At 38.0% G+C, this 922,746-nt stretch carries 776 protein-coding genes, 5 tRNA genes, 3 rRNA genes and 3 pseudogenes (1 of these 787 cut by a window edge); 340 read left to right on the top strand and 447 right to left on the bottom strand.

The genetic code is table 11. The annotated features are described in order from the left end of the window. The 7 genes and pseudogenes from AC3ITD_RS21545 to AC3ITD_RS21515 all read left to right on the top strand — a co-directional run. A pseudogene (locus AC3ITD_RS21545) lies at positions 1–361 on the top strand (DUF1016 N-terminal domain-containing protein) (its annotated part extends 74 nt beyond the left edge of the window); the annotation flags it as partial. Beyond that, the gene (locus AC3ITD_RS21540; protein ID WP_489366725.1) at positions 359–952 is read left to right on the top strand and encodes a PDDEXK nuclease domain-containing protein; all 594 of its coding nucleotides are present in this window, start codon (positions 359–361) and stop codon (positions 950–952) included. The pseudogene AC3ITD_RS21545 and the gene AC3ITD_RS21540, both read left to right, overlap by 3 nt. Before the next feature lie 705 nt (positions 953–1,657). Beyond that, entirely contained in the window at positions 1,658–1,996 is a 339-nt protein-coding gene (locus AC3ITD_RS21535) for a hypothetical protein (protein WP_489362741.1), read from the top strand. Positions 1,997–2,034: 38 nt separating this feature from the next. Next, positions 2,035–2,718 carry an ATPase gene (locus AC3ITD_RS21530; RefSeq protein WP_489362740.1) on the top strand — a complete coding sequence of 228 codons (684 nt, stop codon included), beginning with the start codon at positions 2,035–2,037 and terminating at the stop codon, positions 2,716–2,718. A 65-nt stretch (positions 2,719–2,783) separates the two neighbouring features. Beyond that, positions 2,784–3,095, top strand: a complete 312-nt coding sequence (locus AC3ITD_RS21525) for a hypothetical protein (protein ID WP_489362739.1) — start codon at positions 2,784–2,786, stop codon at positions 3,093–3,095. Further along, positions 3,053–3,397, top strand: coding sequence for a type I restriction endonuclease (locus AC3ITD_RS21520; RefSeq protein WP_489366724.1), 345 nt, complete (start codon positions 3,053–3,055; stop codon positions 3,395–3,397). Before AC3ITD_RS21525 ends, AC3ITD_RS21520 begins: the two co-directional genes overlap by 43 nt. A 177-nt stretch (positions 3,398–3,574) precedes the next feature. Beyond that, positions 3,575–4,597 carry a S41 family peptidase gene (locus AC3ITD_RS21515; protein ID WP_489362738.1) on the top strand — a complete coding sequence of 341 codons (1,023 nt, stop codon included), beginning with the start codon at positions 3,575–3,577 and terminating at the stop codon, positions 4,595–4,597. 1,159 nt (positions 4,598–5,756) lie between these two features. Here AC3ITD_RS21515 and AC3ITD_RS21510 read toward each other — a convergent pair. From AC3ITD_RS21510 to AC3ITD_RS21490, 5 genes are all read right to left on the bottom strand, one after another. Continuing rightward, positions 5,757–6,017: a DUF6922 domain-containing protein gene (locus AC3ITD_RS21510; protein WP_489362737.1), complete on the bottom strand. Its 261-nt coding sequence runs from the start codon at positions 6,015–6,017 to the stop codon at positions 5,757–5,759. A gap of 119 nt (positions 6,018–6,136) precedes the next feature. Beyond that, positions 6,137–8,431, bottom strand: coding sequence for an ATP-binding protein (locus AC3ITD_RS21505; protein WP_489362736.1), 2,295 nt, complete (start codon positions 8,429–8,431; stop codon positions 6,137–6,139). 813 nt (positions 8,432–9,244) lie between these two features. Further along, on the bottom strand, positions 9,245–9,967 hold the full coding sequence (locus tag AC3ITD_RS21500) for a hypothetical protein (RefSeq protein ID WP_489362735.1): 723 nt from the start codon (positions 9,965–9,967) through the stop codon (positions 9,245–9,247). A gap of 2 nt (positions 9,968–9,969) precedes the next feature. Then, complete coding sequence (locus AC3ITD_RS21495; RefSeq protein ID WP_489362734.1) at positions 9,970–11,361, bottom strand: glycosyl hydrolase family 95 catalytic domain-containing protein; 1,392 nt, start codon at positions 11,359–11,361, stop codon at positions 9,970–9,972. After that, a complete protein-coding gene (locus tag AC3ITD_RS21490) occupies positions 11,271–11,675 on the bottom strand; it encodes a hypothetical protein (protein ID WP_489362733.1) in 405 nt (134 codons plus the stop codon). The genes AC3ITD_RS21495 and AC3ITD_RS21490 overlap by 91 nt, the downstream gene beginning before the upstream one ends. A 321-nt stretch (positions 11,676–11,996) precedes the next feature. On the opposite strand from AC3ITD_RS21490, the gene AC3ITD_RS21485 reads away from it, so the two are divergent. Together AC3ITD_RS21485 and AC3ITD_RS21480 are read left to right on the top strand one after the other, a co-directional pair. Further along, on the top strand, positions 11,997–12,170 hold the full coding sequence (locus tag AC3ITD_RS21485; protein ID WP_489362732.1) for a hypothetical protein: 174 nt from the start codon (positions 11,997–11,999) through the stop codon (positions 12,168–12,170). Between the two features lie 5 nt (positions 12,171–12,175). Beyond that, positions 12,176–12,817, top strand: coding sequence for a hypothetical protein (locus AC3ITD_RS21480; RefSeq protein WP_489362731.1), 642 nt, complete (start codon positions 12,176–12,178; stop codon positions 12,815–12,817). Between the two features lie 364 nt (positions 12,818–13,181). On the opposite strand, the gene AC3ITD_RS21475 is transcribed toward AC3ITD_RS21480, so the two are convergent. Further along, positions 13,182–14,357 carry a serine hydrolase domain-containing protein gene (locus AC3ITD_RS21475; protein WP_489362730.1) on the bottom strand — a complete coding sequence of 392 codons (1,176 nt, stop codon included), beginning with the start codon at positions 14,355–14,357 and terminating at the stop codon, positions 13,182–13,184. 254 nt (positions 14,358–14,611) lie between these two features. Next, positions 14,612–15,832, bottom strand: coding sequence for an alpha/beta hydrolase-fold protein (locus AC3ITD_RS21470; protein ID WP_489362729.1), 1,221 nt, complete (start codon positions 15,830–15,832; stop codon positions 14,612–14,614). Positions 15,833–16,287: 455 nt separating this feature from the next. Here AC3ITD_RS21470 and AC3ITD_RS21465 point away from each other — a divergent pair, with 455 nt between their 5' ends. The 7 genes from AC3ITD_RS21465 to AC3ITD_RS21435 all read left to right on the top strand — a co-directional run bounded on the left by AC3ITD_RS21465 (position 16,288) and on the right by AC3ITD_RS21435 (position 23,325). Then, on the top strand, positions 16,288–18,678 hold the full coding sequence (locus AC3ITD_RS21465; RefSeq protein ID WP_489362728.1) for an ABC transporter permease: 2,391 nt from the start codon (positions 16,288–16,290) through the stop codon (positions 18,676–18,678). 369 nt (positions 18,679–19,047) lie between these two features. Beyond that, on the top strand, positions 19,048–19,986 hold the full coding sequence (locus AC3ITD_RS21460) for a hypothetical protein (RefSeq protein ID WP_489362727.1): 939 nt from the start codon (positions 19,048–19,050) through the stop codon (positions 19,984–19,986). Between the two features lie 384 nt (positions 19,987–20,370). Continuing rightward, positions 20,371–20,820: a hypothetical protein gene (locus tag AC3ITD_RS21455; RefSeq protein ID WP_489362726.1), complete on the top strand. Its 450-nt coding sequence runs from the start codon at positions 20,371–20,373 to the stop codon at positions 20,818–20,820. A gap of 35 nt (positions 20,821–20,855) precedes the next feature. Next, positions 20,856–21,134 carry an IS66 family insertion sequence element accessory protein TnpA gene (tnpA, locus tag AC3ITD_RS21450; RefSeq protein WP_489362725.1) on the top strand — a complete coding sequence of 93 codons (279 nt, stop codon included), beginning with the start codon at positions 20,856–20,858 and terminating at the stop codon, positions 21,132–21,134. A gap of 2 nt (positions 21,135–21,136) precedes the next feature. Then, positions 21,137–21,475 (top strand): IS66 family insertion sequence element accessory protein TnpB, encoded by a 339-nt coding sequence (tnpB, locus tag AC3ITD_RS21445; protein WP_489362724.1) that lies wholly within the window; start codon positions 21,137–21,139, stop codon positions 21,473–21,475. Positions 21,476–21,525: 50 nt separating this feature from the next. Next, positions 21,526–23,124: an IS66 family transposase gene (gene tnpC / locus AC3ITD_RS21440; protein WP_489366722.1), complete on the top strand. Its 1,599-nt coding sequence runs from the start codon at positions 21,526–21,528 to the stop codon at positions 23,122–23,124. 6 nt (positions 23,125–23,130) lie between these two features. After that, positions 23,131–23,325 (top strand): hypothetical protein, encoded by a 195-nt coding sequence (locus tag AC3ITD_RS21435; protein ID WP_489362723.1) that lies wholly within the window; start codon positions 23,131–23,133, stop codon positions 23,323–23,325. 744 nt (positions 23,326–24,069) lie between these two features. Here AC3ITD_RS21435 and AC3ITD_RS21430 read toward each other — a convergent pair. Both AC3ITD_RS21430 and AC3ITD_RS21425 read right to left on the bottom strand, forming a co-directional pair. Then, on the bottom strand, positions 24,070–24,432 hold the full coding sequence (locus tag AC3ITD_RS21430; RefSeq protein ID WP_489362722.1) for an SdpI family protein: 363 nt from the start codon (positions 24,430–24,432) through the stop codon (positions 24,070–24,072). Between the two features lie 62 nt (positions 24,433–24,494). Next, on the bottom strand, positions 24,495–24,692 hold the full coding sequence (locus AC3ITD_RS21425) for a hypothetical protein (protein WP_489362721.1): 198 nt from the start codon (positions 24,690–24,692) through the stop codon (positions 24,495–24,497). Positions 24,693–25,108: 416 nt separating this feature from the next. On the opposite strand from AC3ITD_RS21425, the gene AC3ITD_RS21420 reads away from it, so the two are divergent. Both AC3ITD_RS21420 and AC3ITD_RS21415 read left to right on the top strand, forming a co-directional pair. Next, the gene (locus AC3ITD_RS21420) at positions 25,109–25,735 is read left to right on the top strand and encodes a DUF4369 domain-containing protein (RefSeq protein ID WP_489362720.1); all 627 of its coding nucleotides are present in this window, start codon (positions 25,109–25,111) and stop codon (positions 25,733–25,735) included. A 105-nt stretch (positions 25,736–25,840) separates the two neighbouring features. Continuing rightward, a complete protein-coding gene (locus tag AC3ITD_RS21415; RefSeq protein WP_489362719.1) occupies positions 25,841–26,299 on the top strand; it encodes a TlpA family protein disulfide reductase in 459 nt (152 codons plus the stop codon). A 170-nt stretch (positions 26,300–26,469) separates the two neighbouring features. Here the strand turns inward: AC3ITD_RS21415 and AC3ITD_RS21410 are convergent, their stop codons facing one another. Beyond that, complete coding sequence (locus AC3ITD_RS21410) at positions 26,470–26,862, bottom strand: hypothetical protein (RefSeq protein ID WP_489362718.1); 393 nt, start codon at positions 26,860–26,862, stop codon at positions 26,470–26,472. Positions 26,863–28,230: 1,368 nt separating this feature from the next. Between AC3ITD_RS21410 and AC3ITD_RS21405 the strand changes: the two genes are divergently transcribed. Continuing rightward, on the top strand, positions 28,231–28,830 hold the full coding sequence (locus tag AC3ITD_RS21405) for a hypothetical protein (protein ID WP_489362717.1): 600 nt from the start codon (positions 28,231–28,233) through the stop codon (positions 28,828–28,830). Positions 28,831–28,948: 118 nt separating this feature from the next. Here the strand turns inward: AC3ITD_RS21405 and AC3ITD_RS21400 are convergent, their stop codons facing one another. Further along, positions 28,949–29,836 (bottom strand): DUF2268 domain-containing putative Zn-dependent protease, encoded by an 888-nt coding sequence (locus tag AC3ITD_RS21400; RefSeq protein ID WP_489362716.1) that lies wholly within the window; start codon positions 29,834–29,836, stop codon positions 28,949–28,951. 427 nt (positions 29,837–30,263) lie between these two features. On the opposite strand from AC3ITD_RS21400, the gene AC3ITD_RS21395 reads away from it, so the two are divergent. From AC3ITD_RS21395 to AC3ITD_RS21380, 4 genes are all read left to right on the top strand, one after another. After that, positions 30,264–31,190, top strand: a complete 927-nt coding sequence (locus AC3ITD_RS21395; protein WP_489362715.1) for an AraC family transcriptional regulator — start codon at positions 30,264–30,266, stop codon at positions 31,188–31,190. Between the two features lie 20 nt (positions 31,191–31,210). Then, entirely contained in the window at positions 31,211–32,398 is a 1,188-nt protein-coding gene (locus tag AC3ITD_RS21390; protein WP_489362714.1) for an FAD-dependent monooxygenase, read from the top strand. Positions 32,399–33,001: 603 nt separating this feature from the next. Beyond that, positions 33,002–33,973, top strand: a complete 972-nt coding sequence (locus AC3ITD_RS21385; protein ID WP_265801940.1) for an aldo/keto reductase — start codon at positions 33,002–33,004, stop codon at positions 33,971–33,973. Further along, on the top strand, positions 33,974–34,810 hold the full coding sequence (locus AC3ITD_RS21380; RefSeq protein ID WP_265801941.1) for a helix-turn-helix domain-containing protein: 837 nt from the start codon (positions 33,974–33,976) through the stop codon (positions 34,808–34,810). Between the two features lie 351 nt (positions 34,811–35,161). Here the strand turns inward: AC3ITD_RS21380 and AC3ITD_RS21375 are convergent, their stop codons facing one another. Beyond that, on the bottom strand, positions 35,162–36,157 hold the full coding sequence (locus AC3ITD_RS21375; RefSeq protein ID WP_265801885.1) for a S41 family peptidase: 996 nt from the start codon (positions 36,155–36,157) through the stop codon (positions 35,162–35,164). A gap of 370 nt (positions 36,158–36,527) precedes the next feature. Between AC3ITD_RS21375 and AC3ITD_RS21370 the strand changes: the two genes are divergently transcribed. Continuing rightward, on the top strand, positions 36,528–36,989 hold the full coding sequence (locus AC3ITD_RS21370) for a nuclear transport factor 2 family protein (RefSeq protein ID WP_489362713.1): 462 nt from the start codon (positions 36,528–36,530) through the stop codon (positions 36,987–36,989). 196 nt (positions 36,990–37,185) lie between these two features. Here the strand turns inward: AC3ITD_RS21370 and AC3ITD_RS21365 are convergent, their stop codons facing one another. Then, entirely contained in the window at positions 37,186–39,828 is a 2,643-nt protein-coding gene (locus AC3ITD_RS21365) for an outer membrane beta-barrel protein (RefSeq protein WP_489362712.1), read from the bottom strand. A gap of 1,128 nt (positions 39,829–40,956) precedes the next feature. Here AC3ITD_RS21365 and AC3ITD_RS21360 point away from each other — a divergent pair. From AC3ITD_RS21360 to AC3ITD_RS21350, 3 genes are all read left to right on the top strand, one after another. Then, positions 40,957–42,510 (top strand): sensor histidine kinase, encoded by a 1,554-nt coding sequence (locus tag AC3ITD_RS21360; protein WP_489362711.1) that lies wholly within the window; start codon positions 40,957–40,959, stop codon positions 42,508–42,510. Further along, positions 42,503–42,862, top strand: coding sequence for a response regulator (locus AC3ITD_RS21355; protein WP_489362710.1), 360 nt, complete (start codon positions 42,503–42,505; stop codon positions 42,860–42,862). Before AC3ITD_RS21360 ends, AC3ITD_RS21355 begins: the two co-directional genes overlap by 8 nt. Positions 42,863–43,217: 355 nt before the next feature. Continuing rightward, positions 43,218–44,753: an alpha-amylase gene (locus tag AC3ITD_RS21350; RefSeq protein WP_489366720.1), complete on the top strand. Its 1,536-nt coding sequence runs from the start codon at positions 43,218–43,220 to the stop codon at positions 44,751–44,753. A gap of 53 nt (positions 44,754–44,806) precedes the next feature. Here the strand turns inward: AC3ITD_RS21350 and AC3ITD_RS21345 are convergent, their stop codons facing one another. After that, positions 44,807–45,880: a PAS domain-containing sensor histidine kinase gene (locus AC3ITD_RS21345; protein WP_489362709.1), complete on the bottom strand. Its 1,074-nt coding sequence runs from the start codon at positions 45,878–45,880 to the stop codon at positions 44,807–44,809. Between the two features lie 183 nt (positions 45,881–46,063). Here AC3ITD_RS21345 and AC3ITD_RS21340 point away from each other — a divergent pair, with 183 nt between their 5' ends. From AC3ITD_RS21340 to AC3ITD_RS21330, 3 genes are all read left to right on the top strand, one after another. Continuing rightward, positions 46,064–47,926: an ATP-binding protein gene (locus AC3ITD_RS21340; protein ID WP_489362708.1), complete on the top strand. Its 1,863-nt coding sequence runs from the start codon at positions 46,064–46,066 to the stop codon at positions 47,924–47,926. Positions 47,927–48,195: 269 nt separating this feature from the next. Then, complete coding sequence (locus tag AC3ITD_RS21335) at positions 48,196–48,999, top strand: alpha/beta fold hydrolase (RefSeq protein ID WP_489362707.1); 804 nt, start codon at positions 48,196–48,198, stop codon at positions 48,997–48,999. Positions 49,000–49,642: 643 nt separating this feature from the next. Further along, positions 49,643–50,968 (top strand): serine hydrolase domain-containing protein, encoded by a 1,326-nt coding sequence (locus tag AC3ITD_RS21330; RefSeq protein ID WP_489362706.1) that lies wholly within the window; start codon positions 49,643–49,645, stop codon positions 50,966–50,968. A 315-nt stretch (positions 50,969–51,283) separates the two neighbouring features. Here the strand turns inward: AC3ITD_RS21330 and AC3ITD_RS21325 are convergent, their stop codons facing one another. Next, positions 51,284–51,799, bottom strand: a complete 516-nt coding sequence (locus AC3ITD_RS21325) for a S41 family peptidase (protein WP_489362705.1) — start codon at positions 51,797–51,799, stop codon at positions 51,284–51,286. A 620-nt stretch (positions 51,800–52,419) separates the two neighbouring features. Between AC3ITD_RS21325 and AC3ITD_RS21320 the strand changes: the two genes are divergently transcribed. The 10 genes from AC3ITD_RS21320 to AC3ITD_RS21275 all read left to right on the top strand — a co-directional run bounded on the left by AC3ITD_RS21320 (position 52,420) and on the right by AC3ITD_RS21275 (position 61,194). After that, positions 52,420–52,662: a hypothetical protein gene (locus AC3ITD_RS21320; RefSeq protein ID WP_489362704.1), complete on the top strand. Its 243-nt coding sequence runs from the start codon at positions 52,420–52,422 to the stop codon at positions 52,660–52,662. Between the two features lie 784 nt (positions 52,663–53,446). Then, entirely contained in the window at positions 53,447–55,858 is a 2,412-nt protein-coding gene (locus AC3ITD_RS21315; protein ID WP_489362703.1) for a TonB-dependent receptor, read from the top strand. 28 nt (positions 55,859–55,886) lie between these two features. After that, positions 55,887–56,594, top strand: a complete 708-nt coding sequence (locus tag AC3ITD_RS21310; protein ID WP_489362702.1) for a DUF4625 domain-containing protein — start codon at positions 55,887–55,889, stop codon at positions 56,592–56,594. Positions 56,595–56,719: 125 nt separating this feature from the next. Beyond that, entirely contained in the window at positions 56,720–57,193 is a 474-nt protein-coding gene (locus AC3ITD_RS21305; protein WP_489362701.1) for a DUF4625 domain-containing protein, read from the top strand. Positions 57,194–57,222: 29 nt separating this feature from the next. After that, entirely contained in the window at positions 57,223–58,140 is a 918-nt protein-coding gene (locus AC3ITD_RS21300; protein ID WP_489362700.1) for a DUF4625 domain-containing protein, read from the top strand. 79 nt (positions 58,141–58,219) lie between these two features. After that, positions 58,220–58,450 carry a hypothetical protein gene (locus AC3ITD_RS21295; RefSeq protein ID WP_489362699.1) on the top strand — a complete coding sequence of 77 codons (231 nt, stop codon included), beginning with the start codon at positions 58,220–58,222 and terminating at the stop codon, positions 58,448–58,450. Continuing rightward, positions 58,375–58,857 (top strand): TlpA family protein disulfide reductase, encoded by a 483-nt coding sequence (locus tag AC3ITD_RS21290; protein ID WP_489366718.1) that lies wholly within the window; start codon positions 58,375–58,377, stop codon positions 58,855–58,857. The genes AC3ITD_RS21295 and AC3ITD_RS21290 overlap by 76 nt, the downstream gene beginning before the upstream one ends. A 105-nt stretch (positions 58,858–58,962) precedes the next feature. Next, positions 58,963–59,883, top strand: a complete 921-nt coding sequence (locus AC3ITD_RS21285) for a DUF4625 domain-containing protein (RefSeq protein WP_489362698.1) — start codon at positions 58,963–58,965, stop codon at positions 59,881–59,883. A gap of 396 nt (positions 59,884–60,279) precedes the next feature. After that, positions 60,280–60,735 carry an Xre family toxin-antitoxin system antitoxin gene (locus AC3ITD_RS21280; RefSeq protein WP_489362697.1) on the top strand — a complete coding sequence of 152 codons (456 nt, stop codon included), beginning with the start codon at positions 60,280–60,282 and terminating at the stop codon, positions 60,733–60,735. Beyond that, complete coding sequence (locus AC3ITD_RS21275; RefSeq protein ID WP_489362696.1) at positions 60,736–61,194, top strand: RES family NAD+ phosphorylase; 459 nt, start codon at positions 60,736–60,738, stop codon at positions 61,192–61,194. Positions 61,195–61,566: 372 nt separating this feature from the next. On the opposite strand, the gene AC3ITD_RS21270 is transcribed toward AC3ITD_RS21275, so the two are convergent. From AC3ITD_RS21270 to AC3ITD_RS21245, 6 genes are all read right to left on the bottom strand, one after another. Next, positions 61,567–63,222, bottom strand: coding sequence for a DUF4932 domain-containing protein (locus tag AC3ITD_RS21270; protein WP_489362695.1), 1,656 nt, complete (start codon positions 63,220–63,222; stop codon positions 61,567–61,569). 311 nt (positions 63,223–63,533) lie between these two features. Next, positions 63,534–64,553, bottom strand: coding sequence for a gliding motility protein GldB-related protein (locus AC3ITD_RS21265; protein ID WP_489362694.1), 1,020 nt, complete (start codon positions 64,551–64,553; stop codon positions 63,534–63,536). Between the two features lie 1,031 nt (positions 64,554–65,584). After that, complete coding sequence (locus AC3ITD_RS21260; protein ID WP_489362693.1) at positions 65,585–67,810, bottom strand: S41 family peptidase; 2,226 nt, start codon at positions 67,808–67,810, stop codon at positions 65,585–65,587. A 52-nt stretch (positions 67,811–67,862) separates the two neighbouring features. After that, positions 67,863–68,558, bottom strand: a complete 696-nt coding sequence (locus AC3ITD_RS21255) for a hypothetical protein (protein ID WP_489362692.1) — start codon at positions 68,556–68,558, stop codon at positions 67,863–67,865. A 15-nt stretch (positions 68,559–68,573) separates the two neighbouring features. Beyond that, the gene (locus AC3ITD_RS21250; RefSeq protein ID WP_489362691.1) at positions 68,574–69,230 is read right to left on the bottom strand and encodes a YceI family protein; all 657 of its coding nucleotides are present in this window, start codon (positions 69,228–69,230) and stop codon (positions 68,574–68,576) included. 76 nt (positions 69,231–69,306) lie between these two features. Further along, complete coding sequence (locus AC3ITD_RS21245; protein WP_489362690.1) at positions 69,307–70,608, bottom strand: serine hydrolase domain-containing protein; 1,302 nt, start codon at positions 70,606–70,608, stop codon at positions 69,307–69,309. A 512-nt stretch (positions 70,609–71,120) separates the two neighbouring features. On the opposite strand from AC3ITD_RS21245, the gene AC3ITD_RS21240 reads away from it, so the two are divergent. From AC3ITD_RS21240 to arsB, 7 genes are all read left to right on the top strand, one after another. After that, the gene (locus tag AC3ITD_RS21240; protein ID WP_489362689.1) at positions 71,121–72,014 is read left to right on the top strand and encodes a winged helix-turn-helix domain-containing protein; all 894 of its coding nucleotides are present in this window, start codon (positions 71,121–71,123) and stop codon (positions 72,012–72,014) included. Positions 72,015–72,395: 381 nt separating this feature from the next. Beyond that, positions 72,396–73,106: a hypothetical protein gene (locus AC3ITD_RS21235; protein ID WP_489362688.1), complete on the top strand. Its 711-nt coding sequence runs from the start codon at positions 72,396–72,398 to the stop codon at positions 73,104–73,106. A gap of 192 nt (positions 73,107–73,298) precedes the next feature. Then, the gene (locus tag AC3ITD_RS21230) at positions 73,299–73,628 is read left to right on the top strand and encodes an ArsR/SmtB family transcription factor (RefSeq protein ID WP_489362687.1); all 330 of its coding nucleotides are present in this window, start codon (positions 73,299–73,301) and stop codon (positions 73,626–73,628) included. A 50-nt stretch (positions 73,629–73,678) separates the two neighbouring features. After that, positions 73,679–74,149 (top strand): DUF6428 family protein, encoded by a 471-nt coding sequence (locus AC3ITD_RS21225; RefSeq protein WP_489362686.1) that lies wholly within the window; start codon positions 73,679–73,681, stop codon positions 74,147–74,149. A gap of 10 nt (positions 74,150–74,159) precedes the next feature. Beyond that, complete coding sequence (locus tag AC3ITD_RS21220; protein WP_489362685.1) at positions 74,160–74,645, top strand: GNAT family N-acetyltransferase; 486 nt, start codon at positions 74,160–74,162, stop codon at positions 74,643–74,645. A gap of 6 nt (positions 74,646–74,651) precedes the next feature. Continuing rightward, positions 74,652–75,077, top strand: a complete 426-nt coding sequence (locus tag AC3ITD_RS21215) for an arsenate reductase ArsC (RefSeq protein WP_489362684.1) — start codon at positions 74,652–74,654, stop codon at positions 75,075–75,077. Next, on the top strand, positions 75,077–76,162 hold the full coding sequence (gene arsB / locus AC3ITD_RS21210) for an ACR3 family arsenite efflux transporter (protein ID WP_489362683.1): 1,086 nt from the start codon (positions 75,077–75,079) through the stop codon (positions 76,160–76,162). The genes AC3ITD_RS21215 and arsB overlap by 1 nt, the downstream gene beginning before the upstream one ends. Before the next feature lie 449 nt (positions 76,163–76,611). Here the strand turns inward: arsB and AC3ITD_RS21205 are convergent, their stop codons facing one another. The 4 genes from AC3ITD_RS21205 to AC3ITD_RS21190 form a co-directional block, all read right to left on the bottom strand. Then, positions 76,612–77,628 (bottom strand): 2-hydroxyacid dehydrogenase, encoded by a 1,017-nt coding sequence (locus AC3ITD_RS21205; protein WP_489362682.1) that lies wholly within the window; start codon positions 77,626–77,628, stop codon positions 76,612–76,614. 505 nt (positions 77,629–78,133) lie between these two features. Beyond that, positions 78,134–81,364 (bottom strand): error-prone DNA polymerase, encoded by a 3,231-nt coding sequence (locus AC3ITD_RS21200; RefSeq protein WP_489362681.1) that lies wholly within the window; start codon positions 81,362–81,364, stop codon positions 78,134–78,136. A 12-nt stretch (positions 81,365–81,376) separates the two neighbouring features. Further along, positions 81,377–82,885, bottom strand: coding sequence for a Y-family DNA polymerase (locus AC3ITD_RS21195; RefSeq protein WP_489362680.1), 1,509 nt, complete (start codon positions 82,883–82,885; stop codon positions 81,377–81,379). Between the two features lie 5 nt (positions 82,886–82,890). Continuing rightward, complete coding sequence (locus AC3ITD_RS21190; RefSeq protein WP_489362679.1) at positions 82,891–83,628, bottom strand: ImuA family protein; 738 nt, start codon at positions 83,626–83,628, stop codon at positions 82,891–82,893. Between the two features lie 722 nt (positions 83,629–84,350). Between AC3ITD_RS21190 and AC3ITD_RS21185 the strand changes: the two genes are divergently transcribed. Together AC3ITD_RS21185 and AC3ITD_RS21180 are read left to right on the top strand one after the other, a co-directional pair. Continuing rightward, positions 84,351–85,166: an SDR family oxidoreductase gene (locus AC3ITD_RS21185; RefSeq protein WP_489362678.1), complete on the top strand. Its 816-nt coding sequence runs from the start codon at positions 84,351–84,353 to the stop codon at positions 85,164–85,166. Positions 85,167–85,403: 237 nt separating this feature from the next. Continuing rightward, positions 85,404–86,156, top strand: coding sequence for a helix-turn-helix domain-containing protein (locus AC3ITD_RS21180; RefSeq protein WP_489362677.1), 753 nt, complete (start codon positions 85,404–85,406; stop codon positions 86,154–86,156). Between the two features lie 90 nt (positions 86,157–86,246). On the opposite strand, the gene AC3ITD_RS21175 is transcribed toward AC3ITD_RS21180, so the two are convergent. Both AC3ITD_RS21175 and AC3ITD_RS21170 read right to left on the bottom strand, forming a co-directional pair. Beyond that, the gene (locus AC3ITD_RS21175; protein WP_489362676.1) at positions 86,247–86,525 is read right to left on the bottom strand and encodes a helix-turn-helix domain-containing protein; all 279 of its coding nucleotides are present in this window, start codon (positions 86,523–86,525) and stop codon (positions 86,247–86,249) included. Positions 86,526–86,643: 118 nt separating this feature from the next. After that, on the bottom strand, positions 86,644–86,865 hold the full coding sequence (locus AC3ITD_RS21170; RefSeq protein WP_489362675.1) for a hypothetical protein: 222 nt from the start codon (positions 86,863–86,865) through the stop codon (positions 86,644–86,646). A gap of 507 nt (positions 86,866–87,372) precedes the next feature. Here AC3ITD_RS21170 and AC3ITD_RS21165 point away from each other — a divergent pair. The 3 genes from AC3ITD_RS21165 (at position 87,373) to AC3ITD_RS21155 (ending at position 89,477) form a co-directional block, all read left to right on the top strand. After that, entirely contained in the window at positions 87,373–88,299 is a 927-nt protein-coding gene (locus AC3ITD_RS21165; protein ID WP_489362674.1) for a hypothetical protein, read from the top strand. A gap of 110 nt (positions 88,300–88,409) precedes the next feature. After that, positions 88,410–88,865, top strand: coding sequence for a cyclic nucleotide-binding domain-containing protein (locus AC3ITD_RS21160; protein WP_489362673.1), 456 nt, complete (start codon positions 88,410–88,412; stop codon positions 88,863–88,865). 45 nt (positions 88,866–88,910) lie between these two features. After that, the gene (locus tag AC3ITD_RS21155; RefSeq protein WP_489362672.1) at positions 88,911–89,477 is read left to right on the top strand and encodes a Crp/Fnr family transcriptional regulator; all 567 of its coding nucleotides are present in this window, start codon (positions 88,911–88,913) and stop codon (positions 89,475–89,477) included. A gap of 22 nt (positions 89,478–89,499) precedes the next feature. Here the strand turns inward: AC3ITD_RS21155 and AC3ITD_RS21150 are convergent, their stop codons facing one another. Both AC3ITD_RS21150 and AC3ITD_RS21145 read right to left on the bottom strand, forming a co-directional pair. Then, positions 89,500–90,657: a PepSY-associated TM helix domain-containing protein gene (locus AC3ITD_RS21150; protein ID WP_489362671.1), complete on the bottom strand. Its 1,158-nt coding sequence runs from the start codon at positions 90,655–90,657 to the stop codon at positions 89,500–89,502. After that, a complete protein-coding gene (locus AC3ITD_RS21145) occupies positions 90,657–93,125 on the bottom strand; it encodes a TonB-dependent siderophore receptor (RefSeq protein ID WP_489362670.1) in 2,469 nt (822 codons plus the stop codon). The genes AC3ITD_RS21150 and AC3ITD_RS21145 overlap by 1 nt, the downstream gene beginning before the upstream one ends. A 232-nt stretch (positions 93,126–93,357) precedes the next feature. On the opposite strand from AC3ITD_RS21145, the gene AC3ITD_RS21140 reads away from it, so the two are divergent. Together AC3ITD_RS21140 and AC3ITD_RS21135 are read left to right on the top strand one after the other, a co-directional pair. Further along, the gene (locus AC3ITD_RS21140) at positions 93,358–93,834 is read left to right on the top strand and encodes a MauE/DoxX family redox-associated membrane protein (protein WP_489362669.1); all 477 of its coding nucleotides are present in this window, start codon (positions 93,358–93,360) and stop codon (positions 93,832–93,834) included. A gap of 103 nt (positions 93,835–93,937) precedes the next feature. Further along, positions 93,938–94,312, top strand: coding sequence for a hypothetical protein (locus AC3ITD_RS21135; protein WP_489362668.1), 375 nt, complete (start codon positions 93,938–93,940; stop codon positions 94,310–94,312). A 140-nt stretch (positions 94,313–94,452) separates the two neighbouring features. On the opposite strand, the gene AC3ITD_RS21130 is transcribed toward AC3ITD_RS21135, so the two are convergent. From AC3ITD_RS21130 to AC3ITD_RS21120, 3 genes are read right to left on the bottom strand one after another with little or no spacing between them, the layout of a single operon-like run. Next, positions 94,453–95,820 (bottom strand): RagB/SusD family nutrient uptake outer membrane protein, encoded by a 1,368-nt coding sequence (locus tag AC3ITD_RS21130; protein WP_489362667.1) that lies wholly within the window; start codon positions 95,818–95,820, stop codon positions 94,453–94,455. An 11-nt stretch (positions 95,821–95,831) separates the two neighbouring features. Continuing rightward, positions 95,832–99,059: a SusC/RagA family TonB-linked outer membrane protein gene (locus AC3ITD_RS21125; protein WP_489362666.1), complete on the bottom strand. Its 3,228-nt coding sequence runs from the start codon at positions 99,057–99,059 to the stop codon at positions 95,832–95,834. A gap of 1 nt (position 99,060) precedes the next feature. After that, on the bottom strand, positions 99,061–99,804 hold the full coding sequence (locus AC3ITD_RS21120; protein WP_489362665.1) for a TlpA family protein disulfide reductase: 744 nt from the start codon (positions 99,802–99,804) through the stop codon (positions 99,061–99,063). Between the two features lie 643 nt (positions 99,805–100,447). Here AC3ITD_RS21120 and AC3ITD_RS21115 point away from each other — a divergent pair. The 3 genes from AC3ITD_RS21115 (at position 100,448) to AC3ITD_RS21105 (ending at position 102,959) form a co-directional block, all read left to right on the top strand. After that, complete coding sequence (locus tag AC3ITD_RS21115; protein ID WP_489362664.1) at positions 100,448–100,822, top strand: helix-turn-helix domain-containing protein; 375 nt, start codon at positions 100,448–100,450, stop codon at positions 100,820–100,822. Positions 100,823–100,879: 57 nt separating this feature from the next. Then, positions 100,880–101,617, top strand: coding sequence for a LytR/AlgR family response regulator transcription factor (locus AC3ITD_RS21110; protein ID WP_489362663.1), 738 nt, complete (start codon positions 100,880–100,882; stop codon positions 101,615–101,617). Between the two features lie 253 nt (positions 101,618–101,870). Next, positions 101,871–102,959 (top strand): sensor histidine kinase, encoded by a 1,089-nt coding sequence (locus AC3ITD_RS21105; RefSeq protein WP_489362662.1) that lies wholly within the window; start codon positions 101,871–101,873, stop codon positions 102,957–102,959. Positions 102,960–102,984: 25 nt separating this feature from the next. Here the strand turns inward: AC3ITD_RS21105 and AC3ITD_RS21100 are convergent, their stop codons facing one another. From AC3ITD_RS21100 to AC3ITD_RS21090, 3 genes are all read right to left on the bottom strand, one after another. Beyond that, entirely contained in the window at positions 102,985–103,263 is a 279-nt protein-coding gene (locus AC3ITD_RS21100) for a hypothetical protein (protein WP_489362661.1), read from the bottom strand. A gap of 300 nt (positions 103,264–103,563) precedes the next feature. Further along, on the bottom strand, positions 103,564–104,706 hold the full coding sequence (locus AC3ITD_RS21095; RefSeq protein ID WP_489362660.1) for a PepSY-associated TM helix domain-containing protein: 1,143 nt from the start codon (positions 104,704–104,706) through the stop codon (positions 103,564–103,566). A 26-nt stretch (positions 104,707–104,732) separates the two neighbouring features. After that, positions 104,733–107,123, bottom strand: a complete 2,391-nt coding sequence (locus tag AC3ITD_RS21090) for a TonB-dependent receptor (protein ID WP_489362659.1) — start codon at positions 107,121–107,123, stop codon at positions 104,733–104,735. Positions 107,124–107,585: 462 nt separating this feature from the next. Between AC3ITD_RS21090 and AC3ITD_RS21085 the strand changes: the two genes are divergently transcribed. Next, a complete protein-coding gene (locus tag AC3ITD_RS21085) occupies positions 107,586–108,614 on the top strand; it encodes an SDR family NAD(P)-dependent oxidoreductase (protein WP_489362658.1) in 1,029 nt (342 codons plus the stop codon). 32 nt (positions 108,615–108,646) lie between these two features. Then, entirely contained in the window at positions 108,647–109,465 is an 819-nt protein-coding gene (locus AC3ITD_RS21080; RefSeq protein ID WP_489362657.1) for a helix-turn-helix domain-containing protein, read from the top strand. Between the two features lie 328 nt (positions 109,466–109,793). Here AC3ITD_RS21080 and rrf read toward each other — a convergent pair. The 5 genes from rrf to AC3ITD_RS21055 all read right to left on the bottom strand — a co-directional run bounded on the left by rrf (position 109,794) and on the right by AC3ITD_RS21055 (position 115,142). Further along, a 5S ribosomal RNA gene (gene rrf, locus AC3ITD_RS21075) occupies positions 109,794–109,905 on the bottom strand. 137 nt (positions 109,906–110,042) lie between these two features. After that, positions 110,043–112,919 (bottom strand): 23S ribosomal RNA (locus tag AC3ITD_RS21070). 361 nt (positions 112,920–113,280) lie between these two features. Further along, a tRNA-Ala gene (locus AC3ITD_RS21065) sits at positions 113,281–113,354 on the bottom strand. A 13-nt stretch (positions 113,355–113,367) separates the two neighbouring features. Then, positions 113,368–113,442 (bottom strand) — tRNA-Ile (locus AC3ITD_RS21060). Between the two features lie 180 nt (positions 113,443–113,622). Further along, positions 113,623–115,142 (bottom strand): 16S ribosomal RNA (locus AC3ITD_RS21055). The 16S, 23S and 5S rRNA genes sit together here with 2 tRNA genes alongside, the layout of an rRNA operon. Before the next feature lie 967 nt (positions 115,143–116,109). Here AC3ITD_RS21055 and AC3ITD_RS21050 point away from each other — a divergent pair. Then, on the top strand, positions 116,110–117,483 hold the full coding sequence (locus AC3ITD_RS21050) for a hypothetical protein (RefSeq protein ID WP_489362656.1): 1,374 nt from the start codon (positions 116,110–116,112) through the stop codon (positions 117,481–117,483). Positions 117,484–117,716: 233 nt separating this feature from the next. Here the strand turns inward: AC3ITD_RS21050 and glyA are convergent, their stop codons facing one another. Both glyA and AC3ITD_RS21040 read right to left on the bottom strand, forming a co-directional pair. Continuing rightward, entirely contained in the window at positions 117,717–118,988 is a 1,272-nt protein-coding gene (glyA, locus tag AC3ITD_RS21045) for a serine hydroxymethyltransferase (protein ID WP_489362655.1), read from the bottom strand. A gap of 198 nt (positions 118,989–119,186) precedes the next feature. Then, positions 119,187–119,930, bottom strand: a complete 744-nt coding sequence (locus tag AC3ITD_RS21040) for a segregation and condensation protein A (protein ID WP_489362654.1) — start codon at positions 119,928–119,930, stop codon at positions 119,187–119,189. Between the two features lie 543 nt (positions 119,931–120,473). Between AC3ITD_RS21040 and dxs the strand changes: the two genes are divergently transcribed. Next, on the top strand, positions 120,474–122,402 hold the full coding sequence (gene dxs, locus AC3ITD_RS21035) for a 1-deoxy-D-xylulose-5-phosphate synthase (protein WP_489362653.1): 1,929 nt from the start codon (positions 120,474–120,476) through the stop codon (positions 122,400–122,402). 201 nt (positions 122,403–122,603) lie between these two features. Here dxs and AC3ITD_RS21030 read toward each other — a convergent pair whose 3' ends face one another. The 4 genes from AC3ITD_RS21030 to AC3ITD_RS21015 are packed head-to-tail and all read right to left on the bottom strand — an operon-like array spanning position 122,604 to position 125,858. Further along, positions 122,604–123,746: a ThiF family adenylyltransferase gene (locus AC3ITD_RS21030; protein WP_489362652.1), complete on the bottom strand. Its 1,143-nt coding sequence runs from the start codon at positions 123,744–123,746 to the stop codon at positions 122,604–122,606. A 1-nt stretch (position 123,747) separates the two neighbouring features. Beyond that, on the bottom strand, positions 123,748–124,035 hold the full coding sequence (locus tag AC3ITD_RS21025; RefSeq protein ID WP_489362651.1) for a MoaD/ThiS family protein: 288 nt from the start codon (positions 124,033–124,035) through the stop codon (positions 123,748–123,750). A gap of 1 nt (position 124,036) precedes the next feature. Beyond that, a complete protein-coding gene (locus tag AC3ITD_RS21020; protein ID WP_489362650.1) occupies positions 124,037–124,450 on the bottom strand; it encodes a M67 family metallopeptidase in 414 nt (137 codons plus the stop codon). Further along, a complete protein-coding gene (locus tag AC3ITD_RS21015) occupies positions 124,431–125,858 on the bottom strand; it encodes a polysaccharide biosynthesis protein (protein WP_489362649.1) in 1,428 nt (475 codons plus the stop codon). Before AC3ITD_RS21015 ends, AC3ITD_RS21020 begins: the two co-directional genes overlap by 20 nt. Before the next feature lie 632 nt (positions 125,859–126,490). On the opposite strand from AC3ITD_RS21015, the gene AC3ITD_RS21010 reads away from it, so the two are divergent. From AC3ITD_RS21010 to AC3ITD_RS20995, 4 genes are all read left to right on the top strand, one after another. Continuing rightward, on the top strand, positions 126,491–127,483 hold the full coding sequence (locus tag AC3ITD_RS21010; RefSeq protein ID WP_489362648.1) for a UDP-glucuronic acid decarboxylase family protein: 993 nt from the start codon (positions 126,491–126,493) through the stop codon (positions 127,481–127,483). A 353-nt stretch (positions 127,484–127,836) separates the two neighbouring features. Then, on the top strand, positions 127,837–128,577 hold the full coding sequence (locus AC3ITD_RS21005; protein WP_489362647.1) for a WecB/TagA/CpsF family glycosyltransferase: 741 nt from the start codon (positions 127,837–127,839) through the stop codon (positions 128,575–128,577). Positions 128,578–128,579: 2 nt separating this feature from the next. Further along, positions 128,580–129,581 (top strand): Gfo/Idh/MocA family protein, encoded by a 1,002-nt coding sequence (locus AC3ITD_RS21000; protein ID WP_489362646.1) that lies wholly within the window; start codon positions 128,580–128,582, stop codon positions 129,579–129,581. A gap of 5 nt (positions 129,582–129,586) precedes the next feature. Then, positions 129,587–130,474 (top strand): aldo-keto reductase family protein, encoded by an 888-nt coding sequence (locus AC3ITD_RS20995; protein ID WP_489362645.1) that lies wholly within the window; start codon positions 129,587–129,589, stop codon positions 130,472–130,474. Positions 130,475–130,554: 80 nt separating this feature from the next. Here AC3ITD_RS20995 and AC3ITD_RS20990 read toward each other — a convergent pair whose 3' ends face one another. From AC3ITD_RS20990 to AC3ITD_RS20940, 11 genes are all read right to left on the bottom strand, one after another. After that, the gene (locus AC3ITD_RS20990; protein ID WP_489362644.1) at positions 130,555–134,892 is read right to left on the bottom strand and encodes a T9SS type A sorting domain-containing protein; all 4,338 of its coding nucleotides are present in this window, start codon (positions 134,890–134,892) and stop codon (positions 130,555–130,557) included. 220 nt (positions 134,893–135,112) lie between these two features. Beyond that, positions 135,113–136,102 carry a glycosyltransferase family 4 protein gene (locus AC3ITD_RS20985; protein ID WP_489362643.1) on the bottom strand — a complete coding sequence of 330 codons (990 nt, stop codon included), beginning with the start codon at positions 136,100–136,102 and terminating at the stop codon, positions 135,113–135,115. A gap of 152 nt (positions 136,103–136,254) precedes the next feature. Next, the gene (locus tag AC3ITD_RS20980; protein WP_489362642.1) at positions 136,255–137,385 is read right to left on the bottom strand and encodes a glycosyltransferase; all 1,131 of its coding nucleotides are present in this window, start codon (positions 137,383–137,385) and stop codon (positions 136,255–136,257) included. A 6-nt stretch (positions 137,386–137,391) separates the two neighbouring features. Beyond that, positions 137,392–138,249, bottom strand: a complete 858-nt coding sequence (locus tag AC3ITD_RS20975; RefSeq protein ID WP_489362641.1) for a glycosyltransferase family 2 protein — start codon at positions 138,247–138,249, stop codon at positions 137,392–137,394. Beyond that, complete coding sequence (locus AC3ITD_RS20970; RefSeq protein WP_489362640.1) at positions 138,246–139,724, bottom strand: O-antigen ligase family protein; 1,479 nt, start codon at positions 139,722–139,724, stop codon at positions 138,246–138,248. The genes AC3ITD_RS20975 and AC3ITD_RS20970 overlap by 4 nt, the downstream gene beginning before the upstream one ends. Before the next feature lie 2 nt (positions 139,725–139,726). Continuing rightward, positions 139,727–140,950 carry a glycosyltransferase gene (locus tag AC3ITD_RS20965; protein ID WP_489362639.1) on the bottom strand — a complete coding sequence of 408 codons (1,224 nt, stop codon included), beginning with the start codon at positions 140,948–140,950 and terminating at the stop codon, positions 139,727–139,729. After that, entirely contained in the window at positions 140,950–141,894 is a 945-nt protein-coding gene (locus AC3ITD_RS20960) for a hypothetical protein (RefSeq protein WP_489362638.1), read from the bottom strand. Before AC3ITD_RS20960 ends, AC3ITD_RS20965 begins: the two co-directional genes overlap by 1 nt. A 7-nt stretch (positions 141,895–141,901) precedes the next feature. Next, positions 141,902–143,173 carry a lipopolysaccharide biosynthesis protein gene (locus AC3ITD_RS20955; protein ID WP_489362637.1) on the bottom strand — a complete coding sequence of 424 codons (1,272 nt, stop codon included), beginning with the start codon at positions 143,171–143,173 and terminating at the stop codon, positions 141,902–141,904. Positions 143,174–143,204: 31 nt separating this feature from the next. After that, entirely contained in the window at positions 143,205–144,134 is a 930-nt protein-coding gene (locus tag AC3ITD_RS20950) for a glycosyltransferase (RefSeq protein ID WP_489362636.1), read from the bottom strand. 45 nt (positions 144,135–144,179) lie between these two features. Then, positions 144,180–146,564, bottom strand: a complete 2,385-nt coding sequence (locus AC3ITD_RS20945; RefSeq protein ID WP_489362635.1) for a GumC family protein — start codon at positions 146,562–146,564, stop codon at positions 144,180–144,182. A 6-nt stretch (positions 146,565–146,570) separates the two neighbouring features. Beyond that, on the bottom strand, positions 146,571–147,323 hold the full coding sequence (locus AC3ITD_RS20940) for a polysaccharide biosynthesis/export family protein (protein WP_265797539.1): 753 nt from the start codon (positions 147,321–147,323) through the stop codon (positions 146,571–146,573). 626 nt (positions 147,324–147,949) lie between these two features. On the opposite strand from AC3ITD_RS20940, the gene AC3ITD_RS20935 reads away from it, so the two are divergent. The 6 genes from AC3ITD_RS20935 (at position 147,950) to AC3ITD_RS20910 (ending at position 155,599) form a co-directional block, all read left to right on the top strand. Then, complete coding sequence (locus AC3ITD_RS20935) at positions 147,950–149,053, top strand: glycosyltransferase (RefSeq protein WP_489362634.1); 1,104 nt, start codon at positions 147,950–147,952, stop codon at positions 149,051–149,053. Between the two features lie 858 nt (positions 149,054–149,911). Continuing rightward, on the top strand, positions 149,912–150,730 hold the full coding sequence (gene rfbF, locus AC3ITD_RS20930; RefSeq protein ID WP_489362633.1) for a glucose-1-phosphate cytidylyltransferase: 819 nt from the start codon (positions 149,912–149,914) through the stop codon (positions 150,728–150,730). A gap of 24 nt (positions 150,731–150,754) precedes the next feature. Beyond that, positions 150,755–151,840, top strand: coding sequence for an NAD-dependent epimerase/dehydratase family protein (locus AC3ITD_RS20925; protein WP_489362632.1), 1,086 nt, complete (start codon positions 150,755–150,757; stop codon positions 151,838–151,840). A gap of 12 nt (positions 151,841–151,852) precedes the next feature. Next, complete coding sequence (gene rfbC, locus AC3ITD_RS20920) at positions 151,853–152,404, top strand: dTDP-4-dehydrorhamnose 3,5-epimerase (RefSeq protein ID WP_489362631.1); 552 nt, start codon at positions 151,853–151,855, stop codon at positions 152,402–152,404. 20 nt (positions 152,405–152,424) lie between these two features. Next, positions 152,425–153,789, top strand: coding sequence for an NAD(P)H-dependent oxidoreductase (locus AC3ITD_RS20915; RefSeq protein WP_489362630.1), 1,365 nt, complete (start codon positions 152,425–152,427; stop codon positions 153,787–153,789). 919 nt (positions 153,790–154,708) lie between these two features. Further along, complete coding sequence (locus tag AC3ITD_RS20910; protein ID WP_489362629.1) at positions 154,709–155,599, top strand: beta-1,6-N-acetylglucosaminyltransferase; 891 nt, start codon at positions 154,709–154,711, stop codon at positions 155,597–155,599. 332 nt (positions 155,600–155,931) lie between these two features. Here AC3ITD_RS20910 and AC3ITD_RS20905 read toward each other — a convergent pair. Together AC3ITD_RS20905 and AC3ITD_RS20900 are read right to left on the bottom strand one after the other, a co-directional pair. Beyond that, positions 155,932–156,057 (bottom strand): annotated as a pseudogene (locus AC3ITD_RS20905) (UDP-galactopyranose mutase); the annotation flags it as partial. A 691-nt stretch (positions 156,058–156,748) separates the two neighbouring features. Continuing rightward, positions 156,749–157,369 (bottom strand): sigma-70 family RNA polymerase sigma factor, encoded by a 621-nt coding sequence (locus tag AC3ITD_RS20900; protein WP_489366716.1) that lies wholly within the window; start codon positions 157,367–157,369, stop codon positions 156,749–156,751. A gap of 211 nt (positions 157,370–157,580) precedes the next feature. Between AC3ITD_RS20900 and AC3ITD_RS20895 the strand changes: the two genes are divergently transcribed. Continuing rightward, positions 157,581–158,339 (top strand): WecB/TagA/CpsF family glycosyltransferase, encoded by a 759-nt coding sequence (locus tag AC3ITD_RS20895; RefSeq protein ID WP_489362628.1) that lies wholly within the window; start codon positions 157,581–157,583, stop codon positions 158,337–158,339. Positions 158,340–158,377: 38 nt separating this feature from the next. Here AC3ITD_RS20895 and AC3ITD_RS20890 read toward each other — a convergent pair whose 3' ends face one another. The 9 genes from AC3ITD_RS20890 to AC3ITD_RS20850 all read right to left on the bottom strand — a co-directional run bounded on the left by AC3ITD_RS20890 (position 158,378) and on the right by AC3ITD_RS20850 (position 169,133). Continuing rightward, complete coding sequence (locus tag AC3ITD_RS20890) at positions 158,378–159,544, bottom strand: glycosyltransferase family 4 protein (protein WP_489362627.1); 1,167 nt, start codon at positions 159,542–159,544, stop codon at positions 158,378–158,380. Beyond that, the gene (locus tag AC3ITD_RS20885; protein ID WP_265797527.1) at positions 159,544–160,470 is read right to left on the bottom strand and encodes a glycosyltransferase; all 927 of its coding nucleotides are present in this window, start codon (positions 160,468–160,470) and stop codon (positions 159,544–159,546) included. Before AC3ITD_RS20885 ends, AC3ITD_RS20890 begins: the two co-directional genes overlap by 1 nt. A gap of 2 nt (positions 160,471–160,472) precedes the next feature. Next, the gene (locus AC3ITD_RS20880; RefSeq protein ID WP_489362626.1) at positions 160,473–161,321 is read right to left on the bottom strand and encodes a glycosyltransferase family 2 protein; all 849 of its coding nucleotides are present in this window, start codon (positions 161,319–161,321) and stop codon (positions 160,473–160,475) included. A 3-nt stretch (positions 161,322–161,324) separates the two neighbouring features. Next, positions 161,325–162,173 carry a hypothetical protein gene (locus AC3ITD_RS20875; RefSeq protein ID WP_489362625.1) on the bottom strand — a complete coding sequence of 283 codons (849 nt, stop codon included), beginning with the start codon at positions 162,171–162,173 and terminating at the stop codon, positions 161,325–161,327. A 201-nt stretch (positions 162,174–162,374) separates the two neighbouring features. Beyond that, complete coding sequence (locus AC3ITD_RS20870; RefSeq protein ID WP_489362624.1) at positions 162,375–163,601, bottom strand: O-antigen ligase family protein; 1,227 nt, start codon at positions 163,599–163,601, stop codon at positions 162,375–162,377. Positions 163,602–163,678: 77 nt separating this feature from the next. After that, entirely contained in the window at positions 163,679–164,422 is a 744-nt protein-coding gene (locus AC3ITD_RS20865) for a glycosyltransferase (RefSeq protein ID WP_489362623.1), read from the bottom strand. Positions 164,423–164,444: 22 nt separating this feature from the next. Then, complete coding sequence (locus tag AC3ITD_RS20860) at positions 164,445–165,992, bottom strand: MATE family efflux transporter (RefSeq protein ID WP_489362622.1); 1,548 nt, start codon at positions 165,990–165,992, stop codon at positions 164,445–164,447. A 12-nt stretch (positions 165,993–166,004) separates the two neighbouring features. Beyond that, positions 166,005–168,317: a GumC family protein gene (locus AC3ITD_RS20855; RefSeq protein ID WP_489362621.1), complete on the bottom strand. Its 2,313-nt coding sequence runs from the start codon at positions 168,315–168,317 to the stop codon at positions 166,005–166,007. A gap of 6 nt (positions 168,318–168,323) precedes the next feature. Continuing rightward, positions 168,324–169,133 carry a polysaccharide biosynthesis/export family protein gene (locus AC3ITD_RS20850; RefSeq protein ID WP_489362620.1) on the bottom strand — a complete coding sequence of 270 codons (810 nt, stop codon included), beginning with the start codon at positions 169,131–169,133 and terminating at the stop codon, positions 168,324–168,326. A 201-nt stretch (positions 169,134–169,334) separates the two neighbouring features. Here AC3ITD_RS20850 and AC3ITD_RS20845 point away from each other — a divergent pair, with 201 nt between their 5' ends. The 3 genes from AC3ITD_RS20845 (at position 169,335) to AC3ITD_RS20835 (ending at position 172,021) form a co-directional block, all read left to right on the top strand. Next, the gene (locus AC3ITD_RS20845) at positions 169,335–170,888 is read left to right on the top strand and encodes a right-handed parallel beta-helix repeat-containing protein (RefSeq protein ID WP_489362619.1); all 1,554 of its coding nucleotides are present in this window, start codon (positions 169,335–169,337) and stop codon (positions 170,886–170,888) included. Positions 170,889–171,027: 139 nt separating this feature from the next. Then, a complete protein-coding gene (locus AC3ITD_RS20840; RefSeq protein WP_489362618.1) occupies positions 171,028–171,489 on the top strand; it encodes an OmpA family protein in 462 nt (153 codons plus the stop codon). A 208-nt stretch (positions 171,490–171,697) separates the two neighbouring features. Next, complete coding sequence (locus AC3ITD_RS20835) at positions 171,698–172,021, top strand: hypothetical protein (protein ID WP_489362617.1); 324 nt, start codon at positions 171,698–171,700, stop codon at positions 172,019–172,021. Between the two features lie 322 nt (positions 172,022–172,343). Here the strand turns inward: AC3ITD_RS20835 and AC3ITD_RS20830 are convergent, their stop codons facing one another. Together AC3ITD_RS20830 and AC3ITD_RS20825 are read right to left on the bottom strand one after the other, a co-directional pair. Further along, a complete protein-coding gene (locus AC3ITD_RS20830) occupies positions 172,344–173,750 on the bottom strand; it encodes an exopolysaccharide biosynthesis polyprenyl glycosylphosphotransferase (protein ID WP_489362616.1) in 1,407 nt (468 codons plus the stop codon). A 131-nt stretch (positions 173,751–173,881) separates the two neighbouring features. Next, positions 173,882–174,532 (bottom strand): response regulator, encoded by a 651-nt coding sequence (locus AC3ITD_RS20825; protein ID WP_265797515.1) that lies wholly within the window; start codon positions 174,530–174,532, stop codon positions 173,882–173,884. Between the two features lie 1,039 nt (positions 174,533–175,571). Between AC3ITD_RS20825 and AC3ITD_RS20820 the strand changes: the two genes are divergently transcribed. Next, positions 175,572–176,393 (top strand): sensor histidine kinase, encoded by an 822-nt coding sequence (locus tag AC3ITD_RS20820; RefSeq protein ID WP_489362615.1) that lies wholly within the window; start codon positions 175,572–175,574, stop codon positions 176,391–176,393. A gap of 24 nt (positions 176,394–176,417) precedes the next feature. Here the strand turns inward: AC3ITD_RS20820 and AC3ITD_RS20815 are convergent, their stop codons facing one another. The 3 genes from AC3ITD_RS20815 to AC3ITD_RS20805 all read right to left on the bottom strand — a co-directional run bounded on the left by AC3ITD_RS20815 (position 176,418) and on the right by AC3ITD_RS20805 (position 180,887). Continuing rightward, positions 176,418–176,975: a serine O-acetyltransferase gene (locus AC3ITD_RS20815; RefSeq protein ID WP_265797513.1), complete on the bottom strand. Its 558-nt coding sequence runs from the start codon at positions 176,973–176,975 to the stop codon at positions 176,418–176,420. Next, a complete protein-coding gene (locus AC3ITD_RS20810) occupies positions 176,965–178,116 on the bottom strand; it encodes a DUF1972 domain-containing protein (RefSeq protein WP_489362614.1) in 1,152 nt (383 codons plus the stop codon). The genes AC3ITD_RS20815 and AC3ITD_RS20810 overlap by 11 nt, the downstream gene beginning before the upstream one ends. A gap of 413 nt (positions 178,117–178,529) precedes the next feature. Further along, positions 178,530–180,887, bottom strand: a complete 2,358-nt coding sequence (locus AC3ITD_RS20805) for a response regulator (protein WP_489362613.1) — start codon at positions 180,885–180,887, stop codon at positions 178,530–178,532. Between the two features lie 544 nt (positions 180,888–181,431). Here AC3ITD_RS20805 and AC3ITD_RS20800 point away from each other — a divergent pair. The 3 genes from AC3ITD_RS20800 to AC3ITD_RS20790 all read left to right on the top strand — a co-directional run bounded on the left by AC3ITD_RS20800 (position 181,432) and on the right by AC3ITD_RS20790 (position 187,589). Next, positions 181,432–181,836 (top strand): response regulator, encoded by a 405-nt coding sequence (locus AC3ITD_RS20800; protein WP_265797510.1) that lies wholly within the window; start codon positions 181,432–181,434, stop codon positions 181,834–181,836. After that, positions 181,836–183,032, top strand: a complete 1,197-nt coding sequence (locus tag AC3ITD_RS20795) for a sugar transferase (protein WP_489362612.1) — start codon at positions 181,836–181,838, stop codon at positions 183,030–183,032. Before AC3ITD_RS20800 ends, AC3ITD_RS20795 begins: the two co-directional genes overlap by 1 nt. A gap of 234 nt (positions 183,033–183,266) precedes the next feature. Continuing rightward, a complete protein-coding gene (locus tag AC3ITD_RS20790) occupies positions 183,267–187,589 on the top strand; it encodes a PAS domain S-box protein (protein ID WP_489362611.1) in 4,323 nt (1,440 codons plus the stop codon). A 90-nt stretch (positions 187,590–187,679) separates the two neighbouring features. Here AC3ITD_RS20790 and AC3ITD_RS20785 read toward each other — a convergent pair whose 3' ends face one another. From AC3ITD_RS20785 to AC3ITD_RS20765, 5 genes are all read right to left on the bottom strand, one after another. Continuing rightward, positions 187,680–189,083 carry a gliding motility protein RemB gene (locus tag AC3ITD_RS20785; RefSeq protein WP_489362610.1) on the bottom strand — a complete coding sequence of 468 codons (1,404 nt, stop codon included), beginning with the start codon at positions 189,081–189,083 and terminating at the stop codon, positions 187,680–187,682. 208 nt (positions 189,084–189,291) lie between these two features. Then, positions 189,292–191,232 carry a polysaccharide biosynthesis protein gene (locus tag AC3ITD_RS20780; protein ID WP_489362609.1) on the bottom strand — a complete coding sequence of 647 codons (1,941 nt, stop codon included), beginning with the start codon at positions 191,230–191,232 and terminating at the stop codon, positions 189,292–189,294. Positions 191,233–191,331: 99 nt separating this feature from the next. Continuing rightward, a complete protein-coding gene (locus AC3ITD_RS20775; protein ID WP_489362608.1) occupies positions 191,332–192,240 on the bottom strand; it encodes a nucleotidyltransferase family protein in 909 nt (302 codons plus the stop codon). Positions 192,241–192,841: 601 nt separating this feature from the next. Next, complete coding sequence (locus AC3ITD_RS20770; protein ID WP_489362607.1) at positions 192,842–194,170, bottom strand: undecaprenyl-phosphate glucose phosphotransferase; 1,329 nt, start codon at positions 194,168–194,170, stop codon at positions 192,842–192,844. 260 nt (positions 194,171–194,430) lie between these two features. Continuing rightward, positions 194,431–195,825, bottom strand: coding sequence for a UDP-glucose 6-dehydrogenase (locus AC3ITD_RS20765; RefSeq protein WP_489362606.1), 1,395 nt, complete (start codon positions 195,823–195,825; stop codon positions 194,431–194,433). A gap of 288 nt (positions 195,826–196,113) precedes the next feature. Here AC3ITD_RS20765 and gmd point away from each other — a divergent pair, with 288 nt between their 5' ends. From gmd to AC3ITD_RS20740, 5 genes are all read left to right on the top strand, one after another. Next, complete coding sequence (gene gmd, locus AC3ITD_RS20760) at positions 196,114–197,226, top strand: GDP-mannose 4,6-dehydratase (protein WP_489362605.1); 1,113 nt, start codon at positions 196,114–196,116, stop codon at positions 197,224–197,226. Between the two features lie 5 nt (positions 197,227–197,231). After that, complete coding sequence (gene fcl, locus AC3ITD_RS20755; protein WP_489362604.1) at positions 197,232–198,164, top strand: GDP-L-fucose synthase; 933 nt, start codon at positions 197,232–197,234, stop codon at positions 198,162–198,164. Positions 198,165–198,195: 31 nt separating this feature from the next. After that, positions 198,196–199,248 (top strand): mannose-1-phosphate guanylyltransferase, encoded by a 1,053-nt coding sequence (locus AC3ITD_RS20750; RefSeq protein WP_489362603.1) that lies wholly within the window; start codon positions 198,196–198,198, stop codon positions 199,246–199,248. Between the two features lie 632 nt (positions 199,249–199,880). Next, complete coding sequence (locus AC3ITD_RS20745) at positions 199,881–200,906, top strand: acyltransferase (protein ID WP_489362602.1); 1,026 nt, start codon at positions 199,881–199,883, stop codon at positions 200,904–200,906. A gap of 846 nt (positions 200,907–201,752) precedes the next feature. Further along, positions 201,753–202,880: an acyltransferase family protein gene (locus tag AC3ITD_RS20740; protein WP_489362601.1), complete on the top strand. Its 1,128-nt coding sequence runs from the start codon at positions 201,753–201,755 to the stop codon at positions 202,878–202,880. 100 nt (positions 202,881–202,980) lie between these two features. Here AC3ITD_RS20740 and AC3ITD_RS20735 read toward each other — a convergent pair whose 3' ends face one another. The 31 genes from AC3ITD_RS20735 to AC3ITD_RS20585 form a co-directional block, all read right to left on the bottom strand. Then, positions 202,981–203,403: a hypothetical protein gene (locus AC3ITD_RS20735; protein ID WP_489362600.1), complete on the bottom strand. Its 423-nt coding sequence runs from the start codon at positions 203,401–203,403 to the stop codon at positions 202,981–202,983. A gap of 1,033 nt (positions 203,404–204,436) precedes the next feature. Next, a complete protein-coding gene (locus AC3ITD_RS20730) occupies positions 204,437–205,651 on the bottom strand; it encodes a WcaI family glycosyltransferase (protein WP_489362599.1) in 1,215 nt (404 codons plus the stop codon). After that, the gene (locus AC3ITD_RS20725; RefSeq protein ID WP_489362598.1) at positions 205,651–206,481 is read right to left on the bottom strand and encodes a glycosyltransferase family 2 protein; all 831 of its coding nucleotides are present in this window, start codon (positions 206,479–206,481) and stop codon (positions 205,651–205,653) included. The genes AC3ITD_RS20730 and AC3ITD_RS20725 overlap by 1 nt, the downstream gene beginning before the upstream one ends. 40 nt (positions 206,482–206,521) lie before the next feature. Next, the gene (locus tag AC3ITD_RS20720; RefSeq protein ID WP_489362597.1) at positions 206,522–207,079 is read right to left on the bottom strand and encodes an LbetaH domain-containing protein; all 558 of its coding nucleotides are present in this window, start codon (positions 207,077–207,079) and stop codon (positions 206,522–206,524) included. 2 nt (positions 207,080–207,081) lie between these two features. Beyond that, positions 207,082–208,245, bottom strand: coding sequence for a glycosyltransferase (locus AC3ITD_RS20715; RefSeq protein ID WP_489362596.1), 1,164 nt, complete (start codon positions 208,243–208,245; stop codon positions 207,082–207,084). A gap of 9 nt (positions 208,246–208,254) precedes the next feature. Next, complete coding sequence (locus AC3ITD_RS20710) at positions 208,255–209,208, bottom strand: glycosyltransferase family 2 protein (RefSeq protein ID WP_489362595.1); 954 nt, start codon at positions 209,206–209,208, stop codon at positions 208,255–208,257. Further along, positions 209,205–210,137 carry a glycosyltransferase gene (locus tag AC3ITD_RS20705; RefSeq protein WP_489362594.1) on the bottom strand — a complete coding sequence of 311 codons (933 nt, stop codon included), beginning with the start codon at positions 210,135–210,137 and terminating at the stop codon, positions 209,205–209,207. The genes AC3ITD_RS20710 and AC3ITD_RS20705 overlap by 4 nt, the downstream gene beginning before the upstream one ends. Positions 210,138–210,213: 76 nt before the next feature. Further along, complete coding sequence (locus tag AC3ITD_RS20700; protein WP_489362593.1) at positions 210,214–211,365, bottom strand: O-antigen ligase family protein; 1,152 nt, start codon at positions 211,363–211,365, stop codon at positions 210,214–210,216. Then, complete coding sequence (locus tag AC3ITD_RS20695) at positions 211,349–212,404, bottom strand: glycosyltransferase family 4 protein (protein WP_489362592.1); 1,056 nt, start codon at positions 212,402–212,404, stop codon at positions 211,349–211,351. The genes AC3ITD_RS20700 and AC3ITD_RS20695 overlap by 17 nt, the downstream gene beginning before the upstream one ends. Before the next feature lie 31 nt (positions 212,405–212,435). After that, entirely contained in the window at positions 212,436–213,530 is a 1,095-nt protein-coding gene (locus tag AC3ITD_RS20690; RefSeq protein WP_489362591.1) for a polysaccharide pyruvyl transferase family protein, read from the bottom strand. 1 nt (position 213,531) lies between these two features. Next, on the bottom strand, positions 213,532–214,569 hold the full coding sequence (locus AC3ITD_RS20685; protein ID WP_489362590.1) for a nitroreductase family protein: 1,038 nt from the start codon (positions 214,567–214,569) through the stop codon (positions 213,532–213,534). Then, positions 214,541–216,067: a lipopolysaccharide biosynthesis protein gene (locus tag AC3ITD_RS20680; RefSeq protein ID WP_489362589.1), complete on the bottom strand. Its 1,527-nt coding sequence runs from the start codon at positions 216,065–216,067 to the stop codon at positions 214,541–214,543. Before AC3ITD_RS20680 ends, AC3ITD_RS20685 begins: the two co-directional genes overlap by 29 nt. A 175-nt stretch (positions 216,068–216,242) precedes the next feature. Next, positions 216,243–218,588 (bottom strand): GumC family protein, encoded by a 2,346-nt coding sequence (locus AC3ITD_RS20675; protein ID WP_489362588.1) that lies wholly within the window; start codon positions 218,586–218,588, stop codon positions 216,243–216,245. A 26-nt stretch (positions 218,589–218,614) separates the two neighbouring features. Then, a complete protein-coding gene (locus tag AC3ITD_RS20670; RefSeq protein ID WP_489362587.1) occupies positions 218,615–219,412 on the bottom strand; it encodes a polysaccharide biosynthesis/export family protein in 798 nt (265 codons plus the stop codon). A 338-nt stretch (positions 219,413–219,750) separates the two neighbouring features. Further along, positions 219,751–220,458 carry a tyrosine-protein phosphatase gene (locus AC3ITD_RS20665; protein ID WP_489362586.1) on the bottom strand — a complete coding sequence of 236 codons (708 nt, stop codon included), beginning with the start codon at positions 220,456–220,458 and terminating at the stop codon, positions 219,751–219,753. 104 nt (positions 220,459–220,562) lie between these two features. After that, a complete protein-coding gene (locus tag AC3ITD_RS20660) occupies positions 220,563–220,991 on the bottom strand; it encodes a hypothetical protein (protein ID WP_489362585.1) in 429 nt (142 codons plus the stop codon). A gap of 227 nt (positions 220,992–221,218) precedes the next feature. Next, entirely contained in the window at positions 221,219–222,796 is a 1,578-nt protein-coding gene (locus AC3ITD_RS20655; protein ID WP_489362584.1) for a capsule assembly Wzi family protein, read from the bottom strand. Between the two features lie 68 nt (positions 222,797–222,864). After that, the gene (locus AC3ITD_RS20650) at positions 222,865–224,451 is read right to left on the bottom strand and encodes a capsule assembly Wzi family protein (RefSeq protein ID WP_489362583.1); all 1,587 of its coding nucleotides are present in this window, start codon (positions 224,449–224,451) and stop codon (positions 222,865–222,867) included. 183 nt (positions 224,452–224,634) lie between these two features. After that, positions 224,635–225,612, bottom strand: coding sequence for an MraY family glycosyltransferase (locus AC3ITD_RS20645; protein WP_489362582.1), 978 nt, complete (start codon positions 225,610–225,612; stop codon positions 224,635–224,637). A gap of 136 nt (positions 225,613–225,748) precedes the next feature. Further along, positions 225,749–226,579 carry a glycosyltransferase gene (locus tag AC3ITD_RS20640; protein ID WP_489362581.1) on the bottom strand — a complete coding sequence of 277 codons (831 nt, stop codon included), beginning with the start codon at positions 226,577–226,579 and terminating at the stop codon, positions 225,749–225,751. After that, on the bottom strand, positions 226,579–227,658 hold the full coding sequence (locus AC3ITD_RS20635) for a glycosyltransferase family 4 protein (RefSeq protein WP_489362580.1): 1,080 nt from the start codon (positions 227,656–227,658) through the stop codon (positions 226,579–226,581). The genes AC3ITD_RS20640 and AC3ITD_RS20635 overlap by 1 nt, the downstream gene beginning before the upstream one ends. Then, a complete protein-coding gene (locus tag AC3ITD_RS20630; RefSeq protein ID WP_489362579.1) occupies positions 227,655–228,743 on the bottom strand; it encodes a glycosyltransferase family 4 protein in 1,089 nt (362 codons plus the stop codon). Before AC3ITD_RS20630 ends, AC3ITD_RS20635 begins: the two co-directional genes overlap by 4 nt. After that, on the bottom strand, positions 228,740–229,813 hold the full coding sequence (locus tag AC3ITD_RS20625; protein WP_489362578.1) for a glycosyltransferase family 4 protein: 1,074 nt from the start codon (positions 229,811–229,813) through the stop codon (positions 228,740–228,742). The genes AC3ITD_RS20630 and AC3ITD_RS20625 overlap by 4 nt, the downstream gene beginning before the upstream one ends. Before the next feature lie 62 nt (positions 229,814–229,875). After that, complete coding sequence (locus AC3ITD_RS20620) at positions 229,876–230,586, bottom strand: glycosyltransferase family 2 protein (protein WP_489362577.1); 711 nt, start codon at positions 230,584–230,586, stop codon at positions 229,876–229,878. Next, on the bottom strand, positions 230,573–232,069 hold the full coding sequence (locus AC3ITD_RS20615; protein WP_489362576.1) for an MATE family efflux transporter: 1,497 nt from the start codon (positions 232,067–232,069) through the stop codon (positions 230,573–230,575). Before AC3ITD_RS20615 ends, AC3ITD_RS20620 begins: the two co-directional genes overlap by 14 nt. Before the next feature lie 199 nt (positions 232,070–232,268). Continuing rightward, positions 232,269–233,114, bottom strand: a complete 846-nt coding sequence (locus AC3ITD_RS20610; protein ID WP_489362575.1) for a glycosyltransferase family 2 protein — start codon at positions 233,112–233,114, stop codon at positions 232,269–232,271. Further along, on the bottom strand, positions 233,111–234,043 hold the full coding sequence (locus tag AC3ITD_RS20605) for an NAD-dependent epimerase/dehydratase family protein (RefSeq protein ID WP_489362574.1): 933 nt from the start codon (positions 234,041–234,043) through the stop codon (positions 233,111–233,113). The genes AC3ITD_RS20610 and AC3ITD_RS20605 overlap by 4 nt, the downstream gene beginning before the upstream one ends. Before the next feature lie 46 nt (positions 234,044–234,089). After that, a complete protein-coding gene (locus AC3ITD_RS20600; RefSeq protein ID WP_489362573.1) occupies positions 234,090–234,995 on the bottom strand; it encodes an NAD-dependent epimerase/dehydratase family protein in 906 nt (301 codons plus the stop codon). 1,208 nt (positions 234,996–236,203) lie between these two features. After that, positions 236,204–237,295 (bottom strand): glycosyltransferase family 2 protein, encoded by a 1,092-nt coding sequence (locus tag AC3ITD_RS20595; protein ID WP_489362572.1) that lies wholly within the window; start codon positions 237,293–237,295, stop codon positions 236,204–236,206. Positions 237,296–237,375: 80 nt separating this feature from the next. Further along, a complete protein-coding gene (locus tag AC3ITD_RS20590) occupies positions 237,376–238,338 on the bottom strand; it encodes a glycosyltransferase family 2 protein (RefSeq protein ID WP_489362571.1) in 963 nt (320 codons plus the stop codon). Positions 238,339–238,845: 507 nt separating this feature from the next. Next, entirely contained in the window at positions 238,846–239,634 is a 789-nt protein-coding gene (locus tag AC3ITD_RS20585; RefSeq protein WP_489362570.1) for a glycosyltransferase, read from the bottom strand. Between the two features lie 160 nt (positions 239,635–239,794). Between AC3ITD_RS20585 and AC3ITD_RS20580 the strand changes: the two genes are divergently transcribed. Beyond that, on the top strand, positions 239,795–240,766 hold the full coding sequence (locus AC3ITD_RS20580; protein WP_489362569.1) for a WaaS/CpsH family glycosyltransferase: 972 nt from the start codon (positions 239,795–239,797) through the stop codon (positions 240,764–240,766). Here the strand turns inward: AC3ITD_RS20580 and AC3ITD_RS20575 are convergent. Continuing rightward, the gene (locus tag AC3ITD_RS20575; RefSeq protein ID WP_489362568.1) at positions 240,763–241,560 is read right to left on the bottom strand and encodes a glycosyltransferase family 2 protein; all 798 of its coding nucleotides are present in this window, start codon (positions 241,558–241,560) and stop codon (positions 240,763–240,765) included. The genes AC3ITD_RS20580 and AC3ITD_RS20575 overlap by 4 nt on opposite strands. Before the next feature lie 163 nt (positions 241,561–241,723). Continuing rightward, entirely contained in the window at positions 241,724–242,530 is an 807-nt protein-coding gene (locus tag AC3ITD_RS20570; protein WP_489362567.1) for a glycosyltransferase family 2 protein, read from the bottom strand. Between the two features lie 72 nt (positions 242,531–242,602). On the opposite strand from AC3ITD_RS20570, the gene AC3ITD_RS20565 reads away from it, so the two are divergent. The 6 genes from AC3ITD_RS20565 to galE all read left to right on the top strand — a co-directional run bounded on the left by AC3ITD_RS20565 (position 242,603) and on the right by galE (position 249,020). Further along, on the top strand, positions 242,603–243,550 hold the full coding sequence (locus AC3ITD_RS20565) for a hypothetical protein (RefSeq protein ID WP_489362566.1): 948 nt from the start codon (positions 242,603–242,605) through the stop codon (positions 243,548–243,550). Positions 243,551–243,553: 3 nt separating this feature from the next. Next, positions 243,554–244,885 (top strand): flippase, encoded by a 1,332-nt coding sequence (locus tag AC3ITD_RS20560; protein ID WP_489362565.1) that lies wholly within the window; start codon positions 243,554–243,556, stop codon positions 244,883–244,885. A gap of 1 nt (position 244,886) precedes the next feature. Next, entirely contained in the window at positions 244,887–245,699 is an 813-nt protein-coding gene (locus AC3ITD_RS20555; protein ID WP_489362564.1) for an alpha-1,2-fucosyltransferase, read from the top strand. Continuing rightward, positions 245,681–246,904 carry a glycosyltransferase gene (locus tag AC3ITD_RS20550; protein WP_489366714.1) on the top strand — a complete coding sequence of 408 codons (1,224 nt, stop codon included), beginning with the start codon at positions 245,681–245,683 and terminating at the stop codon, positions 246,902–246,904. The genes AC3ITD_RS20555 and AC3ITD_RS20550 overlap by 19 nt, the downstream gene beginning before the upstream one ends. A 102-nt stretch (positions 246,905–247,006) precedes the next feature. After that, positions 247,007–247,996, top strand: coding sequence for a UDP-glucuronic acid decarboxylase family protein (locus AC3ITD_RS20545; protein ID WP_265797474.1), 990 nt, complete (start codon positions 247,007–247,009; stop codon positions 247,994–247,996). 1 nt (position 247,997) lies between these two features. Continuing rightward, entirely contained in the window at positions 247,998–249,020 is a 1,023-nt protein-coding gene (gene galE, locus AC3ITD_RS20540) for a UDP-glucose 4-epimerase GalE (RefSeq protein ID WP_489362563.1), read from the top strand. A gap of 187 nt (positions 249,021–249,207) precedes the next feature. On the opposite strand, the gene AC3ITD_RS20535 is transcribed toward galE, so the two are convergent. The 6 genes from AC3ITD_RS20535 to AC3ITD_RS20510 form a co-directional block, all read right to left on the bottom strand. After that, positions 249,208–250,428 (bottom strand): glycosyltransferase family protein, encoded by a 1,221-nt coding sequence (locus AC3ITD_RS20535; RefSeq protein WP_489362562.1) that lies wholly within the window; start codon positions 250,426–250,428, stop codon positions 249,208–249,210. A gap of 15 nt (positions 250,429–250,443) precedes the next feature. Continuing rightward, entirely contained in the window at positions 250,444–251,610 is a 1,167-nt protein-coding gene (locus AC3ITD_RS20530; RefSeq protein ID WP_489362561.1) for an acyltransferase family protein, read from the bottom strand. Positions 251,611–251,698: 88 nt separating this feature from the next. Next, a complete protein-coding gene (locus tag AC3ITD_RS20525; RefSeq protein ID WP_489362560.1) occupies positions 251,699–253,129 on the bottom strand; it encodes an O-antigen ligase family protein in 1,431 nt (476 codons plus the stop codon). Between the two features lie 3 nt (positions 253,130–253,132). Beyond that, positions 253,133–254,314 (bottom strand): glycosyltransferase, encoded by a 1,182-nt coding sequence (locus AC3ITD_RS20520; protein ID WP_489362559.1) that lies wholly within the window; start codon positions 254,312–254,314, stop codon positions 253,133–253,135. Between the two features lie 7 nt (positions 254,315–254,321). Beyond that, complete coding sequence (locus tag AC3ITD_RS20515; protein WP_489362558.1) at positions 254,322–256,478, bottom strand: exopolysaccharide transport family protein; 2,157 nt, start codon at positions 256,476–256,478, stop codon at positions 254,322–254,324. Beyond that, on the bottom strand, positions 256,478–257,179 hold the full coding sequence (locus tag AC3ITD_RS20510; protein ID WP_489362557.1) for a TolC family protein: 702 nt from the start codon (positions 257,177–257,179) through the stop codon (positions 256,478–256,480). Before AC3ITD_RS20510 ends, AC3ITD_RS20515 begins: the two co-directional genes overlap by 1 nt. An 85-nt stretch (positions 257,180–257,264) precedes the next feature. Between AC3ITD_RS20510 and AC3ITD_RS20505 the strand changes: the two genes are divergently transcribed. The 4 genes from AC3ITD_RS20505 (at position 257,265) to AC3ITD_RS20490 (ending at position 264,870) form a co-directional block, all read left to right on the top strand. Next, positions 257,265–257,903, top strand: coding sequence for an acyltransferase (locus AC3ITD_RS20505; protein ID WP_489362556.1), 639 nt, complete (start codon positions 257,265–257,267; stop codon positions 257,901–257,903). A 294-nt stretch (positions 257,904–258,197) separates the two neighbouring features. Beyond that, on the top strand, positions 258,198–261,809 hold the full coding sequence (locus AC3ITD_RS20500) for an Ig-like domain-containing protein (RefSeq protein WP_489362555.1): 3,612 nt from the start codon (positions 258,198–258,200) through the stop codon (positions 261,807–261,809). A 1-nt stretch (position 261,810) separates the two neighbouring features. Then, on the top strand, positions 261,811–262,731 hold the full coding sequence (locus AC3ITD_RS20495) for a PorP/SprF family type IX secretion system membrane protein (protein ID WP_489362554.1): 921 nt from the start codon (positions 261,811–261,813) through the stop codon (positions 262,729–262,731). 3 nt (positions 262,732–262,734) lie between these two features. Further along, positions 262,735–264,870 (top strand): OmpA family protein, encoded by a 2,136-nt coding sequence (locus AC3ITD_RS20490; protein ID WP_489362553.1) that lies wholly within the window; start codon positions 262,735–262,737, stop codon positions 264,868–264,870. Positions 264,871–265,056: 186 nt separating this feature from the next. On the opposite strand, the gene AC3ITD_RS20485 is transcribed toward AC3ITD_RS20490, so the two are convergent. The 31 genes from AC3ITD_RS20485 to AC3ITD_RS20335 all read right to left on the bottom strand — a co-directional run bounded on the left by AC3ITD_RS20485 (position 265,057) and on the right by AC3ITD_RS20335 (position 302,949). Beyond that, positions 265,057–266,934 carry a T9SS type B sorting domain-containing protein gene (locus AC3ITD_RS20485; RefSeq protein WP_489362552.1) on the bottom strand — a complete coding sequence of 626 codons (1,878 nt, stop codon included), beginning with the start codon at positions 266,932–266,934 and terminating at the stop codon, positions 265,057–265,059. A gap of 511 nt (positions 266,935–267,445) precedes the next feature. Further along, the gene (locus AC3ITD_RS20480) at positions 267,446–268,558 is read right to left on the bottom strand and encodes a glycosyltransferase (protein WP_489362551.1); all 1,113 of its coding nucleotides are present in this window, start codon (positions 268,556–268,558) and stop codon (positions 267,446–267,448) included. Continuing rightward, positions 268,536–269,609: a glycosyltransferase family 4 protein gene (locus AC3ITD_RS20475; RefSeq protein WP_489362550.1), complete on the bottom strand. Its 1,074-nt coding sequence runs from the start codon at positions 269,607–269,609 to the stop codon at positions 268,536–268,538. The genes AC3ITD_RS20480 and AC3ITD_RS20475 overlap by 23 nt, the downstream gene beginning before the upstream one ends. Beyond that, positions 269,606–270,766 carry a hypothetical protein gene (locus tag AC3ITD_RS20470; protein WP_489362549.1) on the bottom strand — a complete coding sequence of 387 codons (1,161 nt, stop codon included), beginning with the start codon at positions 270,764–270,766 and terminating at the stop codon, positions 269,606–269,608. Before AC3ITD_RS20470 ends, AC3ITD_RS20475 begins: the two co-directional genes overlap by 4 nt. A gap of 29 nt (positions 270,767–270,795) precedes the next feature. Beyond that, positions 270,796–271,878, bottom strand: a complete 1,083-nt coding sequence (locus tag AC3ITD_RS20465) for an EpsG family protein (protein WP_489362548.1) — start codon at positions 271,876–271,878, stop codon at positions 270,796–270,798. 85 nt (positions 271,879–271,963) lie between these two features. Beyond that, positions 271,964–273,463 (bottom strand): lipopolysaccharide biosynthesis protein, encoded by a 1,500-nt coding sequence (locus AC3ITD_RS20460; protein WP_489362547.1) that lies wholly within the window; start codon positions 273,461–273,463, stop codon positions 271,964–271,966. 79 nt (positions 273,464–273,542) lie between these two features. Continuing rightward, on the bottom strand, positions 273,543–274,841 hold the full coding sequence (locus tag AC3ITD_RS20455) for a hypothetical protein (protein ID WP_489362546.1): 1,299 nt from the start codon (positions 274,839–274,841) through the stop codon (positions 273,543–273,545). Further along, the gene (locus AC3ITD_RS20450) at positions 274,841–276,025 is read right to left on the bottom strand and encodes a glycosyltransferase (protein WP_489362545.1); all 1,185 of its coding nucleotides are present in this window, start codon (positions 276,023–276,025) and stop codon (positions 274,841–274,843) included. The genes AC3ITD_RS20455 and AC3ITD_RS20450 overlap by 1 nt, the downstream gene beginning before the upstream one ends. Beyond that, a complete protein-coding gene (locus AC3ITD_RS20445; protein WP_489362544.1) occupies positions 276,015–276,536 on the bottom strand; it encodes an acyltransferase in 522 nt (173 codons plus the stop codon). Before AC3ITD_RS20445 ends, AC3ITD_RS20450 begins: the two co-directional genes overlap by 11 nt. Before the next feature lie 112 nt (positions 276,537–276,648). Beyond that, entirely contained in the window at positions 276,649–277,683 is a 1,035-nt protein-coding gene (locus AC3ITD_RS20440; RefSeq protein WP_489362543.1) for a hypothetical protein, read from the bottom strand. Continuing rightward, positions 277,677–278,774 carry a UDP-galactopyranose mutase gene (gene glf / locus AC3ITD_RS20435; RefSeq protein WP_489362542.1) on the bottom strand — a complete coding sequence of 366 codons (1,098 nt, stop codon included), beginning with the start codon at positions 278,772–278,774 and terminating at the stop codon, positions 277,677–277,679. The genes AC3ITD_RS20440 and glf overlap by 7 nt, the downstream gene beginning before the upstream one ends. Positions 278,775–278,844: 70 nt before the next feature. After that, positions 278,845–279,954 carry a lipopolysaccharide biosynthesis protein gene (locus tag AC3ITD_RS20430; RefSeq protein ID WP_489362541.1) on the bottom strand — a complete coding sequence of 370 codons (1,110 nt, stop codon included), beginning with the start codon at positions 279,952–279,954 and terminating at the stop codon, positions 278,845–278,847. Between the two features lie 54 nt (positions 279,955–280,008). Further along, on the bottom strand, positions 280,009–282,474 hold the full coding sequence (locus AC3ITD_RS20425; RefSeq protein ID WP_489362535.1) for an SLBB domain-containing protein: 2,466 nt from the start codon (positions 282,472–282,474) through the stop codon (positions 280,009–280,011). Positions 282,475–283,153: 679 nt separating this feature from the next. Next, positions 283,154–284,239, bottom strand: coding sequence for a sugar transferase (locus AC3ITD_RS20420; RefSeq protein WP_489362532.1), 1,086 nt, complete (start codon positions 284,237–284,239; stop codon positions 283,154–283,156). Beyond that, positions 284,226–284,609 (bottom strand): response regulator, encoded by a 384-nt coding sequence (locus AC3ITD_RS20415; protein WP_489362530.1) that lies wholly within the window; start codon positions 284,607–284,609, stop codon positions 284,226–284,228. Before AC3ITD_RS20415 ends, AC3ITD_RS20420 begins: the two co-directional genes overlap by 14 nt. A gap of 405 nt (positions 284,610–285,014) precedes the next feature. After that, positions 285,015–286,292 carry a nucleotide sugar dehydrogenase gene (locus AC3ITD_RS20410; protein ID WP_489362528.1) on the bottom strand — a complete coding sequence of 426 codons (1,278 nt, stop codon included), beginning with the start codon at positions 286,290–286,292 and terminating at the stop codon, positions 285,015–285,017. A gap of 52 nt (positions 286,293–286,344) precedes the next feature. Beyond that, positions 286,345–287,211 (bottom strand): glucose-1-phosphate thymidylyltransferase RfbA, encoded by an 867-nt coding sequence (gene rfbA, locus AC3ITD_RS20405; protein ID WP_489362526.1) that lies wholly within the window; start codon positions 287,209–287,211, stop codon positions 286,345–286,347. Between the two features lie 67 nt (positions 287,212–287,278). Beyond that, positions 287,279–288,151, bottom strand: a complete 873-nt coding sequence (gene rfbD / locus AC3ITD_RS20400) for a dTDP-4-dehydrorhamnose reductase (RefSeq protein ID WP_489362524.1) — start codon at positions 288,149–288,151, stop codon at positions 287,279–287,281. Beyond that, on the bottom strand, positions 288,144–288,692 hold the full coding sequence (gene rfbC / locus AC3ITD_RS20395) for a dTDP-4-dehydrorhamnose 3,5-epimerase (protein WP_489362522.1): 549 nt from the start codon (positions 288,690–288,692) through the stop codon (positions 288,144–288,146). The genes rfbD and rfbC (AC3ITD_RS20395) overlap by 8 nt, the downstream gene beginning before the upstream one ends. Next, on the bottom strand, positions 288,692–289,744 hold the full coding sequence (rfbB, locus tag AC3ITD_RS20390) for a dTDP-glucose 4,6-dehydratase (RefSeq protein ID WP_489362520.1): 1,053 nt from the start codon (positions 289,742–289,744) through the stop codon (positions 288,692–288,694). Before rfbB ends, rfbC (AC3ITD_RS20395) begins: the two co-directional genes overlap by 1 nt. A 167-nt stretch (positions 289,745–289,911) precedes the next feature. Beyond that, positions 289,912–290,475, bottom strand: a complete 564-nt coding sequence (locus AC3ITD_RS20385; protein ID WP_265797566.1) for a DUF3109 family protein — start codon at positions 290,473–290,475, stop codon at positions 289,912–289,914. Between the two features lie 2 nt (positions 290,476–290,477). Further along, positions 290,478–291,251 carry a DUF3108 domain-containing protein gene (locus AC3ITD_RS20380; protein ID WP_489362518.1) on the bottom strand — a complete coding sequence of 258 codons (774 nt, stop codon included), beginning with the start codon at positions 291,249–291,251 and terminating at the stop codon, positions 290,478–290,480. An 87-nt stretch (positions 291,252–291,338) separates the two neighbouring features. Beyond that, complete coding sequence (locus tag AC3ITD_RS20375; protein WP_265797436.1) at positions 291,339–291,854, bottom strand: DUF2480 family protein; 516 nt, start codon at positions 291,852–291,854, stop codon at positions 291,339–291,341. Positions 291,855–291,920: 66 nt separating this feature from the next. After that, positions 291,921–294,008, bottom strand: a complete 2,088-nt coding sequence (locus tag AC3ITD_RS20370) for a peptidylprolyl isomerase (protein WP_489362516.1) — start codon at positions 294,006–294,008, stop codon at positions 291,921–291,923. A gap of 236 nt (positions 294,009–294,244) precedes the next feature. Continuing rightward, the gene (locus AC3ITD_RS20365) at positions 294,245–294,817 is read right to left on the bottom strand and encodes an LptA/OstA family protein (RefSeq protein WP_265797434.1); all 573 of its coding nucleotides are present in this window, start codon (positions 294,815–294,817) and stop codon (positions 294,245–294,247) included. Next, complete coding sequence (gene bamG, locus AC3ITD_RS20360; protein ID WP_265797433.1) at positions 294,817–296,109, bottom strand: BamG family beta-barrel-assembly machinery protein; 1,293 nt, start codon at positions 296,107–296,109, stop codon at positions 294,817–294,819. Before bamG ends, AC3ITD_RS20365 begins: the two co-directional genes overlap by 1 nt. A gap of 1 nt (position 296,110) precedes the next feature. After that, the gene (locus AC3ITD_RS20355; RefSeq protein ID WP_265797432.1) at positions 296,111–296,845 is read right to left on the bottom strand and encodes a type III pantothenate kinase; all 735 of its coding nucleotides are present in this window, start codon (positions 296,843–296,845) and stop codon (positions 296,111–296,113) included. A gap of 144 nt (positions 296,846–296,989) precedes the next feature. Beyond that, the gene (locus AC3ITD_RS20350; protein WP_489362512.1) at positions 296,990–297,970 is read right to left on the bottom strand and encodes a DUF6427 family protein; all 981 of its coding nucleotides are present in this window, start codon (positions 297,968–297,970) and stop codon (positions 296,990–296,992) included. Positions 297,971–298,114: 144 nt separating this feature from the next. Further along, a complete protein-coding gene (locus tag AC3ITD_RS20345) occupies positions 298,115–299,104 on the bottom strand; it encodes a glycosyltransferase family protein (RefSeq protein ID WP_489362510.1) in 990 nt (329 codons plus the stop codon). A gap of 20 nt (positions 299,105–299,124) precedes the next feature. Then, positions 299,125–299,979, bottom strand: a complete 855-nt coding sequence (locus AC3ITD_RS20340) for a UDP-2,3-diacylglucosamine diphosphatase (RefSeq protein WP_489362508.1) — start codon at positions 299,977–299,979, stop codon at positions 299,125–299,127. Between the two features lie 459 nt (positions 299,980–300,438). Then, positions 300,439–302,949, bottom strand: coding sequence for a YfhO family protein (locus AC3ITD_RS20335; protein WP_489362506.1), 2,511 nt, complete (start codon positions 302,947–302,949; stop codon positions 300,439–300,441). A 129-nt stretch (positions 302,950–303,078) separates the two neighbouring features. Here AC3ITD_RS20335 and AC3ITD_RS20330 point away from each other — a divergent pair, with 129 nt between their 5' ends. The 5 genes from AC3ITD_RS20330 (at position 303,079) to AC3ITD_RS20310 (ending at position 307,129) form a co-directional block, all read left to right on the top strand. Beyond that, positions 303,079–304,161, top strand: coding sequence for an alginate lyase family protein (locus tag AC3ITD_RS20330; protein WP_489362504.1), 1,083 nt, complete (start codon positions 303,079–303,081; stop codon positions 304,159–304,161). A gap of 47 nt (positions 304,162–304,208) precedes the next feature. Beyond that, entirely contained in the window at positions 304,209–304,733 is a 525-nt protein-coding gene (locus AC3ITD_RS20325) for a GbsR/MarR family transcriptional regulator (RefSeq protein WP_489362502.1), read from the top strand. Between the two features lie 103 nt (positions 304,734–304,836). Beyond that, complete coding sequence (locus AC3ITD_RS20320; protein ID WP_489362500.1) at positions 304,837–305,652, top strand: thiol-disulfide oxidoreductase DCC family protein; 816 nt, start codon at positions 304,837–304,839, stop codon at positions 305,650–305,652. A gap of 5 nt (positions 305,653–305,657) precedes the next feature. Then, complete coding sequence (locus AC3ITD_RS20315; protein WP_489362498.1) at positions 305,658–306,584, top strand: TIGR01777 family oxidoreductase; 927 nt, start codon at positions 305,658–305,660, stop codon at positions 306,582–306,584. Between the two features lie 68 nt (positions 306,585–306,652). After that, on the top strand, positions 306,653–307,129 hold the full coding sequence (locus tag AC3ITD_RS20310) for an SRPBCC family protein (protein ID WP_489362496.1): 477 nt from the start codon (positions 306,653–306,655) through the stop codon (positions 307,127–307,129). Between the two features lie 111 nt (positions 307,130–307,240). On the opposite strand, the gene AC3ITD_RS20305 is transcribed toward AC3ITD_RS20310, so the two are convergent. From AC3ITD_RS20305 to AC3ITD_RS20285, 5 genes are all read right to left on the bottom strand, one after another. Next, on the bottom strand, positions 307,241–307,498 hold the full coding sequence (locus tag AC3ITD_RS20305; protein ID WP_056850827.1) for a DUF4834 family protein: 258 nt from the start codon (positions 307,496–307,498) through the stop codon (positions 307,241–307,243). 114 nt (positions 307,499–307,612) lie between these two features. Continuing rightward, complete coding sequence (locus tag AC3ITD_RS20300; protein WP_489362494.1) at positions 307,613–307,810, bottom strand: YwbE family protein; 198 nt, start codon at positions 307,808–307,810, stop codon at positions 307,613–307,615. A gap of 54 nt (positions 307,811–307,864) precedes the next feature. Further along, positions 307,865–309,907: an excinuclease ABC subunit UvrB gene (uvrB, locus tag AC3ITD_RS20295; protein WP_489362492.1), complete on the bottom strand. Its 2,043-nt coding sequence runs from the start codon at positions 309,905–309,907 to the stop codon at positions 307,865–307,867. A 339-nt stretch (positions 309,908–310,246) separates the two neighbouring features. After that, on the bottom strand, positions 310,247–312,619 hold the full coding sequence (locus AC3ITD_RS20290; protein WP_265797420.1) for a M1 family metallopeptidase: 2,373 nt from the start codon (positions 312,617–312,619) through the stop codon (positions 310,247–310,249). Positions 312,620–312,633: 14 nt separating this feature from the next. After that, entirely contained in the window at positions 312,634–313,218 is a 585-nt protein-coding gene (locus AC3ITD_RS20285) for a HupE/UreJ family protein (RefSeq protein ID WP_265797418.1), read from the bottom strand. Positions 313,219–313,459: 241 nt separating this feature from the next. Between AC3ITD_RS20285 and AC3ITD_RS20280 the strand changes: the two genes are divergently transcribed. Then, positions 313,460–313,966 (top strand): DUF6702 family protein, encoded by a 507-nt coding sequence (locus tag AC3ITD_RS20280; protein ID WP_265797417.1) that lies wholly within the window; start codon positions 313,460–313,462, stop codon positions 313,964–313,966. A 133-nt stretch (positions 313,967–314,099) separates the two neighbouring features. Next, positions 314,100–315,356, top strand: a complete 1,257-nt coding sequence (locus AC3ITD_RS20275) for a DUF7033 domain-containing protein (protein ID WP_489362489.1) — start codon at positions 314,100–314,102, stop codon at positions 315,354–315,356. A gap of 8 nt (positions 315,357–315,364) precedes the next feature. On the opposite strand, the gene AC3ITD_RS20270 is transcribed toward AC3ITD_RS20275, so the two are convergent. Continuing rightward, entirely contained in the window at positions 315,365–317,296 is a 1,932-nt protein-coding gene (locus AC3ITD_RS20270) for a glycoside hydrolase family 172 protein (protein ID WP_489362487.1), read from the bottom strand. Positions 317,297–317,483: 187 nt separating this feature from the next. Here AC3ITD_RS20270 and upp point away from each other — a divergent pair, with 187 nt between their 5' ends. The 10 genes from upp (at position 317,484) to AC3ITD_RS20220 (ending at position 325,778) form a co-directional block, all read left to right on the top strand. Next, a complete protein-coding gene (gene upp, locus AC3ITD_RS20265) occupies positions 317,484–318,131 on the top strand; it encodes a uracil phosphoribosyltransferase (RefSeq protein WP_489362485.1) in 648 nt (215 codons plus the stop codon). 41 nt (positions 318,132–318,172) lie between these two features. Then, the gene (locus tag AC3ITD_RS20260) at positions 318,173–318,499 is read left to right on the top strand and encodes a low molecular weight protein tyrosine phosphatase family protein (RefSeq protein WP_489362483.1); all 327 of its coding nucleotides are present in this window, start codon (positions 318,173–318,175) and stop codon (positions 318,497–318,499) included. 27 nt (positions 318,500–318,526) lie between these two features. Continuing rightward, a complete protein-coding gene (locus AC3ITD_RS20255) occupies positions 318,527–319,216 on the top strand; it encodes a YjjG family noncanonical pyrimidine nucleotidase (RefSeq protein ID WP_489362481.1) in 690 nt (229 codons plus the stop codon). Between the two features lie 21 nt (positions 319,217–319,237). Next, positions 319,238–319,756: a DUF1569 domain-containing protein gene (locus AC3ITD_RS20250; RefSeq protein ID WP_489362479.1), complete on the top strand. Its 519-nt coding sequence runs from the start codon at positions 319,238–319,240 to the stop codon at positions 319,754–319,756. A 37-nt stretch (positions 319,757–319,793) separates the two neighbouring features. Next, entirely contained in the window at positions 319,794–320,426 is a 633-nt protein-coding gene (locus tag AC3ITD_RS20245) for a hypothetical protein (protein ID WP_489362477.1), read from the top strand. A 96-nt stretch (positions 320,427–320,522) separates the two neighbouring features. Then, a complete protein-coding gene (locus AC3ITD_RS20240; RefSeq protein ID WP_489362475.1) occupies positions 320,523–321,842 on the top strand; it encodes a flippase in 1,320 nt (439 codons plus the stop codon). Next, a complete protein-coding gene (locus tag AC3ITD_RS20235; RefSeq protein WP_489362473.1) occupies positions 321,839–322,486 on the top strand; it encodes a class I SAM-dependent methyltransferase in 648 nt (215 codons plus the stop codon). Before AC3ITD_RS20240 ends, AC3ITD_RS20235 begins: the two co-directional genes overlap by 4 nt. A gap of 11 nt (positions 322,487–322,497) precedes the next feature. Continuing rightward, positions 322,498–323,259, top strand: coding sequence for a class I SAM-dependent methyltransferase (locus tag AC3ITD_RS20230; RefSeq protein ID WP_489362471.1), 762 nt, complete (start codon positions 322,498–322,500; stop codon positions 323,257–323,259). A gap of 110 nt (positions 323,260–323,369) precedes the next feature. Then, the gene (locus AC3ITD_RS20225) at positions 323,370–324,284 is read left to right on the top strand and encodes a glycosyltransferase (protein ID WP_489362469.1); all 915 of its coding nucleotides are present in this window, start codon (positions 323,370–323,372) and stop codon (positions 324,282–324,284) included. A 42-nt stretch (positions 324,285–324,326) separates the two neighbouring features. After that, positions 324,327–325,778 (top strand): alpha-L-fucosidase, encoded by a 1,452-nt coding sequence (locus AC3ITD_RS20220; protein WP_489362467.1) that lies wholly within the window; start codon positions 324,327–324,329, stop codon positions 325,776–325,778. On the opposite strand, the gene AC3ITD_RS20215 is transcribed toward AC3ITD_RS20220, so the two are convergent. After that, the gene (locus AC3ITD_RS20215; RefSeq protein WP_489362465.1) at positions 325,773–326,525 is read right to left on the bottom strand and encodes a class I SAM-dependent methyltransferase; all 753 of its coding nucleotides are present in this window, start codon (positions 326,523–326,525) and stop codon (positions 325,773–325,775) included. The two genes, AC3ITD_RS20220 and AC3ITD_RS20215, sit on opposite strands and share 6 nt — an antisense overlap. Before the next feature lie 138 nt (positions 326,526–326,663). Further along, positions 326,664–329,852 carry a S41 family peptidase gene (locus AC3ITD_RS20210; RefSeq protein WP_489362463.1) on the bottom strand — a complete coding sequence of 1,063 codons (3,189 nt, stop codon included), beginning with the start codon at positions 329,850–329,852 and terminating at the stop codon, positions 326,664–326,666. A gap of 74 nt (positions 329,853–329,926) precedes the next feature. On the opposite strand from AC3ITD_RS20210, the gene AC3ITD_RS20205 reads away from it, so the two are divergent. From AC3ITD_RS20205 to AC3ITD_RS20180, 6 genes are all read left to right on the top strand, one after another. Then, positions 329,927–331,207: a glycosyltransferase gene (locus AC3ITD_RS20205; RefSeq protein WP_489362461.1), complete on the top strand. Its 1,281-nt coding sequence runs from the start codon at positions 329,927–329,929 to the stop codon at positions 331,205–331,207. 1 nt (position 331,208) lies between these two features. Next, complete coding sequence (locus tag AC3ITD_RS20200; RefSeq protein WP_489362459.1) at positions 331,209–332,300, top strand: PDDEXK nuclease domain-containing protein; 1,092 nt, start codon at positions 331,209–331,211, stop codon at positions 332,298–332,300. Positions 332,301–332,302: 2 nt separating this feature from the next. After that, positions 332,303–333,049, top strand: a complete 747-nt coding sequence (locus AC3ITD_RS20195; protein WP_489362457.1) for a glycosyltransferase family 2 protein — start codon at positions 332,303–332,305, stop codon at positions 333,047–333,049. Between the two features lie 3 nt (positions 333,050–333,052). Then, on the top strand, positions 333,053–333,376 hold the full coding sequence (locus AC3ITD_RS20190; RefSeq protein WP_489362455.1) for a hypothetical protein: 324 nt from the start codon (positions 333,053–333,055) through the stop codon (positions 333,374–333,376). After that, complete coding sequence (locus tag AC3ITD_RS20185; RefSeq protein ID WP_489362453.1) at positions 333,354–333,743, top strand: hypothetical protein; 390 nt, start codon at positions 333,354–333,356, stop codon at positions 333,741–333,743. The genes AC3ITD_RS20190 and AC3ITD_RS20185 overlap by 23 nt, the downstream gene beginning before the upstream one ends. A gap of 71 nt (positions 333,744–333,814) precedes the next feature. Then, on the top strand, positions 333,815–334,375 hold the full coding sequence (locus AC3ITD_RS20180) for a type 1 glutamine amidotransferase domain-containing protein (protein ID WP_489362451.1): 561 nt from the start codon (positions 333,815–333,817) through the stop codon (positions 334,373–334,375). 63 nt (positions 334,376–334,438) lie between these two features. Here AC3ITD_RS20180 and AC3ITD_RS20175 read toward each other — a convergent pair whose 3' ends face one another. The 6 genes from AC3ITD_RS20175 to AC3ITD_RS20150 form a co-directional block, all read right to left on the bottom strand. Continuing rightward, complete coding sequence (locus AC3ITD_RS20175) at positions 334,439–335,482, bottom strand: hypothetical protein (protein WP_489362449.1); 1,044 nt, start codon at positions 335,480–335,482, stop codon at positions 334,439–334,441. 125 nt (positions 335,483–335,607) lie between these two features. Next, entirely contained in the window at positions 335,608–336,792 is a 1,185-nt protein-coding gene (locus AC3ITD_RS20170; RefSeq protein WP_489362447.1) for a serine hydrolase domain-containing protein, read from the bottom strand. A 31-nt stretch (positions 336,793–336,823) separates the two neighbouring features. Beyond that, the gene (locus tag AC3ITD_RS20165) at positions 336,824–337,741 is read right to left on the bottom strand and encodes a lysophospholipid acyltransferase family protein (protein WP_489362445.1); all 918 of its coding nucleotides are present in this window, start codon (positions 337,739–337,741) and stop codon (positions 336,824–336,826) included. A 79-nt stretch (positions 337,742–337,820) separates the two neighbouring features. Then, on the bottom strand, positions 337,821–338,810 hold the full coding sequence (locus tag AC3ITD_RS20160; RefSeq protein ID WP_265797392.1) for a lysophospholipid acyltransferase family protein: 990 nt from the start codon (positions 338,808–338,810) through the stop codon (positions 337,821–337,823). A gap of 310 nt (positions 338,811–339,120) precedes the next feature. Continuing rightward, positions 339,121–340,917 (bottom strand): translational GTPase TypA, encoded by a 1,797-nt coding sequence (gene typA, locus AC3ITD_RS20155; protein WP_056850801.1) that lies wholly within the window; start codon positions 340,915–340,917, stop codon positions 339,121–339,123. A gap of 255 nt (positions 340,918–341,172) precedes the next feature. Next, positions 341,173–341,622 (bottom strand): VOC family protein, encoded by a 450-nt coding sequence (locus AC3ITD_RS20150; RefSeq protein ID WP_489362442.1) that lies wholly within the window; start codon positions 341,620–341,622, stop codon positions 341,173–341,175. 117 nt (positions 341,623–341,739) lie between these two features. On the opposite strand from AC3ITD_RS20150, the gene AC3ITD_RS20145 reads away from it, so the two are divergent. Beyond that, positions 341,740–342,417 carry a TIGR02117 family protein gene (locus AC3ITD_RS20145; protein ID WP_265797390.1) on the top strand — a complete coding sequence of 226 codons (678 nt, stop codon included), beginning with the start codon at positions 341,740–341,742 and terminating at the stop codon, positions 342,415–342,417. Between the two features lie 4 nt (positions 342,418–342,421). Here the strand turns inward: AC3ITD_RS20145 and AC3ITD_RS20140 are convergent, their stop codons facing one another. Further along, positions 342,422–343,231: an alpha/beta hydrolase gene (locus AC3ITD_RS20140; RefSeq protein WP_489362440.1), complete on the bottom strand. Its 810-nt coding sequence runs from the start codon at positions 343,229–343,231 to the stop codon at positions 342,422–342,424. Between the two features lie 168 nt (positions 343,232–343,399). Here AC3ITD_RS20140 and AC3ITD_RS20135 point away from each other — a divergent pair, with 168 nt between their 5' ends. The 10 genes from AC3ITD_RS20135 (at position 343,400) to AC3ITD_RS20090 (ending at position 354,684) form a co-directional block, all read left to right on the top strand. Continuing rightward, positions 343,400–344,107, top strand: coding sequence for an esterase family protein (locus AC3ITD_RS20135; RefSeq protein WP_265797388.1), 708 nt, complete (start codon positions 343,400–343,402; stop codon positions 344,105–344,107). 78 nt (positions 344,108–344,185) lie between these two features. Continuing rightward, positions 344,186–345,289, top strand: coding sequence for a hypothetical protein (locus AC3ITD_RS20130; protein WP_489362437.1), 1,104 nt, complete (start codon positions 344,186–344,188; stop codon positions 345,287–345,289). A 29-nt stretch (positions 345,290–345,318) separates the two neighbouring features. Next, positions 345,319–346,419 (top strand): carboxylate-amine ligase, encoded by a 1,101-nt coding sequence (locus AC3ITD_RS20125; protein ID WP_056850795.1) that lies wholly within the window; start codon positions 345,319–345,321, stop codon positions 346,417–346,419. A gap of 7 nt (positions 346,420–346,426) precedes the next feature. Further along, positions 346,427–347,254: a type 1 glutamine amidotransferase gene (locus AC3ITD_RS20120; protein ID WP_489362435.1), complete on the top strand. Its 828-nt coding sequence runs from the start codon at positions 346,427–346,429 to the stop codon at positions 347,252–347,254. 122 nt (positions 347,255–347,376) lie between these two features. Beyond that, positions 347,377–348,564 carry a hypothetical protein gene (locus AC3ITD_RS20115; protein WP_489362433.1) on the top strand — a complete coding sequence of 396 codons (1,188 nt, stop codon included), beginning with the start codon at positions 347,377–347,379 and terminating at the stop codon, positions 348,562–348,564. Positions 348,565–348,617: 53 nt separating this feature from the next. Next, the gene (locus tag AC3ITD_RS20110; RefSeq protein WP_082455068.1) at positions 348,618–348,776 is read left to right on the top strand and encodes a FeoB-associated Cys-rich membrane protein; all 159 of its coding nucleotides are present in this window, start codon (positions 348,618–348,620) and stop codon (positions 348,774–348,776) included. Positions 348,777–348,787: 11 nt separating this feature from the next. Next, positions 348,788–349,378 carry a Crp/Fnr family transcriptional regulator gene (locus AC3ITD_RS20105; RefSeq protein ID WP_265797383.1) on the top strand — a complete coding sequence of 197 codons (591 nt, stop codon included), beginning with the start codon at positions 348,788–348,790 and terminating at the stop codon, positions 349,376–349,378. Between the two features lie 195 nt (positions 349,379–349,573). Then, positions 349,574–350,104, top strand: a complete 531-nt coding sequence (locus AC3ITD_RS20100; RefSeq protein WP_265797382.1) for a YceI family protein — start codon at positions 349,574–349,576, stop codon at positions 350,102–350,104. Positions 350,105–350,171: 67 nt separating this feature from the next. Next, positions 350,172–351,041 carry a pirin family protein gene (locus AC3ITD_RS20095; protein WP_489362430.1) on the top strand — a complete coding sequence of 290 codons (870 nt, stop codon included), beginning with the start codon at positions 350,172–350,174 and terminating at the stop codon, positions 351,039–351,041. Positions 351,042–351,279: 238 nt separating this feature from the next. Further along, positions 351,280–354,684 (top strand): trifunctional glycoside hydrolase family 18/polysaccharide deacetylase/glycosyltransferase family 2 protein, encoded by a 3,405-nt coding sequence (locus AC3ITD_RS20090; RefSeq protein WP_489362428.1) that lies wholly within the window; start codon positions 351,280–351,282, stop codon positions 354,682–354,684. 638 nt (positions 354,685–355,322) lie between these two features. On the opposite strand, the gene ispF is transcribed toward AC3ITD_RS20090, so the two are convergent. The 3 genes from ispF to AC3ITD_RS20075 form a co-directional block, all read right to left on the bottom strand. Then, positions 355,323–355,802 (bottom strand): 2-C-methyl-D-erythritol 2,4-cyclodiphosphate synthase, encoded by a 480-nt coding sequence (ispF, locus tag AC3ITD_RS20085; RefSeq protein ID WP_489362426.1) that lies wholly within the window; start codon positions 355,800–355,802, stop codon positions 355,323–355,325. Positions 355,803–355,851: 49 nt separating this feature from the next. Beyond that, on the bottom strand, positions 355,852–357,039 hold the full coding sequence (porV, locus tag AC3ITD_RS20080) for a type IX secretion system outer membrane channel protein PorV (protein ID WP_489362424.1): 1,188 nt from the start codon (positions 357,037–357,039) through the stop codon (positions 355,852–355,854). Positions 357,040–357,392: 353 nt separating this feature from the next. Further along, on the bottom strand, positions 357,393–357,650 hold the full coding sequence (locus tag AC3ITD_RS20075) for a hypothetical protein (protein WP_489362422.1): 258 nt from the start codon (positions 357,648–357,650) through the stop codon (positions 357,393–357,395). A 250-nt stretch (positions 357,651–357,900) separates the two neighbouring features. Between AC3ITD_RS20075 and AC3ITD_RS20070 the strand changes: the two genes are divergently transcribed. Next, on the top strand, positions 357,901–359,577 hold the full coding sequence (locus AC3ITD_RS20070) for an SUMF1/EgtB/PvdO family nonheme iron enzyme (protein ID WP_265797377.1): 1,677 nt from the start codon (positions 357,901–357,903) through the stop codon (positions 359,575–359,577). A 57-nt stretch (positions 359,578–359,634) separates the two neighbouring features. Here AC3ITD_RS20070 and AC3ITD_RS20065 read toward each other — a convergent pair whose 3' ends face one another. The 30 genes from AC3ITD_RS20065 to AC3ITD_RS19920 form a co-directional block, all read right to left on the bottom strand. After that, positions 359,635–360,135, bottom strand: coding sequence for an acyl-CoA carboxylase biotin carboxyl carrier protein subunit (locus AC3ITD_RS20065; protein WP_489362420.1), 501 nt, complete (start codon positions 360,133–360,135; stop codon positions 359,635–359,637). 4 nt (positions 360,136–360,139) lie between these two features. Then, positions 360,140–360,859 carry a DUF4159 domain-containing protein gene (locus AC3ITD_RS20060; protein WP_489362418.1) on the bottom strand — a complete coding sequence of 240 codons (720 nt, stop codon included), beginning with the start codon at positions 360,857–360,859 and terminating at the stop codon, positions 360,140–360,142. Further along, positions 360,856–361,560: a 16S rRNA (uracil(1498)-N(3))-methyltransferase gene (locus AC3ITD_RS20055; protein WP_489362416.1), complete on the bottom strand. Its 705-nt coding sequence runs from the start codon at positions 361,558–361,560 to the stop codon at positions 360,856–360,858. The genes AC3ITD_RS20060 and AC3ITD_RS20055 overlap by 4 nt, the downstream gene beginning before the upstream one ends. Before the next feature lie 8 nt (positions 361,561–361,568). Then, entirely contained in the window at positions 361,569–362,993 is a 1,425-nt protein-coding gene (locus AC3ITD_RS20050) for a hemolysin family protein (RefSeq protein ID WP_489362414.1), read from the bottom strand. Beyond that, entirely contained in the window at positions 362,993–363,544 is a 552-nt protein-coding gene (locus tag AC3ITD_RS20045; RefSeq protein WP_265797372.1) for an inorganic diphosphatase, read from the bottom strand. Before AC3ITD_RS20045 ends, AC3ITD_RS20050 begins: the two co-directional genes overlap by 1 nt. Positions 363,545–363,551: 7 nt before the next feature. Then, on the bottom strand, positions 363,552–364,202 hold the full coding sequence (locus AC3ITD_RS20040) for a DedA family protein (protein ID WP_265797371.1): 651 nt from the start codon (positions 364,200–364,202) through the stop codon (positions 363,552–363,554). A gap of 48 nt (positions 364,203–364,250) precedes the next feature. Further along, a complete protein-coding gene (locus tag AC3ITD_RS20035; RefSeq protein WP_489362411.1) occupies positions 364,251–365,624 on the bottom strand; it encodes an NADH-quinone oxidoreductase subunit N in 1,374 nt (457 codons plus the stop codon). Between the two features lie 3 nt (positions 365,625–365,627). After that, positions 365,628–367,109: a complex I subunit 4 family protein gene (locus tag AC3ITD_RS20030; RefSeq protein WP_489362409.1), complete on the bottom strand. Its 1,482-nt coding sequence runs from the start codon at positions 367,107–367,109 to the stop codon at positions 365,628–365,630. A gap of 20 nt (positions 367,110–367,129) precedes the next feature. After that, the gene (gene nuoL, locus AC3ITD_RS20025; protein ID WP_489362407.1) at positions 367,130–369,031 is read right to left on the bottom strand and encodes an NADH-quinone oxidoreductase subunit L; all 1,902 of its coding nucleotides are present in this window, start codon (positions 369,029–369,031) and stop codon (positions 367,130–367,132) included. Between the two features lie 13 nt (positions 369,032–369,044). Further along, positions 369,045–369,374 (bottom strand): NADH-quinone oxidoreductase subunit NuoK, encoded by a 330-nt coding sequence (gene nuoK / locus AC3ITD_RS20020; RefSeq protein WP_010601897.1) that lies wholly within the window; start codon positions 369,372–369,374, stop codon positions 369,045–369,047. Then, positions 369,374–369,877 carry an NADH-quinone oxidoreductase subunit J family protein gene (locus tag AC3ITD_RS20015; RefSeq protein ID WP_056850777.1) on the bottom strand — a complete coding sequence of 168 codons (504 nt, stop codon included), beginning with the start codon at positions 369,875–369,877 and terminating at the stop codon, positions 369,374–369,376. The genes nuoK and AC3ITD_RS20015 overlap by 1 nt, the downstream gene beginning before the upstream one ends. A 110-nt stretch (positions 369,878–369,987) precedes the next feature. Beyond that, complete coding sequence (locus AC3ITD_RS20010) at positions 369,988–370,491, bottom strand: NuoI/complex I 23 kDa subunit family protein (RefSeq protein WP_010601899.1); 504 nt, start codon at positions 370,489–370,491, stop codon at positions 369,988–369,990. Positions 370,492–370,493: 2 nt separating this feature from the next. Next, the gene (gene nuoH, locus AC3ITD_RS20005) at positions 370,494–371,531 is read right to left on the bottom strand and encodes an NADH-quinone oxidoreductase subunit NuoH (RefSeq protein WP_265797367.1); all 1,038 of its coding nucleotides are present in this window, start codon (positions 371,529–371,531) and stop codon (positions 370,494–370,496) included. Beyond that, positions 371,531–372,541: an NADH-quinone oxidoreductase subunit G gene (locus AC3ITD_RS20000; protein ID WP_056850775.1), complete on the bottom strand. Its 1,011-nt coding sequence runs from the start codon at positions 372,539–372,541 to the stop codon at positions 371,531–371,533. The genes nuoH and AC3ITD_RS20000 overlap by 1 nt, the downstream gene beginning before the upstream one ends. A gap of 167 nt (positions 372,542–372,708) precedes the next feature. Next, positions 372,709–374,076 carry an NADH-quinone oxidoreductase subunit NuoF gene (gene nuoF, locus AC3ITD_RS19995; RefSeq protein ID WP_489362403.1) on the bottom strand — a complete coding sequence of 456 codons (1,368 nt, stop codon included), beginning with the start codon at positions 374,074–374,076 and terminating at the stop codon, positions 372,709–372,711. Between the two features lie 81 nt (positions 374,077–374,157). Beyond that, a complete protein-coding gene (locus AC3ITD_RS19990; protein WP_265797364.1) occupies positions 374,158–374,670 on the bottom strand; it encodes an NADH-quinone oxidoreductase subunit NuoE family protein in 513 nt (170 codons plus the stop codon). Continuing rightward, positions 374,663–375,877 carry an NADH-quinone oxidoreductase subunit D gene (locus AC3ITD_RS19985; protein WP_489362401.1) on the bottom strand — a complete coding sequence of 405 codons (1,215 nt, stop codon included), beginning with the start codon at positions 375,875–375,877 and terminating at the stop codon, positions 374,663–374,665. Before AC3ITD_RS19985 ends, AC3ITD_RS19990 begins: the two co-directional genes overlap by 8 nt. A 5-nt stretch (positions 375,878–375,882) precedes the next feature. Then, the gene (locus AC3ITD_RS19980; protein ID WP_489362399.1) at positions 375,883–376,383 is read right to left on the bottom strand and encodes an NADH-quinone oxidoreductase subunit C; all 501 of its coding nucleotides are present in this window, start codon (positions 376,381–376,383) and stop codon (positions 375,883–375,885) included. After that, positions 376,383–376,925, bottom strand: coding sequence for an NADH-quinone oxidoreductase subunit B (locus AC3ITD_RS19975; protein ID WP_039472971.1), 543 nt, complete (start codon positions 376,923–376,925; stop codon positions 376,383–376,385). The genes AC3ITD_RS19980 and AC3ITD_RS19975 overlap by 1 nt, the downstream gene beginning before the upstream one ends. A gap of 223 nt (positions 376,926–377,148) precedes the next feature. Further along, positions 377,149–377,520 (bottom strand): NADH-quinone oxidoreductase subunit A, encoded by a 372-nt coding sequence (locus AC3ITD_RS19970; protein ID WP_265797361.1) that lies wholly within the window; start codon positions 377,518–377,520, stop codon positions 377,149–377,151. An 82-nt stretch (positions 377,521–377,602) separates the two neighbouring features. After that, entirely contained in the window at positions 377,603–379,324 is a 1,722-nt protein-coding gene (locus AC3ITD_RS19965; RefSeq protein ID WP_489362396.1) for a tetratricopeptide repeat protein, read from the bottom strand. Between the two features lie 114 nt (positions 379,325–379,438). Then, positions 379,439–380,341 carry a PstS family phosphate ABC transporter substrate-binding protein gene (locus tag AC3ITD_RS19960; protein ID WP_489362394.1) on the bottom strand — a complete coding sequence of 301 codons (903 nt, stop codon included), beginning with the start codon at positions 380,339–380,341 and terminating at the stop codon, positions 379,439–379,441. A 5-nt stretch (positions 380,342–380,346) separates the two neighbouring features. Then, complete coding sequence (locus AC3ITD_RS19955; protein WP_489362392.1) at positions 380,347–380,574, bottom strand: hypothetical protein; 228 nt, start codon at positions 380,572–380,574, stop codon at positions 380,347–380,349. A 7-nt stretch (positions 380,575–380,581) separates the two neighbouring features. Beyond that, positions 380,582–381,403: an energy transducer TonB gene (locus AC3ITD_RS19950; protein ID WP_489362390.1), complete on the bottom strand. Its 822-nt coding sequence runs from the start codon at positions 381,401–381,403 to the stop codon at positions 380,582–380,584. Positions 381,404–381,421: 18 nt separating this feature from the next. Continuing rightward, positions 381,422–381,928 carry an ExbD/TolR family protein gene (locus AC3ITD_RS19945; protein WP_056850765.1) on the bottom strand — a complete coding sequence of 169 codons (507 nt, stop codon included), beginning with the start codon at positions 381,926–381,928 and terminating at the stop codon, positions 381,422–381,424. A gap of 3 nt (positions 381,929–381,931) precedes the next feature. Beyond that, on the bottom strand, positions 381,932–382,546 hold the full coding sequence (locus tag AC3ITD_RS19940; protein ID WP_489362388.1) for a biopolymer transporter ExbD: 615 nt from the start codon (positions 382,544–382,546) through the stop codon (positions 381,932–381,934). A gap of 74 nt (positions 382,547–382,620) precedes the next feature. Beyond that, on the bottom strand, positions 382,621–383,451 hold the full coding sequence (locus tag AC3ITD_RS19935) for a MotA/TolQ/ExbB proton channel family protein (protein WP_265797355.1): 831 nt from the start codon (positions 383,449–383,451) through the stop codon (positions 382,621–382,623). A gap of 297 nt (positions 383,452–383,748) precedes the next feature. Further along, entirely contained in the window at positions 383,749–385,344 is a 1,596-nt protein-coding gene (gene pckA / locus AC3ITD_RS19930; RefSeq protein WP_489362385.1) for a phosphoenolpyruvate carboxykinase (ATP), read from the bottom strand. Between the two features lie 301 nt (positions 385,345–385,645). Beyond that, entirely contained in the window at positions 385,646–385,996 is a 351-nt protein-coding gene (locus AC3ITD_RS19925) for a translation initiation factor (RefSeq protein ID WP_265797353.1), read from the bottom strand. A 37-nt stretch (positions 385,997–386,033) separates the two neighbouring features. Continuing rightward, positions 386,034–386,915 carry a diacylglycerol/lipid kinase family protein gene (locus AC3ITD_RS19920; RefSeq protein ID WP_265797352.1) on the bottom strand — a complete coding sequence of 294 codons (882 nt, stop codon included), beginning with the start codon at positions 386,913–386,915 and terminating at the stop codon, positions 386,034–386,036. 225 nt (positions 386,916–387,140) lie between these two features. On the opposite strand from AC3ITD_RS19920, the gene metK reads away from it, so the two are divergent. After that, positions 387,141–388,427, top strand: a complete 1,287-nt coding sequence (gene metK / locus AC3ITD_RS19915; protein ID WP_489362382.1) for a methionine adenosyltransferase — start codon at positions 387,141–387,143, stop codon at positions 388,425–388,427. A 66-nt stretch (positions 388,428–388,493) separates the two neighbouring features. Here the strand turns inward: metK and AC3ITD_RS19910 are convergent, their stop codons facing one another. Then, a complete protein-coding gene (locus AC3ITD_RS19910) occupies positions 388,494–389,024 on the bottom strand; it encodes an ExbD/TolR family protein (RefSeq protein ID WP_489362380.1) in 531 nt (176 codons plus the stop codon). A 93-nt stretch (positions 389,025–389,117) separates the two neighbouring features. Continuing rightward, the gene (locus AC3ITD_RS19905; protein ID WP_489362378.1) at positions 389,118–389,648 is read right to left on the bottom strand and encodes a superoxide dismutase family protein; all 531 of its coding nucleotides are present in this window, start codon (positions 389,646–389,648) and stop codon (positions 389,118–389,120) included. A gap of 119 nt (positions 389,649–389,767) precedes the next feature. Between AC3ITD_RS19905 and AC3ITD_RS19900 the strand changes: the two genes are divergently transcribed. The 4 genes from AC3ITD_RS19900 (at position 389,768) to infC (ending at position 392,252) form a co-directional block, all read left to right on the top strand. Further along, on the top strand, positions 389,768–390,115 hold the full coding sequence (locus AC3ITD_RS19900) for a hypothetical protein (RefSeq protein WP_265797348.1): 348 nt from the start codon (positions 389,768–389,770) through the stop codon (positions 390,113–390,115). A gap of 128 nt (positions 390,116–390,243) precedes the next feature. Continuing rightward, the gene (locus AC3ITD_RS19895) at positions 390,244–391,098 is read left to right on the top strand and encodes an EamA family transporter (RefSeq protein ID WP_489362376.1); all 855 of its coding nucleotides are present in this window, start codon (positions 390,244–390,246) and stop codon (positions 391,096–391,098) included. A gap of 154 nt (positions 391,099–391,252) precedes the next feature. After that, positions 391,253–391,558: a hypothetical protein gene (locus AC3ITD_RS19890; RefSeq protein ID WP_265797346.1), complete on the top strand. Its 306-nt coding sequence runs from the start codon at positions 391,253–391,255 to the stop codon at positions 391,556–391,558. A 124-nt stretch (positions 391,559–391,682) separates the two neighbouring features. Beyond that, a complete protein-coding gene (infC, locus tag AC3ITD_RS19885) occupies positions 391,683–392,252 on the top strand; it encodes a translation initiation factor IF-3 (RefSeq protein ID WP_056850750.1) in 570 nt (189 codons plus the stop codon). Between the two features lie 69 nt (positions 392,253–392,321). Here infC and AC3ITD_RS19880 read toward each other — a convergent pair. The 4 genes from AC3ITD_RS19880 to AC3ITD_RS19865 form a co-directional block, all read right to left on the bottom strand. Continuing rightward, positions 392,322–392,395 (bottom strand) — tRNA-Asp (locus AC3ITD_RS19880). 197 nt (positions 392,396–392,592) lie between these two features. Then, positions 392,593–392,666, bottom strand: a tRNA-Asp gene (locus AC3ITD_RS19875). 103 nt (positions 392,667–392,769) lie between these two features. Beyond that, positions 392,770–393,843 (bottom strand): peptide chain release factor 1, encoded by a 1,074-nt coding sequence (gene prfA, locus AC3ITD_RS19870; protein WP_265797345.1) that lies wholly within the window; start codon positions 393,841–393,843, stop codon positions 392,770–392,772. Between the two features lie 416 nt (positions 393,844–394,259). Beyond that, positions 394,260–395,000 (bottom strand): UDP-2,3-diacylglucosamine diphosphatase, encoded by a 741-nt coding sequence (locus AC3ITD_RS19865; protein ID WP_265797342.1) that lies wholly within the window; start codon positions 394,998–395,000, stop codon positions 394,260–394,262. Positions 395,001–395,248: 248 nt separating this feature from the next. Between AC3ITD_RS19865 and AC3ITD_RS19860 the strand changes: the two genes are divergently transcribed. Continuing rightward, a complete protein-coding gene (locus tag AC3ITD_RS19860) occupies positions 395,249–397,288 on the top strand; it encodes a prolyl oligopeptidase family serine peptidase (RefSeq protein WP_265797341.1) in 2,040 nt (679 codons plus the stop codon). A 45-nt stretch (positions 397,289–397,333) separates the two neighbouring features. Here AC3ITD_RS19860 and AC3ITD_RS19855 read toward each other — a convergent pair whose 3' ends face one another. Next, positions 397,334–398,017 carry a hypothetical protein gene (locus AC3ITD_RS19855; RefSeq protein WP_489362372.1) on the bottom strand — a complete coding sequence of 228 codons (684 nt, stop codon included), beginning with the start codon at positions 398,015–398,017 and terminating at the stop codon, positions 397,334–397,336. 231 nt (positions 398,018–398,248) lie between these two features. Between AC3ITD_RS19855 and AC3ITD_RS19850 the strand changes: the two genes are divergently transcribed. Further along, entirely contained in the window at positions 398,249–399,259 is a 1,011-nt protein-coding gene (locus AC3ITD_RS19850) for an NAD(P)/FAD-dependent oxidoreductase (RefSeq protein WP_056850743.1), read from the top strand. A 69-nt stretch (positions 399,260–399,328) separates the two neighbouring features. Then, a complete protein-coding gene (locus AC3ITD_RS19845; protein WP_265797339.1) occupies positions 399,329–399,655 on the top strand; it encodes a 2Fe-2S iron-sulfur cluster-binding protein in 327 nt (108 codons plus the stop codon). Between the two features lie 168 nt (positions 399,656–399,823). Here the strand turns inward: AC3ITD_RS19845 and AC3ITD_RS19840 are convergent, their stop codons facing one another. From AC3ITD_RS19840 to AC3ITD_RS19810, 7 genes are all read right to left on the bottom strand, one after another. Continuing rightward, a complete protein-coding gene (locus AC3ITD_RS19840) occupies positions 399,824–401,311 on the bottom strand; it encodes a RagB/SusD family nutrient uptake outer membrane protein (protein ID WP_265797338.1) in 1,488 nt (495 codons plus the stop codon). Between the two features lie 18 nt (positions 401,312–401,329). Continuing rightward, on the bottom strand, positions 401,330–404,515 hold the full coding sequence (locus AC3ITD_RS19835; RefSeq protein ID WP_489362369.1) for a SusC/RagA family TonB-linked outer membrane protein: 3,186 nt from the start codon (positions 404,513–404,515) through the stop codon (positions 401,330–401,332). Positions 404,516–404,907: 392 nt separating this feature from the next. Next, entirely contained in the window at positions 404,908–407,508 is a 2,601-nt protein-coding gene (locus tag AC3ITD_RS19830; RefSeq protein WP_489362367.1) for a glycoside hydrolase family 2 protein, read from the bottom strand. Positions 407,509–407,709: 201 nt separating this feature from the next. Continuing rightward, complete coding sequence (locus tag AC3ITD_RS19825; RefSeq protein ID WP_489362365.1) at positions 407,710–409,968, bottom strand: GH92 family glycosyl hydrolase; 2,259 nt, start codon at positions 409,966–409,968, stop codon at positions 407,710–407,712. 161 nt (positions 409,969–410,129) lie between these two features. After that, complete coding sequence (locus AC3ITD_RS19820; protein ID WP_489362363.1) at positions 410,130–411,455, bottom strand: alpha-L-fucosidase; 1,326 nt, start codon at positions 411,453–411,455, stop codon at positions 410,130–410,132. Between the two features lie 34 nt (positions 411,456–411,489). Beyond that, entirely contained in the window at positions 411,490–413,181 is a 1,692-nt protein-coding gene (locus AC3ITD_RS19815) for a S41 family peptidase (protein ID WP_489362361.1), read from the bottom strand. A 137-nt stretch (positions 413,182–413,318) separates the two neighbouring features. Next, complete coding sequence (locus AC3ITD_RS19810; RefSeq protein WP_265797332.1) at positions 413,319–413,600, bottom strand: hypothetical protein; 282 nt, start codon at positions 413,598–413,600, stop codon at positions 413,319–413,321. A 105-nt stretch (positions 413,601–413,705) separates the two neighbouring features. Between AC3ITD_RS19810 and AC3ITD_RS19805 the strand changes: the two genes are divergently transcribed. After that, a complete protein-coding gene (locus tag AC3ITD_RS19805; protein ID WP_265797331.1) occupies positions 413,706–414,308 on the top strand; it encodes a porin family protein in 603 nt (200 codons plus the stop codon). 161 nt (positions 414,309–414,469) lie between these two features. Beyond that, the gene (locus AC3ITD_RS19800) at positions 414,470–416,305 is read left to right on the top strand and encodes an outer membrane protein assembly factor BamB family protein (protein ID WP_489362359.1); all 1,836 of its coding nucleotides are present in this window, start codon (positions 414,470–414,472) and stop codon (positions 416,303–416,305) included. A 77-nt stretch (positions 416,306–416,382) separates the two neighbouring features. On the opposite strand, the gene AC3ITD_RS19795 is transcribed toward AC3ITD_RS19800, so the two are convergent. From AC3ITD_RS19795 to AC3ITD_RS19775, 5 genes are all read right to left on the bottom strand, one after another. Next, positions 416,383–418,227 (bottom strand): RagB/SusD family nutrient uptake outer membrane protein, encoded by a 1,845-nt coding sequence (locus AC3ITD_RS19795; RefSeq protein WP_489362357.1) that lies wholly within the window; start codon positions 418,225–418,227, stop codon positions 416,383–416,385. Positions 418,228–418,237: 10 nt separating this feature from the next. After that, positions 418,238–421,705, bottom strand: a complete 3,468-nt coding sequence (locus AC3ITD_RS19790) for a SusC/RagA family TonB-linked outer membrane protein (protein WP_489362355.1) — start codon at positions 421,703–421,705, stop codon at positions 418,238–418,240. Between the two features lie 254 nt (positions 421,706–421,959). Next, positions 421,960–422,757 carry a DUF4397 domain-containing protein gene (locus tag AC3ITD_RS19785; RefSeq protein ID WP_489362353.1) on the bottom strand — a complete coding sequence of 266 codons (798 nt, stop codon included), beginning with the start codon at positions 422,755–422,757 and terminating at the stop codon, positions 421,960–421,962. Positions 422,758–422,780: 23 nt separating this feature from the next. After that, on the bottom strand, positions 422,781–424,391 hold the full coding sequence (locus AC3ITD_RS19780; protein ID WP_489362351.1) for a SusD/RagB family nutrient-binding outer membrane lipoprotein: 1,611 nt from the start codon (positions 424,389–424,391) through the stop codon (positions 422,781–422,783). An 8-nt stretch (positions 424,392–424,399) separates the two neighbouring features. Further along, entirely contained in the window at positions 424,400–427,483 is a 3,084-nt protein-coding gene (locus AC3ITD_RS19775; RefSeq protein ID WP_265797325.1) for a SusC/RagA family TonB-linked outer membrane protein, read from the bottom strand. A gap of 235 nt (positions 427,484–427,718) precedes the next feature. Here AC3ITD_RS19775 and AC3ITD_RS19770 point away from each other — a divergent pair, with 235 nt between their 5' ends. Then, positions 427,719–428,465, top strand: a complete 747-nt coding sequence (locus tag AC3ITD_RS19770) for a DeoR/GlpR family DNA-binding transcription regulator (RefSeq protein WP_489362348.1) — start codon at positions 427,719–427,721, stop codon at positions 428,463–428,465. 212 nt (positions 428,466–428,677) lie between these two features. Here the strand turns inward: AC3ITD_RS19770 and AC3ITD_RS19765 are convergent, their stop codons facing one another. The 3 genes from AC3ITD_RS19765 to AC3ITD_RS19755 form a co-directional block, all read right to left on the bottom strand. Then, positions 428,678–429,976, bottom strand: a complete 1,299-nt coding sequence (locus AC3ITD_RS19765; RefSeq protein WP_489362346.1) for a RagB/SusD family nutrient uptake outer membrane protein — start codon at positions 429,974–429,976, stop codon at positions 428,678–428,680. Positions 429,977–429,993: 17 nt separating this feature from the next. Further along, entirely contained in the window at positions 429,994–433,143 is a 3,150-nt protein-coding gene (locus AC3ITD_RS19760) for a SusC/RagA family TonB-linked outer membrane protein (protein WP_489362344.1), read from the bottom strand. 87 nt (positions 433,144–433,230) lie between these two features. Next, complete coding sequence (locus tag AC3ITD_RS19755) at positions 433,231–434,427, bottom strand: anhydro-N-acetylmuramic acid kinase (RefSeq protein ID WP_489362342.1); 1,197 nt, start codon at positions 434,425–434,427, stop codon at positions 433,231–433,233. Between the two features lie 139 nt (positions 434,428–434,566). Between AC3ITD_RS19755 and nagB the strand changes: the two genes are divergently transcribed. Next, a complete protein-coding gene (nagB, locus tag AC3ITD_RS19750) occupies positions 434,567–436,492 on the top strand; it encodes a glucosamine-6-phosphate deaminase (protein ID WP_489362340.1) in 1,926 nt (641 codons plus the stop codon). A gap of 185 nt (positions 436,493–436,677) precedes the next feature. Here the strand turns inward: nagB and AC3ITD_RS19745 are convergent, their stop codons facing one another. Next, positions 436,678–438,318 carry a glycoside hydrolase family 43 protein gene (locus AC3ITD_RS19745; protein WP_489362338.1) on the bottom strand — a complete coding sequence of 547 codons (1,641 nt, stop codon included), beginning with the start codon at positions 438,316–438,318 and terminating at the stop codon, positions 436,678–436,680. Positions 438,319–438,453: 135 nt separating this feature from the next. Here AC3ITD_RS19745 and AC3ITD_RS19740 point away from each other — a divergent pair, with 135 nt between their 5' ends. Beyond that, positions 438,454–440,070, top strand: coding sequence for a GH35 family beta-galactosidase (locus AC3ITD_RS19740; protein WP_489362336.1), 1,617 nt, complete (start codon positions 438,454–438,456; stop codon positions 440,068–440,070). Continuing rightward, on the top strand, positions 440,070–441,989 hold the full coding sequence (locus tag AC3ITD_RS19735) for a sialate O-acetylesterase (protein WP_489362334.1): 1,920 nt from the start codon (positions 440,070–440,072) through the stop codon (positions 441,987–441,989). Before AC3ITD_RS19740 ends, AC3ITD_RS19735 begins: the two co-directional genes overlap by 1 nt. A 58-nt stretch (positions 441,990–442,047) precedes the next feature. On the opposite strand, the gene AC3ITD_RS19730 is transcribed toward AC3ITD_RS19735, so the two are convergent. Genes AC3ITD_RS19730 through AC3ITD_RS19720 form a run of 3 tightly spaced genes read right to left on the bottom strand, consistent with a single transcriptional unit; the run spans position 442,048 to position 448,646 of the window. Beyond that, the gene (locus AC3ITD_RS19730; protein ID WP_265797316.1) at positions 442,048–443,703 is read right to left on the bottom strand and encodes an endo-1,4-beta-xylanase; all 1,656 of its coding nucleotides are present in this window, start codon (positions 443,701–443,703) and stop codon (positions 442,048–442,050) included. A 23-nt stretch (positions 443,704–443,726) separates the two neighbouring features. Next, positions 443,727–445,535, bottom strand: coding sequence for a RagB/SusD family nutrient uptake outer membrane protein (locus tag AC3ITD_RS19725; RefSeq protein WP_489362332.1), 1,809 nt, complete (start codon positions 445,533–445,535; stop codon positions 443,727–443,729). Between the two features lie 27 nt (positions 445,536–445,562). Next, positions 445,563–448,646 (bottom strand): SusC/RagA family TonB-linked outer membrane protein, encoded by a 3,084-nt coding sequence (locus tag AC3ITD_RS19720; protein WP_489362330.1) that lies wholly within the window; start codon positions 448,644–448,646, stop codon positions 445,563–445,565. Between the two features lie 249 nt (positions 448,647–448,895). On the opposite strand from AC3ITD_RS19720, the gene uxuA reads away from it, so the two are divergent. Next, positions 448,896–450,065, top strand: coding sequence for a mannonate dehydratase (gene uxuA / locus AC3ITD_RS19715; RefSeq protein ID WP_489362328.1), 1,170 nt, complete (start codon positions 448,896–448,898; stop codon positions 450,063–450,065). A gap of 1 nt (position 450,066) precedes the next feature. On the opposite strand, the gene AC3ITD_RS19710 is transcribed toward uxuA, so the two are convergent. The 7 genes from AC3ITD_RS19710 to AC3ITD_RS19680 all read right to left on the bottom strand — a co-directional run bounded on the left by AC3ITD_RS19710 (position 450,067) and on the right by AC3ITD_RS19680 (position 460,582). Next, entirely contained in the window at positions 450,067–451,089 is a 1,023-nt protein-coding gene (locus AC3ITD_RS19710) for a LacI family DNA-binding transcriptional regulator (RefSeq protein ID WP_489362326.1), read from the bottom strand. Between the two features lie 71 nt (positions 451,090–451,160). Further along, entirely contained in the window at positions 451,161–452,321 is a 1,161-nt protein-coding gene (locus AC3ITD_RS19705) for an acyltransferase family protein (protein ID WP_489362324.1), read from the bottom strand. A gap of 376 nt (positions 452,322–452,697) precedes the next feature. After that, a complete protein-coding gene (locus tag AC3ITD_RS19700; protein ID WP_489362322.1) occupies positions 452,698–453,798 on the bottom strand; it encodes a glycoside hydrolase family 43 protein in 1,101 nt (366 codons plus the stop codon). 25 nt (positions 453,799–453,823) lie between these two features. Continuing rightward, a complete protein-coding gene (locus tag AC3ITD_RS19695) occupies positions 453,824–456,688 on the bottom strand; it encodes a glycosyl hydrolase 115 family protein (RefSeq protein ID WP_489362320.1) in 2,865 nt (954 codons plus the stop codon). Position 456,689: 1 nt separating this feature from the next. Then, the gene (locus AC3ITD_RS19690; protein WP_489362318.1) at positions 456,690–457,814 is read right to left on the bottom strand and encodes an endo-1,4-beta-xylanase; all 1,125 of its coding nucleotides are present in this window, start codon (positions 457,812–457,814) and stop codon (positions 456,690–456,692) included. A gap of 72 nt (positions 457,815–457,886) precedes the next feature. Next, on the bottom strand, positions 457,887–458,918 hold the full coding sequence (locus AC3ITD_RS19685; protein WP_489362316.1) for a LacI family DNA-binding transcriptional regulator: 1,032 nt from the start codon (positions 458,916–458,918) through the stop codon (positions 457,887–457,889). Positions 458,919–459,037: 119 nt separating this feature from the next. Beyond that, positions 459,038–460,582 (bottom strand): glycoside hydrolase family 10-like protein, encoded by a 1,545-nt coding sequence (locus AC3ITD_RS19680; RefSeq protein ID WP_265797306.1) that lies wholly within the window; start codon positions 460,580–460,582, stop codon positions 459,038–459,040. A gap of 206 nt (positions 460,583–460,788) precedes the next feature. Between AC3ITD_RS19680 and AC3ITD_RS19675 the strand changes: the two genes are divergently transcribed. Beyond that, on the top strand, positions 460,789–461,691 hold the full coding sequence (locus AC3ITD_RS19675; protein WP_489362313.1) for a hypothetical protein: 903 nt from the start codon (positions 460,789–460,791) through the stop codon (positions 461,689–461,691). Between the two features lie 13 nt (positions 461,692–461,704). On the opposite strand, the gene AC3ITD_RS19670 is transcribed toward AC3ITD_RS19675, so the two are convergent. From AC3ITD_RS19670 to AC3ITD_RS19655, 4 genes are all read right to left on the bottom strand, one after another. After that, a complete protein-coding gene (locus AC3ITD_RS19670; protein WP_489362311.1) occupies positions 461,705–465,433 on the bottom strand; it encodes a sensor histidine kinase in 3,729 nt (1,242 codons plus the stop codon). Between the two features lie 89 nt (positions 465,434–465,522). Continuing rightward, positions 465,523–466,404 (bottom strand): ACP S-malonyltransferase, encoded by an 882-nt coding sequence (gene fabD / locus AC3ITD_RS19665; protein WP_489362309.1) that lies wholly within the window; start codon positions 466,402–466,404, stop codon positions 465,523–465,525. Positions 466,405–466,490: 86 nt separating this feature from the next. Next, positions 466,491–467,126 (bottom strand): GTP cyclohydrolase I FolE, encoded by a 636-nt coding sequence (gene folE / locus AC3ITD_RS19660; protein ID WP_265797302.1) that lies wholly within the window; start codon positions 467,124–467,126, stop codon positions 466,491–466,493. Between the two features lie 14 nt (positions 467,127–467,140). Next, a complete protein-coding gene (locus AC3ITD_RS19655; protein ID WP_489362306.1) occupies positions 467,141–467,551 on the bottom strand; it encodes a 6-pyruvoyl trahydropterin synthase family protein in 411 nt (136 codons plus the stop codon). Positions 467,552–467,653: 102 nt separating this feature from the next. On the opposite strand from AC3ITD_RS19655, the gene mqnB reads away from it, so the two are divergent. Both mqnB and AC3ITD_RS19645 read left to right on the top strand, forming a co-directional pair. Then, a complete protein-coding gene (gene mqnB, locus AC3ITD_RS19650) occupies positions 467,654–468,280 on the top strand; it encodes a futalosine hydrolase (protein ID WP_265797300.1) in 627 nt (208 codons plus the stop codon). Positions 468,281–468,321: 41 nt separating this feature from the next. Next, the gene (locus AC3ITD_RS19645) at positions 468,322–469,167 is read left to right on the top strand and encodes a menaquinone biosynthesis family protein (protein ID WP_489362303.1); all 846 of its coding nucleotides are present in this window, start codon (positions 468,322–468,324) and stop codon (positions 469,165–469,167) included. A gap of 186 nt (positions 469,168–469,353) precedes the next feature. On the opposite strand, the gene AC3ITD_RS19640 is transcribed toward AC3ITD_RS19645, so the two are convergent. The 3 genes from AC3ITD_RS19640 to AC3ITD_RS19630 form a co-directional block, all read right to left on the bottom strand. Next, positions 469,354–470,049, bottom strand: a complete 696-nt coding sequence (locus tag AC3ITD_RS19640) for a response regulator transcription factor (protein ID WP_265797298.1) — start codon at positions 470,047–470,049, stop codon at positions 469,354–469,356. 151 nt (positions 470,050–470,200) lie between these two features. Further along, a complete protein-coding gene (locus tag AC3ITD_RS19635) occupies positions 470,201–472,030 on the bottom strand; it encodes a sensor histidine kinase (protein WP_489362301.1) in 1,830 nt (609 codons plus the stop codon). Positions 472,031–472,247: 217 nt separating this feature from the next. After that, positions 472,248–472,616 (bottom strand): DUF3127 domain-containing protein, encoded by a 369-nt coding sequence (locus AC3ITD_RS19630; protein ID WP_116168680.1) that lies wholly within the window; start codon positions 472,614–472,616, stop codon positions 472,248–472,250. A gap of 71 nt (positions 472,617–472,687) precedes the next feature. On the opposite strand from AC3ITD_RS19630, the gene AC3ITD_RS19625 reads away from it, so the two are divergent. The 26 genes from AC3ITD_RS19625 (at position 472,688) to AC3ITD_RS19500 (ending at position 500,489) form a co-directional block, all read left to right on the top strand. Next, positions 472,688–473,878 carry a THUMP domain-containing class I SAM-dependent RNA methyltransferase gene (locus tag AC3ITD_RS19625; protein WP_489366712.1) on the top strand — a complete coding sequence of 397 codons (1,191 nt, stop codon included), beginning with the start codon at positions 472,688–472,690 and terminating at the stop codon, positions 473,876–473,878. 450 nt (positions 473,879–474,328) lie between these two features. Next, positions 474,329–474,610 (top strand): helix-turn-helix domain-containing protein, encoded by a 282-nt coding sequence (locus AC3ITD_RS19620; protein ID WP_265797296.1) that lies wholly within the window; start codon positions 474,329–474,331, stop codon positions 474,608–474,610. Positions 474,611–474,680: 70 nt separating this feature from the next. Further along, complete coding sequence (locus AC3ITD_RS19615) at positions 474,681–475,325, top strand: HD domain-containing protein (protein WP_489362298.1); 645 nt, start codon at positions 474,681–474,683, stop codon at positions 475,323–475,325. Positions 475,326–475,412: 87 nt separating this feature from the next. Continuing rightward, positions 475,413–475,742: a hypothetical protein gene (locus AC3ITD_RS19610; protein WP_489362296.1), complete on the top strand. Its 330-nt coding sequence runs from the start codon at positions 475,413–475,415 to the stop codon at positions 475,740–475,742. 250 nt (positions 475,743–475,992) lie between these two features. Then, positions 475,993–477,252, top strand: a complete 1,260-nt coding sequence (locus AC3ITD_RS19605) for a putative DNA modification/repair radical SAM protein (RefSeq protein ID WP_265797294.1) — start codon at positions 475,993–475,995, stop codon at positions 477,250–477,252. Next, positions 477,252–478,016 carry a TIGR03915 family putative DNA repair protein gene (locus AC3ITD_RS19600; protein WP_265797293.1) on the top strand — a complete coding sequence of 255 codons (765 nt, stop codon included), beginning with the start codon at positions 477,252–477,254 and terminating at the stop codon, positions 478,014–478,016. Before AC3ITD_RS19605 ends, AC3ITD_RS19600 begins: the two co-directional genes overlap by 1 nt. A 34-nt stretch (positions 478,017–478,050) precedes the next feature. Continuing rightward, on the top strand, positions 478,051–479,076 hold the full coding sequence (locus tag AC3ITD_RS19595) for a sensor histidine kinase (RefSeq protein ID WP_056850708.1): 1,026 nt from the start codon (positions 478,051–478,053) through the stop codon (positions 479,074–479,076). 139 nt (positions 479,077–479,215) lie between these two features. Then, the gene (gene miaB, locus AC3ITD_RS19590) at positions 479,216–480,631 is read left to right on the top strand and encodes a tRNA (N6-isopentenyl adenosine(37)-C2)-methylthiotransferase MiaB (RefSeq protein WP_265797292.1); all 1,416 of its coding nucleotides are present in this window, start codon (positions 479,216–479,218) and stop codon (positions 480,629–480,631) included. A gap of 177 nt (positions 480,632–480,808) precedes the next feature. Beyond that, a complete protein-coding gene (locus tag AC3ITD_RS19585) occupies positions 480,809–482,062 on the top strand; it encodes a sigma 54-interacting transcriptional regulator (protein ID WP_489362293.1) in 1,254 nt (417 codons plus the stop codon). A 31-nt stretch (positions 482,063–482,093) separates the two neighbouring features. Continuing rightward, a complete protein-coding gene (locus tag AC3ITD_RS19580) occupies positions 482,094–482,600 on the top strand; it encodes an LptE family protein (RefSeq protein WP_489362291.1) in 507 nt (168 codons plus the stop codon). Positions 482,601–482,671: 71 nt separating this feature from the next. Beyond that, a complete protein-coding gene (locus tag AC3ITD_RS19575) occupies positions 482,672–483,706 on the top strand; it encodes a DUF8458 domain-containing protein (RefSeq protein WP_489362289.1) in 1,035 nt (344 codons plus the stop codon). Between the two features lie 14 nt (positions 483,707–483,720). Further along, positions 483,721–484,077, top strand: a complete 357-nt coding sequence (gene secG / locus AC3ITD_RS19570; RefSeq protein WP_265797288.1) for a preprotein translocase subunit SecG — start codon at positions 483,721–483,723, stop codon at positions 484,075–484,077. Positions 484,078–484,213: 136 nt separating this feature from the next. Further along, the gene (locus AC3ITD_RS19565; protein ID WP_489362287.1) at positions 484,214–484,765 is read left to right on the top strand and encodes an RNA polymerase sigma factor; all 552 of its coding nucleotides are present in this window, start codon (positions 484,214–484,216) and stop codon (positions 484,763–484,765) included. An 11-nt stretch (positions 484,766–484,776) separates the two neighbouring features. Then, positions 484,777–485,121 carry a hypothetical protein gene (locus tag AC3ITD_RS19560; protein ID WP_489362285.1) on the top strand — a complete coding sequence of 115 codons (345 nt, stop codon included), beginning with the start codon at positions 484,777–484,779 and terminating at the stop codon, positions 485,119–485,121. 210 nt (positions 485,122–485,331) lie between these two features. Next, on the top strand, positions 485,332–485,598 hold the full coding sequence (locus AC3ITD_RS19555) for a hypothetical protein (RefSeq protein WP_265797285.1): 267 nt from the start codon (positions 485,332–485,334) through the stop codon (positions 485,596–485,598). A gap of 3 nt (positions 485,599–485,601) precedes the next feature. Continuing rightward, entirely contained in the window at positions 485,602–485,826 is a 225-nt protein-coding gene (locus AC3ITD_RS19550) for a hypothetical protein (RefSeq protein ID WP_265797284.1), read from the top strand. 4 nt (positions 485,827–485,830) lie between these two features. After that, entirely contained in the window at positions 485,831–486,214 is a 384-nt protein-coding gene (locus AC3ITD_RS19545; protein ID WP_489362282.1) for a hypothetical protein, read from the top strand. Positions 486,215–486,233: 19 nt separating this feature from the next. Next, the gene (locus AC3ITD_RS19540) at positions 486,234–486,671 is read left to right on the top strand and encodes an Hsp20/alpha crystallin family protein (RefSeq protein ID WP_489362280.1); all 438 of its coding nucleotides are present in this window, start codon (positions 486,234–486,236) and stop codon (positions 486,669–486,671) included. 176 nt (positions 486,672–486,847) lie between these two features. After that, complete coding sequence (locus AC3ITD_RS19535) at positions 486,848–487,609, top strand: DUF4197 domain-containing protein (RefSeq protein ID WP_489362278.1); 762 nt, start codon at positions 486,848–486,850, stop codon at positions 487,607–487,609. Positions 487,610–487,695: 86 nt separating this feature from the next. After that, positions 487,696–488,631 (top strand): hypothetical protein, encoded by a 936-nt coding sequence (locus AC3ITD_RS19530; protein WP_489362276.1) that lies wholly within the window; start codon positions 487,696–487,698, stop codon positions 488,629–488,631. Between the two features lie 206 nt (positions 488,632–488,837). Continuing rightward, positions 488,838–490,214, top strand: a complete 1,377-nt coding sequence (locus tag AC3ITD_RS19525; protein ID WP_489362274.1) for a phosphatase PAP2 family protein — start codon at positions 488,838–488,840, stop codon at positions 490,212–490,214. A 344-nt stretch (positions 490,215–490,558) separates the two neighbouring features. Further along, a complete protein-coding gene (locus tag AC3ITD_RS19520; protein WP_056850692.1) occupies positions 490,559–490,849 on the top strand; it encodes a co-chaperone GroES in 291 nt (96 codons plus the stop codon). A gap of 84 nt (positions 490,850–490,933) precedes the next feature. Next, the gene (gene groL / locus AC3ITD_RS19515) at positions 490,934–492,568 is read left to right on the top strand and encodes a chaperonin GroEL (RefSeq protein ID WP_265797278.1); all 1,635 of its coding nucleotides are present in this window, start codon (positions 490,934–490,936) and stop codon (positions 492,566–492,568) included. Between the two features lie 303 nt (positions 492,569–492,871). Further along, on the top strand, positions 492,872–498,787 hold the full coding sequence (locus AC3ITD_RS19510; RefSeq protein WP_489362271.1) for a PKD domain-containing protein: 5,916 nt from the start codon (positions 492,872–492,874) through the stop codon (positions 498,785–498,787). Next, positions 498,784–499,806: a PorP/SprF family type IX secretion system membrane protein gene (locus AC3ITD_RS19505; protein ID WP_265797276.1), complete on the top strand. Its 1,023-nt coding sequence runs from the start codon at positions 498,784–498,786 to the stop codon at positions 499,804–499,806. The genes AC3ITD_RS19510 and AC3ITD_RS19505 overlap by 4 nt, the downstream gene beginning before the upstream one ends. Before the next feature lie 23 nt (positions 499,807–499,829). Then, positions 499,830–500,489, top strand: coding sequence for an MgtC/SapB family protein (locus AC3ITD_RS19500; RefSeq protein ID WP_265797275.1), 660 nt, complete (start codon positions 499,830–499,832; stop codon positions 500,487–500,489). On the opposite strand, the gene AC3ITD_RS19495 is transcribed toward AC3ITD_RS19500, so the two are convergent. Continuing rightward, the gene (locus AC3ITD_RS19495; protein WP_489362268.1) at positions 500,486–500,779 is read right to left on the bottom strand and encodes an energy transducer TonB; all 294 of its coding nucleotides are present in this window, start codon (positions 500,777–500,779) and stop codon (positions 500,486–500,488) included. The genes AC3ITD_RS19500 and AC3ITD_RS19495 overlap by 4 nt on opposite strands. A gap of 50 nt (positions 500,780–500,829) precedes the next feature. After that, positions 500,830–501,384 carry a toxin-antitoxin system YwqK family antitoxin gene (locus tag AC3ITD_RS19490; protein WP_489362266.1) on the bottom strand — a complete coding sequence of 185 codons (555 nt, stop codon included), beginning with the start codon at positions 501,382–501,384 and terminating at the stop codon, positions 500,830–500,832. A gap of 222 nt (positions 501,385–501,606) precedes the next feature. Here AC3ITD_RS19490 and AC3ITD_RS19485 point away from each other — a divergent pair, with 222 nt between their 5' ends. Beyond that, entirely contained in the window at positions 501,607–503,034 is a 1,428-nt protein-coding gene (locus AC3ITD_RS19485) for an L-serine ammonia-lyase (RefSeq protein WP_489362264.1), read from the top strand. Positions 503,035–503,234: 200 nt separating this feature from the next. Here the strand turns inward: AC3ITD_RS19485 and AC3ITD_RS19480 are convergent, their stop codons facing one another. Next, complete coding sequence (locus AC3ITD_RS19480; protein ID WP_489362262.1) at positions 503,235–504,146, bottom strand: AEC family transporter; 912 nt, start codon at positions 504,144–504,146, stop codon at positions 503,235–503,237. Between the two features lie 65 nt (positions 504,147–504,211). Continuing rightward, the gene (locus tag AC3ITD_RS19475) at positions 504,212–505,447 is read right to left on the bottom strand and encodes a DEAD/DEAH box helicase (protein WP_265797271.1); all 1,236 of its coding nucleotides are present in this window, start codon (positions 505,445–505,447) and stop codon (positions 504,212–504,214) included. Between the two features lie 526 nt (positions 505,448–505,973). Here AC3ITD_RS19475 and AC3ITD_RS19470 point away from each other — a divergent pair. Continuing rightward, entirely contained in the window at positions 505,974–506,552 is a 579-nt protein-coding gene (locus tag AC3ITD_RS19470; RefSeq protein WP_489362260.1) for an RNA polymerase sigma factor, read from the top strand. Then, positions 506,545–507,837, top strand: coding sequence for a carboxypeptidase-like regulatory domain-containing protein (locus AC3ITD_RS19465; protein ID WP_489362258.1), 1,293 nt, complete (start codon positions 506,545–506,547; stop codon positions 507,835–507,837). The genes AC3ITD_RS19470 and AC3ITD_RS19465 overlap by 8 nt, the downstream gene beginning before the upstream one ends. Before the next feature lie 211 nt (positions 507,838–508,048). Here the strand turns inward: AC3ITD_RS19465 and AC3ITD_RS19460 are convergent, their stop codons facing one another. Then, positions 508,049–509,059, bottom strand: a complete 1,011-nt coding sequence (locus AC3ITD_RS19460) for an inorganic phosphate transporter (RefSeq protein ID WP_056850681.1) — start codon at positions 509,057–509,059, stop codon at positions 508,049–508,051. Positions 509,060–509,071: 12 nt separating this feature from the next. Next, the gene (locus AC3ITD_RS19455; protein WP_489362256.1) at positions 509,072–509,713 is read right to left on the bottom strand and encodes a DUF47 domain-containing protein; all 642 of its coding nucleotides are present in this window, start codon (positions 509,711–509,713) and stop codon (positions 509,072–509,074) included. Between the two features lie 362 nt (positions 509,714–510,075). On the opposite strand from AC3ITD_RS19455, the gene AC3ITD_RS19450 reads away from it, so the two are divergent. The 4 genes from AC3ITD_RS19450 to AC3ITD_RS19435 all read left to right on the top strand — a co-directional run bounded on the left by AC3ITD_RS19450 (position 510,076) and on the right by AC3ITD_RS19435 (position 515,334). Then, complete coding sequence (locus AC3ITD_RS19450) at positions 510,076–511,863, top strand: AsmA family protein (RefSeq protein WP_489362254.1); 1,788 nt, start codon at positions 510,076–510,078, stop codon at positions 511,861–511,863. 62 nt (positions 511,864–511,925) lie between these two features. Beyond that, positions 511,926–513,761: a hypothetical protein gene (locus AC3ITD_RS19445; protein ID WP_489362252.1), complete on the top strand. Its 1,836-nt coding sequence runs from the start codon at positions 511,926–511,928 to the stop codon at positions 513,759–513,761. Between the two features lie 59 nt (positions 513,762–513,820). Continuing rightward, on the top strand, positions 513,821–514,375 hold the full coding sequence (locus AC3ITD_RS19440; protein WP_265797266.1) for a LemA family protein: 555 nt from the start codon (positions 513,821–513,823) through the stop codon (positions 514,373–514,375). Continuing rightward, entirely contained in the window at positions 514,375–515,334 is a 960-nt protein-coding gene (locus AC3ITD_RS19435) for a DUF3137 domain-containing protein (protein WP_489362250.1), read from the top strand. Before AC3ITD_RS19440 ends, AC3ITD_RS19435 begins: the two co-directional genes overlap by 1 nt. On the opposite strand, the gene AC3ITD_RS19430 is transcribed toward AC3ITD_RS19435, so the two are convergent. The 8 genes from AC3ITD_RS19430 to gltX all read right to left on the bottom strand — a co-directional run bounded on the left by AC3ITD_RS19430 (position 515,331) and on the right by gltX (position 524,990). Beyond that, positions 515,331–515,696 (bottom strand): response regulator, encoded by a 366-nt coding sequence (locus AC3ITD_RS19430; protein ID WP_265797264.1) that lies wholly within the window; start codon positions 515,694–515,696, stop codon positions 515,331–515,333. The genes AC3ITD_RS19435 and AC3ITD_RS19430 overlap by 4 nt on opposite strands. 26 nt (positions 515,697–515,722) lie before the next feature. Then, positions 515,723–516,307, bottom strand: a complete 585-nt coding sequence (locus AC3ITD_RS19425; RefSeq protein WP_489362247.1) for a chemotaxis protein CheB — start codon at positions 516,305–516,307, stop codon at positions 515,723–515,725. Further along, the gene (locus AC3ITD_RS19420; RefSeq protein ID WP_489362245.1) at positions 516,292–517,110 is read right to left on the bottom strand and encodes a CheR family methyltransferase; all 819 of its coding nucleotides are present in this window, start codon (positions 517,108–517,110) and stop codon (positions 516,292–516,294) included. Before AC3ITD_RS19420 ends, AC3ITD_RS19425 begins: the two co-directional genes overlap by 16 nt. Further along, on the bottom strand, positions 517,111–517,482 hold the full coding sequence (locus tag AC3ITD_RS19415) for a response regulator (RefSeq protein WP_265797261.1): 372 nt from the start codon (positions 517,480–517,482) through the stop codon (positions 517,111–517,113). Positions 517,483–517,499: 17 nt separating this feature from the next. Further along, positions 517,500–521,081, bottom strand: coding sequence for a response regulator (locus tag AC3ITD_RS19410; protein ID WP_489362242.1), 3,582 nt, complete (start codon positions 521,079–521,081; stop codon positions 517,500–517,502). Positions 521,082–521,098: 17 nt separating this feature from the next. Then, positions 521,099–522,232, bottom strand: a complete 1,134-nt coding sequence (locus AC3ITD_RS19405; RefSeq protein WP_265797259.1) for an ATP-binding response regulator — start codon at positions 522,230–522,232, stop codon at positions 521,099–521,101. A 262-nt stretch (positions 522,233–522,494) separates the two neighbouring features. Then, entirely contained in the window at positions 522,495–523,331 is an 837-nt protein-coding gene (gene ypfJ / locus AC3ITD_RS19400; protein ID WP_265797258.1) for a KPN_02809 family neutral zinc metallopeptidase, read from the bottom strand. Positions 523,332–523,481: 150 nt separating this feature from the next. Next, positions 523,482–524,990 (bottom strand): glutamate--tRNA ligase, encoded by a 1,509-nt coding sequence (gene gltX / locus AC3ITD_RS19395; protein WP_265797257.1) that lies wholly within the window; start codon positions 524,988–524,990, stop codon positions 523,482–523,484. Positions 524,991–525,126: 136 nt separating this feature from the next. On the opposite strand from gltX, the gene AC3ITD_RS19390 reads away from it, so the two are divergent. Genes AC3ITD_RS19390 through AC3ITD_RS19380 form a run of 3 tightly spaced genes read left to right on the top strand, consistent with a single transcriptional unit; the run spans position 525,127 to position 527,234 of the window. Continuing rightward, on the top strand, positions 525,127–526,332 hold the full coding sequence (locus AC3ITD_RS19390; protein WP_265797256.1) for a sensor histidine kinase: 1,206 nt from the start codon (positions 525,127–525,129) through the stop codon (positions 526,330–526,332). Further along, on the top strand, positions 526,313–526,822 hold the full coding sequence (locus tag AC3ITD_RS19385; protein WP_265797255.1) for a DinB family protein: 510 nt from the start codon (positions 526,313–526,315) through the stop codon (positions 526,820–526,822). The genes AC3ITD_RS19390 and AC3ITD_RS19385 overlap by 20 nt, the downstream gene beginning before the upstream one ends. Further along, positions 526,809–527,234, top strand: a complete 426-nt coding sequence (locus tag AC3ITD_RS19380; RefSeq protein ID WP_489362239.1) for a hotdog fold thioesterase — start codon at positions 526,809–526,811, stop codon at positions 527,232–527,234. Before AC3ITD_RS19385 ends, AC3ITD_RS19380 begins: the two co-directional genes overlap by 14 nt. 263 nt (positions 527,235–527,497) lie before the next feature. Here the strand turns inward: AC3ITD_RS19380 and AC3ITD_RS19375 are convergent, their stop codons facing one another. Next, positions 527,498–527,863, bottom strand: coding sequence for a DUF6249 domain-containing protein (locus AC3ITD_RS19375; RefSeq protein WP_489362237.1), 366 nt, complete (start codon positions 527,861–527,863; stop codon positions 527,498–527,500). Between the two features lie 135 nt (positions 527,864–527,998). Between AC3ITD_RS19375 and AC3ITD_RS19370 the strand changes: the two genes are divergently transcribed. From AC3ITD_RS19370 to AC3ITD_RS19355, 4 genes are all read left to right on the top strand, one after another. Further along, positions 527,999–528,565, top strand: coding sequence for a Crp/Fnr family transcriptional regulator (locus AC3ITD_RS19370; RefSeq protein ID WP_489362235.1), 567 nt, complete (start codon positions 527,999–528,001; stop codon positions 528,563–528,565). 72 nt (positions 528,566–528,637) lie between these two features. Beyond that, entirely contained in the window at positions 528,638–528,958 is a 321-nt protein-coding gene (locus AC3ITD_RS19365; protein ID WP_489362233.1) for a DMT family transporter, read from the top strand. A gap of 302 nt (positions 528,959–529,260) precedes the next feature. Then, positions 529,261–529,866, top strand: a complete 606-nt coding sequence (locus AC3ITD_RS19360; RefSeq protein WP_489362231.1) for an RNA polymerase sigma factor — start codon at positions 529,261–529,263, stop codon at positions 529,864–529,866. Then, positions 529,863–530,345: a hypothetical protein gene (locus tag AC3ITD_RS19355; protein ID WP_489362229.1), complete on the top strand. Its 483-nt coding sequence runs from the start codon at positions 529,863–529,865 to the stop codon at positions 530,343–530,345. The genes AC3ITD_RS19360 and AC3ITD_RS19355 overlap by 4 nt, the downstream gene beginning before the upstream one ends. 74 nt (positions 530,346–530,419) lie before the next feature. On the opposite strand, the gene AC3ITD_RS19350 is transcribed toward AC3ITD_RS19355, so the two are convergent. From AC3ITD_RS19350 to AC3ITD_RS19325, 6 genes are all read right to left on the bottom strand, one after another. Beyond that, complete coding sequence (locus AC3ITD_RS19350) at positions 530,420–530,947, bottom strand: RBBP9/YdeN family alpha/beta hydrolase (RefSeq protein WP_489362227.1); 528 nt, start codon at positions 530,945–530,947, stop codon at positions 530,420–530,422. Between the two features lie 93 nt (positions 530,948–531,040). Further along, complete coding sequence (locus AC3ITD_RS19345) at positions 531,041–531,232, bottom strand: cold-shock protein (protein ID WP_025141747.1); 192 nt, start codon at positions 531,230–531,232, stop codon at positions 531,041–531,043. A gap of 104 nt (positions 531,233–531,336) precedes the next feature. Continuing rightward, complete coding sequence (locus AC3ITD_RS19340; protein WP_265797248.1) at positions 531,337–532,179, bottom strand: hypothetical protein; 843 nt, start codon at positions 532,177–532,179, stop codon at positions 531,337–531,339. Between the two features lie 100 nt (positions 532,180–532,279). Continuing rightward, positions 532,280–533,146, bottom strand: a complete 867-nt coding sequence (locus AC3ITD_RS19335) for a phosphodiester glycosidase family protein (RefSeq protein ID WP_489362224.1) — start codon at positions 533,144–533,146, stop codon at positions 532,280–532,282. A 156-nt stretch (positions 533,147–533,302) separates the two neighbouring features. After that, entirely contained in the window at positions 533,303–535,813 is a 2,511-nt protein-coding gene (locus tag AC3ITD_RS19330; RefSeq protein WP_265797246.1) for a zinc-dependent metalloprotease, read from the bottom strand. Between the two features lie 93 nt (positions 535,814–535,906). Then, on the bottom strand, positions 535,907–537,154 hold the full coding sequence (locus AC3ITD_RS19325; RefSeq protein WP_489362222.1) for a pepsin/retropepsin-like aspartic protease family protein: 1,248 nt from the start codon (positions 537,152–537,154) through the stop codon (positions 535,907–535,909). Between the two features lie 51 nt (positions 537,155–537,205). Between AC3ITD_RS19325 and AC3ITD_RS19320 the strand changes: the two genes are divergently transcribed. The 4 genes from AC3ITD_RS19320 to AC3ITD_RS19305 all read left to right on the top strand — a co-directional run bounded on the left by AC3ITD_RS19320 (position 537,206) and on the right by AC3ITD_RS19305 (position 541,228). Further along, positions 537,206–538,534, top strand: a complete 1,329-nt coding sequence (locus tag AC3ITD_RS19320) for a D-alanyl-D-alanine carboxypeptidase/D-alanyl-D-alanine-endopeptidase (RefSeq protein WP_489362220.1) — start codon at positions 537,206–537,208, stop codon at positions 538,532–538,534. Between the two features lie 62 nt (positions 538,535–538,596). Beyond that, a complete protein-coding gene (locus AC3ITD_RS19315; RefSeq protein ID WP_489362218.1) occupies positions 538,597–539,634 on the top strand; it encodes a glycosyl hydrolase family 18 protein in 1,038 nt (345 codons plus the stop codon). Continuing rightward, entirely contained in the window at positions 539,631–540,674 is a 1,044-nt protein-coding gene (locus AC3ITD_RS19310) for an aminotransferase class I/II-fold pyridoxal phosphate-dependent enzyme (protein ID WP_489362216.1), read from the top strand. Before AC3ITD_RS19315 ends, AC3ITD_RS19310 begins: the two co-directional genes overlap by 4 nt. A gap of 53 nt (positions 540,675–540,727) precedes the next feature. Further along, positions 540,728–541,228, top strand: a complete 501-nt coding sequence (locus AC3ITD_RS19305; protein ID WP_489362214.1) for a phosphoglycerate mutase family protein — start codon at positions 540,728–540,730, stop codon at positions 541,226–541,228. A 98-nt stretch (positions 541,229–541,326) separates the two neighbouring features. Here AC3ITD_RS19305 and AC3ITD_RS19300 read toward each other — a convergent pair whose 3' ends face one another. The 4 genes from AC3ITD_RS19300 to porX all read right to left on the bottom strand — a co-directional run bounded on the left by AC3ITD_RS19300 (position 541,327) and on the right by porX (position 545,398). Beyond that, entirely contained in the window at positions 541,327–542,004 is a 678-nt protein-coding gene (locus tag AC3ITD_RS19300) for a M15 family metallopeptidase (RefSeq protein ID WP_489362212.1), read from the bottom strand. A gap of 49 nt (positions 542,005–542,053) precedes the next feature. Then, the gene (locus AC3ITD_RS19295) at positions 542,054–543,280 is read right to left on the bottom strand and encodes an alanine dehydrogenase (protein ID WP_056850650.1); all 1,227 of its coding nucleotides are present in this window, start codon (positions 543,278–543,280) and stop codon (positions 542,054–542,056) included. A gap of 72 nt (positions 543,281–543,352) precedes the next feature. Further along, on the bottom strand, positions 543,353–543,769 hold the full coding sequence (gene tsaE / locus AC3ITD_RS19290) for a tRNA (adenosine(37)-N6)-threonylcarbamoyltransferase complex ATPase subunit type 1 TsaE (protein ID WP_265797238.1): 417 nt from the start codon (positions 543,767–543,769) through the stop codon (positions 543,353–543,355). A gap of 75 nt (positions 543,770–543,844) precedes the next feature. After that, positions 543,845–545,398, bottom strand: a complete 1,554-nt coding sequence (porX, locus tag AC3ITD_RS19285; protein WP_265797237.1) for a T9SS response regulator signal transducer PorX — start codon at positions 545,396–545,398, stop codon at positions 543,845–543,847. Positions 545,399–545,509: 111 nt separating this feature from the next. Between porX and AC3ITD_RS19280 the strand changes: the two genes are divergently transcribed. From AC3ITD_RS19280 to AC3ITD_RS19255, 6 genes are all read left to right on the top strand, one after another. After that, a complete protein-coding gene (locus AC3ITD_RS19280; protein ID WP_489362209.1) occupies positions 545,510–546,733 on the top strand; it encodes an HD domain-containing protein in 1,224 nt (407 codons plus the stop codon). Positions 546,734–546,855: 122 nt separating this feature from the next. Further along, positions 546,856–547,932 carry a UDP-3-O-(3-hydroxymyristoyl)glucosamine N-acyltransferase gene (gene lpxD / locus AC3ITD_RS19275; protein ID WP_265797235.1) on the top strand — a complete coding sequence of 359 codons (1,077 nt, stop codon included), beginning with the start codon at positions 546,856–546,858 and terminating at the stop codon, positions 547,930–547,932. Then, positions 547,922–549,334 (top strand): bifunctional UDP-3-O-[3-hydroxymyristoyl] N-acetylglucosamine deacetylase/3-hydroxyacyl-ACP dehydratase, encoded by a 1,413-nt coding sequence (locus tag AC3ITD_RS19270; protein WP_265797234.1) that lies wholly within the window; start codon positions 547,922–547,924, stop codon positions 549,332–549,334. Before lpxD ends, AC3ITD_RS19270 begins: the two co-directional genes overlap by 11 nt. Beyond that, positions 549,334–550,119 carry an acyl-ACP--UDP-N-acetylglucosamine O-acyltransferase gene (gene lpxA, locus AC3ITD_RS19265; protein ID WP_029274294.1) on the top strand — a complete coding sequence of 262 codons (786 nt, stop codon included), beginning with the start codon at positions 549,334–549,336 and terminating at the stop codon, positions 550,117–550,119. Before AC3ITD_RS19270 ends, lpxA begins: the two co-directional genes overlap by 1 nt. A gap of 38 nt (positions 550,120–550,157) precedes the next feature. Beyond that, complete coding sequence (locus AC3ITD_RS19260; protein WP_489362205.1) at positions 550,158–550,619, top strand: GNAT family N-acetyltransferase; 462 nt, start codon at positions 550,158–550,160, stop codon at positions 550,617–550,619. Positions 550,620–550,640: 21 nt separating this feature from the next. Next, a complete protein-coding gene (locus tag AC3ITD_RS19255; protein WP_489362203.1) occupies positions 550,641–551,255 on the top strand; it encodes an ABC transporter ATP-binding protein in 615 nt (204 codons plus the stop codon). A 53-nt stretch (positions 551,256–551,308) separates the two neighbouring features. Here AC3ITD_RS19255 and AC3ITD_RS19250 read toward each other — a convergent pair whose 3' ends face one another. Further along, on the bottom strand, positions 551,309–551,476 hold the full coding sequence (locus tag AC3ITD_RS19250; protein ID WP_265797231.1) for a hypothetical protein: 168 nt from the start codon (positions 551,474–551,476) through the stop codon (positions 551,309–551,311). Between the two features lie 307 nt (positions 551,477–551,783). On the opposite strand from AC3ITD_RS19250, the gene efp (AC3ITD_RS19245) reads away from it, so the two are divergent. The 4 genes from efp (AC3ITD_RS19245) to AC3ITD_RS19230 all read left to right on the top strand — a co-directional run bounded on the left by efp (AC3ITD_RS19245) (position 551,784) and on the right by AC3ITD_RS19230 (position 554,195). Continuing rightward, on the top strand, positions 551,784–552,344 hold the full coding sequence (gene efp / locus AC3ITD_RS19245; protein ID WP_265797230.1) for an elongation factor P: 561 nt from the start codon (positions 551,784–551,786) through the stop codon (positions 552,342–552,344). A 128-nt stretch (positions 552,345–552,472) separates the two neighbouring features. Then, a complete protein-coding gene (efp, locus tag AC3ITD_RS19240; RefSeq protein WP_056850640.1) occupies positions 552,473–553,033 on the top strand; it encodes an elongation factor P in 561 nt (186 codons plus the stop codon). Positions 553,034–553,466: 433 nt separating this feature from the next. Then, entirely contained in the window at positions 553,467–554,027 is a 561-nt protein-coding gene (locus AC3ITD_RS19235; RefSeq protein WP_265797229.1) for a 5-formyltetrahydrofolate cyclo-ligase, read from the top strand. Between the two features lie 9 nt (positions 554,028–554,036). Beyond that, positions 554,037–554,195, top strand: coding sequence for a hypothetical protein (locus AC3ITD_RS19230; protein WP_265797228.1), 159 nt, complete (start codon positions 554,037–554,039; stop codon positions 554,193–554,195). Positions 554,196–554,564: 369 nt separating this feature from the next. Here AC3ITD_RS19230 and AC3ITD_RS19225 read toward each other — a convergent pair whose 3' ends face one another. Beyond that, complete coding sequence (locus AC3ITD_RS19225; protein ID WP_265797227.1) at positions 554,565–555,332, bottom strand: exodeoxyribonuclease III; 768 nt, start codon at positions 555,330–555,332, stop codon at positions 554,565–554,567. Beyond that, positions 555,332–556,060 (bottom strand): peptidylprolyl isomerase, encoded by a 729-nt coding sequence (locus AC3ITD_RS19220; RefSeq protein ID WP_489362199.1) that lies wholly within the window; start codon positions 556,058–556,060, stop codon positions 555,332–555,334. The genes AC3ITD_RS19225 and AC3ITD_RS19220 overlap by 1 nt, the downstream gene beginning before the upstream one ends. A 93-nt stretch (positions 556,061–556,153) precedes the next feature. Here AC3ITD_RS19220 and AC3ITD_RS19215 point away from each other — a divergent pair, with 93 nt between their 5' ends. The 5 genes from AC3ITD_RS19215 to ygiD all read left to right on the top strand — a co-directional run bounded on the left by AC3ITD_RS19215 (position 556,154) and on the right by ygiD (position 559,734). Further along, positions 556,154–556,558, top strand: coding sequence for an HYC_CC_PP family protein (locus tag AC3ITD_RS19215; RefSeq protein ID WP_489362197.1), 405 nt, complete (start codon positions 556,154–556,156; stop codon positions 556,556–556,558). 130 nt (positions 556,559–556,688) lie between these two features. After that, positions 556,689–557,225: a heavy-metal-associated domain-containing protein gene (locus tag AC3ITD_RS19210; protein ID WP_489362195.1), complete on the top strand. Its 537-nt coding sequence runs from the start codon at positions 556,689–556,691 to the stop codon at positions 557,223–557,225. Position 557,226: 1 nt separating this feature from the next. Continuing rightward, a complete protein-coding gene (locus tag AC3ITD_RS19205; protein WP_489362193.1) occupies positions 557,227–558,042 on the top strand; it encodes a hypothetical protein in 816 nt (271 codons plus the stop codon). Positions 558,043–558,125: 83 nt separating this feature from the next. Continuing rightward, positions 558,126–558,629 (top strand): DUF3347 domain-containing protein, encoded by a 504-nt coding sequence (locus AC3ITD_RS19200; RefSeq protein ID WP_489362191.1) that lies wholly within the window; start codon positions 558,126–558,128, stop codon positions 558,627–558,629. Between the two features lie 280 nt (positions 558,630–558,909). Continuing rightward, entirely contained in the window at positions 558,910–559,734 is an 825-nt protein-coding gene (gene ygiD, locus AC3ITD_RS19195; RefSeq protein WP_489362189.1) for a 4,5-DOPA-extradiol-dioxygenase, read from the top strand. Between the two features lie 165 nt (positions 559,735–559,899). Here ygiD and AC3ITD_RS19190 read toward each other — a convergent pair whose 3' ends face one another. Further along, positions 559,900–560,436 (bottom strand): YfiT family bacillithiol transferase, encoded by a 537-nt coding sequence (locus AC3ITD_RS19190; protein WP_489362187.1) that lies wholly within the window; start codon positions 560,434–560,436, stop codon positions 559,900–559,902. A 140-nt stretch (positions 560,437–560,576) separates the two neighbouring features. Between AC3ITD_RS19190 and AC3ITD_RS19185 the strand changes: the two genes are divergently transcribed. The 5 genes from AC3ITD_RS19185 to AC3ITD_RS19165 all read left to right on the top strand — a co-directional run bounded on the left by AC3ITD_RS19185 (position 560,577) and on the right by AC3ITD_RS19165 (position 566,162). Beyond that, a complete protein-coding gene (locus AC3ITD_RS19185) occupies positions 560,577–561,764 on the top strand; it encodes a hypothetical protein (RefSeq protein ID WP_489362185.1) in 1,188 nt (395 codons plus the stop codon). A 272-nt stretch (positions 561,765–562,036) separates the two neighbouring features. Beyond that, positions 562,037–564,424 carry a S9 family peptidase gene (locus AC3ITD_RS19180; protein WP_489362183.1) on the top strand — a complete coding sequence of 796 codons (2,388 nt, stop codon included), beginning with the start codon at positions 562,037–562,039 and terminating at the stop codon, positions 564,422–564,424. Positions 564,425–564,958: 534 nt separating this feature from the next. After that, positions 564,959–565,591 (top strand): peroxiredoxin, encoded by a 633-nt coding sequence (locus AC3ITD_RS19175; protein ID WP_025141704.1) that lies wholly within the window; start codon positions 564,959–564,961, stop codon positions 565,589–565,591. Between the two features lie 14 nt (positions 565,592–565,605). Continuing rightward, complete coding sequence (locus AC3ITD_RS19170; protein ID WP_489362180.1) at positions 565,606–565,914, top strand: thioredoxin family protein; 309 nt, start codon at positions 565,606–565,608, stop codon at positions 565,912–565,914. After that, positions 565,914–566,162: a DUF6952 family protein gene (locus tag AC3ITD_RS19165; protein ID WP_265797217.1), complete on the top strand. Its 249-nt coding sequence runs from the start codon at positions 565,914–565,916 to the stop codon at positions 566,160–566,162. The genes AC3ITD_RS19170 and AC3ITD_RS19165 overlap by 1 nt, the downstream gene beginning before the upstream one ends. A 384-nt stretch (positions 566,163–566,546) precedes the next feature. Here the strand turns inward: AC3ITD_RS19165 and AC3ITD_RS19160 are convergent, their stop codons facing one another. The 5 genes from AC3ITD_RS19160 to AC3ITD_RS19140 form a co-directional block, all read right to left on the bottom strand. Continuing rightward, complete coding sequence (locus tag AC3ITD_RS19160; RefSeq protein WP_489362177.1) at positions 566,547–569,132, bottom strand: phosphoenolpyruvate carboxylase; 2,586 nt, start codon at positions 569,130–569,132, stop codon at positions 566,547–566,549. 262 nt (positions 569,133–569,394) lie between these two features. Further along, the gene (locus AC3ITD_RS19155; protein WP_489362175.1) at positions 569,395–570,942 is read right to left on the bottom strand and encodes a DHA2 family efflux MFS transporter permease subunit; all 1,548 of its coding nucleotides are present in this window, start codon (positions 570,940–570,942) and stop codon (positions 569,395–569,397) included. Positions 570,943–570,949: 7 nt separating this feature from the next. After that, entirely contained in the window at positions 570,950–571,987 is a 1,038-nt protein-coding gene (locus AC3ITD_RS19150) for an HlyD family secretion protein (protein WP_265797214.1), read from the bottom strand. 8 nt (positions 571,988–571,995) lie between these two features. Further along, complete coding sequence (locus tag AC3ITD_RS19145) at positions 571,996–573,315, bottom strand: TolC family protein (RefSeq protein ID WP_056850623.1); 1,320 nt, start codon at positions 573,313–573,315, stop codon at positions 571,996–571,998. Then, on the bottom strand, positions 573,312–573,938 hold the full coding sequence (locus AC3ITD_RS19140; protein ID WP_265797212.1) for a TetR/AcrR family transcriptional regulator: 627 nt from the start codon (positions 573,936–573,938) through the stop codon (positions 573,312–573,314). Before AC3ITD_RS19140 ends, AC3ITD_RS19145 begins: the two co-directional genes overlap by 4 nt. A 134-nt stretch (positions 573,939–574,072) precedes the next feature. Between AC3ITD_RS19140 and AC3ITD_RS19135 the strand changes: the two genes are divergently transcribed. The 3 genes from AC3ITD_RS19135 (at position 574,073) to AC3ITD_RS19125 (ending at position 577,423) form a co-directional block, all read left to right on the top strand. After that, a complete protein-coding gene (locus AC3ITD_RS19135) occupies positions 574,073–576,544 on the top strand; it encodes a bifunctional glycoside hydrolase family 9 protein/polysaccharide deacetylase (RefSeq protein ID WP_489362172.1) in 2,472 nt (823 codons plus the stop codon). Between the two features lie 74 nt (positions 576,545–576,618). Then, on the top strand, positions 576,619–576,804 hold the full coding sequence (locus AC3ITD_RS19130) for a hypothetical protein (protein ID WP_489362170.1): 186 nt from the start codon (positions 576,619–576,621) through the stop codon (positions 576,802–576,804). Between the two features lie 55 nt (positions 576,805–576,859). Next, entirely contained in the window at positions 576,860–577,423 is a 564-nt protein-coding gene (locus tag AC3ITD_RS19125; protein ID WP_489362168.1) for a DUF2911 domain-containing protein, read from the top strand. A gap of 73 nt (positions 577,424–577,496) precedes the next feature. Here AC3ITD_RS19125 and AC3ITD_RS19120 read toward each other — a convergent pair whose 3' ends face one another. The 10 genes from AC3ITD_RS19120 to AC3ITD_RS19075 all read right to left on the bottom strand — a co-directional run bounded on the left by AC3ITD_RS19120 (position 577,497) and on the right by AC3ITD_RS19075 (position 592,701). Then, positions 577,497–577,955: a hypothetical protein gene (locus AC3ITD_RS19120; protein ID WP_489362166.1), complete on the bottom strand. Its 459-nt coding sequence runs from the start codon at positions 577,953–577,955 to the stop codon at positions 577,497–577,499. A gap of 648 nt (positions 577,956–578,603) precedes the next feature. Further along, complete coding sequence (locus AC3ITD_RS19115) at positions 578,604–578,750, bottom strand: hypothetical protein (protein WP_489362164.1); 147 nt, start codon at positions 578,748–578,750, stop codon at positions 578,604–578,606. Positions 578,751–578,771: 21 nt separating this feature from the next. Further along, complete coding sequence (locus AC3ITD_RS19110; protein WP_489362162.1) at positions 578,772–580,229, bottom strand: RagB/SusD family nutrient uptake outer membrane protein; 1,458 nt, start codon at positions 580,227–580,229, stop codon at positions 578,772–578,774. Between the two features lie 10 nt (positions 580,230–580,239). Then, positions 580,240–583,341, bottom strand: a complete 3,102-nt coding sequence (locus tag AC3ITD_RS19105; protein ID WP_489362160.1) for a SusC/RagA family TonB-linked outer membrane protein — start codon at positions 583,339–583,341, stop codon at positions 580,240–580,242. Positions 583,342–583,635: 294 nt separating this feature from the next. Beyond that, positions 583,636–584,502: a helix-turn-helix transcriptional regulator gene (locus AC3ITD_RS19100; RefSeq protein WP_489362158.1), complete on the bottom strand. Its 867-nt coding sequence runs from the start codon at positions 584,500–584,502 to the stop codon at positions 583,636–583,638. A gap of 10 nt (positions 584,503–584,512) precedes the next feature. Then, a complete protein-coding gene (locus AC3ITD_RS19095; RefSeq protein ID WP_489362156.1) occupies positions 584,513–584,878 on the bottom strand; it encodes a VOC family protein in 366 nt (121 codons plus the stop codon). A 194-nt stretch (positions 584,879–585,072) separates the two neighbouring features. After that, positions 585,073–585,699, bottom strand: coding sequence for a response regulator (locus tag AC3ITD_RS19090; RefSeq protein WP_489362154.1), 627 nt, complete (start codon positions 585,697–585,699; stop codon positions 585,073–585,075). 36 nt (positions 585,700–585,735) lie between these two features. Further along, positions 585,736–588,711 carry a ligand-binding sensor domain-containing protein gene (locus AC3ITD_RS19085; RefSeq protein WP_489362152.1) on the bottom strand — a complete coding sequence of 992 codons (2,976 nt, stop codon included), beginning with the start codon at positions 588,709–588,711 and terminating at the stop codon, positions 585,736–585,738. Beyond that, the gene (locus AC3ITD_RS19080; protein WP_489362150.1) at positions 588,708–591,077 is read right to left on the bottom strand and encodes a phosphocholine-specific phospholipase C; all 2,370 of its coding nucleotides are present in this window, start codon (positions 591,075–591,077) and stop codon (positions 588,708–588,710) included. The genes AC3ITD_RS19085 and AC3ITD_RS19080 overlap by 4 nt, the downstream gene beginning before the upstream one ends. A gap of 121 nt (positions 591,078–591,198) precedes the next feature. Beyond that, positions 591,199–592,701 carry a glycerophosphodiester phosphodiesterase family protein gene (locus tag AC3ITD_RS19075; RefSeq protein WP_489362148.1) on the bottom strand — a complete coding sequence of 501 codons (1,503 nt, stop codon included), beginning with the start codon at positions 592,699–592,701 and terminating at the stop codon, positions 591,199–591,201. A 432-nt stretch (positions 592,702–593,133) separates the two neighbouring features. On the opposite strand from AC3ITD_RS19075, the gene AC3ITD_RS19070 reads away from it, so the two are divergent. Continuing rightward, the gene (locus tag AC3ITD_RS19070; RefSeq protein WP_489362146.1) at positions 593,134–596,451 is read left to right on the top strand and encodes a DUF4175 family protein; all 3,318 of its coding nucleotides are present in this window, start codon (positions 593,134–593,136) and stop codon (positions 596,449–596,451) included. Positions 596,452–596,594: 143 nt separating this feature from the next. Beyond that, positions 596,595–597,032 carry an rRNA maturation RNase YbeY gene (ybeY, locus tag AC3ITD_RS19065; protein WP_265797206.1) on the top strand — a complete coding sequence of 146 codons (438 nt, stop codon included), beginning with the start codon at positions 596,595–596,597 and terminating at the stop codon, positions 597,030–597,032. On the opposite strand, the gene AC3ITD_RS19060 is transcribed toward ybeY, so the two are convergent. Beyond that, positions 597,019–597,267, bottom strand: coding sequence for a hypothetical protein (locus AC3ITD_RS19060; protein WP_489362144.1), 249 nt, complete (start codon positions 597,265–597,267; stop codon positions 597,019–597,021). The two genes, ybeY and AC3ITD_RS19060, sit on opposite strands and share 14 nt — an antisense overlap. Before the next feature lie 89 nt (positions 597,268–597,356). Continuing rightward, a complete protein-coding gene (locus tag AC3ITD_RS19055) occupies positions 597,357–597,515 on the bottom strand; it encodes a hypothetical protein (protein WP_489362142.1) in 159 nt (52 codons plus the stop codon). 672 nt (positions 597,516–598,187) lie between these two features. Here AC3ITD_RS19055 and AC3ITD_RS19050 point away from each other — a divergent pair. The 3 genes from AC3ITD_RS19050 (at position 598,188) to AC3ITD_RS19040 (ending at position 603,837) form a co-directional block, all read left to right on the top strand. Next, positions 598,188–600,050 carry an ABC-F family ATP-binding cassette domain-containing protein gene (locus AC3ITD_RS19050; RefSeq protein ID WP_489362140.1) on the top strand — a complete coding sequence of 621 codons (1,863 nt, stop codon included), beginning with the start codon at positions 598,188–598,190 and terminating at the stop codon, positions 600,048–600,050. Between the two features lie 158 nt (positions 600,051–600,208). Continuing rightward, positions 600,209–602,071, top strand: a complete 1,863-nt coding sequence (gene mnmG, locus AC3ITD_RS19045; RefSeq protein ID WP_489362138.1) for a tRNA uridine-5-carboxymethylaminomethyl(34) synthesis enzyme MnmG — start codon at positions 600,209–600,211, stop codon at positions 602,069–602,071. A 122-nt stretch (positions 602,072–602,193) separates the two neighbouring features. Then, positions 602,194–603,837: an Ig-like domain-containing protein gene (locus AC3ITD_RS19040; RefSeq protein ID WP_489362136.1), complete on the top strand. Its 1,644-nt coding sequence runs from the start codon at positions 602,194–602,196 to the stop codon at positions 603,835–603,837. Here the strand turns inward: AC3ITD_RS19040 and AC3ITD_RS19035 are convergent, their stop codons facing one another. Beyond that, positions 603,838–604,353 (bottom strand): gamma carbonic anhydrase family protein, encoded by a 516-nt coding sequence (locus AC3ITD_RS19035; protein WP_265797200.1) that lies wholly within the window; start codon positions 604,351–604,353, stop codon positions 603,838–603,840. A gap of 100 nt (positions 604,354–604,453) precedes the next feature. Then, positions 604,454–606,040 (bottom strand): L-aspartate oxidase, encoded by a 1,587-nt coding sequence (nadB, locus tag AC3ITD_RS19030; protein WP_489362134.1) that lies wholly within the window; start codon positions 606,038–606,040, stop codon positions 604,454–604,456. A gap of 449 nt (positions 606,041–606,489) precedes the next feature. Between nadB and nadA the strand changes: the two genes are divergently transcribed. From nadA to AC3ITD_RS19000, 6 genes are all read left to right on the top strand, one after another. Continuing rightward, a complete protein-coding gene (gene nadA / locus AC3ITD_RS19025; protein ID WP_489362132.1) occupies positions 606,490–607,488 on the top strand; it encodes a quinolinate synthase NadA in 999 nt (332 codons plus the stop codon). A gap of 80 nt (positions 607,489–607,568) precedes the next feature. Next, complete coding sequence (locus tag AC3ITD_RS19020; RefSeq protein WP_265797197.1) at positions 607,569–608,807, top strand: dicarboxylate/amino acid:cation symporter; 1,239 nt, start codon at positions 607,569–607,571, stop codon at positions 608,805–608,807. Between the two features lie 119 nt (positions 608,808–608,926). Further along, the gene (gene thiL / locus AC3ITD_RS19015; RefSeq protein ID WP_265797196.1) at positions 608,927–609,967 is read left to right on the top strand and encodes a thiamine-phosphate kinase; all 1,041 of its coding nucleotides are present in this window, start codon (positions 608,927–608,929) and stop codon (positions 609,965–609,967) included. A gap of 99 nt (positions 609,968–610,066) precedes the next feature. Beyond that, the gene (locus AC3ITD_RS19010) at positions 610,067–610,453 is read left to right on the top strand and encodes a DUF1016 N-terminal domain-containing protein (protein ID WP_489362129.1); all 387 of its coding nucleotides are present in this window, start codon (positions 610,067–610,069) and stop codon (positions 610,451–610,453) included. A 147-nt stretch (positions 610,454–610,600) separates the two neighbouring features. Then, a complete protein-coding gene (locus AC3ITD_RS19005) occupies positions 610,601–610,888 on the top strand; it encodes a PDDEXK nuclease domain-containing protein (protein ID WP_489362127.1) in 288 nt (95 codons plus the stop codon). A gap of 145 nt (positions 610,889–611,033) precedes the next feature. Beyond that, on the top strand, positions 611,034–611,774 hold the full coding sequence (locus AC3ITD_RS19000) for a trypsin-like serine protease (RefSeq protein WP_265797192.1): 741 nt from the start codon (positions 611,034–611,036) through the stop codon (positions 611,772–611,774). 43 nt (positions 611,775–611,817) lie between these two features. Here the strand turns inward: AC3ITD_RS19000 and AC3ITD_RS18995 are convergent, their stop codons facing one another. Further along, positions 611,818–613,194, bottom strand: a complete 1,377-nt coding sequence (locus tag AC3ITD_RS18995) for a DNA recombination protein RmuC (RefSeq protein ID WP_265797563.1) — start codon at positions 613,192–613,194, stop codon at positions 611,818–611,820. A gap of 222 nt (positions 613,195–613,416) precedes the next feature. Here AC3ITD_RS18995 and purU point away from each other — a divergent pair, with 222 nt between their 5' ends. Both purU and AC3ITD_RS18985 read left to right on the top strand, forming a co-directional pair. Then, positions 613,417–614,256: a formyltetrahydrofolate deformylase gene (purU, locus tag AC3ITD_RS18990; RefSeq protein WP_265797191.1), complete on the top strand. Its 840-nt coding sequence runs from the start codon at positions 613,417–613,419 to the stop codon at positions 614,254–614,256. Positions 614,257–614,273: 17 nt separating this feature from the next. Continuing rightward, the gene (locus AC3ITD_RS18985; RefSeq protein ID WP_489362124.1) at positions 614,274–615,113 is read left to right on the top strand and encodes a hypothetical protein; all 840 of its coding nucleotides are present in this window, start codon (positions 614,274–614,276) and stop codon (positions 615,111–615,113) included. Here the strand turns inward: AC3ITD_RS18985 and AC3ITD_RS18980 are convergent. After that, positions 615,110–616,249, bottom strand: coding sequence for an NAD(P)/FAD-dependent oxidoreductase (locus tag AC3ITD_RS18980; RefSeq protein ID WP_489362122.1), 1,140 nt, complete (start codon positions 616,247–616,249; stop codon positions 615,110–615,112). The two genes, AC3ITD_RS18985 and AC3ITD_RS18980, sit on opposite strands and share 4 nt — an antisense overlap. A gap of 85 nt (positions 616,250–616,334) precedes the next feature. Here AC3ITD_RS18980 and AC3ITD_RS18975 point away from each other — a divergent pair, with 85 nt between their 5' ends. Then, positions 616,335–617,030: a zinc metallopeptidase gene (locus tag AC3ITD_RS18975; RefSeq protein ID WP_056850603.1), complete on the top strand. Its 696-nt coding sequence runs from the start codon at positions 616,335–616,337 to the stop codon at positions 617,028–617,030. 246 nt (positions 617,031–617,276) lie between these two features. On the opposite strand, the gene apaG is transcribed toward AC3ITD_RS18975, so the two are convergent. Then, entirely contained in the window at positions 617,277–617,663 is a 387-nt protein-coding gene (apaG, locus tag AC3ITD_RS18970; protein ID WP_056850602.1) for a Co2+/Mg2+ efflux protein ApaG, read from the bottom strand. Positions 617,664–617,697: 34 nt separating this feature from the next. After that, positions 617,698–618,705, bottom strand: coding sequence for a tRNA dihydrouridine synthase DusB (dusB, locus tag AC3ITD_RS18965; RefSeq protein ID WP_265797188.1), 1,008 nt, complete (start codon positions 618,703–618,705; stop codon positions 617,698–617,700). 45 nt (positions 618,706–618,750) lie between these two features. On the opposite strand from dusB, the gene AC3ITD_RS18960 reads away from it, so the two are divergent. The 3 genes from AC3ITD_RS18960 to AC3ITD_RS18950 are packed head-to-tail and all read left to right on the top strand — an operon-like array spanning position 618,751 to position 620,722. Then, positions 618,751–619,677: a CPBP family intramembrane glutamic endopeptidase gene (locus AC3ITD_RS18960; RefSeq protein WP_489362119.1), complete on the top strand. Its 927-nt coding sequence runs from the start codon at positions 618,751–618,753 to the stop codon at positions 619,675–619,677. After that, positions 619,658–619,864, top strand: a complete 207-nt coding sequence (locus AC3ITD_RS18955; RefSeq protein ID WP_056850599.1) for a putative signal transducing protein — start codon at positions 619,658–619,660, stop codon at positions 619,862–619,864. Before AC3ITD_RS18960 ends, AC3ITD_RS18955 begins: the two co-directional genes overlap by 20 nt. 48 nt (positions 619,865–619,912) lie before the next feature. Next, positions 619,913–620,722 (top strand): phosphatidate cytidylyltransferase, encoded by an 810-nt coding sequence (locus AC3ITD_RS18950; RefSeq protein WP_265797186.1) that lies wholly within the window; start codon positions 619,913–619,915, stop codon positions 620,720–620,722. Between the two features lie 279 nt (positions 620,723–621,001). Here AC3ITD_RS18950 and AC3ITD_RS18945 read toward each other — a convergent pair whose 3' ends face one another. Beyond that, a complete protein-coding gene (locus AC3ITD_RS18945; RefSeq protein ID WP_489362116.1) occupies positions 621,002–621,661 on the bottom strand; it encodes a class I SAM-dependent methyltransferase in 660 nt (219 codons plus the stop codon). 43 nt (positions 621,662–621,704) lie between these two features. Further along, the gene (locus AC3ITD_RS18940; protein ID WP_265797184.1) at positions 621,705–622,091 is read right to left on the bottom strand and encodes an acyl-CoA thioesterase; all 387 of its coding nucleotides are present in this window, start codon (positions 622,089–622,091) and stop codon (positions 621,705–621,707) included. Positions 622,092–622,218: 127 nt separating this feature from the next. Between AC3ITD_RS18940 and AC3ITD_RS18935 the strand changes: the two genes are divergently transcribed. Continuing rightward, on the top strand, positions 622,219–624,909 hold the full coding sequence (locus AC3ITD_RS18935; protein ID WP_489362114.1) for a M14 family metallopeptidase: 2,691 nt from the start codon (positions 622,219–622,221) through the stop codon (positions 624,907–624,909). A 61-nt stretch (positions 624,910–624,970) separates the two neighbouring features. On the opposite strand, the gene AC3ITD_RS18930 is transcribed toward AC3ITD_RS18935, so the two are convergent. Then, positions 624,971–625,069, bottom strand: a complete 99-nt coding sequence (locus AC3ITD_RS18930; protein WP_489366709.1) for an IS3 family transposase — start codon at positions 625,067–625,069, stop codon at positions 624,971–624,973. A 165-nt stretch (positions 625,070–625,234) separates the two neighbouring features. Continuing rightward, positions 625,235–625,384, bottom strand: coding sequence for a hypothetical protein (locus tag AC3ITD_RS18925; protein WP_489362112.1), 150 nt, complete (start codon positions 625,382–625,384; stop codon positions 625,235–625,237). 339 nt (positions 625,385–625,723) lie between these two features. Between AC3ITD_RS18925 and AC3ITD_RS18920 the strand changes: the two genes are divergently transcribed. Beyond that, positions 625,724–626,440, top strand: a complete 717-nt coding sequence (locus AC3ITD_RS18920; protein ID WP_489362110.1) for a DsbA family oxidoreductase — start codon at positions 625,724–625,726, stop codon at positions 626,438–626,440. Between the two features lie 131 nt (positions 626,441–626,571). Here AC3ITD_RS18920 and AC3ITD_RS18915 read toward each other — a convergent pair whose 3' ends face one another. Both AC3ITD_RS18915 and mfd read right to left on the bottom strand, forming a co-directional pair. Beyond that, a complete protein-coding gene (locus AC3ITD_RS18915) occupies positions 626,572–626,790 on the bottom strand; it encodes a DUF3820 family protein (protein ID WP_265797180.1) in 219 nt (72 codons plus the stop codon). A 160-nt stretch (positions 626,791–626,950) separates the two neighbouring features. Further along, positions 626,951–630,289: a transcription-repair coupling factor gene (gene mfd / locus AC3ITD_RS18910; RefSeq protein ID WP_265797179.1), complete on the bottom strand. Its 3,339-nt coding sequence runs from the start codon at positions 630,287–630,289 to the stop codon at positions 626,951–626,953. A 183-nt stretch (positions 630,290–630,472) separates the two neighbouring features. Here mfd and AC3ITD_RS18905 point away from each other — a divergent pair, with 183 nt between their 5' ends. From AC3ITD_RS18905 to AC3ITD_RS18890, 4 genes are all read left to right on the top strand, one after another. Beyond that, a complete protein-coding gene (locus AC3ITD_RS18905) occupies positions 630,473–630,775 on the top strand; it encodes a DUF2752 domain-containing protein (RefSeq protein ID WP_489362107.1) in 303 nt (100 codons plus the stop codon). Between the two features lie 5 nt (positions 630,776–630,780). Continuing rightward, a complete protein-coding gene (locus AC3ITD_RS18900; RefSeq protein ID WP_265797177.1) occupies positions 630,781–631,152 on the top strand; it encodes a TM2 domain-containing protein in 372 nt (123 codons plus the stop codon). Positions 631,153–631,543: 391 nt separating this feature from the next. Continuing rightward, the gene (locus tag AC3ITD_RS18895; RefSeq protein ID WP_489362104.1) at positions 631,544–632,641 is read left to right on the top strand and encodes a Nif3-like dinuclear metal center hexameric protein; all 1,098 of its coding nucleotides are present in this window, start codon (positions 631,544–631,546) and stop codon (positions 632,639–632,641) included. 111 nt (positions 632,642–632,752) lie between these two features. Further along, a complete protein-coding gene (locus AC3ITD_RS18890; RefSeq protein WP_489362102.1) occupies positions 632,753–633,961 on the top strand; it encodes a tyrosine-type recombinase/integrase in 1,209 nt (402 codons plus the stop codon). A 42-nt stretch (positions 633,962–634,003) separates the two neighbouring features. On the opposite strand, the gene AC3ITD_RS18885 is transcribed toward AC3ITD_RS18890, so the two are convergent. Further along, positions 634,004–634,465, bottom strand: a complete 462-nt coding sequence (locus AC3ITD_RS18885) for a JAB domain-containing protein (protein WP_489362100.1) — start codon at positions 634,463–634,465, stop codon at positions 634,004–634,006. 248 nt (positions 634,466–634,713) lie between these two features. Between AC3ITD_RS18885 and AC3ITD_RS18880 the strand changes: the two genes are divergently transcribed. Together AC3ITD_RS18880 and AC3ITD_RS18875 are read left to right on the top strand one after the other, a co-directional pair. Continuing rightward, on the top strand, positions 634,714–635,874 hold the full coding sequence (locus tag AC3ITD_RS18880) for a DNA-methyltransferase (RefSeq protein ID WP_489362098.1): 1,161 nt from the start codon (positions 634,714–634,716) through the stop codon (positions 635,872–635,874). After that, a complete protein-coding gene (locus AC3ITD_RS18875) occupies positions 635,871–636,818 on the top strand; it encodes a CfrBI family restriction endonuclease (RefSeq protein WP_489362096.1) in 948 nt (315 codons plus the stop codon). Before AC3ITD_RS18880 ends, AC3ITD_RS18875 begins: the two co-directional genes overlap by 4 nt. Positions 636,819–636,862: 44 nt before the next feature. On the opposite strand, the gene AC3ITD_RS18870 is transcribed toward AC3ITD_RS18875, so the two are convergent. From AC3ITD_RS18870 to AC3ITD_RS18850, 5 genes are all read right to left on the bottom strand, one after another. After that, complete coding sequence (locus AC3ITD_RS18870; protein WP_489362094.1) at positions 636,863–637,381, bottom strand: hypothetical protein; 519 nt, start codon at positions 637,379–637,381, stop codon at positions 636,863–636,865. Between the two features lie 26 nt (positions 637,382–637,407). Further along, a complete protein-coding gene (locus tag AC3ITD_RS18865) occupies positions 637,408–639,354 on the bottom strand; it encodes an ATP-dependent nuclease (RefSeq protein ID WP_489362092.1) in 1,947 nt (648 codons plus the stop codon). Positions 639,355–639,503: 149 nt separating this feature from the next. After that, on the bottom strand, positions 639,504–640,208 hold the full coding sequence (locus AC3ITD_RS18860) for an SOS response-associated peptidase (RefSeq protein WP_489362090.1): 705 nt from the start codon (positions 640,206–640,208) through the stop codon (positions 639,504–639,506). 146 nt (positions 640,209–640,354) lie between these two features. Next, positions 640,355–641,599: a Y-family DNA polymerase gene (locus tag AC3ITD_RS18855; RefSeq protein WP_489362088.1), complete on the bottom strand. Its 1,245-nt coding sequence runs from the start codon at positions 641,597–641,599 to the stop codon at positions 640,355–640,357. Next, a complete protein-coding gene (locus tag AC3ITD_RS18850; protein ID WP_489362086.1) occupies positions 641,577–642,023 on the bottom strand; it encodes a LexA family protein in 447 nt (148 codons plus the stop codon). The genes AC3ITD_RS18855 and AC3ITD_RS18850 overlap by 23 nt, the downstream gene beginning before the upstream one ends. A 125-nt stretch (positions 642,024–642,148) precedes the next feature. Here AC3ITD_RS18850 and AC3ITD_RS18845 point away from each other — a divergent pair, with 125 nt between their 5' ends. Next, positions 642,149–642,820, top strand: coding sequence for a heavy metal-binding domain-containing protein (locus AC3ITD_RS18845; RefSeq protein WP_489362084.1), 672 nt, complete (start codon positions 642,149–642,151; stop codon positions 642,818–642,820). Between the two features lie 148 nt (positions 642,821–642,968). Here AC3ITD_RS18845 and AC3ITD_RS18840 read toward each other — a convergent pair whose 3' ends face one another. The 8 genes from AC3ITD_RS18840 to AC3ITD_RS18805 all read right to left on the bottom strand — a co-directional run bounded on the left by AC3ITD_RS18840 (position 642,969) and on the right by AC3ITD_RS18805 (position 649,777). Beyond that, positions 642,969–643,730: a hypothetical protein gene (locus AC3ITD_RS18840; protein WP_489362082.1), complete on the bottom strand. Its 762-nt coding sequence runs from the start codon at positions 643,728–643,730 to the stop codon at positions 642,969–642,971. 26 nt (positions 643,731–643,756) lie between these two features. Continuing rightward, positions 643,757–644,392, bottom strand: a complete 636-nt coding sequence (locus AC3ITD_RS18835; RefSeq protein WP_489362080.1) for a hypothetical protein — start codon at positions 644,390–644,392, stop codon at positions 643,757–643,759. Positions 644,393–644,680: 288 nt separating this feature from the next. Then, entirely contained in the window at positions 644,681–644,959 is a 279-nt protein-coding gene (locus tag AC3ITD_RS18830) for a hypothetical protein (protein ID WP_489362078.1), read from the bottom strand. Beyond that, positions 644,960–645,313, bottom strand: coding sequence for a hypothetical protein (locus AC3ITD_RS18825; protein WP_489362076.1), 354 nt, complete (start codon positions 645,311–645,313; stop codon positions 644,960–644,962). Positions 645,314–645,643: 330 nt separating this feature from the next. Next, positions 645,644–647,302, bottom strand: coding sequence for an ATP-dependent nuclease (locus AC3ITD_RS18820; protein WP_489362074.1), 1,659 nt, complete (start codon positions 647,300–647,302; stop codon positions 645,644–645,646). 574 nt (positions 647,303–647,876) lie between these two features. Continuing rightward, a complete protein-coding gene (locus AC3ITD_RS18815; protein WP_489362072.1) occupies positions 647,877–648,725 on the bottom strand; it encodes a hypothetical protein in 849 nt (282 codons plus the stop codon). Between the two features lie 78 nt (positions 648,726–648,803). Beyond that, positions 648,804–649,289 carry a hypothetical protein gene (locus tag AC3ITD_RS18810; RefSeq protein WP_489362070.1) on the bottom strand — a complete coding sequence of 162 codons (486 nt, stop codon included), beginning with the start codon at positions 649,287–649,289 and terminating at the stop codon, positions 648,804–648,806. A gap of 164 nt (positions 649,290–649,453) precedes the next feature. Further along, complete coding sequence (locus AC3ITD_RS18805; protein ID WP_489362068.1) at positions 649,454–649,777, bottom strand: hypothetical protein; 324 nt, start codon at positions 649,775–649,777, stop codon at positions 649,454–649,456. A gap of 102 nt (positions 649,778–649,879) precedes the next feature. Between AC3ITD_RS18805 and AC3ITD_RS18800 the strand changes: the two genes are divergently transcribed. Beyond that, a complete protein-coding gene (locus tag AC3ITD_RS18800) occupies positions 649,880–650,128 on the top strand; it encodes a helix-turn-helix domain-containing protein (RefSeq protein ID WP_489362066.1) in 249 nt (82 codons plus the stop codon). A gap of 92 nt (positions 650,129–650,220) precedes the next feature. Here AC3ITD_RS18800 and AC3ITD_RS18795 read toward each other — a convergent pair whose 3' ends face one another. Next, positions 650,221–650,736, bottom strand: coding sequence for a hypothetical protein (locus tag AC3ITD_RS18795; RefSeq protein ID WP_489362064.1), 516 nt, complete (start codon positions 650,734–650,736; stop codon positions 650,221–650,223). Between the two features lie 566 nt (positions 650,737–651,302). Beyond that, positions 651,303–653,132: a hypothetical protein gene (locus tag AC3ITD_RS18790; protein ID WP_489362062.1), complete on the bottom strand. Its 1,830-nt coding sequence runs from the start codon at positions 653,130–653,132 to the stop codon at positions 651,303–651,305. Between the two features lie 454 nt (positions 653,133–653,586). Here AC3ITD_RS18790 and AC3ITD_RS18785 point away from each other — a divergent pair, with 454 nt between their 5' ends. From AC3ITD_RS18785 to AC3ITD_RS18770, 4 genes are all read left to right on the top strand, one after another. Continuing rightward, on the top strand, positions 653,587–654,162 hold the full coding sequence (locus tag AC3ITD_RS18785) for a hypothetical protein (RefSeq protein ID WP_489362060.1): 576 nt from the start codon (positions 653,587–653,589) through the stop codon (positions 654,160–654,162). A gap of 162 nt (positions 654,163–654,324) precedes the next feature. Next, complete coding sequence (locus AC3ITD_RS18780) at positions 654,325–654,693, top strand: hypothetical protein (protein ID WP_489362058.1); 369 nt, start codon at positions 654,325–654,327, stop codon at positions 654,691–654,693. A gap of 158 nt (positions 654,694–654,851) precedes the next feature. Continuing rightward, positions 654,852–655,595 (top strand): zinc ribbon domain-containing protein, encoded by a 744-nt coding sequence (locus AC3ITD_RS18775; RefSeq protein WP_056850571.1) that lies wholly within the window; start codon positions 654,852–654,854, stop codon positions 655,593–655,595. A gap of 152 nt (positions 655,596–655,747) precedes the next feature. Further along, positions 655,748–657,232 (top strand): tetratricopeptide repeat protein, encoded by a 1,485-nt coding sequence (locus AC3ITD_RS18770; RefSeq protein WP_489362056.1) that lies wholly within the window; start codon positions 655,748–655,750, stop codon positions 657,230–657,232. Here the strand turns inward: AC3ITD_RS18770 and AC3ITD_RS18765 are convergent. The 4 genes from AC3ITD_RS18765 to rsfS form a co-directional block, all read right to left on the bottom strand. After that, positions 657,229–658,308, bottom strand: coding sequence for a 3-oxoacyl-ACP synthase III family protein (locus tag AC3ITD_RS18765; RefSeq protein WP_489362054.1), 1,080 nt, complete (start codon positions 658,306–658,308; stop codon positions 657,229–657,231). The genes AC3ITD_RS18770 and AC3ITD_RS18765 overlap by 4 nt on opposite strands. Before the next feature lie 71 nt (positions 658,309–658,379). After that, entirely contained in the window at positions 658,380–659,024 is a 645-nt protein-coding gene (locus AC3ITD_RS18760) for a LutC/YkgG family protein (RefSeq protein ID WP_265797173.1), read from the bottom strand. Between the two features lie 155 nt (positions 659,025–659,179). Next, positions 659,180–661,285: an ATP-dependent zinc metalloprotease FtsH gene (gene ftsH / locus AC3ITD_RS18755; RefSeq protein ID WP_489362052.1), complete on the bottom strand. Its 2,106-nt coding sequence runs from the start codon at positions 661,283–661,285 to the stop codon at positions 659,180–659,182. Positions 661,286–661,312: 27 nt separating this feature from the next. Continuing rightward, a complete protein-coding gene (gene rsfS, locus AC3ITD_RS18750; RefSeq protein WP_056850566.1) occupies positions 661,313–661,687 on the bottom strand; it encodes a ribosome silencing factor in 375 nt (124 codons plus the stop codon). A gap of 44 nt (positions 661,688–661,731) precedes the next feature. On the opposite strand from rsfS, the gene AC3ITD_RS18745 reads away from it, so the two are divergent. The 4 genes from AC3ITD_RS18745 to pfkA all read left to right on the top strand — a co-directional run bounded on the left by AC3ITD_RS18745 (position 661,732) and on the right by pfkA (position 665,787). After that, positions 661,732–662,508, top strand: coding sequence for a biotin--[acetyl-CoA-carboxylase] ligase (locus AC3ITD_RS18745; protein ID WP_489362049.1), 777 nt, complete (start codon positions 661,732–661,734; stop codon positions 662,506–662,508). 7 nt (positions 662,509–662,515) lie between these two features. After that, a complete protein-coding gene (locus AC3ITD_RS18740; RefSeq protein WP_489362047.1) occupies positions 662,516–662,965 on the top strand; it encodes a protein-disulfide reductase DsbD domain-containing protein in 450 nt (149 codons plus the stop codon). A gap of 142 nt (positions 662,966–663,107) precedes the next feature. Beyond that, positions 663,108–664,799 carry a protein-disulfide reductase DsbD family protein gene (locus tag AC3ITD_RS18735; protein ID WP_489362045.1) on the top strand — a complete coding sequence of 564 codons (1,692 nt, stop codon included), beginning with the start codon at positions 663,108–663,110 and terminating at the stop codon, positions 664,797–664,799. A 4-nt stretch (positions 664,800–664,803) separates the two neighbouring features. Further along, positions 664,804–665,787, top strand: coding sequence for a 6-phosphofructokinase (gene pfkA / locus AC3ITD_RS18730; protein WP_489362043.1), 984 nt, complete (start codon positions 664,804–664,806; stop codon positions 665,785–665,787). A gap of 80 nt (positions 665,788–665,867) precedes the next feature. Here the strand turns inward: pfkA and AC3ITD_RS18725 are convergent, their stop codons facing one another. Beyond that, the gene (locus AC3ITD_RS18725) at positions 665,868–666,191 is read right to left on the bottom strand and encodes a heavy metal-binding domain-containing protein (RefSeq protein WP_265797167.1); all 324 of its coding nucleotides are present in this window, start codon (positions 666,189–666,191) and stop codon (positions 665,868–665,870) included. Between the two features lie 256 nt (positions 666,192–666,447). Between AC3ITD_RS18725 and AC3ITD_RS18720 the strand changes: the two genes are divergently transcribed. Next, positions 666,448–669,537, top strand: a complete 3,090-nt coding sequence (locus tag AC3ITD_RS18720) for a DUF2135 domain-containing protein (protein ID WP_489362041.1) — start codon at positions 666,448–666,450, stop codon at positions 669,535–669,537. A 203-nt stretch (positions 669,538–669,740) separates the two neighbouring features. On the opposite strand, the gene AC3ITD_RS18715 is transcribed toward AC3ITD_RS18720, so the two are convergent. Further along, positions 669,741–670,262, bottom strand: a complete 522-nt coding sequence (locus AC3ITD_RS18715; RefSeq protein ID WP_265797165.1) for a 5' nucleotidase, NT5C type — start codon at positions 670,260–670,262, stop codon at positions 669,741–669,743. Between the two features lie 143 nt (positions 670,263–670,405). Between AC3ITD_RS18715 and AC3ITD_RS18710 the strand changes: the two genes are divergently transcribed. From AC3ITD_RS18710 to AC3ITD_RS18685, 6 genes are all read left to right on the top strand, one after another. Continuing rightward, positions 670,406–670,960, top strand: coding sequence for a 30S ribosomal protein S16 (locus AC3ITD_RS18710; protein WP_265797164.1), 555 nt, complete (start codon positions 670,406–670,408; stop codon positions 670,958–670,960). Between the two features lie 207 nt (positions 670,961–671,167). Beyond that, positions 671,168–671,695: a ribosome maturation factor RimM gene (gene rimM / locus AC3ITD_RS18705; RefSeq protein ID WP_265797163.1), complete on the top strand. Its 528-nt coding sequence runs from the start codon at positions 671,168–671,170 to the stop codon at positions 671,693–671,695. A gap of 42 nt (positions 671,696–671,737) precedes the next feature. Then, positions 671,738–672,352 carry a hypothetical protein gene (locus AC3ITD_RS18700; RefSeq protein WP_489362038.1) on the top strand — a complete coding sequence of 205 codons (615 nt, stop codon included), beginning with the start codon at positions 671,738–671,740 and terminating at the stop codon, positions 672,350–672,352. Positions 672,353–672,527: 175 nt separating this feature from the next. Then, positions 672,528–673,202, top strand: a complete 675-nt coding sequence (gene trmD / locus AC3ITD_RS18695; protein WP_056850557.1) for a tRNA (guanosine(37)-N1)-methyltransferase TrmD — start codon at positions 672,528–672,530, stop codon at positions 673,200–673,202. Positions 673,203–673,339: 137 nt separating this feature from the next. Next, a complete protein-coding gene (gene rplS / locus AC3ITD_RS18690) occupies positions 673,340–673,687 on the top strand; it encodes a 50S ribosomal protein L19 (protein ID WP_056850556.1) in 348 nt (115 codons plus the stop codon). Between the two features lie 72 nt (positions 673,688–673,759). Continuing rightward, on the top strand, positions 673,760–674,932 hold the full coding sequence (locus AC3ITD_RS18685; protein WP_489362035.1) for a mechanosensitive ion channel family protein: 1,173 nt from the start codon (positions 673,760–673,762) through the stop codon (positions 674,930–674,932). A gap of 87 nt (positions 674,933–675,019) precedes the next feature. On the opposite strand, the gene AC3ITD_RS18680 is transcribed toward AC3ITD_RS18685, so the two are convergent. From AC3ITD_RS18680 to AC3ITD_RS18670, 3 genes are all read right to left on the bottom strand, one after another. Next, positions 675,020–675,679: a phosphatidylserine decarboxylase family protein gene (locus AC3ITD_RS18680; protein ID WP_265797160.1), complete on the bottom strand. Its 660-nt coding sequence runs from the start codon at positions 675,677–675,679 to the stop codon at positions 675,020–675,022. A gap of 54 nt (positions 675,680–675,733) precedes the next feature. After that, the gene (gene hpt, locus AC3ITD_RS18675; protein ID WP_056850553.1) at positions 675,734–676,276 is read right to left on the bottom strand and encodes a hypoxanthine phosphoribosyltransferase; all 543 of its coding nucleotides are present in this window, start codon (positions 676,274–676,276) and stop codon (positions 675,734–675,736) included. Positions 676,277–676,404: 128 nt separating this feature from the next. Next, positions 676,405–678,552 carry a transglycosylase domain-containing protein gene (locus AC3ITD_RS18670; RefSeq protein ID WP_489362032.1) on the bottom strand — a complete coding sequence of 716 codons (2,148 nt, stop codon included), beginning with the start codon at positions 678,550–678,552 and terminating at the stop codon, positions 676,405–676,407. 131 nt (positions 678,553–678,683) lie between these two features. Here AC3ITD_RS18670 and AC3ITD_RS18665 point away from each other — a divergent pair, with 131 nt between their 5' ends. From AC3ITD_RS18665 to AC3ITD_RS18655, 3 genes are read left to right on the top strand one after another with little or no spacing between them, the layout of a single operon-like run. Further along, entirely contained in the window at positions 678,684–679,760 is a 1,077-nt protein-coding gene (locus AC3ITD_RS18665) for an Mrp/NBP35 family ATP-binding protein (protein ID WP_489362030.1), read from the top strand. Positions 679,761–679,794: 34 nt separating this feature from the next. Beyond that, positions 679,795–680,040, top strand: coding sequence for a NifU family protein (locus AC3ITD_RS18660; protein WP_056850550.1), 246 nt, complete (start codon positions 679,795–679,797; stop codon positions 680,038–680,040). A 52-nt stretch (positions 680,041–680,092) separates the two neighbouring features. Beyond that, a complete protein-coding gene (locus tag AC3ITD_RS18655) occupies positions 680,093–680,731 on the top strand; it encodes a peptidase associated/transthyretin-like domain-containing protein (protein WP_056850549.1) in 639 nt (212 codons plus the stop codon). 101 nt (positions 680,732–680,832) lie between these two features. On the opposite strand, the gene def is transcribed toward AC3ITD_RS18655, so the two are convergent. The 4 genes from def to AC3ITD_RS18635 all read right to left on the bottom strand — a co-directional run bounded on the left by def (position 680,833) and on the right by AC3ITD_RS18635 (position 685,441). After that, positions 680,833–681,393, bottom strand: a complete 561-nt coding sequence (gene def, locus AC3ITD_RS18650) for a peptide deformylase (RefSeq protein WP_265797155.1) — start codon at positions 681,391–681,393, stop codon at positions 680,833–680,835. Positions 681,394–681,547: 154 nt separating this feature from the next. Continuing rightward, positions 681,548–682,780, bottom strand: a complete 1,233-nt coding sequence (locus AC3ITD_RS18645; RefSeq protein ID WP_265797154.1) for a M16 family metallopeptidase — start codon at positions 682,778–682,780, stop codon at positions 681,548–681,550. 26 nt (positions 682,781–682,806) lie between these two features. After that, entirely contained in the window at positions 682,807–683,259 is a 453-nt protein-coding gene (locus AC3ITD_RS18640; protein WP_489362026.1) for a hypothetical protein, read from the bottom strand. 103 nt (positions 683,260–683,362) lie between these two features. Then, positions 683,363–685,441 (bottom strand): S9 family peptidase, encoded by a 2,079-nt coding sequence (locus tag AC3ITD_RS18635; RefSeq protein WP_489362024.1) that lies wholly within the window; start codon positions 685,439–685,441, stop codon positions 683,363–683,365. A gap of 418 nt (positions 685,442–685,859) precedes the next feature. Between AC3ITD_RS18635 and proB the strand changes: the two genes are divergently transcribed. Continuing rightward, positions 685,860–686,939, top strand: coding sequence for a glutamate 5-kinase (proB, locus tag AC3ITD_RS18630; protein ID WP_489362022.1), 1,080 nt, complete (start codon positions 685,860–685,862; stop codon positions 686,937–686,939). A 119-nt stretch (positions 686,940–687,058) separates the two neighbouring features. After that, on the top strand, positions 687,059–688,306 hold the full coding sequence (locus tag AC3ITD_RS18625; protein ID WP_489362020.1) for a glutamate-5-semialdehyde dehydrogenase: 1,248 nt from the start codon (positions 687,059–687,061) through the stop codon (positions 688,304–688,306). A 45-nt stretch (positions 688,307–688,351) separates the two neighbouring features. Here the strand turns inward: AC3ITD_RS18625 and AC3ITD_RS18620 are convergent, their stop codons facing one another. Together AC3ITD_RS18620 and AC3ITD_RS18615 are read right to left on the bottom strand one after the other, a co-directional pair. After that, positions 688,352–689,734, bottom strand: coding sequence for an MBL fold metallo-hydrolase RNA specificity domain-containing protein (locus AC3ITD_RS18620; RefSeq protein ID WP_489362018.1), 1,383 nt, complete (start codon positions 689,732–689,734; stop codon positions 688,352–688,354). 79 nt (positions 689,735–689,813) lie between these two features. Next, a complete protein-coding gene (locus tag AC3ITD_RS18615) occupies positions 689,814–690,161 on the bottom strand; it encodes a hypothetical protein (protein WP_489362016.1) in 348 nt (115 codons plus the stop codon). A gap of 280 nt (positions 690,162–690,441) precedes the next feature. Between AC3ITD_RS18615 and AC3ITD_RS18610 the strand changes: the two genes are divergently transcribed. Further along, positions 690,442–690,699: a hypothetical protein gene (locus tag AC3ITD_RS18610; protein WP_265797147.1), complete on the top strand. Its 258-nt coding sequence runs from the start codon at positions 690,442–690,444 to the stop codon at positions 690,697–690,699. Positions 690,700–690,758: 59 nt separating this feature from the next. On the opposite strand, the gene AC3ITD_RS18605 is transcribed toward AC3ITD_RS18610, so the two are convergent. The 10 genes from AC3ITD_RS18605 to AC3ITD_RS18560 form a co-directional block, all read right to left on the bottom strand. Further along, on the bottom strand, positions 690,759–691,439 hold the full coding sequence (locus tag AC3ITD_RS18605; RefSeq protein WP_489362014.1) for a type 1 glutamine amidotransferase domain-containing protein: 681 nt from the start codon (positions 691,437–691,439) through the stop codon (positions 690,759–690,761). A gap of 82 nt (positions 691,440–691,521) precedes the next feature. Then, positions 691,522–692,091 (bottom strand): Crp/Fnr family transcriptional regulator, encoded by a 570-nt coding sequence (locus tag AC3ITD_RS18600; RefSeq protein WP_265797145.1) that lies wholly within the window; start codon positions 692,089–692,091, stop codon positions 691,522–691,524. Positions 692,092–692,163: 72 nt separating this feature from the next. Continuing rightward, a complete protein-coding gene (locus tag AC3ITD_RS18595) occupies positions 692,164–692,535 on the bottom strand; it encodes a hypothetical protein (protein ID WP_265797144.1) in 372 nt (123 codons plus the stop codon). Between the two features lie 437 nt (positions 692,536–692,972). After that, the gene (locus AC3ITD_RS18590; RefSeq protein ID WP_265797143.1) at positions 692,973–693,644 is read right to left on the bottom strand and encodes a SanA/YdcF family protein; all 672 of its coding nucleotides are present in this window, start codon (positions 693,642–693,644) and stop codon (positions 692,973–692,975) included. Positions 693,645–693,951: 307 nt separating this feature from the next. Beyond that, positions 693,952–694,761, bottom strand: coding sequence for a hypothetical protein (locus tag AC3ITD_RS18585; RefSeq protein ID WP_265797142.1), 810 nt, complete (start codon positions 694,759–694,761; stop codon positions 693,952–693,954). A 31-nt stretch (positions 694,762–694,792) separates the two neighbouring features. Beyond that, positions 694,793–695,536: a PA3715 family protein gene (locus AC3ITD_RS18580; RefSeq protein WP_489362010.1), complete on the bottom strand. Its 744-nt coding sequence runs from the start codon at positions 695,534–695,536 to the stop codon at positions 694,793–694,795. A 12-nt stretch (positions 695,537–695,548) separates the two neighbouring features. Continuing rightward, a complete protein-coding gene (locus AC3ITD_RS18575) occupies positions 695,549–697,486 on the bottom strand; it encodes a WG repeat-containing protein (RefSeq protein WP_489362008.1) in 1,938 nt (645 codons plus the stop codon). A gap of 147 nt (positions 697,487–697,633) precedes the next feature. Next, positions 697,634–699,586 carry a sensor histidine kinase gene (locus AC3ITD_RS18570; protein WP_489362006.1) on the bottom strand — a complete coding sequence of 651 codons (1,953 nt, stop codon included), beginning with the start codon at positions 699,584–699,586 and terminating at the stop codon, positions 697,634–697,636. A 269-nt stretch (positions 699,587–699,855) separates the two neighbouring features. Then, the gene (locus AC3ITD_RS18565) at positions 699,856–700,791 is read right to left on the bottom strand and encodes a hypothetical protein (RefSeq protein WP_265797138.1); all 936 of its coding nucleotides are present in this window, start codon (positions 700,789–700,791) and stop codon (positions 699,856–699,858) included. Between the two features lie 137 nt (positions 700,792–700,928). Further along, entirely contained in the window at positions 700,929–701,132 is a 204-nt protein-coding gene (locus AC3ITD_RS18560; protein WP_265797137.1) for a hypothetical protein, read from the bottom strand. 260 nt (positions 701,133–701,392) lie between these two features. On the opposite strand from AC3ITD_RS18560, the gene AC3ITD_RS18555 reads away from it, so the two are divergent. Beyond that, complete coding sequence (locus tag AC3ITD_RS18555; protein ID WP_489362003.1) at positions 701,393–701,638, top strand: hypothetical protein; 246 nt, start codon at positions 701,393–701,395, stop codon at positions 701,636–701,638. Between the two features lie 7 nt (positions 701,639–701,645). On the opposite strand, the gene AC3ITD_RS18550 is transcribed toward AC3ITD_RS18555, so the two are convergent. From AC3ITD_RS18550 to AC3ITD_RS18530, 5 genes are all read right to left on the bottom strand, one after another. Beyond that, positions 701,646–702,455, bottom strand: a complete 810-nt coding sequence (locus tag AC3ITD_RS18550) for a hypothetical protein (RefSeq protein WP_489362001.1) — start codon at positions 702,453–702,455, stop codon at positions 701,646–701,648. A gap of 33 nt (positions 702,456–702,488) precedes the next feature. After that, positions 702,489–703,334: a hypothetical protein gene (locus tag AC3ITD_RS18545; RefSeq protein ID WP_489361999.1), complete on the bottom strand. Its 846-nt coding sequence runs from the start codon at positions 703,332–703,334 to the stop codon at positions 702,489–702,491. A gap of 24 nt (positions 703,335–703,358) precedes the next feature. Then, positions 703,359–703,859 (bottom strand): hypothetical protein, encoded by a 501-nt coding sequence (locus AC3ITD_RS18540; protein ID WP_489361997.1) that lies wholly within the window; start codon positions 703,857–703,859, stop codon positions 703,359–703,361. 185 nt (positions 703,860–704,044) lie between these two features. Then, entirely contained in the window at positions 704,045–704,464 is a 420-nt protein-coding gene (locus AC3ITD_RS18535) for a VOC family protein (RefSeq protein ID WP_489361995.1), read from the bottom strand. A 73-nt stretch (positions 704,465–704,537) separates the two neighbouring features. Beyond that, positions 704,538–704,960 (bottom strand): winged helix-turn-helix transcriptional regulator, encoded by a 423-nt coding sequence (locus AC3ITD_RS18530; RefSeq protein ID WP_489361993.1) that lies wholly within the window; start codon positions 704,958–704,960, stop codon positions 704,538–704,540. An 89-nt stretch (positions 704,961–705,049) separates the two neighbouring features. Between AC3ITD_RS18530 and AC3ITD_RS18525 the strand changes: the two genes are divergently transcribed. Further along, positions 705,050–705,817 (top strand): SDR family oxidoreductase, encoded by a 768-nt coding sequence (locus AC3ITD_RS18525; protein WP_265797130.1) that lies wholly within the window; start codon positions 705,050–705,052, stop codon positions 705,815–705,817. Positions 705,818–705,832: 15 nt separating this feature from the next. Beyond that, positions 705,833–706,834, top strand: a complete 1,002-nt coding sequence (locus AC3ITD_RS18520) for an NADP-dependent oxidoreductase (protein WP_489361990.1) — start codon at positions 705,833–705,835, stop codon at positions 706,832–706,834. 33 nt (positions 706,835–706,867) lie between these two features. On the opposite strand, the gene AC3ITD_RS18515 is transcribed toward AC3ITD_RS18520, so the two are convergent. The 9 genes and pseudogenes from AC3ITD_RS18515 to ffh form a co-directional block, all read right to left on the bottom strand. Next, positions 706,868–708,097, bottom strand: coding sequence for a PQQ-binding-like beta-propeller repeat protein (locus AC3ITD_RS18515; protein WP_489361988.1), 1,230 nt, complete (start codon positions 708,095–708,097; stop codon positions 706,868–706,870). A 32-nt stretch (positions 708,098–708,129) separates the two neighbouring features. Next, on the bottom strand, positions 708,130–708,774 hold the full coding sequence (locus AC3ITD_RS18510) for a hypothetical protein (protein WP_489361986.1): 645 nt from the start codon (positions 708,772–708,774) through the stop codon (positions 708,130–708,132). Positions 708,775–709,098: 324 nt separating this feature from the next. After that, positions 709,099–709,761, bottom strand: coding sequence for a hypothetical protein (locus AC3ITD_RS18505; RefSeq protein WP_489361984.1), 663 nt, complete (start codon positions 709,759–709,761; stop codon positions 709,099–709,101). A gap of 10 nt (positions 709,762–709,771) precedes the next feature. Continuing rightward, positions 709,772–711,571: a tetratricopeptide repeat protein gene (locus AC3ITD_RS18500; RefSeq protein ID WP_489361982.1), complete on the bottom strand. Its 1,800-nt coding sequence runs from the start codon at positions 711,569–711,571 to the stop codon at positions 709,772–709,774. Between the two features lie 158 nt (positions 711,572–711,729). Next, complete coding sequence (locus AC3ITD_RS18495) at positions 711,730–712,773, bottom strand: MBL fold metallo-hydrolase (RefSeq protein ID WP_489361980.1); 1,044 nt, start codon at positions 712,771–712,773, stop codon at positions 711,730–711,732. A gap of 114 nt (positions 712,774–712,887) precedes the next feature. After that, on the bottom strand, positions 712,888–713,640 hold the full coding sequence (locus AC3ITD_RS18490) for a LytR/AlgR family response regulator transcription factor (RefSeq protein WP_489361978.1): 753 nt from the start codon (positions 713,638–713,640) through the stop codon (positions 712,888–712,890). Between the two features lie 90 nt (positions 713,641–713,730). Then, positions 713,731–713,931: pseudogene (locus tag AC3ITD_RS18485) on the bottom strand (GxxExxY protein); the annotation flags it as partial. Between the two features lie 334 nt (positions 713,932–714,265). Continuing rightward, positions 714,266–714,373, bottom strand: coding sequence for a magnesium chelatase subunit ChlI family protein (locus tag AC3ITD_RS18480; protein ID WP_489361976.1), 108 nt, complete (start codon positions 714,371–714,373; stop codon positions 714,266–714,268). Positions 714,374–714,714: 341 nt separating this feature from the next. Then, entirely contained in the window at positions 714,715–716,055 is a 1,341-nt protein-coding gene (gene ffh / locus AC3ITD_RS18475; RefSeq protein WP_265797121.1) for a signal recognition particle protein, read from the bottom strand. A gap of 439 nt (positions 716,056–716,494) precedes the next feature. Between ffh and AC3ITD_RS18470 the strand changes: the two genes are divergently transcribed. Further along, positions 716,495–718,921 carry a DUF5916 domain-containing protein gene (locus AC3ITD_RS18470; RefSeq protein WP_489361974.1) on the top strand — a complete coding sequence of 809 codons (2,427 nt, stop codon included), beginning with the start codon at positions 716,495–716,497 and terminating at the stop codon, positions 718,919–718,921. A gap of 4 nt (positions 718,922–718,925) precedes the next feature. On the opposite strand, the gene AC3ITD_RS18465 is transcribed toward AC3ITD_RS18470, so the two are convergent. After that, complete coding sequence (locus AC3ITD_RS18465) at positions 718,926–719,966, bottom strand: helix-turn-helix transcriptional regulator (protein WP_489361972.1); 1,041 nt, start codon at positions 719,964–719,966, stop codon at positions 718,926–718,928. 47 nt (positions 719,967–720,013) lie between these two features. On the opposite strand from AC3ITD_RS18465, the gene AC3ITD_RS18460 reads away from it, so the two are divergent. Beyond that, positions 720,014–720,745 (top strand): siderophore-interacting protein, encoded by a 732-nt coding sequence (locus AC3ITD_RS18460; RefSeq protein ID WP_265797118.1) that lies wholly within the window; start codon positions 720,014–720,016, stop codon positions 720,743–720,745. On the opposite strand, the gene AC3ITD_RS18455 is transcribed toward AC3ITD_RS18460, so the two are convergent. The 7 genes from AC3ITD_RS18455 to ruvX form a co-directional block, all read right to left on the bottom strand. Continuing rightward, positions 720,746–721,747, bottom strand: coding sequence for a DUF3078 domain-containing protein (locus AC3ITD_RS18455; protein WP_265797117.1), 1,002 nt, complete (start codon positions 721,745–721,747; stop codon positions 720,746–720,748). Between the two features lie 96 nt (positions 721,748–721,843). Next, complete coding sequence (locus AC3ITD_RS18450; protein WP_489361969.1) at positions 721,844–722,164, bottom strand: hypothetical protein; 321 nt, start codon at positions 722,162–722,164, stop codon at positions 721,844–721,846. Continuing rightward, the gene (locus AC3ITD_RS18445) at positions 722,161–722,913 is read right to left on the bottom strand and encodes a hypothetical protein (protein ID WP_265797115.1); all 753 of its coding nucleotides are present in this window, start codon (positions 722,911–722,913) and stop codon (positions 722,161–722,163) included. The genes AC3ITD_RS18450 and AC3ITD_RS18445 overlap by 4 nt, the downstream gene beginning before the upstream one ends. A gap of 48 nt (positions 722,914–722,961) precedes the next feature. Continuing rightward, entirely contained in the window at positions 722,962–723,804 is an 843-nt protein-coding gene (locus AC3ITD_RS18440; protein ID WP_265797114.1) for a glucosaminidase domain-containing protein, read from the bottom strand. A gap of 63 nt (positions 723,805–723,867) precedes the next feature. Next, positions 723,868–724,539 (bottom strand): glucosaminidase domain-containing protein, encoded by a 672-nt coding sequence (locus tag AC3ITD_RS18435; RefSeq protein ID WP_265797113.1) that lies wholly within the window; start codon positions 724,537–724,539, stop codon positions 723,868–723,870. A gap of 165 nt (positions 724,540–724,704) precedes the next feature. Beyond that, positions 724,705–725,340 carry an O-methyltransferase gene (locus AC3ITD_RS18430; protein ID WP_489361966.1) on the bottom strand — a complete coding sequence of 212 codons (636 nt, stop codon included), beginning with the start codon at positions 725,338–725,340 and terminating at the stop codon, positions 724,705–724,707. Positions 725,341–725,348: 8 nt separating this feature from the next. Next, the gene (gene ruvX, locus AC3ITD_RS18425; protein ID WP_489366707.1) at positions 725,349–725,765 is read right to left on the bottom strand and encodes a Holliday junction resolvase RuvX; all 417 of its coding nucleotides are present in this window, start codon (positions 725,763–725,765) and stop codon (positions 725,349–725,351) included. 311 nt (positions 725,766–726,076) lie between these two features. On the opposite strand from ruvX, the gene AC3ITD_RS18420 reads away from it, so the two are divergent. Genes AC3ITD_RS18420 through AC3ITD_RS18410 form a run of 3 tightly spaced genes read left to right on the top strand, consistent with a single transcriptional unit; the run spans position 726,077 to position 729,206 of the window. Further along, on the top strand, positions 726,077–727,225 hold the full coding sequence (locus AC3ITD_RS18420; protein ID WP_265797110.1) for a DNA polymerase III subunit: 1,149 nt from the start codon (positions 726,077–726,079) through the stop codon (positions 727,223–727,225). Between the two features lie 3 nt (positions 727,226–727,228). Further along, positions 727,229–728,749 carry a regulatory iron-sulfur-containing complex subunit RicT gene (gene ricT / locus AC3ITD_RS18415; RefSeq protein WP_489361963.1) on the top strand — a complete coding sequence of 507 codons (1,521 nt, stop codon included), beginning with the start codon at positions 727,229–727,231 and terminating at the stop codon, positions 728,747–728,749. Next, positions 728,718–729,206: a gliding motility lipoprotein GldH gene (locus AC3ITD_RS18410; protein WP_489361961.1), complete on the top strand. Its 489-nt coding sequence runs from the start codon at positions 728,718–728,720 to the stop codon at positions 729,204–729,206. The genes ricT and AC3ITD_RS18410 overlap by 32 nt, the downstream gene beginning before the upstream one ends. 190 nt (positions 729,207–729,396) lie before the next feature. On the opposite strand, the gene AC3ITD_RS18405 is transcribed toward AC3ITD_RS18410, so the two are convergent. Next, positions 729,397–730,698 carry a UDP-N-acetylmuramoyl-tripeptide--D-alanyl-D-alanine ligase gene (locus AC3ITD_RS18405; protein WP_489361959.1) on the bottom strand — a complete coding sequence of 434 codons (1,302 nt, stop codon included), beginning with the start codon at positions 730,696–730,698 and terminating at the stop codon, positions 729,397–729,399. Between the two features lie 87 nt (positions 730,699–730,785). Here AC3ITD_RS18405 and AC3ITD_RS18400 point away from each other — a divergent pair, with 87 nt between their 5' ends. The 9 genes from AC3ITD_RS18400 to AC3ITD_RS18360 all read left to right on the top strand — a co-directional run bounded on the left by AC3ITD_RS18400 (position 730,786) and on the right by AC3ITD_RS18360 (position 750,890). Then, positions 730,786–733,281, top strand: coding sequence for a M14 family metallopeptidase (locus tag AC3ITD_RS18400; protein ID WP_489361957.1), 2,496 nt, complete (start codon positions 730,786–730,788; stop codon positions 733,279–733,281). A 198-nt stretch (positions 733,282–733,479) separates the two neighbouring features. Beyond that, entirely contained in the window at positions 733,480–736,620 is a 3,141-nt protein-coding gene (locus tag AC3ITD_RS18395; RefSeq protein ID WP_489361955.1) for a SusC/RagA family TonB-linked outer membrane protein, read from the top strand. Positions 736,621–736,631: 11 nt separating this feature from the next. Next, a complete protein-coding gene (locus AC3ITD_RS18390; protein WP_489361953.1) occupies positions 736,632–738,227 on the top strand; it encodes a SusD/RagB family nutrient-binding outer membrane lipoprotein in 1,596 nt (531 codons plus the stop codon). 13 nt (positions 738,228–738,240) lie between these two features. Next, positions 738,241–739,173 (top strand): DUF1735 domain-containing protein, encoded by a 933-nt coding sequence (locus AC3ITD_RS18385; RefSeq protein ID WP_489361951.1) that lies wholly within the window; start codon positions 738,241–738,243, stop codon positions 739,171–739,173. Positions 739,174–739,267: 94 nt separating this feature from the next. Beyond that, positions 739,268–739,972, top strand: a complete 705-nt coding sequence (locus AC3ITD_RS18380) for a hypothetical protein (RefSeq protein WP_489361949.1) — start codon at positions 739,268–739,270, stop codon at positions 739,970–739,972. Positions 739,973–740,763: 791 nt separating this feature from the next. Further along, positions 740,764–743,922, top strand: coding sequence for a SusC/RagA family TonB-linked outer membrane protein (locus AC3ITD_RS18375; RefSeq protein ID WP_489361947.1), 3,159 nt, complete (start codon positions 740,764–740,766; stop codon positions 743,920–743,922). A 17-nt stretch (positions 743,923–743,939) separates the two neighbouring features. Continuing rightward, on the top strand, positions 743,940–745,430 hold the full coding sequence (locus AC3ITD_RS18370) for a RagB/SusD family nutrient uptake outer membrane protein (RefSeq protein ID WP_489361945.1): 1,491 nt from the start codon (positions 743,940–743,942) through the stop codon (positions 745,428–745,430). A gap of 685 nt (positions 745,431–746,115) precedes the next feature. Beyond that, entirely contained in the window at positions 746,116–749,223 is a 3,108-nt protein-coding gene (locus tag AC3ITD_RS18365; protein ID WP_489361943.1) for a SusC/RagA family TonB-linked outer membrane protein, read from the top strand. A gap of 29 nt (positions 749,224–749,252) precedes the next feature. Beyond that, positions 749,253–750,890: a RagB/SusD family nutrient uptake outer membrane protein gene (locus AC3ITD_RS18360; RefSeq protein WP_489361941.1), complete on the top strand. Its 1,638-nt coding sequence runs from the start codon at positions 749,253–749,255 to the stop codon at positions 750,888–750,890. An 83-nt stretch (positions 750,891–750,973) separates the two neighbouring features. Here AC3ITD_RS18360 and AC3ITD_RS18355 read toward each other — a convergent pair whose 3' ends face one another. Together AC3ITD_RS18355 and AC3ITD_RS18350 are read right to left on the bottom strand one after the other, a co-directional pair. Further along, positions 750,974–751,381 (bottom strand): DoxX family protein, encoded by a 408-nt coding sequence (locus AC3ITD_RS18355; protein WP_489361939.1) that lies wholly within the window; start codon positions 751,379–751,381, stop codon positions 750,974–750,976. Position 751,382: 1 nt separating this feature from the next. Next, entirely contained in the window at positions 751,383–752,282 is a 900-nt protein-coding gene (locus AC3ITD_RS18350) for a S66 peptidase family protein (protein WP_489361937.1), read from the bottom strand. Between the two features lie 40 nt (positions 752,283–752,322). On the opposite strand from AC3ITD_RS18350, the gene metG reads away from it, so the two are divergent. Both metG and AC3ITD_RS18340 read left to right on the top strand, forming a co-directional pair. Then, positions 752,323–754,431, top strand: a complete 2,109-nt coding sequence (gene metG / locus AC3ITD_RS18345; protein WP_489361935.1) for a methionine--tRNA ligase — start codon at positions 752,323–752,325, stop codon at positions 754,429–754,431. A 236-nt stretch (positions 754,432–754,667) separates the two neighbouring features. Beyond that, the gene (locus AC3ITD_RS18340) at positions 754,668–755,270 is read left to right on the top strand and encodes an FMN-dependent NADH-azoreductase (protein ID WP_489361933.1); all 603 of its coding nucleotides are present in this window, start codon (positions 754,668–754,670) and stop codon (positions 755,268–755,270) included. A gap of 117 nt (positions 755,271–755,387) precedes the next feature. Here AC3ITD_RS18340 and AC3ITD_RS18335 read toward each other — a convergent pair whose 3' ends face one another. The 3 genes from AC3ITD_RS18335 to AC3ITD_RS18325 form a co-directional block, all read right to left on the bottom strand. Beyond that, positions 755,388–756,539, bottom strand: coding sequence for a ligand-binding sensor domain-containing protein (locus AC3ITD_RS18335; protein ID WP_489361931.1), 1,152 nt, complete (start codon positions 756,537–756,539; stop codon positions 755,388–755,390). A gap of 15 nt (positions 756,540–756,554) precedes the next feature. Then, a complete protein-coding gene (locus AC3ITD_RS18330; RefSeq protein WP_489361929.1) occupies positions 756,555–757,358 on the bottom strand; it encodes a carboxylesterase family protein in 804 nt (267 codons plus the stop codon). Positions 757,359–757,804: 446 nt separating this feature from the next. Then, positions 757,805–758,197: a VOC family protein gene (locus AC3ITD_RS18325; RefSeq protein WP_489361927.1), complete on the bottom strand. Its 393-nt coding sequence runs from the start codon at positions 758,195–758,197 to the stop codon at positions 757,805–757,807. A gap of 138 nt (positions 758,198–758,335) precedes the next feature. Here AC3ITD_RS18325 and AC3ITD_RS18320 point away from each other — a divergent pair. From AC3ITD_RS18320 to AC3ITD_RS18300, 5 genes are all read left to right on the top strand, one after another. Beyond that, positions 758,336–758,407 (top strand) — tRNA-Arg (locus AC3ITD_RS18320). 312 nt (positions 758,408–758,719) lie between these two features. Further along, positions 758,720–759,991: a site-specific integrase gene (locus AC3ITD_RS18315; protein ID WP_489361925.1), complete on the top strand. Its 1,272-nt coding sequence runs from the start codon at positions 758,720–758,722 to the stop codon at positions 759,989–759,991. Positions 759,992–760,814: 823 nt separating this feature from the next. Continuing rightward, complete coding sequence (locus tag AC3ITD_RS18310; RefSeq protein WP_131539509.1) at positions 760,815–761,438, top strand: DUF6088 family protein; 624 nt, start codon at positions 760,815–760,817, stop codon at positions 761,436–761,438. Next, positions 761,422–762,423 carry a nucleotidyl transferase AbiEii/AbiGii toxin family protein gene (locus tag AC3ITD_RS18305; protein WP_489361923.1) on the top strand — a complete coding sequence of 334 codons (1,002 nt, stop codon included), beginning with the start codon at positions 761,422–761,424 and terminating at the stop codon, positions 762,421–762,423. Before AC3ITD_RS18310 ends, AC3ITD_RS18305 begins: the two co-directional genes overlap by 17 nt. A 353-nt stretch (positions 762,424–762,776) precedes the next feature. After that, entirely contained in the window at positions 762,777–763,523 is a 747-nt protein-coding gene (locus tag AC3ITD_RS18300; protein ID WP_489361921.1) for a metallophosphoesterase, read from the top strand. 127 nt (positions 763,524–763,650) lie between these two features. Here the strand turns inward: AC3ITD_RS18300 and AC3ITD_RS18295 are convergent, their stop codons facing one another. Continuing rightward, a complete protein-coding gene (locus AC3ITD_RS18295) occupies positions 763,651–764,217 on the bottom strand; it encodes a DUF6088 family protein (protein ID WP_489361919.1) in 567 nt (188 codons plus the stop codon). Between the two features lie 656 nt (positions 764,218–764,873). On the opposite strand from AC3ITD_RS18295, the gene AC3ITD_RS18290 reads away from it, so the two are divergent. Then, positions 764,874–765,485 carry a GIN domain-containing protein gene (locus tag AC3ITD_RS18290; RefSeq protein WP_489361917.1) on the top strand — a complete coding sequence of 204 codons (612 nt, stop codon included), beginning with the start codon at positions 764,874–764,876 and terminating at the stop codon, positions 765,483–765,485. Between the two features lie 84 nt (positions 765,486–765,569). On the opposite strand, the gene AC3ITD_RS18285 is transcribed toward AC3ITD_RS18290, so the two are convergent. From AC3ITD_RS18285 to AC3ITD_RS18245, 9 genes are all read right to left on the bottom strand, one after another. Continuing rightward, on the bottom strand, positions 765,570–766,382 hold the full coding sequence (locus tag AC3ITD_RS18285; RefSeq protein WP_489361915.1) for an HNH endonuclease: 813 nt from the start codon (positions 766,380–766,382) through the stop codon (positions 765,570–765,572). Between the two features lie 199 nt (positions 766,383–766,581). After that, a complete protein-coding gene (locus tag AC3ITD_RS18280; RefSeq protein WP_489361913.1) occupies positions 766,582–769,323 on the bottom strand; it encodes a hypothetical protein in 2,742 nt (913 codons plus the stop codon). A 323-nt stretch (positions 769,324–769,646) separates the two neighbouring features. Next, the gene (locus AC3ITD_RS18275; protein ID WP_489361911.1) at positions 769,647–770,015 is read right to left on the bottom strand and encodes an ASCH domain-containing protein; all 369 of its coding nucleotides are present in this window, start codon (positions 770,013–770,015) and stop codon (positions 769,647–769,649) included. Further along, positions 770,012–771,544, bottom strand: a complete 1,533-nt coding sequence (locus AC3ITD_RS18270) for a PIN domain-containing protein (protein ID WP_489361909.1) — start codon at positions 771,542–771,544, stop codon at positions 770,012–770,014. The genes AC3ITD_RS18275 and AC3ITD_RS18270 overlap by 4 nt, the downstream gene beginning before the upstream one ends. Further along, positions 771,541–772,074 carry an ATP-binding protein gene (locus AC3ITD_RS18265; protein WP_489361907.1) on the bottom strand — a complete coding sequence of 178 codons (534 nt, stop codon included), beginning with the start codon at positions 772,072–772,074 and terminating at the stop codon, positions 771,541–771,543. Before AC3ITD_RS18265 ends, AC3ITD_RS18270 begins: the two co-directional genes overlap by 4 nt. Next, entirely contained in the window at positions 772,067–772,906 is an 840-nt protein-coding gene (locus tag AC3ITD_RS18260; protein WP_489361905.1) for an HNH endonuclease, read from the bottom strand. The genes AC3ITD_RS18265 and AC3ITD_RS18260 overlap by 8 nt, the downstream gene beginning before the upstream one ends. A 149-nt stretch (positions 772,907–773,055) precedes the next feature. Continuing rightward, complete coding sequence (locus AC3ITD_RS18255) at positions 773,056–774,153, bottom strand: FRG domain-containing protein (protein ID WP_489361903.1); 1,098 nt, start codon at positions 774,151–774,153, stop codon at positions 773,056–773,058. A gap of 208 nt (positions 774,154–774,361) precedes the next feature. Next, complete coding sequence (locus tag AC3ITD_RS18250) at positions 774,362–776,578, bottom strand: AAA family ATPase (RefSeq protein ID WP_489361901.1); 2,217 nt, start codon at positions 776,576–776,578, stop codon at positions 774,362–774,364. 482 nt (positions 776,579–777,060) lie between these two features. Beyond that, positions 777,061–778,032: a hypothetical protein gene (locus AC3ITD_RS18245; RefSeq protein WP_489361899.1), complete on the bottom strand. Its 972-nt coding sequence runs from the start codon at positions 778,030–778,032 to the stop codon at positions 777,061–777,063. A gap of 437 nt (positions 778,033–778,469) precedes the next feature. Here AC3ITD_RS18245 and AC3ITD_RS18240 point away from each other — a divergent pair, with 437 nt between their 5' ends. The 4 genes from AC3ITD_RS18240 (at position 778,470) to AC3ITD_RS18225 (ending at position 781,933) form a co-directional block, all read left to right on the top strand. Beyond that, complete coding sequence (locus AC3ITD_RS18240) at positions 778,470–779,225, top strand: hypothetical protein (RefSeq protein ID WP_489361897.1); 756 nt, start codon at positions 778,470–778,472, stop codon at positions 779,223–779,225. A 147-nt stretch (positions 779,226–779,372) separates the two neighbouring features. Continuing rightward, on the top strand, positions 779,373–779,690 hold the full coding sequence (locus tag AC3ITD_RS18235; RefSeq protein WP_489361895.1) for a helix-turn-helix domain-containing protein: 318 nt from the start codon (positions 779,373–779,375) through the stop codon (positions 779,688–779,690). A gap of 681 nt (positions 779,691–780,371) precedes the next feature. After that, positions 780,372–780,956 (top strand): BfmA/BtgA family mobilization protein, encoded by a 585-nt coding sequence (locus AC3ITD_RS18230; protein ID WP_489361893.1) that lies wholly within the window; start codon positions 780,372–780,374, stop codon positions 780,954–780,956. Positions 780,957–780,958: 2 nt separating this feature from the next. After that, positions 780,959–781,933 (top strand): DUF5712 family protein, encoded by a 975-nt coding sequence (locus AC3ITD_RS18225; RefSeq protein WP_489361891.1) that lies wholly within the window; start codon positions 780,959–780,961, stop codon positions 781,931–781,933. 193 nt (positions 781,934–782,126) lie between these two features. On the opposite strand, the gene AC3ITD_RS18220 is transcribed toward AC3ITD_RS18225, so the two are convergent. Beyond that, the gene (locus AC3ITD_RS18220; RefSeq protein WP_489361889.1) at positions 782,127–782,333 is read right to left on the bottom strand and encodes an SH3 domain-containing protein; all 207 of its coding nucleotides are present in this window, start codon (positions 782,331–782,333) and stop codon (positions 782,127–782,129) included. A 381-nt stretch (positions 782,334–782,714) separates the two neighbouring features. Next, on the bottom strand, positions 782,715–783,266 hold the full coding sequence (locus tag AC3ITD_RS18215; protein WP_489361887.1) for a hypothetical protein: 552 nt from the start codon (positions 783,264–783,266) through the stop codon (positions 782,715–782,717). Positions 783,267–783,376: 110 nt separating this feature from the next. On the opposite strand from AC3ITD_RS18215, the gene AC3ITD_RS18210 reads away from it, so the two are divergent. After that, on the top strand, positions 783,377–783,691 hold the full coding sequence (locus AC3ITD_RS18210) for a DUF3892 domain-containing protein (protein WP_489361885.1): 315 nt from the start codon (positions 783,377–783,379) through the stop codon (positions 783,689–783,691). 414 nt (positions 783,692–784,105) lie between these two features. On the opposite strand, the gene AC3ITD_RS18205 is transcribed toward AC3ITD_RS18210, so the two are convergent. Beyond that, positions 784,106–784,945 carry a LytR/AlgR family response regulator transcription factor gene (locus tag AC3ITD_RS18205; protein ID WP_489361883.1) on the bottom strand — a complete coding sequence of 280 codons (840 nt, stop codon included), beginning with the start codon at positions 784,943–784,945 and terminating at the stop codon, positions 784,106–784,108. Between the two features lie 184 nt (positions 784,946–785,129). Between AC3ITD_RS18205 and AC3ITD_RS18200 the strand changes: the two genes are divergently transcribed. Continuing rightward, positions 785,130–785,486: a hypothetical protein gene (locus tag AC3ITD_RS18200; RefSeq protein ID WP_489361881.1), complete on the top strand. Its 357-nt coding sequence runs from the start codon at positions 785,130–785,132 to the stop codon at positions 785,484–785,486. Between the two features lie 621 nt (positions 785,487–786,107). Continuing rightward, the gene (locus tag AC3ITD_RS18195; protein WP_441900827.1) at positions 786,108–786,461 is read left to right on the top strand and encodes a hypothetical protein; all 354 of its coding nucleotides are present in this window, start codon (positions 786,108–786,110) and stop codon (positions 786,459–786,461) included. Between the two features lie 35 nt (positions 786,462–786,496). Here AC3ITD_RS18195 and AC3ITD_RS18190 read toward each other — a convergent pair whose 3' ends face one another. The 3 genes from AC3ITD_RS18190 to AC3ITD_RS18180 are packed head-to-tail and all read right to left on the bottom strand — an operon-like array spanning position 786,497 to position 792,720. After that, on the bottom strand, positions 786,497–787,885 hold the full coding sequence (locus AC3ITD_RS18190; protein ID WP_489361878.1) for a RagB/SusD family nutrient uptake outer membrane protein: 1,389 nt from the start codon (positions 787,883–787,885) through the stop codon (positions 786,497–786,499). Between the two features lie 23 nt (positions 787,886–787,908). After that, positions 787,909–791,118 carry a SusC/RagA family TonB-linked outer membrane protein gene (locus AC3ITD_RS18185; RefSeq protein ID WP_489361876.1) on the bottom strand — a complete coding sequence of 1,070 codons (3,210 nt, stop codon included), beginning with the start codon at positions 791,116–791,118 and terminating at the stop codon, positions 787,909–787,911. Between the two features lie 3 nt (positions 791,119–791,121). After that, complete coding sequence (locus AC3ITD_RS18180; protein WP_489361874.1) at positions 791,122–792,720, bottom strand: TlpA family protein disulfide reductase; 1,599 nt, start codon at positions 792,718–792,720, stop codon at positions 791,122–791,124. A 935-nt stretch (positions 792,721–793,655) separates the two neighbouring features. On the opposite strand from AC3ITD_RS18180, the gene AC3ITD_RS18175 reads away from it, so the two are divergent. Beyond that, the gene (locus AC3ITD_RS18175) at positions 793,656–794,039 is read left to right on the top strand and encodes a hypothetical protein (RefSeq protein ID WP_489361872.1); all 384 of its coding nucleotides are present in this window, start codon (positions 793,656–793,658) and stop codon (positions 794,037–794,039) included. Positions 794,040–794,412: 373 nt separating this feature from the next. Here AC3ITD_RS18175 and AC3ITD_RS18170 read toward each other — a convergent pair whose 3' ends face one another. The 3 genes from AC3ITD_RS18170 to AC3ITD_RS18160 are packed head-to-tail and all read right to left on the bottom strand — an operon-like array spanning position 794,413 to position 795,146. Beyond that, a complete protein-coding gene (locus tag AC3ITD_RS18170; RefSeq protein WP_489361870.1) occupies positions 794,413–794,637 on the bottom strand; it encodes a hypothetical protein in 225 nt (74 codons plus the stop codon). 11 nt (positions 794,638–794,648) lie between these two features. Further along, positions 794,649–794,906, bottom strand: coding sequence for a DUF1883 domain-containing protein (locus AC3ITD_RS18165; RefSeq protein ID WP_489361868.1), 258 nt, complete (start codon positions 794,904–794,906; stop codon positions 794,649–794,651). Between the two features lie 12 nt (positions 794,907–794,918). Beyond that, a complete protein-coding gene (locus tag AC3ITD_RS18160) occupies positions 794,919–795,146 on the bottom strand; it encodes a DUF2188 domain-containing protein (RefSeq protein WP_489361866.1) in 228 nt (75 codons plus the stop codon). 109 nt (positions 795,147–795,255) lie between these two features. Between AC3ITD_RS18160 and AC3ITD_RS18155 the strand changes: the two genes are divergently transcribed. Further along, positions 795,256–796,242 carry a helix-turn-helix transcriptional regulator gene (locus AC3ITD_RS18155; protein ID WP_489361864.1) on the top strand — a complete coding sequence of 329 codons (987 nt, stop codon included), beginning with the start codon at positions 795,256–795,258 and terminating at the stop codon, positions 796,240–796,242. On the opposite strand, the gene AC3ITD_RS18150 is transcribed toward AC3ITD_RS18155, so the two are convergent. The 5 genes from AC3ITD_RS18150 to AC3ITD_RS18130 all read right to left on the bottom strand — a co-directional run bounded on the left by AC3ITD_RS18150 (position 796,187) and on the right by AC3ITD_RS18130 (position 803,409). Further along, complete coding sequence (locus AC3ITD_RS18150) at positions 796,187–798,172, bottom strand: DUF2779 domain-containing protein (protein ID WP_489361862.1); 1,986 nt, start codon at positions 798,170–798,172, stop codon at positions 796,187–796,189. The two genes, AC3ITD_RS18155 and AC3ITD_RS18150, sit on opposite strands and share 56 nt — an antisense overlap. Positions 798,173–798,315: 143 nt before the next feature. Next, entirely contained in the window at positions 798,316–798,675 is a 360-nt protein-coding gene (locus tag AC3ITD_RS18145; protein ID WP_489361860.1) for a transposase, read from the bottom strand. A gap of 552 nt (positions 798,676–799,227) precedes the next feature. After that, positions 799,228–802,356 (bottom strand): P-loop NTPase fold protein, encoded by a 3,129-nt coding sequence (locus tag AC3ITD_RS18140; protein WP_489361858.1) that lies wholly within the window; start codon positions 802,354–802,356, stop codon positions 799,228–799,230. Positions 802,357–802,484: 128 nt separating this feature from the next. After that, complete coding sequence (locus AC3ITD_RS18135; protein ID WP_489361856.1) at positions 802,485–803,144, bottom strand: hypothetical protein; 660 nt, start codon at positions 803,142–803,144, stop codon at positions 802,485–802,487. 100 nt (positions 803,145–803,244) lie between these two features. Further along, entirely contained in the window at positions 803,245–803,409 is a 165-nt protein-coding gene (locus AC3ITD_RS18130; RefSeq protein ID WP_489361854.1) for a hypothetical protein, read from the bottom strand. 288 nt (positions 803,410–803,697) lie between these two features. Between AC3ITD_RS18130 and AC3ITD_RS18125 the strand changes: the two genes are divergently transcribed. Next, positions 803,698–804,153, top strand: a complete 456-nt coding sequence (locus AC3ITD_RS18125; RefSeq protein WP_489361852.1) for a hypothetical protein — start codon at positions 803,698–803,700, stop codon at positions 804,151–804,153. 286 nt (positions 804,154–804,439) lie between these two features. On the opposite strand, the gene AC3ITD_RS18120 is transcribed toward AC3ITD_RS18125, so the two are convergent. The 3 genes from AC3ITD_RS18120 to AC3ITD_RS18110 all read right to left on the bottom strand — a co-directional run bounded on the left by AC3ITD_RS18120 (position 804,440) and on the right by AC3ITD_RS18110 (position 808,187). After that, complete coding sequence (locus tag AC3ITD_RS18120; RefSeq protein ID WP_489361850.1) at positions 804,440–804,967, bottom strand: hypothetical protein; 528 nt, start codon at positions 804,965–804,967, stop codon at positions 804,440–804,442. Positions 804,968–804,976: 9 nt separating this feature from the next. Next, positions 804,977–805,432: a hypothetical protein gene (locus tag AC3ITD_RS18115; RefSeq protein ID WP_489361848.1), complete on the bottom strand. Its 456-nt coding sequence runs from the start codon at positions 805,430–805,432 to the stop codon at positions 804,977–804,979. A gap of 235 nt (positions 805,433–805,667) precedes the next feature. Next, on the bottom strand, positions 805,668–808,187 hold the full coding sequence (locus AC3ITD_RS18110; protein WP_489361846.1) for a KAP family P-loop NTPase fold protein: 2,520 nt from the start codon (positions 808,185–808,187) through the stop codon (positions 805,668–805,670). A gap of 485 nt (positions 808,188–808,672) precedes the next feature. Here AC3ITD_RS18110 and AC3ITD_RS18105 point away from each other — a divergent pair, with 485 nt between their 5' ends. From AC3ITD_RS18105 to AC3ITD_RS18085, 5 genes are all read left to right on the top strand, one after another. Next, entirely contained in the window at positions 808,673–810,178 is a 1,506-nt protein-coding gene (locus AC3ITD_RS18105) for an RES family NAD+ phosphorylase (RefSeq protein WP_489361844.1), read from the top strand. A gap of 267 nt (positions 810,179–810,445) precedes the next feature. Beyond that, positions 810,446–811,288 (top strand): sce7726 family protein, encoded by an 843-nt coding sequence (locus AC3ITD_RS18100; RefSeq protein ID WP_489361842.1) that lies wholly within the window; start codon positions 810,446–810,448, stop codon positions 811,286–811,288. Between the two features lie 8 nt (positions 811,289–811,296). Further along, on the top strand, positions 811,297–812,235 hold the full coding sequence (locus tag AC3ITD_RS18095; RefSeq protein WP_489361840.1) for a sce7725 family protein: 939 nt from the start codon (positions 811,297–811,299) through the stop codon (positions 812,233–812,235). A 41-nt stretch (positions 812,236–812,276) separates the two neighbouring features. Then, positions 812,277–813,308, top strand: coding sequence for an RES family NAD+ phosphorylase (locus tag AC3ITD_RS18090; RefSeq protein WP_489361838.1), 1,032 nt, complete (start codon positions 812,277–812,279; stop codon positions 813,306–813,308). Beyond that, entirely contained in the window at positions 813,295–813,921 is a 627-nt protein-coding gene (locus tag AC3ITD_RS18085; RefSeq protein WP_489361836.1) for a hypothetical protein, read from the top strand. The genes AC3ITD_RS18090 and AC3ITD_RS18085 overlap by 14 nt, the downstream gene beginning before the upstream one ends. A gap of 344 nt (positions 813,922–814,265) precedes the next feature. Here AC3ITD_RS18085 and AC3ITD_RS18080 read toward each other — a convergent pair whose 3' ends face one another. Beyond that, positions 814,266–814,493 (bottom strand): hypothetical protein, encoded by a 228-nt coding sequence (locus AC3ITD_RS18080; protein ID WP_489361834.1) that lies wholly within the window; start codon positions 814,491–814,493, stop codon positions 814,266–814,268. A gap of 596 nt (positions 814,494–815,089) precedes the next feature. On the opposite strand from AC3ITD_RS18080, the gene AC3ITD_RS18075 reads away from it, so the two are divergent. Then, positions 815,090–815,854 carry a metallophosphoesterase gene (locus AC3ITD_RS18075; protein ID WP_489361832.1) on the top strand — a complete coding sequence of 255 codons (765 nt, stop codon included), beginning with the start codon at positions 815,090–815,092 and terminating at the stop codon, positions 815,852–815,854. A 192-nt stretch (positions 815,855–816,046) separates the two neighbouring features. Here the strand turns inward: AC3ITD_RS18075 and AC3ITD_RS18070 are convergent, their stop codons facing one another. After that, positions 816,047–817,396 carry an ATP-binding protein gene (locus AC3ITD_RS18070; protein WP_489361830.1) on the bottom strand — a complete coding sequence of 450 codons (1,350 nt, stop codon included), beginning with the start codon at positions 817,394–817,396 and terminating at the stop codon, positions 816,047–816,049. A gap of 425 nt (positions 817,397–817,821) precedes the next feature. On the opposite strand from AC3ITD_RS18070, the gene AC3ITD_RS18065 reads away from it, so the two are divergent. The 4 genes from AC3ITD_RS18065 (at position 817,822) to AC3ITD_RS18050 (ending at position 821,537) form a co-directional block, all read left to right on the top strand. Beyond that, a complete protein-coding gene (locus AC3ITD_RS18065) occupies positions 817,822–818,487 on the top strand; it encodes a DUF6904 family protein (RefSeq protein WP_265797053.1) in 666 nt (221 codons plus the stop codon). Between the two features lie 19 nt (positions 818,488–818,506). Beyond that, entirely contained in the window at positions 818,507–818,866 is a 360-nt protein-coding gene (locus tag AC3ITD_RS18060; protein WP_489361828.1) for a UPF0158 family protein, read from the top strand. Between the two features lie 223 nt (positions 818,867–819,089). Continuing rightward, complete coding sequence (locus AC3ITD_RS18055) at positions 819,090–819,842, top strand: hypothetical protein (protein WP_265797051.1); 753 nt, start codon at positions 819,090–819,092, stop codon at positions 819,840–819,842. 12 nt (positions 819,843–819,854) lie between these two features. Then, complete coding sequence (locus tag AC3ITD_RS18050) at positions 819,855–821,537, top strand: SWIM zinc finger family protein (protein ID WP_489361826.1); 1,683 nt, start codon at positions 819,855–819,857, stop codon at positions 821,535–821,537. A gap of 78 nt (positions 821,538–821,615) precedes the next feature. Here AC3ITD_RS18050 and AC3ITD_RS18045 read toward each other — a convergent pair whose 3' ends face one another. Further along, the gene (locus AC3ITD_RS18045; RefSeq protein WP_489361823.1) at positions 821,616–823,049 is read right to left on the bottom strand and encodes an AAA family ATPase; all 1,434 of its coding nucleotides are present in this window, start codon (positions 823,047–823,049) and stop codon (positions 821,616–821,618) included. Between the two features lie 605 nt (positions 823,050–823,654). On the opposite strand from AC3ITD_RS18045, the gene AC3ITD_RS18040 reads away from it, so the two are divergent. Together AC3ITD_RS18040 and AC3ITD_RS18035 are read left to right on the top strand one after the other, a co-directional pair. After that, on the top strand, positions 823,655–824,419 hold the full coding sequence (locus AC3ITD_RS18040) for a metallophosphoesterase (RefSeq protein WP_489361821.1): 765 nt from the start codon (positions 823,655–823,657) through the stop codon (positions 824,417–824,419). Between the two features lie 114 nt (positions 824,420–824,533). After that, positions 824,534–826,231: a hypothetical protein gene (locus tag AC3ITD_RS18035; RefSeq protein WP_489361819.1), complete on the top strand. Its 1,698-nt coding sequence runs from the start codon at positions 824,534–824,536 to the stop codon at positions 826,229–826,231. Between the two features lie 456 nt (positions 826,232–826,687). Here AC3ITD_RS18035 and AC3ITD_RS18030 read toward each other — a convergent pair whose 3' ends face one another. After that, complete coding sequence (locus AC3ITD_RS18030; RefSeq protein ID WP_489361817.1) at positions 826,688–828,121, bottom strand: AAA family ATPase; 1,434 nt, start codon at positions 828,119–828,121, stop codon at positions 826,688–826,690. 694 nt (positions 828,122–828,815) lie between these two features. On the opposite strand from AC3ITD_RS18030, the gene AC3ITD_RS18025 reads away from it, so the two are divergent. Beyond that, positions 828,816–832,205: a T9SS type B sorting domain-containing protein gene (locus AC3ITD_RS18025; protein ID WP_489361815.1), complete on the top strand. Its 3,390-nt coding sequence runs from the start codon at positions 828,816–828,818 to the stop codon at positions 832,203–832,205. 668 nt (positions 832,206–832,873) lie between these two features. Here the strand turns inward: AC3ITD_RS18025 and AC3ITD_RS18020 are convergent. The 13 genes from AC3ITD_RS18020 to AC3ITD_RS17960 all read right to left on the bottom strand — a co-directional run bounded on the left by AC3ITD_RS18020 (position 832,874) and on the right by AC3ITD_RS17960 (position 847,267). Continuing rightward, a complete protein-coding gene (locus AC3ITD_RS18020) occupies positions 832,874–833,572 on the bottom strand; it encodes a sulfite exporter TauE/SafE family protein (protein ID WP_489361813.1) in 699 nt (232 codons plus the stop codon). Next, positions 833,569–834,000 carry a FixH family protein gene (locus AC3ITD_RS18015; protein ID WP_489361811.1) on the bottom strand — a complete coding sequence of 144 codons (432 nt, stop codon included), beginning with the start codon at positions 833,998–834,000 and terminating at the stop codon, positions 833,569–833,571. Before AC3ITD_RS18015 ends, AC3ITD_RS18020 begins: the two co-directional genes overlap by 4 nt. Before the next feature lie 45 nt (positions 834,001–834,045). Next, positions 834,046–835,404: a cytochrome c oxidase accessory protein CcoG gene (gene ccoG / locus AC3ITD_RS18010; RefSeq protein ID WP_489361809.1), complete on the bottom strand. Its 1,359-nt coding sequence runs from the start codon at positions 835,402–835,404 to the stop codon at positions 834,046–834,048. Beyond that, a complete protein-coding gene (locus tag AC3ITD_RS18005; protein WP_489361807.1) occupies positions 835,388–836,353 on the bottom strand; it encodes a cbb3-type cytochrome c oxidase N-terminal domain-containing protein in 966 nt (321 codons plus the stop codon). Before AC3ITD_RS18005 ends, ccoG begins: the two co-directional genes overlap by 17 nt. Continuing rightward, the gene (locus AC3ITD_RS18000) at positions 836,340–836,522 is read right to left on the bottom strand and encodes a hypothetical protein (protein WP_265797043.1); all 183 of its coding nucleotides are present in this window, start codon (positions 836,520–836,522) and stop codon (positions 836,340–836,342) included. Before AC3ITD_RS18000 ends, AC3ITD_RS18005 begins: the two co-directional genes overlap by 14 nt. A gap of 4 nt (positions 836,523–836,526) precedes the next feature. Next, positions 836,527–838,668, bottom strand: a complete 2,142-nt coding sequence (gene ccoN, locus AC3ITD_RS17995) for a cytochrome-c oxidase, cbb3-type subunit I (RefSeq protein WP_489361805.1) — start codon at positions 838,666–838,668, stop codon at positions 836,527–836,529. A 71-nt stretch (positions 838,669–838,739) separates the two neighbouring features. Continuing rightward, positions 838,740–838,919, bottom strand: coding sequence for a cbb3-type cytochrome oxidase assembly protein CcoS (ccoS, locus tag AC3ITD_RS17990; protein ID WP_265797041.1), 180 nt, complete (start codon positions 838,917–838,919; stop codon positions 838,740–838,742). Further along, positions 838,916–841,300, bottom strand: a complete 2,385-nt coding sequence (locus AC3ITD_RS17985) for a heavy metal translocating P-type ATPase (RefSeq protein ID WP_489361802.1) — start codon at positions 841,298–841,300, stop codon at positions 838,916–838,918. Before AC3ITD_RS17985 ends, ccoS begins: the two co-directional genes overlap by 4 nt. Positions 841,301–841,311: 11 nt before the next feature. Next, the gene (gene hemN, locus AC3ITD_RS17980) at positions 841,312–842,655 is read right to left on the bottom strand and encodes an oxygen-independent coproporphyrinogen III oxidase (protein WP_489361800.1); all 1,344 of its coding nucleotides are present in this window, start codon (positions 842,653–842,655) and stop codon (positions 841,312–841,314) included. Continuing rightward, positions 842,655–843,083, bottom strand: a complete 429-nt coding sequence (locus AC3ITD_RS17975; protein WP_265797038.1) for a Rossmann-fold NAD(P)-binding domain-containing protein — start codon at positions 843,081–843,083, stop codon at positions 842,655–842,657. Before AC3ITD_RS17975 ends, hemN begins: the two co-directional genes overlap by 1 nt. 106 nt (positions 843,084–843,189) lie before the next feature. Continuing rightward, a complete protein-coding gene (locus AC3ITD_RS17970) occupies positions 843,190–844,221 on the bottom strand; it encodes a response regulator (RefSeq protein WP_265797037.1) in 1,032 nt (343 codons plus the stop codon). Positions 844,222–844,238: 17 nt separating this feature from the next. Continuing rightward, positions 844,239–845,429 (bottom strand): PAS domain-containing sensor histidine kinase, encoded by a 1,191-nt coding sequence (locus AC3ITD_RS17965; protein ID WP_265797036.1) that lies wholly within the window; start codon positions 845,427–845,429, stop codon positions 844,239–844,241. 56 nt (positions 845,430–845,485) lie between these two features. Then, the gene (locus AC3ITD_RS17960; protein WP_489361797.1) at positions 845,486–847,267 is read right to left on the bottom strand and encodes a hypothetical protein; all 1,782 of its coding nucleotides are present in this window, start codon (positions 847,265–847,267) and stop codon (positions 845,486–845,488) included. Between the two features lie 422 nt (positions 847,268–847,689). Here AC3ITD_RS17960 and AC3ITD_RS17955 point away from each other — a divergent pair, with 422 nt between their 5' ends. Continuing rightward, positions 847,690–848,535 carry a PRC-barrel domain-containing protein gene (locus AC3ITD_RS17955; RefSeq protein ID WP_489361795.1) on the top strand — a complete coding sequence of 282 codons (846 nt, stop codon included), beginning with the start codon at positions 847,690–847,692 and terminating at the stop codon, positions 848,533–848,535. A 188-nt stretch (positions 848,536–848,723) separates the two neighbouring features. Here the strand turns inward: AC3ITD_RS17955 and AC3ITD_RS17950 are convergent, their stop codons facing one another. Then, positions 848,724–849,254: an NAD(P)H-dependent oxidoreductase gene (locus AC3ITD_RS17950; RefSeq protein WP_489361793.1), complete on the bottom strand. Its 531-nt coding sequence runs from the start codon at positions 849,252–849,254 to the stop codon at positions 848,724–848,726. 94 nt (positions 849,255–849,348) lie between these two features. Between AC3ITD_RS17950 and AC3ITD_RS17945 the strand changes: the two genes are divergently transcribed. Beyond that, the gene (locus AC3ITD_RS17945) at positions 849,349–849,717 is read left to right on the top strand and encodes a winged helix-turn-helix transcriptional regulator (RefSeq protein WP_489361791.1); all 369 of its coding nucleotides are present in this window, start codon (positions 849,349–849,351) and stop codon (positions 849,715–849,717) included. Between the two features lie 551 nt (positions 849,718–850,268). Here AC3ITD_RS17945 and AC3ITD_RS17940 read toward each other — a convergent pair. Further along, entirely contained in the window at positions 850,269–850,754 is a 486-nt protein-coding gene (locus AC3ITD_RS17940; protein ID WP_265797031.1) for a glycosyl-4,4'-diaponeurosporenoate acyltransferase CrtO family protein, read from the bottom strand. Positions 850,755–851,204: 450 nt separating this feature from the next. Between AC3ITD_RS17940 and AC3ITD_RS17935 the strand changes: the two genes are divergently transcribed. The 3 genes from AC3ITD_RS17935 to AC3ITD_RS17925 all read left to right on the top strand — a co-directional run bounded on the left by AC3ITD_RS17935 (position 851,205) and on the right by AC3ITD_RS17925 (position 854,045). Next, a complete protein-coding gene (locus AC3ITD_RS17935; protein ID WP_489361788.1) occupies positions 851,205–851,816 on the top strand; it encodes a GIN domain-containing protein in 612 nt (203 codons plus the stop codon). Positions 851,817–852,088: 272 nt separating this feature from the next. Then, positions 852,089–853,093: an aldo/keto reductase gene (locus AC3ITD_RS17930; protein WP_489361786.1), complete on the top strand. Its 1,005-nt coding sequence runs from the start codon at positions 852,089–852,091 to the stop codon at positions 853,091–853,093. A 61-nt stretch (positions 853,094–853,154) separates the two neighbouring features. Next, a complete protein-coding gene (locus AC3ITD_RS17925; protein WP_489361784.1) occupies positions 853,155–854,045 on the top strand; it encodes a helix-turn-helix domain-containing protein in 891 nt (296 codons plus the stop codon). Positions 854,046–854,052: 7 nt separating this feature from the next. Here AC3ITD_RS17925 and AC3ITD_RS17920 read toward each other — a convergent pair whose 3' ends face one another. Beyond that, positions 854,053–854,310 carry a hypothetical protein gene (locus tag AC3ITD_RS17920; protein ID WP_265797027.1) on the bottom strand — a complete coding sequence of 86 codons (258 nt, stop codon included), beginning with the start codon at positions 854,308–854,310 and terminating at the stop codon, positions 854,053–854,055. Positions 854,311–854,567: 257 nt separating this feature from the next. On the opposite strand from AC3ITD_RS17920, the gene AC3ITD_RS17915 reads away from it, so the two are divergent. Then, entirely contained in the window at positions 854,568–855,872 is a 1,305-nt protein-coding gene (locus AC3ITD_RS17915; protein ID WP_265797026.1) for a paraquat-inducible protein A, read from the top strand. Positions 855,873–855,884: 12 nt separating this feature from the next. After that, positions 855,885–857,219 (top strand): paraquat-inducible protein A, encoded by a 1,335-nt coding sequence (locus AC3ITD_RS17910; RefSeq protein WP_489361781.1) that lies wholly within the window; start codon positions 855,885–855,887, stop codon positions 857,217–857,219. A 49-nt stretch (positions 857,220–857,268) separates the two neighbouring features. On the opposite strand, the gene AC3ITD_RS17905 is transcribed toward AC3ITD_RS17910, so the two are convergent. The 5 genes from AC3ITD_RS17905 to AC3ITD_RS17885 all read right to left on the bottom strand — a co-directional run bounded on the left by AC3ITD_RS17905 (position 857,269) and on the right by AC3ITD_RS17885 (position 862,918). After that, a complete protein-coding gene (locus tag AC3ITD_RS17905; protein ID WP_489361779.1) occupies positions 857,269–859,707 on the bottom strand; it encodes an outer membrane beta-barrel family protein in 2,439 nt (812 codons plus the stop codon). 153 nt (positions 859,708–859,860) lie between these two features. After that, on the bottom strand, positions 859,861–860,586 hold the full coding sequence (locus AC3ITD_RS17900; RefSeq protein ID WP_489361777.1) for a hypothetical protein: 726 nt from the start codon (positions 860,584–860,586) through the stop codon (positions 859,861–859,863). Between the two features lie 56 nt (positions 860,587–860,642). After that, positions 860,643–861,560: a DUF4097 family beta strand repeat-containing protein gene (locus AC3ITD_RS17895; protein ID WP_489361775.1), complete on the bottom strand. Its 918-nt coding sequence runs from the start codon at positions 861,558–861,560 to the stop codon at positions 860,643–860,645. Positions 861,561–861,579: 19 nt separating this feature from the next. Further along, entirely contained in the window at positions 861,580–862,368 is a 789-nt protein-coding gene (locus AC3ITD_RS17890) for a hypothetical protein (RefSeq protein WP_489361773.1), read from the bottom strand. Beyond that, positions 862,361–862,918 (bottom strand): RNA polymerase sigma factor, encoded by a 558-nt coding sequence (locus AC3ITD_RS17885; RefSeq protein ID WP_463484707.1) that lies wholly within the window; start codon positions 862,916–862,918, stop codon positions 862,361–862,363. The genes AC3ITD_RS17890 and AC3ITD_RS17885 overlap by 8 nt, the downstream gene beginning before the upstream one ends. Positions 862,919–863,249: 331 nt before the next feature. Between AC3ITD_RS17885 and AC3ITD_RS17880 the strand changes: the two genes are divergently transcribed. From AC3ITD_RS17880 to AC3ITD_RS17870, 3 genes are read left to right on the top strand one after another with little or no spacing between them, the layout of a single operon-like run. Further along, entirely contained in the window at positions 863,250–866,558 is a 3,309-nt protein-coding gene (locus AC3ITD_RS17880) for a SusC/RagA family TonB-linked outer membrane protein (RefSeq protein ID WP_489361770.1), read from the top strand. Between the two features lie 25 nt (positions 866,559–866,583). Beyond that, positions 866,584–868,362, top strand: a complete 1,779-nt coding sequence (locus AC3ITD_RS17875) for a RagB/SusD family nutrient uptake outer membrane protein (RefSeq protein ID WP_489361768.1) — start codon at positions 866,584–866,586, stop codon at positions 868,360–868,362. 16 nt (positions 868,363–868,378) lie between these two features. After that, on the top strand, positions 868,379–869,218 hold the full coding sequence (locus tag AC3ITD_RS17870) for an endonuclease/exonuclease/phosphatase family protein (RefSeq protein WP_489361766.1): 840 nt from the start codon (positions 868,379–868,381) through the stop codon (positions 869,216–869,218). A 79-nt stretch (positions 869,219–869,297) separates the two neighbouring features. Here the strand turns inward: AC3ITD_RS17870 and AC3ITD_RS17865 are convergent, their stop codons facing one another. From AC3ITD_RS17865 to AC3ITD_RS17815, 11 genes are all read right to left on the bottom strand, one after another. Next, positions 869,298–869,552 (bottom strand): hypothetical protein, encoded by a 255-nt coding sequence (locus tag AC3ITD_RS17865; RefSeq protein ID WP_489361764.1) that lies wholly within the window; start codon positions 869,550–869,552, stop codon positions 869,298–869,300. A 63-nt stretch (positions 869,553–869,615) separates the two neighbouring features. Continuing rightward, complete coding sequence (locus tag AC3ITD_RS17860; protein WP_489361762.1) at positions 869,616–870,056, bottom strand: pyridoxamine 5'-phosphate oxidase family protein; 441 nt, start codon at positions 870,054–870,056, stop codon at positions 869,616–869,618. A 66-nt stretch (positions 870,057–870,122) separates the two neighbouring features. Next, the gene (locus tag AC3ITD_RS17855) at positions 870,123–870,641 is read right to left on the bottom strand and encodes a thermonuclease family protein (protein WP_489361760.1); all 519 of its coding nucleotides are present in this window, start codon (positions 870,639–870,641) and stop codon (positions 870,123–870,125) included. Continuing rightward, a complete protein-coding gene (locus tag AC3ITD_RS17850) occupies positions 870,629–870,838 on the bottom strand; it encodes a hypothetical protein (protein WP_489361758.1) in 210 nt (69 codons plus the stop codon). The genes AC3ITD_RS17855 and AC3ITD_RS17850 overlap by 13 nt, the downstream gene beginning before the upstream one ends. 9 nt (positions 870,839–870,847) lie before the next feature. Further along, positions 870,848–871,177, bottom strand: a complete 330-nt coding sequence (locus AC3ITD_RS17845; protein WP_489361756.1) for a DUF6804 family protein — start codon at positions 871,175–871,177, stop codon at positions 870,848–870,850. Positions 871,178–871,179: 2 nt separating this feature from the next. Further along, complete coding sequence (locus tag AC3ITD_RS17840) at positions 871,180–872,139, bottom strand: DUF4407 domain-containing protein (RefSeq protein WP_489361754.1); 960 nt, start codon at positions 872,137–872,139, stop codon at positions 871,180–871,182. Then, positions 872,136–872,705, bottom strand: a complete 570-nt coding sequence (locus AC3ITD_RS17835) for a hypothetical protein (RefSeq protein WP_489361752.1) — start codon at positions 872,703–872,705, stop codon at positions 872,136–872,138. The genes AC3ITD_RS17840 and AC3ITD_RS17835 overlap by 4 nt, the downstream gene beginning before the upstream one ends. 461 nt (positions 872,706–873,166) lie before the next feature. Further along, complete coding sequence (locus tag AC3ITD_RS17830) at positions 873,167–874,228, bottom strand: type I restriction endonuclease (protein ID WP_489361750.1); 1,062 nt, start codon at positions 874,226–874,228, stop codon at positions 873,167–873,169. Positions 874,229–874,469: 241 nt separating this feature from the next. After that, positions 874,470–875,135, bottom strand: coding sequence for a response regulator (locus AC3ITD_RS17825; RefSeq protein ID WP_489361748.1), 666 nt, complete (start codon positions 875,133–875,135; stop codon positions 874,470–874,472). 12 nt (positions 875,136–875,147) lie between these two features. Beyond that, positions 875,148–876,809, bottom strand: coding sequence for a tetratricopeptide repeat-containing sensor histidine kinase (locus AC3ITD_RS17820; RefSeq protein ID WP_489361746.1), 1,662 nt, complete (start codon positions 876,807–876,809; stop codon positions 875,148–875,150). A 65-nt stretch (positions 876,810–876,874) separates the two neighbouring features. After that, positions 876,875–877,075, bottom strand: a complete 201-nt coding sequence (locus tag AC3ITD_RS17815; RefSeq protein ID WP_489361744.1) for a hypothetical protein — start codon at positions 877,073–877,075, stop codon at positions 876,875–876,877. Between the two features lie 386 nt (positions 877,076–877,461). Here AC3ITD_RS17815 and AC3ITD_RS17810 point away from each other — a divergent pair, with 386 nt between their 5' ends. Beyond that, on the top strand, positions 877,462–878,334 hold the full coding sequence (locus AC3ITD_RS17810; RefSeq protein WP_489361742.1) for a hypothetical protein: 873 nt from the start codon (positions 877,462–877,464) through the stop codon (positions 878,332–878,334). Between the two features lie 66 nt (positions 878,335–878,400). On the opposite strand, the gene AC3ITD_RS17805 is transcribed toward AC3ITD_RS17810, so the two are convergent. The 3 genes from AC3ITD_RS17805 to AC3ITD_RS17795 form a co-directional block, all read right to left on the bottom strand. Further along, a complete protein-coding gene (locus tag AC3ITD_RS17805; protein WP_489361740.1) occupies positions 878,401–879,684 on the bottom strand; it encodes an ATP-binding protein in 1,284 nt (427 codons plus the stop codon). Between the two features lie 75 nt (positions 879,685–879,759). Continuing rightward, positions 879,760–880,704 (bottom strand): chitosanase, encoded by a 945-nt coding sequence (locus tag AC3ITD_RS17800; protein ID WP_489361738.1) that lies wholly within the window; start codon positions 880,702–880,704, stop codon positions 879,760–879,762. A 70-nt stretch (positions 880,705–880,774) separates the two neighbouring features. Then, positions 880,775–881,896 (bottom strand): T6SS phospholipase effector Tle1-like catalytic domain-containing protein, encoded by a 1,122-nt coding sequence (locus AC3ITD_RS17795; protein WP_489361736.1) that lies wholly within the window; start codon positions 881,894–881,896, stop codon positions 880,775–880,777. A gap of 461 nt (positions 881,897–882,357) precedes the next feature. Between AC3ITD_RS17795 and AC3ITD_RS17790 the strand changes: the two genes are divergently transcribed. Further along, positions 882,358–883,953 (top strand): ABC-F family ATP-binding cassette domain-containing protein, encoded by a 1,596-nt coding sequence (locus AC3ITD_RS17790; protein ID WP_489361734.1) that lies wholly within the window; start codon positions 882,358–882,360, stop codon positions 883,951–883,953. A gap of 174 nt (positions 883,954–884,127) precedes the next feature. Here the strand turns inward: AC3ITD_RS17790 and AC3ITD_RS17785 are convergent, their stop codons facing one another. The 3 genes from AC3ITD_RS17785 to AC3ITD_RS17775 all read right to left on the bottom strand — a co-directional run bounded on the left by AC3ITD_RS17785 (position 884,128) and on the right by AC3ITD_RS17775 (position 886,298). Continuing rightward, positions 884,128–885,207, bottom strand: a complete 1,080-nt coding sequence (locus AC3ITD_RS17785; protein ID WP_489361732.1) for an acyltransferase family protein — start codon at positions 885,205–885,207, stop codon at positions 884,128–884,130. 155 nt (positions 885,208–885,362) lie between these two features. Beyond that, positions 885,363–885,785, bottom strand: a complete 423-nt coding sequence (locus AC3ITD_RS17780; RefSeq protein ID WP_489361730.1) for a VOC family protein — start codon at positions 885,783–885,785, stop codon at positions 885,363–885,365. 78 nt (positions 885,786–885,863) lie between these two features. Further along, the gene (locus AC3ITD_RS17775; protein ID WP_265797000.1) at positions 885,864–886,298 is read right to left on the bottom strand and encodes an ester cyclase; all 435 of its coding nucleotides are present in this window, start codon (positions 886,296–886,298) and stop codon (positions 885,864–885,866) included. 196 nt (positions 886,299–886,494) lie between these two features. Here AC3ITD_RS17775 and AC3ITD_RS17770 point away from each other — a divergent pair, with 196 nt between their 5' ends. Further along, positions 886,495–887,313 (top strand): endonuclease/exonuclease/phosphatase family protein, encoded by an 819-nt coding sequence (locus AC3ITD_RS17770; protein WP_489361727.1) that lies wholly within the window; start codon positions 886,495–886,497, stop codon positions 887,311–887,313. Positions 887,314–887,334: 21 nt separating this feature from the next. Further along, a complete protein-coding gene (locus tag AC3ITD_RS17765) occupies positions 887,335–888,723 on the top strand; it encodes a Gfo/Idh/MocA family protein (protein ID WP_489361725.1) in 1,389 nt (462 codons plus the stop codon). A 97-nt stretch (positions 888,724–888,820) separates the two neighbouring features. Here the strand turns inward: AC3ITD_RS17765 and AC3ITD_RS17760 are convergent, their stop codons facing one another. Both AC3ITD_RS17760 and AC3ITD_RS17755 read right to left on the bottom strand, forming a co-directional pair. Further along, complete coding sequence (locus tag AC3ITD_RS17760; protein WP_489366705.1) at positions 888,821–890,053, bottom strand: IS4 family transposase; 1,233 nt, start codon at positions 890,051–890,053, stop codon at positions 888,821–888,823. A 193-nt stretch (positions 890,054–890,246) separates the two neighbouring features. Next, complete coding sequence (locus tag AC3ITD_RS17755) at positions 890,247–891,113, bottom strand: aldose 1-epimerase family protein (RefSeq protein WP_489361723.1); 867 nt, start codon at positions 891,111–891,113, stop codon at positions 890,247–890,249. A 154-nt stretch (positions 891,114–891,267) separates the two neighbouring features. On the opposite strand from AC3ITD_RS17755, the gene AC3ITD_RS17750 reads away from it, so the two are divergent. Beyond that, entirely contained in the window at positions 891,268–891,591 is a 324-nt protein-coding gene (locus AC3ITD_RS17750; RefSeq protein WP_056849347.1) for a nuclear transport factor 2-like protein, read from the top strand. Positions 891,592–891,675: 84 nt separating this feature from the next. Here the strand turns inward: AC3ITD_RS17750 and pepT are convergent, their stop codons facing one another. Next, positions 891,676–892,929: a peptidase T gene (pepT, locus tag AC3ITD_RS17745; RefSeq protein ID WP_489361720.1), complete on the bottom strand. Its 1,254-nt coding sequence runs from the start codon at positions 892,927–892,929 to the stop codon at positions 891,676–891,678. Positions 892,930–892,988: 59 nt separating this feature from the next. Here pepT and AC3ITD_RS17740 point away from each other — a divergent pair, with 59 nt between their 5' ends. Genes AC3ITD_RS17740 through AC3ITD_RS17730 form a run of 3 tightly spaced genes read left to right on the top strand, consistent with a single transcriptional unit; the run spans position 892,989 to position 896,113 of the window. After that, a complete protein-coding gene (locus AC3ITD_RS17740; protein WP_489361718.1) occupies positions 892,989–893,738 on the top strand; it encodes a hypothetical protein in 750 nt (249 codons plus the stop codon). Positions 893,739–893,748: 10 nt separating this feature from the next. Beyond that, entirely contained in the window at positions 893,749–895,488 is a 1,740-nt protein-coding gene (locus tag AC3ITD_RS17735) for a M14 family metallopeptidase (protein WP_489361716.1), read from the top strand. Positions 895,489–895,492: 4 nt separating this feature from the next. Further along, entirely contained in the window at positions 895,493–896,113 is a 621-nt protein-coding gene (locus tag AC3ITD_RS17730) for a rhomboid family intramembrane serine protease (protein ID WP_056849351.1), read from the top strand. Here the strand turns inward: AC3ITD_RS17730 and AC3ITD_RS17725 are convergent, their stop codons facing one another. Both AC3ITD_RS17725 and AC3ITD_RS17720 read right to left on the bottom strand, forming a co-directional pair. Next, the gene (locus AC3ITD_RS17725; RefSeq protein WP_489361714.1) at positions 896,114–897,079 is read right to left on the bottom strand and encodes a hypothetical protein; all 966 of its coding nucleotides are present in this window, start codon (positions 897,077–897,079) and stop codon (positions 896,114–896,116) included. It lies immediately after the preceding gene. Between the two features lie 242 nt (positions 897,080–897,321). Beyond that, complete coding sequence (locus AC3ITD_RS17720) at positions 897,322–898,458, bottom strand: hypothetical protein (RefSeq protein ID WP_489361712.1); 1,137 nt, start codon at positions 898,456–898,458, stop codon at positions 897,322–897,324. A gap of 80 nt (positions 898,459–898,538) precedes the next feature. On the opposite strand from AC3ITD_RS17720, the gene AC3ITD_RS17715 reads away from it, so the two are divergent. After that, positions 898,539–899,570 (top strand): dipeptide epimerase, encoded by a 1,032-nt coding sequence (locus AC3ITD_RS17715; protein ID WP_489361710.1) that lies wholly within the window; start codon positions 898,539–898,541, stop codon positions 899,568–899,570. Here AC3ITD_RS17715 and AC3ITD_RS17710 read toward each other — a convergent pair. After that, positions 899,548–899,745: a DUF6358 family protein gene (locus tag AC3ITD_RS17710; RefSeq protein WP_056849219.1), complete on the bottom strand. Its 198-nt coding sequence runs from the start codon at positions 899,743–899,745 to the stop codon at positions 899,548–899,550. The genes AC3ITD_RS17715 and AC3ITD_RS17710 overlap by 23 nt on opposite strands. Positions 899,746–899,870: 125 nt before the next feature. Next, positions 899,871–900,188, bottom strand: a complete 318-nt coding sequence (locus AC3ITD_RS17705; RefSeq protein ID WP_056848082.1) for a rhodanese-like domain-containing protein — start codon at positions 900,186–900,188, stop codon at positions 899,871–899,873. A 125-nt stretch (positions 900,189–900,313) separates the two neighbouring features. On the opposite strand from AC3ITD_RS17705, the gene AC3ITD_RS17700 reads away from it, so the two are divergent. The 3 genes from AC3ITD_RS17700 to AC3ITD_RS17690 all read left to right on the top strand — a co-directional run bounded on the left by AC3ITD_RS17700 (position 900,314) and on the right by AC3ITD_RS17690 (position 904,726). Then, positions 900,314–901,438 (top strand): DUF4407 domain-containing protein, encoded by a 1,125-nt coding sequence (locus tag AC3ITD_RS17700; RefSeq protein ID WP_489361707.1) that lies wholly within the window; start codon positions 900,314–900,316, stop codon positions 901,436–901,438. 137 nt (positions 901,439–901,575) lie between these two features. Continuing rightward, positions 901,576–903,414, top strand: a complete 1,839-nt coding sequence (locus AC3ITD_RS17695) for a M61 family metallopeptidase (RefSeq protein WP_489361705.1) — start codon at positions 901,576–901,578, stop codon at positions 903,412–903,414. A gap of 4 nt (positions 903,415–903,418) precedes the next feature. Next, positions 903,419–904,726, top strand: coding sequence for a M20/M25/M40 family metallo-hydrolase (locus AC3ITD_RS17690; RefSeq protein WP_265799616.1), 1,308 nt, complete (start codon positions 903,419–903,421; stop codon positions 904,724–904,726). Between the two features lie 119 nt (positions 904,727–904,845). Here AC3ITD_RS17690 and AC3ITD_RS17685 read toward each other — a convergent pair whose 3' ends face one another. The 6 genes from AC3ITD_RS17685 to AC3ITD_RS17660 all read right to left on the bottom strand — a co-directional run bounded on the left by AC3ITD_RS17685 (position 904,846) and on the right by AC3ITD_RS17660 (position 911,533). After that, positions 904,846–905,340: a GNAT family N-acetyltransferase gene (locus AC3ITD_RS17685; protein WP_489361702.1), complete on the bottom strand. Its 495-nt coding sequence runs from the start codon at positions 905,338–905,340 to the stop codon at positions 904,846–904,848. Continuing rightward, complete coding sequence (locus tag AC3ITD_RS17680) at positions 905,337–905,897, bottom strand: thiamine pyrophosphokinase (protein WP_489361700.1); 561 nt, start codon at positions 905,895–905,897, stop codon at positions 905,337–905,339. The genes AC3ITD_RS17685 and AC3ITD_RS17680 overlap by 4 nt, the downstream gene beginning before the upstream one ends. Before the next feature lie 80 nt (positions 905,898–905,977). Next, positions 905,978–907,264 carry a hypothetical protein gene (locus tag AC3ITD_RS17675; RefSeq protein WP_489361698.1) on the bottom strand — a complete coding sequence of 429 codons (1,287 nt, stop codon included), beginning with the start codon at positions 907,262–907,264 and terminating at the stop codon, positions 905,978–905,980. 73 nt (positions 907,265–907,337) lie between these two features. After that, entirely contained in the window at positions 907,338–907,970 is a 633-nt protein-coding gene (locus AC3ITD_RS17670; protein WP_265799620.1) for a thiamine phosphate synthase, read from the bottom strand. 84 nt (positions 907,971–908,054) lie between these two features. Beyond that, the gene (locus tag AC3ITD_RS17665; protein WP_489361695.1) at positions 908,055–910,427 is read right to left on the bottom strand and encodes a TonB-dependent receptor; all 2,373 of its coding nucleotides are present in this window, start codon (positions 910,425–910,427) and stop codon (positions 908,055–908,057) included. A 575-nt stretch (positions 910,428–911,002) separates the two neighbouring features. Then, positions 911,003–911,533 (bottom strand): AAA family ATPase, encoded by a 531-nt coding sequence (locus AC3ITD_RS17660; RefSeq protein WP_489361693.1) that lies wholly within the window; start codon positions 911,531–911,533, stop codon positions 911,003–911,005. Positions 911,534–912,000: 467 nt separating this feature from the next. On the opposite strand from AC3ITD_RS17660, the gene AC3ITD_RS17655 reads away from it, so the two are divergent. Together AC3ITD_RS17655 and carB are read left to right on the top strand one after the other, a co-directional pair. Beyond that, a complete protein-coding gene (locus AC3ITD_RS17655; RefSeq protein WP_265799623.1) occupies positions 912,001–912,318 on the top strand; it encodes a carboxypeptidase regulatory-like domain-containing protein in 318 nt (105 codons plus the stop codon). 215 nt (positions 912,319–912,533) lie between these two features. Further along, a complete protein-coding gene (carB, locus tag AC3ITD_RS17650; RefSeq protein WP_489361690.1) occupies positions 912,534–915,371 on the top strand; it encodes a carbamoyl-phosphate synthase large subunit in 2,838 nt (945 codons plus the stop codon). A 59-nt stretch (positions 915,372–915,430) separates the two neighbouring features. Here carB and AC3ITD_RS17645 read toward each other — a convergent pair whose 3' ends face one another. Beyond that, positions 915,431–917,668 (bottom strand): S41 family peptidase, encoded by a 2,238-nt coding sequence (locus AC3ITD_RS17645; RefSeq protein WP_489361688.1) that lies wholly within the window; start codon positions 917,666–917,668, stop codon positions 915,431–915,433. A gap of 218 nt (positions 917,669–917,886) precedes the next feature. Between AC3ITD_RS17645 and AC3ITD_RS17640 the strand changes: the two genes are divergently transcribed. From AC3ITD_RS17640 to AC3ITD_RS17620, 5 genes are all read left to right on the top strand, one after another. Next, entirely contained in the window at positions 917,887–918,444 is a 558-nt protein-coding gene (locus tag AC3ITD_RS17640; protein WP_265799626.1) for an RNA polymerase sigma factor, read from the top strand. After that, positions 918,437–918,982: a hypothetical protein gene (locus AC3ITD_RS17635; RefSeq protein WP_265799627.1), complete on the top strand. Its 546-nt coding sequence runs from the start codon at positions 918,437–918,439 to the stop codon at positions 918,980–918,982. The genes AC3ITD_RS17640 and AC3ITD_RS17635 overlap by 8 nt, the downstream gene beginning before the upstream one ends. Positions 918,983–919,136: 154 nt before the next feature. After that, the gene (locus AC3ITD_RS17630) at positions 919,137–920,423 is read left to right on the top strand and encodes a hypothetical protein (RefSeq protein ID WP_489361685.1); all 1,287 of its coding nucleotides are present in this window, start codon (positions 919,137–919,139) and stop codon (positions 920,421–920,423) included. Positions 920,424–920,755: 332 nt separating this feature from the next. Next, on the top strand, positions 920,756–920,857 hold the full coding sequence (locus AC3ITD_RS17625) for a TlpA family protein disulfide reductase (protein WP_489361683.1): 102 nt from the start codon (positions 920,756–920,758) through the stop codon (positions 920,855–920,857). A 379-nt stretch (positions 920,858–921,236) separates the two neighbouring features. Then, positions 921,237–921,842, top strand: coding sequence for a Pr6Pr family membrane protein (locus AC3ITD_RS17620; RefSeq protein ID WP_265799629.1), 606 nt, complete (start codon positions 921,237–921,239; stop codon positions 921,840–921,842). Here AC3ITD_RS17620 and AC3ITD_RS17615 read toward each other — a convergent pair. Then, on the bottom strand, positions 921,839–922,729 hold the full coding sequence (locus tag AC3ITD_RS17615; protein WP_265799630.1) for a bestrophin family protein: 891 nt from the start codon (positions 922,727–922,729) through the stop codon (positions 921,839–921,841). The two genes, AC3ITD_RS17620 and AC3ITD_RS17615, sit on opposite strands and share 4 nt — an antisense overlap. Positions 922,730–922,746 lie beyond the last annotated feature (17 nt).

Raw genomic sequence — 922,746 nt, 5'->3', positions numbered from 1 at the left:
TCGCCAACGGCTAGCCACTACTATCAACGCTGAAATATGTGAAATGCATTGGCAAATAGGCAAGCGTATAAAAGAAGATGTACTGTATAACGATCGAGCAGAATACGGGAAACAGATTGTAAAAAAATTAACAGAATAATTTGGCAAAGAGTGGAGTATCTCTAAACTCCAACACTGTGTACGCGCTGCGTACACTTTTACCGAAGATGATATTCTATACGCCGTGCGTCCACAATTAAGTTGGACGCATCTTCGCTCATTAATGAGTATTGAGGACCCATTGAAGCGCCAGTTCTATGTGGAAATGACTCGGATTGAGAATTGGGACGCCCGGACACTCGATCAAAAAGTCGATGCAATGCTATTTGAACGCACAGCGCTTAGCAAAAAGCCAGAGGAGCTAATCAAACAGGAACTACAAAAGATAAAATCTACTAATTCTCTAACACCCGATGTTGTTTTTAGAAGTAGTTATTTTTTAGATGCCATCGGTTTATCAGAAACCTATTCTGAAAAAGATTTAGAGGACGCAATTCTTTTAAATCTTCAAACGTTTTTAAAAGAAACGGGAAATGATTTTGCTTTTCTCGATCGTCAAAAAAGAATAACAATAGATGCAACAGATTATTTTATCGACCTTCTATTTTATCATAGAGGATTACGTAGATTAGTTGCCATAGAGCTGAAACTCGGAAAATTCAAACGAGAAGATGAAGGACAAATGCTATTGTACTTGCGTTATCTAAATCAAAACGAGCGTAAGGAAGGCGAAGAATCTCCTATTGGTTTGGTATTATGCAGCGAAGGAAATACAGAACATATAGAATATCTTATGCTTGAAGATTCAAACATAAAGGTAGCGCAATATTACACGCAACTACCGGATAAAAATCTATTGAGTGAAAAACTGAACAAAGCTATCGCAATCGCAAGAGAACATCATCAAAAGTAATATAAACACAACCATATGCAATTGCCTATCATTGCAGACCTCAAACTCCGCCTTTACTACAGAAACTGCGTTATGAGCTTTATTTTTTGCGGAAAAGTCACCTTGTTTTCAAAGTAATTGACATTCATCGTAAATGTAGGTTCATATTTGCCAATGGCCTTAGGCTCCATCGTCCTGCCCACCAAACTAAAATCCTTGGAATGATAAAACTTAAAAGAAGTTTTGACAGGGCTACCCTCTTTAACATTCTGGGATAGATATGCCAGCCCTGATGTATAACTCCCTTCAGATATAGTACCGCTTCTGTTTTACTGGTTCTTTTTTTTTCAGATAAGACCAGACAACAGTTCTTTCAGGAAAAGTTGAAAATAAAGAATATTCAAGCCTGGACCCAATTTGAATTGAATGACGATAAATATGAGAGCGTTATTGAAAATGCTAAAGCAGCCTTATTTAACAGAAAAGTTTCTAAAACTCAATTATCAGAAGCCGCTTTTGATTCTTTAGCTGATTTAGAATTACACCTTTTTAATCGGAGATAAATGACCAGGTTTAAGGTTAAAAGAGATAGCGTAAAGTATCTGTTTGTATAATAGTAAATAGTGCGAGATTTAGCGATAATCTCGCACTATTTACTATTTAACTAAAGAAATCAATTCCAATTAAATTGTAATTGTTATATTTGAATAAGGGAGAATTTGAGTTATGGCAACAATAGTAAATAAAAAATCAAAAGGGGTAACTGCAAGTGTTACCAGTACAAAACGTAAAAAACTATCAATTAAAAAAACTGATGTTGTTGTTTCTAAGCGCCTTTCTAATTCAGAAGAGCGTGTATTGGTTTCAATTGCAGCTAAAAAAGCTTCTTCTCGTGCAGTTCGCATATCTAAAGCTTTACAACTTCCTATACAATACATTTTGAATGGTAAATTAGTCGAAAAATCTTCAAACGGTGAGTTAAAAGAACTCAAAAAGATAGTGCGTTTAAAAAGTAATATCGATCTTAAAAAAGGCGTTAAAATATGTCTAAAACCAAGAGGTTAAGAATATTCTCGGGGCCAAATGGCTCGGGTAAATCTACTTTGTTTACTGATATTGCCAATCAATTTAATGCAGGCCATTTTATTAACTCCGACGAAATCGAGAAAGAAATCCGCTCCTTAGGCTATATCAATTTGGAGAAATTTGGACTTAAACTTACCCAAAACCATTTTGAAAAATTTCTAGAAGAACCTAATGCTGTAACCTTATTAGATAAAGCCAAAACAGAGGGACATCCTATTGATATAGAAATAAGGGAGAACGTAATCTTAGATAAGTCTAAAAATACCCATAGTTATGAAGCTTCGCTAATTACCTCCTTTATCCGAAAATATTTGCAGCAAAAGGGCATTTCGTATTCATTTGAAACAGTGATGAGCCATGTTTCTAAGCTTGATGAAATAAAAGCAGCCGCTAAAATTGGATATAAAACTTACCTGTATTTTGTCTGCTTAGATGACCCTGAATTAAATATTTCCAGAGTTAATAATAGGGTAGAAAAAGGAGGGCATATGGTTCCTGAAGATAAAATTATAGGTAGATACCATCGAACATTAGAAAATTTATTGCCAGCAATTTCTTTAACAGATAAAGCCTATTTATTTGATAATTCTGGTAATGCTATGATTTTGATTGCTGAAGTAAACAATGGACAAATTGTAGTACTTGTTGATCAAAATAAACTTCCAAATTGGTTTATTCAATATATTGTAAACAAGTTATAAATTAAAATCACGAATATAGGGGTAAGAATGACTAAATTCCTAATTATTCACCCCTAAATAAATTAATGACTGCTCAACCTCAACAATTATTAAAAAACAACTTGATCATCCAATTGGTTGGTTTGGGTTACGAATGCGTCATACTTCGTGAGGAGAAAGATGTTATTACTAATTTTAAGCATCAGTTAGAAAAACACAATCAAGTTTCGCTTAGCGATGCAGAGATTAATCAAATCCTCATTTACATTAATAAAGGAAACACTTTTGAGCGAGCTAAAACTTTGCGCTCGCGTATTCCTTATGTAAATGCATTGGGCGAAAATAAAACCATTCAATTAATCGATCAAAAAAATGGTGTAAAAACGAGTTTCAGGTAGCCAATCAAATTTCTATTAAGGGAAGTTATGATAACCGCTACGGTGTAACCATTCTAATAAACGGTTTGCCTCTAGTGCAAATAGAATTGAAGGGCAGAGGTTTGGAGCTTAAGGAAGCTTTTAATCAAATTAATCGGTATCAAAAACATTCTTACGGTACGGGTTTTAGCCTATTTCAGTTTATCCAATTGTTTGTAATTAGTAATGGCGGTAACACCAAATATTATTGCAATGGTCGGGTAAAAGATCGTGCCTTCAAACAAAAGTATTCCTCCCTATTTATATCTTTCTTTCAGCTGTAAGTTTACATGCACTAAATACGGCAAAGAGAAAAATGTCTCAAAAAAGGAAGGTATGCATCCCCTCTTGTATATCTCTCGTTCAGTTGTAAGTTTAAATGCAACCGGTACGGCAAAGAAAAAAAATTAAAAAAAATTAATTGAATGCAACCTCAAATGGCTAATTTTCATCTCAATTTTATGAAACGAATTTTAGCAGTAATTATATTTTTGACGCCTTGGATAGTAAAAGCTCAAAATGATAAATCATTGATGGCCGATAGCGTAAGAGCTTACTTAGATAGCAGCTTAAATATAATTAGAAAGCACTCCTTAAATACTAAAGTAAATTGGAATGATTTACGGTCAAATGTGTATGCTAAAGCTATTGGAGCAAAGCGGTATGAAGATGTTCTACATCTATATCCTTATATATTCGAGCAAATTGATGATCATCACGGCAGTTTAAAATTTAGAGAAAAAACATATAGTTGGAATAAAAAGGCAGCTAATCCTGTAAACAATATTATAGCCACCGCTACAAAAAAATATCAATCCGTTCATGCAGAAAAGATTACTAAAGATATTGCCTACATTTTAATTCCTGGAAACAACGATTTTAGAGGAAAGCAAATGGATAGCATCGCTAAAGAAATTAAAAATGCACTATCTAAAGTCAATGACAAGAATATCAAAGGATGGGTTATTGATTTGAGAGTAAACACTGGAGGCAATATGTATCCAATGATCGCGGGTTTAAGCGATTTAATAGGAGAAGGAAAAGTTGGTGGATTTCTCACCTCCACATACGAGCCTGATGGATCCTGGATTATTAAGAATGGCACTTTTTATGTCGACTCAGTTAAAGTTTCACCTATAAAATATAGTGGCTATCCGGTAAGTAAAGATATACCTGTCGCAATTTTGATCAGTGGAAATACCGCAAGTTCTGGTGAAATGACCGCAATCTCATTCATTGGCCGAACGAAATCTGTTATTATTGGCGAGCAAAGTGGCGGTTATACGACGAGTAATCTAGGCTTTAAATTAAATGAGTATTCAGGACTCAATTTAGCTGTAGATTATGCGGCAGATCGTAATGGAAAAATCTATCCAAAGTATCTTGAACCAGATTTGAAAGTTGTTAATGGTGATAACTTCGAAAACCTGAATGATGATTTAAAAATCAAAAAAGCATTAATTTGGCTCAGAAAGAATAAATAGTTCATAATTGTCTCAAAAAAAGAAAGTATTCATCCCCTACTGCTTATCTTTCAGCTGAAAGTTTAATTGCACAAATTGCGGCAAAGAAAAAAATTGTCTCAACAAACGAAGCTCTGTTTTTTGATGCATTAGTAGGAAATTAACCAATTTCTATTGCCCGGTGTGCAAGAAAAACAAAAACAATATACATATGTATTAGCATATTGATGAATTTATGAATCTTCGTATGCTTCAATTACAGTAATATTGGTATGTTATTATAAGTTTAAATGAACTGTCCAATTAAAAGAGTTAAATGTATTAGCTTATTATTTTATGATATTGAAAATAATCGGGTACCTGTTTTACGTAATGGTATTTACTTATTGTTACTTTTTTTTAAACAGAAGACTTAAAACTAGATGGATTCTGATCGGGTACCCTCTATTTTTTGTAGCTAGTATATATCCCGTTAAATTGTGGTTCGATTACATTCGGGAAATTTATAGCGTGGCATTCGCTGATACCTGGCTTAAAATTATACTGATGTCTTTAGCTGGTTTTACACTTTTTAATTTCATATATGGTATATAGTAAACCTAATGATAAATACCCAAGTCAATTTCAATCAAAAATATGGAAAGCCTCATTTGAATCCTGTCCAGTTTATAATTGAAAATGCAAGTACAATCAAAGGTAGTTACCATCTGTTTTTTTATTCCGGTGGAGGTTTGCTTATCGCTATAGCCTTTTGGAAGTATTAAATAAAAGTAACTATAAATCAGAGCAAAATTTACAGATAATAGAATTAATGGTATGCTATTAAATTTATTTCAGAACAGAATGTTTTTTCAACTGGGCTAGACATGTTTTAATAACCGAATGAATGTTTCGTTTTTTCACCGCTTATTAATCTTAACCAAGCGCTGTATTGCGCTTGTTAAAAGATAACAGTGATTACCAAAACGTTATTATCATAAGTCGCACTGAAAATCAGCTGGTTAAGCAAAAAAAGTATATAGATTTTAATAACGATCTACTTTCGATAAAACATTCTGCGTCCCAGTAAAAGAATTAGAGCAGTTCCTCCAACCAACCGCATTTCTGAAAATTCATGCGTATTCATCAGTTTTAGTAAACTTACCTTAAGCAGTTCGTTAACGGTATTCCACTTCAGCATCTACTTTGTATTAAGTGTTTCCATGATATGGATGTGGTTATTCTTTACCCCACTACGTCCAGTTACAGATTTTATTTTATTTCTACCGTAAAAATCAAGTAGCGTCTTTTTTTCAATATCATTTCCCCGCTCAAAGATTCTTTTGATAATTGATACAGATTGCTTTTCCCAATCAATTTTGTTGATATCGGTATCCCAAAATAAAATCTTCCTAAAGTTATTTAAATCCGGAGTTGGTCCCGGAGACTTCTCCTTTTCCATCTTAATATTATAATAAGCCTGTAATAAAAGCATAGTTCCTTCATCCAGACAAAGAGCCCTATCTATCTTTAACGATACTAATTTAAAGCTGACGTCCCACTTTTTGTATATCCTAAGATTTAATTGTTGTGTATAACAGTGACTATTGGTAAAGCATAGTTACGGGTTTTGGGGCAGTTTTGATTGGGGTATTGGATAGTTGTGCAAAAGAAAAAAAAAGTTGACCCTTCACCCAGAATACTTTCTACCCATATTTTTCCATGATGCCTGCTCATAATTCGTTTTACGATGGCAAGCCCGACTCCGCTTCCATCAATTCCTTTATTCCGGGGATCTACACGCTCGAAAAGATCAAATACGCGTAAAAGATTATGCGTGCTGATTCCTATCCCATGGTCCTTTATACTATAACAGATGGAATTGCCCGTTTCCTGACCCTCGATATAAATCACTGCAGGCTTTCCCCCCTTGCTATATTTGATGGCGTTGCCAATCAGGTTGGTAAATACCTGATTGATCATGAGCTCTTCGCCGTAAAGGACGGGCATATTTCCCAGGGTAATTTTTAGTACCTTATCATAATGGATCAGCCTCATGTCGTTGATGATACCAATAATCATTTTTTCAACATCCACAGGTTGGAATCTGATCTCATGTCTGCCGACTTTTGAATAGTTCAGTACCTCGGTAATCATATCATTTATTTTGTCAGTGACCTGAATTATCTTACCTGATATTTGATCCCTATTTTCCTGGCTGGTGGAATCTTTTGCCAGAACCTGAGCGTACATTCTGATAACCGCAATTGGATTTTTCAGATCGTGTGAAATGGTGTAACTGAATTTATCAAGTTCATCGTAGGCGACCTTCAATCTCTGGTTAAGTTCCTGCATGGCACGGGCCTTCAAACCGAGCGTGTAAGTGATTTCATCTCTCAGATTTCTTATGGAATTGATCTCCTCGGCACTCCATTGATCCGATCTACCTTCTATTGCCTCCTTCCAGGTTTTGAAAGACAGGCGCGGAGAAATATGCAAAGCCCCATCTTCATTTTCAGTGACCGATTTTTCCGGATTTCCTGCCCAACGAATTGAAAGTGCCTTCTCTGGTTTGAACCACACAATGAAATCTCTCCACTCGCGATCAAGTGCTAAAACGACCATACCGCTGGCAAACTTTCTGTATTCCAGTGCAGGTGGAAATACTGAAGATAAAGCATCTGTACGGAACAGGGATCTGGAGCTTTTGTCGGTGATCCAGTTGCGTAGCAATTTGAACTGGCGCTCATCCGGAGTGATCCCAAGGCGAATTTCCTGGTGATCGAGGACAAGTATCGCTCCGTTGGCCTTGACCACATTGAGCAGGTTCACTTTGTTTTCTGTCAGTGCCTGCACGACCGTTTCCTGGTGCATCAGCTGATTAGCCAGTTTTTCAAGATCTTTGCCATAAGATCGGTGGAGTTTCTGGTCTTCGTCTTTCTTGCGAAACTCAAGTCCGGATGAAAGTATCTGCCCAATCATCTTCGCTGATTTCCGGGAGCTGTAATCAATGGATTTTTGGGTATAGTTATGACAGGCAATCAGTCCCCAAAGTTCTTTTTTATGTATCAGGGAAATACTAAAACTCGAAGATACACCCATGTTTTTAAGATATTGAATGTGCATGGGTGATACTGCTCTAAGTTCTGAACAGGTAAGATCCAGGGTATCCATCATGCCTTTCCGGGCAATCAATGGCGAAGATTCAGCGTACACATCAGCAATTAGCCGGGTGAGGTTCCGTTTGTACAGTTCCCTTGCCTGGAGAGGAATGTCTGATGCAGGAAAGTGCAGGCCCAGCCATGATGTGAGCTTCCTGTTCTTGGATTCTGCAACGACTTCGCCATGTCCATCCTTTGCAAAACGGTAAACCATTACCCTGTCGAAACCCGTAATCTCCCGAACTTCTGATGCCGCATTTTTTAATAGCTTTGTTAAGCTGTTGAAAATCAGCATTCCTGACAGGACACGTTCAGTGATAGGGGGCATCTTGACCGATGAATAAGAAGTCAATGGCTCAAATTCGAGCAAAATATAATTTTCATCACTGGAGATGATCAGGTTATAGGGTTTGGTAAAAATGATAACCTCATAGGGATTGTTGGTAGCAAACCCTCTCGTGCTACTTCCCATAATCAATAGCTGGGTGAGAAAACTCTGGTGCGAAACATTATCGATAATAATTTCCAGGTCACTCAATGACTTTCCTAAAAGGTCTTGTGCATAGACGTTAAGAAAATCTTTAACATTCTCGCTGCAGAAACATATGGTATGTTCGAAATCAATTGCAATTAAAAACCCATGGGATTGTACGCGTCCGGGTATATGTATGGGCTCTGTGTCACAATTGCTAAGGTTGACCTGGAATTCTGACATCGTATGTTTGGTTTGGTAATACCGAACCTACACATATAAAACGGTATCAACTATTTAAATTACTGATAATAACTATTTTCGAAATTAACGTTCCAGGAATTTCTTATAATTCTGCTAAGTCGAGTACCAATTTTATCAAAACGATCTACATGGAGCCACTAATAAACGGTGGATAGTTGTTAGGCCAAGAATCCTATACCAAAGATTTATTAAAAAAGAACATCTAATTCCCAAGTTCAAACTTAATTCTCATTTTCAGAGACTGCCCGGAAAATTGAGATTTATTAGTAAAATAATTGTCTCAAAAAACGAAGATAATGGAGTACCTTAATTTGAGGTACGTATATTTATGGTAAAACAGTTTATTATGTAGCCCTATTGTTTAAGTTTGGAGCATCTAGAATTCTTGTATGTGTAAGAATGTTGTCCTCTTATTTGAATGAATTATATTCTTCCATCGTTCTTTTTTTGAATTTTTGCCAGATAATTTTCCAGTGAGTCTAATTTGTTGTCGCAAATTTTCGGTATTGGTCAACCTTATCAAAATGCAGGTGTTAAATCTGCCAAGTTATTAAAAAACGGTAAGCTTATTACTTATCCCGGATTTCCTCACGGCATGCCGACTACACACGCAGCAACAATTAATAAAGACCTACTGGATTTTGTTCAGTCTTAAATGATTATAACATTGACCTGAAGTGCTTAAATGGAGGTGGCAAATTAGTTTGAAACTATAAACATCGATTATAGTTAGGGTAGATACTGTTGAAGTATTTGCCCTATTTATCTTAAAGACCATTTGATAAACATCTGTTAATATGGATGGAAGATGATTTTCTGACCGACCTTAGTTTTCAATTTAAAGGTTGTGCCGGTAAAATTTTTCCTTGCTCCTCCTAGAAGGTAAGTGCATTTTGCCCAAGGTAGCTTAATGTTCAGATTACCTCCCTTTTCACTAAAAATTTCTATGTACTGTACGCTTCCGTTCTTCTGAGTTGCAGAAACCAGGAAAGCGCCAACGGTTCGAAGCTGACTAAAACTGGCATCTTTATTTTGTGGCCAGTTTGGAAATAACCTAATAATGCCATCATAACCTTGTACTAAGCATTCATTGATCACTGCTGGCAAGGCAAAATTCTCAAACCAAATACCCATCCTTGCCATATAAGCATAGTCAGAACCATCGTTATACCGCCCACCAATTTGCGTAACCATATCAGTTGCTGTTCCGTTTGGTAATAGCGAATAATTCACTTCTCTCTTGAATTTTTCAAGATCCAACATTCCAATCCTCGCCGCCTGAAAATTCTTAAATACCAGATCATTTCCGCCTTCTGTTTGCTGGTTTAAATAGGTATTTTGTAATAAAGTACGCTGTCCTTTGTCACTGCCAAGACCCATGTCTTCCCCCGGAAATACATGGAACAGTGCATTTGGAACATTATAAACAACCTGAGCATGTTCGCCGGGAACAGAAACCAATACCTGTCCATATTGTGCAGATTTTGCCGTAGGGTATTCAGGAAAGGCAGCCAATATTAAATCAATTTGTTGAAGTAATTGCGCCTCTTCCTGCGCTGTGTCAGTATTTTGCTCATCGTTTTAAAAGCTTTAAAAATAAATTTCGTCAAGCTTAAATCAACTGAACTATCATAATTATATTTAAATCCAGGCTGCAAGCCATAAAGCTCAGGTGGTACTGAAGGAAAAATATGATACTTATCGTCCGTCCAGCGTTTACCTCCATGGGCATCTGTACGCATCATATAAGCCGTAAGAAATTCAACCGCTGCCTTGATAGGTCCATAAGCCCTATTTCTTAAAAAATGCTCGTCCTTTGAATATTGATAATGCCACCATAATCCTTGCACTGTCCATGGCGTTTCGCTTACCTCCCAGCCCCAGTCGGGTATAGGATATGGATTCATACTCATTTCAACGGGAAAGGCCGAGTGTGGAAAATAGGCTCCGGGCAAGTTGTAGTATTTTTTAGCCCATTTCCTGCTCACTGGCATAAGTGATTCTACTAGATCTACATAAGCCAAATTCTTTTCTATATGATTACTGGAAAAAGTAAGCCAGAAAGGTTGTTGTGTATTATAATTCATGTGGTAATCACCATGCCAGGCCGTGCCAATATTGTTGTAGCTCCAATTAGCAAATAAACCCGGACAGTTTACACCCGGCTTTGTAGCACAATTAAAAAAATAAAGATTTCTATACCATAAACTTTCCAGTAAAGGATCATCCAACTTAACCGATGATTTACTCCAATAAACCTTCCAAATTTCCAAACTGTTTGAAAGCGCATATTTAAGTAAGTTTGAAGTTGGCATCATGGGTTTCGATGGTAGGCGACTTACTGCTGTATCTAAGCCTTCTCTCAGGCTTATGCATGCAATAAAGTTTTTCTGGTTTGATAACCCTGCTTCCAGCTGATGCATCTCCTCCAGATGGCCACTCCAATTCATTCGCTTCTGCTTTGTAAGGACTCCATTAGTAGCAAAAGTTAAACTAAATGCCTTATTGCGATTTGATTTGACATTAGTTTTCTGATCCTGAGGTTCTAGCTGAGGCAAGATTTGCCGAAACTGCATAAAACCTAAAGGTAATTGTTCTTCAAGCTGATAGCTTGGGAAATCTGAAGGGGTAGATGCATCCGGAACAATTTTCACTCTATCAAAAACGTTTTTATGAGGATTACCATTTTCATTTACCAACTCCATCCAAAGCTGATCACTAGTCATATCTGTAAACAAATTTAAATACAATACCCCATTTTTCTTTGTAAGTAATTTTACACGGCACACTCCGTTGGAAATATTCAGTTCATGTCCAATTAGCTGTAAATCGCGGCTATTGAAACCAAGTATAACCGATCCACACGGGAAAGGGCGGGGATACTCTTTACCATAATTTTCGCCAGCCATCGCATTATATTCTCTGTACCAGGGATAGATTGAAATGTGCCAAGTTTTTCTTTGTTATTTTCTGCGATTCTGATATCCCAAACATTGTTGTGGCCAAATCGAAATACAATAGCATCGGGACGAGTGTTAACTACAACGCCCATTCCTCCATTCCCTAGTAAAGCACCACTAAAAAAATCAGGTTCTGGCTTGTTAGTACTTAACTTATGTTTTTGGGCAATTTCAAACCCTACAGTTTTCTTTGTTTGCGAGATAACCGGCAAGAAACTTATCGTGAAAAAAAATAATAGTCCAGATTTAATGTATTTTGTCATTCTTCTCATAAAATTAGCCTTGGCTAGTAAAAGTACCTTGTGAAAAGTATTTGAGGAATGGCATATCCGATTATTTTGATGGATTATTTTATGTTTATGAAAACAACTGACTGTAAATTAACGGGGCCAGTTATGATTGTTAGAATAAATGCTCTTAACACATATTCACCTCTCATCTTTAAAAACGGGCGATTTTTGGGTCAAAGAATGCTGTTCTGTAAATTTTGTCTTAAAAAACGAACATAATTTAAATGTTCTAGTTACTAAATAACTGTAACTCTATTAAAAATATTAGTATATTTGATCATAAATTCTATCCTGATGAGCGACAAAGACATTCAACATCTAATTGAGCTTGCTGAAAAAAAACAACAGGAAGCTAAGAAAATGACTAAAACCGAGGCGATCCGTTCTTTAAACGACGCTGGAATTCTAACTAAAAAAGGCGATTTCAAAGGTGCTTACAGACCATTAAATCACACAGTTTCTAAGTAATTTCAATGTATGATCTTCGGCCTAATACCATCATTGGCTTTCATGGCTGTGAGCTATCCGTCCGCAATAAACTTGTAAACAGTCCGAACCAGATCGAAATCAGTAGTAAGCCTTATGATTGGCTAGGAAATGGATTTTATTTTTGGGAGAATAATTATACTAGGGCGTTGCAATGGGCGACGGATAAGGCGGACAAAGGAGAACTAACCACACCGGCCGTTGTCGGTGCGGTATTACAGTTGGGGAACTGTTGTGACTTTTTGGATTCAAAATATACCGAGATGGTGGCTGCTTTCTATCGAGCTATGTCAGAGGAATATAGTAGCGCTGGTAAATCGTTGCCAGTAAACTTGGATGCAAAAGAAGATGAAAACCAAGACAAATTGGTTCGTCTTCTGGATTGTGCTGCAATTGAGTATATGCATAAGTCAGTTACAACATCTTACTTTGCAGATATAGATGCACGTAACCATAGTGCATGGAAAATCTTTGATTCTGTGCGAGGCGCATTTTCAGAGGGAGGACCAGCTTTTCCTGGAGCGAAGATTGAAATGAAAAGTCACATTCAAATCTGTATTCGTAATTTGAATTGTATCAAGGGTTTTTTCATTCCTCGAGAAGAAATGAGCTTTCCGATTCGCCCATGATCTGCACTTTCTTTACCGAGCTTTTCTGAAAGGAGAGAATACTTCTCCTTATGAATATATCTCACAAAAGGAAAGTATCCTCCCACCCTACTTATATCTTTCTTTCAGCTGTAAGTTTACTTGAACCAAATACGGCAAATAGAGAAATGTCTCAAAAAACGAATATTAATTTGCTATTATAAATTACCATTTACTCATTATCAAAAACTAAAAATTAAATTTGATTAATGAAATGAGTTTATGATAAAACAGGAAAAAAGCGGAGTACTTTAGGACAGTAGTTGGCGACACTGCTTACTATAATATTCTCAAGCCCTACCTTCCGAAACTTATTAAAAAAGTAGGAATTAATAACAATAAGTCATCATTTCATTAGGGCAATTTTAATCTTATCGCTTAAAAGGGATATATTGTCTTGACTAAGGTTATCATTGACAAGTATCATGAGCCCCACTTTATGGTCGGGATAGGCAACACAAAGTGTGCTAAATCCAAGACCTGTTTTGCCACTATGGTAAACAAAGCGTTTTCCTTCATTATTGCCAATCATCCAACTTAAGCCTACACCCGTACTGTCTGTTTGCTTATAAGTTTCCTTGTGTGATAATCTTATAGCAGGGTCGGTTTCTTCAACATTTGCTATTAAATATTTAAGCATATCTGCCATTGTTGAATTCATACTTGGCCCACCAGGATAAAACAGGTTAGTATTAATCTCATTTGTTTTATTATTTGTGAGATCACACCATTGTACAGGACGCGATGCATCTTTATAGCCCTGAATAAAACGGTTTAGTTGATCCACAGGAATTTTTGTTCTTGTATCGTAAAGGCCTAGATGATTTTTGAGATAATTTGTAACTAACAGCTCATACGGTTGATGATATATGCGTTCAAGTAAGAGAATAAGGATTGTCATGGCGTTGCCGTTATATTCGTACTTGGTACCGGGCAAGGTGTCAAGCTTGAATTTATGCATATCCTTCATTAAAGTATCTTGATTAAACTTGGCAAAGAAATCAAGCTGTTTAGGAAGACTTATATTCTTTATGCTATCCATAGTTTTTCCCGAAAAATTTCTGGATGACTTAGGTAGACCAGACGTATGATTAGCTATGTCAATCAATCTTATGGGGCGACCTTCGTTTTGTAAATTAGGATACTTTCCTGGGAGATATTTACGGATGTCGTCTTGTAAGTTTGCTCTTTTATCTATTACAGCTTGTGCAAGCATAATTCCAATAAATGTCTTAGCTACAGAACCTAAATTAAATAACTGATTTACTTTAATTAGTTGGCCTTTTCCTTTCGTTGATTCACCATAGCAGTACATTGAACTGCGTCCATCATTATAAATAGCGATTGAAAGTCCAACCGTACCTGGATTAGTCATATAGTCTGTTGCAGCTACCTGGACAGCGCTATCCAATATGTTTTTGAGTGGATTATCTGTAAGCAATTTTTCTGTTTGAGACCAGCACGGAATAGAGATTAAACAAAGCATTATAGCTCTAAATATTAAAAGGTATCTTTTATTCATAATAAACATTTACACTATGATGTATACCATAGTACCTTGTTACATAAAAAGTAGTTTTTCTTTTTACGCACTTGAAAATTATCATTTAACGGTCGATTTTTGATAGGGCTTAAAGATTTCCTGTTAATTAGTGCCTCACAAAACGAAAGTAAATTATTAGCAATTGAAAATTGATCTTATTGGCCTTTATGATATTCAAAATTTCTATCCCAATGGTGAAATTTAACTACTTATTATTTGATTTGGTAGGAGGATTAATGTTTAATCAACAATTCGAGTCTTGACATCTCTGATTTAAACTTATTCGATCTTTCTTTATAATCTTCATTCTTAACATCCAAATTATCGAGTGCCCTTTGGAGTGATCTTCGGGCATCAGAATATTTTTTTGACTTTTCTTCTGCCATGCTTAAATCAGCATTAAAGTCGCTATCTTCTGGATTTAGACCGACCGCTTTCTTTAGATATGGCAAAGCTAACTCGTACTTTTTTGCAGTAAATAATTCCTTACCGATATTGTTTTGAATTCTGTCCTCAGTTGGGTCTTCATTGAAGCCATATAACGCATCCATCGAAGCCCTTCTTCTTTCATAATATTTGATCGGATCTGTAACCCTGCCTGAAAATAGTTCCCGGTACCAGGCTGAAATATTCCAGCGCTGAAACAGGAAATTCATTGAGCCAAGCATTGAATACAATGGCGTCAGGTTATGTGATCGGCCAGGTAGGTCAATAAACTTAAAATCAAAATTTGCATTACGTTGTCTATGAAAGATTTCAATGAGTTTCTGAGAACCCGCCTTAAAAGCCTTTTCATTTACACCCTCTGTTCCTGATGCCCAGCAAAAATAAGTGTGCTTTTTTAGATCACTTTTTAATGTATTTTCAAGATTAGCAAACAAGATACTATCCCTATCTAACTGGAGAGCTGGGCTTACGGCCACGATGCCATTAAAGAAAGAAGGATCTTTTGTAAAGCTATTCAGAAGAAAAAGACCTCCCAACGAGTGTCCGATTGCTATTTTTAATGGCTGTGTTCGATATTTTTTTTCTAGTGTCGGGGTCAATTCCTCTTTGATGAACTTGAAAAATTTATCTCCATTTACTTTTTCACTATTTGGCAAAGAGCTAATTGCATATAAAGGACCAAAATCAAGTGCCCGGTTTCTTTGTAAAATTCCCACGATTATACAGGGAGGCATTTCCCCAAACCGGGTCAATTGGTCAACATCAGCTAATATCAGGTTTTTTAAATAGTCTTCATCGCCATCAAAAAGAAACAATAGCGGATATCGATTTAAAGTCTTATCGTAATCTTTCGGAAGGCTAACCCAATATTTCCTGCCGGTGGGAATAAGTTTTGGTGGCATTTCATTCATTTCAGGCACTGAATAGGTCATAAGTTCCTGGGCAATCGCATTACTAAGATAAATCTGAAGTGAAACAATAATAATTAATGATCGGAAAATTTGCATGTGTTGTTACGAAAGATTTGAATGTTTATAATATTCTGTTCCAAAACTAATGTCCATTGATTATGATTATGTTAACCAACAAACAATTTTGAAAGTTATGAAAGTCCTCGAAAGTGTTTGAGAACAACAAAGATTTTTTAGCTATTTCGGAAGAATTAATCATCGGAACCGGTCAATATTTGATAGGTCAAATAATCGGCAATCTATGTTTTGTCTCAAAAAACGAAGATATTAGAACCCATGCTTGTACAATATTCTTTGCGCTGTAAATGGATACTAGGAATTGAAACAAAAATTTTCTTTCATAGTAAAATACCTATGTTCACAATCGTACAGTTTTGTTCGTTTACGGACATTGCATTAGATGCACACTAGATGTTTTGAGCTCACCAGTAAGTTTAAACAGCGAAAAAACAACTGGCATGATGAATGGTGATTAATTCGAAAATTGCTCAATGTTTGAATTAAATCTTAAAATTGCTCTAAGAAATCTATACAGCAATAAGTTATATACTTGCGTAAATATACTTGGTCTAACCATTGGAATGACCGGTTGCATTTTAATATTTACGTTTATAAAATTTCAGCAGAGTTATGACAGGCATTTTAATAACGGAGACCGGATTTATAGATTTGTTACGGATTGGAAATACAATAATTTTGATGATTATTCTTCAGGTGTGCCCTTCCCTTTTGCACCTGCTGCTCAGGCAGAATTAGCAGGGATTGAAAAAATCGCAAGAATTTCACGAAACAGCGGAGTTATAATCGTAAAAGATGGAGAAGGAACAATTAAATATAAGGCAAATCGAGAACTATATTTCGTCGAGCCGGCGCTGTTCGACATACTGCAGGTTAACTGGGTTTCGGGAAAATCCAACAATGTTCTTTCAGCACCAAACACCGTAGTACTGTCTGAAAAAACTTCAAAATTACTTTTTGGTTCTGCTAAAGAGGCCGAGAATAAAATCGTGACGCTCTGGAACTCTGTACCGTTAAGGGTTGTTGGCATATTTAAAGACATTCCAAGCAGCAGTAGCGTTCCAATGGAGATTATGGCAAGCTTTTCCACCTTCTGGGGAAATAAAAACCAAGACTGGGAAAGCGTGAGTTCCTATAATCAATGCTTTGCCCTACTGAGCAAAGATGCTTCAGTTACAACTTTTAATCAGTCCTTGAAAAAGTTTAGTAACAAATATTTACAGCAAAAAAAATTACCAGGACAACAGCAATATAAATTGCAGGCACTAAAGGACATCCATTTTAGCCAACAGTATAGCAATTTTGCAGATACATCTGTGACCCGAAATGATGTTTACGGACTTGGGCTAATTGCGATTTTTTTAATAACTTCCGCATGTATCAATTTTATAAATCTTGCGACCGCTCAATCTGTAAATCGGGGGAAAGAGGTTGGGGTAAGAAAAGTGATGGGTGCAATGAGGCCGCAACTGGTTATTCAGTTTCTTACTGAAACAATACTTATTACAGCAAGCTCAATGACTATAGCATGCATATTCTCAGAGCTGGCACTTTCTCCGCTAACTTCTTTTTTAAAAGTTCCAATATCTTCAGCGCTATCTTTGAATGTAGAAATGGCTGGTTTCCTATTCATATTGCTTATTGTAGTAAGCGCCCTCGCAGGATTTTATCCTGCATTAATACTCTCTGGCTTAAATCCCGTGTCAGCACTTAAAAACAGAATTAGAATTCAAACAGGAATTATAAGTTTTAGAACGCTGCTGATTGTAGCTCAGTTCGCTGTTACTGTGATACTGATTATTGGAACATTGATGGTGATAAGACAGATGAACTACATGAGAGAAAAACCATTAGGTTTTGAGAAAGACCATATCATGCTAATTAATTTTCCAGGTGATAGTGCCAGTTTGAGCCATCAACAGCTTTTTCGGAATAAGATATCGCAGGTAAAAGGCATAAAAATGCTAAGCTTCTTCGCAAGACCCCCATTATCAGGTTTAATGAACACCACAAATTTTTACATCGACGGTCGAGAGAACAAAGATTTCGAGGTGAGGCTAAGCATGAGTGATGAACATTATTTTGATTTATTCGCATTAGAATTTATAGCTGGAAAAGTATATGGCAAAAGCGATACCGCAAATGCCTATGTTACAAATGAAACATTTATTAAAAAAATTGGGATTTCTGACCCTCGATTGGCATTGGGGAAAATAATATCACAAAACGAGAGGACAGGGCCAATCGTTGGAATTGTAAAGGATTTCAATGATCAATCACTAAAAGAGCAAATATCGCCAATGATATTCTACCAGGAAAAACGGCAATACTACAGTATGGGCATAAAGCTTGACCAATCACAAATCCAAAACACCAAAAAAGAGATTGAGGCAATATGGACGAATATGTTTCCCAATGAAATTTACAATGCGAAATTTATAGATGATGATATCCAACAATACTATGAATCAGAACGGATTACTGGGATCCTGCTAACAACATTTGGTGCTTTGATCATGTTCATTGCATTTATTGGGTTATTTGGATTAGTCTCCTTCATAGCTGCACAACGATCCCGTGAAGTAGCTATTAGAAAAATACTAGGCGCTTCGAATTTAGAATTAGTAACAATGTTAAACGGTTCGTTTATTAAGCTGGTATTAATTGCAAATGTAATTGCCTGGCCGCTTGCATATGTATTAGTAAGTAAGTGGCTTGCAAATTTTGCATACCGGAGTTCAATTAGCATTTGGCCTTTTGTATTTGCGGTGACAGCATCTTTGCTAATTACGCTAATTATAGTCACCCTCCGATCCTATCGTGTCGCCAATGCAAATGCGGTAAGTGTTTTAAAATATGAGTAAGGGTAACATCTCATAATAGGATTTGCTTAATACATTCAAAATAGTCAAATATTTCACGTGTCAGGAATAGTTAAGAGAAGTGGCTAACTAGATCTTGTTTTGCCAGCCCACTAAAAAAATTCATAGCCCCTTGCGGTTAATCATATTAATAAGTGGTTAGCTTGAATTATAATTGGAGTATAATGGTTTAGCCTCATACCCTGCTAAAGTGATCAATACTCTATGCACCTCTTACAGAGGTAAATTGTCGAGACTATTATGACAGAAAGTGTCTCAATTACTAAGCATTAAAATTTTTAACTATAATCACTCGAGTGGCATAATCCCTAAAATTTTGTCTTTCTTCAAATTCTTTATAGATTCGAGACCATGTTTCAAAAATTCCTTTTACCATCTTTTTTATCCTTAATATTTACAATACATGCTGGTGTATCGTACGGGCAAGAAATATTGTCAATCAAAACTGACCCAAGAGTTGAGGCACTTAGTATATTTTATACATTGGCAACCGCCGATACCCTCGACACAAAGCCAACACCATCCACCTATTATCGCGATGTGAAAGCCTATTTTAAAAAGTACAACGATGACCCTTCCTTAAATTGGTATAGGAAACTAAAAAATTGGGACGGACCTGACATGGCGTCGTTAGGTCTTTTTTTATCAAAACGTTATCCCTTTAAATTAATCGTTAAACCTGAAATCACTTATATTAGAAATGCTCCTTTGGATAGCTTTCTATTGCAATTTAATAAATTCTATAAAAGTTGCCAGGTAGAAAGATTCATCAAAGAAAATCATTCAGTTTACGAACGCGTTAATAAAAATGGTATATCATATATCAAGAACAGCGGAATTCTAAACACTGTAGATTCTTTTTATAGATCCAAACAAAAGGGCCAATACGTCATTTATACTGATATTTTGTGCAACCATGGAAGCAATGCAATACCCTCGAGCAATAAAATCTTTAATGATAATATCATGGTTAAGGCAGGATATATCGAAGATAGATCCAAGAAGCTAACGGATGATAGCTTAGTCAACTTTGAGCCAGCAGTAAATGTGGTTGCTCATGAGTCGAGCCATATTTATCTAAGAAATTTTGTAAAAAAGTATCATGCCCGACTATATAAGATCAAAAATAGTTTCTTAACAACAACTAAGGGAAAGAGATTAGCTGATGAGCAATGGGAAAATGAGGTAGATGAACTTCTAGTAAGGGCTTTTGTAGCAAAAATACTTGCAATAAAAATATGGAAAGGAGAGTGGCGAGGAGGAGATTTCCAATCAGGCAAAGCATTTTAGATTGGCAAAAGATTTGTATTTATTTATGGATAGATATACCGAGGATGGCAATAATTATGAAAGCATAGAGGATTTTTATCCTGAATTAATTTATTTTCTAGAAGCCAAAGACAGTACATAACATTCTCTCACTTCACAACTCGTAGACTGGCGGAAGGGTAGAAAATCGACCTTCTATGAGTTTTCAAAATTGTCTCAAAAAACGAAAAGTTTAATTAATGGTTTAGTAAATATTAACTAATCATTTTATTTATCACAATAACATCATGTTATAACGCTAATCGGCTGAAAACCAACTAGCCCAAAAAGTTATTAAAACTTTATCGTTTGGTACCTGTTTTACAAATAGCCATAGCAGTTATGGTATAATTTACAAAACATTATATGAAAAAAATTTTTATCTCGAGCTTATTTTCTTTCGCATTATTTGCTGGTGTAGCTAACGCACAAATTCAAAAAGGCAACGTAATGGTTGGTGGAAATTTGACTAATATTAACCTTGGTCTTGACGATCCAAAAATTTTCAGCGTGGATATTACGCCAAAAGCTGCTTGGTTTATACAAGATAACCTTGCTTTGGGTGGTTATGTAAACTTCGGCCTGGAAACTGCTAAAAACTCGAATACAACAACCAGTTACGGTGTTGGCGCATTAGGTCGTTATTACGCTGGATCAGACGTGGAAGTTCTACGTCATGGTCGTTTCTTTGCTGAAGCAACTGCTGGTATTGGTGGTGTTAACGTAAGCAAGGGTGGTGGAAATACTAACGGCTTAAACTTAAGTGTTGGTCCCGGTTTTGCCGTAAGCAGCCTACCAATTACATCTTTTAAATAACTTTCACGATGTTTTTCTTTGCATAAAAGAAATATATGAGAACATCAGAAGAAAAAATGTTAGCAGTTGAGGCTTGGCGCACCAGTGGGCTTAGCCAGAATGAATACTGCAAGACCCTTGGAGTCAAACGTACCACTTTTGCCAACTGGGTATCGTGCAATAGACGAAAAAAAGCTGTTCCCAATTTTGTTAGAGTTACCATCCCTCCAGTTACAATTTCGACAGCTGTAGAGGTTGTTTACCCAAACGGAGTAATTATCAAGGCACCCGGCAATGAACTGAAAATGCTATCGCATTTAATAAAGCTGTACTAGCTATGTTTTCATTGAGTTCTTCCCATATTTATCACCTCTATAAGCCCGGCTGTGACATGCGCAAAAGTTTTGACGGCCTCTGCGGGCTGGTTAGTTCCGAGCTGGGCAGCTCCCCTACAAGTGGGGATGTGTTCATTTTTCTTAATAAAAGTGGCACACGCATCAAGCTTCTCCACTGGGAGCATGGAGGGTTTGTACTGTATTATAAAAGACTTGAAAGTGGTACTTTTCGCCGTCCCACCAAAGATGGTAATCTTATATCCTGGAGCGATCTTGTTCTGATGGTTGAAGGTATACACGTGGTGAGGAGTATAACAAAAAAACGGTATTCATTAGTCTAAAAACACACTTTTTACTTGCCCAAGCCATGGCTTTTTTGTATTTTTATGGTATGGAAACGGCACTGGAAAACTTATCAAAGGAAGATCTTTTAAAGATCATTTCCGCCCGTGACCAGATTATTTCCGAGCATAAAAAAGTTATTCAGAATCATGAGAAAGTTATTCAGGACCATGAAAAGATTATGCTCAATAATGAAACTGCCATTCTTGAAAATCACAGTACTATCTCGGCGCTCGGTGAGCAGGTAGACTACCTGAAAGCACAGGTTGCCATGTACAAACGCATGCAGTTCGGACAGAAGCGTGAACGCTTTGAGGGTGATCCAAACCAGGCAATGCTTCCCTTTGAAACTCCTGTTCAGGTGACCCTGTTACAGCAGGAAGAGGTCAAACAAAAGATAGAATATGTGCGCAAACGCCCCAATCACCATGGACGTGCAAAGTTACCATCCCACCTTCCCGTAGAAGAGATTGAGATCCATCCACAGGGTGATCTTACAGAAATGGTGTGTATTGGGAAAGAAATTACCGAGGAACTGGAATGTGAACCGGCACGCTTTTTCATAAAGCGTTATATCCGCTACAAATACGCGAAAAAAAACGGGGATGGGGTAAGTATTGCAGAACTGCCCGAGCGTGTCATAGATAAGGGAATACCGGGAGCAGGTTTGCTGGCCTCCATACTTACCGACAAGTATATCGACCACCTTCCCCTTTACCGGCAGAAGCAGCGCTTCGCCAGGGAGAATATCCAGATCCCTTCTTCCACAATCGAAGGCTGGACAAAACAGGCACTCGAAAAACTTGAACCACTATATGATCAGCTCGTCTTCGACACAAAAACAAAGGGATATCTACAAGTCGATGAAACCCCGATAAGGGTAATGGATAGTGACAAAAAAGGCGCTTGCCATCAAGGTTATTACTGGGTCTACCATTCTCCCTTGGATGGAACCGTATTATTTGATTACAGTCCTACCCGTGGGAGTAGTGCGCCTGTACCAATCCTGGGCAGCTTCAAGGGCTACCTCCAGACTGATGGCTATGCGGTATACCAAAAATATGCACAAAGCAAAGATATCATACACCTGGCCTGCTGGGCCCATGCCCGACGTGAGTTTGAAAAAGCACTTGATAATGATAAACCAAGAGCTGAAAAAGCCTTGTTGATGATCCAGAAGCTTTATGCTGTGGAACGAAAAATCAGAGAACAAGGTTTATCTGCAGATCAGGCAAAAGAACTCCGCCTGGAGAAATCATTACCAATGTTGAATGATATCGGCAAATGGATCTTTGAAGAAATCAAGATAACATTGCCCAAAAGCCAGATTGGAAAGGCAATGGCCTATGCTTATGCAAGATGGGATGCCTTAAGTGCATACCTTTATGATGGCAGCCTTCAAATCGACAATAACCTGGTAGAAAATGCAATAAGACCGGTGAGCCTGGGCAGGAAAAACTATCTCTTTGCAGGAAGCCACCAAGCGGCGCAAAGATCAGCAATGATCTATTCTTTCTTTGCGATCTGCAAAAAACATGAGGTTAATCCCTACAAGTGGCTTAAATACACGCTGGAAAATATTATGTCCATAAACCACAAGAAAATTAAAGACCTGTATCCACAGAACTTTAAAAATATAAATGGTTAATTAGATATGTACTTTATAGGCTGCATACGTTTTGCCTATTTTATTACGCCAAATATTGGTTTAGAAACTTTGTTAAAATACAATGGATTGATAGGATTTGGTAGTGCTACTACACAAAATAATTTAAACCTATCTTTTGGTTTTCAAATCTATCTTCCTGGTCAGCGTACTGCAAACAAGGTTAAAGGTGATGTAAAATAATTAAAAGTCAGGTATTGATGGAGCCAACATTTTATAAAAATGTTGGCTCTTTTTATTTGACAGAAATTTTCTACTTAATAATTATCAATCACTTACTGTATATCTTTCTTTCGATGTATGTTTACTTTATCTGTTACGGCAAAGAGAAAAATTGTCTCACAAAATTACGCCAATGGATTACATAAATTTCGATACAACCTTGGTCCCATAAATCACTTACATTTCCTTAACCTAGCTGATGCAAATCTTTTGATTGTTTACTTTTTAAATTTATTTTCAAAAACAATACAAAAGATAAATAGTCTCAAAAAACGAAAATATTTTCTAAATTTAAGATTATTAAATCCTGACTTGCATGAAAAATCTCATGAAATCAAAATTATCCCAGTTACTAATATTCATGCTTATCTACTTAGTGTCATGGTTGCTCTTAAAATTCACATGGGAGAGATATCAATTAAATAGCGGTTTAAAATACATTTCATTATTTGCTGCTGCCATTTCAGTAATTCTCACGCCCAGAACAAAGATTATAAAGGGCCAATCTGGAGATCGAATTCAAGTTACTGCTATTTGGTTAAAAGAAGCGAAACATATCAGCTTAAAATGAGGGAATAATGATAGCCAACATTCACTAATTGCTCAAATATTTATGCACTGTTCGTCCATTAACGCAAAAAAAAAGGATCTAAGCAGCAACCAAATCAGTGCATCTTTTAGTGAGTGGGTAACGTCAAGTGCAGTTTATGTATTTCTTCGATGTCCGTCTTTATCAAACATTTTGTTGAGATGTTTTTCTGTCGCTACAATAAGTACAATAACAAACAAAACCAAGAGTCCAACGGATATACCTGTACCAATTGCTCCCATATCAGGAAACATAAGTGTTAGAAGCCCAATATTTGTCAGACTCATACCTCCAACAATCATTAGTCTTGCCGAAAATTTATTAGCAACTACCAATGTGTCAAGGTTACGCATTGAAGAAGAAGTCCTGTAACCGTATATCGAATTGATTTTTTTTGGTGGAAGGATTTTAAATAATAAACCAACTACAAAAAAAAGTAGTCCCACGGTTAATGTTAAGAAAGTTAATGATTTGTCCATGAGTTCAGATTATCAAATGTAGTTATTGTTAATATCTGCATTAAACCGTTTGTAATATTAATTTAGTAGCCGTCGATCGGTTGAAAGGGATTAAGCATTTCAAATAGGAAACGGGAGTGCAGGTGCACTTCATCGAACTTTCGTTCCAGTAAATTGAAAATGTTAAAATTGTCTTCTTCATTGAGTTTTTGAAAACGCATGTCGACAATTTCCACCCGTTCCAATAAGTTCACGATTGGCCGCGAGAAGATCTCTTCCATTTGAGAGGGCAAGTATGTATAGATTATATTTTTTGAAGTTGCAAAAAAAATACACGAATCTGAAATATATTGATTTAAAAAAGGTCTCAAAACATGAAAGTAATCATCTCCTTTTGTATAGCTTTCTTTTACCTATAACTTTACTTGCACTAATTACGGCAAAGAGAAAAATCTCAATAAACGAATATTATACTTACGAAAAAATGTAAACCACGTTTAGCACTTATTTTCAATCGCGGTACTGAATATCCGCTTGGACACAGGGAGCTTACATTTGCACTGATCCAAGTTGTCCAAGTTGCCGGAATCAAGGAAGACCTCCAGATTCACCTGGAGCAAGTGGAAACGCGATATAATTCCATAAGATATTTTATTTAGAATATCTTATATTTATATTTTAGCCTAAAATATAATAGATGAAGTATTTATGTTTTCTATGCATCTACAATTTATTTGCCATTGGAATGAGTTTTTCTCAAATTAAAAAGGATGTAAATTTTTTGATCTCTGGCGAAATTGCGGGGAGAGATTCAGGTATGTTAGTATTATCATATTTAGACAAGTACCAAAAATATTCTGTTGATACTGCTAAGATAAAAGATGGTAAGTTTAACTTTAGTATGGCAATTTCTGAACCAACAATGGCATATCTAATTGGCAAAACGACTAGTAGTTCAATGGAGGATCCCAACAGAACAATTATCTTTTTAGAACCAAATAATCTAGATATCCATTTAACTGAAAGTCAATTTAACAATGTTGTTGTGAAGGGCTCAAAAACTCAGGCAGAATATGAAAATCTAAATAATATTCAGCTTCCATATCGTAATAGGCGTCGATCAATTTTGAAAAGTTTGGATAGTGTCGAGAATCTTATAAATGTTAGTGGCTCAACAGATAATCTCACAACAAGATTGAGTTTATTAAAAAATGAATGGAGTAAAAACTCCAATAACCTTATAAATGGAGAATTTCAGTTTATTTTCAAAAATCCAAATTCTGTCATAAGCGCTTTTTTGATGAACTCACTGATTATCAGGTAATTATTGTCTGTAGATTCTGCGATTAAAATTCTGGCATCTTTATCGCCTATTGTTCGATCCAGTACAATTGGTAAGCAAACTCAGTCAGCTATTGACAAAAAACTTATGCTTGTAACTGGAAATGATGCTCCGAAGTTTCGTGCAAAGGATATTGATGGAAACATCATTGCAAGCGAGGATTATAAAGGAAAAAACTTCATCCTTCTAGATTTTTGGGCCTCTTGGTGCAGTCCATGTCATGATCAGGCTCCTTATCTAAACAAACTGTACGATAAATACAGGCAAGGGGGATTAGAAATTATTGGTATTTCTGCGGACCAGAACAGAGAGATATGGAAAAAAGCTATATCTAAGGATAAAACTGAAAGATGGGTTCATCTATTAATGAGTGAAGAAATAGTCCCCTCTGGTGTGGAAAAAATGACTAAGAGATTTGCTGTGGGTTCTTATCCACTATTGCTATTAATTGATAAAAAAGGAACCATTGTTTACATGGACAATGGATTTGGTGGAGAAGAGCAATTTAACACACTTGATGCACTCCTTTCCAAATCAAAAGATTGAGGATTCAATTTATTTAATTAAAACTTATATAGGGATCTTTTGGATTGACAATTAAATTTTTAAACTTTTCTAAAAGTTAAATGAAGCCTACGCTTATAGAACAAGGGTGATTGTCTACCTTCAATATCTATTGAGGATTTAGGTGCTGGTTTTGACATATTTCCAATTTACTAATCATACTCCACATAACCTGTTGCATCCTCAAATTTTAGCGCCACCTTTTCATTTGTATTTTTCTTGATCAATGTCATCCCATTTGAGTTCTTATTCTTAATCAGGGAATCGCCGATCGAAACTTTATCTTTAAAAAACTCGATAGGTATATAATTATAAATTTTTCCATCAATTGTGACGGATGAAACCTGATTCCGACCATAAGTCAAATTAGTAATGATACCCCTAAATTGATAACCGTTTATTCGTTGGGAGCTTTTAAAGTAAATGAATGTGCCTGAAACGAAGAAGAAGAGGCAGGTATAGATTGAAAATTTCCTCCAGCGTGTGTTGTAGCACAATAATATGAAAAGTAATGGAAACAATAGTAACGGAAGTGCATTAAGCATATTTAAAAATATTCTGAGGATAGAAAAAGGATCACATCACTTATAGAGGAAATCCTCTAGCTGGGTAAACAAAGCCATATTTTAGGGAGCGGAAGAACACGCAAGTGAACTACTAAAATCCAGAAACCCAACCACATACTAAGTTCGCTTCAAAAGTAGAAAATTACCTACACTAATTACGGCAAAAAAAATGTCTCAAAAAACGAAGGGATTATCTTCTGCTATTTTTCTTTATGCTATAAATGTTAGCCCATTTAAATATTCTAGCGGTGAATTAGTAATAAAGTTTACTAATTCTTCTTTTTATTAATTACCTTTTGTTCAGATTCCCCGCTTTTTCTACGTTCTTTTTTTAAATATCTTGCTTTCCAAGAGTGGTTTCCAAGGTATAATTGCCAACAAAAACAATAAAAAAGTGAAACGTAGCCGATATCTATCACGAGATAACCCGTCAGGAAAATAAAAGTAATCAAAGTTATCATTATAGATCAAGGTTATTCTTGATCCGACCGGGTACTTAGAACATTCGCCGTTTGCAAGTCGAACAAAATAAGTTTTTCTACTATAGGATATCCGGACAGAAGACGTCCCTTTGGAATTTCTGCAATCCTGATTGATAACTTTGACAAAAGCTAATTTGCCAAACTTTTCAAGTTTTGAATTTTGGAAATAAAAAAAACTCACATACAGACACGCTAAAAAACTCAGCAACCCTAATGTTTTTTGGTGTTTATAATAATAGCTCATTTTTTCATTGAGAATCCTCCCCGCATCATTGATCCGATTTAAATGATAGCTTTTTTGACATCCAAAAATACCTAAAAAATCAATTTTTTGCAAAGCCTCAGCGCCAAATGAGCTATAGGCATCGTTTCCGGTTTTTACTCCAACTAGGACTATGGGATAATCGGCATTTTCTAATTTATTCCCAGTAAATAGCCGAATATCCCCCCCCTGTCTGGTAACTTTCTTTCGATCTTTAACATTATTTAATAATAATTAAACAGTGTTAAACATTATTTTGATAATGTAAAATATTATTTACTAACGATACTGGGTCCGTCAAAATATTTGTAGGTGATTCTGTAAGTGAAATTGAGTGTAACGATTGAGTTTAATACTGTTGTGTTACACTTAAGCGTATAGGAACAAACAACTGTATGAAGTGAATTTTATCAAATACTCATCTCAATTCCTACCAAAAAACGGTGGATTTTTGATAGGTGGAGGGATTTATAATTATATTTTATCGTCTCAAAAAACGAAACTTTTAAAAAAATCAGATAAGCTATCTCTTAGTAAATATTATGATGTATTATCTTTACTATAGTTTTATGGAATTGATAGCTAATTAACATCTACAATGGTATGGATATTAAATTAGGCTCTTTTTTTTTGATAATGGTAGCCATTGTTAATAATGGCTTTGCGTCAATTCGTATACATGATGAATATAATCCTATTACATCTGATAACTCAGATTTTAAATCCATTAAAAATATTGATGATTATCTGTATTGGGAATGCATCTATAATCCAAGCATATTAACAACCTGGAGATCTGGACAGCAAACCATAGCTCAATCTGGAGATATGAATTACTCTAAATATGCAAAAAAGACATTTAGTTCTGTAGGTTTTTTTTCTGCCTGTGGTCCAGGTTTTTGTTCTTACTATATTGTCGCCGTCAAAAAAGATAAATCAATCAAACTGATAAATACACCAAACGACTTTCGACAATTTATTGGAAAAATTGATAATGTAGAGGAGGCAAAATTACTAGTTAGAAATGCCGGGTACATTTTTTCTACCGCGCTTAAGTATATGGCCGTATATAAGCACTCAGCAGATAGATATATTTTTAAGTTATATGACTTCGGTCTTCAATCGTGTTTGCCCCCAGTGCAAACGGAACCAAAATCAATCACTATTGCGGTTAACGAAATGGCATCTATCTCAAGGTTCTAACGTTTTCAGAGGAAAGCAATCTACATCGTAAGCTTTCACCTTAATTTGATGTTCATATTACATTGTTTTGTATCATAAAACGAACAATTGGTTTAACCAAAAATTGCACACACTTTTTTTATCTAAACTTTAACGCATATCCGCTTTCATCTAGGAACTTTCTAAAGTCTACTATGTGAAGGATATCTGAAATAGCTTTTTTCTTATCTGATGCCTTGTTGTAATAGGATTCCGTAATTTTATATCCAATCCAATAACCTAGATCAGGGGGATAACCATTTTTAGGTTTATAGTTATACATCCAATCATGGCTATCCTGCCTATCATCCATGATTTCCTTGAACTCCAACCATAATTTAGCTTCATTAGCATTTCCATAACTATGTGTCTGTTTATTTGGCCCTCCACCGGATATAAGTTCTCCTATGAAATCAGCACTACCTTCATTAATACAAGCAGCCAGTAGATCTAGGCTTTTCTTGGGAACACTATCCTGTTGATAGTGGATGAGTTCATGGGCAACCATAGAGGGAACTGCTGCTGATTGAATCATTTCGGCTCCTATAATTAAGCCTTTTGGATTAGAGTGTCCTCCAGAATTAAATCTACCAACCACAAAATATACATTGGGATAGACTGCTTTAGGATAAAGATATTTTAACGCCATGAATGCTGCCCTGCATTGCTTCTCATTGTCCAACATTCTTAGGCTGTTCAGCCTGGCTTTCTCATAGTCATTCTTCCGTTCGCGAACTGTAGTGAGCAGAGACGCAGCATTTTCTATTCTGCCTTTTGTAAATGCTTGCACACCAGCGGAACCCTGTTTTAAATAGATATGTTCAAAAGGGTTAATCTGTGGCTCTGCATCAATCTTATCAAATGCTTCCCAAAAGTTAGTTATATCCCTTGTTACAAATGATGCCCTAAGCGGATCAGAAACAGGCTGCGCAGAGGAAAAATTGAAAAGAGTTATAATGGTAAAAATTGTTAATAGAGCATTTTTCATATTAATCGAGTAAATCAAAGATAAGGTGACATAAACCTAAAATAGGTATTCAATAATCAATAAGCAAAAAGCTATTTAAATATAGCCATACCATCATTAAACAGCGGATTTTTTATATGCCAAGAATTGTTAATGAATTTTTGTCTCACAAAACGAAGGAATTCATCTCCTACTACCTTATATTTTTTTTTCAGCTGTACATTCCATCGCAACAATTACCGCAAAGAGAAAAATCGTTTTTCAAAACGAAGATATTTAATCCCCTATAATCATTTTCTGTTAGCTGACTATTACTCTAACTGCGTCATAAAATCTATTATTCTTCCCATCCCTTAACTTTTATCAGGTTTATAATACGCCATTAATCCACCTTTTACAGTATTTTGTCGGACAAAAGGAGCTTATTAATGCATTACCTTTGATATAAATGGAATCGAAAGTGATAGTTAGTAAAGAAATACATCTATTTGAATTTGCCAAAAGCTATTCTGGATTAGTTATTACACCAATGCTACCTTCTTTCGTCCCAATCGAAGATACTGCAACAGCATTTGATCCACACCGTCATGATTCCTATGGACTATTCTTATTAAAATCTGGTGAAATGACTATGTTAGTGGAAGAAGATGAGGTTATTATGCGAAATTCTTCATTATTGCTAGTCCAGCCTGGTCAAGTGCATCAATGTATACGTTCGGTCAATATTGATGGCTGGGTAATGTTTTTCGATGGAAAAAACTTAGACACTAAAGCACGTTCCATCAATGAGCAGAGCGTTGTAGAAATCCTATTATTTGAGTTAAATCCTGATGAGTTGCTGATAACCGAGCAACTACTGCAATCCATCTTTCAAGCATTTGAAAATAAGACTCCAGGACCAATGCAAACTCAGATCATGCATTCTCTTACCAACGCACTGTTTTACCACGCTACAAAAATTAATTTATTAAGGAAATCAACCACAAAAAATTATGCTTCCAGACCAGCGCAAATCGTTCATGAATTTAAAGCGCTGACTAAGTCCAACTTCAGAAGTTTAAAGAAGCCAAGAGATTATGCAACACTGATGCATATTTCAGTAAGTCATTTAAATGATACCATTAAAGCAAATACAGGTTATTCATCGACACATTTTATTAAACAGGAGGTAATCGGTGAGGCACAGAGACAATTAAGGTATAGTTCAAAATTAATCAAAGAGATTGCCAGTGATTTAGGCTTCAGTGATCATAAATACTTTATCCGACTATTTTCACAAGCTGTCGGTCAATCACCAGCAGTATTCCGGAATACCATAACAACTTCACAAGTACAAATACAAAATAGTTTTCTCTCTAAAGCGCCTTCAACGTAAAATTTACATACTCACCATATATGAAAAAAACAATTCTGGTTACCGGCGCAAGCATCGCTGGACCAACTCTAGCCTATTGGCTTAATCAATATGGCTTTACAGTAACTATTGTAGAGCGAGCACCTGAACTCAGGTTAGGTGGTCAAAATATTGACGTTAAAGGGCCTGCAAAGATTATTGCCGAAAGAATGGGGATAGAAAAGATTATTCGTGAAAAAAATACTACAGAGACTGGATTAAGATGGGTGAACACTAAAAATGAAACACAGGCAGAATTTCCTAAAGAAAGCGCTTTAAGCATGACTCAGGAATTAGAGATCCTTAGGGGAGATCTTGTTAAAATTCTATATGATCATACTAAACGCGATGTAGAATATCGTTTTAATGAATATATTACAAAGTTGAATCAAAGTGAAACCTGTGTCAATGTTACATTTTCTAATGGGAAGACTGAAAGTTTTAATTTGTTAATTGCTGCTGAAGGAATTGGTTCTTATACCAGAAAACTTTCGTTTCCCAAGGAACCTAAGTTTAAGTATTTAGGATTGTATACTGCCTATATTACAATTAAAAAGGCGATTACAGACAGCAGTTGGGCACGTTGGTGTAATGCTAAAAATGGAATTGTCTTTCTAATACGTCCGGATAACTACGGCACTACCAGAGCTTCGATTACTTTTACAGCAAAAGAAGAAGAATATAAAAACCTGTCATTTGAAGAACAAAAATCTGCACTAATTGAAAGAATCCAGGGCAGTGGCTGGGAGACAGAACGTCTTATAGAAGAAATAAAGGAAACAAAAGATCTTTACTTCGATAGGATAAGCCAGGTGAAAGCAGCAAAGTGGAGCGAAGGAAGGGTTGCTATTGTAGGAGATGCAGCTTATTGCGCCACACCAATTGCAGGAAAAGGTACAGATCTTGCTATGTCTGGGGCTTACATATTAGCAGGAGAACTATCTGTCGCCAATACATATCAGGAAGCATTTAAGGCCTATGAAGAAAAGATGCGACCATACGTTGAAAAATGCCAACAACTACCACCCGGGATACCAGGATTAGTTTATCCTAAATCAAAAATAGGAGTTGGTATTCTAAATGGACTTGTTTCCCTTATTGGCAGTAAACCAGGGCAAAAATTTATAGGGCTTTTTGCTGGTAAACAGAAAGAGGCTCCGCAAGAGATCGATCTACCTACTTATAGATGATAAATCTCTGGTACATTTATGACATTCACTGATATAGATTAAGATTATAAAGAAAAGGGGCCATGATCTGTGATCTTCGTCAATCTTATCTAAATTAACGCTCTCACCTACTATAGCGTTTAAACATTTGATTAGTATTCACGATACAAAATACTTCAGTAGTTTTATTACCTATTTAACGTTTCCACCAATAACGTGAGTGTCTCACAAAATGAACAGAAAAGGATAATTAATACGCATAGAAAAATCTGAGATGTCGCTTTTCAAGTTAAACAATTAAACTCTATTTATCTTCACATTGATAAATTGGTGTGAAATTGTATCTTCTTGCTGAGATTATGTATATACTAATGATTGATTATCTCATCATCACAAGTCTGGCGAAGTGGTTTCAAATCGATTTTTCCTATAACATCCTCAATCTCTTTTAGAGAGTTTAGAAATGATACGTCTTATGCACAATTTTCTCATATGACTGGAAGCTTGACGTATATTAAATTGATAAAATTTTCATACCGATAGCATCGAAGTATGAGCCATATAAGCAAAATAATTGAGCTGTGTAGGCAATTTTATTTTCCTCCTGTGCCTGATATTTGTGTTATGAAAAACATCAATCAAATTCAATTAGGCCAAAATGGTCCTTTCGTATCTAGTCTTGGGCTGGGTTGCATGCGAATGTCTTCAATCTGGGGAGGAGCTACTCCAGATGAGAAGGAAAGTATTGCCACTATTACTGAGGCGTTGGATCTTGGCATCAACTTCTTAAATACCGGCGATTTTTATGGCGCTGGCCACAACGAAATGCTCATCGGAAAAGCGATAAAAGGGAGAAGAGATGATGCCTTTATTAGTGTCAAGTTCGGAGCGATTTTCCATAACGGTCAATGGCTAGGCCTTGAGCTCAAGCCAAATTCAATTAAAAACTTTATCAATTACTCACTTACCAGACTTGGCATCGAAACCATTGACCTCTATCAACCTAGCCGGATGGATGATAGCGTGCCGGTAGAGGATATTATCGGAACGGTGGCTGAACTGGTTAAAGAGGGAAAAGTCCGTCACATTGGCGTATCCGAAATAACCGCCGAGCAGCTGCATAAAGCCAACGATGTTCATCCGATAAGTGCACTGGAAATCGGCTATTCATTAGCGGATAGGAAAATAGAAAATGAATTGCTCCCAGCAGCCAGAGATTTAGGGGTCCCAGTTGTCGCTTTTGCAAACACTTCGGAAGGTTTATTGAGCGGGGGATTAAGCGCACCACTTAGTGATAAGGATTACCGTCAACATTTCTCCAGATTTCAAGAAGGGAACCTTATAAATAATCTTCAAAAAATTGAAATATTGAAAGATTTGGCGTCTGCGAAGGGATTTACCCCCACACAACTAGCGATCGCCTGGGTAAGACAGCAGGACCAACATATCATGCCCTTAGTGAGTATGAGTAAACGATCTCGCCTGGCTGAAAATATCGCAGCAATGGAAATCGAGTTCAGTGAAGAAGAAATGAACACATTAAATACTACTTTTGCAATAGGCGCCATTAAGGGGGGTACATATTTAGCGCGATAAATGGAAAGTCCAGCAGAAATTCTTCCGGGTGTAATTTTTTACTCATATCTCTCTACGCAAAGGAGACAGAAAGCATGTTTCTGGAATCACCATACCTTGATACTGCAGGTTTCCGGTGTATTCACACTGGAAACATCTGCACAAAGCATTTCCATGGGGGCGGGGGAAATGCTACTGATTGGCAAAAACCAATTGGGCACCCTCACCAAGACACCGGGGGAGAACGGAAGCTATGAGACCATTGTAATATCACTTCAAGAAGAATTAATGCGCAAGATTGCATTGGAAGAAAAGATTAAATCCCAGGGCAAATACATCGGAAGGCCAAACCTGCTGATTCCCTTTAATGAATTTTTGCAGGGCTATTTTCAATCCATCGTTCCTTATGCAAGAAGTTCAGGGGCCTCCATGACCGACGAGATGGGGATTTTAAAAGTAAAAGAAGGCATCAAATTATTGTTGCTGGCGCTTCCTGCATTACAGAATTTTTTGTTTGATTACGCAGAACCTCACAAAATTGATCTGGAAAAGTTCATGCTTAATAATTTTCATTTTAATGTCCCAATAGAAAAATTCGCTCAGCTAACCGGCAGGAGCCTAGCGGGATTTAAAAGGGATTTTCAAAAAGCTTTTGATCTTCCACCTCGACAATGGCTGCTATCCAAACGATTAGATGCAGCAAAATTTTTGATTGAAAATAAGCATCAAAAACCTACAGCTATCTATTTGGATTTGGGTTTTGAAAGCCTTTCGCATTTTTCTCATTCTTTTAAAAAGAAGTTTGGGTTAATGCCAAGTCAACTCAATAAGTATTTTGATCGCTCCAAAGAAGAGTAAATCAGTAACGTAAAAAGTTAATCATGCTTTCATTCCATCTGGGAAGTAAGAGCCTACTTTTCTCAGTAAAAAGAAAATTAAAAAACACCTAATTACCCAAGAAATAATACTTATCAGGCTTAAAACCTAGTATGGGACAGTCCAGGCCATTAGAAATAATAACCACAAAAGTCTCAAAAAAGGAATGTTTTTCAATGCATGATTTGCGTAGTTTAAAAGCAACTTGATAGTTTTAAGTTTTTATTGTCTTTGATAATCATCACCTAAAAACTACCTCAAATGATACGATGTATAAACTCCAAAAGTTGCCAATTCTAAATTATATCATTATGATAACAGTGGATGTCTATGCTACTTCTGGTCAATATATCGGTATGCTGCTGAAAGATAAGATTGGTTGGTCTCATTTTTATCCAAAGATTTTTTTATCATAATATTTGGTACTATTCCTTCACCTACTTTAGCATATTCTTTCCCTTCTCGGTTTATAGTATTGCCTATTGATAATGCGATAAAGGCTCCGTCCGCTAACTTGTATTCTTGGTTTCCTGAGGTCAGTCCCTGTGTATTTTCTCCAATAATCACTGCCCTTTTTTGTCCTACAAAAGCAGCGGTGATAAATTCTGCAGAGCTCCCTGTTTTTTTTGATACCAATATAGCTACAGGCCTTTTAATCTTTTTTGGTTGTTTTTCTGTAATTATAAAATATTGGCTTGCTTTTTTTCCTTCGTAAAACTTATAATTTTTGTAATTAAAATATTCTATTTTACCCTCAGCATCCTTAATGCCTACTACATTTGCTTCATCAAGAAATGGAGCAACTGCAGCGTACATTGGATAAAGCATACCTCCAAAATTTTCTCGTAAATCTATAATCCAGCCTTTTGGTGTTTGTTGGTGTAGGAGGTTAACCTGTCTATAAAATTCGTTTAAATACTCGTTCCAATCATCATTATTGAAAGATCCGATATCTGGCAAATTGATGTAGGCATATTTATTGGCCTTCATTTCACTTTTAATCACTGGGAAGGATTGCCCAGTAGCTCTGTAACCAAGGGTATATGCTCGAACTTTTTCTGGTTCATAAAAATTGGAGTGTGAATCATTCAATGCATTTAAAGCTTCCTTAATAATTGGATAGGTGTCTCTAATGTTTTTTGCCTTTATAACACCGCTTAATGCTTTGCGCTGTACTGCATTCCAATCTATTTTTGCTTTGTTTACTGATTTTGTCTGCATTATCTTTAATGCATCCATTAGATAGTTTTTGATGCTGTCTGCTTGTGCGAAAGAACGATTGACAACAGATAGCATAATAAAAATCGCAACCAACAGGGATTTCTTCATAGAAATAAGGATTTGTTAAAAATAATGATTTAAGATTGCAAGATTAACTAACTATTCTTAAACTTTAACTTTTAGTAATAAAGTTGCATAAATAATTTGTTTAGGATAAAAAGGGTGGCTGAGAACTTCATTCGTTTTTGAACGAATATCTATAAATCGCAATTTACCTCTCTATCCTAGCAAACGGTCGATTTCATCCACTAAACACCTTTAGTCAAACTAATAAATATGATGTATATTTACTCTACGCGAGGATTGACACTATGATTATCCTTTTTAAAATATCATTAGAGATTTGGTGCTTTCGTGATCGTATACACCTATTAGTTAGCGGTCGGCCTATAGTTGAAACTTTAAGAATAAGAGAAACATGAAGAAAATATTGACGCTTTTTATAATAATCTTGATTTTTAGTGCTTGCAGCAATAAAAAAGAAAAATCTATGGCAATATCAGATAACGAAAAATTAGTAAAACAGTATTTTGAGCATTTCAATAATCATGATTGGACTAAGTTATCCAAAATGTATGCTGACATTTCGGAGTTTAAAGATCCATCTTTAGGGCAGGGAATTGTAAAACAAACTAGACAGCAAATAATTGCGAAGTATTCTGAACTTAATAAGATATTTCCAGATCTGCATGACCAGATTATTCAAATCTATGCGTCTGGAGGTAAACATATGATTGTCGAGTTCGTCTCAACCGGCACAAGTCCAGAAAATTCTAAATTTGAGTTACCAATCTGTACTATCTTTACAATTGAAAATGGATTAATTACAAAAGACTTTTCTTATTTCGATAATTTTGAGGAAGAACCAACTGATAAATAATTCTGACTAAGCAGTCTATCCGCCGAAAAGCATATGTGAAGTAAAGTGGGATTCGAGATGGAACCTGGGCTTTATATCGGCTCTTTAAATTTATAATCACCAATTATGAAAATTAAAAGATCATAATATAGATAGAGGAGTGAATCTGAAGAAATAAGTTATTCCCCTACATTTTTTCCTCCATGAACTTGCCTGGTCAACTTCCAAAGTTTCGAACTCTGAAGATCAGGGAAAACATGAAGTATCTGCCCAAACGGTTGACTTGCCTGTCAACGATAACATTGTCAAAAACATCCCTCGAGATTCCCGCGTTTTGATTGAACAGATCAAATCCCTCCACCCTAATTGCTGCAGCATTATTTTTCAAAAATCTATATTCGGTATAAAGACGAAGCAGTGTTGGATTTCGGACCGATCCATTGTCATAGCCCATGTTAATCTGTTTGCTGAAATCATATCCCAAAGTGAGGTCATCGAACAGAAAAGTGCGTCCTTCCACGCCATATTCAAACCGTTGGGTTCTTCTCTCAGGAAATAAGTCTGTAGAATAATGAGTAATATTCTGGGAATAAGAAGCTTCGGCTTCCAGGTTAACCACATTTTCTATATCCACCCGCAACTCCACTTCCTGTTGCCAGTTGAAGTTTTCCGCTTCAACTCGGGTATCGTCCGTGAATGAAACATTATTATTAAGCTGGCCTGAACCGGAAAGTCCCAGACTCAGTTTTCGTCCAGGTAAAAGCGGCTGGCTGATGTCATAATCACCACGAAGACTATAATAGCCATCAGTATTGATATAGCTGGTCTGCTGATAAACACTTCCTGGCAAACGTTTTTTAGTGGAAACAATTCTATCATCAATCCGTTCATACCGTAGATTTGCCAAAACCACTTTCCCAGCATTCCAATCTGCCTGCTTATAATGCATATCTATACCATGAATGAATTCGGGCAATAGTTCAGGATTACCTGTGACGATGTTCTGCAGATCTGAATTATCGCTGATGGGCTGTAACTGAAGAAAACTGGGTTGATTGCTCCGGCCCCGATAGTTGAGTTCCAAAGAACGTTGCTGAGAGAATTTATAGCTAATGCGCATCGAAGGGATAAAGTTGAAAGTTTGGTTTATCGTATTTATTTTTCTGCTCAGATTCTCTCCTTTAAGGGTAACAGGCTGAGCACTCAGTCCAACCGTATACTTTAACTTATCGCCAATATGCCGGAAATTTAGACCGAACCTATTGGTGGTAAACTCATAGTCATATAAGTTACTTAACTCACTATTGAAGCTAGGGATTCCCTGATTGACATCAAATACTTCGCGCGAGTTTTTATTGGCAGAGTGGTTATAGCTATAATTTATCTCAGCAAAATTATGCTTCCCTAACGGTTCCATATAAGATGTCCCGATATTGAACTGCAAATTAGTAGCGTTTTGCCCGTTAATCTGATTTTGAACAAGGGTATCTATATTAGTCTTATCAGTATTTATATATCTGTTATCGATATCTCTGCTGTTTTCATCATTCGAATAGGCAATATTGCTCCAGCCGGTAACACTTCTACCAGGCTTATTAAATTTGTGGTTATAAAAGACGTTGGTTCGAATATTGATATTTTGTCCACTGCTAAGTGATGAGCCAAAGCGGTCAGTGGATAGAGAATCCTGACGGGTCAGGGAGCTACTGAAATTGTTTCCTGAATTTTTTTCGAATGAAAGATTAGGGGAGATTTTAAGATAGTTAGACGTATCAATTTTGTATTCTATATTCCCCCCGAGCGAATGGCGGTTGTTGCTGACCGTATTATCACTCCTGGCATCTTCCACGCGACTGGTGGCATTCAGTAAACTATCCTGTAAAAAACTTTGGGTAAAGGTGGAACTGATGGTTGAATTTTTGGTGTCATCAAAATTGTAGCTTAAATCTGCTGAGAGCTTTTTGCTAAATTCATTTTTATAATTCAGCCCTAATTTATTTCGCGTGGTAATACCATCTCCACCTCCGCCCCTTACGTTTGCATTTGCAAGGGTCGCATCAAGCGAGAGTTGACGCTCACCTTTCATGCTATTTCCACGCAGGTTAAAGTTATATCTTTCGAGATTCCCTACACCTGCAGCAGCACGAGCAAAATAACCTTTCTTTTTATCCTCCTGGATGGTTAAGTTGAGCACTTTTTCAGGTTCGCCGGATTTGATACCGGTAAGACGGGCTTGGTCCCCATAATCATCAATGAACTGCAGGTTTTTAATGATATCAGCGGGTAGATTTTTAATCGCTGTGGCCACATCCGTTCCGAAAAAATCCTTACCATTTACCCTGATTTTAGTCACTGGAGTACCTTGGCTGGTTACATTGCCATCCTTATCAACCTCTATCCCAGGCAATCTTTTGAGCATCTCATCGACACCATCCCCTTCCCTTACAGGAAACGCACCTGCATTAAAACTCACCGTATCCTCCGAAATTTTAACCGGCGGAGTTCCGGAGATAACTACTGCATCCAAAGTATTTGACAAAGCCTTGAGTTCAATGAACGGAATTGATAGTTCTTTACCTCTTTTAAAATCGAATGAACCTTTGTAGGAACTATATCCAATAAAATCCGCTGTGAGCATGAAGGGTTTTCCTGATCGTTTGCTAAACAAAAAGTTTCCATCAGGATCAGTGGAAGCCGCGGTACTGTCTTTGCTATCATAAATCCTCACCACTGCTCCCGGCAACCCTACTCCTGAGGTATCTACTACTTTTCCTTTAACCGTAAAATCCTGTGCCAGCACTTCAGTTTTCAACCCCATCCAAAAGGCTACAAGCAAAACTGCCTGAAGTAATTTTCTCATTATTATATTTGTGTGTGGGCTAAAAATACAGGGTAAAGAAAATGATCCCAAATGCGTAATGTATTTTTTACCTCAATTCCCCTTTCGGTATTAAGCATTATCGGAAGTTTTTAGCTGCAGAACATCCCATAATCTTATATAGAGCGGATCTTAGGCTGATAACGGAAGATAGATCCTTCGAAATGTATCAATCTTGATGTATTGACCATCCATATCCGAATTATTTGTGCGACCGAGACTGAAAGGTCATTTTCAAAAAAAACAGTGGACAACAAGATAAATCAACATTGAGTTTTTTGATGGCAAGAGATACTTAAAGCAAAGGGAGATGCTCGAAAGCTCACTTATGCTGGACTTTACAAAAGTCTTTTTCGATACAGATTTTGTCTGATAGTTATAATATATATACGGATTGTCTTGTCCGGAATTAGGTTTACAATTTTGAGCACATAAAACTCAATAAAAGATGAAAATTGTAAAGCATTATTCGGACGATTTCAAGCGCGAGGTTGTTCAAGATTACCTAAGTTCTGATGATCTTAAGGTAAATGAATGTGGCTGAAACCAAGAAGAAGAGGCAAGTATAGATTGAAAGTTTCCTCCAGCGCGTGTTGTAGCACAATAATATGAACAGTAATGGAAACAATAGTAACGGAAGTGCTTTAAGAATATTCTAAGGATAGAAAGAAAGGATCACTTCGCTTATAGCGGAAATCCTCTAGCTAGGTCAACAAAGCCATATTTTGGGAAGCCGAAAAACACGCAAGTTAACTTAACTACTAAAAATCTTTAAACCCAACCACATACTAAGTTCGCTTCAAAAGTAGAAAATTACCTACACTGATTACGTCAAAAAGAAAACTGTCTCAAAAAACGAAGGTATCCTAACCCTACTTTATATTTTTTTCTCGTTTAAGTTTAGTGCACCAATCAAGGCAAAAAAAATAGACTTATATTATCTGAGTCTGGTTTTTCAGAAATGGTAATATATTTTATCATACACTTCCTAAAAAAAGAATAGCTGCAAGGGAATTAATAACCAAAAAGCTCAGTCAAATTTGTATATCAAAACATTTCTATAACACCACTGTTAATGGTTATAGACTACATAATTATAATTGCCAAGTTTTGAGTATAAACCATGCATCTGATCTTCCCATATCAGGGAATGACCCCGCAAACATTAAACTTTTAAAGTCCGCACTTGACTCATCAATTTCCGGCATCATCATCACTGATAATACCCAGTTCGATAACCCGATCATATACTGCAATAAGGCTTTCGAAGTGCTCTCAGGGTACTTACGTGAAGAAGTGATCGGCCGGAACTGCCGCTTCCTCCAGGGAAACGAACGCAATCAGCAGGCAAGAGAGGATATCAGAAAAGCCGTTACCGAAGGTGAGTCTATCACTGTAGAATTGCGTAACTACCGAAAGGGAGGGGAACTGTTTTGGAATGAGCTTTACATTTCACCAATATTGGGGGAAGCTGGACAGGTGACGCATTTCATCGGCGTACAGAACGATATTACCAGAAGAAAAAATGCAGAAGAAAACCTTCAACATGAACGTGAGCAGGTAGAGCTAAAAATAGAAAAAAGAACACGGGAGTTGAATGAAAACAGGGAATATTTGGATAGCATCATCCAAACTATCCGTCAGGGGCTCATAGTTTTAGATCCTGAGTACAAAGTTATATCGGCCAATGATTTCTTTTTGAAGACCTTCAAGGTAGAAAATAGAGATACCATCGGCCGTTCTTTATATGATCTTGGTAATGGTCAATGGGATATCAAACAGCTCAGGGTTTTGTTGGAACAAATACTCCCCACTAATAATCCCGTTCTGGATTTTGAGGTTGACCACGAATTTCCACATATTGGACGAAAACTCATGCTGCTTAATGCGCATAGAATTGAAATAGAAGGCAGTTTTAAGGATAGAATATTAATAGCAATAGAGGATATTACCCAAATTCGCGCTTCAGAAAACAGGAAGGATGATTTCCTGTCCGTATCCAGCCATGAACTCAAAACTCCACTAACTACCATAAAGGGTTATAACCAGACAATATTAAGATTATTACCTGCTGACATTAATCCAAAAATACCGATGATGGTTAATAAATCTGGCAAACAAATCGACCGGCTACAAAACATTATCACAAGCTTACTGGAAATGTCAAGGATACAATCTGGAAAATTGGTACTTGATGCAGACTCAATTGATATGAATATCCTCATTAAAGAAATGCTTGAAGAAGCACAAGAGGGAAATCCAGAGCATATCCTAATCTTTGAAGGACAGACTAACCATACGATACCGGCAGATGAATCACAGATATCCCAGGTGCTAAAGAATCTGATAACCAATGCCATTAAATATTCCCCTGATTCGAGGAAAATCAAATTGATGCTTACTGAAGTGAGTAATTATATAAAGGTCTCCATAACGGACTATGGATTTGGCATCAGTCAGGAAGATCAGAAAATGATTTTCGATAGGTTTTTCAGGGTTTCAACCATCCAGAAACATTTCCCTGGAATGGGCATAGGACTATACATATGTGCCCAGATAATCAAGCAACATGGTGGAACCCTATGGGTAGACAGTGAGCCAGGAAAAGGGGCAACATTTAGTTTTACGCTACCAATAAAGGCAAAGGAGAGTGGTGATGAGTAAAAGACTTCTTATTTGTGATGATGATAGGGATATAGTTGAGATGTTGGAAATTGTGCTCGATGAAAGCGGCTTTGAAATTATCACTGAAACTGACAGTAAAAGGGTATTGGAATTAATTTCAAATACAAGGCCGCAACTGGTTTTAATGGATCTATGGATGCCAGTTATATCCGGCGATCAGATATTGAAGCGTATGCGGGAGGATAAAAATATTTCATCCATCCCGGTAGTGATCATGTCGGCCGCTCAGGACGGTAAGGAAGTTGCCTTAAAAGCGGGCGCAAACGGATATATCCCAAAACCTTTCGATATTGATAAACTTTTAAAGCGCGTCAATGAATTTATAAGTTAAATCTGCTCGATACGGAAATTAGAACTTGTCTGCATATAGGTTAAATCTTTTTAGCGTGTCGGTATGCTCTATATCCAGTCTGCTACAGGCTGTAGCAATCAGGAATTTGATTTCGGATATGTTGGTGATATGCTCATCCCAGCCTCCCATCTCAGCAATAGGTTATTTCGGCAAAAAAAGGTTATTACGTTTATAGACACTTATTGAATATTTGGTTTGATCATGGGCAAGCAAACTTAAATGTTGGCAGCCCAGTTGGCTCACCACCCTTGAGTGCTATGCTAAATTGTTTTGGGGTTTTTTCTTAAGAGAATTAAAATTTCTTACAACTAACCATAATAACCTTCAAACAATTATGGATGGTTCACAGTTGATATGCTTAACAAAAATTAATCTTAAAAAACATATGGAAAACCATACGATGCTGCAGTACTTTGAATGGTACTATCCAAAGGACGGAAGTTTATGGAAAAAAGTAAAAGATGATGCCAGCAGGTTAAAAGCCATGGGCATCGATGCAGTATGGCTTCCACCAGCTCACAAGGGCATGGAAGGCGAATCCTCAACCGGTTATGATTCCTATGATCTTTACGACTTAGGCGAATTTGATCAGAAGGGAAGCATCCGTACCAAGTACGGAACCAAACAGGATTACATTGATGCAGTACACGCAGCTCGCGAGGCTGGCATCCAGGTTTATTCAGATATTGTCCTCAATCACCTGGGGGGCGCAGACGACCATGAGCCGGTTACCGTGCGAAAAGTGAATCCGGATAACCGGAATGAGTTCATTTCTGAACCATTCGAAATTGATGCATACACCGTTTTTAACTACCCTGGCCGAGAAGGTAAATATTCCCAGTTTAAATGGGACTTTCAATGTTTCACAGGCGTAGATTACGATGCCAGAACGGAAGAGTCCGCTGTTTATAGCATCCAAAACGAATATGGAAGCGGTTGGGAGAATGTGCTGGACACTGAAAACGGGAATTATGATTACCTGATGCTCACTGACATCGATTTCAGAAACCCACACGTGAGGGAAGAGTTAAAAAAATGGGGCGAGTGGTTTTATCATACCGCAGAAATGGACGGTTTCCGTCTGGATGCAATCAAGCACATGCCTGCTGAATTTTTCAATGAGTGGCTGGACCACATGCGTTCAGTGACGGGCAAGGAATTATTTACGGTCGGCGAATACTGGTCACCGGGTGATCTTCAATCCATGCTCGATTATATCAACGCAACCGGGAGACGCATGTCGTTATTCGATGCCTGCCTTCAGGCGAACTTTTCACGCGCCTCAAAGGAAGGAGAAAACTTTGATCTGACTACTATTCTTCAGGGCACCCTTGTAGAGGCCTTACCTGAGCTTGCTGTTACACTGGTAGAAAATCACGATACCCAGCCCCTTCAGTCCCTGGAGCAAACGGTAGAACCCTGGTTTAGGGCGCATGCCTATGCCGTTATACTGCTTCGGGAAGCTGGATACCCTTGCGTATTCTACTCGGATGTATATGGTTCGAGTTATACCGATAAAGGTACAGATGGATTCGACCATGAAGTTACCATGGAACCTCTACCACAATTAGAGGTGCTTTTGAATTTAAGAAAAGACAAAGCCTACGGTGAACAAAGAGATTATTTAGATCACCCAAGCTGCATTGGTTGGACCAGATCAGGGGATGACGGCCATCAAAATTCAGGAATCGCAGTGATTTTATCAAACGGCTCGGCGGGAACCAAAAGGATGGAAGTCGGCGTTCATTTTGCAGGGAGCGTATTTCGTGATTACCTATCACATCATCAGGGAGAGGTCACTATCGGCGAAGATGGCTGGGCAGAGTTTTACTGTGAGGCCGGGTCAGTATCCGTATGGGCAAAAGCCTAAGCTTAGAACAATGAAATGTCAGTGAATAAATTTTACTGACATTTCACCTATATCTAAAGTGGCAGATTAAAACGGGCCACCGTTCCTTTACCAGCAGGGTTAGTTTCTATCCGAATCGCACCGCCATGTTGGGCAATAATCTCTGAACAAAGAAATAAACCTATTCCGCTGCCGGATGCAATTGTGCTCGCATTTTCCACGCGGTAGAACTTTTCAAAAACTTTTGTCTGTTCGGTTTCGGATATGCCTATACCATAGTCAATGACCAAAACCTGAATATTCGTATGGTCACCGGAGATTTCGATCTGAATTTTGGATTCACCTGGAGAATACTTAATTGCATTATTGATCAGGTTTGTCAGGACCTGTGCGATTCGGTATCTATCCGCAGTAACCTTGAGAATATCTGTTTTTGTAGCCAGGCTGATTTCAAAATCGCCACTGGTGAGACTGGCATTGGCAATGACCTCTAGTGTCAGTTCCTCAAGATTAACAGTTTCCTTTTTCAGGATCATCTCAGTCTGGTGATATAACTTGTTATTGATCATATCATCCATAAGTCGCTCGACCTTCCCGCTCGCAGTAATTGCCCTTTCCGCAATAAGCTGATGCTTGGTGTCTCCAATTTTAACAATGAATTTGTGCAGTAATTGCAAGTACCCTTTCACAACTGACAAGGGTGATTTAAGTTCATGGGTAGTAATATTCAGGATTTCATCACGCAAAATTTCTGCACCCTTTTTCTCGGTTATATCAATGGTTGTACCTACTATGCGAACTGGTTTTAAATCCTCGAAAATCACCGTCCCCCTTACCTGCAGCCAATGGATATTGTTACCGGTATGCCTGACACGGACTTCGAAATCATAGGTAGGTGTTTCAGGATTCATAGCCTGCCTCAGCCCTTCCTCCCTTCGCCACCGGTCCTCAGGTAATATGGAATCTATAATCGTTTGCTCAGCAATGACCTGATCTGGTGTTAATCGGAAGTTTATCCTGTTCTGGTCAGTACATTCAATCAGTTTGGTTTTAAGATCAAGTTCCCAGAAGCCGAGCTTAACCTGGGCAAGGGCTATAGCCAGGTGTTCCTCAGAAATCCTGGCAGAATTAAAAAAGTTTTTTGGCAATGATTTTAGCTATTTATTTTAGCAAAGTTAAGCATTGATCCATAAACTGCAAATCTAAGAATCCCGGAAAACTCAGATGAGTTCAAACATTTGGGCTAAGGGGGGGGTTAGATAATTAATAGAACAAGAATAGTCAATTTATATATCAAAAACTTTACTTAAAACAATATAATCCGGTTACCGATGGAAGATAATATTTCAGCTGAGCTTAAACATTCACTCAATTTAGTGCCCAGTTGTTTAATGATCATTTCTCCAAGCATGTCGATTTCCATGGTCAACGATTATTTTGCGGATTGCTTGAAGATCGATAAGGATACCATTGTCAATATGGATTTAGCGCCTGGTCTAAAACTCATCCTGAATAGTTCGCCAGATCTCATTCAGGGCTATGCACTTGATCTGGAACAATGGTTTAGAACAAATTTTGATAGGCTTTCCCTGAGCGCTGTAAAGGATGCTTTCAAATCAGAGTTTGAGGGAGTGTCTTATAACATGATATCTACAGATAAAAGTCAAGGGGCAATCATTTTAAACTTCGGTATTGGCAGCATAGCCTGTAAAAAGGCGATGGTTTCGGAGCGTGAGATGACGCTTCAGAACATGACAGATGATTCAGAAGTATTGATCAGTATGGTAGATGAATATGGAAACATTGAATTCCGCAACCTTGCCTGGGAAAAGTTTATGGGAGAAAGAATCCCTTCGCAGGGCAGATTCCATTGGGAGGAACTAGTCCATGGGGATGACCTGGAGCCCTTTCATAATCAGCTTTACAATGCGATTTCAACCAGGGCTTCATTTTCAGCAGAGCTCAGGATAAAGGATCGAAACAATCTGTATAGATGGTTAAAAATTAAAGGTTCACCAAGACTAAATAGTTATCAGCGTTTTTTAGGATATGTCTGCACCGGTATAGAAATAAGCGAAACTAAAAATCAGTTGCTGGAGCTTACCAGGCTAAATGAGGCGCTCATCATCTCTAATACTGAAATCGCTGCCCGGAAAGAAGAACTTCAATCTGCATTGGATGCAGCTGAAATGGGAAGTTGCAGTCTTGACATCGCTACCTTGAAAGCAAAAATGTCCCAAGAATACCGCAATCATTACGGTTTGCCGTTACAGGGAGACATTGACTGGCAAATGGTAATGCAGGCAGTAGAACCGGAATACCGTGATGAAGTAAATCAGGTACTCTATGATGCGGCTGAACATGGAACCGCGGTTGATAGCACCTACCCTATCCGCCACCTGATATCTGGCCAGCGGAAATGGATGCGGGTAGTTGGGAAGGTGAGCAAAGATAAAACAGGAAAACCTCAATCAATATATGCTGTTGTGATGGACGTAACTGGAGCTATTCAGGAAGAGCACATGAAGAATAAGTTTATAGAAATGGTCAGTCACGAGCTTAAAACACCACTAACTTCAATCGGCGGATTTATACAGCTGTTAGCATACAAACATGATCTTGGTCAACAGGTTGATGCCGCAAATATTTCTAAAAAGGTCCACCATCAGCTATCAAAAATGGGCCGGATGATCGAAGGATTTTTGAATATCTCCAGGATAGAGTCTAGCGAAATGAAGATCGAGAAGAGAGAATTTAATTTTTGTGATCTCATTGATGAACTCAATGAGGAGTTTATCAATGAGATCTCAACCCATCGCATTTCCACTACAAAATTTGAAAGTCTTATGGTAAATGGGGATAGGGATAGAATTGGAATGGTTATACATAATCTGATCAGCAACGCTATAAAGTATTCTCCTTCCGGATCTCCAATTCAGATAGAATTCCGGGTCGAAGACAGTAATTTGATATTTAGCGTGAAAGATCAGGGTATAGGCATCATACCGGGCGAGGAAGAAAAACTCTTTAAGCCCTATTTTAGAAGCAAAAACCAGCGCATTCATACGGTATCGGGTTTCGGTATCGGCCTATTCATCTGCGCAAAGATCATAAAATTACATGATGGAGTGATATGGGCAGAAAGCAAACCAGGTGAAACAGGTAGTAATTTTAGTTTTTCTATCCCACATTGATTTGACTATTGGATCACCGTTATAAGGTATGCAAACTATTAAGCCATGGGAAGCGGTAATATTTTCCGTGAGAATGTCTTGAAGGAACACTCCCATCTACCTGCAAAAATAACTTCCCCTTAACTGTAAACTTCATAGTTTAATTTCAAGTCTATAAAAAAGTCTCAATAAACGAATAATTCGTCCAAATATAAGAATCTGAAATTATAGATGTACTTTCAGTACGTACTAGTGCTGCGCGCTAAAATATACATCAAGATACTGCCACAATGAAAACCTACATTATAGCGACACTAATATTATTTCCAAACTTTAATAAAAGCTATGCTCAGACAATTGATACCCTTATTGAGGTAGGTACCTGTAGTCTTCACATCAAAGTAATTAAAGGTAATGCAAAAACTATTTTATTTGAATCAGGTGGAGCGCTTGGTGCCAGTCAATGGGACATAATCTCAACCCGGGCGCATAATATTCTAAACGCTACAGTGATAACCTACGATCGCCAGGGTTCTGGCAAGAGTGATATCGATACAAATCAATACAACATTTTAAACGAAGTAAAATCGCTTGAATTTGCACTGACAAAATTAGGTTATGGAAATTCTGATATGCTCTTGGTCAGTCATTCATTGGGTGCTTTTTATTCTATGCTATACGCAAATAGAAATCCTCATCTAATAAAGGGTATTATGATGTTTGATCCCAGGATAGCCTCAAGAGCAGACATGAGGTTTGCCAGGCAGGTTTACAAGAAGCTGGATCGCAAACAGTTTAAGAAGGAAGAATCATGGCTCTATTATGTTTTAGCTGCAATGGAAAGTAATAGTAATATTGTTCGAAAAATCTCGCTAGAAGAAACAATACCAATATTAGATGTAATGGCAGAATTTGGACCGTTTGATTCAAAGCAGGAAAATGAAAGATTTCAACTCTCTCAAAAAGATTTTGTTAAAAGAAAGCAGAATGCAACGTTACTATATCTAAAAGGCACTTCCCACAATATACCTCAAGATAAACCAGAAGTTGTAATAAATGAGATTGTGAAATTTTATAAGTATCACTTAAATTGATTGATGAATTGATTTAGTGCATTTTCTGTTATAATCTTCATCAATCATAACACTTTAATTACAGCATCAAAGTAATTTTGTCTCAACAAACGAAGATTTAGATTTAACGTTAAATATTTGGGCTACAATCAATTTAGGATGGAAACAACTGATAAATAGTTCTGACCAACAAGTCTATCCGCTGAAAAAGCATATGTAAATTAAGCCGGGATTCATGTTGAGCATTATCATCATTTCCCTTTTAGACGGCAAAGCAATCTACTGTAATACATCCTAAAATTAAGTACATCATCAAAATCCATTCATTTTAATTTTCTGAACATCTATCTTACTTTAAAAAAATGTAAGCTATTAATCTACTATAAAACTGCTCCGTTAAGTGATTTTCATACAATGCGGTTTTTATTATGCCTCGTCGGTTTTAAAACCAATAGGACAATTGGATTAAAATGACACCTGGATAATCAGCGACTTGGTCCATTCAGATTATCGGTATCTCGGCTTTAGTATTTACAAATTATTAATTTGATGTGTTTTTAAGGTTACTGGTCTTGAATAAGTGCTTGTGAAACGTTACATTGCTACGCAAATGAATATTCAACTCTATATTTTTCCTCCATTCCATTGGATATATGGTATAAAAATGAAGTGTAAAAACCTTACTCCTATTCTTACATTTCTCATTACTACTATTTTTTATAATACACAGGCCCAAGACATTCACATTGCCAAACTGGATAGCTTTTTAAATGCAGTTTCTTCGAATAATCAGGTAATGGGAAGTGTAATGATTACGAAACATGGAAAGTTAATTTATGAGAAGATTATCGGCTTTAGCCAGATCGAGGGAGACAAAAAAAATCCCGCAACGTTACAAACTCAATACCGAATTGGTTCTATTTCCAAGAGCTTTACCGCAGTAATGATATTCCAGCTGATTGATGAAAATAAAATTTCTTTAGACACAAAACTCTCCAGGTTTTTTCCAAATATGCCTAATGCAAATCGAATTACCATTGAACATTTGCTTACCCATACTAGCGGCCTTTCAGACCATGTGAACGAAAACATCGAATGGATTACTGAGCCACATACCAAAGCAGAACTGCTTGACAAAATTGCTCAGGTAAAACCGCATTTCGAGCCTGGAGCTAAACAGCAGTATTCAAACGGTGGCTTCTTGTTGCTTGGATATATAGTAGAAAAGATCACGAACAAAACCTACCAAGCAGCACTGAAACAAAGAATTATCAATAAGATTGGCCTGAAAAACACAATTGCAGCAACAAGAAATAATAGTTTATCACTCGAAGCAAGACCTTACTCGTTTCAAGGATCTTGGGTTCCGGTTAAAGAAATCTATTTCCCAAACGTGGTAGGTGTGGGGGATATCTTGTCTACACCCCAAGATTTGTCGATATTTATAAACTCGCTTGTATCGGGAAAATTAGTTAGCAGCAATAGCTACAATCACATGAAGGCGTTTAAAGGTAATAACATATTCGGGATGGGTCTTTTAAAATCCCCGTTTTATGAAAAAACGTTAATAGGCCACAATGGTGGAACTTACGGAAGTTATAGTGTATTATATACAAATCTTGAAGACGGTGCTACCTTTGCCATCACCACCAATGGCATGAATTTCGGTTTAAATGATTTATTCTTGGTACTGCTTAAAGCATATTATAATAAGCCCTACCAAATTCCCCTACAGCTTAAAGAAGAGGACCTTGATGAATTGCTTGGCAATTATGAAAGCAAAGAAAAGCCCTTAAAAATCTTAATCACTAAATCAGGTTCAGTCTTGGTTGCCCAGGCTACGGGTCAGCCGGCTTTCTCACTTGATGCAGTAAACAAAGACAATTTTAAGCGTGAGCAGTATGATGTTGAGTTGAGATTTAATCGTGCCAAAGGTGAAATGATTTTAGTCCAGGACGGTAAAAATTATAAGTATGTACTGGTCATGTAGGATCAGCAGATTTGTTTAAGTATGCTAAAAGAATGGACAAACTCCAGTTGGAAAGCATAAAAGATCATAGAACAAGAAAAATTAAACCCATCGCAAAGTGTTGATTATTGATCGGTAGATAAAGCACCTGATATAAAATGCTGTCTTAAACGAAACTTTTTCTATGCCCTGTTTTTTTCAAAATCGTTTCTCAAACGCTAAAAATCTTGAAAGATGTTCTAAGAATTTAACGTTTTATTTCATGAAAGCAAAATGGGGTCTAGCGATACATGCTCTAAGCAGCTTAATTTTTACACACACTATCAAACTGAAGGCTTATTTCCCTTCTCTGATATATTTCATAGCTCTTTGCAGATGTGCATCTTCTACTCCAACCAAATCTTTGGCAGAGGCTTTAAAATAAATATCAGGTTTGATGCCAACACGCTGGGTTTGTCGTCCATCTGGATAAAAAATACCATTTCCAGTGAAGCTGAAATGATAGCCTCCGGGCAGAGTCAACCTTTTAACATCACCATCAGCACCCGCCGTTTGACTACCGATAATGGTTGCATTGGCGTTGAACTGACGTAGCATCATAGTAAACCACTCGCCCATGCTTTGAGTATTTTCGTCTGTTAAAATTACTATTTTGCCTGAATACAAATCTCCTATAGGTTTTGTGACATCCTTCGAAACGTACATATAGTTTTCAATAGCTTCCCTATGTATAAAGGTTCCCGGGTCTTTCAGGTCTGCAGCATAATAACGGGCAAATGCAAATGGAGCTTTACCCAATACCAATGGCAAATAGTAACCAAACAAACCCAGTGACTGAGGATACTTTCTCATGTCAAAAATAAGCGCTTTTTTACTGTTCAGTTCAGTTGATAATCTTGCAAGGTCTTTGTTTTTTGGAAGGTCTTTATCAAAGAAATTACCAGCCCTGAACAAAGTGATATCATCACCAATATTTTCTATACCTCTGATTTTTTTCTCTTTAGCCCGTTTTTGCAGAATATCATTTTCAAGACTAAGTGGAAAAAGCAGTTGCTAAGCAACATCATGAATATTCAATGAAATCAATCCATATTTTGGTCTCAGACTGAACAACAATTATAGCGGGAAAAACATTCTATCTGTTTATCTTTTGTTTTATTCAATTTTATTATCAATTTATCGCTATAAGGTAAATGCAACTTTGTTGTTTTTATTTGTTCGATAACAATTTATGTTTTACATTTGAAAAGTTTGGTTGATTAATGATTGAGCAGAGAAGAGTGGTTACTTTCCTGCTTATATATTGAATTCTGATTGGCGAAATAGCATGATTTTAAGGTTAGCAGTCGGGTCGTCAGCGCTTAAATACTAAAGACGGATAAAACACTACTATTCTACAGGAATGTCTGAAGGTTGGAATGAAAGTATTGAATAACTGATGATAGTACATATGTCCGAAACATAATAATGAGATGAACGATTTAATTCTCAAAGACATGCTGCAAGCAAGAGGACTAAGGGCGACTGCTTCCAGGATTTTGTTGCTGAACCTTTTCAACACTGATCATATTGCACTTATGCATAGTGAAATTCGTTCTCATTTGCAAAATAAGGTAGACCGGGTAAGTGTTTACCGAATTGTTGCTATTTTGATAGCACATAAGATTCTCATAGGTTTTGTTGATAATGGGGGCAACGAATCGTTTATCCTTTAACCGCTACAAAGAAGTGGCAGAAGAAATTGTTCCACTGGTAAAATGTGAAAATTGTCATCGGGTTTCACAGCTTCCCTCACTGCCTTTTGACTATGAAATAATTCTTAAACAAAACAAACTGAGAAAACAGCCTATCTTCCACGGATTATGCAGACATTGTCAGGTTTAATTAAAAATTAAGCACTATCATATTCTGTATATAAACTGTTACAAAGTTAAATGCTAAACCCCATAAAGAAGTGAGAATTTTAATGCAGCTTTGTAACAAAATGAAAAAGCAATTGGTTTCTTCTCACACCAAAACGCATCGGTTCCTGTCGATGCTTCTTGTGATGCTTTTTCTTTCAATCTCGATTTTACAGCTTGCGCATACCCACCGGGCACTTTCTTCTGAAAAGGAAAATATTACCTCGGATTCAGTGTCCGCAATAGAAAAGTGCGAAATATGTGATTTCATCATCCACAAACAAAGCAAGCATCTTCCAGCGTATTTTTCGCCATACATGAACGTTCTTTCACCCGTTGAAATAACCTATAACTGCAATTCCTGTATCTGCAATTACGAATTTACCCTTCAGGGCTTTACCAACAAGGGTCCACCCATCTTTCACTCCTAACCTACTCTATTCAGCGATCTAAGTAGATAGCTTTGTTCATTGCACGCATTTTTAGTTGCTAAAAATGTGTCTTTCTTTTTTTATTTTTTCATCCGGCTGTGCTGCTGCGCCTATTGTAGCGCATTAAGCCAAATAACGCCTACCGATAAGTGTCTGTTTTTACTAGCATGCAAAAGTTTATTTGCGTATTTATTCTCTTTATTGCATTGTTTTCCGATGCCTTTGGGCAAAACTTTAACCTGGAGGGGCTGATAAGTGATGAACACCATCAGCCAATTTCCGGCGTGGCGGTATCCGTTCCTGGAAGTAACAAAATCGTCTTCACTGATCAAGATGGCCATTTCTTGGTGGAAAGCCTTGAAAGCGGGAAAACAACGCTGAGATTCGCAAGATTGGGTTATACCACTATCGAGAATACCTACAGTATCTATACTTCCATGAAGATCAATGTAACCCTGACTGCTGAGGTTAAACAATTAAAAGAAGTGACTATAGAAGATGATCGTATGGAGCAGCGAAATAAATCCGAATCACTGAACATTCAAACGGTAGATGCGGCTTTTATTCAGCGGAATCTGGGCGGAAGCCTAATGAAAACACTGGAACGCCTTCCCGGAATAAAAACAATCGGCATTGGTTCCGGTCAATCCAAACCCCTGATACGCGGGTTAGGCTTTAACAGAGTGGTGGTGGTAGATAAAGGTGTCAAACACGAGGGCCAGCAGTGGGGCGCCGATCATGGACTCGAGATTGATCAGTTCGCTGCTGATCAGGTGGAACTGATCAAAGGTGCCGCATCCTTTATCTACGGTTCGGATGCCATTGCAGGCGCAATTGCGATAAACCCTGCGCCTATCCCGATGCCTAATTCCATTGGTGGATCTATTGATCTCATTGGCAAAACCAACAATAATCTTTTGGGAACCTCGGTAAATTTTTATGCAAGAAACAAGCACTGGTTTTTAGACTCCAGGTTTACCTATCAGGACTATGGCGATTACCGGGTACCAACTGATGAGGTTTATGTATACGATTACCAGGTGAAACTAAAGGATAATTTCCTGCGCAATACTGCCGGCAGGGAAACCGGTACCCATTTAAATATTGGATATGTAAACGAGCGCTTCCGATCCGTATTTTATCTCAGCAACACCTTCAGCAATAGTGGTTTTTTTGCCAATGCACATGGGCTTGAGCCCAGAAACGTCGATGCGGTGATGCATGACGCGTCATCCAAGGATATATTGCGTCCAAGTCAGAAAGTGAATCATTTTAAAATTATCAACCGAAGCGTTCTGGAAGATGGTAATCATAGATTTGAAGGCGAACTTGGCTATCAGCGAAATTTAAGAAAGGAATTCAGTGACTACGTAAACCATGGCTACATGCCACCGGTCTATCCATCCTTCATGACTATTCCCTCTGACCTTGAACGGGAATTTGATAAGGTGGTTTATTCGGCAAACTTGCGAGACAGGATAACCATTGGAAAACATGAGTTAAGTTTGGGGCTGAACGGCGAACATCAGAACAACGGCATCAACGGATATACATTTCTGGTGCCTGCTTTTAATCAGTATTCAGTCGGATCATTTGTATATGATAAATACAGGCTTAACGATAAAATACTTCTTCATGCAGCGCTGCGATATGATCACAGCCGGATCAGGATGTTCAGCTATACCGACTGGTTCCCCTCCACCATCACCAGCGGCGAAGTAGCAAGAGAAGAGTACGTAGTGCGCTCTTCGGATCTCAAAAGGCAATTCAACAGTCTGGTCTGGTCAGTAGGTGCAAACTATAACCTTGATCGCTTTTCCTTAAAAGCAAATATTGGTAAAAGCTTCCGTATGCCAATTGCAAAGGAGCTTGGTGCGAACGGCGTGAACTACCATTACTTCAGTTTTGAGAAAGGAGATCCATCGCTTGCCCCCGAACAGTCCTATCAGGCCGACCTGAGCCTGGAATGGAAAGCTGAGCGCTGGTCAATATTACTGAGTCCTTTTTACAATTATTTTTCAAATTATATCTACCTGAATCCTACTTCGGGCCACGATACAAATTACGGTGCCGGAAACCAGATCTTCCAGTATGCCCAAAGCAAAGTGGTGCGATACGGAGCAGAACTGCAGTTCAAAATCAAATTCCTTAAAACTTTAAACGCAGAAGTCCTGGGAGAGTATCTTTCCGCCGAGCAGCGTTCGGGTGACAAGGCAGGATACACCTTGCCTTTTTCTCCGCCTGCTTCAGCGTTATTCAACCTGACCTGGTCGCCGGTACTGAAAAACAGACCGGAAGGAACCTATTTCTCAATTGATTGCCGGGTAACCAGTCCACAGAACAATATCGTTCCCCCGGAGAAGAAGACACCGGGCTATCAGCTCATCAACCTACAGGCAGGCACTACGGTGAAATTTTACAATCAAAGCCTGATGTTCAGCCTGCAGGCACAGAATGTACTCAACACACGGTACCTCAATCATACCAGTTTCTACCGGCTGATAGCGCTGCCTGAAATGGGACGAAATATCGTATTATCTATAAAACTACCTTTCAGCAACATCAAAAACAAACCTTAAATATCCAATAACATTAAAAATTCAAATCATGAAAACAACGAAAACCCTTTTATTATTTTTTCTTTTTGCCATCACCTTTACTGCCTGTAAAAAGGATGAGCAGATGCCCCAGGCACCAATGATATCAGCGCTTGAGGTGGGTACCGGCAACAGCAAGATCGCCCATCCTGGAAATGACCTGCATATTGAGGCCCAGATCAGTGCACCAGCCAATATCAAAGATGTTGTGCTTGAAATCCATCCGGAGTCCGGAAACGGCTGGAATGTCAGCACTACCTACACCGAAGGATTTGCGGGGCTTAAAAATGCAGAATTCCATAAGCACATCGATGTACCTGCTGATGCCAAGGTGGGCGCCCACCATGGCCACCTGAAAGTTACCGACCAGAATGGACAGGTTAGCGAAATCGAGTTCGACCTTCAGGTAACCGAAGATCCAAATCTTGCAAAAGTGACAGGTTTCGAAGTCGGACTTAATACCGCCGGAAATGACCTGCATGTAGAAGCGTCTGTTACTGCGCCAAACAAAATAGCTAAACTGGTATTGGAAGTACACGGTAATGGCTGGGAAAAAGAAGTGAGTTATGAAGATGCAGCGGTGGTAGGAAAGACTAGCTACAACCTGCACAAACATCTTGACGTGGCAGCAGCTCCCAAGGGCCATTATCATGTTCACCTAAAGGTCATTGACCAGAGTGGCAAAGAAGTGGAATTCGAGGAGCATTTCGATAAATAGTTTAAAATAGTCGTCAAACTACGATAAGCTCGGGCATTTATTAACAGAATATATTTTTAAATCTACACCCTTTAACAGCTATAAATCCCGCCATCCGGCATGGCTTATAGCCTAACTTTTATCCTATGAAAAAAGCGATTTTTTATTTTTCCATCTTAACGGTGATATGCCTGTCCGCCTGTAAAAAGGAGACTGAAAATGAAATTGATACCGAGTATCCAACAATTGATGTAACCGCGGCCAATGCGTTTCCCAAACAGTGTGGTACGGTGAACCGTGGCGAAACCTTTACTTTTAGGGCACTGCTCAACGACAATACCGCACTTGGTTCGCTAAGCCTTGACATTCACCACAACTTTGATCACCATACCCACAGTACCGAAGTGGAAACCTGCTCAATGGAACCCATTAAAGTTCCGGTCAAGCCATTTCTGCTCATCAAAAGCTTTCCAATTCCTGCTGAACAAAGATCGTTTCTGATGGAACAACAGATCACCATACCAACGGATATTGATCCCGGAGATTATCACTTTATGATCCGACTGACTGACAAGGAAGGATGGCAAACGATCAAAGGACTTAGCATTAAAATCAATTAACCAACTGCATTTCTAAAAAATTCCATTACATGAAAATTAAAAACCTGATACTGTCCCTGGCATTCATCACAGCCAGTATCTCTGCCTGTAAAAAAGAAGGCTCGGAGCCAGAGGCATTAAAGCCAACTGCCGAGAATGTAGAGATTGGTACGGCCAATAATAAAAGGGCGCTTAGGGGCCGCGATTTCCATTTCAACGCAGATATTCTGGCAGCCAGTAAAATAAAAGACGTCAAACTCGTCATCTCCCAAAAAGCCGGACACAACTATGCTTCAAGTTTTAAGTTTGAGCTTTCGTGGCCGGAATATATTGGCGTAAAAAACACAAACGTTCACAAGCATTTTACCATTCCAGCGACTGGGCCGGAAGGAACCTATGATTTTGCAGTAATCGTTCAGGATGATAATGGAACTCAACTGGAGATCAAAGAAGATCTCATCATCCTGGATCCGGCGAATCTCCCGGTTGACCCGAAGATTGGAAGAGATTTTGTTTCCAGAAACGGCACACTGATTTATTATACCGACGTTTTTGAAGAGAAAGAACTTATTTTTAAAAAGGGCGACGAGATGAGCCTCCATGCCCAGGTGAGCGAAATCAAGGATGACGGCATTCTTTACTCGGTCCTGATTAAAAGGAAGGCGAACTATTATCCTGAAAGTATAGATAAGCTGGATCTAAGCAAAGTTATTGTGGTGACCAAAGCCGAGCACAAAGGGCTTGGTAATGCAGGAAAGGTATCCACACTCAAACTTGTTAACGGAGTTTATGGAGGAGAAACCATCACGGTCGGTGCAGCGATGGACAATAATGAACCCTCTGCTAATGCAATTACCGGAGAGAAAGCCTGGGAATCCGGTCAGTACCAGTGGGTAATCCTTTACAAAAACACGACGCACAATATCAGCGTATTCAAGAGTGTTCCAATTACTATCAATTACAATTAGTAAGAAACTTTACCAGCTACCCTGCTATGGAGAATCAGCTTTTCCGGCAGGGTCGCTTCAGAATCCAAAAGGATATTATATGAAAAGACGGTACTTATACATACAATCAATTGCATCTTTTTCGCTTCCCGCCATTTGTTTTATGATATGCTTAACTTGTGGAAATGTGGCGTTTGCACAACGAAATGCTTATGAAGAAGCGCTTTCCAGATTTACAGGAGCGCATAATACGATATTGAGAAACCCGGTGCGCTTGATGGGGTACAGTCCCCTGATTTCTCCGCTGAGACTATCGATGGAAGGTCAGTAGGCTTAGCCTCGCTCAAGGGAAAGGTGGTAGTCTTGAATTTTTGGTTTATTGCCTGTAAACCATGTAAACTTGAGGTTAATCCACTGAATGAAATCGTCGAAAAATATAAAAACAAAGACATCGTGTTCTTATCCATTGCCCGCGAAAAGCAGGAAGATCTCTTGCAATACCTTGCAGCCAACAAGTTTGATTTTCAAACAATTGCCGATCCAAAGGCTTTCCTCGCAGGAGATGTTTTTCACGTAATGGGTTATCCAACAACAATGGTCATTGACCGCGCCGGCAAGATCAGGTCTTATAGTTTAGGGGGAAAAATTGATGAAGACGCCGTCCGTGCAGATTTTAAAAGAAAGCTGATCCCTGTAATCGATGAGTATCTCAGCAAAAAAAAAGAAATAGCCCCCTAACGAAAGCATTTATTATAATGCATGTATTTAACGGAGATCCTGATTTACGTTTTACTTCAAATTTGAAATCCATATCTATTAAAAACAAAAACATATATTTTTATTATGAAACCTATTAAAACACTACTACTTATATTATTCGCAGCCCTGGTTTTCACTGCCTGTAAAAAAGACAGACCAGAAGAGGAACTTCCTTTGCCTACGATAACAGATCTGGAAATCGGGTCAGGCAATAACGGGCAGGGCATCATCGGCAGAGACTTCCATTTGGACATGGATGTAACTGCCGGGGATAAAATCAACACCGTTCAAGTCCTTATCAGCCAAAAGAAAGGCGTTACCTATCCGTCAAACTGGTCCTTTGAGCTGACATGGACAGAATTTAAAGGGGTCCGAAATACCAATGTTCATAAACACTTCACCATCCCCAAAGAAGCCGCTGCAGGTGAATATGATTTCACAATCAAAGTCACTGATGAGAACGGAACGCTACTGGAAGAAAAGCACCCAATTAACCTGGTCACAGCGGAAAGTCTTCCCGTTAATCCACAAATGTATTCACTGATGCTGGAAAAAATGGACAAGGGTTTTGTCTATGTTCTCAACAGGGGATTTATGCTTGGGGATGATAAAGGGTATTCAAAAAATGAAAAACTAAGAGCTTATGTGGATATCAGCAAGGTAAAGGGCGATGGAATCATGTACAACATTCTGGTTAAAAAAAATGCCGGGCACCTTCCGGAATCCGTTGATAAAATTGATTTTTCAAAAGTAATCGTAACGGACATGAGGGAACATGCCGGAGTAACTGCTACAAATACTTTTACCAACTATGTGGGCCTTCCAAATTTCAGTCCAAAAGAATTCCAGATAGGCGCTTTAGCGGACAATAACACTCCATCCAGTGCCATTGGTAGAGAAAAAGCATGGGCAAATGATGAATATTATTTTGGTGTAGTCTATACCAATAAAACTTATAACATGAGCGCATACTATTATATCCCGTTAACCATTAAAGGATTTTAGGTTACAATAATTTGCGGGAAAATTGATTTAGATATTCACTTTACCCAGAATAATAATGTAATACAAAAAATCAATAAATGTTGTTACTTAAACAAATCTTGATTATCTAGAAGTAGGTGTTTAATTGAATGACGCAAAATCAAAAACATTACATAATTGCTGGTACGCAACCTACTATAATTGAGATTTGGCCAGCAATTAACAAACAATTTGGCGAAGAGGATTTCAGTATTTGGATTATAAAAAATTCAGCCTCAGTTTCAGCATGACGAATTAGGTTTTTTTTAGTCTCAAAAAACGAACGAAATAAGCCAATCAATCCAATTCAATGTCATAAACAATTTAAAAATTGGATTTTGCGACAAAAATATTTATTTTTAATAAAAATGTCGTAACATGGATTTGATTAACAAAAAAATATACAAGCCAAGAATTAGTGATCTACTGGGCGGGGCATTATCGCTAGCTATTCCGATAAAAAATTATTACGACCTTATCTTACTCTCAAGGGCGGGCATAAGTAAGGCTTCGGCGGAATCAGTAATCAGTTTTACAGGAATGTCCAAAAAAAGCTTCGTGGAAGATATATTGAATTTATCAATAAAAACGCTTGAAAGAAAACAAGCTGACGATAAACTTGATATAAGAACATCATCCCTTGTAATCGAAGTTGCAAGGGTTCTGGAGCATGCTTATCAAGTATTTGACGATAAGGAAAAAGTTCAAAGATGGCTTTCTAAACCCAACAATGCACTTCACGGCGAAACCCCCTTATCTCTTTTTTCCACACCAACAGGAATAGGTATGATCGAAGATGTCTTGACACGCATAGAGGAAGGAGTCTACTCATAGATGCATGTCTACAGAATTGTAAAATCCGAAAAAAGGATTAAAGACTTGTCCGGAATGGGGGCCTTCCGAGCAGGTGGGCGATGGAATGATAAAGGAACTTACGTACTTTACACCTCCGAAAACTCATCCTTGGCATTTTTGGAAAACCTTGTGCATTTTGATATGGAGGAAATTCCACAGGATTTATATATTATAGAAATGAGTGTTACCAACGAAGATTTGATATATCTAATTCCCGACTCAAACTATCCAAAAGATTGGCTAAATACCGATAATTTAGCATGTAAAATATTAGGAGATCAACTATTTTCCGAACATAAATTATTGGGAATTAAGGTTAAGTCGGCAGTCAATCGATCGGAATATAATATACTTTTGGATCCTCTATTCCCCGGATATAATGATCTTGTTAAAATAATTGATGTAATTAAAATACCTGTTGACCGACGTCTAATCTAAAATATATTTTATTACAGTGTATTTTTTACGCAAAAAAAAAAGAAATTATTAATACCTAAATATACAGATATTTCAGAGTAGAACATTAGTTGAAGTGAGAAAAAAGTTTATTAAAAAATTGGCATTTTATGTGCTAATTAATTTTATATCATAAATGATGCGTCTCAAAAAAGGAACATTTTTACTTGATGATTTTTAATAAAAACACATCATTAAAAACCGCAAGACCAAATAGATCAGTAAAATAAGTTTTTGATAATTGGTATGACAGGAAAATATTGCTCTGCATTTATCAATTAAAGCAACATTACAGGCCAATTAAATTATCAACTCACCATAGGTAAATAGATTTAACGCTAAAAATTAATTCTGCTATTTTGCAAACCAAATCTCGCCCAGGCGTCTAAATGTACTTTGCTTTATCGTAATTTTGTTATTAAAGATATGGTAGTTACCGGCCCCGTTCGGGATCTCATTAAAATCGATCACATCTATTGGGCTTTGTCCCGTATATATAGCCATTACCTTTTCGTTATTTAAGGGATTAACCCATCCTATTAACATTCCATACCCGGTACCTTCGTAGATGTTCTCACCAATAATGCGATCATCTTCGATCAAAAGCGGAATTTGTTCAAAATACTTTTGTAAAAACTTATTCCCTTTCGGAGTACCCCAAACAGAAAGATTATACCCAGAAAGATCCATTTTTAGTGCTGTTGTATCAGCCACCACTTTCGCCTCATTAAATGCGGGGAACCTGTTTCTAAATTTTTTAATAAAATCCTTTAATTTCTGGTCTGCCTTTTGGTCCGCTTCATTGCTTGAAGTAATAAACAAAATGTCCTTTTGGTCATAAATGGCATCAATTACCGGCATCATGCTGACATCAGGTTTTTTAATGTTCTTTGCTTCCGCGATCCAAATATCAATGTCACTCTTCTTCACATTCTTCAATGCGTTGATAATTTCCGGGATAAAACTCTCCAGAGTAGGATATTGCTGACGTTCTTTTTCATAACGTTTAAGCGCTTCAAGTAAGGGATGAAGGTATATCCAGTTCATACCATATTGGCGGCGGACATAATTTAGTTCAGCAGCATTTTCACCAAACTTCAGTGCAGCCATACGGCAGGCGATGGCTTCTGTTAGATGTTCTTTCACTACCGAATGCCAGGAATGGTAGGCTTGTGCTTTCATTGATTCTTTTATAGGATTCCACATCCATTCAAACTGGTCAAACTGCGCTTCATATTTTTCAATGGCAGGATTGGCGAAAGAATGCGCAAACTCATGCCATAAAAGACGATACAAAGCAGAAATATCAAAAGTGGGCACCCTAATAGCCGATTTCTCCGGTGCTATCACAGCATACAATTCTGCGCCGCTTTTTTTATACATACGCGGGCCAAAATTTCCCCAGCCCAAGAAGTTGAGAATCACATTAAATTTAATATTATTGCCATTATCGCTTCCACAATATTTTATAAGGCGCTGCTTCTCATTAAAATCAGGCAGGTTGTAGGTCAGTGTCGCCAATGATATCTGGAAAAAATCGATGTTACTATTAAAAAACCCTATATAATTTGATTTCTTAGCAAAATCTTTCATAAGGATTCTCAAAGAGTCGATAGCAGAATTTTTAGCTTCAGGAACATCAATATCTTTACGCCACTCCAAGTCGTTGGTCAAATGAAGCATTGCCCAAATTGGTGCATCGATGGAATCGAAAAGCTTGCCATAAAGATTACTATGTTTTAAATAGGCAAACAGAGGGTGGTTTTTATGTTTGGCAAAACTAGTCAGGATCTTTTGCTTGTAATCCAACTCAATAAAATTCACAAGTGGGGTTCCACCCAGGACTTCTATTGTATGAAACAGCTCTATACGCGGATCCACACTAAAACTTACGCCATTTAAAACCAGCCTGCATTCCTGAAAATTTTTCTTGTTAAAGGTTGATTGAGTAAAGCCTTGTAAATTGGTTAGGCATAAGATTGATAATAAGATGAGTACTATTTTTCGCATAAAATTGTATTGAGCTTGTGTCCTGTATTTTTTCTGTCTCTCAAACTGGCATAGCCATTCAACTTCCAATAGCCATACCATTGTTTTTTGCTTGATTATTGCTATTTTAGGCATGCATGGTCTAAAAAGATTATTAATTATTGAATATTTAACTGCTCAGTAGATCAAAGGATTTGGATTCTAGTGGATTTCGACTTCGCTAAAAGGTGCTTATTTTTCTATAGATAAATAGCTCTCTGTCCAAAAAGGGTAATTTAATGGCGATTGTGGTTTCCGTATTTATAGGGTTAAGTTAAGAAAACGTCGTCAACTTAGTTTTGGCTGAGTTGGTCTGCATATCCGCTGCCTTTATAGATCTCATCACTTGTTAATTTATATATCTCTTTCCATGAATCTTTGCCATGATTTTTTACATAAGCTTCAATTATTCTAAATCCGAGCCAATAAAAAAGAGTCTTGGGAGCATCCGGGAATAATTTGAACTTATTATTATTTAGTAGTGGATTTTCTGCTTTTTCATCAAAATATATCTTAACCTTTTGGAATATCTCGTTTTCATGTAAAAGGTACCATCGCCATTCGGCCTCAGACATGTTCTCAACCGCTTCATATTTCGGAATAGTTCCATCAAAAAACGCCCAGGTAAAATAACAGGCAAAGCCCTCGTCAATTGTTTGTGCTAATGCAGTTTGATGTTTGGGGTCTTTCATTCTATTTGGTTCATAAGCCAGGTGATTGAGTTCATGTGGTATGCCTTTATTGATCGTGTAACCAAGATCATTATTTTCATAATTCAACTCAAGTGCAAATTGCTCTGCACTACACCCGCCAAAACCGATGCCCTGAACAGGGGTAAACAATATACTAATGATCGCTGTGGGTTTGTAGCCAACCATTTTGTTGAACTTTGTTAAATTTACCTTTAGAACGGAATCTAAATTCATTGCCAATAGCGCTTTAGCCTTAGTGTCAAAAAGAGATCTGTTTTCCGGATACAGCGTTTTATTCCATTTTATCATTCCAGTGGAATTATTAAACTTGGATGCATTATCTGGTCCAAAGATTATCCCATAACAACTGTCCCATAACTGCTTGTGTGGAAGGTAAACATTTTGTAGAATCATTGTGCTATCAAATTTGCCAACTTCACGATGAGCCAAAATTTGGCTTTTAAACAAGTTGTGTATTGTTATGCCCTCCACTTTAATACTATCGGAAACCATATTCAGGCTATCCTGTAACGACAATGGTTTGGAATGGACCGACCTTTGTGATGAACACGAAATTAAAAGTGTAAAACCAGCAAACAAGACCAGTATATAACTCTTCATAAATGTAAATTTATAAAGGGTGATCATTTAGTATGCCAATGTTTTGACTGTTCTCAAAATCTGTAATAAACACACAATTGTTATTTATAAAGAGTCTATTGTTCATTATTGAACACCAAATGTTCGATATTGAACGAACAAATGAGATACGAATGTCTTAACATTTGCCAAAATGTATCATAATTCCGATAAACTGATTAATTTACAATTATAAATACGTCATTTCTGAAAACGAAGATCTAAAGCACTATTAAATTTGAACAGTTACCGTCTGTTCTCTATCTAAAATTTTAGTTGACAAATAAGGTTGTAAATATGTAAATAACTCTAGTAGGTTTCGCCATTCGCCTTCCTCAGCTAAGAAACAGTGTAGCAGGTTTCACAAAAAAATCACTTATTAACTTTACTTCGTCGCTTTTTTATCCTGACATCTAACAAAAAGACATTATTCTTTTTCCAGTTTTTACAATTAATCGTCTACAGATTCCTAGAAAAAATTTTTTAATACCCTACAAAATTCGGTAATGTGTCCGATTACGTTTGCCTTAAAAGGTGGCACATGCCTAAAATTCTCTTAAGCTTTTATTAGCTTGTCTCAAAAAACGAAGCTATCAATCCCACTAGCGCATATTTTTCTTCGCTATAAGTTTATTGCACCAATCAGGGCAAAGAGAAAAGAAATCTCACAAAAAAAAGGTATGATCCCCTACTGTATGTTTTTCTTTCAGCTGTAAGTTAAATGCAGCGATACAGTAAAGAAAAAAAATTGTAAACATCGGACATTTAATTTGTTAATATATTTTATCATTTACTCATTATCAAAAACTAAAGATTTGATTTGATTAATGGAATGAGTTTATGATAATAAATGAAAAAAACGGAGTTCAGCAGGATCATAGCACGCGGCTCAGCAAACTCTAATATCCTAAAGTCCAAAGTCTCTAAACATTATCATATATTGAGGGTTATCTTATACATTAGTACACCAACATATTTACTTTTTAGCTTGATTGAATTGGTATCTATGGAAATTAGCTTTTAGTCAAGATATTAATAGCTTTCTCTAGTAATTCGTCTTTTCTATCTATTACTCCTTTTATTGTAGGTTTTATAATATTATCTATTTTCACACCTACGCCTTGGGTCGGAGAATTATCTGGGTAGAATATACCTCTGCTTGATATCCCAGTGGTAATGCCACCTGGAAGGACAATAGTGGATAACTCTCCATCTGCACCTGCTGTTTGGCTTCCAATTACGCTAACGTTTGGTGAACTCTGGAATGCCATGGTAGTAAACTCTCCCTGGCTTTGAGTATCAGAGTTGACAATTACAACCACCTTTCCGTTATAACATTCATCTTTTTTTTGAGAACCATTGGATGCTGAATCTGTGAAGAGGAAAGTGCCTGGATTTGAATAGTCTACCAATGAAATCTTTGCAAATAAATTTTTGCCAGACTTAATATAGTTCACAAAGGTGTAGGGCATAAAGTCATTTGGATACTCTCTTAAGTCGACGATTATACCTCGGGTTTTTGTAAACATTTTTTTCATCTGTGGCAACTCCGAATTTTGATATTTTCCTGCATTAACATAGCCAAGCTGTTCATTAATTAAATAATATGCGCCTTTTTCTTTTTGTGCGGGCGCTCTATAAGTCGATTTTCCCTTGAGCGTTTGTACGTTTAGTTTAATTACCTTTCCGTCTCGTTTAACCACAAACTGCATTTCGTCGTCGTTACTTCTCATCAGGTAATTCCATGGCAAATCTCTCAATTGAGTTTCATAATTGGATGCCGGAGTGATGGGCAGATACCTTTTTACGAGTTTTTCGATACTTTCTCCGTTAATAGACACAATAATGTCTCCTATTTTAACCCGTTCTTGAATACCTAAACTATCGGTACGGTATCCGCTTACGATCAACTTGTCTTCGACAAAATCGGCTCGAAAGGGGACACGATATTTACCCTTGATTGATTCCAAGGTTGGATAATTATTAAAGATGTTTGCATGGGTATCCTTAATTGTAGCTATCAGCCTTAATGTTGCAAGTGTATATTGCTCGGCATTCTCAGCAGCTACAAATTTCGGAATGAAATCTTTGAGAACTTGGTTCCAGTGGTATTCTGTAATGTCTCTGTAGGGTGAATAGTAATTTATGATAGACCAATATCGAAATAACGCAAGTAGCCTATATCCCGCGTCGGGAAATACCATCTCATCATAGCTTTTTTCGTTGACAAATTGCGGGTAACCTAGGCTTGGATCTTTTTTAATCCAATAATTCTCTTTACCGTCGTTGCTTTGTTGGATATTCCTAAGTTTGTATGTTAAGCTCTGTGATAGTTTTTTCCCCGTAAACAGATCTCCATAGTCTGGGACTATTAACGCTTTTGAAGACGAAGGCATTTTACAGTCATCACACTTTCTCACCTTCGGTAGGGAGTCTAAATAAGCCTCTAAAGAATTACTAAGTTCGATAACATTCTTGCATTTAAGCGCATTAGATACCATTTCAAATAGCTCGGCGTCCCAGTTTACATCCCCGCTACCAGCATATGCGTGGTGATACTTTAAAAATCCCCACATCTGTCCAACTATCGCCAAATTGGCTATATTGTTTGCATTTATTTTTATGTCATTTATTCTGGATCCATTCCGATATGAAGTATCGACCTGAGCTTTTTTTTGCGGTATTCGTCTTAAACCACTTAGGGGTTTTCCATCTTTATAAAGCTGGAAATTATCGAACCAGACTTTGCCTACCCCATCTAGAATGCCTCCATAAGCTATCCGCCTTATTTTTTTGGAGTAATTGAGTTTGATACTATACTCTGCCCAATCATACGTGCCTGCACTCTTCTTATCAACCAATGTCGGGAGGGTATCAACTCCATCAACTTTTAACCAAATTCCTGCATACCCATTTTGAACTACATCCATTTTCATATAGCCCCTCAATTCAATCGTACCTTCTTCTCTGCTTAGCGTATCATTTGCGTCAAAGGAAAAATAGTTTCCTACTTCTTGCGGGGTATTATAATCAATGGAATTCTCGATTGATAAGCTATATTTTCCTTCATATCTGATACCCGAATCTAATTTGATATTGTCGTAATTAGGTGCCTGAAACCACCATCCGTTGGGAAGTGAAATGGTCTGATCTACCGATTCAAATCCGCTGTTGTTATCCGGCGATTCATTCCAACCAGACAGAAAAATAAGAAAAACAAGTAAGAAATAATTTGGCATATTTTTATATTTTTTTAGTGGAAGAAATTGATTGTAAGCTGGCATCAATTTACTATTGTATCACAAAATTTTTCAAATTAATACTTCCACACTGAATTTCTTTATCGTCTGATTTAGTGTTACTCTTTGATCCATCAATTTTTATCTTATAATAAAGATTTTGCCCTTTTAGGCTAAGTCCCGTTCGCATGGTACCATGCGCTCCCTCAACCAGGCTGAGCATCACTATGTAAAAACCATTCGATTTTTTTGGACTTATAGTTCTTTTCAACGAAGATGATTTGTGAATACTCTTGTCAAAGAAAGTCTTTAAGTTTGTCAGACCGAATAGGTACAAGGGTTCTTTATCAACTGTCATCGTGTCGGGAGGAATCAATATTTTAAAGTATTTACCAGGTAAAGACGGAATGGCATATGAATCTACCGGAAAGGCAATCTGTAACTCTAAAGGTTTATCTGTTTCATTAATAATTCGAGTCCAAAATACAGCATAGCTATATACCTTACCATCAGGGTCAGTGTATTTCATTCCACCTTTTGGACCACTGTTTTGTATAATTAGGCTTAACCCATTAGTGTCACTATACACATACTTAGTGTGAATATATTTTTCATTTGCTCCTGAGACTGTGGTAAGGTCTTTGGTTTCGGACTGGATATTTGCTTTCTTAAGATCTGTTTTGTTTTGTCCACAGGAAGTGAAAAAAGCAGATATCATTAACAAAGTATATATGTGTACATATTTCATGATTATTTATGAATTTCAATTAATCCTATTTTGTGCTACAATTTTGATGTGGAATTCAATGGAATCTGACATAGTCTGATTAGCTAAATTATCATAGAACTTTGCTGATTTATAACGGACATCCCATTTTGTTCGATCAATGACCAGCTTGGCATTCACTTTTATAGTTCCATCCATAACTTCCATTTTGATAGGAAAAGTAACAGGATGTGTGATTCCTTTAATTGTTAAGTTTGCAGTAACCTTTTTATCCTCATCATTTACTGAAGTAACCTTTTTAATTGAAATAGTTGGAAAGGGAAATCTCTTTACATCAAAAAAATCAGGGTCTTTTAAGTGGTTAACTAGCTTATTATCAACTCCATGTTTTTTATCTTCAATTGTATTCATGTCAACTTCAACCGTACCTCCGACGAGTTGACCCTTTTCAATCATCAATTCGCCTTTTGATATATAAACGTATCCGGTTTGAGTGTTTAAGCCATTTAGGTTTGAACCTTTCCATTGTACAACACTTTCTTTCGTATCTATCATCAAATATTTTTCGTTACCAATGTGCAAGGATAAGCGGCTTACTCTTACCTTATTTTCCTTTTTTATAGGTTCACGACAACTGAATGCCAATGAAGCAATAATTAGAATTAAGTAGTTAATTGATATCTTTTTATTCATAGTTTAAGAATTATTTGTTTGGTAACTAATTATTAGGTAGTCTTAAAATCAGCCTTAATTAGGTGAAGATTAACATCTACTTAACTTTTATTAGTTTTTCATTTCTGGAACCATTATGATATCCCAGTTCAATAACTTTGCCTGCTGCATCCTTTATGAATGTAATGCCAACAGGATTTTCTTTGGAAAAAAAGTCTTTTTCAGCGCTGGCGAATAATTCAAATCCATCCCAACCGGGCTCTGAGTAAAAAAACCGTCCATTAACAAAGCCGATTTTGATATAAAATTTATCATCTACCTTAAACTTATATTCTCCCATATAGCTTTCTAAGATATTTTTTGAAACAGTAATGATCTTGGGTCTCTTTAGTGGATTGTAAAAACCTTTCCAGTCATAAACAGTTGCAACACTATTTATTATTTCGTTTAAAATAGCTCCATTATCGGTATTTGCCATCACCACTACACCATTCCCGCCTTCCATACTACCATAATATTCACTAACAAAACCTTCATCTGAACCAGAATGTTCAAAGTAAGTGTTTTCGCCTCGTTTATAAATGAAAACGCCCAACGCTGCTGATTTGTCAATAAATGGCGTGAGCCTTAATCTAGTCATATCTTGTGAAAGCACTTTGCTAGATCTTCCGGCTAATGCCAACTGTGTTTCAATGATGTAATTCGCCAGATCTGTTGGATTTGTCCATAATCCAGCAGCAGCTTGTTCCGGGTAAATATGATACTTTCCTTTTACCTCCTTACCATTAGCATAATATCCCGAGGCCAAAAGTTTTTGTTTACTTTGTGGCGCGGGCTGAGTATAAAAACTATTTTTCATACCCATGGGCTTTAATACATTTTGCCACATAAACTTATCATAAGTTTTCTTTGTGATGTCTTGTACTACGAGTTGAGAAATCATAGTTCCCCCACCAGAGTATTGACCTTTCAATCCAGGTTCAAATATGGAACGGACGGCAACCGTGTTAGCGGGTCTTTCCCCGTTAAGTATTTGTATTAATGTAGGAATAGTGTCTCCTCTTTCATAGCCGGGAAAGCCATGTACACCTAAACCTGCGGTATGGCTAAGCAGGTTTGCGAGCGTTATTTTTTTGCTTTTAGATAATGAATCATATGGAAACTTCCATGTTGTTAGATAATCGTTGACATCAGAATAGATATCCAGTTTTTTATCCTGTACCATTTTTAAAACACCAACGCCATTTAGCGATTTACTTACTGAACCTGCTTGAAATAAAGTACTTGTAGTAGCACGTCGTTGTTCAGCACTATCAGCCCAACCATATGCCTTTACCCATTCTATTTTATAGTCTTTAATAATTGCAATACTAACACCCTTGACATTATAAAAATTCATTCTTTCCATCAGGGTATGATTCGGATCGCCTTCAATGCTTATGGGAAGTCCTAGATTGTTTTCTATTGCTCTTATTCTTATCTCTATTTTAGGGGAATATTTATTTTCCTGGGCATAAAGTATGGTGAAGAATCCTTGACAAAGGAAAATTAGAACGAAAGTGTATAGGTATTTCATTATAGGTAGTATTCTATTTTCGTTAACTATTTTAAAATGCTTAATTTAATATTCCATTGTCATCGGCCGTGACGACAGAATTAGAATTAATTTCGGTGGCATTCTCGTATTTGAATATTACCACTATTAAACCCAAAAAAAATCTTAGCAGAACTGTTATTTAGGTGTATTGAGTGCTGTTTTAATGGCTGTGTTTTTGGAACCTTTGATTTATGGATATTTTTGTTTTCATACGCTATCAAAATTGATTCAGCAAATCTACTTTGATATTTGCCAGCTTGAGAGATTTGAATTGTAAATAAAAATGTAAACTTTGTAAATAAAAACTTAACATTATGCTCAATAGCCAAAATTTCCTGTCTGGGAAAGGCAAGTACCTTGTTGGATCAATACTGCTTCTATTTATTTCTGCAATCTGCGCATCTTTCAATTTAGCTGATAGTGACGACTTCGATATTGCAAGACGAGAAGTCTTACTCCGCAGGATCGGACATGAATTACTTTTGCAGTCGGGCGACAGTACATCAAGGGTTCTACCGGTAAAAAGAATTGCTGATAAAGAGTACCAGATCAGTTTTGAAAATGAGTTAACCTTTCAAGCAGATACCTTGGTAAATACTACTCAACGCCTTTTATCAAAAGATCCGTTTGCAACTGATTATGTTGTTAATATTATGGATATTGGCAAGTCAGGGGTAGTCTTTGGATTTGCTACATCAAAAAATAAAAAAGATGATATTGTAGCCTGTATAGGAAGGAATCAACCTAAAGCTAATTACCTTATTAACATTAAATTTAAACCGACAGGCATAAATACAATAGAGAATAAAGTTCTGCTCAGCGGTTTGCCTCTTTTAGCATTTTTTGGTTTTATATTTTTGAGATCTGGTAAGCATGGTAAATCGCTGCCGGACATTCCCAATACTAGCACAATCACTTTGGGTTCAGCGTTGTTCGACGCAAAGAACCGTAGGCTAATTTTTAATGGAAACACAATAGACTTGACGGTAACTGAAACCCGTGTGCTTCTCATGTTCGCCTTATCTCCTAATGAGACTATAGAGAGAACCCGGTTGCAAAAAGAGATATGGGAGGACGAAGGCATCATTGTCGGGCGCAGTCTGGATATGTTTATATCCAAGCTTAGAAAAAAATTGGAGCTCGACTCGAACATAAAAATTGTTGTTATACGCGGAAAAGGATATAGGCTTGAAATAAACTTGAAATAATATTCCTAATAAGTGCAGATTAAGAGGCGGGTCAAATTTCTTCAGCTGGAAATTAATCGATGTAATGTTAATGAAGCAATCTATTTCTATATAGTTACTGCTGATGTATAAGATTTCAATTAAACGCAAGTTTTGGTAATCGCTTATCACTATTTCCTATCTATGTTGACATTTTCTTGCTAGATGAAAAACCAATTGGCTTAAGATTGATTTAGAAACAAAGACAAAAGTTAGCTTGATATTTTTTATCATTAAACAGTCGATTCTTAGATAGATACTTCCGTTTTACCAAATAGAGAGGGTATAGTCAGTGATGTAGTTGTGTTGCATAATTGGGATGTCAATTAAAATAAATTAGCTTTGTCTAACCTTACTAGATTCATGCTTGAAGATCTGCCGTTCTATCTAATCATTGCTTTTGGTCTGACCACATTTGTGGCTGTAGGAATGATTGTGCTTTTAATAAAAACATCATCAAAATCAATGAGGAGAGAGTCAGTTCGTAGAATTATTTTTGCGATATCACTTTTCCTTATCATCCAGGCGTTATTAAGTTTCATGGGAATTTATAAAAATTACCCTGATTCAATACCTCCCAAGATCATTCTCTTCGCAGTTATTCCGGCATTATTTGCCATTGTTTTGATCTTCAACACCCGAAAAGGCAAACTGTTTATAGACTGCTTATCTATGCAGATGCTCACTTATATTCATCTTATCAGAGTTCCGGTTGAGCTAGTCCTTTATGGGTTATTTCTTAACGGTGCCATTCCTGAACTAATGACATTTGAAGGGCGCAATATGGATATTCTCGCAGGGATTACCGCGCCAATTGTCGGTTTTTTCGGTGTCTCAAAAAGTAAAATGGGAAAGACTTCTTTATTGGTTTGGAACTTTGTCTGCCTTGGGCTGTTGCTCAATATCGTAATTAATGCTATACTTTCGGCACCGTCTCCATTTCAGCAATTTGGTTTTGATCAACCAAATGTTGCCATCTTGAATTTCCCCTTCAGCTGGCTGCCAGCATTCATTGTTCCCCTGGTTTTGTTTGCTCATCTTGCCGCAATCAGAAAATTATTCAATCATAGTTAGACCCATTTAGTTATAATTAAACGGTGGATTTTTGATAGGTTGAGGGATTTATAATTATATTTTATCGTCTCAAAAAACGAACATTACGAATCAATTAAATCACTAACTAGAGAATAATAAAATAACTTATAAGGTATATTGGAAATAGTTTGCACTATATGATTATATATCGTAATATTGCAATACATAGTTATGGGACTTACAAGAACAGAAATATTCAGCACTGAACAGAACCAATTGGCAACGTTATTAAAAGCGTTAGCCCACCCAGCCCGTATCGCAATTTTACAAAGGATCCTTGCTTCTAATACCTGCATATGTGGCGACCTGGTAGAAGAACTTGGTCTTGCCCAAGCCACAATATCCCAACATTTAAAAGAATTAAAGACAGCTGGAATTATTCAGGGTACCATTGAGGGGGTGAGTGTTTGTTATTGTATCAATCCGATAACCTGGAAATTAATAGAGACCCAAATCGGCGCTTTTTTAGGTGCTTATAAACAAGAAGCTGACTGCTGTTAGTTTTTTTTAAATTAAATCAATCGTTAAATTGCAATATTAAATATACTGTTATGAAACTATCAGAAATTAAAGAAATCCTGGCTACAAGAGAAAGTGTTAATTTTAAACTTGAGAACGGGCAGGTTGTGCCTGAACACTTCCATGTTACCGAAGTTGGTGTAATCACTAAAGATTTTATTGACTGTGGTGGTACGGTACGCCATGAGAAAGTAGCAAATTTCCAGCTTTGGGATGCCAATGACTTTGAGCACCGTTTGAAAGCAGCAAAATTATTGAATATTATTTCCTTATCTGAGCAGATTATCGGTATGGAAGATCTGGATATTGAAGTTGAATACCAATCTGAAACCATTGGTAAATATGACCTGGCTTTTGATGGGGATAAATTTGTTTTAACCTCAAAAACGACTGCTTGCCTTGCCATGGACAAATGCGGCATTCCGGTTAAAAAACAAAAATTGGAAATGGTAAACTTGGCAGGTGATGCAAATGCGTGTACTCCAGGTGGTGGCTGCTGCTAAATAAAAGAACATGGGGATTAGAAATTTAGTTCCTTCAGATTGGGAGCAGGTAAAATCTATTTATGAAAAGGGAATTGCGACTGGCAATGCCACTTTTCAAACCTCTGCCCCAACCTTTGAGGAATGGGACGATTCACATTTAAAAACTTGTCGCTTTGTTGATGATCAGGATGGTGTTATACATGGATGGGCAGCGTTAACCCCTGTTTCTTCCAGATGCGTTTATGCGGGGGTTGCAGAAGTGAGTGTATATGTTGATCCGCAATTCAGTGGAAAAGGTATTGGATCTGGTCTGCTAAATGAATTGGTCAAAGCAAGTGAACGGGAAGGCATCTGGACTTTGCAGGCTGGAATTTTTCCGGAAAATGCATCAAGCTTAAAAATCCATGAAAAAGCTGGTTTCAAGACTCTTGGTGTCAGGGAAAAGATTGGAAAACAACATGGCACTTGGCGGGATACCGTACTATTAGAAAGAAGAAGTCAAACTATAATATGAAGAAAATTGAAAAACATATTAGTCCTGTGTACAGGAAATAGCTGCAGAAGCCAGCTTGCTGAAGGTTATCTGCGTCATTATGCAGATGGTAAAGCCAATATTTATAGTGCAGGGATTGAAACCCATGGTGTAAACCCAAAAGCGGTGCAGGTAATGGCAGAAGACCACATTGATATTTCATCCCATACTTCCAACCACGTGGATGAATACCTATCTATTCCTTTTGATGCAGTGATTACCGTATGTGACAATGCAAACGAAGCCTGTCCTTATTTCCCAGGCACGGTAGAACGTTTTCACCAGAACTTTCCGGATCCTGCAAAAGCGACTGGAACTGCGGATGAAGTCATGAACGAATTTAGAAGGGTAAGAGACCTGATCAAGATTTATTCTGCTGACTTTATCAGCGAACATATAAGCCAAAAGATTTAATGAGTGCAAATAATTGTGTCCCTGTGGCCGAAAGAAAGAAACTTGGTTTCCTTGACAGGTATTTAACTTTATGGATATTCATTGCCATGGCGCTGGGAGTGAGCATAGGTTATTTCGTTCCTTCATCTTCGGGATTTATTAATTCCTTTTCAAGTGGCACTACAAATATCCCTTTAGCTATTGGACTGATCCTGATGATGTATCCTCCGCTTGCCAAGGTGAGTTATGAAAAAATGGGAGAAGTATTCAAAGACACCAAAGTATTGAGCGTTTCGCTAATACTAAACTGGGTAGTCGGACCTTTACTAATGTTTTTTTTGGCCATCATTTTCTTAAAAGACTATCCGGAATATATGGTGGGACTGATCCTGATCGGACTTGCCAGGTGTATTGCCATGGTGGTGGTCTGGAATGAACTTGCCGAAGGAAACAGGGAATATGCAGCGGGACTAATTGCATTGAACAGCATTTTCCAGGTCTTGTTATACAGTGTATTTGCCTATATTTTTATTACGGTATTGCCGCCTTATTTTGGATTGAAAGGCCTGGAAGTCAATATTACCATTGGCGAAATTGCTAAAAGCGTGGCGATTTATCTAGGGTTACCTTTTACGCTTGGAATCATTTCAAGATATGCACTGATCAGTCTTAAGGGAAAAGAATGGCTTAATAATGTCTTCGTACCTATGATTTCGCCCATTACCCTTATTGCTTTACTTTTCACGATTGTGATCATGTTCAGTTTAAAAGGAGAGTTGATTGTACACATCCCGATGGATGTAGTTAGAATTGCCATCCCACTGGTCATTTATTTTTCCATCATGTTTGTCATGAGTTTTTTTGCAGGACGTTATTTTGGGGCAGATTACTCCAAGAGCGCTTCTATCGCATTTACGGCAACCGGGAACAATTTTGAACTCGCTATTGCAGTAGCCATTGGCGTATTTGGGATCAATTCAGGTCAGGCATTTGCCGGAGTGATCGGACCTTTAGTAGAAGTCCCTGCACTGATCGCCCTGGTGAACCTTGCTTTTTACTTCAGGAAAAAATATTATCTTTTTAATTCTGTAAATTCAAGAAAATAATGAATATTATACTTTTTCATGAATGAAGGGCTTAAATTATTACATATAAATAGCGAGTTGTCTCAAAAAACGAATTGTTTTTGAGTCTTTTTGTTAATAAGTTACATCTTTTAACAATGCTATCGATAAAATAAGATTTAGCCATTCTATCAACCCCACGACATAATGTGCCTCATAATTTTGCAAACTGGTTACCTGTGGTTCAACCCAGTGTACATTCCTGTCGAGATTTCATAAAATAATATTTCATTCCCATTAATTGGAAAACATTAGCTTAATTATATGAAATATCGCAAGGGAAAATTCCTGCCCCAGAACACCCATGAAAACTCGAATAGTAAATTAATGAGGATTTCATTTTTATATAATCATCATCTGTAGTAAATGATGATGACCTAACCTGTAGTCTAATTAACATTGTAATTCATTAGGCGATTGCAGCTGAGAAGTCATGGTTTAATTTCATTGATCATATTTTTTCCAGCGACAAATGCATCTGCATTCAAAAAAGTTGTCTCTGCGATTTGCTGCATTGCCTCACGAGTAAAAAAGCCCTGATGTGAGGTAATAAGTACGTTTGGAAATGATATCAATCTGGCAATCAGATCATCCTGAATTACCTCCCCCGAAAGGTCTTGGAAGAAAAGCGCAGCTTCCTGTTCATAGACATCCAGGCCAAGATAACCTAACTGACCAGACTTCAATGAATTGATTACTGCTGCTGTATCTACCAGGGCTCCCCTACTCGTATTGATTAACATTGCCCCTTTTGTGAAATATTTTAACGTGTTTTCATTAATCATATGGAATGACTCATCTGTTAGCGGGCAGTGCAACGATACCATTTCAGCATCGCTCAATGCTTCACGTAAATCCATATATTCCAGACCGTCTGCCACAAGCTCAGCATCTGGATAGGGATCATAGGCAGAAATCCTGCAGCCAAATCCTTTGAGAATTTTATATAACGCTTTCCCGATATTACCCGTTCCAATAAGGGCAACCTTAGCGCCGTGCATATTGAACCCCATTAAAGATTCCAGGGAGAAGTTTCCTTCCCTGACTCTGTTATATGCCTTGTGGGTTTTACGGTTAAGGGTCAGCATCATTGCCAGGGTGTGCTCCGCTACAGCCTCAGGTGAATAGGCCGGAACCCGGAGGATTTTTATACCCACCTCCTCCGCAAAGTCAAGGTCCACGTTGTTAAATCCGGCACAACGGAGAAGTATCACCTTAATCCCGTATTCAGCAAGCGACGAGAGAACTTCGGCATCAGCCCTGTCATTAACGAAAAGACAAACAGCTTGAAAGCCTTGCGCCATTGGCGCACTGTCAAGATTCAATGTCTGTTCAAAAAAGACAAGCTGATGCGAGGTGTTGTATTTTTCTAAAAATTCCTGATCATACTTGCAGGTGCTAAAAACAGCGATTTTCATGATGCCTATAGTTTTCGGTAAGGTAGTCATAATAAGCGTGATACTTTTGTTTATTAACTAGTCCGCTTCGCAAAATGTGCAGCTCCAAGGCACTAAAAATTACCCTGTTAATTTTTAACTTCATTTACCATAATTTAAAATGAATCAAAGAACTTTTAAAGTCGAGTACCAACCCACCATCCTATTCCAATCTGGTGTCGTTATGGTAATATGTAAATGATTCTACGAGCAGAAATCAAGAATTGAATCCTGTGTGCAAAAAATTTATTGACGCCTTGACACCTACCAAATTTAAAAAGATTTCCTTTTAAGTTATTGTCTCAAAAAACGAAGGCTATGTACCATTTTACTATTTATTTCAATTATAAATGCACTTTGGCAATTCCAGTAAACAAACGTATAATGAAACGAAGATTGAAATTATACATAAATAACTGATCAACAATATACCTAGATCCAATTTATTGGAAGCAAGTTTGCAATCTAATTATTCAGATATAAAAGCTTGCTTAATTTCTGCTTATGATGAAATCTCTTATTTGAAATTCCTTCCACCATGGAAAGCTTTTTTAGGCGCTTCATTCCTTACCTGGGCCCGCTTATTCTGCGAGGGATAGGGCGCAGTCTTTTCATCGCCTCTCGCCAAAGTCAATACCGGCAATTCATCCACTTCACGCTGTACCAACTTGCCCAGCATTTTTGTAAAATCGAAACACTTACTAACGATTACATGCACCACATTCCCCTCACGCTGCAAACGCCCTTCTACCATTAGAAGTCTCGAATGCAAAATTTCCTTGCGGTAGGTTTCGAACAATTTTTCAAAAACCACCAGATTCGAATATCCCGTTTCATCCTCAATGGTGATAAAACAAACACCACCTGCAGTTCCGGGGCGCTGGCGCACCAGGACCAGTCCAGCAACTTTCACCAGTTGCCCATCTGTAGAATCGTTGTTGATATGATTGCAACTGCGGATATTTAGCATATCCAGTTGCGGCCGCACAAAACTCACCGGATGTGCCTTTAGCGAGAGGCCGACTGTTGCGTAATCCTGAACGACATGTTCTCCTTTTCCCATAAGGGGTAACTCTACCTGCATTTCAAGTACGCTTTCAGAAGCCTGTCCCTTGAACAGTTCGACGGGCATATCCTTTAAGGCCGAAATTTCCCAAAGTGCCTTACGCCGATCCATTCCCATGGAACGAAAAGCATCAGCATCGGCCAGTCTTTCAAGCGCTGCAATAGATATTCCCGCATCGCGAAGCGCAGTGATGCTTTTATATTTATCACCGCGTGCGTTGATCAAAATCTCTATCTCATCAACCCGAATACCACTGATTTGACGGAATCCCAGACGCAGGGCATGATATTTTCCCGATTTTTCTTCGAGTTTATTATCCCACAACGAATGGTTTACATCCACTTCACGTACTTCAACGGTATGCTTTTGGGCATCAATGACAATTTGCGCGGGCTGGTAAAAACCCATAGGCATACTGTTCAAAAGCGCTGTAGCAAAAACATCGGGATAGTAGTGTTTTAGCCAGCAGGATACATAGACCAGTAGCGCAAAACTTGCCGCATGGGATTCCGGAAAACCATAACTTCCAAATCCTTCCAGTTGCCTGAATATCCGCTTTGCAAATTCCAGTGTATACCCTTTGGCCATCATTCCATCGATAAGCTTCTGCTCATATTGATTCACTAATCCCTTGAACTTAAATGTTGCCATGCTACGGCGCAATCCATCTGCCTCAGCGGGCGTGAACCCAGCTGCAACAATTGCTATTTTCATCGCCTGTTCCTGGAAGAGCGGTACCCCCAGAGTTCTCCCCAAAATCTCTTCTAGTTCGGGTGAAGGATAATCTACAGGTTCTTCTCCATTTCGCCTGCGCAGATAGGGATGCACCATATCTCCCTGTATTGGTCCTGGGCGGACGATTGCCACCTCGATTACCAGATCATAAAACTCCCTTGGCTTTAGCCTTGGCAGCATCGACATTTGCGCCCGGCTTTCAATCTGAAATACGCCCAAAGTATCAGCCAGACAGATCATATCATAAACATCAGGATCATCCTGGGGAATATTGGCCAAAGTAAACTGTTTTCCGTAATGATCCCGGCAAAGATCAAAAGCCTTGCGTATACAGGTGAGCATCCCTAGCGCCAGCACATCCACCTTTAAAAATCCCAGCGCATCGATATCATCCTTGTTCCACTCGATATTGGTGCGATCCTCCATCCGGGCATTTAAAATTGGGCACAGATCTGTAAGCTTTCCTTGGGTAACTACAAATCCCCCGGTATGCTGACCCAGCTGCCGGGGAAAGCCTATCATCTGCGAGGTAAGCTCTAACGTTTTTTTAAGATGCGGGTCGTTTGGATTTAACCCCTGTTCGGTAACCCTTTTACCATCGAACCATTCATCGGTAAATTCCCAAATGGAACTTGACAATCGATTAATAGTATCAACGGAGAGTCCCATTGCTTTTCCCACATCACGGATTGCACCTTTCTGATGCTGCTGGGTAACCGTTGCGACGATTGCCGCCCGGTCACGGCCGTATTTGTTATAGATATACTGGATGATTTCTTCCCGGCGCTCATGCTCAAAATCCACATCTATATCCGGGGGCTCGTTCCTGGCCGGAGAAATAAAGCGTTCAAAAAGCAGGTCAAATTTCATCGGGTTAACTGAAGTAATTCCCAGCACAAAACAGATGGCCGAATTAGCCGCAGAACCTCGTCCTTGGCAAAGGATTCCCCGTGACCTGGCCTCACGCACGATATCTTCAACAAAAAGGAAATAATTCGCATAATCCATCTGCTTCACAAATTCCATCTCATGGTGGATCATCTTGATCACTTTCTCTGGGATCTTTTCACCGTAAAACTCTTGCGCTCCTTTCCAAGTGAGGTATTCCAGTTCTTCCAGTGGCGAGCGGCCACTTTTATTGATCTCTTCGGGATAAACATATTTGAGCTCATCCAGAGAAAAATTACAAGCCTCGGCTATCAGCATCGTATTTTTGATAGCGCTTGGATATTTTCTGAACAAACGCTCCATCTCTGCCACCTCTTTCATATAGCGCTCGGCATTCTGGTGCAAGCGAAACCCAGCTTCCTGGATGGTGCATTTTTCCCTAACGCAGGTAAGCACATCCTGCAATTCCCTGCGCAAAGGCGAATGGTAATGGATATCACCTGTTGCCACCACCGGGATTCCATAAACCTTGGAAAGCTGGGAAGTGCGGAAAATCAGCTTATCATCATTTCCCATATAGGACCTGGTTGCCGCAAGGTACAACTGACCGCCTAATGCTTCGCGGTATTCCGCCAGTGCAGCTACAAAACCGGGGTCATACTCAAACCTGCGATTGAGCTCACCGGGCATCACCAGGTTAAAAATGATCCCCTTGCTATGAGCGTAAACATCTGCCCTGGAAATATGGCATGAACCTTTTTCCGCTCGCATATTGCCAAGAGTCAGCAGCGCGGATAATCTGCAGTATGCTTCCTTGTCAGTAGGATATGCAAGCAGACTAGGCCCATCCAATAAATCCAGCCTGCATGCGGGGATCAACTTTACGTTTTTTTCCCTGCATGCTGCATGTGCACGAACGATTCCCGCAAGCGTATTTCTATCGGTAATAGCTATTTTCTGATACCCAAAAATCTCAGCCTGTTCAACCAGCTCATGGGCGTGCGATGCTCCTCGCAAGAAGCTGAAATTTGAAGTAACCTGTAATTCACTGTATCCCATAACCCCTCTCCTCTATGCAAAAAATCCATGTATAAACCATTTGTACTTTTGTTCGCCGCCATAGTGCCCTAAGCGAAACAGCCAATAGCGGCCGCCCCGCTCATCCTCTACCTGGTAATAATCCCTATGCTCACCCTGATCCAGCCACCATTCGCGCTCGATGCGCTCAGGTCCATCGGCCTTTGCCACCACATGCCGCACGCCTTTATAAATAAAAAACTTTGGCGGGTGATCTGGAATGATAGCCATTACCTCAATTGGCACTGGAGTCTTGAGCAGTTCAGTAGGCCTGGGCTTATCGATCCGCCAACTGGCCTGCGGTTTTTCTGTTACCGAAACAGCCCTTAGTACCGATCTCTCCGGCCAATATTTTGTTGCCGGAAGGTAGCGGTGGATTACCTGAAATCCTACTTTCCCTGCAACACGGTCCAACAATCGGATTACGCTTTTATCATCAAGCCCGGGGGTAGATGTCCACATTTCCTCCTGAGGCACTTCCACATCATCCACCTTTGGGGCATCCAGAACAAAAAGCTCAATGCCCAGGGCAGGGCGGATCTGATCCACTTTAAGCTGAAAAAGCTTGAACAAATGACTTGCGTTATGGGTAGCCCCACCGGTACCGATAGTCACCTGTACCACTTTTCCATCGATCCGGTAGCCCGTGAGCACGCCAGTCCGCAATCCTTTTCCCTCCGACTGCATCCGCTTACATAAACTTTCGAGCAATTTATTAATAGCGATTTCAATTCCGACCTTGGTTTTTATAGGCTCCAAACAGGCCAGCCTTTCGCTAAATGCAACGGGAACCTGCAAGGGAACCAGGACCTCATTCTCTGTTCCGATCGCCTGTGCCAACCGTAACAGAAAATCCTCGCCAAAACGCCTGCGCAAGACCGACCTGGGCATCCCGATAAAGCTCTTAATCTGGTAAAACCCCAGTTTTCTAAGCTTTGCAAGCGTCTGCTCTTCCAGCCTAAGCGCGTCAGGTGGAAGATTTAGCAATGCCTCCACCTGTTCACCAGCAGGAATTAATGGAGTAATCTTGCCGTAATGCGAAACCGCCCAGGCAGCTCCCGGAGTATCGGCAATGCCCAACCTTACGGTATATCCCTTACTTTTTAGTCTAGCAAATATCTCTTTTAAATATCCTCGCTCTCCGCCCCAGAGATGCGTGCATCCAGAAACGTCGAGCAACAGAGCGTCCATTCCAAACTCATCGATGGCAACTATCGGTGAATAGCGAATGCACCACTCGCCAAGGCCGCGCAACAGATTTCTCGGACGGCCAGGCTTATCATCCAGTACCTCAAGTCCCGGGCATATTGCCTTAGCATCAGCTGCACGCATTCCGACCTCTATTCCAAAACCAAATGCCAATGGACTAACGGCTGTGATCATCATTCGGCCATGATCGGGCGCGGAGAAAACAAAGGGAACCTCAGAAAGCTCAGGCCTGCGAATAATCTGCCAGTCAGCCAGTAGCTGGCGAAACCATATGGAAACAAAACGCCTTTGCATGATATCTACCCAATTTGCCTGCGCTCCAGATCAGACCAAACTGTTTGTTTTTCAGTTTTCTTGACTTCCTTAAATTTTTCTCCTGCCCACTCCAGCACAAAACTTCCAGGATTGCCATTGCGCACCTTTAGCAGCTCTACCTTCCAGCGGGGAAATCCCAGCCCTGGCATTCCATCATGGCTTTCACTTGGCAACGGACTGATTTTCCATCTTGCGGTAGCTACCGTGCTTGCTGCTTTATTCCCGTCTTTGCGTAAGATGAATCCCGTAACTCCACTGGACTCTACGGCAAGCTGCAACCTGCGCGATTCGATAAGGCTGACCTTATTTAATTCTGCTACCACCGCAGCGAGCCCTTCGCATTTAAGCGCTTCTTCTGCAATCCATAGCACATCCCTTTCGCTCTGCACATCCATAAAGATGATGCGCTCGGGCTCTACGTTGAATAGGCTAAGCGAGGCTGGGAATAATCTGCGTGAGGTACTAACCCACACGCATGCCGCACTGTTTTCCATTAGTACTGCCAGCAGGCCAGCAATAAATCCGTCGCTTGCCGCGGCATCTTCGGGGGCTATGGTTATAAATTCGTGGATGGCCTTTTTGGGGAATACACCGCCGGGAAAAGAATCTTCGATTCCACCAAGGCCTATGCGTTCAGCCTTGCCCGAGGACGAGGGCTTAAAGCCCTGCCACAACAGGATATCCTGTTGCAGCTTTTGAAACAATTCCTTTTTAGCATCCATGATTGAAACAATTTAAATACTATTATTTTTAGTACAATAAAATTCAACAACAAACATAAAGCTAAAATTGTTAGTAAATAGTGAAATGTGGAAAAGATTGTGTTTTTGGTGGATAAGTTGATCGCCGAGGCAAGTTTTGATTTCCATGAAAATCGAACTGATTATGTCAAAAAAATCGCCATATCAAGATGGAAATTACATATACCTCTGAAGAAAAAACATCAGCATCCCTGAACAGGAAAAATAAATAGAATGAAAATTCACACTTTGGACACCACCAGAATCTTTCAGGAGTCCTTAAAGATAATCCCACGAGTTAAAACTACAAAAGTTGCATTTTCATTTGTATCATTCATAATCATCCAGACCTGATCTAGGATATTAAAGGATTTTGTGGTACCAAGATCTGCATCCACCATAACACCAGTAAATGCTATTTGCTTAAATTCGACATTTTCTTTGCGGCCTCCGATTAGCCTCCCTTCGATTGGATAGGATTTAAAGTAGGCCTCCACTCCAGCGGCTTTTCCTGGTGTAGCTTATTTTGAAATGCGCTCATGTAGTTTCCAAATGAAACTCAGGCGCCAGAAGTACCTCTTTTACGGCTATCCTTTTCACTTTTGGCACAAAGTTCAGCAAAAACAATACAAATTTACTCAATTCGTCTTATCTGCCATCACTTCGTTAATTCGACCTTTATATTATAATTTAAAATCAAAAAAATGAGAAGGACAATCTTAATAACAGGAGCAAGCAGTGGGTTAGGAAAAGAGACAGCAAAACTATTTCAGCAGAAAGGTTGGAACGTTATTGCCACCATGCGTAAACCAGAGAGTGAAACTGAATTAAATCTCCTGGAAAATGTTATGGTAGCCAGGCTGGACGTCTTGGATTTAAATTCTATTGAAACCGCGGTAAATAAGGGGATCGAAACATTTGGAAAAATTGATGTACTACTTAATAATGCGGGTTATGGTGCCTATGGTCCTCTAGAATCCTTTGCTAGAGAGAAAATCATCCGTCAGTTTGATACAAATGTGATTGGCCTTTTAGATGTCACCAAAGCATTGCTACCACATTTTCGCGGAAATAGAAGCGGCACGATCATTAATATTTCTTCTATTGGAGGCAAAATGGCATTTCCGTTGGGAGCGCTGTACCACGGAACCAAATTTGCTGTGGAAGGTATTTCTGAATCCCTGAAATACGAAGTTTCAGAATTTGGAGGTAAAGTAAAGATTATTGAGCCAGGTGCTATTACTACTGACTTTACGGGGCGTTCCCTTGATTTTAGCAACAATGAATCTTACACAGAATACCAACCCTTTATCGAAAAAATCATGTCAGCTATGCAGTCCTTGTTTCAACATGCTTCATCCGCAAGTGTGGTTGCTAATGTAATTTACCAAGCAGCCACCGATGATACTGCGCAATTGAGATACATAGCAGGCGAAGATGCGGAATTTATGATCGGAAATCTTAAGCAGAGTGACGATGAAACTTTTGAGGCAGGAATAAAAGCCCAATTTGGAATTTAATCCCTTTAACCCGATTACTGGAACCATTGCATTGTAATGGTTTCAATAATCAGCATATTTACAAAAAAACCTATGGTGAGGAGTAAAATTATTCATTTACAAACGATCTCAGAGATGTTTTTACTTTTCGGGCTGGCTCACGATATCCATCATCCTTTAGTTGGTGTGGTAGACTTTAGTAAAGTGGATCAGCAGATAGACTGTGAAATAAAATTGTCTGCAGATTATTACTGCATCATGTTTAAGAACTATCCTGATAATAAAATCAAGTACGGGCGGAAAATCATTGATTTTCAGGACGGTAGTCTAATCTGCATGGCACCCAATCAGATTATCGAAATTGACAATAATGATCAAGCGTCCGAAAACATAATGGGTTGGGGATTATTTTTTCATCCTGATCTAATCCGGGCAACGTCCTTAAATGATAAAATGAAGGAATACAGCTTTTTTTCCTATCAAACTTCGGAAGCACTTCATTTGTCCGAAAAGGAAAAACGTGTATTATATGACTGCGTATCCAAAATTAACACTGAATTGGAAGAAAACATAGACGTGCATAGCCAAAGTATAATAGTTTCCACAATTGAATTATTGCTCAATTATTGCAGCCGTTTTTACGGGCGGCAATTTATAACAAGGAGGAGTTCCAATAATTCAGTGCTCGTTCAGTTTGAGAAAATTCTCACCAATTATTACTCCCAGGAAAATAAGCAGGAAAAGGGCTTGCCTACTGTAAAATATTTATCCGAACAGGTGAATTTATCACCTGGATATTTAAGTGACTTACTTAAAAAAGAAACTGGTAAAAATACTCAGGACCATATTCATCTATATTTAATTGAGGAAGCTAAAAACAAGCTGATAGGTACAAATAAATCTGTTAGTGAGATCGCATATGAGTTAGGCTTTGACTATCCTCAATACTTTAATAAACTTTTCAAGCAAAAAACAGGGCAAACTCCTGTCGAATTCAGGAATATGAATTGATGCCGGCAATTAAGAAAGAAATAATCAAAAACAAAAGGAAGTATGAGGCCTACAATATCATCAACTACTAACTAAGACATTACTCATAAATCAAACTCTTCCCCTCCTTTTACTTTCCTTAAATTCCGATAAAAGTTCACTCTTATAAAACTTATCCCCTCCGGGAAGCTTCATTGGCTTCAGCCTACCCTGTCTAACCATGCGTTTATAAGTACTCTCACTAATCCCAAGGTAATCCATAACCTCCTGCCGGTTCATTTGCTGATCCTCATCAAAAACAAGGTTACCGTGGAATTTGCTGTTGTAAACCAGCACCAAAATCTGATATATCTTAGACAAGATATCCAGAAGAGCATCCATCCTATTCATAGGTCAAATAGTTAATGTTAACATTTAAGTCTAATTCGTCAATGACATTTCCAAAGCGGAACATGGGGTATTTATGATCCTACTTCATAGAATATTGAAATTCTCAACAATCAAAATTTTACAGCAATAGAATTTCGGTTTGGTTTCCTAAGAATAATATCTCTTCCATTTTAGAAGAGAAATTCAATTGGTTTACCAATAATTTCAAACGAGCTATATCCTTTTCGATAATGTTTAGTGTGGATAAAAACCTGGTCAGTTCACTGATTGGTTCTCGTTTTACGGCCAGCAGTTTTGCGGTCATTTCTAAATAAAGCTGTTCAGAAGTTTGGATCAACATAGAGAAAGGATTTAGGTAAAAAGTTGGTTGACTGAACCTGCGATAATGCTACAGGAACTTTCGCAAGTTGTGCCAATTCGCACTCTAAATCAAGTTAACTATCAGTTGCATAATTGATCAACCCCCTTTGAATAGATTATTAGCAGATAAATCTTCGAGACAATATTCGTTAAATTTTACTTTTGAGAATACGTTCGTTGGCATAATCAAACTATTCGTGTAACTACCACAGGCCTCGGTATAAAAATCTCTTTGAGAGGTGAATTCAGTCATAAATTGTGCTAAAAATCAGCTATGAATTACCAATTTATTTTTTTCGAGGAACATCTTACTATCCTGCAAACGAAAAAAACTTTTGCAAAAAATTTTGCAATGGAGTCAAAAAAAAATCTGGAAAGAGAACATTCCCGACTGATCAGAGCCTTCAGAGATGTGGCCATTGAACTAAATAACCATGAAAAGTCAAAAGCATATTTCAATTTTCACCAACAAAACTTAACCCTTTTAATGGATAAGACCAGTAGCGAAAAAACGCTCAGGAAAAAAGATCCGGACCACAAGATTATCATAAGTACTCTGGAAGCATTGCTGGATATAATGGAAGAATTACTAACCTGGATGAAACAAATCTTTCCGGAGATCTTCAATTATAAAGGCAGAATCCCGATAAAAATGAAAGAGTCAGAAACTTCCGAAATTAAGGATGATTTAGGTTTAATAGTTGGAGAATTTGCAAATAAGAAATTGGATTCTAACCTGATGCAAGTCACAAGATCGATTTTGGATGTCAGTCAGATAATCAGTTTTATAGATCTGGAATTTTGGAAAGAATCGTGCTATAAAATTCATCAAGATATTGTCTTGCTTGATTCGGTTGATGAGTTTTGCATGATAAAAATTTTCATTGGGCTTGGAATAAATCATCCTGACTTATTTCTTTACACCAAAGGGTATATTGCAAAAGAGATTGAGAATAAGACAACTTTAGGCGAAAAAATCTCAGCAGTCTGTTTTTACAGAAAAGAGATAAGGGTTTTATATAGAGAAACCCAAATGCTCCAGTTTACAAGAAAACCCGATATTCAGCGCACTATAAAAAAATTCCTTCGAGAAGAACTCCTTTTACTCAGGGCTATGGAATTTGTGAATCACGAAGTTGAGGAAGCAGGGATTATGAACGCCAACTATAAAGTTTCCTTTTCAGTTAAACAGCTGGCCTTTTTCGTCCACCTTCAGATGGAGACCGGTATAATAATATGGCAAAGGGCAAAATTTGCGCACCAATATATTGCAAGGCACTTTAGCACGGTGGAACGCGATTCAATATCTGAAAAAAGTGCTAGAAACGCTCACTATAATCATGCTAGTGAAGATATTAAGAAAGTGATTGCAAAGCTCAGTGAAATGCTCGCATTAGCTCAAGAAAGATATTGAAATTGTAAGAATACTGCGAATCTCGCACTTTGATGAGGGGTTGCAAGACGATAAAATTTCTGCAACTTGACAAAGTTTCCAAATAGCCGTTCTTTACCCCTAAAAAGATTATGGACGTCGAAAACTACTCAAAGAAACTAAACGCATTTCACTCACTCTCGCCTGGACTCAAAGCATACATCTCAACAATAGCCCAAAAAACCGCATATAAGGGTGGCCAGACAGTGTTCCTGAAACGAGAAGATAATAATTTTTATCCCCTGATTGAAAGCGGGTCATTGAGGCTAATGGCAATCGACAAAGATAGTGATGAAGAAATTGTTATCCGAACCTATAATGCTGATGAATTCCTGTATCATTTTCCAAACGTTATGCCAATGTCAAGATTTGAACTTTATGTAGAGTTTTTGGAGGATTCTTATTTGGTAGCGTTTAGCGAAAAGCATTATTCGAACCTCATGAAATTATTCCCTGATGCGTACCTCTTGAATTTATCATATACCGCCTGGCATTTGAACATATTGCTGGAACTTCTTCTCGGCAACAATAAACTTCCTGACGTGTAAACACATATTTGACACAGCTTAAAATTTACCCTAAATCATATTCAAATGAAACGACTCATCGAAAAACTGCAAAGTCTTCAAAATGCAAGCGAACCTCTTATAAGCCAACTGGTCGAAATCTCTGTTCAGAAAACTTTCAATAAAGGTTTACTTATTAGCACACCAGATCATTCATACCCAGAACTTTATTTTATCGAAGAAGGTCTGGCAAGAGGATATTTTATTTTCGAGGGGAAAGAAAATACATCGTGGATATTACAGACTGGGTTTATTTTCCCGACTACGTCGTTTTTTTCATTCAGTCAAACAAATGAGTACATAAATTTCTTAAAGGACAGTTCCGGCTATTCAATAAGTCTAACCCAGTGGAGTGAACTTGCCAGGGCAAATCCGAAATTTCTAATAATACTTCTGGAAATCTATGAGGAACAATATCAGGAAGTTACACAGAGAGAACAAATGCTGAGGATCAGACATGCGGAAACAAGATTTCTTTATTTTCAGGACATGCATCCAGAATTAATTAATCTTCCCATTCATAAGATTCTGGCTTCCCTACTCGCAATCGAATCAAAATATCTCTTCAAAATAAAAAGGAAATATCGTAGATAAAATAGGCTATCTCAAGCCTGGGTTATGATTTTGTCTTCTTCCTTCTTTTTCCAAGCCAGATCAGAAAGCCGGAAATCGGTAGTGAAGCGCAGATTAAGGCGGCAAAAAAGGCCAATAGTTGCGTACCCAAACCATATATCCTACCTGTGTGTAGCGGAAGATTCGAATTTCTCCATTTCATGCCCAGCGTTTTTTTTGAATGTGGTAAGACATCAATTATTTTCCCCGTTCTTCCATCGTAAAAATAATAACTAACACCCCGCCAACCATCTGCATTACTTTCAATACTGACAAAAGAGGTTGATACCTTGTTAATTTCCGTTGGGATCCCGATGCCAATCTCCGACCAATCACCTTGAAGCCTTTTCACAAGATCATAATGGATGAGATCAATTTTGTTCAGTGTCGAATCGCTCTCATTTATTACTGGTAGTGTCCGAGCAAAACCGGCTTTGCCGTTATCTCCCAAAAGCTTGTAAATACCGGTTTCCCACCATTTGAAGGACCATACCAGACCTGTAATGGCAATAAGCATCGCAACAGGCAGCACATAAAAGCCTAGTGAATTGTGAAGATCGTAATTTACGCGCTTCCACTTCGCGTTCCATTTGATCGTTATACTTTTTTTAAACTGTTTATAGTTTTTGGGCAACCAAAGGACGAAACCGCTAATGAGCATGAAGAGAAAAAGCAAAATACAAGTGCCCACGATAATACTTCCGACCGGCTTGACCAATAACAACTGTCTGTGCAGTTGTTCTACAATGTTAAAGAATTCATAACGGATATCGATTACCCGCAGGACCTTTCCATTATACTGATTTACATAAACGTCATCCTGATATTCAAATTGACTAAAATACCAGAGGTTGATCTTATCTTTCCTGTTGACTTTAAACCCGGAAAATATATAACTTTTGTTATCTGCTGAAATTTTTACATTCGAGAGTACTTTACCAGGCCCGACCGCCTTCTGGGCAATGGCAAGCAATTTAGAAACCGGCCTTGGCTGGCCAGTTTTCTGAACGTATACAATATCCCGGTGGACGGCATTAAATATCTCCTCATTGAATACATAAACGCATCCTGTTAGGGAGACAATCAAAACAACAAATCCTGTTACCAGCCCTATCCAAAGATGGAGCCATCCGGTAATCTTTTTAAATTTACTTTTGGCCATTAAAATGAGTATCCAACTGTTAGCATGTAGTTTTCAGGCTGTCCTGGAAATAAACGCAGATAATCGTATCCTCCAACCCAATGCTTTTTATTGCCGATGTTATTTGCATTTAACTGAAGCTGTAGTTTGCCAATATTATAGAACAGTCCTGCATTGAAAAGAGTGAACGATGGTATAGTAATCTGTTCTTCCGGAGAAAACTTAGGATCATAAATCAAATTTCTTTTATCCATGTAATTTATGCCCAGGGCGATGCCAAAACCTTTTGCGACACCATCGATGAAGTTGTAGCGTGTCCATAAATTAGCAGTGTTTTTTGGAGCGTTAGGTTTTTGAATTTCCACCTCGCCTGCATTACCGCTTTCCAGTATTTTTGCCCTATTGTATGAATATGATGCAATTACATTCCAGTTAGGCATAATTTTCCCAATGACATCAAACTCAACGCCTCTTGACTGCTCATCCCCTATCTGTCTCAATACATCAACTACTCCAGGCGTTGCATACAGCGCTCCGGTCTGCTTAACCTGATAAACCGCTGCAGTAATACTTAACTGATCTTTGAACCAGCTGGTTTTTGTACCAAATTCTATCATATTGCTTTTCAAAGGATCAAAAGGCCCTCCCACATTTGGATTTGATATGGTCGCTGAAGTCTGCGGATTATAGCCTTCAACATAACTTCCGTAAAAATTGATATTCGAATTAATTGTGTATACTGCACCTAAACGTGGTAGCCAGGCATGAGAATTCGCCTTTGCCTCTGTTGGAGTTTTATAGTTGGCAAAATCGGTATAATATTCATAACGGACACCAAGTAAAACCTGCAGCCCACCGATTTTTATCTGATCCTGCACATATCCTGAATTCAGATAATAATAGGCCGGCGCTACCACTGACTGTGCAAAGAAAAGTTTACTGTCATCCTGCATCCTTTGGGAAGACAACGGGTCATTCAGGTTGAAGTGGGGAACATTTGGCACAGGGTTTCCGGCCGCGTCCAGCAGATATCTGCTTTTGTTTGCTGGAACGTAGTTAGCAATTGAACCGTTGTTCGCTGCATTTCTGTATCCGCTTGCAGTCATCTGGGAACCACCTACAGGGGTCTTTTCACTTCCGAAATCGTAACCTGCTACTATTTTATGTGATAAAAGACCGGTTGTAGGGGTGTAATTTATGTAACCTGAAAAGTTATCGATAAACCGTTTGCGCTTTCTGATCTGTACATTCATTCCGGCAAGATTATTAATTGCGACGCCGTTACCATCAACACCATATGCGTTGGAGGTACGATGTTCATTTAGATCTTCTGAATAACCTGTCTTAAGGTATGAGGCATTCAGGCTCAATACATCGCTAATTTTATGTGTAATTGAAAGCGTTGCATTATAGGTTAGCTCGTTAAGGTAATCATTTGTAGTGTTTAACGATAAAGATTGTGGCGTAGAGTTTAGATCAAAGCTGCCAAAAATCGGTTGTCCCCTATCAAGTCTGCTCTTGGAATCTGTATATACCAGATCAAAGTTGATCCTCGTTTTTTCAGATGGGACAAAAGTAAGTGAAGGGGCAATTACGAAATTCCTGTCGAACATTAAATCCCTGAAGGTTTCCGCATTTTCATAGCCAACATTTACTCGGTAAAGTAAGGTACTGTCCTTTGATGCCGGCCCGGTGAAATCGGCAAGCCCCCGAAAAGTATTGAAGCTACCCAGGGTCATACTGATAGATCTTCTGGTTTCATCAAGAGGCTTTTTGGTTACGCGGTTTACCACACCACCCGGACTTGCGTTTCCGAAAAGTGCCGAAGATGGACCTTTCAATACTTCTACCCTTTCCAGGTAATTGGCAAGTGACTGTTTCCAAAAACCGGTACTTGTTCTTAAGCCGTTCAATAACTGCGTATTGCTCTGACCGTTCACACGAAAGCCACGGATGGTTAAGTCATCATAAAAACTGAACTGGTTTACCCCGCTAAAGTTCTTTACCACCTCACCTACACGCATCAGACCCTGATCGGCGATCAGTTCTTTACTGGCATATGAAACAGATTGAGGAATATCCTTGAGTTCGTTTTCAATCTTACCGATAAAGGTTGCTTTGGTTTTGTAGGCTTTTTCTTTACGCCCTGTAATTTCTACCTGCTGAAGATCTGAATTTGACTCGACCAAAACGATATTTTCATTTGTATCTCCATCAATTTGGACTGTTTTGACAGACTGCTTGTAGCCGATAAAATTAAAGTGTAAAGTCAACTTACCCCTGTTTACCTGAAAGCGGTAAAAACCCTTATTGTTTGTTGAAGTGGTAAGTTTTGTATTAACAACAGCGATGGTAGCACCAGGAAGAGGGTTTCCCTGATTATCGCGCACATAACCCTGCAGATTAACACTCTGTTGAGCCGAGGCCGTGTGTTCAAGGCACAGAAAGAAAAATAGACATAGCGCAACTTGGGTAAAAATTATTTTCATAAATTATAATCAATTATTATTTAGACTCATTAAGAATAAGACGCAAACATAACACTTTGCTTTATCATTTCATAAAATAGCATGGTACAGGGGAGAAATCAGTCAAAATGTATCATTTTTTGATCTGTCAAGGGGTGTAAAAAGAGCAAAAATTGCCGAATTCGGGTAGTAAATATTATTTCTATTGTTTAGAACTTTAATCTACAATCAGATGGGTTTTAATGAACAAAACATGGAAAATAGTTATTCAAATAAATGGGCGCATTTAAGTTATAAAGGATTGGTATTACATTTAAATACTATTGGAATATTCCTGCTAACACTGCTATGGTCTTATGCAGCTTTTGCAAAGCTCGCTGATCTAAAACTTTACCAGCTCCAGATGAAGGAGCAACCCTTTCCTTATTCAATACAGCAGTTACTGACTTATCTTGTCCCAATTCTTGAGCTAACCGCTGCTACGCTGCTTATTTTTAATAAACACAAATGGGGGCTTTGGCTTTCCTTAACTTTGATATTAGGGTTTACGACATACATCACAATGATCCTGACCCATGTTTTTCCAATCGTCCCCTGCAGTTGCGGTGGCCTTATCTCTAAGATGAACTGGGAAACCCATCTCTACTTTAATATGCTTTTGTTTTTTATAAATATGGGTTGTCTTATTACAATCAGCAGACAGGAAAGGAGGTTAAGCGGCAAAGAATAAAAATAAATTATAAAAAAATTAACGCAATCAACCTTGGCATGGTGCCTAAACCTCAAATAAACTTTTTCGCTTGTTTTTTCAAAGTAAAAAGCATCCTTAAATTATGTATACAATACTAAAAAAAGTAAGCAGAGGCCTAGTGGCCGCGGCTTTAGGATTAACAATTGTGATTGCCGGATCGGCATTTAAAGGAAACAGTGGTAAAAAGGATCCACAAAAATTCAGATATGCAGGTTCGACCTATGGGGAGGGTGCAGTGGAAGATTTAAGTAACTGGATTCATGATAATAGTGCTCCAGAATGTGATCCGGGAGACGAACGACCATGTACCATCACTGTTGATCCTAGTTATGTGAACCCAAACGGAACGTTAAAATCCACTTTGAACTTGAATGCTTCTTTGTCGCCAACCTCGAGCGATTACATAGTAGCTGGAAGTTCCGATAATTCAATGGAAATCGTTAACCGCGCTCAATAGTTTAATTTCAACATTTGTTTAATTGCGAGTCGAATTGAATGATTGACTAATACTGCATTAAAGTTAAACAAATGCGAAATGACCGTGCAAAAAAAACACACAGTAACTGCAGGGAGTTTGACACTCCCTACAGTTTTTATTTAATTTTGCTGCATACCGGATATCTCGATTATATCCGTTGGTAAAGGCAAGGCATAAAATGATGAATTCGCGGGCAGTGTTACGACCTTCCCATTGACAATCCTTGTTAAATTTAAATTTGCAGCTTCCTTATTATATCGTTTTATATCATAAAAGCGCAGGCCTCTCATAAGCAATTCCTTTCTCCGCTCAAGCCTTATTTGATTCAGTGCATCTGTACGATCTAAGGCTGTTAGTGGCTGAAACACAACAGATTTTTTCCATCGTGTTTTCAAAAGGGCATTTAGGTCGCTCATTCCGCCGTCAATATCATTAAGATAAGCTTTACACTCCGCACTGATCAAATATAATTCGTCGGTCGCAATACCTGAGAAAAACTGATTGACGTTTGCAGTATAATTGCCTTTAAACTGCTGGTATGGTGCCGCAAGTCGGAAGTAGGCTGTTTTTCGCAGATCATTAACATTATAGCTGTCATAAAGAACCGTGTCTATCCTTGCACGGGAAATTGTATGAATGCCAAACCCGCTTGATAATTCTGTATACCAAATGGTTTCCTTATTAAACTTTTTAAATGGTGTATTTCCAGCTAGGGAGGCAACGTCAGGATCTCCATTAAAATCCATTAGCTTATTGTTTAAAGCTAGTGCCCCTGTGACGTATTTCAAGGCAATATCGTATTGGTGCATGCTGAGATAGCATCTGGCCAAAAGTGCTCCGGCTGCACCCTTCGATGGCCTCATTACATGCTGCGGGTAATCTGGAAGTAATTCGAGTGCGGTGGTCGCATCTTTAATTATTTGCTGATAGCAATCGAATACAGAAGCTCTGACAGATGGAATGTTGAAGTCAGATTCCAGTCGCAGCGGAATTCCAAGATCTTTACCCGAAGAGGCTTCATCATAGGCGAGTCCAAACTGACCAGTTAGCATTAAAAAATAATAAGCCCGGTAAAAATGGGCACTTCCCTTTGCGTTATCCCATTGGGAACTGTTGGACGTATTCCGTTCGAGATTTTGCAATAGCTCCAGGCAAAGGTTGCTATTGTAAATAGCAAGATAGCCAAAACTCCAGTCATTTTGGTATCGGTAAGGAGTCGGTTTCCAGGTGTATATATCCTGGGCAATAGTTGTGATAGCCGTATAGCTTGCGGGCGGAAGAAAGTAATCATCACTTGAGGATTCTCCATATGATGGAGTTTTTAGATTCATATAGTTAACGTCGTCCATTAGCCCCTGCGCATCGCTGAGAGTTTTGGGAATTACCAGCCTCATATCAGATTTTTCTGCAAGATATTTTTTACAACCCGGGAGAATTGCAGTTGAATACGCCAATATCATTAAGATTAAAACATTTAATTTTTTCATGATTGTTTTTTTTAAAAGGAGGCGCGTAGGCCAAAAGTTAACTGAGTGGTTGGAGGAATGAAATTGACGTAGTCCGGATCTATATCAAATGAATTGGCTCGCCAGATCACGCCGAGATTCTGGGCTCCGGCTGAAACTTCCAGATTGCGAAACGGGAATTTCCACTGGACGGTACTTATTTGGTATCCCAGTTTCACATAATCTACTCTTAAATGGCTACCAGAAATTACATTGATAGCAGAAAATTCGTAGAAACCATCTCTGCTACTGTTGACTGGATAGGTAAATGCCGGAACATTTGTTATTGCCTCATCACCTGGTTTCTGCCAGCGTTGCTCGAAATCGGCATGTCCTATGCCATTGCTCACCAATTGATAACTTGAGAAAGTCGGTTTGGTAACTTTGTAGCCGAGTTTGTAATTTAAATTTATTGAAAGGTTGAAGCTACCGAGTCTGAAGGTATTGATCAGCGAACCAAAATAAGTTGGACTGGCTGATCCCAGGTATTCAATATTGTCACCTGTCTTTGTACCCTCATTCAAAATTGCAGTGTAGTCTGTACTCAAAACACCATTCACATAACCCTGAGGATTACCCTTACTGTCCAAGCCGCCCCATTTGTATGCGCCAATTGAATAAAGAGGATATCCTTCCAGCGGAGTTATCGCTTTGCCATTGGTCAAAATGCCAACTAGACTGTTACCTGTTTTACGTAAATATCTTTTTGTTTTGCTTATATTGTAACTGAAATAAAAATCCGTATCCCAAGAGAAGTTCGCAGTCCTAAAATTCCTGGAATGCAAATCTAGATCGATGCCATAACCTTTCATATCAGCGATATTTCGGACTATTTCGTCATTCCCGCCCCAAGCGGTGTAGTCATAAACTGTCTTTCCGTAAAGGTCGGTTCCGGTTTTTGTATACCATGCAACCGAGCCATTCATTCTGTTGTGTTTCATTTCAAAGTCTAGCTTAACATTGAACTGCGCTAACTGTTCCCATCTCAGGCTTGGGTTACCAATCGTATTAATTCTTGTGAAGGGGAGTCCTGTAATCGCTTGAGTCGCATAACTTGCGATCGATGACGCAGTTCTGCTTAAATCCACATTACCACTGTAACCATACGTCGTTTTTATCGATAGAACCGGAAGCCAGTCAATATCATAAAATCCCTCCTCGGAAATTTTCCATCCAATGCCTGCTGACCATAGTGGTTTCCATTTATCGTTGGTGCTGGCTCCAAAAATATTTGAACCGTCTCGTCTGGCACTAGCAGAAAAAGTATAACGTCCCTTATAACTATAGGCCAGGTTCGCGTATTGACTTATAAAGCGATAGGCTGATTTGGTAAGTATTCCTCTACCCCCAATTTGCCCACTACTGCGTGAAGGAAATACGGTATAAATTCCTACTTCATCCACATAGTTAGAAAATAAAGGATCTTCCTGATACCCTAGACGCCTTATAGAATTACCAGAACTATTGACAGCGCGTGCTTCTGCGCCCAGTATCGCCGAAATACTGTGAAAACCAAAAGTCTTGTTATAATTAGCCTGCAATCTTCCTGTTTGGGAATTGATATTCGTATTGGTGTTAGACAAAATTCCGCCACGAGGAACAATGTAGGTTACCACATTGGTATTATAGTTAAATTGACTAAAAGAATTAACAAGATCCCTTGCCGCGTAGCTTTGTGCATCTGAAGTTGCTTGATCCCCGGAATTTTGCCTTTGATACTGATAGCTCAATTGCAATCCGATACCATCCGTCAATTTATAATTCAGAGATGCGTTGGCATATAATTCCTCGGAATGGCGTTCAGTATAATTATGCTCATATTCTTCAGTAGGGTAATATTTCCAGTCTAAAAGTCTTCCCTTTGCTAGAGTATCAGTGTATGCCCGGCGATACACCGTGGAAAGTCCATTTGGATCACTAAAATCAACGTAGGTTGGAAAACGGGTTCCTATGTTTAGCGAACCGTAAGACGGTCGACCAGATTTTCCAACTGCATCGGTAAAATATACATTGGTTTGAAGGTTGAGTTTTTCCAGTATCTTAAAGTCATTCGCAAGGTGCAGGTTCAAACGATTGGATGTTTCATAATTCTGCCCCTTTGTCCTATCATATGCGGCGGACAATAAATAACTGTTGCGCACGCCACCTCCTTTTATGCTAATGCTATATTGCTGTGTCAGTGCCCGTGTGTAAAAGTTGTCCAGATATGATTTTCTGGTATCATTTTGCATTAGTGACTGGACCTGAGCATTGGCATCGCCTTGCGAAATTTTCCCATTTCTTTGAGACAACAGTATTTCAACTACCGGAGTTAACGCAGACCAAGGACTTGTTGTAATGCGATCATTAAAAAATCCCGCGTCGAAAAGCTGTTTTTCTACGGCAACATAATCCTCATTTTTCATAGTGGGCAATTTTTCAAGCTTCGGCAAACCTTGATACAGATAATTCGCATTAAAAGATATTTGAGTTGACTGGTTGAGCTTTCCTTTTTTCGTAGTTATTACGATTACGCCATTACCTGCCCTGGCGCCCCAAATTGATGCTGCGGATGCATCCTTTAAAATTGTAATATTCTCTACGTCATTTGGATTAATATTGTTGTAGTCACCCTCATAGATAAATCCATCGAGGACGATCAAAGGATCGAGAGGACCATTGATTGTTCCCAACCCGCGTATATTTATATTTGTTGTGCTTTGAGGATTTGTATTGGATTTACCCACCTGAAGCAAAAGACCGCTACTTTGACCAATGATTCTATCCAGTATGCTTGTTCCCGAGCGAACATTGATAGTTTTTTCATCAATTACCGAAACCGCCCCGTTGATTTCATTTGGTTTTACCGTCTGATAACCAGTCTGTATCAATACCTCTTGCAATTGCTGCACTTCCTCTGTCATCTTGATCAGCATGAAGGATACTGGACTTTCAAAAACCCGAGAGACAGTTTTAAATCCGGTAGCAGTGAAACGAATGGTATCTCCTATTTTGACATTTTTGATATTGAAAATTCCCTCTCTATCCGTTAGAGTTACTCCGCCCTTAAAACGAACAGAAACGATAATAACCTTACCATCAAGATCAGTCACTTTTCCGCGAACCTCTTGCATATCCTGCCCTAACGCTGTGAGAGCAGAAAGTGTAATAATTAATAATGCGGCAACAATCAGCAAAAGATTCCATTTCATTTTTCTTGAATTAAATTGTTCTATTCTCATCCTACTCAATTTTGTTTTTTATGTTTAGGGTTAAACCTGCTATTAGAAGTTTAATGTTTGGCACTGTAATCTGGTCAGGTCCGGTTATCGCTTTGATACGACCGTCAGAACCGATCCAGATATAATGCGGCATACTTTTTATTGGAAATGTCGCCCTAAGTTTTTCTGTACTCTGTACGATGGGCAATCTAAATCCCGATATTTTGGCATTCTGCTTATTTAAAAGATCGACAAGAATTGCTCCGGTGTCATTGACGTAAGCATTCACAAGAAATATTTGCAGATTTTTATTGAATTGTTTTTGCAATGAATCCATCATTGGAAAATGCTTTAGACAGGCTGTGCAATATGTAGCCCAAAAATCAAGAATGACAGCTTTTCCCCTGAGCTGCGAAAAGTGAATAGCGGTATCCGAATAATTAAGAATTTTTGAAAATCGTGTATGGCTAATTTTGTCCCCGACCATTAATTTCTTTTCAGAATTTTTTTCCTGTGCCTGACAGGTAACAGCGACAAAAAACAAAAGAACCAGCGGATAGCTTTTGCGCTTTAGCCACTCAAAGGCTATTTCCTTTTTCGAAAGTGACGCCATGACGCTAATTGTTGTGTTTAGCTCACAAGGGCATTGAAAAGGAATACTTTTACTTAAGAGGCTATGTGAAAATTTTGAGAAAGGTCTGAAAATATAATGCCTAAAAAAAAGCCACGGCAGTGCCATAGCGATAAATAATATCGTTTTTTTCATTGTTTGTTGGTTTAAGTTAGTTGATCGGAAAATTACATGAGGAATCTCAAATACTGAAGAGAACTAAGGCAGGCGCATTATTAAAGAACCTATTTTCTATCATTAACCATAGGGTTGACCTGCCTTAGCCTGGCATCTTATTCAGGAGAACAGATAACCAGGCTAATTAGGATGATAAATGTCCATCCGAGAGTATAAAAAACAGAGATTTGAGGACCTAAAAAGTAGGCCAGAAAATAGCATGTTTTGCTGCAATTTAAAGAAATGATGATTTCAAATGCTTTCATGGCTAATCTGTGTTAACCGAAAGTCAAACGGAAAAGGGCCGCCTTTACGCTTTATTTGAAGTGAAGGTGTAGGACCACCACCGCCTTGCAGCGGCCGAACTCAAATAAAGCAGGCGACCCAAATCCGTATGCTATACAAAGATAGCATAGGAATTGAGTTTTACCTACCTCTCGTGTTCGAACGTCCTACTTTTCACCACAAGTTCTTTCAGTAATTACTCAATCCAAATTATTGGAAGTTATATTCTGTCGTTTTTCTATATCGTTAATTTTGTTAAAGCTAAGATACAAAATATTAACCAAATCCACAAGTGGAGTTGACTTAAATCATCAAAATCAGTCACTTGCAGATGTAAATGGTAGCAGCTGAAGACGACTTAATTTTTGTTGAAATCTCTCAATTAGATTTTATGTTGATTGAAAGAGTTAGGGCCTTGAGAAGTGCCAGTAAAATGACTCAACTTCAGTTAACTCAGAAGATGAAATTATCTGATGGGTTTATTTCAAAAGTAGAAACTCTTACAGAACGTGCCAAATACAGCATAAGGCATATACAATTGTTAGCGAGCGCTCTCAATTGCACAATACAAGATATCCTCCCCTTAGAGCAACCAAAGTATGACATGGTTATTTTAACTTTAAGGAGAACAAACAAAATTAACAAGGATGGTTCCCTGTCACAAAAGAAAATTACTGAAGTGATTAAAATCGAACCAAAGGAAAAAAGTTAATTTGGATATGCAAAGCAGTTGAGGAATCATTTTTGAGATTACCTTAAACTTTGACATATGGAACAACTTCGTTGCGTCGTGATCGACGATGAAAAACACTCAATCTCTATTCTATCAGATTACATTGAGACAAATCCCAACCTAAAATTAGTCAAGACTTTTCTTGATCCCCTAATTGCACTATCCGAAATCAGTATCAGAGACAAAATAGACTTTATTTTTTTGGATATAGATATGCCAGAAATTACCGGCATTGAACTTGCAAAAAAATTAGTCAATCGCGCTCGATTTATTGTCTTTACTACAGCATTTACAAAATATGCAATAGAAGCTTTTGAGGTAAATGCATCCCGTTATCTGGTTAAGCCGATCTCAAAACCAAAATTTATAAAATCGGTTTGGGACATTTTAGATGCAGAAAGAAAAAAAATTGAAGGGATACGGATTGCTCAAAAAAAATATTTCTACGTCAGCATCGGCGAGAGAGGACAGAAACTTAAGATAAAGAAATCCAAAATATTATTCTTCGAAAGCTTGAAAAACTACATGAAAATTGTCACTGAGGATGAGGACTACACCGTCTATTTGACAATGAAGGAAGTTGAAAAGGAGTTTTGGGGCACACTGTTCTACAGAGTTCACCGCAGTTACTTCGTAAATGAAGAAAGAGTTGAAAAAATAGCTGGGAACACATTAAAGCTTGGAGCACACATCATTCCGATGGGCAACAACTATAAGCAAGGTTTTATTGAATTTTCTGAGAATAAAACATTAAGATCCGGCCGGAAGTCTTAAGGATTCAAATGTGAAAACAAAGTTCAACGATGGTTAATCAGCGTTTCATTGGAAATAATAATGATGCTGGATGTAGTCGGATCAGTTTCGGACTTTCGAATTGTTTGCTGCGATCTAAAAACAAATACTGTTTTTTTGACCAGTTTTTTAGGGTTCTGTTTCATGTTTTTATTTTGAAACTAGAGCCATTATTTAGCGTAAAAAAAGTTTTTACACCGCGATAAAATGAGGTTACACCAAGAGCAATTATAGCATGACAAAGAAAATTTTCGAATGGGGAAAAGCGCAGCGCTTGCACCTTATTGGATGGGCAATATTCATAACATTAGAAATTGGACTGGTCGGACTTTCAGTGGGCTTTTTTGGAAAAGCTCTGAATTATGCCCTCCATTATATTCTTAATATTATTCTATTTTATACGAATGCACATTTTGTGCTTAAGAGGAGTTTTACAAAGGCTGAACCCTGGACAAGGGTAATTATCTTAATGATAATTCAGGTCGGTTTATATGTTTTTTTCAGGTCTTATCTTAATTACGCACTGGAAGGAAGTCATAAAGGGTTTAGCATCCCAACTATTATTACTAATCATAAGAGTTTTTTTCAATCTCTCTGGAGAGGTTTGTTTTTTATCGTTCTTTCCTGCTTTTACTTTTTGTTTTTGAGGTTCAAAGAGGAACGTTTAAAAAGAGAACAGTCAGAAAGAATGCAACATATAAACGATTTGAAAAACAAAGAGATGCAAAATGAATTGAATGTTGCGAAGTATGAATATTTGCGAGCCCAAATCAATCCACACCTATTGTTTAACACATTGAGTTTTTTATATGATAGCGTTCGAAAATTTAATGAGGACGCTGGAGAAGCAGTTCTCAAGTTAGCTGAATTAATGCGGTTTAGTCTTGAAACCAAAGAATCACCAGAAGAATTTCCCAGGCTGGCGGAGGAATTGCATCAGGTTGGTAACCTCATATCCCTAAATAAAATAAGAAAAGACAAAGAACAGTATATCAATCTTTTTTACCCTGAAGAAATTAAGAATTTTCGCTTTATACCACTGGTCATAATCACTTTGTTAGAAAACATGCTAAAGCATGGAAATTTACAAAAGCCACACCAACCTGGTTTATTAGATATTAAATTGAGTAAAAACGAACTGTCAATAAGTACTTCCAATTTAATCAACACCAGGATTCACCATTCAGGTTTTAATAAAGGAATGGAGAATATTGAAAAGCGATTAGGTTTGGCTTATGGCGATAAATTTTTATTATCCTACGGAAAAAGGGATGATATTTATTTTGATGTCAGTTTAATCTTAAAAATCTATCCAGCAGTGTAAATCTTTGACATGTTATATTATTTTGTTAGTTGAATTTCGATCCAAACCTGGCAATGGTCACTGGTTCCCTGCCAGCCTCGGACATGTTGTCGACTCTGCCGTAAATCAGCTTGTCTAACAAATCGGAGACAGGAGAAAATGATCCACTGACAGGCAAAATGGTTAAGGGGAAAAAGTGAAATTGGAGCACCTGAGCGTAAAAATGGCTATAACCCTTATTTAGGTTATCGGGCACATTGATCGAGGAGTATATGCGCTGCTTCACCGAAAAATTCATTTCTTTTGCAGCCACCGGAAAACCCATGTGCGCCAGGTATACGTTGATACCGAATGTTTTCCGACGTACTCTTTCCCGCCATATTCGCCCCTGTAAGAAACATGAGATTTTCTTTCGATGAAATCCCTATGGAGTTCCTTACTGCGTACTCTATTCCGGGATGCCAGATTTCCTCTGCTACAAAAACTTGTTCCTTTGAGGCCAGAGGTTTTTAAGATTAACTCATATCCACTAAACCTTACAAGTAGATATACATAGATTTTCATAGCCAAAAACCTCAACGATAGCGCTTTGCAGGATGGCCGGTTTTAACATTTAAGATAAGTCTCAATCAGTTTTGCTTGCTTTCCTTTTAGATTTTTTTTGGCCAATGGATTTATTATACCACATGAAAAATCCCGTCACCGGCATAGCGGCGCAAATCAGACAAATCAATATGGCAAGGATTTTTGTTGGAATACCTGCAAAAGCTCCAGTGTGCAGGTCATAATTCATACTCCGGAACTTTTCTCCACCAATGACATTCCGGTCATTATAGTGCAAAAGCAATTTCGCAGTGGTCCGGTCAAAATAATACCATTCGAAAAAATGCGTCCTGTTTTCTGCAAGACGAACCTGGACATCCAAAGGATCAGTGCTTTTTTCGCGGAATCTAATTGAAAATACATCTGCACTGTGGTGCTTTTTCAATAGAGAGGCCAACACCTTATTGGTCGGTTCTGCAGGATAACCATCGCTTGGCACAGATTTAGGAATCTCTTTTTTCTGTATGTTCTTTGCGCCGTTTGCCAAAAACTGCATGGAATTATCTGCCCAGGAAAAAGCAAATACAAGACCTGTCAAAGAGACGATCAGGGCGGGAAGGAGAACATAAAATCCAAAGACATTATGAAAATCATAATTCAGGCGTTTCAGACCTACGCCCCTTTTTAACATCAGGCCTTTCTTGAAACCCTTGAGCGTAAATTTTCTTGGAAACCACAGTACCAGCCCGCTGATAAGCAAAATAGTAAAACAGAGGACTGATATCCCGGTAATCATCGTCCCAATTTTATCCCCCAACAGTAGGTTCATGTGAAGATTAAGAATGAGCTGAAAGAATTCATACTTGGTATTTTCTATATAGATCACTTCACCAGTATAGGGATTTACAAATACCCGATAGTAGTAATCATATTGTTTCCAGTAACCAAATGCATTTTTGTTTGCTGATGAGGCCCGAAAAACCCAGGTCCTGCTATTTCCCGGATAAACTTCTGCACGGGAAATCTTGACACCAGGCTTTAGCACTTTTTGTGCATTTTTACGCAACTGAGTAAAGGGTAAAAATTCCCTCGCGGTATTTCCATCAACATAATACCTGTCGTGGTAGAAAAACAATTTTAGCTCATCCGAAAAAACATTGATGCATCCGGTTAGACTCACAATCAAAACGACAAGCCCCGTTACGAGGCCTATCCACTTATGCATCCAAAAAAAAACTTTTCGAAACATGATTAAAAATTATACGAAAGATTAAGGGACAGTGTTGCTCCATTTCCCCGGACATACTCCGCATCAATCGCCCGGTACTGACTTACCACCGGATAATACGAGGTGTTCAGTAAATTTTCTATACCTAGACCTGCCGACCATTTGCTATTGAGCCTGTATGCTGCAGAAAGATTTAATATGCTAACTTCTTTAACCTCCCCTTCGCTGTTGGCAAAAAGCCCGTTAGCTCGTACATCGAAACGGTCACGACTTCCGGTATATACCCAGAAGAGCTTCAAATCAAGGGCTGATGAAGGACGATATGTTAAATAAGCCGTTGCCTTGGGTGGGGCAATACGTAAACCATTCATATAAACTTTAGTTCCGTTGGCCTGTTCCGCCTTACCTTCAACATACGAATAGCTGCCCCCCAGAATCCATTTTGTACTAAGATTTAAATCTGCAGTGATCTCATATCCTTTTATTTTCTCTGGTTCGCGTTGGGGTACTAGAAAGCCACCCATATCAACAAGGTTTGCCCCAAGCCTAGAGGTACTGATAAAGTAAGCTGCCGTCAGGTTAAGTATACCAATTCTGCTGCTGAAACCTGCTTCATAATTATTGGTAATGATGGGATCGGTGGCAATGCTTTCCAGTGTACTGCTGGTTGCTGTACGAAGGATTCTGCCGAGTTCATTGATGGCGAAGCCTTGAGAAAAACTTACAAACGGATTGAAGAGATCATATTTGTTATATCTAAGTCCGGCATTAAAAGTTGTCGCATTGTACGGAATTTCGCCACCTGTAACCGCAATGCTTCCCTGCCCGTTAGGACCACGGGCAATGGTATTGAAATCTTTAACCTTAACCCGGGCATTTTCATAACGGATACCCGCTTTAAGAATAAAGTTTGTCAGGATGTCGAATTTCATCTGGGCATAAGGTGCAACGTTTAGCATATTCATATCCGGGATATAAACTCTTCCGTCGGTAAGGACCTGATTGGTCCGGTCATGCAGCACATCCAGTCCATAAGTAATTTCCCCAGTTCCCAAGTCCCCTGCTTTCCAGGGTGTATTTAAAGTCAATCGAACGCCTTTTTTGAAAGATTGGATTTTTGTTTGTCCCGGCCCGTACCAGGCTGTTCCCTGAGCAACATAGCGGTTCATGGATACAAAACCATTATAATATGCGGAAAGATCAAGTGTAGTTGCTAACGGCAGCGCATCATTGTGATAAGAAACCAGTGCATTATGGTTATAAGGTGTACCTGCAGGATCACCCGGATCAATTCCTTTCTGTCCAACCGAAGGGCTAATACCATACTTACCAACTAGATTAACATAGTCTGAATTTTGGACGCTTCTGAAAAGATTATATGAGCCGACAAATTCGCTATTGTTATTTGGCTTATAAGCTACTTTGATAAATGCATTATACAGGGAATTTTCGCCCAGGCCGTCGGGCTGTGCATTCACGTTTCCTTCTGCGTCTTTGAGTACGCCTGTATAGTTATAAGTCCCGTTCACTACATATGAAAACTTGTTCAGGGTTCCGGAAAAGGTTTGAGAAAAACGGTAACCCAGCGTGTTGGAAGGGTGGGCAACATTGCCGTTCATCCCTATGCTGGTTGTTCCGCTAATGCTTTTATCCGCGGCCGGTTTTTTGGTTATGAAATTGATAATCCCCCCTGCAGAGCCGTTTCCGTAAATAGAGGTTGCCCCTTTGATTACTTCCACCCTTTCGATCACTGAGGGGTCAAGTGTGCGGATATCGCGGCTACCGTTCATCAATGGAGTGGATTGGGGTATTCCGTCTATCAGTACCAAAACCTGACGACCACGTAGCGTTTGACCGGCATTTGTCGCTTTATTATTTGAAGTCCCCAAACCTGGTACAGTATTGCCCAGTATGGCTGTTATCGATGGATTAACATTTGATTGCTCCCTGACATCGCGGGCATTAAGTATGGTCACTGAAGAGGGTACATCCTTTAGGTTTTCAGGCCTGCGGCCCGCGGTAACGGTGACCTCATTTAGGGCATCTTCTGACTGCATGTTGAAAATCAAATCAGCAGATAAATCCTTCGTAACCGAAACCTCCTTAGTTAAAGATTTAAATCCAATGATGCTAACGGTTATCTGGATCTTGGCTGGTGAGATGTTATCGATTTGAAATCTGCCTGAAGCGTCCGTGCTGGTACTCTGGTTTCCACGGACCCTCACAGTGGCAAATGGGAGCCCTTTGCCTTCAGTGTCCAACACCTGCCCTTTTACGGACACTTTTGGGCCATTTGGGATTTGAGCCAATACCGGATGAAAAAAGAACGACACCGCAGTAAGAAGAACCAGGCAAACCCACCCCCTTGCAAATGTTAAAAGCCTGAAGGACTGAGTTAAAAATTTATTGAACATGATCTTGTGATATAAAGAGGAACTTTTATTTTCGGCAAATATATTCTTATTTAGACTTATTACAAACAATCTTTGAAATTCCTGAAAGCCGTATCTTCTAACTTTAGGGACTTTGAATAGAGTTGAGAAGAAAATTGAAGAGTGATGGGTTATTTGGCGATAAACAAAAACGGTTTATTTAAGCTCTAAATAAAAATTTCGTTATGAAGTTTCCAGCCATTGATACAAATCCTATGCACCTTGGTTATTTTAACATACCGTTCGTATTTCGCTATGGATTACTCCTTTAATTTTGTCAAAATTTTGGAAGACGAAAAGGAATCCGATTTTCAGCGATAAAGCATTTCAAATCCAAAACCCATAAAAAATTGACCTGATAAACAAAGTAAATTGACACGCTGAACAAAACCCGTCTTTTCTAAACTGACTAAATTTGTCCTATCAGATTTAATCAAAAACAAAATGAAAAAGAACGAAAAGAACAATTATCAAGGCGTATTACAACACCCAGTGGGTTCAGGATTTAGCGCTGCTTCAACAGCAACAGAGATTATTAAGGGAATAGACCTTACAGGAAAGATCGCCATCGTAACCGGGGGCAACACCGGTATTGGTCTTGAGACCACAAAAGTACTGGCAGCAGCAGGTGCAACCGTAATTGTACCGGCACGGGATATTGAAAAAGCAAGGAAAAATCTCGAAGGTATTCCAAACGCAGAAATCGAAATAATGGATCTTTCAAAACCCGAAACCATTGATGCCTTTGCAGAAAAATTCCTGGCATCAGGCAGGCCGCTGCACTTACTCATCAACAATGCGGGAATCATGTGGGTGCCATTAAAAAGGGACAGTCGTGGTTTCGAATCTCAATTATCGACCAACTACTTTGGACAGTTCCAGTTAGTTGCTAGGTTGTGGCCGGCTTTAAAAAATGCTAATGGCGCACGGGTAATCAATGTTTCATCCCTGGGACACCACATGGCACCATTTGATTTCGACGATCCCAATTTTGAGCACCGGGAATACCAGACACTGCTTGGTTATGGACAGTCAAAAACTGCCAGCAACCTCTTTGCACTGGAACTTGACAATCGCGGAAAAACACATCAGGTAAGAGCCTACTCCTTACATCCAGGGTCGATCGCGGGAACGGAACTTGCCAGGGATGGCGATATGGATCTTTTCAAACAGTTGGGCTTTTTCGATGAAAACGGGAACATTCGCCCGGAAATACTGGTCAACCTGAAAACCATTTCACAGGGTGCTGCTACTTCGATATGGGTAGCCACCAGTCCACTGCTTAACCACATTGGCGGCGTCTACTGCGAGGATGCCGATATCGCAGCGTTACTAACTGAAAAGCCCCTTGAGAAAACGAACGCTAAAATACATCAAAGTGGTGTACAGCCGTATTCCCTGGACGAAGCTAATGCAAAACGGCTCTGGAAGCTAACTGAGGAAATGACAGGCATTAGATTCGAAGTAAACTAATAAAGCGAGTTAAAACCAATAACTTTATCATCATGGAGCATATATCCAAATACCTGACTAAGGACATCAAGCTTTCCAGCTACGAAGACAAGCTGTTCAAATCAGACCTGATGTTCGATGACCATATGCTAGTATGGTTCATCTCGGGAGAAACCAAGATTATACAGGCAGAATCTACCTTCAGTTTCAAGACAGGAGATATTTTCCTGATCCCCAGAAACGAACTGGCCACCATCATCAACTATCCGAAAAACGGATCACCACATAAGACCGTTGTAATGCACTTGTCCACTGAAAGGCTAAAAAAGTTTTATGAAAAAAACGAACATAAAAAGAACACACAGCCCCGGCAGAAAATTTACCATTTCAGCAACCACCCGCTATTGGAAAGTTGCCTGGCATCACTGATCCCTTATTTTGATGTGGAAAGTGAATTCCCCGAAAACCTAGCTACCCTTAAAATCGAAGAAGCGATAAACATCCTACGTCTTATCGAGCCAAGTGTGGACGGTATCCTTGCGAACTTTGATGTTCCAGGCAAGATTGATCTCATTGATTTTATGCAGCGCAACTTTATGTTCAACATGTCCCTTGAAAAATTAGGCTACCTGACAGGACGAAGCTTATCAACCTTCAACAGGGACTTTAAAAAACTGTTCAATACTACGCCACAGACGTGGCTGACAGAAAAAAGGCTGGAACTCGCTTATTACCACCTTGCCCAGAAAAAGAAAAAACCAACTGAAATCTATCTGGAAGTAGGTTTTGAAGACCTCTCGCATTTCTCCTTCAGTTTTAAAAAGAAATACGGAATTTCTCCCAATAAGCTCAACTGTTCGAAACACAATTAACATTTGTAGACAAAGGGACATCGTGAATACATACCCCCCGGAACTGCAAACTGATTTAAGGGTATTGAAACGGGTAAGAACCCCGTTTTATCCCCTGCTGAGTTGAATTGACGATAACCCTTGACCCAATAAGAAAAAACGTAAGGAAAAAAATTGAGTTGATCAGCATATTCTAGCTGGCTAAGCGTGCCGGCCATCCAGCCCTCAACACCCTTGTCTTAAGCTAACATTCCCACTACAGTGTCAGTCTTATGAGGGGCTCTTAAACGAGGAAACCCCATCAGCTGTTGCTGATGGGGTTCTCGTTAATGCCCTTTTGGGCTTTAAGATTTGGCACCGACCTACTCTCCCACGTGTTACCGCAGTACCATCGGCTCTGGTGGGCTTAACTTCTCTGTTCGGAATGGGAAGAGGTGGACACCACCGATATAGGCACCTAAATGTTTTTAAATAAGTCTTGAGTTTTAAGTATTGGGTTTTACGTTCTTGAACGTACCACCCACACCTTATCACCTACAACCTAAATGACATATTATTGAAAGAAGTTATCTTAGAAGAACAAACAACAGTCTGTTTGCTTTGAAAGCTTCGGATGATTAGTACTACTCGACTGTGCTGTCGCCAGCTTTACATCTGTAGCCTATCAACGTAGTAGTCTTCTACGGTCCTATATGGAATTCTCATCTCGTGGCTAGTTTCGCACTTAGATGCTTTCAGCGCTTATCTATTCCCAGCGTAGCTACTCTGCAATGCCCCTGGCGGAACAACAGATTCACTAGAGGCTAGTCCAACCCGGTCCTCTCGTACTAAGGTCAGCCCCACTCAAAATTCCTACGCCCACAACAGATAGGGACCGAACTGTCTCGCGACGTTCTGAACCCAGCTCGCGTGCCACTTTAATCGGCGAACAGCCGAACCCTTGGGACCTTCTCCAGCCCCAGGATGTGACGAGCCGACATCGAGGTGCCAAACCTCCCCGTCGATATGAGCTCTTGGGGGAGATCAGCCTGTTATCCCCAGCGTACCTTTTATCCTTTGAGCGATGGCCCTTCCATGCAGAACCACCGGATCACTATATCCGTCTTTCGACCCTGATCGACCTGTATGTCTCACAGTCAAGCAAGCTTATGCTATTGCACTCCGCGTACGGTTACCAAGCGTACTGAGCTTACCTTTGAAAGCCTCCGTTACCTTTTTGGAGGCGACCACCCCAGTCAAACTACCCATCAAACAATGTCTCCCGCTTAGCGGGATTAGACACCGAATACAGAAAGGGTGGTATTTCAACGTTGGCTCCACGACGCCTAGCGACGCCGCTTCAAAGCCTCCCACCTATCCTACACATCCTGTATCCAATGTCAATGTTAAATTGTAGTGAAGGTGCATGGGGTCTTTCCGTCCCGTTGCGGGTACCCGGCGTCTTCACCGGGACCACAATTTCACCGAGCTCATGGCTGAGACAGCGCCCAGATCGTTACACCATTCGTGCAGGTCGGAACTTACCCGACAAGGAATTTCGCTACCTTAGGACCGTTATAGTTACGGCCGCCGTTTACTGGGGCTTCGATTCAATGCTTCTCCTTGCGGATGACATCCCCTCTTAACCTTCCAGCACCGGGCAGGTGTCAGGCCTTATACCTCATCTTTCGATTTTGCAAAGCCATGTGTTTTTGTTAAACAGTCGCCTGGGCCTTTTCACTGCGGCTGACATTGCTGCCAGCGCCCCTTCTCCCGAAGTTACAGGGCCATTTTGCCGAGTTCCTTAGCCATGATTCACTCGAGCACCTTAGAATCCTCTTCCCGGATACCTGTGTCGGTTTGCGGTACGGGTTTTTATAACCTGAAGCTTAGCGGTTTTTCTTGGAAGTCTGATTACCTGCGCTATCCACTCACCCGAAGGCTTGCGGTACTATCGACTTTCAGCTAGATCGGCGGATTTGCCTACCGTTCCATTACCTACTGTCTTTAACGATCTATTCCGTCAGATCGCGGCAGTGTCACTACTCCGTCCCCACATCGCAGTTATAAAAAGTACTGGAATATTAACCAGTTGTCCATCGAATTTCCCCTTCGGGTTCTCCTTAGGTCCCGACTGACCCTGATCCGATTAGCGTTGATCAGGAAACCTTATCCTTTCGGTGGGCGGGTTTCTCTCCCGCCTTATCGTTACTTATGCCTACATTTGCTTTTCTAGAAGCTCCAGCACCCATTACCAGATACCTTCGCTGCCGCTAGAATGCTCCCCTACCGATATATTTCAATCCCATAGCTTCGGTGTACAATTTAATGCCCGTTTATTATCCATGCCCGATCGCTCGACTAGTGAGCTGTTACGCACTCTTTAAATGAATGGCTGCTTCCAAGCCAACATCCTAGCTGTCTGTGCAATCGGACCTCGTTAGTTCAACTTAACTGTAACTTGGGGACCTTAGCTGATGGTCTGGGTTCTTTCCCTCTCGGCGCGTGACCTTAGCACCCCGCGCCTCACTGCAGATCATATTTCATAGCATTCGGAGTTTGTCTGGATTTGGTAGGATTTGACTCCCCCGCACCCAATCAGTAGCTCTACCTCTATGAAACTTAATATCCACGCTGTTCCTAAAAACATTTCGGGGAGTACGAGCTATTTCCCAGTTTGATTAGCCTTTCACCCCTACCCACAGATCATCCGGAAACTTTTCAACGTTTATCGGTTCGGTCCTCCAGTACGTGTTACCGCACCTTCAACCTGTCCATGGGTAGATCACAAGGTTTCGCGTCTACCCCCTCTGACTATACGCCCTGTTCAGACTCGCTTTCGCTTCGGATCCGTGCCTGAAGCACTTAACCTTGCCAGAGAGGAGTAACTCGTAGGCTCATTATGCAAAAGGCACGCCGTCACACCACTTGGATGCTCCGACCGCTTGTAAGTACACGGTTTCAGGTTCTATTTCACTCCCCTGTTCGGGGTTCTTTTCACCTTTCCCTCACGGTACTGGTTCACTATCGGTCTCTCAGGAGTATTTAGCCTTACCGGATGGTGCCGGCAGATTCCCACAAGGCGTCTCCGACCTCGCGGTACTCAGGATACTGCTAGACTAGCATTCTATACGTGTACCGGGCTATCACCGTGTATCGCTGGGCTTCCCATCCCATTCCACTTCTGTTTGCTAATGCCACGTTGCAGTCCTACAACCCCACCTATGCCGTAACATGGATGGTTTGGGCTCTTTCCCTTTCGCTCGCCACTACTCAGGAAATCATTGTTATTTTCTCTTCCTCTGCTTACTTAGATGTTTCAGTTCGGCAGGTTTGCTCATTATATGTGACTGGTCTTCAACCAGCCGGGTTGCCCCATTCGGAAATCTTCGGATCAATTCCTATTTGCAAATACCCGAAGCTTATCGCAGCTTATCACGTCCTTCATCGCCTCTGAGAGCCAAGGCATCCCCCGTGTACTCTTTATTACTTTCTTCTACTCATATGCCTTTTGCGCCATATGGTATGCTTTTTTTGCTCTTGTTATGATGTCTCATGCTTATCGGTCCCTTGCGGTTCCTTTAAGCGAGCACAAACACAACAGTCGCCTATTGTTGTTTGCTCTTCTTTTTTAACTTCTTCCAATATGTCAAAGAACTTTACTGAGGCTGAAGGTCGAAGGTATAAAGGTAGAGGGTTTCATTGTCCCCTGCCTAAGCTCCGTTTCAGCTTCGTTAGTCAAAAACCGCGGTCTCGAACCGTTTCATATACCTTCAATATATGTGCCCCATGGCGTTTCTTTTTTCTTTCAATCTGTCAATGATGACCACCGATCCCGGTGATGTGTTTTCTTAATGTGGAGAATAACGGAGTCGAACCGTTGACCTCCTGCGTGCAAGGCAGGCGCTCTAGCCAGCTGAGCTAATCCCCCAGGATTATTAAAGTAGTCCCGTCCAGATTTGAACTGGAGACCCCTACATTATCAGTGTAGTGCTCTAACCAGGCTGAGCTACGGGACTGTCTGTTAGGTTGCTTATAGTTGCGGGTTAGTATATTACCGCTACCGCTTCCTTTGCTTACCTAGCTTTCGTTCCGATGACCCTATCGTTAAGGACAACCGTCATTTCTTCTGGGTGTTTCTTCTTTTTTCTCTTTTTTGAAATATCATGTTGCGCAGTGAGTAGTCAACTCCACTCCAGAAAGGAGGTATTCCAGCCGCACCTTCCGGTACGGCTACCTTGTTACGACTTAGCCCCAGTTATCGGTTTTACCCTAGGACGCTCCTTTCGGTTACATACTTTAGGTACCCCCAACTTCCATGGCTTGACGGGCGGTGTGTACAAGGCCCGGGAACGTATTCACCGCGTCATTGCTGATACGCGATTACTAGCGAATCCAACTTCATGGGGTCGAGTTGCAGACCCCAATCCGAACTGTGAATGGCTTTGTGAGATTCGCATCATATTGCTATGTAGCTGCCCTCTGTACCATCCATTGTAGCACGTGTGTAGCCCCGGACGTAAGGGCCATGATGACTTGACGTCGTCCCCTCCTTCCTCTCTGTTTGCACAGGCAGTCTGTTTAGAGTCCCCACCTTAACGTGCTGGCAACTAAACATAGGGGTTGCGCTCGTTGCGGGACTTAACCCAACACCTCACGGCACGAGCTGACGACAGCCATGCAGCACCTAGTTTCGTGTGATTGCTCACTGATCCATCTCTGGATCATTCACTAACTTTCAAGCCCGGGTAAGGTTCCTCGCGTATCATCGAATTAAACCACATGCTCCTCCGCTTGTGCGGGCCCCCGTCAATTCCTTTGAGTTTCACTCTTGCGAGCGTACTCCCCAGGTGGAACACTTAACGCTTTCGCTTAGCCGCTGACTGTGTATCGCCAACAGCGAGTGTTCATCGTTTAGGGCGTGGACTACCAGGGTATCTAATCCTGTTTGATCCCCACGCTTTCGTGCCTCAGCGTCAATAAGACCATAGTAAGCTGCCTTCGCAATCGGTGTTCTGAGACATATCTATGCATTTCACCGCTACTTGTCTCATTCCGCCTACCTCTAGTCCATTCAAGCCCATCAGTATCAAGGGCACTGCGATAGTTGAGCTACCGTCTTTCACCCCTGACTTAACAGGCCGCCTACGCACCCTTTAAACCCAATAAATCCGGATAACGCTTGGATCCTCCGTATTACCGCGGCTGCTGGCACGGAGTTAGCCGATCCTTATTCCTTCGGTACATTCAGCTAGATACACGTATCTAGGTTTATTCCCGAATAAAAGCAGTTTACAACCCATAGGGCAGTCTTCCTGCACGCGGCATGGCTGGTTCAGAGTTGCCTCCATTGACCAATATTCCTTACTGCTGCCTCCCGTAGGAGTCTGGTCCGTGTCTCAGTACCAGTGTGGGGGGCCATCCTCTCAGATCCCCTAGTCATCGTCGCCTTGGTGGGCCGTTACCCCGCCAACTAGCTAATGACACGCATGCCCATCTCCATCCCATAAATGTTTGATCATTGGATAATGCCATCCTGTGATTTTATGCGGTATTAATCCGGATTTCTCCGGGCTATCCCCCAGATGAAGGTAGGTTGCATACGCGTTACGCACCCGTGCGCCGGTCTCAAAGAAGCAAGCCTCTTCTACCCCTCGACTTGCATGTATTAGGCCTGCCGCTAGCGTTCATCCTGAGCCAGGATCAAACTCTCCATTGTAAAATGTGTTGTAAGATTCTGACCAGTTTTAACTATCGTTAAAAATAGTCTTCTTTTGTTTTGTCCGTTGGACATTGACTTTAAAATGTAATAAGGAACTCTGTACTTGAATTCGTACTTCATTACCCCACTACGCATCATTGACATCTCTTTTAAGAACTTATCGACTATCGCCTCACGGCATGTCTTTATATATCGTCTCGCTTCAGTTGGGCGTGAGTCTTGATCGTCTCTCCCCTGTTTCCGCTCGTCTCAATCTTTTTGTTTCCCGTCTTCCGCGACATCCGCCGCTCGACTTTTTCTAACCCTTCCTTTCGGTTGGGAGTGCAAAGGTAGAAAACTTTTTCGAACTTCCAAATAAAATAATTTTTATTTTTTCGTCCCCCGTTTTCTTTCTGCTTTTCAATTCTCCGCTCTTTCAGGCGGCTTCCCGTTTCTTCCGAACCGGGCTGCAAAGGTAGCGATCTTTTTCTTTTCCGCAAATTTATTTTAAAGTAAATTTTTGGCCTTTTCCACTCTCATCTATCAACCAACCGGCTTTTCAATGCAACCGTTTCCTCCGAAGCGGGATGCAAAAGTAGAAAAAAATCCGCTCCCAACAAACCTATAATCAAAGAATCGAAACAGATTTTTATAAAACACTGACCGTCAGATCAAAAAAATAACATATTAAGTCAAACATCTTAACCACTTGTATGTTTAAGCGCTCATCAAGCCCTTATAATATTATAAATATTAATAAGCAATCCTTTTAAAAGCGCTGCTAAAAGAGGAATTTTTATCTTATCCTATTATAAACATATGGTCACTTAATAACGCATACTATAAAAGAGGATATTAAAAACGAATACTGAGATTGACTTCTCAATCAGCACCAGGTTTCTCAAAAATCGAATAAAACACGCCGCGATAAGACAATTACATAAAAGTCAGAACTAAAAATTAAAAAAATATCTAAGTTTGATTGATGGGAAAAATCACTTACTTGGTCATCATAATACTCACCCTTGCTGCATGCAGGAAAGACGAGCGAATTACAGCGGATTCAAACGTAACCCTTGATTTTTCTGAACAAAATATTTCTTTTGATACGGTATTCACCTCGGTTTCGTCAACTTTTAAAAATGTCAAAATCAGAAATAGGAACGGTAAAGCCGTCAATATCTCTGAAATCAGGCTGGCAAACGGAGACACCTCTGCATTTAACATCAATATTAATGGAGAGCGCACAAATAATAAAAATAATATTGTGATCAATGCGGGGGATTCAATCAGTATTCTCATTAAAGTCAGCATAGATCCGAATAGCAAGATTCAACCCTTTCTAGTTGAAGATTCGATTTTACTAAATACCAATGGCAGCAGACAATCTATAAAGCTACTCGCCTATGGTCAGAATGCCGTCTTCATTCACAATCCATCTATTGAGGTAAATACTACCTGGACTGAAGGATTGCCCTATATAATTAGTGGGACAGCAACTGTAAAGAATGGTATCTCTCTTACCCTTATGCCTGGTACAAGGCTTTACTTTCATAAAGATGCAAGGCTAAATGTTGAAGGCAGCTTAATAGTTAATGGTTTGTTGGATAGGCCTATCATTTTTTCAGGAGACCGCCTGGAAAGAATTTATTCCAGTGAACCGGGCCAATGGAATGGAATATTGATAGAAAAAACAGGATCTGCTATAATTAAACATGCCAGGATAATGAACGCCATTGTTGGAATAACCTCGGACTCCCTATCAACCAATACCAGTCCTAAACTGCTTATCAGTAATAGCATTATTAAAAACATGCAGGTAGCTGCCTATATAGGACATCACTCGGAGTTGATTGCATTCAACAATCTATTATATAATTGCGGGAATTACCTGATTTACGGGATTGGTGGCGGTAATTTCAATTTAAAGCAGAATACATTTGTAGGCTTTAATTCAAATTTTGCCCGTAAAACTGCTGCAGTAACCTTATCAGACTTCATCTCCGGGAGATCCTATAACAATCTCAATTTGAATCTAACCAATAATATCATTTGGGGATCATTAGAAAATGAGTTGGATATACAAAACAAATCTAGTGCTGTTGTCAGTTCAACGATCTACAATAATCTTATAAAATCATCGCAGCGAAATTATGCCAGTAGTGGCAATCTGCTAAATGATGATCCAAAATTCATCTCAGAGGGAATGGAGAATTTTCAACTGCAAGATAATAGTCCTCTATTAAGGAGGGGATATGATCTTCGGTCTGATGCGTTTTATGGAAATTACTTAAGCTTGGATTTGGCCAATATGCCGCGTCTGTTTCCATCGACTTTGGGATGTTTTGAAAAAAAATGATTTTTTTCCTTTTGCTAAAACAAATTCTGTATTACGCGGTTTATATATTTGAGAGCGTTAATTTAGATGGTAAGGGTCGATATTTCTTCAAAAGAATATCGGCCCTTTACTTTTTAAACACTTTAATTTTATATGCTCAAAACTTAGCATTTGTGAAAAAATTTAGATCTGTAAAATAAAAGCAGCCTCAAATTAATGAAGCTGCTTTTAGGTATCAAGTCAGAAAAATGTTTTTATCTGTAAAGTGGAAACGCACTAACCAAATTTACAACTTCAGCTTTAACTGCATTGATATTCATCTCATCATCAGGATTGGTTAACACCTGGTCGATGAGATCAACAATTTTTTCCATTTCAGCCTCCTTTAATCCACGAGTGGTAATGGCAGCTGTACCAACACGAATGCCTGAGGTTACGAACGGTGATTTATCATCGAAAGGAACCATATTTTTATTCACGGTGATCTCTGCTCTTTCCAAGGCATTCTCAGCAGCTTTGCCGGTGATGTTTTTATTTCTCAGATCGATAAGCATCAAGTGATTATCTGTACCCCCTGAAATAATTCCATATCCTTTGGCCACAAAAGCCTTAGCCATAGCCTGGGCATTAGTAGCAACCTGTTTAATGTAAGTATCGTATTCATCGGTTAGTGCCTCACCAAATGCAATTGCCTTAGCGGCAATAATATGCTCCAAAGGACCACCCTGTGTTCCGGGAAAAACAGCCATATCAAGTAAATTACTCATTAACCGAATATCTCCTTTTGGCGTTTTCAATCCCCATGGATTTTCAAAATCCTGCCCCATCATGATCATACCACCTCGCGGACCTCGAAGGGTTTTATGCGTCGTGGTGGTCACAATATGGCAGTGAGGAAGCGGGTTAGCTAGCAATCCCTTTGCAATCAGTCCAGCGGGGTGTGAAATGTCTGCCAATACTAAAGCACCGATTTTATCTGCTATTGAACGGATGAAAGCATAATCCCATTCACGTGAATATGCAGATGCGCCACAAATGATTAATTTTGGTCTTTCTGCCAAGGCAACTTCTTCCAGCTTTTTATAATCAATTAAGCCGGTCTCTTTATCTACTCCATAAAAAAATGGTTGGTACAGTTTACCAGAGAAGTTAACAGCAGAACCATGTGTTAGGTGCCCACCATGCGAAAGGTCAAACCCCAATATTTTATCCCCCGGTTTCAACACTGCCAGCATAACAGCCGCATTCGCCTGTGCACCTGAGTGGGGCTGAACATTAACCCACGATGCACCGAACAATTTCTTTGCTCTATCAATTGCTATCTGTTCAACGACATCTACAACTTGGCATCCGCCGTAGTAACGTTTGCCTGGTAGTCCTTCAGCATACTTGTTGGTAAGTACAGAACCAGCAGCTTCCATCACTTGCTTGCTTACAAAGTTTTCAGATGCGATAAGTTCTAATCCGTGCTCTTGACGGTCAAGTTCTTTATCAATAAGTTCAAAAATCTGGGTATCGCGTTTCATCCTTATATAGGTTTGGTATTTTTCTGCAAAAGTAACAAATTAATTTTTAAGGCAGTAACCCAATCAGGGGAAATTAAGTGCTCAACCGAGGATGATTCATCATGAATTACCGATTCTCTAAACGTTAAGAACGAGGTCAATTCTAAATGATTGCAAATCTACTGTCCTCGGGCCTAAAGCGAGTGGTAAACAATCAGGTTAGCTAAGTGATTTTACCTCAAAATTATTGAAACCGCTACCAATGGTAATTTTCACTATTTGCTGCTGAAGCATCTCCAAAATTGCAAGAAAATTATAGACAAAATGCACTTTGTTTTCTGAATTTTTAAGCACTATCGCAAAGTCGATCTGCTTATTGATCTCCAAAAGGTTTGAGATAAAATATTTTTGCTGCTCAATGGTATATGGATACTGGATAACAGTATGCTTAACTTCTTCCACCCGCAAGCTATATTTTTCGACTGTCCGGTGGTAAACAGTGAGCAACTTATACAAATCAAGCGACAGTAGCTCATCCTGATGAGAAGAAGATGCTGCCACTAAAATCAGATCCTGTTCGATATTCCCCCTCCTTTCCTGTAACATTCTGCTATGCTCTAGGACTTTCATTTCTTCGGCAGCTGATTTGAACTGTTTATACGCAATCAGCCTAGCAATCAAATCTTGCTCGGAACTAATTTCATTACCTGCATCATCTATTTCGATCCGAGGCAACAACATTCTAGACTTAATGCGCATCAAGCTAGCCGCTATGAGAATAAACTCACTGGCTACCTCCACATTCAGAGCAAACAACTGATGAATGTAAGACAAAAAGTCATTCGTGATTTTTGAGATCTCGATGTCATGAATACTCAATTCATCACGTTCGATAAAGAATAAAAGTAAATCAAAGGGACCTTCGAATACAGGAAGTTTGATCTTAAAATTATCTGTTTGCATTGATACAAAAATACCAAATAGCAGCTGGATATTTTAGTTTAAATAGCGACTGAACGCAGCGGTTAAAATGAACTGCTTAAAATATAAATGGTTTGCCTTGAATCTAGATGAAATAAATACTCTCTTAGATTATTGACTACAGACTTTCTGATTTTAACCACTCTTCCTTGGGAATTGTATTCATCAGCGATATTATCTCCAATCTTAATCCTGTTTAATTTAATTACTGGTGTTGAGTGCGTTATATTTTGCATGATGTTTCTTTTTTTTACTAAGTTGAATATTATTTGACATGTATTAAATTTTAGTAGACCAGAGTAAATACCCTGTCGAAGAACGTATGGCAAATGTAGATAATAATTACAATAATCGCAAGACATGTATTTTTAATAATACATCACTACAATCAGCTTGTTTTGATTATTCTTAAATAATCTTTATTCGAAACCTCGGTCGACAGGCCCTAATTGGTTGATGACGATTTTTCTTTTGTATTAGAACAAAAATCCCTTACTTTGTATCTTGTTTTTTACCCAAATCTGAATGCAAGTTAAAGCTGGCCCCCTATTATCTAAAATCAACTATCCTGCTGATTTAAAGCAACATAACGAGTCTGACTTAGAACAAATAAGCCAAGAATTGAGGCAATATATCATTGATATTGTGAGCGTAAACGGTGGCCATTTTGGGTCCAGCCTAGGTGTTGTAGAGCTGACGGTTGCATTACATTATGCCCTGAATACTCCCTACGATAAATTAGTATGGGATGTAGGGCATCAGGCTTATGGCCACAAGATACTCACGGGCAGAAGAGATTTGTTCCATACCAACCGCATATACAAAGGCATAAGCGGTTTTCCGAAAATCTCCGAAAGTGAGTATGACACATTTGGCGTAGGTCACTCATCCACCTCGATTTCGGCTGCGTTGGGCATGGCGGTTGCCTCTCAACTAAAAGGGGAAAAAGACAGGCAGCACGTGGCAGTTATTGGCGACGGCGCATTAACAGCAGGATTGGCCTTTGAAGGACTCAATCATGCAGGGATTGAAAATAGCAATGTGCTGGTGATCCTTAATGACAACTGTATGTCAATCGATCCTAACGTTGGGGCTTTAAAAGAATATCTGACAAGTATTACCATATCAAAATCTTACAATCGTTTCCGTGACGATATTTCCAATGTTTTGGCAGGGCTTTCTAAACTTGGTCCTAATGCACATAAATATGTCAAGAAAATTGAGAAAAGTATAAAAGGAACGCTTTTAAAGCAAAGCAATTTGTTTGAAGCGCTAAATTTTAGGTATTTCGGTCCCGTTGACGGACATGACGTGAAACGCTTAGCACAAACCATAAAAGATTTATCAGCGATACCCGGCCCAAAATTATTACACTGTGTAACCGTTAAGGGAAAAGGATTTGCACTTGCTGAAAAAGATCAAACCATTTGGCATGCGCCGGGGCTTTTCGATAAAATAACTGGAGAGATCAAGAAAAGTATTCCAATTAAACCTCAGGCTCCGAAATATCAAGATGTTTTCGGCCACACAATGGTAGAATTAGCGAAGTCGAATGCAAAAATTGTTGGCATCACTCCGGCCATGCCGTCTGGGTCATCATTGAATATCATGATGAAAGCAATGCCAAAGCGTGCTTTCGATGTGGGCATCGCGGAACAACACGCAGTAACATTTTCTGCCGGTTTAGCCGCGCAGGGTTTAGTTCCGTTTTGCAATATATATTCTAGTTTTATGCAACGGGCTTACGATCAGGTAATTCATGACGTAGCTATTCAAAAGCTCAATGTTGTGTTTTGTTTGGACAGGGCCGGCTTAGCGGGAGCAGATGGGGCTACACATCATGGTGCGTACGACATTCCCTATATGAGATGTATTCCAAATATGATCATATCCTCACCGATGAATGAGGAAGAGTTGAGAAACCTGATGTATACCGCGCAGCAGGAAAACATGGGGCCATTCGTGATCAGATACCCCCGTGGAAATGGCGTAATGCCAGATTGGAAAAGGCCTTTCAGGGCTTTGGAAATTGGGAAAGGGAGAAAAATTTGTGACGGAGATGATGTAGCGTTGCTGACTATTGGTCATGTTGGAAATTTCGCTGTAGAGGCACGTAATGAACTAAACAGTGAGGGCATTTATCCAGCACATTACGATTTGCGATTCGTAAAACCTTTGGACCAAGAACTTTTGCACGAGGTTTTTAGCCGGTATAAGCATGTCATCACTGTTGAAGATGGCGCATTGCCAGGAGGAATAGGGTCAGCAGTACTTGAATTCATGGCTGACAATGGTTATAACTCAAAAGTGATACGTTTGGGTATTCCTGATCAGTTCATCGAGCACGGCGAACAGGCGGAACTATGGGCAGAATGTGGTTATGACAAAGCTTCAATCATCAACACGGTAAGATCGGTTGGGTTTAAAAGAATCACAGATAGCATGGTTGGTTAATATCTGTAGGAGATGATAAGCAAACGGATTCCATTCGTAGCAGGCTTAACTGCTGGGCTGCGAATCAATCCAGATCATCCAGCAGCTATCTGATAATGATCAGGCCGGGCGTTCTTAAAGCTTGTTCGTTCGAAAAAATTAGTCAAACCATACGCTCAAAAACTTTAGTAATCCAAACCCCTTTGATGAAACCAGAACTACCTAATAAATAGGCAGATCCAACTCCATTTCTCTTATATAACCTATGATTCCGCCTTCCAGACTATATAGATTGTTCATACTGTAGCGTTCCTCCAGAAGTCTGATGGCCGATTTACTCCGGCCGCCCATTTTACATAAAACGACAACTCGCGCATCGCTGGAAATTTTTTCCCGGTTATCCAAGATGGTGGAAAGTGGTATTAACTCACCGCCGATGTTGACAAATTCATACTCCGAGAATTCCCTGACATCGACAAGCTGTACATCTAATCCCTGCTTTTGCCAGTTTACTAACTCAATAGGTGTTATTTCTTTGATTTTCTTTTCAATAGCAGAAACGCCACAAAATTCCTCATAATCAATTAGTCCGCCTTTGAGGATTGAATCGTTGGTAATATTTTTTTTGATGTTATAGGTCATTGATTCAAAGCTCAGGGCATTGAATGTATAGAACTTTCCGCTCAGAACATCCCCCACCTCTGCGATCACTTTGATTACCTCAAGGGCCTGCATGCTTCCTATTATTCCTGGCAAAACACCTAATACCCCCGCCTCCGAACAATTTTGGACGGTGCTCGGGTCTGGAGGAATCGGAAAGAGATCACGGTAATTTGGGCCGCGGCTGCCATCACCATTTAAATAATTAAATACAGAAACCTGACCTTCAAACTGATAAATGGAAGCATAAACATTTACTTTGTTGAGAATAACACAGGCATCATTAACAAGATACCGAGTTGGGAAATTATCGGTTCCATCTGCAATGACATCATAATCTGCTAATACTTCCAAAGCGTTTTCAGAGTTGAGTTTGATATCATGCACCTTAATATTAATGTATGGATTTAGTGCTCTTAACCTGCGCATCGCTTCAACAGCTTTTGATTTACCCACCGCATTAATATCGAAAATCACCTGACGCTGCAAATTGCTATCTTCGACAACGTCACAGTCTAATATTCCGATGGTACCTATTCCAGCTGCCGCTAGATATAGTAAAACCGGACTGCCCAAGCCGCCAGCGCCAACGACCAGTACCTTAGATCCAGATAGCTTTTCCTGAGCCGCTAATCCGAAGTCCGGAATAATAATGTGCCTGTTATACCGGGAATATTCCTGAGGAGAAAAATTGATCTGTTTCATATCATTCTCCCTTATAATTGCCTCCTGCGATAGCAGGAACTATACTTATAATTGAGAATTCACTCACATCAGTTTGAAGATTATTTAAACTTTTAATATCATCCTGGCCAACAAAGACATTCACAAATGAACGAACTCCTCCTGCCCCATCCAGCAAATGCTTTCTTATTTCAGGAAAGGTGGATACTAGATTAGTGATGATTCCGGAGATATTTGCGCCCGGTATTGATATTTTGGACTGGTTGTTTGTATATTTTCTTAATGGTGTTGGAATAAGTATTGTAGCCATATTAATTAATTTTTATTTTGATCTCTGTTAATTGTTGTTCATCTTCTTTCAACACCCACGCCCGCATTTCCCTTAGTCCTTCCCGACCTACTGAAACGATTATATTCACAAAATTCGGCATGGCAAAATCCAGGTCTTCCCGGGAAGGGACTGCAGGCTGGTTGGGGTGAGAATGAAATACTCCTAATAGCAGTACATTATTCTTCTCAGCAAAATCTTCAGCTGATAAATAGTCTGCATCACTGATTCTAAATGACTCGCTTTTATTTTCAAAGGAATTGTTTTTCACTTCCTTTGCCAGGCGAATAGCATTTTTGTCACCCCAGAAAAAACCGCAGCATTCCTTTGGAAATTCATTGATTGCAATTAACCCTATTGCACTGGCAGCACTACTTTTAATGTGTATTGAGTTCATATTTGGAACCGCCGATTATCTTTTCTACTAATTTGTATTCTTCTGTACCGATCAGGGTATGGGTTAAAAGGTTAATAATTTCCCTAAAATTATCATCATGTATTTCGTCCAAATCCGGATGATTCGGATCAAGACCCCATTTCAAAATGTTTAGCGTATCATGCGAGTCAACATTTTTCAAGGAATCTGCAACGCAAGTCTTCAGGGTTTGCAGCAACCATTTTCTCGCAGCTGATTCATTTTCGCTCCACTTAAATTCAGCAAGGCGAGTGAGCAGTAGCTGTTTGCTTACAGGCAATATTCCGGAAATGATAATATCTTCTTCATCATTTACCTTTTTACCCCGATTTTCATATACGTTAATCAGTAAGTTGAGTTCATGCGGTTCTGCCCAATCTAACTGTCCCCTGAAAAATCCTTCTCTATACCCCAAGGGATTACCTTTAAAGGTCACGGGTATCTGTTTCCGATTTTTTAATATATTATATAGGGCGACTTCGAGACTTTCTACCGGCCACTCCAGGTTCTTGACGATCAAAAAAACCGATTTATCCGGCTGTGCATGAATAAGGGCATTCAGCATTAAGCAGGAAGCCTCTGACACATTTTGAGCAGTAACATATTTACCCGGGCTGTGAATGGAAAAATGGTCAGCATTATCTACATCTTTGAATTCAATATTCATCAAACTGTTATCCAAAATATGCGTAAAGCGGACCATTGAATACAGTACGTGGCTATTCTTAGAATGGGCATCTAATAGGAACTCACAAAGTTTCTTGGTTGCTGCATATACCTCTGATGTGAAATACCTGCTTGCTTTACCGGTAGAAGAAAATACGCATTGCTTTACAGAAAATGTCTCCTCACATGCCCTCACTACATTTAAAGTACCAAATACATTATCCATTATCGCCTCAACTACATTGTTCTCAGCATAACCCGGGCTCCTCTGTGCAGCGGTGTGGAATACGAAGTTTGGATGGTAATGATCAAAACAGGATTTTAAACTTAGCTCATCGCAAATGTTACCCTCAATAAAAACTAACCTATCATCATGCATCAAGGGATTATCAAAGGGTTTTTTATCGAAAACAATTACAGATTCAATGTCGAATCTAAGCAACATCTCTACCAGGCAGGAGCCCACGCATCCGGATCCACCGGTGACCAGACAAATCTGGCCTGAAAGCTTTTCGTTTAATTTATCCTCTTGAATGCTTAAAATTCTATCCTGGGTAGATAAAAAAGGATCAGCATCCAATCTACCGGTTGCCTGATAAGCTTCAATGAGCTCAGTGGTAAGCAAAGTTAGCGCATCAAAAGATTCTGGATTTTTGTAATCCGGTGACAACTGCCATATTCGATCATAAAGAACACCTATCGCTTCATTATCACTATAATTCATATCACTAGATCATTAGGAGTTGTCAAGGTAAATAATGAGCTACTGCCGATAATTTACTTTTAGCTAAGGTATCCTTTAACTGATCTTCAGCCAATAGCCCTTTACTACTAAGCATCATTGGATCTTAATAAAACCGGTATGGGAAGCCGTTTATTTACAGTAACACGCCTAAGTTCTCATAGGGAACGATCACTACATGAATTATCATGACACTTGGGAGAATACCTGGCTATTTAAAGTGTATAAGAGATTATTTTTGATGGCTTAATCCGGTGTTATTTAGCCACTAATACCTTAAGAATGCCGGTTTGAATCTTGTTTGGAAAATGCAGCAGCATACAAGTTCATAAACATTGGCCTTAAAGGGCCATTGCCAATCCTATTAAATTGGTGATAATTTGTATCATCATATTAAAGGGGAATTTGAGGATTTATCATCTAAAAAGGCCACAACAGCTAAATGATTTAAACTGAAAGCTGAACTAGATTTAATATACCATGGGGAATGTTTGTCTCCCCAACAGAAACGAGCTAAAGAAACTCACTTCAAAGGAAAAATTATTTCAAAACCCATTATAGTTTCCCTTGCTTGATAAACATTTGATCATAAGATAAACAAAAACGCTATACTAATGACACGTAAAAGAATTTTAATTACCGGTGCCGCAGGATTTCTTGGATCACATCTCTGTGACCGCTTCATTCGAGAAAATTATCATGTATTGGCAATGGATAATCTGATCACAGGAGATCTTTCAAATATTGAACATCTTTTCCAACTTGAGAACTTTGAGTTTTATAACCATGATGTTTCCAAATTCGTTCACGTATCCGGTCATTTAGACTATATCCTGCATTTCGCATCTCCTGCCAGTCCAATCGATTATCTAAAAATACCTATCCAGACCCTTAAAGTGGGATCATTGGGTACCCATAATTTATTGGGTCTTGCCAAAGCAAAAAAAGCCAGAATGTTAATCGCCTCAACATCAGAGGTGTATGGAGACCCTAATGTAAATCCACAGCCTGAAGAATATTGGGGAAATGTAAATCCTGTAGGTCCAAGAGGAGTCTATGATGAGGCCAAGAGATTTCAGGAAGCGATCACCATGGCGTATCACACTTTTCATGGCGTTGAAACCAGAATTGTTAGAATTTTCAACACCTATGGACCGAGAATGCGTTTGAATGACGGCCGTGTTCTGCCCGCATTTATCGGTCAGGCATTAAGGGGTGAGGATTTGACCATATTCGGTGACGGTAGCCAAACCCGTTCTTTCTGTTTTGTAGATGATTTGATCGAAGGCATCTATCGTTTGTTGATGAGTGATTATTCCTTGCCCATGAATATTGGTAACCCGGACGAGATCACCATTCGCCAATTTTGTGAGGAGATTATACAATTGACGGGAACTTCTCAAAAGATTGTCTACCAGGACCTACCTCAGGATGATCCAAAGCAACGCAGACCGGATATTACAAAAGCAAAGTCCCTTTTAAACTGGGAACCAAAGGTGAATCGCAGGGAGGGTTTAAGGATCACCTATGACTATTTCAAATCATTGCCGAAAGAAAATCTGGAAAAAACCGAACATAAAGACTTTGCGCGCTACAACACCATTTAAGTAAGCATAGATCTTCCAGGAGCGGTTGTTTTAATTGACTGATCAGCCTTTTTTTTTCGGGCGTACCCAATTATGCGTATCCTATGTCAACCTTAATGACAAAAAGCTTTTTTACGAAAGGTAGGCCTTGAGCATTGTGCGCCTATGACTCTGGAGAATCAAAATAGAATTGCAATAAAACAGGCCAAAACACCAGAAATGAGTTATTTAGAAAAGCGCAAAGTTAAAATTATCAAATCATAGCCCTATGGGGCTATTGTGCTACGGAGTAAATATTTAGACTTTAGTGGACGAAATAACAGGACTAGTTGCCTAGCTAAAAAACGCAAATCAAAGAGAATCTTAAAAGAGAAATGAACAACCAGCTATTTGTAGACGTAATGAATTTCAAGGTTTTCTCCGACGACCTGAATACTATTGCAATCGGTGGTGATAAGTGTCGGACCATTAACACCATAAGCCCTAACTCATATGGACTATCCCTTAAGGATGACATTTTTAATCAGGCGTTAAAGAAAACGGACTATCTGGTTTTAGATGGTGTTTATTTCGCCTTTGCCTCATTGATGCTGAAAGGAAAAAATATCAAAAAAAATCAAGGCCCTGATGTTTTTTACCACTTTATGGACCGAATGAGTAAAAAAGGGGGAAAAGTATTTTTCTTAGGCTCAAGTGAACAGACCTTACAAAAAATCGAACACAAAGTAAAACAAGATTATACCAATATCCAGGCAGAGAGCTATTCCCCTCCATTTAAAGACACTTTCTCTAAGGAAGATAATCAGGCCATGCTAAATGCTATAAACAAATTTAAGCCCGATATTCTGTTTGTAGGCATGACCTGTCCTAAACAGGAAAAATGGGCTACCCAGTTCAGGGATGATATTGATGCAGGACTTGTGATTAGCATTGGAAATGTGTTTGACTGGTTTGCCGGAACTCAAAAAGCCATCCACCCCTTCTGGTTTAAGATAAGAATGGCTTGGCTTATACGAATATTTCAGAGACCTGAAATATTCCGCAGGAACATTAGAAACCAAATGACTTTTTTCGGTCACGTGGTATTGATTTTTTTAAAATTAAAGAAAATATAAAGATGATAAAAGTTGCATTAGTAGGGGCTGGAAAAATGGGCGTATCCCATTTATCTATATTAGGAGCCCATCCAGACGTAGAAATGGTTGGTGTGTGTGACACATCAAAAATAGTGACCAATTTTTTAGAGCGCTATTCTAAAATGGATTGCTATGCTGATTTCACTAAAATGCTCGACAAAGCAAAGCCGGATGCTGTTTTTGTGGCCGTACCAACTAAGTTCCACCACCAGATCATCAAAATTGCTTTGGAAAGAAACATCCATGTTTTTGCAGAAAAGCCATTTTGCCTGAATACGGACGAAGGGAAAGAACTTGTTGATCTGGCAGCTAAAAAGAGCCTGGTTAATCAGGTGGGCTACCACAACAAATTTGTGGGCACATTTAAGGAAGTTAAAAGAATCATCAAATCAGGCATGTTAGGTGACGTGTATCACTTCGTTGCCGAATCATATGGCCCGGTTGTTACCAAGCCTAAGCAAAGTTCATGGCGGTCTAAGCCTGAAGAAGGCGGTGGATGTTTAATGGATTACGCATCACATGTAATTGATTTGGTGAATGATATTATTTCTCCAATTACCCAAGTAAAAGGTGCTACACTGAAATCGATTTATTCCAATACCGTTGAAGATGCTGTTTATTCGGTGATGAACACCACAGATAATGTAAGTGGTATTCTTTCGGTTAACTGGAGTGAAGAAACTTACCGCAAAATGTCTACGACTGTAACTATCCTTGGATCTAAAGGAAAAATCATTTCTGATGCTAACGAAATGAAGTTATATCTAAAAGATGAAACAAAAGATTATACTAAGGGCTGGAATGTGAAATACATCACAGACCTCACCGATCAGGTAAACTTCAATTTGAGAGGTGAAGAATATTCCGCACAGATTGACTATTTCGTAGATGCGGTATTAAAAAGAAAACCCAACAACGTAAATACGTTTCAGCAAGCTATGCAAACTGATAAAGTGATTGAATTAATTAAACAACATAGATAAACATCATGATGGACAGAATACTTTTTGGCGACAATCAATTTTTCGCCGTCAACCATATTTCAGATGAAAAATCACGGGCGCAATCCATTCAGTTTAAAACTGATGAGGCGATCATGAAAACCTTAAATAATGCAAAGGATGTGGGGTTGAACACCTTTATGTGTACTACCCACGACAGGATTGTGGCAATTTGTGATATCATCAGAAAAAATCCGGATGAATACTCGGATTACAAAATTTTTCCGTGTATGCCATATGCCCACAAATACGCAAATGCAGTGACTGAACTGGGGATCTCTGGGACAATAAAACAATATGTTCCCGGTAATGTGTTTGGATCGATACTTAAAGGAGGAATGGCAATTATTTCGAAAGATTATATCTCCCTTATCGAGTTAATGATTGATGCTGAAATGAAAATGTTCAAAGGAATTAATACTCCTGTTATATTTTTACAGAACGTGATCACAGATCTTTTATTGGGACTAAACTGTGAGGAGGTGCTGGTCGCTTTCTGCTCTCACATCAAGAAAAAATATAATGCAGAGCCTGGTTTTATCACGATGAATCTTCCAAAACTGCACGAAGTGTTAACAAGAAATGGAATTGAAAATCCTATTATCTGTAGCTCTATTAATAAAGTTGGCTTTAGAATGTCAGGCAGCATTGAAGCATATGAAGAGGTATTAAGAACAAAAAAGGGAAGATTTATTGCAATGCAGGTCCTGGCTGGCGGTGCTATTCCACCTGAGGAGGCAATTGAGTATATCTGCGGACTACCCAATATTGAATCAATTCTATTCGGTGCCTCATCGCAAAAAAATATTGAAAGCACCATGTCCTACATCCATGCTTTTGATGAAAAGCAATTAACTACTGCTATGGCAAGCTGATTTAGGAGTTAAGCTACCGTAATCCAGTGGTAAATTGAAAAAGGGGCTTCACGGCCCTTTTTTAACTAATCAAGAAAGCATTAATCTATTTTGATTAATTTTTGAGTTAATTTAGTGGCCCCGTCATTAAAAAACAACACAAACGTCCCAGCAGGCAGACTGGAAAGATCTATTTCGCTTGAATTACTCCCTCTGGCCACATTGATTTTTTTTACCCGTTGACCATTGACAGAGAAAATGTCAATAGAACCGTTATTGTTTACCTCCGGGTGCTTTACGCTTAAAAGTGTTCTTACAGGGTTGGGGTACAACACTAAACCCGTTACTGCAGGTAAAGAACTGCTCTTAAATGGGGCGCTACTGATTACCGTGCTTTCAATTTGCTCTATGCCGCTCACTATTTTAAAGCGCCAGTAACCTGATGGACGAGCAATATCGCCTACCATGATTGGGGATTGATAAGGCTTGAATGGACCATTATTCTCACTATAAAGTATATCAAAAGGAAACTGATCATGCTCAGCGGATAATGTATTTGCTAAATCGTCCACCACAATTTTTGGAGGAAGAATTTCTTTTCGGACTATAGCAGCTGGGCTGAAGGCTACAGCACGCTCATTAACATTTCCTACTATGTCCGCCGGGTTGGGAACCTGATTTGCAGCCATGGCCTTAGCACCGTCACTTTTGGCGCTAACAGCGGCCGCTACTGTTACACTGCTATTGAATATCGGACTGTTTACGACCGAACTTTCACCGCGATTGCCAGAAGCTTTAACCTTGAACTTCCAATACCCAGCAGCCCTGGCAATATTGCCCACGTTAATTTTACCTGTATAGCTTTGGAAGCTGCCATTGTTAACACTGAATATAATGTCCGAAGCGTATTGATCATGATTCGCCATTAATGTATTTGCGGTGTCATCAGCGGAAATCAACGGTGGTTTTGCCGTGGGGGCGATGCTAAAAGCGGGGCTGTTGATTACAGGACTTTCGATACGGTTGCTTGCAGCTTTTATCTTGAACTTCCAATAACCGGCTGCCCTGGCAACATTGCCTACACTGATTTTACCGGTGTAGCTTTGAAAGCTTCCATTGTTTACACTGAACACAATTTCAGAAGAATATTGACTGTGGGCGGCAATTAGGGTGTTTGCATGATCATCAGCGGAAAGCACAGGTGCGCTTGATGTCAGTTTTGCACTGAAGGCGGGGCTTGGAACCACAGCACTCTCGCTGCGGTTCCAAGCCGCTCGGAGCTTAAACTTCCAATACCCAACTGGCCGGGCAATGGTACCCACATTTACTATTGCAGTGTAAGGTTTGAATGCCCCGTTGTTCACGCTCATCATGATGTCCGCTGGATAGGTGCTATGCGTGGCAGATAAAGTGCTGGTAGCATCATTCTTCATTAGTAAAGGTGAACTCGGGGTTATGACTGCTGCAAAGGCGGGACTATTAATCACCGAACTCTCGCTTCGGTTGGTCGCAGATCTGATTTTGAATTTCCAGTAGCCGGCTGCTCTGGTGACGTTTCCTACAGCGATCGTACCGGTATAGCTCTGAAAGCTTCCGTTGTTTACACTCCATACAATCTCAGAAGAAAGTAAATCATGGGTGGCCGTGAGCGTATTGGAGTTGTCATCAGCAGTAAGAACAGGGGCCTTTGGTATGGTCTTTACTGTAAAGGCAGGACTTGATGCTACAGCACTTTCATTTCTGGTCGTGGCAGATTTAATTTTGAACTTCCAATAGCCCGCATTTCGAGCGACATTGCCGACCTTTATAGTATCCGTATACGCCTTGAACGCTGCCCCATTTTCACTAACCATAATCTCACTCTGATATTGGCTGTGGGTACTGATTAATAAGTCGGTCTGGTCATTAGCTTTAACAGCGGGGGCTGCTGGGGTAGTTTTAGCTGATGTGCGCATTAGAATTACTGAGGCGTAGGGCTTAATGGAGATACTACCCGAATATGAGACATTTCTAGCATCAATGTATGCCGCATCCAACTTTACAACTTTCGCCACATCACTTGCATTGTACTCAAATCTGATAAAGTCATCAGGATTGGTGATGGTCACATCAGCTTCAGAGAATTCGATATCATCCAACCAATAAACCAGGTTTTCGTTATCCGACTGAATAGTGATGCAGGTATTGGGTTCGGAGGTAGGAAATGAAAAGACACATTCATAAGCGGTCACCGCACCAGTAAGTTTGACTGTACTCACCGTTGATATTGTTGCATGAGGCGCATTCCATTGCCTTAAAAAAGCTTTAATATTTGCATCCTTACTGCCAGCAGCCTTAAATCGCAATACATAGTGTTTGGCCGCATCTACCGCTCCAACGTTAATCAAAAGATAAGACCTGGCGCTACTGGTAAGCTTCAGCGAACCTTGTGCCCCCAGTTTATTGGTATTGTCTAACAGGGCCGAAGTGCTACCATCTCCATAAAACATGGTACCTGCGATATCAGCGGTAAATTTACCATTTAGAAACCTGTTAGTCCCAATCGCTTTGTTAAGAATGAAAGTAGGAAAAGTCAGCGGGGATTTCTTGGAATTTTTATCTTGACTGAACTGTGTTGCCCAGTTTGAGACATCGAGATTCATTTCAAGATACGAGGGGCTATGAATGAACTGTTGAGTGTGGATAACTTTATTATCATCAAATGGTCTTAGATAATAATTATTATCCAAGGAACCTATTCTGCTGATATCATTGGTTTTTGAGATCAGTTTGGATGCCCACTGGTTGGTATGTTTTGCAAAAAAAATGTTTTCTGAAACCGAAATGTTTGCAATAGCGTATCCAAGATTGTCGTGACCGGTTCCAAAAGCAGCACCGCAATTGAATACCGTATTTTGAGTGATGGAATTATTTCTGGCATTGTGAATAAAAATGCCGTTGTCAGAAATGGTGCTGATGGTGTTATTTGATACGTTGACTCCAGTTACATTATCATCAAGATAAATACCAACTACGGTCCCGTTTTCGGCGATAGTTCCTTCCTTCACTCCAATTCCATTGGTGATGATGTTATTTACGATAGAACGGTTTGTAAAATTCGTATTAACCACACCTGTAAAAGTATAAATCCCACCACCGTCATCTTTGATGGAACAAAAATGATCTACAAAATTATTTTTAACATGCGTGTTTTCCCCGCCAAAATAAATTCCAACATAGCCAGTATTGGTTATACTGTTGTGATCAATCAGGGTATTATTTGCTGTGGCGTAAATAGCCATCCCGTTATGATCACCGCTTTTCCCCATACCTGAAAATGGCATTGTTTTATCAATCTTATTGCCTTTGATCACAGCACCGGTACAACGATCGGTTAAATCAACTGCATTGTTCAGAGAACCTGTAATAATGCAGTTTTCAATGGTCAGGTTTTTAATATCGGATGCATCAATCGCCGAGTTGCCACTAAAATCAATGCGGCAGTTTTTTATGGTAAAATTAGTTCCAGCTGCAAGCGAAAATGCATTTGCATTTGCCCCTTTGAAATTGATGTTTTCAAATAAAATCTGGGACCTAGCCCCCTCAGCAGTGCTGGCAGTTACGATATTATCAATCGTGCTCACCTCTACCTTATAAGAGGAGGGAATACTGGCTCCAAAATAAACATACACTTTTTTGTTTACCGGATTATAATACCATTCCCCAAAGCGGTCGAGTGTACGTTGATCATTCTGGATAAAATATCCATAATTATTATTGGGCGTATAGGGACTCGACGCGCGGTCATAAACCAGGGTCGAACCCGTATGAGCAGTTATAGCATGTCTATCCAAAATCCAGTTCATCTTCCGGATGACCACTTCTGCCCCTTTCCAGTTTACAGCAGCGCCGAGCTCGTTATCAGTAATGGAATTATCAGTTTTGGATTTGATCTTGAGGTAACCTTTGTTGGCGGCATCGCTGTTGGGATATCTACCCAGTTCCTGCACTGCATTATTGATCAGCAGTATGTTCACCGAAACGGCTGAGAGTGTACTGATACTCTCATATACTCCGTTTCCTATGGATTTCCACTGTGTGATCGTCGTCATTGCACTGATCGTGGGGTTACTTCCGATCCCGAAAGCGTTGAAACTTATTCCGGAGGTTTTTAAAAGTATTGAGCCCTGAAAGACCTCATTTCTCTTAAACGATATCACATCCCCGGCTTTTAAGCTTGGAAAAAACGCATTGAGCTTCGCAATACTTTTCCAGGGAGTCGCCGGGTTTTGCGCATCTGCTGCCGATCTGCTATCATTTCCGGAAACTGAGGAAAAGTAATAGGTGCTTGCGTTACAAACGTTTAAAAAGAAAATTAAAAATGCAGTTATTGGTATTTTAATACCCGGTAATATTCTGTAATGAAAATTTCGAAAATGATCTAGGAGACTTTGAATCATTTAAAATAGCTAATTTGTTTGTTCTCTGTTAAAGTAGTAAATTTTAATCTTATGAACAATCAGATTTTGAGTTTATTATCTATAACAGCTAAATTGTTTGGAATTAAACAAAAATAGACATTAAAATGACGAAATGCTAATGTTTTTACATAAAAGGTTGAAAATTTGCATCTTACGACACACTTTTTAGGAATTGTAAGACAAATAATACATTTTTTCCCTAGACATGAACAGTTTTTCCTGCAGCTTTCCCGATTATTTCCGAGATTTTTTCCTCAAAAGTGTTTAAAGTAAATAACGATTTAAATCTTTCCCTTCCCTTATCTCCCATGACCGGGCCGGCAGTTGGATTATTTACAAAAAACTTAATTTTTTGAGCGAGCTGAACAGGATTATTTTTTGGAATTAGAAATCCTGTCTGATTATCTTCTATAACATCAGGGATACCGCCTTCACTTGTTGATATAATCGGTAGTCCGTGCTGCATCGCCTCCAGATTCACTAGACCGAAAGTTTCATAGTGATAATATGTAGGAAAAATAAAGGCGTCAGCCTCATTAAAGAATGCCAGTTTTTCATCTCCATATTTAGGGCCATGCGCGAAAACACAATCAGAAAGATCGTTTTGTCTTACATAGTCTTCAAATTCTTGTGGAGTGATATCTGTCCATCCTCCTACAAAATTACAGGTAAAGGGAATATTTTCTTTTTTTAACAATACGCAGGCCTCAAGCAATACGTATACCCCCTTCTCAATCATCATATTGGATAGATAAAGCAAGGATATCTTTTGATTAACAGCGGAGGATTTACGCATTGGATTAACTAAACGGGGATCCGAGGTTGGTATTCCATAAGGGCAGTAATGTATCTGGGCTTCATCTACGTACTTAGCGACATCAGGATATAAGTACTTGGAGAGCAAAATTGATTGGGTGTTTTTAAAGGCAAAACGATATAGTGCATCGTTAAGATTATTTTGTTTTGCCATCGAGACGCCTTTATTATGAAAATGATAAAGGATTTTTTTATTTGCCAGCTTGAGTAAAGCGACAACAATAAGGTCTTTATAAAACGCAGGCCCGTTGGCCGTTAAGGATACATAACACAAATCATACTTTTTTGAGGCAATAAGTTTTACCACCTTGGCTAAAATACCAACAAATTTGAAAGCCTTTTTTATACTCCCTTTGCCGGTTTGTGCCAGCACTGTGTTTGTCGACAGGCTAACATAATCAGTAGTATGGTCTGAATTGATCAGTTGACTGTTTTTGATGTAGGTATTCGCTATGGCTGCGCCATGAATTGGTGGTGGTAAATGCAGGATAAACAATACATTCAACTTTTTATTTTCGAGCGGTTTCATATTCGGGCAGTTATAGGTTGTGAAGAAATTGAATTACTCGTACCATTCAAAGCAAAGTGAACGGCATCCTTTAACCCTTTTGCAGCTTGGTTATGGTTATAGGTAGATACCATGGCAATCGAATTAGTAGAAAATTTAGTGTAAAGATCCTTATTGAGTAAAAGTTTAAGGATATGTTCAACCCAGACATCAACTGAGTTGGGAAGAATATATCCGTTGAAATCATGTATGATCAAATCTTCGGCCGCTCCAGCATCTAAAGAAGTAATCACAGGAGTACCACTTGCACACGCCTCATTGGCAACGATACCCCATTCATCGTGTTTGGTTGTAAACAAAAATAATTTTGCTTTACCATAATAGCTCGGGAGGTCCTTTTGATTGAGAAAGCCTGGGAATTCATATTCCACATTATTGGCAGTAAGTTTTTCAAGCATCTGTTCTCGCAGATCACCATCTCCGATGATCAGCGCTTTGAATCCTGAAATCCGCTTGCTTAGCTCCACTGCAATCTCAGCAAAAAACAGCGGAAGCTTTCTATCGATAATCTGGCCTGAGAACATGACAGTAAACTCTCGAAGATCCTTCGGTGTGTTTTGAAATTGTGAATTATCGACACATAGGCAACTTTTAAATATCTTATCATTGCTCACCCCGTAACTCTTATATAAGTCTTCAGTTCCTTTTCCCGGCGCCATAAACGAAGAGGTAAAGCGATAGACGAACTTTCTGAGTGATTTTTGAACAAAAGAAATTCCTTTCTCAGATCTAAAAGTTCCATCATTGTAAACGATGATTTTTCTTCCATTCAGCAAACACCAAATCACCCCATAAAGCATTGTCGGTTTAAAGGCTGTAATGATTAATACGTCGGGATTGAGTTTTTTCAATAATTGCCAAACATTTGGATTATTATGCCTGAACGTCTTAGCCGTTTCTGTAAGGAAATGCATGTTGTAATTGCCATAATCCAACACCCACTTTCTATTAGGTTCCAGTTTTGCACAATAAACCACGTCGTAGGAAAACTGAGGATTCTGGTGAATCAGCTCATGCATCCGCTCCCTGTATGGACCTGGCACCTGAGTTAAATAGGCTATTTTGATTTTATTTTCTTTAACATTCATGTGTAATCAATTAACAACTTTGAATTTATCCCAGATGACAGGAAACAATGTCTTTAACCATAATTTTGCAAAAGCAAGAGGCAATGAGGCTGGAAAAAATTTCCGCGTGAAATAAAGGTATTCCTTGTATGCAAGTCCCTTAGGACTCTTTAAAAATTTTACTCTTTCAGCAAGGGTGCTGTGCTGGGATTTCCAGCTATTGCCGTGGTCATCCTCGCAACTACCCAGAACTCCTGGTGCAACATATACTTTGAACTTGCTTCGCTTAGCGGTCAGCGTATAATCATAATCTGCTATTCCATGGGTATACTTTTTGGACAGAATACCAATTTTTTCAACTACTTCACGGGGGACCAGCATAATATTGGCATTGCCCAGGTCACATTCCATCGATCTGTTTTCGTCGAAAACAGTTTCATAACCGATACCAAATTTGGAGATCAGCCTTTTGCCACCGTAAGAAATCTTTGTACCGCTTACCTCGCGAGTACTACCCACTATAATCGAACCTTTCCCCAATTCATCTCTAAGCTCCTGGTAGGCAGCGATCATGGTGGAAAGGGCATTTTTTTCAAGAATGGTATCATCATTCAACAGAAAATAAAAATCGAAATCATCCTTTACTGCCTCACTCCATGACTTTCTCATACCACCGGCCCAAAACAACTGCCCATCACCTTGAAAGATATTTGCTTGCGGAAAAATTTTTAGCACATCGGCAACAGTACTATCTGATGAATTATCATCGGTTAGATAAATCTGCAGTGTGGCATTATCAACCGATGTTTGATTTTTCAGGCTTTCCAGGCTTATAACCGTTTTGTCCCGTCTATTAAAGGTTGTTAATAATACGGCTATGTTCATAATTTACTTGTTTGAGCTGAAGGGTAAACACTGATGGGCTTCGACAATAGATAGATCAAAGAGTTATAAAATCCCAACAGGATTAAGGTCACCATGAAATAATTGGAATCACGTATAAACTGAATTTTAAACTGATTAATCATCAAAAACAAAAAAAGCAGATTAAATCCCAGAAGAAGATCGACTAAATAATTATTATAGGATTTGAGTTTAAAATACAGCAAGAATCCCCGGATGATGGAGGAGAAAAACAGAAATAGTAAAACAAAGGCACCAAGGTAACCCCATAATACCACAGCACTCATGTACAAGTTGTGATAATCCGGGATACCATCAGTACGGGCCTTATCAAAATGGGCCGTAATATACTGGTCTCTTTTTGTAAAATACCCATCTCCGAAAAAGCCACCCGATCGTTCTATTTTCTTAAAACCATATTCAAAGATATCTCCCCTGTTCATATCCTTGCCACTCATAATGCTTTTTAAGGAAAGGCTGTTCATGTTCACCTGTTCACTTCGCTTTGAAAAAACCTCTACATCAAAAAAATTATAGGAATCATTAACAATAAACAGTAACACCACACCCACCACTCCTAATCCGATATTCACTACACTGATCCGCTTTCCAAGAAATAAAATCGCCATCACAATTAAAACCGGAAGCAATAAAATGGAAGATCTGGTTCCTGATAAAACAATTGCAAACAATCCTAAAAAAGAAACCAAAATAGTGAAGAAAAAAAACCAGATACTTACCTTTTTAAACGAACCGCTCAATATCCCTGGCAGGGATAAGGCAATCACAGAAATAGAATATTCTGCGTAAAACTCAAAGTTACCTAATGTTCCTGCAGACCGGGGGATATCCAGCTCCCAGACGATATCTTCGCCCAGATTCGGAAAAAATTCATAGGGTGAATGGAAAAAATTGTACCTCTGATTTAATGCATTGGCAAACATATATATAAAAAAGATTCCGATAATCTGGACGATCTTAACATAATGGCTTTCATCGAGCCTGATTTTCGAGCAATAAAATAATAGAAAAAAGAAGTTAAAAAAGGTAATGGAAGAGCTGATTAGAAGTCCTGTTGGTGTATTGCTGTTTGCAAGACTCAGCACCTCAACAATGCATAATACAACAATCATAAAAATTGTCGGTTTATTAAAACTCGTCTCAGCAAAAAATGACTTGCCATGAATGAACAGATGTGCAATCAAGGCAATCGTCGCCGCCAGGTTAAATGCCCCGCCTATCTCATAACCATAATTGAAATGATTACAGATGAAAAGCTGCATTAGAAAAGAAAAATAATTTTTCTGATGAAGGGAGATATAAAATAAAAAGATAATCGAGAGCAGCGCCAATATCGTTACTGGAAGCGAATAAATAGAATAGGTAAAGGGCCCGATAACTACAGCAGCGGCTATCTTCAGAAGGATTGATAAGGTATCATTTAACTTTATTCTCATCTCTATTTATTCATTTCTTGATAGATTCTGTGATAATGATTGGCCTGAACCTTCAGATTATACTTTTCACCAATCTTTTTTGCTATTCCCTCTCTATTGAATTGTGCCAGGTTATTTGCACAAACCATCAGCGCATCCCGCAAACTCTCCAGCGTCAAATCCTCTGCTAAATACCCGTTCACTCCATTCTCAATTAAATCCTGCAGGCCACCAATTTTGAATCCTACAACTGGCGTTCCTACCGCCAGACTTTCCAGCATTACATTTGGCAGGTTATCTTCCCGGCTTGGCAACAGGTAGATGTCAGCAGCACTGTAAACCTGACTAATCTCTGATTCTGACTTGATACTCCCTAAATACCTGATATTTGGATTCTTCTCCTTACTTGGAATATTTCCAACTGCTATAAACTCAAATTTCGAGTTAATTGCCGGATCATTTACCAGCTGGGTTACAAAATCAAACCCTTTACGAAAACTTCTGATAGTCTCGGAGATGAAGAGTACTGTGATCTTGTCTAGAGACAAATTCATTGTTCTCTTAATGGGATCACCAGCGCTATATTTGAAGATGGACTGATCTATCCCGTTTGGAATCACCACATTGTTGAAGCGGGCGAGATTCTCTGAATGCAACGCCTCCTGCTGTATCCATTTTGAGGGTGAGACAATGGTCATATCAGCATCCCTTAGATGAGATAAGCCCAACTTTTTACATTGGTATTGTTCACCATCAATCTGATCCAAATGCCGGTTTCTCAAGCTATCCCCCTTATAGTGAAATCCCCCTTGAAAAGCATTCATATCATGCTGGGTCCAAACAATGGGCTTCTTTAATAAATTGAAAAACGTACTATAGTCCAAGAAATTTGGTACCCAGTGTAAATTGATGACATCGCTTTCTTGCACCAGCTCATGACTGGCCAAATGAGAATAGGAAGTTTTCGCAAAGGAGAAAAACTCAAAATGACCAGTAAAATTTCTATAGTTATTATCGTTTTTATGTTCAAGGGTTTGGGGAAACCCTAATTTTTTCAAAATTCTAATCAATAATAAACCAATACGATTTCCTTTTGGAAATTCGAAAATATCCCTTTCATTTCCGGAATTTCTATTCAAAACAAGCATCTTGCTTTGAACGCCTATTTCCAGCAGCCCTTTATGCAGACGGACTGCGGCTGTTCCTGCCCCTCCCCCATCAGAATAACATATGTGCAAAATCTTCATTACTTTACTTCCTTTGCTTTTAATGATTTATACATAAGCTTACCGATCGTCTGATCATAGAAAAGCTTGATTGGACTCCTGCCTTCTAAAAAAAACGTGCGACCATGGTAGGCATCAAAGTCATTCTCAAAGCGGAGGCCATCAGGTCCCATAGGCTCTCCGATAAACTCAGTGCGATCCCGGTGATGTGCACTGGTCGCCGAACTGAAGTGTTCACCCACATCACCAATATTGGTAATGAGGTTATTTACCGGGGTAATGCATAATCCATTGTTTTTGAATATGGCAAATTGCCACTGGTAATCCCATGTGTGTTTTGCCTGTTGATGGTAAACATCATTAAACATATATTCCCATCTTTTAATCAATGGAAAGTAGTTATCCAGTATTTTATTGAGCGCTTCAGTCTGGCTAAATTCAGGCCATGCTTTAATCTGAAAATCATAGCTTTCCCAAGCGCGCTTCCACGTTGCCCAGCCCCAGATATGTCCGTATCGACTAAAAAAATAATTTTTATCACCCTTGATTTGAAACTCTTCATTCCATCTGGTGCCTGCAATATGCATCACCCTTTGATCATCCTGATATTTCTCAAGCAATTGATCACAGAATGGAAAGAAAGATTGTGAGGGAAGGCAATCATCTTCCAGGATGATTAATCTATCTGTTGTTTCAAAAGCCCAATTTATTGCGCCCGAAACCCCAGCCCCACATCCTTGATTGGCTGTATTGAATTTCTTTATCACCTCACAATCCCAATCTATATCGTCAAATAAACTCCTGGTCTCATTGATCATTGGACTGTCCGTCGCATATTTTTCTTGCCTTGGTCCATCAGAAAAGACATAGAGCTTTTCGGGCTTATAATCCCTTATTGCCTCGAAAACATGTTTGGTGGTATCAGGCCTGCTGAAAGTGATTAGCAATATTGGAGTCTTTGCCATAATTTACTTATTGATTCAATAATACTGGTTTAAAGTTCCTAAACTTCTTTACGATAAAAATGCCCTGCAGAATGATCAGGAATAAATAGGATACCACAGATGCAAGCGCCACGCCGACCTGTTTAAAATAGATGCTTCCAATAAAATATGCCACAATACAAAATGCTGCTGTAGTTCCATTGATAAACAAGTGTAGCTTTGTAGCTTGAAGCGCATTGATAATGGCATCGAATATTGAAAATATAATCATCAGACCGCTGGTGATCACAAGAATATTTGCATAAAATACGGCTCCCGGATACCTGCCGTCAGTTAAGAAATTAATGGCCATCGGTGAGATTATCCAAAAGGTGATGATGCTTAATATGACTATAACGACCAGCAGTAGGGAAGTATTCTTGAGCTGGGTTACGTTTTTCTGACTCGCATATTTGTAGATATTGGGCTCAAAGGTTTGAAAAAACGGAAACAACGCGGTATATACATAAGTAGAGATACCCTTGCCGATATTGTATAATCCCATTTCTTTCGGGGCGCCCAGTCTTTCCAAAACGATATTATCAAACCCAATGATGGGTATATAGAGTAAGGAGGCAGGAAGCAGCGGCAGAATCACCTTTAAAGCACTTCTTAAGATCTTCCTGTCAATATGAAAGCTCAGACCTTTATAGATATGAATCAAAGAAAGCAGACAAAAGGCTACCTCTATGATTAAAAGACCTAGCATTCTTCCTGCTAGATTCATGTCCATTTCAATAATTAAATAAAGTCCCAGAAATGTCGAGAGAATCCTGTATCCTGATACAATGAAAAAATAGGAAAGCGGTTTTCCGCCCAGCCTATAGTTGATCTGCAGAAAATTTTTGTACACCCCAATCGATCCGGCGACAAAAGTCAATAGCGCAAATGGATACAAGGGAACCTGTGAATTTGACAATTTTAAGAAAAGCACTACCCCCGCGTAAACCAGGGGAAGAAATACAATGTTCCACAGCACTAAGGCTGAAGTCAGAGTTACCAAAACCTTTTTCCTATCCTGCTCTGCGTAATAAACAGACATGTAATAGGTGGTAAAAGAAAGACTAAAGAAAATATTTATAAATCCTACCAATGAGGTGTAGTAACCAAAATAACCAAACTCTTCAGCCGTTAGATACTTGGCAAATAAGGGAGAGGTAAATATCGAAACGCTAAAATTAACAATAGGAACAAGCAGATATACACCGGTAGTCCGTAATTTTGATTGAATTTCGGCTCTTTTGAATGTGTCGAATTTCAATGCACTTTTTAAATTTATCATAGACCCTGTCCTACCCATGCGCCATTAGTGAATCTATCGCAGCGAACCGATCAAGGGGATTGGTAAACAAGGATTTCATCAGATCATCTCCAGATAGTTGTTCACCGGAGTGCTTTTTATGTAGCGCGATAATGGTTTCAACATAATTTTCACGATCCTTGTTCAATTTCAACAGGGTCTTTTCCCTTATATATTTTGGATCGATCTGCCGCTGAATCATATTTTCCACACCTATTTTAATTGCCCTGGGATTATCATCCACAATTGCAGTGTACTCAGGATCATAATATTCAGATCTGCCGCCAGTGCTTTTGGTACTGACCACAGGAATCCCAGAGAGCATATACTCCAAACTTGCTAACATTGGACCCTCCTCTTTTGAAAGACATAATCCCACCCGTGATTCATTGAAAAGCCTGTTTTTTTCTGATACATTTTTCCAGTTTCTATTGAAATCCGCATGTTTCATTTCGGGATAGGCAGCATAGAGGTCGTTTTCTCTCTCACCTGCCCCTTGGGTATAGGTTAAGATATATAAATTCTCAATTTCTCGCGCCAGGCCAATTCTCTTGAAAGGAATAATCTGCGCGGCATAAATAGCGTCGAACCGCTTTTCCACATTTTCAACGAAATAATCCTTGTCATTAAGATATACATAGATTGGACACTTCATCCCAGGAATTTGAAAAATGTTCCGATAGCGATCCTCAGATGAAGAATTGCACATCATAATGGGTTGCACACCCAATTTCTTAAGCTTCCTGAAAAATAGTTTCTTCTCAACCATCTTATAAAGTTTTGCATGGTTCCATGTCAAATGGACGAATGCAATCAAATCTTCGCTGTTTTTATTTTTAGCGAGCTGCTCCAGGGCTTCATAATCCTGAATACCTATAATCTGGGGATGTTCACTTAATTTATATGCGCCTTTAAATAACATGATCTTACTTGAGTTTGGTTTACTAATTTTTTAAGGACTTTCGGCTTAAAACCTATTTCTAAAATCACTAAAAACTTGGGACACAATACTCTTTTTAGCATTGCTATAATAGGATTCATCATAACTGTATCCATAACCGTGTTTTACTCTTTCAATTGAATTGAACACTACATATGGGTTTCTCAGGTGATTTTCCTCCTTCAGCGATTTGAGAAAATCCATTTCTGATTTGCCGGTAAATCCTTGTCTAACGACATAAAGCGTTACGTCAACTAGATTTGAAAGTAATATTGCATCCGGCACCAAATGAACCGGTGGACTGTCAATAATCACATCATCATAGACTGCAGCCAGTTTTGTGATCAAATCCTTTAACTGCTTGGTTTCAAGCAGTTCCGATGGGTTATCTACGATCTGTCCACAAGGGATAACGTCTAAGAATTTGTTAATGCCACTATTTTGTATAATCTCATCAACACTGGCATTGTTATTTAAATAATCTGTTACGCCTTTTTTCTCATTCGATAACCCAAAATACTTCGCGATTTTAGGTTTTCTCATATCAAGCTCAAGAACAACAGTTCTTTTCTGCGCAAGGGAAAGCGTTGCAGCAAGATTTACAGTCGTAAAACTCTTACCCTCCTTTGATACACTGGAGGTTACCAAAGTTACCCTGCCAGTCTCTTTCCTATTATGCAGGTAATATAATTTAATCCTTAATGCCCTGAGCTGCTCACTGACCGCATTAACGGTAGTCCTGTTAATGGCAATGGGATCCTTTCCCCCCTGATAGGGAATCTCTCCAACAATTTTAACATCAGCAATTTTGGTAATGTCTTCTGCAACCAGAATTTTATCTGACAATGCATTTCGTCCGTAGATCAATCCTACCGGCATTGCAACCATAAATACCAATGACAACAGAAAAACAAAAGGTTTTTTGTTTTTTGGCGTCTCCGCATAAGCATCATCCACAATTCTACTATTGGAGAGATTGGAAGCGTATTTTACTGCGGCTTCCTCTCTTTTTTGAAGGAGATAGGTGTAAGTATTTTCCTTACTTAACTGTTGCCTTTTGATGTTTAACAACTGACGCTCTTCTGTAGGGATATCCCGAATAGAGGCTTCAAATTGATTGTTATATGACTGAAGTTTATTCCTGGCACTAAGCAAATTTTGTTTGATGTTTCTTACACTTTCTTGGATAACGCCTTTGGTTGTTTTGAGCTGCCTGTTGATGGGGTCAAATTCAGGATTTGTTTCAGGCATATTTGCGGCCATCTTATCATGTTCAAGTTGAATCACACTCAAGCGTTCAACAGCGCTAGACAGGGTCGCATCATTTATTCCGATTGTTGATGGAATCTTATTTCCCTCACGGGATGAATTTACATACTGCTCAACTCCATTGATCACATTCAGCTGAAGGTTGATTTCATTCAGCTTCGAATCGTTGGCCTGGAGATTTTGCAAACTGATCTCAGACTGGGAACTGATATCGGTTAAACCTTTACTGCTCTTAAAACCTTCTATACCTTTTTCTGCTGTAGAAAGTTCGTTTGTAAGCGAGGCCAACCGTTGGTCTAAAAACTCAAGCGTTTGCTTTAGCTCAGAGTTCTTACCCGTCGTTGCTGCAGAATAATAATTTGCGATGACAGCATTGAGAATATCTTTTCCCCTCTGCTCATTCACATCAGATACAGCTAAGTCAATAGATGTTCCAAGTTTGCTGGACAGGCTTGCCTCTATTCCCTTTTGCAAATCCAAGGCTTTGGTCCCAGGATCTGTAAGAGAAATGACAAGTGTTTTGCCCTTGGATGCTTTTAACTTTTGAGTTGGAACGAGTTTCCAGTTGCCAAATTTATCGTGATATTCCTGGTGAAATGAAAGGGCAGTTGACTTTCCATCCTTTGAAATTAGTTCAAAATGATTATTATCAATCAATTTAATCTTTATACCTTGATTGTTGAGATTGCCCTTAACACTCGTCATCACGAATTTAACCGGACTCTCCAGATACATATCCGTAGAGGTCAATGCATCATTTTTCGTAATTAATCCCTCTTTCTGGTAATAGGTTACCCAAAGCTGGAGGTCATCCACAATTCTGCTGAGCAGCTGCTTTGATTTTAAAACCTTGATTTCGTTTTCAATGAGATCAGGAGAGTTGGAGATACCAATTTCATCCAGCAGGTCATTCTTTCCACTACTCTGTTTGCTGTTATCCTTTACAATGATCGTTGCTTTAACATCATAGACTGGTTTATACCTTTTCAGATAAATGAAGGCAAGACCAATAGTGAGCAGGATTGAAATTAAAAACAACGGCCAGTGAAAAATATATCTATTTAATACAACCTTCCAGTTTTCGGTTTTTTTTGATCGTTCACCCAACATCATTGGTGCGAACTGGGCTTGTTGTGTACTCATAATTGCCTACCTGTATATATTAGAGAGAACAATGGCTATAATAGAGAGTCCGGACAAAACAAGCGTAGCTGTTCTATATCCCCGGTCGACGGTTGCGTATTTTGTACGATCTGGCTGCACGTATATTTCATCGTTGTTCCGGACATAATAATATGGTGATTCGAAAACCTTTTTTGAGGTCAGGTCGATGGGAATAAACTGTCTTTTTCCATCTTCCTCCCGCACCAAAATGATGCTTTTTCTCATCGCTGTGATATTTAAATCACCCGCTAAACTCAAAGCCTGGGTAATGGTGGTTCGTTCGTTCTGCAGGGTATAGACGTTCGGTCGCTCCACATCGCCATATACACTTACCTTAAAATTAAGGATACGAACATTGACTACCGGATCATTATAGAACTTTAAAAGTGCGACATTCATCTTTTCCTGAAGCTCAGTGGTTGTCAGCCCTTCGACTTTTAATGTTCCAATTACAGGGAGATGAACATTACCCTTGGTATCTACCTGATAACCTGGAATAGCATTTTGTTGATTATTAGGCTCATAACTGAAAATGGATGACGACTCTGGGGTTCTGCTACTCACCTTAATCGCTAAGATGTCGTTCGGTCTAATGGTCAATGGGGAATAATTTTTTACCTGATCGACGGTCGGCCCATTTCTTTCAAGATCTTGATAGTAGGGGATGTTTTTATATGATCCGCAAGAGCTCATGAGTAAAATCATGGCGGAAATCAATAAGAAATAATACTTATTCATAAATTAGGAGTTATAAATGTGAAAGATGTTTGGTGCATAAAAATCACCGTTACGAAAGTCCATCATTGGCGTTGTAAAATCAATAGCCCCAAAGGGCTATGATTACAATTTAGAGCAAAAAAGTATTATAAATACTACACCAAACCACACATTAGAACGGCATTAGAAAGTGTGATTTATTTATAGAAGAATTCGTTTTCAGACCCCAAATCGAAGTTCATAAGGTCGCTATTATTCTTCTAGGACACATTAAGGCCACATATTGGTCGTAGATGACTTTGCGACGCTCCACAATTTAACCTTCCTCTATAAAATCAAAAAATAACTCACCCTGGAAAATCGTTTTCTTGCCAAAAGGTTGACTGTATCAGCTTAATCGCATAGAATCCTTGCGGGCAAGATTGGTTTACTATATATTTGTCCTATTGAAACTTGAGAATTGAAAACACTTATTTCGTTGCAAAAAAATAAATGTTTTAATATATAACCTAAATGATCCTGCGCTTTCTCTTGAAAAAAATACGCTCATTCTCCAAACGTTAACTCAACCAAATCTCTGATGAAAAATATTTTAGCGGCTTTACCACCCCTTATACCAGGCAATGCTTATCTCCGATTTTGATGTTATGAAAATTTTATACTATCATCGTTTTTTAAAAAGCACAGAAACGAACGCGCTACCGGGTCACTTCTTCAATGGTGTATTGGGGATGGAAGAATTCGGTATAAAGGTTTCTTATCTTGAAAATTCTTATTTGGGAAATAGAATAATTTTAGCCATTAAGGTTGCTATACAAGTTATTTTCCAAAGTGAATCATTCGATTTGATTTACGGAAGCACTCCATATGGTCTTGAACTTGTGGTATTACTCAGAAGTCTGGGATTGTTTCGAAAACCTATTGTAGTGTGGCACCACAGGGCGATCAAGCCTGCCAGCAAACCACTAATCAATCGATTACTTAAACTATATTACAGTGGCTTTGATAAAATCCCGATGTTTACCACTAAACACATCGAAGAAAGCCAGCGTGCAAACCTGATAGAAAAAAACAAAATGATGCAGATACAATGGGGTCCGGATGCAGAGTATTTTGATCAGATTATGATGGGTAAGGAAAAGCCCCTTAATACTACCTTTTGTTCTACAGGAAGAGAAAATCGTGATTTCCCTACCCTTATTAGTGCTTTCTCCAAGTTGCCTCAAAGCAACCTAATAATATATACTACCAAAGTTCACGGAAAGATGAACAATGAAAAATTATTGATGGATTATGCCAAGCGGTATCCGAACGTAGATTTCACCCTAGTTGACACCAAAAACTCCAATAAGTTTCTGGCAAATGAAGTTTACAACAGCCTATGCGCAGTAGTATCCTGTAATGAGCACAACTATACCGTTGGCCTGACTTCCTTAGTGGAGGCAATGGCGCTCAAAACCGCAATTATAACCTCAGATAATCCTTACTTTCCATTTGATGTAGAGAAAGAGGGCTTTGGCATTAAAGTTAAATATAATGACGTGGAAGGATGGACCAAAGCGATCAATTACCTGACAGAAAACCCGGAAATCGCAAAAGAAATGGGATTGAAAGGCAGAAAGTTTGTGGATGAGAAATACAATCTATTGCTTTTAACTTCCAGTATAGCCAGAAGTTTCTTCCAAGTTTTAGGCCAACCATTGCCAGCTGGCTTAAAAGCGGCTGAGAAATCAACCTTACAGGCAAGCTAAGTGCATTTAATAAAAAAAATCCTAGCATGATCAACCAATGAGTAAAAGCAATGACGGGGTCACGCATACAAATTTTCTCCATTTCTAGCTCGCTATGAGCAACATTCATTAGTGCTACTTCATTCAGCTAGTCTCCAAAGACAACTCAACATGTTGATAAACATTTTCTGCAACGGAAGGCGTTAGTTAATAGGTCTCTACTAATAAGTCGAGGTGTCTTTTTCCATCATGCAGCCTGACCTCATTAGTTAACACAGCCCTCTTATCCAGGAAAAATACGCAGGGCAGATTCAACATCATGAGCAGCACGCTGAGAACGCCTTTTGTTTTGCAGGCCAACAGCTACCACCGACCACTAATATCCCGATCATAAACGCACTGCTCACTTAGCAAAAAGGATCTATTTTATTACCCCATACCTATCAGTTAATTTCATGTGCCCATTATTTTGGTTTAAAGAAATTAGCCAAACGAAAATAAAAATATTCCCAGAAAAATTACGGCCATAAAAGTTTTTAATCGCCGCTCGATGATAAATTAAACGTCATCTACTATGGGTTGCCGAAATCTTGTTAAGCGCTCAATGAAGGGTATTAATGCGCTTGTTTTTCTGTCACATTCTAGTATTAAAGGGCTATTGTCTTGGCCCTAACGTTGGCATAATTTAGTACTATGTTCTAAAACCCAATAATTACCCTCTAGGGTATTGCAAGAAGTTTTAAGAACGCAAAGCAATACAAGCACAAACTTAATAATCCACCTAAACCCAGAACTAACCAAATAAAGAATGCCTGTGATTTTAAGAGAAAATAAATGGTAGGGAATTCAAAGTAGCAGTTAAAAAATCAAGTATAAAGTATGAAAGCAGTAATTATGGCGGGTGGATTCGGAACCCGTATCAGCGAAGAGAGTGGTGTTAAACCCAAGCCCATGGTGGAAATTGGTGGAATGCCCATTTTATGGCATATCATGAAAATATATTCATGCCATGGCATAAATGACTTTATTGTTTGTTGTGGTTACAAAGGCCATGTCATCAAAGAATATTTCGCAAATTATTGCCTTAACAATTCAGATGTAACCTTCAACATGAAAACCAATTCCATGGAAGTCCATAAAAATGCGACAGAACCGTGGAAAGTGACATTGGTAAATACTGGCCACAACTCGATGACTGGGGGCAGATTAAAAAGAGTAGAAAAATACCTAGACAACGAAACTTTTTGCATGACCTACGGCGATGGGTTAAGTGATGTAGATATTACTCAATCCATCAACACACATAGAAAAAACGGCAAATATGCCACGCTGACTGCTGTTCAGCAACCAGGAAGATTCGGAGTATTCAACTTACCTGAGGGTGAAGATCTGGTCGGATCATTTCAGGAAAAACCAAATGGTTCAGAAATGCCCTGGATCAATGGTGGCTTTTTTGTACTGGAACCAGAAATCTTTGATTACATCGAGGATGACAATTCGGTATGGGAAAAAGAAGCCATGGAAAATCTGGCAAAGGATGGTCAGCTAGCCGCCTATAAACACACTGGATTCTGGCAACCGATGGATACCCTTCGTGATCGAACAGTTTTGGAAGATCTTTGGCAACAAGGAATTGCGCCATGGCATTGGGAATCCCTAATGCATAAAATTGCTTCCACTGAAATCAGCGCATTATAGAAACCCTTATCCAAGCAAATAAAAATGAAAATACTTATAACCGGAAACATGGGCTACATCGGCCCGGAAGTCATCACCCTGCTGCGTAAAAATCACCCAAAGGCTATATTAATCGGCTATGATATGGGCTATTTTGCATCCTCACTTACAAACGCAGCGTTTTTTCCAGAGAGTCAATTGGATCAACAAATTTTTGGAGATGTAAGGTACTTGGGTGCTGAGCTTCTCGATGGGATAGATAAGGTAATTTACCTGGCCGCGATTTCCAATGATGCTATGGGTAATCGCTATGAGGAAGTGACCTATGATATCAACTATAAAGCTGCCATCAAAATAGCCACGGTTGCGAAAGCTGCTGGCGCAAATGCATTTGTATTTGCCTCAAGCTGCAGCATGTATGGGAAGGCTGATGGTCCTGCAAAAACTGAAACTTCCGAGCTTAATCCACTCACCGCATATGCAAAATCTAAAGTTTACGCAGAACGTGACCTGGAAGATCTGGCAAGCGATGAATTTACTATCACTTGTTTAAGATTTGCAACCGCGTGCGGAATGAGTTCAAGGCTTAGACTTGATTTAGTTTTAAACGATTTTGTTGCCGGGGCGGTAAGTTCTGGGAAAATAAAAATCTTAAGCGATGGTAGCCCATGGAGACCTCTGATTCATATTAAGGATATGGCCAGAGCAATTAATTGGGCAATCGAGAGAAAAAAAGATTGTGGAGGTGAATTCCTGGCTGTGAATGCAGGCAGCCGTAGATGGAATTACCAGGTTGTGGATCTGGCCAATGCAGTAGCACTAGCCATCCCTGGCGTGGAAATCGATATCAATAAAAATGCCACACCAGATGAAAGATCATACAAAGTAGATTTTTCTCTGTTTGAACAACTGGCACCAGAGGCTCAACCCCTTTGCAATCTAGAGGACACCATCATGGAGATCTACAACGGGCTGGTCAGTATGGAATTCGACAACGTTAATTTTCATAACTCCCCGTTTATGAGGTTGAGAATATTAAATGCATTGCAGGAAAAGAATCACCTAAGTGAAGATTTGCAATGGAATTTTAAATCTGTCAAAGTCGCAGAAAGCGAAGCGGTAAACATTTAATCAAAGATCCAGATGGAATTTATAGAAACAAAGCTGAAAGGCGCATATATCATAGACATTAAACCCATAACCGATGAACGCGGTTTTTTTTCCAGATCATACTGCAGCGATGAGTTTAATGAATATAAGCTAAACACAAATGCTGTTCAGAACAATATCAGCTTCAACGAAAAAAAAGGTACCCTCAGAGGAATGCACATGCAGAAGGCTCCTTTTGAAGAGACGAAATTAGTTCGTTGCACAAGGGGATCCATTTATGATGTGATTGTGGACATGAGAGACGGATCCGACACCTACAAGCAGTGGATTGGCGTTGAGCTGACAGCGGATAACTACAGAATGTTATATGTCCCCGAAGGATTTGCACACGGCTTTATCACCCTTGAAGATCGTACTGACGTTTCATACCAGGTCACCCAATTTTACACACCGGGATTTGAGCAATGTTTCCGTTGGGACGATCCATCCTTTGATATCCAGTGGCCGATTGAACCTGTTGTAATTTCAACCAAAGACCAAGCACATCGGTTAATAAACGACGGTATTGGTGAACCAAATATTTGATAATACTAAAATTAATTTTTATGATAATTGTTGATAATGCGCTGGCAAAGCTGGCGGCCCAAAATAAATCCATCAAAGTTGGCATCGTGGGTGCAGGCTTTATGGGCAGGGGTATAGCGCTTCAGATTTGTAAATATGTTCCAGGAATGGAATTGGTTGCCATTTCAAATCGAAACATAGAAAAAGCAAAATACGCCTATAACCAATCAGGCGTAGAAGAATGCGTGGAAGTAAACAGCACCGAGCAGCTGGACAAAAATATCCTCAATGGCGTGTATAGCATTACTACGGATCCGACGCTACTATGTAAGTCTGCCGGTATTGATGCCATTATAGAAGTTACCGGTGCCGTCGAGGCTTCTGCCAGAGTGGTACTCTGCGCAATAGAAAATAAGAAACATGTTATATTAATGAACGCTGAACTCGACGGTACAGTCGGGCCGATCTTAAAAGCATATGCGGATAAGGCAGGTGTAATTCTGACCAATGCAGATGGCGATCAACCTGGCGTGATGATGAACTTATATCGATTTGTCAAAGGTCTGGGCGTGAAACCAGTACTTGTCGGGAATGTTAAAGGCTTACATGATCCCTATAGAAATCCCCAAACACAAAAAGAATTTGCCGAAAAATGGGGACAAAACCCTGTCATGGTTACCTCTTTTGCAGATGGAAGCAAGATTTCCTTCGAACAGGCTATTCTGGCAAATGGTACGGGCATGAGAGTGGCAAAACGGGGCATGATCGGACCGACAGTTCCATCAGGAACACATCTAAAAGATGTATTGGATAAATATCCCCTCGAAGAACTTACAAAAGGACCAGGAATAGTAGATTACGTTGTGGGTGCAGAACCATCTCCAGGGGTATTCGTAGTTGGCACCCATGATGACCCAATTCAACAGCATTACCTTAATTTGTACAAATTAGGCGAGGGACCGCTTTATTTATTCTACACTCCTTATCATTTGTGCCATTTTGAAGTGCCACAGACGGTTGCCAGGGCGGTATTATTTAAAGATGCAGCATTGACTCCTTTAGATAAACCATATGTCGAGGTCGTTACCGCAGCAAAGGTGGATCTAAAAACTGGTGATATTTTAGATGGAATTGGAGAATTTATGAGCTATGGCTTATGTGAGAATGCGGACACTACTGCACTTGAAAATTTACTTCCATTAGGGGTTGCGGAAAACTGTATTTTGAAACGGAATGTTGCAAAGGATCAAGTGCTCACCTATGATGATGTAATTCTACCTCAAGGGCGATTAATAGATAAGTTACGAAAAGAGCAAAATGAACACTTTAAAATGCCAACTCATCAACAGGCTACAAAGGTTAAGTCAAATCCTATAGTAGGTGCAATCTTAAAATTTATAATCTAAAAATAGGGGGCTGCATTATAGTGCAGTCTCCTATTGTTAAGACCCGAACAATAAAAAGTTAGTAGTAACAATGAATAACCAAGACGTTATTTATTTGGAAGTTGAGTGATAAATATATCGGGCCAAGAATTTAATCATATCCATCTTTGATTAATACTGAAACTTACTTATAATTACTATTGATACTAGGTTAAGGCTTAATAAAGTTAACAATTATTTGGTTTTGATCCCATGGCAAACTGCAACATAGCTTAGAATATTTCCCGTTTCCCATAAACGAAGCCACTTATGTTTAATTCTCTTTTAAAATTCATTACATGTTAAACTTTAATATTTCATCTTCCTTGTATATCTGGACAAATGGTATATCGAGTCTAAAACCTTAAATGACAAAAAAAGACAAACAATCAAAATATGTGAAATTATGTAAATGTAATTATACATAAATCATAATTAATACAACCTTTAAGACTAAACTTTAATTTAATATCTTAAAAATTTTACCTTTAGTTGTTGATATTAAATCACGGGACGATTTATACTAGTTAACAATTATAATGCATTATTGCATAATGTCTGGATGGACGTAATATACCGAAAGCTATGCGATGCATGGCTTTTGATATTTATATCAAATAAGCTGAGATATCTAAATTTAACCGATAAAAATTTCAGTGTTGTTTTTCGTGCGGCCGCGTTGGAAAGTGTTTATGTTCCGTTCGCTTATTTGCTCGGTGTTGTTCATTGTTTTTTTTCAAAAAGTGCTTTAGTCTATCAATTCCTTACTAATAACAAATCCAGTTTAGACCTATAAATTAGAACTTATATATTTATATACACAAATTTAGAAATCGTTTTCATGCGAAAATAGTTCAAAGTAGTACATTTTAGAATTCAGAAGGATTGATTTGATAAACCTATGGAAAAAGCTTACTTAATAATGGCTCATAAATCACCTGGCCAACTCTACAGATTAATTGACAGATTAAATGACAACCAGTCTTATTTTTTTATTCACATCTATATCCATTCTGATCTGGGACAATTTGGTATCCTAAAGCGATTTGGAGAGCGGGTTATTTTTTTAGAACGATTCGACTCCACTTGGGGAAAACTAGGTTTGACGTTGCCTTTGCTTTCCGGGCTACAAACCATCAAAGATTTTGGCTTGAAGTTCGATAGGATTATCCTTTTAAGCGGGCAAGATTATCCTATTAAGAGCAACATAGAAATTAATAATTTTTTCAAAACCTCACCCTACTCTGTTTTCATAAACCATATTCCACTACCAAATATTGAAAAATGGCCTGGAAGGGATCGTGGCGGATTATATCGGGTAGATAAATATTATTTTGGAGGTGAAAAGACTCAACTACTCTGCTCAAGGGCGCTAAATATGCTCGCTAATTTTTTGCCTTTTCTGCGCAGAAAGATACCTAATCAAATGAAACCATATATTGGGCAAACATGGATAATCTTAGATATGTATGCGTTAAATTACATTATTGATTTCAATCAGAAAAACCCTGAATACCTTAAATTTCACAGACATACCTTTGTTGCTGACGAACTTGTTGTACCTATGATCATCGGAAACAGCAACGATACAGAGCTAATCAAACGCATTAAAAATACAGAGCTCCGTTTTACCATATGGGATACTCCACAAGACGCACATCCAAAAGTATTACGTAAATCTGATTTTGAAAGAATTAAATGTTCCGAGGAAATATTTGCAAGAAAATTTGATGAGGCAATAGATAGTGAAATACTTGATATGATTGATAAAGAACTTTTGCACAAGCACTGATATTTTACCACACCTCCATTCCCGGTCGCTGAATTCCTATCCAAAGCTGGTGGGAGATGGAGGACTGAAAGGTTTACTTAAACCACCACTTTGAGATACTTCTAAATCCTTCATAATATTTGATATACAGACAAGTACTGAGCTACTACACTGGTCCCTGTTTTAGTATTTGTAGGTCGCAGGTCTGCCAACAAAATAGGTATTAGATAAGACTTCGAAGCTCTTGATATCGGTCATAAAGAAGTGACTTATCGGGTTTTAGAGTTGATAATATGGATCACAGTTTGCTACAGGATACTCATACACGACTGGTTTTTTTTGCTCCTGCCCTGTCAGATTTTAAATCCTGTGACCCTAGTAAAATCGTAGTCGTTTGGATAATTCACCGTAGCGGTCTGCTGAAATTTTTCCACCTTCAGAGTATCAAACTTAAAATTAATCGATCTACAAGTAAGCTTCCCAAACTGAAATCAAAATATTCATCTTCCGGTCCAGTGAAATAAGTTTTTTATATGATATTATTTATAATATCATAAGGATCCAACCCGACTGCTTTTTGGTATCATTTTTTTTTTGTAACGCTCCCTTCCCACACTATTGACTACGACATCTTCCGAGGTTCGGATATCCCTTATGTTTCTGACTTGGTCTCAAAAAAATCCACAATCTCATTATTATTTAACTTCATTCATACGAAAAATTGATTGTATTCATATTGATCGGGATAGGAAAAGTGACCATCCAGATTAGCGAGAACCTTATGCTGATAGTGTCTCCATTTGGCAACTTTGACTGGTGTTCGAAAACCTCTGCACTGTTGGTGTGGAAAATATGGGCACCATATTCATGAACCATGATAACCCGCTTCATCATAATGATTATAGGCATTACCTATGTGATTTCGCATGTTAATTATCAATACTTTTACATTAGCGCTCGCAGCAAGTCGCTCTGCAAAGGACGCTGCCAGCGAAACTAGCACCGACGATTAAAAAGTAATACATTTTTAGTTAAAATTGATACTATAACCAAAGAAAGATTCTAATTTTTCACCATCAAGCCCGCTGTGTGAGTTTTTTCATCCGACGAGTCATCTTCGTCAATGCTAAAAATGTAAAATATCAAAATGAAATCCACTAGCTTCAGCCTTCAATTGAAACAAAGTCTAAGTTTTTTGATCGATTTTCTGATTCGGGTTTTTACTGTCCCCAAGGGCAAATTCAAAACCTTTGCAACCTCATCCTGTGTAAACTGTTTAAAATAAAACAAATCGATTATTTTTCTTTCCTCTGCATTTAATTTAGCAATCAACTGCTTAACACCTATTTTCTCAATGTTAAAGCTGCTACTATAATTTGCCCCAAACTCAAATTCTAAAGCATCGAGCGATTGATTGAGTTTGCTGTTTCGAGTACTTTTCAGTCTTACATAATCAATAGCTAAATTTTTTGCTACCGTTTTGCTCCAAGTCAAAAGGTGTGCTTTCTGATAGCTATACGTATGAATACAACCATTCATTTTGACAAATGTATCATGTAAAATATCCTCGGCAGTTTCCTGATGGGGAACAATCTTGAGTATTGAAAACATTAAATCAGCTGAATGATCTCTGTATAGTCCATTGAGTATTTCGACATGACTTTCCGGTTTTGTTTCAAGTAGCATGGGACTTGCGGATGAATGACAGTTTCTACTGACATTTCCATTACAATAAGTCATAAGCATATATGGGGTTAATTTAGTGTAATTTACCTTATAAAAATTTTTCACCAAGGTGACGAAGGTGAGATCACAAATTGAAAAACCGAAAAGAAATAGACCTAAATATCTCTACGTTATTCTCCTAAGTTGTAAACGTACAGTTACGAAATAAATTTAAAAAAAAATAACCAGAACTAAAACCCTGCACTTAAAAAAAGCGTATATTATACTAAGAAATCAGATGTCCCGGTGATTTTTTTAAGAAAGGTTTAGAATCGCTATGGGAAATTTTTTCAATTTAAACGAAACTGGTATCAACTATGATCTCTATACTGGAGAACTGGCAGAACTTTCGTTAAACTCCAAGATTGTTATTAATACAATTAATCAGTATTCTTACTGCATGGCAGAGGAAGATCCCGAATTTAAAGAGGCGTTAACTAGCTCAGACATACTGCTCCCTGATGGTGATGGAGTTGTTCTTGCTGAACGAATTCTTTCTGGAAAAAAAATCAAAAAGATCTCAGGTACTGATCTTCATCAACATATGCTTAAAACCCTGAATGAGAAGGGAGGCCGTTGCTTTTATCTTGGTTCAAGCGAAAGTACTTTACAGAAGATAAAAAATAAGGTCTCATTAGAATTTCCAAAAATTAAGGTGGAGTATTATTCTCCCCCTTTTAAGGCTATATTTAGTATGGAGGACAATCGAGCGATGATTAAAGCGGTGAACTTATTTGCTCCCGACGTACTTTTCATTGGATTGACTGCTCCAAAACAGGAAAAATGGTCTCAATTATGCAAGGACCAGATACACGCTAAAGCAATATGTTCCATTGGAGCTGTATTTGATTTTTATTCCGAGACTATTAAACGGCCAAATGAACGATTAGTTCGGAATAAGATGGAATGGATGGGCAGACTGCTGAGTAATCCCTCAAGAATGTGGAAACGATATATCTATTATGGACCTATCTATATGTTCTATATAATAAAACTAAAGTTATACAGGAAATATCATAAAGTATTGTCGAAATAGTCAATACAACATATGTATTTCGAAATAAATCTTAAGAACTATAACTGTGATGAGTGGTTGCTTATCGCGTCCTTGTAAATAGCGATGAGCAAATTGTAATTGATTTCTGGCGTGTTGGCCTTCTCGTAAGCCTTTCTGGCATTATACCTATATTCTGCTTTGATAGTAGTTGGAAGATTATTGTAACACGTAACCTTTTTCAACAAATCCTGCGCATTCCCTGGCTCGAAAGTCAATCCTGTTTTTCCATCCTCAACTATTGTTTTGATATTACCAAGATCTGATGCAATCACGGGAACAGATCTGGAGTAGGCTTCAATCAGAACCATTCCAAATGTCTCATACCATTGCGATGGAAATACTAGTGCCAACGCACCATTGAGTTGCTCTTTAACCACATGCTGGGGTTGCTGTCCCAAATATGTGATATTTTTATGAATGGAACACTGGGAAATTACCTCGTCTGAAAATTCGCCCGAGCCGATTATCCTTAGCTTTATCGAAGTCGCGGAAAATGCCTTCAATAATGTTTCGACACCTTTTTCCTTACTTAAACGGCCGACAAACAGAAAATATGATCCTTCTTCAACTACAGCAGTGCTAGTTGAAGGCGAAAAATTCGGTTTTACTACGAATTTTTGATGATAATTTTTAAAATGAGAATTGAGGAAAAGGGATTTGGAATGTTCTCCGAGAACAATGAACTTACTGATTTTATCAAAGGTTTTAATTTTATGTTGAAGATAATTAGATGCACCCAATAAGAACGTCAGGAGTCTTGAGTTGCGATAAACGCCTAACTTTATTGCTTTCCACGGGACTTTTGTTTTCAACGAATCCAGAAAAAGTTCTCCGTCAAAATATAATGTTCCAGAAGGACACAGAAAACGGTAATTGTGCAAGGTAGCCACAATAGGCACTCCCATTTTGTGAGCACCATGAATAACTGAGGTAGATGCTGCAAAGTGTAGATTGTGTATGTGAATCAGATCAGGCCTTATACTTTTTATTTTTTCCTTGATTATCAAATAAGAAAAGAAATTGAAAGGAGAAAATAAGATTTTAGCAAGAGTATTGCCCTCATTTTTAAACTCAACTAAGTCTACCTGGTGGCCATTTCTGCGCAATAGTTCCATCTCATTCTTAACAACAGTATCCTCTCCTCCAGGAACCTTATAAAAGGTATGAACAAAAATGATTTTCATTAATTCGCCTTTTTAATACCGTTTGTAAGCTTTAAAAAATCATTTCGCAATTTTCTCACAACAAGTGTTCCAAAGGCATAAGGCGCTTTTATTTGAGATTCCAATTCTGGCAAAACTAAATCGGCAGGAACAAAACTAAATTTTCTTTGTGTGCCATCGTCGATTGGGGTTATCAGGTAATTAATTCCTGAGGTATTTGTCGACTGTTCATCGAACCCAATATTACTCACCTTAGAAAGAGTTGGATAAATAACCTTCAACCGATTTTCAGCCACATGTGTCTGCATTTGAATGTCCCAGGTCGATATTTCACCACTTATTTGTTTTTTCAGCATTCGCATTAAATCATGTCCCTCAGCGTTTAATCTTCGTTTGAAGCCTGGTGAGGTATTGATTAATTTAGCGAGTTCAGCCTCCTCCCATATCACATTAGTAAAACGATCTCCCCATCCTCCCCATCCATATGAACAAAAACGTTTATAAACAATTGAATCATAATCATAGCCTCGAGTCTTGATAGGAAAAACATAAGCAGTCACACAAAACACTGATTTATCCTCCTGATAGAACTTAAGTGCATCAGTTAAAAATTTGATGTAGTTAGGGCTGACAATTAGGTCGTCTTCTACGATAATGAATTTCTCATAATTTTCTGACAAATATGTTAACCCAGTTCTAAAATTGGGGCCAGTGCTTAAATTTCGGTCTCGGTAGTGCTTTATTATTGATTTAAACCCTGTCAAACTATCGATGTAAGCTCTCACCTCATCAATTGGAGCCACATCGCTTTCACGTTTTGGCCCATCGCTAAAAAAAATAATATCCATGCTTTCACATTCTGGATTTTTTAACAGCGCATCAATACAGCTCTTCAATTTGCTAACCCGATTGTAGCAAAACACCCCGATAATAATTGAACTTTTCATACTTATACTTTCTTTAATTTTTGCCAGAACTCCGGGAAAATGGTCCTAAACCATAATTTAAATAAAACTGCTGTTTTATGTGATGGAAAATGAGTATTGATAAAACCCATGTATTCGGTGTAAGCCAGGCCCTTGGGGCTCTTAAGAAACCTAATTCTTTGCCTGAAATTTCTTTTTATTTTCCCTTGTTCATTTAAGTTATCATCTGTGCAAAGCCCCTGAATGCCAGGCACGACAACTACATCAAAGCCGGACTTTTTAGCCCTCAAGGTATAATCAAAATCTGCTATGCTGTGAGTGAATTTATCTGAAAGAATTCCAATTTTTTCGACAATTTGTCTTGGAACCAGCATTATATTAGCATTAGCCAAATCACATTGACAATACTCCGTTTCACTAAAAATATTATCATAGGAAACCTTTTTAGGATCACGGAGCTTATGTCCTCCGTAAGAAATCACCTGCTTTAGAAGATCAATTGTGCTGCCGATCACGATGGCTTCTTTTGACCTTCTTTCAACACGATGATACTTTAATAAATTGGAAATACAATCGTCATTTATTACAGTATCATCATTTAACAAAAGATAGAAATCAGGATTACTTTCCAGTGCTTTCGCCCATGAGTTCCTCATACCTCCGGCCCAGAATAAGGCCCCAGAACCTTTAAGCAGATTCACCTGCGGATAAGCATAAGCAATTGCCTGAGCAGTCCCATCAGATGAATTGTCGTCAGTTAAAAACACATTAATGTTCACCCCATGCAATGATTTCTGTGCAAAAAGATTTTCCAAACAGATTAATGTCTTTTGCTTTCTGTTGAAAGTTGCTAGCAATACAGCTATTTCCATATGTTAACTTGCTTGTGTATGTTTTTTTAACCGCTTTGATACCGCCCTGTAATAACTGAACAAATAGTACCTGAGAAAAGATAAAGTATTAAGTTCTGGAATGCCCAGTAAAGTTTTTACTTTTCCCAGATATGAATCATTTGAGATGCCCAAACCATACTGTGATTCTTTAAGAATAAGATCTTGATAAAGTGCAGATAAGCCATAGGTCTTTTCAGCGGGTAAGTGCCAAATCGCTACATCAAGATCTGTCTTTTCAACATTTCTGTAAAATACCGGGTTTGTCCAGATTCGTTTCAAAAAGGTTTTATCTTCACTTGCTTTGAAATTATTCTTAAAATAAAGATAACTGAGTGTTTGTGCTTCTTCATTGAATTTCGGAAGATTTTCTCGATGCCTTCTTAGGAGTTCAGGCCAAAGCTGCTGAAAATCAGAAAAAATTGTATTAATATTCCTAACACTTGCTAAAAAAAATTCACCTAGATGATAACCTGGAATATGGTCTATTTGCTCTCCAAGCAAATCTTCATAGAGCAATTTCATATCTTTCCTGCTCAGCCCGTGAATCACCAAATCGGTCGTACACCCATCCTCAAAGGAAACAAATCCATCTGGCTTAGCATGAGAAAACAGGGATTCAACTCCTTTAGTGAATATGCAGTCAGAATCCAATATTAAATATTGATCCGCTGGATTTTTATTATTTTCTACAATGTATTCGAGAATCGAAAATTCATAAAATTGATTCTGAAACATGTTAAAGTAACCTTTCGGTGTTTTATATTTAAATTCAGTATAAATAATTTCCACATCGAGATCAGATAATGCTTTTAAGACTTCTCTACCATCCAATTGCGGAATGACTTTAGTATTGCTAAAGAGCACATGTTTTTGCGACTTGTTAAACCTTTTACTGGTTGCAAAAAATAACAAAATGCATCTCCAATAAATATCTTGATGGCGCTTTCCGGATGATTTTTCTCCTGTCTGTGGATAAATGCTCTCTTCGCCAACGGCATCTGTACATATCCAGGTGCATATATAATCCATAATTTAATCAGTTAAGTATTTTTGATGTTGTTGAATATCAATATTGATAGGCCTTTTAGCTCGATTTTCTGAAAATTTGTCTTCTCTACATTTACTTAGATAATAGAGACACAGTCCAACATTTCCCCAGAAAACCAATGGAAGCACGTAACTAAATGAAAATATTAACCCAGCTAGCGAAAACGCAATCAATATGATTGCCTTTTCACTGAGTTTTTTTGAAAAAGCATAAACAGCCAAATAAAGCAAGTAAAAATATTTTAATAATAATCCAAAGAAACCATGATAAAACAGCATTTCCATATAGCCTTCATGAAAATGTTGTCCACTCTTAGCGGGCCACCAATCTACAAGCGGATTTTTCATTTCGAATCCCTCGAAGGTCAAACCAAAAACTGGTTTTTCTAAAACCATTGGAAAATAAACCCGCCTTTGGTCGGCTCTAAATTTACCGGTACCATCTTCACGGGCCGGATCGAGTATTTCACTGAATCTTTCACCAAAAAAATCAATCAAACCGGGCGATATATTGGAAATAACGAAAGTTGTTAGGCCAAGGACAATGATGGCCACAAGAAAAATTCTTGTCACTTTTGGGATTGAAATTATTCCATTTCGTAATGCCATAAATAAATAAATACCCATCCCGAAGAGGCTGCTTGCCCAGACTGACCGATGCTGATGAATGACAATAGCAATGATGCAAAAAACAAAAAGCAATAACGAAGTTTTTTTTCCCTTTACCAGAAACTGATTAAAGTACCAAAGCAAGGGTATAATCAGCATAAAGATCGAACGTGCATGAATGATTCTGCTATCACCAGAAAAAGGTCCGTAATCATCCATTGTTACAGCTTCCAAGCTAAATGAAAAATCACGCCCATACACAGCCATGAATACCACGTAAAGCACTATATAAAACTGGGCAACGATTTCAAGAACGTCCAGATCAAGTGTTCTGGAAATCGCTTTGATAAAAACAATAAACGCTACAGGAAACAAGATAGTGAAAAGAGTAAGCTGCTGAAATATGGTCCCGTAATCGAGCATAGACTCGAATATGAGTTTAATGACAACAAAGAACATTAAACCGAGGTATACTTGCTCATCGAGCATTAGACTTCTAAACTTAAAAAGCAGAAAGGCAAAAATAACAAGACTTAAAACTTTTTCATACATCAGAATAATACTTGAATTAGGTAGAACTAACCATGAAAAAGTATTTTCCATCAAGAAATATGTAAAAAAAAGCAATAAAATTTCTTTTACATCAAATTCATATTTGGATATTCTGATGACAGCACTCATTAAAATATTCGCTTAACTCTTCTAATAACTTTAGGAAAGATATGTGTTACCTGTAATGCATTCAATAACTGATTAAGCATTACCGTTCTCACGCTACCTCTTTCATCATCCCAGCGGATCGGGCGTTCACCTTTAAGATACATACTTTGAAATATATCTTCTTTTTCAGGAATAATGGCACGATAAATCTCTGCTTTTTTGTCAACCAATTCTTTATTGATGTACCCTAAATGTTTCAAACGAAAATCAGTATTTCTTTTTAACCCACTGATTCCCTTTACGTTTGGAGAATCGATGATTAGATCCTGAAAATAACCTTTTGGATTCTCGCGCCACATCAGTCTATCATGACCGGCAGAATAGTTCAATCTATACCACGAACCCGCGAAATGTTTCCTATCTATAAAATGAAACCTCCTAAAGGCATACTTGTTAATGAATTTGCTACGCATAAGTTTGTCGAAATGTGCTCGCGTAAGGTGTGGCTCAAAAATTTCGTCAATATCTATCCATAAACACCAGTCAGGTTTGCGGAGACGAACATGATCATAGAGTAGGTTTTTATCTCTTCCCTCATTATATCCCTCCGTTCTGATGATATCTACAACCTTGGGATGAGCTTTCAGAATTTCATATGTTCCATCCGTAGATCCATTATCCAGTACCACAATTTCGTCTGCGATGTTCTCGAAACATTCCAGCCATTCCTGGGCGAAGAAGATACCGTCCTTGACGCGTAGCATTATAACAAATTTAGCCATATTGTTAAGATTTGTTTGAAAGTGCTTTTTTTACTTGTTGTTTTGAAAAAAATGTTGAAACTCTATCTTGGATCGCTTCTTTGAATTCCCTATCTATTTTTAAAATTAAAATCACAAAAAGAGCGGTAAAACAGAAGCCATTCAAAAGAATGCTGATAATTCTCATATTTACGGGTATAACTAACGAAAAACCGTAATAGAGAACTGAACCGAAAACTCCTGCAAAAGCAATTATTACGAACCATTTTTTGAGCATCGCTTTAACGAAATCCCAATCCAGATAACCAAGTTTGTTAAGGCGATGGCTAAAGAAAATAAAATCAAACGTAAAACTAATTCCGACCATCACGCTCAACAATCCAATTAACCCATAAAATTTCCCTGCGAAATAATAAAGTACACCCATCACCACGCCTTTGCAAATCACGATGAAACTATTCATCTTGATATCACCGAGAGCATAAGCCATGTTTGACATAAAATATCCAATAAGTGTGAAGAAAAAAGTAGCGATCAGCAAATTCACTACCAGACTTCCTGCATATTTGCCTTCACCTGTCCACAGAATAATTAAATTACCGTAGTTAAAAAGAAACCCAAATCCAATGAAAATTGCTGCAAAGGAATAATATTTGAACTGCGTATAAATTAATTTTTTTATTCCTTGATGGTTGCCTTTGCCATTTTCGTGGGATATGAGTGGCATTAGTGCTACTGAATGACGACCAACAAGTGATTGACTCATAGAAATTGGCCGCTTATTTATTTCAAAGATAGTGATCATCGATGGCGCAATAAACCTTGCTAAAACCAACATATCTAGACTCGCAGAAAATCCTCCAATAATTCTAGAGAATGATGTAAAAGAAAAGATCTTGACAAATTGCTTGAGGTGTGCAATATTATAGGAAATCACTAACAAGTCTCGCTTCAACTGCTTCTTTAAAGATATAATATTGTAAATGTTAATGTAGAAAGACCGACAAAGATTTGCAAATGCGATGGATATAACACCATAACCCAAATAAAGTAGTATGACATTTGCAAACAAAAATACAAAGTTAGCTGACAACGAACTGATGGCAACCTGAGCGGAGTTCTGAAGACCCTGATTGATTCCAGAGAGACTAAATGATACTAAGGACATGCCTGTAGCCACGATTGAAATTAACAGGGCAACCTGTAGTCCTTCGTATTGAGAAACATCTTTGTTAATAATTTTCCCGATCAGAAAATAAAATAGAATTCCGGCAAGAATAGAAAACAATAGAATAAACATCGATGTGATAATTCCAGAGCCAATGGTCTTATTTATTTCCTCATTGTTTTTTTGTCCGCGCAAGAGTGCAATTTTCTGTTGCAAAACATCGCCTACACCAGGATCGGCTAGTGTCATCCAAGCCAATATGTTCCCGGTAGCCAGCCAAAGACCTAAAGTAGCAGAATCAATTTTATGCAGATATAAAGGCAATAGAATCAAGGCATTGAAAATATTGGTTATCACATAGCCATATTGAAAAATAAAGTTCCATTTTAATAATTCTTTATTCACGAGCGCTTATTATTAATCAATTAATTTTTGGGTATAAACCTCACCGTACACCATTCCTGTTCCGTATCCATACCCGTAATTATTTTTTCCATAGCCTCTGCGTGCTACACCATTAAAGACAATCGCGGGGTTGGGAAGGTTATTTAACTTAATATTTTCATCCAAACGTTCCACAAATACCTTAGGGGTGTAAGCATGTCTAACTACAAAAAGTGTGGCATCACAAAGCGGAGCTAAAATGTAAGCATCAGATACCGGGCCAACGGGAGGCACATCAACAATAATAAAATCATAATGCTCATCGAGGTAGTCCAATAATTGCTCTGCGCGGCCATTGAGAATCAATTCTGCAGGATCTGCAGGAAGTCTACCGGTTAATAAGATAGAAAGATTTTCATTAATCGGTGATGGCTGAATAATATCTTCAGCCAAGGCTGAACCTTCTAAATATTCAGAGATCCCTAAATTCTGTTTCATATTTAGTTTCCGGTGAAGCGTCGGGTGATTTAGGTCAAAATCCAGGAGGGCTACTTTTTTTCCTGTCATAGCTAAGGTCACTGCAAGGTTGGACGCTACGAAACTTTTCCCTTCACCTGATATTGCAGAGGTAACCATTACGCGCTTATTTTTTTTACCAATTCCGAGAAAATGAAGCGTTGTTCTCAAACTCCTGAACTGCTCGGCAATCAAGGTACGTTGCTGAGAACCAATTACGATATTATTTTTGCCAATATTAATGCTAATCTCGGCGATAATTGGCAAGCTTGTCAACGCAGCAATGTCTCGTTGAAACATCACATTTCTACGCAGTCCTTCTTTAACCGAAATAAAAGCGATACCTAAAATCCCTGCACCAAAAAGAGATGCCAAATAAATCATTTTCTTTTTCGGACTCACAGGAAGGCCAGAGGATTCCGCAGCACTCACTATTTTGCTATCTGAACCATTAACGATATAAGATAAAGCAGTCTCTTCTTTCTTCTGAAGCAAAAATGTGTAGATACCGTTTTTAATTTGCTGCTGACGATTCATATCCACCAATGTCCGCTCTGTCTGAGGCATCGATTTTAAAGCAGAAGAGTAATTACCGGTTGTTCCTGCTAAATTGTTACGACTTGCCGTCAAGCTATTTCTTTGATTGCGCAAATTTTGCAAAATCTGTGGTTTTATTTTATTGATCTGATCCACAAAAGACACCACCATTGGATTGTTCTCTCCAGTTGTTTTCCTTAAACCCTCTGCATTCAACTGAAGTTCGTAAATATCTTTCACCATTTGAGATAATCCAGGATCATTAATCCCTGCAGTAGAGGGTACGATCCCCCCTGTTAAATCTCTTGACTTTACATAATTTTCTACCTGATTAAGCACAGAAAGTTGCATATTGATTTCCCCAACCTTCTGGTCATTAACACTTACGTTCTCCAAATATAATTTACCTTGAACCCCAACATCAATTGCGCTATTTTGAACTCTATAGTTTTGTAATTTTGTCTCGATATCCAACAACTCCTTTTCTACTGACATTAATCTTTTATCAATAAACTCTTGAGTGTTGGCTGCAAGCAAATTATGCTGATCTACCATCGAAGCGCTATAAACATTCAGCATATCATTTAAAATATCTTCGCTCCTTTTAGGATCGATATCTGAGAGAGAAACGTCCAATATTGTAGATAATTTATTGGCTTCTTCAATTTTAATATTTTCCTGGATCGACGAAACAATCTTTTTAGGATGTGTTAGGGCAAAGCTGTATTCACCCTCCAGATCATTTTTATAAGCTGGGTTCAGCCTAAACATAATCGTTCCATAAGGCATCCTCAACCACCTATCAAATGGGTAATTCTTCTCATTTATCACAACCCTTTCTCCTACAATCCTGAACTCAGTCCGTTCAAGTGGTGTTAATGCATTTGGATCCTTAACCATTATTTTCAGAGGTGCATTTTTATAAAGCACAACCCTAGCAATTCCTCTTTTTTGAAAAATTGTCGTGTATAGGCCCAAATTTTCTACCACCTTATAAACAATGGGACTTGATGCAATCACTTCACGCTCATTATCAACAGTTTGCTTAGTTGTCAACCCTGAAATAACTTTATCTTCTGACTTGTTATCCGCAGCACCTTCCCGTTCATTAATCTGAATCCGAGCATTAGCCTGGTAGACTGACGGGGTAATCTGGAGGTAGATAAATGAGCCTGTTATCGCAATAATGAATAGCAATAGAAACATTGGCCAATAGGGTAGCAATCTGAAGATCATAAATCCTCTTGATTGACCTGTGGGTTTAATCTCTTCTGATTTTCCTATAATTTTCATACAATTCTATCTAAATATGCGATCTATAATTATGGCTCCGAATGACAATGCGCTCAATAATATTGGAATTAGCGTAGAACTTCGCGTAGAACTGGCAGCTTTCGCTTTATTTGCCTCGACATAAACGATATCGTTCGACTTTAAATAATAGTAATCTGAGGTGAATATTTCACTTGAATTTAAATTAAGCCGTTTAATTTTCTTAACACCATCCTCTTCCCTAATGACCATCACATTTTCCTTTCTACCGTAAATTGTTATATCACCGGCCAAACCGAGTGCCTCAAGAAGAGATATCTTCTCATTAGGAACATTCACCACAGATGGATGACCAACCTCTCCTAATACAGAGACCCTGAAATTCAACTGTCTCACTATTACGATAGGATCAACAAGCAGCTTTTTACTCAGAAGATCAGCTGTAATTTTTTCTCGGAGTTGCGCAGTTGTCATGCCTGAGATCTTCATCGGTCCAAGCACCGGAAACTGTATTTTCCCATCCTCACCAACTAAATACCCTGGCGACTGCAGGTTCGCTCCCGTAACACTACTGGTACTCACATAAGCATTATTAGGTTTATTAAACACTTCTGTCGCAGCTGGGTTCAAACTGGTAACCGCGATGCTTAAGATATCATTTGCCTGAATTACATTTTTACTGGGAAGATTATTAGCTTCTAGTATGGCGTCCTGCTGATTGCTGAAATAGACCGTATTCTTATTAGCCGCACAAGAACTGATTAGGGCTAATAAACCAATCACAGCAAAAAAGCCATAAAAATCCCTTTTCGGGAAAAAATCAAAAATTTTGATCATAAAAATAAATTTTATTAACTACATTGTAAACAGACAGTTATACAGCATTTTATACTTGAATATAAAACTCGTCATCCGGGACATGACTCTGTCTAATATATCTATACGTTTTTTTTATCGCTACGGTTTTAGCAGAGAAAAAAAAATGAATAAATTCATTTAATTTAAAACCGACCCGATGTCAAACCCAAAAAAAACAAGATGAATAGTTTCAAATTTCTAGCAATAGCATCGTTAGCATTTCTTTCATGCACAAAAAATTCATTAATTGTGCAAACTCAAAATAGGCTCGATGATCATTTAAAGTTCAGCACATACGGCATAGAATCCAATGGACTAACAGATGTGACCCAAGACTTGCAGAAACTTTTAGATACCTCATCTATTATTTATTTAAAAGCCGGTGTCTATACTATTAGTAATACGCTAAATATTAAATCTAATACAAAGCTAATAGGTGAAAAAGGCACCATTATCAAAGGCGGAAAAGACATGACTGGCACACTTTTGGAGTTCGGAAGATACATATTTGCCGAACGTGCAAATAACACAACTATCCAACAAATCACTTTCAGACAATCAGAAAGCAGCTATTCATACCGAGAATGGAACAATGCCTGTATTTTTTTACTCAATTGCAAGACATTCAATGTAGAATCGTGCTTCTTTGATTTTCATTTAAGTTATCAAACCTTAGGCCAAGAAGCGGTGTGGGTATCTGGCTCTGAGGCGCATGGAAACACCATCCAAAGTAACGAAATAAACACATTAGGTATACGATATGCAGAAAATGGAGCCGATGGTACACTTGTAAAAAACAATGTATTAAACAAATCATATTCAAATGCATTGAGCGCTAGCGGTAATCATAAAACAGATTTAATCGTGGGATGTCGAATCCTAAATAACAAGATTTTCGATGCTGGGCGAATGGGCATTGAAGATTGGGGAAATACTGATGGTAGTATTATTGAGGGAAATCTTATTACTGGCACAGGAAAGGATAGCAAGCAAGCAATAGACGGGATAGCACTATCTGCAGTTGGAATAAATTCTTCTGTCCTAAATAATACCATTAGTGATAGCCAAATTTATGCAATTGAAGTTAGGGGCAACTATGGTTCCATTGTTAAGGAAAACAAAATATTTGCAAATCCTAATTCAACAGCTGTGATTCTTAACTATACCTTCACTAAACCTTCAGACAAACTTCCATTAGCTAGAGTAGAAAATAATAATATTAAAGAATCTAAAATCGGTGTCCATATTTTTGGCGACTATGAATCACATGTACTAATTTATAAAAATTCATTTCAGAACATCGACGATAAAGCAATAAGTATTGAATCTGGAGCAAGAAAGTATATTATTGATTTAAGAGCGAATCATTACACGTTTAACAAGCCAAATCAACGGGATCGATTTGCACTATTTTCTTACACCCACTTTCGACCTGGTGTTGCTGATCAAGTTATAAAGTCATTACGAGATACCATAACCTTTACATCCTCTTCAAATGGTGGAGCCGGAGTGGATTTTGGTTTTGTAATTCGTACCGACAGAGCCAGTATTGATCAATTAACTGTACGGGCAAATAATGTGAAAAACAGCAGTAAAGTTCCCGTCAATGCATTTACTGCTCTTGGAGGAAGACCAATTTCCGTAGTACTTAGAAATAGCGATGTTAAAGGTGGACGTGTAGATTTAGGTGGGTTTAAAGACATTAAGCTTTCCAATAACACTTTTTCGCAATAAGTTTCACAACTTAAAGTATTTTTATACATAATTTCTCTAGCTCGTTTTACAGTTATACAACCTAAAGTTTTACATCATAACATTCTGATAATCATTGTATAAATTAGCATTCGATTTATAAACTTTTAATTCAAATGCTATGAAAACAAAAATCATTATCCAACTTGCCGTTTTGTTCATTTTCTTAAACGTTAAGGCGAACGGAGACCACGAGACAAAAACAAAAAATACGACTAAGGCAGCAAAAGCCGTAGCAATTTCTGAGCTTACTAAAAACCTGGAGTACGATTTCGATGGACCAGCAGTTAGAAATGCTTATTATCAGAAATTAGATCAGCTAGCAAAAGCAGTAATTGACGGGGATTATGCTGTTTCTTTAAAGGGCCATGCAGATGGGATCGGCGCATACAAATATAATTGGGTTCTTTCTGATACAAGAGCTATCAACGTAAAAAAATACCTGATTTCCAAAGGTGTTAAGGAAAATAGAATTATAACCACTCCTTTTGGCAGCACACTTCCAATAGCTTCAAACAAAACCGCTACTGGTCGACAAAAAAACAGAAGAGTAGAAATTGATTTAAAGAAAATTGCCGGTTAGCATCGCTTATTAGTTATGGGAAGACAGTCTATCTTTTCCCATAACTAATTCCTTTGCCTTAAAATAAAAACCTAAAAACTTCTTTTTTATGTAAGAATTCGTTCACACCAAATAAATAAGAGTAGTTTTATAATATTAGTTTTTACTTTCTGTATTAGTATTAATACATTTGCTTAGCGAGCATTTAGCAAGCTACAAATGAATCGATATGTCCCAATTTATTCTTTGCATCGCTATTAATAATACTAATGCAGAAAAACAAAGTCAACTAAACACCGCGTTGTACAACCGAAAAATTTATCGCGTAATTAATGTTGGAAACGAGTGGAAGGATCTACCCCAAGGAACTTATGTGCACTATTCAGAACTGACCTGTAGTGATATTGAGCTTTTAGCAATCGCTGCGTTAAATGAAATTGGGATTCATAATAACCCGCCAGATAGAAACTTCGAAATTATTACAGCCCAGGCGCCAATAACAGTTAGCGACTTAAAACTAAATATTGACCCCAGCAAAAGACATGTTTTATAATTGACTTATTGGAATTTTATTTCTCCCTAAGGCTGGTAATCAACTAATTCCATCTTATTCCTTGTCTGCACGATTGAATGATACTGATTTTTACACATTTGATATCGGCTTGTATTGCAAGCAAAGAGTTAAAAGATGCCCTAAGAATAGATCCAGAAACCCTTGAAAGTTGTCGCAACAATTCTGATCAACAATCGATTAAAAACTAATTTGAAGCTGATGGATATAAAGTTGATGCTGATGAAGTATTAACCTCCAAAAAAGCAATACAATGTAAATACTTGATGCTTAAACACAGGGTTCTTAGTTATAAATAATCAGATCAGAAGGCATTTTCTTCTCCACTCACTGCATTGGTTATTGTCTTAAATATAATTTTAACATCTTTTAGCAAACTCCAGCTCTCCATGTAGGATATATCATGCGCTACACGCCCTAACATTTGTGATTCCTCCTTGGTCTGACCGCGGAAACCGTTTACCTGTGCCTGTCCTGTAATACCTGGTTTCAAGAAATGACGCGTCATGTAACCATCGATCGTGTAACGATACTGTTCAGTGTGCTTTACCATATGAGGCCTTGGTCCGACAACACTCATTTGTCCAAATAGCACATTGAAAAACTGAGGTAACTCATCGATACTAGTCTTACGGATAAAAGATCCTATTTTGGTTACTCTTGGATCATCCTTACTCGCTTGCCTGGTATTGCTGTCTTCATTAAGACGCATGCTCCTGAATTTGAAGCAATAGAAAGATTCATTATCTTTTCCTGAGCGCAGTTGCTTAAAAATGGGATTGCCTTTCGATTCTAATAATATCAGAATTACTATTAAGGGAAAAAGCCAAGAGAGCAGAAACACTATCACCAATAGACTAAAAATTATGTCAAAGCCGCGCTTAAGTATCCTATTTCGAAGTTTCGTCAGTGGTTCCATCCTATTGACAAGAATCGGGATACCGTCATAGTACCTACTCAGTTTATAGTTTGCCTTACTGAAAGCCTCCAGGTCGCGTTGATATTGTAGGTACGAGGTTACGAATCTGATACGAACGCAATGTTGCTCAGCTAATTTTAACACCTGGTCAAGCGCCCGGCTTTGTGATGGAAAAACCGTCGAGTAAACCTCATCTAACTCATGCTCTATCGCGTACTTAATTGAACTATGCAATTTATCAACAGGTTGCTCATCAACTAATTCAACTTCATTTAAATCCCTGAATGAACCTGCGAAACTAATCGAAAGTCGATTTTGTAGAAAGAACTTTTCTAAACGATTGCCAAGCGCATCGTCACCGATGATAGCAATTTTTCGTTTATGCAAATCCATTTTCAGGAAATAACGATCCGCAATGTCTACAAACAAGCGAATGGAAATTAACAACAATAATTCTAAGGCAAAAAAATAGAATAACGGCTCTGTAACAGAAAATTTAAACGAGAATAGTTTACTGACGAGAATAAAAATGACAATTTGAAAAAAAAATGCTAATATTATTTTCTTGTACCTGGTATCGCTATTTTGCACATTTGAAAATGTATATAATCTAGCAATCAATGCAGAGATCATATAACAAATATTAATAAGAATCAATAAATTGAATCCCCCGCTGGGGTATGTAAACTTTAACAATCTCAGAAAGTAAATGACTGCAAATAAGCAATTGATTGTAAGCGCATCCAACAGCACCAGAAAGGTAATTAGGATTAAAGCATGTCTGCTTTTCATATGACGGAGTCGTTAACTTATATTAAATAAATAAAGGTTAGTTTTACATAACGTCTTTTAAAGTTATGAATTTTTCGATGAAGAACAAACGTTAGACATTTGATGATCAACTACATAACAGAAAAATCAAATTAACTGAATCTCGGCAGTGATGAATTTACGCGGTATTGATTGAATTTGTTTAACGCCTCTACTTTATTTTGAACATGTAAACGTTTGTAAATATTCTTACAATGATTTTTAACCGTGTTTGGACTAATGCAGAGCTGATCAGATATCTCCTTGTAGAGCAGTCCCTTGCTCAGCAGTGAAAGAACTTCTAATTCCCGCTCTGATAGTCCAAATGCGTCAGGATTACTGTGTTTAGCATTTAGCAAACTAATTACTTTTTTAGCAATATACGGGCTCATTGGTGCTCCACCTTCATAAAGCTCAGTAATCGCAGAATAGATTTCCTGAATACTTGATCCTTTTAAAATGTATCCGGATGCACCAGCTTGTAATGCATTGAATATATTTTCATCGTTTTGGTAGCTGGTACACATCAAAAACTGAGTGTAACTTAGCTTAGACTTGGCCTGGTTAACAAATTCAATCCCAGATTTATCCTCTAGTTTTATATCTACCAGAGCGATATCCGGTTCATCTAAATGTATTTTAGATAATGCTTCTTCAGCGGATGCGTAAACGCCTTTAACAGTAAAAATTTTGTTGACCTGAATTGCTCTGACAAGCAAATCGCGATACAAAGGGTGGTCTTCAACAATAGAAATTGTAATCATATTAAAATCTGTTTTTATTGGTCAACAACCTCAAACGAACAAAGGCAGGAGTAATGTTTATCTTACCTATGTATTTTCGATTTTCGACATTCATGAGAGCCTTTAGTATGAGGTTAAAAATTTATTTCGTTTGTAAATTGATGGATTTCTTTGTCTTGAAACAATAGCCCCTTAGGGCCACACGTATCCTTTATAAATGATCAATCAATGATAATATTTACTTGGGCTCAAACTCCCAGGGTCTTTAAATTTCACAGTTTATTTGGCTTTAGTAAGTTTTATACTACAATTTACGAGCCATTTTGTGTTAAAAAAATCAACTAAAGTAATAGCAGGTGTTATTTCCCTACACGCCTTGGCGTTTTATTTCTAATGGACAAATTGAAATAAATGCTAACAATAAGACAGAATACCTTAATGTAAATTTGATCAATTATATTATCCAATCGGATAATAACTTAATCGGATCATTTGACACCTAGGCTTTCAAAAAAATATCTGAAATTGTTATTGCCAAAACAGCCAAGTTGAATTACTACCCTAAAAAAATTGGAGAACATATCCTGTCTATTCATTTATTATTTGTTTTTTTTTGAAACAGGCATCAGTTTTGTAAGCAAACGCTTCGGGTTATTGCTTTCCATTATTTATTAGCGAGTAGCATTGACGGTAAAAATAAAGAACGATTACCTTAAGGAAAATAATTGACATTTATCAATAAAATTTACTTTGTCGGTTTTTGCTCATACTTAAATTGTTTAATGTGTCTATATTGCTTAATTCTCATATATTTAATACTACTATAATAAGTCACAACTGTGATATGAAAAAAAATACTTCTATTAACTGTAATCTTCAATGGCCGCAAGATAGGGGTAATCAATAAAGTGACAAAAAAAAGGCATGTAGTTTTAAATCAACCTATTATAGAATTATTTGAACGGAAAGCAATGAAATAATACGACATGAAACAAAGGCGAATACGACAAAAAATACAACCAAATTTATCCATTTTTGTATTATTAATATTACAACTTACATGAGCATTTTAGCATTATTAAATAGTGTTGGTTTTGTCCTAGACACAGAAAACTTTAGTATATTATACGACCACTGGCCGTTCATCCTTTCTCTTATTATTTTCCTTCCGTTATTAACGATAGTGATTTTTAGAAAAAATAAATTTTTCTTGAGGTATAAAAATGAGTATTTGCTGGAGAGTCAAGCCATAAAAATAGAAAGACAAAGGATCAGTGCAGAACTACATGACGAGCTGGGTTCAGGATTGTCCGCAATCAAATTATTTGCAGAATTAGCAACGCAAAAACATTCCGATATAGTTGAATTTAAAGAACTAAATGAGATGATAAAGGAAATTTCGTTAAAGATAAATGACATTATATGGACAACAAGCACTGAAAATGACCAACTTGATAGCGTTATATTTTACATGGAGGAGCAATTATCAAAGCTTTTCAAACATTCCGCTATCATTTTTAAGTCAAAAATGCCAGAAGTAATTCCATTTTTGAAAATAAGGAGTGAAAGCAGAAGAAATTTCTATTTGTTGGCAAAAGAGATTGGTCACAACACATTAAAACATTCAAAGGCCACCAAAGTATCTATGGAACTGAATATAAATGATGAAACAATATCCCTTATTATCAAAGATAATGGAAAAGGATTTGATCCTGTGGGCAAAAGTAAGGTTGGTATGGGTTTATCAAATATGAACTCTCGAGTGAAAAGACTCAATGGACAGCTCACTATTGAAAACTATAAAGGCACAAAGATCACCGTCAGCTTCCCAATTGCAGACAATTTCTATCAACAATTGGATGAGACAAAAAAAGGTGGATGAAGTACCAGTATAAAGCCCTATTTTTTATTTCACTACTCCTTCCAATTCCAGCGAAGTCTTAACTAGTGGATATTTGTAGATCATTTTTATTACTACAGCGGGGTTTCCCCCAATAACACTATAACTATCTACGTTTTTGGTTACTACTGCTCCCGCACCAATGATAACATGATTACCGATGTACACTGGCCCAATAATTATCGCATTCACCCCAATATAGACGTGATTGCCAATCACCGGAGAGACTAGGGTCGATCCATCTTCCAGATCTTTGCAACCTATCGTTGTTAAATGGCTTATTGTACAATTCGAACCGATTCGAGTCGTCTTATCAATCACAGTACCAAATCCATTTTCCAGCTTGAAGTTACTGCCGATGATGGCCTTGGGATGAATTTCAATGTTAAATATCCAACCAAGTATGAATTTGTAAATCAAAATATACCAGCAGAAAACAATTTTTAACAGATCATAACGGTAAACTAAAGCTGCACATCTAAAACAGACCATTACAATCCTACCCTTAACGTTATTTTGATTGACCTTCCAGTCCTGGAAGATATGACTTCTATTAACACTCATCTATCTGGTATAATGGTAAAACTTCCTCATGATTAACTTTAAACTTAACTAGAGGAAATAAAGAGGCAAAATGCTGCCTATATTTGTTGATCACTGTAGGCCAATTGTGGTTTTCATAAATTTTATCAAGATTTCTTAAGATCATCTCTTTGTAATTTATCTTTTTAACCTTTCCTGAAATAAGATGTCCGGCAACATCTCTCGAATAGCTAAAGTACAACGCATCATCGCCAAGAATGCTACGGTTAGATTCGTTATCAAGTGCGCAGATTGCGCAACCTGCAGCCATCGCCTCTAATAGCAGATGCATTGAGCCGTCACTACGGTTACCACAAAAATAAAGATCCGAGTAGTACCTGAGTTGGTTCAACCTCTCCGGTTCATAAAAACTTCCCAAGAATTTAACTTGCCGATGATGACTATACTTTTGTTTTAAATTTTCAGCAAAATCCCCTGAACAATTTCCGACAATGACAAATGGTTTCTTGGAGCCAGAGGAAACCACACCATCTAATATGGTCTCTAGATCACAATCAGCATCTAAACTTCCAACATATAAATTATAATGGAAAGGTATTAGCTGATGATCAGATAAACTATCATCAGTACTTGCTGAGAAAGGCTCTATCCCCTGAGGAATGAGCGTTACTTCCTTTTTGTAACGGCCTTGCAAATTTTTGGTTATAAAAACCGAGTCGGATATCAGCGAATGACTATATCTCACCGCTAACCATTCCGCAATTTGAAGAATTTTGGAGGTTACAATGCCGTAACGTCCCCGCTTCCACTCTAAGGAATAGATATTTGTAACCAGTAGGGTTTGCTTCGGCAACATCCACGACCAGATTGAACTTGAGGGCCCAAACTGCATGATCAAGTCAAATTGGTGATGTCTTAAATTTCTATAACAGTTCAAATCGTATAGTAATTTGCCGATGGCACCCAAATTGTATTCAGGATCATGAATATGGATTAATTTGATCCCTTTCCAATTTGATCCCTGAAAGGAATGATTATGAGAACAATATACATGTACCTCATGACCACTTTGCACAAGCCCAAGAGCAATAAACTGAGCTGCTTTCTCAAATCCCCGGCAAAGATCAGGAATCCCTTTTGTTCCAACAATGGCAATTTTCATGATCTTTCGGCCTAAATTAAGTTGACAAACAGCAATTCAATGATGAAGAATAAGTGATGTTTTTACAACAATAAAATTACTCCGATAGCGATCTGCTAACAATAGCCCTTAAATACTAGTTTTATCAGTGATGAAGAAAAATGAGATATGGGCAAAATACCATCAGTTTGAATTGATTACTGACTCACCAAATCCATCAAAAAAGAGTTTCATCCAGAAAAAAAAATGACAAGTTCCTTCCGAGCGAAAATAATCGGCTATACAATTAATAGTCCTTTTATCCTTAAAATAAATCTCTTCGATTCTGAACTCTAGATTTAACTCAAGTTATACATCTACATTCGCTAAAAGAGGCTATCTATGTGAAATCAATACTATAAGCAAAGCAAATATATTTTCTTCTTAGGGAGCTTTTAGGCTGTTCTCCTATTGATTTCCATGTTCAATTCAATAACCACTTTATTGACAGTATCTATAACAAGATTTACCAAAGCAGAAAGCTCTTCCAATGGGGTGTCGGAATGGCTCAAGGTTTCTATATCTCTGACGGTACGCTGAATCGTAATAATTCCAAGATTGTCAATAGTAGACTTGAGCTTATGTGCAATCTGAGATAAATTATCAAAGTCCTTTCTGGCCAGCGCCTCAGCTAAATCGCTTGTAGCGATTGGCATTTGTTTGCAAAATAGCTCCATCATTTTAGTAACGAAGTCCTGCCGCCCTTTACTAATCTCCAATAACCCTTCTAGACTGTACAAGGGCTGATCTATTATTGGCTGTTCCACAGAATAAGGTCTATCTTTTATCCACTGATCGATCAACAAGATAAAAGTATCTTCCTTAATGGGTTTAGTGATATAATCATCCATTCCTGCTGACAGACATTTCTCCCGCTCTCCACTGACTGCCGACGCGGTCAAGGCAATGATAGGTCCTGCATATCCTAAATTACGCAGTCTGCCGGTTGTTTCATACCCGTTTAATACCGGCATTTGAATATCCATGAGTATAACGTCAAAATTTCCTTCTTGGGTCATCTCAATTGCTGATTCGCCGCTTTCCGCAGCCATCACCTGGGCTCCATAATTTAACAAAATGGTTGCTGCCACCAATCTATTCATCTCATTGTCATCAACAATGAGTACTTTTCTATTAAGCAGCAAGTCCTCATCGATTGATATAGGAACTTCATTTCGAATATCACTTTCCAATCCTTTTTCGAGTTTGAGTATAAATGATATGGTCGAGCCAATGCCTTTTTCGCTCTCTACGTTGAAACGACCGCCCATTTGTCCAATCAATTTCTTTGATATACTCATTCCAAGACCCGTTCCTCCGTATTTCCTGGATACAGATTCAAATTCCTGGGTAAAGTTATCAAATAGATGTTCTACAAAAGCAGGGTCCATCCCAATCCCCGTATCACTCACAATCACCTCAATTTCTTGATAAGAGCCCTCATCGCTCAACAACCGAGCTTCCAAACTAACACTTCCTTTTTCAGTGAATTTCACTGCATTACTCAAAAGGTTCAAAATCACCTGATTTATCCTGTAAGGATCTCCGATGAGAATGCCAGCAATACTTCGATCCACTTCCTTGGAAATCATAGCAAGTCCCTTTTTCTCACCTTTATGCATTACAAATTTCATCACCTCATGAAGTAAGTCCTGCAAACTAAATCCTATATATTCCAAATTTAATTGCCCTGCGTCAATCTTTGAGAGATCTAAAATATCATCGATAATAACAAGAAGACTTTTTGATGCAGATTGGATCGTTTGCAAACAATACTTCTGTTCTGGTGTCAAAACTGTTTTAGATAGTTCATTGGCCATGCTCATAATTGCATTCATAGGTGTTCGAATCTCATGACTCATGTTTGCCAGAAACAATTCCTTTGAGCTTGCGGACTTCTCTGCTTCCTTCTTTGCATTTATTAACTCATGCTGTTCTACTTTATGGTCTGTGATATCTATGATAATTGCGATATAACCAATGATTTCTTTTTGTGTATTATAGTTTATGGTCTGATTGACAACGCACCATTTTTTATTTCCTCCCCTATCCTTAAATTCAAGTTGAAAATTATTAAGGGGTCTTTCTTTACCCTCGATGTAATGTGCAGATAGATACTCCTCTCCAAAGAAATCAGTCACGTGCTTGCCCTTCATGGCGTTGGGCTCATATCCTACCAGATTACCAAGACTCCTGTTTACATATAACAACTCGTTATTGCTATCAAGTTCCATTAACCCTAAACCCATAGTGGCAACGGTATCCCGATATTTAATATTAGTATCAACTTGGGCTTTTTCTGACATTCTTTGTTTGCTAATATCCGCTATGTAGCCCAGAAACACCTGTTGACCATCGAGAGGATTAATTGCATTTGCTATCCCTATATTATAGTACAGCATGGTTCCGTCTTTCAAAGGGTATTGCGACTCAATATAGGGGAGCCCCTGCTTTGATTGTTGCTGTTGATAAAGCAATGTGAGCTGTTTCAATCTCTTGTAAAAATGATTTAGCTGAGATGAATTAGTGTGTACTGAAAATAGATTACTAATTTCTGGACTTAAATATCGAAGCGTAATATTACCCTCGATATCATGCTGATATTCGAAGAACACAGATGGCGCATAATGCATTATGCTTTTGGAATGCCTATAGGCACCTTCATTGATTAACTCCCTTGGACCATGAAGTCCTGACTGAGATTCTTTTTCTAAATCCAGAGATAATTCCTCTAATATATTAATAGTATGCATATTGTGATATCAATAGTATATGTTTGATTGAGTTTTTTGCTAGGTTAACAGAAAACAGCAGGAGCTTTCTAACATTAATTAACTCTATTCTTCAATCAACAGTGTCCTCGTTTTTTTATCTCCTTAACAATAGTCTAGCCAGTTACAATTTGCAGAGATAAGTGTTTTCTTTTAAATATTGATCCAAAAAGCAACCAAACCTTATAGGTTATTATAAGCCGTTCGAAAACCTGATATTTCTTGAAAGGGAAGCAACGAATTCACTGCTTAAAAATACATTAAGTAATGATACATATACAAATTTTGTCGAATGATTTTTTGACAATCATATTAAATCTACCAATAACAGACAATCTACACATACATTTTTCACTCCTTTTCAGAATATCATTTATTTTCGCTATAAATTTCCTTATTATTGTATTATAAATTATTTAAATAATTTGGTTTCATTTATAGTCCCGATTACACTAACTTCTCTCCAAAGCATGTTCACATTCTACCGAATTCATCACCTTATGTTTATAAATTACAAATCTCCTCGATGAGCATACAAAATAAGCAGAAGATCCACATTTTAGTTATTGAAGATGACGAATTTATGCAGGCGATACTTGAGGAAATTCTTCAGACCAACTATCGCATCGATATCAAATCAGACGGAATGAGTGCACTTAATCACTTACAGTCTGGTCATCTACCTGATTTGATTATTTCTGATCTAAACACCCCAAATATGAGCGGCCTTGAATTAATTGAGCAGATGAAGGCGAGTGATTTTTTCCACTCTCTACCTATCATTATTCTTTCCGGAGAGGAGAGCTCTGACAAAAGAATCAAATGCTTGGAAGCGGGAGCAGATGATTTTCTATTAAAGCCTTTCAATCCAGCTGAACTGGAAGCTAGAATAAAGGGGATATTGAGAAGAGTTGGAAAAGGGATAAACTAATGGATGCTGCTATTCAAACGAACTCAGCAATTACCGTGGTGGCTATTGTTGGGTTTTCAGATGATTTAAATTCATATTTTCAGCAATTAAATTTCCATGGTGCCGAGGTCATCTGTTTCGAAAACGGAATGAGGCTGCTAGAAAAGTGGAGTAATGAGTCTTTAGATATTCGTGCAATCATATCCCACAGTGAAATCTTGTCTACTGGTGGTCTATCCCTGATAGAAACAATTAGAAATAGAAACATAGAAGAAGTTCCGTTCTTTTTGGTTGTGAATTATTTTAATGCAAATTTAAGATTACTCGCTTTATCAGGTGGGCTAACTGATGTATTCAAATTGCCTCTAGACGGCTATAAAATTGAAAAGAGGGTTAACTTCAACATAGCAAACTGGACCGCGCTTAGATCCAGCGTGAATAACAGTTTGGTTCGGCTTAAGCCAATTGGCTGGGTTAAGCGAAGTTTCGATATCTTTTTTGCGGGACTTGCAATAATTATGCTTTCTCCTGTCTTGATCATTATATCCATATTGATCAGATTAGAATCTAAAGGACCTATATTCTACTATTCCCCTAGGGCGGGCACTGGTTTTAAAATTTTCCCTTTCTATAAATTTAGGTCAATGTATGTCAATGCCGACGCTCGGATTAAAGAGCTTAAGCACCTAAATCAATATGACATTGATGCTCAAAACAGTACCAATGTTGCAGCTCAGGTAGATTTATGCAATAACTGCAGTTCATCAGGTAAATGCCAATATCCTTTATATGCAGATGGCGTTCAATGGTGTGAAAAAGATACAGCCTTCAGAGAAAATAAGCAGGGTAAGTCAGCATTCTTCAAAATCATGAATGATCCCAGAATTACTAGAGTCGGAAATTTCATAAGAAACACCAGCATCGATGAACTTCCTCAGCTCTGGAATGTGATTAGGGGGGATATGAGCATCGTTGGCAATAGACCACTTCCACTTTATGAGGCAGAAAAGCTAACTACAGATAAATACGTATTACGTTTTGCAGCTCCTGCAGGAATCACTGGCCTATGGCAGGTTGAAAAAAGAGGCAAGGGTAATATGAGCGAAGAGGAGCGGTTATTACTGGATAATACTTATGCGAAAAACCAAAGTTTTGCAAATGATCTCAAATTAATCTTGAAAACTATCCCTGCATTATTTCAAAAAGAAAATGTCTGAACCACTATAGTTCTTCATCATTGCAAAACGCAATTATAGTTCAAAATTTTCCTGTAGAAATTAAAATTTTTCGTAAGTTTCTTTATATTTATAACAAAGAGTTATTGTTGCGATAAGTCGCGATTCATTCTTATATATCTATACTAATTAATCCGATTCGAGAGGCTTAGAGTTCTTATGACTTCTTACTTATTACGAAGTTAAGCCTGTACAAAAACCATACAACCAATAAATATGCAACAAAGAGAAGAGGAAAGATTAGCAGCGTTATATGATTATGAGATTATCAATACCAGTCCTGAACGCGATTTTGACCGGATAACAGAAATTGCATCAATTATTTGTGGTTGCGAAATCTCTCTTATCTCATTTGTAGAGACCAATCGGTTGTGGTATAAATCCGCTAATGGACTGGTCATTGAGGAACTTCCACGCGGAGCAGCTATCTGTGAACATACTGTTTTAGGAACGGATTTATTTATTGTAGAGGATCTTTCCAAGGATGAACGTTTTAAAACTCATCCGGATGTTACTGACGGGTTGAAAGTACGCTTTTATGCGGGTTATCCCATCATCGATCCGCAAGGTTTTACTCTTGGGTCCATATGCGTGGCCGATACATCTCCGAAACAGCTTGGTTCTCAACAACGCCATGCATTGGCGCTGTTGGCTGAGGAAGCAATGGAACTCATCATGGAAAGAAAGAAAAGGGAGGAGTATAAAAACTTCAGCACACTATTTGAAGAAACAGATGACCTGATCTGTATTTTGGGAAGCGATGGAAGATTTAAAAAGGCTAATCCTGGATTTATCAAACGATTGGGTTGGAATGAAATAACACTGAAGACAAAGTCTTATTTTGATCTGGTACACCCTGAAGATATTGAGTCTGCGAAATCGTATTGGGATAATTTTTTGTATGGAAAGGAATTTGATGTTATCAGTTTCCGAATACTTACTGCAAGCGGAAAATATAGATCCATTCAATGGTCGACAACTGCCGACAAAAATAAAAAGAATCTTTTCGCTATAGGAAGGGATATCACAGATGAATCAGAAAAAAACCGCTTACTAACCCTCAGCGAGCAAAAGTTCAAGGTATTCTTTGAAAATTCGCAGGGATTGATGTGTATCCACAATTTAAATGGCGATTTACTATCACTTAATACGTCTGGGGCGAGAATTCTTGGCTACGATATTGCCGAGCTAAAAGGGAAAAATCTTCGGGATATTATCCCAGAGGAACGTCATAACAACCTTGATCTTTATCTGAAGGAAGTGTTTGAACAAGGTCATTCCAAGGGACTAATGATTGTCAGAAAAAAATCTGGTGAACAAAGAATCTGGCTCTATTCAAATGTCCTGCAAGAAGATGAGAGTAATGAATTTTATGTAATCGGCAACGCGGTGGACATCACAGACCAAAAGAAATTAGAAACTGACCTCACGCATACCAGAAATTTACTTGAGGAGACGAGTAGACTTGCCAAGATAGGCGGATGGGAGTACAAGATTAATGAACAAGAATTGATATGGACAAATGTCACTAAGGAAATCCATGGTTTAAGCCCGGATTATGTTCCGCAACTCTCCACTGCGATGGACTTTTACAAGGAAGGTGAAAGTAGGGACAAGGTCAGTAGTGCTGTGAGGAAATGTATCGAAGAAGGTATAGAGTGGGATCATGAACTGGAAATTATCAATAGTTTTGGGGAAGAACTTTGGGTAAGGGCAAAAGGAAACCGAGAAATATCTGAACTTGGAAACACCAGAATCTATGGAACCCTTCAGAATATAGATGAGCAAAAGCGTGCTCAGCTAGAGCTAATTGAATCTAAAAAACTTTTAGATGATGTATTGTCTGCATCCTCTCAGGTGAGTATCATCGCTACTGATAATGATGGCATTATCACTTTGTTTAACACAGGAGCTGAAAACTTACTGGGTTACACTGCTGCTGAAATGGTTGGCTTGAAAAGTCCGGAAATTATACACGATAAGTCGGAAATCCTAGCCATATGTGATGATGTTTTGGAAGAAAACGGCAATAGAAATGATAAATTTCGCTTGTTTCAAATTTGCGCTGATACAGAAGAGAAGGAAAGGCCTTTTACATACATTACAAAAGAAGGGGTTCGGTTAAGGGTTTCGTTATCAATTACCTCTATCAAAGATACTGATGGCCATATAATTGGCCATCTTGGTGTGGCTACGGATATTACTGAAAAGGAAATGGCCGAAAAAGCTTTGGCGATTGAGAAAGCTACATTACTTGCATTCATTAATAACGCACCTGCCTCTGTAGCTATGTTGGATGCTAACATGCACTTCTTAGCCGCAAGTCAGAGATGGATGAATACATATATCAAAACCTTGGACAATGTTGATGGACTCTCCTATTATGAAGTGTTCCCGAATCTTGATAAAGGCAGAATTGAAAATCATCAGAAAGTCTTAAAAGGTGATGTGATTAAAAAAGACGAGGATATTTTCGTCGATCCCATTACCAAGGTGCCCCATCACATTTCATGGGAGATGCGTCCTTGGCATGACTTAGAAGGCGCTATAGGAGGAATGATGATTGTCACTCAGGATATCTCTCAGGCTGTTAAACACAGGGAGGAATTAACTGTAGCCAAGCTGCGTGCGGATTATGCTAATGCTGCAAAGTCAGACTTCCTTGCCAACATGAGCCATGAAATCAGGACGCCCTTGAATGGTGTAATCGGTTTCACTGATCTGGTTTTAAAAACGGAATTGACAGACATCCAAAAACAATATTTATTTATTGTAAACCAATCCGCAAATACATTGCTCACCATTATAAATGACATTCTGGATTTCTCCAAAATCGAGGCTGGAAAATTTGAACTTGATGTAGAAAAATGTGATTTATTTGAAATCGCCTCACAGGCAACTGATATCACCACTTATCAAATCCAATCCAGAAACCTGGAGATGCTATTAAACCTTCACACCGAATTGCCCCGTTTTATATTCGCGGATGGATTGCGTTTAAAACAGGTACTTATCAATCTCTTAGGCAATGCTTCTAAATTCACTCATTCTGGAGAAATAGAACTTAAGATAGAATTACTTACCAAAGGTGATGAGCAAGATAGATTTCGTTTTAGTGTAAGAGATACCGGCATCGGAATCCCATTGAGCAAACAAGACAAAATCTTTAGCGCATTTGCGCAGGAGGATTCATCTACAACTAAAAAATATGGCGGAACAGGACTTGGATTAACGATATCTAATAAGTTACTTAACATGATGGACAGTCGTCTTGAGCTGATAAGTGAACCTGGCGTTGGTAGTACCTTCTTCTTTGACATTTCGTTAAAATCTGAAGCCGGCCCTGCGATAGAGTATATGGGGATCGAATCGATCAACAATGTATTGATTGTGGATGACAATGACAATAACAGGATTATCTTAAAAGATATGCTCCTGCTAAAAAATATCAATGTCACAGAAGCTAAAGGAGGTTTTCAGGCCCTACAGTTTTTGGCTGAAGGCAATGAGTATGATGTTATCTTGATGGATTATCACATGCCGTTTATGGACGGTTTAGAAACCGTTGCTAAAATCAGGCAAAGTTTTTCAGATCCCAATCAAAAGTCGCCCATAATTCTTCTTCACAGCTCATCTGATGATGGAACATTAATCGCAGCCTGCAGAGATCTGGGCATTCAAAGCAGGCTCAGTAAACCGATTAAAATTGACGATCTGTATCAAGCGCTAGCTAAACTGAACGAGGTTTCTCCAGACAATACCATTCAAACTACCATCAATTCTGAAGAAGTCACAACGCTAAATCACAATTACACGTTTTTAATTGTTGAAGATAATGAGGTGAATAGATTCCTGGCAAGAGCATTAATTGAAAAAATTCATCCAAATTCAAAAATTTTAGAGGCGGAAAACGGAATCATGGGTCTAGAGGTTTTTAAAAAAGAAGTTCCTGATTTTGTGTTCATGGATATTCAAATGCCTGAAATGAACGGATATGAATGCGCAAAACAAATCAGACTACTCGAAAACGACTATCGCACCCCTATAATTGCGCTTACTGCTGCAAACATCATGCGGGAGAAGGAAAAAAGCATCGAAGCGGGTATGGATGACTTCATCACAAAACCCGTGCTTGAGGAAAATATTGATGATATTCTGAAGAAATGGCTACCCAAAGCTTCAAAAAGCCCTACAGCTGAAGAAGTAATACATTTTGATAAGTCGAAACTAGACTTCTATTTAGATAAAGATGAGAGTAAGCTTAAGAAGATTATTTTAATCACTATTAAGCAATTAGAACAGGCACTTGCCCAGCTCGAAGAAAATGGCTGGCAAAATGATCCGGAAAAAGTGAATGCTTTTGCGCATAAACTTTATGGAATGTCCATCTCTGCAGGGTTGGTAAACATTGCTGAAATTACAAACAGGCTACAAAAGATACACTCCGAAGATTTGATTGATCATAGCGAGCTTTTGGTTAATTTAAAAGTCGGAATAAAAACTATAATCCCAATTCTAAAATCGAGATATGATGTTTAATGGATACCGCAAAATAACGACCATAAAATAAAAGCAAACTCTAGAAAGCTCCACCCTTTAAAAACACTAGAATGTATTGACATGTAATACTTAGAAGTCGTGGTAGATATTTCTAAAACTGCTTCTAAGCCCAAAGGTAATCAGGTGAGAGTTATTAATCCCTAAATCATTACTCTCGCGTCGTAAAGCTCCGGCTACCTCAAGCCTTAGATTATACTTTGGGTTTATCAAATAAGCTACCTGAAGACGAGTATAATATAGATTCGTCTTAATACCCTGTCCAACATGGCTACCGTAGTCAAGTGAGCGGCTCTCATAACTTTTGAAAATATCCTTACCATAATTGCTGCCCACAGCATCTAAACCATACCTGGAATATATCGCTTGTCCCTGAAAATCAAAACGTTTATAACTGTAATTCATCATCCCGAGAAACTCCCTGAAGTTTGCGCCATAAGGGTGGGCTAATGGCTGATTGTAGTTTGAGTAATTAGATACACGATCAAAATGAGCATAAGTATAGGGACGTGCGGAATTAAACTCCGCCAGATAATTTAAACCTGAGATATTCAATAAATCTGAACCTCGAAGCCCAATTTGTACTGCGAATTTATTTGCCCAATATCCATTGCCAGCAAAAAATTCTTTTGCCGTGAATTCATCAAACATAAATTGGCCATATAATGCGGTTTTTTTGAGAACTTCATACTTTACGTTCAAACCAATCCGCATTTTATCTGGAGAGGTGGTGTTGGTGCTCTCCACAGGCCTTAAGAAGATAAACGGATGGATATAATTGAAATCAAATCCTCTTTTACCTTCTACTTCCGCATCAGCCCAGGTCACTGCTTGAAAGAATCCAACGGAAACTTTGTTTGACACATTCCAGTCTAAGTAATGAGCTGCCATCCATTTACCTCTATCACCTAGCCTTCTTCCTGTGGCAAGTTTTGGCGCACCCGGATCAAGCATATATGCAAAAATGGTTTGGTATTGCACAGCGCCTAAGGTTGCCCTTAGACGAAAAAACGAATAATTAGAAGAGACATCGGATAGTAGCATAGATCGATATCCGTCACCTATAAAGTTTTTATCATATCCCAGCGCGAAATTAAGATACTTATTTGGGGTAAATGACAAAAGTGCTGTCACATAAGACCAATCTTGTGTATCATCACCAAGTTTACCTGACCCCTGCCCCGGCACAACTTGATTCTCTTTTACAAATTGATTGACGTAATTTGCAAATTTAGCCTGATTTTCAAAGCCATTCAGATAAAAAGAAAATTGCCTGCCGACATTTCCCCCAACCTGGAACCCCCTAGTGTTTAACCATGTGCTTCTACCGTCATATAGGTCTCTTCCGATTTGAAAATCAGGTAGAAAATCAGCATAAATACGATAATCATCCCCCTTAAATTCAAGCAAATGTTCATTAAATAATTTTCTGTGAACCCAACTGCCTCTATTTAGCGTATCAACGCCTATCTTCATGAGGGAGTCGTATGTTGAGCTTAACTTCGAATCATCAGCATAAACACTCTTAATGGCAGAGTGAAATTTGGCTTGCTGATCGTAAATCTGTCTATTAAATTTTTGATAGAATTGGTAATCATATGGTATATTCACATTTGGTGTGGATTGACCATACGAACGTGTGATGGAAAGGGTAAGTAAAACCCCAAAAAGAAATTTTCGCATACTATTTATTGATCAGATGATCCAGATCTTCAAAGACAGAATTCATACTCTTGAATTCTGGAACCATCGATTTCATATTTTTTACTACCTGTATATCATCATCTTTCTTTGCTGAACTGATTAATTCGGAAATGTTTTCCATCACCTGATCAAATACATACTCCCTCACTTTTCCTATCATGATCTTCTCATGGTGAGTAGGCATCGTATTTTCATTGTCGTTTAGCAATTCCTCATAGAGCTTCTCCCCAGGCCGTAATCCAGAGAACTCCACTTTAATATCAACATTAGGCTCAAGGCCAGCAAGTTTGATCATTTTTTTTGCTAGATCGACAATCCTTACCGATTTACCCATATCGAAAATAAATATCTCACCACCATTACCCATGCAACCAGCTTCCAATACCAGACGGCAAGCCTCGGGTATAGTCATAAAATATCTTGTGATATCCGGATGGGTGACAGTTACCGGGCCGCCTTTTTCTATTTGTTGCTTGAAACGTGGTATAACTGAGCCATTTGAACCCAATACATTACCAAATCTAGTTGTTATAAACTTCGTACCGGGTCTGTTATCAAGGCGGTTAATATAACTTAAACCGTTACTAAAGATAAAGTCTTTTTTTGCCAGTGAATTATTTAAAGACTGAACGTAAATCTCAGCGATTCTCTTCGAGGCCCCCATAATATTAGTTGGATTTACGGCCTTATCAGTTGAAATCATCACAAATTTCTGTACACCATATTTCACAGCCTTGTCTGCTATTATTTTTGTACCTAGTACATTCGCTTTTATAGCCTCTGCCGGGTTGTCTTCCATTAATGGTACATGCTTATAGGCGGCGGCATGATAGACATAGTCCGGCCTATAGCTATTGAACAATTTATCCATTCGCTGTTCATCTCTAACATCACCAACGAAAGCTTGGTAATTTTTTGTCCGATCATTCTCATCGAGCTCTAGGTAAAGATCATGAAGCGCAGTTTCTGATTGATCGCACAGAATAATTAAACCCACATCAAATTTTGAAAGTTGCCTAACAATTTCGCTACCTATTGATCCTGCAGCTCCGGTGATGAGGATTCTTTTTTTATTGAGCATTTTGCCGATTCCATCGATATCAATGTTGATTGGTTTGCGATTCAGCAGGTCTTCGATATTAAGCTTTTGTATCTGTGCAGGCTGTAATTTACCATTGGTCCATACATCCGCAGGAGGAATGTTCAATATTTTTATATCGTGTTCTAGACACAGATCTACAATAGCGTCTCTTTTTTCGGACGGTATCGTGTAGGATGCAAAGATGATTTCATCTATTTCGTGCTTGGCTATAAGATCGGATAGAAACCTAGCATCGATAATGCCTACTCCATCTATGGCTTTTCCTACCTTTCGCTGATCATCATCCACGAATGCGACAATATATTTATTTACTTTATCATCGTGATCAAATGTCCTTTTAGTCGCTAAACCGGCCTCCCCAGCTCCATATATAATTACTTTCTTTTTATCGAGCTTAAGGTTTTTGATATATAAAAAAAAGTACTTGATACAGATACGATAAGTTATCAGAAAAAGGAAACTAAATAAGCCAGCAGTTACCAATATCGTATTGGGAATAATCGGTCTTGTGAAAAAACTGATTGAAACCAGATTGATCAAAAAGTAAATAGCAGTGTAAATCACCACAGAGCCCAGGATTCGAAATGAATCTTGCGCACTGGTATATCTGATAATGCCTGAATAACTTTTCATAATTCCAAAGACAATGCTACAAACAACGAGCATTAACAGTAGATTTCTGGAGAGTTCAGGAATATTTACGACAGTAAGGTTAAGATTGAATTTTAAAATGTAAGAAAAAACTAACGCAACAGAGCAGCAAATAAGATCGAGGCAAAAAATGACCCAGCGTGGAACGATATTGATTTGAGTAAACAATTTTAATAGGCTAAGTTTGTAACTTTAGTGATGGATGTCAATTATCCGGCCAAATATTAAAAGACCTCAATTTAAATTGAGGTCTTTACGGATAATTTTCTACTTCCAAAGATTTTTCGGATAAACTTCTTTCGATGTCAATTCGGCAAGCTGACTCTTTACGATATCCGCGTCTTCTTTAAAAGTGACCCCGAACCATTGGGCTTCTGTCTTGACCAAACTCACAACTCCAGCACCGGTATTAATAAGGGCATCGACAACTTCTGGTATAAGAAATTCGGATTTTATGTCTCCATCATGCCTATCAAGAAAATCATAGTATCTCTGCTCGCTCCAATCAACAAACTCAGGAGTAAAACAGAAGAAATTCATACTCACGGGCGTTTGTAAATCCATTTCAATCTCCTCATCACCGTCTACCCTGATAGCTAGATTCGCTTTTTTGTAGATTTCTTTTCTTTCTGTGATGGCTGTAATGAAATTTTCTTCGTTAACATTTATTTCTCCACGGGTTACGGCACCATGATCACTCAGCGTATTTTTTAATTGATAACCCAAACATGCATATTTTCCGTTGTCTACGGACTGCGTTAAAAAGGCGTATGCCTTTTCGAAAGCATCCAGTCCATAAAAATCATCAGCATTTATTACAGCGAATGGCGCATCAAGAACATCCTTGCAACACAAAAGCGCATGCTGGGTACCATATGGCTTAACCCTACCTTCAGGCAAAGCCCTACCACCCCGAAATTTATCCAGACTCTGATAGACGTACTCTAGCTTAATTCTACCCGCTAACTTTGGCTCAATAGCAGCCTTGAAAGATGTTGAAAATTCTTCCCGGATGATAAAAATCACTTTATCAAAGCCAGATTTTATCGCATCATAAATGGAATATTCCATAATGGTCTCCCCAGATGGCCCAAAAGATTCTGTTTGCTTGGACCCGCCATATCTGCTGGCCATACCCGCAGCTAAAATTACTAAAGTTGGTTTTAAGTTATTCATAAGTTGATTATAAGCGTATATTAATTATACAGAGAATGATTAATTGATTTTAATTCAAAATTAACGACTAAATTTCAGATTTATTTGCTACATATTGTTCCACTTAACAAATAATTAATGAAAAATTAACAATTTACACACAAACCTAGCCCACACCTTAATAATTATCCTGGTTTATTTTAAATTCAGCTCTTTTTTCTAATAAACAATCGTTAAAATACTCATTTTACCGCAAAAAAGGTATCTTTACTCACGAACATTAGCCAAGAAACACCTTAAATTCTGATCATTATGAATCCTTCATCGACACTAGCTGAGAAAAAGAAATGTTCCAAGTGCAATTCTCCTATGGAGCGTATACCCAGAAGTAAGATTTTGAAATCATTGCTACCATGGCTACCAATTAAACATTTCATTTGCTACAGGTGCAAAAAAAAGATATACAGCTTTATAGGTGAATCTTAATGGCATTATTAATAAATATCAGCCTAGTTTTTTTACTAAATTAAAGACCTCATAAGCCGATAACAATTTTTAAAAGATTATCCACAATAAATATTTAAGTAATCTAAAAGGACAGCTTTTAAAATCAAGACCAATATCAATAGGCATTATCTTCTCCACGAAATACATTTATTACCGTCATGAAAATAATTTTGACATCGAGCATGGAGGTCCAGTTTTCCAGATAAAAAATATCAAATTTGACTCTATTTTCCATCGCATCATCCTGCTTGGTTTCCCCTCTAAAGCCGTTAACTTGGGCCCATCCGGTGATACCAGGTTTTAAGAAATGCCGAACCATAAACTGACTAATAATTTGTTTGTATTCTTCTGTATGCTTCAACATGTGCGGCCTAGGACCAACAACACTCATAGATCCAAAGAAGACATTAAAAAATTGAGGCATTTCGTCTAGACTAGTCCTTCTTAGGAAATGTCCGATTTTCGTAATTCGATCATCATCTTTCGTTGCTTGCTTGCTATCGCTGTCCTTGTTGATCTTCATACTCCTGAACTTCCAGCACCAAAACGGCTCATCATTACGACCACTTCTTAACTGTTTGAATAATACTGGACCAGGGCTTTGGATTTTAATCAAAATTGCAATAATCGGGTAAAGCCAGCTCATCACAAAAACAATTACAAAGAAACTAAATATTACGTCGAAAGCCCTTTTTTTAAATCTGTTACCCATCACCTCTAACGGCTCGTTTCTGAGCGTGATCATAGGAAACTCGCCACCAACATAAGAAATTGTATAAGGTGCAGCTAGAGCGCCGCCTATATCAGGCACAAATTTAAGCCTAACGCATTGTTGATCCGCCACAGAAACCAGTCTGCTAACATCATTCATACGATTTGGCGCTATCGCGACGTATATCTCCTTGACTCCTGCTTCAACGGCCAACTCAAGCTTAGCTGAAATTCCATCATCACCATTTATAGAGTCGTAGATGTCATCATCATTTCCAACAAAGCCGATAAAATCAAGGCTCCTATGTTTGGCTATATATTCTGCCAACCTAATGGCGGTTCCATTAGAACCTAAAATCGCTACTTTTTTTGCTGCTTTAAACTTATTTAAAACTACATATTGTATGTACGTTCCAACAAACCTATTTACAATAAAAGATATGACCAGTAAGACATAAAAGACAATTAAAAAGGCTCTTGAGAAACCATGCTCTGCAGAGAACAACAGATAGGAAAGATACAATACAAAATGTACAGAAAGCGTTCGATAAGTGCCTCTATATATCCGCTCTAATTTCCTAGCACCATAAGATGAATATAAGCCAAAAATAGCAGAGGCAAATAGCCATATAAGATTATATACTACTACATGATGCCTATCCATCTCGTTATGAACTTCCTTCCCGAAAACAGGTGTAAGTTGGAATGCAGCAAAATATACTACATTTAGCATAATGAGATCCGTTACAGGCAGAATATACTTAAGCAGATATAGATAGCGAGTCGGAGACGTCATAATTTAAATACAGAGTAGACAAGACAAATATACAAAAAAGCCAATAAATAGAGCCAAAAGTAGTAAGATTAACATTTAGGTAATATTACGCGATTTTCAGATCTTGTATAATACCTATTCTATTAACTCTATCTATTCTATGAAAGGAGTGAGCTAACGATTATTCGATTGCCCACTCCTCTTAAAATGAAAGTAAGCTAGACACCAATTCCAGCAACCTGAAATCCTATAGCTTTGAGTGAATTGTGATCCAAAAGATTTCTACCATCAAATATTTTTGCAGGTTTCAACATCCCATCATATATACGCTTCCAGTCATACTCTCTAAACTCATCCCACTCTGTCAAAACAGCGATAGCATGCGCGCCCTTACAAGCCTCATATGGATCAATAAAAACTTTTATACCACTTTTATTTTCGTCAGCACTTCTGGTGTCCAAGTACTGCAAATCGTGATAAATTTGTTCTTCTTGTACTTTAGGATCGTAAACCTGAATAAATGCTTGCTCGTTTAACAGCTCATCTGCAACATAGATTGCAGCTGATTCCCTGGTATCATTAGTGTCTTTCTTGAATGCCCATCCCAAGAATGCAATTTTTTTTCCTGAAACAGTATTATAAAGGTTCCTAACGATGTTTAGTGCAAATCTCTTTCTTTGGTGATTATTCATTATAATAACCTGCTCCCAATAATCCGCAACTTCCTGCAATCCAAAGGAGCGGGAAATATAAACCAAATTTAAGATGTCTTTTTGAAAACACGAACCACCAAACCCTACAGATGCTTTTAGGAACTTAGGACCTATTCGGCTATCTGTTCCAATAGCTCTGGATACTTCGTTAATATTTGCTTCAGTCTTCTCACAAAGTTCTGAGATCGCATTTACGGAAGAAATACGCTGCGCTAGAAAAGCATTGGCAACCAATTTTGAAAGTTCAGAAGACCATACATTAGTCGTTAAGATCCGCTCTCTAGGAATCCAATTAGCATAAATATCTACAAGTGATTGAATTGCTTGCTGACCCTCTTCAGTATCATCGCCCCCAATAAGCACTCTATCAGGAGATAAAAGATCTTCAACAGCCGTACCCTCTGCTAAAAACTCCGGATTTGACAATACTTGAAATTTTACGCCACTTCCGGTATTATGAAGAATATCACGGACAGCCTCAGCAGTCCGAACTGGTAGCGTTGATTTTTCCACAATTATTTTATCCGAGGTAGACACCCTCGCTATTTGTCTTGCACATAACTCGATCCACTTCAAATCAGCACCCATCCCTTTACCTGATCCGTATGTTTTAGTGGGCGTATTTACAGAGATGAAAACCATCTCTGCCTCGGCGATTGCTTTATCCACGTCCGTGGAAAAGAATAAATTTCTTCCTCTTGCCTCGGCAACCACCTCACTCAATCCAGGTTCATAAACGGGAATGTTGTTTACATCCTCATCATTCCAGGCTGCTATTCTTGCCTCATTCAAATCAACAATAGTTACTTTGATATCTGGACACTGTTTAGCTACAACTGCCATTGTAGGACCTCCAACATATCCTGCCCCTATGCAGCAAATGCTTGTAATTTTCTTCATTTAATACGTAATTAGATTAGAGTGGTAATTTATTAAATATTGTCGTAAAGGTAATTTCTTTTTTTAAAGGTTAAATATTTTTTTGCAAAAAAGCAACTCAACAGTTGGTCTAGATTAAGATTTTCAAATGAAATGAATATATTTACAGCGTTAATCCATTAAATATGGCTCTAAGCAAACAAACAATGATTGGATTTTCATTTAAACTCTGTTTATTATACTTATAAGATAAAATCTATATTAAATTTTTGTTAATCTTCTGAAAATTCTAAAAAAAAATTTAAATAAATGAAAAAAGCGCTTATTACAGGAATTACTGGCCAGGACGGATCCTATTTAGCAGATCTATTACTTAAAAAAGGGTATGAAGTTCACGGTATCAAAAGACGTAGTTCTCTATTCAACACCGATCGAATTGATCACCTGTATCAAGACCCTCACGAAAGTAATGTCCGCTTTGTATTGCATTATGGCGACTTGAGTGATTCGACGAATCTTATTCGTATTATACAACAGGTTCAACCAGATGAAATCTATAATCTAGGCGCTATGAGCCATGTGCAGGTTAGTTTTGAAACGCCAGAATATACTGCAAATGCTGATGGAATTGGAACACTAAGGATCTTGGAAGCTATACGTATCCTAGGTTTGGTTGAAAAAACAAAAGTTTATCAGGCCTCAACTTCTGAACTTTACGGGTTGGTTCAAGCAGTACCACAATCTGAAACTACTCCGTTTTATCCCCGTTCTCCATATGCGGTGGCGAAAATGTATGCTTACTGGATTACAGTAAATTATAGAGAGGCTTATGGAATCTATGCGTGCAATGGTATTTTATTCAACCATGAGAGCCCATTAAGGGGCGAGACATTTGTTACCCGCAAAATTACCAGAGGAACTGCAAAAATAGCACTTGGTATGCAAGATAAATTGTATTTAGGAAACCTAGATGCTCGCAGAGACTGGGGACACGCGAAAGACTACGTAGAAGCTATGTGGTTAATCTTGCAACAAGAAAAGCCTGAAGACTTTGTTATTGCAACGGGCGTGACTACAACAGTACGGGATTTCATTAAAATGGCCTTTACTGAGGTTGGCATAGAGGTAGAATTTAAAGGCGAAGGTGTAGAAGAAAAAGGTTACGTGGTTTCTTGCAGTAAACAAGAATTTCAAGTTGAAGTTGGAAAAGAAGTTGTAGCGGTAGATGCCCGTTATTTCCGTCCTACAGAAGTGGAATTATTGATTGGTGATCCAACAAAGTGCAAAGAGAAACTAAATTGGACGCCGAAATATGATCTAGCAGGATTGGTTAATGACATGATGAATGCAGATGTTCAACACTTTCAAAAGGAAAAAATGTTGAAAGAAGCAGGTTATTCAGTTAAAAATCAATTCGAATAAGAACCATGGAGCAATCAGCAAAAATTTACGTCGCGGGGCACAACGGAATGGTTGGCTCTGCGATCGTTAGGAAATTAAAAGCCGAAGGTTTTACTAACATCATCACGCGTTCCTCGAAAGAATTAGATTTAAGAGACCAACAAGCAGTGCAGTCGTTTTTTGAATTGGAGAAACCGAATTACGTTTTTCTAGCCGCTGCCAAGGTTGGTGGTATTTTAGCCAACAACATTTACCGAGCAGATTTTCTTTATGAAAACTTGATGATTCAGAACAATGTGATTCACTCTGCTTACTTACACAATGTTTCCAAATTAATGTTCTTGGGGTCGTCATGTATTTACCCTAAGCTGGCTCCTCAGCCACTTAAGGAAGAGTACTTGCTGACTGGTGAACTGGAACCTACTAATGAGCCCTATGCCATCGCAAAGATTGCAGGAATTAAATTGTGTGATGCATATCGTTCTCAGTATGGTTGTAATTACATTTCGGTAATGCCCACTAATTTATATGGCCCAAACGACAATTACGATCTAAATAATTCTCATGTTTTACCGGCACTGATTAGAAAAGTAATTACTGCGAAGAACAACAACGAAGATACTGTTACTATTTGGGGAACCGGAACTCCAAAAAGAGAATTTCTGTATGTGGATGATTTGGCAGAGGCCTGCTTTTATTTGATGGAAAGCTATAATGAACCAGGCTTAGTTAACATAGGCGTTGGGGAAGATGTTTCTATCTTAGAATTAGCGCGATTGGTAGTTAAGATAGTTGGTTTTGAAGGAGAGATAGTTACCGATTCCTCTAAACCCGATGGCACTCCTAGAAAATTAATGGATGTTGGCAAACTCAATGCTCAAGGCTGGAAAGCAAAGACTTCTTTAGAGGAAGGAATTATCAAAGTGTATAATGAAGTAAAAGATCTAAACTGGAACTAGTTTCATGAATTCGAACAATTATGTATTGATAATGGCCGGAGGCGTAGGCAGCCGTTTCTGGCCAAAAAGCCGAAACCATTTTCCTAAACAGTTTTTGGATATCTTAGGTATTGGTAAATCCCTATTACAATTAACTTACGAACGCTTTTTGAAGCTATGTCCGAAAGATAATATTTTTATTGTAACGAACAGCCAATATGAAGAGATCATCCTCCAACAAATTGAAAATATCAGCTCAAAGCAGTTGATATGTGAGCCAAGCCGAAATAATACTGCTCCATGTATAGCATACGCCTCGTTTAAATTGAATGCACTAAATCCGAATGCAAACATCGTTGTGGCTCCCTCTGATCATTTTATCTTATATGAGGATATTTTTATTAATAAAATAGAACAAGCCCTTAAATATACCGAGCAAAATCAAGCATTGGTGACATTAGGAATTACTCCAATTAGGCCTGATACAGGCTATGGTTATATTAAGTATGAAACTGCTAGCCAGGATGGAGTACATAAGGTTATCCAATTCAAGGAAAAACCAAATCTTGAAAATGCTCAAAAATTTATAAAGGAAGGTAATTACGTATGGAATGCAGGTATTTTTATCTGGAAAGTAAGCTCCATTTTAAGTGCGTTAGAGAAATATTCAGAAGAAATCTATTTACTATTTAAGAAAGGAGAAGGAGATTATAACACACCTGTGGAGGATAAATTCATTGAGGTCAATTACCCGAATTCTCCGAATATTTCTATAGACTATGCGATTATGGAACAAGCTGAAAATGTGTATACCATTCCTGCAGAATTTGGCTGGTCTGATTTAGGGACTTGGGCTTCATTATATGAATCTGCACCTAAAGATAAAGAGCAGAATGTAATAGCAGCGAAGCAGATAAATGTAAGCGGTACTACTAATAGTATTATTCATATAAGCAACTACAAATTAGCAGTAATTAGAGGGTTGGATAACTTTATAGTTGTTGATGACGGAAATGCTTTACTCATTTACCCTAAGGCAGAGGAGCAAGAAATTAAGGGAGTTGTAAAAAAAATGGAACAATTATTTGGAGATAATTTCACGTGATCTAAATGTTTAAGAAGGGTTTGCAGTCCTAATGAATCTATATAAGTTGAACTGTTAAAATTAGGTATTGAAAGTAAAATTTCCCTATCTGATTAGTAGAGTGTTTGCTATAAGGCGCCGAAGTACATTTTAAAACCAGTTTATTGGTAATCACTTTACATGTGGCATAGTATGGTTTATACCTAATATTATAGCTTATCGTGGCAGGCTGATATTCAATTCGTTAATTTTATACTTAAGTGCTATTTAGTTCTTGAAACGCAGCAAAACATCCACATTAAATTCTCCATTGAACTTGCAGATTTGCGTTAATGTCTAAATTGTGGCTTTTACTAAAATCAAAATTGTTAACCGATCAATTGTTTCAATGGATAGAGTGAGCCGGCTATGGAAAACGTTATACGTTAAGAACACTTTTTGGTGTGGTAACTAAAAAGGTATGAAAAATGAGATGGCTTGCGCTATGCCTTTGCTTTCTATCTGACACTAATTTAATTGAATATAAATTCCCATAAGTAGACAACAAGTTCAATTTATAATATATCCTTTTAAACAAAGTATTTTGGATTTTATAGAATTATTATAATCACTAAGCTAAACAATCCGGCATTCCCAAAAAACTTAAATTTAATATGACTAAGCAGCGAGATTTTACTTTTGACATACTACGTGCGATAGCTATAATCTGCGTTATCTTTATACATGTAAACGGCCTCGGCTATTCGGACAGAAATCATAACTTAGGTACTGATCTTGGAATAATCGGTAGACAAATCTGCAATTTTGCTGTCCCTTTATTCTTGTTTATATCAGGATATTTCATGGCTAACAAACATGTCTTTGATCTTCCTTCTTATTGTAATTTTTTAAAAAAGCAGATTCCGAGGGTTTTGATCCCTTTTATAATTTGGAGTATTATTTATAGCCTTATCTCTATTCTTCAAGGAAAAGACACAATATCTATTCTCAAAAACTTTTTAACTTTCCAGGCATCTGGACCTTTCTATTATATACTCCTAATAATACAGTACTATCTTTTATCACCTATCTTAAGCCTAATGTCAAATTCGCGATTGGGAGTACTATCCTCAATGCTAATTAGTTTTGCTTCATGCCTATTTATCCAGTTTTTGGTTTACATAAAAGGAGTCCATCTTCCCCTATTTATTTATGCTGGAAACTTTGCAACCTGGATCATGTTTCCTGTTTTTGGAATGCACATCTATAAAAACAACATAGCTATCAAAAAAAATATTCTGATTATTATAACACTTACACTACTTACGGCCTCGGTTCTAACAACATTTTTATTAATCAAGAACTTTAATAATGTCGCAACTTCTGTATCTGCGGTAAAAGTATCTTCATTTTTATATTCGATTTCGATTATTTTAGTATTGTTTGTATTTAGAAAAAGTTTAAAATCTAATTGGCCATTAGTACAAATTGGGGAGTTATCATTCGGAATATATTTCGTCCATATGATGTATATAATAATAGTGTTTAAGATTTGGGGTATGGTTACCTCTTCTCAAAACTTTGGTAATTTTCCTTCTCAAGTTATCATAACTATTTTAGTTCTGTTTATCAGCCATTTTACTGGAGTATGTTTTCGTAAGATTTTTCCTTCCACTGCTTCTAAGTTGTTAGGATTTTAGTTATTTATACTATTCCTGGCAGGAATTTATTAGTCAATTGTTATCCTAACTTAGTTAGTGAGGATAAACCGCAGTGAGTAGAAAATCTAGTGTTAGATTTTTTATGCCTCCGTTACCTAGCTTCTAGAAACAGGCAATTGGATCTTAATTATAAGCACTATCTGACTAATATATCTGATAAAATCGATGCACTTGATTGTTCATCCATAATTAAGCTCCGTTTTCGTCGCCCAACCATCGATAACAGTACAAAGCAGCAGATCCTGGCATTATTGCGTGGAGATAGATTTGAGCATTATGACTCGTCCTCGAATTACTGTCGTTGTTAGTTATATAATGAAAATACTTTCCACAATCGTTATGAAGTGGTAGCACATAACTAAATAAAAACCGCATGTGTAGGCTATGGAGAGCTCCTACATATTATGATAACAAAGACACTCTTCCTAGAGAGATAGAACAGTCCCATGTTTTTGCGAACAAGCTGTTAAATGTAAGCAGGTCCATGCCAGGCGCTCGATAGTTACCGAACGGAAAAACCTATTCCTCCATTTAGTGAACCTGTGATAGCTCATAAGCTTGTTTAAATAATAGTTCTTGAATCCGTTGTTTGTTAGGTTTATTAAAAGAAAGAGGTGTGACAAACCTTTTGGTGATACGCACCTAAAGGTAAACCATGTATTTATTCTTGCCAATTTTTGACATCCTTTATTACAAAAATACTGCATTCTCCGTTGCTAACTATGTACATTACTGTTAGTGAAAATTCAATACATCTGAAATGTGCATTGTTAGCTTATTATTCGTTTGTAGAATAAATGTTTTTCATTAGCTTTAAAAAAAATTATGGCTACACAACGCTTTAACTATATCGACGGGTTACGTGGCATAGCTATATTGGGAGTAATCCTTACTCATGCAGAAAGCATAACATCACTAAAGGGAATCGGAAAATACCTTTTACAAATTGGTGGTATGGGAGTTCAATTATTTTTCGTTATTAGTGCATTTACTATATTTTATTCGCTTTCAAAAACAGATGGCACAGAGCATCAATATAGAAACTTTTACATTAGAAGACTATTTAGAATTGTACCCATTTATTGGATCGGTATAATACTATATACTTCCGTTTATGGCCTAAATTCAAGAGGTTGGCTTGATGGCCCTGAATTGTGGCATTTCCCTTTTCACATTTTCTTAATAAATACTTTTCATCCATTGACATCTAGCTCAGTGGTTCCAGGTGGATGGTCAATAAGTGTTGAAGTCATGTTCTATCTGTTAGTTCCTCTGCTATATAAATATTTTTATACAAATAAAAGATTGGCTATCTTAATGATAATTTCACTTTTGATACTGCCAGTTATGAACTTTTATTTTAGGAAATTCTTGCTGGACCATACATTGCTTCAAATGGATAGGGTAACAATAGAATTATTTACTTACAGGTGGATACCAAGTCAACTTGCATGTTTCGGATTTGGTGTTATTCTTTTTAAAATTTATCGAGATGGCAGCTATAAGGATTATGTTTCTAACAAAATAACGAATTTTTTACTAATAGTAATAATGACAGTCCTTCTAATAGTTATAAGGGCTGTTCATATTTCTTTACCACAGCCACATCATATTTATGCATTTTGTTTTATGGTGATTGCGCTACTTCTATCCGTTCATCCATGGAAATTATATATAAATACATTTACTATATTCATGGGGAAGATAAGTTATTCTGGTTATTTAATTCACTTCCTTATTCTTAAACAGATTACACTTTGGATCGAAACCCATGCACCGAGTGTCACTCGAGATCCCTTGATCTACTTTTTAACTGTTAGCATCACTGGCCTTGCAATCACAATTCCCTTAGCGTATTTGAGTTATAGATACATAGAGCTTAATGCAGTGTCGCTAGGAAGGATTTTGATAGAAAAATTAAATTTAAGAAGGGGACAACAGCTCCCAGAATAGAGTCTATATTTTACTTAGTGAACATCTGGTAGGAAGATAATGGATTAATTGCTTATCTGTCCTCTCACAGCTTTATGTGCAGTCCGTTATGCAGTGATTGCTAGAAATAACTTCGTTTGATACGTCGTTTTTCAATAGTAATAGTTAGCGAATCAATTCCGTTGCAAAAGCGATCTATGTTTTTGATATTGAGTAATTTTAGCCTCTTTAATCCACATTTCCAAGTGTTCGCAGCAGAGGAATAATCTCTTTGCGGTTCAGTCTTTGGAATATTGTACTTGTTTCTGACAGAACGCACAAAATTGAAGGCGGTCTTTGGGCTAACAGGTGGGAAATTAACATCGTGCTCCTTCAACCAGTCGTGCATCTGGGCTGCAGAGGTAGATGAATAAAGGATAAGCTTTTCCCGAACGAACTCCTCATAGGCATCAAGGGGACATTTTCTTCCAAGTGGCGCTTCTAGCTTTTGAAGATAAGTTTCCTCACTCAAAAGCAATAGACGTTTAGCGGTACGCCAGTCCATAACCAGGTGCTCGGCAGTCTTCTGAATGAAAAACCTGCTCTTTCCATTTGGTGAACTTCATGATAGATCATAAGTTTGTTAAAATAATAGTTCATTGATGAATCCCTTGTATTTTGTGGTGAAAGACAAAGGTGTTCTAATCTTTTGGGCTTTGCCCCAAAAGATGAACTATGTACTTATTCTTGCCGATTTCTAGACATAATTCTTGCCAATTCCTTTATAGCCTTTGTTACGAAAAATCCTGTATTTTTAATTACCAATCACAACAAGTACTGCTACTCAAGGGGATGCAATAATTTAGAGAAGCATCAACCCTTGTTTGGAAATCTCAACAAGTATCTGCGGTAAATACAGTGAAGTCCTTCTGGAATAAGGTTTGGTAATATCGTTACATCGTTCTGAAAATATTGACTTGAGCGTGCTTTTCTGATCTTTGGGTGAACAGCAGGACTATGGAATCTTATATTTCTGATTGGTATATTCGATCTTCCAGTTATAATAGAATAATGCTGGCGAAATTTCGGTTAAGTATATAAGGTAAAATAAGCTGAAGTATCGGTTTTCAGCGCTTTGAGATACTAGGAAAGAAAGTTGTAAAGCAAGTTTATTTATCGATAAGTATAATGGTTAATAAGTCCCTAACAATAAATATTCGGTTTTTCGGATCGCATTTAAATTCGCGAAGAACCATTCTTTATTACCAACTAAATAACCCTATGATCTGGCTAGAGTATGTACTGATAAAGCTGTCCAATAACCCAACTCAGCCAATTCAAAAGTATTTACCACATAACTGGAAAAAATTTCAAACAGTGGAACCTAAAAACTAAACAAACTTGGCTGCAAAAATAGCTTGAAACCAGGGTTGCAGTCCTATAAATCTAATATGTTCCGTATTGCTAGCTTACCTTCCATCTAGGAATAAGCATTTTCTATCGATCTGTTCTTGTTTTAATCCAATTGAATATACAGTTAGCTAATATCTCCGATAGAAAGCCATTTGCTCATTCCTTAGCTATCAGTTTAGATGCTTTTAAACTAGATCATTGAATATCTTAGCTAAGATATTTTTTTTATTGAGATAATTTTCGGCATAAGTTCTAGCATTAACTCTCAAACTATCCATGTTGTTTTCAGTTATAGACAAAATAGCCTGTGCAAGCAGTTCATCGTTTTCCGGTTTTATTACGACACCCATTTCATGCTGCTTGACAACGTTACTCAATGTAGTACCAATGTTGGCTGTTACTAGCGCAAGTCCGCCAACTGACAAGATGGTTGTCAACTTAGACGGCATAACTAAATCACTTGCGTCTCCCTTTTGCAACACCAGATGGACATCTGCCATATTTAGAAATTTGTTGAATACTGCATTTCGCTGTAAAGGGAAAAAATGCACATTCGTTAATTGCTCAACAGTTGCCATCTCTATTAACTTCTCTTTGTATGGCCCAGTCCCGCAAATTACAAATTGGATATGTTTGTGATTAATGAGACTCTTAGCGATTCGAATAAGGGCATCTAAGCCTTGCTTCTCGCCTATGCTCCCTGAGTATAGAATGATTTTTTGAGTCACATCAAATCCCCACTCACTCTTTAGTAATTCTCTATTGGGTAAAGGACCGAAATTAACAGTATCTACCCAATTAGGGAAAAATAATATGTTTTTACTTACCTTGGCTTTAATACGTTTTATCATACCATCTGAAATAGTGCTCACATAATTTACTCTTCTTAATATAAAACGCTCAAGCGAAAATAACACTGGAAACAAACTTGGAGGTAGCATCTTTAATTCCTTTGATGCATCTACTTGTAAATCCTGAATATGATATAAAATTTTTCCGCCTTTGAAAAACCTATAAAACAAAGCCAAAAAGCCTAAGTGGAAAGGAGGAGCAACAGCAAATATAATATCATATCGTTTCTTAAACAGCAATCGCGTTACTACTAAAAAAGAGGAAATGAAAAAACTAGCTTCGTGCAGCAGCCTTTTAAATCCAGAAGGTTGTTCTGGTATATACATGGGGCAGCGGTAGACGACAAGATTACCACCATGAAAAATCTCCCTTTTATAAAAGTTACCCTTATATGGCGCTTGGACTTTCCAATATGGATAGTATGGGAAACTAGTTACCATTGTAGTGTGATGATTGTGGGCAGCCATCCAGTTAATCATCTCACCACTATATTTACCGATTCCTGTTAATTCTGGAAAACAATTAATACCTAAAACTAGTATCCTCATTATTTAATAAACTTTGTATTTGCAGTAAGCTCTTTTGTCCTTAAAACAATAAAGTATTCGTAAATCGATTGTAGTGTGGCATATGTAATCCCAGCACCGCCATCTAAAAATGCTCTACGCCAAATCACCATGTACAACCATTTGATAACTGGGCGTCCAGGCATCTTATAAAACAAGCCTTTCTGATGATAGCGTTTTTCTGTGAAATCTTTACTGAAAAATGCTTTTGATAACGAAAAGGATTTACCTTCACCCATATCCGTTAACCTCATTCTGGCTTCCATATCGGCATAACTTAAATGCCGCTGGATCCAAAAACGAATGCCCTTGCTAAAGGGATAATGATCTAAAAACCCTTTTAGTTTAGATGTAGGACCATTAGGAATAGATATGGGATTGACCAAGCGCTCATATCTCATTTTAGTCGGTTGAAAAAATCGTAGGTAAAATGGGGAAATCTGTGCATGTTCCAACCAGATGCCATCCCATGAAAAATCTCTTCTTTGTATTTCATATGCAACGACGTCGTCGACAACCAAACTTGCGGCAAAAACTGCATTCTTCAACTCATCTGATACACGCTCATCTGCATCAATATATAACACCCACTTATATTTAAATGGTATATTTGCTAAACCCCAATTTTGGTGCGATGCCCAGTTTTCAAAAACTCGTTGAGTGACTTTTGCACCAGACTTAACCGCTAGTTCAACTGTGCCATCATCACTAAAGGAATCGAATACATGAATATCATCACACCAAGCTACTGAGGCCAAGCAACCAGGCAGATCCTGCTTTTCGTTTTTTGTAAGGATTAGTATAGAAACCATGTTTTAAATATTGATAATGATTTAATAGAATTTTTATTATTCAAGAGTTCTTAGCAATTACTCTTTCCTTTATTGGCTTACACGGATGACCTGCACAGACCGCCCACTTTGGCATGTCTTTAGTAACTACAGCTCGAGCGCCTATGACCGCGCCTTCACCTATAACAACGCCAGGATGTACGAAAGCTTCAGCAGCTATCCATGCCAAACTTCCTATGGTTATTGGCGCCGTAATGAGCGGATGACCTTTTTTTGTATAGTCGTGCGAACCTGAACATAAGAAAGCCCTCTGTGATATTATAGCTCTATATCCAATAATAATTTTCCCTTGAGAATACAAATCTACCCCGTTTGCAACACCGCACTCATCTCCCAATTCCAGATTCCATGGAGCCCAGATTTTCACTGCTGGATACACATGTACCCCCTTTCCTACCTTGGCACCAAAAAGACGTAATAAAAAAGAGCGCCACGCATGGAAAGGACGTGGTGAAAAACGAAATAAAAGAACATAAGCAAGTCCCCATGCTACCCTTCCTAACTTATTTTTTAGCGTAAATGATGATCCAGTATAAGTGTCTGTATTTATATGACTCATGATTAAAGTTTTTCTAATGCCGCTATAAAGTTCTTAGCTGCAGTTTCAGGCAAATAATTATTAACGTAGGCCAGCTTACCATTTTGACTTAATTCAGTAAATTTTGTACTTTCACAAGCTAATATCTTAGTTAAGACTGACTGCGTACCCTCTATGTCATCTTTGAAAATAAAGCCGGAATTAGTATCTCTTATGATGTTATATATATTAACCTTATCAGTGATAGCCACAGGCTTACCACAGGCAATCGCTTCGACGACGGCAATTCCAAAATTTTCCTGATGGCTAGGTAAAATAAACATTTCACAACCGTAAATTGCCCCCCATTTTGCATCTCCAGTTATCATCCCCGTAAATTTTATAGAAGGATAATCTTTGGCTAAGTGAACCATGCGTTGAGCAAAGTCTGATTCTATTGGGCCGGCGATAACCAGTCGAGGCATGTCTGGATTTTCATCATTTAGCTTTATATATGAATTAATAAGGAGGTCAACACCTTTTTTTGAATGTAGGCGACTCAAAAATAACCAATATGGTTTAACATTACCGCCAACTATACTTTGGAAAGCAAAGTGCATATCCGGAGATTCTACGGGTGGCATTAATACGCCCAAACCAACATTAAATTCTCTTTTAGGTTTGTAACCCTTGAAAGTTTCCCTTGCGAGTAAAAGTTCTTGCTCACATGTGAACAAGACCGCATCTGCTGAATTGATAGCATTTTTCTCAGTAAGATGCCAGATTAGCATATTTCTGATCGCTTTCATTTTTCTACCTTTATCTTTTTGAAAATAAGGATCTAACATACCGTGGGGCATAACGGAAACTCTTATTGCCAATTTTAATGTGAATCTTAATTTTCTTACAGCCCGATACGTAGCATAATTATGATACTGCCAGATTCCATGCACAATAATATGGTTATACTTCTTGATATTCGACATAAGCCACCTAGTAACCAAAGAATTATACTGAAATCCTGTTACACCTGTACCGACTTTGTGAATAGTAAATGAATCTTTTAGCCCATATTGATCATCTTCATCATCCATACATAATACTTCATGTAAAGAAAAATTGTTATCAAATATTATATTTCTGACCGCTTGAGAAACACCACCTTTTTTGGGATCCATACTTGCAACTATGTGTAGGACTTTAAGCATATATATGGTTTATTTACGTTTAACTTTATTTATTAAATAGCTCAAACTATCAAATCCAATTATTTTACCTAAAAAATTAAAGAAAGAAGATCTTCCGAAAATTGGCCTATAGCCGAGTAACTTAATCTTGCCTTTAATCTCCGTGGCCAACTCTTCGAAATTACACCAAGAAATTAAGTAGAGAATATTTGAGTAGAACAAGGCGATTGCTTTCGTATCGGCTACCACATATTCACCCTTAAGAAGTCTGTATGAATAACTATCTATAGACCTAAGAAATTGTTTATAGCTTGTTTCTGTCCAACTAGAAGCTAGGGAGCCATTTCTCTGACGATAATAAGAAATTGCTGTGTCACAAAACTTGACGCCATCTGATTCTAACAATAATCTGAAAAATATTTCGCCATCCTGATTACGCATAATGTCTAAATTCCATCCTCCTGATTTAATGTAAAGATCACGACTTATCATCCAAGCAGAAACCTGAGAGTATTGCCAGTATTTAGCCATGTCATATATCATAAGTTTCCCGCTACTATATGATTGATTAATTTTATGCTTTAAGCTCCAGCTTTCACTTATATTAGATTCAAACAAACGATATTCCGAAGTAATTATCTTGTTCTGACCATACTTCTCAAAACAAGCAACTTTGTCTAAAAGATAATTTGGCGATATCAGATCATCTGAATCCAAGAACAAAAGATAGATACCTTTAGATTTTTCAAAGCCGAAAATTCTAGCGGCGTTTGACCCTTTTTGGGGATTCTGATAAAGGTAAATATGCTTGTACTTGCTAAGAAATTCATTGACGACATCGATACTATTATCTGTCGAATGATCATCTATAACTATTAGCTCAACATTTTGATAGGATTGGTTTATAAGTGACAATAGTGTTTCCGAAATAAACTTACCGGAATTATAACATGGAATAATTACAGAGACTAGGGGCTTATTCATAATGTTAATTTAGCTGTAGATACCATTTTTTCAACCGTAAGTTCCGAGGAAGAAAGTAGAGCGTTACTTCTAAATCGTTTGAAATCTCCATCAGAAAGAGTCTGCAACTTTTCGATCAAAGAAGGTATATCTTTGAAAATAATAGAATTAAACCCATTGCTTAAATACGCATACTCAACACATTGTGCTATCCTCTCAGATCTTTCTAAAGTAAAAACTGGAACACCTCGCTTTAAGGCTTCTACTATAGACAGACCAACCCAACCCGGTTGGAAGTATACGTCACTTACATAAAACAGGTCAGATTTAAGCTGGTTATCAAAAACAGACCCAAAATCATAAACATGTTTGTAATTAGAAAAATCAGGTTTTTCAGGGCCGTCGCCGATTATTACGAATCCAAATTTCTGCGGATCAGATTTTTTTATAGCTTCAAGTAATAAGTCAACTCTTCTATAAGCATTGTTAAATCTAGCACAATAGATAATCACAGTATTTTGAGAAATTTTAAACCTTTCCTTTAATTTGATTTTATCAGAAGAACTTGGCATATGTTCAATTGACACACTATTACCTAATGAAACAATTTCTTTATGTGGAAAATAAGAGCTCCAGTAACTCTTTTCAGCATCAGTATAGACCCATACTGCATCAGACAGATATACCAAAAATTTTTTAACTAAATGCGGGCGTCTAACCTCTTTTAGATAGTTGGGGATTGATATTCCATGTCCCCAGATAATAATTTTTTTATTACTAATCAGTTTGTTGAGAAAAAGAACTATCCATACTGGTATTAAAATCATATTGAAAGGCAATACTATAGTTTCATACTTTTTCTTAAAAAAATTAAAAGGATTAAAGAAGACAAACGGACCTAACTTAAAGGATTTCGTTGTAATTGTTTCTAAATCGTCAGCACCCTTCAATTGAATCGAATTAGAGCTGTAATTCGAATATGTAAAAATATCCAAGTTCTTTTCAGAGTTCAACAATAAAAAAAAATCATTTCTGTAAAATGGGATATGTGGTTGGATTATCGCTATCATACGTTTTATTTGAAAAAGAAAGTAAAAACATTAAGAAAAAAATTTGCACGCCTACAGTATCTAAGAAATACCCTTCAAAAAGAGAAGAAACTAAAATCCATACTATTGATGACTTAAAAAGATTTTGATAAGGGCTACTCTTTTGAAGAAAGGTATTATTTGCAAGAGTAAAAAAAGACATATAGAAGAATAATGCACCAAAAAATCCTGCCGAAGTAATTACAAATAAAAATCCATTACTAGTTGCGCCGCTTTTGCCCATTCCCAAAAGCCCTAGATTCATAATTATGTCCCACATTTGCCCCCATGTACCCTCTCTATTATTTCCTCTACCTTCAAAATCCAAATCCTGTATTGAAAAGTTAAGGAAGAAAAAAAGAACTATACCTACTCCACCAAAAATTAATATGAATTTTAAAAAATGGTTTTTAGTTGAAAAGAATACATATGAAGTTATGAATAATATAAAGCTTAGCAGTGCATTTCTCGATCCTGACAACAGCATTACAATAAATGAAATTACAAATAGAAGTAAAAATAATTTCATTTTGCCTGAATTAACTAAGTAAAAAACCGACAAGAATGCAGAAATGGAGCTGATAAGGCCGATGAAGTTCGGATGAGAGGTAAGCCCAAATAATCTGCCTTTCCACATCACTGAGCCAATCCCTAAGAAAAAAATGGCACAATTTAATGCCACAAAAATAACTATTCCCGCATATAGACTTAAAAGAACTGCTTCCATAGACATACTCTTAGAACCAAATCCTAATGAGTTGCTAAAAAACAACGCAATTATATATACAGTAATTATTTTAGCAATCGGCTCAATTTGTAACCCCTTTAGATATAAATCTGAAACATAAACGAATACATAGAATATAAAATAAAAAAATATTAATCTATTTTTTATAAATAATCCATTGAAATTTGTAATTACCTTATAGACTAACAATAATATTCCACTGGGCAACGCCAATCTTTGAATAACCTCAATAAATTTAGGTACAGAATAGGACACGGCCTCGGGTGAAGCATACCTAAATGAGGCTAGGAAAAAGATTAGTGCAATAATATAATCAATCTTTAGCTCAGTAATTCTGATCATCTTTTAAGCACTCCTTATACATTTTTTGTGTTTCACTTGCCATATAATTCCAATCGTAAGATGCTATAGATTGATAGTTGGCCGTTCCAAACTCGTCAAACTTATCTTTCGTTAATATAGAAAGCCTTTCTATCATCTCGGTGAGTTCGTGTTCTTTAGAATAAAGAAATTCGTTACTGAGGAATTCAGGCATACTACCAATGTTGGTTGCGATACAACACTTTCTATAAGACATCCCTAAAAATAAAGATCCTGATGTTAAAATATCTCTATAAGGATAAACCATAACATCTGATATATCCAAAAAAGAAGCTATTTCATTATCTTCTATAAAGCCTCTTCTTAATGTAATCCTTGAATCATTATCTATAAAATCTTTTAAGAATATATAATCGTTTTCATCACTCACCTTTCCAGCTACAATAAGCTTTATCTTCTTGGATTTTGAATTTTTAAAACTCTTTATTAATTCAAAAACACCCTTATATGGCCGGATATATCCTAGAAACATAAAAACTACGTCGGTTTCTGAGATACCGAATTCATCCCGGAGCTTACTTGAAGCAAGAGGATTACTCTGATATGCATTGACGTAGTTAGCGTGCTTTATTAAATGCATTTTATTTATATCTGCACCATATTGAAGTACTAATTGACTTTTCGTATACTCATTGTGTACACTAAAAGCGTCCACTAAATGTATGAACTTCTTGACTATAAATTTTTCGAGCCGTGAAAACTTATTACTGTGACTTACCAAATTATGGACCGTCCAAACAATCTTTTTATTTTTACTAAAGATCCTTAACCAAATAAGAAAAAAAGTTGATTTTACAATCGAAAAAACGTAACTATCACTTAAATAATAGGGTTCAATCCAATGGAAATGAATGATATCAGCCTCCGTAACTCTCTTGTCATAAAGAGATTTTGTTTTTGCATTGACTAATTTAACCTCAATGTTTAGTTTTGCTAATGCGCCCTCTAATTCTGTCTGATAGGGATTGCTTTTATAGTACGGAGCGAAACAAACTTTCATAATATATTATTTATACTTCCAAAGTTTTTTACTAATTCTTGAGAGCATTCTCGAGAAAGCTGATCGACTCTTCCTTGTGAATTGCTAATTTTGCATCAATTTTTTCCCAATCAACTTTTTTATTTAATAACGCCATATAGTTGTTCTCGTTAAATTTATCATGTATATGATCCTCTAAATCCAATAAGCTGAGAATACTCTTTATTCTTTCGTTCATACCGCTAGCCTTTCCTGTATTTGGCAATACGATAAAATTTGTATGGCAGATTAAACAAAATATAACGCCATGGAAAGAAGTTGTAACTACAAATTTTGAATCCTTAATATAATCTACCCAACTTTCTATAGTCGGTAATAGTCCGCCGGAACTATCATTATTAGCAGAAGCATGTTGAACAGAAAATCCTGGAATCTGATTTGAGAAGCTGATAAACATTTCTTTATCTTGAACATCACTATTCCCCAAAGTGTATATAAAGATCTGCGATTTTTCTTCTTTCTTTTTTAATGATAGAAGCTCACACCACTCTTCTAACTTCAAGAGCAACGTTGGATCAAGTACAAACTTTGCATCTGGTCTTCCAAGGTCATTACAAATCTTTACCCCACTATTCTCCCTTACGCCTATAAAATCAATGTTATCAATATTTTCTTTAAACAAGATTTGATCTTGGCGATCTAAAGTTGCATGCCCAAAACTAGCGGCGTAAGCAATTCTAATTATATTTTCATCCCCAAACCCTAATAAAAACGCTTCCGCTGGAACCAATATCTTGTTGTTCCAAACTTGGTCACTCCCAACATAATATACATCGGCTTTGGGAGGATTGGTCTTTAAATCTGCTAAACTAAAATAATTATCATCGCCGAAAATTATTCGCCGACGCTTAAAACTTTCAAATTGTCTAAGGTGATCAAAATTTCTCTTTTTAACAATTGACTTAACAATGGCTAGCAAAGTCTTCAAATAAACCTTAACTCCGGTTCCTCTATCTAATCTTCGATGAAATTTAACCAGATAAGGATCATGCCCCATTTTTTTTAACACTTCCTGGGACGCAAACAATTGTAAAATTTGTCCATAATTGTTTAGCGACTCCCAGAATGTCATTATTCCTATCTTCATATTACAGTTTTTGAAATATTTCGTTTACTGATCTCCTTTTTGATAGTGTTGCTCTAAAATTATCTTTAGTTACACCAATAGGAATGATACAAATCACCTTTTCATTTTCGGCGATTCCTGAAACTTCAGACATTCGGATATCATCTTTAACTTCTTTTCCCCAATTTCCAGGGCAGTGAGCTATTTTATAAAAATGCAAAGAATATAACAAGTTCATTAGGAAAATACCTCCGTCAACGTACAATTGATTTCTTTCGCCTATAGTATAATAGAAATTTCGATCATTTACTAAGATTAATAATTGAGTGATCGAATCTTCGTATCCTCTAAATCCCTTTTGTATAGCCAGAATCTGATTTACTTTAACTTTATCTTCTATTAGGTACACTTTTGAAGCTTGTCTGTTACAAACTGAAGGTGAGGTTGTCGCTAATTCAACTGCACGTTTTACATCAGCAATTGGTACATATTCTCCAGTAAAATTTCTCAAACTTTTCCTAGACCTAGCGAATGTTTCAAAATTTTCATAATTATTCTTATAAAATTCCTCTTTATTAAAGTCAATAATTGCATGAAAGTTATCCTTATGATCGTCACCCAAAATTTCTAAGTATTTTTTATATTGAGACAACGTAAAGTATGATGAGATGTCTAGGCTAAGTTCTTGGTGTATTTCATAATATTTGCACATAACTTGATAAGCATGCAATATTTGTCCATTTGAACTATTAATAGTTATTAGTTCTGAATTGAGGTAATTATGCAATCTTTCAACTCTTTCTTTTGCAAACTTAGGCTTCATCTTTTCAAAAAGCATTCCCTTCTCAACTGCATGATAATCTAAAATTATTAATGCTTCAAGCTTCTTAATGTTATTTTGATGAAAAACAGTAGAATGTTTATAGAATAACTTCATATCAGAACTATAATTTTTCCTCAATTTCCTGGCATTTACTAATCTCCACCGAAACGACTTTATAGCTGATAAATTCCTGGCACCAATTAAGGCACTAAGAATGCTTTTTACCTTTTCTTTCATAGACAAATTTTAATAATGTAGCCTTTTCACTTTTCGTTGTTCCGAAAAAATAAAAAGATAACGTAGTTAGTACACAAACAAAAACAGAGTTTATAATTAGAGTCACTAGGTCAGACGACTCAAGATAACTATTGAATATTACTAACACCATTACAGATATCATGGTTGTAATTGAAATTGGTAATACTACGTTAATCATAAATTGTCTAACATCGAGTTGGATTAAATTTCTCATAAATATCAGCCTAACAATAAAACTTATAATTGATATTGCTACGGAAATATAAAAGATAGTCTCTGGTTGAGCCCCAAACTTTAATGACAAATAAGATAAAGGCAATATAAGAAAGATAAAGGATCCTAAGATTATTTGATACCATTTCACTTTCCCAGAAGCTTGTACCGCTTTTTTTAATGGGCCCGAAAGGCTTTCAATAATCATCTCAACTAAGCAAAGCTTAATAAAAATCTCTGTGTAATTTGGGACAGAAGTTAACCACAGATTAAGTATTCCCTTGGTATTTAAAAAGATGGGACAAACGAGAACAAATACAAGAAAGTAGGAATACTTGCAACTGGCGAAAACTATTCTAAAAAACTTATCCTTTTCACCGCTAGCATAAGTTTTGATAATTTGCGGGGTCAAAGCCATTTGAAAGTTACCAACAAACTGATTAATTGCATTTTGGAATTGAATCATTATTCCATAAGCAGCATTTAAAAGCGTTCCGAAAAACAGATTCAGCAAAATATTAACGCCTTGGCCTTTCGCGACGAACGCAATACTTCCGAAGAGATTCCATCCAGAAAAAGACAATATGTTCAACATGTATGTCTTATCGTAATACCATTTGAAGCGGCTTTCTCTAAATTTTTTCCAACAATATAATTTATATAACGTGCTTATTATAAGTGACACCACAACTACTAAAACCGCGTATGTTTTTAGCTTATCGTACGATGACCATTGCAATAGGAAAATAATTAACAATTTTAAAACAACCTCTAAAAATCCAATAGTAGCAAAAACCCCCATCTTTTCTCTGACGATTATTAGTGCATTGAATGGAACTTGAACTATACCTATCAAGCCGGCAATTACCGAGAAATGATATACAAAGTTTGCAGAACCTATTCTATCTGAAGGAATGTTCAATTTGTAGTTTACGAAATATAAACCTATCGTTTCTGCTAAAATGAGTACAAAGAAAGCAATCAAGATATGAACAATTAAAGTAATATTAAACGTCTTAACTAAATTGCTTTCATCGTTTTTACCGATATCAGTTGCTAAATACCTTTGTGTCCCTGATGCCATCGCAGAATTTAAAAATCCAAAAAGAGCAACAACCCCACCTACCACGGTATAAATACCATAATCATGAATCCCCAATACCTCCAGTATCACCCTTGAAGCATAGAGATTAACAGCCATAGCCAGGCCCATTCTGAGATATAAGAATAGAGTGTTTTTAGCTATTTTTTTACCTGAACTCACAAGCGATTAATTGTTGTATTTAAACTTTGCTTCATAACTAATTATTTTATTTTTTTCATTCCTTCACAAAACGATAGCTCAACAAGTAGTCTAACTATTTCTGGGGAATTAATAAATGTTGTGTTAGATCGATACATTAAGATGTCTTGGCAGATAGAGATAGTTATTTCTCTTCTTATTTACGTTTAGTGAACTTATGCCACCACCTATCGCCTTTATTTTCAACTCCATATTCACCATAACCATAACCATAACCGTACCCATAGCCATAACCATAACTGCTATATGAGCCCTTAGATTTGACGTCATTAACAATAAATTGTATTGATTTAATCTTGTTTTGCATAACCAAATCGTTCGGTAATCTCAATTGTTCTTTGTAGGTATAATCCTGTCTAACCAAATACAAACACAAATCTGAGTATCTAGACAAAAGTTGCGCGTCGGTAACCATACCAACGGGGGGGGCATCCATCAATATGTAGTCATACCTGTTATTTAAATCATCCATAAGTTCTTTTGTTCGAGCATGAACTAATAACTCAGAGGGATTTGGGGGGATTGCTCCAGCTTGTATCAAATCTACATTTTTGTCTGCGCCTGACGGCATTATTATCTCGTTCACTGTCGTTTCTGGACGGACAATATAATGGGAAAATCCCTTTCCAGCTGCTAATCCCAATTTTGATGTAATTGAAGGCTTTCGTAAGTCTAATTCCATAAGTAGTACCTTTTTATCTAATAAGGCAAGAGATAGAGCAAGATTTAGTGCAACGTAAGACTTTCCTTCGCCAGACATTGAGGAAGTGAACAATATTCTTTTACCACCCTGTAAAGAAAATTCTATATTGGTTCTCATTGCCCTAAACTGCTCGGCAATGGCAGACCTTGACGCTTTCGTAACAATAATTTGTGACGCTTCCATTGAATGTGAGACAGCACCAAGAACAGGCAAATCTGAATACTCTTTTATATCAGACAAGCTTTGCACTTTGACATTTAATAATTCCTTGAAATATAAGATTACTGAAGGAATTAGCAAACCCAAGACTAATGCGAATAGATAAATTAAACTTGATTTTGGTGAAAGCGGTAAAGACTTAACTTTAGGGGAATCAATTATCTTAGAATTAGCAACAGTCGCAGTTCGCCCTATCGCAGTCTCCTCCCATTTTTCTTGCAAAAATATATATTGAGCTTGCTTGATAGATTGAATTCGAGCCAAATCAAAATAGCCGCGTTCAATAGTTGGAACATTTAAAATCTGTCCATTCATTTGATTTGAGAGTCGTTCTTGTCCTTGTTTTAATAATGTTATTTGTCTGCGAGTAGATGCCAAATTTTGCAATATATCTTCGTGTAATCCTTCTATCTGCTGATCAAGATTTTTTACTACGGGATTATCAACCGTATTAGCTAACAACAATCTCTGTCGTTGTAAGATCAATTCATTATATTTTGATACTAGCTGGTTAAATGTAACGTCTCCAGGAATTATAGAAGAAGGCAATACTCTAGGATTGGATTTGTCAGCAAGGAAACCTTCCAATGCATCTAACGCAAGTTTTTGATTCTCAAGTTCAGCTATACTTTTACTGAATTGTGAAGAATTTTCAAGCAGTAGATTAGACTGAGCATCAAGATTTGTTAGGCGATTTGATTTTTTATATCCTGAAATATTATCCTCTACTTTACTTAGCTCTTGCGTAATTTTGGTAAGTCGTTGAGAAATAAAGGATAATGTAGAATCAGCAATGACATTTTTATCTTCCAAGTTTCTTTGTACGTACCTATTTATTAAAGAATGCAAATAACGTTCGCCTTGCTTAGGCAAAGTTGTTTGGAAGGTTAAATCTATAGTTGAAACCTTTTCATTGGTCACTTGAGCACTAAATTGCCCAAGATAGCTTCTAGCAGCCTGCCTAATTGGACTAACCTTTACTATATAGCTTTCTTGAGGAACACCTTTGAATTTATTATTCATTGTTATCATAAGTGTCCCGATGTCAGATAATGTAAATGGCTTGTTGACGTCCACTTTTATAATTTTATCATTATAATCAATCTCTAAAGCTTTGTCTCTCTTATTTATACTAAACGATGTCGAAACTTTTATACTATCCAATGGTGAAATTATGGCAATATCGTATGGTATTTCTTCAACAGGTGCCTTATTAAAAGACTCTTCATAGAATGAGATATAAGCATGATCTTCCAGAACCATTTCTGCCATCAAATCAGCCGTCTTAAGAACCTCTACCTCATTTTCAACAGAACTTTTTGCATTAATCATTCCCGACAATTCCCCTAATGCAGCCGAGCCGAGTTCTCCACCCTTTTTTGTATCAGAAACCAATAATTTGGCTTCGACTAAGTAAACTGGTATAGAAAATTTCAAATAAACAAAAGCGCATGCTATTGTGAGCACAATACTTAAAAGAAACCAGTACCAATGTTTTATTAGCTTTCCCAGAAAATTTAAAAAAATTTCTTTATCTCCTTTTATTGATTTATTGGTCATAAATGTTTACCTGTCTTGATTTGTTATTAAAGTACTCTTGCGATTATTAATGTAATAATCGAAACGGCTGATGTGATAAGCGAAATCGTTTGCATTCGTGATGTATTAGTTTGTGCAACCCTCGATTTCGCTGGTTCGATATATAAAACATCACCTTGTTTTAAATGAAAATATGGAGAATTCAACAACTTCGAGTCATTAAGATTTAACCTTACAAATTTATTTTTACCATCTTCCTCTCTAATTAACAATACATTTTCTCTCTTCCCGTAAATCGTAACATCTCCTGCTAATCCCAAAGCATCTAATATTGATACTTTCTCGTTTGGCACTGTATACGTCGCTGGTCGTGCTACTTCACCTAAAACAGTAATTTTGTAATTTGCAAACCTAACTTGAATTGAAGGATCTAAATAGAACTTTTTAGCAAGGCTTTCAATGGAATTACGAGCTTCAAAAGTTGTTAAGCCTGCTACCTTTACCCTTCCCAATAGATTTAATTGAACAGAACCACTTTTATCAACCACATACCCCTCTATATTATTCTGTTGCGCCCCAAAGGTTGCTATATTAGACATAGTCTGATTAACCGCTTGAGTAGAGGTTGGATCTATAGTTGTGACTTGAATATTTAGGATATCATCAATCTGAATTTTTGGCTCTACAAATTTAGCGGCAAAACGCTCAACTAACAATGAATCAGAAGAAAGATCATTAAAGTAAACTACCTTTTGTGATACAGTACAACTATCAACAAAGATTGCTAAACTAAAAGCTAATACTACGATTGTAAAAGTTTTCAAATTATATATGTATTTTTTCATGTGAATACTAGTTTGTGGCCTATGTGTTAACTAAAAATTTAGCAAATTTATTTGACGACTGTTTTAATTGTACGTGGCCAACTGATATAAGAATACTAATTATCAATAAGACATAAGAAATATTCTTGAACATTTGGCAGCAGATTATCTACAAGATCAAAATATAAACATCATTTTAAATATTGGACACTTAATATCAACGTCTTCAATATATCTTGGTATAAGATCAAGATTCCAATGACGTTTTCTTTATATGCGTATCAGACTCCTATTTGTAATTTACGACCATCGGCAAACTTACCATTTTAAATATATTAACCATAATCAATAAAATATATTTAATTAAAAGAGCCAAATAACTTATTATTTTCGAACGGGTAGTACCCAATTTTTGTATGTAAATAACCATTTTCTATAACTTCCGCTAATGCTTTTAAATGTTTATCATTGTGTAAATCTGTTCCCGCGAGATTGTACATCTTATTTTCCAATAGATATTCTGCTGTCCTCTTAACCTCCCTCCCGTAATATCCTGTAACTGAAAGCAAGTTTAATTGAAACAGAACCCCCATATTTTTAAGACGAAGAAATTTTTTGTTAGAATCATGATAAAATGTATATCTCTCTGGGTGGGCTAAAATTACCTTGTATCCTTTAATTTGAAGCTCAAAAATAATTTGTTCAACATTCGGGGTTTCATTTAAATAAGACATTTCAACTAAGATATAATTACCTGGCAAAGTCATATGCTCAACAGAATCAATGAAATTTTCATCTAACATATACTCAGCTGCTGCAGCAATTTCCACATCCACATTTGCTTTTCTCAACGCTTCTATTGTCTCTTTCAGTGCAGGGATGATCGTTTCCGCTGAATTTGGATATAATTCTGTGAAAATATGTGGCGTACAGATAAATTTTCTGAAACCCAATTGATGCAATTTCGTAATTAGTTTGACGGATTGATCAATATTAGGCGACCCATCATCAATTCCTGGTAAAAGATGGGAGTGTATATCAACACCGAGCCAATCGATATTATTCACAATTGGCTTCTTTTTTCTAAAAATTGAGAACATGAATACCTTCGGATTTACTATAAAAATAACATAAAAATTTGATTAAATTCATTATCGGCTTTTGCAAGAATTTACATTGATGATCCCGGTTTCATGTTGTTGCGCACTGCTTTAGTATCTCCCTTTTTCAACGAAGATGTAGCTCTTGACTGCAAACTATCACATAAAGCTACCATAGTGATGAGTTGTAGGCTGTTTAATGAAAATATGTTTGATTGAAAGGCGCCTTTGATGTTAGTCCCTGTCAGATTTACCGCGTCCTTAATATTATACAAAGACTGTAACATAATTAGAATACTACTGGAAGATATCACTTTAAAAAAATGAAAAATAGAAATCAACTTATCGCAAGCAAGTTCGCTCAATGCTTTGATATACCAAACTGATACTTCGACAGTTTTAGCTCCATCGTCAATCCCGCGAAGCAAATCCATGTCAATGTATAACCAACTTGATTCTTTGACTTTTTCTCGTCTTTTCTTAAAAATAGAAAGCATCATTTAATGATTGTGCCTGAGCATAGGCGATAATTAGGTTTTCTTAGTGTATAAATTACAATAACTAAACCTGGCACTAAAATAGAAAAAAAAATGCTGACCCACACAACTTATGGCTATTAAATTTAAAAAATAACTATATTAACATTTATTTAATGGAATTTTAACGTCCTAAGCCCAAAAAATATTTAAGAATGGATACAAACTGTGTTTTACTATACCCGAGATTACTAAAAATTATAAAGAACTCCCACTCTAAAAGAAAAATTGTTAGCACTTTCGTTAAGATATTGATAATTTCCGGAATGAATATAACTTATTTTAGTATTGAATACTAGTTTTTTATAGTTCCAATCAAATTGCCCACCAAAAACAAGGTCTCTCCAGTATTCTTTCTCTCCATCCACTACTTTAGCCAAAGCCACATTTTGATTAACGTGATCGAATCGCAATCCGATCTTTCTTAATCCCTGCACCCAACTTAGCTCGAAAGTTTGCTGATTGCCTTCCGGTCCCACCGCAGCGCCAAGAATTTCACCTTTGTTGGTGTATCCTGCAGCAACATAGTGGAGGTACCAATTAGGCTGATTTCGCAAGGTACCTGTGTTAGCTCCTTGCATTTGCGTAAGCTCTACGCCTAGTTGCAGATAGGTATCTTTCTGCAAGAGTGGCACAAGTTTTCGAAAACCCGCAGTATAGGCGCGTGAACTTTCCGGTTCGAGCATAAAATCTCGCGCATTATAAGAAAAATCATTTCTGCCAAACTGAAAATAAACTTCTGCCTTTGCTTCTGGCATTACCCATCTTGCGTAAGCAGAAAAGTATTGGTCTTGGTTTACCTCCTCTTCAATAATAGTCTCAGTCTCGTTTACAACGGTAATGCCCTTTTTAAGCGTGGCTGAAAAAATAGGAAAATACCCTTTGAATGATCTTTCCATATCCTTACGGTATACATAAAAAGACCTATCTATCCCAAAATACAAGTTGGGAATCCATTTTGGCTGATAGGTTAGCATGATCGCATTAAGATATCGCCAGTCTTGAGATTTAGCCCTATAACCAGGACCTTTGAGCTCATAACCGGAACCATCAAGTCTTCCTGCAATCACCTGCCCTTCAATCGACCCGATGAAAGTCCGAAAGGGTCGAGAGGTATTCAAAGTCAGGTGCTTGAACCCAGCTGCATTATTGCTCATTAGCAACGAATTATGTACACCAGGCCCCCACCATAAATTTTCAGTGGAAAGGCCAATAGATACCGGATCAAAAGTCAAACGTACACTACTTTGACCCCAATTCACTTTAGTATAACTTCCATCGCCGTAACGTTCAGGCAAATCAATTCGATTGTAAAAACCGGCATAAGTAGCGCCTGATTCACTTAAGGCCCTATAATCTTTGTTTTGTGCAAATACGAGTTCAGGGCGCAGCTGTATGCTTAAAGGACCAATCTTCGCAAACACGCCTGCTGACAGCTGCGTCTGATATCCCCTGGACGGAATCATCGAACCATCATTGCTGCCAAACGGATGATGTGTATTATATTGATTCGTCCAGACTACCGGTAAGGCATAGGCGGCTATTTGACCGCTTTCGGATTGGTATAGTTTTTTTCTGAAAAAGGATTGAGAAATCCCGGCTATTGTACTATCTCCGCTAAAAATACTATTGTTCAGATTTAAAGGCCTTAGCATGAAAGAAGTACCTGAGCTGTCTTTGCCTAAGAGTTGCTGCCTTCTTAACATATCTTCGATACCAGGCAATAACCCGCCGACAGGAATCGTTTGAGCGGAAAGTTTTCCGATCATAAACCAGCTTAATACCAAGCAAAAGATTGCCCGTGGCTTTAAAAGAATGATATTCATGCGCATTGAAATCACAGGTTATACATTAGGCCAATTTTGGCACGAAAATTATTTACATCTGTTTTTGGAATGTCCCAGAAGAACCCGCCATCATTGATCTGCTGCCATTGATAATTTAGAGACCTTAAATAACCCAAATCGGCATTAACCATTATTCTATTAAAATTCCAGGCGAAGTTTGCTTTTAAGCCAATATCAACCCAGTGCCTGCGGATATCACCCACAGGAGGACCAGCAGTATAGAAAAAGTCATTGTTGTTCACAATACGCTCAACTCCTAATCCAATCTGCTTTACGCCTTTGACCCAAGTCAGGTCTAAACTCTGCATGCTACTACCTGGGCCTATACCAGCGCCAATGACTTGACCCCTATTGGTATACCCATGCATGATTTTGGGATCTGTGTACCAAGAAGGCTTTACGCTTACCCCTCTGGACCTGGGAACCTCCATCTGGGTGAATTCTATCCCTACCTGAATAAATTGATCTTCTGCCCTAAGTGGGACCAACTTTGTAAACCCGGCCACGTAGGCGTTAGATGCTAATTTTTTACCGCTAGCATCTTCAAGATGTTTATTTTTCCCAACCTGAAAATAAACTTCAGCATGGCTTTCAGGTAATAGAAAGCGGCCAAACCATGAAGAAAATGAAATGGCACTGTCAGATTCATTATGATATGCTACTGCAGTTCTATCAACACCAAGATACAAACCTGGAATCCACTTTGGTTGATAGCTAAATACAAACCCGGATATTGAACGCCATTGATCAGGTTTATTTAGAAAAGAATTCACACTGGATGGCGAAGAAGGTAACGATACATTGGAGTTCTCCAGACGACCAGCAATAATTTGAGCTTCGATCTTTCCTACCTTTATATCTACTGGTCTGGTGGTATTTAAAGTAAGGTGTTTAAAACCTGGCGCATTGTTGCTCATCAGCAATGAATTTTTCCTGCCAGGTCCCCACCATAAATTTTCTGTGGAGAGTCCAAAGGAAATAGGGTCAAAATTGAGCCTGATGCTACTTTGACCCCAGCTTGCCTTGTTATAACCACCACCATCAAATTTTGATGGCAAATCTATCCTGTTGTAAACCAGGTTAGGATATGCATAATACAAATGGTTATCTACCGTTTCTAACTTCTCAAAATCATCATTGGCAGCATAAACAAACTCAGGTCGCAATTGGATGCTCAACGGACCCGCTTTAAAATATACCCCTGCAGAGATCATTGCCTGATAGCCTTTAGCCTGAATCATAGCATTATCATTTATGCCGTATGGATGGTGCGAGTTGTATTGTTGTTGCAAAACAATAGGAAGGGCAACAAAAGAAATTTTTCCACTAGCGTTCTGATAACGTAATCTACTGAATTCATCACCTGACGGTAAGACTATTGGTCTGATCATATAAGAGAAACCAGTGCTATCGGTTCCCAATAATTGCTTACGTCTATAGTAATCCAGAAAGTTTTCTAATAAATCAAGGCTTAAAGTTTGGGCTTGAATCTCCTGGCTTAAAGAAATCAGCGCCAGTACACCTAAAAAGAGTCGTAATTTGGAAAGCTTCGACTTCATCTGCAGATAATTTTTCATTAATAATTATTAATCTATTAAAAATTGGTCTTACTACGGGCTGTAAAAAGGTGTAAATCTGCCTAAATTAAGGTATTGAACAAATATACAATTTAATTGGATTGTGTTCTTAAGGAAAATAAGTTCACCCCGCAGCTTAGTCGATGGAAAAGCAACAAAAAACTCAGAATATCTCACTTTGAATTAAGATGAAGGCTTCAATAATCTTTTGCTCCCTTCTTGCCAGAACCGTAATCCAATAAACAAGACTGAAATAAAAACTGTCGCTAAAATGGCAAGACCAAGGTTATCGTTCAAGAAAAAAAACAATAGACAATTGATCGTTAACTGAAGCAGGAAATACAAGGAAGATACTTTTAAATGCGGCCACTTTTTCTCGTTTGCAAGAAACTGATAATAATGGCTGCGATGCGGCTGCATAATATTTTCTTTCCTGATTAAGCGAAAAATAATGGTGGTTGCAGTATCCAGGCCATACACGAGCAGCAGTAAAATATAGCTTAGATTTGATGTGGCCAGCATCAACCTGCCGATTAGGAATACCAACATAAAGGCAATACTCACACTGCCTACATCACCGGCAAAACATTTCGCCCTTGTTCTAAAATTAAAAAAATTAAATATCAGCAAAGCCATTGCTATCACAATTAAAAGCGAAGGATCTGCAAATGAAATGACATACGTATTGATGTAGTATAAACTTATCACAGTCAGCAAACTATAAGATCCGGTGAGGCCGTTAATACCATCCATAAAATTATAAGCATTAATGATGGCCACTATCAGCACAAAGACTATTAAAATGCCATACACAGGGATGATCTTAAAAAATTGCAAGGCAAATCCCAACATTAAAACAGCTGTAAACTGAAATAACATTCTAATTTTGCTATCCAGGGTAAGGATATCATCCAAAAAACTAATCAGACTGATAATCAATAAACCGATCAAAAACCATGGGGCCTCAAAGCCAAAAAAAATGAATTGAAACAGGCAGGCAATTGGAAAAATAATCCCTCCCCCCCGAACAGTGACTAAACTATGGGAACTTCTATTATTTGGTATATCTAGAATCTGATATTTATTTGCTAGCTTAAAATAAACAAGCATGGAGAGCACCAGACCGATAAAAACAATCAAGTAATTATAATAAATGGACATTAAAATGATTAAAATGACCTCAAAGATAAATTTATTACGCTAGGTATTAAAAAATAGAACCTGATTATTTATAGGGTATACATTTGCCCTACCATAATAAGCACAATAAGATTCTTGTAGTTTAAGGGAACCCGGGCTAATCTTTCTTCCTTAGGAAATTCTTGTATAGCCATAGAACAACTGGCAAAGGCAATAATCTGACGACAGGCTTGGCTAAGATCGCTTTAGACAATTCCCAATGACTGATATATTTTAATTGATTGGCATAAAGGAGAAAACTGATTTCCTTTTTCAGATAATGCCAGCCCCTCCTGCGTTTTATATTTTCACGTCTATTTCCAATTCTAAAATAAATGAGATTATCCTGAATATTATAAAATTCATTGCCCTTTAGGAGCATTCTGATATACAGCATATAGTCCTCAAAAAGCAGAATGTCTCCTTGATAATTTCCAGCTTCAATAACTGCCTGTTTTCTGAAAACAATAGAGGGGTGATTGAGTGGATTTCGATGCTTAGCATAGCGGAGTAAAGGTATCCCGCATTCTGGAAGCTGCTTATAGATCTTTAAATCGCCTGGAACGATATCAAACTCCTCAACATTTGATCCCACAACTGAAATTGATTCATGAGTCCTGAGAAAATCGATCTGTTTTTCAAACCGGTTATAAAGGGCAATATCATCCGAATCCATTCTGGCAACGAGCTCATATTTACAGTTAAGAACGCCAGTCTTTAAAGCGTTCCCTAGACCCTGATTAACAGGAAGTCTGATCACTTTAAATAAAGAAGGGTGCAAGGAAGTAAAATGGCTCACCACAGTTTCGAGTTCAACGCTTACCGGACCATCGATCACCAGCACAATTTCAGAAGGGGGAAGAGACTGATCGATAATGCTGGCCAGTGCCTTATTAAAATGGCCAGGCTGCTCTTTATGATAAACGGATATCAATACACTAAACTGCATTAGGGTTGTTGTATTAATTTTTTAATTAGATTTTTCCATTCTTCGCCGACCTGGCTAAGCTGATAATGATAGCTGGTTTCCTTCCCCTTAAGGCCCAATCGACTCCTTAACTCATGGAACTCAATTAACATCAAAATTTTCTCTGCCAGTTGCCTTGCATTTCCAGCCTGGACCAGGCTCCCATTTTTGTTATCGATAATCAGTTCATTCACTCCACTTATATTAAAACTCACGCAGCATATGCCTTGACTCATCGCCTCTAACAATACAAGGGGAAAGCCTTCAAATCTGGATGAAAGTACGAAAATAGCAGCGCCTTTAAGCGCTTCGCTCACGTTACTAGTCTCTCCAGGCAGCGAAACAACTTGGTCAAGCTGGGCTTTTTTCGTCCGTAGAGTTAACTCATCCCTGCATTCCCCTTCCCCATAAATGATCAATTTCCAATTTGGATACAGTTCATTGACCAGCTTAAAAGAATTAATCAAAGTATCAAAACCTTTCTGGTATGTCAACCTGCCTATTGCCATAATAGTCCGATCAGCATCACAGGTATGCTGATCTGGAATCTTTTCAATAAAATTAGGTATGCGATAAACTCTAGGCAGGAAATTATTATAATAAAGATAATCTGATTTAGTAAGTACGACCAGGGCATTTAGTTTTTTGAATAACAACCTTCTTAAAAAACCATGTATGGGATTAACCGCATCATGATTTACATGTTCACAACCAACTTTAATTGTGTTTTTGGTTTTAGTTAAGCTTAAACTTGCAGATAGGTATCCGCCTTCCGCAAATACGATGTTAAAATGATGATTAGCTAGAAATTCATTTAAGGGTTCGATGAGTTGGTAATACCAATGGAGTTTGCTTAAACCCTTACTTGGGTATGCCCTCATATTTAATGAACTTATTTCTACAAGATCATGGATCTGATAAAAGGAAACTCCAACAAATGGTAGACAGTTTAAAATGGTGACCTGATATCCGGATTCCTGCAGGTAAGAGCTTAACTGTGCTACGATCTTTTGTACACCACCGGCTGTGCTGATCTGGGGAATGATGAAAAGCAGTTTCATAATCTGCTGCCCTCTCTTAAAAACAGATCCAAGTGCAACTTGGCGGAGCACATCCAATCTGAGAATTTGCTGACTTGCTTATCTTGCCGGATTTTAAGCAAAGCCAGGTCGTCATTGCCTAAGTTGAGTAATGCTTGTTTAACTTCTTCATAGTCATCAGGATTTACCAATACTCCAGCGTCCCCTACCACCTCCGGCAAAGCATCACGATCTGATGAAATGATTGGGATGTTAAACTGCATCGCCTCTAAGATGGGTAATCCAAATCCTTCATGATGGGATAAAAATAAAAAGGCTGAAGCATTGGAATACAGGGAAGCTTTTTCTTCCTCTGTTATCATTCCAGTAAATATGATATATTCATTGCCATGCTTTTCAATAAGATCTGCATCTGTTACCCCACTTATTACCAAAACTTTACCAATGCTTCCAGATTTAAATAGGTTAATGTAAGCGGGTAGATTCTTATGTTTTGAACTACCAGTCAAGGTATAGATATAATCCTTAGCCTGCAGCTTTAATTTTTTTAAAATGTGAGTTTCCTTGCTGTGCACTAATGGATGGATATGATTATAGATTTGTGTGGATCCGCTTTTTAATTGTTTAAAAATCTGCGCTTCGGTATACTTGGAAATGGATATGATGCGATTAATTCTTGTTAGACCCCACTTCAATGAGAAGCCCCTGTATTGATCTGCAACTAAACTTTTCAATGAATTAAAATTTTGTAAATCAGATAAGGCAAATTTACGATTTAATGAAACCAAATCATGTATGGTCAAAATCAGTTTGATGTTCTTTTTTAAAAATAAAGGACCTGAATTTGATGGATACCACAATAGATCGAGGCGATCTATCTTAGCCTGACGGGGAAGGTAGAATTGCTCGAACAGGATCAGGCTCTGACAATTAATTACAACAATTTTGAAGTTGGAAGGAAGTTCAACGGCTATTTGATGATCGACATATAGATAGTATGTGTTGATTTTGTCCAAGATGGCCAATTGAAGAATAACACTTTTTAGATAGTAACCTATTCCCCTTACGCTACTTATAGCAGATCTGTAATCCACACCTATTCTCATTTCTGCAATTGTTTAAATAAAGAGACCCATAATCTCAAAATATGGCCAGACTGATATTCCCTGGAGGTAAGTCTTCCCCCTTTAGATATTTTTTCTCTTAAAGGCAAGTTATTGATCAAAGATAGAATTGCTTCCCCGAGTTTATCAATATCCCCAGAAGGACTAACCAATAAGCCATTTTCTTTATTAGAGATGATGTTCCTGGGCCCATGATCACAGTCAAAAGCGATGCATGGAACCCCGCACTCCATGGCCTCTATCAGCACCATACCAAAACCTTCTCTTCTAGAGGGAAGAACGTAAATTGATGAGGATAGATAGACCTGTTTAATATCAGCAGTGTTGCCTATCAAATGAATTCGTGAAGTCAATCCTGCCTCCTGAATTTGCCTGATTAAGGAGATACCTTTACTTCCTGAACCTATTATCTTCAAATTCCAGTCCGTTTGGCTTGCAATTTTTTTAAACGATGAGATCAAAAGGTCGAATCCTTTTTCATACTCCAATGCGCCAACTGAAATGATCGTTTGCTGGGTTAAATCTGTCACCTTTTCTGTTACGAAGGATAATATGTTTGGTATAACTGCAACTTTAGGAAAGTGTACCAAGTAAGATTTCTCATCGCTTTTGGTGAGGCAGACGACTGCATCCATAAATATGAAAAACGTCTTTCTAATAAGTCTCCACTTTAGGCTTGCCGCCTCATAATTAGAATGCTCCCAGGCAATGTATTTGCTCTTTTTATCTCTAAAACTCAAAACGCCTAACAGAGATGAACAATAAGTGCCCACACCAATCCATATATCCGAATCCAATTTCTTTATCAGCGATGCAAATCCCTTTATTTCTCTGTATTTCGATTTGACTTTACTTATATCGGGCGCTGAAATGGTATTGATATAATGTTGCTCTATGCGTGGGTCAACATAAAAGAATGGGGTCTTATTTTGATTATAAAGCGAAACTATATGTACCTGATGGCTAGCCTGCAAGGCGTTAGCCAGTAAAGCAGTAGCGCGTTCACCCCCACGGGTCAGGGAAATATCACTAATCAGAAAACTAATTTTCATTCGCAAACATTTGATAGAATATTCAACCAGGTTCACCTAGCCATAAGCAATCCCTAAAGTCCTCAGTGTCTTAATTTAAGCTTGAAGTAATTGGTTAATATAATTTTTTTAAAATTACTGATTAAATTATGCTTTCGCTGAACAGCCAAAGTTTCTTTCGCAGCAATAAAAGAAGAAGAAATCCCGCCTGACCTAAAGCTGGCTATCGGTTGGGCTAAAAAGAAAAAAGTAAACCCTTGTTCCAAAACCCTGAGCATGAAATCATAATCACCAGCTGCCTTGTATTGTGTATCAAAAATTAGCTTATCATAAACTCGTCTACGAAGAAAACAGGTCGGATGTTCTATCATTCCTTTTCTTAAAAACCCAAAGTGGTGACCAATCACTTTTGTTAAATTTCCTCCAGTATCAACGCATTTTAAAAGACCATGAAATACGTCATAACTGGGATTTTTATGATAGGCATCAACTATCAGTTTAACAGCATTTGGCTCATACCAGTCATCACTATTCAGTATCCCGATCAATTCCCCAGAAACCAATGCAATCCCTTTGTTCATGGCATGATAAATCCCGTTATCTGACTCAGATATAACGATGATTTTATCTTTATACTTCTCAACAATCTCGAGCGTACCGTCGGTTGATTGATTGTCTATTATAATATATTCAATATTATCATAGCTTTGGGCCAATACACTTTGTATCGCTTTCTCAATATAGGCCACTCCATTGTAAACTACGGTTATAACAGAAACTTTAGTAGGCTGCATAATCTGTTTTTTTTCGTCTCATCAAAGTATAGAACACATCCATTAAAAATTCATTCTTATAGATGAGTGCTATGAGAATAATTCCATGAAGTGTGCCGAAAAACATTGATAAATAAAAACTGGAGTAAAATAGGGACAGACCGGCACAAATCATCGGAAACAAAATACTAACCAAGTAAATGATTGAATCTTTGGAATTAAAAAATGCAAATGAAGCAGATAAAGTTGATTCAAAGCTTAAAATCAGATAGACAGAAGGGATTGCCATGGCTAGCGCGGTAGGAAAAAGCACCAATAGCATGCTTGGAGCTTGCCCCAGCAAAACAAATAGTAAAATGTTGAGGCCAGTGGAAAGAGCCTGCGCAATTAAAAGAAATGATAGCTGCCCCTTAGCCAACCTGATAGCATAAGCGGGCGTGGACAACACATTAAACATATAACCGAACACCAGATACCCCAGCATCAGCTGAAATTCGAAGATGTTAATCTTGTGAAAAAAATAACCTAAAGAGAAGCTGGCGCTAATAAGTACTCCAAAAAGTATGCTACAAAGTAACATGGCACCCCTGAAAGACTTCTGATAGATGGATGAAATGGTGTCGGTTTCTTTGAGGCTTTTAGTAACAAAAGGCACAATAACCTGTATGGCATTTACCATTAATGTTCTCAACTGACCAACAACCCGATTGACTAAATCAAATGTACCCACCGCGCTTAGTCCGAAATACCGGTTTAAAAAATATTTTGTCGCCGGTTCAAATAAAATATTGAGAATAGATATATATTGAAACTTACTTCCATAGGTATAAAAAATACGGAGATGATGTAAGCTTATCATCCGGTAGTGAAATTTAAAAGAATTGACACGTACCAATGCTATGGCTGAAAATACAAACACTAAAAATGACTGCAGTAACTGCGCTATAAATAGTCCCTTTAGTTGATACCCATGGATAAGCAAGACTGCACTCACACAAAAGAAAATAGATGATACCATTAAAATTTTGTTCTTAAGCGGTATTTTTTGTAATCCGTCAAGCGCCGATAAGAAGACCGAACTTAGGAAATTTATAAAAAAACAGCATAGCGCTAAATAAAAAAGATGAATAAGCTCGAGAGTTAGTCTAGTCTCACCGAGCATCAGATGCAATAGTCTTTTATCAAATATCAGGGCGAGTATTGTAAGGATGGCTGCCAATAAAAAATTAAAAAATAAGCCATTAGCCACTAATTGGTTAACCTGGTTGGATTGACCACTGGTTTGATAGGTAGGAATATACTTAATCAAAGAGCCGGCAACCCCTGTCCCTAAAAATGAAATCACCATCGGAAGTGCAGTAATTATTGACCAAAGGCCGAGCTGTTCACGCCCCAGCTTGGAAATGACTATCACATATATACCGATATATGCAATAGCGGCCACAATGATTTGTAAAACAGAAAAAAAACCGCTTTTAACGATCGCATTTTTATTTGTATTCAAATTACTTCATTTTAATGTTGATTTGCCTGCCGAATAAGAATCAATTTTGCTAAAATTAAATATTTTTGTTCAAATCCTGTCTCATCAAGCTTAAGGCTTATAGACACTACAGATGCTGGGCGAGTTTGATCTGGCAAATTAATTTTATCTCAAGAAGCTAAAATCACACTAGCCCCCACAAAAAAGTTAAACTTTAAGACTATAGATGATTGTAGAAATTTGGCGTTTCCATTCCATCTTTAAGCTTGAGATATGCATTTAATATAGGAACATAAAAATATCCCTTCTTTTTTTCATAAACCTTGTCCCATTTGAGATTAAAAAAATCCTGATTTGACTTGGCGTATTTGACATTAACCAGATCCACATCTTTACCGTAAGAATACTTTTTAGGGAGTTCTACCACATTAAATATTTCCCTGATTTTAAAATCTGTTAAAGGTAGCTTAGCCATTGAAAGCCTTGCCTCATAGTCTTCATCTTCATTCCCAATTGCAGGGAATCTCTCATCAAACCAACCCACCCTGCGCAAAACGGATTTAGAAATCAAATAGTGGCTCCAACTTCGGTTAATTAATGCAATTTCCGACCCTAATATTTTGCTTGCGTGAAATGCTTTGGCGAACCAAGGCGATAACTTGAGATCATCATTTAGCATTAGAACTTTTTCAGCATCCGCATTGATGACACATAAGTTCCATAGTTTGGATAAACTTTGGGGCCGCTCGAAAGTGACGAGTTTTACGTTTGGATATTGGTCTAAAAAGGCTTTCGCTTTTTTAATGTATCGGTGTTGCTCTTCCAGCTCATAGTGCCCGTTAAGCAGTACAACTAGTTGCGTATCAGGAAAGCAATAATGGAGTTGCTTTATCAAGGGCTTGAAATAAGATTCAAACCTGTTGATGTAGGTTGTTATCCCAATAGAAAAGCTAGATTGCCGCTCTAGCTGGCTTGTAGGTTTATTTAGAAAATACCAAGAGAAAGAAATTAATTTCCAGTAGAAATGATAAGCAATCAACTTAAGTGGTTTATAAATCATTTTCATTCTATCTCAAACTTATCAAGCACCTTCTCTGGATTCCAACCAAGAGTCTTTCGAGCTTTTGAATCATCAAAAGTTAAAGTTGAAGATAGCTTTTCAAATTTATATGCATTCACCGGAGAAATAAATTTAAGTTTATTGGCCAAAATTTTCACCAACCGGTAAAGCCACTTAGGTAAACTCCTCGGCCTTCTTTTTCCCAGTTGATCTGCGATCAAATCAGCTATTTCTTGGAATGATGGATGATAACCATCGGTAAGATTATATGTTCCTCCTACCTGTAAACTTGACGGAATCATCCGGGCGACATCAGCCGCCATTACAATACTTTTTCTAACTACCTCTTTTGTAATGTTAAAATAGTAACCTTGTTTAATACCATCGATCATTAATTTTAAATTACCTGGAGGATTTTTCCCTGCTAATAAAGGTAGCCTTAAAATTAAACAGGATATATGCCTTTCTTCGCACCAATTACGTATCAGCTGTTCAGCTTTTATTTTACTCCGGCCGTATGGGTATTTCGATAATAGTGGCGCATCTTCACTAACTGACAGCCCTTCATTTAGACCATAAACAGAAACAGAACTCAGAAAAACAAAGCTTTTAGGTAACCTTGGTGCCTGTTCTAATGCCTTTAACAGATTCTCAGTGCCCTTTACATTAACCTCATAAAAAGCTGCCTCTTCTTCTACTGTTCTGGGGAAACTGTGCGCCTTTCCTGCGCAATGAACGACCACTTCAAACTCATCTTTTAAACTAGGTATACCAACCGAAATATCAAAGCTATAATGATTATGCTCGCTAATACCCAGGCTATGTACATCATAGTTCTGTGCAGTTAAAGATTCACTGATATGTTTTCCCAAATAACCATTACCTCCTGTGATTAGACATTTCGATATTTGGCTTGTTTGGTTTAACTTCGTCATGCTATACTTAATTATGAGATACTTTCTGAAAGTCGTGTTGCTTTTCTTATCTATGATTTTGTAGAGACCTGGCCGTTTCCAGGAGCCCGTCCCTAGCTGCTAATGGCAAATTGACTTTAAGCACACTGGTAATTTTTTGATTGCTAACTACATAATTCTCTGTTAATTTCCCCAATCGTTCTGAATTCAAAGGTAATTTCAGAATACTGCCAAGCCTTGCAATTGCCGAAATTATTTGTTTTGGAAGCTTTAGAAATGAGGGCTTCTTACCCATTGATTTCGCTAAAATCCCAACGACCTCTACAGTAGATAACGCGTCGTCATCCGCGACATTGTATATCCCAGAGGGGATTTTATGCTGATGAATAATTTCATTGATAACAAAACAAAGATTTGTAACTGTTAAAAATGACCGCCTGTTCTCAAAGGCAACCAGTGGATAAGGTATACCTTTTTTTACAAACTGATACAACAAATTCAGATTCCCCTTATTTCCAGCACCATGGATCATTGATGGTCTAAGAATATAGAAGCTTTTGCCTGGCGGTAGTAGTTGTGCTTGTATATAGGCTTCAGCCATCAATTTTGATTTCCCATAATCCGTAATGGGAGATGGGATTACATCTTCCTGCAATATACCATCTACACTATCGGCCGCAGCTTTAACAGAGCTAATAAAAATAAATTTTTTAGCATCGGATTTTAAAAATGCGTCATATAGTTTTTTAGTTAACTCAAAATTCACAGTATAATATTCACTCGAATCTGACGTCTGCTTTAAATCATGAGCTTTACCAGCTAAATGAACGATCGCCTGAATATCCTTCGAAAATATAAAATCACCGGACATGTCCTGACGTCCTAAAGCGTAAGTTTTCACATCCTTCTTATTCAAGAAAGGAACTAAATTCTGGCCGACAAACCCAGTTGCCCCGGTAACACTAACATTCATTTTTTATTCTTTACAATGGCACAAAATTGGCTTAGGTAGCTAAAAAACAATAAGAGCCAAACTTCAGACCATTCTTTAAAGATTCATTATTGTATTTTTCCCAACGCTAATCTGAAAGTACTTACTAAAGAAAATAGAGAATTAATAACTATACAGGTCTCTATTAGCTCAATTGGCGCCAAATGATTCAAAGGTACACATCACTACCAGTAATTTAAGGATATTTTTTGGATTTATTTAACGATTTTATGACCCATATGGAATTTTACAGACGAATATATAATTTCATTTCCATCGGTATCCCTCAATAAAAACTTATAATTTTCAGAAGAAAATTTGGTTACTAAAGAGTGATATTACTAGTGAAAATCTTAGGCATTCGAGGAATTAATTATGGCGTATGATGTCTTCATTCAATGTTAACGCCCTTTTATAGAGCTAAAAATTTTCGCGTGGAGAAGATCATGAATTTGTTTTTGGAGTGCTCAGACCGCATGATAGGGGATTGTTGATACCGTTAGATGCCCAGCATTGAAAAAATTCAACGCTGTGGAAGAAGACATCTGTCCGAAAACTAAGAAAAAGGCTAAAACTTTGTAAGATAATACGGGAGATTCACCGAGTAAAGAGGCTGGCACCAGCAAAAGTATTAAAGGAGAATAAAGCTAAATCTTAATAACAACTTGATATCCTAAAATTCTGTTAAAAAAAGATAAGTAAAGAAATCGAAGACTTGCAAAAAAATAAACTAGCACATTGATAACTAGCAGCATTGGATTCCAGGCGGTTTAGATCATTTGGGATGGTTACCCCTAAAAGCCAAACTTTTGAGATAGAAACAATGTGACGATGATTACTCTTTGTCCGATGAAATCCATACATACCGGTTTGTAACGCATTTAGGGCACCAGTATACCCTAATAGGTAAAAGTCCAAAGAAGATTTTAAATAATTTAGCCCGTGGAACCTGATAGTGAAATGTGCTGCCACATTTTCTGCATTTGTAGTCCTGATAGCTCATAAATATTTGGTCATAATAATTGTAATAGAAATCCTCATCAAAGAATAAGCCAAAGTATGCATTATCACCATTTGGTGTAGGGTTTATTTACAAAGCAGTCTAAAGATGGGATTAACATATAGCCGCAACACACTCGCAACCTATTGTTTACGCAGAAAGAAGAGAAATTTATTAAGCAGCCATAAAATTATTTCCTGATTGATTTTTCCCATATCACTGATTGCCTACCCATGAAAAACCTCCAGCCTCCCGCAAGGATTGCATAGTTCATTAGACAAAAATAATAGGGAACAAACAAAATTTTAAATCTCACTTTTTTGTGCTCCATCCACATACCGATGATAGCCAACAGGTAGAATAGACCCTGAAGAAAAAATAACAAAAGATAAAAATTCTCACTACCTGCTATAATAAGATAAAGATTAACAAAGAAAGCAAGTAGTAAGGCCAATGGGGTGATTGTCCACCTCAAGACTCTATGACTAATATACTGAAAGGTCAATAAGGGATCTTGAAAAGGAATCAATAAAGATCCTAACCAGATAATAGACTGAAATCCACCAGCAGCTATCCTCACCTTCCTTTTGAGTTCTTCAGATATATTTGCTGAAGAGGTTTCTTGTGCATAGGCCTTTGGCTCGTACTTGATTTGGCAACCCTTTGCAGTAATCCCCATGGATATCATAAAATCATCGAGTATACTATTCTTGGGAACAGGTGAGTATAAAGAAGTCCTGATACTGAAAAGTTCCCCAGCAGCACCCACAACGGAATGAAGCTCAGAATCCAATGACTTCAATTTCGATTCATATTTCCAATAAATGCCTTCTCCTGCTGTGGCATCAGCATGTTGGTCGACAAAGATTTTTTTCTCACCAGCGACACCTCCAACATTACTATCGGCATAATGCTTACATAGCTGAATTAAAGAATCCTCATGAAGATAGGTATTAGCATCTGTAAAGACTACTACAGAAGTTTTAACATGCTCCATCGCACGATGGACGGCCGCAATCTTTCCACTTCTTTGTGAAGAGTGCAATAAGGTGATCTGAGCATATTGCCCTACCATAAATGGGGTTTGATCGGTTGAACCATCCGTTACAAAAATAAGTTCTAATCTTCCAGATGGATATTTGAGCTTTAAGGTATCCTTGATTTTTTCAACTATAAAATCCTCCTCATTATAAGCTGCGACAATCAATGTACAGCTGGGCAACTGATCATAAGCGTATTCAAGCCTGGGTTTCTTGAAAAATATTCGCTTGATCTTAACCATTATAAAAATCACTATACCGTAGCCGATATAGGTGTAAAAAATAATAACTAAGCAAATTATTAAGATAGCGTGCATATGAGTTAAGATTGAGTAGAAAGCATCTTACTACTGTGCGTAAAATTCCATCCAATGGCTCGGAGCATGGCTCGGATTTTATCAAAACGGCCTTTCAAAAGATATTCCAATAAATTTCGTGGAAACACAACAAAAGCAAAATATAGAGAAAACAGACAAAAATGCATCAAACCGGTATGTCTTCTCATCACTAAAATTCTGTTACGGGTCATGTAATAATTCTTTAGCGCACTATCTGTGCCCACAGAAATAGATTCTTTATGAAAAATCTTGACGTGACTATTCACCCTTATCTTATATCCATTTTCGCGAAACCGCAAACACCAGTCAAATTCCTCATAGTAGAGAAAGAAGCCCTCCTCCATCAATCCTACTTTATCTATTGCTACTCTGGAAACCATCATTGCCGCTCCATGTGCAAATGCAGTAGCATAGATTTGGTTATCAAACTGCCCCTTATCTATTTCGTATTGCCCAATACACTTATTTCTCGCAGTGATGGGGTGCAGTTCAGTGTATCCCAAATATTGGATAAGCTCCTTTTGGTCGAAGTAATTTATCTTCGGGCATACTATACCTGTGTCAGGAAAATCTTCAAAAGTAATAAGTAACTTCTCGATTAGTCCAATGGTGAATTCGGTATCATTATTAACCAGGAAAACAAAATCACCATTAGACGCCTGGATCCCGAGGTTATTACCACCGGCAAAACCAAGATTTATTTCTGAGCTTAAAAAAATCACCTCAGGATACTTAGCAGTCCATCTGTCAGTTGGATTCACTTTACTTCCATTATCCACTATGATAATCTCTAAGTTTGGATAGGTATTGGTTTCAAATATTGATTGGAGAAGAGCCTCAGTGACCAAAGGTTGGTTATAGTTCACGCTGATGATGGAAACCTTTTTTTCTGTCCCTGCCTGACTTTTGATAACATTCTTTTCTCTCAATTTTTTAACGTATTTCATGTATTATCAGACTAAGCTGCTGCAGCAGCTAACACCTCAGTAGTAACCTAAACGAACTCCAGATCTGTTTTGCTATAAATTTGCTGTAAACTTATGTTAAAATAATAAGCAAATATTGAGGAAATATAGACAAAATTTCAAAAGTTCCATGACTAAAAGTTTCAATAACACTTCTAAGTATAAGATTTGAATTTAAACATACAAACCTTGAAAAATTAAGTGTACAAAGTACACTAAGAGGCCTTGTTTTTCAATATTTCTTGTACCTTTGTAGCTCAAGGGGTGAGAGCCTTGTATCAATCTAAAGATTGAGAGCGTTAATTAAGAGGGTTACATCAGGAGTGTTGTAACCCTCTATTTTTCAATAAACATTTATTACGCATACAACAACCATAGTAGCACTATATGCGCTTTACACATTATCGTATTTCATCCTAAAAAAGGCTAGATCCAGAAAGAATGCTAAGCGCAACATAACGGACACTCAAAAACTCACTCAGCACCCAGTTATCCCCGTTTGAATTTTTTGGCTATATGGAGATCATAGTTATATTTAACTTGCCGATATACCAACCGCACTAGAGACATTATCCAATTGTTACTCTGTTTCCAATCGGATCTCTGCACCGTACTTGGTTCAGCGGAAGAGTTTTCTTGGATGAATAAGCTCTTATAGTCGTCGAAAAAAATCGCCTTTCCCTTATTTTGAATAAAGGATAAACACATTTGGTACTCGGTTTTATCTGACTTGATTCCTTCAGTATACTTCCCAAAACGCTCAAAAAAATTGTGCCTTCGCAAGTGTGGGTGATCGCTATAATTATATATTTTATTTTTATCCAGAAAATATGGTTTGTAGACCATCTTCGAATACCCATTTTTATAGGGGCTCAAATAGGGATATGGAGCGTAGGCATAAAAGCGTGCGATATCAATATCTTTCTCTTCCTCTAATATCGTAACTGCATCTAGAAAATGACCTAAAAATTGGTCTGTTGGTATGAAATCTTCCTGAACATATAGGGTATATGGGCTATTCACTGCCGACTGCCCTTTATTCAAATTATTACCTAATCCCTTGTTTACAGGTGTTGAGACCAAGGTGAACCCATACTTTCTCTTCAGTTCCAGAAGTTTTTGAGAATGCACCTTATTGCTAGCATCATCGGAAACTATGATTTCATAGAAAGTTATATTTAGTGTTTCAAAAGATGTCAATAGCCGCTCTAGTGAGCTAGTTCTATTATAGTGAGTGATTAATAGTGCTATAGTACTAAAGTGGTGCCCTGTATTCATCAAAAACTTTTAACTTATATTTAACAATTGAAGATATCCAATGATATTCTGCTAAACTAACAATAAAAAACTATTGTTACATTCGATAAACCAACGCTAGAATAATTAACTTAGGATCTTGGTTTTTTTTTCAAATATACCGCAGCAGATAGATAAAAGAATGAACTCTCTTGAAGAAAAAATGAATGGTAAACGCATCCTTTTTATTGGCGTCAAATTTTATCACTATACCGAAGAAGTCATAAAGAAAATGGAATCATTTGGTGCAGAAGTGACCTTTTTCTATGAAAGGGACATCTCACTGAAGTACGCACTCGCCAAAAATTTCTACCCGAAATACGCCAATAAGATTCAGGATAGACATTACATGGAAGTTATCAGAAAGATTGGACCGCTCACTTTCGACTATTTGTTTGTAATAGGCGGCTACAAGATGGAAGAATGGTTTGTAAAAACCCTAAAAGAAAGATTACCTGATCTTAAAACCATCCTTTATCAGTGGGACAGCATTTATAACTGGGAATGCGACTATCGCCACATGATCCCATGGTTTGATGTGACCAAAACCTTTGACTATAAGGATTCGGAAACGCTTCATCTGGAAAACCTGCCTACTTTTCACACCGATGAATTTAAAGTAGTCTCCACAGAAATTCCAAAGTTTGATCTTTTTTTTGTTGGCGGATATTCTCACGTAAGATATGAATTCGTAAAAAAATTGATCCGTTACTGCAAAACACATAAAATTACACTCAAAGTCCATCTTGCCATCAGCATCAAGTTTTTTTTAAAAGAAAAACTATCTGGCAAAGCGCTCGATGCCAGTATACTCTCCTTTAGTAAACTGGATCAAGAGGAATACTACAGATTATTTAATCAGGCCAATATTATCATAGACTACACCAATCCGTCCCAGACAGGAATCACCACCCGATCTCTCGACGCACTAGGTGCCGGCAAAAAACTGTTAACCACAAATGAATATATTGTTCGTGAGCCAGGGTTTAACTCCGAGCAGATCAATATATTCGACCCACATGAAATCCATATTGATAAAGATTTCCTGACACTAAAAACCTTTCCTCATCAAAATTATTCTATTGAAAGGTGGCTAGATGCGGTGTTCGATTAGCCTACCTTTTTAACAGGATACATTAAATAGTCCTTATGAAACTTGAGGGTCTTATATTGCAAATAGACCCCTCGCATAGCACGGATAAACAGATTCTGACTTAGCCGCCAATCTTTTCTAAATGAAGCGGTACTTGGCTCTTGTAAATTATTGAGCTGGAGAAAAAGCGAACTTATTTCAGGATAAAAAATACCTTTTCCGCCGTTTTTCAGAAAGGCCAGACACATATTGTATTCGGTCATATCCATATTGATTCCTTCCTTGTAGCGGCCAAACTTCTCAAAGAAATTACGCCGTCTTAAATGTGGGTGATCGCTATAGACATAAAACTTCAAGTATCCGGGATAATAGAGTTTGAAATCCATCAGGCGGTATCCCTTTTCGAAAGGTTTACTGTAAGGATACCGGACATAGCCATAAAAGCGGGCAATATCCAAATCATCATGGTTATCCATAAGAGATAATGCATCGATAAAATGTTCAGCAAATGATTCAGTTGGCACGAAATCCTCCTGTATATACAGGGTATAGTCTTTAGTTGCCAAATCCTGCCCTTTGTTTATATTGTTGCCCAGCCCCCTATTTATTGGCGTTGTAACAAGCTTGAAACCATATTCACTTTCCATCTGCTGTAATTTGGAAAGGTGCTCTGGCTTGCTACAATCGTCAGAAACAATTATCTCCCCAAAAGCAATGTCCAGTTCCAGAAGCTTGTTTAGTAATCTTAATAAAGAGGATGATCTGTTGTAATGGGTAATCAACAAAGAAACATTCTCGAAATTATTTTTTGACATATTGATTGATGATTTTGGAAATAACTATTTATTGATTTCTGAAAAAATGTTCTAGCGGTTAACTATATATTAATTATCAGCTTTTAGCGTACCCCGACCAATTCTAAAAAAGTAATGCAGTTTACAAAGCCTGATCATTGTGTATACCAATTAAACAATCCTATCATCTTTTCAGGATCACGCGCTTTAGTCTTTTGATTGTTCCAGTAAGGACACCACCGTCCATTTGAATTCTACGGTCAGTAGTCCATACCATGGCTTTTGGATTTTTAACTAAATTTAATCGGCCAAAACCTGAATTTCTTAGCTTAACCGCCAGCCAGCCGTCCTCATTTGTCCCTTCTGGGTGATCAAAACCATCAACCTCTAAGCCCTGAAGACGCCTGAATCCCGAGTTAAATCCATATACATTGACGGCCTCATCTTTAATCTTCTTATTGATCCACCTCGAGAATTCGGCCAGATATTCATAAAAAAAATAAAAAGTACGCCCTGTGGAAGTAGTGGGAATATGTGCAAATCTTCCATAAGTCAGCGCCACAGATGAATCCTCCAGTGGCTTGATCATAAGTTCAATCCAATCCTTGGGGTATATACTGTCCGCATCTGCATTGAGTACATATCTACCCTTGGCAACAGATAGCCCCAAATTCCGGGTAACAGTTATACCCTGTATAGGCTGAAACACACAGATAACGCCACATGCTTTAGCCAGTTCAGCGGTCCGATCAATCGAATTATTATCCACCACGATAATCTCTATTGACCGTCGCGTAAGATTTGAACACAATGAATACAAAGTGGGAACAATGTTCTGCTCTTCGTTATAGGCAGGAATAACGATACTCACTTCGGGCTCATTGCCCGATATCCTGGCATATTCCATCAAAGTAGATGCGATCATTTGTTCCTCAGATAAGCTTTTATCGATAATGCTGGATATTGCGGCTGGAATTTTTAGGGGTCGCATCAAATCAATTTTATACCGTAAAGTTATAAAATATACCCTATATTTATCCTTAACTACGTATTTAACTTTTGCATGTTAAACAAACTTTTCCTAAAATCCTTAAGTCTCTTTATTACAATAAGATATCCGAAAGCGCCTAAAGCCTACCGCTATTTTTATCGTGATACTTACATCTGCCAGCTTCGGCAATTGAAGTATATCATCAAAGATTACATTATTAAAAAGCCTTATAAAAGCATCAGTTTTAGTGGAGAATTTACCCCTGATCTAGCCTTTGCATTGCCATTTGCATACTGGCACTATAAAAATGGAACGCTACTCCATACAGAGGGCGCGAAATACACCCAGGAGCTATACTTTTTTTCACCAGACCATTCCGAAGTTTACCCTACAAGAACAACTGAAGGCAACTATAATTTCGAAACCCCGAGAATTCTCTATAGTCAGGATTACAACATGTCCAAATGGATTCCCGTTCCCCTGAAGGAGACCTATAGAAATCTCATTTATACTTTTGATAAACCAATACTAATTGTTGCCAACCGCTACAATATGGAATGGGACGGACCACCGGTAAGCTTTCTAAGTATAGAATATTTAGAAAAGATTTTCCTTCAATATCAGGATAAATATCAGATCATCTACAATAGACCTAGGCCTGAGAATATCACCAATGACAACAGTGATATTTACGACCTTAATGAATACGACTGGATTGAGCAACAGTTTCCCAAGGTGATCCTAATGGAAAACCTTTTTAAAGAAAACAAGGCCAAAGCCAAAAACTTCAATCATCTTCAAATGATGGTTTACGCAAATAGCGATCACTTCTTATCCACACATGGAGGAACCGGGGCGCTGGCCAGTTATTTTGGAGGTACAAATATTATCCTTTCTAAAAAAGGAGGGGAGCATCATTTCCACTGCTTTAGCAAACTGTACCCTAAGTTATCAGGTGCGAATGTATTGCATGCCCGCACCGAGCAAGAGGCAATGGATTTTTTACAAAAACATTTTTAATAAATGAGTAAACACAAAGACCAATACTGGCTCAGGTCTGGAATTATCAACGTTCTGCAGAACTTTTCAAGCACGCTGTTTGGGATGTTGATGTTTATTCTCTTAGTCCGGTTGCTTAACAAAAACGATTATGGCGTTTGGGGTATCTATGGTCAGACAGTAATTATTTTAGAGATCGTGCGAAGTGGTTTGATCCAAAACGCGCTCATTAAGTTCATGGCAGGCTCAGACCCTAAAGATCATTCGAGCATCTTTTCCGCCTCAGTGGTCATCAGCGGTGGAATGACATTAATCTGTATCATATTGAATTATGCATTCGCGCCTTATATTGCAGGGCTTTTAAAGGCACCACAATTGGAATCCATGCTTTACATGTATAATTTTGTGTTCCTGTTTTCAGGCGTGCTGACCTTATTCAACTGCATTGAACAGGCCCATCTGAAGTACAATGGCATTTTTGTAAGCGGATTACTAAGACAGGCGGTTCCCTGCCTTTTTGTTTGCATTGTATTTTTTTTCAAAATAGACATTGGCCTGATGAGCCTGGTCTATGTTCAGATCTTGGCAGTAATTATAAGTGTCATTACCTCATGGTTTTACGTCAAAAAGTTTATTCACTTTAGTTTTGTATTCAGCAAAGAATGGATCACCAAGATATTCAACTATGGAAAATATGCATTTGCAACTTCCCTTAGCTCTATACTTTCGGGAACGATCGATCAATGGATGTTAAGCGGAATGATATCCCCTGCCGCATCCGGTTCTTTTAATATTGCGGTCCGGGTCACCAATTTGATCGATATCCCAACTAATGCTGTTGCAACGATCGTCTTTCCCCAAAGTGCAAAAAGAATTGAAACAGAAGGAAAGCCGGCAATCAAGTATCTCTATGAGAAATCAGTGGGGACAATCCTGGCCATGGTCATTCCGGTAATCATATTCATATACATATTCGATACTTATATCATCAATTTGCTTGCTGGCGCGAAATATGCGGACACCGTTCCCATTCTTAATATCACACTGCTTTACTGTGTTTTGGGGCCTTTTGGCAGGCAATTTGGGGTCATTATCGATTCTATTGGGAAAACCCGCATCACTTTTATTATCGTTATTGTAAATACAATCGTAATTTTAGTGCTCAATTATTTCTTAATCAGGCGCTACGGAACAATCGGAGCCGCATATGCCACCCTGGCTGCAAATATCTTTGGATTTACCATCGCGCAGATTGTTCTATACAAGGAACTTCGCGTGAATCCGCTGAATGCGTTTGTATATGCCTATAAGTTTTATCCGGAATTCATCAGAAAATATATCCTAAAAAAGCACTAACATGATCGGAGTGAAATTTATCGGGAGATTGGGCAATCAAATATTCCAATATGCTTTCTTTCAGTATCTGAAAACAAACAATCCAGCAAAAACGTTTTTTTTTGTTAATCCCCATCATGGCTATCTAACAAAGTATTTTGATCTGGATACATTTCAAAGTCTGACTTTAGCTTCAAAGGCCTATTCCCTTTATGCAAGGTCATTACCTAAATTATTTACCTTTAAAGAGCATTACATAGAGAGCATACAGGTTCCCAAGGATGTCCAAGTTAAAGACTGGACGATTTACAAAGGTTTTTTCCAGACCGATTTTTTTGTGAAACGTATTCGAGGCGATTTTAATATTAAAATCAAAAAAGAGTTTACAGACAGATTCCATGCTAGTTTCGGTGAAATATTCACCAACCATAAAACCCTTACCGTACACATCAGGCGTACCGATTACCTTAAATATGGCAAAAGAGACATTTCTCTTCCAATCGAGTATTTCAAAGAGAGGCTTGATGCCATAGAGAATATTGACCAATACAAAGTTTTCTTTGTAAGCGATGACATCGAATACGTAAAAGCGTTTTTCAAAGAAAAGCCAAATTATATCTATTCGAACAATGATGAGATAACAGACTTTCAAATCATACAACATTCTGATATCGCTATTATCTCCAATAGCAGTTTTGCCTGGTGGGCAGCATACCTCTCTGCGAAAAAAAATACCGTATATGGACCGAAAAACTGGTTAGGGTTCCGGATTGGTAAAGAACACCCTAAGCGGGTAATGACTGATCGTTTTACTTGGTGCGAGGTTTTATCATGAGAGTACTACACATCACCGCATATATCACTGGAGGAGCTGGAATCGCGGTCAAAAGGCTGCATGAGGCCCTTTTAGAAAAGGGGATAGATTCAAAGATTCTTTGCCTTTTTGCATTGCATGAAAATCTCACGCCGGAGATCTACCAAATACATCAAACCAGAAGTTTTACCAGCCGGGTACTTAGCAAACTCAAATTAGATAAAAACAGTAGGCTGACTAAAGGTCTCCAGGGCGATTATGAAGCTTTCACATTCCCATATTCTCCTTATCAGGTTCATTTGCATCCTTTGGTTAGTCAGGCGGATATTATTCACTTGCACTGGATTGCTGATTTTGTAGACATCCCGTCCTTTTTCTCGGCGGTGAAAAAACCTATGGTCTGGACAGCACATGACCTTAACCCTATTTTAGGAGGATTCCATTATGAACAAGACGCGATACGTAACCCTTCTTTTTCAAGCGCAGAGGAAAGCTTAAAAAGGGATAAGCACAGCGCTATCAAAGCATCAGGTATTCATTTTATTGGCAGTAGCCAGTTGACAGTAGATAAAATTAAGGCGTATTTACCTGCAGTCGCCTCCACCAAAATCCCCTGTATACTTGATACGGTGAATTTCATACCCATTGATAAACAGATTGCAAAAAAGGCGCTGAATATCAATGATCGCGTAATTCTGCTTGGAACCGGTGCGGACGATTTAGGCAACTACCGAAAAGGTTACTGGCTCCTGCAGAAAGCGATTGAGAAGTTAACTGAAGCGGAAAAAAAACGGGTTAAAATTATATCATTTGGTGCCTCTAAATCAAATCAAGGGGGTAGTGGTAATCCGGAACATTTAAGGTTTCAACCTATACATGATAAACGAATTCATTCACTTGTTTATTCTGCAATGGATTATTTTATCATTCCCTCCACTGAGGAAACCTTTGGGCTCACCGGCACAGAGGCGCTACTCTGCAACACTCCACTAATTTCCTCAAGAACCGGCGGAATGATTGACTACATCACTGAGGGGAAAAATGGCTTTCTTTTTGATCCAATGGATGCAGATAGGTTAGTGGAAAAGATTAAAATGGCAATCACCGCTTATGATCAGTCCCCTACCGCTGATGCGAGGAGCTCCATTTTGGAATGGTATAAAAAAGAAGCGCCACTAGAGAAACATATAGCGCTTTATGAAAATATTTTATCTGGAAATGACTAACATGAGAAAATAAATTACCAACTCCAACAACATTGCTGATTTTTTCAGTAAAATATCGGATCTTGGGGTAATGTTCAAAAAATAAAAATCAGAATATTAAAAATGGCTAGAAAAAGAGTTTTAATAACCGGTGCAGCCGGATTTTTAGGATCACACTTATGCGACCGCTTCATAAAGGAAGATTTCCATGTGATTGGGATGGACAACTTAATTACTGGCGACATTGCCAATATTGAACATCTCTTCAAGTTAGAGAATTTCGAGTTCTACAACCATGATGTCTCCAAGTTCGTGCACATACCCGGTCAATTGGATTACATCCTTCATTTTGCCTCACCAGCGAGCCCGATCGATTATCTTAAAATCCCAATACAGACCCTCAAAGTAGGATCTTTAGGTACTCATAATCTTCTTGGCCTTGCAAAAAACAAAAATGCCAGGATGCTGATTGCTTCCACATCGGAAGTCTACGGTGATCCAAACGTCAATCCTCAACCAGAGGAATATTGGGGGAATGTAAACCCTGTTGGACCCAGAGGGGTTTATGATGAAGCCAAACGTTTTCAGGAAGCGATCACCATGGCCTACCATACCTTTCATGATGTAGAAACCCGCATTGTTAGGATTTTTAATACCTATGGCCCAAGAATGCGTCTCAATGACGGACGTGTTTTACCTGCATTTATTGGCCAGGCACTAAGGGGTGAGGACTTAACGGTTTTTGGTGATGGAAGCCAAACACGTTCATTCTGTTATGTGGATGATCTGATTGAGGGGATTTACAGACTTCTTATGAGTGATTACGCGCAGCCAGTTAATGTGGGGAACCCAGATGAGATCACTATTAAAGAGTTTTGTGAGGAGATTATTAAGCTTACCGGAACTTCACAAAAAATTGTATACAAGGATCTCCCGCAAGATGACCCTAAACAAAGAAGGCCAGATATCACCAAAGCAAAAGCGATCTTGCAATGGGAGCCTAAAGTTGGACGCGCCGAGGGATTGAAAATTACCTACGAGTATTTCAAGTCGTTACCACAAGAGGCCTTGGAGAAGATCGAGCACAAGGATTTTACAACTTACAACCGTTAATATGGCAAAAATATTAGTAACCGGAGGAACAGGGTATATTGGTTCCCACACGGTATTGGAACTTGACAAAGCCGGCTATGAGGTAATCATAGTGGATAACCTTTCCAACTCCGATATCAAAATCCTCACACAACTCCATGCCATTTCAGGGAAATGGTTTGAGTTTGTACAAATGGATCTTCAGGATGAGCATGCAGTTCAGCAATTTGCAGAGGAAAATAGAGATATAACTGGAATTATTCATTTCGCAGCATACAAAGCAGTGGGTGAATCGGTAGAGAAGCCGTTAAAATATTATAAGAATAATTTTTACTCTCTAATCAATCTTTTGGTCTCATTCAATAACAGAATGGACTTTGTTTTCTCCTCATCATGCACCGTCTATGGGCAGCCTGATCACCTGCCAGTAACAGAGTCCGCGCCTGTTAAAAAGGCAGAATCTCCATATGGCAATACCAAACAGATTGCTGAAGAGATTTTAAGTGAAACCACTGCAGTTAACGCTGAGTTAAGCGTCATCGCACTACGGTACTTCAATCCCGTAGGCGCCCACGAAACGGCGCTGATCGGCGAACTGCCTAACGGAGTTCCAGCTAATCTCATACCCTTCATCACTCAGTCTGCCATAGGGAAGCGGGGGCCGATTACGGTTTATGGAAATGATTATCAAACGCCAGATGGCTCCGCTATCAGGGATTATATTCACGTAGTTGATCTGGCAAAGGCACATGTTAAGGCACTCAAACGCCTGGAAGAAAAAAAAGCTGATCGCAATTATGAAGTATTCAATATCGGAACAGGAAAAGGAACATCGGTATTGGAAATCATTGCTGCATTTGAGGAGGTGACGGGAGAAAAGCTTGATTACAAGATCGGGCCAAGAAGAGCAGGCGACGTGATGCAGGTATACGGTGATGTTCAAAAGTCAAATGAAGATTTAGGCTGGAGAGCAGAACTTGATATTAAGGAAATGATGCGTTCGGCCTGGGAGTGGGAAAAATACATTAAAGCCAACCCATTCTAGTTGATCGAAATACAGCAGCTGGCGAAAATAATTTATTATTAATAACTGAATGATAGGATAGATTCCTATCATTCAGTTATTGAGTTATCGATACCTTGACTAAAAGTAATGCTAATAGATAAGTTTAAAAACAAAAAAAACAGTTCTGAATTTACCTGCATCAGAAAAAGATATATTAGCCTTTAATTTAGACTTTAGCAGTCAGCTTCGATTGATAAAAATCATACAATAGCGATCCAAGTTGCTGAATCCGCGTTTCCCATGTATTTTCAGCAGCGATTTTGAGTCTTGCCTTTTTAGCATCCTTATGATCATGGGCTATAAAAAAATCAAGTGCATCGCCAAACCTTTTTACCTCATTTGCATAAACTACAGCATCGCCAGTAAATTCAGCTAGATCCGGGTTAAATTCAGTAGCAACCACAGGCTTACCTGCGCCAAGATACTCGAAAAGCTTCAATGGAAAAATGGTCTTACTCACATCATCCTCCTTGAATGGAATAATCGCCACATCAAACCCTTTGATTACCGCAGGCATATCCTGATAATCAAGTCTGCCTGTAAAAAAAACATTCTTAGGATCTTTAAAACCTGCAGGTACGAACTCTTCTGATACCGGCCCGACGAACACAAAGCTTTTTTCACCATGTAGCTTAATCAGCTTGGTCAACAATGGAAAATCCATTCTTCTTTCGATATGCCCAAAATAGCCAATGATGGGATGAGGAATATTGTCCAGTGCGGAATGTACAGCCAAGTTTTCATCGAGAGTCTTTGCGCTGTGGCTAAGGTCCGCAGCATTGGCTATAAAGAAAGTGTTGTCATTGAGCAATAACTTTTCTCTGTAGAGTTGTTTACTGGTGCACACCACAAGATCAGAAGTTCTGGCCAAAATCACTTCCGAGACTTCACCGTGCCTTTTATCATAATCAATAATCAGTGGATCCACACATTGATAAACACTTAAGGTAGCGCCTATTCTGCTTGCGATGGTCGGATAATGAAAGTTAAATGAATTAATGAAAATGAAATCTGATACCTTTCTTGACTTCAGCAAGCGGCTGATTTTTGAGGCAATCCGGCGCTCATTCCATTTTAAAAAAAATCTATATAACTTCCCCTCGGGCAAAAAATTCAACGATAGCACAGGTGAGGGAATCATTACTTTGAGCCGGTCCACCGAAGTATCAATCAACTGGATATTGTGCTCAGAGAAATGCGCCTTACGCCGGTCGTGCCCGGGAGTACCTTTCTCTTTTAAACAATCTTTAAAAGTATATGGGTAATCCACATATATTACATCATTATCTTTGGCCAGAAATTTTGCTGTTGTAAAACTTGTGGATTCATAGATACCGTCGAATTTTGCAGCGCCAAGAATAACTATAGTGGTATTTTTTAATTTCATTTTTTCCTCCTATAATCAATTCTTAAACAATGCTGAGATCTTTCTGGAGAATACCTGTGGCCAGCCCTTATCCATAAAGGGCTTTTCAAATAGCAAAAAGAAAAATCCACTTAATATAAGTGTTATGGGTATAAACAGTACTAACTGTATCATTAAATTGATCGTATAGTCCTGCGTAAAGATAAGATTTTTGGTTAGGCGGATAAAAAACTCAGAGAACGGGAGATGAATGAGGTATATGGTATAACACATCCCACCAATAGACATGATCCACCTGTTGGTAATAAAACGGTTGACATAATTGCCTTTGAAAACCGAGATAAAAAACAAAAACAAAGAGACTAACACGGCGATCCTGCTCATGAGTTCATAATTCCAGCTCCAGAAGTAAAGCAGTGAAGCCAAAGAAATCAAAGCGAGGAGATCATACCAGGTACTCTTAGAGATGACCTTCCATTCAGTGAGGTAAATATCTGCAAGGATAAATCCCAATAGAAAGTAATGCAAATGGCCCAATATGCTAAAGCTATAGGGATTTAGATATAATTTAAGATATTGTTGGGCTAGCACTAGCGATGCCATTAACAGTAAATGGAGTGAACGCCTTAAAATCTTGTTTTTAACGAAAAAGAACAGATAAGCCAAAACAGGTGCAAGAATATAGAATTGAACCTCGATCTCCAATGTCCAGGTAGGTGGGTTAAACGGAGACCAGGTATTGTATATAATGGCATGGGTATAGGTGATATTGGCCAGATAATGCGGGAGGTATTCCATGAATGACTGGTTTTTCTGGATTATAAAAACAATAAAGAAGATGGTCATCCATATGATATACGGGGGCTCAAGTCTAGTTAGTCTTCTCCAAAAATAGGTGCCAATATTCACCTTATGGCTGTCCCTCAAGCGGTGTGATGCAAACGGCAGGGCAAGAACAAAGCCACTGATCACAAAAAATATATAAACACCCAAGAACCCCCTGTGAGCCAAAAAATTCGAGAAGTTATCTTCAATAGGTGTATTAAAAGTAACAGGGGTATTTCTTTCAAATCTCTCGGCAAGATGCTGTATTAAAACCGGAACAATAGCTACAAACCGCAGACCATCGATCTCTTTAATCAACTTACCTCCAGAGGTAACCCGGGTAAGGCGTGCAGGTATTGACTGTATAAATTGATTCATATCTATTTTTTACTCTTTTTATATCCGCTGATAAAGCCAAGGACCAAAAACAACAACGCTGGGAGTGCGACTATCTCAAAAGGCATATTTATCTCTCTTTAAGTGCTAATGGGGAATCAAACATCGGCGAGATCAAAACAAAGGACCATGACATATACATGATCACAGATGAAGGAAAACCATTCATCACTTCATTCCCGTAACTACAAAAGAAAATCCCAGCTGTACCAGAAGTTAACGCCAGGCACTTCACCCGAAGCGCCGGATCACGTAAATTCCAGACGATCCCGCAGCACTTGCCAATCATAAATAAAATCAGAGAAAACCATATCGTAAGTCCCACAACCCCGTACATGACCCATATTTTAACCCAATAACTGTCGGGCGGAATCATGGAGAGATATTTATCTGAATTGTAGGTAATCCCGTTAATGCCTATACTTCCAACACCAGCACCAAATGGCTTGTTCGCCATCAGGGTTTTTAAGGTGGCTTGATTGATCAGTCTTGCATTTAATGAATCATTGTCTGGATCTAAAGCGGTCCTCAGCCTAACCAGGAGATAGTTTGCATTCCCTATCGTGGTATACTTCAAAAAACTATAAAATCCAATCCCAAATACCAAGCCTACCAGCAGTATTTTGAAGTTTTTACTTAGGATCATGGCAAAAATGACGGCTACCACAAGTGCGAATAAGGCTCCCCTGGTTCCCGATATTAGCATTCCATAAACAAAAAACATCCCAACGATAACTAATAGTATTCTTTTCCATCTTTTAAACGGACCTAAGGCGAGTATAAAGGAAATGGCGGCCATTGCAGCCTGAGAGGCGCCGAATTGCCCTGCATCAGTATAAAAAGAAAACACACGCAGGATTCCAAAGTTTATATGGGTGGTTGCACCACCATTATCCAGCCACATTTGTTCTCCGGCCGAAACCCCAATATGGTATTGCTTCATGCCATAAAGGGTTCCCAAGAAGGATAAGGTGAAAATAATGGTAAAGAAAAGATCCATATCCTTTCGGCCCCTGAAAAGCAAAAAACCAATAGGCGCGATCAGCAACCAGTTAAACGAAGTGAAACGGACCTCATTAAGCCATCCTAACAAACTCGCCCCTTCCGGATTCACCAGTTCAAATAAATTAACACCAAACCATATAGCAGCGATAATGACATGGTCATTTTTCAGGTGCTTCCACTCTATCTTTTTATGGTTATAAAGTAGCGAAAGCCAGGTGACCCCGAGCAAAATCTCCATCAGCGGTCCAAAGGGTAAACCCGTGTTTTTCAGTAGCCCGGCAATGATAAAACAATAGGCGAGATAGACAAAAAAGCCAACCCGGGGATTGGAAAAAAGTGCCATCGCAAATACCACGGCGCCCACCGAGAGCAAGATAAAGAATATGGCAAAGTATTCATACGAGATGGTCAAAACCGCCGAAAACAATGAAAAAGAAAATACAATCAGCAAGATCGTTAGCGTTCTTTTGGTAGCTGGTGAAATTGTATAGCGCATCACTTATGTTTTGTCTTCAATATTGTGTTTGGTTGCAACATTGGCCTTTTGAGAAAAAATAGATTTGCCCAATGATATGAACTGATAAAAAACGAATACTGGGATGTATAGAAGCGCACTTAAAATACGTGGGTCGGTTGATTTTTTTAAAATCGGAATAAAAAAGCTGATCAGATAAATCACAAGAGCCCCAGCTAATAGTAATGATACGGTATTGCTGACGAATAGATTAACAATGATCAGCAAGACTGAAGCAGATAAAAAAATAAATAATGGTGGCCTAAGCAAAGTTATACCAAATATGACTTGGTTGAAATTAAACTTCGCTATGCCCAAAACAAATATTTTAAACCCATAACTAAAGTATTTGAACCATGTGGCTATCCAACGGGCCCGTTGATTTACCAGCTGGGTGGTATGTGCGGTCTTTTGGTCATAAACCTGGGCATCTTTGGCAAAAGCAATACGGTATCCTTCGCTGACCAGAGCAGCCTGAAGGACTTTATCAAAGCCTGCGCCCTGCATATTAATGCCAGCTAGCATCCTTTTATATAATGAGGCCGAAAATGCCATTCCCGAGCCAGAAAGTGTTGCCGAGGATCCCAAATCAAACATGACCTCTCCGTCAAAATAGTGATAATAAATGTCCCGGGCCGCATCAAGCCGGGCGATAGTCGTGTCCAGGTTTTTTGCCAACCTAATCCCCTGAACAGCCTGGAAGCCCGCTGAAAATAGATTATTCAGGTTTTGTATCAAGTCTGCGTCGGCCAGGTTATCGCTGTCCATGATGAGTATTAGATCATGGTTTCTTTCAAAATGATCGATGGCAAATCTATGTGAGGCCACATTACTGGCCAATACCGTTTCAGGATAAAGAACCGTTACACGAGGATCCGAAAAATGTAGCGCAGCAGTGGGTTTGCAATTATCAGCAACTATATAGATTTGTAGGCGCTCATAACTCATTGCCAGCAGAGATTCTACTGCTGTTGGGATCATACCTACTTCCTCAAAGGCCGTTACAATTATACCATAATCAGGCAGAAAGGTGTTGTGGGGATAGGACTGTTTCTTTTTTGCTTTGATAGCCCTTAAAAAAAGCAACAGCATGGGGTGAATGAGATAGAAGCCGATAAATCCTGCTACACTATTTAATACCCAAATCGCCACAACATGCAAAACCATAACGCTATCAAACTTTAAAAAACTCCATCTCCTTTGAATCTGGCTCTGTCCGGTTCATGATCCATCCTTTTAACAGGCCATTTTCCTTTAACAGTTCAACATACGACTTCTCTTCTTCACTTATGGTGGATCCACCATTGAATACTGGGATAATATTGCTGGAAAAGGAGATCCATTCCCTGCTTAAACTGCTAGAACTTACCGATGGCAGATCGACAATGACTAAGCTGAATATGTCTTTAGCCACTTCCAATTGCGCTGCGATTTTTTCAGCAGAAGCAATCTCGAGTAAAGAGCGTTCGAAACCTCGGTTTTTCAGTATCGAAATCCCCTCAAAAGCACTCAGGTTCTCTAGCGATACCTTGCCTGATAAAAAATCTTCCACAAATATTTCGCTACGGTCTTCTTTGCCCAAATCAGGATGTTCGAAATTACCATCAATGATCAAGACTTTCCGGTTTGTCTTGGCCCATGCTACTGCGATACCTTTTGAAACAAAAGTTTTCCCGTCCCCGTTTCTCAAACTGGTTATCACAATCAGATTATCATCTATGACCGCTTCCAGTTCATAACGTATCGATCGCAATCCCTGTGCAAAGGAAGGAAATTTATCGCCTGAATCCCAAAGGTCTGGTAGCTTCCCACTGTCTTCTCCCCTTCTATAAACGGTACCAAGCACCGGTACTCCTGTCGATTTTGCCAGTGTCTTGGGATCTGAAATACTTGAATTGGTGATGAACAAGATGAACAGCACCGAGAGACACAGAATTTCACTCACTATCACACTGAGCACGATCAGTAATAGTTTTTTGGAAGGCTGGGCTAATCCGCCCACGCCCCGCTGGACGATGTTCATTCGCGATTCAATACTGGATTCCAGACTACTTTGGTTGTATTTATTTAAAATATCCAGGTATTCTTTACTGGCGATATCCACATTCATCTCCAGGGTCTGTACTTCTGCTTCCTGCGGAACCAGATTTCCGAATTCCTTATTTAAAGAATTCAGTTTATTTTCAAGAGAATTGATTCCGTACCTGGAAAGATCCATTTGGATCTCTAGATTGATCTTTTGATTGATGAGCTCTTGCTTGGCGTTTAGTGGATTGTTGATATATTGATCCGAAGATTTACTGATTTGTTCACTTAGCTTGTTTCGCAGTGAGTCGTAGCTGTCTTTGTATTTTTGGTCCAAATCATTTTTGAGGTATAATTCATAAAGACTGTTTAGCTCGGATTTGGTCTCCACTAATCCTTGATTAACCTTTGATAGCCTTGACTCAATATAGCTGCGTTCGGATGGATTAAACTTGGCATCTATTTCATTTAACGCTCCTGCATAAGATGCAGTTTTTTCGATGGCTTCTTGTTTTTTAGTATCGTATTGTAAGATCAGCGAGTATAACTGACTGGATTGCTCAGTGAGGTTAAGCACCTTGTTTCTGATTTTATAATCCTTAAGACGAGCCATTCTTGTGGCCAGCGAATCGGATTTTTCGGTAAGCATCTCCCGCAGCAGGCTATTTACTTTATTCTGACCTGATTTGGTTTGAGAAACATAGCTTTTGATAAATTCCTCAGAGACGGTATTTACAACAAAAGCAGCTAACTCGGGTCCTTCTGCCTCATACTGGACATTGATGAAATCACTTTCTCCCAACCGGTATACAGACAGTTTGCCTTTTAAAGCGTCAGCATCATAGTTCATCGAACTGATTACCCGAGCTAAACCTTCTTCATCAGGTATAGAAACATCAAGTTCAAGCCTCTTGGCATATCTGTCCCGGTATACCGCTAAAGCATGGGTAATGGCCCCTTGGTTAAGGGTTTCTACAAGATCACTTTTGGGCTTAAAAGGTTTTGGAGCGGACAGGTCATGGATAATCAACTGATAAGACACCTGGTTGAGCACCCGCTTCATCCGGAACATTTCCATTAAATTGCTGAACTGCTGGCGCACCTGCTCACCCTGGATTGCCTCCACGATCATTGCCTGTTGTTGTGTTTCATTCACCAGACCAGTCGAAATCTGTGCCTGGGAAAGGTATGAGCTTTTTAGATTACGGACAAAAAAAGCCGTGATAAGTCCGGTAATAATTGGAATAATGATCAACGCCAGGCGATAACGTCTGATCAATTTAAAAAATTTGTATCCTTCAGTCATTATTTTATCTCTTCTAGCTTTTTGACTGTCAATTCTTCCAAAGATATTTTGGCATTAAGATAATTTGCCTCCATTTGAAGCTTAGCTTGAAGGGCATCATTCAATGCATTTGAGGCGGCATTATAGTCTGCAAAAGTAATTTCAGCTTTCTGATATTTCAGCTTAGCGCTCTCAAAATTGCCTTGGGCACTAACCAGCATGTCATTTACCGGCGCGAGTGATTTCTGATACTGCAATAGCGTAATATATCTGGTTTTTACCTGTGCTTCCAGCTGCAGGTAGTATTCGTTTTCCGTGAACTGCGCAATCTTGACCTGTTCTTTCGCTTTTTTAATTTGACTGGGTTTGGTTAAAAGAGATCCTGGATTAATAGAGATACCAAATTGATATCCGGTAAGCAGATCCGCAGTCTGTACATCCACTATTGTATTTGCTGTACCTTGATTGGAACGTGCCACATACTGAAATGAGAAGGGCTCAAACCAGGATAGTTTGGTTCCGCTCAAATCACTTTTGGCAATATTGACCTGATTGCTCAATATATTCACCCTAGGGTAATTTGCTTTGGCAGCGGCCACTAACTTTTCCATGTAAAGATAGGACACCTCTGTTAAAATACTTTCCTGAGCGAGAACGCTATTTGGTTTAGAAAAAGCACATATCATCAGCACCAGCAGGAGCTTAAACTGGTTTTTAATCATAAAAGATTCTTGTAAAGGGCCAAATATATGCTTATGATTTAAATAATGCTAATATTGTATTTGCAATTAGATCTTCAATCAAGTAATGAAATCACTCTTAAAAGTAGTAAAACAAAATCAAAGACTAAAAAAAATTATCCATTGGATTTTGATTCCCTCCGGTGAGGCCCGTCCCCGGTTATGGGTGAGCCTTTTTATTAATCCTTTTTTTCATAAAAGAGGAAAGAATAGCCGCATAAGATCAAGGACCCGGATGGATGTACTGCCCTTTAATGCATTCGAAATAGGAGAAAGTTCTGTGATCGAGGATTTCTGCACGATTAATAACGGCGTAGGAGATGTGAAGATTGGAAAGGAAACACTCATCGGCATGAGTAATGTCATCATTGGTCCTGTCCAAATCGGAAATGAGGTTATCCTCGCTCAGAATGTTGTTATCAGTGGTTTAAACCATGAATATGAAAATATAAACCTTTCTATATCCAAGCAACCGGTAAAAACTGCTCCAATCATAATCAATGATGGATGTTGGATTGCAGCAAATGTCGTTATAACTTCCGGTGTAACTATAGGGGAGCACGTCGTTATCGCCGCGGGTTCAGTAGTCACAAAAGATATCCCTTCATTTAGTGTCGCCGCAGGGAATCCCGCAAAGGTCATCAAACAATATAATGCTGCGGAGAAAAAATGGATAAGAATGAATAAAACGGTTGAACGCAATTAAATTTTGTCACTTATCATTTGAGAAACGGAAAGGACTACTTCGAAAGGCTACATTTAGGTACCTGTCATTTTAGCTGCAGGGCTCATAGCTAAAAAGCAAATCGGATTTGAACACTGAAAATCGGCTAATGTAATCAGAAGATAACTGGATGTAAAAAATGGCTAAAACGAATAATATTCCTAAATATTGTGAATTAGTTTGAGAAAAATCAAAAAATTAATTCATGAAGGCAATATATTGATTGCGAGATCTTAACTTTGCAAATTATAGCTTATAAAACGCTAAACAAACTTTATGATAAAATTGTTACGCATCTCACTGCTCATCGCATTATGTTTGCATTTAAGCCAAACCTGCGATGCACAGTTTCCTTATGTGGAAAGTTTTCGAAACTCAACCGCTCAAGGCATCATATTCGGAGGTTCCCCTTCCGCTTTTTTAACTGCCGGAGGTAGTTCTTATGATGTAAGTACAAGCTCCCATTTGGGAACCCCGATTGATCCTAACGGAAACGGCTACCTAAGACTTACCAGTAATATACAGAATCAAAAGGGTTACGTGGTTAATAGCACGAACTTTCCATCAGTTAACGGACTGTCTATTAATTTTGAATATTATATCTATGGGGGAAATGGAGCTGACGGGATCAGCCTTTTCCTTTTTGATGCCAATGCTAGCCCTTTTGTTATTGGAGGCTTCGGTGGTTCTCTGGGCTATGCACAAATTACTACCACTACCCCAATTTCCCCTGGTGTGAGTAACGGTTATTTAGCTATTGGACTTGATGAATACGGAAATTTTTCCAACCCAACTGAAGGCAGGCAAGGTGGCACTGGATTTAAGCCAGGATCTGTAACCCTTAGAGGTAAAGGAAATGGGGCGGGATTAACTGCAGGCAATTACAGCTACCTCACCTCTCAACAAACCAGTAATCTTGGGTTTCCCTTAGTAGGCGATGGTGGTCAGCGTCAACCAGATTCCACTAATAATGGTTACAGGCGAGTAAACATGGAACTTGCTCCAAATCCAAATGGTGGGTATAACATCACCGTAAATATTACCCGAGGCGGCTCATCCCCGGTGACGACTAAAGTAATAGACAACTATTATTACGCAGAAATCGCACCTGCTAACTTAAGATATGGTTTTGCCTCCTCAACTGGTTTTCAAACCAATTATCATGAAATCAGGCAAATTACGATACAACCACATACAGATCGGGGACTCACGCCACCTGTTGCAAAGAATGATCAGCTGACTTTGTGCCAGGGGAAGGAGGCGCTAATTGATTTGACGCTCAATGACACGACCAAAAATGAGGGATCTACGCTTAATCGGGGATCAATTGATTTAGATCCTAATGTCATTGGAATACAGAAAAACTATACTGTTGCGGGTAAAGGTTCTTTTACAATGAATTCCCAGGGTATTTTACAGTTTATACCAGAGCCAAGTTTTACCGGACCGGTGAACGCAACTTATACGATTGCTGATTCATTCGGCATCACCTCCAATCAGGCTAGCATAACCCTTAATTACGTATCAGCGCCCGTTCAAGCCGATGCCGGGCAGGACCAAACCATAAACATTTCCACTGCTGGGACGAATTATGTGCTTAGGGGCAATAATCCAGGTAACAATTCAGGAAAATGGAGTCAGGTTTCGGGTCCAACTACCATCACTATTTCAAATTTCACACAACCAGATGCCACTGTTACCAATCTTGTTGGCGGAACATATGTATTTAAATGGGAATTAACCTCTCCGGGGGGGTGTACTTTATTTGATGAAGTGCAGCTCATTGTCAACCATATACCCGTAGCTGTAAATGATAGTGTCACGACCAATAAAGATACCAGTGTGCCAATTTCGATATTGGCAAATGATAGAGATGCTGATGGAAATTTTACAATCAACCCTGCCAGCATAGTGATTAAAGGCCAGCCGATGCATGGAACCCTGGTTATAGATCCCTTGACAGGAATCATAAATTATCGCCCAACTGCCAATTACAGTGGTTATGACTCATTTGTTTATACCGTAAAGGATAACTACGGAGCAGAATCTAACACCGCTATTGTAACCATAGCTATCAACATTAAACCAGTTGGCGTTCCTGATATAGCCAATACCTCTTCCAATCAGCCGGTAGTGATAAATGTTTTAGATAACGACCCTGGAAGAATCGGCGCAGTGGTAATAAAAAAGACCGACCCGGGTAATGGTACAATCACCTTAAACAGTGACGGATCAGTAAACTACCAGCCCAATCCGGGATTTAGCGGGAAGGACAATTTCACCTACATCTTGCAAAACAAGGATGGCTTACAGTCAGATCCAGTAAACGTAGTTGTTAACGTAAAGCCAATTGGTTTAGAGGATGCCATTACAACCTTGGCCAATACTCCTGTATCCATACCCGTGAAAGATAACGACCTTTCAAAAAATGGCACAGCGGTCACGATACAAAATGTACCCTTGAATGGCAATGTAGCCATTCAACCAAACGGGCTCCCATTATACACTCCTAAAGATGGTTTCTCTGGCAAGGATAATTTTACCTATATCCTGCAAACCGCTGACGGATTGTCATCAGACCCAATAACTGTTGTGGTGTCGGTAAAACCTTTGGGTTCGAATGACACCTATTCAACCCCTTTTAATGTACCTGTTGCGATTCCGGTGAAGGATAATGATTTAAGCAAGGACAATACAAGCATCATTTGGACCACCACCCCAAGTAACGGCACGGTGGCAACCGACCCAAGTACCGGCATTATTCGATACATTCCAAACGCAGGATTCTCAGGACAAGATGCGTTCACCTATATCCTTAGCACTTCGGACGGCATAAGGTCTGATGTGATACAGGTACTCGTAACGGTAAGGGACCGGATAGTAGTTGTTGCGCCTAACGTTAGCATTGAGACGCCGGTTGCCGGACCAAAATCGATTGATATACCCATTCCTTCAGGTGGGAAGATCAACATCATCACCCCGCCTCAACATGGAACAATAACATTTGACCCTGTCACTGGAAAACCAATTTACACACCTAATCCAGGATATTCAGGACCGGATGAATTTGCTTATGTCATTATAGATAAGGATGGAAATAGCTCGACGCCAGGAAAAGTTAATATTTCCGTATATGCCCCAGCTAAAATTGGCCTGGCTAAACGCGTGGTAGGCCAACCCGTAAAAAACACAGACGGCAGCTTCAACCTCATTTACGCATTCTCACTATCAAATTTAGGGGATGTGGGAATAAACGACTTAAGTTTAATAGATGACCTCTCTGCAACATTTAAAGGAAACTCCGTGGTGATCGACGGAATAAATGCTACAGGTGGGTTACTGATAAACAACAACTACAACGGGAGTTCTGATAAAAACCTCTTGAGATCTGGCAATACCTTGGCAAAGTTGTCCTCTGGAACTGTTGAGTTACAGATCAGGGTCATGCTGGATAAAACTGATGGGATTTTTAACAACACCGCAGTCGCAGAAGGGAATTCAGCTGTGGATAATAGCAGGATTTCAGACCAATCAACTGATGGATTGAAGCCTGATCCATTAACTATCGGGGATGTGTCACCAGCGATCCCTACCACTATCAATCTGAAAAAAGATGACTTATTTGTACCAGGAGGTTTCTCTCCTAACAATGATGGAATCAATGATTATTTTGTAATAGCAAATACTGATGGCAAGAGAATAAACCTAGATGTATTCAACCGTTGGGGCAATCTGATCTACAGGTCCAGTTCATATCAAAATGATTGGAATGGCCGGACTACGGAAGGCATTCACGTTGGGGATGAAGTTCCAGCAGGCACATATTACTACATAATAACACTAGACGGTGCCGACAAGCGAGTTGGCTATATCACAATCAACCGATAACATGAAAAAATATATAATATTAGTCATTCTTTCCATTTTTTCTACGATGAGCTGGGCACAGCAGGATGCGATGTATACCCAATACATGTTCAACACCCTTGCCATTAACCCAGCTTATGCCGGAAGCCGTAATGTCATTTCCGCCACTGCACTGTACAGAAATCAATGGACAGGAATTGATGGCGCTCCAAGGACGGGAACATTAACTGTAGATGCTCCCATTATGAATAAAAGATTAGGGATAGGTTTCCAGGTTTTTAGTGATAAATTAGGTGTTACACAAACCACAGGAGGCTCTGCCGCACTCGCTTACCGGATCCGTTTAGAGAAAGGGAGTTTAGCATTTGGCATACAAACAAGCATGAGTCACTTCAATGCACGGTATAGTTCTATATCTTTAGGTGGTAACCAAAGTTTTGATCCTGCTTTTGCAAATGATGCAAGTAAAGTGCTTTTCAATGTAGGTACAGGGGTGTACTATAATTCAGATAAATTTTATCTTGGCCTTTCTGCGCAGGATTTATTAACAAATAAGCTGAATAATAGCGGCAATGGAGATGCGCTACAGGCTAGCCAGGTACCACATCTATTCCTTACTGCGGGGTATGTTTTTCCCTTATCATCGGATTTTAAGCTCAAACCTTCATTTCTAATTAAAGGGGTTAAAGGTGCACCTATTGAGGCAGACCTGAATGCAAGTTTATGGATCAAAGATGTATTAGCCATTGGCGCTGGATATCGTTCGAGTGCTGACATTGCTGCCCTTCTGGAAGTTCAAGCAACTCCTCAACTGCGTTTTGGCTATAGCTACGACAGGAGTACTACCCAACTTCGGAATTTTAACTCCGGCAGCCATGAAATTATGCTTAGATATGAGTTTGGGTTTGAGCGAAACAAAATAATATCACCAAGATTTTTTTAGACTATGCTTTATAACAAAAAATTAACGCATCTTTTTTGCCTTTTATTACTCTGCTGCTTTTTTTCCAGTTTGCAAGCGCAGGAAAATGTTTCCAAACAACTTCTGACCAGTGCAAGGAAGAACTTTGATGCTTTAGAATATACTTATGCAATTGTGAAGCTTCAAAAATTTTTATCCAAGGACTCTATGAATGTGGAAGCACAGGAAATGCTAGCGATTAGCTATAGAAAAACAAAAAATTATCCGGGAACACTTAAAAGCTATAGTTGGCTTACTTCCAGAGCCTCCATCAAAAATGATTGGGTACTATATTATGCAGAAAGTCTTGCAAATAATGAGCAATATGAGCAGTCTGAAAGATGGTACAGAAGATTTCTCTCATTATCTCCTGGCGATAAACGTGCAGCCGCATTTACCTCAACGAATTTAAAAAGTATTGCTAAAACCTCAACCAACTGGTCAATCGGCTTTTTAAACATCAATAGTCAGGCCGCTGAATACAGCCCAGCATTTTACAAACAAGGACTACTTTTCAGCAGTAATAGACAAGCATCAACGTTAACCAAAAATACCTTTAGGTGGGACAATACACCCTTTACCCAACTTTACCAAGTATCAGATCTTAAAGCGCTTAAGGTTATCAATCCAGATAGTCTCATCAACAGCAGAAAATCCTCATATCCGCAAAAAATAAGATACAATGATGATGACACCGGGCCGACAAGTAATGATAGCCCCATTTTATCTGCTTACAGTAGTAGTATCGAGCGGGATACCCTCGGTCTATTGGAGGGGCAGGAGAAGTTTGTGAAAAAGATCGGTGGACGATTAGAAAATAAATATCACAACGCATCAGCCGCTGTTTTTCCGGATGGATCAATCATTTACACCAGGAACAACTATAATAACGGGAAGACAACGAAGAGTTCTGATGGCATTGTCAAGCTTAAATTATACACCATTTTTGGACCTAATTTAAATTCAGTAAAAGAATTTCCTTACAATGGGGATGAATTCTCTACAGGACACCCAGCATTGAGTGCAGATGGAAATATCCTTGTGTTTTCATCTGATCGTCCGGGTGGATATGGCGGAACTGACTTGTATTATAGTGTTAAATCAGGACAGGGAGAATGGACCAAGCCAATTAATCTTGGTAAAAATATCAATTCTGAGGGCAATGAAATGTTTCCCTATCTTGATAAAGCAGGCCACCTGTATTATTCTTCAACAGGATTTGCTGGATTTGGTGGATTGGATCTTTTCTATGTACCAATGAAGGATATGAAACCTACAGGAAAGCCGGCAAACATGGGCCAAGGAATGAATTCCTCAGGTGATGATTTCGGGCTTATTATCACTCCGGACGAAAAGAAGGGGTATTTCAGCTCAAATAGAAGGGGGAATGACGATATATACGAGTTCCAAAGATCAGATTACAAAATTACAATCGAAGGCGTAATTACTGATGCCAAGACCAGAATTCCACTTGCAGGAAGTAGGCTCCTTATGCGTCATCTCGACGGCATCGATACCATTCGAACCGATAACAACGGTAGATATAAAAGAGATTTGCCATTGGAAACCGACTATGAAGTGACCGCGCAAAAGCTGGGGTATGTTCAAGGGATTCATTTTACCAGTTCTGTAGGCATCCAAAAAGACTCCGTAATAAAGTTAGATATCCAGCTGAACAGGACCGAAAATGCACAGCAATACGTACTTAATCATTGTGATTCCCTTAAAAAGGTCTATGCAGTAAAAAATATATACTATGACCTCGACAGATCAGAAATAAGAAGTGATGCGAGGCCCGCTTTGGAGGAACTTGCCAGCTTAATGCGGACATATCCTGACATTAAAATCATTACTTCCAGCCACTGCGATAGCCGTGCCTCGGAACAATATAACAGGAATCTGTCCCTTCGCAGGGGCGAATCAGCAAAAGCATTTTTAATATCAAAAGGAATCAGGGCAGAGAGAATTAGAGTAGAGTATTACGGTAAAACACGATTGGTAAACCGCTGCTATGATGGAATTAATTGCTCAGAGGAAAATCAACAGCTTAATAGAAGAACTGAGTTTGATGTCATTCTTTCCGGTGTTAACATCACGCAGCAGAATTGTGCTGATCAATAATGATGTAGCAAATCACTATAGTCAAAGTAAACACTAATCTTAATATGATCTCAAAGGCAATGTGCGCTTCGCATATTGCTTTTTTGCGAACACGCATTTCTTACTGCTCGATAAGCGGTTAAGTGATGCGAACAGACACGTCTCTAGTTAGACCATTGAGCGTAGAGTGACGCTAAAAGATAAATTCTATCTAAGTAGATTTATCCAACCAGAGAGCGTTCCAAATTCATCGCTTAAGTAAACTGTATAGTAGTATACTGCCGAAGGAAGCTCTCTACTTTTAAATTTCCCGTCCCATGGCTTAAAAGGGCCAATACTTTGATAAACCAGCTGACCATTTCTATTGACAACTTTAACGATTGCTTTTGGAAATCCATAGGCAACAGGGATTTCCCAGAGATCGTTTATACCGTCCCCATTTGGGGAAAAAGAATTCGGAATAACAATATTTGGCGAAACATGAATCAAAACATCATTGCTAACAATCGAACATCCAAATTTAGGCACAGCTGTTAAAACGTATCTCATTGTAATTGGAGGAGTGGAAACGGGGGTTAATGATGTAGGATCGTCCAGATAATCTGATGGCGTCCAATAGAAACGCTCAACCTCACCGCTTATCTTACCATTTAACTTTGTAGATTGTCCAGCAAGAATTTTCACATCACTTCCGGCATCAACAATTAGTTTTTTAATGACGGAAATCTTGATTTCAGCGTATTCGGTGCAACCCCCATTGGATACCGCAACTGTGTAAACCGTAGTTTGATTAGGAGATGCAGTTGGATTTGCTGAGCGAGGATCGGAAAGTCCCTCAATCGGCGTCCAACTATAGGTGGTACCACCAGAAGCTATTAATTTGACCGAATCACCCTCGCAAATTGTTGAATCTTTTAGGTTCGTTACAACTTGTATGGGGTCAAAAACTAAAACAGTAGTGGTTGCAGTTGTTGTACAACCATTTGTATTAACTGTCAGGATATAATCACCAGCCATCTCTTTTGTGGCATTTACAAGGGTCGGGCTCCGTTCTGAAGAAGAAAAATTTGGGCCTGTCCAGAGATAAGATCCTGCTTCTCCTGCATCTAAACGAATGGTTCCACCTACGCAGACAGGACCTGAATTTGTAGCATTCGCCGCCCCGTTGACAGTAATGGTGAAGGTAGATGAAGCTGCTCTGCAGGAAGGAGAGTTTATATTGTCCCCCTCTGCGGTGAGTAGACGATATTTATAAATGCCCGCCTTTGAATCATTATTAAAAATGGCGTTATATACCATACTGCTTTCACCAACTAAATCGCTCCAGCCATCACCTGTGTTCAATTGCCATTGATATCTTGGGTCTGAATAAAAATTTTGGGGAACATTCGCCTCCAATCGATAACTTGCATTTTGCCCTTCGCACACGTTAGCACTTGCCATTTCCACATTGTCTATCTTTTGGGTAATGATCGGCCCGCAAGCACGAATGCTAATATCATCTAGGGCAAAGTCGTTTCCAATTCCACCAACGCCTAAATTGATAATTTTAAGCACAAGTTCTGTATCATTCCCAACTGTAAATGTGGTGGAATACCGAAGCCATTCAGGGATTGGACCATCTGGAATCTCATTCGTATTATATGACTTTAGAACTTGTCCGGCTTTAGTTTCAACCTGAAAGATAAGGTTTGGTTTTATTCCCGAATAGTTTATAAGATTTGCAATCCATGCTTCAAATTCATATGTTGTTCCGGGGCACAGTGGCGACAGCATCTTTTGAAATATGATACCAGGATTAATGGATGAGTTTATAATCATCATGTAACCATCAGGATCATCTGGAGTGTGATTAGACATTTGATGCCAACCATTATCGGGATACATCCCGATTGTATTTTTAGCAACGGTATACTCACCATCCTTTGGTTCTGCAGTGACAAACTCATAAGTTGCACCGCTCCCAATTGACGATCCGAAATAAGAAGTTCCCCGACCAAAATCTAGCTTAATTACAGGCTCACCTAACGACCCGACGCACTGTTGTCCAAAGACTTTTAAGCTGCATACTATTAAAAGCAGCATTAACAATATATTATTATTCCGCATTGATTGAGAGGAGCGTTCAACAAAGATGTGAATAATTAGGGGATAAATTAAAATTTAAACGATTAAGTGATAGCTTCGCTAAAACAATTTCAACGAATAATTATTTAATAGCTGACTATCAGAAGGTTGGGTAGAAACACTTAAATAGACCGAAAGGCTTGTAATCTCGAACAGCACCAGATCAATATATCTCCAGCATCCCCGGCACCATAAGCGAGACAATTCAACAATAGCTTTTCAGTAACACAATGAACTTCCATAGTATTTCACATAAAGTATTCGTATAATACTTTCGCATTGATGTCTAACCCGCCCATGTATTAAGATATAAACACTTGATCTAGAAGATGTGACCTTAAAGCGCACTTAAATTTTATCACCGCTGATTGGGGTGAAGATATTCCCCATTGTCTCATTTGACATCTATTCCTCTATAAAAACTGAGCAAATTCTATCCTAACTAATAGCAATATCAAAACGAATTTCTTCAAGATTGATAAAGCTTAAGATAGGACAAGGTCATTTGATCTCTACCAAATTCTTTAGATCTTGCAATAGCGTTACGAGAAAATTTTTCGTATAAATCTCTATCCCCAATTAATTTTTGGATTGCTGCTCTGAGTTTCTCAGTACTTCTTGGTTCTACGGTTAGCCCAGTCACCCCATTTAGTGAAACAAAGGGAACGCCAGAGGCAAGATTTGTATTGATAACTGGTAGACCATTCGCCATTGCTTCCAGCTGAACTACTCCAAAAGCTTCTGCTTCATTAATAGATGGCAATATAAATAAGTCAGAATTTTGATAAATTTCAGACACTTCTTTGTCAGATAAATCCATTTTGAAAGATACGCGTTCATCCATATTCAATAATTTGGTTTTCTTAATCAATGTATCTCTATCTTCGCCATTACCAACAATAGTCAGATCTACTTCTAATCCTTGCACAGCATCAAGTAAATAGCTAAGTCCTTTATAAGCTCTTAATTTTCCAACGAATAGTAACTTAAACCTTCTCTCGTCTGGAAACAACCTTGGCGCGAGATGTGACATGCTAATTGCAGGATCAAAGCTAAGTGGAATGACCCTAACTTTATCTTTATAAAAAGGTAAAATTTCGGATGAATCAGCTAATTGAGGTGAAGTTACTACAATATATGTCGCTAAATCCAACAATTGCTGAATTATTGGATTATAAAACTTACTTATCCAGCTCCATCTTGAATTGTTAATATTCGCATGCCAGGTTATAATGAATTCTTTGTTCTTTAATAACTGCTTATTTTTTAATAGTGCAATTTCCATATTTGGAAAAGGATAGTGGTGGTGAACTATATCGGCATCCGAAATGAGGTTTGATAAAATAGGGTAAGACAAAGAGAGAGGCTGACTTTTGATTATAAAAGGTGTAAATTCTTTTATAGACTGAACTCTTCCCTTTAAAACATCAGTTCTTTTAAATAATGGTTTATGACTATTGGCATATATAGTAAACTGGAAATCTGTAGTGGAGGCAATTACACCGTCCACAATATTTTTAGCTACAGATTCCATTCCACCTTTTGAAGGTTCGTAATATTTAATCGTTTGAAGAACTTTCATGAGATATTTTTTTTATAAGTTCAATTACTTTTGTTCCAGATGTAGTCCAACTAAATTCATTCGCTCTTGCAAAACCTGACTTCGACAAACGTATTCGTAATTCAGTATTGTTGATGACTTCATTTAAGCCATTTCTTATACTTCTAACATCATTAGGATCTATATAATAAGCTGCATCCTGACAAACTTCTCTTAGAGGAGCGATATCAGAAACAATAATAGGACATTTATTTATCATCGCCTCTAAGGGCGGGACCCCAAATCCCTCATAGAGTGATGGGTAAATAAATACTTCGGCTCCAGAGTACAACTCCATCAATTCATTATCAGAAACATATCCTAAAAATTTCAGTCTCTCATTATTATTTTCTTTTAAGTTAATATTGAAATGTGAAGCACCCTTACCTACTAAATACAGGTAGTAATTATCAAACAAATCACTCTCAAAAGCTTCGATTAGCTTCTGATGGTTTTTTCTAGGGTCTAATGACGAGACTGCCAATATATATTTCTTAGCCGTATCGGATGTGGCTTGAATTGAATCGTGATTATTTTTTAAATTTTGTGATATAGAATTATAAACTACCGTGATTTTTTCAGAAGGAACTTTTAAAAATTTCTGAATCTCGGATTTAGAAAAATTACTAACGGTAATAATTGCTTTAGATTTCTTTGCAACAATTGGAGTAAGACACCCATAAAATAACCTATATGAAAACGAGAACCATTTTGGTTCTACATAAAATGATAAATCGTGTATAGTGATTATTTGATTATCATAAAACAATGGTCCTAAGCCCGAAAAGTTTATTAATAGCGGCTTCCCAACAGATTTTAAATATTTTGGCAGATCTACTTGCTCCCATAAATGAGATTGATACTTACCAATACTTAGACAAGTAAAATTGTTTTCAATTTCAATTTTTTGGTTTTTGGGAATAAGCAAAGTGTACTCTACATCCATTTCCTGAAACACTTTGCAAAGTTCAAAAGCAAATCTTGCCACACCTGTAATTTTTTGGGTTAAAAACCTACCATTGATATATATCATAAATTAAAATTCACTTTAAGTTGATCAAAAAGGTCTTTAGCTATTACCTCACTTGACAAAATTTGCTTAGCCTTACTTAAATTGTTTACTTGAGAAAGGTATCTAACATTATCATGATGTTTGATAAGTATCGAGATCTGATCCCTCATTTCAGTAACACTATCAAAAAGAAAGCCGATATCACCTAACTTGTCAAAGTAGTATTGGAAGAAATCATTTCTCAACGCTAAAATTGGTTTCTCAAACTTTATTGCGTCAAAGAATGCCCCACTTGCACAGAGTTTATAAAACTCATTATCGTAGAAAAACAGACTATAATCCAAACTAGATATTTTTTCCTCAAAGTTTTCTTGTGACTCTAGCTTATTGATTGAAGAGACCTTAACAAATGGGTTGATAAATTTTTTCAAATCAGGTAAAAGCCGTCCTACGTGACTGAACGACACAGTTTGTGCTAGAATTTCTGCTCTGAAATATTCGGCTAAGGAAAATAATTTTTCTGTGTTCTTGTTTAAACTCCCAATACCAATGGTGCCAAAATTTATGGAACCTTGGGTAATTTTTTCAGGTTTACCAATTTCATGATATGTATAAGGGTGATCAATACTAATTATTTTTATCGGCGTGATATAATTATATTCCAGAAAGTTTTTTCTTATAACGTCTCCAAATACTAAATATTTAAAATTCGAATCAGTATGTATTCTGAAACTTAATCGAAGAAATAAACCCAAAAATCGAAGCTTAAATGATTTGGTTTTTCTTAAAAACTCTAACTCACCATGTAGTGCTGTAACCAGCGGTACATTATCATATTTCTTTCGTACAAGTTTGAGAAAAAAACTTGAAATTGGGAATGTAGATGAAAGATATACCAACTTAACTTTGTTCTTTTTAGCTGCGCTTAAAATTTTCCAAAAATAGAATGTTTCAAGTATCACCTTAAAGAACCATGTTTGCCAACCCTTATCTATAACTTTAATTGAAGAAAAGCTTAATCCTTTGATTTTAATTAATTCATTGCTAATAATGTTAAAATGTTTTTTTGAACAAAATAGGGTTACTTCAGAATCAGCGCTACTGAGAATTTTAAGCATAGAAGAATTTAAAGCAGAGTGAGCTTCATTATTTTTATTTAATTCTAGATAATATATCATCAGTTTTAAAAAAATTAGATTTGTTTCTATCAAAAAATAGTCTTAAAGGGTGCGAATTCATCTTTATAGGGACCGTTAAGTAGTTGCCACATTCGTAGAAATAAATAAATAAATAATAACAACAACGCAAAGACTCTTAACACTTTAATGTCAATAGTTTTAAAGAAATAAGCGACAAGTATTATTTGAAAAATGTCGAACGCATATGAAAAGCGAACGAAAACTAATGATATTGATATAGAGCTAAAGTATATAATAGCCCCAAACCAATACAAATTTAGATATCCACGAAATTGAGGAAACCGTTCAATGATACGATCATACAAATAAAAAGATGTGAATAGGATAAGAAATTTATTTGCAAACCCCCTAATGATAATTTTCAATAATCCTAAGTCTGCATTATTGTCTTCGTTATATTCTTGACTTAGATATACCTCTAATTTTGCTTGTATAATATTACCAACTCCCCCACTAAATAGCTCTAAAAGTTTAGTTAAAACAACTGAGAAACTGATTGACAAAACTAATATCACCGCCATCTTTAGTCGTGATACCTTCGCATTATAAACCCACCAAGCTAAAAAAAAGATTAAACTTGTCCTATGAAATGCGCTTGCTAAAATCACCAATAAAATGAAGGGTACAATTTTTTTCTTCTCAATAAAAGTGACGGAATACATCAGTATGGCAATTGAAATCCATTGCCTCACAAATAAAATATTGGCAAATTGAATTGACCATAAAAATAATAGAGAAATAATTGGATATGGACTTAATTTTCGGATACCTAAAGTTTGAAAGAGAAACAACAAGAATCCCAAAACAATTAGAAGAATGGTGTAACTATCAGAAAATGTAAAAACTAATCTATTGAGCAAGGAAAATCCCCATTCAAAACCATCATCTTTGAATGGAATTTCTCTTATAGCGTTAAAATACTCGTAATAATTTTTCCAATCAGTTCCAGTTTCCCATCTAATAAAAGAAAGGATATATAAACAGACAGAATATGTTAGAAAAAACCAGCCAGTGATGGTTCTGTCCAAATTCTGAGCTTCTATGAAGGCTGAAATACAAAGTATGATAAATATAAGAATATAGAAACTCATTGTTATTGAATTAATTTTCGGGGAAAACCCCATTTCCTAAATAGCCTCCTTATTCAATACTGTTCCCTATAAAATAAAGCAAGTTTTATTTCAGAATGATAGATTTCATGCGATCTATTATTAGAACAATTTCACTGCTTACCTTGAATCGATAAACTACATAGAAATACAGAATTGTTGTAAGAAAAATTTTAGCTAAAAACATGACAGGTGATAGTCCTAGTACCGAATCAATCATATAGCATATAATTACTATAACTGGCATAATAACCATAACAATTAAAATCTTAGATGTATATGGCGTGATTCCGATTTTAACTTTCGCTACGCCTAATTGGAATAGTACAGAAATGATTACACAAACCGTTATTGAAGAAGCAGCTCCAATTATGCCATAGTTTTTCGTTAGAAGATATCCAGCGACGATACTCACAACTGATATGATTATTGAACCAAACAAAGTATAAAAATACCATTTTGATATAGTAATTAATTGCCCAATAGATCCAATGGAGATATCAATTAATCTTCCTACACTTAAAATCAAAAATATATACTTCCCAGACTTATACAATTCCCCGTTAGGAATATAATTATAAACGATATCAAGGTTTGTCCAAATGACAATGAAGACATATAACGCTAATACAAAGCCAAAAATAGAATTAGTCACAATTAATTCCTTTAAAGTGTTAATGTCCCCAACTGCGTAGCTTTTCGCAATCCTAGGAAATGATATATTTAAAACCGCAGAATATGGCACCAAAAGCAGTGTTACAAAATATGTAGCTGTAGAATAATAAGCTAAATTTGATAGGTCTGTAAATTTACCAACAAAGAAAATATCAATTTTCGATAATAAAAAAAAGGTTAAATTGCTTAAACAGAGAAATAGAAAGAACTTAACAAAATCTTTTAAGAGATTATTTTTCCGTAAAAAATCTAGGCTTGGTGTAACATCTATTTTAAAGTTTTTAAGTCTTAAAATATAAAAAAATACGATCACTGTACTCAAAACATAACCAATCGAAACTACAATAAGGACAAGCTCAAAGCGTCTTGTATAAACGAAAAGAAGTACAGAGAAGATATTGAAAAGTTTTAGAATAATATTCTTAAAAAAATTTATAAATGTAATATTACCTAACATCGCAGAATATGCTTCGAAAACAAAAAAATATGCATTGCATACCACTAAAGGAATAAGAAATAGCAAATATTTGATTATAATATCCAGGTTTTTCTTTGAAGATATTAATTGTGCTACTTCAGCTTTATAGAGACTTAAAATCACACTAAAAACAGTCAAAACTATTAATGGGCAAATAAATACTAGAAAATCGAATCCTTTAACGATTGCTAATTCTCCATGAACTCTATGGTAATACTTATTTATTAAGGTAGGTAATCCAAAATGAAAGTATATTGCCGCTATAGCCGAATATTCAAGAAGTAGGCGTAGTAGACCATTATACTCTGTAGGGAAATATTTCGGCGTTAGATAAAGAGTAAAGAAAGCGCCTAAGAGTATGCCTACATAGTTTATGCCTGAAGTTTTTAAACTTTCTTTAATAATTGAACTCAATAGTCTTTATTTTAATGTAAATAATGTTTGAATTGAATAAAAAGTGCTAAGCTGAGGAAAGTTTCCCTCGATTTCTCATTTATTTGATATTGTTATCGTCAAATTTTTTGCTGATCAAATGAATTTGGGTTTCGAAACGACTGTATGGCCTTAATAACTTTATTATTAATAAATATCTTTCGAAACCCAAAATTTTATATAAAAATCTAGTTAATTTATTAAATATGACTAATTTCCCATCTACGCCTTGAAGATTATTTTTTGTTACCTTATCTAAATTTATCGAAGATCTTTTTATCATTTTCGAATGTTTGAGGCGCTGGTAAAATGTATTATCATCTGTTGAGAATGGGTTAACAATATTTTCACCCTTAATTATCAATGACCTATATATTCTCCGGTGAAATTCAATTATAGAAGTGTCATTATCAAAAGTATTATAAGAATATTTCATATCTATATAACGCTCGAACTCCTGACGCTTATTCAATATTGCTGCCGAGTAAATATCAGTGAGCAAATTGATATCTTCATATAACTTTAATCCATCAATGTTTTTTTGTGCAACTTTTCCACTCATTAAGGATTTATAATCATAACCAGAGAAATGCACAAAAGTAATTGGATATGAGTCATTTTCTTCATTTTCATCCCTGTAAGAAGCAAAAAGTATTTCGTTCTTTGTATAAATTTTTCTTTCATAAAAATTCCAGGGAGCTAAGTTAAGCCCTAAATGTCTAGTGATTAACAATTCATCACTATCAAAATAAGCGGGTAAGAAATCCATCCATTTTTGATCGGTAAAACAGTTTTCATAAGGATCTATGAAACAATTATTAACCAACTTATTCCTCCACCATAGTAACATTCGTTTTGAAACGGAGTTGTTTTTAATTGCACAAAAACCCAAATTGAAAATCCCGTTCCCCAAGAAATCAATATCGGGTAGGTCCCCTAAGTAATTCTCCGTGATTTTGGAAAGATGAGGTGTTAAAACGATAGAGTGTTTATTTAACATATCAAGAACTATATCTATACTGTTATATATATATATATCCGGATCTAAATAAATAATTTTTTCATAACTTGTATTTTCGCATAAATACAAAAAAGCCGAAGGCTTTATTGATGTACAAAATTCCGTCAAATTATATTTAAAACTCATGTCAGTCCATCTACTATTGCTAATATCTAGAGTGTCTTTGGCAATAATGACATTTTCAGGAAGCGAGTATTTTTCTATATCACCTGAAAACTCATCAGCTACAAATATTAAAAAATCGGTATTTTTATTGTGTTTTTCTAAAGATTCTTGCAGAATTTTTGCTAAACCGATATAATTTTTAGCACAGATAGTAAATATTATATTTTTATTCATTATTTAGCATAATTAAGTTTCTTTAGTACAGGTGTATCGGAAAGCCTCTCGATGTTTTTATCCCATAAGAAATTTTCTTTGCATAATTTTATAGATTCGTTATATGCGGTTTGAAAATCAATTTTGTTTGTAAAAACTTCTTTAGTTAAAAAATCTCTTAGTTGATAATCTGAATTTATGTCAATAATTTTACCTACCCTGCCGTTATCAGTAACGTCAGCAGAACTGCTGACGCAAGTCGTTATAATAAAACATCCAAACCGTAATGCTTCTGGAAATACGTTAGGAAATCCTTCTTTATGAGAGGTAAGAAGAAAGACTTTGCTCCTATTATAATATGACCACAAATCCTCTTTTGAATATTTTGGTCCAACAAATATTACGCTATCGGATAAACCAGAATTATTTCTATAAAAAGTTTCGATATTTGCCTTAAATGATGGTTCGATATTTCCAACAAATATAACTTTCCAATCTCCTATACCCAGTCCTGAAAGCGAATTTAGAATCATCTCATGATTTTTGACTTCATCTCCAATGCGAGCAACTATAAGTATAATATTCTCCTTCTGAGAGAAAGGATATACCTCTACTTTGAGCTCAATTCGTGTTTCTTCATCAAAGCCATTTGGCAGCAGAAACACTTTATCACTCATACCTTTACCGAAAAGACCCATTTTTATTAGGTTAAATGTTTCCTTTGTTTCGCAAGTAAGTAAATCAACATTGTTATACAATTTTTTCTTTAAATATGATTTTATACTTTGTTTCCGAAAGTTCCTATCGACGTCTAATTGATAATCTGCTGGATTCATATCTCCCTTTATCAAACAGACGCCGTTCCCATTTAATAATTTATAAATCAGGGCTAGCAATAGATTACGAGGATTCAACCAAACTAGAAAAAGCAAATCTATTTTTTTTGCGTTACGAACAACATACAAAATTGTATGTCTCTCCTTCCATATAGAAAATTCAAATTCACTGTCCGATGTAATAGGAATCAGATTCGAATCTCTATAAACTTTTGGATAATGATTGTTCTCCTTATTCCGAGGGTAAACAAAATTAAATCTCGCTGAGAGTTTCTTTGCAAGTATTAATGGCGCTAAAAAAAAGTCTTTATTTAAAATACTTTCGTCAAGATAAAAAAGTGATGTAACTACTGGCTTATTAAACTTCATTGGATAACTTATTTTCTCTTATTACCTTTGCTGGCACACCTCCCACGACCGAATAAGCTGGTACATCTTTAGTAACTACACTATTTGCACCTATTACTGCCCCTTCACCAATATGGATTCCAGGCATAATTGCCACTCCTTCGCCAATCCAAACATTTCTTTCGATAACGATTTTTCCTTTTGATACCAACCTTCTATGGATTGGGGCTAAGAGTAGATCTTCCATGTCAGTGTTGCCATGCGAATGATCCGATATAAAAACTTTACTAGCAATCAATACATTATCACCTATTTCAATCGAATAGATGCAACCTATGTGACAATCATCATTTATACCAACAAAGTCACCTATTTTAAGATAAGGCGAATATTTGAATTGACGATATTGCTCATATGTTTCAAGTCTCACATTTTTACCAATGACAACATTTCTACCAATAGATATGTTTTTACCACCGATAATCGTGATAGGGTAGCCTATTATGCTGCCTAATTGAAAATTCTTGAACATATTAGAAACATAACCAGCGTATAGGTATCTAAATAGTCTGTTATATATCCCTATTGGATAGTTTGAAATAAGATATGACAATTTTCCAAGCCAGTATAAACATGCTTTCATTCTATTTTATATTAAAGATCAATTTCGCTTGCGATTCAAACTGATTTTTCTCACGCAAAATTTGAGCCCTATAAAAGTCAAAATCTTTAGTATGGCTTTCGTAATCAGCCATTAAAGTATTAATCATTTGTATAATGGAATCAACTGAACTATCAGATTGTTCAAATTTGTATTTATTGATTATTGGAACATCTTCAAAATATCGCGCAGATCCTTTTATACCTGTAATAACACAGCATCCATTTAGAGCAGCTTCTCTTGGAAGCCTATCTTTTCCCGGATGGTAGCCGAAATCGATATACAACTTACTTTCAGCGAAAACTTTAACCAACTGCTCACGAGACATATTTTGAAGAGGTATCCACTCATAGTCGGGTAGTCTTTTTATAATCTTTTCCGTAAACTCTAAGCCTTTTTTAGGATTATAAAGAATAGTATTACTGGACTTAATTAATGGAGATCCAGAGTAAAAGTCGGTATTAATGTAATCACTTAAGGGTACTGTAAGCTTAAATGCATTATTGATCAGGAAGTTTTGAGCGTATTCGGACTGGTATGCATTAATAGCGTCAATCTCACTCAACCATTTAATTGATATTAAATTTTTAAAAAGGTTTTTCCTTCTAAAAATTAGCTGGTAAAGTCTATATGAAAAAACTTTAAATCCAAAAAAGAAATCAAACCTAACTATATCCGATAACTTAAGATGCTCACCTCCAAATAAAAAAAAGTTATCGACACTAAGCCACCACAAAAGGATCTGAGCCCTATTTATTGACTTTAATCGGTCGAAAACAGCTTCGTAGAAGACTACAACGTTGTCATTTAAATCTTCAACTAACAAGGCCATTTTAATATTATAATCCTTGTAAGCATCCGGTATATTTGGGATACCAGAACCATAATAGACTATAAATGCATTTAAATGATTTCTATTCAGAAGATCCACTAGTTGATGAAGTAATTCTGCACCTCCTGTAACTACACCAGCCGGACAATACACGAATATTTTTGTTCTTTCGGTAATATTTAACATTTTTTGCTCAATGTTAATGAAGATGCTATAACTTGATGCATATCATAATATTTATATTCTGCCAACCTTCCTCCAAACAACACATTCTTTTCCCCTTCCGACAATAACTTGTATTTTTGGAATAAGTGATTATTATGGCTATCATTTATCGGGTAATAAGCTTCCCTTCCTTCAGAATAAGCCATTGGATACTCTTTGGTAATCACAGTTCTGGCTTGTTTTCCAAACTCAAAATGTTTATGCTCTAATATTCTTGTGTAAGGTATCTCAGAATCAGTATAATTGATAACAGCATTGCCTTGATAATTCTCAGTTTCTAAAATCTCATGTTCAAACCTCAAACTTCTATATTCTAACTGTCCGTATTGATAATTATAAAACTCATCAATTTTACCTGTAAATACTGTAACATCTGCTAGATTGATCAATTCTTCTTTCTGTTCGAAGAAATCAATGTTTAATCTTGTTTCAATTCCTTCCAGCAATCCATCTATCAATTTATTATAGCCGCCAATAGGTATCCCTTGATACTTATCGTTGAAATAGTTGTTATCGTAGGTGAATCGAACCGGCAACCTTTTTATTATGAATGAAGGTAATTCTGTCGCTTTTCTACCCCACTGTTTTTCAGTATATCCTTTAATCAATTTCTCGTAAATATCTGTACCCACAATGGATAAAGCTTGTTCCTCTAAATTCTTCGGCGATTCAATGTTCAACTGTTCAACCTGATCCTTTATTTTATCCCTAGCGGCCTGAGGAGTTTTAACCCCCCACAATTGATAAAATGTATTCATATTGAATGGTAAATTATAGACCTCATCTTTATAAAAAGCAACTGGAGCGTTTGTATATCTATTAAACTCAACAATAGAATTAACATAATCCCATATACTCTTATCATTGGTATGAAAAATGTGAGCACCATATTTGTGAACATTTATCCCTTCAATATTCTCGCAATAAACATTCCCACCTAAATGTGCCCTTTTATCTATTACAAGACACTTTTTTCCTTTTTTTTTCATCTCATGAGCAAAAACAGAACCGAAAAGTCCTGCTCCAACTATTAGATAATCATATTCTGCCATAAACTTCTTTATCAATTTAAACCATTACTTGGTTGGATCATTTGTAAAATTATTAAAAGGAATTATGAATTTATTTCGTCAAAAATTCTGTAATTAGCTTCTTAAACACTAGGGCTATAACTATTAAAATATTAAATATTGCAAAACCTACAATTAATCCTTTGATCTTTCCAACCTTATCCACCGGGAGGGGATAAATAGGTTCGTCAATTACCTCAAGTAATGGCGCTTCTTTCATTAATGCTAATTTTGACATCTCTAAATTTTGAACTAAGGAGCTTAAAATAGCTTTATTAGTTTCAGCTGAAAATTGTGCACGTTGTGAGGGTACTATTCTTTGAACCTGTCTTGTCGGGTTCAGATTAGGAGTGGCGTCTGAAACAGCTGCAGATGTGTAAATTGCACCATTCATTACCGCTCGTACGGAATCTGTCTTACGCTGCATAATTTGAACATTCTGTAAGGATTTTTTTGTTTTTGTTTTAACATAAAAATCGTTTACATTTTTAACCAACGCTTCATTAAAGGCTTTTGCAAACACCTCGTCTCTGGCCCTTACATCTACTTTAATAATACTTAATTTTTTATCTGGTTTGCCCACACTAAGATAGTTCCTTGCAATATCAGTAATGATCTGATTAATGATACTATCCCTTGTCCTGTTTGACTTGAAATATGCTTGATCACCAGATAAACTGTCACTCTGAAAATTTAATTTCAAAAGTTCAGGCTTGTCAAGCCACTGTCGTCTTAACCCATTATACTGTATATATCGATCAATCAAAGTGTGTTTTTGATCATTGACATCCATCGCTGTTAATAAAGTTTGTTGCAGCATTTTCCTCGACCTGTAAAGTTCTAATATATTATCACCTTGAAAAATACCTCCCCCATTGCTCCCCAGATCAACACCCGCCATGGAAGCTAAGCCTGCCAGATTTCCCAAACCATTCCCACCTTTTTCATCTTCTAAAACAAAAGTAGTTGTGGCAGTATATACCGCCTGTTTTGTTACTGCATAGTAATAACCTAATGCTCCGCCTATAACACCAAAACCAAAAATAATTAACCACTTGGACAAAAGGTAATTCAACCATTCCTTTATTCCAAAAACAAATTCCTTCAAAGAAACCACATCGTTATGGGTATTCATCTTTTGCTGTTGACTTTCTTTAGTCATTATTATTGATTTCATTAATAACTCCCCTCCAAACTTAGGATGAAAAGAGTTCAGTTATCTTAATAAACTTACAATTATTGCCCCTAATGAGGCAACGGCCGTGCCTATACCTATCCAGCTTTGCGCAGTCATTCTCTCTCTATCTGCACGCTTAGGAACCAAAATTTCAGCACCCTGCTTTATTTTTGGATAATTACTAAAAAACAAAAAACCGCCTACTGCTGCTGCTGATCCATTCGCATATTTGACATAAACTCCTGACTTGCGAGCATTGCTAGTAAAACCACCAGCACCATTAATATATTGCCTCAAACTTTTGCCTGGAAGAAATACTATACTATTAGGATTTAAGACCTCACCAGTAACCTTAACTGTTTGTAGGGCGCGGGGTATACGAATCACGTCACCATCTTCTACAATAAGATCATATTTAGATAAAGTATCCTTCAGTATTTTAACCAAGTTAATACCAACCAGATCACTCTGAATAAGCTTCTGCTCAACATCAACTGAAACGGTATCCTTAACACCTGATTCCTGTGCTCTTTTTAGATTCAAAAACTTTTTGTTTTCTTCTTCTTGGTTATTAATTACATTTTTATCAGCAGGATTGACCTTTTCTGCTCCCGGTCTTTTCAATGAAGCGCCATCTGGATAGGCGAATGGAGTTAACCCACCTGCTCGTTTAATAATTTCAGAAATATGCTCATCTTTCCTGGTGATAGTATAGGTGCCTGGATATAAAATCTCTCCTTCTAATTTTACTTGCCTTTGAACCGCGTAACCTTCCGAACTGCGAACACTAATGATATCGAAGGGTTTTAATACAAAAGAATTATCGGTTAACTTTAAATCCCGATCTACGTCTACAATAAAAACTTCCGCTGTGCGAGCCGACGTTGTAGTTGCATCACTATTTTTCACTCTCCTTGAGATTTCGATTCTATTGGGCGTGGCACCCTCTTTGAAGCCCCCAGCCAACTGAATAACAGATTCTAAAGTCATATCATCTGCATATTCAAATGTAGAAGGCGTTCTGACTTCACCCTGGATACTTACTTTATATTCATCACGCAAATCAAATAATGATGATATCGTTATTTTGTCTTCGCGCTGTAAGAGAATATCATTTTGTGTTCCTGCTATGATTTTTGCTACATCAAATGAAATCAGCGATTGTGAGTTATCTGGATTTAAGCGGTTAATATAACCCCTATTTAAAAATGCATCTTCTGTTAAGCCATCTGATTTATTAATTAAGCCACGCAATGTCAAGCCTTTATCCAATTCATAAATGCCAGGCCGAAAAACAGAGCCAATAATTTCGACACGATTAGCAAAACGGTCCAAGATGGCCTCTACCACAAACTTGTCGCCATTCTTAGGTGAGTAGGTAGAAAACTCGGAAGATGATATATCTGAGATCTTACGTTCCCGATCTGTGTTCTGGAAAGCCTTAATTTTAGCAGTATAAGCTTGTGTATTAAAACCTCCCGCAAAATTAATGACGTCTTGCAAAGTTTCATTTTTAACCACTTCAAAGAGTGCGCTCCGCTTTACCTCGCCTAAAATTTCTACGCGTTTATCGAAAACCGGGACATTGATCACGTCTTGATCTTGTAAACGTATATTGCTTTTTTGAATACCTTTTAAAAGGAAATCGTAAACATCGATTGTGGCAATGACCCTATTATTTCTAATTAACTGAATATTACGAAACGAGCCATTTTCAGATGGGCCTCCAGATGCATAAAGAGCATTATAAACAGTTGATAATGAAGATAGTGTGTATGTTCCAGCCTTAGTTAACTCACCTGTCATCGTGATGTTAATACTCCTGATATTTCCTAGATTAACAGCAACATTAGTTCTCCCAGACCTTAATGATGGATAAGTTGACGATAATGCTGATCTGATTTTAGACGTAGCTTGTTCTATAGTTAACCCCCCGACCGAAATTCTACCAACGTATTGTAAACTAATTATTCCGTCTGCAGTAACAGCTAGGTTATAACTCGCTTCATTGTCCCCATTCAGATCTATTAATAGGCGGTCATCTGGTCCGATAACATAATTTTTTGGTGTAGCAATTCTTAAGTTCGGTTCAAAAGTAATACTTCCGTTCTTAAATAACTCGGCACCAAAGATTTTGGGGAATATTTGTTCATCTATTACTTTTTTCTCAATATCTATTTCATCTAAATTCGATACCTTATTCATTTCGGGACCAGTTCTTGTCGTGGTTGTATCTGCTTGGTTAGCTGAACTTGCCCCTTGCTTTTTCACCTTTGCCACCCTTAATTTCAGTTTCTGAACTTCATCGGCCTTCATACCCTGTGCAGTAGCCATCTGTTCAATCTGTGCTTCAGAATACCCTATCGACTCCGCTCTTTTAATCATCTGCAAAATTTGTGCATCAGATAAATCATCAACTTTCACGTTCGAATAATTCTGGGCAAGTAGGGTAGTTGAAAAAGTTAAAAAAATGAACGTTGAGATTAGTATTATACTTTTTTTCATAGCCTGAAAAGCTTCTTTTTTTATTTTGGATAAGGTCTACTTTACTTACTTTGTAATCCTATGATAAAATGGAAATCATGTTATTGTAACGCTCTAATTCAAAGTTCAAACTTTTGATTCTGGTCCTGATATAGTGATCGACTCGATCCATGCGGAACAAAAGGAAACAACTTTAAACATCATCATGTTAAAATCTTTTTTAACACTAACCCCCTTAGTAAGCTTTTCTGCCCTATAACGCGAGACTTCATCAATTTTTTCCACGGATTTTTAGCTTGCAAACATACATAAATATTTATTATGTAGTGCCACTATCAGGAATATACAAAGAATATATTACCACTTAAAAAGCAATGATTTTAAAAAAATCATCATAACTGATGAAAGATTAATGGAGTTATACAGAAGCACAAATGCTGCTTTTCCTATCTATCGTGATTTAAATCTGAAGAGTCTTGCAATAATCACCCTTAGCTCAATATGAGCAAAACTATTTGTGTTGTTTGTGTCCTTATCTTTAGTTTCAGAATGATAAAAACAGAAAAATAATTTTTTGGAATGGCTTATTCGGCATCGTATTCGGGAATTTTGCTCCTAGTCATCTGGACATAATCGTTCCAACATATAGAATAAAATAAGTACAAGCTATTTCAAGAGGTAAGTTCGCATCTAAAATTAATTAAACCTTTTCCTTTTGAATCATTGCTGGCAAGGTTGATAAAATAATTTTAAGATCTAAACGTAGAGAGTAATTTTTCGCATAAAAATTATCGAGTTTTTTTCTTTCCCTTTCTGACATCTCTTTTTTTCCTCGTCTGCTCACTTGCCATAACCCGGTGAGTCCTGCAGGCGCTAAGAATCGCACAGCCCATTCATCCGAAGTAAGATGCATAGCCTCATAGAGTGGAAGTGGACGGTTTCCAACCAGTGACATATCTCCACGTATAACATTAAATAACTGAGGGAGCTCATCTAAACTATATTTCCTTATAAAGCTACCTACTCTGGTGACTCTAGGATCATTCTGAATTTTGTTAAAGATTGGACTCACCCCGTCATTTGTTTTGTATTGGTTAGCGTTGGAAAGATTGATAAGATCTAAGCCGCTATGGTGCTTCATGGAACGAAATTTAAAGAAATCAAATATCTTATATCTAGCCCCTACACGTTTGCTCCTATAAATGATCGGTCCCCTCGATTCAATAGATATAGCCATTGCAATAAGTACAAATACTGGAGCGGTTAACAATAGAATGAAAAGACATACTAATAAATCAAAAAATCGCTTCTTTAGTGGAAATCTTTTGCCAAAATCCTGCGTTTCCAAAACAGAACTGCTAAGCCGCGGCTTGATTGATCTAAATTTTATCAGAAACAAAATTCGGTCCCTCAAGTTCTCGACCGGAATGGGCGCTGTATAATGATCCCCGATGTGATAAGACCTGGCTAAACTTGTTAATCTATTATTTGGAAACGGAGATAGGAATATTATAATAATCTGGCTAAGCAAGGTGTTGCGTTTAAGTTTTTCAACGAAAGCTAAAGTCAGTTCAACATCATCAACTTCAATAACTATAGCATCGGGAAGCGTGATCAGTGTTTGCCTGGAGATGTATTCTTCCAACCCACCAAAATCGCTTATAAACTTGATCTCAAAATTATCATTTAAAATAGGAAGGATTTCATCCGAAAGATTATCTCCCGAGTAAACAACATGTATGGATTCTTTGCTATTTACCTGTGATTTTGCATCAGTTAAGTTCATATTTATTAAAAGCCCCACTTATAGCCAAATTCAATTCCTCAGGATTAAATGGTTTAGCTACATAAGCAACAATAGACTGATTTGATGCACTCATATTAGATTCTAAACCCTGCGTTCCAGAAAGAATAATTACCGGAACTTTATTATATAGGCCACTAATTTTGAGATTGTTTACTAATTCCAGACCGTTCATATAAGGCATATCATATTCAGCAATAATTAGATCTGGAAGATTACCATGCTGTATCCATTGCAATGCTTCCAGGGAACCACTTTCTAATCGCAGTTGATATTTATCTTTTAATAAAGCTTGTAATAGGTTGAGCATATGAATTTCCCTATCGACAATGAGTATTTGCTTGCTGTTCATAAAATAACATTATTAGCAAAAATACCATAATCTTGTATAATAAAAAATACAAATAGTTTTTATAATGCAATATTTTGACTTATATCAACACGTTTATTTAAGTTTGGGGGCAATGTTCACTAACTAAAATTTCCATTGAATATCTTCACCCAAAAAAAGTGTTAGGCAAAAACGACAGTTTTGAAAAAAAAAACGCTGTGAGAGTTGAGATAAAAGTCAATATTAAATTGATAGCGTCCTAAATACGGCATTCTGAAGCTAAGTAGATTAACTGCAACTGTATTTGCCTCCCTATTACGGATATGGTGTATAGTCGCAAGTTTCGTCTTCTTTTATTATTGAGAGAACATCGCCTCCTGGAGGAAAACTGAATTTCGAAGTAAAAGAAAACAATAAGGGTAATTACTAGAGTCGTCCGCTAACGTAGTTTCGATCAATAAACGATTTGGTATCAAAAACGACCGCACCGTTATTCTTAAATTTATAGTAATCTAAATCCAGAAATTGTTGATGAGAAACAGCGATGATTACAGCATCATAATTATAATCTATAACAGGAACGAGCTTAAAACCATACTCTGATAAGACAGCATCGGTATTTGCCCAGGGATCAAAAACCTCAACTTGCATTCCAAATGAGATGAGTTCTCTATAGATATCAATCGCGCGCGTGTTCCGCGTATCCGGGCAGTTTTCTTTGAATGCAAATCCGAGTATTAACACACGAGCATTTTCAATGCTTTTTTTCTCTGCAATCATCAACTTCACAACCTTATTTGCTACAAAAATGCCCATATTATCATTTACCCTTCTTCCTGATAAAATGACTTCCGGTATATAACCTAAAGATTCAGACTTATGAGCCAAATAATATGGATCCACACCAATACAATGACCACCAACCAGCCCGGGTCTAAAATTTAAAAAATTCCACTTCGTCGAAGCTGCTTCAAGTACATCGGAGGTGTCGATGCCCATTCGATCAAAAATAAGTGCCATTTCATTTACGAAAGAAATATTCACATCACGCTGGGCATTCTCTATTGCTTTGGCTGCTTCAGCAACTTTTATATTAGGTGCCAAATGTGTCCCTGCAGTAATTATAGACCTATACAATTGATCTACAACTAAAGCAATTTCTGGATTGGAGCCGGAAGTGATCTTTTTTATTTTAGTAATGGTATTGACTTTATCACCAGGATTAATCCTCTCGGGACTATAGCCGCAATAAAACTCCTTATTATAGCCAAGTCCCGAAACGCTTTCCAGCACCGGAACACAATCCTCCTCGGTACATCCGGGATAAACGGTTGATTCGTAAATGACCAAATCATCCTTTTTTAGGATGGATCCCACCATCTTGGTAGCTGCGATGAGTTGAGATAAATCCGGACGCTTTAACTTATCAATTGGTGTTGGCACTGTCACTATAAATACCGTACATGCACTAATCTGCGAAAGGTCTGATGTGATTTCCAGACCCAAATCGCCGACACTTCTTAATACCGTTTGAAGATCTGGGAGATTAGTCTCATTGGTTCGATCGATGAGGTCTTTTAACTCATTAATGCGATTAACATCAGGATCGAAGCCTATTACCTTGTATTTTTTTGCAAATTCTACAGCTAAGGGAAGGCCCACATAACCAAGACCAAGTACCGCTATCTGCATATTTGTATTCATTTTTTTAAATTTTCAAGACACGTCGATTGGCACGCAGTGTTCAGCATAATAACTATTTAGCTGTTATTTGTTTCAATAAATAAGCTCCATAACCACTCTTGACAAGAGGTGTTGCAATTTCCCGAAGCTGATCTGAGTTAATAAAACCCATTCGGTACGCGATCTCTTCAATACATCCAATTTTAAGTCCCTGGCGCTCCTCAATGATCTGAACAAATTGTCCAGCCTGCATCAAAGAGGTAAAGGTTCCTGTATCTAACCATGCCGTCCCGCGACTCAACACGCCTACTTTAAGCTTCCCTCTTTCCAGGTATATTTTATTGATATCGGTTATCTCATATTCTCCACGCGGCGACGGTTTGATATTCTCCGCAATTTCAACAACCTCGTTATCGTAGAAATACAAGCCTGGCACTGCATAGTCTGATTTTGGGAACTCGGGTTTCTCTTCAATTGAAATGGCATTTTTAGCCCCATCAAATTCAACTACACCATAGCGCTCCGGATCAGAAACTTGGTAGGCGAAAACAACACCTCCATCGGGATTAGCGCTAGATTGTAGTAGTTTGGCCATGCCATCTCCATAGAATATGTTATCTCCTAATACCAAAGCTACTTTATCAGCTCCAATAAACTCTTTTCCTATCACAAATGCCTGGGCCAACCCGTTAGGTTCTGCCTGAACGGCATAACTAAATTTACATCCTAATCTACTTCCATCACCCAAAAGTTTTTCGAATTGTGGAAGATCATGTGGCGTAGAAATAATCAAAATTTCCTTAATACCCGCAAGCATCAGCGTGGATAGGGGGTAATAGATCATTGGTTTATCATATACGGGCATCATTTGCTTACTACAAGCCAGTGTCAAAGGGTGCAAGCGAGTTCCGCTTCCTCCTGCCAAGATTATACCTTTCATAGGTTTTGAAATTAATTGTATTAGATATTTTAACCGCGTGGAATTCCACTAACCCGTTATATTTTCCTTAATTTGAAATTTTTTCTTCCTTTAATTTATTGATGCAAGCGATTAAGCTATCTCTCCAATAAGGAGGCCGAATATTAAAAGTATTTTTAATTTTGGATTTATCCATGACCGAGAAAGCTGGCCTAATTGCCTTAGTTGGATATGCGGATCCTGGAATGGGATTGACTTTAACCCTTGTTTCGCTGATTTCGAAAATTGCCTTTGCGAAATCATACCACGAGGTCACTCCCTCATTGCTAAAGTGATAGACTCCATAAGCAGCAGATCTTGAATCTATAATATCAAAAATTGCATTGGCCAGGTCTATAGCATAAGTTGGCGTACCGACCTGATCGGCAATAACGCCCAATTCCTCTCTTTCCGAGCCCAATTTTAGCATCGTCTTGACGAAGTTGTTGGCATACTCTGAATATAACCAACTTGTACGAATGATGAAATGCTCATTTAATAAAGCAACCACCGCTTTTTCGCCATCTAATTTGGTTTTCCCATAAACGTTGATCGGCAAAGCCTCGTCCGTTTCATTTAATAATTTAACAACATTACCTTCAAATACAAAATCAGTAGAAACATGTATTAATATTGCGCTATTCAAGGCACACGCGCGCGCTAAATTAGCGGCACCTGTTTCATTGACAGCTTTTGCCAGCTCCACTTCTTCTTCGGCTTTATCTACTGCGGTATAAGCAGCACAATTGATGACGAAGGCTGGTTTTTCTTTCTGCAATAATGCGCCAAGTCCAACGGAATCTAAAATATTAGCTTCTGTTTCTGGTGGGAGAACAATATCTATGATGCCTCTAGAAATGGCGACTGCATTCAGACATTGGCCGAGTTGGCCACCAGCGCCAATGATTAATATTTTACCCATGGATTAATTCAACGAAAGGTCTCAATAATAGGTCTTTATCTGATACTGATACCCGATCAGTTGGAATTTGCCAATCAATACTCAAATCAGTATCATTGTAAATCACACCGGTTTCGGAAGACTTGTTAAAATAGTTATCGCATTTATACAAAAACTCAGCTGTTTCACTCAATACGGAAAACCCATGCACAAAGCCTCTTGGAATATAAAGCTGTAATTTATTTTCTGCACTTAATCTTACCGCCACATGTTGTCCATAGGTTGGTGAGCCGGGGCGCGCATCAACGGCAACATCCAAAACCTCTCCTTTTGTCACTCTAACAAGCTTCGCCTGCGCAAAGGCACCTGTCTGAGCATGTAGTCCCCGGATGACTCCATAAGACGAGTAAGATTGATTATCCTGAACGAATGCGCCAGATAGCCCGGTCTTTTCTTCAAATATTTCCTTATTGAAACTTTCAAAAAAATAACCTCTGGCGTCCTCAAAAACTCTAGGCTTTATAATTAAGCAGTCTTTTATTCCTGTCTGTTGAATTTCCATTATTTATTTTCGTACTGCTTCTGGTAATAAGACTGATAATTTCCAGAGGTCACATTATTTAACCACTCTTCATTCTGGAGATACCAGTCTACTGTTTTGGCCAGGCCTTCCTCGAATTTCAAACTCGGTACCCAGTCCAACTGTTTTTGCAATTTACTTGAATCAATTGCGTAGCGCAAATCATGACCGGCCCGATCGGTAACATAAGTAATGAGCTTAGCAGACTCACCTGCTGCTCTGCCAAGTTTTTGGTCCATAATTTCACATAAAAGATGAATCAGATCAATATTTTTCCATTCATTATGTCCACCAATATTGTAAGTATCACCCGTTTTCGACTGGTGGAAAATTACATCAATCGCACGTGCATGATCCTCAACCCATAACCAGTCCCTAACGTTTTCACCTTTCCCATAAACCGGAACAGGTTTATTATTCTTGATATTGTTAATGGCTAGAGGAATCAATTTTTCAGGAAAATGATGCGATCCATAATTGTTAGAACAGTTAGAGATCACGCAATCCATTCCATAGGTGTCATGGTAAGCCCTCACGAAATGATCAGAGCTTGCTTTAGATGCCGAGTAAGGGCTATGTGGGTCATATGAAGTGGTTTCGGTAAACATACCTTCCTCACCCAGTGCCCCGTAAACCTCATCTGTACTCACATGATAAAACCGCTTTTTATCATAACTCCCTTTCCAGTTCTCGCGGGCAGCGTTCAAAAGATTAACTGTCCCGATTACATTGGTCATCACAAATGCAGTAGGGTCCGCAATCGAACGATCCACATGACTCTCAGCCGCAAGGTGTATAACTGCATCAAAATCCTCCTGCTTAAACAATTCACTCATCGCTGGGGCATCCGTAATGTCCATTTTAACAAAACGGTAATTGTCCTTGTCTTCAATATCACCGAGATTCGCTAAATTGCCAGCGTAGGTCAATGCGTCTAAGTTTACAATTTCATAGTCTGGATAAGTGTTAACGAATCGGCGAACTACGTGAGAGCCAATAAAGCCTGCCCCACCGGTAATTAATATTTTTTTCACAATGTAATTGGATTTCCTTTGCTAAAATAGGATTGTTATTGTAAATAACCAAGCTTAACCATAAAAGACACAAACAGCAGAACCATAGAAGCAGCCGATTTTTTGTCCTCGAATTTCGGTAAGCTGTTACGGCTTTAATCAAGACAATAATGATAATGCTTGATAAATTAAAGGGAGGTTACGGCGTTTTCAAGTTCCTGATACCACTCTGCACCATATTTACGGATAAGTGGGCCTTTGAGAAAACTATATACAGGAACTTTCAGCTCCCTTCCAAAGGTACAAGCATCGTGACAAATATGCCAACGATCATAATTCAATACTTCAAATTCAGGATATTTTGTAATCCGGATCGGATACAGGTGACAGGATATAGGCTTTTGCCATTCCACTAGTCCCTGTTCATAGGCTTTTTCAATTGCACATTTTGTGATGCCGCCTTCAAATAAAACATAAGCACATTCTTTATTTTTATCCACGCATGGTGTAGTAAGATCTCCGTCCTCATCCACCACATAGACGCCTTGTTCTTCAATTGCTTTTATCCCTTTTTCATTTAACAAATGCTTGATTTTGGGATAAATCTCCGAAAGAACAGCTGTCTCCTCGTGATCTAAGGGAGCACCCGAATCTCCCTCCACACAACAAATCCCTTTACATTTGCTTAGGTTACACACAAAGTTTTCCTTTAAAATATCTTCGTGCACCAGCACTTGTTCCACTTCTATCATCATTATTCTTTTGCTAACGCATATTTTAGCCCTGCGGCTGATTTCAATTCCATCGTGACAGCTCCAACCAATATCTCCACCTGCGCTTTCACTGGCACCCGGTTTCCATCATCAGTCACCCACAGATACAAACGGCTGTCCTTTTTAAAGATGCGACCGGGTTTGATCGAAGGGCTGAATTTTAAACACCGAATATTCCCTAACTTGGTTTTTATGGTCTCTTTTCCCACATACTCAATCTCCAATGCGGATACTTCGTCCTGGAGAAAATAATTGAGTTTGAAGCTATCACCCGCTTTAAGCTTTGTGATGTCAAGGCTTCTTGCAAAATAATAGGCAGATACCAGATCAAATGTCTGAGTGGTTGGGGTAGTAAACGTCCCCCTATTGGAAACAACCTTTCTGGCCTCCTGATTAAACCGGGCTTTGTCCTGCCTTTTGTAACTCGCTTCCCTAATGTTTTCTTGATAAAAATACGGTAGCAAATCCTTTTTATCTATGTAGGAATCATAGTGATCCCTTATCTTATAAAAGACATCAAAAGTACCTGAAGTCTGCGCATCAACCGTAAGCTTATAAGTAGGCTTATTGTCAAATACTAAATCTGAATTGGTTACCTTTATGGTCGCCTCGGCGGCGGTTATAAAACCGTAGCGCAATCTATACTGCAAGATTTCGCCGTTTTGAAAAACAGGGTCCTTTTTCAACGGCAGCTCCTGTCCCTGGAGCATTAAGCTACCAAGTACCATCGTCAGCATTAGCATTATCTTTTTCATTTGCTTGTGTGTTTCATATGTGTGTAGTCTGCAGCCATTAAAACGTTTGTAAACTATACGAAATATATGCAAAAAGCAAACCAAACTTTAATCTTTCCTTTTGTATACAGGAACTGTTGAACATGGCTCTCCGAACATGATACTCTTCACCACAGGGGTAAGCAAATTCGTTATTTCTACATAGGCAGAAACCGGAACATCAATATCTCCGCAACCTTTAACCACTACACGTTCATTCGCATATTCTTGTGGGTTAATTTTGGCCAGTGCTTTAGTAAACAATACCGCATCCAGCGTTTCCAAACCACCAAAAACTACCTCATTGGCATAAGGCTGAAGCTTGTTGGCTAAAAGCATATACGCCCAGGTAGGTACTATGGCATCTGCCGAACAGATGATCCCTACATTCTTATCTTGATATTGGGACCAATCATGTTCCTTAATAAATGCCCTGAAATCCTTCTCCCTTAGCATCAATCCATGAAAAAGATTATCCTTGATATCATAAATCACTCTTTCTCCTTTATGATAAAAATCTTCCAGATTTAAAGTAATTAAACCGCTACCAGCTACTTTGTTGACGATATTTTCTTGAATTTCCATAGCTTTTAAATAAAAAAACCATCCCCACTCATAGCGGGGACGGTTTCAAATTTACGGAATTTCTAATTAATAGAATTTCACACGATTGTCTTTTATAGTAGCTTGATCAATTAAAGCCTGGAAAGCAGCCTGTCCAGAACGTTGTCCTAAGCTTAAAAGCATACTTTCTTTTTGTTTAAACATGTTTGCAATCGGCGCTGGATTAGTAAATCCATCCACAACGAAAACATAAACACCACGCTCGCCAGCTACTGGAGTAGAAACTTTACCTGGCTGAGCACCAAATACACTACCCACCAATTTATTTTCTTGAGCAACACCTGGAATAACAGGATTTGCGAAAACAATATTTTGAACTGGATTAACCGGGGCACCAACTTTAGATGCAATTTGATCTAAACTTGCTTTACCAGCAGCATTCAATTTATCTTTAAGCATTTTAGCTTTAACTTCATTTAAAACTAGAGGCTGGATTTCTTTTTTAACTGCCTCTAATGGAAGAATACCTTTAGGGTTAACAGCGGTTAAACGAGCCACCACATATTCATTGGTCATGGTGTAAATTTCAGGCAAAACATCACCTTTATCTGCAGCATAAGCATCTTGAATTAATTTACGTGGATTATCTAAACCAGCGGCGAAACCCTGAGTTGCACTGATTTTATCGGCAACTGCTACTTTCAGACCTTTCTCTTGTGCATATTTAGCAAAATCTTTGCCTTTGACATCGTTTAAAAAATTGCTTGCTGCTTTGTAAGCCGCTTGCTGGGTTTTGCTACTTGCGCCTAAAGTTTTCTCAATATAAGCCAACTTGGCCACTTTCGAATTACCCATCTGTCTTTCGATGCTCATGATATGGTAACCGAACTGTGATTTAACCACTTTCAGATCGCCAGCCTTACCATCGAATGCAGCATTCTCAAACTCCGCAACCATTTGTCCACGGGTAAAAGCAGGTAAAGAACCCCCTTGATCTTTCGAACCATCAACACTATAGGTCTTGGCTAACTCCGCGAAGTTGCCGCCTTTGGCAATTAAGCCTTTTAAGGAATCAGCTAATTTGATCGCTTTGTCTTCACCACCAACTTTTGCCGGATCAATTAAAATGTGTTTTACTTTAACCGAATCTGGAGAGAAACGCGTATCAATCACTTTTACTAATTTATAAGAATTTCCAGTTAATGCCGGGCCGTAATAACTTCCTGCTGGCAAAGCAAATACCACTGAATCTAAAGCTGCATCACCGAGTTTACCTTTCGATAGATAAGTGTAAGGAACCTTAACATCAGAGTTGATTGCGGCGAAAAGTGAATCATTTTTCGATGTCCTGAAATCAGCTGCAATTTTTTCAACCTGTGCCTTTACTGCTGCAGAATCTGCTGCAGTTGGGCGGATGCTGAAAGACACATAATCAAATGAACGAGATTCCTGTGGATTATTAAAACGAGCTTTGTTCTCATCGTAATAAGCAGAGTAATCCGCGTCAGTCAATTTCACCGAAGCATCAGCAATGGTGCTGTAATCCAAACCCACATATTTAAAGTTAGCCAGTTTGTTGCGGTTGGTATATTCGTCTGTAGCTTCCAATGAAGTTACATAAACAGAATTACGGATTAAGTTAGAATATTTAGCCTGTAAAGACTGTTCTTTAATTTGCTGCTGCAACATGTTTGATTGCTGCAAAGCCTGTGCATCTTTTGATTTTAAGAAATTCATCAAAGTAGCACGATCGATTTGACCTGTTTGAGGATTTGAAAAGTATTGTTTTATGATTGGGCTAGGATTTTGGCCTTGCAATAAGTCAAACAACTCATCTTCAGAAACCGTTAAACCCAAACGCTCATATTCTTTGTTCAATAATACGCCCGCCAGTTCAGCATTCCAGGCCTGATCAACAGCCATAGCCGTCATTTGAGGATTTAAACTTCCACCGAATTGTTGTTTGTATTGATTTAAACTCTGATCTACCTTTGGTTGAAAATCATCAATACTGATATCATTCCCATCAACCGTACCCACTACTTTTTGATTTGCCGACCAAAAAGGCTTACCCACGTTAATTGCATCGCCTACTAAAAATGCAACAATTGCAAAACCGATAGCGAAGACTAAGATATAGCCAGCACGGTTACGCAAAAATGTCATTAATCCCATATTGTACTTTATAAATTTATTTAGTTTTTTTTAAGAGGGCGCAAGATACAAATTTGCCTTAAAAAAGGAAACACAAAATTTTATTTATCAAGTGTTTAATTTTTAAGCAAATAGAACCGTTAAAATTGTATAATAAGTGAGGGATTTAACGAGAGAACTAACGAAAGTCAGGATACGGCAACGCAGATTAATCGATTGACAAACGATCATTCTCTCATTGAAAATTCAATCATGATTTAGGGCGCTATGCCTTCTTTCATATTTAAATCGCCACTTCCAGTTTCCATTGAATAGGTACTGAAATCTTGAGGAGCTTCAAAGTTGATACCGTTGCCTTCGCTACCGTCGGCGCCCTTCACATAAACGCGTTGTGTAGAATAGAAAATTTTCTTGATTTCGTCCCAAATCAACTCTTGGGAAGAAAAGGTATCGCCCTTGCTATTTTTAACGACTACGTTTTTTCTGAACTCCGTCTTTTTATCCTGATCCTTGCGAATGGCGTAATCACAAATCAGGTTTCCATCAATGGTTCCGTTTGGATTGAAAAAGTCGATATTTACCCCTTTGGGCATTTCCTGATAAATTGCACCTTCAGATGGGGTAACCTTGTCCATGATTGGCGCATTTCCTTTGGCTTTTACCCGGGCTGAGTCGCTGTACACCACTTCTACGCCAAGAGTTCTATCTCTGGAAAACGTAATTTTATTGATGGCAACGGGATTTGCTTTTTTCAGGTCGTCATCTCCACAGGAAGCCAAAAAAAATGGCAACCCCAGCATAAAACCAAAGAAAAAAGTTTGCGGTTTCATTAATCAACTCTGTATCTACGGAACCAGGTATCGTTAAGTGTAAATCCTAAATGAAAGTTAATGAATTTTTCTTTTACAAGGTTATTGCTTACCGTTCCCCGCTGACCAACTTCTGTTGTGAAGTTAATTTTGTAGAACGCCGAACCTGCGTTTGCACTCGGCAATGGAAATCCAAATCCCAACGAAGCGCCCATTTGTTTAATATCCTGATTGTTAATTTGAATGTAGGTTTTATCGTAATTCACGCCTAAACGATAATCAATACGTTTCATATAACTATTATATGAGGTTGCATCTGGCGTCCACTGGCCACCCAGTGATGCACCCCAGCTATCCTGTAAGCCAGAATTTACATTGTTGATACTGGTTGCAGCCCATTTGCTCATTCTAAAGTCGGCACCAATTAACCATTTATCACTTTGTTTAATGGAGATACCGAAATTGTGCGTTAATGGTAAAGTCAAGTTTGATTTCCCGTTATCTACCGAATTTAAAGTATCAAGTGCAGTACTTTCATTACCAGCAGCGTCTCTGGTGTATTGGGTAGCAAAAAATGTTTGGTTAGAATTTAATTTACCCGAGTTACTTCCTGAGTAGCCCAAGGTTACTGATGTTCTTTTGCCAACATTAAAATCATATTGAATACCATATGAAACATTTAAGCCTCCTACGCTATTTTTATTTTGGAGTTTTGCATTAATTGCTCCTGCAAGCGCATATTCAGTTGCTCTGGTTGTTTGAAGATTACCAAAAATGTACTCCGCATTGGCTCCAATTCTTAAGTGATCTCCAATACGATACCCATAACCGATATAGGCTTTTGACAAACCACCCTCACCCTCATAAAGTTGATCTACGCTTGTGGTATCAATTTTCACGGTATTTCTGTATGAATAACCTAAATCAGAATAAGGAAGAATTCCAAAACTCAATGCTGATCTTCTACTTACCGGAATGGCGAATGCCAGGTGGCTGAAAGTAGCATTGAAACTGGTTTCACTTAGGTTGTTACGGGTTAAGCTGGTTAAGCCGGCACTCATTCCTACATCGATAGTAGTTAAAGTAATGGCCGAATACGATGCAGGATTTTGCATGTTAATGTTATTAAATCCTGTAATGGAATTTACTGCAGTAGAAATACCACCCATTGCCCTTAACTGTGGCAACAATGAACCCTTGATATTTCCAAGTCCATATCTTGAATACGGAGATGAAGTGGTAACCTGCGCTTGAGCACTTAAACCACAAACTAGAACGAGTATGGCTGCAATATAATTGATTCTTTTGTACATTTTAATCTGCAATAGCTTCATTTAATCCTTTTAATACGATATAGGGATCTTGTATAATTTGAGGCGCAAAGATGCTGTTTTGTAATTGCTTATACAAAAAATTAGCATCACCACCTGTTATAATCACCTTTAAAGCACTTTCTTTTATGTTGTTTAAGGCAATAAAGCCTTCAATTTCATTTATAATTCCTTGCAAAACACCATTTTTTATGGCCGATTGCGTATCCTTACCTGCCGGTATAGATTCGGCTGCACTCCATTCAATCAGAGGTAACCTGCCCGTATACTCATGTACAGCTTTAAAACGCATGGTTATCCCGGGGCTTATACTTCCGCCAAAATATTCTTTTTTGCTGGTGAGCAGATCATAAGTGATACAGGTTCCGGCATCAACCACCAGGCAAGCATTTTTGGCAAATAAACTATTTGCGCCTAAAATTCCTGCCCATCTATCTAAGCCAAGGGTTATCGGCGTTTCATATTTATTAGTAACGCCCTTAGTTAATGATGCAGAAAACCGAACGTAAAGAGTGTGCTTTTTTAGATATTCCTCCAGCGCTCCAATCTCCTGATTTACACTGCTGATGATTGACTTCTTAGGCGAAAACTTGTCGATTAGCTGACCAAGATCTAAAATACCCAGCTTCGCTAACCGTTGATGATGAACGATTTCTTTTCCTGCAAAAACAGCCACCTTCGCCGATGAATTACCTATATCAATGCTTAAACTATGCATGTATGTATTTTAACACGAAAATTTTGTTTGATACAATACTTATCTTAATCAAGGGAATACAATCCAAAAAGCATTAATCGCAAAATCCTGCCACAAAGCTATCAATCTTTGTTAAGTTTTGATCTAGTATTTTGTTAAAAAAGGTTAAACAAAAAGAAAGTATTGTATGGATAGGACAAATAAAACAAAGAGCGTTTCGTAAAACCAACGCTTTTTCGCATTGCTAAAATAGTAAGCCAGCAATACTGATCCAGGAGGTACGCAGAGCAGAAAATGCCAGATCCGGAAGTTTGGTTTTAAATAGAAACTGGCACCTGCCACAATGAACATAAAAAAGAGCAATTGAAATCCTTTACGTGTACTGATAAAACTTCTGAAAAAGTTTTCACGCAGTTGCAGAGATGCCAGAACGATAATGATAGCGACCGGAATAAGCACCAGATAATCGTTATAGTTCACCTGAAAAACAGAAGGAAACTTATTGCCCAAAGGTTTCCAAATCTGGTAAAAAGAGGATAGGTTATCCCGCCAGTAATAAAATACAGCAAGGAAGAAAAACACGGTGATAAATCCAACAAGGCCGGCAATCCACTCGCGCCAATCAAAAGATCTAAAAAGCAAAAGCGCTAAAAAAATCATCAGTAACATGGCCATGAAGGGAAAATAGATCAATGTTCCAACGCCAATAATCATTCCGATATCGAAAACGGTGGTGATAGAGTTTGCGCTCTTGCCCAATTTTAAAAACTTATCAATTACCCAGATCAATAAAAAATTACTGATCAACGCAGGACTTAAAATCATAAAGGGCATGAATAAGCTCATGCCGGTGATATACATTAATGCCGGCAGGAAACTTGGTTTGGCCAACAAATTGTGGTTATTGATAACACTGTTGAAGATCAAGGCCTGCGAGAAAACGATTGCTGCAGCAAAAAAAATGTTAGCAGAAGCGGAAAATGCATTATCTACATCAATGTTGATCAACAATCTGGCAAAAGGCTCCAAAAAATCGAAATTCAGCTGACTTGGCGTCTCATAAAAAATGGCAATACGCATAAAAAATGTGTAAGCCAATAGAAACAAGAGGTTAATAGGACTTAACTGTCGAAACTGATTAATCATGCCTTTTTAAAGAGTAGGCAAAGTAAAGATAAAAAGCTGAAAGGACAAAGAGCAAGCGTGAAAGAGCAGGGAACAATGAATAAGGAACAAGAAGCAAAGTTTAGTCCGACTGGGACTTAAACACTACCAACCCCACATAAAAAACTACACCCTTGCATATTTTTTCACCATATCATCAATAATTTTTTCCGTTTCATCAGGGAAATTGAATTCATGCTTCTGTGGATTATTGACCCAATCTTTAACAATGGGCAACCAATTTCTTGTACTTCCCCAGATTACAGGCAATCCAAATTGTTTGAGCGCATAGGCATTACATTGTTGCTCAAACTGAAAACGCATGGGGGCTACGAGTAATTTTTTCTTTAAATAAAGCGCCTCCGCTGGTCCCTCGAAACCTCCACCGGTAAATAAACCTTCGCAAGTAGCCAGACTCTTATTAAACTTTTCATTGTTTACGGGCTGTACAGAAACGTTTTCATGAGTGTAAGCTTCCTTGCTATGTTTAGAGAAAACTTCCCATTTCACCTGGGGAATTTGTGAAAATAACTTAACCAACCTTTTATCATCAACCGCTGGCAAGTAGACGGTATAATGGCCAAGGTTCTCGCTTCTCATTGCCCTAATTTCAGCCCTGATTACCGGGGTGTGAATAAAGGTATCGTATCGATCGAAGTGAAATCCAATGTGATACTTAGTTGGTGCATAACGACTCAAGATTAACTTTCCCCAATCCAGTGTTCTCGGCCGCGGTACTTTCTTCGATTTAAAGGCCGCCTGGTGACTAAGCGAAACACAGTCAATTCCTTGCAGCTTACAAGCCCAGGCACTTACCGGCTCGAAGTCGTTCACAATCAGATCATACTCTTTCAACGGCAATTGTTTCATGTCTTTCCTAAAACGAAAAAGATTCATGCTTAACCAGGTAGCAAAATGATCTACACCACCTTTTTTTCCAAAAATGAAACTGAAGCCATGTAATTGATATTTCACCGGCTGACTGAGCTTAACATCTGCCTGTGTACCGCTCACTAAAATATCGAGTTCGCCATATTTTTGAAGCAATGGAATAATTTCCCTCGCCCTGCTAATGTGACCGTTTCCTGTTCCCTGAATTGCGTAAAGTATTTTCATTTATGCCCGAATATCTAAAATTATTGAGCAATTTCATATTTAATATGTTGTAAAAGTATGTTTACATCAAGTTTACTTTTTAAATCTTCTGCATCTGATAAGATCCCCTCATCCAATTCTTCTTTGATAAAATCTAGATGATTGTATTTAAAAATGCTCCAGTTTTGATCTTGATACTCCAACGCAGTTAAACTTTCTACCCAGTCGCCACTGTTCAGATACGTTACCCCGCCATCTTCAGTTGTGATATTTCTTTTTTCTGCCTGATGGATATGTCCACATACCACATAATTGTATCCTTTCTCGATGGCTAATTCGGCAGCAGTTTGTTCAAAGCTATTAATGAACTTCACAGCATCTTTAAACTTGGCTTTAATCTTCTTAGAGAAACTCATTTTCTCACGGCCAAAAGCGGTGAGGATCCAATTTACGAAGCTGTTGATCAAAATCAGTGTATCATATCCAACAGCCCCCATCTTCGCCAACCATTTGGAATGTTGCATCGTTACATCGAAAACATCTCCATGGAAAAACCAGGCTTTCTTACCATCAATCTCTAAAATTAATTTATTCTGAAGGTGAAAGCTTCCCATATCCATCCCATCAAACTTCCTTAGCATTTCATCGTGATTTCCGGTTAAATAATACACCTGAACACCTTCAGATACAAATTTCATCAGTTTTCGGATCACCTTCATATGCGATTCGGGCCAATAGCTTTTACTAAACTGCCAGATATCGATGATGTCGCCGTTTAGGATGAGGGTTTTAGGTTTAATGCTCTTCAAATATTTGAGAAGCTCTTTAGCATGACAGCCGTAGGTGCCCAAATGTACATCGGAAATGACGACTACATCAATGGTTCTTTTATCCATAACGGGAAAATTTAGGGGAGAAGAATTTATTACCGCCTGAATTAAGCAGTTTAAAAATATTGAAGACTATTTTACCACTCTTCTTCCTCATCAAGTTTAACCTCAAAAGGACTAAAGAAATAAAGTACAATAATTAACAAGCAAACGGCGAAGAATGACTCTAGCATATCATCTGATTTTACATTACAAATGTAAGATACTGTTTATCAAGCAAATGTTACCAGACTGTTAAATTTTTCTTCGAAATGATAAAGGATGCAAAAAGTGCAGTCAAGATTGCATAAATAGTATTGCTAAAAGATAAAAGAGGCGATACCTTGGGGGGATAAGTCTTCAAAAAACATAAAAGTCACCTAATGAACAAAGCCTTGCGCTTATATTCATCAGATGACTTTCTGTCTTTTGAGCGCCTGCTTTAAACAGGCTTTTAATTCAGTTAATCGAATTATAAATAATCCGTTAGCCTTTAACTGCCTTCTTTTTATTCTTATTTTCTGAGTAAAACCCGAAGCCCAAACCAGCAAGCAATAAAATTGATCCTGCCAATGAAATATTTTCTCCTAGATAGTAAGAAGTTGGGTGAAAGATAAATTCCAGTTTATGATTTCCACCTTCAAGTTGAGCAGCCCGGAGAATATAATCGGCCCTAAAATAAGGCTTTTCAACCCCATCGATATACATTTTCCAGCCTTTGTTGTAGTAAATCTCAGAGAAAACGGCAATCACATCTTTCGCTGAAGAGTATTCATAAGTTAAGTGATCAGGTGTATAATTGGTCAATTTAATAAAACCTTCTACACCTGTACCCAAACGTTTGGTATCGATTAACGATTTATACTGTTCATCAACAATCGCCTCTTTTTTTGCATCGAAGCTGCTGATGGCTTTCATCTCTTCATCGGCATTTTTAGCATATTGAACACTCTGTACAAACCATGCATTACCCGCAGCCGTAGCATTACGCTGCATCTTATACGATCCGTTTTGCGGATCCTGGGTGATGATGTATTTAGTATTCAACATATCCAAAACATCTTGATTGATACTTTTTGTTAACTGATGATCAACCAGTTCCTGAAAACGTTTTAACCTAGCGGAGTGGAAACCTCCAACAGTTTTATGGAAAAACGAGGTTTCAGCACTTTTAAATGGATCGCCCAGCGATAAATCAAAAACCCTGAAATTTGGGTCCTTATCAGCAGAAATAAAGTTGTCTACATCACGTGGTTGATAATGATTCTCGAGATCTGATTTAGCCACAAAGTTTTGATTGTTTAAATAGCGGCGATCAACCTGCCATAAATCAACCAGGATAACTACTGCCAACAAGCCAAACGCCAGTTGCATGTTCATCTTTTTAGTGATAAATGCCCAGGTTAAGCCAAAGCCAATAGCGATGAAAAGCAAAGTACGTAAAGCATCAGCGCGGGCCAGGCTCACGCGGTCTTCTTTTACCGCTGCCAATATTTGAGCAGTAAGTGAACTATTATTTTGTGTGATCTGATTTAACCAGGTTGTTAATTGTGCTTGGGTTGAGCTGGTGAAGCTGAAAAATACAGTCGGGGCTATTGCAACCAAAAGTGCAAAACCACCGGTAATGCCTGCAGACCAGGTAAGGCGCTGAACCAGATATTTTTGGTCATACTTTCCATCTTGTGCTTCTTTAATTGCCAGTATGGCCAACAGCGGAACCAATAATCCTACAACAGCCAAGATAGACTCTACTGCTCTGAATTTGTTATAGCCAGGCAGGTAATCAAAGAAAAGATCAGAAATTAATGGAAGATTTTGCCCAAACGAAAGGAATAACAACAAAATACTGGTTCCCAATATCCACCATTTCCAACGGTGTTTTACAATAAACAAGCCAAATACAAAAAGGAAGCAAATAATCGCTCCAAAATAATAGGGACCAGAAGTACCCGGTTTATCACCCCAATAATTTGAACCTGCATTTTGAGCTATTGCATTTAATGCTTTCTCGGTATCCTGACCATATATTGGACCTAAAACATTTGATACCGTTCCATCTTGCAAGATCTTTATAAATTTACCCTCAGGATTTAATTGTCCTCCGCTGGCGCCGCCATATAGATTAGGGATTAAAAAGGTGAAACTCTCGCCCACACCCTGGCTCCATTGGTAAGCATATTCTTTGTCTAAACCGTTTGCTGGCTCCGATTTATCGGTCGTTAAATTTGATTTTCCACGAATGGTTTCTTTACCATATTCATAAGTCGTCCAAAGCGTACCTGCGTTAACCATAACTGCTAAGATAATTCCCGCAGCTGCCCAACCAATTGATTTACCAAAAGTGGGCAATTGTTTGGCTTTATAGGCGTGATATAATTCAATGCAAGCCAGAATAAACAAGGCTATAAAAAGATAATACGTCATTTGGATATGGTTGGAACGGATTTCCAATGCCATGAATAGCGCCAATAAACTCGCCCCAACTAAATATCTTCCCCTTAAAACCAGGATGATTGAGGCTAAGATTGGCGCAAAGAAACCGATGGCCAAAGCTTTATTACTGTGCCCGGCTGCAATTATGATAAAGTTATAGGAAGTAAATGCGAATGCAATCGCTCCTGCGGCAGCAAGCCAGGGATTAATTTTGAGAACGCAGAAGAGTAAATAAGCGCCCAACAAATATAAAATCACTGTACCCACAGGATCAGGGAATACACCTTTAATTACATCGATGCCGTAAGTAGTGATGTTTAACGGGTATTGAACCCATATTTGATAAGCCGGCATCCCTCCAAACATCTGGTTAGTCCAAAGCGGACCTTTTCCAGTTGCAGCCTTCACATCCATAATTTCTTTCTGCATGGCTTTTGCCTGCAAAACATCGCCTTGTTGTGGCGCTTTTCCCTGCAAAACAGGACTGAAGTAGGCAAAGGTAATGACTACAAAAAATGCAATAATGGCGAGGTGGATGCCATTTTTATTAAACCAGTTATTCATTAAGGTTTGTTTAAGTTTAAACGAACGTCAAAAATAAAAATTTGGGCGGGATAAAAAAGGAATTAATTAAATGTGAGTGGAATAAAAATTTAGTTTTGTATTATCAATTTATATTTCAACCCTTTTATTATGAGAAAGTTTGTGATTACAGTACTGATTTTAGTGGCTTCATTTTCAGGTTTTACACAAATTGTCAGCCTTAATCAAAAGGAGATATCAACTTTGAAGTTGGAAAATTCATCAACGGAGAAGAATAAAAAGCTTTACCGTAGTTTTGAAAAACTGGCTTCTTCTTTTCTTTTCGATCAACCGAATCCAATTGATACGATCAGGACTGAAGGTTTATTAAAAGGAAACCCTAAAAAGATAAAAACTCAGCAAGCATTGGCCGATATGAATAAAATGTATACGCTTGCTCTGCAATATCGGCTTACTGGAAATAAACAATATTTAGATAAATCTTTGTCCTTGTTAATCGCATGGGCAAAAATCAACCGGCCAAATGGTAACCCAATAGATGATACCAATTTGGATAAAGCGGTTGAAGCCTATGATTTAATCAGAAATTTGATCGGCGGTAAAGACAAGGCACTAATCGAAAAATGGCTAAAGGAAACCGCTCTGGCAGAGATCAACAGCAAGCGAATGCAAACCGGAAGAGGCACGGCTATCAATAACTGGAATGCACACCGATTAAAGGTGGTGGGTGAAATCGGCTATGCCCTAAACGACAAGGGATTGATCGACTGGACAATTGAAAAATTAAAGCAGCATATCAATATCAATTTGTATGCTGACGGTACCAGTTTAGATTTTAAAGAACGTGATGCCATGCACTATCATATTTATGACCTGGAACCGATGCTCGAGCTAGCCATTATGATTGATCGGGCAAAAGGCGAAAATTTTTACACCTATCAATCTGGCGCCGGCTCGTCGATACAGAAAAGTGTCGATTGGTTAATTCCGTATATGAAAGGCGAAAAGCAGCATGAGGAATATGTGCATACAACGGTTAAGTTCGATCGGGATAGAGCGAAAAACAATGAACCGGGCTTTGCCCCCGGCACCCTATTTGAGCCTAAGCTTGCCTTGCCGGTTTTGCGCCTCTCTGTCTATTTTGATCGAGGTCAAACCGATTTGCTAAATACCTTAGATGAGAATGCTAGTTTCCAGCAACTAATAGACCAAATTAAAAGAGAATCCAAATAACAGCTTTCAGAAAAAATAAACTTTCAATAATTTTTGAAACTTTAAAAATGTTGTTATATTTGTTTATGGAATTAGCAGCAGCAAAATTAAAATTCATTGAAGCATGGGGTAAGTTGGGATCTGAATGGGGCATTAACCGTACAATGGCCCAGGTGCATGCTTTATTACTAATCTCTCCTGAAGCATTAACTACAGAAGAGATTATGGAAATTTTGAGTATCTCCAGGGGAAATGCAAATATGACCTTGAGGGATTTAATTGGATGGGGATTGATTGAAAAGCAGCATAAAGCCGGCGAACGAAAGGAATATTTTTTTGCAGATAAAGATGTTTGGAACATTGCCAGGCAAGTAGCTAAGGAGAGAAAAAAGAGAGAATTAGAGCCTGTACTGAAAGTATTAAATGAGCTTTCATCTGTTCAGGGTGATGATAAAGATCCGGAATATAAAACGTTTAAAAAATCAATTACAGATATTAATAAGCTTGCCGGAAATGTAGATAAAACATTGGAAACCATGCTAAAAGCTGAAGAAAACTGGTTCTGGGGATCTGTTTTAAAGGTTTTTAAATAGTCCCAACTCCCACCCTCCATGAAGTGGAGGAGCTTAAAGCCCAAGTGGCTTTATTTTTTAATCCAATCTTTCATTTCTTACTGAAAGTTTAAAATATAAAACAATGAAAGCACTAGACAACCACCTCATTTTATTTGATGAAGAATGCCCAATGTGCCACCTCTATACCAAGGGATTTGTTAAAGCTGGTATGTTGGAATTAAACGGAAGAGTAGCCTATCAGCATATGCCGGCACATGTTTGTCCGCTGGTTGACAGGCAACGGGCAGCCAATGAAATTGCATTGGTTAATACGGAAAATGGCGAAGTAACTTATGGTATAATTAGTTTATTTAAAATCATTGGACACGCCATGCCGGTATTTAAGCCGCTATTTGCATTTGGACCATTCCTTTTCATTATGGCTAAGCTTTACGCTTTGGTTTCCTACAACAGAAAAGTCATTATTCCTGCAAATACCAAATTCAATAGCGTTCAACCCTCCTTTAAACTTCGCTATCGTATTGCTTACCTCCTATTGACCTGGTTTGTAACGGCATACATTTTAACTTCTTATGCACATTTATTAAGCAAGTATGTTCCACTGGGAAGTGCTTATAGGGAGTATTTTATTTGTGGCGGACAAATATTGTTTCAGGGGATAATTATTAGTTTTTATCGCAAAGAGAAGCTTTGGGATTATTTAGGCAATATGATGACGATCTCTTTTGCCGGCTCACTTCTGTTAACTTTAGGTTTGCTTGCCCATCAGCTTTTTAATGTCCATCCGGCATTGTATGTTTTATACTTTTTATTTGTAGCGGGTTTAATGTTTTTAGAACATATTCGAAGAAATAAACTTTTGCAACTGGGTTGGATAATAAGTGTTACCTGGGCAGTTTATCGCCTAATTATTTTGGGTTTAATTTTTAACTTATAGCCGTCATGATTTACAATAAAATAGTATTAGCTGGTGGAAATGGGTATTTGGGGGGCTTGTTAGCCAAGCACTTTAGTAGCTTAGCAAACGAAGTGATTATTTTGAGTAGAAAACAAAAAGCGCAAAATGGAAATGTAAGAACAATTTTATGGGATGGGAAAACCGAAAGTGAATGGACCAAGGCTATTGAGGATGCTGATTTATTGGTAAACCTGTGCGGGAAGAACGTCAACTGCAGGTACACTAAACAAAATCAGCAGGAAATAATAAATTCAAGGGTTATTCCTACCCGCTTGTTGAGTAATGTAATACAGACTTTGCTAAATCCACCTAAGCTCTGGATCAATATTACCTCCGCTACTATTTATCGCCATGCCGAAGATCGCCCACAGGATGAGTATACAGGAGAAATTGGCTACGGTTTTTCTATTGATGTATGTAAAGCCTGGGAAAGTTGTTTCTTCGAAACAGAAACCCCTCGAACAAGAAAGATAGCGCTAAGAATGGGAATTGTATTAGGCCGCAGCGACGGCGCATTTCCAAGATTGCTTAACCTGGTAAAACTTGGTTTGGGCGGCAAACAAGGTGATGGTCATCAATTTGTGAATTGGGTACATGAACAAGATGCAATTCACAGTATCCAATGGTTACTTAAAAACGAAGCCATTAACGGCGTAGTGAATTGCACTTCTCCAGACGCCGTCACAAATAACATGCTAATGAAAACCATTAGAAAAACCTATGGAATTCCGTTTGGTTTACCAACGCCTGCTTGGTTGTTGAGCATTGGTGCAGCAATTATTGGCACCGAAACCGAATTAATTTTAAAAAGCAGGTGGGTTAAACCAGCTGTATTACTTGATAATGGATTTGAATTTCAGTATCGAAAAATTGAAGATGCTGTACATGATATTGTAAGTTTAAGAATTTAAATACGCTCCACGGGTAATTAAGATTCAAATAAATCCAAGCCAAAAATAAAAATGGGAGTAAAAAGAAGATGCCTACCGTCATACTAAAAACCATAATAGCGGCGCCGATGCAAAGATGTTTCGATTTGGCCAGAAGCATTGATCTTCATGTACACTCCATGAAGTTTTCAAAAGAAAAAGCGATTGCTGGCCGAAAATCTGGATTGATTGACCTACATGAGACCGTTACCTGGAAAGCAAGACACTTTGGGATAAATTTCACCATGACTAGCAAAGTCACCACTATGGAAAGCCCCGTTTGCTTTATTGATGAAATGATAAAAGGTCCATTTAAAAAGCTACACCATCAACATTTGTTCACATCAATACAGGACGTGACAGAAATGACCGATATTTTTGAATTTAATGCTCCTGCCGGAATTTTCGGGTTGATTGTAGAGCAGTTGTTTCTAAAAGAATATATGGTCGATTTACTGAGGAAGAGGAATTTGATGATCAAAGCTGCAGCGGAGAATGGGCTATTTCAAGACCTAAGCATAGATTAAAGGGATAGACTGGAACTTTAATAAGCCACCAGTAACTAGTCTATCTTTTGAAGGAATACATCGTTGTAGGTAAAGCTAAAAAAAGTCCTGATTTTCATCAGGACTTGAATACTATTTAACTTCTTCGTAATCTACAAAGTCGCCGAGTTTATCCGTTTTACTTTGATCGGGTTTAGGCGGCATATAATCTATAGATATTGCCCCTTCCGGTTTCGATCTTCGCTGTTGTTGCTGCTGCCCCTGTCCGCTTGCTTGTTGTTGCATTTTGCTGGCCAGGTTATTAAACAGCATCGGCAATATCAATCGAATCAACATTCTGATGATCCAAAGAACTAATATTGCGATGAATATAAATTTAATAAATGCCATTCTTTAATTTAGTGTTGTTACAAATATAGACGTACCAAAATTTATTTTGTTACTTCTTAATTCTTTAATTGCATTCCCATTACAAAATAAAAGGCAAAAATATGGAAGAAAGTTTTATTTTCCTACGATTTCTGCCACTCTGCCAACCTGCCCATCTTCCAACCTCACTTTGATTCCACGTGAGTGAAAAGCAGCTGAGGTAAGTAGTGTTTGGACCACCCCATAAGTAATATTTCCTGAGCGCTGATCCTTTTTCAAGATGATACCAACTTCTAAGCCGGGATAAATATCTTTTCTGTTCTGACCGTTCATTTGCTTCAAAATTCTGAATAAATTTCGATTTTTAGCAATATGGAAGTAAAAACGTTACTTAGCAAACTTTTCGTTATACATTTTTTCCAGGGCAAACATTTCATCACGCAATTTTGCAGCCTGTAAAAAGTCCATATCTTTTGCGGCTTTCTGCATGTCCTTTTTGGTATTATCTATCGCTTTTTGCAATTCAGCTTTACCCATATATTGTACAATTGGATCGGCTGCAATGCTGATTTCCGCATTTTCTACATAAGCTCTGGCTTTATTATCACTGGCTTTCTGAGAGAAATCAAGTACTGAGGTCTGCTCTAAAATCGCTTCCCGAGATTTACCAACTGTTTTAGGGGTAATGCCATGCTCGAGATTGTAAGCAATTTGAATATCGCGACGGCGGTTGGTTTCAGAAATTGTTTTTTCCATGCTCTCGGTAATTCCGTCTGCATACATAATTACCCTGCCCCGATCGTTACGAGCGGCCCGTCCAATGGTTTGAATGAGTGATTTCTCTGAACGTAAAAAGCCTTCTTTATCTGCATCCAAAATGGCCACCAAAGTTACCTCCGGTAAATCAAGTCCTTCACGCAGCAAGTTAATTCCCACCAAAACATCAAATTCCCCTAAACGTAAACCACGAAGAATTTCTACCCTTTCTAAAGTTTTTATCTCTGAGTGGATGTACCTTGTTTTAATATTCAAACGATCCAGATATTTAGTCAATTCTTCAGCCATACGTTTGGTTAAAGTTGTCACCAAAATACGTCCGCCATCTTTTATGGTTAAGTCGATTTCATCAAGCAAATCATCTACCTGATTAATTGCAGGCCTGATTTCGATCACCGGATCAAGTAAACCCGTTGGACGAATCACTTGCTCTACCACCACACCTTCCGATTTCTCCAATTCATATTCCGCAGGCGTTGCGCTTACGTATATAGTTTGCGGTGCCAAAGCCTCGAACTCGTTAAAATTTAGCGGTCTGTTATCCAGCGCAGCTGGCAAACGAAATCCATACTCCACAAGGGATAATTTCCGAGATCTGTCGCCACCATACATGGCCCTGATCTGCGGCACCGTAACGTGACTTTCATCAATTACCATCAGATAATCATCTGGAAAATAATCTAACAGGCAGAAAGGGCGCATTCCAGGCTGGCGACCATCGAAGAAACGTGAATAGTTTTCAATTCCTGAGCAATAACCCAACTCCTTCATCATTTCGATATCGAAGTTGGTGCGTTCTTCCAATCTTTTGGCTTCTAACAAATGCCTGTCGGCGATCAACTGGTTCTTGCGGATTTCCAGCTCTTCCTGTATTCCCCAGATGGATTGATTAAACCGATCTTTTGGTGTAACGAAGAGATTGGCCGGGTAAATGGCCATATCTTCCAACTTTTCCAATGTTTTACCCGATACCGGATCGATAGCAGAAAGTTCTTCAATATCATCGCCGAAAAAAGAAATGCGATAGGCATGATCTAAATATGCCGGGTAAATATCTACGGTATCACCTTTAACCCTAAAAGTTCCCCGTTTAAACTCGGTGGTGGTGCGAGAATATAAGATTTCTACCAAACTATGTAAAAAAGCATTTCTAGAAATCCTTAAACCCACCCCAAAGCGGAAAACCATCCGGGAAAAGTCTTCGGGGTTTCCCATACCGTAAATGCAGGAAATAGAAGAAACCACAATAATATCTCTTCGACCGCTCATTAAAGACGATGTAGTGCGCAAACGGAGTTTTTCAATCTCTTCATTAATGCTTAAGTCTTTTTCAATATAGGTATTGCTCGAAGCGATAAAAGCCTCTGGTTGATAGTAATCGTAATAGGAAACGAAATAATTAACCGAGTTCTCAGGAAAAAAATTCTTGAACTCGCCATAAAGCTGCGCTGCCAAAGTTTTGTTATGACTTAAGATTAGCGTGGGCTTTTGAGTTTGCTCAATTACGTTGGCTATGGTAAATGTTTTTCCGGAGCCTGTAACACCTAATAATGTTTGATAATGTTCGTTGGCGTTTACACCATCAACCAATTGCTTAATGGCATTTGGCTGATCTCCGGTAGGTTTATATTCTGAAGTAATGTTAAATTTCATTGTTAACCAAATTTAGTCAAAATTGGTGTGATAAGCAATTTTGATGATCTCTCTTCCTCGTGTAAAACCTAAAAAAAGTAAGGGGATTAGGAATTAAAGGGTAAACAGGAAACAGGCAGAAAAGTTAGAAATAGTTGGAATAAAATGAAGAGATTCCAACCGTAGTTCAAAACGATTTAACAGCATTGACTTTTTAGTTAATAATTTATTAACCCTACCTCATCGAGTTTAAATCAGCATCAACCTAGTAAATCGAAAGTTGAACTTTTGATATACTAGGTAAAAAAAATCCTCGCTGAAATTATTCAACGAGGATTTTTAATCAAAACAGTAAAATATCTATTTACTTCCTGCCACTTTCATTGGGTTTGAGCCAACCGACTGGCCTCTAACCGCAGTTGCAGCTTTCATTTTAAATGCTCTGAATTTACTTTCTTTTGCTTTGCCGCCCCAAGCGTTATTACTTGTATCAATATCGGCTGTTTCACGTAATGGATCAACTAAAATTGATGCGACTTCTTTATCCTTAACATAAAACTTAGATGTCTTCAACTCATTGTGTCTCCAGATTTGGGCAGGAATACGATCAATTTCCTTGGTTCCATCTTTGTACGTGAATTCTACAATAATGGGCATAACTAAACCGCCCTTATTGCTAAAACTCAGTTCGTACAAAAATTTATTGGCGTACTTGGCCTGATCTGCTTCCGGGACCACTTCGTAAGGCATTGCCATCTCTTGTTTTGTTGTTGCAGTCGTATCAACTGTAACCATACCCCTATCATATTTATAATAGAAATCTTGTGCGCCTGTGTTTTTATCAACGTAAAAATTAATTTTCTTATCCTCACGGTTTCTGATTTTGGAAATATCTTCGAAAGCGTTTAAAGCAGGTTTATCTACTTTAACCATTCTGGATCTTGCAGCAGGTACCTCTTTTGGAAAATCAGCTTTCGCAAATTTCACGCTATCCAAAGAGATATCGCAAGGATCTGTTCCGTAAAACCAACCTCTCCAAAACCAGTCTAAATCTTCGCCGCTGGCATCTTCCATTGTACGAAACAAATCGGCAGGTTCAGGATGTTTAAATGCCCATCTTCTGGAATATTCTTTGAAAGCATAGTCAAATAACTCTCTTCCCATAATGGTTTCGCGAAGGATATTTAAACCTGTTGCCGGCTTTGAGTAAGCATTTGGACCAAAGCGAACAATATTTTCAGAGTTAGTCATAATTGGTTCCAATTCATCTTTCGGCAATTTCATGTAATCAACAATAGTATAAGCCGGGCCTTTTTTGCTCGGAAATTTATTATCCCAAAGTTCTTCCGTTAAGTATTCAACAAATGAATTTAAACCTTCATCCATCCAGGTCCACTGGCGCTCATCACTGTTTACAATCATTGGGAAAAAGTTATGCCCAACCTCGTGGATAATTACGCCCAGCATCCCATTTTTGGTGCTTTCGCTATACGTTCCATCTGCATCGGTACGGCCATAATTGAAACATATCATCGGATATTCCATTCCGTTCGCAGCTTCAATACTTTGTGCTACCGGGTAAGGATATGGGATGGTAAAATCAGAATAAGTTTTAATAGTGTGCGCTACAGCTCTGGTTGAAAACTTACTGTATAAATTGTAAGCTTCCTTACCATAAAAACTCATGCACATTACGGTATTGTTGTTGGCCTCGATTTTTTGCGGCATCGCATCCCAAACAAATTTCCGGGAGGAAGTCCATGCGAAATCACGAACGTTGTTGGCATTGAATACCCAGGTTTTCTTCGCAGTGGATTTTTTAGCTTCAGCAGCTTTTGCTTCAGCTAAAGTTTGGATTTCTACCGGAGCTGTAGCTGTTTTGGCGGTGTTGTATCTGCTTAACTGGGTTGGAGTTAACACTGCGCTGTAGTTGATACATTCACCAGTTGATCCAACTAGGTGATCGGCAGGAACGGTCATTTGTACTTTAAAATCGCCAAAAGTTAAGGCAAACTCACCTCTACCTGTAAACTGGTGGTTTTGCCAACCCTGAAAATCGCTGTACACACATAAACGAGGATACCACTGGGTCATGGTGAAAAGATAATTTCCATCTGCCGGGAAAAATTCATACCCACCTCTGCCGCCAACGCTCATCCTATCGGTGATTTTATAATTCCAATTGATATTGAAAATATACTTCTGTCCGGTTTTCAAGGCTACAGGCAAATCAACCCTCATCATGGTTTTATTCACCGTGTATTTCAAAGTCTTCCCTGTTGCATCTGTCAATTTGGTAATGTTGATACCGTTGCCATTATCGCCCTTGGCACTCAACTGATCAAGTGTTTGCGTAGTTCCGCCGGCTGGCATTTTCGTTGCATCCTGGTAATTTGCACTTTTCGAGGTACTGTGTTCGTTTTCATCCAGCTGCAACCAAATATAAGTTAAAGGATCTGGAGAATTATTGGTATAGGTAATGGTTTCAGAACCCGTTAACATCAGGTTCTTTTCATCCAATTCGCACTTAATGTTATAATCGGCCCTTTGTTGCCAATACTTTACGCCCGGCGCACCACTTGCTGTACGCTGCTCATTTGGGGTAGGCAAAATAGTGCCCAACTGCTCAAACTTATTTCCATGGTTGCTACCAGGATTGTTCTGAATGTTTTGAGCCATAGCCGCGCTACCAGAAATAAGAAGCAGGCCTGTTAATGTAAACAATTTATTCATGATCTTTTCTAATGCTAAAAGGGTATTCTTTCTATAGCCATTTTTAAAGCCAGGCTAAACACGGCTGCCGAAATAAACAAAACCCAGCTGAAGCGCCTGATTCTGGTGTAATTAAAAATAATAAATGTAATCAATAAGATTATCAAAACCATGAAAACCTGCCCTGCTTCTAAACCAACATTAAAGCCGAACAAGCCCCAGCCTAGATTTTGGTCTTTCGCAAGCATCATTCTGATGGAGTTTGCAAAACCCATCCCATGTACCAAACCAAAACCCAGCGCCAAAAAATAATTTATCTTGATCGATTTTAAGGAAAAGTTCTTTCTAGATAAGTTACTCACAGCAGTGATGACAATAGTGCAGGGAATTAAAAATTCCACCCATTTGCTATCAAAACGAATGATATCGAGCACACTCAAAAGTAAAGTTAGAGAATGCCCTATTGTAAATGCGGTTACCAAAATCAATACTTGCTTTAGATTAGTGTAGCTGTAAATTGCAACCAGTGCCAATATAAACAGCTGGTGATCCAAAGCATCCGCACTGATGATATGGCTCCAACCTAATTTAAAGTAGAAAATAAAATCTTGTAACGGCATGAATAACTAGATAACCTACGGGATGTGATAGTTTTAAAGCTTAAAATTAAGGTAATAATTCTAAAAAGCTGTCTTTTTCAAAAAACAACGGATAAGTTTACCTAAAATGTTACCGACATCGGGGTTAATAGAGGAATAGATGTCCATTTTGATAAAATTTCGAAGGGAGAGGATCAAGTCCCACATTGAATCACAACATCGTAGTGATAAATTTGTAAATTCGCATTCCATTGATTCAATCATGAGTAAGATAAAATTCTTTTTTGCCATTCTTATATGCGGTTACGTTTGCCTTGCCCTTAATGTGAAACATCCATTACATGTAAGCACAACTGAGTTAAACTACAATCAGCAGGAAAAAGCGATTGAGGTAAGCTGCAGAATTTTTACTGATGATTTTGAATCAATATTGGCCAAAAACTACAAGCAGAAAATAGACTTAGCTAACCCTTTAATTAAAGGTAAAATGGATGAGGTAATTGAAAAATACATCATTTCCCACCTGCAAATTAAGGCCAATGGAAAGCAGATTAACATGCGTTATCTAGGCTTTGAAATCGACCATGAAGCCACCAACATCTACCTGGAAGCAGAAAAAGTTAACACTTTTAAGTCCGTAGAAGTCAGCAATATTATCTTATACGATTTGTTTGATGATCAGATGAGTATCGTTCATATTGTGAAAGGCAAAACCAGAAAAAGCACCAAGATTTTGTATCCAGACAAAAAGTTTACGACAAACTTTTGAGGGTAATTTTGTATTAAAATATTAAATTTCTGTTAAAATGCACTATTTTTAGCATCCCGTTAACATCAAAATCATACCCGCGGGAAGAATTATTTATAACCTTAGTTTAAACATTGCGCTGTTAAAATAAGTTATGCATTTAATCATCTTCTCATCTGTTTTAACCCCCCGGATAAAATACATTTTCAATTTTATCTTTAAGGAAATACTCAAAGCCGAAATAGAATTCACCGGAAACAGTCAATATTTTTTACAGAGCCAACACGTTAAAATCAGTTATGGAGAACAACCATTGGGAGACGAGATTTTTTTTAAAAGCACTTCCATTCTTTTCTCCAACAAGGTCAATGAACTAAATATTAAAACAACCACTTTTGGGGAATACCAGGTGCCATTTCCGGTAGAAAGTTCTACACTTCCTTTTGATGTTTTCGCTGCATCTTTTTTTATTGTAACCAGATATGAGGAATATCTTCATCAGCAAAAAACCGATAAGGAATTTAAGTCAGTAAATAGCTACCAATATAAATGGAAGATTTTAGACCGACCCATTATCGATGAATGGGCACTGCTAATTAAAAATTTTATCCGCACAAAACATCCCACGATAAATTTCGTAGATAAAAATTTTAGTAGCCAGCCTTGTATAAACTTTAGCATTACACCAAATGCCCCTGAGGGTTTTTTAAGGAAGACCCGGTTTATATTTAGCACTGTATTCAGCAAAGACAACAGTTATTTAAGTTCAAAATTGGATCAATTAACAGGCCTTGGTATTAACAATGAAACGGCTTTAACTGCGCTTGAAAAAACAATTGAGAAGCAAAAAATCAACCCCGTATTTTTTATAAGCTTTCCAAAAGTAGCGATTGAATACATTCAGGCAAATGAAGTCTCCCAAATGCTAACTAACAAAAGCGTTGGCTTATTACGACCCTGTGCAAGTGATAAGGAAAAAATAGATGAAATTAAAAATGGCATATCTAAGCTAAAAAAGATTTTACCCCATCAAATCACTTTAAGCAGTCAGCAATTCGAAACTTTAAAATTCCCGATGTGCTACCTTAACCTACTTAATTCTGGCATTACCACAGATTATTCCATGGGTTATCCAAACATTTCGGGTTTTAGGGCAGGAACTTGTACACCATTTAACTGGTATGATCTGCAACTGGAAAAGGTGACAGCCCTATTGGTTAAGTCTTATTGTCTAAACGACTCGGCTCTAATAGATATGAGCTTTGATAATATTAACAAAACACTAAAAGAATATATCGATGCGGTAAAATTCGTTAATGGCCAGTTTGTAAGCAACTGGGAATTACCTCATATTTCAAATCATTTGAAATATAAAAAACTGCAAGCTGCTTTTAATGAAATGAACAGCTAAGCAAGGCATTAATTTTTTGTTTTTACTAAAATCAGTCTGTCAATATTTAGCCGGTTTCGCTCTTTATCGTTTTTGAAATGAAGCGTTAGGGTATTTTGAAATTCACTGATTTCAACATCGCATAAAAACATTTTCTTTTTGGTTTCTTTTTGGCTGTTGTAAAAGGAAATGGGTTGGCTTACCTGTGTTTGCCGTTGCCAGAAAGTAATCTCCGCACCATCGGGAGCAGTTTCAACATCGGCAAAAAGTTTATAGTTCCCATCGGGAATTTCCTGTAAATCAATTCTGATCTGTGCCCCAGTTGTAGAAATAAAATTATTTCCATTGATAGTGGCTTGTCCGTTAAAACTAAAGTTCATCAATTGTGGATACACCATCATCGTATCCGGAAGATAAACCAACGTATTTTCATTGGTGGGTTTAGCTGATTTCGAAATGGCTTTTTCGGCATAATAAAATGCTACCGATGTATAGTCGACGGGCTTATTATTTTGCTCCGGACCATGTTCAATGGTGTGAAGAATACTTTTTTTGAAGGGCATTTTATCTGTTAAAAACAGGCGGTAGCCGCCTGTTCGGCTGAAGGGCAAGGAATAATCCAGCGAACCATGTAGTGGCAGACTCATTTTCCGGTCCCAACGATCGAGCAAAGCATACCAACCTCCATTGAAATAATCCTCAGAACCAGTTCCATGCAAGGTCATTTTCCCATCAATCGAGGTATAATCGTCTCCTTCAAAAAATAGCGTCATTCCTGGATTTAAACCTTGCGCCTGCAAAATCGTGGCTACGTAGTGTCCTCTACCCTCTCCCTGCAAAAAAACATGTGGTTTACCCATTGCTGCATTCTTATCGTGGTTCCAATGAGTGTAAAGTTTCCCTTCCGTATTTGAGTTGCGCGGAATGGGCGCATAATACCATTTTGCCTTGATTCTTAGCGGTTCTTCCCTTTCAGTCGAGGTGGCTCTCCGGTAGATTACTTCCAGCTTCGCATTTTTATCAAAAGGCATAGGAAAATAATTGTAGTTGATGTTTTTGGCGGTGCCTGCTAACAGACTTTGCATAGATACGCGACCAAAAGCATAGCCAAAAAAATCCGCCAGTGGCATATAAACTGCAGGCTGGCTTTCATCATCCCAGGTGATTTTAATATCGATAAGTTTGCTCAATCCTTCAAACTGTTGGGCATTTTCCATTTCGAAACCAACAAAGCGCCCCGGTTTATCTACTTTTAATAACGTAGTGCTCTCACCTGGATTCAGGACTTTTTCCACTGCAAATGCTTGGGCGTTTGCTACAGAAAGAGTCTGCCCTCTGATATCTGCCCAAGTTTTAGAAATTTTCTCCAAAGCCGTTTTCTCATCAGCAGATAAAGCTGGATTAAATGTTTTAACAACAGCTGCCTTACCGAAATTGCGATACTGGATTTGATAAAACTCAAGTTTCTTCCCTCTAAAAACTACCTTACATCCATTTTTGTATGGAATTGGAAAGTAGCAAAAATAGCCTCCAATCTGGTTGCCACACAGGGGAAGATTAAAGGGCGAAACTTTGCCAGAAAACAGGTCTGCAAACCGGATTGAATAAGACGGCTTTTTACCTCCGTCAAAATAAAAATCGAGCGTATCATTAGTGGGCGTTGGTGTCCAGATCCGATTGATGACCCCCGCACCTTTATCTTCAAAAACAACCGAACTTCCGTCTGCAGTTTTTCTAATAAAGGAATACTTCCCGCTAAAACCATCATCGTTATTCCCTGTTGTATCATAAGATGAAAATTGCTTTACCACCGCATCGGTATATTGAGGCAGATCAGAAAGATTAATCATCGCTCCAAGCTCAGATTGAATGTTGATGATTTTTCGCTGGGCAAAAACGCGAACGAAAGATAGAATTATAAAAGTAAGGGTAAAAATTTTACAAAGCTTAGCTAAATTCATAGACTGAGGTTAAGAAAATATTTGGTTAGCACAACACTAATACGTTTTAGTGATACGATAACTAAATTAAAAATTATTCTCTGGCTAAGAAATATAAAATGCCAGTTTACTCATTAGCCATAAAGATGTTACCCATTTACCAATCAAAAACAATAAATTAGCCATACCCTTACCCAAAACCTGCAAAATGACAACTTTCGATTTAAGCAAGACAAAATCCATAGCAAACACGTTCATCTCCGAACTTCGTGATGAAAATATTCAAAAAGATTCGATGCGTTTTAGAAAAAACCTCGAACGTATTGGAGAGTTCTTCGCCTATGAAATTAGTAAATCGATGAAATATGTGACTAAAGATGTTACGACGCCTTTAGGGGTTTCGCAATGTGAAGTTTTAGAGCAGCAACCTGTTCTGGCTACCATTTTAAGGGCGGGCTTACCCTTGCAGCAAGGGCTATTAAACATCTTTGATAAATCGGAATGTTGCTTCATTTCTGCTTATAGAAAAGTTAAAAAAAGCGGCGACTTCGTGATCCAAATGGATTATATCTCTAGCCCGGATCTGGATGGCAAAATATTAATTATGGCCGACCCTATGCTGGCCACCGGACAAAGCATGGTGATGTGCTGTAAAGAATTAATGAATAGATATCAAATTGCCGAGCTACACATTGTAGCCGCTATTGCCAGTACAGAGGGCGTAATTCATGTAAAAGCCAATCTACCAAAGGCTAAACTTTGGCTGGGTGCCGTTGATGAGGAAATGACCAGCAAATCTTACATTGTTCCAGGCCTAGGCGATGCCGGAGATTTGGCTTACGGAGAGAAAGTATGATCAAGATGTGGATCTTGTAAAAAAGTAACAGAGATAAAAAAATGAACGTTCTTTTTGTTTGCAGTAGAAATAAGTGGCGAAGTGCAACGGCTGAGACAATTGTTAAAAACTACAGTCAACACCAGATTCGCTCTGCAGGCACTGCACCATCTGCCCGGATCAAATTAAACCCACGCCATATATCGTGGGCAGATCTCATCTTCGTAATGGAAAAAAAACATAAACAAATAATAGCGGAAAAGTTTAATGAGGAGATTGTAAACAAGCGGATTATCATTCTGGATATTCCAGATGATTATCAGTACATGGATGAGCAATTAATTGAAGAATTACGCACTAAAACGCAAGGCTATCTATTATTAACATAGATGATCTACTTTTGTAAAAATATTTTAATGAAAAAACATATCTTTTTCGACCTCGATCATACCATCTGGGATTTTGATCGGAATGCCGAAGAAACCCTGAACGAACTCTACCATACCCATAAATTACAGGAACTGGGCTTACAATCGTGCTCCGATTTCATTTTAAAATATACGGAGAACAACCATCAGCTTTGGGCAGATTATCACCTTGGAAAAATTACCAAAGAATTTTTACGGGCAGAACGTTTCAGCAAAACCTTTATTCAATTAGGTATTCACCCCGATTCGGTACCGAACCAATTTGAAGATGATTACGTCAGTATTTCTCCAACCAAGACGAATCTCTTTGAGGCTGCTGAAGAAGTTTTGGCTTATTTACAGCAAAAATACTCTTTGCATATTATTTCAAATGGATTTAAGGAAACGACATTGACCAAAATGGATTTATCCAATTTAAATCCTTATTTCGAAAACGTAATTATTTCTGAAGATGTGGGCGTTAATAAACCAAACCCACAAATTTTTGAATATGCACTGGATAAAGCCAAAGCAACAAAGGCAGAGAGCATCATGATCGGAGATAGTTTGGAAGCAGATGTTTATGGTGCATTAAATTTTGGTATCGAAGCTATTTTCTTCAATCCCTTAGAAAAGGAAAAACCTGCCGATGTAGCCAAACAAATTACTCATCTGAAAGAATTAATGCTGCTTTTCTAATTGTTATTTTATCTTTATTAAATGACAAGCTCGAAAGTGAATACATCAATACATAAAATTGTGAATGCTTACAAAAACAAGCTATCACATTATGATGAAGAAGTTTTTCAGGTAACCCCACCCATAAATGGTTGGAGTTATAGCGAAGTGTATTCACATATATTCGATGCCAGCTTATTATCGCTAATTGCCTTAGAGAATAGTGCCCAAGGCAAAGGTGAAAAGGAAGCGACTCATTTTGCAGTTAAGGTTATTTTATTTCTTGGCGCCTTCCCTCCGTCGCAAAAATATAAAGTACCTAAGCGGTTGATAGCCCGAGTAAAAAAAATAACTAAAGCCGAAGCTTTAGACTTCATTCTTGAATTTGAGGAATCGCTAACGAAAATTTATCCGCTAGTTGCAACAGCCGATAGAACGATCAAAACCAAACATCCTCGTTTAGGATATTTAAACGCAAAACAATGGCTTCGTTTTATCGAAATTCATCTCAAGCACCATTTAAAACAGTTGGTTAGAATTGAGGAGGGTTTTAAACGATAAAAATAATTGTGCATATTTGATTAAACGGATAAGTTTTATGAAACACTTATTTTATTTCTTTGCTTTAGCGATTTTATCTTCGTGCAATAGCGAAAAAAAAGAAGAGAAAAACGCAGTTTTTGCTACCCCTGGTGGGCTGGAAGGATTGCAGAAGGGTACCAATACTAACATGGCTAAAGCGCAGACCATAGGCAAAACATTAATATTTAATCCTAAACATGGCGAGCCAGGCCATACCTGTGATTTGGCAGAAGGCGCACCGTTGAATCAAGCCGCAACTACACCAGCTCAAAAACCCGCCGCGCAAACACAGCCCATTGCAGTTAACCTACCAGCAACATCTACGGAAACCAGCAGTGGAAAAAACTTAAATCCTAAACATGGTGAACCAGGGCACAGATGCGATATTGCCGTTGGTGCGCCATTAGATTCGAAACCAGTTCAAACAGCACAAGCACCTACGGGCAAACCAGTGGTTTCCCAAACTATAAATACCAAAGCGGCCAAAGGAATGAATCCTCCCCATGGCCAACCGAACCACCGATGTGATATTGCAGTTGGTGCACCATTGACTTCTGAAGGGGTTCAGCCGGCAACGACAGTGACCACACCTCCAACTACTATTGCACCAGCAACTGTAAAAACTGCTGAAAACCAGACCGGGGGCTAAACTAATCAAAAACATGGTGAAGCAGCCCACTGATGCGATATTGCAGTGGTGCACCATTCAGTTGATTAACGCACATTTTTTTACATCTTTGCGCCAATGAAATTACCAGCCCTAAAAGGTTTTGATGAAGAAGCATTTAATAAGTATTTAAAAAATACAGGGTGGTTGATGTTTGGCCGCATCCTGAGTATGATTGTTGGCTTTGTGGTAGCCAGATTTTTGGGACCGATTTCATTTGGAGATTTAAGCTTTGCCGATGCTTTTACGGCAATTGCTGCTGCAATTGGAGCGTTAGGGTTGGACACCTTCGTGATTCGGGAGATTATAAATGATCCCAGCAAAAAAGATGAAATACTGGGAACTTCATTATTATTAAGGTTAACAGTTAATTTACTCTTGATCCCTGTTTCAATAGGTTTGTATTTATTGTTCCATCATCTTTCCGATAAGCCTGGAGAACCCTTAACCTATGTAGTGGCGTTGCTTTCATTTGCAGCTTTCTTTAAATCTTTCAACGTAATTGATTCTTATTTTCAATCGCAGGTGCAATCAAAATATGTTGTTCAGGTCCAAAATATTTGCGTAATCGCTTCTGCTGTTTTCAAAATTATCCTCGTGTATTTGAAGGTGCCGGTAATTTGGTTTGCCTGGGCACTCGTTTTCGATGGTTTTATCCTGGCATTAGGGCTAACGATCAGGTATCATTCCAAAGGATTTAGCATCTTTAAATGGCATTTTAAAAAAGAACGGGCGAAATCCTTATTGAAACAATCAGCACCTTTAATATTATCAGCGGTAATGGTTTCTATTTACATGAAGATCGATCAGGTCATGTTAAAAAGTGAAGGAAGTGCCGCGGTTGGGATATATAGTGCTGCTGCAAAAATTAGTGAAGCCTGGTATTTCATTCCAGTTGCGATTGTAACTTCAGTCTTTCCGGCATTAATTCATGCCAGGAAAACCGATCATGCCCGATATATTAAAAGACTGCAAAACTTGTATGATTTACTAGTGGCAATAAGCTTACCTGTGGCACTAATAATCACCTTCAGCTCCACTATCATTATCGATATTATTTATGACAATCGCTTTGCAGGAGCAGAAAATATGTTGCCCATCCATATCTGGTCAGGCGTGTTTGTTTTCTTAGGTAGTGCCAGCTCACAATTTCTTCTTGCTGAAGGATTTACCAAAATTTCCTTTTACCGAACTGCAGTTGGTGCAATAATAAATATACTTCTTAATCTCTGGCTAATCCCGCTATATGCAGGCGTTGGTGCATCTATTGCAACATTAATTGCATGTGCAAGCTCCGCATTTTATCTTTTACTTATCCCTAAAACCCGTCAGCAAGGAATAATGATGTTAAAATCGTTATTTTTGATCACAGCATTTCAAAAAATATTAAAACGTTGAGCACTTTAAAAGCACTTTCTACATTAATTGCAAAACCTAACAGGCTAAAAGCATTATTATCATACGGACATAAAGGTTATTTGAACAGCATTGGCTGGTTCACCGCCTTTGATAAAAAACAAGCGGTTGATGGGAACGGCAAAGCCCTTCCGTGGGTAACTTATTCTTTTATCGATTTTATTAACGAACGGCTCAATAAATCTCAACATATTTTCGAATATGGTTCTGGAAATTCTACTATTTTCTACGCAGAGAAAGCCGGATCTGTCACCTCTGTTGAGCATGATAAAGGCTGGTTTGATAAGGTAAAAGGAACAAGTCCGGCAAACGCAGAAATGATCTTTTGCGAGCTCCAACGCGATGGAGAATACGCAAAAAAGGCAGCGTTGTTAGGTAAAAAATTCGATATCATTATTGTTGATGGTCGCGACCGCGTACGATGCTGCAGATACAGCTTAGAGGCTCTAACCCCAACGGGCGTGATTGTTTTAGATGATAGCGAACGTGAATTTTATGATGATGCACGTACTTTTTTAAAAGGACAAGGCTTTAAGGAACTTAGTTTCAGTGGAATTTCTCCGGGATTTTTCTATGAGAAAGCAACATCGGTTTTTTATAAAACCGACAACTGTCTGGGCATTTAATCCTCAATGTTATGTTAAGCGAAGAAGTTAAAACAGCCTACGATAATTTTTATACCAATAGTGATGTAGCCTGGCGCATGCTTGGTGCTAAATATAAGGCAAAAAATATTGTTGATGTTTGTGAAGGAATCAGGCCGAAAAATGTTTTGGAGGTTGGTGCTGGCGATGGGAGTATCTTACATTTTCTAAATGATTGGAACTTCGCGCCGGAACTTTATGCCTTGGAAATTGCTCAAAGTGGTGTCGATATCATTAAGGATAGAAAATTATCTCGTTTAAAGGAAGCGCGGACTTTCGATGGGTACAAAATTCCCTACGAAGATGATAGCTTCGATTTAATTATTCTCGCACACGTTTTGGAGCATGTGGAACATGAGCGCATCCTTCTTCGCGAACTAAAACGGGTAGCGAAGTATATTGTAGTAGAAGTACCAAAAGATTACCGTTTTGGTGTAGATAACCGCATGAAACACTTTTTGGATTATGGACACATTAATATGTACACGCCAACCTCATTGAGGTTTTTATTGCAAAGCGAGGGATTGGAAATTCTGGAAGATAAGGTTTCGATGACTGCGCCAGAAACTGTAAAATTTAATGAATTCATCAATAGGAAAGCGCCTAAAACCTTTACAAAAAATCTAAAAATCGAACTGGAGTACAAGATTAAAAAAACTTTAGGGAATTTGCTGGGAAGAAAAAAACAAGAACAATTTGCAAACGCCTATACCGTTTTAACGCAGAAATCAGATTCTAATCTGCATATTTTCTAATTAGTAAACCTCATGAGCTCGTCATCCGGAATTTATTTCAGGATCTTAAAATAGCGATGCTGAAATAAATTCAGCAGGACGTATCGGATAGATGATGAAAAAATAAATCAATGCAAAACCTCGCCCCTATAGCCCTTTTTGTTTACAATCGTCCGCAACATACCGAACGAACAATAAAATTTCTGCAGAAAAATAATCTGGCGAGAGAGAGTAGGTTATTTATTTTTTCTGATGGAGCAAAAACATCAAACGAAGAAGAAAATGTTGCAGAAGTAAGAGCCATTATCAATAGAGTTGATGGTTTTAAATCTGTAAAAGTATTTGAGCGGAAAGAAAATGCTGGTTTAGCAAACTCTGTTATAGAGGGGGTAACCAAACTGATCAAGGATTATGATCAGGCAATTGTTCTGGAAGATGATTTGGTTACCTCACCACATACTTTAAGCTATTTTAACGATGCGCTAAATCGCTATCGCGATGAAGTAAAGGTAATGCATATCGGCGCTTACATGTATCCATTGAAAGCAGAGGGTTTACCACAGTCATTTTTTTACAGAGCCGCCACCAGCTGGGGATGGGCAACCTGGGGAAGAGCATGGAAGAATTTCGAGCCGAACATTGAAACGCTAATCAAACAATTTGATAAGAAGAAAAAATCGGCCTTTTCCATAGAAAATAAAATGAATTTCTGGAAGCAGATGCTCGAATTTAAAAAAGGCAAAAACAACAGCTGGGCCATTCGCTGGTATGCCTCTATATTTTTGAAAGGCGGCTTAACACTAAACCCCTCCCAGTCTCTGGTCAATAATATTGGGCATGACGGAACCGGTGTACACTCTGGAATCAACGATATTTATAACGTGGTAATCAACCCAAAACCCATTACTGAATTTCCAGAGGTAATAGAAGAAGATAAAAAAGCCTATCAAATCATCAAAAGCTTTCTATCTACCAGAAAAGGAAATATGGTTTTGAGGGTGAAACGTTTTGTAAGAGAAAAGTTAGCGCAATATTTTACTAAATAATCAAATTTATTCTTAGTAATTTGGCTTCCCGAAGCTAATAATATGAGAATAACATCCCTGTTTTTACTATTCCTTTCAATAACTACCTATGCTCAAAATGCGCCAGAACCTTATGGCGCCCTTCCTTCAAAAAGGCAGCTTGGCTGGCATGATGTAGAGGTGTATGGCTTAATTCATTTCACACCTACTACCTTTGAGAATAAAGAATGGGGGTTTGGTGATGCGGACCCAAAAACCTTTAATCCGGCTAATTTCGACGCTGAACAAATTGTTGCCGCAGCTAAAGCAGCTGGACTAAAAGGAATTATTCTGGTAGCTAAGCACCACGATGGTTTCGCTTTGTGGCCAACCAAAACAACAAATTATAATATTACTAAAAGTCCGTTTCGAAATGGAAAGGGAGATCTGGTAAGAGAAGTGGAGCAGGCGGCACGAAAAGCTGGCTTAAAATTCGGCATTTATTGCTCGCCCTGGGACAGGAATAATCCGCTTTATGGCACCAATAAATATTTAGCAATCTATCAGGCGCAGCTTAAGGAACTATACGGCAACTACGGAGAATTATTTATGAGCTGGCACGACGGTGCAAATGGTGGTGATGGTTATTATGGCGGAACCCGAGAAAAACGGTCTATTGATAACACGACCTATTATGACTGGACAAATACCTGGGCGATTACCAGAAAAATGCAACCTATGGCCAATATCTTTAGTGATATCGGACTTGACATCAGGTGGGTGGGAAACGAAGATGGGCATGCCGCGGAGACCAGTTGGGCTACTTTTACGCCCATGCCACCGAAAGGAAAAAATGTTGCAGTACCTGGTCAGGCAAATTATCCTGAGAGTCCGGAGGGAATAAGAAACGGCAAATTTTGGATGCCTGCAGAATGTGATGTTCCTTTGCGAAAAGGCTGGTTCTATCATCCTACCGAAAAACCAAAAACTCCTGAAATGCTTTTCGACCTGTATCTAAAAAGCGTGGGACGAGGCGCCGGCTTGGATTTAGGCTTAGCGCCAGACACACGGGGGCAGCTACACGATGATGATGTGTTAGCACTAAAAACGTTTGGGGAAATGGTTAAAAAAACGTTCTCAAATAACTTTGCCAAAAATGCAAGCATAACGGCCAATAATACGCGGGGAAAAAGTTATCCCATAAATAAGTTGGTGGATAATGATAAACAAACTTATTGGGCCACAACAGACAATATCCATACTGCAAGTTTGGAGATTAATTTGAAATCGGCAAAAACATTTGATATTGTCAGCCTACAAGAATATATCCCGCTTGGGCAAAGAGTAGAAGCTTATAATATTGAGATATTGGAGAATAACAGCTGGAAAAAAATTTATGATGGAACCAGTATTGGCGCGAAAAGGTTAATCAAATTGGATCAGCCTGTAACTACAAACAAAGTAAAAATCAACATTACTCAATCTCCGGTTTGTATTACCTTGAGCGAAATCGGATTGTATAAAAAAAGTTTATAAAGGTTTTTTTGCCTGCAAAATAATGTAGGGCGATAAGGCCTGGCTTTCAAAAGGAATAATTTTAGTAAAAACTTTACCGCTTAACCATACAGCTTTTTTGAAAAGCTTAACTCCGGCAGATTTCTGACTTTCGTTTTCGAGCCAAACACTAAACCTGCCAAAGTAGCCTGATTTAACTTCGTTCATCCCTGCTTTTTCGCAAATGGATTTTAGAAATTCAGGGTTCATGCTATCGATGTTATGTTTATCGTAATTTTCTTTATCGAAGTTTTTTTGGAACCAGCCATTTACCGCTTTAAAGTTTGGAAGAGTGATAAAAAGTGTTCCGCCTGGCTTTACGAAGGCAATATGGCGGTTTATAATATCAGCAGTATCGTTAAAATGCTCAATTAAACCACAACTCAACACTAAATCATATCGCTGATCTGGGTGATAATTGAATAAGTCGGTTTCTATAATATGAATATCTTTTTCTTTCAAGCCATTTTTTTCCAACAAATCGACTACCACTGGCGGATGAATAAAATAATCCAACAGCGTTACCTCTAGCTTAAGATATTTCTTCAAAAAAACGGCATAATAACCTGGAAAGCCGCCAAGTTCAATAGCTGTTTTAACATTATTGTGAGCAACAATTTCTCCGAGCTGGCGATGGAATACATAATTTGCTGGAATTTGGACTGCAAGTCCTTTTTTACTTTCCCAATAATTTACCCAAAAATTTCTGTCGGTTAATAAATTCGCCATATTTTAAAATAATTCCAAAGGCCAAAGAAACGGAAAAGAAAAGTGATTGGAAAGGTAAATTAATAAAATGTGAGGTACTGGACCGTTTAATTGCCAAGGTATTTAAACCAAAAAACAATCCAGTAACTCACAGCTAGCTTACTTCAAATCTTTCAAAATCTCCGCAACAGCTTTTTCCAACTGCGGATCTTTGTCAGCCAATCGATCTTCGAAGGTGTTTTTTACGAAGATATCTGGCTTAACACCTTCGCTTTCGAGGTTCTTGCCATCCATCGTATAACATCCCCATGAAGGTAAACGGTAAGATGATCCATCAACCAAACTTTTAGCTGAAGTAAAAATAATCCAACGGTAGGTTTCGGTTCCAATGATTTTACCCAATTTCAATTGCTTGAAGCCAGCAGCAGTCATTTCTGCATCGCTTAGCGATTGTTCATTTATCAGCAGTACAATAGGTTTTGCTGCCGGACCGAAGTTACTTTGCGGTGCCAATTTGCCACCACGGTATTTCCACTGCAAATACGGACGTTGAGAAAGAAACTTCAACACTTCATCATGTACATTCCCCCCTGTATTATAACGTAAATCTAAAATGATGGCATCTTTATTTTCTTCCTGAGCGACCATATCCAAAAGGAAAGTTTCCAATTCACCGCCGCTCATATTTTTCATGTAGGAATAGGCAATGCGATTATTCCCCCATTTATCTACATTCTTACGGTTGTTCGAGATCCACTCATCGTAAAGATTTCCACGTAAAGTTCCGGCACTTTCAGGATGGATGTTTACATAAATCTGTTTGCCTTTTCTCTCAAAGGTCAAAGTCATCTCTTTATCCAATGATGGCTTGCTGAAGTAGTAATCGCGATCAATATTTTCATCCACCTTAATGCCATTTACCTCGGTTAAAATATCTCCTGGTAAAATATTGGTTCCTGTACGTGCAGCATTGCTTTTTGCTGCAACCCGCTCTACTTTCAAAGGGTTTTCATTGTCGAAAATAATCCCGGTTTCGTTAGTGGTATAAGTTAAATTCTTTCTCTCCTCGGCACCTGCACTGTTAAAGCCCATGTGCGATGAATTTAATTCGCCCAGCATATCGTTCAGTAAAATCCTCAAATCGCTGCGGTTATTTACATAGGGAAGATAAGCCGCATAGCGGGTTTTCATCTTATCCCAATCCACACCGTGGAATTTTTCATCATAGAAATTTTCATCTAAACCCACCCAGGTTTCGTAAAACATCTGGTTAAATTCAGCATTTAGGTTCCTTGTAAATTTATAGCCATGATCGATCTTATCAAGCTTATTTCCTTCTAACGTATATTTATTGATCACGCCTCTGGAAAGCACAAAAAACTTATCTCCGGCTTGAACCATTGAATAATCACCCCCATCCGCAACTTTTTCCGTTTTATTCGCTTCAAAAGGTTCAATAGTTGTTCTGTAAATACCAGGTGCGCCACCCTCATGATTCGATGAATAAAAAACGTAGGTTTTATCGCCCTTAGCATAAGCATCTGTACCAAACTGACCTCCAAAAGCAGGACCAACCAGTTCAATTCTGTCCAAAATATCTTGCGTATTGATGGTAATTACAGCTGCCGGTTTAGGCGTTGGCTTTACTTCAGTTTTCTTTTTAGCGGTATCTGCCTTTCCTTTTTTGGTTTTGGGTTCAACAATTGCTGGCTTAACCTCGGCAGGTTTGGTTTCCTTAAATAAATCATCAAATTTATCCGAACGGTAAGGCTCATCGTAATTGTTCAAAGCCATGCGGTAAATGTGCGCATTCGACATCCCTGTTGGATAAGAGGGTTTCGTGCGGGCACTGGTGAAGAAAATGTATTTGCCATCTGGCGACCATGAAGGGCCGGTTTCTGTTACGCCCGTATTGGTGAGGCTGATTGTCTTATTGTTTTTTAAGTGATGAACGATGATATCCTGCTCAAAATTTCGATAGACGGTAAATAAAACATATTCATCATTTGGAGAAAAACTTGGCGCTGAATTTTGAAAAGCCCAAAACTCATCGGTTACCAGGGTTTTGCTATCAAAAGTTTTCAAGTCCATTAACCTCAACTCGTTTCTCCCACTTAAGTAAACCGCCATCGTTTTGGCTTTATTTAGGGTGATATCTCTATTGTTCGCTTTATCTTTTGTAAGTTGTTTAATCGTCCCTTTTCCATCGCCGGTAATGGTAAACCAGTTTTGAAAACCATTTGCTGTTTGACTAAAAAGAATAGTTTTATTATCAGCAAGCCACTTACATTCCATAGCCCTTTCGCCGCTATTGGTAATTTTCCTAACGAACTTGCCATCAACATCACTTACAAAAACTTCACCGCGAGAAATAAAGGCGATTTTTTTTCCATCTGTTGAGGCATCAAAAGCAGAGATATTTGCCCGCACATCATATTCTTGCTCTTTACTCAATACCTGATTTCTTGATGTACTGATGCTTACTTTTTCTGTTTTCTTAGCAGCAACATCATAGGTGTAGAGCTGATAATCTTTCTCAAAGACTACAATCGTTCCGTTTGCAGCAACAAATGGACGCTTAATAGAAGTTTCGAATTTTGTTAAGCCTGTTTTCTGTCCGCCAATAAAGGTGTAAAGATTATATTCTTCATTACCTTCATCAGATACGAAAAATACGTTGCCTGTCCGATCAACGCTGGTCCAAAAATCTTTTCCGATGTAATCGGTATAGCGCTTATAAGTTTTGGTTTTAGGATTGTAAGATTGAATATCAGGATTGTAAGCGCCTTTATAATGCTTGCGGTTAGGAAATCGCATACTTTCCCAGGTATCATTAAAAAACAATTCTCCCGTAGGCGACTCTGCAATATGGTGCGTAGTGTTGAAATAGTTATTGAATAAACGTGTTGCCGTACCGCCATTAATACCAACCTTATAGCTGGAAAAAGAATTGTATCTACCTGAAGTGAAGTAGATTGTTTTTGAATCCCAACTCCAGTTATCCACTTCATCAGATGCATCATTAAAGGTAATTTGTTTAATCTCGCCACCATTTATTGGCATCAAATAAACATCATTATTTCCAAATTGGTTGGAAGAAAACGCCAGCCATTTCCCATCAGGAGAAACTTTTGGATTGATCTCCTCTCCTTGCATGGCTGTAATCCGGTCGGCAACCCCACCTTTTACCGGCACTTTCCAAATGTCGCCATCATAACTGAATACTATGGTTTGCGCATCGGGCGTTAAAGCTGGATAAGATGCAAAATACGTTTGATTTTGGGCAAATGAATGGCAAGGTAAGAAAAACGCCATTGCTGTGAGCGATTTTAATAGGGATTTGATCATGATTTTGTTAGTTTGGCTTTGGTTGGATGAAATTACACAACAGATTTTATATTCGTAAACAATAAAATGTATTTTTGATTGATTTGAAAGTTGTACACCTAAATACTTATGATGGGAATGGCGGAGCTGGCAGAGCCTGTTTACGCTTAAGCGATGCACTAAAAGCCAGCGGAATTGATTCAAAGGTTTTGGTTTACTATAAGTTTGGGCAGAATCCAAAAATTGATACCTTCAGCAAAACACCGATTCAGAAAGCGATGGCCGTTTATAACATCTTATCAGAGAGATATTATGCAAAATGGTTAAGTAAATCGGTTAAAACCCCTTTTAGTTTACAGTGGTTTGGTAAATCTATTAAAAACCATCCTGATGTTAAAAATGCAGATATTATTCATTTGCATTGGATAAACCACGGTTTTCTTACGCCTAAGTTTTTAGCAGAGCTTGATGAATTGGAAAAACCAATCGTTTGGACTTTTCACGACAGCAATGCTTTTACAGGCGGTTGCCATGTAAGGTATGGCTGTGAAAATTTTCATCAGCAATGCGGAAACTGCCCTATTTTGAAGATAAGTGGCGACAATGATATCTCTCATAAAACCTGGTTGCGCAAACAGAAAGCTTACGGCGAATTAAACTTCCATATTATAGCGCCCAGCAACTGGATGGCAAAATCTGTAAAGTTTAGCAGCTTGTTGGGTACCCGGAAAACTTCAGTGATACCGAACACCATCGAAACGAATGTGTTCAAGCCTTATGTAAAATCGGAGGCAAAAAAAATATTGAAAATTAACCCTGATAAATTTGTATTAATGAGTGGTTTTATGCCCTCAAAAAACGACAAACATAAAGGAACGCCTTATTTAATCGAGGCGCTCGAAATTTTATCCCGGCGCACAGGCATTCAAAAATCAAATATCGAACTTGTTATTTTTGGAAATAAGGAGAACGCAGAAATGCCTGAGTTCCCATTCAAAACGACTTTCCTTGGCACCATTAATAAAGATGATCATTTGGCCAAATGTTATTCAGCCGCTGATGCTTTCATCACGCCATCTTTGGAAGATAATTTACCCAATACGGTGATGGAAAGTTTGGCCTGTGCCACGCCAGTAATCGCTTTTACTACAGGCGGCATCCCAGATATGGTAAAGCACATGCAAAACGGATACCTGGCCGAATATGAAAATGCAGAAGATTTAGCCAATGGCATCGAGTGGTTGTATCATCGCCCAAATAAAGAAGAGATACAAAAGGCTGCAAGGTTAAGCATATTATCTGATTTCTCTGAAGAGGTAATTGCAGCTGAACACATTCACTTGTATGAAACCCTGATCAATTTACAGCCGAAATAATATGGAACTCGCTGAAAGCCATCTTGGTAATATTAAGGCCTTGAAATCGGCAATTCTGCAGAGTCGTTACAGGGCAGCGGCTCTTGTTAATAAAGAACTTCTATCCCTTTATTTTGCGGTAGGTAAATTTATTTCCCAAAAAATTGAAGAGGAAAAATGGGGTGTAAAAGTTATCGAAAATCTATCAGCTGATTTACAAGTTGAGTTGCCAGGTTTAAGAGGTTTTTACGCAACCAATATGAAACGAATGAGACTCTTTTTTGAGTCGTGGCAAGAACAAACTGTAATTAGACCGACAGTGTCGGCCAAATTACAAATTATTGATTTAGAGGAGGTTAAATTTAGACCAACAGTGTCGGCCCAATTAGAAAAATCATTTTTTGGGCTAAGTTTTTCACACCATTTAGAAATCATACAAGGCACTCAAAAAATAGAGGAGAGAATCTTTTATATTCAAAAAACAGCCTCAGAATTTTGGAGTCTAAGCACATTGAAAAATCATTTAAACAACCAAACTTTTCAAAAAACTGGCAGCTTACCCAATAATTTCTTAAAAACAATTACCAATGATGAAGCTAGGCAAAAAGCCTTGCGATCATTTAAAGATGAGTACCTATTAGATTTCATTAATATCGAAGATAATGATGAGAAAGATGAACGGGTTTTAGAAAGCGAAATCGTTCAAAATATCAAGAAATTCTTAATGTCATTGGGATCAGACTTTGCTTTTATTGGCAATCAATATCGGTTAATTATAGAAGATGAAGAATACTTTTTAGACCTTCTATTTTTTAATCGGCGTTTACAATGTTTGGTGGTTTTTGAGCTGAAAACCGGCAAATTTAAGCCAGAATATATGGGCAAAATGAATTTTTATTTATCAACTTTAGATGAATATGTAAAGCAACCTCACGAACAACCATCAATTGGAATTATTCTCTGTAAAGAAAAGAAAAATAAGATTGTAGAGTTTTCTTTTAGAGATTTTAATAAGGCAATGGGTGTTTCTACCTATAAAACCAGTCATGTCTTACCGGCAGCATACAAAGGCGTTTTGCCAGATGTTGAAACCCTTAAAAAATTAATGGACTAACAATGCCAAAACTAACTGTCATCACCATCGTATACAATAACGTCCGGGATATTGAGCGAACAATCAACTCTGTGCTTAATCAAACCTATACACAAATAGAATACATTATTATCGATGGTAAATCTACAGACGGCACATTAGCAATTGTTGAAAAATACAAAAGCAATATTTCTAAAATCGTTTCAGAACCTGACAAAGGGATTTATGATGCGATGAATAAAGGACTGGCTTTGGCTACAGGAGATTATGTTTTGTTTATGAATTCGGGCGATGAAATATATGATGAGCAAACTGTAGAGGATGTTTTTGCTTCCGCCCAAGGTGCTGATATTTATTATGGCGAAACGGAAATGTATAATGATAATTGGGAAAGCCTGGGACGACGAAGGCATGAGGCACCGGAAAAATTCGACTGGACGAGCTTTAAATATGGAATGAACATCAGCCATCAGGCTATTTATATTCGCCGGAACATTATAGCCCCCTATGATTTAGCTTACAAATACAGCTCAGATATCGATTGGATTATTAAGGCTGCCAAAAAAGCTTCAAGCATTGTGAATGTTCATCGCTATGTGGCCAAATATTTGGTTGGCGGAATGAGTAAGAAGAAACACCGTGAAAGCTTGAAGGAGCGGTTTAAGATCTTTACCAAATATTATGGGTTAATCCCAAATATTTTTAATCACTTGATTATTGCAGGTAATTTGGCTTTTTATTTTCTTAAGCATAGAAGAACGAATGATTAGCATATGAATGAAGAACTTAAAGAGCTCCTCAATTATTATGAAGAGGAAAAAGCATTACTAGATTCATTAATTAAGGAAGATCTTATTGATTATGATTATAAGTCTGCTGGGTTACATTCTAAGGTTCTTTTTAAAATCGAAAATCAAACAAGATTACTAAAATCATTAATAGACCCACTGGCGGATGAAAAAAAGAGACTAAGTAGTCAAATCGAATTTTTCTTAACACAAGCCGATCTAAGTGAATCTAATGACTATAGGATATTTATGCTTGCACAAATTGATAAAAAACTCGACAAGTTACATGAACACAAACCTATATTTTAATGATGGACAAGAATTTGACGATGTCATTTTTGACCTGGTTGAAAAACGGGTCAAAGGTTTCACTTTCCGCTTAAAAGAATCAGCAAATCTCTATTTGGATTTCTCTATTAAAAATAGTTATTTAAGGATAAAGTTAACTCCATTTTCAAAGCTTCGTGATTATCTTAGCGTAGATAAATCAGAGATTGTCAATTTAAAGCAGATTGGATTCAGGAAAAATAAATCTAAGAAATACCTTCGGTACAAATATCCTTTAGTGCAATTTAAAGATTCGATTTTTATAAAAACAATCGTTAGCCGAGTTATATATGAAGTATTTTTCTATCACGATTTGGATGCCGTAACAACCTTAGAAATTAAAGGTTAATCATAAATTCAAAAAACAAAAATTCCCATAAAGCTGTATTTAATACATCACCTATTAAAAACAGAAAGATTATGGGACAATTAAGTAACCGCACAATAGCTGTACTTTCAGAAAGCGGATTTGAAGAAGTTGAATTAACCGAGCCAGTAAAAAGGTTAAAAGAAGAGGGGGCAACCGTTCACATCATCTCCTCTAAAAGTGGAAAAATTAAAGCATGGGATCAGGATCACTGGTCGATAGAAGTCGATGTAGATAAGACGATCTCGGAGGCAAATGCTGATGATTACAATGGCCTGCTTTTACCAGGTGGTGTAATTAACCCAGATGAATTGCGTGTAAATGAAGATGCAATTGCCTTCGTTAAATCATTTTTTTCAGCTGGAAAACCTGTTGCAGCCATCTGCCATGGTCCACAAACATTAATTAATGCTGATGTTGTGGAAGGCAGAAAATTAACATCAGTTAAAAATATTTCGCAGGATTTAATAAACGCTGGAGCACTTTGGAGCGACGAAGAAGTGGTTGTAGACCAAGGTTTGGTGACCAGTAGAACCCCGAAAGATTTGCCTGCATTCAACGATAAAATTGTAGAGGAATTTGCCGATGGCGTACACGAAGGGCAACACGCCTAAATGTTTTGGACGCTCTTTCTAGATTCACTCAAAAAACGGTTGGCAATTTGTCAACCGTTTTATTTATAACTTAACCTGCCGGATGATATTTTTGATATTCAATTCAATAATATCCGTCATGTTTTTGCACATCAAATAATTCGTGTCCTTAAAATATTCGCTCATGCTTTGTTTCAAAATGGCAATATTTTCTGGCGTAGTTAACTCTTCCTTGTTCGAAACATCACGCAGATCAGTCAAGCGATGGCGCTCACTGCGTACACGGTGTACAATAGAAGAACGTTCTTCCTGCTGATATTGAAGTACGGTTTTTTCGGTCAGCTGCTCCATACTCATTTTAACATAAGGCAAATTTTCCTTAAAAAACTGCGGCAGGTAAACCTTCAAATTTCCTTCGTAAAATTGCTGGTCAAAGTCGATTGCCCGAATGCGAAATTGAATATCATCAAAGTCAGGAGTAATTTGAACTACAAAATTGTACGCCCGCATATCGCCCAGCAGCATAATTAAACAACGCTCATTAAATTTTACAAATTCTTTTGCAATTCGCGTCGGATTGAATTCCGGGGTATATAATTGTCCTTTGGTAAAAACATCACCGGGGATGCCTGCAATGTGCTCCTCTACCAGAGTATCGCCATCAACTAAATAATTCACCTGGTTTGGAGAAAGAATTTCCTCCATTTCAAGACCATAAATTCGCGAAGCATCTGCTTTTTTAATATAAAAATAATCGTAAACGTCATTTAAGCGATTAACGATCCTGATCCGGAAAGGATGTGTGTTGCCAAAAGTGCAGTACTCAATCTTATCAATGTATTTATGTTCAACGATACGAAGATTTCCAGAAGCTTTGAGGTTGGCATATATCTCTTTTAAACCGTTATGCAAGGTTTCGATAAGATCTTGAGCATAAATCGGTCCCTCCCAAAGGGAGTCTTTACCAAATTTATCCATTAACGGAAAAGCCTCATTAAACTGCATCAAATCATTGTAGCCAATAGGCAATTTAGCTTCACGCTGATAAGTACGAAGGTACTTTTGCAATGCATGCGTAACCGGAAAAATCGGTTTCTTTTTCAGGATTTTTACGTCTTCATTTTCCATTAAAAGCAATGTAGGATTTTAAAATTAAACGCAAAGAATTTAAAGCAAGCGCAGATAACGCAGAGCTAGATGCAAACCTCGTGTTTCTTTGCGAAAAACATTGTACCCTTTGCGGTTAAATAATTCTAAGGGTAACTGAAAGTCAATCCAGCTAAATACCTGCTTATTTTCCGATATGGATAATCGCCAGCACCACCCGCAGCAAACTGAACAATAATGGTGTTCGTTTTAGGATCGATATAAAGTCGCTGCCCCAACATCCCTTCAGCCGCATAATCTCCATTTTCGCCCGTTTGCGGAACCCACCACAAATAATGATGAGCAGATTTCTGCCAGCCTTTTGCCGATGCCGGTTGCTCAGCGCCTATATTTATAGATTTTTTTACCCATTCTTCTGGAAGAATCTGACTGTTGTTATATTTTCCATAATGAAGATACAGTCGACCAATTTTAGCTAAATCGATAGCGGTAACCTGAAATCTGCTTGCAGTGTTGGCTAAACCGTTAATGTGATCTAATCCGAAAGAGGCATTGTATTCAGCTCCAATTTTTCGCCAGATATTTTCTTCAAAAAACTGAGCTACAGATTTACCCGTTGCCCTTTCCAAAATCCAGCCCAATAACATGGGGTCAATACTTTTGTATTTCCAAACGGTACCAGGTTTATTTACCAGCTTCACTTTCATCAGTTCAGCTTTCATATCGTGGGTATAATAATATTTGGCTTCGTCAGAAAAAAATGCTTTCAGAACACCACCAAATGCATCCTGAAACTCCAATCCCGATTTCATATCCAATAGGTTTTTAACGGTGATATGATCAAATGCCTGATTGGATTTTAACTCCGGAAGATAATCGGTAACCTTATCGTTTAAACTTTTGATATCGCCATTGGCCAAAGCCACACCAAGCAAAACAGAAACCATACTTTTAGCGCCAGAAAATATAGAAGTTAAAGTGCTTTCACTATAACCCGCAGCATATTTCTGATAGAGAATGCTATCATTCCGAATGACGATAAATGCTTTTAATTTCCCATTCTGGAAATAATCAGCAAAAGAAAAAAACTGTTTATTGCCATCACGAACTTTCAAAGTATCAAGATCATTTCTCATTTTCGAAGCCGAAAAGAAACGAAACACCGAATCGCTTTTATGTACGATTTCTTGTGGAAAAGCCTTGTAAGTATTGGCATCGGGCGTACGATACCACAAAACCCGCATTAAATATGGATGCCAGATAAATAAACCTGCGAAAATAAGAAGTACAGTAAGAAAGAAGTAAAATAATGCCCTTTTGAAGATTTTCATCAATATAGATTCCAGAGACAAATATAAAAGATTATGCTTGTTGCCGATATTCTTTATGTGAAAAACTAGCCGCTTTCTTTTTTGGTTTATATTTCCACCGGCGGTGACTCCATAGCCAATGAGCAGGCTCCTCCCGGATAATTTCTTCCAGAAAACGGGTGTGTAATTCTGTAATTTCGAATTCTTTTGTCGTTGCTGGATTTAAGCAAAGCGGCACACAATCTACCTCATAATAGCCCCGTTTTAAAACCTTAACCTTGAAATAAAAAATGGGTTGATTGGTCTTCCGCGCAATTTTTTCGATACCAAGCTGAATAGAGGCTTGCTGGTGCAAAAAGCTTGTCCAATAATGCGATTCATCTTTTGATGGCGCTTGGTCATTTCCAAAACTGAAGATACTGGCGGTACCTTTGCTGGCTGCAAGCGCCCGCATGGTTTGGCGCATTGGTACTAACTTATTTCCAAATTGACTACGCACTTTTTTAAACCACTTATCGAAGGTTTTGTTGCTTAAAGGCTTGTAAATAGGATAATGATCTGCATAGAAATTTAAACCTATTCCTAAAGTGCCCCACTCCCAATTACCATAATGTGCTGAACATACCAAAATGCTTTCGCCTCGATCGAGATAGGCTTGTACGACTTTCTTATTTCTGAAAATGAATCGTTTTTCGATCTCTTTTTTCGAAATACTACCCATCTTAACAATTTCGAAAATAAGTGTAGACAGGTATTTGAAAAAACGTTTCTCAATATGCTCGATTTCGCTCGAATTTTTTTCCGGAAAGGCACGGATTAAGTTAGTTCTAACTACATTTTTACGGTAACCGAAAACTCGGTAAATTAGCACATAGCTCATATCAGCTAGTGTATACAATATGGGTAATGGCAGCAACGATAATACGCCTAAAAAAAATATTCCCAAATGGGAAATGCCCTTTTTAATCATATCAGATTAATTAATTCAAAAACTGAAAACACGATAAAAACTCAAAAAGATTTATGTGTTTGTCATTCTCATTGAAAGCCTAAGCCAAACTAGCAGAAATGCCTCCCTCATTCTCTAATAAACTAACTGGCTTAGGCTGTGGTTTATATTTCCATCTACGGTGGCTCCACAACCAATAAGCCGGCTCTTCCTCGATCATTTCTTCCAGTACACGAGTATGCATTTCTGTGATTTCAAATTCTTTAGTTTTATTGGGATGTAAGCAGATAGGAACACAATCCACTTCGTAGTAGCCTCTTTTCAAATAGTTGATTTTTAAATAAAATACTGGTCTATTTGTTTTCTTGGCAATTTTTTCTATGCCCAACTGAACAGAAGTTTCTTGATGTAAAAAGTGGGTCCAATAGATTGATTCGTCTTTTGCGGGCGCTTGATCACTTCCAAAAGTGAACATACTGGCTGAATTTTTACTAGCCTGAATGGCTCTCAAAGTTTGACGCATGGCTACCATTTTATTACCAAATCTACTTCGCATGGTTAAAAACCAACGGTCGAAACTTCCGCTGCTTAGCGGCTTGTAAATGGGATAGTGTTGACCCGAAAAATTTAAACCGATTGCCATACACACCCATTCATAATTGCCATAGTGCGACGAGCAAAACAGTACGCTTTCATTATTCTGAAGGTAAGCCTCGACTAAATCAGCATTTTTAAATTTTACCCGTTTACTAAGCTCCTTCTTTGAGATGCTTTTCATTTTGATGATCTCAATAAATAGCGAGGATAAAAACTTGTAATATTTCTTTTCTATGGCTTTAAGTTCCAATGCGCTTTTTTCTGGGAAAGCATTGTATAAATTCTCATTCACCACTTTTCTACGATACTTAACAACGTAAAAAATCAATACATAAAAAGCATCAGCTAATCTATACAGTAGAAATAGTGGTAAAAGAGAAAGTGCGTTTAATAAAAATATCCCCAGAAAGGATAGGCTCTTATTAATCATAAAGGGATTGATTAGTTTGGTAATGCCAGCAAAATTAAAAGGACAATGAAATCCATCTGCCATGGAAATGTTAGTTTTTTATTCTTAAAAGTTTTATGAAAAATAGCTGACAGAAAATCAATCGATTGATTAATTTATGAGGATTTCCTGATAAGAAATCTTATGAGTATCAGCTTAGGTTTTCTTAAATCAAAAAACTCACCCACTTTAAGTTTGTGCTTTCGCAAAATCGTAGTCATCCCGCTCCTCGAGGAAAGGGAAACCAAGAGCAATGGTTTGAATCCTTACCTCCATGTTGAACAACAAAAACCCCTCAAAATTAAAAAGCCCCGATTTACATCGAGGCTTTTGATTTTATAATAGCGTTAGCGAACTATCTACCGTTATTTTTACGTTGTTGCTCTGTTAAGAGGATTTTACGCAAACGCATGCTTTGCGGCGTAACTTCGATGTACTCATCAGCCTGGATATACTCCATAGATTCTTCTAAAGAGAATTTAATCGCCGGTGCAATACGAGCATTATCATCTGTACCAGAAGCACGCATATTGGTTAATGCTTTTCCTTTAACGATGTTGATCACCAAATCGTTATCGCGAATGTGCTCACCCAAAATCTGTCCTTCGTAAATATCAGTTCCTGGATCTACAAAGAAACGACCTCTATCCTGTAATTTATCAATAGAATAAGCGGTAGTTGTACCCTTATCCATAGAGATTAATACTCCATTCAAACGACCTGGAATTGCACCTTTCCAAGGCTCGTAAGCTTTGAAACGGTGTGCCATAATCGCCTCACCGGCAGTAGCCGTTAGTACGTTGTTACGTAAACCGATAATACCACGAGACGGGATTTCGAATTCTAAGTGTTGTAAATCGCCTTTTGGCTCCATAATTAACAACTCACCTTTACGCTGAGTTACCAATTCGATTACTTTACCAGCAACATCACCAGGAACATCAACAATTAATGTCTCAACCGGCTCATGTTTTTTACCATCGATTTCTTTAACGATAACCTGTGGCTGACCAACCTGTAATTCATAACCTTCACGACGCATCGTTTCGATTAATACAGATAAGTGAAGAATACCACGACCATAAACTAACCATGAATCAGCACCTTCAGTTTCAACAACTTTTAATGCCAAGTTTTTCTCCATTTCTTTCATCAAACGATCTTTGATACGTTGAGAAGTAACTAATTTACCTTCTTTACCGAAGAAAGGAGAGTTATTGATGGTGAACAACATGTTCATTGTTGGCTCATCAATGCTAATTACTGGTAATTGCTCTGGCGCCTCGAAATCAGCGATTGTGTCACCAATATCAAAACCATCAATACCTACAACTGCACAAATATCACCAGAACTAACTTCCTGAGTACGGATTTTTCCTAAACCTTCGAAAGTATAAAGTTCTTTAACTCTTGTTTTAACAATTTTGCCATCACGTTTAATTAAAGTAACTGGTTGGTTTTCTTTAATAGTCCCACGGTGAACACGACCGATTGCAATACGACCTACGAAAGACGAATAATCTAACGAAGTAATTTGCATTTGTAAAGTTCCATCGTTAATCGGTGCAGGTGGAATGTTAGCCACAACTGCATCTAACAATGCGAAAATATCTGTAGTTGGTTTCTGCCAGTCAGTACTCATCCATCCTTGTTTAGATGAACCATAAATTACCGGAAAATCTAATTGATCTTCAGTTGCCTCAAGGTTAAAGAACAATTCGAAAATTTGCTCATAAACCTCTTCCGGGCGACAGTTTTCTTTATCCACTTTGTTTACCACCACGATTGGTTTTAAACCTAACGCCAAAGCCTTTTGCGTGACGAAACGCGTTTGAGGCATTGCACCTTCAAAAGCATCGCAAAGTAAAAGTACACCATCAGCCATTTTTAATACACGCTCTACCTCACCGCCGAAATCCGCGTGACCAGGTGTATCGATAATGTTAATTTTTACGTCTTTATATTGTACTGATACGTTTTTAGATACGATAGTGATCCCACGTTCACGCTCTAAATCGTTGTTATCTAATATCAATTCTCCTTTTTGTTCGTTATCACGAAAAACAGAACAAGAGTGTAAAATTTTATCAACCAAAGTGGTTTTACCGTGGTCAACGTGAGCTATAATAGCTATATTTCTAATCTTTTGCATAAAATGCGCCTATAAATTTGGCGCAAAGATAGTGTTTAAAAATGGGAAATCTACTATACGAGCCACTATTTAATGCTATGATAATGTTGTAATTATCTCATCTTTAAATAGAAAAGCCAATGATGTAGCACTTAGGTTTGCATCAGCCCGCTGTACACTATAGTCCTCATCAAAATTCGGAGCGCCGTTGCCATTGGGTTTAAATCGCAACCCTATTCAAACTATTGATGTTTTTAAAGGAAAGTACAATCAGCCTTACTGAGCGCTCAACCATTCTGTATAAGAAATCACCCCTAATTCCGGTTTAGCATCACCTTTTAAAATCGCAATAAATTCCAAAGCATGGCCATCAGGATCATTGAAATAAACCGCGATAGCGGGCATCCATGCAAAAACCATCGGTTGGCTATCGTTAGACTTAAGGAAATTATAAGGCTGCAATCCTCTCGTTTTTAAAAAATGTACCGATTTTTCCAGTACATCTTCAACATCACATGTGAATGCAAAATGACGGATGTCAATTTCTTCTTTTGGTTTTTCCCAAATGCCCAACATCGCTTCTTTGGGTTTACCTACCCAGAAAAAAGCAATTTTGCGCTCTGGCTCGTAATGGCATTGAGTGAGTCCTAAAACATTACTGTAGAAATCGATAGATATTTCTAAGTTTTCTACATAAATATGCGTCTCAAATAGTCCTTTAATCATGTGTTGAAGGTATGGCTTTATAAAAGCTATTGAAAATCACCTTTGTTGATGTGCCTATAAGAAATATCGATATAAGAATTATGGGTTACCGAAGAATGATTTCTGGCATTAACAGTAATGAACAAAAGATTTTTAACCTACGCAGCAAGGCTAACAGTGGTATTTCTATCGCTTATAGCCTTTTATTTCCTTGCTGCTTTTATACTCTCGCGGATTACGGTAAACGGGAAGTCGGTACCGAGCAATGGCATTGCCATCTATATCATAAGCAATGGAATTCATACTGATATTGCCGTACCAGCAACGCATTTGCTAAGAGATTGGACGAAAGAAATTAAATACAATCACACTGTGCATGCAGACAGCACCTACAATTACCTCTCTTTTGGCTGGGGCGATGAAAAGTTTTATCTGGAAACCCCTGAATTTTCAGATCTTAAACTGAGCACCGGCTTGCGTGCAATTACAGGCTTAAGTACTTCAGCAATGCATACCAGCTACTATCATACTCCTGTTGAGGATCAGCATTGTAAAAAGATTATCATCAGCAACAAACAGTATCAGCAGTTAATCAACTACATTACTGCTAGCTTCCTTACCGATGACAAGGGGAACTTCATAAACATTGGTCCGGAAATCCACTATGATGAGACCGACGCTTTTTATAAAGCGAAAGGCAGTTATAGCATTTTTAAAACCTGCAACACCTGGGCGAATAGCGCATTAAAAAGCTGCGACCAAAAGGCCTGCCTATGGACAATTTTCGACACCCCAATTCTCAATAAATATCAGTAGCTTATTAAACTTCAAAAGCCCAGTCTAAAAAGGCACGCATCACGCTTTCCCAGGTAGCAACATCATGTTTGCCGCCAACTTTTTCATAGTAAAATATATTTTCAGGCCGCTTATAACCTTTCCTTAAAAGAGATTTTACTACATCAATGGTATCATCAATAGAATCGATGATTAAGTTTTTGTTCCGATCTGCTTTTTCATCTTCAGTTCCAGTCATTAACCAGAATTTCATATCAGGTTTTGTAGATGTAGAATCAATAAGTGAGTGCATTATTCGATCTGCATCTGTATAGCCTTCGGTCAAATCTTTCTTTCTCCACCAAAAAGCTCCCGAAAAAACACCTATTACATCAAAAACTGATGGGTTATTCCACGCAATATCAAAAGCTGACAAACCACCTAAAGAAAAACCGGCAAAACCAACTCTTCCGGTAATAGGCATGGCAATTTTCTTTTTCACAAAAGGCAAAAGCTCCTTAATCACAAAGTCGGTATACAAATTCGCTTTGGCACCGCGGCCTTTAAAATCAGGAACGCCTGCAACTCCATACTCCATTAATCGTTCGGTAGATGCCTTAATGGCAACAACAATTAACCTATGATTTCTTTTATTGTGATGTGCTTCTTGCAAAATTCTACTGAATTCCATCTTGGCTACATCTTGCCCATCGTTTAGCAAAAGGAGTTCTATTTTCTCATTGCCCAAAATGCCTTCAGGTGCATATATATCTATTTCAACCTCCCGCTTCAAAAAAGCAGATGGTATCTTAAAACTACTGGTATTAACTTTTACTGATAAAATTGTTGTGTACATAATATTCTAACCCCCAATCGATTGACACAGTTTGATAAAAGTACAAATGTACAAATCTTGATAAACTATCAATTAAAGGCGGCCAATTTTTACAAAATCCTTTATTTTAAAACGATTACATTCTTTTTGTTGAATTAAATTTCTATCTTAAAACATTCAATTTTATATATGATTAAAGAAGAACATAAAAAGTGGTACAGCCCAAATTTAAGTGCTGAAATCGACATGCTCATCTTTGGTCACAGTGGTATCCCTATTCTACTGTTCCCAACAAGTATGGGGCGTTATTTCGAAAACAAAGACTTCAAATTGATAGATTCTGTTGAGGGTTTTATCAATGAAGGAAAAATTAAGATTTATTGTCCTGATGGCATTGATAAATTAAGCTGGTACAACAAAAGCATCCATCCTGCAGACAGAGTAAAAAATCACATTTGGTACGACAAGTATCTACTGGAGGAAGTTGCACCTTTAGCCAGACATGAAACCGGGCACAGCAAGATCATTACTGCTGGCTGTAGTTTTGGTGGATACCATGCGGCCAATTTTGCTTTCAGACATCCCTGGCTGGTGAGCCACATGTTTAGCATGAGTGGCGCATTTGATATCAGTGGCCAATTAGACGGATTTTATAATGATGATGTTTATTTCAACAATCCGGTTGATAATTTGATGAACAACAGCAATCCTGAACTTCATTACATGAAAATTGTTTTAGGTACTACGGATAGAGATATGTGCCGGCCAGACAACGAAAGGTTATCGGGCATACTTGCACAGAAAGGCATCAATCATTGGCTTGATATCCGCCAGAATGCCGACCATGACTGGCCAATTTGGAGAGAAATGTTTCCCAATTATATTGCGCAATTATAACTGCGGCAGTCAAACAATTTAGCGATAAAAACAATTAATCAGTTATACTGATTATACACCTAAACATAAAAAGTACCAATGAAAAAAATAGGGATTTTATTTGGCCAGGAACGCTCTTTTCCTGAGGCCGTTGTAGAGAGAATTAACCAAAAAGCAGAAAAAGGCATTAGTGCCGAACCTGTTAAAATAGAAAAAATACTGCAAAATACTCCGCTGGATTATGCCGTAATTATCGACCGCATTTCCCAGGATGTTCCTTTTTACAGGGCTTCGTTAAAAAACGCAGCCATTACCGGTACCGCAGTAATTAATAATCCATTCTGGTGGAGTGCCGACGAGAAATTCTTCAATAACGCATTGGCTGAACAAATCGGAGTTCCGGTTCCTAAAACAGCTTTGATTCCATCACGTCAACACCCTACCGGGACAACTGGCGAATCTTTCTCAAACCTAACGATGCCTTTAAACTGGGATGCGATTTTCGATTACGTAGGTTTCCCGGCATATATGAAACCATATGATGGAGGCGGATGGAGAGATGTTTATAAATTACATGATAAAGAAGATTTCTTTGATAAACACAGTGGAACTGAGCAATTGGTGATGCTTTTGCAAGAAGAAATCATTTTCGATGAGTATTTCAGATGTTATTGCATCGGCGGAAAACATGTTCGCATCATGCAGTACGAACCTCGCAACCCACATCATTTGCGATATGCTGTTGATGGAAAAAAACCAGATCCAAAATTGTTAAAAACCGTAGAAGAATACACATTGAAATTGTGCCAATATTTAGGTTACGATTTTAATACAGTAGAATTTGCGGTACGTGATGGTGTGCCTATCGCTATCGATTTTTGCAATCCAGCACCTGATGCTGACATCAAAAGTGTTGGACAGGAAAACTTTGATTGGGTAGTAGAAACCACTGCTAATTATGCAATCGAAAGAGCAAAAGCGCAAAAACCTGGTCAGGATAATTTAACCTGGGGCGAATACATTAAAACTTCTGTTGCTGGAAAACCATTAATGGCAAAAGCAGCTGCTAAACCTGTGGTGCCAAAAGCAGAGGCACCGGCAGCAAAAATAGAGAAAGTAAAAGCTGAAAAAGCGCCTGCCAAACCAAAAGCTGAGCCTAAAACTGAAGCAAAACCTGTGGCTAAGAAAAAACCAATAAAATAACCGGGATTATATAACCAAATATTACTAGGATGAACGAATTTACGCTGGGCATAGAGGAAGAATACATGGTAGTTGATCCCGTTACCAGGGAACTTACCTCGCATGACCAAAAAATCGTAGAAGCCGCCCAAAAAATACATAAAGACCAGGTTAAGGCAGAAATGCACCAGGCTGTGGTCGAGGTTGGAACAGGCATTTGCAAAACAACGGAAGAAGCCCGTAAAGAAATTTCTCAATTGAGATACACGGTTTCTCAGCTTGCCGGCGAGCAGGGTTTAAGAATCGGCGCAGCTGGTACTCACCCATTTTCCCACTGGGAAAAACAATTAATCACAGAACATCCTCGTTATAATGAAATTGTAAATGAGCTGCAGGAAGCAGCTCGCTCCAATCTAATTTTTGGCTTACACGTTCACGTCGGTTTTCAATCTCGCGAGCTCGCTATTCATATTGCAAATCAGGTCAGGTATTTCCTGCCTCACGTATTTGCTCTGTCAACAAATTCTCCTTTTTGGGAATCTAGGAATACAGGCTACAAATCTTTTAGAACGAAGATCTTTGATAAGTTTCCACGAACAGGTATTCCTGATATTTTCAATAGCATTGAAGATTATGATAACTACGTAAAGCTCCTGATTAAAACCAATTGCATGGATAACGCCAAGAAAATTTGGTGGGACATCCGCGTACATCCTTTCTTTGATACAGTTGAATTTCGCATTTGCGATTGTCCGATGTTGATTGATGAAACAATGGCTTTTACGGCATTATTTCAGGCTTTATGTGCCAAACTGTATAAACTTCGTTTGCAAAACATGGAATTTATCAGCTATTCCAGAGCCTTAATTAACGAAAACAAATGGCGTGCTGCCCGTTATGGAATCGACGGAAATTTAATCGACTTTGGCAAAGAAATGGAGGTAAACTGCCGCAACCTCGTGCTTGAGTTACTTGATTTTGTTGATGATGTGGTGGACGATTTAGGTTGCAGAAACGATTTGGAATACGTTCATAAAATACTTGAGCATGGCACAGGTGCAGACAGACAGTTGGCAGTTTACCAACAAACCGGTAACTTTGAATCGGTGGTAGACTATATTACTACTCAAACACTTATAGGCGCAAAGTAATTTTAAAATGGATAAAAGAGAGTTAAAGGTCGCCGTTATTGACATGAATAACGGCGCACCTAATCAAGGTATGCGGGGTATTCAGGAAATTTTATCCCGACTCAGAAACGACAACAACATTAACCTTTCTTTTGATATTTTCGATTTAAGACAGAAAGGTGAAATACCAGGTATTGAATACGATGCCTACGTCTCGAGCGGTGGTCCGGGTAGCCCAATTGAAAGTAAGGGTGAAAAATGGGAAAACGATTTTTTTAACCTATTAGATCATATTGAAGCTTTTAACGCATCGAACGATGAACAAAAAAAATATGCTTTTTTAATTTGTCATTCTTTCCAACTGGCTTGTAGAAAGTTCGGCTTGGGAAATGTAACGGAAAGGCGATCGAATGCTTTCGGAATTTTCCCCATTACTTTAACTGAAGATGGCGAACAAGATGAAATTTTCAGTGGCATCACGAATCCTTTTTTCTCAGTCGACAGTAGAGATTGGCAGGTAATAGAGCCAGATTTCGCTGCTTTTGAGGCTAAAGGTGCTAAACTGCTGGCCATAGAGAAAGAACGTAAACACGTAGATTTGGAAAGATGCATGATGTCAATCCGCTTTTCTAATGAAATTATCGGTACTCAATTTCACCCTGAGGCAGACCCTGTTGGAATGAAAATGTACTTGCTACAAGATGAAAAGAAGAAAGCCATTATCGATTTACATGGTGAGCCGAAATATTTGGACATGCTTAACAGCCTTGATGATCCTGCCAGAATTGTATTAACCCAAAGCATTATCCTTCCTAATTTCCTAAAAAAAGCGATTGGGAATCTTCAGGGGGCGTAGCTCCGAACCCCTAACGGGGCTAAGACAGGTAATCCGTGGTCATTTCGAGGTACGAGGCAACCTCTCTTCTAAATAGATTGCTTAGTGCCTCGCAATGATGATATTATTAAAAGAATAACATTATGATACCAGCTCAACGCCGAAAATATAACGAACAGTTTACCGAAGAAAAATACAAAAACTTCATTAACGATCTGGAAAACAACTATTTCCAAATTCCTTTCCGTGTTGCTGAAACGCCAATTTTTGTACCCAAAGCATTAAAAGAAAAGCTGATTGCGGCAGGTAAAGAAATCATTGATCTCATAAAACAGCCGAACTTTAAGGCGTTAACGCAAAAATCGATTCCTGCAGATTGGAATGTTCCGAATGAGAATGCCCAGCCTCATTTTTTAACTTTTGATTTCGGAATCTGTAAAAATGAAGCTGGAGAATTAACCCCTATGCTAATCGAAATGCAAGGCTTCCCATCACTTTATGGCTTTCAGATTCATTTGGCAAACACCTTCAGAACGTGTTTTGACATCGATAATTCCGTAAATCATTTCTTAAATGGTTTTGATGAAGAAAAATATATCAGCCTTTTAAAAGAAGTAATTATAGGGAATCACCAATCACATGAAGTGGCTTTGATGGATGTTGATGCTCCAAACCAAAAAACAGCTATTGATTTTTTCGTAACTCAAAAAATGCTCGGCATAAAAATACTGGCTTTAGAGGATATCACGAAAAAGGGTAAACAATTATTTTACGAAGAAAATGGCCAGCAAATCCAATTGAAACGGATTTATAACAGGTTAATATTCGATGAAGTAGCTGGCAATACTGAAATCTTTAAAAACAGTTTCGACCCGAGGGAAGAGCTCGACATAGAGTGGGTGACGCACCCAAACTGGTTTTACAGAATAAGCAAGTATACCATGCCATTTTTAAAAAGCGAGTTTGTTCCTGAAACCCGTTTTTTAAATGAGCTTTCTGCAATACCAACTGACCTGGAAAATTATGTTCTAAAGCCACTTTTCTCTTTTGCGGGTATGGGGGTGATTATAGATGTTACCAAAGCTGATATTAATAAGATCTCTGATCCGGAAAATTGGATCTTACAAAGAAAAGTTACTTACGAACCCGCAGTTCAATCGCCGGATGGCGGTGTAAAGGCCGAAATTAGAATGATGTATTTGTGGCCTGATGGTGGCGAACCACAGCTTTGCACGAATTTAGGCCGGTTAAGCAAGGGAAAAATGATTGGTGTTCGTTACAATAAAGATTTTGACTGGGTTGGCGGAACAGTTGGTCTTATGGAAGAATAACCTTTTTACATTAACCTGAGTTCGAAATAGCAAAATCAGCTTATATTTGTTTTATGAATACTCAAACGATTTTAGTCTTTCTACTTTTTGCGGTTGCATTGGTGTATGTTGGCCGTTTGGTTTATAAATCTTTACAGGTTAAAAAAGATGGATGTGGTGGTAATTGCAAGTGTGGCGTAGATTTTTCTGACATTAAGCCTGCGAAAAAGTAAGTTCAGCCGTTATGATTGATCAGTTTAAAAATTACCTCAAAGAAAAAATTCAAATAACTGATGAACAATTCGACAGTATTTCTACTGGTTTAAAAATAAAAAAATTCGAAAAAAGCGAAATCGTTCAATACACCGGCGACATCACGAAACACGGCTTTTTTGTTTGTAAAGGTCTGCTTCGTGCTTACTCCATCGATGCAAAAGGCAAAGAGCACATTCTTCAATTTGCACCCGAAAACTGGTTGATATCCGATCGCAATAGCATGAACAATGAAGCATCTGTTTTTTTTATAGATGCCATTGAAGCGACAGAGGTAGTGATAATGCCAAACGACTTTATGGAACAAGCCGCTATACAAGTTCCTTGTTTGCAGCCCATGCACACAAGATTGCTCAATAATTCTATCCGGTTTATGCAAAAAAGGATTAATATGCTTTTAAGTGCACCCGCTGAAGAACGTTACCTTGATTTTATAAAACTTTATCCAAACCTTACGCTCCGCGTTCCCCAATGGATGATTGCATCCTACCTGGGAATTACTCCAGAATCTTTAAGCCGTGTAAGAAAAGAACTGGCCAATAAACACTTCAGGCCATCATAGAAATTTTGAGTGTTGAGTTTTAAATGAGAGAATGCCAAAATTGTAAATATTCTTAATTCAATCACTCCCTAATCCTTTCGAATAAATCTATGTTTCTCTAATTCACTCATTTAATTAACATACATCAATTTCTATTTCACGCCCTTGCTGTAATTTTGTAGTGTAAATATTAAACACCTCAAAAAACAAAACGATATGGCAACTACTAAATGGACATTAGATCCAACACACAGTGAATTACAATTTAAAGTAAAACACTTAATGATTACTACCGTTACAGGTAGCTTAAAATCTTTCTCAGCTGAATTAACTTCAGAGGGCGACGAATTTGAAAACAGCGAAATCTCTTTTAAAGGCGATATTGATTCGTTAGATACAGGAAATACAGATCGTGATAACCACTTAAAAAGTGGCGATTTCTTTGATGCTGAAAAGTTTGCACACATCGAATTTCAATCTACTTCAGTAGAGAAAGATGGCGGCGATTATATTGTTAAAGGCGACTTAACCATTAAAGGTGAAACTAAACCTGTAAAATTAACTGCTGAATTTGGAGGTATTGCAACTGACCCATGGGGAAATACTAAGGCTGGTTTTACCTTGAGCGGAAAAATCAACCGTTCTGATTTCGGTTTAACCTGGAATGCTGCACTGGAAACGGGGGGCGTTATGGTGAGTGAAGAAGTACGCCTTCTTGGAGAATTGCAGTTTGTAAAACAAGCTTAAGTGTATAGGCGTTTGGTGTTAAGCGTTCAAATCGCTTACCTCCAAACGCTAAACAAAATCTCCAAGTATGGAAACTAAACAAATAGCCAATATTCTAAAAGCACCTGCACCACACATGGTTGGAGATGGATTTAGAGTGCATAATTTTTTCCCGGGCGGTTATGAAATTGATATGAGTCCTTTTTTCTTAATGGATTATGGCTCTAAAATTGAATTCTCTGCCAGGAAAGAACCTCGGGGCGTTGGCATACATCCGCATCGTGGTTTTGAAACAGTTACTATTGCTTACCATGGAGCAGTTGCTCATCATGACAGTGCGGGCCATAGCGGCGTTATTTATCCCGGAGATGTGCAATGGATGACGGCAGCAAGTGGAATTCTTCATAAAGAATATCACGAAGAGAACTACAGCTTAGCGGGCGGCCCTTTTCAAATGGTCCAACTTTGGGTTAATCTTCCGGCAAAATTCAAAATGAATAAGCCAAACTATCAGGCTATTCAGCAAAGTAAAATGGCCCATTATCATCTAAGCGATGATGGGGGAAAAATTGAAATCATTGCAGGAAGCTATCATGGAATTAAGGGCAACGCCAGTACTTTCACACCTATAGAATTGTACAATGCAAGGTTAAACAAAGGCGGAAAAACCGAATTTAGTTTTCAGGCAAACTTCAACACCGGATTTATGGTGATTGAGGGTTCAATTCAGGTAGATAATAATGAAATCGTTTCTGCCGATAATTTCATCTACTTCAAAAATGAAGGAGAAGAAATTAAAATTGAAGCGCTTGAAAATTCCGTTGTATTGATTTTAAGCGGTGAACCAATTGATGAGCCAATTGTTCAATATGGTCCATTCTTGATGAACACGGAGGCTGAGATTACTCAGGCAATTTCAGACTACAACCAAGGCAGATTTGGTTATTTAGAAGAATAATACAGGTTTATAATTTATATTTTGAGCCGGCTTTTTTATAAAAATTGCCGGCTTTTTTTTGTACCTACCTAAGTACTTAGCCCTGATTAAAGCGGTATCTCCCCGGTCCTTTCTTCATCGGGAATATAGCGTAAAAGCAGGAGGAACATTAAGAAATGTTGCAGGCATTGCTCTCCAAATCATTTTCATACAATCTTCATATTCGTTAGTGACATTTGATTATTAAATCAGAAGAAAAATGTCCGGAAAACAAATATTTCAAACTGAGAACAAAAGGCGCTGGAATACTTTTACCTGGGTTAGCCGATCGTTTTTTTTAGTTTTCATCATCGCAATTGTGTGCGTTGCGTTTACTTTATCGTCGGTTCAGGCGCCAAAATTGCCTTTTATCAATACCAATACGCCGCTTACGGCTAGGCAGCTAGATAAATTAAAAAAATCGCAACGATACAAAGCTTTCTCTATAGCGAAAACGAAGCTGCAAAAAATAAAAAAGGACCGGGAGAATAGAGCGCTTCATAAACGTGGCAACCACAAACGCATTAACATGGCTTTTTATGTGAGTTGGGCAGGTACAAAAAACGAATCCATATCAGACCTTAAGCGAAATATTGGCCATCTGGATATGGTTGCTACAGAATCTTTTTTCCTAAATGGCGATTCTATTGTTGACAAGGCCGACACTGCCGCACTGAAAGTTATTCACGACAGTAAAAAATCAGCAATTGCCGTGCTTTCTAACTTTAATAAAGACCATTGGGATGGCAACGCTGTAAAACGATTATTGAATGATCTACCTGCTCAACAAAAGTTGATTTCTAACTTAATCTCTATCGTTCAAAAATATGGATACAAAGGAATAAATGTTGATTTTGAAGAATTGAATCTTGAAAACAGCAATAGTTTCAATTCCTTTATGAAAAATCTGTACAATCAATTTCATGCAAAAAAACTCATTGTATCTCAAGATATTTCTCCTGAAAATGATGATTATCAACCCGATATTTTGCAGAAATACAATGATTACATTGTGATTATGGCTTATGATCAGCATACAGATTTAAGCAATTCCGGCGATGTATCAAACCAGGAATGGGTAGAAGAAAAGCTTGATAATATTTGCACTAAGGTTGATGCGGATAAAGTAATCTTAGCGTTGGCTTGTTATGGTTATGACTGGCCAAAAAATAGCGTTGGCAAATCTGTAACCTATGAAGAAGCGATCACTTCTGCTGTTAATTACAAAAGTACAGTAACCTACAATCCTTCCTCCGCAAATTTGAATTACAGTTTTAAAGATGGAAGCGGCATTCAACATGATGTATATTTTACAGATGCGGCTACGTATTTTAACATCATACGCAAAGCCGATGATTGGGGAATCGCAGGTATTGCCTTGTGGCGTTTAGGATCAGAAGATAAAAGGTTATGGTCTTTCATTTCTGAAGACTTGAGCTTGAGTGCTTTAGAGAAAAAGCCATTTGATCTACGCAAGATATCCACTTTGAACATGACTGGCGTCTCTTACATTGGCGACGGAGAAATATTGGATTTGGTTTCTACGCCCAAACCTGGTGCCGTTCAGTTTACGCTTGATAAAACTGATTTCAGCATCGCAAACCAAAAGTACATTCGCTTGCCAGAAAAATATGTGATTAAACGGTTTGGAGAAGCCGACAAAAAAATTGCGCTTACATTCGATGATGGTCCTGATCCGGTTTACACGCCACAGGTTCTTCAAATTTTAAAGCAAGAAAAAGTGCCCGGTTGTTTCTTTGTTGTAGGCATCATGGCCGAAAAAAACATGGAATTGTTGAGGAGAGAATATGATGAAGGTTATGAAATCGGAAACCATACCTTTTTTCATCCTGATATGTCAGCCATTGGCCCTCGAAGGGTAAAATTTGAGCTTAATGCCACAAGAAGATTGATTGAGGCCGTTACTGGCCATAGCACCATTTTATTTCGTGCACCTTTCAATGCAGATGCCGAGCCGCAAAATATATCAGAAATTTTGCCTGTGGCGCAAAGTCGTAAAGAAAACTACATAAACATTGGTGAGTATATCGACCCTGAAGATTGGGAGCCTGGCAAAACAGCAGATCAGATCTTCAACGAGGTGGTAAAACAAAAAGATAACGGAAACATCCTGCTTTTACATGATGCTGGCGGGAACCGCGAAGCAACCGTTGCAGCCTTGCCACGAATTATCAGATTTTTCAAATCTCAGGGTTATACTTTCATCACCGTTGGCGATTTAATGGGCAAAAAAAGAACAGAGCTGATGCCTGCTGTAAATTCTGAAGCCAATAGCGGATTTACCGGATCGGGAGACTATTTTTTCATAAACTTCTTTTATTACGGAAATATCATCTTGAACGCCATATTTTCAGTAGCTATTGTTTTGGCCATTTTAAGGACGATTTTTATTGCCTACCTGGCAATTAAACAACGTAAACTGGCTAAAATAAATGCGGCGGAGCTTGTTCAAAATCCTAACCAAATGGTAAGTATTATTATTCCGGCTTACAATGAGGAGATCACGGCTGTACAAACCATCCAAAGTCTGCTGAAAATTGATTATCCGAATTTCGAATTGATTTTTGTGGATGATGGATCGAAAGACAACACCTTCCAGGTTATCAATGCCCGCTTCGGCAAACATGCCCAGGTTAAAGTTTTTAAAAAAGAAAATGGCGGCAAAGCTTCTGCGCTGAATTATGGAATTGCCAGAGCCAATGCTGAGTTTATCATTTGTATTGATGCCGACACGCAACTGAAAGCAAATGCAGTAACAGAACTGATGCGTTATTTCTATGGGGAAGACATTGCTGCTGTTGCCGGCACGGTTAAGGTTGGAAATACGCGAAACCTCATCACCAGATGGCAATCGATAGAGTATATCACGTCGCAAAACATGGATCGCAGAGCCTTCGATTTATTGAATACGATAACAGTTGTGCCTGGTGCTATTGGAGCATTTAGAAAAGCGGTAGTGTTAGAGGTTGGTGGTTTCACCATCGATACGCTTGCTGAAGACTGCGATTTAACGATGCGGATTTTAAGAGCAGGGCATAAAGTGAAAAACTGTGATTTAGCCATAGCTTATACCGAAGCACCAGAAACTGTAAATATGCTTTTAAAGCAACGTTTTCGTTGGAGCTTTGGGGTGATGCAAAGTTTTTGGAAAAATCGCAAAACACTATTAAATAGAAAATATGGCTATTTCGGAATGATAGGCATGCCTAATATTCTAATCTATCAAATCATTCTGCCCCTGTTTTCCCCTCTGGCAGATTTGTTTATGCTGATTTCATTGGTAAGTGGCCTGTTTTCTTTAAGCACCATTAACAATTTAACGTTAACAGGTTTCTCCGAAATTTTAAGCCTACACAATGGTTTTGGTCAAGTATTGTTTTATTATTTGATCTTCATTTTTGTTGATATAATTTTTGCAGCCATTGCATTTAAAATGGAAAAAGAGAAGCTAAAAAACCTGATTTACCTTGTTCCTCAACGATTTTTTTGGCGGCAGCTGATGTACCTGGTTCTTTTTAAATCAATAAGAAAAGCCATTAAAGGAGAGCTGGAATCCTGGGGAACGCTAAAACGAACAGGAAATGTGAAGGAAGCTGTTGCTTGATGCAATGAACAATCAATTTGATAAATTTCCAATTGATTTTATTGTCTTCATAAAACGTTCCTACGGAACGAATTTCAACACGAGCCGGATTTCGTGGTTTGGTATCCGCAAAAAATATTACCCATGATTATAACCCTGAAATTAGTTCTTTGTGATAAAGATTATAGAATAGGTGCCATATCTGTGCTACATCTGAGCTCACAACCTAATAACACTGTTCGTTTTGCTGAATTTATTTCAGCACCTTTCATGCTAAATGCTAGAAGAAATGGTTGTCAGTTCCGTAGGGACGGATCCTGGGTAGACGAAAGATTATATTTTTCAATTTCGTTCCCTCGGAACGTTTCATGATCTTCATTTGAATTAATCAAAGCGGCAATTCGTTTTATTTGATAGATCAATTAGGAAACCATCGCTCAGCAACTAGGTTAGCCAGAACTTTTGCAATAAAGTGTTGGCGCCTTGCAACCCTTGGAAATGAATACTATTGCTGCTTTTTAGCCCCAGTTGAAGCATTACCCGGCAGCGAGGAAGCATGACGAGCGAAGCCTGCCTACCGCAGGCAGGCGTAAAAGCGCAAAACGGGAACAAATTTTGTGTTTTGAACTGGCTTTGGGCTTCAAAATATTTATTTGAATTTATACTTTCTCGATTAAACAAACGGCATAGGCCACAACGCCTTCTTCCCTACCCACAAAACCCATTGTTTCATTTGTGGTCGCTTTAATCGAAATATCTTCTGTACTAATCCCAATAGCCTTGGCAATATTTTCTTGCATGGTGGGTATGTGAGGATTAATTTTTGGAGCCTCCAAACAAAGCATGGAATCAATGTTTCCCACTTGCCAGCCTTTATCGGCTAATAATTTAACTGTTTCTTTTAGTAGGATAATACTGCTTATCCCCTTCCAGCGATCATCGGTATTTTTAAAATGAAAACCAATATCACCAAGGTTGGCAGCACCTAATAAAGCATCGCAAATGGCGTGAAGCAAAACATCGGCATCCGAATGGCCAAAAGCACCTTTATGATGATCTAATGTTACACCGCCAACTACAAAAGGGTGCTGATCTTTTAGTTGATGTACATCGAAGCCAAAGCCTACTTTAATTTTCATTGTAAATGATTAAGTGTTTAACTAATTGTCGGCAAAATTCCTGAAAATCTTATCTGATGATCTTCTTATCGCCAAAGTTAAACAAAAGGCCGAAACGGAGCGTGTTTGCCAATGGACTTGTTTGTGTGTTTGCTAACAAATACGAGAAATCTATATTGAAAACGTTGTATTTCAAACCTAAACCCAAAGTAAAATATCTACTATCGCCTTTTAAGGGGCTTTGATAATTATATCCTGCCCGCAAAGCAAATTGTTGGTTGTACCAATACTCTAAACCCGTTGATATTCCAACCTCTCTGAGTTCTTCGCTGAAACCACCCGGTGCATCGGAGAATGAACCAAAAATACCGGCAGGAACGGAGCGGTTTGGGTTTCTACCACTAATAATATTACCGTTCGAATCGTAAATAGGCTGGGTTGGTACCAACAACTTATTAAAATCAAGGGCTAAGGTGAAGGTGCTGTAATCATCAACAACAATAGTGGAGGCACCACCCAATTTAAAATTAGTAGGCAAGAAAAAATTCTCGCCCCCATCAGAATAACTCATTTTAGTACCAATGTTTGAAATATTAGCACCCGCAGACAGCACAGCCTGCTTTCCGAACATGGTTGTAGCTGTTTTATATAAGCCAGAAACATCTACTGCTACTGATGTACCCCCACGTACCTGACCGGATGATGATAACTGACCAGAAGCTAAATTTGAATAAATATATCTAACGGATGAGCCTAAAGAAAATTCCTCGCCAAAGCTTCTAGCGAACGAAATATCAAATGCCAGTTCGTTAGGATTTGCAGTACCTAAATCTTGCTGATTAACATCTGTTAACTGAATCGAGCCTAAAGAAAAATAACGTAGGGAAGCACCGACCGTATTTCGATCATCAAGTTTGTAAAAACCACTTAAATAAGCCAGGTTAATATCAGGCACCAAACTTTTCAGCCACGGACTATAGGAAACTGAAAACCCGTACGGTTTATCGATGAATGCCAGTTTAGAAGCATTTATACTTGCCGAATTTACATCGCCTGCAACGGCAACACCCGCATCACCCATTGCGCCTGAACGAGCATCGGGTGTAATTAATAAAAAAGGAACGGCTGTTACAATATTGTTCGATTCGCTGCCATTCGTTTGAGTTGTACCTATAGCCACCTGAGCATTTGTTTTACCAAATATCAAGGCCAAAGAGAGTGCAGAAAAAGCAAGTTTAATGAGATACTTGAAATTCATTCTTTAAAGGTACGTAATTTTAGATTTTCGGGACATTGTTATTCTGGAGATTGGTTTGATAACGCAGAACTAAAAATTATATTTTACCAAATTACGAAATATGCGATTATTTAATCGCTTAAGCTGCGATTTTTACAGTTTCGTGAAACCACAGAAGTCATAACTATTGATTAACTAGGCATTTGCGTGTTTATTATTTATTCTTTTTTTTTAAAAATGTTATTGATTTATCAGCAAATGATATCCCAATTCATTTTCCCACTTTTTAAAATCATGGCATAAATAGTGGCTTCATTAAGATCTACGGTTTTTTCAATAGGTTCCACCCTTAATTATACTTAAAAAACTAACATTTATTGCATTTGTTTAACATTTGCAGGTGTATCTTTCGCAAAGCTGTCGCCGCGATTATCGTCAGATCGTAGGCGTTTAACCCCAAGTTGGGAAAGAGTGTCCAAACTTAAATCCAGGTCTTTAAAATCTAACTTGGGCTTTATGATATTTATAATTGATTTTAGTTTGGCATCAATCTCTTTTAAATAATGTTGGAATGGCAGCGGCAGAGGTAAGTAGATCACAATAATAATTATTATGGAAATTTTCTTAAACATGGGTTAATCCCTATAATAATATAGGTTTGCGCATGTAGCCTCTCAATAAACGAATGAAATCATTAAACCTTACCTGCAATTGAATATCAAATAAATCAATCAAAAATTTAAAAGGCACAATACCTCATAAAATAATACGTTATGGGATAAAAATATAATCGGTATTTTATTGCCACAATATTTATATATCCACTAAAATTGCTTAATTTTATCAGTTGAATCGTCATTTGGCGATCGTCCCCTGTACTTTATGAAAAAACTTATACTTTATTCTTTTACTTGTTTGTCATTAGCGGCATTGCTAAGTGCTTGTAGCTCCAAGGGAGGAAACAGTTCTAGCAAAACAGGTGTTCCCTACGCAGATCGGAAAAGCAAAACGAATCAATCGGGCGCTTTTGCTGTGGCTACTCAGTATAAAAGAGCCCCGGGACCTGGATTAATTCCCATTGAAGGTGGGGTTTTAGTCGTAGGTGGAAGTGCTATTGAAGTTCCTGGTATTGAACCGAATATTTATAACTACAAAAGACAGGTAACAGTCCCTTCGTTTTACATGGACGAAACTGAAGTTTCTAATACCGATTGGTTGGAATACCTGCATTGGATTAGATATAACTTTCCGGAAGATCAAGAGTTTTACTACAATGAGCTGCCCGATACTTTAGTTTGGCGTAGTGCTTTATCATATAACGAGCCTTATGTAGATAATTATTTACGTCACCCGGCCTACCGCGACTATCCAGTAGTTGGAGTTTCATGGGAGCAAGCTTCGCGTTATTGCCAATGGAGGACCTCTCGGGCCAATGAGTTTATTTTACGGGAAAAAGGTATTTTAACAGATTATAAAACTTTGGCTGGTGGAAATACGGGGAAGAATGGAGCAGCAACAGCAGCAACCCCTAGACCAGATAAACCATTTAACACTGATGCTTACCTTAACGGACAGTACGACGATAAAGGTAGAAATGCACCAATAGATTATAATACTAAATCCGGTGCTGCTACGGGGACAGCAGGCGCTACAGCAGGTGGCAGGGGCAATAATCAACCAAGAAGAACTGCCACATTAGAAGATGGTGTAATTATGCAGCCTTACCGCTTGCCTACAGAGGCAGAGTGGGAATATGCTGCATTGGGATTAATCGGCAATACTGAATACGAAAACATCAATCAGAATAAAATTTATCCTTGGAATGGACTAGGAGTGAGTTCTGCAGCCAAGAAAACTAGAGGTATGATACAAGCCAACTTCAAAAGAGCACCTGGTGATTACATGGGTGTTGGCGGATCATTGAATGATAAAGGAGATTTAACAGTTCCGGTAATTCAATATACCCCTAACGATTTCGGTTTATATAACATGGCTGGAAATGTGAATGAGTGGGTAAATGATGTTTACAGAACTGGTACATTCACTGATGCAGATGCTTTTAATCCTTATCGTGGTAACTATTTCGAGAACAAGAAGCTGGATAATGCGCAAACTGGAAAAATTGCCTTGGATAAATATGGTAATCCGATAAAAGAGAATGCATATTCAGGAAGAAAACAAACCTGGGCAGAAAAACAAGCGCAGGCAAAACGTATCGATTCAATTTCAAAATCAACTGATCCGCAGAGCACAACTGCAGCTACAACTTACCAGGCCGATCAGAGAGGTTATAGAGATAAAGAGAATCTTCTTTTGAATGAAGAAGGGGTAACGTTGATAAATGATAAATCCAGGGTTTATAAAGGCGGTTCATGGAACGATATGGCTTATTGGTTAAATCCAGCAACCAGACGTTTCTTATCACAAGATGAATCATCAGCAGAAATAGGATTCCGTTGCGCCATGACCATGTTAGGTGCTCCAGAAATTAGCACCTCAGGAAAAAGAAGTTTTAAAACGCCTCCTCCCAGACCATACCGGGTAAGTAAAGGCAAGTAACAAAAAACTCCCAACTCTAACGAATTGGGAGTTTTTTGTTACCTTATAATTCTTGTATCATTTAAATTGAATAAGTACCTGATTCTTCTCTACCTTATCACCTTTATTAATTAGCACCTTTTTAACAATCCCCTCAGCTGGAGACTTCAATATATTTTCCATCTTCATGGCCTCCAAAACCAATAGGCTGTCACCCTTTTTAACTTCTACATTTTCTTCTACCATTACATTTAATACCAAACCTGGCATTGGCGCCTTAACCTCCGAAATTTTAGTTCCGGCAAGATTGTCCATGCCCATTTGTTTCAGCAACTGATCAAATTGGTCTTCAACCTTAATTTGATAGATTGCTCCATTAACTTTTATTGCACAGGTTTTATTACTGCTATCAACTGATATGACCTCCGCATTATATGATTTATTTTTATAAAGCAGATGCGAAGAATTGTTGCTCAACTTAATGGAATCCAAAGAAATTTTTTCTCCGTTTAATTTAACCCCGTTATGGTTGATTTCAATATCATAATGAAGCTGATCATTAATTTTTACTTTATACATAAAATTATTGCGTTAGAGCATACTGAACTAAATTAGCGCCCATTTTAAGCGCCTTATCGCGAGTTTCCCGGCTATCTTCGGGATATGTACCAAAATCTTCCCAACCATTACCTAAATCGCACTCAAAGGTGTAGTAGCAAACCACTCTCCCTTTGTATATCAAGGCAAAACCTTGTGGCCGCTTATTATCATGCTCATGAATCTTGGGCAACCCATCCGGAAATTTGAATTTTTGGTTGTAAATGGCATGGCTGGAAGGTAACTCTACGAAATTCAGTTCTGGAAAAACTTTTTTCATTTGAGGCCTGATAAATTTATCCAACCCATAATTATCATCAATATGCAGAAAACCTCCTCCCGTTAAATACTGCCTCAAATTTTTAACATCCTGATCACTAAAAACCACGTTACCATGGCCTGTCATATAGACAAACGGGTAATTGAATAGTTCTTTCGAACCTACTTCGACAATACTTTCTTCAGGATAAAAATTAGTCTTTAAACTGGAATTACAAAATGAAATTAAATTTGGAAGTGCAGTCCTGTCTGCATACCAATCGCCACCACCATTATACTTCAGCTTGCCCATTCGGTAAGAAGGAACATTAAAAGAAGTAAGAACAAAGATTAAAGAGCAAAGAATAAAGATAAACGAACACGAGAGTAACCGTTTTAATGATAATAAACCTATGATTTTCAATTTATAAATTTCAACTCTTTTCATCGGTTAAGATAATTGATTTCAAAACAAACAGATAATGCAGCGGTTTCGGTGCGCAACCTGTTATCTCCTAAAGTTAATGGTTTATAACCTTTGTTCAAAGCTAAACTCACTTCTTCGGGGCTGAAATCTCCTTCTGGACCAATAAGAATTAAATATTTGTGATGCGGGACAACGAGGTCAGAGATGTATTTCTTGTTCTCTTCATCAATGCAATGCGCTATTAGTTTACTTCCTTCAAAAGGAAGGTTAAGGAAAGCATTATAGGAAATTGCTTCATTTAGTGTTGGATGGTAGGCTTTGATGGATTGTTTCACTGCAGAAGTAATAACTTTGCTTAATCGATCTCCTTTAACAACACGTCGTTCAGATCGATCGGTAATGATCGGGGTTACTTCATCTATTCCGAGTTCCGTTGCTTTCTCTAAAAACCATTCCATTCGGTCTATATTTTTTGTAGGTGCGACCGCAATGTGCAAATAGTGATTTCTTTTATGAAATTCGGTTTCTACCTTAAGGATGGATAGACCTACCTTTTTGGGGTTATCTGAAATGATTTCGGCGGTGTAAAACCCCCCTCTGCCATCAACTAAGTTTACTACAGCCCCAACTGATAAACGTAATACCCTAACGCAATGTTTACTTTCCTCTTCGTTAAGCGTATAGGTATCCTGGGTAATATCTGGCGTATAAAAAATATGCATTGTTGAATTTAATGATTATCAACCTGATCTTCTTTATTTATTACCAATTCGAGCTTAATAGTTTCAATGTTTTGTTCTGTTTTCTTTAAGATGGTAAACAGATAACCATAAGATTCATTGCTTTCTCCAACCTCTGGAATCCGTTCAAAAACATGAGAAACTAGACCACCAACGGTGTCAAAATCTTCATCCTCTGGCAAATCATGTGGTAAATGCTCATTCACATCATAAACTGTTGCAAAGGCATTTACAATAAATTCGTTATCCGATACTTTTTCAACTAAAGGCTTTTCTTCATCATATTCATCCTGAATTTCGCCTACCAATTCTTCCACAATATCCTCTAGCGTAACCATCCCTGCCGTACCACCAAACTCATCTAAAACAATTGAGATTTGGATGCGGTTGCTTTGCAGTTCGCTCATTAAATCGTTAATTTTTTTTGTTTCAGTGACGAAATAAGGTTTGCGAATAATATCATTCAGCGTCCAATGTTGATTACCAGAAGCAACTAATGGCAAAATATCCTTGGCGTGAATAATTCCGACAATTTTATCCATTATCTCATCATAAACTGGGAGGCGAGAATAGCCCTCAGCAATGATTTTATCGATTACCTCTTCTTTCGACGAAGATAATTCGATACCTGAAATCTTGGTACGCGGAACCATAATATTCTTTACTACGCGCTCATTAAAATCGAATACATTTTTAATAAGTTCGTGCTCATTGTTATCCAATGCCCCACTTTCCTTTCCCTGATCTAACAGGTATTGAAGTTCTTCTGTACTGTGTAAGGATTCGTGGCCCGCAGAAGTATCGATACCGAATGGCTTCAAAATCACTGCTGCCAGGCTGTTTAAAGTCCAAATGAATGGTTTGAAAACCACGTAAAAAATTTGGAGTGGAACAGAAACAAACAAAGTAGTGGCTACCGGTCTTTGTATTGCAAATGATTTCGGTGCTAACTCACCAAATACGATGTGCATTACAGTAATTAGCGAAAAAGCTACAATTGTTGATGCGGTATGAATAGTGGCGTCACTAAACCCCCATTCGAGGCTATCGAAAAGATTTTTGAAAATAGTATGCATAACGCCTTCACCAACCCAACCTAAGCCAAGTGATGCAAGCGTTATACCTAACTGCGTGGCCGCTAAATAACCATCCAAATTATGGATGATCGTTTTGGCCATTTTACCAACCCGGCTACCTGTTTTTGCTTTTATTTCAATTTGAGAAGCCCGGACTTTTACAATTGCAAATTCTGCTGCAACAAAGAATCCGTTTAGTAAAACTAAAAATAATGCTAGAAACAACCTCCAACCTACAGATGCAGTATCAGGCTCTTCTAAAGCAACCAAAATGGTATTGGTGGGCAATATTGCACTTAACTCTAAATTTAAAAACAAGCAGGCCGTGGGTAAATCCATTATGCTAATTCTCTAAATGTTGTGTTGTAAAGTTCTATACTTTCCTTAATTACTTTATGAGCATAGCGAACACCTAATAAATGTTCGATAGTAACATTTTTATCTTCCAGTGCTTTATAATCTTGAAAGAAACGAACAATTTCTTTCATTTGATGTGGTGGCAATTCATCCAGATCGTTAATGTAATTAACGGACATATCATGTGCTGCAACCGCAATAATTTTATCGTCTTGCTCTCCATTATCAACCATGTGCATTACGCCAACAACTTTAGCTTCAATTAATGTCATCGGGTAAACATCAACAGAACAAAGTACAAGAATATCTAATGGATCTTTATCATCGCAATAAGTTTGTGGGATAAAGCCATAGTTAGCTGGATACATTACTGATGAAAAAAGAACCCTGTCTAACTTGATTAGTCCGGATTCTTTATCTATTTCATACTTAGCCTTTGAGCCTTTAGGAATTTCAATGATTGCGTTTACAATTTCTGGAACGTTCTTACCAGGAGATACGCTATGCCATGCGTGATGATCGTCTTTTGCCATTTTTAATTTAAATCTTTTTTTCCCCTTCCGGGATTTTAACTTTACTTTTTACAAAGGTAATCAATAAAGGTATAGTTGTAATAACGATGAAGCCAATAATAATATATAATAAGTAATCGTTTATCTCTTTTTCAAATCTTTTACCTAAAAAGTAGCCTAACAAAGTGAGCGAGCAGATCCATAAAATTCCACCAACAATATTATAGAAAGCAAACTTTTTAAAGTCTAATTTTACTACTCCAGCAAAAATCGGTGCAAAAGTTCTTACAATTGGAACAAATCTGCCCATGATCAGTGCGAAGGCACCTTGTTTGTTATAATATTCTTCTGCTGCTTTTAAATATTTCTTTTTGAAAAAGAAACTGTCTTTTCTGGTATACAATAGTGGACCAGTTCTTCGCCCAAACCAATAACCCGTGAAATTTCCAGAAATTGCGGCTACACATAAGCCTGCTAAAAGGACTGCAATGTTAACATCAAGTTTTCCAGTTGCTACGAACATTCCTGCAAGAAACAGTAAATAATCGCCAGGAAGGAAGAAACCAAAGAATAGACCAGTTTCAGCAAAGATGACAAATACTACAAGATAGAAACCGCCCTCCCTCAATAATTTCTCGGGGTCAATTAAATGTTGTAGGTGGTTCCAGAAATCCTGCATATTTCAATTATTCGTAAAACTACAAATAATTATCTAACAAGTGCATACCTATATCAGGTTTAAGACGATTGAAGGATAAATACCCAAAATTAGCGTAATCGCCACTGACACAGCTAAAACAATCTTGTATTGTGCAGGTGTAGAAAGCTCGGTTTCAGCGCCATCTTTAAACCATACCGCCACAATAACCTTGAAATAGTAATAAAAACCTACCAATGCATTTAATATAGCGAAAGCAACCAATAGCATCTTGTATTCGCCCATAACATTGAGAAACATTAAATATTTCCCGATAAAACCAGCGGTTAAAGGAATACCTGCTAATGATAACATGGCAACCGTAAGCGATAAGGCCACTAAAGGATTTTTCTTACCTAAGCCATTGAAACTTTCAAAGCTATCGCTACCGGTTTTTTGTTTCACCAATATTAATACCGCAAAAGCGATAATTGATGCAAAAGTATAGGCAGCGGCATAAACCAAAACATTGTTTTGCGAGTGCGGACCAATTACAATCAAAGAGAATAACAAGTATCCTGCATGAGAGATACTTGAATAGGCCAACATTCGTTTGAAATTCTTTTGGAATAATGCAGTAACGTTACCAATGAACAAGGTTATACAAACAATCACGATAAGTGGCGCAACCCAGAAATCGTGAAGCGGTGCAAAAGCATCGGCAAACAATCTTAAAAAAGCTGCAAAACCAGCCGTTTTAACCACTGTACTCATAAACGTAGTGATCAACGTTGGCGAACCTTCGTAAACGTCCGGAGTCCAGAAGTGGAAAGGTGCCGCTCCTACTTTAAAGCACAAGCCAATCATCATCAAAATTACCCCTGGATAAAAGATTGGAGAAACTGCTTTGCTATTATCAACTAAGTAAGCTTGAATTCTATCTAAATCGAATGAGCCGGTGGCTCCGTAAATTAATGTGATCCCAAACAACAAGAAACCTGTTGAAAAAGCACCCATTAAGAAATATTTCAATGAAGCTTCGTTTGATGCAAAATCCTTTTTACGAATACTCGCAAGGATGTATAAACTTACCGACATGATTTCCAAACCAACAAATAACATAGCCATATTTTTGTACGACACCATCATAATCATCCCCGCAAGGGCGAAAAGAATTAAGGTGTAATATTCTGCTATGTTATCGCTTTTAGCATGAAAATAGTTTTGCGTTAATAAGAAAATCAATAATGTGCCTACAATACAAACACCGGAAAATGCCAAAGCGAAATTATCAGTTTGCATCATTCCGAAGTGAACAGCATTGCCATCCCATGCAGCAGCAGTAAAGCCTAATGCAGTAAGTAAGCCAACAACGGTAAGCGGCAATAATGCTTTCTTTGCTTTAAACAAACCTGCATAAAGCACAATGAAAGCGGTTATACTAATGGTTATAATAATATTCATTGCTTATTTTACTGATGTTAATTTTTGATTTACCTGTTCTAATAAATGTTGTACAGATGCCTCTGTTAAGTGCAATAATGGTTTCGGGTAAACACCGAAAAGTATAATTAAAGCACAGATAAGATAAAGAACCAATTTCTCAGTCCCTTGAATGTCGGTAAACGTGATGGTTAATTCTTTTGTTTTTCCAAGCATTACATTTTGGTACATACGCAACATATAAACTGCTCCGAAAATGATGGTTAATCCTGCAATTGCAGCTGCCCAAATGCCGTAGCTATAAACGCCCATCAACAGTAAGAACTCCCCAATAAAACCATTTGTTCCTGGTAAGGCAACAGTACCTAAAACGATGATTAAGAAAACAATCGCCAGTTGTGGTGCTGATTTAGCAATACCACCCAATTCTTCGATTTTATTGGTTTTGGTGCGAGAAAAGATAATATCTAAAACGAAAAATAAACCTACCACGTTAATTCCGTGACTTAACATTTGCACCATGGCTCCTTGCATCCCTTGTTCACCAAGGCCTCCAAGATTAAAGGATGCAAATATGCCTGCAGCAATTAAACCAACGTGAGCAATAGACGAATAAGCCACCAAACGTTTAGCATCTTTCTGCGTAAAGGCAATAAGTGAGGCATAAACGATACCGATAATAGATAAAACCATCACTAGGCCAGACCAAGCCTGAACGCCTGTGGGTACAATTGGTAATAACCATCTGATTACACCATAAATACCCATTTTTAGCATGATACCAGATAACAACATGGTCCCTTGTGTAGGAGCAACTGTATAAGTATCTGGCTGCCAAGTGTGAAAAGGGAAAATTGGCATCTTAATCGCGAAAGCAATAAAGAACGCCCAGAAAATCCAGCCTTGTTGTTCACGATCTAGGTTTAAAGCGTAAAATGCCTGAATATCGAAGTTGTGACCAGGATTTTGCAAATACAAATAAATAATCCCCATCAACATAAACAATGAACCAGCAATCGTGTAAACGAAGAATTTCATGTTAATTCGAACTCTATCTTTTCCACCCCAGAATGCGCAGATAAAGTAAATTGGAATTAATGCAGCCTCCCACCCAATGTAGAATAAGAACGCATCCATAGCAGTAAAAACCAATAATAAACCACTCTGCATGAATAAAATCAATGCATAAAAAGCAGCTGGGTTTTTATAGTCATGTCTGTAACTAGATAAAATGATAATCGGAATTAACAAATTGGTAAGCAATACCACCAACATGCTAATCCCATCAATACCTGCATGAAAACGAATGCCTAAATCTGAAATCCATGGCAGGTTCGCTTCAAACTGCGTACTTGCATTTGGAATAAAGTTACAGGCGATGAACAAGGCCAAGCCTAAAGAAGCGACTGAAATTACCGTCGAGACTATTTTAGCAGACTTACCCGCAAATGCCGTAATGATAGCACCCGCAAGAGGAAGAAATATAAGTAGTAAAAGTTGTTCCATTATTTATTTTTGAACCCTTTTTATATGTAATAAAATGTATAAGCAAGCAATGCGATGATACCAGCTACCATCATAAATATATAGAAACCCACGTTTCCACTTTGTAATAAACGAACTCCCTTACTCGCCTCGTTTGTACTCCAGCCTAATCCATTCACAATCCCATCGATAAATTTTGTGTCGATAATTCTGTAGAAAAATCTAGAGAAAGCATCTAACGGTTTGGTGATGATAAAATCGTAAATCTCATCTAAATAAAATTTATTATAAGATAATTTTGCCAAAGCAGAGCGTGGTGCCTCATCAGCCACAGGAACACGAGCACCTTTAACGTATCTGATGTAAGCGTAAAGCAAAGCGATGATCGCAGCAACAACTGAAACACCCATTAAGGTAAATTCCGTTGAATGACTTAATTCCAATTCGTGTTGTGCAACGCCGGCACCGCTTAACCAATGTGCCAACCATTCGTTTCCACCGAAAACGTGAGGAATATTAATCGCTCCACCTATTGCCGCTAAAATTGCCAGGATGATTAAAGGAATAGTCATCGCTTTTGGCGACTCATGTACATGACTTTCTTCGTGATGTGTACCTCTGTATTTTCCAGAAAAGGTTAAAAACATCATTCTGAACATGTAAAAGGAAGTTAAGAATGCGGTTAACACACCAACTCCCCAAAGAATTGGGCTTGCCTGGTAGGCATTTGCTAAAATTTCGTCTTTAGAGAAAAACCCTGAAAACGGTGGTAAGCCTGCAATTGCGATGGTACCAATCATCATCGTTAAAAAGGTAACCGGAAGTTTCTTCCTTAATCCGCCCATGTTGCGCATATCTTGCTCGTGGTGCATGGCATGAATAACCGAACCAGCGCCTAAGAATAATAATGCTTTGAAAAATGCGTGGGTTAATACATGGAAGAATGAACCTGTATAAGCGCCAACGCCCAAGCCTAAAAACATATATCCCAATTGAGATACCGTTGAATAAGCCAATACTTTTTTGATATCGGTTTGTGTTAACGCAATAATTGCGGCAACTAAAGCAGTTGTTATACCTACAACGGCAACGATGTTTTGTGTAAGCGGTGCTAAATCGAACAATACGCTGGAGCGGGCAATCATGTAGATACCTGCTGTTACCATCGTTGCTGCGTGAATTAAGGCTGAAACAGGCGTTGGGCCTGCCATTGCATCTGGTAACCACGTGAATAATGGCAACTGAGCTGATTTACCACACGCACCAACAAACAATAGAATTGTAATTAAAAACAAAGTATTTTGTCCAGGTAACATATTAGCTGCCTGAGGAAAAACTTTAGCAAATTCCACACTTCCGAAAGTAGTAAAGATTAAGAATACCCCTAACAAAAAGCCCAAATCACCAATACGGTTCATTACGAAAGCCTTTTTAGCTGCTGAGGCATAAGCGCTGTTTGTATACCAGAAACCGATTAACAGGTAAGAGCATAAACCTACACCTTCCCAACCGATGAACATCACGATATAGTTTGAACCCAATACCAATAAAAGCATGAAGAAGACAAACAGGTTCAGATAAGAGAAAAATTTCCCGAATCCTTCATCATCATGCATGTAGCTGGTAGAATATAAATGGATTAAGAATCCAATTCCCGTAATGATCAAAAGCATGATCGAACTCAATGGGTCAACCAGAAATGATAATGGAATATGCAGAGTACCTGCGGTGATCCAATCGAATAAAAATACTTCGTGAGATTTTTGTGTATCGCCTTGTAAACTAAAGAAAATAACTATGCTGATGATGAAAGAAGCTAATATTACACCACTTCCAATGATACCAACAAGTCCTTTAGATAAAGATTTTCTGCCCAGTCCGTTGATTACAAATCCTAAAAAAGGGAGTAAAGGAACTAACCAAATCAATTGTTCTATTGTCATTCTTAATATATATTTACCACTTAAGGCGATTTAAAACATTAATATCTATCGATTTTGTATTTCTGTAAACCATTACGATAATTGCTAAACCAACTGCAACTTCTGCCGCGGCAAGCGCCATAATAAAGAATACGAAAACCTGTCCTGAGGGGTCATTGCTATGTACAGAGAAAGCTGTTAAAAGCAGGTTAACTGCATTTAACATCAACTCAACGGACATGAAAATTACGATTGCGTTTCTACGGGTTAATACGCCAATTACACCAATTGTGAAAATAATTGCACATAAATAGATGTAGTGATTTAGTGGAACGCCTGCCATTTGTGTAGTTAAATTTTCCATTATGCCTCTACCTCATCTCTTTTAGATAATAAAACTGCTCCAACCATTGCTGCCAATAGTAACAGAGATGATAATTCAAATGGCAACAAGAATGGACCGAAAAGCTCTTTTCCCAAATTCTCTACCAAACCTAATCCTTGATTTTTTAAAATTAAGGGACTGTTAATTGTTGCTGCTTTAAAAGACCCAACCAAGGTTACCACAAGGCAACATCCTGCAATTACACCTACAATTTTAATCAATGGTGATTTCACAGGCTCGGTTTCCTTGTTCAGGTTGAGGAGCATCAGTACAAATAAGAATAATACCATGATGGCCCCCATGTAAACGATGAAGTTTACAACTGCCAAAAATTGTGCGTTCAACAGTACATAATGTACCGTGAAGGTAAAAAAGGTAAGGATTAAGTATAAAACGCTATGAATTGGATTTTTTGCAAAAATCACCATCAGCGAAAAGATTATACTTAATGTGGCTACGAAATAGAATACTTGTGTACTCATTAATTTGTTATTTGTTTGTACTCCTCGTCATTACGAGGCACGAAGCAATCTCATTTTTATTGCCATTGCTTTAGGATTGCTTCGTTCCTCGCAATGACGGACTGGTCTTATTATTTTTTCATCTCTAACGGAGCCTCAACCAATTTATCTTTTCCGTAAATAAAATCCTTACGTAAATAATCAGCTGGTACAATTGGTCCGTCTAAATAAATTGCCTCTTTCGGACAAGCCTCTTCACATAACCCACAGAAAATGCAACGCAACATGTTAATTTCATAAGTCGCTGCATATTTTTCCTCTCGGTATAAGTGTTTTTCTTCTGGCTTGCGCTCTGCAGCAATCATGGTAATTGCTTCCGCAGGGCAAGACAAAGCACATAAACCGCAAGCTGTACAACGTTCTTTTCCATTTTCATCACGCTTTAGGGAGTGCATCCCCCTAAAGTTGGCAGAAAATTCACGTTCTACTTCCGGATATCTTACTGTAGCCTCTTTTTTGAATAAGTGGCTGATGGTTATGCCCATTCCCTTTGCAATTGCAGGCAGGTACATACGCTCCATGAAGCTTAAAGGCTTCTGTTCCAGTACTTTTTTCTTGTTACTTAATGATTCCATAATTAAAACTTCTCTATAATCGCAATCACAACCCCAGTTATTATAATGTTGGCAATGGCTAAAGGTATTAAACCTTTCCAACCTAAATTCATCAATTGATCGTAACGGAAACGAGGGATTGTCCACCGTACCCACATAAAGAAAAAGATGAAGAAAACTATTTTCACAAATAAGATCCCAACCCCAAATAGTGGGGCCCAGGTAGGTCCAAGCAATGTTGCCATGTAATCCATTCCTGGGTAGTTGTAACCACCGAAATATAAAGTTGCCATTACTGCCGATGAAACAAACATGTTGATGTACTCGGCAAAAAGGTAAAAACCTAACTTCATCGATGAATATTCGGTATGATAACCACCAATTAGCTCAGTTTCGCACTCAGGCAAATCGAAAGGAGCACGGTTGGTTTCAGCAAAAGAACAAACCATGAAGATCAAAAACCCCAGTGGTTGATATAACACATTCCAATGCCAGCCATGTTGCTGATCAACAATTTCTTTAAGACTTAAAGTGTTTGTCATCAAAAGCAAAGCGATGATAGATAGCCCCATTGCAATTTCGTAACTGATATTTTGTGACGCGGCACGAATAGCACTTAACAGAGAATATTTGTTGTTTGATGCCCAGCCGCCAATCATTACGCCATAAACGCCCAAAGAAACCACGCCGAAAATGTATAAAACACCTACGTTGATATCAGCAACCTGAAGCGGAACAATTTTGCCACCAATTTCCATCGGGCTACCCCAAGGAATCACCGCTGTACCAATACAGGCACAAAGTAAAGCCAAACCCGGCCCAACAATAAATAACCATTTGTTTGATGTGGTTGGAATAATTTCTTCCTTCATAAACATCTTCACACCATCGGCTAAAGGTTGTAAAATACCAAAAGGACCAGCTCTATCCGGACCTAAACGATCTTGAAGATAAGCAGCCACCTTACGCTCTGCATAGGTAGAATACATGGCAATTACCAAACTGATACCGAAAATTACGGCAACCAGAATAAATTTTTCAATGATAAAACCTGTATCCATTAGTATTTAACTGTTTTATGTAATTCAATTTCATTTGCTGCTTGCAAAGCCTGATTTGGCTGAATAACATGCAAAGGTTTCAAGGTTTCGTAATGGTTTGATGCAATTACCGAAGTATCATCAATGTGAGTAGGTTGTTCAATAACCCAATCTGATGTTGCTTTTTTATCGAAACGGCAAGTATTACAGATAAACTCTTCTACTTCGCCAAATTTGTCTTTACGGGCAGTAACACGTAAAACGTCTTCTCCCTTGTACCAAAGTGTTACTTTACCATTGCACTTTTCATGGTCGCAATCGCGATGCGCATCAACCGGTTTAGTAAACCAAACACGGTTTTTAAAACGGAAGGTTTTATCGGTTAAAGCACCTACAGGGCAAACATCAATCACGTTTCCTGAGAAATCATTATCAACTGCTTGTTGAATATAAGTTGAAATTTCTGAATGGTCGCCACGGTTTAAAATCCCATGAACACGTTTGTTTGTAATTTGATCAGCAGTAAAAACACAACGGTAGCACAGAATACAACGATTCATGTGCAACTGGATTTTATCGCCAATATCGATACGTTCGAAAGTACGACGCTCAAATTCATAACGTGTTTTCTGCAATCCGTGCTCGTAACCTAAATTTTGTAAATCACATTCTCCAGCCTGATCGCAAACCGGGCAATCTAAAGGATGGTTAATCAATAAAATTTCGACCACACCTGCACGTGCTTCTAAAACTTCTGGTGAAGTAATATTCAGCACTTCCATACCATCCATTACTGTTGTACGGCAAGATGCAACCAATTTAGGCATTGGCCGCGGGTCTTTTTCTGAACCTTTTGTTACCTTAACAATACAGGTACGGCATTTACCACCACTGCCTTCTAACTTGGAATAATAGCACATTGCTGGCGGAACAATATCACCCCCAATTTGCCTTGCAGCATTCAGGATAGTGGTTCCGTTATCAACCTCTACTGTTATCCCGTCTATCGTAACCTTAACTTTTTCACTCATGGTTAATGATAATCTTTATTTTTTTGCTTTTATGCCGTCACTGCGAGGCATGAAGCAATCTTTCTTATTTTATACTCATTGCATTAGGATTGCTTCGTTCCTCGCAACGACGTAGGGCTTAGGATCTCGCGCTAATTTAAGAACCAATTGCTCTCCCCCTGGTATGTCTACTTTTCTTCCGTTACCGGAGCCTTTTCTATCGGCGTAGCGTAGCTTGCTAAACCATAATTTTGCTGCTGACTCTTCACGGGTTCTTTAATGTGCCATTCAAACTCGTCTCTGAAATGGCGGATGGCACTTGCCACTGGCCAGGCTGCCGCATCCCCTAATGGACAAATAGTATTTCCTTCAATTTTACGTTGAATATCCCAAAGTAAATCTACATCATCCATTGAACCATGGCCATGCTCAATTTTGTGCAATACTTTTTCCATCCATCCAGTACCTTCACGGCAAGGCGAACATTGTCCGCAACTTTCGTGATGATAGAAACGAGAGAAATTCCAGGTATTGCGGACAATACATTGGTCTTGATCGAAAGCGATAAAACCGCCCGAACCCATCATCGTTCCTGTAGCAAATCCGCCCTCTGATAATGATTCGTAACTCATTAAACGAGGTTCCCCATTAGCCAACTTCAAAGTTAAATTAGCAGGTAAGACCGGAACGGATGAACCACCTGCAACCGTTGCTTTTAACTTCTTGCCATTGGCAATACCACCACAATATTCATCAGAATAAATAAATTCTTCAACTGGTAAGCCTAACTCGATTTCATAAACACCAGGTTTTACTAAATTTCCAGATGCTGATATCAATTTTGTACCTGTACTTCTACCGATACCTATTTTTGCATATTCATCACCACCATCATTTATGATAGGGACAACTGCTGCAATCGACTCTACGTTATTTACTACCGTTGGACAACCATACAAACCTGCAATAGCTGGGAATGGCGGTTTAATTCTTGGATTACCTCTTTTTCCTTCAAGTGATTCTAACAATGCAGTTTCTTCACCGCAAATGTAAGCACCACCACCCGGCTGAACATATAATTCTAAATCGTAACCTGTTCCTAAAATGTTTTTACCTAGCCATCCAGCAGCTTTTGCTTCTGCAATTGCCTTTTCCAAAATCCGGATTTGAGGCATCATTTCTCCACGAACGTAGATGTATGAAACCTTTGCACCCAAAGCAAAACTAGATACAATCATTCCCTCAATTAAGGCATGAGGAATATAGGTCATTAAATAACGGTCTTTGAAAGTTCCTGGCTCAGACTCATCAGCGTTGCAAACCAAATAACGGGCAACACCTTCTGGTTTAGCCAAAAAGCTCCATTTCATTCCCGTTGGGAAACCCGCACCACCACGACCGCGTAAGCCTGATTTCTTAACTTCTTCAACAATCTCTTCAGGGGTTAAAGTTTTAAGGGCTTTTTCCACAGCACGGTACCCGCCTTTTTGGCGATAGACCTCAAGTGTATTGATGCCAGGTACGTTTATATGTTCAAGTAATAATTTGCGACTCATTATTTTTTAGATGTGAGATGTGAGACTTGAGATGTTAGACAAATTGCCAATTCTCATATCTCATATCTAGTTTCTCAAATCTTATTTATTTTTCAAATCTTCAATCAGTTTATCTACACTTTCAGTAGTTAAGTTTTCGTAGAAAGTGTATTCCGGGCTAATTTGTAGTACCGGACCAAAACCACAGGCGGCTAAACATTCAACTCCTCTAAAGCTGAATAAACCATCTGCTGTAACTTCCCCTTCTTTAACACCTAACTTATTTTCTAAGTGGTCTAATATTTTTTCTGCACCAACTAAGCAACAAGGACCAGTACGGCAAACCTCTAAAGCATATTTTCCCTGAGGTTTTAAGAAATACATGGTGTAAAAAGTTGCTACCTCGTAAACTTCAATGGGTTGAATATCTAAATACTCAGCAACTTGATCCATCGCAGATGTAGGAACCCAAAGAAATTCTGCTTGTACTAAATGTAATAATGGCAGCAAAGCTGATTTTTCCTTACCCACAGGATAACGACTTTTAACATCATCAAATTTGGCAAGCAATTCTGATGAGAACACTACAGGTGTTTGTTCTTCTACTTTAAGCATCTAATTCTCCTGCAATAATATTCATACTACTCATGTTGATAATGGCATCAGACAATAACATGCCTTCGCTCATTGGTGCAAACATCTGGTAATTTATAAAACTTGGCCTGCGGAAGTGTAAACGATATGGTGTACGACCTCCATCATTAATTAAATAGAAACCTAATTCACCATTTCCACCTTCTACAGCATGATAAACTTCTGCTTTTGGTGCATCAATTTCTCCCATCACAATTTTGAAGTGATAAATTAATGCTTCCATATTGTTATAAACTTCTTGTTTTGGAGGAAGATAAAATTCAGGAACATCGGCATGAAAAATACCTTTTGGCTCTGTTTTCAACTTCACAATGGCTTGTTCAATAATTCGCAAACTTTGCCACATTTCTTCGTTACGAACCAAATATCTGTCATAAATATCACCACTCGTTCCAACGGGGACTTCAAAATCGAAGTCCTGATACGAAGAATATGGGTCGCTTACACGAACATCATAATCTATACCCGTTGCACGTAAAAGTGGGCCAGTCCAGCTATACTCCAAAGCAGCCTCTTGAGTTACTTCCGCAACACCAGCTGTTCTATCAATGAAAATCCGGTTACGGGTTAAAAGATTTTCAAACTCTTTCAAAGCAACCGGAAACTCTTTTAAAAATTTATTAATCTTCGCAAAGGCCAATTCATTGAAATCTCTTTCAAAACCACCAATACGGCCAATGTTTGTTGTCAAGCGGGCGCCGCATACTTCCTCAAAAATTTCGTAAATATGCTCACGGAATTGGAACAGGTAAAGGAAAGTAGTTGTTGCTCCAGTATCCTGACCGATAATCGTGTTACAGATAATGTGATCGGCAATACGCGAAAGCTCCATCACAATTACGCGAAGATAATCTACACGTTTAGGCATCTGGATATTTAACAACTTTTCAACCGTCATGTGCCAACCCATATTGTTAATAGGCGATGAGCAATAATTTAAACGGTCGGTTAATGGTGTAATTTGATAGAAAGGGCGATGCTCGGCAATCTTTTCGAAAGCACGGTGGATATACCCAATTGTAGAAACGCCGCTTACAATACGCTCGCCGTCTAACTGCAAAACATTTTGAAAAACCCCATGTGTTGCAGGGTGCGTTGGACCTAAGTTTAAGGTTACTAGCTCACTTTGCGGGTCGTTATCTGTATATACCGGATGGTTATGATTCATATAAATTACCTTCCAAAAAATTCATCTTTTTTATCAACTCGGTTCGGGTCTTCCAATGGATATTGCTTCAACATTGGATGCACACCTAAATCATCCATATTCAAAATACGGCGTAAATCGGGATGACCTTCAAACTTAACCCCGAATAAATCGTAGGTTTCTCTCTCCATCCAGTTCGCACCTTTCCAAATTGTTGTCGCCGTTGGTATGGTAGGATTTTGCTCAGAAATGAAAACTTTAATTCTAATCCGCACTTTTTCTACCATGTTATGCAGATGATATATAACAGCAATACCATGGTCTTTACCAGGATAATGAACCGCTGTAATATCAGTAAGGAAATTAAATTTTAACTCCTCTTTAAGATGTGAAAGTATATTTACGATTACATCTTTGTAGGTTACGAAGGTTAATAAACCATAAGGCTCAGAAACGGCGGTAACTTTTTCACCAAACTTTTCAGTTAGCTTAACGTGGATGGTGTTATTCAACGTCGTTTCTTCCATTACTTAATGCCGTATTGACCTAAAAGTTCTTTGTAATAATCAGAATTTCTTCTTCTGCCAGATTCATTTTTTACTAAATCCTGAATGCGCTGGAAACCGTCTAAAATAGCTTCTGGTCTTGGTGGGCAACCCGGAACGTAAACATCCACAGGGATTACTTCATCAATACCTTGCAAAACAGAATAAGTATCGAAAATACCTCCACTACTTGCACAAGCTCCAACTGCCATTACCCAACGCGGCTCCGCCATTTGGATATAAACTTGCTTTAACACCGGTGCCATCTTTTTAGCGATAGTCCCCATAACCATTAAAACATCGGCTTGACGAGGAGAAAAACTCAAACGTTCTGCACCGAAACGACCTAAATCGTAGTGAGAACCCATGGTTGCCATAAACTCAATTCCGCAACAAGAAGTAGCGAACGGTAGAGGCCATAATGAATTTGAACGAGCCAAACCTATCACTTTATCTAACGAAGTGGCAAAGTATCCAGGTCCCTCGGTTCCTGGAGGCGCATCAACTATATTAATTTCACTCATGTTTATAAACAAAAAATGCTCATCCCTTTGCAGAATGAGCAACAAATTTACAATATTTTAAAGGCAATTAAACAAGCTTAACTCGATTTAGAACCTTTCTAAATAGCTAAAACTCCTATTGGTTAGTGTGCATGATATACATCCAGTTTGCAGTTGGTAATTTTCACTTTCAACCCCTTTTAAACCGATAACTATGCTACTTGTGAACGATACCTTTAGCCTTTTAGTTCCAGTCTAATACTTTCTTTTTGATCACATAGATGAAGCCCAACAATAAGGTTCCCATAAAGATGAACATCTCAATCATGCCATCCATTTTTAATGCTCTAAAATTTACTGCCCAAGGATACATAAAGATAACTTCAATATCAAAAAGCACAAATAATATTGCCACCACAAAATATTTAATTGAAAACGGCTGACGAGCATTACCAACAGATTTTACACCTGCTTCAAATGTTTCTAATTTATCGAGTGTTTTACGTTTTGGGCCTAAAAAGTGTGTAGCCACTAGAGTGGTAACAACGAAACCCAGGGCTACGATTACCTGAAATATTATCGGTAAAAAATCTATTGAGGTACTTTGCGCTTGCATAATCATTATTTTCTGATGCAAAAGTAAAAGAAAAAGGCAGAGTAACCAAACTCTGCCTTTTCTAAATTATTTAACTTGTTAATTACTTACCTTTTCCTTTTGGTGCCGCAGCTCCACTTAACTCCTTTAATTTCGCACTTGCGTATGTATCTGCAGGATCCAATGCTAAGCACTTATTAAGATAATCAATTGCCTTTGGTTTGTCTTTATCAGCATACCATGCACCTAATAACCTGTATGATTCAATTAAGTTGTTTTTCGCCGAAGCTTGTTCTTCTGGCTTAACTAACGTAACATATTTTTCATAATAAGGAATCATCAAACCTTTTGTCGCATCGCCATTTTTGGTTTGATCGATATAGTCATTGATCCTAGCTCTGTAAAAATATGCTAAAGCAAAATCCGGTGAAGCTTTAGATAGTTGACCTAAAGCCGTATCAGCTCTAACTAAACCTTCAATATTCAGTGGCTTTTTATCTTTTTTCAAATAATAGGATTCTAAGAACCTGTTTATACCGATATATAAATAGTTATAAAGAGACCCTTTTCCATTTGGATTATATTTAGCAGCTAATTCGTAAACGTCAGCCGATTTAGCATATTTTTTTGCTTTATATAATGCAGCAGCAGCTTCCGACAGCGCATCAGCGTTAGCAGAATCTACTCTTGTTGCCTTGATAATATTGTTTAAAGCTAAACTATCTTGTCCAGCTTGTAGCTGTGCTTTACCCAGGTAAAGGTAATCGTTGGCTAAAATTTTGGTTGTGTCTTTTTCCTTTGCAAAGAAAGAAGTCATGCTAGTTAAGGCTGCAGGATAGTTCTTGTTTTCATAAGCCGCCCAACCTTTCATTCTATCAACAACAGCTGCCTTTGCACTTCCTGCAGGCGCCTGAATAGATGACGCTACTTGTTCTAAAGTAGGATAATCTTTAGCATAAAACAAGAACTGAGCGTAACGCAACTGAGATTCCAAAGATTTATCGGTTAAATCCATGTATTTTTTATAGTTCTCAATTCCTTTTTTTGCTTTTTCCTGATCGGTACCAAAGCTACTCCACTGTAAGTAAAGCTCGCCTAGTTCACGGTAGGCAGGACCATAATTTGGATCAGCCGCAATTACATCTTGTAATTCTTTTTCACCTTCTGGAAATGCTCTCGATTCTTTATACATTTTACCAATCTGAGTTTTTGCTCTACGGTTGGTCGGATCTATATCATTTACACGGAAGTATGGACCTAATGCTTCTGAATTCTTTTTCTGCAATGCATACGCATCACCTTGCGCTAAAAAGATCTCAGCATCTTTATCTTTCGAATCCAATTCATCGGCTTTGTTAATATTAGCCAATGCGTTAGTATAATCAGGTTTAGATACGTCATCACTCGGTTTATCTTGAGCTAAATAAGCTTTACCGATATACAGATAAGTTTTGTAATCTTTTGGATCTAAAGCAACGGCTTTATCAAAATTAGTTTTTGCGGAAGACGGATTGTTTGACAACATATCTGCTTCGCCCAAACCAATTAAGTTTAAATTATTTTTTGGATCTGCTGTAACACCCTTGGTAAATACCGCACGAGCCGAATCTATGTAACCAGTTTTCAAGTAAACCAAACCGAGATTATAATAATTTTCACCGTTTGATGCTTGCGAGCTCACCAATGATTTTAACATTGATGATGCTTTTTGGTACTGTTCAGCGTCAATGGCTTTTTTCGCGTCATTTAAATTTTGAGCAAAAACTGCAGAACCCATCAACACCAAACCTAGATTTAAGGTTATTGCTTTCTTTGAAATTTTCATAGTTCTTTATTGTTTTTTAATAGTGATATATAAGCTTGTTAAACGTCTTATACATCGGATATTCCATTTTAGTTAAATGAAGTGTTTTTACAACTTCGTGGTTCAATTTATAGTTTATTTTCCGTTTGTCAAATTAATTTGTCTTGGCATTAACTTGTGCGGACCTAGTCCTGATTTAAGTACAATCAATTGACCTCTCTGACTTCTTAACCATGTTGCAAATCCTGTGCCTAAACCATCTCTTCCCTCGCAATCTATTATGTTCACATTTCTTAAGAATGGATAAACACCATTAATAAGATTATCCTGAGTGGGTTGATAAAACTTATCGTCACCTGGCTTACCTTTAAGGTTTTTAACGCCTAGCATTTTTACTTTGGATAGATATTCTGATAATTGTGTATTCTTATCGGAAACCCAATCAACGCCTAAAATACCGATAAAAGTCTTGTCTTCTGCAATAAGTTTAATCACCTCAGCGCTAGAATCTTTTGAGTAAACACCTTGAGCTGGAAACTGACTTATATTAGCCAATTGCTTAAGGTATTGAAAGGTACTTGAATAAGCGTTATCAAAGACCAATTTTTTTCCAGAACCCTTACCTTGTAAAATATCAACAACTTCTTTAACGGTAATTGTGCTATCAATATTGTCTTTATTTGTAATTAATGCTATTCCGTCAACTGCAAATCTTGTAGAATTAATTCTTATTCCTCGCTGTGTATAGTATTTTTCTTCCGCTTTAGTGAGTAACCTCGGCATCACAATTACCCGAACACTATCGTTTAGAAATGCAGGGATTATTTTCTCCTCTGGTTTTACGGTTAGCTCAAATTTTGCATCTGGATAATCCAAATTAAAAATATTGATCTGCTCCTTTATAATCGGGCTTATACTTTCGTCTACCAGAATTCTTAATGTACCGCTTGTACGTGTTTCCTTCACTTCGGCGGGTTTATCTTTTCTCTTACAAGAAAGTAAACCCAGTACAATAAATAGATAAAGAATGTTTTTCATGTGTCTTATTCTCGTCTCCCCAAACTTAAAAGCCTGATGAAAGCATAAAAGATTAAAAAGATACCAATGGCTATTCTTCCCCAGGCTGGAATAAAATTAAACCTAATGGCCAGGGGCTCCCAGAAGATAAACGCTAGACCCATTACTACATAAAGCACGAAGGTGACTAGGCCTAAAATGAGCAAAAACCGCTGTTTAGGCGATTTTTGCTTAAAAATATCAAAATTTAACATTTACTAATTAGTTCAATGTAAAGTTAACGTTGATGTTGTATTTTACCCTTACAGGCTTACCATTTTGAATACCTGGGTTCCAACGTGGACTTGCCTTTAGTACGCGGATAGCTTCTTCATCGGTACCGCTACCCAAACCACGGGTAACTGTAATATCAGTTAACTTACCATCCTTTTCCACAACGAAAGATAAAAATACTTTACCCTGAACGTTGTTTTCCTGTGCCATTGGTGGGTACTTAATAGCTTTACTTAAATAACCGTAAAACTTAGAAATACCTCCCGGGAATTCTGGTTGTTTCTCGATACTAACGAAGTCATAAACTTTGTTATCATCAACAGCAACAGCAGCTTCTCTTTTTGGACCCTCACCTACTGGTTCGGCAATCACGATATCAGCAGTTGGATCACCTTTGATATCACGCTGACCTGGATCAGCTTCTTTTAATTTCTCAACCGTTGGTGGTTCCTCATCACGTACCTGCTCATCTGGCTTTACGATTGGAGGTGGCATTTTTACCTGATCCACTTTTGGTGGCGGTGGCTCTACCGGTGGCGGTGGTGGTGTTTCTGGATTTACTGGGGGCGGTGGAGCAATAATTACCTCTTTTGCTTTTTCAACTTTCTCTTCGGTATCCATTGAACCTTTGATAAGGCCATAGATTTTAGGAGCGAAGAAGAATGCAAGAAATACTATTGAACCAATAATCAATGCCCTAGTGGTATTGGACCCGTTGGTTTTACGCAACTGGTAAGCGCCGTAGTTTTTGTTTTTACCTTCAAAAACCACTTCAATCCACTGACTTCTTAAAATATCTAACTTTGACATGGTTACTGATTTAACAAATTATAAAATACCTTGAGCTTTCATAGCTTCTTTTTCGTTATCTAAGATATTGTCATCATCAATCTGACGAACTTTTACCTTCAATATTTCTAATTCATCCATGATATCAACAAAGTTTTTGAAGTTAGAACCGCTGGTTGGTTTAACCAATACCACAAATTCTCCTTTTACACCAGATGCATCTGCTGTTTTTCTGTTGTCGATGATCGATTTTTCAACTTGTGATAAATTTTCAAAAGTTGGAGCTGTTGCACCAGCCTCTCCCATATACCAAGCTACCTTATCGTTTTTACCTAATAAAATAGTCATGGTTTTAGAAGCTTTCAGTTCCAATCTATTGTCCTTGTTGTTATCATCTTTATCTGGCTTCACAATATCCATTGCCTGTGGCGTAGAAATTGAAGTTGTTAAGATAAAGAATGTCACCAAAAGGAACATCAAATCTACCATCGGCGTCATATCGACTCTTGGCGTGGCTTTCTTCCCGCCTGTGTTTAATTCTGCCATTTCTTATTTTCTTCTAGCTTCAGCGTTTGTAACCAATAAGAATTTGTTTACTTTTTGCTTCTGCAATACATCCACAATTTTTTTAACTACCGGATATTCTTCTTTTGAATCTCCTTTGATACTTACACGCATTGGTTGAGAATTAACCTCTGCAGTTGCAGTACGGGCTTGTAGTACCCACGAGTTTAACTGGTTATCAGTTGAATCTGTTGGAATACCAGTTTGTACTCCCGGCTTCATACGCTCACCTCCATCAAGTGCAAGAAACGATTTTAGACTTGATACAGGAACACCGAATGATGCAACTAAAGAAAACTTTTTAATTTCTTCAGGAGAAAATGTAATGTTGTACTGCTGTCCAATCAACTCTAAGGTTCTAGCCTTAACTTTCTGACCTGCAACCTCGAAAAAAACCTTACCCTGACCAATGGTTAAAATTGCATTGTTCTCAGCGGGCACCTTAAATTCATACGTTGATGAAGGGGTGGATACCGCTAATGGTTCAGGTTGTTTCGCCGTAGCAGTTAATATGAAGAACGTAAGTAACAGTGCAGCTACGTCGCACATGGCGGTCATATCTGTTACTGTACTGGTTCTTTTAACTTTAATTCTAGGCATAATATTTTTACTTTTTAATAATGATGATCTTTTTTCCGGTTTTCCATAAAGCCGGTAAAAATATTTTCAAAATATTATTTATGCGAGCTAGCGTAAGTTTGAACGATGCTGAAACCAGCCTCATCAATTGCATACGTCAACTTATCAATTTTAGAAGTTAATATGTTGTACATGATAATTGCTAATGTAGATACACCGATACCAGTCATTGTGTTAATTAGTGCCTCAGAGATACCTACTGCTAATGCTGATTGATCTGGAGCACCAGAGTTAGCTAAACCTGCGAATGCACGGATCATACCTGTTACTGTACCTAATAAACCGATCAAAGTACCGATAGATACCAAAGTAGCAATAATAGTTAAATTTTGCTCTAACATAGGCATTTCTAAAGCTGTAGCTTCTTCAACTTCTTTTTGGATGGCAACAATTGATTGCTCAACATCTAAGTTAGTGTCAGCTTCAACTTCGCTATATTTTTTCAAACCAGATTTGATTACGTTAGCAACAGATCCTTGTTGTTTATCACATTCTGCTTTTGCCGCTTCGATGTTACCAGCGTTTAAGAAACCTTTTACTTTGATGATAAAAGTATCTAAGCTTGATTTACCACTTGCTTTTCCAATAACGATTAAACGTTCGATTGAGAAAACGATTGTAGTTAATAATAAACCGATTAGGATAGCTACGATCGGACCACCTTTATAAGCTGTACCAGGATAGTTGTTTGGTAATGGTAAATTTTCGTTGTTATTGTCGATAAAGTTTGATGGATCTCCTAATACAAATCTCCAAATGATAAAGCCGATTACAATACAAATTGGGATTACTAATGTTGCAAAAACATTTGAAGCACTTGAAGAGCTCTCTTTTTTAACAGTTGTTGGTTTTGGTGCGTTTGCCATTTTTTTTTAATTTTTAGTTTTAGTTCTTGTTTTTAATTTTTAGCTGTTTTTACTTTTGTACTACACACAACGATTGTTATCTGGTTTTGTTGCGAAAAACAAATTTATAAATTGATTTTAAATTACAAATTAATAAATCAATAAACAATTAAATCGTTACTTAACATTTAGTTTACGGTAACCACTTAGGTGCATAACAAAAGAATTGCCCCAGCTAGAGGCAATTCTTTCACAATAAAAACTAAAAAAAAACCTAATTGCAAATTTTTCGCCCAAAAAATGTATTTTAAGTACAAATTAGCACGCTTTTAACTCTTCTTGGTGTAGTTTTGACACTTTGGGTTGTTCAAACTGTTTAAAATTATTAGCAAAAGCATTTGCCAGTTCATAAGCTTTCAAAAAGTATTCTTCCTGGCTGCTCCAGGTTTTCGATGGATCTAATATTTCATCGGGAACGTTAGGGCAATGTAAAGGAATCATTAATTTAAAAACATGGTGCATTTTGTAGTGGTGGTGATCTAAATTTCCGTTCAAAGCAGCAGAAATCATTGCTCTGGTATAACTTAATTTCATTCGCTTTCCAACGCCATACGGACCGCCACTCCAACCCGTGTTCACTAGCCAAACATTTACTTTATGGGCTTTCATTTTTTCACCCAATAACGCCGCATATTTTGAAGGATGCAATGGAAGAAAAGCCTTGCCAAAACAAGCTGAAAAGGTGAGTTGAGGCTCGTTAATACCCGCCTCCGTTCCTGCCACCTTAGCTGTGTAGCCGCTCATAAAATGAAACATGGCCTGCTCAACATTCAACCTCGAGATTGGTGGCAGCACGCCAAAAGCATCAGCTGTTAAGAAAAATATGTTTTTAGGAACAGAAGCAATTGATGGTACAATCGCATTGTCAATAAAATCAATCGGATAAGCTACCCTCGTATTTTCTGTTTTTTGAATGTTTGAAAAATCTACCTCTTTAGTATTATTGAAGAAATTAATGTTTTCTAAAAGTGCCCCGAATTTTATTGCTTTATATATTTGTGGTTCTTTCTCTTCTGTTAAATCTACACATTTAGCATAACAACCTCCTTCAAAGTTAAAAACAGAATCATTTCCCCAGCCATGCTCATCATCGCCTATCAATCCTCTCTCAGGATCAGCCGATAAAGTCGTTTTACCCGTTCCTGAAAGACCAAAGAATATTGCAGTATCGCCATCATTACCCACATTTGCCGAACAATGCATTGAAAGTGTATTTCTATAGATTGGAAGGATGAAGTTTAAAACAGAGAAAATTCCTTTTTTAATTTCTCCAGTATATCCACTTCCGCCAATTAAAATTATCTTCTTAGTGAAATTGATAATGGAGAAATTTTCTTGCCGCGTGCCGTCTGCCATTGGATCTGCTAAAAAGCCCGGCGCTGCAATAATTGTCCATTCGGGCGTAGATCCTAAATCATCAATTTCTGGTCTAAGAAAAAGGTTGTTTGCAAAAAGATTTTGATAAGCGGTTTCTGTCACTACCCTAATAGAAATGGAGTAATCAGGGTCGGCACATGCGGAAGCATCACGAACGTAGATTTTTTTATCTATCAGATAGCTTGTGATTTTGGCAAACAATTGATCAAAATTTGCCGGACTAATTTTGATATTTACCTCACCCCACCAAACAGTGCTTTCAGTAATATCGTCGTTCACGATAAATCTGTCTTTGGGAGAACGACCGGTAAACTTGCCAGTATCAACAGCTAATGCGCCAGATGATGCTAATTCGCCCTCTTTATTTAATAAGGCTTCATCAATTAATTCCATTGGAGATAATTGGTACTTTACGGCATTGTTTTCGCCTAAATTTAAATAGCTTAAATCTGGCGCATGCAGTTTCTTTTTGCTCATAACAATAAGTTAGTTAGTGAGGCAAAGGTAAAGAGTAATTGATGAAATAAACTAGTATTTTTAAGTAATTATTTACATATTGTAGCAATTACACTATTGCACAACTATCTTACTTACAGTATTTTAAATGCCATTTTAAAGCCTTAAAAAAATGAAAAAAATACACTAAGATGCAGGCCCGTATAAAGAAATAATAACTCAGATTTTCTTCGCTGGAAGAAACAGCGTTCAAGAGGATGGATCAACGGAGCCTTCCAATGATGTTATGTTCCAGTTTTAGAAGCTAAGGTTTACTACTAAATTATCCCCCAGCTTTTTTCACCTTGTAACCGTCTTTTTGAAGAATAACCATTATCTTATCTCGCACGTCGCCCTGAATCATAATTTCACCATCTTTTACAGATCCACCGACACCACATTTGGTTTTTAGCATTTTTCCTAAAACCTCTAGATCTTCTGTTTTACCTCTAAAACCGGTGACAAGCGTTACTGCCTTTCCTCCCCTATTTTTCTTATCGAGCATTACCCGTAAATCTTGCTGGTTATTTGGTGAGGTTACTGTATCGTCTACTTCCTCTTCATATTCGAATTCCGGATTTGTAGAATACATAATTCCACCAAGATCACTCAGGCTATTTTTTTTTGGTTTCATTATACAAAGGTAGAAAGTAATGGAAGGTTTTGTAAAGCTAAGGAACTATAACTTTTAAAGAAAGTGGGTTTATACTCACTTTAATATCGGCGCTCATCTGCAATGGTTCGCCATCAACATGAACCGGTCCCGCATGTTCTCTTGTAATTTTGATGTTTTTTCCGCGTATAATTTCAATCATATCAGAAGTTTCTGCCATACCTTTTAACATGATGTAACTTAACATGGGTAGTTTCAAGATAGAAAAAGGCTTAATAATGCAAACATCGAGCAAACCATCCTTTACTGATGCGTTGGGCGATATGTAAACATCGTTACCATATTGCGAAGAATTTGCGATACTAACGGCAAAGGCTTTTCTTCTATATTCCTTGCCATCAATATCAAGTAGATATTGTTCGGGCTTATAGTTGAAGACCTCTTGAAACCCTAGCTTAACATATCCTGCAAGACCACGTTTTTTATCTCTTGAAAAAGCTGAGCTCAAATGTGCGTCAAAACCCATACCAGCTAAATTAAAGAAACATTTGTTATTGAATTCAGCAGTATCTATTCTATCAACCTTAAATGCATTTATAGCTAGTATTGCGTGGCGCAGGTTTTTAGGAATATTTAGAAAACGGGCCAAACCATTTCCAGAACCTAGCGGCAGAACCCCTAATGTAATATTATGTTTTAAAACTTTGGTGGCCACTTCATTAATGGTACCATCGCCGCCAGCGGCAACAATCACGTCGAAATTTTTCGTGGCGGCCTCATCTGCCAGTTCCGAAGCATGGCCTACATATTCTGTGAATACGAAATTTGCATTAAACTTTTCTTTATCAAGATACTTATCGATAAAATCAGGAATACGCAGCTTTCCCTTTCCACCGGAAATAGGATTAATAATGAAAAGTATATTGTTCTTTGTGTGCAAAGTGTAAGAATGAGCGTACAAAATAATCTATAATTTTTGAAATAAAGAAAATATGCTAATTTTGCAGGCATTAAAAGTGGATTGATTTGCTATCCCGATCATCGGGACCGGATTGCAACCACTTAAAAAAATTGCTAATGCCTCCTTCCAATCATAACAAACCTGTTTTCAAGGGGTTTTGGCAATTATTTATTTTGTTTACATTTCACTAATAATATTTAATAAATGTCGTATTTATTTACATCAGAGTCTGTATCTGAAGGCCATCCAGATAAAATTGCCGATCAAATTTCGGATGCACTAATTGATAATTTCTTAGCATTCGACGCAGAATCTAAAGTAGCTTGTGAGACTTTAGTAACTACCGGACAAGTAATTTTAGCTGGAGAGGTCAAATCAAAAACCTATTTAGATGTTCAACAGATTGCCCGTGATGTAATCAAAAGAATTGGTTATACAAAAAGCGAATACATGTTCGAGGCTAACTCATGCGGTATTTTATCTGCCATTCACGAACAATCGCAAGATATTAACCAAGGGGTAGACAGAAGCAGTAAAGAAGAGCAGGGTGCAGGCGACCAGGGAATGATGTTCGGTTATGCTACAAACGAAACTGAAAACTACATGCCATTGGCACTTGATTTGTCTCACGCTTTATTGAGAGAATTAGCCAATTTAAGAAGAGAGAATTCTGAAATCAGCTATTTACGTCCAGATGCAAAATCGCAGGTAACGTTAGAATATTCTGACGATAACCAACCTCAGCGTATCGACGCCATTGTAATTTCTACACAGCATGACGATTTTGTGAAGCCTAATTCTGAATCCAAAGCAGATAAAGACGCTGCCAACGAAGAAATGTTGACCAAAATTAAAGGTGATTTGGTTTCCATTTTAATTCCGCGAATCAAAGCAAAATATCCGCAGTACGCTCATTTGTTTAATGATGACATCACTTACCACATCAATCCGACGGGAGTATTTGTAATTGGCGGTCCACACGGTGATACGGGGTTGACTGGCCGAAAAATTATTGTAGATACTTATGGTGGTAAAGGTGCTCACGGTGGTGGCGCTTTCTCTGGCAAAGATCCAAGTAAGGTAGATAGAAGTGCTGCTTATGCTACTCGTCATATTGCAAAAAATCTTGTTGCTGCTGGCTTATGCGATGAGGTGTTGGTTCAGGTTTCTTACGCTATCGGTGTTGCAAAACCAACTTCAATTAACGTAGTAACTTACGGGACTGCAAAAGTTGGCCTAACTGACGGCGAAATAAGCAAGAAAGTGGAAGAAATTTTTGATATGCGTCCTTATTTCATTGAACAACGTTTAAAATTAAGAAACCCGATTTATAGTGAAACAGCTGCTTACGGGCACATGGGCAGAACCCCGGAAACTGTAAGTAAAACTTTTAAAAACCCTTACGGTGAAGAAAAAACCGTTAGTGTTGAACTGTTTACTTGGGAGAAATTGGATTATGTAGATCAGGTTAAAGCGGCATTCGGCATTTAATTCAACAGAAATATAAAAAAAGCTTCACGTAATCATCAACGGGAAGCTTTTTTGCTTTGAGAGTTACTATAAACCTTTCGATTTTAAAAAATCTGTTTCTTGTTTTAATATATTTTTATCGTCAATACTGTAAGACTTAATATCAGCGATCTTCATTTCGTCAATTGCATCAACGAAATCTTGAAATTTAGCAGTTTTAGTTGGTTTGATGATCACAATCATGTATTTTGATGGATCACCTGCATGCACTTTTGCCACTTTAAGTTTATTTCCTACTATTTCTTTCTGAAGATCATCAATAGACAAAATTGTCATTATTGATGCATCAGCTGTGCCCAGATAGCTTACCGCCTGGTTGTTTTTGCCAAGTAAAACCGTCATCGTTCGTGAAGCAGGATAATCCATTGTACAGCCAGCACACTCACCTGGTTTGGCTACATCTGCAGCATTCAAGGTACCCAGCGACGTGGTTAACATAAAAAATGTGGTTAGCAAGAACATCAGATCGACCATCGCCGTTAAATCGACTCTTGGTGCTGCTTTTTGGGCTCTTCCTTTAGCAGGCTTGCCATTTGTAGTTTCGTTTAAAGTTGCCATAAGTTTAGGTTTTTAATGATGATGACAACTGAATAGAGATTGCATAAAAAAAGCGATTAAAAAATAATCGCTGTAAAGAACTGGTGAAGTGTATTACCTAACAGCTTCGATTACACCACAACCGACCCGCGGGCCAGAATTACCTGTAGGCTGTGTTTTATAATCGTCTGTTCCTCCATGAACAATAATACCTCTTCCTATAATATTTTTAACATCGCCATCTTGCACACTCCAGCGATCGGTAGTGATGGAAATTTTTGCTTCGCCTTTCGAATCCAATTTTATATTGCCTATATCACCACTATGGAATGCTCCAGAATCCCACTTGCCGTGGTTTTCCTTCGTTGGATTCCAGTGCCCGTGAGTGTTTTCTCCCATATCGCCACAATCTCCATGCTCATGAAAATGTACAGCAACGCTACTATCTGCTCTTGAAGCAAATTTCAACTCTAAATCCATTTTAATTTTTCCATCACTTAACCCATAAAAGGTAGCTTTGCCGATACTTTTTGACGGATCTGCAGTTTCTGCTAAGCTTGCTGTAGCAAGTTTGCTTTCTTTCTGACCACAAGCACTTAATAATGCAATACTAGCAATCGCTAATCCTAAGAAATATTTTTTCATACTTTTAAATTTAGTTTTCATATGAAACAGATTGGCAATCATTTGGTTTGATTAAAAAACTGAACACATTAAAACCATTTAAGAAGCCACATGTTTAACAAGTATAAAATCATAGAATTATGGAACGGCCAATTGCGATGAATACTTTGAGTCAAATTTTAGAAAAGTTGAGGCTGAAAGGAAAAGATAATGAGTTAAAGATGTCTGATCATGGTAAAATGCAAAGCAAATCGCTTAGCAAGATTTATAAACCAGAAGATTTGACAATAGTTAAAACTTATAGATTTGAGGGGGACTCCGATCCTGGAGACAACTCGGTACTTTATTTAGTAGAAGATAAGGATAAAAATATTGGATATATTTTAGATGCTTATGGTATTTATTCTGATAATATAGGTTCAGGTTTTGATGATTTTCTTAAGAAAATTCCGACTGAAAACCGGGATGAGCAAGAGCTATTCTGCTAAAAGAACTTATTGAAATTACTTGATTAAGCACGAATGACATCATTCGTGCTTTTTTATTAATATGCCTTAAGCATTATGTGCTTCCTCTTTCCATTATATGTATTTTTGCCGCTTATTTATCATTTCTGATGAAAAGCAAATTTATCATTCCACCGATTCCTGCAGTTTTATTGGCCATAGTTAGTGTTCAATGTGGTGCGGCGATAGCAAAAGGTCTTTTCCCGGAGATCGGAGCTGCTGCAACTGCTTCGTTAAGAATAGGCCTATCTGCCATCATTTTACTTGTTGCTTTCCGTCCCAAACTGAGCGAACTTAACGCTAAGCAATGGAAATATGTAATTTTATATGGCCTTTCTCTTGGCGCAATGAATATGATATTTTACTTTGCCATAGAGCGCATTCCTATTGGCCTTGGCGTTACCCTAGAGTTTGTTGGCCCACTGGTTGTAGCAATATTTAGCTCCAAAAAAGCTGTCGATTTTATCTGGGTAATCTTAGCGGCAGCGGGGATTGCGCTGATTGCACCTTGGACTGATAAAGGATTAGATTTAATTGGCGTATTACTGGCACTACTTGCAGGCGCTTTCTGGGCTGCTTATATCTTATTGGGTGGTAGAATTTCAAAGATAATGAAAGGCGGTGAAGCTGTAGCGGTAGGCATGTTATTCGCAACTATTCTCATCCTGCCGTTTGGATTTGCGGGAGGAGGTGTAAATCACCTCAACCCTAAATTATTAGCGCTGGGCGCTGCGCTTGCTTTACTTTCAAGCGCTATACCTTTTACGCTTGAAATTACCGCCCTGAAACAATTACCTCCGAGAACTTTTAGTATACTTATGAGTTTGGAGCCAGCAATGGCTTCGCTTGCAGCTTTTGTCTTTTTGCAAGAATACCTCACGGTGGTAGAATGTGCCGCTGTTGCCTGTGTTGTTATTGCTTCAGCGGGATCTTCACTTACCGCAAAAAAAATGCTGGAAATATAAATTACCCTGCGAATTAAAAATTACGATTCATAAACTTAACAAAGTCGATAAATGTTGATTGATTTGAGTATGCTAAATAGCCTTAGATCTCTCCTTTAAATATAAGATTTGCTATAAAATTTAAACTTTTTCTATCAAGGTGTGTCTATTATGTATGATTAACACACAAGAAGCATATCATTTTATTACGATGCCTCTGCTTATCGGTATCGTATTATTCATTTTCGGAACCGCATTATTTATCATTGCGATTAAACGTAAGGATCAAAGAAAACAAGTTGCAGGCTTAGCAGAATTTACCTGTTCGGATAGAATGGTTAATACTAAAAAAATGGAAAAAGCGATTCGATATATCGCTTTGGTTTTACTACTATCTGGCTTTGTCATTATTACTTACGAAGCTTTAAGAATGGAAAGCCAACCATCGAATCAAACCGACACGGCTACAAATCTCTTATAATTAAAGTCGCGCCAACGTCATCATTAAGCTCGAAATCGTTTTTGCTTTCAAATTATCGTATCTTAAAAAAGATCCTTAAAATGGGAACTCAAAATAATTAATTTTAAACTAAAAATTTTCAAATTTGGCATTAAAAAAAGCAGGATTTTATAGGGGGCCACGCTTGCCCTTCAGAAAAAAAGAAGCAGAACACAAAATTAACCAATACATCACTTCGCCTGAAGTGAGGTTGACCGGAGAAAATGTTGAAACAAATATTTATCCATTGGAAACAGCTTTAGCATTAGCTAAAGACCAGGATCTAGATTTGGTTGAAATATCACCAAACGCCAGTCCACCAGTTTGTCGCATTATTGATTATAGCAAGTTTCTTTACGAACAAAAGAAAAAGCAAAAAGAAATCAAGGCCAAAGCAAAACAGACCATTATAAAAGATATCAGATTCGGTCCTAATACAGATGACCATGATTTTCAGTTTAAACTGAAGCATGCCATTTCGTTTCTAGAAAGCGGCGAAAAGGTTCGGGCCTTTGTTCATTTTAAAGGTAGATCAATTGTTTATAAAGATCAAGGTGAAATATTATTACTAAAATTTGCCCAGGGACTTGAAGATGTTGGAAAAGTAGAATTGTTACCAAAGTTAGAGGGCAAGAGAATGTTCTTAACACTAGCTCCAAAAGCTGGGAAGAAATAAATAGTTCGCTCTTCTTTAATACCTTAGAAACAAGAAAGCCTTAACTTTTCCAAGTTAAGGCTCTTTTTGCGGAATGGACGGGACTCGAACCCGCGACCTCCTGCGTGACAGGCAGGCATTCTAACCAGCTGAACTACCACTCCTTTTGTTCCTCTTTAAAGTTAGAACCTCTCTCCCTTTCGGGAATGCAAATATAGGCACTATATTTACTTAATCGCTATTTTAAACAAAATTTTGCAGATCAAATCTGTAACCTGCTGAATCTCATTTGGTATATTTTCATTTTCTTCATTCAGAAAACAAAAAAGCCTCAACTTTTTTCAAGTTAAGGCTTTTGTTGCGGAATGGACGGGACTCGAACCCGCGACCTCCTGCGTGACAGGCAGGCATTCTAACCAGCTGAACTACCACTCCTTTTGCTCCTCTTTAAAGTCAGAACCTCTTTCCTCTTTCGAGGTTGCAAATATAGAGACTATATCTTTATTTGCAAATTTTATTTTAAAATAATTTTAATTGCCTAGTTTCCAGCACCTTCCTGCATTTTCTCAGCATTTTCAGCAAACTGTAACGCATCGATAATTTCTTGAATATCTCCATCCATAATGGCCGGTAGATTATACATGGTTAAGCCAATACGGTGTTCGGTTACACGCCCCTGAGGGTAGTTATAAGTTCTAATCTTGGCAGAACGGTCTCCTGTAGAAACCATCGTTTTACGTTTAGCAGCAATATCACCATTCTTTTTCTGCAATTCGATGTCGTACAACTTACTACGCAACATCTCCATAGCAATCACCCGATTACCTAACTGAGAACGCTCTTGCTGGCAAACTACTACAATGCCCGAAGGCTTGTGTGTTAACTGCACTTTGGTTTCTACTTTGTTTACATTTTGTCCACCAGCACCACCTGAACGAGAAGTTTGCAGCTCAATATCAGCTGGGTTAATGTAAAGATCAATTTCTTCAGCCTCCGGCAAAACAGCTACAGAAGCGGCGGAAGTATGCACACGTCCCTGCGTTTCAGTATCTGGCACCCGTTGAACGCGGTGTACACCACTCTCATACTTTAGCTGACCATAAACATCATCACCACTCACTTTCAAAATCACCTCTTTATAACCGCCAGCGGTTCCTTCAGTTACATCAACCGTTTCTACTTTCCATCCTTTAGTTTCAAAAAAGCGGGTATACATACGGTACAAATCACCAGCAAATAAAGCTGCCTCATCGCCACCTGTTCCACCACGAATTTCAAAAACTGCATTTTTAGCATCTTCCGGATCTTTAGGAATCAACATCAAACGGATATTGCTTTCCATTTCTTCTTGTTGTTTCAACAACAAATCGAGCTCCTCTTTAGCCATTTCACGCATTTCAGGGTCTTTTTCAACCGCTAAAATTTCCTTGTTGGCATCAATATTACTCATTACATTTTTGTAGATTTTATACTCATCTACAATTTTGCCCAAGTCTTTATATTCTTTATTTAAAGCCGCAAAACGTTTCATATCCTGAATCACATCCGGATTACTTAACGATTCTTCTACATCTTCCCAACGTAGTTTTATGGCTTCTAACTTATCTAACATAGTATTATTCGAATTGAAATGCTCCTAGTTTGGTATTCGCCAAAAATTTAGGAAATGCAAAAATAAACAAAAAAGCTGAATTTGTTTGGAACAGGCTGTTACAGTTTTAAAGGATTTGGGATGGTTCTGTAAATATGGCGGTCAGCAGTCCCGCTAACGTTCAAGCACCGAGAGAAGTGGTGGCTTTACACTTCTATCAAGTTTGGAAACGAGGGTAATTACCTTTTTTGACCTTTACGTTTCTTAAATAGCAGCAAATGCAGAATTAATTTACCGGGATTGAAATGGCAGCTATCGATTCTCTTCTAATCGGAACTATAATGAAAAGCCAGAGAGACGCTATAAATTCTACAGATTTTGCTTTCCAAAACTTAAAAAATCTTTCTGATACGCAATATCAAACAATACTGTAAATTTTATCTGTAATAATCCAGTTTTAATTCTACCCCGTCAAAAACTGCATAGGAATTGTAATTGAGCCACTCACCAAGATTTACGTAGCGGCTTCCACTACCTAAATGAATATCCAAGGGCAAATGCCGATGACCGAAAATAAAAAAATCGAAATGCTCTTTTTTTAACTGCTCTTTGGCATAAATGGCCAGCCATTCTTTATCTTCACCTAAAAAAACCTCTTCTTCAGTTTGAGCTGCCCTACTTCCCTGACTCCAGGCGTTTGCAATACCAATTCCAAAGTTAGGATGTAAACGAGCGAATAACCACTGGCAAAGTTTACTTCTGAATATTTTACGCAAGAATTTATATTTATGATCGCCTGGTCCTAACCCATCGCCATGATGGAGGTAAAACTTCTTACCATTGCGTTCAATAATTTTCTCATCGCCAATGATTTCCATGCCAAGTTCCTGGCTAAAATAATCGCGAACCCACATATCGTGGTTGCCTTTAAAAAAATAGATTTTAATTCCAGAATCGGCCATTGTGGCCAACTTACCTTGCAAACGGATAAATCCCTTAGGGATAACCTTAGAATATTCAAACCAAAAATCGAAAATGTCACCCATTAAAAACAATTCGCTGCAGGTTGGCTCAATAAAATTCAGCCAATTTACAATGCGATTTTCACGGGCACGGCTTTCGCTGTAACTCGGCGTACCTAAATGAAAGTCAGAAGCGAAATAAATGTTCTTGCTCATGTAAGGCTTCAAAGGTAGTGGAAAAAGTCCGAAGGAAAAAGTTTGGAGTCCATAGTATGCAGGCCAAAGTTCGAATGCAAAAAATCACATAAGAGAAAAAATCTGTGTTTTCTAAGCATCTGTGCAATCATCTCGAAAGGAAAAACATATAATAGTAAATAAATCCATTTCGAGATGAAAAAGCAATTTGTATTTGGCTTATTTGCAGTAGTCTCGTTAGCTTGCAAGGCTGAAAAAAAATGACCTCAATGAAATATCCCGCAACAAAAAAAGACAGTACAGTTGATCATTATTTCGGAACCGAAGTTGCCGACCCCTATCGTTGGCTGGAGAATGATACATCAGCTGAAACTGCAGCATGGGTAAGCGCTGAAAATAAAGTGACGCAACAATATTTGTCTCAAATTCCTTACCGCGATGAGATTAAAAAAAAGCTGACCGAAATTTGGAACTACCCTAAAGATGGTGCTCCGTTTAAGGTTGGTGATTATTACTTTTTTACCAAAAACAACGGGCTTCAGAACCAAAGTATCTGGTATATTAAAAAAGGTCTCGACGGAGAAGAGGAAGTTTTTTTAGACCCCAATAAGTTAACTGCTGATGGTACCTCAGCTGTTTCTCTAATCGGTTTTTCTCATAACAAACAATATGTTGCTTATTCCGTTGCTAAAGCTGGATCTGATTGGAACAGTATTCACGTCATAGAAATTGCTTCAAAAAAGGAATTAGCAGACGAGCTGCAATGGACAAAATTTTCTGGTGCGGCCTGGAGAGGTGATGGTTTCTATTACAGTAAATTCGATAAGCCTGAAAATGGTTCGGATTTATCTGCCGCCAATAAATTTCAAAAAATCTACTATCACAAATTAGGCGATTCACAAGAGGATGATCAACTTGTTTTTGAGGATGAAACCAATCCCAACCTATATTTTGGAGCTTTTGTTACAGAAGATGAGCGCTTCTTAGTTATTTATGCAAGTGCCGGAACATCTGGTAATGCTTTACATTATCAAGATTTGAGGATACCTAACGGCAAAGTTTCTCTTTTGGTTAAAGGTTATGAAAACAACTATAGTATTATAGACAGTGTTGGCGACAAGCTTTTATTGAATACTGATCTGGATGCAGAAAATAAATGCGTAGTGCTCGTAGATCCGGAAAACAATGCTCCAGCCCATTGGGAAACCATCATTCCCGAATCAAACCTCGCACTGGAAAGCGTAGATACGGGAGGGGGCTTTTTGTGGGCGTCGTATCTCAAAGATGCCAGTACAAACATTGTTCAATATGATTTAGCAGGAAAAAAAATTAGGGAAGTTGACTTGCCGGACATTGGTACCGCCACCGGTTTCGGCGCTTACAAGGAGGATAAAGAGTTCTTTTACACCTTCTCAAATTTCACCACGCCTGGCACTATCTATCGCTATGACATCGCAAAGGCAACCTCCTCACTATACAGAAAACCTGACCTAAATTTTAACACCGACAACTATGAAACCAAACAAGTATTTTATTCTTCAAAAGATGGAACTAAAGTACCGATGTTCATCGTTCATAAAAAAGGAATTAAATTAAATGGCGATAGTCCTGTTTTCCTGTATGCTTATGGAGGCTTTCAGGTGAGCCTAACACCAGGATTTAGTTTATCAAGAATGCTATTTCTGGAAAAGGGCGGAATTTATGTTCAGCCGAGTTTACGCGGCGGAAGCGAGTATGGCGAAGCCTGGCATAAAGGCGGAATGATGGAGAAGAAACAAAATGTCTTTGACGATTTTATTGCGGCAGCCGAATTTTTGATTGAGGAAAATTATACCAATCCATCTAAAATTGCCATCTCAGGTGGATCAAACGGAGGCTTACTGGTTGGGGCCTGCATGACTCAAAGGCCGGAACTTTTTAAAGTTGCATTACCAGCCGTAGGCGTTTTAGATATGTTACGCTACCATAAATTTACCGTTGGCTGGGGTTGGGTGGTTGAGTATGGCAGCAGCGAAGAAAAAGAAGACTTTGATTATCTGATCAGATATTCGCCATTGCATAATATTAAGGCTGGCGTAAATTATCCGGCAACATTGATTACAACTGCAGATCATGATGACCGTGTGGTACCTGCACATTCATTTAAGTTTGCAGCTACGCTTCAGGAAAAATACCAAGGAGAGAATCCAATATTGATCAGAGTGGATACCAATGCCGGCCACGGCGCGGGGAAACCGACTACAAAAATGATTGAGGAAGCTGCTGATGTGTGGAGTTTTGTATTTCAAAACCTGGGAATGGAGTGGTGAGGATATTTTAACCTGATCAGTACTTCTGAAAATTCTTCACGTTATTTAAGTTCTTGATATAAGCCTGGGAAAACCAGAAATAAACTCAGTGCCTAAACACCCTGTTTTTAATTTTAACCTCACCTTATCATAAGGTGTTATATTTTTAAGGCCGACATATAAATAGAAAAATCCTGAAGTTTCAACAGTGCCCAAACCACCTATTGTTACATGGAAAGTTCTCGTTTTACCGACACCCTTTATGAACCGATTTGCAATAGTTGTTTCGAAATTCCTACTTTCTTTTGTGTAGAGTTGATTAATCAAAAGTAGAATAACATCCGATAGCCAAAATTTTGAGACGTAAATTAACAAGGCAAGGATTCCCAGACCAGCGAAAATAGTTCTTAAAAGGCTATCATCTTTAAAGAGGGAGCGGAAGTTAAAAAGGTATAAAATGACTATGGGCAAAAGGAGGATGCAATTCAAATAACTTACCCAACCTCTAAATTTCGGCTTACTCAATACAGCACTAACATTAAAAACGAGAGCGGAAAGCAAGGGGAAAAGCATTAGCCAATTCCATGGATGATGCTCCAGGTAAGTATAGGCGCCTAAACCTACAGGCATAAACGCAGTTGGGAGTTGCCATGTTTCACTATAAACGATAAAGGTTATCGCCCAAACCACAAACAGCAGTCCTAAAATTGGCAGAAGAATTCCCAAGTCCATCGCTATTGAAGATACCATTTTTGGCTAACATATAAATTAATCTCAAAATATAAAAATTAGTTAACTCTATTAAATCTATAGACCAATTATAATTCGCTTTGGAACGACTAAAACTCTTATCTTTTTAATTTAATCACTTCAAAGCATATAAAATACTGAATAAGATAAGATTACAGAATTATCTAGAATATTTCTAAATAGAGAAATTGATAAAAGTTTATTTTGTAACTTTGCATCAAATTTTTTTGAATGATCTCTACTGATATAGCCGTAATTGGCGCTGGTCCGGTTGGTTTATTTGCCATTTTTGAAGCCGGTTTATTAAAAATGCGTTGCCATTTAATTGATTACCTTCCTCAGGTTGGTGGTCAGCTTTCTGAAATTTACCCAAAGAAACCAATTTACGATATTCCAGGTTATCCTTCGGTATTGGCGCAAGAGCTTATTGATAATTTGATGGAGCAGGCAAAGCCTTTTCATCCAACTTTTACCTTAGGTGAACGTATTGAAGGATTGGAAAAACGTGGCGAAGCTGATTTCGTTTTAACCACGAACATGGGAACCGTTATCGAAGCTAAAGTGGTGGTTATTGCTGGCGGATTAGGTTGTTTTGAGCCACGTAAACCTGCTGTTGAAAACCTCGAAAATTTTGAAAACGGTAAAGGTGTTAACTATATGATTCTTGATCCCGAAAAATACCGTGATCAGAAAATGGTTATTGCTGGCGGTGGCGACTCTGCTTTGGATTGGACGATTTACCTTGCCGAAGTTTGTTCTGAATTAACGTTGGTGCATAGAAGTGAGAGCTTCCGTGGTGCTCCAGATTCTGTTGCTAAAGTGATGGCATTGGCCGAAAGCGGAAAAATTAACCTGATTTTAAACAGTAATTTACAAGCTGTTCACGGATCAGATAAGTTAGAGCAAGTAGAAATTGTACAGAACCGTACCATGGAAAAAACGGTTGTAGAAGCAGATCATTTGATTCCTTTGTTTGGTTTAAGTCCAAAATTAGGCCCAATTGAAGCCTGGAACTTAAACATCAGCAAAAGTGCTATCGAGGTTAATACCGATGATTATTCTACAAACATTCCCGGTATCTATGCCATTGGCGATATCAATACTTACGCTAATAAGTTAAAATTAATACTTTGTGGTTTCCACGAGGCCGCTTTAATGAGTCACAGTGCTTATTCGTATATGAATCCGGGTGTAAAATACACGATGAAATATACCACCGTAAACGGAGTTTCAGAATTTTAGGCTTTGCGTTAATATTGTTTCAATAAAAAACTATTTTAAGTAAGTTTGCGCTAATAAGCGAGCAGAAAAATGGAAAACAACATTACGATATACATGCAAGAACCGGATGGTTCTGTTACCCTTCACGAGGCACCAACCGATATGGGCTTGAGTTTGATGGAATTTTTGAAAGCATCAGAATACGATATTTTAGCTACCTGCGGCGGGATGGCTTTGTGTGCCACTTGTTGCGTTGATGTGTTAGAAGGCGAAGAGAAATTAAACGAAATGAGTGATGATGAATATGCAATGTTAGATACCTTGCCTGATTTGTTACCCAACTCTCGTTTAGCTTGCCAGCTACAGTTAAACAACAATATGGATGGCCTAAAAGTGAAATTACACGGAGTAAGTTAAGTTTATAAGATAGATAAAAGTAAAGGGCGATGTTTTTCAACATCGCCCTTTGTTGTTATGAGTGGATTCATTTAAAGAGCCCGAATGCAGGAATTGATCTCTGAAGAAGGAGCTATTTCATATATATGTACGAAACAGCTCCTTTGTTTTTGTATTGGGGCGTGTAAACTATAATGGATTTTGTGTTACAACACCATTTCCAATGTTAATTTCGTCTTGAGGAATCAAAAATTGCCATTGCTTATCACCAGCTGGAATGGTTAAAACATTAGCATAAGATACGTTATGATTAGCACCAGTTCTATCTAAAGCTGAATTTGTACGTTTCAAATCGTAGAATCTAAATCCTTCTCCCCAAAGCTCTACTCTTCTTTGATTCATAATCTCAGTAATTAAGGCTGCGCCTGTATTTGTTGACAGTGTGTAAGAAGGATTACGGTTAACAGCCAAAGGCAACAATGCCTGGGCAGCTAAAACATCATTTCCTCTTCTCGCTTCAGCTTCGGCTTCAATTAAATACATCTCAGCAGCACGCATATATGGAACGTCACCAATACTTAAAGAAACGTCAGCAACTTTAAATTTTCGGCTCATGTATCTGTAACGACTTGATGCTGAAGTTGGAATTGGGAACTCCGCGGTGTTTGTTCCAGTTGGATCCCAAAGTTTTTTACGCACATCAGTATCAGGAATCCAGTTATATAATGATGAATTGATCGATTTTGGACTGGTTCTAATTACTGTAGAGTTATAATTCGCAGACATATACGCAAAAAACGAATAAAAATAATTTGTTTGATCAGAAGTTATTCGTGACGCCCACATCCACTCGGTGTTGCTGTAATCGTTAAAACCTGCCTGATAAGCTGTATTATTCATTAAAGTATAACCAGTTCTAGCCTCTTTAGCAAACTTTACTGCATCAGCCCAGTTTTGTTGCGTCAGCGCTATTCTCGCTTTAATACCTTTTGCCACATCAATATTGAAATGAGATTTATTTGTTCTTGTGTAGCCTGCAAATAAACCAATAGCATCGTCAATATCTTTATTAGCTTGTGCGTACACTTGTGCAACAGTACTTCTTGGCGTTTTTTCGTTAGCTGGCGTTAATACTAATGGTACAGCCAAACCGCTATTTGCCTGACCAGCAACATAACGCTCTCCAAATAATTGAACCATTTGGTAATATGCCCACCCACGGTAAGTTAGTGCCTCTGCTTTTATAGCTGCTTTATCAGCAGCACTACCTTCTGCATTATCAATATTTGCGATAATCATGTTTGCATTACTTATAATTACATAATAAAACTGGTAATTATAAAACAACATGCCGCTGTTTGGGTTACGGTGTGATATCCATTTACCTTCACTTAGAAGCCAGGTACTAGAAGCGATATTAAACACCATATCCTCACCCAAGATATCCATGTAAAGCATATTTCCACTCTGCCCACCTTGTGCTTGCGCACCGAAAATTTGGTTATACATTAATCTATGGATACCATTAACTGCCGTCCAGGCATTTTTTGTAGTACTAAAAAGTACGTCCGTAGAAACTTGATCTGTTGGGTTAGTTTCTAAAAATCCCTTTTCACAGGAACTGAGTGTGGTTAACAAAGCACCCACAATCATCACTTTACTTATAATTTTTTTCATAATGTTTTATACAATGAATTAAAAGCCTATGTTAACACCTACTGAAACAACTTTACTGAAATAGTAATTGTTCCCTACTATTCCTGTGAAAGTACTTGATACGCCCATCCCTTTACGGTGTGAGAATAACGCTAAGTTTTCTCCAGTTACAAATACGTTCGCCGACTTAGCTTTAATCTCTCCTAACCAACGTGCAGGCAATTGATAGTTTAGCGTGATATTATTCAGTTGTAAATAGCTAGCATTAGTCAACCATCTCGTACTCGCCCCTGTAAAATCTGCAATGCGGTTGTTATCAAATCTTGGAACATCAGTCGCATCACCAGGATTCTGCCAACGGTTCAACGCATCAACATGCATAGCCGTACCGTAATTACCACCGTGCATTAGCGACTGATATGCGCTATCATAAACTCTACCACCGAATTGGAAGGTAAACAAGAAACTTAAGCTTAGGTTTTTATAGGTAAAAGTGTTTGTCATTGATCCATACAAATCAGGAATTGAAGAATTATCTGAGTATCTATAATTTGCTTCTCCAATTACTTTTGTTACTGTGTCAGTTCCATTCACAATCTTTGCATTCGTTGTTAGGCTATTAGTTCTGTACAATGCCTCACCAGTCTGCGAATCAACACCGTAGAATTCTCTTAAATAAAAATCATAAATCGAGTGGCCAACACTATAAGCTTTAAAACCAGTTGACGACTGAATCAATGGTTGGTTGTCTGGCATTTTAGTGATTTGATTTTTAAATTTGGTTAAATTAATGGTTGCTGTATATTTGAAATCTTTATTGCGAACAACCTCTCCGGTAATCTGCGCTTCCCAACCTCTGTTATACAAGCTTCCAATGTTAGTAGGAATAGCGAAATAATACGGACTTGTAGTTGATCCTCCGTTTGATAATGGTTGGGGTACATCAAAAATTAAACCATCGGTAATTCTGTTAAAATACTCGACAGTACCTGTTAATCTGTTTTTAAACAAGCCAAATTCCAAAGCTACATCCAAGTTTTTTGCAGTCTCCCAGGTTAAAGTTGGATTTGATAACCTAGCTTGTCTAGATCCGGATTCAGCCTGGTTATTATTGCCTAAATTATATAAAGCTTTGTAAGCGTAATAATCGATCCCAGCATCATTACCCAATTCTCCATATGAAGATCTTAGCTTTAGTTGGTCTACCCATTTAGCATTAAAGAAAGCCTCTTTGTGGATATTCCAGCCTGCGCTTATACCATAGAAATTATTCCAACGTACCGCTGATGAAAATCTCGAATTACCATCTCTACGAAAGTTAGCACTTAATAAATATTTTCCATCAAAATCGTAATTAATACGACCTAAATAACTTTCAAGAGCATAATTATCCTCAAAAGAACTTGTACCTAAAACAGTTGCAAAGTTTGATAGTTCTGTGATTCCATCAAAACTTTGTCCACTTCTGCTACCTGAAAGTTCATTATACTTACGCGTGAAAGTTTCATGTCCTGCAAGGGCATTAACGTTATGTTTACCGAATTGCTTATTATATTCTAATAATTGGTTAAAGGTAATATTGGTTGTACGGTATAAATATTGATAAGCCCTACCTGCTGGAGCTCCATCACCTACAATCGGGTTATCATATAAGCGCTCGTGAATATCCTGCAAATCGAAACTTACATTAGTAGTCGCTTTTAAATCTTTGGTGATATTAACGGTTGCATAAGTCCTAGCATTGATAACGCCTCTTACTGATCTCTGCGAATCATTTATATTTTCAAAAATAGTGTGGCGACCTTGAGAGAACGGACGGCCGTTACCAAAATCAAACTGACGTTGTCCATTGGCATCCAATACATAATCACCAGTTGTAGCATTGTGAAGGTATACCGGATAGATTGGGCCAATATAACGGGAAATATAAAAAGGATTAACCACTGAAGATCCGCCATCACCAACATTATCTGTTAATGATTTACTGTAAGTCCCACTCAAATTTAACCCCGTTTTAAACCATTTTACTGGATTTGAATTCACAGCCACACGACCGTTGTATCTTTTTAATCCAGATTTTATAAGAAATCCTTCTTCATTTGTGTAACCAACTGAAGCAAAAAAATCAGATTTTTCATTACCACCTGAGTAAGTCATGTTATAATTTTGTCTTTTCTTGCCACCTTGACTAGCTGCATCAGCCCAATCTAAGTCATCACCATATAACAATGACGCATTAGGATTCAAAATACCATCGGCGGATACAATTTGGTTATCAGCAACATTGTAAGGATTGTAACCTAACAGTGATTTAACACCAGTGTAATTTGCACCATTATAACTACTTAATGTACCAGCAGCAATCTGGCCCGCGATATTACGAGGAATGGCTAAAGAACCATATTGTAAAGTATTTCTTTGTACTTCCCACATTAATGGATAGTACGTATTGGCATCAACACGCTCATATTCTGGTAAACCCCGATCCAACCATCCAACTGATGCCTTAAAAGTTAAATTATCAGAATTCTTCTTACCTTTTTTTGTTGTAATCATTACTACTCCGTTAGCTGCTCTTGAGCCATATAGCGCAGTTGTCGAAGCATCCTTTAAAATAGATACATTTTCAACATCGTCCGGATTAATGTTTGACATACCACCATCATAAACCACTCCATCAACTACAATTAAAGCAGAGTTTGAGGCAGAGATAGAACCAAATCCTCTTACGCGAATTGCGGCAGAAGAGCCTGGTGCACCACCTGCAAGATTGGTTTGAATACCAGGAGCAGCGCCTACAACTGCACTAAGTACGTTTGTAAGCGGTCTTTTTTCGAACTCACCAGCGTTGATTTGAGCAGTTGAACCAGTAAAAGTTTCCTTTTTAGCGGTACCATAACCAACAATTAATACTTCATCCAATGATTTGGTATCGGTTGTTAATGCTAAGTTAACGGTTGTTCCGCTAATCGCTACTTCACGTGTTAAAAAACCAAGAGAAGAGATGACAAGTGTTTTTGCACTCTGGCTAACGCGAATGGAATATTTACCATCGTTACCTGTTAACGTTCCTGAACCTGTTGTCTCTTTGATTTTTACGGACGCTCCTGGAATTGGGAGACCGTCTTCACTTGATGTTACTGTCCCAGTAATTGTTCGATCTTGAGCCATTGCATTAGATGCAAAAAACAAAAGCACGAACAAACTTTGTAAAAGTTTTTTCATGAATTTAAATTAGTTGTTTGATTTATTAGTTTAAGCCAACTAATTTAGGGGATATGAAAAATAATTTCAAATATTAATCCGGAAATTGCGGTAAATCTGACGACTTGTAGTATTTATGACTTTAATATTATCTTATGGTTAAAATAATATTAACACTAACTTTTTAGTTAATTTTTATCGACGCAATATTATAAATAACATCTAAAATATTACTTAGTTATAAAAAACTTAGCTAAAACCGATATACCGTGAGCAAAGTTTATATATAGTCTAACAATTCCAATTAAATTCCTTATAAAAAAAAAGGTTTTAATAACAGAATACAAAAATCACAGATTAATTTTCGATTATTCAGACCATTGAAGTTAATAAACTAAGGATAGAACCAAGTATTACTGAACAGTTACTTTTTGTCTCTCTACATTCCAGCCGTAAACCTCAATAGCAGTTTTTTGGTCTCCGTTATATTCCACTGTTATCAACCTGCTTTCTCCAGGCAATATACTCACGTAGTTATCATCATAAAAAGCTGGCAAAATCCGCTTGCCTGTTTGGCTATTGATCAACGCAACACGGTTGAAAAAAGCCACCGGATTGCCTCCGGGATTAGTCAATGTTACCTCCACCTTCTCATCGGATTTTTTGAGCGCAGTCACCTTTAAAGCCGCTGGTTTTAAATTTTGCAAGCCCTTATAATTCCCATCCTTATCGGCCAGCCAGTAAATATTTTCACTTAAAACTTCCTGCTTTTCATTCAACAGTTTGAGTGAGACAAAAACGCCATCCTTTTGGTCAAGTTTCTTCAGGAAATCATTTAATGGAAAAAATCGACGAACGGAAGATGCACCAATGGAGTTGAAAACCTGCGAATAGAAATAATCCTTTCCGTCCATATCATACACCTTGGCCTGAACCATTAAATTATTACGATCTGTAAAGCCGTTATTCACTACCGTTACCATGCTGTCAAGTGGGTTCATCATGATATGAAGTGGCTCACTTCCTTTGCGCAAACCATAAAGGCAGGCATTTGGGTCGAGGTAGTAATCGTACATTTGACCACGAAGGGCCGTCCATGGGTTTTGTGTTTTCCAGATAATAGAACCCGTGTACCAATCCCACATTTTGTTAGAGAAGCCTTCCATCAAAGCACGATATTGATCATAGTTAACGAGCTGTGCCTTCATTGCAAAATCCTTTGCATCTTTAGTTTTGCCGTAAGGATTAATATATTGATCGTAACCAATGTATTTATGATAATCCCAAACCGAATCGGGCTTGCTTTTAAATTGTGGTGCAACCCTATTTTCTTTCGGGATAAAACGCTCCAGTGATTCGTAATCTCCTACGCCGACTGAACCCACTTCGGAGTTGTAGGGAAATGTTTTTACCGCCCAAAAGCTTTTTGGATCTTGAATACCGTAAGGCCCATCGCCATTACCACCGATCGAATTGTACGACATCTCATCACTATTAGAAAAATCGAAAAACCTCCGTGTTCCATCCAATCGTGGCAGAATATCATTTTTAATCGGATTTAGAATGTCCTCTGGAGGCGTAATTTCATTTCCGCCGCACCAGAAAGCAAGTGAAGCATGGTTGCGAATCATTTTTACCTGATCTTCAATCGCTGTTAAAACCAGTGGATGATTGTCTGGATAATTCCTTCTCGTCCATTGATCTTCTTTTTTTAAGGGATCAACCCAACGGCCATTGCAGTCGCCACTGAACCAAAAATCCTGAAAAACGAGTAAGCCATACTTGTCACAGGCGTTATAAAACTCAGGTCTTTCTAAAATGGCACCGCCCCAAATCCTGATCAGGTTTAGATTCATATCCTTGTGGTAACGAACTTCAGCATCATAACGGGCATCGGAAAAACGCAGCATCGCATCGGAGATGATCCAGTTACCGCCTTTGATGAAAATCTTTTGGCCGTTTACATAAGCGCCCATACTTTGTGTACGCTCATTCCAGATATTATTGATCTGGCGGATGCCAACCTGTAAATTTTCCTGATCCAAAACCTGGCTCGCACTTAAAAACTTGATGTTTACAGGATATAAGTCCTGCTTTCCATAACCACTAGGCCACCAAAGCTTAGGGTTTTCCAAAGCTAAATCTGCAAATGTTATTTCTGCATTTTTATTCGCAGCGATAGATACGGTTTTACTAACCGTTTTCCCAGCAATCTGATATTGCAAGATACCTGCGACGGCTTTAGCTGTTGGGTTTTCGACCTCAATCGAAACTTTGATAGTGGCTGGTTGTTGCTTGGCATTCGGTACTCTTTTGCCAGGAACCAGCGTAACTATGTGAGGGTTTTTTAAGTTGATGGATCTTGTTTTTTCGATGATTACCTTATCCCAAATGCCTGTGTTTCGATCACGGGTAGGCTGAATCCAATCCCAGCCCGCCGTATATTGCGTGGTTAGTACTTTCGCGATTGTTCCGTCGCCACCTTGCCCGCCGTTTGGATTGCCCGGAAAATCTGGTGGATAAACGATTACGGCCAAGCGGTTTTTGCCTGTGACAGAAAGAAATTTTGTGATGTTATAGTTGGCACGAATATGCATGCCTTCATGCGTTTTCGCATTGATCTTCTTCCCATTGAGAAAAAAATCAGCTTTATAATTTATCCCACGAAATTGTATCCATACCTGTTCGTTACCGATTGCTTTTTCATCAAAGTCCTTCACAAACCAATAGGTATAATGCTCGTTCCCCGTTTTATAGATGTCGGCAATGTTCTCATTGTTCATTCCGTAAAATGGATCAGGAACCATTTTGTTGTTGAGCAAAGTGGTTAAAACCGTTCCCGGAACTGTAGCGGGTAACCAATTATTTAGCCCGAAGTTCGAACTGGAAATTTGGTTTCCGGTCGCATTAGCATCTTTAATATTGGCACAAAGCCAGCCAGAATTAAGCTCATAACGTTGAGCCTGGGTGTTTAAAGCAGCTAAAAATAGAAGCGAGAAGAATAATTTCCTCATAAATGAGTCTTTTAAATGTAGTATAAATTAATTTTTTTGAGGTGGCCTAAGTAATCCCAAACGCTAATTATAAACCTGACGGTATGGAAATCCTTTTTGTTCAGGCTGATTTTAATCATCTGCATACCTTTCACCAAAAAAGATCGGAAGAAAAGCAGGGCTACCCCTAGCCAAAACGATCTCCCGTAAATGTCCAAATAGCTATTTACCTGAAACTGGTCGATCTGCAGCATTAATGCCCCATAATTTTGATGGCGTACTGCCCATGTAAATTTCCATTGAACCGCCATTTACAAGGGTTTTATGCTCAATAAACGATTTATTATAAGGCCTGCCGTTAATTAAAATGCGTTGTATGTACTTATTTGCCACAGAGTTTCCTAGCACTTTAATGTCGAAGTTTTTATTTCCTTCCAACTTAATGCTTGCCGAATTAATTAAAGGCGTACCGAAAACATAGGTTCCATTGGCGGGATTTACAGGATAAAAACCAAGCGCAGAAAAAACATACCAGGCGCTCATTTGACCTACATCTTCGTTTCCACACAAACCATCTGGCTTCGCAGTAAAGAAATCTTTATCGATTTTGCGAATCAATTCGGCTGTTTTCCAGGGCTGACCAGTATAAGCATATAAATAAGGAATGTGGTGACCGGGCTCATTTCCCTGAGCATAATTGCCTATCAAACCAGAGATATCAGGTGAGCTGTTTTCACCTAAATCGGCAGGAACGATAAATAAGGAATCGAGCTTATTTACAAAAGGTTTATCGCCACCAAAAAGATTGATCAAACCCTCCACATCCTGGGGAACCAACCAGGTATATTGCCAGGCATTACCCTCTGTATAATCATCTTCACGGTGTTTGGCTTTAACCGGACTAAAAGGCGTACGCCATTTGCCATCCGCCATTTTACCACGCATAAACTGAACATCCTGATCAAAATATTGTCTGTAAAGCTGTGCTCTTTTGCTAAAATATTGATAATCTTCAGTTTTATTCAGCGCCTTTGCGAACATGGCTATACAGTAATCGTCGATTGCATATTCCAGGGCTTTCGCAACAGATTCATTAACCTTATCCGCTGGAATGTACTTAAGTTGCTGAATGTAATCGATGCCTTCCGTTTTTTGCATAGCAGATTGTTTTACTGCTTGATAAGCAAGATTTGCATCAAAACCGCGGTAGCCTTTTAAATAAGCGTCTACTATAACGGGAACAGCGTGATAGCCCACCATGGTATTGGTTTCGTTGCCCATTAAATGCCAAACCGGAAGTTTACCCTGCTCCTTATAAATCGCCAACATGGTATTCACCACATCACTCACCCGATCCTGATGCAAGATAGTATATAAAGGATGTGCTGCCCTGTAAGTATCCCAAAGTGAAAAAGTAGTGTAGTTGGTGAAATTTGCCTGTTTATATACTTTCTTGTCGGTGCCCAAATAATCGTTATTCACATCGTTAAAAAGTGAAGGTGCCGTCATGGTATGAAATAAAGCGGTATAGAATATTTTTTTTGTATTGGCAGAAGCATTGATTTTAACCTTCGACAATTCCTTTTCCCATTTCCCATCAGCTTTCTTCGTTGTGGATGCAAAATCCCATCCTGGCAATTCTGTTGAAAGGTTTAAGATGGCATTTTCGATGCTTACCGGAGATAAGGCAACTTTTATTTGAAGCTTATTATTGTTAATTGATACGAATCTGGCTACTGCTTTGAGCTTTTTGCCATCAATATCTTTGCTTTCTTTCAGCTGATTATCTTCATAAATATCAAAGCTTTTTAAGGGTTGAGAAAACTTGATGACGAAATATAAGCGCTGATCATTTGCCCAGCCTTTAGAATTTCTATTCCCGACAATAGTATTGGCGTCGATTTGTTTAAAAGATGCATTTGTTGGTGCATCCCAACCAATGCCTTCCACCAAATCGATCATAACATGTGGCCTTGGGGCATTTTTCGGGAAAGTGTATTGGTGAAAACCTACACGTTCGGTAGCCGTTAATTCTGCTTTGATTTTATATTTATCAAGTAAAACGCTGTAATAACCTGCTTTGGCATATTCATTTTGGTGCGAAAACGTAGAAAGGTAGCCTTTATCTTCTTCTCCCTTTTTACCTTTTTCTAAAATAGTTGCTCCGGTTACGGGCATAATTGAAATGTCGCCTAAATCGCCAATACCGGTTCCACTTAAGTGTGTATGCGAAAAACCAGTGATGGTATTGCTTACGTAATTATAGCCGCTGCACCAATCCCAGCCTTCCATAATATTGTTTGGACCAAGTTGCACCGCTCCGAAAGGAACATTTGCGCCAACAAATACATGCCCGTGTTTTGCAGAACCAATAATGGGGTCTACAAACTGGGTTAGTTTTGAATTTTGCTGGGCGCTGATTCCATTTGTGAATAATATGGCGGCAGCAAAAAAGATTAATTTTGCACTAAAAATTTTCATAGTCTAAATAGGATAAGCTAAATCGATTTACAAATTAATAAATTATAAACGGACTTAGAGAATTATTCGGGAAAAGTTGATCACGTTTACTCAATTAATCCTGCTTCTTTTACTGAGTAAGGTTGTCAATGACTAAATATTTTTCAGTAATCCAACAATGTCTATTTCTTGATTTCTAGCACAATTACCTCATCATTCTTGTTGATATTCCCATCAATAGGAATATGTAGCGAACCGTTTTTTAACGCTGCATTTACCACTCTCTTATTTTTCAAATAATAAGCTTTTTGTATTTTCTTAAATGGGAAACCGTTCAGCAAAATTTCAGGCTGAGCTTTAAAAATATGAATATATAGTTTATCGCTTCTTTGCGTAATGCATCCCCAATCCTGCGGTTTTAAATAACCTGCGTTGGTACCATAAATACTTTCTCCATATATTTTTAACCAATCGCCCATACTATTTAATCGATCAGTAAACTCAGGCTGGATTTCTCCATTTGGCATAGGGCCTATATTTAACAATAAGTTTGCTCCTAAAGCTGCTGCCTTTACCAGGGTTTGAATAAGTTTGGTTTCACTTTTATAAGATGTATCGGTTAAGCTAAACCCCCAGGAACCGTTTATAGTCTGACAAGCTTCTAAAGGAATCTGTACACTTGCTTCCTGAAAGCTTAATCCAGATTTATTCTCTCCAGGTAAATCTTGTTCAAACATTTGAAAATCTTCTCCTGGTAAGGGAGAAAGGTGATGGTTATTACCGATCATGCATTGAGGTTGAAGCTCGTGAATTAAACCATAAATCTCTTCGTATTTCCAATCGAGTCTAGAAGTGCGGTCTTTCTCTCCTTCCGGAGCGGTTTGATCCCAATGACCATCAAACCAAATACCGCCAATTTGGCCATAGTTGGTGAGCAATTCGGTAAGCTGGCTTTTCATAAACTGGAGATAACTTGCGTAATTCCCATGTCCTTTTCTTCCGCTAAACTGGCCGGTTCTGCCCGTTTCATGCGGATAATCTTCGCGGCGCCAATCGAGTATTGAGTAGTAAAGAAAGAGTTTAATACCCTGCTTTCTACACTCATCTGCCATCATCTTCACAATATCCTTCTTGTAAGGGGTGTTCATGATATTGAAATCCGAATATTTGGTATCCCACATGCTAAAACCATCATGGTGTCTGGTGATTAAGGTGATATACTTCATTCCGGCATTTTTAGCCGTAGCAACCCATTTTTGCGCATCGAAATCGATGGGATTGAAGAATTTCCCCAAACGGGTGTAGTTTTCCACGGTAACTTTTCGCTCGTTCATTACCCACTCGCCACTGCCTGGGATGCTAAAAGGACCCCAATGAATAAAAAGTCCGAAGCGAGCATCAGCAAACCACTTACGTGCTTCGATATTGGATGGAGCAGGCACATAATTTTGCGCACCAGCAAGTAATCCATTTACAATTAATGTAATGATCAGGCATAATTTTTTCATAACTGATGTTAAATTTGGTTTCCGAAAGGATGATTTAATCTATGCCTGTTACTTCCTTAACGGGCTTACCAATTACTTTGTAATTGCCATCGCCCTTTAAAATTGCCAACATTTGAGTTTGATTGGCAAACAAGGTTTTCGCTGCCGCAAGTTCTTTATCGTATTGGAAACTCTGCTCTATTCTACCTTTCTCGTAAAAATATCTGCTTATAATTTGCGCTTCTAAAACCCTTTTGATCTCCGACTTATGTGTAGCCAGATCATTCTTTTTAGATGAGGTAAGCTTATATTTCAAATTTTCTAAATCGGCTTTCACTTCTACTGATTTATTTTCTTTTTCTGCCTCCACACGTAAATCAGATAACAGTCTTTCTGTTTTACTTTGATAGGCGAGATCTTTATCAGCCAAGGTGCTTACAAATGCAGCGTAATCTGCATCAGAAACCTGGAAAGTTTTAGCTGATTCCAACTTTGTAGTTTTTTTCGAAAAGATATTAGCATAGTTAAAGAATAAACTTTTGTTAATCATGGTAATAGTAACCGGACTAAGTTTATCTGCATTGACTACCAAATCTGGGTAAACGCCATTCCCGCTATAAACATTTCTGCCAGCTTTCGTTTGATACATAGCGATTGTAGAATCGGCAAATCGCTCAGCAAGTCCATTGATATCCTTGTGGGTGTAATCGAGTTTTTGAATACATCTGCCCGAGGGTGTGTAATACTTGGCTACGGTAACTTTTACCAAACTGTTATATGGAAGATTAAATGTTTGCTGCACCAAACCTTTGCCGTAACTACGTTGGCCAACTACAATCGCCCGATCTAAATCCTGTAGCGAACCGGCCACAATTTCGGAAGCCGACGCAGAATTTCCATTTACTAACACAACCAATGGAACTGAGGGAGACACAGGTAGCATCTGCGTCTTATAGGTGATGGTTTTTTCGGCATTTTTGCCTTTTTGAATCACCACCAACTGATCTTTATCTACAAATAGGTTTACAATTTTAACAGCCTCCTGCAAAATACCACCGCCATTATTTCTCAAGTCCAAAACAATGCCTTTGGGGTTTTCTTTGTTAAGGTTAACCAAAGCATCCTTTACTTCCTGACCAGAATTTTCTAAGAATTTATCCAATCTGATGTACCCAATGCCATCGCCAACCATGCCCGAGTAGGATACGTTGGGTTGCTTAATTTCATCACGATTTAATTTCCTGGCAATCTCTTTACCGTCTCTCATCAACGTTAAATCAACAGGTGTACCTTTTGGCCCACGTAACAACTGACTAATTTGTGCACGATCTTTACCTTTAATTTGGATCCCATTTATTTTTAATATTTGGTCTCCAGGTTTAACATCGCCCTTGTTAGCCGGATAGCCCTCACTGACATCGTTTACAAAAAGTTTTCCATCGATCAGTACCGTTGCTGCGCCTATTCCTCCGTATTGGGTACTGATATATTTTAGTTTATAATCTTCAATTTCCGATTCGGGAACATATTCTGTGTAAGGATCGAGGGTTTCCAACATCGCATCAATCCCTGTCTTCATTAACTGAGGCGCATTGGTTTCATCGACATAATTGATATTGATTTCTTTGTAAAGTGACGCGAAAATGTCTAGGTTTTTAGATACCAGAAATAAATCTTCCCTAAACGAAAAAGAGAAAACAGCCAAAGTCAAGCCTGCTGCTAAAACATAATATTTTAGTTTCTTCATACCTTAAATTCTGGAATCCAAAACAGCAAGCTGATGGATGATTGTATTTTATAAAGGTAAATGTACGAAAACGCCTAAACATTAAAAATAGATATCTGGAAGTGCTTTAGGCAGAAAAGCGAAAAACGGATATTAACTTAAAGTCTGTTGCCTTTAGTATCCGCTAATGCTTTCTGAATGGTAAATTCGATATATGTCCGGTCACGTTTTACCAAGCGCATTAAATCTTCAATCAATTGATCTTCTTTACCAGGCGTAAACTCTAAAGGCTCGTTCGCTAGATCGCGGTATTTCCTTAAAAATTTAGTTTTTACTTTAAAAGCAGTTTCAGAAGTAAGTTGAAAATTAGCCATAGCAGATTTTATTTGATGCAAAAGTAAAAAATATTTGCTCACATCGCCATTTTTTTGTGATGGCATTACAAAAAACAAAGTTAATAGGAGTGTTTTGCACGATAATTGTGCTGAACTGCGGATTATAAAATCCAATTGATTAAACACGCAAACATTTAAACACTCAAAAAAATGAAAAGAATCATCCTTTCTATTGTTTTCCTAACCGCTGGCTGGGTAACATCTCAGGCACAAACCTTTAATTTAGGTATCAAAGCGGGTGTAAACCTGGCTAAACTCAATGCCGATTTCGCTAGCGAAGAAAACCGATTAGGTTATCAAATTGGTGCATGGGCACGTATTGGTGGTGCAAGTTTTTATGTACAACCAGAAGCCTACATTGGCAGCAAAGGCAATAAGTTTATCAGCTTTACCAATAATAACAATACCGAGGTTGCTGCAGAAGGTAAAGTAAAATTCACCACCTTGGATATTCCTGTTTTACTGGGAACAAAATTCGGTGCAAAGAACCTAAATTTCAGATTGATGGCCGGACCAGTGGTATCATTTGTTCTGGATGAAAATTCTAGCTTTAGCAGTGCATACGATCAAGCTACAGATTTTGACAATTACAAAAATCAAGCTATTGGAATCCAAGCTGGTGCAGGGGTAGATGTAGGGTCAATTTCTGTGGATCTACGTTATGAAGCGGGCCTATCAAACATTAGTAAAAGTGAAAAGTATACTCAAAAACCTAACTTATTTCAGTTAAGTTTGGGCTTTAAGATATTGTAAGTGACATAAGCGCCGGAATAATTTTTCCGGCACTTTAACTATTTCAAAGATTAAGCCTCCGGTAAGCTTTCCCCTATCCAAACCTCTGTAAAATTGGCATTACAGCACTTAGTTAGCTTAAAAAAACACGATTTTTATGTCTGCAATTTAAACTAACAACAATGAAGACCCCCATCTTTTTATTATTTGCGCTGCTGATGTCTTTTGGACTTCAGGCCCAAGACTTCAAATACGCATTTGTGACTGACACACATGTCGGATCATCAACAGGAGAAGAAGATCTTCGTCGAACGGTGGCCGATATCAATGAATTATCTGACATAGACTTTATTGTGGTTACTGGCGACATTACCGAAATGGGCACCAATAATGAATTAAGTTTAGCAAAACAAATCCTATCAGGCCTAAAAAAGCCATACCATATTATTCCTGGCAACCATGATACAGGTTGGTCAGAATCTGGTGGAGTAAGATTTATAAAAGAATTTGGGAATGATAAATTCACTTTCGATCATAATGGATATCGTTTTATCGCTTGTGCGTCTGGCCCTTATTTAAGAATGAGCGATGGGCACATTCCAAGAGATGCGACTGTTTGGCTGGATAGTGTATTAAAAGCAACTCCTAAAAACATGCCCATTGTTTTTGCCAATCATTATCCGCTAGATAACAGCTTGGATAATTGGTACGAAGCAACTGATCGTTTGAAAAAATACAACATTCAGTATGCCATTTGCGGCCATGGTCATAACAATAAACCCTATAATTTTGAAGGTATAGAAGCGACCATGGGTCGCTCGAACTTAAGGGCGAAAGATAGCATTGGTGGTTATAACATTGTGAGAATGACCAAGGATAGTGTTTTCTTTCAAACTAAAAAACCGACTCAGCTCATTACTCCGGCCTGGAGAAAAATAGCATTGAAAACGTTTCAGGATGACCAAAATAAATACGAAAGGCCAGATTTTGCCATCAACAATAAATATTCGGATACGAAAGAATTGTGGTCTTATCATTCGAATGCCAATGTGGTAAATACCCCTGTATGCTCCCCCAGCCGGGTTATTTTTGGGAATAGCTTGGGCTTGGTAGAGGCACTAACTAAAAAGACCGGAAAAAAAGAATGGACTTTTCATAGCAAGGGCGCCATTTATTCTTCGCCTGTAGTTTTTGAAAACTTAGTGATTTTCGGATCCGGCGATGGAAGCATTTATGCCCTAAATGAAAAAACAGGCAAAGAGGTTTGGAAAAAAGAAACTCCAAACTCAATTTTAGGATCGCCTGTTGTTAGTGGCAAAAATATTTATCTTGGAGGTAGTGATAATACTTTCAGGGCCTTAGAAGCTAAAACCGGCAAAGAAATTTGGGCATTTAAAGAAGTTGAAGGCACAATAGTGGGTAAGCCACTTATCTATCAAGGTAAAATAATTTTCGGTTCATGGGGAAGGCATTTATATGCGCTTGACATCAATTCGGGCAGTTTACTTTGGAAATGGAACAATGGCCAGGGCAACAGAATGTTTTCTCCGGCAATGGTTACCCCCGTAGCGGCAAGGGGTATTGTGTATATTTCTGCTCCAGATAGATATTTGACAGCAATTGATGTGAATAATGGCACTACGCTTTGGAGGAATAAAGAAGCCACCGTTCGTGAATCAATTGGTCTATCAACTGATAGCACGATTATTTACGGCAAAACGATGCAGGATGAAATTGTGGCGTATAAGGCTCAGCCTCAAGATCCTGGTGTGCTTTGGCGATATAATGCAGGCTTCGGTTATGAGCATGTACCTTCTATGTTAATTGAGAAAGACGGCAATGTATTTTTTGGAACCAAAAACGGTGTCGTTTATGCTATTGATCCAAAAAAGCAATCGACAACATGGGCACATAAAATTGATAACTCGATGATTAATACCGTAAATGTAGTTGACGGAAAAAATCTTGTGGTGAGTACTATGGATGGAAAAGTGGTTTGGATAAATGCCAAGAAGTAATACTTAAATTTTTAATCAACAAAAAAGGGAGCCAATTGCAAAGGCTCCCTTTTTTATTGCTGATTATTATTACCTAGTTACCAACCTGTGGTTTGGGTAAGTTTATAACCCTTTTCTTGATATTGAATAATTTGTGCCTGACCAACTGGCGCCAAATAAGCTCTGTCGGTAAATGCATTTCGGTTTGTTGCATTGGTTACCATCCAATAACCCACCATTGCCGCAGCGTTGGTTCCATTGTAAGTTACAATTGAACCGTCGGCTTTTTTTACTTTAACATTCCCTGCTGTTGCATTGGCTGAAGTTAAATAGGCTGGTGCCTCTGTTTGTACATTTACCCATGGTCCTAAGAAATAATCTGGATTCGTACTAAAGTTCATGTTATTCAATTTCTTCCAGCGTTTTAAATCTAATAGCCTGGTATGCTCGAAAACAAATTCCATGCGTCTTTCTCTACGAATTTCCCATATCAAATCCGGAACATCAGTATCGCGGGCAGGATCTACGGGTAGAGCGCCAATGGTAAGCGGAGCCGTTTTCAAAATGCCTTTTGCAATTGCAGCAGCATCTAACGGACGGTTTCTAATCGCATTTACCGATTTATTTAAATCTGCCTGAGTAACTGCCGCCGCCCCATAATACTGTGCCAAAACAGCCTTTGCCTCAACCCAATTTAACACCACTTCTGCCAAACGGATTACTGGCGCATCGCTGGTATTGGTATTACTTCCCCAAGCTGCCGGATACGTTTTACCAATATAAGTAAGTGCATCTCTTGAAGCGAACTTAAAGCCATACAACAAAGTGGCCGAGGGAATGAGTGCTTTATCATAAAATGACGCTTCAAATCGTGGATCTCTGGTTTTTACCAAATCGGCAATGGTAAATGAATCTGCTCCAGTAACAGCAGAATTTTGCCAAACCTTACCATCATTTAACAAAAAAGATTTAACTAAAACCAGGTTCGCATCTACGCCAACGACTTCTGTTCCATTTTGATATGAACCAATACTATGGGTTACCGCCAAAGCGGCATCATAAGTCCTGTATAATAGCACCTCTGGATGACCGGCCAGATTATCACTTGAGAAAATAGATTTGAAATCGCGGGTAAAATTGTATTTATTGCTATTGATTACATAATCTCCAGCTTCTACTGCAAATTCAAGATATTTTTTAGCTCTTGCAGCATCTAAACCGTGATAGTGTTCATAAGTTCCTTCAAAGAGCATAAATCTAGAGATAAATGCCGCAGCGATATACTTGTTTAAGTATTGTGCACCATCATTTTCACGCATGTTGGCCATCACAAATTTAAAGTCATCGTATACTTTATCCATCACAACTCCTCTGGCATCTCTATCTTTATATAAAGTCGCTAAATCCGTATCCGAAACTTCTTTATCAAAATATGGAACATCGCCAAACACGCTTACCAATCGACTGTATTCAAAACCTCTAAAAAATCTTGCCACAGCCGACCAATGGTTGTAAGCCTCGGTAGAAATTTTAGGTTTAGCCACGTTGTCCAATCTATTGATCATTACATTTGACTTGCGGACCCAGGCAAAATCCCAGGTGGGACCAGCATAAGTACCTAACCAATCTGCCGATTCAAGAGTTGATCCTCTGCTGGTTGGTACACTGCTTTCAAAATTGGTTTGAACGTTTTTCCCTGTTACATCATCAGAAAAAGTATACCCTCTAACAGGAGTATAATCTACCCCAAACCCAGAATTATAGCCATTAAAATAATTAGGATAGTAAGCATTTGCATACATCCGAATATCATCCTCACCCCGCCAGAATTGGCCATCGACATAATCTGTTAATGGTGGACGATCCAAAAGATCTTTTTTACAAGAGGTAATTAATAGACTTGCCAAAAGAGGCAGGCCATATATATATTTGAAATATTTCATCTTCATCATTTTAAAATGTTAACTGTAAACCAAAAGAAACACTCTTGAAAGCTGGAATTCCTGTTCCTGTACGACCGCCATTATAGTTAGACTGATCCCAAACGGAATACCCACTTATACTTTCCGGATCGATTGGTAAATCGCCTAAATGATCCCAGGTAAAGAAATTTTCTAATGCTGTGTACACTCTAAGTGAACTTATACCCACCCTTTTAGTTAACAACTGTGGGAACGTATAACCTACCGTTAAATTTTTAAGCCTGATGTAAGCCATATTTAACAAGTATCGATCTTGAACCTGCATGTTGTTTGTTGTACTGCTTGCCGCATTGTTATAGGCAGCTGGATAGAAAGCATCAGGTGTTTGTGGTGTCCAATAATTACCTGCAATTGCTTCTGGCATTGCACCATCAGCAGAGTTGAAACCTGGAATAGCCAAAAAGCCTGCTCCCCAAATTTTACGGCTGCCCACACCCTGGAAGAAAGCACTGATGTCAACACCTTTAAAATCGGCACCTAATCTAAACCCGTATTCGTAACTTGGATTTGAGTTTCCGATTACTTCCAAATCGCCATGATTAGCTAAAGTTCCGTCGCCATTGCTGATTTCACCATCGCCGTTAACATCCTGAAACTTTACATCACCGGGACCAAAACGGAAGTTGGCAGAATTTTGCAAGAAAGGTTGATAAACGGGCTTTTCACCATTAGGTCCAGCTTTCAATTTATAAGTTTGTTTCCCAGCATTCAGTTTGCTTTCGGCAGCGGTTAAAGTAATTAGGATTGGTTTTCCAGCACCATCCAGTTCAAAATCACTTAACTGATATAATCTATCTGTGCGATAACCCCAAATTTCACCAATATCCTTACCGTTATAGTTACCTGTAACCTGTGTACCCGAGCCATAAGCTGTTAATCTTGTTTTGGCATCAGAAATATTTCCTCTGAAGTTAATGCCCAAACCATTCTTGAATCTATGGTTAAAGTCAACCGTTAACTCCCAACCTCTGGTTTGTAATGAGCCGTAGTTTCCTTGTGGTGCGCCTGCCCCAAACGTTAACGGAATCCCCTCTGCAGGCACAATCATATTATTCGTATTTCTTTGAAAAACATCAAATGAAACATTCATTTTATTTTTCAATAAAGTAGCGTCGACACCGATGTTTGTAGTCACAATATCTTGCCATTGAATATCTGCAGCTACCGCAGCAGGGGTACCCACAAAATTTACTTTTGCACCATTTGCCCCAATCCAAGTTGATTGTCCGCTAGGCATTGTTGCAATATACAAGCCATTAGGAACAGTTTGATCGCCAATAGACCCCCATGAACCTCTGAATTTCAATTGGTCCAAAACAGGCTTAGTCCACGACATGAAACTCTCTTCACTCGCTACCCAACCTGCAGAGAATGATGGAAACCATCTCCACTGTAAATCTGTTGGGAATTTCGAGGAACCATCATAACGGAGGTTACCTTCAATTAGGTATTTATTTTTGAAGGCGTAATTTACGCGACCGAAATAACCTAGCTGTGCCTCCCATCTTTTGTCCGAACCTGGAATGCTTACTCCTCCTGGAATAGTACCCATGATGTTTGATGATGGAATAACTGTTTGTACACCTGTACCAAATTTGAACTGCGGATTGATGATATCAGCAAGATTGGTGATCATTCCGAATTGCGATTCGGTAGTTGAGGCCACACGGTTCAAACCTAAAATAAATTTAAAGTCGTGATCTTCTTTGATGTTCCAATTATAAGTAGTAAATGCATTAATGGTATGCATGAAAAAGTTTGTTGCTGTTCTGGCAAAATGATCCGGACTTGAACCTGGTGTGGTGTACATATCAAGCGATAAATCATAAGCTGCAATAGCGCCAGCTGTAGTGCTAGATACCACCTGCCCCATATCATTCACATAAACGGGTGCACCATTTGCATCTAAACGAGCTTTCGGTGCCACCCATGAATTTCTGGCCGTAAATCTGGTTCCTGGTCGCTTCCAATCTTCGTTTTGATTGGTGAAGGTGTAATCAAAATCAACCTTCCAGTTTTTCATGATGTTTACCGTTGTTCCCAAATTTACGTTAGCGTAATTGAGTAAAATGTTTGCCGTGTTTGCAGCCGCAACTTCACTTTCCGGACTACGAATCATATCGCCATTTTCATCTTTTCCTAAGGGATACAATGAGCTCCAACGGTAAAGATATAACCATGGATCGGCGGTTGTAGAGTTAGTCGCGTAGGCATATTGTTTATTTCTCCGTGAATATAATGCACCTCCACGAATGGTTAAATACTTATTAATTTCACTCGAAATTTTCAACGAAGCATTATATCTGGTAAAGCGGTCTTCCTTCGCAGGTTTCAACATCCCGCTTTGATCCAATAAGGCTAAACCTAAATTATACGAGGTTTTTCCGGTGGTTCCACCAACAGATAGGTTGTGTTGCTGAGTAGGCGCCCATTCCTTAATCATGTAATCGTATGGATCATAAGTTCTTACACCCATTTTTTGATTTGCACCCTGAACATACCAATCTCTGCCAAAGACAGTAGGATCATCAGGCCCTATAGTGCTGCCATATTTTTCTTTCCAGGCTACAGCTTTTTCATAACTTGCTCTATCCACATAATAGAATGCCCCGGTTGGCGTAGTAACGCCAACACGTTCAGAAGCATCGACTGTATATTTCAAACCATTAACATCAGCCATTTTTAGATCCTTCCATACATTTTGGAAAGAGAAGTTATTTGAATAATTGATAGAGGGTTTATCGCTTCCTGAACCTTGTTTTGTAGTAATCAATACCACACCAAACGCAGCCTTAGCACCATAAATCGATGCAGCCGCAGCATCCTTCAAAATGGTAATCGATGCAATATCGTTGGGATTAACCAATTGAATACTCGGAATCTCCACATTGTCCACCAAAATCAATGGCGAACTACCACCTGCGAAAGATGCCAGTTGTCCACGAATTTTAATTACCGGATCAGATCCAATTTCGCCGCTTGGAACCACCACGCTTAGGCCAGAGGCCGCCCCTTGTAATGCTCTTCCAACATCAGCTATTGGTCTCCCTTCCAAGGTCTTTTTAACATCAATGGTAGATACGGCGCCGGTTAAGTTACCTTTGCGTTGGGTTCCGTAGCCAACTACCACCACATCGTCCAAGCCCTGTGCATCTGTTTTTAAGCTTACATTTACGATGGTGCTTGTGCCAACTGGTTTTTCGGCAGTGACATATCCAATGTAAGAAAAAACTAGAATATCACCACTCGCTGCTTTGATAGAATAGCTTCCATCGGCATTCGTTTGTGCAACTGAAGAGCCTCCTTTAACCCGAATAGAAACTCCAGGTATCGGTCCATCTTCTGATGTGACCTTACCGGTAACAGTTATCTGCTGCGCTATGGCATGAGCCAGCAACAAAAACGTACCAATAAAAATTAATAGTAACCTTTTTCTCATAAACGTAAGTTTAGAATATTGTTTGAATGATTAGCTTTTTTAATACTGCACAAAACGGCAATATTTAAGTAAATATCATGAAATATTTTTTGAAATACACAAATTTAAGCTATCAATATTTCTGTACCCTGCACAAAAACGCAAAAAAGCGCAAACGCACCCAGTTTTAAACAAGCTGAGAATATCAATTTGAGTTAAACCATAAAGGCCAACCCGGAGAGGTTGGCCTTTATAATACTACTAGCGCAATTAGATTATCTAATCAAAAAGAATGACACGTATGGCCTTCGTGGCGCAGCTGCTATTCCGCTATAACCGCTTGCAAAAATCGTGTAAACCCGCTGATTTAGAAAGGTGCTCGCACTTGTGTAGTTCGCTAACACGGTAGCAGTAGTAATCGCTGCTCCAGCGGGCCTAACTTTCCATGTCTTAGATTGGGCAGACCTTAGCCTGATTTCATTGGTTATATTTAAATAACTTACATTTCCAGCTAAAAGAGAATCCTTTGTATTATCTGTGGCACTAGTGCCATAATATAAATCAACGGAAGGCACATTAGGCATTAAATTGATAAATCTGTATTTGCAATAGGCAGTGTCAGGCCTTACAAAATTTTCTTCCGTTAAAACGCTTTTGGTTGTCGCAGCGGTATCTGTAATATGAGCCACATAGTTTTTACCCGGCTGAATTTGAAAAGAAGTAGAATAAAGTACAAGAGAATCTGTTCCATCATCTTTCTTTTTAGGTAAAATAATAGAAATCTTTAAGTTTCCTGGAGTTACAGCTAAAAAATCGGCAGTTGAACTACCACCAGTATTATAACCTCCACCAGGAAACGGAGTACGAGCAGTGATGACACTACTCACACGTTTATCATTTATTTTTATCGCTATCGCCCTATTGTTATAATAATAAGAGGCATAGTTTACTTTTAATAAAGCTTGATCACTGTTCAGTTTTTCAACTTCGCCATAATCCAAAACATTTTTGGTACATCCAGATATTGCTATAAGGATGGTTAGTGCTGCGAATAAATTAGAAAATATCTTCATGTTAATAATCTTAAATGTAAAATTTACGGCTGACTGAACCAAGTTTCCTTAGTCATATAATCTATGTCTAAACCACCCCACTTAGCCAACTCTTCAGGATTCCATACATATTCCGAATTGTAGCGTGGCCTGAAACGGTAAGCATATTTTCCTCCTAGCGCAAGATCGGCTGTTGGAATCTGATAAAATTGCTTAAAGACTAATGGATCGTAGTGATATTTTCTGATATCGGACCATTGTTCTAAACCTGCCCATCCCCATTGGGCGATATACTTCTGACCCATTATGTCAGCAATGGTGAGTGTTGCAGCGCTTTGAGCAACCTCTGATGATGCTAAATAAGCATCAATTTCTGCTGTTGTTATTACAGGATCCGGCGCTTTTGAAGCCCTCCCATAAGTGTTACAAAAATCCATGTGACCTGAAATACCAGCTCTATATGCAGTATAGGCTTCAGCTGCTTTTCCCTGCCACAATAGTGCTTCAGCTTTGGTAAACTGTAATTGTGAATAAGTCATCAATGGATATCTTGCTGCATCAGCATAAATATACTTGCCATTGTATGTTATTGCTCCAGCAGGAATAGATCCGAATACTATTGGCAAGCCGGATGTACTACTCCCTTGCGTTGGAACACCAGCAATATAACGTCCTAGTGTGGCTGTGGCTGTACTTGCAGGTAACATCCTGCTCAATCTTGGATCAACAGAGCTGGTTGGATTTGTAGTCGGCGTACCTCTTACTCCTCCCGCTAAATAATTTAAGATAGTTGTTGATATTCGACCATAATAAGTTGATGTAGTACCTGCTGTATTTATATAACCTAAAGTTGGTCCGAATGGATTGGTATCATCCGTACTGGCGGCAGAAAAATAAACTGTAGCCGATTCAGACTCATTCGCAAAAGAAAGGTTGGTATACTTCACTACGCTGTCAGCATATTGGGTTTTAAATTCAGGCTTGTTTACTAGGTGACTGTATTGTAAAGCATAAATTGCATATACAAACTTCCGCCATTTAGCCATATCGCCCTTGTAAATACCATCGCCCGTAATACTTGCCAATTGAGTGGCATAATTTAGCGGGCTTTTCATATTGGAATATTTGATTGATTGTTCGCAGTAATACCTCACTTTTGCATAAACATCTGGTTGATCCTTATAAGGAAACTTTAACAATCCTGGGGTAAAAGCCTCATCAAGGATAATTGGGCCATATAAATCTGTTGTTTGTTGATATGCCCAAGCTTTAATGGCATAACCAATTGCCGCATATTCATATTTTTGATTGGTTACCGCATCGTTAATGAGGTTTTCCAGATTTATTCCAAGATCAACATAAGTCATTCTCCAGATAACCCCTCCATTATCACTTGATCGGACAAAGGTGTGTTTTTCAAAAGCCAAGGCGCCATCATCTGTCGATGAGCCAATTAGGTTTTGTGTAATTTTCCAGATAAAACGATAATCTTGTGATGTTCCGTTTGTCATTTGGAAAAGAATAGGTGGAAGCAATAGCTCCGCTTTACTTGTTTGAGGAACAGCCGGATTAGTATTAATATCCAAATATTTTTTACAACTCCCCATCAGCAATAATACTGCCGCAGCAATATATAATTTAAATAATTTCTTCATGTCGTTCACTATAATTTAACCCTAAATCCAATGTTGAAACCGATTGGCTTTCCAACATTACCATAATCAATTCCGAAACCGCCGATACCACCAACGCCTGGTGAATTTGCATTACTCTCAGGATCTCCACCAGAGTAATTTGTAAGCAAAACCGAATCAGTAACAGTTAAGAATGCGCCAAAACTCTGAATAAATTTAATGCGCTTAACCAATGATGGAGGAAAATCATAACCTAAGGTAACGTCTCTCAGTCTAAGTGTTTTAATGTTTCTTTCTACAAACATTTCTGGCGAAACATTTAACGAATAATAGTTCGAATTATAATAAGGTGTTACCGCAATTGTGTTTGGCGTTGGGTTTGCTGTATTTTGCAAGCCATCCGCTAAAACTCCGGTAATTACTCTCGGTAATTCCCGATCAAGGGTTTTAACACTTATTCCTTTTATATAAGAGGCATATTCTGTACCATTGACAACATCACCACCATATCTTAAATCCCACAAAAAGGAAAGATTAAAGCTTTTGTAACTAAACCTGTTAACAAAACCTAATGTGAATTTAGGATTTCTATCGCCAATAGGATAATATTGTGTATCAGAACTTGTCGGTAGCCCAGATGAAACATTAATTAAAATGTCTCCATTATTATTTCTATCGAACCTAGTTCCGCTAATCGCTCCGGTACTATATCCCGGGTGCACTGCACTTCTGATTTCACCGATAACCCAGGTATCTGATTCATAAAGCTCAGGAAGTTCATTTGCTAATGACAATACTACACCACGGTTCCGCGTAAAGTTGAAAGTTGTATTCCAGCTGAAATCTTTGCCTTTAATTGGCGTACCAGTTAATTGCACCTCAATACCACGATTTCGAACCGTACCTCCATTCATCATTTCAAGTACAAACCCGGTTCCATAACTTAAACGGGGGTTAATGATCTGGTCTTTACTCAAGAGATTATAAAAGTTAAAGTCTAAACCGATCCTGTTTTTTAAAAATTGCATTTCAGTACCAATCTCGAAATTTTGAGATACTTCCGGCTTTAAGTTTGGATTACCTCCGTAGTATGAGTAAGCATAGCCACCTCCTGTAGTTCTTTTGGCTTCATAATTTGTACCTGTCGAATATTCTCTCCAAGGCTCTTTACCAGTTAATGCGAAGGATGCTCTCAGCTTCCCGCTATCCATCCATGGTAGATTTTCTTTCACTTTTTCGATATCTGTAAAATTAAAAGCCAAACTAGCCGATGGATATGCGAAATATGGATTGTTCGGCATTAATCTAGAAGCCCCGTCAACTCTTCCTGATAAGGTTAAATATAACAGGGTTTTATACCCTAAAATAGCTTGGGCAAAGGCGCCTACCGTACGATACCGATTGACGTAAGTAAGGGTTCGCTGGGTGGTGGGTAAAGTATTGTTTATACTGTAAAAGTTGGGGTCATACATGTTTGTTCCACGCTGCGAATCTGTAACGGCATTAAAATCGTAAAATGATGTACCAATAACATAAGTATTGTTAAAATCTCCGAACTTATGTTTGGCTGACGCCGTTAATGATCCACTAAAAACCTTTGCAAGTTTATCATATGTCATAACTGTTCCACCTGTCGGGGTTGCAGCAGATCCAGAACCTCTATAAGATTGTGCATGGTATACCGAAAGCCCTTTTGTATTGGCGATATCGGCTCCAATAATCCCATTAATCCTAAGCCATTTTGTAGGGGTCAGCTCAATATTGGTGTTGGCAATAAAACGATTGTCCTTATCATTATTCACATTTTTAACCACATCCCAAAGAGGGTTATCAAACTCTGCATAGATACTGGCATGGTGTAAAATTCGGTTTCCATTTGCATCCTGATAATCACGGACATTGTAGGCCGAACTAAAACGCATTAATTGAAGCAAAGAACCATTCGCCCCCTTGTTGGCCTTATCATTCTTCGAATTGATATAATTAAAAGTTGTAGTTAGCTTTAATATGGGTGAAATAGTCCCCACTGCGGTAACCCGCGAAGAAATCCTTGTATAACTGGTTGTCGGAATCGTTCCCTTTGAATCGGTATACTCGTTAGACCAGCGATAAGAGAATTTATCTGTACCACCTTCAAATGATAAATTGTGCTTTTGAGTAAATCCAGTCTCAAAGAAGTTGTGCATATTATCATAAAGAGGAGTAGTTGGCAAAAATGCAGGACCAAAAAAGTTAGACGTACCAATGTTGTAAACGCCGTTTGAGAGGCCTGTATTGTACTTGGTTTGAATTTCGGGGAACTTATTTAATTCCTCTACCCTAAACGAATTATTGTAGTTAATGCTTCCTCTACCGGCCTTTCCTTTTTTTGTTGTGATTAAAATTGCACCACTGGCACCAGCACTACCATACAATGCTGTAGCTTCAGGGCCTTTCATAATCACATAGCTTTCAATGTCATTCGGGTTGATGTCCATTCCTCGGTTGGAATAATCCTGATCTCTGTTCGCCGCACCAGAAACAAGCTCCCTTGTTTGATTAAGTGTGCTGTTATTTATAGGAACACCATCCACAACGATCAAGGCATTATTGTCTCCACTTATAGATACAAAACCCCTTAGAACAATTTGAGCGGAAGAACCTGGATTTCCATTTGTACTGTTAATGGATAACCCTGGAACACGACCTTGTAGTGAACCAAAAAAGTCATTTCTTTGAGTGGCAGCAGCCTCATCACCTGATACTTTTGGGGTTGAATAACCTAAAGATTTTACATCACGATCAATCCCATAGGCTGTAACTACCACCTCATTTAGGTTACTGGCATCAGCTTGCATGGAAACATTGATTGTTGTATTATTACCTACAGTTCTTTCAACGGTTTTATAACCAATGTAAGAAAAAGTAAGTACATCTGTTTTCAGTGCTTTTATAGTAAAGTTTCCATCACTATTGCTTTGCGATACAATTGAGGTTCCTTTTACACGAATTGATGCACCAGGAATGGGTCCGTCACTTGATGTGACCTTACCAGTAATGGTGGCTTGTTGCGCAAATACTTGCGCAAGCAGCATAACCATACCGATAAAACTAAAAAGTAGTTTTTTCATCATAATTAGTTAGTAAGAAGTTTTAAAAGGTTGTAGTTGTTTGTTTTCCGGCTTATCCAAACATGCAGATTAACGCATGTTTAATAATAGTTATGTAAATATGCTGATTGTTTTTTAATAAAAAAACAAAATAACAAAGATTTTCATGCAACTATTACGATATATAATTGCTTAAAAACGCATAAACACGCAAATTATTGAAAAGTATTTTTACTTTAGTGCAAAACCAAACATCAATATGCTCAAAAAAGAACGCCATGATTTTATTATGCGCCAAATCAATTTACACAATCGTGTACTCACTTCTGATTTGGTTCAATTACTTAATGTATCGGAAGATACCATAAGAAGAGATTTACAAGAATTGGCAGATGAAGACTTGCTTTTTAAAGTTCATGGAGGTGCATTGTCTAAATCATACCACAGTTCTTTCGATGATAGTACGGTTTATGCCAGGGACATAAAAATAGTAATTGCGAAAAAAGCGACCTCACTTTTTAAAGATGGGATGGTGGTTTTAACTGGTGGTGGGACCACAATTTTAGAACTGGTAAAACAACTCCCACAAAATATCGCAGGAACTTTTTTTACCATTAGCCCTTTGGTGGCTGTCGAATTGGCAAAATACGATAACCTGGAAGTGATACTCATCGGCGGCTTGTTTTCTAAAAATTCGCAGATTACCTATGGTGGACAAGTAATTACACAGCTTTCTGAAATCAAAGCTGATTTATGTGTGATGGGCACCAGTGCTATCCACCCGGAAGATGGCTTAACAGATACTTACTGGGAAATTAATCAATTAAAAAAGGCAATGATTGCCTGTTCCAAAAAAACTGCGGTGCTGTGTATATCTGAAAAGCTGGATATCTCTTTAAGGTTACGGGTTTGCCCGATTGAAAGCATCAGCTATTTAATAACAGAATTAGATCACCAAAACGAAGCCTTGGCAGACTATCGAACAAAAGATTTAAACATATTATAACAAAAAAGAGGCTGTATCAAAGGTAAAAACGAGATAGTCGTTTCGGAATTTGATTTGGCTAAATACCAATAATAGCCAGAAAACGAAGATAAAAAGGGCAATTTTGAAATCGAAAATTGCCCTTTTGGTATTATTAAAGATTTGATAAAAATTATATCTTGTGTCTCTTGTGTCTCTTGTGAAAAAGAGACTTTTGAGAAAGCCTCCTTTGTTTAGAAGGTGGGGTCTGCTGGAGTATTGGGATTATTATCTCGCTCCTGGAAAGGATAAGGGAAAAAATTCCTTTTCCGATCTGCCAGAGGCTGGTTAAATCTTCTCATGTCTTCTAGCTTTAAGCCAGAAGCAAACAACTCAATTGACCGATGTTTGTAAATTAAATCAAGTAACTGCTGCTGAGTATAAGTGCCACTTAATGCCGGCAGAGCTGCCGTAACACCAAATAAATCTGATGTTTTGGTAACCACTTTATTCAACTCAATTAATGCGTTAGCTAAATCCGGTTGTCTTGCAAAAGCTTCGGCTTTGATCAAAGTGATTTCTCCCGGCAAATAAATAGGAAAGGCCGTTGAAGTGGTAGTAGCAAAGCCGCCCATTCGAATTGTTGCCGTTGGTGTGCCTGTAAAGAATGTATAGAAGGGAATTCTCTTGTCTCCCGCATCTGGCACATTAGCACCAGTTAAGCCTAAGTTGACATTCAGCGGCTGAAAAACATTGTTGGAAGAAATAATAGAAAATAAAATATTTGGCGAAGCTGGATCGAAAGCAAAAGCAGATGATTTTGTTAAATCAACCGCATTAGCTTCTGTTAACGCCAATGGATAATTGCCCGAAAATAGCGCATATCTTGCTTTCAGTGCATGCAAAGTATTTACAATATTTATAGCAGGAGGTACATTGCTATTAAAACCCGTAGAAATTGGGGTTGTTGCAATAACGCTTAGCGCGTTATCTAAAACGCCAATTGCTTTTGTAAATCCTGCAGCCCTAGTGACAAACTGAACGTTTTTACCTGTTCCATCCGGAATTTTTTCCCAATACTGCGCCATATTACCTATAGCAAGTGCCTTAAAAACACTTGAATAAGCAATTAATCCTGATGCGTAACCTTTATCACCAAGATTACCCGCGTTAGCAATAACCAAATCTGCATCGTAGATAATCTTGTTGGCGCTTGTCCAAAGATTAAATAAAATGGTGTTGGTACCATCAACCGCATTACCGCCAGTACTTAATTGTAACTCTGGAATATTACCCGAATTTAGCAGTGAAAATTCATTGGTTACAAAGCCGTTTGCTGCTATCGAATTGAACATTACACCGCTTCTGCCCAAAGTGTAAACACGCTGTAACCCTATAGAAACGGCTGTCAATCCTTGTTGAGTTGTTAATGCAACATCGGTTTTGGCTCTTGATGGGTCTAAATATTCTTTTGTACATGATGCCGAAAACAACATGCACGAGAAAGCGAAACAGGTAATATATTTTGAGGTGTTATTTCTTGAATTTTTCATAAAACTTCCTTTAACGATTAAAATTTAACTTGTAAACCTAAACTAAAGGTTCTTGGAATTGGAACAGCTCCAAAATCGATATTTCTTAATATCGTTGATTGGCCGCCTGAGTTTAATTCTGGATCATATCCTTTATAATTGTCCCAAGAAATCAAATTTCTTCCGCTTAACGTAACAGTTAAATCTCTTAAATACTTCACTTTCCCAATATTATAGCTCAGTGAAATTTCTCTGAGCTTAACAAAAGATCCGTCATCAATTCTCCATTCTTCTGTTGCATAAACTCCTGCAACATAGCCTCTAGGCAGCTGACCTAATTGTTCTGCTTCGGCTACCTTTCCATTACCAACGCCTTGGCGGGTTCTCCAATCTGCATTCCAAACATCTCCTCCTTGAACAGCATCTAATTGAACATGAAGATTAAATCTTTTGTAACTGAAATCATTCACTAAAGAAGCGGTATAATCTGGATTTGGATCTCCTAAAACCTTTCTTAACGTCGTTCCGGTTGGTAAACCATTTGCATCACGTTGGGGTGTAAATGTGGTTGCCGATGTTTGGATGCCTCGCTCAAGTAATGGAATACCAGCAGCATTTGTTAACAAACTACCATCCGGTTTGCGGGCAAAAAATGTTCCGTAAAAAACACCAATTGCCTCTCCATTAATGATGGCCACCGGAGCACCAGGGTTGGTGCTAAACAATCTTAAACCACCAACATCCAAGGCTTTATTTCTATTTCTGTTGAACACGATTGATGTGTTCCAGCTAAAGTCCTTTGCTTTAAGAGGAGTTCCGCTTAAAACCAACTCAATGCCTTTATTTCTTAACGAGCCAATATTATCTAAAAAGCTGGAAAAACCGATAGTTGGAGCAGTAACACTTGCTATTAACAAATCGCTAACTTTTTTATTATACCAGTTAAACTGAATGCCTAACCTGTTTTTAAAAAATGACATATCGGTACCTAATTCGAGTTCGCGTTGACGTTCTGGTTTCACATTTTCATTTGCCAATTGCGCACTAGAGAACAGTGAGGCTCTCCCTAAAAATGATTGTGTAGAATAAGCATTAATTCGATCGTAAGCGCCAATTCCAGTCAAGTTACCAGATTCGCCATAAGCAGCTCTGATTTTAAACGTATCCCACCACGATGAAACACCCAAATCTTTCCAATAATCAGCTGATGACAAAACATAACTGGCATTTCCTTTAAAATAAGTTTGTGTTCTATTATCGGCACCAAATACAGTAGATTGATCTACTCTTACTGCTCCCGTTAAGAAAAAATGATCTTTGTATTTAAATGTTTGTTGAAGGTAACCCCCAGTTACAGAAAGTTGGGTCCGGCCATCAACACTTGGCAACTGGGTAGCAGCAGCATTTACAGTTTCGATTAAAGGGGCTAAACCGCGGCCGTTAAGTAATTGATACCGTGTTTGTTCGTACTGAAACGAGTAGCCTAATTGGGTTGTAGAGGTTATCAGATCAGATATCCTAGCCTGATAATTTGCATTGATTTCATTATTAAACTGAAAAGAAGCGTTGCTTGCAGAACTGGCGTAGCCATTTAAAGCCCCATCCAGGCCCGCGCCACCACCAAAGAAATCTGGATTAACATTATAGGCAAAAGGCGGAATATAAGTTGATCCATTTGCACCAGAATTATCAGCTCCAATTAAAAAGTTTAAAGTCAGATTTTTAACTGGATTCAATTTAAGGTTTGCACTGGCGATAACTCTATTGGTTTGCTGCCGTTGCTTAATATCCTCTATCACTGATACAGGATTAACCCTGCCCCTTTCTCCAACTGCTAATAAATTACCGTTGGCATCTCTGGCAAATATATCGTGAAAATTACCAATAATAGTAACCGAATTCATTGGAGAAAAAAATGAGTTTCCATCTGGTTTTTCGTTTGCTGCACTGCGGATATAGTTCATACCCACGCTCAACGAAGCCCAATCTGTTATTCTCTGGTCTACATTTGCCCTTAAATTGTAACGTGTAAAATCGGTATTTTTAATAATTCCCTGGTTGGTAAAATAACTGGCAGAGGTATAAAATTTTGTGTTGTCATTACCACCACTTATCGAAACCGTATTATCAGTTCCGTAACCGGTTTGGAAAATATAATCCTGATAATTATATCTGTTAACTGCAGTAGTATTGGTAAGCAATGCGGCTGTGGTAGCAGGAGGAACAATTGCCGTTTGAATAACGTCTTGCGTAAATGAGTTTACCGAACCACCAAATTTAGTAGGCGATTGATTTACTTCAACTTGTTTTCTCAACTCGCTAATGGTCAAACTGGTATTAAAGCTTACCTGGGTTTTACCACTTGCACCTTTTTTGGTAAAAATCTGAATTACACCAGAGTTTGCACGAGATCCATAAATAGCGGCAGCTGCAGCACCATTTAAAACCTCAATGCGATCAATGTCAGCAGGATTAATATCAACCATTCTATTCTGGCCAATGCTGCCTACAAAATTACCACCATCGTAATTGGCTGAGGTATTGGTAACCCGAGTGGTCGAATTATTTACAATTACTCCATCAATAATATATAATGGTTCAGAAGATGAATTTACTGAACTTATTCCCCTCAGGCGCACTGACATGCCGCCCGCCGGGTCACCAGAATTCTGGCTAATCTGGGCGCCTGCAGTTTTTCCCTGAAGAGAAGAAAGTACATTTCCGCTTGGCGCTTTATTTAAATCATCGCCCTTAACAGTGCTTACATAACTTCCAAGTTCCTTTCTGGTAGTACCAGCTGATGTTCCTGTTACAATTACCTCATCTAACCCAACTGCATCAGCACTTAAGGTAGCATTTGCCTGGACCTGATCGCCTGTGGCTAAGCTTACCGGCTGGATTTTACTTTTGTAGCCAACGAACGAAAATTGAATTTGGGCAGTTCCTGGAGCTAAATCAACAGAAAATGAATAGCCTCCGTTGGCGTTGGTACTCGTTGCTAAATTTGTATTTAAGATTTTCACGACAACACCCGGAATCGGGCCATTGTTGGCGGCATCGGTAACTTTACCGCTGATGGTATAGCGTTTAGTCTGTGCCTGTGCCATTTCTGTAAACAAAAGCAGCAGAAATGGGATCAACAAAATTGCAAAAAATCTTGTTGACCATTTGAGGTAACTTTTTTCCATAAAATATTGGTTTTGTAGTTAAGTTAGGGTTTGAGCAAATGTAACGAAATTGTTGAAAATGCAAATTTTTCTCGCAGACAAAAAGGTTTATTCCGGCAAACTGATTTTACCCATGCAAATAGAAGGTACACCCTTTCTGTCTCCGAAATTTGTGGGCTTACCACATATCGTTTCATTGGCTAATACAGCAAATAAAACAGCCTCCTTTGCATCGGGATTAATGTTTAAGTCATCAGTGGTGAAGAAATTACAATGAGGAAGCTTTTCTCTTAACAGTTCTACCAAAAGTGGATTATGCATCCCTCCGCCGCTCATGAAAATTTGTGCATTAGGTTCGTTGCCAAAGCATCGTTTCACAGCATTCGAAATGGTTTCTGCCGAGAAATGGCATAATGTGGTCATCACCTCTTCAGTTGCTAAGTCCAATGTTGAAGATTGTTTTTGCGCTGCCTGTAAGTAATCCAGATTAAACAGTTCAGGACCTGTTGTTTTTGGAAAATCCAACTCAAAAAAGTCACATTTTAATAATTCCTTCAACAAGGCTTCATTTAACTTACCCGATTTCGCAACAGCACCATTGTTATCGTAAAATTGATTGTAGTGGTGTTGCATAAATTGATCCATCAGGGTATTCCCCGGACCAACATCAGTTGAAAAAATTTCTGATGCATTTAGATTTCCAGGCAAATAAGTAAAGTTAGCGATACCTCCAATATTGAGCATCACCCGATCTTCTCCCCACTTCGAAAAAATTAGATAGTCCCCATAAACTGCTAAGGGTGCACCCTCACCTCCAGCGGCTAAATGTTTTTGCCTAAAATCAGATAAAGTAATGATTCCGGTTTTTACAGCAATGTGATCGCCATCTCCAATCTGAAGTGTTCCATTTGGATAATCTACAAGTTGATGAAGAGATTTGGGCGCATGAAAAATGGTTTGCCCATGGCTGGCAATAAAATCAATTTGATCATTTTTATAGCCCCATTCTTTCAAAGCCTGATTGATCAAACAGGCATGTGTATTGGCAATGTGTTCATTCATCAGACAAACTAACGCCAAGTCAACTTGCTTTTTAGAGAAAATGGCTTTTATCTTTGCTCTGAAGTCATCAGAATATTCCCCGGTTTTAAATTCAAGTATTTTAATATCCGTCTCGGCGCCACTTCCCTTTACCACACATAATGCAATATCCAATCCATCCATTGATGTCCCACTCATTAACCCGATAATTAAACGCTGGTCTTTTTGCGCCTTGTGATAAAGATTTTGAATTTGGATGTTCATGATAATTTTGATCAAACGTTTGTTTATAGCCTCAATCGAATTTTAAGGAAATACTTTTAATAAAAGTAAATAACCTTTGTTAGAAATTGGGCATAACTCTCTATATTTACTGCTCCGTACATTAAAAACCATAAATAAAATGGCTAGATTAAATCTACTGGAGGAGACACGTTTCGAGAAACTCCCTGTGAGCGTGTTCGAAAATCCAAAAATTGCTTCCATTAATGTGGCGCACAGAATTGCCAACCTCATTAAATCAAAACAAGCAAACAACGCACCTGCAGTACTGGGCTTAGCAACAGGTGTTACCCCCATTGCAGTTTATGCCGAACTGGTTAGGCTGCACAAAGAAGAGGGTTTAAGTTTCAAAAACGTAATAACTTTCAACCTGGATGAATACTATCCAATGCAGCCTACCGCCGCACAGAGTTATGTTACTTTTATGAACGAAAATCTTTTCGATCATATCGACATTGATAAAAGCAATGTTCACATCCCTGACGGAACGCTTCCTTTGGAAGATATTCCTGCATTTTGTTTAGATTACGAAAAAAAAATCGGAGATCTTGGTGGACTGGATATCCAGATATTGGGTATTGGTCGTACGGGTCACATTGGTTTCAATGAGCCTGGTTCGGCACCAAATTCCGGCACACGCTTGGTCACACTTGATGATTTAACCCGTCGTGATGCCGCTCGGGATTTCGGTGGAAAAACCTTTGTACCTACCAAAGCCATTACTATGGGGATTGGTACTATTTTTAAAGCCAGAGAAATTATCTTAATGGCCTGGAGCCGCAAGAAGGCATCGATTATTAAAAAAGCAGTAGAAGGCGAAATTTCTGGTGATGTTCCGGCGACTTACCTCCAGCTTTCAGAGCATGTTGAATTTATTTTAGATACTCCGGCAGCAGCAGAACTGACCCGTTTTGATACCCCATGGTTGGTTAAAGATTGCGTTTGGACAGAAGACTTGATTCGTAAAGCAGTGATTTGGCTGGCCAATACATTGAAGAAACCGGTTTTAAAATTAACTGAAGACGATTACAACAATAATGGTATGGCGCAATTGGCGACTGAAAAAGGGCCGGTTTACAATATCAACATCCATATTTTTAACAAGTTACAGCACACCATTACTGGCTGGCCAGGTGGAAAGCCAAATGCGGATGATTCTCAACGTCCGGAAAGAGCAGAACCAGCTAAAAAACGGGTGATTATTTTCTCTCCGCACCCAGATGATGATGTAATTTCAATGGGCGGAACCTTTATTCGTTTGGTGGATCAAAAACATGATGTTCATGTGGCTTACCAGACCTCTGGCAATACTGCGGTTTGGGACGATGATGCCCTTCGTTTTGTAGAATTTAATGTAGATTTTACAGAAAAGATGGGTATGGATAATTCACATCTAACTGAATTGTACAATAAGATGAGAACCTTTATCGACCAGAAGAAACCTAACCAGGTTGATACCCCAGAAATACAAACCGTTAAAGGTTTGATTAGAAAAGGTGAGGCGATAGCTGGTGCTCGTTATTGCGGATTGGAAGATGACCATATTCATTTTCAGGCGCTACCTTTTTATGAAAGTGGTAAAAATCAAAAAAATCCGGTTACCGATGCTGACATCGATTTGACAATTGATCTCCTACAGAAAGTAAAACCACAACAGGTTTTTGCAGCCGGAGATTTTGAAGATCCTCATGGAACACATATCGTGTGTTTTAATATTATTTTAGCTGCATTGACACGTCTTCGCAAAACAGAAGCGTGGGCACAAGATTGTTGGTTATGGATGTATCGTGGTGCCTGGCATGAATTTGAAACCCATGAGATTGAAATGGCTGTGCCTATTTCTCCGCAGGAGTTGGAACGCAAAAGAAATGCAATATTTAAACACCAAAGTCAGAAAGATAGGGCTGTTTTTCCTGGCGACGATGCAAGAGAATTTTGGCAACGTGCAGAAGACAGAAACCGTGAAACGGCAAAAGCTTATGATGAACTAGGCTTGGCAGAATACGAAGCGATGGAAGCTTTTGTAAGGTGGAAGTTTATTGACTAGCAGAATTTTACAATATAAATCCTCACTTGAAAAAGTGAGGATTTTGGTTTACTGACCGGTGAAGTCTCAATGTCCAGGAACACAGAAAGACCTGACAGTTTTTCAAATTTCGTTTTCAGATTTTAACTGAGGAGCTGACGAAGTTTCCATACAAAATGAAAGGCAAACAAAACTTAGTGAGCCAATTACAGATCATTTCCACGATAATCCAACCATTTGAAGTTGGCGCTATTAATGGAAGGAGTACCAGACGAAGTTGCATACAGCCCAAACAATGAACCCACAAAACCGCCTGCCACTTTTGTACTTAAAAACTTACCATCAACATTGGCCTGAAGGAGTTTCCAATCATTTGTTTTAGTGGTATAATAGAAGTTATATTTATCCTTATCTGCTTCTATTTTAAGATAAACGTTCACGCCGGCAAACTTAATTTCAGCAAGTAAATCCATCGATTTTGAATCCCTATTTCCTTTGTATAATTGTAAAACCGGTTGTCCATTCGATATAGATTTACACAAATAATAAAAATTGTATTCGCTTTGAAATATCGTTATTCCTGCTTTTTCATTATCGGTTTTAGCATTAAAAATCAATTCTGTACTAGCTTCGCATTTTAAATGTTGCTGGCGTTTGCCAATAAATGCTGGGTTACCATTTCCCATTACCGTCTCTGAAAGTAAATTCATCGTCAGCCCTGATTGGTTGAGCCTATACCAAGAATTATCTAAAGTTCTTAAGAAAAGCAAAGCAGGATCAAATTTATCTTTAAATTTAATCCGATATGAAAAATTACCACTCTGAGGCCTTGCGTATTTATTCTTTACCTCCTTAAAATCTGCTGAGTAACTGTATTTAATCTCCTTACTTTCAGGATTGATTATCGGCCATTCATTTACCCACTTTACTGGCGCAATAAAAGTTTCCCTACCGGTATTGTAAAAATCGCCTTCGTAGGGACGAACAGCTAAAAATACGGCATAAGTTTTTCCATCCGGTCCTTCGACAAGCTCGGCATGGCCAGCAGAGGTAATGGGGTTATTCCGGTTCGGATCAAGGTCTCTTTGTGTAAGAATCGGGTTATTTTTGTAAGCGACGTATGGTCCAGTAGCCGATGTACTTCTTAAAATAACTTGCGAATGATTAACTGAAGTTCCGCCTTCGGCAGCACATAAATAATACCAATCACCACGCCTGAAAATATGAGGCCCTTCAATCCAAACCGGTTTTTTGCTAATATCCACTCCCCCATTCACCAATTGGCTTTCCTCTCCTATAACCCTCAAGTTAATGGGATCAAATTCATAAACGCGAATGGTCCTATGTCCGCTGTATAACGGTTTATTATCTGGCGCATCACTATTGTAAACGATGTATGCCCTATTCTGATCAAAGAATAAAGATGGATCGATACCCTTAACCTCCGGTAACCAAACCGGATCACTCCAAGGCCCGGCAGGATTTTTAGAGGTAACTACAAAATTTCCCTTTCGATCGATGAGGGTACAGGTCACATAATACAACCCCTTATGGAAATTTATTGATGGAGCGAATAGTCCTCTGGATACACCATCACCCAAAAAATTCATCTGACTTGGCCGGTCGATTACATTTCCGATCTGCTGCCAGTTTTTTAAATCCTTACTATGAAAAACAGGAATACCCGGGAAGTAGGAAAACGTAGAGTTAACCAAATAGTAATCGGCGCCAACCTTTGTTACGCTTGGATCTGGGTAGAAGCCAGCAAGGATCGGATTGGTGAATTTTATTTGTGCTGAACCAGCGATTGCAATAGAGCAGAAAAAAACTAGAATAAGCTTTCTCATTTTATAGTAATTATTTGGTTGAATATTGAAAGGTAAAAAATCAAACTTATAAATGCAACCGATTGCAGAAACTATTTTTTTTCTTATTTTAGTGCTTCCATTTTGATGAAAATCATTCTAACCATTAAAATATTTATGAGAAAGACTCGCATGTTATTGTTTACGCTATTAACTTCTTCTACATTAAGTTTATTTGCTCAGCCCTACTTGAAACAACAAGGAAACATCAAGCAACTCTATGTTCGAGATAAACCATACCTAATTTTAGGCGGAGAGCTAGGCAACTCAAGTTCATCCAATACCGATTACATGAAGCCCATTTGGAGAAAAGTTAAAAGCTTAAATGCAAATACAATTTTGGCGCCTGTATATTGGGAATTAATTGAGCCCGAAGAAGGAAAATTTAATTTTGATTTGGTTAATGATTTAATTGCTAATGCCAGAAAGAATGATCTGAAATTAATATTCTTATGGTTCGGGGCCTGGAAGAATAGTATGTCTTGTTATGCCCCCGGTTGGGTAAAAAAAGATCAGAAAAGGTTTCCCAGAGCCACAGATAAAAACGGAATAGGGCAAGAAATATTAAGTCCATTTTCTGATAACAGTTTAAACGCGGACATCAAAGCTTTCGAGGCGCTCACATCGTTCATAAAGAAAATCGATAGTAGCGACCAGACTGTAATTATGATACAGGTGGAAAATGAAATTGGCATGTTGCCGGACGCCAGAGACCATAGCATATTGGCGAATGCAGCCTTCAAAAAACCCATTCCGGTGAAATTAGCGGATTATTTAAAAAAAAATAAAAATAATTTAATACCAGAGTTTAGTGCGGCTTGGACAAAGAATGGATCGAAGACTACCGGTAACTGGGAAGATGTATTTGGCAAGAATTTGGCTACCGAGGAGATTTTTATGGCCTGGAACTATGCGGATTTCATCAATAAGTTAACCAGAGCTGGAAAAGCAAAATATAACTTACCAATGTATTTAAATGCAGCATTAAACTATAAAAAAGAAGCCAAACCGGGAGAATATCCAAGCGCTGGTCCGCTACCTCATATTATGGATATTTGGAAAGCAGGGGCACCAAGCATCGACATGTTTTCTCCAGATTTTTATAATCCAGACTTTAAATATTGGAATGATTTATATGTTCGTGGTGAAAACACGCTATTTATTCCAGAAATTCGTTTTGAACAAGGCGTTGGCGCAAAAGCATTTTATGCCATTGGCCATTACAATTCCATGGGCTTTTCTCCATTTTCTATTGAGAACGGGGATGAAAAAATGAATGCCGACATTGGTTCTGCATATAAATTACTAGATCAATTAAGTCCGCTTATTTTACAGCATCAGGGTAAAAAAACCATCAATGGTATCTTGTTCGACAAAGCCAATTCTAAGCAGGAAATTCGTTTGGGCGACTACATCTTTCTCTTTTCTCATGATTTAAATCTGGGTTGGTCGGGTAAAGCAAAAGATGAAAATTGGCCAATTACAGGCGGATTGATTATCCAATTGGCTCCTGATGAATTTATCATTGCAGGAACTGGAATAGTGGCCACATTTAAACCCCTAAAAGATAACTTTAGAGCCGGCATTGCCCAGATAGACGAAGGTGTTTTTGAAAATGGAAAGTGGATTCCAGGCTTGAGGTTAAATGGAGATCAAAACCATCAAGGCAGACATTTAAGAATTGCTGAAGGCGATTACAGTATCCAAAAAATTAAACTTTACTCTTATCAATAATGAAAAAGTGGTTTATAATTCCAATTATCTTTTTGAGTAATTCAATCTGTTACGCACAAATTAAGCTTCCAAGACTGCTTAGCGACGGGATGGTTCTGCAGCGCAATGATAGCACAAAAATTTGGGGTTGGGCTGCGGCAAACGAATCGGTCACATTGCAGTTTAAGGGCAAGCCTTATTTAGGCAAAGCCGATCAAAATGGCAATTGGAGCATTAAACTTCCACCACAAAAGGCTGGTGGACCGTATCAAATGGTGTTTTCGGCAAGTAATAAAATTATATTGAAAGACATTTTATTTGGTGATGTTTTTTTATTTAGCGGACAATCCAACATGGAACTGCCGATGGGCAGATTAGTAGACCAATATCCGAATGAAATAGCCAACAGCAACAACTCTAATATTAGGCAGTTTTTGGTACCCGATGAATATGACTTTAAGGCAAAACGGAAAGATTTTTCAGCTGGGTCTTGGCACACAGCCAATCCTACGACCCTACTTGACTTTTCGGGTGTAGCATATTTTTTTGCTTTAGATATCAATAAAAAAAACAAAGTCCCGGTTGGAATTATTAATGCTGCATTGGGCGGTTCTCCGGCACAATCTTGGATTAGCGAAAGCGCCATTAAAAACTTTCCCCAACTAGAAAAAGAACTCCTGGAATTTCAAGACGATCAGCTCATTAAACGAATTGAATCCTCAGATCAGGCGGCATCTAAAGCTTGGTATACCCAATTAAATAACGGCGATGAAGGATTGAAAAACAACTGGCGAAACAACATCAATGATAAGGATTGGTCAGAAATGAATATCCCTGGTTATTGGGCAAATGAGCCAATGGGAAAAGTTAATGGTGTTGTTTGGTTTAAAAAAGAGGTCACTATCCCCCAAAATATGGTGGGCAAATCATCGAAATTGTTGCTGGGAAGAATCGTTGATGCCGACTCGGTATTTATTAACGGAAAATTTGTTGGAGCCACCAGTTATCAATATCCACCAAGAAGATATCTCTTTAATAGTGGAATTTTAAAAGCGGGGAAGAACACCATTACCGTCCGTATTGTAAATAATTCAGGAAACGGTGGTTTTGTAATGGATAAAGATTATTTATTGCTAGCAGGAAACGATACTGTTAATTTAACCGGTAAGTGGAAATATAAGTTAGGAGTAGCATCGAAACCTTCACCCTCACAAACTTTTGTGCGCTGGAAACCCGTAGGCTTATATAATGCCATGATTGCACCTTTGGCAAACCTAAAGATAAAAGCCGCTGTATGGTATCAAGGTGAAGCGAATACTTATGATCCGAAAGCATATTTCGCTTTAATGAAAAGCTTAATTTCGGATTGGAGAGCAACATTCCATAACCAAAATCTTCCATTTTTGTATGTTCAATTGCCCAATTTTATGGAGGCAAAGGAGAACCCGACGGAAAGCAATTGGGCGGAACTGAGGGAAGAACAACGCCGTTTATCATCAGAAAATAATACTGCGATGGCCGTTGCAATTGATTTGGGAGAATGGAACGACATCCACCCTTTGAATAAAAAAGATGTTGGCAAACGATTGGCATTACAAGCTGTAAATCTCATTTATGGCGATAAGAAAACCGTACATTCCGGTCCTACGTTAAAAACGATAAAGGCGGAAAATGGCAAACTCATTTTAACATTTGAAAATATTGGTAAAGGGCTCGTGGCAAAAGGAGCTACAAAACTTAAATACTTCGCCATCGCGGGCGCTGACCAAAAATTTATCTGGGCTGATGCTGAGATTAAGGGAAATCAACTGATTGTTTTTAACAAAGAAGTCACCAAGCCCATGTTTGTACGTTATGCTTGGGCAGATAATCCCGAAGGGGCCAACTTATATAATATAGAAGGATTGCCAGCTTCTCCATTTGAGGTCCGCATAAAATAAATTAAAAAAGAAAAGCCATTCCTGTTCACCGGAATGGCTTAATTACTATATATTTAGTTTATTGTCCTTTCAATCCTTTGGCAAAACCCGAGAAAGCAGGTTTTTTTCCATAAGTAGCATTGAATAAAAGTGGTGCATCATTTTTAGCTAAGCTGGTAGTAATCCAACTATCAGTATCTGCAACACCCCAAACTGTTATTCCGCCGCGTTGCGCTTCCGGAACATATTTTAAATAAGCTTTTACCACGTAATTGTACATTGCTGCCTGAAGGTTTTGAAGCGCAGTTGAGGAACCTACGTTACCCACCTTTTCTGAAGGATTCAACCTGATGTCGAGTTCTGAAATTCTCACCTTTAATCCAGTTGCTGCCAATTTTTGAAACATGTCGTTAATCATATTGTATGATGTGTTGATGTTGCAGTGCATTTGTGTACCTACACCTGTAATTCCAGTATTCGCAGCTTTTAATTCTTTAGCCATCGCTACAAACGCATCCAGTTTAGCGGTGCTGGACTCCAAATTATAATCATTCATGTATAAATCTGCCTTAGCATCAGATGCTCTCGCATAAGTAAACGCCTTTGCGGCATAATCTCTACCCAAATAATTTTGCCAAACAAATACATCAGTTCTTCCTGTCGAGGGCGTATTTGAATTATTTCTCAATTCCGCCGCGTCACTAAACGGTTCGTTAATTACATCCCACGCCGTAATTTTCCCCACATAGTGAGAAACTACTGTTTGAATGTGATTCTTCATCGCGTTATCTACAAGTACAGTTAAGGCACCACCCGATGGAGGTGCAACAATTGAAGCATCGGTGATGCTTACATCATCGATATAAAGGGTATTCTGAGTACCGCCTAAATCAAACGCCAACTGTATTGCGGTTACACCAACTGGAATAGCATAATCATAAGTAACTTTTGAATAAGCAGTTGTTACAGGTTTTCCTCCTTGGTAATTTACCGAACCCGCAGCAGCCCCTAAATATGGACGAATTTCGAATTGAATATTTTGTGCCGCAGCACCTTTTATGTAGTAAGAAATGGTATAAGTTTTACCAGCTGTGACTGGAATTTGCGCTTTTGTGGCTATCTGTGTATTATAGTTTTGTCCGCCAGCAGGCACATTAACCTGAAGTGCTTTTGCACCAGCATTTACATTACTGCCGGTGCTTACAAATTGCCCGGCACCATTTAAAACCTGCCAACCATCTGCAGGTTCGGCCGTCGTGCCGACTGCTGTACTTTCAAAACCAGGATTTACAACCAAATTTGTTGGCCCAGAACCACTTCCGCCACCACCGATTAAGCCATTGTAATAAGATGCTCGTTGCTGCGAGTGCCAAACCAAGGTATGGCCAAAAACTTTAATTCCTGCTGTTGTGGCAAGATTATAAAAGTTATCAGCCCTTGTAAAATCGTAACTTCCATCCGCTTTCACTACGGCATCATTTTTCAATTCATTGCCAAATGTAATCCAACCTGCTTCGCGTTTTACAACAGCCCAATAACTGTTGTTGGTTGACGAAAGCGGGTACTCTGCAGCCATTCCCAATGGGAAAGACACTAGCGATTTTAGTACAGCTGCACTATCAGTGAATTGTACATCGGCCAAGCTATCTGCTCCTTTATATATATCTTTCTTGCAAGAATACATCCCAACTACTGTCAATAACAGTAAGCCAGGTATAATTAATTTCTTTCTCATGTTAATTTCCTTTGATTATTTGACTAGTAGTATCCCGGGTTTTGGTATTTGTTTCTATTCGAATCTCCACCCGGATCTACAACACTGTTGATTTGACTTTGAGGAATCGGACGCAAATTGTGGAAGTCTTTCACATTCGGTGCACCATCAGGGTTGTAAGCTTTAACACGCTCAACCAATTTTTTACGTACAGCCAAATCTGCCCATCTTAAACCTTCTCCACACAATTCTCTTGTACGTTCATCCAAAATAAAATCTAAATTAACTTGGGCTACAGTAATGGTCATTGCTGCCTTTCTCGTTGCCAACTCACCAGCACTAAACCACGATCGGTAAGCAGCTCTTTCTCTCAACGTGTTAATTAAAGGAACCGCATCGCCTGCACGACCATCCTGAAGGGCAGCTTCGGCAGCGATTAAGTAAACCTCCGAAAGTTTCGCTACGATGTATGGCCTACCAGAAACATCTTGAAAGTTGTTACGCACACTATCGTCGTATTTTTTCAAATTCGGATACAATTGGTTGGTTTTGTTTTGGTTCGACCAGTATTCTGATGGACCTAAAACTTTATATTTTTTACCTAGCGCTTTCAATTGCGCCGCTCTGGCATCACTGGGCGCCAGATAAATTGCCGTATCGCCAATGGCGAAACCTACACCAGCCAATCTGGTTTTAAAGGTCTCCAATTCTGCACCAGTTCGCAAGGTTGCTACCCTCCACATTGTTCTGAAGGTTGCATCGTAGCGGCTATCATTTCCCTTATCAGCAAAAACACGATTAAATACATTCGCCGTTGGCGCCAATTGCCTTAATGGGCGGCCATATTGCAATGGCCGATCATCAATTAATGAAACTCCACCTACGGTAACCGCATTTTGATAATTGCAGTTAAACAAGTTATTTGATAAGTTTACTTTATCGGCGAAATCGCTACCTGGATTTGCCACCTCATTATTTGCATTGTTTAATGGCAAACGCTCAACAGAATATAAAATTTCTCTGTTGTAGTCATTGCCTTGTTTATGCACTTGACTATAATCTTGCAGTAAATCGGTTCCGTATTTCGCCTTATTGTTGATTAATTCCATCGCTGTTTTATAAGCATTGGCAAAATCTGAGGATTCTTTAGCATCAGAATATCCGCGGTACAAATAGATTTTTGATAACAAATGTAAAGCTGCAGATTGCGAAAGTTTAAAAGCATTTGTTGGGCGTGTAACCGGGAGGTTCTGACTAGCAAAAGTCAGGTCATTAATCATCGCCTGATAATTCTTTTTCAAGACATCGTTAAATGGAATACGGTTGAAGCCATAATATGCTACATCAGTAAAAACCAGATCACCAGAACCTAAATCCAATGGCACAGCGCCAAATTGAATCACTAATAACATGTAATAATGTGCTCGCAAGTAACGGGCTTCGGCCATGATTACATTTCTTGCTGCATCGCTCATGGTTACCTGCGGTGCAAATTGCAAAATTGCGTTGCACAAGTTAATATTCGAGTAGTTTCTATTCCATGGGGTTAGAATTGATCCATTGGTTGGCGGAATTTGGTAGGTGCCTAACTCAAGGGTTTGTCCAGAGTTTCCCTGGTCCCCAAAAGTCCATTCGTCGGTACCCATATTTGCTAATAAAACAGCTCCAATTGGGCCATAATCGTAACGCATACCTGCATAAACAGAATTGATAGCTGCCTGTAAACCCTCTGGACTTTTAAAATAATCTGTAGTAAATGCTGTGTAAGGGCGTTCTTCAAGTGCTTTCTTACATCCTCCAAACATAATTATAGTTGAGAGGAGAATGGCTTGTATATAATATCTTATTTTCATTTTTATCAATCTAAGTAGTGAGGAGATTTAAAAAGTAACATTTAAGCCTGCCAAAAACGTTCTTGTTGGTGGTATTGCCGCACCAATTGTTAAAGCCCTGTTTGAAATGTTTCCAGGGTTTGAAACTCCTTGATTACCCGTTCCAGTGGCCTCTGGATCCATACCACCAGCTTTAACATAAGGCGAGTAGATAATGAAAGGGTTTTGTGCGGTTACATAAACCTTAATTTTTTGAGCACCTAATTTCCTCGCGATGTTGTTGGTGAAAGAATACCCAAGATTTATACTTCTCATTTTTACAAAGCTTGCATCGTAATAACCTAAAGTTGATCCTGCATCGCTAGTAAGCGCTGTTGTAATTTGTCCACCAGATACATTTGGTGAAGGGAAGACGTTAGTTGGATTGGTTGGTGTCCAATAATCAACAGCCAACTGGTTTCTACGGCCATCGTTTATGGTTAAATAACCTGCCAATGGCTGGTGTACCTGACTAATCAATGTTCCACCGAAGCGGGCGTAAACCACGAATGAAAAATCAAACCCTTTAAAATTAAAACGGTTAGTGATACCCCCTTGAATTTTTGCTTGAGCATTTCCGATTACATGTTTATCATCGACCGTTAATTTGCCATCGCGATTGTAATCTTCCAATTTTAATTGTCCCGGCACAAAACCATATCTCGCCGCCTCAGCAGCCTCATCTGTTTGCCAGATACCAATTTTATTGTAATCGAAAATTGCAGTCAATGGTTCACCAACAAATAGTTGTGCATTCGTTACCTGAGTGATATTTCCATTTAAAGCGATTAACTTATTCCTATTGAAATAGAAATTCAAATCCGTTCCCCAGGAAAAACCACTTTCAGTTTTAAAGTTTTGACTGGATAGGGCAACCTCTAAACCTTTATTTTCTACATTACCAATATTGGTTAAATAGTTTTCTGAAATTCCTGATGTTGGAGGAAGTGGAACGCCGTATAGTAACTTGTCTGTTTTTGCAGTATAATAATCAATGCTACCCGTTATGCGGTTGTTTAAAATCCCGAAATCTAAACCAATGTTAGTGGTACGGGTGTATTCCCAATCCAAATTAGGATCGACAATACGCGATACATAATAACCTATTTGTGATGAAGGGCCATAATTATATCGAACTCCATTCGAAGCCACACCGCCTAAAGTACTATAAGCTGGTACCGCCTGATTGGAAGTGATACCAAAACCTGCACGAAGTTTTAAGTTAGAAATTACCTTGAAATCTTTCATGAAATCCTCGTTGCTAATGCTCCACCCTGCCGAAACTGCCGGATATTGTTTCCATTTATTGCCGTTACCTAGGCGGGATGAGCCATCTCTACGACCGGTAACGGTAATCATGTATCGATCATTATAAACATAGTTCGCTCTCAACATCATCGAAATTAAAGTGGCCGATGATTCACTCCCGCCCAATACGGCTACCGGACCCACCGAGGATTGACCAAGATTGTAGAATTGTACAAAATCAGCAGTGATTGAATCCTTACTCACTGAAGTATTGTGATATTGCTCACGCTCGAATCCAAATAACGCCGTTACCGAGACGCGGTGTTTTTTTGCGAACGTTTTTTCGTAGGTTAATAAATTATCTAATGAATATTTTGTTCCAGTGCCATTATTAACTGAGGCTGTATTTCCTAGACCTGGCCTGAAATAACTGTTTGTTCCTCTAAACTGAGCACCTTCTTCTTGGTTGAAATCCAAACCAGCATTTAACCTGTATTTAAACCCGTCCAAAATTTGGACTTCCCCGTAAATGCTATTAAAAGTACGGAAACGGCGAACACGATCCACCCATTGATTATCGTTTGTTAACAACATTAATGGATTATAAGTGGTGTTTAAATCATCCAAGTTTCCTGCAGGCTTGATATTCACCGATCCATCGGGATTGTATGGAGAACTTAACGGACTTAGAGAAAGTAGCGGAAATACATTCAAACCAAATTGCGAACCATTGGTAATGCTGTAATTGGTTAAATTATTGAATCCTATTTTCACATATTTACCTACTTTGAAATCGCCTGTGGCTTTCATTGAAGCACGAGTAAAATCTTGACTAGGCAATGCCGATGTTTGTTTAAAATAACCTCCCCCAACTGAAAACTGGCTTTGTTCGCTACCGCCAGAAATACTTAGATTATTATCAGTCATGAAGCCATCTTTGTACAACAAATCTTGCCAATCGGTATTTCTACCAGTTGCAATACCCTGTTTCTCATCGGCCAAATAATCTTGATTAAAAATGGAGTAATCGCGAAGCGCTCTATATTGATCGGCATCGTAAACATTATACTTATTCGTGATTTTGCTAATACCATAATAAGTGTTAAATGAAACTCTAGTATCGCCAGCAATACCTCGTTTAGTGGTAATTAAAACCACACCATTTGCCCCACGAGAACCATAAATGGCGGTTGCAGAAGCATCTTTCAATACATCTAAACTGGCAATGTCATCAGGATTGATGTCATTTAAGGTTCCCCCGTAAGGTATACCATCCACAACGAAAAGCGGATCATTTGAAGCATTGATTGATCTTTCTCCACGAATCCTAATTTGTGCGCCTGCACCCGGACGTGTACCAACCGACTGTACCTCAACCCCCGCCATTCTCCCCTGCAATGCTTGTTGGATGTTGGCTACAGGAACTTCTTTAATGGCAGATCCACTTAAAGAAACCACCGAGCCGGTTACATCTCTACGCTTTTGTGTACCGTAACCAATTACCACTACCTCGTTTAGGTTTTTAGAATCTGGCGTAAGGGTGATATTATAAACTGAAACACCACTTTTAATTTCAATCTCTTGTGATGGATAGCCAATAAAAGAAACAATCAATGCTGTTTCGTTTTCAGGCGCATTGATGGTAAAACTTCCATCGTCACCAGCAACGGTCGATTTTCCAGAAATTTTTAGTTTGACCCCTGCACCAGGCAAAGGAAGATTTTTTTCATCCACTACTTTGCCCTTTAAATTTTTTTGGGCGAAAAGCAATGTTGGGGTTAAGCCTAATAAAAGTATTAGCATAACCATACGCTGCAAAAAGATTTTTTGTCTAGGTTTTCTCATAAACGGTTTAATTTAATTAACAGTTATTAGCTGCCACTTTAAATAATCTTAGCTCAATTTACCGGGTTAGAATTTTGGTATTCAAGACTTAGGGATATTTGGTTATGATAAATGTAGAAATTAAAATATAAATTTGCAACCGATTGCATAAAAATTTTTAAATTTATTTTTATTGTATCTTAAACAATAAAAAACGCTGTGTTTTTATTGTGTACCGATTGCATAAACTATACATATAAACTGCGAAAAATGAAAATGATTCAAACCATGCGCTGGTACGGACCAAGCGATATTGTAACTTTAACCGATATCAAACAAGCGGGCTGCGGCGGGGTAGTTACAGCTTTACACCACATTCCTGTAGGCGAAATTTGGCCAACTGCAGAAATTGAAAAAAGAAAAAAAGAAATCGAAGACCACGGCATGGTTTGGAGTGTAGTAGAAAGCTTGCCAGTACATGAAGACATTAAAAAACGAGCGGGAGATTACCAAACCTGGATAAATAATTATAAAACAAGCTTGACAAACCTAGCTATGTGCGGCGTGAAGGTTATAACGTACAATTTTATGCCCGTTTTGGATTGGATGCGAACCAATTTGAAATACACAACCGAAACAGGCGCCTTAGCGCTTCGCTTTGAAAAAACGGCCTTTATAGCATTTGACTTGTTTTTGCTTCAAAGACCAAATGCACCTACAGATTACTTACCGGAAGAAATAGAAAAGGCAACAGCTTATTTTAATCATTTAAACGAAGAGGATCGCAAAACGTTAACAGATAATTGCCTGCAAGGTTTACCCGGCAGCAATGATCAGTTCACCCCCCAACAAGTGCTTGCTTTGCTAGAGGGCTTCAAGGGAATTACAGCGGCAGGTTTGAAAGAAAATTTGGTGAAATTTTTATCAGAGATTACACCTATAGCCGATGGGCAAAGTATGCAGCTGGCCATCCATCCCGATGACCCACCCTACCCTATTTTAGGCTTGCCACGAATTATGAGCACTGAAAGTGATGCACAATATATAATAGACAGTGTACCTGCAAAATCAAACGGTTTATGTTTTTGTACGGGTTCTTTTGGCGCCAGACCGGATAACGATCTACCTGGTATGATTCAGAGACTGGGATCGAGAATTCATTTTCTACACCTAAGAAGCACACATCGAGATGAAGAAGGCAATTTTTACGAAGCTAACCACTTAGAAGGAAACGCCGACATGTACTCGGTAGTAAAGGAAATTATTGAATTAATGCAAGCTGAAAATCGAGATATTCCGATGCGACCAGACCATGGACATCAAATGATGGACGATCTTGTTAAAAATCCTTACCCGGGTTATTCTGCAATCGGTCGATTAAAGGGCCTGGCTGAACTTCGAGGCTTGGAGATGGGTATTCGAAAAAGCTTATTTGAGTAGACTAATCTATCTTTTTATCTGTCGATTGCCTTTCTACAACAGTCGGATCAAGTACAATGTGCTCAATAATCTTGTAAGGATCTTCCTGATTTACCATTTTCAAAAACATCTTTGCGCACTCTTTGCCAATTTTAGCAGGATGTTGATCAATGGTAGACAAATTAGGTGTGATGTAAGCCGAAAACGCTTCGTTTGCAAAACCGATTACCCCAATTTCTGGTGGCGTTTCATCAATTTCCTTAAGCTTTTTAATTACGCCCAAAGCGGTAAAGTCATCTCCGGCAACAATTGCATCAGGCCGATCTTTACAGCGCATCAACTTGCCTGCTCCAAACCTCCCATCTTTAATCGATAACCCACCGAAAATAATATGTCCATCAAGGACAGGCAAATTATTATCTACCAAAGCAGCCTTGTAACCTTTTAACCTATCATCAAAAATCTTAATCTGATGAACAGTGGTTACGAATGCAATTTTTTTATATCCTTTATCTATTAAATGTTGCGTGGCCACATAACCTGCTCTAAAATCATCAAGCGTAATAGTGGGTACCGCTAAATCTTCATGAACCCTATCGAACAGAATGAGTGGTTTATTCTGTTTAACAATTTCTGCAAAATGAGAAATATCTTCTGTTTCTAGCGACATAGAAGCCATAATGCCATCTACTTGAGCTTCCAACAAAGTGCGAACGCCGTTTATTTCATTCTCTACAGATTCATTCGATTGATAAATAATTACACGATAGCCGCTATCTTTTAGACCATCTTCGATACGATGAATAATAGATGCAAAAAAATGAGCCTGGACGCTCGGTACAATAACACCAATAATATGCGTCTTGCCCGATTTGAGTGCAGAAGCCAGCTTATTTGGACTGTAATTTAGTTTTTTAGCCGTTTCTACGACAGCCCTTTTTGTTGCATCGCTTATTGCAGGGAAACCACTTAGCGCTCTCGAAACGGTAGAGACCGTGATGTTAAGCGCTTTCGCTATATCGTATATGGTCGTTTTTTTTTTCAATTTTGATCGGATAATTTATAACCTGTAAATTGACAAGATAAGTTCAATCGATTGTTCTGGCAATTTAGTAATTATACCTTAATGATTACATTCTTTCTATACATGATGTAGAGCAGCACGTAAAAACCCAGTACGTAACTTATTGCCCAAGCCAACGATGCATTTACCGGCGTAAAATATGGCGTATAAAATGTGTTGTAAAATTTTTCTAAAAAAGCCGTTTTGGAACCATCAGCATTTGTAATTTTTACCAAATTTAAAACCCTCGGCATTAATCCGGCTAAAAAGAAGACAGTTATTGCGTTAACCCCATAAACAACAAATGGAGTTGCAATTTTTTTATAGCCCTGAACGTCGATGAGCCAATAGCAAAGTGCAAGACCCAAGGAAGCCAAGCCCCCCGCATAAAGCACGTAGGAGCTTGTCCACAACGCCTTATTTATCGGAAACTGAAGATCCCAAAGCAGCCCTAAGATTACTGCACCAATTCCTGTGGTAAACAACCAAGCTACTTTTGTTGGATTATCTACATCTTTTCGACGCATCCACACACCAACTAAAACACCAAATAGGCAAGTCCCAATTGCAGGCAAAGTACTTAACACACCTTCCGGATCCCAAGTTTTTGCTGCCGCCCAGATATGGGATTCCGTTAAAATGCCTCTATCAATCCACGCCGCTAAATTAGTTTCTTTTTCCAAATTGGGATAACCTACTCCTGGCACCGGGATAAAAGTCATTAATGCCCAATAAACAGCAAGTATAATTGTGAATATTCTGAATAAACTTTTAGTTGAAAATTTTAGGAAAATAATACTGCCAATGATGAAAACAACTCCTATACGCTGCAAAACACCCAATAGTCTAACAGTTTGAAAGGCTTCAATTAAACTTTTTCCATCGATTATTACCGCCATAAGTTTACCAAAAATCGCTAGGAAAAAACCTAAAAAGTAGAGGATTAGACCGCGTTTAATGGCTTTAAGAATCGTTTTTCCATGAGTCGACGGATCGGCTTTACTAGCGCTCATGGCAAATGCAATAGAGACACCGACAATCCACAAGAAAAAAGGGAAAATTAAATCGGTAGGTGTACAGCCATTCCATTGCGAATGTTCCAACGGTTCATAAATATGTCCCCAATTGCCTGGATTATTAACCAATATCATGGCGGCTACGGTTAATCCTCTAAAAAAGTCAAGTGATAGCAGGCGTCGTTTGGGTTCGGTCATGATTCAGGTTAAATTTACGCTAACTAAATTAAGGCTTTGTTTTAAGATAGTGAAATAATTGATGAACGACGTTTAGTTAGGCTTCGCATCGCTGAGGTGGTGAGTCTTTTCCGTCTCGATAAAAGGCTTATCAAGAAGGTATGGCGAATCCCGACTAGCGGAGTAAAATCCCAAAGACACCTATTTAAAATCAATAAAATTCCTTCACAATCTCAGCCTTTGATAATCGGTAAGTTAGTTAAACTTACGGAGCTGAGTTGGCATTTGCGTGCTGGGAAAAACTTGGCCAGTCTCCAAATTATTCCAAAATTCAGATTTCAAAATCCACCGCCCCTTTCAAACTATTAACCTTTGAGACTTGGTTAGTTGATCAGCATTACTTTTTTATCGGCTCAATCAATGCAATTGTACCATCTGCTTTATGCGTTAACTCGGTAACCTTAACATTTCTTAAATGTGTTTTTCCAGAAAGCTGCGTATCGTGATAGAAAATATACCATTTGCCTTTTATTTCGATAATGGAATGATGAGTTGTCCAGCCTTCTACGGGATTCATAAAAGTACCTTGATATTTAAATGGCCCGTAAGGTGTATCACCAATGGCTGATGCCAGAAAATGTGTATCTCCAGTTGAATAGGTAAAGTAATATTTTCCATTGTATTTGTGCATCCAAGCACCTTCAAAAAACCTTCTATCGTGATCTTTAGTTAGTAAGGGCTTATTATTTTCATCCAAAACAACCACATCTTTTGGACTGCCATCGAATGAAAGCATATTGTTGGTCAACTTAGCAATTTTTGCGTTTAGTGATGGCTCATTCTCTTTTTGCGAATCAGTTTTTGAACCATTTGCATCATACTTTCCATTATTCCAACGCTGCAGTTGTCCACCCCAAATTCCACCGAAGTACATATAGGTAGAGCCATCTGTATCTGTAAAAATTGCCGGATCGATGCTATAACTCCCTTCAATTGGCTTCGCTTCCGCTTTAAACGGACCTACAGGATTTTTAGATGTTGCTACACCGATTCGAAACACATCGCTTTTATCCTTTACAGGAAAGTATAAATAGTAAGTTCCGTTCTTGAGCGCAGCATCAGGTGCCCAGAGTTGACGACCAGCCCAAGGAATATCTTTAATGCTCAAGGCAATTCCATTATCGGTTACCTTACCATTAATGCTGTCCATGCTTAAAATGTGGTAATCTTTCATGTCAAAATGATCTCCATTATCATTTTCAGGAGTTCCTGCCTCTATATCGTGAGATGGATAAATATAAATTTTACCATTAAACAGATGCGCTGATGGATCGGCTGTGTATATTTCACTAATTAAAGGCTGTGACAAATACTTTGTGTTTTTGGAGGTATCAGCAGTTGCTTTACTTGCTGTTTTGTTGGTTTGCTGGCAAGAACTTGTGGCTGCTATTGCCATAATTAATGCCAGGCCAGGCATTTTTTTAAAATTCTTCATCATATTTTCAATTTATAAAAAGGTTGGATTAATTTATTTCGCTTCTAAAAGTTTCTGGGGGGCCCAGGAAACTCGGTTTTAAACCACCCAAATCCAGCACCATCTTTTGCAACACCACAGCTGGAGTTACCATCCAATATTTAATCGTGTGGCTGCCTGGTTTGCTTATAGTTACAGGAGTTTTAAAAATTTTTATATTATCCGCAACCGATTTTCGCCAAGCGGTTTCAGTTTTATAGTCAGCACTAATATTGACAACAACCGGCACGTCATCATCAATAGAAATCGCAAATTTTAAACCTTCTGAATTTGTAAAATCAATGGTTGGAGAAATAAAGCTGTTCAGAGTGAAAGTTCCTGTCTGATCTAAGTAAATATCATACTCCAAACGGGGAGTAGAAATATCAAGTTTCTGAATTGCCGAAGTTACAGGAACTGTAATCATACCACCCAAAGTTTTGCCATAATTTGCCAAGGTTTTCCAAAAAATTGGTCTACTGTTTACCGCTCTTGTATAATTCGGTGCTTCCATAGAAATGTAGCCATTTTGAGCGATGAAGCCAACAAATTTTTGATCGGCTGAAAGCGTACGATCCAAATAAATTGGAACGTTTAACTTAGTGCCATCGCTTGTCGAAACTGTAATGTTGTTTTGCGATTTTCCTTTTGGAGCTTTTGCCCAGTCGATACTCAGCAAAATTCGCTTTTCAGTAGTTATTTCTCCTTTCGGCTCCTGTACCAGGATATAAGATGGCGCTTTTATCTGATAACTAAAGCTCCCTTTTGCTTTGTTAAACAATTCAATATAATGTTGGTGATTACTGTCATTAAAGGTTGGTAGAGCAATATTCACTTTTTGATTTTTACTCCAATAGGCATCGCTACCCTCAATTGCCAATCCCGATTCAGCTTTGCTCAAATCTCCGGTTGATGTCAAAACCATGGTGTTTGGAATGGAATTTTTTTCTGGTTGTTGCCAATAAGTGTATCCAATGTGGGTTTGATCCATCATGTGATCCCACTTCCCGCCGGCCATTATTTTATTGTAATAATTGGATATCTCCCCGTCGCGTTTATACAATTGTGCAACTTTTTCACTCATATCATTTGTAGCCGATCGACCTTGTTTGGCATATAGTTTATTTCTAGCCACATGATAGTATAAATCATAAAGATTGGCGCTTGCCTCTACCGGATGCATCACCAATTGGTAGTAGGCATCTTTTTGATCAGCAGAAATTTGATCGTATATAAATTTTGCCTTTTGCTCCAACCTTTTGTAATCAGAAACTACATTTTCAAATTCGTTGTAATTGTTTAAGCTGTATATGCTATCCGTTAACAACTCTGGTTTTATGCGCCCGTTATATTTGGAATAAAAATCGAGTATATCGGCAATTTCGGCAGAATAAGTTTCGCCGAATTGCTTCGCAGACCAGTCGATTGTATATTGTTTTAATTTCTCTGATGGAATAGCATCAGGCGCCCAGGCATAATCCAAAAAGAACGAAATAGGAAATTCCATCGGCTTTAAATCTCCTACGTTAACTATCCAAATTTGGTTGGCATTATACTCGTAAGCTAAATTCATTTGTTCCCAAACTTTTTGAATAGGGTTGGTATTAATCCATTTGTAATTTCGCGGATCACCCACATAATCAAAGTGATAATAAATACCGTAGCCACCTTTCCTAGGTGCTTCATTTAGCTTTGGGAGTTTCCTGATGTTGCCCCAATTGTCATCGCAGAGCAGCAGCGTAATATCATCAGGGACACGCATTCCTTTATCATAGTAGGCTTGAACCTCTTTGTAAAGCGCCCAGAGCTGTGGTGTTTCCGAAGCAGGTTTTCGGGTTACTTTTTCAATAATATCTCTTTGATCTTTCACTATTTTCTCAAGCAAAGCGGTAGCTGTTCCCTCTGTCATCGGCTCATCCCCATCTCCACGCATACCAACCGTAATAAGTTGCTCTTTATCGGCCACCCGTTTTAAGCCAGTTTCCCAAAACTCCCTGAGTTGTGCTGGATTTTGGTCGTAATTCCACTTGCCTCCCTGATATCTTTTCCACTCATCGTGGGCTCGGGTTAAAGGCTCGTGGTGTGATGTTCCGATAACCACGCCATATTCATCGGCCAAAACCGGATTCATTTTATCATCATCATTAAAAGCACTGCCCCACATGGCAGGCCACAAATAATTGCCCTTTAACCTGAGAATAAGCTCAAACACTTTGGCATAAAACTTACTGTTGAAGCCTCCAAATTCTTTCCTGCTCCAACCAGATAAAGCTGGCGCCTCATCATTTAAGAAAATACCTCTGTATTTCACCGCCGGCGATGAAATTATATGCCTGCCCGAGATAGCAAATAAGCTATTACTTCTTTGTACAGGAACATCTGCCCAATAATACCATGGCGAAACACCGATTTGGCTACACAGTTCGTAAATGCCATAAATGGTTCCGCGTTTGTCGCTGCCAGCAATAACCAAAGCAGAATCTACGCCAGGGACTGGATTTTTAACCACTTCAATCAACGTACTTTCCCACTTTCCAGCGATACCAGCAACATTAATTTTGTTGTTTCTGATGAGCTCATCAACAATTGTGTTTTTGCCAATAGTCCCGATAATAATTGTAATGCCAGTGGCTTTATCGGTAGAAAAAACTGGATTAATTCCTGTGACTTTGTGTAGGTCGTTTTGAAGATCTTTTGCTGCTCTGGTAACACCCGGCCAATCGTTTCTGCTCACTAATATAGATGACACCATACCGCTATTGGCAATAGCAAAGCTTCCGGGGGTATACCTTTTAAAAATAAAAGGGTCGGTACCTGCAGCTAAGGAGATAGTCGTGAAAGCTAACGATACAATAAGGAGGACAAGTTTCTTCATGTTATTTATTTTTAAAATTGATCACTTCCCAGTACGCTTTTTTGGGTTCCAGGTTTGTATCGAAAAGTAGCGGATAATTTTTCCGCCCCTTAACCGGATACTCATCCAGCCAAGTGTATCGATCGGATATATTCCAGAAAGTGACATTGGTAATTGCAGCCTTAAATTTCCGGAATACCTTGAAAACCATGGCATATTGCGCAGCCTGTTTTCGCTGGAGCGCTAAGGTAAATTGATCTGATTCTCCAGATTTACGTTCCCTTCTTTCTTTTTCCCATGGATAAATAGACATATCAACCTCGGTAAACTGAATTTTCAATCCCAGTGATGAATATTTTTCAATTGCTGCTGTAAGCTGTTTTTCTGTAGGTTCCTGCAACGACCAATGTGCCTGCAGGCCAATTCCATCTATAGGAATGCCCTTTTCTTTTAAATCTTTAAGCAATCTATAAATCCGGTCACGCTTCTCTGGTCGCTCGGTATTGTAATCATTGTAGTAAAGTTTAGCATCTGGATCTGCAGCATGCGCAAATTCGAATGCTTTAGCAATAAAATCTTCGCCGCAGATTTTGTACCACTTCGAATCCCTTAAATAGTGTGATGGATTGTCGTCAATTGCTTCATTGACCACATCCCAGGCATATACTTTGCCTTTATATCGATTAACAACAGTGGTTATATGTTCTTTTAATCGTTGCAACAACACAACTTTACTTACTTCTTTGCCATCTTTATCTTGAAAAATCCAATCTGGTGTTTGCTCGTGCCAGCATAAGTTATGTCCGCGGATTTTAATGTTATTGTTCAGCCCAAAATTGATGATGGAATCGGCTTCGATCCAATAAAACTGGCCTTCTCTAGGTTGCAAAGAACTCATTTTCATGGCATTCTCTGCCGTAATGCTATTAAATTGTTTTTTGATTAGTTTCGCCTCATCGCCACTAAGATTTTTCGATGACACTGCTACACCAATAGAAAAATATTTTTGATAAAAATCTTTAAGTCCGCGTGATGTTTGGTCACGATTTGCCGGAATTTGAGCGCTGCAGGAATTGATGAACAGCACTACAGAGGAGCAAATCCATAATGCGCCCATAAATTTCCAGAATTTATAATCCTTGCCCATACGATATCTGGTTAATGCTTTGCCGTTTAATTTTAAAGCAGAACGGCAGCCTGCTTTTATTTCACTAGTACCTTAATTTCTATTTTTCAATGATGATCCTCGGATAATCAGTTCTGTATTGAGCAAAACCGTACCGGTAAAGCTTAAATCACTCTCTCCGGATAAATGGTTTAACATAATTTTAGCGATGTTTTCGCCCATTTCTGCACCCGGATAATTTATGGTGGTAATTGCTGGCTCTGTTACCTTTGATATTAAATCGTTGTTAAAACCCACGATGGCTATATCGTCTGGAATACGTAAGCCTGCTTCCTTGAAAATGGTGAGCGCAAAAGCTGCAGAAGAATCATTTGTAATAAATAATCCATCAGGAAATTTGTCCCGTCTCAAAATATCATTTGTTAACACATTCTGAATCGCTTGTTCAGTTAAATCAGTAGAGATAAATAAATTTGGGTCATACTCGATGTGGTAATCAGATAAAGCTTTCTGATAGCCCGCAAACCTGTCGTGGTATACATTTCTGGCGATATTGCCTGTAAGGTGTAAAATCTGTTTGCAGCCCTGCTTGATCAGGTGTTCTGTAGCATTATATCCCGCTTTAAAATTATCGATTAACACTTTGGTAGCCTGAATACTTTCCTCCACCCTATCAAAAAATATAATAGGAATATTCTTCTTTGTAAAAGTATCGAAATGACTGAAATCTACCGTATCTGCAGCCAAGGAAACAATAAGCGCATCTACCCTACTATTGAACATGGTATTCGCATTAGTTTTTTCTTTAGCCTGCTGTTCGAAAGACTGACTGATAATTAAATTATAGCCCGCATTGTTTGCCACCCTTTCAATACCAGAAAGGACAGATGACATGAACAAACTGTTTAACCGGGGCACAATTACTCCAATAGTGTTAGTTTTTTGCTTACGGAGATTTACGGCAAACTTATTGGAACGATAACCTAATTCAGCAGCCAGATTAGTTATTCTCTTTTTTGTTTTTTTATTAATCGCCGGATGATCCTGCAAGCCCCTGCTCACCGTCGTCGCAGAGATATTCAATCGCTCTGCTAAATCATAAATGGTTATTTCTTTTTCTTGCATAAATACGCCAACACAATCTATGTTGTATTTGCATGACTAAAGTTAGGATTAAATTTGCAAAGAAATTGCAATCGGTTGCATAAAATTGTAAAATATTTCTATTCCGCTGTTTTAGCCTATTATTCCTTAGCCAGCGGTATTTCTACACCTACCGGACCACTTGGTTCGCTTTCATTTTTTAACCGATCAAGTGCTGTAACCAGATAACTATATCTTTTACCTGTTTCAGCAGAGGTATCAACAAATGTTAGATAATCTTCAAAGCTGATTTTGAGAATATTTTTTGGATCCAACACTCCTATTTTCTCGCCTTCAGCAAAACGATAAATCACATAGCCCGAGGCCGTTTCTCCATCTTTCGCTTTGAGTGGATTTTGCCATTTTAAATGTACGCCATCTTTATGGGCATCAGCTGTTAACGATTGTGGTTCATTTGGAGGGGTTTCATCCAACCATGGCATTTGCGGAGGCAAGGCCGGATATTTATAAAAATCATTTTTCAAAGAATCACCTACCGATCTTGCCACTGTACTTAATGATTTTGAACTGAAAAACACGCTTCCCTGGATGCGGTTATGCTCTCTGATATATCGTATCTGTCGAGGGATTTCAGTCAAATTTTTCCAAGCTGCTTCTGCTCTGGAGTTTACCAAATACGCCCCCTGACCGATGTAGACATGCCTACCATAACTATTATTGCTCCACCAATCGAGCAAGGTACCGAACGGAGCAACTCTTCTGGTAAAAGTAAAATAGATTTGCGGATTGATATAATCTACCCACCCTTCTTTAACCCATTTTCTACTATCAGCAAAAAGCTCTGCATAATTCGATAAACCACTTGTTGCCGAGCCTTCAGGATCTTCATATTTATTACGCCAAATTCCGAAAGGACTGACACCAAATTTTACCCAACTTTTGTAATGGTGAATGCTATCATCTAATTGTTTAATCAGCTGATCGACGTTATTTCTACGCCAGTCTCTAACATCAGTAAAATTGTTTGGATACTTGCTAAAAGTTGCAGCATCATTAATCGTTTGCCCCTCAATTTTGTAAGGATAGAAATAGTCATCAAAATGAATTCCATCAACATCATATCCTTTGACAACATCTAATATTACCTGCACAATATATTCTCTAACCTCTGGAATGCCTGGATCAAATTGTTTTTTCCCTCCATAGATGAAAAACCATTCTGGATGTTTCCGAAATGCATGATCTTCGTGAAAAACAGTACTGCTGCTCATACTTGCACGATAAGGATTGAACCAGGCATGTAATTCCATACCCCGAAAATGCGCTTCTTTTATCGCGAAAGCCAAGGGATCGTAACCAGGTGCGGGCGCTAAACCCTGCTTTCCCATTAACCATTGGCTCCAAGGCTCACGCGATTTAGCATAAAACGCATCGCCAGCGGGCCTCACCTGCAAAATGATGGCATTCATGCCTTGACTTTTATGTCTTTCTAGAATACCAATCAGCTCTTGCTTTTGCTGATCAATGGTTAATCCGGGACGGGAAGGCCAATCGATATTGGTTACTGTAGCTACCCAAACACCTCTAAACTCTCTTTTTGGTGCAATTTTTGTTAAAGGTTGAGCATTTAATATATAAGGTAATACGGTTAAATATAAAAGTGCGTATAGGAAGTTTTTAAGCATTATTCTTGTCTTGTTTTTGATTCAGGATGCGTACTTGTGTTAATTTTAATACAAACGAACATTAGCAATAAACGATTTTTTTTAAAATCTCTTATAATTTTTATTAAAAATTATAATTTGCGCCCTGCTAAAATTAATTGTGTACTCCATTTACCTATGGAATAACAAAAGTATATTAATTTAAGAAGATACAGCATTATTAAAAAATGGAACCACAAAAGATTAATATAGGCGATAGAAACAAAATTTACTTCCTGGTTATAGTTATAGCTGCACTTATTGGAACAAATGCTTACCTGTTTTTTAAAGATCGACAGCAGAGCGAACGATTTGTTACCGTGAGTACTGAGAAGGATAAGTTGAGATTAGAAGTAGAAAAAATCGAGGTTGAGCTTGATAAAGTTGAGGCGCTAAATCTGGATTTAAATGAAAAACTGGTTGAAGAACAAAAGTTGGCTAGAGAAAAAATTGCCGAACTAAAGGTAGCCTTAGAGAAAGGAGAAATTACTCAAGGTGAATTAGACAAAGCCAATAACCAAATCAACGAGCTAAAAACTTTTGTAAAGAATTATAACGATCAGGTTATCCAGCTTCAAAAAGACAATATTTTCCTCAAAAACAGCCGTGATAGTTTAGAGAATACGCTCAAAAATATGAGCAATAAAGCTTCGGGTTTAGAAAGCGAAAACGCTAACCTGAATGCAAAAGTTAAAACCGCAGCGGCATTAAAACTTCAAAGTGCTGATATTATCGCTTTCAGAACAAAATTAAGTGGCAAAAAGGTTGAGGTTACCAAATCATCAACTGCCGAAAAACTAAGCGTTCGCTTTAACATTATTGCCAACGAGTTGGCAGAAAAAGGTCACCACAACATCTATTTACGGGTTTTCGATCCAGCGGGAAATTTACTTGCCGACGAAGGCAATAGGTTTGAAGCCGATGGACAAGAAATGCAATTCAGCCACTCTATCTACATCAACTATAATAATGATGATAGCACTTATGTGATAGATTGGGCTAACCCGAAACCTTTTATCAAAGGGATTTACACCGTAATTTTATATGCTGATGGCAATACGATGGGTAAAGCCCAGGTAGATCTTCGTTAATATCCTAACAGTTCTAAGCCAGAGGAAATGCTAAATAAAATGTGGTTCCTACATTAATCACAGAGGTAAAACTAATGGTTCCGCCTGCATTTTCTACCGCTTGCTTTACAAACGCCAACCCTAAGCCGGTTCCCGAGGTTTTAGTAGTAAAGTTAGGCACAAAGATTTTATCGTGTAACACCGCTGGAATTCCTTTTCCATTATCCTTAATTTCAATATAGGCGTATTCATCATCATGGTAAAGCACCGCTGTAATGCAACAGTGAGATTCATCATCAATGGCCTCAATTGCATTTTTGAAAAGATTATTGAAGGTTCTTAACAGTTGGTCATGATCTGCAAGAATCCGGATACTATTTTCCGACTTGTTAAGCACGTTTATCTCTACGTTGTCGCTGTTTTTATAGACTTGCCGGGCCTGTTCTATTACCGGCATAACATCCAATTTCTCTAAATTGGTATCTGGCATTCTAGCAAAATTGGAAAACTCTGAGGCAATTTTAGAAAGGCTATCTATTTGCTCAATGAAAGATTTGCTGAATTTATTAAACTTATGTTCAAAATTCGGATCATTCTCTTTCCAAGATTTTTCGAGCAATTGAACACCCAGTTTTAAAGGCGTAAGTGGATTTTTAATTTCATGGGCTACCTGTTTGGCCATTTCCCGCCATGCGCTCTCCCTTTCCGATCGTGCCAATTTAGCTGCACTGGCCTCAAGTGCGGCAATCATTCCATTATATTCTTTTATTAGAGAGCCAATTTCATCGTGCCTACGCCAAACAATGGGTTCATTACGTTGCCCGATCCGGGTTCTACTAATACTCTCTTGAATAAACGTTAATGGACTGGTAATCTGGTTTGCTAAAAACACTGCTAAAACTCCAACAGCCACAAAAACCAAGGCATAAATATTTATAAGATTACTTACAAACAGCGCTATTTTGTCTGAATACTCCTCTTCGTTGGAATAGTTTGGCAAACCGATATAAGCAATTGTTTTGTTCTGTGCATTTCTAATAGGCGCATAGGCTGCGGCATAGGTTAAGTTACCAATTTTTTCACGGGGATTGATATATTCAGATCGTTTTAATTTATCCAGGTAGGTATAAGCTAGAGGCCCCATTTTTCGTCCTATTACTTTTAGGTTATAAAGTTTAGGATAGGTAGTCATGAGCAGGTTTCCTTGCGTACTGTATAAATTAAGATCAACATTGTTCACATCAGCAAAATTTACAAAATCAGCAACCGCATCTTCATCTTCCACTATACCCCTGTTAAAAACCTGTTTCTCATAATTCTGCTGAACCTTTCTGATTTTATCTTTTATAGAAATGGTTTGTTGTCCACGGTACTCATTATTCATGTAATAATATGTTACCCAACCCACAATTAGTAAAGTAGCCACCACCGATAGCACGATAGAAACCTGAATACGTGTTTTGTAAAGAATTTTATTGGCATTAATCATCAAAGATCTATTGATACTGAACCAACCTACACGTTCATCATCCAGATTTTTAATTAACCAAATTAAGCCATACAATACCAATGAGAAAATAATAAATACTAAAAAAAAGAAGGATAAGGCCGCCAATCGCTCTACATAGCTCACCTTCTGCTTACTTATTACAACCATTTTGCTTTCAGTAGGCTTATAAATTAGATGGCTATAATCCAATTTATTATCATTGCTCGTAATAAAATTATCCTTTTTGCCATTGAAAATATTGCCATCCAATGGATAAGTATAATTCCCGGATTGATTTAATAAGCGGTTATTACTGTATAACGCAATGGAGTATCCTTTGAAATCCTCATCTCTCACCAGTTTTTGATCTCCGAGCAAATCGGGTAATCTATTGTTGTAATTGTATGGTTTTGAGCGGAGTTCGATAACTAAGGTGCCCAATAAACTCCCCCTGTTCACCACCGATATGATGCCAAAGTAGTCCTGATAGCCAAAGGTGTTATTAACCTGGTAGAAATAATTCGAACCCTCGATTTTAACTGAGCCAGATTCTACCAGCCCTTTATATTTCTTAAAACGCTGCCCGTTAGGGTTGCTGATATTGACTCCGCTTTTATCATAAGGATAAACTTGATAATCGTAGCGGCTTAAATAACCATCCAGATAATTTTTAAGGTGGTTTTTTAATACTGCATAGTTAGATCTTCCGCTTTCAGCAAAATATGTAACCAAAAATTGATCATTTAATAAATTCCCCTCCAAACTGCCCAAAGCTACAATCGCATTTGGATCTTCTGATGATTGTACCTTCCGGGCAAGCGGCTCGCGAAGGCTGCGTTCTGTAATATCTTTGTACTTAATGTATTTAATAGAACTATTAAAGGCAAGGCAAAAAAATACTATGGCGAACAAGCCTATAGAAAACTTTGCCTTTTCGATATAAATACTTCTACAAACAATTAAAAGGATAAGTGCAAAAACAATAAAAAAAGCAGTAAAATCTGTTGTTAGTTTATAGAAGAAAACAATTGCAAAACCTGTTAAAAAGATGATTAATCTTTCCCTATTGCTTACATTTAGTTGCTTGCTGACTGTTACGCAAATGATGGTAATTAAGTAAATCTGAAACCAAACAAGGCATAGGATTACAATACTCACCCAGCTAGAGCCACTTAGCTTTAAGATATTGATAATTTCGAAATTGATTTTTGAATTGTAAATCAATCCAAAAAAAACCTCATCACTAAAATAGGCTATGGTGGCAATAAACGCCAAAAACAGAATATGAATAATAATGCCTGAAATTTTGCTTTCTCTTATCCATTTGGCAAATTTATATTGCTCTTTGTGGTTATACATAAAGAGCAGTAACCAGGTAATCGTAATTACATTCAATAAAAAATCGCCCAGTGATGGCATGAGGAAACTTTCGGAATATATCCTTGGATCGAAGAGATCGAGTGGAAACCGGTGATTAAACCATCCATAATACAAATCCGAAAGCCTAAATGTTAAAAAGAATATCATCAGGAATAAGGTACCCCAAAAAATATGTCCTCGTCTTGCAATTAGGGAGCTTAATGAGTTGAAAAACATGCAAATGCTTACCAATCCTGCAACAAAAAGCCACAACTGAGTAACAGAATAATAGTCTTCTATGTATCCAGATTTCACCTTTAGGCCGAACAAAAACTTATTATCAATACTTTTGATGCTGTAAACCTCTTTATCAGTAAATGATGCCAGTGTAAGTAATTTTGAATTAGATAACAGCGGATCTAAATCATTTCGAAAATACTGTGTTTCTTTAAATGGATATTGAGATTGTATCGAAATAAGGAAAACCAAACTAAAATTACCTTGCGTACTCTTAATTACCTCGTACCATCCATTGGAAAAAAACAGCACAGAACTTCCTTCTTTTATCGTCCGGGGATCAATATCGGTAACGCGGTAGGTACTCCAGAAATTTAATTGATTATTTTTAAAAGTTAGGAGGTTAATCCCTTTTATCTCTCGATAGATATTCAAAAAATCTATGGCATCATTTGGATTTACGTGAAGCTGTTTTGCTTTAGCGACCTCTGCTTTATTTGCCAAAAATGCAGCAACGTCTCTTTCTTTTACCGATAAGTTCTGTTGGACTTCGTTGGCATCGCGTTCCAGTAAATCACTTTTGGTAGTAAATCTGCTTAATGAAATAGACGTTGCAATGAGGCAGCAACCTAAAACCAGCAGTAGAAATCTAATTTTTACACCAAAGCTCAATTTCATCGATTTTGATAAAGATATTAAATATTGACAAAAAACAGCGCCATAAACGGTTTGTTTATGGCGCTGAAAATAATTATAGTATAAAGGTTTTAAGCAATAGCAGCACCACTGGTTTGTACCTCGCGACTAACTTTTTTAACTAGACCTTGCAAAACACTACCTGGCCCAACTTCTACAAATTCAGTTGCACCATCAGCCAGCATATTCTCAACAGTTTGAGTCCAACGTACCGCACCCGTTAATTGTTTAATTAAATTTTCTTTTATTTGGGCGGGATCAGTATAAGGTTTGGCATCTACGTTTTGATAAACTGGACATATTGGTGCCGAGATAGCTGTAGCCTCAATTGCTGCCTGCAATTCAATTTTGGCTGGCTCCATTAACGGCGAGTGAAAAGCACCACCTACATTTAACTTTAATGCTCTTTTTGCACCCGCTTCTGTTAATTTAGCACAGGCTAAATCAATTCCTTCAATGCTACCCGAAATAACCAACTGGCCCGGGCAGTTATAATTTGCCGGAACCACTACTGCATCAACTTCAGCACAAATTCTTTCTACTACATCATCAGCTAAGCCTAAAATAGCCGCCATAGTGGAAGGTTGGGCTTCACAAGCTTTTTGCATGGCGTTTGCACGAGCAATAACCAATTTCAGGCCGTCTTCAAAACTCAAAGCATTGGCAGCTACCAATGATGAAAATTCGCCTAAAGAATGACCAGCAACCATATCAGGTTTGAAATCATCACCTAAAACCTTTGCCAAAATAGCAGAGTGTAAGAAAATTGCCGGCTGGGTTACATTGGTTTGTTTCAATTCCTCATCTGTTCCGCCGAACATGATATCACTGATGCGGAAACCGATAATTTCATTTGCTTTTTCAAATAATGCTGCAGCCTGTGGGTTTTCATAAAGGTCTTTACCCATGCCTACAAATTGTGCTCCTTGTCCAGGAAAAATATATGCTTTCATAATGATTCGTTTGATATTAAGCGCCTGGCGATTAGCGTATTTATAGTGCCTTATCTTGATACCAGGTACTTTCTACTCGATACTTTTTAATCCAAACTTGCCGTAATTAATCTTAAAAATTCAGCCCTAGTTTTATCATTGCTTAAAAAACTACCGGTAAAAGCTGATGTGGTGGTAACTGAATTTTGTTTTTGTACGCCACGCATGGCCATGCAAAGGTGTTTACATTCGATTACAACTGCAACGCCCTTCGGGTTTAAAGTATTTTGAATGCAATCTCTAATTTCGTTTGTTAAACGCTCCTGCACTTGTAAACGGCGGGCAAAAGCATCAACCACTCTGGGAATTTTGCTTAACCCAACAATATGTCCGTTTGGAATGTAAGCAATGTGTGCTTTTCCAAAGAATGGCAACATGTGGTGTTCGCACATTGAATATACTTCAATATCTTTAACCACAACCATTTGGCTATAATCTTCTTCAAACATTGCCGATTTTAAAATTTCATCCGGCTTCAAATCATAACCATGAGTTAAATACTGCAGTGCTTTAGCCACCCGTTCAGGCGTTTTTAACAAACCTTCACGCTCCGGGTTTTCACCTAGTTGACCAAGAATATCTTTGTAATGTGTAGCAACAGCTTCGATTTTCTCGTCGTTATAACGGTCTATTTTTACATAGCCATCAATCGATTCCTCTTTTAATACGTTTTTAGTGCTCATTAATTTAGGTGGTTTTAACCAAAGTATTCAACAAAATTATTTTCGGTTTCGTAAATTTTTACACAATGTAAAAGCGCTCCGCTTTCTGCAATCGGCGCTTCCAATTGCTTCCAAATTTCGATAGCTAAATTTTCTGTAGAGGCCAGCTTTCCTTTCATAAAATCTACGTCAAGATTTAAGTTTTTATGGTCAACTTTATCAACTACATAAATATTCATTACATCCTTAAGCCACTTCAAATCAACAAGAAAACCCGTTTCTGGATTTACTTCGCCCTTAACCGTTACATATAACCAATAGTTATGACCATGCCAATTTGGATTGGCACATTTGCCATAGACTTCGGCATTTTTATCATCATCCCAATCGGGTCTGGCAAGTTTATGTGCCGCATTAAATGATGCTTTTCTCGTTATATAAATCATTACAATAAAATAAAGGGTCAAATATACTGATAAAGCTTTAAGCCAAAGGGCCAAAGCTTAAAGAAAGACATTTTAATGAAAAGAATCCCTTAAATTTACCTTATGAAAACTCTAGTTGTGGCCGCTACCAAAGCCGAGGTTACATTTTTTTATCAGCATTTCAATTTGCCCGAAGGGGATTTTATCGAAAGTAAAAACTTCGATTTATTGATAACGGGAGTTGGAATGGTTGCTACCGCTTATTCTTTAGGACAGTTTTTAAATTCCAACAAATACCGTTTAGTTTTAAATGTGGGCATTGCTGGCTGTTTTGATCGGAGTGTGAAGTTGGGGAGTATTTTAAATGTGACCGAAGACGTTTTCGCTGAACTTGGAGCTGAAAATGGCGATGAGTTTCTAACAATCACCGACCTTGGTTTCGGCGAAAATCATTTTAAATCAAGGTATAAAAAAAATATTGATTTACCACCCATAACCGGAATTACTGTAAACTGTGTTACTGGAAATGAAAAAAGCATTAAAAACCTCAAAAGGAGGCTTAATCCAACCACCGAAAGCATGGAGGGTGCGGCAGTTTTCTATGCCTGTAAACAAGAGAGTATTGATTGTTTGCAAGTGAGAAGTGTATCAAATTATGTAGAACCCCGAAACAAAGACAACTGGAAAATGGGTTTAGCTATTAAAAACTTAAATGATTGGCTTATTTCTTTTATATCAGAAATGAACTGATTATGACGGATTAGTTTTCTGCAGTAGTTAATTTTGAAAACATGAAGCTTACACTTGGTTTTTCGCCCTGCCCAAACGACACATTTATCTTCGATGCGCTAATTCACCATAAAATTGATACCGAAGGTTTAGAATTTGAAGTAACCTATGATGATGTGGAAACGCTTAACCAGAAGGCGTTGAAAGGACAGCTCGACATCACTAAATTAAGTTTTCACGCTTTTGCTTATGTGGCTAACCAATATGCTTTATTGGATGCCGGAAGCGCTTTGGGCTTTGGCGTTGGACCGCTTTTAATTAGTAAGAATCCTTTCGATGAAAATGATTCCCGTCTCCAAATTCCGAGTTCGGAGTTAAGAATTGGAATTCCTGGAAAGTACACCACTGCGAACTTCTTGCTTGGAATTGCCTATCCGCAATTGCAAAATAAGCAGGAAATGGTATTCTCTGAAATTGAATCAGCTTTGCTAGAAGACCAAATAGATTTGGGTTTGATTATCCATGAAAACAGATTTACCTACCAAGATAAAGGCCTGAATAAAACTGTTGATTTGGGTGATTATTGGGAAAAACTAACAGGTTGTGCTATCCCTTTGGGTGGCATTGTAATTAACAGAAATCTGAATAGAGAGGTTCAGCTTAAGGTCAACCGCTTGATTCGTCAATCGGTAGAATTTGCATTTGCCCATCCTAAATCGGGCATCGATTTTATCCGAGAACATGCGCAAGCTATGGATGAAGCCGTGATGTACAAACACATTGAGCTTTACGTAAACAAATACAGCATAAATTTGGGTGAAGAAGGCAGAAAAGCGGTTGATACCTTGTTTAAATTAGCACAAGAAAGAAACATCATTCCGCCAATTCAAGAAAATTTGTATCTGTAGCAGCGCTCTTTCGAAGCAATTTTATGCTAGTGGTCGGTATCCACACCGACCATTGAAAATTGGGCAATAAAACTAAATGATCTTCTGCATAGATATCGGTTGGTGCGACACCAACCGATAGGTCGAATTCATTTCAGCGACCAAAACAGCTCAATATTACAACAGTCCAACCTTTGAACGTTCTACCTAACTCACCAGCAATTTATAGCCCTTGCCATGAACGTTAATAATTTCAACGCTCGAATCTCCTCTAAGGTATTTACGTAGTTTGCTCAAAAAAACATCCATACTGCGTCCATTGAAGTAGTTATCGTCGTGCCAAATGCTCAATAATGCTTCTTCTCTGGTTAAAACTGTATTTTTTTTCAAGCAAAGCAAACGGAGTAACTCTGCTTCTTTGGTAGAAAGTTTTTGCTGCTGATCGCCGTTTGTAATGATTTGAGTAGTATAATCGAAAATATAGCTTCCAATATTAAACTGTGTTTCAGGTGCTTCTTCTGCCCCATCGCTCTTGCTCGATATTCGTTTAAACATCGCATTAATACGCAGTAATAGTTCTTCTATACGAAAGGGTTTGGTGATATAATCATCGCCGCCTAAATCGTAAGCGGCAGATTTATCTTCCAGCATGGTTTTTGCCGTTGCAAAAATGATTGGCACTTGTGCATTCACTTTGCGAATATCTTTACCCAAAGTAAATCCATCTTTCTTAGGCATCATCACATCTAAAATACACAGGTCGAAGTTTTGTTTATTAAAAGCCCGCAAACCTTCTTCTCCGTCTATACAAAGCACCACATCAAATTTGCCCTTTAGCTGCAAATAATCTTGTAGCAATAAACCTAAATTTGGATCGTCCTCTACCAGAAGTATTTTTTTCATTTTCGTTATTTTATTGACGCGGGTAGCATTCTACCGTAAATGTTTGATTCTGCACTTGTACAACGGTTTAATTGCTAAGTTGTCTGCTATAATAACTCAATTTTAAACGCATTTATACAACGTATCGACCAATGATGTTTATTCGCCGATGTTAGCTTTGATATAAAGGTAACGATATTTCAAACTTTGTTCCTTTATCTTTTTCGCTATTCACTTTGATGCTGCCATTAACCTGTTTTATAATATCCTGAACATAATTTAAGCCAAGACCAAATCCCTTAACATCATGCAAGTTACCAGTTGGCACCCTGTAAAATTGATCAAAGATTCGTTTAGATTGTTCTTTGGTCATCCCGATGCCTTTGTCAGCAATTTCTATGATCAGTTTATTATTGGTATTTCTTGTTGTGATTGTAATTTCTGGTGTTTCGGAGCTATACTTATTCGCGTTATCAATTAGGTTATAAAGCACATTTGATAAATGAAGTTCATCGCCAAAAACGGCAGATTTTTCAGCCTCCGTGTGGATATTCAAAATCGCATTTCTTTTTTGCAATTGAAGACTCATACTGTCCAGAACAATTACAATCAAGTCGTTCATATCAACCTCTGTGTTCTCCATTTTCAGCTCCCCTTTTTCTAACCGTGCGATACTCAAAACGCGTTCAATATGGCTGCCCAAACGAACGTTTTCATCGTAAATAATATTAGCCAGGCGTTTCAACCGACTTTTATCTTCAGTAACTTCCGGATCTTTTAGTGCCTCGCTTGCGATCATAATAGTTGCAACCGGAGTTTTAAATTCATGCGTCATGTTATTGATGAAGTCAGTTTTCATTTCAGAAATTTTCTTCTGCTTTAAAATGGCATAGAGCGTATAAGAGAAAATGAAAACCAGCACCAGTAATAAGCCCACAGATGTAGCCAGGGTAAAACTCAAGTTGGCTAAAATTGCCGAATTTTTATTGGGGAAAGTGACGATCAATGTACCAGGATCGCGGAATAAATCGTTTCCAAACAGAGGCGTTTTATAGGTGTTTTCGGGCAAAAACTCTCCCTTGGCATTCGAGGCTTCGATAAACAAAACCGAATCTTTTTTTGCCAGCGAAACTTTATAATAAGGTTTTTGAGTAATATTATGTGTTAACAATTCTTCTTTTAAAACATCGCCTAGCGCCTCGAAGTTTATCCGTTTATAAATCGGAATATTCGATTCTTCCAGCTCTTTGGAAACATCTTCTACTAAACTCATTCTAGAATAAGGCAAAGTATCTTTACCCAAAGCAGCAATTTTTACTTCGAGTTTTTTCCTGGCAATTTCATCCTCACGTTTAAATTTCTTTTCTAAATCTTCAGGAATTTTTGGCAAACTAACGGTCAATGGTTTGGCATTTATAGGATCGTACACCAAATATCTTAATGTATCCGGCAGGCTTTGCAAACTTTTAAATTCAAATGTTTTAGGCGCTGGGGCATAAGGTTTTGTACGCATATTATAACTTTTTAAAACCAAGCTACGCATATCCACAATTGCATCCATTTGCAAATCAAGGCTTTTACCATTTTGCGATGATATAGAAAGAAATTCTCGTTCAGAAATTACATTAGGTGCCCGAAACGACATTCTTATTAGAGTATCCTGTTGATTGAGATAATTTTCGATTAAATTTTCGCGTTCGGCAAATCTCAATTCCGATTCCTGAACATATTGCTGCCTTAAATCTTTAATATCGAGTGCTCTTTGTCGAGCATCCTGAATACGCTTTAATTTGTTTTCGGCGTCTTTCCTGTTGATGTGATTGGCAACATTTAGTCGTTCTACCTTTTTAACTACAGTAGCTAAAGTTTGATTTACCTGTTCGTCAAACAGTTGAGATTTTAAGTTATAGGCTTCCTTGATGTAATACAACTGCATCACAAAAACGCCGAGCAAAGCCAACGTCATCAACACAGTAATAAACCAAAAACTCCTTTTTTTCATTGATGTGATTTTGTGCCGAGTTATTTTCAGGCACTACAATATAACCTAAAACCAGAAGCAAAAATACTGAATAGCTAAGTTAACAGCATGTTTTTAACATATTTTAACATGACTTATCTGATTGTAAATGAAGATTTAAGCAAAGGTGGGGGAAAAAAAATGCCGAGACAAAAGCCTCGGCATGGTTCAAAATTGTTTGCTTAAAAAGATTCTTTATTTAGAAAGGCAAATCATCATCTTCACCTGGTGTATTGCTCACATCAACCGGAGCTGCATAAGCTGGAGTAGCTGCTGCCGGAGCGCCTGCTGCAATCGCATTGATTCTCCAAATCACTAAACTGTTAAAATATGACGTTTTCCCTGTTTTATCTGTCCAAGGGCGGCCACGTAAATTAAAGAAAACCTCAACCTCATCACCCGCTTTAAATGTATCTAATAATGCAGTTTTATCTTGTAAAGCCTCAAAACGGATATATTCTGGGTATGTTGGATTTTCTGCGTATTCTACTATTAAATCACGTTTTTTAAACGTTTCACTTACCTGCTGCGTTGCACCTACTTCGTGTACTTTTCCTTTAATTTCCATAACTAATACTAATATTGTACCTTAAAGAATCAAATCTCTATAATTTTATTGATAACTTCGCATATATTATGATGCAAGTTTTCCACAATAAAAGCAAGGTAATTATTACCTGCAATAAGCGCCTTTCTCCTTATTTACAAGATGAAGTTACGGCACTAGGTTATAAAATAGAAAGAGCCTTTCCAACCGGTGTTGAGCTAAATATCACCCTTACAGAGTGTATCAAGCTAAATTTAAACTTGCGTTGCGCCAGTCAGATTTTATATGCGATTAAAAGTTTTAAGGCCATTACACCTGATGACCTTTATAACGAAATTAAGAATATTGAATGGGAAGAATTAATCGATTTTGCAGGATATTTCTCGGTAACCTCCAATGTGGATAATCCAAATATTACTACACCATTATTTGCCAATCTGAAAGTTAAAGATGCGATTGTCGATCGCATGAAAGAGAAAAAAGGCATTCGCCCTAACTCTGGCTCTGATGCCAATAAAGCAGTAGTGCATTTGTACTGGAAAGATGCTGATGCCGATGTTTTTATGGACACTTCTGGCGAAACCTTGGCCAAACACGGTTACCGTAAAATTCCGGGGAAAGCGCCAATGCTTGAAGCACTAGCTTCTGGAGCAATTTATGCTACCAAATGGGATAGAAAATCGCCTTTCATTAACCCGATGTGTGGTTCAGGAACACTGGCTATCGAAGCTGCATTAATAGCAACAAACCGTGCTCCCGGCTTATACCGGATGAATTATGGCTTCATGCACATTTTAGGCTATGATGAACAGGAATTTTTCACTGAAAGAAGAATTTTGAAAGATCAGGTAATTAAAAATATTGATTTAAAAATTGTTGCTTCTGATATTTCGGAAGATGCTGTTGAGGTTACGCGTAGAAATGCCCAGACAGCCGGTGTTGATACTTTAATCGAATTTGAAGTTTGTGATTTCGAGCTTACTCCGGTGCCCGAAGGCGGACAAGGCGTAGTCGTTTTCAACCCTGAATATGGCGAACGTTTGGGTGTACACAGCAAATTGGAATTAACCTATAAACGCATGGGCGACCTTATGAAAACCAAATGCAAAGGTTATTCAGGTTATATTTTCACTGGAAATCCAGATTTGGCTAAAAAAATCGGATTAAAAGCTTCCCGGAAAATCGAATTTTATAATGGAAAATTAGACTGCAGAATGCTTGAATATGAGTTGTATGATGGATCACGAAGAGCACCCTTAATTCAAACCGAAGAGGCAAATTAATTCAATATTTATTGGAGCCTGGTAAGCTATTTGTTAATTGCAAGGCTCCTTCCATCCTTTCTATATTGATCAATGGGAGTTTTATCCCAAAGGCTGGTGTAAATTCTATGGAATTTCATTGATTCTACATCTGCTTCCTTAAATTTAATGCTTGATTTTGCAATGGTCTAACCCATTTATGCCTACCTCATTTGAGGTGTTCGCCAACTGTTTTATTATCCTTGGCGATGTCAATAGACAATCACAGCTAACTACAACACTCTTGCTCATCGTGCCGTCCATCAACGGCAAACCAGAATTCGTTAAACTTTTAAGTTATTGGCTTGTTAGTACATAGTAATGTTTCTCGACGTTTGCGTAATTCAATTATTTGAAGAAGAATAATTCCTATAAAATCTAAGCCGTTCAGAATTTCGTAAATAATTCAAACATTAAAAATTATCCCTTTTTATGGAAGATGTATTAGCTTTAAAGACAAAGAATGTTGCTGGGAATATCAGAAAAATTAGAGAATACAGAGATTACACTCAGGATTATTTGGCAGCAAAATTAAAAATTTCTCAAAATGCCTACAGTAAAATTGAGCTGGGTTATAGTAAATTGACTGTTGATCGGTTATTTCAGATTTCTACAATTTTAGAAGTTGAGGTTACTTACTTACTTACTTTAAATCACAATGATTTGATAAAAATTATTGCTGAAGATGAAAGCAGAACAACAGCGGTAAGTTAAAAACTTCCGCTGTTGAAATCATTTCTGCTGGTCTGCATAAATTTCCAATATCTTTGAGAAATTTCTTTTTATGCATTCATCCATTCAAAATACCATAGATTTTGTCAAGAAAACATTAGCCAATGCCGAAGCTGGGCACGATTGGTTCCATATAGAACGAGTTTATAAAACTGCCCAAAACATCAATAAAAAAGAAAATGGCGATGAGTTAGTTGTAGCTTTTTCAGCACTCCTTCACGATATCGCAGATCCAAAATTTAATGGTGGAGATGAAACGCTCGGACCAGAAATGGCTGCAGCATTTCTGCAATCTATTCATGTCGACCAGGCTATTATTGATCATGTAAAATTGATTATTGAAAATATGTCGTTCAAGAATAGTTTTGACCGGAATGTATTTACGTCTAAAGAAATGCAGATTGTTCAGGATGCTGATAGATTAGATGCAATCGGAGCAATAGGAATAGCGAGAGCGTTTACTTACGGAGGCTTTAAAAATCGCGTACTATATGATCCTGCTATCAAACCTGAACAACATTTATCAAAAGAAACCTATAAAAATACAACGGCGCCTACCATTAATCATTTTTACGAGAAACTGCTGTTGTTAAAAGATTTGATGAATACCGCAGCGGGGAAGACTATTGCAGAGGAACGCCACGAGTTTATGCTGCTTTACTTAGCGCATTTTTACAGCGAGTGGGAAGGCAACTAGGCTTTTGATAGTAAATGCCATCAAATTATTCCTATTTCGGTATTGGATAGAAAGACATTGTGCGATCACTTAGCTCAAGTATATCTAATGAATGTCTTTCATCTTCACTATCATAAGAGCAGCGTGCTCGTCACTACACTTGCTGGCGTATCCACAATCGGCGCCCTATTAATGTTTATGATGCTCTACCATTTGCTAATTAACACCTCTTTTTGGCTTATTTCTATGCTGATCACCACTTTCTTATTAATCATGATTTTTGTTCCCTGTACCGTAAAACTTGATCAACAAGAATTAAAGTTCGAGATTACAGAAAACCGTTTATTTTATAGCAAAGAAATTTTTCAGCTCTATGTGAAAACATTTTATCCATTGAAGAAAAAATTTAGTATTCAAAATGGGAAATCACTCTTATGATTCAATTTTTACTGCCACCTAGTTTAAAGTAAATTTTAGTATGAAAGAAAATGATGAAGATGAGGCAGAGGATTTTTCCAAAATACTTTCTTTCTTATCAGGAAAATAAAATAAGCTCTACACTCATCACCAAAGCCAAATTAGCAAAGATTTCATCGATCTTGCGGAGAAACCAATATTCTTTAAAAGAGTAATTTTTATACTAATATTTTTAGTTTTTAAAGCTATATTTGTTAGCAAAAAATTTACTATGTCATTCGATCGTATTCGTGAAAAGTTAAATATTCTTGCTGATGCTGCTAAATATGATGTGTCTTGTTCATCTAGTGGTGGCACCAGAAAAAATAATAATAAAGGACTAGGCGATAGTCATTCCTCAGGCATATGCCATACCTATACGGAAGATGGCAGATGCGTTTCGTTACTCAAAATATTGTTAACCAACCACTGCATTTACGATTGTCTTTTTTGTGTATCGCGGAAAAGTAACGATGTAAAACGTGCTGCATTTACTGTAGATGAAGTAGTGGAGCTGACCATGAATTTTTATCGCCGCAATTATATTGAGGGTCTGTTTTTAAGCTCAGGGATTTTCAAAAATGCAGATTTTACGATGGAACGTTTGCTTTTGGTTTGCAAGAAACTACGGCTAGAGCAAAAGTACAATGGTTACATTCACTTGAAAACTATTCCGGGTGCGAGCGATGAGCTAATTAAAGAAGCAGGTTTATATGCAGATCGGATGAGTATAAACCTTGAAATGCCCACTGAGGCCGGTTTAAAACTTTTAGCTCCAGAGAAAAGCCATGCCGATGTGATTAAGCCTTTGGATTTTGTACAGAAAAACATTGCTCAATTTTCTGCCGATAAAAAATTAATCAAACATGTTCCAAAATTTGTTCCGGCAGGACAAAGTACTCAAATGGTAATTGGAGCAACGCCTGAAAGCGACAAAGATATTATGTATACCGCCAATACATTTTATAAAAATTTTTCGCTAAAAAGGGTTTATTATTCTGGTTATGTACCCATTAGTGATGATACCCGGATGCCTGTACTTGGCACTCAACCTCCACTTTTAAGAGAAAACAGGTTGTATCAGACTGATTGGCTGATGCGATTTTATGGTTTCAAAGTACAGGAAATTCTAAATGATGCCAATCCAAATCTGGATATTGACATCGACCCTAAACTCAGCTGGGCCATCAGAAATATGCAGCATTTCCCCGTTGACATCAACAAAGCGGACTATAAAATGATTTTGCGCATTCCTGGCATCGGTGTCATGTCGGCTCAGAAAATAGTACAAGCAAGGAAGTTTGGAAAATTGAGGATCGATCAGCTTAAAAAGATGGGCGTGGCCTATAACCGAGCGAAGCATTTTATCACCTGTGTAGATACGCCTTATCAAATAAAAGATTATCAGGGCACACAAATTAAAGCCTTTATCTTAGCCGAAAGTCAGAGCAAATATTTAAAAACCGATAGCAATCAATTGATTTTATTTTAATGATTTACGTTTTCGATGGGTCCTTGCCTGGACTTTTAACTGCTGTTTTTGAATGGTTTGAACGAAAGCCAGGCTTCGTTTCGTTAAAATCTATGGAGATTTTTCAACCAGAGGCTTTTACAGAAGTAATGGTTATAGATACCAATGCCGAGAAAGCAGATCGCGTTTGGGATGGACTTCAGAAAAAAATGAAAAAAACCTGGTTGCGTAATTTCTATTGCAGTTATTTATCAGAAATTCCTGAGGCCTATCAACACCTGTTTCAATTCACTATTTATATATTTCAAAATCAGGATGGCGCCGAAACGAATTATGGTAACGAGCATGTAATGGCACTATCTAAATATGCCAAAAGCGTAGAACGGGAGAAGCACAGAATGGAAGCTTTTATTCGCTTTCAAAAAACTGGCGATGGCATGTTTTACGCCTCCATTGATCCAGATTTTAATGTGCTTCCACTAATTAATAACCATTTTAAAAATAGATATGCCGATCAGCAATGGATTATTTACGATCTAAAAAGAAAATATGGCCTTCATTATGACTTAAACACAGTTGAAGAAATCACAATCGATTTTACAACAGAAGCAAATAAGAAAAACCCATCGGCCATATTGATGGATGAAAAGGAAGAGCTTTACTCCCTTCTTTGGAAAGATTACTTTAAAAGCGCCAATATTGTAGCCCGAAAAAACACAAAACTTCATGTTAAACATGTACCGAAAAGATATTGGAAATATTTAACTGAAAAGCAATTGGGTTAACATTCCTTTAACATAAAAAGCTTTAAATTGCACCATGAAATTAAGTGTGCTGGTTTTAATTACTGCGCTTGCTGTGGCGCTTTCCATCGGGATGGTTAACTTCTATTTTGAGCGTAGCTGGTATTATTTCGGAATATCTTTCGGCGTTTCATTTCTCTCCAGCTTCCTGGTTTTTTACTATTTACTGGAGAAATACATTTACAATAAAATCAAACTCATCTATAAACTCATTCATAACTTAAAACTGGGTAAAGATTTAAAAGATGCACTTGGCGAATATGTAAGCTCTGATCCAATTAACGATGTAGAACAGGAAGTTAAGGAATGGGCAGGGGCTAAAAAAAGGGAAATTGATCTACTTAAAAAACAGGAACAATTTCGCCGCGAATTTTTATCAAACGTTTCTCACGAGTTTAAGACGCCACTTTTTGCCATCCAAGGATACATCGAAACGCTGCAAGATTGCATCGTTGACGATCCCGACATGGCTGTTAAATTCCTGAAAAAAGCTGAAAATAATGTGGAACGTTTGAGTTACCTCATCAATGATTTAGATGCCATTTCCAAGCTCGAAACAGGTGAGTCACCAATAAATTATCAAAAATTTGATTTTGTTACCCTGGCGAAGGAGGTGATGGAAAATCTCGATGACCGGGCAAAAGCCAAACATATTAAATTGTTTTTCAAAGATAAATATACCGCCGTTACTCTTGTAAATGCTGATAGAGAGAAAATCAGGCAAGTGCTGATCAATCTCATTGTAAACAGCATTAAATATGGCGTAGAAAACGGGGAAACAGCCATCAAAATATTCGAACTGCATGATCAGTTCTTGATAGAAGTAACTGATAATGGCATTGGAATAGAGGAAAAACACCTCCTTCGTCTTTTTGAGCGTTTTTATAGAATCGACACCCACAGGGCTAGAGAAGTTGGAGGAACGGGTTTAGGCCTGGCCATTGTAAAACACATTCTGGAAGCTCATCAGCAAACCATTTCGGTAAGAAGCACTCCAGGAATAGGAACTACTTTCGCTTTCACCCTCCAAAAAATTGGATAAGAATTGAGTCCTAAATTATTATACGCTAAGCTCGAATAACCATTTCCAATTCTTTTGTAAACATTCAAACTAAACGTGCCAATTTGTCACTTTTAAATATATTTGTGTATTTTTGCAATCCCCAAAATCTTTTTAAAGAATGATCGATTTACAAATACCAGATAAAACGCATGACGAAGCAAGACAAGGAGAAGCACTAATTTTAGATGTTCCTGTAAAAGCCGACGCACGCAAATTATACATTGAGAGCTATGGTTGTGCCATGAACTTCGCTGATAGCGAAATTGTTGCTTCCATTCTTTCAGAAACCGGATTTGAAACCACTGGAGATTATCATCAAGCTGACGTTATTTTTATAAATACATGTTCTATTCGTGAAAACGCAGAGACCAGAGTTAGAAATCGTCTTTCGCAGTTTGGGGTAGAAAAACGCCGCAATCCTAAATTAATTGTTGGTGTTTTGGGCTGCATGGCCGAGCGTTTAAAATCTAAATTTTTAGAAGAGGAGCGTTTGGTAGATGTAGTGGTTGGGCCAGATGCTTACCGTGATTTGCCAAATTTAATTGAGCAGGTAGAAAGTGGCCACAAAGCTGTTAATGTACTTTTATCTCGTGAGGAAACGTATGCAGATATTAGTCCGGTGCGCCTGAATAGCAATGGAATAACTGCCTTTATTTCCATTACCCGAGGTTGTAACAATATGTGTTCGTTTTGTGTTGTGCCTTTTACCCGTGGCCGCGAACGTAGCCGCGATGCACACTCCATTATCGAAGAAGCAAAATCATTATTTGAGGCTGGCTATCGCGAGGTAACACTTCTAGGTCAAAACGTAGATTCTTACACCTGGACTTCAGAGGATGGGACTGAAACTGTGAACTTTGCTCAACTTTTAGAACAAACCGCTCTGGTAAATCCTGACTTAAGGGTTCGGTTTTCTACTTCTCACCCAAAAGATATTACCGACGAAGTTCTATACACTATTGCCAAATACGATAACATTTGCAATTACATACATTTGCCTGTTCAATCGGGTAATACACGTGTGTTAGAATTGATGAATAGAACCTACACCCGCGAATGGTATATCAATCGTATCGATGCGATAAAAAAAATTATTCCAGGCTGTGCAATTTCCACCGATATCATTGCGGGTTTCTGTACAGAAACGGAAGAAGAGCATCAGGAAACATTAAGCATGATGGATTATGTAGAGTATGACTTTGCTTATAACTTTACCTACTCTGAACGCCCAGGAACTTTAGCTGCCCGTAAGCTAGAAGACGATATTCCGGAAGAAGTAAAAAAACGCAGGTTAGCAGAAATTTTAGCCAAACAACAGGCGCACTCATTAATGCGTTTACAGGCATGGGTGGGAAAAACGATCCGGGTTTTGATCGAAGGAACTTCAAAAAAATCTGACTTGGATTATTGCGGACGCGGAGATAGCGGTGCAATGGCTATTTTTCCAGCTGTTGAAGGTATTACACCTGGGCAATATGCAAACGTTTATATCGAAAGATGTACTTCAGCTACGCTGATTGGAAGAGTAGTTTAGTTAATTGCCTATCACTAGTTGCGGGTTATGTTTCTGCATGACAACCATTAACTAAATTGCTGGTACTGATTCAAACCTATACAAAATAAAAAAGTTATTGATTATAGTGAGGTTTCAAAGCGTTGTTATGCGAATAAGGACTATCAGCTTTTAACCTTTAACTTTCAACCTTAAAGAATGGATACACAAAATATTAAACAACGCTTTGGCATTATAGGTAATTCACCTTTGCTTAATCGTGCTATAGATATTGCAAGCCAGGTAGCACCAACGGATATGTCGGTATTGATTACTGGCGAAAGTGGAAGCGGTAAAGAGGTTTTTTCGCAAATTATCCATCAAATGAGCGCCCGCAAACACGGCGCATTCATTGCCGTAAACTGTGGTGCCATTCCTGAAGGCACCATCGATTCAGAACTTTTTGGACATGAGAAAGGATCGTTCACCGGAGCACACGAGGCCCGCAAAGGTTACTTTGAAGTAGCCAACGGCGGAACCATTTTTTTGGATGAAGTTGCTGAATTGCCACTGGGTACTCAAGCCCGCTTATTAAGAATTTTAGAAAGTGGTGAATACCTTCGTGTAGGTTCATCGAAAGTACAAAAAACGGATGTTCGAATTATTGCCGCTACCAACGTTGATGTTTACAATCGTGTAAAAAACGGCAAATTCCGTGAGGATTTATACTACCGTTTAAACACAGTTCCTTTACGTATTCCTGCGCTGCAAGAGCGTAAAGAAGATATTTATCTTTTATTTAGAAAGTTCGCTGCCGATTTTAGTGATAAATACCGCAGTCCGGCCTTACATTTAGAGCCTGAAGCAATACAGATTTTAACCAATTACAGTTGGCCAGGAAATGTTCGCCAGCTGAAAAATATTGCAGAACAAATTTGCGTTCTAGAGAAGGATAGAAATGTAACCGGACAAGCCATTTTAAACTATATTCCAAATGAGGCCGGAAGCAATTTACCAATGGCGATCAATTCTCAATCGAAAGAAGATTTTACAGAAAGAGATATTCTGTATAAAGTGCTTTTCGATATGAAAAAAGATATGGTTGAACTTAAAAAGTTAGTGGCTGAAATTATCCAGCATGGTGGGAATACGGCAACCGTTTTAGCTGATAATCCGCAGTACATCAACCAACTTTACAGAGATGTGGAGCTCCCATCCGGACAGGAACATGGCTTTACTATCCAACAGCCTACCCAAAGCAATAATAACAACGGCAGTAACAACAATAATAACGGCGATTATTTTGCCCACGAAGCCGAAGAAGTTGAAGAATCCTTATCACTAATTGATAAAGAATCTGATTTGATCAAGAAAGCGTTGAAAAAACATAAAGGCAAACGCAAGTTCGCCGCTCAAGAGTTAGGCATATCAGAGAGAACCTTATACAGAAAAATTAAAGAGTTGAACTTATAAAAAGCTTGCAACAACCTAAATCTTCAATTTAATGAAAATCAAAATATTTGCCTTCCTACTCATTGCTGCTTTAAGCTCATGCACCTATAAGTTTAGTGGTGCATCAACCGAAGGTTTAAAAACGGTTATTGTGCGTACTTTTGAAAATAATGCGCCACTTGTTGTTCCAAATCTAAATAATCAGCTAACTGAAGCGCTAAAAACAAGAATTCGGAACCAAACAAACCTGAGTGTTTCCACTACTGAAGCTGATGCTATTTTTGAAGGACGAATCACAGGTTACGATATTAAGCCCGTTGCATTGCAATCTAGTTCTACACCAACTGCAGGCGCTAACCGATTAACCGTAACGGTATCCGTGAAATACGTAAATAACGTAGCTGGGAAGGAAAAAGAAAGTTTTGAAGAAAGCTTTACTAAATTCTTCGATTTTCCTTTAAATGGGGCTTCCATTCAAGCTGCTTTACCAAATGCACTTGATCAAATTAACAAACAACTTACCGAAGATATTTTTAACAGGGCTTTTGCGCAGTGGTAAATATCCAATTCACAGCGTAATCTTTTCTTAAAAACCGCTTACATTTTTTAACTTAGCGACAAACCTCAACAATGGATAACAAACAACTACTGGCAGATTTACTTGCTCAACCCGGAAAGGTTGGATTAGCGCATGTGCCGATGTTGAAAGAAATGGCAGCGCAGTTTCCCTATGCACAACCCATCCACTTGTTACTGGCCAAGGCAGAGGCATCGTTTGTTCCTAAAGCGGCTTTGTATACTAAGGGGCATACCTTATTTCATATATTGAATATAGTACCCATTGCCGAAGCGGAAGAAGAGATCATCGGGAATGAAATTGTTGAAGAAGAATTAATTTCTGAAGAGATTAAAGATGATAATACAGCAGCAACTGAGATTGTTCCACCTTCGGAAATAGAAACGCCGAAAAATTTGCCCGGAATCGATAGCCATTTATTGGACTTGCCTGCAGATGAAAATAACTTTATTGAAAGCGTAGCTGCAACTGACTTCTTTGCTTTTGAACAGAAACTAAGTACAGATGTTGTTCCTGAGCCGCCACAAATCGAAACCGTCACTCCCGATGAACCGGAAATTCACCGTGTTTCTAAGTACGATGATGATCAACTTCCTTACACATTTTTGTGGTGGTTGGCCAAAACAAGAAAAGAGCACGAACAGATATTTCAGCCTTATGCGCAACCTCGGCCAAATTTAGCTCACAAACAGCAGCAAACTAACCAGCAGCAGGAAAGAGCAGAATTTCAGCAGCAATATGTGGAGCACATCTTCCATATTCAAACTCCTTTCGAAGTAGCAGATCATTTAGCAGAATACCCTACCCCAGAAGTTAAAGATGCCAAAGGCGCTGAAATTATCGAGAAGTTTTTGAAGGAAGACCCTACTATTAAACCACCAAAGCCAGAACAAATCGATAACGAAAACAAGGCAAAAAAGAGCGCAGAAGATCACTACGACCTCGTTTCGGAAACTTTGGCGAAAATTTACATCGAGCAAATGCTTTATCACAAAGCCATAGATACTTATAAAAAATTAAGTTTGAAATATCCAGAAAAAAGCCGTTACTTTGCCGACCTTATCCAATCTATAGAAAAGAAATTTTAAAATATAATATTACCATGGTAACCTTTTTAATCATTTTATTAATTGTTGTGTGTATAGCTTTAGGCTTATTTGTATTAATACAAAACCCTAAAGGTGGTGGTTTAGCAACGGGCGGTGGCACAAGCAACATGTTTGGGGTTCAACGTACGGGCGATGTTTTAGAAAAAGGGTCGTGGGTTTTACTAGCTGCCATTGTGATTTTAACCTTAGGCATTACTACAATTACTAAAAATGGCGGTGGCGCTACAGCTGTAGGAAACTCTGCTATTCAAGAGCGTTTGGATAAAACACCAGCTCCATCTCCACTTGGTGGATCATTAAACAACACTGCTCCGGCAAAACCAGCTACAACTGACACGACTAAAAAATAGTTTAGACTATAATATTTCAAAAAGCTTTCCTCAAAAGGGAAAGCTTTTTTTTTGAATTAATTTTTTTTAAAAAAATGAGCGTAATTTAAAGTAATATGCAAACTCATCCGTTTACTGGTTTATAACCCCCATAATTTTGCCAACAAACGAATCTTTAAATATTATTTTTACGGTTTCCAACTATGGGAAACGCTTATTCAGTTTCATCCGCGGGCGGGTGAATACCGATGAGGACGCGGAAGATATTTTGCAGGATGTTTGGTACCAGTTAAGCAATCAGCCAGAAGCTGGTGCCATAGAGCAAATTAGTGGTTGGCTTTATCGCGTTGCCCGAAACAAGATCACGGATAAATACCGAAAGCAGAAAGAAGATCATTTGGAAGATTTTACTTTCGAAGGGGAGGATGGGGAAATCAATTTTAAGGAAATTTTATTGTCCGATGCCTATTCTCCTGAGCAGGAAGGCTTGAAAAAGCTTTTCTGGGATCAGCTATTTCTAGCGCTCAAAGAATTACCGGAAAACCAGCGTTATGTTTTTATCCAGAATGAATTGGAAGAACGTACTTTTCAAGAATTGGCCGACGAAACCGGCGAAAACATTAAGACTTTAATATCAAGAAAGGGTTATGCAGTGAAACATTTGCGTAGCCGTTTGCAAAATTTATATCAAGAATTTATTAACTATTAATTGAATAGGAAATGAGAAATAGAAAGTTTAGTAAAGGCAAGAAATTTTTTTTCTTTATCCCTGTTGTAGCGCTAATTGCAGTGGCCTTAGGCTATGTTGTAATGTTTTTATGGAACTGGATTTTACCAGAAGTGGTACATGCCGGTAAATTAAATTTCTGGCAGGCATTGGGTTTACTGGTCCTTTGCCGCTTGTTGTTTGGCAATTTTAATAAAGGTGGTAGCAACAACCGTTTTCGCGAAAAAGCCAGAGAAATGCGCTCGAAGTGGGATAGCATGAATGAGGAAGAAAGGGCCAGGTTTAAAGAAGAATACCGCCGCCGTTGCGGAGGATGGGGGCATCGAAACAAAGAATAATTTTAATCCAGCTGAAAAGCTGGATTTTTTTGTTTCAACCTCTTTGTCCCAAAGGGATGCTATTCAGCGAGGAGCTTTCCAATTCATTATTAACGACCTTCTCAAATGTTGTTTAGACAAGCCAACACCAATCATGGCATGAAATAAATTTTTTCAGATATTTAAAGTAAAAATAAATCACCACCGTCTACCCTATTAAATAATCAAAAAATGAAACAAATATTTAAAGCTATAGCATTCGGAATTTTACTTGGCGCAGCCGTATTTTTCGTGCCCTTCATATTCAAGTTTATATTGGGATTGATCGTTATCGGTCTGTTCTTCAAAATGATTTTCGGTCGCCGTCGTCGTCACCTCGCAGATCGATTCGAAGAGTTTAATTCAAATTACTCGCCAATTGTACCCATTGATAATCAATGGTACAAACCAAACATTCAAGGAAACGGCCCAACAAATCACATCAATATCAATTACTAAGCCATGAAAGCATTTAGAATATTATTAGCCATGGTTGTAGCAGGTGCAACCTTTTACAGCTTGAATGTGTTGGCCATTCAAAACGGATATCCGGATCGGTTAGATTTCAAGAACAGGAATTACCGGGAAAACGATTGCGAATCACACCGCAAAAACCACGGTTCTGGCCATCACAACCGGAAAGCAGTTGATAGCGTGATTACTCCAATTGATAGTTTAAATCAGTAAGCAGATGTCGCAGGTTTTAGTTTTAAGCAGTCCTTCTCAAAATGATGTTAATCCTATTTTAGGTTTTGCAAGCGAGTTGATTACCAAAGGAGAAAAAGTTACTTTTTTCGGTGCTCAGGAATTTAAGTCGCCAATTGAAAATATTGGAGCAGATTTTAAAGCCTATAATGAGGAGTTAAATATCTTCAGAACAAATTCGGAAGATGAAAAACCTAAATCTGGTTTGATAAGTGCGTTGCTTGAGCCAATGAAGTTTATTGATGACATCGTGGTGCAGATACGTGGATTAAAATTCGATTACGCCGTTTTTTCTCCATCCTATCCTTATGCCAACATCATTACACAATTACTGGGTATTTCGAGAACCCAGCAAATGATCTCGAGTTAATAAAAATTAATTTAATAACATGTACAACAAAAATAGATGCCATACAGGCAAAATAAATAACAGTTGCGGAACAAGAGGCGCAAGATTTGGTAGACACCACCATGCACACGAGATGTTTCGGAATGGTACCCGACGTGTGCCGGCGAACATTGAAGAAACTGATGATAAGTTCACTATCTACGTTTTTGCTCCTGCCCTGGAAAAAGAATACCTGAAAGTATTAACCAAAAACGATGTTTTAACCATTTCTTACGCCCCGAACGAAGGACCGGCAGAAAGCGAAAAAAACTTCAGCAGAAGAGAATTTAGCAATGGTGCTTTTGAAAGAGCATTTGCTTTAAATGGAAAAGCTCTCGTTGATCAGATAACAGCGAAATATGCCGATGGTATTTTGACAATTATTCTGCCTAAAAATCCCGAAACGAATGTGCCTGCAAAAGATATCGCAGTAAATTAGGTTTCGTCTATTATAATTTCAAAGACCCTGATTGTTTTTACAATCGGGGTTTATTTTTTTTCGATTTTACTTTGATGAATTTACAATTAATCCTAGGATCAGACCTTTATCTCCGCAACAATTAAGCTGCTAAAATTCGTGGCAGCCATTTTGCTTTAAAAAGCCAAACACAGACGATGAAAAGAATCAATATTTTAACTGCATCCCTAACATTAATATTATTTTCCAGTTTTAACGCCAAAGCACAGATTAAATTAAGCGACATTTTTAAAATCATTACCGAAAAACCAGCGAACACAACAAGCGCAACTGGCACACCGAGTACGTTTGAAATTGGCCAGGGCATCAAAGAAGCTTTGCAAATTGGCGTTTCTGCAGGTGCCGATAGACTATCGGCGAAAGATGGTTTCTTAGGAAATTTAGCGGTAAAAATTCTAATGCCTCCCGAAGCAAAAAAGGTCGAGAAAACCTTGCGAGGAATTGGCCTGAACAAACTTTGCGATAACGTAATCACCAGTTTAAATCGTGCTGCTGAAGATGCTGCTACTGAAGCCAAACCAATTTTTATATCTGCAATAAAACAAATGACATTGGCAGATGCTACTAATATTTTATTAGGAAACAACGACGCGGCGACCACTTACTTTAAACGTGTGACCACGGCACAATTGATGCAAAAATTTAGTCCGATAGTAACCACGAGCTTAAACAAGGTTAATGCCACTAAATACTATTCTGATTTAACCTCGCAATATAACCGACTTCCTTTAGTAAAACCGGTAAATACAAACCTCACAGAATACGTTACCCAAAAAGCGATTGATGGTTTATTTATTGAAGTTGCTAAAGAAGAACTTAAAATAAGAGGTAATTTAAGCTCACGTAGCACAACTTTACTACAAAAGGTGTTTGGATACGCTGATAAAAAGAAGATTTAGGTCTAAATAAAATCATAAAAGACAGCAGGTCCGGGTTTTCAAAAAACTCGGGCCCGCTTTGTTTAAAACAATTCGTAAAATTGTATATGATAAGATTTGAATCACGTTTTGCAACCATAATTATCGTTTGCCTCGCTAGTTTTGCGTCATGCACCTCAAATAAAAATGAAGAATCGGAATCAACAGCTATGTTGGATAGCATTTCTCTGAGCAATAAGAATTTTGCTCTGGCTTACCAGGATGGAGAAAAAATTGTAGCCACGAGTATCGATACCATGAAACAAATCTCCTTCGGAGGCGCTACGGACCCAGCTATTTCACCAGATGGAAACAAGCTAGCTTACACAGTGAATGACACAACAGGCAAGAGGACGATTTGGATTGCCGACTTAGAAAACAAAAGTCAATCGAAGTTGCAGGTTAACAGTATCAATTACTACCAAGCCATGTGGTCGCCGAATGGAAATGCAATTGCTTTTAACATTTTTAGCAGTAAAAACCTTTGGAAAGTTGGTGTAATTAAAGCAGACAATACGGGTTATGTGATGTTGGACAGTGCTTCGGCAATAAACCTCTATTCACCAACATGGAAAAACGAAAAGGAGTTGGTGGCACATGATTTAAAAAACCTTTATACGTTTAGTGTTGATGGAAAATTAGTTGATTCCAGGGCGATTGCTGATATGATTGGCAAGGATTTTTCAATTTCCAGCAGTAACCGATTCTTCTATTCAAAAGATGGCAAAAAACTCATTTTCAACGCAGGCAATTCCGACGCTCCTGATGGCTCAACTGGACCAAGCGACGCTGCTTACATCCTGGATATTTCCAGCAAAAAGGTCGAGCGACTTTTGCCAAAAGGAGTTAATGTTCCCTATATTTTCGTAACTGCAGATGACAGGATTTTTTATAGCGGCAGAGAAAAGCCGTATATCCAAAGCAAAATCTACTTTTCGGATCTGAAGGGAAACATCAAAACTATAGTAGATAAGGGTTCGAATCCAACAGGAGCATTAAAGTAGCCCCTGGATTTTTTATAACTAATCTGCGCAGCTTTAAAAGGATGAGGGGCCGCCGACTTAGCCAGTTTGAAATAGGTTTCTCTTGACGATTTAGCAAGTTTTACCTTAAAAAAAGCCCCCCGAACTTAGTAAAAAAGCGAGACGTATTCCATTAAGTTGCAAAATCTGTATCTTTAATTTAGAGATTCCCAATTCAGCTTACTAAAATGAAAAAACGCTACTCAAAAGTTTTAACTACAGTACTCCTTCTTGTTTTAACCCAACATGCCGTTGCTCAGCAAATAGAAGTTTTAGATAGTAGCATTGTAAAAGACAATTTTTTTAAATCGAAGGCGGTTCGTATTTCTGCTGTTCCGGCACTACTGCTTGCAGGCAGCGCAGCTACCTGGGGAATTAGAAAAGATGTGCGTGAATTTCGAAACCGTTATTTACCAACTTTCCGTTATCACTATGATGATTATCTTCAATATGCACCTGTGGCTACAGTTTTTGCCTTAAATGGAGCTGGTGTAAAGGGAAAGCATAAAATGGGGAGGGCGTTAGTATCCTATGCTTTTTCAGCTGTAATTATGGCATCGGTAGTAAATACCGTAAAATACACGGCTAAAGTAGAGCGACCAGATGGAAGCACCAGAAATTCCTTCCCTTCGGGCCATACTGCAAACTCTTTTATGAATGCCACTTTTCTGCATAAGGAATATGGCCAATTTCGTTCGCCTTTGTACAGCGTTGGTGCTTATACCGCAGCAACGGCTACAGCTGTCGGCAGAGAACTAAATAATCGCCATTGGATTTCGGATGTTTTGGCCGGAGCAGGTATTGGAGTTTTATCGACAGAGGTGGGCTATGTTATTGCCGATAAAATTTTTAAAGAACATGGCGAGCATATTAAGCTTAACAATAATCCGGTTCCGGTGAATTTAAAGCCTAGCTTTATTGAGCTCCGTTTGGGTTATGCCGAAGCTTTAAGCAAAGATTTAACAGATAAAAACAGTGACCTCTTTGCTAAAACCGGATTTAATTTTGGTTTGGAAGGCGCATGGTTTTTCTCTAAAAATGTAGGTATTGGTGGAGAGTTTGCTTTCTCTAGCTTCCCAATGAATGATGACCAACTGGATTTTGAAGATCCTGATATACAAACTGTGAGTGATGGCTTCTATACCCAACCAATGGGCATTCGATATATCCATGTCGGTCCTTACTTTAGTATTCCCTTGGCTAAAAACTGGTTTATCACCGGAAAACTGAATGCAGGCACGTCGGCAGGTGCACAAGGTGAAGTAATTTTAAACATCAAAGAAGGATATCAAGATTTATTTCTGGGAAAAGAGTTGCCATACTTTCGCTACAAGCCCGAATCTGCCTTCAGCTGGTCGGCGGGTTTAGGGATACAAAAACAGATAAAGAGAAACCTTGGTGTAAAAGCTTACCTCAGCTATTTTGACTCCGATAATGACTTTACAGTCGATATAATCGATCAAATAAATTCGTCTGGAAATTACACCTTCAAAAACCAAGGTATGGAGAAAGTAAAGTTTAACCACATTACTTTTGGTTTGGGCTTGACCGCTTATTTGTGGTAAAGATCGCTCAAATAAGTGTTTTTTAAGCTCAATTCATCACGTTTTAATATCAGGACCCTGCATTCCAGGCGCATTTCCATAATTATGAGCACGAAGGCATCCTGCAACTCTCATTATAAACAGATCGCATCAAGATTGCCTTAACCTCACCATGATGAAAGCCTATCACTTGATTTGACAATTAACACCAATTTCGTCCTGCCAAGCTGACACCAAATATTCTCAATTTGTTTATATTTTGACAGGACGAGTGAAAATTTGTCCCTGACAGCCACTTGGCATAAAAAGTGTTAATTGTCTGCGTAGTTAAAAAACTCAAATCAAAATAAAAAATAATAAAAGTTATGGCGTTAAACCTTAAACCAATTGCTGGCAGTTCGAACAGAGTAATTGTAGAACCAGCTGCCGCAGAAGAGAAAACTGCATCGGGTTTGTATATCCCTGATACCGCTAAAGAAAAACCATCAAAAGGAACTGTAGTATCTGTTTCTGAAGAAGATGCTGAAGGTAAAAAAGCAACTGTAAAAGTTGGAGATGTTGTTATCTATGGTAAATACGGCGGTACTGAGCTTCCTTACGAAGGTAAAGACTATTTAATCATGCGTGAAACCGATATCTACGCTGTAGTAGGGTAATTTAAGTTAAAAGTAGAAAATTAAAAGTCATAAGTAAATGCGATTTAATAGATCGTAAATCGTAATTCTAAAATCTTAAATCAAATGTCAAAACAAGTAAAATATAACGTAGAAGCTCGTGATGCCCTGAAAAGAGGCGTTGATATTCTAGCAAATGCAGTGAAAGTAACGTTAGGACCTAAAGGCCGTAACGTAATTATCGATAAAAAATTCGGTTCTCCAGCGATCACTAAAGATGGTGTTACGGTTGCTAAAGAAATCGAATTGAAAGATGCGGTTGAAAATATGGGCGCTCAAATGGTTAAAGAAGTAGCCTCTAAAACAGCTGATATTGCTGGTGACGGAACAACTACTGCTACTGTTTTAGCTCAGGCAATCATTACTACTGGTATTAAAAACGTTGCCGCTGGTGCAAATCCAATGGATTTGAAACGCGGTATAGATAAAGCTGTTGCTGCTGTTGTGGCTAACTTAAGAGAGCAATCTCAAACTGTTGGTGAAGACAATAACAAAATTAAACAAGTTGCATCTATCTCAGCTAATAATGATGAGGTGATCGGCGCACTGATTGCTGAGGCAATGGGTAAAGTTGGTAAAGATGGTGTTATTACCGTTGAAGAAGCAAAAGGTACTGAAACTGAAGTTAAGACAGTAGAAGGTATGCAATTTGATAGAGGATATTTATCTCCATACTTTGTTACCAATGCAGATAAAATGGAAGCTGAATTAGATAATCCTTACATTTTAATCTACGACAAAAAAATTAGCAACATGAAAGAATTGTTGCCTGTTTTGGAAAAAACTGTTCAAACTGGTAAACCATTGGTTATCATTTCCGAAGATTTAGATGGTGAAGCTTTAGCTACCTTAGTAGTTAACAAAATCCGTGGTTCGTTAAAAGTTGTAGCAGTTAAAGCTCCAGGTTTTGGCGATAGAAGAAAAGCAATGTTAGAAGACATCGCGATTTTAACTGGCGGCATCGTTGTTTCAGAAGAAAGAGGTTACAAATTAGAAAATGCTGATTTAACTTACTTAGGTTCTGCTGAAAAAGTGGTAGTTGATAAAGATAATACTACTGTGATTAATGGTGCTGGGAACTCTGAAGATATTAAATCGCGCGTAAGCCAGATCAAAGCTCAAATTGAAACCACTACATCTGATTACGATAAAGAAAAATTGCAAGAGCGTTTGGCTAAATTAGCGGGCGGTGTTGCTGTTCTTTACGTTGGTGCGGCAAGTGAAGTTGAGATGAAAGAGAAGAAAGACCGTGTTGATGATGCTTTACATGCAACCCGCGCGGCTGTAGAAGAGGGTATTGTTGCAGGTGGTGGTGTTGCTTTTATTCGCGCAGTAGCATCAATTGCTGATTTAAAAGGATCAAACGAGGATGAAAATACTGGTATTCAGATTATCCGTCGCGCTATTGAAGAGCCATTACGTCAGATTTGCGAAAATGCTGGTATCGAAGGTTCTATCGTTGTACAAAAAGTTAAAGAAGGAACAGCAGATTATGGCTACAATGCCCGCACTGATGTTTACGAAAACTTAATTGGTGCTGGTGTTATCGATCCAACCAAAGTTTCTCGCGTAGCATTGGAAAATGCAGCATCTATCGCGGCAATGCTATTAACAACCGAAGTGGTATTGGCAGACGAACCTGAAGAGGGCGGTGCTCCAATGCCTCCTATGGGTGGTGGTGGCATGGGCGGCATGATGTAATCTTAAACCCTCCTCACGAAACTTTTCGTGTAAAAATATGCCCTCCAGGTTTATAAACCTTGAGGGCTTTTTTATGCCCCAAGACGTTAAAAAGCCATTTTTATTTCTACAAGTCACCCTATCGGAAGCGGTTGGTGTAAATATTTGGGAGTGTAACTCAGAATTTACCTATTTTGTACTTGAATATTTATAAAAGCGTAGCATTACTTATTACACAAATGTAAGTATGACAGTCAGTCCAGACACTGATTACCGCAACTAAATCATTCCTCCCGTGTTATCGATTTCTTAATGTAGACCTGTTTGAAAAGGAAATGGCTTTTATATGCCCTTATTTTAGGGTTATTATTTGGTAGTAAAACATCATTCGCTCAAATCACTATTGGGCCAGTAAATCCAGGACCATATACACCTGGAAGCACTATTGCTGCAATATTTAAATTGCCAGCGAATTGCTTTGGGCAAAACAATGTTTTTCAGCTGTATCTATCTGACGAAAATGGAAACTTTGAAGCTGAAAAATTAATTGGAAGCTATACTGGCTTTTACAGCACTTACGTAAATGGCATAATCCCCACAACAGACATCCTCCCGGGCACAGGGTATAAGTTAAGGATTAAATCTACTGAACCACATATTATTAGTACCGAATCAGCAGCTTTTGAAATCAAACTTGGAGTAGCAACAGAAGCGAGGTTAATATCGACTTATCTGAATCCAAACGATACCGAAACATTTGGCACTTGCACCAGTACCATCAATAATCCTTTTATTTTTTCGAATGAATCTACTGCTGCATCAGTTGTTACAGCAACTGTTACCAATGAGCTAACGGGCACTGTTACCGGATTAAATTTTACCTCAAAGCTGCAACAGTTTACCGCCGACCAGGCGCATTATACTATATTGACGACAGCTGTTAATTCAGACGGAACACTGGCCACCAAAGCATATTTTTTAATAAATAATAAAACAGTCACAGCCTTTGGTAGCTCTGGCAATAACCTCGTTTGTTTGCCGTTGGGCGCTTTAGAGTTTAGTGTAGATTATACCTCACCTGGCGGAATACAGAACAATTTTCCGGGCGACAAATACACCATCACCTGGGGTGATAATTCGACATCCGTTTACACTTTCTGCGATATTGCCGCTTTACAGGGTAAGGTGAAACATAATTATCTCCGGTCATCATGCGGTAGCACTTCCGTATCAAGCGCAGGGACTATTTTTAATGCTTTTGATGTAACCATAAAAGTTTCGAATGTATTTTGCGGCGATCTGGGAACACCCGTTTCATCATCAGCAAAGGTTGTAGCGCAGCCTGTAAATAGTTTCAGCTTCACCAACCCCGGCTGTACCAACACCGATATTACTTTTATCAATACCTCGAGCGCAGGAGAAAATCCGAACACTAATTCCTCAGGCTGTACAGAAAACATACTAACCTATAATTGGTATGTTGATGGGGTTCCTGTGGAGGCAAACAAACCCCGGTCTTATAATTTTATTACGAAATTTCTTACACATGGTCAACACACCATCAGACTGGAGTCGAACAGTTCCGGAGCTTGTCAGGCAGAACCTTTAGAAAAAATAATTTGTATACAAGATCCTCCAAAACCAGATTTTATTCTACCTACCAATATAATATGTTCAGGTGGATCTATAAAAGTTACGGATAAATCCTTGGTCGATAGTATATGTAACCCAGCCAATACCTACTCTTGGATAGTATCGCCAGCGGTGACGTTTATTAATGGCACAGATTCACAAAGCAAAGAGCCAGAATTCCTGTTCGATACTGCCGGTATTTATAACATTACGCTAAACATAACAACGCCATCTTGCGGTCTGGTTTCATCTACACCACAAACTGTTGTGGTTAACAAATTTCCGACTGTTACCTTATCTCCAGATATTATACTTTGCAATCTCGCCACTTACGATTTTAATCCGGTAACAGTTGGCGCCACAAAAACCCTGCTTGAAGGAACACTGCTCGATGAAGCTGACACTTATACCTGGACTGTGACTGCTGCCGGAACCGGAACTTATAGCTTTGTAAATGGAACCTCCGCCAATACAAAATATCCATCAATTAAATTCGATAACTATGATGAATACACTATTAGCGTAACGCAGAAAAATAACTGTGGAACCATTACCAAAACCCAAAAACTTACATTCGCTACTGCTCCGTCAATTAGCGCTGGTATTGATCAAAGTATTTGTTTCAACGATCCAAGCTTCACTTTAGCAGCAAACATTACCGGAACCACAACATCGCAAACCTGGATTGGTGGAGATGGTGCTTTTACTCCGGATAGAAATACACTAAATGCAGTATATACGCCAACGGCTAGTGAAAGAGCTAATGGGAGTGTAGCCCTGCGCCTTAGGGTAACAACCCCTTTGGCTCCCCCATGTGATCAGATTGATGATGATATACTACTCGTTATCAAGCCAAATATTGATATTACAAGTCCAGCAACCAAATCAATCTGTACAGGCAAGAATGTAGATTACATCCCAACTTCCGCAGCTGCCGGAACAGTTTTTAACTGGACAGCAAGTGGCAGTTCAAGTGTAACTGGCTTTTCAGCAAGTGGAAGTGGAAAGATCGATGATGTTTTGATCAATACTGATTTGAATACCGATGCAACTGTTACCTATGCGATCACCCCAACTCTTGATGGCTGTGTTGGCACCCCCTTTATATTTAAAGTGACTGTAAATCCGAGTCCCTTGATAACCGCTACCGCTCCAAGCCTTAATATCTGCAATAAAACCAGTGCGGCTATAAGTTTATCTTCGCTAATGAGCAATGTAAAATACGTTTACAGCAGCATTATTAGTGGAGAAATCACGGGAAATACCAACCAAACCATCGCATCATCTAACACGTTAATAAATGATATTTTAACGAATTCAGGTACAACGCCTGCTACAGTAACTTACACCATAACCCCAGTCTCAGCAGGTGATTGTACAGGCGTCCCTGCTACAATTACCATCACCGTTAATCCGAGTGCAACATTGGCAAATGCTGGTGCCGATGAGGCCCTTTGTAATTTGAACAGCTATACACTCAAAGCCAACGCTCCTGTAGTTGGTTTAGGGAAATGGACAATTGTAGCTGCCCCTACGATAATTTCTTTCGAGGATGATACAAAATACAATACTGAACTTTCAGGCCTGCAGGCCGGTAATACATATGTTTTAAGGTGGACGATTAGCGATAGTACGTGTTCAACATCAAGTGACGAGGTGCAAATAACCGTTAGTCCGGAGAGTGTTGGCGGAAATACCTCTGGCAGCAATACTTTTTGTGCTGGTACGAACGGAGGGAATATCTCTTTGTCTAACCAGGTTGGCAGTATCATAAGATGGGAACGTTCTATTGATGATGGCCAAAATTGGTCGGCCATAAACTCTACTGTAAATCCATTGGTTTATTCGAATTTGGAGGTAACTACACAATACCGAGCTATTGTTAAAAGTGGAAGTTGCACAGAAGCCATTTCATCCGTTTCCATAATAAAAATCAACCCTTTAACAATTACCGCAAACGCAGGCATTAATCAAAGTTTATGTAGTGGAAATGGAATAACATTAAGTGGAAATAATCCAGCTCCCAATAATGGCTTATGGACACTCATATCTAATCAAACAGGAGTAACGATAGCAGACCCTACTTTATTTAACACCAATGTAACCGGATTAATGCCTGGCGAAGTTTATAAATTCATGTGGACCATCACCGGGTTTACCGGCTGCGCGCCATCCTCATCAGAGGTTACAATAACTTACTTCTCCCCTATTTCAAATAATATTAATAACACCGAGGCAATAATTTGTTCTGGCCAGCAGATTACAATCTCCGGGGATGTTCCAGTGGGAGGTTCAGGAAGTTTTGATTATCAATGGCAAAGCAGCACTGATGGAAGCATATGGGTAAATATTCCTTCATCAATCGATAAAGATTTAATAGCTAGTCCGGCCGCTTCCTTGTTTTATAGAAGATTGGTTAATAGCACCATTTGCACTTCGGTAAGTAATGTAGTAAAAATAAATGTATTGCCTGATTTGGCAAATAATACCATCTCCGCAGATCAACAAGTGTGTATAGGTTCAGCAGCAGCTCCATTAAGTGGATCTATACCAACTGGAGGCGATGGGGATTTTAATTATCAATGGCAGTCTAGTTTAAATGGAACAGACTGGAGTGATGTACTTGAAGCAAATAACATAAATTTCACACCTCCTTCACCAACAGTAACCATTTATTACCGGAGAGTGGTGACTAGCGGTTCTTGTTCAATTAATGTCAGTAGCGCAATAAAGCTAACCGTAAATCTTCCTGCCAAAGCAGAAATTACTTTTAATGAAGATAAAGGCTGTGCACCACTTAAACTTACAAACAACAATGTATCAGCAGGTTTGTATCCAGATCGAAATGCTATTTACACCTGGTTTGCAAATGGAGCACAAATTGGTACAGGGTCAACTTTCCCCGGTTATACCATTTTAAATCAAAACGAGACCGTAACTATCAAGCTTGCAGTAACCAGTAATAACGGCTGTAATAATGATGAGATTACACATATTTTTACAACCAGGGAAGATGTTACTGCATCATTTACGCAGAATATAACAAGTGGCTGTGGACCGTTAAATGTTTCCTTTACCAACACCTCTACTTCACTAACGGCGGCTACTTTTAAATGGGATTTTGGGAATGGCAACACTTCAGATTTAGCTCAGCCTGCAGCAGTAACTTTCCAACCTGACCCAGCAGGGAAAGACCTCACTTACATCATTACACTAACCTCCACTACACCTTGCGGCATAACCATCAAAACTTCGGAGGTTTTGGTAAAAGCCAAACCAGTCGCTACCTTCTCGCCAGATAAAACGGTAGGGTGCTCACCATTCAAAGTAACTTTTAGCAATACAACACTCGGTAATTCCACAAGCTATACATTTGATTTTGGGGATGGAGAGACGCTAACTACCACCGATAAAGCCAATGTTTCGCATACTTATAATACACTTGTAATTAAAGATTACATAGTCAAAATGATTGCTAGGAATGAATGTGGATCAACTGAATCTCAATACACCATAAGGGTTTCACCAAATTCTATTGTTCCAGAATTGGTGGTAAATAGCAACCAACTCAAGGGGTGTGCACCATTTAAGGTAGACTTTTACAACAATACATCAGGAGCTACTTCATTTGTTTACGACTTCGCCGATGGGAGCACCGCAATTACCTACTCTGCTCCAGAAGTTGTTTCTCACACTTTTACCAAACCTGGCAAATATACCATTACACTTCACGCTTCCAACGGATGTTCCAATGTCTCGACCACAGAAGAAATTGAGATTTTAGAACAGCCAATTGTCAGTTTTACGGCAGACAAGACTAGTGGGTGTGATAGTGTAATTGTAAAGTTTAAAAATATCAGTCAAGATGGGGTTGGATATGTTTGGGATTTTGGCGATGGCACTACTTCGACTACCGTTGAGCCAACGCATACTTTTACCGGTTCGGGGAAAACCTTCACCATAACCCTTACGGCAACAAACATTCTGGGCTGTAAAAATACAGTAAGCATTCCTGGATATATCAAAGTGGCAGCTCCTTTAGTTGCAGCATTTACTGTTAGCCCTGGCAATGAATTATCCATTCCCAATTTCACTTTTGGATTTAAAGACGTTAGTAATGACGCTGTTAGCTGGGAATGGCTTTTTGGTGATGGATCGAGATCAACGCTGAGAAATCCAAATCACACCTATGCAAATGATGGTTTGTATTCGGTTACGCTGAAAGTTTTAAATAAAGAAGGCTGTTCGGCTACCACAACACAATCGGTAAGGATTATAGGCGTACCGGGGAACTTAAATTTGCCCAATTCATTCATGCCTGCAAGTGCCAAAAACGAAATTAAAACTTTTAAGGCAAAAGGCCAGGGCATTCAAGAATGGAAAATGAGTGTATTCAACAAGTGGGGACAATTGATCTGGGAAACAACACAATTGGATGATGGTGCGCCAGCAGAGGGATGGGATGGTACATTCAAAGGACAAGACCAGCCACAAGGTGTTTATTATTGGAAAATAGATGTAAAATTTATTAATGGAGGTGATTGGAAAGGAATGACTTATGATTCTGCTCCACCACGAAAGACAGGCGTAATATATTTAATAAGATGATGGGGAGAAAGATACTGCTATTGACATTTACTTTGCTATTGCCACTCTTGATGATGGCTCAAGATCATATTTATTCACAGTTTTACAATTCACCAATTTACCTTAATCCTGCCCTCACCGGTCAGTTTGAAGGAGATATTCGGTTTAATGCCTTGTACCGGAATCAATGGTCAGGGTTGGCCAGCGATTATTCTTACATCAGTGCCTCTGGCGATTTGAACTTGGAAAGGATAAACAGTGGCGTGGGACTAATCTTCAATAGAAGTACAGAAGGAACAGCATATTTGGTTAAAAACAATGTAGCAGCCAGTTATTCATACATCATAAATGGTGATGATTTTACACTGTCGTTTGGCTTGCAGGCCGGAATAACCAACCAGAAACTAAACTGGGACAAATTAGTTTTTGGCGATCAAATCGGTATTGGGACTGGTTACATACCGGGCAGTATTTCAGGTGCAGAAAAGCCGAGTATTGATAGCCGCTTTTACCTGGATGCCAACGCTGGAACCAATTTGGTTTATGGAAAATTTATGCTTGGTGTGGCGGCCCATCACATCAATCGTCCCGATGAATCTCTATCGGGCTTCCAGGCTAAGCTGCCAATGCGGATTTCCGGAAATATGAGTTACAAACTGACTCTAATTCCAGATCAGTACGACAGAGATGGAAGTTATCTTATCCCTTCTATAGTTGTCTACAAACAGCAAAATATCACTTCATATAGCGCAGGGATGCAATACAAATATGCTGGAATAAACGCTGGTATTTGGTACCGTGGTGGAAGCAATGCTGGCGGAAACGATGCAATTGTATTATCGGTAATCTTTGACATTTTTAACCGAAGAACCAATGGTGAAAAATTCAGGGTTGGTATTAGTCACGATGCTACTTCTTCGAAAATTAATTATTCCAACACTGGAGGAACATCCGAAATTGGTTTAGGTTACGAAAAATATTTTCAAAATAGTTCAAATGGTGGGCGAGCAAATGGCTTAAGATGCTACGATTTTTATTAATTTGGCTTTGTTAATTCAAAGCAATGAACGACATTCTAGATAATAGCCATTTTATTACACAAAGTGAGGTTAATAAATTTTTATTGGCAACATTATTATGTGGCTTAATTGGTGCAGAACGCGAATACAGAAGCAAATCTGCTGGTCTAAAAACGATGATGATGATTGGCTTAGGCGCCACTCTATTCACCATATTGTCCGTAAAAATCGGGCCTACAAGTCAGGACAGAATTGCCTCCAATATTGTTACTGGTATTGGTTTTCTTGGTGCTGGCGTGATTTTTAAGGAGGAAAATCGGGTTAAAGGATTAACCACGGCTTGCATTATCTGGATCGTTGCTGCCATTGGAATGGCTATTGGTGGTGGGTATTATGAACAGGCCATTGGCGTAACAGGCGTTGTACTATTAGCTTTAATTATTTTTCCTTTTTTGGAAGAAATTGGAGACCGGAGGTTTACAAAAAGGATTTATCGCATTGTTAAAAAACAACATACACAGGGCGATTTAGAAAGTTATGAGGAAGTTTTTAGAGAAAATAAACTAAAGCCCCAGCGGGGAAAACATCAGTTAGCAAATAATATCATAACCGGGAATTGGACTGCCACTGGCACGCCAAAAAACCATCGGAAATTTGTAGAGAAAATGTTAAAGGATGAAGACATTATTGAATTCGACTTCTAAAAGTTAAAATTCATTCGCTGGTTATACTTTACACGCACCGGAACACCCCTCTGTTTACCCGGTTTCCATCTCGGGGATGAACTTAAAACTCTCCTGGCCTCCTCGTCAATGGAAGGATAAACTGATTTATCAATCTTGATTTCCACTAAATCTCCTTTTTTATTAACTACGAAACTTAACATTACAGCTCCGCGAACGCCATTTTTTTGCGCATCAGATGGATATCTGGTTGCAGAGCCCAGATATTTATTCCATGCGGTTTGCCCACCAGGAAATTCGGGCGCTTCCATCGCTGCCGTATAGGGATAATTTACAGTTTCTATGATCGTTTCGCCAAAGATCAGCTTCCCGCTTTCAAATTTCTCGATAAAAGTATCGCCTTTTTAGCATATCTGCCTGACCAAACACCGTGTTTAAATCCATTTATATAATCACCTTCTTGAAAAAGTTCATCATCTCCTGATTTTGTTGTTTCTTTTAAATGGCCATTTCCATCCGAAATATTTACATGACCTGTAGAGTCTGCATCGTAGATTATTCTAGAATTTGTATTAAGAACAAATTGATTTAATGATGAGCTAATTCCAATCGTCTGGTCAGTACCGGGGTTCATTTGAATATATTCTGCCCTCCGCTTCTCTTTCCCGTTAGGATGATAAAAAATAGATATCCCTGCAAGAACCCCGTTTTCATAATTCATCATTTGTGTTCTATTACCCAAACTATCGAAGCTCAGAACCGCACCTTGATAAACAAGCCTCGGCTCAAATGCGTTGACATAACCCTGTGATTTTCGTTTCCCATTTTGAAAAAATTCCAAAAGTTTAAATCGGTTATCACCCGAATCAGGCTCCTCTATTACTCTTATAAAATCGGCCTCCTGCCTAGTAGCCACTTCTTTTCCGGCTTCTGTTAAGTAGTAAATATTTTTTTTACTTGAGCTTGAGCAAAAAAGGCAAATGCCGATATGAATAATATCAATAAGCGTAATTTCATCGCTTAAAGCTATGCAGAATTCGCAAAAAAAAGAAAAATATCACTTTATTTTTGTCATCAAAACGACTCAAGAGATATTTTAATAAAAACAAATCATAGCTTTGTATAACTCACTATCTTCATGACTAAGGAACAGATTTCAGTTTTCGATATTTTTAAAATAGGCATTGGCCCATCGAGTTCCCATACACTTGGTCCTTGGAGAGCTGCTCAACAATTTACCTCATCGCTTACCCTACAAGATTTACTCGATGATGTGGAAATGGTAAAGATATTACTTTATGGTTCTCTTGCCAAAACAGGCAAAGGTCATGGAACTGATGTAGCCATTTTACTTGGTTTAACTGGCGCAGATCCGGTAACTTTTGATGTTGATGCCGTTACACCAACCTTTGAAAATATCCAGAAGGAAAAAAAACTTAATCTTGCCGACCAAGCCATAATTGATTTTGATTACAACAATGATTTATTGTTCCTTTTCGCAGAAAGCCTACCCTTTCACCCTAATGCGGTTACCTTTCAGGCGTTTTTAAAAAATGGCAAGGCTCTTTCCGAAACCTATTATTCCATTGGAGGAGGTTTTGTGGTAAAAGAGGGTGAAGACAATAGTCAGAAACCACAAGTCGATTTACCCTTTCCTGTAGAGAAAGCGAAAGAACTTTTACACTGGTGTTTATCAACCGGACTAAAAGTGAGTGAAATTGTAATGGAAAATGAACTGGCCTGGCGAAAAGAATCGGCTACCAAATTCGGTATTCTTCAGCACTTTGCGGTAATGAGAGATTGTATTTATCGTGGCTGCCACACTACAGGGTTTTTACCGGGCGGGCTGGATGTTGCCCGAAGAGCATTCCCATTGAACAAACGATTAATCGGCAAAGCCGAATATACAGACTATAACTCCTGGTTAGAAGCCATCAAAAAAGGTGGTAACGGCTTCAACTACATTTTAGATTGGGTAAGTTGCTTTGCTTTGGCGGTAAACGAAGAAAACGCATCATTCGGAAGAGTAGTAACTGCACCAACAAACGGCGCTGCAGGCGTTATCCCTGCAGTTTTACAATATTTTATAACTTTTTGCAACGGTTATTTCGAAGAGAAAATCATCCAATTCATTGCCTGCGCATCCGAAATAGGAAGCATTTTCAAGAAAGGCGCTACCATTTCTGCAGCCATGGGTGGTTGTCAGGCAGAAATTGGGGTTTCGTCGGCAATGGCAGCAGCAGCACTTACAGAGTGTTTAGGTGGTTCTCAGCGACAGGTTTTAATGGCTGCTGAAATTGCGATGGAGCATCATTTGGGCTTAACCTGTGATCCGATTGGTGGTTTGGTTCAGATTCCCTGTATTGAAAGAAATACGATGGGTGCCATTAAGGCCATTACAGCGAGTCAGCTAGCGTTGCAAAGTAACCCCGATAAGGCGAAGGTGAGTTTAGATGCGGTGGTAAATACCATGTGGGAAACTGCTCTTGATATGAATGCAAAATACAAAGAAACATCAGATGGTGGCCTGGCTACCAATATTCCAATTAGTTTGCCTGAGTGTTAATTGGCTTCACCCTGTCAAAGTCTATGTGTCGGCCAATTAGGAGCGTTCCCTTCCCGGGAAGAGATGGCTTTATCGGACAGAAATTTAAACCTGCGTTTTAATATTTATGGATAAATTCTATTTAAGCTTTGTGGTCTTAACCTGTTTCCAGTTTATATTTTCTTAAATACAAAAAAAAATTGCGTTCTCTTTGCGGTTACCTAAACGAATCCCGAATATTTAAGTACCATCCACCAAATGCCTGTAGTAACAAACGACAGCAGTATCCCCATACCGACGACCAGATTAGAAACTTTAGGATTTAAGTTATATTGATCAGCTACAACGCCGGCTGTCAGTAAGGTTGGCATGGCCATTTCAAAGATTGTAATCTTTGTGATCATCCCATTCATTCCCAATAGCATAGCTATAACTAGAACAAAAAGCGGTGCAAATATCAACTTATATAACAATGCAAAGCTGATGTGTTTAATTTCGCTAAACCAACCACCAAATTTCAGCTGCAGGCCTATTGAAAATAATGCTAGCGGACCAACAGTTCCGGCTAGTTTATCGAACAAAGTATCTAAAGATGATAGGTTTAGATAAAGGGGTAAAATTAATGCCAATACACAACCAATCAATGGCGGGAAAGTAAGTACTTTTTTAATAACCAATTTTGCACTTAATTTCTGTTTCTGCGATGAACGAATGGCTACAATTATTCCAATGGTTGATAATAAAGTAAAAGTAATCTGATCGCAAATAATAGCGATTGCCAGTTCCTTTTCGCTGAAGTAGGCAATAATTAACGGAAAGCCAATAAATGAGGTATTGCTTAACGAACTCACCAATTTTAAACCACCAGAAGTTGCCCGGCTAACGTGGGTAAATTTGGCGTAAAAGGTGATAAATATCCATCCAAGAAGCCAAACACAAATCGGTGCCAACGCCGGAAACAACAAATCTTTTGTCCACACAATGTGCGGCAGGTATTTGAAAGAAACTGCGGGTAATGCAATATAGATAATCCACGCATTAATGCCCTTATGCGCATCTTTCGGTAGTGTTCTACTTTTCCTAAAAAGAATACCTGCGATAATACATAAGCCGATTAGAATGAAATTTGCCATATTAGCGCAAATATACTGATAAAAGAAAACGCCAAATAGTTTTGTCTAAATGGCGTTCGTGATATTTATATAGCAGGATTGCTGGGCTTAGGCTTTTTTTTATTCCAAACCTTTTTCTTCGCATTATTTCTTGGGTGTTGGGGGCGCTTTTCTTCCACATGTGTAATCTCCATTGTTGAAATGTGTTCCGGTAATGGCATTCGCGGAACTTCCTTTTCAATCAATTTTTCGATATTATCAAATTTACGCTTATCTCTACTGTTAACTAAAGTTATGGCAGTGCCCTTGGTTGCCGCTCTTGCCGTTCTTCCAATTCGGTGAACATAATCTGCCGGATCGCCAGGAACATCGTAATTAATTACCAAATCAATTCCTTCTACATCAATACCACGAGATAAAACATCGGTACCAATCAGAATTGGTAGTCTTTTGTTTTTGAAAGCCAGTAAAATATCTTCCCGCTCTGTTTGCGTTAAATCAGAGTGAAAAGCGGCAGCCTTGATACCCAGACCTTTAAATGCCTTGTATAAAGCTTTAACCTTCTCTTTGGTTGAAGCAAAAATAATGCTGCTTTTGTAAGTACCGTCTTTAAAAAGATCGGTTAATAAAGCCTGCTTCTGCTGATCGTGAATGTTATAAGCTTGCTGATCAATGCCCTCTGCTGGTTTAGCGATGGAAATTGTAATCTGCTGAGGATTATTTAAGATGCTGCCCGCCATTTTTCTGATTTTTGGCGCCATGGTGGCCGAAAAAAGAAGCGTTTGTCTTTTCTGCGGCAAGTAGCTTACAATACGCATAATGTCATCATAGAAGCCCATATCAAGCATTCTATCTGCCTCATCTAAAATTAAATGCTGCAAATGTTCCAACTTCAATAAACCTGATGATAAGTGTGCCATTAACCTGCCTGGTGTGGCAATAATAATATCCACGCCTTCACGCATCGAGCGTTTTTGTTGTTCATAGGCAATGCCATCGCCACCACCATAAACCGCCAGCGAACTGATGTTGGTAAAGTAAGCCAAAGCTTCTACCTGTAAATCTATTTGTTGGGCAAGCTCTCTTGTTGGCGCTAAAATGAGTGTGTTATTGTGCCTGTCTTTAGCACGGGCAATTTTATCCATTACCGGTAAAAGGTAACTAGCGGTTTTTCCGGTGCCCGTTTGCGCGCAAGCAATCAGATCATGATCGGCCAAAATGACCGGGATTGCTTGTTGTTGTATTGGGGTAGCGCTTTTATACCCCATAGCCATTAGGCCTTCATGTAAATCGGGGTTAAACTTAAAGTCGTTAAAATTCAATCTATTGTGTTTATGTATTTTAGCAAAAGTACCTCAAATTAAAACGAATAGCAAACGCCAATGCCGCTTAGACTTTTAAAAACTAAGTCGTCTGTTTTTTCATCCTCTAATTGATTTGAAAGTGATTGTTTTAAAGCTCTTGGCTACAGTAGTCCCGCCCTTTGTTGTAGCCCTCTCCAAAAAGCTCCGGGCTGCCACTTCGGTCGCTTGCCAGCAGGCAGGGGTTTAAATACACCGGTTACTACATAAAAGGTGAAATGCTAATGCTACACCAAGGCCAGAAAACCTTTAAAAAAACACCGAATTTTATTAATTGCCCTGGTTGAAGCGGTTACCCTGCAGCGAAGGAAGCATGACGAGCGAAACGTAAGAGCGGAAAACGGGAACAAACTTTAACAGCGGCTTTGTCTTTGCGCTTCAAAAAAAAGATGATGAACGATAAACTGAAAACCATTTCACCTTATTGCCGCCCTTACTGAAAAATATTTTTTATACTTGAAAGATATTTAAATAGCTACCCCATTTTTTGAAGTTTATAAAAAACATAGCTGGTATTAACCAGAAGGATGATGCAGATTTAATTGCTGAGTATAAAAGTACTGGCGATTTAGATGCGTTGGGTACGCTATACAATAAATATATGCACCTGGTTTTCGGGGTTTGCCTCAATTATTTTAAAGATGAAGAGCTGAGCAAAGATGCCGTGATGCAGATTTTCGAAGAATTGGTAAAAAAGCTAAAAATACATGAAGTACAGAATTTTAAAAGCTGGCTTCACGTATTAACCCGAAACCATTGTTTAATGGCGTTGAGGAAATCTTCGAAGCAAAATAATGTATCTATTGATGATACTTTTGTGGAAAACAGCGAATTTGTGCATCTGGATATTGACGACACAAAAGAAACGCAGCTTACTATAATGGAAAAGTGCATGGAAACTTTGCCCGAAGAACAGCGGAAAAGCGTAGATTTATTTTACTTGCAAGAGAAATGTTATAAGGAGGTATCTGAGATAACAGGCTACGACATGTTAAAGGTGAAAAGCTACATCCAGAATGGAAAGCGGAATTTAAAAATTTGTATAGAAAAAAATAGTAGTGAATAACGACTGGTTAGATATTGATGTTCTGGAAGATTACCTGGATGGTAAACTTGATGCTAAGGCGATGCACTTTGTAGAGCGCCAGGCATTGGAAGATCCTTTCGTAGCCGAAGCTTTGGAAGGCTTGAAACAATCGCCAAAACGCAAGCAAACGCTATCTATTTTACAAAAACAACTTTACGATAGAATTTCGGAGAAACCCGCTAAACGTAAAATGTGGGGCATAACTACACATCGTTTAAGTATTGCAGCAACAGCTACTGTAGCTTTTATTGCTGTGAGCATTTTGTTTTTTATGCGGGAAACCAGCCGTAAAAATGCTGAAACTGCGGCCAGGAAAGAAAACGGCGTTATTGTTAATTTGGATACTACAACTTCACTTGCCAATACAAAACCAGCTAAAAACGATACCATTACTGCCAATACCAGATCAGCTTTAATTGATAAAGCAATCGTGGATGCTAAAACAGGCGATTTAGCAAAAAACACTAAAAAAACGCGTGTTAGTGCTAACGATGAGCCAGCTTTAATAGCCGAGCAGAAGAAAGCGGTAATGGGTTTAGCTAGAGAAAAAACAGAGGTTGCACCAGCAGTGAGCAAGGCAAAGCAGGCTTATGCTACGAGCGAAGTGGCCATTGCAACGGCACCAAAACTGGGCGCCAACCATGTTGTTTTTAGTGGCAACGTAATCGACCAAAGCAATGGTAAACCCATTGAAGGCGCTGTGGTTAAGCTTACTGGATCAAATAGGGTAACAGCTACAGATGCTAAAGGTTATTTTGCCCTGCCGGCAGATAGCATTCCAAAAGACAAAGATTTGATAATTAATGCTATTGGTTTTAGAGAACGGCCAATTACCAATGTGAACGACCCGAACGCGATTAGAAACGCGATGACAGGAGATAAATCAATTAATGAAATTGCTGCCATAATGGGTTCAAACGGTCGTAAAAAGGAAAATATTCCTGCACCCAAAATTATGTTGAAAGCAGAACAAAATTTGGATGGAAAGACATTAACGGAAATCACTAAACCTGTTCCTGTATCGATAATCAACTATAACCAATATTTAGAAACCAATAACAGACTTTACAACGCAAAAGGTCCTGAACAATTTGTGATTGTAAGTTTTAAGGTTAAGAAAAACGGTCGTCCTACAAATGTTAAAGTTATTAAGTCATTAACTCCTAAAGCTGATACAGAGGCAAAGCGACTCATTCAAACCGGACCAGATTGGGTTTTACCTAAAAACGGCAGCGACATGGTAGAAATGAGTATAAGGTTTTAATGGCCGGTATGGAGTTATATACACTTAGGTAAAATATTGAAAGCGTAAAAGCTATATATGACCATAATCAATATGGTTTCTGGCAAGCCGCAAATAAGATTGTAGCGCAAAAGTTTATCTTAGCTATTTAACGAACTTTTCTTCAAAAGATTGTTAAAAAAAAAGACCAAAGCAAAGTGCTTTAGTCTTTTCAAAATGTCTTTTAATTTGTCTATTTGAAATAATAAATCGCTCCGTAAATAAGGGCGGCTAAAGTTGCTGAAACCGGAATGGTTAACACCCAGGCCCAAATGAGGTTAATGGTTACACCCCAACGTACAGCAGATACACTTTTTACCACTCCAACACCTACAATTGAACCTGTAATGGTATGCGTTGTAGAAACCGGGATACCAAAATGCTCAGTAATACCCAAGGTAATGGCACCTGCACCTTCAGCGGCGACACCTTCCAATGCTGTAACTTTGGTAATTTTTGACCCCATTGTTTTAACAATTTTCCAGCCACCACTCATGGTCCCTAGTGAAATTGCCGAATAACAAGCAATTGGTACCCAAGCTGGCATTGAATCAAAATCAGGAATCACTTTAGCAGCGATTAATGCAGTGGCAATAATACCCATTACCTTTTGTGCATCGTTACCGCCATGAAAGAAACTTAAAGCAGCAGATGATAATAACTGCAGACGTTTAAACCACTTCTCCGCCGTTGAAGGCTTAGCATAGCGACAAATATTAATGATAATTAGGGTTAATACTACTGAAATGACCAAACCAATAATTGGAGCAAGTACAATGAAGGATACAATTTTAATTACATAACCCATGTTCACTGCATCCATCGGACTAGCGCCGATAAGCAAAGCATGTGTCATACCGGCGCCAGCAAAGCCACCAATTAGTGTATGCGAGGAACTCGAGGGAATACCGTACCACCATGTTAACAAATTCCATATAATAGCGGCCACTAAACCAGCCAGAATTACCTCTAAGGTAATATAATTTTCAATTACTGTCTTGGCAACCGTGTTGGCAACCTTATGATCGGTAAAATAAAAGTAAGCTGCAAAATTAAAAAGCGCAGCCCATAAAACCGCCTGAAAAGGCGTAAGAACTTTTGTAGAAACAACTGTTGCAATCGAATTAGCGGCATCGTGAAAACCGTTAATGTAATCGAAAGCAATAGCCAGAATTACAACAACAACCAATAAGGTAGTTACCATGTTTGTTTATTATTAAGCGTTTTTAACTAAGATAGTTTCCAGCACATTTGCTACATCCTCACACTTATCTGTCGCTTTTTCTATCGTTTGTAAAACCTCTTTTTGTTTAATTAATTCAATTGCATTGGTTTCGTATTCAAATAAACGGGCAACCGCCAATGTAAATACATAATCTGCCTGGTTTTCGCCGCTATTAATACGGATACAAGCATCAGCAATTACACGTATGTTTTTGAAACTGCGTAACTCTTTAATTGCTTTATCAATATCAGTACACATTTCTACTAAAAGCTCTGCAATTTTAACAATTGGCTCGCTAATCGTATTCATATTATACATTTGCATGCGGTTGGCTGTACCGTAAATATAATCAGCAACATCATCAACAGCTGTAGCCAATTGGTGAATATCTTCCCTATCAAAGGGTGTGATGAAGTTCCTGCTCAATTCAAGAAAGATTGAGTGCGTAATATCGTCTCCTACATGCTCTAAGCGTTCAATTTCTTTAAAAATTGTTTTCCTGCTTTCAGCATCAGCAGTACTGACCATCTCTAATAATGCGTCTGCAATTTTCAATGCATTGCTACCAGCTTGCTCAAAAAGAGGATGAAATTTTCTGTCTTGAGGTGTAAAGAACTTAAAAATATTGTTCATGTTAATTTCTAATATGTTGCAAAGCTACAAGCCCAATGTTAAGTTAATGTTAATTCACTAATTATATTAAGGAATAGTTTATTATCAAAGCCCTATCCTAAACAATTAGAAGTGATGATGTTAGCCGAAACGTTGCTTGTTTTCATTTAGTAAAGCAATGGATGTACCTCTTGGGCAATATCTGCTCCGCTTTGTGCTACAATCTTTTTAATAATGAAAGCCAATGGGAACTCCAAAAATTACTACAATTAAAAAGTATTTACGCGTTAATAGGGTTTATTAACAAGGGTTTGTGCAATCAGAAAACGCAGTAAAACAAACCTTTCTAGGAATCAACTGTTCTATAGCGATAAACCAAAAAAATGACAGCTAAAAACAGGAACAACCTTTGGATTTGGATAGGTAGTATTGCTGGTGGATTAATCCTCATTTTAGCCTTTGGGGCAATGTTTATTAGTGCCCGCTGGAAGCCAATTTTAACCGAAAAAATTAAAGAAGGGGTTTATAATGCATCTAGTCATCTTTATAAAATAGATTTCAAAAGTATTAACTTAAACGTAATTACCGGAAGTTTGGCCCTTCGCGATGTAACGCTTAAAGCAGACTCGTCGGTTTACGATTCCTTAAAACAACAAAGATTAGCCCCTGCTCATACCTTCGAAATAAAGCTTAAAAAACTTCAAATCACAAGGGTGAGCATTTTGACTGCCTATTTCAAAAAACGATTGAACATTAACCAAATCCTACTCGATCGGCCGTCCATCAATGTAACTTTTAATAAGGTTCCTAAAAAAATAGATACCAGTAAGGTTCAAAAATCACTTTACGACCAGATTTCAAAAAACTTTAAATCCGCAACTATAAAATCTATTAAAATTATAGATGCCGATTTCGATTATATCAACAAGAGCACTTCTATTAAAGCAAAAAACAGCGTTAAACACCTCGACGTTACGGTTAAAGATTTCCTTTTAGATTCATTATCCGGAAAAGACACTTCCAGATTTTATTATACGAAAGATATTTCGTTTCATGTTGCCGGCTATAAATCCAATACAAAGGATAGGATGTACACCATGAAAATCGATACGATTAGTGGCTCTTATTCATCAAAAAAACTTAGTATTAAAGGATTTACATTGAAGCCGCTTTATCCTGAACTGGAATTTTCAAGAAAATACAAGGTTCAAAAGGATCGGTATGACTTAAGTTTTAGCAACATAGAATTTAACGGAATAGATTTTATAAAACTGAATACTGATCAAAAAATTGAAGCAAATTCCATTAAAATCGGGCCCGCCAATGTTGCTGTATTCATGAGCAGAGAATCACCACCTCTCCCAGGCCTGGATAAAGGAAAGAACTATCCACATCTGGCTTTGAAGCGGTTAAACATTCCAATCATTATCGACACTGTAAAACTAAGAAATGTAGATGTTAACTATTCAGAGTATAACCCTGCAAGTAAAAAAACAGGTTCAGTTGAATTTACATCTTTGAAGGGAAATATATACAACGTTACCAATGATAGTTTACGTTTAGTTAAAAAAAATCATGCAATTGCTGATTTGAATACCATGTTAATGGGCACAGGAAAATTGAATGTAAAAATTGATTTTAATCTCACAGCTGATAATGGGGCATTCAGCTATAGCGGTAGCCTGGGAAAATTCGATTTGAAAAATCTCAATTCATTATCAAAAAACTTAGGTTTAATTGAGGTGGAAAGCGGAAATATCCAAAATATAACATTTAAAGCAAATGGAAACCTACGATCGGCCTCTGGCTCGATGACCATGTTGTATAACAATTTAAAAGTTAAATTACTTTCTGATAATATTGACGGCGAAGGCACAAAGCAAAAAGGATTATTATCGTTTCTAGCCAATACTATTCTAGTTAAAGATGAGAACCCAAGTAAGGGCGACCCTGCACGAACCGCTAACATAAGTACAAGGCGAATTAATTCGGGATCGTTTTTCAATTTGATGTGGAAAACCCTATTTGTGGGTATAAAAGATATTGTTGGTGTAGGTATTGTGCCTGAAAAAAACCCTGTTCAACAGCAAAAAGTAATCGCAAAGAAGATAAGAGAACAAAAAAGAGCAGATCGAAAAGAAGCACGGAAAGCCAGAAGGGAGAAAAATTAGGCAACATTTTTTACAATACGATTATAAATGTATATTGCTATGAAAACAAGTCCTTTCGTTAAATGCCTGATACAAAATCAAACAGATATAAGCTTTTAAAATGGATTGCCGCAATATTACTGATTATCCTTATCCTACTTGCAGGATTAGCCTGGTTTTTAAATGTGAAATCGCAGCCGCTACTTTCCAGCCGCATCAAAACACTTTTATATAAATCAACAGATAGCCTTTATACCATTAGTTTTTCTAAAGTTACCACCAATATTTTAACTGGTAGTGCTACCCTTTACAATGTAAAAATTACGCCTGACACCAACCGTTTCAACCAACTGATCACTTTAAAAAGAGCGCCTAACAATCTTTACACCGTTACCCTCAAAAAACTTCAGGTTAAACATTTCCATCCTATTACACTTTATCGGCATCAGAAGCTCCAACTCGAAGAGGTGATTTTCGATAAACCCGAGGTTAGTATGATGAATCGTCAATTTGAATTTAATGAGAACCGGCCACCCAGACCTATAAAATCTCCTTATGGGATGATTTCGCAAAACCTAAAGGAGTTTCGTATCGATAACATTCTTTTCAGAGATGCTAGCTTTAAATATGTCAATAAGAATATACCAAATTCAGTACCTTTTATTATTGATGATTTGAATATTACGCTTAAAGATTTGTTGGTCGATTCAACCTCCGCGGAAGATCCTGATCGCTTTTACCTGCTTAAGGATGTAATCATCAACCTAAAAGATTATACATATCCCACTCCTGATCAGATGTATCATATCAAACTGAACCAACTTGATTTTAAAGCATCGACTGGAAGTTTAAGGATAAATAGATTTGAGGTTAAACCGCTTCATGATGAAATGAAGTTTGGGAAAGTTGCAGGCTATTCTAAAGATCGGTTTCATGTAGAAATGAGCAATATTTCAATCAAAGGAATCGACTTACCCATATACATCAGTAAACAGGAATTCAGAGCCAAGGAAATGAATATAGCAAATGGCTTTGTTTCAGTTTTTAACGATAATAGCATGGGGAGCAACCGAAACCCTGCAGATAGCGTTCAGAAACAAGTAGGAAGGTTTCCTCATCAATTGTTGCAATCAATGGGTGTCCCTGTACTTGTTCAAAAAATTAACTTAAAAGATGTTGATGTAAGTTATGCCATTTATAATGCGGAGAGCCAGCAGCGAGGTAAAATTTCATTCGAGAAAACAGCGGGAACTTTTAAAAATGTAACTAATCTCGATAGAATAAAAGCGATAAACCCGAACATGGAAGTGAAGCTAAAAACTTATTTGCTCGGCCAGGGAGAACTTGATTTGGCTTTCAACTTCGATCTGATTGCCAAAGACGGGGCATTTACGTATAAAGGGCAACTACAGACCTTTAATGCCAGAGTTTTAAACCAAATTACGAAACCTTTAGGACTTGTGCGCATCAATAGAGGAATTGTAGATAAGCTTAACTTTAATTTCAAAGCCAATAATGATGGCGCAAAGGGCAATGTTAATTTCTACTACTATGACTTATCAGTAGCGCTAATGAAAAACGATCCCTCTAAAGATCATTTGGTTACCCGTGGGCTGCTTTCTATTTTAGCCAATGCGTTGGTTATCAACTCAGAAAACCCGGATAGGAATGGGAAATTTACCCCAGCGAAAGTAGATTATGAAAGGGTAGAAAACACTTCATTTTTTAACATGATTTGGAAAAGCCTTTTTTTAGGCATTAAAAACAGCGTTGGAATTACCGAAGAAAAGCAACAGGAAATTAAAAAACATATTAAAAATTTTAACGAAATGCGAGAAAATCATCGCATTAGAAAACAAAAAAGGTTACAACGAAGGCAAAAACGGGAAAAGGAAGCCGCTAAAAAGGAAAAGCGCTAAATAGAAAAAATGTCGAACCTTTTTATATCTTTAAATATCTAAACCCAAAAAACTAAATCATGATTATCGCAATTATTCTCGTTATCTTAATCATTATCGGCATTTTCTTTTACAACTCACTAATCGGTAAAAAGAATCAGGTTACTAATGCTTTTTCAGCAATCGATGTAATGCTTAAAAAACGATTTGACCTGATTCCCAACCTAGTAGAGGTGGTAAAGCAATACACCAATTACGAGTCGGAAACCCTTTCTAAAATTGTAGAACTTAGGACTCGGGCTTCTGCCGGTAATATCAGCGATGCTGAAAAAGCACAAATTGACAGTCAGCTAAGTACAAGCGTGAAAGGATTGATGGTTAATGTAGAAAATTATCCTGATCTGAAGGCTAATACCAACTTTATTAATCTTCAAAGTACCTGGGCGGAAAGTGAAGAACAAATTGCTGCTGCCAGAAGATCTTATAATGCTGCTGTTACTGATTACAATAATTCCATTATGATGTTTCCAGGAAGTTTATTTGCCGGAATGTTAAACTTCCATCCAGTTCCGGTGCTTGAAACTGCTGTGGAAGAACGAAAAAATATCAGCGCAAAAGATTTATTTAACAATTAATGCAATTTTCTAGTTTAGCAGGAAATGTAGCCCTTCAAAACATTTTGGCTACCATGGAAGTGGAGCGCAAAAAAAATGCTTCCACCCAAAAAAAAGGTTACTATTTCATCGGAGGTGGCATTTTATTAGGCATAATTGGCTCGGTTTTAGGCTTTCCCATGCCATCGATAATCGCGGGTTTGGCTCCGGTTATTTACGGTGGAATTGTACTTTTTAAAATTAATGATGAATTACAGGCTTATAAACATACCTATAAACGTGATGTAATTAGTGAAGCACTTCGGTTTCTGGATTCGAGCCTGACTATTGCTCCTCAAAATGGAATTGTAGCACATGAGTTTATCCATTCTCAGCTTTTCACAACTGAACCCGATCGATACAAGACTGAAGATTTAGTAAGTGGAAGAACGGAGAAAACCGCCTTTTACTTTGCGGAAGTTCATGCTGAATACAAAACCGTTACACAAACCAAAAACGGAAGAAAAACAGAATGGCATGATATATTTAAAGGAATCATTTTTGTAGCCGATTTTAACAAAAACTTTAATGGCTCAACCATCGTTCGGCCTAAAGGTTTTGGTAGTGCAATCGGCGCATGGTTTTCTACAAATTTATTTTCTTTTAGTGATAAGGATGTGATCAAACTAGAAAATGTAGATTTCGACAAAACATTTATTACCTACGGCACCGATCAGGTTGAATCTCGTTATTTGTTAACACCAGCAATGATGGAACGCATTCTCAGACTGAATCATAATTCCAAATACTCCATCTCGCTGTCGTTTATTCAATCTAGAATATACATCGGTTTCCCCTTGGATCGAAACTATTTTGAGGCGCCCATCTTTAAATCTTTGCTTAATCCGGATTTACTAAATGAAGATATCTCTACTATCAAATTCATGTATGATATTGTAAAAGAGCTTGATTTGAATACGAGAATATGGGGTAAAAATTAACTCAAATATTTTTTTACAATCCCTTCTAAAGCTTCAATATCAAAAGGTTTGGAGAGATAGCTATCTGCACCCGCTTCATCAGCCAAGGCTGAGATATCGTTATTTGCCGAAAAATAAATCACAGGAATGTGTTTCAAATCAGGATTATTCTTGATGGCCTTAGTTGCCTGTATACCGCCTAAATCGGGAAGCCAATTGTCCATGAAAATAATATCTGGCATATAGGAAGCTACCTGGTTTTCGATATCATTTGCCGTTTCGGAAGTTTTAATTTCATAGCCCGCATCTTCCAAAATGAAAGTACAAAGATCTAAAATATCTCTGTTATCATCAAACACGAACACTTTTTTTGCATCAGCCATAAGTTATCTCCTAAAGGCAGTTAATTTTAATTATTTAGTTTGTTTATAAACGCAGCCATCTCAAAACTATTTAAAACAAGAGCTGTTTTTATCTCATTTAAGGCTTGCTGTGGCATATACGGCATTATAGCGGTATTCGGATTTTGGATAATCACTCTTCCACCCCATTTTTCAACTATCTTTAATCCTTCTACCCCATCAGCGTTTGATCCTGACAATAAAATGCATACCAGTTCATCTTTGAAAACTTCAGCTGCCGATTGAAAAGTAACGTCAATCGATGGTCGTGAATAGTTCACTTTTTCTGAATAATCTAAAGAAATCGTAATGTCTTCTTCAATTAACAGATGATAATCGCCAGGCGTAATGTATACGTTCCCTCTCAAAATTGGCTGCTTTTCTTCCGCCTCATTTACAATCAAATGGGTTCGGCTTTTCAATAAATCCGTTAGCAGTGAGTCGTTCCCCGATTTTCGGTGTGTGACCAAAATAATAGGAAAACTCAAATTACTTTTCAAATCAGGAAAAATTTCCAATAACACATCTAAACTGCCTGCAGATCCACCAATAACCAAAGCACTGCACTTTTCCTCTGCTATAGTTTGCGCCATATTTTTTCTAGTTTAACGCGTTTATACTCTTTTGCCTTGGGCCAAAAATCTAAACTCTCTTTACTGCCCAAAGCCAAATACCCCAGCTTTTCTAAACTATTATCAAAAAGTTGAAACACTTTATGCTGCAATTCCTTATCAAAATAAATCAGTACGTTTCTACACAAAATAAGCTGAAATTCATTAAACGAATGATCAGATACCAGATTATGTGTAGAAAAAATCATTTTACTGCTTAAAGATTCATCAAACTTTGCCAAAGAATAATTTGCGGTATAGTACGATGAAAAATCTTTGGTGCCATCAGAAGCCAAATAATTCTCCGAGTATCCCTTCAAATAATTCAATGGAAACATGCCTTTTTTGGCCTTTTCTAAAACTGAAGGATTGATATCGGTAGCATAGATCAGTGACTTCTGCAACAAATTTAATTCTTTAAGTAAGATTGCCAGCGAATAAGCTTCCTCTCCTGTGGAACAGCCCGCTACCCAGATTCTAATGAACGGATACGTGCCTAACACAGGTAACACATCATGTCTCAGCGATCTGTAAAAGCCTGGATCACGGAACATTTCAGTTACATTTACAGTAATCTCCTCTAAAAAACGTTTGAAATATTGCTTATTACTTTTAACCGCATACCTAAACTCGGCGAAGCTTACAAAGTTGTCAAGGGTATACAATCTGGTTATTCTACGCTTGATAGAGGCATGAGAATACTCCAAAAAATCGTAGCCATGAACTTCCAATACATCGCTTAATAATGCATCAATTTGTTCATTATCTATCGCCTCGCTGATCACTTATTGCGTTACTTTTTCTATTTGGGTTAATAATTCGTCTACGTTTATAGGTTTAGATATGTAGCCAGCTGCACCAGCAGCCAGGCACCTCTCTTTGTCGCCTACCATTGCCTGTGCGGTAACCGCTAAAACAGGTATATTTTGCATTTTATCTGATTTTTTGATCACAGAAATGGCCTGATAACCATCCATTTCTGGCATCATCATGTCCATTAATACAACAGCGACCTTTTCGTTTTCTTCCATAATGGAAAAACCTTCCTGGGCACTTGTGGCAGACAGACAATCGAAACCTTTGGCCTTTAAAACAGCTTTTAAAGCGAAAATGTTTCTATTATCATCATCAATAATGAGAATTAATTTCTGAGGCATATTTTATTTAAAAAGGTTTAAGCTTTGTGATGATTTTCGTATAACCAAACTCGTAAAAGAGATACTAACTGATCCATATCTACAGGTTTGCTTATATAGTCTGAAGCACCCGCAGCAATACATTTTTCTCTATCGCCCATCATGGCTTTCGCGGTAACCGCTAAAATTGGTAGATTACGGTATTTTATATCTTGCCGAATGGCCGTTGTAGTTTCGTAACCGTCTAACTCAGGCATCATCATATCCATTAAAACGACATCTACTTTGGGGTTTTCCTGAAGCAGCTTTAAGGCTTCTTTACCATCTATCGCCGCCAAAACTTTCATTTGATGTTGCTCCAGTACTTTTGTTAAAGAGAAAATGTTCCTCACATCATCATCAGCAACCAACACCGTTTTGTCTTTTAGTACATCCTGAAGTTCGGTAAATGCTTTTGGTGTTTTCGTTTTTTCGCGACTTTTTTCTTCCACCAAGTGCAAAAATAATCCTGCTTCATCTAAAATTCTTTGGTAAGAATGTGCCGTTTTCACCACGATCGAATCGGCATATTGCTTGATCCGATTTTCTTCACCCTTAGATAAGTTTTTGCCCGTAAAAATGATGATGGGTAAATTTTCCAATCCAGGTGTTTTCTTTACCACTTCCAGTGTATCATAGGCATGTTTATCAGGGATGCCCATATCCAAAATCACGCAGTTTACATCTGATTTGTGCAAGGCAGAAACTCCCTCGCTAACCTGGTTAACAATTTCCGTTTGGATACTAAAATTGCTTAAAAAGTAGCTTAGTGCTTTGGCATGTTGTTCATTTTCTTCCACAATTAACACTTTCTTTGGATGTCTGCTTAATGCATTCTCCAGCTTAGAAAATATCTCTTGCATGTGCTCGAAAGCGAAGGGCTTGTTAATAAAATCGACTGCACCTTTTAACAAACTTTCCTTTTTAACCTGCAGTGAGGACATAATATGCACGGGTATAGGCCTCGTTGTCGGGTCGGATTTTAACTCTTCCATTACTTGCCAACCATCTTTAACTGGCAGTTGAATATCCAATAAAATAGCTTGTGGCTTATACGCTTTTGCCATTTCAATTCCAACATCACCACGTACGGCCACTAATCCTTTATAGTTTCGCTTCCGGGTAAAATCAAGCAGGGTTTTAGCGAACGGCGTATCGTCTTCAACAATTAAAATCACCTTATCTTCAGGCGTAATATTATTCCGATCGTCCTCAATTTCCTGTGGAATATTACTTACCGTTAGATGCTGAATTTTCGGTAGTTCTGGCAAAACTGTAACAGGTTTTTTCCACTGATCTTTTAAAGCTTCAAAGCCCTTGTTCTTATCAATAGGTAAAACCAAAATGAATTCACTTCCTTCGTTTTCCTTACTTTTCAATTCAATGTAACCACCCAGAAGCTTAGCCAGTTCGCGACTAATGGATAAACCCAAACCCGTGCCTCCAAACTTACGTCGGGTAGAACCATCGGCTTGCTGAAAGGCTTCAAACACCATCCCTTGCTTTTCAGGCGCTATGCCCACACCAGTATCTTTAACCTTAAAAATAAGTGCGTTTAAATGTTCATCTTTTTCTATATTAAATTTAACCGAACCTATTGAAGTAAACTTTATTGCGTTTGATAATAAATTCTTTAAAATCTGCTCCAAACGCATTTTATCGGTATTGAAAAATTCGGGTAGATCGCTAGCCCTTTCAATAACAAGTTCTAAAGCTTTATCTTTTGCTAACGGATTAAACAGTGATTGCATGTTCTGTGCAATTTCCTCAATCTTCACATTTGAACGGTCGAGCTCCATTTTTCCGGCCTCGATTTTTGAAAGATCTAAAATTTCATCTATCAAACTCAATAAACCTTGTCCTGAGCTTTGGATTACAGAAGCATATTCCTGATGCTCTTTGTCCATGGCATCATTTTCTGCCATTAATCTCGACAATAATAGAATGGAGTTTAATGGCGTACGCAATTCATGGGACATATTTGCCAAAAACTCCGATTTATACCTTGTGCTCAATTCTAAAGCCTCGGCCTTTTGCTGAATTTCTACATTCCTCTCTTCAATCAGTTCATTTTTCTCTTCCAGTAAACTGCTCCGTTCTTCTAATTCCTGGTTGCTTTGGAGCAATTCTTCTTGTTGTACCCTAAGTTCCTCTTCTGATGCCTGAAGCTTCTGTGCCTGTGCTTCCAATTCAGCATTCATACCTTCCAACTCCCCGTGCTGAACTTGCAACTCTTCAGATTGAGCCTGGGTTTCTTCTAACAATTGCTGTAATTTTTGTCTGTTTTGAGCACCCAATAATGCAGTACCAATATCCGAAAGTACTGAGTTTAAAAATTGCAGTTGCAAATTGCTAAATGCTGTAATGGTACCCAACTCTAATCCACCTATTGAAATTCCATTTCTAATAATAGGCAACACCAACAATTGTGCGGGTTTAATATTTCCTGTCGCGTGTGTAATGGTTAATTCACTTTGTGGTACATCTTCCAACAAAATGCTTTTGCCCGATTTTACAGCTTGTCCGATCAACCCTTGTCCAAGCTCTAAAACTTCTATAAGGTTTTGTCCTTCTAAAGCGTATTTTCCTTTTAGATGAAGATAACCATCATCTTTGAACAAATAAATTGCACCGATTTGGCTTTTAGTGTAAGTAGCCAATAACTCAATAATATCATCAGCCAAATGAAAAACATCCTTTTCACCAACCATTTTAACATTTAAGTTAGCTACACCAGTTTGCAACCATTCATTTTCTGCGAGCGTATCGAACGATTTTTTCAGCGATGAGGACATGGTATTTAGCGATTCGGAGAGTTCTCCAATATCATCCTGGCTTTGGCTATCAAGCTTAACACCATAATTGCCGTTTGATATTTGGGATGCAATTTCTTTGATAGCTGCAATACGTTTCTCCATTTCGTACTTTTTGCTTTCAATTTCTTCCTGCAACTTTACTCGCTCATCAAAATCAACTGATACTTTTCTATAGAAAAATAAAGTAATTAAAATGGCCAAGGCAGCGGCTATCAAAATTAAAATAGGAGTGTAAGAAGTGAGTTTATTGAGTTCTACAGTGCGTTCCTCTAGTAATCTGCGTTCTTCTTTAACCATGGCGTTCACAGTTTCCCGTGCCTCATCCATGTATACTTTTCCTTGAAACAATACCGTTGGATCTACCGCTCCACCAAGCTCCTTAATCTCAATAGTGGATTTAATAATCCCCATTCTTTTAGTTAAAATATTGCGAAGTCCGGCAACATTTTTCTGCTGTAAAGGGTTATCTTCAGTTGCTTTCTCTACCTTTTTCAGTATCGCCGCTGCAGAATCGCTGGCACCATAATAAGGTGTTAAAAAAACCTTATTCCCTGTAAGTAAATATCCTCTTTGCCCAGTTTCAGCATCTTTTAGGTAAGAGATAATGTTTTCAGCATCCAATATTACCTGATCGCTATGTTTCACCAACTCCGTACTTTTTATCAGGTTGCTGATGCTTACATAGGAAGCCAAAGAACTGATAAAAAGAATAATAAGCGATAAGCCCAGACCTAAACGTAAATTATTTTTAAGGGTAGTTTTCATTCTATATTTGGAGATGATTAGATTTGATTTTGCAGGATTTCTTCTTCTGTTATTGGAATAATGAAATAGAACTCGGAGCCTTCATCTGGCACGCTATTTACCCCAATAGTACCGCCATGACGTTTAATTATTTCTGCACAAATGTACAGACCAATACCTAAGCCGTTAAACCGATGGCTATTTTCTTCAACCCGGTAAAATTTATCAAATATTTTGTCCTGCTGCTCACTGGAAATGCCTATTCCAAAATCTTTAACTGCCAGGTAAAGCTTCCCGTCGCTAATATTGATCGTTACGTTTACCTGGTTAGTACCTGGCGCGTATTTAATGGCGTTGGTTATAAAATTGATGACTACCTGTTCCAACCGCATTTCATCGCCAAAAATATTTTCGCTGGTTTGGCCAAGCTTGGTAATTTTAAAATCCGGATTAGATTGTTGCAACATTTCAATGGCATTGTTAACCATGTTATCGGCACAGAAGGTTTGCATATTAAACTTCATCTTGCCACTTTCAATCTTCGAAATATCCAATAAATCAACGATCAATTCGTTAAGTTTTTCAAGCTGAACACTGGCTTTTTCCAAGTGGTTTTGAGCCATTTCTTTGTTGTCCTTATTCAAGCTCCGTTGCAATAGTTGGATATAACCTTTCACGCTTGTGAGTGGGGTTTTCAACTCATGGCTGGCAATACTGATAAATTCGTCCTTTTTCTGTTCGGCCTGTTTTCTAAATTCTATCTCTTTTAATAACTCTTCTTGAACCTCATTGAGCTTTCTACTTTGCTCATAAATGCGGTAAAAAGTCTTTATTTTAAGTAAAAGGATATTGATATCAACAGGCTTGATGATATAATCTAATCCCCCACTTAAATATCCTTTGGTTATAAATTTAAGTTCGGTGTTTACTGCCGATAGAAAAATGATTGCAGTGTCTTTTGCCTTGCTAAATCCCGAAATGGCTTCGGCGACTTCAAAACCGTCCATATCTGGCATTTGAACATCCAGAATGATGAGCACATAATTATTTTTTAAAACCTTTTTTAACGCTTCCTCTCCAGATGATGCCGTGTCTACCTCAAAATTATGAGCCTGTAGTACTTTCTGTAACGAAATGAGGTTTTCTGGTCTGTCATCAACTATAAGGATCATCTTTATTAAAACAAATAGGAAGCTAGGATAATTATGTTTGGTTTGGAGACAGCATCTCCTTAACTAGGGACAAACAACAAAGTTTTAAAAAGGTTTTGGGTTTTTAAAATTTTTTTTCGAAAAGGTTTTAAACTACTACAATTAACACTTAGTCCTGCTCTCCATTTCAAGTCCCGGTTGAAAAAACCGGGATCTTTTTATTATGATCAGGTTTAGGTGGGCCAATAATTTCAGCTATTAAACTTTCCTTTATCAATAACCTCTAGAGCTGATTAAAAGTATCGCCCTGGTTAAAATCGCCTGTTTCGAAACCTTTTTTAAACCAAAACATACGTTGTTGTGAAGTACCATGAGTAAAAGAATCTGGCTGAACATCTCCAGTGGCTTGCTTCTGTAATTTATCGTCGCCGATAGCATTTGCTGCTGTAAGGGCTTCTTCAATATCACCTTCTTCAAGCTTAAAATCTTTAAGGTTTTGAGCATGATGTGCCCATAATCCAGCAAAGAAATCGGCCTGTAATTCTAATTTTACTGATAAACGGTTATATTCTTTCTCGCTAACCTGACCGCGGGCTTCATCAAGCTTTGCAGAAATGCCCAGCAAATTTTGAACGTGATGGCCAACCTCATGTGCAATTACATAAGCTTGAGCGAAATCGCCAGCAGCACCAAAACGGTTTTTTAAATCATCATAAAATGATAAATCGATGTACACTTTCTGATCGCCGGGGCAGTAAAACGGACCCACGTTCGAACTTGCATTTCCACATGCAGTTTGAACGCCATCTCTAAACAACCTCAGCTTTGGATATTCGTATTGTTTTCCCATGGCCTGAAATTCTTTATCCCATACCTGCTCGGTAGATTCTAACACGCCAGAAACGAAAACCGCCTGTGGATCATTTGCCGGAACGCCTTGCTTAACTTCTTCTGTACCTTGTGAAGTTGGAAGCTGGCTCACTACACCACTTAAGTCCTTCCCGAAAATTAAACCGAGTATAACTACAACGATACCGATACCTCCGCCAAGAATGGTTTTACCACCACCTCCGCTTCTACCATCTTCCATGTTGCTGCTACCTTTTCCGAACCACTGCATATTTTTAAATTTTTGATTTTATGAATAACCTTAAACCATAGTTAATTGTTAGACTAAAGTAGAAATTATTTTCCTGATTTATTCTTTTAGGTTTTGATGGAATAAAAAAGCCAGAAATTTCTCCCTGGCTTACACATCGTATCTTTTAATCTAGTTACTAAACACTGCAATTGCTTTTGCAATTCTAGCCTTAGTTTCTTCTACACCCAACAGTACAGCAATATCAAAAACACCAGGACCAAACTTACCACCAACCAACATTACACGGAATGGCAACATCAGTTCGCCAGGCTTAAAACCTTTTTCTTCAGCCAATGCTTTAAAAGCTACTTCTTCACTAGCAGCATCAGTTAAAGCCAGTTTTTCTGCAAAAGCATTAAAGAATTCAGCTTTTTCTGGAGTCCATTTTGGTTTAACTGCTTGCTCATCGTATTGGCTCGGGGCAGCAAAAAAATATCCGCTTTGCGCCACAAAATCAGGCAACAGTGTACAACGATCTTTAATTAAATCGATAATCGTATTTAAAAAATGATCATCCTGAACTTCAATGCCCGCTTTTTGCAGCTCAGCTTTAACTGGTAACTGTAAACTGGCCACAGGCGACTGCTTGATCCATTCGTGATTGTACCATTTGGCCTTTTCGAAATCGAACTTCGCTCCTGCTTTACTTATTCTCTCTATCGAAAATTTTTCTTCCAATTCTTTTAACGAGAAAAGCTCCTGATCTGTGCCGTCATTCCAGCCTAATAAAGCCAGCATATTAACGAAAGCCTCTGGCAGGAAACCCATCTCTTTAAAACCTTTGGTTACATCGCCAGTTTTAGGGTCCGTCCAGTTCATAGCATACACCGGGAAACCTAAACGGTCGCCATCGCGTTTGCTTAATTTTCCATGTCCATCTGGCTTAAGGATTAAAGGTAAATGGGCCCAAGCTGGCATATCAGCTTCCCAACCTAAATATTTCCACAGCAAAATATGAATTGGTGCCGATGGTAACCATTCTTCGCCACGAAAAGCGTGAGAAATTTCCATCGCTTTATCATCTACCACAACCGCCAAATGATACGTCGGCATACCATCTGCTTTTAATAAAACTTTATCATCAACCAATGAAGTTTCAAAACTTACATCACCCCGAATTAAATCATTAAAATGAACAATTTCATCTTCAGGCACTTTTAGTCTAATCACATGAGGCGTTTTTGAAGCCAATAGATCTTCAACCTCACTAATGGTTAAGGTTAATGAATTGCGCATTTGCATCCGGGTAGCCTGCCCATATTGGAAGTTTAGAAGCTCTTTCCGTTTCGCCTCCAGTTCTTCAGGAGTATCAAAGGCGTAATAGGCATAGCCATCGCTAATTAATTGTTCGGCAAACTTTCTATAGCTTGGTTTGCGCTCGCTCTGGCGGTAAGGTCCATAAACTCCAGGATTCTGCGGACTTTCATCTGGAGCAATGCCACACCAGTTTAAACAATCAACGATATACTGTTCTGCACCTTCTACAAAACGATTCTGATCGGTATCTTCTACCCGAAGCACGAAGGTTCCATGATTCTTTTTTGCGAACAAATAATTAAACAACGCCGTACGTACACCGCCTAAATGCAGTCCTCCGGTTGGGCTTGGGGCAAATCTAACTCTAACTTTCTTATCCATCATTGGCTTGTTGAGCGGTTGGCGTTAAGCGATTAGCGGTTCAAACGCTTATCGCCATACGCAAAACGCATGACGGTACAAAGATACAGTTTTTGCGAATTTTTCGTTTTGTTATTGTAATTTGCCCATCTAAAGCATGAACCCTTATCAAAAGAAACGCCGCTGGAAGTTTTTCCTCCTCATATTTGCCATTCTAATCGGCATTGCTTCAGTGTTTTACACCGATTCTTTTGTGAAAAAAATGGAACGTGAGGAAGCAAATCAGTTTCAACTTTGGGTGAAGGTTACTGAGCGGTCAATGTTACTCATGGATAATGATGACTTTAGAGTTGTTGTGGAAAGCGTAAGAAACAATAATAAATTACCTGTGATCGTAGCCGATTCTGCTGATTTTATCTCTGCTTATTTCGGACTTGATAGCACCAAAACCTTTTATCCTGGTAATGATAAACTGGTTTACGATAGTTTATATTTTGTAAGACAATTGGCTCAAATGAAACGTCAGCATAAGCCAGAGACCATGAATATTTTTGGAGACAAAAAGTTGGTTTACTACAAAGATTCATTTATCCTCACACAGCTTCGATATTTCCCTTACATCCAAATGGGTGTAATTTTTCTTTTCCTGTTAACCGCTTATACCGCCTTTAGCTCTGCCCGAAAAGACGAGCAAGATCATGTTTGGGTAGGCTTAGCAAAGGAAACTGCTCACCAGCTCGGCACCCCCATATCCTCGCTCATGGCATGGGTCGAATTAATGAAATCCAAATTTGATGCAGAAGACGACCCGCTCATTGCTGAGATGGAAAATGATATCAAACGACTGGAAATTATTACCGACCGTTTCTCTAAGATTGGATCGAAACCTATACTGGAGGATCATACTGTTTACATCGTAATCAGCGACTTTATCAGGTATTTCAAAGTCAGGACATCCGATAAAGTGAAATTTAGTATTACCGGCGACGAACAGGTAAGAGCCTTATTGAATGTGCCACTGTTTGATTGGGTGATTGAAAACCTCTTGAAAAATGCAGCTAATGCCATTGAAAATGAAGGATCGATTTCGGTAAATATAATCGAGAACCTGGCAAAAGAACAGGTTTTTATCGATGTTACGGATAGTGGAAAAGGTATTCCACGGTCGAAATTTGATGCCGTTTTCCAACCGGGTTATACCACTCGTAAACGTGGCTGGGGACTTGGTTTATCACTTACTAAAAGGATTGTTGAGAATTACCATAGCGGCGAAATTTTTGTAAAAGAATCTGAGCTCGGCAAAGGAACAACCTTCAGAATTATTTTAAAAAGCAGCTTAAGATATGAACCGACCACAACCTAACGAATACCCTGCCTGGGGCGAAACCTATATCAGCAAAGTGAATGGCGATATTATTGACGTTTTAGAAGAACAGGTTTTCACCATACCAGCTTTGTTCGAAAGAAATAAAAACAACGAAAATTTTGCTTACGCCGATGGCAAGTGGACGGTAAAAGAAATGCTTGGCCATATTATAGATTGCGAAAGGATTTTTGTTTACCGGATGACCGCTTTCGCCAGAAATGAAGCGCAGCAATTACCGGGTTTTGACGAAGATGAATACGTAGCAAATGCCCGCTTCGATGAACGCAACTATGAAGACATGATCGAAGAGTTTTCTGCTTTAAGAAAAGCGAACCTTTACTTTTTCAAAAGCTTAAACGATACAGAATTGAACAGAAAGGGAATTGCCTCAACCAGAGAAATCAGTGTAAAATCGATCTTATTTATAGCTGCCGGTCATATTATTCATCATGTTGGAGTTTTAGCAGAACGTTATGAAGTGGTTTAGAGATTTTACCGTTGAGGAACTGAATGGCCGACCAAAAAACCATATTGGTGCATTGTTGGGTATCGAATTTACCAAAATTGGTGATGATTTTATCGAGGGGACGATGCCTGTTGATGAACGCACACACCAGCCTGCAGGAATTTTACATGGTGGAGCATCGGTTGTTTTGGCAGAAACATTAGGAAGTATCGCATCTTACATGCTTATTGATCCTGAAAAGTACGTTGCCGTGGGGTTAGAGGTAAATGCAAATCACTTGCGCCCTGTAAAAAGCGGTTTGGTTAAAGGTATGTGTACGCCCATTCATATTGGTGCCAAAACCCATATTTGGGATATTAAGCTTTTTAACGATCGCGGCAAAATGAGCTGTATCAGCAGACTCACTGTTGCGGTAATAAATAAACCAACTTAGTTAATCAGTTTCCTGTAGGTAATTATTAGGCGAACCGTTTGCAAAAGATGCAATTTATGTTTGCTATAAACAGATTGATAATAATTTCTCGTGGATTCTTGCAGAAAAAAATCTGTGAACGTCAGCGTAATCTGCGGGAGAAAAATATGCGTAGAAGATCAAGAAAATATTCAAAAAAAAGCTCCCGCTGATCTCACAGATTCACGCAGAACAAAATTTGCAAAATTCAGCGTATCTGCGGGAGAAAAACTTTTAGCAATAAATTACTTAGAAGCTTCCTGATCTAACCATTTCTTCTCGATGACGTATGAAATGATTAAACCTAAGCCGCCGAAGATTCCGATGCAGCCAAAATAAACGGCCACCGACTGGCTGATTTCACCATTTGTCATATCGCTGCCGAAAACGCCTCTAACGGTAAATAAAGCAACTAATAATCCTACACCTAAACCCATAAAAAGCAAACCAAATTTTAAACTCAAAAATGGTTTTGGGGTGGCTCGTTGTACGCCTGGATCGATTCCTCTTTCGATCATGGCCATTTTTTCTTTGTTTGATAAATAGCGGATTCCGAATATCATCGCGAATGCGCCTAAAAAAAGTGAAATTGGAACTAATATACCTAGCATGGTGTTGTATTTTAAATGTTAATAATTTATTTATCTTTTACTGAACCGTGTTCTGTGCATTATGACTACATAAATTTTAATCAGGTTACAGGCTTGCCCAAAAAAAATTATAGCTTTATTTAATTACTTCACGATTTGCAAGAGAAATTAAAAAATATCAAATTATTTAGTGTACTAGGCGATGATGCTTTATCCTTGCTGGCTAATTATTTCAAGGTAGTCAATCATAAAAAAGGCACTATTTTAATCCACGCAGAAAAAGTTGAACCTTATTTTTACATTTTAGAAACTGGAATTGCCAGAGCATATTCTGATGGGGAAAACCAACAAATCACTTTCTGGTTTGGGCAAGCTGGTGATGTGTTGCTTTCGTATAATAGTTACATTAACAATAAACCTGGCTATGAAAATATCGAACTTTTAGAGGATTCGGTTTTATATCAAATTCATCTCCACGATTTATTTGAGCTTTATAACCAACATTTAGCGCTTGCTAATTGGGGTAGAAAAATTGCTGAAAGAGAATTAATTGCCACCGAGAAAAGATTAATCGACCGGTCGTTTAAAGATGCCAAAGAAAGATATCGGGATTTTATTGTTCAATCTCCAAATCTGATTAAAAGAGTAGCCTTGAAATATATTGCTTCTTATTTAGGCGTAACGCAGGTTACCTTAAGCAGAATTAGATCGGCCTGCAAATAAATCTATTTTTTAACATTTGTAAAATGTGGGCGAAGCAAGGTATTGTACTTTTGCCGAAACAATCATTACGTTATGAACTGGATCATTTTAATTATTGCCGGCCTTTTCGAAGTTGGCTTTACTACCTGCCTAAAGCTCTCTAATAATTTCTCGAATATTAAATGGAGTATCGCTTTTTTCGTTTGTATTTCTTTAAGTTTTGTTTTACTTAATAAGGCCACTCAAACGCTACCTATGGGTACCGCATATGCCGTGTGGACTGGGATCGGCGCTGTTGGAACGGTACTTATCGGCATTATTTATTTCAATGAGCCTGCAACCTTCTGGCGGATATTCTTCATTTGTACCTTAATTGGATCTATCGCAGGGTTGAAGTTTTTTGCATCGCACTAAGTGGGTACGGGTTACCTGTTAAAGGTTACCGGGCTGGGTGGTTATGCGTTCAAAGTTGAATGTTAAAAGTTAAAAGGCTGGGTGTATACCTGGGTCGTTAGGCGTTGAGAGTTGAATGTTAAGGGGCTGGATACATAGTTGAGTGGCTATGCGTTGAGGTTTGAATGTTAAAAGTTACAAGGCTGTATGCAAAGACTTTTATAAACGATAGCCATTGCGCCCAACTTGCAACCCGTAACACATAACCGGTAACTGGCAACTGATAACTCATAACTTTTTCTAATCCCTGTAACCTCGCCATCATGAATGTAGTCTTACATTCAAATATGGAGCAAACACTTACAGATTTGGTGCTGATTCAAAATGTGTTGAACGGAGATTCTGCTCAATATGCTTTGTTGGTAAAACGGTATCAACGATTTGTGTTTACGCTTGCTTTACGATTTGCAAAAAACAGGGAAGATGCAGAAGAAATTGCCCAAGATTGTTTTATTAAAGCCTATAAAGCACTGGGAACCTTTAAGCAAACAGCAAAATTTAGCACCTGGCTGTACACCATTACTTATACAACAACCATGACTTTCTTGCGCAAAAAGCGATTGGACACTTCTTCGATTAACGATGAAGAAACTTTTTTGCAATTGGAAAACCATATCTCGAGCTTCAATTCAAATGGATACGAAAAGCAAGACAGTCATAAATTTTTGAACCAGGCCATACAGTTGCTGTTGCCAGATGACGCGGCAATTATAACGATGTTTTACCAGGGAGAACAAAGTCTGGAGGAGATTGGCGAAGCTTTACATATGGAGGCCAATACAATCAAAGTGAAATTGCATCGGGCGAGGCAAAGGCTAAAAGAAAAATTACAATATTTGTTACATGATGAGGTAAAGGAGTTACTATGAACACAATAGAACAACAGCTTTGGGATTACATTGATGGGAATTTGGATGCTACCGAAGAAAAATCGATCGAAGAAAAAATTAGAACAAATGCCGAAATCAAACTTCAATATGAAGAATTATTAAGTTTGAATATAGCTTTTGGTAAAATTGAGCTTGACGAACCTTCGATGTCGTTTACCAGAAATGTGATCGAAAGTATATCCTTAGCGCCGTCTCCGGTTGCCTTAAAAACGAAAGTGAACACCCGTATTATTTACGGCATTGGGGGGTTCTTTATTTTATCTTTGGTGGCGCTTTTTGGCTATGCCCTTTTTAACCTAGATTTTAAAACTACTGACTTCGACTTGAAATTAAATGCTGATTTTAACTGGGAGAAGTACATCAGTCCAACAGTACTTTATATTTTTCTCTTTGCTGATTTAGTTATCGGGTTGATTTTTATAGATTATTTGTTGAGGAAAAAGATGACTCATAAATAAATCTGCTTCGCAGAAATCGAATGTTCTACGCAGCAATATGCTGGCTGGATCTGTATAAATCTGCGAGAGCTCCGTTAGGCTAATCTTTTCAAAATTTCTAGTCCTTCGGGCCATTCGCCAAAGCCAGAAACCGCATTGATATGACCCGCTTCTCCGATATTGATAAATTCGCTTGCCCAATGCGCCGCAAAAAACTGAGCCCTTTCCAGGCTTACCCATTCATCATTTGAACTGGCCACCACAATGGTTTTGAAATTTATTTTATCTAACGGAACACGATCGAAACCTACCGTTGGGAAATTGTAGCGTGGAGCCTCAAGATCGCTCGGTGCAACCAGCAAAGCTCCTTTAATTACTTTTTTATATTTCTTGGCCCAATTGGCAATGGCAGTACAACCGAGGCTATGTCCGATCAAAATCACTGTAGATAAATCGTATTCTGATAGCGTTGATTCAATTTTTTCAATCCAGTCTTTCGAAGCCGGCGCATCCCATTCTTCCTGGTTAATCCGACAAAAATTATTGCCCGAATTTTCGAAATGTGTTTGCCAGTGGTCAGGGCCAGAATTGCTCAAACCAGGGATATTGAAGTAATTCGTCATAATGGAGATTAGTCAGAGAGAAATCCTAAATTTTCAAAATAAAAAAAGCCCCGATTTATGCAATCGGGGCTTCAATGTAAATATGATAGTTAATTAAATTACTTTCACATTAACGGCATTTAAGCCTTTTTTACCGTTAGCAACTTCGTACTGTACTTTGTCGTTTTCACGGATTTCGTCGATAAGACCTGTTGAATGAACAAAAATTTCGCTATCGCCATTCGCAGGTACGATAAAGCCAAAACCTTTAGTTACATTGAAGAATTTTACTGTGCCTTCTTGCATTGTATTAAATATTAAAATTAAGTCTGCAAGGTAAGTTTTAATTTTTAAAATCAAAATAAATTTTAACATTTTTTTAACGTTAAAATTTTGTAAACAGCAGATTACTAAGGCTTTTTAATTGCCTTCCCAACAATCATCACCGTAATTTCGCTATTGTGCGGAATTCCAAGCGTTGTTCCCGGAGCCACATCAAACAGATTTCTGATGTAGATATCTGCCACGCCCTGCATCATTCTTTTCTTAGGTTCTGCAGCTTCGGGTAGCACCCCGTTTACCGACAAAATTTTTAGTGTTCCGGTATAATCCACCACTGCCAAACACTCATAAGCAAAATCCTTATAAGCCCGATTGACCTCTATCCGATATCTCGGAAAAATATAATCATAAGCAGAAGTCCTCTTTTGTAATTTATCCACGCTGCTAAACTTTTCTACTTTAACGATTTTACTTTTGGGCAGAAACTGAACCGGCTCTGTAGCCGCGAATGCAGTTGTATCGGTGCGGTTTACTTCTGCAGCTCTTTTTTCGATATAAATTGTATCTGCCTTTGTAGGTCGTTGCAGAATTTCCGGGGTGGTTTTAAGCTTATTTTTGATGTAATTCTGCGCATAAAAAGTCATGTTTACATCCGATCGAATATCATCAGCTATTTCCTTTCCATCTACCTGCACGCGTTGGAATACCAAACTATCTTTACTGATGTGTTTTACTTTGAAAAATTCTTCTGCGAAGTTGTACACATTGCCATGATCGTATTGCAGGTAAAAGTTTTGCATACGCTGTTTTTGCGGGCTCCAGGCCGACATCGTATCTTCAGAAACTACCTCAATAATCCAGGAAGGTTTTTGCATAAATCCTTGCTCATTAAACGATAACCCATTACTAAAACGGCGTTTTACTTCCTCATAACGAATTCCCTTTACGGGCGCAAATTCAAAATCCCTCAAGCTGGCATCATTTTTTTTGTTTTTATTGCTACAAGCAGAGAGTAACAATATTAAAAAAAAGACTTGTATCGTATTTTTAATCATGTAAAGGCTAAAATAACTATTTCTTTTTTACTAAAACCACGTTGGCTACCTTACGCTGCCCTTCATGGTCCCACTTCTTATTATCAGTTGGATAATTTATCACACCGCTATCAGGCATTCCAGCTACCCATAAAGTTGTAGATCCTCCACCGTCAAAATTGATGGCACTTTCGCAGCCCAACCATTTCATCAGTTTACCTAACTCATGCAAACTCATGCCGGCCGATTTTTCGTTACGCCCATCTACTGTTAACAAAATTATTCTTCCGTTCGGCTTAACACCCAAACAGGTACGTGGGTGGCGCAGACGGGTAAACGAGGTCGTATCTAAAAGCTCATCAACATCATTGTAAGTTAATAACGGTCCGTTGAGCATGATGTTTTGTTCCATTAATTTTGTTTCCCAGCCTGCTGTTCCATCCCATTTTTTAATTGAAATTTTCCCGTTATCAATCACCACAGCTGCTTGCTGATGCCTTGCCCTATTCCCTTCTTTATCCAAACGATTGGTGTTGATAATGTTACCCTTCACTTTAACAAAATCTACTGAACCTCCGTTTTTCACATCGAAAAAATTTCCGTTCACAGCTGCAATCGCGGTATCACGAATACCAAAATTACTGGTGGTAATCAATTCCCTTTCTTCAGCACCTAAAGCAAAAACGGCTTTTCTTCCTGTATTTTTAATCTCCAGAAATGAAATATTTTCATTTGCTGCAAAGAGGTTTTTTTGATCAAAATGATGACGAAACAATCGAACCTGTTTGTCAACACGTGTTCTTTGCCATTTGGTTTTAACAACTGTTGCCGAATCTACATTTTGTGCGTAAGTAAAAAATGCAATCGATGTGATCAGGATGAGAGAAAATAATTTTTTAAGCATGGATTTAGGATTTGCTATAAAATTAAAAAAAAGGGAGTAAACCTTAATGGGCTTACTCCGTTTTTAAATTTAGGAATGGTTTGAATAATTAAGTGTTCAGATGATCGGCTTGAAACCTTCCAACTTTTAAACATTTTAACACTCCAACCCATCTATTTATTTCTTCGGATCTAAAATATCTTTAATTCGAACAGTCAGATCATCGTAATGCGCCTTTGCAATAGCATCTCCAGCTACCGAACGGGCTTTTGTTGTAGCCTGTAAAGCTTTTAATTCTGCTCTCACTAAAGGTCGAATATCTGATAAACTCACATTGATTGGCGTTAACCCATAACTTGCAGCAGCTTCAACTGGGAAACCTGCAGGCAATTCCGATTCAGTTGTCATTAAATAGCCTAAACGATCTACATATGCTCTTTGTAGATTACGTTTAAACGCATCTGGTCTGCCTGCGGCGAAAACAGAAGTTTTAATATCCTTAAATAACTCAGGCAAGGTGTAAGCTTTTGCAGTGCCGTTTTTAGTTTCGTTATCTAATAAACGGGCAATTCGTGGTGCCGCTAAAAGATTAACCAAAGTGTTGGCCTGCACTGCTTTGATTCTATTTAAAAGTGTACCGTTATCAAATTTACTCAATTGATCATTGTTAATTAACCAAAGCGGGGTAGTAAACAATTGTTGATTAAAAAATGAAACAGCTTCTTTTTGTTTTGCTTTTGATAAGTAACTATAGACCGGACCAGTTTGATCATAGGTTTTAAAGTTTTCGCTCATCCCACCAACATTGGTAAGTACGTGGCCCATGTAGCGGTTATATTGACCAACAATTTCAGTATAGATTTCTTTCAAATCGCTGTAGTCTTTACCTTTTTGGTAGGTCCATTTTTCTACGTTTGGAAGAATGCGTTTTAAGTTTGCAATGCCATAAGTACTTGCTTTCATCGCATTATCACCCAAATCTTCGCTTTGCAAACGAGGATCTAGCGATGTACCTTGTCTACCATAAAAATAAAGCGGGTTACCCGCATTTTTTAAAGTCCATTGGTTTAAGATTTCCTTTTCCTGCTGGGCAGTTTTGTTTCCTGGAATCCAGGAGTAACCCCATTTAATTGACCATTTATCATATTCACCAATTTGTGGATGCATTTTGGTTACACCATCTCCAGGTTGAGCAATATAATTGAAACGGGCATAATCCATAATAGAAGGTGCTGTTCCATGCTTATCGGTAAACGCTTTCGAACGTAACGAATCTACCGGGTAAGCGTAACTAGAACCGAAGTTATGTGGCAAACCTAGTGTATGGCCAATTTCGTGCGACGAAACGAAGCGGATTAATTCTCCCATTTGCGCATCAGAAAACTTAGCTTTACGAACTTCAGGGTTAATGGCTGCCGTTTGAACGAAGTACCAGTTGCGTAATAAACTCATCACGTTGTGATACCAACCAATGTGTGTTTCTAAAATTTGGCCCGTACGCGGATCGCTTACATGCGGTCCGTATGCGTTTGGAATATCAGAAGCAAAGTAACGGACTACCGAATACCGCGAGTCTTCTACACTAAACTGCGGATCTTCTTGAGGTGTAGGCGCTTGTTTACCAAAAATAGCGTTTTTGAAACCTGCCGCTTCAAAAGCCACTTGCCAATCGTTAATTCCCTGAATTAAAAATGGAACCCATTTTTTCGGCGTAGCCGGATCGATATAAATGATGATGGGTTTAACAGGCTCCACCAATTCGCCTCTTTTATAAGCCGCTGTATCTTTTGGAACCAAATTCCAACGGTGAATGTAAGCCGTACGTTCTGCCTTTTGTGCATCGGTACCGTAGTCAATTTGAGATTGACCGAAGTAGCCCACCCGACTATCCATAATTCTAGCTTTCACAGGGATTTTCGGCAACAATAACATCGAAGTATTAAATTCGAAAGTTACCGCTCCGTTGCTGTTATCAGTTGGAGATTCTGCAGCACGATAAGTTTTAGCCGTTTTAACTTCGATATTTATCGGAAAGGTTTTTACGGTATCGATATAAGAACGAGTGGCATCATAAGTAATCACTTTGTAAGCTTTGCGGATTTGATCGGTAGCACCAATCGCCATAATATCGCCGTTATAAAAGTCAGTTACATCGATTACGATACCCGTAGTATCTTTATTGTATGCCTTGATTTCGAAGCTTGCAAGAATCTGCGCCAAATTAGAGTTTTGCACCGACTCGTACATATCGCTAGTCGAATCTGCCTTTGTAGCATAACTTGGTACGCGGATGTAAACCTGTTTCCCTCTACGTTCCCATTTCCAAACCTGCTCGTTTAATTCTTCACCACCGTATTGCTGGTTGCCTACTTTAATACCCACAGGCGCTTTTGCCAATCGCGTAACTACCAGCATTTCACGGTTGATAATTGAATCTGGTATTTCGAAATACCATTTATCATCCACTTTGTGTGTTTTGAATAATCCGTTAGTGGTTCTGGCTTTTGATGTAATGACCTCTGAGTAGGGTTTAATTCCTTCTTTTTTGGGTGCCGCAGCAGCTGCTGCCGGGGTTGCAGGGCTAGTTGTGCCCTTTTTCGGTTTTTTTTGTGCTTGTGCTGAATCAATACCAGCTAAACCAAGCACCATAATACCAGCTAATGCCAGTACTTTCACTTGTTTCTTCATTTATATGTTTATAAGATCTTTATGATAATAAGAGCCCGAAGTTATAGCCTTGTTACCTGATTAATATTGTGTAACTATAAAATTACTAATAGGTTAAATCCTTTTTTCAAGCCTGACCACTTTAAAGAAAACTTTGCTGTCGCGATAAACCTCTAATATGACTGTTTTATCGGCTTTAGATTTGAACATCTCCGTCAGATCGTTTAAAGTATAGGCATTGATGGATTTGAAATTTACGCCAATAATTTCATCGTACGGGCATAATCCTGCTTTTTCGGCTGGCGACCCTTCATCAATTTCGCCAACAATCACCCTCTTATACTCTGCCTGATCCAGATAAATTACCATGCCCACCATGTCATGCTGGAAAGGAACTCTAGCCAGGCTATTTGGTTTCAGGTACATAAACTTATCCTGGTAATTTAGCTGTACATCGAATTTCCGTAGCATTTCAGCACCTAGGTTTCCATTGCGAAAAGTTAAGTCAATCTTTTTTGAAATGGATTCAAAATCCGGGAAACCCGATACTACATCATTAAAAATATGACCCCCCAAATAAAAAGTGCTAATCCTACCCATATAACCCTTTATTTGTCCGCTCAGGCTCATCCCTAAATTCGCCTTAATAGTTTTCTCCGGCAGCGGGAAAGCACCTCCGTTTAACATTTCCATTGATAAAGCATGACTGGCCCCGGTATCCATCAGTAACCGCGTACTTACTTTTCCCTTATCAGGAATGTCCATTTGAACATCCACATAAGGCTTTAAGTTCTCAATAAATATCGGCACCCTGGTGCCTCTATATTTTATCTTCCTGCTTACATCGCTAAATATGATTCTATTCTCGCTATAACGAATATCAACAATAAAACTATTGAAGAAACTAAAGCCAATTAAACCGTAAATTTTAATCCCTAAATGACCAGATAGATTGAACAAATCTTCTTTAAGTATAGCTGTGGGGATATGATTAACTTTGGCGCTTCCTATTTTAGCCGTAATATTTTGCGATACATAGGCGTCAACCGTTTCCAACCCCAAGCCCGATAATTTAATTTTTCGCATTAGACCAAAATTTAAAGTATCAATAATTGATGGGTCGGTGATGATCATTGGCCCTACACCGGTATCTAGCACGAAATTATAGGGTCCTTTTTCATTTACAAAAACTGGAATGATCATCAAGTTTTTGATGCACTTAAACTGAATAGATTGCTTTTGCTTATTTCCAGGAAAGGTAAATTCTTGCGCCTTTGAATGCAAACCGAACAAAATAAATGCAACACAAATGGCGAATTTGCGGATATCAAGATAGATAACAGAAGCATATTTGGTTAACATTAAATTAAATTTAATAAATTAGTTGGTAATTATCATTTCTAAACTTTCAGCATGCCTATTTATAAAATCCATTCTCAGCTTCTTACACTTTCTCTTGCGTGTGTATTGGTAATTTCCAGTTGCTCTACCAATAAAATGGTTGCCAAAAGAGTAGCTAAAGAATTCAAAAATTCGACGGTGATAAAGCCGTACCAAGTGGGCTTTGCGCTTTATAACATGGACGATAAAAAGATGATTTATGAGAAAGACGCAGATAAATACTTCTCGCCAGCATCTAATACCAAGCTTTATACTTTTTTTGCCAGTTTAAAAATGTTGCCAGAGCAAATGCCGGCTTTGAAATACATTGAACGTAACGACTCCTTAATTTTCTGGGGCACCGGCGACCCATCGTTTCTGCAATTTGCTGTTAAAGATAAATCGGCATACAATTTCCTTCAAGCATCGAATAAAAAACTATTTTTTGCACCTGGTAGATATTCCGGGACTTTTTTTGGCGATGGCTGGAGTTGGGATGACTACGATTATTATTATCAACCCGAAATTACAGAAATGCCTATAATGGATAATATGGTTACTTCCACCTATCAATCTCCCGGTAAAATCAATATTTCGCCAAAGGTTTTTGCACATTGCTTCGAGGTAGATTCGAGCAAAACCACCGGCGGCTTCCAGGTAACCAGAGATTTTTTAACCAACCATTTCCGCTATCCTTTAGTTGAGGTGAAGCCCAATTACAATCAGCAAAACCCTTACAAAACCAGCGTTCAAACAACCTTGGAGGTACTTTCGGATACACTACATAAAAGTGTTGGCGTTGTAAAAATGAAAATCCCTGCAAATGCAAAAACACTTCCAGGCGCCAAACGCGATTCCGTTTTAAAGCACATGATGTTGCCAAGCGATAATTTTATTGCCGAACATTTATTATTGGTTTGCTCCAATCAAATTAGCGACACTTTAAGCACCACAAAAGCCATTCAGCATATCACTAAAAACTATTTATCTTTTTTGCCAGATAAAGTAAAATGGGCTGATGGATCTGGCCTGTCCCGTCAGAATTTATTTACCCCACGAGATAATATTTATTTACTCGATTCCATTTATCACCTAGTAAATAACAGAGAAAAACTTTTTGATATGCTCCCGGCTGGAGGAAAAAGCGGAACACTCAGAAATGCCTATCCTAAAACTGATCAGCCTTTTGTTTATGGCAAAACCGGATCATTAGGTGGCGTTCACAATCAAAGTGGTTATGTGCTCACTAAAAAAGGTAAAACGTATATCTATTCTTTTATGAATAATAATTTTATTAATCCTACTAGCGAAGTAAGGGCAGAAATGGTCAGAATAATGACTTATATCCATGAAAACTTTTAGTCCAAAGCCTAAGAAAATTTAATTGGTGCAGAATATATAAGCCTTAATAAACCGCTAATCCTATGAGAAAAATCTACTTATTGCTAGGCGTCGCATTGTTGCTTGGAATTAGCTCCTGCAAAAAAAGTGAGGGTGTTGTTGAACCGCCTACACCGATAGACCCGACTGTCCCTACAACACCTTATATTGCTGACAACAGTTTTAAAGTTGTAGCCTATTTTCCAAGCTATCGCGATCCAAATGGAATTGCTGATGCAAAATATAAAATGATTACGCATTTATTTTATGCTTTCCTAAATCCAAATACGGATGGATCTTTAGCCACTTTGGAACAAGCCTCACGATTTTCGGCGGTAATGCAGAAAGCAAAAGCAAATGGTGTTAAAACAGGCATTTCAGTTTCGGGCACCCGCAGCATTTTCATTGAAATGGCTACTTCAGTAACAGCGAGAAAGCTTTTTGTAAAGAACGTTCTAGCCTTTGCCCGAACCAATAACCTTGATGGCGTAGATATGGATTGGGAATATCCAAGTACCGCAGATGGATCTGCAGATAATTATGTGTTATTGATGAAAGAACTTTCTGATTCCCTGCACAAATATCACAAGTTTTTAAGTGCTGCCATAACTCCCGGAGTTTATGCCGGCAGCATCCGCGATGGATTAAAAAACGAGGTTTTTCCTACTGTTGATTTCTTCAACATCATGGTCTATGATGGCGTCGGTTGGGACAAGAATGAACCCATTCAACATGCTTCTTACAACATGGCGGTGGCCAGTTTAAATTATTGGATGGGTACACGTGGTATGCCAAAAGAAAAGGCAGTTTTAGGAATTCCCGCCTATGGAAAAAATGCTTCGAATGCTTCAAAAGCTTACCGGGATTTTGTAGCCGCTAATGCTGATGTTAATTTGGATTATGCTACAATTGATAATGTTCAGTATTATTATAATGGCCTAATGACTACGAAGAAAAAAGCCAAACTCGCAAAAGAAACTGCCAATGGCATAATGTTTTGGGAATTCTATCATGATGACAACGGCAACAAATCAATTATTAGAGCAGCCAATGATGAATTGGGCAGAAATTACAATAAATGAATACCAATTTCAGATCGGTTAAGGGGCCATTCTCTAATAAAATTACCATTGATGGAGAATCCTATCTTTATTTCGGCGGAACGGCTTATCTCGGCATTCCACAAAATCAGGACTTTATTGATTTATATATCGAAGGCATTAAGAAATTCGGTTTGAATAACGGCACCAGCCGGAGTAATAATATTCAATTGGGCATTTATGAAGTAGGGGAATGTGAAGCTGCCCGGCGATTTTGTGCTGAAGATGCCTTAATTACATCCAGCGGTTATTTGGCAGCACAACTTACCGTTAAAACTTTAGCCACATTTGGGAATGTCGTTTATGCGCCTTTAACTCATCCTGCGTTGTGGTTAAACGAATCGCCAGAGGTGTTGTCGTCGTCTTTTTTGGAATGGAAAACTGAGGTTGTTGCATTAATTAATGAGGCTGAACAGCAAAACTGGGTGCTGATTAGCAATTCGATGAACAATCTTTTCCCTGAAATTTATGATTTCGACTTCCTGAAAGAAATCTCATCTGATAAAAATATAATACTGATTGTTGATGATTCTCATGGAATTGGGGTAAACAACAATGGCTCAGGCACCTTTGCTAACTTACCGAAACTTAAAAACTTAACTTGCGTGGTTGTTGCATCTATGGCAAAAGCCCTTGGCGTAGACGCAGGAATAGTGCTCGGCGACAAAAAAATAGTCAGGCAACTTAAAAGCTGCAATATATTTGTTGGCGCCTCTCCCCCTGCCGCAGCTGGAATTTATGCATTTATCCATGCCCAAGAAATTTATCGTCATGCATGGAAGAAGCTTCAGGATAACATCTCTCGTTTTAGAAATTCATTAAATCCAACCTGGAAGTTTGAGCAGGATTTTCCTGCTTACTTTCTCAATTACCCTACGCTGAGCGATGATTTGTTATTAAAAAAAATTCTGATCTCTTCTTTTCCTTATCCAAACGCAAATAGTGACTCCATAAACAGGATTGTGCTGAGTAGCTGGCATGAGCCGGAGGATATTGAAACTTTAATAAGAGCCCTGGTTTAAGTCTAACTAAGACAAGTATGGCACAAGCCAATAAATTTTCTAATCTTTATAAAATGAAACGATTGATTTTTTTCTTCTCCCTATGTCTGCTAGTGTCAACTGCTGTTTTAGCGCAAAATACCGAAGTTTGGGTAGTTCGCCATGCTGAAAAAGACAAATCGAACCCTGAAGACAAAGATCCAAACCTTTCGGATGAAGGCAGAATTAGAGCCGGTGACTTAGCTACGTTTTTGAAGAATGTGAAGTTTGACGTAGGATACAGCACAGCATATAAAAGAACACATCAAACATTAGATTCGTTAATTATCCCGAAGGTTATTAATTACACTGATCCGAAATCATTGGTAGACTCCGTTAAAAAAAACTATAGCGGTAAAACGGTAATTATTGCCGCCCACTCGAATACCGTTTTAGCAATTATTGAGGCTTTTGGTGGAAAACGACCAATGGAAATGCTTACTGATGACGATTACGATTATATTTTTCGATTGACGGTGAAAGATGATAAAGCCAAGGTGAAAAAAGATCAGTACGGAAGACCGCATCATCTGTAGTTGGGAGTTGTCGGTTTGGAGTTGAGAGCTTGTTTACAAACTTTTTAAACAAGTTAGGAATGGTAATCGCACAAATGGCTAATGAACTAGCGCACTTGCTATAGTTTCTCAAACCGAATATCCATCAAATCATATTGTTGCCAGCCAGAAAAATCATAATGCCACCATTCGTTATCTAACACATTCAATTCATATTTCTTCATTGTGGAGATTAACAAATCGCGGTTCTTTTTAACTTCTGCTGAAACCGGTTCATAGTTGGCTGCAGCTGCTGCTGAAAAACTATCGTATGGGGTCGCCATTGCCAATTCCTTTCCTGTTTTTAGGTTAATTAGTGTCAAATCTACGGCACAACCTCTGTTGTGTTTTGAACCTTTCGCAGGGTTAGCCACAAAGTTTTTATCGCTGGCCTTTTTATAAAACTCAACAGTTATGTCGTAAGGGCGATAACCGTCGAAAATCTTTATTCCGTAACCTTTTTTATTTAATTCCCTCTGGATTTTTTTTAGCGATTCTACAACCGGTTTTCGGGCAAAGGCCCTCGCCTGTTTGTACATCACCTGTTTCATAAAATTATTCTTCGTAGCGTAACGAATATCTAACTTAATGCTAGGGATTGCTTCTTTAATCTCTATCAATTCATTATTCGGATTGGTTTTTACAGATGCCAGGTATTGGTTGTACGAACTTACAACAGTCAGTTTCGATGGCGAACTGTTTTGAGCGAAAGTAGAAAATGAAAAGATCAGAAATAAAAAGAGGAGTTTGATTTTCATGTTAATGGATATTGCACTTAGGTCGTCATTGCGAGGCACAAGTATATAATTACTGATTTGAAACCACGAGCAACTCCAAATCTTTAAATGGCAAATTAAACATATCGGCCAGATCTTTATTGGTACAATTTCCCTGATAAATGTAAAGTGCTTCGCGAATTCCTGGGTTATTCCAAACCATATTCATCAATCCTCCAAACTCACCAATATCCAGTAAAATTGGAGCAAAAATATTCGTCAATGCGTAAGATGCAGTTCTCGGAACACGGGATGCGATATTCGGAACGCAATAATGAATCACATCATACTTTCTAAAAATTGGATTGGTGTGGTTAGTTACTTCCGAAGTTTCAAAACACCCGCCCTGATCAATGCTAATATCAATCACCACCGAATGTGGTTTCATTTTAGCAACCGTTTCTTCCATCACCACACAAGGACTTCTACCATGACTGGCACGGATGGCACCAATGACTACATCGCAAGTTACAATGGCTTTATTTAAAACAATCGGCTGCATTACCGAGGTGAAAACACGACTCCCTAAATTATTTTGTAAACGGCGCAACCGATAAATCGAGCTATCAAAAACCTTTACTTCAGCACCAAGTGCTAATGCTGTTCTTGCGGCATATTCTCCTACCGTTCCAGCGCCTAAAATTACAATTTCTGTCGGCGGAACCCCTGTAAAACCACCCAACATCAACCCTTTTCCCCCCGTAACATTACTTAAATATTCCGCAGCAATTAAAATGGACGTAGAGCCTACAATTTCACTCATGGCCCGCACCACGCTCAACACATTCCCTTCATCACGCAGGTTTTCAAAACACAAAGCATTGATCTTTTTCTGCATTAATGCTTTCAAATAATCTTGCTTTAAAGTTCCGGTTTGCAGTGAAGAAATCAAGGTCTGCCCTTTGTGCATCATTTCAATTTCTTCCAGCATCGGTGGTGCAATTTTCACCAGGATATCCGAATCGAAAACCTCTTTTTTATCATAAGCGATTTTTGCACCTTGCTCAGCATATTCTGAATCAGAAAAATTTGCAGCTGTTCCTGCGCCACTTTCTAATATTACCCTATGGCCATTGTTAACCAACAGCGCAACCGAAAGTGGTGTTAGCGCAATTCGATTTTCCTGAAAAGAAATTTCTTTTGGTATTCCGATGTTCAGGCTATTTTTCCTGTTTCTGGTTTCTAGTGTCGCCTCCTGTGTTTGCAATAAACCCTGACGAGCGATATCGGCCATTCCTTCGCGTAATCCTGTAGCCATGCTGCTTAAAAATATGTTAGTTTTAGGTTGTTCAAGGTACGGAAAATCTATTAATTATTGGAAAACTAAATGTTATACCTTACTGAAACTGAATACTCTCCGATACTCATCGACAATAGCTATCTCAACTTTTACAAGATGAGCTGGCAATAACTCGGCTACTCTTTCAGGCCATTCAATCAAACAAATGCCTCCACCATAAAAGTACTCTTCGTAGCCTAAATCGTATGCTTCCTGAATATCTTTGATGCGGTAAAAATCAAAATGAAATACCGAACCGTTAGGACTTTCGTATTCATTTACGATAGAATAAGTTGGGCTCGAAACCACATCCTGTACGCCTAATGTTTTGCAAAAAATTTTAATAAAAGTGGTTTTGCCTGCGCCCATTTCCCCATCGAAAATGAAAATCTTTTCCCCCTTAGAAAATTCTAAAAGTTGTTGCGCTACCTGAGGCAAATCTGATAAACCGTTAATTGCTATCTCCATTTTAAATTAATAAAGGCAAAAGTAATACATAAATGCATTGCTTTTGCCTTCTTATTCCGCTTTAGGGTTTAGATATTATCTTGGCGAATAGGTTACCACCGGAATAATCATTTCTTCCAACGAAATTCCTCCATGCTGAAATGTTTCATTGTAGTAATTTACAAACTGGTTGTAGTTATTTGGATAAACGAAATAGCTATCTTCACGGGCAAAAATATAACTACTGCTGATATTGATTTTTGGCAATAATGCATCATGAGGGTTTTTAATCAGAAAAACCTCTTTAGCATTAAAATTCAGGTTTCTGCCTTGTTTGTACCTTAAATTTGTGTTCGTCGCCCTGTCGCCAATAACCTTAACCGGTTTTTTAACACGAATAGTTCCATGATCGGTGGTGATGATCACTTTAACTTGTTTCTGCGAAATTTTCTTTAATAAATCCCAAAGCGGAGAATGCTCAAACCAGGATAACGTTAGCGAACGGTAAGCCGCATCGTCGTTTGCTAACTCACGGATCATCTGCATGTCGGTACGGGCATGACTTAGCATATCAACAAAATTGAAAACAATTGCATTGAAATCATTCTGAAGCAGGTTATTGGTTTGCTCAACCAAATCTTTCCCTTGCTCAAATGTTAAAATCTTATTATAACTGAATTTGCAATCTTTTCTTAAGCTACGCTTGATGTTGTCGGCCAGGAAAGCCTCTTCATGCATATTTTTTCCGCCCTCATCATCATCATTTTGCCAAAGCTGTGGAAACCGCTTTTCCATATCCAAAGGCATTAAACCTGAAAAAATCGAATTACGGGCATATTGGGTTGCTGTTGGCAAAATGCTAGTGTACATATCTTCCTCGTCAATTCTAAAATATTCAGAAATTAAGGGGTTAATAATTTTCCATTGATCATAACGCAAATTATCGATCAGAATAAAAAATACCGGCGTGGTATCATTAATATGTGGGAAAGCTTTTTTCTTCAACAATTCGTTAGAAAGCAAAGGCGCCTGGTCCTTGTTCTTAATCCAGTTGAGATAATTTTCTTCAATAAATTTGGTGAACTGTGTATTCGCTTCCTGTTTCTGCATGGTTAAAATCTCATGCATTTGTGGGTCGTCCAGCTTCTCCAGTTCCAGTTCCCAGAAAACTATTTTTTTGTAGACATCTACCCATTCTTCATAATTCAATCTGTCGCCAAGGGTCATCCCCAAACGGCGAAAATCCTGTTGGTAAGCCATTGATGTTTTCTCGCTTACCAAACGTTTGTTATCAATCAACTTTTTAATCGTTAATAAAACCTGTTTCGGGTTTACCGGTTTGATTAGATAATCGTCGATCTTACTTCCAATCGCATCCTCCATAAGGTTTTCTTCTTCACTTTTGGTGATGAGTACAACAGGCACATCCGGATTAAGATTTTTGATGGCAGACAGGGTTTCAATGCCACTCATTCCAGGCATATTTTCATCTAAAAAAACAAGGTCGAAATGGGTTTTTCCGAAAGCTTCGAGGGCATCGTTACCATTGGTAAAAGTGGTTACTGCGTAACCTTTATCATTTAATAAAAGTATATGTGGTTTTAATAGGTCAATTTCGTCATCGGCCCACAATATTTTAGTTTCTTGCATGTTTTTGTAAAAATAGGTATGTATTGCCTTTTTATTTTGGCGGGTAAATCAATCTATAAATAAAAATAGCAATTTTTGTACCGTATCTATCTATTTAACTATTTTTAACGATTGAATAAGAAGAAAATAATAAACGATCCGGTTTACGGTTTCATCAACATTCCCTCAGAACTGGTTTACGATGTCATTTCGCATCCCTATTTCCAGCGTTTACGTTATATAAAACAACTTGGAATGACGCATTTGGTATATCCAGGTGCTTTACATACCCGTTTTCATCACGCTTTAGGCGCCATGCACCTCATGGGTTTGGCTATCGAAGTTTTAAGAAGTAAGGGCAATACTATAACCGAGGGAGAAGAAGAAGCGGCTATACTGGCTATTTTACTACACGATATTGGCCACGGTCCATTTTCGCATGCCCTAGAACACTCGCTGGTTACAGGCATTAAACACGAAGATATTTCAGCAAAGCTGATGTATGATTTGAATGATCATTTTAGTGGCAAACTAACTCATGCAATTGAAGTATTTAATGGCACCTACCCGAAAAGATTTCTTCATCAATTGATTTCTGGGCAGCTGGATTTAGATAGGATGGATTACCTAAACCGCGATAGCTTTTTTACTGGAGTAAGTGAAGGGGTAATCAGTTTCGATCGGATTATCAAAATGTTTAATGTATTTGATGATGATTTAGTGATCGAAGAAAAAGGAATCTATTCAATTGAAAAATTTCTTATCGCCCGCCGTTTAATGTATTGGCAGGTTTATTTGCACAAAACGGTTATCGCTGGGGAGATGATTCTGGTGAAATTACTGGAAAGGGCAAAGGAACTATCGTCCGCAGGCGAAGATTTATTTGCAGCGCCTTCATTAAGGTATTTTTTCGATCATGATATCAGCGAAAACAACTTCTTTTCGCAACACGAAAATCTGGAGCACTTCACCAATCTGGATGATCAGGATATATACGCCGCAGTGAAGGTTTGGGTAAAACATCCTGATAAAATACTATCAACTCTTTGCCAGATGCTTACCTCAAGAAATTTATATAAAGTAGAAATGAGCAATGAAAGGGCACCTGTAGATCGGGTTAATTTCTTAAAAGACGCTACCGTTGCTTTACTTGGAATTAAGCCTGAAGAAGCCAGATATTTTGTGTTTACCGATGCGATACAAAACCGGGCTTACAATGCCGGGGTTGGAAACATCAAGATTTTAATGAAAAATAACGATATTGTTGATATTGCCAAAGCTTCGGATTTATCGAACCTGGAATCCTTGCAGAAAACAGTAGAGAAATATATTCTCTGCTACCCAAGGGGGATTTAAGATTAATTAACAAAATATTTAACTTTTACTGCCGTTTTAAGTCTTACTATTGTGTAAAATATACACGGTTTAACCTTGATAGGTTTTTTTGTTCATATCAATTTAACATATACCTTTGTACGATGCAATTTACTGCAAAGCAGATAAGCGAGTTTTTAAACGGTTCCATCGATGGTAACCCCGATGCAGCCGTTACCGAACTTTCCAAAATAGAAGATGGTAAAGAAGGCTCCTTGTCTTTTCTTTCTAACCCGAAGTATGAAAACTTCCTGTATTCTACGCAGGCGTCTGTAGTTATCGTTTCAAAGGATTTCGCCCCTACACAACCCTATACAAGCACATTAATTCGTGTTGATAATCCATATAGTTCATTTACTGTTTTATTGGATAAATACAACGAAGCGGTAAACGCACAAGCGGCCCAATCTGGTATTGATAAGTTAGCTTTCGTGCATCCATCGGCTAAAATTGGCAAAAATGTTTTTATTGATGCCTTTGCCTATGTTGCCGAAAATGTGGTAATAGGCGATGGCAGCAGGTTAAATGCACAAACATTTGTTGGAGCAAATTCCAAAGTTGGCGAAAACAGCATTTTTTTTCCCGGTGTAAAAATTTATCACAACTCCATTGTTGGCAATCGGGTAATCATTCATTCCAATACCGTAATCGGAAGTGATGGTTTTGGATTTGCTCCGCAGAAAGATGGAACGTACAATAAGATTCCTCAAATTGGAAATGTTATTATAGAAGATGATGTCGAAATCGGTGCAAATACAACTGTAGATCGCGCTACAATGGGTTCGACTATTGTAAAAAAAGGCGCAAAAATCGACAACCTGATTCAGATTGCCCACAATGTGGAAATTGGGGAAAACACCGTTTTGGCAGCGCAATCTGGTATATCTGGAAGCACGAAAATCGGTCCTAACAGTGTTGTTGGCGGCCAGGTTGGTATTGCAGGGCATTTAACTTTAGCTAAAGGCACTCAAATTGGTGCACAGGCCGGGATTAATTTCAACATCACTGAAGAAAATAAACAATGGCATGGTAGTCCGGCGCAACCCCTGCGTAACTGGATGCGTGCCTCGGTAATTTTTAAACATCTACCAGATGTAGAAAAAAGAATAAACGCTCTAGAAAAAGAATTGGAAAGGCTCACCGCCGAATTGGAAAAGAATACAATACACAATGAACGTTAGACAAAAGACGATTAAACAAGAAATATCAGCTGCAGGTGTCGGTTTACACACAGGCGCTAATGTTACCCTTACTTTTTGCCCTGCGCCTGAAAATCATGGCTTTAAATTTCAACGTATTGATTTAGATGGACAACCGATTATTGATGCTGATGCAGATAATGTAACCGATACTTCTCGTGGAACAACTATTACACAAAATGGTGCAAGCGTCAGTACAGTTGAACATGTAATGGCCTCGCTTGTAGGGATGGACTTAGACAACATTCTAATTAAGCTTGATGGTCCGGAAACCCCGATTATGGATGGCAGTTCCATCCAGTTTATTGATTTATTGGAACAAGTTGGGTTAGTTGAACAAAATGCCGATCGTGAATATTTTACCATTCCTCATAACATCACTTATACAGAAGAAGACAGAAAAGTTGAAATCGTGGCTATGCCTTTAGATGACTACCGCTTTACTTGTATGATTGACTATAACTCGCCGGTTTTGGGCAGCCAACATGCTGGCATCAACACCATTGCCGAGTTTAAAAAAGAAATTGCTTCTTGCCGTACTTTTTGTTTCTTACATGAGTTAGAATATCAGCTTTCTCATAACTTGATTAAGGGAGGAGATTTAAATAACGCCATAGTTATTGTTGACAAAGAAGTTACTAAGGACGAGTTAAGCCATTTAGCTAAACTTTTTAACCGTGCCGATATTGATGTGGCTCCACAAGGTATTTTAAACAATATGGAGTTACGCTATCAAAACGAGCCTGCTCGTCATAAATTATTGGATATGATTGGCGATTTAGCTTTGGTTGGTATGCACTTAAAAGGTCATATTATGGCAGCTCGTCCGGGCCATGCCGCTAACGTAGCTTTTGCTAAAAAGATAAAAGCCGCTATTAAAAAGGAAAAAAACAAAAAAATTCAGAAAGTGTACGATCCAAGTGCTAAGCCGTTGTATGATGTGGTACAGATTATGGAAATTTTGCCTCATCGGCAGCCGTTTTTATTTGTAGATAAAATTCTGGAGCTTTCTAAAAACCATGTTGTGGGTGTTAAAAACGTAACCATGAATGAAGAGTTTTTTAAAGGGCATTTCCCTGGCGCACCGGTATTTCCTGGTGTAATTCAAATCGAGGCGATGGCACAAGTGGGTGGCATTTTAGTTTTAAGTACCGTTCCAGATCCAAGTAATTACCTTACCTATTTTTTAAAAATCGATAACGTTCGTTTTAGAGCTCAGGTTCTTCCAGGCGACACGATAGTTTTCCGCTGCGACTTGCTGGAACCCATCAGAAGAGGTATTGCTCAGATGAAAGGTGTTGGCATGGTTGGGGAAAAAATCGTCGTAGAAGCCGAGATGATGGCTCAAATTTCAAAAGTTAAACAAGCAGAACCAACCCAATAATGATACAACCTTTAGCATACATACATCCTCAAGCCAAAATTGCCGAAAATGTGGTAATTGAACCTTTTGTAGTGATACATAAAGACGTTGTCATTGGAGAAGGAACCTGGATTGGCTCGAACGTAACGATTATGGACGGTGCTCGTATTGGCAAAAACTGCCGAATTTTCCCAGGAGCAGTAATTTCTGGAGAGCCTCAGGATTTGAAATTCGCCGGCGAGGTTACTACTGCCGAAATTGGTGATAACACCACCATTCGTGAGTGCGTAACGATAAACCGGGGAACAAAAGATAAATGGAAAACAACAATTGGCAGCAACTGTTTAATCCAGGCTTATTCCCACATCGCACATGATTGTGAGGTAGGCAACAATTGTATTTTCTCTAACAGCACCACTCTTGCCGGGCACATTACCATTGGAAACAATGTTGTTCTTGCTGGCTTGGTGGCTATTCACCAATTTGTTAAGGTTGGTTCTTACGCATTTGTGACTGGCGGATCCTTGGTTCGTAAAGACGTTCCTCCGTATGTTAAGGCTGCCCGTGAGCCACTTTCTTATGCTGGTATTAATTCCGTTGGCTTGCGCAGAAGGGGTTTTACCAACGAACAGATTGATGAGATTCAGGAAATTTACCGTGTTCTTTTTGTAAAACACAATAACGTAACCAAGGCTCTAGACATGATCGAGGCCGAATTCAAACCAACGGAAATTCGTGATGAAATTGTAGATTTCATTCGCAATTCTAACCGTGGTGTGATGAAAGGTTTCGGAATGGGCAGCTAAGGCTACAGCAGACAGAGCAAAGCTTAAAGCAATTATTCATGAGCAATTTGACGCTAATCAGAACCCATTCAGACAACGCTGATTTTCGAGAACTGGTTATTTTGTTAGATAAAGATTTAGCCATTAGAGATGGTGATGAACATGCCTTTTATGCTCAATTTAATAAAGTAGATGCGATTAAAGAAGTTGTTGTTGCCTATCAAAAAGAAATTCCTATTGCTTGTGGCGCAATAAAACCCTTCTCTACAGCAGCAGCCGAAGTTAAACGCATGTTTGTTCATCCTAGTTATAGAAAACAAGGTATTGCAGCCAATGTTTTATCTGAACTGGAAAATTGGGCTGCAGAATTAGGCTTTAGTCAAACGGTTTTAGAAACAGGCAAAAAGCAACCCGAAGCCATTGCTTTATACCAGAAAAGTGGCTACAAGATTATACCGAACTATGGTCAGTATATCGGTGTAGACAATAGTGTTTGCATGGCCAAATTGCTGAATGTTTAATCACTAATCGCAAAACGCTTAATGAAAATCGTTTTAAATCATGTTGGCAGAAGGTTTAATAAAGAATGGATTTTTAGAAATCTCAGCACCGAATTCAGCACTGGCAACAGTTATGCTATTTTAGGTCCCAATGGTTCAGGGAAATCTACTTTATTGAGTGTTTTAACTGGAAGTTTAACACCATCGGAGGGAACACTCTCGTTTTCGGATGATAAAGAAATTGCCATAGAGGATATTTACACACACATCAGTTTAGCTGCTCCTTATTTAGAACTGGTAGAAACTTTTACTTTGAAAGAAATAATTGATTTCCATTTCAAGTTCAAGAATTTCGCAGCCGGAGTTGATGCTAAATCTTTGATTTCCATTTTGGGTTTAGAGAAATCGGCTAACAAAGAAATTAAGTACTTCTCATCGGGAATGAAACAAAGAACTAAACTGGCTTTGGCCTGCTGTTCTAACTCACCAATATTATTTCTGGATGAACCCACGAGTAATTTAGACGTTCAGGGGATAACCTGGTACCGAGAATTAATTGAAAACTTTACAAAAGGCAGGTTGACAATAATCGGTTCAAACCAAATTCAAGAATACGATTTCTGTACAGAACAGATTCAAATAGCTGATTTTAAATAGTTTACACCCAAAACTCATTTAGAAGAAAACACTTCTTTTGTCATCACTTTGTATTATAAATTAATTTTAATAAAAATATTTTGTAATTGATGAATACTTCTTACCTTTGCACCACCAAAAAGAGAAAGAAATTTTAATTTATCTCTCCCAGGAAAACGATCATATTCTCCGTAATACGGAAACAAGATATACAGCTTTAAAAAGCGAAAAAATTTTTTCATAGTTTAGTTTGAGGTTTAGGTTGATTATGCCTTTGGAGTGGTTCCCAAAGGCATTTCTTTTATACGAAGGTTTTTCTTTTTCCGTAAAGTATAGAAAAAAGATCTTGTTTCTTGCCCAAGCCCGCTTTATCTAAACCCGATTGCCCGACAATACCTCTATTTTCACAAAAATATTAAAGAAAATGCGGGAAAGCAATCCCGTAATCAGAGGTTTTGCTCGAAAGGAATTCCCTTGGAACTTTCCAAATCAAAATTGATTTTTTTAACTTTGATGTTCAAAAATTTTTAAAGATAACACATTACAAAAATGTCAAAAGCATCAGAAGTAAAAAGCGGAAACGTGCTTCGTTTTAACGGAGAGTTAGTGAGCGTAGAAGAATATATTCATCGTACGCCAGGCAATTTGAGGGCATTCTATCAAGCCAGGATGCGCAATGTAAAAACAGGAAAAATTGTTGAATACCGTTTCCGTACCGATGAAGAAGTGACCATCTGCCGTGTTGAAACCAATGATTATCAGTATTTATATGAAGATGGCGATTATCTTGTGGTAATGGATAACAACACTTTTGAGCAGTATAACATCCCAAAATTACTTTTCGGAAGCTCAATTAAATTTTTGAAAGAAGGCATGAATGTAACCATTGCTTTTGAAAGTGACGAGCCGATTGTTGCGCAATTACCGAACAATGTAGAGCTGGAAATCACCTACACAGAGCCGGCCGTTAAAGGTGACACTTCTACAAGTGCTCAGAAATATGCCACTGTAGAAACTGGCGCCGAAATAAGGGTTCCATTGTTCATTAACCAGGGTGATAAAGTAAAAGTAGACACCAAAACAGGCGATTACATGGAGCGGGTGAAGTAAAAATTTGAGCTCGAAATTTCCCTAAACCTTAAGCCTTATCCCTTAATCCTTTATAGGTTTTTACTAAAATAATTTTACCTTTGCCGACACAAAAAACTGAAATATAAATCCAATTAGGATCACATCATATGGCTAAAGCATCAGAAATTAAAAACGGTAACATCTTACGTGTAAATGGCGAGTTAGTTACTGTTGACGAATGGAATCACCGTACACCAGGTAAAGGCGGCGCTTTTTACACCGGTAAATTCCGTAATATTAAATCGGGCAGAATTGTTGAGGCTCGTATGGGTACAGACGAGGCTGTTGAAATTTGCCGTGTGGAAACTAGCGATTATCAATATCTTTACGAAGATGGCGATTATCTGGTAGTAATGGACAATAACACTTACGAGCAATACAATGTAGAGAAAACGCTCTTTGGTTCTGCAATCAAATTTTTAAAGGAAGGCATGAGTGTTATCGTTTCAATGGAAAGCGACGAAGCGATTATGGGTCAGTTGCCAAACTTTGCTGAGTTTGAAATTACCTATTCTGAACCAGCAGTTAAAGGCGATACTTCTACCAACGCATTAAAAGCGGCAACACTTGAAAATGGCGTGGAGGTTAAAGTGCCTATGTTCGTAAACCAAGGCGATAAAATTAAAGTTGATACGCGTACAGGTGAGTATGTAGAACGTGTAAAATAGATTATAAAATCTTAAAACGAGCCCTTGGATTTATTTTCAAGGGCTTTTTTGTTAAAAATTTTTGTTACGGAACCGCAGATTTACGCTGAGAATTTTATTAAGAACGGCCGTCATTGCGACGCACGAAGCAATCTCCTTTAATAAAATCAGACAACAAATGAGATTGCTTCAATCGAGAAAATCGATTTCGCAAATACGAAAAGTTAAAAACGTCAATGGTAGGCACAAAGGATCTGTTTCATCGGCTGCAGATGCTTCGTGCCTAAGCATGACAGCATATTCAGCGTTGCTGCCATAAAAAAGTATTTCGACTACTATCGCCTGCCTGCCGCAGGCAAAGGGTTTAGAAATATAGCCAGCACAACTATGTTCCGTTGCTAAGCGCAGAAACTAGCGCTATTTCTAATTGTTATATTTGTCTAAACGTAAAGCCATGTTAAAATCCGAAATCAGAAAACAAGCTTTGAAAGATAGATTAGCGATTCGCGATATGGAATATGAATCGCTAAATACTGGGTTGCTAAATCAATTCATTAAGCTGGATTTTAGCGCAGTGAAAACGCTACATATATTTTTACCCATCATCGAAAAAAAAGAACCAAATACTTTCTTGCTCATCGAATGGCTGGCAGAACAACATCCCCAAATCAAAATCATTGTTCCGAAGGCTGATTTTGAAACTGCTTTAATGACCAATCACGAATACCTGGGTGTGGACGATTTACAGAAAAATTTGTACAATATTTTAGAACCTCAAAAAGGCATCATCCATAATGGTGAAATAGATATGGTTTTAATCCCATTGCTGGCTTTTGATAGGCGGGGTTATCGCGTAGGTTACGGCAAAGGCTTTTACGACCGTTTTCTCCAAAATATAAATGCTCAAAAAATAGGGCTATCTTTGTCGCCTGCGATTGATAAAATCGATGATGTGAATGAACATGACATCGCTTTAGATTTTTGCATCATACCAACAGAAACTATCAAATTTTAAGCTTTAATCATGGCACAGGAAATCGTTATCAAAACCGAAAAACAGTATGAAGAGAACATGATTGCGGTATTTGAATTGCAGGAAAAAGAAGAGCTTACCGCTGAGGATTTAAAGCAAATTGAGCTGATGTTGAAAGCTGGCGAGAAATACGAGGAAGAGCATTTATAGGAATTTTTCTATTTAAATCTTGGTCAATCATTTGTCCACTTCGGTCGATTAACCTTTTACTTAGCTATTCTTACCAGCATAAAGTCTGCTTAAACCCCCGAATCTGCGGGGAATGATTTCCACTCAAGATAGATTTATAGTAGGCAGATGGTTTATTGCCTTTTAGGCTTCTGCATATTACGCTGATTTTCGCGGAAACAAATTTCTCGAAAATTGACAAACATGGTTCCTTAAATTTCAAATTGACCGAGTATAAAAACATCTTCTCCCTCTAAAAGCGATTCCGCTAGATATTTAAGGAGTTGGTTACCTGTTCTTCAAGCTGTGATGAGTTAAGCGAATTAAAATCCTGACTTGTTACCGACAGATTTATTCCAATTCCAATAAAACAGGGCAGTGATCAGAGTGGATGGCATCAGGCAAAATCCTCACATTTTTCAGCCTACTTTCGAGAGACTTTGTGGCCAGGTGATAATCGATGCGCCAACCCAGGTTCTTCCCTCTCGAACCCGCACGATAGCTCCACCAGGTGTAATGGTGTGGATCTTTATTAAAATGACGGAAAGTATCTATGAAACCATTTTCGAGAAATAACTGCATCCATTCACGTTCTTCGGGCAAAAATCCTGATGAATTGGCATTCGATTTTGGATTATGAATATCAATGGAAGTATGGCAAATGTTATAATCCCCACTTACAATTAAATTAGGTATTTCGTTCCGCAATTCGCCAATGTATCCATCAAAAAAGTGCATGAACTCGTATTTTTTTACTTGCCGTTCGTCGCCGCTCGAACCTGACGGCATGTACAAACTCATGAGGGAAAAATCATCAAAATCAGCTCTTATAACTCGACCTTCTTTATCAATCCATTCTTCTCCACATCCGTATTCAACATGATTGGGCTTTATTTTAGTTAGAATCGCGACACCACTATATCCTTTTTTTTCAGCTGGATACCAATAGTGATGGTAACCGAGTTGCTCAATTAAAGCTATAATTTCTGGAATTTGTACAGGCAATGCTTTCACTTCCTGCAGGCAAACCATATCAGCATTAGTAGCCTGCAACCAGCCGAAAAAGTTTTTGGTGCTTGCCGCTCGAATTCCGTTAACGTTATAGGAGATGATTTTCATCAATGTTTTGTTATCATTCTATCTTTCAAAGAATCCTGCAACAGCTGTTTTTCCAATTTCTTCGCTTCCCTCTTTTTCAAAATGCTAATATCCATTTTAACATCTTGTTTAGGGCGATTATTTTTATCAGTTTGTAGCATAGCGATTTTATCAACCATATCTAAGCCGACCACAATTTCGCCATAAACGGTATAATTTCTATCTAAATGCGGTGTACCGCCGATGCTTTTATAAACCTGCCGCTGATATTCTGGTATTTTAAACTTCAATCGTTTTTCTTCGAGAGAATTCAACTGCTCATCAGTAAAAACCTTGCCTTGCACTAAATAAAACTGACTTCCGCTAGATTCTTTTTTAGGGTTAACCATATCGCCTTCTCTTGCCGCAGCCAGAACGCCTTTCTTATGAAATAAACTGTCTCTGAATTCGGCTGGAATGGTATATTTCGGGCCGCCTTCTCCAAGCAAAGAGTCCGGTTTAGCATTTCTCGAATCCGGGTCACCACCCTGAATCATGAAATCCTTTATCACTCTGTGAAATAACGTTCCGTTGTAATAACCATCTTTTGCAAGTTTCAGAAAGTTTTCCCGATGTAAAGGGGTTTCATTATAAAGTTTTACAATGCATTCTCCAAACTCCGTTTTTATTCTGATATATTGATTTTTAGGCTTGGCAGCAAAGGCCGAAAACATCGAAAAAGCGCAAACGAATAATAATAATTTCTTCATTTATTTGTGTTTGAGGCTAAATTAAACTAAAAAATGAATTTCAATAAATAATGAGTGGCATTATTCAATTTTTTTTGCCATATCTTTGTACAAATGAAGTTAAAACAAAAAATAGCACTTTCTTTGGCCGTATTCTATGCGGTTAGTGTTATGGGTTTGGCTTTAAGTTTGCATTTTTGCGGCGGCAAACTCGAGAATGTTAAGCTGTTTAGCAATGAAATTTCTTGTAAGTTTTGTGCAGATATTCCTGCTGAAAAAATTAAGGATGATGGCTGTTGCAAAAACACGCAGGTAACCGTTAAAGTTAAGGATAGTCACCAAACTGAGGCACAAACACAAATGCCAAAGTTATTTTCTATTCAACTGTTTCTACATCCGCCGGTTTTAGAATTTCTTTCAAATATCACTCCCGCATATTTTAGCAAAATCAGCAATAAAGCACCTCCGATTTCTTTAGGGGTTGCTTTGCATGTTTTCAATTGCATTTTCAGGAATTAGGATTATTCTTCATGTCTGTTACCTCGAAAGAAGTGTAACGGACTGAGAGAGATCTATATGAATTAGATTTCTCCGTCGTGGATCACTCAGTCGAAATGACGAGTAATTAAACATTCTAATTCCAAAAATCATGAAAACAATAAAATTATTCAGCATTATTATGCTAATCTTCGCCGCACAGGTTTCGGCACAACAAATATCAACAGCCGATTTACAGGTAACTGGTTTAACCTGTTCAATGTGTTCCAACGCCACTCAAAAATCTTTAGAATCTTTGGGTTTCATCAACTCTGTTAAACCAGATTTAAACAAAAACATCTTCGTTTTAAATTTCAAGAAAGGCGCTGATATCAACTTAGATATGGTGCGCAAAAAAGTACAGGATGCGGGCTTTTCGGTTGGTGGTTTAACCGCGGATTTCACTTTTAATCAGGTGAAAATAGATGATAAAGGTCAGGCAATTGTTGATGGTAATGTTTATCGTTTTGTAAACGCCAAAAACAAAACTTTAAACGGAACGGTAAAAGCCTCGGTTATTGATAAGAATTTCATTTCAGGTTCTGCATTTAAAAAACAGTCGGCTACCGTAAATTCTGATGCGTATGCAAACGGAACTGCTGTTGTAAATGGTAAAAAAATGCGTGTTTATCACTTGGTTCTTTCTTAAGATGAGAAGGATTTTTTTAACGGCGCTGATTTTGATTGGCGCCGCTGGTGTGGCTTTTAGTCAGGAGTTGTACGTTTTCACGGAGCCAGCAAGCAATATGCCCACCAAATCAATTGGTGTTCGTATTACCAATGAGGGCATGTTTAACAATCCTGGTTTTGTGAGCAGAACTATTCCAGAAGTCATGTTTGGTTTCAACAAAAACCTGATGATGCATGCACAAGGTTTTCTGTCAGATTTCGACGGCCGTTTTCGTGTGGAGGGTGGAAGTTTATATGCCAAATATCGTTTTTTATCAATTGACGAAAGCCAAAGTCATTTCAGGGCTGCTGCGTTTGGTAGAATAAGTACAAGCAAAAGGCCGGGATTTAGCAGGGATATTAATTTAGAAGGGGATAATAGTGGATGGCAAGCGGGGTTAATATTTACGCAACTGTTGCATAAACTGGCAATTTCAGCAACATTAGGTTATTCAAACGCTTTTGAAAAAAACGATAAGGTGCTAAGACTGAATACGCCACAACCTGACCAGATGCTTTCTTATAGTTTATCTTCCGGATATCTGGTTTTGCCTTTCGTGTACAAAGACTACAAGCAACCTAATTTTAATTTGTATTTTGAAATATTGGGAAAGACAGATCCAAACTCAGGCGAATCGTATTTGGATTTGGCCCCTGCCTTTCAGGTTATTTTGAATAGCACAACCAGGATCGACTTGGGCTACCGCTTTCAGGCGACAGGAAATATGGCCAATAGATATACAAAAAACATGTATCTGCTGAGAGCAGAATTTAACTTTTTTAATGCTTTAAAATAAATTAAAGTTGAACGTCAAGTAAGCAACTAAAATTAATATGTTGATTATACAAGCTTCAGCGCAAATAAAACAATATACTCAAGATGAAAAAAACAATGATCATGATGGCTATTATTGCCATTGCAACAACGAAATTAACTTTCGCACAAAGTAAAACTGATGCTGCTTTTAACCAAGTGTTAACGGCTTATTACGATGTGAAGAATGCGCTAGCAACCGATAAGAAAGATGTAGCAGCCGAAAAAGTGAAAGCATTATCAGCAAAAGTAGAGGCTATCCCCCACAAAGATTTGCCAGCCACACAACACACACTGTGGATGGAACAGGCAAAAATAATTAAGGCAAAAGCAACTGAATTAGCTGCAGGAAAAGATATCAAAGCACAACGAAAATCTTTTGAAGGAATTTCTTCAGCGATGATTAAAACCGTACGGAACATTCAATTTAACAATGCTACGGTTTACGTTCAGCACTGCCCAATGGCGAAAGCAAGCTGGTTGAATGAAAAAGAAAGCATCGAAAACCCGTATTATGGAAGCATGATGTTTGAGTGTGGCGATGTTTCTGAAACGATAAAATCAAATTAGTGAAACTGCACATTGTAAACATGATGTGCAACCCTTAAAAAATCAAAGTAAAAGCCGAGCTCAAAAGGCCCGGCTTTTACTTTTTAAATAGGAATTTTTATCTCTCGCTTAGACCGTTCGGCCGCCATAAACCACAGTCGCTTATCAAGCGCCTCGCTTTTGATTGTCTACAATTTAACTTAACGGATAAAAATGAAAATAGTTAGCTAACCCTTTTTCCTAACATACATCAAGCTGTCGGAAGATGGAATAAAGTAACTTTAAAGATAATTTTAACATCATGTCAACATTATCACAATTTAGAAGCTTTACCCAACGTTTGCCACAAACCGATTTAATGCCAACGATTTTTATTGGACATGGCTCGCCGATGAACGGCATTGAAAACAATGAGTTTAGCCAAAGCTGGGCAGACCTTGCAAAAAATATTCCGGTACCAAAAGCGGTCGTGGTGGTTTCTGCACATTGGTATACCCATGGTACTTTTGTTACCGCGATGGATTTTCCTTCAACCATTCATGATTTTGGGGGATTTCCGCAAGCACTTTTCGATGTTCAATATCCTGCACCGGGCGATGCTAAACTGGCCACTGAAATTCCAACATTAGTTCATTCTACAATTATTGGTTTAGACCACGATTGGGGTTTGGATCATGGCACCTGGACCGTTGTAAAACACATGTATCCCGAAGCCAACATTCCAGTTCTTCAATTGAGTATCGATTATACAAAATCTCCAGAGCAACATTATGAAATCGCCAAAGAAATGTATGCACTGCGCAAGAAGGGTGTCTTGGTTATTGGCAGCGGAAACATGGTGCATAATCTCCGCATGTTAAGCTGGGAAATGATTAACGGCGGCGGGTACGATTGGGCAAATGAGATGAATGACAAATTCAAAAATCTTATTGCAAATGGCGATCACCAACCGCTCATCAATTACAGAAACTTAGGCACCGAGGCCATGTTGGCCATTCCTACGCCAGAGCATTATTTGCCCTTGATTTATAATTTAGGATTGAAAAATGATAAAGAAGAGGTTTCTTTCTTTAACGATAAAGCAGTTGGTGGTTCATTAACCATGACCTCTGTTTTAGTGGGATAAACTGCTGTCATGTTGATATTGAAAGCATCTTAGGAAGATTGAAAAATTCTTCACCACCTTCAGAAGGCAAATTAAAATGCTGCTTTAAATTCTATACAGTTCTATTATTACACGCATGCATTGCGATATGGGATGCTAATGCTGATGGACATTTATCGAAGAGGGTTACGAGGTTAAGTCTTTAAATATGGTATTTGTAATATGTGCTAAATGATGTTTTCCATGCCACGCATAATTACCCAACATATTGGCCAAGGTAAATTCTTTTCCATATTCTGGGTGAATGAATTTTCGTTGATAATCTTCCAACTTTAGCGTTTTTAAAAAAGCTACCCAGCGCTGATGCAAACCTTCCAAAAGAATAATGGACATCTCAATATCGCCATTTTTTGCTTCTTCACACTCTGCCCAACGTTCTTCATAATAAGGCCTGATGATTGGCATATCCTCTGTGATAGTTTGTTTGAAACGAATGTAGGCATTCATGTGGCTATCCGGAAGGTGATGAACAACTTGCCTTAATGTCCACCCTTCGGGGCGATAAGCTTGGTTTAGTTGCTTTTTGCTTAGATTTTCAGTTGCATTTTTGATTTTTTCTGGCAAAGCCTCGATCTCAGCTATCCAGATTTTAGCCTGCCTATCGTCAAAAATTTCAGGCATATTAAACTGCCCGATTGGGTATTTAAGTTGTTCTAAATCCATAAAAGCAAATTATGCCTTTTTCAATGAATTTTTGTAAAAATGTTTAGAAATTTACCATTTAGGAAGGTAAGAAAAATCAATTCATTTCATTAAAAATTCATTCATTTAAAGCATATTGCAATTAATTTTAGACACCACCAATGAAGAAGTTGTTTTTTGCCTTCGCATTTTTAGTTCCCTTGATGATTCATGCTCAAACCATTAAAACAGACGTGCTTGTTTTAGGTAATTCAAATGCTGCTTTTGCCGCAGGCGTTCAAGCTGCCGAATCGGGTGTAAATGCAATTGTTTTAACACAGCGTGATGGTTTCAAACTAAGTGGTCTTAAAAGTTTACCTCAAAATGGCGTGGTGAGGGCTTTCGAAAAGAGAGCCAGAAAGTCTTTAAAACTTGCCGATAGTGTTTCATTACCCGAAATGACCAATCAAATTGTAAACGCAGTAATTAAAAATTGGGCTGATAGCGCTAAACTTCTTGATGTTATCAACAATACGCCATACTATCATATTAAACGTTCTGGAAGTGGTTGGGAAGCTAAATTGACCAAAGAAAAAAGTATTAAAGCAAAGGTATTGGTTGTAACTGATCAGATTGAAAAGATACTTCCAGCTTTAAAAATAGAAACTTTAAAACCAGCAGAAGCAAATACTATTAATTATGCTGAAAACTTATATCGTACAACAATTGCTGGCATAAATGGAACATCTAATTATCTTTCGCTTTATAATTTGCTGATTCCAAACCAGGAAAATATTTTATACATCAAAACTGATAATTTTGAAATCGGACAGGCGGCTGGTGCCGCCGCAGCGTATGCAGCATTTTATAAAACCAAAACTAGCTTATCAAACTTAAAAAGCATTCAAGGGAAATTATTAGCTTACAAATTGTCGTTAATGCCTTTTGAGGATGTTAAAATCGTTGATTCAAATTGGCTGGCGATTCAAAAAGTGGGCATTACCGGAATTTTAAAAGCGGATATAGAAAATGGGAAGGTTTATTTTCAACCCGAAAAGGCAGTTAACTACAATGAAATAAAGCAACCTCTAAAAAATTACTACTACAAAGCTCAAATCTGGTTTGATGATCATCAAAACATTCCAATCAATCTAGATAACACCATTTCGATGGTCTGTTATGTTGGGAATAAAGCCGTTGTTGCAGCCAGAAATGAAATTGAGAAGAAGTGGAACAAGACTTATAAATTTTCTTCCAAATACGATTTGAAAAAGGTTTTAACACGACGAGAATTTTCAGTGATCATCAACGAATTTTTAAAGCCTTTTGATGATGTGAACGTGGATAGAACTGGGCGGGTAATGCGATAAAAGCTGGCCGCAGATTCGCAGATTATTAAACAAAATTATTTCAAAAAATTAAGCCAGTTTTTTGCTCCCCTATCAGCGGAAGTAATGAAATATAGAACAATACTATCCCGTCACTTTTCAGAGAGGGATTTAATGGACGCTAAGGAAAAACAAGTGGGTTAAAAGTCTTTGCAATCAACACTCAATTAATACGGTGAAGCGTTGTAACATTTCCATTTCCTTGGCACATTAGCTCGGGCATTGTCTAAATTGCAGCATCCAAACAAAAATTCATGAAAAAATATATACTTTTCTTATTGATCTGCTCAAGTGAGTACACTTTCGCACAACAAATAGGTCCATTAACGGTAGAAAAAATTATGCGAGACCCAAAATGGATGGGAAGTTCGCCTACAAATTTCCGCTGGACGGCAGATAGCAAAACTTTATACTTTAACTGGAATCCTGAAAGCAATGCAAAAGAGGCATTATATAAAATATCAACTTCGAATTCAAACCCAATTAAAGCCGTTAATCAGGAAGATGAAAAATTACTCAACGTAAATTATGTTTACAACAAAGATAAATCGTTGGGGTTGGTAGAAAAGAGCGGTGATATTTATCTTCAAAATTTTAAAACAAAGAAAGAAAATCGGTTAACAAATACACTGGAGAGGGAAAGCAGCCCTGTTTTTTTAAGCAACGGAGATGTCGTTTACCAATTAGGTGAGAATTTATTTCAGCTTGATTTGAATACAGCTGGGACTAAGCAAATAACCAATTTCGTTAAGGGTAAAGCTTCTGGAAAAATAAGTTCCAAGCCTGCTACCGAACAAGATGGTTGGCTTAAGGCTCAGCAAACAGAGCTGTTCGATATCATTAAAAAAAGAAATGCAGAAACTCGTGGTGGTACAGGTCGTGGAGGCAGAAGTCGCTTCAGCGGACAATCTGGCGATACAAAAGCTTTAAAACCGCTTTACACTGATGATCGGTTTTTAAACAATGTCGTCATTAGCCCTAATGGTCGTTTTGTAACCTACAAATTAACGGCTCCGGCTCAAAATAACCACAATACCGTAATACCAAATTATGTAACGGCATCTGGCTATACGGAAGATATTCCCGGCAGAACCAAAGTTGGCGAAAATGAAAGTGTATCCCAAGGATTTATTTACGATACGCAAAGAGATTCAGTATATGCCATTCAAACCGCTACCATTCCAGGGATTAAAGATATTCCTGATTTTTATAAGGATTATCCAAAAGTACTGGATTCTTTAAAGAAGAAAAATAATGATAGGGTAGTGAATTTTTTCGGCCCATTGTGGAATGAGAATGGAAGTGCTGCAGTTATGGTAGCAACTTCTACAGATAATAAGGACCGCTGGATTTTAAACTTAGATGCTTCGACAGGCAAATTCAATTTAATAGATCGTCAGCATGATGAGGCATGGATTGGTGGCCCCGGCATTAGCGGTTTTTTTCAAGGAAGCACGGGTTGGGTAGATAACAACCATTTTTATTATCAAAGCGAGGCCACCGGTTATTCACACTTATATGTTGCAGATATTTCAACCGGCGCTAAAAAGCAACTCACTTCTGGTAAATGGGAAGTTCAATCGGTTCAGTTAGCAGAAGACAAACAAAGCTTTTATTTTAAAGCAAATAAGGAACATCCAGGCATTACAAATTTCTTTAGAATTGGTGTAAACGGTGGTGAGCTGGTTCAAATTACAACCATGAAAGGTTTAAATGATATCACACTGTCGCCCGATGAAAAGTATCTTGCCATCAATTATTCTTATCTAAATAAACCAGGCGAGCTATATATTCAACCAAACAAACTTGGGGCAAAAGCAGTAAAAGTTACGGAGTCTACCACGAAAGAATTTAACTCATATAAATGGCGTGAACCCGATATGGTTTCGTTTAAAAACCGCTACGGTGCTGAGGTTTACGCAAGAGTTTATAAATCTGATCATCCGCATCCAAACCACCCGGCAGTGGTTTTCGTTCATGGAGCTGGTTATTTACAAAATGTGCACTTTGGTTGGAGTACCTATTTCAGGGAGTTTATGTTCAACAATTTGCTGGCCGACAATGGCTACACGGTAATCGACATTGATTACACTGCAAGTTCAGGTTACGGTCGCGATCACAGAACAGGTATTTACCGCCACATGGGTGGAAAAGATTTAACAGACCAGGTTGATGGTGTTAAGTTTCTGGTAGAAAATTATGGTGTTAATCCTAAACATGTGGGTTTATATGGTGGTTCTTACGGCGGCTTTATTACGCTAATGGCGATGTTTAATGAACCGAACGTTTTTGCCAGCGGCGCTGCTTTGCGTTCGGTTACCGACTGGGCACATTACAATCATGGTTACACTTCCAATATTTTAAACGAACCTTTTAACGACCCGATTGCCTACAAACAAAGCTCGCCAATTTATTTTGCTGATAAATTGAAAGGCAATTTATTAATGGCGCATGGAATGGTTGATGTGAATGTTCATTTTCAGGATATTGTTAGGATTACACAGCGCTTCATCGAACTCGGAAAAAATAATTGGGAACTGGCTGTTTATCCAGTTGAAGACCATGGCTTCATAGAGCCAAGCAGCTGGACGGATGAATATAAAAGGATATTCAAATTGTATGAAGATACATTGAAGGAATAGGGTTAGAGCTATTAAATAAACCACCCCCATTCCCCATCTATAAAAATAAGGAGGGGAGTTGGATTTTGCATGATAAAAATTGCTGCCTAAGTTATTAGCGGTAGGTTTAACCTACTGAACTAAAATTTTAAGGAAAATCTGCCTAAGAGTAACAACTCCCCTCCTTTTTTAGGAGGGGTAAGAGGGTGGTAAACCTGGCAACCTACATTGATTTAATCTCAAGACCTGCGGGTTTCTATTAGCCAACCTGATAGATGCGAAAATTCTTTTAATAAGCAGCAACCCGAATAGGCTTTCATGCTGAGGTACCAAGCAATCCTACTACAATCGCGGTTAACGCAGTGCTTTAAAATTGCTTCGTACCTCGCAATGACGACAAAATCAAAGCCAAATATTCAAAAATTATATATATTTTAATCATTATAGTTTTTGACTATATCGTCATCAATAAATACAATCAACAATTACTAGATCCGGGTTGATTTGGACTTGTTTTCACCGTACCTTTGCGCTATAAAATTAAAGACAAAAATTATGGCAATAGTAGGTAAAAAATTTCCGAGTGTTAGTATTGATGCAATGTCAGACATGGGTGATGACTTGAAAATCAATGTATTTGAAGAGGCTGTAAATAAGAATAGCAAAGTGTTATTATTCTGGTATCCAAAAGATTTTACTTTTGTTTGCCCTACAGAATTACATGCTTTCCAAGCTGCTTTACCTGAGTTTGAAAAAAGAAATACAATTGTAATTGGTGCATCGTGCGATACTAACGAAGTTCACTTCGCATGGTTAAATACACCGAAAGATAACGGTGGTATTGAAGGTGTCACATACCCGATTTTAGCTGATACACACAGACAATTATCTGGAATTTTAGATATTTTAGATCAAGAAGTTAACTACGATGAAGAAGGAAATGAATCATTCTCTGGTTCAAATGTGTCTTTCAGAGCAACTTACTTAATCGACGAAACTGGTAAAGTTTTCCACGAAAGTGTTAACGATATGCCCCTTGGCAGAAACGTGAAAGAATATTTGCGTTTAATTGATGCTTATGCGCACGTTCAAAAACACGGCGAAGTTTGTCCTGCAAACTGGGAAGAAGGAAAAGAAGCAATGAACGCAAACAGAACTGGCGTTGCTGAATATTTAGCTGCTAACTAATTAAATAAAACGTTATGTTTTTAGAATTAACAGAAGATAATCTTCAACAGTATTTGGCCGATAACACGAAAGTTATGGTTCAGTATGCTGCATCTTGGTGCGGAAACTGCAGAATCATGAAACCGAAGTTTAAAAAGCTGGCTGCTGAAAATGAAGATGTAGCTTTCTTAATTGTTGATGCCGAAAAACTTCCAAACTCACGCAAATTTGCAAACGTTGATAATTTACCAACGTTTGCAGCTTTCGAAGGCGGTAATTTGGTAGATCAGGTACAAACCAACAAGGCGGAAGGTTTAATTGAACTTTTTAATAAGATTAAGTAATGAAAATTCCGGTTATAAGACAATTATTTCAAAATACCACTCCTGCTCAATTGGAGACGACTTTGGAAGTTTTAGAGGCTTTCTGTGAGTTTAGAGGGGTTAGCGAGCATGAAGTTGATGTTGCTGGCGAAATGATTACCAATATTTGTGGTGCGCTTGAGGTGCACCAGATGGTAAACGATGGTGCGGCTGAAAAAGATGCACTTAACGCTTTCGGTCAGAAAGTAATGGGCTCGATTGATAGATAATTTTCTTTATCAGGCGCTTTAAAATATCAAGCCCTTTGCGAAACGCAAGGGGTTTTTTGTGATCTTCTTTGTTGATAGCAGTCATACTGAATTTATTTCAGCATCTTTTCTGCTAGGCCGCCCTGTCATTAAGACCCTGAAATGAATTCAGTGTGACGACCATTCATATTATCAATCTGAGTTACACAAAGAATCTTGTGCCTAAAAAATACCATATTTTGGATGATTTCTGAACGTTCCTTTTCTGCAACTAGGGTGGGGATTCTTCACTGCGTTCAGAATGACAAGTGCAAAAAAAGGTCTGTGAAAGACACAGACCTCGGTAGCTAAAACTTATATTTCCTTGAATGTCTTATGTGTTAAGTTAATCTGCGGCTCAATCTCTTAGGCCAAATTCCTACCTGCATTTACAATACCAAAAACCGTTCTAACCGCTAGTTTTTCTAAAGCTGTTTGATCCTTTTCATTTTGATCATGCTGCAGTTTCTCCAAAGCGAAATGTTGAATTAAAACCAATGGTAATATAATCTTTTCGCGGGTAGCGATAGATTTTTTATCCACTGGATAATTTGCCATTAAAGTTTCTTGGCCTGATAATTTCAAAAGCATCTCTTTGGTTAATTGGAATTCATCATGTAGCTGAGTCCAGAAAGCGCCAAAAGTTTTATCATTAGCTAAATGAGCCGTAATCACAAAGTCTGATTTGCTCATGCTCATCATGCAGTTATCCACAATGGTCTTTAGATAATCAGAATCTTCGTAAACCTTAACTACTTTGCTCCAATTGCCAGCTTTCTCCTGGTTTTTCATAGCCGTTCCCATTCCGTAAAAACCAGGAACATTTTGCTTCAGCATACTCCATGCGGTGACAAAGCTAATTGCCCTTAAATCTTCCAGTTTCATTTCCCCGCCACCGTTTCTTTTAACTGGTCGGCTGCTAATATTTGCTTGCGAAAGCAGTTTCAACGGAGAAAGTTTTTCGAGATAACTCACAAAAAGAGGATGCTCGCGTAGATCGACGAATGCCTTGTATCCATCATCGGCCATTTCATCAAGTAAGGCTTTATTTTCAGAGTCTAACAAAACGTTGTGTTTCTCTTTTAATCCAGAAGAAATACCCGCATTAATTAATTGCTCGATATTAAATTCCGCGCTTTCAATTGAACCATACTGCGAACTGATGGTTTGGCCTTGAACGGTTAACTGTATGTTTTTATTGGCAATTTCTTTCCCCATTGAAGCGTAAAAACGGTGTGTTTTACCTCCACCACGAGAAGGCGGACCGCCGCGACCATCGAAGAATGCCAGCTGAATATTATGTTTTTTGGAAACCTCAGAAAGTGAGGTTTTACCATTAAAAATTGACCAATTTGCCATTAGATAACCACCATCTTTGGTACTGTCTGAATAGCCCAGCATAATGTCTTGCTTATTTCCACGGCTAGCCAAATGCGCTTTGTAAAACGGGTTGCTATACAGCGTATCCATAATAACCGCAGCACCTTTCAAATCATTTACAGTCTCAAAAAGCGGTACAAAATCAATGGTCAAGTTATCTTTGCTCCAGCCATTCCAAAGGAAAAGCTCAATCAATTGTAAAATGTCGCTGGCTTGCTGACAATTACTAATAATAAATCGATGGCAAGCCTTTTCGCCATTGCGCCTCTGGATGCCCTTAATTTCTTTGATGGTTTGAATGGTATCTTCAATCAAAGCATCTCCTTCACTAGCATAAACAGGCTTGGCTTCTTTAAAAGAAATTAACTTCAGTTTTTCGACTTCTGATAATTGATCGTAATCTTCAGGGTATAAAGATGATATTGGTTTATTTTGACGACAATAAGCATGAACACTTCTTAACACCCTGCTATCCTGGCGAATGTCTAATGAAGCAAAATAATTGCCATACAAATCAATTTTGCGGATTAAATCGTTAACTAAATCAACAAATAAACCTTCATGCTCTTTTAAGAGCGTATCCTTAATTTTATTTAGGTTTTCGCGTAACTCATCAGAAATATCATGCAGTTCGCAGCTCTGATCAAAAGCATTCTGATAAAGCACATCATGTAATTTCGAAATATTTTCTTCAACACCCCTAAAGGTAATGCGGCGTTTAATTACTCTAAAATCACGATAATAACAGCGGAACAGGATTTGTCGCAACATCTTGGAAACCTCCAGCGTAGTATCAGCATGGATGTTTGGATTACCATCTCTGTCGCCCCCTGGCCAGAAACCTAGCTCCAAAATCTTCTTTGTTTCAAGATTATATTCATCTAAATTTTGATCGATTTCCTCCTGAATATTTGCAGCAGCGAAGTAAAAAGTATTCTCTAGAAACCAGGCAAGATTTAAAGCTTCATCAACCGGAGTCGGCGATTTCTTATTAAAAAATGGTGTCTTGCCGAGTTGTTGCAGCAAAGAATTCATCGCCGTAATATCGTTATCGCGAATGGCCTTGGTTAAATCAGTAATAATTGCCAGAACATTTCCAGGATAAAACTGAGTGGGGTGAGCCGTTAAAACCAAACGTAGTGATAACTCATCGATAAGTTTTTCAATTTTAGCCAACATGGGCTTGTTATCTGCATTCTTTTTTAAAATGAAAGCGAGTGTACTTTGCTCATCTGTAGTGTTTAACTTCGTAAATGAGGCGTCTTCAACAGCATCAAAAAGCACAACCTGGCGCTCTATGTATTGAATGAAGCGGAATAGTAAATCAATAATGTCTTTCCTATCTATATAACTTGTAAACTTCGCAAAAAATTCTTCGATAATTTGAGCTGGTTTTTGGCCGCTTCCAATCCCTTCTTCGCAACTCTTAAAAAACAGGGGCAATAATGTTCCGGTATCCTTTATTTTATAAAACGGAAGGGTTAAAAACAGACTATTAAAGAGTTCGAATTTTGAGATAACCTCATTATTAAAAATTGATTCTCGTTGTGTTGTTAAACGAAGTTTTGGCATAGCTTAAACAATAGTTTTGTATACGGTAATACTACAAAAAATGCATAAGGTATTAAAATTCTAGGGCTTACAATTTGGATAATTATAGAATAATTTTTAATTTTAGAATCTTATTTGGCTACTATGTGGCTACATAAGAACATTTGCAATGTTTAAGGGCATTGCATTGATTGTTAATTTTTTGGGTTAAAACAGCCGATGTAATAAAATACACCGGCTGTTTTTGTTTTCTGATATCTTTTACGCCAATTGTTTGCCAACTTTAGTGTGCATCGGTAACAATATTTGCGTTTTTCTTAAATTTTTGCAGATATAAGAGTGGGATCGAGAACAACATAATTAATCCTGCCACCCAATAAGCATCATTATAAGTGAGCAACATGGTTTGCTTAATAACAGTTCCTTCAATTGCTTTCATTGCCATAAGTTTAGCATCAATAAAGGATGAACCTTTGGCCACAAAACCGCTTGTTAGGGCATTCAATTTTTGAATAAATGCGGGGTTGTATTCGTTAATGTTGGCCAGTAAACTACTTCTGTGAAAACCTGAACGAACGTGAATTAATGTTGTTAATGCCGCAATACCGAATGATCCTCCCAATTGCCTGCTCATGTTATTCAAACCAGATCCTTGTCCAATTTCAGCACCAGATAAATCCTGCATCGCCAGTGTAGTTAATGGAACGAATAACAATGCCATACCAAATCCTCTGATTACCAGTGGCCAGAAAAAATCTCCTGTTCCTGATGCCAGTGTAGAGTTGCTTAACATCCAACAGAAAACGAAGAATAAAAACATTCCTCCAGTTGCCATAAATTGTGCTGGCACACCCTTTTTAAGCATTATACCAATAAAAGGCATCATAGCAATGGTACAAATACCGCCAGCAATGAAAAGCTTTCCGGTTTGTAAAGGGGTAAACCCTAACAAGTTTTGGGCGAAAACCGGGAATACGAAAACAGAACCATATAATCCAAATCCTAAAATAAAGGATGTGAACATCCCGATGGAGAAACTTCGCTTTTTCATAATCCGCAGATTCACAATGGGGTGATCGGTGGCAGTTTCCCGCCAGATGAATAATAATAACCCAAAAACCGATACTACCGCTAATGCTGTAATGTATGGAGTAGAAAACCAATCCTCACTCTCGCCTTTTTCCAATACGGTTTGTAAACTACCTACCGCTACGGCCAGTAAGACAATTCCCCACCAGTCAACAGGTTTACCCTGTCCATCTTTAGGCGTTTCTCGAATAAATGTGTAGGTACAGTAGGCGGCGAGTATCCCGACGGGAATATTAACGTAGAAAATCCAAGGCCAATCGGCAATTTCCAAAATGTAACCCCCAATGGTTGGGCCAACGGTTGGGCCAACAACGGCTCCTAAACCAAACAAGGCGGTTGCAATACCCACATCTTCGCGAGGCCATGTTTCTATCAGAATAGCTTGTGCCGTTGAGATTAAACCTCCCCCGGCTACACCCTGTAAAATCCTAAATAAAATTAGCTCATTTAATGATGTGGCATTACCGCACAAAAATGAGACGAGTGTAAAAACAATAATCGAGGTTAAGAAATAATTTTTACGCCCGAAACGACTTCCCAACCAACCCGACATCGGCAGGATGATTACATTCGCAACGGCGTAACCAGTAGATAGCCAGGCGATATCCTCCAGGGTAGCGCCCAGGTTTCCCTGTATTTGTGGGATGGCCACATTCACAATGGTTGTATCAATCAGCTCCAGTAAAGAAGCGGTGATCACTGTAAATGTGATAATCCATTTTTTTAAACCTACTTCGGCCATTTTGATATTAATTAGTAGAAACCGAAGCTTTAACGCTCATTCCAGGGCGTAGTTTAGCTAACATTTCTTTTGATGGATGAATTTTAATTTTTACCGGAATACGCTGAACAACTTTTACGAAGTTACCTGTAGCATTATCAGGAGGCAATAACGAACCTTTTGCGCCAGTAATTGGTGAAAAATTATAGACCTCCCCTTCAATTTTCTCATCTGGATAAGCATCCACCTCAATCTCAACTTTTGATCCTGTTTTAATTTTCTCCAACTGTGTTTCCTTAAAGTTTGCCGTTACATAGATACTTCCATCGTTTACGACAGAAAACAACGACTGCCCTGGCTGAATCAGTTGTCCTTTTTGAACATTCTTTTTAGACACTATGCCGCTTGCGGGTGCTTTAATATCAGTATATGATAGTTGTAGTTTTGCGAAATCAATATCGCTTTGGCGTTGACTAATTACATTGCTGCTTACCGCTAATTGAGATTGAGTAGTTCCAACCTGTTTAACCGCAGCCTGATATTGATCTACAGCCGCACGATAAGCTGCCTGAGCAGATTCTTGAGTCGCTTTAGCCTGATCAAATGCCTGCTGCGTAATTGAACCGTCTTTTACCAAATTTGCGTAACGGGCAAAGTCTTTGTTTGCTAAGTTCAATTTCACTTTCGCTGCATCAACATTTGCTTTTGCAGTACTTGTATTTGCTTGTGTCGCTATAATTTGCGATTGAGCCACACCTACCCCAGCGTTAGCGCCTTTCTGACCAGCTTGCGCCTGTTCTAATTTTACTTTATAATCGGCATCATCAAGTTTCACCAGAATTTGCCCTTCTGTTACGTGAGTATTTTCTTCAAAATTGATATCCTTTACATAACCGCCAACACGGGCAACAACAGGACTGATATCTCCGTCAATTTGGGCATCGTCGGTATCTACATGTTTGCTAAAATAAGTCCATTCTTTGATACCAAATATGATACCTATAACTAGTAAAACACCTAAAATAATAGGTACTACTAAATTCTTTTTTTTCTTCTCAGTTGTCATTGCTGTATTTATTGCGTTATTTTTCCTGTTGATTTTAATAAGGTGTAGTAAGCCAAACCAGCGTCGGCTTTTGCTATTTCTAAGTTTATTTTTGCCTGATATAGTAAAGTTTCAGCATCAATTCTATCGGTAACTGAAGCCACATTGTTTTTGTATTTCGAAGCCAATAACTTATCGTTCTCAGTAGCCTGAGCAATAGAAGTTTCCAACACCTGGATCTTGTTCATTGCTACCTGATAGTTTTGAAAGTTTTTATTGATGTCGGTTTTTACATTGTCCGATAGAATATCTTTCTGGATAGAAATTTCGCTCTGTTGAATTTTAGCTTCACTCACTTTATTTCTGTTTGTCCATAGGCTACCAATATTCCATGAAACGGTTGCGCCCACTGTTACTGGTAACAAATATTGATTTACCGGAGGGATAAAACTGCCACTCGGATTGATATAATACAAATTCGCACCTACGCCAACGGTTGGTAAAGTATTGGCTTTAATGGTTTTGATGTTATAGTCAGCAACTTTATTCTGAACATCAAGTTGTTTTAACTCCTGGCGATTTGCCATGGCCAGATTTATGTAATCGGCCAGCGAACTTGCTGTTTTCAAACCTGCTGACGGATCTACAATTTTAACTTCGGTATCTTCAGGCAAGCCTAACAAAATATCGAGATTATAGTTAATTACTTTGCGATTGCTTTCTATGTCCATTTGCGTAAGGGTTACGTTAGCCTGTTGCAACTGAAATCGCAATACATCGTTTTTAGTCACAATGCCCTGCTCAAAGAACCGTTGTGCCTGTTTAATTTGTGCTGCAATTGATTCTAAATTTTGTTGAACCACCTTTTTGCTTTGCTCAATTTTGTACAGATTATAGTACGTGTTAATTACCGCATAAGTAATCTCCTCTTTGCTTTTATCGGCATCCAAACGGGCAACATCTGCTAATAATTTGGTCGATTCTTTTGCGTATTTTAACTTTCCTCCTCCATAAACCAGCTCCTGTACGGCTGCAGTACCTACAAACGCATCGGCTCTGCGGGGTAAATTAAAGGCAGTTGTACCTTCGCCTAAACTAAAAGTATGCGTTGGTATTTCGGCATGATTATACATAAAGCTGGCATTGGCCGTTGGAAGAACATTGTCTTTTACCACTTCCAATTGCGCCACCGCCTGGTCTATTTTGTTTTGGGAAAGTTTTAGGTTTTTACTATTGGCAATGCCAAGTTCAATAGCTTGATTGATGGTTAACTCCTTTGAGCTTTGAGCAAATAAGGCTGCAGGAATTAATGATGCCGCAAGCATTAATCTAATCGATTTGGGTATCATTTTTTTGATGTTAAATAAACTGTTACAAGGTTTTGCAAATGGGCGACTACTCGCTCTTTAATAATTTTGTTCTCTTTTGGATTAGATAAGTCGATGGCTTTATCGTTAGAAATTTTATGTGGAGCAATTACAACATTTGTTAAGGTCCCCATAATGGTGGCAATAATCATCCTCACATCAACATTGCCGAAGCTTCCGTCTTCAATTCCATCTATAATAATCCTGTCCAGAAGCGACATATTTCTACTCATCGCATTTTTAATCTTATCATACATATCTGGCCGTTGAGTAAGGGAAAGCTCTCTGTGCATCATTTTGTGAAATGCAATGTTCGAAAATATCCGGTTTGCATAACCTTCAATCACTTTGTGCAATTTTTCTAAGGACGATATTTTATCTTCATTAATAATCTTTAATTGAGAGGCGAAACCCTCAATGCGATTATTCATTATTTCTATAAAAACTCCTTCTTTCGACCCGAAATAATAATTGATCATTGCCATGTTGGCTCCAGATTCCTTTGAAATCTGCCTGGTTGACGTGCCCTCATATCCTGTTTCGCAAAACAGTTTTTCGGCTGCATCTAGAATGGCTTGTTTTTTATCTACTTTTTCTGTCTTCATCTTTTGATGGCACAAAATTAATCAATCGTTTGATTAACTTCCAAATCAAATACTACTTCTTTTACATTATCTTGATAAAAGCCTAATTTTAAGGCTAGAAAAATTTTGCTATGATGAAAAAGGCTTCTCTATTAATGTTAGTGCTCTTATGTATTCTTTCATTATTCTCCTTCCGGGATAAAAATCGGGAGCAAAGCTGGATCAGGATTAACCTGCTTGGTTATCCGGTAAATGGATCAAAGGTGGCGGTTTGGGCTAGTAAATCCGATCAAGCTCCTGCCCTGTTTGAGTTGATCGAGGAAAAAACTAAAAAGGTTGTTTACACCTCGCTCAACGTTAAACCATTCGGCGCCTATGGCCCTTTCAAACAAACTGCACGAATTAATTTTTCTGGCTTTAATAAATCAGGGAGATTTTACATCAGAGCCGATGGTGTTTTATCGCCGCTGGTTATTATTAAAGATGATGTTTACAAAGGTGCGGCCGATTTCTGTCTTCGTTACATGCGCCAGCAAAGGAGTGGTTTTAATCCTTATTTAAAAGATAGCTGCCATACCCATGATGGTTTTTCGCTATACGGCGCTAAAGCTGGAATAAAAGATAGTACCCATTTCGGTGCTTCTGGCGGCTGGCATGATGCGAGTGATTACCTCCAATATTCCACCACTTCGGCGAATGCCACTTATCATTTACTGATGGCCTATCGGGATTTTCCTGCTGTTTTTACCGATGAAAAACAAGCAAACGGTTTAGACGGAAAAAACGGCAAGGCCGATGTTTTGGACGAAGCAAAATGGGGATTGGATTGGCTTTTAAAAATGCATCCAAAGAAAAAAGTGATGTTTAACCAGTTGGCCGATGACCGTGACCATATTTCGATGAGAATTCCGAAAGAAGATAGCCAATACGGAAAGGGCTTCGAACGACCGCTATATTTCATCAACGGGAAACCGCAGCAACGTGGCAAATTTTTGAATGCCACAACGGGAACAAGTTCTACCGCAGCAAAGTTCGCCAGCGCTTTTAATTTAGGTGCAAAGTTATTTAATAGTACCGATCAGAAATACTCGGTTCTGCTCGCCAGGAAGGGGAACTCTGCATTGAGTTTCGCACTGCAGAAACCGGGCGTTACGCAAACTGCATCTGTCAAATCGCCCTATATTTATGCGGAAGACAATTGGGTTGACGATATGGAACTGGCTATGGCTTCAGTTGGCTTTGCAAAGGCCGATTTAAAAGCATCTAAGTTGGCCTTAGCTTACGCCGACCAGGAAAAAGTAACACCATGGTTAGCTAAAGATACCGCAGCACATTATCAATATTATCCATTCATCAACCTCGGTCATTATGAACTTGCGAAACAACTCACCGGAGCAGAAAGACAGAAAATTGAACGCTATTACAAAGAAGGAATCGAGCAAGTTTGGGCTCGGGCAAAAACAAATGCCTTTTATCGGGGCGTCCCTTTTATCTGGTGTAGCAATAATTTAACCGTGGCCTTTGCCATGCAATGTAAATGGTATGAAGAACTAACGGGAGATAATCAGTTTACCGCATTAGAGCAAGCTAACTTCGACTGGATTTTTGGTTGTAATCCATGGGGAACAAGCATGATCTATGGTTTGCCCAACTGGGCTGACACCCCTGCCGACCCACATTCAGCATTTACCCATTTAAAAAATTATCCCACCGACGGAGGTTTAGTTGACGGCCCGGTTTACACCAACATCTATAATAGTTTAATTGGCATCAAATTATCAGAGGCTGATGAATACGCCGAATTTCAAAGTAACTTGGCTGTTTATCACGATGATTATGGTGATTACAGTACCAACGAACCCACCATGGATGGTACAGCTTCGTTAATTTACCTGCTGGCGGCAAAAGAAAATCAGGCGAAAACAGCCAGCAACAAAACGTACAGTTTTGGTGCCAATATCCGAGGAGATTCAACAGTGAAAAAGATTTCACTGGTTTTTACAGGTGATGAATTTGCTGATGGTGGAGATAAAATACTTCAAACACTAATGGATGAAAATGTAAAAGCATCGTTCTTTCTGACCGGAAACTTTTATAAAAACCCCAGGTTTAAATTACTGATAAAAAGATTAAAGTCGGCCGGGCATTATCTGGGAGCACATTCGGACAAACATTTGCTTTACTGCGACTGGAAAAATCGCGATAGCCTGCTTGTTACCCAAAAACAATTTGATGAAGATTTGGATGCGAATTACGCAGCGATGACCAGTTTTGGAATTAAGAAAAGTGATGCATCCTACTTTCTTCCTCCATATGAATGGTACAACGAAAAGATAGCCAGCTGGACCCGTTTAAAAGGCTTGCAGCTTATCAACTTTACACCAGGAACCCGATCCAATGCAGATTATACTTTTCCTGAAATGGGCTCAAGTTATCGTACAACAGATGAGATCTATAAATCCATTACCAACTTCAATGAACAAAAGACCAATGGATTAAACGGATTTTATTTGTTGTTACACATTGGCACTGATACCAAAAGAAAGGATAAGTTTTACGACCGCCTGCCCCACTTAATACGCTATTTGAAAAAAGATGGCTACCAGTTAAGTAGAATTGACAATTAATTATGAATATTGATAATCATTGAAGAACCAAATTTTAAAATAAATATTAACTTTGCTTCCAAATAACAAAAAATATGAGTGTACAAGAAAACAGCAGCAATAATTTCAACTGGTTATATTATGCTTTAGGTTTATTCTTCGGGATTTTAACTGGAGCTGTAATTACGCAGAGCTATATTTTCGCATTATTAGGTGGCGTTTTGGGTTTGTTAACTGCAGGCTTATTTTTAAATGCTATAGTAAAAGGCAGAAAATACTAATCCACCCCCAATTAGTTCCACATCCCTTTTTAAACATTAATAACTCATACAGCAAATGAAAAGAATATTCATTGTTGTTTTCGCTCTTTTGTGCTTCGGAGTAAAAGCTCAAGAAACTTCCTCAAATGAGGTTAAGTTTCCGGCAGCAGATCCGAGTCCTGCAGATATAGTTTACTTTCCTTTAAATGCCCCAAAAGCGAAGGATGCCACTAAACCGGTAATCAAAATTGTTTATTCTCGCCCGCAGAGAAAAGGGCGTGATATCTTTGGTGTATTAGAGCAGTACGGAAAGGTTTGGCGCTTCGGTGCTAATGAAAATACGGAAATTCAGTTTTTCAAAAAAGTAAATATTGGAGGAAAAAAAATAAAAGCTGGAACGTACAGTTTATTTGCCATTCCAAATAAAGACAGCTGGACAATTATTGTAAATAGCCAAACCGATAAATGGGGCGCTTTTTCTTATGATGAAACCAAGGATGTTGTGAGGACAAATGTATCTGTTAAGGCGTTAGCAAAACCAATAGAATACTTTTCGTTAACTTTTATTGCAAAGGAAGGTGGCGCAAAACTTGTTATCGGCTGGGATAAAATCCAGGCAGAGCTGCCAATAACATTTTAGAGTAAATATTTATAAAATATCAAAGCCCCGACCAAAAAAAATCGGGGCTTTCTTGTTTAATCAAAACGAAATGTTAAACAAGTTTTTTTACTGAACTCTCGCCACTGATGAACATTTTATACACCTGTGTAATTTTCCATTCACCATTTTTATTCTTTTCTATCACTACAATATTCTGTTGATTGCCATCAAACAGGTCGTAATTAATATCCACTCGGGCAATTACCAAAGCATCTGTTTCTGAAATTATTGTTGAGCTAATATTGCAATCTCTCTGTTTAACGCCATCATTTTTTTTGAGCTGGTTCAAAACATCTACGCCTCTGTGCTTAATCACCCGAACATCTCGATTAGAAGTATATACAGCATCATCACTTAAAATGGCTTTTAACATCTTATAATTAGAGTTGATGTAACTATCCATAAAATGATTGAGAACCGAGTTGTGGCTTGCTGTTGGTTTTTCGCCAGCAAAAATGTTGTTTGTGATTATCATACCTAGTAATAAAATCACCAATGCGTTGAGTTTCATAATTATTTGTGTTTTTTTATTAAATATCGGTGTGAATAGAAAATTAAAATATGCCGATAACACCATAATTATCAGTTAATTAAATTTGCTCGGACATAAAAAACCCTCTCCATAATTTGAAGAGGGTAATCAAAAAAACTAAAATATATTTGGGTTGTCGAGTAGACCTGAGGAATTTCACCCCAAGTCCCCCATAGAACCGTACTTGATAGTCTCCCATCAAGCGGCTCTTATTAACCAATACCCCAGTACCGAGCTAGGCACTAGTGTTTTGCTTTCATCTTTTGTTACCTCCTGACTAATCAGTTTCACGCCAGATATAGAAAGCGTGTTAATACACCCCTTCGCTCCATTCCCATCACAGGAACTTCAGCATTACTACGAGATGTTCCGCCGTGCCACCCATCGGTACTTTCCCTCTTGCTGTGTCTTCAACTTGAGGTTTTCTCTTAACATCGTGGCCACAGGTTCTCACGTTCCCTCCAGAAGCCTGTGCTAAGCTCGTGCCACCTATACGCCGGATGCCGCAGAACCAATAAACAGGTGATCGTTCTGCTTGTCCCTCAGCGCTATTGTACCTCGGTTTCGATATCATCTAATCCTTTCTACGCCTCATCGTTGGTTCACTTGCGTTCACCTTCTTAGCACTCACTTGACACCTTTAATGATGCCTTTTCCGCTAACGCTCACTACCAAGGCACTTAACCAAAGTAGCTTAGCGGCAGTTTGAAACCTGCTCCTGTAAGCCGATTCCCAGGAGCCGTCTCTCGTCTTCTGAACAGCATCAACTTTCATAAGACGAATGTTGTTCGTGACTCAATAGCCAGGATTTTGTTGAGGCTTTAATACCGGATTAGCATCTAACTCCAACTGCGGAATTGGAGATACCAATCGATTATCTCCCGATGGAAAATTTACGATTTTCCAATGCGTAGTAGAACCAGTTCTATTTACGCCTTTGTTTGTACGCAATAAATCGAAAAACTTGTGTCCTTCGCCGTAAAGTTCTTTGTTGCGCTCGGCCAAAATTTCTTCAACAAATGCGTTGCCAGTATTTGCAGATACAGCAGTGGCCACACCAGCACGTTGTTGAACAGCTAATAAAGCTTGTTTTGCGGCTGTTTCGTTACCTAACCTGGCCTCTGCTTCTGCTTCTATCAGGTACATTTCTGCTGAGCGCATTAACACCTGGTTATTTGCATTGGTTGTTGTAAAATCAAATTTATTAATCAAGTAGCCTTCACCTCTTCTCCTATACGCAGCGGTGGTAGCGGCAGCGGTTGGGCTACTTTTTACAAGGAACTGTTTTTTACGCTCATCATTTGCGGCAAATGAATTGAAAAATTCGTCAGTTACCCTAAAGCTCGAATAACCAACGTCGTAAGGATCGTAAAATGAGGATACTGCCAAGAACCCCTGATTATCATCAGTTCTCACATTAATGGCATAAATCCACTCCGAGGTTGGGTTGTTAAATCCAGTCAATAATGCCGCAGCAGTACTCATAGGTTTTGCAGCACGAGCCAATTTTGCATACCTGCTCGCTTCCGCCCAATTACCCATATTCAAATAAATCCTGGCCAAAATACCCTGAATTGCCGGTACGCTCAATCTATAAATACTTGTTCTACCTGTCGTTGGTAAATTAGTTTCGGCATATTTCAAATCCTCAATCATAAAAGCATATACATCTTTCACTTTATCACGGGATGGCGATGCTTCACTCGGGCCCAATGGTTTTCTTAAAATAGGTACACCCAGTGCTTCCGGGTTTACACTGTAGGGTTGCGCAAACCAACGTACCAGCCAAAAATAAGTGTAAGCTCTCAAAGCTCTTGCTTCTGCAAGGTATTCCGTTTTTAAAGCATCACTAATTGGTGATGCGGGAATATTCTCTACAAACTGGTTGGCATTTGAAACCACTTTGTAACTGTATTGCCACCAGGCATATACGTCAGAATTGTTTATTGTTTCTATAAACTGATATTGACTTACGAACCTACTGTAGTTTCCTGAACCACTAACCACCATAACATCGTTACCTTTAACATCGGCACTTAAAATCATGTTGTTTGTATAGCCAGAAAAAGTGGTTAAATCATAAATACCGGTCATGGCAGCCTGTATTTTTGCTTGTGAAGAAAACGCATCCTTCGCATTGATTTGCTGTGTTGGGGTAACTTCTAAAAACTCTTTTTTACACGATGTTGCGCCAACCAAGAGGAGCATGACACCAGTGTAAATTGCGGTTTTATATGTTTTTGAATTTCTCATTATTAATCAATTAAAAAGTAACATTTAGACCAAGCGTAAACGTTTTGACATTCGGAATATCGTTATCGGTTAAACCTGTAATTGCCGATTCTGGATCCATTCCTTTGTGTTTAGCTATTGTGAATGGATTTTCTGCCATCGCATACAGTCTAACATTTGATAAGTGTAAGGTTTCTAACCAGTCTTTTTTTACCGAATAACCTAAGCCGATGTTTTTGATTCTCATATACGAACCATCATATAAGAAACGAGTAGATTGACTGTTGCCCAAATCCGTATTGTTAATTACGAAACGAGGTACATCAGTAATATCGCCTGGTTTTTGCCATTGGTTATAAGTATCAACCGATAATTGTTTACCCACCGAAGCACCACTATGCATTAAGTTTCCATAGAGTGTATCGTAGATTTTTCCTCCCGTAGAGAAATAAGTAAATACGCTTAAATCGAACTGTTTGTATCTGAAAGTGTTATTAAACCCGCCGGTAAATTTTGGTAAAGAAGAACCAAAACCATCGTATCGGGTTGCTGTAGACCAGTTTTTGGTAGTAACTTTATTTCCAGTTGCAGGATCGTCCATGTACCACATCGGTCTGCCATCTGCCGGATCTACCCCTGCATAATCCCGTAAATACCATTGATATCTGTCTTCGCCCACTTTCCATCTTTTTGTACCATCAATAACCTCATTTTGAGTCATGCTATTAATTTTGTTTTTGTTCGATGTAATGTTGAAGGATATATTCCAATCAAAATCTTCGGTTTTAACCGGATTTCCATTTAACAATACCTCTACACCATAATTATCCATAGATGCAAGATTAGTTGATAGACCATCGAAACCAGTTAAACGGGTTAACGGCTGATCGAACAACAAGCCCTTCGATCCTCTTTTGTAATAGGAAACTTCTCCACTTAATTTTCCTTTGAACAATGCAAACTCCAAACCTACATCAACAGTTGTGTTTTGCTCCCATTGTAAATTTGGATTTTCTAATTGAACATAGTTGATACCTGATTGACCTTCATAGTTTTTGCCCAATCCGTAAAGGCCTTGTGCAGCGTAACGTTCAATTCTATCGTTACCCGAAGTACCATAACTTGCTCTCAATTTCAATTCATCGATCCAGCTTACATCTTTCAAGAAATTTTCTTTGCCTATACGCCAAGCACCTCCAAATGAGTAGAATGTTCCGTATTTTTTATCGGTACCGAAAACCGAAGATCCATCCCGTCTCAAACTTCCCGACAAGTAATATTTTGTATTGTAGTTATATTCTAATCGAGAGAAATAAGATGATAATCTTTTTTGAGTATAATAGGATTGAGTTGCATTAGGCGTTGATGCTGCAATTAACTCATCCGTTCCCGGGAAAGGAAATCCTGTAGCTTGCGCATAAATATAATCTTGTTTAGTACGGTAAGCTTCCTGACCTAACAAAACGTTAAAGCTGTGCTGATTAAATGTTTTGGCATAGGTTAACGTATTTTGAAAAGTTAAAGTAATATCTTCTCTCGTATAACGGTATGCTCTTCCTTTAACACTAACTCCATCGCCATGTTCCATATTGTAGAACTGACGTTCGCGGTTGTTGATGTAATCCACCGCAAGCATACTTTTAGCTGTAAAATCTGTTAAGAATTTAACTTCAGCAAAAGGGCTTGATATTACTCTTGAAGTTTTAGTGTTGTATTCGTTTAGCTTGGATAAACCAACCGGGTTAAAATCTGGAGTAACAGGATTTATATAACTGTAAACTGGGTTTCCGCTTGCATCTATCACCACATTTCCATTTGTATCTCTTACATATAACGGATAAATATTTGCGGTTTGATCGGCAAAGTTTACAGGATTGTCAGACCCCGTGCTTCCTGCTGGCGTATTTTGTTCGGTGCGAGACAAGCTGTTATTGATACCTATTTTCAAGAAATCAGTAATTTCGGTATTGATGTTAAATTTGCTCGAGTAACGGTTAAAATCTGAACGGATTACAATACCATTTTGCTCAAAGTATCCACCAGAAATAAAGAACTTAGTTTTTTCATTACCACCGCTTGCCGATAAATCGATGTTTTTGGTAACGCCTCTACGTAAAACTTCGTTGCGCCAATCTGTATCATAAAGTAATGATGCGCCGTTGGCCAAAACACCATTTGCTGCATAAGGGTTTGCAGTATTGTATGGATTAACTACTAATTTGCCATTGGTTAGTCCATTTGCTGCCGTAGCCGCCGCATCAGGCGATAAGCCTGCGGCTAAACGTTGTGCGTAATAAATATCCCAATAACTTTTATAGTATTGCGTCGCATCCATTACTTCGTGTTTATCAACCGCCTGGTAAGAATAACCGGTATAAGAGTTTAAACTAAGTTTGGTTTGGCCGGCTTTACCTTGTTTAGTGGTAATTAACACTACACCATTTGCCGCCCTTGAACCGTAAATAGCTGCCGCAGTAGCATCTTTTAAAACCGTTACCGAAGCAATATCGTTTGGATTGAGTGATGAAAGTACATCTGATGATTGCGCAACCGAACTCAAATCGCCATTGGTAATAGCAATACCATCCACCACATATAATGGCGTACTTGATGCTGAAAACGACCCTACACCACGAATACGCACTGTAGATGTTGCTCCTGGCTGACCAGAAACACTGGTAACCTGCACACCTGCCGCAGCTCCCTGAAGCGCTTTTTCGAAAGATGATACTGGACGATCTTCAAGGATATCGCCGTCAATCCTTGCCGCAGAACCCGTAAAATTTTCCTTTTTAACGGTTCCGTAACCAATTACCATTACATCCTGTAAATCATTGGCCGATGAAACCAAACGGATATTTAGGTTAGTACCCGTTATTTTTACTTCTTGCGTCTGATAGCCAATGTAGCTGATTACCAGCGTTTGAGCATCAGCAGGTGCCGAAATACTAAAAGTTCCATCTCCAATAGTTTGTGTTACCAATGTAGAACCTTTTATTTTTATTGATACTCCCGGTAGCGGCAAGCCATCATCGGCATCAACTACCTTTCCGGTTATCGTTTTATTCTGTGCCAAAGCATTAAAATAAGACATCACCGTTATCACTAAAATTAATAGTAATTTTTGTTTCATGTTCTTAATTGAAATAGTTAGTAAATAATTAGTTTTTTAGTTTGTTGCTGATACGCATGAGACCAATCAAAACGCAAATTACACATGGTTGTAAAACTAAAATGTGCTAAAAACACCAATTTTGGTTTGGGAAACGGAATAACACAAAAAAGCAAACCCCAATCCTGGCAGTTTGCTTCTTTAATCATTATTAACCTAAACAGGAAAAAACTTCTACAAAAATTTGTCCTGAAAGAACTTCAAAAATAGTTTACTATATATTTTTAAAATATGCAGAAATCACTATTTAAATATTTAATTCAACCTACTTTTCTTGTATTTCAAAGGCGTAATGTTAAAGGTATTTTTGAATAATCGGATAAAGGAGCTTGGGCACTCAAACCCAACCAAGCCAACGATTTCATTCAGTGAATAAGGCGTGGTTTGCAATAAGTTTTTGGCTCTATTTAACCTCATTTGCATTAAAAACTGATAGGGGCTAATTTCATAAGCTTCCTTAAAAGTCCGCAACAAATGGTTAACCGATAAACAAGCATAGTCTGCGATGTTTTCTAGCGTAATGTTCTGGTTATAATTGCTGCTGATGTACTCTTTTGCCAGCGTTAACCTTTTCAATACCTCTTCTTTTGTTTTCGTTTTAATAAAAGAAAGCCGATCCATTTTTTGAATTACTTCTTTATCGTATATTTTGTAATAGTTTAATAAGCAATGATACATGTATTCATTAATTAACATTTCGTTGTTAATGCCATTATCTATCTGGCCTTTTAAATGAAGAATGTTATAGCGCATATCACCAGAGAATGGGTAAAGCGATTCTAAAAATACAGGCTCAATGTTAGTTTGCTTTCCATCGAGCAAGAAATCACTAGTGTTGGAAATCGAGTTGTAAAAATCATTAATGAAGGTTTTTCCAAAGGAAACAGAAAAAGTATCTACCGGGGTAATGGAATCTATTCGACTACTAAAACTGCTTCCCTCGTTTAAAACAGCAAAACTATCGGGATAAATACTCAACTTACGGTTGTTTATTTCACAATCTTCAGTGCCACTGAAAACAAACTTTATCATATAATCGCTACTTTGCTGCTCATACACCGATTCGCAAGTGTGCTCCGTTACGATTTTATTTTTGTTACTCAGTTCTTTAACGTATTTCATGTCGGTACAGTTAATCTTCGGAGTATTGTCTTTCCTCCAAAATGGTGTATTCGTTTCCTGATGGATCTGAAAACATTGCGCTTAAACCTTCATTCAAATAAATTGGCATACGAGTGAACGTCACGCCATTGGCTCTTAATCTGCAATAATCTTCAAGCAAATCTGGTGTATTGAGGGTTACTTTCCTTGTTTGATGTTCGTGTTTTTTCTCAGAGAGAAAAATCATCGTGGTGTCATCTGGTTTTACTAGAATACATTTTTCTTTTTCTGATAAAAAAGCAGGCTCGGTGTTCATACCCAAACGATTTTGAAAGAAATCATTTGCTTCCTTAAGTTGGGCTACTTGCACATAGAAAAACTTAGAAGAGGGGTTCATAAATGTTATTAAGTTTGATGATGTAAAATTAAACCGAAAATGAACCGGAAGAACCACCCAAAAAGGGTGGTTTTCGCATTATTTTTCCTAAAAGATTTACTAGAGGTGGCAATTTTTCTAAAATTAGAAATTACAGTGGTTAAATAAACATAGCTATACAGGATACATCCAGCTAAATTTAATCGATAAAAAGTTTAAATAAACCTCTTTTCTTTCGCCGTTTTTATAGCCTCCGCTTTTGAATTTACATCCAATTTGATGTAAATATTTTTTACATGACTTCTTACGGTTTCTTGATCAATAAACAAATCTGTAGCAATTTGCGATTTGGTTTGTCCGTTTGCAATGCGGTCCAAAATTTCGGTTTCGCGTTTGGTTAGGGGCGAATTCAAATTCTTCTGAAAAGAGTGCATCACGATTCTGGCTACGTTTGTACTCATTGCACCCCCGCCTGTACTTACCTCACGTACTGCATCGATAATTTTTGCAGAGGTTGAATTTTTAGTCAGATAGCCGCCTGCGCCCATGGTTAATGCTTCGAAAACCAACTCTGGCGAATCGAAAACAGTTAAAATAACAATGTGAGTTTGAGGCAACATTTTTTTTATGAACGGTAAAGCTTGCAAGCCGTTCGTTCCTGGCATTTGGATATCAAGTAATATCACCTCCGGATGATCCTGCTCCAACTGTTTCTTCGCTAAATCGTATGAGGCATAGGAATTTACCACTGTAAAATCGGTTACATCAGAAAGCAAAGATTCATATCCTATTCGGAGAATATCATCATCTTCAATTAAAACGATCCTTAAATTTGTGCTCATTAATGGGATTTTTTTATTGTTTAGACACGCTTTTGCTCAATTTGTGACAAAAATTTTGGTGGAAATCGTTGTGGTTGTTCCTTTTCCTTTACCAGAAGTGATTTGAAACATAGATTTGATCCGTTTACATCGGGTTTGAATATTTTTGAGTCCCCTCCCTTTTTCAACTATTTCCAAATCGAATCCATCTCCATCATCGGTAGTTAAAATATTAATGGTTCTATCTTCAGATTCTACAATTAACATAAGCACTTGGGTAGCGTTTGAGTGTTTTAAAACATTGTTTAACATCTCTTTAAATATTAAAGTGAGGTTGCGGTTAAACTCCATTGATAAATGCAGCTTTCTGTGTTTTTGCAATACGCCTTCCATCTTAAAATCTATTCCGGTATTCTGAAACAGATCTACACCAAAGTTTTTAATGTGTATCAAAATCTCATAAAGGTTATCGCTCTGCGGATCCAATGCCCATAAAATGTCTTTTGTGCCAGTATAAAGCAGGCCTGCGTTTTCTTTTATTAACCTAACAAGCTCTTTTTGTTCTGTATTTTCAGCAGCTACTTTTTTATCAAGAATTTCTGATAACACGTTAATTCTGGTAAGCTTATTACCAATATCATCATGAAAATCTTCGGCAGTTTGCTTGCGTATCTTTTCCTGCTCGTTCATTTTAATTCTTTCTAGCTGATATTTTTTTCTTTCTCTGGTTTTGAAAATCAAGTAGAATATAAACCAGATTAAAAAAATTATCACTAAAAAAGCAGCAGCCTTAAACCAAATGGTGTCGTAAAAAGGTGGTATAACGGTAAAATTAAACTGCTCAATATTCGATTGCTCTCCATTGGCAATAGCATATACCTGGAAAGTATAACTTCCAGGCCTGATGGTTGAATATTCAATTTCGGTGTTCGGAACAGGTTTACTGAAATCGTTATCAACCCCAACCAGCTTATAGCGGTACAAAACGCTTCCAGGATTAGTTAAAAAAATAGCTTTAAAACTAATGGATAAGTGATTTTGGCTATAGCTTAACCGATGGAACTTTTCCCTGCCCTTTATTAAATCAAGGCTTAAATCCTTCGATCTATCGGTTTTATGAAAAACATTAACCTGTCCAATGTGGATAAACGGACTTTCCCTACTCTGGGTGGATTGAGTTGTTTTGCACTGAACCAAACCCGTTATGGTGCCCACCAGGATATTATTCCGGTAATTAATTATAGCGTTTTGATTGCATTCAACAATCAGTGGATTTCCTTTTTCGACGCTGTAAGAATTGGTAGCTTGGTTAAAATTTAACTTATTGATACCCCTGCCTGTGCCTGCCCACAAATTATTTTCATTATCAATGGCCAAGCTGTAAATGTCGTTAGAGTTTAATCCGTTAACGGCCGCATAACGCTTTACTTCCTTAGTTTTGTTATTCCAGGTTACAATACCGTCGCCAAGCGTCGCAAAAACCAGATTATCGCCATGTTTGATAATATTTAAAACGAGAGCGTCTTTAAGCATACCTATCTGGAAAAATTTATCAACCTTCTTATTTTTAATTAAGGTAATTCCTGTTGATGTACCCAACAAAACGCTATCTGGAGTTAGCGCATACATACAAGATGAATAGCCACTAAAACCCGATACTTTTTCTAATTTTCCATCTTTCAAATAGGTCGATGTAATAGGTCCATTGATCCAAATACCGCCAACCTGATCTTCCACAATTGAGCTATTATCAAGTCTATCGGGCGGTAAAACCTGGTCGAATTTCTTTCCATCATATTTCCAAACACCATTACCGCTTGCCGAAATCCAAATATTTTTTGCTTTGTCGGCATACACGAAAAATATTTTTTTATCCTTAAAAGCTGGAAAATTTATTTTTTCAATATCATTTCCATTGTATTTGAACATGCCTTTATTGTATGTTCCGATCCACAGATTTTCATTTTTATCGGCAGCTAAACCACTAACTGGAAAAGCGAAATTCTGCCCTTTAAATTTATCATAACGGATATAAGCATCCCCTTCGTATTTATAAAATCCATCGCTAAAACAGGAAAGCCAGATATTGTTTTCAGCATCACTAAATATAGCATCAACCTGGTTATCGCTTAATCCATTATCGCCATTGAAACTAATTACCGAGCCATTCTTGGTCATCATGTACGCACCCCTTTCAGTTCCAATCCACATTTGGTTCCGGTTGTCCTGCGCAATAGCATAGTAATCGTTTATTCGTTTATCCTTAAAAAACCGGGATATTTTTCCAGCTGCTAAAACATAGATACCACCACGCTGTGTAAGCAGGTACATTTTGTTGGCAATTTGCCTATCAAACAAAATTTTTCTAATTGGGAATCTCTCTAATTCCGGGGGTAAGGATTGGGATAATGTCCAGTTTTTACTTTCTAGTTTATAGATACCTTCATCGTAAACAGCCGCATATAAACTACCGCTCCTATCAATATTTATAGCTGTTACAGCTTTATTTGCAATGGAATAAAAAACTAGTTTACCATCTTCAATGCGAAAGAGCCTTTCTCTTGATAGACCCCAAATTCTACCTCTTTTATCTTTAATAAGGCTGGAAACGCCTTCGCCTTTAAAAATGCTTGCTATTTTCCCTTTCTTAAGTGTATTAATGCCAGCTTCGGTACCGAAATACATTTGGCCATTATCGTCTTCAACAATACTACCAACCGAGTTTGAATTTAAGCCTTCGGCTTTGCTGTAAGAGGTAAAATTTTTGCCGTCGAAATTGCTTACGCCGCCATAGGTACCGAGCCAAAGTTTTCTGTCTTTGGCCTGGTAAAAGGCCATAACCTGCGATTGCGGCAAGCCATCTTTTAAATTATAATTGGTAAAATTATAGCTTTGGGCCGCCACCTTCAGGCCGATGAAAAGAAGGAAAGGAAGTATATATTTTATCTTTTTGATAAACAGATTGCCGCACATATAAACAAAATAAATATAATTCCTTTCCAAAACTATCACCCGAAATGGGGGATATTTCATGCATTACCCATATAAGGATCACTCGTAGTAAGTTCACCTGTTTCTATTTTTCCTGCATAACGATGTTTAAAAATTGAATTGCCGGCCTTTACAATACTGAAATCATACCAGTTACCATTTTTTGCAAGAATAGATAGCAAGTTTGTTGTGGCTTTTGGCTGGAGTAAAACCGTTCTGGTTGCCGACTTGTATTTGTTATCGACAATTTGAATGCTTATTAGGCTCGAACTTTTATTTTCAATAGAGAAAATCAAATTGCCGGTTAGCTTTTTGCTCACCAGCCCACTTTGTTCAGGCATTGCCTTTATTAATATCTGCGGATTTTGATTATTTCCCATAAAGTGCCTGTAAAAACCATTCGGGCCAGTAATTCGGAAATCGTAAATACCATTATCAAAGTCTTCAATATTAATTTTTTCTGATAACTTATCGCCAGCTTTAACGGCGTAAGCCCACACTTTGCCCTTAACACCTTTAAAACTTTCTGTAGTAATCATCGTAAAAGGTACACCAACAGTTTCGGCTTCATTTCCAAAAAGCGGTTTTGCAGATTGGAAGGTGAGCTCTACCTCACTGTCAACCAAAGAAGCATCTACATTTATATAATAAGGTAAGGCGCAAGCAGGTTTTGTTCCCTGTTCTTGCTTTGGCGCATGTATAGAATTTTGGTTTGAAAAAGAATCGAACTTGTTGATTTTCGCAACCTCATTTTTGTTTAAAGCAGTTGGTCCAACCTGTGCAGGTTTATTTTTTGCATTACCAATATTTGCGACTACGGTTTCGCGATTTAATGGTTCTGGCGATTTAATTTCCTCTCCATTATATGGCCGAAAAGCCGACGTTAAGTCGCCACATATGTTTCTCCTCCAATCGCTAATGTTATTGCTTTTGATATTTTTCCCTGTCTTTTTACTTAACCACTTCTCCATAAACATTAAGGAAGAGGTATGATCAAAAACCTGCGAATTTACAAATCCACCTTTGCTCCAGGGTGAGGCAATAACCATGGGTACACGGTAGCCCAAGCCAATCGGACTGCCTTTTCTTCCCTCAAAATCCGTTGCATAATTTATCCCTTCAGATACCTTTCCGCTTGACTTGTCATCTGGGTTCGGCACAACGAATGGGGGTTGATGGTCAAAATAACCATCATTTTCATCATAGGTTAAAACGAAAATGGTTTTCTTCCACACTTCAGGGTTTTTGGTTAAAATATCTAGCGCTTCACTAACATACCAGGTGCCATAAAGCGGCGAACTCGTATGGTCGGAAAAACGCTGAGGTGCCACCAACCAAGAAACTGCCGGAAGTTTTCCGCTATCAACATCTTTTCTAAACTGATGAAAAATATCGCCTTTCGGAATATTTATCGTTTCAGATTCTCCTTCATCGTTAGTGAATGTGAATGGCGCTAAAGCTAAATAATCTTTCTCGCTAATGTTTGTTTGGAAAGCCTTATCAATCAGGTTTTTATCCCGCTGAGATAATTTAGCATATTTAGCTTGTACTTCTTCGGGAGTTAATGCTGGTGTAACTGTCTTATCGCCATTTTTTCTGAAATAAGCAGAAAGCTTAACATTGTGCCTTTTTATATATTCTACAGGATTATCGCCATAGTTGCCCAACCAATCATCAACCTCACCTTCCGGAAGTTTTGAAGTCCAAAGTTCATTTTGATAAATACGCCAATCAACACCATTATCTTCTAAAGTTTCCTGAAAGGTTGGCCAATCTACAAACACATTGTTCTGCGATTCCGCCTGGTCATTATTTACTATGGCCACACGATTGACACTCTTTTCTCCCCTAACTGTTCCTGTAAAAAAAAATAATCTATTGGGCGTTGTTCCTGTTAAGGATGAACAAAAATGTTGGTCGCAAACGGTAAATGCGTCAGCCAAAGCATAGTAAAAAGGGATATCATTTCTGTCGTAATACGATAATGTCATCGCCGATTTAACAGGAAACCACTTATCATAACGTCCTCCGTTTCGGGCTGCAACCTGATCGTTCCAGGAGTGAGGTAAACCGCCTTGCCATGTGATTTTAGTTTTATTGATATCTACATGAAAGGGCACATAAGTGTAACCCTGACCGTCCTTTTGCAGCCAGACTTTATTACCATCGGGCTGTATGTGTGGATGGGGATCATTAAAGCCGCGTACCCCTTTCATTTTACCAAACATGTGGTCGAAGGAACGGTTTTCCTGCATCAAAAACACGATGTGCTCGGCATCGTGAAAAGTACTACCAGGTTCGGCATTTATTGCCATAGCCTTTAATACCGAGCTGGGCAATGCATTAACCATACCCGTAGCCCCAGTGAAAAGCGCCGCCTTTTTTAAAAATTCTCTACGGGAGTCCATAAATTATACGATATCATTTTGATCCTTTCAAATTATAAATAAGTTGCGGTTCTGCTAGTAATGTCTTTTTATTGTTGCAAAAAACTTGTGAGGGGAATGCATGTGATTATTACTTAAAACGCTACTTCTGGTAAACCCTCACATAATCCAATTTCATGGTTGCTGGAAAAATAGCATCATCGACCCCATTTTTTCCTCCCCAGTTTCCACCTACAGCTAAATTCAAAATCACATGAAAGTTTTGATCAAATGGCCAATCGGCAGGGCCTTTACCTGTATTTTTGAAGGTTAAATATTTCTGATCATCTACAAAAAATTCAATTCTATCTTTAAACCATTCTACAGCATAAATATGGTAAGTGTTGTAAGGATTTATCTTTACGCCTTTGCCTACCTGGGTTTTAAGTACGTGATTAAATTTTTCAGTGTGTACAGTTCCATAAACACTATCGGGCTCATAACCTACATGTTCCATAATGTCTATTTCACCGCTTTTCGGCCAACCGCCGTATCTCCAATCTGTAGGAAGTGCCCAAATCGCCGGCCACAAACCCCTTCCTTTTGGCAACATTGCCCGTACTTCTACCCTGCCATATCTGAAATCAAATTTGTTTTTACTCACCAACCTGGCTGATGTGTATTTATTGCTTTCTTTATCAGCTTTAATCGCGGTGATGTTCAAACTTCCTTTAACATTTTTGGCGTTAGCAGTATCAGCTTCAGTATAGTATTGAAGCTCATTATTTCCCCAGCCCTTTCCACCAACATCATAACCCCAATTTTTACTTAGCGGCAAGCCTTTGTCCTCAAATTCATCTGCCCATTTTAACTTCCACCCCAATGTAACAGGTGCTTTTTTTATTTCTTCAAAAGTCAATTCTGGCTCGTTCGTAGTTATATAATCAACATTGTGCGCCAATAACCATTGCATTTCTGGCGCAGTGTTTACTGTCCAGGCATTTACTGTTAAGCCTAATTTGTGCGCATTTTCTATCCAGCCATCTTTTTGATAGATGCTATAATGGTAATCAACGCCAGTCAATTTGTCTGCCTTCATTTGTTCAGCGCTGACCTCCCCTCTCAGGTAAGCTACTTTTGCTTTTGGAAGAACTTCCAGAATGCGTTTGCAATAATCATAGTCGAAACTAATATATTCTGTCCAATCTAAAACCCCTACTTTTTTTACCATATCTATGCAGGCATTTGTAAGCTCAATACCTCGTTCTTTGCTAATTAGAGAAGGTTTTATTTCTAAAATTAATTTGGTTGTTTTTTGTTTCTTTCCTTCCTGGAGGTAAGCTTCTAACGTTGGAATTTTCTCGCCGTTGCTCATGGTTTTGGTTAATAATTCTTCGTAATTAACCTTCTCAATGGTCAAGCCTTGAAATTCAGCGTCGTGATTTACAACAAGCACTTTATCGGCGGTCATCCAAACATCGAATTCCGAACCATAACAACCTAACCTTACCGCTTCATTTAGGGATGCGATGGAGTTTTCGGGAAGTTTATTTTTTTTCCATGCGCCGCGATGTGCGATGACCTGATTTTTATTCCAGTTGAATTTTTGGGCAAAAGAGGTGGTAAAAATAAATACCATGCTTGTTAAAATAAGTGCTCGTTTCATATTTGGGGTGATTGTACAAAAAATCAAAAGTAGATTTTTTATTAGAATAGCAGTTTTAAATCTATGTAACCTTTGTATTAATTATCCAAGATAAATATTTTTAAATTAATCATGGCGCTTGCTGAAGCCGAACGGCAATGAATTCAATAGCGATTTGTATTTCATTGCAGACTGCTTTAGCTGCCTGTTTTTCAAGATGAGGCAATTGGGGCTTTAGCCAAAGCAACAAACTTTGTTAAATAAACCCGACCTGTCGCGAATCCCGATTTTTCACCGGGAGCAGCAAAAAGCGAGACTGAAAACCTCTATGAAACATTAAACATTGTTTTCCAAACCTTTATTCTATCTTTCAAATAAACAATTTGAAATAAACGCGTTAACGTAATAGGGTTTCTTTTAATTGATGCGAACAATTTTTACATTTACGTTGATATGGTAAGCAATAATTACAACGATTTGTTGAGGAAGATAGATGAGTTTATCCGTAAATTTTATTTAAACAAGATTTTACGTGGTACCATTTATGCAGCCGCAATATTACTCGGCTTATATTTGCTTGTTTTCTTGAGTCTATATTATCTAAACCCAACGGCAGGCTTAAAAACTTTTATTTTCTTCGCTTACTTGTTATTGGGCTTACTATTGATAGGTTTTCTGATTATAAAACCTCTGCTCTCGATGTTGAAATTAGGCAAACATCTGTCTCTCGATGAAGCTTCGGTAATTATTGGAAACCACTTTTCCGATATCAAGGATAAGCTTTTAAATACTTTACAACTTCATAAACTTTCTGAAAATTTGCCAGAAAATAATCAATTAATTATGGCGAGCATCGATCAGAAAATTCTGGACTTGAAACCCGTACCATTTTATACCGCCGTTCGGATAACCGATAATCGGAAATACTTGAAATACCTGTTCATTCCGCTTTCTATTATTCTATTAATTGCCCTAATTGCACCTGCCATTCTTCGCGAGGGAACTAATAGTTTCTTTAAATATGATGAATTCATCGCTCCCAAAGCACCTTTTAACTTCACTGTTCTTAACAAAAATCTAACTGTTACGCAGGGCGATGATGTAACGATAAATTTGAAATTGGCTGGTGATGAATTGCCAGCCGAAGTTTATGTAGAAGACGGAAAAAACACCTATAAATTGGTTAAGGAAACCATCAGCCAGTTTAGTTACAGCATCAAAAATATTCAGAGTGATAAAAAACTGATTTTCAAGGGTGGCGGATTTAGTTCTTCAGTTTTCACTGTGAGCGTTAAGCCTCGTCCGGAGTTATTGAATGCATCGGCAACTTTAAATTATCCATCTTACTTAGGCAAAAAACCGGAAGTGATTGTTAACGTTGGCGACATGCTTCTACCCGAAGGGACTCGTGTTACCTGGAGTTTCAAAACTGGGCAAAGCAACTCACTGCTATTTACACTAAATGGTAAGCAAATTGTGTTGAAGGTTGATGATGATGAATCAGCCTATAATGCTACGATCCGCAATAATTCAAAATATAGAATTAGCCCAAAAAATAATTTTGTAACACTCGCCGATTCTTTATCGCATCAAATTATGGTAATTAAAGACCAATCTCCAGCTATTCAGGTTGAGGAAAAGCCCGATTCAATTAGCAACAAAGCCATCTATTTCAGTGGACAGATTACGGATGACTATGGTTTTAGCAGATTGAGTTTTAGGTATAACATTAGGGAAAACAATAAGGTAATTAGTACCGTCAGCAAAAATATTCCCATCAAAACCAACATAACTGCAAATAGATTTTTCTTCTTCTGGGATTTAAAAGCGGCATTGGCAAAGCCTGGCCAGGAAATAGAATACTATCTTGAAGTCGCTGATAATGATGGTGTTAATGGTTCAAAAATTACCCGTTCAGAAATTAAAACATTTAAGCAGCCTACAAAAAAAGAAACTGCTGAGCAAGTAAGCGCTAACAGCCAGGCGCTTAAGCAAAAAATACAATCGGCTATTCGTTTAGCCAATACCATTGAAAAAGAGAGTAAAAAAGTTGCCGAAAGTTTAATCGATAAAAAGCAGATCTCATTTGAGGATAAAAAGCAAATAGAGGCTTTGCTGGATAAACAAAAACAACTGGATGAGGCAGTAAAACAGATAAAGGAGCAAAACGACAAAAATATTCAGCAGCAGGAAGACCAATTACAAACGCAAGAACTTTTAGAGAAGCAGAACCAGATTAAGGATTTGTTTGATCATGTATTGGATGAAAAAACAAAGGAACTTCTGCAGAAGCTTCAAAACCTGATGAATGAGAAAAATAAAGACCAAACGCAAAATGAACTTTCAAAGATGCAATTGGATAATAAAACGCTCAAAAATGAACTCGATAGAATTTTAGAACTTTACAAACAGCTGGAATTTGAGCAAAACTTGCAAAACGACATCGATCGTTTAAATGAATTGGCTAAAGAGCAAACGGCACTGAGCAAGGAAACGGCTGATAAAAAGCAGAATAACGAATCGCTTAAACAAAAGCAGGATGCCTTGAATAAGGAAATGAAAGATTTAAAGGATGATTTGAAGAAACTGGAAGAAAAAAATAAGTCGTTAGAAAAACCTAATCCCTTCGAAAACCCTGAAAAGGAGTTGCAGGATATTGAAAAAGATCAACAAGATAGTAAGGATGCGCTAGATAAAAAAGATTCGAAAGGCGCTAGTCAAAAGCAACAAAAAGCTGGTGAGCAGATGGAAAAACTTTCGAAAAAAATGGGAGAAATGCAGCAGCAAGGTGAGGAAATGGAAAACAACCTGAATGCGAAAGAGTTACGTAAGCTCCTTGAAAACTTGCTGAATACTTCTTTTGAGCAGGAAAAGGTGATGTTAACGTTAAAAAAAACCACTTCAGCTGATCCATCCTATATTGGGAACGTTCAAAAGCAACGCAATATTAAAGATAACCTTAAAACGATTGCCGATAGTTTGTACGCTCTGAGTAAACGTGTTCCTCAAATTGAATCAACAGTGAACGAGGAGATGAATAAGATTAATTTCAATCTCGATAAAAGTTTGGAAAGTCTTGGCGAGCGAAGAACGCCAGAGGCCAATCGCTATCAGCAGTTTACCATGACATCAATTAATAATTTGAGTTTGATGTTGAGTGAGGCTTTGAATCAATTGCAAAACATGCAAAAAAACGCTAAGCCTGGAAGTGGCAAAAAACAGAAACAAGGTATGAAGCAGCTCTCACAAATGCAGGAGCAGCTTAATAAAAGTATGCAAAAGGCTCGTGAGCAGATGCAGAAATCTGGTGGCAACCAAGGCAAGGTGGGCAAAGGAGAAATGAGTCAGGAGTTTGGAAAAATGGCACAGCAACAGCAAATGATTCGCCAGGCTTTGGAAAAAATCAACCGTGAAGAAAATAAAAACGGTTCGGGCAAAATGGGCAACCTTAATGAGGCCATTAAAGAAATGAAACAAACAGAAAGCGACTTGGTGAATAAGCGTTTACAGCAAGAAACCTTAAATCGACAGAAAGAGTTGTTAACCAAGCTTTTGGAGGCAGAAAAAGCAGAACGCGACCAGGAAGAGGATTCAAAACGAGAGAGTAAAGCAGCGAAGGAATTTCCACCATCTTACCAAAAAATGCTAGATGACTTTAAAAAGCAACAACAAAATGGAAACGATATGTTACAGAAATTGCCTCCCAGTTTGAATTATTATTATAAAAATAAAATCGCCGAATATTTAAAATCTTTGAATATGGTGAGGTAGGATAAATCAATTCCTCATGTTGAATTCATTTCAGTATCGAAAGTAGAAAGACCCTGAAATGAATTCCATATGAGGACCTCATGCATAACGCCTACTCATCCCTAATTTTTATTTCTTAAATTTGCGGCTTTAAACATATCCACATGCCTGCAATTTCATTTTTTACAGAATCGGTTACTTACAATCTTCCTCAAAAACTTAAGGTTAAGAAATGGATTAAAGCAACGATTGAAAAGGAGGGCTTTAGATTACAAGAACTCAATTTCATTTTCTGCAGCGATGAATATTTGCTGGGTATTAATCAACAGTATTTAAATCACGACACTTACACTGATATTATTACTTTCGACAACTCTGATGAGGAAAAGTTGATTGTCAGTGATATTTTCATCAGCATTGAACGTGTAAAAGAAAATGCAAAAACTTTCAAAATAACAGAATTTGATGAAGTTTGCCGCATCATGATCCATGGAACTTTGCACTTACTGGGCTACAAAGACAAGGGTAAAGCAGCAAAAACTCTAATGACGCAAAAAGAAAATGAATATTTAAGTTTCAGAGTAGATTTCAATTTTCTGTAAATAAAAATACCAAAGGAGAATCACTTTTTTCTACCAGGATTTTGGCAGGGTTTACTTCATATTTATTGATGCTAACTCCTATACAATCCACGCCCCATGATTTACCTTTCCAGGCTCTTGATGTAACCTTGTAATAGCCCGAACTTGCATCTTCTGTTAGATACGGAAATATTGTCCACGACCATTTAACACCATTAAATACCAAACATTTTGTGGGTTGGGGTAGATCTACCATGTCCATCATTTGGTATGCTTTATCTTCAAACTTTGTAGCAGTGTAAATTTTATCAACTTGAGCATGTTGAAGATATGCCGTATCAAAGATTAGGTTTCTATATTCGATGATTTCAGCTTTATAATCTGGCCAACAACGGATTTACTAAGCACAAACTTGTAAACTTTATTCCCGTCTTCAGCATCGAAAGTTAGCGTATTATTTTTTAAATTTACTAGATGTGCCCTTCTTCCTTGAATGTTATCCATTGTGGCAAATACTTGGGCGCCATTTTTTACAAAATATAGTATTCTAAGGCTGTTGCTTTCATTAATTATTATGTAAAATAAACTCTTAAGAGCTCTTCGGGCTTTATAAATTTCGATGATCGGTTCATAATAGTTTTTGGTTTGTACAATTACCGAAAATTAGAATAAAAATAAACACCTACTGTTAGCTCATAAAAGAACCATGATCATGCTCTCCTTTTCTTGACAGCAACCATTTCAAATAATTTTGGTTCTGTTCGTCTGATAGTTAACAGTGTTGGTCGATAAATTAGCCATGCTGGTATATTTCTGGCTATTCAGCTGCAACAATACAATCATAACACGGTCTTATATTAAAATAACAGCTCAGGTTGTTGAATATAAAATATAAGATAAGGATTAATCCGTTCAAAAGATAAAGTTTAGTTTTAGTTAATGATTGAAGCAGCGGCGGAGCGATTCCAGTCGCTGTTTTCGTTTTTGAATTTCCTTTAGCAATACCCTGTTATGATCTCTGATTTAATTAGTTTGCAATTCTCCAGCTAATTACATATCAATATTTTGCCATTTTTGATCGATACTTAGCCGCTTTAAAACATCTATACAATCTACCAAATATTTTATCCTTACTTTTGCACTAATTTTCCTTTATAAAACCGAAATACAAAAAAATTGAGCACACTAATTGCGGCAGAAGGCTTAGGTCATGGTTATCATGATGAATGGCTATTTAAAAATTTAACACTTGGTATCAACTCTGGGCAGCGGGTAGCGTTAGTCGGAATTAACGGCGCTGGTAAGAGTACGCTTTTAAAATTATTAGCTGAAAGGTTCCCTCCGCTTGAAGGTAAGATTGTTAAAAATAAAGCAGTTAAAATCGGCTTTTTGGATCAAGAACCACAATTTACTGAAGGTTTCTCTATAAGTGACCATATATTTTCTTTGGAGAATAAACAGCAACAGCTGATCAAGGAGTATGAGGAATTAATTGAGGATCCAAATCCCGATGAGAAAACGCTTAATCGTTTGTATGAAGAACTGAGCGAACACAATGCCTGGGAATATGAACATGAAATAAAAACCATTTTGAATAGAATGGGGATTACTCATCTTCAACAAAAAATAGCTACACTTTCTGGAGGACAAAAGAAACGTTTAGCTTTAGCAAAGCTATTAATTGAAGATCCGGAAATTTTAGTATTGGATGAGCCTACCAATCATTTGGACATCGATACGATTGAATGGTTAGAAAAACTGCTAACAACAGGGCAAAAAACCATCCTCCTGGTTACACACGATAGGTACTTTTTAGATAATGTTTGTAATACTATAGTTGAATTAGATCGAGGAAAGATTTTTAATTATAATGGAAATTATGCTTACTATCTGGAAAAGAAATCAGAAAGAGAAGCGCTTGATGCCACTGTTCAACATAAGAACCAGCAGCTATTAAAGAAAGAATTAGAGTGGATGAGGCGCATGCCACAGGCTCGTGCAACGAAATCTAACGCCAGGATCAATGCTTTTTACGATCTGGAGGAAAAAACCAGGAAGAAGTCTGATAATCAGACTATTAACCTCCAAATGAAAATGTCTCGTCAGGGTGGTAAAATTATTGAGATCGGTCACATAGCAAAGTCTTTCGATGGTCGTCCAATTATTAATGATTTTAGCTACACTTTCAAAAAAGGAGATCGAATTGGTTTGGCAGGTAAAAACGGTACTGGCAAATCTACTCTATTAAATATTATTACTAGCCAACTAGCACCAGACGCAGGAACAGTTGACACTGGTGAAACGACAGTTTTTGGTTATTACAAACAAGGCGGTTTAACTTTCGATCCTAAAGAGAGGGTAATTGATATTGTGAAATCAGACGCCGAATATATTAAGATGGCTGATGGATCGGTAATTACTGCTTCTGCCCTACTAACACTTTTTCTTTTCCCGCCTAAGAAACAACATGGCATGGTGGAAAAATTAAGTGGTGGCGAGAAGAAGCGCTTGAATTTGATGAAGGTTCTAATGCAAAATCCTAACTTCTTAATTTTGGATGAGCCAACAAATGACCTGGATATTGATACGTTAAATGTCCTGGAAGAATTTCTAGAAAACTTCCCTGGCATTTTAATGCTAGTTTCTCATGATAGATACTTACTGGACAAGATGAGTGATCAGCTATTTATCATGGAAGGTGAAGGAGTAGTAAAAATATATAATGGTAATTATTCTGAGTACCGTTTAAGTTTAGAACAACCGAAAGTTAAAACCGAAGCCAAAAAAACTTTCACTCCTATAGCTGCTGAAGCTCCAATAAAAAGCGCAAAAAAATTAAGTTTTAAAGAACAAAAGGAACTTAATGAATGCGAAAAGGGAATGACAGATACCGAACAAAAGATAGCTAAACTATCTCAAAGTTTACTAAAAGTTGCTGCTTCCGATTATGTGAAGATTCAAGAAATTTCGGATGAGATTGAAAAGTTAAAGAATAAGCAGGATGATTATACAATGCGATGGTTAGAATTATCAGAATAAATAAGGAAATTAGTTGTTATTCCATTGATACGTTTCACGTGGAACATTTAACCCGCAACTAATACAAGTTTATTTACAAATCTTCAGAATGCTTTAATAGGTTAACATACCAAATAAATAACACAATTGTTCCACGTGGAACATAATAGAAAGAGAAAATGTTTTCAAAATACGATTTGATTGTTGTTGGTGCTGGACATGCAGGATGCGAAGCTGCTGCCGCTGCGGCCAACTTAGGCTCATCAGTTCTATTGATCACAATGAATATGGGTACCATAGCCCAGATGAGTTGTAACCCAGCAATGGGTGGTGTAGCGAAAGGACAGATTGTTCGCGAGGTAGATGCGATGGGTGGCTATTCAGGAATTATATCTGATAAAACAACCATTCAATTTAGAATGTTAAACAAGTCAAAAGGCCCTGCGATGTGGAGTCCGAGAGCACAAATTGACAGAATGCGCTTTGCTGAGGAATGGCGCTTAGCGTTAGAAAGAACTCCCAACGTCGATTTATGGCAAGACAGTGTTGTTGGTTTGTTAGTTAAAGATAATACAATCTATGGAGTAAAAACATCTTTGGGAATGGAGATCGAAAGTATAGCAGTAGTACTTACTAACGGGACTTTCTTAAATGGTGTGATGCATATCGGTGAAAAGAAATTTGGTGGAGGCAGAACAGCAGAAAGAGCATCAACTGGAATTACAGAACAATTAGTGGAACTCGGAATGGAAGCCGGTAGAATGAAAACAGGTACTCCTCCACGGGTGGATGGCCGAAGTTTAGACTATACCAAAATGGAAGAACAGTGGGGCGACGAAAATCCCGGTAAGTTTTCTTTCACAGATACTGAAGTTTCAACAGATCAACGTTGCTGCTGGATTACTTATACTAATGGGGATGTGCACGAAATGCTGAAAGAAGGATTCGAAAAATCGCCAATGTTTACTGGCAGAATTAAAGGTTTAGGCCCAAGGTACTGTCCTTCCATTGAAGACAAAATTAACCGTTTTGCAGAACGCGAGCGACACCAAATTTTTGTAGAGCCTGAAGGATGGAACACCTGCGAAATTTACGTAAATGGTTTTTCAACTTCTCTTCCAGAAGATGTACAGCAAAGAGCTCTTCGATTAATTCCAGGTTTTGAAAATGCAAAAATGTTCAGACCTGGCTATGCTATCGAATACGATTTCTTCCCTCCTACCCAATTATCACTTACCCTAGAAACTAAATTAATAAATAATTTATTCCTAGCTGGTCAAATTAATGGAACCACAGGGTATGAAGAAGCAGCTTGCCAGGGCTTCATGGCTGGTATCAATGCGCATCAAAAAATTAATGACAAGCATGAGCTGATTATGAAAAGATCAGACAGTTATATTGGGGTTTTAATTGATGATTTAGTAACCAAAGGAACTGACGAACCTTATCGAATGTTTACTTCTAGAGCGGAACATCGTTTATTGTTGAGACAAGATAATGCTGACATTCGCTTATCTCCTATCGGACATGAGTTAGGTCTTATATCTGATGAACGTTTAGAAAAAGTTAAACGTAAAGTCGAAGCAGCAGAAACCTTGGTCAAATTCACCAGAAGTCAGGGCATAGAAATGGCTGATGCTAATCCTATGTTAGAAGGCTTAGGTTCGAGTATCTTAAATCAAAATGTAAAAATTCATAGTTTAGCTGGGCGTCCACATGTGGGCTTACAAGATCTTATAAAAGTAAGTAAACCATTGGCTGAAGCCACCAAAGATTTAGATAATGAAACAATAGAACAAGCGGAAATCAAAATTAAATATGAGAGTTATTTTGAAAAAGAAAATGAGATAGTAGCCAAAATGTTGAAAATGGAAGATAAGGAAATCAAACCTGATTTCGACTACAATAAAATTGTTTCCATCTCAAAAGAAGCCCGTGAAAAGTTATTCAAAATAAAACCACGTACTTTAGGCCAGGCATCAAGAATTTCTGGTGTATCACCATCAGATATCTCTGTATTAATGGTCTACATTGGTAAGTAATTGATTATCAATAATTTAGTTAAAAAATATATCGACTTAAAATAAAGCGATATAAGAGCGTAAAAACTTTTTTTAATATCAGATTTCCAAAAACATCAAAAATTCGTCATAACGTTTAAAATATGCCAAATTTAAAAGCTCAGTATTTTAACAAAAAAATTTTAGCAGTTGTTATTATCTCGCTCCTATTTATGGGTTGTGCAAGTATGCAAACCCCACAGGGAGGACCGAAAGACTCAACTCCACCTAAAATTTTAACTATGACGCCGAAAAATCAAACCCGTAATTTTAACGCAAAAAAAATTACAATTGAGTTTGATGAATATTTTAAGCTTGTGGATGAATCGAAAGAATTTAGTATTTCACCAGAGCAGGAACGAGCGCCTATTTTAAAAATTCGTTCCAAGCGGCTGGAAATTGAACTTCAGGATACATTAGAGAAAAATACTACATACACCCTAAATTTTGGAAAGGCAGTTGCCGATATCAATGAGAGTAATGTGGTAAAAAATTTATCTTATGTGTTTTCTACGGGAAATGAAATTGATTCCTTATCCGTGAGTGGAAATGTCAAAAGCGCGCTAAACGATGAATTTGAGAAAGACGTTACTGTTTTCATCTTACCATTAGCACGTGACACCCTGTTTGGAAAGAAAAGGCCATCAATATATACCTTGACTGATAGTTCCGGAAATTATAAGCTTAACAATCTAAGAGCTGGTCAGTATAAAATTTATGCACTGAAAGAAGGCAGTGGTGGTGGAGATAAAATATATCAACAGGTATCTGATGAAGTTGGCTTTTTGAAAGATCCAATCACGATTGATAAGAACCTGGATAATATAAATCTGCAGGTGTTCAAAGAGCTGGCGACAGATTTTCGTGTTACAGATCGTAAACTTTCTAACGATGGCATCATCACCATTACAACAAACAAACAACTTAAAGAACCGAAAATCACCGTTACGGATCCTCCGAAAGTAGATGTAGGTAAATTTGTTCACTTTAATAAAACTAATGATACCGCCAAAGTATGGCTTACTGACCTGGGCTTCGACTCTGTTAAAGTAGCCATTCAGGATGAAGGCAAGGTTTTACAAACACTTAATTTTAGCAAAGGAAAAAAGGATAATTACGTTCGCGATGTAAACATTAATGATAACGCAAGTGGTGGTAAACTTAATCCCTACCAAACTTACACCTTAACTTTTCCTTTCCCAATAACAGCAGCAGATGCTTCTAAGATTACTTTATTAGAAGATTCTGTTAAAAGAACAACTTTTCAACTGATAAAAGATAGTACCGATTTCTTGAAATACTACATCAGATATCCCTGGAAACAAAAACGAACCTATGATATAAAATATGCTGCAGGAGCTTTCACAGCGATTTTTAATGCAAAAAATAAGGAAATCAATAAAACCTTTAAGCTAGATCCAACAGATAATTATACCACATTAATATATAATGTAACTGTACCAGATTCAAGTAAAAACTATATCGTTCAATTTTTGACAGAGAAAAAGGATCTGATCAAATCATTTCCGATAAAAGGAAATACGAAGCTTCGTTTCGCAAATTATCCCGCCGGAAAATACATGATTCGAGTGATTTATGACGAAAATAGAAACGCAATCTGGGATACTGGAGATGTAAAAGGAGGTACTCAACCAGAGAAAGTGTGGTACCTTAAAGCACTTCTGGATCTTAAACCGAATTGGGAAAGAGAAGATCCCTTAGCTATCCCAGCCCCACCGAAAGATTAATTATAGATTTGTAAACCAGCTGGAATACATGATATAATTATCTGGTAACTTATTTAATAAAGCCCTTTGCTCATCAGTAATGGGCTTTATTTTTTTTGCTGGGGTGCCAGCGTACAAATAACCTGTTTCACAGACCGTATTCTCCAACACCACTGATCCAGCAGCGATGATACAATACTCTTCAATAATGGCATGATCCATTACAATTGCACCCATACCTACCAAAACATGATCTTGAACTGTACAACCATGAACGATTGCATTGTGACCAACAGATACGCGATTTCCAATGTGTGTAGAAGCTTTTAAGTACGTAGCATGAATTACAGCGCCATCTTGTATATTGGATTCATTTCCAATCGTAATAGCGTTTACATCGCCTCTAATCACCGCATTAAACCAAACCGAACAATTGTTCCCTATGGTGACATCGCCCACAATTGTAGCGTTTTCAGCGATGAAATTATCTTTTCCTATTTCAGGATATTTATCTTTTACTGGAAGTATTAATGGCATGTTTCTATATTGGTAACCCGCAATTTACTTCGGGTCTTTTAAATCATCATTTATGTTCGCTTTTGGTGCTGAAGTCGATTAGCAAGTAGGCAGTATCAGTTTAAAACACAGTATCAATTAATTCTTTAGCGTGCTCAGGGTAATCAGTTGTAAAATGCAAACCTCTGCTTTCTTTACGCTTCATGGCTGATTTTATGACTAAATAAGCTGTCTGAATTACATTCCTCAGTTCGCAAAGCTTCACCGAAACCTTGTTCTTTTTATAGAACTCTTCGGTTTCCTGATAAATTAAAAACAGTCTCCGGTGTGCCCTTTCTAAACGAAAATCAGAACGAACTATACCAACATAATCACCCATCACTTTCTGCAACTCTCTTAAATTGTGGGTCACTAGAACGTCTTCATTGCTTTGTGTAACCCCTTGAGAATCCCATTCTGGAATATTTTCAGGAATTACATTATTTTTGAAGTTTTCAACGGCATCCTGATAAATTCGATGTGCAAAAACAGTTGCCTCCAGTAACGAGTTAGAAGCCAACCGGTTAGCACCATGCAAACCAGTGGAAGAAACCTCACCACAGGCATAAAGGTTATTGATAGAAGATCTTCCGTATTCATCAACTAAAATTCCTCCGCACATATAATGAGATGCCGGCGTGACTGGTATATAATCCTTTGTCATATCAATACCAATAGATAAACACTTGGCATATATATTGGGAAAGTGTTTTAAAATATCGGCCTTCTTACGCATCGTGATGTCTAGATAAACAAATTCATCACCAGATTTTTTCATTTCATTATCAACTGCCCTAGCAACAATATCACGAGGTGCTAATGATTTACGCTCATCATATTCATGCATAAATTCTTCACCATTTTTACGGCGGAGAACACCTCCAAAACCACGAACGGCTTCAGAAATTAGGAAGGAAGGATACTCACCGGGATGGTACAAAGCAGTTGGGTGGAACTGAATAAACTCCATATTCCTTACTTTTCCCTTTGCTCGGTAAACCATCGCCATACCATCACCTGTGGCAATTACAGGGTTTGTTGTGGCAGAATAGACATGCCCGGCACCGCCCGAAGCCATAACCGTCACGTTTGCAACAATCTTTTCCACATCGTTAAGCTCTGTGTTAAAGGCATATATCCCATAACAGTTAATATCTTCAGTACGTTTATCAACAAACTCACCCAGGTGATGCTGAGTGATTAACTCTAGTGCAAAGTAATGTGTTAATATCTCTATGTTCGGATTCTCATGAATTTCTTTTAGGAGTACCCGTTCAATTTCATATCCGGTGATGTCTTTATAGTGTAGAACACGGTGTTCGGAGTGGCCCCCTTCTTTGGCCAAATCATAGAAACCTGAGTTATCCTTATCGAAATTTATACCATAGTCAATAATCTCCTGAATACGTTGAGGTCCCTCTTTTACAACGATTTCCACAATTTTTTCATCGCATAAACCGTCGCCGGCAATCAAGGTATCGTGTATATGTTTATCGAAAGAATCATCTTTATCAACAACAACTGCGACACCACCTTGCGCATATTTTGTATTTGATTCATCTTCATTTGATTTGGTAACAATTAAAACCTTACCAAATCTGGCCGCCTTAAGTGCAAAACTTAAACCCGCTATCCCTGAACCAATTACCAGAAAATCTACTTTTCTCATCTAAAAAACATTTACTTTATCAACGTTGTTGATAACTATAGAACAACTGTTAGCTTTATGTAGAAATAAGACTAACAAATAAATTTGAATGTTTAAAGCTACTCTAAAAAGACAATTTGCCACAATCTTTTACTCAATTTTTAAGCACCTTTGTACAAGTAATTAACTTTTCACACACTTATAAACAATTAACATTCCACTATGGAGAAAAATTAACCGGTTTTTCGATAGTGCTGAAAATCAATCTCATCATATTACAAAAATGTAATCTAAATGTTAGTAAACGATTAACAACTTACATTGAAGAACGTTTTTAATAAACTTACCAACGTTACCAACACACTAATAAACAAACAAGATTTATTTATTTAAAATAACTTATTAATTATTGAGACGTGGAAAGCTTTATCTTTGACCAACGTCAAAATTCAAAAAAGGAAAATTTAAAAATGAACATAGATGTCTTAGAAGAAATAAACAAAAAAGGTTACGTAGAAGAAGAAATTGACCCTACGCTCGACCTATTTATTGAAATCGAAAAACTGAAGAAGGAAAAGAATGCTATTATACTAGCGCACTATTACCAAGAACCTGATATACAAGATATTGCAGATTATATTGGTGATAGTTTAGGCTTATCTCAGGAAGCAGCAAAAACAGATGCTGAGGTAATTGTTTTTGCAGGAGTACACTTTATGGCCGAAACTGCCAAAATTCTATCTCCCACAAAAAAAGTTCTATTACCAGATGTAAAAGCAGGCTGTTCTTTGGCTGATAGCTGTCCACCACATTTGTTTAGAAAATTTAAGGAAAAATATCCTGATCATTTGGTCATCACTTATGTGAATTGCACAGCTGAATTAAAAGCCTTGAGCGATATTGTTTGTACCTCTACAAACGCTGTTCAAATTGTAGAAAGTTTACCGAAAGATCAAAAAATAATTTTTGGTCCCGATAGGAATTTAGGTGCTTGGGTTGCCAAAAAGACCGGTAGAGATTTGGTGCTTTGGAATGGCGCCTGTATGGTACATGAGATTTTTTCGAAAGAAAAAATTACGAAGCTTAAAGAACGCCATCCTAACGCAAAGTTTATCGCACATCCGGAATGCGAAGAAGCCGTTTTACAAATGGCCGATTATATTGGTTCTACCACTGGGCTTTTGAAGTATGCCATATCCAATCCAGCAACAGAATTTATCGTAGCTACAGAAAGTGGAATTATCCACCAAATGGAAAAAGCTTGTCCTGATAAAACATTTATTCCAGCGCCACCAAATAACAGTTGCGCTTGCAATGATTGTCCTTACATGAAGAGAAATACTTTAGAAAAACTATATTTATGTCTTAAAAATAGTTCGCCAGAAGTAACTGTACCAGGGCATATAATTGAGCAGGCACGTAAACCTATTCAAAGAATGTTAGATATTTCGGCAGAGCTGGGGCTCTAAAAAAATCGTCATTACCAGGTACGAAGCATTCTATTTAGTGAGATTGATTCGTACCTCGCAATGACAGATAAATGATAAGAATGAAAACAACTAATATCTTAAAGAATTACTCAGGCTTGCTTTGGCTACTCGCAGGGATTACTGCTGGAAGCATCATTGGGCTAATTTTTGGAAAAAAGGTTGAAAGTATAAAACCCCTGGGTGATATATTTTTGAATTTGTTATTTACTGCCGTTATTCCATTGGTATTTTTTGCAGTCTCTTCGGCCATTGCAAACATAGATCGAACAAAAAAGTTGGGAAAACTACTAACCATTATGGTATTGGTTTTTTTATCAACTATTCTTATTGCAGCAATTCTAACTCTGGCCGCCACATGGGTTTTTCCTATTCACCAGGCGTTGGGAAATAACCCAATTCCAACTGAACCCGAAAAAATTCAATCGTTCGGAGAGCAAATGACACAGCTCTTAACCGTTGGAGAATTTTACGAGATTGGCAGTAGAAAAAATATGCTGGCGCTGATTATTTTTTCCGTTTTAGTAGGATTTTCTACCCTATACTCGGGAAAAGAAGGTGATGGATTTAAAAACTTTTTGGTGTCGGGTAATGAAGTGATGAAAAAACTCATCATCTTAATTATGAAACTTGGGCCGATCGGTTTGGGTGCCTATTTTGCTTATCAGGTTGGTGTGTTCGGACCACAGCTTTTTGGTACTTATGCCAAAGCATTGGGATTATACTATGGAGTTGGGGCATTCTATTTCATTGTATTTTTTACGTTATATGCCTTTATTGCGGGTGGTTTTAAAGCAATAAAAGTATTCTGGAAAAATAACATTGTACCGTCCTTAACTTCTATTGGAACCTGTAGCAGCATTGCAACAATCCCGGCGAATTTAGAAGGAACAAGTAAAATGGGTGTTCCGGCTTACATCACAAATGTGACTATTCCATTGGGTTCAACGTTACACAAGGATGGCTCTAGCATTAGTTCTATAATTAAAATCGCAGTAGTATTTGCTATTTTTGGAAAGGATTTGGTTCATGTAGATACCATCATTTTGGCATTGGGCATCACCGTTTTAGTGAGTATTGTAGAAGGTGGAATTCCCAATGGGGGTTATATTGGAGAGTTATTAATGATTTCAGCTTATCAACTGCCACCAGAAGCTTTACCTCCAGCGATGATTATAGGAACTTTGGTAGATCCAATGGCGACACTTCTAAATGCGACTGGAGATAATGTTGCCGCGATGCTGATTGCCAGGTTTACAGAAGGAAAGAATTGGATGGAAAGCAAGGGTTTCTCATCATGACGCAGGGATGATATCTACAAACGATGAAAGCTTTTGCTTTTAACCAGCTGATCTTTGATTTCTCTGAATGACAGTTAATTTTAAAAAAAAATGGGGGGCAAAGCCCCTTGCTACAACATATGTTTGAAAATAAAGAGCGTACAGATATTAATGAATTAGGAGAGTTTGGTTTAATCAAGCACTTAACAACTAATTTTAAAATTAGAAACGATTACTCAGTTAAAGGTGTGGGTGATGATGCTGCTGTTTTGGATGCGAAAGGCAAACAAATCTTGGTTTCTACCGATTTGCTTTTGGAGGGAATTCATTTCGATTTGGCTTATGTGCCTTTGATGCATCTGGGTTACAAAGCCGTTCAGGTTAATTTGAGTGATATTTATGCCATGAACGGTAAGGCAAGTCAGATCACCGTTTCATTAGGATTATCGAGCAAATTTCCTCTGGAGGCTGTAGAAGAAATTTATAAAGGAATTGAATTGGCTTGCAACAAGTTTAATATCGATTTGATCGGTGGTGATACTTCATCCAGTAAGCAAGGGTTGGTGATTAGCATTACGAGTATAGGTTACGCTGATGCAGATAAAGTTACCTACAGAAATGGCGCTCAGGAAAATGATTTACTCTGTGTTTCAGGCGATTTGGGCGGCGCTTATGTTGGTCTTCAGATTTTAGAGAGAGAGAAGCTGATTTATTTGGAGAATCCACAAATTCAACCGGATTTGGAAGGAAAGGATTATATCATCGAACGACAGTTGAAACCTGAAGCTCGAATGGATATTGTGGCGCTTTTGGAAGATATGGATATTAAACCCACATCAATGATCGATGTTTCTGACGGCCTGGCTTCTGAAATTCTTCATCTTGCTGAACAATCTGATAAGGGAATTACCATTTATGAGGAGAAAATTCCATTAGATCCAATGACTTATGAAACAGCTCGTGAATTAGGTATTGATCCAACCGTTTGCGCTTTAAGTGGTGGTGAAGATTATGAGTTATTGTTTACAATCAGCCAGGAAGATTATAAGAAACTAAAACACGACGTAGATATTACTGTTATTGGTCACGTTACTGACAAAAATTCTGGATGTAAAATGGTTTCAAAATCCAATAATGTTCATGAATTGAAAGCACAAGGCTGGAATGCTTTTAATAAATAAATGCTATGAATAGCAATTATCCCACCAAAATTTTATTGAGCGTATTGCAGATTTGCTAGATAAAGCTCGCAATAAAATTGTTAATACAGTTACCAAACAATGGTTTTAACGTATTATGAAATGGGTAGGATGATTGTTGAGAAGGAACAAAACGGGAAAGATAGGGCAGATTATGGAAAAAAGTTATTAGTGATTCTTTCAAATAAACTCACTCAGGATTTTGGTAAAGGTTTTTCTGAAACCACTATTAAACAAATGAAGAGTTTTTATATCAAGTATGCAAAAGGTCAGACAGTGTCTGACAAATTCAAATTAAGCTGGTCTCACTATCTAAAACTCATGAGAATTGATGATGAAAAGGAAAGAAATTTTTATGAAATAGAATCATCTAAAAATAATTGGAGTTTAAGAGAACTACAAAGACAGTATGATACAGCCCTATATACCCGCTTATCGTTAAGTAGAAATCAAGATGAAATATTTTGAATTATCAACGAAAGGGTAAATATTAGAAAAGCCAAAAGATGCCATTAAAGATCCATACATTTTAGAGTTTATAGGTTTGCCAGATGAAAAAAGCTATTCTAAAATGAATTAGAACAAAAGCTAACTGATAAACTGGAGCACTTTCTTTTGGAGCTTGGAACCGGCTTTACGTTTGTTGCCAGGCAGAATAGAATATCTTTTGAAGAGAAGCACTTTAAAATAGATTTGGTTTTTTATAATCGAATTTTGAAATGTTTTGTACTCATCGATTTAAAAATTGGGGAGTTAAAACATCAGGATATTGGACAAATGCAGATGTATGTAAATTATTATGATAGAGAAGTTAAACTATCTGATGAAAATAAAACTATTGGAATAATACTTTGTCAGGATAAGAGCGAGGCCGTTGTACAATTTTACATTGCCAGAAAATAATGAACAAATTTTTGCAAGTAAATACTCTACAGTTTTACCGAGTAAAGAGAAATTAAAACAACTTATTGAAGAGTAAATGGTTTCAAAACCCAATAATATTCATGAGTTGAAAGCATAATGTTGGAACGCTTTAATAAGTAAAATAATGAAATCAATCATCCTAACTGTAGCAATATTTATAATTGTTTCAAGCTGCTATGGACAGGAAGCAACTTCATCAAAAAAGTTCGAAGATATTGCTTTGGTCAATAAAATAGATTTCTTCGATAGTAAATTCAATCAAACGAAATTCGGTTGCGGATTTTTACTCAAATTCAATCAAGATACCTTTGCAGTTACAGCAAAACATTTAATCAAATTCATAAAGTCTGATGAAATGAAAGGCATCTCATTCGATAATGGCATCAAAAACTGGATGCTATTTAATTTAAACAAACCATCAGCAAATGTTGTGGTTGATAAATTGTTGAATGAAAACAAGAACGAATCAATAGCTGAAAAGGCATCTTATGAAGATGATTGGTTAGTCTTTTCAATCAAGCAAAACCAGACTAGAGTTAAAGTGCTTGAAATTAGAGATACACCACTTAATGAGGGAGAAAAACTTTACGTGGTGGGTTGGACTAGAAAAATGGAAAGCGGTTTGCAGCGAGTTTACGAATTCGAATATTTTAAAACAGTTGGCAAACGAATTTTATTAAAAGACGTTATTGTTCCAGAACTATTTGGGGGTTTAAGTGGGGCACCTGTAATTGATGAAAATGCAAAGGTTGTTGGGATTGTATCTGGTAGAACCGCTGACCCGGATTCTAAAAAGACTTATTTTTCCCCGAGTTCTGTCAATGGATTAAAGTCGTTTTTAGATAAATTGGAGATTAATAAATAATTGGAATATTATCCTATCGGCTAGTATCACACCACCGATAAACCTACTCTCCGTCCAAATACTTCTTATCAATCTGTTTGTTATTTTTCACCTTGGCACCTAATTTTTTAAGGTTTTCAATTTTAGAAATCATATTTCCCGAACCCTCTTTTAGTTTATTGAAAGCGCCATCATAAGCCTTTTGTGTCGATCCGATATGCCTTCCGATATCTTCCATATCCTTAAGAAAGCCAACAAATTTTTCATAAAGAAAGCCTGCTTGCTCAGCGATTTCAAACACATTTCTATTTTGCCTTTCCTGTTTCCACATGCTGGCAATGGTGCGCAAAGTGGCCAATAAAGTTGATGGACTTACGATAACCACTCGCCTATCCCAGGCAAAGTTAAACAGCTCTGCATCTTTTTGGACAGCAATACTAAATGATGATTCTATCGGCACAAACAATAAAACGAAGTCTGGAGAATTGATTTTATATAAATCCTGATAGTTTTTTGCAGATAATTCTTGAATATGATTTTTTATGGAGGCCAGATGAGCTTTTACATAGCCCTCACGTTCTTCTTCTGTTTCTGCTGACACGGAGCGCTCATAAGCTACTAAACTTACCTTAGCGTCGACCACAAGATGTTTATCGTCTGGTAAATCAATTACCACATCTGGCTGAAATCGACCGCCTTCGGCGGATACTAGCGAGGCCTGAATGCGATATTCCTGATCTCGAACCAAACCAGAACGCTCTAAAACTTTTTCTAAAATAACTTCTCCCCAATTTCCTTGTTTTTTACTGTCGCCTTTTAGCGCTTTTGTAAGGTTGTTAGCATCTTCCTGAATCATTTTACTTTGGATCTGTAATTCAGAAATTACCCCTTTCAAAATATTCCGTTCATCAGATTCTGCCTTGTAAACCTTTTCTACTTTATCCTCAAAAGCCTTGATATTCTCTTTTAACGGATTTAAAATCAAATCGAGGTTTGTTCTGTTCTGTTCTACAAACCGAGTAGATTTTTCCTCCAAAATTTTATTTGCAATCAATTCAAAATCTTTATTTAATTTTTCCTGAGATTGTTCGTAGCTTAATTTCTGTTCGGCTAATTTTTCTTTTTCTGCAAGATAAAACGAGCGTGTACTTTCCAATTCACGATTGGCATCAGCCAGGCGATCGCGTTCAGCCTGAAGCTCGTCTATTAAACGTTGTTGCTCTTGTTGCAGCAATATCGTGATGTGCTCTTTTTCCGTAGATAAGTTAGCAACCCTTTCCTCAACTCTTGCCAGTGCAATTTTTAGTGAATCGTTTTCCCCTTTGGTTTTCTCAAAATCTTCTATCGAAATTAGTGCAACAGATTGTTGCGGTTTTTTAAAGAAAAGTAATACCAAAACCAGTAAAATAATAACGAGAAGGCCAATTGCAGCGTATTCCATCATGATAAAAATTTTAGTAAAAATCGGCATTAAAAAGAGATTTACCAAAATAGTTTGCTTTTTGTACCTGCTAAATTTTTGGCCAGACAGTGTAGAAAGAATTAGTAAACTATCTAATCTGTGAATCTGCGGTTCACCTTTTTATTAAAGATAGCTGCAATTGCAATTTATTCTACCCATCTGCAAATCAAATTTCTTATCATTGAACTTTATATACATTCAATGAACGAATTAACAATTCTCATCTCCTGCCCCGATCAAGTTGGTTTAGTTACCAATATTACTCGTGTTTTAGCCAGTCAACAGCTCAATATTGTTGCGATGAGGGAATTTGTGGATGAAGGCAATAAAGCTTTTTTTACCCGAATAGCATGTACCGGAAACATCGATAACAAGAATCAACTGGAGCAAAAACTATTGGAAACGTTGCCCAACGATGCCGAAGTAAATGTGATTGCTCAGCAAGAAAAGCAGATTGCTGTTTTGGTGACAAAGGAATACCATTGTCTGGCCGAAATCCTGATCAAAAATCAGTTTAAAACACTGGGAGCTAATGTTAAATGTGTCATTGGCAACTATGAATCGCTTCGCGATTTTAGTGAAAAACTAGGTATTCCATATTTCTTTGTTGATCATGTTGGAAAGGAGAAGGCACAATTTGAAGCAGAAATAAAAGAGGTTTTAAATCGGTTTGATTTAGATTATCTGGTTTTAGCCAAATTTATGCGAATTCTTTCTGCCGATTTTGTTAAGGACTATGCCGGCAGAGTGATTAACATACATCATTCATTTTTACCCGCTTTTATTGGTGCGAATCCCTATCGGCAAGCCTTTGAGCGAGGCGTGAAAATTATTGGTGCAACCGCTCATTTCGTAACTGATAACCTTGACGAAGGACCAATTATTACGCAGCACACTACCCATATCGACCATAACTTTGGTGTAAAAGAAATAGTACGGGCCGGAAAAGAAATAGAGAAAAAGGTGCTATTGGAATCCCTTGAGTTGATTTTTGAAGATCGTGTTTTTGTAAGTGGCAATAAAACTGTTATCTTTAAATAGCACACGAAATTCCTATTATGAAACTATTATTTTGCCTCCTTATGCTCTGTTCATTTGGAGCGAAGGCTCAAACTGATCTCAAATTCGATAAGTTTTTGGTTGATTGTGAAGACAAATGGATCGCTATCCAAATTGACTCTTTGCAATATTATTACGGTTATGTTTATATGGATAATTCAGCTGGATTAACATTCAATCTGGATGGTGCATTTTCCATTAATTCTGCATCAAATTACATAAAAATAAATGTTGATAAGCTTAAGGTTAGGATAGCACCAAACAAGGTGATGGCAGCAGAAATCCCAAAAGATAGATATAAAGAATTGGCAATTACACCGGTACCGGATTGGTTGAAGTTTTATAGAACCGATGATCAAAATATAGATCGCTTATTTAGGTGGGGACATACATACAACAAGTGGGGCAATGCAGAAAAAGCTTTGAAATTTTTAAAAATGGTAAAAAGCAAAGATAAAAAGTACCCAGGTTTAGATAGAGAATTCTACTATGCTTATAATGGCAAAAAACGTGAACTCCTGGCTAGTTTTTATCTAGGCGAAGCCCTTGCAGATGTATCTGAAGCCAGACAAACCAATTGTGAATTATATAAATCTTTGGTATTTAAACAAACCAATGCAAACGAATTAAAACAGGCTGAAGAAATGTATTACTATGCGATAAAGGAATGTACAGATGAAACGGCGAAGGCGGATATGGCCTATAATATTGCTTTTAAATATTATAAACTTTTAAATAAGGAAAAGCTCCAGCAGTGGAAAAATGAAGTTTTTAGATGGATTGTTCCGAATGACAGTTATACGGAAAGAGTAGAAAAAATGACTAGCTCCTTAAATTAAGTCCCAGATTGAAGCAGCAATTCTGCGACATCTTCTCCGGTTTGCGATCCGATGGCGATGCCCATCCCATTACACCTTGTTGCATAGAAAATATTTTCGGTTTCCTGTTTAATTAACGGTTCAAGCTGTTCGCCAAAAGCCATTATCCCGCTCCACCTTAAATCGATTTCAAAATGTTGATGGGGTAAAATAACGGTTTTTAGCAATTCTTCCAAAGCGTTTTGAACAACCTTCGTTTCGCCAAATGCCGAGGTTTCTTCCCTCTTGAAGTCTATATTTCTTCCACCACCCAGCAAAACACGATCGCCAATATTTCTGAAATAATAGTATCCTTTATCATAATGAAAAGTTCCATTTATTTTAAGGCCTGCAATAGGTTTAGTTAATAAAACCTGTCCGCGTCCGGGTAACAAATTAACTGTTGGTATTAATGATCTGATAAATGCATTAGTGGCAACAATCAGCTTTTTACAACGGAAACTACCATGAGGTGTAATAAGAACATTACCATTGCTTTCTTGTTGAACAGCATTTACACTGCAGTTATTAAAAATCATAATACCCAAAGCCTGTGCATATTTTATTAAGCCAACCATCATCTTGCCGGTATCAATTTGCGCTTCATATTGGTTTGATATGAGGTTACTTATTCCTTCAAGGCCAAATACATCGATTTTATTATTACTTAGCGAAAATGCGTTCTTTCCTACAATGTCGCCTATCAAAATGTTAAAATGTTCAATTTTTGATACACAGCTATTGACCAACTCATAGTCAGTGCTTTTAAATAATTCGAAGCCGCCCAAGGGCCTGTAATCAATTACATTATCGCCCAATAACGAACGCATTTTCAGTAATCCCTTCCAGCGTTTTTCTATAATATGTTGAAGGCCTTCTGTGGTACTTGTTTTTTCTTGTTCAATCAGTTCGGAAACGCTTCCAAAACATGCAAAACCAGCATTTTTAGTACTGGCACCCGAAGGTAAAAATCCCCGGTCTAAAACGGCAATATTCAAATCTGGAGATGATTTTTTTAGGTGAATGGCTGCATTTAAGCCAACGATTCCGCTACCAATTATAATCGCATCATAGTTAAAAAAGCTGCTTTGCTCCCAATAAGAAAAGTTATCTGCCATACCATAAATGTACTATAAAATGTATTACAAATATTATGGGAACGCTTTTTGATATACTGCAAATTGAAAAACATACAGAAAAGAAATGGGAGTTTATTTAGTAATAATCATCCCGGTATTATTGCTGAGCATGTTTGTACAGTGGCGTTTCAGAAACAAGTTTTCTCGATATGCAGAAATGCAACTCAGCTCAGGTTTATCGGGCAAAGAGGTAGCAGAAAGAATGCTACATGATAACGGAATATACGATGTGAAAGTGATGAGCACAGAAGGACAATTAACAGATCATTACAATCCAACAGATAGAACCGTAAATTTAAGTACAGATGTATATTACAGTAGAAGTGTAGCGGCAGCGGCAGTTGCTGCGCATGAATGTGGGCATGCGGTACAACATGCAAAGTCGTACTCATGGCTTAATCTTCGAAGCACAATGGTGCCTGTAGTGAGCATTTCGTCAAATCTGTTGCAATGGGTTTTGCTTATTGGAGTGATGTTATTGGTATTTGCCGTAACGCCAATTGTTTTGGCTATCGGTGTAGTCGGTCTAGCTTTGGTTACCATCTTTAGCATCATCACTTTACCAGTAGAATTTGATGCCAGCAACAGAGCCTTGGCCTGGTTAAAAAATAACCCGGGCGTAATGCAAACTCAAGAAGAAAATAGCCAGGCTAAAGATGCACTTTGGTGGGCTGCAATGACCTATGTAGTAGCTGCGGTTGGTGCATTGGCAAACTTGCTTTACTACGCATCGATGCTATTTGGAAGAGGCAGAGATTAAAATACTTACCTACGAAGAACAATAAGAAAGCGGTTCAGGATTTTCCTGACCGCTTTTTTTTAAAATGATTGTGAGGATTCACATCGAAAATTAATCTCCCGCAGATTAAAACAGCTAAGAATCGAAGATATTTTTATGGAGATTATGTATCAATCAAAAAATAAAATCATCCTAAATCTGCGATATTTATTTGCGTGATCAGCGGGGAAAATGATTACCTTCTTGACACCCTAAAAAATTAATCGATTAATTCAATTTATATGGTGCCACCAATTGAAACTGCGGAATATCAACCTCAAATTCAGCTTCATCCATTAGCCGTTTCATTAAATAGGCACCTCTCATACTGCCCATGTCAGTTTTAAGATTACAGCCAGAAACATACACATGTGTTTCACCAGGTTGGATAATGGGTTGTAAACCTACAACACCTTCGCCTTCAACTTCTCTGCGGCTACTGTTAGAATCAAAAATAAACCATTGACGGCGCATCAACTGCACAGCATAATCAGAAAGATTAGAAATCTCTACGCGATAAGCAAACATAAAATGCTCATTAACCGGATTTGAATATTCTGGTTGGTAAACAGTTTCAACTGAAACTTTAACCCCATCTGTAATTGCAGTAACCATGATCGTGACGAATGTATAAAAATCAATTCAAAAATCAAGCCATTACTTTTGTAGCATCGTAGCTGGCAAATTTTTCTGCCACTTCTTCCAAAATGCTATAAATGTTATTGATATCTGGCTCTGCCACTAAACGCATTCTGTATGGCTTAAAATCTGGTAGGCCTTTAAAGTAGTTGGCATAATGTCTCCGCATTTCGAAAATACCAGTTTTAGGTCCCTTCCATTCCAACGATTTATCCAAATGGGTGCGGCAAACATTTATGCGCTCTTCAATAGTTGGTCCGGGTAAATGTTCACCGGTTTTAAAGAAGTGCTTCACCTCTCTAAAAATCCAAGGGTAGCCTATTGCCGCCCTTCCAATCATAATGCCATCAACCTCATATTCCATGCGCCAGTTGGCAGCTTTTTCCGGACTATCGACGTCGCCATTTCCGAAAATGGGGATTTTAATACGGGGGTTGCGCTTAATTTCTCGGATTAAACTCCAATCAGCTTCACCCTTGTATAACTGCGCCCTTGTTCTGCCGTGAATTGTTAAGGCTTGAATGCCAACATCCTGAAGTCTTTCTGCTACTTCATAAACGTTTTTACTATCATCATCCCAACCTAATCGGGTTTTTACTGTTACGGGCAAATGTGAAGCTTTAACAACTGCTTCTGTCATTTTTACCATTTTATCAATATCACGAAGTAAACTAGAACCAGCACCTTTACAAACTACGTTTTTCACCGGGCAGCCGTAGTTAATATCGACCAAATCTGGTCCGGCAGCAGATGCAATTTCAGATGCTTCACGCATATGCTCGATATCGCCCCCAAAAATCTGGATGCCTATCGGTCTTTCGTATTCAAAAATGTCTAGCTTTTGAAGACTTTTCGCTGCGTCGCGAATCAACCCTTCAGATGAAATAAACTCGGTGTACATTAAATCGGCCCCATTCTGTTTACAAACGTAACGGAACGGCGGATCGCTCACATCTTCCATCGGGGCAAGCAACAACGGGAACTCACCTAAATCTATATTTCCTATCTTTACAGACATTCTTTATCTTCAAACAATTTATAAAAACACACAAAGGTACAAATAATGATTTTTGTAAAACCTAACAAGGAGAGAATCAATCCTTTCTTACAACTACTTTTACTTTTATTTTACGCTTTGCTCGGTGGTTTTGTGTTCGGTCTTTTGGCTATCGTAATTATTTTAATAATTAATGGTTTAGGGATGGTTAGCAATTTGGAGCTACTTTTATCAGGCGATCCAAAATTTATTACCGAATTTAAAATCATTCAAATTCTGAGTTCGATAGGCACATTTATTTTACCCCCTATCGCCTTGGCGCTTACTGAAGGCAGAAAAGTTAGCCAGTTTTACAGCTTTAAAAAGCCTCAAACTTTATTAATTTTTCTGGTTTTAATGATTATGATCGTGAGCATGCCGTTTATGGAGTGGACGGTACTGATTAACCAGAAAATGGTATTGCCAGATTATTTAAAGGCCGTAGAGCAATGGATGAAAGAAAAGGAGGACGCGGCAATGAAAATTACCATTCAGCTCATTACGGTTCGCAGCAACTTCGATTTTATTATAAACTTGATTATGATTGCCATTTTACCAGCAATTGGCGAAGAGCTTATGTTTCGTGGTGGCGTGCAACGGTCGCTAACGAAAGCCTTCAATAGCCCTCATTTAGCCATTTGGCTTACTGCAATTATATTCAGTGCCATCCACGTTCAGTTTTACGGCTTTATACCACGTATGCTTTTAGGCGCTGGTTTTGGTTACTTATATTTTTACAGCGGAAGCCTTTGGTACGCCATGTTTGCTCATTTTATTAATAATGCCTATGCCGTTTGTGCGGCATTCTACATGCAGAAACATAACATGCCTTTAAATAAAGCAGATGAGCCAATTGGTTTTCCATGGTATGGCTATTTAATTAGTGCAATAATTACCATAGCTTTGTTTAAATTTTTTAAAGATAGCGCAGATCGTGAGCGAAAATTGGATTAAAGTATACACCACCAGCAACCCATTTGCTGCAGAGGTTTTAAAGCAGGGTTTAACAGAAGCTGGAATTCCTGCGGTTACTATGAATAAGCAATTATCGGCTTACAACATTGGCGAAATAAATGTTCTGGTTAATAAATCAGATTTCGATAAAGCCATAGAATACATTGTTGAAAATGAAATTGAATAATAGGTTTTCGATTTTCCAGACTTCATTTTCCCACTTACCTTTTTCAATATGAAAACCAGGGCAATAACCGCTTTCTTTTTTACCATTGTGATGCTGGGCTCCATTTTTTTGGGGAGCTACGCTTTTACTATATTTTATCTCGTATTAAGCATTTTATCGCTTTTTGAGTTTTACAAATTGATCAAAAATTCAGGCATCCGGCCGCACCGTAACATAGGTTTGGTAGCCGGGGCACTTATCTTTTTGATGGCTGCTGGCTTGCATTACCTGCAGTATGACGTTAAATATTTACTGCTTTGTATCCCTTTGATTTTTTCGGTTTTTATTACCGAATTGTATAAGAAAAACAAAATTCCTTTTGCCAACATTTCCTATACATTTGTCGGCTTTGTATATGTAACCATTCCATTTTGCTTTTTCCATGCCCTAGGCTTTTTAAGAGATTGGAATGAATATAACTTCCATTTACCGCTTGCTTTTTTATTGATGCTGTGGGCTAATGATACGGGCGCTTATCTTTTTGGCGTAAAGTATGGCAAGCGTAAACTTTTTGAGCGCCACTCGCCAAAGAAAAGTTGGGAAGGCTTTTTTGGAGGGATGTTCACCAGCGTTTTAGTTTCATTTGGATTATCGTTTATTTTTAAGGAAAACCAAGCCTGGGTTTGGGCAGGAATGGCGGTGCTTATTGCCTGTTTTGGCACATTGGGCGATTTGGTAGAGTCGATGTTGAAACGTAGTTTGGATACAAAAGACAGCGGCGGCTTATTGCCTGGCCATGGTGGCCTACTCGATCGTTTTGATGGTTTGTTACTGGCGGCTCCTGTGGTGTACGCTTACCTGTATCTAATTTTGTCATAGGTATTTTCGGTAATTATCCGACTGCAAAATCGAATTCGACTAAATAAATTCAATTATTTTTGTAGCGCAAGGGTTGTACACATCACTTAACTACTTCCCGGGTTCGCTAATACGCTTCGCATCGTCGGTGCCCTCCTTGCTGCAGGGTATCGCTTCACCAGGGGCTAGTTCGCCAAAATGGTGCTGTTTTTTAATGTTGTGTCGTCAATAATAAACTATCCGATACCACAATCCTGCTTATTCAACGAAAACTTACTCTTCGGTTAGTCGTAGCGTGTTCTATCTACTTGCCGAAACCACATAATAATCTCGTTCTACCATAAATCCCGCACTACTTTTTATTTGCTCTGTTTTTCTAATCGATTCGGGATTGTTAAATCCAGCTTCTTGCAATAAATCAATAATCGCATCTAAATCGTACAGGGTAAAACCATATTTAGTAAAAGGGAGTTTTTCCATGAAACTTTTATCAGCGAAACTTAAAACCAGGCTTCCGCCAGCTTTTAATACACGCTTTATTTCCAAAAGGTAAGCGCCAGGATTTCCCCAAAAATAAATAGTGTTTACCGAAAAAATTTTGTCGAATTGGGCGTCTGAAAAGTGCAAACTAATGCCATCTGTTAATTTAAAATCTACCTGACCAATAAAACCAGTATTGATTCTCTTCGCTTCAGTAACGATGGTTTCCGAAATGTCGGCGCCAACATATTTTAAATCCAGCGCTTTGCTAAGTAAACTTGCGATGTGCCCTCCATTTCCATGGCCAATTTCCAGTACGGTTTCTTCGTCGCATAGATTTAAAGCCTCAATAGCAGAATTAGTCATCCCGATATTGCTCACATTCATCATTTCTCCGGTTCTTATACCGTGATCGCCTTCAGGCTGACGCAATTGCCTGGCGATATTTCTTAATTCCTCTTCAGAAGGTTGATGTGACATAAAATCATAGCTAAAATGATTGACCCGAAATAAACGCTAACAACTACTTGATCACTTGGATTGGCTTTTTATTTTCATCGATGGCAACAAAAGTAAAATCGCCATGAACTGCAAGCGCTCTGCCTTCGGCATACATTTGCTCGATGTAAATTTCCACATTAACCTTTAAACTGGTATTGCCCACATGGCTTACTTTGCCAATCAGTTCCACAATAGTTCCTGCTGGAATGGGTTTTTTAAAATCAATTCTATCGGTGCTAACGGTTACCATAATTTGCCTGCTAAAACGCGTAGCCGTAATAAAAGCCACCTCATCCATCATGTGCATGGCGGTTCCGCCGAATAAAGTATCGTAATGGTTAGTTGTATTTGGAAAAACAGCTTTAAAAATACTGGTTGTCGAATTCTGAATTCTTTCTTCTAAGGTCATGATGATGATTTTATCGGCAAATTTAGTTAAGCATCTTCGAAAAGCCTAGCTTGTAACAAATTTAGAGCATGCAAAAAACCGATAAGTTTCTACATTATATTTGATCATCCAACAAACAACCTTAACTATGACTAAATTTTACTTTAAAAAGTTCTGTTTTGCCTTTTTGATATTGAGTAGTAGTGCTTTGGCACAAGATGTTCCTACACCAAAATCTCATTTTGGCTTCACTATCGGCGATGATTATCAACTGGCCAATTACACGCAAACTGAAGCTTATTTCAAAAAGCTTGCAGAAACATCCAAGCGGGTGAAACTTGTAGATATTGGAAAAACTGAGGAAGGAAGATCGCAATACATGTTAATTGTTTCATCGCCTGCCAACCTTGAAAGATTAGCCAGATACAAAGAAATTTCGCAACAATTGGCTCATGCAGAGCTTTCGACTGCGCAGGCAAAAGCTTTGTCGCAAGAAGGTAAAGCAGTAGTTTGGATTGATGGAGGCTTACACGCCAATGAAACCGTAGGCGCACACCAGTTAATTCAGACTGCCTATGAATTTGCTTCAAAAACAGATCCGGAAACAATGAAGATTTTGGATAATGTGATTATTTTATTTACCCACGCCAATCCCGATGGGCAAGAGCTGGTTGCTAATTGGTATATGCGAGAAAAAGACCCTAAAAAACGAGTGCTTTCGGGTTGGCCTACCTTATATGAAAAGTACGCCGGGCATGATAATAACCGCGACTTTTTTATGTTGAACCTGAAAGAAACCCAAAATATGGGTCGCCAGCTTTTTGTAGAGTGGATTCCTCAAATCATGTACAACCACCATCAGGCTGGTCCGGCAGGAACGGTGGTTGCAGGCCCGCCTTATCGCGATCCGTTTAACTATGTTTTCGACCCCACACTATTAACCAGTTTAGATGCTGTTGGTGCCGCGATGCACACAAGATTGAATGTTGAGGCAAAGCCAGGATATACCCAAAGAGGGGGTTCGGTATTTTCTACCTGGTATAATGGCGGATTAAGAACAACCACCTATTTTCATAACATGATCGGTCTACTTACGGAAATTGTGGGCAGCCCTACTCCATCAGAAATTCCGCTGGTACCCTCGCGGTTGTTGCCAAATAGCGATTCACCAAATCCGGTTACCCCACGCAAATGGTATTTCAAAAATTCGATCGATTACTCTGTATCCTTAAATTATGCGGTTTTGAACTACGCACAGCGCCATGCTGATGAGTTGTTGTTTAACATTTATCAAATGGGAAAAAACGCTATTGATAGAGGTAAAAAAGATACCTGGTCTTTCTCTCCAAAGAAAATTGAAGCCATTAACGCGGCTGCGAAAAAAGGAGGCTCAGGCGCTGCTGATATGGGTGATAGTGAGTTTGGCGCCAGAAGAGCAATGAACGTAAAGTATTTTGATACGGTGATGAATGCACCGGTAAATCGAGATCCCCGTGGTTATATTTTATCGGCAGATCAACCGGATTTCAATTCTGCCATCAAGTTTTTAAATGCATTGATCAGAACGGGAATAGTGGTGCATAAGGCTACCGCCCCGTTTACGGTAGCAAACAAAAAATATCCGGCAGGAAGTTATGTGGTTAAAACGGATCAAGCATTCCGGCCACACGTTCTGGATATGTTCGAGCCACAAGATCACCCGAATGACTTTAAATACGAAGGCGGAGCACCTATTCCTCCTTATGATGCTGCGGGCTGGACTTTGGCTTATTTAATGGACGTGAAATTCGACCGCATTCAGGATGATTTCAACGGACCGTTTGAGACAAATCCTTATGGAAACTTATTGGTTCCAGAGAATAAAATTGCAGGTTCTAATTATGTTTTAAGTGCCGCACAGAACGATTCTTATACAGCGGTTAACGATTTATTGAAGAACAAAGTAGAAGTTTACCGCTCGAATGAGAATGGTGATTTTTATGTTGCTTCTTCCGGCAAATCAATACTAGAAAAAGCCAATGTTAAAATAAAAACGGGTACGGTTCCTAAAGATAAATCTAAAGTGTCTGCCGCAAGAATTGCTCTTTGGGATACTTATGGTGGTTCTATGGCTTCTGGTTGGATGCGTTTTATTATGGAGCAGTATCATTATAACGCCACAGTTATTTATCCTCAAGATATTGATGCCGGGAATTTGAAGTCGAAATATGATGTGATTATTTTTGTTGGCGGCGCCATTCCTGCCGTTCAGGCGGGTGGTTTTGGCTCAAGAAACTTTGGACCAAAAGCCGAAGATATTCCCGAAGGGTTTAGAAACCGATTGGGTAGAATATCAACAGATAAATCCATTCCACAGCTGAAGAAATTTTTAGAAGATGGGGGAAATATTGTAACGATTGGTAGCAGTACAAATTTAGCTTATCATTTAAAACTTCCTGTACGCAATGCGATGATGGAAATTGTAAACGGAGAGGAAAAAAGGTTACCTGCAGAAAAATATTATGTGCCAGGTAGTGTTTTAAATGTTGCTGTCGATACCAAACAACCCGCCGTTTGGGGAATGGAAAAGCAAGCTGATATCTATTTTGATAACAGTCCTGTTTTTAAATTAACCGGCGATGCAATTACTGCAGGAAAAATTAAACCTTTAATGTGGTTTGAATCTGCTGCGCCTTTACGCAGTGGCTGGGCCTGGGGACAAGCTTATTTGCAAGATGGTGTAACTGCTTTCGAAGCAAATTTTGGCAAAGGTAAATTATATGCTTTTGGGCCAGAGATTGCTTTTAGGGCGCAAACTCACGGAACTTTTAAAATGATATTTAACCAATTGTATAAATAAGGCAAAAAAGAGCGCCAACTTCAAGGTGAAGTGCACCCCAAAAGTTGGACGAAATTAGAAATTAATTGTTAATGGGATGAGCTCGATATTTTATCGGGCTCATCCCTTTTAGATTGAGTTTTATTCGATCGTTATTATAGTATTCAATGTAAATTTTTATATCCTGTTTAAGTTCATTGATTTCACTGTACTTCTTAAGATAGAATAGTTCCGGTTTTACCCCCTAAGCCAAGAAATAACACTGCTATTGCTACTGCTTCACTTTTGGTTGTTCTGTTTCAAATTTTCCTCTTAAAACGGCATCAACACCTAAAACTTTAGCAATTTAATCTTTAGTAGTTTCATCCAGCTTATCTGCAACACCTGATTTTTCCAGGAGAATATTTGTTTTATCCGGGTCTTGAAATTCAACCGTAGAATTCGTTGATTTTCGTAACAAGAATGTGTACATGCTGGATTGGATAGATTTAGACATTGTTTCATTCCTGATCGCGATTTGCTTCGGCACTAAAGCCTTTCTGTTGTTTCTTGTAAGAAATTTTAGTACTAAAAGGTAAAATGGCAGCTAGTTTTTGTTTAGCCTTTTTCTGTGTTAAGTTTGGGCTTTCAAAAACTTGCTTTCAACCTTAAAATTGAGCCTTCGCGGTAAAGCAGGAGCTCGAAACCAAGAGCATTAAAATTAATTGTTTCATTATGAAATATTTGTTTGGTAACTCAGACATATAAAATTTTATATAATCTTCACTGTTGATATAGTTTGATCTTTTTACTTTAGAACAACGATCCTTAGCTGTTTAGGATTTATTTTTACATCATGAAAGTAGAAATCTGGTCGGATGTAATGTGTCCGTTTTGCTATATCGGTAAGCGTCATTTTGAACAAGCAATTGAAAAACTGCCTTTTAAAGAGGAAATTGAGGTAAATTGGAAAAGCTATCAGCTTAATCCCGATTACCATAATACCAATGATGAGACCATTTACGATTACCTGAGCCGAAGCAAGGGCATGCCTATTGAACAAGCCAAACAAATGACGCAACAAGTGGTAGATATGGCCTCAAATGCTGGTTTAAAAATCGATTTCGACACCAACATACCAGCAAATACTTTTAACGCACACCGTTTAATTCATTTAGCTGAGGAACATAATTTACAAGATTTAGCAGAAGAAAAGCTCTTTGAAGCACATTTCGTAAACAGCCGCAATATTGGTGACAATGATGTTTTGATTGATCTTGCTGTAGAAATTGGTTTAAATCGAGTAGAGGCTGAAGAAGTTTTAAGCGGAGATCAGTTTGCTGAGGCTGTTCGTTATGACATTTACGAAAGTCAGAATCTAGGAATTCGAGGTGTTCCCTATTTTGTAATGGATAGAAAGTATGGCGTTTCTGGAGCACAACCTGTACAAGCTTTTACTGATGCGTTAACGCAAAGCTTTACAGAGTGGAAAGCAAACCAGCCAAAATCAACTTTAACTTCTTTAAATAAAAATGATGATGCCATTTGTGATGAAAATGGTTGTGAAATTTAAGCTGTTTCCCACAGATTACGTTAAGAGCGCACATTTTTCTCTGCGTAAATCATCTTAATCTGCGGGAACTGTTTTGAAAAATCGAATATTAAAAATTACCTTTTATTAATCCTGAATCAATTTCAGCATTTTTACCTATGCTGATTTTTCAATGGCGTTAACAAATATTCCAATCCATTAACGCGGATCTCAAACATGGTAGCCATTAAATCGCCCAATTTACCCTTCGGGAAGCCTTTATCTTTATACCAAAGCAAATAGCTTTCAGGGATATTGCAAATCAAATAGCCCTTATACTTTCCATAGGGCATTTGCATTTTCACTAAATCGAGTAGTAAGGTTGGGTCCATTAATTATATTATTTGAGCAAGTATCTAAGTTTTAGGCACAAGAGACAAGCAATGGGTGGTCTGTGAGGACACAGACCACGGCTAAAGTCTGTGCTGCATTTAATAATTATGCGCCTCGGTCTGTGTCTTTACAAACCGTAATAAACAAATCTGTACTTAGCTAATCAATCAGCGTTAAAGTTTGAATTGCCTCTTCAACAGTAGTCACATTATCAAAAGCGATGCGCAAAGTGTTTTTAACCTCCTTTAAATTGCACATCCGGGGATGATTTTGAGCGAAAGTTAAAATCTTGGTAAAAGTATTTGAATCGAAATAAGCAGATTGTTTATCGCTCAGGAAATAACCGCGTAAACTATTTTTCTTAAAGCTAATCTTTTCAAAACCCAACTTTTTGCCTAACCACTGCAATCTGACCACACTTAACATTGTTTTAACCTGTGGCGGAACCGGACCAAAGCGATCGGCTAAATGTTTCTCAAAAACAGCCAGTTCGGTTTCATTTTCCAGTTTAGAAAGTTCAGTATATAAATTATAACGTTCGGTGATGTTGGTGATATAGGCATCTGGAATGTAAAGTTCCAAATCGGTATCAACCTGTGTAAAGCCTACGAAAGCCCTTGCAGGTTCATTTTCAAATAAACCTTTAAATTCTGCTTCTTTCAATTCTTGAATAGCCTCATCTAGAATTTTGTGGTACATTTCAAAGCCAATTTCAGCGATAAAACCACTTTGCTCTGCTCCCAATAAATTCCCGCTTCCGCGGATGTCTAAATCCCGCATCGCCACATTGAAACCGCTTCCTAAATCAGAAAATTCTTCGATAGCACTTAATCGTTTTCTGGCTTCTGAGGTTAAGGTAGAAAGTGGTGGCGACAATAAGTAACAGAAAGCTTTTTTATTGCTCCGCCCTACTCGACCACGCATTTGGTGTAAATCGCTCAGGCCGAACATATGTGCGTGATTGATGATGATTGTATTCGCATTCGGAATATCCAAACCAGCTTCAATAATGGTGGTAGCCACCAAAACATCCTTTTCGCCATTAATAAAATCAAGCATCACATCCTCTAGCTGATCACCATCTAACTGGCCATGCGCAATCCCGATGCGGGCTTTAGGAACCAATTTCTGAATCAATCCACCCAATTGCATTAAATCATTCACACGGTTGTGGATGAAGAAAACCTGTCCGCCGCGATCCAATTCAAATTGAACAGCTTCCTGGATCAGTTTATCGTTAAAAACGTGCAATTCAGTACTTACTGGTTGGCGATTTGGCGGTGGCGTACTGATGATTGATAAATCCCGGGCACCCATCAAAGAGAAATGCAACGTCCTTGGAATCGGTGTCGCGGTAAGCGTTAACGTATCTACATTTACACGAACAGCTTTGAGCCTTTCTTTTGCCGTTACGCCAAACTTCTGTTCTTCGTCAATAATCATGATGCCCAGATCTTTGAACTTTACATCTTTACTCAACAAACGGTGAGTACCGATTAATATATCAACTTTTCCGGCAGCTGCTTCAGCCAAAGTATCTTTTATCTGCTTGTTGGTTTTAAAGCGATTGATATAATCTACCGTAACCGGGAAATCTTTTAAACGAGAAGAGAATGTTTTGAAATGCTGTAAAGCTAAAATGGTAGTTGGAACCAGAATCGCCGCCTGTTTTCCCTCAGCAACGGCTTTAAAAGCGGCACGAACAGCGATTTCCGTTTTACCAAAACCCACATCACCACAAACCAAACGATCCATTGGGTGTGGTGCTTCCATATCTCTTTTCACATCCTGCGTTGCTTTCAGCTGATCTGGAGTATCTTCATAAATGAAAGATGCTTCGAGTTCGGTCTGCAAATAGCCATCAGGAGAAAACGCCGTTCCTGCTTGTGTTTTGCGTAAAGCGTAAAGCTTAATCAAATCACGGGCAATGTCTTTAACTTTTTTTTTGGTGGTTTTTTTGAGTTTATCCCAGGCGTCGGTACCTAGTTTATTCATTTTCGGTACGCCGCTTTCTTTACCACTGTATTTCGCAATGCGATTTAGAGAGTTGATGTTTACGTAAAGCAAATCATTATCGGCATAAATCAGGCGGATCATTTCCTGCGTTTTGCCGTTTACTTCTACCTTTTCCAATCCGGCATATTTTCCAATACCATGATCAATGTGGGTGACATAATCTCCGGATTTTAATTCACGAAGATCTTTCAGCGTAATCGCCTGACTTTTTTGATAACCTTTCTTCAGCTTGTATTTGTAGTAACGATCAAATATCTGGTGGTCGGTATAAAAAGCAGTCTGAATTTTTGGATCAACAAAACCTTCCCGCAACATGCTGTTGATGGGCGTAAACTTGGCCGTCTTATCTATATCTTCCAAAATGGCATATAAACGTTCAATTTGTTTCGGCGAATCCGTAAAAATAAAATTTACAATTCCCTCTTTTTCATTTTCTTTTAGATTGTGAATTAAGAGATTAAAATCTTTATTGAACGATGGCTGCGGTTTGGTTTCAAATTCGAAACGATCGTCGGTTTTATAAAAGAATTGCTTTCCAAATTCAACTAAAGGAAAATCATGTAAATGGTCACCTAGTAATTTCTCGTCGCTGAAAGCAAATTTCGGATCAATCCAATCCGGATTTTTATTCTTATCGTCAAGAGAAAGTGCTTTCCACAATTCTACAGCCTTTTTGTAGCCTGCCTTAACAATATCAAGGGTAAACTCTACATCTTTAAACCAAAGCTGCGTATCCTGATCAATATAATCGAGAATGCTGATGTTACTTTCGGTTAAGAACTTGGCTTGTACGTTGGGTACAATCGTAAGCGTTTTTACATCGGCTACCGAAAGCTGACTTTCAATTTCAAAACTTCTGATGCTTTCTACTTCATCACCAAAAAACTCAATGCGGTAAGGCAAATCAGAAGAGAAAGAAAATATATCTACAATACCGCCACGAATAGAAAACTGCCCAGGCTCGTAAACGAAATCCCGTCTATCGAAATCATAATCAATTAAAAATTCATTGATAAAATCGATACCCAGTTTAGCGCCGAGGCTAATTTCTAAGGTGTTTTTTTCCAACGCGGAGCGATCAATTACCTTTTCTGCAATCGCTTCGGGGTAGGAAACCACAATATTACCATATTCCGAATCGTGGTTAAGCTCATTTAAAACTTCTGCCCTGGCCAGTACATTTGCGGTATCAACCTGCGTAAAATCAAATGATTTGCGGTAGGAAGATGGAAAAAGCAGGACCTGTTTATCTAAAACGCTTTCCAAATCTGATTGAAAATAGGCTGCTTCTTCCCTATCTGGAAGTACAAAAAGTAAAGGTTTATGGAGTAGAAAATAAGAGGAAAGTGCTACAATAGCATCGGCAGAACCCACCAATCCCTTCAATTGTATCTTTGGGTTTTTAGTGGAGTTTAACGCTTTGGTAAATTCAGTTACCCTCTCGTCGTTTTTGTAACGGGTTATTAAATCACGAATGTTCAAGGCACAAAAATAAGCTTATCTTTTATATTTAACCGCAAACTTTATTAAAGGTTTTTTAAGTTTGTTCGTTATTCTTCGGGTGTTGATCGTAATTCGTCGGGATATATTTACGGTTGGTCGAATAAACGGCTATCCCTGTAACAAAGCACGGCTCAAATCCTCTAAAATATATAAATTGAAAGCATGAAACACATTAAAAACTTTCCAGTGGAACTTGTGTTCTGGCTGACAGCTTTAGTGTTATTGGCAACAGCTAATGGTCATGAGCATCACTTTACACTTTGTCCGGTGGCTAATTTAGGCTACACAGGTTGGTGTCCGGGATGCGGTTTAGGAAGGTCGATAAGCCATATTTTTCATGGCCAGTTTACCGAAAGCTTTTCCCAGCATTGGTTTGGCTTTCCAGCGCTTTTGATTATACTTTTTAGAGTTTATAGATTAATAAAAAATAGAAACAGATTTAAAATTCAAACCACTAATACATAGAAACCATGGATATATATCAATCACCTTTAATGTCGTTACCAGGTATAACGCCAGAAGAATATGCTTATTTACAACAAGCAACAACAGGGTTAAACGAGCAGCAACTCCGTAATTTCTTAATGATTTATGGTAGCCGCAGAAAACAACCGTCAGAAATTTTATTGCTAGCCTTAATCGGGTTCCTGGGCTTCGCCGGAATACACCGATTTGTAATTGGCCAGATTGGAATGGGTATTTTATACTTTTTCACTGGCGGGTTATGTATGATCGGAACCATAGTTGACGTGATCAACCACAAAAGTTTGGCTTTTGAATACAACCAAAAAGCAGTTTTTGAAAGTTTGCAAATGGTAAGAATGGGTGGTGGATTTCAATAATTAGTAAAATATCAATCATTTGAAAAGCAAGGACAGAAACTTTTTTTAGGTTAGTTCCGCTATGCACTCCAAGTCCGCACCCGATAAAGAATCGGGTTTGCGGGCTTTTCGTTGCTATCGGGTTTAGGTGGAAAAAATTTGTACTGCTTTGGTTCGGTTTATCACCCCTGTCCCAACTAAAAAAGTAGGGGATTAGACAGTATAAAGGATTATTTAATTGCTGTATGTATTTTTAACCCAGTAAAACTATAATATCCCTCCATTCAAAGTTTTTCCCACTATCCAACTCCCTTCCTTATTTTCAAGGAGGGGTTGCGGATGGTTTCTAATAAAAGTGGTTTTTATGATAATTCTCGTCAGACAAAAACCTCAAAATATATATCTTTATACCATGAGATTATCAGAATTAACGAATTATCTGGAAAGCATTGCGCCATTGAATTATCAGGAAGACTATGACAATTCCGGTTTAATTGTTGGCGATCCGAAAATGGAAATCAGGGCGGCATTGGTTGCTTTAGATTGTATAGAATCAGTTGTTGATGAAGCCATTTCTACTGGCTGTAACCTCATTATCACGCATCACCCCATCGTATTTAAAGGACTAAAAAAACTCAATGGTAAAAACTATGTAGAACGCGTAGTGCTGAAAGCCATAAAAAACAATATTGCTTTGTACGCCATACATACTAATCTGGATAGTGTTCATACTGGCGTAAATGCCAAAATCTGCGAACGGTTAGGTCTAACGGGTACAAAAGTATTGGTTCCAAAACCAGGCTTATTGAAAAAACTGGTTACCTATTGTCCTCAAGCGCAAGCAGAGCAACTCCGTTCGGCTTTATTTTATGCTGGCGCAGGCAATATCGGCAACTATAGCGAGTGCAGTTTCAATGCTGAAGGTTTTGGCACTTTCAAAGGCAATGAAGATTCTGATCCTTTTGTTGGTGAAAAAGGTGTTCGCCATAGAGAATCTGAAATACGGATTGAAATGGTTTATCCTACCCAGGCAGAACGGAAAATTTTGGTGGCCTTGTTTGAAAACCATCCTTATGAAGAAGTAGCTTACGATATTTATAAACTGGAAAATAAACATCAACTGGTAGGATCGGGGATGATGGGCTGGCTGGAATACGATATGGATGCTTATGATTTTTTACACCTGGTAAAAGATAGAATGCAGGCCAAAGTGGTAAGGCATACTGGTGTGATTACAAAAAGGATAAAAAAAGTGGCTGTTTGTGGAGGTTCAGGTAGTTTTTTGCTTAAAGATGCAATTGCCGCAGGAGCAGATGCTTTTATTAGTGCAGATTTTAAGTATCATGAGTTTTTTGATGCGGAAGAAAAAATCATCATCGCCGACATCGGACACTTTGAAACTGAACAATTTACATCTAATTTATTGCTTGAAATTATTCAGAAAAAATTTACTAACTTTGCAATCCGTTTAACGGAGCAAAATACAAACCCCATAAATTACTTGTTTTAATTGACCATCTCTGCGTAGCTTTAAACACATTTAAATCAATATAAATCTTCGCATTTAGTCCCATAAAGTCCCAAATTTAGTCCCAAATTATTATCTTTGTTTATAGCATTTATGGAACAAAGAAGCATAATAAATCCACACTGTAGTGAGCCGAAGTTATTGAAGGATAAACTTCGTTGGAGCATTCGATTTTATTATAAAGTTGACGGCGAAACTAAGACAAGAAAGAAAGATTATGGTCTAAATAGTTCAGACTTCCTGAAGAAAGATAAAGGAGTTGTCAAAGCCATCAACAAATCAGATAGAATACTTTATGCTGGTGAATTGTTAAAGCATGAGATTGAAAGATTAAATACCTTATTCTTTAATCCTGAAACTAAAGAGTTCGAATCCCTTGATAAATCTGATAAACCGATACTAACTTTACTTGCTGATTACTTAGAATATTCACCAAATAAAATAAGAAGGGAAAGTACTAAGTATATCTATACGTCATATAACAATCGAATTAAAGATGTTCTTATTGAATTGGGCATGGAAAATGCAGCACTAAATGAAGTTGATCGCTTTGTTGTTGAAAAGGTATTAGCTAGTATCCAAAGTAAATCATCTAAAGCCCAACGAGATCATTATTTAAGGTATCTAAAGGGTTTCTTTACATATTGTGTTGATCATTTAGAAATTCTTACTAAAAGCCCGATTAAAACTCTTAAAAGCATCAACAATGAAGATACGCAAACCAACAAGGCTTACCCCCCGCAACTTCTTGAAGATGTTTTAAATGAAGCAAACCGTTTAGATCCGCACTTCTATTTATTGTTAAAGCTAGTGTACCTTACTTTAAGAAGACCTGATGAATTGCTGCGCTTACAGTTTAAAGATTTTGATTTCAACCAAGGTGTAATAAGGTTTAGCCGAGATAAAATCAAAACGGACAGAGCACAACTTACCAACCTTAAGCCGGAAACCATGCAAGAAATAGTTAGCTTGATGGATGGTAAATATAGTCCGTTAGATTACTTCTTAGGTCATGTAGCTAAAGAATCTAAGGGAAGAACTGTAAAGTCAATCTTTGCTCCAATTAAAACGCCATTTGTTCACTTTCAAGATAAATTTAAGACCATCCAGCAACGTTTAGCACTGGAAAAGGGTTACACTATATATTCGTTCAAACACACCAGTATAAATAATCTCATTGATAAACATAATTGGTCGAAAGAGCAGGTAATAAAATTAACTGGTCATACGAACACCAGTATTTTAGATACCTATACCAAAGACGGTAAACGAGAAAGAATTGAATATCCAGATATGATCTGAATTAATTGCCCTAGTTGATCTTCTCAACCAGGGCAATTATATTTACATCAAGCACTCGTCAGCGAAACTAAAATAATTATGATTGGTAACTATGATATGATCACAGACCTCAATATCTAAGAGCTTTCCACCCTCTTTCAATTTCTGAGTTAATCTTTTATCTGCCTCACTGGGCGTTAGATTTCCGCTTGGGTGATTATGGCTAAGTATTATTTTACTGCTGTTAGTTTTTAATGCAACAGCAAAGATGATTTTTGGATCAGCCATAGTACCTGATACACCACCCACAGATATATCAACAATTCCTAAAACTCGGTTATTAGTATTGAGTAGAATCACTTTAAATTCCTCTAAGTGCTCTATACTTCCTAACCTCCAATGTTGCATCAAAATCTGATAGGCGTTTCGCGAACTATTAATCTGCGGACGTTCAGTAATGTTGTAGTTTGATTTGTAGCTTACTTCAACTTCAGCCACTTTAAAGTCAGTTTGATTCTGTACCATATGATTTGAATTAATTATGGTACGTTGGCAAGCTTTAAGATCAACTAAGCAAAGGAGGAACGGAATAAATTGGCTGTGAGCTTTGGCTTAGAGCGTTTATGCCGTAGTTCCTTTAAGCGTGTTGAGGTTACAGGCTTAGCTTCGTTGAATGATTATTTAATTATAATTTATGATAAAGTTCATATGTTAGTAAAAGTTCTTACAAAAGATATTGATAATTGGCATCTTTGCAGTTATTTAGGCGTCACATGAAATTTGAAAAAGGTACAACAAGCAAAGCTCGTCAGAAAACGATGGACTGGGTTAAAACCAATATTGCAGAATATGAAGATCTAATCACCACAGGACTTCCAGAATATGATGATCGATTTGATGCGTGGAGGATATCATTAAATACTAAGAACTCGAAACTTGTTAGTATTGGAGAGCTTAAATTCGATAGAAATCTAGAGAGTTTAGTTGAGTTTACAAGTATAGAATTGATAAAGGAACGCATTGAAAAGTATAAGGACCACAATCACAACAATAGCACATACAAAAACACAAAGAATCTCTTCTATCCTGCTCCAGTTCCTAATAAAGTGGTATGGGGTGATGCAATTAAAGTTCTCGATGAGTTTCCTGCAGATACTGCACAGTTAGTGTTTACATCTCCGCCTTATTATAACGCTAAACCAGAATACTCCGAGTATGTTGATTATCAAGAGTATTTGGATTTTCTAAGAAAGGTTATAGTGAGATGTCATAATGTGCTTTCTGAAGGTCGATTTCTGATTATTAATATTTCATCTGTTCTTGTCAAGCGAACATCTAGAAGTACAGCTAGTAAAAGAATACCCATTCAATTTGATCTTCATCGTATACTAGATAACGCTGGATTTGATTTCATTGATGATATACATTGGGTTAAACCCGAAGGCGCAGGTTGGAATTTAGGTAGGGGTAGGCGTTTTAGGGCCGATAGACAACCTCTTCAATATAAGCCTGTTCCAGTTACTGAATATATATTAGTTTATAGAAAGAGAACTGACAAACTAATAGACTGGAATATAAGACACCATTATGATAGTAGCTTAGTTGAACAGTCCAAAATATTATCAGATTATGATATAACAAATCTATGGCACATCCACCCTAGTAATAGCAAGATTCATCCGGCAACGTTCCCTGAAGAACTAGTTCGAAAAGTAATTAGATATTACTCTTTTATTGATGATTTGGTCCTAGACCCATTTGGTGGCTCTGGAACAGTTGCTAGAGTAGCATATGAGATGAATCGAAGATTTCTCCTGATAGATAAGGAACAAACATATTTTGAGTTCATGAAGAAATCGTTACAGAAGCTAATACCTAGTGATGTAAGAGTTGATTATGATATACATGAAGAATTTAATAGTAATAAAGTATGATAGATTACGGAACTGAAGAACATTCTAGATGGTTAGCGGAAAATGTGACTCTCTCCAATGCTTTCGGAGGAGACGCATTGCGTACGTTAACTTCCCATGTTTTGATGGGTAGGAACTATAGACTTATAACGGAAACTAATACAAAGGATAAGTTATTTCTAACATATCTGTGGCTTTTAGATATTGTCAAAAAAGCAAAGCTTGAGTATTCCTCGAATTGGAAAACAGGACTCATGAATGAACTTATGAATTCTAGAGGTCTGGACCTCCAACGTAAAAATTTGCTCCACTGGTTAGTTGGTTTGACGCAGAAGACTGCTGTAAACCTAAGTGTAACTAAAGCTGATTTACCCACTGTAATGGATGATTTACTTACCCATGTTAGCGAACTCTTTAACCAAATTAATAGAATCGAGGATGTAGATGATGCGTGGTTGCTGATGATTGCCGGATCTGCAACACTCAATATTAGGGGCTCTGATAAGTCGAAGGTTGGGAAACATTTAGAAAAAGTAATAGTTAAAGCTGCTCTGACAATATTAGGCCTTACTGAAGATGTCAATTTTTGGATGAATATGGATAGAGATAATGAAGTTGATAGGGAAACTGACGCTGAGATAGAGACTAAGAGAGGGAGGGTGAGAATGGAGGTTGGTTTAATTGCTGCTGGAAATCAAGAGGTTGTAGAAGATAAAATAGGAAGAGTCGGACGCGGAGGAATTGTCCTCTTTGATGTTGTTGGTGCTAAAACCAGAATATATGATACTGCTGCACGAAGTAGTGTCGAGTTGATCCAAATTAGAAATAACCAACCACTTGTGCATTTACATAGAGTTTTGAGTCCGTTAGTTAGAATTACATTAAATGAGCCACCAACACTTGAAACTGATGTATTCGAAGCAGTTGCCAACTTACCAGATAGCTTATTTCAGAATTTTAGTTAAGAGTTTTATTTTAAAGTGATGGTGGTAATCATGCATTACCACCTTTATAGTTCTTTGTAATCTATTATTTTCACTTTGCTGCCGAGACCAGATAAATGTATTGAAAAGGAATTATTAAGTTTATCGTGATAGATTATTTCTATTGTATATAAACTCTCATTAATACTTTTCTGAGTTATAGCTCGCCCAAAGATTAACCTTCCTTTATTCTTTTCTAGCTCATATGGAACGTGCTCATTATGAACCATAATATCTCCGTTGATCAATTTTATGCTGTCAAGATACGCAACCTCCCCTTTATTGTTTAAATCAATCTTTAATTCTCCCGACTCCCCAATTGTAGTAGCTCCGTTAAGCCAAAGATCTGGCGCAACTAAAAGGTTAACTTTTCTTACCGACAATTCATATTGTTTAGCAAATAGAATGACCAGCTCAGACAAATGTTCAATTTGCTTTTCTTTACTCTTATCTTTAAAGAAGAGAAAGAGAAAACCACCTAACGTTCCGACTGATCCTAAAGCATTAATAATATTGAATACTAGTGCTAGGTTTTCTTTGTTCATAGTTACAACGGATTTTACTTGTATAATTAATGAACACTTCTTTTAGCAAAGTCTATCACAGTTGAAACTAGTTTTTCAAGAGACTGTGATCTGAGCCCTTTGTCCCACGATGTTTCTAAACATCGTGCAACAGCCAATGGGTTCTTGTTGAGACCCTTTGCGTTACCGTAAAATGCGCAAGCCTGATTCCATTGATCCTGCCATCCATCACCAATCTCTTCTTTTATGGCATTGGTTATGTTTGTGTTCCAACATACCGAGTTTTCTAAAAATAAGTGGTCTTTCGGCCACTCATTATCGGCGTATACCTCTTGTATATTTAATATTCTTTTATTTTCTTTCTTATGTATGTTAACTTCACTAATTCTGCGCTGTTCTTCAGGAATTTGTTCTTTATCTGTATCAGCATCGAATATTACGAATGCAGGTATGTTTAGAAGTTTAGCCATCGTTAAAGGTTTAATTAAATTGCTCTTCCCCTCAACAGGTACTATATGGCATCCGTATTTACGAAACTCATTAAGTTGTCCTGTAAGAATAAGATAAGTTGTAAGGTATGCAATGTCCTCATATCCCTCAACCAGTATTAACACTTTACAAAAGAACATTTCATTCATTACGGGATTTAATGATGGATAAAGCTTCGCAACCATGCCCATCTCTTTATTAAGACTTTCACCAACTTTCTTCAATTCTTCTGCGAGCTGCACATATCCAAGAGATGATATCGCGGTAAAACTTGGATTTCCACTTTCTCTTACTATTCTAATCTTATCAAAGTTCTCACCTGGTATAAATAACGGATTGTGTGTGCAGATCAACAGTTGGGAGTCTTTGCCTGATAATTCTAATAATGTTTCTGCAAGGTATCTTGCTTGAGGAGGATGCTGATAAAGTTCAGGCTCTTCTATTCCCATAATTAATGTTGGTGCAGTGGCATCATCAATTAATGCTAATTCTTGAAGTAAAGCAAGCATATATGATCTTTGAAGTCCATGACCAAACCGTGCAAGTTCTGCTTCGAAACCTCGTTCCCCAATCTTGATGAATGCTAGAGGTTCTTCAATTTTAATTGACTTGTCTTGATCTTCTTTCCATAGCACCCTAGCAGTAATGTTTGGATGGGACCAAGAAGCTAATCTATTTTGTAAAGATGAAGATATATCATTTAATACTGCTTGTTCATTCTCTAGCATTTGTTGATACTCTGCTTTAGCTGCATTACGCATTGCTATTAACCGATCATTAAAATTAACTTTAGATCTCACAGTTCTAGCTAGTAATTGCCCCAGTGCACTTGTTTTAGATTCTTCTCCCTCATCAGAGGCATCCTTTGATGCAGATACAAAAACCCACTGAATATACGGAGCAAGTCTATTACTCCCTTTAGTCACTCCATAAAACTGATCCTCACTAGGTATAAGCACACATGAATCGGGGTGAGCATTTTCATAATCATTTAATGCTTGCGTCATCGCGGCTTTAGTAGCCATTTTCGGCAAATCCGTATAAACATCTTTAAGCTGCAAGTATATGGCTTGTAGATCTGCAACACTTGCTCCAGATTTTGTTGCTTCGAAGAAAACTTTGAATTCCGCCATAGCAAGCCTATTGCCATATTGTTTTATTTCGGCTCTTTGTGTTTGAGGATCATATGTAGCAACTGCAGTTACGATTAGTTTATCGTGACGAACATAATTATTCACCTCTGATTTTGCAGCGTCTGAAAGATTAGCAAATGTAACAGTGATTTTAATCTCCACATCAGTATTTTTATGATGGAAATCGCTATCAATCAGTTTACTCAAATCGGTCTTGCTATCTTTAGATTGCCTAAAAAATATGTTTAGAGCATTAAATACAGTTGATTTACCCGCTCCATTTGGGCCAACGAAACAAGTATAGTCGTCTAAGTTTATTGTTTGATCTTTGAAAGAACGGAAGTTCTCTATTCTTACTGATTCTATCTTCATTATGAGAGTGTTGAGTAGATACTCAAATGTAATGATTTTAAACCAAACTGCCTACCAAAATGCATATTGATCGAAGGTCGTTGCACTATAGTCCGCAGGACGATGCAACGATATGTTTCAAACAATATGCTATTTATTAACTTAACTGTCTAAAAATCATCATCACTATTTAATGGTAACAGCAGTTCCGAATCATTATTAGGTTTCTTCAAAGTAGAAACCGCATTAACACGCTTACTTACCTTAATTCGTTTCATTAGTTCTTGGGGGAACGTATCTAGTACCATCATTTTCGTATTCAGCGGAAGTGACTTGCTTAACCATATCTCTTCTTCAGCTTTAGTTAATATAACTGGCATACGTTCCTTAGTATGAATTTCAGCCACCAATGGATTTGCTTCTGTTGTTAATATACCATAAGTACGAAACTTCTCCTTTGTTTCAGGATCAACCCATTGTGACCATAATCCTGCAAAGCAAAAAAGCTTTCTTTCTTTTAATGTAAACCGGTATGGTTGTTTATCTCCCTTACCTAATTCTTTCCATTCATAGAAACTATCGGCCATTACCAAACAGGTCTTGTGGTTAACAAGGAGTGGTCTCCATAATTTGCTTTCCATTGCTGTTTCACTTTTAATGTTCCAGGTATCTCGAGTCAACTTTAAGCTGTCAGCAAAGTATGGCACAATGCCAAAAGCCATTTGTTGAATAATGTCTGGCTCGTCAGCGGTTATTACCAATCCTTTTTGTGTGATGGCGAGGTTATAGTTAGGTGTCCATTCGCCCTGAATTTGGTGCGCATGCGTTTTTAATATTTCCTTTTCCTCTGCTGTTAATGTATATCTAGCGCACATATATTAATTATTAATATGATATAACAGCTTGATAAGCAGTCCTGTTTTACTTCTTTCTTTTAGTCTTAGGCTTATCTGTTATTTGGTTTAGAGTTGCCGCATCTTCCAATAAATATCGCTTTAGTAAGCTTAATAGTTCTTTCATGTTATTTAACCTTTATAATGTCATTCCAGTTAGTGGTGTAAAAGGGTTTGAGGAACTCACGTTTCATTGACCACTTTTGATTCTTACCCTCGCCAGCCATTCGTAACGTTCCTGCTCCATAATGAAGATTTAGTTGATCCAATACTTTTGATACTTTGTCGTGTTTAACACCTTTAAATTCACTAAAGATGTTCAACTGCACTTCTGTTTCAGGTATTAATCCAGTTGCTGTAACTTCAACCTTTTGAAACATATAACCACGTAAATAAATCTTCTTTAATCCAAATAGCGCGGTCTTCACTAGATCAACTGTATTGTTTATTGGGTGTTCTAAAGGAATTGTAATTGATGGGTATGCCTGTGAAGCTTCTGAACCAAATTTGTTTGTCAGCAACCTAACAGATAGGATACTGGTGCAAAGCTTCTCTCTTCTTAGTTTAACGCCTAATCTTGCTGCATAACTTGAGGTAGCTTCTTTTAATTCATTATAATCTGTAGTGAGCTTACCAAATGCTCGACTAGTGCACATTCCTTTCTTTGGATCGAGTACAGTTTTTAAGGGAATGCAGCTTTCGCCCCAAAGCTCTCGCCACATTCTAACACCGACAATTGTCATATTCGCCTGAACCCAATCAACTGGAAGAGATCGAAACTGTGCCGCTGTCTCAATTCCATCTTTAATGAGCTTATGTGCAAATTGACGGCCAACACCCCAAAGATCTTCAACAGGATAATTAAATAGCGCATCGTTAATTTGATCCTCTGATTCCAGAACCATTACACCATTATGTTTCTTAGATGTTTTGTTTGCAACCTTTGCAAGCACTTTAGTTGGCGCAATGCCCACGCTAATTGGAATACCAGTATTTTTAATTACAGTCTTTCTGATCTGTGTAGCGTATTCTTGAAGGTTATCAAAACCGCTCATATCTAAAAAGCACTCGTCAATACTATAAACCTCAACGTTAGGGGTAAATCTCGCTAGGTTGGTCATTACTCTTGCGCTGATATCTCCATAAAGAGTATAATGGCTGCTAAATACTGCGATACTATGTTTCTTAATTTGATCTTTTATTTTAAAGTATGGAGCCCCCATAGCAATTCCACAAGCTTTAGCTTCGTTACTCCTTGCAATTACACAACCGTCGTTATTACTTAATACAATAACCGGAAAGCCGTTGTGCTTAGGTTCAAATAGTCTATGACAGCTTGCATAGAAATTATTACAATCTGCCAGTGCGAACATTGTTTTGATTGGTATATGGTAAACAAGCCCAAGTTACTGCACCGAAGATGGCAATCTGCTTTCCTGTAACATTTAAACACGCATCCATAGTATCATTAATACATAATAAGGTGTTATGACCTTTGATCACTAACTTTCTTATTAACCATTCTTCATCAACGCAGCAAACAATTAACATCCCAGACGAAACCGTAATTGATTTATCAACTATAATTATACTTCCTTTCATAATACCGAAGTATCTCATTTGGTCATCATCTGCTTCAAAGTAAAAAGTATTAGTTGGATCACTAACAATTCTTTGAGCTATATGTAATCTCCGTTGTTTATAATCCTCCGCAGGAGATATGAATCCGGAAACCTTACCAGGGTTATCCAAAGTATCTAATACATCATTTCTCGGTATATCTAATTCTCTTATCATAATTAACGATTATTACACAATAAATACTAATAATATTAGCAAATATATCAACGTGTTACGCTTGATACAAGTTAAGTTTTAAACATTGAAACAAAGTAGTATATTGGGCAACTAAATTACGCCACATGTCGACCAAACACTGTCCTAATTGTCAAAAGAAGCTTGATGGTTTCATGACAAGCAGATATATTCTATCTGATAAAACCAATGCATTTATCAATACCTTTAACTTTCCTAATAGCGAAGCTTATTGTAACGCAACAGAATGTGGACCAACATTAATTGATAATTATAAACAGCAAATAAACGCTAGCCGAGATACTCTGAATAAAGATATACTTGCTAAACTTGATCTAATCCCGATCGTGACTGCGCATTCGCCATTCAATTGGGAATATGAAGTTATAGACATTGTCAGTGCTCAATCTGTATCAGGTACCGGTTTCTTCTCTGAAATGTCATCATCATGGGCTGATTTCACTGGCGGTCAATCCCACGCGATGATCAACAAACTTTCATCTGGAGAGGATATTTGTAAACAGAAACTTAGATTTAAATGCCTGTCTCTTGGGGGCAATGCAGTTATTGCAGCTGATATTGATTATTCTGAGGTTGGTGGTGTAAAAGGTATGTTAATGGTTTGTATGGCAGGGACTGCAGTTAATCTGAATATGGATGAATTGTTTGAAACCAAGCGTGATGATATTACTGAACTTAAGGAGAAAGTATCAAAATTAACTGAATTGCAATCAATTAGCTTTCCAGAGTTTAATGATTTGAACGTGGAAAGACAATAGTTAGTTTGTGGCAGATACATTTATCTGCGTCTCCCTTTTTAGTTACAATGGTTTAAAATATGTTGTGTGTTGAGCGTGCTTTATTGGAATAATGTTCACACTACGTTGCGATGTGAATAAATTATACTGAACACCTATTTTAATCGGGTTACAGTAATTGTTGCGTTATATCTCCAATTCCTTCTATTCCTCCGTATAATACTTTCTTTATTAATTCTTTCTTTGCAACATCAAATGTGTCATATAACAACTTCATACCCACTTTCTTCATTTTTGCTAATAGTATTGAGAATTGTTTAGCGAACTGCTTTTTGGTCATGCCCTGTATGTTGTCTCGCAATTCTAGTGTATCAGCGACTATTGATATCGTTTCGTCCTTGAAGTCAGTGCTTTTTAAATCGTTTTCCAGTGTTGTCAAAAAGCTATAGAGAAAGTCCAATTGTTCGGGATTAAATCCAATGGGATCGTTTGGGTCATCAACAAATTCAAACTCATGATAGAATTCTTGTTCGTATTGCTGAGTAAGTTCATCCACTTCATCAAGATTTATCGACTCATATGCTTTCAAAACATCATTCCATCTTTCAAATCCAGTAACTAAACCTTTTGCATCAGTAAACTCGTCCTCCACATGCTCACCTCTTTCGTTGATTGGGCTCATTGCAAATAGATATACAACCTCATCTTTATCTTCCTCAATTTTATAGTCAATTACCCTAAAATAATGAGCATCATTCTTACTGCTTTTAAACATAAAAAGGCTGGTGATACTAGGCAAAACATTAAAAAGGTTTCCATTGTCGCGGATTTGTTTGCGAAACGCGCTCATTACTGGCTGTAGGCTTTGTAACACGAGTAATGGATAATCGTGTTTATTTATACTTAAATTTTGATTGAAGGAATTGTACATTGTAAAACTTTTAATTCAATGAAAACTTATCTATAGTCTCCATAATAATCATTATAACTATTAGATATCAGTTCATTTTTATTATCAACGTAGTGTGCTAGTTGCATAGACATTCCGTCGAACATGAATGACATTCTTATGAATGTATCCCTTAAATTAACAAGATTTAGAGAAACAACTTTTTGAGTTTTCAAACCCTCCTTATCAACGGGATATCTGAATGCCATCGACAACGGGTCGAAATCATGTAATTCCTTCATCAGGCGATCCATGTTTATAAAATGTTCTGATGCAACATCTTCCCCCAAGCTTTCATAGCGCATCTTAAACTCCCTCCAAAGATAATCTAGATTATGCCCAGTTGGAAAGTTGTTTTCTTGTTTCAAACAATAATTTAGCGCCTGTATTAATTCTTTTAATCTCAATTCAATATAGTGTCTTATCAAGAAAACAATTGGATATAGCATCTCATCTCGTTCCTTAATACTATTGGAAGCTAATGCCGAATCAATCAATTTTAAGGCTCCAGTCTGGTAGCCGTCTCCATAGCTTCCAAATTCCTGCATCATCTCTTTCGCATAAGCCAAATTTTCTGCCTCTCCTGATTCTTTAAACAGCTTGGATTGGGCTTCAGGGTATCTTATTTCTTCTTTTATTAACATATTGATTGTTAGAATGGTGAATCGTTATCTTGTTTAGCGTTTATGTTGTCCAAATTCTTAGTAGCTAGAGGATCGACCCAAGTTTAATTTAGAATCATTGATAAGAATTTATTTAAATAAACTGCAACTTTTATAGTCAGGCCTATGATATAGGTTTGGATTGAAATCCAAGAATGATATCAATCATTCCTTTTTATTGATGATGTTTATCAATCAGAATCTATATTTCGTTTATCGAACGGTTTAACTAAATATTGTTTTCATTGATTGCTTAGCTCAAATATTAATTCATCTTTTAGGGATATTGCGAGTTATCCACTCCCATGATTTTTTTGGAAGCCACCCTGCACGCTCTTTGCCTAATTCAAAAACAATCAGGTTAATATCATCATCAAGATGGGGTTTCAAGCGATCATTTATTTCAAGTGCAGATTCATCAGTCTTTATTATCCAACTGTTAGCAATATGATGCCACCAATGTTTCGAAGCCTTAATTTCATCATATAAGGACTTGTAGTCATTTAATGAAATCTCTGATATTTCGTATGTTACAATATAAGCTTTCATTTATTCTTGAGAAGTTGGGTTTCCAAATCGGTTAGATGGTTTGATTAGCGCCTGGTCAGAGCCAAAAGGTTCTTTCCCTCTATTCAAGTGTGCATTTCTGTCAAATGTTAAGTTTTCAGGCTTAAACCAGACCAACAATGTTACAACAATAGTCACGAGAACAAATAGTCCACAACCAATATTAATGTAAGTAGGCTTATCCTCAATTTTAACATCTCCGTAGGTCAACACCAGAGTAAGAAATGTTTCAACAATTAGTAAAGCCAGAACAAAGAAACCGAGAGGATTATCAATTCCTTTAATAATTGCACTTCTTGGTGCATCTTTAGGTTTATTTTGAGATCGAGTAGCCATTAATTTATTAATTTATCCCTTGCATTAGTTATAAATCTAACGCTAATATATAAGATTTTCTTAAATGGTAAACTATAGTCTGATAGCAAGTATTATAGCCTAAAGTATTCAACCACCCTTTTACAAAGACCTCCATCCTATCTTTCAAGGATTGCATCTGTTCATAAGCAGCATTAATTACCTCTTTAGGATCTTTAATCTAATCGCTCTAATCTTTTAGAATCGCCACCAGTTATTTTCTTTCTGATTCAAGAAACTCTTCTAGAGTTTGCGAATGTTTGATTTCCAGATTGCAAATTTATGATAAGCTTCTTTGATAGAATGTAAAGATTATGACGGAATGCCTTTTCGATCATTGTTGACAATCCAATCTTTGACATGGCCTATAAATGCCCAGACATCATCAGAATGCGGTTTAAGATAATTGCTCGAACTCGGATCCTCTCCCATTTTTTCAAATACATTAATAAGCCAATTGGAACCGTGACCAGTAGCACCAAGATGTTTTAACCAAGATTCTAGTTCTCCATCACGTACGACAAATGCTCCATACTTATCTAAGCCATCGAAGTAAGAATCTGCTGCTTCCTTATTTGCCTTATCCATTAATGCGATTCCTCCATTTCTTTTCCAGTCACCTAAAGTATTTAAATTGTCAAGTAGAACTTTTCTTTCCACAGTGATTGAGGTATGCTTTGGATCTGGCACATAGGCTCCGTTTAGTAATTTGTTAAATACAGTTCCTCCTTCTTTTAATACATCCAAATCGATTATTCCAGCTGTTGGGATGCCAAGCTCTCTTAGTGGCTTAACAATATCCCAAATTGTCTGTTTATTCTGAGCATTAATAAATAAGCAATTGCTAATACCTCTTGGGTCGTTTTCTGCTAGTAACCTTTCATTGATCTCTTGATAAAATGCTCGATCTGAATCTGATTCAGTTACGACAACCGATTCATAGAATAATCCGCTTAAGACCCCTGTAGATCTTAGCAACGGATGTCGCATCAAATGAAGAATTTTGTCTTTTGGCAATAGGCGAGACGTAGCAATTCCCTTGTTATATGTTAATCGTACTATATTTAGTGGTGATCCAGATTGTATGCATCCCATAAGAAAAGATGAGCTGTGAGTAGAAACTATTAACCTCTTATCTGTACCCCTTAATGAAGTGCTGACTTCCTTACCCAGTTGATTAGCCAATGCTGGGTGGAGGAATGCTTCTGGCTCATCAATTAAGATAAGCTTTGGCTCTCCTGCAAGTATTGTCGTAATAATTCCTGTAAAAGCCCGGACCCCATCACTTGCTTCGCTAATTAAAGATGCTTGTTTATGGAAGTTAATCGCTTCTAGATCTAATCCTTTTTCGGCACGATCATTTATTGGTGAAACATCAGATAGCCTTATTCTAAGTTGACCATTTGAGGTTGGATCGATAACGTAGTATTTGCCGAAAGCATCAAAGATTATTCTCCTTACGTCTTTTCTTAAAGAGTCATTTGTAAACAAGTATGAAAGGTTATTAATTGGGGTTTCAAGAAGATCACCCATAGGCTGAGGATTAATAAGGTTTAACCTGTTATTTCCATCAAGTCTCATGCTGTACAATCTTAAATAATGTAAATAGGTAGCATTTCCAATTGAAGGATTTTGAGCTTCTTTGATCAGTATTGCTTCATTTAAATCAATGTTATTTGACCTTTGCTGCATTAAGACTCTTCCTAGTCTAACATAAGGAGATGAGATAGTTGTTGTTACAACTTTAAGTTTTTCAATATCATTTACTATATCTTCTTCTTTCATACTCATTAATGAGTATGAGTCCAATATCAAATTAGCTGGCGAAGCTTCGAGTTTTTCAATCTCCATCAATACTTTGCTTTTACCGGAATTATTAGGACCAACAAACACAGTTACAGGAGTTAATTCAAATTCCAAAGCAGGCTCGCCTTTTGTTGAACCTGTTTTGAGTTTTATACTTTTTATCATAAGAGTTATTTTAGGGTAAACAAATATATTGAAACAAAGCAATAATGCGTACCGCCATGCGTATTGAGCGACGGTCGTTGCAGTAAAGTCCGCAGGACGATGCAACGTTATGTTTTATGAAATAAAACACGAAGCTTGGCGACATTGTTGAACGTTAAATTCATGTGTTGTAAATCATCAACAATGATGACAAGCTGATGCCAGAGCGATCACGCAGGTACGCTGAACTGAGAAAGCGATTAGATTTATCCAGGATGCAGCGGAATGAATTTATGAATGAAGCAAAACCTAGATAAATATAAGAGAGCTTTCATGAAGCACTCCGCTTGCTCAAAAGGAAAACCATGACAGAGTGCAGCGATGGCGTGTTGTTTTTCGTGAGCTTAGACAGTGCGGAATTCCTTTCTTCCTAATGAAGTTTGCACTGCCTTAGCCGATACACCACAGACTAAAAGTAAACGCAGAAACTTAAAAGAAAGCTGAATGTTGCTTAACCACAAATATTAAGACTAAACCATTCCATATCCCTTGGTAAGCCACCGAGTGAGGGTATGGAATGGATTTAGGATGGTATTTATTTCGCAATGTTAATTAGCACATCTGGAATTACAATCAGGTGCCAGTGATCTGGAGCATTCATGTCTTGCCAAGATTCTAGAATTTGTTTTTCTGTTTTAGTAACAATAGTTGATAAACAGAACACTGCTATGCACAGTCTATTTTCACTATTTCCCGTATATCTTAATATGTCAATATTCAATTCGTCCAATTTAAGTCCAATTTCGTCGTCTTTCCTTATCAATTTATACTCTATTGAAGTGCCGAATTCCTTAATAATAACGTCAGGTTTGTAGTGTTTAAATTCATGAACAAAGTAACCGCGCGAGTATGCTGTTACACCGGTAAAATACCAATTAGCAACATTTCTAATTACCTTATTAATGTCCTCTTCATTTTTAACTTTGGTTTTTGTCTCTTTCAAAATTTGGTTCGTACATCGGAGGAAGGTAGTTAGCTTGTTATCTTTGCTTTCATCGTTTATCCAGAAGAAATCAAAAGGAGCTAAATATTCCTTCCACTCGATCAATAATTTCAAATCCTCGTCTCGATCCCCATATTTTAAAATCACAGATGTAAACTCAATAACTTCTTTATCATCGTTTACTGTCGACTCAAACTTTGTTTTAAAATCTGTTAAATAAACTGGTAATTCTATTATCTCGAAATAAGCACAAAGAATATTATACATTCTTCTCAAATAAATCCTAGACCAGTATTCCGCGAACTCATCTTCATCACCCCTTTCCCAATCTGAAAAACCATAATAGCGTTCATATAGTCTGGATGAAGAACTTCGTACCTGGTTATAGTATAGGTTGTATTGCTTTTCTAAAAAGGTAATTCTTGTAGATTTCTCACTCATAATGACGGTAATTATATGCCAATGATAACAAAAATGAGCCATATTGCTATGGTCCATATTCAATGTCAATAATTCAAACTAGCCTCTATCCAATGTACCCTCCATGTATTCATCATAATTCTGATTAATATAGGTGTAGATCGCGTTTTCTTTCTCATCTTTTAGTATTTGATAGTCAAATCCGGCAACCCATTCAATTAGAGATATTTCTTCGTCTATCAATATGAATGGAATAATATCTTCATTTATATCATTGTACAATCTTAGTGCTTGCTTGATAATATTTAACCGCAAGATAAAGCCCTCCTTGCACCCTATTGGATACCAATACTGTTCATTTATCAGCTTTTCATCTTCAATAATAGGTTTGAATGATTTTAGATGAACAAATACGGCATTTTTAAAATCAAAGGTTCGTTGGAAGTAATTAGTTAACCCAAGATCCGTATTTAACACTTTATATCGTTTCTTCTTATTGAATATTTGTTTGGATATCGTTATGCTCGCTTCATAGTCCTCTTTTGCTTTATAAAGGAAGCTTAATAGTTTTTCTTTGTCGTTCATGATATGGAAGATATTACTTTACGAAACTCATTGCAATCAGAAACAATACCACACTTATTATAATTGAAATTACAAATGATCCTTGATCATAATGCCTTTGTTTGTAGCAGTGGTTAACAAAACTTAATGAAAGCACTGTTAATATTATAAATACAACCTGCATATTAAATGTATTGCCTTAATTTAGGAAAGTTGTAGCCTGTGGATTCAATAACCATCTTTACAAATCCTCCAATAGTTACCATTGCAGAATATACCGTGATTATCTTACTTTCAAATATTAAAGTGGCGTGTGTATCTTGGTGTTTATCACACAAAGATTTAAAGTCGATTATTTTATTCTCAAGATCATGTACCTTGAGCCTTAAAAAGTATGTTAATTCTGTCCCGTGATCATCAAAGTGTTTGGCTATCTCTAGCGTTAGATCATATTGCTTTTCAAATGCATTATTAATGCGTTCTTGAATTTGAATTCTTTCTGTATTCATAAATAAGAGTTATTGTTAACGTGGATTAACTAAAAATATAAAAGTAACAAATACTTAGTTATTGCTAAGTGTAGGGTTGCAAATTAATCTATTCTTTAGTGTGTGGCTAAAGAAGTGGTAAAGTCTAAGATTGAATTGTTTGTAATCAGTAAGGCAAAAGCGTTACGTGAGCAGGCTAATCTTAGCCAATCTGAACTAGCTTTTAAACTTGATGTGTCAAATGGTTTTATCGGGCAGGTAGAAAGCCCAAATTCTCCATCTAAGTATAATTTAGACCACATAGATAAGCTCGCGATTATATTCAACTGCTCTCCTAAAGACTTTCTTCCAGATACCAACATTAATAAATAAACTGTCGGCATAAAGCTATTTTACTGAATTGATATTTCTATACGGGAAACCGTAATCGGAATAATAATTTAAGGGCATTGCTGCCCCTAATATTATGTATCTAATTTCTCCACGGTTCCTATTGATACGTAGTTGTTATCTCCTTCAGCAACCCTGCGGTAGTAAAAGTTATGAAGCTGATCTGCTTCTTGGAAATTCACTCGTAATGCGTATTCAATCCCTCCGGTATTATCATGCGATTGAGTAATCTCATAGGCTTTACGTAAAAACTGATTGGTAAGTCCTGAACCGAAACGCTGCAATGCTTCCTGACCAAGATCTATGAAAATAAATGACCTGCCATCTTTACTGTTTGATAACGTAATATTCCAGAAGTAGTTTAAATGCTCACTGATCATGTTGCTTTTGTATTCATTTTTTACATGGTCAACGGTTGCATAAGTTCTGTATTTCGCTAAATCGAACTTTCGTAATTGTTCTGTTGCTGCATCAACAATTAGGTTGTATGCTTTTTGTACATCTGTGTTTACTAAAACTTGCTGTTCATTTATAACAACAAATTGTGTCTGAGGTAATGCTGCTTTTGCAGTCTTTGTTCTTGCTTGCATCTTAATAGATTTTTAAATGTGAAACTTTGATTAAATGGAAAATGCCTCCGGTTGGAAGCATTCATGTTAAATTGTTATATAATGGAAAAGCATCGCGATTTAATGCGATGCTTTGTGATTTTCTTGATTCCGAAAAATGAGTATTGTTAAGGTAGAATGGCCTCTCAAACCTTTCTAAAGCTGACTAGGTGCTAAACCTGTCGGGTTGGATTAGTAATTTGCGATTCCATTTACCAAGATTGTAATTTCTCATTTTTTGGTTTCAAAGGGTGCGATCTTGGTTACCACTTTGTTTGATTCTTAGAACTGAAATTATAGAGGTAGAAGTGTAAATACTTTTTTATTCTTACCTATCAAGTAGACGGGGGTTTGTAGTGATATACCTGTAATACGCTCTTGACAATCAAATTGAGTGGAGTCTCAAAAAATATAAAAATAAAATTTGATTTAGGATCATGAAGCATTAATCCAGTCCAACGCTGGCCGTGGCATTTTTTATTTAGTTCTCCCCACTTTATATACAATAAGAGTCATTATGAATGAAAATATTCCACTTAGCTAGGTTGCTATGATGCTTGTTTTAAAACAAACCTTTTACTTTCAATTAGATACCCTTGAATTCTTTTACCTGAATCATCATATATTTTACATTCCTTTAAATTAAATAATTCCATATCCTCTAAATCAGTTGCAGTAGCCCTTTTGACCTTTCCTCTTTTATCTAGGTAGTTTAATTCTTCGTAGAGCTCCTGAATCCTATTCTTAATATACTTTCGTGAATATTTAACGTTTATTTCGAATTCATTTGCCAACCTTATAATTAGCCTGTCTTTTGCGTTTGCATTGCTTTTGTTTACTAGTTGTTGTTTCATAGTTTGTTCATTGTAGTTTATTGATTCAATCCATTCTATACCGTAAAGCAAAAGACATTGAAGTAGCGTATTATAATTCTTTTTTAATAGCTCCATAGTGCTGTAAGCCTCGCCATAAGCGTATTGCTTGGGGTTCTGTTTAAATTTCCCGAACTGTTCAATAACATATCGGCAGAGATTGATGCGGTTCTTATTGGTAGGTTGATCTGGAAAATCACAGTAGTATATCTCTGTATTGTATCTGCTCCGTTCCCATTCTGACTTTATACTTTCTTGGTTAGCATATCCGTATTCGCTCCAATGTTTGTAAAGTATCTGATCCAGTTTTAGTTCATGTATATACGCAATCCCATGATTTATGTAGCAATATGGTTTAATTAGGTCTGTTAATCCTAGATCATCTTCTATTCCAATGGCCAATTCATCTGCATGGAAGTGGTTATAGTAATTAATGTGTTTATTTGCTTGGTTGACAATTCTCTTGGCTAGATCCGTAAATGTTGGAATATTGGAACTATCCTTTTGAAGGCTGTTTGTAATGTGGAAGATTTCGTTTGGAATTACATTACGTAGTCGCCCAAGACATTGCACGCCCTTTATTGGTATGCTTAGCATGGAATGTTTTATCCTAGTATCAGTTAAGAATATCATAGTTGCAGTTGGATCATCAATCAAATCCCAGCCCTCAATATAACGGCAGGTGTAAAAGTTGTACTTAGCGTAATCTCCATTAAGCGGCTGCTTTTTAAAATACTTGCCATTCTGCATCATTACACCTCGGTTTCGTTCGTTGTCAGCGCAGTATATATTAACGTCAGATATTTCCAGTTTACTAATTATCTTATTAATCTCAGTAACAGAATTTAGGAAGATATGTACATTGCCTGCAAACGTGTTTTGCTTTATCATCTGCTGAAGTGTATTCTGCGGTTTGTTAGAATGAAGTATCTTTACCGTTCCTCTTTTGTTCGGGTATACAAGCTTATATTTCTGCATTGCCTGAATACGTGAATCTTGATAGTCAAATGGTGTTGCTGAACCCATTGCGTTATTCTTGAATTTAAAAAAGTAGTTGAATGGAGCAAGGATGTTATCCCTAAATGCTTCACTCGCAAAACAGTGTGATTCGTCCAGCAAACAGAACCAATCATTGTAAAGTGTTTCCGCTAATCCTAGTTCGGTTGCTGTATTCATAAGCTTAGGAAAGCTTTCAGGTGTAACAAGTATCTTCTTGATTGGGCACTCACTTGTTATAAATTCAGCGATATTATAATTTTCCTCATCGCAGATGGCTAGAATATTGATTTGTTGATTAGCCTCTAAGCACCATTGTTTCTTACTTATTATAGTTGCAACTTGAGGGTTTACAATTATCGTGCACCTATCAGCTTTTAGCTCGGTGGTGGTCATCCGGTTTCCACATTCGCCCTTATCTATGTTGCCATTTGAAGGCAGTCCGTTTGGGAATGCTATGCTTATCTTGTCGTTTTCTTTTAAATTTATTGTTACTGTTTTATTGTGCATTTTAAGCAATTACCGTTTATCAAATTAGCATCTGAGTTGTATTACTTATCTAGAATAGTTTGGATCATCTGGTTAAGCTTACCATTTTGAGGACACTTACGAGTAACAAAAAGGCCTTATATAAAGGCCTAATATGTTATTAAGTAATTGGTAATTGCTTGTTTGTTAATGTGTTGCAAATATACTGGTATTTGGCGGTTACTGCAACTTTCTGGTATATTTTATTTTAATAGCTGTTGGTGCCCTCTAAAAAGAATTGTCAACATAATATCCTTATTAACGATTTCCTTTGTTAACCTAACTCATATTTTTTAGGTTTGCATCAATGTTTAAAAGCGCAGGATTGTAAATTTTGAACAGTTTATTTAATCAACCCATGATGCAAGATTAACCTATCCAAGGGATATGATACACAATGTAGTGTCCATATACTTCCTCGGAAAGGCTATTTAATATGGGTTTATATAACCAAAATCATCTGACTTACGCTCATAATGTAGTGTCAGTTCCGCAAGTGCAACTTCCAGCATCAAATGGTGCGGAAAGTCAACCGACACCAAATAATGTCAATTTGGATGTTCAAGTTATCAGTAGTCATCTTCGCAATGTTAAACTTACTCCCGTTCAGCGCGAAAGACAACTTTACTTATCTATGCGTTATGGAGAGGATATTAGTACTCAAATTGTACTTTCTATAACAAGCTATGGTCAAAATACATGGTCGAACACGCACGCAAAGATTGTCGCCTTAGATAACATGAATGATATTCAGCGCGAATACCAAGCTAGGATTGCGTCGGCAGTACACGTGGGTGATAAAATTACTGATAAGGAGTTTATTAGGATAATTTCTGAAATTAGGTATCAACTAAACTTACCTGTTTACCTAAATAACATCACAAAGAATTGTGTGAAAGATTTATTAAGCGGTTACATTGCTGAGCCGATTTTATCTAATGAGATAGATGAAAAGACTAATAAACCAATTGTGACAGGATACAGGATATTAGTAAAATTAGCAACTAACTAAGTTCAGGATTTAACCAAGGCTAAAGTATGGCAATAGCATTCTTGATGTAGCGATTAACAGATAGTACCTTAAAATCTTATTACAATTGTAAAAGCAAATTAAGTGTTGTTAATTACTAAATTAGAGAAAAGCTAACTTTACTTTAGCCTTACCTTATAAAATATGAAAGATTACCACAGACAAGACCTTTTATCCCTTGCTTACAATATGGGGGTTGAAATAAGATCGGATGCAGATTTAATTCAGTTTGAATGCGAAATGATATTAAACGGAGATTTAGAGGTTGAAGATAGTACTGACGTTGATCTGAAAAGTATACCAGATAATGGTGATATATCGGAGTCATTAAATAAGATAATTCAGACTAATAATACCGTTGAGGAATACTTAAAACAGATACTGAATACTGTAGCAAACACCGATACAATTTTAAATCCTAAGCCGTCAGCTTATCAAGCTAAGAAAGAATTAATTAGCGCAAAAGCCAAGGCTGATATAAAAAAAGATACTATTACTAATAAGAGAAAATAATCCTTATCTTTGCAAGCTTTAATAAAGGACTCTATGACTAGCCTTTTGTGAGATTTACAACTAAGTTAGTCCCAAATATAGTCCCAAAAGCAAAAGCAAATGGCGTAAGTCATTGATTATTAGAGTTGAAATAACAAACCCATAAATTACTTGTTTTAATGGAACAAACCGTAGAACAAAAGCTAAAGGCTTTATACGAATTACAAAATATCCACACCAAAATTGATAAAATTCGCCAGGTACGTGGTGAGTTGCCAATGGAAGTTGCCGATTTAGAAGATGATGTTTTAGGATTAGAAACTAGAATCTCAAAAATCAAAGGTGAACTTGATGATCTTGAGGATTCGATCGTAAACCGTAAAAATACAATCAAAGATGCTCAGGCAGCAATCAAAAGATATGATACTCAATTAAAAGAAGTTAAAAATAACCGTGAATACGATGCTTTAACTAAAGAAATTGAGATTCAGGGATTAGACATTCAGGTTTCTGAAAAGAAAATTAAAGAGCATGGTTTCGAAATCACTTCTAAAACCGAAATCTATGAAGCTGCTAAAGCTGAATTAGAAGGTAGAAAGAAAGATTTGGATATTAAAAAAGGCGAGTTAGATGTAATTACTGCTGAAACTGAAAAGGAAGAGCAAGATTTACAAAAGAAAGCTGATAAAGCAGAGCCAACTATTGATGAGAGATTATTAATCGCTTATAAACGTTTGCGCAAAAACGCTATTAACGGTTTGGCTGTTGTAACGATCGATCGTGATTCTTGTTCAGGTTGTTTTAACCAGATTCCACCTCAACGTCAATTGGATATTCGTCAGCGTAAAAAAATCATCGTTTGCGAACACTGCGGCCGTATTTTGGTTGATGAGGCTTTAACTCACGAAGTAGCAGAAGCTTAATTTCTTCTCAAAAAAATTTTAAAGAGCGTCTTGATGAAAATCAGGACGTTTTTTGTTTCTACACAAAACAAGAATGATATTTATGGGTTAACTTAAATATTTGTTTTCAATTGAAATTACTTTGCTGTGCAATAATAACAAGACTATCCCAAATGATTAAATTTTTGCGCTTACTTACCCTACTAACTTTACTGGTTTTTCCACTTTCGCTCTTCGCCAATTTCGATTTTAATGCCAATTGCTTAAATGCCTACAAAAGTATATTTGAGCTTAAGCTGGGCAATGCAAGAGCTTATATCTCTACAGAAAAAAAGCAACATCCAAATAATTCCATCATTCTCCTTTTGGAAAACTATGTTGATTATTTTACTATTTTAACATCCGAAAGCAAGGCAGATTTCGATCGTTTGAAAGGAAATAAATCATCAAGGTTGGATCAAATAAGTGATGATGATAAAAACTCTCCGTACTATTTATACGCACAGGCTGAAATCAATTTACAATGGGCTTTAATTCGTGGTCGCTTTGGGGAGTATTTCAACGCCGCCATGGAAATAAAAAAAGCCAATGGATTGCTTCAGGATAATAGCAAAAAATTTCCCAACTTCCACCTGAACATGAAAGGTTTAGGCTTAATTAATGCTGTTCTGGGAAATCTTCCCGATGGTGCACTAAAAAGTACTTTATCAACTTTTGGAATAAAAGGAAATCTTCAAACGGGCTTAAGTATGTTCGAAAAGCTGGCTGATAATTTGCCAAAGTCATCTTATGAACCGTTTTATGAAGAAGTGGTTTTTTACTATGCTTATGTATTAACTGATGTTGCCCATAGCAGTTTGGCCTATTCAAAGACCATGAAATACACGGATCGGATAGCGGATACAAGCCTATTAAAAAGCTATTTACGAAGCTATGTTTGCATCAAGAACGCACACAATGATGAAGCGATTGCCATTCTCGCAAAAAAACCGGAGGGCTCGCTTTACCAACCCTTTCCCTATTTGGATTATTTAGAAGGTTTAGCACACTTAAATAAGCTAGATCTATCTGCAGCTACCTATTTCAATCACTTTTTAAGCAGTAATAAGGGTGTAAATTATATCAAAGATACTTACTTGCATTTAGGCTGGATTGCGTTATTAAAAGGTGATAAAAATGGTTACTCCGGGTTTGCGGCTAAAGCCATTAACAACGGTTACGCCTATAATGAGAAAGATAAGCAAGCAAAAAATGAAGCGTCATCTCCACAACCATCCATTGATTTGTTAAAAGCAAGGTTGTTATTTGATGGCGGCTATTTAACTAAGGCATTACAACTTTTAGGCGACAAAAAAACTGCGGATTTTTCTTCGGATAAGGATAAAACAGAATTTAACTACCGTTTGGGCAGAATTTATGATGATTTAGGAAAAGACGAAGATGCCTTAAATGCTTATCAGGCCACAATCAACCTGGGTAAAAATTCAAAATATTATTTTGCTGCAAATGCTGCTTTACAAATGGGCAAAGTTTATGAAAAGCGTAAGAACTTTGCAAAAGCAAAAGAGGCTTTCAATAATGCTATTTCCATGAAAAATCATGAATATGAAAGCAGTATTGAAAGCCAGGCTAAAGCGGGTTTGAAAAGGCTTAATTAGAAACGGTAAACAAAGGCGTTGATGTGCATTCCAGCGCCAACCGAAGCAAAAATGGCTACATCACCAGGCTTCACTTTGTAATCTTTAACTTGTTCTTTCAATACCAGATCTAATAAAGTTGGTACTGTTGCAACCGAACTATTACCCAGCCAGGAGATCGTCATCGGTACCAGGTTTTCTGGAACTGTATCTTTACCGTAAAGTTTAAATAATCTCTTCATAATGGCCGTATCCATTTTACCATTAGCCTGGTGAACAAATACGATATTAACGTCTTCTACACTTAGTTCGGCCTTATCGAGTGCTTTTTTAATTACCTGAGGTACTTGTACCACTGCAAACTCATAGAGCTTACGGCCATTCATTTTAAGATAATAGTTGCCATTGGTTTCTTCAGGGTGTGAACCTTTACCCATAATGAGTAAATTCCCATAATTTACCGCGTGGGTTTCAGTTTTGTGGGCTAAAATCCCTTTCTGCTCCGAGTCTCCTTCTTTTGCCTCATAAATTACTGCTCCTGCTCCATCAGAAAATATCATGCTATCGCGGTCATGCGGATCAATAATTCGGCTTAAGGTTTCGGCTCCAATCACCATCACCCTTTTAGCGTCGCCACTCTTAATGTAGTAATCTGCCTGGATTGAACCCTGAACCCAACCTGGGCAACCAAAGATGATATCATAAGCCACACAATCGGGATTTAAAATGCCCAACTGTTGCTTAACTTTTGCTGCCAGTGAAGGTAAAACATCTGTACGATTACTTCCGAAGGGGATGTCTCCAAAATTATGACAGAAGATGATATAATCTAATGTTTCTTTATCAATACCAGCATCTTCGATTGCTTTTTCAGCTGCTTTAGCGCCAATATGATTATTCAATTGGACCGGACAAGCATATCGTCGTTCTACAATTTCGGTAATTTCAGAAAACTTGTGTATAATTTCGGAATTCTCCTTTTCTAGTCGATTCCCATTCTCAAAAAAAGTTGAATTTAGGAATTCGTTACCAGATATAATATTTTCAGGAATATAACTTCCAGTGCCGGCGATAACCGTATTTATTACTTTGCTCATAATTATAATACCGCATACTAAAACGGTATGTAGTATAAAAATATGGTTAATAAATAAGAAATAGAAATTTTTTAACTAAAATCGTCAATCAGGAAAACAAAAAGTTCCTTTGGACCGTGTGCACCTAAAACCAATGTTTTCTCAATATCAGCCGTCCTGCTTGGTCCGGTAATGTTGCTGATCATCGATGGAATTTGATTTCCGTATTTGTTTTTAAGGAGCAGGAAGGCATCTTTCAAATCTAAAACCAGCTGACTCGTTCTGGCAATTACAATGTGATGGTGCGGGAAAATGCTTAGCCTTCTGCCGGCTGCACTTTGATTGGTAACCATTACGCTGCCGTTTCTGGCAACCAATGCCTCGCACAAGGTGATGCCTACTTCAGCTTGTTCAAAATCTTTATCTGTCTGGTAAAAAGGAAATTCATATTTAGCCAAAAACTCTTGAAGCTCAGGTTCCCAGCAATAAATTTTGCGCCATTTAAACTTATCTGCCAATTGAAGCATATTTTCAAAAAAATCGATGCCATCTTCACAAAAGATAAAATTTCCGGAAATAGCAGTCAACTGCTCGGCAAATAGTACCTCAAGTTCTTGGGTGTTTTTTTTGTAAAGAGGACTTTCCTCCGCATTAGGATAGGGATTTTCACGCTTCTCCAAAAGCGCTTTCCTTATCTTTTTTAGTATCTGTTCTTTTGCGGTGGTATTATCCTTCATTTTTTTGTACTTGCTTTTGTTAAGATACGAAACAAGTTGAATGTCGTATTTGATTTGTTAATCAATGTATCTAAACAAATGAAACCCTGAACTTTTAAGGTTCAAGGTTTCAAACATATGTATAATTGTCTTTATATGCAATTCAGCATATCTACTTACTCTTTCTCCGAAGCGGGATTTAAGCCAGATACTTCTTTATTGATATCCGTATCGCTAACGCCATCGTGGATCAATCCTTCTGCTGCCGGAGTTTGATCTCCTGTTCCATTCACGAATTCATCGTATGTGGTTCTGGTATCAAAAGGACGTTTACCTAAAATTTCCTCCAAATCTGCCTGGAATAAGATTTCTTTTTCCAATAATTTTTGAGCTAATTTTTCTAAACCATCCTGTTTATCCAACAACAATTGTTTGGTTTTGATATACACATCGCCAATCAGTTTACGAACTTCAACATCGATTAATTCAGATGTTTTTTCAGAATAAGGTTTGTTAAAATTGTATTCGTTCTGCGGATCGTGAAACGAAACATTACCTACCGCTTCGTTCATACCATAAATACTCACCATGGCATAAGAAAGTTTGGTAATTCGCTCCAAATCGTTTTGGGCGCCGGTCGAAATTTTACCGAAAGTAATGTCTTCGGCAACACGTCCGCCCATTGTCATACACATTCCGTCGATTAATTGCTCGGTTGTATATAAAAACTGTTCTTTTGGTAGGTATTGAGCATAACCCAATGCTGCAACTCCACGCGGAACAATAGAAACTTTAACCAATGGATCTGCGTGTTCCAGGAACCAACCTGCAATAGCGTGACCAGCCTCATGATAAGCAACGATTCGTTTTTCTTCTGGCGAAATGATTTTGTTTTTTTTCTCTAAACCACCAATTACACGGTCAATTGCATCTTGGAAATCTTGCATATCAACCTGCTCTTTGTTTCTACGTGCCGCGATTAATGCAGCTTCGTTACAAACATTGGCAATTTCTGCACCCGCAAAACCTGGGGTTTGAGCTGATAGTTTTTTCGCATCAACTTCCTGCGCTGTTTTAATAGGCTTCAAGTGAACATTAAAAATATGCTCACGTCCTACTAAATCTGGTTTATCAATAGAAATTTGTCTATCGAAACGACCTGGACGCAATAAAGCGGAGTCCAATACATCAGGACGGTTTGTTGCCGCTAAAATGATAATACCTGAGTCCGTTCCGAAACCATCCATCTCCACCAATAATTGGTTTAATGTGTTTTCACGCTCATCGTTTCCACCCATTACGCTATTTTTTCCACGAGCACGGCCAATTGCATCCACCTCATCAATAAAGATGATACATGGCGCTTTGTCTTTTGCCTGCTTAAACAAGTCCCTCACACGTGATGCACCTACCCCTACAAACATCTCCACGAAATCAGAACCTGATAAAGAGAAGAATGGAACCTGTGCTTCACCGGCAACAGCCTTAGCCAACAAAGTTTTACCAGTACCTGGTGAACCAACAAGCAATGCACCTTTTGGAATTTTACCTCCCAGGTTGGTATATTTTTTAGGGTTTTTAAGGAAATCTACAATCTCCATTACCTCTTGTTTTGCTTCTTCTAAGCCTGCAACATCATTAAACGTGATGTTAACCTGACTTTCTTTATCAAAAAGTGTTGCTTTTGATTTACCGATGCTGAAAATCTGACCGCCACCGGCACCGCCGCCGCCCATTCTACGCATCATAAAAATCCAGAAGCCGATTAATAAAAGCAATGGCAAACCAATGTTCACTAACAAACCTAAGAATGGATTACTACGGCTATCTTTTTCAGCCAAAATTCTGGGTTGATCAGCAGGAAGGTTTTTTTGCGACTCTGCCAACTGCTTATCCAAGCCATCCATTGTACCGGCATTGAAGTATACAATCGGGCCATTATTGGCAGTAGAAAACTTACTTGTACTCTTATATTTCTCGTATTGTGGTTTATCTAAAGCAGATTTTTTAATATAAACCTCCACTTTAACTAAATCTTCGCTTTTATAAGCGACCAATTTTTCAACGTCTCCAGTCAAAAGCATTTTGCTTTCGAATTCTGGATAATCAACTTTCTTACCACCATCTCCAGAAAATAAGACCTGAGCAGCTATGATGGCAACAATAATTGCAGCATAAACCCAAAAAATATTAAACTTTGGTCCCTTCTGTGGCTTTTTCGGGATATTTGGAATTCTTTTTCCCAGTTTTTTGTTTTCGTTTGTATTTTGATTATCGTTCATTTTTCTTTTTCAAAATGGTTCCAGAGGTTATGCGCTTTTGTAATTTGTACTCTCAGCATCTCCCCACAATTCTTCTATGCCATAAAAATGGCGTTTTTCAGTTTTAAAAATGTGCACAACCACATCAAAATAATCAAGAATAATCCAGTCTGCAGATTCGAAACCTTCCTTATGTCTAGGGTCGGTTTGAGTCGCTTTATAGATTTCTTTTTCTACACTATCGGCAATTGCTTTCACCTGAGTACTGGAATTTGCACTCGTTATTATAAAATAATCTGCTACAGATGTATGAATATTTTTTAGATCTAACCGCACTATATCTTCTCCTTTTTTCTCTTGAATGCCATGAACGGCTAACTCAGAAAGGTATGTAGAAAGGGCTACTATTTTCTTTTTTACCATTAAAATGCTTTAATTTTGGAATTACAATATTATAAATTCAACCCTTGCAAAATAACACTTTTTCGACACTATTTGTTGGTCAAAATTTAATCAAATTAAAAGAGGTTGATTCTACGAATAACTTTTTAAAAGAACTGGTGTCAAAATCCGAGCCATTACCCGAAGGAACTGTAATTATGGCAGATAATCAATTCGCTGGTAGAGGGCAACAGAATAGCGTTTGGCAAACGCAGGTCGGTAAAAACATCAGTTTGAGTATCTATCTTAAACCATCATTCTTGCCTCTTGATAAACAGTTTTATCTCAATATGGCGGTTAGTTTGGCCATTAGTGAAACTTTATCATATTTTATCACGAGCGGAATCAGTATAAAATGGCCCAATGATATGTACTATTTAGATAAGAAACTAGGTGGCGTTTTAATAGAAAACGCACTGACAGGAACAATCATAAAATCATCCGTTATTGGCATTGGTTTAAATATCAATCAAACCGATTTTCCCGAAGAAATAGCGCAGCGTGCAACCTCTGTCATTCAGATTTTACGAAAAGAGTTTCAGCTGGAAGTAATTATGGAGAAATTATTCGCCTTTATGGAGAAATACTACCTAGTTTTGAAATCGGGAAAATTTGAAAGCCTTAAAAATCGATACCTCGAAAAGTTATACGCCATAAATAAACCGGCATATTATAAAAAAGATGGACGGGTTTTTGAAGGTGAGATTATAGGAGTTGAAGATGAGGGGCGATTAATAATGAAGGTAGATAATCATCAAAAATCTTTTAACTTTAAACAAATTGAATTCACACACACAAAATAAACACACAATGAAAAAAATCACACTGGCATTATCAATGGTATTGTTTACTGTTGTTGCGGCATTTGCTCAAATCGAGAAACCAGTTACCTGGTCTTATGCAGCAAAAAAAGTTAGTAAAACTGAAGCTGTTTTATATTTAAAAGCAACTATTGATGATAGATGGCACATCTACTCTCAAAATGTTAAAGACGGAGGTCCGGTAAAAACGACTTTTGCTTTCTCACCTTCGAAAGATTTTTCATTAGTGGGTAAAACTACTGAGCCAAAAGCCATTACGAAATACGAAGACACATTTAAAATGAACGTAAGTTACTTTGAGAAATCGGTAATCTTTACTCAGAAAGTTAAATTGAATAAAGCCACCACAACAGTTAAAGGCAACGTAGAGTTTATGGTTTGTAACGATAGACAATGCTTGCCGCCGGAAGAAGTTGAGTTTAGTATCCCGGTTAAATAATTGATATTAAAAGTATTACCTAACAGTCCCGAATTTTTCGGGACTGTTTCTTTTTAAAGTAAAATCTGAGGTCCATCCGGCATTAGCAGGATGTCTTTATGAAATTATTCTTAATTTCACGCCTCAAACACAAAACACACAAATGAAAAAGGTTTTTTTATTGTTATTAATGGCATTAACGTTTCTGGCGTTCTCCGCTGTTAAAAGTTACGCTGCTGTAACACAGGATACTACCAGCACGGCTCCACCCGACGATATCGTTTTTACAGAGGTAGGCTCTGCACAAGATAGCGCAGCAAATAAAATTGTTGCGGATACCGTTAAAAAAGATAAACCAATTAGCCAAAATAACGTCGAGAAACCTTCTTCTTCAACTGATGGAGCCGAGAAATTGACCCTTTGGCAAACCTTTATTAAAGGTCTTTTCGGTGGCTTTCTAGCTTTTTTAATGCCTTGCATCTTCCCAATGGTACCACTAACCATTAGTTATTTTACTAAAAAAGCGGGCAGTAGAAAAAAAGGCATCGGGCAGGCCATTATCTATGGAATTTCGATCATTGTTATTTACGTGGTATTTGGCTTACTCATTACTGTTCTTTTCGGTTCAAGTAAGCTAAATGAATTAAGCAGTAGTGGCTGGTTCAACTTTGCATTCTTTATTCTACTCGTTGTATTCGCCATTTCTTTCTTTGGCGCTTTCGAAATTACCTTACCTAGTTCTTTTGTAAACAAGATCGATCAGAAAGCAGATACCAGTAAAGGTTTAGGAGGCATATTCTTTATGGCGGCCTCTTTGGCTTTAGTTTCATTTTCGTGTACAGGGCCAATAATTGGAACCTTGTTGGTAGAAGCAAGTTCAAAAGGCAATGTGCTTGGTCCGGCTGTAGGCATGTTCGGTTTTGCCCTAGCTCTGGCTCTGCCCTTTACTTTATCTGCTATTTTTCCAGGCTTTTTGAATAGCATGCCTAAATCTGGCGGATGGTTGAACAGCGTAAAAGTATGTTTAGGTTTTCTCGAATTGGCTTTAGCACTTAAATTTTTATCAGCTGCAGATTTGGTATGGCATTGGGAGTGGTTCGACAGAGAAGTTTTTCTTTGTCTTTGGATTGTGATTTTCGTATTAATGGGAATATATCTTTTGGGGAAAATCAAATTCTCACATGACAGTGATTTACCTTATGTTTCTGTACCGAGGCTGTTTTTAGCTATTCTTTCCTTTTCATTTGCGGTATATATTTTACCAGGATTATGGGGTGCTCCTGTAAGCACATTGAGCGGTTTAGCCCCGCCGATGAATACTCAAGATTTTGTTTTAGGCGGAAATGTTCAGACATCAACGCCGCCTACAGGTTTTCCTGCCAAAGTGAAATACGCTGAGAAATTACATCCACCTCGTGGCTTTAATGCATTTTTCGACTTAAATGAAGGACTTGCTTACGCTAAAGAAGTTGAAAAACCCTTATTAATTGATTTTACCGGCCACGCTTGTGTAAACTGTAGAAGAATGGAAGATCAGATATGGATTGATCCGGAGGTTGGCCGATTGATTAGAGAAGAATTCGTTCTTATTCAGCTTTATGTTGATGAGCGATCAATAGAAGTACCAGCTAATCAAGTTCACTATTCAGAAATCCTTCGTAAGCAAACCAAAGATTTAGGCGCCTGGAATGCAGATTTTCAGGCAACTACATACAATTCCAATTCTCAGCCATTTTATGTATTAGCTGGTCATGATTTGAAAACCCTTGTGGCACCTCAAGGCGCAATATTCGATGCAAAAGAATATGCGTTATATTTGCAGAGTGCCTTGGATATTTTCAATGGAAAGAAATAATTAAATGAAAAAGATAAAGAACATTGGCGTTTTAACCTCTGGCGGAGATTCGCCAGGCATGAACGCTGCCATTAGGGCCGTAGTTAGGGCCTCTATTTATTATGATATTCAAGTAACAGGTTTTATCCGCGGTTATGAAGGGCTTATCAGTAACGATTTTATCGCCATGGAGCGGAAATCTGTTGCGAACATCATTCAACGTGGCGGAACGATTTTAAAAACCGCCAGAAGTGAGGCTTTCAGAACCAAAGAAGGCCGACAGATTGCCTATAACAATTTAAAAGAAAAAAATATAGATGCCCTGATTGTGATTGGTGGAGATGGAACCTTTACGGGAGCAAATATTTTTGCACAGGAGTTCGATTTTCCGATTATTGGCCTGCCAGGAACAATAGATAACGATCTTGCTGGTACCGATTTTACCATTGGTTATGATTCCGCGATTAACACCGTTATTGATGCAGTTGACAAGATTAGAGACACCGCGGAATCTCACGACAGGCTTTTTATTGTCGAAGTAATGGGCCGCGATTCTGGTCTGATTGCTTTGAGAAGCGGTATCGGCGTAGGCGCCGAAGCGATTATGATTCCTGAAGCGAACATGAATGCAGATGACATTTTACATAAATTAGAGCATAGTAGAAAAGATAAAGCGTCGAAAATTATCATTGTTGCAGAAGGAGATGATACCGGAGGCGCATTTAAAGTAGGTGAGATTTTGCAGGAAAAATACCCGCATTATGATACCAAAGTTTCTGTTTTGGGTCACATTCAACGGGGCGGAAAACCCACCTGTATGGATCGCGTATTGGCGAGTCAATTGGGAGTTGCTGCGGTAGAAGGTTTAATTAATGGTGAAAACCGCGTGATGGCCGGTCAGGTTAACAGGGAAATTACCTTTACCCCTTTCGATCATGCCATTAAACATATTGATGCAGAAAAAGTAAGTTCTAAATGGCTGAAATTGATTGATATTTTGTCTTTCTAAACATCTTGAATAAAATAGAAAAGTCTTTCCCGCACCGGAAAGACTTTCTTTTTTTGCTTAGTTTTCCCCTTAAGCAATATCTAATCCTCTAAAATAACCGCAGTACCGTTAGCGCTAACCATAAGCATGCTACCGCCGCTACCTACTGTTTCATAATCCAAATCAATTCCCACTATTGCATTTGCCCCTAAAGCAGCTGCATATTGCTGCATTTCGTTCAAAGCCGTGTCTTTTCCTTCTCTCAAAACGCGTTCGTAAGAGCTAGACCTGCCACCAACAATATCTGTTATCCCGGCAAACAAATCTTTAAAAATATTTGCACCGATAATGGTCTCTCCAGTAACCAGACCAACATATTTTACAATTTTTCTGCCCTCAACCGAAGGCGTTGTGGTTAATAACATAGTTTCAGTTTTTATAATTAGAAGCAAATTTTATTTAATTGTTACATTTTTCTGGAAAAGCATTTCCTGTATCCTTTTAGTTTGCTGCAGTCCCGCTTTCACTTCAATCTTTTAATTGAAAAATTAAAAGTATTATGCTCCATCGGGTTTATTTCACGCGGCTTTCTGCCCTTATTTTCGCAACGCCCGCATGAGGACCAAAAAATAAATTTATGTAATCGCGAAATATTCTGCATCACTATTAAAAATCAAGGTCATGCAAATATCTAAACAACTACTCATCGTCCCTCTATTCTTCATTGCCAGTTTTGTAAAAGCACAAATGCCTGTTTTAAAGGTCCAGCAATCCAATAGCGATGCTGAAAAATCGGCGGTAAAAATGAGCAAACTCAATATCGATGTACAGATTACGGGAAACATTTCCGCCACGGTAATGACCATGACTTTCCATAACAATAGCAACAGAATATTAGAAGGAGAACTTACCTTTCCAATGCCTGAAGGCGTTACGGTTAGCCGCTACGCATTAGATATTAATGGCAAAATGCGTGAAGCCGTTCCGGTTGAAAAAGCAAAGGCAACGGAGGTTTTCGAGAGTATTGAAAGGAGACGTGTAGATCCTGGTTTATTAGAAAAAGTAGAAGGAAATAACTTCCGAACCAGAATTTACCCATTGCCAGCTAAAGGAAGTAGAACAATCATCGTAGGTTATGAGGAAGAGCTGAGTTTTAAAAAAGGAGCCTCACTCAAATATCATCTACCTCTCGATTATAATGAAAAGATTGAAGATTTCTCTCTTAAAACTACAGTTTTTGAAAGTGTACTCAAACCAGAACTTAGCGAACAGCCCGATGGCAATTTCGACATGCAGGCAAATGGCAATACTTATGTGGGCGAAATTAAAAAAATAAACTATCAACCTAAAAGCGGCTTAACCATTAATCTTCCAAAACGAAATGATTTGCCTGAAGTGCAAATGCAAAAAGCGTCAAATGGATATTATTTTTTGGTAAACGTTTTTCCAAAGGTAGAAAGCAGGTCGAAGCAATGGGCAAATCAAATTGGTTTGGTTTGGGATGTTTCTTTGAGCGGATTACAGCGGGATACTAAAAAAGAGATTGAGCTTTTAGGTTTAATAATCGCCCAAAAGCAAAATTTAACGCTTCAATTGGGCTTGCTTAACAGCGAATTTAAAAAGGAAGGCTCATATGTCATTGTGAATGGTAACTGGTCTGCCTTAAAGGCAAAACTCGAAAGCCTGGTTTATGATGGCGGGACAAACTTCAGCGCGGTAAACTCGAGATTGCTTCCTGCGGAGGAATATCTTCTTTTCACCGACGGTTTATCCACTTTCGGGAAAAATACCATTGCATTAAATAGACCTGTTCATAGTATCAATAGTGCTTTGAAAGCAGACTACAGCACCTTAAAATACATTAGTTTAAAAACCGGTGGGCAATTTATCAATCTAAACGCAACAACTGTAACAGATGCATTTAAACAATTAAACCAGGATAATCTGCAGTTTTTAGGAATTAGAAATGCAACCGATATTCGCCAAACTTATCCATCAATGCATGTAAATGTAAACGGGCATTTATCTATAGCCGGGATTTTGAACGGTTTAAACACCGAATTTATATTGCAATTTGGCCATGGAAATACAGTGGTTGCAGAGCAAATAGTTCGTTTAAATGCAACGGAACATGCTTTAAGTAGTATAGATGTGAGCCGCGTTTGGGCACAAAAGAAAATTGCCGAAATGGACATTCAATATGAGGCGAACAAATACGACATTAGCTTATTAAGCAAACAATTTGGTATTGTAACACGAAATACCAGCTTAATTGTGTTAGAAAATTTAGATGATTATTTACGTTACGACATTGCACCACCTGCAGAATTGCGTCAGGCTTACGATGCCGTTTTAAAACAACGTATAATTGATATTCAGGAACGCAAAACAAATTTGTTAAACGCTGCGGTAGTGATGACAAAAGATTTAAAGGCTTGGTGGAATACCGATTTCTATGACAAAGAACCGGCAAAACAAAACGAGCAATATCCCACGCCTGAGAACAGAATAGCCCATGGAGCGCCAGGAGGGAATGTTGTTGTCGCCCCGCGTGTTGCAGTTGCTCCAAGCCAAGTTCCGCGTTCTACTCCACAAGCTAGTCAAGCAGCGCCACCACGTGTTGATGCGGTAAGAATGCCGCCTCCAGTTGCGGCACAACGGGAAGCCGAGACAGCTGATCGTCAGGCTTTACGGGAAGTTGTGATAGTGGGCAATGCACCACAATACAAGCGAATGGAAACGGCGAGTGCAACTACAATAGTCAGATCTCAAGCCATTAATACGAGCTCAGCTTTACACGGTCGGATTGCTGGAATAAGTGTAACTAACAGTGCGGCTAGGGTGGTAGAAACACAGCCGGCTATCGTTATCCCAGAATTTAAAAGTGACAAGGATTACATGAAAAAATTGATTGGCAATCCAGATAGCGCTTATCAATCTTATTTGAAAATGCGCCCAGATTATATCACCACGCCTATGTTTTATTTCGATGTAGCCAACTGGTTTTACCAGCAAAAAGACAGCGTTAGGGCTTTAACAATTTTAAGCAGCATTGCCGATCTGGATCTGGAAAATGCTGATTTGTATAAAACCCTTGCCTACAAATTGAAGCAAACCGGCAATTATCAGGAAGAAATTTTTATTACCAGTAAAGTTTTGCAATGGCGCCCGATGGATGCACAAAGCTACCGGGATTACGCATTGGCTTTGTCCGATGCTGGTCAATATCAAATGGCATTGGATAATTTTTATAAAGTTTTAACGCAAAGTTATAATTCACAAATAGCCGATCGCGACCAGGGCATTGAGGAAATAATCATTTCTGAAATCAATAACCTGATCAGCAAACACGGAGATAAATTAAATATTAGAAAAATAGACAAGCGTTTAATTTCGGCGTTGCCAGTTGATGTTCGGGTGGTGTTAAATTGGAATAAAAATGATACCGATATCGATTTGTGGCTAACAGATCCAACTGGAGAAAAGGGTTATTACGGAAACAACCGGACAAAAATTGGCGGCAGAATTAGTAACGATTTTACATCAGGATATGGGCCAGAGCAGTTTATGATCAAAAAGGCTATAAAAGGGAAATATAAAATAGAAGTTAATTATTATGGCGATAGGCAGATCAACATCAGCGGACCTACAACCGTAACCGCGGAGATTTACACCCGTTATGCCACAGGCAAGCAGCAGAGAAAAGTAATTGTGCTACCAATGGCCGCCGATAATCGAAATGGCAACCTTGTTGGGGAGTTTAATTTTTAAAATAGCATTACAGTACAATTGATCATATAAGGCATTTAAGATTCATATAAGCCTGATTGTCTTATGTTTTCTTATATTTCTCTTATATGGTTTTTCAGCTTTCTTCATTTCGAACGCGGTGGAGAAATCTTTGGACAGAGAATGAATAAAGGTCTCTCCGCTTCGCTGTGCTATTGTCGTGATGACCGTTTAACTTTCGAATATTAAAGTAATAAGCCCGCAACTTCTTCCCAGGTATTTACGCGTTCATATTCGGTAACTAATAAATTATGTGGAGAGGTAAATAACAACGGCCTGCCAGGAAAATTCACAAAATTTTTAATCCTATCGTCAATCATAATATCGGTACTCACAATTTTTTGTCCGCAGAAAATAATATGTTGCCAGTCGATAAAAGGGAAATGATCCGTGAGCCAATCGTATTTATCTTTTAAGCAATTTGGAAATTCCATTGCGGCAGAAACAATAAATACATCGTACTTTTCCTGCAGCGCTTTAAGTACCCTTTGGCTGTCTGGAATAACTTCCAGGTCGCGGAAAAAACCCGGTTCGTTGATGTATTCAAACCATTTTCGTTCCACATCTTTCGGCACATGGTGGTAAATCTCATTGCCGGCATCAATTTTTAAATCCAATGGAACATTATAATCGCGGTTGTAAAGTTGAATAAATTTCTTAATCGGATCGGCAATTACCTCATCCATATCAATGGCAATTCTTTTCATGTTGTATCTGCAAATATTTTTGCCCAAATCTCCTGAAAATAAACTAATTAAACTATGTTTTTAATTTGCGGAATTTTTTTATCTTTGCAGCCCCGCAGCATGTAGCTCCGGGAACTATGTTGAATACATAAATACGAAAAGAAATGGCAACTAAAATCAGATTGCAAAGATTCGGTAAAAAAGGAAAACCTTTTTTCCACGTTGTGGTAGCAGATTCTCGCTCTCCACGTGATGGTAAATTTATTGAGCGTTTAGGTTCATACAACCCAAACACCAACCCTGCTACTATCGAAATTAACTTCGAAAAAACTTTAGCTTGGGTTAACAGTGGTGCACAACCAACTGATACAGCTCGTGCTATTCTATCTTACAAAGGCGTTTTATACAAAAAACACTTAGAAGGTGGTGTTAAAAAAGGTGCTTTAACACAAGAACAAGCTGACGAAAAATTCGCTGCTTGGGTTGATGCTAAAGCTGGTAAAATCTCTGGTAAAACAGAAGGTTTAGCTACTTCTAAAGCAGATGTGCGTAAAGCAGCATTAGCGGCAGAAGCTAAGAAAAAAGAAGACAGAGCAGCAGCAATCGCAGCTAAAAATGCACCAGTTGCAGAAGAAGTTGTTGAAGAAGAAACTCCAGCTGCTGAGGCAACTGAAGAAGCTCCTGCAGCAGAAGCTACTAAAGAAGAAGGAGCAGAATAATTGTAATTGTTTTGTTCAAAGAAATAGCGTTTCGAATTTCGGAACGCTATTTTTATATAAGCGATTTTCTATTCGATATCGTCATTGCGAGAAACGAAGCAATCTCATTTTTGATGATTGTGTGACTGAGATTGCCGGCTTGCAGTAGGCAGTTTTCCTCTGATGAAAACAGGGTCTCAATGACGATTATAAATTAGGTTGGTGGTTATGAAACACGAAGAAGCATTTTACGTAGGTTACGTTACAAAAACAAGGGGTTTAAAAGGTGAAGTTCAAATCTTTTTTGAATTTGATGAATACGAGCAGCTCGCATTTGATGTGATGTTTGCAGATATGAATGGAAAGCTCGTGCCCTACTTCGTGGCCGATGCGAAGCTTCAGGCAAATAAAACGGGGTACTTTAATTTCGATGACGTTGATCATATCGATAAGGCGCAACCATTGTTAAAGAAAAAGCTCTATCTGCCATTAAACCTAATGCCAGAACGTGACGAGAACGAATTCTTCTATACAGACCTTAAGGGTTTTACCGCAGTTGACAAAAGCCTTGGCGAACTTGGTGAAATTCTCGAGGTAAATGAATACCCACAACAATTTATTGCCACCGTTTTATACCAGCAAACTGAAATTCTTTTTCCGCTCAATGAAGATTTCATTGTGGAGATAGATGATGAGGAAAAGATTTTGACCCTGGATTTGCCGGAAGGCTTACTTGATATTTATCTGGAGAATTAATATCTCTCAGATAAACCTTTTTCGTGTATTTTCCGTTTAACAATGATGAAAGGTTTATTCATTTCTTTTTTGATGCTGCTAATTTTCGCAAGCTGTAATCAAACCAAAAAGCCTGAAAATAAGTCAGCAGGGGCTGAAGTTATCACGCAAAAATCCCAGCAGGATTCTATTAATGCTGTTGCTGTTAAAGCGCTTAAAGCTTTAAAAGAAAAGAACTACCAAGCATTTGCGTATTGCTTTCACCCCATTGATGGCGTTCGTTTTTCTCCCTATGGGTTCATCGATCCTACACACAAACATGTTTTAGCCAAAGATTTTTTGGAAGCCATCGATAAAAACTGGACGCTCACCTGGGGTCACTTTGATGGTAGTGGCGAGGCAATAAAGATGAAGGTTAAGCCCTATATCGAAAGGTTTGTTTACAATGAAGACTATTTAAACGCAGATCGGAAAAGCTACGATGAGTTTATCGGACAGGGCAATACGATCAACAATTTAAAGGAAAGTTATCCGAAGCTCCATTTTACTGAATACTATTTTAAAGGAAATGGCGAAAAATATAAAGGGCTTGATTGGAATAGCCTTCGTTTCGTTTTCAAAAAGCACGAGCAAGCCTATTATCTGGTAGCAGTAATTCACGATCAATGGACGATTTGATTCCTCTTTCTCCAAAATATCAACTGGATTAGTTTTATGGAATAGCGGATTAGTAAATTACGATTAGCAGAATTTTTATAGGAAATGGTGATTATGATACTGGCGATGTGTTTTTGTTAAGCCATGGCAACACAACGCTTATCGCCAAACGCCAAACTATTCTTACCTTTGCTCCATGCGTTTTGATATTATAACGGTTCTTCCGGCTTTGTTAGAAAGCCCTTTTGCACATTCCATTTTGCAGCGTGCTCAAAAAAAAGGTATTGCGGAAATTGTGGTTCATAATCTTCGTGATTATGCGACTAACAAACAAAAGAGTGTAGATGACTATCAATACGGCGGAGGAAGCGGGATGGTAATGAGTATTGAGCCCTTTGCGGCCTGTATCGAAAAGCTTCAAGCAGAAAGGGAATATGACGAGATCATTTTCATGAGTCCGGATGGGGTTACGCTAAACCAAAGCACAGCCAATGAGCTTTCCATTAAAAAGAACATCATTATTCTCTGTGGCCACTATAAGGGAATAGATCAACGTATCCGCGATATTTTTGTTACCCGTGAGATCTCCGTAGGCGATTATGTGTTAAGTGGCGGAGAATTGCCTGCGGCGATTGTAGTTGATGCCGTGGTGCGGTTAATTCCCGGTGTTTTGAATGATGAAACTTCTGCCCTTTCTGATAGCTTTCAGGGAGAGCTGCTGGATGCACCTGTTTACACCCGGCCGGCTGATTGGAGAGGCCATAAAGTGCCTGATGTTTTATTGAGTGGACATGAAGCAAAAGTGAATGAATGGAGGCATGAACAGGCATTGGAGCGTACTAAAACCCGCCGGCCTGATCTTTTGGAATAGAAGCATTTAACACGCAACAATGTGGATTTCTAAAAGATTGTGGAAAAAATAAAATTAGTTTTTATAATTGGAAAAAAATCCCTAATATTGCAATCCGAATTTCACGGGTTGAAATATCGATTTAATAGCTTAAAATCATGGATTTAGTAAAATTTGTTGAAGAGCAGGCCATCGCGAAAAAAGATTTTCCTGCGTTCAAGTCTGGCGATACAGTGAGCGTACACTATAAAATTCGCGAAGGTAATAAAGAACGTATTCAAATTTACCAAGGTGTTGTAATTCAACGCAACAGTGCAGGTGCTAACGAAACTTTCACAGTTCGTAAAATTAGTAACAGTATTGGTGTTGAGCGTATTTTCCCTGTTAATTCTCCAAACATCGAGAAGATAGAGGTAAATAGCTATGGTAAAGTTCGTAGAGCGAAATTATTCTACTTACGTGCTTTAACTGGTAAAGCTGCTCGTATCAAATCTTTGAGAAAATAATATTCTTTATTATAAGATATAGCCTTCACGATTAATTTCGTGGAGGTTTTTTTGTTTATACCTTTATTTATTATGTTAGATTCTGCATTTTTCGAACAGGTTTTTTGGGGCAACACCGTAAAAGCCTATTGCCTTTTCGGGGGAATACTTTTGTTCGGTTTGATTTTCAAGCGCATATTTTCCAAACTGTTGAGCAAACTTTTGTTTAGATTGTTCAGAAGTTTCTCTCAACAATCGCATGATGCAGCTTTTGTTTCCCTGCTGGTGAAGCCGATCGAAACCTTCATCCTGCTCGCTACACTGTATCTGTCCATAAATCAGCTTAAACACCCACTAGAGCTGGCCATTTTCCATTACAGCAAATTGGTGGGCAAAACGAAAGAAGCCATTCCAGTAAGCATAGGCGATTGTATAGACAGAATTTTTCTTTTCATGATTATCCTGTCAGTCTTCTGGATCATCTTGAGGATTATCGATTTCATCAGTCATGTTTTATTATTTAAAGCCTCACTAACCCATAATAAATCGGATGATCAACTGGTTCCGTTTCTTAAGGAACTTTTTAAAACGTTGGTGATTTTTATAGGCTTTTTTACTTTGCTGGGCTTTGTTTTCGAGGTGAATGTATTAACGCTGATTACGGGTTTAGGTATCGGTGGTATTGCTATTGCACTGGCTGCTAAGGAGAGTTTGGAAAATTTGATTGGTTCTTTTACCATCTTTTTAGATAAGCCTTTTGTGGTTGGCGATTTGGTTAAGGTTGATGGTGTTGAAGGTACTGTAGAGAAAGTGGGCTTCAGAAGCACCAGAATACGTACGGCCGAAAAAACGATGGCCACTATACCTAACCGCGGTATGATTGATGGGGTATTGGAAAACCTTTCGTTACGTGATTCGAGAAAGGTGAATTTTATAATTGGATTAACATACGAAACAACGGCAGAATCTGTTAAGAATATTATATCGGAAATCAAGGCATATATCAACCAAAGGCCAGGAACGGTTGATGTACATGCATCTTTTAAAAGCTTTGGTGATTCAGCTTTAAATATTGAAGTTAATTATTTCATTACCAACCTTGATTTCAATGAATTTTTAAGAATCAGGCAGGAAATAAATCTTGAAATTATGGATATCGTCATGCGAAATAAATCTGGTTTTGCCTATCCAACGCAACGCTTAATTAGCGACAGACCGATTAATAATGATCATGAAAAGGAAGTTGGAAATGATGCAACTGACTAAAGGCTGAAATCCAATTAAAATATCTGGTAAAAAGAAAAGCCGATTTGGAAAATCCCAAATCGGCTTTTTAATGCGGTATAATGGTGCTTAACTTAAAGTTGCCAGAGTAGTAATTCCTCCTTTTACAACCTGATTAAGCTCTACGTTTACTTTTGTTCCAACCGGTAAAAAAACGTCTACTCTTGAGCCGAATTTAATAAACCCGAATTGTTCGGTTTGTTTTACCTGATCTCCTTCTTTAACATACCATACAATTCTACGGGCTAAAGCACCTGCAATTTGGCGGAACAATACAGGGGTTCCATTTGCATGTTCAACTACAGTGGTGGTACGCTCATTTTCGGTAGATGATTTCGGATTCCACGCTGCTAAATATTTTCCAGGGTGATATTTGAAAAATTTAACTACACCAGAAATTGGATTACGGTTGATGTGAACGTTTACCGGCGACATAAATATAGAAACCTGTAAGCGCTTGTCTTTAAAATATTCACCTTCTTCTGTTTCTTCAATTACAACTACTTTACCATCTGCTGGGCAAATTACCATGTCTTCTCCAGCAGAAAAACTGCGGCTGGGATTACGGAAAAACTGTAATACAATGATGAATAACGAGGCCGAGAAGATATAAATGAACCAACGCAACCAAGTCATGTCGTAATATCTATAATCCACAACAGCGTTGATCAAGAAAATAAGTAAAATAGTTATTGCTATGGTGGTATAGCCTTCTTTGTGTATGGTCATTCCGTTAAAATTATTGCACAAAGGTGCGAAAAATAAATTAATCGGTCCGAAAAATTATCCTTCAGTCGCCCTGTAAATATCGTTTAAGTTTCTGCCCAGGCCATTGTAATCTAAGCCATAGCCAACCACAAATTCATTTGGTATTTCAAAGCCAACGTAGGCTAACTCTTCCACATCGTATTGCAAAGCGCTGGGTTTTACCAGGAGCGAACTAACTTTAACCGAAGCCGGATTTTTCTCTTTTAACGTTTTAATGATGTGGTTAATGGTTAATCCGGTATCAACAATGTCTTCTACAATGATGATGTCTCTGCCTTCTATATCATCAGGTAAGCCGATAAGTTCTTTAACTTTTCCACTACTTGAAGTTCCTTCGTACGAAGCCACACGCATGAATGCGACTTCACATGGCACATCAATCTCTTTGATCAGATCAGCCATAAAAAGAAAACTTCCATTCAGTACGCCAATAAAAAGTGGACATTTTCCTTCATAATCCAAATTAATCTGGATGCCCAGCAGACGAATCCTTTTATTCAGGTTGTCGTTCTCTAAAAAAATCTCGAATTCTTTATCGTCTACCTTTATTTTGTGCATTTATATTGTTTGTTGAAATGTTGAGATGTTGGATTTTTTTTAATGTTGAGTGTTTGATAGGCTTCGATATACAATTATTGTTTCTTAAGAGATAAAACCTGAATTGTAAATCTCAAACTGACGACTGACTACCCGCCTTCTTCCTGCTCCTTTTCCCTTCGCCGTTGTTCTCTTCGCTCTTGTCTAAGCTGTTTTTTAGTTTTTGTAGTATCGGAAGGTTTAGCGGTTACGGTATCTTTTTTGTTTCCGCCTCCAAAAATCCTGTCGAATAAATTTTTGTTTTTGTCCTGCATAATTACAGGCGGCATTCCCTCTTCGTCATCTTCAAAAGCACTGGTGTCAATTTCTACAGTGTCTGGTGCCAGATAACGGCGTAAACCTTCACGCAAACGAACATTATAAAAACCATAACCCGACGTATCTCCGGGAGTTAAACCTCTTCTCGCCATAATGTTTCCCATAAACCTGAAGTAGTTGAACATATAAGGTTTTAAACTTCCATCGGCCATAAACTTGTACATTGATGCTTTAGGTTTTGGAACAATACTGGCCAGGAACAAACCATCACCAATGGTTAAATCTGCTGGCTGCTTTCCGAAATAATACCTCGAAGCTTCGCCTATGCCATAGATGTTTTGACCAAGCTCCATAATATTAAAATATACCTCCAGCATTCGCTGTTTGCTCACTAAACGATTGTGTTCAATGAGCCAGACAATTAATATTTCTTCCGCTTTGCGGGCTAAAGTTTTCTGGCGACTTAGGTAGATATTTTTAACCAGCTGCATACTGATCGTGCTGCCGCCCCGTTTAAACTTCTTCTCCTTGTAATTTACTGCTATCGATTTTCTAATTGATTCTTCCACAAAACCATTGTGGGTATAAAATGATGGATCTTCGGCAGTTAAAACCGCGTTGATGAAATTCTTAGAAATTGCGCTTAAAGGAGTAAAATTTGGGTTTGATGGGCCAATGGTGATATCTCGCATCGGTTTTCCATACTCATATGGCGTATAGATAAATGGAGCATTAATTTTTTGAAGGTTGGTTTTTCCCCATTTTAATATCTTGAAATTTACTGGAGTTAAGGTAGAGCTGAATTTTACACTGTCTGGCACTTTGGTATCCAGATAGAAATTAAGATTATATTTTACTTTTCCTTCCACTTTCAAACCATCTAACGATTCAAATAAACCTTGCGGAAAACCATCTAAAATCGCCTGTGCATCTTGTTCTTCGGCATTTATTTTAAGCTCGTAAATTTTGTTTTTACCCAGCGTGTATTTAACGTATGGATGAATTTGGGCATTTTTAAGATAAGCAGTGGATGAACTGTCCAAAGCAACAAAATTTGGTCCAACTAAAACATCGGCATCAAGTTTTGCACTTTGAACAATAATGTCATTACTCGCTATCCTTGCCTGGTTAAGCAACATATTTTTGACCGACCATGCACCCGATATTTTGTAATTATCGCCACTGTATCCTGCATCTTTAAGCTCGGTTTCAAGCGTATCGAAACTTACTTTTGCATGGAGCTTATTATTTAAATAAGGCAATTCCAGTTTTTTTCCATCAGCATAAGCTATAAACTTTAAGCGCTTACTACCTGGGTTTACAAGTCCGTCGACGTGCCAGGTAGATTCACCTTCATTTACATTAATAGTAGATTTTAAATCGCCGTCATCTATTGTCGCTGTGGTAGCAAAACTCAATTTTGCCGTATCGTGGTCATTGAACTTGAAAACCATATTTTTCATGTCCATATCATCAGGAATTTTATACAAAACCTGATTCAATAAATTATTGGCAATTTCGGGTAGGTTGGCCTTCCCTTTATTCTCGGTACTGTCTTTTTTCTTTCTTTTGAGGATGAAATCGATATTACTGGTCGAATCTTTGAATACTACATTCACAAAGCCATCGCTTAGTTCTACTTCAGCAAGCTTAACGTTTCCAAAAATCAATGGAAATAACTTTACGCCAACACTCAATTCACCGATATTGGAAAGCGTGTCTCTATCTTTCGGAACCACCGAAATGTTGGTCATTTTTACGGTGCTCATCCCTGCAAAGCCTGCAGATCCGATTTTCACCTCTAAACCATAATCTTTATGGGCTTTTGCAATGGCTTTGGTCACCATTTTTTTCAGAAGCGCCTCCCTTTTACTATAAGCGTAAGCACCGATAGCAAGGAAAGCAATTAAAAAAACACCTAAAACCCACGCTCCAATTTTTAAATATTTTTTAGGGATTTTAATTTTCGGTATGCGCATATAGTCGTTAAAATGGTTAATTGCTTAAACGTAACAATTAAATGTTTATTTCGTGTTAAAATTACAGTTTAATACCCTAAATAAAAGTATTTGTGGCTATGTTTTGTTAATTTTGAATCTAAATTAATACGATGCCGATTAGCCCGCAACAAGTTTTAGATGCTTTAAAAAATGTAGAGGATCCCGATCTTAAGAAAGATTTAGTGACCTTAAACATGATTAAGGATTTACAAATAGATAACAACCAGGTAAACTTTACATTAGAGCTTACTACGCCTGCTTGCCCGATGAAGGACATGCTGAAAAATGCCTGTACAAATGCAGTCAAGCACTTTGTATCTGCAGATGCTGAAGTAAATATCAATGTAACTTCCAGGGTAACTCAACCAACAAACACATCTTCACTAGATAACATTAAGAACATCATTTTGGTTTCATCTGGAAAAGGTGGTGTTGGCAAATCTACCGTATCGAGTAATTTAGCTGTGACCTTGGCGAAGGATGGTGCAAAAGTGGGTTTAATAGATGCCGATATTTATGGGCCTTCTGTACCTACCATGTTTGATTTGGTTGACGCCAAACCCGGCGCAGAAGAAACCGCTGATGGGAAAACTAAAATTATCCCGATTGAAAAGTATGGGATAAAATTGTTATCGCTTGGCTTTTTTGCAGATCCTGGCCAGCCCGTGCCGTGGCGTGGGCCAATGGCTTCTAACGCGGTGAAGCAATTATTTAACGACACCAATTGGGGTGAACTGGATTATCTAATTGTCGATCTTCCACCGGGCACAGGCGATATTCACATCACCATTACCCAAAGCTTCCCCATTTCTGGAGCCGTGGTGGTGACTACCCCGCAACAAGTAGCCCTGGCCGATACCCATAAAGGTTTGGCCATGTTCCGTATGCCTGGAATTAATATCCCGATTTTAGGTGTGGTAGAAAACATGTCGTACTTTACGCCAGCAGAATTGCCTGACAACAAATATTACATTTTTGGAAAAGGCGGAGGAACTATTTTAGCAGAGCGATTTGATGTTCCATTTTTGGGTGAAATTCCGATAATACAGAGCATTGCTGAGGCTGGAGACAATGGTAAGCCGGTAGCGCTAAACCAAAATCCGCTTTTGGATGTTATCTTTGGAGATATTGCAAGCAAGATTGCACAGCAGATATCCATTAATAATGCAGAAATGGCTAATTGCTAAAAAATTACTATTTTTATATTTTAAAATACACATAATGAATTTAACAGAGCAAGTAGAACAGGCATTAGAAACTATCAGACCCTATTTGAAGGCTGATGGAGGGGATGTTTCTGTTGAAGAAATTACATCAGAAGGAATGGTAAAGCTTAAACTTTTAGGCAGCTGCGGTTCTTGTCCGATGAGTTTCATGACTATGAAATCGGGCATTGAACAGGCAATTATGAAAGCCGTACCTCAAATTACTTCAGTAGTGGCCGTTAACATGGCAGAGCAAGTTTAGCTTTAACAATATTTAACAAGGAAGTTTTATTTTTAAAATTACTTTTGTCTTAATGAGATATTGTATTGCCCTAATTTGCCTTCTTTTTTCTACCGCTGCTTTTTCACAACAAAGATCAGCAGAAGAAAAACTTATACAATTTTCTGGGATCATTACTGATATCGATAGTACAAACGTAATTCCTTACGTTACCATCACCAATCTGTCTGCAAATGGTAAACGTGTAGCAGCCGATTACAGAGGTTATTTTACTTTTATTGTAAATCCGGGTGATACCATTCTTTTTACGGCCATAGGATATAAAAAATTCTCAACAGTTATACCAACCGGAACACCCGACAGTAAATACACCATTATGGTTAAGCTGAAAGCCAATGTAATCGATTTGCCTTCGGTAAGGGTTTTCCCATGGGCTACTACAGAAGAGTTTACCCGGGAGTTCCTTTCAATGAAATTAGCGGATGATGATATGGCGATAGCGAAGAAAAACCTCTCCAGATCATCGATCAATGGCTTAATTCAAACGCTACCACGTGATGGACAGGAAATTGGAAGCCAGAATTATCGTTATAATTTTGATAGGATGATTAACAAGAACATGGTGCAAACCAACCCTCTGTTAAATCCTTTTGCATGGGGTAAGCTGATGCAACAGATATTCGATGGGGATAAGAAGAGAAATGAGAATTGAGTCTTCAGTCCTGAGTCAGAAGTCTTGGATGCCTGACTTAGCCATGACACAAAAAAAGGGATAACGTTTCCGTTTTCCCTCCAAAATCTTCCCGTAAAAACCTATCGTTTTTTACTTTTATTCGGAAACTTCATTTTATAATCCGTTTTGATGTTTCCTTTTGAAATGGCATCTAACTTACTCTTTAGCATTGTTTTACGCAAAATGCTAACCTTATCGGTGAAGAGTTTACCCTCAATATGGTCGTACTCATGTTGAATTACCCGAGCAGGTAAGCCATCAACATCTTCAGTATGTTCTACCCAGTTTTCATCAAAATAATTCACTTTGATGTTGGGTTTGCGCATAATGTTTTCCCGAATATCCGGAATGCTTAAACAACCTTCATTAAAGCTCCAGGGTTCACCGGTTTCTTCTACAATTCGGGCATTGATAAATACTCTTTTATAGCCTGGCGTTCCATCTTCCTCTTCCCCGGTATCGACTATAAATAAACGAATGGGTAAGCCAATTTGCGGTGCCGCCAAACCAACGCCATTTGCAAAGTACATGGTATCAAACATGTTTGCAATCAACTCTTTTAATTCAGGGTAATTTTCATCAATATCGGTTCCCACCTTTTTTAAAACAGGATCTCCGTAAGCTACTATTGGTAATTTCATTGTGTAATATATTTTCTTGTCGGCCGTCATTGCGAGGCACGAAGCAATCTTAATGCACCATGCTTAATCGCGATAGTTTACTATTGCTTCGTGCCTCGCAATGACGAACCAGGTCAACCACAAGCGTTGCGGTTAATTTCTACAAAAATAGCAATTATTCCAGTATCGGACTGAATGTAAAAATATTCAATTGCTCTGGTAGGAAAACCTCATCTACAATTTGAGCCATTTCTGTCGTGCTCACTTTATTAATTCTCTCAAAAACCTGCGCCAACGAATCGATTCTGTCATGATCAATCAGGCTTTTTGCCATTGAAATAATTAATCCGATCCTGTTCTCTTCACTTAAAGCAATCTGACCGATAAACTTATTTTTTGCTTTTTGTAACTGCAACTCATTCAAAGGGTGATCCTTTAACTTTTTCATCTCTTTAAAAATTAAAGTCAATGCCTTCGTGTGTTTTTCTTTATCCGTACCGAAATAGATCGAAAAAATTCCGGTATCGCTTAGCGGCGAAAAATTAGATTCGATGGTATAGGCAATGCCGTATTTTTCTCTGATTTGAAGATTCAACACCGAACTCATTCCGTTGCCCCCGAAATAATTATTCAGTAACATTAAACCTGCCTTATTTTTGTGGTGAGTGGAGTACGTTTGCCCGCCGACAATACAATGCGATTGCATAATAGGCTTATAAATGTCGGTCGAAGTTGAATTTAAAACAGCAGGTTTTTTTCGGTTTAGCGAAGGGGAGTTTTCTTCTACATCACTAAAATGTTTTGTGCCCTTTTTTACTACGCTATTAAAACTGTAATCTCCCAAAACAGCTACTACAATTTCATTGGTTCGATAATTCGCTTTGCGGAAATTGATCACATCCTCACGGGTAAAATTGCTTACGCTTTCTACAGTGCCCAGGATGTTATTACCCAAAGCATTTCCAGCAAAAAGCATGTCTTCAAAATCATCATTAATGGCTTCTTCGGGTTGATCTAGATAAGAAGCAATTTCATCAAGGATTACGCTTTTTTCTTTGTCCATTTCTTCCTCAGGGAAAGTAGAATGGAAAATAATATCGTTAAAAAGGTCAAGGGTGCGATCTAAATAAGGATTTAAAAACGAAGCATGGATGCAGGTATATTCTTTTGTGGTATAGGCATTTAAATCTGCGCCCACACTCTCTAAACGGTTTAAGATCTGATTTGTACTACGTTTTTCCGTTCGCTTAAAAATTAAATGTTCGATAAAATGGGCCAAACCTGCTTTTCCTTCGGGCTCATCACGAGAACCGGTATTGATAATGATGCAGGCATGAGATATAGTAGACGCCGAGGGCACATGCAACAAGCGGATGCCGTTCGGTAAAGTATGAACATTGTATTCCATTGGCAGGCAAAGATACGGCTATTTGATTACAAAGCCTCGGTATCTGGATATTGCAATTGTAAAGCAGAAATCAATTTATCTGTAGTAGGATGCTTTAATGCCAGAAAAATAAAATTTGCAGCGGCGAACAAGAGGAAAAATGAATTGTGCGTAATGAAGAAGCCGACAACATTAAAAAGTGCCCCCCCTTCTAAAAGTGCAGCGCTAATGATAAAGGCACTTTGGTACAAATTGATTTTTGTTTCTGCTGTTTCTGTTTTATTAATTTTAACGATTAGGTTTTTAAAGAAAAAAATGCTCGCCGAAATGGTGATCAGCCCCATAATTGGAAAAATCGGGTTGAATGGTGCGGTAGTCGCCGGGTTGGCATCAAAAAACATGATTTCGCGATTTAAAAAAATAGTTACTAAAGCGAAAAGCAAAACGCCGCTGCATAAGGCAAGGTGAATAATTTGGAGTGTTTTTAGTTTGGTGTTCATTATGGATTTATAATATGTCGGATTAAATAGATTGTCATGTTGAGCCTGTCGAAACACGATAGGAATGTTCTTCGACAAGCTCAGAATGACAACGAAACTGAAATTATTTAGTTATACCCTCCAGCGCAAATAAAAATGTCCATCTCAAGGCTACATCTTTCAAGTAATCGAAACGACCTGATGCGCCTCCATGGCCAAATTCCATATTGGTTTTTAGCAACAGAACGTTTTTATCCGTTTTATTTGCCCGAAGCTTGGCTACCCATTTCGCAGGCTCAAAATATTGTACCTGGCTATCGTGTAAACCCGTGGTAACAAGCATATTCGGGTAGGCTTTTTTCTCTACGTTTTCATACGGCGAGTAGCTTTTCATGTAATCGTAAGCTTCCTTTTTCTTTGGATTTCCCCACTCATCAAACTCGTTTGTGGTTAATGGAATGCTTTCATCAAGCATGGTATTTACCACATCAACAAAAGGAACATCTGCAATAACACCATTCCATAAATCTGGAGCCAGGTTCACAACTGCCCCCATTAACAACCCACCAGCACTGCCACCATTGGCATACAAATGCGCTTTCGAAGTATAGTTTTGTTCTACCAGGTATTCTCCGGCAGCAATAAAATCAGTAAAAGTATTTTTCTTTTTCATCAATTTGCCATCCTCATACCATTGACGCCCCATTTCCTGTCCGCCACGAATATTTGCAATGGCAAACGCGAAACCACGATCAAGCAAACTTAAACGCTGGGAAGAAAACGATGCCTCGGTACTTGAACCATAAGAGCCGTAAGAATAAAGTAGCAATGGCGCTTTCCCGTTTTTATCAAAGCCTTTCTTGTATACGATGGCAATAGGAATTTTGGTTCCGTCTTTAGCCTTGGCAAACAAACGTTCGGTAACGTAATTTTTCGGATCGTAGCCCCCCATAACTTCCTGTTGCTTCATTAACTTTTTGTCTTTTTTCTGCAAATCGTAATCATAAACAGAACTCGGCGTAGTTAAAGAAGTGTAGTTGTATCGAAGCGTTTTGCCAGTATACTCGGGGTTCGATCCAATGCCTGCCGCATAAACTGGCTCGTCAAATTTGATATAATAATCTTTGCCGTCTGTCTTCAGCACATGCATCTCGGTTAAACCGTTTTTGCGTTCAGATAACACTAGGAAATCCTTAAATTCATCACCATATTCCAACAAAACATCTTTCCGGTTTGGAATCACTTCTTTCCAGTTTTCTTTTTCGGTCTTATCCAAATCGCATTCCATCAAGCGAAAATTCTTTGCATTCCAGTTGGTAATGATGTAGAACTTATCATCAACAGGCAGAACGTCATATAGAACGTCTTTAGATCGTGGTGAGAAAATTTTAAATGCGGCCTCTGGATGATCAGCATCAATCATTCTAAATTCATTGGTGAGTGTTCCTGCAGATGAAATCATAATATACCGACCGTTTTTCGATTTGCCTACGCCGATATAATTGGTATTGTCTTTTTCATCATAAACCACCACATCAGCCTTTGCATCCGTTCCAAGCACATGTTTTTTAATTTTTTCGCTCAGCAAGGTAACCGCATTTTTCGAAGTATAAAACAATGTTTTATTATCATTAGCCCAGGCTACCCCACCTTCGGTATTTGCAATTGCATCCTTATAAATTTCTCCGGTTTCGAGGTTTTTAACCTGAATGGTGTATTGCCTACGCGAAACCTTATCTACCCCAAAAGCCAGCAGTTTATTATCTGGACTTACACTAAAACCAGTTGCGCTATAATATGAGTGTCCTTTTGCCAATGCATCAACATCCAGTAAAACCTCTTCTGTTGCGCTTAAACTTCCCTTTTTCCTGCAATATTTATAATACTGCTGACCATCTTCAGTCCGCGTATAGTAGAAATATCCATTCCTAAAAACCGGAACTGATTCGTCTTTTTCCTTGATCCTACCCTTCATTTCTTTAAACAAATCAGCCTGAAACTTTTCGGAACCCTTCATCATGGTTTCCAGGTAAGCATTCTCGGCCTTCAAATAATCAACAACCTTTGTACTGTCTGGTCCTTTTTTAAAATAATCAATCATCCAGTAGTAATTATCTACCACAGTATCGCCATGAATAACTCTTTTATGTGGAATAATCTCTGCAATAGGCGGTTTGGCATCAGGCCATTTTATAGGTTTCATTTCTATTTGTTTGGGATTGTTGCATGCTACAACTGTACTCAATATAAGCATGCCGGGTAAAATACGTTTCATCATTTTGGTTTGGTTCAGGTTGATGCAATTTAACGATTTTTTAGGTTAGATTTTGATCTGGAAAAGAACGGTCTGGTTTTTCATGGAGGAATGTAGTCCCGCCATCCGCTCTTTGGTTAGATTAATTAACCACAGATAAAAAGGACACACAGAGATAAAAGCAGTTTAAAAACCAAAATCTGTGTTTATCTGCGTGCATCTGTGGTTAAAATCGACCCAACTATTATCATTTTCGCAAAAATCTGACCTGATCTTAATATTCATTCCAATTAAAAAAAATAGATGTTAAATTGCCACATCAATTTTCTAGAATGCCCTCCCTCCTGGGGAGGGAGGGGAGGGACTAATGAAATTAGGGTACAAAAAAATTATTGTTAAAGTAGGTTCCAATGTCATCACGCAGGCCAATGGCTTACCTGATGAATCTCGAATTCAGCATTTGGTAAACCAATTGGCCGAGATAAAACAACAAGGGATCGAAGTTATTCTGGTTTCATCGGGTGCAGTGGCTTCCGGCAGAAGTTTAATTAAGGTTTCAGAAAAGCAAGACGCCGTTACTACCCGCCAACTTTTAGCGGCAATCGGCCAGGTAAAACTGATCAATACCTACGCTAATTTCTTCGACCCGCATAAAATTAAATGTGCCCAGGTTTTGGTAACCAAAGAAGATTTTAGAGATAGGGCGCATTACCTGAACATGAAAAACTGCCTGCAAATTTTGCTGCAAAATGAAGTAATTCCTGTTGTAAATGAGAACGATGTGGTTTCGGTTACCGAACTTATGTTTACTGATAATGATGAATTGGCAGGTTTAATTGCTTCAATGCTAAATGCCGATGCCTTGATTATTCTTTCGAATGTAAATGGAATTTATAATGGCGACCCGAAACTTGAAGGATCAGAAGTGATAGAAGAAATTTCTGGTTCTGTTTCAAATTTGGCTTCGTTTATTCAAACTGGCAAGTCGCAGTTTGGCCGGGGCGGAATGGTTACAAAATCGACCATGGCACAAAAAGTGGCGAAACTTGGTATTGCGGTTCACATTGCAAACGGAACAATGGATCATGTTTTAACAGGCCTACTTAACAATGAAGTTGTACATACCCGATTTGTGCCGGAGAAGACAAAATCAGGAAAGAAAAAATGGATTGCACATTCTGAAACTGCTGCAAAAGGAGTGGTTAAATTAAATGATGGCGCAAAAACTGTGTTAACCTCAGGCAAGGCTACAAGTTTGTTGCCCGTTGGGATTCTAGAGATACAAACCGATTTTTTAAAGGGTGACATTATTAAAATTATCGATGAACAAAATCAGCTCATTGGTTTAGGGATTGCAGAATACGGTTCGGATAAGGCGAGAGAAAGAATCGGACAGAAAAAACAAAAGCCGCTGGTGCATTACGATTACTTTTATTCAGCTATTTAAGCTGAAGGGTAATTTGATGCAATTACACAAAGCAAAGTTCTTTCTCTCTATAAAAATGTTGCATCCCTGGTGTTAAAACTAAAGCATGCAACAGTAGCTTGATACTTGATATTACAAAAATGGATTATAAACATCACTTCGAAAAGGCAAAACGCGCAACCCGCACAATGGTGGGTTTAAGCAAAGACATCATTAATCTAGTGTTGGCGGATTTAGCTGAGGCATTGATCTTAAATACGGTTGAAATAATTGCCGAAAATGCAAAAGATTTGGCGAGAATGCCTGCAGAAGATCCTAAATACGACAGACTTAAGTTGACTGATCAGCGCATCGCAGATATCGCCAATGATATTAGAAATGTTGTCGCATTGGCAAGTCCCTTGGGTGAAATTCTTTCAGATAAGACATTAGAAAATAAGCTTCAAATTCAAAAAGTTCGGGTTGCACTTGGCGTGGTCGGCGTAATTTACGAGGCTCGGCCGAACGTTACCGCAGATGTATTTTCGCTTTGCTTTAAAACGGGTAACGTAGCAGTTTTAAAAGGAGGGAGTGATGCTGAGTTTTCCAATTTAGCCATTGTTAAAATAATTCATAGCGTTTTAGCTAAGCATGAAATAAGCATTGATGTGTTAACCTTACTGCCCGCTGAACGAACCTCAACCGAAGCTTTGCTTAACGCCAGAGGTTTTGTTGATGTATTAATTCCTCGTGGAAGCCAGTCGCTGATTAATTATGTTCGTGAAAACAGCAAAATTCCAGTTATAGAAACTGGCGCAGGGATTGTGCATACCTACTTTGATGAATCGGGCGATTTGGATAAAGGCAAAGCCATCATTTTCAATGCTAAAACAAGGCGGGTTAGCGTTTGCAATTCGTTAGATTGTGTGTTAATCAACAAAAACAGACTAGCAGATTTACCCGTTCTTTTATCCCCTTTGGCCGATGGGCAAGTGGAAATTTTTGCCGATGAGCAAAGCTATAAAATCCTTAAATCTACCTATCCTGAAGCACTTCTAAACCAAGCCACCGAAGAACATTTTGGAACGGAGTTTCTGTCTTTAAAAATGGCAGTTAAAACGGTTGATGATTTTGATGCGGCCTTAAATCACATTTCCGATAACAGTTCAAAACACAGCGAAGCGATTATCTCTGAAGATGCCGAAAACATCACTAGATTTTTAAACGAAGTAGATGCGGCTGCCGTTTATGCCAACGCTTCAACAGGGTTTACAGATGGTGCGCAATTTGGTTTGGGTGCCGAAATTGGCATCAGCACCCAAAAACTCCATGCCCGTGGACCAATGGGATTAGAAGAATTAATGAGTTATAAATGGGTGGTTCGTGGTGATGGGCAAGTGAGGAGATAAAAAGCCCTACCCAATTCTCCCAGAGGGGAGGATCTGGCAGGGCTTCTAAATTTCAAAAACTTCTCCCCTTTCTGGTGCAACCACATTAAAACCATCTTCCAGCAAAGTAGCGGCCAGGGTTTTTAAACTTGTATCTTCGCCGTGTACCAGAAAAACCTGTTTTGGATGGCCGGTTTGCTTTACCGTTCGCACTAGATCATCGTGATCTCCGTGGCCGCTCAATAAATCGGTTTGGCGGATGGTAGCATAAACCATCATTTCGCGGTCTTTAATTCTAACGATCGGCGCACCACTTAAAAGTTTATAGCCAAGCGTTCCTTTGGCGCAGTAGCCAATAAAAAGAATGGTACAATAATAGTTCTGAATATTATAGTAAAGGTGATCTTGAATACGCCCGCCCTCCAACATCCCAGCCGACGAAATGATGATGCAAGGATCGAAATAATTCGAAACATCCTTGCTTTCTTTCATGGTTTGAACATAAGCCAAATGCTCAAATTCAAATTCATCACCCATGGTTTTATAAAAATCTTTTGCCTCCTTGTTAACTAGATTATGGTGTTTCCGATAAACATCCGTAGCCTGGATCGCCATTGGGCTATCCACAAAAATTTGCACAGGAGGTAACAGTTTTTTTGTGAATATTTGATTCAAAGCGAAAACCAGCGATTGCGTTCTGCCGATGCTAAAGGCAGGAATAATTAATCGCCCCGGCGTTTTAATACAGGCCTCTTCAATCTCCTTTACCAATCGCTCTTCCAATGTCTGGTCTTTCGTGTGGTAACGACCGCCATAAGTAGATTCGCAAACAAAATAATCAACTTCGGGGATGGGCTCGGGCTTTACCAGAACGGGATAATTATCTCGACCGATGTCACCAGAAAAGGCAATTCTTTTCTCTTCCCCGTTATCATTTATGGTTAAAACTGCTGCCGCAGCACCCAACAAATGGCCAACGGGAATAAAAGATAAACTGATATCTCCATTTACTTTAAATGGTTTGTTAAATGCAATGGTTACAAAACGGTCAATCGTATCCATTACATGTTTATGCAGGTACAAAGGTTTTGGTCCGCTAAAATTGCCCCTTTTGGTGCGGGGCTTCCGAATTTGTTTTCTTAAAAATAGCTCAACAGAGTCGAACAATAAAATGGAAGCTAAATCTGCTGTTGGTGGTGTACAAAGCACCTGGCCATCAAAACCAAGGCGTACTAGAGTGGGCAAATTGCCGGAATGATCGATGTGAGCATGGGTTAAAATAACCAGGTTGATATCAGCCGGATCGAAGGGGAATTGTTGGTTGTCTTCCTGATAAGTTTCCTTTTCATAATCTAAACCGCAATCTATCAGTATTTTATAATGCCCAACCTCAAGCAGGTGCATACTTCCTGTAACTTGTTGTGCAGCGCCCCAAAACGTTAACTTCATCTTCTATTCTCTCCGTAATTGTTTGGTGTAAAGTAGTACAATTGATGCAATTTTTAAACAATAGGAAGTAATTTTTTGGTTAGCGGAAACCTATGTGTTGTTTTGAAATGGAAAGTAATTCATTCTGACGCTCTTGAGTAAAGCCTATTAAATCTTGAGCATTTATAACTTCATCAACTAGCAAGCCGATAATTGTATTGTAAAACATTGAATTTTTCAGCCCATCATATCTTCGTGCAATATGTTTATCAAAATCTTTTACAGAGGAAAAAATCGCATAATAACTTTCTCGGTTATCTTCTGGGCGCTGGCTCTTCCATTTTTGCAATATGGTAGAAAATTCATTCATTCCTTTCGCAAATTCTCTTTGAAGAGCAACTTCAAAAAGAGCTCTTGCCACCTTATTTTCCGCTTTAGTGAAATCCATAATTTAAGTTAATATTAATTTTTTTGGAAAGCAATAGCAGTAGCTTTTCGTTGAACCTGTCCCGCCTTTCGCTGTAGCCATGATAGAAAACCCGTTCAACAAGCAAGCATACCGTAAAAAAAAGAAAGAAGGCTGCTGAAATCAGGGGCTGGCGTTACTGTCGCCTGCCGGTCAGGCCGGAAAAGCGGGGCTGAAAGCTACTATAAAACTGGACCACTCATTTCCGAATCCTAAACAAAAAACCCTTTAAACCATTATCTTTGCAGAAAAAACATCAACAATGCAAGAACCATTTGATATAGAAATAGGAACGACAAATTATTCTGTTTTTCCTGAGGGAAATGATTCATATACCATTTTTAAAGATGGCAAAGAGTACATCCAGATTCAGAAAGATACTTCATCGATTTGGTTAAAAATGGACTATAAAACCGAGCTTCCAATTTTTGAGGAAGATGAAGAAGTAAACGCAATTGGGCAGGCTATTGAGAAATATGTGCCCGAAGAAGATGAAGACGATGATGCTTTTATCGTTTAAGTAGCAAACTGCAAGACGCATGTGGCATTCAAACTCCTTGCATCTTGCAGTTTAACTCATTAGATTAGTTTCAGCAGTTCTTCTGCAACTTTTTCAGATGAAGCTGGATTTTGTCCTGTAATAAGCAATCCATCCACCACCGCATAGGGGTTCCAGTCGTCGATTTTTGTGTAAAGCCCACCATTTCTTTTAAGTACATCTTCTACTAAAAAAGGTACCACATAGGTAAGTTGAACGGCTTCTTCTTCAGTGTTGGTAAAACCGGTAACGTTTTTCCCTTTCACCAAATATTCTCCGTTTATTTTTACGTCTTTTAAAACGCCTGGTGCGTGGCACACAAAGGCAATAGGTTTTTTGGCTTCATAAAAATCAATAATTAACTTTTGAGAGACACCGCTTTCTGCTAAATCCCATAACGGACCATGGCCACCCGGATAAAATACAGCATCATAATCTTCCATTTTTACTTCCGCCAACGAGCTTGTATTTTTCAATTTTTCTAAAAGAACATTGTCTTTATCCATTCTTCTGGTAGTATCAGTTTGAAAAGATGGATCTTCGCTTTTAGGATCGATAGGCGGTTGACCTCCTTTTACAGATGCCAATATTACCTCAACATTTTTATCTGTTAAAACGTAATAAGGAGCGGCTAATTCTTCCGACCAAAAACCTGTTTTTAAACCTGTATTTCCTAATTCGTCGTGGCTCGTAAGCACGAATAAAACTTTCTTGTTCATCATCTATTATTTAATTGTATAACAAATTTAGTTGAATGCTTAAGCCCTTTAAAGGACCAGAATCACAAATTTAATGTGCGTTAAATCACAATTTGCCTGAAAGTCTGCTTAACGTTTCTCGGGAAATACCCAGATAAGCGGCGATGATCGTTTTAGAAACTCGTTGTAAAAGCTGCGGATATTGATTTGTAAATTGTTCGAATCTTTCTTTTGGACTGGTAGTGAGCAGTGATAAAATTCGTTGTTGCAAAGCGACATAGCCAGAGCTGTTTTTTACCCTGAAAAAATGCTCCATCTTATGGCTTTCGCTGCAAATATGTTCAAGGTTTTCTTTGGTAACGGAGAGTAATTCTACGTTCTCTAAACAGCTAATGTTGGTGATTGATTTCACATTATTATAAAATGCCTGGAAGTCAGAAATCCACCAGTTTTCCATAGCAAATTGAATGATATATTCTTTGCCGTTGATGTCGGTGTAGGTTGCTTTGAGCAGTCCTTTTACAACAAAATAGATGTTTTTAACAGCCTCGTCTTCCTGAATTAAATATTGGTGTTTTTTTAAGCTTTTGGATTTAAAATGGCTGTTGATGATTTCAAATTCCTGATCGTTAAGGGTTACGATCTCTTCAATATGTTTTCTTAACTCAACACTCATTTGGTAAAGCTAGTTAAAAACAAAGGGCAAAAAAAGTCCTGGCCTTAACCAGGATTTTTATTCTTTCTGCAATTATCTGGTCGCGTTTGCCGTCCAGTTGCCATTCGAATTGGCCACGCCGATGGTCAAAGTGCTGGCATCTATTGTGATACCTATTACCCCCGTACCCACACTAATGTAGGTATTTCCCTGCTCCTGGAATTTAACTCCAGTGATATCGGGAATATTGTTGCCAAAGAAGAAGCTGTAGGTATCATCAACTTTAGTAACGGTAACTTTGCCATCTGTACTGGTGATCCGTGTATCGCCTTTACTGTAAGTAACGGTTCCTCTATAGGTACCTACAAAAAAATCTCTATCTGCCGGATCGGTATCCTTTTTACACGAAACCATCACTGTTAATGCTATTAAAAGCATACTGAAAATTTGAACTGTCTTTTTCATAATTAAGTTTTTCAAGTTTGAATTTGCTGCGGTAGACAACAAATTCGATTAGTAAAATGTAACAGCTGGTTTACAAGGGTTGTGCCAAAATGTTAAAAGGCTAATCAAAAAACAGCGTAATGAGCAATTTTCATCTAAAAAATTTTACCTGTAAAGGGTTGATTAAAAGAGTTTTAATTGGTTCTTCCAAAGAAATTCAACTTGTGGGAAAGTTGGTGTTCACGAAAATAAAACATAAGGATCTAGAATCTAAGATAGTATACATCTTTCAGGATAAGCCTCCGCATATCTAAAGGATTTGATATTAACGCTCGCTCAGTAAGTGCAGGTATCTTTTGGCAGCAATTTCTACTGTTGTTGGGTATCTCATATCCTCGCATTTAAATTTTACGTCTCCAAATTGTTCCAAAGAAGTCAAACGAAAATTAGGGACCTCATCATTTATCTTTTGTATAATTTGGTTTCCCGTTAATGTCAACAATTTGTCCTAAATACCTGGGTTTTCGGTGGCGCAACACATCCAATGTAGCTTTAGCAATGGAAAGGTTTTCTCTGAAGGCATAATATTTATAGCCCCTATAAATCCCTGTATTGGCACTAAAACCATAACATTTTACACCGAGTTCATCCCCGATGTAGATGCAACGATTTAAATGATATTGCTGAGTAACTAAAACTGCTGTATCCACCTTAAAAATATGCTTGGCTCGATACATCGTTGAGTAGCTATCAAAACCCGCATAATCGATGTAAATTTTATTGGTATCAACACCATTTTCGTAGCAATATAATTTCATTACCGTTAGTTCATCATATTCATCTCTGCCATTATCGCCTGAGAGCAAAATTTTATCAACTTTATTATTCTTGTATAAAGAAATGCCGGCATCCAGCCTATCTTTTAAATACTTGCTAGGTTTGTTATTGCGTACGCCGGCACCAAAAATAATGGCCACTTTCGTTTTGGGAGTAGCATTTAAGTCCGAGTAAATTTTATTTTCGGTTTTATTTTTCACTAAATAACTAGAGGCAAAGACAAACACAATTCCGATTAGAATAGCAATTAATATCAACTTTATAATGATTTTAATTTTGAGCCGCCTCATCATAATTTAAAGGATAAAAAAAGTAATACCAAAACAAGCACGACTCCGATAAATAGCATCACCAAAGCAGATTTTTTTAATTTTACCTTTTGGCTTTTGTTAAATTTAAGGTATTCGAAAAAAATGAAAGCACTGAAAAACAAGGTAAATGCAAGGCTCAAACCAACGATTAAGTCTAATTCACCAACAAAAGAAAACTGATCTTCCTGAATATTTTTTGGCAGTAAGTAAAAAGCGAAATGATACACAAGCCAAAGCCCAACTGCTAAAAACAGCAACCTTATGAGAAGATATTTGGAGATTTGATTTTTCATTTATCGAACGGATAATTTGTATATCTCTTAATCTTGCCTGTTTCGGTGTTAATTTTAACAATATCAATGTGATCTCTTTTAGATTCCCTTTCTTCGCCAAAAATATAATAGTTAGCTTCTGGCCCAACTTCAATTCCATATGAAAACATGGAGTAAAGGTGTTCGTTTTTTCGATTGTTAATGAAGATCTGTTCAGCCTCTTTTAACTTAATTTTGCACCTGGCAGCGAACGCTTCATATTCTGCTGCGACAGGTTGAATCGTACGAATATGCTTTGATTTTTCTGGATCTACCCAACCATCAAATTTATCTATTATTCCAGTTGATGCCACATTGTTTATCACACAATTTTCGGAAAAACGGCAATCGCTTGAGCCTACATAGCCAAACATTCCGTAGTGTAGGTAGGCGTAATGGCCATAACCAGACACGTAGTATTTAAGCTGGTTTTGCAGCGTTAAAATAATGGTATCCGTTTTTAGGAACTTTTTGTATGGAAAGTTGATCTTCAAATTTTCCTTGTCTTTAAATGCTGTTTTAACCGAAGTATCGTTGGTTATTTTGCCGTCTCTTAAAATTTGAAACCGTAGGGTTTGAAGCTCTTTTGGCGTAAATTTTAAGAATGTTAGTTGTGGATTTTCGGTGATGTATTTAGCCGTATCACAAGCTTTTGATAGCGCTTCGGCATCGCTTTCTGCATTTGCCTTACTACGCTGCATAGACCACCAAACTAATCCAACAAATATAGCTGCTAATAATACCAATACACCAACTGCTATGAGGCATCCTTTAAAAAATCGTTTCATTTCTTAAATTTTCCCTTCTGTTTTAAATAGCCTATTTATATTCCATTCCATCGTATTTCAGTTTCCTTGTCTTAATTGAAACGGTTTTTTTCTCTTCGCATTCGTCATTAACTACCTTGCCTATGGTTTTGGTAATCTTATCCTTAACGATTAAGCCATTAAAGTTTTTGCTTTTATTCTTGTTGTCGATAATAATTGTGGAGTTCACTTCCTCAAATTCTCCTACACACTTCATATCCCACTCCCCACCAAATTTTTGTGTAGTAAAATTGTTAAGCACTTTTTTTAACGACTTATTGTTTTTGATAAATAGCGACAAATCGGTATGATGGTGTGGGTTTGGTTGGCTGCTGCCCGAATAATGTGCCTCAATGCCGAAAGCACGGGTTTCGCTGTTCAAAGTGAAAATTCCTGTATCTACATTGATGCTCGTTAGCCGAATGGCATCAGATATAAGGGCTTCTTCTTCGAAATATTTATACAAGATTTTGCCCGTTGTATTGTTAACAATTAACACATAAACATCATATTCTGCATAGAAATTACCGTAGCCGTCGGGTTCATTTTTTCGGTATTTGGCAACTACCACTGCCGCTTGTGTTTTAGCATTTGGTAAAACTTTCTCTGCATATAATTGCGTGTTAATATCTTCAGTCTTTAGGGCCAATTGCTGTAATACCTTAGGCAGCAAAATACTATCATCGGCTTGGGTTTCTTGTGCGAAAAGGTTGCCAAAAGAACAAACTAACAAGGTGATAAAACTTAGTGCTTTCATCTTTAGCATAATTTAATATCCATAATTCTTTAAAAATAATTTATAATCCATCGATTGGTATTTATCCTTTAAACAGAACCTAAATTTTCCATTTTTATCGGGTTCATCATCAATGTTGCAAAATATAAATGGCACCACTTCTTTACCATTATTATCTATTATTCCGTAGAGGTAATTACTGCCATCTGCAGTTCTTATTCCAGCTACATAATATCCGCTTATTTCAAAAAAAGGATCAATAAATTCGTATTTAAAAGGGGTTAATATCTGGATATCTTCATTAACTAAAGCCTTTTTATTATTTCCATCTTCAGCCACAAAAAGTTTAGGATATTTTAGATCAGATGCAATAAACTCATCAATTGCAGTAATTTGTTTTATGCCTTTGTTTGGCAGTTTTTTTAGATTAAGGTCATAGAGTTCATCTTCTCCATTATGTTTGTGGGCAATGATAAGCTTGTCATATTTTTGAAATCGCGAATATTCAAAAGGCAAAATTACCTTACCTCGATTAAGCACAACACCATAGGCTGTTCTATCTCCAACTGTTTTCTCAAAAACATCGTAACCAGGCTTCAGTGTTTGATCAAAACCTTGAAATTGCGGTAAAGAGACCATTTTTTTATCGTTGATATTTAGCCAGAATAATTTCTCATCGATTAGGAAATAAGTATTGCTTAACTGTTGGAATTGTTCATATCGAGCTTCGATTATTTTATCTCCATTTTGATCAGATATGCCGTATTTGCGCCCTTCTCCTGCTGTAAAAGCCGTATAAACGATGTTGGGGTTTGCCGGGTCGAAAAATTTTCTGTCGAGACGATGATTAATGAATTTCACCATCTTCTTGTTTTTGAGGTCACGGTATTTTGTCGCCACGAATATCTCAATGGTTTTGATGTCATCGGGAAATTCAAGAATTACAAATTGATGTGCAGGCTCAATCACCTTTCGACCGATTTCTGCAATCTTGTTATATAAATTAATATCACCCATTGCTTGGTTTTGCTCTTTGTTTTGAGCGAGCCCAGTGACGAAATTCTTAAATTCGATCATGTCGGTTCTTGCATCCAAATGATTTTGATTGATATTATTGAGCACCTCTTTGGCTTTCTTTTCATCACCCTCTTTAAGTACATTGGTAAAAATATCCAACAAATCATTTAAACCGTTTTTTACCTCAGCCTTTATTTCAAGGATTGGGTTGGAACTAAAGGCACTGGTATTCATCCGAATATTTTGAGCGTTGAAGGCTTGATATCCGATAATATTACTGTACAATATTGATGGAATTTTTAACTCAGCGACATTACTCTTAACACGCTCCACAATAATATTTTCATCTTGAAAAACGAAATTTTTATCTGATTTTGAAAATTTAAATTTCTCAAATTCCAATGGTATTTTTAAGCTGATATCTGTTTCGATGCTATCAACCCGTTTCAAGCCAATTTGCTTTTTAGGGATACTTTTTCCATTAAAATAGTATGCTTTTTCTCCTATAGCTATATTTGAAGTATAGGGCTTAAACAGACTATCTTTTTGTTCTAAAAGATGATTATCTTCGGTTAAGTTGTAGCGACTTTCGAATTCAAATTCCGCTTGGGCATCATCGCTAAAATCTTGATTAAAAAATAGTTGTTTGCAATAATCATTAAATAGCTGCGCAACTTTTTCAGTATCAGTGTTTATTGAAAATTCGGCTACAGGTTTTTCTGCTTTTGATTTTTGACCAGGTGAGATATGTGAAGTTAATTGTGTTTCAAATGTTGCCGTTTTGATAAGTTGGTTAAGTTCGGCAGTATCTGCTTTTAATTGATGTTTTAACTCATCAAAGTTCATGGCATGTAATTTGGCAACGAACTTTTTTGCCGATTCGCTTTGCGGTACCTTTTGGCCATTACAGGCGCATAAAAAAAATGCAAAAAACAGTAAGAGATTTATCTTCATCTAAGGGTTATAAACGGTATTCCACTTAAATATAAAAAGGAATTACTTTAAATATCCAGATGATTATCATTCGTAGGGTTTGAATTATTATTCGCAGTAGATATGAAATTATCTAATAAACATGGATGCTATTACTGTTTTGCAGAATTAATATTTACCCATAGATTCATTTTGGCTAATCGGAATGTTTAAGGATACAACTGTGCCGCCAGTGGTTGTTTTGTTTTGAGTAATTCCGGCATTTTGATTGCGTTCCTTGCCTAAAAGCTGCAATCTTTCTTTGCTAATGATACCTGAAAGTGATTGATGATTCTGAGGTTTGTTTTCACTAATAGTTTTACCGCTATCGGTGATGGTGACGGTTAAATTTTGGTCAGCAATGGAAAAATTCACATTTACAAAGCCATCTTTATCGTTCAAATTAATGCCATGTAAAATTGAATTTTCTACAAAAGGTTGTATCAGCATTGGCGGAAGCATAATCATTTCCAAATCTTCATTTGCCGGAATATTTATCTCGAAATTGAAAATGTTACTATAGCGCATCCGTTGTAAACTCAAATAATTTTCCAGTGTTTCTATTTCCTGATTAAGAGGAACTAACTTCTCACGACTCAACTCAAGGCTACTTCGCAATAGCCTGCTAAATTGATTGAGGTATTTAATCGCTTCATCCTTTTCATCCAACCGAATAAAACTTTGCAATGCAGATAAGGTATTGAAAATAAAATGAGGTTCCATTTGCGTCCTTAGTAATTGTTGCTGCAACTGTACATTTTCTTTCTCCTGTTTGAGTTTTCGTTGCTTATAAATGCTATAGAATAAAAAGATAACAATGAGCAAAATCAAAATAATGAGGGCGGTAATCACCAATGTTAATTTATTTCGCTCTAGTTTCAAGGTATTTATTTTGATGTCTTCGTTCAATCGTTCTATCGAATTATCCTTCGCTTGAATTTGATATAAAGCGCCCATTTCGGCCACTGCCTGAGTATTTTCTATCTCATAATTCTCTTTTTGGAGCGCTATTACTTCTGTCGCGGTTTGGAGCGCCTTATCTTTTTGACCAATTGCAGCATAATAACTTGAGCTTGCCTCTCCTCCTCTTATCAAATCTTCGTACTCTAATAGCCTACCACTTTGCTTAAACACTTCATTTGCTTTTTTGAGGTAGCGTGCTGCATCGGGGTAATTTTTAGCCTTTACATAATTAGTTACAATATTGGTATAGGTAGTGTAAATGTTGCCTGCCGCGGTAGGTTCAGTTGGGTTTTGCCCATAAATTTGTTCATCAATTTCTGCATTGAATAGAGAGTATTTTAAAACAGAATCGACGTTACTGGCCTTATCGAAATAAAGCAATTTACTATCATATAAAAACCTCGGGTTAAAATCATCAGGGTACGTAGCTTGTAATTTTTCTAGTTTTGCGAGGTAGGCCTCCACATTCTTTCTGGGGAAGTTTGCGGTATAAATTAATGAAATCAATTGCGTTAAAACCCGCTGTTGGTTGGTAATGTTTGGAGGCAGTTGTGGCATTAATTTTAATGCTGCCAAATTCATTTTTAATGCCAAACTGTATTGCTGTAAACTTTTGTTGCTCTGTGCTGCTGCTAGTAAAATAATAGCCTTGGCCATAGGTTTCAAGGTTAAAGTCGTGTCTGAAAGCACAATCATGGCTGCCTTGTTGTAATAATAATTGGCCTGGTGTTCAGACGGTTCTGCATTGGCCAGATTTCCCATACCGTTATAGAGATTAGCCTTAATTTCTAGAAACTTGTTGCCTGGCTCAACCAAATCAAGGCCTTGCTGCAAAAACATTTTAGAACTATCGGGATTTTTTCGGGCAAACATTTTACCCAGATTGTATTTGGTTTTGGTATTTAAATCGGTGTCGGCCAGTACAATTGGGTTACTATTGTATCGCTTCCATGCCTGAACAATAGAATCGGCATTTGTTTTATTTGGCTGTTTTGCCGAGAGTAATGAAATCTCTTCCTTGTATTTTAAAAGTTGCTCAGTTTTAGCACCAGCTGGTTTTTGCCTACATGAAAAAATAAGTAGTATTGCCAGGCAAAAATAAAGAAAAGGTTGTTTCATTTGATGACGGGTAGGGCAGTGAGCATTGATTTCAGGTAAACAACTATAATGTTACATTTTTTTACAGAAATATGCTTATGTTTTAGGAAATATTTAAAATTTTCGGCTTAGTTTCTATACCCTTATTTTAAACATTTCAGGCTCAATCGACTGAATTTTTAACCATGCTTTGTTTGCTTATTCTTTAACTATTTCGACTTAATCCCAGCGATTAGCACGGAAGGCAATCACTGTCACTAGCATAAATAATTAATACTAAACCCTATCTTTTACTTCCCAAAATTAGTGACCGCATATGCATCGAACCGGGTTAATTCCAAATCGGTTTTATTGTTTGGAATATGAAAATATAAATTCAAAACCTGGAAGGTTTTGCCATGCATAGATCTCGGATTTGAGGAAATTGCTGATGGTGAAATGATTGAGCCGTCTTTTTTAACTAAGGTGGCAATTTTTCCATCACCGTAAAGTTTTAATTTACAACTATCTTTTGGCAGCAACTTCCAGGTATTGGAAAATAACGCTTCCCGCTCCTCTAAAATCCACTCCTTTTTAGCACCTCTCAGCTGAGCAGTTTCGTATTCAGCAACTTTCATTTTTTCAATGGCATCGCCTTTGTCCTCAGCATTTAAATCTGATTGCAGCTCTTCGTATGCTTCATATAGCTGATGAAAAAGGGCATCATTGGCCGTTAATTTTTTTGAATTTTTCCAGCTATCTAAGTCAGTACGAACTTCCCTTGCTTCAAAAGAAAAGGATTTTGTGATGTAACCATTTTTAATATCCTGGGCAGTTACATCTTTTCCAGTGAGTACATAGTGCACCAGTACATCTTCTTCATCGTCTATTGATGGCATTGCAATATCACCATGGTAATAAATCGCCACGAAAAGTATAGGCTGATCACTTTCAGTAGGTTTAAAATTCTTTAAGTCCAAAGTGACTTTAGCAGTTTGGCGGCCTTTCTTCTGTAAACCAATATCGGCAATGTAATACATTTGATGGCCAAAAAAGGCGAGGCCTCTTCCTGCTGGATAGTCGTTGATAGCAAGCTCTACAGGATACAGGTTCGTTCCTGCTATTTGATACATCTCTTTATTCGGATCGTATTTCAAATTCTCAAGCAATTCGGCATAATCATTTATTTGCGATTTGCAAGAAGATAAACTAAACATCATCAGGATGAGCAAGGTGTAAATTTTCATTATTTTTTTCTATTTGTTCTCAGAAAACTTAATATTCCTGAAAAGCTCTTGAAGTTATATCCCTGGATTTTGTAAGCAAGTAGCCAATCGTGGTGTTTGCTTGTGAACAAGTGTTATTAAAGCAAATTGCTAAGGACCTATCCAATAAAAGGCACTATGGTATTAAATGGCTGGTTGGTAACGCTACCGTAAAGCGATAATAAAAACAACAAACCAATGATAAGTAAGAAAATAGGTTTATATCTAAACTCTGTGCCTTTTTTTACAGTGTGTCTATAATAAAAATAAGTTCCGGCCAGGTAAATTGTAGTAAAGGCCAACATCATGTAAGTAACTGTCATTTTTAAAATATTTAGGTTTAACTCAAACTGAAAGACCCGTTCAAAATTATTTGAGGGCTTTTGTAATGCTATATTAATCATTATTACAGAATTGATTAATGCCCGATTGATAAACGCAGTTAATGATTTATAATTCGCTGAACTTTTATTATAATTCGCTTTTTTAAACAGGAAATGAGGATTGCAAAAACGCTGATCTTTATTATTTTTGAGCAAAAGAAAATCAATTTCTGTCAATACAATAATTACCTCCCTTGAAAATGAGTGAAAATAAGTTTGCGGAAATGAGCAATGAGCAGTTACAAAAAAGCGAAAAGGTAGCTAAAGCCTCCAATTATACGCTTGTTGTAATGTTGGTGCTCTTGTTTGCGCTTAGCATGTATTTGAATTTTAAAAAAGGATTTACCCCCTTAACTGTAATTCCAACCTGTTTATTGCCCATTGTTATTTTAAACCTTGGCAACATTAAAAAGATGCAGGACGAGCTTAAGTCGCGAAATTTGTAACACCTTTTTACTGCTCCGAAATAGCGGTTGTATCTGGCTCATCTGCTTCTTCTGATTCTCCCTCGTCTGTTTCTTCATTTGCACTTTTTATATCTTCATCGGTGTATTGATAGTATTCATCAAAGGTTTTAGTTTGCCGATTGTAGATGAGCACGTACTTAGAGCTTTTTGTTTGTTTAATTATTCCATCACTTGGAGCGGGTGTAAGTTCCATTTTATCCATGAAAATTAGCGCACCTTTTTTAAAGCTTTTTATGGTGGGTAATTCTCCACTTAGTGCTTTCCAATACAATATATTTCCTTTTTGGGGGATGATGTAAATAGCGCTACTTGCAAAATCTGATTTCTCGAGCAAAAACGCCATTTCTTTTTCCCCCTGCCCGGTAAAATCGCCATAAGCAATAACACGATAAGCACGATCTTTAATTTTGGTGAAAAAGTATAATTCGTTGTTCTCTTTGCTGAAGTAGTTATTATCCATAAAGATTTTAACAATTCCCCTTTGAAAAGCAACTGGGATATCATCGTACTGCGGGATGGTAAATGTAGCATTTCTCCATGTGGCGAAATCTTCAGGTGATGCCCAGCCATCAACAAAAACACTGTCTGCCGGATAAGTGGTATCATCTCCATCGACATTATAAATATCTTGTCGCATTCTATAGCCGCCATATAAATAGGCGAAACCGGTTGCGCCAGCAATAACAATTATGGCTACGATCACCCAAATAATAGTTTTAGCTTTATTTTTACGCTTTGGTTGAGAGATAATCTCTGCTTGTTGGATCGGCTCGATATTAAAATTAGAATTTTCCATGGTAAAATAATTTTAGTAGATAGTGTGCCTAATTTATTCAGCCTCTTCCCGGCTAATATCATATTGACCAGTTGGATCGTTAAAGTATTTTTTATCTGTAGAGTTCAGGAGAAATACATCTTTAAATGTCGATTTTTTATCAAGCTGCAACTCTTCCAATGTAAGATATTTGCCATTGTACAATACTTTGTCGCCAAATTCATATAGGTGCGCCTTGTGAACTTGCTCCTTTTTATCGTTGGCAATAATCAGTAAATCAAAGCGCAGGTATTCGCCTGATTTTGCATCACTATCCGTGCTAAAGTTGGCGCTAAAACCCTTAGAGGTTCCCAACTGAATGGTGCGATCTTTTAAGCTCCATTCGTAAGAAGATTGACTAAAATGATGAGAAATGAAAATGGAATATTTTGGAGCTCCATACTTTTCTTTCATTTTAGCAAGAAAAGCTTTTTTGGCTTTAAGGTCGTAAATTTCGCCCTCGGCATGATAAGCTACGGGTTTCTTATTTTTGTCAGTAAGGATATTTAGGTTGCTAAAATAATAGCCATTAAATTTGGCCACACTATCTGAAGTATGGCTTTGATATAAATAGCCAAAATCTTTTTGAGGAACCGTAATTTTCATTGCATCCAGCATCGAATTACTGATCTTATATTTTAACAATTCATCGGTAAGTTTCCCGTTTTCGGCACTGTCGTAACGCATACCATCGCTAAGAATTACATTGTTTCCGTAAAGCCTGGGAACATCCTCTTTAAAATCGACTTTTTCAAGATCAAAGCCTCCCTTTGCTTCGAGTATTTCGGGTTGCTTATCTTTGGCATTGCAAGAAAAAAATATTACCAACGCAATTAAATAGATAAAAGTTAAGTTTTTCATGAGATTTTTAGAATTCGGTTGAAATTATTGTGCTGAATCTTCTGCATTGTCTTGTTCGCAATACAACATGGTTTTTGTAGCTCCGCTTGATTTTGTGGAAATACTTTTTGCGGGTGATTCAAAAACATAGTCGATTTTAACCTCGTTTACCGTAGCAGTTTTGTTAGGAGAAATAACTAAATCACGGTGGTCATCTTCTTTTTGATCGCTGCCGTAATATAAATATTCGAAGCCAAGGGTTTGTTTAGAATGGTTGAATATATAATTTTTTCTACCGTACGACATTGATATTCCTTCTTTTTCTGTAGGAAACAATACTACTTCTTTGGTAAATTGATTACAATCTGTAACCGTTAAAATAGTTGGCGTATACCAATTAATAGGCAATAGGAGTATAATTAATAAAAACATCCAATCGTCTTTTTTGCCTTGCTTCTTTACCAACTTGGTGTAAAGTGGTTTTAAGGAAATCAAAACAAGAATTGCAACGAGTATTATCGTGTAGGTTTGAGCTGTAACAATCATTTTTATTGATTTTTATTTAAAAATAACACTGCTACAACTAAAAGATGGGCTGGTTTATTATTCGTTAAAATTCAATTCCTATTTGTAGAGAATGAATTATTATTTGAAAAAAAAATCCTCGCCTATATTGGCGAGGATTGGAATTTTGCGTATCGAACGCGATTTATATAAGTTTGAGTAAGCAATTATGCAGCATATTCAATCATCCATTCGATGCCGAATTTATCTCTAAACATTCCAAAGTATGATCCCCAAGGACTATCGCCTAGTGGAAATTCTACAGTTCCACCAGCTGATAAAATGCTGAATATTTTATCGGCTTCTTCTTTGCTTTCTGCGCTAATAGAAATTTTTGATCGATTTTCATTTTCATTTACCTGTCCAAGGTAAGTGGGCACATCATTACCCATCAGCGTATTTGGGCCAATTGGCAAAGCAATGTGCATAATTTTTTCTGCGTCGTTTTCTTCAACAGGAAATTCGTCGCTTGCCATGTCTTTCATGCGCACTATTGATGTAAAAGCTCCACCGAATGCCGATTTGTAAAAATTGAAAGCTTCTTCGGCATTGCCGTTGAAATTAATGTGTGGGTTAATAAGTGCCATAGCTGGTTGTTTATAGGTTTTATTTGGTTATTTAATAGGGACTTTATTTTTGATAAAGCCGAACAAATCTTTGTTAGGTTAAATTGCTGTTGCGCTGTAACTCTTTTGTGGTTGCTTTAAGAAACCCTTCTTTATCTTTTTTCACCTCCGTTATTATCGCCAGGCGATCTTCGGGTAGGCTAAAATATTTCTCGGCCCATAAATTTATTTCAACCATTAGCGGAAGCAGGTCAATTCCTTTCTGTGTGAGTTTATACAATACTTTTGCCTTGCTATCCGGATGCTCTAATTTCGTGATTATTCCGTTCTCTTCCAACATCTGAAGTCTGGAGGCCAATATATTGGTCGCGATTTTTTCTGCTGATTTTAAAAAGTCGCCATAAGTGCATTGCTTGGCAAACATTAAATCTCTAACGATGAGTAACGACCACTTATCACCCCAAATATCAAGAGATGAACTTACCGGACAATTTGATCTTCTTTTTAATGCTGACATAAAACAAATTAATTCACTTGCATTTTGCAAGTTTATTATATATTTTCACTTGCAATTTGAAAGCAAAATTACTAAATTCAATATATAAAATGGAATTAAGGGGGAAAACAATACTGATTACCGGAGGCAATGCAGGCATAGGGCTTGAAGCAGCAACACAGTTTTTGGCTTTAGGTGCAAAAGTGATCATTACTGGCCGCGATCAGAATAAGTTGACTTCTGTCAAGAGTTTGTATCCCAGTTTAGTTACTATTAAAAGTGATGTCACTGATGAAACGGACGCTGTTTCGTTATTTAAGGATGTGGAAGCGCTTGGCGGAATTGACATCCTTTACAATAATGCCGGTGTTGGGGTTAAGCCTTCAAATCTAGGAATATCCAGCAGTAAACATTTAGAAAATGCGGTATATGAGATGAACATCAATTATTTCGGAGTAATCCGATTGAACAATCTTTTTTTAGATATGCTAAAATCTCGTCCTGAGGGCGCAATTATCAATACCACATCTTTATTGAGTTATGTTCCATCTTTACAAGAGGCAACCTATTCAGCGACAAAAACGGCTCTGGCATTTTACACCAAATCGTTAAGAGAACATCTGAGAATAATTAAAAGTACCTTGAAAGTATTCGAATTGCTACCACCCTTGGTTGCAACGGAGCTCACAGCGGGCAGAAATGACAAGAAAATGAGTACGGAGGTTTTAGTTAAAGGTTTAATTAACGGGCTTCAACAGGACCAATTAACGATTCGCATTGGCGATTCAAAAGTGCTTTACATGATGAATCGTTTTTTCCCAAGACTGGCCTTTAAATTGGTTAATCCCAAAAAATCAGAATCTTTTTTACAGCAATAATCGCCTCTGAAAATAATGAAAGCATACACCATAAACAGTTATAGTAAAACAGAAAAGCTAAAGGTTGTTGAAATATCAACCCCCGAGCCTAAAGCAGATGAAGTTTTAGTGGAAATCTATGCCACTAGCATTAACCAGCTGGATAACAAGATTAAAAATGGAAAATTTAAGTTGTTATTGCCTTACAGTTTGCCATTAGTTTTAGGTCATGATGTAGCTGGGGTGGTGGTAAAAATAGGATCGGAGGTAACGCGGTTTAAAATAGGCGATAAGGTATTTGCTCGCCCAGCTGATTTTAGCATAGGAACATTTGCAGAATACATTGCAATGAATGAAAGAGATGTAGCTCTGAAACCGAAAAACATTTCGATGGAAGAAGCAGCCTCTATACCACTTGTTGCTTTAACGGTTTGGCAAGCTTTTGTTGAAAAGGCGAAACTTAAAAAAGGCCAACGCGTATTTATACAAGCAGGTTCGGGCGGTGTAGGAACAATTGCTATTCAATTGGCTAAACATTTGGAGGCTACTGTGGCTACTACTACAAGTGCGGCGAATGCAGATTTAGTAAAGAAATTGGGTGCTGATTTAGTGATTGATTACAAAACTCAAGATTTTGAAATCATCCTAAGTCAATATGATTTGGTATTAAACAGCCAGGATGAAAAAACGCTCAGCAAATCCCTAAAAATACTCAGTCGGGGAGGTAAAGTAATCTCTATTTCCGGTCCTCCAGATCCAGCCTTTGCGAAGGAAAGTGGCTTATCATGGTTCATAAAATTAGCCATATACTTTTTGAGTAGAAAAACAATTAATCAGGCCAAGAAGCTCGGTGTTGATTATTCGTTTCTATTTATGAAAGCCAATGGCAAACATTTAGCGGAAATAGGAAAATTAATTGATCAAGGTATCATAACTCCCGTATTGGATACAGTTTTTCCTTTCGAAGAGCTGAACCAGGCAATGGATTATGTTGATAGTGGAAGGGCAAAAGGCAAAGTTGTCGTTAAAATCAAATAATAATTTGTTGCATTAGATTAGTGAAATCTTAATTTAATTCTTCGAATTTTTCAGCAGTTTGATAAATGCATCGTTTTTGTTATTATCATCTATCTTTTGATGGGCAAGTAAAATTGATTCTTCTTTGGTTTTTAGATTTAGTTTAACGAGCCCAGCTTTACTATAAAATAAAACTTCATTTTTGTTCAAAAACTCGAGGTTAGACAGGGGAAGGTTTGCCAATTGTACCTCACTCCTTTTATCACCAGTTTTGAGATCTAATTCAAAAAGTAATCCGTTTTTGGTGTAACCCCAAATGGCATCGGCTTTATCCAACAAATAAGCGATGGACGCATTGAAGTTGGTTTTCCAAAGTTTTTCGCCATTAGATGCGCTCAATGCATACACAGATGCTTCAGTGGATGAGGTTGTGCCGAAGAAAACTTTGCTGTCTTTGGTAAATATTTTTTCCTTGATATTGTATTGTCCTTTTTCCAGCTTGAATTCCCATAAAATGGATAGCTTGTCTGGATTTATTGCAAACAATGTTTCACTTTCATCAGGGATAAAAACGTTTTTGCCATCGGTAACCGGTTTTCCATACATAGCCTTTTTGAAACCTGTTTTGTAAAGCGAGTGGCCTGTTTTAGCGTCAAAACTTAAAAGGTAGGGAGCATTCTGTGCGAAAACTTTATTTCCGAAAGTAAGGGTTGGAAGGTGATTGTAAGGATAATCCAACTTATAGTTCCAGATCAGTTTGCCGTTTTTGGCGTCTATTGAATAAATATTTTGATTCCTGCTTTGAGCACTCAATGAAATTGCGCCATTAACCACTTGTGCCGATTGCCCTTTAAGTACTATTTCATCTTTTATAATTCCCAGCCTCGATTTCCAGTAAACTTTACCATTCTGATTGTTTAAAGCAAAGATTTCGCCATTGATAAAAGGAATATATACCGTTCCGTTTTCTATATAAAATTTATTATTTCCGCTAATGTGCCGGTCAGCATCCGATGCTTTTACTTCCCAGTTTATTTTTTTGGTTTTCAAGTTCATCGATTTCAATATGCCATTTGAGTCGTATATCAGGATGCTGTTGGTATCTAAGGCTGTAGGTTTAACCTGTGTAATCAACTGGTCGAAAACCATATCATCCATGGTAAGGATGTTATTGTTAGAGAAGCTCTTGTCTTTGTTTTTTGGTGCTGATATAGTAGGAGGCTGTGCGACTGTTACTTTTATTACCAAACATAAAAGGATAGCCAATTGAAGTGTTGATCTCATATTTTAGATAGAATATTTAAACGAAATTTAGCCTAATACATCGGAAAACTTACTTTATTTGCTTGCGCTCTGTTCTTTTTATCCAGCAAGTTTTCACCAGAAATGGTCATTTTAAAAGCATACAAAATAATTCCCTGGTTACCTGTACTCATCGCATACATCCAGGTATCGTTGCCACGTACAAAGGTAGTTGCATAAGCTTCTTTCACAATTTGTTCCGTTTTATTGGCTGTGTAAGTTCCGTCAGTTTCTGGCGCGTTATAAATCATTTTTTTAAATATTTTGGTATTACCCAACTGATTAAAATCCTCGATATATGTCTTAACGTACTCCCGCATATCATCACTCGGTTTCTTGGTGTTTTTATCTCGCAAAGCGGACAAATTTATCTTATCATTTTCGAAGGTATAGCGGGCAGGGAATATATCCAGTTCAGAGTTTTGGTTTGATAGAAATATCGCAATTCCCATATTATCTTTCTTTAGATAACCGGGGTTTAATTTTTTGGCACTTTCGAAACCGGTAACTAATTTTTTTAGAACTAAGTAGTTAGCGTTCTGTGCTGAATAATTTAAAACTGCTACTTTAACATCCTTTTGAATTTCTGAATAACTTGATTGGGAAAATGCGATTGTTCCACTCGCCAGATAGAAAACTAAAATGAGTATCTTTTTCATTCTTTGAGTATCAATATGATTAAATAAAAGAATTCAAGGTTTTGATGAGGAGGCGTAAAATACAGTACATACTTGATATGTACATACTGAAATTTTACGCCGCCAGTACCATCAAATGAGAGGCGTTACGTTCCTAAAACCAAACAGCTGTTAACAGAACTAAAAGCTATAAATTCAACATTTAATCCTCATAGATTAAGGATGTTTTTGCTTAACAACGCTAAACTAAGTAAACTGCATTAGCAATTCACACCCGTTTATTATTCGTTAATATTCATCCGTTATTTGTCGCAAATAAACGATTATCCGACTTGCCAGGTAGGGTTAATAATAGAAAAATTGCTTAGAATTAGGGATCTTGGTTTCAGTTCTTCCGGGTGTAAATCCATCCATTTTCGGAACGGATTTAAAAGGATATTTAAATAATTTTTCTGTAGCGGGATACAATTGAACAGAATCTTCGCAATCTTCGTTATCATAACTCACATGTACCTGCTTTGTCGAAAAATTGATGTCAAAAGTATGATGATAGCCGCAATTATAATCGTCTTTATAAGTTGAACCTATCAAAAACCAATCATTGTTCTGGTAGCGATAAATGTTTTTGTACTTACTGGTATGCCTTGTATTGTGCCAAAAGGTTTGCTCAATAATGAGAGTATTATTCTTTATTTTAATGATTAAATCAATCCCGTTGTCGGTACAAAAACCACAATCCTCGCTGTTCCATAATACTGATGTGTTTTTTTTCCATAGTTTTAAAGTGCCATTAACTACCTTACAGATGAATAATTCTCTGGTATAACCTGTTCGGTCTATTTTTTTAGTGGTATTGAAAGCCAATATCACCTCATCAATACCATCTTTATCTAAGTCGCCCTTGGTTTCAAAAACCTTTATTCGCCCGGCCGGTATAACAAAGTTTGGCAAAACTTGTGCTGTAGATTCTAATGATAGTAAAACAAAAAACAAAAAGAAATATCTCATATTTAATTAGTTATTGATTGCAAATCTTCAACATGTTTTCATCGATTTCAAGGCCCATTTTTTTGGCGGTAAGTATATCAATACAAAAATCTTTCTGCCCCAAAATCTCTTTAATAGATCCTCTAACGTAGTAGGCAAAACCTAAACTTTTATCCAACTCGATAGCCTTATTGCAGTCTGCTAAAGCAAGAAGTAGTTCTTCCTGAGATTTCTTAACGGATGATTTTTCGTTCACTATCCAACCAAAACTTGCCGGTTGATTGGCTATTTTTGTAGCTACACGATAAGTAGTTTTTTTTATATTATCGGAATGGCTTACGCGAGCGATCGCCCTATTGACGTAAGCAAGTGCATAATCATTTTTTAACTCAAGACTTTTATTAAAATCACTCCATGCCAGCTTATATTTTTCGGTAGCTAAGTAGATATTTCCACGGCTGTTGAAATAAGTTTCTTTCTCAAAATCCTTGACATCTGGCGCTAAAGATAATGCGGTGTTTATCGAATTGAGTGCCTCTTCCAGGGCTCCGGCATTTAAATAGCAATCAGATAAACCAGAATAAATGGATGCTAAAGACGAATGATAATAGCGACTGATGTCACCCTTCGTTGCTGTCTCAAAACGAGGGTTTATTTCGATGTCATGAAGAAGGTTTTCCTTGTTCTCTAATGATGCTTTGTAATTTGCGGTAGCATTTTTATAGTCGGCCAGCGCCAGATAAGCATTGCCTTTAAATGATAACATCATGGCATTTTTAGGGAATTTTTCCAAGCCCTTAGCATATTGGACTAAAGCTTTATCATACTGTTTTAGGTTATACTGGGCGATGCCCCTTTGGTAATAATAGCTTGGCTTGGTTTCATCGCAGAAATCGGCAGAAGATTCGGAAATCATTTTTAATAATTCAGTATCGTAATTTTTTTTACTGATTACTATTGCCTTAGCCGCTGAATAATCTGTACAGGCAGCATCTAAATCTTCTAATTCATAATAAATTTTTGCCCTAATTAAATATCCAGTGTAGGTTAAGGGATCTAATTTTATGGATTTGGTGTAATCATCTAGTGCTTTGTCGAATTGCCCTAGGTTTGCATAAATTGATGCTCTTCCATTGTAGAAATGTGCTTGCTTGTCGTTTAAAACAATGGCTTTATTGATGTCGCTTAAAGCGTTTTCCACTTGGTTTTGATTGTAATAGACACCTCCACGATAAAAATAGGCGTCGTAGCCTTCAGGTAACAGAGCAATTGCTTTATTAAGATCGGCAAGCGCTAAAGCATGATAACCATTGTCGGCGTTGTAGGCGCCACGGGCGGTATAATATTCAGCATTATCGGGCGCCAGTTCAATTGCTTTGTTATAATCTGCAAGGGCACCGAATTTATCGTTAAATTGAGCCTTAGTGTTTGCTCTTGTCAAAAATAGTAATGCATCTTTTGGGTCGAGCGAAATAGCTTTATCTATTGATGACAAAGCTTCTGCTCCATCATTTTTTATGGCTTGTATACGGCCAATGTTTAAATAACATCTGGCGCATTTAGGATTGATTAATAATGCATTTCGATAATACTTTTCACCAACTACTAAATTATTGTTTCGAAGATGGTAAAATCCCAATAATCGCAAAAGCGGCTCACTTTTGGGTGCGAGTTTTAATTCCTTCTCCAAGTAAGGAATCACCTTTTGTTCCTGACCAATTTTAGTTAGCGAATCTGCCTTTTTCTCAAAATAAGTTTTTGATTGTGCAACCGTGAAATTTGCAACAAACAGACTTATTAGAACTAATGGAATAATTAACTTCAATCTCATATAATAAAGCAATGCCAACTACTTAAAATTTTTTAATGTTCCTTAATATACTCAAGAACCAGAAAACAGTTTTAAAACTTTATTAATTGCCGACCGAAAAAAACGGTATTGTAGCGGTTGCATTATTATTCGTTATAATGATGCCACGGCCTTAATTGCTACTTTATGCTAATCCACCAGGGCTTAAAAATTTGGTTGGGTTTTTTAAGGTAAACAAACTCGCCGATCATTGGCGTTACCAATGGGATTTTGGTGATTTTATTTAGTTCTGTAATTTTTACTAAAGGTTCATCCCAAGGATGATTTGCAAGTACAAATTTTGATGAATGCACAGGGAAAAGACGTTTTGCATTTAAATCTTGCGCTGCTTTTAATACCTCTGCGGGCTTCAAGTGAATGTATTTCCATTTAACATCATACTGCCCGTCTTCTAAAATCGCTAAATCTATTGGGCCGAACTTCTTGCCGATATTGGCAAAGTGCGTGTCGTAGCCACTATCGCCGCCTATATAAATCTTCATAGTCGGACTTTGAAAAACATACGACATCCACAACGTATTATTTCTTGTGAAACCCCTGCCAGAAAAGTGCCTTGTAGGCGTAGTATGTATAAAAAAACCATCGCCTAAATCAATGGTTTCATCCCAATCTTTCTCGTAGATATCTTCAACATTATATCCCCAGTCTTCAAAATCGGCGCCTACTCCCAAACCGCAGAATACCTTTTTAATTTTCGATTTGAGCTTGATTAACGTTTCATAATCTGTATGATCGTAATGATCATGTGAGATGATTAAATAGTCGATGTTCGGCAAATCTTCCACTTTGTAACGATCGGTGCCTTTAAATGCTACAACTGTACCTGGAATTGGCGAAGCATTTCCACTAAAAACAGGATCAACTAAAATGCGCTTACCATCCAGTTGAATAAAATAAGAAGAATGACCAAACCAGACTAAAATGTTTGAATCAATGGGTAAATGCAGCAAATCTGCCTTCATCGATGGAATACTATCTACAGGACTTAATCGCGGGTGATCTCCAAAAAGTTTATCGTAAATAATGCCTATGGTACTATAACCTTCCGTAAGTTCAGGTGTACGATTGAGGTTATGGAACACACCATCTTTAAAATGGGGCGATTTTTTCATTCGTTCAAGCCTTACACCTTCAGCAGCCTTACCAAAAAGTGGCTTTTTCATGTATAAATAAGTAACAGCTGATAGTATCAAAATCAATGAAACTAAAACAACGAATATCCATTTCAAGATTTTTAATACTTTCTGTTTCATGACTGAGAGACAAATTGAAGTTCTTTATTCGATGTGGTTAATGTGCTGCAAAATGTAATCTTTTCTACGCCCTGATACCGGAATTTCGGTTTTATCTTTCAATACAATTGTACCGGATTTTAGAAATTTATCAACGTATAAAACATTTACCAAATAAGATTGATGGGGACGTAGAAACCACTTCTCGGGCAAAAGTTCATCATAAAATTTGAGTGGTTTTGAGATCATAATCCTTCGGCCTTCAGTTAGGAAAAAGTTGGTGTAACCCCCTTCACTCTGGCAATAAATGATTTCGCGAAGCTGCAAAACCTGCAAAAATTCTAGGGTATGTAATACAATTCTACTGTCTAAGTTACTTTCTCCAGATCCAGATTGTGATTTTAAAATGGAAATCTGTTGTTTTTGCTGTGTAATATTGGCTTCATCATTCGTAGCAATTTTAGCTAATGCAGCTTTAAATTCTGCATCATCCAAGGGCTTTAAAAGATAATCTAGGGCACCAAATTTTATCGCCTTAACAGCAAAGTGATTATATGCGGTGATGAATATAATGCGAAAAGGTATTTCATCCAACTGGTCTAAGATATCGAAAGCTGTGCCGTCAGTAAGCTGGATATCCATTAAAATTAATTCGGGATTTGTTGCTTTAATGAGCACTAAACTTTCAGCTACGCTTGTTGCATAACCAATCAAATTAAACTGTGTTTCTTGTTGCAAAAGCCATTCAATTTCTTTGCGGATGGCAGGTTCGTCTTCAATTATAAGCGTTCTAATCATTCGGGGCGTTTAATCTTCTAAAAATCGGTAAAAATCATTGATATATGTCGTTTGTCCATCACTAAAATATTAACACAGTAAAGTTAATGATCAAACCTTACAGACCTTCCAATAATTCATATAGCTGAGGATCTGTGCTTCGAAAATGGGTTCTATAGTTTTGAATGCCTTTATTTCAACAGCTAAGCAATTTTTTACTAATAGATCACATCTTAAATCGGTTGTTGCTTCTATTTCTTTCTATCGAACCGGCATGGAGGTTTCTGTTAAAAAATATATTTTTCTGAGGGTAAGCTCATGTGTTGTACATTCATGGTAGACGCTTTCTAATAAACCAGGGCCAAGAGATTGTGTATTTCTCTAGCGGCATCAATTACATTATAAGTCATTTCCTTTAGATATTTGTTGGTCGTCATCTCCATTTTACATTTAAGCTTTTCTATTTATTTGAACCACATAAATATAAGGTTTATAATATTTGCTCCTCACTACATAATCTATATCCATATGGTTGTTTCTTTTCTATTAATATGAATTACATAAATTATATTTATTAATCACTTTATTGAAACTCTGTACCTATATTTCTACCAGTTCATGCTTCACTCTTTGTCGATTATTGAAATTATTTCGTCCAGCCATCTCTCTCTAAACTTCGATAGTTGATTGATTCTGCTAAATGCTCCGATGCTACATTTTCGCTCCCATCTAAATCTGCAAAGGTTCTAGTCACATTTAAAATCCTCCCATAAGCCCTATCAGATAAGCCCAACAGCCGATCGCCGATTTAAGGAGTGTGGTGCCGACCTCACTTATCGCACAAACTTTTTGCACCATATTTGGCCTCATTTGGGCATTATAATGTAAATCTGCTTTTTTTATACCGGCACTTATGCTTACTTCAATCGTAATAGATATTAACGGCATATGTTGAATTCATTGCAGTCTGCTTAGCTGACTTAACTTAATAAGTCAATTAGGGCTTTAGCTACAAAAAAAAGAAGCAAACAAAAAAATCCCAATCATTTCCGATTGGGATTTCAAATATTTAATTTCAGCTTTAAGTTCAAGAACCTATCTTCTGCCCATTGGCATTTTTGGCATACCTTTCATCATCGCTGCTGCGGCTGCCGGGTTCGAAAACTGTTTCATCATTTTACGCATATCCTCAAACTGTTTAATCAGCTTGGTTACCTCTTCTACTTTGCTACCCGAACCTTTGGCGATACGTAAACGGCGACTCTGCTGGATTGCATCAGGGTTTTCTTTTTCGAAGGGTGTCATCGAATTGATGATTGCCTCGATCGATTTAAATGCATCATCCTGTATATCCACATTTTTCATCATCTTACCCACTCCCGGAATCATGCCCATCAAATCTTTCATATTACCCATCTTCTTAATTTGTTGAATCTGGCTATAGAAATCGTTAAAATCAAATTTATTCTTGCGTATTTTCTTTTGCAACTCTGCAGCTTCTTTCTCATCAAACTGCATTTGTGCCCGTTCAACAAGCGAAACTACATCACCCATTCCCAGAATACGCGATGCCATACGATCTGGATAGAAGACATCAAGCGCCTCCATTTTCTCGCCGGTACCAATAAATTTAATTGGCTTGTTCACTACCGATTTAATGGAAAGCGCAGCACCGCCACGGGTATCACCATCTAATTTGGTTAAAACCACACCCGTAAAATCAAGACGGTCGTTAAAAACTTTTGCCGTGTTTACCGCATCCTGACCCGTCATTGAATCCACTACGAATAAAATCTCATGTGGCTGTGTTTTGGCTTTAACTTCCGATATCTCATTCATTAATGATTCGTCGATCGCTAAACGACCTGCAGTATCTATAATGATGATGTTATTTCCGTTTTGTTTACCGTGAGCAATTCCTTCCAAAGCAATGGCTACCGGATCGTTCGATTCACGGTTTGCGTAAACCGAAACACCAACCGAAGTTCCTAAAACCTCCAGCTGATCTACCGCTGCAGGGCGATACATATCACCGGCAACCAATAAAGGTTTTTTGCCCTTACCTTTTAAGTGTAAAGCCAGTTTGCCAGCGAAAGTAGTTTTACCCGCACCGTTTAAACCCGCAATCAAAATAATGGTCGGGTTGGCTTTAGTTTCCAGCTCTGTAACCTCGCCACCCATTAAGGCCGCAAGTTCATCATTCATTATTTTGGTTAGCAATTGGCCAGGTGAAACCGAAGTTAATACGTTTTGACCCAATGCTTTTTGCCTTACCTCATCTGTAAATGTTTTGGCTGTTTTATAGTTAACATCGGCATCTAATAACGCTTTACGAATCTCTTTCATGGTTTCCGCCACGTTGATTTCCGTAATGCTGCCTTGTCCTTTTAATACTTTAAATGCTCTGTCTAGCTTGTCCTGTAAATTATCAAACATGTTTTTTTAAGCTAAAAAGCTAATCGTAGTGAACGAAAAGCCACTGTTTTTAATAAAAGGCAAATGTATCAAATTTTGATTGTAAATCGCTGCACCACAAAGTCAAAAATCTTTTTTTGGAATGAAAGTTCAGTATTATTTAGGAGACATCAATCCTACGATACACTTCGATCTTTTTAACGCAAACCTCGTAGGTTTTTCAGAACCTACGAGGTTTATAAAAAGTATCTCCTTTTCTGTCACCTTTAGAAACAACGGCCTGCTAGCCAAACGTTATTAAAAACACAAACCCTTTCACTTAAACCCTGGGTTAATCGGTATTCTAATGTTGTTTTAAGGTATTGCGATTCAAATACTTAGCTATTATTGATTCGATATTTTCTTTTCATGTGCAACATATCTAACATTAGCTAGTCTTATACTTAACTAACCTAAACAAATGAAACGCTGGGCAACTCTTATCTTTATATTCCTGTATTCTTATTGTGCTGCCCAAGATCCTGCTAAACAAAAGGAACTTAAAGCGGTGAGAACAGTTGAAACTCCTAAAATTGATGGTGTTTTAGATGATGCCTGCTGGGTAAAGGTGCCAATTGCTACTGATTTTTTCGAAATAAGACCCGTGCCTGGTAGAGTGGAAACAAAAGATCGACGCACGGAAATGAAAGTGCTGTATGATGATGTGGCCATTTACGTTTACGCCCGGATGTACGATGATAAGGATAGCGTTTCACACGAGTTGGTTTCGAGGGATAATATCGGTAATGCCGATTTTATTTCAATCATTGTCGACCCTTTTTACGATAAAATGAATGGTAATGGTTTTTTTGTTACTGCTGCAGGCGTTCAGTTTGATGCTAAATACTCTCAAGTTGGCGACGAAGACCCGAATTGGAACGCCGTATGGGAAAGTGCTGTAAAATTAGACGATTTAGGCTGGACCTGCGAAATGAAAATTCCTTATTCTGCCTTGCGTTTTTCGGGTAAGGAAATTCAAAATTGGGGTTTAAACTTTAGTCGCCGAATTCAACGAACCAATATCCAAACGTTTTGGAATTTTGTTGATCCAAAAGTTAATGGTTTCATTAATCAGGAAGGACTTTTTACAGGTTTAAAAGACATTAAGCCACCACTACGTTTGTCGTTCTCACCGTACGTTTCTGCTTACGTAAATCATTATCCAGCAAATATCCCTGGCGTAAAAAATACTACATCCCGCTTCAATGGCGGTATGGATGTAAAATATGGAATCAACAACAGCTTTACGCTAGATATGACCTTAGTACCGGATTTTGGGCAAGTCCAGTCCGATAATCGCATTTTAAACCTTACTCCGTTTGAGGTAAAATTTAATGAAAACCGGCAATTTTTTACCGAAGGAACAGAACTTTTTAATAAAGGCGATCTGTTTTATTCCAAACGGATTGGTTCTATTCCTTCCTACTATAATTATTCTGGCGTAGGGCAAGATGATAAAATTATTAGAGATCAAACCGAAGCGAAACTATTAAACGCAACCAAAATATCTGGGCGTACGGCAAAAGGTTTAGGCATTGGTATTTTTAACGCCATCACTAACAGCATGCAAACCGAAGTAGAGGATGGAGCAGGAAATGTTCGAAACGTAGAAACACAACCGCTCACCAATTATAACATTTTGGTTTTCGATCAATCGTTAAAAAATAACAGTTCAGCAACATTTATCAATACAAATGTGCTACGTCAGGGAAGTGCTTATGATGCCAATGTGAGTGCTTTGCTCTTTAACTTAAATAATAAAAACAATAAATATTTTATTAATGGCGGAGCTAAAATGAGCTACTTACGTGGCGAAGAAAGCAGCACGTCGGGCTATAGTTATACGCTGCGTTTGGGGAAACAAAGCGGCAATTTTACCTGGAATTATAATCAGGTTTATGCCGACAATCAATTTGATCCTTCGGATCTGGGTTTTTTTACCAACAATAATTTTTTTGATCAAAGAATTGGACTTGGGTACAATATTTTCAAGCCGAGCAAGTGGTTTAATGAAATGCAAAGTTGGCTGAATGTTACCTATTCAAGACGGGTAAATCCTGGCAATTACCAAAATACGGTAGCAAATGGCGGTGCTTATGTGCGTTTTAGAAATCTATGGTCGGCAGAAATAGATATGAGCTATAATTCGAAGGGTAATGATTTTTACGAGGCAAGAAACGGACAAATGTATAAAGCGCCGGAAAGTTACGGTATTGGGCTCTACATCAATCCCAATCGTACTAAAGCGTATAATTTTGGTGGAAATGTTCGCTTCTTCCAACAACAACGCTTTGGGGGCAAGGAATATAATTTTTACCTGTTTCAAAATTTCCGCCTAAATGACAAAGTTGCTTTTGGTTTGGATTTGAATTTCAACCCAAATTATAACTATGCAAACTGGGTAACATCACAAGGTAGCCAGGCAATTTTTTCTAAATATGATAGACGTACAGTAGAAAACTCTTTTGATGCAAAGTACACCTTTACCAACTTAATGGGGGTTACCGTGGTGTTAAGGCATTATTGGAGCGACAGAAGAAACAAAGAGTTTTACTTATTAACCCCAAATGGTAATTTAACCGACTATCACGGCCCCGCTTTAACGGGGATGGACCGAAACTATAATGTTTTTAATATCGATTTAATTTATACCTGGCAGTTTGCACCAGGCAGTACATTATCACTTTCATATAAAGACGCAGCCGAAACCTACGATTCGTATTTTACGCAACGTTACAACCGTAATTTGGGCGGCATTCTTGCTGCACCTCAAAACAATAGTTTATCTGTTAAAGTATTGTACTTTGTAGATTATCTGGATCTTAAGAAAAAAAGGAAAAAGGTTTGAGAAACTATCTAGCTTTGCCTGGACTAACGCCGAATTTTTTACTAAAAGCATTACTGAAATGTTGAACTGATGAGTAACCAAGATCATTTGCAATGTGCTTAATGTCTTTTGATTTATCCGATAAAAGATCTTTTGCTTTTGATAACCGGTAATCGCTTAAATGTCCAAATACAGTATCATTAAAAACTTCTTTAAAACCCTGCTTCAATTTAAATTCATTTATTCCCGCAACTTTCGCAAGTTCGGGTAGCGATGGCGGGCTACTGGCATGCTGAATCAGGTATTCTCTAGCATAGTAAATCCGATCCTGATCATAAACTGTCTTTAATTTTGATTTATCTACTTTCTTCGTCGCAATTTCAAATGCTTGTGCCTGCATGGCCAGTAGTTCCACACATTTAGATTGTAGAAATAGCAATTTCAATCCTCCGGAAAACCGGCAATTCATAATATCGTTAATGCAGTTGTGCATGGCAAAACTGATTGGTAGATGTTCTTCCGATAACTCTGCAGATTTATTGTTCATGATATTCTCTGCAAAGTTCTTCAGTAAAGTGCTGCTGTCGCTAGTTAAATCTACAAAGCGTTCTTTCTGAAAGTGAATTTCAAAAAACTTATACTTACCTGTTTTATCAAAGTTGGCTGTTCCATCAAAATCAGGAGTGTAAAGGATGTTATGATGATTTGATTTTATACTGATGCTCCGGTTTGTAAGGTGGTTATTCATGATGCCATTACCACTTATCGAAAAGTGTAATTCTACCAAATCAGGCTCATCCAACGATTTAATCTTTAACCGATTTTCTTTCATCACCATGTCACCATAAACAATTGATATCCCAGAAAATATAATCTGTACCATTTCGGCATCGCCGAATGGAAAACTTAACTTTTCGCGGGTTTCTCTAACTAAGGGTTGGTTGAATTCAATTTCATTGAAGAGAGACCCTACAACGTAATGGCGATCTGAACTATCATAAATGTTTAAGGCCATAAAAAATCCTTTTGATATAAATTTTTCTCCTTTTGCTGTAAAAGGAAACATTTTTTAGACCATTACTTTTGCTCAAAGTTACTAAACAAATTTAAACAATGCCAAAGTTACCATCATGGCTGGCTAATACAGTAGAGAAATTGATCAGCAATAAAATAGTTCAGGTTGAAGTTGTCGAAGCCAGAATGCTAAGCAGCAACATAAAATGCATAACCTTTAAAGGAGATTTTTATGAAACTGAATTTATTCCGGGGATGGAAATTCTTTTCAGGGTAAATGCCAACGAATACAGGCATTATACCGTCTCAAGATTTAACAGGGAAGATCAAACCTGTGAAGTGATTTTTTATTTAAACAGGCGTGGACCAGGCAATACCTTTGCTGAAAATATTAAGCCTGGCGATCAGTTAAAACTAATTATCGATAAAGCCAGGGTGAGGTATAATAATGGTTCAAGTCAGCATTTCTTTTTTGGTGATGAAACCAGCATCGGTTTATATGAATCGCTCGGAAAAAAAGCAGTTGAAATGGATGAAGAATATTTTGGGATACTGGAACTTGACGAAGAGAACTTCGAAGCTTTGAATTGCATCAAGCTTTTGATAGATGCTGTGCCAGTAGATAAAAGTATTCCTGCCGAAAGAGCCATTCAATGGATGGAAAACATGCATCCAAAATGTTGGGAAATGTGGCAGTATGCAACCTTTTATTTAACTGGCCGGGCAAAATCGGTTCAGCAGTTTAAAAAATACCTGAAACAAAGAGGCGTAGGTTTCAATCAGATTATTACCATGCCCTACTGGGAAATGGGTAAAATAGGTGGTGCTTAATTACCTCGGGAAAACAAAAGCAAAACCCAGCGCTAAAGTTTGGCTGGCCTGAACTTTAGCGTCCGTATCAGTATCATACAAAATTACACCTGTTAAACTGGTATTCATGAAGCGGTTAATCTTTGCTGTTAATGCAACATCTAATCTATGGTCGACGCGTTTTACGGCAATGTCTTCGTAAGGAATAAACATGGCATAACGTGCTTTTAAGTTGGTGTTTTTGAAAATGTCTTTATCAAAAGCACTTACTACCTGAAAGGCCAGTTCATTTCTAAAATGCTTGCCTTTATCAACCCCGAAAACATTCGCTTTGTTATCATAAACAGCAGTATCTAATACAAAAGTTTGGCGGGCGGTACCCGTACCAATTCTAGTTGAGAAATACTTATTTGGCTTGTACTCAAAACCGATTGATTCAGTTAAATATCCTGGCGACATAAATCTGGAGATTAACACTTGCTGTTCTTCACCATTTCCATCTCTAAAGTAACGATAACCACTATCAAACTGCGATTCAAAGTTAACAGATCCGAAAAAGAACCAGTTTTTTGATAACTGAAACGAAGCTTTGTTATCCCAGAAAATGCGGTCGTTGGTTTTCTTTTGCAGCTGATCTTTATTTTTGATTTTACCGTACTGCAAAATTACCTCACTCACATAACTATAACTATTCTTGTTGTATTCTGCTTTCCAGTTTAAAAGACCGCCTACGGCTACAGAATTCACACCTCCACCTTTCCAGTTATCGCTAAATTGCGCCTGGTTTACATTGATGCCTATGGAGGTTTTGGTTTTCCAATAATTAACCTTTGCATTCACAATAAACGGAGGAATTTTTACCGGCTCGAAATTTAGAGGCCCCTGTCTGCTAGGTAGCGGACTACGCTTAAGCTTAATGTTCATGTCTTTAGTATTGATCGGGACGGTATCAATTACCTGTGCAAATAATTTCGTAGAGCAGATACTTAGAATAAGGATTAGGGCGGCTAAACAATTCTTCATGGGTTACAAAGAAAAACAAAAATTCTATAGATAAAAAGGTTTTAACAAAATGAATGTCTGATAGACAATTATGAAACGACTAAAAATGACGCGTTATTACCATTTAATCCAGCCATACCAGTTATTGTTTTTAAGATATCTTAGATCTGCCCCATGCCGGTAGGCTTCCTGTTCAAATATGATTTTTCGGTAAGCCAAATCATGCTTTTTATACATGATCAAATTAAACAGGTAATTGATTAAATAAAGCAGGTAAAAAGGTAAAATCAATAATTCCAGCTGTTGCCTTAAATGAATTTTCTCATGATTGATGATTTCCATATCGGATTTAAGCTTCTTCGACTTCAACAAAATGAAGGGAAAAATTGCCATTCCTTCGGCGGGTAAATGCTTAATTATCAGGATTGGTGCTTTCACAACTTTTCGATTGTCAGTTTAGGCAGAGCAGGCAACTGCAAAGCCTTTGGGTTAAGCCGGTAGCTGCGATAAGCATTTTTGATAAATACATTGAAAGCATAGTCATCGGCATCAAGTACAAATTGATAAGTTGGACGATATTGTTGCATAAAGTCTTCCAATTCAGTATCCTTTATACCTAAAACCTGTTGAACCAAAGAAGCTTTAAAACGATAATCTATTAAATCTTCCCGATAGTCTTTTTCCAATATCTTCTGTAGATGGCGGGCATTTCTTCCTTGTCTGCTCAATAAATTATAAATCGCATCAATGCCCAAACCAACTCCGCCGGTGCCCAAATTCAAAAGGTCTTTACTGCTGCCCTTCATGGTTTGATAGCGGAATTCTTTTATCGATTTTTCGTATTGCTGCTGTGGGGTTAATCTCTTTTGTGCAATTACCACATCGCGGAGTCTGATTCCCAGAGATTTCAGCTGAAAGTAAACTGCAGTTTGGCCTTTGAAAATAATCGTATCTACACCGTATCCAGAAAGTGCAGCAACGAGTGTATCACCAGAAATGGCATAAGTGCTGAATTCACCTTTTGTGTTGTTATACAAACCATCTTTACTGCGCACATTATATATGTAAACTTTGGCTAATCGTTGCTTGGTTTCTTTATCAATAACAATACCCTGCACAGGTTTATTTTGTGCATGTAGCGCCATTGTGAAGCAAAAAAGAAAAGCAATGGTTACAAAAAGTTTCATGTGTTTACAAAACTACAAATATCTGCCAGGCAATGTTTAGTATTAACATTATTTAACCTTGAGCACCTGGCCAAGTTTAATTCCATCTGTAGTCATTTCGTTCAGCATTTTAAGTTCATCAACTGATAAATTGAAACGTTTGGCAATATTATAAAGGGTATCGCCTTTTATAACCGTGTAGGTTCCATCGGCAATAATTGGTTTTGCTCCTGGCGGCGGGGTATCAACGGGCGTAAATTTCTTTTTTTCCTGCGGTATATTTTGGTTAATTTCTGCAAAAACGCGATCCTCGCGAGCTATTTTCTGTTTCTCGCTTTCCGACTGATCGTATTGATAAAGCTGATATTTTTCGATCATGTTAATCAGCAGGTCAGGATATTTTGGATTGGTGGCGTAACCAGCAGTTTTTAAGCCTTGAGCCCAGCTTTTGTAATCGTTTTTATCCAGTTGGAATAAAAAACTATAACGCTTACGCTTCAAAAATTCCGAGTGATCTCTGAAAGATTCCCGTGCATCTTTATACACTCTGAAACAATCATTTTTTTGATCGTCATCACGAAAATAATTTTTTCCTTTCCAGTCCGAGGTACATTTAATACCGAAGTGATTATTTGCATATTTAGCCAAATCGCTATTTCCGCTACCTGATTCCAGAATACCCTGTGCCAAAGTAATACTCGCTGGAATACCATCCGAATTCATTTCCTCAATGGCGACTGCTTTAAACTCATCGATATAGCTTAAAGTGTTGTAGCTTTTATAACTATTGTTATTGGCTTTGTTAGCCGCTTTTTCAATTTGCTTGTTGTTTTTCGAAAACTTCCGTGAACTGCAAGAACTGGCCAAAACGATGAGGAGAAATAGAAATGATAAGCGAAAGGATGAATGCATTATATAGTTATTGTTGATAATTGTTTAAGTAAAATTATGTTTAAGAGATAGCTTTTTTGAAACTTAAAACTTAATTCGTTGTCCTGGTTTTAGTCTGGCGGATTTAAGTCGATTCTTTTTCATCAGTGTTTTTACTGTTGTGCCTTTCTTTCTTGCAATGACACCGAGGTTATCGCCGGCTTTTACAGTATAAAATCTTGATGTAGATCTTTTCTTGCGATGGTAAACAGGCGATTTATAAACAGGCGCTATATAATCTTCAGGGCGTTCATCGTATTGATAAAGATCGTATTTATCTACCATGGCAATAACCTGGCTAGCCCAGGTTCGGCTTCGGGCATAGCCAGATCTCTGTATTCCTCTAGCCCACCCTTTATAATCGTATCGATCGTATTTGCCAAATAGACCATTGAAAGGCGCTCGGGTTTCCATCAATTCTACAAAGTGATTATAAGATTCTTCGTCGCTTTCATAATCGCGGTAAGCAGAACGGATATCAGCGTTATTGTTTGGCCCTTTAACGCCAAAATGGTTATTTAGATGCTGAGCAATCCGGCTGTTTCCAGCAGCAGATTCATGAATGGCAACCGCTAAAATAATGCTCGCCGGAATTTGATGATCACGCATTAACTCTTGCGCAACTTCCACATGTTCGGCAATATAGTCTTCCGTGTCTTGTGCTTTGGCGGTAATTACACTTAAAAGTATAAGGCAAAAAGTAAATATATTTTTCATCAGTGTATAATTTGTTTTCATATTGATGAAGCTATCATGATTTTATTCATTTTGGTTTGGTTTGAAAAATCATGATGGTTTCATTTTTTTTCATTTGGTCGTCGTTGCTAGACCGCGAAGCAATCTGTCGAATGAGATTGCTTCGCGCCTGGTAATGACGAATTTTTATTTTTTCCGAATCACAAATAATCCGTCTCTAACAGGTAGTATTAGTTTTTCAACCCGTTCATCTTCAGTAATTTTATCATTAAAAATAGTAATATTCCGGGTGTCTTTATCTTGCTTCTCTTGCAGTACTTTTCCACTCCATAGCACATTATCAACAATGATAATTCCGCCGGGGCGAACGCGATCGAAAATCAAATCGTAATAGATGCCATTGTTTTTCTTATCCGCATCAATAAAAACGATGTCAAAAACTTCATCCAATTGATTTACAGTTTCAGTCGCATCTCCTATTATATATTTGATCTTGTCATTTAGCGGCGATTTGGCAAAATTGTTTCTGACCATATCTTCCAGTTCGGCATTAATATCCAGGGTGTAAATCACCCCATCGGGCATTAGTCCTTCTGCTAGGCAAAGGGTAGCATAACCCGTAAAAGTCCCTATTTCTAAAATTTTTTTTGGCGATACCATTTTGCTCAACATACTCAAAACCCGGCCTTGGTAGTGGCCAGAAAGCATTCTTGGCATTAAAACTTTAAGGTTGGTTTCGCGATCGATATGTTGAAGCAACTCACTTTCGGGTTCGCAATAATTAACAAGTAGTTGTTGTAAATCGTCGTTTATTAAGCTCATGTATTCGGTTATAAACGGTTTGTTTCCATAAAATATTGTAAAATAATGGTGGCGGCGATGGTATCCACCCGATCCTTATCCCTCCGATCCATCTTTTTTAAGCCACTTTGCATAATGGCCTGCTGTGCCATTTTGGAGGTAAAACGCTCATCAACCCAATGCTGGGGTACTGTTGGGAAAGATTTTTTAAGTAGCGTGGAAAAACCTTTAACATGTTGTTTTGATTCAGAATCTGATCCATCCATTTGCTTTGGATCGCCTAAAACAAATGCCTCGACTTGCTCCGCTAACATATACCTTTTGATATAGTCGATAATGTCTTTGGGATGGATAGTATCCAAGCCAGTCGCAATAATCTGCAAGGGATCGGTTACGGCAATGCCGATACGTTTAGTTCCATAATCAAAAGCGAGAATTCTTGCCATATAGTGTTTTGCCTGTGGCGCAATGCTTTGACCATTGCGAAAATTAAAAGCCCCAAAGGTAAGGTTTTTTGGTAAATGGGTTTTTGGAAGGAAAAGCGACTTCACTTGCTTTCCAGAGCCTAATGCAGCGTCATCCCGAAATTGGTCCAATTGGGAGAAAGCCCAAAGAGGGACCGAACGGATCAAAAGCATTACCGGAGCTTGATTTTCTAATTATTAAAATGTCGTTTTAATTTAAAAAATACAGTTCCGGAAAGAAGATCAGAATAACAAAGCTTCAATTCTCATATCTATTTCTTATTTTGCACCAAATGCAGTTTAAAGAAATCATCGGACAAGAGAAAATAAAGCAACAATTGGTGCAAACGGTTAAGGAAAACCGGGTGAGCCATGCCCAGCTTTTTTTATCGCCGGTTGGTTCTGGTGCGGTGGCATTGGCAATTGCTTATGCGCAATACATTAACTGTCAAAATAAAATGGAAAATGATAGCTGCGGAGAATGTTCAAGCTGTAGAAAGTATGAGCGGCTCATTCATCCCGACTTACATTTTTCTTATCCATTTTTTGCGTCTGCCAGTACAAAAACTGCCGTAGATGTGCTGGAAGAATGGCGCAGTATGGTGATGCATGATCCGTATTTTGATATGGATATCTGGCGATCGAAACTCGATGCAGCCAACAAACAAGCAAATATTCCGATAGCCGAATGCCACGATATTATAAAAAAATTAAGCTATAAAGCTTTTGAAGCTGAAACGAAGGTTTTGATTATGTGGCTGCCTGAGTATTTGGATAAAGCTGGAAATGCATTGTTAAAACTCATTGAAGAACCACCTGCAAATACACTGTTTATTTTGATTGCACAAAGTCAGGATCAAATTTTAACTACTATATTGTCGAGAACGCAAATTGTTAAAATACCAAAACTTACCGGAACAGAGGTTACGGATTATTTGCTGAATTCAGGCAGCTTAACCGAGCATCAGGCGATAGATTACGCATTTCTGGCGGATGGAAATTTGATAGAGGCTAAGGCACTTGCCGCCGATACGCAAAGTGACAGCTCTGGTACCTTTACCAGTTGGCTTAGAAATGGTTTTAGCAACAAAGTGCCCGAATTGATAGATTTTACCGATGAGGCGGCAAAGTGGGGAAGGGAAAATCAAAAGAATTTTTTAAAGTACGGTGTAAATTATTTACGCGAATGTTGCTTAATTTTAAGTGGAGCAGAAGACCTGGTTAAACTGCCTCCGTTAACGCTTGAAACCGCAAAAAAGCTCAGCGCACATGTACTTACTTTACCAATGGCCGAAGCAATAATTGCTGAGTTGGAGAAAGCACATTACCATATCGAAAGAAATGCAAATCCTAAAATTCTGTTTTTAGATGTATCTTTACAGTTGGTAAAAATTATAAAGTTTAAAACGCTCCCTCAGGGGACTCAATATATATACAATTAGATTATGGGATGTGGAAGTTGTTCAACAGGTGGTGGTTGCACCCCTAATGGATGCAAAAGTAATGGCTCATGTGGCACCGGTGGATGCCAAACAATGGAAGTTCACGATTGGCTATCCAACCTGGATATGCCCTCAAGTTATAAACCTTTTCAGGTTACAGAAATAAAATTCAAAGGTTCAAGAAAAGAATTTTTCCTTAATACGGATAATATTTATTTGGAAATTGGCGAACTGGTTGCTGTTGAAGGACCAACCGGAGGTTTTGATGTTGGCCATGTATCATTAACAGGCGAATTGGTTCGCGTACAAATGAAACGACGCAAAACTTCTTTGGATCAGGTAGTCAAAAAAATCTATCGCAAAGCTACCGAAGCGGATGTAGAAAAATGGAACGCCGCCAAAGAGATGGAATGGGAAACCATGCACAAAGCCCGTAAACTGGCTTTGGATCTTCGTTTGCAAATGAAGATTAGCGATGTGGATTACCAGGCTGATAAAACAAAGGCAACTTTCTTTTACACGGCTGATGGTCGTGTCGATTTTCGCGAGCTGATTAAAAAAATGGCTGAAAGTTTCCGGATCCGTATTGAAATGCGCCAAATAGGAATGCGCCAGGAAGCTGGTCGTTTAGGTGGAATTGGTTCATGTGGACGCGAATTGTGCTGCTCTACCTGGTTAACCAATTTTAAAACGGTTTCTACTGCTGCTGCCCGTTATCAAAACCTTTCTTTAAATACGTTGAAGCTTGCCGGTCAGTGCGGAAAGTTGAAATGTTGTTTAAATTATGAGCTGGATACCTATTTAGATGCGCTGAAGGATATCCCTGACCGCATTGAGAATTTAGATACTGAAGCGGGTTATGCCCGTCACCAGAAAACCGATATTTTTAAGAAAATAATGTGGTTTAGTTATCAGGGTGATGAAAACTGGATTCCGGTTAAGGCCGCTCGGGTTAAGGAAATCATGGTGATGAACAAGGCTGGTAAAAAAGCGCCAAACCTTAAAGAAGAAGCTGTTCAGATTGCTGCTCCGGTAGTGGTTGAAAAATCATTCGATTACGAAAACGTGGTTGGCCAGGATAGTTTAACCCGTTTGGATGAACGTTCGAGAGGGAAAAATAATCAAAACAGGAATTCTAAAAATCGCAATAATAAAAACGATAACAGAAGAGAGCGTGTTTCGGTTGGCGAAAAAAGTAGTGAGCCTGGTAACAGGTCGCAGCAGAATACTCAGAAGCCTCAACAAGGTGCTAAGCCTCAAAATGCTGGTGCAAAACCTCAGCATATCAATCAAAGAAACCAACAGCAAGCGGTGCCAAAACCTGCTCATGTTAACGGACCAAAACCGCAAAATGCCGGACCGAAACCTCAGCAGCAGAAACCCATAGTTAAGGCAGAGGGAACTCAAAATATTGAAGGTGCGAAGCCTGAGCAAAGTAAAAACAAGAACAGAAATAACCGTAGAAAAAATAATAACCGCCGAAACAATACAAATGGCTCCGAGAATAAACCTGCTTCTGAATAAAACAGCTTTTTTATGGAGCTTTCTGTTGGTTGCATCGTTTTTTACAGGATGTACCTCGAGTGTTATTGATAGTAATGTGCAAATTCCGGACCGCAAATGGTCTTATCGCAATCATATTAACACTGCATTTGAAATAAAAGATAATACAAAAGCTTACCATGTTTATTTTAAGTTGAGGCACACCGCTGAATACAAATATTCAAATATTTTTATTCTGGCTCATTTTAAAGATGGAAAAGCGATGGTCAATCAACGGTTCGAATTTCAATTGGCTAAAAAAGATGGAGAATGGTTAGGTAGTGGGTCAGGAAATTTATTCAGTTATACCTTGCCGTTATTGGAAAATCATCGTTTCCCGAGAAAAGGAAAATTTGAGATCGAAATTGAGCAAAATATGCGTGATAATCCTTTAGTCGAAGTTAGTGACGTTGGTATTTTGGTGGAGGAGGTTGAATAGCATCCAGTGCTTGCTGCCTGGTTTTTGATTAAGAAAATTGAACCATAAGCATTGTACAGAAATGTGTAGCGCTTTTTTTTTCGCAACATCCCAAACATATCTTTGAATTCCGTTGTAAATTCTACATTCGTTTTTCGCTCCACTTTGTTTTCTTTGCGTATTTTGATGTAATTACTTTTCGTTCAGAGGATTACAAATATTCCAATAAACTTTCGAGCTTCATTCCCCGTGATCCTTTGAGTAAAATCAGGTTAGTTTCTATTTTGTTTTCTCCTAAATACTTTGCTGCTGCGGCAGGCGTTTCAAAAAATATACCCTCAAAGCTATCTTTAAAAGCATAAAAATGGCTTCCTATAAAAATAATCTTGTTCAAACCGCTTTGAATAGCTTGTTTCGCCACTAATTCGTGTTGCATAGCCGATTCTGGCCCAAGCTCAAACATATCACCTAAAATGGCAGTTTTTTTATCGGCAGATAATACAGAAATGTTATGTAAAGCCGCCATCATACTGCTTGGATTAGCATTGTAAAAATCACAAATAACGGTATTGCTATCGGTTTTTGTTAACTGAGAGCGATTATTTTTTGGTTGATAGTTAGCAAGCCCACTATTAATATCCTCTGGACTCATATCAAAAAAATCGCCAATGCAAATTGCAGCCAGAACATTCTCAAAATTATAACTGCCTGTCAAATTGGTTTTTACTGCCGTTGAAACCTCGTGATTAGTCCATTCAACCTCAATAAATGGATCACTGCTTTTTAACATTCCTTTTATGGTATTGCCATTTTCGGTGCCGTAATAAATAAATTTACTTACGCCTGCTTGAGCACTCATTTCTAATAAATAAGGGTTATCTCTATTAATGAAGGTATAGCCACTTGTTTTTTTAAGATAAGCATAAAGTTCTGCTTTACCTTTCTTTACACCCTCAAAACCGCCAAACCCATCTAAATGCGCCATGCCTACATTGGTAATAATTCCATGAGTAGGCTGTGTGATAGTGCAAAGCAATTCTATTTCTCTTTGATGATTAGCGCCCATTTCTATCACCGCAATTTCAACGTCGTTAGCAATGGCTAAGATAGAAAGCGGAACGCCGATGTGGTTATTTAGATTGCCAGATGTTGCAAAAGTTTTATATCGCTCTGCTAAAACAGCATTAACCAACTCCTTACTCGTTGTTTTTCCATTGCTTCCCGTTAAACCAATTACAGGAATGTTTAATTGTTTGCGGTGGTGCCGAGCTAAATCTTGCAAAGCCAGAAGAACATCATCAACTAATAAACATTTTTTATTTATAGCATACTCTTGCTCATCTACCACAGCAAAAGATGCACCTTTCTCAATAGCTTGTGCTGCAAAACCATTCGCGTTAAAATTATCGCCTTTCAAGGCAAAAAAGATACAGCCCTCAGAAATATTTCTGGTATCAGTTGAGATAAGGGGATTGTTAAGGAAGTGCTGGTATAACTCGGCTGTGGTAATCATCTTTATCGGTAATAATTATGCTGTAAAATTAAGGTTTAGCATTAACAAAAAGCAAAATTAGTACATTAGATAAAATTTAATTGTTTTATGAAAAAAAGCATAACGTTCTGTCTGATTTTTATGGGTTCTGTTTTGGTTTTAAATGCCCAAATTAAATCGCCTGATGAGTTTTTAGGTTATGAACTTGGTGCACATTTTACGCCACATTATAAAGTAGCCGATTACTTTAAACAAACTGCTGTTGCTTCTCCAAAAAACGTTAAATTAATTGAATACGGAAAAACAAATGAAGGTAGACCGCTATTGGTTGCCGTAATATCGGCGACTGAAAACATTGTCCGATTAGAACAAATTAGAACAAATAACTTAAAGCTATCTACTGGTGCAGATAATACAGTTGACATAAAAGCCCAACCTGCCATCGTTTGGTTGAGCTACAATGTGCACGGAAACGAAGCAAATTCTACTGAAACTGCCATGAAAATGCTTTATACGCTTTCTTCGGGCAACAACGTGGAGGCCAATAATTGGTTAAAAAATACAGTAGTAGTTATAGATCCGTGTTTAAATCCTGATGGAAGAGACCGTTATGTAAATTACTTTAATAGTGTGGTGGGCAAAACACCAAATTCTGATCCCGCTTCCCGGGAGCACATTGAACCATGGCCAGGTGGAAGGCCAAATCATTATTACTTTGATTTAAACCGAGATTGGGCTTGGCAAACCCAATTGGAAAGTAAACAGCGTTTAGCACTTTATAATGATTGGATGCCTCAGGTTCATGTGGATTTTCATGAACAAAGCTATAATGAGCCCTATTATTTTGCGCCAGCGGCCGAACCCGTTCATCAGGATATTACCCCTTGGCAAAGAAGCTTTCAAGTGGTTGTAGGGAAAAATAATGCTAAGTATTTCGATGCTGCAGGTTGGCAGTATTTTACCAAAGAACGGTTCGACTTACTCTACCCCTCTTATGGCGATACTTACCCCTTGTATAACGGCTCAATCGGTATGACTTATGAGCAAGGAGGAATCAGGGCAGGTTTATCTGTGGTTACAAACGATGGTGATACACTTACGTTGAAAGACAGAATTGCCCATCATTTCGCTACCGGCATGTCAACGGTCGAAGTATCTTCGCAAAATCAGACTAAGTTAATGGAGGAATATAAAAAATACTTCCGGCAAGAATTGATAGCAGCTCCGGGAGCTTACAAAACCTATATCATTAAGGCAAGTAATATTTCCAGATTGAAAAAACTGGCGGAACTGCTGAGCAAAAATAAAATTCAGTTTGCTTATGGCGCTGAGAAAACGGGTAGAGGGTATGACTACGATACACAAAAAGAGGAGAATTTCTCGACTGAGCGAAATGATTTGATTGTAAATATTCAACAACCCCGAGCGGTATTGGCCAATGTTTTGCTGGAGCCCCAAACTTTTGTTACCGACTCAAACACCTATGATATAACAGCTTGGGCGCTGCCTTATGTATATGGTTTGAAAGCTTATGCCAGTAAAGAAAGTTTTAAAGGGAAATACGCTGATCTATCTGTTGCCGACCCAACTTCTAACGACATTGACAGACCCCTGGCTTGGTTATTTTCCTGGGGATCAGCTGAAGATGCTGGTGTTTTAATTAGTTTACAGAAAGAAAATATAAAAGTGAGGCAGTCAGATCAAGCCTTTACTGTCGCTGGCAGAGATTACCCTGCCGGAACATTAATTGTTTTAAGAACTGAAAACGAAAAGGTAGTTAAGGGGTTAAAAGATAAGGTTGTAGCGGTGGCGAAGAAATTTGATAAACCTGTACGAGGCATAACCAGTGGTTTTGTAGAAAAGGGGAAAGACTTTGGTTCGAATGTTTATCCTATTTTAAAACAGCCTAAAATTGCAATCGCATCGGGAAATGAGGTTTCTTCTCTAGCTTTTGGCGAGGCATGGTTTTATTTGGAGCACGATTTAAATCTATCACCAAGTATTATTAATGCAAAAGATATCAATAATTTGGATATCAATAAGGTCAATACATTAATTCTTCCTGATGGAAGTTACAGCGCATTCGTAGGTGAAGGTTTAACTTCTTGGTTAAATAGAGGCGGAAAGTTAATTTTATTGGAGGATGCTATTGAGAGCGTTGTAGAGAAAAAGGGTTTCGATATTAAAAAGAAGGAAGCGGTGGTTAAAAAGGATGAAAAACCGGAACCAAGTAAACTTCTGTTTAAGAACAAAGATAAAGATGATTTTGAATTCGCCATTCCAGGTGCAATCTATAAAGTAAACTTAGATGCATCTCACCCGTTCTCTTACGGTTTGGGCAAATTTTACTATACCCTAAAAACAGATCGAAAAATTTATGAGCTTTTTACAAAAGGTTGGAATGTTGGTCAGGTAGATGAGAAAAGTTTGATGGCTGGTGTAGTTGGGAAAAAAGTAAGAGAAGAGCTAAAATCTGGTTTGCTGATTGGCGTTCAGGATTTTGGCAAAGGGCAGGTGGTTTATTTAGCAAACGATCCGCTTTTCAGGAATTTCTGGGAAGGTGGCAAGACACTTTTTGGGAATATTCTGTTTTGTAGTTATTAATCATACATAAAGCCGAAATTATGTAAGCCCTATGTTAATCAAATATAGGGATTCGTCATATTTGTTAACATTTAAAAGTCGGTTTTGTCATATTTTAAGCGGAATGTTAAAAATTGTTAAAATAAATTTGGTGGTATAGTCAACTAACTATATTTTAGCGCATTATTATTAATCATTAACTAACCTATTTTTCAAATTATGAAAAAACTTCTACAAAGTTTGTTCATTCTTATGTTCGTTGCGTTCGGCGCAATGGCACAAGAAAGAACAGTAACTGGTACGGTAACCTCTCAAGAAGATGGTCTTCCTGTGCCAGGCGCAACAGTGAGGGTAAAAGAAATCCCTAACCTAGGCGCGCAAACCGGCGCAAACGGTAAATTTTCATTAAGCGTACCTGCAGCTGGAAAAACGATTGTCGTTTCATTTTTAGGCTATGCACCTCGTGAATTTGCGATACCGGCAAATAATGTTGTTAATGCGGCATTAAAATCAGATGCTACTTCTTTGAATGAGGTTGTGGTTACGGCTGGTGGTGTTTCAATCAAACGTCGTGAGCAAGGTAACCAATCTACAACAGTTAAGGCTGAAGAGCTAACTCAAGGTAAAGCATTCAACGTTGCAAGTGCATTAACTGGTAAAGTAGCAGGTTTACAAGTAAACGCGGTGAGTAGCGGTGTTAACCCTAACATCCGTTTGGTGTTAAGAGGTAACCGTTCACTATTAGGTAATAACCAGGCTTTAGTTGTTTTAGATAACGTGATTGTTCCAAGCGATGTTTTAGGTAATTTAAACCCAGAAGATATCGAAAACATTGAGGTATTGAACGGTGCTGGTGCTGCTGCACTTTATGGTTCTGATGCATCAAACGGAGCACTGATCATTCAAACTAAAAAAGGTAAAAGAGGTGCTACGAGTATTAATGTAAGCCATACAACGAATGTAGAGCAAGTTAGTTTCTTGCCTAAATTACAAGATCGTTTTGGTTCTGGAACTGGTAATGATGATATTCCATCATATACTGCATTCGAGAACCAGCAGTATGGTCCTGCATTTGACGGAGTAGTTCGCCCAATTGGTAAGCCATTAGCCGATGGATCAATTCAATCTGTTCCTTATTCTTATAATAGTGATGAGAATAAAGATGCTTTCTGGGAAACTGGTTATTCAAACCAAACAGATTTTAACTTATCTTCAGGTGATGATAAAGGAACATACTACTTTTCAGGTCAATATTTCGATCAAAAAAGTACTGTTCCGGGTGATAAATACAACAGATTTTCCATGCGTATCAATGGAGAGCGTAATCTAGGAAACAATGTAACTTTTGGTTTCAATTTAAGTTATGTCCAAAACCGTTACGATCAAGGAAATGCTATCGCAAGTGTTTTTGATAATGTGCTTCAATCGCCAGGGCAAATTCCTTTAACAAGATATAAAGATTTCAAAAATGATCCATTCGCTAATCCAAATGGATATTATAACGAATATTATCAAAATCCATATTTTGCTTTGGCAAATTCTCGTAGTGCGACCCGTAATGATTATTTAACTGGTAATGCACAGATTAAATGGAATCCAATCAAAGATTTATCTTTATTAGTTCGTGCTAACTTATCTAACAGAGCATTTTCAAACAAATCGACTACTAATAAATTTACCTATTCTGCTTATCGTTTAGAAGAGACGCCGAATTTTGCAAACATTGTTGGATCGGTAAGCGATTATTCCGGCTATAATGTACAAATTAACCCTGAGTTCCAGGCACAATACATCAAACAATTATCTAAAGATCTCTCGTTAAATGTTATTGCTGGTGCAACAATCAGACAAAACACTTATAAAAGAATTGATGTCGGTACACAAGGTGGTTTAGCTTTAGATGACTTTTTTAACATTGGTAATGGTTTACAGAATCCATCTGCAAGTGAGTCAAATTTTAAAGCTAGACAAATTGGTGTTTATGGTGATGCTCGTTTAGGCTTTAGAGATTATTTATACTTACACGTTACAGGTAGAAATGATTGGAGATCAATTTTGTCTCCTGAAAATAGATCATTCTTCTATCCTGCTGCTGATATCTCATTTATTGCATCTGATGCTATTCCGTTTTTGAAAAATTCAAAAGTGATTGAATCGTTGAAAATTAGAGGGGGCGTATCAAAAGTAGGTAATGTTAACTTAGGTAACAATACCAACTTTGGTGCTTATGCTTTATTACCAACATTCGGTCAGGCTTCAGGTTATCCTTATGCAGGTATCCCGGGCTTTACTTTAGCTGATCGTATCGTTTCTCCCAACATTAAACCAGAGATGACTTTGGCCTATGAAGGCGGTATTGATTTCTCATTATTGAAATCAAGAATTACAGGTAGTTTTACCATGTATAAGACAAATACAACTGATCAAACAGTTCCTGTAAGTGTTGCCAATTCTACAGGTTTCTCATCATTCTTAACTAATACAGGTGAAGTAAGTAACAACGGTATTGAGACTAACTTACGCCTTGTACCTTACAGAAATTTGGATAATGGTTTAGAGGTTTCTGTTGGTGCAAACTACACTTATAATAACAATAAAGTTGTGTCGATTAGCAATGGCTTACCTGCGCTAGGTTTATCAGGAACAACACAATTGGGTTCATGGGCTGTAGAAGGCCAGCCTTTTCCTGTGCTCCAAGGAACTGACTACGTGAGAGATTCAGAGGGCAGAGTAATTGTTGACAGATTTACTGGTTTTCCAAATGTAACTACTGGGAATAAAGTTTTGGGTAATGTAGAGCCTCGTCATCGTTTAGGCCTTGATGCTGCTGTGTCTTATAAAGGTTTCCGTTTAACAGGCTTATTTGAATATCGTGGAGGTTTTGTGATGGGTCAAAACTCTGGAAGTTATGATTTCTCTGGTGCGGGTATCAGAACAACCTATTTCAACCGTGAACGTTTTGTTGTACCTAATTCATCTTATTTGGATCCAGTTACAAACACTTATGTTGCAAACACCAATATCACCACCAGAACAGGCGGTGTAGATTTTTGGACAAACGGACCAACAAACATGGGCGTTGCCAGCAATTATGTTTATTCAGCAGCTTTCTGGAAGCTTAGAGAGTTATCATTATCATACGAATTGCCTCAATCATTATTGGGTAACTTAAAGTATGTTAAAGGTGCTCGTATCAGTGTTCAAGGTCGTAACTTATTTATCTGGACACCAAAAACCAATATTTATACAGATCCTGAGTATAGTGATGCTGGCCCTGATAATAACGGTATAGGTATTGCATCATTAGGTCAAACGCCTCCAGCTCGTTTTTACGGTGCTACATTATCATTAACTTTTTAATACACATACATATGAAAAAGATATTTAACGGTTTATTGATAGTTGCTTTAGCAGTCGGCTTTACGTCTTGCAAAAAGTACCTGGATATAAATGAAAACCCAAATAGCTCTACGGAGTCTACACCTGCTTTGGTTTTACCTCAAGCAATCGTAAACTCTGCTGCTGTATCACAATCTTATAATAGTGCATATTACTTCCCTGGCGGATTTGCTGCTAACATTTATGGTGTGGGTAGTTATGGTGCTGGTGTTACCTATGCTTACACAGCGGGTAGCTTCACCAACCTGTTTTCCGGTGTTTATAACAATGCTACAGATTATCAATACATCATTGATAATACTGCAGGTAACGGATCTTTAGTTTACAGCAACGCTATTGCAAAGATCATGAAATCCTTTATGTTTTCTAAATTAGTAGATCAATACAATGATGTTCCTTATACTGAAGCTTTAAAGGGTAGCGCTATTTTGACACCTAAGTATGATAAGGCAGAAGATATTTACAAAGATTTAGTTGCTCAGTTAACGGCTTCCATTAAAGCAATTAGCGATGGACAGGCCATTACAGGTACAAATAAACCTGCTGATGTGGCTTCAAGCACAGATCCAATGTTTAAAGGTGATTTGGACCTTTGGAAAAAATTTGCTAATACAGTTAAATTGCGCTTATTAATTAAAATGGCTGGCGTGCCTGCACTATCGGCCTATGCTACCACAGAATTTGCTGCTTTAAATGCTTCAGTTGGGTTTTTAGAAACTGACGCGCTGGTAAATCCTGGTTATTTGAAAGAAGCAAACAGGCAGAATCCATTATATAACTCACTGGCGTTTGCCAGTGATGGTGTAAGATCACAATCTCAGGCAGTTCCTACAATCTGGATTTTAACGTTTTATAACGGAACTAAAATTTCTGATCAAGGAAGAGGTTATGCTATGTATAATGGCTTTCCAAGTCCCGCAGTAAATAGATTAGGTGAAGAAAACCTTCCTTCAACTGTGGTGCCGCCTGCGGGTTCAACATCTTGGTTTACTGGAGAGGATGCCAATACGCCATATATCGGTGTCGCAAAAGGCCCTGCCCAAGGACAACCGATGTTATTAGCTGCGGAAAGCCGCTTTTTACAAGCAGAGGCATTTGCCAGAGGTTATTTAACTGGAAGTGCGAAGACAGCATTTGATGAAGGTATTAAAGCTTCATTTAAATACATTTATCAAGATCAAACTGGGGCACCAATTGCGGGATGGGATTATCTTTCAGAGTCTGCTGCATATCAAACTCAGGAAAATCCGGGTAATCCTTTAGTAAATTATCCTGCCACAGGTTTACAAGCACAAATTGAGGCAATTATAACTCAAAAGTATATTGCCATGAATGTGATACACTGCGATGAGGCTTATAATGAGTTTAAAAGAACAGGCTTTCCTAAAATTGTTGAAGGATCTAGCGATGGTCGTTTAACTTTTGCATCTAAACAATCTCAATCTACCAGACCAGATAAATTGATTGGAAGAATTCTATACCCTTCTCAGGAATATTCTTACAACCCTGGGAATGTACCTGCGGGTGTAACCTTATTCGGTTCAAGAATTTTTTGGGACTTAAATTAATTTTAACAGAATCATGAAAAAATATATTTTTAAATCTATGGCTTTCTTGCTGATGGTAACCACGCTTACCTCATGTTTGAAAGACGATACTATGATCCTTGATCCGGCGAAAGGACATAATGTGATTGAGTTCGCTAATCCGGCACAAATTGCAGTGAATGGTACTCCTTCACCAATGTACCAATTTGCTTATTCAACGGCTACTCTTCCAACTTTACCAATTACTGTAAGTTATTCAGGTCCAGAAGCTACAGCTCCGCAGGATATTACGGTAAGAATCACACCGGGAACAACAGCTAAAATTCAGGAATATAATACAGCTACTTCAAGTAGCTATACCTTATTGCCTGCTGGAAGTTATACATTGAGCGCTACAGAAGTTGTGATTAAAGCTGGAACAAGCAAAGCAACATTTAATGTTGCGTTTCGTCCACTAACATTCGAATTTACAGGTTTACAGGTTCTTCCTTTAACAATTTCTTCTGTATCTTCAGGGATTATCAGCGGTAATTTTGGAACGATCCTATTAAACGTTACGCCAAAAAACATTTATGATGGTGTTTATAATGTTACCGCAGGAAATGTTCAGAGATTTACAGCTCCAGGTGTTCCAACTGTTAATGATGGATTGAATGGTGATTTGGCTGGTAACCCTGATGTTGAATTTCAAACCATTAATTTGAATACTGTTCAGATCAACGGTTTGACTTGGCATGGAGGTTCATCTGGTATTGCCGGTATAGATAATTTGAGAGCGACCATTGATCCGACTACAAATCTGGTAACAATGACAGCCTTAGGTAATGCATCGCTAAGAAATATTCCTGGAACAACTAGCGCTTACAACCCAGCAACCAAAACATTAACCTTAAACTTCGAATGGAATCCAACCTCCAACAGAAGAGCGGTTACAGATTTAGTACTGAAGTATAACCACGAAAGATAGAAATACTTTATAATAGAGGGTTATGATGAAAATCATAGCCCTTTTTTGTATTCGTCAAAATTCTTATATTTATCGTAATCTAAATCAGACAATTATGAAAACATTATCCAAATTTTTCTACATCACGTCAAGTGCAATCTTTCTAAATACACTTTCATCTGCTCAAGAACAAAAAACCTCAGTTTTGTCTGACCAAACAAAGGTAGAGTACGCAACGAACGATGCAAAGAAATTGGAAGGAGTTTATTCTGTTTTAAAGGAAGAAGATAAGGTTTATCTCAGAGGAACTTATAAAGACAATGCTCGAACTGGCAATTGGTATGCTTTCAATGATGATGGAAAGGTGTTTCTCCGCTACAATTATGACCTCCAGAAGCTATTGTTCTTAGATACAACCAGCATTAGCAGGCTTAAGGTTGAAATAGATGCTAAGGACCCTGAAGTAAAAGAAAAGGCGAGCATTCCGGTTCCGATTACATCTATAGATCAGTACATCTCTTTGTTGGGCACCGAATTAAAACGGGTAGTTAAAACTGAAAATAAAAATGCCGATGGTACTTTAGATGCAGATTTAATTACGAAGATTGATAAAAACGGCAAGGCCACTTATCAAGCTCAATATCTAGCAGATGGAATATTGGTTACCAAAAAATTAATAATTTCCGAGAAGGGTTTTGATATTGATTGGATCCCTGCGAGTTATAATGGTGTAACCTATGCATCAACTTTTTCAGTAAAAGCACGTATTAGTTTCACAGAAAAGCCTGGGATTAAACAACGGTTTATTTGGGTTTATTAATCAATCAAAGCCTACATTAATTAATGAGGAAATGATGTTTATTCATTTCCTCATTTTTTTAATTCGTCATGCCTTAGCGAATACTAGTTTTTTAAGGAAAACAGAATTCTGATTATTTAACTTTCATACTGTTTTATGAGCCGTTTAAGTAGTCTCCTACAAAATTCGATTTGTGTTTTCGCAATAATATTTACGTTGCAACTTTAAGAAGGCTTTCAACTGGAAATTAACAAATAGTTGTTAAGATATTGCTGATTAAACAAGAGCTATAGTAAATATGTGTATGTTAGATCTATTTGTTTTATAAATCTTAATGAGAAGATGCTCAACGACCATTAGCAAGCGTAATCGCATCATTTCTCGATAATTACGCCGAGCGTAATATTCCTGACAGAATAGTGTCCGAGGATTAATGAAAGTTAGATGGATTATTAAGCCATTAATCATGAAATTAATATCTATTTATTGCGACTTATATAGTAAAACTAAGGTGTAAGTTGACAATTTTTCAGTGTGTATCCGTTGTCTATCCTAAATCCGATCCTTAATAGAAAATATATCTAATGTTAATTTAATATAATTGTATCTTTTTTAGTGCTTCAATTTACGAAATTGAATTTTTATAAGTTTAACATATAGCATTAGCCCTTTTAATAATATTCAAGCAACATATTCCATGTCCAGTTTAATTTTTTATTAAAATGCTCTGATTCTTTTTGTTTGTAAAATTTGCATTACGAATTACCAAGCTTTATCTTAGGCAAAATATTATTAACTAAACTAAATTTTTTATGAAAAAACTTCTACAAAGTTTGTTCATATTGCTATTCATTGCAAGTACAGCAATGGCGCAAGAAAGAACAATCACTGGTACAGTTACGGGTAAGGAGGATGGATTGCCATTACCTGGTGTAAGTGTAAGAATTAAAGGCGCTGCTGGCGGAACTACAACAGATGCAGATGGTAAATATGTGCTTCGTGTAGCTGCAAATGCGACATCTTTAGAGTTTACATATATCGGCTATTCAACTCAAACAAGACCTATTGGTGCCGGAAATTCAATTAATGTGATATTGGCAAGTGATGCTAAAACCTTAACAGACGTAGTTGTTACGGGTTATGGTGTAACCAGAAAACGGGATTTTACAGGTTCTGCCGCTACAGTAAAAGGTGATGAATTAAAAGATAAACCGGTTCAAAGTTTTGTTCAAGGGTTAACAGGTCAGGCCGCTGGGGTTAGTATTGTTTCTCCAAACGGGTTATTAAATAATCCTCCGGTTATTCGCGTAAGAGGAGTAAGCTCTATCTCTCTAAGTTCATTTCCATTGGTGGTAGTTGACGGTATTCCTTTTCCTACTGGCGATGCTTCAGCTAATTCAGCAACCAATAATCCGCTTGGAGATATCAATCCTGCAGATATAGAAACTATTGATATCTTAAAAGATGCGGCATCTACCGCGCTCTATGGATCAAGGGCTGCAGCGGGTGTTTTGGTGATTACAACCAAGAAAGGTAAATCAGGAGACGCTAAAATAACATATGATGGATGGTATGGTGTAAACAATGCTGTTCGTTTACCAGAACTGTTAAATGCGCAACAGTACATTGACAGTAAAAATAGAGCAATAGCGAATGCATTAGTACTAAATCCCAACGCAGTACCTGCATCACAGAGAGATGCTAACAACAAAAGTTTCTTCCCAAGTTATAATGCTGATGGTTCTTTAGTTGATACCAAATGGTATGATGAGGTTTACAGAACAGCTCAGTCGCAAAATCATAATGTAACATTAAGTGGCGGTACTGCTAAAACAACTTACTATCTATCTGGTGGTATTTCTGATCAGGACGGTTTTTTAAAGAATAACTCATTCAAAAGATATTCTGCTCGCATTAATGCAACGCATAAAGCAACAGATTGGTTAAGTTTAAGCATGAATGTTAACTATAACAACAGCTTAAACAGTTCGCCAAATAGTGGGTCAGCACCTGGTGCGGCATTTAATTCATCCGGTTTAGGCCGTATTGCTATTGCAATTGCTCCTAACGTACCAGTTTACAACGCTTCAGGTAACTATAATATCTCTGCTAATAATGTTGGCAACGCTGCAAATTTAATCACGAGTACTTGGGCGCACCCAACTGTATTGGTTGATAAGGATGTTAATAGTTCTGAAAACAATAGATTCTTAACCAATTTAGGCGCTGACTTTAAAATTATCGATGGCTTAAACTTTAGATCTAACTATTCTTGGGAACGAAGTAACACAGAAAATATTCAATTTTGGAATCCGATTCAGGGAGATGGTTATTCTTACAATGGTTATGCTTATAACAACAATGCTAGAAGAAATAACTGGAACTGGATTAATACCTTACAATATGCAAAAACATTCGATGGTGTTCACAATTTGAACCTAACTATCGGAAGTGATGTGCAGAATACAAGAACTGTAAACTGGGGGGGTATTCGTCAGGGATTAGGGGATCCAACGTTTTTTGATCAATATCAAGGAACTTTCACAACAAATGTACCGGGTGGTAATGGAATAACTGAAATAGCTTTTCAGGCATATTTGGCGAGCGCAAGCTATAACTATAAAGGTAAATATTATTTAAGCGGTAACTTTAGAAGAGATGGTAATTCAGCACTTTCATCGCAAAACAAATGGGGTAATTTTGGTGGTGGATCTATCGGATGGACCATTTCTGAGGAAGACTTCTTCAAAAATTCAGCTTTAGGAAAAACCGTAAACTCTTTAAGAGTAAGAGCAAGTTATGGTCGTGTGGGTAATTCAAATGTACCTCCATATAGTGCTTATACTACATATAGCCCGGGTCTTTATGGTGTAACTCCATTTGCTTGGATCTATGGTCAGGCAGGAAATTCAGAGCTTAAATGGGAAACTAGTAATCAGTTGGATTTTGGTTTAAATGTTGCGTTATTCAACAATAGATTAACTTTAGAGGCAGATTATTTTAAAAAGGATGTCAATAACTTATTGTTAAATGTGCCTCAGGCATTATCCAAAGGGATACCTGGAGGAACAATTTTAGCAAACGTTGGCTCGATGTATAATAAAGGATTTGAGTTTGCATTGGGCGGTACTCCAATAAAAACAGATAAATTCTCTTGGACAGCTAACCTAAATTTCACTACAATAAAAAATGAGGTAACTGCTTTAGATCCGAATGTTTCACAAATTATTGGTACAACTGGCGGTTTAGAATCCGCGAGTGTAACTAAAGTTGGTGAGTCTATCGGTAGTATTTACGCGGTAAAAACTAACGGTGTAAATCCTGCCAATGGTAGAAGAATATACATCAATGCTGCAGGTCGTGAGGTTCAATATTTGCATTTCGGCGGCGCCAATGCATGGACTTATCTTGATGGAACACAAGCTCCATCTCCAGCAGGTGATGCACAGGTTATTGGCGGAACTTTACCTAAATGGTATGGAGGTTTTAACAATACATTAAACTACGGAAACTTCGACCTAAACTTAATGTTTACTTTTTCGGGAGGAAACTATATTTACAATGGTTCGCGTGCTGGTTTGTTAGATCAACGTGTTTGGAATAATTCAACGGAAGTTTTGAATGCATGGACCACTCCAGGTCAGCAAACCAATATTCCTAGGGTAATCTACGGTGACAACGTTTCAAATGGTTCATCATTTGCAATCGATGCAAACGTAGAAAAAGGTGATTTCTTGCGCCTTCAGGCTGCAACTTTTGGTTACAAAATTCCAAAAACTGTTTTTGGAAAGTCTGGAATTAACAACATCAGAGTTTATGCTTCAGTAAACAATGCATTCTTGATTACCAACTATACAGGTGTAGACCCAGAAATTTCAACCAATGGTGATTCAAATCTTGCTAGTGGCGTAGAGCGTAACTCTATTCCTCAGGGTAGATCATTCACTTTCGGTATTAGTTTAGGTTTATAATATTAATAATAAAATTCATGAAACTATTTCATATAAAAGCATATAAATTGAAGGTAGCTGCAGCAGCTATACTGGCAATTCCTTTGGTTGGAAGTATTTCTTCTTGTAAGAAAGAGTTCCTGGAAAAGGCTCCAGAACTAACATTACCTGAGGCGGAGGCCTTCTCAAACCCAACCAGGATTTTAGGTCAGGTAAACGGTTTGTACACTTCTGCAAAGGCAGGTTCATTATTTGGTGGTCGCTATTTAATCTATAACGATATCAGAGCTGAAGAATTCGTAAACAGAACCGGTAATGGAGTAACTGGTTACGATGTTTATCAGGGAACTAATAACTCCACAAATACTTATGTGGCTAGTTTTTTCTCTCAGGGCTATTTAACCATCAATAGAGCAAACCTTTTTTTAAAAGGGTTAGCAGAGAACGCTACTGTTTTAACGCCGGCTTTAAATGCAAACTATGCGGGAGAAGCTAAATTTGTAAGAGCATTAAATTATTTCGCATTAATTCAAATTTTTGCTAAACCTTACATATCTGATAACGGTGCATCACGAGGCTTACCACTTCGTTTAACACCAGAAACTTCATTAGCAAATAATGCACTTAAAAGCAGTAGTGTTGCGGCAGTTTATGCTCAAATTTTAAAAGATCTGGATGAAGCAGAAGCTGGTTTGCCGGATACCTATTCAACAGCATTATTACGTACAACCAGGGCCCATAAAAATACAGCAATTGCTTTGAAGACGAGAGTGTACTTAGCAATGGGTAACTATGCGAAAGTTTTGGAAGAAGGAAATAAGCTGGTTCCACAAGCTGCACCATTTGCAAATACTGCAAGAACTGCACATGCACTGCAGCCCAATGTTCAGAGCGTTTTCGCGGCACCATTTACTACATCTGAGTCTATCTTCTCATTCCCAATGGCAGATACAAATGCCCCTGGCACCCAAAATCAGTTAGGCTATTATTACAGCTGGGCTGGCAATGGGAATTTAGAATTTTCTTTAAACAAAACAGGTGCGGGAATATATGCAGATCCGGCATGGCCAACAACTGATGCCAGAAAATCTGTTTTGACTGAAAATGCAACAATTTCAGGCGTACTTCATTCTTATCCAATTAAGTACGGTGCTGTATCGCCTTTTATTGATTTCGTACCAATGATAAGATATGCAGAAATTTTACTTAACGTTGCTGAAGCCGAGGCGTTAGCACCGGGAGGTAATTTAGTTCGTTCTCAGGCATTACTTCAAGCTGTTCGTACAAGGTCTGATGCAAGTTTTGTTTATGGTGCATTGACAACTCCCGCAGCTTTAGAAGCCGCTATTTTAAAAGAAAGAAGAATTGAACTTTTGGCTGAAGGTTTCAGGTATAATGATTTAGCTAGAAAAGCTGCTCCTCTTCCGTCATTTGGTGTTGGTTCTTCAGTTCCGGTTACTGATCAACGTTATACTTTCCCTATTCCAATTGGGGAGGTAAATACAAACCCTTTAGTTAACACACTTTAGGTAAAACAAGTCCAAAAAAATGGGTTTGAAGCGAAAGCTTTAAACCCATTTTTTTTATTCCTCAAATTTGAATAGAATCTAGTTCAAGGCATTAGGTTGCAAAATCGATTCGCTATGATCTGCACAAGAAACAAGCCTATTTCTCATCCACGCTATATTTTGCCAGGGGCTTATGATCTGCCTGAAATATAACACTGATTCTGTTTCCTGGCTTGCGGCTTAAGTCATTTTAGGCAACTAAGATTCGGTTTCCCCCTTAAGGAGTAGTTTCGAAGGTACAGCTTTCGCTGTTCATTGGTGCCATTTGTGGTACCGGGCTTGTTCCGATGATAGAGGTATAAAATAATAGATTGGTTTATTCTGAACTAATTAAGGTTCTATTTTACATTAAAAGGTTGTCTATATTCGTTAGATTCTGTATTGATTAGTTTATTTTGTTTATTTCTTTGTGTTTAGCTCTTTTGGTTAACCTTTAATTTACTAAAATCTACGTTTTTTAGTCAAAAGTTGTCTGTTTTTATCTAATTTAATTAGCTATTTGGAGAAAACAGGATTTTATTTCATGATTCGTTTTCCTTTTAAAGATTAATTTACGTTTTCATATTAAAAACGGGGTTCTGATTTGCTTTAAAATGAGTTAAATTTTATATTTAGCAATCATTTAATCAAACCTAAACTAAATTTCATGAGAAAACTTTTACAAAGTTTGTTCGTTTTGCTGTTTATTGCTGGAAATGCTATGGCTCAGGACAGAACAATCACAGGTACAGTTACGGCCAAGGAGGATGGAATGCCGCTTCCAGGTGTAAGTGTAAAAATCAAAGGGGATGCCGGGGGCACTGTTACTGGAGCAAATGGAAAATATTCTATTAGAGTCACACCAAAAGCAGTATCTCTAGAATTTTCCTATCTAGGATTTACGTCCGAAACCAGACCAATCGGATCGGGGAGTGTTATCAATGTAGTATTAATAGATGATTCAAAAACACTTTCGGATGTGGTGGTCACTGGGGTTGGTGTTGCAACCCAGAAAAAGCTAGTGCCAATTGATGTAGCTACGCTAGATTCAAAAGATTTTCCAAAAAGTGCCACGACAAATGTGACTCAAGCTTTGCAAGGACAGATTGCAGGTGCTCAAATCGTACAGCGAAGTGGTCAACCCGGGGCTAACCCACAAATTATTTTAAGAGGCTTTACAAATCTCGCAAGCTCCTCTCCTCTTATTTTAATTGACGGTGTACAGGCAAGTTCTGATTTATTAACCTCTTTAGATCCTAATACTGTGGATCGAATTGAGGTTGTAAAAGGTTCTGCCGGTGGTATGTTGTACGGCGCTCAGGGAGGTAACGGAGTAATTCAAGTATTTACTAAAAAGGGCGCCAAAAACAGCAAGCTGATTATCGATTTTGTATCTCGATATAGTAATGACAGAGTGGTTCGGTTAAACGACCTGATTGCAACGAATCATCATTGGGTAACGGATGCATCTGGCAACATTGTCGCAAGTAATGGTGCCGTTTTAGCTCCAAGTGCAATTGGAGTCTGGCCAAATCCTACCGCAATGCCATTCGGTACCGATAAAACTGTTCAAAATAACAAGCCAATCCTGCTTCAGACTTTTGATCATATTGAGCAAGGAAATAAGGTGGCCAATACATTTACCAATTCTGTTACAGTAAGAGGAGGTACGGAAAAATCAGATTATTCGTTCGGTGCTTCAAATCTTTCTCAACAAGATGTTTACAGCAATAATTTTAACAGAACTAATCTTAATTTAAATTTTGGATTTAATCCTGTTAAAGGATTAAACTTTAGAAGTGCGACCCAGTTGATTTACACAAAAGAGGATTTGTTATCTTCTAACCGTTTTAATTTAGTTAACTCTTTGCAATGGATTGATTTCACTTTCCAAAATCCAACTAACGGACAGTATGTTGTTAAGCCTAGTACGTTAACTGATGGAAATAATCCTTTGGCTGAAAGAGAAGCGAGATCTCGTTATAGCAAAACACCTCGTTTAGTTCAAAACTTCAGCTTGAATTATAAATTCCCGAAATTTTTAGAATTTGATGTGAAATATGCATTGGATACAAGAAGATGGGAACAAGGTGATTTCTATTTTAACCAAATAGGAAGGGCGCAAACAGTTTTCTATGGTTCGGTTATTGAAGGTAGCATCACTAAAGAATACGAAAGCTCTGCTGTACATTATGGTAATGCAAGTGCTTTCTTCAGAACTGATTTTCAGAACGATTTCAAAATTGATCTACCCATTAAAACCTCAACACAATTTACTTATGATGCAAGGAAATTTAAAAGTAATTATTTCTATGCTCAGGGTGTAACCCTACCAGCTTATCCGCCCTTTACATTATCCAGTGCTACCACCAGAACAGGCGGTGAAAGTTTTGAAGAATCTCTAGTTTATGGATTCTTGGTAAATCAAACCATCGAATGGGGGAATTTATTTGGTATATCTGGAGGTTTTAGATCAGACTATTCATCTGCATTTGGCGGACAAAGCAAACCAGCGAGCTTTCCAAGAGGAACGGTATTCTTCAATCCATCCGAATTTTTTACCAACAAAAACTTCTTAACCAACTGGAAATTGCGTGCGGCCTATGGCGAAGCAGGTGTGCAGCCAGGTATTTACGACAGACAAGTAACATTTAGTAGAGGTAATTTTGGCGAGAGCGGATCTACGCTTTACACCAGAGCGACAGCCAATAACCCCAACCTAATGATCCAAAAAACAACTGAGCTTGAAATCGGTACAGATTTAACGTTAACTCCATTAAAGGGTAGTTGGCTAAGCAATGTTGTTTTAAACGGTACCTATTGGAAAAGAAAATCAAATGATGTTATACAAGAAGCCCCAGCTGCACCATCGTCGGGAGCAACTGGTTTAAGAGATAATCTAGTGAGCTTGCAAAGTAACGGTTTCGATATTTCATTAGATGCAAATGTATATAAGTCGAACAACTTCGACTGGAACTTTGGCTTCAGATTTGGTAAGTCGGTCACTGAGGTAACTCAGGTATCTAATAATGTTCCACTAACTAACGGCGTATTTTATCTTTCTCCAGGTGGCAACTTAGGTGATTTGTATATGCAAAGACCTTTAACTAGCATTGATCAGTTAAGACCGAACGGAACAAGGTACATTCCGGAAGCCAGCGCTGCTGGTTATGCCGTTGCAAGCAATGGTTATGTAGTTAATTTGGCTAACTATAATGTCGTTTTAACAGGAGCTGATGATTTAGCGGTAGTTGGAAATGTAAATCCTGATTTTTCCAGTTCATTTATAAACCATTTCACCATCTTTAAAAAGCTAAGTGTTGGTATACAGTTCGATTGGGTTAAAGGTGGAGAAATATACAATCAAACCAGGCAATGGATGTATCGCGATCGATTACACAAAGACTTTGATGAGCCTGTAACAATTGTCGGCCAGGAAGGCGCATTTGTTGCTTTTTACAACAGTTTGTATAATACTAATACGCCATTATCTCACTATGTTGAAGACGGTAGTTATGTGCGGTTGAGAGACCTATCAATCACTTATGATTTGACAAGTGTATTGAAGCAAAACTGGCTAAGATCTGTATCGGTAACCGCTACTGGTAGAAACCTTGCTACCTGGACAAAATACAAAGGCTTAGATCCTGAAGCAACTGCAGCACTTACGAACCAAGGTGGAACGATAAGTGGTTTTGGTTCATTTACAGGTGTAGATTATTACGGTGCACCGAACCTAAAATCTTTCCAATTTAGTTTAAACATTGGTTTCTAGTAATTGATAACAAAATAAATATTATTGATATGAAGAGAATATTAGCATTTTTTGCAATAGTCGTGCTATTGACAAATTGTAAAAAGTCGGACTTGCAATTAGACGATCCTAACTCGCCAACCCCTACAGGTTCATTGGCATCAGTTAAAGGCGTAGAGCAATTCGCATTGGGGATCTGGAATAAACTATACGTTGGAAATAACCTGCTTGTACACACGATGAACATGCACAGTTTTATGGGCGATGAGCAATGGTGCTCTGCTGGTAACTGGGGATGGAGATATGTGAATCAGGTAGATAAAATTACTTTGCCATCCCCGTACAATAAGGTTATTCCCGGTGTTTTGGTTATAGACCAACCTACCCAATTGAAAGCGTTAAATAACTTATCGGCTACTAACGGTTCTCAGACCAATGCTTTAATTTATGAGTGGAATCTGGCCTATTTTGTAAATGGGCAGGCGAACTTTTTGTTGCAAGCAATTGAAAATCCTGCTATTTCCATCCCTGCATCAGAAAAGGCAACACTACAAGCATGGGCTTATTGGTGGAAAGGATTTGCCTATTCTCGTATAGGATCTATGTATGTTGCAGGTGTAATCAATGATAAAACTGATGGTACTACAGATACACAGTATAAAACCCGTCAACAGATGATTACGGAAGCAAATGCGAATTTTGATAAAGCTATAGCATTGTTAACACCAATTGCTGCAAACGACGCAACCTACACCGCCACTATGACGGCAATTATACCTGCATTTAACAGGCCAACTCCAAATGTCGCCATTACACCCCAAATGTGGATGAGAGGCATAAATACTTATAAGGCCAGAAATATTTTAGTAAACAAAAAAGCTAGCGAATTAACCGCTGGAGATTTAGCATCAATTAAAACTTTGGCTACAGCAGGTCTGGCTCAAGGAGATATCACCTTCTTGTTAGGGATTTCAGCGGTTGCTGCTGAAGGACTTTCGCTAAACAATCAGCAACATACTCTATTATGGAATTCACACGCAAATAACCCTGGATGGATGTATCCATCAGAGCGGTGGGTACAAGATTTCAAAGCAGGAGATCAACGTTTTGTGAAAGGCGTAAGCACATTGCCGCTTGCTGAGGTAAACAGGCAAGCCAGAGGATATCAGTTTGGTGGCCGTTATTTCTTTACCGCGATTCAAAATGGTGGCTATTGGTCTACAAACGCGAGAAGCGGTTTTGCGAATTTTGCCGGATCTTGGGAGGAAAATGCACTTATGCTAGCTGAAGTAGAGATACGAAACAACAATATTGATGCAGGTTTAGCATTAATTGATCAGGTGCGTGCGACAAATGGCGCTGGCTTAGCATCGGTAGCCGGAACAGGATTAAATCAAACGCAAGCAATTGAAGAATTAAGAAAAGAACGCAGGATTGCACTAACATTGAGGGGCTTGGCGTTTTACGATGCCCGACGCTGGGGTGTAACCACTAAGGCAAGTGCTGGTGGTGGTAGGGCAAATGCGAATGTAATTGTGCCAAATGCTGAAATAGGCGCTACACCTGCAGGAAGCTGGACGTTATTGCCATGCTTTATTGATTATAACTATTGGGATTATTGGGACGTTCCTGTTCACGAGTATAGCTACAATAGTCCTGGAAATGGAAGTCCAGCAATTGCAAACTAAGAACATTATTGAGTTTTAAATAAGACATGTAAAAGCAAAAAGCCAGCGATTCGCTGGCTTTTTGCTTTTACATGATTAATAAATTATTTCTTATCTACACTATATCTCCCAGGGCCGATAAAAATCAAGCTGAAAAATACAATACCCAATTCTATTGCATGGCTTGCGCCTTTTAAGCCATCGCCTTTTCCAAAATGAACCAAAGCTGCAATAGCCATTGTAAAAACCAATAACATACAAGCAGGGCGAAAAAATAATCCTACAATTAACAAAAAGCCGCCAAAGGTTTCAGCCACAGCAGCCATAAAGCCCCAAAAAACGGGTAAGAAATCAATGCCTACAACTTTCATGCTGCCGCCTAAACCTGCCCAGCCGGAAGGGCCACCAGCTAATTTTGGAAAACCATGAATAATGAACATCACCCCCAAACCAATGCGGAGAATTAACAGGCCAGTGTTGCGATACTTACCCAAACTATCAAAAGTCGCCATATTATAAATATTTAAATTGAACGTTGTTTTTTTCTACTGTTAACTCCACCTCAGCGCCTAAAACCATACTTAAATTATTTTCAATATGTCCGGTGGGAAAATTGAAACAAACAGGATAAGCATAATCTTTCACGATATCCCAAATTACCTGCTCTGCCGTTTGGCCAAAAAAGATCTTTTCTTCTGCGATTTCATTAAATGCACCAATGATTAAGCCCCGAAGATTTCTTAGCTTTCCGGCACGCTTCAGCATCCTCAACATTCTATCGATGCTATACTCTTGTTCTCCCACATCTTCTAGAAATAAGATTTTATCATCAAAATCCATCTCCGAAACTGATCCCTGCATCATGACAAGCAATGTTAAATTTCCCCCTATTAAAACGCCTGTTCCAACACCTGGTTGATTATTAAATTCGCTGCGGTAATGATAAGTTTGACGCTCACCAAAAACCGCCTTTTTTAATGACGCTAAAGCTTCAGGTGTAGATTCATCGAAAGTGTAAGGCATTTGCGCATGTAAGCATTGGATCTGGGTTTGCGCTATAATGTGCGAAAGTAGAATCGTCACATCACTAAATCCAATAAACCATTTCGGATTCTGCTTAAACTTCGTAAAGTCGAGTTCGTCAATAATACGGATGGTGCCATAGCCCCCGCGACCGCAAATAATCGCTTTCACTGTTTCATCATCCAAAAAGTGCTGAATGTCGTTGGTTCTCAATTGATCTGTGCCGGCAAACTGATGGTGACTTGCATATACACTTTCGCCAACTATAACCTCTAGGCCCCAATTTTCCAAAATGGAAATTGCACTATCAATGGATTTAGGTAATTTCTTTGCCGGACAAACTATGGCAATCTTATCTCCTTTTTTTAAATACGGGGGCTGCTTAATCATCTTTAAAACACTTATCTTTGCCAAATTAATAAAAATTGTTTTGGATAATAGTAAAATAAAAAGATATACCGTAACGGCAGCACTTCCATATACCAATGGGCCGGTACATATCGGGCACCTAGCCGGTGTTTACATTCCTGCTGATATATATGCCCGCTACCTTCGGTCGAATAAACGCGATGTGAAGTTTATCTGCGGGTCGGATGAAAACGGTGTGCCAATTACTTTGAAGGCAAAACGCGAAGGAATTACCCCACAGGAGGTGGTAGATAAATACCATAAGATTATCGGAGATTCTTTTAAAGAGTTTGGGGTTTCTTTCGATATTTATCACCGTACCTCTTCGCAAACTCATCATCAAACGGCTTCAGATTTTTTTAAAACCCTTTATGATAAAGGTGTATTTACCGAAGAAATTACAGAGCAATATTATGATCCTACGGCGAAACAATTTTTAGCTGATCGATACATTACCGGTACGTGCCCAAAATGCGGCAATGAGAACGCCTATGGCGATCAGTGTGAAAACTGCGGTTCTACTTTAAATGCTACCGATTTAATTAATCCAAAATCTACGCTTTCAGGAGATAAACCCATCTTAAAGGAAACTAAAAACTGGTTTTTACCTTTAGATCAATACGAAGATCGCCTGCGGACTTATATTGAAAGCCACAAAGAGTGGCGACCAAATGTTTACGGACAATGCCAAAGCTGGTTGAATGCTGGGTTACAGCCCCGGGCCATGACCCGCGATTTAGATTGGGGCGTACGTGTTCCGCTCCGCGATGCGGAAGGTAAAGTATTATATGTGTGGTTCGATGCTCCAATTGGCTATATCTCTGCTACAAAAGAACTTTGTAACTATGCCAAACTCGATGTTTGGAATCCAAAAGCGGAAGAATATTACATCAGTAATTACGAAGCGGATAAATGTGGTTGGGAGGAATATTGGAAAAGTGATGAAACCAAATTGGTACATTTCATTGGCAAGGATAATATTGTTTTTCACTGTATCATTTTTCCGGCCATGTTAATGGCGCATGGCGATTATACCCTGGCCGACAATGTGCCAGCCAATGAGTTTCTAAACCTCGAAGGACAGAAGATTTCTACCTCTAAAAACTGGGCAGTTTGGTTAAACGAATACCTGCGTGAGTTTGAGGGCAAACAAGACGTGTTGCGTTATGTACTTACCGCAACAGCACCAGAAACAAAGGATAACGATTTTACCTGGAAAGATTTTCAGGCCAGAAACAATAACGAGCTTGTCGCTATACTTGGCAATTTTGTAAACCGCGTGGTGGTACTTACCCATAAATATTTCAATGGAATTGTGCCCACCTGCATGGAAATTACTGAAGTGGATCAAGCTGTAATTGATGAGCTGGCAGGTTATCCGGCAAAAATATCGGCTTCAATAGAGAATTATCGTTTTAGAGAGGCTTTATCCGAAGTGATGAATGTTGCCCGTTTGGGAAATAAATATTTAGCAGAAACTGAACCCTGGAAGCTGATTAAAACAGATGAAGACCGCGTGAGGACCATTTTGCACTTGTCGCTTCAAATCGCAGCAAATATTCAAATCTTAATTGAGCCTTTTCTGCCGTTTACAGCAGAGAAGTTGATGAAGATGCTGGTGAATGGTGGTCATGATTGGGATGATGCAGGAAGTGTGAGTTTGCTTAAACGCGGTCATCAGATTGGAGAAGGCGTACTCCTTTTCGAGAAAATTGAAGATGCTGAAATCGATTTTCAGATTGAAAAACTGAATCAAAGTAAAGCAACGAATGCCGCAAGTGCTGTTGTGGCTACTCCTGCTAAAGAAAACATTAATTTCGATGATTTTTCTGCAATAGATATCCGTGTGGCAACTATAGTAGCGGCCGAAAAGGTAGAGAAAACCAAAAAGTTATTAAAGCTAACCGTAAATACCGGTATCGATGAACGAACTGTAGTTTCAGGTATTGCAGAATACTATAAGCCAGAAGATATTATCGGCAAGCAAGTGAGCATGATTGTTAATCTTGCTCCCCGTGAAATTAAAGGAATTTTATCACAGGGAATGATTTTGATGGCCGAGAATTCGGAAGGTAAATTAACCTTTGTTGCTCCGGTTGAAAAGTTTCAAGAAGGTAGTATTATTCGATAATATATCATTAGGATTTGCATCAAGCCCCGGAGTTTTTCGGGGCTTTTTTTGTGCCTGATTAATGAGGCTATCCCAAAGGATAGCACTACCCTTTGGGATAGTAGGGAGGTTTGCTCAGGTGTTAAGGCTAAATTTGTCTGGTAAATTTAGAAACAGGAAACCATCACGATTTTTTGAAACCACATAGTGGAATGAATCAATCTGATCGCTTCATCACCCTTAAAAAATATATACAGATGAAAAATATCCTTCATATTATGTCAAGTCCTCGTGGAGAGGCCTCTATGAGCATTAAACTAGGTAATGCCATTGTCGATAAAATTCAGTCGAAATACCCAGGATCAAAGGTTAAGGAAAGTAATCTTATCAACAAGCATTTCCCTCACCTGGAGGAAGCGCATCTAAACGCTTTTTATAGGCCTGTAGAACAGAGAAGTCCTGAAAATCGGCTTGCGGTACAACATTCTGATGAGGCGATTCAGGAAATAAAAGATGCTGATATTTTAGTCATTGGTGTACCTTTTTACAATTTCGGCATCCATTCTACGCTTAAAGCATGGATTGATCACATCGCCAGAGCTGGCGTTACCTTTCAGTACGGAGCAACCGGACCTGAAGGTTTAGTTAAAGGGAAAAAAGTTTATCTGGCCATTGCCTCTGGTGGCGTATATTCTGATGGACCGATGCAAGCCTATGATTTTGCCGCACCTTATTTAAAAGCTGTTCTTGGCTTTCTGGGAATGACAGATGTTACTGTTTTCAGAGTAGAAGGCGTAAATATGCCTGATCTAAAAGAAACTGCTTTAGAAAAGGGGATAGAAAATATTGAAATAGCGTAATAATTCTTACACTGAAAAAAAATAAAGAGTTTGATTTCAAACTAAACCTGCCAAGCCATAAGCCACAGTAGCAGCTGCGACCTATTGGCTTGGTAGGTTAAATTATAGATGTAAAGGTTAAAATTTCCTTTCAAACCTATCTCCCGTTAACTGGTATACTCCACTTGGGTTTGCGCCGCCGAACCACAATTCGCCTTGCGGTGTTTTGTAGATTGTCCAGATGTGTTGGCTCTCCAGTCCATCTGCTTTAGTAAAATTCTTCATCAACTTTCCATCATATCGCCATACACCAGATCCTACGGTTCCAAACCATATATTTCCGGACTGATCCTCGGCAAGTGCAAAAACTTTTTCTAACGAATTCCCCCCGATGTCGGCTTTTCTAAGTTTTTGTTCAACAGTAAAATTAACAACCTTATTGCCGTCGTATCTCAATACACCTATCCCGTTGTTGCCAATCCAAAGGTTGCCTTTACGATCTTCCATGATCGCTCTGGTGTGGAGATGCCCGGTTTTGTCGCTCAAACCCAGGGTCGAATCGTTCAGAATTTTAAAATTGGTGCCATCATAGCCCAGTACTGCGCCATAGGAGCCAAACCAAAGTCTGCCATTTTTGCCCTTCACAAAAGCCGTAGAAATTGAGAAATGATTTTCATGCCCTACTCTGGAACGAATGGGAAATGTGCGGTAGGAGAGGTTTTTTCCATCATATTCGTATACGCCAGGGTTGCCTTCAAGCTGATTATAGGCTTCCATCTCATTTCCCTTAAACCAAATACTATTCTTGTTGAGCTTCCAGTCGTTTTTTTTATGGTAATCCTTCTGGGTATAAACCGCCATTTTACCGTCTTGATATCGGCTTAAGCCCCTGCCGCACTCAAACCAAACCACACCATTTTTATCTTCATAAATGTTCCGTACCTGATGATCACTTAAACCATTCGACTTATTAAAATATTCAAATTTCCCTTTATGAAGCAGCGCAACACCCTCCTGGTGACTGCCAAACCAAATATCTCCTTTGCTATCTGCAAAAATAGAGCGGATCCCAGTGGTGTATTTCAACATTAAAGGGTTGATATCTTTTTGGCTGTATCGATTTTTGTCAGTCAACCCGTTAATCCCTTTTCCAACATTTGGGTCGATCATTGCTGCAACGATAAAGGTGACTGATAAGCCGCCAAAAAGTAGCAGGTAAAGCCAAACCGCCTTCGCCTTCATCATCAAATTCCGATTAAACAGATACTGGTTTCCTGCAGGTGCGATCATTTGTTCTATCAAAAATTATTTCCATTTACTAAACAGCCATTTTGGAATCTCCTCAGTTAATAAAAACGGAATTACAATGTTGTTGTGATTTAGATTGGTGAAGGTTGTGAAAACGAGATTTTTGTTGGAAGCCAATCGATCAAATAAAGCCAAACTACTCTGGTATGGGTTTTCGTCGTCTTTTTCGCCATGGATGAGCCAAATGTTTTTTAGCCTTATCTTTTGAAGGTTAGAGAAATCTGAAACGGCTGCGATAGAAACGGTTGCTGCAAATTTATCTGGCGCCAGGTTCAGTAGATTTTGTGCAGTAGAGGCGCCCATGGAGTAGCCGATCAGGTAAATTCTATTTCGATCGATATCAGGATATTCATCTGCCAATTGGTCAATCAATTTCAATAAAGCAGAAACATCCGCAGAGGGTTTTGCAATTGCAGTACCCACCTCATCATTCGCATAGTTGGAAGATCGCCTGTTGAATTGTGGTGCCACCACATAGCATGGATAGTCATTATAAATTTCAGGTCGGAGCCAAATTTTTGCCAGTGGCTCCAGTTGCTGCTTATTGTCGGTGCCTATTCTGGTGGAATTATGAAAAGTAATCACCAAAGGGTAGCCTTTCTTTCCGGTTTTAGGCGCTTTAGGTAAAAGAAGCCGATAAGGAATTTGGATGCTATCAAGCGTGAAAGCTTTTTTGAGCCATACATTAGTATTTAAACTATTTACTATTTTTCTGTTTTGGGTAAAAGTCAAACTATCGATAGTAGTTTTCCTAAATGTTTTTTTCTGCGCAAAAGCGAGATTTGCATTTGCGGTTAACATGAAAAAAAGAGCCGTTAAAATAGGGTGGACTATTCGTTGGAGCATTGGAGTAATTCGCTTATTACAGGTACTTAGATTCGAAACGTTGAAGGCAGCAAGTTAACTTATTTAAGCGATATTCACGTTTGTTCATCCAAAACCAATGAGCGCAATCGAAGCATGCTGAAAATCAATGGATAATATAAATAGGAATATCTTTTTTAAAACTAGCCTTGCTGAGAATTCGTATTTAGCATGTACATCTGGAACTAACTGATGTATAACTTAGGTTAAACGCAAGTGATTCACTCGTGTATTTTGACGTTACCTCAGGCACTTTAAACACACAAGTTGAAAAGTGATCACATCAGCAGATGCACAAATTGCATCTGCTGATTTTTTTATACAATAATGTAGGTTAGCCTTTAGAGACTCTGTTCAAAGTTTTGTCGAAAGTAAACTTCAAATTAAGATGGCCAATAAAGCACGTTAAACTTATGTCCGTCTGGATCCGAAAAGCCAAAGGTGTAACCTTTTTGATAATTTTCTTTCTCGGCGTAAATAGCGGCTCCAGCAGCCTTCGTCTTTTCAAACCAGACATCAACTTCTTCGCGGCTCTCTGCTGAGAGACTAAACATAATTTCAGTTCCGGTGTGAAGAACCGTGTTCTCTAACTTTGCTGCATTGGTAAATTGCTGTTCTGTAAAGAAATGAATAATGAAATGATTATTGCCAAAAGAAAAGCTCACCAGATCGGTAGTTTGCTCCCCATTTTGTTTAAAGCCAAGGGCATTGTAAAATTCAGCAGTTCGTGCCAAGTCTTTCACGGCAAGATTAGCCCAGATCATTTTCGTATCCATAACAGAAATATGAGGTGAATATATAATGCAACAGATAACATCCGCTATTGTTTAGGATAGCCTTCCCCAAGGATATCATCCGAAACATCAAGTTCACACATTTAGCCTCAAAACTTTTATTATATTTGCGGCATAAATGGTCCCGTAGTTCAACGGATAGAATAGAAGTTTCCTAAACTTTAGATATGAGTTCGATTCTCGTCGGGACCACTTCCTTAGATTCAAACCAGAACATTGCCACGCAAATCGTTGATTTTCAAGGCTTTGTTTTGGTTTTTATAACACATTAAGACTCATAGTTGTTCATTCTGAATGACTGGTTTTAGTGAGACGAACATTTACTATTTCTTGTAAAGCGCTGTAGTTCAGTAGATTGATTGAAATATCAAAACCAGAATTATTCCGAAATGTTCGGGTGCTGGATTATTTTGTAAGATATTGATTTACAGGTCGTTCGACTGACGAACATCTTGATGACTCACTGGCTCAAATGTACATTTGTTTAATTTTAAATGTATCATTATGAGTTACAATTTTCATCTTTTATTCTATCTGAAAAGACCAAAAAATTTTATCAAGGGCGAGATGATGCCCATCTATTTACGGATTACCGTGAAAGGAAAACATTCGGAATATTCTGTCGGCAGGGAAATTGTTCCCAGCTTCTGGTCTGCGCTTAAAGGAAAAGGCACTGGCCTGCGCGAGGAGATCCGGGAACTTAATGATTATCTGGATACGCTGGCCTCAAAAGTTCGACGGTTTCATACCACTCTTGTTGAAAAGGAAGATGAGGTGACAGCGGTAGTGTTGAGGGATCATCTTACCGGAAAGAATACGTCTAACCACAGCCTGCTAAGAGTTTATCAGAAGCACAATGACAATATGGAAAAACTGATTGGTAAAGGATACAGTTATAGCACGTTTCAAACCTATCAAAGTTCCATCAGACATGTTAAACAATTTCTTCAGCTCAAATATGAGGTTCAGGACATTAACGTCAAAAAGGTAGATTTTAAATTTATCACCGATTATGAGCTATTTCTTAGAATAGATCGGGGAAATAATGCAATGTCTGCCCGGAAATATATTGTTCACCTGAAAAAAATCATGCTGTATTGCCTGGGTGCCGGGTGGATTGTTGGTAATCCATTTTTAAATTATCGCAATACTGCTAAAGCTAAGGCAAGGACTTTTCTAAATATGGAAGAGTTGGATAGGATCAAAAACAGGGAATTTCCACTCGAGCGCTTAAACATTGTTCGTGACATTTTTATTTTCAGTTGCTATACAGGCTTGTCTTATATAGACGTGAAACAGCTTCGCCCCGATCAGATTACAAAGGGTGATGACGGTAATTTATGGATATTCATTAAACGGCAGAAAACGGAAACACCCTGTCACATCCCTTTGTTGGATGAGGCGAAAGTAATTCTTGACAGGTATAAGAATCACAGGATATGCAGATGGAGAAAAGTCGCGTTGCCAGTGCTCACTAATCAACGCACGAATGGTTACCTGAAAGAAATCGCCGATCTTTGTAACATCACTAAAGTGCTTACTTATCATCTCGCCAGGCATACTTTTGCAACCACTATTACCCTTTCAAATGGTGTTCCGATTGAGACCGTATCCCAAATGCTTGGTCATAATAGCTTGAAAACAACACAGCATTATGCGAAGGTTATCGATACTAAAGTTAGTACTGAGATGTCTGCATTACAGGAGAAACTTTTAAACCGAGATAAGGAAGAAGAAGATACTGGTGATATGAAAGTTATGAAGCTATTTAGATAAATTGCTTTCAGTGTAAACGGAAATCGGTTGTAATTTGTCTTGTCAATCTTAATCTAATTGCCAGTATTTGTATCAACACTAGGCAGATAATTTTCACACAAGGGTTTAAAAAATAAATAATTATTATACTAATAGTATTACTTTTTATGTTTTTTTAAACTGGTATTAAGATGTCTGCATTACAGAAGAAACTTCTAGAAGGATAAAGAGGAGGATGATGGTGATGTGAAGGTTATGAAGCTTTTTAGCTAGATTGTTAGCTATGTAGCTGTTATAGGCTTTGAATATTGAAGCAATGTTAATTTAGATTCTTCTTAGTTGAGTAAAATCATTAAAATATAGTTCATGGTGTAATCTTTTTAGGGAACATTTTTATGGCAACTGTGAGTTTTTATAATTATAGTGTTTTGAGGTATTATGGTAGCAAGGCAACTTAAGAGAAAAAACGGGCCCAATCAAATTTCCAACAGATTTAGGAAGTGCGAGTAGCAAGTAGACTTAAGTGACTGATTATAAACAAGTTTTTTGATTATTTATATTTTGTTTTTATCTTTGATAATCTTCGAAGAAAATCCAAAAATTTTAAAAAATAAGCCTTTTTAAAGGGATCTCTATGCCCTTTATTCGCTTACTGTTTACCGAATGGCAACTTTGTTGCCATTCGGTAAACAGTATAAAAGGCACTTGCTGTATAGTCATGGCCCATCAAAGATGGGCCATGACTTATTCCTATACGTCAATCATTCTTCTTATGAGCCAAAAAAAGCTAGTATAAAGTGTCACAAATATTTCATAAATTTGTGGCAAAATAATTCATTTTAATATGAAATATTCAGCACATAATCAGATAGTTAACAAGATAATAAAGAATAAGCGCGGAAAGCTGTTTTTCCCAACCGACTTTTCGGATATTGGTAGTGCTGATGCGATCAGGAGCAGCCTGTACAGGCTTGAAAGGGATCATGTACTGGAACGGCTTGCGCATGGAATTTATTTGTATCCGAAGATAGATCCTGTTTTTGGTAGCCTCTACCCTTCTACTGAGGAGATAGCGGAAAGTATTGCTAGGCGTGATCATGCGAGGATTATTCCTACAGGATCTGCTGCTTTACATAAACTGAGGCTGACTACACAGGTGCCGATGAATGTTACTTATCTGACTGATGGTGCGCCCAGGAAAATCAAGATCGGAAAGCAGCGGATTACTTTTAAGCCTACAACGGCAAAGAAGCTGGCTACTAAAGGAAAGATCAGTACGCTGGTGATACAGGCGCTTTCAGAACTGGGTCAGAAGAATGTGGATAGCCAAATGCTAGACCGTTTGAAGTTGGTACTGAAGGATGAAGATAACAGGAACATTGAACATGACGCTAAATTAGCACCGGCATGGATTGCGGTGATATTGAATGAACTCTCTAAATCGATAGAAAATGATAAACTGGCTTAAATCAACGGCTGAACGTCAGAAAGAATTATTGGGACTGGCCAGTAACAAGACTGGTCTTCCCGCTTATGCGATAGAAAAGGATTGGTGGGTAACTTTGGCGCTGTATGCGATATTCCGGACTCCCTGGTCGGATCATTTGGTGTTCAAAGGCGGTACTTCTTTAAGTAAATCCTGGGACCTGATCGAGCGTTTTTCCGAAGATATCGATCTGGTTATTGACCGGTCGGTACTGGGTTTTGGGGAAGAGTTGAGTAACTCCAAGATTAAAGAATTGCGCAAGGCTTCCTGTGCCTTTATTTCAGGGGAATTTAGGGACGGGTTGGAAAAGGAGTTGCTCGATTTGGGCATCCCTGCAGATCTGTTTTCTTTAAAAGTGGCTGAAACGACAGAATCTGACCGGGATCCTCAGGTACTGGAGCTGTATTACGAGTCTGTACTAGAAAAAGGCGGTTATTTAAAAGAGGCTGTACTGATCGAGATTGGTGCCAGGTCGCTAAAAGAGCCTTCAGAGCAAAGGGAAATTAGCCCGATTATTTCGCAGGCTTTGGGCGGTTTTAACATAGCTGGGGAACAGTTCAGCGTGCTTACTGTTCTGCCAGCGCGTACCTTTTTGGAAAAGGTTTTTCTCCTACATGAGGAATTTTGTAAGCCTGCTGAAAAGATAAGAACAGAAAGAATGTCGCGGCATCTATATGATCTGGATAGGATTATGGATACTGAGCATGGTAAACAGGCGCTGCAAGATAAGGATTTATACAAGGGAATAGTGGAACATCGGGCAAAATTCAATGTGATCCGAGGAATTGGTTACGAAAAACATGGGTATCAGGATATCAGCTTTATTCCACCGGTTGAGGTATTGGGAGCTTGGGAAAATGATTATAAGGCCATGCAGGAAAGTATGATCTATGGTGACTCGAAAACGTTTAAAAAGTTGGTCGGACGTATGGAGGAACTGACCAAAAGGTTCCGAGATGTAAAATAACTTCTTTATTTCAGGAGGATAAATTGCCTGCTTTTTTGTTTTAAGGTTTATATATACCAGCTGGATTTTGTTTTACGAAAATGGGAGTTTTCGGCGATGATCGCCGCAATTCTCCGTTTCGGTAAACCGAATTTGCGTGTCAATGCACCGATTATACCTAATTACTTATAAGCCAATTGATTTTTTAGATAAACAGTGATTAGCTAAATGATTGTTATTTCAATCATTTATGTTGATTAAGTTTGAAATAACAATCATCATACATCGAATGCAGTCATCCTTTTTTGTAAAAACGTTAGGAACAATTTCTGTCTGAAAAACCATAATATATTCGAATGTTATCAACTAAAGAAATGAAAATAAAGATAATTAGCGACCTACATCAAGAATTTGGAATCTCAGATTTGGATTTTAGCAATGCTGATCTCATTATCCTGGCTGGAGATACAAACCTGGGGACAAAAGGAATAGAATGGGTAAAGCGAAACATCCCTGATAAACCGGTAATATATTTATTGGGTAATCACGAATATTACAAGGGATCATACCCGAAGACACTCAACAAAATACTTGAAGCATCCAAAAACTCAAATGTAAATGTCCTTGAAAATAATATGGTTGAGTTTGAGGGCATAAGGTTCCACGGTGCAACTATGTGGACGGATTTTTCCTTATATGGAAATCCTGTGGAGTCTGGCATTATTTGTCAAGCCAAAATGAACGATTATGTGCAGATACGCAGAGATCCAGCTTATTCAAAGTTAAGAACAATAGATACCTATCAGATTCACCAGAAATCAAAATCTTGGCTACAAAAAAGTCTTAAAGAATCACGCGGTTATAAGAATGTGGTAATTACCCATCATGCACCTAGCCTGCAATCAATACCCGAGCTTTATAGAGATGATATCTTGTCATCTGCCTATGCTTCAAACCTTGAAGATGTGATTTTGGAGCATCAGCCCTTGTATTGGATTCATGGCCATATCCACACGCCTACTAGATATACTATTGGTAACACTGAAATTATCTGTAATCCACATGGCTATTTGAATGAGGAGTATAATGGCTATGAAAAAGATTTGATCATTGAGATTTAGTTTAGAATGCGGCTATCGTATCACTACTCTGAAATATTAGAGGCTTAATAATAATAAGGATTTATCAAGTTTTTGATATCCTTTCGCTGGTGAAGAAACTTACTATTCATATAACTTACGTAATTACTTAGTTCGTAGCTAATAACTTTCTTGTTTTTGGGTTTCCATATTTTTCAGCAGCATCTCCTAAAGACTGCTGATCCAAACTCCTTGCTGTTTCCAATGCCTTTTCAAGTACTTTGGGCTGATCCTCAGCAAGTGATTCCAAATTATTGATTAGGTCAATCACCAAAAATTCCTTGGTAGGCTTGGTTGGAAAAGCAGACCTTTTTTTAAAGGTGAACAATTTGTTACCCAATTTAATATCTCCGCTGCGCAGGTGGTTGTAGACAATCTGTTTGTTATACAACTGTGTCGTCCCCAGGCCCAACGCATTAAAATAATTGAAAGAAGTAATCAGAAAGTTGGTATTGTCCAAGAATTTCTTGATGAGCATATCATCCGCCGGTGGCTCAAAACCAAATGCATTTTTCTTCGGAAAGTGATATAGCCCAGGGCCAACTCTTTTCAAAGTCCCCTCACCTGTAAGTTCCGAAAGATGCCTGTCTATTGATTTTGACCACTTTTGCAGTTCATCCCTTTTGTATATCACCCCTTTTTTAAGATGACTCTTTAATTCCTCTAATTTTGGCATAACAAATCCTTTTGGTTAAAAATATATGGATTATTAAAGTATTTGCATGATTTTTGACGAAATTTCATTCAATAATCAGCTCTAAAAAAATCAAATTGAAAAGAGCTTTTGCTTCTACTATCTTTTTACATGCATCTAAATATAAGCACATATTCAAGTTGAAAAATTTTACATCTCTATATTTCCAGTTTGAGTTCGTCATGGAAGCGCCATTGATAAATCTGTTTTTATGCACAATTTGTGTTCGAGTCGCTCTTTTTATCCATGAACTTTTAAAAGAACTGTCAGGTAAATATAATAAGGGCATTGCCCAAGTAGTCTTGCGATGGTTCATTCAAAGAGAGGTCAGTGCTATTCAAAAATCAGTAAATAAAAGATTAAGGAAATTTTAACCTATTTGACTTCGAACTATCCGCCGATGATATGGTAGCCATCAAATCATTAGATATAGGACTTATTCAAAAAACATACGTATTGCCACAATAGATAAATTTATGCAAATCTGGCTATAGAATTCGCAACTGTTCGTCTAGAAATTACAGGCGTTGGTCTAGTGGTTCCCTACGCTGGTATATTACGGGATTTTTGCCTGAAACGTTTGATGGACAGCTGCGTCTTAATAACAAAAAATAGCAAAAACCTAAAATATAAACGATATGAAAACTTTAGCAAAAACAATATTCGCAGCAGCATTAACAGCAGTAGTATTAACTTCATCAACGGTGGCAACTTTTGCCGCTGAGCCAGTTAAAGCAGAAACAAAAACTGCTTCATTATCAAAATTCAACAGGATCTGGGTGAGCGGGAATGTGAAAATCGTCTTAACCCAAGGTGACAAGCAAAATGTAGAGGGCACTAGCAACTATGATGCTGCAAAAACCTCGGTATCAACTGATGGAAAAACCTTGTTTATCAATTCAGAAGAAACCAGTCAGGTCATACTTAATATTACCGTGAAGGATTTAGAAAGGATTGAAGCTTATGGTCAATCAGTTGTGGTCACCAGCAATAATTTCGATGTAAAATACCTTCAATTGTTTTTGGGTCAGAGTGCTACAGCGAGGATTAAAACTACAGCAGGCAGTCTATATACAATCGTTAAGGATGATGCGGTATTAAAATTAAATGGTACCGCTGATCAAAGTACAATGATCGCTAGCAACATGAAAAATTTAAAATTAGCTGACTTTACCGCTTTGAAATCTTCCTCTTTTGCTTCTCTAGCCATCATGGACGCGGAACAAAATGCTATTGTTTTAGCAAAATAGAAAACATATACATCACAGATAAACTGAAGCTGCCCATTTGGGTTGCTTTTTTTTGTAAGACAAATTCTTATTTGGATATTACTATTAATTCTTAAAGATGTTTTCCCTGTGCCATGTTATTGCAGCAAGCTCAGGAAAATGGATTCGTTCTTTTGGTAATATAATTTTTCTATAGATTAGGCTATTTAGTGCATAGGTATGTTTCTCGTTTTCGATTAAATGATTCGAAAGTAAAACAGTATAGTCATTGGAGATGCTAACGAGTCCACGATCAAAAGCACGATGTAAATTTGGACATAAAGCGATACCATTTGTTACTTTGTCATCTTCTTCTGTGTTAATAATAACCCGCTTATAGTTTGCCATTGGTTCATTTAATACAAACTCTTCCTGTTGGTGCAGATAGCCATCTCCATGATTTTTCGCAGATATATAATTAGCTTTATAAGCAGAGAAATAAGTATCCAATAAAAGATTTTTTGCGATCATTCTATTTGTCTTATCAATCAATAAAATAGCGAGCTCTGGATCAAAGTAACCAAAGGCACAAATTTCGCTTAATCGATTCACTGATTTATTGTGCGAATTAAGCTGCATGCCCAAATTGGGCTGTAACGACCAAAAGGATTTGCCTGCTACCTTTTCACTCTGTAAATAGTAAAACGGCTGGGTAAAATCTGATTGATGTAATGTCGGAACGAGTAAAAGCCAGTTTTCTTTGAAAGTTGCTACCAAATCGGCATTTACTTCAAATTGGTTGTTGGTTACTTCACCTTTATCTATAAGTTCAATTAAGCTAAGTAATAAAACTGGCTTATGTGGAGCAAGGCCATATTTAGTAATACCACGTTTAAGGCCTACAAATGCTTTTAGGTATTTTTGAAGTGCAGAATTCAATATTTCTGATTTAGGTTAAGTTTAGGCTAGTTTAGCCGGATCTTTAAATGTATGTGAGCATAGGCTCCGTTAAAAGCCAAAAATATTAAGAAATGGCAAAAGAGTAAATACTCCCTCTTTACCATACAATTTTCCCAGAACGCAACTACTTAAGGGCTTTTGCTTCATTAGTTCATTATCGAGCTGTTCTTTTACACGATCAAAGAGCAGCTATCTCGGAGATGATCATTTCCCTAAATTTCCCTTCATCACTGTATTTCAACGCTAGTTCATAATCATCTTTGTAGGATTTATCCTTTATTGAAATCTTTATCAATGCCCTTTCACGGAAGAATACGGTCGTTGGCATTTTTGCCTGTTTTATGCAGTGGTTAATGGTGGTCAGAGCTTCATGATACTCAAGAGCCATTCTTTGTGCCTTCGCTCTTGTATAGCTGCTCCATAGTTCATCAGGCTTGGACATCTTATTCAGGTGCTGAAGCGCCAGTTTTGATTCTAATTTTAATAAGTAGGATTCAGCAATGAATCTCAAATGAAAATCCGTTGGTCTTTTAAGCCTGGCATAAAATGCTAAGGATTGATCAGCATATTCCGCTCCTTTATTGATATTGCCTAAATCATTATATGCCTTAGCTGTGTTGTAATATATTTGACCAACGTCGAATAACGTATTGTTTTCCAGACTGTTTTCCGATGGTATAGGCAAGCTTTCGGCAAGCGCTATAATTTTATCAGGATAATTAAAGCCAATTTTAGACGATAGTGCCCCCAATACCTCGTAGGGAAGATCAAATTTGCTAACCATTGTCTGAGATATCAGATCTCGAAAATCATCTATGAATTTATTAAGGAATAGGTCATCAAATTCTTTGTAAACTTTGAATTCCTTGAAAGAAGCCAGTACGATTGTTGGCGACACTTCTTGATCCTTCCCATAGGCATTGATTATTTCAGTAAGATAGAGCAGTGCGCGCGGTTTATTATTATTTCGAAGCAGTTTGGCCAGGTGAAACTTTGCCGCGCAGAATTTCGGTTCAAGCTTTAAAAGTTGCTCGAAGGTTATGATCGCAGCTTCATTTTGCCCAATATTCCTTTGGAATTTGCCGAAGTGGTTCATCACGTCCATCAAAACGTCTTTTGGCAAATTGTTCGCCTCAGTAAGGCATTGGGAAAGCTCGGCGACAATTTTTTCAAGAAATTTGGTTGCCGTTTCTCGACTTTCTCTTTTTAAGATCCTGTACTTGATCTCGGTCATTTCAATCCAGGCCATCAGTGTGAAGTATTGAGTGGAATTATACTTCTCAAATAGATTTTTTAGGAACCCATCTGCATAACTTCTGATAAGTTCCTCTTCAAAGGTATCTAGATTGCATGCCAACAAATAGGAATATGAATAGATTCCGTCAAGATTACCACCTTTCAGTATACCTTCAATGAGATCCTTATGTACATGGATCATTCGATAATAATCCGGGTTGAATGAATAATAGGCTTGCTCTAGGATTTTTTTAAACTTTGCTTCAAAAACCTTATGATTAACCACCATGTCTGACTGCACTAGACTCTTGAAGACAATATCGTGCAGCGTATAGAGGGTCTTGTTATGGATATTAAAGAAATCCCTGGCTTTTAATTTTCTTATCCCGGTATAGCCGATCACATTTTCCAGAAATGAATATTCAATCTCTTTTGAGCCTGCCCATTTTAAGACAGCCAGTTCCAGCCCAAGTGAATTGATATGGTTTTTAAATAGTTTATTGTAGAATACCTGTTTTTTTTCATCTTCAGACCCAGTGATGTGATCCAGCTCTTTTGGTATTGCTTTCCATGTCAATTCATTCGATTTTATAAGTATATTGATCTGGTTAAGTAAAAAAGGATGGGCTCCCAAGGCCGTTACGATTTGGTTATAAATACGGGTCGAGCAAGTGTCTAAAAGATCTTGATTGAGTATTTCCTGGCCAATCGCCTCGTCTACGAATTTCACAGGGTAGGTTGACTCAACGCTTGCAATTGTTTGAGAAGTAACTATCAGTCTGTAGTCTCTCTTCACATCAGTAACAATTTTATCGATAACTTCTTCAATGTCGTTTTCAAGGCCGTCGATTATCAGGATGCAGTTAAAGCGCTGCATTAACCCAATAACATTTTGCTTGACACCATACCCCTCTATTTGAATGCCGTGAAGGTCGGACGCATTTGAAATGGAATGGCCTGGTATCCAGATTTTCAACCAATCATCGTTGGTGTTGAAAATGGATTGGGCAGTGGATAATGATAGATATGTTTTGCCAATCCCACTTATTCCAAAAAGCTGCACAAACTTGGAGTCATTTAGTTTTTTCATTATTTCAGACTCGTCTACTACTCGCTTAAAATTTTTTGCCTTTAATATCGGGAATGTATTCGTAAAGATATTTTCATTGTGAATCTGTTCCAGTCCGGGAACAAGTTCGATCAGTCGACCAATAACATCAGGCGTAGAGCTTAATAAAATATCATCTACGATAAATTCAGCAATGTTACGGCCGTCAAAGAGATCAATAGTTTTTTTCGATGTTTTGCTGATAGTTGTGAAGTAGTCTAGAAGCTCAGTGTATTTCTTTGGTCCACAAATCTGTGTGGACATAAGTATGATGGTGTTACTTTGTGGAGCTAGATTGTTAGCATGGTCTATATCGCCAATTATTTTCGTGTTCTTTTTGTCGAGGAAATAGCCGATTTCTTTGCCAAATTCCGATACTATTGATCGATCCAATGAGTTTGCGTCCAATGAATGTCCAACGGGTTCACCCGAAATTGTTTGGCCCCGTAGCTCAAATTGCAGTTTGTACTTTTCCTGTAGAATTATTTGAGCTAGAAACGGAAAGTCTTGACTACTGATAGAGGATAATGAGTTTTGAATTTTCTGAACGTAGTTGTTTCTTTGATTTTTATTCATTGGAGAGCTAATTTATTTAAATTTCGGAGATAAAAATACGAATAATTAGAGAGCATCTCCATTCAATTGATCAGCAAAAATGATTGCTTTTCAGCATTTTGGAGTATTACCTTATTCGGTTTAAACATAAGTTCGTCAGCTCAATCTGGCTAATTTTAAAATGCATAGCAGGGTATGGTCGTCAGCTTGTACCCTCTCTTGCTTCAAGAGCCCGATAGGAGGTTAGAGAAAACAATAGTAAAGCTGCTTTCTTAGGCAATGTAAATGCCTGGCAGAAATAGCAGGCATTTACATTTATGTATGTTATCTCTGATGGATAAATTCTATAGATACATGTAGGATTGCGGGGGGACTGCGTTAAAGTCATCTCGAATGTTTAATGGAGTAGTATACCTGGTCGTACTTTTGATTTTAATAGCATGAGCAATCTCTCTATCTGCAAAATACTCGTCGAAAAAAGCCTTGCTGATGCCAGAGTATTTTTTTGTCAGACTCCAGATACTGTCCGGATCAAAGCTCAGAATATCCTCGATCTCAAATTCCCCGATAACTTGTTGCACTGGAGATGAGGCATAGACTACTACCGTTTTGATGTTGGGCTTCTTGAAAATGACTTTGCGAAATTCAAATTTTTTAGAGCCGTCAAATATCTTAAAGGCATATTCTGGTTTTATGGATAGTAGTACTCTCATTTTCTAAAGGAATATTTTGCAATGTTAATGAAATCTTCTCTCTTAATTGCCCGAAATCCCCTGGGCATGTCTTTTATATCAGGAATGATGCCATTTTGATTCAGCCAAAGCAAATTTGGCCGTTTCGGATACGAATAAGCATATATAAAGTTAACGATAAAAGGTCGTTGAATTAAATGGTTAGGCTTCCCAAATGGATTAAAATTCCAGTGTTCCCTTAACTCTTTGTCAGTGAATACACTTCTTTTTCTGCACAGCGAGAGAAAAGTCGCTTCATCCGGAATATTTGTGATAACCGATTCGACAATTCCTATCGTTGTGGCTACACCGGTATGAATAGCATTTCCAGCGATGCCAGTACGGTAGAAAACTATCAGATCCCCAGAGTTTAGATTCCGTTCATGGGAACGTGATATGTAAACCTTACTCAAAGCATTTCTATATGGTTCACTTTCTATAAAATCCTTAGGGGATTCAGTCTTGAGGATAGAATCTGGAAATAGTTCTGTATGGTAGGCTGGATATATGGGAACAATAAAAATATTGCTTTCTTTTGAAAGAAATGGAAATGTTAATTTTGGACTGTTTCTATCTGCTGGGGCAGATTTTTCAAACGGCCTTACATATACATTCTCATCTCCGTTTTCTGTATTCTTGATGCCATGAAATTTAAATCCCCATTCTTCCATTAGGTTGATCAGCCTAAGCTGCTCTTCCCTTTTATCAAAAATGGTTACATATATCTCATTGACTTTTTGAGCTAGTGCGTTGTCAAAAACAATCTTCAAAAATCTTTCTCCTAATTTAAATCCATTGCTGGTCACTTTGAAGGTGCCGATTTTTAACCTTTTCTTCTTTTGAAGCATAGGATTTATATCAGAATAATTCTCCCCTTCATTTTCGGTTTTTAGGAACAGAAAAGCACTCAAAATATCATCTTGGTAACATACGTAGGCAATTTCATCTGATTTTTTATTGAACCATTTGTCAAAACCATTATAGTCGTTCCTGAAACTGTCAAAAAAAGGATCTCTGACATCTATTTCACCAAAATAAAGTTTCTTCACCGCTAGTACCTTATAATCTATTAGGCCGGGATGTTCTGCAGTTACTTTTTCTAAAAAGGAATTTATGGTGAATACTTTATCGCTTATTCCAAGAAGAAGAGCTTTTTTGTGTATTTTTTTATCTTCTGAGATTAGGCAATCAACCCTTCCATGATATGCCTCGTTAAGAATCTGGGAATCATTGATGTCGTTGTCGTTAACATCAATTGCCTCACAGATTTTTCTAATATCATCACCAAATGGAGCTAATGTTTTGAGTTGGTGATAATTCGCAACCTTTATGTTAATTGTTTTTACGGTTTCGGCATCTTTGTATCTGTTCAGTTCTTCAATAGTCAAGGGATGGATGCACTTAGAAGCATTGATCCTATCCAGCCAATTAAAAAGGATGCCTATATCGTTGTTGTATACTTTGGCGGCTTCTCGGTGGATAATAATATTGGTATCTAATAGAACTCTCATCTAAGGTTAAATATGGCGTTAATCGATTTTTGTATAAAACTGAAATTCTCTCTTGTTCCGACTACAAGCTCTATGCCGAGGTCTGAAGCGACAAAGCCTGCATGCCTAATCTCTTCATCTTGCATTTGTGTAAGCAAGTTCAGATCGTATTCTCTGTTATCACGCAGTTCAATGTTTTTCTTTATTTCGGCTACATCTCCCGTAACGAGACAAAGCAGGGCCGGGCGGATGTTCTTGAATATAGAGATAGGGATTTTTGATACTTCTGCATCTTTATTAAATAAGCAAAAATGACCATCTAGAAGATATTTTCTATTCATTTGGACAGTCTCGTTAAGGCCTCTTAAAAGTCGTTGCTGGGTATCCTCGATATCCTTTACGTTTTTGTTTTTTGGATCTGTGTTGATTTCCGCCCATTTGATCAAGCTGCTCGCGGACAGGTATTCAATTGTCTTGTCAAGGCATATTTGGTCACATACGGTGCTTTTTCCAACGCCATGGATACCACCTATAAATGTTATATTACTCATGCGATTTATCTTTTATTAAGAATTCTGGTGTAAGCTTATAGCCGAAATGTCTTCCCTTACGATATAAAGGACTAACATTATTATGTTGCTTTAGCCAATCCAAGTATCCGTCGACTGATGATCCCGCCATGTTTATGACGAACTCAACCCCCTTAAATGCGATAATGAAATAAACCTCTATATTTTCAGTCATTAAAAAATCACATTCGAAAACCATATCCACAGACTTACCGTCAGCTAAAAAGAAATTTTCATGTTCATCATAGATTTTTCGCGTGTGATAAACCCAAGTTTCATTTTTCGGATTAAACCTGACATAGTTTCTGATCGGATCCAGCTGCTCCTCATCTACAAGTAAGGCTAATTCCTCCTTTGTTTTTGCAAAGTTTAATACCGTAAACTCCAGGGCGATTTTTGCCAGCATTCTTGAAACTGCCTGATTGTTTGTCGGGATTTCAAGGTTATATGGGATATATACTTGCTTTATTACGCCTTCATTTACTAAATTAAATGTCTTCTCATCTAGCTGCACGTTTATCTGTCGAGATTTCATGTCGAAAGAAATTTCACCACGATGCTTCGTTTTTGGGAAAAGGGCTGTTCCGGACGGAATTTTCCCTTTCTTAGATTCGATATTGTTTCTAAACCGAAGATCTTTGAAAAAAGGTGTCTCAAGTGCTGTTTTTTCGATTTTTGTGGCGATGTAATTATTACACTTATCGCAGACGACCCCTTTAACCAGTACATGGCTTTTATTTCCCAGTGATTCTGGAACGATATGCTCCTGACTTGTGGATCGGTCAGATGGTTCTTTACAAAATAGGCATTTCATTGAGAGAGTAATTGGTTTAATTTTCTAATATAGCCTACTTAGCTCACTAAACAAAGGAATGAGGTGATTACTAGAAGGTCATTGCGGGAATGTTTCCACTTCGGTTATTTAACATCTGAAGTTGTAGTAATTATTATGTGACCATAATTTTAGATCATTTTTAAAATGCCGAGAACATCCTCAGCTCGTTCAATATTCTCAATTACATCTTTAGGCTCAATAATTTTTGGTTCGTGAACCAACCTATTTCTAAAAGTTCTCAGATAATTTATTGGATAAAGATGATTGTCATTAATGACTCCATTTTTATGTAAGATCCTTACAGCTTCTAAGATACTTGGATGTTTTAATGTCAGTTTATTTGCATGCGTCAAAAGCCACTCCTCTATGTCGGCCCAGCGTTTTAAAAATTCTCCCATATCACCAGATTTTAATTCCTGCCTTGCAATTACTCGGATTTCATCACACAGTGTTTTGATAGGATCATTATCAGGGTATAAAGACCCTTCAGGTATTTTGTGAAAACCCTCTCCCCAAAAATTAGAATCTGTTGGAATTTTAAATTTGGCTATTAGTCGATTGTTAAAGTCGAGCTCTGTCTTAGATTCATAATTAGTTTTTATTCCATCTGTACCAATTAAATAGCCTTCTTGAAAATAAGGTCTTAATGCTCCTGGTGGACAAATACTTAGGAGTCTAATGTTAACAATATCATGCTCTGAATTTATACTGATCCTATTTGTAAAATAAGGCATTCCAAAAATGTAAACATAAGCCTCGCCACTATCATTATCCATGAGAGCAAAAGAGCACGCAACTCTTAGCGAATGCGTGAAATCAATAAGTGGCGTGTCGCAAACTTCATAGTGTTGCAAGATACTCCATTGTATGTACTCACGCTTTTTTACATCTTTATATCCGTCGATTTTTTCTGTTTCAAATAGTTCAACCAGTGCTTTACCTGCACCATCAAGGATGTCAAATTTATTTCTGAGTTCAGATAACTTCAGATAATCACCACGATAAATAGTAGGATAGAATGTTGAATTGCCGGCTCGATTTCTATAATCATTACGTTGTCCGCGATAGAAAAGTAAGTGATCTTTATTTAAATAAGAAAGTTTCGCCGTATACTCCATTAATTCCCGAAAAGTTGAAACTCTAAAAGCTTCTCCAGATGCAACCTTATTAGGATCTTTAAAATGTTCATTTAATTCTGACGTCAACTCAGGTGTTATACCTCTCATATTTTTATTTAAAATTATTATTTTTAAAATATCATAAATCTTTTGATAATCGAATTAATACACTGTAAATATATTACCCAACGAGTTATTGCTTAAGTGCCTCAGCTTAAATTAAATACTGGAGTGACTTGTCCTTTTGTTAAATTAATACACAACCTTTCCGAGACTTTAACTAATTAAGTTACAGGTTGAAATAAAATAATGACCATTAGATTGCGATCTCTTCTCCCATCATCATGCTAAAATGCTGGTCATGTTTAGTATGGACAAATATGTCCTTAAAGACATTGTAATATTTCTCTACGACGTCATCCTGCTTCTCAATAAAAAGATCGTCTGGTAAAGAGTGCGAACCATCATTGATCCACAACATTAACGACTTGCATATTTCCCGTTGTTCTCCAATACTAAATTTATCAACCAGATTGATTTCAGACATACCCCCAAGAATCTTGAAGTAATTTTCCAAAATCCTTCTCATCGTATTCTGGATTGAAATAGTTGAACATTCTGTACGATTTCTTATTTCCTTCCATAACAGCTCATAAGAACTTTTGATAGGGTTCTTCATATCAAAACATTGGAGGCTTGTATGCTTGTCATGCTTTCTTAATATCCAATAGTTTGTCTGATTACATTCCTTTTGCGAACTACTAATAAAGGAAACTTCTTTATGGAAATAAACGTTGTGTGTAAAAAGAATCAATTGCTTTATATTACCTTTTTCGGCTTTGATATCCTGAATAACACTTCTTATTAAAGAACTAATGATAAATAAGATATTACTGTCTAGACTGGAAATTGGATCATCAACAACTAATATTCTATCTTCAGAAATGTTATCCTGGCTTACACTTCCTTTGGTCAACTGAAGGAAATACAAAAAGGTTATAAAAGTTATCTCTCCCTCACTCAAAGTATTCTCAGCAAGTTCACCATCTTCTCTTTGTATCTGGTATTTACTGTCATCTCCGGCTAAAGGAACTATTTTAAAATTGTTAAAACCATAAGACTTCAGTGTAAGATTTATCTGATCAACAGAAGGCTGAACACTCGTCAGATTTTTACTCCTTTCAATTATATCTTTATTTAAGGCTTTCCAATCTATCGCAAGTTTATCTATCTTTAGTTGTAGGCCGTCCAAACCTTTCTGTGCATCGTCTCTCTTCTTTATGTAATTCTGGGTTGGTAGAGAATATTCTTCAATTACAAACTTCCATAGGCAGCCCACAAGTTCTGTCTTTGATTTTTCGTAATTGTTAGCGATACTATTATGCTGAAATATGGCCTTGTTGGCATTTTCAAATAACTCAGCAATACTTTTTATTTGCTCTGCGGTTGATTTAAGCTTAAGAGACCGACTCGGTTCTTTCAATTTTTCAGAAATTAAACTATTGTTTTGCTGAATTATAGTTTCCAGAGTCTTTAGATAAGCAGAAAATAATTCAATTTCCAGTTTTGAATTCTCATTCTCTTCTTCGCTTTCATCAATTCCATGGAGCATATTTAAAAGATTTAAGGAGAAAGCATTATAATCCTCAGCAAGTTGCTTGACAGCACCCGTATTAGCAACAAATGATTTATCAAAATAATCTTCCAGCTGCTCACGAAAATCTGCGGTAATCGTATTTTGCTGACAAAACGGACAGGTTTCATTATCCCCTAAAAAATTACGCCCCTGATTCACCCAATCATTTATGTTCAACTTTTGGATCAGCGTAGCAATGTCCACATCAATCTTCCCAATTATCTTTTTAATCCAAAGCTCATTACTTTCAATCTCTTTTAACAGGTCAGTTTCAAGAGATCTAAACTCATTCAAAACCAAAGGCTTCTTTCCAAAAATCGTTTTGGCAAAGCTCTTCAATTTTTCTAAGCTATGTAACTTACTTTTGTTGTTGCCAAATTCTTCAATAAATTTGGTCTTAAAGGATTCTTTATTATTTATATACCCCCTGAACCCCTCTTTGAAATCATCTTCGTACTTCTTATAAACTTGTGCCCACAACTCATCTCTAAATTGGGCATCCATAACTTGAATTGTTTCCTCCATCTTCTTCGAAGTCTCTTTCTTTGCAGTCCCTTCTTCCTTAATAAGCCTGCGTTTATTTTTCAATTCTTCGATTTTCTCTGCTTCTTCTTTGGTTGCCTCACCTAAAGTAAAGACACCATCAATACTGCCGCTTGAGAAATTTCGATCTCTAAAATCCTTATTATAGACTAACAATTTAACAGGCTGACCACTTGCCCAGGTAATTCTACAATTCGCATAAGCCGCAGCATTCGGATCAAAAAGATATTTGGTTACAGTGGTTTTTCCACTGCCGTTAGAACCATAAAAAAAATTGATTTTTTTAAGCCCTTTAATTTCGACACCTGTTGCATCATAAGTGGCGATCTTTTTTAATTGAATAGCGTTAATCATTTTTGAGATAAATTTAGTTTGGTTAGGATGAACAGCTTACTTAACCCATTTTAAATGTATATAAATTGTTTTTACTATGAGCAGGTAATTTTATCCTTTACATCGCCACAAAAAACCTAGCAATTCTTCACGAAGACTTAAGTGAAAGCTTGATTTTTTTTTGTTCAGAGCCTAGTTTACTTGGTTCTAAAAATATTCTCCCTATAACTAATAACAAAGCTAAATGGTTATAGATGAATATAATTACGGTTTCCCGTATTAACTGGTGAATTGTTTCTTCCCCGTTTCACTGAGATTTGCTCCAGTGAGGCGATATAAATCAAAATTTGACTGATTTACGGAAGAGAAGCTATTAGTAATGGACTTTAAAGGAATGCCATTAATCGAGACATTAGCCTGTCCTGATTCCGATAATTTCATTTCATTAATCCTAACAATAAATGAAAAAGAAGCAAACATATTTTATGATTATAGAAGAATTATTAAAATAAAATTGGTAAAAAGACATATTTAATTCCTTTCAATAACCATACTATCTTCTTCTTAATGGACAACCAAAAAAAATTACTATTTAATATTCTGTATGAAGCGACCAAAGCAAAAGCCAATTTATGGTATTCAACTGAAAGGTAATCATATGATTCTGCCCAGGATTCCAAGTGGGTTTTCATGTTTATATATCTTATCTCACTTTCTAGCACAATTGAATTAAAATCAACCGAACGAATATCCTTGTCATAATCTTTCATCAAAAGAGGGTTATTTCTATTCAGTTCTAACAACTCATGGAAATATTCATAGATAGGTCTAGGACTAGTATAGTTTTTTATACCTCTTAATTTCGTGATGATATTTTTCCTATTAAAGTAAAATGTGTGAAACGGATGATTCTCCTCTATATCAATTTGGGCATCAAAATCTAACAAAAATTGTTCTATAAATTTTTGTGCTTGACCTATGCTATTACTTCTAAGATCGTTTAACTCAGCATTTCTGAATACTAGGTTTTCTGAATCAGCAATGGATTTTTCATGTGTTTTAACCACAAATTCAATATGTCTCCACAATGCATCGAACGCCTTGATTTTCTTTTGTCTTTGAATTATGAAAATATGCTCTATACCACTAAAATATGCATTAAATGTATTTTCATATCCAAATTCTTTGAATACTGAAATTGACCTAATCAACCTAAACTGGAAAGTAAAATTACCAATATGATCAATATTCAGTTGTTTTTTATAATTGCTGTAATCTATTGCTTGTTTATTAGTTTCTTTAATAAATAGCTTGTGATTAAGTCTAGCAAGTAATCTCTGATTTCTGCGTTTTGAATATGACAAATAAGTGTTTAGCCCCAAACCAATAAAAAAAACAACAAGCGTCACTAACAGTGTGACATAAACATCTTGAGATAGAGAGTACCCTAGGATTTCAATTTTATCTTCAGCCATTACAGAGCATAATTATTCCATAAAGGTAAATCATAACTGTACAATAATCTCACAAGTAATCACCTATTTACCCTCTAGCACAATTCTTAACGCCCTAGCCCAAAACAATTGCGAGGATGCCTTTCGTTAAATCTGAATACTTATCTTTTAGGGAACCACATAATTATTTATTACTGTGAACGTCGTTAAGAAGCAAAAGTCTCGGCGGTGCTAAGGAAATTTTAGTAGAAAAAGAATAGTTAAATGAAGATATAGATCTCATTGAAAATATTTTAGAATAATATGTGCAATCCGCTCTAAGGTCGCATTGCTCAAAGCGAAATCAGAAATGGCGATATTCGGAAGTTGCCTACAGACCTGAATAGTTGTATATTACTATCAATTTTTAACAGTTCCCTATCTGGTTACTGAAAGGGAACCCCACTCCATAATTTATCATGACAGAACGTTTTTTTAAATTCCGGGGAAGATTTGACTTTTCTCCACACCCATATGAGATCGGTAACCCATTGTTCTCTAACAGAAGATTAGAAGATAATTTTTTTGCGCTGAAACTCTATAGTTTACCTCAGGTTGAGTATAGCGCATTTTACAATTTTCACCTGAATTATTATCTGCTGAAAAATCCAGATGGACAAGAAGCCTTCTTTCGTAAGGTAAACCGAGCCATCAAAAGGAAAATTGCTTTTTATTCAGTTAAGGATCCGTTCAAAAATGTATATGAGATTCATTCGGCCAACCTTGATAAACTAGAAGCCTTCCAGGAATTCTTAAATAGAATTGATGAGTGGAATGTTAATACGTCGATGGAAAATATGCTGAGTCAAAAGGACGCAGAAATTGCGCAGATTAAAAGTAAGCTGGCAGACTTGCAGGACCGGCTCGATGAAATCCTGAGGTATGAGGCAAGTGAAAAAATTGTGATTAATAGTGGAAATGTAGCTGCATTTATGGATCTCATGCGCCAGTTCCAAAAACTGGTGCTCCCAAATGGGAAAAGGCTGTTGACCACTCAGGGTCATAGCCCTTGGTATAAAATGATTGCCAAAAATTTTGTGCATGGAGATAAGCCAATACCGCTGGCAACTGCCCAGAATTATTTTTCTTCTGAAGACTCCTCTAAATATATCTTTATTTCCGACAAGGATAGGGCTTTTGATATTGTTCCGGTTAAGTCTGTTAACGAACAGTAGCGTAGTTTAAAGCGCAGCTATGCCCAAACACCTCCATTGGGCATCTGATTACCTGTTTCTGTGTTCACTTTTGATGTGAAATCTCCGTATAGATAGGATTTTGTCTGTAGCTATACGGAGCGAATTGATCATTAAATTTTAAGAAACATGAATTTAGACCTGGTAACCAAAAGTGATCTGCTTGAACTAAAAAGCGATCTGATCGAAGAGATCAAAAAAATTGCTCCGCTCCAGACGGCTGCGCCTGATGAATACCTCAAAAGTTCTGAGGTCAGGAAACTGATGAAAATTTCTGCAGGCACTCTGCTGCACTTGCGGGTAAGCGGCAAACTGCCCTTTACTAAGATTGGCCGAATTGTATATTTTAGGTTAGAGGATATCAGGCGTATACTGGGTAATGGTACGCCTGAAAATGCGGTTGTTAAAAGATTATTTCGGGGGGAGTCACATGGGGAGGATAAATAGAAACCTTGATTATCTCAAATGTCGGATTCAGGCGGATCAAAGGCTTTCGGCATTTCATGTTAGCCTACTGGCTTCGCTGATTTTTGCTTCGGAAAATTCTGGATTGACTCACCCTTTTCAGGTCAGCCGGAGCAGGCTCATGCGTTCATCCAAGATCTACTCGACCTCAACCTATCACAAATGCATCACTGAACTTCAGGTTTTTGGGTACATCTTTTATAGCCCTTCCTATAATCCTTTTCTTGGAAGCCGGATATCCTGGAACCTGGAAGACGAGGGTGTGTTGAGTTGCAAAGCATCTTAAGGATGAGTTTGGGTTTTTGGATGTAGGATTAGAGCTTAGCATTTTAAGTTAGCTTTTTTGAATATTTCTTATGGGAGACTGTTGGGATCGGTCTCCCGCTAAAAAAATTGAGGGGTTAAGGCGGTATGCAAAAGGTCCTTTTTTTATTTCAAAAAAAAGGAGCAAGCGGTGGTTGGGCAGAGCCTCACCATCTTAGCTTTACGCTAGCGTAAAGGCTGTTTGGAGAACCCTCCAGGGGTTCTCTTGCCCGCTGAGGGCAGCAGGATTAAAGAAAAAGGAACCCTGGGCAGGGTTCAGGATATTTAAATATATGCATATCCATATAGCTGTATATCTATGAGACAATATATACCGTAATGTATATCACAAGTTAATTAATGAACAACGAAGAAGTTAAAATGGAAACTTTAAGAAATATAAAATATAATACGCAGACTGCGCTTAAAATGGATAAGATAGCGCAGAAGCTTGGCCGTCCGAACCGGCTGGTATTTGCGCAGATGGTGGATTACTTCTTTCGCAGTAAGAAAGATCCGCTTGATATCAATGATGAGCTGTTAAAGAATACGCTGCTTAAGCAGCACAAGGATTACATCGGTTTTATCAGGGCCCAGGAAAATGACCTCCTGATTCCAATCAAAAGGGAGGTGGACAGGATAACGGGTAACCAGCGGGATATCAATAACCTTTTAAAGCAGCTAGAGAAAAAAAGCGGTACCCTGGCGAGTGGACAAAATGAACTTTTATCGGCTGGAAAGAATTACAGCAGCAAACTTTTGAATACCGATGAGATACTCAAAAGCATTTTGGTGATGCTATCTACAGGGGAGCATCTTAAAAAACAGTTTCACTACATACTCGGCACTTACATTAAAAGCAGGGATGCTTTTGGTATGATGACCCCGGCCAAGGAGAAGGAGGACCTCATCAGGATTACCAGAAACCAGATTGACCTTTTATAACCATGTACATCAATATTACCGATAATAAAGAGGCCAGTAACAAGGGCAGCAGTGGTGGTCTGGTAAATTATTTGGAAAAGGAGAACCGGACCGAGGACTTGAAGCAGCCGGAACTATGGTTCAATGGGAATCGGCAGGATGTGGAGGCCTATGAAGTACGCAGGACACTGGATGGAAACAATGCAAAGCTGGGGAGAAATGAGGCGAAGTTTTTCCTGATCAACATCAGTCCAAGCCAGAAAGAACTGGAACATTTGAGGAAATCGGTTGGGGATGCTGATATGAAAAATCTGCTGAAAGCATATACAGAGAAAGTAATGGATGAATATGCCAGGAACTTTAAACGAGCTGGGATTGCCGGTAATAAGGATTTGCTCTGGTTTGGGAAAGTTGAGTACAACCGGTATTATAGCCATAAGGATGCAGCGGTTAAAGATGGTAGCCGGAAGCGCGGGGAGAAAAAGAGCGGAAACCAACTGCATATACAGGTGATTGTCAGCCGCAGGGACATCACGAATAAAATAAAGCTCAGTCCCATGAACAGTTCAAAAGGCAGAAATGCGGAGCACTCCAAAAAAATGGGTCAGTTTGACAGGGTGGCCTTTAAGCAGTGTGGGGAACGTTTGTTTGATGAGCAGTTTGGTTTTGAGCGTAACTTGAGAGATACTCTGGCCTATGCCAATATATTAAAGAATGGCACTTTGCAGCAGCGGGAGCAACTGGATGTTCTGCAAGAGGCGTCTTTGAAAAATTACCAGAGTGGGTCTGTGGTTAATCAACTTGCTTTAGGTGTCGCTGAGGGAATTTTTTCTTCTGTTGGCAACATGCTCGAATCTACCGGTAAAACCGTAGGCGAATTTTTGGAAGTTTTGATGGAGCCAGTACATATTCCGGATATCGCGTCTGATACTATTGAAGAAGCAGAAAAGCGAAGAAGGAGAAAAGCAAGGCAACAACAGCAGGGTATGCAGCGTTGACAGGAAGGACTATAGTTTTATAAAAAATCAAAAGGTATGAAAGGGAAATCCCCTCGCGCCTTGCGGCCTGCGAAACCCCAGTGGCACTATCCCAGCATGTTTCGCTTTAGCTTGTACAGGAAAAAATAGTGGGGGTTAGTCAAATGAATTTATTCCCCACCTGATCATTCTTAGAGCTTATTCGTACAGGATATTAGTTTATTCCTGCCAGATTACAATAACCTGTAGTTCCAGAGGACAGGACTTTCACCTTTACCCACTCTCCCTTTTTTGCAAGCCGTTTCACTTTTTGGTTGCGCTTAAGCGTTTCTATAACAGGATAGGATAATCCTGGCCCTGAGCGAAGACTGATTTCTTTGAGCTTTACCGCTGATAAAGATTCTGAAACGTAACTTTTCATATTGCTCTTTTCGGCACTGAAGGATTGCTTTTTCTGCTGACCAGATGCAGATGATCTCGGCCTGTAGCTAGATACTTTTTTGCGGGGGCTGGAGTATACCGGGGTTTGCGATTCAACAGGTGAGCATATCCCACAGGTACCTCCACTCCCGCAGTGGGCACAACGGGAACAGTTTTTACACGCCGAACAATAAGCTGAACCGGTGCATCTTCCTAACTTGCTTTCATTGACTGTGCCAAGTGAAGATATTTTTTGGCAATTGCAAAGAAAATAACAGCACATCAGTGCTATTGACAAAATAAATGCTTTCATGATTTTTGTTTTAATATAACGATATAAACGGTGCTCAAGTAAATGTAATTGAAGATATGTCTGGGCAGTCTATTTATGCTGCCAGCATCTGCCACCTCCGACAACCATCCGTTTGCAATAGCCTCCGGTCTTGTTTTTTGCCCCGCAAACTGAAGAGGTTGGAGAGGTGGTTCCACCTGAGCTGTTCCCGCCGGTTGGGGTGGTGGAAACATAACTGCCAAAACTTGAGGTACCATTTCCAGAAACGGTGTTATAGGAAAGATCCGCACGGTTATAACCGAGATTTCCGTATACCGCCTCTTCGTCTTTCAAGATATAAGCCTGGATGGTCTGATAACTTGAAATGATTGATGAAACGCTTAACTTCAGATCAAAGGAAACCTTTTTCTCAATTTTATAAGTCCATTTGCCTATGTTGCTCGTTACCGTTTTGGTCTGATTGGTTGCATCGATGTAGGAAATGTTACAGTAATCACAGGTCACCTCATAAGAAAAAACTACCGGAACTTGCTCCTGCTCCTTTACAGTTTCCTGCGCTGCTTTCTTACAGGAGCTGTGCATCATCACCGCTAAAATAACTAGTGCGGTAGACATTACTGATTTTTTAAAAATTGTGCTCATATTTTTGATTTGAATTAATAGGAGCCAAGGTATGAGAAACAAAAAAGACATCATTACGGGTTTCCGTAAAGTTGTGATGAATCCATTTTTTAATTTTCCAAAAAAAAATTATGGCAAAGTATAGAATTTCTGGTGTCTGGAAAGATTCAAATGACACAATTGTGGCCTATGCATTTCACACTGTGAGTGAAAACTCAACGGGACGAGCAGTCAAAAAAACCAAAGCCCAAGCAATAGCCCTTTTAGAGATAGCTGGAAACAGTGCTTTTACTTGGGTATGGAATTATTTAAGAGGTGGATGGGATGATGGTGAAACAGTTACCGTTGTAAATGGTGTTAATGGAAAATATCTTCGTTCCAATCTAGATAAAAAAGTAACAGATAATCTGGGTCATTTGATTGACTTTGATTGGATAGCTCCTTAGTTGGTTTATTGTCCTAAAATTTATAGTAGAAGGGGTTTATTTTCGACTACATCTGCTTAAATTCCACCTCTATTATTGTATGAGTTTTCTCAATTGATCACAGTCGAGGAGGCTGAAAAGCGAAGACGTAAAAAGTCAAGAAAGCAGGGCCAGGGCTTGCAGCGGTGATAGGGTATAGCAAAAATGTCCGGGAAGCTGAATCAATAAGGGTCGTTTGGATGGCCCCCCGCACAATTGCGGCCTGCAAACCCTACCCCCTGGGCCTTCCCTTCGTTTGCTTTTTGCATCTACCGAAAACCTTATCCCCTGTGGTTGGTAATCCAGCTAAACTTGATTGGTACAGCTAGTCCGGTTAAAAGGTGTTGGTCATTTTACGCAACAGATTTACCTAGACAATGTGTTTTAGAAACTTTACTAAGGGTCTTTTTTTAACCAGTCTATAAATCGAGGGGCTTTTGAACGGCTGACGTTTATAGGTTCTGGGGTTTCTGGTCGTAGTCTTACTTTAAGACCTTTGTGTGGAATCTTTACATAACTATCTACTGCCGCAGAAGAGACAATATAACTTCTTGTTGCTTTAAAAAAAGATGCTTCGTCTAGTTTTTTATAGAGACTGTCTAAAGCTATAAAACACACATCAAGATCACTATTATGATGCTGGATATAGGTTGTCCCGTTTTCTACAAATATGTAAGCAATAGCTGCGGTTGCAATTTTCTTCTCTCCCTTCCCATCAGGGATAAATAGATACAAAACGGGCGCTGGTTTTGGTTTTCCAGCCGTATTACTTAGCCATTCCGAAGATCTATAGATATAATAATAGACCATATGCAGGAGATTGATCATGATACAAATGAGCACAAGTAAGCTGGACATATTCCGGATATACCTTGTTGAACTGATATTGACGTTGAGGAAATAAAAAGAAACCCAACTGAAAAAATAACAGATCAGTATAGGTGCCATAAATCCTAATAAAATCTGAAAAACAAGCCTTTTCCATAAATCTTTCTCCCAGAGCCACTTTGAATCCAGATAACTTGTGAAAATATTGGTAAAGGTTATCATGATGAAAACGGTTGCAAATGTATTTGCACATGCAATGTGATACCAATCTTGGGTGAAGGTATGCCAAAACCGTGAGTTCATTGTTGGCCAGTTTAAACAAAGCGTTATGCATAGCGAGATCAGCATCATCCAGCCAAAGCTGAAATAATCTGGAAGATTTTTGCCATCTGATTTCTTGCTATGCATAAACTGCCTTATTAGTTTCATAAAAGTACAAAAAGACCTTTTTATTGGCCAGTCATTGGGGGCAATTCATCAAAGTGAGGGGCAGTTCACTTCCGAAATTGGTACAGTTGACGGAAAAACGTTCTTTTTGTCTCTATTTTTCTGAAAGGATAGGCCTAAATTTATTCAAGTAATCCGATAGGCAATGAACAATGATTTCAATGAACAGCCGTCAGGCCCTGAAAAAAAAGAATATAAATTTCTTTGGATGAGATTTAAAAAGCCGGAACGCGGAGAAGTTTATCAAAGCCTTTTTGGCATTATCGCAGTTGTAATTGGCGTTGGACTGGCAGCACTATTTCCTCAGAAAAATTGCACATGCGAGGATCAGATAACAGACCTGCGACTGGAAACACTGGCTCGTGAAGGTAATAAACAGGTCATGCACTACCAACGCGAGCGTGAAAGTGTCATTATTTGTGCCGCTAAGAGGGAAGAGCTCCTCAAAAAGCTTGAGCAAGAGAAAAGACGACATCCCAAAAAAGAAAATAGGCCCGATTGATTTGGGAAAAAATATTGAAATATGGTGGGTAGCACCTGTTTTCAGCCGCCCTTTCCGGGCGTCAAGTATAAAGCGCTAAGATAATCTGCCCAGAAGTTGATTAGATTATTGTTGCGGAAACCGGCAGGTGCTCGTAAGTTTTGACCGGACTTTATACAGGGGACGCAGGCGCAGCGATAAGCGCGTATATTTTTAGAATGGGCATGCAACAACCAGGTTGTTGCAAAATGGTAAATGTTAGGTAAAGACAGGAATTATGAAAACTTTAAGGGTAGCTATATGGCTTAAACGGATATCGGAAATAATTTTCCGAACCGGCCTTTCTGTGCTTGTAACTCTAATCCTTAAAATGATTAAGAAACGTCTAGCTGATGTAGAAGCGAAATTAGGTTCACCTGCATTAAGTAAGCCCAATACATCCCACGCCCAAAAGAGAATAGTTATTTATTTCCCACATGTTCGAAAATATGCGCTCTTCCCGGCGAGGCCGTGAGGCCTGATAAAAGGAAAAAGGCTGTCCAAAGCTGAACAGTCCTTTTTCGGAATGCCCGCCACAAGGGCCAGCAAAGTTTAAAATTCACTTAAAGGTAAGCATTTACCCTACTTAAATGCAACAGCCATATGGCAAAACTAAAAACAGTGGCCTTCTCATTGGTCACTTTAATCGGAATTTTCTTCGGCATTAATCATATAATGGCTGGAGAAAAAGAAAGCTTAGCAAAAAGAGCAAACCTGTGGTTTAGTGTTAATATCTCATCTGCGCCACAGACCAATCCAGCTAACCAGGCAATTCAGGATACCGGACATGCCGATCCAAATTGTGAGACCGGCTCAGATATATGTGAAGTTCAGTTAGATGTTACTGCACTTCCTCCTGGCTATAACTACTCTGGTAAAACAGTTCAGGACGTTCTGAACGACGGAGCTAGTTATACAGGTAGCGGCGAAACACCTGAATATACATTCCGTGATTAACATTTTTAAATTAAGCAGCCCGCAGACCGGGCTGTTTAATCCCTTATATTCTGCTCATATCCCCCTCTCTCAACTGCGTCGACAGGAATTGGCCAGGCATACCTATTGCTGTTGGGGTGGAGATAATAATCAACTGACCCTATTTTCCGTTGGAGTGTGGTAGCATATCTGGGCTCTTTATTCAGCCTTCTCAGATCTTCCCATCTAGTGCCCCTCATAACCATTTCTTTTCGCCTTTCGTTTATAATCCAGTCAAGTAGCTGATCTTTGTCAGAACTTGAAAGGTCGGTTAATGCGGTCTTTGTATATCTGTTCTGCCGAAGGTAATTTATATCACTTAACGCCTCTGTCAACCGGCCAGTTCTTGCATATCCTTCCGCACGTGCCAGATAAATTTCGTCGGTCGCAAATCCGGTGAAATGGAGGTTATTTCCTGTGTAGCTACCCATAAACAGCTGCTGCCCGTTAGTATTTGACTTAAAATAAACTTGTTTGCGGAGATCTCCCGGTTCGTAACTGCTTAGGAGGGATTCGTTTGCGTTGAAATAGCTGGCGTTCGTAATAAAAAGATTTGCCATACTGTTCATGAAAATCACTTCCGAATTACCGATGCCATTGGCCTGAAAGCTGTAATTTGGGGTGTTCACAAGCTTATTAAAATCGTTAAGTGATCTGTTAATTGTTAACGCCTTGGTTGTATACTCGATCACCTTTTCATAATCGCCCTTCTGAAGGTATAATCTGGACAATAAACTATATGCTGCTGCTTTACCGGGCCTGAAAATATTTAGTGGTCGTTCAGGTAATATTCGTTCGGCCTGTACAAGGTCCGAGGTAATCTGGTCATATGTTTGTTTTAGGGTCGATCTTTTCACATTCAACGTCACGTCACTGCTCAGCCGCAATGGAAGACCCATCTCATTCTCAGCGGTTTTGCCATTATAAACTAGACAGTATAGCTGTGCAAGACTATAGTAATTCAAGGCTCGATGGAATAATGCAGATCCTACCACCGCATTTTTCTTATCGGTGTTTACCGTATCGATTTTTTGCAGGCCTTCCAGAATCAAATTTGTAGAAAGGATTCTCAAAAAACCAATGTTCCAGTCAATGGTTGTCGTTTCTCCTCCTGAATAAATCTTGGCTGCCCACAGATAGGCATTCTTCTGATATAATGATTCCAAATCAACAGGGAATGCCTGATAAGCAGCCTCCTTTACGAAATAGTCGTCTGACCCTATTATGCCCAACGCATGGCAACTCGACTGATTCATCGTAACGGTGTTATCCAGCACGGCCTGAAAATCTTCAACAGATATCGGAACCCTCTGATGGATATCAGGTTTTACGTCCAAAAATTTATCCCCACAGGAAAGGAGTAAACTAGATAGTGCCAATATGATAAATGGGATTGTAATCTTCATATGTTTTCTCTTATCGTTTTTTGTTAAAAGGTTAGTTGCATTCCAAAAGCCACGGTCCCGGGCGGCGGATAGTCCGCATTGAAGTAATCCGGATCTATCCCAAACTTGTTCGCTTTCCAGATAATTCCGAGATTACTCAGGTAGCAATACAGCTTTGCGCTCTTGAAAGGAAGCCTCTGCTTCCTGTTTGTCATGGTGTAAGCTAGGTTAATATCCTGTAGCCTCACTGCATCACCTTTTGTTATCAATATTTCAGACTGTTGATAGAATTGGGATCTAGCCGAAACATTTGTTTGGCTCGCAGCAGGAACATTGGTCAGTAGTTCATCCCCAGGCTGTTTCCATCTTTTGAAATAGTCCATGTGGTAAACCGGGTTGCTAAGGTATTCCTGACCTGGACCGATCGAGGTACGTCTGAAAACATGCCCAGCCTTAAAGCTGATTATGGCGCTGAGCTGAAAATTTTTCCAGATGAGCGTATTCCTGACTGATCCAAATATCTTGGGCACTGAAGTTCCCGCATTAACAAGCTGTCCATAGGGGATATTGAGTATGTAACCCTCATAAACGGAGGCCTGGGTGGTAGGCATGCCATTGACGTATACTATTGGCATGCCGTCTGATGAGCTAAGTCCATTCCACGGGAGCGCATAAACCAGGTCAACCGACTTTCCCTGTTCAGGTATCTGGCCATTTATATAATTGATAGCGTATAGCTGTTTTGGAGCGCTCAGCCTTGTAATTTTGTTTTTGCTATGGCTGATGAGAATGGATGACTCCCATTTAAGGATACCGTTAATGTTTCGGGAGTTTAGTTCTATGTCCAAGCCTCTTGTATCCATGCCTGCGTAATTTATTTTGTAACCAGAGGTTAAGCCTATGCCGGTTGTAGGATCCAATGAATTACTTCCCAGTAAATCCTTTGCCCTTTTATAATAATACTCAATACTGCCACTGATGCGGTTATTTGCCGATTTAAAATCGAGGCCGAGATTAAGCGTATTAACCTGCTCCCATTTTAAAAACCTATTTCCCGGACTGTTCAGGGTGGCCTGCGGTAGCTGGGTAATTGCGTTCGTACTAACTGTAATCGTAGGGTATTGACTTTGAGTCTTGTCTACATTCCCAGCGCTTCCGTAAGTTGAACGCAAACGCAGATATGGCAGCCAGGAATCTGTTGGATACCAGGACTCTCTACTTATTTCCCAGCTGCTTCCTATCGACCATAGGGCTGTTCCTTTTTTGTTGCTCTCGACACCGAAAAGATTGCTTGCATCCCATCTGATGCTCCCGCTCAGGATATAGCGTTCAAGGAGAGTGTAACCCATATTGGAGAAATATGAAAGGAAACGGTCAGTAAATAGAGTGGGTTGGCCTGTGCCGATAGGAATAGGGGCACTTCCATTTGGCCTGGTCACAAAATTTAAAGTATAATCATAAACTGCGCTCCCTATCTGGGTATCTTTACTGAAATTGTATAATCTTGCTCCAGGAGACCCATTGGTAATGGTTTCTCTTATCTCAGCCCCGGCCAACAGGGTTATCCGGTGCCCGTTTGAATAGGCCAATGAATAGTCTGCCTGCAGCCTTCCGGAATTGGAATATTTTCGTTCGACAGTTCCATAGTCCATAATGCCTCCATAGGGAATCGCCCGGCTACCGTCCGCCTTGGTGTAACGGTTAATAAGATTTCTCACATAATACGTGTTAGGATCATAATAAATCTCATTTTTTGAATTTTGATCTACAAACTGATAGGTTGCATTAACATTCAGATCTTTTATTGGGCTATACTTGAGTCCGGCATTTATCCTCAGTAAGTCGTTGGAGATATTGTTATCTGTAAGGTTTATTTCGTCAAGTGGCCGGTACATCCAGTCCAAAAGGCCCTGCGAAATGGCATTCTCCCGGTACGCCTGTCTATATAAATTTCCGGTGGCTGCCGCATTTCCGTTATCATCTTTGAGACGGTCATAGATATTTGAAATGATCGAACTTCCTGAATAGCCGATATCCCTTAATGTCAGTCCGTTGGACCTTGATTTCTGGCTGCTGTAATAGATACTGCTGTTGGCTTCTAGAGTTTTAACGACTTTATAGGTATTCTGCAGGCTTACGTTATTTCTTACACTATTATTGCCAATTGTGTTGCTTTGATTTTTATCCAGCCCCGCCGACAAAGCAAACCTGTAGTTTTTTTCTCCACCGCTAAGGTTTACCGCATACTGTTGGGCCGAAGATCTTTGATAAAGAAAATCGGTAGCGTCCCTTCTCAGATCGCTCTGCATCATTATTCCCTGCTGTCTGTCAAATTCATTTCCGCTGATCAGATTATCCCTTTTTTTGATCAATAGCTCTACATAGGACGGAATCAGTGTCTGATTATTGATCGGATAAGTTCCCCTTTCAAAAAGCTGTTTTTGTATCGACATGACCAGATCCGTAGGCAAATAAGCCTGCCTATAAAAAAGGTCAGGTTTCTCCCCTACATTTAAACTGCTGGTAAAGGTGACACTAAGGGGCTGATTGAATTTTCCCTGTTTGGTATTGATCACGATCACGCCGTTACCTGCCCGGGCTCCCCATATACTGGCAGCAGCGGCATCTCTCAATACGGTAACGCTTTCAATGTCGTTGGGATTAATATTATTGATATCACCTTCAAAAGGGAAATTGTCCAGAACGATCAATGGCCTGGTATCAGCTAAAATGGTACTTAATCCCCTTACCCTCAATTCAGGTGGACCATTGACATTTTCGCCTGTCAGTTTTCTTCTGTCAAAAAGCAGTCCGTTGGTCACTCCCTCAAGCCTGGAAATCAGGTTTGGACTGACACTTCGGTTGATGAGTTTGTTGTCGATCTGGGTAAAGGACCCTGTGGCACGTTCTTTAGGTACCTGATAATAACCCGTGCTGATTTCTACCTCGCTCAGTATTTTTGAATCCGGTATAAGAACTATAGTATTGATATCTGCGGACCGCTTGTCGATTACGGCTTTTTTTAAGATGTAGCCAACGTGACTGACGGTAACCGTATCATTCTGTGGAAAAATGGACCTGTCAAAGCTACCATCCTTTCTACTTATAGCTGATATACCTGATTTTGACTTTATTGAGGCACCCTCGATGGGCTCATTGTCCGGGTTCTTAACAATTGTCCTCATCTGTTGTGCATAGACAGCTGAATACGAGAAGATGAACAGTATAAGGCATGCTGTAGTTATTGATTTCATTGTCTATCTGTTAGGTAAACCAATGGTTTTCATTGCCGAAGATTTTTTTCTGGTTTCTGTTACTACCAGGATGGGCACAAACTTATGCTCTATACTGACCGTCATCCCGTAGCGCGCCAGTTCTTTTCTGATCAATGAGAGATCGCCCCACATATTTTGTGGGAACTCAAAATAGCAAAGTAGACTTCTGTCTATGCCTGTACTATCGATTAAAACTGTTTCTGTGGTAAAACCATTATGGTTAATTGCCTTTAAACTTTGACCGAGCCGCATTAGGAAATGTTGTCCAAACGGCAGGTTGTTATGCCTCACAGTGTCATTATTAAGTCCCTGTGCAATTTTTGATTTTGTTAAGCCTTTAGTAAGTTTTTCAGTTGTCTCCTCTTTGCTCCCCGTTAATCGTAGGACCGCAAATTTCTGCATGGATTTTGTTTCGATATGCGCTTGGATGCCGAGGTATAGCCCGAAAAATTTATTAAGATCCCCCTGCATAATGTCTATGGCTTGTTCGGCGTCCAAGGCTGAGTGAAGCTTTAGATTATACCCAAACCAGTTTTTTTTAAGCCATGCTTCTTTTTCGGCAATACGGTTTGTTTTTTTAAGCTCAGGGAACTGCTTAAAAAGCCGGGCGCCAAGTTCCGGCCCAATGTTCCACTCAATTCCGTTTTGTATCGAAAACAACGAATGGATTTTTTTCTGGTACGCTGAATAGAAAAGTTGTTCTAGGGACTGGTTCCAGGCGAAAACAGTGGTTGAATCCTGGTTGGATATAAAGTCCAGTGGTTGGGGCTGTTGGTCAGGCATATATCTGCCAATGGAAGAGTGATCCGTTTTATACCAAATCCCTGCACCTCCATTTCCAGTTCTGAATAAGGCTTGCTGCGGATCGATTTTTCTTACATTGTGTGTGTTTACAAAATTGACGGCCTGACCTTTTAATAGGTTTTGTATGGTCTGTTTGGTTATGTAACCGTGTTTTGGCACTGCAATTAGCCGGCCATCCAATATCCAGACATCGCCCCACCCTGTAAGGTATTTATTAAAAACCTGCCTCTGGAAAAAGGTGTCTTTGACAACAGTGGGAAGATTCCATCCTCTTTTTTTCATAAATGAGGAAACAGATGCAATGTGCGATTGCGTCAGGAAAGGAAGGACCCGGACCTCGCCTTTAAAAGTCTCACTAAAAAGATTAAGTGAATCCATAGCTCTGATGCAAGGTGGACATTGTGAGCCCCAGAATTCTAGGATTATCAGCCTTGAATCTTTCATTTGGCCCAACGAAAAATTTTTCTGTTTTCCTTTCGGATCCTCTACGGTCAGAGGCATATCCCAAACAGTCTTTGGAATGCTATCTCCGATGGTTAGGGCCTCAAATTTTGATTCCTTGGTTTGCCCAAAAACTATTGGTGAACTATTTAAAATGAACAGGGTAAAATAGGCGGCTTTAGCCAGATTTCTTTTTCTTCTCTTTAGCTTTTCGTCGTTAATGTTTAATTTCTTAAATTGAAAAATTAATTTAAAGACTAGGTAGAGAAAGGATTGTGTTACCCTAATTTTTTGGCAAAGCATAGCCATCACGGCTATAATTATTGATTTTTCCATGAGTTTGGTTAGTAGATTGAAGAGGCTTGAAGTTTGTTAACGAGAAAACCAAGGCAGGTTATCATTAAAGAACCTATTTCTATTTACCATTCAGGTTACCTGCCTTTGGTTTTTCTCAAATCAAACAGGATTCTTAGGCTTTAATGCGTAAAGCCTATCAAAAGGATAGTAGTTGCTCAAGCTCATGTTGTTTTAAATTGAGTGGTTATGGTGTGTTAAAATTTAGGCAAAAACCAGCCCCACTGCATTTAAACATGCAGTTATGGGAAACCATATTTTTTATTCAGAAAAAGATACTTACCTTGGTAATTGCGATAACCTGAGTGCGTATACCTTTTGCTTTTTAAAACAAAGGGCTGGTACCAAGCTAAATTTAATCCTTCAAGAAATGTGTGCGCGCTCAAGCGCAGTAGCCTCTTGTTTTTGGACTATATTATACTTGGAATTCTAGCACGCGTTACGATGGTGAACAAATAACGTTCTTTAATAATAGTTGTAGGGAATAATTATGGATCACTTCCTGGAGATGATTCATTTTGATGGCGCTTAAATTTTTCGTTTTCATAAATGTTAATTTTTATGTAAAACGATGTAAACTCTACAGAGCAGAAGGCAAACCAGATTGGTATGAACCAATAAGGCGAAACTCAATGCTTTTGAAAGAGGTACCGTCAAGAACCGCTTAAGCCAAGGCTTAAGTTCCACAAAAGACTGACATGAGTTGCGCCCTATTGAATAATATATCACGAAGATAACAAAACTCAATAGATACGGCGAACTCACGATCGGCTCATGTGGAAAGTTTGACGGTTTTCTTTCATGAGAGACATCGTAAAAAGCAAGATATAACTCTTACTCTATTTGTCGCTATTAAACTAATTATTAAACAAATATAAATATTACTTGACTATTATGCAAGTTTTTATCGAGATAAAATGTCTAAGAAAATAAATGATATAGCAAAAGCCATTAAAGATTCGCCTCTTCAAGTTGCTGCGTTGGCATTATACCTAGACGTTGATGATACAACAATAAGCAAATGGAATTCAAATATTGCCCAGCCTAGTTTAAAACGCCTAAATGAAGTTGGTGAAATTTTAGAAGTTGATAATAAAGAGCTGCTTATTTCACAGCCAAGAAAACAGACAGGGCTTGCTGCCGCGTTACAAGTTGAATATAAAAGATTATTATCTATTGGATTGACCAAAAAAGTAATAATAAAAGATGATAATGGCGGCAATAAAGAGGTTAATAATCCGGAAATGGTAAAAAGATTGAGGGAGTTTGCTTCTAAATATGAAAATAATGCTAAACCATAAACAATTCTATTTCATCACGTGCCGATTACAAGAAGGATTAGATAACCAGCAAGCTCATATTTAAAATTAACCGTCTAATACAGACCGTCTGCTCTAAAAACAAGAGGCAGCAGCTAATAACTATAATTAAGTCTATTCGAGGAATTCCCTTCACAAAAATCCGCTCACGTCTGGTAAGATAGGCGATTCAGCCTATATGCATAGCCAACTATGACTGAATATAATTGATTTGCGGCCAGAAATCTACGCTACTGTTAACATGTTTGCCACAGATCCGGTAGTGATTTCTCATTATGATTTCCATTCTGAATTATCAACGATCATCTTTGTAACTTGGTTTGGAAAGAAATGCGCAAACTTGACCGCCTGATAACTAGCGGCCAAGTTTTTTTACTGCATTTTCAAAATCCCTAACCGCTTTATTGGCATTCTGGATGCCTTTGCGTGTGGCACTGTTTTTATCTTCCAGTGAAATATCCGTTTGGCATCCGCGGCAATTTATGGTTGCCTGTGAGGCAACCTTTCCAAGCGCAATAGGATTAGTTTTACCACATTTGGGACAATTAAGGTTAATTGTGCTTTTACTAAGATCAAACATAATTAGTCTTTTTATATAACACTTACTGATGCGTTGATCCGCCCACTAGAGCTACCCAGATCTATCGCAAGATACCATTGTCCGCCATAAGGTGGTTTCACTACATACGGAGAAACCGTAGCCCTACCACCGAAGTACTCGTGCTGCCTGCCGTTTCGATACGCCTGAAAGTTGGTGTAGTCCATCAAACGCACATTTGCTTGTCCGTTTAGTACAACCCTGACTGCATCCTGCGAGCCAAGGTTGAATTCATATTTCAAAAAATTCATATCTTATTTTGTTTAACCTCTTGGTGGAAATGGGTCGTTCCCGTAACTGTTTCGCTCCCTGATCCTACCGTTCTCTCCGTGTATGAACACTTCTGAATTTTGGTTCTTTGCAATTTCTGTTGCGGCCTTATTTGCCTCTTTTTGGGTATCGGTCACCACGGTTGCCCTGCTGTTTCCCTCTCCTTTAACTGCCCATCCGTTTTCGTGCGGTACGACATGTTGATTTTTTCCTTTTGACATTTTTTTGGATTTAAATTATAACTTTATAACAAAATTAAAGCTCTCCTACGTAACCAGTTTGCGTAGTAAAAAAATAAATATGGATCATCAGCATGCCTACAGGCGGTACATGGAAATCGACCGCTGTTTAAACTCAAAAAAGAAATACTGGACCAAGCAGGAATTATTACAGGCACTAAGGGACAAGGATTTCAATATATCAGAAAGTACACTGGAAAAAGACATTAAAAATATGCGCTGGGAGACCTCTCTTCCTTTTCAGAATGCACCGATCACCTACATCAGCAAGACCAGGCCCTATCACTACTCAGAAGAGTTTGCCATTTCCATTCCTGTAGACGAGGCAGAAATCCACGCGCTTGACGTAGCGGTCAGGACACTGAACCAGTTTAGGGATATCGAGTACTTTAGCCAGTTTGCCGGAGCAGTAGATAAAGTGATACGTTTTGTAAAGCAGGTGAAAGTGAATCTACAGGAGAATAACCAACCTTTTATTCTGTTTGAAAAAGCACCCTATTTAAGAGGTTATGAGTATTTGGACTACATCCTGAATGCAATAGAAAGTAAAAGATGCATCCAGGTGGATTATCAGGTATTTGGACAGGAGCAATATTCGGTAGAGTTGCACCCCTATTTTGTAAAGGAATTCCACAATCGCTGGTATGTGGTCGGTTACCTGAAGGAAAAGGACGATTTGCGCACTTATGCCCTTGACCGCATCCAGCAAATTACCCCCTGTTCAACATCATACGTAACAAACAGCTTTGCTGATCCCGAACTCTATTTCAAAGATTGCATAGGGATCAACTTTATGAATCGAAAAATTGAGAAGGTTTGTTTACTTTTTACCCCATATCAAAGTAATTATGTCAAGACCCAGCATCTGCACCGCTCCCAAAGAATCCTCAGCGATGATGTTAATGGCCTTCTAATCGAACTGGAAATCATCGTTAACCACGAACTCAAGATGCTCATTATGAGCTTCGGAGATCAGGTCAAGGTTATTGAGCCTCCCCTTCTTGCCAAGGAGATCGCCTCGATCAGTGTCCGAGTTGTGAAAGCCTATCGTGCCAGTCCTCAAAAATCATCACCATAGCCAGGGTATCAAGTTCACAGTAGCGTAGTAGTGATCGCCTAATGTGCGCCTGCTCCTCTGTCCCCATTGTCGAGAATTGCATCCGTGCATAAGCGACCATTGCTGCCCCGCCTTCATTGATCTCCATAGCCTCATCCAAGACAAGTTCATCGAGCATATCCTGGTCAACATCCGAAAAAACCGGTTCAAGCAGTTTGTAGGGATTGACCACAGTGCCATTTTCATCATATTTAATCCAAGTGTGATCGCTGAAGTTCAAACTGGGAATCGATTGCCCATAAATAGGATAACCATACTTGGCTTTTAAGAAGTCACTGTTATTCAATACGGCAGGTAAAATTGCCTTTATGGAATTTGAGCCGTTACATTCAATGGCAAAATAATATTTTTTCACCCAATCCCAAAGATCTATCATATCACGCTCCCCTTTCCATTTTGAGCTACTGCTACTAGTCGAATGAGTGATGGTCTGTATCCACGCACATAGCTCGGGAGCATCGGCTTCCCCCGAGACGCGGAGCTGTTCATAGATCTTGGTGAGGATATTGTTTTCATGATTTGAATAGCGAAATATCTTACCTCCGTCGTTCTGTAGCGTTGCCTTGAGCTTACGGACAAAATCAAAATTGGGAAAATGCCCCTTTTTATCATTCAACCATTCAGCCTTATGTTGTAGTTCGCCATTTTCGTAGAAAATATGGTGGGAAAACTGGAAAGCCACCTGCTCATATGGACTTCTTCCCTTATTAAAGGGAATGGCTACAGCAGTGGTCTCAAAATCGATAAAATGCAGTGGGTAAATGAGCTTTTTGAATTCGGCATCCAGGCCCTCAACATCAAAATGGATTTCAGGGCTAACCTCAGAAGATTTAACAATCTGCATCCACTGCCTATCAGTACGGCTCATACCAGGATCCTGATGAATTTTTGCGCTCGCACTTTCCAGGTCTGCTCTTTCCAATTGCGAAAGGAAGTATTTACCCTGATCTATAAAAGCATCTTTTTTTAGAAAAAACCATAAATCCAATACATGGGGTTTATTGAAATCTTTCTCCGTAAATTTTGCTCCGCGCTGCCAACATTCCTTATATCCATCCTGCATACCTACCAATTTTAATGTAGGGACAACCTTGAATTCGCATTTTCCACACCGTGCCTGTAGTTTATCCTGAACGAGTTCATCCTTTTGGTACGCATCCGCATAAAAATGGATCAATTGAATAAAACTCTTGGCGTCGTTATCAAAAAAAGGTGCGCTGCTATACAAAGACTCACAAATGTCGTCAACATTGATCGAGCAGAGTATCTGCTCACCCAGTGATGCCTGCTCAATGCTTTCAGGCATGTCAATTTCAATACGGTTTGCAGTTTTTTTTATGACAAATAATTGGTTGAGACCATCAACGGATGCTTTCTTGCTCTTATCAGCAAGGGTCAGATAGGCTGTTACCGAAAGGTTTGGCCAGCTTTTTTGTATAACATATTTCTGAAAAGCAACATCATAGACATATGGTTTCCATTTTGCCACAATTCCCCTGCTGTTTGTTAAGCTGTCCTTACTATTATCATAAGATTTGGCTTTAACCTCATAAAGAGACAGTTGCTGGCCTTTTTTGACAACGACATCAGCACGGATGAAAAGGTTCTGAAAACGAAAGGCAGCTTCATAGATGACTATATTTTCATGCAAGAGCAGTTCATTAGTTCTGGCAATAGAGGTTTCGTAGTCAAGCTCAGCTATATTGGTTCCGCCTGGAAAATAGCACTTCGCCAGCTCGCCCACCTGATAACCTCCCTCAGCCAGTGCAACGAGAAATGTATCGTTCAATTTTTGATCTGGATATTCCTTCTTGCCTGTGTAAAACAGTTTAGTTGAACATTCCAAAGCCAGTTTGAAACGCGATTTTGTTAGATAGCGTTGAGTATTCATAATTGCGAGCGTTATTGATTTCCAATTTAAGCATTATTCCATAATAACCAATACATTAAGGAGATAGATTAATTAAATCTTCATTTCAATATTAAGTGTTTCCTGTAATTATATTACAGATAGCCCTATCCTTCTGTGTAAACTCACGGATGGTTGTTTTGGCCAGGGGAGAATAATAACTTCAGCATACAACCGGACCTTTTTATGCAACTAAATATCCTGAGGATCAATTTGTACCGTATAGCGTTTAGCACCGACATCGTGGGCTTTCCTTCTTCCAACTTTCTCTGTTTACAGGCTTTAAGTTCCGGAACATACCGACAAGAAAGCATGGCACAGATACGCAGTAGCGTCTTCATGTTTCTATTGGCCAACATCGAGACTTTTGCTTTTCTCATCACCGCCGTTTCAGAAGAGATCTCGAAGGGAGCAACCCCGGCATAACAAGTGAATTTTTTCAAGGAGGTAAAGTTTTTGAATTCGTTGGTCGTGATCAGGATCATAAGTGCAGTGATCTAGCCAACGCAGTGTATGGACATCATGATCTCCATTTTGCGCTGACAGTCGGGATCGGCCTTCCAGAGGTTTTCGATCGCTGTTTCAACCTTGCTAATGTCTACATTGGTAGCAAGGATAGTCTCCCTACAGAGAAATTTCGCGAGATCAGCAAATCTTTCTTGTTCCAATTTTATGGGGAGGTTGGAAATCAATTAAAGTGTATAGTGATTTCTTTAAAACATTCCCTAAACTTGCCAGAAATTATTGAACCACTGGCCTACCTTCAATATAATGATGGGCTGAGTTGTTATGAACATCATTTCAAAACGGTTAGTAATCTGTTTATCCCTTCTTCTAAATAAGCCTCTGGCATTCACTAATTTTTTGAGCAAATGCAAAAGCCCAGTTAAAAACTTATCCACAGATATTGATTTTATCGCTACACAATTTATTACACCATTTTTTGTCGCTTTTATTTCTTAATTATTTTTCTCAGAGGGGCCTATTGTTTGGGTAATCATATACCATGGGTAGATCCTTCTGCTGGTTGCCTAAAGTTAATTCCTGAAACTAAAACGTTCAATCAGGCTGATATTCTCCTTAAAGATTTTCATCATGATGTTTTCAAAGTCCTGTAAAATGGCACCATCATTGATCAATGGCTCCAGCGGACTGGATAAATACAAGGAGCTATGTTTTTGTATGAAATCCTTAAAAAATGTTCTGTCCGTTTCTGCGGACACAAGTTTGAAAAAATCATTATAATGTTCTGGCATTCCAGTTAGTACAGCAAGCAAGAACATGATGGCTTGATAATCATTAACATGATTGTTTCCTAGCTTAAGGTTTCCATGGGAACGGATAATTCGGTACATGTTTACATAACGTTTGATCGCACGTGGAGAATTAGGGATCAAGAAACCAAGACGCTTCATAAAGTCTGTTTCTTCTTCAGTAATTACCAATAAGCCCATCTCTGTTGCGCTTTCGGATAGATTTTGAGGAGTAGTCCTTGTTGCCGCGCCCGTACTTTCCGTCATTTCATCATTGGGCTCTTTTGAGAAGGCTTTATCTTCTCCTTCATCATTACCCTGTGTTGTAGTTCTACTTTGGTCAATGGAACGCTGTTGAGAGAACTGGGCGCTGATAAGGTGTTCAAAGCCATTCTGGTCAACTGGCATCAGACGAAATGGAATCTGGAAGATCTTTTCAAGGTAGGCTGCAGGACTTATCATTATCTTATCATCGGGGTCAGATTCCCCATTATCACTAATAAGGTCTTTGAAACGGAGCCGTAATGCTTTTTCCATCCATCTTGGATCAACACCAACTATAACAACAAAGAGCGGAAAAGCGAGTAACAGATGCATAGCCTCTAAGACTTTTACCACCGTCTGCGCATCGCAACGGTCCAGATCATCTATATATAGTACGATGCGGTCAATTTTAAAGGTATTTTTATCATCGGCAATCTGCTCATTTTTTTCAATAGCGACCTCATGTTGCTGCTTAAGCAGGTAATCTAGCATCTCAAAATCCTTTCGGATCCAAGAAATTATTCCCAGACTGCTCAAGTAACGCTCATCGACAACCTTGCTTTCGATAAAGGAAATTACTTTTTTTCCAGTTTTGATATCGGTGAGTTCAGCTTGGAGCAACTGCTTTTTTACCTCCAAGTGGTTCTGTTGTTCTTTGAGCGCAGCCTGTTCGGTCTGTTTGGCAATAAGTTCGCTCTGCAGTTTTGCTCTTTCTTCAGCGTATTTTTCTTCCTCCTGTTTCCTAAGAACTTCTATTTTTTCGCTCAGAGAGGTGAGCCGCCTAGATATTTCTTGAACTACTTTTACTGCTGGTCGAATGAGAACGAGTAGTTGGCCGCCAAAGCCGATCAATAAGAACATATAAGGACGTAATCCATCGTAAAATTCCTTCAGGTCTTTTTTGAAATACCATGCAGCCAGTGTTGCCAGTAGGATAAGTCCGCTAAAAATGATTGCCCAGGGCAGTTTTCCTTTCTTGAATACATAGAGTTGTTTTACTGTTTCAGTGACCTTTCCAATGCTTGTATGGATCTCTCTGGCCTGCAGCTGAAGTGCGTCAATATCTTCGTATTGACCAACATCTGAGATTTCCTTTAATTTGTCCAGATCCGCTTTGACGATCGGATCAGAAAAGACAGCTTTTCCAATACGGAGCAAACTGACTTCCTGGAGCTTATTTATCTTTTCTTTTATAATGTCCTCATTGGTTTTCACCCGTTGGGAAAGTTGATGTATGGCCAAAGAGGCCTGGTCCTGCTTGGCTTGGTTCTCCTGAATTTGCTGGGTGGTAGAACTTAGATTCTGATAGAGTTTTTCCAACTGGGATGGATCTTTGCTTTTTCCGTACCTGTCCAATTCCTCGAATATCCTGCTACTCAAGCTGGCCCACAGGTTGGCATCAGAATAGTGCCAAGAGTTGAACCTGATGGAAACTACTTCTTTACAAAAAATAGGGGAAGATGACTGGGCAAGGCGCATGATCTCCTTTTCCAGTTTGAGCATAAAAAAGCTTTTGCCACTGCCCCAGTTCCCAAACAGTCCTATTGATAACGGTGGATTGACCTCTGTATAGGCAATCACAGCAGCCATTGCCCGAACATCTTCCATGATCCCCAACTGGTCGTTCTGGGAGCCATCTTCATGGTCAGAACTGATGTGGGTCAATTGTCTCATCTGCTGTTGGGGAACCGGCCTTGGTCCACGTGCTTCTAAGAGTTTCTGGGCTATTTTTCTTTCTAATGGATATAGTTTCTCCCTTGATTCATAATTGAGCCTGTTAGCAAAAGGAAGGTGCTGGAGTTCTGTTACCGGTATGGGCGGATCAATTACTTCATCTAATACGAGCTGAAGTTCGATCGTCTTCTCCATAGTGTGCTGAATTTTACCTTCAAGGAGAAAGGTAGCCACTAGTTCATTTTGAGTATCCATGGCAAAGGAGAAAATGATATCACCAGGCATCACGTTTGCAAAGTGTTCGAGATCTTCTTGGTTTTTGCCCTCGTGGTGGGCAGAGCTGAAGACATACTCTTGCCCGGTAAAAAAACTCTTGATTGGCCAGTTTTGATCATTGATTTTGATTAGCCAATAACGAGGCTGTTTTGCCCCATTTTCCAATTTATCTGATGATTCTACGTCTTCTTGGGAGTGCAATTCCGGTAGCGGTTCATGGCGGTCCAAATAATCCGTTATAAGTACCGATTGGGATAGGATACTTTTTTGACTGTTGAGGCGGATAAAATCGGTTCCCTGGTGACGAGTTGGCAATTCGGCATCATAAAGTAAAATCAGAACATTCTTTTTGTTTTCAGAAAGATATTGGAGTTCTTTTCCAAGTTCAAGTTCTTCATTAAAGAAATTGCTCCTTGCCGATTTTGGGGTTAGTAGCGCTATCAGACTGTCAAACTCGAGCTCCAGTTTCATGTTCTGTTCCACATCACCTCCAAGATTGAGCATGTGATGATCAATTACCTCAAAGCCATTCTGGGCAAGTAGGGATTTGATATCTTTAGCTATAATTTGATCACTGTTATCATAGGCAAGGTAGATGGTAGACCTTTTTTGAGGTTGCATTGTTGGCATTGGATGAGAGGTTTTGCTAAATATCCGATTTTTTTTTGAAATCATTAATTCCATTTCCGGTGCTCTCAAGACAAAGTGATCTCATTTCATACTTTTTTTGCACGAAAACCGCGGTTGAAATCGTCGAACTTTTATACCATCGGGAAAGGATGTAATCCGAGACCCTTATCACCAAATGCGTTAAAATACTTATAATTTCAGCGTTTGAGCCTGAGTTTTTCCGCAGTTAAAGGGTAACGGACAGCGTAAATTTCTGTTCTTACCGCCAGCAGATCATTATAATAGTCCTGTTTTTTCAGAAACTGATCAATATCGTCATGGCTCAGACTATAATCTTTGCTGTTAAAAAGTAGATCCGCTATATCCGAAACCGCTGCCCAGACCACTTCGTTAAGAAAAAAATCAAATGCCAATAAAAAAACATTCCACTGGGCATATGTAGGATTTTGTCTAAAATGATATGCTAAGGCTGCTATTTGCTCTTTAAACCTAGCATAATCTAAATCACCCCCATTAGCATCCAAATAAGATGCATCATCTGGAAATTTGCTCTTATTTACCTTAACAAAATCCGTCCCGTGCTTTAAGATTGTGTTTGCACAAATCCCCGAAATCATAATCAGGGCAAGTTGATCCTTGTATTCTAGTGTATAGCCATTTGCCCCTTTTCCTTTGAACTTAAACCCACCATTCCAGGACTGGTCCAAGATGCTTTTATCAAATGTGATAAACTCTAACAAAAAATTATCCTGAAACATATAGGCCATTAGATAATGGGCAGCCTCATGGGTACAGGTCCTAATCGAAACTTGCATAGTATCATTATTTGCTGGTTGTGGTGCTGGGTTGTTTTTCAAAAACCATGAGCTGATTTTTCTAAAGATTGAGCGCATAAGCGCCAAATATATATTAAAAATCTCAACCCTACCACCCCAGGCAAAGCCATGTCGAATTTGTTTACATTGATTTGGCTGGCGATGGCAACGAATTATCCGATTCTCTTTTTACCCTTACCTTACTTACAGCTTGCCTTTCACTGATCTTCTTCAGCTCCGTTTCCAAAACTTTTGCAACCTCATTTTTGATCTTCTGGTAATTTTCATTGATATTCTCTGCACTCACCTTTCTTACCACCGGGGAGAAGAAAGCCGGGCAAGACCGATCTTAGCCGAGGCAATCTGCCCTTCAAGTTGCGATTGGACATTATAAGGGAAGCCCATGAAAAAGGTCTAGGGCTGTCCAAGAACACCTTTCTTCACCTGATCCGAAACTCAGAATATTGTGGAAGGACAGAACTAGTGGCCTACAAAGATGAACCAGCTTTATTGATCAAGGCGCTGCATGAACCCATTATCACAGAATCACTGATCTGCCATTACGTAATTTTTAAAAAGCCCCAAATGCAACAGGATGCTGATCGGTAGCGCGTCACGTGGCAGAACCCGGTATAATTTGTATTACCACTGCACTTCCGCCTGCGGGGTAAGGTACCCAACAGATGAAGTTAATAATGCTTTTTTGGACGGAATCGCCCTATTTATGCCAAGACCGGGATATGCAGAACTATTCGTAGCAGCCATTACAGATGCCTATAACAATAAAACCGAGACAGTTTACGATGAAAAGAGAGCCATGACAAAAGAAATCGGTGAACAGAACTGGTATATTGACAGAGCAAGCGATCTATTGATGCTGGACAAGATTGAGGCAAAAGAGTTCCGCAGGATCAAAGAGGAAAGTAATGAGAAAATTAGCCAACTGGAAGCCAAGCTGACAGAGATTTTGATAAATAGTGATGAAGTGATGGACATGACATCGATTGCCTCTATGGCGATCGAAAATCCGGCTTTGATCAATAAATTTTAAGATGAAGCATCCATTCCAGGCAAAAAATATCTAGTAGGGCCACATTTTTCAGAAAAATTGACTTATGCCGATGGGGTACATCGAACCACAAGAATGAATCATGCGGCGGAGCTTATCTATTTGAAAAACAAGGCTATATGGATAAACGGGCAATGCCAGTCCCAGAAAAAATCAAAATGTGGATGATTTAATCGAACTAGGCCGATTTTCAAAAATTCTTAAAAAAGAAACGAAATCCAATATTGGATTTCCAAATCTAAAATCTGCGGTCTAATGGACTAACCTACTAGGCACGATTTTTACGTGCCTGGATTTCTTCATTCCACTTATCAATCGGGTCTATGTAGCCTTCAGGAAATGGACTATTTTTCATGATTTTAAAATATGCCATTATTGGTGTGTAATTATTTTTCCAAAGCGTGATTAAATCTAAATTGGTCTGTTGAGAGGCGACTTCCATCGATTGTCTTAGAATTTCATTTGAATTAAGTTTAAATTCGTCAACATACCTCTGATTGAGGACCTCGATCATGGCTATTGCAATATACAACAACCTGACCATAGGATGCGGGTGTCTACCTTTTTCCAAATTAAAATCTGTCAGGTCATTCGGATAAATTGCGATGCTTTGCGTTAAAATTGGGACAAGAAAAAGGGCCAGAAGTTTGCTCAGAATATCTTTTTCAATTTTGCCGAAAATCCCCTTTGCATATTGTTCAATGTGTGAGCTTAGCAAAAGTGCAGAAAACTCATCGGCATTGAGTTCAAGTAAATGTTTATTAGCATCATATTCATCCTGTTGTGAACTGACCATGATTTACGTTCAACCCTTTTCCTGCCGCTGAATGATATGTGCAAACTCGTGGTAGAACGTAAAGTGTTGCACTGACTGAAAAAAAAGAGTAGATGGAGGGTTATCTAGTTGTTTCAGAAAGTCGGCAAGTTCAGTTCGTTCGATAGCCTTTTTTATTTCATCCTCTTTTTCCTTTAACTTTATTTGTTTTATTAGTAACCCACCGTTCCAGACAATCAGCCCCCTTTCCTCATAAACACCGGCTTTCGCATTTTCACTATGTTCCGAGCTGAAAATCAACCCTAATGGGATTTTAAGGTATATTTTATGATGCTCAATAGTTCGCAGATAAAATTCGGCAGTTTCCAAAAGTGAGTCCCTGTAATCATCATTAAATTCAAAATACATCAAATTATCTACGGTAACTGTGGGGTGCCCAAAAGGTAGCAGGCTATGCTGATATTCATTAAATTCTTGAAAGTTCATTGTTTGTTTTGAGAGTTTAGCTTTCCATTTTCAAGTAGAGCCTGATTTTTAACCTCGGCTATAACTAAGACAAGATAATAATGAAATCTGAGTTAATGGATATTTAAAATATCATAGCATCCTACACATACTGATATTCAAACTTTAAATCTAAAAGTTATTGCTCTGTCTCATCAACCCTATGCAACTGTTAGTGAGAAGCACTATTTTCCTCGGAAAATAACCCAGATTGATCCTAACCATCCTCTTCCGTTTTCTTAAGTCCAGATTGAAACTCCATTTCTACATACTCCTTAAAATCAACCGAACTGAGTTTACCCAAAAGTTCGAGATATTCTTGTTTGATCTGCATATCAAGATGCGGATTTTCTAATACAACTCTAGCAAGCTCTAGAGGATCTTCAAACATATCCAATACCTGGGCATGAATAGAAACCCTCGTCTTTTCCCGGATATCCCGCTGAATACTAAATTTTAAAAACTCCGCCGGGTCTTTGCTTGTGAAATATACCTTCATCCTTTCCACCAGCGCAGGTTCAAACCTCCAATCCTTAGCACGCCCCACCAGCGAATCATAACTGAAATATTCCCTTGCCCCATAAAAGATCCATAACACATCTTCATTAAGACCGTGACTGCTTTCGGCATAATTACTGAAATAGGATAGCTGATGGGCAGCCAGCTCCTCATTTGAAAGCACAAAGCCTCCGCCCTTTTCTTTTATATGAAAAATCAATTCATTCTCAAAAAGATAAGGCGCTATAGCGACAGAAAATAGACTATCAATAAAGTCTTTATATCCCGATGGATTTCTCTTATAGAATTTATCAGTGATCGAATTATGGTAATTAGAAATCTTACCAATCAGTGATTCATAGTTAAACCTGAACATGCCTTCCTTTTCGACAAATGTCCGTCCAAAGGCAAAGATCCAGCGGATCACCTGTTCAAACTCCATTTTATTTTTAAAACCTTCCTCTTGCAGTAGCCTGGTCATCAAATGCTTATGCAGGTTATAGCTCGCGCTGTATTGCATGAAGGCAACCATATTACCTGGACTTTTAGCCGCCTGGTATTCATTGTCCGAAAGATCGGTCTGCGAGAGGCGGTAGCGGAAGTAAATCTCAAAATACAGTGGGTAGGATATCGAATTTTTCGCATCCGGGCGGCTATACCTGCTTCCATTAAATAAGGCTTGAAAAAGTGCATCCACCAGTTCAATATCGTCGGCTGACAACTTACTCATTCCCTGAAGATATTCCCGGAATACTGTTATTCCTTCGGTACGATCTTTAAAACTTTTCTCCTTCGCCATACGCGGAGAAAAATGTTGCTGATGGCTGGCCATTAGCGGCTGCTCGTATAAAAAACGGTCATGATGGGTATAGATCAGATCATATATTTCCGGGAAACGGAACTTAATCAGTTCCAAAAGCAAGAGACATTGAAAATCGACTTCTTTGCCTATTAATTGATAGGCAATTTTAAAGGTATTCAGAAACCTAACTACATCCCTGCCCTGACGGAGTACATCGCCATAAGCTCGGCCATAAATATCTTTGAAACCAAATGGAATCATCTCTTTTTCAAACACAGCATAGTGTTCTTTACCAAGAATAACTTTTAGCCCATTACTAAGAGAAGAAAGCAAATCATCTGCTTCGCGTTTGGGAAGTGGGATTTCTAGCTGGAAAATCTTATCCAAGTAATCCCCGGCCGAATCATTAAGCGATTCAATTCCGCGCTTAACATAGCTCTTATCATAGCCAACCAAATACACAACATTGGAAAAATCAGCCGTATTACGGATTAACTTGAGTACTTCAATAATTTCCGCCGGGTAAAGCCTGTCCAGATCATCTATGGTTACAACCACCTTTCTGCCGGTGGCCCCTAGCATTTTATTGATCTGTCGATACTCCCCAGAACTCTGCACCCCACCGTGGCTCCTAAAAAAACCAAGCCAGTTGAGCAGCGAAAGTGATCTGGTATCAAAACCGGCAAGCCTGCGACCGTAACTATAAATCAGTGAAGATATTTTCAGATCCACGCTGGCGATACGCGATGCTAAAAGATCAAAAAATTCCTTGCGGATCATCTGTGGATCCGAAGCGCTCCACGGATCAAAGATCACTTGAATCACGTCCTTATCTTTCAGTTCAAGATTAATCAGGTTCAAAAAAGAGGTTTTCCCACTACCATAATTTCCTAGAATTCCGATGGCAAAAGATTTTTCGTTTCTAGTGCCTAAAACTAGCCTTGCAATCTCAGCAGCAGCCTCTTTGCGGTGAAAATGATCCTGGTCTGTAGAACTTACGGTATTGTCTTCAATAAAACCAGCTGTCGAAGCTTCCCCTTCCAACTGTTCCGCTGTCCCAGTGAATAAGCAATTCGTTAAAACCGTAAGTGCAACAAAGCCAAATAAAAGATCAAAATAACCAATGGCTGGAAAAATTGTCAAAGTTTTGAATATCCAAAAACGATTCCATCTTTCAGCCAGGTAAAACACCGTAATAAAAAGCAGGCCCCGAAGCAGAAACTCCCGGTTCAAATGCCTCGCCAGCCAAAAACTGGCCGCAACCAAGACCCCAATCAACAAAAGATCCTGATAAAATCCACTCTCAAAATAGGAAAATATAGGCCCTACCAATAACGAATTTAGCAGATTAGAGATAGGGATCCTGAAAAAAAACATGATCAGAAAACAGACTGCCGCAGCAAGCAGCGGAAAGCTATTGAATTTAGATTTAAACATCGAGCATCTCAAATATAACCAAAATAACCACTAATATTTTAAAATAGAAACGTTAGAACATGAATCCTTGCTCCAATTCTCACAGGTACTGAATTTTGGTCTAGTCAAAAATTGGGGATCTCGGGAATAGTATCCACCTTTTTTCACTTTTTTAATTCAAAGGCTAAAAGGTAAATTCAGAGCTTCATTATGTGTAACCACTTTAAAATCGCTTAGAGATTTTTTTAACCAACCTTATGTTGGGTTACCAAAAAGATATTTTTTTATATTGATTTGTCTAGTCTATATATCTTCAGTAAACCCAACCTTACGGTTTCTCATGCCTATATACATCAACAGATGAAGATTCTTCCTTCCATAGGTTCATCATTCGTTCATCTTTGACTACTTGATTCGACCTGATTAATAGACCAAAGATTGGGAAGGTGAGTGAGAAAAAATCCGACAAATGTCGGGAAATGAAAAACAGCGAAACCATTGTGAATTTGAGTTGCGATTACTATTACCTAGATTTGTTTGAAAGGGAAAACACAATGAAATTATCAGTTGAAGAAAAATGTATCTGTATTGAATGTATTGGAGAAAAATTTCTCCAATCAGCCGTTGAAGCTGAGGGAACTGTTGTAGAATGTTCCTATTGTGATAATACGGATATCAATGGCTGCACACTCCCTGAACTTGCAGACCGGATAGATACGGCGTTTGAAGACCATTATATCCGATCTTCTGAAACCCCGCCTGATAATTGGTCGATCTGGCAACTTAAGAACCAGGAATATGAGCCTGCCGGAGAACCTATCGTTTATGCTATCATGGATGCAGCGGTAGTTGGATTGGAAGTTGCAACCGATATTCAGCTGGTATTGGCCGAAAAGCATGACAGCAGGTCGCCTGATGATTTTGGTGAAACCTTTGAGTACAATGATGATTCGCATTATGACAGTAAGAACCCAGATGACCAGGAGTGGCAACAACGATGGGCGGAATTTGAAAACAGCCTACGGACCAGAAATCGTTTTTTTAGCAAGGAGGGTGCCACGCACTTGGCAGCAGTCTTTAACGGTATTGAACACCTGAACACCCACGACCGTCGCCCAGTTGTTAAATTGATAGGACCTGAAACCAACATCACACACCTCAATAGGGCAAGGGGCTTTCAAGCTGATCTTAAGTTAAAGGCTGCTTTAGAATCACCAGATGTTGAACTAGGTCCACCTCCACCGCAATATGCCACAGCTGGCCGCATGAACCCTGCTGGAATTTCCATGTTCTACGGAGCAACCAATGCCCTGACTGCACTTGCCGAAGTTCGTCCTCCAGTGGGAAGCAATGTCTCGGTGGCAAAATTTGAAATCCTAAGGCCACTGAAAATGCTCGACCTTAGCGCACTTACCTATAATGTAGCAAAAGGAAGCATCTTTGATCCAGCTTATGCGGACAAGCTTTCTCAATCTATGTTCCTTAGAAAGCTCAGCTATCGCATGACCAAACCGGTCATGCCTGACGATGAAAACTTTGAGTACCTATCTACCCAGGTAGTAGCGGATTTTATAGGTTCTGAACTGGAGTTCGACGGAATCATCTTTCCTTCAGCCCAGTCTGCCAATGGACTTAACGTAGTCCTTTTTAACAAGGCCTCAAGGGTAAAAAAGATCGACCATGTAGCAGGAACGATTGTTGTTGCCGAACTGTCCGAACGGGAGGATGATTTGGAAATACCTTCCTACAGTGTGACCAAATGGATTCCAAAGGAAACAGAGCCAACCGATACGACCAGGGATGATGCCTCGCGATTGCTTTTCGGACATCCCTATATACCAATCGATCCCGACCCGAGAACACTTTCCCTAGCAATAGATGTCACTTCGATTACCGTCGAACATATCAACAAAGTGGAGATCAAAAGTACGAGCTTTGAGGTCTGGGACCGTAATTGGGAGGCGCCTAGTAAAGCTTCCGGTTTCGAAATTACCGATGGCAAGACCTTTTAACTGGATCAATCCTGTTCAAGTATCTCTAGAAGCAATAGCTTTAGTTCGTCCAAAAAATTCGTTTGGCTTAGGTTTTTCCCTTCTTTTAATATCCCAGCCACAAACGAGAACATGGAAAATTATTTTAAGAATTAGCCATTTCTGCTTTAAGCTTAAGATGTGTAATAAAACAAATTCGTTAATTAAAATATTTTAATTAACTTAAACTGTTGCTAACTTTGTATGATGCCGACCAAAAGCACTATTTCTCTGACAAACTTGAACGCTTTGTCCAAGTTGATCTCGAATGCAGGCCTTCAGAGGTTAATGGATAGTGATACATCCAAAGTGTATGGTAAGCAACTTAAGAAGCTGCTCAGTAAAAATGGCATCACCGTTGAGGGCAAAACCAGTTTTTCAGAAATGCTTTCCTTAGGTTATCAACAACTCCTAGATCATTACCGTCACGAATACATCTACAAAACTGCAATTTTGAATTCTTATGTATTGCGCGAGCATTCACTGGCAGATACTATGTTGCTCAACGAATTCAAGATCGGAGCTTCGAAGGCAGATGTGATTGTAGTTAATGGCACAAATAAAGTTTTTGAGATTAAAACAGAGCTTGATACACCAGAACGTCTACAAAATCAGGTTAATGATTATTTCAGGGCTTTTTCCGAAGTGTACCTGGTAGTACATCACTCTATGCTTTCAAAATATCTGGGCCGTGTCGACATGCACGTTGGTATAATGGTATTTTCTAAAGAGGGAGATATTGAAACGATATATACGGCGACTGCTGACCATTCCAGACTTGACTCAACAACAATGCTTAAGTCGCTTCGAAAAGACGAATATCTTACTCTTATTAGAAACGTCAATGGTTCCATACCAATAACTAAGCCAGTGCACCTGTTTACGGAATGCTGCAGAATAGCAAAATCGTTCCCAGTGAAAACGATCCACAACGAATTCCTGAAAATCATTAAACAGCGCATATGTAAGGAAAGCAATGAAATTACCTTAGACGAGGCAATCCCTTCATACCTAAAATTTTCTTGCTACAATGCGGATCTCGATCAAAATCACTATATTGCATTAACCAAAAGATTAAAGTTTTTTATCTAAATAATGTTATGTACCTACCCTTTTTAAGGGGCAAACAATTTGAACTTCTCGCTCTCAGGGAACTAAATACCTTGCCCATTGATGCCAACAAGATCTCGCCAATCATAGAACCAGTTAAAAAAGATCTTAAAGCTGTAGAGACAGCCATTAAATCTTTATCTAGAAATCAGGTAAATGTTCAGCTAGTAGTCAACCCCGAACATGGAGAGTTGAGTAAAGGGCCACAACCGATCGTTGACCTTATCAAAAGACTAAAAGCCGAGGGGATAGCTAATATCACGCCTACTTTCTTGATTTCGACCGAGAAAGATTTCGTGATGTTGAAAAAGGCCCATGCGGCAGCTTTTTTAGACGATGGATACAGCCTTGTCCATCTCAACCAGATTTCAAGCAGTGTTGAGCTAAAGCAAATTGCAAATTCTACCAACCTGGCCCACAATATTATCCATGTCAACCATGTTATTTCCATGCGAAGAGGCTTTCCGGCTGACAGTTTGGGTTTTATTAGTGATCCTTTCGTTAGGCAGCGAAGAAATGTGGACTATGAAGATTTTGAAGACGAATTTTTTTCAAATGATTACCTGTACTACATTGGTGAAGGATTTACTGCATTTTCAGACTACCTGACTATTGGATCCGATTACATCGAGGGGGGAATGCTGCCATATGCGGTGGTAATACATCTAACCTACAAGGATTCGGGAAGCGGAGATATTAGGATTAAACGGTTTATTTCAGATAGCAACCAGGACGCAAGTGACACGGCAGGGAAGTTCTACGAAGCACTTTCAAAACTAATTGCTTTTGTCGACGCAAAAACTATTAATTCCTTTGCTATTACTCAGTTCAGAGATTATTTTGACAGAGGAGCATTTCCAGGCCTCGGAATTATCAAAAAGCTGTCCATTATGCATCATATCGAGCTTGTGCAAACCCTATTGCCTTAGAAAGTATGAATTGTTGTGTAAATTGTTTTTCAGATCAAGGATTGAAAAACAGGATTTTGGCAATCTCTACTGTTGTTGGCAATTGCGATTTCTGTGAGACTATAAACGTAGCTTTAGTTAAATGCGAAGAGCTTGAAGCAGATTTCGACGAACTTTTTGCTTTATACACAACTTCAGGCGAGCCAAGTAAGTCCCTGGAAAGTGGCAAAAAGTATCCGTTACACGAACATCTATCCGCTTATTGGGGCAAGCTTTTCAATTCAGAAGTACTTAAAAGTAAAGAAATCAAGCTCCTTTTAAATCAGATTGGTCAAAAGGGTATATTTTTCTCTGAAGAGTATCTTGAGAAGCCTGTAGAGTTTTTAGCTCTTGTTTCTGGTGATGACCCAGCTACTGATTTTAGCGCTAGATGGGAATCCTTTTCTAGGGAGATCAAAGAAAAAAACAGGTTTTTCCTGAGCGAAAAAATTGACACAGATGAACTACAATCGATATTTGAAAGACTATCGATTACATATCCAGTAGGTCAGGAATTCTATAGGGCAAGAATCTCTGACGAACTTCTGCCATTGGACGAACTTGGTAAACCTCCCCAAAAAAGCGCTACGCCAGGCCGTGCAAATCCGGTCGGCATCCCATACCTATATGTCTCAGATACAGCAAAGACTACGCTCTATGAAACTAGGGTTGCATTGCATGAAGGCGTAAGTATTGGAAAATTCATACTAACTGAGCCGGTTAGTCTGGTCTCATTAAAAAACATCGCAGATTTTGGACCTTTTGAAGTTATCGATAGAGGGTTTGAACTGAACGAATTCATCAAATACCGCCCATACCTCCAAAAACTGGAAGCTGAACTTTCCAGGCCAGTACGGAAGCAGGATGTACATCTTGATTATCTTCCAACCCAGTTTCTCTGTGAGTTCATCAAATCACTTGGATTTCAAGCGGTGGAGTATAAAAGTGCCATGAATATCGGGGGATATAACTTAGCAATATTTGATGACACGCGATTGAATTGTATAGACGCCTCCTTTCACATAGTAAAAAGCCTCGAATATGAATGGGATTGATTTTAATCCGAAAGGATATGTGAGTTTCATGAACGAAAGGACAGTTGAATACCTACTTCTTCCTCGTCTGATCCCGAAATTCAAGGAACATTTTCCTGTTGTCATCCCGTTTTATTTTTGGGCGACCAGGGAAGGTGGATATAGGACCAGAGCAAGTCTTGAGGGAAAAGAATTCAAGGTTGTCTCCTTTTATCCAAGAAGGCCAAAAATTAGCTCAATGGATGATGAGCATATCGTGTTCAAAATCAACCAAGAAATTTTCGAAAAAGCAAATTTTTTGGTTCCTGCAGGAATTCCAGTAATCACAGGGACACCGCTGATTAAAACAATAGCTGACATCCCAGAGTGTAAGGACATTTATTGGACTTCAGTAGCACCGAAAAGCTATGAAACATTGGTCAAATTGGAAATTGAACTAGCGGAAAATTTATCTACCCCAATGTTCAATGGTAGCTTAAATCTTAACTTTGAACAAATTTTGGATTCGGCCAAGCTTATGAACTGGCAGGCATTTTTAGAAATTTTAATGGACATGAGATATGCAGTTCCGAGGCGTTCTTTTTTTGGCGGTGCATATAAACCGATCTATCTGCTATTGATGAAAGAACAGTAAATGCGGTAGCATAAATGACTTTGGTTTCAGACACAAAAGAGAATTGACCAAAGTGCCTTTTTATCAATATTACACGCTAGATTGGAATTTCAATGCACAATCAAAATGACTGTGCTTGCTCGGCTCCCTTGCCCGGCCTAGACCTCACCCTTTTCTTGGTCTCCTTTACCTCAGATACTTGGATAGTTCTAGGAATATTTGAAAACTTTCAAGAAGGGCCGGCATTTCTTTTTCAAATCCTCCAATATCAATGACCTTGAGCAGGTTTCCTGGCAAAAGCCTTGGGTTTTGTGGATTTCCCGGAAAAAATCAGAAAATCCCCACCTTAGATTTCTAGTGGATCTTCAATGATTTTTGCTCGAACCATTATTTTCTTTGAACTGCTCGGTTAGTTTGGCCTGGTGGCAATCATTCCACAGCTCTTTCATTCTCTCATCCTTTAAAACTTGATCGACTGAAGCAGAACTCTTACCCATTCTGTATGATGCAATTTCGACACTTTGCGACTTATACACGGTTTTCACGAAATCGGCCATAGAAGACCAAAGAAGGCTGATTGGTTCGATGTTCAAGGAAAAATTTAATTTTCAGGATGTACAGCATCAAGTCGCTGAAATGACAGAAACGTTCAATCTTATTTACCTGATAAACAATAAATTATGGGGTAAAAAAGAGGGCAAAAGATCTTTTAAAATCCTTTGCCTTGTGAAGGGTAGCTGATGGGGCTCGAACCCTTATAATGATGCTTAGAGTTTTTGCTTTTTTAGAGGCTGGTTTTTTAACTATAAATTAATTATGTGTGATAAATAAATAATGAGTTTCTTTTGGATTATTAAACTCATTTCATAAATTTGGAGGTAACATTTGAGCCAAAAAACGGTCATTTTGACAGTTAGTGAGTCGAAATTGTATTTTGAAAGTAATTGATAGTCAAAAAGTTATTTAAACAAAACTTGTTCTGGTTTCGTCGGATTTTTCCATAAATAATTGATTTTCAGGCAATTGATATATTTATCTCAACAAAAGATGATGTCATTTGTTTGGTATAATGGCAAACTCTCCAATTGCTACATTAACTATATTTCAATAATTTTAGCTATAAATTATTTCTATAGTTATTGGTAAGATTATAGATTACTAATTTTCAAATGTTAAACACTTAAATAACATGACTTTTCAATACGCATCTGATTTACATTTAGAATTCCCTGAAAATCATGATTATCTGAATAAGTTTCCAATTCAACCTAAGGCTGATGTATTGATTTTAGCTGGCGATATTGTAACTTTTAGCCAGCTTGAAAAACGTATGGATTTCTTTAATTATGTTTCAGATAATTTTGAACAGGTATATTGGATCCCGGGTAATCATGAATATTATTATGGTGATATCGCCAGATGTTCTGGGTCCCATCTAGAGCAGATCAAAAATAATGTTCAACTGGTCAACAACATTACGATCAAAGCTACAGATTACGATTTAATTTTTTCAACAATGTGGTCTCACATTAGTCCTCCAAATGAGAGACAGATATTTGATGGGATGTCTGATTTTTACGTAATCCGGAATAATGGGCAAGTTTTCAGGCCAACTGATTACAATAAATTACATCAGGAAAGCTTAGACTTTATTCAGAGAGAAATATCAAATGGAAATGGACAGCAAAAGATTGTAGTTACTCATCATGTACCAACTTTAATGAACTATCCTTCCAGATTTTTGGGAAGTATACTGAATGAAGCCTTTGCTGTAGAATTAACTGAGATGATAGAAAAATATAATCCTCTTTATTGGATATATGGTCACCATCACCAAAACACCTCATCTTTTAAAATCGGTGAAACAACAATGCTTACCAACCAGCTTGGTTACGTAAGATCAGTAGAGCATACAAAGTTTGATTCAGCTAAATTACTCGATATTCTAGGCTAGATTTTAAAGATCTGCTTGGTTATGGGCAGGAAATACTTGTATTTAGTGTATGAACTATTGTCCCGAGATAATTAGATACTTTGTTCTTCAAGATTGTCTTTCCTGATTACAAGCCTTTCCGAATGTTTAGAGATTAAGCCTAAGATTCGTCAATTTTAAATCTTTTGAAAAAAATCGTGTAAACTTGCTAATCTAGATTTGTGTTTTGAACCAGGTTAGGTAATTCTCGATTTGAGATACCAGATAATAAGGGAGATTCAATAGTTTGTATTTCTTGCCGCCGGGGGTAACGGCATCAGTAATGTGCAGCGAGCCTGCATAAAATCGGATGGCCATATTATGTGGGGATAGATCCATAAACATATGCAAAGATTTTAATTTGCCTTCAGCTCCTGATTTCACTTCTACCGGAATTAGTTGCCCTTCAAAAGGTACAACGTAGTCCACTTCCGCACTTGAAGTAGTTTTCTCCCGTACCCAAAAATGGAGTGCACTTAAGGATTTAAACTGTGTGGCTAATAACTCCTGACCAACCAAGTGCTCAATTAAGGTCCCTTGATAAACTTTATTTAAATCATCAGTTCCTAAAATCTCTGTCTGTATACCAGCAAAATAATTAAGCATTCCAGTATCCAGCACCTGAAGCCTTGGAGATTTCCGATAATCTGGCAGCAAAGGCAGTTTTACATCACTTGAGGGGTAAATTAGCTCAATCAACAGCGCCTTTTCTAGCGTTCTTAATGCTTCTCCCATATCCCTAGACCGGTAGGGCGAATTTCCGAAACCTTCAAATTTAATACGCTGACCAGCCTGTCCAAATGATGCCCTTATCGCATGACCTATATGTAATGCCTGTGCATTTGTGCCAGCATATTTCTCAACATCGTCCATATATGCCGTAATCAACGAATCGAAGATCGATGATAATTCCAGTAGATCTTTGTTTTTACTATACGCTGCAATAACTTCCGGCATTCCACCTATAAGTGCATAGGTATGAAATAGCTGCATAAGTTTATCATGTGTAAAGGTTGGTGCGGGTACTTGTTGTAAATAGTTTATCGCTTCCCGCTCACCCATCGCACTCAAAAACTCTGGAAAAGAAACAGGTCTTAAAACCATATATTCTACTCTTCCGACCGGAAAGCTAATGTTTTTATCAAACAAAGTTTCGAGCATACTGCCCGCGGCTATTACCGCAATCCCTGGTTGGTCTTCATAAAAATAACGTAGAATGTTTAAAGCCTCAGGCACTTCCTGTATTTCATCAATAAACAAAAGCGTATCGTTTCGTTGGGTAAGTGACTGATTTTTAATAAAAAACAAAGACTGCACGAGTAATTCGATCGTTGTGAATTCTTCAAAAGGCTTTCTGTCAGCAGCAAGCTCCAGGTTGAGATAGATATACTGCTTAAATTTTTTTGAAAATTGCCCAACAACGGTCGTCTTACCTACCTGTCTAGCACCTCTTATCACTAATGGCTTACGATTTGATTTGGTAAGCCATTTTTCTAACTCTGTAAATATTATCCTATCGAACATTAACAAACTTTAATTCCAAAACTACTTATTGTTACAAAATTAGGGTTAATTAGTGAATATTTCGTCACAGAATTAGGGTTAATTAATCGCTTTTCTGTCACAGAATTAGGGTAAATATAATTAATAATTGTAATAAAATTAGGGTAAATGTATTTATTATTGTCATTCTGCCAGTCGCCGAAATGGGTTTAAGGATGTACTGATCCTGCTCATCTTCAGCAGTTAGTTATAACTTATTCTTTTCCAGAGTACGGAACATTTCTCATAAGTGCCGGAAAAGGAGATCCTTTTTTGGGTTTCAAATAAAATTCCGAAGGCAGATAGTAAAAAACATTTTAACCTGTTTTTTTGGAAAGTGGAATTGTTTATAAGAGCTTTCCCGAGATTCCCTAATTTAGGGGGAGAAATTATTAATATTAGCAAATATGTTACAAGCTACGCCGACAAAAAACGGAACAGGAATCTCTATCTACGGAGATTATGGAGATTTGAACAGTCTCTATGATACCGTGCATCATGTTGCTGATGCTCTGGATGAAGGTAATATTTATCAAAAAGGGGCGCATATGTTGCTTTTGAATTTTGCTTATGAGCTTAGACATGCCTTCCAGGGCACACGGCTTATCCAACAGGTCTCTTTTGACGATGAACAATCTCATCATTACTATGGTTTTCAGTTAGTGTGGACCGATTTACTGATTTTTATAAATACGCTTCGAGAAAATGCTGGCTTTATAATGACTGACCGAAAGAACCAGGCCAATCTTTACATGCTGGAATATGTTACTGAGCAGGCTTTGCTAAAATATGATGCGGTGGGCGCTGCTGATATTGTGCCGCTCTTCGGTCGTGGCCTGAGCACTGGAGGCGAAATGGCTTTTATTATTTACCAAACACTGCATATAGATTTTGTATCCATGCCAGGTGGGAAAGCAAGGTTTCGCAAGATAGCTCAATTGCTGCACAGTTATTTTTCGAGTTGGTCGCCTGAGAACAAACGAATAATTCAAGATTTGAATCATTCCGCCCGGGTCCATGGATGTGAAATTCATGAACTGGAATTCAGGGATTTCCCAGAAATTAAATGGTAATTCAATAAATTGATAAGATATGAAGATGCCCGATATAGAAATGATCAAAGTGATTGCGGAGCAATTGGACATGGGTATGCTTTGTTTTTATGATAATGTTAACGTAGAGCTTATGTCTTATATCGACCCCTTGAAAAATATAGGATATTATGATGAACTTTTTATAGACGATATCGAAAAAATTGAGGAGAATTGGGCAGACTATATTCGACTCGAAGGAATGGATAGTACAACATCCTTTACCATGATAGAGGATTTTATAAGTGAGGTGGTACCACTGAAAGAACAGGAAGAGTTCTACATGGCACTTTCCCGTGAAAAGCCTTTTCGTCGCTTCAACGACCTAATTACAGATTATCCTGAATTGACGAAACGGTGATTTCATTTTAAACTTGACAAAAATATGGAAAATGTGGCTGACCAATTTAAACGGCATTACGAGCAGCGAAAAATATAGAAGACTTGTTGAAAAATGCTTTCTTGAAGAACTTTAGTCCTAAGTGCCTTATACAACCATAGGGGATATTTTAAAGTCATTAAAAAGATTTATTATTTTTGATAAATGTTACTGAAGCAAATTAAATAATTTAACTAATTAACAAATGAAAAGCAAAGGCATCAATTTATTTGGAAATAAAACGATTATCCAAAACCAAGGTGTAAAATATTCAAAATTACTGGAACAGTTCATAGAACCCTATATGTCAGATTTTGCTGATACAGAATATTATGAAGACATTTTTGAGTTTGCCATCAATGCTTGGAATTTTGGTAATCTGAAAATGTTATTGCCAAAGGAAGAAACTGATGCCATTCTCAATTCTGTCAAGAAAACGGACATAAATTTGGATTTGTTGAAGAGAATGATTTACTCAAAAACAGTAAAATTTAAGGACTATGATAGTTTTATCGTAGATTTTGAAATAAAAGAAACCAGTGGAGAACCTATTTTATCTGTGGTTACCCAAGCGAAAGACGATTATCTGGCGTCGATGTTGGAGGAGTTGGAAGATGAGCATAGTCAGGAGGATTTCGAAGAAAACTATATCAATCGCAGTGCAATCATACTAAAACCATTGCAACCTTCTTTGAATTGGTATTCTAATTTGCACCCCGATGTGGATGAGACAATTGAAACAAAAACTTACCTGTTAAGTGAAGATATTGAGGACGTGGAAGCCTGGCTTAGAAAGAACTTTGATAAGTTATTTATTCTCGAACTAGAAGAAAGACATACCAATAAAAAACAATGGCCCCAAAACAGGAATTACAGAATGTTTAAAGAGTGGTTTCAGGTAGAGCTGTCAACAGGGGTTTACGATTTGGAAAAAGAACCCATCTCTAAGTCTTTATAAAAGCTTGACGCTATGCAAATACCTTTAAACGAATTTGAACAAATCGTTGATGAAGCCATTTTAAAACGAGGAGTTAATTATTATAAAAGAGGCTCTGTCATTGATCTTTCAGAGAATGCTAGTGGGGAATATGAAGCTATTGTTGCTGGTAGGGAACATTACACTGTTCGGTTAACAATTGAGAACGAAATCATCAATGAGCATCAATGTGATTGCCCTTATTATTTCGGCTCTGTGTGTAAACACGTAGTTGCAACTATTTTCTATCTGCAAAAACATTATTTACAACTCACGGAAGTTCCCCAACAAATAACAATAAAGAAAAAAACCGCTTCAACTGCCCAACAAATAAAGGCGTTGTTAAAAGACATTCCACATCAGGAACTCATCGCCTTCACAGAAGAGCAGTGTAAGAATGATAAAAAATTTGCAAATTATTTTTTAGCGACTTTTGGCTATTTAAGTAAAAACCAGTCGAAAGAAGTTTATCAAAAACAAATTCATTACATCTTAAGAACAGCCGCCGGAAAATATGATTGGATTGACTGGTCGGAAATGAAACATGTTGTAAATACTTTAATGCCTTTTTTGGAGAATGCCAATCGTTCTTTGAAAAATAGGAATTATGAAAATGTTTTTTTTATAACTACAGCTTTGCTTGAAGAGGTAACTGATGCCTTCCAATTTGCTGACGACAGTAGTGGAGATCTGGGCTATTTTATTGAATCAGCAATGGCTTTACTTTCAGAACTATCAAAACAGGAGCTTTCTGAAATCCTAAGAAAGCAGGTTTTTGATTACTGCATATGGTCTTTTAACACAAAAAAATTTGAAGGTTGGGACTGGCATTTAGGAATATTAGATCTCGCCGGTGACTTGGTTGAAAAGGAAAATGAAGCAGATGTTATTTTGGGTTGTCTGGATACGGTATCCGGAGAGTATGAAATGGAACAAGCGCAATCTCTAAAGCTGGGTTTATTGAGGCGATTTAAAAGTGAGAATGAAGTTGAAAAGTATGTCGGCCAGCATATTTCTAACGCCTCAATCCGAACAAACGAAATAGAGAAAGCATTTAAGAGCAATGATTTCGACCGAGTGATCCAGCTCTCCGAAGACGGAATTAAATGTGATAGAAAAGATAAGCCGGGCCTGGTAAAGGACTGGTATAATTGGTTGCTAAAGGCTGGCCAAGCGCAAAGACATACACAAAAAATCATCGAATATGCGAGGCTTTTATTTATCGACAATTTTTATCCCCAACAGGACTACTATCAAATCTTAAAAGATCATATTGATGCTGAAAACTGGGACGCTTTTTTGGAAGAAATCATTACAGAAACTTCAGCCATAAAAAGATGGGGTTACCTGGATTTAATACGGCAGATATACATCAAAGAAGAGTGGTGGGAACGGTTGTTTGTGATGCTAAAACTAAACCCGTCAATGGAAAAGATTGAGCAAAACGAAGAATATTTAGCAAAAGATTACACCCCTGAATTGATTGGGCTTTACAGCGAGAGGATTCTGGATTATGTTGCTGGTTCCGTTGGGCGAAGCCATTATCGCACCGCTTGCAAGTATTTGCGTAGAATGATGAAGTTAGGCGGAAATCAAGAGGTTAATACTTTGATTGAGTTCTTTAGAAAACAATACCCGCAACGGAAAGCTTTAATAGATGAATTAAATCAGATCTGAAATGCCGAGATCATCGATTTTACTATTGCCGGGTGGATAAATGAATACGTCTGATACAGAAATAGGTTAGATATTATACTAAGGTAAAAACAAATCATCCATGGTGACTTCGTTCTGTACCAGGCCAATAGAATACATATTGTCTTTGGTGCCATAGGTTGTAACCATGGCTAGGAACAGTGCTTTTTTAGTTTTACTCTCCCGACGAAATATATCAAGTTTGTTCTTTAACTCAGTAGCATAGGTTTTATCAATAGCAAACTCAGCATATGAGAACTTCATTTCACATATGCTTATCACATTATCCTGTCTGTCCAGCAAAAGATCGACCTGTGCACCGTTTCCATCTTTAGGAGAATGCCGCCAAGCTGATGTTTCCGTGAACACTCCAGAAATACCAAGCGCCTGTTTAATATTATCTGTATGCTTCATACAGATCCCTTCAAAGGCATAACCACTCCAACTCCTCCAGGAAGACGTCGATGATTTTTTTAGCCATGTGCCTGCACCGGTGGCGCGGGAATGTTCAATAAATTTAAGGTAGAAAAGGCTGTATTCATCGCTAAGCTTGTAAATGCTCTGATTGGCATTCTTCCGGAAAGGCAGGTGCGGAGTAATGAAGCCAGACTCCACAAGTTCCTCAAGTAAAAGACTGGTAGTCCCCCCACTCTGTAGGTTGCATATCCGTATGATTTCGTTTCTTGTTAATCCCGATGGTTTGTCCGCGAGTGCTTTGACTACGGAAATATGCCTGTCTGCGTTTTCGAAAAGAGAACGGTATAGGTTTGCGAATTCTGTTGAAAGGAGACCATCCTTGGTGAAGCAAAGCCGGTCAATGGCCTGGGTAGCACTTTCCCCTTTTTTTAGTTCTTTCAGATAATGGGGGACACCGCCCATTGCCATAAAAATGGTTAGCACCTGGTAACGGTCAATATGGATATTATTGCTTTTTAGGTACTGTTCTGTCTCGTGCAATGTGAAAGGTAACAGGCGGATTTTACGCGTTAAACGATTGTGCAGACCTCCTTTACTGTTGACAACTTTTTTGATCATCCAAGTGGCCGCAGATCCACAGATAGTGACAATCAGGTTCGGCTGCTGTGAGGCCCATTGGTTCCAGAAATATTCGAATGCAGAAAGAAAGCCTGATTTATGCGAGCTTAACCAAGGGAACTCGTCAAAGAAGATTACAGCTTTTCTTTTTTTAAGTATAGGGGCTGCAAATTCCCTGAGTTGCCAGAAAGCTTCCGTCCAGTTCTTAGGAGCTGCAGGAGTTAATCCTGAGCCTAGTGCATCTGCGATAGCCTTGCTGAAATTGAGTAATTGCTCGCTAGCATTCGCATCGTGAACTCCCGACAGTTCAAAAATGAGCTGTTTCTGGAAGACCGATCGGATCAAGAAAGTTTTTCCGACTCTTCTCCTGCCAAAGACTGCTAAGAGCTCTGATGAGGACGAAGCAAGCGCCTCTGACAATATTTTCTTTTCCGCTATTCTTCCGATGAGCAATTCCATATTTCTTCTTCTAAGAGGTTAAAACAATTTTATCCGCAGCCAAAACATTGTTCAAATATTAGTGTTTTGGCTGTTGATAAAAAAAATATCTTCAGCCAAAACGTATATAAAATGAGTTAATTTGGCTGTTGATAGATAGTTTTTTGTTTTAATAAAAGTTCCTTTACTCATGGCGATTTAGTAAGTCTGGTTTACAAAAATTAGTTTTTTCGGCTTTCTTAATATTCTGTAGCTTATTATAGCTTAATGATTTTTCTTGTGTTAAATAAATTCATTTCGTAAATTTGAGTGATAACATTTGAGCCCAATAATAGTCATTTTGGATAGTTAGTGAGTCGTAATTTTGTTTGCAGGTAATTGTTAATCAGAAGGTTGTTTGAATAAGGCTTGTTCTGGCTTCGTCGGGTTTTTCCATAAGTCATTTTTTTTTCAGATGTTTGATGTCTTTATATCATCAAAAAAGATGATATCATTTGTTTGGTATAATGGCAAACTCTCCAATTGCTACATTAACTATATTTCAATAATTTTAGCTATAAATTATTTCTATAGTTATTGGTAAGATTATAGATTACTAATTTTCAAATGTTAAACACTTAAATAACATGACTTTTCAATACGCATCTGATTTACATTTAGAATTCCCTGAAAATCATGATTATCTGAATAAGTTTCCAATTCAACCTAAGGCTGATGTATTGATTTTAGCTGGCGATATTGTAACTTTTAGCCAGCTTGAAAAACGTATGGATTTCTTTAATTATGTTTCAGATAATTTTGAACAGGTATATTGGATCCCGGGTAATCATGAATATTATTATGGTGATATCGCCAGATGTTCTGGGTCCCATCTAGAGCAGATCAAAAATAATGTTCAACTGGTCAACAACATTACGATCAAAGCTACAGATTACGATTTAATCTTTTCAACAATGTGGTCTAACATTAGTCCTCCAAATGAGAGACAGATATTTGATGGAATGTCCGATTTTTACGTGATCCGGAATAACGGGCAAGTTTTCAGGCCAGCTGATTACAACAAACTACATCAGGAAAGTTTAGACTTTATTCAGAATGAAATATCAAATGGAAATGGACAGCAAAAGATTGTAGTTACTCATCATGTACCAACTTTAATGAACTATCCCTCTAGGTTTTTGGGAAGTATACTGAATGAAGCCTTTGCTGTAGAATTAACTGAGATGATTCAAAAATATAATCCTCTTTATTGGATATATGGCCACCATCACCAAAATACCTCACCTTTTAAAATAGGTGAAACAACAATGCTTACAAACCAGCTTGGTTATGTAAGATCAGGGGAGCATACTAATTTTAGCTCAGCTAAACTTCTCGAGATTCTGGACTAACTTTAAAGATTTGCTTGATGTTGGGCTTGGAAATCCTTTTGATTGGTGTATGAACTATTGTCTCCAGGATTATCAGGTAAAAAACCTATTTTTGATTACATCTTTATTTGAGAAATGAAAGACGAAATTACCAGCAGGAATTTTAAAACCAAATTGGATAGTGAGCTGATAAAAAAATCACAGCGATGTACAGTAAGAGAGTGTGATGAGGTTAAGGCTGGAGATTTCGAGGCCTACGTTGATGAACTTGATAAAAGTTATGACTTGAGCTTACAGTTAGAAAAAGGTGCCGTGATTAACTCTACTTGTGAATGCAAAAGTAATCTCTCATTCTGCCAGCATAAGATTGCACTTTTAGCTTTTATTGCCAAAGGGATGAAGCCAGCCGCTAAGGTCACTGTCAGCAAAAAGATTGACCCTGTAAACCACGCCATAGAGCAAGCTGATCCCGAAAAAATCAAAGAATGGATTTTAAAGACGTTGAAAAAAAACAAGGATCTGAGTATTGCTTTCATGAACGAATTCGCTAATAAATCTGAGAATTATACACCAGCAGAAATTATTGCGTTAACCCATGATGCTGTAAAGGCAGTGATTGGTAAAAGACGAAAAGCCGAAGTTGTTGAAGTTAAAAAGATCATCGACCTGTGGACGGAAATTCATAAACCAATTTTAGTTCAATACTTTGCTGAGCCTGCTAATGAAAATTATTTTATGCAGATTCATGCTGTAATTGACACTATTGTTGAATACAAATATCGGATATTAACCAATAGCAAGAGATTTGAAACCTATTTGAGACAAGTTTTACCCCAAATAGAAGAGGTCATATCAAATATTAGAGATGATGAGACCTGGACTAAGTGCTTAACCTATTTTTCAAAAGAATTTTTTCTGGATGGTTATGGGGGCATTCGCCGCGAGTACACGAATATATTTGTGCATATATTTAATACAACCTCAGTCCAGAGGCGTTCCAAGATAGCAGGGATTATAGAGAAAATATATCAGTCCAGGAAAGATGAAAGAATTGAGGATTCAAAAGAATTATTGCAGTTGTTGCTGCACATGGTTGTAGTCAATAAAAATTTTCCTGAATATAAGGATACATTCCGGCCGATCAGACATGCTATTGTGTATAATATTAGGCTGATAGATGCGCTAATCGAGCTTGGAGAGCTGAATACTGCAGAAGCTTACTGTATTCAGCAAATAGGCGAAAATACCAATTCCAATTATGACTTGGATTATATCGCAAGATTGAAACAGATTTATACTCATACAAAAGATGACAAGAAACTTGTCGGAGTGCTTTCTAAGGAACTCCTGTACAAGCCTAACTTTGACAACTATACCTTTGTTATTGCCAATGTTCAAGCTGATGCCCAATTTAAAAAATGGAGAAATCAGGTTTTGGCGAACGCCAGACAGCTGGCGGGTTTTCATAAAAATGCTGCAGATTTCTCTTTAGCGCTACGAAATTCGGAAGGGGACTTTAAAGGGCTGTTAGCATACCTGGATGAAACTGCAGATTATGATAGTATTGCACTCTACACAAAGCAGTTAATCCTATATTCGGCAGAAGCATTTATACAAAAGCTGATTAGCAAAATTGATAGTGTCCGTGATAATAGACTGAACATGGATAATCCTGCTAAGCTTGAGGAAATACTGGAAAGTATATATCAAATAGCAGCTTTGAAATATGGGGTTGAAAATTTAATGCTTATAGTAAAGAATAGAGAAAAGGTTTATGGGACATGGGCCAATTTATTCGTGAAATATGTGGGCAGAAAGTCATCGGCCAGTTAATTCTTCTAAGTTTAAATGGTGAAACATATCAGAAAAGAAAATAAATTATTTAAAAGCGAGATTGTGCTTTATAATTCTCTCGGAAAGGGTGCGTCGATAAAATCTGAAGAACCAATATCAGCATAATAATACTAGATATATATATATATTCATATAAATCTGCGACTTTTAACCAGGGTATCTCGCTTCCGGTTGAGATAATACTTACTCCCTACAGAACGCTAATGCACAATAAAATAATTCTTAAAGGCGCATAGTAGTTAATTTCTTGCTTGTAGACCGAACCAAACAAGTAAGAATCAAATAAGTAATAATTGACATAGAATTAGTGGTAGATGTTGAAACTCTTGTAACAGAATTAGGGTAAATGCATAAGCTGTAACCTAAAGTTTTGGTTTTTTAGTGAGCAAAACATTCTGATAAAAACAGCATTTTGAATTCTTTTGATACCTTGTACTAAGGCACAAACAAATCATCCATGGTAACTTCGTTCTGTACCAGGCCAATAGAATACATATTGTCTTTGGTGCCATAGGTTGTAACCATGGCTAGGAAAAGTGCTTTTTTAGTTTTACTCTCCCGACGAAATATATCAAGTTTGTTCTTTAACTCAGTAGCATAGGTTTTATCTATGGCAAACTCAGCATTTGAGAACTTCATTTCACATATGCTTATCACATTATCCTGTCTGTCCAGCAAAAGATCGATCTGTGCACCGTTTCCATCTTTAGGAGAATGCCGCCAAGCTGATGTTTCAGTGAACACTCCAGAAATACCAAGCGCTTGTTTAATATTATCTGTATGCTTCATGCAGATCCCTTCAAATGCGTAGCTACTCCAACTCCTCCAGGAAGACGTTGATGATTTTTTTAACCATGTACCTGCACCGGTGGCTCGGGAATGTCCAATAAATTTAAGGTAGAAAAGGCTGTATTCATCGCTAAGCTTGTAAATGCTCTGATTGGCATTCTTCTGGAAAGGCAGATGCGGTGTAATGAAGCCAGACTCGACAAGTTCCTCAAGTAAAAGACTGGTAGTCCCTCCACTCTGTAGGTTGCATGTCTGTATGATTTCGTTTCTTGTCAATCCCGATGGTTTATCCGCGAGTGCCTTAACTATGGAAATATGCCTGTCTGCGTTTTCGAAATGAGAGCGGTATAGGTTTGCGAATTCTGTTGAAAGGAGACCATCCTTGGTGAAGCAAAGCCTGTCAATGACCTGGGTAGCACTTTCCCCTTTTCTTAGTTCTTTCAGGTAATGGGGGACACCGCCCATTGCCATAAAAATGGTTAGCACCTGGTAACGGTCAATATGGATATTATTACTTTTTAGGTACTGTTCTGTCTCGTGCAATGTGAAAGGTAACAGGCGGATTTTACGCGTTAAGCGATTGTGCAGGCCTCCTTTGCTATTGACAACTTTTTTGATCATCCAAGTGGCAGCAGATCCACAGATAGTAACAATCAGGTTTGGCTGTTGTGAGGCCCATTGGTTCCAAAAATATTCAAATGCAGAAAGAAAGCCAGATTTATGCGAACTTAGCCAAGGGAACTCATCAAGGAAAATTACAGCTTTTCTTTTTTTAAGTATAGGGGTTGCAAATTCCCTGAGTTGCCAGAAAGCTTCCGTCCAGTTCTTAGGAGCTGCAGGAATTAATCCTGAGCCTAATGCATCTGCGATAGCCTTGCTGAAATTGAGTAGTTGCTCGCTAGCATTCGCATCGTGAACTCCCGACAGTTCAAAAATGAGCTGTTTCTGGAAGACCGATCGGATTAAGAAAGTTTTTCCGACTCTTCTCCTGCCAAAGACTGCTAAGAGCTCTGATGAGAACGAAGCAAGCGCCTCCGACAATATTTTCTTTTCCGCTATTCTTCCGATGAGCAATTCCATATTTCTTCTTCCAAGAGATTAAAACAATTTTATCCGCAGCCAAAACATTGTTTAAATATCGTGTTTTGGCTGTGGATAAAAAAATATCTTCAGCCAAAACTTATATAAAATGAGCTGATTTGGCTGTTGATAGATAGTTTTTTGTTTTAATAAAAGTTCCTTTACTCATCGCGATTTAGTAAGTCTCGTTTACAAAAATTAGTTTTTTCGGCTTTCTTAATACTCTGTAGCTTCTTATGGCTTAATGATTTTTCTTGGGTTAAATAAATTCATTTCGTAAATTTGAGTGATAACATTTGAGCCCAATAATAGTCATTTTGGATAGTTAGTGAGTCGTAATTTTGTTTGCAGGTAGTTGTTAATCAGAAGATTGTTTGAGTAAGGCTTGTTCTGGCTTCGTCGGGTTTTTCCATAAATTATTGATTTCAGATAATTAATATGTTTATCTCAATAAAAAGATGATATCAGTTGTTTTGGTATGTTGGCAAACTCTTCCATCGCTACATTTGGCTATGTTTTAATAACTTTAGCTATAAATTATTTCTATAGCTATTAGTAAGATTATAGATGAGTAATCTTCAATTGTAAAACACTTAATATACATGACATAGAGCCTTTTAACACATTTCTTCTGCTGGTAAAAAAAGATTAAATTCTGCTACATTTGCTTTATTAATAAACTGCGCCCTCACCCATGTTTCGATTACTGTTCTTGTTGTTATTCTTATCGACCTTTGGCGTGGTCCATGCGGAGATATTTACGGTGGGTAGTCAACTCGACAGCGGGCCGGGCACGTTGAGAGAAGCTTTAGAAAAAGCGGGCGCCAATGGAAGTGCTGAAACTGACTATATACATTTTACGGCTACAGCCAGGATCATTAGCTTGAAATCGCCACTAATACTTTCTTCTCATCTTGTTATTGACGGGACTACCCTACCGGGTGCGGCGCTTGGTTTATCTGATGCTAAAGTAACGATCGAAACCGTGATTCCTTATACCGATTATACCGAAAGAACGGCGCTGAAAGGGACGGCTGTTAACCATCTTGAAATTTATGGTTTAAGTTTTTCAAATTTTGCGGCTGGAGGAAGGGGAGCTAGCCCGATTTATATTGCACAAAGCACTAATATTACCATTGGAGCTGTTGGAAAGGGTAATATTTTCTTAACCTGCGATTATGATGTTTACCTGTTTAAATGTAATACCATTAAAGTTTCGGCAAATTGGTTTGGTATTGCAGCCGATAAGAAAACAGCGGTTGGCCCTGCCTTTGGGGGTACGCTCAATTTTAGGTTATGTGATGATGTAATGGTTGGAGGCGACACGAAGGAGGAAGGAAACCTCTGGGGTTTTCGGGATTATGGGGTAATGATATCAGGGATTAACCCCACTACACAAGCTGTAGAGGCTACCGGCGAGAAGTGTATTGTTAAGAACAACAGTTTTGGGGTGGAGAGCGTAGGTGTAGGTATTGGTGCCCGCGGGTATATTCAGGATTTTAGGAATGTAGAACTCATCAATAATACCTTTTTGGGGAGTGGTGGTTTCGATTTCAAAAATATTCACAACTCTGGAAAGATACAGGGAAACAGGATGGGGATACGAAGTGATGGAAGCAAATCTTATGCTTACAGTACTATAGGCTTGGAAAACTGCTCCAATATGATCATTGGCGGGAAAAATCCTGGAGAAGAAAATGTAATGGCCAACCGGGTAAGCTTTGGACCGGGAACACCTGGTGTAAGTGCAAACAACTGTGGCGACATTTTATTGCAAAGAAATTCGATTTATTGTATTTCATCCATGCCCATTACCTATAAATCAGAAAAATCAAAAGTAGAAATTCCGGTTATTAAAATTGATGAATACGATAATGGTTCTTTAAAGGGAACCGCTACGCCTAATGCAGAAATTGAAGTGTTTTCGGATGGAGAATGTTACCAGTGTGATGCAAAGAAATATTTAGGAAGTACTTTTGCTGATGGGCAAGGAAACTGGAAGATGACCATTGCGGCCAATGTCGGCTTTACGGCATCGGCTACTTTAAATAATCGTACCTCGGAGTTTTTAGGGATGGGTTTACAAATGGGTAATTACATTATTAAACAGCCTACTTGCGGGCAGGCAAATGGTTCAATTACCGGAATTGTGGTGCAGGGTGCTACAGCCATTGAATGGCGAAACGCAGAAAAAAAATTAATCGGCACCAATGCCGATTTAAAAGACCTACCGCCTGGAACTTATTCTTTTACTGCATTTTTGGGTACGGCCTGTAAAACACAAACTTTTACTTGGGAGCTAAAAGATATTACGCCCCAATTGTATACCGCTTTGATGAAAACACAGCCTGCTACCTGCAGTATGGAGAATGGTGGAATTAGCAATGTATTTTTATCGAATTTGGAGGCCGCAAAAACGAAGTCTGTTAGCTGGTTAAATGATGCAGATGAGGTTAAAGGAACTGCGCTTACTTTACAAAATGTTAAAGGGGGTAATTACAGACTGAAAGTGGTTAGCACCGACAACTGTACAGTTGTTTTTGGCCCTTTTAATATTCCTGCGGAAGGTGCTCCGGTTGCAGACCTTACAAAAATGCTGATTGAACATGCAGATTGTGATCGCAAAAATGGCAGCATAACGGGTTTGATTGCTTCAGGAAAAGAAGCCATAACTTTTATATGGCGAAATGAAAAGCAGGATATCGTGGGTACCGAAGCAAATTTACGCAGAGTACCAGCTGGTAAATATACCGTCGAAGTTAAAGATCAGGGTACTTGCGGATCACTTTTTTATTCCTTTATCATCGAGGAAAAAAATGGAATAACGGTTGATGATTCGGCATACGATTTAAGAAATGCAGGATGTACAACCAATGATGGCTGGATAAAAAACCTGAAGATTAGTTCTTCTGATCGGTTAACCTACAAGTGGACAAATGATGCTGGATTAGATTTTGGCCATCAAATAGATGTTGTAAACCTTGCGCCAGGTAAGTATAAATTAACAATTGCAAATACTTACTGTATCAAAACGCTGGAGTATAACATCATCAAGCAAAGTGCAAAGGTTTTTCCAGAACTGATTTACAAGATTTCCGATGCCGCATGTGGTGAAGATTCGGGTATGATCACGGTTCAAACTTCGGGTATTGATGCAGGAACAAAACTGCGTTGGACGGATGCAACCGGTGCTACTATTGGCCGTACGAATACGATAACTGGATTGAAAACCGGTAAATACAGTTTGTTTTTAACGGACGAAAAAGAATGTGAACAACACTTTAAAGACTACACAGTTGCGCGTATTGAACCCTTGGTGATGGATTTAGCTGAGGTAAATAACAAGGCCGACCATTGCGCCATGGGCTTTGGAGCAATTAGTAATGTGATGATTAAGGGCGGGGTTGCGCCTTATCAGTACGAGTGGTTGAACAACCAGGAAGAGGTTGTGGGCAGGCAGCCGATATTAGTAAATGTACCATACGGATTTTATAAATTCAAGGTAACTGATAACAGCGGTAGTAGCTGTAATTTTGTAGAAAAAGAATTTGTAATAGACAACATTGGAGAGGAGATTGAAGCGCCCGCAGTAGCTGATGTTAAGCTATGTGGCGAAGGTGAGGGAACTATAAGGGTGTTAAATCCTGTTGCAGGTACCTATAAACTATATCAATTTGAAACCGGCGGACAGGCATTAATAGAAAACAATACGGGTTTATTTACATTGGAAATGGTAAAATCTAAATCGTATTTCCTGAGTTTGGCCAATGGAAATTGTGAAAGCAAACGTACTGCAGTGCCGGTTACTTTTGCCGAGAAAGCGGTAGATGTTCCTTCATCATTTTCACCAAATGGTGATGGGGCGAATGATACCTGGATAATTAAGAATATTGAACAATATCCTCAAGTCTTAATAAAGGTTTTTAACCGTTTAGGCAATGTGGTATTTAATAGCAGTGGTTATGGAATCCCATTTGACGGGCGAAGTAATGGTAAAATCCTTCCTGTGGGTGTATATTACTATACTATTCATCTGGCGACAAAGTGTAAAAGTATTTCTGGTAGTTTGATGTTGATGAGGTAAGCCCTGTTTTTATGGCTATCTACTATAAAATGATTACATAAAATCTTAATATTGTTAAGCCATTTTTCTAACTCTGTAAATATTATCCTATCAAACTTGTTGTTATAAAATTAGGGTTAATTAATGAATGTTTCGTCACAGAATTAGGGTAAATATGATGAATAATTGTAATAGAATTAGGGTAATTGTATATGGCGTTGATACTGAAATGTTCGCGAAAATCATTTATTAATTCTTGATATTTTGTAGCTGGTTTTATTTAGATGATTTTTCTTGTGTTTTACTTATAGAAATCGTCGATCCCTGACCATTGACAAAAGTATCTGCCTACGCCTTGCAAGGCATACCTTTGCATCATTATGAGTTTTCAAATTATATTCCGAGCATTTGTACATTGCAGGATACGAGTAGTATAGCCTCATTTATCTCTATTCAAATCAATATAATATGGAGCTGATGGTGCCAGAGATTTGCAGTTTAGGCCAAACTATGCTCCTTGGGCGATACGGTATTGAGTGATTGAGTTTCTTCTGAAATATGAAAGAGTTATCCTTTAATTTCTAAGTGCGTTATTTGCTCTTGCAGATCGAAAAGAACTGCATAAGTTTATTTCCGCTAGCCCTTCAGGTAAATACATCAGGAAGCTGGGAATTCTTACTCCGATTAAGCTATTTGCATGAAGCTGCATGTCCAAAAGATCCTGTGATTTTAGGGGAAATAAATGAGATGCCAAGATCAGCGGAGCGGAGAATAAATAAAACACCGATAGCCAACATAAACCATGGAATTAATTGTTGAGAATTGAAGCGGATGTATTTTTTAAGGTAAATTCTGCTCATGGAAATCATCATCATCAGCGGTGTTGTTCCTAAACCAAAGAGGAACATAAATTTTCCTCCGGAAGTTACATTACCTGTATTTAATGCTGTTGCTAATGCTAAATAAACCATTCCACAGGGGATCAGCCCGTTTAACATGCCAGCAAATAAGCCCCAAAGCCTAAGGTTAAAAACCTCAGACATCAGCCTACTGATCGGGTTTAGCAACTTATTCTGGATTTTCGAAAATCGAAATTGTGTAAACCTGCTCAGACGCAGTGCAGTGAATACTATCAGTATAATTCCAATGGTTAAACTAAGTACTTTCTGGTTACTAAAAATCTTTATACTACTGCCTACTGCACCCACGGCCAGGCCTAAAAAGGTGTAAATTAAAATACGGCCAAATTGATAAAGTAAAAGTTGTAATGATGATTCCAGAAAACTCTTTTTTTGAAACGGCATACCAAGCATAATCGGCCCGCACATTACCGCACAATGCAGGCTCCCAAAAAGGCCCATTAAAAAAGCAAGGGGGAGAAGATTCATTGTAGCGTGATATTTTTCTTGAACATGAATTCTTTTCCTTTTACTTTCCATTGAAGTTTTAAAAACCACAAACCTTTTGGAAGATCATTCCGCTGAATAAGAATTAGATTTGAACTGCCAACCGTGAAACCATTTCTTGTTTTATCATCAGTAATATTTGATGCCCTTTTTAAATTTAGATTATAACTGGCAGAATCCTTCAATTTAATGATGATTTGCTGAGCTGAAATATTTATTTCAGGTTCAGCGTCGTCATTTAACATTTGCTTCGTCGCATTAAATTCATCATCATAATTGATCCCCTGTTCGTAATAATCGTCTTCAATTAATGCATCTCTACCATGAACGTAAAACATATAACAAACCATAACAATGATGAAAAGCATGAAGGTAACCATGCCCACAACTATTTTTGCTCCCCAATTCATATCTCATTTATTTAATCATAAAACACCACACCCTCAGAAATTTTACTATTCTGGTTGTGCAAAAAAACTGGTACTGGCTTCACTAATTACTTTCCCATCTACCCAAACCTCAAAGACAGCCTCAGTTTTATATTCTTTGATCGTTTCATTTTTTCTGATCAAAAAGAAAGTCACCTGTGCACTCCCTTCTTTTGGTAAAACTTCGGCAGCCTGGATAAACTCAATTTTATCGTCACGATCTTTCGATCTAAACAGAAATTTCATTTCTCTATTTGTTTTATTGATCATTTCGGCATTGTAAAGATTGCTGGTTTCCTTATTTTTTCTCACTTGGAATAGCGTTCCACTTGCTCTTAAAACTGTTGTTTGTACGTCTTCTCTTTTATAAATGAGCGATGAGAAAACAATCATCACCAGAAATAGAACCGCTGCATAGCCATAAGATTTCAATCCGATTTTATAAGGCTTACGATCTTGCACAAATTCTTGATTATAAAATCCTATTAACCGCTGTGGCCTACCAATTTTAATCATCACTTCATCGCAAGCATCAATACAGGCAGTACAGTTAATACATTCGGCTTGCGTACCTTTTCTAATGTCAATACCTGTTGGGCAAACCTGAACACATAGGCTACAATCAACACAATCGCCTTTATTAGTGATAAAACTGTCTTTTTGCAAACGGCCTCTGGGTTCTCCTCTTGAAAAATCATAAGCCACAACCAAACTTTGATTATCAAGTAAAACGCCTTGCAATCTACCATAGGGACATATCACGGTACAAACGACTTCTCTTACGTAAGCAAAAACCAGGTAGAATATTATGGTAAATAAGCAAATAGAAATAAATCCTGAAAGATGTTGTTTGATGGGTTCGGTAATTATTGTAAATAACAAATCAGAACTGATGATATAAGCTAAAAAGGTGTTGGCAATGCAAAATGAAATCAGTAAAAAAATAATGTGTTTAAGGCCCTTTTTGAAAAACTTTTCTCCGTTCCAATTCTGAGCATCTAACTTCTTTTGTTTATTTGCATCTCCTTCAATCCAGTATTCTATCCTTCGGAAAACCATCTCCATAAAAATAGTTTGAGGGCAGGCCCAACCGCACCATAGTCTGCCCAAAACCACTGTAAAACAAACAATAAAGATGGCGAAGATGAGCATTGCCAATGCAAACAGATAGAAATCCTGAGGAGTAAATAACAATCCAAAGAATACAAATTTTCGTTCTAAAAAATTGAGTAATACCAACTGCTCTCCATTTAACTTCACAAACGGACAAGCAAACAATAACAGCAATAAAGCGTAGCTTACCCATATCCGGCGGGTGTATAATTTACCCGATGGTTTTTTAGGGTAAAGCGCATCCCTGTCTTTTGCTTTACTTTTTCGTTGCATCTGTAACGCTCAAACTATCTCCAACACTTTTCATTGAGTTATCCCGAGGATTTTTTTCCTCGTATTTATCACCTTGCGGGGCCTTCGCTCCTGCAGGCCTGGTATCTTTTAAAGACATAATATAATTGGAAACAGCACTGATCTGCTTCGGACTAAGTGTTTTTTCCCAGCTAATCATTCCTTTATCTGGAACACCATATTTTATCGTTTTAAAAATGTTGTTAATTCCCCCGCCATGAAGCCAAAATTCATCCGTTAAGTTTGGCCCGATAACTCCCTGTGCTTTATCTCCATGGCAGACCACGCAATTCGTATTGAAAATGCCTTTTCCCTCTTCTAGGACGGTTTGAGTGTTATCGAATTTTACCGAGTTTTCATCTATTGTATTTGATGATTTTTCTAAAAAAGCGGCTTTTTCTTCCTGTGCTTTTACCATTTCATTTGCATATTCCTGGTCTTGTAAATCGCCGTAACCACCAATATGATAATAGAACAGATAGCAAATGGCAAAAATCATGGTGCCAAAAAACAAAACGTTAAACCAGGCTGGAACAGGATTATTAAGCTCCTTGATCCCATCATAAGCATGATCTATTTCCAGGTCTTTTTCTTGGTCAATAGGTTTTAAACTCAAAAGTTTTTCCCAAACCGATGGTTTATTTTTCTTTTGCTTCAACCACGAATCGTAATCCAGAATGGGCGATTCCACTGGCGGTGAATAAGGGGTTGGATTCAACTGCTCCCGATACATCACCTTGAAAGCATTTAACAAAGTAATCGATACAAAAAGCAGTATGAATGCAAAGATCAGCAACATGATAATTAACAAACTGGTTTGACTCAATCCTAAGCCAGGGCTTGATGGCATTACAGTAACCGCTTTTTCATCAGCTGCAAAAACGCTTAACGATAAAGCTGAAAATATTATAGCGAGATTAATCTTCTTCATATTCTTTTGGTTGATTATCTTGAAAAGGCATTTCACTCATGATCTCGATATGCTTTTTATTTAATTTAATGAGGTAAATGCCTACAATTAAAAAGAATACCATAAACATGAGCAAGGAGCTGATGAGGTAAATTTCTCCCCCATCTAAGTTTTTAATTTGATTAAACATAGTATTATTGATTAGATGGGATTACTTCTTTATTTGCCTTGATATCAGTACCCAGGCGCTGCAGATAAGCAATAATGGCTACAATTTCTTTATCACTATTTACTTTGATGTTATTCTGTTTCAAATCCGTAGCAATTTTTTCAGCCTGAATTTTCAAATCATCATTTGCCCTTTGATCATAACCATCGGGATAGGGAACGCCTAAAGTTTGCATTGCCCTTATTTTAGCAGGTGTTGTAGAAACATCAAGCCGTTGCTCAGTTAACCAAGGGTAGGGGGGCATAATGCTTCCTGGCGACATGGAAGTCGGATCAACTAAGTGATTGTAATGCCAGGCATGAGAATATTTACCGCCCAGCCGATGCAAATCTGGTCCGGTGCGTTTACTTCCCCATAAAAATGGATGGTCGTAAACATACTCTCCCGCTTTACTATATTCGCCATAACGTTCGGTTTCTGAACGAAATGGGCGAACCGTTTGCGTATGGCAGTTCACGCAGCCTTCTCTGATGTATAAATCTCTTCCTTGTAATTCCAAAGCAGAATATGGTTTCACACTGGCAATGGTTGGAACGTTCGATTTTATGGTAAAAGTTGGCATCATCTCTACCATTCCACCAATTAAAATGATAAGGAGAGAAAAAACCATAAACTTCATCGGTTTACGCTCCAATACCCTATGCCAGGCCTTATCAGCAGCAGAATGATCAACAATTTCTTTCGGCAAAGGCATAGCTTCGGCTGCTTCGTTAGCCACTAACTTACCAGCAAGCATCGTTTTTGCTAAATTGTATGTCATGGCGATTACACCAATCAAGTAAAAAGCTCCGCCAACTGACCTTAACACATGCATTGGAATAATTTGCAAGGTAGTAGCAAGAAAATTTGGATATTTCAACAAACCTTCAGGCGTGAATTCCTTCCACATTAATCCTTGGGTGAAACCTGCCCAGTACATTGGAATGGCATAGAAAAGAATGCCTAATGTGCCGATCCAAAAGTGGAAGCCGGCAAGTTTTTTAGAATATAATTCCGTCTTATAAATTCGGGGAATCAGCCAGTACAAAACGCCGAAGGTTAAGAAACCATTCCAACCCAATGCCCCTACGTGTACGTGAGCAACAATCCAGTCGGTAAAATGTGCAATGCCATTAATTTGCTTTAATGACAATAATGGTCCTTCGAAGGTTGCCATACCGTAAGCCGTCAGCGCAACCACCATAAATTTAAGTGTTACATCTTCACGTACTTTATCCCAGGCACCGCGAAGTGTCAGTAAGCCATTAATCATGCCTCCCCAACTTGGTGCAATCAGCATAATAGAAAAGGCTACACCTAATGATTGCGCCCATCCTGGTAAAGAAGTATAAAGCAAATGGTGCGGGCCAGCCCAGATATAAATGAAAATGAGTGACCAAAAGTGAAGAATACTTAATTTATAAGAGTATACTGGCCTATTGGCCATTTTCGGCAAATAATAATACATCATTCCCAGATAAGGCGTAGTTAAGAAAAATGCCACCGCATTATGTCCGTACCACCACTGCACAAGTGCATCTTGTACGCCAGCATACACATAATAACTTTTTAGAAATGAGATGGGCAATTCGAAAGAGTTTACTAAATGTAGCACGGCAATGGTTACGAACGTAGCGATGTAAAACCAAATGGCCACATATAAATGTCTTTCTCGTCTTTTAATGATGGTCCCAAACATGTTGATCCCAAATACTACCCAGATTACGGTAATGGCAATATCAATCGGCCACTCTAGCTCCGCATATTCGTGTGAGGTGGTAAAGCCAAGTGGTAAGGTAATAGCTGCTGCCACAATAATTAATTGCCAGCCCCAGAAATGAATTTTACTCAATACATCGCTAAACATTCTTGCTTTTAACAAGCGTTGTAGTGAGTAATAAACACCCATAAAAATCGCATTACCCACAAAAGCAAAAATAACCGCATTGGTGTGTAATGGCCTGATTCTCCCGAACGTGGTATACTGATTGCCCATGTTCATGGCAGGTTTAAATAGCTGCATGGCCACCAGTAAACCAACGGTCATCCCAACGATCCCCCAAACCAGGGTGGCGATTCCAAAGTTTCTGACAATCTTATTATCGTAAGTAAATTTTTCTAACTGCATAAAAAGGAAGAGTTTTGTTTGTTTAATACACCAAAGGTATCTCGCATGCTAATGTAGAATGATGATAGTGCTTAGCTCAAAAAGTGATCTTCTTCACTTTTTTGATTTTCAGGTTCATCATCAAAAAGGATTCGGATTCCGGGCGTATGCACATCATCATTCTGCCCTGTTTTGTAAGCCCAGAAAAAAGCACCAAGAAAGATCAGGGCCATTAAAACACTGGAGCCTACCAAAAAGTATAGAATGTTCATATCAGTTTATTTTTACGAGCATAAATCCGCGTTGCGAAAGTGGTGAAGCAAATAATTGTTACCGTGCTGATGGGCATTAAAACTGCAGCCACTAATGGATAAAGTGTGCCTTGAACAGCATAGAAAATACCCACGCAGTTGTATGCTGTAGCAATTGCGAAGCTTGCTTTTATGATTTTCAGTCCATCTTTACTAAGTTGTGCAAAATGAGGAAGGTAGTTAATCGAACTTCCCTTTAAAATTGCATCGCAGCCCGGTGTGAAGTTGTTGATGTTATCGGTTATTGCGATACCAAAATTGCTCTGTTTCAATCCTCCGGCGTCATTTAATCCATCACCAAGCATCATTACTTTTTTTCCGCTTTGCTGCAATGCTAAAATGTTGTTCAGCTTCTCGTGGGGGCTTTGGCGGAACTTCATTTTTGTTGCTGTTGAGAAAATGGTTTTTAACCTCCATAAATCTTTATCAGTATCACCAGATAAAAGGTGGATTTGATATTTTGATAAGTCCAACATCAACTGTTTCAACCCTGGCCGCCATTGCTGTTCCACATCAAAATATCCTTTATAAACATGGTCGATTAAAATGTGTACGCCAGATTTGCTAATATTTTCGACAGTAATGGGCAACATAGATAGGTGCCCTGCATAAATACTGCGTCGGTCAATTTTCGCAGCTAAACCTTTACCCAATACTTCACGGTAATCTTTAAGGGGATGAAAATGATCTACATTCAATGTTTTAAGAATTTGCCGGCTTAAAGGGTGGCTGGAGTTTCTTAACAGCGAAGCGACGAGTACTTTTTCATCATTCTCGAGATGTCCGCCAAAAGAAATGGCAGCATTTTCTGTGCTCGTTAACGTTCCGGTTTTATCAAAAACAATGGTATCACATTTTGCCAATTCTTCCACCGCATCTGTGTTTTTGACATAAAAGCCTTTTTTATCAAAAACGGATAAAATAGCTGATAAGGTAAATGGAGTACTCAGCGCTAAAACACAAGGACAAGCTACGATAATTACCGCCGTAAATGCCGACCAGGCTTTGCTGCTTTCATCCTGAAAAAGCCAATACCCTGTTGCGGCAAAAGCAATGATAAAAACACCTAAGCTGAAAAACTTCGCGACACTATCATTAAAAGTTTCCTTTTCAACTGCATTTTTATAGTTTTCGTTATTCCATAAACCTGTCAGATAACTCTGTGATACTGGTTTAATTACTTCCAGTTCAATGGCTTCAGTGGTTTGGCGACCACCTGCATAAATAATCTCCCCTAAAACTTTATGTACAGGTTCTGATTCACCAGTTACAAAACTCATGTCCATCCAGGCATCGCCTTTCATTAAAATGGCATCAGCTGGAACGAGTTCTCCATTTCTGATCCATAAACGATCACCAAGTTGAATCTCATTAATAGACACAGGTTTCTCCTTTCCATTTTCCAGTGTAGTAACCGCAATCGGAAAGTAAGAACGGTAATCACGATCGAACGAAATATGATGATAAGTGCGTTGTTTCAACCACTTACCCATCAAAAGTAAAAATACCAAGCCTGTTAACGTATCTGCGAAGCCCGGGCCAGTATTTAATACGATTTCAAATGCAGTTCGAAAAAACAATACCGCTATAATTAAAGCTAAGGGCGTATCGAGGTTAACATGTTTATGTTTTAAACTGGTTATGGCGGAAACGAAGTAATCCCGGCCGCAAAAAAAAGCAGCAGGAATAGAAAACGCAAGATTGAGCCAGCCGAATAAGTATTGAAACTTTTTTTCTAAACCTGAAAGTCCGAAATACTCCGGGAAGCTGAAGAGCATGACGTTGCCCATTAGAAATCCAGCGGTTGCAATCTTCAAAACTAATGTCTTATCCACCGAACTGCTGTGTGCTTTCACTACATCCTGTAAGCTGATTAGTGGTTCGTAGCCAATTTGATTTAACATTTCTACCAGTTGCCTTAAAGAAATTTCCTCGTGATTATAGCTGATGGTAACCTGTTTTTTCAAAAAATCGATTCTCGAACTGAAAACTGCTGGATTGATCTTGTAAAGATGTTCCAATAGCCAAATGCAGGAACTACAGTGAATGGCAGGTATGTAAAATGTGATAATACTGGAGCTTTGATGTTTATAATCTAAAAGTTGGGTGATAATATTGGGTTCATCGAGATAGTCAAGATGGCTTTCGCCCTTAAATTGCTGCCCAGGGCTATTGTTGTAGTGATAGTAGTTACAAAGATTATTTGCTGACAAAATCTTATACACCCCGAGACAACCACTGCAACAAAATTTCTTATTGTCAAAAGTATGATTAAGCTTTGGCAGATCTTCTCCACAGTGATAACACAAGGTTTCTATTGTAATGTTCTTTTCATCTTCCATTCTGGCTCTTATTAAATCGATGAACTAAAAAGGTGCTTTTCAGCTTGTTTTGCCCATAACCTTTCATCGAAAGCCATGCAAACATTTCTGATATATGATTTTCCCAGGAGCGTTAAGGCGATGGTTGTATCATCAAAAAAAACCAATCCGTCTTTTAGCAATGGCAACAACCTCTCTTTTACAGGTGCAGGTATTCCATTTTCGAAAACCGTTGTTTCCCGGCACATCATATCCAAAATATGCTGTCTGTTTTCTAAATCTTCGTTAGTAAGGATATGGCCTTTTTCAACAGGAAGCATGCCTGCTCCAATTTTCTTCAGGTAAGCCTCCACCGTTTTAGGATTTTGAGCAAAGCCGGTCCAGCCATCGCTAATAGATGACACGCCCAGGCCGATCAGCAAATGGGTATGCTGATCGGTATAGCCCATAAAATTTCTGTGAAGCAATTTTGCCTGACCTGCCTGGTACAGGGAATCACTTTTTAAAGCAAAATGATCCATTCCCACATCCTGATACCCGGCATCTATAAGCATTTCCCTGCCTTTTTCATACAATGCAAATTTTTTATCGCCAACAGGCAAATCTTTTTCGGTAAAATGGCGTTGACCGGGCTTTAACCAAGGCACGTGGGCATAACTATAAAAGGCAATGCGATCTGGATGAAGGCGAATAACATCGTTAATAGTATCCTTCAAGCCCTGCAAATTTTGAGCTGGCAAACCATAAATCAGATCGAAATTGATGGAGTTGTAACCGATAAGCCGAGCTTCATTTGTTACTTTTTCTACCTGCTGTGGCGTTTGAAAACGATTAATCAGGAACTGCACTTTCGGATCAAAATCCTGGATACCCAAACTTAATCTTCTAAAACCTAACGCATAGAGTATGGTTAAATGTTCCCTAGTTGTATTTGCCGGATGTGCCTCGAAGGAAAGCTGAGCATGTGGGGCTAAATCTGCATTTTCCAAAATGTGTGAAATTAGCGATCCAAGATTTTCAGCACCGAAAAAAGTGGGTGTACCGCCGCCTAAGTGGAGTTCTTTAATTTTAGGTCTTGAACCCAAAATATCGCAATACATTGCCCACTCTTTGAGTAAGGCCGTTATATATGGTTGTTCAACCCCATGATTTTTGGTAATTCTGGTATTGCAGCCACAGTAAGTGCATAAACTCTCACAATAGGGCAAATGAATATAAAGGCTTATGCCTTCATCTGCAAAGGCGTTATAAGTTGTTGGGATTACCTCAACCCATTTTGCTGCTGAAAAGCTTTCGTGATCCCAATAAGGTACAGTTGGATAACTGGTATACCGCGGAGCGGCAACGTTGTACTTTTGAATGAGTGCAGCTTCCATTATTTCAATGCTTTAGCTACACCACAATTATTTTGACAACAACAAGCCTTACCTACGCATTTACCGGCGGCCCATTGATCGAGGTTTTTAATTACCTGCTCCATCCTCATACGAGGTGTTTGAGCTTTTTCACTCCATGGAACGTTCGCTATTTTCATTCCGGCAATACCCGCAGCCTGTAAATCCACATGATCAGTTTCAAAAGAAGAAGTGGCAATGTATTTTAACCCAAGCGATTTTAGCTCAGCTATCATTTCTGAAGTTAAGGCATCATTGTTAAATACCAGTAATGCTTCCTTTCCATTGGCAAAAGCAAGTGTGTCTGCCGTTAAACTGTTGGCAATAATCGTGATATCGTGCTTTTTGTAGTTGGCGAGTACCAACCATTCTTTTTCGTCGGGTTTTATATTATATGCTATAGCTTTCATACCTCATTTTTATGTGTACAAAACTATAGCGGAGCGTGTTACCCGGGCGTGAGGATGCTTAGGATAAAAAATGATTTTGATTATATTTCTCCTTCAGCAGGAAATATTAGTGTTTGATATTTCGAAGTTTTTCCATTGATAAAATATTGATGGCATTACCAGTTTTATCAATCAATTTTTCATCTTTAAAATCAGCCAGCATTCTGCTCACCGTTTCACTGGCGGTGCCCACTAAAGCAGCTAAGTCATCTCTTGATATTTTGATGGTACAACCGTCATTGATGGGTTGTGCAAACTTATCCGCCACCTGGAGCAGCGCATCAGCAACTCGTTTTCTAACTGATGAATAAGCCAGTTGAAGCATCTGTTTGCCTTTATCCTGCACACTTCCAGATAACAAAGCGATAAATATTTTCGATACCGCCTGATGATGGAGTAAATATTCCATAAAATCTAACTTCGGGATTTGAACGATTTCAGAATCAATTAATGTCGCGGCATTATCGGCGTAAAATTCGCCATTGCAAAGGGCTTCATAGCCAAAGAAATCGCCATCGTTATAAAGTGCTGAAGATAGTTCTCTTCCATCTTTAAACCTTTTATAAGTTTTGATCTGTCCTTTTACAACGTAATATAGGTGGCTGGGTTCATCATCCTCTACATAAATCACTTGTTTATTGGCCACTAATTTTGATTTCCCCTTTTTTATTAGTTCCTCCAAAATGGCTTGATTATCTCCGGCCTCGCCAGTAAAAGTACCCGATTGTTGCTTCTTTTTAAATCGACTTTCAATCGCTTTAAACAGTTCAACATCATCAAACGGTTTAGTTAAATAATCATCTGCGCCCATTTCCATACCCTTTCTCATATCTGCCCTTTCAGATTTCGCAGTGATAAAGATGAAAGGAATATTAGCTGTTTTTAGATTTTTGCTTAAAAGATAAAGTACCCCGTAACCATCTAGTTCCGGCATCATAATATCACATAAAATAATATCAGGATGATGCTGTAAAGCCATTTCTACACCCACTTTTCCATGTTTTGCCGTAATTGGCTGATAACCTGCTAACCCCAATACTTCTGCTGTTCCTTCGCGGATATCGTCGTTATCTTCTATGATCAGTACTTTTTTATTCATTTTGCTATTAAAATATTTTAAACAGTTTGGTTAAAGCTTAAAGTAAAGGTAGTGCCAATGTTTTGCTCGCTAATGCAATTCACGGTGCCGCCCATTAAACCAACGTAACGATTAACAATATTAAGGCCCAGGCCTGTACCTGGGATATCGCCGGTATTGTGTGCTCTAAAAAAAGGTTCAAACAAACTCTTTTGATCGGTCTCTGGAATACCAATTCCGTTATCTTTAACTTCGAGTATTAATTTGCCATCCACTAAACGGGTATTAAATTGAATTAATGTATCTGCACCAGAGTATTTTACGGCATTAGAAATTAAATTAATGACACAATTCCTCAGCAAATTAGGATCAAGAAAAACACTGGCCGTAATTCCCGTATGCTCATAAATAATGTGCTGGTTTTGCTTGGTCATCATTTGCATTTCTTCCGTAATTTCTTCAGCAAAGCTGATGATATTAAACCAGTTGGGATTCGCTTCAACCTTACCTGCCTCTAATCTTTCGAGCGATAGAAAGTCATTTAAGATGGTGGTTAAGTTATTAATGGAATTTTTAATTTTCGAGGTATGCTTTTCAACATTTGCGGTATCTTGTTTTTCAGTATACTTATCAATGAGCGAAGCTGACAGCTGAATGGCACTTAATGGCGTTCTGAATTCATGCGAAGCCATTGAAACAAATCTGGTTTTCAGCTGATTGAGTTCTTTTTCTTTTTGAAATAAAGCCCTCATGTTTTCTTTGGCCATCTCCAGTTCTGACACCAGTTTAACCAGGTCTTGTGTACGTTCTTTAATCTTAACTTCTAACTTTTCAGTGTACGTTTTAATCTGTTCTTCATTGGCTTTTTCCTTACTTAAATCATGAATAAAGCCTGTGTAAATTTTCCTGTCGCTAAATTTCACCTCACTAACACCTAAACGAAATGGAAAAACCGAACCATCTTTACGCTGGCCATGTACTTCTCTGCCAATACCGATAATATGTTTTTTACCTGTATCATGATAATTTTGAATATATCCATCATGCCTGGCTTTATCTGGCTGAGGCATTAAAACTGAAACATTTTTACCCACCAATTCTGCTCTCGAAAAACCAAAAAGTGCTAGTGCCGCCGGATTAAGGTGTTCAATGATTCCGCGATCATCTATCGTGATGATTCCATCGATGGCGTTTTCAATTATTGCATCTAAAAATTTTGATCTGTCCATGGAGTTGAGTCTGCCTGTATATTGGAGGTAAATATAAAAATTTAGCAGCGCATGTATTAGATTATGCTCAGTTGATTAAGTTTGAGTTGGGATATTTCCAATAAGTTAAAACATGCTGAAAGGTTGGGTAATTTTAAATCAGGTGCCTGAGCAAAAAGATTTTTATAATAGGTAATGCCTTCATTTAACTGTTTTTTAAAATTGGCGAGTTGCTTTCTTTTTTTATCGTTAAAGTGTAAAAGCTGGTCTTTTATTTCTGCCTGCAAGTAATCGATGTACAAATTCAACTCATTAATAAAAACATGTGGCCGATTGGTATTGGCCAGCAGGTTTGTTTTTCCATAAATGTGGCCTACCATGTCACCTAGTGTATAAGAATTGTTAAAATAAGCCAAATTCGGGCCCGGGCAGATGGAAACTGCCTTACTTTCTTTAGGTTTAATAATGTCACATTTAAGGTACGCTGAAGCGCACAAACCTTCACAGAGACAAACTTTTTCTGTTACCTTAGTTAATTCTGACTCATATTCCGCTATTGATAATTCAGCAGATTGGAGCTGTTTAATTTTTAAGTGCTGATATTCCCTGGAAGCTGTACAAATCGGTTCTATGGTAAATTCGGTATTATTGCATAGGTATTTTTTAGTACAAGCGCTCCCAGGCCTACCTTTGTCTATCCGCTCCCTTCTTTGCACATCGGAAGTTGAATTTTTGAAATTGTTAAACCGTACCCCAAGTGGCGAAGAATTACTAAGGTAAAAATCTTCTTCCTTGGCCGCTGCTAAATAATCTAAAGTCCGTTGATCTACATTGGTAACTTCCGGCACAAGCAGAAAAGGACTTCCCCAGCCGGTGGTGCTTAACTGATAATGGTTTAAAAGAAAATTTTGCTCTTCTGCTGTACCAATTCCACCTTGAACGCTAACGCTTTGATCGGGTTTTTGATGAAGCTTGATTCCCTTCAGCGATAACACACTTTGATAAGCGGTAAATAATTCATCTACCAACTGTGTCCTTTTAATTTTAAACTCCTCTAAAATCGGACCTAACAAATATCCTTCCGTAGCAAAAGCATGGCCACCACAATTCAATCCAGATTCTATTCTAAATTCAGAAACCCAAACGCCTTTTTTTGCCAGAAATTTGGCTTGTATAGCTGCAGATCTAAAATCGCTTACCTTCAAAATAATCTTCTTTTTAAAGTGTGCATCGTCATCTGGCAAGAAATCAGAAAAATGTTCAATATAGCTATATAACCTGGGGTTCATTCCTGCCGAGAGAATAACGGCCGCATTTAAAGTGCTGTTTGCAAAACCTCTAAAGGCAGCCAGCGCATCGGTATTTTCATCACCCGTGTAAGTGGCATTAACAAAATTCATTTTATCCACCTTTGCCATAATATTAACATCAGCAGCACCTATTTTCATCGCTTTCCTCAACACATCCTGAAAAATACGTTTGCTTTCTCCTTCAGGATACTCCATCATTAATTCATAGCCATGTTTTAACGGAGATGATTCCGGAAGAAGCTCGAAGTATTTACAAATTTCACTTCCAGGAATAAACCTGGACTGTTTTAACTGCTCAAATTGACTATTGATATTTTGATCTATAAAATTCAGATATGCAGTAATCCGTTTTGATCGATAATCAGCTTCTGTTTTAGGTATAGGGGAATAATGCTGTCCATTTTCGCTCAGGTGGTATGCCCTCATCCGTTCAATTAATTCATCATCAACGATTGATAATGTGGACGAAATCCCATAACGGGCTACTTTTAAAGGGGTGTCTATAGAATAGCCTAAGCCTAAAACAGGGATGTGAAAGGTGTGTGACATAAGTTGTTTATTGATCCCGCAAACCTATTAAAGTAGCACTATACCTGTTCAGACCTGGCTTACTTTAAAAAATGATAAAAGTCATTTTAACTATCCTGAATGTAATGATGAATATCATAACTGCTTCGGTAACTATCAATAATGAATGTGTTTAGACTACTGGATTGGTCAAACCAAAAACCTTATATGTTCTATATAGCTCCTATAAAATTAATTAAAATTCATGTTGGCCTCACTTGCTTTAAGATCCCCAGGCAAGCTGGCAATTTCGGATTTGTAGAGGGAGTCGCTGAGAAGATTGGCGAAATGATGCATACCCTCGCTTTGCTTTGGGGTGATAAATCGGTTGAATAAACAAAACCATTTACCTGAGGTGATGTTTAAAAGATGGATATGACTGTTTATCCCTTTAACTATTAGACATGAATTCAGGAAATATAAACTATTTAAACCTTAGAGAATTATCCCACGAGGATTACGTAATTACCGAGGGACAGGCAGATATTACGGGTTGGCCTGTGGTTGATGAAAGCCAAACATCTGTTGGAAAAGTGCGGGACTTGCTTTTTGATCCAGATCAAAATGCGGTTCGTTATATCATTGTTGATCTCAATGATAAACACACTGCAACGGAAGATAAAGCTATTCTGATACCTATTGGTTTCGCAAACCTAGGGGAAGATAAAAAGGAGGTAGTGATCCCGGTTTTGCATGAAGATCAGTACAATGCAATGCCACGCTACATTATAGGTGAGGTGACCAGAGATACGGAAATGCAAATCAGATCAGCAATTGGAAGTCCGGCGGCGTTGCGCATAGAAGAAGAAATTCACGAGATTGACCATTCAGATTTTTATGCGCACCATCATTTCGATCGTGGAAACGTGATTTCAAGAAGGCAGGAAACTTCACCATCTGGTGTGATTTCTAATACGGCTATCGAAAACCGTAAAGAAGAACGACACACCATTCATCAGTTGATCGAACATGCGGAGGAAAATAAAGCTGTGCACGAGGATATCAAACCGGGCGGAGCAGCAGAACATGCAGATTTCACGGTCACTGCTGGACAAGGAATTTATACCATCTCGCCACAGGAGAACGGTACCTACCGCATTTTTCAAGGCGAAAACAAAATCGGCGTAATCTATGCAGAGCCAGGTCACGAAGGTACAAAATGGCGTACGATGGACCACCTGGATGAAAACCTGGTAAGCAGTTTAGGCCAATCCATTGCAGCGCACCACGGTTCAAATGCTGATCAGTAAAAATATTTGCGGGTAGCAAAGAGATCCGCCTTGTGGATCTGCTAATTAAAAGAACTCATCAATCATTATTGGTGAGTTCTTTGCGTTTAAGTGGGTCTAACTCCTCAGCCGTTATATTCGCTTGTGATCCTCGATTTACCTTTATATATGTCGATCTGCGCAATTAGCGGGTTCGATCAATTTATAAGTTATAAATACTTTAGGTATTCCAGGTACAACGCTACGCCTTTAGCGATATGGCTTTCATCAACCTGATGTTCCATTCCATAAAAAGCAAAAGGTGGCTGATAGTTAGCTTTTACATATTCAAAACTGAGTTCAAAGGGCCTGATCAGTTCGCTTAGTGGATATTTATAGATGCCAGAAGAACTTAACTCACTTTCTTCCACGCCTAATGATATTGCCAATGCTATCTTTTTTCCTTTCATTCGGTATCCACTTTTGCTGCCGTAGGCCCAGCCATGCGTAAGCACCTCATCGAGCCATTTCTTTAACAACGCAGGGCTATTAAACCAATAATAGGGGAACTGAAATACAATCTGATCATACTGTTCAATCAGGCGCTGCTCTGCTAAAACATCTACTTTTCCATCTGGATAAGCCTGATGCAACTGATGGATGGTATAACGTTCAGGGAATTTAGACAGTTCCTCAATCCATCTTTTGTTGATGACGGATTCTGCGATATTGGGATGAGTGACGATGATTAATGTTTTCATTTCTTTTATTTTTTATGATGCTACAAAGTTATTGCCTAACCAAGTGTTTTGTATATTGCCTGCCAATTGTTAGGTACTATATAAAATGTAAGTAATGAGTGAGATCAAAGAAACATCAACTAACTTTGCCAATAAAACTGCCCTGGCGGACGAATGTCCCGAAGCCTACGCCTCGAATATAATCGGCGGCCAGTGGACTTTAGTGATTTGCTCCTGGTTATTGAGTGGAAAAATGAGGTTCGGCGAACTCCGGAAAAAATTACCTAACATTACAGAACGGATGTTAACCTTACAACTTCGAAAGCTGGAGGAGCATAAGATCATCAGCAGAACAATTTATGCCGAGGTTCCGCCCCGTGTAGAGTATGAACTCACTCCAATAGGTTATGCGCTAAAACCGGTGATCAAAGCCCTGGAAGGTTGGGGCGAGGAACATAGGGATTTATTAAACAACCAATTGTAAGTTCACCGATTACGGAAAATTCAAAACATCAATGGTGAGAGGACGAATTTCTTGGAGGAAGGATTTGTTTTCGAGATTTCTCCACTACGGTCGCGATGACGGATTGGTATGTCTGATGTCTGCTTATCGCTATAGCCAACTTGTTCTCCGGCATAGCAGATGATGGAAGGATAGACCGTTGAAACTTGTGCTCTTGCGTTAAATTACCAAGCACATGGCAACGCGTTTTGTTCCGAACCTACTTCGGAATATTTGCCTTGCCCCAATAAAATTTCAACCAGTATAGCTGACATCAGGTGCAAGCCTTGATTGCTTGCTTCTTTGTTATAAAGAACAAAGAAGGAGACCGCCGCCGATGAGGGGAAAGAGAAATTCAAGGTTTTAATACATTATTTGACACTTTAAGATCCCCAGTCGAGCGGAGGGTTAATTTCTTTCATAAAAATCAATATAAATGACGTTAACTTTATTGTGAGTGAGAAGTGAGCATACTCACAGTCGTATCATTAGTGTTCCAACCTGAAGCTGAGTTTTGTTTTAGGTACAGACTTTTAAGAAACAGGTAAAGCAGATCGATGTTTCAATACCTGGAGATAACGGTCGATTCGCCTTTTGTTTTGTTGTTGTAATAATGTTGGGTATAGGTTCATTATCAGGTTGACGAGCAGCATCACCACTGCGAACCAATATAGCCCCTGATACATTCTGAATAAGATGAAAGGCACCATAAATAAGAAAGCAAATAGGTGATTAAGTTCTGCTTTCATCATCTCCGCCCTGTACGCCCCTAGTTCGCTCACCTTTATTTTTTTAGCAAAGGATAGCTTTGGATTAAAATATTTAAAAAAGCTATGAATGATAATCCATTTAAAAGGTTGGATTCCAAGTACCGTATTGAGCTTCTCGTTGCTAAGGAAGTTGAGGCCGGAGAGTCGTTGCTGATAAAAATTCGTTTTGGAAAGCAGTGCGGTAATGATCATGCCAACAATCCAGGAGATAAAGGCAATAGATAAGCTGAAAGTGAAATACTTCGTCATGTATGGGAGAATCGTATTTTTTGGTTGGGTAAACAATCGAAAATAGTGAAAAATATATGATTCTTATTTTTTTGAAGGAAGTTGTTGCGTTTATTACTGTGAAGAGGGGTTTGCAAGTAGGAATTGGAAATTTCATTTGCTTTAACATCCCCCGCCTACGCGAGAAGGATGGAAGGGTTGGAAGGGGCGATTGATTGGAGGTGATGACGGATTTGGTGGAGAGGCGATTTGGTTTTGAGAGGTCTCGCTGCGGTAGAGATGATGAGTTGCGAGGGATGATCTCACTCATTGGAAGTTTTATTGATATACGAACACTTTTTCGTCGACAAATTACAGGTGTTGGTCTGATAGTTACTTAAGCTGGTATAATACACCACTTTTCCCTGCAACGTTTTCGGGGTGATGGCGTCTTATTATCAGAAAACATTAAGAAACTTAAAATATAAAGTCATGAAAAATTTAACAAAAACATTATTCGCAGTAGCATTAACAGCAGTAGTATTCACTTCATCAGCAATGAGCAGCTTCGCTATAGCGCCTATCAAAAAAGAAACAAAAGTAAACGCAGTTCCTACATTCAAAAGAATTTGGGTAAGTGGAAATGTGAAAATTAACTTAACACAGGGAAGCGCCACAAGCATTTTAGGCGGCGATGGTTACGATGCAACTAAAACGTCGGTAACGAGTGATGGCAGAACACTTTTCATCAACTCTTTAGAAAACAGTCAGGTTACGTTAAACATTACCGTTAAAGATTTGGAAAGAATCGAAGCCTACGGACAATCGGTAGTGCTAAGCACCAATAACCTTGAAGTTAAAAACCTCCAGTTATTTTTAAATCAAAGCGCCACGGTAAAAATCAAAGCAACTGCCGGCAGTTTATACACAGTTGTTAAAGAAGACGCAGTACTAAAATTAAATGGTACAGCAGATCAAAGCACAATGGTTGCCAGTAATAACAAAAACGTTAACATTGATAAATTTGCCAGCAAACAATCTGCTTCTTACGCTTCGGAAGCGATTATGAACGCGGCACAAAATGCAATGGTTTTAGCAAAATAAGCGCTAATTATTTATAGGTAAGCAGCTGTCTGGAAATGGGTAGCTGTTTTTTTTTGCCCTTATTTTTTGGTTTAGAATTGTGGTAAAATATTTAATAGATAAAAACTATACTTTTACGTTTTTAAATAGATTCTGATAATATTATTTTTTTTCTGGTTTTGTTGTCGGTGATGAATCGAAAATCTCCTTTGTTTTGCATACGTTTTTCGGGGTTTTGCAAACATTGATACCAGAACGTAAGCCTAATTTTGGTTATTCAAAAACATCAAAAAATGGAAATTAAAAAGATTAAATTAGGCAATCAAGGATTTGTTGTACCTCAAATTGGTTTGGGCTGTATGGGGATGACGGGTTTTGAAGATGCCAATATGTACGGAGCGGCAGATGAAACGGAAGCGATTGCTACCATTCACAAGTCGCTTGAAATGGGTGGCAATTTTCTAGATACTGCAGATTTGTACGGTCCCTTAAAGAACGAACAGCTTATTGCAAAAGCAATGGGAGCAAATCGGGATAAGTACATTATAGCCACTAAATTTGGCTGGGAAATTAATGAAGAGAATAAAGTAACGTGGGCTATTAACGGCAAGAAGGAATATGTGAAGATGGCGGTAGAACGATCTCTTAAAAACCTAAAAACTGATTATATCGATCTATATTATATGCATCGGTTAGATAAAAACACGCCAATTGAAGAAACTGTTGGTGCCATGAGTGAACTGGTTAAAGAAGGCAAGATAGGTTATATCGGTTTGTCAGAGGTATCTTCCGAAACGGTAAAAAGAGCACATGCTGTGCATCCAGTTACTGCCGTTCAAAGTGAATATTCTTTATTTGAGCGAACAGTGGAAGAGCGGGGCATCCTTCAAACATTAAAAGAACTAGGAATAGGCTTCGTGGCATATTCACCACTTGGTCGTGGCTTTTTATCGGGCGATATTAAAAAAATTAGCGATTTACCGGAAAACGATTTCAGAAGGGCAATTCCACGCTTTCAGGAAGCTCACTTCCATAAAAATATCGAATTGGTAGAAGCCATTGAAGCCTTAGCTAAAGACAAAAATGTAAGTGCTTCTCAATTAGCCATTGCCTGGATTATTAATAAAGGAATTGTTCCTATTCCCGGTACTAAAAGAAGAAAGTATTTGGAACAAAATATGGCTGCGGCGAGTATAGAATTAACACCTGCCGATGTAGCTACATTAGAAAGTATAGTGCCTCTTGGTACGGATACCGGCAAAGCTTACGACGAATTTAGTATGGGCTTGCTCGATTAATTTCACGGCTGCATCGTGATGCAGCCGTAATTCTTTATCCTTTTATTTGTAAATTACATCCATGAATGCCATAAATTCGATTTCACAATTTCACCGGTTATTATCGCTTCCGGAACCATTACACCCTTTAGTTAGCGTCATTAATCTGGATCAGGCGATTTTTTTGGAGGATGAAATCTGGAAAGGTTTTATCAATCGTTTTTATTGCGTGGCTTTGAAAAGAGGTGCTACCGGTAAAATAAGGTATGGGCAACAGCATTATGATTACGATAAAGGCGTGCTCAGTTTTACTGCTCCAAACCAGGTTCAGTATCTCGATTTGAATCAAATGGAATGCGGTTCGGGTTATTTGCTCATCTTCCATCCCGATTTTTTACTTCGCCATAGCCTGGCAAACACTATTCACCGATATGGCTTTTTTTCCTACGCGGTAAATGAGGCGCTTCATTTATCAGCAGAAGAAGAGGATAACCTAATCGCGATTTTAAACAAAATAAATAAAGAATGTGTGCATATTGATAAGCATACTCAAGAAATTATTCTCTCACAAATAGAGCTGCTTCTTAATTATTCAAACCGCTTTTACGAGCGGCAGTTTATTACCAGGAAAAATAACAGCCATGAATTGCTATCCAAATTCGAAAGATTACTGGAAGATTATTTTGTGAAAAACCAGAACAATGGTTTATTAACGGTACAATATGTGGCGGGACAAATGAACCTTTCGCCCAATTATTTAAGCGATTTGTTGCGGGTGCATACCGGGCAAAATACACAACAACATATCCATGAAAAGTTAATTGAGAAAGCCAAAGAGAAACTTTCTACCACAAATTTATCGGTGAGTGAAATTGCTTACGATTTAGGTTTTGAGCATGCGCAATCGTTTAGCACCTTATTCAAAAAGAAAACCAATCTTTCTCCACTTGCTTTTAGGCAAGAATTTAACTAGCCGAAATTTAGTTGACTTCGATCTTTGCGGTAATTTCACTAAGCATTTTTTCGCTGAAATTATGATGGCCAGCTAGCCATTTGCTTACTTCTGCCACCTGCGTATCTACCAGTTGGGCAAAAGTTTCTGCATCTATTCCTTTCTCTATTAAGACCTCGCTTACCTTTCTGGCCGTGTTCTGGTTGATGCTGGTTAATCTTTCAATTGCCGGGTTTCCGTTTTCCTGTATCCAGTTAGATACCATATCTTCTTTTTCGGTATTCATTCCTTAACGTATCCTATTTTAATGTGGCGGCAAAGATATTGATTAGAAATTTAGGTGCAAAAAAATTGCGCCAGGCTTTGGAGTGCCCGCATTCATTATTTTTCAGGATCAAAACCTTTTGATCACACCGCTGTTTTATTTGCCGATACCTAACCAAATCGTAAACCAGTTTAGCTGATCATTCAATTAAAAACGATTACGTTAATTTGAGTAGGGGCAATACAAAACCAATCATCTTGCAAACACAACATAACCCTATGGAGAAGAAAAAGTCTTTCTTTCCTAAACTGATGCTTATCCTTTCTCTGGCAGTATTGCTTGGAGTAGAGGGCTACTTCGGTTTTAGGTTACATCAGCTTTCTGATCAGCAGGAGCGTATAAAGGAAGAATATTCCAATATCAACAACATCACCTACGGATTATTTTCTGTTCAAAAATGGAAAGATAATGTATCCAGAATTGTGCATCATCAGGTACGAAACCTGAAAATGACCAAAAAGCAGAAACGGGTTTTGCAACAGGAAGTGGAAAAGGTAATACTTGCTTTGATAGATAAGGCGGAGGCGCTGGTTAATAAACCTAAAAAAACCATCAGCGGTAAAATTCAAAAATTTGCCATCAAGAACTTTGTCAATTCTGATAGCATAAGGGCACAGGTACCTACTTTCGCCAGAAAAATCATTGCCGAGGTTGATGATCCTAAGAATAAAAAAGAGTTGAGTAAAATGGCCATTGGCGAATTTAATGAGCTGGCCACCGAAGAAATGAAAGACAGTGTTTTTGTAGCCAAACAAGCCGAACTAAAAAAGTTGTTTGCAGGTTACAAAGTAAACAACACCGATGAGCTCAACAGCAAACTAAGGGCTTCGCTATCTAAAATACGGACGCAAACCTATCAATATTCTTATGGAATGCTGGCTTGTGTAGCCGTGGTTTTGGCTTTTTGGTGGGGTTTAAGGAAGCGCCGCGATTTACACGTTACCCTTTTTGTAATGTCGCTCCTCTTTGCGTTTATGTTGCTTGCCGTTGGCCTAACCGCCTCTATGATTGAAGTGGATGCCCGTATTCGCTCTATAGATTTTGTTTTGCTTGGCGAACATATTGTATTTGAAGATCAGGTACTGTTTTTCCAAAGTAAGAGTATTATGGATGTGGTGAAGGTTTTGCTTGGTCAGGAAGGGATTGATTCTATCCTGGTAGGGGTGCTGATTCTCGCTTTTAGTATTTTATTTCCGGTCGTTAAACTTACTTCAACCGGCATTCATTTGCTGGGCAATAAAAAACTGGCGGAGAATGGAATCGTGAAATATTTCGCTTTCCAATCGGGCAAATGGAGTATGGCTGATGTTATTGTCATTGCGATTTTGATGGCTTACATCGGTTTGAACGGATTATTAGAAGGGCAGCTCCAGGCACTGAATATTAAAAATGATTCGCTCACCATCCTCACTACCAACAACACGGCCTTGCAACCGGGTTATATCATATTCATCAGTTTTGTGCTTTATGGATTGATTTTATCCACCATACTTAAATTTATTACTCCACACGATGCGCATTAACCGGTTTTAATTATGACGGCGACAAATTCTTCCACTCCCGATACTCCACGCAAAAAGAGCAAGGTAGCTCCCTTTGTGCTCATAGCCGTATTAAGTATCCTGTTGCTTGGCGCAGCTTATGCAGGTTTTCGTTTTTATCAGCTTGCTGTTGAGCAAAAAAGCATTAAAGAAGATTACAGTTTATCTAACAACATCACCTTTGGTATTTTTTCTGTAGACCGCTGGGGCGATAAAATTTCTGCCGTTGCCGACCGTAGGGTGAAGGGTTTCAAACTCACCGGTGAGCAAAAATTGGAAATGCGGAAACAGGTAGAAAAAGAACTTCATGGGCTTATTAACCAAGCTGTTGCCGAGATTACCAAACCACAGAAAGGACTTGGCGGCAAGCTTAAAAAGCTGGCTTTTAACACATTTGTTGATCGGGATGAACTGCATGCCCAGGTACCTTCTTTTGCCAAAACCATTGTAGTGAAAATTACAAGTCCGGGGAGTTTAAAGAAAATTAAAGGCATTGCAACCAGTAAGGTAGATGAGTTGGAGGCGCAAACCTACGACCATAGCGATACCACCATTACTACTGTAGAACGTAACATCTACAAGAAATACCATGCCGCGAATGCTACTGCATTTGATAAAATTATTGAGACCAAATTGGCTTACATTAAAAAAATGACCATGACCTTTGGCTCGATTATGCTGGGCTGCATTTCCATTGCATTTTTAATGTGGTTATTTTTACGCAAACAGGTTCAGTTGCATGCCCCATTATTCGTCATGTCGTTATTGTTTGCCCTGGTATTGCTTACCGTAGGGATTATCTCGCCAATTATTGAAGTGGATGCCCGAATCAAAACTCTCGAATTTGCTTTGCTGGGTGATAAGATTGCCTTCACCAATCAGGTGTTATTTTTCCAGAGCAAAAGTATTCTTGGCATTATAGGTACTTTGATCGAGCAGCCTAAACTGGATTCGGTATTGGTGGGCATACTGTTATTGCTTTTTGTAGTGATTTTGCCTTTATTAAGGATTATAGCCAGAGGTTTACATGTAGCCTGTGCCCACCTCTTAGGGAGTAAAAAGGCTTTGCGGTTTTTAGCCTTCGATTTGGGGAAATGGGATATGGCTGATGTAATGGTGGTTGGTATTGCGATGACTTATATTGGCCTGAATGGCATTTTGAAAAGCCAGCTTTCTGGTTTGAATATAGAGAATGAAACCTTGAAAACAGTTACTTCCAATAATTCGGCCTTACAACTGGGCTTCTTCGTTTTCGTTGCCTATGTTGTTTTTGCCAAGATCTTGTCTTACATCCTTAAAAAGATGGATGAACGCAATGGCGAATGTTAATGCTTAGCCAAAGCCTGTTTGATATGGCAACAGGCTTTGGTATTGAATACTAGCTCCCTGATTTGCTTCCCCCTGATTTCACATCATCGTTACTGATGCTCCGCTGATTCTTTTTAATAGCGTCTTTGAGTTTACCAAACTTCCAGTTTAAACTTACATTGAAAGAGCGGTTATAATTTTGTCCGCGGTATCGCTGCGAAAAATTTGGCCCTTCTGTTAAGGTTTCATAGTAGCGATATTTCATAAACGGATTGTTAACACCCCCCGAAATGGTCAGCTTATCCTTCACCAGTTCCTTGCTTCCGCTGAAGGACATGTAATAATATTGCCCAGATCTGCCCTGCAATAAAACATCGGCAGAGCTGTAATTAAAACTTGCATTTGCCCGCCATTCTTTTTCAAATTTGTAGCCTGTATTAAGGTAGATACTGCCAGATAAACCTTCATTTTTGGTCGCTAAGCCATTAATTGTTCCTTCCAGCCAGGCGTAACCAGCGTTACCACTTACCGTAAGATTCCATTTTTTGGTAAGCGGATAATTGATGTTGATATTGGCCGTCAGGTTTTTATTCCGCCCTACGTTCGCAAAGGTGCTGCGGGTAATTTTATCTGAATCATTGTAAATTGAAATGTTCTGAATGGTATTGTTGGCAAAATTATAGCCCACACCGGCGTTGATAGAACCTTTTTTGAAGCGGCTGTAGGTAAGATCAAAATTATTGCTCAAAACGGCTTCCAGATCCGGGTTTCCGCTGTATTCGAAGTTTGGTACCGAACGATCGACGAATGGATTCAAATTATCTATTCCCGGGCGTTCAATTCTTTGCGTGAAACCAAAGTTTAAACTGCTTTGATTTTTAAACTTGCGGTTAACTGAAAACGAAGGGATGATGTTGAAATAATCGGTCTTTACATTTGAGGCATTGCTGATGAAATCGGCCTTCACAAATGTTTCTTCTATCCTTACACCAGCTTTGAATCCCCAGTTGGTTAAGTTATAAGCGTAAGAGTTATAGGCGCCGATGACATCCTGGTTATTGTTAAAAATGTTTGTCCGGGCCGGATCAATCTGATAATCGCCACTACTAACCTGACTTTTGAATTCGAAATTACTGTTATTATCCCTGAGAATTCCTTTCAAACCAGCTTCAATAGTCAGTTTTTTTACCGGGTGAACATAATCGAGCTGTATGGTCTGTTCCTTCGAGCGGCTTTCATTTTCCTGAATATAATTGGGATCGTTAAAATTCTGACGGTTGATGAAATTCAGCTCGTTTCTTTGCGGATTAGTTCCGTTACTGTATTTATAAGAAAAGGTAAGCAGACGCTCTTTGTTACTTTTAAAACCGAGTTGGTAATTTAAACTTAAATCCATGCCGCCCCAATCAAAACGGTTATTGCTAATTAAATCATAGGCGGTAACCTGCGCTGGAGCGGTTAGACTAAAAGATTGATTATTTGCCGACTTGTTATAACCGCCATAAGGATTGATTTCGGCAGTAATTAAGTTTAAGGTATCTATTTCAAAGCTCAACTCTGCCCCGCCGTAGCGGTAATTATTGTTGAATTTTCGGTTTCCGATGTTTAACAGTTCAGAGGGGGTAGCACCTGAAGTCGTTCGTGAATTGATATTTTGAGTGGTTGGGGTACTGTAAAATCCAGTTCCGCCGTAGGCGGTTACGCCAAATTTTCCTTGTTTTACGGTAAAAAATCCGCCAATGCCTGGGCCGCCAGCCGGAAACTGATGCCTTAAGTTTAAACTGCCGTTATAGCCGTTATCAATCTTTTTATTGGTGATGATGTTGATGATGCCGGATAAACCCTCGCTGTCGTATTTTGCCGGAGGCGTGGTGATGACTTCAATTTTCTGAATGGATGAGGCAGGCATGGCTCGCAAAACGTCTTTAGGACTTCTCGCGACCATACTCGATGGTTTTCCGTTGATCAGAATTTTATAATTTCCACTTCCTTTCAGTTTGATGTTATCATCAGCATCCAAAGAAAGCAATGGCACCTTGCGCATCATATCCAGGGCAGTCAAAACTTTGCTTTCGGGGTCGGCCTGAATATCATAACTGATTCTATCGATTTCCTGCTTAATTACCGGGCGGGTTACACTTACAGAAACCTCATTCAAATTATTTACCTGCGAGGCCAAAGTGATCTGCCCGGCGTTAAAGTCTGGTTTGTCGGCACTAATTTCGAATGATAGAATTTTTGCATTGTAGCCAACAGCAATGGCTGTTAAACTGTATTTGCCGGCAACTATTTTATCAAATTTAAATGTGCCGTTTTCTGCTGTAACAGCTGTTTTAATAGCTTGGCCATCTTTTTTGATGGCCAGTGTAATAAATTCGAGTGCTTTTTTTGAAAGAGAATCGTTCACTTTTCCTCGTACAATACCACCCTTTTCCTGAGCGGAGGTGTGAAGTGCAATTGTGGTCAGTAAAATGGTAAATAAGAGGTGAAAGCGTTTAAAGTAATGCATGAAGGATGAGGATTCGTAAATTAAAAAGGGAATCGAAAATGATTTAGATTTTAAGTGTTAATTAGATAGAAGACGTTGGATGTTAAGAAAGGTTGCATCAAAAAAAAATTATTTTTCTTTCTGATGCAAATCGGTTGTTTTTGGAAGCAAATATTAAGGCTTCCTTAAATAGATATGGCCATAAGAAGAGCTGAAATCGTAGCTCGCACCTTTGCCTGGATTCGCATTAATGGAAGTAAAAAAACGCTGCTCTTTAATTTCTTCCGGCTTGAAATTAAAGTCGGTATAAATTTTGCCAAAACGATTAGTCATTTTTAATGAGCCTATAGCTTTCTCCTGAAGCTTAGCGTCGATACCCCCATAAGTTGCATCAATTTTTATCGGGCCTTCAAAATCAACCAGTTCTACAATGCCATAAGTGGAGCTTAAATTGGTTTTGGTATTTGCAGGAAGTCTAATCTCAATGCTGATCTCGATATTTTGACTCTGGTAATTTGAAGTGATAGTTTTACCTTTTTCCTTCATAAAGGCATTCATTTCTTCTTTAGTATTAAAAGTGTTTTTCACTCCACTTTCAAAAGCATAAAAGCGTTGTGGGATTTTGGCCATTTCGAGTTTATTTTTAATCGAGATCTGATCTTTTGATTCACTCTCGATCAGACTAAAAACATCAGCTGCGGCAACACCATCAACTTTAACCATAGCTACAACAGCAATTTCCTTTTTATCCCAGTTACTTACTCTAATGGTTTTTGGAAAGTCGAAGTCAAGATTAACCGTCTGTCCTGCTGTTATTGGGTAAGATTTACTGATTGTTTCCTGAGCAAAAGCAATACAAGATACCGTGGCCATTAAAAGCCAGCAAAAAAATGTTTTCATAAGGTTAAGGTTTAGGTTCCAACAGGCATTAAGCCCATTGGAAATTTGAGATTGAATTATTTTACGCGGAGATACACGTTATCGTAGTTGGATTTAAGGATAAAATTGGCACCACCACCGTTGATTTTTCCTTTGATATCTTCAGAACTTCTTCCGCCATAAACGGCTATTCCGTTTGCAACCCTAATGTTTTTATTGTTTGAAATAATGGTTCCGCTACCGCTTTTTAGGCCAGAAATAAGAAGGGCTTCATTCGTTGCCGATTTAATGGTGGTAATTAAATCCTCATCTTTTGGCTTTTCTTCTGCAACATTTTTCTCCAGAGCAATTTTAAGCTCGTCGGCAGCATATAATTTTCCATAGCTGGTAGATAAATCTACGTTTGCCTTTACACTTACAGGGAGCGATACATCTACATGGCCATAAACAGAAACAATAGAAACCGGACCTTCAATGGGCTCAACAAAGCTGGCATCAATGCTTCCGTACAATGATTTAATATTCATCGGGCCAGTATTATTTTCCAGCTTGATTTTATTATAACTCGTTGATATTTCGAGTTCATTCTTTAAGTTTTTCAGAATAATATCTTCCTGGTAAATGCTGCTCTGATTGGCAAAAGTTACCTTGATGTTTTGTGGTACTTTAATCGTTAAAACGCCATCAATTTTCTTGTTCACAACATTCACATTCACTTCAGTTCCCTTCTCCGAAATATCGAGACCTAAACCGCTGTTATCTACAAAACCAGAGCCACTGATTACACGAAGTCCTTTTGCCCGTTCATCTACTTTCTCCGTTTCGCCCGCTGGTAAAGAAAAGATAATTTCGTTTCCGCTATACCCTTCCACTATTGCACCGGCAACATGTAAATTTAGCTGACCACTTGTTTTGCTTATTTTGTATTCTTTCTGTGCAGAAGCGGTTATTGCCAGCGTAAGCAGAGAAAAAAGAACGATAAATTGTTTTTTCATGATTTTATTTTTTTAAATGTTATAATTTGTCTTGGTTTAGTAATACGTTGTAAGCTTCATCTCTTACCGCAGCAAAAGTTTCCGGATTATTCGCAATGGATTTAAGTTGATTATCGATTTTGAGTCCTTTCATTTTGCCTAAAAAGCTAATTAGCCCTAGCTGAACAATCGGATCGTCCTGGTTATTTAAAGCGTTAACCAATAGCGAGGCGGTATAGCGGTCGGCACTGTACTTTTGAAGCACACTCAAGGCTGCCAGGCGAACATTGGTATTCCCATCGTGATTAAGCGTTTTAGAAAGCATGTTCAACACGTGGTTGTTGATGTTTTCTGATTTTTCTATCTCCAAAATGGCGAGCAGCCTTACACTTGCCGAGCTGCTATCTGTTAATGCCTGATAATCGCTGTTTGTGGTCTGCACCGTGGTTGTTTTCGTTTTTAAATGTTTTGTTTGAGGCTGATAGGCCACTGTTTTTTGCACTTCCACTGGTGCCGTTTCGGTTGGTGCAGGTATTGATTCTGCCTTTCTGGTTGTTGGTTGAGGCTGAATCACTTTTGGTTTTGCCGCCGTGTAAACCGGATTTTTTGCCTGCTGCTGATCAAAAATAAACCAGGTTGCTGTAATGGCAATTAATACGGATGCTGCAAGCCACCACTTTTTGTTATGATAAAGTGATACCGTTTTGGCTTTCGGTGCTGCCTGTGGGGCCACTTGCTGTTTAAAGCGTTGCATATTAAAAACAGGTGCTTCGAGATGATCGAATTCCTCCCTGTTCCGCTCCACAAAATCTTTCAATTGATCATTCATAATAAACTTTATCTTTTAATGATAGTAAAATCTTCTTCTTTGCCCTGTGGTATTGCGTTCTTACATTCGTTGCTGTTAAATCTAACATCACGGCAATTTCCTCATGGTTCAGCTTTTCAAAAACATGCAGGTTGACGATGGTTTTGTAACCAGCAGGAAGCGATTCAATACTCTTCTTCAAATCCTCTACCTTACAATCCAACACCTCAAAATCTTCTTCTACATCAGCTACATTTTCTAAATCCATTTCTTCCATATCAGAAAACAAAATTTTCCTTTTTCTGATGTGTGAAATGGAGCGGTTTATTGCTGCTCTTCTCACCCAGGCCTCAATGTTCAATACACCATCTAACTTTGCCACCTCACTAAACACCGCACAAAAAGTATCTTGTAAAATATCTTCGGCTTCACCTGTGTGACTCACAATTCTACTAATCGAATTATAAACCTTTCGGGCATAACGGTTATATAACCCCGTGTAGCCGCCCTCATGCCCGTTAAGGCAAAGGCCAATCAATTCTTTATCCGTTATGTGATCTGCAGATGGCAAGTTCGGAGCTTTTTAATGTGTTAATTAGGTATGTTCTATAGGGTAGTCGCAACTTATTTAAAAGTGTTGCACTTTTTTAATATTTTTCGAAAATAATATTTCAAACAAGCTATTGATGATCCCAAAGATCGGGATTTGTGTAGAGACCAAAAACTAAAATTTGGCTCTTGTTTATCAGCAATGGACTTTTTTAGTACATGCATTCTTCAATTTAGCAAAATTAAAGAGGTTAAAGTAATTTAACATAGCCTTCATATCGGGCAGGTAGTTTTGCGGCATAATAAAAGCCCCTTGTGGCTAACGAATTCATTTATTGCCAAAAAACCAAACAATGAGAAAACCTTTACTGTTGACGCAGAAGATTGCGGTATATGCTACATTGGCATGTCTGCTAACGAGTGCCATTACAGCGCCATCCCGGGCCATTGAAAAAATATCCGGTGCTTCCTTATCCAATACGAAACAAAATCCAGGTACCATCAGCGGGAAAATTGTTGATGAAAAAGGCGAGCCGCTTCCTGGTGCCAGTATCGTAATTAAAGAATTGAACAAGGTAGTTCAAGCCAATAACGACGGAAGTTATAGCGTTAGTGTTCCGGCAGGAAACTACAGTGTTGCGGTAAGCTTTATTTCTTATACTACTGCAACCTTAACTAAAATCGCCGTAAAAGCTGGTGAAACAACGCCACTAAATGTGACGCTTAAAGGCGAAACAGGATCTTTAAACGAGGTTCTTGTAGTGGGTTATGGAACGCAGAAAAGAGAAAATGCTACTGGTGCTGTTGATCAGATTACTTCGAAAAGTTTAGAAAACAGACCCATCTCCAATCTTACGCAAGGACTTCAGGGTTTACTGCCCAATCTTAATTTAAAGATGATGGATGGTAAGCCTACGCAGTCTCCTAGTTATAATATCCGGGGTACAACTTCAATCGGCCAGGGGGGTAGCGCATTAATCCTTATTGACGGTTTCGAAGGGGATCCGAGTTTGTTAAACCCCAACGATATTGAAAGTGTATCGATACTAAAAGACGCGGCATCGGCAGCCATTTATGGCGCCAGAGGAGTTTTTGGGGTAGTACTTATCACCACAAAGAAAGCCGAAAAAGGGCGTACAAATGTAAGTTACTCGACCAATTATGCCATTAAAAGTCCGCTGCAGGTACCCGATTTTGTAACCGATGGATACACCTGGGCAAAGATGTTTGCAGAAGCATTTGTGAACGGGGATGGTGCTTTCCCGCAAAATGCCAATAAAACACAGAAATTTTCACAAGCTTATCTAGATGAGTTTAAAAGAAGAATAGAATCCGGACAGCCTTATAATCAGGTTGAAGTAAACCCTACTACGGGCGAATATACTTATTACGGTAGCACGGATTACTACGCTGAACTTTACAAGAAAAATACGGCTGCTTTCGAAAATAATCTTTCCGTGAGTGGCGGTAGCGATAAAGCTTCGTTTCTAGTGTCTGGTCGTTTCTTAAGCCAGGATGGTCTATTCCGCTACAACAGCGATGATTACGATATGAAAAACATCCGTGCCAGAGGATCTGTGCAGGTTTTTCCCTGGTTAAGCATCGAAAATAATGCCGATTACTCCATCATGAATTACCATAACCCCATAAACGTGGGTGAAGGTGGCGGTATTTGGAGAAACATTGCTGATGAAGGCAAGCCAACCATGCCCCTGTTCAACCCGGATGGAACTTTAACCTTCGCTTCTGCTTATACTGTAGGTGATTTTTTCTACGGTAAAAACGGAATTGATACCAAGCGTGAGGTTTTCAGAAATATAACCGGTTTAAGAAGTAATTTCTTTGATAATAAATTTAGGGTTAACGCCGATTTTACCTTTAGAAATACAAATAACGACAAAGAACAAAGAAGGGTTCAGGTGCCGTACAGCAGCACTCGTGGCGTTACTTCATTTGTAGGGACCACTACCAACGATCTGTTGTTCGATTTGCGTGAAACCAACTATCTGGCCACAAACATTTATGCAGAGTACGAGAATCGTTTCGGTAGCGACCATTACCTGAAAGCCATGGCAGGTTACAACTACGAACAATCTACCTATAACAGGGTTGCTGTTCAACGTAACGGAATTATTTTCGAAGATGCTACTGATCTTAACTTGGCTTTAGGTCAATCTATTACCACGGGTGGTGGTTACGAGCAATGGGCTATTTTAGGTGGTTTCTCCAGGCTAAACTACTCCTTCAAAGATCGTTATTTAGTGGAAGTAAATGCCCGCTATGATGGTTCATCAAAGTTTCCTGCAGATCAACGCTACGGATTTTTCCCTTCCGTCTCTGCGGGTTGGAGAATCAACAAAGAGCCATTTTGGAAAGTTTCGGATAAATTCATCTCTGATTTGAAATTAAGAGCTTCTTACGGATCTTTAGGTAACGGTAACATTGCATCGTATGCTTTTCAGGAGCAGTTTAACATTTCACAATCCGGCCAGATTTTGAATGGCTCGAGACCACAAACTACCCGTAATCCAGCTGTTTTACCTGAAGGTTTAACCTGGGAAACCTCGACAACCAGCAACTTCGGTTTAGATTTAACCATGCTTTCGGGCCGTTTAACTTTTAATGGAGATGCTTACATCCGTAAAACAACCGACATGTTCACCACAGGCCTTACTCCGCCAGCTGTTTTTGGTGCCGATGTGCCTAAAGGAAACTATGCTAACTTAACTACACGTGGCTGGGAAGTATCAGTAAGCTGGAATGACAGGTTTGGCAATGAAAATAAACCTTTCAAATATAATGTTAGGCTTACCCTGGCGGATAATAAAACCAAAATTGACAAGTATAACAATCCAGATAAACTGTTGAATGATTATTATGAAGGGCAAACTTTAGGAGAAATTTGGGGATATGAAACCGAAGGGTTCTTCATTGATGAGGCAGATATCGCTTCGCATGCCAAGCAAGATCCGCAGATGCGTGCCTCTCCAACAGGGCGATGGTTTCCAGGAGATATTAAATTGAGAGATTTAAACGGCGACGGGTTAATTAATGTTGGCGAGAATAAAGTAGGCAAATCCGGGGATAGAAGAATCATTGGTAATTCTGCTCCAAGGTATATGTATGGAATTAATTTGGGTGCAGATTGGAACAATATCTTTTTCTCTGTTTTCTTTCAGGGAATTGGTAAACAACAATGGTACCCTAGTACGGAAACAGAAATGTTCTGGGGGCAATACAACAGGCCATACAATAATATTCCAACGTTTCATTTAGGCAATATGTGGACCCCGGAAAACACAAACGCCTATTTTCCAAGAACAATGTCTAGAGCGGCATCAAGCAACACCAACCGTACCTTAGGTGTGGCTCAAACGCGTTACCTGCAAAATGTTGCTTATTTAAGAATGAAAAATATTCAGGTAGGTTATAACTTGCCAACCAAATGGGTTAACCGTATTGGCGCCCGTACCGCAAAGGTATTTTTCTCTGGTGAGAACTTATTTACCTATTCGCCGATGTACAAAGTTGTAAAAAACACAATTGATGTAGAAAATGCTGTACCAGCAGATCAGGATATCAACAATAATCCCACCAATGGCGATGGTTACAATTATCCACTGATGAAAAGTATTTCATTCGGTTTAAACATTGGATTTTAGAATCAATAAAATAGAAAAATCAACGATGAAAAAACAATATATATGGGCCTTACTGGCTTGCCTGGGTTTGGCAGCTTGTAAAAAGTTAGATCAGAAACCTGAGTCAACAGCCACAAAAGATGCCGTTTTTGGCACTGAAAACGGACTAAAATTATATACAAATTCATTTTATAACATGGATTTTTTACCGAAAAACTCTACCAGTCAGGATGCAATGTCTGATTATTTAGCAGTTAGATCGGTTCAGGATTTTATTAGAGAAGGTGGTTTTGGAGCAAATAATAGCTCTGGATGGAGCTGGGGCGATTTGCGAAACATCAACTATTTTATTGCCAATTGTAATAATCCGGCGGTACCGGCTTCGGTGCGTAACAATTATTTAGGTATTGCCCGTTATTTCAGGGCTTACTTTTATATGGAAAAAGTGAAACGTTTCGGCGATGTGCCGTGGATAGGCAAGCCCTTAAACATTGATGATCCGGCATTAAATGCTGGCCGAGATAAAAGGGAACTGGTGATGGATTCGGTGCTGGCCGATATTAATTTTGCCTGCGCAAACATCCAGGCCACTAATGATCCAAGTCGTACGACCGTTACCAAATGGGTAGCTCATGCTTATAAGTCGAGATTGTGTTTATTTGAAGGAACTTTTAGAAAGTACCACACAGAACTAAATCTGGTTTCAACTGCCAATAAATGGTTGGAAGAGGCGGCCTCGGCAGCAAATGAAATAATCAAAAACGGCGGATATTCCATTAACAATAACGGTGGCCCGGGAGTTTCTTATCGCCAGGTATTTACCAGCAACACCCCGGTAACGAATGAAGTGTTACAGGCCTCAGTTGCTGATATTAATTTGGGTGTATTAAATGAGGCCAACTGGTGGTGGACGAGTGGTACCTATGGCGCAAAAGCAAGTTTCACCCGTACGTTCATTAACACTTACCTTAAATTAGATGGTACACCATTTACCAATGATCCGGCTTACCGTACCATGGTTTTTAAAGATGAAGTGAAAAACCGCGATTTAAGATTAAAACAAACCATTAGGTTAGGCGATTATAAAAGAATTACCAGCGGTCAGGCACTGCCTGCCCCACCAGTTTTTTCTTACACCTTTACAGGCTATCAACCTATTAAATGGACTTTAGACGATACCTACTTTGATGCAGGAGCATTAAACACAAATGCCATTTCTTTATTTCGCTATGCTGAAGTTTTGTTAAATTATGCTGAAGCAAAAGCAGAATTAGGTGCTTTAACTGATGCAGACTGGGCTTTAACTGTAGGTGCGCTTCGTGCCAGAGCAGGAATAACTGCGGGATTGTCTACCAAACCAACAATAGCCGATCCTTATTTAATAACGAATTATTTTCCTGGCATTACCGATGCGACAATCCTGGAAGTGAGAAGAGAGCGTGGTATCGAACTCAGTTTAGAAGGTTTGCGTTTTCCTGATATTTTGAGATGGAAACGTGGTTCGCTAATGGAGCAGGAGTGGAACGGATTTTATGTTCCTTCGTTAAATACACCCATGGATTTGAATGAAGATGGTATCTTGGATGTTGCATTTTATCAGGGTACCAGGCCAAATCCAGGTGCAGCAGGTGTAACTTATGTTGATGTTTCGAACACCATCGGCAATGCGACAAACTCGCAAAAATTAAAAAATGGTACTTCGGGTGAATTGATCTGGATGAATGAAATTCCAAGAAAATGGAATGAGCGGAACTATTATTATCCAATTCCTTTAAACGATCTTCAGCGTAACCCGAATTTGAAGCAAAATCCGGGATGGCAATAAAATCAATTAGATACAGATGAAAGTAAAAAATATATTAACGGCACTGATGTTATTGACATCAGTTGCTGTTCAGGCTCAAAAAATTACAGTTGGAACATTCAACATCAGGTACGATAATCCGGCAGATAGTGGGAATTTGTGGAAAGACAGGGCACCAGTGGTGGCAAATCTCATCCGTTTTCATCAGTTTGATGTACTCGGTGTACAAGAAGCACTCAAAAATCAATTGACAGATATCTCTTCGTCCTTGCCAGAATACAATCGTTACGGTAAGGGTCGCGATGATGGAAAAGATGGTGGTGAACATTCAGCCATTTATTTCAAAAAGGACAGATTCAAAAAGGTAAAGAGCGGCGATTTTTGGTTATCAGAAACGCCCGATAAACCAGGTAAAGGTTGGGATGCAACTTGTTGCAACAGAATCTGCTCCTGGGTGCTTTTGGAGGACGTTAAAAACAAGCAACAGTTTTATGCATTTAATGTGCATTACGACCATCAGGCTATGGTTGCCCGTAAAGAAAGCAGCAAATTAATGCTCCAAAAAATTAAGGAAATTGCAGGTAACTCGCCGGTTTTACTAACCGGAGATTTCAACGGTGGCAGAGAAAGCGAGTGGTATCAAACTTTGGCTAAATCGGGTGCCGTTAGCGATGTTTACGGTGCAGTAAAATATCCTTACGCAAATAATGCTTCAGCTAACGGGTTTAGAACGCCTCGGGGTAATGGTGTCATCGACCATATTTTTATGAGCAAACAATTTAACGCCAGCAGATGGGGAATTTTAACTGATACTTATTTCGGCAAGTTTCCCTCTGATCACTTTCCTGTTTTAGCAGAAGTTGAATTGAAACCTTAAGTTAAAAAACAGCTATTTTTGAAAGGGCATCTCCTCTAAATGGGAGATGCTTTTTTGTTGGAAAACAGCAAAGTAGCGTTTAGCTATGTCCTGTGCCGCTAAAATTTGCCTGTATGTCACCGGTTGGACTGTTCACATTATTCGGTATCGTTTCATTGTAGGATGTGGAAACAGCCTCTAAATATTCTTTCAGCTTTGCAATATTTTCATTTACAACCAGCCGATCTGCAGCGGTGTGTTCTGGTGCGCCATCCATCGATTTTATAACCTCAAGGGCATAGTCCATAAAATCCTTTACATTTTCTGAGAGCAGTGGTTTTGATGTAATCATCATTATTTTATTTGTTTGATAAAAGAACAATGAACAGGTGTGAAAGTTTTTTAGAGGATGGATAAATTAGTTATCGTGATGTTCATACCTCCCGTTTACTTCGGTTAATTCTATTTTGAAGACGATAATATTTTGATGCAATTCGGAAGAAATACCATGTGAGGGTTCTTCTCCGGGCCGGTTAGTAAGAGGCATAATGCGGTGAATAATTCCTTGCATAGCTTGTTGTCTTAATTCGCCACTTAACTCCGTAAAGTTTCCTGTTAGAATGGCGCTTTCCCAGCGAAAGATATTGATGATTTCATCTACCTGAAAACAAACCTGTGGGTTAGCACGCATCATTTCTATTTTTTTACCGATACCAGAATGTGCATAGATGGCGTTGTCTTTGTACACGTAATTAATTGGAACAATATAAGTTTCGCCATTTAAATGGCAGCCTAATCTGCCAAATGCCTGCCGCTCCAGAAGGTCAATAAGCTGTCTGTTGTTTAATTCTCCTAACATATATACTTTGTTGATTTAAATCATAAATATACCTTAGTGTCTGCTCGAAAGAAATGATAGCCATCACTATTTTTGCTGAAATAATCGCTTTTTTGGCTTCCGCCATTCCCATGGTGCAACAGGATGCCCATCACTCCATAAGCCTATTTTGCGTTTTCTTGCGCTGATTTCCAGTTGAGCGTAGAGCGGATCTGATGAATACTTTTTAAAATGCCAGGCCATGCCCTGTTTAATCATTTCCTGATTAACAATCTGTTTATTTTGATTTGCAACCACAGCGATTAACCTTTTATAGCGGTCGTATTTTTCGCCATATACCTTAACCTGCTGTCCGAAGCATAAATTTGATAAGGCCGTTTTGGCGTTATTTCCAAAAGGCTGAGAGCCGCGTTTTTCAGGACAATCGATATGCGCCAGGCGAATTTTTATGGGCGTGTTTTGATATAAAACTTCCATGGTGTCGCCATCCATAATCCTGATAACTTTGGCAATAAAAGTTGTTTTTTTGAGATCAAGATCTATTTCTTCAGCGGGAACAAATGGCTGGACCCAAAGCAATAATATCAGTAAAGTTATTTTTCCCATCCACACTGTGTTTTGCCTTGGCTTTTTGCTTTGTCTAAAGTAGTTTCGATGATTTTATGCTGGCAATTGCTTAAACCACGACAAGTTTTTTTGAAGTGATATTTTTTACCGCCTTCGCTGTCGCAAAGGTACACCGATTTGGTTTCGATGCAAGCAATGTTGGTAAGAAGGAAAAAGATGAGAGATAGGGATTTCATTGGGGGGGATTATTCTTTTCGATGAATTTGCATGATGATTTTTTTGTCTTGCTGTTTAGGTTTCACAAATATGGATACTATCAACCCAATAGCAACAAATACATCTACGATATTCCACATTGATCGGCCTAAGGCTATTTTGAAAAATGGCTGAAATAACAACGCTAAAATGACGTAAACAATAAAACCTCTTTGATTTTCTTTTTCTCGTGATTGATATGCTAAAAACCCAAAGCCAATTAAGGCAAGAAATCGAACAAGCTGAAAGTAGCCGTAGGGCATATTAGCTAGGCAAAGGATGAGAAGAAAAGCGAGGATGAGTTTGATTGTGTTTGTCATTTCTATCTTACTAGTTCTTTTAAAGTCCTCCTTTTTTGATCTAGTTGGTGCTCCACTACAAGATCATAGTCACTCTTTGTATCTCCAATTTTACTAGATACAACTAATAGTTCCAGACACATTAAAAAACAAAATAGAATAGTATAGAAAAATAATGCAACATGGCTTTCACGTAAAATTTCTAAAATTGCACTCAATTCTTCAAGAAAACCTTGTTTAGATTTTAGTTCATTTCTAAGTGAACTTTCGGCATCTAATTTTCTTTTTGTATAAACCTCTTGCTGATTTCTCAATTCTTCTAAATGTTTGTTGTTAATGTCTGCTTCTCGAATTTTAGGGTTATCAATGGGGGTAGATGAAATTGTTCTTTGAGGTATGGTTCTTAGGCTACCATCTGGCTGTTGCACTTGTGTGTAGGTAGTACTTGATGCAACACTTTTAATTGTTGGGCGTAAAGAAATCTCATTGTATAATGCTTGATTCTTTTCGTCTAAAGAGTCGGCATCATGCTGTAATTCATTCAATTTATCATTTATTATTGTTAATCGGTCAGGTAACCGATTTTTTACTTGTCTATCAACAATCTCCACCATTTTTTTTTGGATATCATCCTTGAAAATAATCTGATCCATTATGGTAGAACCCAATATTGCCATAATTAATGCTAAGCAGATTCTAAATACAGTAGCAAAACGATTCTTTCCTACAGTTAATATTACGACTCGTTCTATTTGAATAATTATTATAGAAAAAACAATTCCCGTTATTGTCGCTCCCCACCATGGAGCTTGTGTATACCGGGATGCAAATAAATATCCCGTTAGTGCCCATATGATTATTAAGATAAGAATTGCAGATGTATATTTTTTTAACTGCTTTCGGCTTGCCTCCGTACAAGTGTTTAAAATAGCCAAATTCCAACCTGTTAAAAAACAACCTATTTTTAACCACCAATTCTTCATATCGTATTATTTATTTTGAGGCTGTGTAGTGAAAGAGAAGCTAATCCTCTTGTAAAGCCAACCTCGTAAGATCTAAATATTCCTGTCATATAAGGCTCTTCATTATCAAGATCATTTTTCATTTGTTCCAACTCAAATTTATGATTATCAAACGTTTCCTTCCTTGATTTTAATAATTCAACTAGGTCAGAAAGTCCTGCCTCTCCACGCGTTTTGATGTGGACATCAATTTCCCTAAGCATGTCGTCATATTTTAAAGTGACTTGCTTGAATTTTACAGCCAGGTTGCTACGGAGTATTGATACATTTTGATCTTTATATGATCTGTCTGGATTAGTAAGAGCATCTTTGTATGCCTTTGTTTCATAATCTTCCTTTAAGAAAGAGTATATTACATCAATTGGCAAATTTGAGCCCAATTCAACAAAGTAAGTTGAACTGTTTTGTTTAGTTGGATCAGAATTATCAATAAAGTCTTCTTCATTTATATCTGGTAAAGGTGCTTTTATTTCATTATGGTGTTCTTCAATCTGCTTGTTTTTCTTGAAAAAGTCTAAAAATCCCATTGTTATTAGTTTATGATTAAATATATTTAATTGGCACCTTATATTTGTAATGCCCTCGGCTATGGCAACTCTCACAAAGCGTAACCATAAGTTTATCACTGTAGTCCCAAGGATTAACGTGAATCTGTAGATGCTTAATGAAATGATACTGTTTATGATGAACATGTAAATGGCCATCTATCTTTCCACAAATAGTACATTTGTAGTTATCTCTTTCCAAAATTTCTTTCCTTTTCATTTTCCATCTTGGGTCGAAAAGCTTTTCTCCATAATGTACTTTTTCAATCATATTATTGTTGTTTTGTGTAGGAAAGAATTTTCATGCTAACTTCCAATACTTTCGGCTGTTTTTTTATTGAAATAATTTTCTTTATTCCTTTAAAAATGCAAGATCACTTCCTTTCGCTCTTACGAGCAATTAGAAGCAACCTCTACATTTCCGTGAGAGAATTGAACGTTAACTAATAATTATCTATAGTTTGGTGTAGCTGGCTGCGGTAATTATAAATTTCTTCCAGAGTGAATATTTGCTTTTTATCGCCAGCGTCTTTGCCATTCGGAAAAGTTTCCAGGTATTTATTGGCTGTATTGAAGTGAAAGCGGCAAATCGGCTTCCTGTTATTGTCATCAAGCAAAACTCCGAAGTACGATTGCGTATCTCTTGGTGCAATACGAATAGATGCAATTTTTTCTCTTAGGATGGCTTTCACAATTTGGAAAGCTTCTAATTCTTCTTCTGTAGTGATAATTTTGGAGTCGCTACCATCATCGATCGGACTAACTTTTTGATCTAACTGTAGATCTGGTTTTTCATTAATATTTAATGCCGATTTTAATCTATCGCTAATAGATTCATTTATAGAAATGGTAAGCGCTTTTTTAGCATATTCTTTAAAAGCCAACATGCGACTGGCAATTAATGGTTTATCAAAAAAGCGACTAACCAGAAGTTTGATGAGTTCATCTGATGGGTTTTCGATTTCTTTTTCAAACTCTTTTCTAATGGCCTTAATATATTTTAAGCCTTCAGCCGAGTCCAAAATGGTTTCTAAATTGTATTCATTTTTGGTAAAGCTTTCTAAAATTTTTATGGCATTATCCTTCAGGTCTTCAATGTCGATGGTTAAGAAAGGTTTCTCATCCATGATATTTGGTTTTTCTAAATCAGCATAAAAATTGTAAACGGTACCGTTGGTTAATACGCCGAATCTGGCTTTGGAAACATGGTAATAACGGTGTAATTGGGAGTTGTGCGCATCGGCACTTTCTTTCCAGTGTTTGCATTCAAATATGAGAATAGGCTCATTATTTTTTCGAATTACATAATCAACCTTTTCGCCTTTCTTGGTGCCAATATCACAAATATGCTCTGGAATAACTTCAGTCGGATTAAAAATATCGTAGCCCAAAATTTGTATGAAGGGCATTACAAATGCATTTTTTGTAGCCTCTTCTGTATTAATTTGATCTTTGAGTCCAACTACCCTTTGGTGAAGTTGCTCTAGCTTTAGTTTAAGATCCATTTCCTGAAATTTAATTTTGAGTTTGTTTGTTTCAATCAAAATTAACTACACGAAAGGATCGATTATTACGGGAAACCGTAAAGAGAAAAAATTGTTTATAGCTTTCATTTCTCTCGAACCAACCTAATTTTTCATTGTTTGAGAAGAAACTTTTTCGAGGGAATTAGGAGAATAAAATTCATAAACATGCAGGGTGCCGTTAGGGGCGGCAGCGCATGCTTTAATCCAGAAGATTTTCGAATCAAATAATTCCCAAATCTTTACAGTAGGCGACCAACTGCTCGTTCTTAGAAAATTCGAGCGAATCTTTAATATTACCCAATCGCTTTTCTAGACTACTTAAGCTTACTGGTTTTATTTTATGCTGTAATAAATAGGTTGGAATATCTTTCTGTGGAGTACCTTGTGAAAGCAAATAAATAACCGTTACATCATATTCGGTAAACTCGAAAGCATTTTTTTTCTTTAGCGAATGTCGTAGATCCTCAGATAAATATGTTTTGTGTTGAGCGATATTTTCAATTGCCTTTTTCAAATCTTTGGCGTCATGTCGGGCTTTACGTACATAACCGTTAATACGCAAATTTTTAAAGAGATTATCAATTATTGAAGGATTGGTTTCCGCAGAAAATACCAATATTTTAATAAGTGGTTGAATTTGTTTTATGGCTTCAATTAATGTTAAGCCACCAGAAAGTTTTTGTTTACGATGATCCTCTTCAAAAGAAAGATCGGTAATAAGCAAATCAAAGGGCTGATCATCGCCTAAGCTTTTTTGAATCTGCATAAATGCATCATCACAATAGTAGGTGTACTCAGTTTTGGAAATCCCTAAATCTTCCAATGTTTTTCTAACTGAAATACTCGTGCTTTCGTGGTCTTCGGCGATTAATACTCTTTTGAACATTTTAATTTTGAGTTAAGAAACCGGAAAAGAAATGCGAACCTTAAGTCCTTTCTCCGCTTTGGTTTCAAAAGTAACTTTCCCTCCAATTCCATCTATACGGGAAACCGTATTTTTCCATCCGTTATTAAAAATCTTATTTTCAGGCATGCCAATTCCATTGTCGGTATAAACAATATTAACCTGATTTTCCTCTTGTTCAAATTTTAATACAACGGCTGTAGCTTTACTATGCTTTTTCATATTAACCATTAGTTCCTGTAAAACCTGTTCGATTTCGTACCGCACATTGGGCTGCACTTTTTCCCACAATTTAACTGAGTTTCCCGCAATAAACACTTTGGCTTGGGGCGTGGCGAATGAGGTTAATATTTCTGATATTTTAACTTCAAAAGATTGCAAATTGTGATCGTGTTTTTCGTAAGAGATATCCCTTGATTTTTCGTAAAGCACCTCGATTTTATCGATGATTGCTTCACGATCAATTTCAGGTTGATTTTCCATTTCACTCATTACCCGATACAAACCGTTTGCTACAACATCATGAACTTTCTTTGAGGTTTTTAATCTATTTTCACGAATGGCACTTTCCTTTTCGAGCTCCATTTTTTGTTGTCTTTTTTTATACCAAAGGAAAGCGATAATAGATACTGAGGTAAAAACCACAAAACCCGAAGCCAGCAATAATTCTCTCTTAATAATCTGATAATGTTTTTCTGTGTTGTCTTTTTGCAAGATTAAATTATCGGCCTTGCTCTTTTCTGATTCATATCGAACAACTGCAAACTGGTTTTTTGCAGCGTTTCTAGCGGTTTGCAAACTATCGTTTAGGTGCTGGTAAATGTCGAAATATTTCTTTATTACTAACGTCGGACTAAGTTTAATTAACTTATCCAAAGCTTCTAATTCATCATCGGCACTGTTTAATTTTTTTGCAATTTGATACATCTTCTGTGCATAAAACAATGCCGAATCTGGATCTTTGTCGGTGTAAAAATCTGCCAGATGCGAATAACTGGCATTTAAGCCCCAATCGTTATTTTCCGCTTTACGAATATTTAATGCTTTTAACATTTGTGCTGCGGCATTGTATTTGGAATCGTCTAGCCACTCTGTTCTAGCTGTGTTAGACAGGAAACGAGCATACTCATTTCGATTTATTTTTTGGGAAAGAATATGTTTGTAAATTTTGAGCGCTTCGGGATATTGTTGTAACTTTTGATAAGCCAAAGCTTTATTGTTTTGCGCCACAATAATATCATCCCTATGTTTAAAAAATTTTAGGGCATTATTAAAATAGGCTATGGCCAAATTGTATTGTTTTAGCTCAATACTATTTAAGCCAAGTTGGTTATAACTAGACCCTAAGCTAGACCAATGCTTTTTGTTCTTTTCTTGCAACAATTTAAGGGCTCTAACAGCACTTTCCTGCGATCCGTAATAATCACCTTTATTGGCTTGGATCATAGACATATAGCAATAAGCTTCTGCAACCTCTAATCCGTATTTTTGTTTCGTGGTAACTTTATTAAAATAATAAAAAGCTGAATCAATGCCACTATTATACATCGATAGTGCCCGAACAAAGTCTGGATCTTGTTTAACTTTTTGGGGGATTTTATTTTCCTTACAAGCAATAATTCCGAGAGATAATAATAGGAGCAGATAATTTTTCAAGGGAAAATGATTTGCTTCAAATATAATTAAAATGGCGGTTTTTAGGTCGCCATTTTAATTGGTATTTAAGGTTTTCTTGGAGGGATTTGTCCGCCCTCGCCACCTGTGTCATCTCCAGGATTTTCATCACCTGGATCCTCATCATTTGGATCTTCATCTCCATTACTATTAACGTTTACAGTTGTGCCAGCACCAGAAGGTGGTGTATTTGTGGTAGATGGGTTTACTAATCCTAATAAAATTGCTAAAAATAAGGGTAAAAACATTGTTCAAAAATTTTAAAGGTGAAATACTTGGTAGTTCCCCACGAACCATTCGAGGGGTTTGCTACGGTGCAAATCAGAAGGCCTTCTGAAAATTTTTGGGAAGTGTTTTGAGTTCCCGCCGCGGCTGCTTTTTAACTGCTTCCCAGATCAGTTATAGGCAACCGTGATGTTTACTCATTAGCAAAAGTTGTTTACGAAGTGCAGTTAATTAGATTGCACTTTCGTTGTATGCTGATACAAATTTGAGGACTTAAAAAAACTTTTAATCCAGGAATTCCGATAATTCCTGAGGCTCCTTAGAACTTCCTAATTGATTCCGTTATAATTCCGGGATTCCGTAAAAAATCCTAATATTAAAACTATATTTTTATTGAAATTTTTTTGAAATGACTGAAGATTATCAAGCCCAAGTTTTATATGAATACAAAAAGTTAAAAGAAACAGGGAGGCTTACCTGTGATTTATCGACTCGGGCAAAATTTAGAAAAGAATGTATAAATGCTTTTAATAAAAGGTATAATTCGCAGGATGATGATGTGTTTGCGGATTTTTTTGAAGTGGATAAACTTGAAGCAAACTTCCATCAGTTGCTAAATAAGTCGGAAGCAGATGATTTTAAAGCTGTGCACAACCACATTGCAGGTTATAATAAAACTGATAATACCGAAATGAAAAATACAGAGCTAATCGCCTGGTTTATCGATTTTCAGCCCAGACCAAGTACGTTATTTTATAAAAAACAGAGAGAAACTGAAACTAAGGAAGAATTTGGAAAAACATTGGTAACTGCACAAACCGAAGATGGAGCAAATAAGAAACAGGGTGATGGGCCAGAACAGACACCAGGCGTTACTCTAACTAAACTTGGATTTTCAAAATATACTATCCCGAAAAAATATTATAAATCTATAGCCGCTTTTGGAGCCGCGGCCGCCGTTGCGATAAGTGCATTTGTTCTCTATCCCAAAAACGATCAATGTATGTATTGGAACGGACATCAATACATTAAAGTCAATTGTAATGATAGAATTCTAAATGCTAGGATTATAGAGCTGGATACGTTTAAATTAAGATATTTTAAAAAGATTACTCGCCAAGATACGTTGAAGAGAACCGACATTGGCAGAGTTTGGCGGTCGAAAATTAAAGGTAATGTCGAATTTTATACCGATAGTGGAATACATCCTCAAGATACTCATATTAGGTTACTCCCTGTTACAGAGTATTTTTTAGACAAGCATGTTCCTAATCATAAGTAATGTCTTTGAAATATCGAGCTACTGATTTTTTTGGAAAGCATCTTCATTTTTCACTTCTTAAAGGTTTCAATTATCAATTAAATGTGTTGCCGACATCAGTCGATGAAGCTGTTGACTTTCTTCCTCGTTAGGTTTAAGCACATTTTCAAACATGGGCAAAAGCGAATCCGAATCTTTCATTTGAGAAAAAATAAGATTTAAGATGAGCTTTTCTTGTGCATCATTTAAGCCTTTAAACATGCGTGGCTGAATGCAGTAAATCGCTTTTACCAATTCGATGAAAAGCTCCTTTTGGTTCAAATCGTTATCGTTATTTCCAAATTTGGGCATTGAACCCGATAATAATAACTTTTGAATTAATTCATCAGCAGCATTATTTTTTACAAATTCCTTTTGCTTGTTGACGACAATTTTTTGCAGCTCCTTAATTAACTGTTTAAAAATAGGACTTTGTGGATTGGAACCAAACAGATTTCCCGTTTCTTCTGTATCATTGAAATTAAAAAGATTGAAATAATCTGATTCGATGTATACGCTGTGATAAAAATTAATGGCATTATTGTTAAATGATGTGAGCTGTTTAAAAACCTCTTTTTTATCGCTGTTTAAAAAATAGTAGTAAAACTTATCGCCAATTTTTTCGTTCCAGCGAACAAAGGTAATGGTAAACATAAATCTCGATGTCGAAGCATCTACAATTTCCCTTTCAAAAATTTCGTGGTCGGCCAAGAGGTCTTCATAGATAATTCTTTCACCATTAATACACAAGTGAAAATCGTGTTTGGAATTTAACAATAAAAACCAGCCAAATTCCGATTTCAAGTGGTTGATAAAGGCATCGTTGATGAAATTATAAGCAGTTACACCGAAAAGATTCACCAATTTTAATCTTGTGCCCGATGCTTTCTTTACCCCCTTTTGTTGGTGTTCATCGGCATAAAAATCTTTGTTGCTGGCATTAATGGTGATATCGTAAGTGGTAAATGCCTGTGTATTTTCATCAAAAAATGTAGTATTCCAAATGGCGGTTTGCGCAAAAGCAATAAAGGAGAAACGGCCCTTGCCTTTTTTACCCCGAACGTAAGATGAACGATGGTCGGTACTGCGTTTTAACGAATCGAGAAATGCCCCAAAGGTTTGGTTAAGATTATTGAGATTAATGCCGCTTCCGTTATCAATAATTTCTATCGATGGAATGAAATCAATTTCATTGGTATCAAAAACAAGATCAATTTTGGTTGCTCCGGCGTCAAAACCATTCCATATCAGCTCTGAAATGGCCTCCATGTAATCTCTGGTAATGCCCGAAAACTCGACACTGTTATTGTTAATGCTAACTTTATTTTCCATAATGCGATCTTGTTAATACGAACCGCAAAATACTAAATTAATTAGTAAATAGAGCAAAAATAAATTGGATTTAATCTAGCTGACTTTAATCCAATTGGCCATAACAGGTTGCTCCAAATTCCAATTGTTGGCAGCAATTTGTTGCTTAAAACAGTTGGTTCGGTAAACCGTATTCTGGAGAATGTGACTGCTGTGATTCGCCAGCCAATCATGCCGAACGTTTACATAATTGGTAATCCATTCCCTTTCCGAACCACCTTTTATAGGCGCTACCGTAGTAAATCGGTTTCGTAAAAATTGAAGAATGCTGCCAGAATGAATCTGGCTATCGTAAATTACCAGCAAACTTAAAGGAAGTGTAAAGCCATTTTTAAGAAACCAATTATAGGCTACCTGGTAATATTTTATCTCGAATAATTCATCCTGGCAACGCTTCATTATCGGATCAATTTTTCCTGCCTCAATTAACGTATTACAAAATACCGCATCATTGGCCAAGCTAGGCAATTCTCCAATTCTTGATACATAAGGTTTCAATAGGTTTGCAAAGAATCCATTTTGGGTCACGTAATTGGCAACTAACGCTTTCAAATGACCAAATTCTGTAGTTTGAGATCTGCCATAGGTTACCTGCACTATTCGGGTTTTACTTACTGGATCGTTATAATCCTGATGTTTTGAAATGATGTGATACTTGCCCAAAATAGAACTCGTTTCAAATACGTTTACAATTTGCTCAATCTTTCTTTTGATGTTATTGCTGATTAAACCGGGTTGATTTGTTGGCGGGGACAGTGGCGGATCATCCACTATTAACTTCAATCCTCCGCCCCAATAATAATAGTTCAAGTCGTCTTTATACCAATCGCCAAGAGCAGGGTTGGTAATGCCCAATACTTTTTCGGCATTAAAAATAAACCCTTTAAAAACGGTGCCAGCAATGTTCGATTGATCGGTAAGCGATGGTGGTACCGAAGTTCTTTTGTTTAGCTTGCTCACATTGACAATAAATCTGCTCATAGGTTTCCGGCCTCCATGCCGAGAATTAATAAAGTGAAATCATAAGGTTTTACGCGAAATACTATAGGCTTTATCGGATCAATTTTGGTGGGAAGGGGCCTTGAGTATCGGGATTTGGATACCAGTAACTGTTTTTTCCTTCCTTTTCTACGCTTTCTATAATGGTCTTCAGCATAGGAGGTCGGTAGTTTGTATCGTAGTAATATCTTTCTAGAACCGATTGATCGATGGTTTGACGAGTTTGATTATCGAATTTGATTTCCCGAATGGTTTTGGGGGCAATGTTAAATGGAAAGCTTAGCGAATTATACAATTTACCCGTGTAAGCATTCGGTGCTACAAATCGGGTTAAAAAATCAGCTTCGTAGCCTAAACCAGCAGCATTTGCTTTATCTACCATCCAGCTAAAGGCAATATCGCTCAATCCTGTTTCTGGATAACCACCACCGATATTTGAATGCACACCACAGAACCAACGTTGCTCCATTACCTGTGGATAATCTTTGTTCTCTGCCGCCTGTCTATCTTGTATCCATAATGTAGGAGTAAAACTGCCTCTTTTTTCATCGATGGCTAAAGCATGGTACGCATAATCGATGTACTTACTGAGCTCTGTATCGTGGAATTGATATTTTGTCGCATTATATGGTCTGAACAGAGAAAGCGGAATGCCTAATGAACCCACTGTATCCCAAACGCCAACAAATTTGATACGACTTTCAAAGCTGTTTCGCTCTCTAAATGCTTTTGCTTTTTCGCCGCTGGGATTCCAATCCAATTCAGTTCTTCGGCGGTAATAATTATAAGCCTGATTAATTAAGCTTAGATCGTTGTTTTTAATAATACCGCAATTGCGGATCATGCCGGCTAAACTTCGGGCAGTGTAGGCGCCCCTGCTAAAACCAAAAAGATAAATTTCATCGCCCTTTACAAAATTCCAAACCAAAAATTTGTAGGCACTTACAATATTATGGTCTAAACCAAAACCCGTGGCACCATCAAAATATCTGCGTAGTTTACTTCCCGACGTTCCAACGCCATCGGTGTAATATTTTATCTTTTCAACACCTTTATCGTCGGTATTGCAAATGCTTTCGAACATCTTTTGTACGTTAGTACGGATAGGCGAACCATCTTCTGTGTCGCCAGGACTATTCCAGGTGCCATCGCAGCAAATAATAATCCTTTTCATATTAAAATACCAGAGATTAAAATTGAAGCAACAACATTGGCTGTTTGATGAAAGCGCTCATCAATAACAGTGGAGAATTTTATAAAATGCATAAGGTGATCATTTAGTATTCCATGAAAAACTTTTTTGCCAAAAACAGTCGTTCAAAAAGGTATTCTAAATAGGTATGCTAAAAGATTAACGAAAGAAAAAACTTATACGAATAGGGATAGCTGATTTTCACTAAGTTAAATGATAATGAGCTGATTGTCAATACCAGAAATTAGGTATTCTTTTGTAGGTAAAGTGATAGCATATTCCTTTTTGATGGTAAGCAACTTCTATTAAATTTGATTACTTTGGATAAATCACTAAATTTGCCGTAAATCATCACAGTATAAAATGTAAGAGCAAATTCTTTCGATAAAACAAACGGTATCCAATTGCATTGGATCAAAAATTATTTACGTTTTAACAAAGATATGATGCTTACTTTACAAGGCCTTGCCTACCAACATCCCAATCGGGATATATTATTTTCTAATTTAAATTTTACCCTTCAAGCACAGAACAAAGTAGCCTTGGTAGGTCACAATGGTTCGGGTAAATCTACTTTGCTCAATCTTTTGGCTGGAACTTTAGAAGTTACTGAAGGTTTGCTACAGGTGGATGATCAACCCTATCTTGTTCCGCAAATTTTTGGTCAGTTTAATCATTTAAGCATTGCAGAAGCGCTAAAAATTAATTATCGAATTTCGGCTTTACATGAAATTTTAGATGGCAAGGCAACTGAAGAAAACTTTGCGCTCCTACAGGATGATTGGACTATTGAAGAGCGTTGTAACGAAGCTTTTGCCTATTGGGGACTTGAAATAGCGGATTTGAATCAAAAGCTGGATTTATTAAGTGGTGGGCAAAAGACTAAGGTTTTTCTGGCAGGAATCTTAATTCATCAACCGGAAATTATTATGATGGATGAGCCGAGTAATCACCTTGATATGGAGAGCAGGGATTTGTTATACAATTTTATCCAGAGTACAAATAAAACTTTGCTCATAGTAAGTCATGACCGTATTTTGCTCAATTTTCTTAACCTAACGTACGAATTAAACCAAGGCGAAATAAATACCTACGGAGGAAACTACGATTTCTATTTGGAGCAAAAACAGATCGAAGAAGAAGCCCTGTCTAATGCACTTAAAGCCAAAGAAAAAACGCTTCGAAAAGCGAAAGTGGTGGCCCGTGAGACTATTGAAAGGGAGCAAAAATTAGATGCCCGGGGGAAAAGGAAGCAAGAAAAAGCGGGTTTACCCACCATATCAATGAATACCTTGAAAAACAAGGCTGAGGGCAGTACAGCTCGTGTTAAGCAAATGCATGACGAAAAAATTAGCAACATCAGTAAAGAATTAACGGAGTTAAGAAACACTATTCCTTTAGCTGGACAGATGAAAATTGGCTTTGATCAATCCCAGCTTCATTATGGGAAAACATTAATTGTGGCAAGGGAAATCAATTTTAGCTATGGCCTTAAAAAGCTCTGGCTTTCGGCACTTAATTTTGATATAAAAAGTGGTGAAAGAATCGCATTAAAAGGAATAAATGGATCTGGCAAATCTACTTTGATCAAGATTATTTTAGGAGAGCTGTTCCCTCAAACAGGAACAGTCAAAAATGCCAGCTATGATGCAATATACATTGATCAGGATTATTCTTTAATCAATAATCAACTCAATGTTTATCAGCAGGCACAACATTATAACACCGGCGAATTACAAGAACATGAAATCAAAATTAGATTAAATCGGTTTTTGTTTGATAAGGAAGACTGGGATAAGGCTTGCGGTTCATTGAGTGGAGGCGAAAAAATGAGGTTGATGCTTTGCTTGCTAACAATCAAGAACGAGGCACCCGATATGATGATTTTTGATGAGCCCACCAATAACCTCGATATTCAAAATGTTGAAATATTAACGGAAGCCATTAACGAATTTAAAGGGACACTTTTAATCGTATCTCACGATACTTATTTTTTGGAACAGATTAATATTGAAAGGGAAATAGTATTATATAAATAGGATTGGTTTAAAAAAGTGTAAAAATGAGAAAGCCCCATATCTCTATGAGGCTATATTGAATGTCTTATAAGTATCCACCGATAAAACTAAACCAAACAAACTATACTATAAACGCAGGTATAATTAGTTTGTTTTAAAATTTTTAAAAAAATTTATAATTATTTCTGCAATGGTTTATAACGCCTTGATTCGCTTTTTCGAAAGGTATTTTCGAACTGGAATATCAAACATAATCATGGTTAAATAGGCTAGGGAAACTAAGGCGATTACCCCACCTGAAATTACTAAAGCCAATTCTGTTCCTTTTGGTTTGTACGCATTGTAATAATTGGCAAATACCCAAATGGCCATGTAATGTGTCATGTACAAAGGATAAGATATCTTGCCAAAAAAGGTGCATAATTTGGTTAACCCCTGGGTGGCAACGGTTCCGGCACCTAAGGCAACCAAAAGGGGGAAATAAAATAGAACCACTAGTGATTCAGTTAGCCAGTTATAGTTTGAATACGGCATAAAAAATGCGAATAACAGCAAGATGGATAAGCCAACAAAACCGAGCTTGTTTTTAATGATCCATTTGGAGCGATAAATTAATAAGCCAGCTGTAAAAGAGTATAATATCCTTGCCCCACCTTCCCAAAAATTTTCTCCGGCCCAACCGCCCAATAATGAACCCGTACGATAAGCAACTACTACCAGAATAATAGCGGCAACGCCAGCGAGTGCCATTAAATACTTTCTGGCCAATTTGTAAAGTACAAATGCATAAACAATGTTCGCCACATATTCCCAAAATAACGACCAGGCTGGCGCATTTAAACCGAAGTTGTTAAAATAGCGCTCTTCCATTGTTGGAAAAGGAATTAATAAGGCAGAAGTTAAAAACAATAAAGTGATTTTGCCTATGCTATATTGGGCGGCGGTACCGCTAAAGGGATCGAAAATGAAAGTTAGTAGTCCTAATACAGAACCAAAAATAACCAGAGGATGTAACCTGATGATCCGGGATTTAAAAAACTCCATAATGCCCATTTTTTCAAGGCGATCATCATAAGCATAGGCGATAACGAAACCAGAAAGGCAGAAGAAAAAATCGACAGCTAAAAATCCATGACCAAGAAAATTTTTGCTAAACTCAAAAACTACTTCCAAAAAATGAAAAGCAACAATCGCCAAAGCAGCCACGCCGCGTAATCCATCAAGAATAATAAAATGTTGTTTGGTTTTTAATAAACCTGGAGTTACATTGTTCATGGTATGCACTGTGCTCACATTATTAAAATAAGCAAGAAACAAGAATACGTATTTGACCAGATGATGTCAAATTAAAGCAGGCGATATTTTGATGGTTTGTGTAACAATAAAAGGACTTTCTGTTTATTTGAAGGTCCTTTTATTGACTTCTTAAGCTAATAACTCCCAAAATTAATCATCCATTGGATCCCAAATTTATCTTTGCAGCTTCCAAAATAATCGCCCCAAAACATGTCTTCCATAGGCATTTCTATAGTTCCTCCTGCTGATAAACCATTGAAAAGTTTATCCGCATCATCTCTGCTTTCTGCAGCAAGGTGAACATACATATTATTGCCTTCTTTGATTACATGGCCCGCTGAAGGCATGCAATCTGATGCCATTAAAATAGTATGCTCATTGATGGGAAGTGCAACATGCATGACACGGTTTCGCTCGTTTTCGGGTAATTTGTCTGCATCGGGTGCGTCGCTCATTTTTTTGAAGAAGATAAATTCTCCCCCCAAAACCGATTTGTAAAAGTTAAAAGCTTCTTCAGCCTGGCCGTCGAAGTTTAAATAAGGATGCATGGTTCTCATAAAATTTTTACTATTTCTGCTAAGTTAAGCAGTACCTAAATTTTACAAAGGGGGGAGTTGAGACAAATTTGGGGCTTATTAAACTAGATTGTTTACTTCACTCCCTGTTAACTTCTGCATTAAACTATAAATGTCGGCAACTGCCCAATGTTCAATAATTTTTTCATCTCTTAAACGAACAATATTTACTTCCTCGTACTCGATCTTTTTCCCTGTAGCTGGGATGTTAAGAAACGATTCTTTATGCGTTCCCGTTATAGTGAATTTGCACATCACTTTGTCGCCATCACCTAAAATATCGTCGAATTTTATTTTTAAATCAGGAAAACCCAGTTTAAACACCTCAACGGTATCATAAAAGGCTTTATCGCCTTCGCGTTGCCAAGGAAATGTTTTATGCACTTTAACCCCGCTATCCACGAACTTAGTAATGGCATCCAAATTGGCATTGTTGAGCAGCTCATCAAAAAATACCTTGCAAATCGCTTTGTTTTTCTCTACTTGATTATCCATAATTTTTATATTTTTTGTTGAAGAATTAATAATTAAACAGGATAAAGTACATGTTGTTTCCGCAATTTTGAGATCGTAAAACTCATGAGAGTCATTTGATAAATTGCGTTTTGTTTCTTTTTATGACGATCGTATCACAATTTCTTTCGATTGGTTTTATTTTTTAAATTCGAAAAGCCATTAAGCCAACAAAACAATGACTAGATTCAACTTCGTTTCCTATTTTTTACTTCTTACCATTTTGCTTTTTTCTTGCTCTCCTAAAACCAGTATAACGAGGAACGATCAAAGTACCATTCGCGTTTTAACGTATAATATTCATCACGCCAACCCTCCATCCAAAGCAAAAGAAGGCTTGATTGATTTGGATGCCATAGCCAAAGTGATTGAGGCGCAAAAACCAGATTTAGTTGCTTTGCAAGAAGTTGATGTAAACACGAAACGTTCGGGAAACATAAATGAAGCGGTTTTTTTAGCCACCAGGCTGAAGATGAACTTCTATTTTTTTAAAGCGATAGACCATGATGGCGGAGATTACGGGGTAGCAATACTTTCGAAATATCCGTTGAGCGATCCGCAAACCTATAAGTTGCCTAACAACGGCGAAGCAAAAGCAGAACCACGGGTATTGGGAATGGGTACGGCTACACTGCCCGACGGAAGAAAAATCCGTTTTGCGTCAACACATCTCGATGCACAGAAATCGGAAGAGAATAGAATGATGCAGGTAAACGAAATCAATAAGTTAACGGAAACAGAAACCCTTCCGCTGATTATTGCTGGTGACTTAAATTCGAACACAAGCTCGGAGGTGGTGAAAGTTTTCGACAAGCAATTTGTTAGAACCTGTACCGACTGTGGTTTTACAATACCTGTAATCAATCCTAAAAATACCATCGATCACATCGCCTTTAAAAAAGGAAATAATTTCGAAGTGATTTCGCATCAGGTAATTAATGAAACGTATGCTTCTGATCACTTGCCTGTTTTAGCCATACTGAAACTGAATAAATAAATCGACCTAAACCAAACTCCTATGAACCGCAGAAATTTACTCAAAACTTTAAGTATAAGTTTAGGCGCAACCGTAGTGAGCACGGATGTACTTGCCCGCTTGGCGGATAATACTTACAGCTATCGTATAGCTGATAATCCTTTGCATAAACCCTTAGAAAAGCCCATTACGGCAATTACTTGTGGTGCGGGAAACCGGGGCACTGTTTACGGTAATTTTGCGGCCAGTTTTCCCGATCAGATAAAAATAATCGGTGTAGCCGAACCGATTCCTTACAGAAACCAACGATACGCCAAAAAGCACAAAATTGCTGATGAAAATCGGTTCAATACCTGGGAGGATGTATTTAAAAAACCTAAAATGGCTGATGCTGTTATTATTTCCATGCCTGATAATTTGCATTACGAACCTTGTATGCAAGCACTAAAGATGGGATACGATATCCTGCTGGAAAAACCCATTGCGCCTACCGAAAAAGAATGCCGTGATATTTTGGCTTTGGCGAAGAAAACGGGAAGAATTGTTGCGGTTTGCCACGTATTACGCTATGCGCCATATTTTGTAAAGATGAAAGAGCTGATTGCAAAAAGTGCTATTGGTGAGGTAATCAGTATTCAGCATTTTGAGCCTATCGAACATACCCATATGGCACATTCTTATGTGCGTGGAAACTGGCATAATTCCAAAGCCACAACGCCTATAATTTTAGCTAAATCTTGTCACGATTTAGATATTATGAAATGGGTGATCAATAAGAAAGCCCAGCGTATTGTGGCCATGGGCGATTTAAAATGGTTTAAAAAAGAAAATGCGCCTGAAGGAAGTACCGCCCGATGCACTGATGGATGTGCGGTGGAGCGGGAATGTCCGTATTCGGCAATTAAAGAATATGTAGATCGCAATTCGAGGACATCGGTTTTGGATATTCCTGAAGGTACAAGCGACAGAAAAGCGGCGGTAATGGAGAAACTTAAAACAACAAATTATGGTCGTTGTGTTTATCGCATGGATAATGACCAGCCAGACCATTATGTAACCAGTATTCAGTTTAGTGATAGCGTAACCGCAAACTTTTCTATGGAAGCTTTTACTTCATACCATGATAGAAGAACCCGGATTATGGGTTCGATGGGCGATATGGTTGGCGATATGACAGAGCTGGTGGTACATGATTTTAAGACCAGAAAAGAAACGAAATTTATTCCAAAAGCTGATGATGTAGATGGTTATAAAAATAGCGGGCACGGTGGTGGCGACTGGCTTTTGGTTAAGGATTTTTGCCAAGCCGTATCACAGCAAAACCCTGCATTATTAACCTCTACAATTGATGAATCTATAGAAAGCCATATTATGGGTTTTATGGCAGAGAGCAGCAGAAAGAATGGTAAGGTGATGGATGTAAAAATTTAAATGATTTTCATGATCGTCATCTTTGCAGATGAGGGATGATCATGTTTTCTATGAGGTTTCTACTGGTTGGTGTCTCCACCAATGCTATTAACTTAAGCTATTTATATGTCTGATGCGTTCTGTTTTTTCTTTTTTTAAATGTTATTCTAGGAAAGCTTCTGTCCGGTTTTATAGGTATTTTAGATGATGCTATTAGCTTAATAAGAGATTGAATTATATCTTCCGGGTGTTCTGTATTTAGTATTTGAATAATTGCTTTTCTGACAAACCTGTAAGCATTTTGCCAATTGTATTTATATTTTAGTTTTCGTTTCTTGTTCTTATCGATTTTCTGCTGTGCCTGGATACCAAATAATGCAACCAGATTCATCATGAATACATGGGCTTCAAACTCCTGGAATATTCCATCGGGTTTCCGAGTACCAAACTGTTCTAATTTCATCTTTGGTTTTAATTTCTTAAAACCTTCTTCTACTGGCCATCTCTGCCCATAAAGAGCTTTCATATTCACTGTGCATACATCATTCATGTCTAATAAAGAGGATACGAGAATTTCGATCTCCCCAGTATTTAACTCGATTTTGGTAACCCTGACCGTAATTGTTTTAGTATCTAACCCATGCTTTAAGCAGGATTCCATTTCTTTTGGACTGGGGTGCCACTCTGTTATAAAATCATTTTCGCACTCCTGAACTATCCGTTTTGCAAAACAGGACTGCGCACTGCTTATACGAATACAGAAATCCTGTTTGAGTGTGCAAAGTTTTTTGAAAATATGAAAATATCCGAATCCCCGGTCTAAAATAACTACGGATTTACGGGATGGTAGTTCTTCAAGGCATGCATTAAAAAGTGTTCTCTCTACGTTCTCCATCTTTGATATCCTTTTGGAAAGAATTGCGCCACTAAAAACATCATAAAACATAAAAATCTGTGCCAGGCAACTCTTTATACTTTCACCTTTTTGTGAATATATTCCAAAAAAATCTTTTATCTGTCGGGAAGGTGGTAGCCCAACTGTAGAGCCATCACCGGCAATCAATTGATATCCCCTCCAAAGTTGTGATGGATGATATTTGTAATGATCTGCCAGTATCTCGTTGAGATCCTTGAAAAAAGAAAGGGATATTTTATATCGAGCCTTAGAAAAGGCTGCTCCTGTAACCACTTTTGATGATATACTGGGCAAAATTGTAAAAATGTTGTACTCTACAGATTCTTTAAAAAGATTCAATATTGTAGAAACCACAACTGGAAAGCTTAAACTTCGCTTGCGCGTAAAAAAGATTGGCTCTTTAAGATATTGAGAAAAATTATTTTTATCCTGAATGAAATCAAATGTTTTTTTTAGGAGCCACTTTATGTTGCTCCCTTTTGTGATTTGAAGAAATTATACTCATCTTATTACTGTTGTTTTGATATTCAAATATAGTCATAAATATTTGAATATCAAATACTTATAACGCTAAGTTAATAGCATTGGTGTCTCCACCAACCAAATAAAAAAGATCTAATTCATCCAACTAAAAGCACTCCACCTCCCAAAAACGTGTCCAATTTTTATGAGGTGCTAAAGAGATAATACCTTCCTTTTGTTGCAATTCCTGATTATGATTTACGCCATCGGCTACGCCGCACCAAGGCTCCAAACATACAAATGGAGCATCTGGCGCCGCCCAAATGCCGAAAAATGGAAAGTCTTCGAAATGGAAATGCAGTCCGTAATCATTTTTATTGTTCAGCAAACTAATACAGCTGCTTTGCATCGTTTTAAAAACCAATGCATCATTATAAAACAGCTCGTGTTTTAAATTTAATTTATGCCCGTTAAGTTCAATTGACTCAGTTTCATTGGCAACCAAACCATCTTCCAGTTTGCAGTAAGTTAACTTCTCATCTGTATTAAAAGCCAAATAGTAATCTTCGTAGCTGGTGTTTGGCGTGTTAGGAACCGCAAATGCAGGGTGCGCACCAATAGAAAATAACATTTCATTGGTACCTGTATTGGTTACTTCGTAAGTTAAATTCAGCTTTCTGTCTATCAATTTATAAATCAGTTTAAGCTCAAAATAAAAAGGATAAACCGTAAGTGTTTCATCGCTTTGCGATAAGGTAAAAACAACTTCAGTATTGCTTATCTTTTCAGCGGCGAAAACATGATCGCGGGCAAAACCATGGCGTGGCAACTTGTATTCAGCGCCATCATATTTGAAATGTTCATCTTTAAGCGACCCAACAATTGGGAATAACACCGGACTATGTTTTGCCCAATATTTTGGGTCGGCGCTCCACAAATATTCTATTTTAGTTTCCTTGCTATAAAGAACTTGAAGTTCTGCACCTTTTGCTGCAATACTTATTTTTAGGTAGTTGTTTTCGAGGGTTATCATTACATTTTAAAAGTAATAAATATGTGCTGCTTTGGAAACTATTTTGTTAAATTTGATCTGAACTCTCCATGTCTGCCATTAAGCCCTTGATTATTTGGTTTTGCACTAGTTGTTTGCAATTTAATTTAGGGAGGCACTTTTAAAACAATAAAATATGCCTGTTGATCTCTCTAAACTATCGAATTCAAAAGTTAAAGCTGCAATAAATGCCTTGCAAAAAGGTGATGAGAAAACCTGGTTCTCTTTGTTTGCTGATGATGTTAAATTTTATGACGACGGCAACCAGCTTCAGTTTAATAATTTCTTTAAAAAAGCTTTAGGGCATGAACGCTTTACCAGCATTGATCAAGTGGAAAATAATGGTTTAGATGTTTATGGCAATTTCCACTCCGACCAATGGGGCGACTTTAAAACTTTCTTTAAATTCCAGATCGGCAAAGGCGGGAAGATTAACCGGTTGGATATTGGCCAAAGTTAATTTGGGAATAGTGAGTCTAAAGTCTTTAGTCCAAAGTCGGCAGCTTTAAGGCTATGACTCATGACTCCGAACTCCCAACTACCTTCACCCTTTCTCTTCCCAGATTACAGCAATATTAATAATAGTTTGTACTGCTTTCTCCATATCCTGAACGCTTACCCATTCTTGCTTGCTGTGAAAAGCATGTTCTCCTGCAAAAATATTCGGACAAGGTAAGCCCATGTATGATAAGCGTGAGCCATCGGTGCCTCCACGAATGCTTTGTTGCTTGGCTACTACACCTGCCCTTTCAATGGCTTCTATTCCATATTCCACAATTTTTGGATGCTTATCCAGCACTTGTTTCATGTTTCTGTACTGCGGCTTTATCTCCAAATTGTAAGTAGAATCTGGGTAGTTTTTTAGAGCACTTTTTATCGTTTCGTCCAAAAATACACCATGTTCCGCTAGCTTCTCATCCGTAAAATCTCTGATGATAAAATGCGCTTCAGCTTGCTCAACCTTGCCGCTGATACTCACTGGGTGAATGAATCCTTCTTTTTGATGAGTTGCTTCTGGGGTGAGCGTATCTTTTGGTAAAGAAGCAATGATATCAGCAATAATTTTGATGGCACTTTCCATTTTACCTTTGGCAAAACCGGGGTGTGTACTCAGGCCATTAACGGTTAATGTTGCGCCATCGGCAGAAAATGTTTCATCCTCAATTGATCCTAAAGTTTCGCCATCAATGGTGTAACCAAAGTCAGCACCTAATTTTTCGAGATTTGCCTCATCCACGCCTCTTCCGATTTCTTCATCAGGGGTAAAAAGAATTTTGATCGTACCGTGTTTAACATCCGGGTTGTTCATTAAAAAAGCAGCTGCTTCCATAATTTCCGCCAATCCAGCCTTGTTATCCGCACCTAATAAAGTAGTGCCACTTGCAGTAATGATATCGTTTCCAATTTGCTGTTTTAAATCGCGATGTTCTGCCAGTTTTATTACGATATTATTGTCGTCGGGCAATATCAAATCTTGTCCTTGATAATTGTCATGAATAATCGGTTTAACGTTTTCTCCGCTGCAGTCTGGCGAGGTATCCATGTGGGAACAGAAGAAAATTACCGGAAGATTTTTCTCGCTCGTAGCAGGAATAGTTCCATAAACGTAGCCATTCTCATCCATTTCAGCATCAGAAATGCCTATTTCCAAAAGTTCCTGAACCAATACTTTTCCTAAATTCTTTTGTTTCTCTGTTGATGGACAAGTGGCAGAATTTGGTTCAGATTGTGTATCTATTTTGGCATATGTGATAAATCTATGCGCTAATGAATTGTTAAAGTTGATGTAATTGCTCATAATTCAAAGGTAAAAGTTATAGATATTGGATAAACATATTATTTTTGTAAAAAAACAATATGACTTATCGCCTCCCGAAAACAAGTGGGCTAACTGTTTTATTCTCTTTATCATTTATGTTGTCGTTTGCGCAATCAAACTACTTTAAATGGTCGTGGGGTTTAGGCGGCGGTGCCAATTACTCAAAAACCGACGTAGTGGAAGGGAATTGGGGATATACCGCAAAAGGCGAAATCAGTTATCATTTTACGCCTTTTATTACCGGTGGCTTAGAGGCACAATACGGCATGGTGCAAGGTGGTGATATTGTTACTGACCCACATAATCGACAATTTATTAACAAATACACTAGTATCACCGCAAACTTAAAACTGCATTTGGGTGAATTTATCCCTTACGAGCGTAAGCCTTTTTTAGAAGCCATTAAGGGGATATATGCTGGGATTGGTATAGGTGCGATAAATAACAACATTACTGATATTGTACGTTACAAACCTAGCTGGGCTGCTTTTGATCCTGGTTATGGCCCTTTTCCTGGTGAAGATAAGGGCGTTAATTTAATTGTTCCAATTAACTTAGGATTTAACTATGACCTCAACGATGGTTACGGTTATGTTCCCTATGTAATCAACTTCAACGCACAAAGCAATTTCACTTTTGGCGAAGGTTTAGATGGCTATAACGATCCCTCAACAAAATTTAAAAACTACGATCCTGATACATTTAACCTTTATAGTGTAGGGGGAAAATATTTCTTCGGAAATATAAAGCGTATCGTAAGTTCTTCTAAACACTATTCATTCTCTTAAATCAGTTTGCATGAGAAATTTGTTTGTCATCTGTTTTTTAATCTTATCTTTTGAAACAATGGCACAAAAAACACCTTTCGAAAACAGTGGTAAAAAAGAAACCACCACTTACGATGCAGCAATTGCTTACTACGAAAACATCGCGAAGAACTATCCTCAGGCGAAGCTTTTAACATATGGAAGCACCGATTTTGGCAAGCCACTTCATTTGCTGGTTTTATCAAAAGATAAAGTTTTTGATCCTATTGAAATAAAGAAAGGCAATAAGACTGTTTTGCTGATCAATAATGGGATTCATCCGGGAGAACCTGAAGGTATCGATGCTTCCATGATGCTGGCAAGAGATTTGTTGAAAGAAGACAGGCTTCCAAAAGATGTGGTGATTTGCATTATCCCTATTTATAATATTGATGGAAGTTTTAACCGCAGTTCTACCTCAAGAGCAAACCAAAACGGCCCTTTGGCCTATGGCTTTCGCGGAAACAGCAAAAACTTAGATCTGAACCGCGATTTCATCAAAACCGATTCTAAAAATTCGGCAGCTTTTCAGCTAATTTTTAACACCTGGCTACCCGAAATATTTGTAGATACCCATACCAGTAACGGTGCCGATTACCAGTACGTGATGACGCTCATTCCGACGCAAAAAGACAAGTTAAACGCTCTTTTATCAGGATACTTAACTAAAACTTTGGTGCCCGATTTGTATTCGGCGATGGAGAAGAAAGGTTACCCGATGATTCCATATGTAAACTCCTTTGGTGAAGTGCCGGAAACGGGAATTGCTGGATTTATCGAATCGCCCCGCTACTCTACAGGTTATACTACCTTGCACAATACCATCGGCTTTATGCCAGAAACGCATATGCTTAAAGCGTATAACTTGCGGGTTGATGCAACCTATAAACTGCTTCAAACCTATGTTGATATCGTTCAGCGTGATGCACAGGTTATTAAAGAAAATAAACGCAAAGCGGATGAGCTCGTAGCGAAACAAACCGAATTTCCACTGGCTTGGAAATTAAATAAATCTGTTTCTAATGATTTGCCGTTTAAAGGTTTTGAGGCCGGTAAAAAGCCAAGTGAAGTAAGTGGTTTTGATCGATTATATTATGATCGGAATAAGCCGTTTACCAAAACTATTAAAGAGTGGAATAATTATGAACCGGCTATTACGGTGCAAAAACCAGTGGCTTATATCATTCCGAAAGCATGGGATAGGGTGATCGCATTGCTTAAACTTAATAAAGTGAAGGTTGAAGAGCTCAAAACAGACACCAAAATTTCCGTAGAAAGCTATTACATCACAAATTTTAAAACGGCTACTCGTCCGTATGAAGGGCACTATTTACATTCTGCTGTAACGGTTAATCCAGTTAAAAATACTTTGCAATACTACGCTGGCGATTTTGTGGTGTACGCCAATCAGAAAACGAACCGGTTTATTGTAGAAACCCTGGAGCCACAAGCCACCGACTCTTATTTCAGCTGGAATTTTTTCGATTCCATTTTAGATATGAAGGAACATTTTTCGGCTTATGTTTTTGAAGATACAGCTGCGGATTTGCTAAAAAACAACCCAGAGTTGAAAAATAAATTAGAGGCTAAAAAGGCATCAGATGCAGACTTTGCCAAGAACGCGGCAGCGCAACTTGATTTTGTGTATAAAAATTCTGATTATTACGAGAAAACACATAACAGATACCCGGTGGCTCGTTTGGAAACAGATGTAAAGCTCAACTTAAAATAAATAAATGGAATACCTCAGCATTGCTCCTGTAGCATCAATCATATTTGTTTTTACAATTGTTACCAGCTTGTATGCCTTTTACGATCAAAGCATATACGGTAAGTTTATGTTACATCCTTACAGTGTATCGAAAGGGAAAAATGTTTATACGCTAATAACCAGTGGGTTAATTCATGCCGATTGGATGCACTTGTTTTTTAACATGTTTACATTCTATGCTTTTGCATTTACCTTAGAGCAAATGATGGGCAGCTGGCAATTTGGCTTAATGTATTTTTTAGCCTTGATATTGAGTGATCTGCCAACTGTATTTAGACATAAAAATGATTTTCACTACAATAGTTTAGGAGCCTCTGGTGCAATTAGCGGCGTATTATTTAGTTTCATCCTTTTTAACCCTATGGCAGGAATTGGGATTTTATTTTTGCCTTTTTCTATTCCAGCAGTAATTTTCGGGGGAATTTATTTAGCCTATTGTGCTTACGCCTCAAAAAATTCGAGAGACAATATTAATCACGATGCCCACTTTTTTGGTGCACTAACCGGATTGATTTTCACCATTATTTTTGTTCCGGGCATCCTCCAAAACTTTTTCGCAATAATAGGCGCAAAGTTAGGAATGTAATTATCCTGCAGCAGGTAAACAGGATTTTTCGAAAAAGCTCATCGGATGGTCAGGGTCTTTAATGATCTCGAACTTTACATATCCCCAGGGTTTCCAGAAATTTTCCAGCACCTGAGCATAAATTTTGTGCTGCCAAACATCAAACAAAGGCTTGGTCATATTTCCGCGAAGCGGCATGGCTTCGATGTAGGTTGTGCCCTCAACAGGCATAAATGTGTATTCTGGCAAGCGGTTAAATAAATAAGCGGAGTAGTAAAAACGAGCGGTAAGTTCTTCAAATTGCTGTGCGGTGAGTGCTTTGCCCTTCACCTCATTTATAATTTCCCGGTGATAACGCTTATTGGTTCCATTATCCTGCAGGCAAGCAATAATGCCAAAATCTTTCATCTTTAGCGAAAAGGTAAGCGTATTAATTTCATCCCTGAAACTAAATGGAGTTTGCTCATCCTCCAGCTTTACTACCGTGATCGACCATGGAGTGAAATCTTCAAACTCGATGCTGGTGTACATATTCTGCATCATAAAGTTGAGGTTGGCGAACTTCATCATCAGCGATTGAGACATGTTCAGGCCATCTGCCGTTATTTCCTTGCGCAAAGCAGAATGCATTTCGATATAGACGAAGCCATATAAAAACTTCCCAACCCAATTAAATAGCTCAAGCTCTGGCAAAGCTGAAACAGCACTATAACCTGTTTCAAAGGCTTGTTTTATTTTTTCTTCCAGTGGATTTAAAAATTGCTCATTTACTTCGCTATTAACAGGAATCACGAGGGTATTGTAAGAACGTATGCTTTCATCCAGGAACTGAATTTGCTCCTCGCCAGTTAATCCTGCCTGCTCCAACAACCATTTTGGAATCAGCGGAACCTGGATTAGGGGAGAGTTAAAAGTGTTGCCGCTCAGGAAACATTTTTTGTATAAGAAATCGAAACTTTGGAAAGGATTGTATAGGCCGGTATTCATCACTGCAATATTAGTTATTATATCGTTATTGCTTGTCAGTGATATTTTATTTTAACCCTGGGATTACAACATGAAGGTTTTTAAGGCCGTTGTTCCTTGGACGGCAGCAGGGCAAGTTGTCTTCTCGAACGACATCCTTCCTGTCGGAGAGATTTCATTTCGATAACTTCTTCCAAAAAGATCTCTCTTGCACCCATGAAAAATGGGTATCGTTCGAGATTACGAATGTTCTCGTTTGCTTTTTAATAACTATTATAAAATCCGCTTAAATTATCAATTAGCTGGCTGTAAATTGGCTTTGTGAACTCCAGAAACATCGTGCTTGGCGGTGGCGGAAGAACCTCTCTTTTTCTCGTTATGGCTAGCTGATTTTTGTTCAGCGCCCTGTCGTCTCCTTTGTAACTTCCCCAACTGTCTCGCCAAACGAAAGTGCCGGGAAACTTCTGCTGACGAACAATTTTTTTGCTTTGCCAATCCATAATTGTCATGTCTAGCAATCCTGATGAAGAAATATTCTTTTCAAAAATACTCAGTGTAGCACTCACCGTTCCGTAAATAGGTTTACGTTCGCGGGTTTCGCCGATTACCACACTATCGCGTTTAAGCTTTTCTACTCTTTCTTTCACATAAGTCTGGCCGATTACGAAATCATCAAAATTTAAACTTAAAACCTGGTCGGGTATAATTTTTTGAGTAGTCGCCTGTTCTTCGCCATAAAATATCACAAACTTATTCCGCGAATAGTTGGCAATAAATTCATCAATTTGCTGCTGAAAATAATCAGCACTCAACTTATACGGCCCTCCGTTTAAAATAATAGGTTGAACAACTACACGGGTTACGGCGGCCCAATAGGCATCATCCATTTTGGTTTTTACATCCTTATAATTCGGCTGTAGATTTTGCACTTTTTCAAATTCGTAATATGCCTTTTTTGCAGCTAAGCGGTTATGCTCATTTAAATAACCGATCCCCGAGTTGTACCTCGCAACTGCAGCATTGTATTTGCTTTCTGCAACTTCACTGATATATTTTGATGGTGTTGGAACAACCGCCAAACAAGCCGGACAACTGTTAATCTCATCTGCCAGCTGATTTATTTTCTGATAATCGTACATGACAGATTCCCATCTAAACAAATCATTCGACATTTTTGCCTCGTTAATTCTGCGTAAATGATCTTGCAGGGCTAAATCATAAGCGGTTTTTAAAACCTGCATGGCCTCGCTGTTTTTGGGCGAATTTTGCAATCTGCTTACCGCCTTTTCAACTGATGCATCGTAATCGCCTTTTTGTAAGGCATTTTTTCCTGTGGTACATCCTCCTAAAATTATTAGGGATAAATAAATAAAATACCGTAATCTTGAAATGTTTTTCATGGCAGGAGTGGTTTGCGTTAATAAACAAATATACTTTTGTAAAGCGATATCCGCCCTATTTACTTATTAGACGATAGACAATGAAGATTAGTTGCAAGCAATTCGAATTAGAATTAAAACACCCGTTTTCGATCTCCAAATTTACCCGCACAAGCACACCGTTAATGCTTTTAAAAATCCAGTACCAAGATGTGGTGGGTTATGGAGAAGCTTCAATGGTGCCATACATGGGAGAAAGTTTTGAAACTGCAGCTGCTTTTTTAAAAGAGGTAGATTTGAGCAAATTCGCCTACCCTTTTAATTTCGAAGAGATTATTAGTTACCTCGATCGTATTGCTCCTGGTCAGCCGGCGATAAAAGCAGCGATAGACATTGCTTTAAATGATATCAATGGAAAAATTTTAAACAAACCTTGCTACGAAATTTACGGTGCCGACCCAGCAAAAATGCCGGTAACTTCTTACACTATCGGGATAGACACCCCAGAAGTGATCCGCGAAAAACTGAAAGATGCGGAGAATTTCAAGGTGATAAAAGTTAAACTGGGCAGAGATAACGACCGGGAGATTATTGAAACCATCCGTAGTTTAACAAATGTGCCACTATACGTGGATGCTAACCAAGGTTGGAGTGATCGCATCAAGGCCATCGATTTAATTTATTGGCTGCATAACCAGGGAGTGGTTTTAATCGAACAGCCTATGGATAAAAACGATTTGGAGGGTAATGCATGGCTAACGGAACGTAGTCCGGTTCCTTTGCTGGCCGATGAGGCTGTGCAGCGTTTAGCCGATATGGATCAGCTGAAAGGTGCTTACCATGGCATTAATGTAAAATTGATGAAAAGTTGTGGAATGTATGAAGGGCATCAAATGATTTTGAAGGCACAATCTTTCGGGATGAAAGTATTGATTGGTTGTATGAGCGAAACGAGTTGTGCAACCCTTGCTGCAGCGGCTTTGGCGCCTTTATGTAATTGGGCAGATTTAGATGGCCCCTGGTTAACTAAAAATAATCCTTTTACAAATCCGCCTTTTGAAAACGGGAAGTACAGCTTGAGAAACTTACCTGGGCTTGGACTGGAAGGTGTTACTTCTGATCTTTTTCTTTAAAGTTCTTCCGCAGATCTTTCACGAGCTGATATTTAAAATAGGCGAGGCAAGCCGCAACACCAACTAAAAAACCACCTGGCAAAGGTTTATGGTTATTGTAACACCAAACTATTCCAAAAATAGAAAGGATGATGGCCAGATTGTAGAAAATATTTAAAGCAAATTTTTTACCCATAGTGGAAATGATTGAATGAGTGAATTTTGAATGTAAGAAGTCGTCATTGCGAAGCCAGGTTTGAGCGAGCTGAAGCAATCTGATTTTAAGAGAGTTGCGTCGTACCCCGCAATGACGAATGATTCTTAGTAAACTGGCATATTCGGATCATAAGCCTCTTGCCAAGCTAAAATCCCACCTTTTAAATTGTATAGGTTTTCGTAACCATATTGCGCTTCAAGTTGCATCACTGCTGCGGCACTTCTTTTTCCGCTGCGGCACTGAATAATTACAGGCTTATCTTTTTCAACTTTATCAGCCTCAATTAAAATCCCGCCTAAAGGAATGTTCTCGCCGTTAAGGTTAGAAACTTCGTATTCGAATGTTTCGCGAACATCAATCAATTGAAAATCTTCTTTATTATCGATTTTTTCTTTTAATTCTTGTACTGATATTTCTTTCATCTTGAAAATTATTTATGCAAATATAGGAAAATCGATTTGAGTAGAATGAACAAAGTGGCGTCATATATTTTCTCAAAAATCTGTAACATATCAAACCCTTAGGCGTTTAATTATAAACATTACAAATGGACAAACTGAACCGTTTCTTTTGGTTTTGCTCTGGCGCTCATATTCCTACGCTGGAAAAGTATCCTACAGAACAAAATAAATATACTGGCATTGGTGCCACCATTTTCTTTACAGGTTTATTTGCCGCTTTATCTGGTGGTTATGCCATGTATTTCGTTTTTAAAGGCGATGATTTAGCGGTTGTTTTTGCCATCATTTTCGGTTTCTTGTGGGGTGCCGCCATTTTTAATATGGACCGGTATATTGTTTCGAGCATCAATAAAAGCGCAAGCACTAATAAACAGCTCCTGCAAGCAACCCCAAGGATTTTATTGGCGATAATGATTGGTATGGTGATTTCACGGCCAATTGAATTGAAGATTTTTGACAAGGAAATTAAAGAACGGCTGAAAGTAAGTTATTTAAACGGACAGCGATCAAAAATTGATACCCTAAACAATGCCTTTGAAAAGAAATACCAGGTAGAGTTTGGAAGATTGAACCAGCAAAAAGCCACAAGAGATTCACTAGAGAAGGGAATCAAAGCGGATCGGCAGAAACTTAACTTCGAAATTTTTGGAAATAAAACCAATGAAACTTCTGGCGTTATGGGTTACGGTCCGTATGCAAAACGCAAGGAGGTGGAGATCAAACAGCGGGAAACTGAACTGGATTCGCTAAAAGCAAATATCAATAAAGCCGAAACTTTTGTTGATAAACGAAAGGAATTTGACGGTTTGTTTAATGAAAAATTATACACCAAAAAGCAGCTGGATAGTTTGGCTGATCTTGCAGGTTTTGCCGATCGAAACTGGGCTTTAGGTCAGTTGAAGTTTAACGTTGATGGTTCTAAAGATGATAACACAGCAATTGCAGTCACTTTTATTGGCCTGCTATTTATTTTTTTCGAATGTTTGCCGGTGTTTGTAAAACTAATGAGTGGCCGTGGTCCTTATGATTTTGCTACGGCCGACGGCGATGATGTATCCATTTATCAATCTAAAAAAGATAAAGATTTCCATTTCGAAGTGGCCGATAACATTCACGAAACCCGGGTAGACGCCGAATCGTCAAAACGGAAGGAAATTATTAAGGGCAAAGCCTACCGCGACCTTGAAAAATACGATTGGGATAAGGAGTAGTGAAAGTAATTGTTGAGAGGAGCAAATGGAGAACAGGAAATGAACAATGGATGTTAGGAGATTTCAAGATAACCCATCAACCATTTTACATCTTGCCTGTTCTATTTTTTGTATTTTCCACCACAAAAAAACTTTTTATGAAGAAATTTTTAAGCGCCGCTTTGTTTAGTACGTTGTCGCTTTCTGCGTTTGCTCAGAATGAAATAAGTTACGTGGTTTCATTTCCAAATGCAATCCACCACGAAGCTGAAATTGCGATGAGCGTCGCCAATGTTCCCGCCGGAAATTTAACGGTTAGAATGAGCAGATCATCTCCTGGCAGATATGCCACACACGAATTTGGTAAAAACGTGTATCATTTTAAAGCTTTTGATCAGGGAGGAAAACCGCTAAAGATTAATCAAACAGCGGGTGATGTTTACGAAATTCCTTCACATGGAAAAGAAGTTAAAATTACTTACACGGTTTTTGGAAACTGGATTGATGGCACTTACTCAGGCTTTGATGAAACCCATGCCCATATGAATATCCCTGCAACTTTTGCTTTTCCTGTGGGGATGGATGCAAGACCGCGAACAGTGCAGTTTAAATACCCTGAAAAGCAAGGTTGGAAAGTGGCAACTCAGCTTAAACCAATAGGGAAAAATACTTTTTATGCCGCCAATCTTCAATATTTTATGGATAGCCCCATAGAAATTGCCAATTATAAAACGGCTAGATGGGACGTGAAAAACCATGATGGCAAAACGCAAACCATACATTTAATTGCCCACTCAAACGATACACAGGTGGCGATTGATAATTACGCTGGCATGTTGAAAAAAATGGTTGATGAACATTATGCTGTTTGGCGAGATTTTCCTACTTATGATTATGGCAACTATTACTTTCTGGAAGATGTATATCCTACCAACGCCGGCGATGGCATGGAGCATAGGAATTCTACTTCCATAGTGCAGCGTACTGAAAAAATTCAGGGATACGAATCCAGCTTATTGGGCACTTTTTCTCATGAATATTTTCACAGCTGGAATGTAGAGCGGTTGCGCCCTAAAACATTAGAACCATTTAACTTTGAGCATTCAAATATTAGTGATGAATTATGGCTTGCGGAAGGTTTTACGCAGTATTATGGTGGCTTGCTTTTAACCAGGGCAGGTTTAAAAACTGTTGATAATACTGCCCAGGCCTTTAATGGAATGGTAAATGCTGTGCTCAATTCCCCTGGAGCAAAAAACTTCTCCCCCATAGAAGCAAGCAGATATGCTGTTTTTGCCGACGCTGGTGTGGCGATTGATCAAACCAACAAGGGAAACATTTTCCTTTCCTATTATACTTATGGGGCCGCTACGGCTTTGGCGCTAGATCTTCGCTTGCGTTCGGAATTTAAACTTACCCTTGATGATTATATGCGGGCTTTATGGAAAGCTTATGGCAAACCAGAAATTCCATACACCACTCCCGATTTGGAAAAAACTCTTGCATCCCTAACCAAAAATGAAGTTTTTGCGAAGGATTTTTTTGGCAGATACATTTATGGCAAAGAGAAAAACGACTATGCAAAGTTGCTGTTAAATGCAGGATTTGTTTTACGTAAAGCAAAGCCCGGGCAGGCTTACACAGGTTTCGGCAACTTTAATCCGACAGATAGCAAAATAACGGTGATGCAAACATTGCAGGGAACACCTGCTTATCAGGCAGGTTTAGATGTGGGCGATATCATTTTGAGCATAGACGGACAAAATGTAACGGATGCATCTGTTGTTGACAATATCACAAAATCGCATAAGCCAGGAGATGTGGTAGAAATTAATTATCAGTATCGCGGCGAAAATAAAACAACGAAGTTAACATTTGCCGAAAACCCAGCTTTAGAAATCGTTTCGATAGAGAAAACTGGTGCAACATTAACTCCCCGAATGCAAAATTTCAGAGATAATTGGTTAAACTCGCAGGTGAATTCTAAACAGAAATAATAAGATGAAGAAAATATTCCTTTTTACTCTTGCTGCTATGGCAGGTCTGCAGCTTCAGGCGCAAAACATTGATAAAATAATTACCAGAGAATACACTGATCATTTAATCAAAACTTTAAGTGGTGATGAAATGCAAGGTCGCGGCACTTTTACGCCTGGAATAGATAAGGCAGCTATGTTTATCGAATCGGAATTCAAAAAAATTGGCTTACAACCTTTAGCTAGTGAAAAAGGTTTCCGTCAGACTTTTTATAAATACCAGGTAGCCAATGTGAGCAAGAGCATCAAAATAGATGGCAGCGAAATTTCCCCTGAGAATGTGATTCTGGCCGGTGCCAATGAAGAAAATATTACCCTCAATAAATCAAACGCTACAGTTGTGGTTTTGGATCCGGAAAAGCCGTTCGTAAATCAGTTTAGGACTATGTTGTCTGCTGGCAAAAATCAAATCATTTTAGTCGATGATAAGTTTGCTGAAAACTTCAAGCGCTATAAAGCTTACTTTGATAAACCGACAACTTTGGATGAAAAAGATATGGGAGCCGGCAAATCTGCTGTTCAGGTTTTTGTATTGGGCGCTAAAAAAGCCGATGAGTTTACCGTAGAGTTGAAAGGGAAGGTAAATAAAATGGCTTTGTTTAACGTAGCCGGTATGATTCCAGGTAAATCAAAAGCAAAAGAGCTCGTTGTTTTCTCTGGTCATTATGATCATTTAGGTGTGATTAAAACAGTAAACGGCGATAGTATAGCAAATGGTGCCGATGATGATGCATCAGGAACAACAGCGATGATTGCCTTGGCTAAATATTACAAAGCACAAAAAAATAATGAGCGTACATTGATTTTTGTGGCTTTTACCGCAGAAGAAATCGGAGGTTTTGGAGCCAAGTATTTTTCAAGCAAATTAAATCCCGATGAAGTTGTAGCCATGTTCAACATCGAAATGATCGGTAAAGATTCGAAATTCGGAAAAAACACCGCTTTCATTACCGGTTACGATAAATCTGATTTTGGAAAAATTCTGCAAAAGAACTTAGCAGGAACAGAATTTACTTTCCACCCTGATCCTTACACGGAACAAAATTTATTTTACAGAAGCGATAATGCAACATTAGCTGCTTTAGGTGTTCCGGCGCACACCATCAGTACCGATCAAATTGATGTAGATAAATTTTACCACACGGTTAAGGATGAATACAGCACTTTGGATGTAGAAAATATTCTTTCAACTATCAAAGCAATCGCCAAGAGTGCTACTTCCATTGTAAACGGAACGGATGCGCCAACAAGGATTCCAAAGTTGAAACAGTAGGATATAAAACCGTCCTTTCGACCGAAGTGCCAAAATCTTTGAAACAAGGAAGGCCACAGATTTGCAGATAATGATTAGAATCTGTAAAACTGTGGCTTTCTTGTTTATATCGAAAAAATCTAAAACCGATACTCCATCACATAATCATCCATGAAGTAGCCTCCTCCGATATCTAATTTTACAGATTCTTTGATGCTAAACCCTCCTTTTAAATAGAAGTCTTTTGCCTTGTTATGTTTGTTTACATTGAGTTCAAGTGCAGATCCGCCGGCATCTTTTACCTGATTAAAAACCTCGTTAATCAAGATTTTACCAACTCCCTTTCCGTGTGCCGAGGGTAGAACATACAACTTGTGTAATTTATAAATTCGTTTTTCATGATCAATAATCGAGTAGCCTGCAAAACCAAATTGATTCTCGTTATCTTCCGCAATGATAAAAATGTGGCCCTCCAATAATTGTCCGAGTAGCTCCCCTTTACTATACATTTTCTCGAGCATGTAATCGATTTGTTCTTGCCCTATAATGTCAAGATAGGTTGATGGCCAGGTGTCAGCGGCAATAGCTCTGATCACCTCAATATCTTGTTCTTTGGCCTTTCTTAGCGTAATCATATCGGCTCACTAATAAAAATGGGTTGTCCTGAAAAGGAAAACTCCACAAATCCATCATTTACTACTTCAAAAACCTCTTCTTCATTCTGCATGAGATTAGTAACTTCAAGGTATCGGTTTCCATGGATGAGAAACTGACTTCCGGCCGGTTTCCAAACAGAAAAGCCAGATTTGATAGGATAATGCTTTGCTCTTTCAGTAAAAACAACAATGTTAATCTTATCTTCAAAACCAGCAAATTTCTCCAGATCGAACTTCCTAGTAATTACATTTACGGCCGGGTATCTTTGTTCATAAAGAAAATTGATGGCTACCATCAGTGCATCAACAGGGCCTTGTACAATCCTTGTATCTTCCTGCACATCTTGATTGCTTCCATTAACCAAAACATCTACTTTCAACCCCAACGAAACGATTTTATCGTAATTTTCGCCGTTGACCAAAAGTGTCGGGCTCCATTCTAAAAGCTGGCCTAAAAGTTCTTCATTAAAATCGCCAAGCTCATCAATATATAAGGCGGGCTCTTGTTTTTCTTTTACAATGTGATGTGAGGACATGTTGCGAAGATAAGCTAATTTCAGATTTTAGAATGACGATTTCAGATTTTTTGGGTTTGCTCAATTTCTTAAAAATTCCCTTATCGATTGTATGGAAATTCATTTATCCAATGAAATCCTCGATTAGGTAAAATGATATTTTTAGGGTTGTATTTTTTTAGCGTAACTGACAGTGAATCTTGATCTTTCAGTCCCTTAAAAATCAAAGTGCTATCATTTTTAAAAACGTAGTGAAACTTATATTGAGTCGATTCAGTGTTTTTAGAATTAATTTCTATTTGCTTTTTCTTTATATCTACAGTGCTATTGAAATACGCTTTGTTGTCATCCATTGTTTTAATACTTATGTATTCTTTCCAATCAACAACCACTTGTTTCCACCTGTTTTGATCAGCATGCTGAGGAAGAATGTCTTTACCATTTAGAATATACTTTTCTACATTATAAATGCCATATAACGGTGGCTTTGGAGCCAATGTGCCATAAGTGTATTGCTGGGTAAAGGCATTGGTCACCATTAACCCAACCGTCCACACAATAAATAAGTATTTAAAAGACCTAAAAGCAACGAGCTGCCATCTTTTTTTAAATACAGGAATTTGTAATGGTAATAATTGCTGTGGTTGGTAGGTTAAGAAAAAACGCAAGATGGTAACAATGTACGGTGCTAAAATAAATAAGCACATAACGACCAACGCTGTAGACAATATTTTAACGGGTACATCGAAAAAGTAGTTCATGGCCATTACATGAACACTCGCGGCAAGCGATAAAAATGCTCCAATAACCATTGTCCTTTTAAAAAGAAGTAGTACAGAAAGCACTTCGATGAATCCCATAAACATGTTATAGCCTTTAGAAAAACCAAGGAATGTCCAAGCTAGCCCCATTGGTGACATTTCTCCTAGTGGCGTTAATAACCGCGATAAACTTGGTTGAGGAAATTGCAGTTGAACCACCTTAATAGAACCATAAAGCATTAATGTAAAGGCCAAATAAAAACGAACCAAAACAATAAGCCAGTAATATAGTTTAATGTAGTTTCTTCTTTTTCTATCTAAAATTGACCAAATTAAACTACCGAAGACTGCCAATAGAAAAATAAAAAGCAGCAAAACATAATTATATGATGTATCGCCACTTCCATTTGTAAATATAGAAAAGTCGTAATTATACTTTAAAACATTTACCGAAAACCAGGGGATAATTTGATGCAACCACAAAGTTGGAAAATGGAAAAGATGCTGTACGTACAAAAATGTACCATTATTATTTAGAAAAATAAACAAGGCAAAAAAAATGAAAGAAAAGCGGAAGGAAATCTTTTTAGCTAGACTCCATGGCGGCAAATGAGAGATTAAGTGCATGTTTTTAGATTTGGACGAACCCAAATTTAACATTTACCCCCGCTAATAAAAAGTTAGGAATGGTTAAGTTCTGTTAAATTTTTACTGCTTCATAAAAATCTTGGTAAGCCTGAATGAAATCATCTGCGGAGTAAATCGATTCAGAAACTGCTATGCCAAAAATTCCAGTTTGCATTAGCGGTTCTACATCATAAATTTTAATCCCGCCAGCGGCCAAAACAGGAATATTAATATTTAAATCTTTAAGTTGATTTATTGAATTTAAATAGCCATCAATACCTAAAATATTCAAACTATTCGTGTTGGTTGCACCTGCAGAGAATGGACCTAAGCAAACGTAATCAAATCCTTGCTCTGTCAAACGAATTACCTCTTCTACGTTATTTGCTGAGCCTCCTAAGGTAATATCGTCACCTACTAATTTTCGCAAAGCGATGGAATCAGCATTGCTATCTTCGATGTGGAAACCCTGAATATCTGCCTTTCCATTGAGGTAAATGTGATTGGTAACGATGAGTGTGGTTCCCCAATCATCGCAGATTTCTGCAATCACATTGATATCGTTTAAAAGTTCCTCCTCGTTTTTACTTAAACAGCGGTATTGAATCCACTTTGCACCGGCCTCGCAAGCCAGTTGCACTTGCTCGATGTGAGATAAATCAAGAATCTCGTGGGTAATATATTGAAGTTTCTCGATGTATTTCATGTTATATGCAAGTGTTAAATAAGGTTTGACAACTTTCTTTCTATGGCTGTAAAAGTAAAGTTGTCAAAACTTCAAACGAATGTATTAAAACTTCACGTTTAAACTCAATAAAAAGTTGCGGGTTGCTTGTGGATAATAATAATTCGACCTGCTTAAATCGCCAGCGTATAAATAGGGATAGGTACCGCCATTACTTTCATATAAAGTGCTGAACACATTGTTGATGAGTAAGCTTAGCCCTACATTTTTTATTCCGGCCAAAGGGGTATTATACATTAAACGAACATCATTTACAAAAAAGCTGGAAAGAATGCGTGAATCGGCGGAGGTGTTGTCCAGATTTTGCTTGCCCACATATTTGCTTAAAAAAGCAATGCTTGCATTTGGTAAAACGGTATAATTAATCTCGCTTGATGCGATAATTGACGGCGAGAAAGCGATATTGGTATTGTTATAACTAAAAGTAGTTAAATCGCCGTTGGCGTCATCGTAAATAAATTCTGTAAATTCCTTAATTTTGTTTCTACTCAACGTTGCGGTTACAGCCCATGATAATTTCTTGAAAATTTGCCATTTGCCATCCACTTCAATCCCTGCCCTGTAGCTATCAGGAACATTCTGGCGGGTTTGGCCTCCAACATCATTTAGTTTTCCGGTATTGATTAGCTGATCTTTATAGAACATGGCAAAACCATTTATGCCAACACTAAAATTAGAAAATTGCGTACGGTAACCCGCTTCAATATCTGTTAGGTTTTCTGGTTTTGGGCGACTGTTGATATTAGAATCTGTAAAATCTCTCCGGTTTGGCTCCTTGTTCCCAACAGCAACTGATGCATAGGCATTGCTTTTGTCGTTAAAATTATAAGTGATTCCAGCCTTTGGATTGAAAAAATCCAAGGTTGCATTTTGCTGAGCCGGATCACCATTTGGATCTATACCAAAATAAGAATAATAGACTCTTCTATATTGCAGATCGCCAAAAAGATTAAACTTTCCAAGCTGATAATTCGCTCTGCCGAAAACATTGAAGTCTGTTTTAAAGGCGTCATTATCATTATACCGGTGGCGGATGGATTCCGTGCCATCGTAGTTGGCAAATTGTGCCCAAATTACCTCATCAAAATGCCGGCCTTTATATTCATTGTAAGCGCCACCTAAAACAAAATTCAGGTCGTTTTTTGGTGTATAATTTAGGGAGTAGGTTACGCCATAAAAATCATTATCCAACCACAAACGGCGAACTAAATCGGATGTGTTTTGTATGATACCACCTAAAACTACAGGAGGAATTCCATAATCTTCGAGGTTCCGGTCTTCTTTATATTCTTCATAATAACCCCGTCCGTAAGTATAATGCAAGGCAGCATTGGCTACCAGCTGGCTGGTTATATTTCTGGTATAGAATAACTGATAATGATCTTGCTGATAATTATCGGTTTGATTGTCGTAGGTAAAATCGTTGTGTCTGCGGTTGGTAAGCAGCATTTCTTGGCTTATCCCATTCCAGGCCTGGTAAGTTTTTTCTGTTCCACTGAACACGTTGGCACGAAGGATATCTTTTTTGCCGTAATAAGCGCCGGAAACAAAAAATGATTTTAGGTTGGACGATGCACGATCTACATAACCGTCAGACTTTATTCGTGATAAACGGCCATCAAAAGTAAACTTGTTTGCAATTAAGCCAGAGCCTAGACTCACCGTATTTTTCCAGGTATCGTAAGAGCCGTAAGTATTGTTGAGTTCGGCATAAGCAGAATCCCGGCGTGTAGTAGTTTGAATATTTAAACTCCCGCCAAAAGCGCCCGCACCATTTGTAGAGGTACCCACACCACGCTGAATTTGGATGTTATCAACTGATGAAGCCAAATCGGGTAGATTGATAAAAAAACTTCCCTGACTTTCTGCATCGTTTAGAGGGATGCCGTTAAGCGTAACGTTGATACGTGTAGCATCACTACCCCTGATGCGAAGGCCGGTATAACCTACACCAGCGCCGGCATCGGAAGTTACCACAACTGAAGGGGTCTGGTTTAATAAATAAGGTAAATCCTGGCCCAGATTATTTTTCGCCAGCTCCGCTTTGTCCAAGTTTCTAAAGGTTGTAGCCGAGTTTTTCGATGCCCTGGTGGCACTAACTACAACATCGTCTGCCAGAAAGTTTTGCTGAACCAGCGCAAAGTTTAAGTTAGCATCTCCATTTAAATTTAACGTTTTTTCCTGCGTTCTGTAACCTACATAACTGACCACAATGGTGTAACTTCCGCCAGCTAAATTGGCTAAAGTGTAGTTCCCATTGGCATCGCTCAGTACCGCCGTTCGTTGATTTTTAATTTTAATGGTTGCGCCAGGCAAGGCGTTTTGATTGTTGTCGGTAACTTTTCCGGTAACCGAATTTTGTGCCAATGAAAATAAAGGCAGAATGGCAACAAGCGCTGCAAAAAGTAAATTTTTCAATGTTTTTGTTTTTAGTTAAACCCATCGGAAATAGGGGTACTCCCGATTTCAGTTAAACTTCCATAACTCCAATCCCTACGCCGGCATTACCCGGATCAGGTGCATTCAAGTTTAAAGTTGACAATTCAAAGTTGAAAGTTTGATGGTTGACCAAACTTTTTACTTTTTATCTTTCACTTTTTACTTAAAATGGGTATGATCTCAGCCCGTTTTTGTGTTTATAACAAACAAGGCACCCCTAATGATGGGGCAAATGTAGAAAATATATTCAAAGATTTATCTCTTTTACTTTTTTAGAAAAGCAATTTCGGTGCATTATAGAAATTTGCAGTCCCGCTTACATTACAATCTTTTTATATCAAGTTCCTAACCCTATTTAAGATTTCGCTAAAGGGTTAGCATTTTGAAAAATATAAAAAGGATTTTCCTTTTTAATCGGGTTTATTTTAACCTAGAGTTGTGCTGCTAGGTTGTCACCTAAACCCGACCCTAGCGAGATGCCCACAACTTTTTCATTGTGGCAGAAGCGGGGGCGGGAACAATTTTCCCTAGAATCGCTGCCATTGCTTTCCAAATTATAAAGCTAAAAATTGATCTACTGCTGCAATAGCATGCTGTATTCGGACATCACTCAAACCACTAATCACTTTATAGTTAGCATTTAAAGCCTTTAGTTCCTTGTGCCAAACTTCCATAAAATATTCCCGTTGATTCGGAAAATCGCGCAGGGGGTCATCCTGCCAGGGTAAATCGATGTCCATTAGCAGATAAAGATCATATGGTCTTTTCGGTAAAGCATCCAGAACCAATTGTGGCGTTTCGCCAAGCATTTCATCGCTCCAGATTTTTACCGTTACAAATGTGGTGTCACAGATAATAAACTCACTTTCTGTTGTAACTAAAATCGCGTCTTCCAAAGCTACCTGACCGTAATACATGTTTACCTCATCTTGTAAAGTGTAAGGCGCAGTTAAATTTTCGCAGTAGTAGCGGGCATATTCTGGTACCCAAGATACTTTATAATATTTTGCAAGCACTTGCGACATGGTTGATTTTCCTGTGCTTTCAGGTCCTACAATGGCAATTTTTCTTATCGATCGACTCACATTAAATTTTTTTACAATCAAATCAAATGTAAAAGAAAATGGCTGAAAAGAAAAAATCCGGTTGAGGAGGGCTCCTCTAACCGGATAATAAACCAAACAAACTATTTATGAAGAAATCCTCATTGCGGTTAACTACTCCGCGGAGGAAGCTTTAGATCTTTTTCTAAAGTATATACAAAACGCCTATATGTTCTGCTTATTACAACATTATTGCCAATTTTTTCAATACCAGGGTTTCATGACGAAAACATGACTTCGTGTGTGTTTAACACTATAGATATGTTACATTCTAATCAGGTTTTAACGCTTTGTTAACTTCTGCAAACAGTAAAATTCTGAACGATGTACAAAAATTCAGACAAGAATAGTACAATATTGTCTACTGCGGTAATTCTGCGACAAACAATTTTTGCATGAGATATGTTTAATGAGGAATATCTGGATTCTAACTATTAAAATGTATCAAAATGAAAAAGCTAGGGGTTTTTTTAATCGCATTAATGGTATCGACTGTTTTCTTTTTTGCTTTTGCGCTCATTAAACAAGGAGGAATAGTTGGGCGGATCAATCCAACCGAGGCAGTTGCTGATATTTCACTGGTTGCCGGAACAGATACGGTTAAGGCGCAGTTTAGTCAAGGTGCTTTTACCTTTACTAATTTAAAGGAAGGCGTTTATACCGTATGGATTAAAGCCAATGCACCTTATAAAGATGCATTGATAGAAAAGGTAGCCGTAAAAGATAGTGCAACAACTGATTTGGGCGAAATTAAATTGCAGCAATAATGAAGATTTCGGAAGAATAATTTTAAAAAGAGGAGCTTGTAAACTCCTCTTTTTTATTTTAAAAAAGTGATTTAAAAACGATACGAAAAACCTATCTTTGCATCCCGACAGAACAGTTGGGATTTTCCTCTTCAAAAAGCAAAACACCTCCTTGCTTCTTCAGCCTTAACAGGTTAAAAAACTTTAGAATTTTAATTATTGTATTAAACTTTATCATGCCTAAAGACACTTCCATAAGCTCAGTATTAATTATCGGATCGGGACCAATTATTATTGGCCAGGCCTGTGAATTTGATTACTCGGGTTCTCAAGCGGCACTTTCTTTGAAAGAAGAAGGAATTACCGTTTCGATCATCAACTCAAATCCGGCAACTATCATGACGGATAAAGTTATCGGCGACCACGTTTATCTTCGCCCTTTATCTGTTGATTCAATTGAAGTTATTCTTCAAGAACACATTGATTCGCCAGATTTACCAAGAATTGATGCAGTATTGCCAACTATGGGCGGTCAAACTGCGTTGAACTTATGCGTAGAAGCTTCTGAGCGGGGTGTTTGGGAAAAATATGGCGTTAAAGTGATCGGTGTTGATGTAGCAGCCATTGAAAAAACAGAAAATCGTGAGGCCTTCCGCCAGTTAATGGTTGATATAGGTGTAGGCGTAGCGCCATCGAAAATTGCCAATTCATTTTTAGAAGGTAAAGAAGCGGCTCAAGAAATCGGTTTTCCATTGGTAATTCGCCCATCATATACTTTGGGTGGTTCTGGTGGTGGTTTTGTTCATAAAAAAGAAGAATTTGATGCCGCACTTAAACGCGGTTTAGAAGCTTCGCCAACTCACGAAGTTTTAGTAGAACAAGCCGTTTTAGGTTGGAAAGAATACGAATTAGAGTTACTAAGAGACAGCAATGATAATGTAATTATCATCTGTTCGATTGAGAACTTCGACCCAATGGGTATTCATACCGGCGATTCTATTACGGTTGCACCAGCAATGACATTATCTGATCGTTGTTACCAGGATATGCGTAACCAGGCGATTAAAATGATGCGAGCCATCGGAACTTTTGCCGGCGGTTGTAACGTTCAGTTCTCGGTTAATCCTGCAAATGATGACATTATTGCCATCGAAATTAATCCACGTGTATCCCGCTCATCAGCGCTAGCAAGTAAGGCCACTGGTTATCCAATCGCTAAAATTGCAGCAAAATTAGCCATCGGTTACAACTTGGATGAAATCGAAAATCAGATTACAAAAACAACTTCAGCCTATTTCGAACCTACTTTAGATTACGTAATTGTTAAAATTCCTCGTTGGAATTTCGACAAGTTTAAAGGCGCTAACAAAGAATTAGGTTTACAAATGAAATCTGTAGGTGAGGTAATGGCTATCGGTCGTACCTTCATCGAAGCTTTACAAAAAGCTTGTCAGAGTTTAGAAATTGGCCGTGCTGGTTTAGGTGCCGATGGTCGCCAAAACCGCAACATTAACGAAATTATGGACGGTTTGGAGCATGCTTCATGGAACCGTTTGTTCTTAATAAAAGATGCCATGACAATGGGCGTGCCTTTGGAATCTATCCGTAAGGTAACGAAAATTGATAAGTGGTTTTTAAATCAAATTCAGGAGCTTGTTGCTTTAGAAGTTGAATTGAAACGTTACTCACTAAACAATATTCCTCGAGATTTCTTCTTCACGCTTAAAACCAAAGGCTTCTCTGATATTCAGATTGCATGGTTATTGGGTAATGTTACCGAAGATGAGGTTTACGACCGCCGTAAAGCTTTGGGCATAAACAGGGTGTATAAAATGGTGGATACTTGTGCGGCAGAATTCCCGGCAAAAACACCATACTATTATTCATCTTTCGATGAAGAAAATGAGTCTATTTCATCAGATCGCAAAAAAGTAATCGTATTAGGCTCGGGTCCAAATCGTATTGGCCAGGGTATTGAGTTCGATTACTCTTGTGTACACGGTTTATTAGCAGCTAAAGAATCAGGTTTTGAAGCCATCATGGTTAACTGTAACCCTGAAACGGTTTCTACCGATTTTAACATGGCCGATAAATTATACTTCGAGCCGGTTTTCTGGGAACATGTTCGCGAGATTATCGAATTAGAAAAACCAGTGGGTGTTATCGTTCAGTTAGGTGGACAAACCGCTCTGAAAATGGCTGAAAAACTAACTGAAAAAGGAATCAAAATTATTGGAACCTCTTTTGAGAATATGGATATCGCCGAAGATCGTGGACGTTTCTCTGACTTGTTAAAAGAACTGGATATTCCTTATCCGAAATACGGTGTAGCAGAAAATGCTGAGGAGGCCATCGTTGTAGCAAACGAAGTGGGCTATCCGGTTTTGGTTCGTCCGAGTTATGTTTTAGGTGGACAAGGCATGAGCATCGTGATCAATGATGAAGACCTTGAAAAAGCAGTGGTGAAATTATTAGGCGATTTGCCGGGCAACCGTGTATTAATCGATCACTTTTTAGATAGAGCAGAAGAAGCAGAATCAGATTCAATTTCTGACGGTGATGACGTTCACATCGTAGGGATGATGGAACACATTGAGCCTGCAGGAATCCACTCCGGAGATTCATTCGCTGTTTTGCCAACTTTCAGCCTATCAGAAAAGGTAACGAAATCAATGGAAGAATACTCGATCAAAATTGCGAAAGCTTTAGATGTTCGTGGATTGTTAAACATTCAGTTCGCCATTAAAGATGAGAAAGTTTATGTAATCGAAGCAAATCCCAGAGCTTCACGTACAGTTCCTTTCATCGCGAAAGCTTACGACGTTCCTTACATTAATATTGCAGCTAAAATTATGTTAGGTGTGGCGAAACTGAAAGATTTCACCATCGAGCGTAAACTTAAAGGTTATGCAATTAAAGAACCGGTTTTCTCTTACGAGAAATTCCCGGAGGTGACGAAAGAGTTAGGTCCGGAAATGAAATCTACCGGTGAAGCGATCCGTTTCATTAAAGATTTGGAAGATCCTTACTTCCGCAAACTTTACAAAGATAAATCGATGTATTTGAGTAAATAATAGCGAAAGGGGCTGTATCATAAATCAATGTGATCAGTCCCTTTTTGGTTTAAAAGTGTCTACCATTCTTTGCTTAACATTTCCATTGCCTTATCAAGCAATTCATCCTTACCTTGTTTAATTCCATTTATAGTAGGATAAATTACCTCATCGATCTTTACACCAACTCTTTGTGTGGGTTTTCCATCAGGATAAAAAACACCAATGCCAGAAATCATGGTTTTCAATCCGCCTGGTAAAACAATGTCACTCACATTTCCGTCGGCACCCGCAGTGGTACTGCCAATTACTTTCACGTTGGGCGAACTTTGGAAAGCCATAGTTGTATATTCTGCCTGGCTCTGAGAAATAGCGTTTACAATTACGACAACTTTCCCATTATAATTATCAGACGATTTTTTACCGTTGGGAACTGTTGCCCCAAATGCAAATGAGCCAGGATAAGCGACGCTCCCCAGGGTAAATTTTACAAAAGGTGTAGATAAACCCTTAATATAGTTGCCAAAAGTGAAAGGCATAAATTCTGAAGGATAACAACGCATATCTATAATGATTCCCTTGGTGCTGGCAAAAAGTTTCTTGATATCAGGAAGCATTGCATTTTTATATTTGCCGGGAAAAACGTATCCCGTATTTTCATTAATGAGTTTAAACGGCTCCGCTTTTTCAAAGTCAGAATCCTTACCTCCACGGCCATATATTCTCATGGGTAAATCGTAACCAAACTGCTCACCATCGCGGTTTATCTTTAAATTCACATTTGCTTTATTCGCCCTGAAGATGTAATTGTTTGGTAGATCACGCAGTTGCGTATCATAATTTGAGGCAGGCGTAAATGGAAGGAATTCGTTAATAAGTAAACCGACATCTTTCCCGTTGATTGCTGTAACTATATCTCCTATTTTTAATTTACTTTTTACATCAAGTGTATCTTTATATAAATCAGTTATCACCAGTTTATTTTCTATAAAGGTTGTTTGCAACGGTGGTGCATATTTACCTTTAAAATTAGTAATCGCTGCGCTACCACCCCATAAATTTGCATGGGTATCATTTACGCAAGCAATTAATTTCAAGGCCGCTTTTCCATAGTCGAGCTCGTTTTTTGCATTTACAAACTCGGGTAAAGAAGTTTTTAATACCTGATTCCAGTCCTGGCCGATAACGTTTTTGTAAGGGAAAAAATAGTTAATCATTGACCAGTAACGGAAAAGCGATAATAAGCGATAGCCTGCATCTGGATAAGTCATTTTTGAATAAGGCTTTTCATTTTTGAAAATCGGATTGCCTATCCCTGGAGTCATCCCGATGTAATAACTATCGCCAGTGTTTCGGTTATCTCTTATAAAGCTGAGTTTACTTAATAGCGCCGGCTCTATTAAAGACTTGTCAAATAATGATCCGTAATCGGGCTTAATCTGGTAGTGCTCTTGGGCTATTTTTTTGCAGCTTTTACAAACATCAGGTATTGGGAGTTTAGTAAGGTAATTCTCCAATACAACATTTAGTTCTTTATTATTCTTAGCCTGTAAAACAGAAGGCAATAATCTAAAGAGTTCTGCGTCCCAGTTATAACCTCCTTGAGCAATAGCTGGATGGTGATATTTTAAAAAGCCCCAAAACTGCCCTGCAACTAATAAATTGGTTGATAGCTGATCGCTTAAATTGATTTCTTTTATGCCCGAACTGTTTGCAAATGCGGTGTCAAGATCGGCCTTAGCTACCATTATCTTTTTAAGTACTGCCTTGTTTATAGGCTTATTATCTATGAAAATCTCAAAATTATCAAACCAGGCTTTTCCTTCGCCAACCAGTAAACCGCCAATGTGTAAAGCCCTTACCTCTTTGCTATCATAATCAAGCTTGATGGTATATTGTTTCCAATCTTTAGTACCACTCACACCTCTGTCTTGCATATTATCAAAACCAATAGATTGAACGTTTTTATCATCAATTCTCATCCATAAGCCTGCGTATCCTTTATTTACATTTTCTGTCTTGATGTAACCTCTCAATTCTATGTTTTTACCTTCAAAATTCTGAGTAATCGGGTAGTCAATCACACCAAAATCAGCGCCAGTTCCTTTTTTTTCCAACAGGATGCTATACTTGCCATGATGCTTAGTAACGCTATCAAGTAGTGCAGGATAGGCGGTTTTTTGTGACGCAAAGAAGGAGAAAGACCATCCTTCTGGCATATGAGTGTTGTTCAGTTTCTCGAAACTGCCGTTGATTTGAAATTGTGAATGAATTTTGCAAGAGATAAGCAAGAGCGCAAATAGTAAGTAGTGTTTCATATTTAGATCCTTGTATTTTAGGATGATTAAGTAAATATAAACGCTTGAATTTATAATTGCTAAATCATTCTTGTTATTTTTTAGTCGGTTATTATATTATAAAACCAGGGTGTCAAAATGTTATCAACAGTCACCTTGTAGAGGGATGTTAATTTTTTTTATACCTTGATGCAACGTTTTAGAATCCCGCCTGTCTTATAATCAGAATATTCAAAATTTTGGAAACCGTTTACGTAGATAAAAACCTAGAGCTAGTTAAAGCATGCATGCAGGGCAGCCGGGCAGCACAGTTTGATTTATACAAACTGTATGCAAAGGCGATGTATAATGTGGCGTTACGAATTCTGAATTATGAAGAAGAGGCTGAAGATGTTTTACAAGAATCTTTTTTAGATGCATTTACCAGGATTGTAGATTTTAGACAGGAAACTACTTTCGGGCTTTGGCTCAAGCAGATTGTAATCAACAAATCGATCAATTATCTGCGCAAGCGTAAATTTGAATTTGTTGGAACGGAAGAGTTATCAGAAATACCTGATGAAATTTCTGCCGATGAATATGAAGTGAAATTGCAAGCCGACGAGGTTAGGAATGCCATTTCAGAACTTCCCGATGGCTATAGAGTGGTATTAAGTTTGTATCTATTAGAAGGTTACGACCACGAAGAAATTGCACATATTTTAAAAATAAGCGAAAACACAAGTCGCACACAATACATGAGGGCGAAGAAAAAGTTAAAAAGTATTTTAGAACAGAAAGGGATGAGAGATGAATAATAGATTAGAAACTTTTGTTAAAGAAAACCGGAAGGCTTTTGATGTAATGGAGCCTCCCGTGGGGCTTTGGGCCAAAATAGAGCTAGAGTTAGATTCAAAACAAAATCAAGTAAAACAAGATAAAAAAAAACCTGTAAAGCTGTATTTATGGATGAGTGTAGCCGCCAGTTTGGTAGTGGTTTTCGGTTTAGTGTGGTTGTACGCCGGAAGGTTGCAAAACAAAGATTTAGAAATCGCTGATGTTAACGAAGCCTACGCAAAGAAAGAGGTTCATTTTACGGGATTAATCACCGAGAAAAGAGATAGCCTGGCCATTTTCGCATCGGCAAACCCAGAGCTTTATAAGAAATTTACTGCTGATTTGGCGAAATTAGATGAAGAATATGAACGTTTAAGATTGGAGCTTCCGACATCGCCTAACCAAACTTTCGTAGTTAAAGCAATGGTTAAAAACCGCGAAATCCAGTTGCAACTTTTAAAACAACAATTGCTAATCATTAATCAGGTAGACGATTATAAAAAAGTAAATCAGATTTAGAAGAAGTAAAAAGTCAACAGTAGAAAGTGTAAAGTTTTGGAACCCAGTCTTGATACTTGATACTAACTACTGATACTAATAAAATACGCTCACAACATTTCAAAGCAAAACCGGTCGGCGGGTGGAGCCAAATAAATGTTTAACAATTAACAACATGAAAACAATTAAAATATTTTTAGCCTTAGTGGCTTTGATTGCCGGAAAAGCGAATGCGCAACAGACTGTAGTGGTAACAACATCAAACAATACCTATGCAGTGAATAAAACTTCGGTATCTCTTAACAATAATGTAACTGTGAGCGCCGATGTTCAATCGGGTGCTGATGCCGAACGGTCGAAAAGTTTTTCAAAAAGCTTTAGCGTTGATAATAGCGATAAAGTAAACTTGAACAATCAATATGGCTCTGTCGTGGTAAAAACCTGGGATAGAAAAGAAGTTAAAGTAGATATAGACATTAAAGCGTTTAGCAATTCGGATAATGATGTGCAGAAATTGCTGGATGCTGTAAATATTGATGCTACTAAAAGTGGTGATGTGGTTTCGATAAGAACCAATTTGGCGGATAGAAGTGGCCGTTGGGGAAGAGGTGTAAGAAATGGGGTAACTACCTGGCGACGAGAAGTGAAAATTAATTATGTGGTATACATGCCGGCCTCAAACCCGCTGTCTGTTTTGCAGCAATATGGTAATGTTGAAGTAGGGAATTTCTCCGGACCAACCTCATTAAAAGTACAATATGGAAACTTGGTTGCAGGAAATTTAAATAACAGCAACAATTACATTAATGTTCAGTACGGCAAGTGCGATATTCAGGATATGAATGCTGCTGTAGTTAAACATGAATACAACGGCCCGGTAACTATTGGTGCTGTAGGAACTTTAGAGTTAGATGCTGAGTACGTTGGCGTAAATATCAACACCATCCGAAGATCGGCAGATATCAAAGTCCAGTACGGTAAAGGTTTAACAGTAGGTAACATTGGCGGAAACCTGCTGTTAAGTGCCGAATATGCTAAAGTAAACATCAACACTGTAAAAGGGAATACTGTAGTTAAACAGGCTTATGGCGATTTAAATATTGCTGCAGCGGGCAAAATAGCAGTTAATGCAGAATATTCAAATGTAAATCTGGGTACGCTTAATGGCGATGCCAATATTAATATGGATTACAACAGGTTAAACGTAAACGAAATTACTCCAGCCTGCAAAAGCTTCACTTTCGGGGGCGAATATGTTTCCGTAGGGCTTGGTTTCGCTGATCGATTTAATGGGAACTTCAACGTTTCAACTTCATATGCAGGCTTTAAATATGGCGCTAATGTTACCTCCAGTTTAGTGAGCAGGGATGACGAAACCAAAAAATATGCAGGCAAAATTGGTAGCGGCGGTGGAGCAAATGTTAACGTTAAAACCGAATACGGTTCAATTACTTTTAAATAGTTTTTAGAGGCCAGCTTAATTGCAATGATCGCCATTTGGGCTAAGCCGAGAAATTTTTGCACAAGAAAATAATCACCAAACAAACTAAGAGTCTTGCTGGAAATTCAGTAAGACTTTTTTGTTTAATGTTGCATTGGCGTATTTGATTTATCTTTGCTGCTCATGAAAACATATTTTTTCTGTTTCATTCTCCTTCCTGGCTTCAGCACCAAAGCACAAGAGGCTCCAGTAGAATGGACTACTCAAGAAACTTTTTTCCAAGAATTGATAGGAAAAGATTTACCTTATTTCAAAGACTTGAGGTCTAATCGCAAAATGTTTTCAAAACAAGTTTGAACAATCAAATAGTGGTGATTAATTTCTGGTTTGAAAACTGTCCGCCGTGTATTGCAGAGATGCCAGAACTGAATAAATTAGTCGAGAAATATGCTTAGAAAGGCGTTCGTTTCATAGGCATTGCACAAGATGCTCCACTTTCAGCAAAATATTTTCAAGCGAAGAACAATTATCAATGCGAAATTGTAAGTTGAAGCAAGGCTGATATCGCAAAGCTTAATATTAACAACGGCTTCCCTTCAAATATTCTAGTAGATAGAAACTGTAAAATCATAGCCGCAATGGCTAACATCTCTTTTGTTGATCAAGAATTCAAAGAAAAATCAATTCTATTTGAAGAGAGGCTGCTACAAGCACTCGGTAATAATCGGTCATGATTTAAATTCGATGTTCCTTATTGCTAAGCATTAAGGGTAAATACTTACCTTGCTTAACCATCAGCACCTCCCTAATATGAAGTCATCTCCTGCTATAAAAATGTACTTGACATTCGGCGCCGCCGTGGTCTGGTTTGCTTTAGTTTTGCAATTTATAGTGAGTTTAAAAGCTGCTGAATATGATTTTCTATCAACTACTGAATTATACTTATCCTTTTTTACCATTACTACAAACATCACAGTAGCCATTTGCCTTACTACAATAATTCTGTTTAGCAAAACTAAATTAGGAGTATTCTTTTCCCAGCCATCAACACAAACAGCAATAACGGTTTACATTGTTGTAGTAGGCATAATTTACAATGTTTTGTTACGGGGTTTACTTAGCCCTGTGGGATGGGCCAGGGTTGCTGACGAATTGCTCCATGTTGTTAACCCATTAATATTTCTAGGGTTTTGGATGTTATTCGTCAACAAGCAAACGCTGCAATATAAAGCTGCTTTCGTTTGGCTGCTTTATCCATTGGCCTACATTATGTTTATTGTCATCCGTGGATATTTAATCAACCAGTACCCTTACCCGTTTATCAATGTGGTTGATTTGGGCTATCCAAAAGCTCTAGCGAACGCCTTCGGCTGCCTGTTTCTTTTTTGGATACTTTCCTTATTGCTGATTTGGGTTGGGAAGAAGCTTGCTAAACGTTAAAGTACATATTCTTCGTTGATGGGTTTTATAGGCTCAGGAATTTCATTTTCCTCCATCATTTGCAGCAGATTAATTTCAATTGTTCTGGTAATCTGATTTAATGGAATTCCTGCAGAATTATTCTCAAACGGATCAACCAGGCTCATTCCATTGATTTGGGTAGATACAAAAACAAACCCAATTAACCAGCCTAAAAATATTGACGCCGGTCCTGCATCCTGACTGATTACTAAAGTAAAAGTAACCACGAATAACCAAATAAAAACCTTTGTTAAATAGGAATAGGTAGTTGGAAAAATGGTGTTTTTTATCCTTTCGCTCATCCCCATCGAATCCGAGAAACGCACTAACATTTCGTTAATTTCAATAAATCTAAACCCATCAATATGGTTTCCTTTCGACAACCTTTGCAGGTCTCGCGATTGAATATTTAAAATAGCATTATGCGCATTGTTATGCTTTTCAATTTCCTTCAGATCTTCTTTGGGTAGGTACTTGATGTATATCTCATCAACGGTTCCTCGCAGGCTTGCCTTTAAAGCATATAAAAATGCAATATGCCTACAAATCATCCGCTTTGCGGTAGCCGGGTCTTCGTCAACATAATTAAGCAAAGCCCTTGTAAAAGACCGTGAATCATTTACCAGTGCACCCCAAATTTTGCGGGCTTCCCACCACCTGTCGTAAGCCTGGTTATTATTAAAACCGATAAAAAATGCTATCGCTGTACCCAAAACAGTTGGAATAATGGTCGGGATGACGAAATGGTGGGCAATCAGATATTCTCTAATGAAGTATGCTGCGGTGCAGGAAGCGATCATGATTAAATCAACATGCCAGGTATTTCTTAAAATTCTACTAAGTCTAATGTTTTGTATTAAAAGCATATCATGTTTAATGGAGA

The sequence above is a fragment of the Pedobacter sp. KH_004 genome (genome assembly GCF_057840755.1).
The sequence above is the reverse complement of the archived record's forward strand: the minus strand, read 5'-3'. Positions and strand labels throughout refer to the sequence as shown.

Excerpts from the sequence above, each read along its gene's own strand:
- AC3ITD_RS21540 (WP_489366725.1), top strand. The coding sequence starts at position 359 with ATGCTATTTGAACGCACAGCGCTTAGCAAAAAGCCAGAGGAGCTAATC.
- AC3ITD_RS21535 (WP_489362741.1), top strand. The coding sequence starts at position 1,658 with ATGGCAACAATAGTAAATAAAAAATCAAAAGGGGTAACTGCAAGTGTT.
- AC3ITD_RS21525 (WP_489362739.1), top strand. The coding sequence starts at position 2,784 with ATGACTGCTCAACCTCAACAATTATTAAAAAACAACTTGATCATCCAA.
- AC3ITD_RS21515 (WP_489362738.1), top strand. The coding sequence starts at position 3,575 with ATGAAACGAATTTTAGCAGTAATTATATTTTTGACGCCTTGGATAGTA.
- AC3ITD_RS21510 (WP_489362737.1), bottom strand. The coding sequence starts at position 6,017 with ATGGAAAAGGAGAAGTCTCCGGGACCAACTCCGGATTTAAATAACTTT.
- AC3ITD_RS21505 (WP_489362736.1), bottom strand. The coding sequence starts at position 8,431 with ATGTCAGAATTCCAGGTCAACCTTAGCAATTGTGACACAGAGCCCATA.
- AC3ITD_RS21495 (WP_489362734.1), bottom strand. The coding sequence starts at position 11,361 with ATGGCTGGCGAAAATTATGGTAAAGAGTATCCCCGCCCTTTCCCGTGT.
- AC3ITD_RS21490 (WP_489362733.1), bottom strand. The coding sequence starts at position 11,675 with ATGACAAAATACATTAAATCTGGACTATTATTTTTTTTCACGATAAGT.
- AC3ITD_RS21485 (WP_489362732.1), top strand. The coding sequence starts at position 11,997 with ATGAGCGACAAAGACATTCAACATCTAATTGAGCTTGCTGAAAAAAAA.
- AC3ITD_RS21480 (WP_489362731.1), top strand. The coding sequence starts at position 12,176 with ATGTATGATCTTCGGCCTAATACCATCATTGGCTTTCATGGCTGTGAG.
- AC3ITD_RS21475 (WP_489362730.1), bottom strand. The coding sequence starts at position 14,357 with ATGAATAAAAGATACCTTTTAATATTTAGAGCTATAATGCTTTGTTTA.
- AC3ITD_RS21470 (WP_489362729.1), bottom strand. The coding sequence starts at position 15,832 with ATGCAAATTTTCCGATCATTAATTATTATTGTTTCACTTCAGATTTAT.
- AC3ITD_RS21465 (WP_489362728.1), top strand. The coding sequence starts at position 16,288 with ATGTTTGAATTAAATCTTAAAATTGCTCTAAGAAATCTATACAGCAAT.
- AC3ITD_RS21460 (WP_489362727.1), top strand. The coding sequence starts at position 19,048 with ATGTTTCAAAAATTCCTTTTACCATCTTTTTTATCCTTAATATTTACA.
- AC3ITD_RS21455 (WP_489362726.1), top strand. The coding sequence starts at position 20,371 with ATGAAAAAAATTTTTATCTCGAGCTTATTTTCTTTCGCATTATTTGCT.
- tnpA (WP_489362725.1), top strand. The coding sequence starts at position 20,856 with ATGAGAACATCAGAAGAAAAAATGTTAGCAGTTGAGGCTTGGCGCACC.
- tnpB (WP_489362724.1), top strand. The coding sequence starts at position 21,137 with ATGTTTTCATTGAGTTCTTCCCATATTTATCACCTCTATAAGCCCGGC.
- tnpC (WP_489366722.1), top strand. The coding sequence starts at position 21,526 with ATGGAAACGGCACTGGAAAACTTATCAAAGGAAGATCTTTTAAAGATC.
- AC3ITD_RS21435 (WP_489362723.1), top strand. The coding sequence starts at position 23,131 with ATGTACTTTATAGGCTGCATACGTTTTGCCTATTTTATTACGCCAAAT.
- AC3ITD_RS21430 (WP_489362722.1), bottom strand. The coding sequence starts at position 24,432 with ATGGACAAATCATTAACTTTCTTAACATTAACCGTGGGACTACTTTTT.
- AC3ITD_RS21425 (WP_489362721.1), bottom strand. The coding sequence starts at position 24,692 with ATGGAAGAGATCTTCTCGCGGCCAATCGTGAACTTATTGGAACGGGTG.
- AC3ITD_RS21420 (WP_489362720.1), top strand. The coding sequence starts at position 25,109 with ATGAAGTATTTATGTTTTCTATGCATCTACAATTTATTTGCCATTGGA.
- AC3ITD_RS21415 (WP_489362719.1), top strand. The coding sequence starts at position 25,841 with ATGCTTGTAACTGGAAATGATGCTCCGAAGTTTCGTGCAAAGGATATT.
- AC3ITD_RS21410 (WP_489362718.1), bottom strand. The coding sequence starts at position 26,862 with ATGCTTAATGCACTTCCGTTACTATTGTTTCCATTACTTTTCATATTA.
- AC3ITD_RS21405 (WP_489362717.1), top strand. The coding sequence starts at position 28,231 with ATGGATATTAAATTAGGCTCTTTTTTTTTGATAATGGTAGCCATTGTT.
- AC3ITD_RS21400 (WP_489362716.1), bottom strand. The coding sequence starts at position 29,836 with ATGAAAAATGCTCTATTAACAATTTTTACCATTATAACTCTTTTCAAT.
- AC3ITD_RS21395 (WP_489362715.1), top strand. The coding sequence starts at position 30,264 with ATGGAATCGAAAGTGATAGTTAGTAAAGAAATACATCTATTTGAATTT.
- AC3ITD_RS21390 (WP_489362714.1), top strand. The coding sequence starts at position 31,211 with ATGAAAAAAACAATTCTGGTTACCGGCGCAAGCATCGCTGGACCAACT.
- AC3ITD_RS21385 (WP_265801940.1), top strand. The coding sequence starts at position 33,002 with ATGAAAAACATCAATCAAATTCAATTAGGCCAAAATGGTCCTTTCGTA.
- AC3ITD_RS21380 (WP_265801941.1), top strand. The coding sequence starts at position 33,974 with ATGGAAAGTCCAGCAGAAATTCTTCCGGGTGTAATTTTTTACTCATAT.
- AC3ITD_RS21375 (WP_265801885.1), bottom strand. The coding sequence starts at position 36,157 with ATGAAGAAATCCCTGTTGGTTGCGATTTTTATTATGCTATCTGTTGTC.
- AC3ITD_RS21370 (WP_489362713.1), top strand. The coding sequence starts at position 36,528 with ATGAAGAAAATATTGACGCTTTTTATAATAATCTTGATTTTTAGTGCT.
- AC3ITD_RS21365 (WP_489362712.1), bottom strand. The coding sequence starts at position 39,828 with ATGAGAAAATTACTTCAGGCAGTTTTGCTTGTAGCCTTTTGGATGGGG.
- AC3ITD_RS21355 (WP_489362710.1), top strand. The coding sequence starts at position 42,503 with ATGAGTAAAAGACTTCTTATTTGTGATGATGATAGGGATATAGTTGAG.
- AC3ITD_RS21350 (WP_489366720.1), top strand. The coding sequence starts at position 43,218 with ATGGATGGTTCACAGTTGATATGCTTAACAAAAATTAATCTTAAAAAA.
- AC3ITD_RS21340 (WP_489362708.1), top strand. The coding sequence starts at position 46,064 with ATGGAAGATAATATTTCAGCTGAGCTTAAACATTCACTCAATTTAGTG.
- AC3ITD_RS21335 (WP_489362707.1), top strand. The coding sequence starts at position 48,196 with ATGAAAACCTACATTATAGCGACACTAATATTATTTCCAAACTTTAAT.
- AC3ITD_RS21330 (WP_489362706.1), top strand. The coding sequence starts at position 49,643 with ATGAAGTGTAAAAACCTTACTCCTATTCTTACATTTCTCATTACTACT.
- AC3ITD_RS21325 (WP_489362705.1), bottom strand. The coding sequence starts at position 51,799 with ATGAGAAAGTATCCTCAGTCACTGGGTTTGTTTGGTTACTATTTGCCA.
- AC3ITD_RS21320 (WP_489362704.1), top strand. The coding sequence starts at position 52,420 with ATGAACGATTTAATTCTCAAAGACATGCTGCAAGCAAGAGGACTAAGG.
- AC3ITD_RS21315 (WP_489362703.1), top strand. The coding sequence starts at position 53,447 with ATGCAAAAGTTTATTTGCGTATTTATTCTCTTTATTGCATTGTTTTCC.
- AC3ITD_RS21310 (WP_489362702.1), top strand. The coding sequence starts at position 55,887 with ATGAAAACAACGAAAACCCTTTTATTATTTTTTCTTTTTGCCATCACC.
- AC3ITD_RS21305 (WP_489362701.1), top strand. The coding sequence starts at position 56,720 with ATGAAAAAAGCGATTTTTTATTTTTCCATCTTAACGGTGATATGCCTG.
- AC3ITD_RS21300 (WP_489362700.1), top strand. The coding sequence starts at position 57,223 with ATGAAAATTAAAAACCTGATACTGTCCCTGGCATTCATCACAGCCAGT.
- AC3ITD_RS21295 (WP_489362699.1), top strand. The coding sequence starts at position 58,220 with ATGAAAAGACGGTACTTATACATACAATCAATTGCATCTTTTTCGCTT.
- AC3ITD_RS21285 (WP_489362698.1), top strand. The coding sequence starts at position 58,963 with ATGAAACCTATTAAAACACTACTACTTATATTATTCGCAGCCCTGGTT.
- AC3ITD_RS21280 (WP_489362697.1), top strand. The coding sequence starts at position 60,280 with ATGGATTTGATTAACAAAAAAATATACAAGCCAAGAATTAGTGATCTA.
- AC3ITD_RS21275 (WP_489362696.1), top strand. The coding sequence starts at position 60,736 with ATGCATGTCTACAGAATTGTAAAATCCGAAAAAAGGATTAAAGACTTG.
- AC3ITD_RS21270 (WP_489362695.1), bottom strand. The coding sequence starts at position 63,222 with ATGCGAAAAATAGTACTCATCTTATTATCAATCTTATGCCTAACCAAT.
- AC3ITD_RS21265 (WP_489362694.1), bottom strand. The coding sequence starts at position 64,553 with ATGAAGAGTTATATACTGGTCTTGTTTGCTGGTTTTACACTTTTAATT.
- AC3ITD_RS21260 (WP_489362693.1), bottom strand. The coding sequence starts at position 67,810 with ATGCCAAATTATTTCTTACTTGTTTTTCTTATTTTTCTGTCTGGTTGG.
- AC3ITD_RS21255 (WP_489362692.1), bottom strand. The coding sequence starts at position 68,558 with ATGAAATATGTACACATATATACTTTGTTAATGATATCTGCTTTTTTC.
- AC3ITD_RS21250 (WP_489362691.1), bottom strand. The coding sequence starts at position 69,230 with ATGAATAAAAAGATATCAATTAACTACTTAATTCTAATTATTGCTTCA.
- AC3ITD_RS21245 (WP_489362690.1), bottom strand. The coding sequence starts at position 70,608 with ATGAATTTTTATAATGTCAAGGGTGTTAGTATTGCAATTATTAAAGAC.
- AC3ITD_RS21240 (WP_489362689.1), top strand. The coding sequence starts at position 71,121 with ATGCTCAATAGCCAAAATTTCCTGTCTGGGAAAGGCAAGTACCTTGTT.
- AC3ITD_RS21235 (WP_489362688.1), top strand. The coding sequence starts at position 72,396 with ATGCTTGAAGATCTGCCGTTCTATCTAATCATTGCTTTTGGTCTGACC.
- AC3ITD_RS21230 (WP_489362687.1), top strand. The coding sequence starts at position 73,299 with ATGGGACTTACAAGAACAGAAATATTCAGCACTGAACAGAACCAATTG.
- AC3ITD_RS21225 (WP_489362686.1), top strand. The coding sequence starts at position 73,679 with ATGAAACTATCAGAAATTAAAGAAATCCTGGCTACAAGAGAAAGTGTT.
- AC3ITD_RS21220 (WP_489362685.1), top strand. The coding sequence starts at position 74,160 with ATGGGGATTAGAAATTTAGTTCCTTCAGATTGGGAGCAGGTAAAATCT.
- arsB (WP_489362683.1), top strand. The coding sequence starts at position 75,077 with ATGAGTGCAAATAATTGTGTCCCTGTGGCCGAAAGAAAGAAACTTGGT.
- AC3ITD_RS21205 (WP_489362682.1), bottom strand. The coding sequence starts at position 77,628 with ATGACTACCTTACCGAAAACTATAGGCATCATGAAAATCGCTGTTTTT.
- AC3ITD_RS21200 (WP_489362681.1), bottom strand. The coding sequence starts at position 81,364 with ATGGGATACAGTGAATTACAGGTTACTTCAAATTTCAGCTTCTTGCGA.
- AC3ITD_RS21195 (WP_489362680.1), bottom strand. The coding sequence starts at position 82,885 with ATGCAAAGGCGTTTTGTTTCCATATGGTTTCGCCAGCTACTGGCTGAC.
- AC3ITD_RS21190 (WP_489362679.1), bottom strand. The coding sequence starts at position 83,628 with ATGGATGCTAAAAAGGAATTGTTTCAAAAGCTGCAACAGGATATCCTG.
- AC3ITD_RS21185 (WP_489362678.1), top strand. The coding sequence starts at position 84,351 with ATGAGAAGGACAATCTTAATAACAGGAGCAAGCAGTGGGTTAGGAAAA.
- AC3ITD_RS21180 (WP_489362677.1), top strand. The coding sequence starts at position 85,404 with ATGTTTAAGAACTATCCTGATAATAAAATCAAGTACGGGCGGAAAATC.
- AC3ITD_RS21175 (WP_489362676.1), bottom strand. The coding sequence starts at position 86,525 with ATGAATAGGATGGATGCTCTTCTGGATATCTTGTCTAAGATATATCAG.
- AC3ITD_RS21170 (WP_489362675.1), bottom strand. The coding sequence starts at position 86,865 with ATGTTGATCCAAACTTCTGAACAGCTTTATTTAGAAATGACCGCAAAA.
- AC3ITD_RS21165 (WP_489362674.1), top strand. The coding sequence starts at position 87,373 with ATGGATAAGACCAGTAGCGAAAAAACGCTCAGGAAAAAAGATCCGGAC.
- AC3ITD_RS21160 (WP_489362673.1), top strand. The coding sequence starts at position 88,410 with ATGGACGTCGAAAACTACTCAAAGAAACTAAACGCATTTCACTCACTC.
- AC3ITD_RS21155 (WP_489362672.1), top strand. The coding sequence starts at position 88,911 with ATGAAACGACTCATCGAAAAACTGCAAAGTCTTCAAAATGCAAGCGAA.
- AC3ITD_RS21150 (WP_489362671.1), bottom strand. The coding sequence starts at position 90,657 with ATGGCCAAAAGTAAATTTAAAAAGATTACCGGATGGCTCCATCTTTGG.
- AC3ITD_RS21145 (WP_489362670.1), bottom strand. The coding sequence starts at position 93,125 with ATGAAAATAATTTTTACCCAAGTTGCGCTATGTCTATTTTTCTTTCTG.
- AC3ITD_RS21140 (WP_489362669.1), top strand. The coding sequence starts at position 93,358 with ATGGAAAATAGTTATTCAAATAAATGGGCGCATTTAAGTTATAAAGGA.
- AC3ITD_RS21135 (WP_489362668.1), top strand. The coding sequence starts at position 93,938 with ATGTATACAATACTAAAAAAAGTAAGCAGAGGCCTAGTGGCCGCGGCT.
- AC3ITD_RS21130 (WP_489362667.1), bottom strand. The coding sequence starts at position 95,820 with ATGAAAAAATTAAATGTTTTAATCTTAATGATATTGGCGTATTCAACT.
- AC3ITD_RS21125 (WP_489362666.1), bottom strand. The coding sequence starts at position 99,059 with ATGAGAATAGAACAATTTAATTCAAGAAAAATGAAATGGAATCTTTTG.
- AC3ITD_RS21120 (WP_489362665.1), bottom strand. The coding sequence starts at position 99,804 with ATGAAAAAAACGATATTATTTATCGCTATGGCACTGCCGTGGCTTTTT.
- AC3ITD_RS21115 (WP_489362664.1), top strand. The coding sequence starts at position 100,448 with ATGGTAGCAGCTGAAGACGACTTAATTTTTGTTGAAATCTCTCAATTA.
- AC3ITD_RS21110 (WP_489362663.1), top strand. The coding sequence starts at position 100,880 with ATGGAACAACTTCGTTGCGTCGTGATCGACGATGAAAAACACTCAATC.
- AC3ITD_RS21105 (WP_489362662.1), top strand. The coding sequence starts at position 101,871 with ATGACAAAGAAAATTTTCGAATGGGGAAAAGCGCAGCGCTTGCACCTT.
- AC3ITD_RS21100 (WP_489362661.1), bottom strand. The coding sequence starts at position 103,263 with ATGGGTTTTCCGGTGGCTGCAAAAGAAATGAATTTTTCGGTGAAGCAG.
- AC3ITD_RS21095 (WP_489362660.1), bottom strand. The coding sequence starts at position 104,706 with ATGCATAAGTGGATAGGCCTCGTAACGGGGCTTGTCGTTTTGATTGTG.
- AC3ITD_RS21090 (WP_489362659.1), bottom strand. The coding sequence starts at position 107,123 with ATGTTCAATAAATTTTTAACTCAGTCCTTCAGGCTTTTAACATTTGCA.
- AC3ITD_RS21085 (WP_489362658.1), top strand. The coding sequence starts at position 107,586 with ATGAAAAAGAACGAAAAGAACAATTATCAAGGCGTATTACAACACCCA.
- AC3ITD_RS21080 (WP_489362657.1), top strand. The coding sequence starts at position 108,647 with ATGGAGCATATATCCAAATACCTGACTAAGGACATCAAGCTTTCCAGC.
- AC3ITD_RS21050 (WP_489362656.1), top strand. The coding sequence starts at position 116,110 with ATGGGAAAAATCACTTACTTGGTCATCATAATACTCACCCTTGCTGCA.
- glyA (WP_489362655.1), bottom strand. The coding sequence starts at position 118,988 with ATGAAACGCGATACCCAGATTTTTGAACTTATTGATAAAGAACTTGAC.
- AC3ITD_RS21040 (WP_489362654.1), bottom strand. The coding sequence starts at position 119,930 with ATGCAAACAGATAATTTTAAGATCAAACTTCCTGTATTCGAAGGTCCC.
- dxs (WP_489362653.1), top strand. The coding sequence starts at position 120,474 with ATGCAAGTTAAAGCTGGCCCCCTATTATCTAAAATCAACTATCCTGCT.
- AC3ITD_RS21030 (WP_489362652.1), bottom strand. The coding sequence starts at position 123,746 with ATGAAACAGATCAATTTTTCTCCTCAGGAATATTCCCGGTATAACAGG.
- AC3ITD_RS21025 (WP_489362651.1), bottom strand. The coding sequence starts at position 124,035 with ATGGCTACAATACTTATTCCAACACCATTAAGAAAATATACAAACAAC.
- AC3ITD_RS21020 (WP_489362650.1), bottom strand. The coding sequence starts at position 124,450 with ATGAACTCAATACACATTAAAAGTAGTGCTGCCAGTGCAATAGGGTTA.
- AC3ITD_RS21015 (WP_489362649.1), bottom strand. The coding sequence starts at position 125,858 with ATGAATTATAGTGATAATGAAGCGATAGGTGTTCTTTATGATCGAATA.
- AC3ITD_RS21010 (WP_489362648.1), top strand. The coding sequence starts at position 126,491 with ATGACACGTAAAAGAATTTTAATTACCGGTGCCGCAGGATTTCTTGGA.
- AC3ITD_RS21005 (WP_489362647.1), top strand. The coding sequence starts at position 127,837 with ATGAACAACCAGCTATTTGTAGACGTAATGAATTTCAAGGTTTTCTCC.
- AC3ITD_RS21000 (WP_489362646.1), top strand. The coding sequence starts at position 128,580 with ATGATAAAAGTTGCATTAGTAGGGGCTGGAAAAATGGGCGTATCCCAT.
- AC3ITD_RS20995 (WP_489362645.1), top strand. The coding sequence starts at position 129,587 with ATGATGGACAGAATACTTTTTGGCGACAATCAATTTTTCGCCGTCAAC.
- AC3ITD_RS20990 (WP_489362644.1), bottom strand. The coding sequence starts at position 134,892 with ATGATTCAAAGTCTCCTAGATCATTTTCGAAATTTTCATTACAGAATA.
- AC3ITD_RS20980 (WP_489362642.1), bottom strand. The coding sequence starts at position 137,385 with ATGAATGTTAAAGAAAATAAAATCAAAATAGCCTATTTAACTCAGGTG.
- AC3ITD_RS20975 (WP_489362641.1), bottom strand. The coding sequence starts at position 138,249 with ATGAACATAGCCGTATTATTAACAACCTTTAATAGACGGGACAAAACG.
- AC3ITD_RS20970 (WP_489362640.1), bottom strand. The coding sequence starts at position 139,724 with ATGAGAATAAAGTTAAATGATACCTTATCAATCCTTCTGAAGATAGCC.
- AC3ITD_RS20965 (WP_489362639.1), bottom strand. The coding sequence starts at position 140,950 with ATGAAGATTTTGCACATATGTTATTCTGATGGGGGAGGGGCAGGAACA.
- AC3ITD_RS20960 (WP_489362638.1), bottom strand. The coding sequence starts at position 141,894 with ATGGCAAAGACTCCAATATTGCTAATCACTTTCAGCAGGCCTGATACC.
- AC3ITD_RS20950 (WP_489362636.1), bottom strand. The coding sequence starts at position 144,134 with ATGTTATTTAAAGGCGCATATAAATTAAGTGAACATCCCCAGATTATA.
- AC3ITD_RS20945 (WP_489362635.1), bottom strand. The coding sequence starts at position 146,564 with ATGAGTACACAACAAGCCCAGTTCGCACCAATGATGTTGGGTGAACGA.
- AC3ITD_RS20940 (WP_265797539.1), bottom strand. The coding sequence starts at position 147,323 with ATGAATAAGTATTATTTCTTATTGATTTCCGCCATGATTTTACTCATG.
- AC3ITD_RS20935 (WP_489362634.1), top strand. The coding sequence starts at position 147,950 with ATGAAAATTTTATACTATCATCGTTTTTTAAAAAGCACAGAAACGAAC.
- rfbF (WP_489362633.1), top strand. The coding sequence starts at position 149,912 with ATGAAAGCAGTAATTATGGCGGGTGGATTCGGAACCCGTATCAGCGAA.
- AC3ITD_RS20925 (WP_489362632.1), top strand. The coding sequence starts at position 150,755 with ATGAAAATACTTATAACCGGAAACATGGGCTACATCGGCCCGGAAGTC.
- rfbC (WP_489362631.1), top strand. The coding sequence starts at position 151,853 with ATGGAATTTATAGAAACAAAGCTGAAAGGCGCATATATCATAGACATT.
- AC3ITD_RS20915 (WP_489362630.1), top strand. The coding sequence starts at position 152,425 with ATGATAATTGTTGATAATGCGCTGGCAAAGCTGGCGGCCCAAAATAAA.
- AC3ITD_RS20910 (WP_489362629.1), top strand. The coding sequence starts at position 154,709 with ATGGAAAAAGCTTACTTAATAATGGCTCATAAATCACCTGGCCAACTC.
- AC3ITD_RS20895 (WP_489362628.1), top strand. The coding sequence starts at position 157,581 with ATGGGAAATTTTTTCAATTTAAACGAAACTGGTATCAACTATGATCTC.
- AC3ITD_RS20890 (WP_489362627.1), bottom strand. The coding sequence starts at position 159,544 with ATGAAAATCATTTTTGTTCATACCTTTTATAAGGTTCCTGGAGGAGAG.
- AC3ITD_RS20885 (WP_265797527.1), bottom strand. The coding sequence starts at position 160,470 with ATGAAAAGTTCAATTATTATCGGGGTGTTTTGCTACAATCGGGTTAGC.
- AC3ITD_RS20880 (WP_489362626.1), bottom strand. The coding sequence starts at position 161,321 with ATGGAAATAGCTGTATTGCTAGCAACTTTCAACAGAAAGCAAAAGACA.
- AC3ITD_RS20870 (WP_489362624.1), bottom strand. The coding sequence starts at position 163,601 with ATGGAAAATACTTTTTCATGGTTAGTTCTACCTAATTCAAGTATTATT.
- AC3ITD_RS20865 (WP_489362623.1), bottom strand. The coding sequence starts at position 164,422 with ATGCTACGCGTCAAGGACGGTATCTTCTTCGCCCAGGAATGGCTGGAA.
- AC3ITD_RS20855 (WP_489362621.1), bottom strand. The coding sequence starts at position 168,317 with ATGAAAATTATAGGAAAATCAGAAGAGATTAAACCCACAGGTCAATCA.
- AC3ITD_RS20850 (WP_489362620.1), bottom strand. The coding sequence starts at position 169,133 with ATGATCAAAATTTTTGATTTTTTCCCGAAAAGGGATTTTTATGGCTTT.
- AC3ITD_RS20845 (WP_489362619.1), top strand. The coding sequence starts at position 169,335 with ATGAATAGTTTCAAATTTCTAGCAATAGCATCGTTAGCATTTCTTTCA.
- AC3ITD_RS20840 (WP_489362618.1), top strand. The coding sequence starts at position 171,028 with ATGAAAACAAAAATCATTATCCAACTTGCCGTTTTGTTCATTTTCTTA.
- AC3ITD_RS20835 (WP_489362617.1), top strand. The coding sequence starts at position 171,698 with ATGTCCCAATTTATTCTTTGCATCGCTATTAATAATACTAATGCAGAA.
- AC3ITD_RS20830 (WP_489362616.1), bottom strand. The coding sequence starts at position 173,750 with ATGAAAAGCAGACATGCTTTAATCCTAATTACCTTTCTGGTGCTGTTG.
- AC3ITD_RS20825 (WP_265797515.1), bottom strand. The coding sequence starts at position 174,532 with ATGATTACAATTTCTATTGTTGAAGACCACCCTTTGTATCGCGATTTG.
- AC3ITD_RS20820 (WP_489362615.1), top strand. The coding sequence starts at position 175,572 with ATGAGCATTTTAGCATTATTAAATAGTGTTGGTTTTGTCCTAGACACA.
- AC3ITD_RS20815 (WP_265797513.1), bottom strand. The coding sequence starts at position 176,975 with ATGAGTGTTAATAGAAGTCATATCTTCCAGGACTGGAAGGTCAATCAA.
- AC3ITD_RS20810 (WP_489362614.1), bottom strand. The coding sequence starts at position 178,116 with ATGAAAATTGCCATTGTTGGAACAAAAGGGATTCCTGATCTTTGCCGG.
- AC3ITD_RS20805 (WP_489362613.1), bottom strand. The coding sequence starts at position 180,887 with ATGCATACTATTAATATATTAGAGGAATTATCTCTGGATTTAGAAAAA.
- AC3ITD_RS20800 (WP_265797510.1), top strand. The coding sequence starts at position 181,432 with ATGAGCATACAAAATAAGCAGAAGATCCACATTTTAGTTATTGAAGAT.
- AC3ITD_RS20795 (WP_489362612.1), top strand. The coding sequence starts at position 181,836 with ATGGATGCTGCTATTCAAACGAACTCAGCAATTACCGTGGTGGCTATT.
- AC3ITD_RS20790 (WP_489362611.1), top strand. The coding sequence starts at position 183,267 with ATGCAACAAAGAGAAGAGGAAAGATTAGCAGCGTTATATGATTATGAG.
- AC3ITD_RS20785 (WP_489362610.1), bottom strand. The coding sequence starts at position 189,083 with ATGAAGATAGGCGTTGATACGCTAAATAGAGGCAGTTGGGTTCACAGA.
- AC3ITD_RS20775 (WP_489362608.1), bottom strand. The coding sequence starts at position 192,240 with ATGAATAACTTAAAACCAACTTTAGTAATTTTAGCTGCGGGTATGGCC.
- AC3ITD_RS20770 (WP_489362607.1), bottom strand. The coding sequence starts at position 194,170 with ATGCTAAATGTAGTATATTTTGCTGCATTCCAACTTACACCTGTTTTC.
- AC3ITD_RS20765 (WP_489362606.1), bottom strand. The coding sequence starts at position 195,825 with ATGAAGAAAATTACAAGCATTTGCTGCATAGGGGCAGGATATGTTGGA.
- gmd (WP_489362605.1), top strand. The coding sequence starts at position 196,114 with ATGAAAAAAGCGCTTATTACAGGAATTACTGGCCAGGACGGATCCTAT.
- fcl (WP_489362604.1), top strand. The coding sequence starts at position 197,232 with ATGGAGCAATCAGCAAAAATTTACGTCGCGGGGCACAACGGAATGGTT.
- AC3ITD_RS20750 (WP_489362603.1), top strand. The coding sequence starts at position 198,196 with ATGGCCGGAGGCGTAGGCAGCCGTTTCTGGCCAAAAAGCCGAAACCAT.
- AC3ITD_RS20745 (WP_489362602.1), top strand. The coding sequence starts at position 199,881 with ATGACTAAGCAGCGAGATTTTACTTTTGACATACTACGTGCGATAGCT.
- AC3ITD_RS20740 (WP_489362601.1), top strand. The coding sequence starts at position 201,753 with ATGGCTACACAACGCTTTAACTATATCGACGGGTTACGTGGCATAGCT.
- AC3ITD_RS20735 (WP_489362600.1), bottom strand. The coding sequence starts at position 203,403 with ATGGACTGGCGTACCGCTAAACGTCTATTGCTTTTGAGTGAGGAAACT.
- AC3ITD_RS20730 (WP_489362599.1), bottom strand. The coding sequence starts at position 205,651 with ATGAGGATACTAGTTTTAGGTATTAATTGTTTTCCAGAATTAACAGGA.
- AC3ITD_RS20725 (WP_489362598.1), bottom strand. The coding sequence starts at position 206,481 with ATGGTTTCTATACTAATCCTTACAAAAAACGAAAAGCAGGATCTGCCT.
- AC3ITD_RS20720 (WP_489362597.1), bottom strand. The coding sequence starts at position 207,079 with ATGAGTCATATAAATACAGACACTTATACTGGATCATCATTTACGCTA.
- AC3ITD_RS20715 (WP_489362596.1), bottom strand. The coding sequence starts at position 208,245 with ATGCTTAAAGTCCTACACATAGTTGCAAGTATGGATCCCAAAAAAGGT.
- AC3ITD_RS20710 (WP_489362595.1), bottom strand. The coding sequence starts at position 209,208 with ATGAATAAGCCCCTAGTCTCTGTAATTATTCCATGTTATAATTCCGGT.
- AC3ITD_RS20700 (WP_489362593.1), bottom strand. The coding sequence starts at position 211,365 with ATGATCAGAATTACTGAGCTAAAGATTGATTATATTATTGCACTAATC.
- AC3ITD_RS20695 (WP_489362592.1), bottom strand. The coding sequence starts at position 212,404 with ATGAAAGTTTGTTTCGCTCCGTACTATAAAAGCAATCCCTATCAGACA.
- AC3ITD_RS20690 (WP_489362591.1), bottom strand. The coding sequence starts at position 213,530 with ATGAAGATAGGAATAATGACATTCTGGGAGTCGCTAAACAATTATGGA.
- AC3ITD_RS20685 (WP_489362590.1), bottom strand. The coding sequence starts at position 214,569 with ATGAAAGAAAAGGTAAAAAGCATTCTTAGTGCCTTAATTGGTGCCAGG.
- AC3ITD_RS20675 (WP_489362588.1), bottom strand. The coding sequence starts at position 218,588 with ATGACCAATAAATCAATAAAAGGAGATAAAGAAATTTTTTTAAATTTT.
- AC3ITD_RS20670 (WP_489362587.1), bottom strand. The coding sequence starts at position 219,412 with ATGAAAAAATACATATATAATTTGAAAACTTTTACAATCGTAGTATTA.
- AC3ITD_RS20660 (WP_489362585.1), bottom strand. The coding sequence starts at position 220,991 with ATGATGCTTTCTATTTTTAAGAAAAGACGAGAAAAAGTCAAAGAATCA.
- AC3ITD_RS20655 (WP_489362584.1), bottom strand. The coding sequence starts at position 222,796 with ATGATCGGAAAACTTTCCGCTCAAACGATTCCTGTCGGCGGGTTATTG.
- AC3ITD_RS20650 (WP_489362583.1), bottom strand. The coding sequence starts at position 224,451 with ATGAAAAATTATCTGCAGATGAAGTCGAAGCTTTCCAAATTACGACTC.
- AC3ITD_RS20645 (WP_489362582.1), bottom strand. The coding sequence starts at position 225,612 with ATGTCCATTTATTATAATTACTTGATTGTTTTTATCGGTCTGGTGCTC.
- AC3ITD_RS20640 (WP_489362581.1), bottom strand. The coding sequence starts at position 226,579 with ATGCAGTTTAGTGTATTGATATCCGTTTATCATAAAGAGCAGCCTGGC.
- AC3ITD_RS20635 (WP_489362580.1), bottom strand. The coding sequence starts at position 227,658 with ATGAAACTGCTTTTCATCATTCCCCAGATCAGCACAGCCGGTGGTGTA.
- AC3ITD_RS20630 (WP_489362579.1), bottom strand. The coding sequence starts at position 228,743 with ATGAGAATAGGTGTGGATTACAGATCTGCTATAAGTAGCGTAAGGGGA.
- AC3ITD_RS20625 (WP_489362578.1), bottom strand. The coding sequence starts at position 229,813 with ATGAAAATTAGTTTTCTGATTAGTGATATTTCCCTGACCCGTGGGGGT.
- AC3ITD_RS20620 (WP_489362577.1), bottom strand. The coding sequence starts at position 230,586 with ATGCAGCCTACTAAAGTTTCTGTTATAACCGTAGTTTACAATGGAGTG.
- AC3ITD_RS20610 (WP_489362575.1), bottom strand. The coding sequence starts at position 233,114 with ATGAAAATGATTTATAAACCACTTAAGTTGATTGCTTATCATTTCTAC.
- AC3ITD_RS20605 (WP_489362574.1), bottom strand. The coding sequence starts at position 234,043 with ATGACGAAGTTAAACCAAACAAGCCAAATATCGAAATGTCTAATCACA.
- AC3ITD_RS20600 (WP_489362573.1), bottom strand. The coding sequence starts at position 234,995 with ATGAATGTTAGTGTTACCGGGGCAACTGGGTTTGTCGGCCAGAATTTA.
- AC3ITD_RS20595 (WP_489362572.1), bottom strand. The coding sequence starts at position 237,295 with ATGGTTAAGATCAAGCGAATATTTTTCAAGAAACCCAGGCTTGAATAC.
- AC3ITD_RS20590 (WP_489362571.1), bottom strand. The coding sequence starts at position 238,338 with ATGAAATACGTTAAAAAATTGAGAGAAAAGAATGTTATCAAAAGTCAG.
- AC3ITD_RS20585 (WP_489362570.1), bottom strand. The coding sequence starts at position 239,634 with ATGAATACAGGGCACCACTTTAGTACTATAGCACTATTAATCACTCAC.
- AC3ITD_RS20580 (WP_489362569.1), top strand. The coding sequence starts at position 239,795 with ATGAACTCTCTTGAAGAAAAAATGAATGGTAAACGCATCCTTTTTATT.
- AC3ITD_RS20575 (WP_489362568.1), bottom strand. The coding sequence starts at position 241,560 with ATGTCAAAAAATAATTTCGAGAATGTTTCTTTGTTGATTACCCATTAC.
- AC3ITD_RS20570 (WP_489362567.1), bottom strand. The coding sequence starts at position 242,530 with ATGCGACCCCTAAAAATTCCAGCCGCAATATCCAGCATTATCGATAAA.
- AC3ITD_RS20565 (WP_489362566.1), top strand. The coding sequence starts at position 242,603 with ATGTTAAACAAACTTTTCCTAAAATCCTTAAGTCTCTTTATTACAATA.
- AC3ITD_RS20560 (WP_489362565.1), top strand. The coding sequence starts at position 243,554 with ATGAGTAAACACAAAGACCAATACTGGCTCAGGTCTGGAATTATCAAC.
- AC3ITD_RS20555 (WP_489362564.1), top strand. The coding sequence starts at position 244,887 with ATGATCGGAGTGAAATTTATCGGGAGATTGGGCAATCAAATATTCCAA.
- AC3ITD_RS20545 (WP_265797474.1), top strand. The coding sequence starts at position 247,007 with ATGGCTAGAAAAAGAGTTTTAATAACCGGTGCAGCCGGATTTTTAGGA.
- galE (WP_489362563.1), top strand. The coding sequence starts at position 247,998 with ATGGCAAAAATATTAGTAACCGGAGGAACAGGGTATATTGGTTCCCAC.
- AC3ITD_RS20535 (WP_489362562.1), bottom strand. The coding sequence starts at position 250,428 with ATGAAATTAAAAAATACCACTATAGTTATTCTTGGCGCTGCAAAATTC.
- AC3ITD_RS20530 (WP_489362561.1), bottom strand. The coding sequence starts at position 251,610 with ATGAATCAATTTATACAGTCAATACCTGCACGCCTTACCCGGGTTACC.
- AC3ITD_RS20525 (WP_489362560.1), bottom strand. The coding sequence starts at position 253,129 with ATGCGCTATACAATTTCACCAGCTACCAAAAGAACGCTAACGATCTTG.
- AC3ITD_RS20520 (WP_489362559.1), bottom strand. The coding sequence starts at position 254,314 with ATGGTTTTGCATGTTGTGGCGATTTGGGTATTAAATAGTGTAGCAGGA.
- AC3ITD_RS20515 (WP_489362558.1), bottom strand. The coding sequence starts at position 256,478 with ATGACTGAAGGATACAAATTTTTTAAATTGATCAGACGTTATCGCCTG.
- AC3ITD_RS20510 (WP_489362557.1), bottom strand. The coding sequence starts at position 257,179 with ATGATTAAAAACCAGTTTAAGCTCCTGCTGGTGCTGATGATATGTGCT.
- AC3ITD_RS20505 (WP_489362556.1), top strand. The coding sequence starts at position 257,265 with ATGAAATCACTCTTAAAAGTAGTAAAACAAAATCAAAGACTAAAAAAA.
- AC3ITD_RS20500 (WP_489362555.1), top strand. The coding sequence starts at position 258,198 with ATGATAAAATTGTTACGCATCTCACTGCTCATCGCATTATGTTTGCAT.
- AC3ITD_RS20495 (WP_489362554.1), top strand. The coding sequence starts at position 261,811 with ATGAAAAAATATATAATATTAGTCATTCTTTCCATTTTTTCTACGATG.
- AC3ITD_RS20490 (WP_489362553.1), top strand. The coding sequence starts at position 262,735 with ATGCTTTATAACAAAAAATTAACGCATCTTTTTTGCCTTTTATTACTC.
- AC3ITD_RS20485 (WP_489362552.1), bottom strand. The coding sequence starts at position 266,934 with ATGCTGCTTTTAATAGTATGCAGCTTAAAAGTCTTTGGACAACAGTGC.
- AC3ITD_RS20480 (WP_489362551.1), bottom strand. The coding sequence starts at position 268,558 with ATGAAAGTTCTTCAAACGATTAAATATTACGAACCTTCAAAAGGTGGA.
- AC3ITD_RS20475 (WP_489362550.1), bottom strand. The coding sequence starts at position 269,609 with ATGATATATATCAATGGTAGGTTTTTAACCCAAAAAATTACAGGTGTG.
- AC3ITD_RS20470 (WP_489362549.1), bottom strand. The coding sequence starts at position 270,766 with ATGATATATTATCTAGAATTAAATAAAAATAATGAAGCTCACTCTGCT.
- AC3ITD_RS20465 (WP_489362548.1), bottom strand. The coding sequence starts at position 271,878 with ATGAGTTTCTATATTCTTATATTTATCATACTTTGTATTTCAGCCTTC.
- AC3ITD_RS20455 (WP_489362546.1), bottom strand. The coding sequence starts at position 274,841 with ATGAATAAAAATATAATATTTACTATCTGTGCTAAAAATTATATCGGT.
- AC3ITD_RS20450 (WP_489362545.1), bottom strand. The coding sequence starts at position 276,025 with ATGAAGTTTAATAAGCCAGTAGTTACATCACTTTTTTATCTTGACGAA.
- AC3ITD_RS20445 (WP_489362544.1), bottom strand. The coding sequence starts at position 276,536 with ATGTTCAAGAATTTTCAATTAGGCAGCATAATAGGCTACCCTATCACG.
- AC3ITD_RS20440 (WP_489362543.1), bottom strand. The coding sequence starts at position 277,683 with ATGTTAAATATTACCGAAAGAACAAAAATATTCGTGTATTGTCCGGCT.
- glf (WP_489362542.1), bottom strand. The coding sequence starts at position 278,774 with ATGGCAGAATATGATTATCTAATAGTTGGAGCAGGACTTTTCGGTTCT.
- AC3ITD_RS20430 (WP_489362541.1), bottom strand. The coding sequence starts at position 279,954 with ATGACTAAAGAAAGTCAACAGCAAAAGATGAATACCCATAACGATGTG.
- AC3ITD_RS20425 (WP_489362535.1), bottom strand. The coding sequence starts at position 282,474 with ATGAAAAAAAGTATAATACTAATCTCAACGTTCATTTTTTTAACTTTT.
- AC3ITD_RS20420 (WP_489362532.1), bottom strand. The coding sequence starts at position 284,239 with ATGAACTTAACTGATGCAAAATCACAGGTAAATAGCAAAGAATCCATA.
- AC3ITD_RS20415 (WP_489362530.1), bottom strand. The coding sequence starts at position 284,609 with ATGAACAGCAAGCAAATACTCATTGTCGATAGGGAAATTCATATGCTC.
- AC3ITD_RS20410 (WP_489362528.1), bottom strand. The coding sequence starts at position 286,292 with ATGAATACAAATATGCAGATAGCGGTACTTGGTCTTGGTTATGTGGGC.
- rfbA (WP_489362526.1), bottom strand. The coding sequence starts at position 287,211 with ATGAAAGGTATAATCTTGGCAGGAGGAAGCGGAACTCGCTTGCACCCT.
- rfbD (WP_489362524.1), bottom strand. The coding sequence starts at position 288,151 with ATGGGTAAAATATTAATCATTGGCGCTGGTGGCCAACTCGGCCAATGT.
- rfbC (WP_489362522.1), bottom strand. The coding sequence starts at position 288,692 with ATGGAAATTCAACAGACAGGAATAAAAGACTGCTTAATTATAAAGCCT.
- AC3ITD_RS20385 (WP_265797566.1), bottom strand. The coding sequence starts at position 290,475 with ATGATAGAAGTGGAACAAGTGCTGGTGCACGAAGATATTTTAAAGGAA.
- AC3ITD_RS20380 (WP_489362518.1), bottom strand. The coding sequence starts at position 291,251 with ATGAAAAAGATAATGCTAATGCTGACGATGGTACTTGGTAGCTTAATG.
- AC3ITD_RS20375 (WP_265797436.1), bottom strand. The coding sequence starts at position 291,854 with ATGGAAATTCAAGAAAATATCGTCAACAAAGTAGCTGGTAGCGGTTTA.
- AC3ITD_RS20370 (WP_489362516.1), bottom strand. The coding sequence starts at position 294,008 with ATGGGATTAATGACATTTTTGCGTAACCGTGCTGGCTATATCTTAGTC.
- AC3ITD_RS20365 (WP_265797434.1), bottom strand. The coding sequence starts at position 294,817 with ATGAAACCGCAAACTTTTTTCTTTGGTTTTATGCTGGGGTTGCCATTT.
- bamG (WP_265797433.1), bottom strand. The coding sequence starts at position 296,109 with ATGTACAAAAGAATCAATTATATTGCAGCCATACTCGTTCTAGTTTGT.
- AC3ITD_RS20355 (WP_265797432.1), bottom strand. The coding sequence starts at position 296,845 with ATGCATAGTTTAAGCATTGATATAGGTAATTCATCGGCGAAGGTGGCT.
- AC3ITD_RS20350 (WP_489362512.1), bottom strand. The coding sequence starts at position 297,970 with ATGATTAATCAGTTTCGACAGTTAAGTCCTATTAACCTCTTGTTTCTA.
- AC3ITD_RS20345 (WP_489362510.1), bottom strand. The coding sequence starts at position 299,104 with ATGAAAATACTTTACGCAATTCAGGGAACAGGAAACGGTCACATTAGC.
- AC3ITD_RS20340 (WP_489362508.1), bottom strand. The coding sequence starts at position 299,979 with ATGGATAAAAGAACCATTGATGTAGTCGTCATTTCCGATGTACATTTG.
- AC3ITD_RS20335 (WP_489362506.1), bottom strand. The coding sequence starts at position 302,949 with ATGAATAACTGGTTTAATAAAAATGGCATCCACCTCGCCATTATTGCA.
- AC3ITD_RS20330 (WP_489362504.1), top strand. The coding sequence starts at position 303,079 with ATGAGAAAGTTTGTGATTACAGTACTGATTTTAGTGGCTTCATTTTCA.
- AC3ITD_RS20325 (WP_489362502.1), top strand. The coding sequence starts at position 304,209 with ATGTTGTTATATTTGTTTATGGAATTAGCAGCAGCAAAATTAAAATTC.
- AC3ITD_RS20320 (WP_489362500.1), top strand. The coding sequence starts at position 304,837 with ATGAAAGCACTAGACAACCACCTCATTTTATTTGATGAAGAATGCCCA.
- AC3ITD_RS20315 (WP_489362498.1), top strand. The coding sequence starts at position 305,658 with ATGATTTACAATAAAATAGTATTAGCTGGTGGAAATGGGTATTTGGGG.
- AC3ITD_RS20310 (WP_489362496.1), top strand. The coding sequence starts at position 306,653 with ATGCCTACCGTCATACTAAAAACCATAATAGCGGCGCCGATGCAAAGA.
- AC3ITD_RS20305 (WP_056850827.1), bottom strand. The coding sequence starts at position 307,498 with ATGGCATTTATTAAATTTATATTCATCGCAATATTAGTTCTTTGGATC.
- AC3ITD_RS20300 (WP_489362494.1), bottom strand. The coding sequence starts at position 307,810 with ATGAACGGTCAGAACAGAAAAGATATTTATCCCGGCTTAGAAGTTGGT.
- uvrB (WP_489362492.1), bottom strand. The coding sequence starts at position 309,907 with ATGAAATTTAACATTACTTCAGAATATAAACCTACCGGAGATCAGCCA.
- AC3ITD_RS20290 (WP_265797420.1), bottom strand. The coding sequence starts at position 312,619 with ATGAATAAATTGTTTACATTAACAGGCCTGCTTCTTATTTCTGGTAGC.
- AC3ITD_RS20285 (WP_265797418.1), bottom strand. The coding sequence starts at position 313,218 with ATGCCGTTACAAGATTTTATTTTCTACTTTAAATTAGGTTGGAGCCAT.
- AC3ITD_RS20280 (WP_265797417.1), top strand. The coding sequence starts at position 313,460 with ATGAGTAAGATAAAATTCTTTTTTGCCATTCTTATATGCGGTTACGTT.
- AC3ITD_RS20275 (WP_489362489.1), top strand. The coding sequence starts at position 314,100 with ATGCATTTAATCATCTTCTCATCTGTTTTAACCCCCCGGATAAAATAC.
- AC3ITD_RS20270 (WP_489362487.1), bottom strand. The coding sequence starts at position 317,296 with ATGAATTTAGCTAAGCTTTGTAAAATTTTTACCCTTACTTTTATAATT.
- upp (WP_489362485.1), top strand. The coding sequence starts at position 317,484 with ATGACAACTTTCGATTTAAGCAAGACAAAATCCATAGCAAACACGTTC.
- AC3ITD_RS20260 (WP_489362483.1), top strand. The coding sequence starts at position 318,173 with ATGAACGTTCTTTTTGTTTGCAGTAGAAATAAGTGGCGAAGTGCAACG.
- AC3ITD_RS20255 (WP_489362481.1), top strand. The coding sequence starts at position 318,527 with ATGAAAAAACATATCTTTTTCGACCTCGATCATACCATCTGGGATTTT.
- AC3ITD_RS20250 (WP_489362479.1), top strand. The coding sequence starts at position 319,238 with ATGACAAGCTCGAAAGTGAATACATCAATACATAAAATTGTGAATGCT.
- AC3ITD_RS20245 (WP_489362477.1), top strand. The coding sequence starts at position 319,794 with ATGAAACACTTATTTTATTTCTTTGCTTTAGCGATTTTATCTTCGTGC.
- AC3ITD_RS20240 (WP_489362475.1), top strand. The coding sequence starts at position 320,523 with ATGAAATTACCAGCCCTAAAAGGTTTTGATGAAGAAGCATTTAATAAG.
- AC3ITD_RS20230 (WP_489362471.1), top strand. The coding sequence starts at position 322,498 with ATGTTAAGCGAAGAAGTTAAAACAGCCTACGATAATTTTTATACCAAT.
- AC3ITD_RS20225 (WP_489362469.1), top strand. The coding sequence starts at position 323,370 with ATGCAAAACCTCGCCCCTATAGCCCTTTTTGTTTACAATCGTCCGCAA.
- AC3ITD_RS20220 (WP_489362467.1), top strand. The coding sequence starts at position 324,327 with ATGAGAATAACATCCCTGTTTTTACTATTCCTTTCAATAACTACCTAT.
- AC3ITD_RS20215 (WP_489362465.1), bottom strand. The coding sequence starts at position 326,525 with ATGGCGAATTTATTAACCGACAGAAATTTTTGGGTAAATTATTGGGAA.
- AC3ITD_RS20210 (WP_489362463.1), bottom strand. The coding sequence starts at position 329,852 with ATGATCAAATCCCTATTAAAATCGCTCACAGCAATGGCGTTTTTCTTA.
- AC3ITD_RS20200 (WP_489362459.1), top strand. The coding sequence starts at position 331,209 with ATGGAACTCGCTGAAAGCCATCTTGGTAATATTAAGGCCTTGAAATCG.
- AC3ITD_RS20195 (WP_489362457.1), top strand. The coding sequence starts at position 332,303 with ATGCCAAAACTAACTGTCATCACCATCGTATACAATAACGTCCGGGAT.
- AC3ITD_RS20190 (WP_489362455.1), top strand. The coding sequence starts at position 333,053 with ATGAATGAAGAACTTAAAGAGCTCCTCAATTATTATGAAGAGGAAAAA.
- AC3ITD_RS20185 (WP_489362453.1), top strand. The coding sequence starts at position 333,354 with ATGAACACAAACCTATATTTTAATGATGGACAAGAATTTGACGATGTC.
- AC3ITD_RS20180 (WP_489362451.1), top strand. The coding sequence starts at position 333,815 with ATGGGACAATTAAGTAACCGCACAATAGCTGTACTTTCAGAAAGCGGA.
- AC3ITD_RS20175 (WP_489362449.1), bottom strand. The coding sequence starts at position 335,482 with ATGGAAAATGAAGACGTAAAAATCCTGAAAAAGAAACCGATTTTTCCG.
- AC3ITD_RS20170 (WP_489362447.1), bottom strand. The coding sequence starts at position 336,792 with ATGAAAATCTTCAAAAGGGCATTATTTTACTTCTTTCTTACTGTACTT.
- AC3ITD_RS20165 (WP_489362445.1), bottom strand. The coding sequence starts at position 337,741 with ATGATTAAAAAGGGCATTTCCCATTTGGGAATATTTTTTTTAGGCGTA.
- AC3ITD_RS20160 (WP_265797392.1), bottom strand. The coding sequence starts at position 338,810 with ATGGCAGATGGATTTCATTGTCCTTTTAATTTTGCTGGCATTACCAAA.
- typA (WP_056850801.1), bottom strand. The coding sequence starts at position 340,917 with ATGCAAAAGATTAGAAATATAGCTATTATAGCTCACGTTGACCACGGT.
- AC3ITD_RS20150 (WP_489362442.1), bottom strand. The coding sequence starts at position 341,622 with ATGATTAAAGGACTATTTGAGACGCATATTTATGTAGAAAACTTAGAA.
- AC3ITD_RS20145 (WP_265797390.1), top strand. The coding sequence starts at position 341,740 with ATGAACAAAAGATTTTTAACCTACGCAGCAAGGCTAACAGTGGTATTT.
- AC3ITD_RS20140 (WP_489362440.1), bottom strand. The coding sequence starts at position 343,231 with ATGTACACAACAATTTTATCAGTAAAAGTTAATACCAGTAGTTTTAAG.
- AC3ITD_RS20135 (WP_265797388.1), top strand. The coding sequence starts at position 343,400 with ATGATTAAAGAAGAACATAAAAAGTGGTACAGCCCAAATTTAAGTGCT.
- AC3ITD_RS20130 (WP_489362437.1), top strand. The coding sequence starts at position 344,186 with ATGAAAAAAATAGGGATTTTATTTGGCCAGGAACGCTCTTTTCCTGAG.
- AC3ITD_RS20125 (WP_056850795.1), top strand. The coding sequence starts at position 345,319 with ATGAACGAATTTACGCTGGGCATAGAGGAAGAATACATGGTAGTTGAT.
- AC3ITD_RS20120 (WP_489362435.1), top strand. The coding sequence starts at position 346,427 with ATGGATAAAAGAGAGTTAAAGGTCGCCGTTATTGACATGAATAACGGC.
- AC3ITD_RS20115 (WP_489362433.1), top strand. The coding sequence starts at position 347,377 with ATGATACCAGCTCAACGCCGAAAATATAACGAACAGTTTACCGAAGAA.
- AC3ITD_RS20110 (WP_082455068.1), top strand. The coding sequence starts at position 348,618 with ATGAATACTCAAACGATTTTAGTCTTTCTACTTTTTGCGGTTGCATTG.
- AC3ITD_RS20105 (WP_265797383.1), top strand. The coding sequence starts at position 348,788 with ATGATTGATCAGTTTAAAAATTACCTCAAAGAAAAAATTCAAATAACT.
- AC3ITD_RS20100 (WP_265797382.1), top strand. The coding sequence starts at position 349,574 with ATGGCAACTACTAAATGGACATTAGATCCAACACACAGTGAATTACAA.
- AC3ITD_RS20095 (WP_489362430.1), top strand. The coding sequence starts at position 350,172 with ATGGAAACTAAACAAATAGCCAATATTCTAAAAGCACCTGCACCACAC.
- AC3ITD_RS20090 (WP_489362428.1), top strand. The coding sequence starts at position 351,280 with ATGTCCGGAAAACAAATATTTCAAACTGAGAACAAAAGGCGCTGGAAT.
- ispF (WP_489362426.1), bottom strand. The coding sequence starts at position 355,802 with ATGAAAATTAAAGTAGGCTTTGGCTTCGATGTACATCAACTAAAAGAT.
- porV (WP_489362424.1), bottom strand. The coding sequence starts at position 357,039 with ATGAATTTCAAGTATCTCATTAAACTTGCTTTTTCTGCACTCTCTTTG.
- AC3ITD_RS20075 (WP_489362422.1), bottom strand. The coding sequence starts at position 357,650 with ATGTTTAAGAAAATTTCCATAATAATTATTATTGTGATCTACTTACCT.
- AC3ITD_RS20070 (WP_265797377.1), top strand. The coding sequence starts at position 357,901 with ATGAAAAAACTTATACTTTATTCTTTTACTTGTTTGTCATTAGCGGCA.
- AC3ITD_RS20065 (WP_489362420.1), bottom strand. The coding sequence starts at position 360,135 with ATGTATAAAGTAAAAATTAATGATCAGCTTCATTATGATATTGAAATC.
- AC3ITD_RS20060 (WP_489362418.1), bottom strand. The coding sequence starts at position 360,859 with ATGAAAAGAGTTGAAATTTATAAATTGAAAATCATAGGTTTATTATCA.
- AC3ITD_RS20055 (WP_489362416.1), bottom strand. The coding sequence starts at position 361,560 with ATGCATATTTTTTATACGCCAGATATTACCCAGGATACCTATACGCTT.
- AC3ITD_RS20050 (WP_489362414.1), bottom strand. The coding sequence starts at position 362,993 with ATGGATTTACCCACGGCCTGCTTGTTTTTAAATTTAGAGTTAAGTGCA.
- AC3ITD_RS20045 (WP_265797372.1), bottom strand. The coding sequence starts at position 363,544 with ATGGCAAAAGACGATCATCACGCATGGCATAGCGTATCTCCTGGTAAG.
- AC3ITD_RS20040 (WP_265797371.1), bottom strand. The coding sequence starts at position 364,202 with ATGCAGGATTTCTGGAACCACCTACAACATTTAATTGACCCCGAGAAA.
- AC3ITD_RS20035 (WP_489362411.1), bottom strand. The coding sequence starts at position 365,624 with ATGAATATTATTATAACCATTAGTATAACCGCTTTCATTGTGCTTTAT.
- AC3ITD_RS20030 (WP_489362409.1), bottom strand. The coding sequence starts at position 367,109 with ATGGAACAACTTTTACTACTTATATTTCTTCCTCTTGCGGGTGCTATC.
- nuoL (WP_489362407.1), bottom strand. The coding sequence starts at position 369,031 with ATGACAATAGAACAATTGATTTGGTTAGTTCCTTTACTCCCTTTTTTA.
- nuoK (WP_010601897.1), bottom strand. The coding sequence starts at position 369,374 with ATGGAAAATTTAACTACACAAATGGCAGGCGTTCCACTAAATCACTAC.
- AC3ITD_RS20015 (WP_056850777.1), bottom strand. The coding sequence starts at position 369,877 with ATGAGTACACAAGTATTCTATTTCGTAGCCACATTAAGTATAATCTTT.
- AC3ITD_RS20010 (WP_010601899.1), bottom strand. The coding sequence starts at position 370,491 with ATGGAATCATTAAGTAACAAGAAAAAAGTACTGGAACAGAAGCCTTTA.
- nuoH (WP_265797367.1), bottom strand. The coding sequence starts at position 371,531 with ATGGATACAGGTTTTATCATTGAAAAATTTATTCTGGTTGCCGTAATT.
- AC3ITD_RS20000 (WP_056850775.1), bottom strand. The coding sequence starts at position 372,541 with ATGAGTGAAAAAGTTAAGGTTACGATAGACGGGATAACAGTAGAGGTT.
- nuoF (WP_489362403.1), bottom strand. The coding sequence starts at position 374,076 with ATGAGTCGCAAATTATTACTTGAACATATAAACGTACCTGGCATCAAT.
- AC3ITD_RS19990 (WP_265797364.1), bottom strand. The coding sequence starts at position 374,670 with ATGCTTAAAGTAGAAGAACAAACACCTGTAGTGTTCTCATCAGAATTG.
- AC3ITD_RS19985 (WP_489362401.1), bottom strand. The coding sequence starts at position 375,877 with ATGAATCATAACCATCCGGTATATACAGATAACGACCCGCAAAGTGAG.
- AC3ITD_RS19980 (WP_489362399.1), bottom strand. The coding sequence starts at position 376,383 with ATGGAAGAAACGACGTTGAATAACACCATCCACGTTAAGCTAACTGAA.
- AC3ITD_RS19975 (WP_039472971.1), bottom strand. The coding sequence starts at position 376,925 with ATGAGTGAAATTAATATAGTTGATGCGCCTCCAGGAACCGAGGGACCT.
- AC3ITD_RS19970 (WP_265797361.1), bottom strand. The coding sequence starts at position 377,520 with ATGCAAGCGCAAAGTACCTCAATAGATTTTTTACCGATAATATTTCAG.
- AC3ITD_RS19965 (WP_489362396.1), bottom strand. The coding sequence starts at position 379,324 with ATGAAAATTTCAAAGAAAGCAATAACCTTAAATCTAGGTTTGGTGTTG.
- AC3ITD_RS19960 (WP_489362394.1), bottom strand. The coding sequence starts at position 380,341 with ATGAAAAACATTCTTTATCTATTTATTGTACTGGGTTTACTTTCTTGT.
- AC3ITD_RS19955 (WP_489362392.1), bottom strand. The coding sequence starts at position 380,574 with ATGTTAAATTTTGATATTTTTAAGCAAAAATCGCCTAAACAGCGGTTT.
- AC3ITD_RS19950 (WP_489362390.1), bottom strand. The coding sequence starts at position 381,403 with ATGTCAAAGTTAGATATTTTAAGAAGTCAGTGGATTGAAGTGGTTTTT.
- AC3ITD_RS19945 (WP_056850765.1), bottom strand. The coding sequence starts at position 381,928 with ATGGCAGAATTAAACACAGGCGGGAAGAAAGCCACGCCAAGAGTCGAT.
- AC3ITD_RS19940 (WP_489362388.1), bottom strand. The coding sequence starts at position 382,546 with ATGCCTAGAATTAAAGTTAAAAGAACCAGTACAGTAACAGATATGACC.
- AC3ITD_RS19935 (WP_265797355.1), bottom strand. The coding sequence starts at position 383,451 with ATGGCAAACGCACCAAAACCAACAACTGTTAAAAAAGAGAGCTCTTCA.
- pckA (WP_489362385.1), bottom strand. The coding sequence starts at position 385,344 with ATGAGCAAAAAGAAACTGCATGCGCCAGATTTAAGCTATTTAAATTTA.
- AC3ITD_RS19925 (WP_265797353.1), bottom strand. The coding sequence starts at position 385,996 with ATGAAACCAAAAAAAAATAGCCTGAGTGATCTTGGTGGAATTATGTAT.
- metK (WP_489362382.1), top strand. The coding sequence starts at position 387,141 with ATGTCGTATTTATTTACATCAGAGTCTGTATCTGAAGGCCATCCAGAT.
- AC3ITD_RS19910 (WP_489362380.1), bottom strand. The coding sequence starts at position 389,024 with ATGGCAACTTTAAACGAAACTACAAATGGCAAGCCTGCTAAAGGAAGA.
- AC3ITD_RS19905 (WP_489362378.1), bottom strand. The coding sequence starts at position 389,648 with ATGAAAAAATATTTCTTAGGATTAGCGATTGCTAGTATTGCATTATTA.
- AC3ITD_RS19900 (WP_265797348.1), top strand. The coding sequence starts at position 389,768 with ATGGAACGGCCAATTGCGATGAATACTTTGAGTCAAATTTTAGAAAAG.
- AC3ITD_RS19895 (WP_489362376.1), top strand. The coding sequence starts at position 390,244 with ATGAAAAGCAAATTTATCATTCCACCGATTCCTGCAGTTTTATTGGCC.
- AC3ITD_RS19890 (WP_265797346.1), top strand. The coding sequence starts at position 391,253 with ATGATTAACACACAAGAAGCATATCATTTTATTACGATGCCTCTGCTT.
- prfA (WP_265797345.1), bottom strand. The coding sequence starts at position 393,843 with ATGTTAGATAAGTTAGAAGCCATAAAACTACGTTGGGAAGATGTAGAA.
- AC3ITD_RS19865 (WP_265797342.1), bottom strand. The coding sequence starts at position 395,000 with ATGAGCAAGAACATTTATTTCGCTTCTGACTTTCATTTAGGTACGCCG.
- AC3ITD_RS19860 (WP_265797341.1), top strand. The coding sequence starts at position 395,249 with ATGAAATATCCCGCAACAAAAAAAGACAGTACAGTTGATCATTATTTC.
- AC3ITD_RS19855 (WP_489362372.1), bottom strand. The coding sequence starts at position 398,017 with ATGGTATCTTCAATAGCGATGGACTTGGGAATTCTTCTGCCAATTTTA.
- AC3ITD_RS19850 (WP_056850743.1), top strand. The coding sequence starts at position 398,249 with ATGATCTCTACTGATATAGCCGTAATTGGCGCTGGTCCGGTTGGTTTA.
- AC3ITD_RS19845 (WP_265797339.1), top strand. The coding sequence starts at position 399,329 with ATGGAAAACAACATTACGATATACATGCAAGAACCGGATGGTTCTGTT.
- AC3ITD_RS19840 (WP_265797338.1), bottom strand. The coding sequence starts at position 401,311 with ATGAAAAAAATTATAAGTAAAGTGATGATTGTGGGTGCTTTGTTAACC.
- AC3ITD_RS19835 (WP_489362369.1), bottom strand. The coding sequence starts at position 404,515 with ATGAAAAAACTTTTACAAAGTTTGTTCGTGCTTTTGTTTTTTGCATCT.
- AC3ITD_RS19830 (WP_489362367.1), bottom strand. The coding sequence starts at position 407,508 with ATGAGGAAATTATTCTTCTCGCTTCTATTTTTAGCTGCTTTAAACACC.
- AC3ITD_RS19825 (WP_489362365.1), bottom strand. The coding sequence starts at position 409,968 with ATGAAAATTTTTAGTGCAAAATTAATCTTTTTTGCTGCCGCCATATTA.
- AC3ITD_RS19820 (WP_489362363.1), bottom strand. The coding sequence starts at position 411,455 with ATGAAAAAATTATGCCTGATCATTACATTAATTGTAAATGGATTACTT.
- AC3ITD_RS19815 (WP_489362361.1), bottom strand. The coding sequence starts at position 413,181 with ATGAAGAAACTAAAATATTATGTTTTAGCAGCAGGCTTGACTTTGGCT.
- AC3ITD_RS19810 (WP_265797332.1), bottom strand. The coding sequence starts at position 413,600 with ATGCCATCACAAAAAAATGGCGATGTGAGCAAATATTTTTTACTTTTG.
- AC3ITD_RS19805 (WP_265797331.1), top strand. The coding sequence starts at position 413,706 with ATGAAAAGAATCATCCTTTCTATTGTTTTCCTAACCGCTGGCTGGGTA.
- AC3ITD_RS19800 (WP_489362359.1), top strand. The coding sequence starts at position 414,470 with ATGAAGACCCCCATCTTTTTATTATTTGCGCTGCTGATGTCTTTTGGA.
- AC3ITD_RS19795 (WP_489362357.1), bottom strand. The coding sequence starts at position 418,227 with ATGAAATATTTCAAATATATATATGGCCTGCCTCTTTTGGCAAGTCTA.
- AC3ITD_RS19790 (WP_489362355.1), bottom strand. The coding sequence starts at position 421,705 with ATGAGAAAAAGGTTACTATTAATTTTTATTGGTACGTTTTTGTTGCTG.
- AC3ITD_RS19785 (WP_489362353.1), bottom strand. The coding sequence starts at position 422,757 with ATGAAGATATTTTCTAATTTATTCGCAGCACTAACCATCCTTATAGCA.
- AC3ITD_RS19780 (WP_489362351.1), bottom strand. The coding sequence starts at position 424,391 with ATGAAGAAATTATTTAAATTATATATTGCTGCGGCAGTATTATTGCTG.
- AC3ITD_RS19775 (WP_265797325.1), bottom strand. The coding sequence starts at position 427,483 with ATGATGAAAAAACTACTTTTTAGTTTTATCGGTATGGTTATGCTGCTT.
- AC3ITD_RS19770 (WP_489362348.1), top strand. The coding sequence starts at position 427,719 with ATGCTCAAAAAAGAACGCCATGATTTTATTATGCGCCAAATCAATTTA.
- AC3ITD_RS19765 (WP_489362346.1), bottom strand. The coding sequence starts at position 429,976 with ATGAAAAATTCAAGAAATAACACCTCAAAATATATTACCTGTTTCGCT.
- AC3ITD_RS19760 (WP_489362344.1), bottom strand. The coding sequence starts at position 433,143 with ATGGAAAAAAGTTACCTCAAATGGTCAACAAGATTTTTTGCAATTTTG.
- AC3ITD_RS19755 (WP_489362342.1), bottom strand. The coding sequence starts at position 434,427 with ATGAACATCCAAATTCAAAATCTTTATCACAAGGCGCAAAAAGACCAG.
- nagB (WP_489362340.1), top strand. The coding sequence starts at position 434,567 with ATGGCTAGATTAAATCTACTGGAGGAGACACGTTTCGAGAAACTCCCT.
- AC3ITD_RS19745 (WP_489362338.1), bottom strand. The coding sequence starts at position 438,318 with ATGAGAAAGCTTATTCTAGTTTTTTTCTGCTCTATTGCAATCGCTGGT.
- AC3ITD_RS19740 (WP_489362336.1), top strand. The coding sequence starts at position 438,454 with ATGAGAAAGACTCGCATGTTATTGTTTACGCTATTAACTTCTTCTACA.
- AC3ITD_RS19735 (WP_489362334.1), top strand. The coding sequence starts at position 440,070 with ATGAAAAAGTGGTTTATAATTCCAATTATCTTTTTGAGTAATTCAATC.
- AC3ITD_RS19730 (WP_265797316.1), bottom strand. The coding sequence starts at position 443,703 with ATGAGAAAGAAATTAATTATACCTGGCTTACTGTTATTGACAGTAGTT.
- AC3ITD_RS19725 (WP_489362332.1), bottom strand. The coding sequence starts at position 445,535 with ATGAAAATAAGATATTATATACAAGCCATTCTCCTCTCAACTATAATT.
- AC3ITD_RS19720 (WP_489362330.1), bottom strand. The coding sequence starts at position 448,646 with ATGAGAAAACCTAGACAAAAAATCTTTTTGCAGCGTATGGTTATGCTA.
- uxuA (WP_489362328.1), top strand. The coding sequence starts at position 448,896 with ATGAAAATGATTCAAACCATGCGCTGGTACGGACCAAGCGATATTGTA.
- AC3ITD_RS19705 (WP_489362324.1), bottom strand. The coding sequence starts at position 452,321 with ATGACCGAACCCAAACGACGCCTGCTATCACTTGACTTTTTTAGAGGA.
- AC3ITD_RS19700 (WP_489362322.1), bottom strand. The coding sequence starts at position 453,798 with ATGATGAAGAATTTTAAAAAAATGCCTGGCCTGGCATTAATTATGGCA.
- AC3ITD_RS19695 (WP_489362320.1), bottom strand. The coding sequence starts at position 456,688 with ATGAAGAAACTTGTCCTCCTTATTGTATCGTTAGCTTTCACGACTATC.
- AC3ITD_RS19690 (WP_489362318.1), bottom strand. The coding sequence starts at position 457,814 with ATGGGCAAGGATTATAAATTCTGGAAATTTATGGGCGCATTATGGATT.
- AC3ITD_RS19685 (WP_489362316.1), bottom strand. The coding sequence starts at position 458,918 with ATGCAAGAAAAAGAAATAACCATTTATGATTTAGCAGAGCGATTGAAT.
- AC3ITD_RS19680 (WP_265797306.1), bottom strand. The coding sequence starts at position 460,582 with ATGCTTAAAAACTTCCTATACGCACTTTTATATTTAACCGTATTACCT.
- AC3ITD_RS19675 (WP_489362313.1), top strand. The coding sequence starts at position 460,789 with ATGGAACCACAAAAGATTAATATAGGCGATAGAAACAAAATTTACTTC.
- AC3ITD_RS19670 (WP_489362311.1), bottom strand. The coding sequence starts at position 465,433 with ATGAAATTGAGCTTTGGTGTAAAAATTAGATTTCTACTGCTGGTTTTA.
- fabD (WP_489362309.1), bottom strand. The coding sequence starts at position 466,404 with ATGAAAGCATATATTTTTCCTGGACAAGGAGCACAATTTGTAGGCATG.
- folE (WP_265797302.1), bottom strand. The coding sequence starts at position 467,126 with ATGAGCACTAAAAACGTATTAAAAGAGGAATCGATTGATGGCTATGTA.
- AC3ITD_RS19655 (WP_489362306.1), bottom strand. The coding sequence starts at position 467,551 with ATGATTTATATAACGAGAAAAGCATCATTTAATGCGGCACATAAACTT.
- mqnB (WP_265797300.1), top strand. The coding sequence starts at position 467,654 with ATGAAAACTCTAGTTGTGGCCGCTACCAAAGCCGAGGTTACATTTTTT.
- AC3ITD_RS19645 (WP_489362303.1), top strand. The coding sequence starts at position 468,322 with ATGAAGCTTACACTTGGTTTTTCGCCCTGCCCAAACGACACATTTATC.
- AC3ITD_RS19640 (WP_265797298.1), bottom strand. The coding sequence starts at position 470,049 with ATGAAAAAAATACTTCTGGTAGAGGACGATCCAAATTTAGGTTTATTG.
- AC3ITD_RS19635 (WP_489362301.1), bottom strand. The coding sequence starts at position 472,030 with ATGAAAAAAAGGAGTTTTTGGTTTATTACTGTGTTGATGACGTTGGCT.
- AC3ITD_RS19630 (WP_116168680.1), bottom strand. The coding sequence starts at position 472,616 with ATGGAAATTAAAGGAAAAGTACACGAAGTAGGTGCAACGCAGCAGGTA.
- AC3ITD_RS19625 (WP_489366712.1), top strand. The coding sequence starts at position 472,688 with ATGCAAGTTTTCCACAATAAAAGCAAGGTAATTATTACCTGCAATAAG.
- AC3ITD_RS19620 (WP_265797296.1), top strand. The coding sequence starts at position 474,329 with ATGGAAGATGTATTAGCTTTAAAGACAAAGAATGTTGCTGGGAATATC.
- AC3ITD_RS19615 (WP_489362298.1), top strand. The coding sequence starts at position 474,681 with ATGCATTCATCCATTCAAAATACCATAGATTTTGTCAAGAAAACATTA.
- AC3ITD_RS19610 (WP_489362296.1), top strand. The coding sequence starts at position 475,413 with ATGAATGTCTTTCATCTTCACTATCATAAGAGCAGCGTGCTCGTCACT.
- AC3ITD_RS19605 (WP_265797294.1), top strand. The coding sequence starts at position 475,993 with ATGTCATTCGATCGTATTCGTGAAAAGTTAAATATTCTTGCTGATGCT.
- AC3ITD_RS19600 (WP_265797293.1), top strand. The coding sequence starts at position 477,252 with ATGATTTACGTTTTCGATGGGTCCTTGCCTGGACTTTTAACTGCTGTT.
- AC3ITD_RS19595 (WP_056850708.1), top strand. The coding sequence starts at position 478,051 with ATGAAATTAAGTGTGCTGGTTTTAATTACTGCGCTTGCTGTGGCGCTT.
- miaB (WP_265797292.1), top strand. The coding sequence starts at position 479,216 with ATGATCGATTTACAAATACCAGATAAAACGCATGACGAAGCAAGACAA.
- AC3ITD_RS19585 (WP_489362293.1), top strand. The coding sequence starts at position 480,809 with ATGGATACACAAAATATTAAACAACGCTTTGGCATTATAGGTAATTCA.
- AC3ITD_RS19580 (WP_489362291.1), top strand. The coding sequence starts at position 482,094 with ATGAAAATCAAAATATTTGCCTTCCTACTCATTGCTGCTTTAAGCTCA.
- AC3ITD_RS19575 (WP_489362289.1), top strand. The coding sequence starts at position 482,672 with ATGGATAACAAACAACTACTGGCAGATTTACTTGCTCAACCCGGAAAG.
- secG (WP_265797288.1), top strand. The coding sequence starts at position 483,721 with ATGGTAACCTTTTTAATCATTTTATTAATTGTTGTGTGTATAGCTTTA.
- AC3ITD_RS19560 (WP_489362285.1), top strand. The coding sequence starts at position 484,777 with ATGAGAAATAGAAAGTTTAGTAAAGGCAAGAAATTTTTTTTCTTTATC.
- AC3ITD_RS19555 (WP_265797285.1), top strand. The coding sequence starts at position 485,332 with ATGAAACAAATATTTAAAGCTATAGCATTCGGAATTTTACTTGGCGCA.
- AC3ITD_RS19550 (WP_265797284.1), top strand. The coding sequence starts at position 485,602 with ATGAAAGCATTTAGAATATTATTAGCCATGGTTGTAGCAGGTGCAACC.
- AC3ITD_RS19545 (WP_489362282.1), top strand. The coding sequence starts at position 485,831 with ATGTCGCAGGTTTTAGTTTTAAGCAGTCCTTCTCAAAATGATGTTAAT.
- AC3ITD_RS19540 (WP_489362280.1), top strand. The coding sequence starts at position 486,234 with ATGTACAACAAAAATAGATGCCATACAGGCAAAATAAATAACAGTTGC.
- AC3ITD_RS19535 (WP_489362278.1), top strand. The coding sequence starts at position 486,848 with ATGAAAAGAATCAATATTTTAACTGCATCCCTAACATTAATATTATTT.
- AC3ITD_RS19530 (WP_489362276.1), top strand. The coding sequence starts at position 487,696 with ATGATAAGATTTGAATCACGTTTTGCAACCATAATTATCGTTTGCCTC.
- AC3ITD_RS19525 (WP_489362274.1), top strand. The coding sequence starts at position 488,838 with ATGAAAAAACGCTACTCAAAAGTTTTAACTACAGTACTCCTTCTTGTT.
- AC3ITD_RS19520 (WP_056850692.1), top strand. The coding sequence starts at position 490,559 with ATGGCGTTAAACCTTAAACCAATTGCTGGCAGTTCGAACAGAGTAATT.
- groL (WP_265797278.1), top strand. The coding sequence starts at position 490,934 with ATGTCAAAACAAGTAAAATATAACGTAGAAGCTCGTGATGCCCTGAAA.
- AC3ITD_RS19505 (WP_265797276.1), top strand. The coding sequence starts at position 498,784 with ATGATGGGGAGAAAGATACTGCTATTGACATTTACTTTGCTATTGCCA.
- AC3ITD_RS19500 (WP_265797275.1), top strand. The coding sequence starts at position 499,830 with ATGAACGACATTCTAGATAATAGCCATTTTATTACACAAAGTGAGGTT.
- AC3ITD_RS19495 (WP_489362268.1), bottom strand. The coding sequence starts at position 500,779 with ATGGAAGCGCCCGAATTTCCTGGTGGGCAAACCGCATGGAATAAATAT.
- AC3ITD_RS19485 (WP_489362264.1), top strand. The coding sequence starts at position 501,607 with ATGACTAAGGAACAGATTTCAGTTTTCGATATTTTTAAAATAGGCATT.
- AC3ITD_RS19480 (WP_489362262.1), bottom strand. The coding sequence starts at position 504,146 with ATGGCAAATTTCATTCTAATCGGCTTATGTATTATCGCAGGTATTCTT.
- AC3ITD_RS19460 (WP_056850681.1), bottom strand. The coding sequence starts at position 509,059 with ATGGTAACTACCTTATTGGTTGTTGTTGTAATTCTGGCTATTGCTTTC.
- AC3ITD_RS19455 (WP_489362256.1), bottom strand. The coding sequence starts at position 509,713 with ATGAACAATATTTTTAAGTTCTTTACACCTCAAGACAGAAAATTTCAT.
- AC3ITD_RS19450 (WP_489362254.1), top strand. The coding sequence starts at position 510,076 with ATGACAGCTAAAAACAGGAACAACCTTTGGATTTGGATAGGTAGTATT.
- AC3ITD_RS19445 (WP_489362252.1), top strand. The coding sequence starts at position 511,926 with ATGCCTGATACAAAATCAAACAGATATAAGCTTTTAAAATGGATTGCC.
- AC3ITD_RS19440 (WP_265797266.1), top strand. The coding sequence starts at position 513,821 with ATGATTATCGCAATTATTCTCGTTATCTTAATCATTATCGGCATTTTC.
- AC3ITD_RS19435 (WP_489362250.1), top strand. The coding sequence starts at position 514,375 with ATGCAATTTTCTAGTTTAGCAGGAAATGTAGCCCTTCAAAACATTTTG.
- AC3ITD_RS19430 (WP_265797264.1), bottom strand. The coding sequence starts at position 515,696 with ATGGCTGATGCAAAAAAAGTGTTCGTGTTTGATGATAACAGAGATATT.
- AC3ITD_RS19425 (WP_489362247.1), bottom strand. The coding sequence starts at position 516,307 with ATGGCGCAAACTATAGCAGAGGAAAAGTGCAGTGCTTTGGTTATTGGT.
- AC3ITD_RS19415 (WP_265797261.1), bottom strand. The coding sequence starts at position 517,482 with ATGCCTCAGAAATTAATTCTCATTATTGATGATGATAATAGAAACATT.
- AC3ITD_RS19410 (WP_489362242.1), bottom strand. The coding sequence starts at position 521,081 with ATGAAAACTACCCTTAAAAATAATTTACGTTTAGGTCTGGGCTTATCG.
- AC3ITD_RS19405 (WP_265797259.1), bottom strand. The coding sequence starts at position 522,232 with ATGATCCTTATAGTTGATGACAGACCAGAAAACCTCATTTCGTTACAG.
- ypfJ (WP_265797258.1), bottom strand. The coding sequence starts at position 523,331 with ATGCAGTGGTTCGGAAAAGGTAGCAGCAACATGGAAGATGGTAGAAGC.
- gltX (WP_265797257.1), bottom strand. The coding sequence starts at position 524,990 with ATGGATAAGAAAGTTAGAGTTAGATTTGCCCCAAGCCCAACCGGAGGA.
- AC3ITD_RS19390 (WP_265797256.1), top strand. The coding sequence starts at position 525,127 with ATGAACCCTTATCAAAAGAAACGCCGCTGGAAGTTTTTCCTCCTCATA.
- AC3ITD_RS19385 (WP_265797255.1), top strand. The coding sequence starts at position 526,313 with ATGAACCGACCACAACCTAACGAATACCCTGCCTGGGGCGAAACCTAT.
- AC3ITD_RS19380 (WP_489362239.1), top strand. The coding sequence starts at position 526,809 with ATGAAGTGGTTTAGAGATTTTACCGTTGAGGAACTGAATGGCCGACCA.
- AC3ITD_RS19375 (WP_489362237.1), bottom strand. The coding sequence starts at position 527,863 with ATGCTAGGTATATTAGTTCCAATTTCACTTTTTTTAGGCGCATTCGCG.
- AC3ITD_RS19365 (WP_489362233.1), top strand. The coding sequence starts at position 528,638 with ATGAACTGGATCATTTTAATTATTGCCGGCCTTTTCGAAGTTGGCTTT.
- AC3ITD_RS19360 (WP_489362231.1), top strand. The coding sequence starts at position 529,261 with ATGAATGTAGTCTTACATTCAAATATGGAGCAAACACTTACAGATTTG.
- AC3ITD_RS19355 (WP_489362229.1), top strand. The coding sequence starts at position 529,863 with ATGAACACAATAGAACAACAGCTTTGGGATTACATTGATGGGAATTTG.
- AC3ITD_RS19350 (WP_489362227.1), bottom strand. The coding sequence starts at position 530,947 with ATGACGAATTACTTCAATATCCCTGGTTTGAGCAATTCTGGCCCTGAC.
- AC3ITD_RS19345 (WP_025141747.1), bottom strand. The coding sequence starts at position 531,232 with ATGCAAGAAGGCACAGTAAAATTCTTCAATGTAACTAAAGGTTTTGGC.
- AC3ITD_RS19335 (WP_489362224.1), bottom strand. The coding sequence starts at position 533,146 with ATGCTTAAAAAATTATTTTCTCTCATCCTGATCACATCGATTGCATTT.
- AC3ITD_RS19330 (WP_265797246.1), bottom strand. The coding sequence starts at position 535,813 with ATGAAGAAACAAGTGAAAGTACTGGCATTAGCTGGTATTATGGTGCTT.
- AC3ITD_RS19325 (WP_489362222.1), bottom strand. The coding sequence starts at position 537,154 with ATGTTAACCAAATATGCTTCTGTTATCTATCTTGATATCCGCAAATTC.
- AC3ITD_RS19320 (WP_489362220.1), top strand. The coding sequence starts at position 537,206 with ATGCCTATTTATAAAATCCATTCTCAGCTTCTTACACTTTCTCTTGCG.
- AC3ITD_RS19315 (WP_489362218.1), top strand. The coding sequence starts at position 538,597 with ATGAGAAAAATCTACTTATTGCTAGGCGTCGCATTGTTGCTTGGAATT.
- AC3ITD_RS19310 (WP_489362216.1), top strand. The coding sequence starts at position 539,631 with ATGAATACCAATTTCAGATCGGTTAAGGGGCCATTCTCTAATAAAATT.
- AC3ITD_RS19305 (WP_489362214.1), top strand. The coding sequence starts at position 540,728 with ATGAAACGATTGATTTTTTTCTTCTCCCTATGTCTGCTAGTGTCAACT.
- AC3ITD_RS19300 (WP_489362212.1), bottom strand. The coding sequence starts at position 542,004 with ATGAAAATCAAACTCCTCTTTTTATTTCTGATCTTTTCATTTTCTACT.
- AC3ITD_RS19295 (WP_056850650.1), bottom strand. The coding sequence starts at position 543,280 with ATGGCTACAGGATTACGCGAAGGAATGGCCGATATCGCTCGTCAGGGT.
- tsaE (WP_265797238.1), bottom strand. The coding sequence starts at position 543,769 with ATGGAGATAGCAATTAACGGTTTATCAGATTTGCCTCAGGTAGCGCAA.
- porX (WP_265797237.1), bottom strand. The coding sequence starts at position 545,398 with ATGCAAGAAACTAAAATATTGTGGGCCGATGACGAAATTGACCTATTA.
- lpxD (WP_265797235.1), top strand. The coding sequence starts at position 546,856 with ATGCAATTTACTGCAAAGCAGATAAGCGAGTTTTTAAACGGTTCCATC.
- AC3ITD_RS19270 (WP_265797234.1), top strand. The coding sequence starts at position 547,922 with ATGAACGTTAGACAAAAGACGATTAAACAAGAAATATCAGCTGCAGGT.
- lpxA (WP_029274294.1), top strand. The coding sequence starts at position 549,334 with ATGATACAACCTTTAGCATACATACATCCTCAAGCCAAAATTGCCGAA.
- AC3ITD_RS19260 (WP_489362205.1), top strand. The coding sequence starts at position 550,158 with ATGAGCAATTTGACGCTAATCAGAACCCATTCAGACAACGCTGATTTT.
- AC3ITD_RS19255 (WP_489362203.1), top strand. The coding sequence starts at position 550,641 with ATGAAAATCGTTTTAAATCATGTTGGCAGAAGGTTTAATAAAGAATGG.
- AC3ITD_RS19250 (WP_265797231.1), bottom strand. The coding sequence starts at position 551,476 with ATGAAAAAATTTTTTCGCTTTTTAAAGCTGTATATCTTGTTTCCGTAT.
- efp (WP_265797230.1), top strand. The coding sequence starts at position 551,784 with ATGTCAAAAGCATCAGAAGTAAAAAGCGGAAACGTGCTTCGTTTTAAC.
- efp (WP_056850640.1), top strand. The coding sequence starts at position 552,473 with ATGGCTAAAGCATCAGAAATTAAAAACGGTAACATCTTACGTGTAAAT.
- AC3ITD_RS19235 (WP_265797229.1), top strand. The coding sequence starts at position 553,467 with ATGTTAAAATCCGAAATCAGAAAACAAGCTTTGAAAGATAGATTAGCG.
- AC3ITD_RS19230 (WP_265797228.1), top strand. The coding sequence starts at position 554,037 with ATGGCACAGGAAATCGTTATCAAAACCGAAAAACAGTATGAAGAGAAC.
- AC3ITD_RS19225 (WP_265797227.1), bottom strand. The coding sequence starts at position 555,332 with ATGAAAATCATCTCCTATAACGTTAACGGAATTCGAGCGGCAAGCACC.
- AC3ITD_RS19220 (WP_489362199.1), bottom strand. The coding sequence starts at position 556,060 with ATGAAGAAATTATTATTATTCGTTTGCGCTTTTTCGATGTTTTCGGCC.
- AC3ITD_RS19215 (WP_489362197.1), top strand. The coding sequence starts at position 556,154 with ATGAAGTTAAAACAAAAAATAGCACTTTCTTTGGCCGTATTCTATGCG.
- AC3ITD_RS19210 (WP_489362195.1), top strand. The coding sequence starts at position 556,689 with ATGAAAACAATAAAATTATTCAGCATTATTATGCTAATCTTCGCCGCA.
- AC3ITD_RS19205 (WP_489362193.1), top strand. The coding sequence starts at position 557,227 with ATGAGAAGGATTTTTTTAACGGCGCTGATTTTGATTGGCGCCGCTGGT.
- AC3ITD_RS19200 (WP_489362191.1), top strand. The coding sequence starts at position 558,126 with ATGAAAAAAACAATGATCATGATGGCTATTATTGCCATTGCAACAACG.
- ygiD (WP_489362189.1), top strand. The coding sequence starts at position 558,910 with ATGTCAACATTATCACAATTTAGAAGCTTTACCCAACGTTTGCCACAA.
- AC3ITD_RS19190 (WP_489362187.1), bottom strand. The coding sequence starts at position 560,436 with ATGGATTTAGAACAACTTAAATACCCAATCGGGCAGTTTAATATGCCT.
- AC3ITD_RS19185 (WP_489362185.1), top strand. The coding sequence starts at position 560,577 with ATGAAGAAGTTGTTTTTTGCCTTCGCATTTTTAGTTCCCTTGATGATT.
- AC3ITD_RS19180 (WP_489362183.1), top strand. The coding sequence starts at position 562,037 with ATGAAAAAATATATACTTTTCTTATTGATCTGCTCAAGTGAGTACACT.
- AC3ITD_RS19175 (WP_025141704.1), top strand. The coding sequence starts at position 564,959 with ATGGCAATAGTAGGTAAAAAATTTCCGAGTGTTAGTATTGATGCAATG.
- AC3ITD_RS19170 (WP_489362180.1), top strand. The coding sequence starts at position 565,606 with ATGTTTTTAGAATTAACAGAAGATAATCTTCAACAGTATTTGGCCGAT.
- AC3ITD_RS19165 (WP_265797217.1), top strand. The coding sequence starts at position 565,914 with ATGAAAATTCCGGTTATAAGACAATTATTTCAAAATACCACTCCTGCT.
- AC3ITD_RS19160 (WP_489362177.1), bottom strand. The coding sequence starts at position 569,132 with ATGCCAAAACTTCGTTTAACAACACAACGAGAATCAATTTTTAATAAT.
- AC3ITD_RS19155 (WP_489362175.1), bottom strand. The coding sequence starts at position 570,942 with ATGGCCGAAGTAGGTTTAAAAAAATGGATTATCACATTTACAGTGATC.
- AC3ITD_RS19150 (WP_265797214.1), bottom strand. The coding sequence starts at position 571,987 with ATGACAACTGAGAAGAAAAAAAAGAATTTAGTAGTACCTATTATTTTA.
- AC3ITD_RS19145 (WP_056850623.1), bottom strand. The coding sequence starts at position 573,315 with ATGATACCCAAATCGATTAGATTAATGCTTGCGGCATCATTAATTCCT.
- AC3ITD_RS19140 (WP_265797212.1), bottom strand. The coding sequence starts at position 573,938 with ATGAAGACAGAAAAAGTAGATAAAAAACAAGCCATTCTAGATGCAGCC.
- AC3ITD_RS19135 (WP_489362172.1), top strand. The coding sequence starts at position 574,073 with ATGTTAGTGCTCTTATGTATTCTTTCATTATTCTCCTTCCGGGATAAA.
- AC3ITD_RS19130 (WP_489362170.1), top strand. The coding sequence starts at position 576,619 with ATGAGTGTACAAGAAAACAGCAGCAATAATTTCAACTGGTTATATTAT.
- AC3ITD_RS19125 (WP_489362168.1), top strand. The coding sequence starts at position 576,860 with ATGAAAAGAATATTCATTGTTGTTTTCGCTCTTTTGTGCTTCGGAGTA.
- AC3ITD_RS19120 (WP_489362166.1), bottom strand. The coding sequence starts at position 577,955 with ATGAAACTCAACGCATTGGTGATTTTATTACTAGGTATGATAATCACA.
- AC3ITD_RS19115 (WP_489362164.1), bottom strand. The coding sequence starts at position 578,750 with ATGAAAGTTGATGCTGTTCAGAAGACGAGAGACGGCTCCTGGGAATCG.
- AC3ITD_RS19110 (WP_489362162.1), bottom strand. The coding sequence starts at position 580,229 with ATGAGAAATTCAAAAACATATAAAACCGCAATTTACACTGGTGTCATG.
- AC3ITD_RS19105 (WP_489362160.1), bottom strand. The coding sequence starts at position 583,341 with ATGAAACAAAAATTACTATTAATTTTAGTGATAACGGTGATGTCTTAT.
- AC3ITD_RS19100 (WP_489362158.1), bottom strand. The coding sequence starts at position 584,502 with ATGAAATACGTTAAAGAACTGAGTAACAAAAATAAAATCGTAACGGAG.
- AC3ITD_RS19095 (WP_489362156.1), bottom strand. The coding sequence starts at position 584,878 with ATGAACCCCTCTTCTAAGTTTTTCTATGTGCAAGTAGCCCAACTTAAG.
- AC3ITD_RS19090 (WP_489362154.1), bottom strand. The coding sequence starts at position 585,699 with ATGAGCACAAATTTAAGGATCGTTTTAATTGAAGATGATGATATTCTC.
- AC3ITD_RS19085 (WP_489362152.1), bottom strand. The coding sequence starts at position 588,711 with ATGAAATATCCCCCATTTCGGGTGATAGTTTTGGAAAGGAATTATATT.
- AC3ITD_RS19080 (WP_489362150.1), bottom strand. The coding sequence starts at position 591,077 with ATGGACTCCCGTAGAGAATTTTTAAAAAAGGCGGCGCTTTTCACTGGG.
- AC3ITD_RS19075 (WP_489362148.1), bottom strand. The coding sequence starts at position 592,701 with ATGAAACGAGCACTTATTTTAACAAGCATGGTATTTATTTTTACCACC.
- AC3ITD_RS19070 (WP_489362146.1), top strand. The coding sequence starts at position 593,134 with ATGGTAAGCAATAATTACAACGATTTGTTGAGGAAGATAGATGAGTTT.
- ybeY (WP_265797206.1), top strand. The coding sequence starts at position 596,595 with ATGCCTGCAATTTCATTTTTTACAGAATCGGTTACTTACAATCTTCCT.
- AC3ITD_RS19060 (WP_489362144.1), bottom strand. The coding sequence starts at position 597,267 with ATGGTAGATCTACCCCAACCCACAAAATGTTTGGTATTTAATGGTGTT.
- AC3ITD_RS19055 (WP_489362142.1), bottom strand. The coding sequence starts at position 597,515 with ATGGATAACATTCAAGGAAGAAGGGCACATCTAGTAAATTTAAAAAAT.
- mnmG (WP_489362138.1), top strand. The coding sequence starts at position 600,209 with ATGTTTTCAAAATACGATTTGATTGTTGTTGGTGCTGGACATGCAGGA.
- AC3ITD_RS19040 (WP_489362136.1), top strand. The coding sequence starts at position 602,194 with ATGCCAAATTTAAAAGCTCAGTATTTTAACAAAAAAATTTTAGCAGTT.
- AC3ITD_RS19035 (WP_265797200.1), bottom strand. The coding sequence starts at position 604,353 with ATGCCATTAATACTTCCAGTAAAAGATAAATATCCTGAAATAGGAAAA.
- nadB (WP_489362134.1), bottom strand. The coding sequence starts at position 606,040 with ATGAGAAAAGTAGATTTTCTGGTAATTGGTTCAGGGATAGCGGGTTTA.
- nadA (WP_489362132.1), top strand. The coding sequence starts at position 606,490 with ATGAACATAGATGTCTTAGAAGAAATAAACAAAAAAGGTTACGTAGAA.
- AC3ITD_RS19020 (WP_265797197.1), top strand. The coding sequence starts at position 607,569 with ATGAAAACAACTAATATCTTAAAGAATTACTCAGGCTTGCTTTGGCTA.
- thiL (WP_265797196.1), top strand. The coding sequence starts at position 608,927 with ATGTTTGAAAATAAAGAGCGTACAGATATTAATGAATTAGGAGAGTTT.
- AC3ITD_RS19010 (WP_489362129.1), top strand. The coding sequence starts at position 610,067 with ATGGTTTTAACGTATTATGAAATGGGTAGGATGATTGTTGAGAAGGAA.
- AC3ITD_RS19000 (WP_265797192.1), top strand. The coding sequence starts at position 611,034 with ATGAAATCAATCATCCTAACTGTAGCAATATTTATAATTGTTTCAAGC.
- AC3ITD_RS18995 (WP_265797563.1), bottom strand. The coding sequence starts at position 613,194 with ATGGAATACGCTGCAATTGGCCTTCTCGTTATTATTTTACTGGTTTTG.
- purU (WP_265797191.1), top strand. The coding sequence starts at position 613,417 with ATGAACGAATTAACAATTCTCATCTCCTGCCCCGATCAAGTTGGTTTA.
- AC3ITD_RS18985 (WP_489362124.1), top strand. The coding sequence starts at position 614,274 with ATGAAACTATTATTTTGCCTCCTTATGCTCTGTTCATTTGGAGCGAAG.
- AC3ITD_RS18980 (WP_489362122.1), bottom strand. The coding sequence starts at position 616,249 with ATGGCAGATAACTTTTCTTATTGGGAGCAAAGCAGCTTTTTTAACTAT.
- AC3ITD_RS18975 (WP_056850603.1), top strand. The coding sequence starts at position 616,335 with ATGGGAGTTTATTTAGTAATAATCATCCCGGTATTATTGCTGAGCATG.
- apaG (WP_056850602.1), bottom strand. The coding sequence starts at position 617,663 with ATGGTTACTGCAATTACAGATGGGGTTAAAGTTTCAGTTGAAACTGTT.
- dusB (WP_265797188.1), bottom strand. The coding sequence starts at position 618,705 with ATGTCTGTAAAGATAGGAAATATAGATTTAGGTGAGTTCCCGTTGTTG.
- AC3ITD_RS18960 (WP_489362119.1), top strand. The coding sequence starts at position 618,751 with ATGATTTTTGTAAAACCTAACAAGGAGAGAATCAATCCTTTCTTACAA.
- AC3ITD_RS18950 (WP_265797186.1), top strand. The coding sequence starts at position 619,913 with ATGAAAACCAGGGCAATAACCGCTTTCTTTTTTACCATTGTGATGCTG.
- AC3ITD_RS18945 (WP_489362116.1), bottom strand. The coding sequence starts at position 621,661 with ATGTCACATCAACCTTCTGAAGAGGAATTAAGAAATATCGCCAGGCAA.
- AC3ITD_RS18940 (WP_265797184.1), bottom strand. The coding sequence starts at position 622,091 with ATGACCTTAGAAGAAAGAATTCAGAATTCGACAACCAGTATTTTTAAA.
- AC3ITD_RS18935 (WP_489362114.1), top strand. The coding sequence starts at position 622,219 with ATGACTAAATTTTACTTTAAAAAGTTCTGTTTTGCCTTTTTGATATTG.
- AC3ITD_RS18925 (WP_489362112.1), bottom strand. The coding sequence starts at position 625,384 with ATGTCTAAATCTATCCAATCCAGCATGTACACATTCTTGTTACGAAAA.
- AC3ITD_RS18920 (WP_489362110.1), top strand. The coding sequence starts at position 625,724 with ATGAAAGTAGAAATCTGGTCGGATGTAATGTGTCCGTTTTGCTATATC.
- AC3ITD_RS18915 (WP_265797180.1), bottom strand. The coding sequence starts at position 626,790 with ATGGACCCAACCTTACTACTCGATTTAGTGAAAATGCAAATGCCCTAT.
- AC3ITD_RS18905 (WP_489362107.1), top strand. The coding sequence starts at position 630,473 with ATGAAACACATTAAAAACTTTCCAGTGGAACTTGTGTTCTGGCTGACA.
- AC3ITD_RS18900 (WP_265797177.1), top strand. The coding sequence starts at position 630,781 with ATGGATATATATCAATCACCTTTAATGTCGTTACCAGGTATAACGCCA.
- AC3ITD_RS18895 (WP_489362104.1), top strand. The coding sequence starts at position 631,544 with ATGAGATTATCAGAATTAACGAATTATCTGGAAAGCATTGCGCCATTG.
- AC3ITD_RS18890 (WP_489362102.1), top strand. The coding sequence starts at position 632,753 with ATGGAACAAAGAAGCATAATAAATCCACACTGTAGTGAGCCGAAGTTA.
- AC3ITD_RS18885 (WP_489362100.1), bottom strand. The coding sequence starts at position 634,465 with ATGGTACAGAATCAAACTGACTTTAAAGTGGCTGAAGTTGAAGTAAGC.
- AC3ITD_RS18880 (WP_489362098.1), top strand. The coding sequence starts at position 634,714 with ATGAAATTTGAAAAAGGTACAACAAGCAAAGCTCGTCAGAAAACGATG.
- AC3ITD_RS18875 (WP_489362096.1), top strand. The coding sequence starts at position 635,871 with ATGATAGATTACGGAACTGAAGAACATTCTAGATGGTTAGCGGAAAAT.
- AC3ITD_RS18870 (WP_489362094.1), bottom strand. The coding sequence starts at position 637,381 with ATGAACAAAGAAAACCTAGCACTAGTATTCAATATTATTAATGCTTTA.
- AC3ITD_RS18865 (WP_489362092.1), bottom strand. The coding sequence starts at position 639,354 with ATGAAGATAGAATCAGTAAGAATAGAGAACTTCCGTTCTTTCAAAGAT.
- AC3ITD_RS18860 (WP_489362090.1), bottom strand. The coding sequence starts at position 640,208 with ATGTGCGCTAGATATACATTAACAGCAGAGGAAAAGGAAATATTAAAA.
- AC3ITD_RS18855 (WP_489362088.1), bottom strand. The coding sequence starts at position 641,599 with ATGTTCGCACTGGCAGATTGTAATAATTTCTATGCAAGCTGTCATAGA.
- AC3ITD_RS18850 (WP_489362086.1), bottom strand. The coding sequence starts at position 642,023 with ATGATAAGAGAATTAGATATACCGAGAAATGATGTATTAGATACTTTG.
- AC3ITD_RS18845 (WP_489362084.1), top strand. The coding sequence starts at position 642,149 with ATGTCGACCAAACACTGTCCTAATTGTCAAAAGAAGCTTGATGGTTTC.
- AC3ITD_RS18840 (WP_489362082.1), bottom strand. The coding sequence starts at position 643,730 with ATGTACAATTCCTTCAATCAAAATTTAAGTATAAATAAACACGATTAT.
- AC3ITD_RS18835 (WP_489362080.1), bottom strand. The coding sequence starts at position 644,392 with ATGTTAATAAAAGAAGAAATAAGATACCCTGAAGCCCAATCCAAGCTG.
- AC3ITD_RS18830 (WP_489362078.1), bottom strand. The coding sequence starts at position 644,959 with ATGAAAGCTTATATTGTAACATACGAAATATCAGAGATTTCATTAAAT.
- AC3ITD_RS18825 (WP_489362076.1), bottom strand. The coding sequence starts at position 645,313 with ATGGCTACTCGATCTCAAAATAAACCTAAAGATGCACCAAGAAGTGCA.
- AC3ITD_RS18820 (WP_489362074.1), bottom strand. The coding sequence starts at position 647,302 with ATGATAAAAAGTATAAAACTCAAAACAGGTTCAACAAAAGGCGAGCCT.
- AC3ITD_RS18815 (WP_489362072.1), bottom strand. The coding sequence starts at position 648,725 with ATGAGTGAGAAATCTACAAGAATTACCTTTTTAGAAAAGCAATACAAC.
- AC3ITD_RS18810 (WP_489362070.1), bottom strand. The coding sequence starts at position 649,289 with ATGAACGACAAAGAAAAACTATTAAGCTTCCTTTATAAAGCAAAAGAG.
- AC3ITD_RS18805 (WP_489362068.1), bottom strand. The coding sequence starts at position 649,777 with ATGAATACAGAAAGAATTCAAATTCAAGAACGCATTAATAATGCATTT.
- AC3ITD_RS18795 (WP_489362064.1), bottom strand. The coding sequence starts at position 650,736 with ATGCAAGCAAGAACAAAGACTGCAAAAGCAGCATTACCTCAGACACAA.
- AC3ITD_RS18790 (WP_489362062.1), bottom strand. The coding sequence starts at position 653,132 with ATGCACAATAAAACAGTAACAATAAATTTAAAAGAAAACGACAAGATA.
- AC3ITD_RS18785 (WP_489362060.1), top strand. The coding sequence starts at position 653,587 with ATGGGTTTATATAACCAAAATCATCTGACTTACGCTCATAATGTAGTG.
- AC3ITD_RS18780 (WP_489362058.1), top strand. The coding sequence starts at position 654,325 with ATGAAAGATTACCACAGACAAGACCTTTTATCCCTTGCTTACAATATG.
- AC3ITD_RS18775 (WP_056850571.1), top strand. The coding sequence starts at position 654,852 with ATGGAACAAACCGTAGAACAAAAGCTAAAGGCTTTATACGAATTACAA.
- AC3ITD_RS18770 (WP_489362056.1), top strand. The coding sequence starts at position 655,748 with ATGATTAAATTTTTGCGCTTACTTACCCTACTAACTTTACTGGTTTTT.
- AC3ITD_RS18765 (WP_489362054.1), bottom strand. The coding sequence starts at position 658,308 with ATGAGCAAAGTAATAAATACGGTTATCGCCGGCACTGGAAGTTATATT.
- AC3ITD_RS18760 (WP_265797173.1), bottom strand. The coding sequence starts at position 659,024 with ATGAAGGATAATACCACCGCAAAAGAACAGATACTAAAAAAGATAAGG.
- ftsH (WP_489362052.1), bottom strand. The coding sequence starts at position 661,285 with ATGAACGATAATCAAAATACAAACGAAAACAAAAAACTGGGAAAAAGA.
- rsfS (WP_056850566.1), bottom strand. The coding sequence starts at position 661,687 with ATGGTAAAAAAGAAAATAGTAGCCCTTTCTACATACCTTTCTGAGTTA.
- AC3ITD_RS18740 (WP_489362047.1), top strand. The coding sequence starts at position 662,516 with ATGAAAAAAATCACACTGGCATTATCAATGGTATTGTTTACTGTTGTT.
- AC3ITD_RS18735 (WP_489362045.1), top strand. The coding sequence starts at position 663,108 with ATGAAAAAGGTTTTTTTATTGTTATTAATGGCATTAACGTTTCTGGCG.
- pfkA (WP_489362043.1), top strand. The coding sequence starts at position 664,804 with ATGAAAAAGATAAAGAACATTGGCGTTTTAACCTCTGGCGGAGATTCG.
- AC3ITD_RS18725 (WP_265797167.1), bottom strand. The coding sequence starts at position 666,191 with ATGTTATTAACCACAACGCCTTCGGTTGAGGGCAGAAAAATTGTAAAA.
- AC3ITD_RS18720 (WP_489362041.1), top strand. The coding sequence starts at position 666,448 with ATGCAAATATCTAAACAACTACTCATCGTCCCTCTATTCTTCATTGCC.
- AC3ITD_RS18715 (WP_265797165.1), bottom strand. The coding sequence starts at position 670,262 with ATGAAAAGAATTGCCATTGATATGGATGAGGTAATTGCCGATCCGATT.
- AC3ITD_RS18710 (WP_265797164.1), top strand. The coding sequence starts at position 670,406 with ATGGCAACTAAAATCAGATTGCAAAGATTCGGTAAAAAAGGAAAACCT.
- rimM (WP_265797163.1), top strand. The coding sequence starts at position 671,168 with ATGAAACACGAAGAAGCATTTTACGTAGGTTACGTTACAAAAACAAGG.
- AC3ITD_RS18700 (WP_489362038.1), top strand. The coding sequence starts at position 671,738 with ATGATGAAAGGTTTATTCATTTCTTTTTTGATGCTGCTAATTTTCGCA.
- trmD (WP_056850557.1), top strand. The coding sequence starts at position 672,528 with ATGCGTTTTGATATTATAACGGTTCTTCCGGCTTTGTTAGAAAGCCCT.
- rplS (WP_056850556.1), top strand. The coding sequence starts at position 673,340 with ATGGATTTAGTAAAATTTGTTGAAGAGCAGGCCATCGCGAAAAAAGAT.
- AC3ITD_RS18685 (WP_489362035.1), top strand. The coding sequence starts at position 673,760 with ATGTTAGATTCTGCATTTTTCGAACAGGTTTTTTGGGGCAACACCGTA.
- AC3ITD_RS18680 (WP_265797160.1), bottom strand. The coding sequence starts at position 675,679 with ATGACCATACACAAAGAAGGCTATACCACCATAGCAATAACTATTTTA.
- hpt (WP_056850553.1), bottom strand. The coding sequence starts at position 676,276 with ATGCACAAAATAAAGGTAGACGATAAAGAATTCGAGATTTTTTTAGAG.
- AC3ITD_RS18670 (WP_489362032.1), bottom strand. The coding sequence starts at position 678,552 with ATGCGCATACCGAAAATTAAAATCCCTAAAAAATATTTAAAAATTGGA.
- AC3ITD_RS18665 (WP_489362030.1), top strand. The coding sequence starts at position 678,684 with ATGCCGATTAGCCCGCAACAAGTTTTAGATGCTTTAAAAAATGTAGAG.
- AC3ITD_RS18660 (WP_056850550.1), top strand. The coding sequence starts at position 679,795 with ATGAATTTAACAGAGCAAGTAGAACAGGCATTAGAAACTATCAGACCC.
- AC3ITD_RS18655 (WP_056850549.1), top strand. The coding sequence starts at position 680,093 with ATGAGATATTGTATTGCCCTAATTTGCCTTCTTTTTTCTACCGCTGCT.
- def (WP_265797155.1), bottom strand. The coding sequence starts at position 681,393 with ATGAAATTACCAATAGTAGCTTACGGAGATCCTGTTTTAAAAAAGGTG.
- AC3ITD_RS18645 (WP_265797154.1), bottom strand. The coding sequence starts at position 682,780 with ATGGAATACAATGTTCATACTTTACCGAACGGCATCCGCTTGTTGCAT.
- AC3ITD_RS18640 (WP_489362026.1), bottom strand. The coding sequence starts at position 683,259 with ATGAACACCAAACTAAAAACACTCCAAATTATTCACCTTGCCTTATGC.
- AC3ITD_RS18635 (WP_489362024.1), bottom strand. The coding sequence starts at position 685,441 with ATGAAACCTATAAAATGGCCTGATGCCAAACCGCCTATTGCAGAGATT.
- proB (WP_489362022.1), top strand. The coding sequence starts at position 685,860 with ATGAAATTAGGGTACAAAAAAATTATTGTTAAAGTAGGTTCCAATGTC.
- AC3ITD_RS18625 (WP_489362020.1), top strand. The coding sequence starts at position 687,059 with ATGGATTATAAACATCACTTCGAAAAGGCAAAACGCGCAACCCGCACA.
- AC3ITD_RS18620 (WP_489362018.1), bottom strand. The coding sequence starts at position 689,734 with ATGAAGTTAACGTTTTGGGGCGCTGCACAACAAGTTACAGGAAGTATG.
- AC3ITD_RS18615 (WP_489362016.1), bottom strand. The coding sequence starts at position 690,161 with ATGGATTTCACTAAAGCGGAAAATAAGGTGGCAAGAGCTCTTTTTGAA.
- AC3ITD_RS18610 (WP_265797147.1), top strand. The coding sequence starts at position 690,442 with ATGCAAGAACCATTTGATATAGAAATAGGAACGACAAATTATTCTGTT.
- AC3ITD_RS18605 (WP_489362014.1), bottom strand. The coding sequence starts at position 691,439 with ATGATGAACAAGAAAGTTTTATTCGTGCTTACGAGCCACGACGAATTA.
- AC3ITD_RS18600 (WP_265797145.1), bottom strand. The coding sequence starts at position 692,091 with ATGAGTGTTGAGTTAAGAAAACATATTGAAGAGATCGTAACCCTTAAC.
- AC3ITD_RS18595 (WP_265797144.1), bottom strand. The coding sequence starts at position 692,535 with ATGAAAAAGACAGTTCAAATTTTCAGTATGCTTTTAATAGCATTAACA.
- AC3ITD_RS18590 (WP_265797143.1), bottom strand. The coding sequence starts at position 693,644 with ATGATGAGGCGGCTCAAAATTAAAATCATTATAAAGTTGATATTAATT.
- AC3ITD_RS18585 (WP_265797142.1), bottom strand. The coding sequence starts at position 694,761 with ATGAAACGATTTTTTAAAGGATGCCTCATAGCAGTTGGTGTATTGGTA.
- AC3ITD_RS18580 (WP_489362010.1), bottom strand. The coding sequence starts at position 695,536 with ATGAAAGCACTAAGTTTTATCACCTTGTTAGTTTGTTCTTTTGGCAAC.
- AC3ITD_RS18575 (WP_489362008.1), bottom strand. The coding sequence starts at position 697,486 with ATGAAGATAAATCTCTTACTGTTTTTTGCATTTTTTTTATGCGCCTGT.
- AC3ITD_RS18570 (WP_489362006.1), bottom strand. The coding sequence starts at position 699,586 with ATGAAACAACCTTTTCTTTATTTTTGCCTGGCAATACTACTTATTTTT.
- AC3ITD_RS18565 (WP_265797138.1), bottom strand. The coding sequence starts at position 700,791 with ATGAAAATTTACACCTTGCTCATCCTGATGATGTTTAGTTTATCTTCT.
- AC3ITD_RS18560 (WP_265797137.1), bottom strand. The coding sequence starts at position 701,132 with ATGACAGTTACTTACATGATGTTGGCCTTTACTACAATTTACCTGGCC.
- AC3ITD_RS18555 (WP_489362003.1), top strand. The coding sequence starts at position 701,393 with ATGAGTGAAAATAAGTTTGCGGAAATGAGCAATGAGCAGTTACAAAAA.
- AC3ITD_RS18550 (WP_489362001.1), bottom strand. The coding sequence starts at position 702,455 with ATGGAAAATTCTAATTTTAATATCGAGCCGATCCAACAAGCAGAGATT.
- AC3ITD_RS18545 (WP_489361999.1), bottom strand. The coding sequence starts at position 703,334 with ATGAAAAACTTAACTTTTATCTATTTAATTGCGTTGGTAATATTTTTT.
- AC3ITD_RS18540 (WP_489361997.1), bottom strand. The coding sequence starts at position 703,859 with ATGATTGTTACAGCTCAAACCTACACGATAATACTCGTTGCAATTCTT.
- AC3ITD_RS18535 (WP_489361995.1), bottom strand. The coding sequence starts at position 704,464 with ATGGCACTTATTAACCCACACATTAATTTCAACGGCAATGCCGAAGAA.
- AC3ITD_RS18530 (WP_489361993.1), bottom strand. The coding sequence starts at position 704,960 with ATGTCAGCATTAAAAAGAAGATCAAATTGTCCGGTAAGTTCATCTCTT.
- AC3ITD_RS18525 (WP_265797130.1), top strand. The coding sequence starts at position 705,050 with ATGGAATTAAGGGGGAAAACAATACTGATTACCGGAGGCAATGCAGGC.
- AC3ITD_RS18520 (WP_489361990.1), top strand. The coding sequence starts at position 705,833 with ATGAAAGCATACACCATAAACAGTTATAGTAAAACAGAAAAGCTAAAG.
- AC3ITD_RS18515 (WP_489361988.1), bottom strand. The coding sequence starts at position 708,097 with ATGAGATCAACACTTCAATTGGCTATCCTTTTATGTTTGGTAATAAAA.
- AC3ITD_RS18510 (WP_489361986.1), bottom strand. The coding sequence starts at position 708,774 with ATGAAAAAGATACTCATTTTAGTTTTCTATCTGGCGAGTGGAACAATC.
- AC3ITD_RS18505 (WP_489361984.1), bottom strand. The coding sequence starts at position 709,761 with ATGAGATATTTCTTTTTGTTTTTTGTTTTACTATCATTAGAATCTACA.
- AC3ITD_RS18500 (WP_489361982.1), bottom strand. The coding sequence starts at position 711,571 with ATGAGATTGAAGTTAATTATTCCATTAGTTCTAATAAGTCTGTTTGTT.
- AC3ITD_RS18495 (WP_489361980.1), bottom strand. The coding sequence starts at position 712,773 with ATGAAAAAGCCACTTTTTGGTAAGGCTGCTGAAGGTGTAAGGCTTGAA.
- AC3ITD_RS18490 (WP_489361978.1), bottom strand. The coding sequence starts at position 713,640 with ATGATTAGAACGCTTATAATTGAAGACGAACCTGCCATCCGCAAAGAA.
- ffh (WP_265797121.1), bottom strand. The coding sequence starts at position 716,055 with ATGTTTGATAATTTACAGGACAAGCTAGACAGAGCATTTAAAGTATTA.
- AC3ITD_RS18470 (WP_489361974.1), top strand. The coding sequence starts at position 716,495 with ATGAAACGCTGGGCAACTCTTATCTTTATATTCCTGTATTCTTATTGT.
- AC3ITD_RS18465 (WP_489361972.1), bottom strand. The coding sequence starts at position 719,966 with ATGTTTCCTTTTACAGCAAAAGGAGAAAAATTTATATCAAAAGGATTT.
- AC3ITD_RS18460 (WP_265797118.1), top strand. The coding sequence starts at position 720,014 with ATGCCAAAGTTACCATCATGGCTGGCTAATACAGTAGAGAAATTGATC.
- AC3ITD_RS18455 (WP_265797117.1), bottom strand. The coding sequence starts at position 721,747 with ATGAAGAATTGTTTAGCCGCCCTAATCCTTATTCTAAGTATCTGCTCT.
- AC3ITD_RS18445 (WP_265797115.1), bottom strand. The coding sequence starts at position 722,913 with ATGAAACTTTTTGTAACCATTGCTTTTCTTTTTTGCTTCACAATGGCG.
- AC3ITD_RS18440 (WP_265797114.1), bottom strand. The coding sequence starts at position 723,804 with ATGCATTCATCCTTTCGCTTATCATTTCTATTTCTCCTCATCGTTTTG.
- AC3ITD_RS18435 (WP_265797113.1), bottom strand. The coding sequence starts at position 724,539 with ATGAAAAATATATTTACTTTTTGCCTTATACTTTTAAGTGTAATTACC.
- AC3ITD_RS18430 (WP_489361966.1), bottom strand. The coding sequence starts at position 725,340 with ATGAGCTTAATAAACGACGATTTACAACAACTACTTGTTAATTATTGC.
- ruvX (WP_489366707.1), bottom strand. The coding sequence starts at position 725,765 with ATGGCAAGAATTCTCGCTTTTGATTATGGAACTAAACGTATCGGCATT.
- AC3ITD_RS18420 (WP_265797110.1), top strand. The coding sequence starts at position 726,077 with ATGCAGTTTAAAGAAATCATCGGACAAGAGAAAATAAAGCAACAATTG.
- ricT (WP_489361963.1), top strand. The coding sequence starts at position 727,229 with ATGGGATGTGGAAGTTGTTCAACAGGTGGTGGTTGCACCCCTAATGGA.
- AC3ITD_RS18410 (WP_489361961.1), top strand. The coding sequence starts at position 728,718 with ATGGCTCCGAGAATAAACCTGCTTCTGAATAAAACAGCTTTTTTATGG.
- AC3ITD_RS18405 (WP_489361959.1), bottom strand. The coding sequence starts at position 730,698 with ATGATTACCACAGCCGAGTTATACCAGCACTTCCTTAACAATCCCCTT.
- AC3ITD_RS18400 (WP_489361957.1), top strand. The coding sequence starts at position 730,786 with ATGAAAAAAAGCATAACGTTCTGTCTGATTTTTATGGGTTCTGTTTTG.
- AC3ITD_RS18395 (WP_489361955.1), top strand. The coding sequence starts at position 733,480 with ATGAAAAAACTTCTACAAAGTTTGTTCATTCTTATGTTCGTTGCGTTC.
- AC3ITD_RS18390 (WP_489361953.1), top strand. The coding sequence starts at position 736,632 with ATGAAAAAGATATTTAACGGTTTATTGATAGTTGCTTTAGCAGTCGGC.
- AC3ITD_RS18385 (WP_489361951.1), top strand. The coding sequence starts at position 738,241 with ATGAAAAAATATATTTTTAAATCTATGGCTTTCTTGCTGATGGTAACC.
- AC3ITD_RS18380 (WP_489361949.1), top strand. The coding sequence starts at position 739,268 with ATGAAAACATTATCCAAATTTTTCTACATCACGTCAAGTGCAATCTTT.
- AC3ITD_RS18375 (WP_489361947.1), top strand. The coding sequence starts at position 740,764 with ATGAAAAAACTTCTACAAAGTTTGTTCATATTGCTATTCATTGCAAGT.
- AC3ITD_RS18370 (WP_489361945.1), top strand. The coding sequence starts at position 743,940 with ATGAAACTATTTCATATAAAAGCATATAAATTGAAGGTAGCTGCAGCA.
- AC3ITD_RS18365 (WP_489361943.1), top strand. The coding sequence starts at position 746,116 with ATGAGAAAACTTTTACAAAGTTTGTTCGTTTTGCTGTTTATTGCTGGA.
- AC3ITD_RS18360 (WP_489361941.1), top strand. The coding sequence starts at position 749,253 with ATGAAGAGAATATTAGCATTTTTTGCAATAGTCGTGCTATTGACAAAT.
- AC3ITD_RS18355 (WP_489361939.1), bottom strand. The coding sequence starts at position 751,381 with ATGGCGACTTTTGATAGTTTGGGTAAGTATCGCAACACTGGCCTGTTA.
- AC3ITD_RS18350 (WP_489361937.1), bottom strand. The coding sequence starts at position 752,282 with ATGATTAAGCAGCCCCCGTATTTAAAAAAAGGAGATAAGATTGCCATA.
- AC3ITD_RS18340 (WP_489361933.1), top strand. The coding sequence starts at position 754,668 with ATGAAAAATATCCTTCATATTATGTCAAGTCCTCGTGGAGAGGCCTCT.
- AC3ITD_RS18335 (WP_489361931.1), bottom strand. The coding sequence starts at position 756,539 with ATGATCGCACCTGCAGGAAACCAGTATCTGTTTAATCGGAATTTGATG.
- AC3ITD_RS18330 (WP_489361929.1), bottom strand. The coding sequence starts at position 757,358 with ATGTTAACCGCAAATGCAAATCTCGCTTTTGCGCAGAAAAAAACATTT.
- AC3ITD_RS18325 (WP_489361927.1), bottom strand. The coding sequence starts at position 758,197 with ATGGATACGAAAATGATCTGGGCTAATCTTGCCGTGAAAGACTTGGCA.
- AC3ITD_RS18315 (WP_489361925.1), top strand. The coding sequence starts at position 758,720 with ATGAGTTACAATTTTCATCTTTTATTCTATCTGAAAAGACCAAAAAAT.
- AC3ITD_RS18310 (WP_131539509.1), top strand. The coding sequence starts at position 760,815 with ATGAAATATTCAGCACATAATCAGATAGTTAACAAGATAATAAAGAAT.
- AC3ITD_RS18305 (WP_489361923.1), top strand. The coding sequence starts at position 761,422 with ATGATAAACTGGCTTAAATCAACGGCTGAACGTCAGAAAGAATTATTG.
- AC3ITD_RS18300 (WP_489361921.1), top strand. The coding sequence starts at position 762,777 with ATGAAAATAAAGATAATTAGCGACCTACATCAAGAATTTGGAATCTCA.
- AC3ITD_RS18295 (WP_489361919.1), bottom strand. The coding sequence starts at position 764,217 with ATGCCAAAATTAGAGGAATTAAAGAGTCATCTTAAAAAAGGGGTGATA.
- AC3ITD_RS18290 (WP_489361917.1), top strand. The coding sequence starts at position 764,874 with ATGAAAACTTTAGCAAAAACAATATTCGCAGCAGCATTAACAGCAGTA.
- AC3ITD_RS18280 (WP_489361913.1), bottom strand. The coding sequence starts at position 769,323 with ATGAATAAAAATCAAAGAAACAACTACGTTCAGAAAATTCAAAACTCA.
- AC3ITD_RS18275 (WP_489361911.1), bottom strand. The coding sequence starts at position 770,015 with ATGAGAGTACTACTATCCATAAAACCAGAATATGCCTTTAAGATATTT.
- AC3ITD_RS18270 (WP_489361909.1), bottom strand. The coding sequence starts at position 771,544 with ATGAGAGTTCTATTAGATACCAATATTATTATCCACCGAGAAGCCGCC.
- AC3ITD_RS18265 (WP_489361907.1), bottom strand. The coding sequence starts at position 772,074 with ATGAGTAATATAACATTTATAGGTGGTATCCATGGCGTTGGAAAAAGC.
- AC3ITD_RS18260 (WP_489361905.1), bottom strand. The coding sequence starts at position 772,906 with ATGAAATGCCTATTTTGTAAAGAACCATCTGACCGATCCACAAGTCAG.
- AC3ITD_RS18255 (WP_489361903.1), bottom strand. The coding sequence starts at position 774,153 with ATGAGAGGTATAACACCTGAGTTGACGTCAGAATTAAATGAACATTTT.
- AC3ITD_RS18250 (WP_489361901.1), bottom strand. The coding sequence starts at position 776,578 with ATGATTAACGCTATTCAATTAAAAAAGATCGCCACTTATGATGCAACA.
- AC3ITD_RS18245 (WP_489361899.1), bottom strand. The coding sequence starts at position 778,032 with ATGGCTGAAGATAAAATTGAAATCCTAGGGTACTCTCTATCTCAAGAT.
- AC3ITD_RS18240 (WP_489361897.1), top strand. The coding sequence starts at position 778,470 with ATGACAGAACGTTTTTTTAAATTCCGGGGAAGATTTGACTTTTCTCCA.
- AC3ITD_RS18235 (WP_489361895.1), top strand. The coding sequence starts at position 779,373 with ATGAATTTAGACCTGGTAACCAAAAGTGATCTGCTTGAACTAAAAAGC.
- AC3ITD_RS18230 (WP_489361893.1), top strand. The coding sequence starts at position 780,372 with ATGAACAACGAAGAAGTTAAAATGGAAACTTTAAGAAATATAAAATAT.
- AC3ITD_RS18225 (WP_489361891.1), top strand. The coding sequence starts at position 780,959 with ATGTACATCAATATTACCGATAATAAAGAGGCCAGTAACAAGGGCAGC.
- AC3ITD_RS18220 (WP_489361889.1), bottom strand. The coding sequence starts at position 782,333 with ATGAAAAGTTACGTTTCAGAATCTTTATCAGCGGTAAAGCTCAAAGAA.
- AC3ITD_RS18215 (WP_489361887.1), bottom strand. The coding sequence starts at position 783,266 with ATGAGCACAATTTTTAAAAAATCAGTAATGTCTACCGCACTAGTTATT.
- AC3ITD_RS18210 (WP_489361885.1), top strand. The coding sequence starts at position 783,377 with ATGGCAAAGTATAGAATTTCTGGTGTCTGGAAAGATTCAAATGACACA.
- AC3ITD_RS18205 (WP_489361883.1), bottom strand. The coding sequence starts at position 784,945 with ATGCATAGCAAGAAATCAGATGGCAAAAATCTTCCAGATTATTTCAGC.
- AC3ITD_RS18200 (WP_489361881.1), top strand. The coding sequence starts at position 785,130 with ATGAACAATGATTTCAATGAACAGCCGTCAGGCCCTGAAAAAAAAGAA.
- AC3ITD_RS18195 (WP_441900827.1), top strand. The coding sequence starts at position 786,108 with ATGGCAAAACTAAAAACAGTGGCCTTCTCATTGGTCACTTTAATCGGA.
- AC3ITD_RS18190 (WP_489361878.1), bottom strand. The coding sequence starts at position 787,885 with ATGAAGATTACAATCCCATTTATCATATTGGCACTATCTAGTTTACTC.
- AC3ITD_RS18185 (WP_489361876.1), bottom strand. The coding sequence starts at position 791,118 with ATGAAATCAATAACTACAGCATGCCTTATACTGTTCATCTTCTCGTAT.
- AC3ITD_RS18180 (WP_489361874.1), bottom strand. The coding sequence starts at position 792,720 with ATGGAAAAATCAATAATTATAGCCGTGATGGCTATGCTTTGCCAAAAA.
- AC3ITD_RS18175 (WP_489361872.1), top strand. The coding sequence starts at position 793,656 with ATGTCTAAGAAAATAAATGATATAGCAAAAGCCATTAAAGATTCGCCT.
- AC3ITD_RS18170 (WP_489361870.1), bottom strand. The coding sequence starts at position 794,637 with ATGTTTGATCTTAGTAAAAGCACAATTAACCTTAATTGTCCCAAATGT.
- AC3ITD_RS18165 (WP_489361868.1), bottom strand. The coding sequence starts at position 794,906 with ATGAATTTTTTGAAATATGAATTCAACCTTGGCTCGCAGGATGCAGTC.
- AC3ITD_RS18160 (WP_489361866.1), bottom strand. The coding sequence starts at position 795,146 with ATGTCAAAAGGAAAAAATCAACATGTCGTACCGCACGAAAACGGATGG.
- AC3ITD_RS18155 (WP_489361864.1), top strand. The coding sequence starts at position 795,256 with ATGGAAATCGACCGCTGTTTAAACTCAAAAAAGAAATACTGGACCAAG.
- AC3ITD_RS18150 (WP_489361862.1), bottom strand. The coding sequence starts at position 798,172 with ATGAATACTCAACGCTATCTAACAAAATCGCGTTTCAAACTGGCTTTG.
- AC3ITD_RS18145 (WP_489361860.1), bottom strand. The coding sequence starts at position 798,675 with ATGATCCTGATCACGACCAACGAATTCAAAAACTTTACCTCCTTGAAA.
- AC3ITD_RS18125 (WP_489361852.1), top strand. The coding sequence starts at position 803,698 with ATGCTGATCGGTAGCGCGTCACGTGGCAGAACCCGGTATAATTTGTAT.
- AC3ITD_RS18120 (WP_489361850.1), bottom strand. The coding sequence starts at position 804,967 with ATGGTCAGTTCACAACAGGATGAATATGATGCTAATAAACATTTACTT.
- AC3ITD_RS18115 (WP_489361848.1), bottom strand. The coding sequence starts at position 805,432 with ATGAACTTTCAAGAATTTAATGAATATCAGCATAGCCTGCTACCTTTT.
- AC3ITD_RS18110 (WP_489361846.1), bottom strand. The coding sequence starts at position 808,187 with ATGTTTAAATCTAAATTCAATAGCTTTCCGCTGCTTGCTGCGGCAGTC.
- AC3ITD_RS18095 (WP_489361840.1), top strand. The coding sequence starts at position 811,297 with ATGTACCTACCCTTTTTAAGGGGCAAACAATTTGAACTTCTCGCTCTC.
- AC3ITD_RS18085 (WP_489361836.1), top strand. The coding sequence starts at position 813,295 with ATGAATGGGATTGATTTTAATCCGAAAGGATATGTGAGTTTCATGAAC.
- AC3ITD_RS18075 (WP_489361832.1), top strand. The coding sequence starts at position 815,090 with ATGACTTTTCAATACGCATCTGATTTACATTTAGAATTCCCTGAAAAT.
- AC3ITD_RS18070 (WP_489361830.1), bottom strand. The coding sequence starts at position 817,396 with ATGTTCGATAGGATAATATTTACAGAGTTAGAAAAATGGCTTACCAAA.
- AC3ITD_RS18065 (WP_265797053.1), top strand. The coding sequence starts at position 817,822 with ATGTTACAAGCTACGCCGACAAAAAACGGAACAGGAATCTCTATCTAC.
- AC3ITD_RS18060 (WP_489361828.1), top strand. The coding sequence starts at position 818,507 with ATGAAGATGCCCGATATAGAAATGATCAAAGTGATTGCGGAGCAATTG.
- AC3ITD_RS18055 (WP_265797051.1), top strand. The coding sequence starts at position 819,090 with ATGAAAAGCAAAGGCATCAATTTATTTGGAAATAAAACGATTATCCAA.
- AC3ITD_RS18050 (WP_489361826.1), top strand. The coding sequence starts at position 819,855 with ATGCAAATACCTTTAAACGAATTTGAACAAATCGTTGATGAAGCCATT.
- AC3ITD_RS18045 (WP_489361823.1), bottom strand. The coding sequence starts at position 823,049 with ATGGAATTGCTCATCGGAAGAATAGCGGAAAAGAAAATATTGTCAGAG.
- AC3ITD_RS18040 (WP_489361821.1), top strand. The coding sequence starts at position 823,655 with ATGACTTTTCAATACGCATCTGATTTACATTTAGAATTCCCTGAAAAT.
- AC3ITD_RS18035 (WP_489361819.1), top strand. The coding sequence starts at position 824,534 with ATGAAAGACGAAATTACCAGCAGGAATTTTAAAACCAAATTGGATAGT.
- AC3ITD_RS18030 (WP_489361817.1), bottom strand. The coding sequence starts at position 828,121 with ATGGAATTGCTCATCGGAAGAATAGCGGAAAAGAAAATATTGTCGGAG.
- AC3ITD_RS18025 (WP_489361815.1), top strand. The coding sequence starts at position 828,816 with ATGTTTCGATTACTGTTCTTGTTGTTATTCTTATCGACCTTTGGCGTG.
- AC3ITD_RS18020 (WP_489361813.1), bottom strand. The coding sequence starts at position 833,572 with ATGAATCTTCTCCCCCTTGCTTTTTTAATGGGCCTTTTTGGGAGCCTG.
- AC3ITD_RS18015 (WP_489361811.1), bottom strand. The coding sequence starts at position 834,000 with ATGAATTGGGGAGCAAAAATAGTTGTGGGCATGGTTACCTTCATGCTT.
- ccoG (WP_489361809.1), bottom strand. The coding sequence starts at position 835,404 with ATGCAACGAAAAAGTAAAGCAAAAGACAGGGATGCGCTTTACCCTAAA.
- AC3ITD_RS18005 (WP_489361807.1), bottom strand. The coding sequence starts at position 836,353 with ATGAAGAAGATTAATCTCGCTATAATATTTTCAGCTTTATCGTTAAGC.
- AC3ITD_RS18000 (WP_265797043.1), bottom strand. The coding sequence starts at position 836,522 with ATGTTTAATCAAATTAAAAACTTAGATGGGGGAGAAATTTACCTCATC.
- ccoN (WP_489361805.1), bottom strand. The coding sequence starts at position 838,668 with ATGCAGTTAGAAAAATTTACTTACGATAATAAGATTGTCAGAAACTTT.
- ccoS (WP_265797041.1), bottom strand. The coding sequence starts at position 838,919 with ATGAACATTCTATACTTTTTGGTAGGCTCCAGTGTTTTAATGGCCCTG.
- AC3ITD_RS17985 (WP_489361802.1), bottom strand. The coding sequence starts at position 841,300 with ATGGAAGATGAAAAGAACATTACAATAGAAACCTTGTGTTATCACTGT.
- hemN (WP_489361800.1), bottom strand. The coding sequence starts at position 842,655 with ATGGAAGCTGCACTCATTCAAAAGTACAACGTTGCCGCTCCGCGGTAT.
- AC3ITD_RS17975 (WP_265797038.1), bottom strand. The coding sequence starts at position 843,083 with ATGAAAGCTATAGCATATAATATAAAACCCGACGAAAAAGAATGGTTG.
- AC3ITD_RS17970 (WP_265797037.1), bottom strand. The coding sequence starts at position 844,221 with ATGAATAAAAAAGTACTGATCATAGAAGATAACGACGATATCCGCGAA.
- AC3ITD_RS17965 (WP_265797036.1), bottom strand. The coding sequence starts at position 845,429 with ATGGACAGATCAAAATTTTTAGATGCAATAATTGAAAACGCCATCGAT.
- AC3ITD_RS17960 (WP_489361797.1), bottom strand. The coding sequence starts at position 847,267 with ATGTCACACACCTTTCACATCCCTGTTTTAGGCTTAGGCTATTCTATA.
- AC3ITD_RS17955 (WP_489361795.1), top strand. The coding sequence starts at position 847,690 with ATGAATTCAGGAAATATAAACTATTTAAACCTTAGAGAATTATCCCAC.
- AC3ITD_RS17950 (WP_489361793.1), bottom strand. The coding sequence starts at position 849,254 with ATGAAAACATTAATCATCGTCACTCATCCCAATATCGCAGAATCCGTC.
- AC3ITD_RS17945 (WP_489361791.1), top strand. The coding sequence starts at position 849,349 with ATGAGTGAGATCAAAGAAACATCAACTAACTTTGCCAATAAAACTGCC.
- AC3ITD_RS17940 (WP_265797031.1), bottom strand. The coding sequence starts at position 850,754 with ATGACGAAGTATTTCACTTTCAGCTTATCTATTGCCTTTATCTCCTGG.
- AC3ITD_RS17935 (WP_489361788.1), top strand. The coding sequence starts at position 851,205 with ATGAAAAATTTAACAAAAACATTATTCGCAGTAGCATTAACAGCAGTA.
- AC3ITD_RS17930 (WP_489361786.1), top strand. The coding sequence starts at position 852,089 with ATGGAAATTAAAAAGATTAAATTAGGCAATCAAGGATTTGTTGTACCT.
- AC3ITD_RS17925 (WP_489361784.1), top strand. The coding sequence starts at position 853,155 with ATGAATGCCATAAATTCGATTTCACAATTTCACCGGTTATTATCGCTT.
- AC3ITD_RS17920 (WP_265797027.1), bottom strand. The coding sequence starts at position 854,310 with ATGAATACCGAAAAAGAAGATATGGTATCTAACTGGATACAGGAAAAC.
- AC3ITD_RS17915 (WP_265797026.1), top strand. The coding sequence starts at position 854,568 with ATGGAGAAGAAAAAGTCTTTCTTTCCTAAACTGATGCTTATCCTTTCT.
- AC3ITD_RS17910 (WP_489361781.1), top strand. The coding sequence starts at position 855,885 with ATGACGGCGACAAATTCTTCCACTCCCGATACTCCACGCAAAAAGAGC.
- AC3ITD_RS17905 (WP_489361779.1), bottom strand. The coding sequence starts at position 859,707 with ATGCATTACTTTAAACGCTTTCACCTCTTATTTACCATTTTACTGACC.
- AC3ITD_RS17900 (WP_489361777.1), bottom strand. The coding sequence starts at position 860,586 with ATGAAAACATTTTTTTGCTGGCTTTTAATGGCCACGGTATCTTGTATT.
- AC3ITD_RS17895 (WP_489361775.1), bottom strand. The coding sequence starts at position 861,560 with ATGAAAAAACAATTTATCGTTCTTTTTTCTCTGCTTACGCTGGCAATA.
- AC3ITD_RS17890 (WP_489361773.1), bottom strand. The coding sequence starts at position 862,368 with ATGAATGATCAATTGAAAGATTTTGTGGAGCGGAACAGGGAGGAATTC.
- AC3ITD_RS17880 (WP_489361770.1), top strand. The coding sequence starts at position 863,250 with ATGAGAAAACCTTTACTGTTGACGCAGAAGATTGCGGTATATGCTACA.
- AC3ITD_RS17875 (WP_489361768.1), top strand. The coding sequence starts at position 866,584 with ATGAAAAAACAATATATATGGGCCTTACTGGCTTGCCTGGGTTTGGCA.
- AC3ITD_RS17870 (WP_489361766.1), top strand. The coding sequence starts at position 868,379 with ATGAAAGTAAAAAATATATTAACGGCACTGATGTTATTGACATCAGTT.
- AC3ITD_RS17865 (WP_489361764.1), bottom strand. The coding sequence starts at position 869,552 with ATGATGATTACATCAAAACCACTGCTCTCAGAAAATGTAAAGGATTTT.
- AC3ITD_RS17860 (WP_489361762.1), bottom strand. The coding sequence starts at position 870,056 with ATGTTAGGAGAATTAAACAACAGACAGCTTATTGACCTTCTGGAGCGG.
- AC3ITD_RS17855 (WP_489361760.1), bottom strand. The coding sequence starts at position 870,641 with ATGGGAAAAATAACTTTACTGATATTATTGCTTTGGGTCCAGCCATTT.
- AC3ITD_RS17850 (WP_489361758.1), bottom strand. The coding sequence starts at position 870,838 with ATGAAATCCCTATCTCTCATCTTTTTCCTTCTTACCAACATTGCTTGC.
- AC3ITD_RS17845 (WP_489361756.1), bottom strand. The coding sequence starts at position 871,177 with ATGACAAACACAATCAAACTCATCCTCGCTTTTCTTCTCATCCTTTGC.
- AC3ITD_RS17840 (WP_489361754.1), bottom strand. The coding sequence starts at position 872,139 with ATGAAGAATTGGTGGTTAAAAATAGGTTGTTTTTTAACAGGTTGGAAT.
- AC3ITD_RS17835 (WP_489361752.1), bottom strand. The coding sequence starts at position 872,705 with ATGGGATTTTTAGACTTTTTCAAGAAAAACAAGCAGATTGAAGAACAC.
- AC3ITD_RS17830 (WP_489361750.1), bottom strand. The coding sequence starts at position 874,228 with ATGGATCTTAAACTAAAGCTAGAGCAACTTCACCAAAGGGTAGTTGGA.
- AC3ITD_RS17825 (WP_489361748.1), bottom strand. The coding sequence starts at position 875,135 with ATGTTCAAAAGAGTATTAATCGCCGAAGACCACGAAAGCACGAGTATT.
- AC3ITD_RS17815 (WP_489361744.1), bottom strand. The coding sequence starts at position 877,075 with ATGTTTTTACCCTTATTTTTAGCAATTTTATTAGGATTAGTAAACCCA.
- AC3ITD_RS17810 (WP_489361742.1), top strand. The coding sequence starts at position 877,462 with ATGACTGAAGATTATCAAGCCCAAGTTTTATATGAATACAAAAAGTTA.
- AC3ITD_RS17805 (WP_489361740.1), bottom strand. The coding sequence starts at position 879,684 with ATGGAAAATAAAGTTAGCATTAACAATAACAGTGTCGAGTTTTCGGGC.
- AC3ITD_RS17800 (WP_489361738.1), bottom strand. The coding sequence starts at position 880,704 with ATGAGCAGATTTATTGTCAATGTGAGCAAGCTAAACAAAAGAACTTCG.
- AC3ITD_RS17795 (WP_489361736.1), bottom strand. The coding sequence starts at position 881,896 with ATGAAAAGGATTATTATTTGCTGCGATGGCACCTGGAATAGTCCTGGC.
- AC3ITD_RS17790 (WP_489361734.1), top strand. The coding sequence starts at position 882,358 with ATGATGCTTACTTTACAAGGCCTTGCCTACCAACATCCCAATCGGGAT.
- AC3ITD_RS17785 (WP_489361732.1), bottom strand. The coding sequence starts at position 885,207 with ATGAACAATGTAACTCCAGGTTTATTAAAAACCAAACAACATTTTATT.
- AC3ITD_RS17780 (WP_489361730.1), bottom strand. The coding sequence starts at position 885,785 with ATGAGAACCATGCATCCTTATTTAAACTTCGACGGCCAGGCTGAAGAA.
- AC3ITD_RS17775 (WP_265797000.1), bottom strand. The coding sequence starts at position 886,298 with ATGGATAATCAAGTAGAGAAAAACAAAGCGATTTGCAAGGTATTTTTT.
- AC3ITD_RS17770 (WP_489361727.1), top strand. The coding sequence starts at position 886,495 with ATGACTAGATTCAACTTCGTTTCCTATTTTTTACTTCTTACCATTTTG.
- AC3ITD_RS17765 (WP_489361725.1), top strand. The coding sequence starts at position 887,335 with ATGAACCGCAGAAATTTACTCAAAACTTTAAGTATAAGTTTAGGCGCA.
- AC3ITD_RS17755 (WP_489361723.1), bottom strand. The coding sequence starts at position 891,113 with ATGATAACCCTCGAAAACAACTACCTAAAAATAAGTATTGCAGCAAAA.
- AC3ITD_RS17750 (WP_056849347.1), top strand. The coding sequence starts at position 891,268 with ATGCCTGTTGATCTCTCTAAACTATCGAATTCAAAAGTTAAAGCTGCA.
- pepT (WP_489361720.1), bottom strand. The coding sequence starts at position 892,929 with ATGAGCAATTACATCAACTTTAACAATTCATTAGCGCATAGATTTATC.
- AC3ITD_RS17740 (WP_489361718.1), top strand. The coding sequence starts at position 892,989 with ATGACTTATCGCCTCCCGAAAACAAGTGGGCTAACTGTTTTATTCTCT.
- AC3ITD_RS17735 (WP_489361716.1), top strand. The coding sequence starts at position 893,749 with ATGAGAAATTTGTTTGTCATCTGTTTTTTAATCTTATCTTTTGAAACA.
- AC3ITD_RS17730 (WP_056849351.1), top strand. The coding sequence starts at position 895,493 with ATGGAATACCTCAGCATTGCTCCTGTAGCATCAATCATATTTGTTTTT.
- AC3ITD_RS17725 (WP_489361714.1), bottom strand. The coding sequence starts at position 897,079 with ATGAATACCGGCCTATACAATCCTTTCCAAAGTTTCGATTTCTTATAC.
- AC3ITD_RS17720 (WP_489361712.1), bottom strand. The coding sequence starts at position 898,458 with ATGAAAAACATTTCAAGATTACGGTATTTTATTTATTTATCCCTAATA.
- AC3ITD_RS17715 (WP_489361710.1), top strand. The coding sequence starts at position 898,539 with ATGAAGATTAGTTGCAAGCAATTCGAATTAGAATTAAAACACCCGTTT.
- AC3ITD_RS17710 (WP_056849219.1), bottom strand. The coding sequence starts at position 899,745 with ATGGGTAAAAAATTTGCTTTAAATATTTTCTACAATCTGGCCATCATC.
- AC3ITD_RS17705 (WP_056848082.1), bottom strand. The coding sequence starts at position 900,188 with ATGAAAGAAATATCAGTACAAGAATTAAAAGAAAAAATCGATAATAAA.
- AC3ITD_RS17700 (WP_489361707.1), top strand. The coding sequence starts at position 900,314 with ATGGACAAACTGAACCGTTTCTTTTGGTTTTGCTCTGGCGCTCATATT.
- AC3ITD_RS17695 (WP_489361705.1), top strand. The coding sequence starts at position 901,576 with ATGAAGAAATTTTTAAGCGCCGCTTTGTTTAGTACGTTGTCGCTTTCT.
- AC3ITD_RS17690 (WP_265799616.1), top strand. The coding sequence starts at position 903,419 with ATGAAGAAAATATTCCTTTTTACTCTTGCTGCTATGGCAGGTCTGCAG.
- AC3ITD_RS17685 (WP_489361702.1), bottom strand. The coding sequence starts at position 905,340 with ATGATTACGCTAAGAAAGGCCAAAGAACAAGATATTGAGGTGATCAGA.
- AC3ITD_RS17680 (WP_489361700.1), bottom strand. The coding sequence starts at position 905,897 with ATGTCCTCACATCACATTGTAAAAGAAAAACAAGAGCCCGCCTTATAT.
- AC3ITD_RS17675 (WP_489361698.1), bottom strand. The coding sequence starts at position 907,264 with ATGCACTTAATCTCTCATTTGCCGCCATGGAGTCTAGCTAAAAAGATT.
- AC3ITD_RS17670 (WP_265799620.1), bottom strand. The coding sequence starts at position 907,970 with ATGAAATACATCGAGAAACTTCAATATATTACCCACGAGATTCTTGAT.
- AC3ITD_RS17655 (WP_265799623.1), top strand. The coding sequence starts at position 912,001 with ATGAAAAAGCTAGGGGTTTTTTTAATCGCATTAATGGTATCGACTGTT.
- carB (WP_489361690.1), top strand. The coding sequence starts at position 912,534 with ATGCCTAAAGACACTTCCATAAGCTCAGTATTAATTATCGGATCGGGA.
- AC3ITD_RS17645 (WP_489361688.1), bottom strand. The coding sequence starts at position 917,668 with ATGAAACACTACTTACTATTTGCGCTCTTGCTTATCTCTTGCAAAATT.
- AC3ITD_RS17635 (WP_265799627.1), top strand. The coding sequence starts at position 918,437 with ATGAATAATAGATTAGAAACTTTTGTTAAAGAAAACCGGAAGGCTTTT.
- AC3ITD_RS17630 (WP_489361685.1), top strand. The coding sequence starts at position 919,137 with ATGAAAACAATTAAAATATTTTTAGCCTTAGTGGCTTTGATTGCCGGA.
- AC3ITD_RS17620 (WP_265799629.1), top strand. The coding sequence starts at position 921,237 with ATGTACTTGACATTCGGCGCCGCCGTGGTCTGGTTTGCTTTAGTTTTG.
- AC3ITD_RS17615 (WP_265799630.1), bottom strand. The coding sequence starts at position 922,729 with ATGCTTTTAATACAAAACATTAGACTTAGTAGAATTTTAAGAAATACC.